A 922,746-nucleotide genomic window follows, 5' to 3' on the forward strand; every position below is an offset into this window, starting at 1 on the left:
TAAGATGAAGCAAAGTGAGCGAATGAAAATGATTAACGAGGTGAGAAAGCACCTAGGTGATTATGATGCTCGAGTTAAAGTTGAGGCTTTCTCATCGCTAAAAGGGTTAGGTAAACCTAAGGTTCTAAGTATTTTGAATGAATGGTGCCAACCGCAGTGGTTATTGGATGCGATTGTGGCAGCCGAAGAAGAGCAAGGTGAGAGTGAATAAACGTTAGAATTAAGTAGAGAAAGCCCTCGTTTCATAAAAATGAAATTGGGGCTTTTTTTTGCCTGACAGATCCAAGTCTTAAAAGTCCAAGTAAGAAAAAATGTAGTGAAAAAGGGTAACAGACTTAACTCATGGGGCGTAATTTGAGTCTTTTCGGTAAAAAAATAGCCGATGGGAAGACCATCGGCTCAATCAGCTTTATTGGGGAAAGCTAAATTTAACAAGACTTAATTTGTACCAAGCTAAGTTACTTGACACTCAATATTCATAACATACAGTGAAAGGAGCTCAATTTAAAGTAAAGACTCTAAAATAAAGCCTAGATGAAAAAAAGCCCCAGTAAACAATGTTACTGAGGCGCCATTATTTGGCTATTCACTATCATGAGTGAATGAAAAAGGTCTGAAAAATAGAACATCTTAACCTCTGTACCCTACGCAGAGAACAATACCCTATTGACCATAATATAGAAAACTGTTTTTCCATAAAGCTGTAATAATGTGACATAGATCTAGTCTTTTAAGGTTTTTTTGTTCATTAAAATGCTATTTTACTGTTTTTATCAATTTATTTTGTATAAATAATATATTTTGATCTTATTATTACATTTGTACTCAAGCTAACTTTCGACATGCAGCATGTGTATAAGCCCGTTATAGGATATTAATGAGCTTGCTCCCAGTTGTCTCCTATGCCAGCTTCTGCCAAGAGTTCAACATCCAAGCTGACTGCATCAGCCATCATTTGGCACACTTTCAGCTGCAATGCTTCAGCTTTATCACTGTCGACCTCAAATACTAATTCATCATGCACTTGCATGATCATGATGATTTCACCTTGGGTCTCAGATTCAATCCATTTGTCGATATTAATCATCGCTTTCTTGATGATATCTGCTGCAGTTCCCTGCATGGGGGCGTTGATGGCGGCGCGTTCAGCGGCTTGTCGTCGCATCGCGTTTCTATCTTTTATGGCGGGGAGATAGAGCCTGCGGCCGTAGAGAGTAGAGACGTAGCCAAGCTCTGCAGCTTCAGCTCGGGTGTCTTCCATATATTTGAGTACACCAGGGTAACGTGCAAAGTAGGTATCTATATATTTTTGTGCTTCAACGCGTGGAATATCGAGTTGACGTGCCAAGCCAAACGCAGACATACCATAAATTAAACCGAAATTGACGGCCTTAGCTCGACGTCTTTGCTCTGTTGTGACTTCGCTGAAATCGACATCGAATACTTCGGCAGCCGTCGCTTTATGGATATCTTTACCTTCAGCGAAAGCGGTTAATAGCCCGCTATCTTGTGATAGGTGTGCCATGATCCTTAATTCAATTTGAGAGTAATCAGCGGCGAGTATTTTTTTGCCCTCTTGGGCGATGAAAGCGTGACGAATACGCCGTCCTTCTTCGGTACGAATTGGGATGTTTTGTAGGTTAGGCTCACTAGAAGATAAACGACCGGTTGCGGCATTAGCTTGATGATAACTGGTATGCACCCGACCCGTTTTAGCATTGACCATGAGTGGTAGCTTGTCGGTGTATGTGCTTTTGAGTTTAGCTAAACTTCGATGCTGTAAGATTATCTTAGGTAGAGGATAATCCAGTGCGAGTTCGACGAGTACTTCTTCGGCAGTGGAGGGGGCTCCTTTAGGGGTTTTTTTAATAATGGGATAACCTAATTTTTCAAAAAAGAGTACTTGTAGTTGCTTTGGTGAGCTTAAGTTAAAAATCTCTCCTGCGATCTCAAACGCATCTTGTTCAAGTTTGTCAATGGATATGGCTATCTCTTCACTTTGTTGAGCTAGCATCATGCTATCAATCAGTACGCCTTGGCGTTCCACTTTTGAGAGTATTTGAATGAGAGGTAGCTCGATGTCTGAAAAAACAGCGGCTAAGCTCGGGTCTTTTTGTAATCTAGGCCAAAGGTGTTGATGTAATCTTAAGGTAATATCAGCGTCTTCAGCGGCATAGGGTGCAGCCGTTTCCAATGGGATCTGGTTGAAGGTTATTTGTTTTACTCCCTTACCAGCGATATCCTCGAAAGCAATATTTTTATGGCCTAAGTACTTCAGTGCTAAATCGTCCATGTTGTGTTTGGAGGCGACTGAGTTAAAGACATAGGATTCGAGCATAGTGTCAAAGGCAACGCCTTGTAACTTGATACCTACATTGGCAAAAATACTGATGTCATACTTCAGGTTTTGCCCGACTTTCTTTAGCTTTGGATTTTCAAGGAGGGGTTTAAGCTTGCTGATTGCTTCAGTGAAATCGAGTTGTTCAGGTGCATCAAGATAGTCGTGGGCTAATGGTAGGTAAGCCGCCTTACCGGGTTCAGTAGCAAATGATATACCGACTAAGTTTGCCACCATGTAATTGAGGCTAGTGGTTTCAGTGTCTATGGCTATCAGTTCAGCTTCAGATAGAATATTTATCCATTTGTCTAATGCTTCATGGGTCAAAATTGTTTCATATTCAGTGACGATGTCTGGTGTTGAAACTGACTCATCAGCTAGACCGTCAGAATCTGTTGTAGTCGCACCTTTGTTATCTAACACGTCAGCTAACCAACGTTTAAACTCCATCTCTGCATAATATTTGATGAGCTCATCTTTATTAGCAGGTGTGACGTCAAGTTTTCTCCAATCTTGTTCCATTTCAACATCAAGTTTGATCGTAGCAAGTTCATATGAGAGTTTCAGCATATCTCCATGTTCAGCGAGTTTAGCCGGCATGGTTTTCGAGCCTCTGAATCCTAGGGCTGGAATGTTATCGGGGTTGGCAAGAATGTGTTTGACGCTTCCGGCACCAGTTAGCATGGCAACCGCTGTTTTTTCACCGACACCCGGTAAACCGGGAATGTTATCTGCCTTATCACCTTGGAGTGCCAGCAGGTCAATAATCAATTCAGGTCCGACACCGAACTTTTCTGAGACTTCTTCTGGGCCCATGACTGTATTGGTCATGGTGTTAATTAATGTGACATTAGCGTCGACTAGCTGAGCCATGTCTTTATCGCCTGTACTGATTAATACTGCTCGTCCTGCTTGACTTGCTTGTGTCGCAATCGTCCCTATGACATCATCCGCTTCGACGCCCGAAATACAAATAAGAGGCAGGCCTAAAGCGCGTATAATATTATGTAATGGCTCTATTTGTGTCCGTAAATCATCAGGCATTGGCGGACGTTGTGCCTTGTATTCTTGGTACATATCATTACGGAAGGTTTTACCTTTTGCATCGAAAACCACCGCCATCTGGCTTGGTTTATATTGATTAAGTAAACTACGAAGCATGTTAATCACACCATATACTGCACCAGTGGCTTCGCCTTTCGAGTTTGTTAGGTGGGGAGGAGCGTAATAGGCTCGATAGAGGTATGAGGAACCATCCACAAGAATTAAGGGGTTTTCGGCAATTTTCGGCATAATGAGTATTCGACTTTGGCTTCGAGAGCGGTTTGGATAGTGGTGCTAGCATGCCATATAAGGTGGTTTTCGGCTATGGGTTTTTATGTAATAGCTTGTGGATAACTCTGTGAGTTAAAAAAATTTATGCAGGAGAGTGCAATGTATAAAAAATAATTGGACTAATGCTAAGTCATTGATTTAATTTTTTTTAAATTAATTTTGTGAGCTAAGTTTTAATTTCTTAATTTTATTTAATTTTGTGGACTTTATTATTTTTGACCTGACAAGAGTCTTTTCTTGTCTAAATAAACAACGCTTGATAGAGTCGATATACTAATCTAGCATGAAAAACAAACAGATCAAGCAATTTGTTGTTATTTTGTTAAAATAAAATCGCATATGGAGAAACTTCTTAATGAAAAAAATGGCAGTGTTGTTGAGTGGAGCAGGTGTTTACGATGGTAGCGAAATCCACGAATCTGTATTAGCGATGTTAGCTCTGTCTAAGTTAGGGGCACAATATCAGTGTTTTGCTCCAAACATTAACCAAATGCACGTGGTTAACCATCTGAGTGGTGAAGTCGCAGAAAATGAAAATCGTAATGTTTTAGTCGAGTCTGCGCGGATTGCTCGAGGAGAGATAAAAGTGACAGATGAGCTCGATATTTCTCTTTTTGATGGGCTTATTATTCCTGGTGGATTTGGTGCAGCAAAAAACCTGTGCAATTTTGCCACTAAAGGGAGTGATTGTGAGGTGTCACCTGAAGTGAGTAAGTTTATCACTCAATTTGTCGAGACGAAAAAGCCCATTGGCTTTATTTGTATTGCTCCAATCATGATCCCTAGACTGTATGACAAAGGTGCAAGTGGCACGATAGGGGCAGATGTTGAGACAGTCAAAGCATTTAACGCCATGGGCGGCCAACATCAAGAAGCTAATGCACAAGAGATTGTTGTTGATGAAGAGAGAAAATTGGTCAGCACGCCTGCCTATATGTTAGCTGGAAGTATTGCTGAGGCCAATATTGGTATTGAAAAATTAGTTAAAAAAGTGCTTGAAATGGCCTAACAGAAAAACTGATTTACGTCTGAACTAAGCCATGAGGGTTACCCCTCTTGGCTTTATAGCAATTTAAGCTACTCTTGTTCTCGCGTTTTACTGTCAATGAATCCTTGAGCAAGCCCGATAACTAATCCTCCTAGATGCGCACCATTGGCAATTGAAAGACCGAACATATCTGTAAAGCCAAAGACTAGCCATAATAGCATAAAGGCCATGTAAGCCGGTGGTAAGCCTAAGCCTAGTTCTGGGCGTCTAACTCCCATTACCCAAGTGTAAGCGACGACAGCGTACACTACGCCAGAAAGACCTCCAAAATTAGGTCCACCGATGTAATATTGCAATAGGTTTGGCAAAGTTCCAGCTACAATCAGTAAAATCAGTAAGGGAGTAATGCCCAATTTATTCTCTATTTTACCTCCTAAGTACCACCACCAGAGTAAATTAAAGATAATATGCAGCGCGGAAAAATGGAGCAAAGTGGGGGTGAAAATACGCCATATTTGAGTGATGCTTGAGTTAGGTACTGCATTAAAGAAGGAGAGGGCACTATAAATAGGATCGGCAAAACCTACGCTAAAGCCTGCAAATATTAAGACACAGGCAAAGAAGATCGCGAGAGTCAGCGGACCTGCACCTGAAAGAAATTGGGTCAAGAGCTGTAAAGATGGCGTGCCGTAATCTATGTCTGCTGTAGTATCACCATTGTCCCATGAGGCTTGTAAATATTTACTATCATGAGGATTTTGTATAAATTTTTCGAATTCCATAGCGGCTTTGATACTGTCTTGATCTCGGATGACAACCAGGCTGATCCCTTGTGCTGTAGGCACTAGTTTGGATTCGATGTTTTGGCCTTTGAGATAATCAGCCAAGGCTTGCGCTGCTCTTTTATTAGGCAGCTGACCTATCTCAATCATAAGGTATCCTTATATCTAGGGGGGGAGGTATGAGCTAGATTAGCATAGATAAAAACAAATATATTATTTTAATACAAGGGTTAAGCCTACCCCCTTGTATAAATTAATGACGAATAAATCGCTTATGTTTTAAGCCTCTGATTCACGCCAAGCCTGATAGCCGCCGTCTAAGCTATAGACATTATCAAACCCTTGTTCGACCAAATATTGTGCTGCGCCTTGGCTGCTAATACCATGGTAGCAGACAACAACGACGGGTTTGTCCATATCGGCATCGGCAATAAAACTGGCAAGATTATCGTTATTTAGATTGACCGAGCCGTTGATATGTGCAGATTCGAAGCTTGCAGCATCACGGATATCTGCGATTTGGAGATCAGGATCAGTGGCTGACAATTGAATTAGCTGATTAACGCTAAAGTGTTGGAAATTAGACATAATCTTATTCTGCTTAAATGTTTGAGTGAAAAATATAGCAAGCACCTAGCGGTGTAGGCCTTGCTATAATACATCGATTAATCCCAGCTAAGGATAACCTTACCTGATTGACCTGAGCGCATAGCATCAAAGCCTTGCTGGAAATCATCAATTCGATAATGATGAGTAATGATCGGTGAGATATCGAGCCCTGACTGAATAAGGCTGGCCATCTTATACCAGGTTTCAAACATCTCTCGACCGTAAATCCCTTTAATGATAAGACCCTTGAAAATAACTTTACTCCAATCGATGGCCATTTCACCACCGGGAATACCTAACATAGCTATTTTTCCACCATGGTTCATGCTATCTAACATAGAGTGGAATGCAGTAGGTACTCCTGACATTTCGAGACCGACATCGAAGCCTTCTGTCATGCCTAATTCAGTCATGACATCGTTAAGGTTTTCTTTCGCGACATTGACTGCACGTGTTGCGCCCATCTTTTGAGCCAGTTTAAGACGATATTCATTGACGTCAGTAATGACAACATGGCGAGCACCCACGTGACGACATACCGCTGCTGCCATAATACCAATAGGTCCTGCACCTGTTATTAAGACATCTTCACCGACAAGGTCGAAGGAAAGTGCTGTATGTACTGCGTTACCAAATGGATCGAAGATAGCAGCGAGATCGTCAGAAATATCATCTGGGATCTTAAAGGCATTAAATGCTGGGATCACTAAATATTCAGCAAAAGCACCATCACGATTAACCCCCACTCCAGAAGTATTACGACATAGATGAGTGCGGCCAGCTCGGCAGTTACGGCAGTGGCCACACGTGATGTGACCTTCGCCAGAGACTCTATCACCGATTGAAAAACCACGGACTTCCTGACCTATATCGATGACTTCACCGACATATTCATGTCCTACAATCATAGGGGCTGGAATGGTATCTTGTGCCCATTCGTCCCAGTTGTAGATATGTACATCGGTACCACAGATAGCCGTTTTATGGATTTTAATCAGTAGATCGTTATGGCCCATCTCCGGCTTTGGAGCATCGACCATCCAGATCCCTGCTTCTGGTTTAAGTTTACTAAGTGCTTTCATCGTAGAATTCCTAAATGATACTCATCTCTTTTGCGATTCGCGTAAATGCCTCGATAGCTTTATCTAGCTGATCTTTAGTATGAGCGGCTGACATTTGAGTTCTAATCCGTGCTTGCCCTTTAGGCACGACAGGGAATGAGAAGCCAACAACATAGATGTTTTCTTCAAGTAAGCGGCTAGCGAAGTCTCCTGCAAGTTTAGCATCGCCTATCATTACAGGGATAATAGCGTGGTTTGCACCACCTAATGTAAAACCTGCTGCTGTCATATTTTCCCGGAAATAACGGCTGTTTTCCCATACCGCTTCACGCAGAGCATGGCCTGATTTGAGCATTTCAAGCACATGAATGGATGCGGTTACTATAGACGGCGCTAAAGAGTTAGAAAATAAATATGGCCGTGAGCGTTGACGTAACCAGTCGACCACTTCTTTTTTGGCTGAAGTAAATCCACCTGATGCACCACCAAGTGCTTTCCCTAAGGTACCTGTGATGATATCGACACGTTCCATTACCTGACAATGTTCGTGTGTACCACGGCCGTTGTCACCCACAAAACCCACAGCGTGAGAATCATCGACCATGACGAGGGCGCCATACTGTTCGGCAAGATCACAAACGCCATTGAGATTGGCAATCACCCCGTCCATTGAAAATACACCGTCGGTAGCGATCATAATATTACGCGCCCCGGCTTCTTTGGCTGCTTTTAGTTGAGTTTCAAGTTCTGCCATGTCGTTATTGGCATAGCGAAAACGCTTAGCCTTACATAAACGCACACCATCAATAATAGACGCGTGATTAAGTGAATCAGAAATGATGGCATCTTCAGCTCCTAATAAGGTTTCAAAAAGTCCAGCATTAGCGTCGAAGCAAGAAGAGTAAAGAATCGTGTCCTCCATGCCTAAAAATTCGCTAAGACCAGCTTCGAGCTGCTTGTGAATATTTTGAGTACCACAAATAAAGCGAACTGAAGCCATGCCAAAACCATGATTGTTAAGCCCTGCTTGGGCAGCCTTAATGAGTTCAGGGTGATTGGCTAATCCTAGGTAGTTATTAGCACAGAAGTTGATAACTTCAGTGTCATTTACTTGGATTTTTGTTTGCTGAGGAGAGACGATAATACGCTCACTCTTGTATAAGCCTTCGGCTTTAACTTGGGTCAGTTGTTGATTAATTTGGTCGTAGAATGAGGTTTTTGCCACCAAAATTCTCCTTAAAATAGCATGAGTTTATTGATTATAGTGACGGCATTTTAACCTTAAATTGACCTGCTCTCACAGCTTTTTTACTGTAGTGAGATAGATTTTTTACTGTAGTGAGATAGATTTTTTAATTTAGGAGGTGGTATCAGTTAGCATTAAAAAAACTAATCATGATTAAATGAATCTGTCTAATGGAAAAATTAATTTTTAGGCATTGATTTTAGAGGTATTATACAAAATACTCATATTATTCTATGAGTGCGATTGCTCGCGCCCGGTAGTGTTGCTCCAGCCTCACAAATGTACTGTGTGAACGGGCTGTTGAATAGGCTTTAGATAGCATTAATATTCTAAGCAGCCCTTCATATAGAGATGATTTAGTGATTTCCATATTGCTTGAATGGGTTTGCTTATAACCTATCCAGAAGCAGATAATCATGCGTATTGTCTCTGCAAGAGGGGGGATGTCCTTCTCATCTATCGAGAGAAATTCATCTTGTTTGAGTTTAGACAATATATGGCAGCATCGCTTGAGTACTTGTTCTTGGGTGATGAGATACAGAGATTTAAGCTGGCTATCACGGTTTAGAATATCCGTTAGATTAGCGTACATAAAACGGAACTCCCACATGGCGTAAAACATGGCATCGAAGTAACTGATAAGCAAATCTATCGTCGCTGGCTCATTTTGATAAAGCTGGAAGCTTGTTTCCAAGTGATGTTGATACAAGCTAAAAATAGAACGAATAATGTCTTCTTTATTGCGAAAATGATAATAAAGATTACCAGGACTGATCCCTAAATGTGCGGCAACATGGTTAGTCGTGATATTTCGCTCACCTTGTTCATTAAACAGGGCGAGGCTGGCATAAATGATTTTATCGCGGGTTTTCATTTTGGTCCTAATTGCAGCTTCGTTAAGTGTTGTTCACTGTTGTGGTAGACTTATGTTGCTGAGTCAACTTTGTCAAACTGACATAATCTATCAGGCGATATTGATTTTAGCTAATTGAAAAATGAATGGGATCAAAGGCGCCTTAGTCTAGCTTTTATCAAAGTCATCAGTAAGTCAAATTATCTCAATGACAAGGCTTATGGTAGCATGAGTGTTTTTCCCTTTACCTTAAATTAGTATTAAATCGAATGAACCGTTTTTTATATTCAGTATTACTGTATTTACTGTTACCTGTATTGATTTTATATCTGGCATTTAGGGCTGCCAAAAGTCCAGGTTATCGGGCTCGATGGGGTGAGCGATTTGGGTTAACTAAGCTTAAGCCGAGTGAGATATTGATCCACTGCGTTTCTATGGGTGAGACCTTAGCGGCGATCCCTTTAATTAAACATATATTACAAGCCTATCCAAGCGTGTCGATAACGGTCACCACGACTAGTCCAACGGGTTCAGCAGAGGTCATTAAAGCCTTTGGTGATAGTGTGCAACATTGCTATTTACCATTTGATTTACCTATTTGTGTTAATCGTTTTATTAAACAGCTTGCTCCTAAGTGCTGTATTATTATGGAAACAGAGCTCTGGCCTAACTTTGTTCATCAAGCCACCAAGTCTGGTGTAAAGTTGATGTTAGCGAATGCAAGATTATCATCGCAGTCAGCATTGCAATATCAAAAGCGTATTAATCTAAGTCGACCTATGTTACAGAGCTTAGATATGATTGCTGCTCAGTCAGATCAAGCGGCAGAGCGTTTTATGGACTTAGGGGTTAGCCCGGACAGGATTGAAGTATGTGGCAGTGTAAAATTTGATCTCACTATTCCTGCGGGGCAAATGGCTCAAGCAAAACAATTACGTCAGCAGTGGCGGGATAAGAGCGTGCCAGTGTGGATTGCCGGTAGTGTTCATCTTGGTGAATTTGAGGCGATATTGTTGGCGCATAAGCGTCTATTAATTAGTAAGCCAGATGCCTTGTTAGTCATAGTTCCACGTCATCCTGAGCAATTTAACCTCGCTGCTGAGAAAATTATTGCATCAGGTTTGAGTCTGGCGCGCCGTAGTCAGCAAGATGAAGTGAATGCAAGCATCCAAGTGTTGCTTGGCGACACCATGGGGGAATTGTTGACTTTTTACGGTGCAGCCGATCAAGCTTTTGTTGGTGGTACCTTAATCGATAATGGTGGTCACAATCCACTAGAGCCTGCGGCATTTGGTGTACCGGTATATGTTGGCCCAAAGCATTGGGATTTTGCTGAGATAACGGGATTGCTTAATGAAGCGGGTGCCTTGACTATGATCTCATCTGCCGAAGAGTTAGCCGATGAGTTAATGGCTAAGTTTAATGATCCTTTAGCTTATCAAGCTGCAAGCCAGTCATGCTTACGAGTTGTTGATGCAAATAAAGGGGCGCTTAAGCAACAGTTTGAGCTTGCTTGTCAATTGATTGATGCAGTGTAGGGATGTGTTGGTTACCTTGGAATATGCTTTCACTACTTGACGGCATATGTTAGCTAATAATATTAAGGAAAGTTATGGTCACAGGGGAGTGTAATTGTGGAGAGGTGGCTTTCGAAATCGCTTCTAGTATTACAGATGTATTTATCTGCCATTGCTCTATTTGTCGACTAGCTACCGGTAGTAATGGTATTGCTGTCATCGTGATTAATAACAGTGATTTTCGTTGGATAAAAGGTCGTAAGTTGATTCATACCTGGGATAAACCAGGGCACAATTGGCAAACGAGTTTTTGTCAACATTGTGGCTCACCATTACCTGGTGCTGACGACAGTTCTCGGATGTATGTCCCAGTTGGATTGATTACGCAGGGTGGTGAAAATCTTAAAGTAGCCCATCATATATGGGTTGACTCGAAAGCTATTTGGGATCAAATTAGTGATAGTGGTAAACAACATCAAAAAGCGTTCGTCAAATAATAAGGGAGTGAGTCAACATACGGAATATGATACCAAGGGCATAAGTCTATTAACCTAAATAATAGGTCAGACATTTAATATCGCATCAATTCAAAATGCATATACCAAAAGTAAATTAACTGTTTTTTCAAGTTAGGTGGCACTTTTTTGCTTAAAATACCCAAGTAGATGCTCGGGTATTTTTTATTATGTGATTTTAGACTTACTCGCTACATTCTTTCCACTGTAACTGGTATTGAAATAATGTTTCGACACTAGAGTCGAGACTGTCTAAGATAACCATAGATGCTTCTTCATTAAAGCCTTTATAGGCAACAACGCTTGAATTGGCGCCTATGATGACATCAGCGCCACAGGCTGACCAAACTTGTGTTGATATGAGTAAGTCATCTTCGACAAAGTAATTACCAGAATCCCACTCATCTTCTTTACCCCACTGAGTTGAGTTTACTGGACCTCTTTGTCCCGCAAAAAAATATTCAGTATTTAATGCACCATAACCTCCAGGAGGTACGTCACGGTAACCGCGGAAGTCCATCTTAACTAAAGAGGCACTGTAACCAGTAGGTACATGCATGGTGAATCGCATATCGCAACTAGTACGTTTTCTGCCTCTTCTTTCATCATCCATAGAGTCGGCAATGAATTTATCAAATAAGATACTGATTTTACTTCCGTCAGCAGTCATAGTTGTGGAAAAGGTGTCTGGGGCACAGCCTTCCCCACTTGAAATAAAATCATATAAATAGCTGCCTTCCATGTTGAGAACATAGGCGTTAGCCGTAAATGAAGTTAGTGTGCTTAACGCTAAAATAGGGAGTAATTTTTTAAACATAATATATTCCATTGTTGTGTAAACTAGATAAATTTATGTGAGCAATTTTACTTATCTGAATATGTATTCAAGGAGTAGAAAACCTCGATACGAAATAAAGCACCAGTAAATTAACATTATCGCAACAAGTTGCAAGTGTCTTATTAAAAATAATAAATGATATTTTTTTAAAATTCGTACTGAAATATTTCCGTTTACTTGTTGAAATTATTTACAAAATATGTAAACCAATTCTTTATGACATCTTTACCGTTAATCCTCCCTAAGGTCGGCGCTGGTGAGTATCAAACATGTGGTAACAGCATGAACTTATGAATTAGAATATGGTCTACGTTATTAAATATTTTCAAAGGGTAGAGATGGACGAGCACATTGTGATTTTAATTATCGCCTTGGTGGTATTACTTTATGGGTATATCTCTAAAGCGTTAATTCGATTTAACATCTCAGGCCCTATGATGTTTACTGGTTTTGGTCTATTACTTTCTCCTTTCGGTTTTAATATTACGGAGGTTGAGGTTAATGCTGAGTTTGTTACCATCATTGTTGAAATAGCCTTGGTGCTGGTGTTGTTCGCTGATGCAGCGTTGTTGGATCTGAATCTACTAAAGCAATCTTGGAAAATCCCTGCTCGTTTGCTATTCATAGGTTTGCCTATTACAGTCGTTGTAGGGACGTTTGCCGCCAGTCTTATCTTTCCTGATGAGCCTATGACTTACATGATTTTATTAGCCTTGTTGCTGACGCCAACAGATGCTGCTTTGGGTAAGGCTGTGGTATCGGATCCTAAAGTGCCGCAAAAAATTCGCTCAAGCATCAATGTTGAAAGCGGTTTAAACGATGGTATCGTTTTCCCCATAGTGCTCACTGTGGTTGCCATGATAACCAGCGGATTAACGCATACTCAAGATAATGGTTGGATGGTGTATGTTGTTGAGCAGATAGTTTTTGGCGCGTTGATCGGCGGTGCACTTGGTTATATAGGCACTAAGCTTACGATGAAGGCTATCGAAAAGTGTTGGATGGAGTCGAATTATCAAAGCCTTATTCCTATCGCCTTAGCCATTCTTTCCTTTTATTTAGCCGAATCATGTGCTGGAAATGGCTTCATTGCTGCTTTTTTTGCGGGCCTTTATGCCGGTAATACCTGTGAGAAAGCACGACAACATATTGAAAATTTTGCAGAGGCGGAAGGTGAGTTATTTGTACTGGTCAGTTTTTTCTTATTTGGGTTAGCTTTTGTACCAATCACCTTAGCCCATATCAGTGTTGAAGTTGTTATATATGCATTATTAAGCCTTACAGTGTTGCGAATAATTCCTGTCATGATAAGTCTAATTGGCGCCAAATTGGATTTGGCTACCATGGCGTTTATTGCATGGTTTGGCCCGCGAGGTATTGCTTCAATTTTGTATGTACTGATTGTTGCTCATGAAATAGGAGAGATTAAAGGGTTTGAGACCATTTATGCAGTGGTCACTGTGACTGTGCTAATGAGTATTTTCGCCCACGGAATAACAGCACAGCCATTAGCAAACTGGTATGCTAAAAATCATAAGTAAGCTGATTTAGTCAGCATAACTATTGGACGGAATGATAACCAAGCACTAATTGTTGCCAGTTATTAGAGGTAAATTTGAGTGTGTCAAGTATGCCTTTTTCTTTATTGAAGGAGCGTAACAAGCGGTCTAAATTGGCATTTTGCCATTTAGTTCTAGGTTGGCGGATCTCACCTCTATCGAAGTCGATAAGATAGAATTCTTCATCTGTGATAAGAATATTCTTAGCGTTTAAGTCGGCATGATACACCCCGCGCTGGTGGAATTTGGCAATACAACGGCCGAGTTGTTGCCAGCGTACATTGGTTAGCGCAGTTTTACTCAGTTTTGCGACCATATCTTGGGCACCTTCAACACGCTCTATGATAATATCTGCGCGATAGTGTAGACCATATTTTTCTACGTTCGCTGCAATGGGTTTAGGCACATTAAAACCTTCGTTATAAAGTTGTACTAACAATGTCAGTTCGGCAATGGCTCTGGTTTGATTAAGACCAGTAAAGAAATAACGGTCTTTACTGATTTTTTCTATCAAGCCTCCACGATAGTAATGACGTAATACCCACTGGCTCTCATCTGCTTCATCAAGGTTAGGTTGTATGAACCACGTAATGTGACGTCCTTTCGATGAGCCGGTGATCACTGATTTTTGTTGCCAATACTCCATAGTAAACCAATCGCTGGAGATCGAATCTAGCCTAGGGTGGCAGAAAGCGATTGAGCCTTTTGGTGATTTTTTTATCTGCATGTGCGTGAGCTTTGTCTCTGCTAGAAGCGTTGGCATAAGAATTGGCTTATTGTTGGGTGTGTTTAGGTTAAAAGATAATGGTATTCTACAGTAACTTGTACGTGAACTTATACCTATCTTAATGATAAGTCATTAATGTAAAGGTTGAGCTTTGCCGATGATCTAACGGTTTAAGTTTGGAACCTCGCCTAATCTCCTTTAAACTATCAAGGTTTTCCATTTAAGATCAATTTTGAATCCTATGAACCTAAATCTGAATAGCATCAATTCTCTTTGTTTACTTCGATTATCTGCCATTGGTGATGTGTGTCATGCTGTCGCTATGGTGCAAGCGATTCAGAGGCAATATCCTAATCTTAGGATCACTTGGATCATAGGAAAAGTCGAATATCAGTTGCTTAAAAACTTACCCGATGTGGAGTTTGTTATTTTTGATAAATCACAGGGTTGGAAAAGCTATTTCAATTTAAAAAGAGCACTAGCAGGGCAGAGATTTGATGTGTTATTGCACATGCAGGTAGCGCTGCGAGCAACACTTGCCTCATTAGCTATATCGGCAAAAGTACGTGTTGGCTTTGACCGCGATCGAGCGAAAGAGGGCCAATGGCTAGTGACGAATCATAAAGTTGAAGCTTTAGAGGCTCCTCATGTACTTGAGGGCTTTATGGGTTTTGCCAAAGCGCTGGGTGTGAAGGACTTAACGCCCAAGTGGAATATTCCTGTGCCTACAGCCGATAGTGAGTTTGCTAAACGTATTATTCCTGATGGAGAGAAAACCTTAGTGATTTGCGCCGCTGCGAGTAAGCCTGAGCGTAATTGGCTACCCGAGCGCTACGCTGGCGTTGCGGAGCATGCAATAGCAAAAGGTTTTAGGGTAATACTTTGTGGTGGACCAACATCTCTTGAGAAAACCTTAGCACAAGATATTCAAGCTGCTTGCAGTCAAACACTCGACAATCAAGTGGGTAAAACCTCGTTAACTCAGTTGTTGGCGGTATTGAAACAAGCTTCCATCGTATTAGCGCCAGATACGGGGCCTGCCCATATGGCTGTAACTCAAGGGACGCCAGTTATTGGCCTTTATGCTCATTCGAATCCTGGACGAACAGGCCCTTATAGCTGTTTGGCTTCTGTGGTTAGCGTATACGATGAGGTGATTAACGCGCAGCATGGTGATAACGTGCCATGGGGAATACGCGCCAAGGGAGTGGGTCTTATGGAGATGATACAGCTTGAACCTGTGATCAATATGTTTGATGTACTCTCAAGCGATTATCTGTATCAAATACGTAAACTAATCACTTGAACTGATTAGAAAAAAAGATCTGTTGAGGTGTTATGATATTGAGGTATAGCATTATCTGCACCAGTGAATTTTTCTCGATATCATCAGCAGTTCCCTCAAATACGATATATTCTATTTTGTAGTTTTGGGGAAGAGAGAAGTATAGTGAGCTCTCCATTCCTCCAATTTTTTGAGGTAAGAGTTCAGCCATTATGAGAGTTTCAAATGGTATGCTGGAATTCATTGACTGCATTTTATGTGCATCAATAATCTTATCGTTGAAGTCAGCAAAAGGATGTCCTTTAAAAAGCAAGTTAGTTTTTCCTATGCTTGGAATCACACCTTGATCCGAGAGAGAGTCTGAAATTACGCGTATCTGTATATCGCTATTTGTAGTCGTTGAGTCTACACCAATAAACATGAAGCTATTTTTTTTGTGGTAATTGAAATTTTCAGATTTGAAGTTGATCATTCGATAAAATAGTGTTTTTTGTTCGTGTGTAAAAGAGTGGCTTGATATGTAGTCCCATCTAATCTGTTTTGTATTGCCTTGTAAGTGCTCTTTTAGCTGCCTAAGTTCAGGCTTTTCCATATAATCCATACGCAGCATATGATATGTTGTGGGGAAGAGTTTATGCCAATTGAAAATACTCCCTATGGAGCGAGGTAGCTTGTTTGACTTTCCAGTTAGGAATCTAATGACTTTATTTTCACTACCAGAAATATAGCTTTTTAGATTGTTTTCACCTTGGGTCAGACTTTTTATTTGATTGTTTAATCCTAGAGATTCCCAAGTATACATCTTTCGGTATTCAGACGAACCATCATCGATAAGTTCTAGTTTTTGAATATTAATCTTAGGTATGTTACTTATTTTTCGGATTAGCCTAGCTATATCTTTACTCCAATAAGTGTTCCCATAGATAGTGATATGGCAGGTATCGCGTGGAGATAATATTTCTATCAGCCTTTGATGAATATTATCTATAGAAGAGCATGACTCGCCGTTGATATTTTTTAAGATGTTTTGATCCGTGAGGGGGTGACGTGACCAGTAAATGAGTTTTTTATGGGAACTGTTATTCGCTATTATCATGGTCATTTGCTGTATTGTTGGCAAAGTTGCACGATCTATGTAGATTTCTAAGTTGGAATTTTCTTCTATATGGTTGGCTTGATGCATAAGTTATCAATATTGTTTTTTTGTTACATGGTATTGGAACAAACAGAAAAAGAGCAAGATGTAGGTATACCATAAAAACTTCTCCATTAGGATGATATAGCCGAATTAATTCTATAATATCAGCAGATAATGTTTTTCACCAGTGCTAGCTAGCTTCATGCCCAATATCATAGGGGTGATCATCAAAACTTTTTTTCCTCAATATGTTCACGATTAAGGGTTAACTTGTGGCAAAAAATACCAATAAAAGCAAGACGGCGCAGCTCCTGTAATGGAAGCCTTTAATAGAGCGCCCATGTGAGTCTCATCTAAAACCAAATTTGGTGAAGATTCGCTATACATTAAACCAGTGGCAAAAACTGATGTATTATATCGAAGATGAAGGGGCCCTATCGACAACAGCCGCGCTGAGCGGGTTGTAAAACCTTTTGTAATTTTAATACAGCCTCGGACGGTAAGGTTATCGCGATGTTCTACGATATTATAGAAACAGCCAAAGCTAACGGGTGTGTGTCCTTTGATTATATCACCATTGGCGGGCTCAGCTTGGCATAGACCCTAATGAAGTCGAGTGTTTACTCCCTTGGAGCATTAACCTCAACGTGTAGTTCCCCAAACTACTGTGTTTAGAGATCATATTTTATTCCTCCAGCAATTTAGTGATCTCATTAATACAAATCTCCAATCCATTCAAGCTAGGGATTGTATGCATATTTTTTGTTAACTTGGCAGTAAATTGGGGCTGTAACATCATATTTATTCCAGTAAGAATAGCGTCAATCTTGCAATCACTGTAATGAATCAAGTTTAAATCAGCACATGCTTTGATCCTAGCTGGTTGATCTTTAGAAACAGGAATAGCTAAGGTAGGTTTAGCAAGTGCAATAGCTTGTAATAAGGTATCTCCGCCACTTAATACTGCGAATTTTGCAGCGTCTAAAAGATTAATGAATTCCGGATTATCTAATTGTTTTATTACTACAACGCCTTCCATTTTAGGAAGAGAGTAGGGATAATTAGGTCCATATACCATTAATGAAATTATCCCAGTGCGGTGAAAATTTTCTTGTGCCGCTTCAGCGAAAATATCTGCTAATAAGCGTTCTGATGATTTATGGCCGCCGGAGCCGGAATTAAAAATAATAAACTCATGGCTTTTAAGTTGATGATGATCTAATAAAACACGCTGGCCCTCAGGGCTTGGCTGACTAAATATAGGGCCGATAAAAATAGGTTCTGGTTGCTGAATAAAAGACAACTTTTTCTTATCTAACCAACTAATATCACCTAAAACAAACTTAGGTTGTACTACCCAATGCCGATGAGTCACCTTTGCTCGAGCTAGCTTCATTCCCCTGCTTCGTTTGCGTTTATGTTGACTAATAAATACGACTTTTGCCCCTAGTTCGAAAGCATGTTTTAGTTGTGACTTACGCCCTGATGCATCAAATAACACAAGATTTGGACGATATGCAGACATTATGTTGTTAACTTCTTGTATTTTCTTAGTCGGTGTATCATCCAAAAGATGGGCAGGGAAGGGGCAATCATCTGCGTAAGGAGTATGTTTATTTAAAATAAACTCAATGATGGCATTGGGCCACTTTTCGCTGATTTTTTTAGCTATAATGACAGAACGCATATACTCGCCAATTCCCTTGGGTGAGGAGACAGGCACAAAAAGAAATTTTGGGAACTGAATTTTCATGAAGTTGATTTGCTCACTAAGTGCAATTATCCTAGGGTAACAGCGTATAATAACATCAAAAAAACCATGAGTACTATACTAGTGGTGGAGATAAGCAAAATTTCGCTAATACGTTAGCTTAGAGATTTTTTTGTTTTGCAATTTAGATGTTTTTGTTTTTTGTAGATTTATTGAGTTGTATGTTGCTAGTTGTGATGTTAAACACTTTAATTATCTAAATTTAAGAACAATTAAGGTCAATGTATGACCAGTAAATTTAGATGCTTTTGATGAGATACTTTCTCATCAGCAAGTGGATTATATTGGTGTACGATTACATGGTGGTATCCGGGTTCTTCATCATAAGTGTCGAAGTTTTATTATTTCAGTAGATAATCGCTCTATTGAAATGAAAAAAACTTAATATGCCTGTTATTAGCTATGATGAATTAGATTCAAAAATTGATGAGATGCAAGTTGTTGATATAAAATTTGATTATCAATCAATTGATATTTGGTCGAAACAATTTAAAAATTAGTCGTTATATTTTTATTTTTAAAATCAGGTGCATGGCTTTTGTTGAAGGCCATGCGTCTGGGATGACAAAAAGTTATCTGATATTTATATCGGAGAGGCTGAGTATGTTGAAGCTAAGGAGAGCAGTTTATAACCACTTCCTACCTAATGTAGGTTTACCTATAAAGTTTAGTATGCATTGAGGTATGCCACTTTTTCTTTTTAAGTTAGCTGTAAATAAGTTCCAAGCTGCAAGCTTCATTGCCTGTTTTTCGGTATCAGAAAATTTATCTTCGTACATTTTACAGTAGTCGTCTATGTAGCGAATTTCACGACTTGGGCATTTTATTCTATAGCCTCTACCAGCATAGTGTATAAAATTAGCTTTACGGTAGTCTTTCATACCGAGTAGTTCCATACGATTAAAGCTGGCATCCACACTTTGGTTTTTTATATTATGCTTTTGAATAATATAGTTAATATAAGTTTGGTCATAAAATTTCACTGTGTTGCAAATTTGCTGCATTCCCTCTATTGTCGCTAGATTAAACAAAGGACATTCTCTAGATACGAGAAACATGCCGAAATTATAATAACTATATGTACTATTAGGTTTAGACCAAGTTTCAGTAGCCTCTAAAGTTTCATTGATCTCACCAATAGGAAGTGATCTGTCAGTATGGAGGCCTTCGTCAAACATATAAATGGTTTCAAGATCTTGATACTCTTCAAATATATTTTTGGCCCAAGGGGTGACCATTATATCTGCATCTAAGTATAGGACTCTGTCATATTTTTTGAGAAGTTCTTTGGTATAGAGCTTTTCTGGCCAAGCGGGACTAGCTGAATATTTTGGATTTTGAATATCAATTTTATAGTGGAGTTGATCTGATACAATCAGATCAGCTTCTACTTTTTTTGCGTAAATACGAAAGCTTTCAAGTGCGGCTTTATACATAGGATTGTCGCCAATGGCGAGAGTAAAAATCGCTTTTTTCATTGAAGTACCTTAATTTTGTTATCTTGTGTCATTTTTTGATATTGATTATATACAGTATCAACAGAAATATTACTAATATGTCCTTTACCTTCTATCGCATATAATACATGTGATTGTTTCGTCATGGGTGGAGCCCAATAGGGCTTTTTTTGCCTCATCATTGCCAATAATGGGCGTTGAGTGGCAAATGCAAAATGTAACACGGCGGTGTCAACAGTGATAACAAAATTAGCTTTTGCAATGAGGGAAGGTAACTCAAAGAAATGTTTTTGTACGGTAAAAACCGCGATTTGGTAAGGCTTGTCTTTGGTAAAGTCTTTAGTTAGCTTCAAGACTTGTTGATATTTTTCTTGGGTTACATTGATAATAAATCTATATGGTATTAGATTCTGTGATATTTTATCAATCAATTCAAATAACTGTGTAATCATCCAATCTTTTTTTACATTGGTTGATAGATGGTTTAAGAATATTAATGGTCCTTGTTCATTACAATGATTAAATTGGGTCGATAACCATTTTTGAGTAATAGGCTGGATGTGATCGGGAATGATTAATGTAGGCATTAATTCAGTTTTCGCTAAAGTCAGGCCAGTAATATGACTAAAAATACTTTCATAGCGGTCAGTTATGTGGTGATCAGATTCAAGTTCTTGATTATTAAGAGTGAATGTTTTGTTTGAATGTCGGTAGGTAATAAAATTAAATACTCCCCACATTGTATTTTTAGGTAAACTTGAAACAATATACGCACTAGGGCTAATTATTCGTGCGATCCTAGAGTACTGTTTACTCCGACTCATCGAATGACAAATGATTAAATCATATTGATATATTTTTGCTTTTTCTATTTGTTGCTGGAAAGATTCCATTGAGTCTGTACAGCCATAACTACGAGTGAAGTATCCCTCAGCCTCAATCCATTGTTGTAAAATTTTACTGCGTGACAGGCGCCAGCTATCAGGATTACATCTACTATCATCTAGCCAAATATCTAGTTCTATATGAGTGTATTGCTGCTTCAAAGCAATAAGGAAAGTTTTGAGATATAGAAAGTCTCCGAGGGCTATAGGAGAGATAAAAAGTAGGCGTTTCGCTGTACACAGTTGTTCATGTGAGATAATTGACATTGACGATAACCAAAACATTGCGAAATTGCGTATAGAGGATACAGATGTTTAAGGTGTATGAAAACTCCGATTTATGTTTTCTTCTTTTAGAAGAGAGTATAACGAATTTTATATCGTTTTATAGTTAGGTGATGGTTACCATTGTTTTCACCATGTTTCATTTAATTTGTTATTTATTATGGTGTTGACACCTTGTTCGTTGCTTACTTGTGTTAACTCTGATTGCTTTTTAATGTGTGACTATTAATGCTTGTGCAGATCGCTATAAAAGCGTTATGGTTATCCTTGTATACCATGTTTGTTTCTAAAATCTCAATATTATTCGTTAGACATGTTAAAAGAAGGCGCCTTATGATTTTTTTTGATGTTTTACATCCTTATTATTTACCGCAATATTTACCTGTGATGAGGGAATTGATTTCTCGAGGCGGAGCGGCACACTTTATTGTTTATCGTAGTGAAGATCAACAAGCAACATTGAATGCCTTAGTGCTAGAGTATCAGTTAGAAGTGACTTGGGTGGATGATAGCGCACAAGCGTTGGAGTATTATTTAACCAATGAATCTAAATGGATCATATTTGGTAATAGCTTTGCGCATGCAATAAAACTTAAAGGCATCAGTCGTACGGCTTTAATGCAGCATGGTATAGGACCGAAGGCGTGTTATTATTCTGTATTGGAATCAGATATGGATGTCCGTTTTGTTGAAGGTGAACAAAGGCTTAATCGTCTTCAGGGTATGTTTCCTCACAAAACCTTTATTGATACAGGTTACGCTAAATTAGATCCTATCATTCAAGGTATTGAGTTGGGATTGGATATTGGTTCTTTAGGGTTAGATCCAAGTAAACCTACATTACTTTATGCGCCTACATTTTATCCTAGTAGCATTGAAAATATGGCTGAAGATTGGCCGCAACTATTTGCAGAATATAATATTTTACTTAAACCGCATTATTTTTCTTTGACAAAGAAAAAGTATAAAAAACAAAAGCAACTTCTTGAGCATTGGGGAAGTTTTGATAATACGTATTTAGCGCCAGTTGAACAAGTTAATCTTTTACCTTTTATGGTCACAGCAGATCTACTTATCAGTGATGCATCATCAGCACTTTTTGAATTTGCAGCACTTGATAAACCCATAGTGTGGTGTGATTTTTATTATCTTCGGTGGAGCTATCGCGGTATTTTCTCATTTCGATTTAATAATAGAATGGATGAGGATCTTTATAAGTATGCAGAAGTCGCTGCACATGCCAGTACGTATAACAAGTTAAAGTCTGTAGTAGATGACCAAATTGCTCATCCAGACTCCTTTGCAGCAGAGCGAGCAAAGTATACTTATGAATTAGCAGGCAAAGTCGATGGCTTGTGTAGTCAAAGGGTCGTTAATTACTTATTATCAGGGGAGGTTTCATGAGGGTGATAACATTTGGGACCTTCGATATGTTTCATATTGGTCATTTAAATATCATTGAGCGTGCAAGTCAAGTCGGTATTCACCTTACTGTTGGTGTGTCTTCAGATGAGCTAAATTTTTCTAAGAAGCAGCGTTTTCCAATTTGTAATGAAAGAGATAGGATGCGTATCGTTCATGCTTTGTCGTGTGTAAATGAGGTTTTTCTTGAGGAATCACTAGAATTAAAAGCACAATACATTAAAACACATAAAGCAGATTGCTTAGTGATGGGAGATGATTGGTTAGGAAAGTTTGATGAGTTCAAGCCATTGTGTGATGTCATTTATTTGCCTAGAACCCCAGCAATATCGACCACTCAATTGATAGAAATAGTTTATGAAGTAGGAAAAAATTCAGAGTGCTGAATATTTATTCAACACATTAATTCTAAAGTTATTGACCAATAAGATGCTGTTTTTTAAGCCAATTTAAGTATTCAGGTACAGCTTGTTCAACAGTTTTAAATGTTTGGTCATACCCCACAGCGCGTAGTTGAGTCAAATCTGCTTGTGTATAATGTTGATAGGCACCCTTGAGCTTGTCAGGGAATGGTATGTATTCTATTTTCCCTTTTCCGTGGTAATTGATGACTGCAGTTGCGACGTCATTGAAACTCTGTGCTTGGCCAGTGCCGCAATTATACACACCTGATATTTGAGCGTTTTTCCATAACCACAAATTGACTTTAACCACGTCTTCTACGTAAACGAAGTCACGTAGTTGTTGTCCATTCTCATAGCCCTCAACACCTTCAAAAAGTCGGCAGACATCATTAACTTTAATTTGATTATTGAAATGAAAAGCCACACTTGCCATCGCACCTTTATGCTGTTCGCGGGGGCCATACACATTAAAATAACGTAACCCCGCAACTTGAGTGGTTAATTTTTGTTGCCTGATATACTGATCGAAAAGAAATTTAGAGTATGCATAGGCATTGAGTGGTTTTTCGAACTCTCGTTGTTCAATAAATGTATCACTGCCACCATACACAGAAGCTGATGATGCGTAGATAAATTGGCTATGATTATCCTGACAATAATGGAATAATATTTTAGAATATTCATAATTATTCTTCATCATAAACTTGCCATCCCACTCAGTGGTTGATGAGCAAGCGCCTTGATGAAAAATGACCTCAAGTTTACCATCAAACTCGCCAGTGCTTATTTTGGTAAGAAAGTCATCTTTATCAAGATAGTCGACTATTTCGCAGTCGGCTAAATTGAACATTTGTGTGCCGTCACTCAGGTCGTCAACGGCGATAATATCATGACGTCCCATATTGTTGAGTGCTTTGACTAAGTTGCTGCCTATAAAGCCTGCTGCACCTGTAACTACAATCATATTTATTTTCCAATTTTTAAGTGAATTGTGTTCTTCTCAAGTCACGACAATTGTTAATTACTCGTTATTTTATATAATGAGCATTTAGAAAAGCTGATACTTCTGCCGCAACAGTATTGAAATCGATTAGTGACATTTTGCGACCTGTTTTCCTACCTACCGGAGGGGTAAATGCTAAGCGTTTATGGCTTTGAGTTAAGGTTTGCCACCGCACTTGTGGAGCAGAGCGTCTTCCTGCATAAAAGCCTACAGTAGGTATATTGTGTAGACCTGCAATATGCAGTGGTCCAGTCGAGCCTGCGATAAACATATCTGCTGCGACGATAGACTTTGCAAAATCGGCGAGACTTGACAATGGTTTTGCCATGCTAACGTTGATTGATTGAGTTTGTAAATTATCAAAAATTTCTTGGGCTAATTTTTCTTCATCTTCACCATAGGTTAAGATGAATCGGCAGTTAATTTGAGTTAATTCATTCACTTTTATTAATAAACTAGTGAAATCAGCAGGTGATAAACTACCTGATGAGCCGCCAGTTCCTGGATGTACAAAGATTAATCTTTCGTTGTCTTGCCGATTATAATAGTTTTGCCATTTCTCTCTCTCAGCAGTCATATTCCAATAAAGGTTAGGTAATTCAGGAATGGTATAATCATGATGAGTGAGGAAATGCTTAACTAGCATACAGCCACCGCGCCAACAACCTTCTCCTGTTTTGTATCGTGCGTCGGCTGTATATTTATATAAATATTGGTACCAATTGAGTTTTGGGGCCAGCATATAAGGTATGTTGAGGTGGCGTATAATTTTATAAATTCTAAATTGTGATAATGACACCAGTACAGCATCGTAGTGACGATCTGCAAATTCGGCATGAATGGCTTTATCGTCGCCAGTGTCTACAAGCACATGGTCGATATATGGACAAGCTTGTGCAAGGGACTCTAACGCAGGAGAGACAAATACCTCAATTTGGGCTTCTGGCATTGCATTTCTTAACAGAAATAATGCGGGCCAATAAAGAACAAAATCACCGATTTTATCGTGTCGAATGATTAGTAACCTTTTAATCATATAAAACAACCGTATATTAAATTGAATTCTTGTTGGTTATAAAGTAAGTGCATGAATAGAAATGTAAAATTTCTCATCGATGCAATATTGTGATGTGATTATAACAGTTTACTGTTGCTTAATCAGCATTTTGCTCAACAGCAATATTCATTTTTCCATTATGATTTATATATTTTAATTAGGATTTTTTGATTAGATTTTATACTGTTATTTTGTGGTCAATATCAATACTTTTCAATTGAGATGGGGACTTTAGGGTAACAGAGTTAGCAAAAATTAGGTACAATCAAGTTTTCATTTTATAAACGATAAAGAGTGTTATGAAGGTTTCTCTACCAGCATTTGAAAAAGCTAAGATTCTTGTGGTCGGTGACGTCATGCTAGATCGCTACTGGACAGGACCTACAGGACGTATATCACCCGAAGCTCCGGTACCTGTTGTGCGTATTAACCAGATAGAAGAGCGCCCTGGTGGAGCGGCAAACGTGGCGCTGAATATTGCAACTTTAGGTGGGCAAGTTTTTTTAGCTGGAATAGTAGGTCAAGATGAAACTGCGGATGCATTAACTGCTGGTGTACAAGCTCTGGGGATTGAGCCAAAATGGCATAGCGTTGCTGGCAAGCCAACCATCACGAAATTAAGGATCATGTCTCGGCAGCAACAGCTCATTCGTCTTGATTTTGAAGAAAAATACCCAGTGGAGGAGAGTCAAGCTTTACTCGATAGCGCACGTGAACACTTGTCTCATGTCGATGTGGTTGTCCTGTCAGATTATGCTAAGGGAGCATTGGCAGACCCCCAGTCTTTTATTAAACAGGCCAGAGCACAAGGGGTTAACGTTTTAGTTGATCCTAAAGGGAGTAATTTTGCTCGTTACCGTGGCGCGACATTACTGACGCCTAATATGAGTGAATTTGAACTCGTTGTTGGTGAAGTTACGAGTGAGGCAGATCTGGTAAAAAAAGCACATCAGGTACTTCAAGAGTTTGAACTAGATGCGCTACTCGTTACTCGCTCAGAAAAGGGAATGACGCTTATCACTAATACTGATGAGAAAGAGTTACATATTCCTACCGTTGCTCGTGAAGTTCACGATGTGACTGGTGCGGGAGATACGGTCATTTCTGCTGTTGCAGCCGCGCTTTCTGCTGGTAGCGATTTAACTGAAGCCTGTGTTATCGCCAATATCGCAGCGGGTATTGTGGTAGCGAAATTAGGTACCTCAACGGTTAGCCGTATTGAGTTACTTAACGCCTTATCTCTTAATCATGGTGACATGGGATTTGGTACCGTCTCTGAAGATCAACTTGTTGATGCACTTGAACAAGCTAGATTACGTGGCGAACGCGTAGTAATGACCAATGGCTGCTTTGATATTCTTCATGCTGGGCATGTGAGCTATTTGCAGGAGGCTAGAGCTCAAGGAGACAGACTTATCGTAGCGGTTAATGATGATGACTCTGTTAAGCGTTTGAAAGGTGATGGACGGCCTGTTAATCAGCTTGATAGGCGTATGGCTGTACTGGCAGGATTAGCCTCTGTCGATTGGGTGGTGCCTTTTAGTGAAGATACCCCGCAAAGAATTATTGCTCGTTTGCTACCTAATATGCTAGTTAAGGGGGGAGATTATAAAATTAGTGATATCGCAGGTGGTCAAGAGGTTATTGCGGCCGGCGGAACGGTAAAAACATTGTGTTTTGAAGATGGTGTGTCGACAACGAGGATTATTGAAAGGATTATGGCGAAACAGAATGGTTAAATATCCTTGGTCATAATATAATCATTTTGAATGTTCTTGATTGTTTTAAAAGCATGAATATATTGACAGGGTGTAGAGTGAATTTGGGTGTTTCATGTTGTCAGTGTGGTGTTTCAGCTGATGATAGGTATTATGTGCGATCAATTTTAGTTGGGTGATGAGTTATTATGCATACAAAAGCAATATATCCAGGGACCTTCGATCCTGTGACCAATGGCCATACAGATCTTATTGAAAGGGCGGCTAAACTATTTCGTCATGTGGTAATTGGGATAGCAGCGAATCCTTCTAAGCTACCTCGATTTACGTTAGCTGAACGAGTGCAATTACTTAAATTAGTCACAGCGCATTTGGATAATGTAGAAGTCGTAGGTTTTAGTGGTTTATTAGTGGATTTTGCTAAAGCTCAACAAGCAAGTGTTTTGGTGCGAGGGTTAAGGGCTGTGTCTGATTTTGAATATGAATTTCAGTTGGCTAACATGAATCGTCGTCTTAGTGCTGATCTTGAAAGCGTATTTTTAACCCCGTCGGAGGAAAATTCGTTTATCTCTTCAACTCTGGTTAAAGAAGTCGCATTTCACGGTGGCGATGTTAGTCAATTTGTTCATCCTGAAGTGACCAAAGCACTTCTTTACAAGGAATAGTTGTTAATTTGTATGTCAAAGTTTTCTATTGGTAAATGTATAAACGCGGTCTTTTTTTTCATTACCTGCTCTGTTGCTTCAGCCCCTTGGGTGGACGTTTCAGATATTTATTTGCGCGCAGATATTCAGGCCCTTGCTGATGCAGGGGTGATCACGGTTCCCGTTAATACCTATCCCTTGATGTGGTCAGGGATAGGCGTCGATCTAAATCAGACTGAACCTTCAAGTTTAACGCCAGCATTAGCGCAAGCATTTGCTCGAGTGAATTTTTATTATCGTAATGCGGTAGGAAATAAAGGTAATACTCGGATAAAAGCTGCTGCTGCGACTGATGCTGCACGTTTTCAACATTTTGGTTCCGATTATAGCGAAAAAGGTGAGCTGCAGGTTTCCCATGAATATATGGGCGAACGTTTTGCTTATAAGATTGCTGCATCAGCAAATTATGAGCCGGCTGATGATAAAGAGGTTCGTTTCGATGATTCTTATTTGGCGATAGCTTTGGATAATTGGATGGTGACTGTCGGTGCAATCGATCAGTGGTGGGGACCCGGTTTTGATTCGGCGATGCACAGATCCAATAATGCCCGTCCTTTACCTTCTGTTATGTTGACTCGCAATAATGCTGCAGCATTTGAAACACCTTGGCTCTCTTGGATAGGCCCCTGGACATTCACTGCTGGCATTAGTCGTTTAGAGGAGGAGCGAGCTATCGCGAATCCTTTATTGTGGAGCTTACGTAGTTCATTACGTCCCTTTAGACAATTAGAGATAGGCTTTTCTTGGTCAACACAGCTTTGTGGAGAAGGGCAAGAGTGTACTGCTGAAAGTGTATTTAACTCGATAACGGGCCAGAAAGATTGCCGTAATGATACCGGTGGTGGCTGTACTAACTACGGTAATCAGATGGCGGGTTATGATCTCCGTTTTAGTGATACTTGGTTCAATATCCCTTTTGGTCTTTATTATGAAAAAACCTGTGAAGATGCTAAAAGTGCTGCGCCATGGGATATAGTCGATTGTGGTCATGCAGCGGGTATCGATACTCGTTTTAATTTTGATAGTGCTCAATATAAGCTCTTTTTTGAGTACACAGATACCATGGTCGCTTGCGGTGTAGATGATAACGTCTACAACTGTATGTATGAGCACAGTGATTATCAAAGCGGCTCACGCTACTATGGTAAGACCTATGGCAGCACCTATGGAAGTGATGCCATTGTTTATGCATTAGGCTTGATTGGCCAGTTTGCGAATAGTCATGGTATCACGTCAATTCTTCGTTATGCTCAGCTTAATAAAGATGGTAAAAATCCAAGTAGTGTATGGGCTCCTCAGCCACTTAAAGAAGACTTGTTGATGCTGGAACTCAGTTATCGCATGCCTATCTGGCAAGGGATGATGAGTGTGGGTGGTACAGTGTCTCAATCAGAATTTGAGCTTGAAGATAATGCAACGGAAGCGACACTCTTTGGTACTTACGAATATCGTTTTTAATTGATTGAGCGACCCACAAGCTAAGGATTGTGCATCTTTAGTTTGTGGGGCTTTCTTGAGCGGTCGTGTTGTTAACGATTGCTACCTTGTCTGGCATAAGCCACAAAACACCGTGGTTCGCTGTCCTAGTTTTATTTCGCTAAGCAGATTACCGCATTGGGTGCAGGTTTCACCTCCACGACCGTATACATGGAGCATTTGAGCAAAATACCCTGGTTTTCCTTCGGCGTCAGTAAAATCCTTCAGTGTGGTTCCACCCTGCTTAATGGCATCAGCTAAGATTTGCTTTACAGTATTGACTAAGATGAGTAAACGCTTGGGATCTACTTTGCCTGCTTCAGTTTGTGGGTGTATACCTGCAGCAAATAATGCTTCATTGGCGTAAATGTTACCTACTCCCACAACGATGTGGTTGTCCATTAAGCAAAGTTTAATTGCTTTCTTCTTATTTTTTAGTGATTCAAGTAAATAGCTAGGGTTAAACTCCTCTGTTAATGGTTCTGGTCCCAATTTAGATAATAAAGGATGGGCTTCAATGGGAAGCTCATACCATAACCAAGCACCAAATCTACGTGGATCGTTAAACCTTAATATTTTCCCACTGGCTAAAGATAAGTCGATATGATCATGTTTCTCAACTGGGGTTAATGGTGTCACAATTCTTAAACTGCCAGACATGCCTAGATGTACTATTGTCGTCCCAGCATCGGAGTCGATAAGTAAATATTTAGCTCGGCGATGCACACTACGTATGGTTTGTCCCACAATTTGTTGAGCAAGTTGAGGCACGGGCCAGCGTAAACTTGCATTTCGTATGATAAGACCTGTGACCTCTTGGTCAATCAGGTACGGTGAAACTCCCTGACGGGTGACTTCTACTTCTGGAAGTTCGGGCATATTAATTCTCTTATATTACTATTGGCCGTTAGTGTATTGATCTGTTTCAGAACTTGACTGGGTTGTTATTACAGTGATGGGTGTGAGTGATTCTCTTAAGCTTGGTGGGATCAGGTACAGGTTGCTAGATGGAGACAGTAATAATCCTTGCTTTTGATACCAGATCCAAGTTTGTGGTTGATCATTATTCGCGATTAAGATTGTCAGTTTTATCGGTTGATTTATGTCGTTATGCTTAGGTAATGTTTGTTGCTCTGGTACCGGTGAGACGCGTATTTCGCTCCAGGCTTTAGCCCAAATTTGGCAATTGAGTATTTTTTCATGGCATTGCCACTGGCTGCCTTTATTTAGCCAAAGTTCATTCATCTGCAATTGAGCTAAAGGCGATTGCTGGTCAAATAGAGGAGGTACATCCGAAGGTGTTTTGGAGGTTTTTTCACTCACTAAGGTCAGTATGGCTATCATCAATACAGAGGCTAAGATAATGATATTGTTCCATTCTTTACGAGATAAGGCCATGACATCCAGTTAATGTGAGACGAATGATAATGAATATTATCAGCTTATGATGCCAAAAGCTGCTCAGTTATGTTTATCGATAACGATGAGACAGTTTACCGTTATGATTGAACGTGCCAGTTTTGTATATATTCGATAATAAAGCCGGCTATCTGAGGCACATTGTTAATATCTAAACGGTGTAGTTTAGTGGGCAGTTGCGTATCATTACAACATGCTATGGCTTGAATGTTTACGTCATGAGTGTGAATGAATGGTTTGTGGTGGGCTGCACGGTGAAGTTCTATTTTAGGTAACTCAAGTGCTTTAAATCCCTCAACTAAGACGATGTCGATACTATCTTGCTCAATCTGCTGCAGCAAGTGGGGTAGATTAGGGGCTTCATTAACTTCATCTTCAGTGATTAATGCCCAACGAATATGTGAGGCAACTAAGATCTGACGGGCACCAGCTTTACGTATCTCATAACTGTCTTTACCAGGAATATCTACATCGAAATTATGATGAGCGTGTTTAATGACGGCGAGCTGTATTCCACGACGATTGAGCTCTGGGATGAGTTTTTTAAGTAGTGTGGTTTTCCCTGTACCACTATAGGCACAAAATCCGAGAACAGGGATTGATAATGGATTGGTAAAGGAAGTTGGCATTGAGACCTCGAGTATTATTTGATGATTTCTTTAGCAACCTGTTGTTTTTGCTCAGGTGTGTTCACGTTCATAAAGGCATTGGGTTGTTCGGTAAATTGGGTAACAACATAGTGATGATTGTCGTACCATAAACTCACTTTTCGCCCACCAGAGTCTAGATATTCCTTCATCGATTCTCGTAAGCTGGGTTTAAGTAGCATGATGGTAGGCTGCTCACGTTGACCATCGCTAGCCACTGCAAGTTCTGCATTTTGGTTTTTGATTTGGGTTAACATACGTTCGACGAGATCTAAAGGTAAGAGCGGGCAATCGCACGGAACCACTAACAAATAAGCAGCTTTAGTTTTTCCCATCGCGGTGATCATTCCCGCTAACGGGCCTAAATAACCCAAATGGTCATCCTTAAAAACGCAATAGCCTAAATCAGTATAGCGAGGTAGATTACGGTTTGCGCTTATCATTATCCTGTTAACTTGAGGTGCTATTCGATCTATGATGTGTGTTATCATGGGTTTGCTTGATAGTTCGATTAACCCTTTATCATCTCCTCCCATACGTCTTGACATGCCACCTGCTAAAATCACTGCATCAACGTGTAACTGCATTTTTTAGTTCCTGCAAAGTGATGGTATGACTATTCACGCTTGCTTTAGAAAAAGGTTATAAGGTTTATCATACCTAAAACAAGATATTGATCATAGATGTAGATCTTGGTTCTAGATTGATTCAATGTAGAACCGATTTCAGTGCTATTGCCAATTGAGGTAGGATATTATGTTGTCGCAGATAAAAAAATACCGAGAAAAATAAAATTCTCGGCAATAAGAGTGTGTGAGCAATGTCTTACATAAAAACTAACTCAAAAGCTATATTGAAACAATTTATCAGTGATGAAGTGTTAAATTGTTTCTTTTTCAAGAAGTTTTTAGAACGCACCTAAATAGTAATCATTATCATTCGCTTTTGCAAGTACTTTATTTATTTTTAGTTATCATTAGGAATTTTCACTGCTTTCCTGAGATCGAGCAGTGCTTCGATAGCTTAATTTGTTAATATTGAATTTGAAGATAAGTCTGCAAAAATGTCGAAAATAAGATAAAAAAATACCGGGAAAATGAAATCCCGGCTATAAGAGTGTGTGAGCAATGTCGTGCTTAACAAACTCCCTATACTTACCCTACAAGCTTCTAAAGGGTTGAACAATAAACAGAGATGAAGTGTTTATTTGTTCAAGGGTGTATTTGGAGTTGTGGAACACATCTAAATGGTAATCATTATTATTTAGATTTACAAGTTTTTATTTCAAATATAATGCTTTTTTGTATTATTCCATGAGTGATTTTTGTAAATGTATTTTATTTAGCTCTATTTTGTCGGTATTTTGATTAAGCTTAATAATATTATATTTGTTTAGTAATCAATGTGTTAAGGATGATGCGGGGCGGTTTAATGTGTTAACTCCAATATGCTGGTATCCTTGTTGCTTAGCCCAATTCTCTTGCGCTTGTAGTAGCTGTCTCGCCAACCCTAATCCCCTGAATTCAGATAAAATACCTCGTTGGCTATTCTAGTTGAATACAAAATAAAAACAGCTAGTCTGTCTAGCTAGTGGGTAAGTAAAATTTTTTATTTGAATTATTGATAATGAGATAACTTATAGTTACCGCTCTAAGTTTTTTTACTCATTTGTGCCTGAGAGGGGTTGATTATCTTATGTTCGAGCACTCTTAATAATACACCGTAGGCGGGCAGAAATAAGCCTAAACTGACGATCAGTTTAAAGCCATAGTCGACACTAGCGATTTCTTGCCAATGTTGCGCCATAAAGTGGTCTGTAGAGGCATAAAATGCCAGAGCGAAGAAAACAAGAGTGTCAACTAGATTACCGATAAGTGTCGATGTAGCTGGGGCCACCCACCAAGATTGTGTGCCTCTAAGTTGCGCAAAAACCGTAATATCCATTAACTGACCGATAATATAAGCTGCAAAACTAGCAAAGGCGATACGAAATACAAAAATGTTGAATTCAGATAATGAGGCGAATCCTTGAAAACTGCCTTGGTTGAACAAAACCCCTATGAGGTAGGATATAAGTAGTGCTGGTAACATAGCGTTAAGAATAATACGTCTTGCAGAGCTTTGACCAAATATCCGTACGGTAAGATCGGTGGCTAAATAGACAAATGGAAAACTAAAGGCTCCCCAAGTCGTATGAAAACTCAAGATCTGAAAAGGAAGCTGCACTAGATAATTACTGGCGCAAATGATTGAAATATGGAAACCAACGAGCAGCAGTAGCGCCCGATGAATTTGTGTCGCTGTTAACGTTAACATGTGTTGCCTTTTTAATTACGTTTCACTGTTACGGGGTGAGGGAACCCGTTATTGTTTACTAACAGAGCATATCATTCTGTAAGGGCGATGGATTATAGACATCTTTTTGTGGCGAGCAAGATCATTTATTAGATCTTCATCAAAAAAGAATAAATTGTTCTAAAATTAAAGGATGATATTTTTTATTTATGTGTTGGTCATCAAAAAGGGGTGGGGCATTGCTTGTACTAACTTATGATCGCATGATAAGTAGGGTAAAAAAATGTTTTTTAACTCTTTGCTTAAGCTGTTGTTCGATTCCATTAATATGTGCTCCACAAACAATAGATGTGGTAACCGAATCTTGGATTGGATATACCAACGAAGATGGTTCAGGATTTTACTTTGATATTTTAAACATCATTTTCCCCGAAGAAGATTGGACAGTTAACACAAAAATTGTGCCTTTTTCCAGAGTGAGATATTTACTTAATCATGATCGAGCGGATATAGCGTTAGGCTTTTATGATGGTGACACAACTAAAGCATTATTTAGTGAACAGCCAGTAGAAGTCGATAGTATCGATATTGCTTTGACACCGGAGATGGCTGAAATTTGGCAGGGACTTGGGAGTCTATCTTTTAAAAAAGTCCAAGCACTATTAGAGTATCGTTACGATGAGTTTATCGATTTCCCTATGTATTATGAGGAAAGTAGCAGTTTGTTAGAAATGCTGGATCGTGTCAATAGGGGTAAAATCGATGCGGTATTTGACTATAAGGCTGATATGTTAGTTAAGGCAGCTCAATTAACTCAACCTATACAATTTATCATCAAAGAAAATGTGTTGAGACTAAAGGTTTTTTTTGCATTTAGTGATAATAAAAAAGGTAAAAAAATCAAGATTCATTTTGATATGGAATTGCAGAAAATGATCGATAGTGGTGAGCTAGACGAGCTTTTTCGTAAACATATGGGTGCCGATGAAAATAGGTTGTAAATTAACTGTTTATCAACCTATTTTATTTTTTGATGATAGTTAGCAAGTGTCTCTCCGACTTTGGCCATTCGTATATGAGGCAGATACTGAATCAGCTCCCATAAATAAATCGATGTATTAAGGTTTACAATAGCACTTAGCATCGCGACAACAAAAGCACTTCGACTAGTGGTTATTATACGACTTAACATTTACTGAGATCCGTGCCCTTAGGTGTTATGGCTATTTGTTAGTAAAAATGGGTATTTGGAAAATAACGAGAACATAAGAAATAATGATGATGGATACTTTTATGTAGTACCGCTATGCAAGTCGTTGTGCGGTGTTATTGATTGTGTAATCAAAATTGACTGGAGTCTTATATGAGAAAATGGCTAATTATTTTATCTTGTTCTGTGTTTGTAGCATCGTCTTTACTGACCAGTGGATTGACGCGTGCGCTGATTGATTTCAGCGCATTTATCTGTCTTGTTTACATCGTGCTTGGCTTCAAATCTGAATCTGCTTAACCACTCGGTATTTGAGATAAGTAACAGGATAAAATACCCTATTGTTGAGCTGCCATTTCTCACTTTGATATTGGTGTGATACCCCTTTTTTACACATATAAAATATAAAGCAGTGAACTAACTCCAATTGCAAGCCACAATGTGACGCCGAGTATGAGTGGCTTCGTACCCGCAGCGCGCATTTTTTTAACTGTGATCCCAGCTCCAATTAAAAACAGGCAGAGTACTAAAACGCGTTTGGATAAGCTGAATATGACTTCATAGCCTGCATGTCCTTGAGGCAGAAAATACGTTATGGCAATTGCGAGGCAGTAAAAAACGATGAAATAGGGAATAGTGATGCGCTTTTTATCTCCGCCAAATGCCATAGCACTGATGAGGGCAAGAGGAATAATCCACAGTGCTCTAGCCAATTTGATGGTAGTCGCTGTGATTAATGCCTCTTCGCCGTAGGCCGATGCGGCACCGACTACTGAAGAGGTATCATGAATGGCTATAGCACTCCAGACGCCAAAATCGTACTGACTCATAGAGAGCAGGTGTCCCAAGGCTGGAAATAGGAATAGGGCAATAGAATTAAGAATAAATATGGTTGCTAGCGCGACGGCTGTTTGATCGCTTTTTGCATTAATGGCTGGTGCAACTGCAGCGATAGCACTGCCACCACAAATTGCTGTACCTGCTGAAATAAGGTGACCTGTTTTCGCATCGAACTTTAGGACTTTAGTCAGTAAAAGCCCTAGTAGCAAGGTGAAGATAATAGAGCCTAAGATGAGTGGAAGATTATCGATACTGACCGATATTGCGGTTTGTAGATTAATCCCAAAGCCAAGTCCGATAATAGAGTAAGACAGCAACTTTTTAGTTAGGCTGCCAAGATCAACATTCGTGGGTACTAAGCCTAAACTTGCCAAAGTAAAGCCAAGTACTAAGGCAATAGGCGAGGAGACCTGTGGTAGCAAGCAGAGTGTGCCGATAGCAGCAAAGAGTAGCATATGGTTTCTTTGTCTATTGTTGGATCGTGAAGTCATTTGATATTGGCTGCTATAGGCTAAGTAATAATGGACTTATTATAATGAGTGAATAGATTTGTTAAATTCAATTTGTTTTAGTCAGTTATTCATTTTTATTTAATCTCAATGAACACGAAATGCAGTGTGTCATAACATAGAGGCATAATGTTATTTTGCGACCAAACTGTCAGTTTGGGTTCTCTGTGACATTTTTATATCGTAAAACTAAATCGTGAACAATAATTAAACCATAGTTAAGTGAAGTAATGAATACCGTCACAAATCTCAGGATGAAGTAAGTGACGGTTTATTTCGTTCACGCAACTTAAGTCACGTCGTGGAAAGTGAGATCGATGAGTTTGCCCTGTTACTGATATTCGTATGACTGACGAGCATGCTGAGCACATTTGCCCTAACTAACGTTAAATGCGTTACAATAGCGGTTTTAGATTTGAAGTGATAATCCTATGTCCGCTGAGAAATTACTTTCCTTGAAGGCCTACAATACTTTTGGTATTGAGCATACCTGTGTCTCGATAATCAATGCGGACTCTAAGGGCAGTTTAATCCAGTCTTGTTGCGACTTACATCAAAAAAACAAACCATTTCTTGTGCTTGGAGGTGGAAGCAATATTTTATTAACAGAAGACTACTTAGGCACCATTGTTCGTGTGTTGACTAAAGGTATTAGTGTCACCGATGATGAAGGACATTATTTTGTGACTGTTGAAGCGGGCGAAAATTGGCATGGTCTTGTTAAGCATTGTCTAGATTTGGGGATTGCAGGTTTAGAAAATCTAGCGTTGATCCCTGGTTCGGTTGGGGCTGCCCCCATTCAAAATATTGGGGCTTACGGCGTTGAATTTATCGATGTTTGTGATTGGGTTGAGTATGTAGATTTAACCGATGGGCAGTTAAAGCGATTGACATCAGCTGAGTGCCGATTTGGCTATCGAGATTCTATTTTTAAGATGGAGTTAAAGGGACTGGCAATTATCACCTCAGTTGGACTTAAATTGCTTAAAAATTGGCAGCCTCAACTGAATTATGGCCCGCTACAGCAATTCGATATCAAAAACGTGACTCCTTTACAGGTTTTCAATTGTATTTGTGCAACAAGAATGACAAAACTTCCAGATCCTATGGTATTAGGTAATGCAGGGAGTTTTTTTAAAAATCCTATGGTCACTGCTGCACACTTTTTAGTATTACAGAAAACGTATCCTAACATTGTGGGTTACCCATCGAATGATAGTATTAAGCTGGCTGCAGCTTGGTTAATCGATAGTGCGGGCTTAAAAGGTTTTGCTATTGGTAAGGCGGCAGTACATGAGCAACAGGCGTTAGTGTTAATCAATAAAGGGGGGGCGACAGGTAATGATGTTGCTCACTTAGCAAGGCATATTATTGAAAAAATTTACACTCAGTTTTCTGTTAATTTAGAAGTTGAGCCGAGAATTATTGGTGCATATGGTGAAAGGGAGTTAAATGATGGTCGAACAATGGCAACGTAAGCGAGATATTTTAATCGCACTTGATTCTGAAAAATTTGTTTCGGGCGAAACTTTAGCCTCTCAGTTAGGCATATCAAGAATGGCCATTAGTAAGCATATAAGCGCACTAGAAGAGTATGGTGTCGATGTATTTAGTGTGAAAGGTAAAGGTTATAAGTTGGCTAATTCTCTTTCCTTGATTGACGAAATACGGTTAAAAAATGCCTTTGCACAGCGATGTTTTTATTATGATGAGATCCCTAGCACTAACGCCTTTTTACTTAAGCATTGTGAGGATTTATCCTCAGGTGATATCTGCGTTGCTGAATATCAATCAGCAGGTCGTGGTCGTCGAGGGCGCACTTGGGTATCTCCCTACGGTTGTCATTTATACAGTTCTATGTACTGGAATTTATCACAAGGAATGGCTCAAGCGACAGGGTTGAGTTTAGTGGTAGCGTGCTCACTTGTGAGTGCATTAAATGATTTAAGCATACAAGGGTTAGGCGTTAAGTGGCCTAACGATATTTATTTAGACAATAAAAAGTTAGCGGGTGTATTAGTCGAGATGAATGGTCAGGCAGATACCGAATGTCATTTAGTGATAGGTATCGGGATCAATATGTCGATGTCGAAAACCCAAGGCGATAAGATAGAACAACCTTGGAGCGATTTGTCCCAAAGCGACTCAGTCCCAAACAAGACAGATCTAGCTATTAGGCTACAAGCACAGCTCTATGCAGATTTAACTTTGTTTGAAGAACAAGGCTTATCTGCATTTTTAACTCGCTGGAAGCAGGCTGATATTTTTGATGGCAAAAATGTCAGGTTAATGATAGGCGAGACGTGTATCGATGGCGTTTGTCAGGGAATAAATAAAACCGGTGCTATTTTATTGAAGACAGATAAAGGTGTTGAGTCTTATGTTGGTGGTGAGATTAGTTTAAGAAGTGCCAAGTAGAGGCACTGCTTAGATTATTTACGCAGGAGTACTTGGTTCATTAGGTGATCGTCACCTTTTTGTAAGATCAAATGAGCACGATCTCGGGTAGGTTCGATGTTAAGTTTAAGGTTTGGACCGTTGATTGTGTCCCAAATATTTGCGGCTGTCATTGTTGCTTGGGCATCATCGAGTTTTGAATAGTGATGAAAGTAGGAATTTTCATCACTAAATGCCCCACCTCTAAATTGTAGAAATCGGTCAATGTACCAGCTTTTTAATAATGGTTCTTGGGCGTCGACATAAATTGAAAAATCGACAAAGTCGGATACAAAAGGCTGCTGAATACCGGCGATGGTATCTTGGCTTGTTTGGAGAACATTTAAGCCTTCAATGATTAAAATATCCGGCTGTTCGATCGGCTGGTAATTATCAGTGATCCTGTCATAGATCACATGAGAGTACAGTGGGGCTTTCACATGAGGGTTTCCAGCTTTGATATTTGAGATGAATTCAACCAGCATTTTCATGTCATAACTTTCAGGGAAGCCTTTACGTTGCAAAAGTCCTTTCTGTTTTAACTCTGCCAGTGGGAATAAAAAGCCATCGGTTGTGACAAGATCGACTCTTGGATGTTCTGCCCATTGGCTTAATAATGCCTGCAATATACGTGCAGTCGTGCTTTTACCTACAGCGACGCTGCCAGCAATACTAATAATATAAGGGCGTTTAGGGGGTTGCCTTCCTAGAAATTCATTAAGTACCAAACCCCGCTGCTGTCTCGCGCCGACGATAAGGTTAAGTAGGCGGCTAAGAGGCAAGTAGATGTCGGTGACCTCTGTAAGGGATAATTTCTCATTTATACCTCTAAGATCAGCGAGCTCAGGCTCGTTTAGTGTTAAAGGTACCGATTCTCTTAATTCGGCCCACTGGGTTCTTTGAAATGCAAGATAAAGAGCGGTGTGAATTTGATTTTCGGATGTCATTGGCTTTCTCTCCTTTGAGGAGGCACAGTACACTAACAAATAATCATGAACAATAATAAAGGTTCGTTTACAGCCTATGTTTCTTTTAATGCGCTACAAGTGTTGAAATTATAAACGTAAAGCTGTTTTTGTAACCGTAAAACTCATTAAAAGCATTTTTTTTGATTTTATTTCTATTTTGCTATTGCACTTGTGCCGACATTTCCATAATATCCGCTACCGAAATGACACGCCGGCATAGCTCAGTTGGTAGAGCAACTGACTTGTAATCAGTAGGTCCCGAGTTCGACTCTTGGTGCCGGCACCATTTCTCTGGAGGGGTTCCCGAGTGGCCAAAGGGATCAGACTGTAAATCTGACGGCTCAGCCTTCGAAGGTTCGAATCCTTCTCCCTCCACCAATTTCTAAAGAGTTAGGTAACCTAGTAGGTTGCGCGGATGTCGTATAATGGTATTACTCCAGCCTTCCAAGCTGATAACGCGGGTTCGATTCCCGCCATCCGCTCCAATATTCGCTGAAAGCACTTATCTAAAGTGCGCCCTTAAAAGGGGTTAGGTTATTAAATACTACCCTTTCAGCGCCAACCTGTTAACATATCTAACTAAAAAAATAAATCGATTCGATGCTTTTCTAAATGCATCGGATTTTTTGTTATACGCGGTTTAATCACCAAGATATCTGATTGGGGCAATACCATGGCTAAAGAAAAATTTGAACGTAATAAACCACATGTAAACGTTGGTACTATCGGTCACGTTGACCATGGTAAAACAACGCTTACAGCTGCTATCTCTGCAGTATTGTCAAAAGTTTATGGTGGTGAAGTTAAAGACTTCGCTCAAATCGATAACGCTCCAGAAGAGCGTGAGCGTGGTATTACAATTAATACTTCTCACATCGAATATGACACACCAGCTCGTCACTACGCACACGTAGATTGCCCAGGTCACGCCGATTATGTTAAAAACATGATCACAGGTGCTGCTCAAATGGATGGTGCAATTTTAGTGGTTGCAGCAACAGACGGCCCAATGCCACAGACTCGTGAGCACATCCTGCTTTCTCGTCAGGTTGGTGTTCCTTTCATCATCGTATTCATGAACAAATGTGACATGGTTGATGATGAAGAGCTGCTTGAGCTAGTTGAAATGGAAGTACGTGAATTGCTTTCTGAATATGACTTCCCAGGTGATGACCTTCCGGTTATCCAGGGTTCAGCGCTTAAAGCCCTTGAAGGCGAAAAAGCTTATGAAGATAAAATTGTTGAGCTTGCAGAAGCACTCGATACTTATATCCCAGAGCCAGAGCGTGCTATTGACGGCGCATTTTTGCTGCCAATCGAAGATGTATTCTCAATCTCAGGACGTGGTACCGTTGTAACTGGTCGTGTAGAGCGCGGTATCATCAAAGTGGGTGAAGCAGTAGAAATCGTTGGTATCAAAGATACAACAACGACAACGTGTACTGGTGTCGAAATGTTCCGTAAACTGCTTGACGAAGGTCGTGCAGGCGAGAACTGTGGTGTACTTTTACGTGGTACTAAGCGTGAAGATGTAGAACGTGGTCAAGTACTTGCTAAGCCTGGTTCAATTAACCCACATACGACTTTCCAATCGGAAATTTATGTGTTGTCAAAAGAAGAAGGTGGACGTCATACTCCATTCTTTAAAGGTTACCGCCCACAGTTTTACTTCCGTACAACGGACGTGACTGGTACTATCGAATTGCCAGAAGGCGTAGAGATGGTAATGCCTGGTGATAATGTACAAATGACGGTTACATTAATCAACCCAATCGCGATGGATGAAGGTTTACGCTTCGCTATCCGTGAAGGTGGCCGTACAGTTGGTGCTGGTGTTGTAGCTAAAATCATCGCTTAATTGTGATTTTATCTAAACATCAAAAGGAAGCTTAGGCTTCCTTTTTGTTTTTTTACATATATTCTGGCTAAGTTGATGGTTGTAATCTTGCTTAGTCGATAGAATAAGCATACAATCCATGGCCGATTTTTGACCCTTTGTGCTTACATTTGGCTCTTAATAGTGTAGGTTGAAAAATATGGTGGCCCGATGTGTTTGCGTGTAACCATAAGCTAAATGAAGCGCAGGTCGTAGTGAGTAACGGAACTAACCGATGACAACAAATACTGAAAACCAGAGTAATTCTCTGGATATTGTAAAGTGGGCTTTTGTCGCTATTTTAGTGGCTGTCGCTATTGTGTGCAACCAGATATATAGCGAAGCGAGTGTGTTGATCCGTGCGATCAGTGTCGTCGTCGCTTTTGTTATTGCTGGGTTTATTGCATTGCAAACTGAAAAGGGCAAACAGGCGCTAACGTTTGCTCGAGAAGCACAGATAGAAGTGCGTAAGGTTGTTTGGCCTACGCGTCAAGAAGCGTTAAATACAACATTTATTGTATTAGCGGCGACCGGTGTACTGGCGTTAATCCTTTGGGGCATGGACGCTGTATTACTGAGAATTGTTAATTTTATCACAGGCGTATAGGCATTTCGAATGACTGAAGCAACTGAAGCTAAAAAAAGATGGTACGTAGTCCAGGCATTTTCTGGTTATGAGGGCCGTGTAAGTAAGACTTTGCATGAATATATTCAGATGCACAGTATGGAGCAGTATTTCGGTGAAATACTTGTTCCTACAGAAGAAGTTGTAGAAATGCGTGCTGGCCAACGCCGTAAAAGTGAGCGTAAATTCTTTCCAGGCTATGTGTTAGTGCAAATGGAAATGAATGATGACAGCTGGCATTTAGTGAAAAGTATTCCACGCGTAATGGGCTTTATTGGCGGCACGTCAGATCGTCCAGCTCCGATATCTGATAAAGAAGCTGATGCGATTCTTCAGCGCTTACAAGAGACGACAGAGACGCCAACTCATCGTATTATCTTTGAGCCTGGTGAGCTTGTTCGTGTTACTGATGGACCGTTCGCTGACTTTAACGGTACCGTTGAAGAAGTTGATTACGAGAAAAATCGTGTAAAAGTTTCGGTTATGATCTTTGGTCGTTCTACCCCTGTAGAGCTTGATTTCGGTCAGATCGAAAAAAGCTGATTAAAATAAACACAAAAAATATTTGGACTCGGTGCTGATTTATTGTAGAATCTGCACCCACTATTTTCGGGGAGCTCGTTAGCATTATGCTAATGGCGTTTGAACCCATACTGAGGAAATCTCATGGCTAAGAAAGTTGATGGTTACATCAAGCTACAAGTAGCAGCCGGTGCTGCAAACCCGTCGCCACCAGTCGGTCCTGCATTGGGTCAGAAAGGTGTTAATATCATGGAATTTTGTAAAGCATTCAATGCTCGTACTGAAAAGTTCGAGAAAGGTATGCCGATCCCTGTCGTTATCACTGTCTATACTGACCGTTCTTTTACTTTTGAAACAAAGACACCGCCTGCATCTTTCCTACTGCTTAAAGCAGCAGGTTTGAAATCTGGTTCTGGTCGTCCTAACACTGAAAAAGTGGGAACTATCAAGCGTAGCGCTGTTCAGGAAATTGCTGAAACAAAAGCAGCGGATATGACTGGTGCTGATATTGAAGCGATGACTCGTTCAATTGAAGGCACTGCGATTTCAATGGGTTTGGTAGTAGAGGATTAATATAATGGCAAAGCTAACTAAACGCGCTCGTTTGATACGCGAAAAAGTAGAAGTAACTAAAAACTACGATATCAATGAAGCGATTACACTTCTTAAAGAACTTGCGACAGCTAAGTTTGTTGAAAGTGTTGATGTCGCTGTGAATTTGGGTGTTGATCCGCGCAAATCTGATCAAAACGTTCGTGGTGCTACAGTACTTCCACACGGCACTGGTCGTGATGTTCGTGTTGCAGTATTCACTCAAGGTGCTAATGCTGAAGCGGCAACCGCTGCTGGTGCAGAGCTAGTTGGTATGGATGATCTTGCTGCACAAGTTAAAGCGGGCGAAATGAACTTTGATGTTGTCATTGCTTCTCCTGATGCGATGCGTGTTGTTGGTCAGTTGGGTCAAATTTTAGGCCCACGTGGTTTAATGCCTAATCCAAAGACTGGCACTGTCACACCTAATGTTGCTGAAGCTGTTAAAAATGCTAAAGCGGGTCAAGTTCGTTATCGTACAGACAAAAATGGTATTATTCACACTACTATCGGTAAAGTAGATTTTGAAAATGCCAAACTTCAAGAAAACCTAGAGGCACTTATTGGTGCACTAGTAAAAGCTAAGCCAGCTTCTGCTAAAGGCGTTTTCCTTAAGAAAGTAAGCATCTCTACCACTATGGGTGCGGGTGTAGCAGTTGATCAGGCTACACTAGCTAAAGCGGTATAAGTTTTACAAAGTGTGTGCATTCAACTATACTGCGCGCACTTTGTGGGTTGAGGCTTGTTTTATCATTAGTGATAAAATGTAGGCTTCCGTCCAAGACCGTAGGTGTTAGCCTAAAAGCTGACTTAATTTCCTACGTAGACGGTGTCGAACCCCAGAATTTTTTTACTGGATAAGCACCGTAAGTCGCTAAACATTTAGGTGTTTAGCATGGTAATTACTAGGGAATTCCCTAGATAGAATCCAGGAGTAAAGCCAATGGCATTAGGACTCGAAGACAAAAAAGCAATTGTTGCTGAAGTCAACGAAGCTGCCAAAGGTGCTTTATCTGCAGTTGTAGCCGATTCACGCGGTGTAACTGTAGGTGAAATGACCGGTCTGCGTAAAGCAGCTCGCGAAGCAGGAGTGTACATTAGAGTTGTACGTAACACTCTTGTTAAACGCGCTGTTGAAGGTACTGATTTTGAGTGCCTTAACGATACGTTTACTGGTCCTACTTTAATTGCATTTTCTCATGAGCACCCAGGTGCTGCAGCGCGTCTTCTTAAAGATTTCGCGGTTGCACAACAGAAGTTTGAAATTAAAGCAGCAGCCTTTGAAGGGGAAATAATCCCTGCAGCAGATATTGATCGTTTAGCGAAATTGCCAACGTACGACGAAGCACTAGCTCAGTTGATGATGACAATGAAAGAAGCATCTGCTGGCAAATTTGTACGTACTCTGGCCGCACTTCGCGATCAAAAAGAAGAAGCAGCTTAAGTTTACACTTACTGCTTAAATTCAGAACATTAGGAATTTTTTGTTATGTCTATCACTAAAGACCAAATCTTAGAAGCCTTTGCAGAAATGTCTGTAATGGAAGTTGTTGAACTCATCGAAGCAATGGAAGAGAAGTTCGGCGTATCTGCTGCAGCTGCTGTTGTTGCTGGCGGCGCTGATGCAGCTGCTGCTGTTGAGCAAACTGAATTTGACGTTATGATGACTTCATTCGGTGAAAACAAAGTTAAAGTAATTAAAGCACTACGTGGTGCTACAGGTCTTGGCCTGAAAGAAGCTAAAGCAATGGCTGAAGCTGCTCCTGTAGCAGTGAAAGAAGCTATCAGCAAAGAAGAAGCTGAAACACTTAAAGCTGAACTTGAAGAAGCTGGTGCTTCTGTAGAGATCAAGTAAGTTATCACTTAACTTACTCACCTGAGTCATCAGGTGTGGGCTGACGGTTTTTTAACCGTCGGCCTTTTTTGCGCTATATGCGTAGGCGATTTTTTTCTTCACCGTTTGTCGCCAGATAATGCAGTTCCTAGCAGAGATTACTGGTTAGGTTCTTGCCATCAACGGTGATGGGCAAACGTGCTGTTTCAATCAAATGATTGTTTCAGTCTTGGTCACATCTCGTAATCAGAGGAAACCCATGGTTTACTCCTATTCTGAAAAGAAGCGTATCCGCAAAGATTTTGGTAAACGTCCACAAGTTTTGGATATCCCTTATCTTTTGTCTATACAGTTGGACTCATTTAAGAAGTTCACCGATCAAGATCCTACCGGTGAGCGTGGTTTTGAAGCCGCTTTCCGTAGCGTTTTTCCCATCAAAAGTTTTTCTGGTAACTCAGAATTACAGTATGTTAGCTATAAGCTAGGCGAACCTGTTTTTGATGTGAAAGAGTGTCAAATTCGCGGTGTCACATACTGTGGACCTTTACGCGTTAAATTGCGTATGGTTTTGTATGATCGCGAAGCAGCGCCTGGTACGGTCAAAGATATTAAAGAACAAGAAGTGTATATGGGGGATATCCCTCTTATGACTGACAACGGTACTTTTGTTATCAATGGTACCGAGCGTGTTATTGTTTCTCAGTTACACCGCTCTCCTGGTGTATTCTTTGATCATGACCGTGGCAAGACCCACTCATCAGGTAAGGTGCTTTATAATGCACGCATTATTCCATACCGTGGTTCTTGGTTAGATTTTGAATTTGATCCTAAAGATGCGTTATTTGTCCGTATTGACCGTCGCCGTAAACTTGCAGCGTCGATCATTTTACGTGCATTAGACTATTCTACTCAGGATATTTTGGATCTGTTCTTCGATCGGGTTAACTTTAAGATCAAGAAAGATTCATTAGTCATGAATTTAGTCGCAGAGCGCCTTCGTGGTGAAACTGCTGGCTATGATATAAAAGATGGCGACGGTAATATTGTGGTTGATAAAGGGCGTCGTATTACAGCGCGTCATATTCGTCAACTAGAAAAAACCGACACGAGTGAACTCGAAGTCCCTGTCGATTACATTATCGGTAAAATAGCAGGTCAAGATTATATTGATCCCGATACGGGTGAAGTACTGGTGTCTGCCAATGCAGAGATGAGTCTTGAAGATCTCGCTAAGCTGTCTCTGGCTGGCATTAAAGAAATAAGCACACTATATATCAATGAACTTGATAACGGTGCTTATATGTCAGACACCTTACGTATCGATTCAACTACAAACCGTTTAGAGGCGTTAGTTGAAATTTATCGTATGATGCGTCCTGGCGAGCCACCAACCAAAGATGCTGCTGAAGCCTTATTCAATAATTTATTCTTCAGTGAAGAACGTTATGACCTCTCTAAAGTCGGTCGTATGAAGTTCAATCGTCGTTTAAGCATTGATGATGACGAAGGCACAGGTATTCTTTCTAAAGAAGATATCGTGGCCGTCATGAAAAACATCATCACTATCCGTAACGGTAATGATGAAGTTGATGATATCGATCACTTGGGTAACCGTCGTATTCGTAGTGTTGGTGAAATGGCTGAAAACCAGTTCCGTGTTGGTCTCGTTCGTGTAGAACGTGCCGTACGTGAACGTCTCAGTCTTGGCGATCTTAATGAGCTTATGCCACAAGATTTGATCAATGCCAAACCTATTTCAGCAGCGGTTAAAGAGTTCTTCGGTTCTTCTCAGCTGTCTCAGTTTATGGATCAAAACAACCCACTTTCAGAAGTGACTCATAAGCGTCGTATTTCGGCTCTTGGTCCTGGTGGTTTGACTCGTGAACGTGCTGGTTTTGAAGTGCGAGATGTACACCCTACTCACTATGGTCGTTTGTGCCCAATTGAGACCCCTGAAGGTCCAAACATTGGTCTAATCAACTCATTAGCGAGTTTTGCTCGTACCAACTCTTACGGTTTCCTTGAAACACCTTACCGCAAAGTACTTGATGGTGTGGTGACAGATCAGATTGATTATCTATCTGCAATCGAAGAAGGCCGTTATGTCATTGCACAGGCAATCGTCGATTTAGATGCCAATGGTCGTATGCTCGATGAGCTCATTGCTTGTCGTCACAAAGGTGATTCAACCTTTATGACCCCGGCAGACATCCAATATATGGATGTATCGCCACAGCAAATCATTTCAGTGGCTGCATCTCTTATTCCATTCTTGGAACATGATGATGCTAACCGTGCATTGATGGGTGCGAACATGCAACGTCAAGCAGTACCTACATTACGTGCTGATAAGCCGCTTGTTGGTACGGGTATCGAGCGTACACTGGCTGTTGATTCTGGTGTGGTTGTGGTTGCTAAGCGTGGCGGTTATATCGATTATGTCGATGCGAGTCGTATCGTTGTTAAGGTGAATGAATCTGAGCTACGTCCAGGCGAAGCCGGTATTGATATCTATAACCTGACAAAGTACACCCGTTCTAACCAAAACACATGTATTAACCAGCGTCCTTGTTGTGCGATGGGCGATCCAGTGGTGACTGGTGATGTTCTTGCTGATGGTCCATCTACCGATTTAGGTGATTTGGCTCTTGGACAGAACATGCGTATCGCGTTCATGCCTTGGAACGGTTACAACTTCGAAGATTCGATCCTTATCTCTGAGCGCGTTGCTCAAGAAGATCGCTTTACCACTATCCACATTCAGGAGCTTTCTTGTATCGCTCGTGATACTAAGTTGGGCAGTGAAGAAATTACGGCTGATATTCCAAACGTGGGTGAGTCTGCGCTTTCTAAGCTAGATGAATCAGGTATCGTTTATATTGGTGCTGAAGTGAAGGGCGGCGACATTCTGGTTGGTAAAGTGACACCTAAAGGTGAAACGCAACTGACACCAGAAGAGAAACTCCTCCGGGCTATTTTCGGTGAAAAAGCCTCTGACGTTAAAGACAGCTCATTACGCGTACCTAACTCTGTTAAAGGGACTATCATCGACGTACAGGTATTTACCCGTGATGGCGTTGAAAAAGACAAGCGTGCTGTTGAAATCGAAGAGATGCATGTTGGTCAAGCTAAGAAAGATTTGACTGAAGAGTTTCAAATCCTCGAAGAGGGTGTTTATGGCCGTGCACGTAATGTGCTACTCAGTGCAGGCATGGATCAGGCTCAACTTGATACTATTCCACGTTCACGACTACTTGAACAAAGTGTTGATGACGAAGATAAGCAAACTGAGCTAGAGCAACTTGCCGAGCAACATGACGAACTGAGAGCAGATTTCGATAAGAAGTTTGAAGTTAAACGTCGTAAAATTACCCAAGGTGATGATTTAGCCCCTGGCGTACTTAAGATAGTTAAGGTTTACCTTGCTGTTAAACGTACAATTCAGCCTGGTGATAAAATGGCGGGGCGTCATGGTAACAAGGGTGTGATCTCTAAGATTAATCCTGTTGAAGACATGCCTTACGATGAAAATGGTAACCCTATTGACATCGTGTTAAACCCGCTTGGTGTACCATCACGTATGAACATCGGTCAGGTTCTTGAAGTGCACATGGGTGCTGCAGCGAAAGGTATCGGTGATAAAATCACTGCAATGCTTGAAGAGCAGCGTGAATTAGCAGAACTTCGTGGCTACATTAAAAATGTGTATGAGTTAGGTGATGAAGTGCAACAGCGCGTCGACATTAATTCATTTACAGATGATGAAGTTGTTCGTCTTGCTAAAAACCTAAAAGGTGGGATCCCTATTGCGACTCCAGCATTCGATGGCGCCAAAGAGAAAGAAATTAAGGAAATGCTAGCGCTTGCTGGTCTTCCTACTTCTGGACAGCGTAAATTGTTTGATGGCCGTACTGGTGATGAATTTGAGCGTGAAGTAACCGTAGGTTACATGTACATGCTTAAACTTAACCACTTGGTTGACGATAAGATGCATGCTCGTTCTACGGGTTCATACAGTCTTGTTACTCAACAGCCATTAGGCGGTAAAGCGCAGTTTGGTGGTCAGCGTTTTGGTGAGATGGAAGTGTGGGCACTAGAAGCATACGGTGCCGCTTATACGCTTCAAGAAATGCTCACTGTGAAATCTGATGATGTCAACGGTCGTACCAATATGTATAAAAATATTGTCGACGGTAATCACCAGATGCAACCAGGCATGCCAGAGTCTTTCAACGTATTGTTGAAGGAGATCCGTTCACTCGGTATTAATATCGAGTTGGATCAAGACTAAAACTAACTGAGGTTAGTTTGGCAATAAATAGGTGTCCTACAATTGTGGGGCACCCGGTTTAACTCCTTCAGGAGAGAAACGTGAAAGACTTATTAAAGTTTCTGAAACAGCAAAGCAAGACCGAAGAATTTAACGGTATTAAGATCGGACTCGCGTCGCCAGATCTTATCCGTTCTTGGTCATTTGGTGAAGTTAAGAAGCCAGAAACCATTAACTACCGTACCTTTAAACCTGAGCGTGAAGGCTTATTTTGTGCGCGTATTTTTGGTCCAGTAAAAGATTATGAATGTTTATGCGGTAAGTATAAACGTCTTAAGCACCGTGGTGTGATCTGTGAGAAGTGTGGCGTTGAAGTGACACAGACTAAAGTACGCCGTGAGCGTATGGGTCACATCGATCTTGCTAGCCCAGTGGCGCATATCTGGTTTCTAAAATCACTGCCATCTCGTATCGGCTTAATGCTGGATATGACTCTGCGTGACATCGAACGTGTACTTTACTTCGAATCTTTCGTGGTGATAGAGCCTGGCATGACCAGTCTTGAACGTGGTCAGATGTTGACAGAAGAAAGCTATCTGGATGCATTAGAAGAATACGGCGATGAATTTGAAGCTAAGATGGGTGCTGAAGCAGTTTTAGAATTGCTACGTGCTATCGAGCTTGAAAAAGAGATTGAGATGATGCGCGAAGAGTTGCCATCAATTAACTCTGAAACTCGTCGTAAAAAGATCACCAAGCGCCTTAAGCTTATTGAAGCTTTTTTCACTTCAGGCAACAAGCCTGAGTGGATGATCCTTAAAGTGCTACCTGTTCTGCCACCCGATCTACGTCCTCTAGTACCACTCGATGGCGGACGTTTTGCTACCTCTGATCTTAACGACCTTTACCGTCGTGTGATCAACCGTAACAATCGTTTAAAGCGTCTGCTAGATCTTGCCGCTCCTGATATCATCGTACGTAACGAAAAGCGTATGTTGCAAGAGTCTGTCGATGCCTTGCTAGATAACGGTCGTCGTGGACGTGCTATCACAGGTTCTAACAAGCGTCCGCTTAAATCTTTGGCCGATATGATCAAAGGTAAGCAAGGTCGTTTCCGTCAGAACTTGCTCGGTAAGCGTGTGGATTATTCAGGTCGTTCGGTTATTACCGTAGGGCCAACTCTACGCTTACATCAGTGTGGTCTTCCTAAGAAGATGGCACTTGAGCTATTTAAGCCTTTCATCTATGGCAAGCTAGAAGGTCGTGGTTTAGCGACAACGATTAAAGCTGCTAAAAAGATGGTTGAGCGTGAAGTGCCTGAAGTTTGGGATGTGCTCGACGATGTGATCCGCGAACATCCAGTGATGCTTAACCGTGCACCAACATTGCACAGACTAGGTATCCAGGCATTTGAGCCAGTACTTATTGAAGGTAAAGCGATTCAGCTTCATCCATTGGTTTGTGCGGCATACAACGCCGATTTCGATGGTGACCAAATGGCTGTTCACGTGCCGCTAACGCTGGAAGCTCAGCTAGAAGCACGTTCACTCATGATGTCTACCAATAACATCCTTTCACCTGCAAACGGTGAGCCTGTGATCACACCATCACAGGATGTTGTATTGGGTCTTTACTACACCAGCCGTTCGTGTGTTAACGGTAAAGGTGAAGGTATGGCATTTGAGTCTATTGATGAAGTCGAAAAGGCTTATCGTACTAAATTCGCCGCTATCCATGCTCGCGTTAAAGTACGGATCACTGAGACGCAAATTAGTGAAAATGGTGAGCGCACTGAAACTCGTCGTATCGTTGATACTACCGTTGGGCGTGCATTACTTTCGCGTATATTACCGAAAGGCTTATCTTATGATCTAGTTAACCAGAACATGGGTAAAAAGCAGATCTCCAAGCTACTGAACACCTGTTATCGCCAATTAGGTCTTAAAGATACCGTTATCTTTGCTGATCAATTGATGTATGCAGGTTTCCATTATGCGACGGTATCAGGTGCCTCAGTGGGCATTAATGATATGGTTATTCCAGATGAAAAGTACACGCTAGTTCGTGATGCTGAAGCGGAAGTTCTTGAAATTCAAGAGCAGTTCCAATCAGGTCTAGTAACAGCCGGTGAGCGTTACAATAAGGTCATCGATATCTGGGCAAGTGCGAACGAGAAAGTGTCTAAAGCCATGATGGAAAACTTGTCTACAGAGACAGTGATTAATCGTGATGGTGAACCTGAAGAGCAAGAATCGTTTAACAGTATCTATATGATGGCTGACTCGGGTGCTCGTGGTAGTGCTGCACAAATCCGTCAGTTAGCGGGTATGCGTGGTTTGATGGCTAAGCCTGATGGCTCAATTATCGAAACGCCTATTACCGCTAACTTCCGTGAAGGTCTTAACGTATCTCAATACTTTATTTCTACTCACGGTGCGCGTAAAGGTTTGGCAGATACGGCGCTTAAAACAGCAAACTCAGGTTATCTAACTCGTCGTCTGGTTGATGTTGCTCAAGATCTTGTTGTCATCGAAGATGATTGTGGCACGTTCGAAGGTCTGACAATGAAACCATTGATTGAAGGTGGTGATGTTGTTGAGCCGTTACGCGAACGCGTACTAGGTCGTGTTGTTGCGCTAGATGTATTCAAGCCAGGCACTGAAGAAGTGCTTGTGCCTCGTAATACACTGCTTGATGAAGCATGGTGTGACATCATTGAAGAGAATTCTATCGATGAGATGATTGTTCGCTCAGTGATTAGTTGTGATACCGATTTTGGTGTCTGTGCAGCGTGTTATGGTCGTGATTTGGCTCGTGGTCATATCATTAACCAAGGTGAGGCTATCGGCGTTGTTGCTGCTCAGTCTATCGGTGAGCCAGGTACACAGCTTACGATGCGTACCTTCCACATTGGTGGTGCAGCATCTCGAGCTTCAGCTGATAACAATGTTCAAGTTAAAAACTTGGGTTCACTGAAGCTACATAATGCTAAGCATGTGACCAACAGTGAAGGCAAGTTAGTTATTGTCTCTCGTTCATCTGAACTTGCTATTATTGATGAGCTTGGGCGCGAGAAAGAGCGCTACAGAGTTCCGTATGGTACAGTGCTTGAGAAGTTGGAAGATGGTGCCGTTGCACCTGGCGATATCATCGCTAACTGGGATCCGCATACTCATCCTATTGTCTCTGAAGTTGCCGGTATTATTAAGTTTGTTGATATGATTGACGGTGTCACTATGACACGTCAAACAGATGAACTGACAGGTCTGTCTTCTATTGTCGTGATGGAAGTAGGTCAGCGTCCTACTGCGGGTAAAGAGATGCGTCCAGCTATCTGTTTGCTTGGTAGTGATGGTAATGACTTGATGATCCCCGGAACTGAAGTTCCTGCGCAATATTTCTTGCCTGGTAATGCGATTGTTAACCAAGACGATAATGCGTCAATTAACGTCGGTGATGCGCTAGCGCGTATTCCACAAGAGTCATCAAAAACTCGTGATATTACCGGTGGTCTACCTCGCGTAGCCGATTTATTTGAAGCGCGTAAGCCGAAAGAGCCAGCCATTCTTGCTGAGCACTCAGGTACTATCTCGTTCGGTAAAGAGACTAAGGGTAAGCGTCGCTTGGTTATTACCCCAGCTGATGGCGGTGAGCACTATGAAGAGATGATCCCTAAGTGGCGTAACTTGAACGTGTTCGAAGGTGAAAAAGTCGAACGTGGTGAGGTTATTGCTGATGGTGCAGAAGCTGCGCATGATATTCTACGTTTACGTGGGATCCATAAAGTGGCTAACTACATTGTTAATGAAGTCCAAGAAGTCTACCGTCTTCAGGGCGTAAAAATTAACGATAAGCACATTGAAGTCATTATTCGCCAAATGCTACGTAAGTGTGAAATCACTAACGCAGGTGATAGTGATTTCTTAGCTGGAGAGCAGGCTGAAGTTTCTCGTGTTAAAATAGCGAACCGTGAACTTGTTGAACAAGGTAAGCAGCCTGCTACGTTTAGCCGTGAACTACTTGGTATTACTAAGGCATCACTAGCGACTGAGTCATTTATCTCAGCAGCATCGTTCCAGGAGACCACTCGTGTTCTTACTGAAGCCGCTGTTGGTGGTAAGAAAGACAAACTTCGTGGTCTTAAAGAGAACGTGATCGTGGGTCGTTTGATCCCTGCAGGTACGGGGTACTCGTATCATCAGAAGCGTAATCTTGCCGCTCTTGGTAAACCAACAGAAGTTACACCAGTGATTAGTGCGAGTGAAGCAGAGCAGAACCTTGCTGATTTACTTAATCTTGCTGGAAGTGCCGATTAATTTCGGACTTGAAAAGTAAATAAATGGCAAAAAAGGCGCAAAAAGCGCCTTTTTTTACTTTATATTGGTTAAAACTTGTCTATTTCTTGACAGATGAGCATTACCTTTCTAAAATTTCGCGTCCCACACCTGTGGGATATAGATTTTTCACACCTTACTGTTGAGTTTATCAACTGATTCGGAGCAATACATGGCAACTGTAAACCAGTTGGTACGTAAGCCTCGTGCGCCAAAAGTCGACAAGACTAATGTGCCTGCGTTGAATGCGTGTCCACAAAAACGTGGTGTTTGTACTCGTGTATACACAACCACACCAAAAAAACCTAACTCTGCACTACGTAAAGTAGCTCGTGTGCGTCTTACTAACGGTTTCGAAGTGACTTCGTACATCGGCGGTGAAGGCCACAACTTGCAGGAACACAGTGTAATTCTAATCCGTGGTGGTCGTGTTAAAGATCTACCAGGTGTGCGTTATCACACTGTTCGTGGCGCTTTAGATTGTGCTGGCGTAAGTGAACGTCGTCAAGGACGTTCAAAGTACGGTGCTAAGCGTCCTAAGTCTTAACGTTTTCCGTTAAGTAAGGCCAAGCTAGATTATATTGAGATTCCAGTTTTGGGGTCCCTGAAGCATACGGAGAAATTGTTATGCCAAGACGTCGCGTTGTAGGACAACGTAAAATCCTACCAGATCCAAAGTTTAATAGTGAGTTGTTGGCTAAGTTCATCAACGTCATTATGCAGGACGGCAAAAAGTCGACTGCAGAAAAAATTATTTACAAGGCACTAGACACTGCATCTGAAAAGAAAAGTGAAGAACACTTAGTGATCCTTGAAGCAGCCCTGGAAAATGTTCGCCCTTCAGTCGAAGTTAAGTCTCGTCGTGTTGGTGGTTCTACTTACCAGGTACCATGTGAAGTACGCCCAGTTCGTCGTAATGCATTGGGTATGCGTTGGTTAGTTGAAGCTGCTCGTAAGCGTGGTGAAAAATCTATGGCTCTACGTCTAGCCGGTGAATTGCTAGACGCTTCAGATAACAAAGGTACTGCTGTTAAGAAGCGCGAAGATGTGCATCGTATGGCAGAAGCAAACAAAGCGTTTGCTCATTACCGCTGGTAATCTGATGGAGCTGGCATTTGCCAGCTCCATATTCTACATCTCTAAGACACTTGTCTTAGTTAAGAGGGTTTAAACGTGGCTCGTACAACTCCTATTGAGCATTATCGTAATATTGGTATTTGTGCTCATGTTGACGCAGGAAAAACCACAACGACAGAACGCGTTCTGTTCTATACCGGTGTTTCTCATAAGATCGGTGAGGTTCATAATGGCGCAGCCACGATGGACTGGATGGAACAGGAGCAGGAGCGTGGCATTACCATTACTTCTGCTGCAACTACTGCGTTTTGGAGTGGTATGGAGGCTCAGTATTCTGAGCACCGTATTAACATTATCGATACCCCTGGGCATGTGGACTTCACGATTGAAGTTGAACGTTCATTACGGGTGCTTGATGGTGCTGTGGTTGTTTTCTGTGGCTCATCAGGTGTTGAACCACAATCTGAAACTGTTTGGCGTCAAGCTGATAAGTATCATGTACCGCGTATAGTGTTCGTCAATAAGATGGATCGTGCTGGTGCAGACTTTGATAGTGTGATTGAACAGATCCGCAACCGTCTGGGAGCAACTTGTGTACCGGTTCAAATGAACATTGGTGCAGAAGAAGAGTTTAAAGGCGTGATTGACTTGATTAAAATGAAGGCCATTAACTGGTCTGAAAGCGATCAAGGGACATCATTCTCCTATGAGGATATTCCTGCTGAGTTGGCTGATAAAGCTGCCGATATGCGTGAATACTTAGTTGAAACAGCCGCTGAGGCATCTGATGAACTGATGGAGAAATACCTTGAAGAAGGTGAGCTATCAGAACAAGAGATTAAAGCTGCTCTGCGTCAACGTACTCTTGCTAATGAGATCATACTCGCGACCTGTGGTTCTGCATTTAAGAACAAGGGTGTGCAAGCGGTTCTCGATGCTGTTATTGATTATTTGCCATCTCCGGTTGAGGTCCATGCAATAAAGGGCCTTGGTGAGAAAGAAGAAGAAGTTTTGTGTCCTGCGGACGACGAAGCCCCTTTTGCTGCTTTGGCATTTAAAATTGCAACAGACCCATTTGTCGGTACATTAACTTTTATACGCGTTTATTCGGGTGTATTAGAGACGGGTGCTGCGGTCTATAATTCAGTGAAAGAAAAGCGGGAACGCATCGGTCGTATGGTGCAAATGCACGCAAACGATCGCCAAGAGATTAAAGAAGTTCGCGCTGGTGACATCGCAGCTGCTATTGGTCTTAAGGACGTCACTACAGGTGATACACTTTGTGATATTAGTCGCAAAGTCATCTTAGAGCGTATGGATTTTCCTGAGCCAGTTATTACGATAGCGGTGGAGCCAAGATCCCAAGCAGATGAGCAAAAGATGGGAATTGCTTTGCAAAAGCTTGCAGCTGAAGATCCCTCTTTTCGTGTTGAAACCGATCCTGAATCTGGTCAAACACTGATATCTGGTATGGGAGAGTTACATTTAGACATCATCGTTGACCGTATGCGTCGCGAATTCAGTGTTAATTGTAATGTAGGTAAACCACAAGTCGCTTATCGTGAAACGATTCGCTCGAGTGTAGAAGTCGAAGGTAAATTTGTACGTCAATCAGGTGGCCGAGGTCAATTTGGTCACGTGTGGTTGAAGCTAGAGCCTCAAGAAGAAGGTTTTGGTTACGAATTTGTCAACGAGATTGTTGGTGGTGCTGTTCCAAAAGAATACATCCCATCAGTAGATAAAGGTATTCAAGAGCAGATGAAGAGCGGTGTTATCGCAGGCTTCCCTCTTTTGGATGTCAAGGTTAGTTTGTTTGACGGTTCATATCATGATGTGGACTCAAATGAAATGGCCTTTAAGGTTGCAGGATCTATGGGTTTTAAAAAGGGCGCTTTAGAAGCTGACCCCGTACTTTTAGAACCTTGCATGAAAGTCGAAGTAACAACTCCTGAGGATTATATGGGAGATGTTGTTGGGGACCTCAACCGACGTCGTGGTTTGATCGAAGGTATGGATGACGGCATTGCCGGCGTCAAACTCGTTCATGCTACTGTACCGTTATCGGAAATGTTTGGATATGCAACTGATTTGCGCTCAGCGACTCAGGGTCGTGCTTCTTACTCTATGGAGTTTTTGAAGTACTCTGATGCGCCGCCAAACATTGCTAAAGCGGTTATGGATGCACGAGGCTAATCGCCCGTTATCGTAACTGTCAATTTAATTGCTATTGCTCGGTTTAAGCCGAGCATTTCTGAAAAGAAAGGAATATATCGTGGCTAAAGAAAAATTTGAACGTAATAAACCGCATGTAAACGTTGGTACAATTGGTCACGTCGATCATGGTAAAACAACGCTTACAGCTGCTATTTCTGCAGTATTGTCAAAAGTTTATGGTGGTGAAGTTAAAGACTTCGCTCAAATCGATAACGCTCCAGAAGAGCGTGAGCGTGGTATTACAATTAATACTTCTCACATCGAATATGACACACCAGCTCGTCACTACGCACACGTAGATTGCCCAGGTCACGCCGATTATGTTAAAAACATGATCACAGGTGCTGCTCAAATGGATGGTGCAATTTTAGTGGTTGCAGCAACAGACGGCCCAATGCCACAGACTCGTGAGCACATCCTGCTTTCTCGTCAAGTTGGTGTTCCTTTCATCATCGTATTCATGAACAAATGTGACATGGTTGATGATGAAGAGCTGCTTGAGCTAGTTGAAATGGAAGTACGTGAATTGCTTTCTGAATATGACTTCCCAGGTGATGACCTTCCGGTTATTCAAGGTTCAGCGCTTAAAGCCCTTGAAGGCGAAAAAGCTTATGAAGATAAAATTGTTGAGCTTGCAGAAGCACTCGATACTTATATCCCAGAGCCAGAGCGTGCTATTGATGGCGCATTCTTGCTGCCAATCGAAGATGTATTCTCAATCTCAGGACGTGGTACAGTTGTAACTGGTCGTGTAGAGCGCGGTATCATCAAAGTGGGTGAAGCAGTAGAAATCGTTGGTATCAAAGATACAACAACGACAACGTGTACTGGTGTCGAAATGTTCCGTAAACTGCTTGACGAAGGTCGTGCAGGCGAGAACTGTGGTGTACTTTTACGTGGTACTAAGCGTGAAGATGTAGAACGTGGTCAAGTACTTGCTAAGCCAGGTTCAATTAATCCACATACGACTTTCCAATCGGAAATTTATGTGTTGTCAAAAGAAGAAGGTGGACGTCATACTCCATTCTTTAAAGGTTACCGCCCACAGTTTTACTTCCGTACAACGGACGTGACTGGTACTATCGAATTGCCAGAAGGCGTAGAGATGGTAATGCCTGGTGATAATGTACAAATGACGGTTACATTAATCAACCCAATCGCGATGGATGAAGGTTTACGCTTCGCTATCCGTGAAGGTGGCCGTACAGTTGGTGCTGGTGTTGTGGCTAAAATCATCGCTTAATTGTGATTTTATCTAAACATCAAAAGGAAGCTTAGGCTTCCTTTTTTTTACCTGACATTTAGGATTGATTAAAAAAGTGCTATCTCCTCAGTTCGAGATATTGATAATCAATCTAGCTTAAACGCTACCATTGCTGGGTATACTACAATATGGTCTAATTTAGGTATCATTTTTCGGTCCGTGTTGTTAATTCAATCAACAGGGTTGATTTGGTGCTAAAAGTGGGTATAATACAGCCTCGCCTTAACCATTAGGCGAAATACTTTGTCTGCCTTAGGGTTTGACGTTAAAAAAAACAGCGACTCCGATTGTGAGTCGAACGGTTAAATCATCTCGCTCTGCTTTTCTATTTAGAAGAAGCTAGAGGGTGATTTTTTATGTGTCCATTTTAGGAGCTCTGGTCAATGCAGAACCAAAGAATCCGTATCCGCTTAAAAGGATTTGATCATCGTCTGATCGATCAATCTACTGCGGAAATCGTTGAAACTGCTAAACGTACAGGCGCACAGGTTCGTGGTCCAATTCCACTGCCAACGCGTAAAGAACGTTATACCATTTTGACTTCTCCACACGTTAATAAAGATGCGCGTGACCAGTACGAACTTCGTACTCACAAACGTCTTGTTGATATCGTTGAGCCAACTGAAAAGACTGTCGATGCACTTATGCGTCTAGATCTTGCAGCGGGTGTTGACGTTCAAATTAGCTTGGGTTAATTGAGCTTAGAAGAGGTTTGAGAGATGGCTATCGGTCTTATCGGTCGTAAAGTGGGTATGACACGCATCTTCACTGAAGATGGTGCTTCTATCCCAGTAACAGTAATTGAAATAGCAGCTAACCGCGTTACTCAGGTGAGAACCTTAGAAACTGATGGTTACCGTGCACTTCAAGTGACTACTGGTACTAAAAAAGCTAATCGCATCAATAAGCCAGAAGCAGGTCACTTTGCTAAGGCTGGCGTAGAAGCCGGTCGTGGTTTATGGGAAGTGCGTTTGGCAGATGATGAAGGCGTCGACATTAGTGTCGGTGCAGAGCTAAATGTTGATATTTTCGCTGACGTTGCGAAAGTTGATGTTACAGGTCAATCTAAAGGTAAAGGTTTCCAAGGCGGTGTTAAGCGTTGGAATTTCAGAACTCAAGATGCGACGCACGGTAACTCACTTTCACATAGATCAAACGGTTCTATTGGTCAAAACCAAACACCTGGTCGCGTTTTCAAAGGTAAGAAAATGTCAGGCCACATGGGTGCAGAGCGTGTTACAACTCAAAATCTAGACGTGGTACGTGTAGATGCAGAGCGCAACTTGCTATTGGTTAAGGGTGCTGTTCCGGGGGCCACAAATGGCAACCTGATCATCAAACCTGCCGTTAAAGCTTAGGTCTGAGGAGATAGTAATGGAATTGGTATTGAAAGACGCCCAGAGTGCTCTTGAAGTTTCCGAAACTACCTTCGGCCGTGACTTTAATGAAGCACTGGTTCATCAGGTAGTTGTAGCTTATGCTGCAAACGCGCGTCAGGGCACTCGTGCTCAAAAGACACGCGCAGAAGTTGTTGGTTCTGGCAAAAAGCCTTGGCGCCAAAAAGGGACTGGCCGTGCACGTGCCGGTACTGTTAAAGGCCCAATCTGGCGTGGCGGTGGCGTAACATTCGCTGCTAAAACACAAGACCACAGCCAAAAAGTTAACAAAAAGATGTATCGCGGAGCGCTGAAAAGCATTTTCTCTGAGTTGGTACGTCAAGACCGTCTAATCGTGGTTGAGTCATTTAGTGTTGAAGCGCCTAAAACCAAAGAGCTAAAAGCTAAATTGACTGAAATGAACCTAGATGATGTGTTGATTGTTACTCCAGAAATTGACGAGAACTTGTTCTTAGCAGCGCGTAACTTGTACAAAGTTGACGTTCGTGATGTCGCTGGTATTGATCCAGTTAGCCTGATCGCATTCGACAAAGTACTGGTAACTGCGGATGCTATTAAGCAAATCGAGGAGATGCTGGGATGATAAGCCAAGAACGTTTGCTAAAAGTTATTCTTGCACCACATATCTCTGAAAAGAGTACAGTATGTGCAGAAAATGACAACACGGTAGTTTTTCGTGTGGCTATCGACGCAACTAAAGCTGAAGTAAAGGCTGCAGTCGCTCAATTGTTCGAAGTTGAAGTTGATTCAGTTCGCACTCTAGTTAACAAAGGTAAGACTAAGCGTACCGGTGCCCGTATGGGTCGTCGTGTCGATTGGAAAAAAGCCTATGTAACTTTAGCTGCTGGTGCTGAAATCGATTTCGTCGGCGCTGAGTAAGCAAAGGAGAATTATCATGGCAATTATTAAGTGTAAGCCAACTTCTGCTGGTCGTCGTCACGTAGTTAAAGTGGTGAATACTGACCTGCATAAGGGTAAACCTTTTGCTGGCCTGTTGGCTAAGAAGTCAAAAAGTGGTGGTCGTAATAATACTGGCCGTATCACAGTTCGTCACATAGGTGGTGGACACAAGCAGCATTATCGTATTATTGATTTTAAACGAATCAAAGATGGTATTCCTGCAAAAGTTGAGCGTTTGGAATATGATCCAAACCGCACAGCTAACATAGCACTTGTTTTGTATGCTGATGGTGAGCGTCGTTATATCCTTGCAGCTAAAGGCATGCAAGCTGGAGATAAAATCCAGTCAGGTATCGATGCTGAAATCAAAGTGGGTAACGCTTTGCCATTACGCAACATTCCAATAGGTAGTGTTGTACACGCAGTAGAGATGAAGCCTGGTAAAGGTGCTCAGATCGCTCGTTCAGCAGGTACTTATGTACAAGTTGTTGCTCGTGATGGCGAATATGCCACTCTACGTCTTCGCTCTGGCGAAATGCGTAAAGTGCCAGTTGATTGCCGCGCGACAATGGGTGAAGTTGGTAATGCCGAGCATATGCTACGCCAGTTAGGTAAAGCAGGTGCTAATCGCTGGAGAGGCATACGCCCTACAGTACGTGGTGTTGCAATGAACCCAGTAGACCATCCACATGGTGGTGGTGAAGGCCGTACTTCGGGTGGCCGTCATCCAGTATCTCCATGGGGTGTCCCAACTAAGGGTTATAAGACTCGTAGTAACAAACGCACCGACCAGTACATTGTACGTCGTCGCAATAAAAAGTAAGAGGATTCGCCATGCCACGTTCTCTCAAGAAAGGTCCATTCATTGACCTACACTTGCTGAAGAAGGTAGAGAAAGCGATGGAAGCGGGAGACAAGAAGCCTATTAAGACTTGGTCTCGTCGCTCTATGATCATCCCTAATATGATTGGGTTGACCATCGCTGTCCATAATGGTCGTCAGCACGTACCTGTGTTCGTAACTGACGAAATGATCGGCCACAAGCTTGGTGAATTTTCACCGACGCGCACTTATCGCGGCCATGCTGCAGATAAGAAAGCGAAGAAGCGATAAGACGGGAGGAATAAGATGGAAGTTTTAGCTAAACATCGTTTTGCCCGTACGTCGCCTCAAAAGTGTCGTTTGGTTGCAGATCAAATCCGTGGACTGCCTGTTGCTAAGGCTCTTGAAATACTAACTTTCAGCCCTAAAAAAGCTGCAGTACTTGTTAAAAAAGTACTGGACTCTGCCATCGCTAATGCTGAGCACAATGAAGGTGCTGACATTGACGAGTTAAGAGTTGGAGCCATTATGATCGATGAAGGTCCAACTATGAAGCGTATCATGCCACGTGCCAAAGGCCGTGCTGATCGCATAATCAAGCGTACCAGCCACATCACTGTGGTTGTATCAGATCGCTAGGAGTTAGCAATGGGACAGAAAGTACATCCTAATGGTATCCGTTTGGGTATCACTAAGCCTTGGATCTCGACTTGGTACGCTGATAAGTCAGACTATGCCAGTAACTTAACTAGTGACAGTGAAGTGCGTAAGTTTCTTGAAAAGAAACTTAGTCAAGCATCTGTTTCTAAAATTGTTATCGAGCGTCCAGCTAAAAGTGTTCGCGTTACTATTCACACTGCCCGTCCAGGTGTTGTGATTGGTAAGAAAGGCGAAGACGTTGAGAAGCTACGCAACGCAGTTGCTAAGCTAACTGGTATTCCAGCTCAAATTAACATTGCTGAGATACGTAAGCCTGAGCTAGATGCTAAGTTGGTTGCCGAAGGCATCGCTTCGCAACTAGAGCGTCGTGTTATGTTCCGTCGTGCTATGAAGCGCGCAGTACAAAATGCAATGCGTCTTGGTGCTAAAGGTATCAAAGTTCAAGTTGGCGGCCGTCTCGGCGGTGCTGAGATTGCGCGTTCTGAGTGGTATCGTGAGGGTCGTGTACCTTTGCATACACTGCGTGCTGATATCGACTATTCAACTGCAGAGAGTCATACCCAATACGGTGTGATTGGCGTCAAAGTTTGGGTCTTCAAAGGTGAAGTTCTAGATGGCGTGCTACCTCAGCATGAAGAGCCGAAACAGCAGCCGAAGCGTAAGCCTCGCGGTAAATAGGAGAGCTGGCAATGCTGCAACCAAAACGAACTAAGTTTCGCAAAATGTTCAAAGGCCGCAACCGTGGTCTTGCGAACGGCACTGAAGTAAGCTTCGGTGATTTCGGTCTGAAAGCTGTTGGTCGTGGTCGTTTGACTGCGCGTCAGATCGAAGCTGCGCGTCGTGCAATGACACGTCACATTAAACGTCAAGGTCAAATCTGGATCCGCGTTTTCCCTGACAAGCCTATTACCTCTAAGCCTCTTGAAGTGCGTATGGGTAAAGGTAAGGGTAACGTTGAATACTGGGTTTGCCAGATTCAGCCAGGTAAGGTTCTTTATGAGATGGATGGTGTATCAGAGGAGCTAGCTCGTGAAGCTTTTGCTCTTGCTGCTGCTAAACTGCCTCTTAAGACGACCTTTGTAACTAAGACGGTGATGTAATGAAAGCGAGCGAACTAACAGAAAAGAGCGTTGAAGATTTGAACGCTGAACTGCTTGGTCTGCTGCGTGAGCAGTTTAATCTGCGTATGCAACACGCCACTGGTCAGTTGACTCAGACTCATCAGCTTAAAATCGTGCGTCGCAACATTGCGCGCGTTAAGACCATTATTACTTCTAAGGCGGGTGCATAATGTCTGATAATATCCGTACTTTGCAGGGTCGTGTACTTAGTGACAAAATGGACAAGTCCATTACTGTTGCTATTGAGCGTAAGGTTAAGCATCCTTTATATGGGAAGTACCTTAAGCGTACAACAAAGATCCATGCACATGATGAACAAAATCAGTGTACTACTGGTGATGTCGTGACTATTCGCGAATGTCGTCCGTTATCTAAGACTAAGTCTTGGACTCTGGTTGAAGTAATTACAAAAGCTTAATTTTTTTAAGCTTTTAACGAAACGGCTCCTTCGTGGGGCCGTTTTTATTTTAACACTATCTATTCCTTTAAAGCGGTGTTACACTTGCGCGCCAATTTTGACAAAATTATCGTCGAAATTTGGTTAAAAAGTAGCCCCGATTTGGGGATGTGAAGTAACGTTAGCGGAGCATTTACAATGATCCAAATGCAATCTACTCTAGATGTTGCCTGCAACAGTGGCGCTCGTAGAGTTCAGTGTATTAAGGTCTTAGGTGGATCTCACCGTCGTTATGCCGGTATCGGCGACATCATTAAGGTTTCTGTTAAAGAAGCTATTCCTCGCGGTAAAGCGAAGAAAGGTGATGTTTATAGCGCGGTTGTGGTTCGTACTAAGAAAGGCGTTCGTCGTCCAGACGGTTCTGTCATTCGCTTCGATCGGAACGCAGCTGTTTTGCTTAACGCAAACAATGCACCGATTGGTACTCGTATTTTTGGCCCAGTGACGCGTGAATTGCGTACCGAACAGTTTATGAAAATTGTTTCTCTGGCCCCTGAAGTACTGTAAAGGAGCATAACATGGCAGCAAAAATCCGTCGCGAAGACGAAATAATCGTACTAGCAGGTAAAGATAAAGGGAAACGTGCAAAAGTTTCTCAGGTTCTTCCTACTGGTAAATTAATTGTTGAAGGTCTTAATCTTGTTAAGAAACACCAGAAGCCAAACCCACAATTGGGCGTAGCTGGCGGTATTATTGAGCAAGAAGCACCGATACAAGCATCAAACGTAGCGCTTTTCAACTCTGCCACTGGCAAAGCTGATCGCGTTGGTTTCCGATTTGAAGACGGCCAAAAAGTCCGTTTCTTTAAGTCGAACAGTGAACTCGTGAAGTAATTGGAGTAAACGATGGCGAAACTGCATGATAAATATCAAGAGACTGTTAGCCCTGAGCTTTTAAAGAAGTTTGGTTTTAGCAGTGTCATGCAAGTCCCTCGGATTGAGAAAATCACCCTTAATATGGGTGTTGGCGAAGCTGTAGCAGACAAGAAAGTTATGGAGCATGCGCTCCGTGATATGACTGCTATTGCTGGTCAAAAGCCAGTAGTGACTGTAGCTCGTAAGTCAGTTGCTGGTTTCAAAATCCGTGAAGGCTACCCGATAGGCTGTAAGGTGACACTGCGCGGTGAGCGTATGTGGGAATTCTTAGAGCGTTTAGTTGATATCGCAATCCCGCGTATTCGTGATTTCCGTGGCATGAGCGTTAAATCGTTCGACGGCCGTGGTAACTACGCAATGGGTGTACGTGAGCAGATTATCTTTCCAGAGATCGAATACGATAAAATCGATAAGATCCGTGGCCTAGATGTTGTGATCACTACTTCTGCGAAGAATGATGAAGAAGGGCTAGCTTTGCTTGAAGCCTTTAACTTCCCATTCAAAAAATAAGGGTAGCGTAATGGCAAAAAGTTCAATGAAAGCACGTGAATTAAAACGTGCCAAGCTCGTGGCTAAATTCGCTGAAAAGCGTCTAGCTCTTAAAGCTGTCATTAATAATCCAACTACATCTGATGATGATCGTTGGGATGCAGTTCTTAAGTTGCAAGGTCTACCACGTGACTCTAGTGCAGCGCGTCAGCGCAATCGCTGTAGTCAAACTGGTCGCCCACATGGTTATTTACGTAAATTCGGCCTTAGCCGTATCAAATTACGTGAAGCAACTATGCGCGGTGAAGTTCCTGGCCTGCGTAAGGCCAGCTGGTAAACATTTGTCACGGAGTAAGCTTATATGAGCATGCAAGATCCTATAGCGGATATGTTAACCCGTATTCGTAATGGCCAAGCTGCTAACCACGTATCAGTATCTATGCCTTCTGCTAAGCTAAAAGTTGCCATCGCGCAAACGCTTAAAGAAGAGGGTTATATCACTGATTTCGCCGTAGCAGATGAAGCCAAGCCTGTTCTTGAAATTACATTAAAGTATTTCCAAGGTCAGCCAGTCGTTGAGACTATCCAGCGCGTTAGCCGTCCTGGTCTTCGTATTTACAAAGGTAAAGACGAACTTCCAAAGGTGATGGGCGGACTGGGTGTCGCAATAGTATCCACTTCTAAAGGTTTGATGACTGATCGTACTGCCCGCCAAAATGGCATGGGTGGGGAAGTTATCTGCTACGTAGCATAAAGGAGCAAGCAATGTCTCGTGTCGCAAAAGCACCAGTCGCTATTCCTGCAGGCGTAGAAGTGACTTTAAACGAACAAACTATCACCGTAAAAGGGTCTAAAGGTAGTTTGACTCGAGTAATAAACACCGATGTTTCTATTGTTATTGATAACAATGAAATCAAGTGTAGCCCAATTGAAGGCGTGAAAACTGCCGCTCAAGCCGGTACTGCTCGAGCTTTAATCAACAATATGGTTGTTGGTGTAACAGCTGGTTTTGAGAAGAAACTACAGTTAGTTGGTGTCGGTTACCGTGCGAAAGTCGCTGGTAATGGCGTTGATTTAACACTTGGTTTTTCACATCCACTAGTACATGAACTCCCTAACGGCGTAACAGCTGTTTGCCCGACACAAACTGAAATCGTACTTTCTGGTACTGATAAGCAGCTTATTGGGCAAGTCGCAGCTGAGATTCGTGGCTACCGTCCACCAGAACCTTATAAAGGTAAAGGTGTTCGATATGCTGACGAACAAGTACGTCGTAAAGAGGCTAAGAAGAAGTAGGTAACGCGATATGGATAAGAAAAAATCTCGCTTACGCCGCGCATTACGCGCTCGTAAGAAGATCCAAGAGCTGGGCGTTAATCGTCTGGTTGTACATCGTACACCACGCCACACCTATGCTCAGGTAATTAGTCCTGACTCACAGGTTTTGGCGTCAGCTTCTACTGCTGAAAAAGCGGTAACAGAGCAGCTAAAGTACACAGGTAACGTTGATGCAGCTAAAACAGTAGGTAAAATCCTTGCTGAGCGTGCTATCGAAAAAGGCGTAACCGTAGTTGCATTCGATCGTTCCGGTTTCAAGTATCACGGCCGTGTTGCTGCTTTAGCAGATGCAGCTCGTGAAGCTGGCCTCAAGTTCTAAAGGAATGATGACAAATGGCTAAATTCGAAGCTCAGCAACAAAAAGATGATCTGCAAGAGAAATTAGTTGCAGTTAATCGTGTTTCAAAAGTAGTTAAAGGCGGACGTATCTTTAGCTTCACTGCACTAACTGTAGTCGGTGATGGTAATGGTAAAGTTGGCTTTGGCTATGGTAAAGCGCGCGAAGTACCTGCAGCAATTCAGAAAGCAATGGAAAAGGCTCGACGCAACATTGTTTCTGTTGAATTGATTAATGGTACTCTGCATCACCCTGTAAAGGGCCGTCATACTGGTTCGCGTGTTTACATGCAACCAGCATCAGACGGTACCGGTATTATTGCCGGTGGCGCAATGCGTGCCGTATTGGAAGTAGCAGGCGTTCATAACGTTCTGTCAAAAGCATACGGTTCTACTAACCCGATCAACATCGTTCGCGCAACTGTCGATGCGTTGGTGCACATGAAGTCACCATCACAAATCGCAGCTAAGCGTGGCCTGAATGTTAATGAAATTCGAGGTTAATGCACCATGGCTACTAAAACAATTAAAGTAACTCAGACTAAAAGTTCGATTGGACGTTTGCCTAAGCATCGTGCAACTTTGACAGGTCTTGGTCTACGCCGTATTAATCATACTGTTGAAGTAGAAGATACACCTTCTGTTCGCGGTATGATCAATAAGGTTTACTACATGGTTTCGGTGGAGGAAGTATAAGATGCGTCTAAATACTCTATCACCTGCTGCAGGTGCTAAATCAGCAGCTAAGCGTGTAGGTCGCGGTATCGGTTCAGGCACTGGTAAAACTTGTGGTCGTGGCCACAAGGGACAGAAGTCTCGTTCTGGCGGCGGCGTTCGCGTCGGTTTCGAAGGTGGTCAAATGCCACTTAAGATTCGTTTACCTAAGTTTGGTTTTACCTCGCGTAAAGCGTTGGTATCTGCCGAAGTTCGTATTAGCGAATTCGCTAAAGTTAACGGTGATGTTGTCGATTTGAGTACTCTGAAAGATGCGAATCTTGTGACTCGCAACATACAGTTTGCTAAAATCGTTCTTTCAGGTACCATTGAACGCCCTGTGACCGTTAAAGGTCTAAAGGTAACCAAAGGTGCTCGTGCAGCTATTGAAGCTGCCGGCGGAAAGATCGAGGAATAATACGTCGATGGCAAAACCAGGACTTGATTCAAAAAGCGCGAAAGGTGGATTTTCTGAACTGAAGACTCGCCTCCTGTTCGTGATTGGTGCAATTATCGTCTTTAGAGCCGGTTCGTTTGTACCAATTCCTGGTATTGACGCTGCTGTGTTAGCAGAGCTGTTTAATCAGCAGAAGGGGACCATCCTAGGCATGTTTAACATGTTCTCTGGTGGTGCTCTTGAACGTGCCTCTATCTTTGCATTAGGAATTATGCCGTATATTTCGGCATCAATCATTATGCAGTTACTGACTGTCGTGCATCCAGCACTCGCTGAACTTAAAAAGGAAGGCGAATCTGGGCGTAAGAAAATCAGTCAGTACACAAGATATGGTACTTTGGTCCTGGGTACATTTCAGGCGGTCGGTATTGCAACTGGGTTACCAAACTTAGTTCCAGGTTTAGTTGTAAATCTTGGATTCGGTTTTTACTTCGTTGCAGTCGTTAGTTTAGTGACTGGAACGATGTTCCTTATGTGGCTAGGTGAGCAAATAACCGAACGAGGCATAGGTAATGGTATCTCGATATTAATTTTTTCGGGTATTGTTGCTGGTCTACCATCTGCTATCGGCCAAACGGCTGAGCAAGCGCGTCAAGGTGACTTGAGCGTGATCGTGTTGTTGTTGTTAGCTGTTATTGTATTTGCTGTAACGTATTTCGTTGTATTTGTTGAGCGTGGTCAACGTCGTATTGTCGTTAACTATGCTAAGCGTCAGCAGGGTCGTAAGGTCTTTGCTGCACAAAGCACACATTTACCACTTAAGATAAATATGGCAGGTGTAATACCACCAATTTTTGCGTCAAGCATCATTTTATTTCCAGGTACACTAGCACAGTGGTTTGGTCAAAATGAGTCCTTATCATGGTTAAGTGATTTTTCACTTGCAGTGTCACCAGGACAACCGCTTTACTCATTATTGTATGCTACTGCAATTATCTTCTTTTGTTTCTTCTATACTGCGTTGGTGTTTAACCCACGTGAGACAGCCGATAACTTAAAGAAGAGCGGTGCGTTTATTCCTGGGATCCGTCCTGGAGAACAGACTTCGCGTTACATTGATAAAGTAATGACTCGCTTGACATTAGCAGGCGCATTGTATATTACTTTTATCTGTTTAATTCCGGAGTTCATGTTAATTACGTGGAAAGTGCAGTTTTATTTTGGCGGCACTTCGCTACTTATTATGGTAGTCGTAATCATGGACTTTATGGCTCAAGTTCAGACTCATATGATGTCTCATCAGTATGAATCTGTAATGAAGAAGGCTAACCTAGTTAACAAAGCGAATTTAGATCGCTTTGGTCGCTAAGAAAGTTTTCTCGGAGTGATGAAATGAAAGTTCGAGCTTCCGTGAAGAAGATCTGCCGTAATTGCAAGATCGTCAAACGTAGTGGCGTTGTACGTGTGATTTGTGTTGAACCTAAACATAAACAGCGTCAAGGCTAAAAACATTTGTTCAGCCCTGTTCGGGCTGAACAAAATTTTATTTGCAAAACTGTTATCTGTCGAGTATCCTACCGGGCTTTTCACAGATAACCATTAACTATTTAGGAGTGCATAGTGGCCCGTATCGCTGGCATTAACATTCCTGATCATAAGCATACCGTCATTGCATTGACTGGTATTTTCGGTATAGGTCGTACTCGTGCTAGAGCAATCTGCGCGGCTACTTCTGTTGCTGAAGAAGCTAAGATCAAGGAATTGAGCGAAGCTCAAATTGATACACTACGCGAAGCAGTTGCCGAATACACTGTTGAAGGTGATTTGCGTCGTGAAGTATCCATGAACATCAAACGTCTTATGGACCTTGGTTGTTACCGTGGAATACGTCACCGTCGTAGCCTGCCTCTTCGTGGGCAACGTACTAAGACCAATGCGCGTACGCGTAAAGGTCCACGTAAACCAATTAGAAAGTAACGGGGTAAACCGAAATGGCTAAAGTTCCGTCACGTTCTCCGCGTAAGCGTGTACGTAAACAGGTTGCTGATGGTATGGCGCATATCCATGCGTCTTTCAACAACACAATTATTACCATTACTGATCGTCAAGGTAATGCACTGTCTTGGGCAACTTCAGGTGGTTCAGGTTTTCGTGGTTCACGTAAATCTACTCCTTTTGCTGCACAGGTTGCTGCTGAGCGTGCAGGTGTTGCTGCTCAGGATTACGGTGTTAAGAACCTTGAAGTATTTGTAAAGGGTCCAGGTCCAGGGCGTGAATCAGCGATTCGCGCACTCAATTCGGTTGGTTATAAAATTACCAATATTACCGATGTGACGCCTATCCCTCATAATGGTTGTCGTCCTCCTAAGAAACGTCGCGTATAACACGCCGTTTTTAATAGGATAGTTGGAGAAAGAACATGGCAAGATACTTGGGTCCTAAGCTCAAGCTCAGCCGCAGAGAAGGTACAGACCTTTTCCTAAAAAGCGGCGTGAGAGCAATCGATTCGAAGTGTAAGCTCGAAACTGCACCTGGACAACACGGCGCTCGTAAGACCCGTTTGTCTGAGTATGGCGTTCAGCTACGCGAGAAACAAAAAGTTCGTCGTACTTATGGTGTGCTTGAAAAGCAATTCCGTAATTACTACAAAGACGCTGCACGTACTAAAGGTAACACAGGTGAAAACCTACTGACGCTTTTAGAAACCCGTCTTGATAACGTTGTATACCGTATGGGATTTGGCGCAACTCGTGCAGAAGCACGTCAGCTTGTTAGCCACAAATCGATTATGGTAAACAGTAGCGTTGTTAACATTCCATCATTCAAAGTGTCTGCGAATGATGTAATTAGCATTCGTGAGAAGTCTAAGAAGCAAGCGCGTATTATTGCTGCTTTAGAAGTTGCTTCTCAGCGCGAAAAGCCAATATGGGTTGAAGTTGATAACACTAAGATGGAAGGGGCATTTAAACGTCTTCCAGAGCGTAGTGATTTATCTGCGGAAATTAACGAACAGCTCATCGTCGAACTTTACTCTAAGTAAAGTTAAAACAAAAGAGAGGACACAATGCAGGGTTCTGTTACAGAATTTCTTAGACCGCGTCTCGTTGATATCGAGCAGGTTAATCCAACACGTGCTAAAGTCACACTTGAGCCGCTAGAACGTGGTTTTGGTCATACTTTGGGTAACGCGTTGCGTCGTATCCTATTGTCGTCAATGCCAGGCTGCGCGGTAACCGAAGTAGAGATCGATGGTGTACTGCATGAGTATAGTAGCAAGGAAGGCGTTCAAGAGGATGTTCTTGAGATCCTACTAAACCTTAAAGGTTTAGCGGTAGTGATCGAAGGAAAAGACGAAGCTATGCTTACGTTAAGTAAGTCAGGCGCAGGCCCTGTTACTGCAGCAGATATCACCCATGATGGTGATGTCACTATCATGAATCCTGACCATATTATTTGTCATTTGACAGGTAATAATGACGTCAGCATGCGGATCCGTGTTGAGCGTGGTCGTGGTTATGTACCGGCATCAGCCCGTGCACAAACCGAAGACGATGATCGCCCTATCGGCCGTTTGTTGGTGGATTCTTCATTCTCGCCAGTTGCTCGTATAGCCTACAATGTAGAAGCTGCACGTGTTGAACAGCGTACTGACTTGGATAAACTCGTTATTGATATGACCACAAACGGTACTATCGATCCTGAGGAAGCTATCCGTCGTTCTGCAACCATCTTAGCTGAACAGCTAGATGCATTTGTTGAACTGCGTGATATTACCGAGCCAGAGTTGAAGGAAGAGAAGCCGGAGTTTGATCCGATATTGCTGCGTCCTGTCGACGATTTAGAGCTAACTGTACGTTCAGCTAACTGTTTGAAGGCTGAAGCGATTCATTATATCGGTGATCTGGTACAGCGTACTGAAGTTGAGCTGCTTAAAACGCCTAACTTAGGTAAGAAATCTCTTACTGAAATTAAGGATGTTTTAGCGTCTCGCGGACTGTCGTTAGGTATGCGTCTTGAAAACTGGCCTCCAGCTAGTTTGGCAGACGACCTCTAAGTCCAGAACTGTACAGAATTAGGTAATAAGGATTAGTCATGCGCCATCGTAAGAGTGGTCGTCAACTGAACCGTAACAGTAGTCATCGTCAAGCCATGTTTCGTAACATGGCAAGCTCTTTAGTCCGTCACGAAGTGATTAAGACTACTGTAGCTAAAGCGAAAGAGCTGCGTCGCGTAGTTGAACCTCTAATAACACTTGCTAAGAGTGATAGCGTTGCAAACCGCCGTTTGGTATTTGCTCGTACTCGCGACGCTGAAGTCGTCGGTAAGTTATTTAATGAATTGGGTCCACGCTACCAGGAACGTCCTGGCGGTTACACCCGTATCCTTAAGTGCGGTCTACGTACTGGTGATAAAGCGCCTATGGCGTATATTGAGCTAGTTGGTCGCCCAGAAGATGCTGAAGCTGTTGAAGCTGATGACTCTGCTGAATAATTAAGGTTTCATTATAAAAAGCTGGGCAATAGCCCAGCTTTTTTATGCTTAAAGTTTGGCTTTAATGTACTTTAGGTCAATCCACCCAACGCACTTTTTCAGTTATTTTTTCTGGGATCGTTAATTTCCATTTGTTGATACCACTTTTACTCATCATATATATGCCTGTTCTATCAGATATATAGGGTAGTGAGCTTGGCAATGCTCCTGCTAAAATTTTGTCTATTAGTTCTCCTGCAAGTTGACCGTGTACATAGGAATCTAAGACATAGCCCCCTATGTTTTTGTTTTCACCTACAGTAAATTGCCAAAAACCAAAGTGAGGTAATTGAGCATTTTTTTGGGTCCAAGAGATCACATCATCAGGTGCTACATACTGGTTTGAAGCGTTATTGATTGTGTGGTACAAACCTACTAGCATTGCATCATAGCCTTTTTCTTTGGCGGTAATGACAGTGTTTTTCCATGTGTTAAAACTGTTAGTTAAGATAAAATCTGATGTTACATTGCCAATCGTTAAACTTTCTAGTGATGGGCTTATCTGCTGCATTGCTGCCAAAGATGTCGGGCTTTTATCAAACAATACTAATATTTTTTTCTTCGGATTTTCTGGAAGTATCTTTTTTACAAAAAGAAGGGATCTTTTAAATAAGGGCCTTTCAAGTACACCAGTGAAGTTTTTTTTATTATGAATACCATAACTTCTGGGGTTAGCGTTAACTCCGAGAACGACAATAGGTGTTGTTGTATTCTCAAATTGTTTATGCAGTAATTTGATGGCATTGTCATCTGCTAGAACAACAATATCTGGCTTGAGTGCATTGTAGGTTTCCCAAGCTCGCTTGGCCTGAAGGTCAAATTGATCCTGAGGTATCCTTTTTGTATCCATATAAAAATTTTGGTATTTATGTTCATCTCCTAGAATCGAAATAATCCCTCGATTATAGTTTATATCCCATCCGTATTCTTGATGGTAACTTTCAATAATGAGTATCGATGCCGCTATAATTTTGAGCGGAATGAGGCTAAGTAAAAGTAGAAGATACCGCATAGTTTGATCACTAGAGACTTTTTATAGTTATAGACTAGATATCGGATAGCTGAAAGGGATGTTTGATAGATTTTTTGAATAACAAGTAAAATTTAATTTTTGTAAGGGTTGTTGTTTTCTGTGCTGTTATTTTCGGTTAATCGCTATTTTGTTCCTCTGAATCTTGAATCCATGTTGTCAATCATTTTACTTTAATTCATATCATCGATATCGTCCCTATTTTAGTTCTTATGCATCATTGATGCAGGTTTGACATCCATTGATGTTTTACTAAACTCATAAGTTAGCTGCGGAAAGTAGCAGAACAGTCTTATTCAATCTTCGTTTTATGAGGTTATATGAAATTTTTTATTAACTCAGTAATGCTAATACTGATTATGTTTAGTAGCCAGATACACAGTAAATCCATTTTAATTATTGAAAGTTACCATAGCGAATACCCTTGGGATAATAGCTATATCGAAGGGATTAAAGAGGGGTTGAAAGGCGATTACGAGTTTCATACTTTTCAAATGGATACTAAAAGAATAGACCAATCTGAATTTGATAAAAGTGCTCAAGATGCATGGGATTTTTATTTGCAGACAAAGCCATCAATAGTATTTCTCGGTGACGATAATGCATTGAAATACCTCGGTACTAAATTTGCTGAAGTAGATACTCCAGTGGTCTTTCTGGGCATAAATAATAACGCTAGGGCCTATAACATTCATTCTGCAACTAATATCACAGGGGTACTTGAAAGGCCGCTATTGAAAAGGTCGATAGTTGAAATGAAAAAAGTGGTTGATCTAAAAAAAGTGTTAGTGTTGTTTGATTCAGGTACAACATCAAAAGTCACCTTTGATGAAGTCCTTAAGAGTAAAGAAAAAATTCAGATCAGTGGTGTTGAGGCTCATATGAAATTGGTCGGTTCTTGGAATGTTTGGCAAGAGACGATTAAATCAGCGAAAAATGAAGGTTATAATGCTATTTTTATTGGTTTGTACCATACGATCGTAGATGAGAACAATCAGCATATCTCAGCAGATGAGGTTATTCGCTGGACATCAGAGAATACTCCAGTGCCACCTTTTGCATTTTGGGATTTTGCGGTGGGTTCGGATAAAGCCATTGGTGGATTAACACTTTTTGGTAAGAGTCAAGGTTTGTTGGCGGCAGATATAGCGACCCAAATTTTAAGTGGAGCACAGCCGAGTAAAATTCAAGTAAAGACGGGGGAAAAAGGTAAGTTATTGTTCAGTAAAATTCAATTGAAGAAGTATCATATAGAATTACCCAAAGCGATAGCGTTAAAAGCGACATTAATTGAATGAGTGCTAATCCTACTAATGGAGTCTAATTCAATAAAATTAGTGAGTTTATACTTTTCTAAATCTACGAATACTTAAAGATTAAAGATTAAAGCTTGAGCCATGCTTTAATGACCAGATCTTCATTTGTACTATCACCATTGGGATATACCATTGCAGGTAGATTAATCTTGAACATGAAATAACGAGTAAAATACACTGAATTTACTTGAGGCTGCAGCTTAATTACCCAGCCTCTGATCCTGAGTATATTGATATAATGATACTGTATGTTTTAAGTTAATAGCCCGTTTTTTGTTCTTGGTTATATTCTAGCTTTTGATGGTTCTGTCCCATGGCTTCAGCAACTTCTGGTGGCATGTAATTTTCGTCGTGTTTAGCTAAAACTTCTGTTGCTTCTAGCCTACCATCTTCTATTAATACACCTTGTGCAACAATACCTTGCCCTTCACGGAAAAGATCAGGCAGGAGATCGTCAAAGGTTACGATCACTTCGCCACCCAGAGAATCATGAACAGCAAATTCGACATGTAGGCTGTCTGGATCACGGATCATCGACCCCATTGTGACCATGCCACCGACACGAATACGCTGGCCTATTTCTGGCTTTATGCCTGTGTCTTTTTTACCGAGTACTATTTCTGTGGGGGTATAAAATAGGTTTAGGTTAGCGTTCAGCGCATAGAGTAGTAAGGATGCAATTGCTGCGACACCACAAATGAGGGCTGTTGCGAGGGCTAGCCTTTTTTTACGTCTTAGATTCATTATCAATTACTCCGGTTGGCTTTTAAACGGTCTTCACGCTGCATATTTTTGGCTATCCGAATCAAAATTTTTCGTTTTTGAAGTATGCTTAGAATAGTCAACGTGGCTAATGAAAAGAATGTTATTCCATAGGAAAGCCAGACATAAAATGCATAGCCCCCCATATTGAAAAAATCTGTTAATGAATCGAACTGCATTATTTGTTTCCCTCAATCTTAGCGAGTTCCCGTACCCAGTGCCGCATACTATTACGTGCCAGTATTTCACAGCGGAAACGTATAAGAGTAATTGCTCCAACCATGAGTCCGAAACCAGCAATATTGATTAACAGTGGGTGCAGCATTTCTAAGGACATGGTCGATTTTTCGGTGATCTTTATCGTTGATGGTTGATGCAGGGAGCTCCACCATTCAACGGAATACTTAATGATAGGGATGTTGATAACGCCAACCATTGCCAGCACACCAGACGCTCTTGCTGCCAGTGCTTTATCTTCAAATGAAGCATAAAGTGCAATAACGCCGAGATAGAGGAATAGGAGCACTAATTCAGCAGTGAGACGCGCATCCCATATCCACCAAGTTCCCCACATAGGTTTACCCCATGCAGCACCAGTGATCAATGCAATAAAGGTAATAACGGCTCCAACTGGCGCGATAGCTGCTGCAGCCCAGTCAGCAGATTTTATTTGCCAGACTGAGCCGATGAATGCACAGGTTGCCATTCCCATGTACGCAGCCATTGACATTGAAGCAGCTGGAACATGGATAAAAATGATGCGATAACTTTCACCTTGTTGATAGTCTGCTGGCGCAAAAGCCAGCCCCCATACGGAGCCAATACCAATTAAAGCTATTGATAATATGGCAAACCAGGGAAGCATTTTTCCTGATAGTTTATAAGCGCGTTCAGGATCCGCGTAGCTATGTAGCCATTTCCACATTTTAGTTAGTACTCACTCTTAATGATGCACCTATAGCAAAAGGTGCCAAAATTAATGAACCGATCAGCATGGCACCGATAATCGCGAGGTGCCCACTGTAAGGTAAATTTAATCCAGCTGAATCGATTGCTGTTGTGGCAAATATCAGTACTGGAATGTATAAAGGTAAGATTAATAGACTCAGTAGTACACCACCTTTATGTAACCCTACGGTCAATGCGACACCAATTGCACCTAATAGGCTCAAAACTGGCGTGCCTAGTGTCAACGTGGCCATTAGTGCTCCGTAACTGTTGTGATCTAAATGCAACAGAACTGCTAATAAAGGTGCGATTAAAATTAATGGTACGCCAGTTAAGATCCAATGAGCTAATACCTTGGCGAGCACCATTAATGATAATGGGTGAGGGCTTAATAACATCTGCTCCAAACTTCCATCGGTATAGTCAGCTTTAAATAATCGCTCTAACGACAGCATGGAGGCGAGTAGAGCCGCAACCCAAATAACGCCCGGTGCAATCGTTGATAATACTTTAGGGTCAGGGCCTATTGCCAGTGGAAACAGAGTAACGACTAAGATAAAAAATAGTAAGGGATTAAAAATGTCACCTTTATGGCGAATAGCAATGTGTAAGTCACGCTTTAACAGTGTGAAAAATGCTTGGCTACAACGGCTATTTTTGTTCATTTGCCCACCTTTATACAAATTGATATTCAAGATTTATTTTGCGAATTTTCTCGTCGCTGATGACTTGCATATCTTGATGTGTGGTTAATATAATACAACCACCACGTTTGGCGTGATCGAGAAAAAGATGTTCTAGCTCTTGAACACCTTTTTTATCGATAGCAGTAAAAGGTTCATCGAGAAGCCATATTCGACAATTTGTGTGCCAGAGCCTTGCTAGTGCTGTTCGTCTATGCTGCCCCGCAGAAAGATGACCTGTAAGTGCATCTTCAAAGCCTGCAAGGTTCACTTTACCTAAAATGTCTGTTGTGTTGAATTCATCATAGCCGCTCAATTTTAAATTAAAGCTGAGGTTTTCTTCTGCTGTTAACTCACTTTTTACACCCGCTAGATGCCCTAAGTAGAGAAGATCACTATTAAATTCATCTCTGACTTGAGTTATATTTTTTTTTTGGTATTGGACATGACCAGAGTATGGGCGTGATAACCCCGCTAAAATACGAAGTAAGCTCGTTTTTCCTGAGCCATTTGGACCTTCCACTTGGACTATCTCACCAGTGCTTATCTCAAAACTGAGCTCATCAAATAGAATTCTCTCTTCACGAATACAAGTCAATTGATTAGCTGCTAATAGGAGTTGAGATTTGTTTTTTTCTACCACAGAGTCCTCAATATCATACCGAATGTTAATATCAATGATATTATCACAATCCTTTATACGGGTTTAGTCATGGTTGCTTTTTAATATCAGCAATTTGATAAGCTTCCAAAAAATGAAACCTTTTAGATAAATAGTTGGCACTTTTAAGCTTTTACGAATAAATTATGGAATATTCTATTTGGGTCGCATTTTTGATACATATACTTTGATTTAAAGCATAAAAGGTGCGATTTATACTGATCTGTTGTATTCTGTAATAGATAAAATAATAATCTGCCTTACTCGCAGTGATGAGCAAAAAGGCAGTGTTGAGCTTTGTACGTATTTGCATTAGGAACATCGAACATGAAAAAATTGTTAGCAATAACTGCTGTAGCTGCACTTACTTTGTCTGCAAGCGTTTCTGCACAAGAAGGTGAGGATATTTATACTAAGGCATGTACTGTATGTCATAGTATGGGTGTCGCTGGTGCTCCAAAAGCCCACGATGCAGCCGCTTGGGAGCCACGTCTTGCTTTAGGCATTGATACATTGGTTGCCACAGTGAAAACGGGTAAAGGTGCAATGCCACCAGGCGGTATGTGTACTGATTGTACTGATGAAGATTACAAGAAGGCTATTGAGTTCATGTCTAAGTAATTGTTCATTAATAAACAAGCCGACCTAATTTGAGTCGGCTTTTTTATGCCTGTATGTTGAGTTTGTAACAACATTCATAGGTAAGCGTGGTGGAAAAAGCCGACACTGAGTCGGCTTCTTAACGTAGTGGGTAGATTATTGAACTTGTGTATCTAACACCAGTTTTGCGTTTGAACCGACTGGCATCGTTTTTAAGCGACCTCTAATATCACCTGGTTGAGGTTTTACTGAACCATGCTTGGACAATACCGCGATAATTTCGACATTACTTACATCGCTAAGCTTTATAGCATCGCTCATACTAGTACTATTATCTAAGGTGATTGTTGCCGGTAAGGATTTTGCTGAGATCTTGGTTGCAGCTAAAGGTAGTTTTTGACCTTCAGTATTACGAGCAAAAATAAATAGCGTATCGTTTTCATCGACCTTATTTTGAAGCTCCGGTGAAATAGAGACCTCTACAGTAACGCTTTTAACGGTATTAATCTTATCATTAGGCATTACACCTGTTTTTGCTTTGATTCTCATTTTAGCGGTATCAATGGCGTTGATAATGGCACTGCGATCAACATCTTCTCGTTTACTATCAAGTATAATTTGCCATGCGTCGATGGATTTTTGATAATTATTGGTAAAATATGAATTCATGCCGACTAATAATAGTGTGGATGGATCTTCAGGATCGAGCGAGAGTGACGTGTCGATTATCGCTTGAATTTCTGGTGTCATCTGTTGATTCGCTTTGTAGTACATAGCCGTTGCTTTGGGCCCAAGTAATTCTGCATGGCTTCCTACTAACTCTATTGCTTTATTAAATGTCTTAATGGCATCATCATAACGGTTAGCTGAGATATAACGATGGCCTAGACTGAAAAGAAGCTGACTGTTTTCTGGTTCTAATTCAATTTGGGCTTCCATCATTTTGAGGCGTTGTTGCATGATTTGCTCAGCGGTCATACTTGGATGAATGCTTACTTGTTCTGCTTGGTTTACGTTAGCGTAGGCACCTAAATTAATATAAAAATATCCACTAATGCTCAATATGGCAAGTGACATCACGCCTGGCCATAACAATCCTTTAGGTGTTATTTTAATGACTAAAGACTCATCGGCGCATTGTTGAGTATCTTGAAGCAAACTAATTTCTAATTCTTTCTTTAGTGCATTAAATTCAATTTGGTCAATCTGCTCATCGGTCCGTTCTTTTTCTAATGTAGCAAGGCGGTTTTGAAACAGTTCAAGGTTAGTTTTTTTCCGAAAATCAGCTTCTTCTGTTTGCAGCATTTGTTGTTGCCGAAAGTGAGGAAACCAAATCAGTACTAAGCTGACTAATAAGAAAAGCGCAATAAAAATCCATAGAGTGGTCATTATTTCTTTTTCACATTCGTTAGAAAAAAGCGGAGATGCCGCTGGGATAAGAATAGGATTATACGTAAAGATTATGCATTGAACAGTAATATAAGGACTTATCTCGTCTCAGAAGTCATAGTTGAGCACTGGTTCACAGTTCGTTTCTATTTCTAAAAAAGAGTTAGAATGTAACTCTTAAGCGAGGGTTTGAGTGTTAATGTAAGCTGTTTTTATAATGGGACAACAAATCCTTGTTGGTGAAGAATGAGACTAGTCGCCCATAATTGTTCGAAATAAGCAGACAGATACAGTCGCAAATACTAAAATGACTCAAAATTTGTACCTTGAGCCGTGTAAGTCGTAAACTCATATGCATTGAACTAGCATTTATTCAATCCACTAATAGGACTGAGGAAACCCCATGATCCCTGAATTAGGACACCTGTCGCTTATCATAGGTTTGGCATTTGCCTTTCTGTTGGCTAGCATTCCTTTAATTGGTGTTGCACGTAAAGATCCATACTTAGTGCGTTATGCTTGGCCATTAAGTTATGGGATGTTTTTCTTTATTCTCTTATCGATTACAGTTCTTGGTTATAGCTTTGTTATTGATGACTTTTCAGTTGCTTACGTTGCTAATCACTCAAATTCGCAGTTACCTACATTTTTTAAAATCGCTGCCGTATGGGGGGGGCATGAAGGCTCGTTACTGTTTTGGGTGTTTGCCTTATCAGTTTGGACCGTAGCAGTAGCTTCATTAAGTAAAAATATAGAAGAAGTTTTCATTGCTAGAGTGTTATCAGTACTCGCCTTCATCGTTGTTGGTTTCACATTTTTTATGCTCTTAACGTCAAACCCATTTGAGCGTTTATTTCCGATACCAATGGAAGGTCGAGATCTCAATCCAATGTTGCAAGATGTTGGCCTTATTTTCCATCCGCCTATGCTTTATTTAGGGTATGTTGGCTTCTCCGTCAGTTTTGCCTTTGCTATTTCGGCACTGATGGGAGGTCGTCTTGATGCGGCTTGGGCTCGTTGGAGTCGTCCTTGGGTTTTGGCTGCTTGGATATTTCTTACTGGTGGTATCTCGCTAGGTTCTTGGTGGGCTTATTATGAATTAGGTTGGGGCGGTTGGTGGTTTTGGGATCCAGTCGAAAATGCGTCATTTATGCCTTGGTTAGTTGGTACAGCACTATTGCATTCAGTCATTGTTACTGAGAAGCGTGCAGCTTTTCGTAACTGGACAGTATTACTTTCGATTTTTGCCTTTTCATTGAGTTTGCTTGGGACCTTTATCGTCCGTTCTGGCGTACTGACGTCAGTGCATTCATTCGCATCAGATCCAAGTCGTGGAATATTTATTCTGTTACTGTTGGGGCTAACCGTTGGCGGATCGCTGGCTTTGTTTGCATTTCGGGCAAGTGACATGAAGAGTCCTGCGCGTTTTGAATTGAAGTCTAGAGAATCCATGCTGTTAATTTGTAATATATTATTGACCGTTGCTTGTGCCACAGTGCTTCTCGGTACACTTTATCCCTTACTTATTGATGCACTTAACATGGGTAAGATTTCTGTAGGTCCACCGTACTTTAATACTGTATTTGTACCTATCGTGTTGGTGTTATTTGCGTTTATGGGTATAGGCCCTAATATACGTTGGAAAAAATCTAAACCGGGTATTTTAAAAGCGAAACTGCTTGTCCCTGCAATAATTGCGATTCTAGTTGGCACCGCCACACCATTTTTTGCTGATGGTCAGTTTAATCTGTGGGTCATGTTAGGTATCACAGCAGCAGCATGGATCGTATTGGCTACAGTGCGTGCAGGTTATGACATGATGAAAGCCAAAGATGGTTCTTTGAGTTTAATCAGCCTTAACAGAAGTCAGTTAGGTATGATCATTGCTCATTTAGGTATTGCCGTTTCTGTTGTCGGCGCAACGATTGTTTCTAACTATTCTATTGAAAAAAGCGTTCGCATGGGCCCAGGTATTACGCAAGAATTAGCCGGGTATAGCTTTAAGTATTTGGAAACACAAAAAGTTGATGGGCCTAATTATTCAGCTAAGCAAGGGTTAATTGAAGTGACTAAAGAAGGCCAATTAGTTACCTTATTAAAGCCTGATAGACGTCAATATAATGTTCAAACGATGGGAATGACAGAAGCGGGAATAGATTGGGGCGTATTCAGAGATTTATATGTCACTATGGGGGATCCCATTAACGCAACTGAATTTGCAGTACGTTTGAATTATAAGCCTTTTGTTCGTTGGTTATGGTTTGGTAGCATCTTTATGATGGTGGGTGGGTTCTTTGCTGCATCCGATAAGCGTTATCGCACAAAAAAAGTAATCGTATCACTAGGGCCTGATGTAAAGAAAGTAACATTAGTGACCACTTAACTGAATTGGGGGCAAATATGAAAAAGAGACTAGTGCTGTTTATTCCATTAGTACTATTTTTGGTGATGGGAATACTCCTTTATAAAGGTCTGTTCCTTAATCCACAACAGCTAGATTCCGCACTAGAAGGTAAGCTTGTTCCTGCTTTTCAATTGGAAAGTTTAGAGAACCCAAGTGAAGTGATTACTAACGAAAGTTTGCAAGGTAAGGTTTCGCTATTTAATGTATGGGCGACATGGTGCCCATCATGTAAATATGAACATCCTTATCTGATTCGGTTTGCGCGTCAGAACATTCTGCCTATTTACGGTATTAATTATCGTGATGAACGAGAAATGGCACTTCTTGAGTTAAGGCGTAAAGGTGATCCGTATACTAAAAATATTTTTGATCATGATGGACGATTAGGCCTCGATTTAGGTGTCTATGGTGCTCCAGAAAGCTTCTTAGTTGATCATAATGGCATTGTTCGATACCGTTTTGCAGGTCCTATTGACCAAAGAGCTTGGAGTGAGATCTTGTTACCTATGATTAAAGAGCTTCAGGCAGTAGCGAAGTTAGAGGGGGCTTCATGATTAGCTATTGGTTTCGAATTTTCACTGCTATTGCGTTATCACTCATTATGTTATCAGGTGCATTTGCTACTCCTGTAGATACATATGAATTTAAGTCGGTAGATAATCAGCAGCGAGCTTTAGCACTAGCACATTCTTTACGTTGTCCTCAATGTCAGAATCAGAACTTGGTAGACTCTAACTCTTTAGTTGCTCAAGATTTACGTCTTGAGTTATATCAAATGATTGATGCTGGTAAAAACGATGATGAAGTCATTGAGTTTATGACGAGCCGGTATGGAGAGTTTGTTCTTTATAAACCAAGGATGGAGACTAAAACCTATGCACTATGGTTAGGGCCAATAGTTTTGTTAATGACGGGCTTATTGATTGGTTTTTTCTTTATACGTAAACAAGCCATTACAGAGCTCGACGAGCAAGCTATTAGCGCAGAAGAGCAAAAAGAGTTAGATAAGTTACTCGAACGAGATGCGAAATAGAATCTGTTACTTGTGGCTAATGTTTTACAGTGTGTAATTAGGCTTGTTTAATCATACATTTTTTTGAATCATGGATGCTGTGGTTAATTGACCGGAAACTAAGCTTGTTTTTGGGACAATGAACAGAGTTTAGTTGCTTAAATAGTCATGTTGTTTGATTATTCCCCATGAAAACTATTAATTGATATTTTTATAAAAAAGCGCTTGTACTCTGCGGTGATATCCCTATAATGCGCAACCACTGACACGGCACAGTAGGCCAACGAGATAGCGTAAACGCTAAGGAGTAAGTGACTTGCAGCAGTGTTAGAGATTGAGATTTCAATAGAAAGCTTAGTAGGGTGAAAAGCAGTTTAAGTGGTTCATTGATGTAGCCTAACACGAAAGTGTACAAGAAAACGTCAATTGAAAATCTTCTTAAAATAAGCGCTTGACGCAAACGATGGAGAGTGTAGAATACGCCTCCTCAAGCCAACGACCTAGCGTCTAACGGCAGTATCTGAAAGATTGGTACTAACGCTCTTTAACAATTTATCAAGTAATCTGTGTGGACACTCACAGGTATTGAGTTATTCGAAACTGCCTCTTTTTTCTAGTAAAAGTGAGGCAGTCAAAAAATTTCTCAATGAATGAGTGTTCATAGATTCGAACCTAGTTTGAATCAATATGTACAATCGTTGTTAATGCTCTTATGAGTGTTGTCAATGACATCAGAATTCATTGAGCCGCTGAGTCCTTAACGGGGTTTAGCAAAAAACTTTAATTGAAGAGTTTGATCATGGCTCAGATTGAACGCTGGCGGCAGGCCTAACACATGCAAGTCGAGCGGAAACGAAGATAGCTTGCTATCAGGCGTCGAGCGGCGGACGGGTGAGTAATGCCTAGATATCTGCCTAGTCGTGGGGGATAACAGTTGGAAACGACTGCTAATACCGCATACGCCCTACGGGGGAAAGGAGGGGACCTTCGGGCCTTCCGCGATTAGATGAGTCTAGGTGGGATTAGCTAGTAGGTGAGGTAATGGCTCACCTAGGCGACGATCCCTAGCTGGTCTGAGAGGATGATCAGCCACACTGGGACTGAGACACGGCCCAGACTCCTACGGGAGGCAGCAGTGGGGAATATTGCACAATGGGCGAAAGCCTGATGCAGCCATGCCGCGTGTGTGAAGAAGGCCTTCGGGTTGTAAAGCACTTTCAGCGAGGAGGAAAGGTTGGTCGTTAATAGCGGCTAGCTGTGACGTTACTCGCAGAAGAAGCACCGGCTAACTTCGTGCCAGCAGCCGCGGTAATACGAGGGGTGCAAGCGTTAATCGGAATTACTGGGCGTAAAGCGTACGCAGGCGGTTTTTTAAGCCAGATGTGAAAGCCCCGGGCTCAACCTGGGAATTGCATTTGGAACTGGGGGAACTAGAGTCTTGTAGAGGGGGGTAGAATTTCAGGTGTAGCGGTGAAATGCGTAGAGATCTGAAGGAATACCGGTGGCGAAGGCGGCCCCCTGGACAAAGACTGACGCTCATGTACGAAAGCGTGGGGAGCAAACAGGATTAGATACCCTGGTAGTCCACGCCGTAAACGATGTCTACTCGGAATTTGGTAACTTAGTTACTGGGTTCCCAAGCTAACGCATTAAGTAGACCGCCTGGGGAGTACGGCCGCAAGGTTAAAACTCAAATGAATTGACGGGGGCCCGCACAAGCGGTGGAGCATGTGGTTTAATTCGATGCAACGCGAAGAACCTTACCTACTCTTGACATCCTCAGAACTTACCAGAGATGGTTTGGTGCCTTCGGGAACTGAGAGACAGGTGCTGCATGGCTGTCGTCAGCTCGTGTTGTGAAATGTTGGGTTAAGTCCCGCAACGAGCGCAACCCTTATCCTTATTTGCCAGCGGGTCATGCCGGGAACTTTAGGGAGACTGCCGGTGATAAACCGGAGGAAGGTGGGGACGACGTCAAGTCATCATGGCCCTTACGAGTAGGGCTACACACGTGCTACAATGGTCGGTACAGAGGGTTGCAAAGCCGCGAGGTGGAGCTAATCTCACAAAGCCGGTCGTAGTCCGGATTGGAGTCTGCAACTCGACTCCATGAAGTCGGAATCGCTAGTAATCGTGGATCAGAATGCCACGGTGAATACGTTCCCGGGCCTTGTACACACCGCCCGTCACACCATGGGAGTGGGCTGCACCAGAAGTAGATAGCTTAACCTTTCGGGGAGGGCGTTTACCACGGTGTGGTTCATGACTGGGGTGAAGTCGTAACAAGGTAGCCCTAGGGGAACCTGGGGCTGGATCACCTCCTTACCTATACGACTAACTCAATATTTGCTGAGTGTTCACACAGATTACTTGATAGAAGAAAGAGCAAAAAATATACGTGTCTATTTAGACGACGTACTCTTGTTTAAAGCAGTAAGCTATTAATAAGAATGCAAGTATAAATGGGTCTGTAGCTCAGCTGGTTAGAGCGCACCCCTGATAAGGGTGAGGTCGGTGGTTCAAGTCCACTCTGACCCACCAAAATCTCTCCTTTCATACGTTGGGAAGTGACTCGTTTAAGAAAGCTAAACGTCGTCACTGTTGGCATTGTTAAGAAGCGATTTGGTAATAACTTAGTAATAAGTAAACGTATATATTTTGTTTGACTGCATGTAAATGGGGCTATAGCTCAGCTGGGAGAGCGCCTGCCTTGCACGCAGGAGGTCTGCGGTTCGATCCCGCATAGCTCCACCATTTAATTATATTTTAATACAATATATACATGCATTGGATAGAGATGCCAAAGATAAACTAATACTTTATCTTTGGCTTTTTTAAGCCCGCTCTTTAAAAATTTGGAAAGCTGATAGTGTTAATGTGAAAGGGACAGTGAATGGCTTATGTTATAGGTTGTTTGTTGTTAATAGCATTAATGCGAAAATAAATAATTGAGTTCTCAAACACTTAAATCAAGTGCGGAATAATTTACCTTAGGGTGATGAGTTCAAGAGTATTCTTTTGGCGAAAGTAAACACCATTAGTTGCGATACATCTCGTTCAAACTACCCGTTTGAACAATAGATAATATTAGCGCAGCGAGTTTGGTCTTAGGCAAGGCGCGAAAGTGAGCGAGAAAGGCATGTAGCAGCGCTACATAACTGACAAGCGAACTTAAGTAACGCCGCATAAGGGCAAAGTAGCAAGCGAATAAAAACCTATGTGGGTTGTATGGTTAAGTGACTAAGCGTATACGGTGGATGCCTTGGCAGTCAGAGGCGATGAAGGACGTAGTAACTTGCGAAAAGCGTTGGCGAGCTAGTAACAAGCATTTGAGCTAACGATATCCGAATGGGGAAACCCACATGCATAAGCATGTATCACGACATGAATACATAGTGTCGTGAGGCGAACCCGGGGAACTGAAACATCTAAGTACCCGGAGGAAAAGAAATCAACCGAGATCCCCCTAGTAGCGGCGAGCGAACGGGGGTTAGCCCTTAAGTCTATGGGGTGTTAGTGGAATGTGTTGGAAAGCACAGCGGCACAGGGTGATAGCCCCGTACATGAAAACTAACCATAGATGAAAACGAGTAGGACGGGACACGTGACATCTTGTCTGAACATGGGGGGACCATCCTCCAAGGCTAAATACTCCTGACTGACCGATAGTGAACCAGTACCGTGAGGGAAAGGCGAAAAGAACCCCTGTGAGGGGAGTGAAATAGAACCTGAAACCGTATACGTACAAGCAGTGGGAGCGGTTCAACTCTTTATGGGTAAGAAACCGTGACTGCGTACCTTTTGTATAATGGGTCAGCGACTTACATTTTGTAGCGAGGTTAAGCGAATAGCGGAGCCGTAGGGAAACCGAGTGTTAACTGCGCGTTTAGTTGCAAGGTGTAGACCCGAAACCCGGTGATCTATCCATGGGCAGGTTGAAGATTGAGTAACATCAATTGGAGGACCGAACCGACTTATGTTGAAAAATGAGCGGATGACTTGTGGATGGGGGTGAAAGGCCAATCAAACCGGGAGATATCTGGTTCTCCTCGAAAGCTATTTAGGTAGCGCCTCGAGCGAATACCATTGGGGGGGTAGAGCACTGTTAAGGCTAGGGGGGTCATCCCGACTTACCAACCCTTTGCAAACTCCGAATACCAATGAGTACTACTCGGGAGACACACGGCGGGTGCTAACGTCCGTCGTGAAAAGGGAAACAACCCAGACCGTCAGCTAAGGTCCCAAAGTTATTGCTAAGTGGGAAACGATGTGGGAAGGCTTAGACAGCTAGGATGTTGGCTTAGAAGCAGCCATCATTTAAAGAAAGCGTAATAGCTCACTAGTCGAGTCGGCCTGCGCGGAAGATTTAACGGGGCTAAGCAATACACCGAAGCTACGGGTGTGCATCTTTGATGTACGCGGTAGAGGAGCGTTCTGTAAGCCGTAGAAGGTGAAGGGGTAACCCACGCTGGAGGTATCAGAAGTGCGAATGCTGACATGAGTAACGATAAAGGGAGTGAAAAACTCCCTCGCCGAAAGACCAAGGGTTCCTGTCCAATGTTAATCAGGGCAGGGTGAGTCGACCCCTAAGGCGAGGCCGAAAGGCGTAGTCGATGGGAAACGGGTTAATATTCCCGTACTTCTGCTAACTGCGATGGAGAGACGGAGAAGGCTAGGCTAGCGCGGCGTTGGTTGTCCGCGTTTAAGGTAGTAGGCAGTATTCTTAGGCAAATCCGGGAATACGCATTAAATTGCGATGCTGAGAGCTGATGACGAGTCACTAAGGTGATGAAGTAGTTGATGCCATGCTTCCAGGAAAATCTTCTAAGCTTCAGGTTAGTAGGAATCGTACCCCAAACCGACACAGGTGGTTGGGTAGAGAATACCAAGGCGCTTGAGAGAACTCGGCTGAAGGAACTAGGCAAAATGGTACCGTAACTTCGGGAGAAGGTACGCTCCTGTTGGTGATAAGACTTGCTCTTTAAGCTGACGGGAGTCGCAGATACCAGGTGGCTGCAACTGTTTATCAAAAACACAGTACTGTGCAAACTCGCAAGAGGAAGTATACGGTATGACGCCTGCCCGGTGCCGGAAGGTTAATTGATTGGGTTATCTTCGGAGAAGCTCATGATCGAAGCCCCGGTAAACGGCGGCCGTAACTATAACGGTCCTAAGGTAGCGAAATTCCTTGTCGGGTAAGTTCCGACCTGCACGAATGGCGTAATGATGGCCACGCTGTCTCCAGCCGAGACTCAGTGAAGTTGAAATTGCGGTGAAGATGCCGTATACCCGCGGCTAGACGGAAAGACCCCGTGCACCTTTACTATAGCTTGGCACTGAACATTGAACCTACATGTGTAGGATAGGTGGGAGACTATGAAGTTGGGACGCTAGTTCTGATGGAGTCAACCTTGAAATACCACCCTTGTAGTTTTGATGTTCTAACTCTGGCCCCCTGAATCGGGGTCGAGGACAGTGTCTGGTGGGTAGTTTGACTGGGGCGGTCTCCTCCCAAAGAGTAACGGAGGAGCACGAAGGTTGGCTAAGTACGGTCGGACATCGTACGGTTAGTGCAATGGCATAAGCCAGCTTAACTGCGAGACATACACGTCGAGCAGGTACGAAAGTAGGTCATAGTGATCCGGTGGTTCTGAATGGAAGGGCCATCGCTCAACGGATAAAAGGTACGCCGGGGATAACAGGCTGATACCGCCCAAGAGTTCATATCGACGGCGGTGTTTGGCACCTCGATGTCGGCTCATCACATCCTGGGGCTGAAGTCGGTCCCAAGGGTATGGCTGTTCGCCATTTAAAGTGGTACGCGAGCTGGGTTCAGAACGTCGTGAGACAGTTCGGTCCCTATCTGCCGTGGGCGTTGGATGATTGAAGGAAGCTGCTCCTAGTACGAGAGGACCGGAGTGGACGAACCGCTGGTGTTCGGGTTGTTATGCCAATAGCATTGCCCGGTAGCTACGTTCGGAATCGATAACCGCTGAAAGCATCTAAGCGGGAAGCGAGTCCTAAGATGAGTCATCCCTAGGGATTTAATCCCTTTAAAGAGCCGTTCGAGACTAGGACGTTGATAGGCAGGGTGTGTAAGCGTTGTGAGGCGTTGAGCTAACCTGTACTAATGACTCGTAAGGCTTAACCATACAACCCAGATGGGTTTTACTTCTAAGAAGTTTGTGGTTAATGAGTGATTACAGAGCGAAAAAGAATACCAATTTGATTTAAGTTACACTCAATTATATTTATTTAACAGCTTTTCGAATTTAGTTATTTGGTTAATTACGCAGGAAATTGTTTGGCTGACAAAGCCGTAACGAGTGAAGCGCGGCGTGTACTTTAGTACACAAGCACTGGAGCGAGGAAACAATGCCGTGAGACGAATAATTAACCAGTAAGAATTTGTCTGGAAACCATAGCATTGTGGCACCACCTGATCCCATCCCGAACTCAGAAGTGAAACGCAATCGCGCCGATGGTAGTGTGGGGTCTCCCCATGTGAGAGTAGGTCATTTCCAGGCGCCTATTTAAGTAGAGAAGCCACCTTATTAAGGTGGCTTTTTTGCGTTTGGACTGTTAATAGTTTGACACTTCATTTGGCGTATCTAATGTTATTCTAGGCAGGTGGCTTATCCACTTAAGCACGTACGTGCAATGCCTACCTCGATGTCAACCCGCCGCTAAGCGGGCTCCCCAGTACAGTGACGGTGCCGACTCTCGTTACAAAGCAGCTGAATGCGATGCATTCAAATCACTACTTCTTCACCCCCATGTGAGAGTAGGTCATTTCCAGGCGCCTAATTCGTTTTCACTTTTACTTTTTGTTAGAGTAAAGTAGTGAAAATAAAATTCTCTTAACGAGAACGAAAAAAGCCTGTTGCTAACGAAACGGGATTTTTTCTTTTTAAATGCTGCAAAACACTCACTCGTCTGTCAATGCAGGTTTGATCGCTTTAGCATATTTCGTCATGTTAGATGGGACTTTCCATTTTGAAAATGCGAGAGCGTTAGTCAGTGCATCTCATTTGAATACGCTGTTTATTATGAATTAATATGTTTATCTTTTAAGTACTAACTTGTTAAATTAAAATTTACATCTATGCTTTTTATACTCGTTATCTCACTTTAACTATTGTTAGAGAATGCATATGGACTTTTTTAGAGAGTTATCTATACGTTTTAAAATTTTACTGATCCCCATTGTTGGTGCTGCTGGGTTTTGTTTTTATCTAGGGATCAGCATGTCGTCAATGTCTAATATTGTTTCTTCCTTAGATAATGCATATCGAATCGAATATCAGCTATTACAAACATCAGAATATAGCTTGGTTCGATTAGATAAAATAAGTGTGACTCTCGGTAATTCAGTCACATTATCTGAAGTTGAGTTGTTGGAGGTAGCGAATAATTATGCTGATGAAATACGGACTAAAATACAGGTAAATATTAATACAGACAAAAATAATGCTGTATTTTTACAATCGTTAATTACAGATTTTGATGAGTATTATCATGAAGCTTACGGTCTATCAAAAGATATGGTTGATGGGACTGCTGATTTTTCTAAAATTGGTCAACGTAGTAAAGACATGTCTGTTAAGTTGCTGGCTTTGCAGAGTAAACTTAGTAAGTTTCAAAGCGAACGTTCAGATTCATTTAATTATGCATTTGAATCGGTTAGCGAGCAAGCTGAATCAACGTCTATGATTGGTGTTATTGTTGGAAGTATCACGATTGTACTTTTATTTGCTGTGTCTGTTCCTATTGCTAGCGCGATTCGTTCGAATTTAAAAGGGATCATTGACTCAATGCAAAACATTGCACAAGAAAATGGTGATTTAACCGTTAGATTATCGACTAAGAGCAAAGATGAAATTGGTGATTTAGTTTTTTGGTTTAATAGTTTTATTGAAAAATTACAAGGAGTGATAAAAGACGTCGTTGATATTGCCAAACCATTAGCTGAAACCTCCAATTCGATTCAATCATTATCGAAGCAGACAATCGTTATTTTTGCTCGTCAATCAGACAGTATCGTACAATCTCGAGAATCTGTAGAAGAGATGAACCAAAGTGTTGCAAGTATTACAACCAATGCAGCTGAAGCTGCTTCATCAGCTAAAAATGCCAGTGTTGATGCTGATAAAGGTAAGCAAGTCGTTGAGCATACAGTAAAAGGGATCCGCGAATTATCAAAAAATGTGAATGAATCTGCTCAAACAATTATTCAATTACAAGAAGATACGAATAGGGTGAATGTTGTACTTGAAGTGATTAAAGGTATTGCAGAGCAAACAAACTTATTGGCTTTAAATGCTGCAATAGAGGCAGCAAGAGCCGGGGAGCAGGGAAGAGGTTTTGCTGTTGTTGCTGATGAAGTAAGAAACTTAGCATCAAGAACTCAGGAATCTACAGAAGAAATTAATCAAATGCTTGATCAGTTAAAAACAGCGGCCAGTAAAGCGGTGTCGATGATGGAAAATTCAAGATCCAGTGTAGAAATGAGCGTTGAAAGCGTTAATGAGGCTGGAGACAGTTTATTAGCGATAACAGAGGCAGTTCAAACAATCACTGAGATGAATGGTTCAATAGCGCTTGCAACAGAGCAGCAGCATCAAGTTTCCGGTTTAATAGTTGGCCATGTAGAAGAAATTCAGCATTGTGCTGATGAAGCATCCGAAGCATCTTCAACGATTGCTAATGTAAGTAATCAATTAGCGGAGTTAGCTGGTGAGTTAGAAAATGTGACTTGCCAGTTTAAAGTCTAAAATTAAATATCTAAAACTATTCAAACAAATAGGTGGATGAAAGATGAAAACTCTATGCAAGTCTATCGCACTCATCAGTATATTAATCAGTGGAGCTTCTCAAGCTGAAGTTGTCCTGAATGGCTTTGCTAATATCGTTGCAGGAATGACCAGTTCGAGTGATGAAGAGCTATATGATTTTGATGATTCGTTAGATTTTGAAACGGGTTCTTTACTTGCTATTCAAGCCAGTAGCGATTTAGGCAATGGGCTCGGTGTTACCGCGCAAATTATGTCAAGGGGGGTGGATAACTGGGAGGCAAACTTTGAATGGGCATTCGTGAGTTACGATGCTACTGATAATTTACGTTTTTTATTAGGTAAACAACGAGTGCCATTTTATATGTACTCAGATTATTTAGATGTTTCCTATGCTTATCCTTGGATCACGCCACCAGAAGGTGTGTATAGTGTTGCTTTTGATACATTTGAAGGCTTAGGTGCTATATATAGCGATGAATTTGTTGGTTTTGATACTACTATTCAAGTGATTTATGGCAGTAATACAGAAGATATTAGTCTTGGTGAGGGACCCGTTGAACCGGATTTTAAAGATTTAATGGGGTTGGCGGTTACTGTGAATAAAAACTGGCTCACATTACGTGCTGCATACCTTCAATCTGACATGAATGCGCCATTTTTTGACGGCTTAGCCAATGGCTGGAATTTAGCAGGTTTTCCTGATATTGCTGATAATATCGCGATAGAAAGTGATACTGGTAAATTTGTCGAATTTGGTTTTCAGCTTGATTTTGACAATTTTATTGCTGTTGGTGAATTTACTCGCTTAACCTTAGATGGGACGACTTTGGCAAATCAAGATTCTTACTTTATTCTGGGGGGGTATAAGATAAGCGATTTGCTTATTCATGTTACTTATGGCGCTGATGAAAATGAAAGAGACAATTTTGCCAGTAATGCTCCATCAATACCTGGTCTTAGCGTACCAACACAAGGTCTTATTGCCTCACAGCAGAGGGAAAGCAATTATACTACAGTGGGCGCTCGTTGGGATTTTCACCCTTCAGCTGCTTTAAAATTAGAATATACTGATTTTTCTGATGATACTAATAGCAGTCGAGACGCAGGATTGTTCAGAACAGCAATAGTCACAGTGTTTTAGTATTTTTTTGACAATGAAGATCAATGATAGGTAAACATGTTTAGCAGTAGGTAACGTACTATCAATAACTAAATACCATGTCGAATTAAAATTTTAACATGGTATTTTTGCTGCGAATGAACAGTCGTTATTATGTCGTGGGTTTACTCATGCATAATTTACTTTAAGATTTTTTATACGTTGTGATTCAACTATCTTAAAGTGACAAACTCTTCGGCCCCAGTGGGGTGGATGGCAACAACAGCATCGAACTGAGCTTTCGTTGCCCCCATCTTCATGGCCACACCAAAACCCTGTAGGATTTCATCCATGCCTAAGCCTATACCGTGGATACCGACAACTTTTTCTTCTGGCCCAGCACAAACTAACTTCATCTTACAAGCTTGTCGATGAGCGGTAACAGCAGTGTACATAGAGGTGAAGCTAGAGTTGTAGCACTTGACTTGCTCTGTGCCGTACTGTGCAATGGCTTCTGGCTCAGAAAGGCCCATAGTGCCGATTGCTGGATGACTAAAGACAACGGTGGGAATTAAGCTATAATCCATTTTTGCATCGTCCATTCCATTAAACAAGCGTTCAGCAAGAAGTCGGCCAGCTTTAACGGCAACCGGTGTTAGCTCGACGCCACCTTCGATGATATCACCAACAGAGTAAATACCAGAATTGGTCGTATTTTGTTGTTCATCGACAACAATATAGCCACGATCATTTCGTTTAACTTGGGTATTTTCTAATCCTATATTACCAGTAGAAGGCGTACGACCAATGGCCCAGATCACTGTATCAACTTCAGCTATTGTTTCGTTTTCTAGTGTAAGAGTGAGACTACCATCACTATTTTTAGTGACCGATTTTGGCGTGCTATTGGTATGAAGCGTCGGACCGTCAGTAGCCATTGATTCAATTAGCGCCTCGCTTAACATTGGATCAAAACTGCGTAATGGGGCATGCTTGCGTACGAATAGGTGGGTTTCACTACCAAGTGAATGCAATACACCTGCAAGTTCAACTGCAATATAACCCGCTCCAATAACGGCAACACGTTTAGGTTGTTCTCTGAGCGCAAAGAAGCCATCAGAGTCGATACCATACTCAGCACCTGGGATATTTGGGATGCTAGGTGCTCCGCCAGTAGCAATAAGAATATGATCTGCAGTATATTCTTGACCATCGACCTCTATTGTTCGCTCATTAACGAAGCGGCCATAACCTCTCACTAAGGTGACTTTATTGTTTTCTAAACCTCGATCATATGACCCATGTATTCTATCAATATAGGCTTCTCTGCTGGTGACTAATGTATTCCAATCAAACTTATTGATGGTGACATCGAAGCCATAATCTTTAGCATATAAATGTAAAGCTTCGGCTACTTGTGCGCCATACCACATTACCTTTTTAGGGACACAACCTACGTTAACGCAGGTTCCACCTAGGGCTTTAGCCTCGATGAGTAGTACTTTAGCACCGCGCATTGCCGCACGGTTTGCTGATGCGATACCACCGCTACCAGCGCCAAGACAGATATAGTCAAAATGTTGGGACATTATTATCTCCAGAAGAGGTTGTATGAAATTGACGGATCTTTAAGATTAAAGAGTATTGCAGATATTGTAGGGGGAAACGAAACAGCAAACCACTATATAAATACAAGACTCAAAAAAATGGGTGATTTCTAAGGTGCCATTTAGACTAACGTCGGTGCTGACATTTACTACGATCAGATTGGTTTGGTCCTTTTTTTCCACATTTCATACACTTCCACTCATTCTGTCTTATGGCTAATTCTTTATTGTGATGACTCTTGGAATGATCATTTAACAGTGATATTTTGCTTTCTAGCTGTGTCATTCGAGAGTTCAGCCAGCGACACCCAGGATCGTTGGCTACACTGTTGCGACGGGTAAATTGTTTATGTGTAAATGGCTTATTTCTTGGCTTCAAAATTGAAGTCTTTTTTTTGTGAGAGGGCTGAGGTATTTTTTTAGGTAATTTTAGAGAAGGCAGCTCTAATGCACTTTGCTGTTTAGATGGGAGCGATATCGGATTGCCTTGGCTATCAAGCACTACACCAAGTGGAAGCTGGTCTTGTGTTTTTGCATATAGGGATGTGGAACTGATCATCAAGATTATCAACAATAAACTTGCGGGGAATGGGGTGATGAAACCTAGCCTATACCGATAGGGGACGAATTGAATCGACATGATCCCTGAAGTGCTTAAGAGTGACATTCCTTGTTCCTCTGTGGTCTATTAATAATATAGCTTGATTAAATCTAGTTGAAATTTTGAATATTGACAAAGTCGAATTGTGAGAGTGAATAGCGTCTCTTGTTTAAAGGTAGATATGATGAGTTAGGGTTAGAAAATCCAAGTGAAGTGTATGCCTGCAAATGTTTGATCTAAACCGGATTCAGGTTTCTCTATGTTAGCTTCTAACGTAATATCTTGTTGCGCAAAGGTTCGGCTAATGTGCCCTGATAGAGTGATATTGTGATTAAACAGGTATTCAGTCTCGATGCCTAATTGAAAATGGTTCCGACCATTGTGTTCTTCGGTTACATATTGAAAATCAAAAGCTTGGGTAAGATAGGGGGTGAGAGTAAACCCGTTAATTAATTCCCAGCTACTGTGTAGGCTGGCTTCAACAAAATAACCGCTAGCTTCGGTTGAATAGGTGTAGTTAATAGATGGAGTCAACCACTCAATGGCCGAATAAGTCAGTAAACCAAATAATTCATTATCGTTACAACGCTGGTCACCATAAAACTCAAGTCTTTGGTAGCCAAGCGTGGTTTCCAGATTTTCAGTAAGAGCAAAAGTGTACTGGAGCCCTAAGTTCCATTCATTATAGTGAAGGCTATCAGCGCTGCCTAATCTTGCATAGACGTTTAGATTGTTATGCTGAATAGCGACACTACTCCACATGATCCCGCCTTTAGGTAAATTATTTCGCCCCTCAGAGATATAATGTGAATCCCAGCCCAAATCAATTAAGTATTGAGTGTTATTTTCTGTGTTTGGCGTAAATTTACGGGTGTTATGTGAGTCGTCGATTGTAACGTTGGTGTCTGCCATAATAGCGAATGGGATAATGGTTAAGCTTAGTACTAATGTGAATTCAGGTGTTTTTTTCATCAATAACTCTAACATCAACGAGGCACGGTAATTTTTGCGGATGATACAGATCAATTCTAAAGTGTAAATAATAACACTTAGTATTTGCGATCAGCTTATCAACTCCGGCGTAGAAAGATTTACAGCGGTCAATTTTTGATTTATGTCTAGGTTTACTTAGTCTGACAGTGAGATATTTATGACTGCCAAGGGTGATATTTCTTGAATATCACTCCGTTAGCCCATATCTAGTCTATATAAGCAGTCTAAGATGCTCATTTCTGAGCTGTCGATGATTTAATTTACCAGATGCTGAGGAATAACTATGAGCAACCCTTTGTTAGACAGCGCCATTTTACCATCTTTTTCTAAAATTAAACCTGAACACATTCAAGTTGCTGTTGAGAAAGGTATTACCGATTGCCGTCGTAAGATTGATGAGGTCTTGAGTCAAAAGGATTCTTTTACTTGGGATAATCTGATCGCACCTTTGGAAGAAACGGATGATGCTTTAGGTAAAATCTGGTCACCAGTCTCTCATATGAACTCAGTTGTTAGCACTGAGCAATGGCGTGAAGCTCATGATGCCTGTTTACCATTGCTCTCTGAATATGGTACCTATGTAGGTCAACATCAGCCCTTATATCAAGCATATAAATCTTTGAAAGGTTCAGCTGAATTTACGTTAATGAGCAAAGCACAGCAAACTGTAATTGAACATAGTTTACGTGATTTCGAGTTGTCAGGCATCGGGTTAAATGATGAAGATAAACGGCGTTATGGTGAACTGGTTAAACGTATGTCTGAGTTAACCAGTGGTTTCTCAAATCAATTACTTGATGCAACTCAGGCATGGAGTAAATTAATCACCGATAAAGCACAGTTAGCAGGATTGCCAGAGTCAGCGATTGCGGCTGCTCAAGCAATGGCAGCAGCTAAAGAGCTAGATGGGTGGTTATTTACCTTAGATTTCCCATCGTACTTACCGGTGATGACCTATAGTGAGAGCCGCTTACTTAGAGAAGAGTGTTACCGTGCTTTCGTTACGCGTGCGTCTAATCAAGGTCCTTTTGCCGGTGAATTTGATAATGGTCCGTTAATGGATGAGATATTAGCACTTCGCCATGAGTTAGCGCAGTTATTGGGTTTTGATAGTTTTGCCCATAAATCTTTGGCGACTAAAATGGCTGACAATCCAGAAAAGGTGCTTGATTTTCTTAATGAACTCGCGTTACGTTCTAAAGATCAAGGTAAAGCAGAGCTTGCAGAACTAACCGAATTTGCTAAGCAGGAGTATCAGGTGGTAGAACTGGCTCCTTGGGATCTCAGTTTTTATGCTGAAAAGTTAAAGCATCACAGGTATGAAATATCTCAAGAACTGTTACGACCATATTTTCCTGAAGATAAAGTACTATCAGGTCTTTTTTACACGGTTAACCGTCTGTTTGGTCTCACGATACAGGAGCAAAAAGAGTTTGACTCTTGGCATAAAGATGTCCGCTTTTTCAGTATTGAAGATAGTGAAGGTGAACACAGAGGCAGCTTCTATTTTGATCTCTATGCCCGCGAAGGTAAGCGTGGTGGTGCTTGGATGGATGACTGTCGTACGCGCCGGCAAACATCTAATGGTTTGCAATCACCTGTTGCTTATTTAACCTGCAATTTTAATGCACCACTTGAAGGGCAACCTGCACTTTTTACTCATGATGAAGTGACTACTTTATTCCATGAATTTGGCCACGGTATCCATCATATGTTGACTAAAATCGATGTTGCTGGTGTATCGGGTATCAATGGCGTGCCTTGGGATGCTGTCGAACTGCCAAGTCAGTTTATGGAAAACTGGTGTTATGAAGAGGAAGCTTTAGCTGAGATATCGGGTCACTATAAAACAGGTGAGCCCTTACCTAAAGTCATGTTAGATAAGATGCTTGCGGCGAAGAATTTTCAATCGGGAATGGGTATGCTTCGCCAATTAGAATTTTCTTTATTTGATTTTAGAATGCATTTGGAATATACCCCTAAGCAAGACGACTATATTCAACGTAAACTTGATGAAGTTCGTCGTCAGGTCGCTGTAATACAACCTGCAGATTTTAACCGTTTTCAACACAGTTTCGCTCATATTTTCGCTGGAGGTTATGCGGCAGGTTATTATAGTTACAAGTGGGCTGAAGTCCTGTCTGCCGACGCCTTTTCACGCTTTGAAGAGGAGGGGATATTTAACTCAAATACTGGTAGTAGCTTCCTTGAAAATATATTGCAGATGGGCGGCAGTGAAGAGCCTATGGCGTTGTTTAAACGTTTTCGTGGCCGTGAGCCTCGCATCGATGCATTACTCCGTCATTCTGGTATTAATGGCTAACTTTCTGTAACCTGACTTAGTAATATAAAATCATATCAATCGACTAAGGTCGATTGATATGATTGAAGTTAATTATTTACAAACGTTTGACCGAACTAAGTATTATGTTCAACATTTTCAAATTGATAAAATCTATTTTCCCCATAATAGTCGTTTACGCCAGCCATTCACGTTAGCTGGGCCATTTTTTTTAATGATTGCATTACGTATTATTCGGCCGAAGAATGTACGGCTCTTAGGGGCTAATGACTACATACGTGTAATTTGGTGTCAAAATTTCAAACGTTGGTAAATTTAAAACAGGTAGTATTTTAGGCGAACGGTGCACTTGTAATTTGTATTTATTTTTAGTCGGCAAGTTCGAAAAGTGAACGTTTCAGGTTAAGTTATATAATATAATACAAAATAATCATTGACGAATAATACCGGATCGAAAATTTTAGTGGATGCTAAAATTAACATTACAAAACCATAAAAAAATTATTAATTGGCCCTTCATCTTCCTCAAGTGTCACTGCCAGTGACACATTAGTAATAGGACCTACACCTAGATATTACCCGTAAGCTTTGTTGTACTAAAGCGGATTGATAGTTCATCATAAGTTGAGCTATTGGTATCTGTATTATTGAAATAAGTCAAATGTTGAAAAGCAAACCAATCACCATATTTCCATTATTCAGCTGTTTAAAAGCTTAATATGGTTAGTGTTTCAGATGGGGTTAAATCGAAATTATCACCGTGTAAAGCAGCCATGCTAATATCCCACCATTGAATAATATCATCTGAAATTGCTGGGTGACTAATTAGCAATGTTAACGAAATCTATCTTCTAATCAATTTTTATATTTATTTAAAATTTCTTGATATGTACCATTTTCAATTATTTCATTTAAACCTAGGTTAAATTTATCACGAATTTTTCTATTTATTGTTTTTAGATTTCTTATCGATGGAGTAAATAATGGATAGAAAATTAAGGGCGATTTCATATCTTCTTCCGATAACTTTCCCTGTTTGTAAGCAAGCTGGCGCCAATACATGAAAATACGTTGATCACTAATCACAGCATCTACCCTACCCGCATAAAGCTGCCTTACTTGTAGATGTTGATGCGCATGCTCTCTGTATTCAGGATTATTACGTATAGCTGAAAAAAAATCTTTTCCTAAGTATTTATGTGCATTTTGAAAAGCAATAATTTTCAATGTCGATAAATTTTCTAACGCGACTATAGCTAATTTTTTATTTTTAAAGGCGATGACAACATTTTTCATACTGATAATATCTTTGCTGGTATACATAGTCTTACCGATCTCTTTACTTATATCATAACTGCCATTTTCTACTATTCCATCTGAAGTATTGTTCTTTATAAAGTGAAATAAACGGGCAGTAGGGACATATTGAAAATTAACAGTATGATCAACAGCCTCAAAAGCACTTCTAACTATGTCAATTTCTATGCCATTATCATCTGATGAAATGACATAAGGGGGAAGTGATGATCCTATTGTGATATTTAGTTCATTAGCCGTTATCGTGCTAAAAAATAATGATAAAAACGTCAAAGATAAAAAAAATTCAATGTGTAAAAACGACATAATATTACAATATCCAATATCCAATATGTCTATTAGTATAGACACTATTGATAGTTGTCTCTTGATTAGTTCTCATAAGGATTTTTAATGTCAAGGTAACTGAATTTATAAGTGATATAATAGCAGAGCGCCTACATGATGAGAGCTGAAGTTATCCTACTTTTCAATTTAAAAATCATCAGATATGGTTTAGCGTAGTTAAAGGCTAAATTTAGCCTCTAGAATTTTTTGCTTAAACCTATGACATCTACTTTGTGTAGAGCCGGAAATAGCACTTATTTTATTCTATATAATACTAATAGCCTATTTATTAAAAAATATTTGAAATTTATATACTTGTAGTCTAAACCATATTGATGTCACATAAATATGGATGCTCTATATGAAGATAAATATAATATTGTTAAGCGTTTTTTTTACTTTTTTTACTCATAATACGATAGCAATAGAAACATCACTTAGGGGATTTGGTAGCATTATTGGAACTTCACTCCTCAGCGATGAAGGGTATTGGGTAAAGCATCCAAGTGGCGCAGGATTGTACGATGATGATGTAGGTTTTGATTTAACAGAAGAAACATTAATTGGTCTTCAAGGAAGTTTTAATTTTGACGATAAACTATCTGTAACAGCTCAGGTTATATCTAGAGGTCAAGATGATTGGGAGCCTAATATAGAGCAATTCTATGTAAGCTACGATTTAACAAGTGCTTTAAATTTTAAAGTCGGTAAGATTAAAAACCCTGTATATTTATTTTCCGATTCTATGGATATTCATTATTCATTTGGTTGGGTGAGAACACCTGGAGCAGCTTACTCTCTTTCAGCTAATTTTATTGAAGGTCTTTCAGCTATGTATCAAACTTCATTTGGTGATATATCCAACAATACCCTTATTTTTTATGGGCGCTCACATAAAAAAAATGATCCATTTTTAACAGAGTTATTTGGCAACCGTGGTTTAGTCGATATAGGATTAACTACTGCATTTACCACAGGGGAAGTGAAAGATGAGAGTAAAGACTTCTTTGATCCTGAACGTTGGTACACGATAAGTGATGTAGAAACTGACATACAAGATTCCTATGGTATTAGCTCTGAATTTTATTGGGAAGATTTGACTTTGCATTTAGCTTTTATGGAAGCTGGAGGTGAAGTAGATACCTTAACGTATGAAACAGGTACAAAATCAATACAGAAGCAAACTTCAAGAGATTTCTATGATGCGGCTATTAATTATGACGATGGTAATTGGGTCGCTATTGTCGAGTGGAATCGTTACGTTGACGTTTATTCATCGTGGTATGCTACTATCGGGATGAACTTTGGTGACTGGAGAGTATTGTTAACTCAAGGAAGTTTTAATGGTGAAGTCACCCCTCCAGGTGGTGGGACTGCTTTTCCTAAACAAGAAATTAGCGACACCACAACTTTATCACTTCGCTATGATTATACTTCGGGGATAGCCTTTAAAGCAGAATTAAATTATTTTACCAATGAAGGCTCCTTAGTTGTTAAAGATAGAGATGGAGATGGCGAAATAGAATCTACAGTACTATCTTTTGCCGTTGACTTTGTATTTTGATAGAATAAAAAACGTACATTGATATTGGTTGTATATATTTGTGTATTTGTGTATTTGTGTAATTTAAATTTATGCTGCAATAATGTTGTTGAGGTTGGTTAAGTTAAAGGGTGTTTAATGTAATCTAGTGGTCTATGCCGCAAGCAGAGATTGAACTGCTATAAATTGAGGAGATGGATTTCCTCAGATACAATTAGGCCGTTAAAGAATAAAATTGTTCCCATTGTGTCATCATTTCAGTGGTGTTAATTTGACCAGTTTAATTATTTACGAAAGTTCAACACTTGCTAGTGTTCATTCTACCCTTTTCCAATGTTTCCAATGTTTCCAATCGAGACATTGATTTATTTTCCTTTCCTTTCCTTTCCTTTCACTTCATCTTGATGAACGCTCGATTAAAGAGTATTCTAATTTTAACTGTTCTAAGCGACGAGCAAGAGCTAGTCACGCTATTCCTACAATTAAGATTTTCATTTACGGTATTTATACTCATAAAATAAAAGTCTCACACAGCACTACATATACCTAAGTCAGTCCAAGATACGCTTAGTAATAGGTTATTCTTGTTATCTAATATAGCCTCTGTTAGCCTCAGGTGTTAGCTAATACAAGGAGTATAAAAAGGAGTAAATAATGAACCTATATTTTAGGCTGTTTTGGCTGTTTATTTGGCGAGTAAGGTATTGTCAATCTATTGGTTTTTTAGGGACGAGTCGTATCGACTATCGTGCTTTACCTTTTGACTGTGATATTAACTTGCATGTGACTAATTCTCGCTATCCTGCATTTATGGATTTGGCTCGAACCTATATGTTGGCTGAAATGGGGTTCCTCAAACGCTTCATTAAGCTTAAGTGGATGCCGATTGTTAATGCTGCGGAGTTTACTTATATTAAGGATATTAAGCCCTTTACTAAGTTTGATATTGAAACAAAGTTAGTTGGATGGGATGAGAAGTATTTTTATATTGAGCAAAGGTTCATAAGTAAACATACATTGCATTGTATCGTCCATGTGAGGGGAGTCTTTGTGTGTAAGGGTAAGCAAGTGCCAATTGATATGATGGTAAAAGAGGTCGGTTTCAAAGGTCCTGTGCCTGAGCTTCCTCCAGAAGTGGTGAAGTGGAAGCAGTTTTTACAGTTAAAAAAAGAAGTCAATACATGAATTTATTGTAATTTTGGAGTTTTGTGGCATTATTTATTAAGGGATTGGCCTACGGCCAATTAAGACTTCAGTGCTTGCGAACTCTATCTCCTCTTTAACTTGTAAATAAGCTCCTCTTAATTGAGCTTGATCCCAGTAACGACTTAGATTGTCGTACTTAAAAAGTTGAAAATGATGTTGACCATAACAGAGGCAAGGAATAAGAGAGCAATCTGCTAAGGTTAAGCTGTCTCCGCATAACCAGTGATTACTTTCAAGAATATCATCGAGATATTGTAAAAAATGATGAATATGTTTTTCCAGCCGTTTAAGTTCTATGTGATTAATATCATCAAGATTAAATTGTTGGTTTTCAAACTGGAACAGTACATTGTTCAATTCTAGATCGATGAGCCTATCTTGAAGGCGGGTATTGATGGAGGTTGATTTTCTAGGCGGGATTAACCGAGTTCCTTGTTTGGGGAATTCATTATCAATGTATTCAATTATGATACTGGATTCTGGGATCATCCCTCTTTTTTTATGCTTGAGTAATGGCACTTTTCCTGAAGGGTAGAGATTGCAAAAATGTTGTCTGGATAATGGATCAGAAAGTTCTATGATCCTAGGATAGAAATTGGCCTGTTTTTCATAGAGGGCCAAAAGTACTTTTTGTGAGTAGCGAGAAAGTGGATGATAAAATAGCTCCATTACCAATTTCCTTAGCTGATATTTGTAGGGCGATTACCAAATAAATTGTTGTCACCATAATGTTAGCTTATTATTTTGGCTTTAGTTTTACTGTAATAAATTCATGCTGTTAGATCGTTGGTTTCATCCCATTTTATATTGAATGAAATCTAAAAAGGCTTTTACTCTAGGTGGGATCACATTATTGAACGGATGCATAGCATAAATACCTGTTTCATTGAGGTGATAATCCGGCAGAATATGTGTTAGTTCCTTTTTGGCTATTCCTGCAGCGACCAGGTAGCTAGGAAGTATCGCTATACCGACTCCCTGCTTGACCATCTGCGCTATACCGTGTCTGCTGTTACAGCAAATAAAGGGAGGTACTTTTATGGTAAACTTGTCTCCATAACTATTTTTTAATAAGAATGATTGAGGCAAGTAGCTATCAGTATGCAGCAACCATTGATGGCTGAGTAGCATGTCTGGATGCAAAGGTGCACCATGTTGTTTTACATATTCAGGGCTGGCGACCATGTACTCATCGAACTGTCCTAATTTAATAAAAATTGAATCGGTTGGTTGTCGTGCTTCGCTTTGAATGGCGATATCAATGCTATTTTCCAATCTATTTATTCGTCTATCATCCAATTGTATGCCTATTTGTATTTTTGGGAATTTTTGGTGAAACTCACCGATATAAGGAGTGATAAACTGTTCTCCAAAACAGATCGGAGTGAAAAGTGTAATGCGTCCTCGGAGTTCTTTACTTTGTGGTCTAGTGGTTTCTTCTGCTTGTTTGGCTAGTAATAATAGCTCAGCGCAATGGTGGTAAAGTTGCTGGCCATCTTCGGTCAGATCCATCTTACGTGTGGTTCGTTTTAAAAGCTGAGCATCACATCTCAACTCTAATTTTTTAAGGTGTTGACTCACCATTGAACGGCTTATGCCTAATTGGTCTGCGGCTGCCGTCAATGAGCCTTGTTCGACAACATTGGCAAATACTAACATTCGATAGAGTTGAGCTGAATCCATATTATTACCTTATCTATAAGCAGGACAGCCAAAGCTTAGTCAGTACAGGTTTATTTTTTTGTTTAATAAAACGTAGTAAACAAGCTTAAATTATCTTAATTGTTCATTAAAACTAGGAGTTGAACGAATTTTTGTCCAGTATTCAAGGTAATATTGACTTACTTACATATCATCACTTTTATATTTAAGGTTCTTATAAAAGCTTGCTTTTTGTTTTCGTGCGACATAAATTGCTATACGTAGATAGATAGCATGTGATTATTAAAAAATGAGCGATGACTTAAAATAACCTGTCAATCATATTGATGATAATTAACATTATATAAGATGTAAACAATATAAGACGAAGTAAAGACTGTGAAGTCAATTTTGTTTATTATTATTTTTCATCGTTCAAGATCGTGGCCTGAAAGGTATCTGAAGCGATATTTTTTACATTCTGTGCATATAATTCCCTGTTACTTTCTGGTCTTAAATAATTCGAGCATAGTCGGTACCAAATAGCGGTACACATTCAGGGGAGAATAAGAGAATACTTCCAACATAAATTGATCTTGTTCGATGTGATAATTACTGAGGAGAAAAAGTGGCATGATTAAGTCTAAGGTGAGTATAAAACCTGTAGTATTGACGACGAAAAGTAATATTGTTTCATGTGGGTCATATCAAAAAAATATATTTGGAGGGTAAAGGAATGCCAGTAAATAGTATAGAAAATACCGAAAAAAAAATATCAAAATTAAACTCGAATGATGCAGGTGCTCAGTATCAGCAAGGTATCTATCTTGATGGAGAATCCTTAGCAATAGAGCATTTAGTCGCAGTTGCAGTGGGTAATAAACCAGTTTATTTATCTAACTGCAGTGTTGTAACTGAAAAAATTCATAAAGCGCATCAATGCTTACAAAACTTTGTTAAAAGTGGTGTACCCATTTATGGCGTCACTACAAATTTTGGTGGCTTAGCGCATCAAAGTATTGAACCCGAAGATTGTCAGCAATTACAAAAGAATTTAATAAAGGCATTAAAAACGGGTGCTGGAGATAAATTAAAAGTTGCAGATGTCAGGGCGGCAATGGTTGTGCGCGCCAACGCGCTGATGAAAGGAGCATCAGGGATCAGATTAACAGTGATCAATCGACTGGTGATTTTTTTAAATGCAGGTATGACGCCAGTAGTTTATGAATTAGGTTCTATTGGTGCCAGTGGCGACTTAGTGCCACTGAGTTACATCGCGGGTGCTATTATTGGTTTAGATGACTCTTATCAGGTCGAGTATCAAGGCAACATAATTGATTGCCTTACCGCATTGAAGATATTAAATTTATCCCCATTAACCTTAGAGCCAAAAGAAGCATTATCGTTAATTAATGGCACTTCAGTGATGGCTGGAATTGCGAGTAATTGTATTCATGAAGGAGAGCTGCTTACTCGTTTATCGCTCTACAGCCATGCTTTTTATATTCAGGCACTGACAGGCTCTATCGATCCTTTTCATGAATTTACTAATAAACTAAAACCCCACCCAGGGCAAATGCAAGCTGCACGTTATATGAGGCAGTTGTTGGATGGTTCCAGCTTGGTAAAGCAAGGGAATATTAATGTAAAAAAAGTTGATGGGCAGCAATTTTTTGACGATTTAGTTCAAGACCGTTATTCGATTCGATGCTTACCACAATACCTAAGCCCATGCATTGAAACAATTAAAAGTATCGCCACTAGCTTAAGTATAGAAGTTAATTCAGCGACAGATAACCCATTGATTGATGTTGATAATAACACTTTTCACTACACGGGTAATTTTCTAGGTTTGGATATTGCGGTCAATATGGATAGATTACGCCACACCATAGGATTGATCTCAAAGCATTTAGATGTGCAAATAGCACTATTGGTCAGTCCCGAATTTAATCGAGGGTTACCCGCGTCTTTGGTTGGTAATCAGAATAACTTAAACTTAGGTTTAAAAGGTTTACAATTGTGTGCCAATTCGATCATGCCAATGCTAACCTATTACGGTAATTCGATTAGCGATCGCTTTCCTACCCATGCTGAACAGTATAATCAAAATATCAACAGTCAAGGTATGGCCGCGTCTGTATTAACCACTAAATCACTGGAATTGTTTAAACAGTATTCGGCAATTGCTTTGTTGTTTGGTATACAGGCAGTTGAACAACGCTGTATGAAAGAACATGGCAGTTATGATCCAAGAGCTCACCTTTCTAAAGATACCCGTGGTTTATATGAATTGATTTATGAAATATTAGCGTTATCTATTAGTGCTGAGAGACCGTTAATCAACAATGATCAAGAACAAGCATTGGACAGCTATATTATGCAATTAGTTGCGGCATTAAAAAATGATGGTAAAATAATGGCTTATCTTCAATCTCATGCACCGAGTTTAACATCTCAATTTTAGTGGCTAATTAGTTAAGACAAGTAACCTAGGTTCTCTTACCACTTCATTTTTGCGAGCAGCAGCATGCATGTGGTTAATAGGATCTAGTACGATGATTTGTGTAAGAGAGTGATTAATAACCTTGCGTTGAATTTAATTAAAAATGGTATTTAAGTGTGTCCGCAGTTTTTTTACACAGTTAGTTTGCACTCGTTGACAAAATTTATATGGCTTCTCCTTGTTGAGTAGGGCGAGTTATGAGATAAAGGCACGTTCAAATCTTACACAAAAAAATTATGCTGCCCGCGCTTTAAGTTGCAGAGCCTTCTGTCGCTCGTAAGTGTGCTATTAATCGGCGGCTTTGACTAGGAGTTTTCATGCGGCAAATAGTAAACATTGCCTCTGTTATAAGCGTAGCGTTATGGATAACAGCTTGCGGGCAAAAAATGGATGATAGTAAGGGGACTGGTGCATCTAGCGCTGTCGAAGTCGGCGTGGTGCAGCTTGTTTCTCTACCTCAAGCTATTATTGTGGAGTTGCCTGGTAGAAGTAAAGCGTATTTAGAAGCTGAGGTTCGGCCTCAAGTTTCAGGCATTATTACAGAACGCGCTTTCACAGAAGGTCGTAATGTGGAAAAAGGGCAATCGCTTTATCAGATTGATCCCGCGACGTATCAAGCAGCAGTTATTAGCGCAGAAGCAGATCTTGCTAGCGCAAATGCGAGTTTGGTATCGGCTAAAGCTAAGGCGGCTCGTTTTAAAGAGTTAATTAAAACCAATGCGATTAGCCAGCAAGATTTTGATGAAGCCGACGCACTCTATAAAGAGGCTTTGGCGGGTGTGACCGTGGCTAAAGCGGCAATACACACGGCTAAAATTAACTTAGAATATACTCAGGTCAAAGCGCCAATTTCTGGCCACATAGGTGTTTCTACGGTCACCGCTGGTGCTCTAGTGACCGCCAATCAAACACCAATTTTGGCAAAAATCCAGCAGCTAGATCCAATCAATGTCGATATTGCTCAATCGAGTGCGCAGTTATTACGTTTGAAGGCTAAGTTAAAGCAAGGGCAGCTACAAGCAACAGATAACGCCAATGTGAGTCTGATCCTTGAAGATGGATCGACTTACGCACAAAAGGGTTTACTCCAGTTCTCTGAGGTGAGCGTCGATGAGAATACCGGCTCGGTGATACTAAGAGCAGAATTTCCTAATCCAGAAGGCACATTAATGCCTGGCATGTATGTACGTGCAATGCTCAATGCGGGAACGGATCCACACGCTATTTTGGTGCCACAAAAAGCCATTACTCGTAATACCAAGGGGCAAGCAGTTGCTATGCTGGTTAATGCTGAGAATAAGGTTGAATCGCGGCTTGTGACCACGGCAGAGGTGATCGATAACCAATGGCGTATTACCGATGGTTTAGCTGTGGGGGATAAGCTGATTGTTGAAGGCCTACAAAAAATCCGCCCAGGGGCAACGGTGACTCCAGTGCCAGTTTCAGCTAATAAGCAGACTGAACAGTCAACTAGTTCACCACAGAAATAGGGTAACGTTATGGCTCGTTTCTTTATCGATCGCCCCATTTTTGCTTGGGTGATCGCAATTATTGTGATGTTAGCGGGTGTACTATCGATCTTCGGATTACCAGTAGCTCAGTACCCTAACATTGCTCCTCCTACCGTCGTGATTAGTGCGGTTTATCCGGGGGCGTCTGCGAAGACGATGGAAGACTCGGTAACTCAGGTTATCGAGCAGCGCATGACAGGCATTGATAACTTACGTTACCTGTCTTCTACCAGCGATAGCTTTGGTAATGCAGAGATCACGTTAACCTTTAATGCTGAAGCGGATCCTGATATTGCTCAGGTTCAGGTGCAAAACAAACTACAGCTTGCATTGCCTTTACTGCCCCAAGAAGTTCAAGCTCAAGGGGTGAGCGTCAATAAATCCAGTGCGGGTTTTATGATGGTCCTTGGATTTGTTTCCAAAGATGGCAAGCTTGATAAAAATGATATCTCGGATTATGTCGGCTCAAATATTCAAGATCCTATGAGTCGTGTTACTGGTGTGGGTGAGATTCAATTGTTTGGTGCTCAGTATGCGATGCGTATTTGGCTTGATCCATTGAAATTAACCCAGTATAAATTAACCAGCATAGATGTAATGGACTCTATCCGTGAACAAAATGCTCAGGTTTCTGCGGGTCAACTCGGAGGCTCACCATCTCTTGCTGGGCAAGAGTTAAATGCAACTGTCTCAGCTCAAAGTCGTCTTCAATCGGTTGAGCAGTTTGAGAAAATCATCATTAAGTCTGACATATCTGGCGCCAAAGTCATATTGGCTGATGTTGCTCGTATTGAGCTTGGTGCTGAGAGTTACGCTGTTGAGTCGTTTTACAATGGGGATCCTGCAGCAGGTCTTGCGATAAAGTTAGCGACAGGGGCTAATGCCTTAGCAACGGCAGAAGCTGTGCGCGCTAAAGTTGATGAGATGAAACCTTTTTTCCCTCAAGGGTTAGAGGTGGTTTATCCTTACGATACCACGCCATTTGTTGAGAAATCAATTGAGGGTGTTGTGCATACATTATTGGAAGCCATGGTCTTGGTGTTTGTTATCATGTACCTGTTCTTGCAAAACTTCCGTGCCACCTTGATTCCTACAATTGCGGTACCTGTTGTCTTACTGGGTACGTTCGCTATTTTATCGGTTGCAGGCTTTTCTATTAACACCCTGACGATGTTTGCCATGGTATTGGCGATCGGCTTGCTGGTGGATGATGCCATCGTGGTGGTAGAGAATGTCGAGCGCGTGATGCAAGAGGAGGGCTTAAGTCCTCTTGAGGCCACGAAGAAGTCAATGGATCAGATAACTGGTGCGCTAGTGGGTATTGGTTTGACTTTATCTGCGGTATTCGTGCCAATGGCCTTTATGTCGGGATCAACCGGGGTTATTTACCGCCAGTTTTCGGTGACTATTGTTGCTGCTATGGCATTATCGGTCATGGTGGCGATTATTCTGACTCCGGCTCTGTGTGCGACGATGCTTAAGCCAATTGCTAAGGGCGAAGGTCATGTAAAAACAGGCTTCTTTGGTTGGTTTAATCGTAATTTTGACAAAATGACTTCAGGTTATGAAGCCAGTGTTGCTGCTATGATTAAGCGTACTGGTCGCGTCATGTTGATATATTTAGCGTTAACGATTGCTGTTGGCTGGATTTTTATGCGTATGCCAACTGCTTTCCTACCTGATGAAGATCAAGGGATCATGTTTACTCAGGCTATCTTACCCGTTAATTCAACGCAAGAAAGTACAAAAAAAGTGATGGAAAAAGTCACTGATTTTTATCTTAACGAAGAAGGAGATAACGTTAATTCAGTATTTAGCGTCTCAGGCTTTAGTTTTGCTGGTAGTGGTCAGAATATGGGGATCGCTTTTATCGGCATGAAAGATTGGTCTGAGCGTGAAGGGCAAGGGCAAGATATTCAATCCGTTGCTGCACGTGCCATGGGCAAATTTATGCAGATGAAAGAGGCCTTTGTATTTGCTTTTGTCCCGCCAGCGGTGATTGAATTGGGCACGGCGAATGGGTTTGATATGTATTTACAGGATAGAAATGGTCAGGGGCATGATAAATTGCTCGAAGCCCGTAATATGCTGTTAGGTATGGCGTCGCAGAACCCTAATCTTGTGGGCGTACGTCCTAATGGTCAGGAAGATGCACCTTTGTACCAAATCCTTATCGATCAAGCTAAAATCAGAGCATTAGGCATTGATATTAATTCGGTTAACAGCGTACTAGGTACGGCTTGGGGCGGATCTTACGTCAATGACTTTATCGATCGCGGTCGGGTAAAGAAAGTTTACGTGCAAGGGGATGCCAAATACCGTATGCAACCGGAAGACTTGAATACTTGGTATGTACGTAATGGCGAAGGGAGCATGGTGCCTTTTTCTGCTTTTGCAACGGGTGAGTGGCAATATGCTTCACCCCGACTAGAGCGGTTTAATGGATTGCCAGCCATGAATATCCAAGGTGGCACTGCACCGGGCTATAGCACAGGTGCTGCTATGGACGATATCGAAGCAATGGTGAAAAAGTTACCACCAGGATTTGGTGTTGAGTGGAATGGTCTGTCTTATGAAGAGCGCCTATCGGGCAATCAGGCACCTATGCTTTATGCCTTGTCTGTTATGGTGGTCTTTTTGGTACTCGCTGCACTTTATGAGAGTTGGTCGATACCATTCTCGGTGATATTAGTGATCCCTCTGGGGATTATTGGTGCCCTTATTGCCATGAATGCTCGCGGCTTACCTAATGACGTGTTTTTCCAAGTGGGTCTACTCACCACGGTCGGTCTAGCAACGAAAAATGCTATTTTGATTGTGGAGTTTGCGAAAGAATTCTATGAAAAGGGAGCCGGATTGGTCGAAGCAACGTTACATGCTGTACGCGTTCGCTTACGTCCAATCTTGATGACCTCATTAGCCTTCGGCTTAGGCGTTGTACCTTTAGCTATTAGTACTGGTGTTGGATCGGGCAGTCAAAATGCTATTGGTACTGGTGTACTTGGCGGTATGATGAGTTCGACCTTTATAGGCATCTTTTTCATTCCGATTTTCTTCGTTGTTGTTGAGCGTATCTTCAGTAAACGTGAGCGGGAAAAGGTGGCTAAAGTGGTCGATTCAGCAGAATAATGTTATTGAGCGTTTAGCATGAAACCCGGCATTTGTCGGGTTTTTTCTTGCTTGAAGACAAAAAAATGGGCTTACACTGGTTAAGTGTGAGCCCTAAAGGATAGATGATGGTACTGATATTGGTGAAAATTAACTATGTTGCTTAACTTCAATATACCTATCCTTGTCTGTACCTAAGCTGAATAATAAGACCGAAGTGATCAGAACATTGCTCTTCAGCATAAAATATCGTTTTAATGTGTTTTTTATTACGTTTAGTTTGATTTTTTCGTGAATAAATTACTTACACGCTGAGTAAGTGTTCATTTTTTATCATGCTCACTTTATTTTTTAAGTGATAATTAACAGGTGCTTAAATGTATCCTTCGCGGGTAGTTTTTTAAAAGGCATATTTATGGGCCTTAATGATCCCATTAGCATGATTTGGTTTATAAAGTTAACCTTCATCGTGAATGAATGGCTTTTTAGCAAGACTATTTTTCAATGTGTGTAATTAGTAACCTCTTTGTGAGCACTTGCGATGGCGTTAAAATCGTTAAGTGATCGATGAATACTGCCGAGTCACTTAATTAATCGAGAGCCTAGCTAACTCTTTGCTATGCTTAACGCATTGAAATTCGATGAATATATAGGCATGTTAATGAAAGTAGAACTCAATGGTATGAGAGGGGCCAGCATCGTATTGGTGTTACTGCTGTTGTGTGTTTATTGGTGTTCGATTATTGTTCATGCTGCTGATAAGCCTCATTATAAAGCCAGTCAGTCTACAAGGGAATTGATTAAGACGACAATGGCTAAGGAGGTCATTTCACCGTCTGTTGAAAGTAAGCTGTTAGATAATAGCAGTGTTCCAACGCAGTATACCTTAGAGGAAACTGATGATAAGCAAGTGAAAGTTTACCAATATAAAGATGAAAATGGCACGACAGTGTTTACCGATCATGCCCCAATAGCCAATGAATATCAGATCGTTCTTTATGATTGTTATGCGTGTCGACCAGATCCCCAATTGGATTGGGAAAAAATACCACTTTATCCGAAAAACTTTGATCAAATAATACGCCTAGCAGCCAAAAACTATCAACTTGATCCTGCATTAATACGTGCGGTGATCCATGCTGAGTCAGATTTTAATGCTCTTGCTATTTCTAAAATGGGGGCCATGGGTTTAATGCAACTGATGCCAGATACAGCTAAAGAGCTGGGAGTTGAAAATGCTTTTAAGGCTGAGCAGAATATCAATGGTGGAGTTAAATACCTCGCGAGTATGTTGAAGCTGTTTGATGATGATATTGAACTTGCCTGTGCCGCCTACAACGCGGGACCCAACATAGTGACTCACTACCAAGGAGTTCCACCTTACCCTGAAACCATAGCGTATGTTGATCGGGTTAAAATATTACTGAAACGTTATCAAAACTTAGCGGCGACGGTACTGGTTGGGAGTCTCAACTGAATATCACTTTATGAGGTTTTTATTTGAAATTGTCGCCTTTAGCTAAATTAAATAACCTATCTCATTAATTAAATTGATTTTTTGTGAATTAGCGTCCATGTTTATATCAAATAAGTTTAATTATGAATAGATTAAAACGATAAGTATTCTATCTTGCACTTGAAGTGGTGTGCACAGATAGGGGTGTAAAGGTAGATCTTCATAGGTGACTTTATGCTAACTGGCTTGAAGCAACAACTCATAGAGCTTGAACTTTATTTACTTAAATCAGAAGTGAGAAGTTCAGTTAGTGATTTAACAAGCTTGATCCACGATGACTTTCTTGAGTTCGCTGGTTCTGGGGCTCGTTTTGGTAAACAAGAAGTGTTAGATAAACTGCCATTGGAAGCATGCCCTAAGTTTTATGCCTCAGACTTTGAGCTAAGGATCCTAGCGCCTGATTTAGCACAGCTGATTTATCGGGCCAGCATGCAAAAGCCCGATGAATGCAAGATCCGCTATTCTTTACGAAGTTCACTGTGGAAAGAACAAGAAGGCCATTGGCAGATGATTTTCCACCAAGGCACTCCAAGTGTGCTTAGTTAACCTGAGCTTGGGTTAAGCAGTACAGGAAAATGAATAATCATTAGGCGGGCTTTAAGTCATTGATTTTAAATGAGCTATTAAACATATCTGACACTCACCATCCCGAGTTCAGGTGAGTTAATAAACCGATATTTTATTCAGCGACTTCTTGCTTAATGGTTATCTTGCCGCCACCTTGATTTAATAACGGTGACAAATATTCCAGTATCTCACTGGCTTTTTCATCGAGTTGCCAAGGAGGATTAATAATCCACAGACCCGCAGCGGTCATACCAAACTCATCGCTATCGGCGCGGACAGCCTGTTCGATACGCAGCTGATTTTTAATACCACTTTTGGCAAGCAGTTTTAGCATACCTTCTGTTTGTGCGCGATTAACGACCGGATACCAAAGCATATATACACCAGTTGAAAACTTTTTATGCGCCTTAATTATCGCGTTTGGCACATCTTGGTAATCGGTTTTTATTTCATAGCTTGGGTCGACTAAGATAACACCGCGTCGTTCACGAGGTGGTACCGCGGCGATCAATCCTGTTAAGCCATCGTCTTTAACGGTGCGAATATATCTGTCGCCAGTAAATTGCTCTTCCAGTAGGGCGTGATCGGCACGATGAAGCTCATGCAATACCATGCGTTCTTTTTCATATCGGTTCATGTCGACAAAAGCCGGAGAACCTGGATAGAAAGTCAGCTCAGATTTACCTTGATTGAAGTGAGTCACATCGGCTATATACTCAGACAAGGGCTCAGGGAGATCTTCTTTGCCCCACAATTTAGCAACGCCCTCTAAATATTCCCCCGTTTTTTGAGCAAATTCATCGCCTAGGGCATAACCGCCAGCGCCAGCATGGGTATCAATATAAGCAAAGGGCGTTGGTTTTTTATGCATTAACTTAAGTACTTGTAATAAAACAGAGTGCTTTAACACATCGGCATAATTGCCAGCATGATAGCCGTGGCGATAACTCAGCATGGGGATCCCTAAAGGTGGTCGGTATAGCCATAAGGCTGATATCCTTGATGGATAACAGCATTAGCTTAACGAGGTTAATTGGATATCGTTAGTGTGGCAAATAGTGCCTAATTGAACGGATTATAACTCAAACTCTTTAAAATATATCACCTAGACGGTGCTTTTGGCATAATAGGCCGCATAATCACGCCACTTCGAGTTATTGTGACCCAACTTAAACACGCAACAGCCAGTTTTGGTATCTACTTTAATGCGCAATACCCTTCATTAGAGGCTATCTGCCAAAGGTGGGGACTCAGTTTTGACCAAAATGCCCTTTTTGAACTGGTATTTGAACATAACTGTCTGGTATTAAATAAACGAGATGAACCTAAGCTCAAAGGGATCAGTGTCGATTTTGTGGCGGGAGCTGTGGCCCATCGCCGCAAATTTGGTGGCGGGCGTGGCCAGTCGATAGCCAAAGCGGTTGGCTTAAAGCAAGGTGTTAATCCCACCGTTGTTGATGGTACTGCGGGGCTTGGACGTGATGCATTTGTCCTCGCAAGTTTAGGTTGCAAGGTTATCATGGTTGAACGTCATCCCGTTGTTGCAGCATTACTTGAAGATGGTTTGAGACGAGCCTATGAAAGCGAAGATATTGGTCAGTGGATGCAAGAGCGTATGCGGCTAGTTCATGGTTCAAGCTTGGGATCGGTGGCGTTACTCAGTGAAGACATTGATGTGGTGTATCTCGATCCTATGTATCCTCACCGAGAAAAGTCAGCATTAGTCAAAAAAGAAATGCGCGTGTTTCAGTCGTTAGTCGGCGCCGATCTCGATGCCGATGGTCTACTTAAGCCTGCGATGCAGCTTGCTAGTAAGCGCGTTGTGGTCAAAAGACCCGATTATGCAGAAGATTTAGACGGTGTAAAACCTTCTATGGTCATCGCTACCAAGAAAAATCGTTTCGATGTCTATGTGAAAGCAGCAATGACCAGCTAACTTTTTATCTTACTGTTTATCAATTTTTTCTGATGTCGCTGAAAGCATACATTGACATAATATAACCATAGTCTGACAAATTTAAAGCATACTTTGTCATAAAAATGATTTTTGTAATTATATAACATAAATTATTATGATAGTAATCAGTTGTTTATTGGTAAATATAAGCATAGTGTGACAAATTTGACAAAAACTCAAACAACTGTAGACTGAATCGACTTCAGTTGTTTGAGTTTTACGATGTATATTAGAAGCTTACGTAAGCCTTCACCGAATAAAAATATATTCAAATTTGCTAGCGCAAAAGTGGGTGAAACGATAATGTGCGAGAGTTCGCTGGAGTTCGATGCATGTTTTCATCATGAGTATAATGACACTATCACAAGCTTTGGCAGTCAGCCTGAAGGGTTTCACTATAATTTTGAGGGTAAACAATTACCTTATACACCGGATGTGATACTTCATTATATTGATGGGATGACAAAATTTCATGAATACAAACCTTACAGTAAAACATTTGATCCTGCTTTTAAAGCAAAGTTCGTAGCCAAAAAACAGGCTGCTCAAGTGCTTGGCATTGAGCTTATTCTGGTAACTGAAAAACAAATTCGGATAAATCCCATTCTTAATAATCTGAAATTACTGCATAGATATTCAGGTGTCTATGGGGTCAGTGATATTCAGCGTGAGTTGCTACAGCTGATTAAAAAATCAGGAAAGATCCTGCTTGAGGATGTTGCAGGTGAATATGCGCTGACAATGGGTGAAGCACGCTCTTTTCTCTATTCTCTAATTAATAAAGGGTTACTAAAAGCTGATTTGGCTCAAGACGACCTTACCTCTAATCCAACTGTATGGTGTCATGTATGATGGATTTTAAAGATGAGTTTACTGAGTCTACCGTTGTAAAAAAACCAGACACTCGCGTTCAATACGCTAAGTTAGATGATACAGGGTTAGTTAAACGTGATCTTGATACTTTTCCCGATTTTTTGAAAGATAAAGCTCTTGATAAGTACAAACTTATAAGTGTTATAGAGCTTGAAAATACAGGTGGCTGGACGCAAAAAAAACTAGATCCCATACTCGATAAACTGTTTGCTAAGAATATTGAAAAACGTCCCAATTGGCGTACTGTGGTGCGTTGGCGCAAGAGTTATATTGAAAGCAATGGCGATCTTGTTTCATTGGTTGTTAAGCGGCACAAAATGGGCAATCGAAAAAATCGTGTTAAAGGTGATGAGGTTTTCTTTGAACAAGCACTTAAGCGTTTTTTAGATGCTAAAAGGCCTAAAGTCACCACTGCATACCAGTACTATAAAGATGCAATTACCATTGAAAATGAAACTATCGTCGATGGAAAAATTTCTATTATCTCTTATACAGCTTTTAATCAAAGAATAAAGTCACTGCCACCTTACCCAATAGCAGTTGCCAGACATGGTAAGTTCAAAGCAGATCAGTGGTTTGCATATTGTTCATCTCATATCCCCCCAACAAGAATTTTAGAGCGGGTTGAAATCGATCATACCCCGCTTGATTTAATTTTACTTGATGATGAGTTATTGATCCCCCTAGGAAGACCTTACCTGACCTTAATTGTTGATGTTTTTAGCAACTGTGTTTTAGGTTTTCATTTGAGCTACAAAGCCCCCTCTTATGTCTCAGCGGCTAAAGCGATAGTACATGCAATAAAACCTAAATCGCTAGATACTATGGGAATAGCGCTTCAGCATGACTGGCCTTGTTATGGAAAGTTCGAAACCTTGGTTGTGGATAATGGTGCAGAGTTTTGGTCTAAAAGCTTAGACCATGCTTGTTTAGAATCTGGAATAAATGTCCAATATAACCCCGTTCGCAAGCCATGGTTAAAACCATTCGTTGAGCGATTTTTTGGGATGATTAACCAATATTTTTTAACGGAACTCCCAGGGAAAACATTTTCAAATATTTTAGAAAAAGAAGATTATAAACCTGAAAAAGATGCCATCATGCGTTTTTCAGTTTTTGTTGAAGAGTTTCATCGTTGGATTGTCGATATTTATCATCAGGACTCAGATTCTCGTGACACGCGTATTCCAATAAAGCAATGGCAGCATGGTTTTGATGTCTACCCACCGTTGCAAATGAGTTTGGAGGAGGAAGAACACTTCAGCGTTCTCATGGGGATTTCAGATGAAAGAACATTAACTCGAAATGGTTTTAAATACGAAGAGTTAATGTATGACTCTAGGGCATTGGCTGATTATCGTAAACGTTACCCACAAACGAAAGATTCGATAAAAAAGCTCATTAAGATTGACCCTGATGATCTCTCGAGTATTCATGTTTACCTACAAGAGTTAGGCGGCTATCTCAAAGTCCCTTGCACTGATGATGGCAGATATACCAAAGGGTTGAGTCTGCATGAGCATAAAGTGATAAAGAAAATAAACCGTGAAATAGTAAGAGAGGGTAAAGATAGCCTAGGTTTAGCTAAAGCTCGAATGGCCATTTATGATCGAGTAAATCAAGAACAAGAACTCTTTAATGAATTCAAAGCGAAAGCCAAGCTATCTGGAGTTAAGAAGCAAGCCCAACTCGCTGATATTAGTAATACGGGTCAGGGTACTATTAAGTTGGAGAAAAGTGACACCCACTCAGTAATTACCAAAAAACCAGAGTTGGGCATCAGCAATATCCTCGAAAATTGGGATGAAGATATAGAGGGGTTTGAATGAATATTTTAACGGCTCATCAGATGGCTCTATTGCGCAGTTTTAGTGATTGTTTTGTCATACACCCTTGTGCTCAGACCATTTTTAATGATTTTGATGATTTAAGGTTAAATCGAAACTTTCAATCTGACCAACAGTGCATGTTGTTAACTGGGGACACTGGAGTGGGTAAAAGCCATCTGATTAACAATTATAAAAAACGAGTGCTAGCTAGTCAAACATATAGTCGTACTTCTATGCCGGTATTAGTTACCCGGATCTCAAGTCATAAAGGTCTTGATGCGACCCTGAGGCAGATGTTAACTGATTTGGAATCATTTGGCAGTCAACAACGAAAAGGGCCGAATTATAAAATAGATTTGAAAACTCAATTGGTTAAAAATTTAATTCGAGCGAATGTTGAATTACTTATTTTCAATGAATTTCAAGAGTTAATAGAGTTTAAAACACCTAAAGAACGTCAAACAATAGCTAATGAATTAAAATACATCAGCGAAGAAGCAAGAGTTCCAATTATCTTAGTTGGCATGCCTTGGACTGAACAGATCGCTGAAGAACCACAGTGGGCATCTCGCTTAATTCGAAGAAGAAAGCTTGAATACTTCAGTCTTCAAAAAGACAGCAAATACTATCGCCAGTATTTAATGGGCTTAGCCAAATATATGCCCTTTGATGAGCCGCCAAAGCTTGAAGATAAACATATTGCGATACCATTGTTTGCTGCATGCCGAGGTGAAAATAGGGCATTAAGTCACTTACTATCAGAGACATTAAAACTTGTAATGGTTAATGGTGACCAAAGTCTTGATATTAAGCATTTAGCTCAGACTTATAAAAAACTTTATGAGGATCAGGATAGTGATACTTTTCCCGTTTTTTTAAATCCTTTTCTTGAGCCGCTAGATAAGGTCCTTATTTCAGAAGTTGTTAAGCCATCACGATATAATCCCAATGCAATGACTCCTGAAGATATGTTGATTGCTCGTGAGTTTTCAGCCCCGAGTACCTTAGCTCAATTACTCGGTAAGTGAGCATCAAACATGTTCACGATTTTTTCTTTATACACACCGAGTAATGCTAAATTGTAGCGGTTTTCTTCATTAATATCTGACTCAAGTGAAGCTTCATTATGGGGGAGGTTATCAGGTAAAGAAAAATCAGACAGTGATAAATTTAATTCATTATCGTTATCTGTTTGAACTGCTGAATTTGGTTGGGACAGTGGCCATTCTAAAGTTAGCTCTTGTTGCTCAGTCTGTTTAATAATCACTGAACCTTCTGGCAGATCTTGATCGATACGATGAGCAAACTCTGTTAATTTTCTTTCCGCTAAAGTAAATAACCAAGCTTGCTGAGTGTTATCTGAATCAACACGTAATACTCGTCCCAATACCTGACGATAATGCATTTCTGTCTTTATTCGACTCAAGTGACAGCAAACCTGTAATCTAGGAATATCTGTACCTTCAGAAATCATGCCTACACTCACAATCCACTCAGTATTATTTTGTCGAAAGACATCAATAATGCGTGAAGGGTGTTTTAAATTAGAAGTCACAATACAGGCCGTTTGCTTGAGTTCAGAGACAATTATTTGATGTAATCGCTTCGCATGTTTGATTGACGATGCAACAATTAACCCGCCAGCTTTTGGATTTTCTTGACGGATTTGTGCGAGTTTTTTAACACCTTGTCTCAACATATAGAGCATGATTTGTTGATGGTTAATGAGTGCCTGATAATTGAATTTTGAGTCTAACAGAAGCGCTGCGATAGATGAGAATGTCTCAGAATCTTGCTCCGATTCTAGCTTAATTTTGTTGTTATCAATTAAAACGATATTAGGCTGGCGACAAACTTTGTCGGTGATGGCTTGTTTTAATCCATAGCTGAAATCGCAGTGAATCGTATTGTCTGGCTCTGTAAATCGAGATAGCACAATTGGCGCCGCATCAGAGCGCCAAGGTGTACCAGAAAGCGCCAGTGTATAGGTTGCTCTATATTGAATGTTGAGCAGTACTTCCTCTCCCCAAGCATTAGTATTGTTGAGCGTATTGCCTTTGAGATGATGAACTTCATCCATGATAACGAGCACTTTATGTGTTTTTAATAATTGCCAAAATGCTTCGGTTAGCGAAGGCATAAATTGATAAGTATATACACTCCCTATAGCGCCCATGAGGCCATCAAATCGTTTGTTGAGACGTTGAGAAAACGTAGATTTAATGCTTTCGTTGACTTCAGACGAAGGCGAGAAGCAAAGTATAAAATCAATTTTACCTAAGTCGATTAACCTTGCAGCAAGCTCTGCGGCCATCACGGTTTTACCTGCGCCAGGCGTCGCTAAACACATAAAGTGACTTTGCGACTGGTAAACACTCAGCGCTTGTTTAACACATAGTTGTTGCCATAGTCTTAACTGCATCAGTATTAACCTTCAAGAGCGTTGATGTAGGTTTCTATTGCTCTAATGTTACCCACTAAGGTCGAGCTTTGATTACGAGCATGCATATAATGCGGATAGAGCAGGGCTTTAGCATTAGCATACTCGTCAAAAAGCCTTTTAAATTCTTCTGCTTCACCAATACGACCAAGTAAATCGATTTGGTACTGATTAAGCGTGGCCTTGAGTTTCTGTAATTGAGGCGACTTATTGAGAGGTGTCGGGTCGCTTAATTTACGTGGCTGAGTTGCTATCAAACGATTAACGTCAAATGATGATGTTTTAATATAGAAGGTTTTTTTATCCGCTATGTGTTTTTCGAGAAAACCAATATCGGATAACTTCCTCATTGTACGGTGGATTAATTGACTTGCTTCTTTATTTTGGGTTTGCGGGACGGCCTTGATGAACTTTTTTTTCAGTTCAATAGTCGTAAATTGCTTAAGCCTTTTATTCGCTAAAAGACTAAGCAGTACTTCATTTATACGTATCATTGATTCAACCACAACATCTACCAATTATTAATAATTTCAATATCTAATATGCCACTCCTTGACGTTTTAGTGCGTTCATTTTGGTTATAACACTCCCACCTATTCGTTAGACTTGCCTCATTTAGTTTATAACTTGACAAGTACACAGAAAAAGCTAAGGATTCCTTAGTATACCTTAAGTGAAAAAACTAAGACAATCTGAGTTACTAGGAACCGACTATGTTGAACTTGTGGCAAATAAATTTATCAACCCACTCCCTTTTAGGCTTAAGCAAGCAAGAACAGCTAAGGGGATTAGCCAAAAGCAACTGGGCATTCAGCTAGGCATGGAAGTTGGCTCTGCGAGTGCCCGTATGAATCAGTATGAAAAAGGTAAGCATACCCCTGATTATGCAACCCTAAAGGCGATGGCTGATGAGTTAGGCGTACCTGTGGCATATTTTTTCTGTGAGTCACAAAGCACAGCCGAATTGCTGTGTTTATTGGATAAGATGAGTGATGAAGATAAGGAAGATTTGCTAGAACAGATAACCAAACTTAGTCCTGAGTGAGTGTAGAGGGGGCTATTTATTCGATTTTGAGTTATTTTCGTTTAAGTAAATAGTAGAAAAAAGTTCCTTAAGGTATACTACTAAATGTTAAACCTTTTACTCTCGAGCATTTATTTTCATGGCTAGTTCAACCCAAATTAAAGCATTGATGCAGTCGCACATAGACAAAGATGACGATAGGTTTTTATCTATCGCACTTCAGGTTGCCGCTCATGAAGCAAGAAATGGGCATGGAAAGCTTGCTCAAGAGCTTAAACAATTAGTAGATAAAGCCAAAGAAAAGAGCCTTAATAATCTGCCTGTATCTATAGCAAATAGCGTTAAGGATTCTACTGGTCTATTAACAACAAGTCACCCAAAGTTACGATTTAATGACCTTATTGTCTCTTCAAACGTGAAAGACAGGCTAGAACGTTTGGTGAAAGAGCAAAAACATTTTTCTACGCTAAAAAATTACGGTTTATCACCAAGAAAAAAATTACTCTTAGCAGGAAAACCGGGAACAGGTAAAACATTTACTGCTTCCGTACTTGCTGGAGAATTAAACTTTCCTCTATTTGAAGTTCGTCTTGACGCAGTTATCACAAAATATTTAGGTGAATCATCCGCTAAATTACGCCAAATATTTGATGCAATTCGAGATGTTAGAGGCGTTTATTTCTTTGATGAATTTGATGCGTTAGGTTCTCATCGTGGTTCAAATAATGATGTAGGTGAAGCTAGGCGTATTTTAAATAGCTTTTTACAAATGATTGAACAAGATGATTCAAATAGCGTAATTGTTTGTGCTACTAACCATCTTGAAGCACTTGATCATGCATTGTTTAGAAGATTTGATGATGTGGTTCGTTACGAATTACCATCTGAAGATGAAATCGTTTCATTATTTAAATCCCGCCTACATTCTTACGTTGCTAAAAATTTCTCATGGAAAAAATTAGTTCTAATGTCTGATGGCTTAAGTAATGCTGAAATTACTCTTGCTGCTAATGACGCAATTAAAGAAATGTTAATTCATGACTATAAATCGATTACTATCTCTATGCTGCAACAAGCGATTGAAGATAGGAAAAGCATTAGCCAGCATTTCACCATTTAATAAGGAAACTTAATGGCGAATAACGCTTTTAATAAACCCCACTTCTTCCTTAACTCAATTGCCACATCTCAGAATTTTACGACCCCTAGTCGGCGTATTCTTCCAGTTCCTATTCCTGAACAAGATTGTCAGGTACATAGTGGAAAATTACGAGGCGACCTTGCAACTGTTACAACTCAACTGAGTGCACTGAAAAATTCTGCTGCTGATATTGCATTGCAAATGGGGGTTGGTATTCAGGTTGAATTTGAAAGTTTTCCAGATATTGATCTTGCATTTGAAAGCCTTGCTAATGCTACGCATGGTATTGACCTCCATAATATTAAAGTTATTAAGGATGGTGAACTTACAAAGAATATTGCGACGGTTTTTGTTCCTGATGGCAAGTTGAATGAATTTGAGAAAAAAATAGAAGCATACCTATCTCAGAAAAAACATAAAAACTTATTTAATACTATACAATCTATTCGTACTGCTGCTTTCGCTGCTATTTGGTCTGATGATGATTCATTTTTACCTGATGATAAAGACGAGATAGTATGGTGGGAAGTGTGGATATCTACCCCGAAAAAAAGCAGAGAATCAACAAATAATTATGGAAAAATTATTTCCGATTTTACTTTAATCGCAGACGATCTTGAGATTGTTGTGTCACCACATAAACTACGATTTCCTGAGCATACAGTGATTCAAGTTAATGCGACCCAAAATCAATTAGCTAATAGTACATTGCTGTTAAGTCGGGTTGCTGAAATTAGGGCTCCTAAAGTTACTACTGACTTTTTTGATTCCACAGATAATGAAGAACAAGAGCAATGGTCACAAGATTTGTTATCTCGCTTAGATCAACCGAACAGTGGCAGCGAACCTTACATTTGTATTTTAGATAGTGGTGTTAATGTTGAGCATCCATTGTTATCTCCCTTTGCAGGAACCAATGATCAGTTAACTATTACTGATGATAGAGTTGCTATAGATACCCAAGGTCATGGGACTGGAATAGCTGGTCTTGCTATGTGGGGAGATTTAACTGATATCCTTGGTTCTGATTTAAGAGAGACCATTAATCACAAGTTAGAGTCGGTAAGAGTTATTGCTCAAAATGGTGATAATAAAGATAAGCCTTTAGGAAGAGTAACCTCTGATGCTATTTCGATCGCAGAGATTGCTAATCCTGGTCGAGACCGTACATTTTCAATGTCGCTGTCAGCCAATACTGAAACAAATAGAGGTCGACCATCTTCTTGGTCTAGTTCGCTGGACTCGTTAGCTGTAGATTACTTAGGCGAAGGTGAAAACCCACGTTTATTTACCATTTGTGCAGGGAACACATCGTTTAATTGTTTCACTCCTGAGCAATTTCCATATCCTGACTTTAATCAAGCTCAGGATATGCACGATCCAGCTCAAGCGTGGAATGTAATTAGTGTGGGAGCATACACGAACAAAGTAATTATTTCTGAATCTAGCGATTACTACCCACTGGCTAATGTGGGTGGTCTATCTCCTCACAGTACAACCTCTATTGTTTGGGATAGGAAAAACGCACCGATTAAGCCTGAGGTGGTTTTCGAAGGTGGAAATATTGGAAAAGGTGAACATGATTACCGAGACGATATTTTTGATTTTCATTTACTAACAACTCATCATGACTTTTCGCAAAGAAACTTCCAAACCAGTAATGCAACTAGTGCCGCTACTGCACTTGCTGCTCGTTTTACTGCTCAAGTAAAGGCTGAATATTCAAATTTATGGCCTGAAACGATCCGAGCGTTAACAGTTCATTCCGCTGAATGGACCGATGAAATGTACTCTATAATTTCAGCAAAACGTTCAGATAAGAATATCAAAAAGGGGGATATGAGCAAGTTGACTCGGATGGTTGGCTTTGGGGTCCCAAATTTAGAAAAGGCCATTAAAACTGCGAACAATTCTCTTTCATTAGTTATACAGGACGAGCTTCAACCCTTCCATAAATCAAATGGTTCAATTAAAACAAAGGACATGCATTTACTTGATTTACCATGGCCTAGAGAGGCTTTACAAGCAATTGCTGAAGCCAATGTTGAACTGACTATTACACTTTCTTATTTCGTTGAACCTAATCCGTCTAGTCGCAATACTTTGAATAAGTATAGTTATGCTAGTCATCAACTACGTTTTGATGTAAAACGGCCTGAAGAATCAGAGTTCGATTTTGAGAGGCGAATTAATGCCGCTGCCGAAGGTGATAAAGCAGATGATTCGCCAAGTGACTCCAATTGGACGTTAGGGGCAGCTAATCGTCATAAAGGCTCTATTCATAAAGATATTTGGAAAGGTAGCGCTGCAGAACTTGCTGATCGTGGAAAAATTGCAATTTTTCCAGCTAATGGTTGGTGGAGGACTCGACCATCTCATCAGCGTTGGGACTCAAAGGCTAGATATGCACTGATTATTTCACTATCAGTACCAGAAGTAGATGTTGATATTTATACTGAAGTGAAAACAAAGATTGCAGTTATGGTTACAGCAAGCTCGACAGTTAACCTTGGTACTTAAATTATTTGGGCAAAATTAGGATAAACGTTGTAATGCTATGGTAATGTCGCAATTTTGTATTCTGAGGTACTAACCATTTAAAGGTCCAACTTTAAATGGTTGGCAAGAGTTTTTCTTGCCTTGAGTATAAATAATCGTTATCTTTTAACTAAGAATTCCTTAGTTTTTTGGTGGTTATGGCTTTTCTTTTTTCTCCTAAAGTTCGTGCATTCAGTGATGAGTCACTTGAGAGTTACGTACTGCGCGTCGTGGCGGAGAATTTCTTTGACTCCTATCAGCAGCTGAGTTTAGCGATTCGTGAGGAGCTGCATGAGTTAGATTTTGAAGCCCACGGGGCTTTTCCTATCGAGTTAAAACGTCTCAATGTTTATCATGCTCAGCACAACAGTCACTTTAGAATGCGGGCATTAGGCTTGCTAGAATCCCTACTTGATTTGCCAAACTATGAATTACAAAAACTGGCCTTACTAAGATCTAATAGAAGGTTTTTGGGAAGTCTATCGGCAGTGCACCGTAATGGTGTCGATATTCCGTTGAGTTTTATTCGCTACGGAGGAGAAGATGGGGTTGAGAGTGTGCCTATTTGTCCTCAGTGTTTGCAAGATGAGCCTTATATTCGGCAAGCTTGGCATATTAGGCCTGTTGAGGCGTGCGCTAAGCATGAGTGTGAATTGCTGCATCATTGCCCTGAATGTGATACTCCTATCAACTATATCGAGAATGAGTCGATCACTTATTGCACTTGTGGTTTTGAGTTTGCGACAGCCTCGAGTGTGAAAGCCAAGAGTCACGCTTGTGTGCTGCCACGTAGTTTGTTTGAAGGTGACGCTTTATCTAATAACCCTCTTCTTTTTTTGGGCACTTCTGTTACTCATCGATTGGCCGCTTTGCTTTGGTATCAGAAGCGTGATGCGCCAAATACAGAATGTATGGCGAATGATTCTGTTAACTATTTTGCAGCGTGGCCAGAAAATTTTTATCGAGAGTTAGATGAGTTAACGTCTACGGCTGAGCTGAAGTTGATTGACTTGTTTAATCGCACTTCGTTTAGGTTTATTTACGGTGAGTTAATTATCTATTCTCAGTGTTTACGCCCTGAGGATACGGTACCTCATTTTATCTATACCGCTTTGATGGACTATCTGCATAAATTAGTCGAGTTACATCCTAAATCAAACAAGCCTAATGTGGCCGATATGCTTGTCAGCGTAGCTGAAACTTCAGTGTTGTTATCAACCACCCATGAGCAAGTGTATCGGCTTTATCAAGATGGAGTGTTAACCTCGGCACCGCGCCAAAAAATGCAACAGCGGATCGATCCGCATATTGGTGTTTTTTATTTAAGGCAAGTCGTCGAGTACCAAGCGAGTTTTGGGGTAAATAGACATGGGATGTACTTATCAGCATGGTAGATAAACCGCATATAAACCTTTTATTAGAGATAGAAGATATTCAAGTGCGTGATCTGGCTTTAAGGCGAGCTTTTACCGCCTATATCGAGCCGTTAGATGTGACTGGATATGAGCTGTCTGCATTAATTATTCTGCTTAACCTGACGTATCCGAGAAAACGGGTTGATGATCTGCTTGATAAGCGACTGGCAAAAACAACGCTCAATAATGATACTCATATTGATGCCTGTATTGCTGAGGTGTCATGGTTGCATACACACAATCTAAAATATCCAGATATACGCGTGAGTAAGCAAAGATTACTCGCTCCCACCCCTGTTTTACATCCACATGTATTGAGTAGCGCTAATTGTGAATTAGCCTTAGGTTGGTCTCATGACAGCGCCAAAGTGAATCTATCTAAGTTGTTTAGTTGTCAGTTTATGTGGCAAAACCAAAGCTATTGTCTTGCGACGTTATTGCCAAAATTACCTAAAGAGTGGCAAGTGGCTTTTCAAGCTCTGGGCATGAACGTAAAGCATTTTGTAAATTTGTGCGGCAGGGTGCAAGCGTGTTTACCTGCAGAGGATAGCCCTCAAAATGTCGATAAATATTCTGCTCAAGTTCGCATGCCATACCGTAACACTTATGTGTCGATAACGCCTGTCGTCAGTCATGCACTTCAAGCAGAAATTCAGCAAGCTGCAATAAAAAAGAATGGTCGATACACTAACATTGAGTTTACCCGTCCAGCAGCTGTTAGCGAGTTAGCAGCCTCTCTTGGCGGCAATGTTAAAGCGTTAAATTATCCACCCCGTATTGATAAAAAAACACACGGACTACAGGATTCTTACTTATCTAAAGTGCAAGCGGGGCAAACAATATTAAATCAAAGGGTATTATCACAGTCTAGATTTACAAAGGCGCTCGAAGGCCTGTTGTTTAGTGGCTTAGCATTAGCGTTAAAGCAGCGTAGACAGCAGAAGTTAGCGTGCCATAAACAGATAAGAGCAAGTTTGGCTGAGTGGTTGGCGCCGCTTCTGCATTGGCGTTTAGCGGTTAAGGAAAGTAAGTTATCACCGACAGAGTTAGAGGGAATATCTGACACGTTAGAGTATCAGTTTTTAACGTTTGAGGATGTGCAACTATCTGATTTACTTGTACCTCTACTTAGCTTGTTAAATTCGGTGATGTCGTATTCAGCAACTACCAGTAACTATGCCTTTCACCATCAATTAATAAAGCCGCTTAAAAGCAGTTTGCAATGGCTGTTAAGCAAGCTTTTACATGAATCAGATACTTTGACAGTAGATATTGATCAAGAATTTCAGCAGCGTTACCTGTATTTGAAAGATATTCGTGTATTTGATGCCCAAGCATTATCTAACCCTTATTGTGTCGGTATACCTTCATTAACCGCTGTTTGGGGCATGATGCATAACTATCAGCGTAGATTGAACGAAAGGCTAGGCACTCAGTTACGCATGACCTCTTTTGCATGGTTTATTAGTCAATACTCGGCTGTTGCGGGTAAAAAATTGCCTGAATTTGGCATGCAAGGGCAACAGGAAAATCAATTTAGACGGGCTGGGATAATAGATAATCGACATTGCGATTTAGTGTTTGATCTCGTGGTTCATATTGATGGCTATGAACAAGATTTAGAAACATTAGATCATCACTCTGATGTCATAAAGGCGAGCTTTCCAGCAAATTTTGCCGGTGGGGTGATGCATCCTCCTGAGTTAGGCTCAGTGGATGAATGGTGTGAGCTTTATCATAGTGAAGCTGCGCTTTACGCTAAGCTAAGACGGCTTCCTGTGTCTGGCAAATGGATTATGCCAAGTAGGTATACCATAAGTAGTTTGAGTGAATTGTTGCTATTGCTTAAGCACAACACTTCATTGTGTCCGCTAATGTCAGGCTATCAGTTGTTAGGAGTTCCCCAAAGCAGAGAGCATTCGTTAGAGCCATTACATTGTTATGCCGAACCTGTGATAGGCGTGGTTGAGTGTGCTACTGCTATTGAGATAAGGTTACAAGGGATGAGTCATTTTTTCAGACGAGCGTTTTGGATGCTCGACATTAAAGAGACTTCAATGCTGATGAAGCGGATTTAAGGAACCTTTATGAAGTTATGTAATATTTTAAAGTATGACCGCTCCTTGTACCCTGGTAAGGCTGTTTTCTTTTATAAAACCGATGGGAATGACTTTGTCCCTCTCGAAGCTGAAATTAATCGAATTCGTGGTCAAAAAGCTGGCTTTACCGAAGCCTTCACGCCTCAATTCAAGCCTAAAAATTTAGCCCCTCAAGATTTAGCTCATTGTAATCCCCTTATCCTTGAGGAGTGTTACGTTCCGCCCAATGTCGAACATATCTATTGTCGTTTCTCATTGAGAGTGCAAGCGAATTCACTTAAGCCTTCGGGTTGTAGTAACCCTGAAGTCTTTGCTTTGCTTGAAGAGCTAGCAACTGCATTTAATGAGTGCGCCGGTTATCAAGAGTTAGCAAAACGATATTGTAAAAATCTGTTATTAGGGACTTGGTTATCGCGTAACCAAAACACGGGGAATACTCAAATTGAGATCAAAACCAGCTTAGGAAATAACTATCAAATCGCCAATACCCGACAACTTGCTTGGGGGAGTTGTTGGCCTGCTGATGCCCAACAGGTGTTAGACGAGTTAAGCCAAGAGCTGCATAAAGCATTAACCGATCCTAGTGTATTTTGGCATGCTGAGTTCACCGCTAAAATTGAAACGGCATTTTGCCAAGAGATCTATCCAAGCCAAACTTTTGGTGAAAAAGCAGCGCAAGGTGAGGCCTCAAAACAATTTGCCAAAGTAAAGTGTATCGATGGGCGTTATGCGGTGAGTTTTAACTCGGTAAAAATCGGTGCAGCATTGCAATCGATCGATGACTGGTGGGATGATGGCGCGACTAAGTGCTTGCGAGTGCACGAATATGGTGCTGATAAAGAGTTAGGTATCGCGCGTCGCTCGCCAGAATCTGCTCAAAGTTTTTACTCCTTGTTTGTTAATGCTGAGCGCTATCTTGATGAGCTTAAGCGACAGATTGTAAATTCTGAGTTATCAATAAGCCCAAATATCTACTATCTCTTTGCTGTCTTGATAAAAGGCGGCATGTTCCAGAAAAAGGCAGAAGCTAAAAACAACGCAAAAACGACAGAGAAGGTTTAGCATGCAAAGGTATTTTTTTATGGTGCGATTTGTACCAAAAGAAGCAAATTTGTCGCTACTGACTGGGCGCTGTATTTCAATTATGCATGGTTATATTTGCAAGCATAATATTCAAGGCCTTGGTGTGAGTTTTCCTGCTTGGAGTGATGCGTCAATTGGCGATGTTATTGCCTTTGTTCATACCGATCCCGCCGTTTTAAATGATCTCAAACAGCAAGGCTATTTTCACGATATGCAAGAATACGGTTATTTTCAAATTGGCCAGGTTGAGCAGGTTCCTGAAGATTGTGGTGAGGTGAGATTTAAGCGTAATCAAGGTATTGCCAAGCTGTTTGTTAGCGAAACGAGAAGACGTTTGAAACGACTCGAAAAGCGTGCCATATCAAGGGGAGAGGTGTTTAATCCAGAAAAGAACAGTGAGCCAAGAGAAGTGGGTATATTTCATTGTGTAGCTCTGGGTAGTAAGAGTACAGATCAAGACTTTCTTTTGCACGTTCAAAAAGAAAGCATCGAGTTACGAGCAGAGGCTGAGTTTAATCAATACGGTTTAGCGACAAACCAGCTGCTGGGAGGGACAGTTCCAGATCTATCAAACTTATATCCGCCCTGTTGACCCTATTTTTTAATATGTTTGTAACCCATTGTTTTATTAGTTATATAAAACATTGGTTAAAAAATAGGGTAAATAGTTAATGTCCAGATTAATGATTGAAATTGAAGATGAAAGTCTTTAATGTTTATAGTGACCTGCCGAATAGGCAGCTGAAAAGAAGCCCGTCACTTGCAAATGCTACAGGGGTGAGTGACCTGCCGAATAGGCAGCTGAAAAGCGTCAGGGGTTTGTTTCGGTGTGCCCAAATGAGTGACCTGCCGAATAGGCAGCTGAAAAGAGCCGCACAAACATTAGACGCTATCACTATCGGTGACCTGCCGAATAGGCAGCTGAAAAGAACCGTGAATCGCTTGAAAACACCATGGCTGTGTGACCTGCCGAATAGGCAGCTGAAAAGAGAGAAAAAGTTTGCTTATTTGCGTAAAATAGAGTGACCTGCCGAATAGGCAGCTGAAAAGAGCTGACCAAAAGGAATTTGCACCGTAAAATAGTGACCTGCCGTATAGGCAGCTGAAAAGCCTGAAAAAATTTGCTTTGCTGCTTCCCAAGGGTGACCTGCCGAATAGGCAGTTGAAAATAAAAACAATCGTTTCGATGTTTATGTTAATGCATCATACTGCCGCATAGGTAGTTTAAGCGCTTCTCATTTTTTGTGAGAAGCGCTTTTTATTCATATTTACATCTTGACTTTTAACCAAATTACCAACCCTTAGTGAATTTTCCATAAAAAAGCTGGGCCATTTATTGCCCGCTGGGCAAGATCTTGCTCAGCTCTGGGCCAAATATGGCCCAGCTAATATTCATTATTTTTTATAGTCTTGTTTTTCAATGGTTTACGGTTTGGCATGGTGTTTGCTTTATGTTGCGCCACACGATAACAATAATGTGCATCGTTAAATAATAGTTAATAAAAGGAATTGCTATGCCAACACCATGTTATATCTCAATCAAAGGCGAAACTCAGGGTCATATCACTGAAGGTGCATTTACCGCTGATTCTGTGGGTGATATTTTTGTTGAAGGTCATGAAGATGAGATGATGGTTCAAGAGTTTGATCACATCGTGACTGTGCCTACTGACCCTCAATCAGGTATGCCTTCAGGTCAACGCGTTCACAAGCCATTTAAATTTACCGTGGCCTTGAACAAAGCTGTACCTTTGATGTACAACTCATTGGCAACCGGTGAGAAAATCACTGAAGTTGAGCTTAAATGGTACCGCACTTCAATTGAAGGTAAGCAAGAGCATTACTTCAGCACTAAGCTTGAAGGCGCCACTATTGTTGATATCCAATGTCACATGCCTCATTGCCAAAATCCAGCTAAAGCGGATTTCACTCAATTGATCACAGTATCAATGTCATATCGTAAAATTAATTTCGATCACTTGATCTCAGGTACTTCAGGTGCTGATGATTGGCGTAAGCCGATCGAAGCATAAGCATTTGATAACTGCTTGAGCTTGTACTTGAGCAGTACTCAATGTTAATGATTAACGCGGCGCACTCATCGCTATCAACGCCTTTAGTGCACCGCTGTTATTGCCATATTTACAGGTGAAAAATGGCACATTTCATTAAAAACGATGCGAGAAAAATCAAAGGTTAGACAATTTAATTAAGCTTTTTAACCCCTGCTTTTACTCATGTATACATACAAAAATGAATATTGGCTTTATTTGAAATAAGGATATTGGTATGGCGCTGTTAGGCTCCGGATTACGGTTTCACTTTAAGGCCCAAGGTTTAGATGAAACCAGTTTTAATGTACTGGATTTTACATTTGTTGAACGCTTATCACGACCATTTGAAGTCAAACTGACGCTATTAAGTCGGCTAGATAATTTGACGCCCGAAGCCATTGTCGATCAAGCGGGATTAATGAGTTGGAGCCAAGGTGACAGCGTTGAGCGTCACGTACATGGCGTAGTGAGTCAGTTCAGTAAAGCTGATACTGGTCATCAACATACTCAATATCACATTACCTTAGTGCCAGCTTTATCACGGCTAAAATTACGAAAAAATAGCCGCATATTCCAACAGCAAAATGTGCTGGCCATCATTTCGACCTTACTGAATGAGATGGGGATTAGCGATCACGCTTTTACCTGTGATCCCCGTTTTGAATCCGAGGTGCGTGAATATTGCGTGCAGTACAGTGAAACGGATTTTGAATTTGTCAGCCGTTTAGCCGCCGAAGTTGGCCTGTTTTATTATTTTGAGCACAGCGAAGACAAGCACACACTGATATTTTGTGACAGCACCACTAAGCTCAGTCCATTAGCTAAGCCTTTTCCTTATAACGCCTTAAGTGGCGGTGCGGCCGAATTACCGTTTGTACGTCAGTTCAGCTACCAACATCAAATCAAGCCCGCTATCGTTACGCTAAAAGATCAGAGCTTTAAAAAGCCCGAATACAGTTTCTTGCAAAGCAGTACGGGTAAACAATTAGCGTTTCAGCGACAAGATTATGAGCACTTTGATTACCCTGGGCGTTATAAAGACGATACTACAGGCAAGCCTATCACCCAAGTACGGCAAGAGTATTTACGCCGTCACACCCAGTTGGCTACAGGCCACAGTAATATCATGCAGGCGATCTCGGGTGCTAAGTTTGCTTTAGTCGAGCACAGTGATAAAGCCTTCAATCGTGATTGGGTATTAACCAAAGTCACCCATAACGGTGAGCAAGGCGCAGCAGCCGAAGAAGCTAATACCGCAAAGCCGACTCGTTATACTAATGAATTCGAAGCGATCCCCGCGAATAATGCGTGGCAGGCAAAACCCAAAGTGAAGCCACTTGTCACTGGGCCGCAAAAGGCGACGGTGGTGGGGCCAAAAGGGGAAGAGATTTTTTGTGATGAATTTGGTCGCGTCAAGGTGCAGTTTCCTTGGGATCGTGAAGGCCAACATGACGACCAAGCCAGTTGCTGGGTGCAAGTAAGCCAAGGTTGGGCGGGGGCGCAGTATGGCATGATGGCCATTCCGCGCATTGGCCATCAAGTGATTGTTAGCTTTCTTGAAGGGGATCCCGATCAGCCGATTATTACGGGACGCACGTTTCATGCGACTAATACCACGCCTTATATATTGCCCAATCATAAAACCCGCACGGTATTAAAGACCCAAAGCCATAAAGGCGAAGGCTTTAACGAATTAAGGTTTGAAGATGAGGCTAGCCGCGAGCAGATTTTTGTCCATGGTCAGAAAGATCTCGACATCATAGTGGGTAATAATCGCCGTGAAAATACCGGTTTTGATCATCACTTAAGTGTTGAAAACGATCAGTTTTCCTTGGTTAAACAAACCAAGCACAGCACAGTGGGCAAAGATCGCATCGAAGAAATACGCGGTGATAAGCATCAAGCGGTAGGTAAAAACCTGTTCCAAAAAGTGACCGCCAGCTTAAAGCGTATCATAGGGGGCGGGATGGTCACCCAAGTCGATGGTAGCCATAGCATGAGCATTGGTGCCTCTGAGGAGAAAACCATCGGCGGCGATCATAAAATGGTGGTCAATAAAGACAGTTATTTAAAGGCCAGTAATATTGTGCTGGAAGCGGGAACCGCTTTAACCATTAAAGGGCCAGGTGGCTTTATTACCATAGACTCAGGTGGGGTAACCATTTCAGGCAGCAAGGTCAAAATCAACGAAGGTGGCTCAGCGGGTCAAGGCAGTGCGCCGCAAAGCGTCACGCCTGAAGAGCCGAGTAAGCCGACCTTGCCCGATCCGGCAGATAAGCGCTAAAGGAAGTTGATGAGATAATGGCTAACAATGTAATAAAGACAAGGAGTCATGATGCCTAAAGCAGCCAGACTTGGTGACAGTGCAGCCGGTCATGGCTGTATGCCTGCGACCCCCATTATGGCAGGCAGTGGCGATGTCAGTATTAATGGCATGCCCGCTGCCCGTCAAGGCGATACAGTACTATTGCATATGTGTCCTTGCCCTAACATGCCCCATGGCGTTCATGGGCGCAGTATTGCCGCTGGCTCATCGACAGTATCTATCAATGGTAAAGCCGCGGCGCGAGTGGGCGATGCTATCGACTGTGGCGGCAATGTCGAGGCTGGCTCCGGTGATGTGTTAATTGGCGACACCCCTTATCAATCAAAAGATCATAAATGCGCTGAAGGTGCGGCGAAATCTCATGCTCCATTCGCGCAGTTTACTCCTATGCTTGAGCCGCTGGCCATGGAATGGCAAAAGTCTTTCCTTGAAACTACAGCACAGCGTGAGGCGTTAACCCAAGCCGCAACTCAAGGAAAAGCATTTGTACCTATGTGTGAAGCCGCAGCTAAACAATAAAGGGAGCGGGTAATGACAAAGAATAGAAACTACCTATGTTAAAGCGAAAACCTAAGCAGTCGTTGGATGGATTAGCCGCAGATTTACAGCAAGTCAATCTGGCTAAAGAGGCAAGTTTAATGGATTTGTTAACACAATCAGCTTCCTTGTCATCCCAGCTTTACTTAGTATTTGACGTCGCAAAAGATGCAAATTTTTGGTCGAATTGGCATGTACTCGCGCACCAATATCCAGAGCAGTGGCAATATTTATATCATGATACGCCCATGAGTTACCTCAATGACTTATCGCCTTTGGTTATTCAAGTCATTGAAGGGGGATTTGGTGATGCGTTATTGCAGAGTGCTTTACAGAATGATACGCCAGATTGGGGTTTTTTATGCATTAGCCCATTAGCATTAACGCCGTTACTTGAGCATTGGCAAGCTTGGATGAGCGTGTATTTGCCAGGTAACAGTGAAACTTTATTGCGCTTTTATGAGCCTAAAATACTCAAGTTGATGCTCTGTCATCCAAGCTTTGATAATGAAGATAGCGCCAAATTATTGGGGCCATGTCTGGCTATTTACCTGCAGCAAGTTAGCAGCGCCGAGTTTGTGCAACAAATGATTAATCAAACCCTGATTGAAAATGTTATGACTCAGACACAACAATATGTCAGCCTTGATAATCTGTTACCTTCAGCTCCTTGGTTTCATATGGATCCTGAACAAGTCGAAGCTATTAATCATCTTTTTTATCAAACTAGATTAACTGAGTTAGCGGTAGAGCTATATAAATTAGCACCCGAAAAATGCCAAGCTTTATCCCATGGCGCAACGATAATTAGTCTTGATAGAGGTATACAATTAGCTGCTAAAGTCGCACCTAAAGGCTCGGTTCGTGCTAAAGAGCAATTTTCCTTACTGCGCTTTCTCATTGGGAGTGAATTTTACCAACATCCTAAATTTATGGCTTCCATGAGTTTTCTTCCACTGCAGCATGCCTTAAAGCGCTTTTACGACACCCAAGCTTATCATCAACAAGTGCGCGAGCAATACCATACCCATAGTTGGATGATAGTCGACGCTGACGCCATGCAAATGGACACAGTGCAGGCGCCACTAATACAACAAGGATACGTGTAATGAACAGTGCAAGTTGCAGTACTTGTCCCGGTGGGCCAAATGAGGAGCTGGCTATTTTATGCTCTTTTGTTTGTGTATGTAACAAGTCTCCAGATATGTCAGAGCGAGTGGTTAAAGGTAAAACCGTCAAGGTGGAACTCAAGCAAGCCTGCGTCAATAAAGGCTTAGATTGGCTACGTGCCAGTGGTCAAGGCCAAAGTATTCACTCTGAAGTGGGCTATTATATGAAAGCGAGTCCGCCTAGCCCCTTGATGATAAAAGATAAAAAAGGTGAAGATACTACAGCGCCTATCAGTAATTTTGGCCATAGGTTCAATCGAGTAAAAAAAATGCTCAGCCAAAATGACATCGAGACCTATTCGAAAGGGGATTTACGCATTCCCGATGTGGTTATCACTAATGCTGCTAACCAAGTGCCCAGTCAAAATAACATTAAGCAAGTGGTGGAGATTAAGTTTCCCGGCGATAAATGGGGGATAGGACAAGAAAAAGCCTATAAAGAGATTGCCGGTAAAGATGTGATGACAGGTGATGATAAACTTACCGAGATGACCCCGAGTAAGTGTGGTTGCGATGATAAAAAGCAGCCCACAACTCAGCCTAAACCCATAGCGGCGCCCCATTCTGAACTTGAAGAGGCGTGGCAGCAAGAAAAAGACCGACAAGACAGCAATCCCTTAGTGGATACCGGTATTGTCATCGCTGGGGTTTTAGCCGCTGCGGTGCTGGTACTCGATGATGTGTTGCCTACGGGGATCACCCAAGCCGATGATGCGCTGCTCCCTGTCGTGGGTGGGGCGGTGGCGCGATCTGGAGCCAGACTGGTCGGCGCCTTAAGTGGTGCGGCGGTCGCCGTGCCTGTGCTTAGCCCCAGTTTTTAGGCCTGTCTTTGACCCAGCCTTTGGCAAAGTCGGGGATGATGCATATTCGTGCCTAGTTAGGCCAGCGCGATAGCGACGTGTTATTAGTAACGCGTTATCATGGGGCATTACCCAAATAAGCTATTAACATGGCAGGCAAATATAACAATTTACAAGGTAAGTGAATAAAGATGAATCTTAACAATCAAACTGACAGCTCACTAGAAGAGCAGCTGCGCTTAGTGTGTCCAGAAACAGGCACAGTGCTAATGAGCACTTGCTTAAACGTGAGCTTTTATTTTCGAGATGCCAACTCACCTGAAAAGCGCCAAGCTGTGCTCAATATTTTAAGCGATTATCAAACCATGATGGCAGATAAGCTTAATTGGACCACCAACCCGCAAACGGGCGCGTGGAAGAACTTGCGTAAAAAGGCCTATACCAGCCCCCATGATTGGCTGCTCAGTTTGCCTGATGAGCCGTGGGAATTTATTTACCATGGCGGTGAGCATCACCGCGATGCCAGCGATATTCGCTTTAATATTTTAGCCAATGCCGCTTGGGAAGATAATAAAGGCCATTTGTCTTGGCTGACGATTAATTTTCCGCTGACCTTCTTTGCTGATTGGCCTGAGAGCTTACAAGATGTGTTACTGCGCTGGCTTGCTGAGCTGCAACCTTTGCACGGTTTAGCAAGTTTGGCGACCACCCACAATCATTTTAAAGACTATCAACATGAGCCTGTTGAGTATAACTGGAGTCAGCAATTCCCCGGGTTGGACATCAGTGGTCATATTGATCATGGTCTGTATTTGCAGCAAGGGATCAAGGGCATCAATTGGCTCACCTTTGTGCATCAAGATTATCTGGCTCAAGTGGGCGGCCTCGATGCGCTTAAGGGAGTGCAAGGCTTAACGGCCTATCAAGCAGGAGAGGTGTATATGCTGCAAGCGGCAAATATGCCGGCATTACAGCATATTCCCGAGACTTATTATCAATTAGGAGCAGTCTTAAAGCCAATTAGAAACACTGAGCTTTATAACATCCACCATTTTAAAGGTGAGGATGGCACTTTCAGTGGTAAGGGATACTTTGAGTGGTTGGCACGCTTCGATAAAGAGGTATCCGCTAAGCCCATTGAAGGTGAAACGCCTGTCTTAGGTAAAGAACCCAGTAATGACTCAAGTCATAGCAATGGCGCTTAAGCCAATGCCTATTAAGCCTGCAATAGCCGATCGCGAAGAGTTATCCTACTTTGAAGACTTATCCTACTTTGAAGACATAGTGTGTCCAGAAACAGATACAGTGCTAATGAGCACTTGCTTAAACGTGAGCTTTTATTTTCGAGACGCCAACTCGCCTGAAAAACGTCAAGCTGTGCTCAATATTTTAACTGATTATCAAACCATGATGGCGGGTAAGCTTAATTGGACCACTAACCCGCAAACAGGCGCTTGGAAGAACCTGCACAAGCACCCCGATATTAGCAAGGCCTATACCAGCCCCCATGATTGGCTGCCCACCTTAGGTGATGAGCCGTGGGAGTTTATTTACCATGGCGGCGAGCACCATCGCGATGCCAGCGATATTCGCTTTAATATTTTAGCCAATGCTACCAGAGAAGATAAGCAAGGTGATCTGTCTTGGCTGACGATTAATTTTCCGCTCACCTTCTTTGCCGATTGGCCCGAAACCTTACAAGATGTGTTATTGCGTTGGCTCGCAGAGCTGCAACCTTTGCACGGTTTGGCAAGTTTGGCGACCACCCATAATCATTTCGATGACTATCAACATGAGCCTGTCGAGTACAGCTGGAGTCAGCAATTTCCCGGGCTGGACATCAATAATCATATTCGCCATGGTCTAAATTTGCAGCAAGGGATCAAGGGCATTAATTGGCTTACGTTTTTGCATCAAGATTATCTGGCTCAAGTCGGCGGCCTCGATGCGCTTAAGGGCGTGCAAAGCTTGACAGCCTATCAAGCTGGAGAGGTGTATATGCTGCAAGCGGCAGATATGCCGGCATTACAGCATATTCCCGATAGCTATTATCAATTAGGTAGCACATTATTACCGATAAGAAGTAAAGAGCGTTACAACGTGCATCATTTTAAAGGTGAGGATGGCACTTTTAGTGCAAAAACTTACGTTGATTGGCTGGCACGCTTCGATAACAAGGTATCCGCTAAGCCCGCTGAAGGTGAAACGCCTGTCTCAGGTAAAGAACCCAGTAATGACTCAAGTCATAGCGATGGCGCTTAAGTAAGCTTATTAAAAAAGTAAATAAGATTTTAATATAAGGAGTAATAACATGGACAACTTTGAGGCGTTCTCATTAGAGGTATTAGGGAGTAATAATTTTCCTGATTTAACCATCACAAGCTCAACATTTGAGCCTCAAGTGTTATTACTTGAATGCACTGGAACACTATGTGATGTGTTTGATCAAACATTTATCGAGGGAACGGGCTTGCTGCGTATTCATACCCAACTTGATGAAGTGATTAAGGTGGAAGTCAAGGAGGAGAATACTTGGAAGGGTTATACAAGTCAGCCGTTATTAACTCAGATCTACCGTTTTATGACTGATGAAGCGCTGAGTTTATTTATCGAGGCGGCAGATCAAGAGGGACAAATGTTTAAAATCACCGTGCCATTGGCACAATTGGCTTGGTGTTACCTTGAGGATGAAAATTAATATGTCGCTGAGCTTTCCTGATTATATTGATTCTGAAAAGTATTCAGAGATAGATTTTCTCAAAAAAATTGAGCAGCAAAGTGCATTTGTATTGGCGGAATCTGTGCTTAATGATCGGGTTCCCGATATAGCAGCTCAATACGGTGATGATACATTAACCCGCTTATATTGGGGGGATATGGCGGATAAAAATCCATTTATTTCTCCTTATTGTTTTCCTATTACCCAAGACAACTGGCCGCAGTTGAAAAGCTTGCTTATGGTGCAAGAAGGATGGGGCTTGATAGTCTTTTTATCGCCAAGCATGTCAGACTTCTCACGCTATCAACAACAATTAGCACTGATAAGACATCTGCGAGAGTGGACTTTAGTGAGCATGCCTGATGGTAATAACCAAACCTTTAGGATTAGTGACTTTTTGGTGATGCAAACCTTATTGTCAGCGAGTACATTACAGCAAACTCAAGCTTTACTTGGTCCTATTACACAACTCGCTTATACCCTTGTAGATGCCGAAAAAAACGACGAAAATGCTGAATTTCAGTCTCTGTCTCTTGTACATAAAGATCCTAAATTCAGTCCTGTGCATCGTTCTCCGCAAGTGTTTAGTGAACAACAACATACCGCGCTTAGCCAAGTGGTAGTGAATACTCATCATCAACAATATCAAGCGCATTTAAATAGTCAGCATGCAGAAACTTTACATTGGTCAGACGAGAAGATGCAGCAATTTATTGAGCAGCAAACGAATGTGGCGATTTCTTATGGGTTTAACAACTCTCAAGATAAGGTGAGATTTTTGAGTTTGTCTGTCATTTTTGGTGATGTATTCGTTAATGAGCCATGGGCACAAACGGTGTTGAAACATGACGTAATAAAAGGAAGTGAGACCAAAATGGATAAACTGCATAAAGCGGCACTCGCTGAATTAGGCTAGCGCAATATATTGAGATCAACTACTGACAACATAGTGAATACATTAGCGAGTCATATTCGAAGGGAAACGAGTCATCATGGGCACTGATAATCAAAATAGAAAAGCCGAATTAATTTCCAGCTCAGAGGCGGCAAAACAAAACTTTACCACAGATAATATTTTATCCGGTGGCTGCGTTGAATGTGGCTGTACTGCGTTAATCCACTATCACTATGATGACGGCAAACCTGTGCCGAACGCCTCTTTTGTGTTAACCGACAGTAATAGCGCCAAGATTGAAGGTAAAACAGATGACAAAGGCCTGTGTTTAATCCAAGACATGGGGTGTGGCAGTTTTGAATTATTGCTTGAAGAAGGAAGTGATGAATTTAGCGCCCCTGAAACTAAAATCAACAATCCTGTGCTACAAGCGAATCCAGAGTATGCCGCCATTGCGGGGGAATATTTTAGCCTGTTTGTGATTTTAAGAGACAAGGGCTATCTGGTTTATGATGCCGATGACAGTAGTGACAGCAAGGTTGATGTCGACGATAGCAGCATATTATTAAATATCCCCGATGACTATGAGCCTGCTTATGAGCGTTTTTGGGAGCTTAATGAGCAAATTAATGATGGCTCGGTGGCATTGAGAAAAGCGGTCAATAAGATCCATACCAGCTTGCCCGCTGAGGTGAGCAGTGACGCTAATGACAACGCATCTATCTTGCTATTTTGTGAAATCGCCTTAGGTTTTGTGCCTGTGGTGGGCCAAGCTATCGATTTGTATGATGTCGGCAAGTGGGGCTGGACGACTTACAGCGAAGAAGGTAGCCGCAGCGACCCGTGGCATTGGGCGCTAGGCTCGTTAGCGATTGTTGGCTTTGTGCCTGGTTTGGGCGATGCCCTTAAGAAAACCGGCAATGTGGTGATTGATGCCCTTAAAAAGAGCGATTCAAAATCCATTCAAGCAGGCATTAAAATGCTGCGCAGTCTATCAAACGGCAATTTGGTTAAGTACTTAACGGGCTTTGCCAGCAGCATTAAAGAATACGGTAACAAGGCACTCGACTTACTTAAGCAAATTATTGCCGGCCTTAAGCAAGCATTAGCGAATGCCGCCAAGAGTAACTGGATAGTGAGGCTACTTAAAGATGGCTTCGATGGCATGATTAAATCCATGCAAATGCTCGCAGATAAAATCGATGAAATGATAGCTTGGATCTCAGATAAAGTGGCAGAGTTTATCGATAAAGTGTTCACTAAACTCACCGGCAGCCCACGTCCTAAAGGCACCAATAACCCTATAGAGCCGGTTAATGCGGGTAAAGATGACATCGCCAATAATAACGGCCAAGTGCTGATCAATGGCGAGAAAAGCAAAAATTTAAATAATGGGCAGCCTGCAGAGAAAGCGAAAAAATGTGAGGGGGAGCCGATTGATATGGCCACGGGTAACGTGGTGGAGTGGCGTACTGATTTTAGTTTACAAGGGCTTATTGCACTCAGTCATACGCGTTTTTATCATTCAGGCAGTGACAAGATTAGTGGCCTATTGGGCCGAACGTGGCGCAGCTCATGGGATGTGAGCCTCACTCTTGAGGATGGCATCGCCATTTTTACTAACGATAAAGGGGCGAAGGCGCATTATGCCTTGCCTCAAGAGGGAGAGAGCCAACGCGCTGCACATATGCCCAGTTGGCGCTTAGAGCGTCATGACGGCGCTTTGTATATGCGCCATCTTGATGGTACTTATCTCGGGTTTAATCACAGTGGTTTTACTCAGTCCAGCCATGTGAGTGACAAAGCGCAAGACACGCATCAAGAGAGCAGCGGTCAAAGTCAGTTACTACTCACCGACATGATCGACAATCAAGGTAATCGGCTGCATTTTCTTTATGAGCGCACTAAGCTCAAGTGGATTTTATTGAGCGATGATAAGCAGCGTATTCGTGTTGACTTGCAGCGCGGCCGCATGATGGCACTCACCTTGTGTGATGCGCAGCGAAGGCCGCTAAAAACCTTGACGACATTTAACTATAATCGTCATGGTCAATTAACTCAGGTACGCGGTGATGCGGGGCATAATTTCGATTATCAATACGATGTTAACGATAACTTACTGCGTTGGTCAGATTTAAGCGAAACTTGGGTCGAGCATACCTATGATGAGCAAGGCCGAGCGTTAAGCACCCGCGCCAGTAATGGTAGCTGGCAAGATCAAACCCGTTATGATGATGACGAAAATATTATTTTTTATAAGAGTCCTCATCAAGGCGTTCAATGCTTTTATCGTGATGAACGTAATAACATCATTAAGCATATCGATGCCAATGGTAATGTGACGTTATCAACATGGCAAGATAACCAGTTAATCGCTGAGGTCAATGCCCTCGGTGAGCGCACTCAATATAGTTATGATGATTGGGGGCAAGTTAGCAGCATTACCTCCCCCGATGGCAGTGTCCAAGCGTATGATTATGATGACGATGGCCTATTGCTTAGCGTGACTAATCCGTTAGGGGCGCAGTGGCAATATGAATACGATAGCAATCAAAATCTAATTAAGGCGCAAGACCCCTTAGCGCGTGCTTGGCATTATGAGTACAACGAACGCGGCCAGCTGACTATTCGCATGAGTCCCGATGGGCTACAAACGGGGTTTACCTATACCGAGCAGGGGCATATTGGTCAGATAACGCCGCCGCTTGGGGACAAAATCAGTTTTAAATATGATCCCTTAGGGCGTTTAGCGGAGCGCATCACTCATGTTTCAAACGGCGATGCTGAGCAAGACAGTGTAGCAGGGGCTATATCTGCATCTAGGCCTAAGCCATTGGTGCGTCGTTGGCATTATGCTGATACCGCTTTGCATCCTAGTTATGTGGTGTTTGAAGATGGCAGTCAGCAACACTTTGATTATGACATTGAGGGTAATCTCACCAAGGTAGTGGATCCTTTAGGTCAGGTATATGGCTATCGTTATGGGGCGTTTGATAGCTTAATCGAGAGTACGGATCCGCTCGGGCATACCACTGAGTATAAGTATAACAAGGAGGGGCAATTTGAAGGCGTGGTCAACAGTCAGCGCCATCAATGGCGTTATCATTACAATAGCGCAGGACAAATCATTAAAGAAACGCATTATGATGGCCGCGTCACCCTATTTGATTATGACGCTCTTGGACGTGTCAGTGCCCGCACAACTCCAGATGGCGCCCAGCTCTGTTTTTATTATGATGACCTCGGACGTTTGATTCAAAAGCAAGCCTTTAAGCCCGTTGAACATGTGAGTGCATCAGATCCTATTGCCGCGTCATTAGCGAAACAAAAAGGCAGTAAGCCGCGCTACATCGTGGCCAGTAATACTTTCTTTGAATACGATATGGCTTCGCAGCTCATCAAGGCGACCAGTGACGATTGCCGCAGTGAGCCAGTGGTGGTCGAATATGAATACGATCTCAGTGGCCGCCGCATCAGTGAATGTATTAATGGCCAAGTGATCTTGAGTGAATACCATGGCTCAGGTCAACGTAGTCACGTATTGACGAGCGATGCTGATAAGACTGCCTTTGAACCTTATCAAGTGCAACTTGATTATCAGCAAGGGCAATTACGTGCGCTGCAAATTGCTGAACATTCCGCGCTGCAATTTCAGCATAATACAGATGGTTTTGAGACCCTGCGCAGTAATGGTCAAGGCTTTGAATTGGCGCAAGAGTGGAGCTTAGGTGGCGATTTACTCAGTCAGCAGTTAACAGAGGTTAATGGTCAGCATGCAGGGCTTGGCGGTGCAACCCAGTTTGAGTCTCATCAACGCGGGCCGAGTAAGCCTCAAGGTTATCATACATTACAGCGCCGTTATCAATATGATGCTTTAGCGCGAATAAGCGAAATTGATGAATCCCATTGGGGCAAGAGTCAGTTTAAGCATAACGCCAACGGCCAAATCACTCACCATAAACAGCAGCAAGCATGGAGTCACGTCCCAGCGCAAATCAAGCAGTTTGACTATGACTCAGAGCAAAATTTAACTGAGGTGAGTCAGCTGACGTTTGATGGAGGCTTACAGGGCAAAGCTGGCCAATCAACAAACCGTCACTCAACAAACAATGTATTGGACTTTAGCGCCAAGCGGCTGGAAAAACAGCTTAAGTACCAAAAAGGCGGGCGGGTCGAGACCTTAGGCAATCACACTTACCGTTATGATGTGTGTGGCCGCGTGTGTGAAAAAATCACCCAAAAGAAAGGTTTTAGGCCGCAAATAAGCCAATACCTGTGGGATGAGGAAGATAGGTTAATCAAAGCGATATTGCCAAATGGTGATACCTGGGCTTATCAATACGATGCCTTTGGCCGCAGAGTGGCGAAAATAAAGCAGCCGCGAAATGAGGCGCAAGCGGTCAGAGAAGCCCAAGCGACAAATATCCATTATTTGTGGGACGGTGACAACCTCATCGAGCAACAAAAACGTTACGCCGATGGCACGCTTTATGATACTACCCAATGGATCTATGAGCCGGATTCATTTAGGCCATTAGCGCAACGAGTAGTTAAACAAACCAATGAAACTCAAGCAGACTTAGAGCCGCAGCTGCATTATATTATCAATGACCATGCAGGAACGGCGCGGGAGCTGTGCACCGAAGACGGGCACATCGAATGGCGCGGCCAGCAAACCTTGTGGGGCGAGCATAAAAGTCATTGCAATAGTGAAAGCCTAAGTTCACAGCTAAGTAACAGAGCCATCAGGTTATCGATGGAGCAAGCGGCCAACGATCCAGTTAATTGTGACTTACGTTATCAGGGCCAAGTGTATGATCAAGAGACTGGACTTTACTACAATAGACACAGATATTATGATCCTGATAGCTGTCAATATCTGACGCCAGATCCCATAGGTATGGCAGGTGGGATAAGGCCGCAAGCGTATGTGCATAACCCCATGGAATGGGTGGATCCACTGGGGCTGGCAGGGCATCCGAAAAATAGCAAAGGGAATGAAGACCCTTTATTACAGTCTTTTCCAGAAGGGATTAATTACGATGCTTCAAATGGAACTGTTAAAGTTAATAGAAAAATGTCTGTAATAGAAGCTGAGAAAAGTTTGAATACAGGAAAACCTAAACTACTGGCTCCTGATAAGCGTTACTCTAAACAAAATAGAACTTATTTATCAGAAGATTACGAGAAAACAAATGTGTTTGTAAATAAAGCATCTTCAGGTGATCAAGTGATCGTTGAATATAGCCTAGATGCTAAGAAATACTCAGAGTTTCGTGGTCAAGTAATTAAACAGCACGGAGCAAGCTCTAATCAATCGGCTAGTACTTTAACTGGACAAGTTGGTAGTCAGAGAACAGTATATAATACTGAAGGCTTGGGGGCTAAAAATGGTAAGTTTAAGACCGATGAAAGTGGTAATAAAATAGAGCAACGTGGTGAAGGAGATGATGCGGGGCTATGGAATCTCGGTGTTAGTAAATCCGAGTTAAATTATTTTAATGATATGATCATTGATGGAAAAGTAAAAGGTTAGCATATGTTGTATTATCCATTTAGGAACTCGATTGAAGCATTAGTATTATCTATTGATGGTATATTAAAGTATGGTGAGCCTGATATTGATGAAGTTGCTCCCGAAAATGTGGAAGATATTTTATCAATATGTAGAGCTATTCATGTTAAATTAGATGAATTTTTAGATAGCTGCCCGCCTGAGTTGTCTGATCATCCTAATAAGAATTTTGGTCCTGCCATGGATCCAGAAGAGATTAGGCAGGTACTGTCTTTGATTATGCCATTAGCTAAATTGTTGAATGATGAGTTTCCTTTGTTGTCATATTTTCCAATAAGGTTATTGCGCCATAAAGGTTTATTTTTATTAGAAGTAATGAATCTATATTATGAGTGGAAATCATATTTTTTAAATAATGACCCAAATTATACGCCAGAATTTGCGTCTTTTTTACAATTTCCATTTGTCTCTGAAGAAGAACTAATTTCTCAAGATGACGGTTGCTTTTCTATTTTATTTAATAGCCTACAGCATTCTAGTACTCAGGCCCAGCGAGATGTTGGAAGGGAATTTAATCAAAATTATGATAAAATTTAAGTTTAAGCAAATTATCAAGACACCAAGCAAATTATCAAGAAAGCAAATTATCAAGACACCCAAGATAGTGGATTAATTACCACTTCTTAACTAGGCTTTATAGAGTGGGTTTTGTTGTTGAGGTTGGGGTTATGCCGACGCCTAGAAAGTCATTAGTAAGCTTGGAAGACACGCCCTTCTATCACTGTGTATCCCGCTGTGTTAGAAGGGCTTTTTTGTGCGGAATTGATAATTATACGCATCAATCTTATGAGCATAGGCGAGATTGGGTTGAGTCTAGACTCCTTGAACTTGCAGCTGTTTTTGCAATAGATGTGTGCGCTTATGCCGTGATGAGCAATCATTTACATCTTGTGTTACGGGTTGATGTAGCGCTGCTTGATGCTTGGTCAGATGTTGAAGTGGTCATGCAATGGCAAAAAATCTTTAAAGGTGATGATTTAAACAGTGACTTTATTGCAGACAAAATCATTGAAAAATATCAAGAAAAAATCTTACAGAAACGTATTAAAGAATACCGCAGTCGCTTAAGTGATATCAGTTGGTTTATGCGAGCATTGAATGAACCCATTGCTAGGATGGCCAATAAAGAAGACAAGTGTACAGGCAGATTTTGGGAGGGACGATTTAAGTCTCAAGCGCTATTGGATGATGCAGCGGTGCTGGCTTGCATGGCTTATGTCGACCTCAATCCCATTCGTGCCAAAATGGCACAAGCACCTGAAAAATCTGACTTTACTAGTATTCAACTCAGAATCAAGTCGGCGTTAAATGGTGAGCAGCCAAGCACTTTACTGCCTTTTGTAGGCAACGAACGCAAGAATATGCCCAAAGGCTTAATGTTTAACGCTCAAGATTATCTGCAATTGGTTGATGATACAGGTAGGATTATTCGAGATGATAAGCGCGGTGCAATAAGCCAGTCTTCGATGCAACTGCTTGAAAGGTTAAATATTCCCCAAGATAATTGGCTGAAAATCACCAGTGATTTTAGTCGATTATTTAAAGGGCCAGTAGGCACACTTCAAGAACTCGATGCCTATTGCGAACATTTAGACCGTAAACGGCGGCAAGGCGCGGCTAATTGTCGGCGATGGTTGGATAGCGCTTAAATCGGAGAAATGATGCTTTGCTTTTGATAGAGGTGCAAATGCGGCAGTGAGCTTCGATGACAAGGATGTCATCGTAGAGACTACAAGGAGTGTAATTAATGCAGCTTTAAGGCCAAATAACACAATGGATATACTTACGGGCATTTCGAAGCTAACAGGTAATTTATGATTTTATCTAAACCATTTGATAAAGGTGAGCTGGTAGATTTTGACAGCTCAACATGCACTTTTAATAAACCTGTTACTGATATAGATGAAAAATCGAAAGGAAATTTTCATCTATTAGAGCAAAACATCGTAGCAATATTTAGTCTCAATAGTTTATTAATCTTGCAGATTGGAGATAAAAAGTGGGATTTATCTTCTGAGGATACTCTTCTTCGATATTCACATGATTTTATAAAGAAAACGACAATTTTTGAGGTGGAATTGAATGAGCTAAATGTATCAATAGAATATGAAGCATGGTGGGCTGGCATTCCTAACTTTGAACCTATTAAGCCTGAAATAGATGAGGATGAAGATTTTATGGGATATATTTATGCTGTATGGATGAATAAAGGGTTGCAGCAACACTTGATTTCTATTTGGAGTTAAATCAAAATAATTACGACACATATTGCCAGTTAGTCGAGGTCATAAACTGTTGCTCGTATGAAGAAAAAGCTATCTGATAATGATAAAAGTCAGATAGTGATGAAAGTAACTTCAACTTAAGCATCATTCTTTAGATAAAAGACCTTATAATGCAGCTAAAGAAGGTTAGTTATGAAACAAAGTGATATTCACTTTGATGTTAATTCTTGGGAACGCTTTGCCAAGTTATTTGAAAAAAAATGGTTATATTTTGGTAATAAAGAAAAAATATTAAGCCTTACTAAAAATGATTCATTGATGGCTATGGTGATATCTCAAGTAGGGAGGTCACCTGAAACTTGGCTGTCAACTAAAGTTGCAGCATTAGATAATAAAACACCGCTTTGGTGTATCAATAATGGTAGAGATAAAAAACTTAAAATGATATTAATGAATATGTCTTGGTAGGTTAATCAGATTATCAAAATATCCATAATTGTGTCGTGGGATTCATCAAAACATTTTGAGGTACCCTTAGATATTTTAGCATTTTTTTTACTATAGCTATTACCTAGATGGTTTGAATTTTAACCATTAACTCAAGGTTTTGAATGGATAATGACTAGGTATTTTTTTAGTAAAATAGGATAAATCACGATTTGGAATGGTTTTTTAAAATTACAAGTGGAGTCACACTCTTATTTGGTTGTTTTACTTGGTATTGCCTTATGTTTGCCATATTACCAGGACATGAAAAATGGAATAAAAGTATCGGTGCTAAGATCGTTCAGGGGCTGTTCATCACTCATCCAGTGTCGGTTGGCGTTGCAATATATTTCATACGTTTTGATCTCGACTCTGTACCCATAGCCTTGCTTTTAGCCTTAGTTCCGCTAGCCCCTATAGGACTAACAGCGCTAATACTTTTTATTTATGATCATAAATAACATGCAGGTGATGCCGAAAATGGTAAACAAGAATCTTAGATTCTAAGGATAACAGCTACACATTATTTGTTCGTGTAACACTAAATCGAAGCTGTATGCTTACTTGAAATAATAGAGAAAATGGGGGTGGTTTTTTGCATTATAAACCTATTTTTCGTAGTTTTTTGAAAAATTAAGCATTCCAAGTTGTAAGTGATTAATGCATAAAAATGCAATTAACCTTCATCTGAAGAACAACTAAGTTTTTATTGTTGGTAGTAATAGAGGTAATAGTACATTGATACGAACCAATCTAGGTTAAGCTGCAATAGTGTTTGTTTTTTGGTTCAAAGGTCAATGAGTACAGCACAATTACAGTTTGTAATAAAGTGACACTTTTACATTTGCGCTGATTAGACAATGTTTCGCATTGGCAGGCTATTTTCGGTTTTATGTAAACTTATGCTGATATTTTATGTGAGGTTATGGTGCAAACATTTTCCTAAGACGTTGATTTTATAATTCCACTATGCAGACTTATGCTTGAAACAACACTTGTGTGTCGCTGAACCTATACATTGACATAATATACTGTTCTGTCGCAAACTAAAAATTCGCCGCTATAAATTGAGGGAACGGACTTCCTCAGACACAATTAGTCTGCTAAAGAATAGAATTGTTCCCACGGAATCATGTTTGCAGTGGTGTCCATCTGCCCCAACTTAATCATGGACCAAAGCTCAACACCAGCTAATGTCGACTCAGCCCCTTCCCAGGACTTCCAACCTAAACATTGATGCACTTTCTCCTTCACTTTTCGATGACTTTGTTCGACAACATTATTGAGATATTTGACCGCTAAAACTTCAATCATAAAAAGCATATATCCAGACAACCAAAGGCGGATATTGATAGTATCTAAGGCCGCAGCATTAGCGCCACTTTTATCGATGACGACTTTATCTGGTACACCATTACTCTTTATCGCTTTATCGAAAAAAGCCCGAGCCGCTGGCTCATCGCGGGTTTCACTCAAATAAAAATCAATCACCGCGCCAAATTTATCAACGGCTCGATAATAGTAAACCCACTTGCCTTTTATTTTGATGTAGGTCTCGTCCATCCGCCAATAACCCGATACTTTCCGCTTTTTTCTTCTAAAAACGACTTCGTGTTGTGGCGCATATTTAATAACCCAACGGTTCAGGGTGAGTGATCAAAATGGATATTACGCTCAGCAAATATCTCTTCAATTTCTCGATAGCTGAGTTTATAGGCAAGGTAATAACGAAGAGCTTGCATGATAATATCTTGCGGAAAATGTCGGCCAGAAAAATTGATGAGCATAAATGTAAATATAAGAAATAAGGGAGATATTATAAACTATCCCATCTGTTTGCGACAGAACCGGGAATCGTTTAACTGGGTTTGGTATGCCTCAAAGTTGCCGATCTAACTAATCGGTATCAAAAAACCTGATTAGATAGCATTGCAACAAGGCCTCTTTTGAAGCATGTCCTTAAACCCGAAATGAGTTGTATAGATAAGTTTAATTTTCAACACTTAAACAAGCTTGTTGCAACTTTTGTAATAAGCGTTTTTTAGCTTCCTTATCTTTTGGTTTTACCCAATCCCAATCTATTATTTCCCAATCCTTATCTTTTGGATCTAACCCTAAATCCATAATGTATGGTGCCAGAGCTAAAAAGAAACTACTTTTAAATTGTAATAAATAGTAACCTTTATTAGCATCTAAATACTCTCTAGCTTCTTCGTAATTTCGGCACCAAACATTTAAATGGAACTCACTTACCCTAGGCTTATATAATCCTGTTTCTTCACTAAAACCAATTTCATCATCTTTTTTTATACTACTTTTCATTGAAGACCAATTTTCATAACCAGCCTCATAAGCAATAAGGTTAAGATATTTAACTAAGGGAAGTAAGCGAAGTTGTTTAATCTGGCTCAATTCACCTTTTATATGACTTAATTCTCCACTTTCCAGAAATCTTTGAAGAATTGACTGGATAACCTCCCCAGATTCATCCTCATTCTGATTTCTAACAATCTTTCTCAACTTATTTGCTGTGATTTTACATTTTTCAATATTGTTTATTGTTTTCATTACTTTATTTACCTTGATAGCGTTTTTCAGGATTATACTCTCCTCTTTCTAAAATTAACTCCAATAATTCATTTAAATCCTCTAATGGGTCATAATTAGAGGTATTCTTGGGGGGAGGTAATAATTCCACAACTTCAAAAGAAAATGCTTCATTCCCTAATCGATTCCAATCTGCTTGTAAAGCTTTGTTTCTATGTGTACCAAACTTTAGCTCAGTACGATGACGATTTAATGTAGCTCGAATATTTTTACTAGAGCCCATCAGGTATAGATGTTCTTCCTGATTCAATATTCTATACACTCCCATAGGTTCCAACATATCTTTATATTTTTTTTTCAACTCTTTTGTATTCATGAGAACACCTAATATATCCATTAATAAAATAATCACTGTATAGAAACTGTGAATTTAAAGCACGGCAATTGAAAATTCAGCATAGTGGTTACAATAGCATGAGTTATAGGATAGCTATAGTCGTTTCTGGTGTATGAGAAAAAGACATTGCGATGTAACCTGTTAATTGATCTTGATCTGATCAACAATTAAAGGGAGTTAATAACCCCTTCAGTTTGCCTGAAAGGAAGTTTGAAAATCACTCTGATTTGATGACAAATAAGAATAGCCTCATTGGGGGGGCACTTGGCTATAGCCTGTGCCATCGAATATTATTTTAGAGTGATACCAGATATTTTCTATACTATTATGTATCCAAAAATCAATACGACCACGTTGCTTTAAAGCATCACTAAGTACCTGAGTATAAAATTACCACTAATTAGAACATTATTTAAACACTGATTTTTTTACACTTTTAATCTTGCATCAAAATTACGATTTACGTATAAATACTTACTGAATTTACTCATTATTTTTTATATGAAACAAGTTAGATCACTGTTAGAACATGAGTTCACTACGCTGGAAGAAGCATTCAAAAATCATCCTAAACATCGCTGTAGAACGCGGGCTCATGCAATATTGAGTAGTTATCATGGATTCAGTCTCAAGCAAATTGCCCAAATATTATTGGTAAAACCCAGCACCGTATCTGGATGGATAGATCTATGGTTTGATTTGGGGATCAGCTTTCTTTATGACGGTAAGCGAACTGGACGACCAGAAATCTATAATGAAGCTGAAAACTTACAGTTAAAAGAGTCGGTCGATGATGAGCCTTATCAACTTAAACGAGCTCAGGCGATAATGGCATCAAAAACAGGAAAAAAGTCAGTAAATCAACGATAAAAAGAACATTAAAAAAAATTCAATTATAGCTATAAACGTGCCAGATATAGCCTGAAAAATCAACGTTCTGAATCAGACTTTTTAGATTGTCAGCAAACATTAGCTGGCCTCATTACAGCTGAAGAGGCTGGGGAAATTGAGCTCTTTTATTTTGATGAGTCTGGCTTTAGCCAGAAGTCAAACTTACCCAGCGCTTGGTCTCCAAAAGGAGAGCCGTTAGTGACGCCTTCATACTCTCATAGCAAGAGGCTTAATGTACTTGGTTTTTTAAGTAGAAAAGGAACACTTGTTTACCATGCCACTGAAAGTAAAGTGAACACCGAGGTTGTTATAGAAGCTTTTGAGCATTTCATATCAACTAAATGTCTTGATAAATTAACGATTGTCTACCTTGATAATGCTTCATTTCATCGCGCTAAGCGTTTTAAAGAAAAGTGCTATGAATGGTTACTAAAAGGGCTTGTCATTATGTATTTACCTGCTTATTCTCCCGAACTCAATATCATTGAAATACTCTGGAAAAAGATCAAATATGAATGGCTATCCTGCCATGCTTTTATCACGTTTGAGACGCTAAAAAATAGTGTGAAAGACATACTGAATAATTATCAGTCTAAATATTCGATAACTTTTAGTTAAGCTCTTATATTATTTATAATCACTCAGTTTATAGTATTGCTTGGGAATGTGGTTGCGCTTAGATGAATTAAATTTATTGGGCATGAGATGACTAAATTGACCTGAATGACACCATGATCATCATCTTACTGTGAAAGTGGTTGTAATGTGAGCATTGCAAAAAAGCCTTTCACCTTATGATCATTAACAGAATTTGAGATTTAGACGCATTTCATGTTAGAAATATATGATTACTTCAGATTCATTTTATATTGGTCAAGGCTAGATCTCAGCAATAAACGACACACGCTTGCCTGTTAAATATTCATACGGACTCAGATAGTCTAATGCCTTTCTGGGTCTCATGTTAATCAAAAACTCAGCTTGTTTGATCTCTTTGTGTGATAGTGAGCCAATCGCCATTCCTTTGGGGAAGAAACGCCTAAGCAAACCGTTGGTATTTTCATTTAATCCTCTCTCCCATGAGTGGTAAGGTTTTGCAAAATAAATGTCACAACTTAATGCTTTACTTACTTTTTTATGACCAGCAAACTCACCTCCATTATCAAATGTTATCGTTTTACACATTCCTTGAAATGGCTTAAGCAATTTATTAATCGCTCTGGTCACCACTTTTTTAGTTTTATTGGGAACACGGCAAGTTACCAGTAATTTTGATACACGTTCAACTAAGGTCACAAGATAACCATCTTGCCCATAAACCGTATCACCTTCCCAATGGCCAATCTCTATTTTTTCATCAACACAAGCAGGACGTTCACTGATATCGACTCGCTCTGGGATAAGCTTTGCCCCAGCTTCAACACCACTACGCTTCTTATAAGGTTTGCCTTTTCGAGGGAGTAATTGGTGCCATTTTTCTCTTTTTATGAGGTTGTAAATAGTATTGCATGACAAAGAGTTAGCACTCTTTTCTTTTTTCATTCGTCCTGCTATTTGTTCTGGACTGAAGCCTAATACTAACAACGACCTGACGTGCTCTTTTAAGCTTGCAGAGCATTTAGTGTATTTAGCGGCCTCACTACGGCGTATTTGCATTTGCTGCTGTGCAGTCTCCGCACAATACTCCTTCATGCAGGAGTCAATGAACTCATTTGAAATAGTTTTATTACTACGGCCAAGCTCTTTAGCCATTTTTCTCGCTGAAAAATCTAGTTTACAAAATGCTTCAATCTGATACCGTTCTTTGAGCGTCAGTTGCTTACGTTGGTTTCCCATTGTGGTTACCTTGGTGGATTGTGTGAGAGCCTGAAGCTTATAAGCAACTGACCTTCTTATCTATACCAAAGTGTGTCGGTTATCCTTGGAATCTAAGAAGGTTTTTAATGACAACTTTATATTGGGCTGGTTTTTCAATGGTAATAAAGTCACAATACATGTTAAAGTAAATTGTAAGCTAACTTAAATATAACTTTATTTCTTATTTCTCGTAGTTTTGTTGGTCTTTTGTTTAACTTTACCTAATAACGAGAGTGAGGGAGTACTAATTAATAATTTTTGTATTATTAGATGAAATCGTATAATTAACAAAATATGGAATTTCAATGTAGTAATAATTATGGATAAACTTATATGAGAAGAATAACAACAGATGTTTTAATTATTGGTGGTGGCTTGGCTGGATTGACGTTAGCGCGTCAGTTGCGGATGGAAATGCCAAAAATAAGTATTACCGTTCTTGAACGAGGTAGCCGGCCTGCGCCAGAAGCCAGTTATAAGGTGGGTGAGTCAAGTGTTGAGGTAGCAGCCTATTATTTTGCTGAAAAACTTAAACTAAAAGAACATATCGATACCTACCAGCTGCCCAAACTTGGTTTACGGTATTTTTTTCCTCAGGGCGACAATAGTGATGTGACAAAGCGCTTTGAAATTGGCCCCAGTGAATTCCCTACAACCCCAAGTTATCAGTTAGATCGCGGCCGCTTTGAAAATCATTTGCATGAATTAAATTTGGAAAATGATATTGAAGTCCACACAAAATGCCGGGTTCAGCAAGTGAATTTGTTACCGGGCGAACGTCACGAAGTTAAATATATTCAAGGCTCAGAAGTTAAATCGATTGATTGTCGATGGCTGATTGATGCAGCCGGGCGCAAGAACATTCTTAAGCGTAAATTAAAATTAGAAAAAGAAAATAAGCTTCATAATGGTGCTGTATGGTTCAGGCTGGATGCAGAAGTGGATATTAGCTGTTTAAGTGATGATCCCGAATGGCTCAAGCGCTCCGGTCCCTCGAAACGCTTAAGTACCAATCATTTTATGGGACCAGGCTATTGGTTATGGTTTATTCCTCTAGGCTCCGGCTCTACCAGTGTTGGCATTGTTTTCGATAACAAAATGCATAACATTAAAGAAATGAGTTCTTTTAATAAAGCTCTGGCCTGGTTATACAAACACGAACCTCAATGTGCGAAATTAATAGAAGGTTACCGGGATCAATTACAGGACTTCTTAGGTTATCCTGATTATTCCTACAGTTGTAAACAGGTCTTCTCTGCTGAACGCTGGTGTATTACTGGTGAAGCAGGGGTCTTTATTGATCCTTTCTATTCTCCTGGCAGTGATTTTATTGCTTACAGTAATGATTTTATTACCGATCTTATCGTAAGGGATTTTCGAGGGGAAGATATTAGCCAGTTAGCGGGTTCCCATAACAGTGTTTTTATGAAGCTTGCTGAAGTTGTATCTATGCTTTATGAAGATTTATATCCGAAATTTGGTAACGGATTAGTTATGAAGCAAAAAATTCTGTGGGATAGTGCTATTTATCTTGGTGTTACCTGTTTAATGTATTTTCATAATAAACTTTTTGATGCTGAGTTTTTGGCGCGAATTGATACCGATCTGGCCCGCTATAATCATTTACTGCGCTCTGTGGCTGAACACTTCAAACGCCAACCCATTACGCATGATGCAAAATTAGACGGTGAATATGTTGATTTAACTAAAACATTTTTGTTCGGAAGAAATCTAAATAAAGAATTACAAATTGATTATATTGATGACGAAACTCTGATCATGAGGTTGCGGGACAATATCAACTTACTGGAAAAAATTTCAGAAAGTATTTTTAACAATATTGATATCGCTTGGAATTTTCAACCTAAAGATGGTCAGGAAAAAAATGAAATGGAATCTTTATGTAGCGAAACATAAGACACTGCAGTTATCCATGTTTGCTTCAGCTTTTTGCTGGATGATTAATTACATATAAATAATTGGAGAATATTGTGTCGTCACCGTTCGAACAAAATTTAGAAATACGTAAAGCCGTATTAGAAGTAATGAAAGAAGGGGGGTACTACCAGAAGGTTATGGATGCTGGACCTGATCTGGATCGGGTCAAAGAGTTTTTACTGCGTATGGAGCAAGCTACGCACGTTGAGCCTTTACACAAGCAGCATCCAACTTTTTTGCCAATATTTCCTGGGCTTGATAATCAGCCCATACGCGATCCGGCAGGTGATCCGGTTGCCGACTATTTACGTGCAGCTACTCCAGAAATCAAAGCGGAGGCCTTACGTTTGAGAAAGCGCACTCTGTCGTTTTCCGGTGGCTTGGTTACAGATGGTTCCTGGCTGATCTATCCCTTGTGGTATATGGGGGTCAGCTTGCCTTTTATGACTATGCACGCACCCGTTCTTTCGCGTATTGCTGCAAACATTCCTCGTTGTGGTATGGCTCATCCTTTTTGTGAAGCGCTACTCTCTTGGCAGGACCCCCATACTCACTTGGCAGCACATTGTAGTGTTGATTCGCTAAGACTGCGTTACAGCGTTGGTATTATTGTTGAGTCTGATTGTTCACTTCGTGTGGGAGAAATAAAAAAACAGTGGCAAACAGGTGAGTCAATTATCTTTGAAGACTGCTTTGAACATGAAGCATGGAACGGTGACAAAAGCCGCCTGGTGTTTATTATTGATACTTGGCATCCTGATCTTACATCAGTGGAGCGTGAGGCATTACTTGCGGGCTTTCGCAAGAGCGAGGTACGTAGCATCTTGTATGAGTACCGCATGTCCGAAGCGATGAGACCCTTCTTGTTGAAGCGCTTTGCTGAGGAAGAGCAAGATCCTATATTGCAGGCTTATTGGGATCCTAAGGCGGATTTACGTATTCCGACAGTGAAAAACTGGGGAATATGGGGAACTACGCCTGTTTTCACATAAGGTCGTTAGCAGATAATATTGCTGTTCAAGACCAAGGGCGCATATGTTTGCTCTTATCCGTTGTTCATAACGGTAACCAGCTAAATACAATAGAATTTATCATCAAAGCTAAGCCACTTCGAGACTTCTGTTAATGAGGTCTTTTGAGTGCCTTATCAGTGAATAACGATCATCTCGTTAGGTTAGCTCTTTATTTTATTGTTGAGTTATTCACTGTTGAGTATTAGTTAAACAGAATTTTTGGAAATGGCATAATGATTGACGTTGATTTTAATAAATATTTCAGCTCTCAAATAGGGGAGCAAATACCACTAGATGCAGAAGCTAAATTGTTTTGTTTTCCTTATGCAGGTGCCGGTGTGTCGTCATATCACGCATTTTGTAAAAACTTACCTGCAGATGTTATTCCATATGTCGTGCGGCTTCCCGGTCGTGAAGGAACTCGAAAAGAAGCGGCACTGACTAATATCCATGAAATTATCGTGCATTTGGCAAGGGCAATAAAGCCAGCTCTGGGTCAGTCACCGGTGTTTTTTTGGGGGCATAGTATGGGGGCGTTGGTGGCTTTTGAAGTTGCTAGATTGTTGAGGAAAGAGTTTAAGATAACGGGATTGATTATTTCGGGCCATGCCGCCCCGCAACTCCCCGTTGCATTAAAGCCAACACCAGTCGTAGAAATGAGTGATGCTCAGTTTATTAATTTGTTACAAAGTTATGGCGGTATGCCACAAGTTATTTTTGACAATCCGGACCTGCTTCAATTAATGCTACCACAATTAAGAGCGGATTTGATTGCCTTGGAAAGTTATCGCTATGTCTCAGGAGCGCCGCTGGAAAATGATATTTTTTGTGTTAATGGCAAGTCTGATCACATGGTTAGCCTCGACAAAGTCATGGCCTGGAAGAAGCAAACTACAGGAGAGTTTTCCAGTCGGTGGTTGCCGGGCTCACATTTTTTCATTAATGAAGATCGTTTGGCTCTGGTGAAAACCATCAGAGATGTGATCACGAATAAACTCGTTCAACTAGACGTCATTTGATATAAGGATAGATCGTATGCTGGAAGTTGTTAATACCTATCTCCACGGATATACAGCAGTTCCTATGCTGGCCGTTTGCCAAGATATTGGAATTATTACTTCACTGGAGAAAGGACCTGTTAGTGTGCGGAAAATAACCAAAGAGCTGTCCGCCAACCTTGGCTACAGCCGTCTTATTTTCCGTACCTTACACGCATTAGGTTATGTAACATCGACCGATCGGGAGACCTATACACTCTGTCCGAAATTTCGAGATTCCTGTCAGCTTCCAGAGGCTATTTTAGATCTATATCACATTGACTTTTCTGCCTATCTTTTTGATGGTGTTGATGTGGAAAAGATGACATATTGGCTCGGTATCGCAGCACAAGGATGGGGAATGGCTGATGATGAAATGCAGCAGCTGATGGATGGTGCCATTATGGTTCCTCTGTTACTGGCATTAGCCGAAAAGGGATTTGATCAACAAGATACTGCATTAATGACTACTTTGTCTTCCCATATCCATGCGGATGTCCGACCAGCCTTACAGCACTTTTTGGCGCAGAAAGATCTGCTGGAATCTGATGGAGCATTCGTGTTCAATCAACAAGGGCAACATCTGTGCGAACGGGCATTGACAATGGCAAGTACAGCCTCGTATCGGCCCATGCTATTAGGTTTGGGTGAATTACTGTGTGGTGATCCGGCTAATGTTTTTGGACGTGACAATGATGGCCATGAAACACATGTAGACCGTAGTCTCAATGTGATTGGCAGTGGTTTTCAACATGGTAAGTATTTTAATGATCTCGCTGAATTTGTCGTCGAGATCTTCAATCAGGCACCAGTATCGGAACAGCCGAGTTATATTGTGGACATGGGGTGTGGTGACGGGGTGTTACTGAAAACACTCTATGAAGAAATTGTTAAAAACAGCCTGCGTGGCCAACATTTGGAAGAATATCCCTTGTTATTGGTTGGTGCAGATTTCAATGAGAAATCTTTGCAGGAAACAGGCCTTACGCTGGAAGGACTACCGCACTTGTTGCTACCTGCTGATATTGGCAAACCCGAGATATTAATTGCAGATCTGCGTGCTCACGGCATTACTGATGTCGATCAAATACTACATGTTCGTTCGTTTTTAGATCATGATCGTCCCATTGATGTTGAAGCTGTAGCTGAAGATACGCAACCTCGGGATGATCATGTTTTCATTAATGCAGCAGGTGAGTGGATAGACTCATTGACCATAGCCCGGGATTTAAGTGACTACTTGACTCGTTGGGCAAAAATACTGGGTAAGCACGGGTTGATTCTACTGGAAGTATTCTCTTTGCCTGTGACTTTGACACGAGAGTACTTTAGTCAAACTGAATGCTTTCATTTTGACTTTTATCATTCGCTGTCCAAGCAGGTGCTGGTCGATGCAGGTATGTTCCATCAGGCGCTAGCAAGCGCAGGTTTGTACCCAGATAGGGCAACGCTTGTTCGTTATCCCAAAACCACACCTTTCTCACGTATAGTGCTGCAACAAGTGCGTCCCAAAAACTTTATTGTCAGGCCAGTTCATCTGGATGATATTCCAGAGTTACTTGCTATTGATCAAGCGTGCTGGCCTGAAAATCTGCGTTTGTCCTTTGAAGATATTGAAGCACGTCATCATACTTTTGCTGAGGGGCAGTTAGTCGTTGAATATGAAGGACGGGTTGTTAGTGTGGTTTATAGCCAACGAATCAATGGCTTGCATAACATTTTGTCATCGCAGTACATAGATTATCTCAGTGCTCATAATGATGACGGCTGTTATTGGCAATTGTTGGGGTTGAGTACGGATCCCGATTATCAATCACTGTCTTTGGGTGAGCATTTATTAGAGCATGTTTTAGACCTCGCAGCACTTACATCAAAAGTAGAAGCTGTTTATGGGGTTACCCGTTGTCTGGGCTATCAGGAACAGTCCAAGTCGATGGAAGAATATGTTTTTATGAAGGATGCACAAGGTTATCCGGTTGAGCCGTTATTACGTTTTCATTGTAGCCATGGGGCGACGATAGAACAGGTTGTTCCTGGTACGCGACCTGAAGATGTGGACAATGAAGGCGCAGGTATCTTGATCCGCTATGATTTGGCCTCGCGATTACAAGGACCCGGCCGGGGGAAAATTATTATTCATGACAGCAAAGATCGAATTGCTGACACTGTGGCAGAATGTATGCGCCGTATCATGAAAAACCCGGAAACAATCAAAGAAGATCGCCCTTTGAAAGAGCTCGGTTTTGACTCCATGGGCCTTATGGAATTTCGTCTTCTTTTAAATCAGGCATTTGGTATTGAATTTGAACCCGCTTACTTTTTTAATTATACCACGGTTAAAGCCATCGCAGAATATATTGCACAGCAAGATAAGCCGGAGGCCATGGCCGATAAGGTTGTCAGTCGTGATACGGTCAAACCTGCTTCTGCTGCATTAGCAAGTTCGATGCATACCTTTACAGATATCGCGATTGTGGGGATGTCGATGCGTTTTCCTGGGGGAATCGATACGCCTGAACAATTTTGGTCGGTATTAGAGCAAGGCGGCTGTGTTATTAGTAGATGTCCCGATGACCGATGGCATGAATATAAAGCTGAGTTAGAAGCACTGGATCCGCAGTGGCAGCACATTCAACAAGGCGGATTCTTACAGGATATCGATAAATTTGATGCGAACTTTTTCCATATCACACCTGCGGAGGCGAGAGCACTAGACCCCCAACAACGTATTCTATTGGAGTTAGCATGGCAAGCTTTTGAGCATGCGGGAATTGATGCTGAAAAATTGGAGGGAGAACCGGTCGGCATTTTCTTAGGAGCTTATACTCATGATTATGAAGCTCTGACTCTACGCCAGCAAGAGTTTGAGGGAGTAGATGCCTATTACGGGGGAAGTAATGCTTTATCGACTGCTGCTGGTCGATTGGCATATTTTTTTGATTTTCATGGGCCTACAGCCACAATAGATACCGCCTGTTCATCAGCGAGCACGGCTATTTTTTCCGCCTGTCAAAACCTCGCCGATGGCGGCGCTGAGTTGGCGGTTGCCGGCTCGATTAATACTATGATAACACCAACCTTGAGCATGGCTTATGCCAAGGCGGGCATGCTATCTATTGATGGGCTTTGTAAAACCTTCGATAGTAGTGCTAATGGCTATGTTCGCAGTGAAGGTGGAGCTGTTCTGCTGCTTAAGCGAAAAGAGGATGCGATCCGTGATGGTGATAAAATCCATGCGGTTATTAAGTCCGCGGCACTGATGCAAGATGGCCGCACCAATGGACTCACAGCACCTAATGGTCAGGCGCAAGAGGCTGTTATTCACCGTGCTCTGGCATTGTCTGGTCATAACGCGGCGGATGTTAGTTATGTAGAAGCTCATGGTACCGGTACTTATCTGGGAGATCCGGTAGAGATGCAGGCGTTGAAAAATGTCTATTGTGACGGGGTTGAACGTCCATCAGCACTTAAGGTCGGTTCGGTAAAAACTAATCTGGGCCATACTGAAGCAGCATCGGGCATGGCGGGGATTATTAAAGTGGCTCTGGCAATGAAGAACAAATGGATCCCCCCTCATTTACATGTTAAGCAGATAAATGAGTTACTACGTACTAAGCGTGCCAATGTCGATATCCCGTTGTGGGGACAGCGCTGGGAAACCTCGGACAATCAGCCAAGGTTGGCAGGAATAAGTTCCTTCGGCTTCAGTGGCAGCAATACTCATATTATCATCGAAGAATTTATTGAAACAACTGTGAGCCAGTGGAGTGGTCGTTGTATGCTTCCTGCTGTGATCTCGGCAAAATCACAGACATCTTTGCGAAATAATCTCCTGGCGTTGAACCGCTACGTGGATGAGTGTGGTGAATCACTTGACCTTGCGGCATTGTCCAAAACTTTGACCCAAGGTCGGACTTTACATGAATTTAGATGCACATTTTCATTTAATTCATTGGAGACATTGCGGGAATCATTACAAAAGCAATTGCAAAACCTTACTTTAAATACTCCAGTTTCAGCAACGACTCAGGTAAAACCACGTATTGCCTTTATGTTTACCGGTCAAGGCTCACAATACTCTGGTATGGCTCGCTCGCTGGCACAGCTCAGTCCAAGATATCGTGAACATCTGGAATCTTGTGCTGCTCTGGTGCGTCAGTATGGTGAGTTTGAACTGTTAGAAGTGATCTGGGGAGAGGATCAAACACGTATTCATCAACCCCGTTATACACAGGTCGCTCTCTTTTGTATTGAATACAGTTTGGCAGAGTTGCTGCGCGAGGCAGGTATAGAGGCTGATGCTGTGTTAGGTCACAGTGTCGGAGAGTATGCAGCTGCTTGTTATGGCGGTGTGATGAGTTTGGCATCCGCCATTCGTTTGCTTTGTCATCGCGGTCTATTAATGGATGAACAAACGCGTAAGGGCAGTATGGTGGCATTGTTAGCACCATTGAGAGATGTTGAGCCTTTGCTGCATGATTATGATCTTGTCTCTATTGCTGCGTTCAATGGTCCTTCGAATCAAGTCATTGCCGGAGATCCCAAGCAGGTGGCTGCGATTGTGGCAAATGCCGAGCAAAAAGGAATAAGAGCATTTACTCTGCCAGTTGAACGCGCTTTTCACTCCCCACTTATGACGCCAATCTTGGCACCATTCCAGGATTTAGCTGATACATTGACCTATAACCTGCCGAAATTGGCGCTGTTTTCCAATCTTATTGGAGATAAATATAGCGAACAGATGACGGGCCAGTATTGGGCCGATCATATAAGTTCGCCGGTATGTTTTGAGCAATCGGTACGTAGTCTGCTGGCACATGGTGTCGATATGGTGGTGGAAATTGGTCCTCGGCCGGTACTGACGAATATGGCCGCTTTGGTGGACACCCAGAAGAGTGTCATCTGGCTCTCCAGTATTCTTGATCCTGATAGCCATACGCTGGCCGAGGTTTTTATCCGTACAGCGCAGGCTGGTCTTGGTATCGACTGGCGTAACTACCCCCATGAAAGTTCCAGACAACTAGCGGATGTTCCGCATTATCAATTTGATCGAAGCTCTTATTGGATAAAGGAAAAACCTGCTGCGGCGCAATTGCCTTCATCCGGAGAATTCACAGAACTCGCGGTAAACAATGTAGGGGATGCAACTGTTTTAGGTCTTTTTCCCAGCAGGATTGATCCAAAAAGAGATCAGGCAGTATGGGCTCATATGATTGGAAGTGACAGTATTTTCCCTGCCAGTGGTTACATCTCATTGCTGCTTGAAGCCGGAATGAGGTGTTTGAAGCGAGAGCGGGCTGTCGTGCTTCGTGATTTGCATTTGGAACAAATGCTCAAGCTAGGTAATGAACAGAGCTATGGTGTCGAAATCACGGCTTCAGAGTTACCATCAGCAGTCTTATCCCTGGCATTGTCTGCGTGGCAAGAAGGCGACAATGACCATTCCCTTTATGCTAAAGCCAATGTCGAAACGCTAAGCACTGATGTGAGTGCCGATGATGGTTATGCCAGTGTCGCATTGCCGGCCATAAGTGTTGCTGTGATGCGTGGTGAAGAATTCTATCAACGTATTGTGGCATTGGGGTACACCTACCAAGCTCCATTTCAAGGAATTAAAAATATTCGCCGTGCTGACGATACCTTTGTTGTTGAATTAAGCTTTTCTGATATGGAGCTGGCTCCTGGATACGCAGTGACCCCCTGGAGTTTGGATGGGTGTTTTCAAACGGTACTGGCGGTAATGCTTGATGAACTGGAAGCCAATGCTGATCATCTGCTACTCCCCGTTATTATTGAAGAATTTACTTGGCTGGCGCCATTGCCCTCTGAAGTACGTGTTGCTTGTAAATGTCAAAGCTCTGTCGGGGGGGGGGTAACCGACATGTCCATATATGATGTGCGAGGGGAGCTACTGGTCAAGATCACCGGCCTGAATTGCTTGTGGGTAAAGCGAGAAAGTTTAGGAGTTACGCCGACACGTGCTCATATTCCTGCTATCTACACACCCGATTGGCATGTGAATGAGCAGCCTGTTGAACTTATTCCTTTAGCGACAGTTAAGAATGACGCGAACTCTTGGTTAATTCTCAGTGATGATCAGGGGCAGGGCGCGGCTCTGGCTGCGCTGTTAACGGAAGCTGATATTAAGGTTGAGCAGCTTCACTTTGCTGATTTTCCTGCTGATGGTTCTGCTCAAGTGGCGCTGGCTGAACGATTGAGACATTATGCGGATGTCCAGGGGACACCTTTCGGTTTTGTTTATGCCTGGCCGATAGATCGAGCTAGTCGCAGTTCAGATATGCAGCAGCAAAGAGTGCTTGATCTTGTGGTGTTGCAGTTTTTAGCAAAACTTCCGGCAGAGTGCTTACATCGGGCTATTTTTCTGACGCAGTTGTCCCAGCCAGTGCAGCAAGCTGATGTTATGACATTGGCAAATAGTGCGGGTGTTTGGGGACTCGTCAACACCTTAAAGGCGGAAGTCGCCACACATTCGCTGACTTTGGTAGATGTGGACAATGCTCAGAGCGAGACAGAGAGACAGCACCAAGCTAAGCAAATTTTATTGACATCGGCAGTTGCATTGCCAAGTGAAACTTTGGCTTGGCCGGAGCATTTTGCACTACGTGGTAGTAACTGGTATCAGCGTAAATTAACATCCGTGAATCCTGCTGCGGCTGTAACGGTTGCTGACAGCGGTAGCTACATAGTTAGCGGTGGTCTTGGCGGACTCGGACGCCTGGTGGTTGAGTTCTTGCACAAGCAAAATGCTGGTCAGGTTGTGCTACTTGGCCGCACCGTACCAGATGAAGTACCCGCATGGGTACAGGCGCTTAACCGACAGCGGGATTGTGTAACTCTGCATTGTTGTGATGTTACCGTTTCGGCTGAAGTTAGCACAATTATTGAACTCATATCTAAAGAGATGTCGATACGCGGGATTATTCATACTGCGGGCATTGTCGAAGATGCCTTACTGGCGGGTCAATCTCCTGCTTCTTTGCAGGCGGTTTATGCACCCAAAGTGGCTGGAGCCCGAAACCTGTTAAATGCTGTGCCTGAAGGGACGCTGGATTTTGTATGGTTGTTTTCTTCAGTGGTGGGCTTACTGGGGGCAGTGGGTCAAGCTAGCTATGCTCTGGCGAATGCAGAACTTGATTATTATGCGTTTTGGTTACGGAAGCAGGGGATTTCTGCCACCTCTATTAACTGGGGACTTTGGCAAGACACGGGTATGGTCGCTCATTTGTCACAGCCGGAGCTGGTGCAGGCAGCCCATTATATGGATGCCTTGAATCCTGAACACAGCAGTGAATTGTTTACTGCCCTACTGGAAGTGGATGAAGCACAATGTTGTGTAGCACGTTGGCGGACTGATCTGATCAATGAGGCAGCACACTTGCCCACTTTGCTCAGTTCTTTGCGTACGGCCCAAGCGCAAGAGGCCTCGGTGATCACTTTAGCGGACACGCTAGAAGGAGCACTGGGTGATGAACGTTTGCAACGTACTCGTCGTTTTGTGGCTGAAAAAGTTGCCGATATAACCGGGTTATCTCCCGCTATGATTGAGCCTCTAAAACCATTTTCTGACTATGGTGTGACTTCCATTGTCAGTATAGAGCTGAGTGCGTCGCTAACTAAAAGTGTTGGTTCACCGTTTGCAACCACCTTGATGTTTGATCATCCCAGTCTTGAAGCATTGGCGAAACATGTTCTGGCATGCAGTGGTTTAGTAACTCCCGAAGGGGTTGTGGCCCAAGTTGTCGATGATGTAGCAAACAGGCAGCCAATACTGATAGACAGCGACTTGGATGAAATTGAAAATTTATGTGATGAGGATTTGCAAGCTTTATTGGCGATGGAGTTGACTGATGAGTGATTTCGGACCTTGGCAAAGTGATTACCTCAAACGACTGGCAAAGCTGTCGAAAAACCAGCTTTTAGCGCTAGCATTAAAACAGAAAAAACAGTTGGTTAACTTGGATGAGCAACCAAGCCAAGCTGATGAGCCAATAGCGATTGTTGGTGTTGGCTGTAGGTTTCCGGGTGGGGTGACAGATCCTGATCGTTTTTGGGAGTTATTGCAGTCATCAAACAGTGCTATTAGTGAAATGAGTGATGAACGCTGGAATATGTCGGCGTTCTACGATCCCGATCCTGAGGCTGGTGGCAAGATCCACACTCGAGCAATGGGGTTGTTGGATCAGGTGGATCAGTTTGATACTGACTTTTTCTCTATTTCTCCTCGGGAAGCCGAGTCCATGGATCCGCAACAACGGCTGTTGCTAGAAGTTTCTTGGGAAGCCATAGAAAGCAGTGGTCATTCCTGCGCTGAGCTGGACAGTCAGTCCGTAGGTGTCTTTATTGGTATGATGAACAAGGATTATCTTCATCTTAACGGCCCGGATATGATAGGGGATACTGCCAAACATTCCCCTTATTATGCATCAGGTGAGGCATTTAGTGTTGACGCTGGTCGGCTGGCTTACTTTCTTGGCTTGCGTGGCCCTTGCATGACAGTTGATACGGCTTGTTCATCCTCGTTGATCAGTGTGCATCTGGCCTGCCAGAGTTTGCTTAAGGGGGAATCTAAAGTGGCATTGGCGGGGGGAAGTTCTTTAATTCTTGCCCCGGAAGCCTCAATTGTCAGCTCTAATGCTCGTATGCTGTCGCCTACTGGCCAGTGCTGGAGCTTTGATGAACGTGCTGATGGATATGTGCGTAGTGAAGGTTGTGCAGTCTTAGTACTTAAGCGCTTATCTCAAGCCAAGGCGGATGGAGATCCTATTCTGGCTGCCATTTCTGCAACGTCTGTCAATCATAATGGCCGAAGTCAGGGATTAACTGCTCCAAGCTCTGCGGCACAAGTGCAACTAATGCAAACAGCGCTGGACCATGCCCGCTTAGACCCGGCACAAGTGCAGTTTATTGAGGCGCACGGCACAGGAACTCCGTTAGGAGATCCGATTGAAATGAATTCCATTCAGGCAACTTATGGTCGGGATCGTAATCCGAAAACGCCATTATGGATCGGTTCGGTTAAGGCATTGCTTGGTCATACCGAAGCCTGTGCGGGAATTGCTGGTTTACTCAAACTTGCTTTATGCGTGTCGAAGAACCATATCGTTCCTCAGCGTAATTTCTCCCGTCTTAATCCCCATATTAGCTTGCAAGATGGGGTAGAGATTGCGGTTGATGATCAGAGCTGGCAGGCAGGGGAAACTGATCAAGATAGTCAAAAATTACGCTATGGCGCAGTCAATTCGTTTGGATTTAGTGGTTCAAATGCCCACGCTATAGTGCGAAATGTGCCTCTTAAGTCAGTAGCGGTGACTTGGCGAGGGCCGAAAATACTTGTTATATCAGGGGCTACGCAGAAGGCGTTGCATGCATTGATGGTACGTTATCGAGAATATCTGTCGGACGAGTCTATTGATCTGCAGGCACTTACATATACCAGCCAGGTTGGGCGAAATCATTTTCGGGAGCGGGTGGCACTGGTTGCTGATAGTATTGCCGAAATGCGGGAGGCACTGGTAAATGCTTTGCCTGGGATTGCTGATGAGCAGGACAATGCCCGTTGTCAACTGGAATCTTCGCAAGGAGTATTACTGGTACTCGCTGATCTGGGTAACAAGGCGCAGTCACTAATACAACAACTGTTAACATCGAGTTCGACGTTTACACAATATTTCAAGGAAATGAGTGCTCAAGCCCCTGACTATATGCAGCTCAGCGATAACGGGGAGACTGGCAATAATGATCAGGATAGTGCTTCTTTATCTTATTTAATTCATTGTGCAGCATACAAGACTATTTTGGCGGCTGGGGTGCATCTTACCGCAGTTACGGGCACTGATTTAGTAGGTAAATTAGCTGCGGCCAGTGCCGCTGGTATCTTGAGTATTTCGCAAGGACTGGCTTTTTTACGACAGTCATCAAAGCGTAAAGCTTTGCTTGAAAGCTGGCATTTGTTGCCACCGACAATTGCCGTGATAGATGCCGAAAGTGGTGCGAGTCGTATTGAGACTTGCCAAGATCATATAGCGCTTGATACCTGGTTACAGGCGAGCCCGCTGGAGCCGTTACTGGTGACAGATGAGTCAAGACAGTGGTTGTGTTTGGCTATCGGTGGTTCACCTCGAGTATCTGCTGCGGTTTCATCACTTATCTTATTGTTTGAAGGTTCACAAGACATAGGAACATGGGACAGTGCTCTGGCATTACTCTATGGGACCGGTCTGGATCTAAATTGGGCTTCGCTATACGGTACCGTCCGTCCCCAGCGTCTAGTATTACCTACTTATGCCTTTCAGCGCCGTCGCTATTGGCCAAATAATGAAAAAGTAAAGCAATTGCAGCATGTCAGTGCTGATGACTGCTGTCGTTATGTAATGGAGTGGCAAGAGCAGGCTGAACTATCGACCTTACCCATTTTGTCACGTCCTTTTCTGGTATTAGTTGAGCAGGCGGTATTGTCTGACGATGCAGGGATGGAGTTACCTAACCAATGGCAATCTCTGGCTGAAGGCTGGTGGCAAAAAGCATCAGTTGTTGAAGTGCTTGCTGGCTTGGATATTCATCGTTTTAACAAGCCGCTGGATTTGTTGATTTGGTTGGCACCGGTGACGAGCTTTTCTATGGGCTGGACCGATGACGCTAAGCAGCAAATAGCCATAGTGAAAGCTGCGGAGCAGCGTGCCCAGGTGTTATTGAATATAAGTCAGGCTCTTCTTGAACTTGGCTATATTGCAGAGCTGAGACTGGGTTTTATTACTGAAGGTGTTGAAAGCATTACCGGTCATACTGTCGTCAATATGGTTGATGGTATGGTTAATGGTTTCGTGCAAACTCTGTGTATGGAACAACCGCAGTGGCGGCCATGGAATATTGATCTGGATCCTCATAGCAGTTTGAAAGATAAAATGGCACAGGTTAATTTGCTACTGCGTGCTGATGATAATGAGAATCACCTGGCTTTTCGCCAGGGGCGTCGATATATCCGTCGGTTACTGCAGGCCGATAGAGTCATTTCGAAGTCGGTTGCTGTGCGTAGCGATCGTGCTTATTTAATCTCCGGTGGTCTGGGGGGGCTGGGGCTGGCCGTTGCTCGTTGGCTGGCACGAGCCGGTGCTGGTCAGATATTGTTAGTATCTCGCCGGGGACCAGAAGATGCCGATGTGTTAAGTACCATGAAGTTACTTGAAAAAGAGGGTGTACCCTCGACATTAGTTTGTGCGGATATTGCTGATTTTGACCAGCTGCAAACTAGGGTGTCAGCCTCCATTCGTCTGCCGTTGGCCGGAGTTTTTCACGGGGCAGGACAATTGGCAGATGCCCCATTGCAGAATCTTAGTTTGATGCATTTTCAACAAGTGATGCAAACCAAAGTCACAGGTACTATCAATCTGCATCGGTTGTCGCAGGGTAAAGATATAGAGTTATTTGTTTTGTTTTCTTCCATTGCTAACCTAGTGGGCTCCGCTGGTCAGGCAAGTTATACCAGTGCAAATGGTTTTACAGCCGCTTTGGGACGGGCCCGTTATGCTGCGGGATTACCTGCAACAGTGATTCATTGGGGACCATGGGCGAAAGTTGGTATGGCCAGTGACCCGCGTTTGCGCAGGAAAATAGAAAGTTCCGGTTTGAGAATGCTTGAGCCTTCTATTGCTCTTGCCGCTATGATTGATGCCTTGGCCAGTGGTCAAACGGAAGCTATTATTGCACGCTTTGACTGGCAGCGTATCCGCGCTTATTTAGTTGAACGTGTTCCTTTACCTTTGTTGACTTATTTTACTGCTGAGACGACTGAAAATTTACCAGATATTGATGACGATACGGCTCAATCATCAAGGGAACACAGGGATCTGACAAAGGAGCTGAAGCGTCAATCTGATACTGTTGCAATTAAACATTTGTCTAGTTATGTGGAAGAAACGGTACGTCAGGTGCTAGCTATTAATGCCACTGATGTTATTGATCATAAGCGTTCACTGCAAGATATGGGAATGGATTCGTTGCTGTCGGTAGAGCTGCGCAACAGGTTTGCGGCACAGTTGAAATTAAAGTTGCCGGTGTCGCTGATGTTTGACGAGCCAAGTATTTATGCTGTATCGCGCTTGTTGCTGACAGAGTTGCGCAAGCATAGCAGTACTTTTGATGCGACAGTACAAACAGAAGCAGTTGTTAGTTCAACTCTTAGTCTTGGCAATGCCGAAAGCAATAATACTGAAAATAACAGTGTTGACAGCAAGAGTCTCGAAACTAAAGGCGCGACACGGGTTAAAGAAAAGGCGGTATCTGGCCATTTTTCTGAATCGGATCTTTCAAGTAACGACGATATTGCCATCATTGGTTTGGGTTGTCGTTTGCCCGCTGGAGCCGATGGTATCGACGCTTTCTGGGATAAGTTAGTTGAAGGTGTTGATCTCGTACGACCTTTTGACGGCACACGCTGGGAGGTTAAGCGCTTTTTCTCTGAAGACGGTACTGAAAATGGTAAAATGTGCACTAATGATGGTGGTCAGATCACCAATGTGCACGGGTTTGATAATCGTTTTTTTGGTCTTAGCGATCGCGAGGCCGAATACATGGATCCGCAACAGCGGATGGCACTGGAAGTTGCATGGGAAACAATTGAGTCTGCAGCCTATACACCAGAGGCTTTGGCAGAGCAGGGCGGTGTATTTATCGGCCCTGGACCATCAGACTTTGCAGATCTGTCACAGCGTCAAGCGAAAGCAATTACGGGATTAATGAGTCAGGGGCATCACATTAGTGCTATTCCTGGTCGTATTGCTTATCAGCTGAATTGGAAAGGGCCGTGCATGGCGATAGACACTGCCTGTTCGTCCTCTCTTGTCGCGGTTTTAATGGCTGCACAGCAATTACGTGAGGGGGAGTGCAACGTGGCGCTGGCTGGGGGGATAAACTTAATCCTTTCGCCAGCGAATAATATTGTTCAGTCCAAAGCCGGTATGTTGTCACCTAGTGGGCGTTGCCGGACATTTGATAGTGGTGCCGATGGTTATATTCGTTCTGAAGGTTGTGCCATGGTGCTGCTGAAACGTTTGTCTGAAGCTGAGGCTGATGGTGATGAGATTTGGGGGGTTATCAGGGGAGGTGCTGTTAATCAAAACGGTCAGGGGCAGAGTATGACTGCGCCAAGTGCACGCCAACAAGTCGTGCTAATTGAAAAAGCTTTGGCTAAGGCCAATTTATCCGCATCAAAAATTAGTTATGTCGAAGCTCATGGCACCGGGACTCAACTTGGAGACCCCATCGAAATGTCAGCCCTCAAGCAAACCTATGGTGTCGGTCATGATGCTGATAATCCGCTTTATATCGGTGCCGTAAAGAGTAATTTAGGGCATACAGAAAGTGCTGCCGGTGCGGTTGGTTTACTGAAAGTTTTATTGATGATTAAGCACCGACGGATCCCTCCAAATTTACATTTATCAGAACTAAATCCACTATTAGAAATCGACTCTCAGGCCATTCGTATTCCAACTTCGCCAATACCGCTGGAGTCATCATCAGAGGATGAACTTGTCTGTGCAGTGAGTTCTTTTGGCTTTAGTGGCACCAATGCACATGTGATTGTTGCTGCACATGACAATATTGACAGTAATGTCAGTGAGCCATTTTCTGATGGCCATATTTTTTGTTTATCGGCACGAACCTTGTCTGCCCTGACAAGGTTAAATCAACGCTACCTCGATGATTTACAAGGCCCATCAGGTAAAGAAAATGGAGACTCTGTTTTAGGCGATATTTGTTATTCCACCCTGGTTGGCCGTTGCCGCCATGAATATGCTTTGTGTCTTTATCCGCAAAGTTATAACGATCTGATTTCTCAGTTACGTGACTTGGCACTGGCTTTAAATAACAAGCAAGCTTCGTTATCTCAGCCGATTGAGCAAGTTGTTTTCTGCTTGAAACTGACTGATAAGTTGCCGTCGTTGGACAGTATTGCCTGGCGTGGTCAACATCGATTTGTTGAAGCTTTGCAAGAGGCACAAAAAGCGATACATGATCACACGGGTCATGAAGTTGTGGTGCAGGATCAAGATAGCAGGGTGGCACAGGGCACACTGGCCTGGTTTTGTGTGCACTATGCCACCATACGATACCTGATGTTACTGGGCGTACAACCAGACAAAGTCTTGTATCAAGGTGATATGTGGTTGGTGGCTGCGGTACTTTGGCGCGAAGTTAGCTGGGGAAATGCCATCGATCAGCTGTTACATGGCACAGAGCAAGCGCCGCAACAACTGGGACGAATACCTCTTGAAGCCACCGAGTTATCCGGGGGGGTTTTGTCTTTGCAAAGCGCAGATTGCCAGAGTCACACTTGGCTCGACGCCTCTGTCGGCTTGAATGAAATGAGCTGGCGAAATGCTCTGGGGTCGCTTTGGGCTGGGGGGCGGGAAGTTGACTGGTCGGTATATTTCGAGCAGAACAACTATCGACGTCGAGTTTTACCAACCTATCCATTTGAACGCCGTGATTGTTCGAGACCGCATGGTCTGGTTAGTGGTGAACGGACCGTTAGCCAGTTGCTTGAGGAATTATTCACCGAATAATTTATTAACGGAATAAGATGTTGGCCCGACAGGGTCAGCGAAGGAGATGGAAGTGCCTTATTTTCGCGATCAAATACATAATCTGACTAAGTCTCAATTGTGTGAATTAGCGGTTACCCTGCGTGAAGAAATTTTGCAGTTAAGACCGGATGAAAGCGTCGATGTACCGGTATACCAAGCGCATTGGCAAACAGAGTCTTTACGGAGTAAAGAGCAGATGTTGGTCCCTTTGCGAGTGTTATTGCTGACCGATAACGAAGCGCCACCGGAAATTGATCCGGGCGGAGCTTTTCAATTACAGCACATGGTGCTTGACCCTTGTTGGGGCTGGGCGCCGGAGAGAATGGCTGAGCATTTGCAAAATCATATGCGCGAGTGTGATGTTATTGCTTACTTTGCCCCCGCTGGTTCAGCGCTTATGTCGGTTACGGATACCACATTAGAGATGTTGGGTAGATGGTGTACTGCTATGGCATTGGCTGCGGCCTTGGCTGAAATTGAACGACCACCTAAGTTGTGGCTGATTACGCGCTATGGTCAGTCCCTGCCGGACGATGAGGTGGATGTCGATGTTGGACAGTCTCCGTTGATTGGTTTGGGGAAAACTTTGTCATTGGAGTTGCCACTTGTTTGGGGCGGATGTATTGATATCGATCATTCGCGAACATCATTGGCACAGGCACTGATGGAAATTGTTAGCGAAAATGCAGATGAGGAGGTGGCGTACCGAGAGGGACTTCGTTATGTTCCTGTGCTGCAGCGTGTTCGAACATCAGCACTTTCCCCTTCTGTTCCTGTGCGTTTACGACCTGATGCGTCTTATTTGGTCACAGGGGGGATGGGGGGAATTGGTCGTCTGGTGGTAGAGCATTTATTGGTACATGGAGTGTCCCGGGTTGTGGTGTTTGGGCGTAGGGGGGTTGAAGTACCTGAATATGCTCAGATCCTGGCGCACTGGCGGCAAAGTTATCCCCACGCTAAGGTTGAGCTGTTACAGGTTGATCTTGGTGACATGGCGGCTGTAAAGCAGGCTATGACTGAATTGCGCCTGCGAGGTCCAGCCCTAAAAGGTCTTTTTCATGTTGCAGGCAGCAGTCAGCAGGTGCCATTAACTAAGCTTAATCGTGAACATATTGACAGTATGATGCGTGCCAAGGCATTCGGAGCCTTGTTTCTGGATGCTTTAACCCAGGAAGATGCATTGGACTTTCAAGTTTATTTTTCCTCTATCTCCGGTTGTTGGGGGGCTGCCTCGCTGGCTCCTTATGCTATGGCGAATCGCTTCCTTGACGCTTTAAGTGCACGCCGTAATCGTTGTGGGCAGGTAACACGTAGCATTGCCTGGGGTCCTTGGGCTAGTGTAGGTATGGTCGTCGACCAGCAACAGGAATCTTTTGCCGATTTAGGGTTTTTTTTGCTTGATCCGGCGGTGGCCATAGGAATGCTCAATCAATTGATTAATACCGATTGTGCCCAGGTACAGGTTGTCGATGTGAACTGGCAACATTATGCTCAGCACTTAGCTATTGATAAACACCTCCATTGGTTTAGAGATTTGATTGGTGCTCCATCCTCGGCCGCGACGAATACCTTGGTGAAACAAGCTACTGAAGATTTTTCGAATCAGCAGCAGGCACTTGATGTGTTATTTGCCATGGTCAATGAATTATTGGGGGAGCAACTTCCAGAGGATGCAGCACTGCGGCCAACACGAGAGCTGGGATTAACCTCCATTGTCAGTGTGGAGCTGAGTCAGAAAGTCCGTCAGCGTTTGGGTATAACATGTCGCCCTACTTTGATTTACGACTACGCCAATTTGAGTGAGATGGCTCAGGATTTTAGCGAAAAATGGTCACAAGCTAATGTTATTGAGGCAGAGCAGGTTTTAGCTAATGATATTACCGTCACTGACAATGCCCAGGAAGAGCATAGTATTGCCATTATTGCTATGGCCTGTCAGTTGCCCGGTGCTGATACACCAGAAGCATTGTGGGCTATGATGGATCAGGCTATCAGCACCGGAGAAGACGGCATAGACCATGCGCCAGCTCATCGCTTTGATCTGGAACGCTACAGTGCTGCGGGTGATGTGGCTGGAAAAGCTTACAGCTTGGCGGGCGGATTTCTTGATGACATCACAGGCTTTGATCATACACTCTTTCAGTTGTCCCATGGCGAAGCCAGCCTTATGGATCCTCAGCAGCGACTTGCATTGGAAACTACATGGCGAGCGTTAGAAGACGCCGGCATAGATCCCGCTGTCTTGTTGAAGGGGGGCTCTGCGGATATTCCAGACACAGGCGTATTTTTTGGTATCGGGCAAAATGAATATGGCCCGTTATGTCGTGCCTCGATTGACAGTAAATACGCAGGTCTGATGCCTACCGGACAATCCATGAACCTTATTGCGGGCAGGATTGCCCATCTATTTGGCTTACAGGGACCGGCGATAGCCTATGATACGGCTTGCTCATCCTCACTGGTGGCGCTGGATGCTGCGGTACATCACTTGCGTAGCGGAAAGAGCTCAATGGCGGTTGTCGGCGGGGCTAACGCATTGGTTTCGCCAGAAAGCTTTGTATTGCTCTCTAAGGCACAGGCACTGTCAAAGCAAGGGCGCGGTGCAGCATTTGATGCTCGTGCTGATGGTTATGTTCGCTCTGAAGGATGTGTTGTCTTGGTGCTTAAACGCTTATCTGAAGCTCGTGCTGACAAAGATACCATACATGGCATTATCCGAGGCAGTGCGGTCAATCATGATGGCCGAAGTAGTGGTTTAACTGCCCCTAATGGCCGATCGCAGGAGCAAGTGATACAAGCTGCTTTGAAAGATGCGGGTATCGCGGCGGCAGAGGTGGCGTTGGTAGAGGCTCATGGTACCGGTACTTCTCTTGGGGATCCTATTGAATATCATGCATTGCGTGCAGCGTATGCAGATGGTGTAGCGCGTACAACACCTTTGCAATTAGGTACTGTCAAATCTTTTATTGGTCATACTGAAGCAACTTCTGGTTTGGCCGGGCTATTGAAACTGGTGCTGAGCTTGCGTAAACGCATAATGCCTGGTCAACTTCACTATCACAACATCAATCCCTATATTGATGTTAGTGACGGAATAAATATTCCCCGAGAGACCAAGCCTTTAGCTGAAGTGGATAGACTGTATGGAGCCGTCAGTTCATTTGGTTTTAATGGCACCAACGCTCATGCCATTATTGAACGGGGAGATGGCAATAGCTCTTGTGCTTTGCCGCCTCACCCTTTTCAGCGCGTACGCTGTTGGTATAGTGAGCGTCCGCTGAGCGCCTGTAGCGGACTCGCTCAGGTATTTGCATCACTGCCGGTAAAGACAAGTCAACCCCTATGTTATAGCAAGCAGTGGCAACCAGCTATTGACGGGCCGAAGGTGAGTGCAGTTAAAATTTTGCTGCTATACCAGAAGGGGGCAGAGGCACTTTGCCGACAATGGCGAGAGGCACTCTCTGCTTATGGTGTGTTGTTAGTTGAGGCTTGTTGTGACCAGATAGCGACACTGGACGGATACTTTGACAGAACAATATTGTGTTTGGCTGAATTGCCGATATTGAAAGAAAGATCTCTTGATTCACAATGGCTTGAACCCTTGTCATTAGCTTGGCAGGATTTGGCCAGCCTTGTCCGCGCACCGTTTACAATTGGACATTTATTAGTATGCGACGGGAGTAATGGTGAGGTAAAAGCAAGCTCTTGCTGGTCTACTGTATTGTCATCTTGCATCAAGGAACGTCAGGGTTTTAGTGCGACTCTAATAAGTTGTGATGCTGAAGCATTGATACAATTACCAGGACATTTGAACGGATTACTTACTACACGGGAGCCAGAATACTTATTATCTGGTGAGCGGGCTAGTGTCGCGCGTTTGACTGAGCTTAGTTTATCTTGCGCTGTTGGAAAGTGGGCGCTGTCAGCCGAGCGCTGTTACTTGGTGACTGGCGGTTTGGGCGGGGTAGGAGCGCATGTTATTCACTGGTTACTGCGCTGTGGTGTCAGGCATATCATCAACCTCAATCGCCGTCCTCCTGATGCTGAACAGAGTGAAAAGCTACTGCGTTTGGAGCGTGAGTTTGGTGCAAAAATTCATGCTTTGACGGTTGAGCTTGCCTCGCTGGAAATGGTGCAAGAGGTGCTGGACAGTACTTTGGCTGATGTTCCGCCGTTGGATGGTGTTTTTCATTGTGCAGGTACCCTTGAACAAGGGAAGTTTGATCATCACGCCTGGTCGCAGGTGAGTGGGATGTTGCATGCTAAAGGCATGGGAACTTGGAATCTTCATTTAGCGACACGTCAGCAACGGCTAAGTTATTTTGTCGTATTTTCTTCATTAGTTGTATCACTGGGGCAAGTCGGGCAATCAGGTTATGGCTTGGCCAATGCCTTGGCAGAACGTTTGGTGTTGCATCGTCGTGCACAGGGGTTGCCTGGTCTGTCGGTGCAATGGGGGCCATGGTCCGGTGGCGGCATGGCGAGCCGGGGGGGAGAAGGGTTGGCAGCCCATTATCGTCATTTAGGGGTAGCAATGCATGGTGGCGATGAATATCTGGGTACCTTGGCGAAATTATTGTTGGCTAGTTCAGAAATAGCTGATTTTCCTGCTCAAGTGGCTGTGTGTGAAATTGATTGGGAAGGTTATATATCCACGACTACAGCGAGTCAACTTTGTGCCGATCTGGTGCCATCCAAAGCTGGAGTTTTGACAGAAAAGAACCTAGAGGAAGTTGAGCAAATATCGCTGAACTCTCATTTGGCTGCCGTAGCACCAGAGCGTCGGATGCGCCTGCTGCGCGAGCGTCTTAAATACATGGTAAGTGAGTGCTTGGGGCAAACAAGTACCCAAACGATCACCGATGCGAGTGGTTTTGCCGAGCTGGGTATAGATTCGCTGCATTCGATGATTTTGCATAAACAACTTGAAAAGGAATTGGCTAGCTCATTACCACAGACTATTGCTTTTGATCACCCCACCATAGCGGCATTGGCCGATTTTCTTGCCAATGGTTTGCTCAATTCATTATTTTCTTCGTTATCGTTACAAGCCCAAGTGAACCAAGACACAGACGATGAGGGGATGGGAGATTACAGCGAAGATGAGTTGGCGCAAATTTTAACCGAAGAGATTGAACGTCTGGAGGATATTTCGTGACGGCAACAAACAAAGATGTGTTATTACAATCGATTAAAACCATCAAGAATTTGAAGAAAAAACTGGCTTTTTATGAGCAAAAACAAAGCTCAGACATTGCTATTATAGGTGTTGGTTGTCGATTTCCGGGAGGAGTAACAGATCTCTCTTCATACTGGGACTTGTTGAGTGTCGGTCGAAGTGGTGTGGTTGAGGTGGGGGCAGATCGCTGGAGTAATCGACAGTTTGTTGATCCCGATTACGATGCGACCGGTAAGCTAGTCACCCCCTATGCAGGTCTACTGGACAGTATTTATGATTTTGATGCGGAGTTCTTTGGATTGTCTGCGATCGAGGCAGAAAATCTTGACCCGCAGCAGCGTATATTGTTGGAGCAGAGTTGGCTCGCCTTAGAAGATGCGGGTTATGATATACAGTCTTTACGGGGTAGTGATACCGGGGTTTTTGTCGGGATTGGCAGCCAGGATTATGGCATGGCATTATCGGCTGAGGTCAAGCATGCAAACGCGTATGTAGCGTCTGGTAACTCTCCCAGTATGGCTGCAGGGCGTTTATCGTATTTTTATGACTTTAGTGGCCCTACCTTATCGATTGATACGGCCTGCTCTTCATCATTGGTGGCTGTACACGAAGCTTGTCGTCGGCTGAACCAGCAAGATTGCGAACTGGCTCTGGCCGCTGGAGTTAATGCTATATTGACACCGCATGCCGGGGTGAATTTTTCCCGTGCGCGGATGTTGACCACAGAGCAAGATTGTCACGTATTTGATGCTCGGGCAAAAGGTTATGTGCGCGGTGAGGGTTGTGGTGTTGTGGTGTTGAAGCGATTAGCCGATGCACAACGTGACGGTGATCGTATACATGCAGTGATCAAAAGTGTTGCGATTAATCATGACGGTCACAGCAGTGGGTTAACAGTTCCCAATGGTTCGGCCCAAGAAGCTGTGATCCGCTCGGCTTTGCAACAAGCAGACTTAAGTCCGGGGGATATCAGCTATATAGAAGCTCATGGTACGGGAACGAGTTTGGGCGATCCTATTGAAGCTCGGGCGTTGGCGGCCGTGTTCACACCAGCGCGCAATAGTGAAACCCCGTTGCAGGTTGGTGGAGTTAAAGCCAATCTCGGCCATTTGGAGGCGGCTGCCGGTATTGCTAGCTTGATCAAAGCAGCATTAGTGGTTGGGCAGGCAAAAGCGCCACCTCAGCTAGGTTTTGAGCAACTTAATCCTAAAATAGATTGGGACAGCCAGATATTCAAGGTTGCCCGCAAGCCCTGCTTGTTGAAGGGGGAAGGGCATCAGTCTATTTGTGCTGGGATCAGTAATTTTGGTTTTAGCGGGACGAATGTACACGCTATTGTGGCTGCAGCGCCAGTCACTCCTGTCGTCGAATTTAATGAGGATATAAGGGATAGCTCTGAGCAGGAAGTCATATTGGCCCTCAGTGCGAAAACACCGCAGGCACTGAGTCAGCATGTAGCGAATGTAGTGAGCTACCTGGAAAATCAATCTCCGGATAGTTTACAGGCTCTGAGTTATACATCGACCCTACGTCGCATGGCTTTGACGGAGCGCATAGCGGTGAGTGGAAGCAGTGCCAGTGAGTTGTCACATAACCTGCAAGCGGCGTTGCACGACAGGGTTTCTCCTTATCGAAGCCGACTTGTTTTATCTGTGTCGCGACACGATGATCTGACGCAATTGCAAGATCTGATATCGTCAATGCCTTTGACAGAAATGTCTTTAACTGAGCTGAGCGATGAAAAGTCATCACAAGATGTCCGGTGTGCTCATTTACATCAACAACTGCTTGCATTGCTGGGATTGTATGGTGTGTACCCTGATCAGGTGTTAGTAGAAGGGATTGAACCTGCCTATATCCGTGCTTGGCTTGCCGGTACAGCAACTCCTACAACATTACCTTATTTTTCATCAGAGCATGGCGATAACGCTCTGGTATTGCTTGATGCGGATACTAGTCAAATCAGGGTTTCGTCAGCTGAGTTACCCGAAGTATTGGCACAAACGCTGGTGCTGACACAAAAGCAGATGTTGGCACAAGGAGCTGTTACTTTCTCAACATTGAAAAACAGCCAGTGTCAGATGTTGTCAGATAGAAAGTCGCTTTTTCCGGTACTGGCGGCATTGTTTACTGCGGGGGTCGATGTTGACTGGTCACCTGTGTACGCCGAGAAGCATCCACTGGTGGCGGATTTTCCCAAACGCTCGTTTGAGCAAAAGACCTTTAGATCGCCCTGTATCAACGAAATGTTGCAGCGAAATAGTAAAAGTGAAGGTTCACCTCTTCACCCTCTGGTTTACCATAAACTCATGCAGCCCAATGGTATGCATGCCTACGAGCTGGATGTCTCTGTTGCATGGCTCGATTTTATCGATCAGCATAGGGTGCAAGGTCGACGATTTTTACCTGCATCTTTGTTGATCGATCTGATGCGTCATGTCGGTGGCGATGCTTTAAATCTTAGGTTGGCACAATTGTCTAAGGTGCATTTTTACCAGCCAGTGGATATTGATCTGGCAGAGCGAGAGTACGTGTTGCAAGTACAGCAGATGCAAGGAACTGGCTTGGAACAAGAAGTTGAAGCGGTATTGTGGAGTCGTGTGACCGAGGCTGTAAGCGGGAGCTGGACACGGCATGCCAGTGCGAGATGTTTGCCTCCGAGTGCTTCTACTACATCTACTTTGTCACTGGGGGAAGCTGTGCAGAGTGATTTAGCTGACGGCACTTGTGTGGATGATAGCTGGCAAAAGCAGGATGTGGCAGTGCTGTACACACAGCATCGGGCTGGTGGTGTGGCATTGGGGGAAAACTTCCGTTGTGTGAAATCTCTGCGGGTTAAGGGGCAGTTTCTAACAGGGGAAATTTCTCTGGATGCCAGCCAGAAGTTAGATCCTATGACATCTATGACCATATTGCTGGATGCTTGTTTCCAGATCAGCGGGGGCTTACCCAATGCCGATACGCAAGTGCATTTGCTGGCCTCTTTAGGGCAGGTTTCATTGGTAGCAGAGTTACCGAATGTTTTGCGTGTACAGATGGAACATAAAAGCAGTCCCGAGGGGCGTTGTTTTGATGTGAAAATTTTTAATATTGAAGGGCGGGTCCTAGGGCACCTGACCGAGGTATTCTTTAAACGATTGCCAAACTCTCAAACTGAGTCCTCAAAAAGCAGTGGCTCGGTAGGGGGGGTTATTCCATTGAATTGTTTCTATAAACAGCAATGGCAAGCTGCCGAGTGGCAAAAGGCTGTAGCTGTTAAAGCTGAGCTTTTGCCTTTGACAAAATTGTTGCAACGTAGCGACTCTATGTTGGCTTGGGTAGATCGTTTCGATTTGGCCCGTTATAACAGCTACCGAGAACAGATAGAGCAGGCGTGCCTGAAGCTTATAGATGATACTTTGCGCGATTTAGGCAGGGGTCTTGATACGACAGCCCCTGAAGCCATGATTCAATGGGGCATTCATAGTACGCAGCATAAGTTGTTTGCACATTTATTTCGTACACTGGACAGCCACGAAGTGCAGAGGCAGGGTGAGTACTCTGTGCCGAATATGGATTTAGCGCAGCTACTGGAAAGCTATCCACAGTACCAATCTGAAACTCAATTTATGCAACGCTGTACTGCGGCCTTAAGTGATGTGTTGCTAGGAAAGCAGGACCCGCTTGATGTGTTATTTCGAGATACTTCAATGGCAGGCAGTAATGCGGTATATCTTGATTCGCCGATCTCCCGTGTACTCAATAGCCAACTGGCGCAGATAGCGGCAGTTTTGGCTGAAGGCCGATCTTTACGGATATTGGAAATTGGTGCCGGAACGGGTGGTACCACTGGCAGTGTACTTGAGAAGTTGCGTGACTTTCCCATTGAAGTCTACTGCTTTACCGACATTTCCCCAATGTTTCTTGATCGTGCGAAAGGCCTGTTTCAAGAACATGACTTTATGGAATATCGCATATTGGATATCGAGAGCTCGGTGGCCTCGCAATCTTTTGAGCCGGGAAGCTATGATCTTGTTATTGCCTCCAATGTACTGCATGCCACACGCTCAATTGAACAGACTTTACATCATGTCAGAGGGCTACTGGTGCCGCAGGGATATCTGCTTCTGCGTGAGTGTATTGCACCACAGCTGAGTGCGGATCTTAGTTTTGGTATGACCGAAGGATGGTGGCGTTTTAGTGATATTGAGCTACGACCTGATTATGCTGTTATTGGAACAGAGCAATGGCAACAGCAATTATTAAAGCAGGAATTTTCTGAAGTATGCTCTATGGTGCCTCACCCCTTAAGCGCTGAAGCACTCATTGTCGCACAGCTCTCAGAGCATAGTGTACATGAACGCTGGTTACTTATTCACGATGATCTGGAAAATGTCTGGGAAGAACAGCTTGAGCAGCGAGGAGTGATGTGTTGCAGCTTGTCCTGGTCTGAAGTGATTGAGGGAATGAAAATCCCGGGGGATCTAGTGTTTGATTACGTGATCTGTTTCCCGCAGTTACCCGAGGATGCTGTTGCTGACCCTGTGAGTGCGGCGACCCGGCAGTCAGAATCACTGATAATGCTTTGTCGGCATTTATTAGGCAAAGATGAAAATCGGCAGATGCGTTTGTGGTGCGTGACTACACAAGCCGAAAAAGTGCTGGCAACAGATGATTTGGCTGGATTAGCACAGTCGGTTATGACGGGGGTTGTTAAGTGTGCAGCATTGGAATATCCGGGACGTATTGGCGGTGTGGTTGATTTAGAAAGGCAGCAGGGTGCAGATCACATTGAGACTATTGATCGGCTGTTGACCCACATTCGTCAGCCGGGCGGTTTACGCTATTTATCTATCAGGAAAGGGCAACCTTACACACTTGAGTTATTACCCCAGAGGTCGAATCAATCGGCAGAGAATGCGGCAGGTGAGGAGCAGGTATTGCTATACGCTGGTACTGTACTTATTACCGGGGGCTTTGGCGGTATTGGCTCCGCGATAGCCAGAGTCCTGGCACCACAGGTGAAGACCCTAGTTTTGGTCAGTCGTACTATTGAAGGTGTATTTCAGCAAGCTCTATTACAGGAGCTGAAAAGCTCAGGGATAAAGATCATTACTATTGCTGCAGACCTTGCTATTCCTGCTCAGGTGGATGCTGTCTTTGAGCAGTTGGAAAAAGATCATATATATATTGAACACTTGATTCATACTGCGGGCATTGGAGGAGATCGACTGATCAGTGACAGTCAACCAGGTGATCTAACAGATGTGGTGTCATCTAAGTTGGCCAGTACCTGGTATCTGCATCAAGGGGCCCCCAAAGAGCTGAAGTCTTTTCAGGTATTATCGTCGATGGTGGGTTTATGGGGAGCGAAAGGTAAAACTCATTATGTCCTTGCCAATCACTTTGCTGATCGCGTTGTGCAGTTACGTCGAGGACAAGGACTGCCTGCTTCTGTAGTGCAGTTAGGGCCTGTAGACAGTGGTATGTTGAATGAGGCTGGCAAGGAAGCAGCGCAGCGTGTTGGCGTGCATAGTTTTGATGTCCACCAACTTGCTGAGCTGTTGACAACAGCTTTGCCAAGTCCAGAGTCTGCTTTGCTGGACATCAATTGGTCACACTTTAAGCCGATATATCGTGACACTTGGCTTGAGAGTTATTTTGCTCAGGTTGGCTCTGAGGAAGTTGATAGGCCGAAAGAGAGTCATCAGCACAATAAAGATATTTTTTTACAACAATACCATGCTTTGTCTAGTGCCCAGCGCGGAAAATTTATTGAGGCTCAATTATTTATCATTTTGCGCCAGGTGTTGGGCATGAGTGGCGAGTTGGACCGCTACCTGGACACAGGTTTTCATGATTTGGGGATGGACTCGCTTTTGACTATGTCATTTGCCGAGAAAGTGGCGGCTCTTACCAGTGTGGCTGTTTCGGCTGTTGATATTTTCGATAATGCAAATCTTGCCCGCTTAAGTCAGTGGTTATCCGTTCAGCTAACACAACATTTTCAGGCGACTTCGCTTGATGTGCCGGGTGTTACTTTGAAGAAGGACGAGGTACAGAATACACAACAGCAAGACAGAGAGGCTGGCAAAGTCAGTATCGAGCAAATTGAAGAAGAGTTAAAGGCCATGCAAACGGAATTGGAGGACGTATGACGGAACAAGCACATGAGGCGTTACTAGCTCGGCAAAATGCCCTAATAAAACAAAGCAGGGAAAAAATCCAAGCATTGTCCGCTCGTATTAATCAGCCTGTGGCAATCGTTGGCATGGGGTGTCGGGTACCCGGAGCAGATAACGTTGAGGCATTATGGGAATTACTTAAAAACGGGCGAGAAGCAGTATCTGAAGTACAAGAAGACCGTTGGGATATTGATGAACATTATGCTCCGGAGCCGGGAACACCCTTTAAAACCAATGCTCGTCGTGCTGGTTATCTTTCTGATGTGGATTTGTTCGATGCGAGATTTTTTGGTATTTCGCCGCGGGAAGCTCAACAAATGGATCCGCAACAGCGGTTGTTGTTGGAAGTCAGCTATCAGGCACTGGAACATGCACAAGTGCCCGCAGACAGCTTACGTGGTGAAGCCGTAGGGGTCTTTATGGGCATCAGCTCCAGTGAATATGGGGCAATGACCTTTGCAGAGGATCGTCCGGTTAGTCCGGATGCCTACTCAATAACCGGAACATCACTAAACTCAGCAGCAGGGCGCTTAGCCTATTATTACGGCTTTAATGGTCCTGCATTGGCGATGGATACCGCCTGCTCCTCCTCTTTGGTGTCCATCTATCAAGCCTGTCGCAGTTTGATTAATCAGGAATGTCATACCGCGCTGGCTGGAGGTGTGAATACGCTGCTTACCCCTGGTCCCAGTGTCGCTTTGGCACAAAACAAGGTGCTAAGCGCCAGTGGGCGTTGTAGTCCTTTTGGCAGTGAAGCTGATGGTCTGGTACGTGGTGAGGGCTGTGGTGTGCTGGTGCTTAAAAGACTGGAAGACGCGCTGGCAGAAAATTGTCAGGTGCTCGCAGTGATACGGGCAGGGCATATCAATCAGGATGGTGCCAGCAGTGGTTTGACGGTTCCTAACGGTTATGCTCAACAGTCGTTAATTACCCAGGCATTGCATAATGCGAGGTTGACGCCTGATGATATCCGTTATGTGGAGGCACATGGTACAGGCACTGTCTTGGGGGATCCAATTGAAGCTAAGGCGATACGACAGGCATTGTGTGAAGGGCTGGAGCGGAAATCGCCGCTTCTGATCGGTTCAATTAAAGCTAATATTGGTCACCTTGAGGCAGCCAGTGGTGTTGCCGGAGTGATGAAGGTGGTGTTGGCGATGCAACATCGCCAGTTGCCAGCACAAATTCATGTAAAAGAGCGAACCTCATTAATTGATTGGCAAAAAGATTTAGATGTGGTGCGTGACAGTGTATCTGTTGCTTATGGGCCGGATACCCCATATTTTTCCGGCGTGAGTAGTTTTGGTTTCAGTGGCACCAATGCTCATTTAATCATTCAGGACCCATGCAGTGCCGTACCAGAATCAACGGCTGTTGAAGTAAAGCCAGCGGGCACAGTTGTCCATTTCTTGGGTGTTTCTGCCAAAGACCCTGTGGCGCTTAAGACACTACTGCAGCGTTACAGTGAATACTTTGCACAGGAAGAAGCATGGACGCAAGCTTGTCAGGCATTAAACGCAGGGCGTAATCATTATCCCTATCGTGCGGCTTTTATGGCTAAGGATCGCAGTGCTTTGTTGGCGCAACTTATAACGGCGAGCCAAAAGCCCGACAATAAGGAGTTGCCAGAGATACCCTTAATGGCATGGTTGTTTACCGGGCAAGGGTCCCAGTATGTGCAGATGGGACGGATATTGTTTGATACGCAACCTGCCTTTCGTCAATGGCTGGAGCAAGCCGATAAGGCTATTAGTAAATATTTGGGGCGTTCGATATTACCCGTCATATGGCAAGAAGCTGCGACGCTTAATAACACCCAATATACCCAACCTGCGATTTTTTGCCTGCAGTATGCATTGGCTCAGTTTATGTCATCTCTGGTAGGGCTGCCGCAGTTTGTATTGGGACACAGTATTGGCGAATACGCTGCCGCTGTCGTGGCGGGGGGTGTTTGATCTGGATGATGCGGCACGTATGATTGTTGCTCGTGCTCGTCTGATGTTAGAACGCTGTGCCAGAGGTCGCATGTTGGTGCTGTTCGCTGATCGTCAGCAGGTGGATGCACTGTTGCGAGATTGCGGAACAGGGGCTGCCGTTGCTGTGGTTAACGGGCCGCGCAATCATGTACTTTCCGGTACGCCTGCCGCGATAGAGCATTTAGCTGAACTGGCAAAGACTTATGAGCTCCGTTGTGTGCCGCTAGCTGTGTCCCATGCTTTCCACTCACCTATGATGGAACCTATGCTGGCTGAATTTGAGCAAGTGGTGAAACAGACTTGTTTTACCCGCCCGCAATTAGGATTTATCTCTTCTGCACTGGGACGTTCTGCTGATCATGAGCTTATCGAGCCGGCTTATTGGGTTTCTCAGGTGCGTGATGCTGTTTTGTTTGAGCAGGCGATAGCTGCGCTTGCTGCTGAAGCTGATTGGGTTGATGCTGCTGCCCGTGTTTGCATAGAGTTAGGACCGCATAAACAACTGATTGATATGGCAAGAGGTTTGCCTGCGGCATCTAGTGCACGCTGGTTGAACGTTTTGCAAATGGGTAATGATTTCACCGCATTTGCTGAGACTATGCATTGCCTGTATTTATCTGGTCTACCGTTAAAATGGCCCCGTAGTCCTGATAATGCGGGGGCACGCTTGCCATTGCCGGGTTATCCCTTCTCTAAAGAGCGTTATTGGCTGGCTGGCGTAAACCGTAGCACTGCATCAAATCAAGCATCGGACTATGAGGTGAAATGGTGTGATATTTCGAAGAAAGGGGTAACAGGGGCATTACAGGGTCAGTGGCTGTTACTGGTTGATGATGATGAATTTTCCGATTTGCTTTCGAAAGCCATGATTCAGGCTGGTGCGAAAGTGCAGGTATGTACATTAGCGACTTTTAACGCGAATACCTTCTCTGATGTATTCTCATTGACCGAAATAGATGCCGTTCTTTATTACACTGCAGATATTGCTTGCAGACCAGGATCACAGCTGGTTGTTAATGTACTTAATGTGATCACTGCTCTTTGCCCGGATACTGATGCTGAGATGCCTGATCTTTTTTGTGTACTTGATAGTAATAGTGTCGGGTATCAACCGCTTGCATCCAGTATTGCAGGTTTATGCCGTTCGGTGCGTGAAGAAGAAAAGCTGGCAATAACTCTTATTGGTTTGGATGATAGCCTGCAAGTTAAGCAACGTGTTAGCTCGCTTGTAAATGAGATCAGTACAGATCGGGGTGGTGAGTGGGAAAGACGTATTATTGGTGCGAAAGTGTTGACACCGCGCCTGACGGTATTGCCTGCGAACGAAGCGGATGAAAAGCAAACTAGCACGCTACAAAGTGATCATTGTTACCTGATCACGGGTGGGACTGGGTCGCTGGGGCGTTTGTTTGCTAAAGAGCTGTTGGCACTCGGGGCTCGTGATTTGGTGTTGTTGGCGCGTCGGGTAGATAATGCTGTACTGGTCGATTTACATGAACAAGCAGTAATTTGCGGTGCTCGATTGAGTATTTATTCGGTGGATTTGGCTAATGGTGAAGCGATACAGGCTTGTTTTAAAAAGTTGCGGCAGGCTCATGCGCCTCTGGCGGGAATTATTCATGCTGCTGGTCAGTTAGCAGACGCACCCTTCCGTCAGCTGGATACTGCAGCATTTGCCCGCGCTTTTGATGTAAAAGCGATTGGGGCTTGGTGGCTGGATCAACTCAGTGCAGATATGGATCTGGACTTTTTTGTGATGATATCTTCTATCTCATCTGTTCTTGGCGCGGCTGGACAAGCTAACTACGCATCTGCCAATGCTTATCTGGATGGATTGATAGTACAGCGGCGTGAACAGGGTAAGACCGGTCTTAGTTTGCGGCTGGGGGCGGTTGCCGGGAGTGGCATGGCTGCAGAGCATCAAGTGGTCCGTCAGTTGCACCGTTTGGGTATAGTGCCACTGGCTCCATCGTTGTTACGCGTCCGTTGTGGGCCGTGGTTGAGGCAGTCTGCACCACTGGCCATGTTGGCTGATTTTGACTGGTTAAAGATCTGTGGGCGTCAGGAAAATACAGTACGTCCCCTGTTAGCTACCCTGATGCCTTCGCACACAGAGTCTGAGGTGACTGAGCCTGAAATGGCATCAGTAACCAAAGCTCAGTGTGAGCCGGCGGCGGTTGAGCAGATAGTGCTTGAGGCCATCGCGGCTATTCTTGATATGCCAGATCCGCAAAGCATTGTTGCTAATGATACCCTTAATGCATTGGGCATGGACTCAGTGACTTTGGTGGAACTGCGTGAGCAATTGCAGCGACAACTGGGATGTGATATCCCAACCCGGCTGTTATTCGACTTCCCACAAGTTGGCAAGCTGATTTCGCACTTGCAAACTGTGTTGCATGGTAAGCAAGATGAAGCTGTTGCAGTAAAGGACGGTAATGACAGGCTAGATCCCCGCACAGGAATTTCCGATAGCAAACGGGTAGATATTGCTATCGTCGGTATGGGATGCCGTTTCCCCGGTGGGGTTAATTCCCCTGAAACTTTTTGGTCTGGGCTACTGGAAGGGCGGGACTTGATTGGTCAAATCGATACATTACGCTGGGATGCATTATCTTTGGTACAAAAAGGAGAGCTAGCTACCGATCGTGCCGGTGTTATTGACAATATAGAGTACTTTGATTGCAATCTCTTTGGTATCACCCCCCGTGAAGCCCAGTGCATGGATCCTCAGCAACGCTTACTACTGGAAACCGGTTGGGAGGCACTGGAACGTGCTGGATATGACTTTTCTTCCAATGATACTTTGGGTGGGGTCTTTATTGGTCCTGGTCCTAATGATTATGTCCAACGTTTTCCAAAGGACACCTTGTCACTTTCCCATCATCACAGTACCGGTAATGCACTGAGTGTTACTGCCGGACGTTTAGCTTTTACCCTGGATTGGCAAGGACCGGCACTGGCGGTGGATACTGCCTGCTCATCTTCATTGATGGCTGTGCATCTTGCCGTTCAGTCTTTACGACAAGGGGAGTGTGATATTGCCCTAGCAGGTGGCGTAAATTTGTTATTGTCGCCAGAAACATCAGTGTTGCTATCTAAAGGGAGTATGCTGGCCCCCGACGGTCGTTGTAAAACCTTTGATGCCAAGGCTAATGGATATGTACGCAGTGAAGGCTGCGGCATGGTGGTGCTAAAACGGCTGGATGATGCCATCGCTGATGGTGACAAAGTGCTGGCTGTCTTGCGTGGCTCTGCGACGAATCAGGATGGTCATAGCCAGGGATTGACTGCGCCTAATGGACAGGCACAGCAACAAGTACTGAGACGAGCTCTGGCCGATGCGGCTGTGGATCCTGCACAGGTTGAATTACTGGAAGCTCATGGTACGGGAACCCCTTTGGGAGATCCTATTGAAATTGCAGCTGCACAAGCTGTGTATGTGGATGATGTTGTGCGTCAGTCTCCGTTGTGGGTTTCCTCGGTTAAAAGCAATATGGGACATGCTGAAGCCGCTGCGGGGATCGCTGGTATGATTAAAGCTGTTTTGTGCCTGACACAGCAAACGATAGCACCGCATCTGCACTTATCGCGATTGAATCCAGAAATTCAGCTTGATGCCTCCACCTTACGTATACCTGATGAACCACAGGAATGGCAGGATGATCATGTGCGATATGCAGCTGTCAGTTCGTTTGGTTTTAGTGGCACCAATGTGCACCTGATATTACAATCAGCACCTGAACATACCCCTTCTTCAGAGCAGGTGAAGCAAGCCATAGGCTTGCGTATCTCTGCCGCCAGTGATACTGCCTTGAATGAGATGATGCGCTGCTATCGAAACGTGCTGGTTAGTTTGCCAGAGCAGCAATATAAGGCGTTCTGTCAACAGACATGGCGCCGCGCCGTGCTGGGGCATACGCGAATATTTGAAGATGCTACCCAGAAGGAAATGTTAGCAGCTCTTGAGCTCGCTTTAGGGGAATTGGTACCAATGGCAGAAAGTTGTCATAAGCCGAGTTCTGTAGCCGGGATCTCGCTACCTTGTTACCCCTTCGAGCGACAACGTTTTTGGCAACAAAGTCCCGGCAGTCAACAAAGTGTACTCACTTTGCCTCATTCTGGGCTGCGGCTGTCATCTAAACAAGCATCTTTGGTGGTATATGTGGTGGATTATGTACAGCAGCCACCCTTTAATTTGCAGGACCATTTAGTTCACGGTGATCCTGTGGTTCCTGCTGCCGCTCACCTGGCGCTGATTATTGGTATGCTGGATGATTTACGCGGCCGACAGAATTGGGAAATTACGGATGTGCTCTGTGAAGAAGCCTTAGTGATCGATGCTGATACTGAAGTGGTTCACTATCAATTCACTGTACTGAGTGATGAAGAAGGTGGTGGGGTCAGTATTGAGGTCTTATCTGATGTGGGGTCGCGTACTCAACGGCACTTGCGAGCCAGAGCCTGTGCAGCACAAAACCTGCCACGATCAGTAGCTATTCCCTCATCTGCGCGGGCTTTAGCAAAAATAGATGGCATTACTTTCTACGAGAGATTGTCTTCGCCTGAAATCAGATTGTCTAACAGCTTTCGCAGTATTGTCTCGATTGAGCAATATCAGGGATACACGGTTTCTGAGATTGCCTGGACGGGTGGAGAGCATAGCGCGATAGTACCGGGAGAGCTGGATGCTTTGTTGCAGACTATTGCTTTAGCCACAATGGCAGAACAGCCTGAGCAGAGCCGCATGGGAGGAGCGACTATTCCCGTTGCCATAGACAGGTTAATCTTTGCTCCTAGGAAAAACACAGAAAGAGTACAAGCCCCAACCCTATGTCAAACACGTTTGCTAAAACAGGATGAAAATGGAGGCACTTTTGTACACGACCTGACGTTAGCGGAACAGGGAGAAAAACCTTTTCTTAGCGTTGAGGGATTGATTACACGTCGTGTAAGCGCACAGCAGATCAAACGGGTTACAGCTTCATCTTCTTATCTGGTGGAGAAATGGCAGGCTCAATCACTGGCAGATGATAGTGAGGTAAATAAATTAAGTGAGCACAATACTCTGGTTTTTGTGTTGCTTAATAATGAAGATGACTTCGTTGACTCAGGGTGGAGGAAAAGGTTAAGCGATGCTGGAACACTCTTTGATGTGGACAGTTGTGATCTTGATATGCTTAAACGTACGACCGAGGGACGCTTTGTTAGTTTGGTATATTGTCTGCCTGCTCTTGCCAGAATGAGTGAAAACAGTGAACAAACTCCCTGGATACAACAGGCAATGGCGCTGGTAGCAGCAGCCAGGCGAGCGCATCAATTAAGCGAGTTACTGGCTGGCTCGGGCATTGATGTCGGCTTTCGTGTGCTTTCATCAGGATATGTAGATCATACAGGAACAGGCGGTGGCTCTCCCTTATATGGTTTTGCGTTGGGGTTATGTAAATCACTGGATCTGGAGTGGCAAGAGTACTCGGTAGGCATGCTGGATATTGATGGTTCGACCTTTGATCAAAGGTCTGCTGTGATGGCTGATGAAGTCCGGAAATCCCGTGTTGATTGGGTTGCTTATCATCATGCTCAGCGTTATGTCTTGCGCATTGATGAATTGCAGGCATCGTCAATGAAAGTTGAACCGGATTTTCATTGCCATGATGACGGCCTCTATCTTTTGAGCGGTGGCTTAGGAGATCTTGCTGTGGCGACGTGCCATTGGTTGGTGCAACGAGGTGGAAAGCATTTTTTACTGCTTGGAAGGCGGGCTGAAGATGCGGATATTTCGCAGCAACTTGCACAATTGCGGGATGCGACAGGTGCTGACATTGATTACCAGACTTGTGATGTGGCCAATCGGCAAGTATTGGCGGCGTTGCTGGATCAGCTTAATCGACCACTGCGAGGTATTTTTCATTGTGCAGGAGTCTTGGCTGATGGTGCCTTTACGACTCTAACCGATGATGATTTTGAGCGTGTTATTTGTGCCAAGATGTTAGGCAGCTGGCATTTACACGAATTGACGCGAGATATGCGCTTGGATTGCTTCGTAATGTACTCTTCTTTGGCCTCGTTGTTGGGGGCCGCCGGACAAAGTAATTATGCGGCAGCCAATGGTTTTATGGATCAATTGGCTCATTATCGTCGTGGTCTTGGTTTGCCCGCTTTGGCGATTAATTGGGCTGGTTGGGATGAGATTGGCATGGCTGTGGGGCGTTCATCTTCTTTGGGCTTACGTTTATTGTCCCCCACTCGTGCCATTGCTGATCTTGAACGTGCGCTGGCCTCGGCCCAAAGCCAATTGGGTGTGATTGATGTTGATTGGCCAGTATTTGCCAAAGTGTGGCGCGACTCGCCCCCAGCGCTGGTTGAAGATTGGTTTACGGCTCATCAATCGGCCACTGAGCGCTTAACTGCAGAAGATAACAGCGATATTATCCTGCAAGATTTACTTGCATTACCGGCGCTGGCTAAGGTTGAAGCGGTCAGAGAACACTTACGGCTAATGGCCAGAGAGATTATGAAGCTCGATGATAGCCGGGCGCTGGATGATCACAAACCTTTCCTTGATCTTGGCTTCGACTCACTGATGTCGATAGAGCTTAAACAAAAATTGCAAAAAAGCTTTCAGATCAGAGTACCAGCGACTCTGGTCTTTGATTATCCCAATGTTGAAAGTTTGTCCGCTTATGTAATGCAGGCGCTAAGCCCGAAAGACACCGAGACTGGAACTGAATTACCGACACAGGCAGATAGCCTAGATGATCTCGATGAAGATCAGCTAGCGCAGATGCTGGAAACATTGTTGTAAAGGAGTACAGAGCTATGACATATCCTTGCTTGATAGCAATCCCGTCCCAGCTAAGGGACGATATGATAAAAATCCAAGGAAACCACTTCACTGGTGTTTATAAGCGCAATGAATCTGTGGTTATTTTCGCTATAACGCGCCTTATTCCTAGTGCACAGTATTCTAAGGAGCACTGAGTTGAACAATTCTGAGAAAAATAAGCAAGGTACAAATACTCACAAGGATTTGCTGAAAAGTTCGATTTTGAAAATCCAAGAAAAAGATCGACGCATCCGTGAGCTTGAAGGTGAGCGCGAAGAACCTATTGCAGTTATTGGTATGTCGTGCCGTTTTCCGGGAGCCCCGGATCCTGAAGCATTTTGGCAGCTGATCAAAAATGGCGATGATGCGGTTACCATCATGTCAGATCAGCGATGGGATATGAAAGAGTATTTTTCTGCAGTTGCTGCGGAGCCAGGAAAGATTAATACTCGGCATTTTGGCTTGCTTGACGCTGTTGATCAGTTTGATCCAGCGGCCTTCGGTATTTCTGAAGTAGAAGCGCCCTATATAGATCCTCAGCATCGACTGTTGCTTGAACAGGCATGGTTTTGTTTTGAGCGTGCAGGTTTGGATATTGCTGCTGTAAAAGGAACAGATGCGGGTGTTTTTATTGGGCAGATGAATAATGACTATACCCGCTTGCTTAAAAGCACTATGGATCTAAATGCCTATGTAGGGCAAGGCAACGCGCTGAGTGCGGCTGCCGGTCGCTTGTCCTATGCGTTTGGCTTAACGGGTCCGAGTATGTCAGTAGATACCGCCTGTTCATCGTCATTGGTGACTGTACATCTGGCATGCCAAAGTTTACGGATGGGGGAGTGCTCAATGGCGCTGGCGGGAGGAGTGAACCTGCTGTTGAGTCCGGAAGCTGCAATTGGCGCTTCTGTTGCCAACATGCTGTCGGCGACTGGGCGCTGTAATACTTTTGGTGATGGTGCCGATGGTTATGTACGCTCTGAAGGCTGTGGCATGGTATTACTGAAAACTTTAGCGCAGGCAGAAGCCGACGGGGACAGGATATTGGCTGTGATTCGTGGTTCGGCTGTCAATCAGGATGGGCGCAGTCACGGCCTAAATGCACCCAATGGACCTGCACAAATGGAAGTGATGCGCCGTGCGCTTGCCCATGCACGAGTGACGCCTGCCCAAGTTGCTTATTTGGAGACTCACGGCACCGGAACTTCGCTGGGTGATCCGGTGGAAGTGCAGGCGATAGATGCTGTTTACGGGCGGGCGAAAGACCGCTCTGAGACACTGACTTTGGGCGCTGTCAAAGCCAATATTGGTCATTGTGAATCTGCTGCTGGGGTTGCCGGCTTGATTAAACTCGTGCTGTTATTGCAGCATGATGTATTGCCGCCGATCACACACTTGGATAAGTTAAATCCGCACTTAGATGATCTGAGTGAGCATTTAGTCTTTCCCCGAAAGCAAGGGCAAAGCTGGAACAGTCAACAGCCCCGCATAGCGGCATTGAGCTCCTTTGGTTACACAGGTACCAATGCTCACTTGGTAATGGCTAGGCATGTAAGTACAGTGAAAACCGAAGTTGATGATTCATTTGTTATTGAGGATTATCCGTTTTATTTTTCCGCCCACAGCGCAGCTTCCCTGCGTGATCAGCTGCTCCTGCTTGCTGAACATCTCAAGTCTAGACCGGATATTTCACTGCGACATTTAGCCGCTACGGTGAATCGTACCCAGAATACTTTCGCCTATCGTTTTGGGATTGGGGTCCGTACTCATGATGAGTTGCTATCATATCTGTTATCAGGGGCTGAGAGTGAATTTATTGAGTTACCATTGAAACCGGCAGTGGTACTGTGTTTTGGTTGTTCGCCGCTAACCTCTTTTACATTTTCTGATGTGTTTGCCGATGCATCATGGTCTGCCCGCTATCTGAAATTACAGAAAGAGCTTGAGCAGATAACTGGGCTGTCTTTAGAAGCATTAAGTGGCTCTGAGGATTACCCAGTGTTAAGGCAGATGGTCACACAGCTACTGAGTGCTGAAAAGTTGATTGCCGAAGGGCTGCTTTCTCAGCAAGTTCAGGCGCAGGGGACGGGCATTGTCGCTGCGTTAGTTTTTGCCGGTGTACTAGGTTTTGAGCAAGCCGTGCGCCTGTGTTTTTCACTGGATCAGTCATCTGATGACGGTTTAGCAAAAGCTGAATGGCAAGCGTTGATGGATAGTTTAGATTTGGCCGAAGCTCTGCGTCAGGTGTCAGTTAGTGCTAATGGGGCTAAAGCCAGATTCTGGTTGGAATGGCCTAATAACCGCGTTGGTGATGCAAAAATCATCTTGGATGAAATGTTAACTAAGGTCGACGATAGGCCACTTATTGATTGGCCATTACAGCAGGGCGAATTGGCTATTGAACTGACGCAATTGAAGGTGCTTACTGAGACTTCAGTGATAGCAGGAACCATTGAAAGTGACGAAAAAAATGTTGATCCTTGGCTTGGTTTGGCTGTTGCATTATTTAACCTGGGCTGGTCACTGATCTCAAAAGCAGGCAATAAGGGGGTTAAAGATGATGTTTATCCTTTACCTGATTACGCCTTTGACCGCCGTAGTTATTGGTTACCCGAGCAAGTCACTGCACGAGTGTCCTCATTACCGTTGATGTTTTCGCCTGTACGTCATGGTGTTTTTACCACAGAATTAACTGAGCCCAATGGCAGCAGTCTTTTTGCCGGTGAATTGTCTTTGGCACGGCTTCCTTTTTTGCGGGATCACCTTGTTGCGGGAAAGATAATGGTACCTGCGAGTCTTTATTTTGACATGATCGCAGAGGTTTGCTCCGGACCAAGTGGTGCGCCTGCCCGGATAAAGGACATGCAAATTCTGCAAGCATGCATACTGGATATAAAGCCTGTGGCTGTGTATTGCCGGGTAAGCGGTACTGATACGGCGACGGCAACGGTGGACATTTACACGAAAGATGCTGACAAAGATACCTGGTGTAAACACGTTAGTGCTAGTGTCGAACTCTATGCCGAGCTGGCATTGCAAACATATACACTGACAGCTGATCGCAAAATGTGTCCACAATCTGTAGCGGTTGATAAGCACTTAGCTAAGGCCCTGCAAGCTGGTATTGAGTATGGTGAATCTTTTCAGGCTATCAGTAAGTTGTTTCGTGGAGTGGGAGTTGCCCTTGCTAAAATCGAATGGCCAGCTTCGCTGCCTTCTCAATGGTCTGGCCGCGGTTTGCATCCGGTAATATTAGATGCCTGTTTTCAAGTGATTAGTGCTGCTATTGCTGATACAGGTAATGAGGATGATATCCCGCCATTGTTTGTTCCTACAAAAATTCAGGGTTTAGAGGATACGGGTCATCGTCCTAGGGAATTGTGGTGTTTTGTACGTATTCAGGGGCCTAATCCCCATTGGGAGAGCGATGCGGAACTGCATGATTATTTACGTGAACGAGAACAGTTTGCGGTGTCTTTGCACGCCTACGATGAACAGGGACGAGAGGTCATTACCATTGAGCGCTTTGAGGCATCGCGTTATCAACCGAGTCTTGCCGCGCCAGTTTGGGCAGATTGGTTATTGGAAAAACATTGGCTTGTATTGCCCTCTTTAGTCAGTGCTTTAACCATAACCGCGGATGATTTATGGACACAGGCTCGGCCACATGTCGAGGCCGCGCAATATGTGATGGATGCTGCCGTGTTAGAGGATCTTGATGCACTGAGTGGGCATTATATTCGCGCAGCATTTTCGCAATTAGGGCTGGCACTCGAGGAAGGGTTAATCCTGGACGATGTGATGCAACACCAGGACGTTCAGCCGGGTTATCGTCGTCTGGTACAGCGACTACTTTTCCTCAATTGTCAGTTACCAGTTACAGAGCTCTCGGCCAGGACTCTTGAGTCCCGGCTGCGAATAAAGTTAGCTACACAAACGAGCGAGTTAGATTTACTGGTGCGCTGTGGTGAAGCATTAGCTGATGTGCTCTGTGGAAAAACCAAAGCAGTTGACTTGCTGTTTGTCGAAGATAAATCTAAGGACGCAGGAGCTGTCTACCAAGACAGCGCCGGTAGCTTGGCATTAAATGATCGAATTGCGGCAATGGTGGCACAGGCCGTTACTTCTCTGCCGCAAGGGCGTCGGTTACGTGTTCTTGAGGTCGGGGCGGGCACAGGTGCTACAACTCGACAGGTATTAAAACAGGTGGAGGGGCTAGCGGTTGACTATGTTTTTACCGACTTGTCGGAGCATTTTTTAACCCGGGCTAAGGATAAATTTCACCACAGCGAGGCAATAGATTACCAGATTTTCGATCTTCAGCTCGATCCGCATTCACAGGGATTCACCGCGGGACAGTTTGATCTTATTATTGCTGTGAATGTTCTCCATGCGACCTCTGATCTGGCGCGAACCCTAAATCATTTATCGCTATGCTTGGCTGACGGAGGCATCTTATTGCTGCGAGAATTGACGCAGCCATTGGCTTGGCTTGACTTGAGTTTTGGTCTGACCGCAGGCTGGTGGAATTTCACCGATCTGGATTTGCGTCAAGAGAGCCCGCTGCTGGAGAGCTCCGCATGGGAAAAGTTGTTAAAAGAATGCGGCTTCGAATCGGCTTTGGCGACTGATGAACCTGAGCGTACAGAGAGTATTTTTGTGGCTAAAAAAGTCGCTCAATGTAGAGCTCAGATACCCCCCGAGCCTAAAGGCTGCTATCTGGTGTTGGCTGATGAAGATATCGGTGTTGAAATGCAATGGCTTACGCCATTAAAGAAAGACCTTGAAATGCGTGGGCAGTCACTGGTGATGATCTCATCAGATGATGCACTTCATCATGGGCATTTACAGCACAGTGATGACTTTAGTGCGCTTTTTGCTGAAATTGAAAAAACGAATGGCGCTATCACAGGTATCGTTTATGCGTGGTCTTTGCGTCCGGCAGATCTGATCGCAGAGACACTCTTAGAAGCCGCAGAGCTGTATTTAAAATATCCATTGCTGCTTTGTCAGGCCCTTTTACATTCCCGTTGGCGGCATTTATGCCCGAGTTTTTTAACGGCTGGCGCACAGCCCTTGGCGGATAAGGTAACACAGCCAATGCAAGCCATGCTGTGGGGTCATGTCTTTGCTTATATTAATGAGAATGGCACCTTTGCACGCTTGATAGATCTTGACCCATCGACTGTGGTTGGTGATATTTTGTGTGAAGCACTGGCACAAACAGAAGAATGTCAGATCGTGATACGTGATGGACAGATGTGCGCCGCACGATTGCGACGTGCATCTTTGTCTGTGCTTGATACCGCGACGGCTCACTCACAGATAGTGGCTCACGGTAGTTATCTGATCACTGGCGGTTTTGGTGATCTGGGTTTACAGACCGCAAAAACGCTGGCAGCGCAGGGGGCTAAACACCTTATTTTAATTGGCCGTTTTGTGCGAAGAGACGCGGAGCCAATACTCAATGAATTACGGGATCAAGGTGTTCAGGTGTTACCTGTTTATGTTGATGTCAGTGATGAAGCGCTTTTACATGCAGCCTTAAAAGAAGTACTGGCTGAGTTACCCCCCTTACGTGGGGTCGTGCATTCAGTAGGAGTACTTGAAGATGGCGTGATTGAGCAGCAGAGCTGGGAACGGTATATGCGGGTTTTACAGCCAAAAGTATTTGGTGCAATACATTTGTATCGCTCGGTGATTGACTGCGACCTCGATTTCTTTGTTATTTATTCCTCTGCATCAGCGATAATGGGCAATCCGGGTCAAGCTAATCATGCTGCAGCTAATGCTTTTTTGGATGCTTTTTCCTGGTATTTGCGGGGATTGCAGCTCCCGGGTCTGTCGATTGGCTGGGGGGCATGGTCGGATATCGGGGCTGCAGCCGCACTTGATATGACGGCGCGCTTAAGTGAAAGCGATTCTGTAGCTGGTACCATAGATCCTAAACAGGGAATCGCTGTGATTGAACAGCAGTTTGCGTGCGAAAATGTGCAGTTTGCGGTATTGCCTTTGCAACATAGCCAATCTCTTGATGCCGATCATTTACCTCAGGTACAACGGTTATTGGTAGAGCTGCTGGATGAGGCCGGAACTGTTATTAAGTCCCCGTTGAAAGAGAGTAACAAAGTAGACAAACCAGCGGCTGAGGATTTTCTACAAGGTTTGCAGCAGGTGAGTGTTCCAGAGCGCAAACGCCAGATAGAAGCGTATTTGCAAACCACTCTGGTTAAATTGTTAAAATATTCAGGGACAATTGAAGCAAATGTCAGCCTGTTTGATCACGGCTTAGATTCTCTGTTGGTGATCGATCTGCGGGGATTGCTGGAACGGCGTTTTACGCAAAAATTTGAGTCGACCTTATTATACGATTATCCCAGTATTGCTGAACTGACTGGATTTCTGCTTAAGTGCTTACCTGCTAATCATAAGGCGGCAACATCTGCACCTGTTACTGCTCCTTTACCAACTCACAGCAGCGAAGAAGAAGCTGACTGTGCCATCGCTGTGGTAGGGATGTCATGTCGTTTCCCAGGAGGGGCCAATTCACCTCAGCAGTTTTGGGAGCTGTTGAAGGAAGGCGTGGATGCGGTGAAAGCTGTTCCTGCTGATCGTTGGGATCATGCAAAGTATTACGATCCGGATCGGACTAAATCAGGCAAGATTTATGTTGCTGAAGGCTGTTTTGTCGATCAGGTGGATCAGTTTTGTCCGGAGCGCTTTGCAATTTCGGGTATCGAAGCTGAATTAATGGATCCACAGCAACGAATGTTACTGGATGTTAGCTATGAGGCGTTAGAGAGCGCCGGGCTGGATCCTATGGCACTGACTGGCTCTGAAACCGGTGTTTTTGTTGGAGTTATGACGCAAGATTATCTGCAACTGACCCAACATGTTCGTGAGCATGCGTTTTATGTGGGGACAGGGTCGGCCAATAGCATTGTCGCCGGGCGTATTTCCCATGTGTTTGGTTTAATGGGGCCGTCAATGACCTTAGATACCGCGTGTTCCTCTTCGCTGGTGTCGGTGCAATTAGCTTGTACAAATCTTCGTACTGGCGCATGTGATATGGCGCTGGCTGGTGGTGTAAGTTTGCAGTTGTCTCCTGAGCCACTGATGATTGAATGTGCGGGCGGTATGCTTTCACCAAATGGTCGTTGTCGTACCTTTGACGCCAATGCGGATGGCTTTGTCCGTGGTGAAGGCTGTGGTGTAGTGGTACTGAAACGATTAGCTGATGCCGAGAAAGATGGCGATCCTATTATAGGTATTATACGTGGCGCTGCTGTCACACATGATGGCCGTGCAGGTGGTCTAACGGTTCCTAATGGTTTGTCGCAACAAAGGGTATTGGAAAAAGCATTACAGGATGCAGCGGTCTCTCCAGCGGAAATATCCTACATTGAGGCTCATGGGACAGGTACACACCTGGGGGACCCTATGGAGTTAAATGCTTTACAGGCTGTGTTTGGGGGGGCACACAGTGAAACCTCTCTTTATGTCGGTTCGGTGAAAACTAATATTGGTCATGCCGAAGCTGCGGCGGGGATTGCCGGATTGATCAAGGTTTTGCTATGTCTGCAGCACGGTAAATTGGTGCCCCATTTGCACTTTGAACTGCCTAATCCTAATTTTGACTGGCAGCAAAGTGGGATTGAGGTGATAGATAAATTACGTGAATGGGCATCAACTCAGCCCCGTCGGGCAGGGGTAAGTTCTTTTGGTTTGAGTGGTACTAATGCTCACTTGGTGGTGGAAGAGTATGAGGCAGTAGAATTACCTCAAGATATTGCCGATGATTTCGTGCCCCTGGCTGTATTATCGCATATCAATCGTGAGCAATTGCAGCATGATGCCAGTCGTTATTTACAGGCGTTAACTGAGGTTCCTATGCCGGTAGTTGATGTGGCTTATACCTTTTGTGCATCGCGTGCCGGACAGTCTGTTCAGGCTATTCTTCCCGCTGCGTCAATGTCTGAGTTGATCGAGGGGTTGCAGGCATTGGCAAAAGGCAAGATCCGGATCAGCGAGAAAAACGTGGTACAGCCTCAATTGGTCTGGCGCTTAGCCGTTGCACAAGTACCAGAGTGGCGAGAGCAAATAGCTGGTTATTATCAGCAATTTTCAGCATTTAGGCAGGTGATTGATGATTGCGCAGAGGCACTTGGTGCCCGCGGCTTTGACATTAGCTCGCCAGATGTTTTATGTGCTAGTGAGTGTCTTGATATACCTGAGTCCCTCCATTATGCCATATTAGGGCTGGCTTATGGTCGGTTGTTATTATCGCTGGGCGTAGCCCCTGAACAGCTTTATGCACAGGGACTTATGTTGTTACCTGCTGCAGCCTTAAGTGGCGCTGCGAGTATTGATAATATGTTGGCAGGTTTGCTTGCTACAAATGAAAGTGAATTGCAAGCGGCATTGTCGGCTGTGGACTTTTCCAATAGTGAACTGCCGATCGTCTTTATAGCTGATACTCATATCCCTGCGGGTTTTAATCAGGCTTGCAGTGTTGCATGTGACAAGCCCTATAGCAGGGACTCGCAAACGGATACGAATGCTGAAAGTGAAATGGTTTTGGAGCTGTTATTAGGTTTGGTAGATGTGCCGGGTGTGCGGCCTTGTAGTGCGCTTCATCAAGTATTGACCGCTCTATCTCATCAGGGGCAAAAAATTAACTGGCAGAATTATTTTGCTTTTTCCAAGCCTCGTAAAGTGCAGCTTCCCAGTAGTCTTTTCCCTGCCCGGCGTTATTGGGTGTCAGAGCAGGCGCTTAAGGTACAGACAATACCTTCGTTGATCACTCATGATATTACGTCGGCAGGAGATGGACGTCGTTATGTTGAGTTTGATTTAGATGTCGACCAACAATCTTTTCTGGGGGAGCATTGTCTGGACAGCACTAACATATTTCCTGCTGCGGGGAGCTTAGCTTTAGCGGTGCATGCTTTGGCGTCAACCCGTGGGATATCTATTAATGGTGTGAGATTTTTACGGCCTCTGAAATTTGAACAGCAGTTATTAGTGCAGCTGGAAGTCTTCGCCGATGGTCGTGCTCAGCTGTATTCCCGTGAGTCGGCGACACAAGCATGGCAAAGCTTTACTGCCATTGATTCGCTCACTGTGACTCAAGCTACAGCTGAAGGGGGAATCAATGTCGATGAGCTATTGGCAACACTGCGTATTATCCGCGATAAGGCCACTTTCACTGTGGATAAGGAGACTTTTTATAGCGATTACATCCCGAAAGAACTTGGTCTGCAGGACACTTATCGCCGTATTGAGGGGATGTGGCGTGAAGGTCAAAGTGCGGTGGCTAAAATACGTACCCTGTCGGCAGATTTTATTATTGCTCCCCAAGTCTTAGATGCGTGTTTACAATCGGTGAATGTGCTTGGTGATATTCTGGGGGGGGCAGGCGGACTTTTCCTTCCTTATGGCATAGGGCGGGTCACGCTTAATGCTTGGCCAGGAGGTTTATATTTCTGGTGTTTGGCACAATATCTCCCCGATGAGAGTAGTGCAGATGAACTGGTGTACGACATCTCTATTATCGATGAAAATGAACAGTTATGTGGACGCTTTGAGCAGGTTAGCTTCAGAAAAGTGACTCAGTCTTCATCGTTGCTATCTACTGAACTCGATCAGGTTTTATTGCGCCAGGTGAGCTGGCAAGCTTCGACATTACCGGGTGTTGAAGCGGTTAATGCTTTGTCAGATGTTTTGTTAGTTGGTCGTAAAAACCCTTCACAGCAACAGATACAAGCGAATTTTCAAGGCCGTATGCATCAGGTTTGGTGTGATGATATTGCTGAAAATGCTCAGCAGAAAATACAAGCGGTATTTGACAGCCATAGGGATGCGCAGGCTTTGATCTATACCGAACTTTTAGATGTGATGGATGCTGATACAGTGCTACCTGCCAATTGGAGCGAAGGTGCAGGTGATGTACTTTGGTGTCTGGCACAATGGTTGATTGCTGCCAGTGAGCAAAATTTACCTGTGATAGTGTTAACGCAATTTTCGCAAAATGTTGACAGTGAAAACGCCCCATCTTCGGGAGCGACCTTTGCTGCTGCAGCCTTGGTACAAACCGTGACTCAGGAGTTTCCATCATTACATGTGGTATTGGTAGATGTTGATGAATGTGTTACAGGCGTCTCGGGAGTGCCTGTCTGGTTGGCTGAAGCCGTCAGTGAAAAGGCAGAGTCTGTTGTGGCCTACCGTCAGGGCCAGCGTTACCTGAGAAAGCTTGAGATAGCCCTCCATTGGCAAGAAACTACCGAGAGTGATGTGATTTCTACAATTCGCACTGATCGCACTTATGTTATTTCTGGAGGTCTGGGGGAGCTTGGATTGCTTAGCGCCGAAAGGCTTGTCGCAGAGGGAGCAAAAGCACTAGCGTTATTGACTCGCTCAGCGCGTCCTGAGACCGATGCTCGGGTAGCTGCGTTACGGGCATTGGGCTGTCAGGTACAGGTGCTGTATGGCGATGTCAGTCATTTAGGCCACCTGCGTGAGCAGATGGATATTATTGCTCGCGAGATGCCACCAGTTGCTGGAATCCTCCATGCCGCAGGCACTTTATCTAATGCGCTGTTAAAGCAGCAAAGTGAAACAGGCTGGCAATCAGTATTATCAGCCAAGGTGCAGGGGGCGCTGAACTTGTACGAACTTAGCCAGCCAATGTCATTGGATTTCTTTGTGTTATTTTCATCCATTGCTTCGATTGGTGGCTCGGTGGGGCAGGCGAACTATGTTGTGGCGAATGCTTTGCTGGATTACCTTGCCCGACGTTGGGCCCATCAAGGTATTCCAGCAATGAGTATTAACTGGGGGGCGTGGGAAAATACGGGAATGGCAGGGCAGGCTGAGGCCAGGGGTGTTGCATTTCAGCAGCGGTTAACGTCTGAGCAGGCATTGACATCCTTGAGCCTGTTATTACGTCAGCCTATGGCGCAGGTTGTTTGCTATCGAGATGATGAGGAAGATGTCGTATCGAGTGAGATAGAGCAAGGAGGGACTGTACTGGACAGCGACTTTTATGAACTCACTGCAGATGAGCAAAGCGTCTTGGTTGTTCAAGTTATCCATAACGCTTTAATGGATTTTCTCAAGATTGAGGCGAGTCAGGTGTTAGACGAACGTCCATTCTTTGATTTTGGCATGGATTCAATCACGGCGGTGGATTTCAGCTATCGCATCAGCAAGGAGTTCGCACTGGAGCTTCATGTAGATACCATTTTTGACTATCCCAGTGTGATTACGCTGGCAGAGCATATTTTACAGTTGCTGCGTCTTGACGAGCAGGTTCAGCCACAGGAAGAGAGCATGTCTATCGATGATATTTCTAAAATGCTCGAACTGGAACTGGAAAATGACTAATTATAAGAATCAAGGGAATAGAACAATGCAAGACACCAAGCCATTACTGACAAAAAGTTTAAATGAAATAAAACGGTTAAAGGCTGCTAATCAGCAACTAGAACAAGCGCGTAGAGAGCCTATAGCCATTGTTGGGGTGGGTTGCCGTTATCCGGGAGGGATAGGGTCGCTGGAACAGCTCTGGCAGGCCTTAGAAGAAGGGCGTGACTGTATTTCACAAATGGATGATCAGCGCTGGCCAATGCGTCGATTTCTCACTGATGATCCGTACAAGAAAGGAGGGATATACAGTGATGCCATGGGCTTGCTTAAAGGGATTGATCGTTTTGACCCTACTCAGTTTGGTTTGACTCATGAGGAAGCCAAACATATCGATCCGCAGCACCGATTATTGATGGAACTGGTTTGGGAAACCATCGAGGATGCGGGTTATGCAGTGAATAGCTTTATTGGCAGCCGAACGGGTGTATATGTAGGGCTGATGAGCGATGATTATGGCCAGTTACAAGGCCCGCTGGAAGCTGCAAATTATTACATAGGTGCAGGAACTTCCCGTAGTTGTGCCGCTGGACGGCTGGCTTATACCTATGGTTTGGAAGGTCCGGCGATCACACTAGATACGGCGTGTTCATCTTCGCTGGTTAGCGTACATTTGGCTGTGCAGGCCTTGCGCCAAGGAGAGTGTGATAGTGCTATCGCCGGTGGCGCTAATCTTATTTTGTCTCCTCAGGGCAGTGTGGTGGCATGTCGCTCCCAGATGTTATCTCCTTCCGGTCATTGTCATACTTTTGATGCCAATGCTGACGGATATGTTCGTTCTGAAGGTTGTGGCACTGTGCTGTTAAAACGTCTTAGTAGTGCATTGGAAGATGGGGATCAGATTTACGCATTGATCCGCGGAACAGCGGTCAACCATGATGGCCGGAGCCAAGGATTAACCGCACCTAGTGGTCAAGCGCAACGGCGTGTGATCGCTGCTGCTTTAGCTGATGCTGGTGTGGCACCAGAGGCTGTTGATTTTGTAGAATGCCATGGCACAGGTACTGCTTTGGGGGATCCTATCGAAGTGCGCGCGATTGAGGCGAGTTATCTAAAAGGGGCTCACGCTAAAGGCACAAAAGCGGATGATGGACAAAAGAATAATATTAAGGCTCACAAGCCGCTTATTATCGGAGCCTTAAAATCCAATCTTGGCCATATGGAAGCTGCCGCTGGTATTGGTGGTTTGCATAAAGCGATACAGGTTGTGCGTCAACGAAAGGTCCCCCAAAATATTAATTTCAACACCCTGAATCCACAAATTAAAGTGGATTTGAATACCTTGTGCATTGCAGGCGAAACCATGCCGTTGGAGGATGAGGGATCGCTCTATGCGGGGGTGAGTTCATTTGGTTTCAGTGGTACAAATGCTCATGTCATTATCGAGTCTTATCAAGGGGAGTCTGACATTGAATCCGAAGGAGAAGGCGGGATTTTCCGCCTTGCCGCTCATTCAGGTGCTGCGCTGAGTGAGTATAGCCGACGTTATTTGGAATTACTGGATCGTGATACTTCAATAGATTTGCAAACTTTGTGTCGTACGGCCGCTATAGGTCGAGATGAAGGTGATTTTCGTTTTGCATTCTCGGTGAATGACAGAGAAGATCTACGTGCTTGTCTTGAAGAATATAATGATGTGATGGCGGGTGACGAAATATGTTCGGTGACGAAGTCTTTTCCTTGTCTCTGGGTGATCGGTGGTCAGCCAAATGTTGATTGGATGCTGGCACGTCATTTGTACAATAGCCGCAGTGTCTACCGTACGGCAATAGAGGATGCTTATGAGCATTTGCAGGCATCGGGACATCCACATAAGCTGAATGATTTCCAGCGTCTGCTTGATGGCATAGATCAAACTACAGCAGTGTTACCCCATGCGCTACATAGGTGGGCACTGGCTAAGTCACTTCTTCATATGGGATTATCCCCGAGCCGTATTGTTGGAGTTGGTGTTGGAGAATACATTGCAGCGAGTATCGCAGGTTTAGTTAACTGGAAAGACTTAATGACGATTCTCACCTCGGGTGAGGTGCGGCCAGATATCTCTCTTGGACGAAAACTGTATGAGTTTGTCAGTACAGCAGGAAAAGATGCGCTTTTACCTCAAGCATGGCTTGATCATCGCTCTATGCTCGATGAAGCGGAGATAGGCTCACTGACCGCTGACTTTAGTGAAGGTTGTGATGCGGATGAATTTTGTGAAATTGTTTTGACGCATGGCTTGTCGTTGCAAATGACGGATGCACCTGAGGAACGGGTATTCTTATGGGTGCATGGTCAAACTAATCGTGATCCAGCATTGCATTTTGAAAGCTTTTTGGCTCAGTGTTATATGGCAGGATACAAGCTCCGTTGGGAGCGGGTATTTGAAGATCAGCCAGTGCGGAGAATTAGTCTGCCAAGTTATCCTTTCCAGCGGCAAAGAGTATGGACACAGTGGGGCTATTCGTTTGATGAAAGTTTACCATCTACGGTTGGCAGGCCCGGCATTGAGACTCAACAACACCCGGCGCCAGTCATACATGGGGAGGAGAGTATTGCCCACCCAGTATTGCACCGGGTATTTGTTTGTCCATCCGGGATCCGTAATTTCTCAGGTGAGTTGTCGTTATTAACTATGCCGTATTTGTCTGCACATGTTGTGCTGGGTGAAATGGTATTGCCGGCCAGTTTGTTTGTCGACATGATTATGGCTGCGGGGCAATGGTGTTGGCCTGATCAAGCATTGTTAGTTGATGATCTTCAATTACTGCATAAACGAGTATTAACTGATGAGCCTATTGATATGTATTGCCATGTCAATCCAGCTGACGGGACTGTGGCTGTCTACAGTAAAACGCGCGAGTTGGATAAGTGGCAGCAGAATGTGCGTGCCCGCTTAAGCAGTTGCCCACAGAAATCTGAGTTACGACCTGAAATGGCATTAGAAGCTTATCAGGCGAAGTGTGATGAGGCGCTGTCAATACGTCATTTTTATCAGGGAATGGCATTGGCAGGCCTTAGTTATGGTGAGCATTTTCAGGGAGTCTTTCAAATATATCGTGGTCCAGATTGTGCTCTGGCCAAAATTGCACTACCGCCAACGATGGATCAGTCTCTGCAAGGCTTTTTAGCCCACCCCATACTATTGGATGCTTGTTTACAAACGATCTCAGCGGCATCCAGACCGAATGTTAGTCAGGGGGTCTTTGTGCCATCGCAGATAAGTGGTGTTCGACTCTATAAACCTTTACCTGAAATTATCTGGTGTTTGGTGGATGTTACGGCGCTGGATTCATCTACATCGAAGGGCAGCAGTTATGCTTCACTGACACTGTTAAATTCACAGGGTGAGTGTGTCATGAGTATTGATAGATTTGAGACCTCTCGTTATGAAGAGTCACCGGTAGCAGCGTCTGAGCCCCATAGCAAATGGATATATGAGAAGCATTGGCAGCTGGATGAAATAAAAATTAGTGAGAACAATGTACCACTAAGCAATCAACAAGGCTCGGATGATGCACAGCCGCACTGGCTACTGTTCTCTGATCAAGGGGCTGTGTGCGATGCGCTGGAAAGCGAATTAACCACTCGCGGAGATCGAGTATCTGTGGTGTGTCTGGATAATCCTATGCAGGTTCACCGTCATAAAGTGTCCTTGCATGGATTATTAGATCTAAATGAGATGTTCAATGCTGTTGAGGAAGGTGTACAAGCAGTGACTGGGGTCATCTATGGATGGTCCCTAGATGGTTTCGATCTACTCAGTGGTGAATCTTATAGCGACAAATTGGCACAGTACGCTAAATATCCGTTGTGGTTATGTCAGGCCGTGTTGACACCGCAGCGGCGGAAAATGGCGTTGAGCTTTCTAACTTGTGGCAGTCAACCTGTCGTCCAAGAGACTGTTACACAACCCCTTGCATCCTTGCTTTGGGGGCATGTTACCAGCTTCGTTAACGAAAATGGTGTCTATGCAATCCTGATTGATTTGGACTCTTCATCAGGCAATATCAATAATGAAGTGGGGCTGTTAGTGCAGACGCTTGAAGAGCGGAGCGAGTGCCAGTTTGGATTACGTGGCGGCTGTCGCTATGTGCCCCGTATGCAAACAAGTAATCTTGATGTACCACGTGAAGTTGGTATTGATGCATCGGGCTGTTATTTAATTTCAGGAGGTTTTGGAGCCCTAGGTCTGGAAACGGCTAAAACACTTGTGGAGCAGGGGGCTCGCCACCTTATTCTGGTAGGGAGACGGGCTGGAGCAGATGAAAACCGGACCGCTGTGCAGGCATTAGAAGATATGGGAGCACATATTTATCCTTTGGCTGGTGATATTGCCGATGAAGATGATTTTACCACCAGGTTGTCAGCGCGATTGCAGGGGTTACCACAGCTCAAAGGGATTGTTCATTCTGCAGGTGTTTTAGCCGATGGTGTTGTTGCCCAACAAGGTTGGGAGAGTTACTTGAAAGTATTTGCAGCTAAAGTTTCCGGGACTCTTACGTTATATCGTGCTGTACGCGAACAACCTTTAGACTTCTTTGTGCTTTATTCATCAGCAGCGTCGATATTGGGTAATCCCGGCCAGGCCAATTACGCCGCCGCCAATGCCTTTCTTGATAGTTTTGCCTGGTATTTAAAGGGGAAAGGACTACATGGAATATCGGTAAACTGGGCAGGATGGTCCCAGATTGGTGTGGCAGCCAGTCTTGAGCAAGCTTCCGTTGAAGGGAAAGCAAGGTTACTGGATTTCATCTCTCCAGAACAAGGGGCTAAGATCATTGCGCAGCAGTTTTCCAGCTCGCATAGCCAATTTGCAGTCTTGCCTCTTAATCGGGGAATCTCATTAGATGGAGATAAATCCCCCTATTTGAGGCAGCTGTTGTGTGAGGTGTTGGATAACCCGCATAGCGGAGCGCAAGCAAAACTTATGGTATCGCCTTCACCGACAGAGCAGGTGCCCGTTATCAGTGTGCTGGCAAATTTAGGGCAAGTTACAGGTGAGGAACGACGTGCACGATTGAAGCTATATATAAATAGTGTCCTGCGGGCAACCTTAAAGCGCGATGATACCCTTGATGATCGCGCCAGCCTGTTTGACCTTGGCTTAGATTCTTTGTTGGGAATCGATTTAAGGTTAGAGATGGAAAAGGATTTGGGCTGTGTGCTGGCATCTACTTTATTTCATGATTATTCCACCATTGAAACACTCACTGATTATTTTCTGGATAGTATTGTAGGTGGTGGTGAGGCGCTGGAAGAAAGTGATCTTAGCTTGCCAGAGAGCCCGTTAGCGCAGATAGATCAAGCCTCGTTGGATGATGTTGAAGCTGATATCGCTTCAACAGGTGATGTTATTCATCGGTTATCCGCTACTGAAAATCTGGCGGTAAAGTCTATAGCCTTGACTAATAAAGCAAGTCAACAAAGGGAAGTTAAGGATACTGATATTGCCATCATTGGTTTATCGGGTCGTTATCCTGATGCGCCTGATCTGCAAACATTTTGGGATAATTTGCGGGAAGGGCACGATGCCATTACTCAAATTCCAGCAGATCGTTGGCACCATGATGCTTATTTCGATCCCCGTAAACCTATGCCTGGTAAAAGTTACAGCGCATGGGGGGGGTTTATTGATGGTGTAGATCAGTTTGATCCTGAATTCTTTAATATTCCCCTACGTATGGCGGCTTACATGGATCCGAAAGAGCGTCTCTTTCTGGAAACCGTCTGGAATTTACTTGAAGAGTCTGCTTATACACGAGAAAAGTTGAAACAAGATCATGGCTCTAAGGTGGGCGTTTTCGTCGGTGCTATGTACCAGTTGTACGGAGCTTTTGCTGGCGATATTCATGAGCAGGCTGCGACGGCACTGTCTTCATATAATGCCATTGCTCACCGAGCGTCTTATTTTTTCAATCTGCAGGGGCCTAGTGTAGCGGTCGATACCATGTGTTCTTCGTCGTTGACCTCAATTCATCTCGCCTGTCAGAGTTTGTATAACGGTGATTGTGAGATGGCGATTGCTGGTGGTATTAATCTTTCCCTTCATCCTATTAAGTATGTGGGCTTAAGCCAGGCACAGATTGTTGGCAGTCATTCAGGTAGCCGCAGTTTCAGTGATGGTGATGGATTTCTTCCTTCTGAGGGGGTTGGTGCTGTGTTACTCAAGCCTTTACGAAGTGCACTGGAAGCGGGAGATAGGATCGAAGCGGTGATCAAAGCATCGACGATTAATCACGGAGGACGTTCAACCGGATTCTATGCACCGAATATAGAGGCTCAGGTACAGCTGATGGAGGATAATTTTAATCGGGCAAATATTGATCCTGCGAGCATTCAGTATGTGGAAGCAGCTGCCAATGGTACAAGTCTTGGCGATGCCGTTGAATTTAAAGCGTTGAACAAAGTGTTTAGCAATGCCGGTGTTGCAGGGGCAAGTTGCCCTATTGGCACTGTGAAATCCAATATTGGCCATGCTGAAGCTGCTTCTGGTATGGCACAGCTAGCTAAAGTGATCTTGCAGCTGAAACATCAAACGTTTGTGCCGACGATAAAAGCTGAGCCAGCTAATCCCAATGTGCAATTCGCGGGGTCGCCATTTTATCTGCTAGATAGCTGTCAGCCTTGGTTGCAGCCAGAGCAAGGGGCTAGACGTGCCACTGTTAGTTCGTTCGGTGCCGGCGGCGCTAATGCTCATCTTATTATTGAAGAGTTTGTTGGCGTTGATAGTGCTCTTGATAAAGCAAGTTCAGCAGTAATACCAGGAGATGACATCATCGTACTTTCTGCTCGTACGCAGCCACAGTTACAGGATGTAGTAAGCCGTTTGCTGACGTATCTGGATACCGATAATACCCGTACTGCTGCTGTTGATGTCCAGCGGATATGGTTATCGAATATTGCCCACACATTGCAAACTGGACGGGAAGAGATGGATTGCCGGTTGTCATTAGTGGTTAGCAGTATCGAAGAGTTACGTCAGGGGCTTTTACTGTATTTGAATATAGGAGCTGCTTCGGTCAGTGACAAGCAAGCTGTAGTGATGCAGACGGGCAATATACAGGAGCAACTTGAACTTAGAAACTTGCTGTCAGGAAAAGCTGGTGAAATGATGGCGCAGACATTGGTTGCTGAAAGACAGTTGGAAAAGCTGGCGTTGCATTGGGTTCAGGGTGGCCGGGTGGCGTGGAAAGCGCTACGTCAGGATCAACCTGTGCAATACGTTAGCCTGCCAACATACCCCTTTTCCCGCGCGCGTTACTGGCTTTCTGGCGGTGAGATTGCTAATGACTTGCAATTGGTAGCTAAAGAGTAACAAGAAGAGTGTGATGGTCACAAAGAGCTGAGTGGCGTTGATGTATAACCATCGCGGCAGGATCTCACTTTGATAAGTGTAAGTTTTTTCAGTAAGGAGTTTTAAAATGTCACTGTTTTCGCCATTTAAGCTTGGTAATGTCACCTTGCGTAATCGTATTGCGGTTTCACCTATGTGTATGTATTCCGCGAAAGATGGCATGCCTGATGATTGGCATTTGGTGCATTTGGGGAGTAGGGCCATAGGTGGAGCTGGCTTGATTTTCACAGAAGCTACGGCGGTATCACCAGAAGGGCGGATTACCCGTGGTTGTACTGGTTTGTGGAATGAGCAGCAACAATCAGCATGGTCGCGGATTGTTGATTTTCTACATGTTCAGGGGACGGTGTCGGGTATACAGCTGGCACATGCGGGACGTAAGGCCAGTACCGATTTGCCATGGTTGGGTGGACGCCCGGTTTCTGCAACGTCAGGAGGCTGGACGCCTTTTGCTCCCAGCCCACTGGCGTTTAACCAAGGATACAGCACTCCCATTGCCCTAGATGAGGCTGGGATAGAAAAAGTTATTGAAGATTTTGCCGGCGCAAGCCGACGTGCTCGAGCAGCGGGTTTTAAGGTTATTGAAATTCATGCTGCACACGGATACTTATTTCACGAGTTTCTTTCACCATTGTCGAATCAAAGGGAAGATAACTATGGCGGCTCACTGGAGAATCGTGCCCGTTTGTTACGTGCTGTGGTTAGCGTTATCCGTGAAGAGTGGCCGCGACCTTTACCTTTGGTTGTTCGTTTATCGGCCACAGATTGGGCGCCGGGTGGTTGGGACATTGATGAATGTGTTCAGTTGGCTCGCTGGCTAAAAGAAGATGGTGTTGACATGATAGATACCTCTACTGGGCTGAATATCGCTACAGCAAAAATACCTTTTGAGGCTGAATATCAAGTCCCGTTTGCTGCGCGTATACGGCGCGATGCCAATATTACCACGGGTGCCGTGGGCATGATCACTCCTGGAGAACAGGCCGAAAAGATTATTGAACGCGGTGATGCGGATATTGTGCTGTTTGCAAGGGAATCATTGCGTGACCCATACTTTCCGTTTCGCGCTGCGGCTGAGTGCGGTGCAGACATTGAGGTACCTGAGCAGTATTTACGAGCATGGTAGGCCACAGAAGGATGACTTCAATATGATAAATAACAATTTTTTAGCTTATTAAGAGTATATATTATGAATATCATTACCCAGCCTAAGCTGGCACTTGCTCATCTATCGGTCTTGGATGTGCCGCCATTGGAATTGGTCAGTCTGGCTGCCAATATTGGTTATTCTTCGATTGGTTTGCGGCTTTACCCTGCTTTTCATGGTTCTGTATTTTATGAATTACCAGTAGGGTCAAAGGTATGTCAACAGATGCAACAGCGTTTGAAAGATGAGGAGGTTACTGTCAATGACATAGAGTTTATTGGTATTGGTGAACATTTTAATGTCTCTCAATTACAAGGTTTGCTGGAGACTGCCAGTGCCCTGGGGGCACAACGTTTAAATGTCTGCGGGGATGATCCTGATCGTGCGCGGCTAACTGATAATTTTGCTCATCTGTGTGAGCTTGCTAAATCTTACGGACTGCGTGTTGAGTTGGAGTATATGGCTTGGCGAGCGGTAAAACATTTCGATGATGCACTCGAAGTGGTTGTGGCGGCAGATCAAACTAACGGGGGAGTGCTGATTGATGCACTCCATCTGTTTCGTACCGGTGGTTCACCTCAAGATGTTCATCGGGCGCCTCCTGGTGCTATCAGTTTTGTGCAGTTGTGTGATGCAGTCGCGCAGGTGCCGGATACGCCCGAAACTTTGTTGCTGGAGGCGCGCTCTGGTCGTCTTGCACCTGGCTGTGGCATGCTGCCACTCAATGAATTACTGGCGGAGCTGGATGATAAAGCAGTTCTGTCTCTTGAAGTCCCTACAAATGGTGATTTAAGTGCCGAAAAACACGCTGAAAACATTTTTAAAGCGACACAGAAAATGATGGCAGCTATTAAAGCCCCGGTGTGTCTATGAGTGAGCTTTGTTATGACTCGATTTTAACCGCTGAAAAGGATGATACCTCCCTCTGTCGCTTAGGGCTGATAGGTGCTGGCATCGCTAAATCCTTATCGCCGATGCTGTATCAGGCGGAAGCTGCTGCACAGAATATTCAATGCCAGTATAGCTTATTCGATCTCGATGACCCGATAACGGCTACTTTGGCTGAATTGCTCGATATGGCACAAGAGCAGCAGTTTAAAGGCCTTAATATCACCATTCCCTGTAAGCAGGAGGTTATACCTCTGCTACATGAGCTCAGTCCGGAGGCCAGAGCGATAGGGGCCGTCAATACTGTATGCTTTCATAATAATCGACGCATCGGTTATAACACCGATGCCAAGGGTTTTCGAGAATGCTTTGAAAGATATCTAAGCGGTGTTGGACTGAGTCGTGTGTTGCAATTTGGGGCTGGTGGCGTGGGAGCTGCAACAGCATTTACGCTGCTGCAGCTTGGTGTGCAGCAACTGACGATTGTTGATGTGGTGCAAAAGCAAGCTTTGCAGTTGGCAGACAGACTCCAGCATCATTTCCCTGATCGGAATATTCGCCTGAGTTTGACTCCTAAAGAGGATATGGCTCAGGCTGTGGGTATTGTTAATGCAACGCCTATCGGTACACTTAGGTATCCAGGAACAGTTATGCCATTGAGTTTCTTGCGCGCAGACATGTGGGTGGCGGATGTGGTGTATTCTCCGGCTGAAACGGCTTTATTGCATGCTGCACGGGCAATGGGATGTCAGACTTTGGATGGTGTTAATATGTTAGTCTATCAGGCGGTAAGGGCTTTTGAACTTTTTACGGGCAGCAGTGCCGATGTGACACGTATGCTGAGGAATTTTAAACAGTTATAAAGTGATTCAGTTTACAGTGTCATTTTTATGCGCTGCATGCAGCAAGCCATGCAGCACATAATGTTATACCAATTGCATTAAATATATGACCAATTCAGAGGCTCTCAAACTTTTCAATTCAAGGCGCATTGATGAAAGAATGGTTGTTCCCTTGTGAGTCAATGCAAAGCAGAAGTGGAATGTTTGAGAGTCTTCCATAGGACGGGTTTCAAAGCCCTGCATGCTGTGTTGAATGATGTTGATATACGACTGTATGGATACAGGAGGTAGGGCGAAGCAGGAAGCCAGAGCCGAGAATAACTATTAGCTTCAATCATCCGCAAGCCACATGGATGTGGCGAATGTCTGTATTGCAGGAGCAAATACAACCCTTGCCTTCAGGGCTTTGAACTCCCGCTGAATGAACAATTACTTAATGCAATTGGTATTATTCCTCTATTGTCATGATGGCAACTTCAGGAATGGCACTTTCCATGGTGACTACAACCTTTCCCATAGCAAGGCGTTTTTCCAGTCGAGATATGGCTTCATCGGCTTTAGCTAAAGGAAAACGCTCGGAGATAAACGGTTTAATTTTACCTTGCTGGCAAAGTGCTATTAGCTCGTGAACATTGTTGCGATTGGCTTGAGCCTCCTGGCTGGCAAATGCCCCCCAAAGTACCCCCATCACCTGACATGCTTTTAGTAAAACCAAGTTGAAAGGTATTTTGGGAATTCCTGCGGTAAACCCTATCACTAGGTAACGTCCATTATGGGCAATACTACGCAGTGCTGGCTCGGTATAATCACCGCCAACGGGATCAAATATGACATTGGGACCTGTATTACCACACACAGTTTTAAGCTGGTGTTTAAAATGTTTGGCTGCATTCTTGTCTAGCGGGTCACGCGAGCAGATGACACCCGCACTAGCACCATGGCGAAGCGCCAGGTCTAGCTTTTCCTGAGAAGATGCTACAGCCACAACCTGAGCGCCCATCACCTTTCCCAGCTCAACTGCCGCAAGCCCGACACCTCCGCCAGCTCCAAGCACAAGCAGTGTTTCTCCTCGATTTAATTGTGCCAGATTTTTTAGTGCGTAATATGTTGTGCCATAGGTTAGCAGTAGTGCTGATGCTTCTTCAAAAGGTAGCCCCGGGGGGATGATATAGCAGTCATTTTCAGGAATATTTACTTGCTCTGCCATACCTCCTTTATTGCCTGTTGCGCCGAATACTTGATCGCCAACTTTTAAACTTTTTACCTGAGATCCCACAGCATCTACAATGCCGGCCATTTCGGAACCAGGGATAAAGGGCCGTTGCGGCTTGTCCTGATAATGGTCTTTGATAATAAGAACATCAGGGTAATTGACTGCACAGGATCTGACTTTTACTCGCACTTCGTGAGGTGCGGGAGCCGGGGACGGAATATCACGCAGTTCTAGGGTATCCGGGCCACCGGGGATTGTGCTTAATAAGGCTTTCATTGTGTTCTCCTGTGATTTAAGTCTCGGTTGAGTAATATTTCATTAGAGCAGAAATTCTGCCACCGTATCGAAGAATGTATCGAGCAATGTCTGTTGTTCATCAGAGGTCAATTGCTTGTCATTTAACTCAAGGGACACTTGCAAAAAATCGCCGTAGTCCAGTAAGCGCAAGTAGATAGAGGGAAGTAAAATAGGCCATAATTCACCGGACGAACGCGTCACTTTTGGGGGCCATAAGGAGTCCGTTTGCTGGCTGGCTGCGCCGGGCTGACGAATAGAGAACATATTGATAGTTGTGGCTACGTGTCTCGGATCCTCTATCCCCTCTCCTTCTCCATGGAGTGGATGTCGAAGGAGCGTGGGTAACCTGAGTGTGAGTGAACTGTGGTACTCAACTTCATTAGATTTTAACATTGCATTAAAATTAATCTTCTCGGGTACGGATATCTCAACCAGATCACTGCATACCAGGTAGCCAATAATAGGAGCTAGGGCGGGTGTGATCCGCAGGTCACCAATACATCTGACCGGGAAACGGTCAATACCGGACCAGCGTGCCAGGGTAATACCAAAAGCGGTGAGTAGGACATTATAAAGAGATGTCTTTTGTTCAATAGCATAGGTGTTTATTTTACGCAGTACCTTGTTGTCGAATGAAAATTGGTAGTCAATCTTTACGCCTGGGCACCAGCTGAGTACCTGTTTACTCTCAGGAGCCACTAACGCTGATTGTTGCTGTAAACGTTGGGCCCAATAATCCAGTATTGGCTGGCGTTTTGCCTCGCTGAGGTATGTTCGCTCCCATGCCGCATAATCGGTGAATTGTACGGCGGGTGGCAGAGAAACCGGGGGCTCGCTTGATATCAGCTTATCTAGCTCGGCGATAATCAGCATTAATGAAGCTGCATCGACAATAATATGGTGAAAAACAAACAACAGCAGGAAATTATTTGCTGAAATGCTGATTATTTTGGCTCGAATGAGCCACTTTCCATCAAGTGGTAGCTGTTCCTCTGAAAAAGCTGCCGCGAGTTTCTTTAATTCACTATCATCTTCTATATTCGAGTTGACAGGTTTATAGCTTACCTGTTCAATTGGAAATGTTTCGGGTGGATTAAGGACAACTTGCAAGTGACCTTGTTGCTCTTTAAATGAGGTGCGTAGAGTGTCGTGCCGGGTAATAAGTTGTTGGATAGCGGCTTCAAGGCGATTATAGCTGGTGTTCTGATATAGTTTGACCATAGGCAATCTTTCCTGATTTAACTGCCTTTGCGGTAGGCCATACCAGTTCCACCAAATTTCCTGTAGAACGGACGGTATCAAACTCGTCGACTTTTCGAGTTTAACCGATTTTTTTAGCCCTGCTGCCTGAGCGGACAAGTAAGCCATAATAGCTTCACGGTGCGTACTCAAAATCTCCCGGTTTGTAGGTGTGAGTGCACCCTTAGGTGCACGATAAGTCAGTGCACCATCAGCCAGGCTAAGGGCTATGCCCTTGCTCTGAAAATCTGCAAGTAATAAGGGAATGGTTTGCATTAGTATGCGCTTCCTTCGCGTTAGGGGGTGTCACAATTAGTAGGGGCTTCGTATAAAACGCCATCTCTTATCATCTCATTAATCTCAGAGTCTGAGTAGCCGAGGTTAGAGGCGATTTCATTATTGTGTTGACCAAGATCAGGGGCTATGTCCAGAGGCTGTGATTCAACATGGGAAAAGTTGAATGGTACGTTTGGCATAAGAATGGGTCCTAATACCGGGTGATCTTGTTTTATAAGCATATTCCGTGACTGGATTTGAGGATCTGACAAGGCCTGAGCTATGGTTTGTACCGGAGCATTAGCAACGCCCGCCTGATCGAGTGCTTCTTGGCAGCTTTTGACGCTGCGCATTTTGGTCCATTCTTTAACTAAGGCAACCGCCTCTTGGCTGTGTGCATTGCGATTGGCGGCAGTCTGAAAGCGAGTGTCGTTGGCGAGTTGTTCTCCACCAATTAATTGAGCGAGTTTCCCCCATACGTCATTTACTTGTGCAGCGATAACCAAGGCGCCATCTGTTGCAGGAAATACGCCATATACAGTAGATTGCGGGAGATTATGACCACTGCGTTGTATTACGTCAGTGCCGTCACTGAGAGTATGAAATTGAACCGCAAAATCATGCATAGAGACCATGCAATCGTATAAAGCAATATCAATATGTTGACCTACACCTGTGTTATGGCGGCTAAAAAGGGCTGCACAAACGGCCGCAACACCATGAGCGCCCGCGTACATATCAGCTACGGGCATGCGCATCAGTGGTGGGATATCGTCTGGCTGACCTATCAAGTCCATAGCCCCACTCTTTGCCTCTGCGATCAAACCAAAGCCGGCACGATCTGAATCCGGGCCTGTTTGACCATAGGCTGAGACTGAGCAATACACCAATTTGGGATTTTCTTTGGCTAAATCTTCGTAGCCTAAACCTAGTCTATTCAAAGCACCTGGCCGATAGTTCTCTACAAATACATCGGCCTCACTTGCCAGTTTTTTCATCAATTCGAGACCTCGCGGGTCTTTTACATTGACACACAAACCTTTCTTCCCCATGTTTTGTTGCAGAAAATAGCCACTTTCTCCTTTGATGAAGTAGGGGTGACTTCGTCCTGCATCTCCGGTTATTGGCCGCTCAACTTTTATGACATCTGCACCAAGTGCTGCTAGGCAACGTGAAACGTAAGGACCCGCCAGAAAGTGGCTATAATCGATGACACGAATGCCTTTAAGTAATGGAGGTTGTTTTAACACTAGATATTTCCTTATAGGTTGGGGGGGATTAAAGGATGATGCCTTCTTCATATTCTTGATATGTAGAGGTATCATCTGTTGCTGACAGTGCCATCATGAACATGAGTTTTTCACTCATTTTAGCCACCGTCGGTGCTTCATAGAGGTAATTTAACGGCAGATCTATATCCATGGCGTCACGTAGCAGTGACATCATGTGCATGCCTAAATGTGAGTCACCACCTATTTCAAAAAAATTCTGGTGCCGACTAATTTGCGTTGAGCCGAGCAACTCTTTCCAGATATTGAGTAATATCGTTTCAATGGATTCTGTGGTCATGTGGTGTAAGGCTTGTTCCCCAAGCTCACCGTTTAAGCACTGAGCGTCAGTCGCTGTTGTTGGTTGTTGAGGCGGTTGATAAAATGGGTAGCCGGGCAAATTGACTCTGTTAGGAGACTTGCCCTGATACAGCGACTTCCAGGGAATAATTCCTCCTTGTGTCCAATACAATGCCAGATCGTTGAAATTCCCTTCTATCAATAAAGCCTTAATCATGGATTCTCCACTGCTTCCAGACAATAAGCTTTGTAATTGGGAATTGCTCTTAATATCACCGCGATGGAGAGAGATAGGCGTAATGGATTGTGCTAGTTTTAGAGTCTGTTGTGCCTGCGCAGTTGCGTGACCCTCGTTGAGGAGGTATTGGGCGAGACCAAGCGATAAATGTTCAAAATTATTTACCACCATGGCGAGACGATAGTTCATCTCTTCACGGCAAAATTGTAAAGTGTAAGCAAGATCTGTGAGGCTGTAATTGTGGTCGGATTTAACACTGCTGGTGTTATGTTCACTTGGCTTTTGGATATGGCTCAGCAATTGAGATGCAATGAGTAATAAGGCATCGGGAGAATTGGCTGATAACACAATTATTTCGTGAGATTTTTCTTGCGAAATATATTCTGAGTCAATTGTTGAGACCGGGGGAGAGGAAATTTCTAAAGCCGATATACAAGTCTTGTTTTTATCATCTTGATACGTTTTAAGAATAGCGAGAATATTATTTTTATGGCTAATGGCTTGTGGTAGCTTTTTTAAAAGCACAGCCCAAGGTTTATGAGCATAAGAATTTTTCAATGCTTGCTCTTGTTCATTTCCTTTTGTCGTTTTTATAATCGACGGTAAGGTTATCCCTATAACAATGGCTAACTGACAGTCATCATTTAGCAGACTTTGATAAGCAATAGGGCCAGCGTTTATCGAGACGGTAGATTTATTATCAGTGATGACTTTTGAAGGGGAGAGATCTAAAAAACGGATAATATGGTTTGTGATTTTATTTCCTTGTAGCTGATAACTATGATTATTGGTTAAGTTGTCATCAGAGTGCATTTCCAAAGAGAATTTTTGTGTAGGGCTTAAATATATCCCCACACGAATATCGTTATTATCTTTTAGATTTTTTCGTGTGAGCCCCGCTGCTTCTAATAAGTGCCAAGTTGTTTCTAGATACCTTCTTATATCATTGTCGATGAGTACCGGTGACTGACATTCACGAGCGAAAAAATTGGGGTCGATAGGATGAGTTGATAGGGTTTCATCGGATATAGTATAAATGTTAAGTGTCGAATTTGATAATGAATCACTTACAGTGGAGTTGATGTCAAGAGATAAATCACTTTTATTTATAAGTAATTGACCGTGGTGAACAGCTGAAACGATAGCAATATCGTCATAGTTAAATGTGGTGTTCTTCCTTGAGGTTGTCATATTTACTCTTCTTAATTTAAACCTTAGGTAATTATTAGAGCTACATTCATTTTACTTTAAATAATCTCGGGTTTGATTTAATAAATCAAAGGAATGAAGCTTACTAGGAAATATTTTTAGTATTTAATAATGAAACTTTGTTTTTGACTTTTATGTTGGTCAGTATTGTCATATTAAATCTCTTTACGTGAATCTCATAGGTTGGTTCTTAAGGAGCTGTAACCCTTTAAATATAATGGATTATCCATTATTAGTAATGCTTTTTCAGTCTGCGGTGCAAAAAGAGTCTGCTCACCTCTATCTGGATGGGCTCTACAAGGAAACTTACTGAAGTATCGACACCATTTCCTTAGCTGAGCTTTTATTTTATATTCACGTTCTGATTTCAGTACTTTTAGGAGCTCAAGTAACCATTCTTTAGTAGCCTGCTCGGTAAGTAGGCAAAGGAGTTGAGTCAATTCTGGTTTTCGTAGTTTATTATGAAATGACTTATAACTACTCCCTTTACCATGTTCAATGCATAAACTCTTATATATACCTGTTAAATTTATGTTTGACCTTGTTTCCAAGGTATTGAACAGTGTAAAGGCCTGCTCTATTGGTGAGATATTTCGCACGAGATTTTTGATCATAAAATGAGTGCAACTTCCTGTTTTTAATAAAAAACTATTTAATAATCTCTCAACTTACTCTAATCATGGCTTATTTTTAATTGTATCATGCCAAAATCTAATCGATGTGAATAGAGTCTTGATTTATCATGTTCTAAATTTGATATTTTTTGTAGCATTGCTACCTCTGATGAAGGGCCTTAAGCGCAGTACCACACATTTAAGTGTTGTAACAACGCTTAAATATCTTCGGTTTACATTTCCTTCGCTTCTTGAAACCCAATAAAGGATGTCATATTTCTACATAGTTTAATCCAGCGAAGATATAAGCAGATACATACAAGTGCAATAGTTATAATATGAGCAAGGGTAATTCCAATCAATCCACCGTTGTATGTAAATCCCATAAGGTATGCAAGTGGCACACCAATTGGCCAAGCGATAATGATACTAACCTTCATTGGGAATTTAGTGTCATGAAGTCCGCGTAATGCACCTGTTATTATGTTTTTTATTGAATCAAAAATTTGGCCAACAGCAACTAAAATCAATATAATTGATAATGTGTAATACATATTGGTGTTTTCTGATTTATTTTCTATAAATAGACTAATAAGTGTGTCAGGTATTGTTGTAAATACCACAAGTAAAAAAACAGAATATATTATTCCAATTTTTATATATGCTTGGCCAATACTTTGGATCTCACTGATGTTTTTTGCTCCAAATTGCTTGCTGATCGAAACAGTTATTGCTTGGGAAAGGCCATATATTGGAATGGCAAACATTAACAGGTAGCGTGTAACAATTTGTTGCATATTCAGTGCTTCTATACTAATCCAACCTACCATCGTAATGACAAATAAGAAAGAAAACATTTCATTACCTATATGGATTGAAACTGGTAGTCCGAGCTTAGTAATACTAGCCATTTGTTTACGGATGTTTTTATTCTTTAAATTTAATAATTTATTATCTCGATAATCTGGGTGGCGTAAAATAAAAGTACCTAATAAAATCACAGCTAACCACGATGAAATTGAGACAGCCCAAGCTAACCCTTCTAATCCTAAAGCAGGGGATCCTAGTTTCCCAAATATGAGGATGTAACTAAGAATTGATGATAGAAATAAGTTGCCAATACTATATGCAAATACAATAATTTGTTTAAATGTTCCCAAAAGTAATTGTATAAATACTGATATTAAACCCGCTGCCGGGATTGACCATAAATATATATGAAAATATAGAGCACATTGTTGGGCAAGACTTGGAGGTTGGCCAATAGCTAGCATAATAGGTTCAATAAAATATAGTGTGCAGATTATCGGAATGCAAAGTAGAAAAGAAATAATGCATCCGGAAATAAAAAGTTGACCAACATGTTCAAGCTGTTGTTTTTGCCCGATAACTTTTCCTATAAGTGGGCTGAGAGAAGATAACAATCCGAAAATAACCGTGACTAAAATAATTTGTATCACATTGATGAATAAGCCTGCCGCGAAAGCATTTTCACTTACTCGAGATAACATCAAGTTAGAAATGAAACCGCTGGACATAAATAAAAATTGAGAAATTACCAGAGGAAATGAGAGTTTTACAGCTTCTTGAAAAACTTTTTTTGAGGTTATGTTATTAGAATTACAGTTCATCTGAATTTATCTTTCCCTTTAATTTCTTATTCTAAAATTAAATTACTATAACATGTTACATATCTTTTTTTAATTTATATAAAATTACATTTTACTCGCTGCATGTTACTATATATACAGACATCTGACAACCCCAAATTTGTAAATGTTTTGGTTTTACAATTCATTGCGAGTTTCGTGAATATCGGAGCTGAGGTTGGCTGACTAAGAATGCTAAAGGCGATATGGAAGGGCTTTGTTGTACCGCTCAGTTATTAAGGGATTGGAATTATTGGTACAAGTTAATTATAAGGCTCCATTGCAAAGTAGGCTACTTGAGTCACACTCATTAAAAATAATCTCATCGGATCCATTATGTCAGATTTCAAAGATCGACACTTCCTGTGTCGGTTGGCGTTGCAATATATTTTATATGTTTTGATCTCTATTCTGTACTCATAGCCCTGCTTTTAGCTTTAGCTCCGCTAGTCCCCATTGGACTAACAGCGCTAATACTTTTTATTTATGATCATAAATAACATGCATGTGATGCCGAAAACGGTAAACAAGAATCTTAGATTCCAAGGATAACAGCTACACATTATTTGTTCGTGTAACACTAAATCTAAGCGGCAATATATGTTTGAAATAATAGAGCGAATTGGGTATTTTTTGACATAAACAGTCTGACTTTCGCAGATCTTGAAAAATTAAATATTCTCTGTTGTAAGTGATTAATGCATAAAAATGCAATTATCCTTCATCTGGAAAACAACTAAATTTTTATTGTTGGTAATAGAAGTAAAAGTACATTAATACAAACCAATCTAGGTTAAGCTGCAATAGTGTTTGTTTTATTGATTCGAAGGTAAATGGGTAAAGCACTATTACAGTTTGTAATAAAGTGACATTTTGCCATTTGTGTTCATTAGAGAGTGTTTCGATTTGTCAGGCTATGAGTATATTTTATGTCAGAGTATGGGTACATGATTTAGCTAAGTGATTGTTTCTCACTAGCTGCTTATGTCACACTTTGGGTTCAGCGACATCTGAAAGTATGCGTTGAATTTAGCGACATTTTTGTTTCGAGCATAAATGGTGAAATGTTATTGATTAACAATGGCTGGCTATGATTTTTGACAACGCTCATGAAAAATACTCCCTGATAAACGGTATTCAAAAAAACGAATACTTAACATTTCTTTTGTTTACTGAAGCTTGTTGGCTGTTTTTTATTCTGCCTATGCCTTGATAGGTTATTTATCAACCAAAAAGCTGGGCCATATATTGCCCGCTGGGCCAGATCTTGCTCAGCTCTGGGCCATATATGGCCCAGCCTATTTTTCTATTTTTATCATATCCTTTTAAATCAACGATTTAGTTAGTTGGCACTATTCTTGCTATATATTGGGCAGATCACGATAACGTGCATCGTTAATTAATTGTTAATAAAAGGAATTCCTATGCCAACACCATGTTATATCTCAATCAAAGGCGAAACTCAGGGCCATATCACAGCAGGTGCATTCACCGCTGATTCTGTCGGTGATATTTTTGTTGAAGGTCATGCAGATCAAATGATGGTTCAACAGTTTGATCACGTCGTTACTGTGCCAACCGATCCTCAGTCTGGTATGCCTTCAGGTCAGCGCGTTCACAAGCCATTTCAATTTACCGTTGCCTTGAACAAAGCTGTGCCGTTAATGTATAACGCATTAGCAACAGGTGAAAAAATCACTGAAGTTGAGCTTAAATGGTACCGTACCTCTATTGAAGGTAAGCAAGAGCATTACTTTACCACTTCACTTGAAGGCGCCACGATTGTAGACATCAACTTCGGCATGCCTCATTGTCAAGATCCTACTCAAGCGGATTTCACTCAGTTGATCACTGTATCAATGGGCTACCGTAAAATTAATTGGGATCACGTTGTTTCAGGTACTTCAGGTGCTGATGACTGGCGTGCCCCGGTTGAAGCATAAGCATTTGAGCGCTTACGCTCAAAAAGTGCGTTAAGTACACTTCTTTAAAGTGGGGGCACTCTTTGGTGCTCCCACTTTTATTGAACCGATTTACACAAGGATATTCGCTATGGCGCAGTTAGGCTCAGGATTGCGGTTTCATTTTACAGCTCAAGGCTTAGATGACACTCGCTTTGGTGTACTGGATTTCAAGTTTGTCGAAAGCCTATCACAACCCTTTGAAGTCAAACTTAATTTATTAAGTCGCTTCGATGATTTAACCCCTGAAGCCATTGTTGACCAAGCAGGCTTAATGAGTTGGAGCAAAGGTGACAGCATTGAGCGTCACGTTCATGGTATTGTCAGTCAGTTCAGTAAAGGTGATACGGGTCATCATCATACGCAATATAGCATCACTTTAGTGCCGGCCTTGTCTCGACTGACGTTAAGGCAAAACAGCCGTATATTTCAGCAACAAAGTGTGTTGACCATCATCTCAACCTTGCTGGTTGAAATGGGGATCAGCGATCATGCTTTTAGCTGCGATGCCAGATTTCAATCTGATGTACGCGAGTATTGCGTCCAATACCGAGAAACTGATTTTGACTTTATCAGCCGCTTAGCCGCAGAAGTTGGGCTGTTTTACTATTTTGAGCACACAGAAGGCAAGCACACGTTAGTGTTTTGTGACAGCACCACTAAATTGAGTGCACTCGCGACGCCTTTCCCTTACAACGCCCTCAGCGGTGGTATGGCCGAATTGCCCTTTGTCAGTTCATTTGCTTATCAGCATCAAATAAAGCCCGCCATTGTGAGTTTAAAAGATCAAAGTTTTAAAAAACCGCAGTACAGTTTTTTGCAAAATAGTACGGGTAAAGAATTAGCATTTCAACAAGCAGATTACGAACACTTTGATTATCCTGGGCGTTACAAAAGTGATGCCACAGGTAAGCCTATTGCCCAAGTAAGACAAGAGTCCCTACGCCGTGAAGCGCAGATGAGTGTGGGTCACAGTAACATTATGCAGGCCATATCAGGCGCTAAGTTTACGTTGGCTGAGCACAGTGATGCGGCGCTTAACCGTGACTGGGTGTTAACCAAGGTCATCCATACGGGTGAGCAAGGCGCTGCCGCTGAAGAGGCAAACACGCAAAAGCCGACTCGCTACAGTAACGACTTTGAGGCCATTCCCGCCAGTAACCCGTGGCAGGCGGGCCCTTGCGTTAAACCGCTGGTGACGGGGCCACAAATGGCTACCGTGGTAGGCCCTGAAGGCGAAGAGATTTTCTGTGACGAGTTTGGTCGGGTCAAAGTGCAATTCCCTTGGGACCGCTATGGCGAAGGCGATGATAGCGCCAGTTGCTGGGTGCGGGTGAGTCAAGGTTGGGCGGGGGGTCAATATGGCATGATGGCGCTGCCGCGTATTGGTCATGAAGTGATAGTGAGCTTTTTAGAGGGCGACCCAGACCAACCGATTATTACCGGGCGAACTTTTCATAGCATCAATCAAGTGCCTTACGCGCTGCCCGAGCATAAAACTCGCACTGTGATTAAAACCCAAACCCATAAAGGCGAAGGCAGTAATGAGCTCAGGTTTGAAGATGAGCTTGATAAGCAAGAAATTTACCTGCATGCGCAAAAAGACATCAATACATTAGTCGAAAACGACATGGCTGAGCACGTTAAGCGTGATAAGCACCTACTCGTAGATAACGAGCGTGTCAGCCAAATCAAGGGCAATGACCATCTCACCATTGAAGGCGAGCGGCGCACAGCGGTTAAGCTCGATGTCAGTCTTGAGGTCGGCGGCAGTGTGCATCAAAAAGTCGGGAAAGCCTCAATATTAGAAGCTGGCACTGAAGTGTACATTAAAGCGGGTCAAAAAGTGGTGATTGAGGCGGGCGCTGAAATCACCCTCAAGGCAGGGGGGAGCGTGATTAAAATCGACCCAGCTGGCGTGCACTTAATCGGCTCAGCGGTTAACCTCAACTCAGGGGGGGGCGCAGGCTCTGCCTCTGGTTATGCGGGCCAAACGCCGATATTACCGCTTGCCGTTGCAGAGGCCATATTGGCTGAAGGTGAGCAAATACAGCTAGCCGAGGCAAGTTTAAGCAGCGACTATACCAGCACCGCCATTGGCGAGCGTCCGCCGATGCCAGTTATGGGCGGAGGAGCAGCAGCGAGTCCAGCCACGACGAGCTCAACTACGACGAGTTCAACTACGACCAGCCCAGCGGCGGCACCTGCTCAGGCACCTATTGCCGCGCAAGACCCAAGTGTCACCACGCCATTGCAACTGGCGCCAGAAATGATGGAGATGATCGCGGTCAATAACATCGCGGCAGTTTCCATGTGCCAAAAGCAAGCCGACGGTAGCTGCTTGCGAGATGATTGCCCTTGTCTTAAGGCTCAAGAATGATGCCCACCTTTCCCTTTGCTTCGTCACCGCAGCTACAGCATTGGATCTTGGTCGATACGCTGCGGGTTCCCAATGCCATGCAAAAGGCTTATGAACATGAAGCGCTACCAGAACTCAGAAAATTGTTCCAAAATAGTCAGTTTGAATATTTGCTGGACCAAAGCCCTGTGTTGTTTAACATTAGCGCCAATAGCAGTTTATTACCCATATTGACAACCAGCTTTGCTTGGCGCAGTAGTGCGGTGATTTTTTCGGTGCCCAATAGCACGAGTATCGAACTGTTGACTGAGCATTTAATCAATTTAATGACGGTCAATATGCTCGATAAGCCCATGCTGTTTCGCTGCTATAACAATGCCGTGTGGATGCAAGTGGCAAATAAGCTCAATGCTGCAGACATTAACAGTTTACTCGGCCCCGCAGTGGGCCTTTCTTGGGTTAATGAACAAGGGGCAATTGAATCACTGTTCCGTTCACCGGCCATGGCAGAGTTAGCCGCCACTCCTTACCGTCTTCAGTCAGATATCTGGCATAAATGGATGTAATTATGAATGAAACTACGGATGACACGCTCAATAAATATAAAATCATTCAGGGTGAGTGTTTAAGTTTACTGGCTAAGCGCTATAACACCACCGTTGATGAACTGCAAAAGCTAAACAGCGATGACATCAAAGATGTGGATTTAATTTTTGCAGGCGCTAGCATCAATGTGCCAAATCACGCGGTGAATAAAGTGCCTGAGGAGTATGTTCCTCAAGCTATCACCACTGGAAAGGAGATCCCCCTTGTTGATGCTCCTCCATTATGTGCAAAGACGACCTGTAGCAATGAGTCAGCTGAATTTGTCGATATCTTGTATGTTCCCGCGCATCCTTTATCTGGTAATCCTGCTTGGTTTGCGGTCACTCAAGCTGCGTTAGATAAAATTGATATCGAAATTGAGCATATGAGCAATGCGATTGTGGTTGATGATCAAGTTCAGACGCTACAAAATTTGAATAACCTTAGAGTGCTATCAAAATTTGAGTCTAAATCCCATGAGTCATTTTTAATGGCTGATGATGATAAGTTTAAGTTTCGCGCCCTCATTTTAGTGCAGACTGTGTTCAATGTGCATCAAGGCAAATTAACCGCAGAGATTATTGATAAACTGACCACCCCTTTAGGCTTCCCCTATATCAGTAACATCAATGGGCAAGTGGATGATAATCAGATTAGTGCCTTGAATGGTATGACTTGGGCCGTACCTGATGATTATTTTGAGGCGTTAAAAACAGCAGACTCACAGGCCAGACAGTATAAAAAAGCGCTTGAGGACACCAACAAAAAACTGGCGGAATTCTTAGAAGACGAACTCAACAATCTTAAATCTAAGGCTGAAAATTCGGCCAAAGAGCAATATAGCGACGATGGCACCTATTTTGTTTTCGACCAAAAACAACAATATTTTACCAGTGAAAAGCAAACCAATATTGCTGAAAACATGCGTAAAATCATGGACAATCGACCAAGCAAAGAAGCGGACTTTTTTAAACTTGATAACGACACTGCCAAAGCAAGGTTACAGAAAATTTGGTATTCATCCATGTACCTTAACATGGAGCTTATCCATTTTACTCGCCCCCTTATGCGCTTAAATAATGATGGCTATGTGGTTAAAGAGCAATGTTTAACCCTTGCTGAACTAGAGGGGACGGTGCAAGGGCAGTTTAAGCCTGATGGCGTTAAAGATGATGAGTGGCGTGAGGTCAGTATTTTTGATGATAACGATAAAAATTATAATACCATCAAAAATATATTTAAGGCGCTAGGGATTAACGCCTTGTCACCTGAAAATAAAGCGACAAAAAAAGCCAGTGAGTTAATTAAAGAGCAAGCCTATCTTGTGTCGTGGGCTTATTATCCTACCATGGCATTGTTAAGCATTATTGACAGCTCAATGAGTCAACATTTAGCTGGATTAAAGAGCTTAGGTGTCGGCTCTATCCCTGGTTATTTTGAACCTTTCCTATGGATTAAAAAAATAGCATTAGCGCGAATCACTCAGCTTAAACAAAAAGCAGAACAACGTGCCAAACAAGGCCTCATCGATTATTACGATAAAAACAGGCATAAAAAGCAGGCTAGCTACACCTTAATATGGGATGAAAATGCGTGGAAGACCAAGCAGAAAAAACTCGGTCAGTTTATTAATCAAGCAGACATGGGCAACATTGAGCCAGTTGAATGTTTTTTACTGTCTAAAGACAAGGGTCAGGCCTGTTATTTACGTGGTCCATATTGGTATATGCCCCTTAAAGATGGTCAATACTCTAAGTTAGCCAATGGGCACGTTAAAGACATTACTCTGCAAGTCTCTATGCCCAGCGCCCCAAGCGCGTCGGTGCCAGCAGACGCGCCCAGTTTAGATAAAATACTCAACGACTTAAGCAAGCCTGGCGTGAGTGGGTTAAGTAACATGAATTTTGCTAAGGTGTTGAGCACATTTGACGATAAAGGTTTTTGGAGCGATAGCTATCATTGGCAAGGCGGGAAAGGTCCAGATGATGGCTCAGCCTATATGGCCAATGCCCAAGCACAGTTTATGCGTTTTACCAGCACATCAGCTAGCACTTTAGGTGTCCCCAGCCCTGATTTAAACACCTTGAGCATGAGTAAGGTCTTTTCAACGGGTGCCAAAGTTGACTGCGCCTTGACCTTGCTCAGCGGCCAATTATCCTTTTCAACTTGGTTGCCACTGAATAAGACCAATAGCGAAATTGAGGTCAGTAGCACCACTAGCGATACAGCCAAGCAGCAGGTCGAAGGCTACGCACTCAATATGAATTATGAATGGTATGAAACCATTAACGATGAGCGTGTCAACCATTATGACGGCACTTACGATGCGGGCATGATCTGCATGAAACTCACCGCTAAAGTCTCAGGCATGGCCGCCGCCAGTTTCAGTTTGGGGACTGAACTAGAGTTTGGCCCGGCAGAAGACGGCAGTGGCATTGGGGTTAAAGGCCGCGCCTATAAACCCGCCGATTTTAATCAGCTGCGCTCAATGAATCCCAATACCGGCGCGGCGGATGACGCCAGATATTTACCCGATTCCTACTTGCCGGTACTCGACGGCGCCGCCCAGTTAGGGGTTAATATCAATGCCTTTGCCGGTATAGAAGCCAATGGTAGCCTCGGTGCCGAGGTTTTTTGGCGCCCACCAGTGAGTCAAAATCCAGCCATGCCATTGTTAAGCTTAGGCGCCGTGACTGGGAGTGTTAGCCTCAACTTGGGCATAGGTGGCGAGGCATATATTAGGCTGGTGTACGACAGTGGCGCCCTGGTATTAATCACCGCAGCAAAATGGGTCTGTGGCCCAGGGGCCGGCGGTAAGGTGGCCATTAGCATTAATCCCGATAACATGGACAGTTTTATCGCCACTCTACTGGGCGTATTAAAGCAAAGCGGCTTTAGTCGCATCCGCATCTTGGGTGATGACAGCAAAGACACGAATGACTTTTTTACTCAGCTTAACACTCAACTCACCGTGGCCATCGCCCTTGGTTTAACTTTAGCCGATGTCATATTGCTGCCGCCGCGTTTATTAAGTCGGTATTATCAAGATTCACAACAACAAGAGTTTGCGCCTCTTATTGCAAAAAGAATCCTTATGAAAGAGGATGAAATTAATTTAAATCAATTACCTATACGAATATGGGTAAACAATCTCCCCCCAGAAACCTTAGCGCCCTTGTTAGCGACCTTGATCAACGCTCAAGAATACACTTTAGGTGAAAATATAGCCAAAGTATGGGATGCTACAGCGAACCAAACTGATGCGACGAACCAAATTCAATTACAAGCGGTGATGCAAGTGTTAGCTTGGGTTGCCAGTACTGAGAATACCAAGGACACGGATCACAAACGTCGTCAGTTTGAAAAAACCTTGTATCGTATGGGCGTGGCCAAAAATGCCCCATTAGGCAGCGTCGCCGTTAAGTGGCAACGTTTTATCGCCAACTGGTTTAAGCTGGCAGGGTTTGTTAAAGTGCATGGTATACGTGATATTAAAACTGGAGTAAATACCTCTGTATTTGATTTTAATACTGTTTGTAAGCCGCTTTGTAATAACCTCAAAGGCTTCCGTTACCAAATCCATACCAAAACTACCGCTGGCACCGTCAGTCAGTATGAACACCTGGCTTATTACGACGGCCCCGACATGACGAGCGAAAAGCAAACAGCCAAGGCTAAGGTCGAGGCCGAAATCGCCAAGCAAAATGCCCAGCCTTTTAACTGGCAGATTTAATGGTCTGAGTGAGCGGGCTGATTAAACGGTCGATGCTCACTAAGGCGGCTAAACCCCATATCGTCAATATATGGCCCGTGGTAAGATGACCACAGGCCATAAATAGCCAAAACATTAGCATCAAGAACAATAAGATTATAAGGATGTCCCCTTGCCTACAGCAGCAAACGTTAACCAAGTGCCTCAGCAATCAGCGTTTAAAATAAGCGCCATTAAATACACCAAAATAGCCCTTAAGCTACTGGGCGTGGCCTTGCTAGTCTTTATCTGCTACGCCATTTGGCGTTTATCGCCCAGTAAGCTGGAGCGACTCGAGTCCGAATTTGGCGCCTTGGCCTACACCGAGTTATTGGCGCTTTCTAAACAAGTGTCACAGAACAGCCAACCAAATCCAGACCCTTATGCTGCCAGCCAAATCACCCCAGATAATCCACTGTTTAACGGGGTGCTGGCCTATCAGCGCGGTCAATATAGCGCGGCGGCGCAGGCTATTAAGCCCTTAGCCGATGCCGGCGATGCGGCGGCCATGTTCTGGTATGGCGAAGTGACTACCGGTAAGAGTATTTATTATTCAGCGCAGGCGGGGGAGTGGTTCAATAAAGCCGCCAGCAAGGGCAGCCCCTATGCGGCCCGCAAGCTCGACCCCGACACCAGTAACTGTGAAATGGTTGATATTAGAGTAAACATCTGTAACCCGGAGTGGTACGACAAGGCGCCTGAGTTATTTGCCAAAAAAGCCGACACAGGCGATGTGATGGCCAGCTTTTATGCCAATCAGCGCAGCATTCGTTTCGGTAATGAGGCTGATTATCACACTAACATTACACTTATCACTGAGGCCGCCAAAGCTGGTTACTATTCCCCCTTATATGCCGCCATCCTGCGTTTTGAGCAAGATAAAGACCTCACCCCAGAGAAAAAACAAGCGATTGTTGATTTGTTAACCTTGGCGGCTAATCACAATTTTGTACCGGCGATGGAGAAGTTGACATCATATTTTGATTTGATTTCCGATAAATCCGCAGTTAATTGGCAGCGCCAATTAACTGTTTTAGGCCATAAAGGTGGCTTGACAGGATTAAGTATCTCATTATTGTATAAAAAAGATTCAATTGAGAAGTCTGTTCTAAAAGAGGCATATAAATTGTCTTTAGTTGAAAATACCTTATTCTCAAATTCGCGCGTAGGAAGAAATTTGATAGCGTTATCCATCAAAAATGGCTCGGCTACTGAACTCACCGATGCCGAAAAACAACAAGCTCAAGTCGCTGCCGATAAATTTATTAGTCAAATGACCCCAGTGATTTACATCGACGAAATGCACCCGCGCAATATTTATTGATGCGGCTAGCGTGAAGCATTAAGAGCTGGCTGGCCCTTTTGGCCTTGCCTTGTGAAATGTAGAAAGTAGACAAATGACATGGAAAGTTAAATTGAACATACAAGCACCAAGGACACCATTTTGCTAGACAATGCAGGGTTAACACAACCAGAGCTTAAGCAGCAGCCTAAATCATTGCGTAAACAAAAATCGGCAACACAAAGGCTTAAGAGACAGCGTTGTAAACAAAAGACGAAAGAATCAATGGTTAAATTATCAGTGCGTCAACGTTTAGCCGCTAAACTTTTTTCATATAAAAGCCGCGCCATTACATACACCAAACTAGCCCTTAAGCTACTGGGCGTGGCCTTGCTAGTCTTTATCTGCTACGCCATTTGGCGGCTATCGCCCAGTAAGCTGGAGCGACTCGAGTCCGAATTTGGCGCCTTGGCCTATACCGAGTTATTGGCGCTTTCTAAACAAGTGTCACAGAACAGCCAACCAAATCCAGACCCAGACCCAGACCCAGACCCTTATGCCGCTAGCCAAATCACCCCAGATAACCCACTGTTTAACGGGGTGCTGGCTTTTCAGCGTGGCCGCTTAGATATCGCCTCTCAGGAGCTACTGCCCCTTGCCAAACAAGGCAATTCAGCTGCCATGTTCTGGTATGGGGTCACTATTGAGCGCGCTGGAGTGAGAAATTCAGCGCAGGCGGGTGAGTGGTTCAATAAAGCCGCCAGCAAGGGCAGCCCCTACGCGGCCCGCAAACTCGACCCCGACACCAGTCGCTGTGAACAAGCCAATATCGGTGTCAATATCTGTAACCCGGAGTGGTACGACAAGGCACCGCAATTATTTGCCAAAAAAGCCGACACAGGCGATGTGATGGCAAGCTTTTATGCCAATCAGCGCAGCATTCGTTTTGGTAATGAGGCTGATTATCACACTAACATTACACTTATCACTGAGGCGGCCAAAGCCGGTTACTATTCCCCCTTATATGCCGCCATCCTGCGTTTTGAGCAAGATAAAGACCTCACCCCAGAGAAAAAACAAGCGATTGTTGATTTATTAACCTTGGCCGCCAACAATAACTTTTTACCTGCGGCGGGGAAATTGGTATTTTATAGTAATCAGAGTGCTTATAAAGAGATCGTCTCCCATGAATCTGCGATCAAACGTTTGTATCAAGAAGTGCAGCTAGGGAGTCACAGTGCTACCTTTACTTTAATCGGAGCATTAGTGAGTAAAAAAACTTCAATTGAAAAATCCGATTTATTAATGGCATATAAATTGTCTTTAATTGAAGAAATGTTATTTCCAACACCTCATTACGGCATGTTAGATATAGACCTAGCAATAGAAAATGGCTCAGCTACTGAACTTACCGCAGCCGAAAAACAACAAGCTCAAGCGGCCGCTGATAAATTTATCAGTCAAATGACCCCAGTGATTTACATCGACGAAATGCACCCGCGCAATATTTATTGATGCGGCCAATACAACTAAATACAACTAAATACAGCTAGCTCGATTACCTTGAAATATTGTTAAATTAGAGTGAGACAAATGACAGATAACATCATTAATATCGATGAGCTTCAAATAAAAGATAAATGGAAACGACGCTTTAAGCTGTATCAGCAGTTAAATGCAGATGAGTTATCTCGAGATGAAATGATGAAATCTCAGGCGTTTAAGGCGTTATCTTTTAAAGAAAGATATCCCTAGTCAAGCATATTGGGTGCCAGCAGCGGTGGCTCTTTATGGTGCGAGTTTATCATTTATTATGATGCACACCTTTTCCAGTGATGCTGCCACAGTGTCACAGAATGCTGTTCGGGTTGTCTGTGGTGTTAATCACTATTTTGTCATGCCCGATGAGCTTGAGTTGTACGGTAAAGAAGCACTCTGCACTCAGTTTGAGTGAATGCTCAATGTTTCAATGTACGTGCGCGTGAAGATTTACAAACCTGGTCGGCAGTATTGCCAGAAACCCAGTGGAAAACCACCTCAGCGGCCCTAAAAACACTCAATCAAACTCTGGAAGCCTTATACCAACAGGGCCTCCAGTGGGAAAGTGAGCCAGTACAGGCCATATTAGCCCAGAACATTAAAGAGCAAATGAAGTGATTTGAATTTATTGTTCCACGCTTTTTTTCAGCTTACGTAATGCCGATTTCACTTTTTTACTGTTTTCCGGTCCCATTCTGATGAGTAACTTTTGCGCATTGGGTAGAGACTCTAGTCGTGGATCTGCAAATTGATAATTAACACTAATACTATTAAGTTCAATTGGGCTATCAGTAATAGGGGCGTCAAGCATGACATCGATGGCCTTTAACATGCGGTCAGTGAAATTCATATCACCATAGCCCAACTCTTCAAATGCTACTGTTAATAGTGGAGTTAGATCTTGGTAAGTCTGCTTCAGTTGTGCTTCATTTAGGTTGTTAACGAAGTCTGCATATTGATCGTATCTGTGGTAGCTGTCAGGGTTTAAATACGTTTTGTTAGTGATTTCTGAAACGGTAAATACTTGGTTTGGTGCTTTAAGTGGGCTGACTTTTCGAGCTAGCTCTCCTTGGGCTAAATTATCCACGAAGACGACGAAATGTCTGAGGATGTTTTTTTCGACAATATAAGGTTCTATTTTGCTATCGTTAGCCATTTGAATCGTTTTATTGTGCACAAATGGATCGCTATCTGATAACGCAGGTAGAGGCTCGGCAGGAGGAGTGATGACGACGTCTTCAATCACCTTAGGATCGACTGTTATTATTGGTTCGTCAGGTTGCTCTTTTATTGCTAAAGGCTCACTTGGAACGGGGTCCGGCAGTTCGACAGTGTCCACCCGTTCATTTTGGCTGACATTATTGGCGCTAAAGTAGTAGTAAGCACCACCTGATAGGAGTAATAAAACAACGATAGCGACGATGGCTATGGTACTAGTACTAGCAGGTTTTTCCTGCTGTTCTATTCTATCTTCTTGATTAACTTGCATTTAGCATCCTTTTGGCGAATGGGCCGATTAAATTTGTGTTAATTATGCGCTGTAAGACCTAAGCCTCCATTGTGCAATAATCAACGCCCTTGTCTAGGTAAGTTGTGATAATTAAAAAATAATTAACCTGACGAATGATATTGGTAGGTGATTAAGCTTGTACGTATTGCTCTCGCTCACCGAGCCAGCGGTGCACTATGGCATCGACATTGTCTGGCACTTGCTGCATCACATGGACTGCGAGTGTTTGAATATGCGGGATAAGCGCTTGATCGCGGATTAGATCGGCTATTTTCATGTCGGCAACCCCAGTTTGTTTCGTGCCGAGTACTTCACCGGGCCCTCTAATTTCAAGATCTTTTTGAGCGATAATAAAACCATCATTACTTTTTCGGAGTACGCCTAACCGTTTTGTCGCCATTTGAGAGAGCGGGGCCTTGTACATTAATAGGCAATGGCTGGCGATTGAGCCACGTCCTACACGGCCTCTTAATTGATGCAATTGTGCTAAACCTAGTCGTTCAGGGTTTTCGATGATCATTAAGCTGGCGTTGGGGACATCAACACCGACTTCAATGACTGTGGTGGCGACCAGTAAATTGAGGTTTCCAGATTTAAATTCCGCCATGACAGCTTGTTTTTCTGCAGACTTCATCCGCCCGTGAATTAAGCCTATGTTGAGTTCTGCTAGGGTTAATGTGAGTTCTGCGGCGGTATCTTCAGCAGCCTGACATTCGAGTACTTCAGATTCATCAATGAGGGTGCAAACCCAATAAACTTGTCTGCCATCATTGGTTACGGCTAACCTTACTCGTTCGATAACTTCGTTGCGGCGAGCATCAGAGACTGCAGCTGTACTAACGGGTGTGCGTCCTGGAGGGAGTTCGTCGATCACTGAAGTGTCAAGATCGGCATACGCTGTCATGGCTAAGGTACGCGGGATTGGCGTGGCTGTCATGATGAGTTGATGAGGATGAAATCCTTGGTGAATGCCTTTTTCTCTTAATTCTAGGCGCTGGTGGACACCAAATCTGTGTTGTTCATCGATGATAATCAGCGCTAATTTATTAAAATTTACTTTGCTTTGAAAAATAGCATGTGTGCCAATGACCATATTAGCGTCGCCACTTTCTATATCGGCTAACGATTGTGCCCTGGCTTTACCTTTGAGCTTGCCGGCAAGCCAGCCGACTTTTAATCCTAATGGTTCGAACCACTGACTAAAATTAAGGGCATGCTGTTCGGCCAGCAGTTCTGTGGGGGCCATCATGGCCACTTGATATCCATTTTCAATTGCTTGTAGGGCTGCAAGTGCGGCGACCAAGGTTTTTCCTGATCCTACATCTCCCTGAACAAGTCTCATCATCGGGGCATTTTTTTCAAGATCTTTACCAATGTCTAAACCGACTCTATGTTGTGCACCTGTTGGTTTAAACGCCAGCGCGGTTAAAAAAGGATTGAGTAGTTGCCCTGTGGCAGGCATTGAAATGGCATTATCGCGATTACTGCGTTGACGCAGTTGCAGCATGCTGAGATTGTGAGCCAATAATTCTTCTTGAATAAGCCGTTGCTGCGCAGGATGTGTGCCTTGCTCTAGCTCATAAAGTGCGACGTCATTATGGGGGCGATGCAAGAGTTGTAAGGCTGCTTTAAGGCTGAGGTTATTGGGTTGAAGCTGCAGAGGGAGAAGTTCTTGTAGCCCGCCATTTTCTAACATCAGCAGAGCCTGATCGGTTAATTTTATCCAGCTGGCTTGCTTAAGGCCTTCTGTCGTTGGGTAGACAGGAGTCAGAATGTCGCTGGGCAGCTCTGGATCGTGATCATTGATTAACTTGTATTCGGGATGAACAATTTCGGTTTGATGAGCACTGCGACGTATTTCTCCGTAGGCTCGGATCCGCGCCCCATTGGCTAACCCATTTTTTTGTGCGACTGAGAAATTGAAAAATCTTAGGGTTATCGAACCACTATTATCACTGACAGTACACGTGAGCATGCGCTTGCGGCCTTGAATGATCTGACTGGATTGGATCACGCCTTCTATGGTGCCATAACTGCCGGGATAAAGAGAAGCAATGGGATAGATCTGGGTGCGATCTTCGTAACGTAGAGGCAGGTGAAACAAGATATCTTGCACTGTAGCTAGATTAAGTTTCATTAGACGTTCAAGCATTTTCTTGGCCACGCCTTTGAGCTCAGTTACAGGAACAAGATCGAGTCTATCCACTATTTTACCCATCTAATCAATTAAGCCCGCTTTATGCTGTAGCTCTCAATTACTGTGTTTATATACATATACTATCAGATAAACGGGTTATGGCAATCCTAAGACCCATTTTGCTCAAGCTGTGTGGTTGTTAATGAGGCTCGATACTATCATCTAGATAAGGATATTTTTGATGTTATGGTTATATTTTCTACCTAATAGCCTGTTATTGCTAGGAGAGCACAATAGAGATATGGGTCAAAACAGCGGTATAAAATGCTATTTAAGCCTCATTTAGGTTCAATAATCTAGAGCTGAAAATATTCACTCTTTGAAACTTGTTTTTCATCATCGTATAAATCATGAACTGACTATACAGAGTAAACCAACTCGTTACATAACGCGCTTAGTGTAAAAAGTTGGTTGGTGAATAATGTTACATACGGTCGAAGTTCCATAGTCCGTTTTGATAATTATAATAACTTTTGTGTGCATCAATGAAGTAAGATGATCCATCCGGTCTTATTAGCTCAAATATTTCCCATTTTGAGCTATTTCTTTCAGCGGGTTGAGTTATATATCCTTCAGGGCATGTTAGTGTTTTTTCAATAAATGTGGACTCTTGAACTTTAAAGACTTTGAAATAACCATGATTAGCAGCAGTTATTCGTCCCCATTGCCCCTCAATGGGGACATAATTATTATTTTCATCTAAAAGCCATTCCCAGTCACTTCCATCGGGTAATCCACAGTAGACATAGGTCTCTGCGAACGACTGACTACTTAATATTAAAGTAAGGCAGGTGATTATTTTTTTTAGCTTCATCTATGCGTACTTCTTATTTTTAATGGGTTATTAATAAATTAAGTCAATCTTGATAAGCGATGACTTATCTCTGGGCCAAAAATAGTTTTTATTCCTAAATTAAAATAGATCCCATAGGGATCTTTGAAGACCTCCCAATAGGAAGAGTTAAAATCTCCAGGTTGAGCAATAGTACCTGCCGGACATAGTGTGCTTACTGTCAGATAAGTTTCCTCTGAAATGCTGAAATGCTGAAATAATTAAAATAGTGATCGTTAGGGAGGCTCTCTCTCCCCCACTTCCCCGTTACCTGGACGTAGTTGTTAGAACTATCAACTAGCCAGTTCCAGTTACTCCCATCGGGTTGAGAGCAATATATATAGGTTGTTTCTGCATATGCAGTAGAAGTATTAATTGCTACTAAAAAAAGAAAATTTGATATAAATTTCATTTTTATCATCTTAGTTAGTGTTATGATTTATTGTTATATGCGAGCATTATTTTATTTTTTATAAAGCGTTTGGTTTTTATAATCGAAATGATGGAGAGGTGTTGCTTCCAATAACGCTTTTTTTACCATCTGCAATAAAATTCCCATTATAGTCTATAATATAAAACACTTCCCAGAATGAAGAGTCACGGTCACCTGGCTGAGCTACATAACCTAATGGGCACATAGAATTTATTAATGTATATTTTTCGATTGAGATACTAAAATAATTAAAGTACGTACCATCAGAATACGTATTCCTTCCCCATACACCTTCCATTAAAATATAATCGTTATTGTTAGTTAAAAGCCAATCCCAATCACTTCCGTCAGGAGTGGCACAGTAAACATAAGTAGTTGCAGCGTGTGCAGATGAAATATGTAAGCTGATCAAAAAGAGCAGAGTTGATATAAATTTTATTTTCATTTGTTTACTTCTATCTAATTTAATTTCTGGAGTGGAATTTAAGGAGTTCTTTGATTTAGATCAATGTTTGATCAAATAAATAATATCAATAATAAGTAAGTAGTATTAAAGTGTTAGTCCTAAATGACTATCTAGGTTGCCGAATTGTTGCTAGTGCTAATTCTTTTGGGTGGGTGTGATTTTAGTTGTGGTTGCAGTTGATAGGTAGCAAATGAGGCAGTTGTTGTTTAAATTAATAAAAAGGCAAGAATAATGACACTTTCAAAGTGGAGAGTTATAAGTCTTTACACCGATTGGCTTAAAAATCGGCATGATAATAAAATCAAAAAAGTATTTATTTATCGTAAAATGATAATACTTAGTAAAGCTTTAGTTGCAACAAAGACTTTAATGTGTTTTTATTTAAATGTAAACAAAGGGGGGGTCACCACTTTATTTTATTAACAGTCTCAATTTATATGCTTTAAGTAATATATAGAGCAATGATTATATATGGATAATTATGAATCTTTTTAAAAGTAATGTATTGCTATCACTTCTTTTAGGTGTTGCTCCACTGTCATCTTATGCTAATGAAAAAGATGTCACTATTTATTGTGCTGATATCTCTATTATGGATGGTTATTCATTAAAAAATGAATATGATGAATTAATTAACGTCGATGGAACATGGTCTAAGGAGTATATAATGCCAGGTTCAGACCACTTTTATTATTATGCGTATAATATCTCTGAAGCAACATATGACTCAATGAAAGACCGATGCATGGGCAAATTTATTCCACACCCAAATAGTGTAGAATATATGGGTTGGAATATATTCCATGTAGAATACGATAATGGTGATAATAAACCTGCTTCAGGTTATTATGGAATAAGAACTAAACTGAAATAGTGAGAATGCTTGTTGCTTGTATTGAACACAGTATTGACTAGATTGAATAAACAACATTTTTTATGAGTTATATTTGATAACTCTATGAAATATACTCGAAGTGTTTTTACTTTAAAGACGTATAAAACTAAAATATAGGATTTTATTATGATAAAGAAAGCCGCGACAGCATTAATTATATTATCAGCATTTTTAGGTACCTCATTATATGCTGCACCTTATGCTTCTTGTCCAGAAGGGGAGTTCCCATTTTGCTCTGATTGGACTTGTATTTGTTCACCTTTGAATTAACTAAATATATCAAAAGAACTAGACGACTGGTCTAATTTGCCGTAGGCTTACTGCCTATGAAAACAGAATCTACCACTCAATCCAATCGTCAGCATATTCTTGACGTTGGCTATCAGCTGATTGCCGCCAAGGGGTTTTCTTGTGTTGGGCTTGCGCAATTATTGCAAGCTTCCGCAGTGCCAAAGGGATCTTTTTATCACTATTTCAAATCGAAAGAGCAATTTGGTGAAGCACTTATCCAAGGATACTTTGAAGGTTATAAGTCTGATCTCGATACTTTATTTGGTAATACTAGCTTGAATGGTTATGACCGATTAATGACGTACTGGCAAAGATGGCTGACGGCACAGATCGAAGGCTGTATCGATCAGAAATGTCTGGTGGTTAAACTTAGCGCCGAAGTGGCCGATCTTTCTGAGGCCATGCGCCTTGCGCTGCTCAATGGCTCTGCCAGTGTTATTCACCGCTTAACAGTGTGTATTGCTGTGGGTGTTGAAGATGGCTCTATTGCGAAGAGAGATCCACAATCTACAGCCGAAATGCTGTATCACATGTGGTTAGGTGCGAGCTTAATGAACAAGTTGGGCCATCCCTCAGATGCGCTAAATAGGGCGATAGAAACAACTAAGTTGGTTCTTAGGCCTTAGTCAATAGCACTAAAAATTTAATACTCATCGATTTACCACTCCCGCCTGCCTGTATTAGGTACGCGGGGATTTTTTTCAATAAACACTAGACGACTGGTCTATTTCGCTGTATCAAGCGGTAGATTTGTTCAAATTAAATGATTAATGTGAGGCAATTCCATGTTTAATTTTGACTATTACAATCCGACCCGCATCAGTTTTGGTGAGGGGAAAATAAATGAGTTGGATAAGTTAGTTCCACAAGATGCCAAAGTGTTAGTGTTATTTGGCGGTAGTAGTGCTCAAAAAACGGGTACCTTAGATGAAGTTAAGCAGGCCCTTGGTCAACGTGAATTACTTGAATTTGGTGGTATTGAGCCTAACCCCACCTACGAAACTTTAATGCAAGCAGTCGAGGTGGTCAAAACCGAGCAAATAGACTTCTTATTGGCTGTGGGTGGTGGTTCAGTCATTGACGGGACTAAGTTTGTTGCAGCAGCGGCAGTTTTTGATGGTGAGCCTTGGGATATTTTGCTTAATTGGGGGGCTAATGTCACTCAGGCTATGCCTTTTGGTACAGTGTTAACATTGCCAGCTACAGGCAGCGAGATGAACAATGCCAGTGTGGTAACCCGTAAATCTCTCAAGGCAAAGCTGCCGTTTCGTAACGATCTTGTGTATCCACAATTTTCGATATTGGATCCGACTAAGACCTATACTTTACCCGAGCGTCAGGTGGCCAACGGTGTCGTCGATGCTTTCGTGCATATTACCGAGCAATATCTGACATATCCAGTCAATGCTGCTGTTCAAGACAGAATAGCCGAAGGCTTGCTGCAGACGCTGATAGAACTAGGCCCTCAGGTGTTAGTTAATCCAGATGACTATGACATACGTGCCAACTTGATGTGGGTTGCCACGACAGCGCTCAATGGCAGCATAGGTAGCGGTGTCCCCCATGATTGGGCGACACATATGATAGGTCATGAGCTCACGGCCCTATATGACATTGATCATGCTCGTACCTTGGCGGTTATTCTGCCTTCCTTGTTGAGGTTAACAAAAGAGGCTAAGCGTGAAAAGTTACTCCAGTTTGCGCATCGAGTATGGCATTTAGAGCAAGGCAGCAATGATGAAAAAATTGAGCTGGCTATCACGAAAACCCAACACTTTTTCGAAGCTATGGGGATCCCGACCCGACTAATAGACTACGACTTAGGCATGCAAGATGTCGATGCTGTCATTGCGCAACTAGAAGAGCACGGTATGGTGGCGCTGGGTGAACATGAAAATATCGACCTTGCCATGAGCCGCGATATCTTAAGCTTAGCGCTTTAATCTGATTGAATGCCAAGCTGCGCTGCTTGTTAGTTTGGCAAACGTCGAATACCTTTACGTATTCGCTTATTTTTTGACTATTAAGGATCTAAAATGAACGTTCTTATTGTACTGACTTCCCACGATAAACTTGGCGATACTGGCCTTAAGACTGGCTTTTGGTTAGAAGAGTTTGCCGCGCCCTTCTATGCCTTTAAAGATAAGGGCCACACAATAACATTGGCTTCACCATTAGGTGGTCAGCCGCCTCTTGATCCTAAGAGTAATGAGGCTGATTTTCAAACGGCGGCGACCGATAGATTTGCCACAGACTTAAGCTCTCAGGCGCTATTGGCTAATACTCAAATACTAAATAGCATCAATGCCGACGATTATGACGCGGTGTTTTATCCTGGTGGCCACGGCCCCTTATGGGATTTGGCTGAAGATGAAGATTCCATCGGACTGATTGAAGCCTTCCACCAGTCTGGAAAAGTGCTAGGGCTAGTGTGTCATGCCCCTGCAGCGCTACTGCATCCTAAAGGAGCTGATGGCAAGTCGTTAGTCAGCGGTAGGCAAGTGACTGGGTTTAGTAACTCAGAAGAAGAGGCGGTGCAGTTGACTGCTATTGTGCCTTTTTTAGTGGAAGATATGCTGCAACAAAATGGTGGCATTTATGTGAAAGGCGATGACTGGGCAAGTTTTGTTGTCACCGATGGCCACTTGGTCACAGGTCAAAACCCTGCATCATCGGATGCGGTAGCACACGGCATGATGGCCCAATTTAGCCAATAAGGAAAAGAGCATTATGATCACTTTACACCATCTTAATAAGTCGCGTTCTAAGCGTATTATCTGGTTACTCGAAGAGTTGGGTGAGGCTTATGAGATTAAAAGCTATCAACGTGACAGTCAGACATTTTTAGCGCCGCCTGAGTTGAAGAAGATCCATGCTCTAGGTAAGTCTCCTGTTATTGAGTTTGATGGTCAGGTTATCGCCGAGTCCGGTGCCATCACCGAGTATCTTATCGAGCGTTTTGCGGCTGATAGGTTAGCACCAGCTCGAAACAGTCAAGATCACATCAATTACTTGCAATGGATCCACTTCGCCGAGAGCTCGGCAATATTGCCTTTATTGTTACGTATGTTGGTTGCAAAAGATGGCAGTAAGACGCCATTCCTTGAAGGCTATGCCAAGGGGGAAGTGCAAAAGGTGCTGAGTTATTTCAATGATATGCTCGAAGGTAAAACCTATTTAGTCGGTGGCAAGCTAAGTGGTGCGGACATCATGATGTCGTTTATTGTGGAAATAGTGCAAAACAATGGCGAATTAGGCTTGTACCCTCATATCGAACGATACGGTGCATTATTAAGTCAGCAGCCCAATTGGGTAAAATCGGCTGATATTGAAGCCGAACTTGATGCTTAAGTTAAATACTGATACTGATTAAAGGAACGATGAAGATGACTCACTCGATTATTGAAGATCTTACCCTGCGCCACACCGCTAAAAAATACGATGCATCAAGACGCATTCCTCAATCTGAGCTTGATATTATTTATGAAGCAATGCGTCTGTCTGCATCGTCAATCAACTCTCAACCATGGAAATTTATCGTGATTGAGAGTGATGAGGCAAAGCAGCGTATGCATGAAGCATTTGCATACAAATATCAATTTAATCAACAACACATTAAAGCCGCTTCTCATGTTATTTTATTTTCGCATAACCCAAGTTATACGCGAGAGGATTATGCCAAAGTTGTCGATAAAGGCATTGCCGATGGACGCACTCAGCTTGAAAAAAGAGAGCAAGCTTTTGGTGCTTTTGCCTTTGTTGAATCTAATACTGACGACACGGGTAACAACGCTTCATGGACTAAGTCACAAACTTATTTAGCCTTAGGCAATACGTTACACGTTTTGGCTCGATTAGGCATTGATTCTACCCCGATGGAAGGGATAGACAGTGATTTAGTTGGTGAGATTTTCAAGAATGAGCTAAATGGGTTTGTCTGTGAAGTGGGATTAGCCATTGGTTATCATCATCCTGAAGATGATTATAATGCAAGTTTACCTAAATCACGTTTATCATTACAAGATGTAATGCAGGTACTTTAGGCTTGTGTAATGATACTGCGCCATGTCATTTGGCGTGATGTTCCTATTATACCAATTGCATTAAATATATGATCAATTCAGAGGCTCTCAAATTTTTCAATTCAAGGCACATGGATGTGGCGAATGTCTGTATTGCAAGAGCAAATACAGCCCTTGCCTTCATGGCGTTGAATTCCCGCTGAATGGACAATTACTTAATGCATTTGGTATTAAATCAATCTGAGGCTGAACCCGTTGTCAGTCTATCTCCTCTTCCCAGAGAATTTTACCCCCGCGAATACCATCGATTTTATCGATAAATTTTTTCTCTAAAACATGGCGCTTTATCTTCAGTGTTGGGGTGAGTATATCGTTATCGACATCCCAAGCCTCTGAAGCGACGATGATGGCGTCGACAGTTTCATGGGATTCAAGATTGGGATTAATACTATTGAGTGTCGCTTTAAGAGAGCAGCGAACTTCCTCTTTAGGCTGCAGCTTTGCTCCCTCTGATAACTGAACTAACGCAATAGGATGAGGCAAACCAGAGCCTATGACGCAGATAAGCTCAATATGAGGATCTTGGGCTAGTTTACGCTCGATAGGGACTGGTGCAACGTATTTTCCCTTGGAGGTTTTGAAGTTATCTTTAACCCGTCCAGTGATAGAGACACTGCCATCAGTATCGATTGAGCAGAGATCGCCAGTTTTAAAATAGCCATCCTCATCAAATGAAGCTAGGCTCATTTCCTCTTGTTTATAGTAACCAGTCATTAAACCTGGACTTTTAACGAGTAACTCACCGCTCTTGTCTTGTTTGATTAAGCAGCCTTCGACAGCCCGTCCCACGGTACCGATTTTATTAGCATCGAATGGGTAGTTAATGATGGAGTAGGCACTATTTTCTGTCATTCCCCACGCTTCACTGATATTCAGACCTATCTTGTGATACCAGGTGATCAATGAGGGGGGAATAGGCGCTGATCCTGAGCCTAATAAGTGGCAGTGTTCAAGTCCTAGTCCGGCATGGATCTTCTTTTTAACGATGCCGCTGATGATCGGTAATTTAAGTAAGAAATTAAGCTTGTCGTAACCCACTTTATCGATAATGTTTTTCTGGAATAGACTCCAAAGACGTGGTACTGAAAAGAATACCGTTGGACGAGCGCGTTGAACATCACTAACAAAACTGTCTAAGCTTTCTACAAAAGCGACACTACTCCCCGAATAGAAAGAGGAACCTTCAATGGCGACACGTTCTGTAATATGAGCAAGGGGCAGGTAGGAGATAAGTCTATCTTCACTATCCGTTTTAAGATCTCGGACAACTGCCTGACATGTCCAGCCATAGCTGGCAAATGTTTGCATCGCCCCTTTAGGCTTACCTGTTGAGCCTGAAGTGTAGATTAAGCTCATCAGCTGCTCAGGACTGGCGAAAGGGGCATCGATAAGTGGTTGGCCGAGTTTAAGTAACTGTTGCCACGAGTACTGAGCAGGCATGGTGTCGTATGGCATTGCCATTCTGAGAATATCGCCTCCCACTCCAGCTTCTTGATCTGCCCAGTAATCTAACTTACCAATAATAATGGCTTTTACTTCGCTGTGCTCTAGTACGTAGCGAATGGTATCAGCATTGGCTGTTGGGTAGATTGGTACGCTGATATAGCCGCCATGCATGAGTGCAAGATCGGTAATAAACCATTCGGCACAGTTTTTTGAAAGCATGGCAATTTTGTCGCCTGGTTCAAAACCTAAATGCCGTAATGCCCCAGCTATTTTTTGCATTTGCTGCTGAACTTCACGCCAGCTAAAATCTTGATATTGACCGTTGATGGGCTGCCTAAGATAGGTGTGATCTCCCTGCTTTTCGACCCAATGGGATAGCATTTCTACAGGGGTTTTGATTGTCGATTCCATCAGCGACTCCATGATTAAATTCATTACTCTTTATGGGTAAAATTGTTAGTATTTTATTATCAAACAATTAATTAGGTGTTTCGAGTATGACGAAAAAAATCATCTATGACAAATATAACAAATTTGTTATGTATCGATAGGGTGGTATTCTGCGGATCGCATATTGGCCCACCAGTTGGCATCAGCTAAAATTTGTCCTGCATGATCTATTTGAGGGTAAGGCAGGTTTTTACGGCGGCAAGCTTTAGCGTAAATAGGATGCCCCTGTTCAAATAACATTTTTTGGCAATAAGTGTCATCTAGTAGACGAGTGCCATACATATTCGCTGCGTGTCGCTGTCTCTGAGCTTCATACATAATTAGTGCAGAGGCGACGGAAACATTGAGCGATTGCACCATTCCTATCATAGGAATAATAATATGTTGATCCGCCGCCGCAATGCCTTCTTGGCTAACACCGTCATGTTCATTACCTAATATAATCGCGGTTGGTCGCGTATAATCAATATCGCGAAAGTCGACGGCTGTGGCTGAAAAGGTGGTGGCGAGGATTTGCATGCCTTGAGCGTGAAATGCTTGCTGTGCATCATCCATATGATAATGTTTGATGGTGTTCACCCACTGTTGACTGCCTGATGCAGTATTACCGGACACTCGCATTTCAATATCAGGCCATACAGCATGAATTTGATGGATCCCAACCGCATCTGCAGTGCGGATAACGGCAGCGATATTATTTGTCTTATGGACTTTATCAAGACAGAGTGTTAAATCAGGTTGACGGTTATCTAGCATCTCGTTGATGCGTGCAAAGCGTTCTGGACTCATGTATTATACCAATCAGTAAAATAACAAAAGGGCGCTTTAGCGCCCTTTTGGTGTGCATACTCAAGCCATGTCAAGATGCTCGCTTTAGCGCGCCATAGGATGGCTGCATCTTGAGGTGGTTTGGGTTAAAGCGCCATTATTCCATCCATCTCAACTAAAGAGTCTTTTGGTAGTTGCTTAACCCCGATCGCTGCGCGCGCTGGGTAAGGTTGAGTAAAATAACGTTCCATTATTTCATTGACGGTAGCGAAGTGACTGAGATCTGTCATATAAATATTGAGCTTAACAATATCATTAAGTGAACCACCAGCGGCATGGCAAACAGCGGTTAAGTTATCAAAAACTTGAATCACTTGCGCATCAAAGTCAGTGCTAACGATTTGCATACTCTCTGGATTAAGTGGGATCTGACCTGAAAGATAAACAGTACTGCCCACTTTAACAGCTTGAGAATAAGTGCCGATCGCTTGTGGTGCTTTATCGGTTACTATGATGCTTTTATTCGCCATAACGCTCTCTTTTTATTTGTAATATCTAATTATCGATTTCGTGATGTACGCAATACTTCAGGTAATACCCTGATACGACGCATCACGTTGGCTAAATGAATACGATCAGTGACCGAAATTCGTAAATTGATCAAGAAAACTCTGCCGTCACGTTCTTCTGTACTCAGGTTATGAATATTCGCACCTTCACCAGCTACGATGGAAGTAATTTTTGCCAATGCACCTTGATGATTCACTATTTCTACGCGTAAATTTGCTTGGAACGTAACCCCTTCGGCATTATCCCATTGCACTGGAATATACTTATTTGGTTCACCTTGATAGCCACGGATATTTGCACAGCTTTCCATATGAACCACTAGCCCCTTACCAGGGCTCACATGAGCAATAACGGCATCTCCCGGGATAGGACGACAACAGTTTGCGAATGTGACTAGCATTCCTTCTGCGCCACGGATTGGCATCATGTTGGATTCTTTATGCTCATGGAGCTCTATTTGGTCTTGATTACCTTTAAGGCGCTGAGCGATCACAATACTCATGGCATTGCCAAGGCCAATATCGGCTAGGAGTGCATCTAGAGTGTCATGTTTTGTGTCTTGGACTATTTTGTCAATTTTTTCTGGTGCAATCATGTCGAGTTTGGTTTCACCCAATGCATGATTAAGTAAACGCTTACCTAAGATAACGGCATCGTCTTCTTTTAGGCTTTTGAGCAGTTGACGTATCTTGGCACGTGCTTTACCCGTTACAACAAAATTCAACCAAGCAGCATTCGGATGAGCCCCTTTTGCTGTGATGATTTCGACTGTTTGCCCTGAAATTAAGGGTTGACTGAGTGGGTAAGCTTGACGATTCACGCGGGCACCGACGCAGGTGTTACCCACATCGGTATGCACTTCATAAGCGAAATCGACAGGAGTGGCACCGAGCGGAAGTTCTAAGATACGACCTTCAGGGGTAAAGACGTAAATTTCTTCAGGGAAGAGCTCAGTTTTAAAGTTTTCAACAAACTCAAATGAAGTACTGGCACTTTGTTGTAATTCAAGCAAGCTTTGCATCCACTTACGAGCACGAACTTGTGTGGTTGTTCCTTGCTCTGCGGCACCGCCTTTCTTATATATCCAATGAGCCGCTACACCTTTATCAGCCATTTGATCCATGTCTTCAGTACGGATTTGAATTTCAACAGGGACACCATGGGGTCCAAACAGTGAGGTATGTAATGATTGATAGCCGTTGGCTTTAGGGATGGCAATGTAATCTTTAAAGCGTCCAGGGCGCGGTTTATATAAACCATGCATCGCCCCCATGACGCGATAACAGGTATCAATGGAGTCAACAATCACCCGGAAAGCGTAGATGTCCATGACTTCTTGGAACTGAAGTTCTTTACTGCACATCTTGTTATAAATTGAGTAGAGGTTTTTCTCCCGCCCCTTTACGGTGCCGATAATCTTAGTGTCTTCGAGGCGAGTACTGATCGCCGCTTCGATACTTTGTATGAGTTCTTTACGATTGCCTCGGGCAGCTTTGACGACTTCTTTTAGCACTCGATAGCGCATTGGGTAGTAAGCCTGGAAACCTAGATCTTCCAGCTCAATCTTAATATTATGAATACCAAGACGATTAGCGATAGGAGCATAAATTTCGAGAGTTTCACGTGCAATACGTCGACGTTTATCAGGTCTTAAGGCCCCAAGAGTACGCATATTATGGGTACGGTCAGCTAATTTGATGAGGATCACTCGAATATCCTGAGTCATTGCCATCATCATTTTACGAAAGTTTTCTGCTTGCGCTTCTTTTTTATCGCGAAATTTTAGTTTATCTAATTTTGAGACACCTTCGACTAATTCAGCGATAGATTCACTGAATAATTCTGCGAGTTCGTCTTTGGTGACAGGGGTGTCTTCAATGGTGTCATGTAGGAGTGCAGCCATAAGCGTCTCGTGATCGAGACGCATATCTGCCAGTATACGAGCGACCGCAACTGGGTGTGTGATATAGGGTTCCCCACTTGTGCGCATTTGACCTTCATGGGCATCACGCGCGACCTGATAGGCCTGCTTGAGTAATTCTACTTGCTCGGGTTCTAAATACCCCGATGCAGACTCCTTAAGACCTTCAAACAGATACAAGTGGTTGTACTCCTTATATAAAGCTGTTACGCCCTTCAGCAATCGCAGCAACGGCAGCGATTTCAGCGGCTTCGCGTTCACGAACAGTCTGTCGCTCGTCGGCGTCCAGAGTTTCAGTGGTGACTAAACCAAGTTCGATTTCGCGTAAAGCGATAACCGTTGGCTTGTCGTTCTCTTCGTCAACCATAGGGTCTTTACCCTGCACGGCGATTTGGCGAGCACGACGCGCTGCAACCAGGATCATATCAAAACGGTTGCCGATTTTGTTTACGGCGTCTTCTACAGTTACGCGAGCCATGTATGGAACTCCAGTGTTAAGATGAAAAATTGACGCAAAATTGTACACTAAGACAGTTCTTCTGCCAATAGATCTCTAAGCATACCATTTTGAGTATGAATTTGGCTAGCGCAAGTTAAGCGTTGACTGTTAATGATAGTGGTGAAATCAGTTAGTGCCTTATCAAATTCATCATTGATAATAATGAAATCATATTCTCGATAATGAGACATTTCTGATGTCGCTTGAGCCATGCGCCCAGCTATCACTTCTTGGCTGTCTTGGCCTCGACCCGTTAGGCGTTTTTCAAGTTCTTGTTTCGAAGGAGGTAAAATAAATATCCCGATAGCGTCAGGCATCATTTGTTTGACTTGCTGAGCGCCTTGCCAGTCGATATCGAGGAACACATCAATGCCTTTATGTAAGGTTTGCTCGATGACTCTGCGAGAGGTGCCATAGTAATTACCGAATACTTCTGCCCACTCGAAAAAAGCATTATCGGCAATTAACGCGGTAAACTCTTCAGTTGTAACGAAGTGATAATGTTGGCCATTAATTTCACCCTGACGTGGCTTGCGGGTCGTATGTGAAACCGATACTTGCTTATCGGTTGGCTGGCCTTGCAGTAAGCCAGAAATGAGTGAAGATTTACCTGCGCCACTTGGCGCAGATACAATAAATAAATTTCCGCGTACGGTCATTAGCCTAGTATCCAAAAGCTGAAACGAAAAGAGCCGATAACCTCGTCATGAGGCTGATTTTATTATTATACAAGTCTGCCGCCCTCTGGCGCTAGTATAAGCGGTGCTATTTTTGTTACCTAGGTAACATAAGATGGGCTTTATTATTGCTGAAAGGGAAAGTTGTCTTGTTGGCGCTGACTTTAGCAGCTAAATTGGTTAGTCTGTGATTTGCTGAAACTCACCTTTTAGCCAAAGGTTATGTAAAGAGAGGCCCAATATTGCAAGGTCATCTCCCTTTATTTTAATGCTTTCTGTACGAACTAACTCTTAGGTATTGAATTTAATGCAGTATAAATCTCTTTTTTGTATAAAAGGGCGTGATAATTGGTTGAGGTTCTCAATTATAAGCGGCTTGCTTTATTTGGTTTTGTTATTGGGATTTGTCGTCATGGGGGCTGGCGGGACAATAGTGTTACTGGCTTTGTTACTTGCTCCAGTGCTTGGTTTGAGCACATTAAGGCGGTTACATGATAGTGAGCGCCGACATCGATTTGTGGGCTTAACATTATTTCCTTTTATGCTCTTTTCCTTATCTTTAGCCTATAGCACTAGTGCCATGGCGTCGTTAACTTGTGTTGTTATTGCGAGCTTGTTGACTTTTTTTCTGGCTATTGAGCAATCGACATCCAGTAAAGAAATGTATCATCAGGGTTATGCAGGGCCAGTGCTTTCATCAACAAAGGTGAGGTGTTGTTCCAGAATTGAACCCACGTTTGATGGTCCTGCTGTTACAGTGGTTGAAGAGCAGCTAACTGATAACAAAGAGCACATTCCGTTGAGGGGGCAACAAGTTGAATTCATTCAGAGACAGGAAGAAGGAGGAGTAACCTTTGACCTTTGGGTGATATGGGCTAAACAAAATCAGAGATTATTATTCAGTGTGATTGGCGGTATTTTATGCTTGATGGTGCTGAGCAGTATTTGGTCTATTTTTGCACCGTCGGTAGATAACCATGATGTGGAGCAACCATTGACAGGATCTAGGCCTCAAGGTGATTATGATCGTGATGAGGTTAAATTGGCGGGTGGCTTTAAGCTTTTACTGGAAGAGGAGGTGCTTATCATGAGTTGGCTGGGAGACTCTGGTGAGCCAGGTGTTATTTGGTCATTAGCGACTGGAAAAGGTGATAAAGGTTGCGCACATTTAGTATTTGATAATGGCAGTCAGTATCGTCCAATACTGGTTGAGTTGATGTCAGATGCCAGCATCGAAACACGGTTTACGCCGCTTGATACTCAAGAGATTATTACCAACATTGCCCGTAGAGGAAGTGTTAACGTTTGTGGCTATGATTTTAGCTTGAAAGGTAGTCAGTCTGTATTAGCCAAAAGTGAAGCGTTTACACGCTATTTATAGCTGGAGAAAATGTTATTTTCCCTTTAGAATGCTTGGTTTAATGTAAATGGCAGTCTTTTTGACTGACATGCACAACAACCAAACTCTACTATTGAATGATTGTGAATAGCAAAAATGAAGCATTAACTTTAGTTATTATGGCTGCGGGTTTAGGCAACCGTTTTGGTGGTGATAAGCAGCTGGCAGCTTTTGGTCCCAATGGCGAAACCATGCTTGAGTTGTCCATACTCTCTGCCAGTCGCGCAGGATTCCTCTCCGTGGTGTTAATTATTAGGCCAGAGCTTGAGCAAGCTTTGGAAACTATTTTTTTGACCCGCTTAAAGGACAAGTTGCCAACTAATTTTAGGTATCAATACTGTTATCAGGCGATGGATGATCTTCCTGTTGCCGCGTTGGAAGCCTGCATCGATGTTAGCCATAGAGTGAAACCTTGGGGAACAGCTCATGCACTCTGGTGCGCACGCGATAAAGTAAACGGTAACATGGCAGTCATTAACGCTGATGATTATTATGGTGACACCGCTTTTGAGTTACTGGTGGCTGGTTTAAGTGAGTCAGAATTGGATTGGATGCTGGTCGCGTATCCCTTGTCTTTGACCCTCTCTGATCATGGCGGTGTTAACCGGGGAGTTTGTTTGGTTGAAAATGAACGACTGTTACACGTGACTGAGTGGACGAATATACGTCAGGATGAGTTGGGGCTAATTGGCAGTTTTAATGGCAAGGAAGGAGTCTTACCATCTTCAGTACCAGTCTCTATGACGTGCTGGGGGTTTACCCCTGATATATTTTTGGCGATTGAAGCTAAGTTAACTCAGTTTGTTACCTCTCAGGGTACGGAACCCAAATCTGAATGTTTTTTACCTGATGTTGTTCAGCAAGCGATGGTTGAGGGAGCTGATGGTAATGTGCTCAATCAAAAAATAATTCGAGTTAAAACGGCTCAAGAACCTTGGTTTGGGGTAACTTACGCTCAGGATGCTGCGTGGGTAAGGCAGCAGCTATCGGAACGATTAGATAATAAGTATAAGGAAATTACTCGTGATTGATTTTATTAGGCAGTCAGTTTTGCCTCATTTTAACATTCCAGCTGTGGGTACAAGCGTGTCTTTTTTAGGTAATGGTCATATTAACGATACTTTTTTGGTTCGTTGGAATATGGGAGAATTAGTGTTGCAAAAAATCAATACTAATGTCTTCAAAACACCGCATGCGTTAGTGAGTAACTCGCATAAAATTGCCGTTCATCTTGCTCAAAAATCGATTAATGATGAATACCAGTTAAGTGTCGCTGAGCCTTTATTAACACAAGATAAACGACTTGCAGTCGATCTTGGAGAGCATGGATTTTGGCGTGCTATCAAGTACCTAGCGCACAGTCATAGCATCGAAGTCGTCAGGTGTGAAGAGGAGGCCTTTGCCGCTGCTAAAGCGTTTGGTCATTTCTCTTTTGCGTTGAGGGATCTTGATGCGACAGAGCTCGAAGATGTTATCCCGCAATTTCATCATCTTCCTAATCGTATTATTCAACTTCAGCAAGCTGCAGAGCATGATAAGTTGCAAAGGTTAGAGGCTTGTCGTCCTTGGGTCGAATGGGTTTTTTCACAACAGTCATTGATGCAGGAGCTGGCAGAATTATCACCTAGATTGCCTTTAAGAACCTGTCACAATGATACTAAAATCAATAATATGCTGTATGACAAAAGGGATATGAGTTGCTTAGCTATTATTGATCTCGATACGTGTATGAAAGGTCATTTAATGTATGACTTTGGCGACATGGTACGAACCTTTACCTCACCAGAGGAGGAAGATTCTACGGTATTAGATAATGTGCATGTGCGGGAGCCCATTTTTGCCGCCATTTGTCATGGGTATTTAAGTGAGCTTGACTCAGTGCTTAGTGAAGATGAAAAATTGAGTTTATGGTTGGGTGCACGGGTGATTTGTTTAATGATCGGAGTGCGTTTTTTAACGGATCATCTTAATGGTGATGCTTACTTTCACATTCATCATGAAAACCATAATCTAGAGCGTGCTGCCAATCAGTTTACCTTGTATAAAAGCTTATTGGCGCAAGAGTCCGTATTAACCAGATATTTTAATTTGGTGCATTAACTGATTAGGTTGTCGGTACTGTTTCTTGTTTGTTGTTGAATTTTACTTATCACTGTAGCGCTATTGCTTACTTTGTTAGCAATAAATAGTCGTTGCTATGGGTTTTCTACACGCTATAGCGTGTAAAGTAGATTTAGCAATAGATTTTATGGGTAAAGAAATAATGAAGATGACTAACTCAAAGCAACTGAGTGCGTACCTTAAAGATGCACGCTTGAACATGAAGCTTTCGCAAAGCAAAGTGGGCAGTAAAGTCGGTATTCGTCAGGATACCGTTTCAATTTTTGAACAGAATCCAGATTCAACTAAATTAGACACGCTATTTAAAATTTTATCTGCTTTGAATCTTGAATTAGACGTCAAGGTTCAGAAATACTGAACTAGCAGACAATCGAAATGAAAAAACCATAATATCTAACCAAGAATGGAAGGAGGAGTGGTAATGGCTGTTCTCGATATTTATATGAATGGCTATTTTGTCGGCGAGTTGACTAAATCTGCCACAGGATCCCATCTATTTAAGTATGCACAGCAATGGTTAGATAACCTGAACTCGGGATAACGAGTGTCAAATGATTTTTGGTTTTTTCGTTTAAAATCAACAAGTTGAACTCTTGTTGGTTGTTGTTCACCCACTTGCTTAATACCGAAATTTTTGTCGATATCAAGGCGGGATTTCGTACGTAATAGCTGGCTATTACTAGAAAGCACAACAAAGATAGGGGCCAAAATAGCGATATTAAGCGGCGCTGCTTAACCTGAGCTCAGGTTAGATACATTAGGTAGCCGTCCTATATCACTCTCTATGCCACTCAAGAATCAACCCCTGAAAGCTTGAGTAATGCAGAGTTAGTTCAGAAGGTGCATCGCTGGAATGCTAGAAAAGCGCACATGAAACCCGCTCATATCCTCGCTGCTTGGCATCGCTTAAATCAACAAGGTTGGTTGCAGTTTAAAGCGCAAGTGTAAAATATGAATAACCCTAATATTTATATTTTATCAATGGTTTGTGTTGGTTGGCGCTGTGGGAAACTTATGTTGATTCAATCGACATGCATTGCAAACATGTTCACAAAACTTGATTCAATCGACATGTGTGGCACATATTCTAACTCATGAGGAGCGTCAATCTATTTTTTTACATGTATAAAAAACACCGCAATCTATACATGTTTAGTTGACGTATATAGAAAACGCGATTATCTATACCTATGCAACAAGTTATCGCAGGCTCGTTAACTCGAGCTTAGTTAAGTGAATTTTAATTTTTTTGCTCTGAATATTTCACCATCACCCAACTTAATAGGCAAATAAAAGCCCAGTGATAAACTGGGCCGATAGGACTAAGGTTAATAGACGGGAACTTTTACTCTACGTTCTGGATCTGCTCTCTCATCTGTTCGATTAACACTTTAAGTTCTACTGCGGCTGCAGTGACGTCTGCGCTGATTGATTTAGAGGCTAAGGTGTTTGACTCGCGGTTGAATTCTTGCATCATAAAGTCTAACCGGCGGCCTTGTGCGCCTCCTTTTTGAAGGATTCGTTGAGTTTCAGCCACGTGTGCGTCGAGTCGGTCCATTTCTTCGGCAACGTCCATTTTCTGAGCTAAGATAACCATCTCTTGTTCCATGCGTGCTGGGTCCAGTTCGCCGGTTATTTCAGCAAGGCGATTAATCAACTTGTCGCGCTGCCATTGCATAATGGTTGGCATGTGTTCGCGCACAATCGCGACTTGTTCGACGATGGCGTCTAGGCGGGTTTGTAGCATGACCTTGATGGCGTCACCTTCACGGCCACGTGCTTCGATGAATTGATCGATAGCATCGTCAAATGCACTGAGCAGCTCTTTGCCTAGGCTATCCATATCTTGCTCTGAACCAGACATGACCCCTGGCCACTTTAAGATATCAACCAGGTTGAGTTCACCTTGACCCGCTTCTTTTTTTAGCCAGTTCGCCGCTGTGACGAGTTGTTTGGCCAAGTCTTGGTTGAGTTGGAGTTCATTGCTTTGATTATCATTGAGATCGTATCTGAGGTTTACTTCAATTTTACCACGATTTAGACGCTTGCGTAGACGGTCTCTTAGCAGAGGTTCTAGGTTTCGGAAGTGTTCAGGTAGGCGTAGGTAAGTCTCTAAGTAGCGCTGATTGACTGAACGAATTTCCCAAGAGGCTGTGCCCCATTCTGCTTTGTGCTCGATACGAGCGTAGGCTGTCATGCTTTGGATCATGGGTGAGTATTCCAGTTTGTTTAAATCGTCAAAGTGAACAGCGATTATAGACGCCTTGAGTTGCGCGTCAAAGTAAACTCACTGAGCTTTACGTTCGAGATCGGAATATCGTGGCATCCATTGCCACAACCCCTTATACTGTGACCCCAAAATGATACCGCTCAAATCGCCTTTAGATTTACGAATACAGGAATTTCCTATGCGCCCAAGTGACAGAACGCCAGCTCAATCTCGCCCAGTGACCATTACACGTCAATTCACCGCTCATGCTGAAGGCTCTGTTTTGGTTGAGTTTGGTGATACTAAAGTACTTTGTACTGCTAGCTTTACCGAAGGGGTTCCTCGTTTTCTAAAAGGAAAGGGCCAAGGCTGGGTGACCGCTGAATACGGCATGTTACCTCGTTCGACTCATACCCGTATGGATCGCGAGGCGGCGCGTGGTAAGCAGTCTGGCCGTACTCAAGAGATCCAACGTCTTATTGGCCGTTCACTTCGTGCAGCCGTTGATATGAAAGCGCTAGGTGAAAACACCATAGTGATTGATTGTGATGTTATCCAAGCTGATGGCGGTACGCGTACTGCAGCCATTACCGGTGCTTGTGTTGCGTTAGTTGATGCGCTTAACTGGGCTCGTGGAAAAGGTATTTTGAAAAATAATCCACTTAAGTTCCTTATTGCTGCGGTAAGCGTCGGGATCTACAAGGGAGAGCCTATTTGTGATCTTGAATATATCGAAGATAGCGAGGCTGAGACCGATATGAATGTGGTGATGACCGAAACCGGTAAAATGATCGAGATCCAAGGCACCGCAGAAGGCGAACCCTTTAGCCATGAAGAACTGTTGAGTTTACTTGAGCTGGCTAAGCACGGGATCCGTGAGATTGTTGATGTACAGAAAGCGGCATTGAGTTAAATTTATCGAATTAAATAAATACCTAGTAGTATAAGAGCCCTTCAGGGTTCTTTTTATTACTGATAAATTGTTAAGGAGAGATTGTGAAAGCCTATCAGCGTGAGTTTATTGAATTTGCATTAGAACGTCAGGTATTAAAGTTTGGCGAGTTTACACTTAAATCTGGTCGTATTAGCCCTTATTTTTTCAATGCTGGTTTGTTTAACACAGGTCGAGATCTCGCTCGTCTTGGGCGTTTCTATGCGGCGGCATTAGTGGATTCTGCTATTGAGCATGATTTATTGTTTGGCCCAGCGTACAAGGGTATTCCTATTGCGACAACAACAGCAGTGGCCTTGTGTGAGCATCATGATATTGATATTCCTTATTGCTTTAATCGTAAAGAGAAGAAAGATCACGGTGAAGGTGGCAGTTTAGTTGGCAGTGAGCTTAAAGGGCGTGTCATGCTAGTTGATGACGTTATCACTGCAGGTACTGCTATTCGCGAGTCTATGGAAATCATCGCTGCCCATGATGCAGAACTTGCAGGCGTGTTGATTGCACTGGACCGCCAAGAGAAAGGCAAAGGTGAACTTTCGGCGATTCAAGAGGTGGAGCGTGATTTTGGCTGTCAAATTATATCGATTATCAAGCTAGGTGATTTGATTAATTACCTGTCTGAAAAATCGGGTATGGAAGTACAGCTTGAGTCTGTGAGCGCTTATCGCGACCAATACGGGATTTAAGCTGCATTGGAGTTCCTAGTCCTTAGTTTCTAGGAACTTATCTGTGATCTAATTACTCAAAAATTCGGCTCTGGTTGCTGGATTAGACTTGAAAATCCCTCCCAAGGCTGTGGTGGTTGTGGAACTCGTCGAGTCCATCACACCACGTGATTTCACACAGTAATGTACCGCATCCATCTTCACGGCAACATCTTGTGTTTCGAGTAGGGTCTGCAGGGCGACTAAGACTTGCTGAGTCAATCGTTCTTGAACTTGGGGACGCTGAGCAAAAAATCTCACGATGCGATTAATTTTTGATAGACCAATAATATTTTTACGCGGCAGGTAAGCTACAGTGGCCAAGCCATCTATGGTGACTAAATGATGCTCACAAGTACTGGTTAGGCTGATATCATTCACCTTGACCATTTCATCGAAGCCCATTTTATTTTCAATGACAGTGATTTTGGGGAAGTTAGCGTAATCGAGTCCAGAGAAAATTTCATCGACATACATTTTAGCGATACGACGTGGTGTATCGGTAAGGCTATCATCTGATAGGTCGAGAGACATTAGCGTTAAAATCTCTCTCATATGCTGTTCTATCTTAGTTTTTCGCTCGTCGGCGCTAAATTCGCTCGGCAGCATAGGCGTTTCGAGACCACGCGCTGATAGTGCTGTTTGCACTAGTTTGGCTGACTCACTGAGAACGGCTTCTTTTGATGTCATAAGTTCCTCCACTATCATCATGAGTGGTGATATTCAGTATTTCTTTGTCCGTAGACTTTGAGTTTCAACGAGTGTTTAGTTATCTCAGAAAAAAATATAGAGTGGTAACTATTCGCATTGAATTAGAGTAAAAGCAGGATACCGTTATTTGGTGTAAATATATACCATAAAAGCAGGTTACAAATAATAAAAAAGCCGATGATGGTCATCGACTTTTTAGCAGTACTGGGAGTATGGCTATTTGAGGTTTTGTTTAAGGAAATCTAACATTTTAGTAAAATATTTGGCTCGGTGTTGATCGTTATAAAAACCATGGCCTTCATCATCCATAATAAGTTTTTTAAACGGGTAGTTGTGTGCTATTAACGCATCTTCTAACGCTTCGAATTGTTCTATGGGCGCACGCTCATCCTCACCACCATGAACCAAGAGTAGTTTGGCTTTGAGCTTATCGATATTATGTGTCGGTGACATTGACGTTAATACCTGCTCATCTTCACCTAATACCTGTTTTAAGTAACGTGTACCAGACTCTCTTTCTTGTACATCTCCCTTCTTAAAAATGAGTGGGAGATCATACACACCAGCAAATCCGATAGCACATTTAAATAAATCAGGTTCAATGATGGCACTTTGTAGCGCTGAGTAGCCGCCAAAACTAGTGCCAGCAATACAAATTCGTTTTTTGTCGACTAATCCTTGCTCGATGACGTAATGCGTACCATCGATAATGTCATGCTGAATGGCCGTGCCCCACTTTTGATAACCCAGCGCTTCAAATGATTCACTGTAGCCACCGGAGCCACGGAAGTTGACTTGCAGTACTGCGATCCCTTGACTGGCGATTAATTGGTTTTGAGGATCGAATCCCCATGTATCACGGATACCGTGTGGTCCACCATGAGGATTAACGACTAAGGGCAGGTTTTTAGCGTCTATGCCATTGGGCAGGGTCAGATATCCGTGGATGTCGATACCGTCTCGACTGGTAAACTTGATGGGTTTTACCTCTGCCATCTCGGCCGGGTCTAGCCATTTTTTCTCTGATAATAGATATTCAAGTTTAACTTTTTTGGTATCAAACAGGTAATAATCTCCTGGATTGCGGTCATTAAACGCTTTAATAATGATTTTTTCTGCATCATGAGTTTGACTGACTACATGTATTTGGTGACCGGGGAGTGACGCCAGTAATTGCTTGGTGTATTTTGCAAACGGGTCATTGGTATCGATAAACTCATAAGTTGGATAACCATTTTCATACTCAACGGCATACATTTTTTTATTATTACGATTAATCGATACACGACTTGGACTAACAGCTTTATCCTGACTGACCTGTTGTTGAGTGCCGGTTTTTATATTTAATAAATAAACACCTGCTGGTTTTCCTGATTCGCTACCAGTGACATAGACGCTGTCTTTATCATCGCTAAACGCAATAGCGGTTAGATTGTCTAAATTATGCTGCAAATTAGTTGTGTTGTGCCATTCACTATCTTGTCGGTAAAACAATTCATAATGAATGTAATCTTTGGTGCCACTGACAAAGCGTACTTCTCCGTCATGATCGGTTAAAAAGCGGGAGTGACCAATGGGCGATCTGGTGATTTTTTTACGCTTCCCCTTATACACATCAACTCGGTAAACATCTTGTTTTTTTTCGTAGTCAACTTTTCGTGAGCCACCCCATGGAATAGCATTGACTAACATATAACGGTTATCGTTGGGCAAAGGATCTAAGATATGTGCTGTGGCGCGAATTGGGGTGTTTTTGGGAATATGTGAACCTGTTTGTTGTTCACCGCTGTTATAACCAAATAAGTACGTGGCTTTTGAGCCATTGGCATTGATAGCCATTAATTCGCCGTAATAAATAGGATGGTCTTGCCACCCTTTTAAATACTCCTTTTGCAGTACGAGGCGCTCGTTGTTGACCCACGCATAATCACCAACTTGAGCATTACTTGGAAAGAACACTGCATGATGTAATTCTTTTGTTTTGGCATCAAGTATCAACAGCTTATTTTTACCCTCATGTTTAGTGATTGCGCTAATGTAATCACCTGTGGGCGATATTTTCACATCAGTAAATTCAGCACCTCTGCTGAAGAGCTCTGCTGGAGATGGTGTATCTTCGGCAACGGCGTAGGATAATGATTCAATGCTAGCAAATAGCATGATAGCTAAGTACTTTATGAGTGACATACAACTTCCTTGTCAATTTGGTGTGGGTTGTGTTAATTGTTTCCGCAGCGAGGGTAGGGTAAAAGTATTTTTTTATCAATTAAAAATATTAATTTAACAAAAGTAACTGGGTGGGGTTGGTCGGTGGCAGTAAATTTAACTGCCACAAATCAAGGATATTATTTAGCTTTGAAGTAATTGTTGTTGGATAAACATCCATTGTTGTTCGAAATGTTGAGTGGGTTTTTGTTTAAATTCACTGCGAACAAATTGAGAGATCCGCCCTTCGGCAATGGCAAGGAGTAAATTAGCCAGTATGGCCTCATCAAGTGTAAAGCCTTTGCCTTCACGTAATGTTTTTTCACGTAATATTTGCTTTAAATGAGTTTCTATCTTAGAAAAAATTTGCCCTATTCGACTGCGTAATCTGTCATGTTCACCTAATAACGCATCACCGTTGAGCAGACGTGAAATGCCGGGATTGCGCTCAGCAAATATGAGTAATAATTGCAGTAAGTGCTGGCAGCGCTTCATGGTGTCTTTCTCTTCATCCATGATGAGGTTGATACGTGATAATAACGATTCTTCAATGAAATCAATTAAGCCTTCAAACATACGGGCTTTACTTGGAAAATGTCGATATAACGCAGCTTCAGACACGCCAACTTCAGCAGCGAGTTTTGCTGTGGTAATTCTTTGTCCTGGATTGGTTTCCAGCATCGTCGCTAAGCATTGGAGTATATGTTCGCGGCGATTCATTTTTGGGCTTGCAGCCATTTATTTTTCCTTCACTCTATACAGCAGGAGCTAGGTGATATCTTAGCCTGTACGTTTATTCTGCACTAGGTTAAGTCACTAATATTGTTTATAGTCTATTTACTAGGAGTCAATGTATTATTACTGAGTGCCTGAATGGCCGAAGCCGCCTTCACCTCGTAAAGAGTGAGTAAAGTTATCGACAAGCTTAAATTCAGCTTGTACTACAGGCACAAAAACTAATTGAGCTAGGCGGTCACCGATGCTTAAGTTAAATGGATGCTCTCCTCTATTCCAACAAGATATCATCAAGGGCCCTTGATAGTCTGAATCGATAAGTCCGATAAGATTGCCCAATACGATACCTTGTTTATGGCCTAATCCTGAACGGGGCAGAATTACTGCTGCTAGGCTTGGTTCGGCAATATGGATAGAGATCCCTGTGGGGATTAATATGGTTTCACCGGGTGCGACAGTGATATTGCTGTCAGTCATTGCTCGAAGATCCATGCCAGCACTGCCAGGTGTGGAATAACTGGGCAATGGATATTGGGTTCCAATACGAGGATCTACGATTTTAACTTCAATGGGTGTCTTCATTGCTGGTGATCTTGTGAAAACGTGATGCGATCTACAATCAGAGTCAACAGCTGACTGGCTAAGCGCTGTTTATCTGTTGCAGGTAAGTCTTGTTGCCCATCAGTCCAGATAACTTTAAGTGCATTTTGGTCTGCATTGAAACCTAATTCAGGATTGGACACGTCGTTTGCAGCGATCATATCGAGTTTTTTCCTTATTAATTTATCTTTAGCATAGTGCTCTACATCTTGGGTTTCTGCAGCGAAGCCTACGGTAAAGGGGCGCGGATGATGATTGGCAACCGTGGCTAAGATATCAGGATTTCGAATCAGTGCAAGTTGCATATCGTGAGTCGATTTTTTTATTTTATCTTCGGCTATCTTGTCTACTCGGTAATCGGCCACAGCGGCGCAACCGATAAAAATTTGATGACTATCGACATTGAGCATGACGGCATTGAGCATTTCTTGGGTTGATTGGACATCAATGCGGTTAATACCGGCTGGTGTGGGTAAATTAACCGGTCCTGCGACTAAAGTGACGTTTGCACCCATGGCTATGGCTGCTGTTGCTATGGCAAACCCCATTTTACCTGAGCTGTGATTAGAAATGTAGCGAACTGGATCGATGGCTTCTTGGGTTGGGCCAGCGGTCAGTAAGATTGACTGGCCTTGAAGTAACTTAGGTGCAAAAAACAGCTCTACTTGTTGTGCTATTTCCTGAGGTTCCTGCATGCGACCAGGACCCACTTCACCACATGCTTGACTGCCTGATGCAGGTCCCCAAACGGTGACACCACGTTTGGCTAGGTTAGCAAGATTATCTTGAGTTGCTTGATTGCGGTACATTTGCTGGTTCATCGCAGGGCAGATAATAATAGGGGCTTCAGTGGCTAAGCATGTTGTTGTTATGAGTTCGTCTGCCATGCCTGCGTTGATACGGGCGATGACATTAGCAGTCGCAGGAGCGACGATAACGAGATCCGCCCAGCGGGCAAGTTCAATATGTCCCATTGCAGCTTCAGCAGCGGTGTCGAGTAAATCAGAGGCAACCGGATAACCAGATAATGCTTGCAGTGTGAGTGGTGTGATAAATTCTTTGGCGCTTTGGCTCATGACGACACGAACATCGAAATGACGTTCTTTTAAGCGGCGGATAAGGTCGGCGGATTTGTAGGCCGCAATACCGCCACCAATGGCGAGTAAGATTTTTTTGTTTACCTGATTCTGACTCTGGTTCATAAGAAGTTGCTCAATAAGAAACGAAACAGTTGCTAATATTAATTGAGCCTAAGATATCACAAACTAATGAGCTGCGAGGAGTCTAGTTTTAAAAATGACAAGAAGAAAAGCGCCTATCAAAAAATGATGTTGTTAAGATGACGGGTGAGAAAGTCCACCATAATTAGAGGCAAGTCCTACAAACTGGTCCATACTCAACTTTTGAATAAAAAGTCACACAAGGAAGTCGTGATGGGAATTAAAGATTGGCCTGAAGGTGAAGGTCCCAGAGATAAGTTAATTAAGTTTGGTGTGTCTCAATTGTCCGATGCAGAAATTTTGGCTGTGCTCCTCAGAAATGGTTCACATGGGTTAAGCGCTGTGGAGCTTGCTATGAACCTAATAAATGAGTTTGGTGGGCTTAGAGAGCTGTTAGCAGCGTCACAATCACAGGTTTGTCACTTAGTTGGAATGGGGCCAGTTAAGTATGCTCAACTTCATGCTGCAGTAGAACTAAGTGGACGTGTGGCGCAACAAAATTTAAAAAGAGGCAAAATATTGAGTGATCCTGATTTAACTCGGGACTATTTAATGAGACAATTACGGGATCGTGCCTATGAAGTATTTGCAATTTTGTTGCTAGATAGCCAACATCGGGTGATTCAGTTTGTTGAATTGTTTCGTGGCACTATCAACTCTGCTTCAGTATATCCACGTGATGTAGTGAGCCTAGTGTTAGATAAAAAGGCCTCGGCTGTGATTGTTTGCCACAACCATCCATCAGGTGTTGCGGAGCCAAGTCAAGCCGATAGAAGAATTACTGAGCGATTAAAAAATGCGCTTGCAACTATAGATGTTTCTTTGTTAGATCATATGGTTGTAGGTGATTGTGAAATAGTTTCATTTGCAGAGCGGGGATGGATAGATTAACTATCCCTTGATCTTTATTTTTAGATCCTGTATAAAATGCGCCCTCTGTTGTGTGCCTCAGGCGACGGCCATATTCGAGGTACATTAATGCTCGAGCGTTATATATATTGTTTTGGAGAAGTTTGACATGTCAAGAGTATGCCAAGTAACTGGCAAGAAGCCAATGGTCGGTAATAACCGCTCACACGCTAAAAATGCAACACGTCGTCGTTTTTTACCTAACCTACAAAACCACCGTTTTTGGTTAGAAGGTGAGAAGCGCTTCGTTAAGCTACGTATCTCTACTAAAGGTATGCGTATCATCGATAAGAAAGGTATTGAAGTTGTTATTGCTGAACTTCGTGCCCGTGGCGAGAAGGTATAATAAACCATGGCAAAATCTAAAGGTAATCGTGAGAAGATCAAGCTAGTTTCTAGCGCTAAAACGGGTCATTTCTACACAACTGAAAAGAACAAACGTAACATGCCTGAAAAAATGGAGATCAAGAAATTTGATCCAGTTATTCGTCAGCACGTTATGTATAAAGAAGCTAAAATCAAGTAATTACTTGGTAATAAACTTCTTAAAAGCCCCTAAATTAGGGGCTTTTTTTTGTCTGTAATTTGCTTTTTATTGGCTGGATTTCAAAGCCCAGTATGCTGTATTGAATGATTTAGATATGCAAGTGTATGGACACATGAGGTAAGGCGAAGCAGTCAGCCAGAGCCGAGAATAATGATTAGCTTCAATATTTTTAGTAGACCGGGATGAAATTAAATGCTGTTAGTTTGAATTTAAATGCATTATTATTGATTTATTATTATGTCTGATAATTTATAAATTAAGTGAGATACTAGCGTGCGAACCACAGAACTTGTTGAAGGATTTCGTCAGTCTGCCTCTTATGTGAATGCTCACAGAGGGAAAACCTTTGTTGTGATGCTGGGGGGAGAAGCCTTAGCTAAAAATCAATTTCGTTCAATCATTAACGACATTGCTTTGTTGCATAGCCTAGGAATTAAAGTCGTATTGGTTCATGGTGCACGGCCACAAATCGATGCAGCATTGGCTGAAAGGTCACTGGTTCCTGAATATTATCATGGTGTACGCATTACCGAAGAAGAAACGTTTAAAGTCATCAAGCAAGTCGTAGGGAGTTTACAGCTCGATATTACCGCTAGGCTGTCGATGAGTTTGAGTAATACGCCGATGCAAGGTGCACAAATTAATGTGGTCAGTGGTAATTTTGTCATCGCACAACCACTAGGGGTTGATAATGGTGTTGATTACTGTTTGAGTGGTAAGGTGAGACGGATCGATGTTCAGGGGCTAAAGAGACAATTAGATAATAATGGAATTGTGTTACTTGGCCCCATTGCCGCGTCAGTAACAGGAGAAAGTTTTAACCTGACCGCTGAAGAGGTTGCCACCCAAATTGCTGTGAAGCTCAAAGCAGACAAGATGATTGGTTTTAGTTCAGAAAAAGGGATTTTAGACAGTACTGGCAAGGTGTTAGCTGAGTTAATGCCAAATGAAGCGCAACACATTTTAAATGACCTAGATGCTGAAACCAGTATCTGTGTTGGTACTAAGGCATTTTTAAAAGCTAGCATTGACGCTTGCCGAAATGGAGTGTCACGTTGTCATTTTGTAAGTTATTTAGATGACGGATCATTGCTACAGGAGCTTTTTTCTAGGGATGGAATAGGCACTCAAATTGTGACTGAGAGTGCAGAGAGGTTACGCAGAGCTAGCATTAGTGATATAGGTGGAATACTTGATCTTATTCGGCCATTAGAAGAGCAGGGGATTTTAGTTCGCCGTTCTCGTGAGCAACTTGAGGTGGAAATTGAACAGTTCATGCTTATTGAGCGTGATAACTTGGTGATAGGTTGTGCTGCATTTTACCCGTTCGAAGAAGATAGTGCTGGGGAGTTTGCTTGTTTGGTTGTTCATCCAGAATATCGTGATGCTGACAGGGGCAGTTTACTGTTAAATAACATTATAGGTCAGGCTAGAGTACGAGGTTATACACGTCTATTTGCATTAACTACGCGGAGCATTCATTGGTTCTTAGAGCACGGATTTACCATTGTCGAAGTTGATGAGTTACCGGATAAAAAGAAACAGCTCTACAATTACCAGAGAAAGTCTAAAATTCTTGCGCTTGAGCTTTAAGGCTCTATCTGTTGAGCACGCTGTAGCGTGCTCAGTTTCTCTTGTCGTTGATTCTAGCTAGTTTGTTAAGTTAGAGAAGGGACATTGGTTTACCATACCACTGCAAGTCGAGTGCATAACGAGGTTGTTATAGCAGTGTTTGAGCTCTTTATATTGACATGGTTTTATCTAAGCCATTGAAGTTGATTGATCTTATCTTGGTTCTCTTAAATATTTCAATATTTTTATATTTGTGTAGGGTAGTCAAGACTATAATAGCATTAAAAGATAACCATTTAACGATAAATAAGAGAGTATTATGTCTGATCAAGGGGTATCTATGAGGGGATCAGGTCTATATCTCATTGAGCAGAAGATAACATTTGATTCCTTAAAATATGTATTATTAACAACGACAAAAACACAGAAGCTTTCTCATAGTGAATCTACTCTTCTTAAACTTCTTATTAGTCAGGCTGGAGCGGTGATTGAACGTGAATATATTCTGACCCATGTTTGGGGGGGGAGGTCTGTTACTGATGCATCAGTGGTAAAAACGGTATCTACACTTAGAAAAATACTTAAAGATTGCGGCATTAAAAATGATGCTATTTTGACCATTCCTAAAGTGGGTTATCGTTTTGTGCTTGAAACCTCTCCCATTATTACTGATGATGCAGGTGATGCAGGTGATGCAGGTGATGCAGCTATCCAAAATATAGCAATACAGGAAACGCCAGCAATCCAACATAAAACAGTTATTCAGCGATTATTCAATAAAATTGAATGGGTAATGATGGTAGCAAGTATCTGTGCATTATTAGGTACTTTATATAACATCAGCTTAGCGGCTGGAGTTGAAAAAGGGGATTATATTGCTAAAGGTTATGAAGAGCGAATAATAGTCATAAATGAAAAACCCTATAATATCATTAGTCATAAATCAATTAAGATTGATTTATGGTTAAAAAGTATTATTGCAAATATTCCGCAGGGGAGCACAATTTTTTTAGAAGAGGTACAGGGCACCATTAATGTATCATTTGCTATTGATGGTGAAGGTGCTTCATTCGTATTTAAAAAAGATAATGTTTTGTTAGCAAAAAAACAAATAAATGATTTTTTGAGTAATATGGGGGCTGTATGCGAACTATAATATTTATTGTTTGTTTTTTAGTATATTATTTATCTACTATTTATCTTGAACATTCCTTAATTGATAATGGTGAGTATCGAGGGTCATTTAATATTATAAATGGTAGTGAGATGAGTAGCATTATAACTGTTAGTAATGTTGAAAACAGTAATTTGTTAACTCGTCATTACCTTAATACTCCTGGTTTGGATAATACTGCATCATTTTTATCAAATGGGAAGCTGACTAAAAATTATGGTGATGGCGAATTTGAAATAAATTATAGTACTAAGCAAATTGGTGATGGAGGGGACATTATTGACCCCCATAATATTAATTTATACCTTACTATGAGTGAGAAGCTTACAACATCAATGACTGATAAAGTAAAACTACTTTATCATAAAGATAATATTATCGTCTCTTATACTCGAATTTTTGGGCCTCAAAGAGCGATTATGTACGTCAAAAATGTTTGTGATATTGAAGATAATGGAGCTTAACATTACTCAATATGATAAAAAGTGATCGTAGTAACTGCCGTAAGCTGAGATTAAGCAATTAATCATTCACTTAGCCTAAGATCATCAAAAATAAACATTCAGGTTCTTCAATTGCCGCCAGTGTGGATGCCTTATTATGCTCAGAAAAACTAAAGTGTAGATATTTAACCTATAGATCGCCATCTTTGGTTCCTTAGATAGTTATGGTGTGGTAATGTGTTGTTAAGTTTATGTTAATTGCTGCTCGTCCGGTGAAATAGTGACATTAGAATGTTACCTTTTGCTTTGATGTGAAGTAGCGAAAATCAACTTCTCCTCTCCTTAAATAAGTGGCACGATCGCTTATACCTTAAAAGCAGGAACATATGGATAAGAAAATCGCTAGGTTATGTTGGAATAAAAATGAATGGGTTACTCCTTCTGGAGTAGAAGATAAAAGCCTCGATAAAAAATCATTTGAGTTCACTAGAGGCTATGGGAATGAAGAGTGGCTTCGTGATAAAACAAAGTTGGTTAATGGTTATAAATTTTCTTTTTTACAAGCAATAAAGACCAAAAATAATAAGCATCAAGGTCAAGAGTATGCCGTTTGGCTTTACACGCAAATCAATAATCAAAAACTCTGTTTAGGTTACATTAAACATGTCATTTGTGTCACGACAGAGGAAGCCATCAAAGCGGTAGAGGCTCATCAAGAAAAGGGTTGGTTTGAAGAGATGTCAACTCAACTTGCAGATCTTGATCTTGACAGTTCAACACTTGTCGCAAGCGATGCTCTCGATAACTTTAACATTAAATACAAGCCTAAAGATTTAGTTTGGTTTAAAGAGCCGAAAGACATCACCGCCCAGTATAGTAATAACCGCTACGTGTTAATGAACCTCATCGATCCTGACTTTAATGTTCACCATATGATCGAAGACAATTTAGCGTATGACTTGCTTGAACTCCTTGAAGAAGACTTATCTGCAACGCAAATTGAACAACCTATTCTTGCTCGTATAGGACAAGGTGAGTTTAAACGTAATGTTATCGAGCTTTGGCAAGGAGAGAAATGCGCTGTGACCTTAGTCGCTATTAAAGAAATGCTGATTGCAACGCATATTAAGGCATGGAAAGATTGTGATAGTGATGAAAGGCTAGATGGAGCTAATGGTTTGCTTCTATGTGCACACCTTGATAAATTATTTGATAACCATTTAGTGACTTTTTTGCCGAGGAATAATCGTTACTACCTTGCTTTATCTAGTCATCTCGATCCTCATCAACTTCGAGGTTTAGGTATAGAAAAAGACATTGAGCTCAATACAGCACATCTTGATTTTGATGCATCTGAACGATTCAAAGAATATATGGCTCATCACAATGAGATATTTACCAGTAATCAAGATTAGTTTACACCACTCTCATATGCTGACGAGGCATAATGTTTAGTAAAATAGCTTCGTTAGTTACCGTTACAAATTTTTTTTGTAACAAAGTTCTATGTAGAACAATAGGTAACATGCCACTACCTACTATTTTATGATGGGTAAAGTGGCATGTGTATTAGCATATTACCCAATCGAGTTTTTGATTAACATGCGACTCAGAAAAGCATGAGACTATCTGAGCATGTATGCATATTTAACAGGTAAGGGCGTTTCGTTTATGGCTGAGTTCTAGCTTCCACTTCTTGATTTTTAGATAGAAAATCAGATATCTCTGGTAGTTGATAGTTTGATTCGAAATCATCCCCAAAGCTGATTGGCTGAGGGATAAAGACAATAATGTTATCGCGGTCAACAAAAAAATCATAGCCGATAATAGGCCTAAGTTCTTCGTATCGCTTTCGTGACTCATATTTAAAGTCAATAAGCCGGCTGTAACTTCTATCAAGTGCATCAATAAATAATGTTTGTGCATTTTCAATACCTAATGACATTGAAAAATACTCATGACTATTTTTTATTGTAAAGGTAAACGAGTAATGAGGACGTGAAAAACCTCCACCCCATTTTGCTGCCTTTACTAAAATTAATGTATCTTTAAGATGTGATGCTTTGATTATATGATTGAATGTTATCTTTGTGATTAATTTGTTTGTTACAAATGCCCCTAAAGATCCACATAAAGTAGGTATAATCCATAACGATTTTATGATATCCATAGCGTATCTCGATCATTAACAACATACCTTTCAACTGTCATTACGCTTGCCATTGCAATGTCTATTTTTAGATAAGTTATTGATACGGCTAAAGTGGCTTTATTATACCATCTGACCCCTGAAAAGGGGTGTAAGATCACACGTATTTTATCAGGTTAATATTCCCCTAATAATAGCTTGGTGAACCTTCACTACTTTGTCCTTATGTGTAGGGCAATGCATCTTGTTAGCAATGATGGTTGATCAGAGTCAAAGTGACTGTTCAATGAGTATACAGATCTTGTTTCTCAATTTCTTTGGCTGAAGATGTGATTGTTATTGATGAGGAAACTACTAAAAATCACCTATTAAAATGAGTAATCGTTTTAAATAATCCTATTTTTCGGCATAAAAATCTAGTGTCAACTTTATTTGTGTTTTTTAAGTGGTTTTTTGTGACTAAATATTGGTAGCTGAAAGCTAAAGGGAAAATCAAGTGGTAGCCTTGGTTAATGAGTTGGGTTTTATAGGTTAAAATTCATACTAATTACTATGGTAGGACTTGTTGATGGTGTGTATATAGCAGAGTATTTGTCACTAAATAAAGGAAGTAAGGCTCTATGGAAGGAGTAACCACTATAAAATTGAAGGTACAAGTTATGTTTAAATCTCTATCATCCCGTATATTTGTTGGCTTGTTCGCCGGCTTAATATTAGGTTCTATTATTCAATATGGTTTTACTGGTGACAGTTTTGCCAGTACCACGCTAGTTGATGTCGCATCAGGCGCTGGCAGCATGTTTGTCCAGCTGATTATGATGCTGGTTGTTCCACTTGTCTTTTTTAGTATCGTGACTGGCGTTGTTGAGTTACGTGATCTGAAGTCATTTGGCCGCTTAGGCAGTAAAACCTTTGGTTTGTATTTTGCCAATACGATTATCGCTATTGTGGCGTCTATAGCTTTAGCGTTATGGATTGAGCCAGGTGCAGGAATGCAGTTGGTTGGTGACAAGCATGCAAGTTTAACATCGACTGAGCTACCTGGCTTTATCGATATGATAGTGAATATTATTCCTAGTAATCCTGTCCATGCTTTTGCTACTGGTAATATGCTACAGATTATCTTTATGGCGTTGTTGACTGGTGGCGTTGTCAAAGCCATAGGTGAAGAAGTTGAACCTGTGGTGGCTTTTTTCCAACTGGGTAACAAGATCATGCTTAAAATGATCACTGTTGTGATGAGTGTTGCGCCAATAGGTGTATTTGCACTTATGGTTAAACTTGGCGCGACTTTCGATCCTGAAGCCTTCCTAAGCGTACTGAGTTATATGGCAGTTATTGTAGGTTTATTGGCTTTTTGGGCATTAGTGGTATATCCCGTCGTCGTTGGTATGACAACCAACATCTCAGCTGCTGATTTTCGCCGTAAGACACGTGAACAGTTTCTATTCTCGCTGTCAACTGCGAGCTCAAATGCAACGATTCCAGTCACTATGCGTACACTAACTGAGAAATTGGGTGTTAAACGTAGCGTTGCAGGTTTCGGCGTACCTATGGGAGCAACCATGAACATGAGTGGTGCTGCTATTTACATTACGGTTGCCGCTTTCTTTGTTGGTAATGCGTTCGGTACACCGATCACCATGGACCAAGTGCCTGTATTGGCCTTCAGTGTGTTTTTACTGTCAATTGGTGCTGGTGGTGTTCCTGGTGGTGGGATCGTCATGATTGGTGTGCTAATTCATCAGATGGGCTTGCCTGTTGAGGCCATTGCGTTAGTTGCTGCTCTTGATCGTATCATTGATATGTTTTGTACCAGTACTAATGTCGTCGGTGATTCTGCTGTAGTGACCATGGTTGATCACAGTGAGAAGGCTGAAGAAGCTGAACTGTCTACACTGGCTAAAGCATAAAATACGTAAGTTATGAGGCCCCTCGCAGATTAAAGAGTCTGCGAGGGAGTTATATTTTAGTTTTATAGGGCACAAGCTCCGGTAATATCCCCACTATCAGCTGCCTTATCAGCTGATAAGACTCTGACTTTAAAGTTTTTAAAAGTTGCCATAGTTTTTCTGGCAGATGTAAAAGCTGACTGCAATTCTGTTGCTTCTCCACTTACCGCTATAGCATTATTTTCTTGTAGATAAATTCTCCATTCACTGTCTTGAGGAAGATTGATTAGATTCTGCTCGGTTTGTGGAAGATAACTGATTTCAGCCTTTTCTATACTTGGCCAATTCGCTAATTTTTCTTTAAATAACGGCATGCAAGACTGACAAGGAATTTGATTAATAAATACAGTTAGCTCTCCACCTCCGCTTAATTCACCACTGGTAATATCCTGTTCTATTTTTCTGAGGGCTTTTACTTCGGCATCATTGGCTCTTGCATAGGAGCTTGCGTGGAAATAAGAGCTGTCAGTAGCATATTCCTCTTCAGATATTTTTCCGGTCACTAAGCGTTCATCATCGCGCATTTGTTGGTTTATTTGTGCATTAAAATCCACATTGTAGTGCGGGCTATTTGCGGGAAAATTTGGCGCTGGTGTTGCGCCACTAAATGAATGATAAATTCTTGTCTTCAGCTCTCCAGCTGCGGTAGTATATTGGTACTCAAAGCGGGCAATGGATTTTTCTTTTACCCGATTAAGCCCTCTTTCAATTTCTTTTTTGACAAAACGCTGTGGAGTCACCAAGTCAATATAGGCTTGGCCATAAGCATCAATGATCCGCTCAACGGTATCATTAAGCAGTGCTGTTGCCTGTGATTCACTATAGGTGACTTTTTCAACCTCTACGGCAGCCGACCAAGCAGGTGCTGATATCAGTAAATAGGTGATCATACTGAGTAATGTGCTTTTGATGTTCATTTTGATTTTCTCTTTGTTAAATTTCACAAAATTCAGCCAGAAATGCTTCTTGGCTTGCCATTACATCTTCTTCCACGATGAGATCTTCTGCACCAAGCTCTGCGACTTCAGTCGTTGTGAAATATTCAAGAGAGGCAAAACCTTCCATCCCCAAGGTTATAGGCAATAAAATAGCGAACAAATTGCTAAGCAAGTTATTTTGTGAGGTTTCATAGTTGTGTCTAGGTTTAATTGCTTTTGACAGTTCTTGAGTGTACCAATGCCATACTGCCCTGTCTGTCATATCAACAAAGCAGTGATTTTGTGTTTGAGCCCCCTTGTGGCGAAAGTCTGTAGTGCAAGGTATATCAAACATGTAGCCTTGGCGATCGACAAGAGCAGTTGATAAACGAGCTAATCGATATTGTGTTTTTAAATAGCTTCGGTTGTGCTTATAAGGGTTAATAACCGTTTTAATAGATCCTTTGAGCACGGTCATTAAATATTCTTTATCATTTGCAGATATACTGGCTAAATTGTAAGTTTGCTCCAAGAAACGAGTGACCACATCGATACGTATTCCATTTCGTTGCCATTTACTCTCAGGGATGTAGAGGCTTTTATCTCTGACGATTTGCACAGCTAAAGCAAATTTTGAGATGATGGTATGAATATTATTAGTAAATTTGGCGTTTTCTAAGGTGAAAATTTGCCATGCTTTGTGGTAAATATCCGGATCTACCTGGGCTTTTACTACATTTGCACGTACAGCCAAAGGATCATTTTGATAAAAATGAGGCACGAGTGGATCGACCTCATAGGAAGGAAAATCAGGGTCTAATGAAATGAGCTCACCTGGGGAAAGTTCATCGAGTGTGAAATTCACCAATGGACGAGATTTCGTGTAGCCAGCTTCACGAGTTAGCAACTTCAATGACACGTTACTACTTGCGTTAGAGTGATAATATTGAGCGAAGTCATCCCAAGCTTGATGCCAAGTGATGTCATTTAACACATAGGTTAATTGATTATTGATATCAGAATAATCTGACTCAGGAGTCACTAAAAATAGTGCGTCTAAGGTTTGACTATTATAGACCTGTACATTATTCGTTTGCCTATCATGGTAATGCAAAGATTTAATAAAAGTGTCAGCCTGAATTGCTGTCGCTGTAGACGGCATGAGTCCTATGCTCGTTAGCATAATGGGTAAAAACTTTATTTTCATGATAATCCCAAAAAATGTTATAAACTTTTTCATCTTACTTTATGTGTAAGAATCACTTACTGAGTCTTGTGTTATTGCAATAGGTAGTGCTTTGTTTATTTTGTGTTTATTTGTGCCGGTAGTATGTGGTTTATGGGTTTATTTTTTTATATATTAGTTTTTGTTGTTGGTGATATTTCTACCTATTTACCTTAAGATACACCATTGTGCATCTTGGTAAGCGACGGGTCATATATCAAACTTTGTTTTTGTGACAAGCATGTTTTTAATGAGATAAACTATAAATTGAATGATATTGAGGGTAAATAATGATTAAACAAGGCGAGATGATTCCTAATGGTGCCATGTTAGGTGAGTTGACCAGTGAGGGAATGCTGACTCATTGCGTGACGGATTTATTTGCGGGTAAAAAAGTAGTGCTATTTGCGGTACCGGGTGCATTTACCCCGACTTGCTCAGAGTCGCACCTACCAGGATTTGTGGTCCTAGCGGATGAATTCAAGGCTAAAGGGGTTGATATTATTGCGTGCGTTTCAGTCAATGATGCCTTTGTTATGAAAGCATGGGGTGATAGTCAGAATGCATCTGAAATTATGATGCTAGCTGATGGAGATGCCAGTTTTACTCAGGCTATCGGTTTGCAAATGGATACAGCAGGCTTTGGTGGAATACGTTCGCAGCGCTATGCCATGGTATTAGAAAATGGCGTCATCTCTGAATTAAATGTTGAGGGGCCTAAGATGTTTGAGGTCAGTAAAGCCGAGGTTATGTTGGCTGCATTGTAAATATAAAAGAAGCCATTCAGGCTTCTTTTGCTCCAATGCTTTAATCTAATGGTAGCCAAACTTGGGCATGTAAGCCACCTTCAGTCCTATTGGTCAGCTTTATTTCTCCTTGATGGCGATCCACAATGCGTTTTATGATGGCAAGTCCTAGCCCAGATCCTACACTGCCCCTTGCAGCATCACCTTGTGTAAAAGGTTGAAATAGTGTTTGAATGTTATCTTCAGGTATACCTGGGCCATCATCTTCGACACTAAATCCGACTCTATTACCGTCGAACTGAGAGCTTAATTTAACCCAACCTCCGCCATAACGAAAAGCATTCTCAAGTAAATTACTTAGAATACGTTTAACGGCAATGGCCTGCATTGGAATATCTGGACAGCTAATTAGCACGACTTCAATTTTACTGTCACGATTAGATTCTGCCTGCACCACTTCATGGATAAGGTTATTGATCTGTTTTTGTTCGCGGATACTTTCTTGATCTTGACGTATATAGGCAATAAATTGATTGATAATGGCATCCATATCCTTGATATCATGAATAATACCCTCTTTGAGATATTCATCTTCTGCCACCATCATTTCTGAAGCGAGTCTAATCCTCGTTAACGGAGTGCGGAGATCATGAGATATACCAGCCATCAGTAAAGCTCTGTCTTGTTCGAGTTGCTTCATGCTATTGGACATTTGATTAAAGGCGTTGGTCACTTCGATTATTTCAGTTGAACCTTTCAAAGGCAGTGGCTGAGGATAGTCGCCCATTGACACGAGTATGGCCGCCTTTTGTAGCCGGCGTAAGGGTCTGTTTTGTTGCCGAGCAAACCACCATCCCCCAGCGACACTTAGCGTGCCAATCACAATTAAATAGAGGGTCAGTGGTGAAAGGTCATAGTCATTAAAGCTTGTTAAAGGCACTTTTATCCAGATAGAAGGAGCTTGTGGTGGTCTGATCCAGATCTCGAAGTCATCACCTTGGGTGATTCTGACCTCCGCTTTGCCACCCAGCAACTCAGACATCTGCGAAGATAAAAAACCATAATGTGTGGTGTGTTCGATACCCGCTTTTCGCGCTTGTTGCTGATTATATATCTTCATACCATCGTTATTAAGAACTTTGGCGTTGAGGGCCTCAACCATAGTTAGGTGTTCACGGCCGACATCAACCCCATCGACAAATAGGAGTTTTATTTGACGAGCGATCAACTGATTTATCTGCTGATAAGTGGGTTGGATAAAGTAGGTGGCGACAGACAAATAAGAGACGATTTGGTTAATGAGCAATAAGCTACCAATGAGCATGACAGTTTGGCTGAATGAGCTACGTGGGAGAAATTTTGTTAACCAGTTCAACTCAGGCTTACCTTATTAAGTAGATTCAGCTTAACGACCTTAACGAGCCGTTCCGTCAGGAACAAACACATAACCTAGACCCCACACAGTTTGAATGTATCTTGGGCTGGTGGCATCGTTTTCTATCAGGCGTCGCAGGCGTGATACTTGGACATCAATCGAGCGTTCGAGCGCAGAATAATCACGTCCACGAGCTAAGTTCATTAATTTATCACGAGAAAGAGGTTCTCTTGGGTGAGTAACTAACACTTTTAATACGGCAAATTCACCACTGGTCAATGAGATAGCATCAGTGGCATTATTCATCTCGCGGGTTGCAAGGTTGAGGGTAAATTCACCAAAAAATATCTGTTCCTCTTGCTGAGCTGGAGCACCAGGGACCTGCGGAGTCTGACGTCGCATGACAGCGTTAATTCTGGCGAGCAGTTCCCGGGGATTAAATGGCTTTGGCAGATAATCATCGGCCCCGAGTTCTAGGCCAATAATCCGATCGACTTCGTCCCCCTTAGCGGTCAACATAACAATGGGGATCGGGTTGTTATTTTGCCGAAGTCGACGACAAATAGAGAGACCATCTTCACCGGGTAGCATCAAATCTAACACCAATAGGTGAAAGTTTTCTCGTTCAATAAGTCGATCCATTTGTTCTGCATTCGCTGCACTGCGAACTTGGTAACCTTGTTCCATAAGATAACGTTCTAATAGTGCCCTTAGTCTCATATCATCATCGACGACGAGTATTTTTGAGGTTTCCTGTCCCATGTTTATCATCCTTATGAGTAGGGAACCGATGTTGATCGGTAGCCAACTTACTGATATTGAATATTAATAGGATAATATAGCCGTTTTTTGCTGCTGAAGACCAGCAGCTATTTTTTGCAGCATGGTACTTTATCCGCTTCTTATTCTGGGCTGATAAGTGTAAAGCTTATGAATTTAAAGGCTATTTTATTAATTTAGAGGCTGTGTTCATGAAGTTGTAAATAAATAAGATACCGAAATACCTGTACCCATGAAACACTTTAAACATCATTTAGATAGCGATGCTATTCAATCATTGCACTCGCTCAATGTCGTTACAATGATTAAAATAAGCCATGGATTAATTAAAAGTAAGTGGTCAAGCTGTGAAATAGTCAAAAGCTAGGCTAACCTCTAATAAGCTGTTATTTTTCCAACGATAGATCATTGTTAACGTCTGTACTTATTTCACATCGCTTGTTTGATTTCATGGAATGAAAATGCATAAAAAGAGATTGCGATCTTTATGGGAACAGTTTTTAGGCTGTATAACTCGTACAGATATGGCAGAAAATGCAGAAGAGACCTTATTATCCTCTTCATTGAAGCAGCAAGCCGAAGCTGCTAAATTTGCCTTAGATCAACATTCACTTGTCTCTGTCACTGATCTTGAAGGTAATATTCTCTATGTGAACGATAAATTTGTACAGATCAGTGGTTATCAAAGTAATGAGCTGATTGGTAAGAATCATAAGTTACTTAATTCAAATTATCAGCCGAAGGCGTATTGGCAAGCCATGTATCAAACCGTATTAGCGGGTAAAGTGTGGCATGATGAAGTGCGAAACAGGTCGAAAAATGGTGAGTATTACTGGGTTGATACCACGATAGTGCCTAATTATGATAGCAAGCGACAAGTCTCTGGTTTTACTTCAATTCGTACTGACATTACTCAACAAAAAGACAATATAACCCAGCTTGCTATCGCCAAGGAGCAAGCCGAAGCTGCTAAATTTGCTTTGGATCAACACTCACTGGTATCCGTTACCGATCTAGCAGGGTATATCCTCTATGTTAACGATAAATTTGTACAAGTTAGTGGTTATCAAGCATTTGAACTAATAGGTAAAAAACATAATCTACTAAATTCGAATAATCAGCCAAAAAGCTATTGGCTCGCCATGTACCAAACGGTGTTAGCCGGAAAAGTGTGGCATGATGAAGTGCGTAACAGGGCGAAAGATGGCCAATATTACTGGGTTGATACCACGATAGTGCCTAATTACGATAGTAAGCGACAAGTTACAGGTTTTACTTCAATTCGTACCGATATCACCCAGAAAAAAGACAATATAGCGCACCTTGCGATAGCCAAATTACAGGCTGAAGTCGCTAATGTGTCTAAAACTGAATTTCTTGCTAACATGAGCCACGAAATACGCACCCCAATGAATGGCGTTATTGGCATGACTAACTTATTGCTTGATAGCCAGCTCAGCCAAGAACAACACAAGTTAGCGGGGACGATTAAGTCATCAGCAGTTTGCTTGTTAAGTATTATCAATGATATTTTAGATTTTTCAAAAGTCGAAGCGGGTAAGTTAGAGCTTGAAATCATCCCCTTTAATTTAGGGAAAATGATGGAAGATATCGCTTCGACCCTGATTTTTCAATCACACCGTAAAGAATTGCAATTAATTTGCCCCGCAACCCCTATCATTGAGCAATGGGTTAAAGGAGATCCAGGCCGGATAAGACAAATACTGACCAATTTAATTGGCAATGCGATTAAATTTACTCCCCAGGGTGAGGTTGCCGTTTATGTTCGGTTAGTAGAGCAAACAGCTGAACAAAAAGTGTTTCGTTTTGACATTCAAGATACCGGAATCGGCATTGACGAGTCTCAACAAGCAGCATTGTTTGATAAATTTTCGCAAGCTGATAGCTCAACAACCAGAAAATATGGTGGTACAGGATTAGGCTTATCTATCTGTAAAAAACTGATTGAACTCATGGGCGGTGAAATAGGGGTAAACAGTGTCATAGGAAAAGGGACGACTTTTTGGTTCACGATCCCCCTACTCAAAGCCGAAGCTGTAGGTGATGGTATTATTTGCGATAGCAATATTAAAAATGAAAAAATATTAATTGTTGATGATAATGAAACTAATCGAGAGTTAATGCATCAACTGCATAAAATATGGGAGATCCCACATACGTCAGTCGACAGTGCAGTAGCTGCTCTGGCTGAGTTAGAGCTCGCATCTCAGACCGACACGCCTTATACCATCGCGATTTTGGACATGCACATGCCCGAAATTGATGGCCTAGAGTTGTACCATCAGATACAGCAAGTATCAAGATTATCGCAAACCAAGTTAATCATGGCCTCTTCACAAGCGCTGCGTGGTGATGCACTTAAAATGACACAAGTAGGATTTCAAGGTTATATCACCAAGCCTATTCAACAGTCTGAATTATTTAATATTTTATTAAGGGTGTCGGGTCTTGAGGACCCAAAATCATTCGTACCCCGTCACTCATCGAGCAAGTATGAGCAATTTAAAGCACATGTTTTAGTCGCTGAAGACAATACCACCAATCAATTAGTTATCGAAGGCTTGCTAGCTAAGCTTGGTATTATCGTTGACTTGGTCAGTGATGGTGAAGAGGTCATGACTGCTTTAAAAAATATTACCGATTATGACTTGATCTTTATGGACTGCCAAATGCCCGTATTAGATGGTTATCAAACCACGGCCAAAATAAGATCAAATCAAGCAGGTGTTACTCGTCGCGATATTCCCATCATTGCGATGACGGCTAACGCAATGGCCAGAGATAAACAAAAAATGCCTCGATTCCGGTATGGATGATTATTTATCAAAGCCTATCGATTCAGATAAAGTGATCAATATGCTAAAAAAATGGCTACCTGATAATGATGAGGTGGCCACAGAATCCACTCATATCATGGATAAAAAAGTAGAAAATCAAGATAAGACTGATAAAGCGCTGGTCATTTTTGATTATGAAGCGATGGCCAAAAGATTGATGAATGATCCTGTGTTAATAAAAGCTGTTGCAGAAAATTTTTGTCAAGATTTAGATGAACAAATGATTGATCTTAAAGCCAGTATTAAAAACAATGATGTGGACCAAGCTGCGGTTATTATGCATAAAGTTAAAGGAGCGTCAGCCAATGTCGGTGGTGAAACGCTAAGTGCGTTAGCCCTTGAAATGGAGTTAGCGGGCAAAGCAGGTAATATGGGAAATATAGAAGATAATTTAGATCAACTTGAACATCACTTAAATAGCCTTAAAGTGGCTATGGCGCAAACACTGTAGTCGACCATGCTACTTGATGTGAGCTTGTATCATGTAGTGGGTATCAATGGAGGGGGTTGGTCAAAATTAGGTCGGATCAGTGAGTGGATATAGCAGATTTACTCGCGTGTATTATTGGCTTTGACAATGCGGTTCCTGCCTTGTTCTTTAGCAAGGTATAAAGCGGCATCAGCGCGGGCAAGCAGTTGATCAAAACTTTCGTTCACTTGACATTCAGCTATGCCAAAACTTGCTGTGACGAAGATACCTTCAGGGATTAAGGCTTCAATTTTTAATCTAATCTGCTCGGTTTTATCTGCAGCATCTAAGATGCAGCAATTATCGAGTAATATCACAAATTCTTCGCCACCAAAACGAGCGGCAATATCTTCAGTGCGATTACTACTCGTTAATACCTGAGCAATGGCTTTAAGCACTGTGTCTCCAGATTGATGGCCAAAACGATCATTAACCTGTTTAAAATGGTCGATATCTAGCATGACTAATGATAACACTTCATCATTTCTAGCCGCTCTTGCCATTTTGTTTTTAGCGGTGTCGATAAGAAAATGGCGATTAAATAATCCAGTCAGTTGGTCGTGTAAAGCAAGGCACCTGAGTGCATCACGTTGTTGCTTCAATTTCATATGTGCACCGACTCTTGCAAGGACGATTGCAGGACGTATCGGCTTAGTGATGTAATCGACGGCACCTAATTGAAGCCCAAATTCTTCTTCATCATCACTGTCTCTTCCGGTGACAAAAATAATAGGGATATGCTGGGTAAGGGGATTATCTTTGAGATGACGGCAAACATCATAACCGTCCATGCCGGGCATAATCACATCAAGTAGGATCAAATCAGGTATAGGCTCTTGTACGGCTAATTCAATGCAACGCTTGCCGTCCATGGCGACTTTTAAATGGTAACGGTTTTGTAAGCATGCGCCCAATACGGCAATATTAGTATTGGTATCATCAACGATAAGAATCGTTTCTTGATCATCCATAAAGATAACTTACTCCAATGTTAATGATTTTTTATGCGAATAATTAAGGCTTAACTTACAGTATAGTGTTTTTAAAAAACTATACTGTTTAACTGACCATTAAGATTAGCAATGAAACTTCATGGTTCAAGTGGTATGTAAAATCTTGACTATTACTCGTGATTATTTTGAACAAAGAAACAACGATTGGTATTACCATAAAAGATGACTATAATTTTTTCTAACTGACAGTAATTTAACATGATGACAATGCAACAGGATGCAGCTTAATGATACTGATACGCAGGTGGGATGTTGTCGTTATATTGATAAGTTATATAGTGTGCTCTGGATTATTACTTTTTCGTATTCAGACAGATATGTACGCAGTGTTGTTTGTACTAGCGCATCTTTTGATCGCTTTTTTGGCTGTGTATCGTTTTGCTAGTTTGCTTACTCAACATATGCGGTTGCTTGAACTTCATCTGAAGCATTCTCAAAATCAAATTGATTTATCAAAGAGGCTAGAGTTAAGTGGGCCACTGCCAATGAAAAAACTGCATATGAATATTAATGAGCATTTTGATATGTGCGAAGAAAATATTGTTTCTTTATCAGAATCTATTGGCCGCCTAGTTCCAATTTCTAATGATTTATCAGAATCTTATGCTAACATGACTCAAAAGTCTCAATTGCAAGCTAGTGTCAGTAAAGTCGTCGGTGAGGATATGGAAAAAGTGTGGCAATCAACTGAAGAAGTATTAGCGCTAACGAGTATGATTGTTGAGGGGTCGATAAACTGTGAAAAGTGTGTGGCAGATGGAGTCAATACTGTTGCAAAATCCGTTAAGGCTATCCACAGTCTAGAAGAAAAAATGGATGAAGCGTTCGCAGAAGTTGAAATTCTGCAGCAAAATAGCAAGCAAATAGGCTCTATTTTAAATGTGATCACCTCCATTTCAAGCCAAACTAATCTATTGGCACTTAATGCGGCCATTGAAGCGGCAAGAGCAGGTGAACAAGGTAGAGGTTTTGCCGTGGTGGCTGACGAGGTACGCCAACTTGCAAGTAGAACAAGCGATTCAACCAAGGAAGTTAGTGGCATTATTGATTTAATCCAAGGTTCAACTGGAGTATTAGCTAAGCATCTGGACGAAAGTAAAGAGCTGCTAAAAGGCGGGGTTTCTAACATAGAGCAAGCCAATACCGAATTGAATAAGGTTGGCGATGTGATGGGGACAATGAAAGTCGATGTAGAGAAAATTGGCTCATCAATAAACAATCAAGCTAACGCTGTTTTACATGTTAAAAGCATTATTGAAGAGATCCAGGAGTTAAATCGTGAAGCGTTAAATACTTCACAGTTGCACACTGTTTCAGCAGGTGATTTGAATAATCTGGCAAGTAGTATGTATGACAAACTGTCCGTGTTTGCCTGTTCAAAAGTTATTTCACCAGAAGCCTTGAAACGTCGAGACCAACTAAGAGAAGATGCCGCTAATGAACTTGAACAAACCAATGATAATAGTTGCGATTTCTTTTGATTCATCCAATAACTAGAATGATGTAACAGCAGCGCCGCAGATTTACACGGTAAAAGCGGAGTAAGATATTTTGTTCACATACCAAGTTTGTTTTCCTGTAGGTGTCTTTACGACTGCTTCGTCATCGATCTCTTTTTTCAGTAAGGCAAGAGCCATGGGGGCGTCAATAGAGATGTAATCTTTTCTCCCGTATATCTCATCTGGCCCAACAATTTTAAATTGTTTAATTTCACCATTTTCATTTTCAATTTCGACCCAAGCACCAAAAAAAACCTTACCGTCTTGTTCAGGTGAATACTCAATGACCTTAACGGCCTCAATACGTTTTCTGAGAAATCTCACTCGAGAATCTATTTGCCTGAGTAGCCTTTTATTCTCTTTATAATCAGCATTTTCTGAACGGTCCCCTAGACTGGCAGCCCAAGTGACTTTTAGGGTTATTTCGGGTCTATACTCACGCCACAGATAGTGCAGTTCTTTATTTAATTTGTCCAACCCTTCACGGGTTATCAGGTTTGTTTTCAATTTGATCTACCTCGCTCTTAGTTGCTAATACTGTCATGCTTTTTTGCGATAGCTAAGGTGATAATACTGCCATTTAGGCCTAACTCCAATGGTTGTTGTCGAATAAGTTGGGTTGATGGTAAAGATGTTCACATTCTTCTGTTTTAGTTAATGATTTCGATATCGGTCATGCTTGAATCGTTGATTAACCTTGATTGTCGTTAATCATTAACGTTGAGCTTATTGGAGGTACTTAGTGCAAGGGTTGTAGGCGGTGACGTTTAAATAAGTGGATTGATGATGGCGTATGCGGTAAATCGCTCTACAATTAAAAGAGAAATCTTTTAGCGGAGTCCTGAGTGAATGCTAGGTAATATTAATATTTCAACCAAACTATTCACTAGTAGCCTGTTATTTTCTGCAGTAATGGCGTTTATCTTATTGTATATGCTGCTCACTGTTAGAGTGGTCTCACAGAAAGGAGTCGAGCAGCAGAATTTAGTTAAGCTGCAAATAGCAGCGGTTAAGCATCAAGGAGAGATGCAAAAATTGCAGCAAGACGCCCGAGATAAACATCTGCTAGTGAGTGATATTTATCATGAGTTTAGAAACTTACGAGCTTGGTTGCTTGATCTCTCTTTAAGCGGGTTAGATGAAGCAAAAAAGCAAGCTATCGATACTAAGACGATATTAGACCATAAGCTAGAGGAGCTTTCGGGTAGCGATAGGGCTTTGGCGATGAGACTCAGTGAGCAGGTTGAGCATTTTTACCTTGTCATGAATCAGGCTGTGGATTCTTATGTCGCAGGACCCCGTGTTAAAGGCCATTCACTGGTTGGTGAAAGTCGGCTGGTGGTGGAAGGGCTTGAACAAGATTTACTGAAATTCATGAAGGAGAGCGACATGAGTTTTACTGATCTTAATCAGCAGCAGAGTGAAGCAGGGACGGAAGTTATCCGCTCTGGTGAATTAGTGAAAAATGCTGCTGACAAAGTGGCACAAAAAAATGCTGAACTTTTCATTTCATCGTTTGTCTGTTTGTTGCTAATTACTGGGTTTAGTTTTTTTTATAATTTTATGATGCGTCGGGAAATCTGCCAGCCAATTGAGCGGTTTGTGAAGACCGTGGAGCACGTTGAACAGGAATTGGATTTAACCCGTAGATTTGATGTTTGCATTGATGATGAGACTGATACAGATACCGTTGGAACGGCATTTAATCGATTAATGAGAAATTTTGAAAAGAGAGTGAGCGCAAGAACAGCAGAGTTACAGAAGAATAATGAAGAATTGAGTCATATTTTAGATGAGCTGAAATTCACTAAAAATGAATTAATGGCAAAAGAGAAAATGGCTGCCCTTGGAGGCCTTGTGGCCAGTATTACTCATGAAATTAATACCCCATTAGGTGTCTGTTTATCTGCCGCTTCCCATTTAGATGTCACTGTGAATACACTGAATGATAATTATCTCAATGGCGAGTTGACCGAAGATGAATTAAACGTCTATATAAAAGACTTTCTCGATTGCTCCAAGTTATTATTGAGTAATTTAGAGCGGGCAACTAAATTGATTCAAAGTTTTAAAAAGGTCTCTGTAGACCAGTCACATGAAGAGATCCAAGATTTTGACCTTAAAGTATATGTTGATGAAGTCTTCTTTTCGCTGGGTCCACTTCTTTCGCGTACTTCACTTGAATTAAGCTATACCTGCCCTGAATATATAATGATTAGAAGTAATCCTGGCGCCTTTTATCAGATTATCAGTAATCTCTGTAATAATGCTATCCTTCACGCTTTTGATGAGCGCCAGCCTGGAGCGCTCACTCTCGATATTACTCAAACAGACATAGGAGTTGATTTGGTTTTTAAAGATAATGGACGTGGTATGTCTGAAGAGATCAAAGATAAAATATTTGTGCCTTTTTTTACAACCAAGCGCGGGAAAGGTGGCAGTGGTTTAGGAATGAATATTGTTTATAACTTGGTGACGAAAGTCTTAGGTGGCAAGATCCACGTTGAATCTGAGCTAGGTCATGGAACTCAATTTAATATTTCTTTGCCGGGAAGCATTTTGGTGAACGACGAGGTGAATGATAATAAAACGCTCTCTTAGTGTTTAGACTCTAAGATGCTTAATATCAGTGCTTGTGTTATCTTGAGTACCTACTAGTTACTCACTTTAGGCTCGATATAACATCCTATGCAAATGACGCACAATATTGCCCAAATTATCGCTCAAGAACTGAATGTTCGTGAACAACAAGTCACCTCTACCATTGCTTTGCTAGACGATGGTTCAACGGTTCCATTCGTCGCTCGTTACCGTAAGGAAGCTACAGGGGGGCTAGATGACACCCAACTACGAACGTTACATAGTAGATTGAGCTATCTGCGTGATTTGAATGATAGACGTGCAGTTATCTTATCCAGTATTGATATTCAGGGTAAACTGACTCCTGAATTAAAAAAAGCATTGTTTGATGCCAGCAGCAAGACACTCCTAGAAGATCTCTATTTACCTTATAAGCCCAAGCGACGCACTAAAGGACAAATTGCAATAGAAGCAGGTATCGCGCCTTTGGCCGACTTTCTACTGCTTAATCGCCAAACCAATGTAGAACAAGAAGCGGCTAAATTTATCAATGTTGAAGCGAATTTTATCGATATTAAGTCTGTGCTCGATGGTGCACGCTTTATCATAATGGAACGCTTTGCTGAAGATGCTTTATTGTTGCAAAAAGTGAGGGGGCATCTCGGTCAGTATTCAGTGCTTGAAAGTAAAATGGTGAAAGGAAAAGAAAAAGAAGGCGCTAAGTTTAGAGATTATTTCGAGTATTGTGAGCCGATAAATAAAATACCTTCACATCGTGCATTGGCGATATTACGTGGTCGTAATGAGGGTGTCTTGAGTGTCAATCTGAATGCGGACCCCAGTAATGAATCTAAACAAGGTAGCTATTGTGAAGTGATTATTGCAGATCACTTTGCCTTAGATTTAGGTCATAGTGATGTGGACCAGTGGCTGAAAACGGTGGTTACAGCAACATGGCGATTTAAGATTGCTCCGCAAATGGAAACTGAATTTATTAGTAAGATGCGTGAGATGGCAGAATCTGAAGCTATCAAAGTGTTTGCTCGTAACTTAGGTGATTTATTAATGGCAGCCCCTGCGGGAGCTAAGGCGACATTAGGATTAGATCCCGGATTACGAAGTGGCGTGAAAGTCGCCATCGTTAACCATACTGGTCAATTGGTTGCTCATACAACAATTTTCCCACATGCGCCTCAAAATCAGTGGGATAAATCAGTCCGAACTTTGGCAAACTTAGCAAAAATGCATAAAGTGGAGTTGATTGCAGTGGGTAATGGAACGGCCTCGAGAGAGACTGATAAGTTGGCTGCTGAGCTTATTGCTAGCGTAAAAGATGAACTCCCTACAATCACTAAAGTGATGGTGAGTGAGGCGGGCGCGTCGGTGTATTCTGCATCGCAACTGGCGGCGGATGAATTTCCTGAACTGGATGTGTCAATTCGAGGTGCGGTATCTATTGCCCGCCGTTTGCAAGACCCTCTTGCCGAATTGGTGAAGATTGAACCTAAGGCGATCGGTGTTGGTCAGTATCAGCATGACGTCAGTCAGAGTCAGTTATCTTTATCGCTTGAAAGTGTGGTGGAAGATTGCGTTAACAATGTAGGCGTTGATTTGAATATGGCCTCAGCTCCTTTATTAGCTCAAGTGGCTGGGTTAAATAAAACGTTAGCGAGAAACATTGTCACATACCGTGATCAACATGGTGAGTTTAAGGAACGTAAGCAGTTGCTTAGCGTCGCTCGTCTCGGTCCTAAAGCGTATGAACAGGCTGCGGGTTTTTTGCGTATTTATAATGGTGTCAACCCCTTAGATGCGTCATCAGTTCATCCTGAAGCTTATGTGCTGGTTGAGTCGATAGCAAACGCCAAAGCGCAAGCGCTTAATTTCTTAGTCGGCAATACAGCGCTGTTAAAAAGCGTCAATGCCGCTGATTTTATTTCCGATAAATTTGGACTGCCGACGGTCACGGATATTCTGATGGAACTCGATAAACCTGGTCGAGATCCACGTGGTGAGTTTAAAACCGCCATATTTAAAGAAGGTATAGAGCAAGTTAACGACTTAAAACCAGAGATGGTTTTAGAAGGGGTTGTGACCAATGTGACTAATTTCGGCGCCTTTGTCGATGTCGGCGTTCATCAAGATGGTTTAGTGCATATTTCATCTTTGACAGATAAATTTGTGAGTGATCCTCATACTGTTGTGAAGGCTGGTGATGTGGTTAAAGTCAAAGTGATGGAGATTGATATTGAGCGAAAACGCATTGCGCTTAGCATGCGTCTAGATGAGAAAATAGGTGAAAAAATGGTGAGTCGCCCAAGCGCTAAAGTAGCCGGCAATCGACCTAATCAAAATGGAGCCAGTAAAGCTCAGAATCGTTCGAGACAGAAGGTTGAGCCTGCTAATGCGGCTATGGGGAATGCGTTCGCCGATGCATTTGCCAAGTTTAAAAAATAGCAGATGTGATTACGTACTGATTGACTAAGATGTACCGAAGTGTGTATTAGCTTCGGTACTTTTATTCCTGAATATGCTTATTTTTATTAGCGATTTTTCATTTTAAATTAGCGTAGAAATAGCAGCTTGTTGTTTAGGTTCTGTTTGCTGGTAATAAAAACTCTCTATGTGTTGAGCAAAGGCTTGGTAAATCTCTGGAGATTGAGCCAATGTGATATCTTGTGTCTTTTTTTGATGGTTATTTTTTACAATATTTATTTCATTTTCATTGTGTTGAGTATGCACATCTCGTCTTTTTAATGCTGGCTTGTTTCTCATTAACTCGTTTGTTTTTGGAGCGATCAACTGATTCGTTTGTTGTTGGTGGGTATTTTGCTCTTTTTGCCCACTTCTTTGTTGATTTCCCTGACCTTTCTCATTAAGTCTGGCAAGTACATCAGCCTGTTGTGCAGTGCGTTCATGTTGTGGATTAAAGGCACGTTCATTGTGTCCTTTAGTGAGTTCTTGGGGTGGCAGTATTGGCGGTCTTTGCTGGTTATCTGTGCGCGCAGCATCAGTTGCAACATTGGTTGTCGCTATGGGCACATTGGGATAATTTGTGACGACCAGCATAATATACCTCTCTAGCCTATGGTTAAATAATAACCGTATTCGTGCTAAAAATAAAGCGATTATTCTAGTCAGTAAAATTATTGAGCCAATTAGTAAGGCCGATAAGGAATTCGTCTTTGTGTGATAAGAAGGGAGCGTGTGATGCATTGTGAAGTAGCAGGTCTTGATGTTGTTGATTTTTAGGTATTAATGGGTGAACGTGCCTAGGGACGAGTCCATCTAAACGCCCCCATATTCTTAACCAAGGCTGCTCTATTTGTGAGATCTGGGATCTAAGGTCAACGCTTGCTAGCATCTCAAGGCCTTGTATTAAAGCTGAGTTTTTAGGTAAAGGTCTTGAAAGGACAAGTTCCTTTAGTTGCCGTATGTCTTCTTTTGCAGTCGAGCTCCCCATGGCTTGTATAGCAAGAAATCGCTCGATTGTTTTACCTGTATTTTTTTGTAGTTGAAGAGAAAAACTGGACAATACGGTAGGGAAGATCCCTGGCCAAAATTCATCTTCACGAGCCATAAAGCAAGGTGATGAAGCAATGGTCACTAACCCCGTAACCCGTTGTGGAAATCTTAATGCGGCTTTCGTTGCCACCAAACCTCCCAGCGACCATCCTATCCAAATTGCTTTATTGGGTAATTGATTAACGATGGCATCAACCCATGTATCTAGATCACCATCAATCGCTTCGCTATGACCGAAACCGGGCAGGTCAACATAGTGAACCCTATACTGAGATAAGGATGAATGTAATTGAGTGAACACTGAGCTATTCATTCCCCAGCCATGGAGTATGACTATTTCTTGGCCTTCACCAATAGATTCTACGTGCAGGGTTGAATGCATAGGGTTAGCTTCTTAGTGCTCTAGTCATAGTGAATACTAGTTGGAACATATCATAAAAAAGGGGCTTAATGCTTATGAAGCCGTCATTGGTTGTTGGTAAGATAATGCAATTGATCTCTGCTAGTTTACCTAATAGATGCCTGATGTGCCACCAAAGCATCGCTCTTCCCGCTAGAGGTCTTTGCCATGTTTGCCTAGATAGCGGCTTATATCATCAACCTATCTGTCAAGGTTGTGGTTGTGCTATGCAAGTTCAATGTATATTTTGTGGCCGATGCTTACTAAAGCAACCTATCGCGGTGATCGCTCCATGTAGTTATCATCAAGGTCTAGGGGAATGGATAGGGTTAATCAAATATCAGGCCCAATTTGCTGCGCTACCCGTTTTGTCTCAGGCGTTAGTTAATCGTGTTTGTGAATTAGAATCTTTGGGCTTGTTGCGACTTCCTCAAGTACTTGTTCCTGTGCCATTGCATATTAATCGTCAGAGAAAGCGTGGGTTTAATCAGGCGTGGTTGATTGCTGATTCTATTTACCAGCAGTTGAATATTCCGATAGCAGTTCAAGGGCTAGAACGTGTTTTAGATACCGAGTCCCAAGCGGGGCTTACGGGTCAGCAGAGGCGTATGAATTTATCTGGTGCATTTAGACTAGCAGATAGTTTTCCGTATCAGAGGATCGCATTAATTGATGATGTAGTGACGACGGGAACGACGGTAAACGAAATTGCAACGATGTTTAAAAAGTTAAATATTCATGTGCAGGTCTGGTGTTTAGCCAGAGCTGAGGCACCAGGACTTTTGGATTAGTTTTGTTAATTTTCATTTCATTGTGTGCTTTTGCTACTATTTACTATGTTTATAACTAATCATGTTTTCCTATTAAAATTAAGCTATTGCTAAATTATTCGAATAAAAAAGCAAACCAATTTGATTGAGGGCTACAAAGCTGAACTCAGTCGGAGTATCATAGAGCTAATCCATACTAAATTACTCAAGTTTTACCTGAGGGAGCCGTCTTAATGATCACTATTTCCGATACCGCTCAGGCTCATTTTGTTACCTTGTTAGCAGATCAGCCCGACGGAACTCATATTCGTGTCTTTGTAATTAGCCCAGGCACAGCGACTGCTGAGTGTGGTGTTTCTTATTGTCCGCCGGATGCTGTTGAAGCAGATGATATGGAATTCGAATTTAATGGCTTTAATGCTATGGTCGATGGAAAATCAGCGCCGTTTCTTGAAGACGCTACGATTGATTTTGTCACTGATCAGTTAGGTTCACAATTAACGCTTAAAGCGCCGAATGCTAAGATGCGTAAGGTGTCTAGCGATGCGTCATTAAATGAGCGCATTGAGTATGTCATTCAGTCAGAAATCAACCCTCAGTTAGCCAGTCATGGTGGTAACATTGTCCTGATTGAAGTGACTGAAGAAGGTGTTGCAGTACTTCAATTTGGTGGCGGTTGTAATGGTTGCTCTATGGTTGATGTGACGTTGAAAGATGGAATTGAAAAACAGCTGCTTGATTTGTTTCCTGGTGAGTTAACAGGTGTTAAAGATGTGACAGAGCATCAAGCTGGTGATCATTCATACCAGTAAGTAAACATCAATAAAAAAGCGAGTCATTGCTGAGATCGAGCAATGACTCGCTTTTTTATGTTTGGTATATCAAATGATTTTACTCAGTTTATATTTGTAGTGGAGAGTGAGTGTTAAGCTTCGTGCTAACATGAACGCGCTCATCGATGCCCATAAGGCGTGATTACCTTGTTCTTGCAATAGGAACCATGTAGGGAAAAAGACACCGAAAGTTGAGATTATCATACTGTTTCTCATTACTTTTCCCTTCGCAGCACCAATATAAACCCCGTCGAAAAGATAAGAGCCAAAAGAGAGTAAAGGCAGTAGCACAATCCAAAAAAGAAATTCATCAGCGGCAATTCTGACATCTTCTATGTTGGTGAGCATACTAATGATGTTTTTTCCGAAAAATGCAAACAGCAGAGTGAATAAGATCGCAGATATTGCGGACCATAACCAAGCTAATATGACGCTTTCTTGCATTAATATTTTGTTCTTTTGACCATAAGCTCTGCCGACTTCAGCTTCTGCATAGTAGGCAATACCGTCCAAAGCATAAGAAATGAGCAATAATAAATTGAGTAAAACAGCGTTCGCTGCCACCGTGTTATCGCCTAAGCCAGCACCTTTAAAAGTCATAAAGGCAAATGAGAGTTGCAGACATAAGCTGCGGATAAATATATCAGTATTTAGGCTTAATAATCGGCGATAACTACTAATGTCCAACGTTTTATAAAGACGAGAAAAGTCAAAATCCCCAGTGTGTTTAATTTGCTGGTAAACCATCGTTAATGCAACAGTAAAACCAGCTATGTCAGCCAGCACTGAAGCGAAAGCAGCCCCTTTGACGCCCCACCCTAGCCCTAAAACAAATAATAGGTCTAGTCCGATATTAGCCAGATTTGCAACGATAAGTTGCCACATAGCGGCTTTAGGCTTTTGCCTACCGAGTAACCAACCTAAGAACACAAGATTGAGTAACGCAAAAGGAGTCGACCAGATTCTTATGTTAAAATATTGACGACAATAGTGTTCAACTTCTGTACTAGCATCTGTGAACAATAACACGCTATTAAGAATCGGGAGTTGCAGTATTACCGTACTTAGCCCTAAAATAAGCGCTAGAGTGCTAGCTTGAAGTAAGAGTTTATATTGGTTTTGTATATTCCCAGCACCATAGGATTGAGCAACTAAGCCTGTTGTGGCCATCCTGAGAAAACCAAACATCCATAATAGTAGTGTTATTATGGTAGATCCAACGGCTACGCCGCCTAAATAGTAGGCGTTACTTAAATGGCCCACCACTGCAGTGTCTACCAGTCCTAATAATGGAACGGTGATATTAGACAATATCACAGGTAGAGCGAGTGTTAACAATTGTCTGTTTTTCTGTTTATTTAATAGAAGTTCAGCTGGAGTCATATTATCTCGAGGTTTAACATTTTATGTTTAAAAGCATGTTAGTTGTTTTGCTTGTTATGATTGGTTTTTCGACGCAGGCTGCGGTGATTTTACAGTATCACCATGTTTCAGCATCGACGCCAGCCATTACCAGTGTGACCCCTGCACAATTTCGTGAACAAATGCAGTACTTGGCTGAGCATGATTTTATTGTTAAACCACTGTCACAGGTGGTACATGCAATAAAGAATCATCAGGAAATAGCACCGAAAACCGTTGTTATTACTTTCGATGATGGTTATCGCAGTATCGCTAAAACAGCCCATCCTATTTTAAAGGAATATGGTTTTCCCTACACGTTATTTGTCTCTATTGAACCTATTAAGGCAAAATATCATGAAATGATGAACTGGGATGAGCTTATGGCACTTGCCAAAGAAGGCGCCGAAATCGCTAATCATAGTTGGGGTCATGAGCACTTAATTCGTAAACTTGAAGGCGAGTCACAAGTGCAATGGCTTGAAAGAATAGAGGATAATATCTTAAAAACAGAAGCTGAGATAACCTTAGTCACTGGGCAAAATCATAAGATGCTAGCTTATCCTTATGGTGAGTATAATCAGGCGATAGAGTCTATGTTAGAGCGAAATGGCTTTATTGGTTTAGGTCAGCAATCAGGTGCCGCCGGCCATTTTTCGTCACTCACTGCCTTACCTCGATTTCCTGTTGCTGGAGTGTATGCTGATTTAGAAAGTTTGAAAGTGAAACTAGATAGTTTAAATATGCCCGTTTTATCGCAAAATATCAGTGATCCTGAGTTAGCAAAAGGTCATTGGAGACCTGAATTGAAAGTGACACTGGATATTAGTGATATCTATCCTCATCAAATGATGTGCTATGTACAAGGGCAAGGAGCTAAAGCGCCTCTTTGGCTTAGTGGTAATGAATTTAGCATACGTGCAGAGTTAGATCTTCCTGTCGGTAGATCTCGCTATAATTGTACTGTACCCAGTAAAAGCAAAGCAGGTTATTATTGGTTTTCACAAGCATGGGTTAGAAGTTTAGGTGACAATTTTTAGTGTTTCTTTTTCACTTTTAATAAAGAGAGGATCTTTGGTGGGATCCTATCAATATGTAACACCTCACTGCTGGCGTTAATTTCGACGGCAGCCCCTGGCATCCCCCAAACGACAGAGCTTGCTTCATCTTGCGCTAGGGTAAATGAGCCTTGGTTTTTCATATTGAGTAAACCTTTGGCGCCATCTTTACCCATTCCTGTTAGTATAATCCCTAAGGCCGCTTTTCCTACTGAGTGTGCCACACTGTCGAACAGGACATCTACAGAGGGTTTGTGGCGGTTGACAGGTTCGCTATCTAATAGTTTGGTATAAAGAGACATGCCTTTTTTTTCAACAATTAAGTGCGCATCACCAGGGGCCAAATACGCGGTACCATATTTTAACTGCTCTCCTCCTTTAGCCTCTATAACGGTCATACCGGCATTATTATTAAGACGTTTGGCAAATGAGGCACTGAATGCGGCTGGAATATGTTGAGCGATAACAATAGGTGGGAGATCAGTTGGGAGTTGGCATATCACGCGTTGAATGGCTTCGGTTCCACCTGTAGATGCGCCAATAGCGATGATTTGATTCTGTAAATATGACATTTTATCTTTAGCCTGTATAGGCTTAGGTATTGATGTATATGGTCGTATTTTACTTTTGAATGCAAAGCGAATTTTATCAATGAGCTCTTCTCGGTAGTCCATTAACTTATTGGTCAAATCTGATTTTGGCTTCAAAATAAAATCAACAGCTCCAATAGCAAGAGCCTCAAGCGTTACCGCAGCCCCTTTTTCTGTGAGCGTGGATATCATAATGACGGGCATAGGTTTTAATTTCATTAGATTTCTAAGAAACGCAATACCATCCATTTTCGGCATCTCTATGTCCAGAGTGAGTACATCGGGATGTAGCTTTTTTATTAGTTCTCTTGCTTCGTAAGGATCTTCAGCGCTGCCAACGACTTGTATATCTGCTGTATCACTGAGTAGATGAGTCAGTAATTGCCTGACCAAGGGTGAATCATCAACGATCAAGACTTTTATCATAATAGTTTCCTTTTTAGGAGCATGCTGCGATGATGACGACCAAATAGAATGTCATTCTGGTGTAAGTTCAATGAATGCATAACATCTATAGATGGTTTACCTAACCTTTGGGTTTTGTTAATTTTTGACCGCCATGCCCTAAAGGCCTATAGATGGTTTGACCTATCAGATCGAATTCTTCAGAAATATTCATTAACGTTTCAGAATGTCCGATAAATAGATAGCCATGTGGACTTAGCATTTTCCTGAATTTTGCAATAATTTTTTTCTTGGTTTCATTATCAAAATAAATCAGTACGTTTCGACAAAATATAATATCGAATGGGCCTGTCATTGGCCACTTTTCGAGTAAATTAAGCTGTTTGAAATGGATCATTTTTTGGATATTTGATCGCATCTGTATATGTTGATTGTCAGGCGTGTGGCTGACATACTTTTCAGTATAACGGTCAGGCAAATTAGTGACTGAGTCACATGAATAGGTGCCGGCAGCGGCTTTTTGCAGTACATTGGTGTCTAAATCAGTCGCTAAAATTTTAAGATCCGATTTTGTTGACGGAAAATGCTTTTCCAGTGTCATGGCGATGCTATAAGGCTCCTCTCCTGTAGAGCATGCTGATGACCAGATCCTAAGTCGATTTTTATTTTCTTTTTTCCATTGAGGGACGATAACCTGTTCAAGATAGCTAAAATGGTGCTCCTCCCTAAAAAATGCTGTTAAGTTCGTTGTCAGGGCATTAATGAAATTCATGCGTTCATCAGGCGTATTAGAAACGTATGAGCAATACTGAGCAAAATTTGTTAACTTCAGTTGGCGTAGCCGGCGACTAAGCCTTGAGTACACCATGTGCTTTTTTCTTTCTGGCAGCACAATGCCAGTGTTTTCGTAGGCAAGACTTCGAATAAATTCGAAATCTGCCTGCGTCATAGAAAACTCCTTTTCGTCTATGATTTCCAATTGACTCTCCTAAAATTCATTCCATTCTTCGTCACTAATGTTTAATGTTCCGTGAGAGTCACCAGAGACTAAAGCTAAGGGGGCGGAAGAGAGTCCTGAACTAGCTTGCTCTTTGGCTTGAAAGAAGCTCAGTTGACTCTTCATATTCCTTGCTTGTTCAGCCATCGCATCACCTGCTGCTGACACTTGCTCTACTAGCGCAGCATTTTGTTGGGTCATTTCATCCATCTGAGATATTGCCTTGTTTACTTCCTGTATTCCAGCTGATTGCTGGTCAGATGCGATGCTTATTTGGCTTATCATATCGGCAACTTTAGTGACTGCTTGTACTATATCTTGAAGTGTTTCTCCTGATTGATTCACCAGTTGAGTGCCATCAGTGACCTTGCCCACACTGTCGCGTATCAGTTCTTTAATCTCTTTAGCAGCTCCAGCACTACGTTGGGCAAGATTACGAACCTCTCCTGCAACAACGGCGAAGCCTCGTCCCTGTTCCCCAGCTCTTGCAGCTTCTACTGCAGCATTAAGTGCGAGTAAATTAGTTTGGAATGCGATTTCGTCGATGACTCCAATGATATCCGAGATACGTTTACTGGAATCGTTAATGGCTTCCATTGCTGTCACGGCTTGATCAACGACTTTACCACCATGTTCAGCTTTAGTGTTTGCCTCTTGCGCTAATCCATTGGCTAACGTGGCATTTTGGGCACTTTGGGTCACAGTGGCTGTCATCTCCTCCATGCTTGATGCTGTCTCCTCAAGTGAAGCTGCTTGTTCTTCTGTTCGTTGACTGAGATCTGAGTTACCCTGAGCTATTTCTTCAGCACCTGATGTCACTGTATTGGCAGATTCGTTGATGCCACCAATGACTTCAGTTAATCGTGATGCCGTTGCGTTCGCATCTGTTTGTAGTTTTTTGAATTGACCTTCATATTCTCCGTTTATTTGGCGGGTTAAATCGCCCTTAGCCAGTCCGTCAAACATATTGACCACATCAGAAATTACATCGTCAGCTATGCCCACTAAGCGGTTTAATCCGTTCGATAAATTAAGGAAAAATCCTTCTTTACCTTCAGTCGTAATGCGATGGCTAAGATCGCCTGCAGAAGCCGATGAAATAATGGTATCAATTTCTTGTTCAATGGCGACCTCTGCTGTGCGATCACTCCACTCAACCACAGTACCTATTCTGGTGCCATCCGCTTCTCTAATTGGATTGGCAACAATTTTGAAAGTGCGACCGCCAACATTTAATTGACTTGAAAAGGTACTGGTTAAATTACCCAGTAGATTACGTTGATGGCTAGGGTTTTTGTGGAAACCATCAATGTTCGTGCCGATTAGGGTGTTAGAGTTGAAGCTGGGTAAGTCATTAATGATGTCAGATTGTGCATTTCTAAACATGGCCGATGCTGCTTCATTCATATAAATAATGTTGAGATCAGCATCTGCCACCATGGTATTAGCTGATACGTTATCGAGCGCCTGTTTAATGCGTGAATTTTCTGCCGATACTTTTTGCTCTTCAGCCTCTTTGGCAAGCTGAGCGGTCATATCTTGCCACTCTACTACTGTCCCCGTCCGGTTTCCATTATCGAACACTGGTGTGGCAATTAAACCAAAGGTGAGACCTGAAACGACAATTTTGGTTTCATAGGTGTTGGTTAGCTTGTCTAACATGCCTCTTTGGTGAGCTGGGTTTTGATGGAAAATATCAATGTTAGTGCCCATTAATGTGGACATATCGAATTTAGTTAAACTTTCTTGTAATTTTCGCTCATTTTCACCTAGCATGCCTTTGAGTGATTCGTTGAAGTAAATGATATTATAATTGGCATCAGCCATCATTACATTGGCTTTACATACATCCAGAGCTTGTTTAATACGGTTAGTATCTGCAGCTAATTGCTGCTCTTGTGCTTCTTTAGCGAGCAGGACGGTCATGTCTTGCCATTCGACCACTGTCCCTGTCCGCTTCCCATTATCGAATACTGGCGTGGCAATTAAACCAAAGGTGAGGCCTGAAACGACAATTTTTGTCTCATAAGTATTGGTCAGTTTGTTGAGCATGCCTCTTTGATGTGCAGGGTTTTTATGGAAAATATCAATATTGGTACCCATTAGAGTCGACATACTGAATTTAGTTAAACTTTCTTGCAGCTTGCGCTCATTTTCACCCAGCATCTCTTTAAGAGAGTCGTTGAAATAGATAATATTATAGTCAGCATCGGCCATCATCACGTTGGCCTTACATACATCCAGAGCTTGTTTTATGCGGTTGGTATCTGCAGCGACTTGTTGCTCTTGTGCTTCTTTAGCGAGCAGGACGGTCATATCTTGCCATTCAACCACTGTCCCTGTTCGCTTTCCATTATCGAATACTGGTGTGGCTATCAAACCAAAAGTGAGACCTGAGACCACAATTTGTGTTTCATAGGTGCTGGTGAGTTTATCCAGCATGCCTCTTTGATGAGCTGGATTTTTATGGAAAATATCGATATTGGTACCCATTAGGGTCGACATATCAAACTTAGTTAAACTTTCTTGCAGTTTACGCTCATTTTTGCCGAGCATGCCTTTGAGTGATTCGTTGAAGTAGATAATATTATAGTCAGCATCAGCCATCATGACGTTGGCTTGACACACATCCAAGGCTTGTTTAATTCGTAGGTTCTCACTCAAGGTTTCTGCAGCTGTGACTTGCTGTGTTTGAACCGTTTCCATCAACAGATTCGCGGCCGATTTTATTTTATGAAAATCCCCTTTTAAATTCGTGGTAATTCTTTGATTTTGATCTCCGCTAGAAAAGGCACCCATAGTTTCATTAATTGAATTTAGTGCATTTTGTGCCTCATTTACCAAGGCATCAAACGCTTTTGCAGCTTGACCAAATTCCTCAGTTGATTTCACATTCAAACGAATAGAGAAATCACTGTCCTGTTCAACACGACTCATGTTCTCGATTAAATTATTAAGCGGTTTAGTAACGGATTTTGTCGTAATCATAGCAGTGAAAGAGCCTAAAATAACGGCTAAAATACTACCAAAAATTGTCACTAAATCAGTGAAGTCTGCGATGGATTGTTTCTCCTTTGCACGTACCAAGATCAAACCAGATTCCACTGCAACAAAGTCATTTAAAATTGACCGCATTTCACCCATATATTGTTTGCCAATTCCTCTTTGAATAAATTCAGTGACTTCACTTTGGTCGAATCTTTTTCTTAAATTGATGGCCTCTTGCACATGTTGTAGTATCCACGTGCGCTGAATTTTTTCAACTTCAGTAATTCTCGACACTTGAGCTGGTTCATCAGCCACCATCTCTTTAGCTTGTTTAATTAATTCAGCAAAGTCCTTTTTACCTTGTTCGAAAGGTTCCAAAAATTCATTTTCACCAGTAACAAGATACCCTCGAAATTCTGTTTCCATGTTAACCAATGACAGGGTGATTGAATCACCAATATCAATCGCATCATAAGTGTGGGTTACCAATTTACTGCTAACCAAAAGCTTGACTAAACTTCCGTGAACTACGGCAGCAATGGCCAGCATGAATACTAACGGAATTGCAAACCCTATAGCCAATTTCCATTTCAACTTTAAATTATTAAACATACGGTTCTCACTTTATATTATCCGTTGATGACCTGTTTATCGGCATCAAGATTATGCACCAACTGCGAAAGTTGCTCTGCTTCAGGCAAGGTTTCACTACCGAGAAGTTTATTAATATCTAATAGGATCACCATTTTATCTTCTGCGTTCGTTAATCCTTTTATGAACCCTAAATCGGTATCATCACCAAAATCTGGTGCACTACGAACATCATTGTGATTAACACTAAAAACATCAGATACCGCATCGACAACAATGCCAATGACCTTGTGATCACTGGCAATCGCGACTTTGACTACAATCACAACCGTCGTTGCGCCATATTCTAAGGTTTCAATACCAAATCTTTGCCTTAAATCTATAATGGGAACAATAGTCCCCCTGAGGTTAATGACACCTTTAACGTGACAGGGAGAATTGGGGATAATGGTGGTGGGTTCCCAGCCTCTTATTTCCTGCACCGAAAGAATATCGACCCCATACTCTTCACTTGCCATAATGAAAGTAAGATATTGTTCACTGGTGTCTTCGGCATTAGCTTGTTCTTGTTGGGTTATTTGTGTCATATCTCAAGCTCCGTCGTTCCTTGTAGGTGAGTAACATTCTATTCAGCGCTAAGCCGCATGCTCTTTCATATTGGTAATACCTGCTAAATTGACTAACCCTGTAATATCAATAATAAGCGCAACTGTACCATCACCTAAGATAGTTGCTCCTGACACTCCATGTACTTTACTGTAGTTGTCTTCTAGGCTTTTTATGACAACTTGTTGTTGTGAAAGGAGTTCATCGACAAGTAAACCTACTTTTTCATTATTAGCGTCAACGACCATGATAAGGCCATCTTTAATTTCTTTCGCATCAGCCTCGTGGCCGAATTCTTGAAATACTTTTATGACAGGAAGGTACTCGTCCCTGAGTCTTATCAGCTCATGATCCACGCTGATACGATTAATACGCTGCTCTTCAACTTGTAAGGATTCATGTATCGATACTAAAGGAACAATATAGGTATGTTTACCGACTCGGACTAATTGTCCATCAAGTATTGCTAAGGTTAGTGGTAAACGAATGGTGAAGCGGCTGCCTTTATCTTTGATTGATGTTAGCTCAATTGAACCGTTCAGTTCATTAATGTTTCGACGGACAACATCCATGCCTACTCCACGACCTGATAGATCTGACACCGTTTCAACCGTTGAAAAGCCAGCTTTAAAGATGAGCTGATGAATGGCATCTTCACTCAGTTCTTCCTCTTCTGAAATCAGTCCTTTATCTATTGCTTTTTTACGGATTAGATGGGTATCTAATCCTGCGCCATCATCGATTATTTCAATAATAATATTGCCACCTTGGTGGAAAGCATTAAGAGTGATGTTACCGATTTCAGGTTTGCCTTTACTGAGCCTTACTTCAGAGGATTCAAGACCGTGATCTAACGAGTTTCTAACGAGATGGACCAAAGGATCGACAATTTTTTCCATGACGGTTTTGTCTAGTTCAGTTTCTTCACCTTTAAGGGTCAATTCGACTTTTTTACCTAATTGTTGGCCTATATCCCGTACAAGTCTTGGAAAACGATTGAAGGCGAAGCTAATTGGGAGCATACGGATCTGCATGACGCTTTCCTGCAGATCTCGAGTGTGGGATGCAAGTTGTTCTAGCCCTTGCTTCATGGCGAGTAAGGACTCACCCTCTATTCTGTCTTGTTGGCCGATTTGACCGAGCATTGCTTGGGTGATAACGAGTTCCCCCACCATATTGATTAGTACATCAATTTTTTCAATACCGACCCGTATAGAGCCGCCTTCAGGCGCTTTATTCTGGGTGACAGCTTTGGTTTTATCTCCGCTATTTTGTTGATTTAAGCTTGCTTTTTGAACCGCAATGTCTGGACTGTCAGCGACTGAACTTGGCTCTTTTAGGGTTAAGTTAGTTTCACGGTGATAACTGATCGTGCATTCATCTTCTACCCACTCAAATACTTCTTTTATTCGATCTAAAGACTGTTCAGTGACAAAAGTTAGTTGCCAATTTAAGTAGCAAGCTTCCGGATCCATTACCGTTAGTTCAGGCAAGGTCGATTCGACTAAAGTTACGCTGAGTTCACCCAGTTGCCTTAATTCATTAAACATTAAGTTAGGGTCGTTACCACACCGTAAGATGTCGATCCCAGGTTGGAAGTCTATGGTCCAGGTTGCCATTAGGTCTGAATTTTCGTTAGCAACTTCTTCTGCGGTGCTATCTTCTTGGGTTTCAGTGCTCGATCCAACAGCGAGTGCGGCTGTAAATCGAATTTCTAAGTGTGCTAATAGAGGATCTTCAAAATCCACTTTTCGCATTAATGCATCTATCATGTTACGTAATAAATCAACCGATAACAGCAGCATATCTTGGTGATCAGTAGTCATCTGTCGACGGCCATCTCTGATCTCATCAAGCAGGGTTTCTAATAAATGTGTATAATCTGCGACTTGTGAGAATCCGAAAGTAGCACTTCCGCCTTTAATAGAATGCGCGGCTCTAAAAATGGTATTGATAGCTTCATCGTCTGGCTCATTAACATCGAGCTTTAACAGCTCTGACTCCATGCTTTCAAGACCTTCTAGACTCTCTTCAAAAAATACCTGACTAAATTGACTGAGATCGATTTCCATATTTTATTGCCGCCATAGATCTGTTAATTGCACTCAACCTAATACCTTCCGTACTGTTGCAAGTAATTGCTCGGGGTTGAATGGTTTGACTATCCAGCCAGTAGCACCAGCTGAACGACCTTCCTGTTTTTTATCACCCCCTGATTCTGTAGTTAACATCAATAATGGAGTGAATTTGTAAGTGGGAAGTGTGCGCAAGTTACGAATTAACGTTAAGCCATCCATAACGGGCATATTTACATCGGAGATGACAAGATCAAATGTGCTTACTTTTGCCGCTTTTAGTGCTTCGCTACCATCGCAAGCCTCAGTGACATCAAATCCGGCCGTTTTTAATGTAAATCCGACCATTTGACGCATTGAAGCCGAGTCATCGACCGCCAGTATTTTTTTCATTTAGGATCCTCCTCAAGTGCATCCACTTGTATATGTGGGAGCGTGATCCCGAGTTCTCCCAGATTGGTTACAAGGTCTGTTTGACAATGTAACCAGTCGACTTTTAAGGAGCGGGAATCACATGTTTTGGAAAATAGGTAAAGCAACTGCGCACCAGCGGTATCTACTCTGGATAATTGGCTTGCATCGATATGAACGACTTCAACTTGGGTAAGTAGCTCAGAAAGCTGAGCAAATACGAGTTGAATATTCCTAATTGTTATTTCAGAATCCAATTTAATAGTTTGATCCGACATTTAATTTTCCTTTGGATTACTTTTCTCATCCATGCAAGATCAAAAGATAGTCGGCAAATAGAAGTATTTCCTCTTTTGAGATTAATTTTTTCGAACGCATTGAGTTAAGCGGCATGGATGAACGACATTATCTTTCTAATAATCGATTCTCACTGACTTGATAAGTCATGGGCTGTTTATCTTTCGAGCTTGAATGTTGTTCTATACTAATTGATTTAATATAAGTGGGTTATTTGCCGTATATCAGAGATTAAATCCGAGGTTAAAATTTGTGGTAAGGTGCCTGGTGTTGTTGATTTTGGTTTGATGATGGCAACCTTGTAACCCTCTGGGGAGATAAGTGCCATAGAAGCACTATGATCTAAGTGATAATCATCACCTTCCCCCACCATGACGTAAACAAAACCTAAATCGCGGGTGAGGGGAAATAGTTGTGCATGTTCACCTGTGATTGCTGTAAATTTTGGATTAAAAAAATCCATATAAGCAAGGAGTATATCTTGCGAGTCTCTTTGTGGATCAACAGATAGAAAAATAACTTGTAGATCAATATCTTTTAATAATGTTGGGTATATAGCTGTCAGCTTTCCCATGGTAGTAGGGCATACATCTGGGCATGAGGTATACCCGATAAAAAACAGGCTCCACTTATTGGCCAGTTGAGTGTTTGAAAAAGTGTTCCCGTGTTGGTCTTTTAACGTGAATTGGGGCAACTTTTTGGGCGTAGGAAAGAGAAAGCTGGTGGCCAGTTCAGGCTCCACTGTATTGGCCCAAAATCGAATAGCAGTCATAGCTCCAAGTCCGCATAAGATGAGTCCAAATGTGATAAAAAATGCTGACAGCCGTTTACTCATAACATTGTCCTACTATTTTTCAGTGAGGTGATGTTGCTATTACACCCAGAGGTAATGATCAACTAGAAGTACGATAAATAATAACATTAAGTGGTAGATGGAGAAGCGGAATACCTGCATTGCAAGGCCGGGTTTATCATCAAACTTTAGTTCCCAGGATTTGTAAAGAAACCCGCAACTAAGCAGAGTTGAGCCGAGTAAATACGTCGGTCCTGACATGCCGAAAATGACAGGTAAAAGGCATGCGATAGCGAGGAGTATGGTGTATAGCAAAATGCATGTTTTAGTAAACTCGGTACCATGAGTGACTGGAAGCATAGGAATATCTACTTTGGCATATTCAGCTTTTCTATGTATGGCTAAAGCCCAGAAGTGGGGGGGGGTCCAAGCGAAAATGATGATCACAAGTAATAGGGCGTTACCGTGAAACTCACCCGTTACCGCTGTCCAGCCTAGCAGTGGAGGCATAGCGCCGGCTAATCCTCCTACGACGATATTCTGTGGGGTTGCTCTTTTTAAGTAGGCGGTATAAACAACGGCATAGCCGAGTAAGCTAGCGAAGGTTAACCAGGCCGTTAATTCATTAACTAACGTGTAAAGTAGGCCAAAACCTATTACACCTAAAGAGACTGAAAAGACGAGTGCTTTTACAATTGATATCCGACCTTTAGGTAGGGGACGATTGTTAGTACGTGTCATTAACCCATCAATTCGGCGATCGATGAGATGATTAAAGGCTGCAGCTGCCCCTGCCATCATCCCGATGCCGATTAATCCTATCATTAAAGGCTGTAAAGGAACTGAGCCAGGGAGTGCAAGGCACATACCCACTAAAACGGTAAGTAACATAAGTACCACGACTTTAGGTTTTGTCATCTCGTAATAGGCACGCCATTGGAATGCTTGATTCGGAGTATCAATACCGACGGGTGATGAAATAGAAAATGGTTTTTCCATGGTTAATCCTCGCTTGCTCTGATGCCGTGTTGTTTGAGTTATATTGCGTAATTAACGGTTTATGACGTGTTTTTAGTCAGGGGTAAATACTTATTCATAAGGTTAATTACTTTTCTTCCATAGTACATAATTGATAAAAACTACATTTAGCAAGAGTAAAGCGGCTCCAGCATTATGAGAGACAGCGATCCCTAAAGGTAAATGAAGTACCACATTGCTGATCCCTAACGCGACTTGTAAGCATACGAGTGCAACTAAAAGTACAGCTGAACGTTTTAAGAGTGGTGATTGAGATTGCTGATACAGTTTGAAGGCTAATAAAAACAACATAACTGCAGTCACGATTGCCCAAAATCGATGAGTAACGTGTATTGTCATTCTTGATGCATAATCTAACACTCCAAATTCATAGCTGTCGTGGTCGCCTTGGAAAGGATTAAACGCTTGAATTAAATTAATATTTTTATACCAATCACCTTCACAAATAGGTAATGATGTGCAAGCCAGTGCAGCGTAATTAGAAGACGTCCAGCCACCAATAATAATTTGTAAAATTAATATCCCCAAGCAAGCCAAGGCGAAAGGAGCAAGTGCCCGAGTGAGTGTCTCTGCACTTGAGAGGAATAATGGTTTTGTTCTGAGGTAAAGAAGTAGCAGGAGTGAAATTAAAGTAAATCCGCCAATAAGATGTGACATGACGACGATGGGCATTAATTTCATGGTGACTGTCCACATGCCTAGCGCGGCTTGAAACACAATTAATACCGCAATAATGGCTGGCAGCTTTTTTGGAGCCTCATTCTTTTTAAGGCAAAGAATAAAAATCAATAAAACCAGCAAACCAAGGGCGCCAGCGATATATCTATGTATCATTTCCAGCCACGCTTTTTTGGGCTCGACTTCATGGCCAGGAAATAAATTTTGAACTTGGGTTAACTCATGAGCCTGGTTCGGCACTTTTAACATACCATAGCACCCAGGCCAGTCAGGGCAGCCAAGCCCTGCATCTGAAAGTCGAGTATAAGCACCCATTAATATGACACATAAGGTAAAAATGATAGTAATTTTGAGTAGAGAGGGGATTTGCATCAGCCAACCCTCGACAGTTTTAGCAGTTTTCTGAGATCGGCAATTAAGGCTTTTCCTTGTAAAACTTGATTATCACGGCCAGCTATTGATGGGTAGCGTATAATCAGGCTACCCAGCGGATCGACAATGACCATTTGTTGCTGATTAAGTATGTTGCTCATCGAACTATTTGCTTGAACTGTATCGAATGAGACGCCAGATAACGCGGAGGTATCGCTGTTTGCGTTAAGTAAAATGAGGGTGTGAACCCTGTCTTGTTCTCTGCCTAATGCAATATGACTTTGTTGTAGAATGTATAGGCGATCTTGGCATAGTTGATCGCAATGTTCAGGTAATAGATAAAGCAGTTGCCACTCTTTTGGTTTTGGATTTTCCATGGCTAGGGAGGCATAGCTGATACCGATGGAGAGCAATTCGCCCTTATTGGTAGCACCACCTTGGTACAAGTTCATGCTCAGCACTATTTTGGCTGCAACAACAGGTAAAATAAAGATTAATAACAACATGATAAGTGGTTTTGTGCCGCTCTTTTTGGGGGAGTTCATACTCTCTCCTCTAGTTAGATACCTCATATGGCATCTAAAAAAGCAATATCCATAGAGGCAATACTAATCTTGTTTCCCGAGACGGCTAGGAAACGACATTTTTATTAATTTCGATATAGAAAATGATCTATGACTTAACCTACTTTGTCTGGTTTCTATTGGCAATAGTCATTTAGGTTTATTGTTTTGTAATTGTTTCTAAATTGTTATTTTTAAGCCTGCCTTTGATGAAATAAATCATCAGTAGCGCATACACCAATGCCATAGAAAACCATTGAAAGGCGTAGCCAAGGTGTTTTTGAGCCGTAAAGGGAATCGGCTTCCAAGGATGAGGTAAATCAACTTCTAGAATCGATTCTGGTTGAAATACGGCAGGCGCAACAGAATGCTGCAATACATTCTCGATGTGAGTAATATTTAAATTCTGTATTCTTTTGGGCCACCCAGCTTCAGCCATGAGTGCTGAGCTCATAGGATTGGTCTGCTTTTGATATAAACGTCCGCTTAACGTCTGAATCTTACTGATATGTTGAAATGTAGGTAGCTGGCGCCTATCAGCACCTGCAGGAATAAATCCCAACTCGACCAATAACCAAGGTGTATTAGGTGCGATCTGTAAAATTTGAAGAGCAAGGTAGCCAATTTGACCATTAAAAATTTGATTATCCAATAGAAATATTTTTTCACCTATAGGATGTACTGTGGCATTGAACCGATAGCCTGTCAGTGATTCTGTTGAGGGAAAAGAGAGAAGTTGAGCAAAAGAGAGTGGGGCAGATGCTTGCCTGGCAATCAGTTGAGATTGGATGTTTTCTTTTAAGTCGGCACGAGATAATTGCCAGAAACCTAACTTGACCAAAAGAATAAATAGACTCACAGTAGCGATAATGAGTAGCACTCTTGTGCCGCCCAAACAGAGTCGAGGATTGTGAGTGAATACATTATTAGCGTTTAAATTGACTTTAGTATTATTACTGCTTTTCATTTTATTTAATCTTGCTCGAGCCTTATTTGTGTTGGTTAAAGGAGAAAGTAAAGTGCCCATGAGCCAATATCTTGGCCGTAGGGTTATCTTTTCTGTATTAGTGGTGATTTTGTTGTTATTGGCCTTGGCGACAGGGGTGATAACGCCTAATGTCAGGCCGTATTAACCTCATTACTAGCGCGATATGGTTTAACAATGTGATAGATCTTGATAGGCAAATGTGTCAATTGCCTATCAAGACTCTATTTATTACTACAGCACGTAGACAAAGATAAACAGGCATAACCACACGACATCGACAAAGTGCCAGTACCAGCTACCAGCTTGAAAAGCGAAATGTTTGTCCGCTGTAAAGTGCCCTTTGAGTATTCGCAGTAAGAGTACAATCAGAAAGACGGTTCCCAAGGTGACATGCATACCGTGAAAACCTGTTAGTAAGAAGAAAGTGTTACCATAAACACCAGAATCTAAGGTGAGCCCCATCTCTTGATAGGCATAGATATATTCTTCAGCTTGAAGGCCCAAAAAACAACAGCCTAGCAAGATAGTTATTCCCAACCATACCGCGATAGCCGAGCGTTTATTTTTTTCAAGGTTGACATGAGCCATGTGCAAGGTAATAGAGGATGTGAGCAGAATGAGGGTGTTATAAAGGGGTAATCCTGTCCATCCCATGGCTTGAGTTTTTGTACCATCAGGTGTGGTTATTAATGGCCATATCGCTTCGAAACTGGGCCAGAGCACCTCATGAGTCATAGCGTTATTAGAGGCGCCTCCGAGCCAAGGTACAGCAATCATTCTGGCATAAAGTAAAGCACCAAAAAAAGCGCCAAAGAACATGACTTCCGAGAAAATAAACCAACTCATTCCTTGTCTAAAAGACCGATCCATTTGCTGGGAGTAAAGTCCGCTCATCGATTCGGCGATGACGGTTCTGAACCAGCCAAAAACCATAAATATGATGACAGCTATCCCTGCCAATAATATATAACCGCCACTTCCCCCTTCTGTGTTCAGTTGCTGTACATAGCTTCCTGCACCAAATGCGATCAGAAATAATCCGACAGCGCCAATAATTGGCCAGGCACTTTGTGATGGGACATAATAATGTTCGTGCTTAGTTGTCATTTTGCTGCTCCTTGCTCTATAGCATCGACATATCCACGATCTGTGATGTTGTAGAGTGTATAAGAGAGAGTCAATGTTGATATGGATTCTGGTAAATCCGGATCCACAAAAAATATCAGTGGTAACTCTGCGCTGGCTTCAGCCATTAATCTTTGTTGATTAAAGCAAAAGCATTCAGTTTTATTGAAATAGGCTGCCCCCATACCGGGCGATACTGATGGAATAGCCTGACCCACAGTTTCGCTAGATGAGAGGTTTACAGCCTTAAAATTGGTTCTGATGAGTTCACCTGGATGAACTTGCATACGTTTCATTTCAGGCTCAAATTTCCAAGGCATATCGCTTTGTATTTGTGCCATAAACTCCACGGTAATAGTGCGGCTCTTATCTATGATCATCGATTTATAAATGCTTGCAGTGCTATTGGTCTTGCCATTTATACCCAGTTGGTCACAGAGCACGTCATAGAGCGGAACTAAGGCGAAGCCGAAACCGAACATACCAACAGAACCTGCTATTAGCATAGTGATCAGTTTTTTATTTGACTTAGCCTTATGATTCATGACTATTTAACCTCCGGTGGTGTACTGAAAGAATGGTATGGAGCTGGACTAGGTAGCGTCCATTCCAATCCTTCGGCGCCATCCCAAGGTTTAGCTGAGGCTTTTTCACCGCCACGGATACATTTGATTACCACATAGAGGAAAATAAACTGTGATAAACCGAAGGCGAATCCCCCGATAGACACAATTTGGTTCACATCTGCAAATTGCACCGCATAATCAGGAATACGTCTTGGCATCCCGGCTAATCCTAAGAAATGCATTGGGAAAAAGAGCACATTCACCGAAATAACTGAGCACCAAAAATGAATTTTGCCCCATTTTTCATCGTACATAAACCCAGTCCATTTTGGTAACCAATAGTAAGCGGCGGCCATAATAGAAAATATAGCACCGGTAACGAGTACATAGTGGAAATGCGCGACCACAAAATAGGTATCGTGATATTGGAAATCAGCCGGGGTGATGGCGAGCATCAGACCTGAAAAACCACCGATAGTAAAAAGAATGATAAAGGCGATAGCAAATAACATGGGGGTTTCAAATGTGAGAGACCCTCGCCACATCGTCGCCACCCAGTTAAATACTTTCACGCCAGTAGGCACGGCGATCAGCATGGTGCAGTACATAAAAAATAGTTCAGCAAACACAGGCATCCCCGTGGTGAACATATGATGTGCCCACACGAGAAAAGACAGTATCGCAATACTGGATGTCGCATATACCATGGAAGAGTAACCAAATAACTGCTTGCGACTAAAAGTGGGTACTATTGCTGATATGATACCGAACGAGGGTAAAATCATAATATAGACTTCAGGATGTCCGAAGAACCAGAAAATATGCTGAAACATCACAGGATCACCACCACCTGCAGCATCAAAGAAGCTAGTACCAAAATATTTATCTGTTAGTACCATGGTCACAGTCCCTGCGAGTACTGGCATCACTGCGATCAAGAGAAAAGCGGTGATAAGCCAGGTCCAAACAAACAGAGGTAGCTTCATCCAAGTCATGCCAGGTGCTCGCATGTTGACGATAGTCACCACCACGTTAATGGCTCCCATGATGGAACTGATCCCCATAATGTGTACTGCAAAGACAAATAATGCTGTGCTGTCAGGGCTATAAGTCGTGGATAATGGCGCGTAAAAAGTCCAACCAAAGTTAGGCCCACCACCTTCCATAAAGAGTGAGCTGAGCAAAATGGTAAAAGCAAAAGGTAAGATCCAAAAGCTCCAGTTGTTCATTCTGGGCAACGCCATATCTGGGGCGCCAATCATCATAGGAATAAGCCAGTTAGCTAATCCTGTGAAAGCAGGCATCACAGCACCAAAGACCATTATCAGCCCATGAACTGTCGTCATTTGGTTAAAGAAATTCGGCTCAATTAACTGTAAACCAGGCTGAAATAATTCAGCTCTGATCACCATAGCCATGGCACCACCAGTCAGGAACATAATAAAACTGAACCAAAGGTAGAGTGTACCTATGTCTTTATGGTTAGTGGTGAAAAGCCAGCGTTTAATGCCAGTAGGCAGTGGCTCATGATGGTGATCCGCTTGATTGAGCTCAGGATCCACATTTTCTGGTGCTTCGTGCGTTAAACTCGTCATAGCGTTCCCCTATTGGCCGTGCTGATTAACATCAGCAGCCTGAACCGTATCACCAGTGTTGTTATCCCAGGCGTTACGTTCATAAGTAATTACAGCTGCAATCTCTTGCGCTGTTAATTGTTTTGCGAAAGCTTGCATCGCCGTGCCTGTTTTACCATTAATGACTATTTCTAAGTGATCAGTTAACGGGCCGGTGGTTATTTTACTGGCTTTCATTGCAGGGAAAACGCCGGGTAAACCCATGCCGTTGGGTTGGTGGCAAGCGGCGCAGCGTGCCATATATACTTGCTCTCCTTGTGCCATGAGTTCCTCGATGCTTAAGGTTTGGCTTAAAGCGGCTTGGGCTTCTTTTGCGGCAGAATTGGCTTGATTTTTCTGTTCTGCTAACCAGATATCAAAATCTGCTTCAGAAACGGCTTCGACAACAATGGGCATGAATCCATGATCTTTACCACATAATTCAGCACATTGACCGCGATAAGTACCAGGTATGTCAATTCGGGTCCAAGCTTCATTAATAAACCCAGGATTGGCGTCTTTTTTAACGGCAAAAGCGGGTACCCACCAAGAGTGGATAACATCTTCGGAGGTCATTAAAAAACGGACTTTTTTATTGATGGGGAGCACTAATGGCTTATCAACTTCGAGGAGATAATTTTCACCTTTTATTTCAGTCCCTTCAATTTGGGTTCTTGGTGTTGAAAGTAGGCTATAAAATTCGATATCTTGGTCGAAATAGCTGTAGTGCCATTTCCATTGAGAACCGGTGATTTTGATGGTCAGATCGGCATCAGAAGGATCTTCCATTGCGATCAAGGTTTGAGTGGCAGGAATAGCCATTAAAATAAGAATGATGAAAGGCACAACAGTCCAAGCTATCTCGACTTTGGTACTTTCGTGAAAGTTGGCTGCAACAGCACCTTTGGATTTTCTGTGATTAATAATGGAATAGATCATCACACCAAAAACCAGGGCTCCGATCACGCAACAAATATATAAAATGATCATGTGCAGGCTATAAACCTTACCACTGATCTCTGTGACACCTTTGGTCATATTTAAGGGCATTTGTGATGCCACAACGGATGACGTAAACAGCAACGCCAAAAAGCAATACAGCGTTTTTTTCACTAGACTTCTCCTCTGTCAAAAAATAAGACAAAGAAGAGCCACACAGTAAGTCTCTGCTCTATGTAAACTCTTCAGTTCCCAAAAAAGCAACGATGACTTCAAAGCATGTTAGTGGTTTTACTTTTTATCGTGAAAGTAAGCAGTTTTATTAAATCACTGCCAGAATTACCCACATTCATACCTACGACTGAATATATCAGTTCCGATTTCTGCTAGGTAATACAATGCAGTTATATCACTGTGGATTGATTGACTTTGCAGACGACTAAATCGTTTGGATATAACAAATTATCGTTGTTATGCGACTAATTTACTTGGTGTTGCAATATTGATCAAGATTACTTTTTCGTATTTTAAAAATAAGTGATGATCCGTCTTTTAAATTTTATTACGTATGTATTTTTTGCATTGTTAAATAGGCCATTTATTCAAAATAAAGCCCCTGTTAGGGGCTTGAGTCAATCTCTTGGTTAATCTGCTAATGAACAGAGCAGAACCCCCTTTGTGGTATGGCAGTATTTAGCGTGTTGTTACGGTTATTTGCATATAAACTGGCATTGGTGTCTTCTATTACAATGCCTAAGGCTCGGGCGCTTTTAGCAACAATTTGAAGGCGGCGATTATCACGGGAATCTAAAGATTGAGTCCAGCATAATACGGCACTTGATGTGCCACTTGTTAGTGCTTTTTCCATTGCCCATAGTGTTTCGACTTCATCTTTGGCGTGGACCAATAGGACTCGATTCATGTTAAGGCCAGCGTCAGTTAACATTTTTTTGTAATCTATGTTTGGTGGATTGATCAATACTATCCATTGTCCTTGTTGGCTTAGCGTCGCGAGTTGAGCGCTGACTTTTTTGAGTTCGTTACGCCCTTGTGTGTGGGTCGTTATTGTTGTGACTGTGCTCGTTTGTAATTGTCTTGAGTGATTATTCTCATGTTCCAACCATAACCCTGGATGCCTAGGGCTATTACCTATGAGTGTATTCATTGCCAGTCACCGTTGCGAATAACGCCGACAGCTAATCCTTCAATACTGAGGCTTTGATTAGCCAAGTTGATGACTATGGGTGTGTAATCTTCATTTTCTGCGTGAAGATAAACAGTGTTGCCCTTTTTCTCAAAGCGTTTAACGGTGACATCATCTTCGACGCGAGCCACAATTATCTGACCATTTCGGGCCTGATCTGCTTTGTGGACAGCTAAAAGATCACCTTCAAGGATACCAATATTTTTCATACTATCGCCACGTACTCTCAAGAGAAAGTCGGCACTGGGATGGAACATGTTTGGATCAACTTTATAGCGCTGTTCTACATGTTCTTGAGCTAAAATAGGCTCTCCTGCTGCGACTTGTCCTATTAAGGGTAAGCCAGACTCTTCAGGTTCTTCGAGTTGAGTTAAGCGGATACCACGAGATGTGCCTGGGATAATTTCAATACAGCCTTTTTTAGCCAAGGCTTTTAGGTGCTCTTCTGCGGCGTTAGCACTTTTAAAACCTAAACGTGTGGCGATTTCCGCACGAGTTGGTGGCATACCTGTGTCAACAATATTGCACTTAATTAGTTCAAGGATTTCAGCTTGTCGTGGTGTCAATGGTCTCATGGTAAATCCTGTCTTTCTATACAGTAACTGTCAGTATATACAGTATTTCATGCAGTGCAAGTATTAACCAGTGTTAATCGTTTTTCTCTTCTTTATCGTTTGTTTTGTTTAACCCTTAGTCGATGGTGATAGATGATATTTGTCATTGAGCTGAGCTAATTTGGTGGATGTATCTATATCTGATACTCTATGTAGCCATTAAATTAAAATACATTGTATAAGAATAATGTCCAAACAAGATTCCCTTTGGTTTAAATCATTACGCTGGCTTCAAAATAAGTTAGTGCAGACGATTGTTGTACCGCAAGAACCGTTCAAGGACCTTAATTTAGATCCCGAGAGGCCCCTTGTTTATGTGATGAAAACTGAGTCTCTCAGTGATATTGCCGCCCTGAGTGAAATAACAGAAGGATTAGGCTTACCGAGCCCTTACGATCCGCTGGAGGTCGGCGGGGAATTAAGTCCTAGGGTGGTTTGTTTAGAAGCTGCCAAACCACTTATGGGCCAACGGAAAAGTAACGAATTCTTTCTTAGTAGTTTTATGAATTTGTTAAAGGCCCATAAAAGAAGTCCAGATCTTGATGTTCAACTTGTGCCAGTCAGTCTTTATTGGGGCAGAACGCCAGGTAAAGAAGATGACACGATGAAAGCTGCTGTCTTGGAGCGTGAAAACCCCACTTGGTTGCGAAAGTGTTTGATGATTTTGTTCTTGGGTCGACATAACTTTGTGCAATTTTCTAACTCTGTTTCAATTCGTAATATGGCAGATGAACACGGTACTGACAAACGTATTGCGCAAAAATTAGCGCGTGTAGCACGAGTGCATTTTAGTCGACAGCGTAAAGTGATGACAGGACCTGTTTTACCCAAAAGACAAGCTCTTTTTCATGCATTAGTCAGTTCTGAAACGCTGCAGAAAGCCATTCAAGAAGAGGTGGTAAGTAAGAAAATTTCTGAAGTTGAGGCCAGAGCCAAAGCGATGGAATATTTAGATGAAATCGCGGCGGATTACTCAGATAGTCTTGTGCGTATCACCGAACGTTTTTTAACCTGGCTATGGAATAAGCTCTATAAAGGCATCAATATTAAAGGTGCAGAGCAGATCAGGCAGTTACACCATGATGGTCATGAGATTATTTATGTCCCTTGCCATCGAAGTCATATGGATTATCTACTGCTTTCTTATATTCTTTATTACCAAGGTATGGTGCCTCCGCATATTGCTGCCGGTATCAACCTTAATTTTTGGCCTGCTGGGCCCATGTTCCGTCGAGGTGGTGCTTTTTTTATTCGCCGAAGTTTTAAAGGAAATAAATTATACACTGCCGTTTTTCGTGAATATTTGGATCAATTATTTACTAAAGGCTATTCAGTTGAATATTTCACTGAAGGTGGCCGCTCGAGAACTGGACGCCTGTTAGCACCTAAAACAGGGATGCTCGCCATGACGCTAAATAGCGTGCTGCGGGGGATGAAACGTCCGGTGACACTTGTCCCTGTTTATCTTGGTTATGATCATGTGATGGAAGTGGCGACTTACCACAAAGAATTAAGTGGCAAGAAGAAAAAGAAAGAATCGGTTTGGCAATTTTTCGGTGCGTTACGCAAGTTAGGTAACTTTGGTCAAGGGTATGTAAATTTTGGCAAGCCCATTACTTTACATACTTTTTTAAATGAACAAGCGCCTAATTGGCGAGAGGAAATTGCTAATGATCCTGAGCAGAAACCAACCTGGTTAACGCCTGCCGTCAATATACTCGCCAATCAAGTGATGACGAATATTAATGATGCGGCAGCGGTGAGCTCTGTGACCTTAACCAGCTTAGTGTTGTTAGCATCTGAACAGAATGCGCTTGAGAGATCTCAACTTGAAAAGCAGCTAGACCTTTACCTGAAATTACTTAAAGACTTGCCTTATACCTCATATACGTCTGTTGTTGAAGGCGATGGTAAGCAATTAGTGGTACAGGGGTTAGAGCTTAATAAACTACGATTGGACAGTGATTCATTGGGCGATATTATTTCTATTGATGAAAGTATCGCTGTTGCGATGACCTATTATCGTAATAACATTATTCATCTGATGATCATTCCTTCCCTTGTGGCTAGCTGCTTGACACAACATGAGCGCAGCACCAGAGCTGAAATTATAGATGTCATTGCTGACTTTTATCCTTTGCTTCAGGCCGAATTGTTTATGGGGGTGAGTGATACCGCTAAGTTGGTTGAGGAAATACTTGATCTATTTATTGAGCAGGAACTTATCACTGAAAATGAAGTATTTAGTGTCGTAGAACAGAGAGTTAATCAGTTGTTACTGCTTGCTGGTACTGTGAGTGAGACATTGCAGCGTTACGCTATTATTTTTAATCTTTTAGCTGACTTTCCTGAAATGGAACGTTCTGATCTTGAACGTGAAAGCCATCGATTAGCGAAAAGACTAGGTGCTTTACACGATATAACCGCACCTGAATTCTATGATAAGAATCTGTATAGGACACTTAGTGTGAAGTTAAAAGATCTTGGTTACTTATCAGGCAGTGGCAGTAAGGTCGATGTACAAAGGATCAGAGCGCGCGCTAATGGCTTACTGAGATCTTCAGTAAGGCAAACGATTGTTGATAGCGTGGCATCGGAGAGAACAGCCTAATGTGTTGTAACATTCAGGCAGTTAATATTATTGGCAATGACTGGCCATTATTCAGATTTTAAGACGTAGGATTATATGGCAAATTATATGAATGCAGCTAAAGATAAAGCTGCAGGTAAGTCGGTGCTCGGTGGAGCGATGATCATTGCAGGAACGGCGGTCGGTGCCGGGATGTTCTCGCTACCGGTGGTAGGGGCTGGAATGTGGTTCGCTTACTCACTTGTTATGCTACTGGCTGTTTGGTTTTGTATGCTGGTTTCGGGCTTATTACTGCTTGAGACTAACCTTCATTTCGAATCAGGAGTTAGTTTTGATACGTTAACGCATCAGACTCTTGGTAACTTTTGGCGGATAGTCAATGGTTCATCTATCGCATTTGTGCTCTATATTCTTGCTTATGCTTACATCAGTGGTGGCGGATCGATTGTCAACCATAGCTTAGAGACTGCAGGTATAGAGCTGCCACAAAGTGTTGCAGGTTTAGTCTTTGCACTCGGCTTGGCGTTTATTGTGTTTATTAGTACGAAGGCTGTCGATAGAATCACGACAATTATGCTTGGTGGTATGGTCATTACCTTCTTCCTTGCGGTGGGCAACTTGCTGATTGATGTTGATACAGTTAAGTTATTAACCCCCGATGGTGAAGATACCTATTTACCTTATTTGTTGGCAGCGCTGCCTTTTGGACTGGTGAGTTTTGGTTATCATGGTAACGTGCCTAGTTTAGTTAAATATTATGGTAAAGAAGATTCTTGTACCATTATCAAGGCCATCGTGATTGGAACCTTACTTGCCTTCGTTATTTATGTGTGTTGGCTAGTGGCGACGATGGGCAATATTGCGCGTAGTGATTTTGTGAGTATTATCGCTCAAGGTGGTAATATGGGCGTGTTAGTGAGTGCTTTATCTGATGTGATGACAGATGATTGGCTGACGAGTATGCTCACTATTTTTGCTAACCTAGCTGTTGCTTCTTCTTTTTTAGGTGTGACCTTAGGTTTGTTCGATTACCTTGCTGATCTCTTTGGTTTTGATGAATCACGTTTAGGACGTTTAAAAACGGCGACTGTGACCTTTTTACCTCCAACAATTTTAGGGCTACTTTTTCCAAATGGTTTTTTGATAGCGATTGGTTTTGCCGCTCTGGCTGCCACGGTTTGGACAGCCATTGTTCCTGCAATGATGGCCTATAAAGTGAGGAAGCTATTTCCAAATGCAACAAGCTTTAAAGTACCCGGTGGTAATGTGGTGATAGTTATTGTCCTCTTGTTTGGTCTTGTTACTGGTGCATGTCATTTGTTAGCTATGGCAGATTTACTTCCAGTATACGGTTAATATAACATTCTAATGAATGCCTTCTTTCACGGAGGCTTTTTATCGAGATGGTTTGATCAGTTTGTCTCGATACTGCTGTGGAGTGCATTTTCGAAGCCGTTTAAAAGCGCGACTAAAACTGTGATGGTTTGCATAGCCAAGCAGCTTAGCTATCTCTACTATTTCCTTGCCATCTAACATATATTCAATCGCTTGATTACTAAGAATATAATTACACATACTAGAGAAAGTAAATCCTTGTCTCTGTAAGTGTCGTTGTAATTTTTGCTCTGAAATACCAATCAGTTGTGCTATCCCCTTAACGGTCGGCAGGTTGTAAAAACGAGAGTAGTTTATCATTTCGAATAATATTTTAGGGGCGTCATGTGGTTGAGGCATGTTGAGGTATTTTTCAAATTGAGATCTTGGCATCGTAATTGTGGCATTGAACGTTTTTTCTTGGACGATTGTTTGAATCATGTGGTCGACATCGAACCATATTTCAGTTTGTGGCGCATTCCAAATGACAGAGCAACCAAACAGATCTGACACCTGTTGATGACCGATGGCTGAACCACTGATATGGACCCTAATTGGCTGGTATTCATTGCCTAGAAAGTGGCGCAGAGTATTAAGTAACATGATAGCGACTCTAAGTGAATCATGGCTTTTTTGGTGTGTAAACAGGAAGGGATTTTTATAACACCATTTCATTATTTTTGCTGACTGACTTACATAATAGCTCGCACCAGAATGCAGGCTGACAATACCATAGTTTATTTTGCGTATGGTCATGGCTAAATTAGGCGTGGCAAGTGGATCTATGCCATTAATTCCTAATAGATCGAAATTAAGATACTGATTAAGTTTGACCATGTAGCAAGGACATTGACTTATGTCAGCAAGTTGAGTTAACCATTGGCCGACTTGACTGAACGGGATAAGTGCCATTGGTTCCTGAATCAGGGCATCTGGGATGTGAAGTTCTCGGTAACTGATGCCGAAGACATGTTCCATTCCATCAAATAAAGGCTTTAAATAACAGACGCGAATAAATGAGGTGTTAAATATCATGGCGGATGTCTGATCTTGGATAGGTAAAGGCTTATTTAATCATAATGGGTTCAAAATTGATATGATTAGACCTTTTGTCTTGCCCCATTTTTGATGCAGGTCAGACTGTATTTTTGATATTCATTTAAAGGCTGTTTTGTATGAGTTTATTCGGAATGCCGTTTGTCGGTACAGGTGCCGACACAGCCCTTCATGTTATAGCATTTGTCGGTATGGTTGGGACAATTTGTGCTATTGCGGTGGGTTTTTGGAAAATTCATGAACTTCCTATCAATAAAGCTCATGAAAAAGAACACAGCCAGGTAGGGTTAATTACCGTGCTTACCTGGATTGGATTTGTTTGGCATTGGGTGTGGGTATTGGCTGTTTTTGTTGCGTTTGTCGATGGTGAAAAAGCATTAACAAAAGTGAGAGATATTTGGCATGAAACTCCTACCGATGTCGAGTTGCAGACGGTGAATGAGCAGCCATTAGAGAAAGAGGTATCGAACCATGCTTGAAGGATTAGCGGTTTGGTCGTTGTTTATTTACTTACTTCGCTTCGCAGGCATGCCATGGAACAAGTTTTCCAAAGCTTTTGCTTATATAGGCGGTGGTAGCTGGCTCCTATTTGTCTGGGTAGGTTTACTTAATTATACGCCCATGGATCTTTCTGGGGGATCATTAGTGCAGTCACCCCATATTCAGCTACGTCCTGAGTCGACTCAAATTCAAGGTGCTGTTAAGCGTATTTATGTTAAACCTAACCAGCGGGTTGAGAAAGGTCAGTTAGTGTATGAGTTGGATGATGAGCCTTACCTCATATCGTTAAATAAGGCCAAAGTTGATGTAAGATCGGCGCGTGTCGCATTAAAGCTAGCGAATGAAGATGTGCTGTTTATGGTAAAGCAATATCAGAGTGTGCTAGCTGATACTAAGATAACTCATAGCCAAGTATTAGCGGCGCAGAAAGATTTGAGTTGGAAAGAGAAAACACTGGCTCGTTATATTGAGCAAAATAAGGGTGTCCCAAATACGATAACTCAAAGTCAGTTAGATGAGCAGGAAACCGTGATAGTGTTAGCTAAATCTCAGCTTAATAGTTATCTTTCAAGTGTTGAAAAGGCTAAGCTTGAAGAGCACAAAGCTAATCTTGATATCGATAAGTCTCACCTTGTCGTTGAGAGTCGGCAGTCAGATTTAGAGAGAGAAATTGAAAATTTAGCAATGGCTCAATGGGAATTAGATAGCACTAAAATATATGCCCCAACAGAAGGTTACTTGACTAATTTCATCATGAGGGAGGGCCAGTTTGTGGGGCGCATACCTCGAATTCAAATGTACACAGATGAAAAATACGTCTTGATGCGAGTCAATCATCAGGCGATACGCCACGTAAAAGTAGGCCAAAGTGCCGAGTTTGCTTCTGCTGTTTACCCGGGTAAAGTATTTCGTGCTCATGTTGAAGGAATTATCGAGGCCACAGGAGAGGCGCAAGGAAGTTTATTCGCCAAAGATGACAATGTACGTCAAACAACTGGGCAGAATATGAGTAATAAACACCACTTTGTTCGCTTGCAGCTGGAAGAGTCTGGAGACTATGATTTGCCTGTTGGTGCAGTGGGTTTAGCTTGGATATCCACTGATAAACCTACCGCTTTATTAGGTTTTTTAGATGTAGTTCGTGGCATTATTATTCGAATGAAATCGCAAATTTACTATTTTTATTCTCTGTAGCTTGCTTAGCCCAATTTTAGTAAACATAGAATTGGGCTAAGATTGATGTTTAATGGCATTAGACACAGATTTGATTGCGGCCTTTTTTCTTTGCTCGGTAGAGAGCTAAGTCAGCTCGCTTCATGGTTTGATCGAAAGCTTCATTGCTTTGATGATCAGCAACCCCAATTGAAATAGTAACGTTAACGGTTTTTTTGTGACTTTTTCCTTGCGCTGTACTGCGCTGTTTCTTGGTTTGTTTTTTACGTTTCTCATCGCGGATCGTAATGCTGTAATTCTCAATATTTGTAAGCACTTCTTCGAGGTGGATCAGAATTGATGAAGTGTCTTTACGAGAAAATACGATGGTGAATTCCTCCCCCCCATAACGAAATGCTTTACCACCTCCAGCTACCTCAGCAATTTTACTGGCGACCAGTTTCAGGACTTGATCGCCGACATCATGGCCATAGGTGTCATTAAATTTCTTAAAGTGATCAATATCTAACATGGCAACACAGTATTTTCGACTTAAAGAAAGTACCAATGTATAGAGCGCTCGACGGGACGCGAGGCCAGTTAATTCATCACGGTAAGCCAAAAAATAGGAATCTGTGAGTACGGTTAATAAGTAAATGACCGCCAGTACAGAGGTTGAGACTGCAATAGGGAGTGGGTTTGGCAATAAAAAATGTATTGTCCATAATGCTAAGGTAATGACGATAGCGGTACTGGCCAGATTAGATAGCCAAATCCCACGTAAGCAAACTAATAAAGCACATAGGGTGAGAGGGATTAATATACGGATCTCCATGGTAATAAAGTCTGGGAGATCGATATCGAATTTCACCTTGGAGTGTGCGTTGGCCCAGAGCCAGCCAAAAGCAGCGGTGAAGCTAAGTATGATCCCTAGTATTCGTACCAAGCTGTGAAGAGATAGTAACCCTCTGTCTTTAATGAAAGCGAACCAAGTTATGGTGAATGTGCCACCAAGTAAGATGATCTCTGAATATTGTTGTAGATTTTTTATGGCAAATCTGGGGTCGGTAGTAAGTAGATAGTAAGCCAGTAGTAAAGTGGCAAGATAGGCTAAGCGACTTCTATTAAACTGTGTTGTGATCACTATCCCAATTGGAAGTAGCCAATAGGGAAGTGATTCAATAATCTCTTGCCAGGCTGGAAAGCGTGATTGAGAGAGCTGAATAATGACTAGTGATAAACCAGTGGCGAACAAAGGGAGTAAAAAATAACGGCATCTGTGGTAAAAAGCAGACAAAATAAACCTCAATAATGAATTTAGTTAAACGCTTAACTCTGCGATAGCAGAATCGTAAAATGGCTCAAAACTTGATATCAAATTGTGATAGAAGCTGAGAGTGATACCCAGATGTTAAGATCTTAAGTATTTAGCGGGCATGTGGTCATTAATTTCGCGTTATATAGTGAGCTGGGTATAAATAGCCTAGATTTATAAGGCGACCTATCTCTCTCTTTATAAAGTTAGCACCAACCTTTTGCTTGATTCGTGAGCAGGTTAGCCCTGAATTTCAGCCTTCATGGTGTTAGCGACTATATGTATAACGACGATCCATGCTTGCCGCACCTCTTCGGTATACTCTTTGCCTAAGCCCGTTTTTAATGTGTAGAGTAGGGCGTTTCCCACTGGGGTAAAGTGGCTTTTTTTGACACCATAGCCGTTGTGTCTTTGAGCCAACTGTTTTAGAACTGGCACTAAAGCATCAAGATCTTCTAATCCCTGTACTGCGGCTTTTAGCATGGCGATGAGTTTGCGACCTTGAACTTTTATATCATTTTTAAAAAGTGGCCTCAGGGAAGGATCTATTTTAAATAGAGAGTCATAAAAAATATCTGCTGCTTGCTCTGCGATTGGTTCAACTAAGCTAAATGAGTGCTGAACAAGTTGGATTTGTTTTTGTGTCAGTGGCAGTGGCATGATCTTTCCTCAGATCAATGCTCAATCACACTGAAATTCTAGTGATGGATTGATTGGCTTGAAAGTGGCTAGGCTTATAGCGTTAAATTAATTGCAAGGTTAAGTCTCTTACTATCATATTCAGCATAGACATAAAAAATAATAAACGCACTAAAATACACATGTTTATGCTGTTAAGGGTTGGTTGATGAAAGTGAGTAAATACCTCAATGGTTAGCCGAAGATTTGCCCTTTTAGGGGGATGACCGAAGAATGCAGTGAATTCCCTGCACATTAGATGTTGTATTTTGCTGTGGATGATGGTGATAAAACACCTGCCGACATAAGCAGGCGTTTTATCTTACAGCAACGTGGATGAGCCTTATGCCGTATTGAGTTTGCGTGAGTAAATCAGCAGGTATAAAGCAGGCAATACAAATAGAGAAAGTAGCGGGGCGGTGACCATACCACCAATCATAGGTGCCGCTATTTTCTGCATCACATCATTACCGGAACCTGAGCCCCACATAATCGGCAATAGTCCAAAAAAGATAGTTGCTACTGTCATGGCTTTAGGGCGAATTCGCATCACAGCGCCTTCTATTAAGGCCTCTGTTAGATCGGTTGTGGATCGATAACTTCCGGTTTCTTTTCTATGCTTAATGGCATTATTAAGATAGACCAACATGACGACACCAAATTCGGCGGCAACACCGGCAAGGGCTATCATGCCGACTGCGACCGCAACAGACATGTTGAAGTTTAAGGCGTAGAGTAACCAGGCGCTGCCAACTAATGCGAAAGGCAGACTTAGCATGATGATACCTGCTTGCAGTGTAGAGCCGAACGTGAGCATCAATAAGATAAATATCACCCCTAGGGCCATCGGGATCACCTTCTGTAATTTAGCGTCCACTCGTTGCATATATTCATATTGGCCCGCAAAAGCGTAACTGTATCTTGGCGGGATCAGGAGTTCGCTATCAAGTGCGATTTTCGCCTGTTCGATATACTCACCGATAGAAGTGCCTTCTATATCGACAAAGACCCAAGAGATAAGACGACCATTTTCACTTTTAAGCATGGGGGGGCCGTCGGTGATTTCGATGTCAGCGAGGTTGCGAAGCGGCAGGTAATGCCCTGTTTTGGTGATCACAGGTAGCTCTCTGAGCTTCTCGATATTATCTCTTAATTCTCGTGGGTAGCGTAGATTAATTGGGTAGCGCTCGGCGCCTTGAATCGACTCACCGATATCCATGCCGCCGATGGCATAACGGACCACGTCTTGAATATCCGTTAGGGTCATGTCGTAGCGAGAGGCCACATCGAGTTTTGGTGTGATGTCGATATATCGCCCACCTCCAACACGTTCTGCATAGACAGATTTTGTGTTGGTTAGCTTACTCAAAATGGCTTCAATATCGGTGCCTATGGCTTGTAATTCGTCGACATCAGCACCTGTTATCTTGATCCCAACTGGGGTTTTAATGCCCGTTGATAACATATCAATTCGTGTTTTAATCGGTTGCACCCACGCATTGGTCAGCCCTGGTATTTTAACCGTTTGTTGCAGTTGTTCTATGATATCGTTGAGTGCAAAGTCTTCACGCCATTGATCACGTGGTTTGAGCATGATGGTGGTTTCCAGCATGGTCAGCGGCGCAGGATCGGTTGCGGTTTCTGCGCGGCCCACCTTACCAAATACCCGTTTGACTTCCGGTACTGTTTTTATCAGGCGGTCGGTTTGTTGTAAAATTTCTGCGGCTTTACTGGCGCTGATCCCTGGTAATGCCGTGGGCATATAGAGCAGATCTCCTTCCTCGAGCTCTGGCATGAACTCACTGCCCATATTGCTTAATGGATACCAAGCGCTCATCAGGGCAATGAGTGCAACAACTAAGGTCATTTTAGGGAACCTTAATACCATAGTTAGAGATGGTTTATACATAGCAATCAATACTCTGTTAATGGGATTACTGGTTTCTTTGGGGATTTTTCCTCTGATGAAAAAGCCCATCAGAATAGGCACCAAGGTAATGGAAAGAACCGCTGCTGCAGCCATTGCAAAGGTTTTGGTATAGGCCAGAGGACTAAATAAGCGTCCCTCTTGTGCTTCAAGCGAGAACACTGGCACAAAGCTGAGCGTGATGATCACCAGCGAGAAGAACAGCGCAGGCCCGACTTCTATTGATGCTTCGGAAACGATTTTCCAGTGCTCGATATTATTAGGTGAACGTTGATGTTTTTCCTCGAAATGTTCCAAATGTTTATGCATATTCTCGATCATGACGATAGCACCATCGACCACAGCGCCAATGGCAATAGCAATGCCGCCTAAGCTCATAATGTTGGCATTAACGCCCATCTTATTCATCACGATAAAGGCGATGAGTATAGCCAAAGGTAAGGTGATGATAGCCACTAAGGTTGAGCGGGCATGCAGCAAGAATAATAAACAGACTACACCGACGACAAACATCTCTTCGATCACCTTGTGGAATAGGTTTTCTACTGAGCTTTCGATTAGTTGTGAGCGATCGTAGGTCGGGATAATTTCGACTCCTTCAGGTAAACCGGATGTCAATTGTTCCAGTTTGTCTTTAACTGCTTCTATGGTTGCGAGTGCATTTTCGCCATATCGCATGACGATAATGCCGCCGACGACTTCACCTTCACCATCAAGCTCGGCAATACCACGGCGAGAAGCGGGCCCTTTACGGACGGTTGCCACATCCTTGAGCAGCAGTCCGGTGCCTGACGGGCTAGTGATCCCCAAAGGGATCTCACGGAAGTCATCTAAGGTTTGTCGGTAGCCTTTGGCCCGAACCATATATTCGGCTTCTGCCATCTCGATAACAGACCCTCCAGCTTCGGTGTTTGATTTGGCGATAGCGTCTTTGATTGAGGCGATATCAAGTTGATAAATAGCTAACTTATCGGGTTCTATCACTATTTGATAGGTCTGCTCCATGCCTCCTACAGTGGCGACTTCGGAGACGCCAGCGACACTTTGCAGTTCAAGTTTTAGGTACCAATCTTGTAAGCTTTTAAGTTGTGATAAATCTAAGTTGCCTGAACGATCGACTAAGGCATACTCAAAAATCCAACCGACGCCAGAAGCATCAGGCCCGAGAGAGGGCTGAATACCTTGAGGCAAGCGGCTGCTCACTTGATTTAGATATTCCAATACCCGAGAACGTGCCCAGTAAATGTCAGTGCCATCTTCGAAGATGACATACACATAAGAGTCACCGAAGAAGGAGTAGCCACGTACCGTTTTAGCACCTGGAACCGACAGCATGGCTGTCGACAGTGGATAAGTCACTTGCTCCTCCACTAGCTTAGGCGCTTGGCCTGGAAAAGGAGTCTTGATGATCACTTGTACATCGGAAAGATCCGGTAGGGCATCGAGTGGAGTATTTCTTAATTCTTGCACGCCCCAAACCGTGAGCATGATGGTGATAATGAGCACCATGAATCTTTGTTTAATAGAAGCTTCAATTATTTTCTTTAACATGTGACAAGCTCCTAGTGCTGGTGGCCGCTGCTAAGGCGCATTAAGCTCCCCTTAAGGCTGGCTTCTGAATCGAGAAGAAATTGTCCTGAGGTTACCACTCGCTCGTTTTCTGCAAGACCTTCCTTGATCTCAGCTTTGCCTTGGCTCAACATACCGACAGTGACTTTGCGTGCAGTAAAGCTATTATCTTGATGCTTTACGATGACCCGATTCTCCTTACCTGTTTGAATTAGCGCCTCTTGAGGGATCACCAATACCCCTTTATTTGGCCCACCGAAAATCCCTATTTTAGCTAAGGTATTAGGCCTGAGTGCTATGTCAGTATTTTGCACTATGATCCTCACACGTAAGCTACGGGTAATGGGATCGAGTTCAGGATAGATGTAGTCAATTTTTCCTTCAATGGCTTTAATGTCCATAGCAGGGACAGAGACTTCTGTTCTTTGCCCTACAGCGAGCCAGCTTTGTTCATTTTCAAAGACATCGGCGATGACCCACACCTTAGAGAGATCGACTATTGCCATCATTTCAGTTTCAGGTTGGATATACATACCATCTCGAATATTAAGTGCTTTAACGATACCGTCATTTTTGGCATAAAATGAAACACGATATTGAGTCTGTTTGGATTTTGCTAAAGCGTTAATTTGCCACGTCTGAAAACCCAGCAGTTCGAGTCTTAGTCCTGCTTTTCTGACGAGATCTTGATATCTATCACTGCCTCCACGTTTGAGCGTATCTAGCGCTAAGAGATAATCATCCTGAGCATTGATAAGTTCCGGCGAGTAGATCTCGTATAATAGTTGGCCTTTAGTGACTTTATCCCCGATAGATGTGATGGTTAATTTTTCTACCCAGCCGTTTACTCTGGCATGCATATGATTTATTTGGCTTTCATCATAATCAATTTGGCCTACGGTTTGCACAAATTGCCACAGAGTATCTTTTTCGACTTTAGCGACTTTTAAGGCCAGTGCTTGTTGCATGCCACCGGACACATCAATCTTTATTTCCTTGCTATTACCACCCACTTCCACTTTTTCCAGATCCATACCACAAATGGGGCAAGTACCCGGGACATCACTTATGATATGAGCATGCATGGGGCAGACATACTTGATGCTGCCACCATCATCATTGAATGAGGCTGGTTTTGCTGCATTAAAAACGACATCTGCGGATGTTGCTTCTTGAGAAGGATAAGGATCCTCAAAGGTATGTGTATTTTTCATGGCACTCATATCATGACTTGAGTGATCCATTTCCTCGCTTTCCTCCTCTTCTTCACTTTCGATAAGCTCCATGTGACAGATAGTGCAGTAACTTCCTGCTTTGGAACTGGTTTGTTCGGGGTGCATAGGGCAAGAGTAAGTCGCAATCTCATGCTGGGATTTTTCATCTATAGGGGCTATTTGCTTAATGTCAGAACGTGTCTGAACGAGCGCTTGCGAATGAGCGAACTGAGGTGCCGCGAACATAAAAAAACTAAGTAAATAGGTGAATTTATTGTGTTTGGTATTCATATTTTATTGACTCATAATGCTTAATGTTGATGCTCACTGACAGAGGTCAAGCTGCAGTAAAACCAATCAAGCCATGGCGAATGTGATCACAAGAGATAATAGTATTCGATATATCGCTCATCGATGTCGCTTGATAGCGTTAAAATAATAGATCGTAAATCTATATTATCAATTGGATAGATAAAGTAATCATTTTGTATAGCAACTTTTAAGTTCAGAAAGACCAAATCTATAAAGGGCTATTAAGTATTACGTTATGCTATTGGAGGTCTAATATCTTGAGGCAAAGAGATAGAATGAAAATGAGGCATTTTGGTGATAAAGATAAACTCAGATGGACTATAACCAGTCCAAGATTTAAGACTGAATAGAGTGGCTGTTATAGAGATAGCCAGACAATGATCGCAGTCAGACTTACAGGGACCGTCACCGTCACAGCAATTTGTAACTAGGTTATTTAGCCTGTTAGTTGGTTGATTTTCATTGCAGTTAGATGAGTCAATACAAGGGGATGTGTTGGCTTGCTCCATGTGGCACATAGCCTGATTTTGCATACTCATTATGTTGCCATTGTGTACCATTGACATCATCGCTGTATGTGATTGGTTTACCTTCATCGTTGCAGTATTCGCCAATACCCCTTGGCTCAGCATGGCGAGCAGGGTTAAGACTAATAATGTATGACGACGTAGGAGCGTAAACATAGAGCTTCCAATAATGAGTTACAGTGAGTCTACCATAAGAATGGGCTGTAGGGTGTTTGACATCATATTTATTGCAGTAATCGTTATCGCTTATTTTGCAAAAATAAGTTTCACTATGCTCCGTAATAGACCGCGTTAATATCAAACAAATTTCAAATTGCACGATATATGTCGATTTAACAAGCTTTTATAGCCACTCATCTTAAGGTTGATACTAAGGCTGGTATTGATATAAGCGATAGATAACTTGGCCTGCTTTTTTTTCTTTTTGTAATAACCAGTTTTCGGGTACACAAAGATCTGCGAGTTCACTTTCTGTTTCTACATAAATGTGTGCGTTGTTTTTGAGCCAGTGGTGTTGAGTGAGCAGTGTGATGGTTTTCTCGGCCAAGTTTTTTCTGAAGGGAGGGTCGATATAGACAATGTCGAAACTTTCACTAGGTTCTACTGTTAGCAGGGTTAATGTGTCTCCTTTAATGACCTCAGCCATTGTTGGATCACATTTCAGTGTATTAAGGTTTTGGGTTAATTGCTGCGCTGCGCTGGTTTGCAGTTCGAATACCTTGGCGTAGCTTGCGTATCGAGACAGAGACTCAAGACAAAGGGCACCACTGCCACCAAAGCAATCAAGCACACGAGCGCCGGCTAAATCGCCTGCTAGCCAATTGAATAAAGTCTCCCTAATACGGTCTGTGGTTGGTCGCAACCCCTCAAGATCATGGATAGGTAAACGTCTTGATCGCCATTGTCCTGCGATGATCCTAACTTGACCTTTAGTCGGTTGGTTTTTAGCCATTTTAATCCTGTTAATTTAAATGTGAGCGGTTATTGAGGTTACGATTATTGCCTGCAGTAAGAAAGTGCTAGACTGTCTGCTTTATTTTAGCGACACATTTTACCCCAAAGAGAACCGAAATGGTGCGATACTAGTGTTTAAAGCGAAAAATAGCAGGTTTTATTGCATATTTGCATCCGGGTTTTGGTTATAATATGCCCCAAATTAGATGAATGGTTGCTTAGTAGTTTGCCATTTGAAATGAAAGTTAGTTGAGCATCGGTATTACACATGGCAAAGAAAGGTTTTTTTTCCTGGTTTAGCAAAGATAAATCGAAAGATGAAGTTAAAGTACCAGCAACAGATGTCGTTATTGAACCCCAAGACAGTGTTGCAGGAGAAGATCATGTTGCTCTGGCAGAAAAAGCCGCTGATGCGTTAGCGCGTTTGGCTGAGCAAGCACAGGCTCAAAAAGAGGCCGAAGAAGCAGCCCTGGCTGAAAAGACCGCTGCTGATGCGTTAGCGCGTTTGGCTGAGCAAGCACAGGCTCAAAAAGAGGCCGAAGAGGCAGCTCTGGCAGAAAAAGCCGCTGCTGATGCGTTAGTGCGTTTGGCTGAGCAAGCGCAGGCTCAAAAAGAGGCCGAAGAGGCAGCTCTGGCAGAAAAAGCCGCTGCTGATGCGTTAGCGCGTTTGGCTGAGCAAGCGCAGGCTCAAAAAGAGGCCGAAGAGGCAGCTCTGGCAGAAAAAGCCGCGGCTGATGCGTTAGCGCGTTTGGCTGAGCAAGCGCAAGCTCAAAAAGAGGCCGAAGAAGTTGCGCTTACTGAGAAAGAAGCGGCTGAAGCTGTGTTATTAACTGAAGCACAAGCCGCACTAAGGGAAGAGTGGCAACCGGAGCCTCAAGCTAAGCCTATAAAAGAGGGTTTTTTTGCTCGCTTAAAACGTGGCCTTAAGCGCACTAGTGAAAATATTGGTAGTGGCTTTATTGGGTTGTTTAGGGGCAAGCAGATTGATGAGGATCTGTTCGAAGAGTTAGAAGAGCAATTATTGATTGCTGATGTTGGGGTAGAAACCACATCCCGTTTGATTAAGAGTTTGACAGAACAAGCTAGCCGTAAACAGTTAAAAAACGGCGAAGCTTTATATGAGCTGCTGCGTGAAGAGATGCTAAAAACCCTAGAACCCGTTTCTATTCCTCTGGTACCAGAAAATACTGATGGCCCTTTTGTTATTTTAATGGTGGGTGTTAACGGTGTCGGTAAAACGACCACTATTGGCAAGTTAGCTAAACAGTATCAGGCCGAAGGTAAATCAGTGATGTTAGCGGCGGGTGATACTTTTCGTGCTGCGGCTGTAGAGCAGTTACAAGTATGGGGACAGAGAAACGATATCCCTGTTGTCGCTCAGCATACTGGTGCAGACAGTGCTTCGGTATTGTTTGATGCCTTACAAGCGGCTCGAGCGCGTAAAGTGGATGTGTTGATTGCTGACACTGCCGGACGATTACAGAATAAATCTCATTTGATGGATGAACTTAAAAAAGTCGTTCGTGTCATGAAAAAACTGGATGAAAATACGCCTCACGAAATAATGTTAACCTTAGATGCCAGCACTGGTCAAAATGCGATTAGCCAAGCTGAGTTATTTCAAAAAGCGGTGGGTGTCAGCGGGATCACCATCAGCAAACTTGATGGGACTGCAAAAGGTGGGGTTATTTTTGCAATAGCGGATAAGTTTTCTATTCCAATTCGCTATATTGGTGTGGGTGAGCAGATTGATGATCTTCGTACTTTTGATGCAAAAGATTTCATTGATGCCCTTTTTACTCAAGAAAATGAAGATACTAAATAGTTCAGTAAATAATCATTACTATGGACAATAAAAATAGATGATTCAATTTGAGCAAGTGAGTAAAGTTTATTCTGGTGGTCAGAAAGCTTTATCAGAGGTAACTTTTCACCTTCAGCGTGGTGAGATGGCTTTTTTAACCGGTCATTCGGGGGCCGGTAAGAGTACGTTGCTCAAATTAATCACGGTTATTGAGCGTGCTAACGCTGGGCGTGTCTTGATAAATGGGCATAACATTGCCGATTTATCTGCTAAGGATGTCCCTTATTTAAGGCGTGATATCGGGATGATTTTTCAAAATCATCACTTGTTGATGGAAAAAAGCGTCTTTGACAATGTGGCTTTACCTTTGGTGATCGAAGGTTTTTCCCATGGCGAAATTAAAAAACGAGTGCATGCAGCATTAGATATGGTTGGCTTGTATGGTAAGGAGCGTCATCATCCTATTATGTTATCGGGTGGTGAGCAGCAACGTGTCGGGATAGCCCGTGCTATTGTCAACAAACCTCCTTTATTATTGGCGGATGAGCCGACAGGTAACCTTGACCCTAAACTGTCTATGGATATTTTGCGCTTGTTTGAAACCTTTAATGACTCAGGTACCACTGTATTAATCGCCACTCATGATCTGGGTCTAATAGCGAGAATGAAGTATCGTACTTTGACACTCAAGCAGGGACATGTATTGGGAGGGGAGGAATTACCTTCACCTCCAACGCGTTCATTTAGCGTTTAACTTCATTAAGGAGCATAGAAAATATGAGCAAGAAGCCTCAGTTAGTCAGAAGCAAACTGCCGCTTTCAGGTCGTATTGTGATGTTCTTTGTACGTCATATACAACACGCAATGGCGAGTATGGGAGAGCTGTGGCGTAATCCAATATCGTCTTTGATGACAATGGCAGTATTAGGGGTGAGTTTAAGCTTACCTGCTGCATTACAAGTATTAGTGAAAAATGCCGAGGCGATCACCCAATCGTGGAATAGCGCTGCTGAAATTTCATTATTTATCGATGATGCTCGCAGCGAAAGAACCATCAAGAGCTTGATTAGCCGAGTAAAGGTGTATGCAGAAGTCAGTGAGGTTAATTATATCAATCGTGACCAAGCACTGGAAGAATTTCAGCGTTTATCTGGTTTTGGTGAGGCGATTTCATACTTAGATACGAACCCATTACCAGCCGTTGTCACTGTTACCCCAACGCTTAGATATTCCAGTCCAACGGGTGCCCGAGAGCTATTAAAAAAATTAGAGCGGGAACCAGAGGTGAGTTTTGGGCGGCTTGATATTGAGTGGCTAGAGCGACTTCAAGCCGTCGTCAGATTATTAGAGCGTACTGTACTGGCCATCGCTGTCTTGCTTGTGTTGGCTGTTGTGCTTGTGATTGGTAATACCATTCGCTTGGCCATTATGAATCGCCGCACTGAAATTGAAGTCATGAAACTCGTGGGGGCAACCGAGGCCTTTATTCAACGTCCATTTTTGTATACAGGAATTTGGTTTGGTATTATCGGTGGCATACTTGCTTGGATTATCATTAACGTATTGGTGTTGTACTTAGACGGTGCTCTGACTGAGCTCTTAGGCCTGTATGGCAGTCAATTACAGATGCAGACGTTAACTTTGGTAGAATTAGTACAGCTTGTTTGTCTTGCTTCGTTTCTTGGCTGGCTAGGTTCTTACCTTTCTGTACGGCAACATTTAAGGGCCATTGAACCTTCGTAAATTCGGCGTTGTTATGTATTTGTTTATCTATCTTGGGCTAATGTATTTTACCTTTGTCGGTGACAGGTGAGTTTTTATGAACTAAATTTCATTTGCTTTGTCTATTGCCATAGGGACAAAATATCTCTTGAGGTTGACATAAGTTGTCTAATCTAGGATAGTTCGTGACCTTGTTCTTTTAGATTAAAGAGCTATTTGGTCTAGGTGTTAATTTATTTTTGTAAGAAATCAGCAATCAAGGCTGTCTTACATATTATTCAATAAATTAGAACCTAAAGTAAACAGTGGTAGTTTATTGTAATAACTATCATTTTTAGTAAAAAATGGAGGAGCATAAATGACTGATCAAACAATGGCACTTACGGTTCCTCACGGAAGCGGTAGCTTAGAAGCTTATGTCCACTCATCGCACAACATTTCAATGTTGAAGCCTGAGCAGGAATATGAATTGGCTAAGCGGTTGCAAGAAACGGGTGATTTACAGGCAGCGAAGCAGCTGATTATGTCTCACTTGCGTTTTGTTGTGCATGTTGCAAAAGGTTATTCAGGTTATGGTTTGCCACAAGCAGATTTAATTCAAGAAGGCAATATAGGCCTAATGAAGGCCGTTAAGCGTTTTGACCCTGATGTGGGTGTACGTCTTGTTTCATTTGCTGTCCATTGGATAAAAGCTGAAATTCATGAGTATGTGCTAAAAAACTGGCGCATCGTTAAAGTTGCAACCACGAAAGCACAGCGTAAATTATTCTTCAATCTTCGAAAATCTAAAAAGCGTCTTGGCTGGTTTAGCGATGAAGAAGTGGGCATGGTTGCTGAAAATCTTGGGGTATCAAAAGCCGATGTCACTGAGATGGAATCACGTATGGCTGCCCAAGATCCAGCATTTGATCTTGCTAGCGATAATGATGATGATCAAGACTTTTCTCCTGTTCATTATTTAGAAGATCACTCTTCAGATCTGGCTTTTCAAGTCGAGAATGACAATTTTGAGTCAAATAACCAAACCCGACTGCTGGCTGCGATAAAAACGTTAGATGAACGTAGTCAGCATATTTTACAAGAACGTTGGTTAAACGAAGATAAGACTACTTTGCAAGAGCTAGCGGCAACGTATCAAGTTTCAGCTGAGCGAATAAGGCAACTTGAAAAGAATGCCATGAACAAACTTAAAGGACGAATGGAGGCTTAATAGCACTTCAACTTCGATAATTAAACCTGCTACGGCAGGTTTTTTTTGTGGTTGAAAAGGTGTTTGAAAACTTCTGCATTGATCATATATTTAATGCAATTGATATCAATCGCTAAGTAGGGTGTTTGTTCGAATATGATCTTTAGCGAAATGAGAATGACTGCACTGTCGGTAAAATATTCTGAAGTGACTCAATTAACGCGATGAGCGCCTTGGCATATACTCATCGTGTTAATATTATCATATGTGCTGTGTCATATGTGCTGTGTCATATGTGCTGTGTCATATGAGTTAGTCAAGCGGCGATAGATGACTAGATTTTATCCTCTTTGAGCCACTGAGCTGCGCGTTTAGCAAAGTAGGTTAATATGCCATTAGCTCCTGCACGTTTAAAGCAAAGCAATGACTCCATGACAATCGCCTTTTCTGAGAGCCAGCCATTTTCTATCGCAGCCATATGCATAGCATACTCACCACTGACTTGATAAGCGAAGGTTGGGACAGCGAGTTCACGCTTTACTCGGGTGACGATATCAAGGTAAGGCATCCCAGGTTTAACCATGACCATGTCAGCGCCTTCTTGTATATCAAGGGCCACCTCATGCAATGCTTCATCACTGTTGGCTGGATCCATTTGATAACTGTGCTTATTACCGCCTTTGAGGTTACTTGCAGAGCCGACAGCATCACGGAATGGGCCATAGTAATTAGATGAGTATTTAGCAGAATAAGCCATGATCTGAGTGTTAACGTAGCCTGCTTTCTCTAATGCCTGACGGATAGCGCCAATACGTCCATCCATCATATCTGAAGGAGCGATGATATCGGCCCCAGCTTCGGCATGTGATAGCGCTTGTTTAACTAAAATGTCGGTGGTGATATCGTTAAGAATATAACCGTCGGTATCTATAATGCCATCTTGACCATGTGTCGTGAATGGATCTAATGCTACATCGGTCATGACACCTAATTCAGGAAAAGCTGCTTTAAGTGCGCGCACTGCACATTGTGCTAGCGCATTTGCATTATAAGCTTCCTCAGCCAACAGTGTTTTCTTTTGTGTTGGGGTGACAGGGAAAAGAGCAATAAGTGGGATGCCTAGCTCCACTATCTCTGCTGCTTCTTTGAGAAGAAGGTCGATTGATAAGCGTTCTATACCCGGCATAGAAGCAATTTTTTCAGTTTTATTATTACCTTCTAACACAAACATAGGGTAGATAAGATCATTGGCAGAAAGTTGATTTTCAGCCATTAACCGACGACTAAAGTCATGTTTACGCATGCGGCGCATTCTGCGTTGTGGGAAGGCACTGGTAATAATATTCACATTCGATTCCTAGCTATATGTTTATATGTTCTTTAGTAAGAGGGTGGCCGATACTTATTCTGAAAATGTGACTTTCCATGACTCATAATCTAAAAAAATCGAGACTATTTTGATAAGTCTTCGCTGCAAAAATAGCAGGATCTTGACCTCTGAGCGTGGCAATATATTGCGCAATGTAGGGTAGATATTGAGGTTCATTTTTACTGGATTTAGGTTTGGGTCTCATGCTTCTTGGGAGTAAATAAGGACTGTCTGTTTCAATCAATATACGATCGTCAGGGATATCACTAACAAGTCCTGCTAGTTCTAATCCTCTACGTTCATCACATACCCAGCCAGTGATGCCTAAATAGAGATCAAGAGCGAGATACGCCTCCATACTTTTTCTATTGCCAGTGAAACAATGCAGGAGGGCTGCACATAGTGAACTACGATATTCTGTCATAATAGCGAGAAAATCATCATGGGCATCTCGTTCATGCATAAGCACTGGAAGTTGTAGCTCTACTGCTAAACGAAGTTGAGCTTCAAAAGCCTCTCTTTGTTTCTTACGTGGAGAAAAATCACGATTATAATCGAGACCACATTCGCCAATAGCGACAACTTTTGGTGATCTAGCGAGCTCTCTTAGTGTATTAGTGCTGCTATCATTCCATTCGCTGGCATGATGTGGGTGTGTTCCTGCGGTGCAATATAAATGTTGGGGATTGGCTAGGCTGCAGGTGATCGCGTGTTCGCTTTCAGGTAAATTACTGCCTATTACAATAAGCGGTGAGACCCCTTTGTCCACTGCTCGTTGAATGATGTCATGGGTATTTTTTCCCAAAGAGCTGTTAATAAGATTAACAGCTATATCTATATACTTAGGCATTATTGCAGGCGTTTAACACGTATCGTGGTGTTACGTTCATCTGAGCCTAAAATAAAGGACCCCAGTGCTGCTTTTTTGATAAATACTGTTTGTTCTGGCGCTATTTTATAATTGCGTCCGTCGGTTTGTTTCCAAATTTGACCGTTGCTAAATTTTATTTTAAGCGCTCCGTATTGATCTTTAGTTAGCGAGGTTATGTCTAAATAGATTTTTTCGATGGTGTCTATTTCAGTTTTTTTGGGCTGACCAAATTCATTTTCGATGTTACTTGAAAAAGTAACCGGATGCTGTTGCTTGACGGTAGATGTTTCGATAACAGCGCTGGTTGCCAATGTTGTGATATCTGTCGTGTTACTTTTTTTTGCGAGTGCATCGTAACAGATAAGCCTATCTAACTTATCAGTATTTTTGGCACAAACTGATATTTCTTGTTCTATGCCTGCAGTGGCGTTTGCCGATGCCAAGATGGCTGCTGCAGTGATCCAATGTAAACGCATTAATCTTTCCCTTTATTAGTGATTCTATTGAAGCTCTGAAACGAACATTATTGACTATGCGATCATCACGTGAGCATGCCAGAATAACCTATGATCTTCAGGTTATTTAGCTGCTTGATCTGGTTCATCCTGCTGGTCTTGCTCATCTTCGTCATCTTTTTTACTGTAGAAACGCGCTGCGATCAATCCCCCTTCAAATAATATCAACATAGGGACTGCTAACATGGTTTGAGAAATAATATCTGGTGGGGTTAACAGCATACCGATAACAAAAGCACCAACAATAATATATGGACGTTTTGATTTTAAGTCTTCAGGGGTCGTGACACCAGCCCAGCAGAGTATAACGACAGCAATTGGAATTTCAAAGGCCAGACCAAAAGCAAAAAACAGCTTAAGAATGAAGCTTAAATAACTGCTAATGTCAGTGGCAACCTGTACACCTTCTGGCGCAACGCTGGTAAAAAAACCAAATACCACAGGAAAGACGACATAGTAAGCAAAAGCGATGCCTAAATAAAAAAGAAATGTACTACTGGTGAGCAATGGCACCATAAGTCGTTTTTCATGTTTGTATAATCCTGGCGCGATAAATGACCAAATTTGAAATAGAACGTATGGTATCGCAATAAAAAAAGCTAAGACAAGTGTGAGTTTAAAGGGAGCGAAAAATGGTGCTGAAACATCAGTTGCAATCATACTGCTTGCTTCAGGTAGTACATCCATTAACGGGCGAGCCAGATAATGGTAAATATCATTTGACCAGTAAGCCATACAGGCAAAAATCAATATCACGCTGCCGATAGCGTGAAGTAATCGAGTTCTTAGTTCAAGCAAATGACTAATAAGAGGCTGCTGTGGAGACATGGACTACCTGTTAGATTTGTCTGAGTTCGCATTAATCTCAGTTTTTTGGGACTCTGAAGGAATATCCTCCAATGGCGCTGTATCTGCTGTCAGATTTTCTTCTACTTTATAGGGTCGATTGACTGACTCTGCTGCACTTTTTAATTGATCGATCGAATCTTGTAATTCTGGCGACAGATTCTTAAGGCCCAAATTTTCAGCTTTTTTAAGGTCTGAATGCAGTTGATCAATTTTAAGTTCCTGTTCAAGCTCATCTTTGACAGAGTTAGCCATGCGTTTCATGGTTTGTATCCATTTTGTCATTGAACGGACGGCGATCGGAAGTCGTTCAGGACCAAGCACTACCAGCCCTAAAATCCCGATCAATAATAGCTCCATTAAACCAATACCATCGAACATAAGGATTTATACCTGTTCTTTATTTTTGGATTCAGTCTTTTTCTCTGTCTGTTGGGCTGTTTTATCTAGACTTTGAGCCGTTTCTTCTGCTGCGGCTTCTTCAAGCGCCTTTTTTTCATCTTCAGAAGTCATGGCGTTTTTGAAACCTTTCACTGCACCACCTAAATCTCCACCGAGTGAACGTAGTTTCTTGGTTCCAAATAATAAAATAACGATCACAGCGATGATTAGAAGTTGCCAAATGCCCATGTTACCCATGAAAAATTCCTCGAAATTATATGTCGTTCTATTATGAACTCATGATTAATTAGTGCTAGTTAAAATTTGCGATTTTTTGGTCTAGATCGCCATCCAAGTAACCAGAGTATGATACCTACAGCGATACAAGTATAAGATGGCCATAAGATAGAGTGTTGATTATTCAGCATAGTACCACAGATGATTAAGGTCACAGCAGTAAGTAACAAATAGTTACTTTTATGGGCTTTTTGATGTTGTTTTAGGTAACGGTCGAGTATTTTGTTTTGAGCGTTAACGAAATTTTTGCCTACTTTTAGGTTGTCATAAATCAGTTCTGGTAGCTCAGGTAATTTGTCTGCCCAGTAGGGGAGTTCTTGTTTAATCTTATTGGCTATTGCTTTAGGACCAACCTGCTCAGACATCCACTTTTCTAAGAAAGGTTTAGCCGTCTGCCATAGGTCGAGTTGAGGATATAGCTGACGACCTAGACCTTCAATATACAATAAGGTTTTCTCTAATAGCACCAATTGAGGTTGTACAACCATGTCGAAGCGTCTTGCGGTGCGAAATAGTTCAAGTAGAACATGTCCGAATGATATCTCATCCAATGGTTTATTGAACATTGGCTCACACACGACTTTTACAGCTTGTTCGAACGCGGTCACATCGGTATCTGCTGATACCCAACCTGATTCGATGTAAAGCTGTGCGATACGGTGGTAATCACGATTAAAAAAGGCGAGAAAATTCTCCGCTAAATAGCGTTTATCTTCTTCGGTTAAGGTGCCCATAATGCCACAATCTAACCCTATATAGTATGGGTCTTCAGGGTGTTCTCGACTAACAAAAATGTTACCTGGGTGCATGTCGGCATGAAAGAAGTTATCTCTGAACACTTGAGTGAAAAATAGTTCTACACCTCTTTCTGCCAATATTTTTAGGTTGGTTCCTTGCGCCTCTAAAGCTGCCCTATCGGAAACCGGAATACCGTCGACTCGTTCCATGACAATCAAACGAGTAAAGCACAGGTTTTCATACATGTAAGGGATGTAAAGTGAGTTGGAGTCTAAAAAGTTATTTCTCAGCTTAATGGCGCTAAGAGCTTCCAGTTTTAAGTTAAGCTCCCCCTCAATGGTGGTGCGGTAATCATCTACGACTTCAGAGGGACGCAAGCGATTACCGTGCCCTAGTATGGTTTCCATGAGACTGGCTGCCAGAAACATCAGCTGCAGATCGGCATGAACTTGAACCTCGACATTGGGTCTTAACACTTTGAGCACAACAGGTTTACCGTTGGACTTAAGTGTAGCGGTATGAACTTGCGAAATAGAGGCTGATGCAAGAGGTACATCATCGAAATCATTGAAATAAGTATCGATAGAGTGTCCAAGTTCGGTTTCTATCATTTGTCTGGCAATCGTAGCGTCGAAGGGTGGAACTCTATCTTGGAGCATGGAAAGCTCTTCCGCCCACTCGTCATCGAGTAGATCCCGGCGGGTTGATAGCATTTGGCCAAATTTAATATACACAGGACCAAGTTCAAGCATGGCTAACTTGAGCCGTTCGCCACCCACCTTACTTTTATGTTGGTTTCTTATCCAAAACAGGCAACAACGTAATAATTTGAAGTACCATGGCGTTAGTTTAGAGGGAATTAACTCATCTAACCCATAGTGAAGAGAGGTTTTGATGACCTGATAAGCACGCCTGATACTGGTGACTGTCATGTTTTAGCTTTAGTCCTAGATTGTAAGTCATTTATGCGTTTTTCAACGGCATTGGTGTTGAATATCAGTTCATCGACTTCATCACCGAAATGAACAAACTCTATTCTATGGGGGGCTAATTTATATTCTTCGGTAGTTAATTGACCTACATGACTTCGACTTTTACGAAATATCTGAGCGATATTATTTTTTGTTTGCTTAATGCCAGTGATGAGTATGTGTGTTGGCGCATCACCTAGGTATGTAGAGATAGGTTCAGCAAAGTCGAATTCAATTTTTTTGAGGAAATGGCTAAAGGTTTGTAATACATCCAGATCGCCTTCCAAGCTTAGCTTATCTTGTTTAATTAATTCGGTTAGATTTGCCCCTTCGGTTAGCAAGTAGAGTGAGGTTATGTCGGCATTAACTTTAGTGGTAACGTCGCCTTCATATTGGCTTAATACCTGTATCTCTCGTGCAAAAACAAGGTAGATAGGCCAGCTAAGTTGACTTAACTGGATACACAGTACTTTACCATGGAGTGAACGCAGCTTGGCGTATTCAACCGGAGATTGGGTTAATGCTAGTTTTAAAGCAATTTCTAAACCAGCGTTGAGCAACAAAGTGAATTCACGTTTCATGATAATCCAATTAGAATTTGTAACCTTTATGGAGTGCAACAATGCCATCAGTCATATTGGTATATTCCACTTGCTCAAAACCGGCATTAACCATCATTTCTTTTAGCGTATCTTGATCTGGATGCATGCGAATAGATTCAGCGAGGTATTTATAACTTTCTGCATCTTGAGTGATCAGCGAACCCATTTTAGGTAAAATTTTAAAGCTATATAGATCGTATATTTTACGCATCACTTCATGCTGTGGTTTGGAAAACTCAAGAATCAGCAGTTTTCCACCGGGCTTAAGTACACGTAACATAGAGCGGATTGCTGCATCTTTGTCAGTCACGTTTCTTAGACCAAATGCTATCGTAATAATATCGAAATGATTATTTGGAAATGGTAGGGCTTCAGCATTGGCTTGAACATAGTTAACATTACCGACAATGCCTTTGTTCCTCAGTTTTTCACGGCCGACTTTTAACATTGAATCATTAATGTCAGCAAGGGTGACTTGGCCTTTATCTCCGACTAGATGTGCAAATTTTGTGGTTAAATCCCCTGTTCCGCCAGCTAAATCGAGTACTTTCATACCTGGGCGAGCCCCTGCACTTTCGATGGTAAAGCGTTTCCACATGCGATGAATGCCTAAGGACATGACATCATTCATAATGTCATATTTGGCTGCGACAGAATGAAATACACCGGCAACCATATCGGCTTTTTGATCGCTATTAACTGTTTTATAACCGAAATGAGTACTCTTGGGTGTGTCTTCTGACATCTATGCTTTCCTACATTTACTTAAAATATTATTTGTGAATGAACGTTATTTTATCAAGCAACTATATGGCTCATTAAGCACACATGAGCTGGCTATATTTATACTAACGCAAATATTCGCAAAATAGACGCTGTATTATACCTAAACTGCTTCAATATGCGAGTATCAGGGTTTGGGTTGTCAAGCTGATAAAATGATTGATAAGGCCCACAGTTTCACTTTTTTGAGCCTTACTTTAACAGTATCAACTAAGTTGTTGAGCTAGGTTTCTTCCTTGGATATAAGCATAAATCAGCTCGCTGATACTTTGTCCTGTTTCTCGGTAACCTGCTTGAATCCCCGCGACATGACAACTTGGAGCAGCTTCAGCTAAATGCAAATAAGTACAAGGGGTATTTTTGGCAATAGTATATACATAGTGTAAGGCATCTAGGAGGGGGATCCCTGAAGCTGTTGAGGCGCTGCTTGGCATATTGGTTATGGCATCAAGGTCGAGCTCAAGCGCCACAGGCAATAGGCTATTATTGAGTGTAGTGACAATTTCATCTAAGGCAGATGTTAAGCTGATTTCACGACGTATCCAGATAGATTGAAGGGTATGCCACTGCCCACCGAAAGCACTTAGCTGTGCTAAAGTCTCTTCACTATTTTTAAGTTCATGCATGCCAAGTATATGGTAGTGGCCCAGTGCGCCGCTAGCGGCAGCATAGCTAAAGCCATTACCACTGTGGCGGCCTTCACGCGGACGAAAGTCACTATGCGGGTCTAAATTAACTGCTGCTATTTTTTTATTATAAGTTTGCTTGGCAGCCATCAAGAGACCGTAAGCATTATTATGGCCACCTCCTATCACTATGGGTTCAAGCCCTGCTGCCATTATCTGACGACTTATTTCTATGACTCGTTCATCGAGATATTCAACGTTGGCTCTTAAGTCACTGGCACTTGCTCCTTCTTTTAGTTGGAGATCCTCAGTTTTTATTTGACCGAGTACTAAGCATTTTTTGCCATTAAAAAAACGATTTGACTGAAGGTTAAGAAATTGAATCATTGCTGATTCGAATGCATCAGTTGAACCGCCTCTGCCTAAGTTGGCGCGTGGACCGATGTCTTCACCTATCCCCAAAATGGCAAAACGGGCACCATTATTCACCGCTTCAGTCAGGTTTTGCGACAGTGACAGCTCTGTATTATAAACGTGTGAAGTCTGACCTACTTTAGTTTCGCCAGCGCGCAGATTAACGAGTTTTTTTATACAGCTTGTAGTGAAAGGGAGTAGATGTTGGGGTAGATGCTTCATCGAAATCCTAACTTTGGTGTTGGTATGATTTATTCTGTTACTTATTTTGATATTGTGACTTAGGTTGAGAATTAATGGCAATCAAAATATGGTGTTAACACTTTTTTGCAAGTGAGGTCTAAAGCTTAAATCCTTTAAGGTTAGCTGCCTATCGTAGGACAAAATTATGATAAAAAAGAACATAAGCGCCTATGAGAGACGCTGTTAATCGACCTGCCTTTAGTCTAAATCAAGAGGCTCAGGAGATAAAATAATGCCTGTGTTGTCAGCATAAACATGATCGAGAGGTAAAAAAGTCACACCACCAAAGTTGACAGGGATTTCAAGTTCACCCACTGAATGACTTTCAGCGCCGACTGGAATTGAAGCCATAGCCTGAATGCCAATATCGAGATCTTCTAATGCATCCACATCTCTTACCGACCCATATACAATGATCCCCTCCCAGTCATTATCGACAGCAACCTGTGCGATAGAGGCATCGATAAGGGCACGTCGTAATGAACCACCACCATCGATAAGGAGTACTTTTCCTTTGCCTGGTTTTTCTAATGTTTCCATGATCAATCCGTTATCTTCGAAACATTTTATCGTGCTGATCGAGCCACCAAAAGAGTTACAACCACCATAGTTACTGAACATAGGCTCGACAACATCAACGACGTCGATGTAATTGTCACAAAGTGCTGAGGTGTTGTATTCCATAGTCATACTCCTGAAATCAGTATCGTGTCTAATTTGGACACATTTAGGTAGTTGTAGCCAGTATATAAGGCTTTTTTAAAAAGAAAAGTGTTATCAATCAGGACATCGCTGATTACTTCTCTTTGCAAACTTTGGTCGTAATATATCAGCATTCGCGTACTTTAGTATACCGACAGTATTATAGTGAGTATTTGTTACTGCTATCGTGAGTGTTATTTGTCTTTTGTAATACCTTAGCTCAGGAACTACAGAGACGTTGTTATTTGGATCGTAAGCGGCTTTATCCTTGGTGACTTACTTCAGAGTTGGTGCGCTAACCTGCCTATAATAGTATGAATTTAGCCATTCGTCAGCACGTTTTCGACTGTCTTGATTATGTGAATGATACGGTAGTGATGTTTTTCAACTATATTTAAATTTCATTTTATTCGTTTTAAGTCTGCGTCATTATTGTCTATTGCTTTTTACGGGCGAGTAAAAAAAGACGTGTGTAAGGGATAGCTAATGTTTTCGACCTTGGTTAACAAACTTAAGCAAGTGAGCATACGATTTACTCTCGTTAGTATATTCATGTTAGTCACCTTATTAACCGCAGGTATTGCCATTGGCTTGCAATATCACTTTAGTAAATCCATGGCTCGAGAGTCTGCCCTATTCTTCAATATTCTTGAGGCTAGTCATGTGAGTGACTTTCTTGCTCGTATTGATGATGAGGCTGTTAACAGTACCAAATTACTTTCTAGCTTAATTCATTTTATAGAGCCTGAAAATTTAGATGTTGATATTAGGCCTATTTTTGCAGATATAATGCGTAGTAATGGAATGTTCCATGCTATATCTATCGGTTTCCCAAATGGTGATTATCATAGTTTAATAAACCTAGAAAGCAGTAAAAATGTCAGAGATCAATTGCAGGCATCGCATGAAGATTACTGGCTGCAAATAATAGTGAAGGGTGAGGGTGACGATCGTCAACGGCAATTTTTCTATCTAGATAAAGAGTTAAACCTTAGGGCTCAGCGCTCAGAGTCCACTAATTATCATACTAATGAGCATCTTTGGTATGTAAATGCTAAGTCTAGTGAAGTGTCTAAATCTGAGCCGTATTTACTTCATCATTTGCAATCTCCAGGATTAACATATTCACTTGAAATCACAAGTATGGATGCCGTCATAGCGGTTGATGTAGTACTATCTTCAGTATCAGATTACCTACAGGACTTTAGTAGTGAAGACAGCGAGATATATCTTTATCGGCAAAGTGGAGAGTTGATTGCGTCGAATCAACAAAAATCAGAACAGTTCCCTATCCCAAAGATTAGCCCCCTTAATTTGACTCCCGATCAGCAAGCTATTATATCAAAGCATTCGGTGATTAAGGTGTCGAACGAGACAGATTGGGCACCGATTGATTTTGCTAAGTCAGGTGAACCCCAAGGTTACAGTATTGATATGCTTAATATTATTTCTGATATGACAGGCATTAGATTTGATTATCTTAATGGGTTTACATGGTCAGAGCTGGTTGAGCACTTTAAGCAAAAAAAATTAGATTTACTTCATTCAATTTATCAAACCCCTGAGAATGCGAGTATGGGGCATATGACCGACCCATTTTTAGCGTTGCCGCTTACGGTTGTGACTAAGCCTAATACGAATAAAATTAAAAGCATAAATGAATTAAATGGTAAAAGAGTGGGAATACCTAAAGGTTGGTCGATTATCCCCATCGTGAATAAACATTTCCCAGATATTCAGGTGGTGGAGCTGGCGTCAACTAGAGCTGTATTAGTTGCCGTCGCGAATGGTGAAATATTTGCTGGGTTAGATACTGGGATCATTTTCCGCTATACCGCGAAGCAGTTTTTTATTAAGGACCTTGTTTATCATGAAGCCTTAGATTTCGGCGGGGTAACATTCCCTGATACATTGCATTTTTTATTTGGTGATGCTAATCAAGAACTGGTCGATATTTTTAATCTGGCACTGGCTAATGTGACGCAGGAACAAAAGGAGGCATTAAGCTTAAAATGGTTTGGCAATAAAAGACAGCAAGTACAGAGTGAGGGCGTCGTACCTTACCAAGAACTGATAGACATCATTAAGGACCGAAGCCAATATTATCAGTTGTTATCTCGAACTGTGGAGGGTATTAAATACTTTATGTATATTACCCAATTAGGTACGAATAATGAATTTTTAGCTCTTGTGACGACAGAAGAGGTAGTATTAATGTCGAGTATGGAAAAAGTGACTACCTCTATCTATATTACGGCGACGTGTTTACTTTTTATTTTACCCATTTCATGGTTGTGTTCCGCACCCATCATTAACCCTATTAAACTCTTCTTGGCTGAAAATGAAAAAATAAAGAACCGTCGCTATGACGAGCTTAAAAAAGTTGATACAAAGATCAAAGAAATCAAAGAGCTCTCTGATTCGATGCTTGATATGTCGATGTCGATTCAGCAACACGAAGAGGACCAAAAAGAATTAATGGAGTCCTTTATCAGACTGATAGCTCAAGCGATTGATGATAAATCTCCTTATACAGCAGGCCACTGTAATAGAGTGCCTGAACTCGGACTCATGTTGGCAGCTGCGGCTGAAAAATCGAGCTTAGCTCCTTTTAAGGACTTCAGTTTTAAATCAGAAGATGAACACCGTGAGTTTAGAATTGCTGCCTGGCTACATGATTGTGGCAAAATTACGACACCCGAATTTGTGGTTGATAAAGGGACCAAACTCGAGGCTGTTTATAATCGTATCCATGAGGTGCGTATGCGCTTCGAAGTGCTATGGCGTGATGCTGAAATTGATTATTTAAAACGTATTGCTTCTGGAATTGAGTCAAGTCACTCATGCTTGACTGAGCTGACTAATAAGCGTGAGCAACTAATACAGGATTTTGAATTTATTGCCAACGCTAATATTGGCGGAGAGTTTATGGATCAAGTTCATAAAGATAAGTTAGCTGAGTTGGCTGCAATAACTTGGGAGCGACATTTTGATGACAGGCTGGGGCTTTCTCCCATTGAAGAGCTAAATTTAAGCAAGCAAAATGATGAGGTAAGTTATCCTGTTATTGAACCATTACTAAGAGACAAACCTGAACACATTATCAAACGAATTAATAAGGTTGAATTTGATCCTAAATTTGGTATTAAGATGGATATTCCTGAGCACCAATATAATTTAGGCGAGCTACATAACCTGGTTATTTCTAGAGGTACCTTGACGGCAGAAGATAGATTTAAGATTAATGAACATGTGACAAGTACAATTAAAATGTTAGAAAATCTACCATTTCCTGCAGAGTTAGCCCGGGTGCCTCGTTATGCTTCGACTCATCATGAAACCTTAAAAGGAACCGGGTATCCTCGTAAGCTCAGTGCAGAAGATCTCTCTATTCCAGAGCGTATTCTTGTGGTCGCTGACATTTTTGAAGCGTTAACAGCAGCTGATAGACCTTATAAAAAAGCCAAACCTCTCAGCATTGCTATTGATATTTTACACAAAATGGCGTTGGATGAGCATCTTGACATGGATGTGTTTACGCTCTTTTTGACTAGCGGGATCTATCTTCAATATGCTCATAAATTTCTCGATACTGCTCAGATTGATGAAGTCGATATCGATAAGTACTTAATTCATGATGAGCATGTTTGAGTTTTTTATTTTGTGTTAAGCATAGATCCTTCTAAATAGTGTATCGACAGTTTGCCTTGTTGAAATTCTGAATCGTTTAGTATTAGTTTGAGTAGAGGCAGATTGGTTGAAATGCCTTCAATGACGAGCTCGCGGAGCGCAGTTTGCATGCGTGTGATGGCTATCTCCCTATTTTCTCCCCAAGTAATGAGTTTGCCGATCATGGAATCATAATAAGGTGACACGGTATAGCCCGAGTAAAGGTGAGAATCCCATCTAATCCCAAAACCACCTGGAACATGCAGTTTGGTCACCGTGCCTGGTGAAGGCATAAAAGTTTGAGGGTCTTCGGCATTGATGCGGCATTCTATACTGTGACCATTACATTGAATATCTTGCTGCTTAATGGATAGAGGCTTTCCTGATGCGATTGCAAGTTGTGCTTGGATCAGATCGATACCTGTGACCATCTCAGTAATGGGATGCTCGACTTGAATGCGGGTATTCATCTCGATAAAGTAAAATTCACCGGCTTCATACAGAAACTCGAATGTACCTACACCACGATAGCCGATTGCAAGGCAAGCATTGGAGCAAAGTGAACCGATCTTATTTCGAGTGAGTGTATCAATGCCAAGTGCAGGGGCTTCTTCTAACATTTTTTGATGTTTACGTTGCATGGAACAGTCACGCTCCCCTAAGTGGATAGCATTACCTTGTCCATCTGAGATTATTTGCACCTCTATATGGCGAGGTTGTTGGAGATACTTTTCCATGTAAACATCGCTATTAGCGAAAGCTGCTAAGGCTTCAGCCTGAGTCAGTTGAATCGCTTGAGCGAGTTGTGATGATGTTAACACCACCCGCATACCTCGTCCGCCTCCACCCGCTGTAGCCTTAATGATAACGGGGAACCCGATACGATGGGCGATGGCTTTATTAAGTTCATTATCTTGAGTCAATACGCCATCGGAGCCAGGTATAGTGGGAACGCCGGCATTTTTCATGGCACTAATCGCCGAAATTTTATCCCCCATAAGGCGGATCACATCTGCACTAGGGCCAATAAAAGTGAAACCACTACGCTCAACTTGCTCGGCAAAGTCGGCATTTTCTGATAAAAAACCATAACCTGGGTGAATGGCATCGGCATTAGATTGATAAGCCGCCGATATTATCGCTTCCATATTGAGGTAGCTTGCTTGAGGAGAGGGTTTGCCTATGCATAATGTCTTATCTGCGTACTTTAAATGAAGTTGATCTCGATCAGCTGTAGAATGAATGGCCACCGTCTCTATGCCTAGAGTGTGACAGGCACGTTGAATTCTCAATGCTATTTCACCGCGATTGGCAATCAAGATTCGTTTTAGTGATGGTATGACTTGCTGAACCATCTAGATTGCTTCCTTTGCACTATTCATCTTCAATTACAATCAATGCTTGGTCAAATTCAACACTATCACCACTTTCAACCAGAATCTCGGTGACGACACCTGACCGCACCGCTTCCATTTGATTCATCATTTTCATTGCTTCTATAATACAGACTATTTGCCCCTTTTCGACTCGTTGCCCTATTTGGCACAATGGCTCAGCATCTACCGAAGGTGAGAGGTAGAAGGTGCCGACCATCGGAGATATCACTGTGTTATCTTCGTCAAAATAGGTGGATCTTTCGATATCTAATGTAGACTTTACAGCAGTGTTTAATGATGAAGCTGCATCTACAGAGTAAGTTTGTTGCGTTGTTAAGGCTTGATATTGCGCGTTATTTTGTTGTGTATGTAGACTAATTCTGACGGATTCTTCGCCTTCCGTGAGAGCTAATTCGGCAATGCCAGATTCCTGTACTAATTCGATTAATTTTTTTATTTTTCTAATATCCATATTCATTCCAATCAATTGTTGAGGAAAAATTGTCTCGCGACGACATTAGGAAGGTATTTCCTGTAGGAGATTGATGGCTGACGCTAGTGCAAACTTATATCCTTGAGTACCTAAACCACAGATAACACCAATGGCCTTATCGGAGAAGTATGAATGATGGCGAAAGGGTTCACGGGCATGGACATTGGAAAGGTGGACCTCAATAAAGGGAATGGCAACACCTGAAATAGCATCTCTTATGGCAATACTGGTATGGGTAAATGCAGCTGGGTTAATAATGATGAAGTTAGCATCGGTTTTATGGATGGCGTCGATTAACTCATGCTCAGCGTTGGATTGAATATGCTCAAGCCCAATACCCGCTTTTTTGGCCTGAAGTTGTAAGCTTTGAACAACACTATCTAAGGTCTCTGAGCCATAATGTTCTGGTTCACGACGTCCCAATAGGTTGAGATTTGGTCCATTGACTAACAAGACCTTTGCTGTGTGACTCATGCCGGTATCCTTTCAAAAGCTAGGTTGCTTTAACTTATTTCTAGTCAGTTGATTTCAACAGAAGTTTACGGAATTGTCGACTTTAATAGTGCTATTTTTAATTAAATGAGCCGGAAAATATCAAAAGACATAAACAAGTCGTGAGGCGGTTGGATAGGCAATGTATGTGTTCACTGGAGTGATCTTGGTGGGTTTAGTTGCGACACGCTTTTTTTGAATGATGGCGACACTGGTAATCTATTTTAATTGAGCAAGTAAAGAATTCGGGGTTTATGGAGTGGATCCGTGCCATTAAACCATTAGTGCTAGTGACTAGTCTTGTGGTGGTACTAAGTAAGGTAATGTGACCTCGATAAATGAAATGTTTGGACAGTTTAATGGGATGAGATTATCTGAAGATGAATTAGTTGATCTCGATGGAAAATTGAATTTTTATTTAAAGAACTGAAATCATACTATAAAAGTGGATTGAAATTTTACTGCTGATATCTAACAATTTACTTTTAGCTGAAGATATTATAATGAGATTTATTTGTATATTTTCACAAGGTTAATTTTAAGTTTAAAGTGTATTTCCCTGATGATATATAAATGGTTTTTTGAATGAACAATATAAATATTTTCAATACGAATTTCATCCATTATATCTATTGCTATTATAAATCATAGTTATTATCATTAATTTAGTTGTTAGTAGATGTGCTTGTTTACAAAGGGTTTTAAATGATTGGTAGGTTTTTTGTTTTAAATTCATACCTTTGGGGATAGGACTGGTTTCAAGTGTATTTGGGTTTCATTATAGAATGAATTATGGAATATTTTATGGTGCTAAAAAACCTATTTTAAGTCAAGTGAATTGTTGTACTAGAATCACTCTTGTAAAAATATGGGATAATTAATGAAATTACTAAAGTTTTTTATATGTGGATTATTCTCCACCTCATTTATCAATTTAACAGGTTGTTCTGGGCCTGATACAATGGATCTTAACGGAGAAAGTAAAGACGCAACTGAACACACCATTAAATCTAATGACCAGGTCAAGATCAATTTACCATTTGATAATATCGATGACTTTAAAAATGCTGATCGTGGGTTTATTGCTAAACCGGACATGCTTACAATTACAAGTGAAAATGGCGAGCCTATTTGGGATCTGGAACAGTATAAAAGTTTTATCAGCGATGACAAAACTTCCCCTGATACAGTCAATCCCAGCTTATGGCGAAATGCTCAGCTTACCATTCGATACGGTTTGTATGAAGTCATGGATGGTATCTATCAGGTGCGCAGTTATGATTTGTCTAATATAACCTTTATTCGTGGTAAGACTGGTTGGATTGTATTTGATCCGCTGATTTCACCTGAAACTGCAGCAGCAGCGCTGGCACTTATTAATAAAGAACTTGGTGTACGAGATGTAGTTGCCGTGGTATACAGCCATAGTCATGTCGACCATTACGGTGGTGTTAGCGGGTTTATTAATGAAAATAATCAGGGTTCACTGCAAATATTTGCCCCGGAAGAATTCACCGAGCATGCTGTTTCAGAAAATGTGATTGCAGGAAATGCAATGGGACGTAGAGCGGTTTATATGTACGGTGCTATGTTACCTCGCGATGCCAAAGGCGGTGTTAATGGTGGATTAGGAATGACCATCTCTACTGGTGTTTCTGGACTGATACGACCTACAACTGAAATTAAGCGCACGGGTAAAAGAATCATCGTTGATGGCGTTACTATGGAGTTTCAAATGACGCCAGGGACGGAAGCTCCGGCGGAAATGAATACCTGGTTTCCAGATTTAAAGGCTTTATGGATGGCGGAAAATACGACGAATACCATGCACAATATTTTAACCTTACGTGGTGCTCAGGTTCGTGATGCATTAAAATGGTCAAGTTTCTTAAATGAAACCATGGAGCGGTATGGTGATGAAGTACAAGTTAAATTTCAAAGCCATCATTGGCCAGTATGGGATAATGAAAATATAATTCCCTATTTTGAAAAACAACGTGATGTTTACAAATTTATCCATGATCAAACTGTTCGTCGTATGAATCAGGGATATAACGGCGAAGAAATATCAGAAATGATTGAGTTGCCAAAGTCATTGGAGCAAAACTGGTCTACTCGTGGTTACTACGGAACGTTACGTCACAATAGTCGAGCGGTTTATCAGTTTTATATGGGCTGGTACAATGGTAATCCTTCTGATCTAAACAATTATCCCCCAGAGCAAGCAGCTAAACGGTATGTTGACTTTATGGGCGGAGAAAAAGAAATCATCAAGAAAGCACAAGAATCTTTTGATAAAGGGGATTATCGCTGGGTTGCTGAAGTCATGAAGCATGTTGTATTTGCAAACGACAGAAATAAAACAGCTAAATATCTATTAGCTGATGCTTTAGAGCAATTGGGTTATCAATCAGAATCAGGACCATGGCGTTCAGTGTATTTGCAAGGTGCCTGGGAACTGCGAAATGGCGTTCCAAACATTGGCGGTACGCAAACGGCTACGCCTGATACTATCCGTTCGATGACACCTGAAATGTTGTTTGATTACTGGGGTGTAAAACTGAATGCTGAAAAAGCTGAAGGCAAGGACTTTAGTTTCAATATTATCTTTACCGATCTTAATAGTGAGTATTCACTGTCGGTTAAAAACTCAGTATTGAATTATAGTCAACTACCAAACCCTGACGCTGATGCCAAGATGAGGATGGATAAAACTACGATGGATAAAATTTTATTAGGTGAAACCACCTATGAAAAAGCAGTTAAAGATGGACTTATCAAGATTGAAGGTGATAAATCGATCGTGGATGACTTCATTGCCATGCTGGATAACTTCGAGTTCTGGTTTAATATAGTAACACCTTAAAAAATATGACTTTTTATTTTTGTTAACTCATTTTGGTATTTCAGTAAGCCTTGTTTCCTAAATCGAGGGAACCTTTTGCCGTTAGCGTGATCTGATCCCTAAAGATAGCTATACGGAAGCTGAAAAGTGGGAAAATCTAAACATAAAATAACCAATTGGTCTCAGTACAATAAGGCGTTGATTAATCGAGGCTCACTCACTTTCTGGATTGATGAGCAAGCAATTAAGTCTTGGTATTGTTGTGAACACCACGGGCGTCGTGGTCGAGGGTTCACTTACTCTGATGTTGCTATTGAAACAGCACTCGTTGTGAAAGGCGTTTTTAACTTGTCATTACGAGCACTTGAAGGATTCACCAACTCTGTATTTCAACTTATGGATGTGCCACTGACTTCACCAAGTTATAGCTGTATAAGCAAAAGAGCTAAGACTGTTGAGATCAACTATCGAGCACCGAGTCGTGGCTCTGCTGCACATGTTGTGATTGATTCAACAGGTCTGAAAGTTTATGGAGAAGGAGAATGGAAAACGCGTAAGCATGGTAAAGAAAAACGCCGTACTTGGCGAAAGCTACACCTTGCAGTGGATAGTAATACCCATGAAATTGTGTCAGCTGAAATAAGCTTAGTTAACGTTGCCGATAATGAAGTATTTCCCACATTACTTAACCCATTAAGAAGAAATATAACTCAAGTCTCAGCTGATGGTGCCTATGACACTAAGGCATGTCATAAACTACTTCAGCGCAAAGGATGCAAGCCAACTATCCCTCCGAGAAGTCATGCTGGATATTGGGAGGATGACCACCCCAGAAATGAAGCAGTAAAAGCACTCAAGGCTAACCAATTAGCGCAATGGAAACAGGATAATGATTATCATCAGAGATCACTATCAGAAACAGCGATGTATCGATATAAACAGTTAATTAGTCCAAAACTGAGTCTTCGGGATTATAACGCTCAGGTAGGTGAAGCGTTAGCGGGTGTTAAAGCAATGAATAAAGTCATAGGGTTAGGAATGCCAGTTAGGAAACACGCTGCCTAATTGGGTGAAACACCTTGGGGTGCTGCGTTTAGATTCGGGATTTGAGCAACAACGCCATTTCAGTATCAAAATGAGTTATTTCATGTGGCATAACAATCAGCTCAACGCTTTAATAAAGGATAATATTCTAGTCAAACTAGATGTTTACGAGTCAAAAAAATAGAACAGAATTTAGGGTTCTGTCGTATGTTGATATTCGAGCGCGAGTTTCCTTCTCCTACCAACTTCTCAACATCAATCGTTCATTAATACAATTAAGTGAGGATTATGTCACTCTTATTTTTTAGTCATCGGACTTCTTTTGTCTCAGGGCTTTAGTTGCCCCTTTTTGCTTTTTAACATCGACGCGGCGGCGCTGGCTGCCTTTGGTGGGTTTAGTTGCGACACGCTTTTTTTGAACGATGGCGACACTGGCCACGAGTTCAATAAACTGAGTAAGGGCTAATTGGCGATTAAAATCTTGGCTGCGGCTTTGTTGGCACTTGATAATGACTTTACCGCTTTTAGTGATGCGATGATCCGCTTTTTTAAGCAAAGCTTGTTTATAAAAATCGGGGAGAGAAGAAGCGTTAATATCAAAAATGATCTGAGCGGCGGTGGAGACCTTGTTAATGTGCTGCCCACCCGCACCACTTGAGCGGATAAATTGCCATTCAATTTCATTTTCTTGAAGGGAAACACTATTTGAAATCTTAATCATGGCAAACTACTTCAACTCTGGGAGGGTTATCTTATCAAATTTTATTTACTTGTGTTTGATATGTTTAGTTTGCTGATGAGTAGAGTGAATTGCGCGCGGGACTGTTAGGTTGTCATCTCAACGCCTAAGTGGTGAAATATAATTAGATAGATTATTCTATTTGATATTAAAACGACACTTGAGTATAGCAGCTTAAGCATCTAAGTCGTAAATGATAAATATTACCCGTTGGGTCAATACTGATAGCGTTAAGTTTAAGGGAAATAGCATGTTATTGTCTTTACCTACCCAGCTAATAAAGGCTCTTTTTGCCTTAATCGTTGGTGTGTTTATGATGAGTTTAAGTGGTTGTGCTCAAGAAGTAGGTGATGACGAATGGTGTAAGCTGATGAGTGACAAAGCTAAGGGGGACTGGTCTGTCAATGAAGCGGCAGATTATGCCAAGCATTGTGTATTTAAATAGGCGGCTTTTTTAAAAAAGAATACAAAGATCTTATGTTTAGGTGATTTTTTACTGTTAAGCTGTAGAAATGCTTGTCATGATTGAACTTTTGAATAGAATACGAGTCTGATTTATGGACTGTTATAAACACATATTTTTAAAAGGTATTTTTTGAAATATTATTTTCGCCAATTCACTCATAAGATTGCTATATCGTTGATCGCCGTTGTGTTACTGCAGTTCGCAGGTGCCAATATAGGCGCACATCAATTGCATCTTGGTAATAGTGAAGAGAAGAGCGAAAATCATCCTCATTTAGAGTTTACGGCAGAAATAACCAGCTTAGCGCAATGTCTTGGCTGTGATAATAATGTTCAAACCAATATTGAATCGTTTAGTACAGATACAAGTCAGTCCTTAGTTCAGCATAATCACTTAGCCAGTAAAACAGAAACTAAGACTTTCGATCTTTGTCTTGATTGTCAGTGTCATGGTGGCCATGTGACGGCCATGTCAATGACTGCTATGGTACCTTCGATACCGAATAGTGATGAAGTGACCAGCAGTATCGATCAGTATTTACCACCCGAAGCCATCCCCGATTACCGCCCTCCTATCGTATAACGCCTATTTTGCTATTTGAGATATTGTATTCGCTCATAGCATTTAAAAGTGAATGGAACCGTGTTGACTAAACTCTAGTCACAAGATTGTACCGAACTTTTCATCCTAATTTTGCCTTGTATTTAAGCGTTGGTCTTAGTATGCATTGAGGGCTTTTGGGAAAAGGATATACGATGAAAAAAGCAATAATAGCCTGCTTACTGTTGATTTATATAGCAGATGGAGCGCTCAGTGCTCAAGCAGCAACAGCAGTTGACTCGAAAGACACCGATAGAAATAGATCAGCAGCTCAGATGCCAACAAATGTTCAGGCTAACTTCAGTGCCTGGCTACCAGCTCTAATGAAAGACTTCAATGCACTGCCAGAGGTTAGAGCTCAAGAAGCTAGGCGTAGGCAAGCGCAATTAAAGATCAGCGCAACTGATCAAGCTGTTTATAATCCCGAACTTGGCTTAGGGTATCAAAACGCTTCAGCATCAGAAGATACTTATTCATTGAATATCAGTCAGGCAATTGATTGGGGTGATAAGCGAGGTGTAGGTGCACGAAAAGCACAGTTGGAAGCTGATATACTTCTGTCTGACATCGCATTAGAGCGGAGTCAAATGTTGGCCAATTCAGTACAGGCTTTAGTTGAGCAGTCACAGATGAGAAAGGCTTTAGTGTTTCAAAAAAAGCAGTTTTCTTCAGCTAAAATTCAATTAAAAATAGCGCAACAGCAGATGCAGTTGGGGGATTTATCTGCGGTAGAGTTACAGTTAATTCAGCTTGATGTTGCTAGTAAGGCGTCAGATTATGCCATGGCAGAGCAGGCATCGATTACGGCTGATGCTAATGTGTTGATGTTATTAAACAGTAGTGATTTACCCTTTAATGGCTTTTTTAATGCCCTTATCCTACCGAACATTGCCAAGCAAATAGATCCTGAGTTGCCCGCCCTTAGAGGGGCTTATCAACACGTATTATTAGCGAAAGTGACAGCAGAACAAGTCAAGGCAGAGACGTCAGCAGATCCGACTATTAGCCTTAATGCAGAGCGTGAGGGAGACGATAATAAACTTGGTTTAGGCTTGTCTATCCCATTACAAATACGCAATAACTACAGCGATACCTTAGCTGTTGCCAGTCAGGAGATAGCGATTGCTGAGCAGCGTTATTTAACCAGTGAACGCGTACTCACTCAACAGCAAAAAAAATTCAATCTAAGCCTTCCTCGGTTAACTGAGCGCTATCAAGACTGGCGTGAACTGGTGCTGGGTTCTGGTCAGGAAGCTGCATTGGCTCTAAGTCAGCAATGGAAATCGGGTGATATTAATACCAGTGATTACCTGCAGAGCCAGCGTCTCTTGTCGAGTAGCTATTTAGCTGGTCTATCACTAGAGACGGCGCTCTATTCAAGCTGGCTTGAATGGATGGGGGCAAGCGGACAGCTAGAGACTTTCTTAAACTCTCAGCTTTCAGTGACCTTTAACAATGGGCCTATCAGCAGCATTCTTGCTCACTAATTAGATTGGAATTGAAGAATATGAAACATCACACAAGTTGTAAAGTCAGTAACATTAACGCGATGACTAAAGCCATGATTAACGCGAAGTGCTTTGGATTAGTTATTGCATTAGCTGCGGTTATCTCTACTCCAATGGCTACATTTGCAGGTGAAGGTCATGATCATGCAAGTGAAGAACAAACGGTGAAACAAGAGCAACATACCAGCGGTGAAGAAGAGTCGCATGCGCTGGTATTCACTGATGAGCAGCAGTCTCTTGCTGGTATCAAAGTAGAAAAACTATCCACCCAACCTTTTAGTTTAGAGGCCGTTGCTACCGCAACACTTGTGGTGGATCGTGATAGAACAATGACACTGGCACCACAACTGGATGTGAGAATTGAGCAGCGCCATGTGGTGCCGGGGCAAGAGGTGACTGAAGGTCAACCTTTATTAACGTTAGGGGGCGTGGCTGTTGCACAAGCTCAAGCTGATTATATTACGGCTTCAGCAGAGTGGAGCCGAGTGAGTCGTATGAGTAAAAGTGCAGTGAGTGCAAGTCGCCGCCTCCAAGCTCAGGTTGATGCCGAATTAAAGCGTGCGATTTTAGAGGCGATGAAAATGACCTCAAAACAGATCATATTGTTAGAGTCTAATCCTCAAAAGATAGGTAGCTACCAGTTATTGGCACCGATTAACGGTCGTGTTCAACAAGATACTGCCAAGCTAGGGCAAATAGTGTTAGCGGGTACGCCTTTAATGCAGTTAACCGATGAATCTCATTTGTGGGTTGAAGCGCAAGTCACTCCAGCTCAATCAGAGAAAATAAGTATAGGCAGTGCAGCACTTGTTAGGGTCGGCGAGAGAAGTATAGAGGCTAAGGTGATCGGGCGTTCTCATGAATTAGACAGTATTACTCGTACCGAGAAAATTTTAGTGAGCTTGGAAAATCTCGGCCATGTGATCCATGCGGGGCAATTTGCAGAATTATACCTATCCGATCCTGTTAGCGGGGGAGCAGTGCTTCCTGATGCGGCGCTAACGCGTGGCAGTGATGGTGATTGGCAAGTATTTATTCAAGATGAAGATGGGTTTGAAGCCGTCGAGGTTGAAGTGGTTGAACGTCAGCGTGGCATGAATTTAGTACGCGGACTCGCCCCAGATAGTCAGGTTGTGGTGTCGGGTGCTTTTTTCTTAGCCTCTGAGCAGGCTAAATCTGGTTTCGCGATTCATAACCACTAAGTAATGACATCCAACTAATTCTTGAAAAGTAAGAGGTTCTCTCATGTTACAGAGATTAATTGAGGTTGCTATTCGCAACCGTTTATTGGTGGCATTAGGCCTAGTCGTCATCGCGATAGCCAGTGTGGTCATGTTACCGAAATTAAATCTGGATGCATTTCCAGATGTCACCAATGTTCAGGTGACGGTGAATACTGAAGCTGAAGGTTTGGCGGCCGAAGAAGTTGAAAAATTGATTAGCTACCCCGTTGAATCGGCAATGTATGCATTGCCTGCGGTAACCGAAGTACGTTCATTGTCACGTACAGGCTTGTCGATGGTGACGGTGGTGTTTGCCGAAGGAACAGATATCTATTTTGCTCGTCAACAGGTCTTTGAGCAATTACAGGCAGCGCGTGAGATGATCCCTGATGGGATTGGTATGCCTGAAATTGGTCCTAATACGTCGGGGTTGGGGCAGATTTATCAATATATTTTGCGTGCTGATCCTGATGCTGGTATAGACTCAGCTGAACTACGTAGTCTTAATGACTATCTGGTAAAGCTGATTATGATGCCTGTTGGTGGCGTGACAGAAGTCCTCTCATTTGGTGGTGATGTTCGCCAATATCAAGTGCAAATTGATCCCAATAAACTGCTTAGTTACGATCTTTCTATGGAAGAGGTGACGACGGCACTTGAGAGTAACAACCGCAATGCAGGCGGTTGGTTCATGGAGCAGGGCCAAGAGCAGCTAGTGGTGCGTGGTTATGGTCTGTTGCCAACCGGAGATGCTGGATTAAAGGCGATTGCACAGATCCCGTTAACAGAATTTTCCGGTACGCCCATTCGAGTGGGTGATATTGCTAAGGTTGCTTATGGCAGCGAAATTCGTGTTGGCGCGGTTACCATGACTCGTCGTGATGAGGCGGGTAATCCACAGCATTTAGGTGAAGTGGTCGCCGGCGTTATCTTGAAGCGTATGGGGGCCAATACTAAGGCGACCATCGATGATATCAATGCAAGAACGGCGCTAGTAGAGCAGGCTCTTCCTGAAGGGGTTACCTTTGAAGTGTTTTATGATCAGGCTGATCTAGTGACTCAAGCTGTTACCACTGTGCGTGATGCGCTGTTGATGGCATTTGTGTTTATTGTGGTTATTTTGGCACTGTTTCTCGTTAATATACGTGCGACCTTGCTCGTGCTGCTATCTATCCCTGTTGCTATTTGTCTTGCCTTAATGGTGATGTCTTATTTTGGTGTGTCGGCAAACTTAATGTCACTTGGTGGACTGGCTGTGGCCATTGGTATGCTAGTGGATGGCTCCGTGGTGATGGTTGAGAATATCTTTAAACATCTGACTCAACCAGATAGACGCCATTTAAACGATGCTCGAGCTAGATCGGGTGGTGAAGTAGACCCACATCATGTCGATGAAGACGGTGCTAAAATAGATGCCGGAGATGGTATCGCTTTGCGAGTGATGTTGGCCGCCAAAGAGGTGTGTAGTCCTATCTTTTTTGCTACAGCAATTATTATTGTCGTATTTGCTCCTTTGTTTGCCTTAGAAGGGGTTGAAGGTAAGTTATTTCAGCCAATGGCCGTCAGTATCATACTTGCCATGTTATCCGCCTTAGTGGTGGCGTTAATTGCAGTACCTGCCTTAGCGGTATTTCTCTTTAAACGTGGGATCACGCTAAGAGAAAGCCCAGTGCTTAAGCCCATTGATGCGGGTTATCGTCGCTTGTTAACTGTGACGATGGCAAAACCAAAAACGGTGATAATAGCAGCCTTGGTGATGTTTGGTCTTAGTATGGCTTTGCTGCCTCGTTTGGGGACAGAGTTCGTGCCTGAACTTGAAGAGGGGACGATAAATTTACGTGTCACACTTGCGCCAACAGCAAGCCTAGGCACTTCAATCAATGTGGCTCCCAAACTTGAGAAATTACTGTTAGCGTTTCCGGAAGTTGATTATGCGCTTAGCCGAATAGGTGCTCCAGAGCTGGGTGGCGATCCTGAGCCCGTGAGTAATATTGAGATTTATATCGGTTTAAAGCCTATTGAACAGTGGGAGCACGCAGAAACAAGAATAGAGTTACAGCGTAAGATGGAGGAAAAATTAAGTGTTTTCCCTGGGTTGCTGTTTACTTTTTCTCAGCCCATCGCAACGCGAGTTGATGAGTTGCTTTCGGGGGTGAAGGCGCAACTGGCGATTAAAATTTTTGGCCCTGATCTTGATGTGTTGTCAAAAAGTGGCCAAAAACTCAGCGACTTGGTATCAGCGATTCCCGGTGCGGTTGATGTGTCGCTGGAGCAAGTCAGTGGTGAAGCGCAACTGGTGGTTCGACCTAAACGTGATTTACTGGCGCGTTATGGTATCAGTGTTGATAAAGTCATGAGTCTGGTGAGTCAAGGTATAGGGGGGGGGAGTGCGGGACAAGTTATTGATGGTAACGCCAGGTATGATATCAATGTTCGCTTAGCGCAGGAATATCGAAGTTCTCCTGATGCACTTAGGGATCTGATCTTGAGTGGTGTCAATGGTGCTAAGGTACGTTTAGGTGAAGTGGCGAGCGTTGAAGTTGAGATGGCACCACCGAATATTCGTCGTGATGATGTACAGCGCCGCGTGGTGGTTCAGGCTAATGTTTCCGGTCGTGATATGGGCTCTGTAGTGAAGGATATCTACGCCATCATTCCAGAGGCAGATCTACCTGCTGGTTACACGGTTGTTGTGGGTGGACAGTATGAAAACCAACAACGAGCTCAGCAAAAACTGATGTTAGTTGTGCCTATTTCTATCGGGCTAATTGCCTTATTACTCTTCTTTTCATTTGGTTCGATTAAGCAAGTTGGCCTTATCATGGCCAATGTTCCTTTAGCACTAATAGGCGGTGTGGTCGCGCTATTTATTAGTGGCACTTATCTTTCTGTGCCTAGCTCCATTGGCTTTATTACTTTATTTGGCGTGGCTGTGCTCAATGGTGTGGTCTTGGTGGATTCGATTAACCAAAGGCGTCAGATGGCGCTGAAGGAAAAATTGGGCAGCAATGCCGGTGAAAGTCTATATGATTCAGTGTATGAAGGTACCGTTGGTCGACTACGGCCAGTATTAATGACCGCGTTGACCTCTGCTTTAGGTCTCATTCCTATTTTGATCTCCAGTGGGGTAGGAAGTGAGATCCAGCAGCCATTAGCAGTGGTGATTATCGGCGGCTTGTTTAGCTCAACAGCCTTGACGTTATTGGTACTGCCGACGCTCTATCGATGGATGTATCGCAAGCAAGAAAATGCTTAGTTGTCTGTATTGGACGTAGGTCAATCAAGCTGGTGATACATGGCTACCTTAAATTTACAGTTTAATTTTCACTGATTTTATTGAGCAAGAGGCCCTAATACAGGTGTGGAGCGTTAGTCTGCCGTTGCACCTGATATTGGTAGTAAGGTGATGTAGTATGCGCAGCTGGATGCTGCGTTTTTTTGGAAAGAATGTATGCCACATATTCAAGATGTTGATAGTAAACATATCATTTTGGAGATCATTGAAAAGGCCCACGAATAGAGACTTGAGCCATAAACGGAGCTTGAATAGGTTATTTTTGTAGTTGGGATTTTGCCGCTTCAACTTTCGAGAAGTCTAATCCTAGCTCAACAACGGCCTCTTTGATTAAATTGGGGTTTTGCATGATTAACGCCATCAGTTGTTGTAGTTTCTCTGCTTGGATCCCTAATTGCCCTATGGTACCCATGGCCATTAATGGGTTTTCGGTCAACGTTTGGAATAAATCATTAATCTGCGTGTCAGTGATGTTGTGTTCTTTTAAGATGGCAATAATTGGGTTCATTACTTTACCTTGTGTGTATTTTAGAATTCAATTGGTGTTGATTCTATCACCCCCAAACAATAATTTTGTAACTTTTTAATTATGACGAATACCTGAATGTATTGTTGATTGTGTATGAACATTTAGTCGACGATATTTGTTGGTATTGCTTGTGAGTCGACAAATTCTTTTGCTTGTTGGTAATAAGCATCAAATAAGCCTTCTGCTTTCATTTGGCGAAATACCACGGCTAATTTAACCGCAAGTTCTCTGTGGTGTTGGTGCAGATAACCGTAGGTAGTTGATTCTTCTAAAATAGCTATCATCTTGATATTACTATCGGTAAACTCTGGAGTCATTAATAGGTTGAAAAGATTCATATTTGAATCAATATAAATATCTATTCGACCTCGAAGCAATTTACGTAGTGACTGCTCTGGGCTGGATGAATTACTGAGTCTATCTGGATTGATATATTGAGTCAGTCGTTGGTGAGCTAAGGCCATACCGCGATAATATTCAATATTATACTGGCTATTTTGCAAGTCTTTCCAAGATTGTATGCTGATTGATGGATTAGAGACAAAAGCACTTAATTTATCGATTACAAGGGGTTCTTCTATGCGGATAAGATTAGGGTGTTTCGCCCCGTAAGTTGACACTCTTGACATCTCACCGTCAATCTTACCTAAATCAACCATTCTACTTGCTCTAATAGCGGGCATAATGGAGCATGAAAAATCAATATTCAGACGGGACAAGGCGTCGGTGTAAACCAGCTCTCCCCATTTAGTGTAAAAATTTGTGTTGGGGTCGAGGTAGCAGGCAAAAGTGATTTTTTGCCTATCAACTCCCTGCACCGTAGAGCTTAGCAAGGCAAGTATGATGAAACCGATCCTTTTCAAATTTCGATGCATTTCTATAGGATAACGTCATTTGGAATTGTTGACTAAGTATAGGTGAAAATGTGCTTTTGGTGTTTTTCAATTAGAGTGTGACTCGCTGATTTGCTCTATCAGCGTATAAGGTTTGTAGATTAAGGTGTTGTGGTTTGTGAGTCGATAAGTGTCTGAGCTTGACTAAAATAAGCATCGAACGTTCCCTCTGCTTTCATTTGACGAAATACCTCGGCTAATGTAATGGCAAGCTCACTGTGGCGTTGGTGTAAATAGCCATAGTGAATATGCTCTTCTAGCGTGGTGAGCCGTTGTAGGTGCTCGTTAGCAAATTCGGCAGTGGCTGCTTGCTGGTTAGTTATTTTTGTTGGGCCAACATAAATGTCTATTCTAGCGCGGATTAATTTACGTAAAGATTGTTCAGGTGTTGACGAAGTACTTAATCTATCAGGGCTAATATGTTTGGAGAGTCGTTGATGAGCAAGAAATGAGCCGCGATAATATTCCACTTTATACTGGCTGTTATAGATATCGTTCCAAGAGCGTATGTTGACTAATGGATTATAAGCGAATGCGCTTAAACTTCCACTGGCGATAGACTCATTGATCCGGACTAAGTTGGGATGCTTGGTACCGTAATTTGCATCTCTTGCTATTTCACCATCCACCTTACCTAGATCCGACATTCTGCTTGCCCTGATTGAAGGCATTATAGTATAAGAAAAATCGATGTTGAGGCGGTTAAAGGCGTCGGTGTAAATCAGCTCCACCCATTTTAAATAAACATTGGTGTTTGGTTCGGCATAAAAAGTGAAGCTAAGCTGCTGTCTTTCTACTGTTTGAGCCATGAAACTTAAGGTGGTAATCCAAATAATCATGCTAATTCGTTGTAATACTCGATACATTATAGATCGCTCAAAAGAGAAAATGTGTTGATAAATAGAGTGTAGGACATACCGAGATGGTAAGAGTGTATTTTGGTTGTCCAGTTAGGCTATTAATGATTGTGTAAAGGAATAAAGCCGTTACGGTATTCTTTTCGAGTTGATAAATAGTGTTGCTTGCTGATAATAACTTTCAAATATTCCTTCTGCTTTCATTTGGCGGAATACCTTGGCCAGCTTCTCTGCGAGATCGGAGTGACTTTTGTACAGGTAACCATAAAAGGTGATTTCTTCTAATTGGGCTTGCATTCGAATATTAGTGTCGCTAAATTCAGGAGTGGCTAATATGTCATTGGTGAATGTATCTATACCAATATAGATATCTATTCTTCCTCCCCATTTAGGGCGCATTAGTGTGTATAAGGATTCGTTCGGTGTGGAAGAATTGCTGACTCTGTCTGAGTTGACGTATTGTGACAGCCGTTGCTGAGCAAGGTACGTACCACGATAATATTCAACGGTGTATTGGCTGTTTTGAATATCTTCCCAAGAGTGTATATCGATTAAAGGATCATAAGTAAAAGCGCTTAATTTTCCGCTAATAAGGGGTTCATTGATACGAACTAAATTAGGGTGCATTGTACCGTAATTAGCCGCTCTTCCAGCTTCCCCGTCAATTTTACCTAAATCTGCCATTCTACTTGCCCTGATAGCTGGGAGTACGATGTATGAAAAATCAACATTAAGGCGGGAAAAGGCTTCGGTATAAATCAATTCCCCCCATTTCACCTCGCTGTTGGTGTTAGGATCGGCGTAAAATGCGAGCGTAATATGCTGCCTTTCAGAAGTGTGCACCATGAAACTTGAGATGGTAAGGAGTAGATACACAGTATTTTTTAGTGTTTGATGCATTTTTGATATTTAAAAATAACAGAGTAAGGTCAATTGAGTATAGCTGACACAGTAATAAGTACATTTCAATTGATAGGATAGGGTAAATGGTGAGATTAAGGTTGTGTACCTTGTAACTTTATGGATTGTTTGGCTTGTTTGAAATAAGCATTCAATTTATTTTCTGATTTCATTTGGCGAAGCACACCAGCTAATTGAATAGCAAGTTCTGTATGACGTTGATGCAGGTAACCATAGGAAGAAAACGCTTCCAGTTTCGCAACCATTTGGATATGACTATTGGAAAATTCTGGGCTAGCTAATAGTTCTTTGGTGAGTAAATCTGTATCGATATAAACATCAATTCTACCTCGAAGTAATTTACGTAATGACTGGGCAGGGCTAGATGAATCACTGAGTCTATTTGGTTTGATATATTGAGAGAGCCTTTGGTGAGCAAGAGACATACCACGATAGTATTCGACATTATATTGGCTATTTTGTAGGTCTTTCCAAGAATGTATGACGATTGATGGGTCATAAGTAAATACGCTTAGATTAGCAGTGATGAGAGGTTCTTCTATACGAACTAAATTAGGGTGTTTAGTAGCATAGTTTGCGACTCTAATTGGTTCGCCATCGACTTTACCTAAATCAACCATGTTACTGGCTCTGAGTGCCGGCATGACAGAATAGGCAAAGTCGATATCAAGCTGAGAAAATGCATCGGTATAAACTAACGTTATCCATTTTGCATAAAGATTAGAGTTTGGATCGTTGAAAAAAGCGAAGGTGATTTGTTGTCTTTCAGAAGTATGCACCATGAAACTTGAGATGGTAAGGAGTAGATACACAGTATTTTTTAGTGTTTGATGCATTATCATCATACTTAAAAGGTTAGCAAGCTAAGTTCAGTTGAGTATAGTTGATATTGTGCTAAGTTTATTGCGATAAGCCGTCAGCATGTGATGGCTAAGGTTGTGTGTCTTTTACTTCAGTAGCCAGTTTCGCTTGCTGGAAATAATCCTTGAACTTACCTTCAGATTTCATTTGACGAAAAACGTCGGCTAATTTAATCGCCAGTTCACTGTGGCGTTTATGTAGGTAACCATACGTTGAGGTTGTCTCTAAAATGGCGATCATCTTAATATTTTTATCGATAAATTCGGGAGTCTGCAATAATTCGCGAGTCAGTAGGTTTGAATCAATATAAATATCAATTCTATCTCGAAGCATTTTTCGCAATGACTCACCGGGAGTGGAGGAATTGGTCAGCCTATCTTGGGGGACATATTTAGGCAGTAGTTGATGAGCAAGTGCCATACCGCGATAGTACTCTACCTTGTATTGACTGTTCTGAATATCTTGCCAGGACTGTATTTTTATTGCTGGGTTGTGAGCATATGCACTTAAACTTCCGTCCACAATAGGTTCGTCGATACGGATCAAATTTGGGTGTTGTTCTACATAAGTGCCAATTCTTCCTCCTTCTCCATCGACTCTACCTAAATCAGCCATTTTACTGGCCCTAATCGCAGGAAGGACCACATATGAAAAATCAATACCTAGGCGAGAAAAAGCATCAGTATAAATAAGATCAGCCCATTTACCATAGAGGTTAGTGTTAGGGTCTGTATAAAAAGCAAAAGTAATATGCTTTTTCTCCGTTGCTTGAGATGTGGCACTGAAACTAATGAACAGCGTGATAGCGATGATTACTTTCAATATTCGATGCATTTTTTCAAGCTCAAAATTTAAAATTTTAACATAAATAGAGTGTAGACCATGCTTGTTCGGGCTTACTTTGTTTGTGTATCGATGAACTGCCTTGCTAGGGTTAAGTAAGTGTCAAATTTACCGTCTGACTTCATTTGACGCAACACCTCTGCTAATTTAGGTGCTAATTCGTTGTGGCGCTGGTGTAAGTATCCATAGCTAATGACTTGTTCTAAGCGAGTGAGCTTTTGAATGTGAGTGTTGGTAAATTCAGGCATGATCAACACCGGACTGACATTTTCTTCCATTTCAATATAGATATCGATTCTCCCTCGCAGTAATTTTCGTAGTGACTCTATTGGGCTCGACGAATCACTCAATCTATCAGGTTTAACATATTGAGACAGTCGTAAGCTCGCGAGGTATGAACCACGATAATATTCGACTTTGTACTGGCTGTTTTGAATATCTTCCCAAGAATTGATCTTGATTGAAGGATCATAAGCAAATGCACTTAAATGCGTGATGACGATAGGCTCTTCTATTCGTACTAAGTTTGGGTGTTCAGTTCCATAAGTGATTGATCTTGCACTCTCACCATCAATTTTACCCAAAGCGAGCATTTTACTTGCTCTAGCATAGGGGAGTACTGTGTATGAGAAATCGATATTAAGCTGATTAAAAGCATCGGCATAAATAAGTTGGCCCCATTTCATATAAAAATTGGTATTAGGATCGGCGAAAAAAGCCAGGGTGATTTTTTTTCTATCTGTTGCCTGTACAATGAGGCTGAGTGAGCATAAGAGCAAGGCTAATCCAACTGCTGGCGATATTCGATGCATCTTGTGGACTCAAAAAATGATATTTAAGGAAAGTGTAGACTATTTGGGGTGTAGATTATTTTGCTGACTGCGAATAAACTGCCTTGCTTGCTTGAAATAAGTTTGCAATAGACCTTCGGATTTCATTTGGCGAAATACCTCTGCTAATTTAATCGCTAGATCATGATGGCGTTGGTGTAGATAACCATAGAAAGAGATATTTTCTAAGTGGGCTATCATCTGGATATTACTGCCGATAAATTCAGGTCTAGTTAATAGTTCAGTGGTAAACTGCTCTACGCCAATATAAAGGTCTATTTTCCCTCGGTTCTTGGGACGAATTAATTTATGTAATGACTCTGAAGGAGTGGAAGAGTTGGTTAATCTATCTGAACTTATATATCCAGTTAATCTCTTATGTGTCAGGTATATTCCCCGGTAATACTCGACTGTGTATTGACTGTTTTGGATATCTTTCCAGGCATTAATTTTAATTGATTGATCATTGCTATAAGCGCTTAAGTTGGCAGTGAAAATGGGTTCTTCTATGCGAATCATATTAGGATGTGCTGTTCCGTATGTTGCCACTCTCGCTGTTTCCCCATCGACTTTACCTATGTCAGTCATTTTACTTGATCTAATGGCGGGCATAACAACGTAAGAAAAGTCGATGTTAAGGCGAGTCAATGCATCGCTATAAACTAAATGCAGCCATTTGGTATAAAGATTAACGTTAGGATCATCTATTAAGGCAAGCGTTATTTTTTCTTTATCAATAGCTTGTGCCATAAAACTGAATGTGGTGAGCAACACGATATAACTCGTTAATTGCAATATTCTATTCATCTTAAGTGACTTTAAAAGAAAGAATGTAGATATGTAAAGTGTAGACCATTGTGTCGTCAGCTTGATCACTTTGTTGTGGTATAGATAAACTGTTGCGCTTGTTTGTAGTGCTCATTGAATCGACCTTCAGATTTCATTTGGCGGAGTACTTCAGCGAGTCTAACGGCGAGTTCTTTATGGCGTTTATGCAGATAACCATAGAATATAATTTCTTCTAAGCGTACTTGCATTTTTATATCGGTAAATTCTGGGGTGGAGAGGACTTCGTTGGTGAATTGTTCTATGCCAACGTATATATCTATTCTTCCCCGCATTTTTGGGCGCATTAATTTGCGTAAGGATTCACTAGGTGTGGAAGAGTTGCTGAGTCTGTCTGCACTGACATATTTTGACAATCGTTGATGTGCGAGGTGAGCGCCGCGATAATACTCCACTTTATATTGACTGTTTTCAAGGTCTTTCCAAGAATTTATGTTGATTGAAGCATCATATGTATATGCACTTAAACTGCCATTGGCCAGAGGTTCATTGATGCGGATTAAATTGGGATGTCTTGCACCATAATCTCCTACTCTTCCAGCCTCACCATCCACTTGACCGAGATCCGCCATTTGACTCGCCCTGATCGCAGGTAAGACAATGTATGAGAAATCAATATTAAGGCGAGCGAAAGCATCGGTATAGACCAACTCTCCCCATTTAACATACAGGCTAGCAGTCGGTTCAGCGTTAAAAGCAAAGGTTATTTTTTGCGCTTCAGCAATGTGTGTCACTAAAATTAAGTGGCTGATAATAAAAATAATAATTATTTTTTTGAGTGCTGTGAACATTTATTTTTTTAAAAACTAACAAGAGGAAAGTGTATTGAGTATAGAAGTTAGGATTAAAATCAGCGAGAAATCGAGCGTAATTGTCAGTATAGGGCCTACTGACTTGTTGAGTCCATGGACTCTCTTGCTTGGGTAAAGTAAATTTGAAATAAGCCTTCTGATTTCATTTTTTGAAACACGTCTGCTAATTTAACAGCAAGCTCCTTGTGTGTTTTGTAGAGGTAACCGTGGATGTTCATGTTTTCTAGGCGGACGAGCATGTTAATGCCAGTATTAGCAAACTCAGGCGTTGTTAGCAGACTTATCGGAACTTGTTCTGTGTCGATATAGATATCAATTCTTCCTCTGAGTAATTTACGCAGTGACTCGCTAGGGCTGGATGAATTACTTAATCTGTCTGGGCTGACGTACTGGGTTAGCCGCTGATGGGCCAGTAAGGATCCACGGTAATATTCGATGTTATATTTGCTGTTGTTAATATCTTCCCATGAATTTATTTTGATTGATGGATTAGCAGTAAAAGCGCTTATGTTGGCCACAAAGAGCGATTCCTCTATACGCACTAAGTTGGGGTGTTCAGTACCGTAATCTGCCACTCTTGCCACTTCACCATCGACTCTGCCTAAATCGGCCATTTTACTTGCTCGGATGGCGGGCAGGGCGGTATATGTTACGTCGATATTAAGCCGGTCGAATGCATGCGTGTAAATTAAATGTAGCCATGTAACATAAAGACTTTGGTTAGGTTCACCAATCGTGCTGAGGTTGATACTTTGCTTGTCAGCAGCATAGACTGTGAAGTCTAGTGTTATGAAGAGTAAAACAAAGCTTATTAGCTGAGTTTTTCTGTTACTCATATCAGGCCTCCTCTAATCAGTTAGGTAAATTAAGCATAGTTTATTTTGAATTTCGTCGCTTGCTCGACGTCCAATAGTGATGACTAAAGTGACTTAGTTATAAGATGTTGGCGTCGATGAGCCATTATCAAGAGTGATGTATCGCGTATTTACCCATGTGCGAGAGCCGAGGAATAATTAACTACAGTGAATATTGTTACTTTTCTACCTGCTTATTATATATTTGGCGGATTATTGGGATGTAAATATGAAAGTTTTACATTAATCACCAGTAGTGATAAGTGTGGTATTTATACATTATGTGGAGTTATTTGCTTAAAAAAAGTGATTTAAAGGTGTAATACGTTGTGGTGGTTTTTTTTTACGCTACCCAAAAGTCTATGTTCCTAGTCCTTTATTTTCTGAAAGATAGCCCGTTTTGCTAATAGCCTCTCCAAACTTTGACTTATAGGATTAATCTTTGTTTCATATTGTATCTAAAAACTCCAGTGGTTTTATTTGATCCTAGATGAAGCGAACGATATTTGGTTTTCTAGTTTTACAGACTATTTTTTGTTGTGTCTGCTTAAACCCTATGTCACCTAGTCAGCTGCTATTTTTTTGCAGTCATTTTCCTAAAGTTCAAATTTAATGGGTATAAAGCATGATGAAAAATAATAAGATCTCATTAGTTTTTCTAGCTATTTCTTCAGCCTTAAGCTCTCAAGCGATGGCCGCTAATAGTGTTGACGTTTCCAAATTAAAAAATATTCGCTCTAGTAATAGTATTAGCAGTGCCATTTCTCTTGAGAAAGGAAGTGATTTTAAAGTAGCAAAAGAAATAAAATTAGGGAAAAAAACAACGAAGAAACGGCTACAACAATATTATCATGGCGTACCTATATTCGGTTATTCAATCAGTGCTGATGTCTCATCGATGGGGGTTTTCTCTGGCTTGAAAGGTAATATGCTGAATAATATTGCTAAACCAGATAGCTTTGTTAAAGCAAAGTTGTCACCAGCACAAGCTCTCGCTGCTTCATTTAAGGTCAAAAATGGCTTGGCAGCTCAGACTAAGCATCATAATGAGCAAGCTGATCTATGGATATATCAAGATGATGTTGATCAGGCTCGCTTAGTTTATATCACTTCATATGTTGAATATGGTGCCAATCCTACTCGTCCATTTACAGTGGTCGATGCTCAAACAGGGGCAGTGCTTAAGCGCTGGGAAGGGTTAACTCACGCTGAAATAGGTACTGGACCTGGTGGAAATATCAAAACAGGTCAATATGAGTATGGTACCGACTTTGGTTATTTAGATGTGACTGAAGATGGGGCTAATTGCACCATGAATTCGGCTAACGTGAAAACCGTTAATCTTGATAATAATGCTACTGATGATACTAGTGCTGATAGTGCATTTGAATTTGTTTGCCCGAGAAATACAGTTAAAGAGATCAATGGTGCTTTTTCACCGTTAAATGATGCGCACTTCTTCGGTAATGTTATTTATAACATGTATAGCGAATGGTATGACACTGCACCACTGACTTTTCAGCTGACTATGCGTGTTCATTATGGCAATGGTTATGAGAATGCCTTTTGGGATGGTTCTGCCATGACATTTGGTGATGGTGAGACAACTTTCTATCCCTTGGTGAGCTTAGATGTGTCAGCTCACGAGGTGAGCCATGGGTTTACAGAGCAAAACTCTAACTTAGTCTATGCTGCTCGTTCGGGGGGGATGAACGAAGCCTTTTCTGATATGGCAGGAGAAGCTGCTGAATTTTATATGCGTGGCACCAATGACTGGTTAGTTGGGGCAGAAATTTTTAAAGCTGAAGGCGCATTACGCTATCTTGATGACCCTACCAAGGATGGGATTTCAATAGGCAGTGCGAATGATTACTATGATGGTATTAATGTTCACTATAGCTCTGGTGTATTTAACAAGGCGTTTTACACATTAGCGAATACCGACGGGTGGGATACTCGTAAAGCGTTTCATGTGATGGTGGTTGCTAACCAAGTTTACTGGACTGCCAATAGTCATTTTTGGGATGGAGCTTGTGGGGTAAAAAATGCCGCATCTGATCTTGGTTATAGTACCGCTGATGTCGAAGCTGCTTTCTTAGCTGTCGATGTTCAAGCGTGTGTTGAACCAGAGCCTGAACCAGATCCAGAGGCTACAGAGTTAGCTAATGGGGTTGAAGTTACTGATATATCAGGTAATACAGGTAGTAAAACATATTACAAATTAGCAGTCCCTAATGATGCAACAGAATTAAATTTTGCCATGTTAGGTGGTACTGGAGATGCCGATCTGTATGTGAGATATGGTCAAGCGCCTACACTTGTGACTTATGATTGTCGTCCATACGAAAGTGGTGGTGATGAGTCTTGTCCTGTTGATACAGCGCAAGAAGGAAACTACTGGGTGATGGTGCATGGGTATTCTGCTTACGAGGGCGTGTCACTGGTCGGTAGCTATGAAAGTACTGATACTCCAAACGAAGCCCCTATCGCAAGTTTCGATGCCAGCTTTAATTTAGGTCAGGCTAGCTTTACCAGTACAAGTACAGATAGCGATGGTAGTGTTGTTGATTGGAGCTGGGATTTCGGTGATGGTGCATCAGCAAGTGGTGAAAATATTGTTCACGAGTATACCGCTTCTGGGATTTACAATGTGAGTTTAACTGTCGCGGATAATGATGGTGCTAGAACAGTAGCGATGCAGACCTTCAATGTGACAGTTGATGATGTTGCTGATTTTGATTTAGTGGTGAAATCCACTCATAAGTCTCGCCGCGGAAGTATACGCGTTAGACTTGACTGGGAAGGTACAGGCGCTTTCACTGTATTGCGTGATGGTGTTGAGGTAGGTACAACTTCTAAGAGTCGCTTTACTGATAGGTTTAGAGATGCTGACGGAACCAACTTCAGTTACAAAGTATGTGATGCTAATGACCGTTGTTCTGATGTTGAAGTGGTGACATTTTAACAGCTAACTAAGCTTACATTTCGCTAAGCGTATTCACGCTTTATTGAGGCCATCGATTTTTCGATGGCCTTTTATCTTGAGTTGTCATTAAGGTATGAATTTTCCTCCTGCTTTATATAGCTAAATAGTATATTGTGTATTTAAAAATGAATAAGAATAAAATAGGGATGTAATTTGAAAATAATTAGTTTTAATTTTTTGTGGTTAATTGTTTTTAATTTTTTTATTTTGCTGGCAAGTCATGTTTCTTATGCGAATGCCATTAAGCAATCTAAGGGAGATTATGAAGATAAATTCAGGCAGCTAGATGAAGATTTACCTACTGCTAACGTTTACCGCAATGCAGCAGGAGAGCCAGGACATCAATATTGGCAGCAGCAAGTCGATTATAAGATTAAGGCACAACTCGATGAAGATAAGCGTAGCTTGTCAGCTCAATTACAGATCACTTATCAAAATAATTCACCAGATACTCTTAAGTACCTTTGGCTACAGTTAGATCAAAATATTTATAATAATGATTCAATTTCAAGTCGTACTCAAACTTTCTCTACTTCCAAAGAACTGCGAGAGAGCACAAATGGTAAACCGGTGAAAATTGGATTGCAGACTTTACGTAAGCAACAGTTTTTGGCTGATACTGAGGTCGGTTATCAAATAGCGTCAATTACATATAAAGGAAAACCCTTGCATTATACTGTGGTTGGCACCAACATGCGCATTGACTTATTCAAGCCATTGAAAGCGGGTCAAAATATCAGTTTTAATTTGGATTACCAATACAATATTACCGACCAAAAATCTGTCGGAGGTCGTGCAGGCTACGAGCATTTCAGTGAAGATAAGCGTGACGGTGGTAACGATATTTTTCAGTTAGCTCAATGGTTTCCACGCTTACATGCTTATACTGACTACGAAGCATGGACGAATAAAGCTTTTTTAGGCACTGGTGAGTTTACTGTAGAGTTTGGTGATTATGATGTTGAAATTGACGTGCCAGCAGATCACATTGTTGCGTCTACTGGCGCGTTAATCAATGCGGATAAGGTCCTGACCAAACAACAGCAGCAAAGGTTTTCAGAGGCTAAAAATAGTCAACACCCAGTGTTCATTGTCACAGCAGATGAAGCGTTAGAAAATGAAAAAACGGGCACTGAAAAACGTCAGATTTGGCATTTCAAGGCCAACAATGTTCGTGATTTTGCTTGGTCATCATCACGTAAGTTTATCTGGGATGCTAAAGGATACCATCAAGAAGGAAGTCAGCAACCGTTAGTCATGGCAATGTCTTTTTACCCCAAAGAAGGCGGAGAACTGTGGGAAAAGTATTCTACCGAAACCATTATTCATACGATGAAGGTCTACTCAAAATATTCATTCGATTATCCTTATCCTGTTGCTCAATCGGTTAATGGTCCTGTTGGTGGCATGGAATATCCGATGATCACCTTTAATGGCCCACGTACCGAACTCCAAGAAGATGGCAGTCGAACCTATACCTTGTCTGAAAAGCGGTTTTTAATCGGGGTGGTGATCCATGAGATTGGTCATATCTACTTTCCTATGATCGTCAACTCTGATGAACGTCAATGGAGCTGGATGGATGAGGGGTTAAATAGTTTCTTAGAAACGTTAGCTGAGCGCGAATGGGATGCTGAATCATCATGGGCTAGTGAACCTAGAGATATTGTCGAATACATGAAATCGACGATTCAAGTGCCCATTATGACACAATCAGATAGCATTCTTAAATTTGGCCCTAATGCTTATACCAAGCCTGCTGCTGCACTGAATATATTACGTGAAGTGGTATTGGGACGTGAATTGTTTGACTTCGCTTTTAAGGAATATGCCACTCGCTGGAAGTATAAACGTCCGACGCCATCAGATTTTTTTCGTACTATGGAGGAAGCGTCTGGGGTAGATCTAGATTGGTTTTGGCGTGGCTGGTTTTACAGTACAGATCATGTCGATATTTCAGTGGATCGTATTTATAAACTTTCGATAACCAGCCAAGATCCTGATATCGATTTTAAGCATGAACGGCAGCGTGAGTCTGATAAACCAGAATCAATGTCAATGACGCGGAATAAGCAAGAATCGATTAAGTCTTGGCGTGAGCTTAATCCTGATATTGTTGATTTCTATGATGAAAATGATGAGTTTACCGTAACGAATAAAGAGCGGAACGAACGAGCTGAAATATTACAGGATTTAAAGCCTTGGGAGCGTGATGTGATAGCGCGCGCTGTGGCTGAAAATAAACATTATTATGTATTAGAGTTTTCCAATGTGGGTGGGTTGGTTATGCCCATTTTATTGCATATGACCTTTGAAGATGGTTCGGTAGAGAAGTTGAATATTCCTGCGGAGATTTGGCGTCGTAGTCCTCAGCATGTGAATCGTTTAGTGGTGACAGATAAATTACTTAAAGAGGTGGTCATCGATCCGAGTTGGCAGACTGCGGATGTTGATATTGAAAATAACTATTATCCGAGGCGTATTATTCCATCGCGTATCGAAGCTTATAAGGAAGAAAAGAGCCAACTTAAAATTAAGCGAGATATTATGCAGGATATTAAAACTGAGCTTAATAAGCCTGAGGACGAGGATACTATGTTAAAGGTTGAGGGCAAATGAGCATGAGTAAGCTAAAACTTGCCGTACTTTATATTGGAGTGTTTTGGTTATTACTGATGAGCGTCGCTTCAGCGTTTGCTCATCAGCAAAAGTTAGCTGTGACAACGCTTCTTTTTAACAATCGTAGTGGTTTGCTCGAGGTAACACATAAATTTTACCTTCATGACGCTGAACATGCAGTTAAAGATTTATTTTCACCTAGTGCTAATATTGTGAGTGATAAGCTAACACAAACGACGTTTATTCATTATGTTGAGGGGCAGTTTTCGGTTAAAGACTTAAAGGGTAAGGATATAGCATTATCATCTGTCGGCAGTGAGATTGATGGCCGATATTTTTGGGTTTACCAAGAAGTGACGATACCAAAGGCCATTGAAGGCATACAAGTTTCAAATGGTGCACTTAGGGATCTTTGGCCCTCACAAGTTAATTTAGTTAATGTTGAAGGTAAAGGAGCGTTGCAATCACTGTTGTTTGAAGGTGAAAGTGATTGGTTAACATTAGTATTAAAAAGTAAGTGAATACTAACTTCAACGTTACCGTTAAACATGAGCTGAGTAGATATCTAGCCTTAATATTTTAACGCTTTTTAGACTTGGAGAGAAGAAAGGCATAGCTTGGTAACAGTTCATGACATTAATGTTGAGTGTAGCATGGTTAATTATTCATCCTTTATTGGTTGTGTGTATTTATTGTTTGCTTGTCATCATGGGTTAGCTAATCCGTGGGTATTAATCAATGAGCCTTTCGATGGAAAATCCAGTTCAATAGGAACTTATACTAATGGTTGCTTATTTGGAGCTGTACCATTGGCTGGTTCTGGTGAGGGTTATCAGGTTATACGTACTTCTTTGAACCGTTTTTATGGCCATAAAGCACTAGTGCAGTTTATTGAAGATTATGCCACCAATCTGAAAAGAGCGGGGGTTGATGACATATTAATAGGCGACATGTCGATGCCTAGAGGGGGGACTTTATCTCTGGGCACACCAGTCACCAGATAGGACTTGATGTTGATATTTGGTTACGGCAAGTAAGTGGACCTTTGTCGAGTCAATGGAGGGAAAGACCGCAAAAACTTGACGTTGTTGATCATAATGGATTTAAGGTTAATGAAAACTGGTCATCTGTCCACGTAAAGATGATTAAAATGGTCGTTTCAGATAGCAGAGTGGCTCGTATTTTTGTGCATCCAGCAATAAAACAGCACCTTTGTGAGCAAGCGACTCAAAATAAAAATTGGTTGCAGAAAGTGCGTCCTTGGTGGGGGCATTCATCTCATATGCATGTCAGACTTAACTGTCCTGATGGCGATATATATTGTCAGGATCAAGTTCAGCCACCAAAGGGGGATGGCTGCGATGATCTGAGTTGGTGGAGGGCGCAGATGGCTGCGCCTACACATGCGAAAAATACTGATGTCGATACTAAGCCTAAACCCAAAAAGGCAAAGCCTGAATTATGCCTCACTCTATTATGAGGATTCGATCAGTTGTTAGCTACTTAGTGCGTAACCGCCTTTAAGGTGGGCGACATTGACAAACCCTAACCTATGCATAGCTTGAGCTGCTACCATAGAGCGGCTTCCACTGCGACAAACCAGTACCCATTCAGATTCTTTATCGGCTTGGTGTTCCTGAATAAATTGCACTAGACGTGTCATAGGAATATTCACCCCTCTATTCAAGCCGCTGTCTGTGCCACTGTGCTCACTGGTTGTATCTAGTGTATGTTGGAGTGCATATTCATAGGCCTCACGAATATCGATGATGTTAACATTAGGAGAAACAGCAAGCCGTTGTCTGAGGCTTTCACTGGTGTATTCCTTTATTTTTGCTTTATCACACTCGCCACTATAAGCCCCACATAGGATTTCTGTCCCGACTTCATCTTGTAGACTCGAATCTAAATCGGTTTTCTTTTCTAAAAATTGTGACTCATCAATCGTGTCTGATAGGACGGCTTGAAGTAGAGGGTTACGTATTCGTTCAGCTGATAGGCTGGTGGTAAACTCGTTATTATAATCATGACTAGCGCATAAAAGAGTCTGTTGACCTATGAGTCGGTTTATCTGTTTTAAACTGTGATACATCCCAATAGCACTGCTCGAGGAAAAGTTGGTTCTTCCTAGACTGCCCATTAATATTGTGTCACCACAAAAAGCATAGCGTGTACTTGTGGTGAGATTATTGGTATCTGATGTGAGTAATAAGCTCATGCTGTCATCAGTATGCCCAGGGGTTGCGACTTTCACTAATGTCAGCTTTCCTAGTGTCAAGGCATTAAACTTTTCATTACCTATCTGCAGTTCTGTGGCATTAGTAGGCCAGCCTAGTTCATTGGTTTTTTGTGAGCTGAGATACTTTTGTGCTAACGCAACACGTCCCGAAACATGATCAGCATGACCATGAGTATCCAAAATGGCAACAGGAGTGAGTTGTTGGCATTGCAGTAAGGTATCGATGCGTTTCTCAAGTTCTGGGAGTGGGTCTATGACTAAGGCTTGCTTACTTTCCTTATCGGCATAGATCCAAGTGCAGCTTGAACCTGATCTTAACTGAACCAGTCCGTCCAATGGTGCTCTATCTTGGTCGATTTTAGAGTCATCTAACATTAAGCAGCTATTTGATAGCGCATTTGCTGCCGATAGAATACGTTGGCAAGCGATGTCAACTTCAATTTGTGTCATCGCTGGCCCAAAGGAGAGACGAATAGCAGACTCACTTTGCCAAGCGGGTAAGCCCATCGCATCCAATACAAAGCTGCGGGTGACTTTAGAGCTGCATGCTGATCCTGAGCTGACACGAATATTGGCCGCATCGAATAGATCCATGATTTCTTTACTGCTAAACCCAGGTACTGCAAAGTTAAGCGTGGTTGGGACACTATTTTTGTAGCTGTGGTTAAATACGATACTCGGAAAAGCTTGAGTGAGGCTCTTGGTTAGCTGTTGACGATAATGTTCGAGTACTTCTACACTGCAAAAGCTGGAATTATCTTTGTTGAGCAGCATGCCGAAAATGACATTAAGTGCAGCAAGACCCGGTAGATTTTCTGTCCCTGAACGTAGGCCTCCCTCCTGACCACCACCTGCGATAAAGGGAGTAAAAGGAGCTGTTTCTCGAATATAAATAAACCCAATTCCTTTAGGAGCATAGAGTTTATGGCCACTGAATGGGGCATAATCAATACTGGTTTTAGCAAGGTTAAGAGATCGTTTCCCCAACGCTTGCACGCAATCAACTAACCAGTAAACGTCAGGATTATTATCACGGATACAATGCTCAAGTTTTTTTAAGTCTTGATATACGCCGGTTTCATTATTCACAGCCATGGTGCAAATCATTAAGGCGTTATCGACTTCATTTTTGATAAACTCGAGATCCAAGTCGCCAAACTGGTTAACGGGAATAGCTTTGATTTCAGCATTAATGCCTAATATTTCATTCCAGTGAGCTAAGGAGTTGGGCACGGCTTTGTGTTCAGTTGCTCCATATAAAATACAGTATTTTTTACCTTCTTTAAGTTGGCTTTTTGCTTTGATGAGCCCAGACCAGATCCCGGTTTGAATACCTTCTGTTGCCCCACTTGTGAAGATGAGCTTGCCATTTTCTGCGCCGAGTAATGCTTTAGCCCGTTGGCGTGTTTGCTCCATTAAATTTTTTGCTTTTAAGCCGGTAATGTGACTACTACTAGGATTACCAAAGAGGTTTTGCATGGCATCCATAGCGGCTTGTGCAGCTTGTGGAAGTACTGGAGTTGTTGCGTTTGCATCGAGGTAGATCTGATCTAAGTTAGCTATTTGGCTCATAAAGTACTCACATTATCATTATTCACCCTATATAACTTAAGGGTATAAGTAATTACATTAAGTTATAGTAGCATCTCTGAATGAATGATCAAGATCAGTTTTTATACTGAGCGAATATGGCTCATTGCACATAAAGGGATTGTTGGGCGTGTTATTTTTTTAAGTCTATGATAAATCAAAGCACTGATGAAGATTACCAATGCTGTTAATTCTGTATGTGGCTAACGTTTTATTTGAGGATGTGGTTCACCCTCAATGTGTCCATGAGGGGGACTATATTTTTACTTTTATGACTACTTTTCGCACTTTGGTCGGGGTCGGATTAGTGCCTGGCATATGCATATCTTGAGGGAAAAAAATGGCAAACATTCCTGCTTTAAAAGGAATAAAAGCGGCATCAGATTTATTGCTATTATAATCAAATTCTGCATAGTCATGTTGAGCAAAATAGGGGCGTGATGGTGTCTGATTTGCTCGTGGTAGGTAACCAAATTCTTCTTCGCCACTGACAACATATTGTACGTCGATATATTCTTGGTGGACTTCAAAAGGCTCTAATTCTCTTGCTTTGGTTTCATAATCGTTAACGATGACAAAGAGATTTTTGCCATCAAGCTCATATCTGCCCACCGCAACTTGAGTGAAATCAGTCTCTGCTAGATGGGTTAATGCTTGCGTTATTCTAGGGGCTAGATGTAAATAAGCATCTTTGTTAGCTAAGGTATCAAGGATCATTATGGACGACTCAATTACTGATAGGAAATTGAGTAAGTTTACCGTTAACCAAGATGAACTGATACCGCTTAATGACGCTATTTCAAATGTACCAGTTAGGTCAGTGCATAAAGCGTATCACTGCCGAATTTAAAGAATATGTACTCTTGTGCATGATATCAACTTATGTGTTAAAGCAGGAAATTTTTAAACTGCTACAATTTAATATGATTGTTTTTTATCTGCTCAGGCGAGTAATTAATAGCGGTTACCTACCCTAAAGGGGAGGATGTTACTATGAAAACACAAGAAATGGCGTTGATTACGCGGGATGCCTTGTTGTTACCTGGTGGAAGAATTGAGGTAAAAATAATTAACCCTGGTCATTTGAAGATGGTTGCCGATGTATGTAAAGGCACTTATCCTTTGGCTTTTGGCATGTTAAAAGCCAATAGTCACCCTCCTTGTTATCCCAGCATTACTCAATGTGAGATTATAGATTTCAATCAACTCGATGATGACTGTTTGAGTATAGTGCTAGAAGGCAAGCAGAGGGTGAAGGTGTTATCGGCTGCTCGAGAGAAAAATGGTATTTGGATGGCGAGAACGTTACCAGCTTGCAATTGGCGTGAAGAGCCCATTTTAGGCGAGTTTGCTTTGATAAGTGCCGCATTAGAGCAGTTTTATGAAGTTAACCCTGATCTTTTTGGACTCTATTCACATATTTATCTTGACGATGCTTCTTGGGTCAGTCAGCGTTGGTTGGAAGTACTACCTCTTTATAATAAAGATAAATTAACGTTGATGAATAAGCCAGATTGCCATCAAACTATGGAGTTTGTTCTCGAGTTAATTAAATCCCATGCGAGTTAACCGATGTTAGCTTTATTCATTTCAAGTGACTCTTTCTGTTAAGATGCAATTCTTTAATCTCTGCGTTATTTGAACATTATGTTTTCTTCAGTTCTTGCAAAGCAAGCGTCTTACGTCGTCCTTCCTGAAAATGTTACCGATAAACCGACGGTACTGAGTTTTCTGGTTGAGCACTTTGGACAGATTGGTGCCGATGTGTGGGAGGCAAGAGTGAGTGATGGCAAGGTACATTGGCAAGATGGTACTTTAATTGAACTCGATACTCTTTATAGGCCAAGAGTCAGGGTGTATTATTATCGAGAAGTGGCGAGTGAGCCAAATGTACCTTTTGATGAGAAAATTATTTATACAGATGAGAGAATCATCGTTGCTTTTAAACCTCATTTTCTTGCGTTACATCCAAGTGGCAATGTGATTAATGAATGTTTAGTTAACCGATTGAGAGCCAAATTAGGGATAGAAACAATCGTGCCCGCTCACAGGCTTGATAGGGCGACAGCTGGACTGATATTACTGTGTCTTTACCCTGAGCATCGTCAGCAATATCATGATTTATTTAAACATGGATTGATCTGTAAAGAATACCAAGCGTTAGCCAAATTAACTCCTGAATTGTTAGCGAATAATAAAAGTGGGCAGTTAGCACTGCCGCTTCATTGGACTGTAAAGAATCGGATAGTAAAAGGTGAACCGTCATTTACCATGAAAGTGATTGAAGGGGAAGCGAATACCCATTCCGAAATATCCCTTATCGAGGTAAGAGGCGAGGTTGGTGTATTTAATTTATCACCCATCACAGGGCGTACCCACCAGCTTAGGGTGCATATGCAAAGTTTGGGCATGCCGATTTTAAATGATAAATGTTATCCACAGCTACAAGCTAAAGCTCAAGATGATTATAACAAGCCACTAAGGCTGCTTGCCAGACGACTACATTTTACCGATCCTATCAGCGGCAAGCTCATTGATCTTGAGTGTGAAGCGATTTGCTCTTAAGGGCATCAATTAGCCACCTTAGCCAATATGAGGACACTTTTTAATGTCGTTAATCATTTTTGTCTTTTGGAGATTTAGCCCCATGTTTATTATGGCTTGGCAGCTTGAAATCGGTTTGGCTCATATCAGCGTGAAGTACGGCTATTTTTGTTGGCGCTCCATTGCTAGCAAAGCGAACCATGCCGATGCCACTTTTATTGAATAATCGTTGACTACGGGCGTCATTGGGTCGACGTCCTCGTATCGACATCCGTTTACGTTTAGTGAAAAAGTTAAGTGGGGAAAAGCGTCCGTATAACCAACCATTGATTTTATCTAATAGCGGCAGCAATTTTTCGGGGAACTGGTTTTTAATCCCACTACAGGTTATCTGGTAAATTTTAGGTCCTCCTTTACGAAAACGTATACGGATATCGTAAGCAAATGAGTAATGTACATCACCCGATAAAATCACAAATTGTTCTGGCGTTTGTCGATGTTGAAAAATACGCATTAACGTGTTGGCAGTACCTGGGTGAGCCATCCAGTTTTCTGCATCGACTAACAATGAAGCACCGAGTAACGTCGCGATCTTCTGTATGGTTTCGATAAATTTAACCCCAAACATAGGAGCTGCTGAGACGATAATGACTTTATCTTGTCCCACGAGTTCATGTTGAAACTCCATCAACGCTTCCCAATCCATTAAGCCTGATGGCTTAGCTAGATTTGCTTCGCTGCGCCAACGGTGCGTTCGGGTATCAAGAACAACCATTTTAGGGTTGGTATTCAGGCTATAATGCCAATGTGTGAATTGTAGCAAGATATCAATAAGCTGATTATGGCTGCCTTCATTAGGTTGATTAAAGAAGGCGGTAAGACGAGGGGTTATCTCAGCTTTAAATTTATCGGGTGCATTACCTAGTCCCTGAAACAAGGTGTAACCTATCAGAGCATTACCAATAATGCGTTTTGAAAATGCATGTCCATAGGCAGCCTCTTCCCATTTAGCGGTGAGGTTCCAGTCATCAGTGACATCATGATCATCAAAAATCATATAAGTAGGTAGATGCGCCATGAGCCGCCTGACTTGCTTGAGGCCTGCTTTAAATTCGAGTAGGTTGCGCCATTCACTTTGCCATCTGGCAGTATTGGCAGCGGATAAACCAACGACATCTTTTGGGATCGTGATACGCTCCCACAGTTCCGGTGACCAAGTTAGTAGATAAAATGCGATAACCTCACTTAAACTGACCAGATGGTTTTCGGCAAGAGAAGAAGTAAAAATAGGATGATTTCGATACCAGCGACCTAAGGCTGTCCTTGCCGAGTAATTTGTTTGTGGGAGTAAGTTTTTATGCCTTTGGTACATAGCCGCAGGGTGGTAGCTTATTGAGTCACTGCCTGATAGTTGAGCATCAGGGAATTTTTCCTGAGGCAAACCTAGCATTGCTATCACCTCACCGACAGCAAACAGCATAGGTCCAGCCACATCATCGATATAAACTTGATCGCCGCTGAGCATCAAAAGAGCAGGCCTAGCTTGTTGGCTAAGATCTTGTGCCAGTAAAGTGTCAGCGGCCACTAAAGCATCACCACTGTGGTGATGTGCATGGCGGCATGAGCCGTGTAGCATATGGTCTATTTGTGGTTTAATCACAAAATTTGGTGTGAGTTGTTCACCATATTGAAGACCGACCACTTCTTTGAAAATAAGCCCATGCAGCTTATCTTCAAGTGTATAGTTTACCGCTACCTCTACGGGTAGCAGTTCAGTTTGTTTGAGTTGCACGATATGTTGATAAGCATGTTGACCTAATTTTATGCTATTTAGCTGTTCTGTCAGCAATGGGTTATTGAAGAGGGGAGGAATATTTTTATTATCGTCTAAAGAGTGGGTCAGTGTCAGTGTCAGTGATTCCATTGACTTGCTAGTAATAAACCATAGGGTGAAGTTATCGCGATCGCAATGGCGGAGTATTGGACCAGCAATTAATAGTGGCAGAGGGACAGCTTCTTTCATATCATTCATTCCAATATCTTATTGTGGATTAGATTAAACAAGTGCGGATGAATTTGAAAGGTAAATGAGTGACTCCTATTGAGCTCTTGTTATCAATAGGGCAAGATTAATCTAGTTTACATAGCGTTTTTTTAGTGCTTAGAGCCATTGGTTATCAAGGTAATCTAAATAAATATAAAATAAGCCTTTAATTCATTGTTTAGTCATATTGGTTTATCTTAAGTTATTGGAAATTGACAGGTATATGAATAGTTTGATTAGCGTTATCAAGTGGCGAATAACCCAGTCCATTTATGTGATTTTTGCCTTTAGCTGTTCATCAGTGTTAGCCAATATTAGCGAGATGCCGGTGTTAGGTGGAATATTCAATGCTGGTGAAATCATGAGGGATCAGATTATTTCCTCAGTGAGCGCATCGACTAAGCTGACGCGAGATATCACACTGTTTACGATTGCGGGTGTCTCTCTTGATGTATATATCCTCTCTCTTCCTCTAGATAGCGAGGTTAAAGCTAGGGTTATTAGTCAGCTGAGTGATCCCAGCTATGCTATTCCTTTAGGTCATTTTTTGTATAGTTATTATGACCGTTATGGTGGGCTGAGTCCTAATGATGAATTTAAGCAATATCTCAAGACTCGATATTCTCCTATGCAGCTTAAAGGGTTTGAGCATAGCTTGTATCAGGTTGGAGTGGACTCACAGCCTAGAGAAATTAAAACACCAAGCAATAATGGTAATCATCAAGGGGTAAAAGTTGATCGCCAGTTTATTGCTTCTTTGGTGACCATTTACGATGCTTTAGTTGATATCGGTGAGTGGCAAGACATGGATGCTTTACCTAATCACTATACATATCTCACCTCACAGACTGAAGATATTGATATTATTAATAAAATTCAACCCATCATTATTGGACTCATGATGAAGGCCAGTAATAGGATGGATCCCACAGAGATGAAAGCTGTGCTGCTGGACATTATAGAAGACGGCGATCCACAACATAGAAACAAAGTCAATAATAAGGCGCAAGCATTAACGATCACCCTCATTGATTTCGTTCGCTTAAATGTACTTAAGGCTTATCGTCAATTTGTGTTTAAGCAAGAGCGAGAAGCAGGATTAAATTCCTGGATGCTAAATACTTTTGATGAAGATGCTGATGAATTAATTAAGTTTTTACTCTCACAGCAGAAGCGCCGTTATGGTGTGCAGATAGCGGTTGACGGCTTGCAGCAGGGCTTAATTGAGGGATTGGTTGATCCATCTAAACCTTTTATTAATCATGCTTATCAGATACATCAGTCTCATGAAGAACTTACTGTTACTGGAAGGGAAACCAATCAACCTGAACATGAACAGCAAGTTAAGTTTATGTCACTTTTGGCCAGGAAAAATTATCAAGACCCGAATTATCTGCCGTTTTTTAAGCGTCTTTACCTTGAAAATAGAGACTCCATCACCCAAGTTGGTATTTCATCAACGCCAACCATTAGTGTACGTAATCTGCCTATTATCAAAACTGGCGCTAAGGTTTCGGGCAAGGGAGGAACTGGGATCCCTAATTTTCACTTTGTTGATAGAGAACAGGACAGGGCATATTACTTTTTTGGTAACGATGCGATCCAGCTTGACAGATTAATGGAAAGTCATGGAGTGCGGACGATGTTTGATCGTTTAGCTTATCTCAACACCCTCAACTGTAACGCACAATATGATTGGAATGCCCATACTAGCTTTGATGGCTTAGTGAACCTTGGTGTGGGAGAAGTGCAGCGAGATTATGGGGAGAAACGTTGCCTGAGAGAGCTGAGCGTTCGAGCTAAAGTGGAAGGGCAACTGAGAGCACTCCGTCAGGAGTTGATCGAGGATATTCAAGGATACCAAGAGATTTTCTTTCTGGATATTGTGACCAAGCTAACAAAGAAATGGAAGATTGAAAAAGCCATCTCTGAGCTAGCAAAATTAGATGGCCTTGGAATGCCTGACTATACCTTGATTTATAATCCATGGCCTGATCACTTTGCTCATTTTGCTGGGCCTTTTAGTGATGAAATCATTATGCCAACAGGGGAGCTTAATCGGTTGGATTATTGGTTAGCTCAAACTGAGAAAGCTTATAAAGATGCTGGTATTTATGATCAAACTTTATGGGGGATGGCTGGTGATCATGGTTTAAGTCCTGTTTTCCATGCTTTGAATCCGGAGAAGCGCGTATTTGAAGCGCTATCAGATGAGCTGGGATATCCTATCTTAGTGAAAAAAATATCCTCGGATGAGGGCGAAGGTCCTAAGATCACTAATGCGTTAAATTACTCGAGTCATCGTGGGGTGGATGTGGTGGTTGCATCTACCGCTGGTGGTAACATGATGATGGATTTCTTTAATTCGGCAATGGGATGGACTGTGCAGCCTGTTTACGAAGAGCTAGTTCGATGGGCGCCTATCAATGCTAAAGATAAATCACAAACACTGGATATCGTGGCTGAGACGGCATCGAGATTATCTGATTCTTTAGATTATATGGTACTACGTGAACACCAGTGCAGTGTCGATAAGTGTCAGGTTCGCTTGGTTGGATATCGAGATGACAAGCGCATTGATGAGCGGGTTGAGCTTAGAGGGGATAAACTCTTCTATGCCAGCCTATCCGGCATTGAGCCCATATTACTCGATATTCAGCAGTTGAATCCCTATAAAGATAAGCCGTCCGAGTCTGAATTGAATCATTACACCAATTTAAAAAATAAATGCCTCCAGCAAGCTAAGCAGCAAGATATTACGTCATGGTGCAGTGTACTGGAGTGGCGAGAGCTAACGCGGTTCACTCCAAGGCCGGATTCGGTGAATCAAGTCGCTAGGCTTTATGAAGAGGATAGAGCAGGAACGATCAACTTGTTCCCTAAGGCTGGAATAGGATTTAATACTAAAGTACCCGGTCGACATGCTGGTGAGGATTATCTTGAAAAAGATGCTTTTCTTGGTTTCTGGGGAACCCCGATTGGTGACCCTTTACCCTTAACAATAGAGGAGAATGGTTCACTTGCACCGACCATGTATGAGTTTTTAACTGGAGAGAAAATTGTTGTCGGTAAGAATGGCTGGGGTTACCCATCTTTACTTGAAAAATTGGATATTCAATCAGCTATTTAATTAAATGGGTATGAGGTGGCAGCTTACTCTACACACTATTAATCATTGGCTATTTTAGCTCTCTGTCGTTTCAGTATAACGCTAAATAAAATGAGGCCAATAATGCCAAATACTGTGATAACAAGCCAGAATAGCTGCTGGTGGTGGTGATAAAAAGTCAGTATTGGGGTGAGTTCCTCGCTGATCAGTATTGGGCCAAGACCAAAGAGTGTGAGCCATAATACCGTAGCCATCGTATTACCGATGAGAAATTGATGAAAGGGCATTTTAGCCATGCCACAACCGATAAAAATAGTTTGTTTAAGCCCTTCAATAAAGCGACTGAGCAGTAGAGCAATCACACCATATTTACCGATAAAGGCATGAAGTTTAATTTCGGTACTCTCTTTTATCCAGCCTTTTTCGATAAAAATATCGCCACATTTTATTCCTAATAAATAGCCTAAACTATTGCCCGTAAAAGCGCTGCTACCAGCGACCATAAGTACTAGAGGCAGTGACATTTGTCCTGTTGCAGCTAATAGGCTGGCAACGATAAGTAATGACTGCCCAGGAGCAGGGATCCCGACTCCTTCCACGGCGATGGCAAGTGCTAAAATGAGGTAGCCATATTGCTGTAACCAAGGTGTCATCTCAGTCATGATATGTTGTAAAGTTTCGGGCATAGGCAATGACTTTATGTTGAAGTTGATGTATCACCATCATAGCGGCTGTGCGCATGAAATGGCGCGTATTTCCAATATTTAATCTATTAATGGCAATGTTGGCATGCCTTTATATTTGGTATCAGTGACTTAAACCATAGACTTTAGAGCCTTGTGTAAACTCTGAACTCGCTTTATTTTTACAATCAAGTAGTCATTCCCCCTATGAGTAATGACTGAATATAAGGGGGAACAAATTGATAATAGTAATATAGGGTTATCCTTGGAATCTAAGAATCACTCTATTAGACTCACTAACGTAGCCTCTACTGTACCCATACTTTTGATATTATAATTGATTTCAGGTTGCCCACTCCATCCTGTGCGAACGGTGAGAAAATTATCAGCCCAAGCGCCTCCATATTGATAACCATAAGCGATAGCTGAATGATTGGTGCCAATAGTGCCTTGGGTATGGTAGTGGACAATCGCTGGTCGCTGGGCGTTAATTTCTCGCATTAAATATGAGTAAGTACTCATGGCTGCATAGGTGATCCTTCTTGCCGAGAATTGTTGTGTTTGACGTGTATTCATATAATCAACGAGCTTGACACTATTGGCTTGTGATGTACCTCCTTGACCATCTTCACGGCAATAAGTGTTTAAGTATCCTCGTAGGTCATCTATGGTTTCACGCATTAAAATACTACTGGTATGGTGAACTTGCTGTGTGTCGTCACCAATCATGTAAGGAAAGCCATTTCTGTCATAAAAATCAATCAACATGGCGGCCGCAATGGGAGTACACCCAGCGTAACAATCATTGCTATCACTGGTGGAATGTGTCCAAGTGCGTTGTTCTTGGGAGAAGGGAGTGAAGCGCCAATCAACCACATTAGGTGTGATGCTCAATGTATTGGCGGTGCGAAGTAATGTATTTTTGTTTATTATATTTTGTGCGACATTGGCATTTATTGGGTCGTTAGATGAAGATGGAAATTGTCGTGGGTGTGTTAAGTCGCTGAGGGGTTGCTGTGGGTTGAGTGGGATAAAATGAATGATGTTATGACTATCTAATACACGCAAAGAAGAGGTTCCAGAACCATTCCAAAGCATACGTACATCAGGGTGTAATATATTAATATTTTCACCTGTTTGTTGTTCATATTTTTTGAGTAAAGTATTTGACGGAGTTGTGCCTGTGACTGCATATTCTGCAATGTTAATATTGGTATTTTTAGCTTCAACGATCATATAACCTAATGGTTGCCGTCTATTATCAAGTATTTCTATCTCATAACCTTGAATGTGTTCTAGCCCGTCATATAACGCAGTAACGGTATTGATTGATGCGTTTAACCAGATCCCGTATTGATTTTGTTGTGAGTGGATAAATTGTTGAGCTAACTGGCTAGCTTGATCTAATGTTCTTGATGGCAAAATGTGAGCTGAATGAGTTGCCTGCGGTTCTATATTCTGTGCAGTAAGATTAAAAGAACTCAGACTGAGTGCTGCAATAGTGCTAAGCCAAAAAATATTTTTCATTACTTCCCTTATTTATTATTAATGTGTAGAGCTGATTTATCGTGTTGCTATAAAATTATTCATATACTTTAGTTAAGATTAATTTTAGGTTTAATTTTTTTATGACGTGAATTAATAAGGTGGTGAGGCTTTAATAGATAAGTCCCACATTGAATCTTATTCTAAAATGTAAAAAATTAAACATCAACCTAAAGTTTAATAAATATGGGTATAACTGTAAATAGTTTGTATTTTATTTGATGTTGATGGTATAAAGCCTATGCGGGAATAGTCCCGTATTTAAAGTGGATGATATTATGAAAGTTGATAGTAGTATTAAAGTATTAGGCTTAAGCTTAGCAGTATTCTTTTCTTCAAACAGTTTTGCAAATGATGATATTGTCTTTCCGGATCAAAATGAAGAATATGCAATAACATTGACGCAAGAACCTACTATTATTGGTAGCACTTTTTATGGTAGTACGGTTAATTGTAGTGGTGATTTCAGCGAGTATTCAGCAAGACTTATTTCTAATGGACATGCATTACAAATAGTATCAGCACAAAGAGTGGATTGTCGTATGCTTGTTGTTCGTGACTTTGAATTAGATCTTAATTTATATATCGATCACCCACATCAGAGCTCACACGAATATTACAACAACCTTCCGTTAGCTAACGTAATCTCAGATCCTTACGGTAACTAATTTTATTTGTAAAAAAATACCTCCATTGTCAATAATGTTATCGGATGGTAAAGAAACATGGTTTTCAACATTTGTTAATCATTAAAAGTCATATCGTTGGCATAGTTAAAAGGAGGTTTGCTTTAATATTAAAGGAATGTTCTATGACGTTTATATCAAAATCAGTCAGTTTTTTTCTTAAAGCAAGTGCTATTGTTTTATTTTCTTTATTGATTAGTGTTACTTATGCAAATGAGCTTTCACTTAACCATATAGGTAAATGTGCTAGTCCTATTGGAAGGGAAAATCAACAAGAAAATTTAAATTTAGTTGATCTAACCCAAGGTGACCCTTTTTATTACACCAGTAATATTATAGATAAAAGAAGTGATAGCCGTCCAAGTGCAACTGACTCAAAAATCCCTCACTTACCGGCCTACTTTGGTTATTTTAGCACTAATAATACTTATCGATTTGTTAATATTGTTGAACAAGTATTCACTATGATAGGTGAAGGTAAGCATGGGTTATGGCGTGTTCAAGATAATGGGATGGTGAGAGAATACTTAATAGATGGTGCTTTGGGTCTGCCTAAGAATGCCGATATATTTTCATCTAGATACCAAAATGTGATACAAAATAATTATACCCATGATTTATCTGGTGCATATGTATTACCTCAAAATAAGGTAGTTAATGGGAGATTGAATTATATAGATTTGCCTATTTATCATGATAAATATCGAGGTAAGTATCAATTCCACGAACCCATTGATTTACCTTCTTGGTACTGCACTATGTCCGCTCAACACTTTCCTTATGCAGCCAAAGCTATGGAGTTTGCTTTTGCACAACCATCAGCGAATAAAGTTGGCCCTTTAGGTAAAAGAGCTGGATTAGATATTCATGAAAATTATTCAAATGTACTCAGACTCAATTTGTTTGAAGATGCCAGAACTTGGGTTAATGTGACAAAAGATAGCCGTGAGCTTGATTGGCATGCTGTAGATGCGAGTAAAACAATGAGTGAATATTACATTATTGAAAAACGTTTCCAAGGTGCTAATTATTTATTCTTGATGGCTATTTATGATAATAAAAACAATGATGATTTTTCATATATACGCCCTGATGGACCCTATTATGAATATATAAAAAGTCATATAAAATCAGAGTTGAAAACCAAGGTAACGACTTATCCTCATTTTAATTTAGCCAGCAACGTTCATGGATTAACAGACATTGCTGCGGTAGGCACTAAGTTATATGGTGTGCATCACCCTGACCGTGATGCATTCAATGGTGGTGGGGCTTGTCCTATGAGGGGCGGGGATTATGCTAATTACCCAGAGGCGACATCAGGTTCTGGTTGGCCAACAAATTATGAAGAAGTGACCCCTTTGTGCGATAGCGTACTACTTGATATCAAACTGACCACGAATTTAGATAATGCAACTTGGAATGATCCTGCTAAGTATTTAGCTAATGCGGGAATAGGAACACTAACGGTTGATTATCATGTCACTGAAGGCCGTTATGGTGAATTTCAAGATGATTATCACCTAGAAAATGGCATAACGAATCAAGAAGCGGGTGTCATTGGACCTGTAGAAACAATTCACTATCAGTCAGTGCAAACACCAGTGGAGTATATTCAGGTATCGCCCCATAAAATGAAATAGGTTAACAATACGTTTTCTGTTATTTAATACAGGAGTCAATAGCGGTAAAACGCAGTGAGTGCCATTCTAAGCTTACTGCTTTTTTATTGTTTAAAATGAGCACTGGCTCATGTGAATATGAGACAAAAAACATTACACTGGACGTCATTTTTTAAGCAAAGAGTGAACCGAGGTTGTAATGGCAAAAATCATGATCACAGGGGCAACGGGTCTTTTAGGCAGAGCAGTTGTTCAGCAGTTGACATTAAGCAATCGTCATGAGCTTATCGCGACAGGCTTTAGCAGAAGTGGCGTAGGTATAAATAAACTCGATCTCACCGATGAGCTGGCGCTCAATGATTTTATCGGCTCACAGCAACCTGATGTGATCCTTCACTGCGCCGCAGAGCGCAGGCCTGATGTTTCCGAACAATCCCCTGAAGCGGCATTAGCACTCAATCTTAAAGCGACCAGTACATTAGCCAAAGCGGCGAAGCAACAAGGAGCTTGGGTACTCTATATTTCGACAGATTATGTGTTTGATGGCATAACCCCAACTTACTCTGAAAATGACGTACCAAATCCAGTTAACTTTTATGGTGAATCTAAGCTGCGCGGCGAACAAGTGTTGTTAGACATTAGCAATGATTTTGCCGTATTAAGATTGCCTATCCTTTATGGTCAAGTTGAGAAAGTGGATGAATCAGCTGTCTTGGTATTATTAAATCAACTACTCGATAAAAAACCACAAAATGTTGACCATTGGGCAATTCGTAGCCCGACATCGACCCAAGATATTGCCATGGCGATTGAGAACATGCTGGCCCTGAAACTCGACACTAAAACCATTAACGGCATTTATCATTTTAGTGCTGAGCAAAGTATGAGTAAGTATCAGATGTTGCTAGTGCTCTCAGAGCTTCTTGGCAGAGACACTCAACATTTAACCGCTGTTTCTGAGCCGCTAGATAGTGCTAAACGCCCACAGGACTGCACATTAAGTTGCCAGCGGTTGGCAGACTTAGGGATCCGCTCTCAAATAGGGTTTAGACAAGGGGCGCAAGCTAGCCTAGTCAACTCTGCAAAGGCCTTGTCGTTGGTTGGCATTAGCTTGAATGAATTGTGATGTTGAAAAGTATTTTCTGGCAAAAGCTGCCTAATGTAAGTGCATCTGATCAACTGGCTGCGTTACGGATCTTAGGGCTGATACTTAAATTAGTGCTGACATTTTTAGTGGCTGACACCTTTGGTCTTTCTTTGGGGAGTTCAGAGTTAAATTATGCGCTTATATTAGAAGCTGTCTATTTGGCTGTGACGTTTAGCATACGCAAGTCACTGCAGTTGACCGACATTGGTTTATTTATTGCTCTCTTGTTTGATACCGCTTTTTGGATCACGTGGCTTTATTTTTCTGGTGGGGCAACCAATGCGTTTATTTCGCTATTGTTAATGCCCATCGCAATTGCTGCTGTTATTTTACCTCGTTGGGCTCCATGGACATTAACCTTAGTGTCCACATTGGCTTATAGTGTGATGCTTTATAGTGTTCCGCTAGATATGATGCAGGGTCACGGTATGGATATGGGATCTCATTATCTTGGAATGTGGCTTAATTTTGTCATTTCGTCGTTGGTGTTAACCACCAGTGTGGCATTCATTGCGAAGCGAATGCGCAGGCAAGATGCCGAGCTTTCATATATGCGTGAAGCACAATTAAGGCAAGAAAAGTTACTGGCTTTAGGTACGGTATCAGCCCAAATGGCTCATCAGTTAGCAACGCCATTATCAAGTTTGAGATTATTAATAGAAGAAGTTGCAGAGGGGGCTGATGCGAACACGTCAGCGGTGCAGGAGATGAATGTTGCTTTGTCTCGCTGCGAACAAACTTTAGTGAATTTGAGAGCCGCGACTGAATCAATACGGCAACAAAAGCAGTTTGAAATAGCAGCGGGGGAGCTATTGAATCAACTCGAACAGCAGGTGATGCTCTTGATGCCAGAGGTGCAACTTGACACCGCGTTGGGCATCGCTGCCCACGACTCATTAGTGCAAAGCGATACAAGCTTGTTGCCGGCTATTTTATCATTAATCGAAAACGCAGCGCGAGCAAGCAAGGAACATATGGGGGCGCAGAAAGTTAACGTTAATATCGAATTAGAGCGGCATTATTTAACACTTAGGGTCAGAGACTATGGCGCTGGGATCCCCAGCGGACTTATTTCTCAATTAGGTTATCAGTTAGTGGAGAGCCCCACTGGTATGGGGGTTGCGCTTATGTTGAGCCATGCAAGTTTCGAGCGTTTAGGGGGCAGTCTGTTGCTGGGAACGCATGTAGAAGGAGGCACTGTGGCTGAAGTGAGTTTACCATTAATATCATAAGGTTAGATCTTGAATATGATTGGGTTATGCTTGGCAGTCATGGCTGCAGCAGTGCCTTGATTGATTGTTGTGGAGAAAATGCAAATGAATAGTCATAAATTGTTGATTATTGAGGATGATCTCGCTCTGGCTGGGATATTAGATAGGCGTATGTCGCGCCATGGATTTAGTTGTCTTCAAGCCCATGATGCCAGCAAAGCGCTGTTGGAAGCTCGGCAGTTTAAGCCCACACACATTTTACTCGATATGAAGCTAGCGCAAGACAATGGCTTAAATTTGATTTCTCCATTACGCCATGTTTTGCCCAATGTGGTGATGGTGTTGTTGACGGGATATGCCAGTATTGCTACCGCGGTTGAAGCTATTCGTTTAGGTGCAGATAACTATTTAGCTAAACCTGTCGATACAGCAACGCTGTTGAACGCCTTAATTGAGCGGCAGACTAAAGGGGAATTGGTCGATCTTATTGAGCTGGATGAAAAACCACTGAATCCTAAGCGATTGGAATGGGAGCATATACAACAAGTGCTCAATCTCAATAAAGGCAATGTGTCGGTAACTGCACGTCAATTGGGGATGCATCGACGTACTTTACAGCGTAAATTACTTAAAAAACCAACCTTAGATAATCGTCATTCTGAGGTATGTTAATCGCAGGTCTTGGAGTGTTATTTTTGATAAGTTTGTTTGCCATCCTTGGCTTCTCATTATGATATTTTTATTGGCTCAATTAGAAGCGATACTCGCCAGTCACCCAAGCATTCATACCGATACCTTGCATACGCTCACCAGAGGCGAGATCGCCGCCCATAACCCGGTTATATCCAGCTAAATGGTCTTCATATTCAGTATCAAACAAGTTGTTGACGCCTGCTTTTAGCATCCAGCTATCGGCGTTATATCCCGCTGAAATATTCATCAAGGCGTAACCGGCTGTGGTTGCTTCTAATTGAGTCTCAGATACCTCATTTTGCGCTGCGACTGCGACTCCTTCAATGCGCCCTTGCCAATGCCCATTTTGATAGTTAAGACCCAAATTGACTTTAGGTGGTGCTATTCGATATAGATTATCGTCGATATCACGTCGCTCCCCTTTGATATAGCTGGCGTTCATATCGATTTTCCAATTATCAGCGAGTTGATAAAGGGCTGCGACATCCATGCCATATAGTTGCGCATCAACATTGGCAAACTGCATGGGGTTGTCATCTCCCATCATTTGGGCTGCCATGATCACTGCAGGATCGCTTGATTGAACCCCTTGAATATAGTTGTCGATACGATTGAAGAAAATACGTGGGCTGATGGAAAATTTGTCAGTGGTAAATTCAGTCCCGAGTTCCAGCTGATAAGCGGTTTCAAGCTCAAGATCCATTTGGCCAACATAGGTGCGGCCATCAGCAAGTCCGCCGGTTGATTGCATTGGTACCCATAAGTATCTTTGCTGATAGCTGGCACTGTCTTGTTTACGCGCTAAACCTAAAATCCAGCTCAGCTGTTCATTTACCTGATAGCGACCATTTATCACCAGATCTAACCCCGTTTGTGACTGAGATCGGTCAGCATCATTGTATCTGTCCATCAAGGTTTTAATCGCAGGCATGCTGCCTGCCATAGAATGTTCAACTTCATCTGCATCGGTTTGATAATGTTTAACGCGTGCACCTAGTTGCCAATTCCACTGGCCGATATCTTGTTGCCATTGAGCGAAAGCGCTATAAGTATTGTCTTTAACGCCATTAAAATTATCGACATTAAACATGGCATTAGTGGGATCCGATATCACCGAATTATGTTCACTCAGTTGGGTATTTAACCCGAATAACCAAGCTTCTTTACCGAAGGATATTTCACCATCGAATCCTGTGCTATCGGCACTATTATAGCGGGCGTTCATGGTTGGCATCTTCATGCGTTCACTGAAATTATCCATGCCATGTTTGGCATCGCTATAGGCTAAATGCCAGTTAAGATCCCAATGATTAATTTCATGTTCACCTTCTACTTTAATGCGATCGGTGCGAATAAAATCAATATCCATAGGTAAAGCTGGCGTACCTGCTGCGGTGGTCTCTAAGTGCTGGTAACCTATTGCAATTGATTCATCAATTGAGTCTGAATGACTTAAATTGACACGGTACTGCCCACCCACCATGGTTTTGTCATAGGTGGTTGGTTTGATTTCTTTATTGCCACCAGTGGTGATATTGTCCTGACCTTTTAAGATGTCAGTATAGACGAGTAAAGCATGATCTTGCCCTCCCACGTTAGCTTTAGCGCCTAGGTGACTGCGCTGACCATTATCTTGGTATTGACCAGCGACTTTGCCACTGGTCTCGTCGAAGTTAGCTTGAGATTCTACGACCTTAATACTGCCGCCTAAAGTGTCTACTCCTGATGATACCGGTGCTATACCTCGCGTCATCTCAAGGCTTTCTGAATTAATTAAACTGGCGTAGCTTAGTGGGGTGTCCATTGCATTAGGGCCTGCTCCTGGCAGGGATACCCCATTAACTTGAGTGTTAACGCGATCGCCAAATAGGCCACGGTATTGTGCTATGCCAGTGACGGGACCATTACTGTTGACGGCAGCGCCAGGTAGGTTTTCCAGTAAGCCACTGATGTCAGTTTTGGGAACACTTGATTCAGGACTTACTGCACTCGATATTCCTTGGTGCTGGCCGGTGATTTCAATGATTTCGATATCATTGTCATCGGCATACGAAGGAGTGACGGAGATAAGGGTTGAAGCAAGAGAGAGTGAAACAAGAGAGGTTGGTAACTTCATCATGATTTTATGGCTATGTTGTCATCTATTTATACAGGTGTTGCAATAATGACAGCGCGAAGAGGGACTGACAAAATAAATGCAGTAACTGCGACACCTTGTCGCAGTGGGTCTGTGTGTTCTTGTTGTATTTTTTGGCCGATTACTGTCTCATTTTGTTGTTGATTGTTCTAATGCAATTATTTGAATTTCGATTTTTTCAGCTTCTGCAGTGATCATTGAATATGATTTTATATCACCATTTCTTTGTGCATGCATAGCTTGTTCAAGTTTAGCAGCGTACAGTTTTTCTAACTTTTTAATCGGGTCATTTTTAAATAATGAAAACATATGCGAATAATATTCAGTGGGCTGTTTAAGTCTATACGGTTATCAATTGGTTTTGGTTCATATTTTTTTAGTTTTACAAGAGTTATTTTAGTGAATGTTTATTCTGTTTTTTAATCGTGGAATAAATATCTTCCATGGCACCAATAAATGAATTTGAGCGTGCCCAAAATTCGGGGTAGTCACCTTGTTTTTGATCAATGAAGCCTGAATATCGATTGTGTCTTGATCTATTGTGGATAATTCCCAATCTGTCATGTAATTCTGTTGGTGTAAGGCCTCTAAATTGGAATAGTAACATAGGGTTACTGTCTAGAATGTTGGCTGTTCGAAAATAGACGCCAGCGATATGTTTACATGGGGTAGCATCATCAGGACAATCACAATGGGCTTTTATATCCTGGTAAGTTTTAGGTAAAAAATGTGTGTTTCCAAACGCCTCTTCAATATTACTTGGCATTTCATTGAGCATTAATTTAGATAACCAGCCGGGGTTATTGCTCAAGGTGCTGATAATACTTTGCCATTGTTTGTCTGATATGGGGTTAAAAGTGAGTGAAACTTTATACCTTGGTTCTTTTGTTACCTCGAAGTAAGGATTGATGTTACCTCGTATTGTGGCTTCTATCTGGTTGTCGATAATATCAAACTGGAGTACTCGACTGTCAGTATGGTAGGCGCGGCCACGTTGTCATTGGAGGTTACTCTGCAGTGAGCAAGTCTTCGACTCCTACTATGCCGAAGTATTGAACTGAGTTTTTTATCGAAATTTTTTTTGCGATCAAATGACCATCTTTAAAAATCTTAATGACTTTTTTACCCCCTCTGTCGTTGGTGGAATATTCATGATCATCGTTGAGGCGAAGGTTGTCGAACTGAGTTTTCATTATAAGGTGCATAAATTCCTCATTAAGTAAGTTTATGTGATCCCTACCTATTTATCACTCTCTTAATTTAGCAGTTAGTGATTAAATGTTAAACATTTATTTCATATTGTATAGTGAGCTGGTCCTATGTTTATGCTAGATCTCAGCAATAAACAACACACGCTTATATTTAATACCATTGGTATTAAATATTCATACGGACTCAGATAGTCTACTGCTGATATATATTCTTTATGCATCGGATTTGCATTTTGAAGGGGACCATCTGGATGTAACCACAATCGTTGGTGGTGATAATACGGTCTGTGTGATAGTACAAAGCAGGTATCGCTTTTGAACAGAGTTAATAATAAATGGGGATCGCAATAGGATCCCTGACATTGATTGGTTGGTTAGCTATTCCTCATCTTCATCTTCCCACTCGATGCCCATTTCATTCATTAAGCGTTTTACTTCTGCTGGAATGCTGTCAGGTTTATCTTTTGACAGGTCTTCATCATTCGGCAGGGGCTGACCTGTATAGGCATGTAAAAAAGCTTCGCAAAGCAGTTCACTATTCGTGGCGTGACGTAGGTTTTTTACCTGACGGCGTGTACGTTCGTCGGTTAATACCTTAAGTACTTTTAAGGGAATGGACACAGTAATTTTTTTTACTTGTTCATTCTTCTTGCCGTGTTCAGCATAGGGGCTGATGTAATCGCCATTCCACTTAGTCATTGACTCACCTGTAAATTCAAAATTCGGGGCAGATTTTAACCCTTTAATTTGTACAGTCAAATTATTGCCTCTTATTTCCATTAAATGCAAATAGATCCTGCCATATTTGGATGTTTAGATGCCTAGATGTCTGTTATAGGATTGACTAGGGTGACACACTTAGGTATTTTAGACGTCCAGACATCTATTTGTTGTGTTGGATATAAAGTATGATGCTCAGTAATTCGCTTAGGAGTCATAGATGACAGAACGTAAATTAGCCACCATCGCAGTACGCCAAGGGATTGAGTCCGATACTCAACATGGTGCAGTAGTCCCGCCTATTTATCTTTCCACCAATTACGCTTTTGATGGACACCAAAATCCAAGAGAATTTGATTATAGTCGCTCAGGCAATCCAACACGTTCGATTTTGGGCGATGCCATTGCTGGTTTAGAAAGAGGGGCTACCGGTGTGGTGACCTGTACAGGTATGGCCGCCATTACGTTAGTGACTAGTTTGTTAGGCCCTGACGATCTTTTACTTGTTCCCCATGATTGTTATGGTGGTAGTTATCGATTGTTTACTAATTTGGCTAAAAAAGGCCAATTTAAGCTAAAGGTCATTGATCAAGCCGATAGTCAGGCCTTCAGCGATGCGATAGCACTTAAACCTAAAATTGTGTGGCTGGAAACGCCATCGAATCCTTTGCTTAGAGTTGTCGATATTGAAGCGATTGCGACAGCAAGTCATGCTGTCGAAGCTCTGGTAGCGGTCGATAATACCTTTTTGTCACCTATTTTACAGCAACCACTTTTGCTCGGCGCTGATATCGTTGTTCATTCGACCACTAAATACATTAATGGCCATAGTGATGTTGTTGGTGGCGCTGTGGTTGCTAAAGATCCGCAGTTAGGAGAGTTATTGCATTGGTGGTCAAATACATTAGGACTGACGGGATCGGCGTTTGACAGTTATCTTACGTTACGGGGAATACGTACTCTGCCTATCCGCATCAGAGAGCATCAAGCTAATGCGCAAAAAGTGTTAGATGTACTTATTAATAGCAATGCAGTAGATAAGGTATATTATCCTGGTTTAAAAGATCATCCAGGTCATGAAATCGCCGCGAAACAACAGCAAGGTTTTGGTGCAATGCTGAGTTTTGAGCTAAAAGGCGGTGAAAGCGAATTAGTGGCCTTTTTAGCAAAACTATCTGTGTTTTCAGTTGCAGAAAGTTTAGGTGGTGTCGAAAGTTTAGTGGCGGTGCCTGCGACCATGACCCACAGAGCAATGGACCCTGAGGCGCGAGCAGAAGCTGGAGTTAAAGATACGCTTATTCGCCTTTCTGTTGGTATTGAAGACGCTGATGATTTAGTGGCTGACATTAAAGCTGGACTTGCTGCTGCATCTTCAGCTAATTGTTAATTAGTTTATAGGAGTTAGAGATGGCGCGTGGTCATTTACATAAATTTGGCGGTTCTAGCTTAGCGGATGCAGACTGTTATCGCCGCGTGGTTCATATTCTTCTGACTCACGGTAATAGTGACGATCTTGTGGTTGTCTCAGCCGCAGGTAAGAGTACTAATTTTCTTTATGAATTACTTGCGTTAAAAGACTCGTCGCAGCTGTGGCAAGAAAAATTACAAGTGTTGATTAGTTTTCAGCAAAATTTGATTGAGCAGCTGCTATCCAATGAGCAAGCAAGAAGCTTGCGTGAGCGTTTATCGATTGATAAGTATCAGTTGATTAGTCTGTTTTCTCTTGATGACATCAATGAATATAAGCGTAGTGAGGTCGTCAGTTTTGGCGAGCGTTGGTCTGCTCGTCTATTAGCTGCGTTATTGAGAGAGTCTGGTGTGGCGGCGAATGATGTCGATGCCAGAAGCTTACTAATTGCTGATGAGGGTGCCATCCCTCAAATTAGACTCGACGAATCACGGAGCCGGGTACAGCAACGTATTGAAAATAGTCCTAATGAAAGACTTATTATCACAGGGTTTATTTGTGCAAATCGTCAAGGCGAAACTTTATTACTTGGACGAAATGGCTCTGATTATAGTGCCACTTTAATCGCCAGTCTTGCCGATATTGACCGTGTGACGATTTGGACTGATGTTGAAGGCGTGTTTAATGCTGATCCTAATAAGATTAACGATGCAAAGTTACTTAAAAGCCTCTCTTTAGACGAAGCTAATCGTCTCGCACATTTAGGCTCTCCAGTGCTACACAATCGGTCGTTACAACCCTTATTTAATACCAATGTGAGCTTAGCGGTACGTTCGAGCTATGCATCGCATACTGATTTTACCCTCATCGCTCCCAAGAGTTCTTCAGCCAGCGCACCAGTGGTGACGAATTTACCATCGGTTGCATTATTCAATTTTAGATTAACAACGGGACCATCACGTGTGCTTAAGCTATTGGCAGATGCGGGGCTCATTCCATTAGCGCATTGGAAGTTAGCACATCATCGAGTTGAGTTTGCGTTTACTCATGAAAACAGTAAACAAGTTCACACCATACTTGAAGGGATCGATGCATCATTGGGTCTCAGTGATATTAGCGTGCGTGAAGATTTTGGCCTAGTAGCCCTGGTCAGTGCTGATGCGAGTCTTTATCGTCGAGGTTTTGCGCGTTTACTCAGTCGAGATGCCAGACCACTGTTTAATGATGGCTTGAGTCTTGTGACCTTAGTGCCTTATGGGCAAGTGAACTTACTCACTCAAAAGGTCCATCGTCGTTGTACCGGTCCTCGTAAACGTATTGGTGTACTATTACTCGGTGTCGGAAACATAGGTGAAGCTTGGGTTGAACTCTTTAATGGGGCGCGAACGTCACTGAACAAAGAATTGGAAGTCAATGTTGAGCTGGTGGGGCTAGTGAGTTCAAAGAAAGCCTTGTTAAATGACCAAGGGATCGGCTTAACCTTATGGCAACAGGCGTTTGAGCAGCAAGCTAAGCCTTGGCAATATGATGATTTATTTGATGAGCTTCAGGCGCTTGAATGTGATGAACTGATCGCGCTTGATATCAGTGCCAGTGCAGATCTTACTTTGCAATATCCTGAATTTTTTTCCCGTGGTATTCATGTGGTGAGTGCCAATAAACTTGCGGGCTCAGGGCCCTTAGCCTTTTATCATGAATTAAAGCAGCAATTGGGTAATCGGCGATTATTTTGGCGATACAATGCCAGTTGTGGTGCTGGACTACCGGTACAACACGCGTTAAATGACTTGCATAATAGTGGTGACAATATCGAAGCGGTGGGCGGAATATTTTCGGGTACTTTATGTTGGTTATTTGAAAAGTATGACAGCCAAAAACCGTTTTCAGAGTTGGTGTTAGAAGCCAGAGATTTAGGCATTACCGAGCCAGATCCTCGTGACGATCTCTCTGGGCGAGATATGCAGCGTAAGCTTCTTATTCTTGCTCGTGAAATAGGACATGATATTGAGCTTGATGATATTGAGCTAAATTCACTGGTGCCCGCTGCGTTGGCTGATATTCCATTAGCGCAATTTTTAGTCCGTATTTCAGAATTGGATAACGTGATGCAGCAGCAGTTTCAGGCAGCATTAGAACAAGACAAGGTACTGCGTTATGTGGCTTGTTTGGATACCATAGATGGCCAATTAAAGGCGAAAGTGGGTATAGAGTGGGTTCGTCGTGAGCATGCGTACGCAAACTTGACTCCCGGTGATAACGTGTTTGTGATCCGCAGTAGCTTTTATCAGGATAATCCATTAATTATCCGTGGGCCTGGTGCCGGTCGAGAAGTGACGGCTGCAGCTGTGCAATCAGACCTTGCGCAAATTTGTCGGGATTTAGTGCTGGAATAATGACTCTTTATTTTTTCTACTTGACTTAACTCTCATTTTCTCTACTATGGATGTATAGACGTCCAAACGTCCAAATGATTTCTGTATCTTCAAGTAGATTAAGAAACAAAATAATAGACAGTAACGCAGTAGAGGGAATAGAGATGAGTTTTAATCATGCACAACATTCAACATCGTTAAACCAGAGCTTGTCTGAGCTCAATGGCGATATTAATGTTTCTTTTGAATTTTTCCCTCCAGCCTCTCCAGAAATGGAACAAATCCTTTGGAATTCTATTCGTCGTCTAGCGCCACTCAACCCTAAATTTGTTTCGGTGACATATGGGGCCAATTCAGGGGTTCGAGACCGTACTCATGGGGTGATTGAGCGGATCCAAAAAGAAACTAATTTGGTTGCTGCACCCCATTTAACATTGGTTGATGCCAGTGACGAAGAACTAAAAGAGCTGGCAAAACAGTATTGGAATTCAGGCATTAAAGATATTGTTGCTTTGCGTGGAGATTTACCTGAAGGCAGTGCAAAACCCACTCGTTTTGCTAATGATTTAGTGCGTTTGCTGCGCTCAGTTGCTGATTTTGATATTTCTGTTGCTGCTTACCCTGAAATGCACCCAGATGCACGCAATGCACAGGCCGATCTGATCAATTTAAAGAAGAAAATCGATGCGGGTGCTAATCGCGCCATTACTCAATTTTTCTTCGATGTGGAATCTTATCTTAGGTTCCGTGATCGTTGTGTGAGTGCCGGTATTGATGTTGAAATCGTACCAGGTATATTACCCGTGACGAATTTTAAACAACTTAAACGTTTCGCAGGCATGACGAATGTTGGGATCCCTAGCTGGTTACATAAACAGTTTGAAGGATTAGATGACGATCCCGTTACTCGGCAGATGGTTGGGGCTAATGTGGCCATTGACATGGTGAAAGTACTGTCCAGAGAGGGGGTTAAAGACTTTCACTTTTATACCTTAAACCGAGCTGAATTAACGTATGCTATTTGCCATACATTAGGCGTGAGACCGAATAAATAAGCTGTAGTTAATCAGTGATAACGATGCCCTGTCTTTATACCCAATTTAGATAGGGCATTTTTGTATTGGTAGAATAAAGGCGTGTGATATGAATATTATTCTGGTCACTGATATTTTTGGCTCAACAGAATCTATTTCGTTGCTCCAAAAAAGGATCGAGAAAACGGGTTGTCAATCTACTATTGTCGATCCGTTTAATGGTGTTAATAAACACTTTAAGAGTGAGCCGTTAGCGTACCAAACCTTCCTTGCTGAGTGTGGCCATGATAAATATTGTGATTTGCTAACCAGTAAAATTGAAAATACTAATGGTCCGAGTGTCGTGGTAGGTTTTAGTGCAGGGGCTTCGGCTGCTTGGAAGTCACTTGTGATGTCGAGTCATGCAGGTGTTGCACATTTTATCGGCTTTTATCCAAGCCAAATACGTTACCATTTAGATGTTTGCCCTCAATTACCCGTTAGTTTAATTTTCCCCGCTGTTGAACCTCATTTTGAGATTGATGAAGTGATAAAAGTGCTATCCATAAAGCCTGAGGTTTACACCCATAAAACAGATTTTAATCATGGTTTTATGAATCCACTCTCATCAGAATACTCAGCTAATGCGGCTGGCTATTATATTGATATTTTGTGTCAAGTTAGCTTACTGATGAATATTACGGATTGCCGCCGTTGATTAGGTGATATCTGAAAACTGATGGATAAATACCATCAACATTATGTGAACATCTGTTGATGGTGGAACTCCACTAGACCCATTCTTATGCTATTAATTTTATTTTTAAGATTTATCTCTATGATTGAAAATTATTCGAGTTACGGGTAATGACAATGTTTGTTTCGTTAGGTCAATAATCTTAGAATATTCGTGAAAGATAGTTCCTCTATAGATCATATTAAAAATATCTCAATTTTTTAACCCTGAAGTGAGCCCTGTTACAATTTGCATCTCAGTATTGTTATTTTATTTTTTATAAATATATTGCCTAAATAACTCAAAGGTTGTTCTTATTTTAAACCATTTTAAGTTGTGGATACATAGTGTTGCAAACTTATCATTTAAGAAAGAGTTTGGAAATGTTATCTTGCTCCAAAATAACGCTAAGGCATTAAATTATTAAGGGTTTTAAATTTTACGCCGATTAATTGTTAGTATTTTGTTTCGAGTCTGAATGTGGTGACCATTATTAGGTTTTTATTTTTAACGTTTAAAATTTATATACTCTCATGTGTTGTTTAATCTAAGGGACAGTTTTATCACTGCTTAGTTATTTTTTATGCGATTGTGTTTTACGTATTTTTTAGCATATTTTTAATTTTCAACTCTTACTAATTACATATATTTTCAGGATGGATTTATGACTACTAGAATAAGGCAGTTGTTAACTGTTAGGACTATGATTTTATTTATGGTGATAGTTTTTTGTTTTCCGCTGTTATCTCAAGCAGCTCAAGAAGTGTTGCATGGTGGAGGTGGCACACTAAGAGAAATTGAGCGTGTTAGAATTACGGCAGCAGGTGGTGCTACTCAAATTTATACAGGTGAAACGCTACAATATAGTGCTGAGGTGAGTAATTCAAGCTCAGGAAATGATTGGGTTCCTGTTTCCGCAAGCGAAGTATCCTGGGATGTTCTCGTCAATGGAGATCAACCTGAAGATTTAGTCTCGATAGATGAACAAGGTTTAGCGACAGGTATTGCAGCGGGTGATGTTGAGATTATAGGAATATACGAAGGGGAGGGTGGTACTCAAGCTTTGACAGTTATCAAAGATGTACTTGAGAGTATTGAGATCACGATTGAAATACAGGAGTTACCTGTTGGTTCTACTTCCCAGGTAACGGCCATGGGTACTTTTATTAGTGGCACAAAACCAATAACAGATGTAGATCATTTACTGTGGAGGAGTTCAAAGGCAGAAACAGTAAGCGTGACCTCTACAGGTGTAGTAGAGGCCTTGGTCGAAAATGATAGTGCAATTATTACTGCAGAGCTTGATCTCGTTCAATCTAATCCAATCACAATTACAACTAATGATGCCATTTTGGCAGCGTTAACCATCCGCTCAGAGCATGGTGTTACTGAAGTTGCTGTCGGTTTGACTGAGTCTTATGTTGCTGAAGGGCATTACTCTGATGGTAATGATTATCCTTTACTAGTCGGACCAACTTGGCGCAGCGATACTCCTGACAAAGCAACGATTGATTCAGCTTCTGGTGAGTTAACGGGCGTGGGTGAAGGGTCCACAAATGTTACGGCTACAATGGCTGATGCCAATGGTGATAATATCGAGAGCGCTCCTCTGGAGGTCATAATAATACCCGCAGTATTACAGGGGATTAGAATTGAGCCTGTTTTAGAAGGTGGCGACTTAACAGTTGTAGGAACATCGACTGAATTTTCAGTCATTGCTGAATATTCCGATGGTGATATTACACTCAATTCAGGGGATGTATATTGGGGAGCTGGGATTGGGAGCACTGATATGACTGCTGATGGTGTTATAACACCTGAGCAAGCATGTTTAGAAAATAATTGTAGTATATATGCTGAATATGAGGGGAAGAATGCGACGGCGTATTACACTGCTGTAGATCTTAAATCGCCCATTCATCTTGACGCTAGAAGCAAGGATTTTCTTGGTTGGAAAGTTGTGCTGTCTGCTACTCAGCAACAAGTGGTCGGTTTTTATGGCACGGAATATGGTCTAACTAGTCTAGATTTTACCGAGTTAGTCGATACATGGGGGCTTATTGATGATGTGAGTCCATTACCAGCAATAGATATTACAGGAGATTTTAAGCTTGCTGTAATGAATCAAGCTGAGTTGAGTGAAGTTTATACTTTAGCGGGTGACACTTTTAACAGTTGGTCTGAAGGGTTTCCAACAACGGATATCGATCAAAAAGGGGTATGGACACGAACAGAGGTGAACACTAATACTCATATTGTTCTTCCTGGAGATCTTGAAGGAGATGAGCTTGAAACTCACTATGTCATGGTCATATTAACAAAAGCATCATAATGATTTTTTAGTTTTAAATGAGGTTATTTTAGGTGAGTTTGACTATTTTCCTGTGTCGCAAAACTTGGTGATACGAGCCTGCTTTTTTTACAGAAAGCGGCTTTACTATCATGAGTAACGTTGATAATGGATACTTATTAGCAATAAATGACGTGTAATGGTGAGATCGCTTTCCTATTTAGTTGTGGTGGATTGAAATTGGCTAGTAACTAGGAAGTAAATTGTGCCATACGCGAGTATCGTGAATTTTAATCGATATTTAAGCATGGCTTTCTATATTAACTGCCATTTTAAATTTTTGACGGAAACATAAAATGAAAAAAAAATATATATGGCTAATGACAACGTTGTTTTTGTCGTTGTTTATTGTTGCTTGTAATGGTGATTCTAATCGTGTTTCGGTAGCGGATCCGTCAAGTGTACAAAGACTTTATATTCAGCAACAGACAAAATTACCTTTGTCGGAATTACCAGCAGGTGTGACGGTTGAATATAAAGCATTTGTTGTTTATGGAGATAACTCGATAAAAGATATTACAGATGATGCCGTTTGGAGTAGCAGTGATGAAGAGGTTATTGCATTTCCCTTAAGAAGTCAGTCAGCTGTTGCAAAATTATTGCAGCCTGGACAGGCAGAGATTAGCGCCTTTTATGCTGATATTAATAGTGCTCCTATTGAACAGATAGTAACCAGCGCCGAGTTAATACAAGTCAATATTTATGGCGATAATGAAGGTCAAGCACTGGGGGTTGGAAATACAGCGGCATTTAAAGCTATAGGGGAATATACCAATGGCGATGTGTCTTTAGAGCAAAATGATGGACTTGTTTGGCAAAGCTCTATGGTGGATGTGGTGAGTATAGCTCCTACTGGCTCCGTCAGCGCTATACAGGTCGGTGAGAGTAATATTTCAGCCAGAATGCCTCAGGAGAACATCGACAGCGACATTGTGGAAGTGGCTGTTGTAGAAGATAGACTATTATCTATTTCAATTGTCGACTCTTTAGCTTTAGAACGTTCAAATGTCGATTTATCTCTGCCAGTAGGTTTGTCGCATCAATATCAAGCAATGGGTTATTTTGACAGTGGCAACAGCAGACTGCTGGAAGAGGCCGATCAGTTAGCTTGGCATAGTTCTAATGATGCAGCACTTACCATCACGACTGAGGGTATGGTGCAAGGCGTTGAACTAGGTTTTAGCGATATCACTGTCAGCATGGGGGGGAGTGATGCTGAAAGTAATAGTGTAAAAGTAGAGATCACCGATGCCGCTCTTGAATTAATAACGATTCATACCGAGCCGAATATAAATACTTTACCCATTGGCTTGACGATAAAATATAAGGCGACTGGTACTTATAGTGATGGTAAAGATAGAGAGTTTCAAAGTGGAGATGGACTGGTATGGGAGAGTGACGATAGCGATAAAGCAGAGATTGATTCACTCACTGGGGTACTCAAAGCCAAAAGCATAGGAGATGCCAATATCACGGTTGAAAAAGGGGCTGTTGAGAGCTTAACAAGCCCAATTACCGTGATAGAAGCAGAATTATTATCACTTAGCATAGAGCCTAAATTTGTTGGTGGTGATATTACCGTTGTTGGTTCAACCACAGAGTTTAAAGCGATAGGAACATATACCAGCGGAGATATAGAAATAAATTCCGACGATATTTATTGGGACTCAGGTGCTTGCACTAACCAGCCAGTAAACAAGGGTGTGGTTAATGTGACAGAAGAGTCGTTGGATAATATTTGCTCTGTTATTGGTCAATATGACGGAAAGCTTGCTATTGCGCATTATTCTGCGATTGCGACAAATACAGAGCTTCAATTTCAGGGCTCTTCTAAAAAAGTACTTGGTTGGCGTGTTGCTGTTACAGACGATAGGCAATATGTTGTCGGTTACTATGGCGCATGCCCTTACAATATTTGTCAAGGAACTCGTTTAACTTACTCCGATATAAGAGGGTATTGGGGCGAGGATATCAGTCAAGATAATGAAAATCCTATCGTAACGACAGATGAGTCTTTTAAGGTGTCATTGTTGGCGCGAGACAATCTTGCAAAGGTGCATGATGTGTTTGGCAATTTTGATTTGGTGTTAAGTGGTTCAGAGGCTACAGGGGTTTGGTCAAGAACTGAAGCTGGCGAAGGAAGCCATTACATCGAACCTCAAGGTCTAGCCAGAGATGATACTGAATCAACAATTGTTTTCGTTAAATTAGAGTTAAATAAATAGCGAAGTGAATGCGCGATCTTATTTTTTGTCTTTTTAGAGATGTAAGCCTAGTCGTTTTAGAATTGGCGACTTTGAACTTATCTTGCTTGTTTTTTTTATTCTATACAGGTGAGTGATGTTTAATGAGACATAATAGTTATTTTATCTATTAGTGATATAGAGATTTATTTTAATGAGTATTTCCATGAAAAAATGTATCGCAGTATTTTTATATATATGTTGTTTTTTGCATTCCTATGCTTATGCAGAAGAAGGTTTACATAAAAAAGGGTTGTCTTCTTTAAATACAAAGGAGATAGGTCGTGTTGAAATTGTTATTACTAGTCCAGAAGGAATAACCGATGGCAAGGTGCCTAAGGGGACATTTGTCACTTATACAGCTTTAGCTTACGATATTGATTCTGATAATCCGACCGATGTAACAGAAGATACTGAGTGGTTGAGTTCCAATGAAGAGGTTTTTGAACCGACAAATTATGTTGGGAATGTTTTTAAGGCCGTCGGAGATATTGATTATCAAGCTGGGATCTCAGCCGTATATGATGGTGTACCAAGTCAAGTCGATGTGTTAACGATTACGGCTAGGGAATTATTGAGTATAGAAATTAAATCTGTAACACCTACAGCTGAAATTAGCCAAGATATTCCAAAAGGGTTGTCAGTGCGTTATGTGGCAATAGGACATTACAGTGGTGAGTTTAGTGAGGATATTACTGCTAATCCTGATCTAATCTGGAGTTCGAGTCACTCAGATGTCTTTAAACCCGATAGTTTATGGCCAAATATTTTCGAGGCCATTGGTGAGGAAGGTGAGTCCAGTGATATTACGGCATCTATGGCGCTGGATAATAAGACAGATCCGATTACAAGTAATACCGACACGCCTGTGGTTTCTGCAGCTATTTTGGAGAGCATTACTATAAGTGCGACCAGGCCTGAGCGAGAGTTAAATCAAAATGTGGCTAAAGGTTTGTCGGTAACGTACACGGCGATGGGGGCTTTTTCTGACGGAGAGCATAATATTACCGATGATGTGGTTTGGTCGAACAGCAATTCTTTGGCTTTCTCACAAAGTGGTAGTGCCAACAATATCTTCACAGCCACAGGGGATACAGATGATGCAAGTGATGTGGGTGCATCATTGGATCAGGGCAGTGATAATATAGTCAGTGATATTGATACGTTGGCAGTATCTGATGCAATTTTGCTGAATATTGCCATTACTGCGAGTAAGCCTGAGCGGGATTTAAATCAACGGGTAGCCAAAGGTTTGTCTGTGACATATACAGCTACCGGTACTTTTTCTGATGGGGAGCATGATATTACCAATGATGTGGTATGGTCAAATACCAATGCCTCAGCCTTTATGCAAAGCAATAGTGCTAACAACATTTTTATTGCAACGGGCAACACAAACGATACTAGTAATATTAGTACCTCATTGGATCAGGGCAGTGGTCAAGGTGAAATATCGAGTAATATCGATACACTAACAGTCTCTGATGCCATTTTGAACAGTATTGCAATAACCGCGTCGGCTCCAATGAGAGCACTAAATCAAGATGTTCCCAAAGGCTTGTCAGTAACGTATACGGCGACAGGAAACTTTTCTGATGGTGAGCATAATGTCACTGACGTTGTAATTTGGTCTAATACAGAGCCTACCGCTTTCGCGCAAAGCGGGAGCGCAAACAATGTTTTTACATCTTATGGTAACACGGGGCAGGCCAGCGATATTACTGCTTCATTGGATCAGGGCAATGGTCAAGGGGTAATAGAAAGTAACCTAGATAAGCTAACAGTGTCTGATGCCATTCTTTATAGCATTTCTATTAGCTATGGTGGCGACGGCGACGTTAATGAGGGGGCATCTGCTACTTTTATCGCGACGGGAGAATATTCTGATGCAAGTCGAAATATCACAGCTAATGTGAGCTGGTCGAATACGAATTCATCTGCTTTTTCACAAAGTGGTAGCGATAATAATATTTTTAAAGCTACAGGAGCAATAAACTCCTCCAGTGATATTCAAGCTTCATTACAGCTAGATGGTCAAAATGAGGTCGACAGCAGCATCGAGCAATTAACTGTGGTTAATCCATATGCTTCAGGTTCTGTTCGCATTTGGAAGTCTGATAATAATAACGGATCTTGGTGCTCTATTAACGATGTTGGACAGTCCTATATCACAGTATCAAGTAGTGGTTCATGCTCTGGAGGTGGTATGTCTATGAATGGTGCAGGAGATAATACCTATCTTGCCTCAGCAGATTCTGGTAAGCACGACCAAAATATTAACATAGTGAAAGGATCTGGAAGAGTCGTAAGCTTCCATAATGCTTTGGGTGATCGCAAGCTAGTTGCTTGTAACAACACAGGACAAATCGTATTTATACAAGCTAACTTAAGGCATGAGGTGAGCTGTAACTAAGGTAATTTGAATTTCTATCTGACATAGATTAGGCATTATGCGAGCGTTCAATCGTTTGATGAAGCATAATGTCTACTTCATATCCTGAAGTTCAGGTTACTTATAAAATGGTGATGTCACCACGGAGCAGATACAGTGCTATATGAGTCAATACCCTAAGAGCCAAGCGTTAACGTGTCCCTTATGCCAAAAAGAAAATAACTGTGCTGTCAGTGTCGGTGAACAGATTGATACTTGTTGGTGTAAAGCTGTCGTTTTTCCTCCTAAGTCATCCTTAATCGAGATACAGCCTGATGCGAACGCCTGTATTTGTTCAAATTGTCTTGACAAAATTAAAGAAGAATTAACGTTAGGCTTGAAAAGAGTGGATTGAAGTACTTTGCTATTAATCCTTAGATTCCAAGGATAACCGATACTCATTGACCGATATTGAGCTGTTTTTTGTTGCTATTTCTGGCTTATGTTCAGCTTACATTCAATGAAAGTGCACTATTTTAGAGAATTAATAGAGCTAAATAGCGGGCTGTTTAATGAAATTACATTCGTTTCTTTTATCTTTACTGATCTCTTTTGCTCCTTTTTCGATGGCAGAGTCTCTGCTCTGGATAAAAGGTAATCAAAGTAAGGTACCTGATGCGGTGATAAAATCCTCAGGTGAGTTTTGGCTTAAAGGGAATCAGAGTGAGCAGCCAGATGCATTAGTGACAAGTTATCCATCTTCATCTTCAACAGCCAGTGAAGTAAAAAGTGACATCATTATTTATCGTGATAAGAAAGTTTGGTTAGGCGGCGATGTAACACAAGAGCCTGATGCAAAGCTAGATCGTGCCGGTAATGTTTGGATGAGAGGCAATTGCACTCAACGACCTGATGCAAGTATCTCGCACAATGGACTTATTTGGCTGATAAGTAATTACACCAATATTCCAGATGCTGCCATAAAAGGGGACAAAGTACTGCGTAATGCGTTCATCGCGTCTGTTTATTTGATGATTTGATTTCGCCAACCTCTTCACTTTAGCTGCGGTGATTGTTAATTGACTATGCGTAAAATCGGCTTATTCTTAGCATGTATACTTGAGGATATTAAGGCTGGCAATGGGGTTAAAATCAATACCACTGGCTGCGATGATTTTGTTCAGTGTCTCAGGCTGTTATTTGAATGGCCAAACCACATCAACGAGCGGAGCGAGACAAGTCGAAGTGACAAAAAAGAGTAACTCCCTTTCGGTAATGGTTATTTTTGCTCATCCAGATGATGAAACTTGGATATCGGGTACGCTAGCAAAATTAGTTGCTAACGATGTCGCTGTTATTCCTGTGTATGTGACCTCTGGTGATGCTGGGAGTGATTATTCTGGTCAAAATCTATCTGGTGCTAAATTAGCCCAAGTTAGAGAGAAAGAAGCGATGACAGCGTCACAAATATTAGGTCTTGAACCTCCGCATTTTTTACGTTTCCCAGACGGTAAGACTCACCTGCATCATCAAAGGATTGCTGAGCTGTTGAGTAAAATCGTTACCCGTAAAAAGCCGCTCGCTATTTTTACATTTGCAGAGGGAGGGATAACGGATAACCGTGATCATAAAACCATTCATAAACTGGTTTCCGTGCATTTCTCTGCTCTAGTGAGCTATTTTGCGGTATCGGATTCTCACGCAGAAAGCTTGGCAATATCAGCAAGTAAATTTGGTGTAGATTACCGAATAGCCAAACCTGTTAAGGATGCTCTCGTCAGCATTCGAATCGATGTTTCTCCCTATAAAGTCAAAAAAATTGAGGCGATGGCAAGTCATAAGACGCAATTTCCTCCTATTATGGTTAAAGCCTATGAAGAGTATGCTGACTCAGTACCAGTGGAAGAGATGATGACTGTTAATGAAGATAATTTATTTACCTTGCTCAGGCGTTTAAAATAATTTAATGGCATGTTTAAGGTTATTAATGCACTATGCCCACTTGTTAGTTGCAATACAATTTAGTAGGTTATTTTGCAGAATAATTTCAAGCTCGGTTTATTATTTATCTCAACAGCAGTGTTATTTTGGGGGATCCTTCCAATTGCATTGACTTTATCATCGAGTTTTATTGATCCTGTGACTTTAACGTGGTTTCGATTTTTAGTAGCGTTTGTTATTACATTTGTTATTCAGCACTTTAGTGGGCACTTGGATCAATTTACAATACTTAAATATAGAGATTGGTTAAAATTATTTTTGGCAGGTGTGTTTCTCATACTTAATTATGTTTCTTTTGTGTATGCATTAAAATACTTGGCACCAGGTGTGGCGCAATTGAACTTTCAAACAGCTCCTTTCTTTTTAGCTTTCGGTGGTATGTTATTTTTTAAAGAGAAATTGAGCGCGATTCAGTTAACTTGCTTTGCGACATTAGCATTAGGTATGCTGTTGTTTTTCAATCCATACTTAAATATTTCTCACTCGGAAAATAGTGAGGTCTGGAGTGGGTTGATGATGATTCAATTTTCAGTGTGCTCATGGACAAGTTACGCTTTACTGCAAAAGTCGCTATTAAAAAAGCTTGATCCAAACAATGTACTCTTGTTCATTTACGGTCTAGGAATACTGGTGATGATGGTATTTTGCGATTTTAGTCAGTTTGGTAGAATGGGAATAACTGATTGGTGGGTTGCTATCTTTTGTGCCGTTAATACTTTAATTGCTTATGGTTGTTTTGGGGCTTCAATGAAATATTGGCCAACATCTCAAGTGAGTGCGATGTTAGCGTTAACACCCGTCTTTAGTTTTGCTTCAACTGCATTTGTCGTGAGTTTAGGGTTATGGCCTGAGAAGTTTACTAGCGATAATGTAGATTTGTTATCAGTTATTGGTATCAGTATTATTATTTTCTCAGTCATGTTATTACAATTATTGCCTGCGATGAGTCATCGAAAAGCCCAATTGATAACAAGAAAAGCCTTACAGAGCTGATTTATTCTAGCCATAACTGGATGTTGTGTAAACGTGACATCTGAATATAAGCCTCTTACGGAAAAGCGCGGGCTGATTGTTGTTTGGATTATCAAGGATGGTAGGAACATTTTCATCATGAAGCCCTATGGTGATTTTTGTCACAGATAATGATGGCTTGAAAAAAGCATCAACAATATCACCCAAATTATTTTTCAAATCATCATGTCTATGGCTGTAGTGGTGCTCATTTAGTATAGAATGGCGTGTGATTAAAACATGGTTTAAGTTTGCTATTTCAAAGCTATTCACCACAAGATAACCTATATGATTAATGTGTAAATCTTGGTGTCTTTTGCGGTAGATAACTCGTTTTATCATTTACCGTTTAATGATAAGTAAGCAGAAAAAGATGATAGAGATAATCAAGAGTGAAAAGAGTATTCGACGTAAGGGGATCGTCCTTGCGGGAGGAGCTGGGAGTCGACTATACCCATTGACGCAATCTGTCAGTAAACAGCTGATGACAGTGTATGATAAACCCATGATTTATTATCCTATCAGCACATTAATGCTCGCAGGAATAACGGAGATCCTGATCATTACCACACCCGAGCATCTTAACGCTTTTAAGCAGTTATTGGGTGATGGAAGCCAGTGGGGGATTAAGCTGGAATATGCTGTGCAGCAAAAACCTGAAGGTTTAGCACAAGCCTTTATAATAGGCGAAACATTTCTCGGTGATGCACCCGTTTGTCTTATGCTGGGGGATAACTTATTTTTTGGCCACAACATGTCAAGAGAAGTACTTGAAGCGGCTTCAAATGAGCAAGAAGGGGCATTGATCTTCGGTTGTCGTGTGACAAATCCCAATGAATATGGTGTGGTGGAATTTGATGCTGACGGCCAAGTTCTGTCATTGGAAGAAAAGCCCCAACAACCTAAATCAGACTTTGCCGTAGCAGGATTGTATTTTTATGATAATCAAGTCATCGACATCGCCAAAAATATTCAACCGTCAGAGCGCGGTGAATTAGAAATAACCGATGTGAATAAGGTCTATCTTAAGAGGAAGCAGTTAAGGGTTCAATTGTTGAGTCGTGGTACCGCATGGTTCGATACCGGTAGCCACGATAGCCTGTTAGAGGCCAGTCTTTTTATCCAAACAATAGCCAAGCGTCAGGGATTAAAAGTCTGTTGTCCAGAAGAAATTGCCTTTCGCTTAGGGCTGATCACTGAGCAACAACTTTATGATATTGCCATGAAGGTGAAAAAGAGCGCTTATGGTCAGTATTTACTTACTGTGATCAATCTGGCGCACCAATTTAGTCCTAAGTTGATAAGGGTGCCAGTGGCTCCTGTCAAAACAGATAATATAGTTGAGCTAGCCCAATCATGCGGATAATAGATACCAATATTTGCGATGTAAAAATTATCGAACCAAGCGTGTACGGTGATGAACGGGGTTTTTTCATGGAAACCTACCGTGCTAGCTTCATGGATGTGCTCACAGGTGGTAAGCCTTTTGTGCAAGATAACCATTCTAAGTCGAGCCAAGGTAGTTTGCGCGGGTTGCATTATCAACTGCAACACACTCAAGGTAAATTGGTTCGAGTGATCCAAGGTAGTGTTTTTGATGTGGTGGTTGATATGCGCAGCAGTTCGTCGACATTTGGTCAGTGGGTGAGTGCCGAGTTGTCAGCTGAAAATAAAAAGCAACTTTGGGTACCCGAAGGTTTTGCCCACGGTTTTTACGTGATGAGTGAAACAGCTGAATGTGTTTACAAATGTACTGATTATTATGCGCCAGAGTATGATCGCAGTTTGTTATGGAACGATGCAACGGTCGCCATCGACTGGCCATTAGTAGAGGGAAAATTACCGCTACTATCAGTAAAAGATGCAGCAGGAAAACTCTTCAATGAAGCAGAGAAGTTCTAGCTGAAAAGTGGCTTAGTTACCAACGCTGCGCTACTGTAATGGTTTAAGAAACCAAAGGATTTTATGAAAGTATTAATCACTGGCTGTAAAGGTCAGTTGGGCAACGAGTTGCGACTCAGTTGTCCACCAAGCATTGAAGCGATTTATACCCATTCAACCGAATTAGATATCACTAACGAAATAACGGTACTGTCGTTCATCACAGATTTTAACCCAGATGTGGTCATTAATGCTGCGGCGTATACTGCGGTGGATAAAGCAGAAGCAGATAAAGACGCGGCTTATGCCGTTAATGCGGCTGCTGTCGGCTACTTGGCTAAGGCTTGCAAGCAAAATAACGTAAGGTTAATTCAGGTTTCTACTGATTTTGTTTTTAATGGCAACAGTGTTGATGGTATGCAGCTAACACCTTACTTGCCTGAAGACACTGTCAATCCTCTTAGTGTTTATGGTGACAGCAAGTATCAAGGTGAGCAACTGCTTCAGCAGGAAATGAGCGACAAAGCAGACAGTTTCGCCATAGTACGCACTTCTTGGCTCTATAGCAGCCAGGGTAATAACTTTGTCAAAACCATGCTTAGATTGATGAACGAAAAGGACCACCTAGGTATTGTTGCTGATCAGTACGGTGCCCCCACCTGGGCGGCCAATTTGGCCAGCATATGTTGGCAGTTAGCACAGCGTGCAGACCTTAACGGCATTTTTCACTATTCAAATGCGACAGGGTCAGATCAGGGGATTAGCTGGTATGACTTTGCCTGTGGTATTCAAGTTGAAGGCATTAAACAAGGTTTGCTCAATGCAACCATTCCGCTTAATGCCATCATCACCGCAGACTATCCAACCCCAGCAATGCGGCCCGCATACAGTGTGATGAATTGCAGTAAACTAAACCAAGCACTCAACATTGAGCCTAATGACTGGAAGGAAAGTCTTGCGGCAATGATGAAGCAGTTGAGCTAGAGCAGAATGCTGCATTCTAGGGAGTTCGCTAGCTCATTGCGAGAAAAAGTGACGTGCAAAGATAGTCTGTTTCGCTTCCGCTTTTTCTCGAATGCTGTAGGCCAACCCGGTTTTCACGGAGGTCATAGCCTGTCTTCATCCTATTTATATTTTGATTTCCCTCGGCTTCTCGAAAGTCGTAGACTGCTCTCGTAATTGGTTTATAACTCGGAATTTTTTTATTATGTCCAACCTTTTAGTCACCGGCGGTGCCGGTTTTATTGGTGTTAATTTTGTCCATTACTGGCTCGAAACTCACCCCACAGATACAGTAGTTGTGCTCGATGCACTGACCTATGCAGGCAATCGTGCCAGCTTGGCATCAGTTGAAATAAATCCTAATTTTAGCTTTGTGCACGGCAATATCTGTGACACTGACTTAGTTGAAACACTGCTTATTGGTCATCAGATTGATACCTTGGTGCACTTTGCTGCCGAGAGCCATGTTGACCGCTCAATCGATGGGCCAGATGCCTTTATCGAAACCAATATTATTGGCACTCATAGTCTACTTAAAGCCGCTAAAAAAGTGTGGCTTGATGCACCCAAAAAGCAAGGGTTAGCACCGCTAAAGCACCGCTTTCATCATGTTAGTACCGACGAAGTGTATGGTGATTTGAGCCCAACGGATCCAGCCTTCACTGAAGATACTCAGTATGCACCCAATTCGCCTTATTCAGCCAGTAAGGCGGCCAGTGATCATTTAGTGCGGGCATATCACCACACGTATGGGTTAGAGGTGACCACCTCAAATTGCTCCAATAACTACGGCCCGTATCACTTCCCTGAGAAATTGATCCCACTGGTCATCACCAATATTTTGCATAACAAACCTCTGCCGATCTATGGCGATGGCCAACAAATTCGCGATTGGCTTTATGTCACTGATCATGCTCGCGGCATTGAGCTAGTATTGCAAAAAGGTCGTTTAGGTGAATGTTATAACATCGGCGGTATCAACGAGTGGGCCAATATTGATATCGTCAAACTCATCTGCCAGTTAATGAATACGCGTTTCGCAGCTAATTTGAAACTTGCACAGCAATATCCACAAGCAATTCAAGTCATTGCAGGCCAGAGTGAAGCTCTCATCACTCATGTCACCGACCGCGCTGGTCACGATAGACGTTACGCCATCAACCCGACTAAGTCTTATCATGAGTTGGGGTATCAGCCAGTTGAGAGCTTTGAAACTGGCATTAGTAAGACGGTTGAGTGGTATTTACAATAAATTGATCCTGTAGCAGATTCTGTGTAACTAATGTACATATAGTCTGCTATTCGATCTTCAAACTCGATAATTGCCCCTGCATTATTCTACTTTCACCTCCCATGTGCTTATACCTCCTACATTGTTCTAGCGTGCATTCTACATCTTTCTATCCTTGGGCTAACTATGCTAAATCTGACTTGCAGTGAATGTATGATCATACAGTGCATTAAGATTCTTGGTATTGGCTCTCTCTATACTTAACCACAAGGTCTTTTTTGTGCGGTACACTAGTTACATATGTTTAATTTTTGCTTGTTAGCATTCCATATGTCTCATATTTATATCTAGAATGACAATTTTTTGCGATTATAGGCTCTTTATTTGTTGCTATATAATGTGTTGACTGTAATCTATGTATCTGTATACTTGCACATCTTAATTCTGATTGTACAGATAGATACACGTTAGATTAAGATGTTAATTTAGTTTTATATGGATATAAAAGTTATTTATAACATGATATTAAAGTCAAGTCCTCTCTTTGAGTCTGCGTAATAATCACATGTCACATTAACAAAAACCATTAAAATTTAAGCAAATCTAACGGGTAACTTTTGTTGCTAAATCTAACTGAAAGTTAATTGTGATGACTTGGTTCGTCTGCGCTTAAAATTATTTTTATTGCCGCATTATCATTGACCTATTTTGTTTGTTTTCGTTACTTAAGTTAACAGCTTGTAATTTAAAATGCCTTTTGTTTCTAGGCAATGATCAGCCAGTAGATTATCTATTTGGCGTGCGGTAGCTATGTTTATTGCAAATAAAGTTAACTCTGATTAAATTTTTTGAAATCCACTTTAATTTAATAAGCTATTGTTTTTTGTTGCTTTTATATTCTCAATCAATATTCCCTACACATTCCCTATATATTAAAAATAACATCCCATTTACATAAATAGGTGTAATTAACTCAATCTTGGAACACTTAAGTTTGAATATTAAACGTACATCTTTACAAATTATGCGTGACACCGTACACGCATTAATGATGAGAGAGATAAAAACCCGCTTTGGTTCTAATCGGTTGGGTTACTTCTGGGCGTTAGCTGAGCCCATTGCGCAAGCTGGTATTATGGCGCTGATGTTTTCACTGATTGGCCGTAGCAGTGTATCAGGGATCCCGGTAGCACTGTTCTTGTTGGTTGGCATACTCCCCTTTAAAATGTTCAGCAAACTGTTACCGCAATTGAGCGCCGCAGTGGAAGCAAATAAGGGATTGTTGAGTTATCGTCAAGTGTCGGCCATCGATCCCATTATTACCCGAATTATTATTGAGGCCGCCACCTTTTTGATTGTGTATTGTTTACTAATGGGGTTTATGGCCTGGTTAGGGTTTGCTGTGATCCCCGATAATTTTCTAGCGGTTCTCTATGCCAGCAGCTTGCTTATCATCATCTCTGTCGGGTTGGGGTTAATGCTCTGCAGTGCTGTGACCTATTGGAAAGACATTAGTAAAGTCGTTGGTATGATCACCATGCCGATGATGATTCTTTCTGGGGTGATGTTTTGCGCCACCATGATCCCGCCGCAATACTGGTACTTGTTTGATTGGAATCCAATATTTCATGCCGTAGAACTGAGTCGAGATGGGTACTTTAGTGCTTACAGTACACCGATTGGTGATTGGCAATATTTGGAGTTGTGTGCATTTATCAGTTTTAGTTTAGGCTTGATGACCTTTCATCTGAATCGGATGAGGTTTATTACCACATGATTTATTTTGACAATGTGAGTAAATACTACGCCACTCGTAGCGGACGGCATTATGTTTTTAAAAATGTGACCCTCGCGCTACCAACCGATCGAAACATTGCTGTGCTCGGCCCTAATGGGGTGGGTAAGTCGACGCTCATACGCATGATGGGCGGCGCCGATATGCCCAATCATGGACTGATACATTCAGCTAAAAACATTTCTTGGCCGCTAGGTTTGCAGGGCGGATTACAGGGGTCAATGACTGCGCGTGAAAATGTACGCTTTGTGGCCAGAATACATGGGTATAAAAATACTAAACCCATCGAGCAGCAAGTAGAAGACTTCGCTGAAATCGGCAAATTCTTCGATGAGCAGGTGAAAACCTATTCAAGTGGCATGCGTTCGCGGGTGACCTTTGGGCTCACCATGGGCTTTGATTTTGATTTTGACGTACTGCTTATCGATGAGCTAGGTGCTGTTGGTGATGCAAATTTTCGTAGCAAGAGTGAAAAATTATTATTAGATAAATATGACACAACCAAATTAATTATGGTCAATCATTCAGTTGCAGGGCTTAAAAAGTTTTGTGATTCAGGAGTGGTAATAAAAAATCAAGGTCTAGTGTTTTTCGACAATCTAGATGACGCAATAGCTGAGTATCAAAAGACCTATGTCAAATAACATGTTTAAAAAAATAAATTCAATCATTCAATCCAATAAGTCCTCCGATTCAAACAAGCAAGAAAGCCAAATTTCAGCGAGTTCGAGTACGGCAATTCATTCAGTAAAATCTGCAGCAGATCAAGGTGGTATTCTTACTCCAATACAGCGTAAGGTTCGTAAGTTAAAACGAGACCCTAAGTTATTTTTGGCCGACTCAAAAGCGTATGTTCATACCCGTAAAACCCTCTATACCACCTGGGCCAAGCTGGGATCATTTGCTTTAGTGCTGTTAGCCTCTTTATTGGTGATTATTTATTACAGCGTCATTGCATCGCCAAGGTATGTCAGTCAGGTGCAGTTTGTGGTCAAGCAAAGCAGCGGTAATGAATCGCCACTGGCAGGGCTCGCAGCCATTGGTGGCTCATCGCCATCGATGCGTGATGCCTTGATATTACAAGAATACATTCAATCTCCAGAGATGGCACTGGCACTCGATAGCTCGGTTAAGCTTAAAAGCCATTATGTTAATACACAGTGGGATATGGTCAGTCGTTTAGGCCAAAGCAGTACCCAAGAAGGCTATATTGAGTATTTTCAAAATCATATTCATGTTCATTACGATGAAATGTCAGAAATACTCAAAGTGGAAGTACAAGGTTTTACCCCTGAATTTAGTCTTGCGATTGCACAGTCATTAATGGACATCAGTAAAACATTCATAAATCAGTTGGGTGAGGGGATGGCCAATCAACAAATGGCCTTTGCTGAGCAAGAAGTGCAGCGCGCTCATGAAATACTTAAAGCACAACAACTGACGTTAATCGCCTTTCAAGATAAATATCAGCTGCTGAGTCCAGAAACCCAAAGCACGGCGTTATTAGCTGCTGTGCACCAGCTTGAAGCTGATATTGTGACTCAAGAAGCCGAGCTTAAATCATTGCTGGCGTATATGCAGCCCAATACGTCAGAAATACGTGCGCTTAATTATCGGATAAAAGCACTCAACCAACAGCTACAAGAAGAGCGCGGTAAACTTGTCAGTAACAATCCGCAATCATTGAATAAGATAGGGGCTAATTTTAAAGAGATAGAACTCAATACTCAGCTCAGTAGCGACCTTTACACCTCGGCGTTAAGAGGGCTTGAAGTCGTCAGAGCCGAAGCTTTTAAAACACTTAAACATTTGCTCATCATCGAAAACCCAAGGCTTGCCGAAGAGCAAAAATACCCCCAACGCCTTTACAGTATATTTACCTGGTTTGTCGTCCTTATTTTAATGTATCTCCTTGGACGACTCATCATTTCAATCATTAAGGAACACCAAGAATGAGAACATTGGTTCTGACATTGAGTTTACTCGCAATGGCCTGTGGCACAGCATTAAGCAGTCATGCATCAGTGTCGTTATCGCAAGACGCAGACGCTGAAAAAGTGACCACTATCGCTAAGAGTCATGCCACTCAACGTTATGGTAGCTGGCTGTTTAATGGCGGCTTTAGTCAGTACTCTTTCTCCGCGGTGAATCCGCAGTACCGTATTACCCAAGGGGATAAATTACTGGTGCAGGTGTGGGGGGGAATAGACTACCAAGCAGAAGTGGCTGTCGATCCACAAGGCAATATATTTATTCCTAATGTCGGCCCTATCAAGGTATTGGGTGTCAGTAATGCCAAGTTAAATGAAGTGATTCTTAACAGCGTTAAGCGGGTGTATAAGTCTAACGTTGAAGTGTATGTTTCGTTAATGTCGAGCCAACAAGTTAAAGTTTTTTTATCGGGCATGGTCACCAAGCCAGGCTTATACCAAGGACAAAGTGCCGACAGTGTATTGCGTTTTATCGATCAAGCTGGTGGCATACGCAATGACATTGGCAGCTATCGTAATATTCAGGTCAAGCGTAACGGCAAGGTACAGCAGCAAATCGACTTGTACCAATTCTTGCAACACGGCACCATGCCGCCATTGCAACTGCAAGATGGTGATGTGATTTTTGTTGGCCCTAAGCAAGGTGAAATCACCCTCGAAGGCCAAGTGGGTTTTGAGGGGCTGTACGAATTAAACAAAAGCGAATTAAACAAAAGCCAACTTAACAAAAGCGAACTTAATCAAAGTCACTTAGACCCGCGTGAATTCAAGGACACTGGCTTAGCTCAACAAAACTGGCTCAAGCCAATTCTTGATGCCGTGGTTGCCAACGAGCAAGCCACCCACGTCACCGTGATCAGCCCAGAGGCTTTTTCAGACAATCAACAGAGCGGCAATCGTCAAGTGAACGCCCGGCAATACACCATAAGCCAAGCTGACCAGATTAAGGTGCAAGCGGGGGCATTAGTGAAGGTAACATCGCAACTGCGCGCCAACAGCATCAGTGTCGATTTAATTGGTGAGCATCACTCAGCCCAAGAAATGGTATTGCCTTGGGGGGCGAGTTTGGCAGACTTAGTCAGTCATACTGAGTTTACCCGCTTATCTAATCAAGATGCCATACAGCTATTTAGGCAATCAGTGGCTGATCGCCAATTTGATATGCTGCAAGCTTCATTGTCGTCGCTGGAACAATCGGTACTCACTAAGCGGTCGAGCACTAAAGAGGCGGCAGAGCTGCGTAAAGCCGAGGCTGAAGTGATTCTTAAATGGATCGACAAGGCGCGTCAGGTTGAGCCTAAAGGGCAAGTGCTGTTAGCCGCTGACAGTGATTTGAGCCAAATCATACTGCAACAGGGCGACAAAGTGGTGATCCCCGCGAAGCGTAATCTAGTACTTATCCACGGTGAAGTCATGTTTCCCACGGCGATTGCTTATAGCAGTGAATTAAGCACTAAAGACTTTATCAGTAAAGCGGGCGGCACGACTCAAGACTTGGATGAGATGAACATTCTCATCATGAAGCCCAATGGCAGTTTTATCACCATGAATGACAATTTGAAACAATCATCCATGGTATCACCAGGTGACGAGATATTTGTATTGTCAAAACCTGATGAGAAAGGGTTCCAATTTGCCAAAGATATCACCCAGATCATATTCCAAATCGCCATGTCTGCTGCAGTAGTGCTGTCGATATAGCAGCAAAGTAGCCTAGGTCGAGGGCACAGAGAGGATTTCTATGAGAGTTGGATTGTATCTGTCTTTTCGATGAATGCCGGAATCCAGCTTTTGGATTTACTCTATCGCTTGATTTTTTCTTTCTTCGCAGTTTTCGTGTTTTCGGTGGTGTGCCGTATAAGTAACGACAAGAGGTTCACTACGAAGCGCGGTGCTTAATGGGGGAAGGTGTGGGCGTCTCACTAGCCTGAGTTAGGTAATGATTTAAAGAAAAATTAATGGATACAAAAATGTTTAATCTTCAATTCAATGTTAGTGAAAAAGGAATTTACTATGCCAAATAATGTTATTCAGCTTGCTAAGAATCCTTCGGTCGATAACCAATCATTAGTTAACTCTTGCAAAGAAACTCTGCATGAACAAAGCCAAGCTATGGCATCGCTTGCCCAAACTATGGATACAACAGAATTTGCCAAAGCACTTTCATTAATGAAGCGTTGTGATGGCCATGTGATTGTGTGTGGTATGGGAAAATCTGGTCATGTGGGCCGTAAAATATCGGCAACATTAGCATCAACAGGCACACCTTCATTTTTTCTTCATCCAGCTGAAGCCTTTCATGGCGATTTAGGTATGGTGACCTCAAGTGATGTCGTTATCTTAATCTCGAACAGTGGTGAAAGTGATGAAATATTAAAATTGATACCATCATTACAAAGTTTTGGTAATAAGTTAATAGCGATTACTGGAAAATATGATTCAACACTGGCTAAAAATTCCGATGCTTTATTACTTATCGATATTGAAAGAGAGAGTTGCCCAAATAATCTTGCACCAACCACATCGACGACTTTGACGATGGCCATTGGCGATGCGTTAGCAGTGGCTTTGATGAAGGCTCAAAACTTTATGCCAATGGACTTTGCTAAGTTTCATCCCGGTGGAAGTCTCGGGCGGCGATTACTCACTAAAGTAAAAGATGTGATGGTCAAGGATAATTTACCGTTTGTCTCACCTACTTCCACGATGAATGACGTCATATTGACGATGACGGCATCACGTTTAGGGCTCGGCATAGTACTGAATGGTGCACATAAATTATTAGGCGTGATCACAGATGGTGATTTACGTCGAGCTTTGGTTGAAAGTATCGATATTAAGCAAGCTAAAGCTAGAGATATTATGTCTGATACAGTGATTACTATAGATGAGGATGCACAGGTTCAAGCTGGTGAGGAATTGATGCGTGAGACACAGATAAAACATTTAGTTGTGGTGAATGATGTGCAGCAGGTTATTGGTGTACTTGAGTTTTTTCAGTAGAAAATAGACTTTGGTAGTAAATATTCAAAATCCTACCATTTAGATGGATCGGATAAAGCACTAAAAAAATCAGGTTAAATATAGATGTAGAAAATTGATTATGGAAATGCTGCTTTCGTCAAAGCTCAAACAGGCGATATTAATGAGTACCAAATGGACATATAAGTCTAATATAAGAGACCTTTAGTAACTTGATGACCTGCAAGTGGAAATCTGATAATTTCACACTGTGAAGTATTATTCTAAACCGATATCGTCAATAACAGTAGATGAAAATATTTATCATAAAAATATAAACTTAACTAGTGATGTTAAATAATAATATGAAAAGTAATTTGTTAGTTGTTCTCAATGAACAGCAATTAGAATACCAAAAAAAAATAATTAAAAAACTAACCTCAATATTCCCATTAAATTCATTTGTGGTTATTTGTAAGAAAGGTAATATTTTCGATGTTGAAAACATCAGAACATTAACATATGCGAGTAATATATCAGAAATAAATTTAAATATAGTCGAGGATACAACATATACAGGTGTAGTTATTGTTGGTAGTTCAAAAGAGGATGCAGTTTTATGGCTTCCAATTTTAAGAGACGCAATCAATAAAAATGTAGAGTTTGTTTCTGTATTAAATTCTGATTTTGAACTAATACCATATCGTTTAATGGAGCGTGGTTTATCAAAAGTTATCTCTGTGTTTCCTGGGCCTATGGTTCCATTGAATATGGGATCCCATCAACGTGCTTTTAATCTGCTATTACATTTAAATCAGAGTGGCATTAGGACTGATGCCTTAATTACTGCAGGTAAACCAGAGCATGCTGAAAGAGCCAAAGGTTTATTGGAAACTATTTGCCCAAGAGTTTACACTTATAAAAATAATAAAAGAAAACTTAGTCGTTATTTAATAATTCGTAGATGGTTAGAAAAAAAATCTCGTAACATTTTAGGCTATAAAAAACCAGTAGCTGAACTTTTTGAAGATAGGCTTGACAATAAAGCTACTTATTCTGCACAGGTCACTTTGGCGAGAGTGTTAACTGAGAATGATTACCAATATGTTATTGTAAATTATGCTTGGATGAATAATGTGAAAGCTCTAGTGCCAGAGAGTGTTAAGAATAAAATTATTTGGATTTGTGATACACACGATGTGCAATTTCAAAGAAATAAAACTCAGAATGAAAGTGATCTTAGATTATTTTATAGCACAAAAAGAGAAAATAAATTGGAGTGTAAAGTATTAAATGAATATGATCACGTTCTAGCAATATCAAAACCAGATAAAGAGTGCCTTAGTAAGGTACTTAATAAGGCCAAAGTCAGTTTAGTTGTAAGCGGGTTTGATTATGCCTTTATTCCAGCAAAAAATAAGGTTGGGAATAAACCTTTTAATTTTGGCTTTATTGGCGGGAAAATGGAAGCGAATGTTCGTTCTGTAGAACATATTCTTAACTTTTGGTGGCCTGAAATAAAGAAGTTAAGCCCTGATAGCAAGTTTTATATCGCAGGTTCTATATGTAATGTAGATAGAATTAAAAATTTGGTTTTTTTTGATTCTAGTATTGTTTGTTTAGGTTTTGTAGACTCATTAAGGGCATACTATTCAAAATTTGATATATCATTAAATCCTGTATTCGTACAGGGTGGATTAAATTTTAAGTCGGTAGAGGCATTGTCTTCAGGAAAAATACTATTTACAAATACTATGGGTATTCAATGTTTACAAGATAAAAAAGTTGCATTTGTAATTGATAATACTGAACAATTACTTTCAAAACTCATGAGTCTAGAATCTAACAAACAATTCCAATTGTCTTCATTCAGAAATGGACAAAAACGTGCGCTTGAAATATTTTCTGATCATAATGCATATTCAAAACTAAAGGATATAATATTAATGGGTGAGCACAAATGATTGGTAGAGTTAATATTATTATACAATCAGGTGACCACTTAGAGAATAAAAAGCGTATATTACCTGTAGCATTGCAATTAAAAAGTCAGGGCTATAATCCAATTGTTCTAGTATATAAAAGTAAAGAAGAAACATTCTTTTTACATCATGGCATAGATAGTGTTTCTCTTGAAAATTATAGGCATAAAAATAGAATAAAACTATTTATCCAGCGAAATGTAGTTAAAAAAAATCCTGACATATTATCTTATAATGGGGTTAGTTTTAATGATGTATTTTCGGTTGAATTGCAAAGAGGTAGGAGGTTAAATGATCATGCTAAAAAATCTATTATTTATCATATACAAATTCTTAGTTTTATTATTGAAGATATAGATCCCATTACTATTTTTATCTGGAATGGTTATACTGGTTTTTGTGCAAATACATTAAGAAATATATGTCAGTTAAAGACCATTAAATCATTTTATATGGAGCGTTCCCTTCTAAAAAGTGGTGTTTTTTTTGATAGTGAAGGAGTAAATGGTTTTAGCTCACTTTGTAATGAGGTAACTAAAAGTGAACTTGTACAGTATAATGGTAGTGAGCAAAAACATATCAAAATAAAAGGGAAATTAAATTTAACTAAAAATTATTTTTCTTCAAAATGGAATAAAATACTATTCCTACCTCTTCAGGTACAGTCTGATACAAATATTATTTTATTTAGCCACAATGTAAAAACAATGAGGGAGTTAGTTCTTACTATTCTTAACTCAATACCTAACGATACCTTACTTGTAATACGACATCACCCTGAAGAAGTAGAACAACAGCTAAATCTTCCCTTGGCTAATAATATTTTATATTCAAATGATGAAAGTTTAAACTATTGGATATCAGTAAGTGATTTAGTGGTAACGATTAATTCAACCGTAGGATTTGAGGCGCTAATATCAGGCAGACCAGTTTTAACTTTTGGTAAAAGTATATATTCAGGTAAAGGTTTATGTAAAGAAGTCAATGAATTAGATCAGTTGAAAGGTGTTTTGGCAGATGAAGAAACGTATAGAGCTCCAAATATTGAAATAATTAAAAACTACGCTAATATCTTGGTGGGGAAACATACTTGCATTTCAGGAGAGTTAAATTCTGAGCTAATATATAATTTTCCTGTTGTAAAAAATGAAAGTGTTATTTTTTACAATTCTTATAAAGTAAATCCAACTAAAGTAAAAATAAAAGCACAAGATATTTATAAAAAGTTAGGTGGTTTTTAAAAAAGGTATGTTTATAAATTTGGGTGTGAACTTAAATTATACTGATAAATTAAACTTAGATTATAGAAATTATGAGGTTACTATTGATCGTGATTACTTAATGTCAGAGTTTAAGTCTGTTTTAAATAAAAAAAACAAATTTAAATATAGAGTTGATAAAAGACAAGAAAAGTATAGAAAGTAAGGTTGGTGTATTAATCGCTAGTCGTGATAAAAAAAATATAGTTAATAACAATGATGTTATTATATTAGATAAATACCTTTGTATACATCCGAGTTATTTTAATTTTTTATGTTAAATGTTTGAGTAAGGAGGCATTTTGAAACAAGTTGAATTAAAAGAATATATTGAAATAAATGATAATATATGTTTTTATCCAAGTACAGTTGATTATGTTAGGCGTAATTTAAATGATAGTCATCATGTAAATTTAAATGATCCCGATTTAAAAGTTGTTGAACTTAATGATGTATATGTGACTCCTGATGGCTTTGTTTTTAACGATCAATATTTCATTTCTGATTTGGGCTATCAAGATGTTGTTAATAAAAACTTTAAGCTAGCACAATCAGAAATTACAGTTGACACGCACTTAACCATTCAGCAATCGAATTTGTTAGGCGGACACAAAAATTATTATCATTGGTTAATAAATTGGATGCCCCGGCTGTTTTTATTAGAAATGTGTGGTTTTTGTCAAGGAAATTTACTTGTCAATGGAACACTTGCAAATTTTCAAAAAAAAACTTTTGAATATTTAGTTATTCATTCTAATTACAATCTAATTAGAATGAATAAAGTAGTGTTTGTTAAAAATCTTCGTGTGCCAGTGTTCTTTATGAATCCATTACATTCACCTTTTGCAATTTCACAGTTAAGAAATAGGGCTAGACTTGATATGGAGATTTCTTTACCTAGAAAAATATTTGTTTCAAGAAAAGATGCTTTTGGTAGAAAAATCATTAATGAGGATGTTTTTTTTGGTGCATTAAAAGAATATAGCTATGAGTTGGTTAAATTAGAATCGTTAACTTTCCAACAGCAAATACAAATATTTTCCAATGCTACACACATTGTTTCGCCACATGGAGCAGGACTTGTAAATATGGCTTTTTCAAGAAATTTGAAATCTGTTATTGAAATATTCAATACAGCTTGGAGTCCGGTGTATTGGAGTCTTGCTAGGATTGTTGGAGTAACAAAATATAGCTCGTATAATGCAATAGCAGTTGATAATGGTTTAAAACCTCAACTTCATGATTTAAAGATTGACGTTGGTAACTTTATGTTGAATTTTGTAAATGAACTGTAATTATCATTCTTAATAAATAACTATTCACATTATTAGTTAGGTTTATTAAGAGTATCTGACGGATTATTCTTATAAACATTTATTTAATTATCAAAGCTGTTTTTCAGGCTGGTCACTTTGCCTTTCCCTAGGGTGACACCATAGAAATATTTAATGTTAATGATTTGCTATCTATTTTTTTAATAATAGTTGATTCAGGAAGTCATTAGTTTGTGATCTCTAATGCGTTAAGTCATAATTTAAAACCTGCTTATTTCCATATTTTTTTAGTTATAGAAAATGATAATAAAATTTTATCATTTTATTTGTTCCAAGATGTTTTGTACGCTATTAACTTCATCAGGTTACAAATATATTTATGATGATTTGTCAGGCAAAGGACACCTGTGTTTTAAGAAATAATAATTGAATATATTTCGATTTTAAATGATTAGGTATTAATAAATGAAAATTATCCCCGTTATTATGGCCGGAGGCAGTGGCACACGCCTTTGGCCGATGAGCAGGAAAGCTTACCCAAAACAGTTCTTACAACTGGTTGGCGAAAAAACGTTAATCCAACAGACTTGTGAACGCGCATCTGCAATATCGAAAGAAGCACCGATCATAATTTGCAATGAAGATCATCGGTTTCTATGTGCAGAGCAACTTCGTCAAATAGGTATTGAATCTGCAAAAATTTTGCTTGAGCCAATAGGTAAAAATACTGCACCTGCAATTGCTTTAGCTGCGGAATATATTCAGCAACAGTTCGATGATGCAGTGATGGTCGTGATGTCTGCCGACCACTACATTGATGATACTGCTTACTTTGCGGATACGGTTCGTTATGTCTGCGAACATGCATATAATGGTCACATTATCACCTTTGGCGTAACCCCAACCCAGCCAGAAACTGGCTATGGTTACATCAAAAAAGGCGCAGCGAGTCATAATGGAATTTACAACATAGCCGAGTTTGTTGAAAAGCCGAATAAAGAAACGGCTATCCGATATATGCAAAGCCAGGATTACCTGTGGAACAGCGGCATGTTCACCATGAAAGCTTCTAGTTACTTGGCTGAGTTGGTAAAATTTGAACCCCAAATGTACGATGCTTGTCATAAAGCCGTCAAACAAGCTAAAGAGGACTTAGAATTTATCCGACCGGATAAAACTGCCTTTGCAATCTGCCCAGAAAACTCTATCGATTACGCAGTGATGGAAAATACGGATAAGGGGTTAGTTATTGAATTTCAGAGTAGTTGGAGTGATATAGGATCTTGGTCTAGCATTTGGGAGTTAGCCGACAAAGATGTAAGTGGTAACCACTGCCAGGGCGAAACGATATTGGTCAATGCGCATAACAACTATGTGCATAGCCTAGAAAAACACATTGCCATTCTCGGGCTAGATAACCTGATTGTCATTGATACTAAAGATGCTTTGTTGATTGCAAACAAAGATCAGGTGCAAAACATCAAACAAGTGGTTGAGCAGTTAAAAGCTGGCTCACCTCAGCTGACTGAAAACCATCGTCAAGTATATCGGCCATGGGGTCACTATGACTCCATCGGCAGTGGCGAGCGATATCAAGTGAAAAAAATAACCGTATCATCTGGAGAAAAACTGTCAGTGCAAATGCACTACCACAGAGCCGAACATTGGATTGTGGTCAAAGGTACGGCCAATGTTACCGTTGGCGAGAAAGAAACCCTAGTCACTGAAAATCAGTCGGTTTATATCCCTATAGGTGAAATTCACAGCCTTGAAAACAAGGGTAAAATACCTCTCGAGTTAATAGAGGTACAATCAGGCACTTATTTGGGTGAAGACGACATCGTTCGCTTTACTGATATTTACGGAAGGGTGAGTTGATGAATAGCCAAGCTACTGCCAGTCCATTAACTTGCTTCAAAGCCTACGACATACGTGGTCAGCTAGGAACGCAAATCAACGAAGATATCGCCTACCGAATAGGCCGTGCATTTGCCATTCATTTAAAGGCTAAGACTGTCGTTGTTGGTGGAGATGCAAGAGAGACAAGCGAGCCGCTTAAAATGGCGCTAGCCCAAGGCCTACAAGATGAAGGCTGTGATGTTGTCGACATTGGCATGGTTGGCACTGAGGAGATCTACTTTGCTACCAGTTACCTGAAAGTTGATGGCGGAATCATTGTCACCGCGTCCCATAATCCTATTGACTATAACGGCATGAAGCTGGTACGAGAAAATAGTAAACCCATCTCAGGTGACACAGGCTTATTTGATATTCAATACTTAGCAGAATCGCAGCCTTGGCTAGAAAGCGAAAGTGCGATAAAACGAGATCAAGAAAAAGGTACTTATACTCTAGTAAGCAATCTAGAACCCTATGCCGATCACTTACTTACTTATGTCAAAGCAGACAATTTCAAGCCATTAAAATTAGTGGTGAACTCGGGTAACGGTGCAGCTGGACATGTTATCGACGAGCTCGAGCAGGGATTAAAACAGCTCAAAGTACCGATCACTTTTATCAAGGTACACCATCAACCAGATCATACATTCCCTAACGGCATACCAAATCCGTTACTACCAGAGAATAGGGAAGATACTCGTAGAGCAGTACTCGAGCACAAGGCGGATATGGGTATCGCCTGGGATGGTGATTTTGACCGCTGCTTCCTGTTTGATGAAAACGGCGAGTTTATTGAAGGCTACTACATCGTAGGGTTGTTAGCTGAGGCGTTTCTTAAAAAGAATCCTGGTGAGAAGGTAATCTACGATCCTAGGGTTTACTGGAATACTGTCGATATCATTGAATCTAATGGCGGCGTTCCAATCATGTCCAAAACAGGGCATGCATTCATTAAAGAACGTATGCGACAAGAAGATGCTGTCTACGGCGGCGAGATGAGTGCCCACCACTACTTCAGAGACTTCAACTATTGCGATAGCGGCATGATCCCTTGGTTGTTAGTGGCTGAATTAGTGTGTACAAAACAGCAAGCACTCTCTCAAATGGTTAAAAATCGTATAAGTAAGTATCCTAGTTCTGGTGAGATTAATTTTAAAGTGTCTTCGGTAGTAGATATGCTAGCAAAGATTAAGAATCATACATGGGAAAACCTTCTTGAAATCAGAGAAATAGATGGGATTGATATGATCTTCAAGGATTGGAGATTTAACTTGAGAGGTTCAAATACAGAACCATTTATTAGGTTAAATATTGAATCTAAACAGAATGATATAAACGAAAAAATTAATAAATTAAATAAGTTGGTTTTATGTTGAAAATGAATTTTGATAATCAAAAACCATTCACTCTCTTCGGCGGCATCAACGTCTTAGAATCTCGAGATTTTGCGATGCGAGTTTGTGAGGAATACGTTAGAGTTACTGAGAAGCTAGGCATTCCTTATGTATTTAAAGCCTCATTTGATAAAGCAAATCGCTCGTCGATAAACTCCTATCGTGGTCCAGGTATGGAAGAGGGGCTTAAGATATTTCAAGAGATCAAAACTACCTTTGGTGTGCCGATTATTACCGATGTGCATGAATGTCACCAAGCGGCTCCTGTTGCTGAGGTTGTGGACATTATTCAGTTGCCTGCTTTTTTAGCCCGTCAAACAGATTTAGTCGTGGCTATGGCTAAAACTGGCGCAATCATCAATGTTAAAAAACCACAATTTTTAGCGGCACATGAGATGCGTCATATCATTACTAAGTTCAAAGAAGCTGACAATGAAAAGATTTTGTTGTGTGAACGTGGCTCTTGCTTCGGTTACAACAATCTCGTAGTAGATATGTTGGGTATGAATGAAATGAAAAGTATGGCACCAGTGATTTTTGATGCGACTCATGCTTTACAAAAACCTGGCGGACGTGAAGATTCAGCTGGCGGACGTCGAGCTCAAGCTTTTGAACTGGCGCGTTCAGGTATGGCCTTAGGACTTGCTGGTTTGTTTTTAGAATCTCATCCTGATCCTGATAATGCCTTATGCGATGGTCCTTGTGCACTGCCGTTAGATAAATTAGAACCGTATTTAGTTCAAATGAAAGCGGTTGATGACTTAGTTAAGTCGTTTGTTAAAATTGATATATTTTAAATAAAAATAATACTATGTTAATGGCATTTAATTAATAACTAATAATTTTTCCTTTACCAGAACTTATATCCAGTACTAAGACTTCATAAATATCGTTTGGATTGGCTTACATACTTGTAAACGTATTTTTAGATTATATGAAATGTGGATATTTTGCTTTTACTTCATAAATAAATTTTACAAGGATTTAAAATGAAATATAAAATTGTTATTCCAGCAAGGTTTTCATCTACGCGTTTACCTGGTAAGTCGTTGATCGATATCCTTGGTCATCCTATGATTTGGCATACTTACCAACGCGCACTCGAAACGGGTATTAATGCTAATGACATTGTGATTGCAACTGATCATCAAGAGACGATGGATATTGCTAAAGCTTTTGGTGCTCAGGTTGTGATGACCCGAACTGATCATGAATCTGGTACATCAAGAATTGCAGAAGTTGCTGAAATATTGAATTGGAGTGGTGATACGATCATTGTCAATTTACAAGGTGATGAGCCACTATTAGATTCTAAATATATTGAATTAGCAGCACAGACACTTGCCGATAATCCACATGCTGGGATAGCGACTTTAGGCAGTAAAATAATGGTGTCAGAAGATTTAAATAATCCTAATTGTGTCAAAGTAGTTTGTGATTATAGTGGCAAAGCTATTTATTTTTCTCGTTCGGCTATCCCTTTTGCTCGTGATGGTTTTGAACTGGCAAGTTTTGAGTGCCCATCTAACCCTTGGTTACGTCACATTGGTATGTATGCTTATCGAGTTGAGACATTGTTTGCTTACCAACAATGGCCGTGTTCAGTACTTGAATCATTAGAGAAGCTGGAGCAGTTAAGGGCTATTTATAATAATGCTCATATTCAGGTGGCATGCGTAGATAAAGCACCTAGCCATGGTGTCGATAATCTGGATGATCTTATTAGAGTAAGAAACATCATGGCTCAGAAACAAGTTAGAAATGAAAAATTTGCTATGGTTAGCTAATTAAATTTGTGTAACAAATCCATTAGTTTCATCTAGGCTGACTTGGATTTGATGTATTAACTTTTGTTGCTCTTTATCATTCCGTTTTAAGCCTGTGGTGTTTCCCCAAATAGGCCCTGGCCAAGCAATATCATCGGTATACCGGGCAACGTGATGAATGTGCAGTTGTGAGACGATATTACCCAGTGAAGCGACATTAATTTTATCAGGGCTAAATACCTCTTCTAATTTTGTGCTGACAGTACTTGACTCTCTGATTAGCTGAACTTGTTGTTTATGAGATAGTTGGTGAACTTCGGTTATATCATTGATCCTCGGAACAAGTATTAGCCAAGGGCCAATGTCCTCTTTACTTAATCTTATCTCACAAAGTGGCATGAAACCCACACTATCACTATCCATGTCAATGCGTTCATGTAGTTTAAAATGCATGATGAAAATCCTATTTTTTTAATTGTTTTTTAACATTTTTACCTCATAAAAATGTAACGCCATAATATCACTTTTCTACGGGCTACAATAATAATGGTTATATATTAAGATACTATTGAATTTGAGCGTGATCGGATGGGGGCTCAGGTGACGATGACATCGAGAAAGTTCGACGCGCTAGAGAGCATCTGCTTATAGCCGAAGCTAACTTCTGAAGCATATTCAAGATGAGTTGATCATCAACCATGAGTAAGTAAGGGTTGAGATTGTTCTTCTGCTCTTGAGGCTCTCACAGTACACAAGATTAAGAGTTATTTTATGGTTTCAGCAGTAACACATCAAGTTTGGACTGCTTCAAATGGCATTGCATCGGATTTTCATTTAGCACGTTTTTTTGCGGCTGAGCTGAAGAAAATCAATCTGAAACCACAGGTGTTCCATAACGATCTGGTGGTGGGCTGGGGTAATAAAGCCAATACTCAAAAAGCTAAGCTGTTTGCAGAACAGCATGACTTACTCTACATACGGCTCGAAGATGGCTTTATTGGTTACTTATGGCATTCACAGGATAAGCCTCAGCGTTTGTCGCTGATTAAAGATAAGACTGGTATTTATTATGATGCACGTAGCAGTAGTGATTTAGAGCAATTGTGTGTCACTGCTAGGGCTCGAACTACTGATGGCAGTAAAGGCTGGTTTACCCAGGCGCTTGAGCTGCGTGCTCAAAACCTCATAACCGAGCTAACACAAAGTGGGATCTCTAAATATAATCATCAACGCTGTGCATTACCCGATTGGCTTGAGGCGCAAGCGAATGGTTCGGTGATCTTAGTGGTTGATCAGACTGCAGGCGACATTTCCGTTGAGCAAGGCTTAGGCTCGAAAGAGAGCTTTGCTACCATGATTGAAGATGCATTAACGGCCCATCCTGATCAGATGATAGTGGTAAAAACTCATCCTGATGTGATTAAAGGGAAAAAACAGGGTTTTTTGAATATAGAGGCTTGCTCACACCCGAACGTTTACCTGCTCAGTGACGATTGTGCTATTCGTGAATTAATGGCTAAGGTTGAGCAGATATACACAGTGACCTCACAACTTGGTTTTGAAGGCTTGTTGTACGGTGTGCCAGTGCATTGTTATGGCATGCCATTTTATGCGGGTTGGGGTTTAACATTAGATAGACAAACGTGTGCAAGACGCAGTGTTAAGGTGTCGTTACCTCAGTTAGTCGCGGCGGCATTGATCCAATATCCCGACTATATGGACCCGCAAACCGGTGAAATATGCCAAGTTGAAGTGATTATAGAGTGGTTAGCTTTACAGTTAGCGCAGCAATCACACAGTGTTGATATCTGTTATGCATTTGGTTTCTCGTTGTGGAAGCGGGCTTTTATTAAACCCTTTATTGGCCGCATGGCAAGGCAGGTGGTGTTTGTTCAGCGTCAAGATAAGTTAGCTCGTTTGATTCATGGCGATGCTAATGTGGCGGTATTATTGTGGGGCAAAAGCCAAGCTGTTTGGGCCCAAACTTTAAGGCAGAGCTGCCCTGTTTGGTTTATGGAGGATGGTTTTATTCGTTCAGTAGGCTTAGGTGCAGATTTACGTCGCCCTTCTTGCTTAGTTATCGATAAAAAAGGCATGTATTATTCCCCTGATGCGCCGTCTGACATTGTTGATATTCTCAATACCGTGCAGTTAACGCCTAAGCAGGTAGCGCGGACCGAGTTATTAACCGCAATGGTGGTTGAGCGAGCACTGAGTAAATACAATGTGGGGCAGAAATTAGCAGCAAGTTCGGTGTTAGATAAAATAGCGCAATATCGGCACTGCACTGGTGATGTTGAAGGTGGCTTATGTGAGGTGATTTTAGTACCGGGTCAGTTTGAACAAGATCAGTCCATCGTCAGCAGTCGAGGTAAGATAAAGTCTAACCTCCAGTTATTACGGCAGGTGAGGTTAACGCATCCGCAAGCCTTTATCATGTTCAAAGAACATCCCGATCTCTATTCAGGGGTAAGACCAGGAGCATTAGGTGAAAACGCGGCTTTGGAATATGCTGATGTTTATCTCAGCGACGTCGACATTGTGACTGTGTTGAATGTGTGCGATAGAGTATGCACTATGACTTCATTAACGGGGTTTGAAGCCTTGTTACGCCACAAAAAAGTCACCACTTATGGCTCGCCATTTTATGCCGGCTGGGGACTCACAACCGATGATTTGAGTTTTCCTGAGAGGCGTAACCGGTTGGATTTAAACCAACTTATCTATGCAACGTTAGTGAGTTATCCAAGCTATGTTGATTGGGGAACAGGGGTGTTAACTTCAGTGGAGCGAGTGATAGCGGTATTGACTCAAGAGCGGACTCAGTATGAACAGCAGGGAGTGGCAGGCCAGCAGTTAAGCAGCTCTTGGTTGGCAAGGTTTAGCCGAAAGGTTAAGTATTTTTATGAAGCGTATCGTTTGTAAGAGCACTATTTTTCATTATGTTTGATGTATAAGGATGTAGTAGGCTTTATGAGCAATATTTTATTTTTACAGGGACCCCTTGGCCCTTTTTTTAAAAAGTTAGCTCACCATTGTGCTTCTTTGGGGCATTATAGTCATAAGATTAACTTTAACGGTGGGGATAGATATTATGGCGGGGCAGATAATCAACTCAACTATTTGGGCTCTCCTGAGCACTGGCACCAATTTTTAACTCAATTTTGCATCGAAAATAGTATTGACTCGGTGGTGGTTTATGGTGATTGCCGTTTTTATCATAAAGTGGCTAAACAGGTTAGCGTTGAACTTAACGTTGATTTTTGGGCATTTGAAGAAGGTTATCTACGTGCGGGGTTTGTGACCCTAGAGCAAGGAGGTTGCAATGCCAATTCTCCCTTGTTTAATAATATGGATAATTTGCAAAGCATTGAGGCTAAAGAAACCAATAGTTCGCACCCGGTATCGTCGACGTTCGGTCGTCGCGCTCGATATGCAACTTGTTATTATATTTGGCGTTCAGTACGCCAAATACATTTCTTTCACTATCGACATCATAGGCCGTGGGGTGTCATCGAAGAAGCGTATTACTGGGTGAAGAGTTTTGGGCAAAAATGGCACGCTAGATTGCTCGATCCCGCCAGATATAAGGCGTTCATTGAGAAGTATGATCAGCAATTTTTTTTGTTGCCATTGCAGGTAGAAGTTGATTTTCAACTCAGGGATCATTCTCATTTTAACTCGGTTGAACAAGTGATCGATGAAGTGTTGCGTTCATTTGCTGACAATGCGGCTCAAGAACAGGGCTTGTTGATTAAACATCACCCCCAAAATCGTGGCTTTGAGCACTATGGTGTATTTATTGATAAATTAGTTGATGAGTTATCTTTGCAAGGGCGGGTGTTATATGGGCATGATTTTAACTTGCCCGATGTCTATCACCACGCGAAAGGTGTTGTGACAGTCAACAGCACCGTTGGCATTTCGGCTCTGTTGCACAAGCTACCAACGATTGTATTAGGCAAAGCACTTTACAATATTGCTGGGTTAACTTATCAAGGGGGCTTAGCCCAATTTTGGCAGAGTATAATGAATGTTGATGGCAACTTATTTGCTCAATTTAGGACCCACCTTTGTGACAAGACACAAGTTGAGGGTGACTTTTATAAAGATTCTGAATCGTTAATAGTATCTGCTTGCCAAAAAATAAACCATGGATCAGCTCAGCCATGAGCTCAATTGAATTAACCTCATGTTTCAACCATTCCCTTTTATCAGCATGCTAGTATCCCTTCTTTGATATCCCTTTTCTTGCCTATCCTTTTCATTAATTTGAATTTGGGGTAGGCAGCGCCGCTTAATATTTCTACTTCTATTGTAATTAGCAACCTTCATTGCAAATTGTCGCTTTGTCGATCCTTGGCCTATGATTACCATTGATGCTCAAGCTTATAATGTATTCGTATTCAAAATAGAGATTAATAAATTAATTTTTATCTATCTTTTCAAAAGGATGATAGCGCTATTATACAAAGGAGAGTACATGGATAAATTTATCATTCATACGCTGTTATTAATTTTTTCTTTGTTTGTTATTACAGATTTACATGCCGATACTACTGATAATGCTTTTCGATGTTCAGCATCGAAACCGACATCAGAACAAAATATCAATGTTAATATACTTGATTGCAGTTACCTTCATCAGTTTACCTTAGAGACCTTTAATCATTCACTTTTTATCTATCCTATTGCCAATATAGGTCAGATAATTACTGATGATGATAGGGGAAATTTTTTAGGAGGAGGATTAGGTTTCGGATATTATTTTACTGATCATATTAATTTTTTTGTAGAGGGCGGGACTCAGTGGCACGATGACTATCAGTTCGGGGAGAAGGGTGTAGCTTACAAAGATTATGGTGGGCCATGGCAATTTTTTGGAAAAATAGGATCAAGTTATCAAATTTCTTCCAAATGGCAATTTGGTTATGCTTATGTGCATATGTCTAATGGTAATCGTTACAGTGTTAATCCTTCATTTAATGGTCATAGTTTGTTTGCGAGCTATCAATTTTAGTGATTAAATCAACGTGATAAAATAAAAAAGGAGCCATAGGCTCCTTTTTTATTTATCGTGTTAAGAGGTCATTAGCTCTCTTTTGGCGCTGAACCTTTACGGTGTGGTTTTCTTTCTGCATTAGCAGAAGGTCTGTCACCTGATGGTTTACGTGGACGACGTGGTGATGATGGACGTTTATCTCCACCGCCTGTTGGGAGTTCTGCACCTTCAGCGTCACGTATGTTGAGTGGCTTACCACAAACACGGACTTTTTGCAGATGACCCAGTACGTCTTTTGGCATTCCATCAGGAAGATCAATGGTAGTCATATTATCAAATAACTGGATTTGACCAATATAACGGCTATCAATATTCGCTTCGTTTGCAATTGCACCGACGATATTACCAACACCAACACCATGATCACGACCGACATCGATGATGTAACGGTTCATCTTAACGTCTGGATTGTCTTTTAATGCATCAGCTTTACCCAAATTACTTGGGTTTGGACGTGGATCGCGACGTGGGCGATCTCTTGAACCACTGTCGTTACGATCTCGTGTGTTACGATCATCGCGACTATCACGCTGGCGTTCGTTAATGGTCGGTAACTGTAGAGGGCGATCTTTTTGAACTTGCTGCAATAATGCTGCTGCAAGAATATCAGTATCCACTTCTAGTTGCTGACAAAGTTGAGCGACAGCACCTTTCATGAAATCTAACGAGTCTTTGCTGATGATCTCTGATACTTGCTCACCTAAGCGAGAAAGACGACGTTCAGTCACAGTTTCAGGGCTAGGGACATCCATTGGTGAGATGCGGCTTTTCGTTGCTCGTTCAATAGTGCGCAACATGCGCATTTCTCTATGAGTCACGAATAAAATCGCCATACCTGTACGACCAGCACGACCTGTACGGCCAATACGATGAACATAAGCTTCAGTATCATATGGAATATCGTAGTTAACTACGTGTCCAATACGCTCTACGTCTAAACCTCGAGCGGCAACATCAGTTGCGATAATAATGTCTAATTTACCACGTTTAAGCTGGTCAACAGCACGTTCACGAGCTTGTTGATTCATATCACCGTGCAGTGGTGATGACGCATAGCCGCGCGCTTCTAATTTTTCTGCCAGTTCAACACAACTATTACGAGTACGCACAAAAATAATGATACCTTCGGTTTTCTCGACTTCAAGAACACGGACTAAGGCTTCAAGTTTATTGTGTTGTGAAACTTGAACAAAACGTTGTTCAATGGTTTCAACCGTTGTCGTTGTTGTGGCAATCTTAACGTGAACAGGGTCAGTTAAGTATTTGTTAGCGACACGCTTAATTTGCTCAGGCATAGTTGCTGAGAAAAGAGCAAGTTGACGCTCTTTAGGGGTGTGCTCTAGGATCCATTCGATATCATCGATGAAGCCCATTTTTAGCATTTCATCAGCTTCGTCAAGCACCATGGCTTTAAGGGTATCTAGCTTAAGCGTACCACGACGCATATGGTCCATAACACGGCCAGGAGTACCGACAATGATCTGAGGTCCACGTCTTAGGGAGTTAAGCTGTTGCTGCATACTTTGACCACCGTATATTGGTAGTACATGCATACCTTTCATAAATTTAGCGTAGCTCGCAAATGCTTCAGCAACTTGAACTGCAAGTTCACGTGTTGGTGCGAGTACCAAAATTTGTGGAGAATTGGTATTGGTGTCAATTTTATTTAATAGCGGTAAAGCAAAGGCACCTGTTTTACCGGTACCTGTTTGTGCTTGCCCTAGTATGTCCTTATTGGCCATAAGAGGGTCGATACTTGCAGCCTGAATAGGCGTAGGCTTTTCATAGCCTAGTTCGTCAAGAGCACGCAACAAAGGCTCGGAAAGACCGAGTTCGCGGAAAGTTTTTTCTTCGGATGACATGGGTTGTAGCCTTGTGGAATAACAAAGTGCAGACAATGCACTTATATTTATAGACAGAAAATCAACCCCGTGTCGACTTCCCGCAACAAAAATTACTAATAGCAGATAATTATAGCAGGGTGCAATTGGTATTACCAATCAAATATAATGCCTAAATAGATTTATTAAGCAGCTTAATTTAAAATTTTAGTATAATTAGTATGTTGCATTATAAAATTGTAATTTATTATTCTGATTTATTGAATAATCCATCCTTGTAAGTTGTTTATTATTCCCCCTTGCTACTTAAATTGGTCTACAGTGGCTAAAAATGGGATTTTTCGATACCACTCATCGCTTTATATGTTGCTGATGGGCTGTGTTAAAATCGAGTCCAGGGGACTTACTTAGACCGAGGTTAGCTTAAAATACCTGTTAGTCGTTTTGAGTCAGGATATTAGTGAGCTATTTTAATAAATAGCTCACGTATTGATCTATAAAATACAGCTCTTTGCCCTAATATTTAGTGAATATTGATTAATGGTTTAAGGAAGCGCGCAGTATGGGACTCTGCATGTTCTGCCACTTGCTCTGGGGTGCCAGTCACCAGTATTGTCCCCCCACCATCGCCTCCTTCGGGTCCTAAATCAATAATCCAGTCGGCGGTTTTGATGACGTCTATGTTATGTTCGATAACCACAATGGTGTTACCGTGAGTTTTTAATCTATGCAGCACGTCTAGTAAGAGTTGAATATCAGCGAAATGTAAACCTGTAGTGGGTTCATCGAGAATATACAAGGTTTTACCTGTATCTCGTTTAGATAACTCTTTGGCTAATTTTACTCGCTGAGCTTCACCGCCTGACAGTGTGGTCGCACTTTGACCTAAGTTGATGTAAGAGAGGCCGACTTCAATCAAAGTTTGCAACTTTCTGGCAATAGCAGGTACGGCATCGAAGAAAGGTCTGGCTTCTTCAACTGTCATATCTAATACTTCGTGGATGCTTTTTCCTTTATATTTCACTTCTAAGGTTTCACGGTTGTAGCGCTTACTCTTACAGTCGTCACAAGGCACATAAACATCGGGTAGAAAATGCATCTCTACTTTAATCAGACCGTCGCCTTGGCAAGCTTCACAGCGTCCACCTTTTACGTTAAAGGAGAAACGGCCAGGCTTATAACCGCGTGTTCTAGACTCCTGCGTTGCGGCAAACAGTTCTCTTATTGGGGTAAAAATTCCGGTATAAGTTGCTGGATTAGATCGTGGAGTCCGGCCTATTGGGCTTTGATCAATATCAACCACTTTGTCACAATGATCCATTCCTTTAATTTCACGGTAAGGGGCTGGCTCATCAACGGTTGCACCGTTTAACATGCGGTGGGCTATCTTGTAAAAGGTATCGTTGATCAGGGTGGACTTACCTGAGCCTGATACACCAGTCACACAGGTAAATAAACCAACAGGGATCTGCAGATCTACTTCCTTTAGGTTGTTACCACTGGCACCAAAAAGTTCAATCAGTTTATTTGGATCATAATTAACACGATCTTGAGTGACATGAATTTGTTTTTTACCTGAGAGGTATTGGCCGGTTATGGATGCCTCACAATTGAGAATGTCCGCTAATGTGCCGTCACAGATCACTTCGCCGCCATGCACACCTGCACCTGGACCAATATCAATAATATGGTCGGCCATTTTAATCGCATCTTCATCGTGTTCAACGACGATCACAGTGTTACCAATATCACGCAGGTGAATAAGGGTTTGAAGTAAACGCTCATTATCTCTTTGATGGAGACCGATGGAAGGCTCATCAAGCACATACATGACCCCGACTAAACCAGCCCCTATTTGACTTGCGAGCCGGATCCGCTGAGCTTCACCACCTGAAAGTGTGTCAGCAGAACGAGACAGGCTTAAATAATTAAGACCGACATTGACTAAAAAGCCTAAGCGATCGACCACTTCTTTAAGGATTTTCTCAGCGATTTGAGCTTTTTGCCCTGAGAGCTTAAGTGTAGAGAAGTATTCCATGGTTTCACCAATAGACCATTGGGTTAATATTGGCATATTAAGGTCATTAATGAACACGTTACGCGCTTCTTCTCGTAGTCGTGAGCCATTACAGCTTTGACAAGACTGGGTACTAATAAATTTGGCCAGCTCTTCACGGACAGCATTTGATTCTGTTTCGCGGTAACGCCTCTCCATGTTATTAAGGATCCCTTCAAAGGGATGGTTGCGTACCACCACATCGCCACGGTCATTAATGTATTTAAAAGCAATGCTTTGGGTGCCTGATCCATAAAGGATCCGTTTTTTTATTTCTGCGGAGAGTTGAATTAAGGGCTTTTCAACATCAAATTTATAATGTTCGGCTAGAGAGCTCAGCATCTGGAAGTAATAGAAATTACGTCGATCCCAGCCACGAATAGCGCCTCCTGCCAAGGATAGTTCATCATTGACTATCACACGTTCTGGATCGAAATATTGTTGTATTCCTAATCCATCACAAGTGCCACAAGCGCCAGCGGGGTTATTGAATGAGAAGATCCTTGGTTCAAGTTCCGCCATCGAATAACCACATTGTGGGCAAGCAAAATTCTCTGAGAACAGCAGTTCCTCGTCTGTATTTTTACTATCGTTGTCCATATTAGCAACGGTGGCTACTCCGCCAGACAATTCAAGCGCGGTTTCAAACGATTCGGCTAAACGTTGTTTAATATCATCACGTACTTTAAATCGGTCAACCACGACTTCGATTGTGTGTTTTACGTGGAGTTCAAGCTCTGGAGGATCGGTGAGATCACAGACTTCACCATCAACTCGGGCTCTAATGAAGCCCTGAGCTGATAAACTCGCGAGTAATTTTACATGCTCGCCTTTACGGTTATTGATCACTGGGGCAAGTAACATCTGGCGACTGCCTTCGGGGAGTTCCAGCACTTTGTCGACCATTTGGCTAACGGTCTGTGCGGCTAAAGGTTGGCCGTGTGTTGGGCAACGTGGCTCACCGACACGGGCAAATAGTAGTCGAAGATAATCGTAGATTTCGGTAATGGTTCCGACGGTGGACCTAGGATTATGTGATGTGGATTTTTGTTCAATAGAAATGGCAGGACTTAAGCCTTCAATATGATCGACATCTGGCTTTTCCATTAAACTTAAAAATTGACGAGCATAGGTTGAAAGCGATTCAACATAGCGCCTCTGTCCCTCGGCATAAAGGGTATCGAATGCCAGAGATGATTTACCTGATCCTGATAATCCTGTGATCACAATTAACTCATTTCTAGGAATTGTCAGGTTGATGTTTTTTAGATTGTGGGTGCGGGCACCACGAACTTCAATCTTGTCCATCTGTCTCTCTATGCCGAATAAAAAAGAGATCGATTATCGCACAAAAATTGGATCAGGTCTTAATAAAAGTAACTCATCTTTAACCTATCTTAAGCCATTAATTTTCAGTTCAAACTATTTTAGGCGACTATTTTGATTTTCCTTTTGAGCTAATTAATGGCTTCGTGGTACCATACATGACTTATTTATATACTCACTATCAGGGCGGAACATGGCCAATAACGGACTCTCAAGAATTGAGACAAAAGTCGCGTTTTCTTTAGCCAGTGTATTTGGTTTACGTATGATGGGCTTATTCATGATCATGCCCGTTTTCGCATTATATGGGCAACATCTGGAAGGTTTCTCACCTTTGTGGGTGGGGATCGCGATTGGTGCATACGGTCTGACACAGGCTGTTTTACAGATCCCAATGGGAATATTATCGGATAAGTTTGGTCGTAAACCGATTATTTTAATTGGTTTATTTATGTTTGCGATCGGTAGTCTTATTGCTGCTAATTCAGATACCATTTATGGGGTGGTTGCAGGTCGGGCCATACAGGGAATGGGAGCGATTGCTGCTGCAGTATTGGCACTGGCAGCGGATCTGACGCGTGATGAGCAGAGAACGAAAGTGATGGCTATCATCGGCATGTGTATTGGTTTTTCTTTTGCACTCTCATTGCTTGTCGGCCCCATTGTGGCTCAGTATGTTGGTTTATCTGGCTTGTTTGCTATGACTGCTGGTTTAGCCGTTGTAGGCATGTTGATTGTGCAGGTGTTGGTGCCAAACCCGATATCTCAAGCGCCGAAAGGCGACACTTTAGCTACCCCCGCTAAGTTAAAAGCCATGATCACCGATCCGCAATTGTTTCGCTTAGACGCTGGGATTTTTATTTTACATTTGGTACTAACGGCTGTATTTGTTGCGTTACCGCTCGATCTCGTTGATGCGGGGTTAGTGAAAGAAAAACATTGGATGCTCTATTTTCCAGCTTTCATCGGAGCATTCTTCTTGATGGTGCCGCTGATTATTATCGGAGTGAAAAAGAAGAATACGAAGGCGACTTTTCAAGTGTCACTGCTTATTATGATGTTGGCATTAGCTTCCATGGCGCTCTTTGCCAATAACTTAGTGGTGTTGAGCATTGCCGTGGTGCTATTTTTTACTGGTTTTAATTATCTGGAAGCCTCATTACCCAGTTTGATTGCCAAATTTTGTCCTGTGGGTGATAAGGGATCTGCAATGGGCGTTTATTCGACCAGTCAGTTTCTTGGTGCATTTTGTGGTGGTATATTAGGCGGTGGTGCTTATCAGCTTGTGGGGGCTGCTGGGGTATTTTCGGTCGCTTTAGTTTTGATGACTATCTGGTTATTACTCACCTTAGGCATGAAAAATCCAGTGCTACTTAAAAGCTATACCCTTGAAGCTAAAGTAGAAGGTAAAGATCAGGCGAAGACCATGGCCACGAAATTATCTCAACTGACCGGTGTCGCTGAGGCGATAGTGGTGTTAGAAGAGAAGGTGGCTTATTTAAAAGTAGATGAGCATTTCGATTTAAGAGAAGCGCGAGCTGTGTTAGGCTCTGTCAGTTAGCCTTTATTTCGTGTCTTTTGGCAGGGAATTGGCGTAAAATTTATCGTAATTTTTTAGTATATCTCAGGAGATTTCAATGGCCAGTCGTGGTGTCAATAAGGTAATTTTGGTCGGTAATTTGGGTAAAGACCCGGAAGTTCGTTATATGCCAAATGGCAATGCCGTTGCCAATTTTACAGTGGCGACGAGTGAGTCTTGGAAAGACCAACAAGGTCAACCACAAGAACGTACTGAATGGCATAATATTGTGATGTATCGTCGCCTAGCAGAGGTTGCTGGTGAGTACCTTAAGAAAGGTTCTAAGGTCTATATTGAAGGTAAATTACAAACCAGCAAGTGGCAAGATCAGTCTACCGGTCAAGATAGGTATAAGACTGAGATTAATGCTAATGAGATGCAGATGCTCGATAGTCGTGGTCAAGGTGGCGCTCAGCAGCAAGGTGATTATGGTCAGCAGCAAAATCAGCCTCAGCAATATAATGCACCTCAGGAACACGCTCCACAGCAAGGTGGTTACGCACCTAAGCCTCAGCAACAAGCGTCGCAGCAAGGTGGTTATGCACCTAAGCCTCAGCAACAAGCGCCACAGCAAAGTGGTTACGCACCTAAGCCTCAACAACAAGCGCCACAGCAAAGTGGTTACGCACCTAAGCCTCAACAACAGGCTCCACAACAAGCGGCTTATCAACCACCAGTACAAGCAGCTGCTGCTTATACACCTCAACCACAGACTGCACCACAACAGCGCGCAGCACCTCAACCACAGCAAAATTTTACCCCAGATCTTGATGATGGGTGGGATGACGATATTCCGTTCTAGTTTTGAGGAAGTGAAGACACACATTGCAACATATTGTTGATATAAAAAAGGCCGCATTTATTGCGGCTTTTTTATATGTTTATATTTACGTAATAGTATTTCAGGCAATAGTATAGTTGGGAATTCTCCATGAAGGATTTAGGGCTGATTGCACTTTGTACCCTTTATTTTCCAATGTATGTAGCTGTTCCCGTAACTCTCCTATGTTGTTAGCAACTCTATAGTGCTCATTGGGTATAAAGAAGATAAGAGGAAAGTCTATGTCCCCAAACGGGTTACCACAATAATCACTGTGCATTACGACAGGTTTGATAGCACCTCGAAATGTATTGTTGATCATATTTCTTATTTTACTGACGTAAGGTGTAAGATTGCCCGAGTGGGCATCTTCTTTGCTATCTGCGATAGCGGCCATTTGTTTCTTTGACTCAAATATAAATCCACCCGCAGCAGCGATTTTTTTTATGTTTGGGTGAACATTTTGCGGCAAGGTCGCTTTAAGTGGCATCATTCTGTCTGCGACGCTAATGTGCTTTTGGCCATGATGAGGGAAGATCCCCCATAAATCATAATCGCCGCATACTGCAGATTTGTAGTCTTGAGTGGATGCTCCAGGATTAATTAAGCCGTGAACAGGGCTATTTTCAGCATTATATATTGCCCAGAGTTGGTCGACTCTTCTTAATGTAAAATGTTCATCTTGACCCGTTCTGCTGTTTTTACATGCAACCTTTTTTTCATCGAATGTGCTGCCTATTGTCTCCCAAATGATGTGTTCATTTTTTAAGTCCAATATGCGCTGTTCGGAAATCATAATAGCAGTAGACTTTACTCCATTTGCTTTACAATTGTTTATTTCTTTTTCTTGTTTTTCTATACTTTGAGTTGCTTTGGTATAGCTAGGCTTGTCGGGTACAAAACCTGCCATTGGTCCCCAATCGCAGGTTTTTGCTTTGATATGAAAGCCTTTAGCATCATAACCATCAAGCAGTAAATCAGTACAGAGTGGGTTGAGTTCTCGTGATACAATAACGATCTTTTCTTGCCGACAAATATGTTGAAATTTCATTACGTGCCCGCTGGGCACACCTGCACTTGCTGTATATTTTTCAAAGGCTACTGGCATTTTTAATACCCCTTAATGATTTTTAAACATCATCAGTGATTTAGTTAGATTTTTAGGTGTAATTTATTTTTTTGTGTATAGATGTTACATTCATGTTTTTTGGTCGGGTTTAAAGCATATTTTTTAGATTACCTCCAGCCTTAGAGGTCTCTCGTAACGTAACGATGACATAATGACTCTTACGTTCAAGATTCATTACTTGAAATTTTTTATCTGCATTGATGACAAAGGCATCTTCATAGTCATTGATTTTACATATCTTCTTAGGTTGTATCAGATAAAGGATAGAGCAACCATATTTAGCTCTATCATCAGCTTTCATATATGTCCCATTTATATACTCAGTAGCAATACGCATCTCTTTCGTGGCGCTAGTAAAGTATTTGTTAGTAATGTAGTCACCCTGTTTGTAATAGGTGATAGGGTGTATATTAGAACGAGCGCCTCTATAAAAAGTAGATATGGATGGATATTTTTTTTCATTCGAAGTAATGACAGATTTAAATTTTTCAAATAATATTTGTTTAGTTTTTATATTAGCTTTTAAATATTCTGAATCAGAATGCAAGAATGCAACGGTACTACAGGCGGAACCTTGGTTATCTGTTACTTTAAAATTAGGTTGACGGTCTCCATTTGTCCGCTTACGGGAAAAAGTATTTATTTCTTTTGCCCCTGAATTTGTAGAATAAAAACTCATCACTATTTTATTTATATCTTTCGGCATATTATTTCTCATTAATAACCTGACATACAGGTAGTTGCTCTGTTTTGATGTAAATTAAAATACGATAGGTGTTTGTAAATATTTTAATTTAGTTAATAACCTTTTTTTATCAAACGTTACCGCTGGTTTGATAATATAAGCAAAGATATCTTTTAATAAAAAATTTGTGCTGCAATGTAGTAAATTATTAACTCGGTACTATTATGTTTTCTATATGTGAATTTTATATACCACTAACATTTTGACAGCGCTGTCATTGGTTGATTCTATATACATTATATTTTAAGATCAAAGACTAAATTGCATCAATTTGCTACTGGAACAGGCATAGAAACACTTAAATAGCTCGCTGTAACTAGGTTAAATCTTGTTGGAGTTATATTCTTAAATGGTTTTCTCTATGATTAAAAATTGTGGCATGTCTTGGATTAGTATGAAATTCAACAGTGTTTCATTTTTCAATTGGCGATGACGTTAATGTATTGCAAGTGTGAAGCCAGAACTCGTTATGCCTAGTGTTATCATTCTTATTGATTGTGTTTTGATCATTCATCTTATAAGCGTATGTAACTGTGCCACATACAAGTGTTGCCACTGATAGAGAACTAGCGATAATATATTTAGCTAATTTTTATAGGGTGTAAGATTAATCCCTTTATACTGGGCTTTCTTTTGAATACCAATTCGTTGTTACCGTTGCTATGTTGTCATCTCGGCGTATAACAAGATATGTTAACTCTTCGGGTGGAATGACCATTTGTAACCACTGTGAGCGATTCATAAAAAAATCATTCAGGGCTTGGCGGCGATCTTGCTTAGACTCATTTAACATCATATTCATCGCTGACAAATCAACGGGGTTCATTGAATTCCATTTACATTGCAGTAGAGGCTTAGTTGTATAGACCTTGAGAATAGTTCTCTTCGCATTATTTGGCAGAAACGGGTTATGATATTCACCAGTAATACGGCTTATTATTGTTTGCCATAGCCAAAGTTTACGCCGTGTTGGTTCGGTCGCTTGAGTTGCTCCCCATTCAGGCAGCTCCCCCTTCATTTTGGCAATATAAAAACCTGGACCAATTTGTCCTGTTGCTGGTAGGCATTCACGACGTACACCTGTATGTAAAATGTTTTGTGCAGATGATTCACTTGTTCCATGATATCCAATAAATTGCATAATATTTTTCTCTTAGTTTATTTAACTTCAGGCACATTGATCACCTGTTTTTTTGACTAAAACTCATATTTGCGTTTTTAAATTGTAATGAGCTAACGCTATTCAACCTCCAATCAACACAGTTGGCATGCCTATTACAATGGTGCCACCATGGGCGGTACTGTCTCCCATTCGAGCGGCGGGCTTATTATTGATGAGTACGGTTGCACTGCCTTTTATGATACTGTCAGGTGGTCCAACGCAGATGCACATTTGCCCTAAAGTTGCTGCAGGTAAGCAGCCAATTAATACTGTGGTAGGCAGAGGCAAGATAGGGCCGCCAATATGAGGTATAGGTACTGGTGCTGGTGTTTGCATTGGGCATATGTGCATATCTGTTCCACGTGCTGCTGGTAACATATATTCTCCTAAATTGTTCCATTTCCGCCTTTGGCGATATGTAATGCAATATCGATAAATTGACGATATCGTGGTTTAGCTTTACTACCATCAGGCAAAATGGCTGTAAGGCTAATGCAACCTGCCGCCGCTTGGGCATATAGATAGGGAGGTGGCGGCACGATAGGATCATCAGGTTGTGTGATACTTCCTCCACTCCAAAATGCAGCTTGTGCAGCCCATCCTGCGCCAGATTCTAATCCTGACTTATTGGCCATTTTCTCTGCAAAACGTCGATTCTTTTCATCTGGCATGTGCACCCAAACTTTTGTTGCTTTTATTGCGTCGGATTCTGCATCATTCCAATCAACACGGCTATTTGCGCAGCAATATGCCCACCAAATAGTTTCACGTAAAGGTAAGGCGTGTGCCAAATACGTCACAGCCTCTGCAAATAATTCGCTTTTAAAAGCAATTTCTATCAACTCTTGTGGCAGCATATGATCTTTAGCCAGCTGCATAAATGATTTTTCTGGTGTATAAAGATCTAAAATTTCATGTGCTGATTGATAGGGGATTTTTAATAATGTCATTAATTAATTTTCGCTATTCCTCCTTGAATTTGAACCATAGCGCCTCCTTTTACTGTTGTTTGGACATCGCCTTTAAGGGTTAGGAGTGCTGATTTTACTTCAGCTGTGGCATCTCCTTTGATTTTAATTAAGGCTCCACTCATTTTTGCTTGTCCTGATGCTTTTATGTCAACTGTTGCACCATCGAGTTTAATTGAACTACTTTTAAGGGTTATTCCACTTGAGGTTATTTTGATACTGCTGCCACCGACTTTTAACTCAATATTTTTTTTACCTGTAAGTGTGATGGTGTCACCATCAATAGTTACGGCAGATTTTGCATCAAGGGCCATGCTTTTATCACTGGTTGCAGACCAGTTATCTTTGCTGGTTGATTGCAGAGATTTATCTGATGTTATTTGTATTTCTTCTTTGGCCTTTAAAGAAATACTTTTATCGACCAGAGTCTCTTTTTTTCCTTTAATGGCTGAATTGTGATCATTGTTGGTGTTGAAAGTGAGATCTTTTTGGGCATGAAGTAGTAACTCTTCTTTATCTTTTTTATCGTCAAAGCGAAGTTCGTTGCCCTGATTACTATTTCCTTTGGGGCTTGTTCGTGTCTTAATTCCACTTTGTGTTGCTTCTGCATAAGGTGTGGTATTTATTTTGGTATACAGTGAACCCACAATAACAGGTCTATCAGGGTCTCCATTAATGTACTGAACCAATACTTCATCACCAACACGTGGAGTAAACTGACTGCCAAAGCCTTTACTGGCTAAGCTTTGAGAGACTGGTAACCAGCATGATGCATTTTCATCTTCCTTACCTTGAGAGTCCCAATGGAACTTAACTGTGACTCTTCCTAGTTTATCCCGGTATATTTCTTGACCTTTTGGCCCCGTGACAGATGCAGTATGTACACTATGAACCCGTGGTTTATTGATTAGTTGCGGTCTATAAGTCGAAGTTGTCGGGATACAGGTAAATTTATTATGATAAATCGATGTTTTTTTGTTATTTTCACACTCTATAAGGAAGTATATTTTTGTGATTAGATATTCTTGATTACTCTTAGCAACGGGATGATTTTTAAGATTGAATTTTGTTCCGCATGATAATGCAGCTAAATCGGATTCCGCATAAGTTATAGAAAGATCAGAATCTAGTGCTTGAATATGACGCTCTGCTGCTGAACGAATAGCATTTTTATTTTCAATACCTAGGCCAAAGTGGGTCGCGGTAAATTCTGAAGGATTATGACGAAAGACGCTTTTTTTCTCCCCACTGCTAAATGTTTCTGATTGTTCTTGCGTGTGATCACTTAAAGAGACTGCACTGCTCCCAATGCGGGTTTCAGTGATCCAATTGTTAATGGAGAACTGTTGAGCCTCTTTGGTGCCAGCTTTATAAGCAATAGTAGCTAATTTATTTGTTTTAAATTTTTGATTTGAATCACCAATGACGACGTACGGTTTGTATGTATCGTTGTCATATTCAATGTGATAATGCCAGCCTTCACTGGCGAGTAAACGTTGAGAGAACTGCAGATCCGTTTCGTCAAGCTGGACACAATATTCGTGTTCTGTCCCATTACCTGCAGTCGAAAAATGAAAATATTGTCCGAAGCCTGAACCATTAAAAATGTCATCTAAAATTGCTCTAGTCGTCATTTTTTGAAAAATTTTACGGTTATGACGATAAGCTAATAATGACAGCGGGTCACAAGCACAGATCCTATAGTGGTAATAACGATCAAATTTTATCAATTCAATACTAGAAGCTATTCCTTGATAAAGTTGCGTATCAGTAGGTTGCTCATATGTAACCTCAAGTGTTTTCCCTAGCACTTTATTAACATCTATTTCATGGTCAGCTATAATAGAAAGAGTAAGTGAACAACTTGAAGATATTGATTGTTCAGATTCAACTCTTGTCACTGTATGGTTTGTTTTATCCGCCAGTTTCACGCGAATGGGGCAAGATGGATAACATAATGACAAATTTAATTACTCCTTTATCATTGAACTGGCTTTAATCAATGTGATTTCAGAGGGAATAGCATTTTGTTAATATCAAATGTACTTAGATATGTATGAATGGTAATGCTATATCTAAGATTAAAGATATGCAAGGCTATTAATATCAATTGATGAGAAAAGTAATTTTTATCATTGTTAGGTTTAATTTAAAAAGTAGGTTGTTAGTTTGTAATTTATTGTTTGAAACATGTATATCTTGCCCGTTAATTGTTGGTAAATTGGCTTTGTTGATTTTTATTTGTTTTTTTTATTATATTTATTATAAATGTTCATGATATTTATAATTACCTGTACTGTTGTAAAATGTTGCTGATGGTATCAAATAAAGCACAAGTGTCATGTCGCGTGTTTTAGACCACTTAAATAGTTTTGTTGCAAATTGATGCAGTTTAACTTTTGATTTTGTGGGAAAAGTTTTATATATTACCAGTAAGAAATGACAGCGCTGTCACATTTTGTGCTAAATCAATGTTTCATAGCTTAACGTGATTAGTATGAGTGAATGCGAGTAGCGAGTAGTTTTAGTAATAGGGAGCTGGCATTATAAAGTTGGTATTAAATTTGCTTTATAAAAGTTCATGAAAAATTAGTATTATTTATGGTAACAATTATATTTTTTACGTAACTTATGTATCTTGAATTTGATGATTGATATATGTATGAGTTTTTAAATAATTAATATTGCATGTTAAGAATCTTCCATATAGGATTGTTGGCAGCATAATTATAGGTAATATATATGACTGAGTGTTTTAACCTTTAATGTTATTAAGTTACAGTTATTTTTATTTCACTGTTTATCAATAGTTTATGGTGCCAACATTGTTTTTTATATATAACGTTATTTTTAGAATAATGGATAAGACTCATTAATGAAATATATTGAGTCTCCCTCTCTTGCTTGTGATACTTATTGTAACATTAATCGCTATTGCGACGATAAAGCGGTCAGTATTAATTTTTATTAGTTAGAAATGTTCCGCAGGTGCTCAATATCGAGTATCTATCAATTGAAAGTTGCCTTATTGATTGAGGCGCTAATTAAAGAGGTTAAATATGTCTAGTAATGGTATGTATATGCGTGTTGTGGGCCAAAAAGTTAAAGATGCAACAGAAGTTAAAATTCCAGGTGGTGGAGATGGTGAATTTTTTGAAATTATGAACTGGTCTATGTCTAAGTCACGTACAGTATCGATGAATACTGATACCAAGAACCAAGATCAGGGCACAATCCATTTCGATCCGATTAATATTAGCATGCTGAAGAGTGGCGCTTCGCCACTTCTTTATTCCATGATGCTTAAATTTGATAAAACCTATCAGTTAGAAATCGTTGAGACTAAACCTGCTTCTAAAGGTGATGGTGTTGAGATTTCTCACAAAGTTACTTTGGATGAAGCTCGTACAATAGGGCGTTCAATTTCTTCTGTACCAGATTCAGTCGCTCATGAAAACTTTACTTTTTCTTACAATAAAGCTGAAGAAGATTTCTATATTGAAAGCGATGACAGTACAGGTACTTCTATTGGTAAAGTGGGTTATGACCGCAAGGTTAATAAACCGACTTCACTCGCTCTTTAATTCGGTTATTTCAATTTGTCTCCCTTGTTAAGGGAGGCAATTAAACCATCTAAACATTCAATTGGACTTCTTTATGACATTGAACTCTCAACATAAGCGTGTTAGTAAAAATCGGGTAAGTATTACCTATGACGTCGAAACCACAGAAGGTCTTGAAACGAAAGAACTGCCGTTTATTGTCGGTGTTATCGGGGATTACTCGGGTCATAAAGCTGCTGCAGATAAAGTGGATCTTGAGGAACGTGAGTTTTCAACTATCGATAAAGATAACTTTGATACAGTAATGGGGCAAATTAACCCAAGTTTACAGTATAAGGTAGATAACAAGCTGACGGATGATGATAGTCAATTTGACGTTAATCTTAATTTCAGCTCAATGAAAGATTTTCGCCCTGAGCAACTTGTTGGGCAAATTGAACCACTGACTAAATTGGTTGAAACGCGTAATCATCTGAAAACATTACTAAGCAAAGCTGATCGTTCACGTGACTTAGACCGCTTGTTAAAAGAAGTATTTAAAGATGCAGATGCGATTCAAGGGCTCGCTGAAGAGCTTGGTTTGACTAAAGAGGAGGCTGAGTAATGTCCACTGAACAACAAGCAACGAGTCAAGCTGAAGTTGAGGTAGAAACATTAGCACCGCAGAGTATTCTTGAACGTGCGATTTCTGCTACGGCGCAAACGCCTGCTGATACCACCAAAGAACTTCTGTCTATTATGACATCACAAGTGATGGAAGGTACGGTGACATGGAATAAAAACCTTACACTAACCATTGAGCAAGCGGTAGCAGAAATTGATCGTAAAATTTCTGAACAGTTATCTGCAGTGATGAAAAACCCGAACTTTCAAAAGTTAGAAGGCAGTTGGCTTGGGTTGCAAAAAATGGTTAAAAACAGCGACCTTGGTTCTGATCTGAAAATTAAAGTGGTTGATTATACCCAAGCTGAATTGCTCGAGCAATTTGAAGATGCAACATCCATCGATCGTAGTCGTTTTTTTAATATGGTGTACCAAGAAGAGTTTGGCACAGCAGGTGGTTTGCCTTACGGCGTACTTCTAGGTGATTATGAGTTTGGTTATGGTGATGAAGATGTCGCCCTGCTACGTTATATGGCTGAAGTGGGTTCAGCATCACATACCCCTTTTGTTGCCGCAGCCAGTTCCGCAATGTTTGATTTTGATACCTTCACGACCTTTACTGATGGCAAGCCTGTTGCGGCGGGTTTTGATTCCCCAGCTTATGCGAGTTGGAATGCATTTAGAGCAAGTGATGATTCTCGTTATGTCGCATTAACTTTACCAAAAACAATGGCACGTCTACCTTACGGACAAGCGAGCACTAAAGTATCATCGTTTGCTTTTGAAGAGTTACCTGTGCGTGAAAATGGGCAATCAATCGTATCATCTGAAGATGATTTTGTCTGGAGTAATGCCGCTTATGAATTTGGCTTGTTATTGACCAATGCTTATACAAAATATGGTTGGTGTACTGCGATCCGTGGGGCTGAAAATGGCGGTAAAATAGAAAATTTACCTAATTTCACCTATTTTACTGATGCAGGTGACAGAGTCCAGCAATGCCCTACTCAGGTCAATTTGACTGATGAACGTGAAAAAGAATTGAGTGATCTTGGCTTTTTACCTTTACTGCATTACAAGAACACAAACTACGCGGTATCAATGGGTGCTCAGTCTACACATAAGCCGAAAGTTTATGCTGATGATGATTCAAATGCCAATGCTGCAATTTCTGCACGCTTACCTTATACCATGGCAAGTAGCCGTATCGCTCAATATTTAAAAGTGATGGGTCGAGATCAAGTTGGTTCAAACTTGGATGCAAATACGATTGAAACACAGCTTAACAATTGGCTACAACAATATGTCAATGCTAATGCTGTTGGTAATGAATCAAAAGCTAAGTTTCCACTTATCGAGGCACAAGTGACGGTTGAAGAACATGCGGGTCGCCCTGGTGCTTTTTCTGCTGTCGCTCATTTGCGTCCTTGGTTACAAATGGAAGAGCTGACCAGCTCAATTCGGATGGTGGCTAATATCCCTGGCAGTTAAGTATTTCCAGTCGTGCTGTTTTGAATGGGATAACCGATGATGACTAACGCTAAAACAATCATTTCTAGATTATTACTTACCGAAAATCAATCGGAAGAGAGATATTCTCCTCCTATAATCGAGTCGGTAGGTCAGCTTAAATTGGTGTTAATTCGACTGATCGCCAAGCTTGATTTGTTAATAAGTGAGCAGTTGTCAGAGGTTATACAGCATCCTTGCTTTAAGCAGCTTGAGGCATCTTGGTTAGAAGTGTCGTCGCTGATTTCTTTACCTGTTTCTCAGCGTCGGGTCAGAATTAAAATACTTGATGCTAAATGGGAAGAGGTGTCTGAAGATCTGAATACATTTTTTGACCTAAAATACTGCGTCCTGTTCAAGAAGCTATATTCAGATGAGTTTGATATGGCGGGAGGAACCCCATTTGGTCTGCTTGTATTAGCACATAAGATAGCCTCAAGTTATGAAGAATCACAGCACTTCGAAGATTTATACACCCTACAATTGCTTTCAGAGTTGTGTGAAATGGCGTTTTGTCCTGCCATATTAGGTATTGATGAGTATTTTTTGGGAGATAACCAAAAGCATATTTTAAGTGATTCATTACGTGTGAAACGTATTTTACAAAGTGATGATTTTTCATCTTGGTTGCTACTTCGTGACAGGGTGACATCAAGATTTATTCATTTGGTACTACCGGAATACTTATTGCGTAAACCTTATGAGCACTACACAGCAGGGTTTATGTTTAGTGAAAGCCAATCTGATTCTCATTGCTTGTGGGGTAATAGTGCTTTTTTATTAGCCAGTAACGTTATTCGTGAGTTTGACCGCGTGAGTTGGTTTGGTTTTTTACGCTCCTATGATAATTCGAAAAACTCTGGGGCCATCGTCAGTCAGTCTGAAAATGTGGTAACGAAAGTTGATATTCATAGTGAAGAAGATGGTTTCTGGTCAGAGCAAGGATTTATTGCACTGAGTAGCATTTACCTTTCAGGGCAAAAAGGTTTTTTTAGTAACAGTTCAGTGTGGAAAACCCCTGATGATACTGCGCATTTACAAGGCATGTTACAAACAAACTTAATGGCGTGTCGTTTAGGTCACTACATTAAAGTGCAATTGAGAGAATTGGTGGGGTTATATGACAGTGCTGCAGCGTGTCAGCATAGGTTAAGTGAATGGCTACAATATTATACCAATACCGTACAGTTTGCAGATGATTCGCTGCTGGCACGTTATCCGCTCAAGTCTTTTGAAGTGCACATTAAAGAATCACCCAATGATAAGACACGTTACATGTGTAAATTTATCCTCCAACCTCAAAATCAGTTCGGCATGATGGATGCTAAGTTAATTTTGGAAACCTCTATTTTAAGGCATAAGTCGGATTGAAAACATGAGCTTAATGATGAAGTTAGGTCAGCAGTGGGGTGGTGGGCTGGATAATGTTCATGATGCCATCATTGACAATTTGTGTGGTCTTATATCGGCTAGATCCCCTGTTTGGTCTACAAGCGGACAGCATGGAGACTTATCAAATACCATAGTGAGTATGGGAATGAACTGTGTTTCTCGCCGACAAAGTCAATCTAATAGTGATGGTCTTATCACCGAAATTTCAACCTTGATCCAGCGCTACGAACCCAGATTGACTCAAGTTGAGATAGAGATACAAGAATCTTCCGAAGATGAAAACCGTTTACGTTTTCGTATTTTGGCGGTGATGCATTCAAGTATTGCTGAAGAGGAAGTGGTGTTGGATTCTTTTTTGGATTTTAATATTAATCGGCTTATCGTAAGGAAATCCAATCTTGTCTGATCATCAGCTCTCTTACTTTGAGCAAGAGTTACGATTTATTCGTGAAGAAGCTGTGCAATTTTCAGAGCGCTACCCGGGTAGTGCTCGTGCGCTTGGTATTAGCAAAGACGGCATTGATGATGTTCAGATAGCGCATTTAGTTGAGAGCGTGGCATTTTTGAACGGTCGGTTGCAGCAGCGTTTAGACAATACTTTTCCAGAGCTGGCTGAAAGTTTAATTCGCTTATTGTTTCCTCATTATCTTCGTCCTACCCCAAGTTTTAGCATCTTGGATTTTGTTATTGCTGAAGATATTAATGCGGTACATGAAATCCCAGTAGGTACAGAGTTTGATGTTATTGATGAGGATAAAGGCCGTGCTATTTTTCGCACCACAGAAACAGTTGAATTGTTACCATTAAACATTGATCACGTTAATGTCACTTTTGCTCCGTTTAAAGGACGTGCTCTGACGGATATTGAAAATGCTAAAGCTATGATTCAAATTGATATTTCCACCTTTGATCAAGGTGTGAAACTTTCAGATTTACCGATTGAACGTCTCAAAGTACAGCTTAAAGGAGATGCTAGCTTTTTACTGCGGCTATATGATTTGCTGTTTCAAGGAACCTTGCAAGTTTGTATTGAAGTTGATGATGAATATATAGAGCTCGGTAAACATGCAATGCAACCTGCTGGATTCGACTTCGCAGAAAGTGTTTTACCGTATCAGTCTACTAGCTTTGGTGGCTTTAAATTACTGACTGAATTCTTTATGTTTTCTGAGCGTTTTTATGGTTTTAGACTTGAGTTGGGAACAACACTTAAGAAAGTGGTAGGTAATAAGTTTACCGTGAAAATTTTTGTTGATGAACTTGGAATGGACCTCGCTAGAAGTTTGTCAGATCAGCATTTTTCTTTGTTTACGGTGCCAATTATAAATTTATCTCAGGTTGTATCTGAACCGATAGAAGTCGACTTTTTTAAAAAAGAATATCCAATTGTGCTTGATGCTCGGGGGGAGGATTCCCTCGAATTGTTTTCAGTCGATCAGGTGCTTGATGTGAGTGGTGCTGAGCCAATCAATATTCCACCTATTTATGGCGAAAAGTTTCATGGTGCTAACACAGGACTTCGTTGGCAGTTGCAGCAGTCGATGCATGATCGAGGAGTATTAGAGAGCCACATCCGAGTGGCAGATTTGTCACATTCCCATGTCGGTGACAATATTCAGACTTGGCTGGTAAGGGCGACAGCCTCTAATAGCATTCATGCTGGTTCATTAGGGGTCACGAGTACCATAGAGTGCCGTGAATCACTGACGATTCCTGCTGAAATTCGAATGCTACGTCGACCGACTATGCCAGTACGCACTAAAGATAGAGATAAGAGCACGTGGACATTATTGCGTCATTTACATTTCAATTATCAGTCAGTGATGGGATCTGATGATCCCGTGAGCACATTAAAGACAATGTTTGAACTTTATAATTTTAATCAGAGTTCACTCAATCAACTTTACATCGATGCACTCGTAGGGCTTGAACAAGAGAAGGTGGTTGCGCCTATATATGTATCAGGTAAAGCATGTTTTGCCTATGGAACAAAAATCATAGTGACGTTTGATCCGATTAATGTGAGTGGCAGTCTGTCTTTATTCGGTCACTTATTAGACCATTTTTTTGCTTTTTTTGCTGGCTTTAACAGTTTCACTCAAACTGATATTCGTCTTGAAGGGAAAGAAGAAGTACATATGTCTTTTCCAAGGAGAAGTGGATGCAAGAGTTTACTTTAACAAGATTAAATAACAATTTTTACCGTGTTGATTTAGATAAAGCTTGGCAATGTTTTAAGCGTAATGCCGCCACGTTAGGGAAAATTCCCAAAGTACGATTTAGTTCTGAATCATTGCCAGCTTATTACCACAGTGAAATGACACGGGCATATGAAAATACCGCTGGTGAGTACGTGCTAAAAACATCCTTGAGTGGATTATCAGGCAATAAGGGGGTGATGCCTAGAGCGATTTTTCGTCAGGCTATGCATGCGAAATTCAATTTAGGAGACGAAGCTCCAAGCGATTTTCTAGATACATTTAATAACCGTTATTTTCGTCTTTATTGTCAAGCCGAGCAAAAGCATGATTTAACCGTGCAGATCGAAGAAGAGACTTTTTGTTGGAATAGTCAGCAACTATCGATGACAGACATGTTAAGCAGTTTGAGCGGTATCAAGGAGGCAGGTGGGGAATTACCTAAAGAGCGAATGATTCAATATTCTGGTCTAATGGGGATGAACCTGACTTGCCCACTTACGTTAAAAGCGATTCTAGAAGATTTTTTTGACGCTCGTTTTGAAGTTGAGGGGCATGGTATTGAGTATCAACCTGTCACAGATTGTTCGTTAACACGATTAGGTAAAAAAACGGCGAGTGCCCGCTTAGGTGGAGGCGCGATGTTAGGCAAGACGACACCTATGTTGAGTCAGAAATTGCATATTCATATCTACCCTCTTGATTATCAAGATTCTGAAGCCCTTCGTAATAATAATAAACTGATACTTGCCTTGGACAGTTTGGTCAAAAGTTATATGGGGATGGACATAGAGTATAGGTTGTACATGAAGGTCAATAGCCAATGTTTGCCTAGTGTCCGTTTAACGAATGACCCAAGTTATGGTTTGAAAGTCGGTCAATCAGCATGGATAAAAGCCGCTTCAGATGCTGGTCAATTTATTACCATGCCGCTGTCTTTAAGTTAGGAAATAACATGATAAATGTAGAATTACAAAATTTAGTCAAAAGATTAAATCCAGAATTGAAGCAGGCATTAGAGGGTGCTGCTGGTGAATGCGTTAGTCGCGGTCATTTTTCGATAGAGCCTGAGCATTGGTTTCTGCAACTGCTGAAGTTATCCACTGCATGGGGTAACTCACTAGAAAAGGCTAAAATAGTTAAAGCTCCCTTGGAACAAAAGTTATCTCAAGAGTTAGCGCTTCAGCCTAGAGGAACAGACACTTCACCGTCTTTGTCTTCGCAGTTGGTCGAATTGCTTAAAGACAGTTGGATGTTAGCATCACTGAACAATAGCCAGCTTGATATTAATGGCTATCATTTGTTGATGGTGCTTAAACAGCGTATTGAGCAAGGATCTTATCACAGCGTATTGACCCAATGGCTGCAACAACTCTCTACAGAGTGGCTTGGCTCTCTAGCGAAGATCTCTTCAGTTGAACATAAAGAAGATGCCTCACAAGAGAGGACTGTTTCTGGCAGTACTCCAGCTTTAGATAAATATTCACAGAATCTTACAGAAGCAGCTCGTCAAGGCGGGGGAGATCCTATTTCAGGCCGCGGTGATGAGATCCGTATGGTGATCGATATCTTGTGTCGACGTCGTCAGAATAGCCCGATTTTAGTGGGTGATCCAGGTGTCGGTAAAACCGCTATTGTAGAGGGGCTTGCACAACAAATAGCTTCAGGGAATGTCCCGCCATCATTGGCTAATGTGGAACTTCGTAGTTTAGATCTCTCACTCTTGCAAGCTGGAGCCAGTATTAAGGGGGAATTTGAAAATCGTCTGAAAGATGTGATTAACGAAATAAAGCAATCGCTTACGCCTATTATCATGTTTATTGATGAAGCGCATACACTGATTGGGGCTGGGGGCGCTGCAGGGCAGAGTGATGCAGCAAATATCCTTAAACCTGCATTAGCTCGTGGTGAATTTCGCTCGATTGCAGCGACTACATGGTCAGAGTATAAGCAATATTTTGAGGCGGATGCCGCGTTAACTCGTCGTTTTCAGCTGGTGTCAGTAGAAGAGCCTTGTGAAGAAGATGCAATTCATATGCTGCAAGGGGTGAAAAGTAATCTGGAAAAACATCATCAAGTGAAAGTGTTGCAAGAAGCCATTAATGCAGCCGTATCACTATCAATTCGTTACCTCCCTGAACGTAAGTTACCAGATAAAGCGATCAGTTTGCTTGATACTGCGTGTTCACGGATCAGGTTGAGCCAAAGTTCAACGCCAAGGTTACTTGATTCCGTTGCTGAAAAAATTATTTATGCTGAAAGTAAAATCGCAACCCTAAATCATGAAGCCGCGTTATGGTCTTATGGAGAAGACTGTGCTGATCAAGCTCTATTAGAACTGCAAGCATTGAAATTTGAACATGATAATTTATCCACTCGTTGGAAGTTAGAAGTGGCTTTAGTTACCGACATTCTCACATTACAAACCAGCCTTGAAGAACAGATGCTGACTGGAGAGGATGTATCGCAACATCAAAGTAAACTGGATTTAGCAGAAAAAATGGCTGAACTTGATGGTCTGCAAGGAGAGAACCCACTCGTGCAACCTCTTGTTAATCAGCATGTTATTGCGGAAGTTATTTCACTGTGGACTGGTATTCCTGTTGGCAACATGATGACACATGAAGTAGACAGTTTACTGAATCTTGAGAAAAACATCGGAAAAAGGGTCATTGGACAGTTAGCGCCAATTACAGAAATTTCCAAAGCCATCCGCATGTCGCGTGCTGGACTAACCGATCCGCGTAAACCTGTCGGTGTTTTTCTCATGTGTGGCCCAAGTGGAGTCGGTAAGACAGAAACAGCCTTGGCGTTGACAGACTTATTATATGGGGGTGAGCGTAATATTACGACCATAAATATGACTGAATTTAAAGAAGAACATAAAGTGTCTATGTTGCTGGGGTCGCCTGCTGGTTATGTTGGTTACGGCAAAGGGGGCGTGCTTACTGAGGCCGTGCGTAAAAACCCTTATTCAGTATTACTGTTGGATGAAATGGAAAAAGCACATCCTGGTGTCCATGATATTTTCTATCAAATTTTCGATAAAGGCGCTATTTCTGATGCTGAAGGTCGTCATATTGACTTCCGACACACCATTATCATCATGACATCGAATGCTGCAGACAGTGCAGTGGTTGAGGCTTGTATTGACAATAGACCTGATATTAACCAGTTGGCACAAGCGATTTTACCTGAATTACAACGTTTTTTTAAACCGGCTTTTTTAGGGCGTTCAACGGTTGTGCCTTATTTCCCATTAAATAAAGAAGAGATGACTCAAATAGCGCATTTATCTCTTAAACGTATCGAGAACAGCATTATGGATCGCTACAGTGCAAGCTTCGAATGTTGTCCTGAAGTGATTGAGCGTTTGGTCAATATGAATCTGTCACCGGAGACCGGAGCAAGGGCCATTGAACAACTGATTAATCGCCAACTTGTGCCTGAGTTAGCTGATCAATGCATTGTGCGTATGAGCCTGTCCGAACCGATTAATAGGGTAAGGTTTTCAGTTAAAAACAATCAATTTGTCATTGCTATCGAATAAGAAAGTTTTTGCCCGATGCCGAATAATAGCTTAAGGAGAGAGAATATGTCACTTGCAATCAGAATCATAAGTTCGCCCAACGACGAATCCATTTCTGAACGGCATAAGCCTTTTCCTGAAGAAGGAGGGGATATAGGCCGAGCATTAGGTGTGACCATGCAGTTGGCTGATTCCTATCGTGAAATATCTGCAGTACATGCGATTATTAAAAAGTGCTCTTTTGGATATCAAGTGGTTGATAACAGTACTAATGGGTTGTTTGTTAATGGCTCAAGCGCTGCGATAGGCAAAGGGAATAAATATGTCTTAGCCGATGGAGATATACTTGATATTGGCCGCTATCGACTATTAATTTCATGTTTTAGTCCAGCATTGGCGACAGTATTGACTCCACCGGATGATAATCAACTCATTGATGATCCGTTTGACTGTGAGCCTGAGTCGACCTTATCTAATCGCGAGATACCTGAGTCTACTCAGTTGTTTAATGACCCCTTTTATGAAGCACAAGACTTAGCTTTGGTGAATACTTCTTCTACCGTAACAAGGACGCCAGTATTTCAAACAAATATTGAAGATGAGGCCAGGTTTGCTTTTGATGCAGAGCTTCATGAACCAGAGCATATTGAACAAGAGTCTGAGCCTAATTGGGATTTTGAATTCCACTTTAATGCGTTGGAGGAAGTGCCTCTTTCTAATATGGATTATCAAGCTAAATTAGCCCCTCCTCAGCTGCAAAATAAGAGGCATCGCCATGATGCAATATCAATGCTTGCGGATCCTCGAAAAATTGAGCGGACCAATAAAGCCTTAGAAATAGCGTTTGCTAGATTGATGGGTGATATTTCACCAGTTTCTATGGAAGCGATGTTTGATGATCTCGTTAAGCCTTCTTTTTGGCGTCGGAAACGTAATTACTGGGAAATGTTTACGCGTTATTTTAATCGTCAAATGGATAATCAAGATTGGCAAATTAAGTTGCAAGCTTATTTTCATGAAGCCTTACGTCAACAAGATAATTTGGATGGAGACCGTTGGTGAAAATATTGATTAATAGCTTACTGATGTTGGTGTTGACCGGATGCAGTTTATGGCGAGATCCTGTTGAGCCTAAGTTGTTTTTAGATATTCAAGCTGAGTTGAATATCAATCCAAATGTAGATCAAAAAGTGTCTCCTGTCGAACTTAGGGTGTACCAGTTAAGCGATAGCCAAGCTTTTTCAAGAGCAAACTTTATGCAGATATTTCATGGAGAACAGGGCGTGCTAAAAGCCAATTTATTGGTTGTACGTAGGCTTGCTAGCGTGATGCCAGGGGAGCAGCGGCAAGAAGTGATTCCTTTGTCTGCCCAAACAAAGTTTATTGGTGTTATTGCCGGTTTCTCAAACTATAGAGAGGCTAAAAATAAAGTTCTCTACCAGATTATAGATACGCAAGACACTGCTATTAAGGTCAGTTTAGATGGCATAAATTTATCGATATCTAGTCAAGAGGAAGAGTGATGGATTGCAATAAGGTTCTTTGGAATGAAGGTATGTTTTTGTCACCACAACATTTCCAGCAACAAGAACGATATGTTGAGCATTATGTTCGTGAGTTCATTGGTCAACATGTGTCCCAATCTTACGGATTGACTTCACTGAAGCTCGATTTATCGATGCTCAATATTGGTAAGTTAACGGTTCGCCATGCTAAAGGGATTTTCCCTGACGGCTCACCATTTGAAATCGAGCATAGACTTGAATTGGATGTGGCTAAAGATATCAGTAAAAAGAAAATATATCTTGCCTTACCCGTTGCTCATCCTGGAGCGATGAATGTTAGTGAGGACAAGCGCCAACGCCATTCCTCTGTCAAACATAGTGTATATGATACGAGTCGGGAACACAGTGATGCATTGGAATTGGAGCTAGCTCAGTTAAATATAGTGCTAAAAATAGAAGGTGATGAGCTTAACAATTATACCTTGCTTGCCATTGCTGAAATGAGTGAATATCAACCTGAGGGAAAACTAACACTCAATCAAGCTTTCATTCCCCCTTGCCTTCACAGTGATGTGTCAAGTTATCTTAAAGATAGTATCGCTGATGTATTTGCTCATGTTCAATATCGAGCTCGAACTATCTCTGGCCGCCTTAATGCTGACAATAGCAGTAAAAGTTATCAGGGATTAATGCGCGACTATTTATGGCTGCAGGCGTTAGGATTTTGGATGCCTAAGCTTGAGCAGTGGAATAAAGATGCTGGTTTGTTGACAAAACAGCTCTATCTTGAGTGCATTTCAATGACTGGGCAAATGCAGGGGCTTGAAGGTAAAGTCCCTAGTTCTTTTCCCGTTTGGGATGTTAATGAGTTATATGATTGTTTTTCTAAAGTTTTCTCAGAATTGATCTTACTGCTGAGGGAGGTTCAGGTTGACAATGTATCGACGCTGCATTGGCAAACACAACTATTTGCCACGAGACGATTATTACAGGCACAGGTTATGGATCGTAGCCTTTATCATCAAGGGCGCTTCATCATGGCGGTGACGTCGCCAATTGGTTCGACACGTCTGGGTAAGGAGTTTCCGGAGGCGTGTAAGCTTGCAGGTAATAGCGATATTGTCAGTTTGGTGCGAAACGCTTTATCAGGGGTGGCTCTACGCCATCTTTCTTATGCTCCATCTGAATTAAAAGCTCGTCACGACGCTGCTTATTTTGAGGTGGATGCAAAATCTGAATTATGGCAGGCTTTGATTAAAAAAGAAGAGCCTATTGCTTTGCATATCGATGAACGTATTACAGATGTCGATGTTGAATTTTATGTCATTAGGTAGGTGAGTAGTGTCTAAATTATTTAGTGAGGAACCCACTGTTCAAATTCGTCGTTCTGAAGATAATTTCAACTATCATCAGGTGGTAGAAAAATCGAGTTATGTCGATATTTCAAAATCAGAATATGTACTGGATAGCGTCACAGCTTATGGTAGCCCTTTGCTGAATACATCGGCTGAGTTGCTCGGTATTCTGGTCACGATTCCACGGCAAGGAGCGCCAATAAACATTGAAGGTTTCAGGCAACAATTACTCGATACGCTAGGGCGATTTAGGGAAAGAGGTTTAAGGCTTGATTATCACCCCAGTATTATAGAGAAAAGTTGTTTTATTTTCTGTGCTGCATTTGATGAAACGATTTTAAATACTGTGTGGGGAGTAAAAGCACGTTGGGAAAATTATTCTTTGGTAAGCAAGGTATTTTCACAGAGAAATGGCGGGGAAGCATTTTTCAGTTTACTCAAAAATGCCACTTTACAGCCAGCTAAGTTAACAGACTTTATTGAACTGCAATACATCTTATTAATGCTCGGGTTTAAGGGGCGATATCGTTATCGCGATATGAGTACGTTACATGAGATAAAATCAAAAACCTACGACTTGTTAATTACTTATCGAAGTGAAAAGGCCGTTTTAGTACCGCATAAACCCAAGTTAATTAAGGAGCTGCAGCCTTGGCTATTGGTGAGTAAAAGGAAAATAATCTTATGCGCCATTTTAATGGTCTGCTTGGCTTATATATTTACAGAATATCAGTATCGTGAACTTAGTCAGCCTATTTTACGTCAATTAGATTCACTGTCACAGATGAACTCATTTTCTAGCACGAATCAATCAGCAGATAAGGTGACTTTAGGTGGGCATAAGCTATCCATGGATGAATGGTCTGAGAGGGACGATTTAAATATACAAGATAAAAGCCTCATTAACTGGGAAGTCATATTGGCGGTTTTTTCTCGCACAGAAGATGCAACAAGAGCGATTGAAAACGTAAAAAAAGTAGGCTATAGCCCATTGATGAGAAATACCGAAACAGGTATCCAAGTGTATATTCCTGCTATAAAAAATGTGGCAGAAATACGTAAATTAAAGAATGAACTTAACATTCGTTTCGGTTTCAACGCGACAATTCGAAAGGCTCTGTAATCGTATGATTAAAAAAATAATGGCAATTTTATTTGCAACATTGAGCCTTTTTGTGATGTTAGGTGCTTGGATTTATTTTCCATTAGAGGACCTTCTCTGGGTAAAGGTAATGACAGTCGTCTGGTTTGTATTAACGTGTGTATTGACTATTTTTTGGTGGCGTAAGCAAAATGCTATTGACCAAGAAAATGATACGTTAACTGCTCAACAGCAGTTACTAAAACAAGATACCCGTATGATTCAGCAAAAATTCGAATCAGCGATACGCAAACAAAGCAGCTACAAATCGAGTAACGTGTATTCTTTACCTTGGTATCTCGTTATTGGTGGGAAGGGGGATTCCTCTGCAACCATTTTGCATGAAAATGGCTTCGAACTTATCAATGATAAATTGTCCGAAGGCCGTGAAGTCGATATTCAGTATCTGCGTTTTTGGAGTAATGATACTGCTGTTATTATTGAATTAGGTGAGGCGATAGTAAGCCATGATGGTATTGATGAACCATTATGGCAAGTGTTGTTACAGCAGTTACTCAAATACCGTCCGCGCCAAGCTTTAACGGGTATCGTGTCTATCATTGAATGTGATCAAGTGTTAAATAAAGATCGTAAAGATCTTAAGTCAATTGCTAGTGTTTATCAAAAATGTTTTATTTCTCTTAATAAAATATTACAACTTGAATTACCCCTTTATTGCTTATTTTCTAAGGCTGATTGTCTGGCTGATTTTACTGATTTTTTTGAGCGTTATTCTACGGATGATTTGGACAATCCATTTGGCGTGACTTTGTCATGTGATACTAAGCGGCGTTTTAATAAGGAGGAATTTGAGTTACAGGTTCAAAAATTGCTCTCTTCTTTAGTGAAACAGCAGTTTGGTCTTATGTACGACTCAAATAGTGATCGTGTTAGGACGCTCGTGGCATTACCTTATCAGTTGCAAATGTTCTTTGAGCATATAACTGACTTGCTTAATGAAATAGGTCGTGAAAGTCGAGTGCGACAAGCCGTATGGGTTCGCGGCGCTTATTTGTTATCTTCAGAGCAAAAAGGGAATAAATTTGACTTGTTAACTCAAGTAATTGCCGAAAAAGCAGGATTTAACTCCCAAACACAAGGTCAACAAGCACCTGGAAATCGAAGTTATTTTGTTTCACGTTTATTTAGTCATGTTATCTTGCGAGAGAGAGGCATTACCGGCCTCAATAAATGGCGTGATTTACGCTACGTAGTCGCGAGAATAGTAATGATGTCTACGGTAGTAGGAAGTTTGATTTTTTCAGGGATAGTATTAAATAATAACTGGGATCATGATGAGTTATGGCGTAATAAATCTATCGCTAGCATGGATAATTTTGCACTTAACACTCAAAAAATGCCAGCTAACTATTCAATTTTAGATACCATTTCACCCTTGACTGTATTGAGAGGCTCTGCAGTGACAGGTATGGGAGCCAAGACTTGGTATCAAAGCGTCAGTGTTAAGCAAACATCGACTGCAGTACGCATGAATTCGGTTTATCAGAAGCAATTAACACGATTACTATTGCCCAAGTTGGAAACCATTATTAGCAATGAGCTATCCCTATATATCGGTATGGGAGACGCTGGCAAAACATTAGAAGTGCTTCGTTATTATTTGATGCTTTTTGATAAAACCCAGCTTGATCTTGCAGCCATGGAAAGCTTCTTGTTCGACATTATAAAGGTGAAGGGTGGCGTTTCTCTAGACGATTTAGCTAAGTTATCTTATTTAATCGAGGATTTACTCAGCAGTCATTACGATGATTTTTTGAAACCAAATCAAGAACTCATTATGGTTGCTAAAAATAATCTAGCAGGCTTATCACCAGAACGTTTAATATATGCGCAAATTAAAAGCTTGCCTCAATATCGTCATCAAGTGGATTTACGCAGTATGCTAGGGCCAAAATTTGATACCGTATTTGCCTTCACTAAGGACTTTAATGGTTATTTAGTTCCTGAAATTTACACTAAAACTGGGTACAGTAAGTTGGATTTTAGTGCTGAATCCTCGCTTTTACGTCATGAATTGAGTGTTTTTAAGTTGCTTAAAGGGCAAGACCCACAGGTTTCTTTTGCTGAATTAACTGATTTACGTCAGAAAATTCAAAAGCTGTATTTCTCTGAATACATAAGCTACTGGAAAGATCTAATCGCCAATATTCATATTAAACGCTTTACGAGTCAATCGGGATTGATTTATGGGTTAAAAAATATCGCAGATGTTTCGATAAGCCCAATGCTAGATGTATTAAACACCGTTGTCAGCAATACCAGTTTAGCGGTAACAGAGCCAAGTAATGACGGTCGAAACAGTTCGACTACGGCGAATCAGTTGGGCTTGAACAAGGTGGCGACTTCTTTAAATAAGCTTAATAAAATTAAAAGTATAGGAGGAGATAAACTACTTCGTATGCAAGCAGCTTATGTCGTCAACGAAGCGTTTAGCGATTTATCATATTACTTAACAGGTAATGGTCAGTCTGATGGGGCAGCTCCTATAGATACCTTATTAGAGACAGCCACTGAGCTCAGTCGTTATTTGGATAAAGCTCAAATCAATTCAGAACCCAGTAAAGTCCTTTACAAATATGCCGTAGAGCATGCTAAAAGTGGCCAAGATCCAATTACAAATTTAACTAATTTGATAGGAAATAAACCTGAGTTGGTTACTTTATGGGCTCGTGATCTTGCCAAGCAATCATGGAAGCAAGTGCTTCTTGGCAGTTCGAATTACATTAATAAACAGTGGTATGAAGGGGTGTACTTATTTTATTCGAAGTCCATTAAAGGCCGATTCCCTTTCTATTTACAAGGACGTGGTGAAGTTGATCTTAATGATTTTTCAGATTTTTTTAAACCTGAAGGGCGATTGGATCAATTTGTTGAGCAAATTCTTAACCCTTTTGTGTATTGGGATAATGGTGTTCTAAGGTTACGTGTGATTGATGGTATGACATTGTCGATTAGTAACAAAGCTCGGACACAGCTTCGACAAGCGAATAAAGTTCGTGAGGTATTTTTTGGTCCGAATGGTCAGAAGTTAGGAGCAGGATTAGAGTTAAAGGTCAGCTCAATGAGTACAACGGTGACTGAATTTCAACTCAGAGAGACTGATAATGTTTTTGATTACAAGCATGGACCACGAGTATGGGAAGCCATTAATTGGCCAGCGAGTGATATAGATGGTTATTTAAGTGCTAATTTCTATCTTGGGCAAGACAGGGTTGCGACCAAATCATACACTGGACAATGGGCGTTATTTCGATTTTTATTGGATGGTACTTCTACAAGCACTTCTGCGAGACGAGTTCGTAAATTGAACTATGTGATTGAAGGAAAAAGAATTGCACTCCAATATACATTACGTCATTCGAGCCAAGTATTAGATCAGTCATTATTTGCACAATTTGTACTTCCTAAGTACCTATAGTAAGTGAACCACATGATGAATGTTAACCCGACATATTTGGTTAAACATTATTTTTGTCAAGAGGAAATGTGGCGCGAGTGGCAAGCTGTTAATGCTTGCCACAGCTTTTGTATTCAAAAAGCCATCGCCATTGATGAAAAAAAACAGGCTATTTATTTTGAGTATTATTCTGCATTTCGCTCATTAAATGAATTAAGAGATCAAGAACTCAACTTATTGATTTGCTTGTTACCCAAAATAGTGCACGCGATATCACATTGTCATCAGCAGGGTTGGGTTCATGGCGATATCAAACCGTCGAACATTCTGTTTGATGAAGAAAATACTTCAGTCCGGCTTATTGATTTTGGTGCCAGTTATCCAATAGGTGTAAATCGAGCATTACTGCCAGCATGGCAATTGACACCGATGTTTTCGTCGTCAAATCAGAAATTAGGCGTGGGTTATGTTGAGGAGGATGATGATTGGTATGCATTAGAAAAAATGATGCAACAAATTGACAGCTAGCGATTAATAGAAAGTACATATAAATAATGATATAGGATATTGACATGAATTTTATTTACCCCCCACACGTTGTAAGTCGAGAAGATAAACTTAAATATGAGGCTGAGCAAGCTTTGCTAATATTAAGTGATAAATCAAATGTACAGATTATCATTAAGGTGACAAAGTCAATAATTAAAGTGTTGGAAAAAAATAAAGATATTAAAAGTTGTGACATCTCTGAGTTTGGAGCATTTTATAATAGCGCTAGAACGAGTAATTTATTTCCTACTCACACTAAAGTTAAGAACGTTTCAGAAAAGAAAGATCTGGTGAAAATGTTAAAAAAACAGGCTTCATCAAAAGAGAAAGATGCAATAATTGCCATTCTTACCGTTATATGGATTCTTCCTAAATATTTATTATCTGCAGTTGATCAGAAAAGAAAAGAAGAGATATCAAGTGTCTACTCTAGTTTTGATAGATACGGGAGAAATCATAGTACTATGAATTTGGAAGTTAAAAAGCAAACATTGATGGCTAAAAACCTTTTTGGATCTGCACAAATTAAAAGTCAACTGTTAAATAACTTAAACCCTCTCTATCAATTAAGTAGCCACTATGTAGAGAATAATGTTAATGCTCTTTCAACCAGATCAATTTATACCAGAAATAAAATGGAAGGTGTTCCATATTTGGCTGGTACATCTGGGATGGCTAATGGTTTTTGTAATACGTTAAGCCTCCTTAATATTGGGATTAGTAGTAGTGAAGGACAAAAACTTGAAAATATAATGTCAGCTTTTATTGTTGGGATTGGATTTCACTCTTTTCAAGAATGTTATGATGCATTTGATATGACTGACAAATATACCGATATGATCGAAGTAATGATGGATATGGGTGATCATGTTGTGATTTAGCGTATATTAATGTTTAAGTGTAAAATATCTAATTTACATAATATTTTTTGAGTCCTATATGTTGGGTTTGCAATATTTTGGTAGCGTAAAAAATAATTTTGAGCATATGTTGTAATTAGTGTTAACAATGTAATTGTGATAACTAGTCATTAAAATTACTAATACTGACTAAACGTAATAAAACCTTGTTGTGTTTTTATCTATGTATAGAATGTGTGTTTATGCTTATTTATAGATTAATTGAGAAGAGAAAAAATGTTGCTGTCTAATGCTGAAATTGTCGATCTATTGATTCCTATTGATGAACTGCTACCGTGTGGTGCCTATTTAAAATTAGATAAAAGTGCATTCAGGCCTCTTCGTAATAAATTTAATTTAGGCAAGACATCTCTTCGTAAGTTGACTCAAAATCCTAGTGCTGAAGAAAAAGAGCAATTAACTGATGAAAACAGTCATCTATGGCAGTCATTAGCTGAAAGTTTAATGCATAATTTTCGTCATGTAAGTCGTGATATTGAGTTGATAGCTTGGTTTATTGCTGCTCAGGTTATTTTAGATAATAGTTTTGAGAGTGTAGCTAATAGTCTGTCTTGGTTAACAGATTTAATTGAGTGTAATTGGGATACGCTAAATCCGGTATTGGATAAACAAAACCTGCAAGCTACTGATGAACCTGGACAACTAGTTGAGCAGACTCATTTCAAATTAAAGGCTTTTTTCCAGTTAGCTGGAGACAGTGAGGAAAGTAATCTCTTATATGCTCCTTTATTATTGAAACCATTAGTGGGTGAGTTAACTTTCTTCGATTACAAAAGTGCACAGCGAAAAGGTGAAATCAATGCGCTGCAACAGAGAGTTTCAGGCAAGGTTACTCAAGAAAAAGAAGTTATTATTGATCGCTTAGTTAATCTCGAACGGTGTCTTAAAGAAATTGAAAGATTGGATGCTACAGTGAGAGATAAAGTTATACATAGTGGAGTGAAAAGTACAAATTTTAGTGTGTTAAAAAGTATTTTTAAGCAATTTAATCATGCTTTGGAACAATTATCAGGATTGACTTCACCTGTTACCAACTTGGAGGAAGTTGATGTGGACTTACATCAGCAAGATAATGGAGGTGAAATAGGGCCTGAGGAAACGGCTTACATAGCATCTCCATTTACCACAACGAATCTGAAAAAGATTGCTAAGAACAACGTACACAATCGAGAGCAAGCGCTGCATTTACTCGGGGATGTCGCTGAGTATTTTCGAGAAAGTGAACCCCATAGCCCTGTTTCCTTCTTGTTGCAAAAAGCAATTGGCTGGGGAAATAAATCTTTTCCAGAGTTGTTAGAGGAGCTATTTGATGGTCAAGATAATGATCTTACTCATAAAATATTCAATCTTGTTGGGGTAAAAAAAACGGATTGATGTCATTGTGAAGTGGCGATTATTATCGCCTTTTACGTAAATATCTGTTTGTTATTTACTGATTATTAAGCTTAAAAATACATTTCTGATCTTTTATCTCCCACAGCAATTTTTTTCTCATCATTCCTCTTGATACAAGTAATAGCCCGAAAGTACTACGCTCTTGTGCTATATATTTAACATTATTGGACATTGAACGTTTTCTGTTCGTCAACCAAACGTGATCACTGATAGTGTTGTTCCACGTTGTCATCTTGCTGGATTTTTTTGGCGTTATAGCGTGTATTTGTAAGTTCAGTTTTTTGTCTTTTTTCTTAGTTGAGATTGATAACATATGAAAAAATGGGTTTATTTATTACTGTTTATTTGTAGCTTGCCAGTAGTCACTATCGCGGTTGAGCGTGATATTGAAATTAGTGGTTTAGTCATAGATAGAACCCTGACACGTTTCGGTAAAGATTTTGGTTTTTATTATTCAGGATATTGGCGAGATTTGCCTTTTACTCAAGGCTTTAATGTGACCCTTGATGAAACTGTTTTTCCTCAGTCTGGCACTCGGCTGACATTAGCGGTTAATGGGCAAACTATTTACATTACTTACTTTGGTCGTCGTGAAAAGCCCATTAAAGATCGAGCTGAGCAAGCGATATTACTCACAATAGATCATATTGCTCAAGTGAAGGCGAATGCCATTACCGCTGAAATGACGGACATTGATGATGGTTATTAACGTTAAGTAATGAGGAGTAAAATGATGAAGTATAAAATGTTACTTTTAGCGGTAAGTTTGACTTTAATGATAAATTTGGCTCAGTCGACAGAGTTAGTTTATACGCCGATTAATCCCAGCTTTGGCGGATCAGCACTCAATGGCTCTTATTTATTGAATAAGGCTAATGCGCAGAATGACAATACTGCGAAAAAAACCGATAAAGACTTTGTTACCCGTTTTAAAGAATCCTTGGAGCGAAGCGTCTTAAGTGAAGTGGCTCGAGGAGTTGCGGGTGGTGATATCAAGGAGGGAACTTATGATACTGGAGATTATCGTATTGAAGTGATCCCTGCTGGTGGTGGATTAATGGTGACGGTTATTAACTTGATAACTGATGAAGTGACAGTGATTGAAATGCCGTCATATGGAGTGAATTGATGAAATCATTTGTTATTATTATGCTTAGCTTGCTCTCTGCTTGTGGGCTAATTCCCAAACCTGAATTACACATGACTCAGGCTGAGATTAATCCTGTTAGTGCTACAATGAAGGCTTTACAGGCAATGAAAGGCCCTAAATATCCAATCCCAGTTGCAGTATATTCATTTCGTGATCAAACTGGGCAGTATAAACCTCAGGCTAATGTCAGTTCATTTTCAACTGCAGTAACACAAGGTGCTACTTCGATGTTGATTCAAACGTTACTTGAATCTCATTGGTTCACACCTGTTGAACGTGAAGGATTGCAAAATCTTTTAACCGAAAGAAAAATAACTAAAAAACAACCTAACAAAAATAAAGAACTTGATGTTCCTTTGTTGACGAATGCGCGATTGTTACTTGAAGGTGGAATAATCAATTATGAAGCGAATGTGAGTACTGGTGGCATTGGACTTCAATATTATGGTATCGGTGCATCAGAGGAGTATCGAGAGGATCAGGTCACTATTTATTTGAGAGCGGTTGATGTGTACACGGGCAAGGTAATGATTTCTGTTTCAACCACTAAGCGTGTATTTTCTCAGCAAATGAGGGCTGGTTTAATGCGCTATACCAGTTTGAATCGTTTGGCTGAAGCTGAGATGGGTTACAGTACCAATGAACCGGTACAGTTTTGTGTTTTGCAAGCGATTGAATTAGCCGTTGCTGAAATGGTAGATAAGGGGATTGAATTAGGTTACTGGAGCCCAGAACAATCAATATAAAGATGTTTACGCTCTGAGTATGAATGACAGGTCATTAGGTGCTCTATTATCGATATTTATCTCTTAATTTGACGTTATAAAATTTACTTTAAATTAATGCTTGCTTTACTGAATATAATATTTAATTCATTAATATTATTTTCATTTGTTTAAATGTTGAATTTATTGTGTCGTGTTGGTGTTTTTTCTGGTAACTTGTATCACATTAACGCAATAACTTTTCTCAAAAGATAAACATCTGTAGTAACTCTTATGGACCGAAGAGTTTTTGTGTTTTCTTCAGGGTGGAAACATAACTATATCGACAAGGAAAATAGTATGAACCAAATCGATGAACTTGTTTTTTTTCATCAAATCGATGCGCCATGTCACTTAGCCATTTTGGCTCAATCCATAGGTTTAAAAACACGTATTGTGAGTAAAGCCTCAGAGTTATGTGAAGGAGATATTTCCAACCGCTTTTGTTTCATTGCCCAAAAAGGGGAGGCACTTGATAGTAAAGGTATTCCTCTGGTGGCATCTAGACTTGCTTCACAGCTTCCCGTAGCGCTTCACCAAGTGGAACCTAATACATTGCAGGCAGAGTCGGCATTATTATTAGGGATTAAAGGATTACTGTATTCAAATCAAGGAATGGACTCTTTAATGTCTGGGTTAATGAGTATGGTTGAAGGTGAACTCTACTTTGACAGACAGTTGATCAGCCGTGTATTTGGCCAACTAGTACGTAAGTTAGATAGTGCTAATGATACATTGCAAGATACTGCTGTGATGATGCAGATGCTAACGAGTAGAGAACGAACCATCATTAGCCTTGTGTCGAGCGGAGCTAGAAATAAGGAGATTGCTCATAGGCTATGTATCAGCGAGCATACTGTGAAGGCACATATCTCTTCTATATTCAGAAAGACACAATCTCGGAATCGGGTTGAGTTACTTAGGTTAGCGCAAAGCTATCAGAGTCAGCTGGAGTTATGCTCTTAGTTATTAGCATAAAATGGCAAATCCACACAGAGCAAAAATTATAATGCCAGCAAGTTAAGCTTACTGGCATTTTTATGGTAGGTATAACAGGTGACTGCAAGGTGCGCATTACACCTGCAGAAGTGTTAAAATTCCCATTTTATTTATAAAAAATCCAAGCACATGGCAGTACTTGGATTGCTAATCATTAAGCAGATACTCTGAGAGAGCAAATAACACTGCCACTCGTTATCAGATAAATTTAGTTTTGAATGACAGTTGCTGTATTGAAATCACCAGTTTGAGTGACTGAAATAGTATTATCCATACCTGTTTGAGACCCTAAGGTTAAATTATCGTTACCAGTTTGGGCAATGGTTAGGCTATTACTATCACCCGTAACAATAAAGGCGCCATCATCTTTACCGCCAATCCAGTTACCATTACCTGTCTGTGTTATCAGTGTGCCATTGTCATCACCGGTAAGAATAAGGTCAATCAGGTTAAGATCGCCTACTTGCGTCGTTTCTATATCTGTATTATCGACACCTGCAATACTAATAAAGGCTTCGTTATCATTACCATCTTGCTCAATATCTATTTCGTTATCACTGCCTATTATCTCAGTTTTGCCAAAGTTAATATTACCTTCTTGGCTAATATCGATAGCGTTATCATCACCCTCTGCATAAGCTTTGAGTTCGTTGCCATCTCCATCACTTCTTAAGGTAAAATCATTATCGTTGCCGTAGGCACCGAAAGTGGCGAGGTTGGTGTTACCTTCTTGATCCAAAAAGACGTCTGTATCATCGCCTATTGCTTGAAATACTAGGCTGTTGTTATCACCTTCTTGCTCGATATTGATATCATTATCATTGCCTTGGAGTTCGGCAATAAGAGTCCCACCAATCGTGTTGTTCATGCCTATTTGATTGACTTCAAAAAAATTATCATCACCTTGAGCAAAAGACAGAGAAGCAATGTTGTTATCACCTTCTTGATCTATTTCGATTTCATTATCAGATCCAGAGAGTGCGAATACGGCACCTAAGTTGTTCGCGCCTATTTGACTCATAACGAAATTGTTATCGTTACCGATCAAATCATTGACGGCTGCGGAATTTTCACTTCCATCTTGATAAGACTCAAGGTCGTTGTTATCTCCTACTATATTCGGCATCATATTAAGAGATGACATATCCACAGTATTACTCGATCCCACTTGAGTTATATCGGCATTGTTATCATTGCCTTCGACGAAAAATGAACTGATGTTACTGTCGCCAGTTTGATTCATGTCTGAGGTATTATTATCACCGATGAGGCTGGTCGTTGTGTTATTATTAGTCCCATCTTGCATGATATCAGTGCTGTTATTGTGTCCTGTGACGTCCATGCTTGTGTTGTTAAGTTTGTCATACTGAGCGACATACACTTGGTTATTGTTACCTGTGACCTTAACGTTTGATATGTGTGAATCATCAGTTTGATCGACTTCAATATTATTATCGATGCCTGTTGATTCGGTATTGGCTTCGTGGGAAATTCCTTCTTGAACTATCGTTGCCGATTGATCGTTTCCTTCTTGAGTGATCACGGCAATATTGAGATCGCCACTTTGCTCTATAAAAGCCTCTTGACCTATAGCATTTTCTTCATTGGTCGTTTGTGTAATGGTTGCCGAATTTTGTGAGTCAGCAAAGACTGAGCTGCTCATTCCAAGTCCTGCTGTTATTGCTAGCGTAAGTATTGTTTTTTTAGTGTGAGATTTCATATGACTTTTCCCTGCTTAATATTGTGTTATGGTTATTTCTGCACCATCAGCAAGCTGCTCGATGGAAAAGTTAGCATGACCAAGTTGATTTAAATTAACTAAGTTATCATTGCCAACTTGCGTGATTGAGGCGTTATTTTCGGTACCGACTTGAAGAAGTTCTACTTGGTTATTCTTTCCATGCTGAATGACATCTGCCTGATTACCTTCTCCTATTTGCTGCAAGTAAGCATAATTCTGACTGCCCATTTGCATTATTTTTGCTTGGTTAAGAGTGCCTAGTTGAACTAGGTTTATTAGATTTTCTCGTCCACTATTTTCAAGAAGAGTTTGTAGGGTGACAGGTAATTCATAGTCATTATTAATGTCTAATTCATCTGCTTGGACACCCATGCCACAACAAATAATCAACATAATTAAAGGCGCGGATTTAAGTACTGGCACTTTTATATTCCTTTTTTATGAGTTTTAGGTTGATCTCACTTTAGAACCGCTCAAATTCGTGGGGCATTTTTTTAGATATCTCGCTTACTGCGATAGATCCAAATGACTATCCAAGTTACAGCGCTGTAAAAATGTCGCAATCGGAAGAAAGGTCTATTTATAAAAAGTCAAAATAATAAATTAAAAAAATAGGTAGATATCTATTAAGATTATATTTTATAAATGTTTTTTATATTTCTTTGTTTTTCTAAATTGTATATTCGGTTACGTAAGTAAGATAATGGAAGTAGTGCAAAGGTTGTAATCAATCTCCTTTGGCTTTTAAAACAGTGTATTTATGCCAACAATTATTTTGTGAAAAACATCGCGCACTGGAATTTTATGTTGAGACTTTACCTGTAGGCAGGATAACTACTGAAAAGTTATATAAGGCATGGATTCTGGATCAGAATATTCAAGAATAAAGGAAGCCAGAATATGTTTAATAAGCTGTCACCTATCGCACTTGCTATTACAGGTATTATCACGGTATCTGCAGTGCCTGTTCAAGCTAAATTGATTCAACATGAGTATGTAAAAGATTCAATTTTAGTTGTATACAAAGACAATACGACTAAGTCTGATCGCCTTTCTGCTCAACGTCTAGTTCGTGGTTTTACTAGAGATGTTAATGCCGATGGCGTTGATGATATGTTTGCTAATTTATTGGGCGGCAGATTATCAACACTTACGTTAAGTTCAGGCTCAGATGTGTTTACCGCGATTAAAATGATCAGTCAGCATCCTGCGGTAAAATATGCAGAGCCTAATTATGTTATTAAAGCGATAGGTGCGCCTGATGATCCGGATTTTGTTTCTCTTTGGGCGATGAATAATACCGGGCAAAATGGTGGTACAGCGGATGCCGATATTGATGCTGTAGAAGCGTGGGATATAACCACGGGCGATGCAAGTCTTGTTATTGGCGTAATAGATACGGGTGTGGATTACAATCATCCCGATTTGCAAGGTAATATTTGGACTAATCCAAATGAAATTGCTAATAATAATATTGATGATGATGGTAATGGTGTTGTTGATGATGTTCATGGATTTAGTGCAGTGAATAATAGTGGCGATCCCATGGACGTTAATGGACACGGAACCCATGTTTCGGGAACAATTGGCGCTAAAGGTAATAACGACATCGGTGTTGTGGGGGTCAATTGGGATGTCTCTATCATTGGTTGTCAATTCCTCGATGCTGGCGGCTCTGGCTCTACTGAAGGTGCGATTGCCTGTATCGATTATTTGACCGATCTTAAAAAGAATTATGGTGTCGATATTAAAGCGACGAATAATTCGTGGGGTGGGGGTGGTTTTAGCCAAGCATTAAAAGATTCGATTGAATCTGCTGGTGATGCTGGGATCTTATTTTTCGCAGCAGCAGGTAACAGTGCGCGTGATAACGATGTCACTCCCAGTTACCCAGCGAGTTATGATTCAGATGCTGTGATGGCGATTGCAAGTACTGATCGTAATGACAATATGTCCAGTTTTTCCCAGTGGGGGCGAGTAAGCGTTGATATGGGGGCACCAGGTTCGTCAATTTTGTCGACTACGCCTGGCAATCGCTATGATACGTATTCAGGTACGTCGATGGCAACACCACACATGACAGGAGCAGCGGCCTTAGTTTGGTCGATTAATCCTGATTTAACTCTGCTTGAAATGAAGCAACTTCTCATGGATTCAGGTGACCTTAATGATGATTTAGCAGGGAAAAGTGTGGGAGGAACGCGTTTAAACCTTGCTAAAGCACTTGACATGGCTGATCCATCTCCAAGTTATCGATTTACAGTAAGCCCAGCTTCTCAGACGATAGAAGCTGGCATGGCAGCTAGTTATGATTTTGGTCTGGGTAGTGTGGCGGGGTGGGATGGCTCAGTAGAATTAAGCGTTGCAGTTTCTCCTTCGTTAGAAGGTGTGTCGCTATCAACTGATGCTGTGATGGCGGGTGATAGCTTTACCGCAGATATAATGACCACTGCGATGACTCCTTGGGGTGATTATGCTATTACAGTATCGGGTAATGACGGCGTAATAGAGAAGAGTAAAACGGTATTTCTAACTGTACTCCCACAAGGTATCGCTGATTATACTTATAGCAATGATAATGCGGTTGATATACCAGACAATGATCCAAATGGGATCGTGAGTCATATTGAAGTAGCTGACACATTAGAGGTCTTTGGTGTGAGTGCTGATGTCGATATCACCCATACGTGGAGTGGTGATCTTATCGTTAAGTTGACTTCACCACAAGGGACTGAAACTGTATTGCATAACCTTGCTGGAGGCAGTGCGGATGATATTGTGAAGAGCTGGGAACTGACTGATTTCAATGGTGAGATGGCTACAGGAACCTGGACATTGTCAGTGAGTGATAATGCAGGTGCTGATGTGGGTATGCTTAATCATTGGGGAATGGTGATTTCAGGATTGGGTGGTGACGTCACTGACGCACCAGTGGCTGGTTTTGATTATAACGTCGATGGCTTACAGGCTAGCTTTACCAATACCAGTACCGATACCAATAATGACATCGTTAGCTATAGCTGGAGTTTTGGTGACGGCGGTCATTCAATAGCGATGAATCCGACTTATACTTATGCTACATCAGGTCATTATACAGCGTCACTGACCGTGACCGATGCTGAAGGAAATACGGATACTGTCAGTATGGATCTTGATGTATTTGATGCGACAATTACGGCAGAAGTTATCCGAGCTAAAGTGTCTCGTACTGGACGTGCTTTGGTTGACTTGAGCTGGGATGGGGCTGCAGGAGTGTGGGTAACTGTTTACCGAGATGGAAAGAGGGTCGCAACGACTGGCAATGATGGCCGTTATCGTGACCGTTTCAGTAATGCTCCAGCATCGGTTGAGTATAAAATCTGTGAAACGAACATGACTTTATGTTCAGATCCGATTGTTGCTCAATTTTAAAAGTCGACAGTAAAATATTGTTAGCGGCCTTAAGGCCGCTTTTTTTGGATAGAATATGATGGATTCTCGGTTGCAATTACACTACTTTAGATCCACTTGAAGCGCGACTCCAGAGCTGGGTATCTCACTGAGCAATGTAATGTAATACCAGCCAGAAGCTGGATTGCGTATGTTGAAGTTTTCACTTGTGCTATCAGGGGTTGTCGAAGCAAGATCGTAGCGATTGGCATTGGGCCAAGTTGTGCCACCATACAGGCTGATATCTCCGCTGCCATATGCTGAACTAACGGTGAGTTCATTGACTCCCTCATCAATCCAAAGTGAGTAATAGTTGATACCATCAGTAGAGCAAACAGCTTCACCTGATGTTAAGATAACCTTATTGACGGGAGTGAGTGTTTGGCATGCGTCTTTTATCCGCGATGTATTGGTATTGAGATCAACCGTGACGGTTACACCATTAAATTCAGTCTCAGTATCAAGAGTAATGTAGCGCCAGCCACTATCGACAGTGACATGTAAAGCTTCACTATTTCCCGTATTGGTTGAGCTGGATTGATATTGAGTACTAGTGGCCCAAGTATCGGCATTGAAATAAACATTGGCATCACCCTCGCCCCCTGATGTGGTGATGGAAAGTTGGGTATTATCTTCTTCTATATAGACGAATAAGTTATTTTCACCACCGCTAATACATTCACTTTTTCCGAGTGTTAATTGACCTTGAGTGATGGTTGCTGCGCCACAATGGTCAATAGGAGTGGAGGGTGGCTCTTTGCCATTGTCAGCCTCTTGGGCTGGATCTGGGTCGGCAATGACCTCAATGGTACTGACCAGTAAATCTACACCACCAAAATCACCAGAAAGCGTAAAATAATGCCAGTTCTCATTTGGATCCATGGTCACTTTAATCACTTCATGGTTACCATTACCTATCCCATAACCATCATTTGATTCGCCGCTTGCCCAGCCTGTCGTGCTGTAATATATGTCGGCATCGCCCCACCCACCACCGACTTTAACCCAAATGTCTTCGCTGGTTTTATTGACATTGGCAATGGCAAAATGGGTACTGCCATTTTGTGAATAAATACACTCAATAGGCGTATCAAATTCTAGGCTAGTTTGATCATTATAGCGGTAGGCTTCATCCGTGACTTCACAGGGAGAGTAGTCTGTGCTGTTCGTTATTTTAGGGCCTGTCCAGTTACTCACAGTACCACTTGGGAGTGCATCAATATCAGATGGACCTGTGTCGACGATGCCATTATCAATAACGCTTAACCCACTGGTGAGCCAGCCGTTCCATTCGTTGTCATATCGAGTACCGATACTATCCATCAATATTTGGTATTCTTTATATTGATCATTACGAAGATAAGATAAGATTTGATCAACATCTGATTGATGGTTCTCAAACATAAAGCGTACTGCTAAGTATCCCCAGCGATAAATACGATCTTGACCTGAGTCATATTGATTTTTGAAGATAGTCGACAACGGAAATTCAGCTGTTTCTCCCATCGTAATAGCGGCAGTATAGCCATTACGATAAGAAATATATTCCGCTAATCCTTCTATCCACCAAATGGTGTTTTCAGAGAGTCCGTGATCAAAGTTACCATGTAAGTTATAGCGTCCATCTAAGTAGTGCACATACTCATGCTGAAGGTTCCATATATGAAAGTCTGGTTGACGCCATTGGGCTTCATAGGCGATAAATCTGGCCTGATTTTTGATAGCTGCAGGAGAGCCTTCTAAATACATACCACCATTATTGGTGTCTATGCCAAAGAATGTGCCAGCATAAGATTGATAATTATTTGAACTATCAAATATGATTAATTCAAGGGCCTCGTTATTGTCATTGTTAACTGGGATGTTATGTGTTGCTAATTTGCTGTGAAAGAAGCGCTCCTGCTCTCTGAGCACGTCGCAAGCCCACTTAGCTTGATCTTGGTAGAGTGCTTGTGCGCGCATTTTTAGGGTGTCTGAACATTGCCAGTTAAAGCCGAGGGTATCTGTTTCCAGCTGTGTTTTATATCCGCAAATAAGGTAGTCATTACAGTTGGAACGGTCGTAATAATCTGCCATCTCAGCAGCGGCTAGCCAAATTTCATTGGATTCATCATTTTTATTACTGCTATTGAGTACGGTTTTGACTAAGGCCGTAGTCCTGATTTTCATCTCTGGAATATAATACAGTCGTGCCATTTCACGCACACTGTTGACTAACACATATTTAGCATCAGTACCGATTAAGTGTCTATTTCTGAGTTGAAAGTGATTGAGCGAGTCGAGAATACTGTGATCCGTTGCGAATAGGGCCTGCATCTCATCATCCCATTGCCCTCTAAATAATGTGGTGAAGACAGCATTAGCGGCATGATTCATGTTTGGGTTTGCTTGCCAAGACGCATCATATTCACTAAGCACTCGTTTCGTTATATGGTTAAAGTCGGCACCTAATCCAGCTGAATCTATCAAAATGAGAGATTCCTTTAATAGCCCAGCATTCTCATCGGTTACTTCCCATATATGACTGTTATTGAAGATATTTGTGAGCGAAATTTTAATATTTGCTTTTACTGCACTGGTGTAGGGCTGTATATATTGAGGGCTATAGAATTGCACATAGAGTGCGGCACGCAGAAAGTAGATAAGGGATTCGACCCCAGAAGTGTCAACACCTGTGTAATGTTGCGCTCGAAAACCTATTTCGCTAGCAACAGTGAATATGTTGGCTTCGCTAAAGAGTGCAGTGGCATTAATGCCTTTGAGGGCATAAAGTGGGCTAACACATTGTGGATCTGACTTTACAAGTTGATTGACCAGAGCAGGGCCGCTTAACCCAATAAAGTCACTGCAATGATTGACAGCAGCGGATCCAGTTGGCCCCGTTAATCCGGGCATAGCGTTAGCCGTTTTGTCGTTTACCCAAGGGGATAGTGTTTGTGTTAATGGTAATGCTGCAGAAAGACCAGTCTCTGTTAGGCTCAAATGTGTAGGGTGTTTGATGCTTGGCTGACTAATAGAATTAAAGCTTGCCGCTAAACTTAATGCGACGACGAGATATTTTAATTTCATATTAACTCCATTTTTTTATTGTTAGTACGGATGCTTATCTATTAGTAAGGCGTCCATAGCATCGCTTTTATGTCGATAAATTTAGATATCGTTTCTCTTAGGCTGAAATTGATGGTTTATCTGAGCGAAGGTATTTTTAATCAATACGTTAAATTTTTATGCGATGTTTATGGATGTGCTTTAGATTATTTTTTAAGGGATTAAATAGAGGATGCTAATTGATTAATGCTGTTAATATGGCTGGTTATTTCTCTGTGACGATTAAAGATTGATTTACGGTTATTTGAGGTGTAACAATATCAAATCATTATTGTAATAAGACAAAATTATGCTAAGTAATTCACTGCCTCAAGAGCACGCTCACGTGACTTATGATATGCCCGGTCAACCTAGTGTGCTGTATCTTGCACGATCTCCATTGCCGCAAATAGAGGCGGAACAAGTGTTAATTAAGGTGCATGCAGCTGGTCTGAATGGTCCTGATTTAGCTCAGAGAAAAGGACTTTATCCAGCACCTCAAGGGGCAAGTCCTATTTTGGGCTTAGAGGTTGCCGGTGAAATTGTAGAAATTGGGGCTGAAGTCAATCAGTGGCAGCTTGGCGATCAAATCTGCGCCTTAGTTCCAGGTGGTGGATACGGAGAATATGTGGTGACGGATGCTAAGCATTGCTTACCAATTCCTAGAGGCTGGCGCTATCAAGATGCCGCAGCGATTGTGGAAACTTTTTTCACTGTTTGGGGAAACCTGTTTATGCGCGCTGGATTAAAGGTGGGTGAAACAGTCTTGATTCAGGGTGGCTCTGGAGGGGTCGGCAGTGCTGCTATTGTGTTGGCTAAGGCATTCGGAGCCCGTGTGATAGTGACGTCTGGTAGTGATGAAAAGTGTGATTATTGCTTACACTTAGGGGCCGACCTTACGATTAATTATCATGATGATTTTGTGAAACCTGTTATGAAATATACGCAGGGGAAAGGTGTTGAAGTGGTGTTCGATGTGGCGGGTGGTGATTTTATTAATCAAAACCTTAAGGTGTTAGCTGTCGATGGGCGTATGGTGTCCATTGCTATGCAAAGGGGGATGACAGCTAACGTTGATATTTTTCGGATCATGGCCAAACGATTAACTTGGACTGGATCGACACTAAGGCCACAGAGCGCTGCGGCTAAAGCCGAAATAGCGGCTGAATTGTTAGAAAAAGTTTGGCCATTGATGGGATCAGATCCTATCAATAACGATAAACTTAAACCACATATTTTTGCTGAATTTTCTCTCGATGACTGTGTCAAAGCGCATGAGTTGATGGAATCCGGACATCATAGAGGTAAGTTAGTATTGTCTCTTCTTGCCGAAAAAAATAAGCCCACTTAGTCGGTAGGCTTATTAAATGATCACTTTTTCATGTCATTTAAATAGCACTAAAGCCGTTTAATCATTATTTTTTTTAAACCTTTATTATCATTTAGTTATGTTTATTTGTTGTCGTTTTTAACTTGATTTTCGCAGAAAAAAGAAATGAAAACTTGAATAACTGATGCTTTCAACTAAATTCGATATGAGTTTAGATATTCATTTTTTAGTGAAGTACGACACAAAGTAAAGATGAAGTTTACATTCACTGTTATTTCTCAGTTGATGTGAATTTAATTTGCAATAGCATAGGTTGGTATGGGTTAAGAGTGTGTCTTTTATCTTGTATTCATCCTGTATGTGTTAATTTAAGGGGATTGGCATATATGTATAACACAGTGAAGACACCAATTTGGTATGGCGAATTAAGAACGGCTCGTGGTAATGCTATTGTCATTCATGACAAGCAATTCCCTGATGCATCTGCAGGTAGGATTTATCTTTATAATACAGAAAGAGATTCGATCATCGAATATGCAGAAGAGATCGTTCAAAATAATCTCCATGATCTGGATAAGGAATCCAAAAAGGCGGCAGAAAATACCTATGGTGCTGCATGGGATTTTGCGCGAAAAGAGTTTATGGATAAACATGATGGCTGGGTTGAGGTTAATAATACCTCGACACATAAATCTTTGGCTAATAGCGCTAAAGAGCCTCCAGTCAAAAAAAATATAGTTGAGCAAGCAGATAATACAGATACAGAGCTTGAAGATGATTACGAGAGCCAAGATCCTGAACTTGCGAATAATTGGCCCGATGATGTAGAAGACTAATTGACGTCACTAAAATGTCTCAAATTGATAGCGACTTATGTGGTGGTAGACTTGATTGGGCAGTATCCATGGATTGCATATAAGCTCAGTTTGATTCGGCCCATTGGGGATTTGTTGTGGTTCCATGCAAACAGCTTGATGCTTGTTAAGGAGCTGACCATAGCGTCCTTTTTCTCCCCCCAGAAAGTTAGCTCCATATATCTGCACGCTTGGTTGGTTAGTATACAGTATCATACTTCTCCCTGAATGAGGGGCACTTAGTGAACCAAAATGCGTGAGTTCAGTACTTTTAGCTCCAGTCAAATAACAGTGGTCAATGCCACAAGTTGTGCTAAAAGCTGGATCATCTTGAGCGTTAGCAAACGCTTTAATTTGGCGAAAATCTAGATTAGTCCCTTTTACACTACTTACTTTAGTCGGCAAGCCCAACTCATTTAACGGCAAGTACATTTGACTTTTTATCTGGAGAAAATGGTCACGATTTGATATCGATTGGTTTGATTCTAAATTGAAGTAGCTATGTTGAGTCAAACTTATGGGGCAAGGTTTATTTGTTGCAGCGAAAATTTCCATATAGAGGTTATTTCCAGTGAGTCGATAATCCAGTTGAATATTGCACTTTCCTGGAAACCCCATATCACCATCTGGGCTGACTAAACTCAGTCTGACACCATCCGGTAGTTGGCCGATATGCCAATGTTTGCGATTAAAACCTTCACTGCCTCCATGAAGGCAGTTAGTGGCCTGATTTACATCCAGTTGATAATGTTCATTGTTAAAGCTCATTTGGCCATTCGCCACTCGATTGGCATAGCGCCCTGCGATAGCGCCTAAATGTGCATCTTGGGCTAAATAGTCCTCAGCCGAGTCACATCCTAATACCACATTACCTCGTTCTCCCTCTCTGTTTGGTGTCCAGAGCGAGCGTATGATCCCTCCTAAGCTCAACACTTCTAGTGCTATGATGCCGTTATCTATTGTCACTCGTTCAATTTGGCCTCCACGGGGGTCTTGCCAAGGTGCTAGTGGACGGAAACTTACCATAACAGGGCCCTTTTCTCCGTGATATTGATACCAGAGGTATTAATAGAGTCGTTCATCGATTCGAGTTGCACCATCGCATGCGGAGCATAAATAGACAGTGGCTTCAAGCCCAGTTTGTTGTGTATATTGTTGTTCAATTGCTGCGACGACTGCATCGGTAAGTGCATGATCAACTAAGGCGACCACACAGCCACCAAATCCACTTCCCGTCATTCTGACGCCACCACGTTTGCCTACAACAGTGGATATGATATTAACAAGACTATCAATTTCTGGCACTGTGATGTCAAAATCATCGCGCATTGATGCGTGAGATTGTGCCATCAGTTTACTGAGTTTAGGGATATTTCCGGCTGCTAATGCATGAGCTGAATGTTGAGTTCGTCTATTCTCAGTCAGTACGTGTTTTGCACGTCTGTAATAAGTATCTGACAGTGCATCTTTTGATGCGTCAAGTTGATTGAGTGTTAAGTGTCTTAAGCTGTCTAGACCAAAGTGTTTAGCGACGCTAGCACACTCATCACGTCTCAGGTTATATTCCAATTTTATTGATTCTCGTTGCACATTAGAGTTGACGATGATCAAACTTAGATTGTCTGGGATTGGGACTAATTCACTGTCGAGATCTTCACAATCGATCAGTAATGCATGATCTTGCTGAGCTAATGCACTGATCATTTGATCCATGATGCCACTGGCACGACCCACATATTTATTTTCACCACTCAGGGCTATTTGAGCAACGGCTAAGGGGGATAATTTGAGCTGGCTACAATCATTAATCGCAGTACCAAATGCAATTTCTAATGCAGCAGATGAAGATAGTCCCGCATTTAAGGGAACATTGCTTACGACTGAAATATCTAGTCCTTTAGCGGGGAGGCCTGATGCGGCCATTGTCGCAGTAAAACCCTTTAGATAATTGATCACACCATCTTTTGGATCCATCTCTCCTTCGATGCCAAATAGCCATTCTTTTATGTCACCGGGATTGGTGTCAGAAATGACACGATACAAGGCGTCTTCACGGCGTTTTACTGCAATAACAGTATGAAAGTTAATGGCGGCTGGAAGCACGAAACCATCATTATAATCTGTATGTTCCCCGATCAAGTTTATCCGACCTGGTGCCAGATAGAGGGCATCTGCGGTGGTGCCAAAAGTTTGCACAAATAATTTTTTTGCGCGCTGAGTGGGGTTCGACATGCTTTAATGCTTCTCTAAACAAATAGTGAGTTTGCTATATTGGTATTATTGTCAATATAGCAGTGAGTATGTTGGTCGCTAATGACCGCGCTTATCTCGAGCTTAATTTCATTTATATCAGACTTTAGTTATTCTGTAACTGAATGTTTTATCTTGCTAGCTTAATCAAGTCTTCTTTTGCTTAACTTGATATAAGTTAGCGATTATTTTTTATGATAAACAAATGAAATTGTTAGTTTTTAGTGTTTTCGATTTGCACATCTTTTATTGCATGATCGACAAAACCGGCACCAGCGGCTTCGTATAGATTATAAATACAATTGACTCCTGATTCTCTCAATGATTCTGCATCTTCACTGTACTGGACTATGGCACTTAACTTACCTTTGTAGTTAAGTTTCTGTAGTTGCTTTACTGCAAATAGGCTACCAATATGATGGGGCATAGCTAACAGTACGAGCTCCAGATCAGGGGCGTGACCTAATTGTTCCCAGAAGTCACTATCACAGGCATCACCCTGTACAACATTGCGTCCTTCACTTTGATGGAAATCGGTCAACTCTTGTTTATGTTCAATTCCTAAAATTTCGCCATCAAATTTTATTTTTAGTTCATCATACGCCCCACAACCGATCCGACCCATGCCTAAGATAAGAAATCTTGGGTTACCGATTGGTATGAGTCTATCTTCTGAATGTAGCGGATTTTTTTCTAGCTTAACTAAGCGGCGCTTTAATGTTTGGTATATCCTGCTAGATGCAGCGTTTAAAGGTGCTGCTAATAGAAAACTCATGCTCAATGCAACGGCAAGGATAACCATCCATTGAGAGGGAAGCCAGCCTTTAGTTGTGGCTACAGCCGCGACGATTAATCCAAACTCACTATAGTTACCTAAGCTAAATGAGCTCATTAAAGCGGTACGAGATCTAAGTTTAAAGCGGGTTAATAGGTAAAGAAAAAAGAGTATTTTAATGGGGATAATTAGCACTAATATCGTGGCGAGTCCAACATCAGAGAAACTGGGTAACCCATTAAGCCCAACAGTTAAGAAGAAAGCCACGAGGAAGAGTTCTTTGAAGTAAAATAGTGATTTGGCAAGCTCTGAAGATTTCGGGTGTCCAGCGAATAAAATACCGATAATTAATGCGCCAAGATCCGGCTTAAGGCCAACCGTTTCAAATAGCCAAGCACCTAAGACTAAGGCCATCACCAGACCGAATAATACCAGCAGCTCACCGTGACCGACTTTGTCGAACACTCGATAGAGAAGTGGCTTTGCCAAGGGTAGAAGCAAAAGCCCACATGCCCAGACAGAAGGAATATCCCCTTTAGATATCGTCAGAAAGGCCACGGCGAAGATATCTTGCATAATCAAAATACCAATAGCAACACGGCCATAAAGTGATTGCATGTCACCTTTATCTTCAAGTACTTTAACTGCAAAAATAGTACTGGAAAAACTCAGTGCAAAAGCCAAGAGTGCTAATTGGTTTAGATCTAGGTTAGTGAGCTGATCTAGGCCAAGCATACCTAACAATTTAAGCAGAGTGATAAAGAAAAGCATCGAGCCCATTAAGTGAAGACTTGAGCCTGCCCATACTTCAGCTTTAAATAAGCTCTTGATATCCAATTTAAGACCAATAGCAAACAGGAGTAAGGTAACACCGAGTTCAGCCAGTTGTTCCAGCAATGGTAAGCTTGAGTCGTCGATACCAAATAAAAATAGTGCAAAGCCCGCGATGAGATAGCCAATTAGCGGCGGTAAGCCAATTCGACTGACCAACATGCCACAAGCTAAAGTGATGATAAGAATGGCGGGTTCCATGGCTCTCCTCATTGTATTAAGTTTATGAATTATTAGTGTATAATATTTAAGTTAATTAAAAATAAAAATAGTCGATTAGTCTTTTAAAAATCGCTGAATAGCAATTTTAAGATAAATAAATGTAAAAAAAGCCTCTATTTCTGAGGCTTTTATTACATTTGAGAATGGATTATTTATTCAATAAAAGATCCAAGTGTGTGGCAAAGGGATCCGGTTTCATAAAACCTGTGATTCTAAGCTCATCACGTAATTTACCAGAGGTATCAAACATCAACAGAGTAGGTAAGCCTAAGACGTTGTAATGTTCTAATAGCTCGATATCAACCATATCGTTGTCGGTGACATCTGCTTGTAGAAATACTATTTGAGACAGACGTTTTTGTACTTGTGGATCTTTAAAAGTAATCGCTTCAAATTCTTTACAGGCAACACACCAATCGGCGTACAGGTCTAGCATCACGGGTTTACCTTGAGCGGCGGCTGCAGCAACTTCAATGTTTAAATCAGCGAGAGATTTGATGCGTTTATGGTCATCTTGTTGCACTGGCACATTTTGGCCAGAGCTTTGTTCGCCAAATTCTGTCATGACAGCTTGAAAGCCGTAGGAGAAGCTGGCTAATAAACCTAAGGTGAGCAGTACTGCTCGAGTTGACTGTTTCCAGCTAAATTCGGTCAGCTTATTTTGGTGCATGAGGTAACCAACGAGTACAATCCCCCAAATTGACCACAAGACATCAGAGATAAAGCCTGGCCAAATTCGACTGACCATGACCACAGATACGGCAATCAGTAGGAAGCCAAATACTGTTTTAATCACATCCATCCAACTCCCCGCTCTTGGCAGTAGCTTGCCACCAGAGGTGCCTATAATAAGCAGAGGCACGCCCATGCCCATACTCAGTACATATAACGCTAAGAAGCCTTGTAGTAGGTCTCCGGTCTGAGCAACATAAACGAGCGCACCGGATAAGGGGGCTGTGGTACAAGGTGAGGCAACTAGACCTGAAATGATCCCCATCAAGAAGACACCAGCCGCATTGCCCCCTTTTTGATTATTGGAGAAACGGTTCATTTTCTCCTGCCAGCTTGAAGGAAGCTTAAGTTCATAGAGGCCGAACATAGACAGACTCAAAACAAAGAAGAGTACGGCTAAAACGATGAGAACGACTGGGTGTTGCAGAGCCGCTTGATATTTCATTCCAGCTGATGCAACAACTAAGCCTAACAGGGAGTAAGTGATTGCCATGCCTTGCACATAAACCATCGACAAGCTAAAGGCTTTGGCTGTGGATAGTTTTTCACCTTGGCCGACGATAATGCCTGACAGGATAGGATACATAGGGAAAACACAAGGGGTTAAGGCTAGGCCTATGCCTAAACCGAAGAAGATGATTAAGGTGCCGAGTAAACTACCGTTGGTTAGCTTTTGGCTTAAGCTATCTTGCTGGGTTACGGGCTGCGAAGCTGAGTCATTTTCAATGTGACTGTTTTTTGAATCCTCTTCAGGAGACACCTTTGATAAAAGTATTTGCTTTTTAGTCGGAGGGTAGCAGAGTTTTCCTTCGGCGCAGCCCATAAAGGTGACGCTGACAGTGCTTTCATCATTCGCCTCTTTCAGTGCGATTGGAATTTCGATGAAGGAGTAGTAAACCTCTTGTTCACCAAAATATTCATCCTTGTGTTTTTTACCTGTAGGTAAGCTTATTTCATTAAGCTGAGCACCATTCGCTTCAAACTTGAGTTTATCGCGGTACATGTAGTAACCATCTGCAATAACCCAGCTTACTTTAAGTAGGTTGCCTGCTTGTTTGAACTCGAAGACAAAGGCTTCATCGACGGGCATCAAAGTCGGCTCACCTTTAAGGAAGTTGAACTGACTGTTACTAAAGACATCCTCACCGTGAGCCAAAGGCGTCAGTAACAGCATTGTACTGGTGAGGACGAATGAAAGGATTAGGGGTATTATTTTTTTCATATTTATCAGTTTCTTTTGTCCAATAAAAGCATCTAGGGATGATCTGTACTCAAACGATCTCAAGAGGCGGTATGATAAGCATCTTTGAGTGGCTTGGGTATGTATGTTACGGTCCAAGTTGGTAATATATTAACTGCTGTTAATTTATGTTGTGTGGCTATGCTATGCAACTTACTTTACACGTTCTTTTACTTACTTACTGTGCGCTAGTGAATAGAGTGAGTTTTATTGTCATATTAATGAATGGGTACGATATTTCATTTGATAATAGACCCGTAAACTCCCATTTAGTTTTCATATTGAGTACAATTGATTTTTATTTGCCGTAATTTGTGAGGTTAACGTGTTTTTGGTTTTTATTGTCATCTTTATTTTGGTTCCCGTGATCGAGTTAAACGTGTTGATTCAGGTGGGGGATGCCTTGGGAAGCTTGACAACGGTTGGTTTGGTATTTTTAACAGCGATTGTGGGTGTTTCTTTAGTGCGTAGTCAAGGTATAAGCACCTTGATGCAAGTTCAACAGAAGCTCGCGCGCGGAGAAGCACCGGGTCAGGAAATCGTTGAGGGGATGATGTTGGCCGTTGCTGGCTTGCTGTTATTGATCCCAGGTTTTGTGACCGATACGATAGGACTATTACTTTTGACGCCAATGACTCGCATTCCTGTTGCTGGTTTTATCTATAAAAAAATGCAAGTTAAGGTCGCTGCTAATGGCGGATTTCAGGGAGGTTTTGGGCAAGGTAATCATTCACCTTTCGGTCATCCCCCGCCTAACAACAAGAGTAATAACCCTGAAGGTGGTGATACGTTTGATGGCGATTTTGAGCATAAATCCGATACTGATGAACATAGAGTTGAACATAAAAAAAATAATGATGAACAAAAATAGTGTTGTTATATAGGAAAACATACTTTTCATGTCAAGTGTGTTTAGTTATTTAAGATTGATATTTTTTGGGTTTTTCGGATAAAACCATTCTTTTTTACAATCAATATGACTGAATTTTCGGGTGTTCTTGTATGGTAGTTTCATAAAGCCAGAAACACCTTTACCTTGTATTTTATCAACATGGTGCAATATTCTGTCGAGGCTAGCCCTAAACTCTACTTGTTTTTTTGGATTAAGAAGTCTTAAATAGCTGTGTATTTTCATGTGTTTTGGAAGAACCTCGAAGATGATGCAACCAGTGTGATGGATTTTATTTATCCAGCTTAGCTCTGTCATTATTTCATTGGGAAGCTCGAGATTTTCATCAGGATCGCGCCCATCTTCGAAATAAGAATGCAGACGAGATTTATTTTCAAGAGAAGGGATCTTGCCAACTTCGAATGGTAGCTGTTGACTTGGCGTTATTTGGAAAGGCGTGTTTGTGTCGTCGCGCTCTAAGTGCAAGGTGTCCCGGGCGTTGAAGAAGCAAGCTTTAAACACGCCGATACGTCGGATCCCTCTGGCGAGAGTCACCATATTATTGACTGCTAAGATAAGGGCTTTTTTTTCTTCAAGGTTATATAGAGCAAGATTTGAATCGATGAATATGCCTGTTTCTCGCCAATGTATTGCAAGTCCGCCGACGATAGAGTATTGACTTATACGACCTACTGCAGCAATAAAGCCTTTCTCGGTATCGCCCATGCCAGCCATAAAATTACGATAGTATTTTTCTAATTGCAGATCATCCATTTTGTTGATGGGATCAGCACTGGTGTGCTCTTTTAAGAAGGACTTTCGGGAACTATATATGACAGTTTCAACATCTCGTTCTCGACTCAGGTCCCAAATAGGAATATCTTCGACTCGTGGAGGAGTATCGAGCTCAGGAAGGTGTAATCTATGACTATGAAGCATACTTTTTAGAAAGTAATCACCCGCTATTTTTCGCTGGAGGGGATCTTCGCTGAGCATGCCATCCAATGTTCGAGCTAGCTCCATTGGTAGGCCGATACAGGTGGCTTTAATGACTTTACTACCAAAACGACTGGCTTGGCCTGATGCTATAGCGTAAAGCGTTGCAGCAGTGCCTTGTTCATCAAACCGAGTACTGGATAACTCACCATTAAGTTGCTCTTCACCAATAAAGTAGACATCGCCCATTCTTGCATTAGTATGTTGATGATCGCTTGAGAGTAAATTCATCACATTGTCATTGACCGGATGACCTTGGGCATCACGTTGCGCAAAGACCGCCGATCCCCAGTCGATAAGTGAAAGGTGATTAGTTTGCACATCATAAACCAAGTTAGAAGGCTTTATATCCCCGTGCACCAAAGGGCGACCGTGATGTAAGTATTGTAATATATTCGCTAACTGCCTAGCGATATTCATGACCATATAAGCGGGCAGTGCACCTCTTTTTAGGCAAAGTTGTTCGAGATCCTCTCCGGGAGCACGAGCCATGACTAAGATCCCTTGCTTGCCACCGCGAGCAAACTTTATGGCGGGAGGAACATTAGGGTGTTTGACCTGAGAAAGCATAAAAGCTTCTTCTTCTAGTCGATCTTGAACATGCTGAGGTAAAGTTACCCGAGAGAATTTAAACACATGATCCGCACCATGTGGATCGATACCAGAAAACACAAATCCATAAGCGCCTTTACCGACCAAATCTAAATCGACATAGCCTAATTTAGCCAGTTGTTGCTTACATAAACGGATCCATGCTCTGTGTTTGCGAGCATCATTGGCTTTAAGTAGGTAAATTGACTGCTCTTCAGAGATATAAAAGTGTTGCAGTTGGGGTTCTGACTTAGCGGTTGTCGAATGAGAGTTTACTTGCTTCGATGGCGGTTGGGAGTTCGGCATATTAGGTCATTACGCTCGCATTAAGGATCAGTCGTTATTAAATCAATAAGGCGAGTTTATGCCAATGTTTTTATCGTAAAATTCATAAATAGTCGATTTGAGTCAGGCACGCTGTGTCACAAACTTGTTTGAGGAGTTTAAACGTTGACAAATTTAAAACGGGTAGCCGTTTAGCGGAAGTGGTGTGCCTGATATTTTTGCCTTAGTACGATAGTTGGACAATGAAATCGATATGAACGAATGGCTAAATGTATCAAAAAATAACACTTCGGGTGTTATTAAATATTAAGCACTTAGCCAAGGATACGGTTGACAAACATCAAGGCTATTCCAGAAAGATACAGCCCAATTCCAAATGAGAGATGTGCACCTAGACTACGTAATCGCGCCACGTTAGGCTCAGGTGTCTTAGATGCGGCAATGCCAGCCCCCATGCCCGGTTGCAGAATCAAGAAAGGCGCTAACACAGTAATAAGACCCATTAATATAGCAGGTAATAGACTGGGTGCCTGTAACCATTCTATGCCCCAAATGCCCAATAAAATGGCAGAAAAAAAGATCCCTATAAGATAATGCACGATCCAGCCAAGTATCTTCTCTCCAGTAATAGCAAAAGCTTGTCCGATGTTAACGTGAACGAATTGTCCTTGGAAAAAATGTCCAACCCAGCGACCGACCATGGCATAATTTAGTGAGGGGATCTTAAATCGTCGCAATAAAAACATGGCCCATAAATCCATCACCAAAGTAGCACCACAACCTAGTAATATCGCGGCTATTATAAATTCTACACTCACACTCATACCTCCCTATATAATGGACACAGTCATTTTTATACCTGCTTAACTCACATCACAAGGTAACCATTCTTCCCATAAACCGTATCACCTTCCCAATGGAAAATCTTATTTTTTCATCCACACAAGCGTGACGCTCACTAATATCGACTCGCTTTCGGATAAGCGTTGCTCTAGCTTCAATCTTATCCCTTTTCTACATGGATGTGGCGAATGTCTGTATTGCAGGAGCAAATACAGCCCTTGCCTTCAGGACGTTAAATTCTCGCTGAATGAACTATTGCTTAATGCACCTGGTATCATCACTGAACTTTTTTACATCTGAAGTTTGATTTCTATTAGAGTATTGGCATTGTTCTTGAAAAACGATATACGAATTGAATAGGATAAATGTATGGAATCTAGTTTTTGGAGTCGTAAATGGGATGTTCAACAGATAGGTTTTCATCAGAATAAGGTTAATCCTTTACTGATTAAGTATTGGCCTAGCCTTAACTTATTAGCGGGATGTGAGGTTTTTGTTCCCCTGTGTGGCAAGAGTTTAGATATGTGTTATTTGACTGAATTAGGCCACAAAGTTCAGGGTTGTGAGCTAAGCGAAGTTGCTGCAAAACAGTTTTTTGCTGAAAATAATCTTGCCTACTCGATGACTCCATTAGTGACGTCTAAAGGCCAACTTAGCAAATTTGACTCAGCGCGAGTGACGTTCTATCAAGGTGATATTTTTACTTTGACGGCAAATGAGCTTCCCTCTTTGAGTGCTTTTTATGATAGAGCGGCCTTAATTGCTTGGCCAGAGTCTATGCGTCAGGCATATGTTGGTAAGCTTGCTGAACTGCTGCCTCCTAAGAGTATAGGCTTGCTCATTACCTTAGATTATCCGCAAGAAGCGATGAAGGGGCCGCCTTTTTCTGTATCTGATGACTGGGTGCTCGCTAATATGAGTGATGATTTTGAAGTAGAGCGACTTAACTGTGAAGATGTATTACCTAGCAACCCTAAGTTTGTCGATAGTCAGGTTCCTTGGTTAACAGAGTCAGTGTATCGACTCACAAGGAAAGGTTAACACTCATCTATTTAAGAATAGCCCTAATTTGGGAATATCTTTTTGCTGCAGTACCTTATGCCAAATCAGGCGAATTAAGTTAAACAAGGTTTAGTGATTATCCATGAGATAAGATAAAATTAAAGTACTTATTATGATGTTTACTAAAGTGAGCAAGCTTCTGTTGGCAGTATCGGGATCTTGGTTAGCTAAATATTTTTTTGGAGCGAGTGTTGGAAGAAATGGTGCTTTCTGAAGCGTATATTAATCGATTTTCAGGTATTGGCCGTTTGTATGGCCAACAAGCTTTGCGGATATTTGCGCAATCACATGTGACTATTGTGGGGATTGGGGGCGTGGGGACATGGGTTGCAGAGTCATTAGCCAGAAGCGGGATAGGTGAAATAACGCTTATTGATCTAGATGATATTTGCGTAACAAATACTAATCGTCAAATTCATGCGCTGAAAGAGACGATAGGTGAGTCTAAAGTTGAAGTGATGGCTGAGCGCATTTTACAGATTAATCCAGAATGTAAAGTTAACCAAATTGAAGATTTTATTACCCCGGAAAATTTAGGTGATTACTTTATAGGAAATAAGGGAGGAGGCAATGTAGATTTTGTGGTTGACTGTATTGATGCCGTTAAACCAAAAGCAGCATTGATTGCTTGGTGTAAGCGGCAAAAACTGCCAATGGTCACTGTTGGTGGTGCTGGTGGTCAGGCAGACCCAACTAAGATTCAAGTTGCTGATTTAGCTAAAACTTATCAAGACCCTTTATTAGCCAAGGTACGTAATATATTACGGCGAGAGTACAATTTTTCTAAAAATGTGCAACGGCGTTTTAGTATTGAAGCAGTATTTTCGACTGAGCAACTTGTTTATCCCCAAGCTGATGGCAGTGTGTGCAACACCAAATCGAATACTGATGGCAGTATGCGAATGGATTGTGCATCCGGTTTTGGTGCTGTAACAGTCGTTACTGGTACTTTTGGCTTTATTGCTGCGAGCCGAGTATTAATTAAATTGGCTAAAAAAGTAGAGTCATCAATGTGAGTTCAGTTAGGATTAACCTTGGACTGGGAGTGTTGTAATTGAATAAATTTTGTAGCCTGAATTTGATAATTCTTAAACTTACCTTCGGATTTCATTTGACGAAACACATCGACTAATTTAACGGCAAGATCACTGTGACTGCTGTGTAGGTAACCATAAGACAAAATTTCTTCTAATTTGGCAATCATCAGGATATGACTATTAGTAAATTCTGGTGTGGCTAACAGAGATGTTGTGAGTGCCTTTGAGCCTATATAAATATCAATTCTTCCTCTTATTATTTTCCGTAGTGATTCTGCGGGACTGGATGAATCAGTGAGTCTGTCGGCAGCAACATATTGAGACAGTCGTAGCTTCGCTATTGCGATGCCACGATAATACTCAACCTTATATTCTTGTTTCTGAATATCTTCCCAAGAGTCAATTTTGATTGAGGGATCATAAGTATAAGCATTTATACTTCCTGAACCCAGTGGGTACTCTATTCGAATTAAGCTTGGGTGTGAATCTGAATAGGTAGACCATCTGATCGGTTCTCCATCTATTTTCCCTAAATCGATCATTTTACTTGCTCGGATGGCGGGCATAATCTTATAGGAGAAGTCAATATTAAGCCGAGAAAAGGCATCAGTGTAAACGAGTTCTGCCCATTTCATCGGGAGGCTAGCATTAGGATCAGCCATAAAAGCAAAAGTTATTTTTTGTTTATCTGCGGCTTCAGCCGCTAAAATGAGACTTAAGAGTAAAATCATTACGTTTATAAATTTAACGATGAGATGCATTTACCGCTCATTTTTCAAGTGTTCTAGCTTTTGAGTATAGGTCAAATTAGATGAGACATTAGCAGAAAAGGGGGTAGGGTTACTTATTTTTAAATCGATACATTTCCTTACTTGGCTGAACATCGACATTGAATTTATCTCCTATTGCTATCTGTAGAAGTCAGAAAGGGAGACAAATTCATTGAAGGAGATAAGGAAGAATGTATAAAATGATAATGAATTCATTATATAACAGATTTTTACCTTACTAATTGCCTGAGTTGTATAAAGGCGTCCAAGCACAAACAGTGCGGTTATTATCTAAGTCATATAGATTAAAGCGATTACAATTATCATCATAGTTACTGCGACCGACATTAATGGTATAGTGACTGAATTGCACATCTTGCAATGACATGTGACGCCCATTTTTCAATAATGAAAAATGCAAATGTGGTCCAGTTGAACTGCCTCCTTGGCACAAGGCTACGTTTCGATTGCTCGCATAGACACCTAATACGGTATTCGCATCTACGTATTGGCCATTGCTTACAGATAAGCTATCCATGTGATAATAATTGGTTGCCCAACCATTGCTATTAGTGACTCGAACTTGACAGCGTGATAGTACATTGACCGTTCCATTATGAGCAGAGGCGACAGAATAGGTTCTTTGCCCCCAGCGTGGCCAATTATAAGATACATCTATGGATGAAAGTGGATAACCTGATCCTGTGTGTGAATGAGCACCGTTAGATTTCCATGAGTAATCTATACGCCAGGGCATCTGCAGCATATCTTGCGGGGGAATATTTTGTTGTTTTGGCTGTTTTCCTTTTGTTGATTGTGAGTTTGCTACAGTTTTGTTGTTTGATAGCAATAGCTGTAACTCATCTTGTTGGTGGCCGAAGAGTAAACTTAATTGTTCGATAAAACGATCTAGCTCAAGCAGGGACTCTGGCTTAAACCGTTCTCTTTTATTTACATCTTGATTTAGTAGACCCAGTAAAGCGAAGCTTGCAGCATTTATAGCTTCACTGCTTTGTGGTTTATTTTGTAATTGAAATTCTTCATAGGCATAAAAACGTTGTGAAAGTTGGGCTAGTATATCTTGCAGTTGAGCATCGAAATTTTGCTGATTTGAGAGTGAGCCAAAAGGACGATCAAGGGCTTTATCGGTAGGTAATGAGATAATCTGTGATTGCATTTCCATTAAGGTCAGAATAATTTTTGGGTTAATACTGTAATATCCACTCCAATGTGTAATAAGCTCCTTTTTATCTATAAATTCTGGCATGTTGGTACGCAGATAACTGTCTAAGTCAAATTGTATAGCATCGAGGTCATATAAGAAAAATTGATTATTGAAAGGACGGATGACACTCGGAATATGAATGACATTTATGTCTGATGGCTTAAGATGGTATGGTGCTGTATGGATATCGGATGCTATCACGCGTGTACTAATGATGGTGGAAACCACGAGTATACGACTGATCAATAGTGCTGTGGTATAAATGTTCATATTTAGTTACATCCCTTTGGTAAGTTATGGTTAATAAATATTTTTTGTTTACTTATTGCTTTTAAGTAAGCTCAATAGTAATAGCACTTGATCATTATTTATACAATACGATTTACACAAACAAACGGTATTGGTAGGTATGACTAGGGGAGGCGTGTGGCCTCCCTGATAAGGATTATTCCAGTTTAAATATCACTTCAACACGATCCTTGATAGTGACTTGACCTTGTTGGTAGCTCTCAGCAATGTCGTAATTTGGACCCGCTTCATTCATCTTTAACATTACAGGACGTACAGGGTGCTGTTCGAAGTAACGTATTTCCCACACGCCATCGAGTTTTTCACCGAAACCTTCTGCAATAGACTGGGCTTTATTTTTTGCATCGATGATGGCAGCAGTTCTAGCTTTAGTAAGGTATTCCGTTTCTTTACTGGTTTTAAGGGCAATATTATTGATGCGATTGATCCCTTCTTCTAACGCAGAGTCTAATATACTGTTAAGTCGTGTTAATGCTTTGACTTTTACTATGACTTTTCTGTTCGCACTATAACCTATTAATTTAGCTGGTTTTCCTTTTGTGTATTGGTATTGTGGTTGTAGATATAAGTTGGCACTTTGTATATCTGCTTGTGTGATCCCAGCGGCTTTAAGGCGTTCGATAAATTTAGAGACAGCCTTATCGGAGAGAGATTTTGCCTCCTTGGCCGTTTTGGCTTTAATGGCAACTTCGACATTGATTTCTGCCATGTCAGCCTCAACGGTTAACAGGCTTACACCTACGGTTTCTAAATGTGGGAAGCTTATCTCACTTGCTTGTATCAGTGGTACTGTAAATACACAGCCATAGATAAATAGACTTGTCAGTGTGTTTGGTATGAGTGAACGCTGCATAAAAACTCCAATATATTGATATTCAATAATCTATTTGATATTTGTTAAGGTATAAACGGCTTAAAACTTGAAAAGGGGTAAATTTTCATGCCAAATGAATATTATATCGATATTTAATGATGAAGCTGGCTTCAAAACCTTGTTACAGACAATCGTACCGAATGGTGTTTTTATGAACCACAATGAATCGTCATCATTGGATGATTAGAGTCAAAACGTTATTTAATCAATTGTATAAATCTAAAGAGTAATCTATGGGCTCTTTTTTTTAAGTTAGCGATGTGTTGTATTGTTTTATATTTTGAATTACTTTTATCCTTTACAAGGTTATGTAAATTAGCTTCACCCGCTGCAACACGATTACGGCCTCCATTTTTAGCAATATAAAGTAGTTCATCAGCTTGGTTAGATAGTTCTGAAAAACTTTGTTGTTTGTCTGCAACTGCGACACCGAAACTGGCTGTAATACTAAAGGGAGTACCTTGTTGAGATGTAAAATGCAAATGACTTATTTTAATACGAAGATCTTCCGCCACCTCTACAGCTTGCTGCAGATATGTGTTGGGCAGTAAAATCATAAATTCTTCACCCCCAATTCGACCACAAATATCTTCGCGCCTTACGTTGTTAATAAATAAATCAGCCACCTTAACCAGAACTTCATCCCCTAAGGCGTGACCATAGGAGTCATTAACAACCTTAAAAAAATCGATATCTAATAAGATACAAGACATTATTGTATCTTCATCGAGCTTATATAGACTCAGTAATTTATTGGATAAATAACGTCTATTGAATAGCTTTGTAAGGCTGTCAGTATTAGCTATTTCTCCCCAACGGATCCTATGTCGATTCATTCTCCATGCGATAATTGAGGCAGCGATAGCCGAAATTATTGCGAAAAATATCAAAAGATTTAAGTATTCAATTTCATCTTCACTATTTTTTAACTCTAAGGTGTTCAGTACATTATTCCAACTGAGTTGCTCATTCTCAGCTTTTAATTTTTCTAAATCAAATAGTAATTTTTGTTTTTCAAGATTATCGATTTGCTCATCGGCACTGAATTTACCAAAACGTTGTTGATAATCAAGTAGGGTCAGGTAGGCATTTTTGGTGTCGCCTAAACCATAGTAAGCCTTAGATGCAGCTAAGTGAAGTTGAAGTTCTGAGTGATACAAAGACTTAAATTTGTTTAATTTTGGGCTGAGGATAGAGATAAGATCAATGGCTTCTTGGTATTTGTGATTAATTAAGAGTTCGTTGACCCTAAGTAAATTAAATTTACTGATATAATAACGTGAATGCTCACGTTTGCTTAAGGTTTGACTAGCAAGTAAATATGGCTTCATTCGTTGAATCTCACCAGTGTTAAGCAAGAGTTCAGCTATGTGCAAATTAATGCGAAAACGATGAAAACCGTCTCCTAGAACTTGAGCTAATGTCAGAGCTTGGAGGTACTCCTCAATGGCCTTTTTATCTTCACCTCGTTTTTTTGCGAGTTTGGCCATATCCATTTTTATGAGTAACAGATTAAAAGACATTTTGCGTTTTTTGAAAAAACGATAGGATTTTTCTAATAATAACTCTGCTTTATCGAAGCCATTTAAATGCAACAGAACTTCAGCTAAATCAGAGGATATTCGTGTAAGTAATACTTCATCATTACTTTGATTAGCGATTTCTAATGAGCTCATTAGTGCCGCCATAGAAGTATCATATTCCTCTTTATCACGATATGCCTTACCCTTAACAAGGAGGAATTCTGCTGTGGTTTCAGGATCATTAAATAATTCGACCTCCTGAAGTAAATGATTGAGTTGATCTAATACTATTTTACTTTTCCCTTGCAGTAACAGGGCCTGACTTAAGCTTAATTTGAGTTGAAACTGCTCTGCTTTGAATTCAGTATTATTTTGTGTATAAGTCATCCCTTTTTCTGCTGCTTGAATAGCATTTACAGGTTCATTGAGTAAGACCGACACTTTGGCTTTCAGCACGAAATAGCGAATTAATAAATAGGCTGGTTGTTTTTCTTTGAGCTCTACAGTCTCCATCTCTATAAGCCTAACTCGCGCTTTTATTGGTAAGGAATAGAGTTGAGCTTCAGCGATCTTTAAACTTCTAGAGAATCCCGATTCTGGTTCATTGGCGAAGAGTTGAATGCTATAAAGTGAGAATATTAATACTAAGACGCGCATTGTTGTACCTTGGAGACTATGACGATTTTTACGCATTTCCCACATTTAAATTAAGCTTAGCGTTATCGATATGTTTATTTTTACTGAGCAAAAAAAAATCAACAACTTATGTTTTTGAACAAAGAATAGTCAACAATGATACAGTATAAAATATCTTTTTTCTAAAGTATTTGCAGTTTATAAAACTAAAATTAGCGTAATGATAGGCGTTTAATTGTTTTTTTTAGAGAAAGCTAAACTTTATGTAGTTAATAAATTCAATGTAATTAATGGCTTTTGATGAAAGAAATGTTTAAGTGACAGCCTTTTTTGGTCGATTTTTGAGTGCCGATTGAGGATGTAAAAACCTAACATAATACGCTTAGAACGAGGTGATTTACGTCATTGTTAACTGACAAGGTGTCATCTTACCGATAGAATAGGCTTTATGTTATTCCTGATTAGAGCCGAGTTTATATGCATGTACACATCTTAGGGATCTGCGGCACTTTTATGGGGGGGTTGGCACTGCTTGCTCGAGCTGAAGGACATCGGGTTACCGGTAGTGACGCTAACGTATATCCGCCGATGAGCAGCCAACTTGAGGAGCAAGGTATTGAGTTGATACAGGGCTTCGATGCTAGTCAGCTTGGTAAAAATGAAGATGATGCACCTGATATCGTGGTGATTGGTAATGCCATGAGCCGAGGCAACCCATGCGTTGAAGCCGTGTTGAATCGTGGCATTACATACACCTCAGGACCGCAGTTTTTAGCTGAACATATTTTAAAAAACCGCTGGGTATTAGCGATTTCAGGTACACATGGTAAGACGTCAACTGCGAGTATGTTAGCTTGGATACTGGAAGATTGTGGCTATGAACCTGGTTTTTTGATTGGTGGCGTACCGCAAAATTTTGGTGTGTCAGCGCGTATGGGTAACTCTCCATTTTTTGTGGTAGAGGCTGATGAGTATGATAGTGCTTTTTTTGATAAACGTTCTAAATTTGTTCATTACCAACCACGCACCCTAGTGATTAATAATTTGGAATTTGATCATGCTGATATTTTTGATGATCTAACAGCAATTCAGCGTCAGTTTAATCATGTCATACGCACAGTGCCTAGTGAAGGTAAAATCATCTGGCCGAAAGAGAGTAAAGCCGTCGCCCAAGTGATTCAAATGGGGTGCTGGAGTGAGCAGGAAATCTATTGCAAGACAGTGCAAGGGAGTTTGAGTCAAATAGGTTGGTCGACGAGACTGATTGCTAAGGATGCTCATCGATTCGAATTGTTTTTCGACGGTGAATTACAAGGCATCTTAGATTGGGATTTGATTGGTCAGCATAACGTTGAAAATGCCACTATGGCTATTGCTGCTGCTCGTCATGTCGGGGTGAAACCTGATACTGCTATTAGTGCACTTGTTAAGTTTAAGCCGCCAAAGCGTCGTATGGAATTACTGGGGGAGGTGAATGGTGTGTCAGTCTATGATGACTTTGCTCACCATCCTACTGCGATAGCCACAACCTTAGAAGGAGCTCGTGCTAAAGTGGGTGACGGTAAGATCACCATCATTTTAGAACCCAGATCCAATACGATGAAGAGTGGGGTACATAAAGAGACTCTTGCCTGCTCAATGACGCTTGCTAATGAAGCTTACCTATATCAAGCTGATAATATAGGTTGGGATTTAGCTGCAGCGATGGAGCAAGCTACCTTACCCATTTTTGTACTATATGACATAGATGAAATCATTGATGCTGTCGTCAGTAAATCAATCTGTGGTGATACTATTATTGTGATGAGTAATGGCGGATTCGGTGGTTTGCATCAGAAATTATTAATGAAGTTAAGTTCAACTAATTAAGTGATTAGTGGTGTAAATTTCTACGCTTGACACTGATTTTTTACCGTTATGATAGAGATTGATAATGAGTTACCTTAAAAAAAATAAATCCATTAGTTTAGCTTGGACAGGAGCGTCAGGCGCTCCCTACGGACTTAAATTACTCGAATGTCTGTTAGTCGCTGATTATCAGGTGTTCTTAATGATAAGCAGTGCTGCTAGGGTGGTATTAGCCACAGAGCAGGGGCTTAAGTTGAGTGCAAACAGTGATAAAGCTAAAGCGCAATTATTGGTATTTTTTGCCGATCTAGGGGTTATATTTACCGGTGAACTTCACTTGCTGGGTAAAGATGAATGGTTCTCCCCTCCAGCTTCGGGATCGGCTGCGCCGAAAAAAATGGTGATTTGTCCCTGTAGTACCGGAAGCTTGGCGGCTATTGCGACTGGAATGAGCAATAATTTGCTAGAGCGTGCCGCTGATGTTGTCATCAAAGAACGAGGTCAATTGATCTTAGTTCCCCGAGAAACTCCTTTTAACTCTATACATTTAGAGCACATGCTGTCACTTTCTCGGCTCGGTGCCACCATTATGCCTGCTTCACCAGGCTTTTATCATGATCCCAAATCTGTTCAAGATCTGGTAAACTTCTTAGTCGCCCGAATTCTCGATCATTTGGGTGTCGAACATCAATTAACACATCGTTGGGGTTATGAACAAAAATAATGTCAGCGGTCGCACCACATTAAGATATCTTATAAGGCTATGCTGTGAGTACTATGAAACACACGATTGAAGAGATGATCTCTGTCGAAGAGATTGACCAGAAACTTGATCTACTCGCTGGGCAGATCAATGCACATTACGCTAATAGCGAACGTTTACTCATGGTGGGCTTGCTGAAAGGCTCTGTGATATTTATGGCGGATCTATGTCGTCGTATTAAAGGTCATGTAGAGATCGATTTTATGTCTGTGTCTAGTTACGGTAATGCGATGACCAGTACTCGGGAAGTCAAAATTCTCAAAGATGTACAATCAGATATTAAAGGCCGTGATGTATTGATCGTTGAAGATCTTATCGATTCAGGAAATACGCTGAATAAGATCCGTGACATGCTCATGTTACGTGAGCCTAAAAGCTTGGCACTGTGCACATTACTAGATAAACCTCAGCGTCGAGAAATTGATGTACCTGTCGATTTCATTGGTTTTACTATTCCTGATGAGTTTATTGTTGGATACGGTATTGATTATGCCGAGCAATACCGTAACTTGCCTTATATCGCGAAAGTTATCCCTTTGGATTAAGCTATTTCGTTCCGTTTAAAATCCCGCTTCATGCGGGTTTTTTATTGGATGGTGAATTAAATCAATAGTAGTAAACAAGGAATTAAGACAAACAATGGCGAATATAGAACATGCCTTGGTTATTGACTCCCTAAGAAAAACCTATAAAGGCGGAGTTGAAGCAGTAAAAGGAATGAGTTTAACAGTTAATAAGGGAGATTTTTTTGCCTTACTTGGGCCTAACGGAGCAGGTAAGTCGACCACTATCGGCGTTATCAGCTCATTGGTACAAAAAACATCGGGAACAGTCTCGGTATTTGAGCATGATATAGACAATGAACTTGAGCTGGCTAAATTATGCATTGGTCTTGTCCCACAAGAGTTTAATTTTAATCAATTTGAGAAGGTGTTGCAGATTGTTGTTAATCAAGCTGGTTATTATGGTGTCTCACGGACACTCGCTATACAGCGTGCTGAAAAATATCTAACACAGTTAGATCTTTGGGAAAAGCGTGATAGTCCGGCTAGAGAGCTTTCCGGTGGTATGAAACGGCGTTTGATGATAGCTCGAGCCCTGATGCATGAGCCTAAGTTGCTCATCTTAGATGAGCCAACAGCAGGTGTCGATATTGAACTTAGACGTTCTATGTGGAGTTTCCTGACAGAGCTTAATCAGCAAGGAGTGACGATTATCTTAACCACTCACTATTTAGAAGAGGCTGAGACCTTGTGCCGCAATATAGGCATTATTGATAATGGTATTTTGGTTGAATGTACCAGTATGAAATCACTGCTAAGCCGCTTGAATATGGAAACATTTATTTTAGATCTAGAGGCAGATTTGATCGATACCCCAGAGTTAGAGGGATTTGTTTGCCGGTTAGTGGATGGGCATACATTAGAAGTCGATGTAGCAAAAGAACTCAGTGTTAACAGTCTGTTTATTCAACTCAGTGAACAACATATTCAAGTGCTTTCTATGCGTAATAAGGCCAATCGTCTTGAAGAATTATTTGTTGAACTCGTTGAAAAAGGTAAGCGTGAAGATAGCATAATCTTGCCAGAAAATAGAGTAGTTAAAGAGGGCGTAGTATGAATATGAGGCGTCTATATGCTACTGCATTTAAGAGTATATTAACCAAAGAAGTGAATCGTTTTACTCGGATTTGGGTACAAACTTTAGTGCCGCCAGCTATCAGTATGACTTTGTACTTCTTAATATTTGGTAATTTAGTGGGTAAGCGGATAGGTGAAATGGGAGGGGTCTCCTATATGGAGTTTATTGCGCCAGGGCTTATCATGATGGCAGTGATAACCGCATCTTATTCCAATGTTGCTTCTTCATTTTTTAGTGCTAAATTTCAGGGGAATTTAGAAGAATTGATTGTTGCACCAGTGCCTCATTATGTCATTATTGCTGGTTATGTGGGTGGGGGTGTTGTTCGCGGTTTGTGTGTCGGTACGATTGTGACTTTAGTGGCCTTATGTTTCGTCGATATCAGTTTGCAGCATGTAGGCTTAGTGGTTGTGACGGTATTATTAACCTCAATTTTATTTGCACTAGGTGGGTTAATCAATGCGATATTTGCCAAAAGTTATGATGATATTAGTTTAGTGCCAACCTTCGTATTGACACCGCTAACTTATCTCGGTGGGGTATTTTATTCTCTGTCCTTGTTACCTGATTTTTGGCAAGGGGTGTCACAGCTTAATCCCGTTGTTTATATGATCAATGTATTTCGCTATGGTTTTCTAGGTTATGCCGATATCAGCGTGCCTTTCTCAATAACCATTATGGTGTTGTTTTGTATTACTTTATGGACATTGGCGTATTATCTGATTAATCGTGGCATAGGATTGAGGAGTTGAGGAGAGTTATCTTTGTTGGGTGGCTAATAAACAAGGTTAACTGTCTTCTTCTAAATATCGAATAATATTTAACGCTTGGGTAAAATTTTTAGGCCTGAGTTTTTTTGTGCAGCAGTGGCCGAGTAGGCTGGCATGATATTGGATTTTTTTTATTATCTCCTCTAGTGTAATGTCTTGAGGGGATATTTCCCAATTAATGACTTTTTTGTTGTTGCTCATGATATAAGTATTTCCTAATGAATCAAATAGTTGCGTGTTGATGTGAAGATGTTGCTGAGGTTCAATCAACCAAGCTTCTTGTGATCCTAAATATACCAGTTCATCGTGTTGTGGCTGAATAAGAATGGCAGGCCATGTAATGTTGGTGTGATTATTTTTTATTGATGTATTTTTGTTGGAATTCATTTGACTTGCTTCACTGTGCTTCTGTTTCATTTTTTTGTTCTATCTGTGCTTTGTGAGTTTGGAGCAGAGTAATAATTTGATTGTTACTTGCTTTCATCTCATTAAAATGAGCCTCTATTCTGGCTATATCTGCAAGATATTCAGGATCTTGTGTACCTTTATGTTGCCAGTAATATTTACGTCTGACTTTCTGAAGTTCATTAGCAGTTAAAATTTCAAAATAACTATTCTCTTGATGTAGTCTATAAATTTCAGTATCGAGGAGCTCAAGTTTTTTTTCTAGGGAGAAGCTATTTCCTGTGAGCAGTTGTTGAATAGGATCGGCTTTAGTGACCGTTTTATCTGAGTCTATTTCTGTGGTGATCCCTAATTCGAATTCAATTTTTCGTTGACTGTAGTCTTTTTTACATGGATTTTGGCTAAATACTGTTTTGCTGCCTTTGACACATTTATAAATAATATTCGCCTGTGCTGAATGCATGATGAATAGGCTTATTATTACGACTATCACTTTTGCCATTAAGCTATAGAATCCTATGCATGGGGCTATTAATCGCTATTTAGGCGATTAGACAATACTTAAGGGAAAAATATATCTGACATCAGATAAAGGTGTCTTTTATCAGCGAATGATAAGTATTATGGCGTAACTTATCTGATAAAACCAGTTTTTGAGATCCTTAATGGATAAAATGCTTATTGAAAAGAAACAAGTATTTATATTTTTGACCATAGAGAGAAAAGGGGCGTGATAAGCAATGCCCCTCTTAATATGGGATCAACGTATAAAGCATAGGTTGTCGATAAGACGAGTGTCCCCGATATAAGCCGCTGCGAGTATAACAAGCTCGCTGTGGTTATCTGTTACCTGTGATAGGTCTTTTGTGCTGCGAAGTTCTATATAATCAGGTGTAAAGCCGGCAGTGATAAGTGCTTGTTGAGCGTTCTTGATAGCTAGCGGTGCAGACTGACCTTTTTTAATGGCTAGGCAAAGTTTATCTATGGTTGTTTTTAGTTGTGCAGCTTGGTTTTTTTGTTCACTTGTCAAGTAACCATTACGTGAGCTCATGGCTAAGCCTGAAGCTTCACGTATAGTCTCTATCCCCATGATTTCAATCGGCATAGAAAGATCGTCAACCATGGCTTTAATGATCATTAATTGTTGAAAGTCTTTACGACCAAATAATGCGATATCCGGTGTGACAATGTTAAACAGTTTGCAGACGATCGTAGCGACACCACGAAAGTGTCCTGGTCGACTGGCACCGCAAAGTTGATCACCTATCTCAGGTACTTCGACATAGCTTTGCTGCTGCATTCCTTTGGGATAAATGGTTTCTGATGTTGGGGTAAATAATAACTCGACACCCGCTTGACTTAACGCCAGTTTGTCAGCTTCTAATGTTCTAGGGTAGGCGCTGAGATCTTCAGTGGCTCCAAATTGCATTGGATTGACAAAGATAGAGGAGACAACATGATCGGCATGTTTCATCGCTTCGTTAATTAGGGTCATATGACCTAAATGAAGATTACCCATAGTAGGTACGAAGGCAATAGATTCGCCTTTTACACGCCACGCGAGTATTTGAGCACGAACTTGATTGATGTTTTGAGTGGTGATCATTTTACGACTGAATTGCCTTAATGCTGTTGAGTAACTTCTGCCATGCCTGTTGGACACCTTGGTAGAAAATGGGTGCAGTGTAAGTGATATCGACATGGGAATACCCATTTTATCAATCACTGCTTTGTTCAGCTATCCTATGAAACGATCATCTGAGGTCGTTTGGGAATAAGTCTATCTACATTGATAAATATCCACAGTTTTAATTAAATGTGTGTTCACTACTGGGGAAAATCCCTTTTTCAACTTCATCTTTATAAGCACGAATAGCCTCATGGATCTCACCGGTTTGCTTAAGATAGTTTTTGGAAAAACGAGGGATATAGCCACTAGAAATACCGAGGACATCGTGCATCACTAATATTTGTCCATCCGTGTCAGCACCTGCACCTATTCCAATGACGGGTATTGTGAGTGTTTCACTGATGGTCTTTGCGAGTTGTGCTGGAATACATTCGACAACAAGTAGCTGTACGCCTGCCGCTTCTAATGCTTTGGCTTCTGTGAGAATTCGCTGGGCATTATCATCATCACGGCCTTGAATTTTAAATCCACCAAAAAGATGTACAGATTGAGGTGTTAAGCCTAAATGAGCGCAAACAGGAATACCTCGCTCAGTGAGTTTAGTGACGGTTTCAAGTAACCAGTGACCGCCTTCAACTTTAACCATGTTTGCACCAGCTTGCATCAGTATGGCTGCATTCGTCATTGCTTGTTCTATTGTTGCGTAGCTCATAAATGGCATATCCGCGATAAGCAATGAACGCTTAACGCCACGACGTACACAGCGAGTATGATAAGCAATATCGGCTATCGATACGGGGAGTGTATCGTCATGGCCTTGTAGCACCATCCCCATAGAATCACCTACGAGCAGAACATCAATTCCCTCACTGTCGAATGCATTGGCAAAACTGGCATCGTAGGCCGTCAGTGCGGTGAATTTTTTACCTTCTCGTTTACATTCAAGTAGGCTAAAGCTAGTTATCTTAGACATAGTGATAATCTTAAATCCAGTTATAAACTTAAAAAGTAGTGCATAAATATGGTTCAATGCTGCAAATAATTTGGGATACCCAAATCTTAGTAGTGTGCTTTATATGCTAACTTAGCGTTGAATTCAATATTATCTGACGATTTGTTCTAATTCTGCTGCTAATTCGCTATTGATGAATTGGCTCAGTGGTGTTGAGCAGGGCAATATGAGCGTTGGGGCGATATCAGCTAAAGGGATCAACACAAAGCTACGCTGCTTCATACCGTAGTGAGGCAGAACGAGTCTGGTTGAGCTGATGACTTTCTTATCATATAACAATATATCGAGATCTAAGGTGCGCGGGCCCCAACGTTCTTGTCTCACACGTCCCTGTTCATTCTCTATCTTTTGTAACGCATCAAGCAGAGCGATAGGAGTCAGCTTTGTTTCGAAATAGACAACAGCATTGACATAGTCAGGTTGTTTTATCTCGCCCATAGGCGTTGAACGGTAATAGGGGGAGATATTAAGCGAGGTTAACCCGTCAATTTGATTAACCATTGCCAACTCAGCTAGGGCCTGGCAAGCATTGTCTAGCTGAGCGACAGGATCTGTGAGGTTTGCCCCTAGTGCGACAAAAACCTTAGCCATTATTCTTCAGGCTTGGCAATTTTATTTGCTGGTCTACGGCGCTTACGTGGGTTAGGATGCCGATTATTGCTACCTTTATTATTTGAGCGAGCGATGACACTACGCTGCTCTTCACCTGCTTCGACAAAACTTTTCCACCAAGAGGCAGACTTTGCAACAGAACCGCCTTCTGCATCAGCTCTTAATAATAGTAAATCGTAAGCTGCGCGGAACTTAGGGTTCTCTATAAACTTAAATGCTCGAGTGCCCTGATTACGATCAAAACGCAATTGCAGTTGCCAAATATCTTTTGCGGGCGTACTGAAACGGCGTGGGAGACTAATAGTACGGCATTGTTGTTCCATAACATCTCCCATAGCAGCATAATAAGCATCATATAGGCTCAGCCCACTTTCAACAGCGATATCGTCCGCCCGTTGAGTCAGCGGATACCACAAAATCGCGGCATAGAAAAAAGCAGGTGTCACTGTTTTTTCTGCATTGACTCTAGCATCAGTATTTTTCATGATGACTTGTAGCATCTTGTTTGCGGAGCCTTTAGGATCTTCGACAAGGAGTGAGTCTACTAATGGGAATAGCGGTTGAAATAATCCAAATTCACGCATCATGGTAAAATTGTTTTCTGCTTGCCCATTGAAGAAAAGTTTCAGCACTTCTTCATACATACGTGCAGCAGGGATGTCTTTTAATAATGGAGCAAGCTGGTAAATAGGCGCTGCGGTTTCTTTTTCAACGGTCATACCAAGTTTAGTGGCGAACCGAACAGCTCTAAGCATACGGACTGGATCTTCACGATAACGGGTATTAGGATCGCCAATCATTCTAATTGTACGAGAATGAAGATCTTCTAAGCCACCGCCATAACTGTGAATAGAAAAATCGCTGATATCGTAGTAGAGGGCGTTAACAGTGAAATCACGACGCTCGGCATCTTCATCTATGCTGCCATACACATTATCACGTAGAAGACGGCCTTCGGCATTGGTTTTGGAAATCTTTTCTTCGTTATCAACATGGTGACCACGCAGTGTCGCCACTTCGATAACATCACGTCCAAAAACGATGTGTGCTAAACGAAAGCGTCTGCCAACAAGCCTACAGTTACGAAACAGGTGTTTTATTTCCTCGGGTGTTGCGTTGGTCACCACATCAAAATCTTTAGGTTGAAACCCAAGTAAAATATCTCGCACGCCTCCACCGACTAGATAAGCCTTAAAACCTGACTTATGCAGTCGGTAAAGTACCTTTATGGCATTTTCGCTCATCTGACTACGAGAGATAGAGTGATCTTGTCTCGGGACAACCGACAACGTTAGACCTGTTTGTGTGGTCTTTTCAGCTGTTTGTTTGTTGTCAAATAGTTGCTTACAGAATTTGCTTATACGGCGGAAAATGGGACACCTCGAACATAGAACTAAATTATGGATTGTAATAAGTGGGTATGATAACTCAAATAAGCGATAATGAGTATAGGTAGCATTAATGCAGTTTCAGAGTGCAGTTTAGCTTAGCGGAACATCACTATGTAGATGAGCTAATTTTAATTCGATAGGATGATTTCAGCGTGTTTAGGGATTGCTTTTAGATCAAATTGAATCACCGCCTGAGCCAGCATAATACGAATGTCAGTGTGTTTTTGGATCATTGGTTGGCCTAGAAAAGCGAGCGCAGCATTGAGGCTTGATTGCGGTTGCCGAGTATCAAGAGCCTGTGCGTGATTTTGCTTAGAGAGCTTCATTCCCGGTGCATGGCAGACTAAAGGTAGGTGTAACCACAGAGGTGTCGGATATTCAAATAAATTAAATAGGCTGGCTTGTCGACAGGTTGGATTGAGTAAATCGCAACCACGTACCACCTCTGTGATCCCTTGGTAAGCATCATCCATCACAACGGCAAGTTGATAAGCGTAGAGACCATCACTTCGTTTGATAATAAAATCTTCACCAGCAAAAGTGGTATCAGTACTAATTTTACCCATATGTTGATCTTGAAAATGATCGATGGCTATCGAATTTCTGATCCTAATAGCGCCCTTTCTAGGTGGGGTCTTTAATCGGCCGCAGCGGCCATCATAAGAGCCGCCCATGGCTTGAATTTGCTTGCGAGAGCATTGACAGTAGTAGGCTTTATCCTGAGTAAGTAGCTGGTTAATTTTATCTTGATAGGCATCGACTCGGTGACTTTGATATAAAATTTCTTCATCCCATTCCAAGCCATAAGCGGTTAATGTATGCAGTATTTTATTGGCAGCATCGGCAGTTTCTCTTGGCGGATCGATATCTTCGATGCGCACTAACCATTTTCCCCCTTGAGAGCGAGCCCTAAGATAGCTCCCTAATGCAGCCACTAATGATCCAAAATGCAAGGGGCCTGATGGAGAAGGAGCGAAACGCCCGACATAGGGGGTTTGCATTAATGATTTGTTATGGAGTGTTTGTAAGCTCAAAATGACGTTACCTGTGACAGTGTTACACTGTGATGTCTAGAGGTTAACAGAGAGTGTATTAAGGTTAGTTAGACTTTGATAATGATAGATAAAAGTGATAGTTGAATTAAGTTTGAGGAAATATTCATCACGGATAGTTTAGCGGAGCAATCAAGCTCCGCATAATCTATCGATGATTTTAATAAGGGTAGGTTAACCAGCCATCTGTTTTTCTTTTATCTCAGCCAGTGTCTTACAGTCAATGCATTGATCGGCTGTTGGACGAGCTTCGAGACGACGAATACCAATTTCGATACCGCAAGAATCACAGAATCCGAAATCATCATCATCTATTTTCTGAATTGTTTTTTCGATCTTTTTAATCAGTTTACGTTCTCTATCACGCGCACGAAGTTCAAGACTAAATTCTTCCTCTTGCGCTGCACGGTCGACAGGATCAGGGAAGTTTGCTGCTTCATCTTGCATGTGATTAAGAGTACGGTCTACCTCTTCACGCAATTGGTTTCGCCAAGCATCCAGAATTGTTCTAAAGTGGCTCAGCTGATCGGTGTTCATGTACTCCTCACCAGGTTTTTCCTGATAAGCTTCTACACCTGCGATAGCGAGCACGCCAAGTTTTTTAGTGCCTTCTGGCATAACGCATCTCCTGTTAATCTTTTGCTTTATTAGGGCGCTTGTATTTTAAGGGCGATATCTATAGCAGAAAGATATAAACCAAGCAAATTATTTGTATGTATTTATCAATATCCTTTGACTATGTTCCCTATTTGTAATTAATTCAACTTTTAGGGGTAAATTAGAAGTTGACAGGGCATGATTTAAGCAAGAAAGCCTGATTTGGCGACATTTCTGTATAATAAGCTAATATTTCTACACCTGCTTGATGTGCCTGTGTGAGTCGTTGTGCATAATCAGGATCGATGTGTTTTGCTGCTTTGACCGAGCTTATTCCTGTATGTTGGATCACAAATAATAAGACTGCACGATACCCTAATGAGACCATTTCTATGAGTTCCCGTAAATGCTTCTGTCCACGAGTGGTGACAGAATCGGGAAAATAACCTTGCTCACCTTCCAGTAAGGTACAACTTTTTACTTCAATGTAGCATAGAGGTTTAGGTTTTTTATGTTTGCCATTATCATCGCTGAGTAAAATATCGATGCGACTATTTTCAAGCCCATATTTGACTTCTCGCTTGAGGTTGTCATAGCCTTGAAGTTCTGTGATGACTCCAGATTTTATGGCATCTTCTGCTAGTTGATTTGCACGACCAGTATTGATGCCTATTATATCTCCTGTATCAGACTGAGCTTGTTCCCATGTTCTAGCGTATTTTCGTTTAGGGTTATCAGAGTGTGAAAACCACACTTTTTGGCCTTCAAAAAGGCAGTTTTTCATGGACCCAGTGTTGGGGCAGTGGATGGTGACTTCACTGCCGTCGGCCAGACGTATATCGGTGAGAAAACGCTTGTAGCGTTTGATCAAAATGCCTTGTTCTAGCGGGGGAGTAAATTGCATGCTGAATTCAATGGTTATTGATAATATAGTCAGATTAACAGGTCTTGCTATTAATGAGTCATAAAGCATAGAGATTAAATGGTTTTACTGATCAATACCCACACAAAACGAGGCTTTTTTCGTTAAAAAGTAGTCGTTTTTTTAGATTAATTTTGATCGCAGTAAACTTGTTGTCAAAGCTGGAATTGGATAAAAATAGAAGGAAACAATATGACTGATTTAATGGTATTAACGCTTACGAAAAAGGCGCCAGCAGCTCACTGGGGCAATGCAGATGTCACTTTTGAAAATAATCAAGCTGTGATACATCTTAAAGAAGGTGATCAACTGCGTCAAATTCAACAAGCCGCACGTAAGCTAAGAAGCCAAGGGTTAATGAAATTGTCTTTAGAGGGTGAACGATGGGATTTGGATTCTCAATGGTCACTAGCGCAAGGGTTTGCGACCGCGAAATCTATGCCTGAAATTATCTGGACAGGAGATGAGGCGACTCAGATAGCGTTGACTCATCGCTTATCAAGTGCAAGTTTTGCCCGCTATTTAGTCAATGAAACTCCTGAAAACCTTGCACCAGTTAAACTGGCAATTTTAGCAGCACACTGGTTGTCAGAGTTAGGTGGTGACAAGGTGAGTTATCGTATTATTGAAGGGGATCAGCTCTTAGAGGAGAACTGGCAGGGTATTCATGCGGTAGGCCGTGGTAGTGCACGGCCACCAGCGATGTTAGAACTTGATTATAATCCTTTGGAGGGTGATGCCTCTGTATCTGTTGCACTTGTGGGTAAAGGCATTACGTTTGACTCTGGTGGTTACAGTATTAAACCATCAGAAGGTATGTTAGGCATGAAGTGTGATATGGGCGGTGCGGCAACGGTTACTGCGGCCCTTGGTTTAGCGATTAAACAAGGGCTGAATAAACGCATTAAGCTGTTTCTGTGTTGCGCAGAAAATTTAATCAGTGGTAACGCTTATAAACTGGGTGACATCATCACTTACAAAAATGGGGTGACAGTAGAAGTGGTCAACACAGATGCAGAGGGGCGTTTGGTGTTAGCTGATGGTTTGCAAGCTGCATGTGAAACGGGGGCGAAATTGGTCATTGATGCCGCGACCTTAACGGGCGCGGCTGTGATGGCAGTCGGCACCAATTACAATGCTATTTTCTCTCCTAAGAGTGAAGTGTTGCTTAAAGCTCAGACTAAAGCCGCAGAGGTGGGTGAACGGGTGTGGCCACTGCCTTTAGAGTCTTGGCATCGAGATATGTGCCCATCTGCCTATGCCGATACGGCTAACAGTCGTGCAATGAAAGGCGGTGGTGCGGGTGGTGCTTCTAACGCAGCGGGGTTTTTATGGCGTTTTGTTTCACCGGAGGTGAATTGGTTGCATATGGATTTGGCATCGGCCTTTGCCGATCAACCCAATTCGCTTTGGGCCGCGGGTGGGACGACCCATGGTATGCTTACCATCACAGCGTTATTGCAAGATTCTTAAGCCCTAGATTTACTTTTTTGACCGCTCTTGTTGGCGATAAAGACGAGCTAAAAGCGGCGTGAATACGCCGCTTTTAGATCTAGGAGTGTACTTGTCCACTCACCCATCAATGTATTTCACTTGCCTTGCAATCCTAGTACACTGAGCTCAAAGTGTTAATGAGATACGCCCCCTTGGAACTGTTACCTGTACTTAGCCTGCTTACACCATTAAGAGAGGCGTTTAGTCTACACAATCAAGTCATATTAGAGGCGCCTACAGGTGCAGGAAAGTCCACAGCTCTTCCTTTAGCTATGCTGGATTGGGGCGAGATTAAGGGCAAAATCTTGATGTTAGAGCCCAGACGAGTTGCTGCTAGGAACGTTGCCCATTATATTGCCAGCCAACGAGGTTGCAAAGTGGGTGAAGAGGTGGGTTTTCGGGTTCGTGGTGAGTCTCGTAGTCAAGTATCGACTCGTTTAGAGATCGTCACCGAAGGTATTTTAACGCGAATGATCCAGCATGATCCTGAGTTAAATGGGATCGAGATGATTATTTTCGATGAGATCCATGAGCGGCATTTAACCACTGATCTTGGTTTAGCTTTAGCGTTGGAAATCCAGGAGTCGTTGCGAGAAAACCTTAAGATTTTGGCGATGTCAGCAACCCTCTCTGGTTTACCTTTAAGCCAGATTATGCCTGAGGCTATTTTGCTCAAAAGTGAGGGACGTAGCTTTCCTGTTGAATTAGGGTATAAGGCACTTCCTTCTGTACAGCACCATCGCTCATCGTATCAATGGGTTGAGCATATGGGCAGGTGCATCGTCGATATGCTTGCAGATGACAGTCAGCTAACTCAATATTCCAAAGGTTCTTTGCTTGCCTTTCTTCCTGGTCAAGGTGAGATCATGAAGTTGCAAGCATTTTTAACCACTCGCCTCGATCTCAGTCAATTTTCTATCTGCCCACTTTATGGCAGTTTACCCCCTAAAGACCAAGACAGAGCGATTGCCGCGGCGGTTGATGGCAAACGTAAATTGGTGTTGTCAACCAATGTTGCTGAGTCGAGCTTGACAATAGAAGGGGTCACTATGGTGGTTGATTCAGGTTATAAGCGTCAGGCCAGCTTTAATGCCAAAACTGGCGCGACTCGCTTATCGCTGAAGCGCATAAGTCAGGCCTCTGCGGAGCAACGTTGTGGCCGTGCTGGTCGTTTGGCGCCGGGTTATTGCCTACGTATGTGGAGTCAGGAGGAGCAAGGACGATTACTTAAAGCTGATGAGCCGGAAATACTGCATGCTGATCTTGTCCCTATGGTGCTCGATTGCGCTTATTGGGGAGTTAAATCGCTCAGTGAATTACCCTTGCTCACACCAGCGTCTAAAGCGAATGAAAAGGCAGCTTGGAATTTGCTTGAACTACTTGATATTATAGATAAAAAAAGAAAGATAACTCAACATGGACGTCAGGCTTACACACTTGGCTGCCACCCTAGATTGGCACATATGTTACTCAAGGCTAAATACCTTTCTCAGGGTTCTGGGGCAAAGGAGCTTATCGGCCTTGCTTGTATTCTGGCTGGCATAGTGGAGTCTCGGACCCGTGGTCGTCATGGTATCGATATTGTTGGTTACTTGAGGGAGGCTATTCAAGGTGAGTCGGGTCTGCAGATCAGGCAGTGGATGAAGAGACTTAAAGTCAATGTTGAGCTATCCGCATGTATTGCACATGCTTCCAATGATGATATTGCTTTTTTACTTGCGCTTGCATTCCCAGATAGAGTGGCTAAAAACCGGGGTGTTTCGGGGTACTTACTCGCTAATGGTACCGGGGTGAGCTTACCAGAACATGATGCTTTATCTTCGGTAGATTGGCTGGTGGTGGCTGACTTTCAGGAAAATGCAGGCAAAAGCAGTGGACGAGTGTATTTGGCAGCTCAAATCGATGCCGAGGCATTTAAACAGAGATTAGCGTTTTTGGTTTGTCAGCAGTCGCACTGTGGGTGGGACGAGGTTAAGGGACGTTTTTACGCTGAAATTCAACAGCGTATAGGTGAGATAGTATTAAGTAAATCCGCTGTAAGTAAGCCAGATCCTGAGCAAATTAAATCGGCTATTATTGAGCAAATTCACCATAAAGGTCTTGGCCTATTAAGGATGGATGAGAAGGTTGTACAATTACAAAATCGACTTCAATTAGCATCGAAACTCGATACTGAATATCACTGGCCGGATATCAGCGATGATGGCCTTACCGATACTCTAGAAGATTGGCTAGGTCCTTATTTAACTGATGTCAGAAGCTTGTCACAATTGAAGTCGCTAGACTGTTATACTCTGCTGCTAAATCGGCTCAACTGGAGTGAGCAGCAGCGTCTTGATAAGCAATTTCCTTGTTATTGGGCTATGGCGACAGGGACTCAAGCAAAGGTAACTTATGACGGAGAGCGAGCTTTGTTGAGTGTGCGCCTTCAGGAGGCGTTAGGTATGGCGCAAAGTCCCATTTTGGCTAATGGTAAGTTAACCGTTATCATGGAACTACTTTCCCCTGCTCGTCGGCCTCTGGCATTGACTGCCGATTTATCCAGTTTCTGGCAAGGACCTTATGTTGAGGTAAAAAAGGAGATGAAAGGTCGGTACCCTAAGCACCTTTGGCCTGATGATCCAGCGAATACCTTGCCGACTCGATTTACCAAGAAAAAAACGCTAAATAATAAAGGCTAGCAAAAGAAAATCAAGCGACACAATGATGAGTTTTTTTACAATACAGGCAAGTTGCCTTGATTCTACAATACGTTTTTTGGAATGACAATGACAAGTAAAGATACATCAAATAAGAACACTAGAAAGACCACAGTGTCTAAATCTCGGGCAAAAAAAACACCCACGAAACGTACTGCAAAAATGACGAGAAAATCATCAGGACTCATGGCAAAGATCTGGTCAATGAGTTGGAAGTTGGGGCTTGTTTTCTTAGCAGGCTCATTGATTTATAGCATTTATTTGGATCAGATCATTGCACGTAAATTTGAAGGGCAAAAATGGCACTTGCCAGCTCAAGTATTCAGTCGTTCTATGGCACTTTATCCTGGTGTCGCCGTGAGTCATGCACAGTTGATCGCTGAGTTGAAATTATTGGGCTACCGTAAAGTGGCTAATCCAAGACAGGTGGGTGAGTTCTCTGCGTCTAAAACAAGAGTGGATTTATGGCGTCGCCCTTTTCTGCATCCCCAGGGATCTCAGGTTTCACAGAGAGTCATGATAACCTTCGACTCACAAGGTGTAAGCTCAGTAGCAAGAGAGTCTGATAAGCGTCAATTGGCGGTGTTTCATCTTGAGCCAGTGCTGCTTGATCGTATCATCACCGGTGATGGAGAAGATCGTTTATTCGTGCCAAAAGATAAAATGCCGAAGCTTATTATTGACTCACTGATTTTAGTCGAAGACCGTAATTTTTATGAACATCATGGCGTGAGTCCCTTTGCCATTATGCGTGCCGCAATGGTGAATATTGGTGCTGGCCGAACGGTGCAAGGGGGATCGACATTAACTCAACAGCTTGCGAAGAATTTTTTTCTTTCCAGTGAACGCTCTTTAGTGCGTAAAATAAGAGAAGCTTTGATGGCGCTTATTATTGATTTTCGCTATGGAAAAGATGAAATATTAGAAGCTTATTTAAATGAAGTGTATATGGGACAAGATAAGGCTCGTGGTGTGCACGGCATGGGATTAGCTTCTCAGTTTTACTTCGGTCGTCCAATTGCTGAACTAACGCTACCTCAACAAGCATTCCTTGTCGCTGTCATTAAAGGCCCCTCCTATTACAACCCTTGGCGCTACGCTGAGCGGGCAACAAATCGTCGTGATTTAGTGTTACGTCTCTTAATGGAGGACGACAAGCTGAGTGTGGAGCAATATACTGCAGCGGTGGAGTCTCCCTTAGGTTTAAGGAGTGTTGATAAGCCTGTGCACCAAAAGTTACCTGCTTTTTTTGCTGTGGTAAAACATGAGCTTAATCGACGTTTTGGCGACTCTTTGTTGAAACAGTCAGGGATTAAGGTTTACACCACGTTAGATCCAATGGCTCAAGAAGCTGCTGAAAAAGCGGTGAAAAAAACCATGGCCCGCCTTGGGAAAAATGATAAAAATTTACAGGTTGGCATGGTGATAACCGATAAATATTCTGCAGGGATAGCGGCGATGGTTAGTGATAAAGTACCAAGCTATAAAGGGTACAATAGAGCGGTTGAGATTAGACGGCCAATTGGTTCATTAATTAAGCCTTTTGTCTATGCTACGGCCTTAGCTCAGCCGGCTAAATATACATTGGCGACCCCATTAAGAGATCAAGCTATTACGTTAAATAATGGCCAAGGTAAAACCTGGTCACCTCAGAATGTCGATAAAAAATTCAGAGGAGAGGTGCCATTACTTACAGCTTTTAAAAAGTCTATCAATGTACCAACTGTCAATTTAGGTATGGAGATAGGGGTCAGTAGTGTTGCGACGACCTTGGATAAGGCAGGATGGAGAGATACCATTTCAGAGTATCCCTCAATGCTATTAGGTGCTGTTAGTGGGTCGCCTTTGATGGTGGCTCAGGTGTATCAAACAATTGCAGATAATGGACGTTATAGGAAGCTTTCATCTGTGACTGCGGTATTGAATATGGACAACGAGCCTTTACCTGTATCTCGGATAGAGCAGGAGCAAGCATTGAAACCCAGTACGACATATTTGGTGCAATATGGGATGCAGCAAGTGGTCAACTCTGGTACGGCATCTCGACTTGGGCGTGCATTCCCTCATACTAAACTGGCTGGAAAAACTGGCACAAGTAATAACTCTCGAGATTCATGGTTTGCAGGGTTTGATGAGCGTAACGTCGCCGCGATTTGGGTAGGGCGTGATGATAATGGCAAAACAGGGCTCTATGGTAGTAGTGGCGCAATGGCTGTTTATCAAGATTTCCTTGGTATTCGCCCACCGATAAGTTTAAGAACTACGCCAGTAAGTGGTGTTGTCAATGGGTATTTCGACAACACGACAGGCGTTGCAAAGCAAGCTGGCTGTAGCAATGTAATGGCACTTCCTGCATTAGAAGCCAGCTATCATCCAGCTAAAAACTGTGGTGAGCCACTTTCATGGTGGCAGCAGTTTACTGGTGGCTAATTTTATCAATATAAGGATGTTATTTTGCCTCATTGTATCGTTGAGTATTCAACAGATTTAGAAGAACGTTTTAATCCTTCTGTTTTAGTCGATCTCGTGTATCAAGGGGCCTTTAGTTCTAAGCTCTTTGAGGGGCCAGATATAAAAATAAGAGCGCTGCCTTATGTTTATTATCAAACGGGAGAAAGAAAACAGGCATTTATTCATGTTTCCATACGCTTATTGGAGGGGAGAACTCAAGATAAAAAAATGAAGTTATCAAATCTAGTATTGGAAAAATTAACTTTACTAGATTTAGAGCAAACATCCTTAACGGTCGAGATCATCGATATTGAAAGAGCAAGTTATGCTAAAAAATTAGTAGAGGATACTTTTTTATAAATAAAAAATGGCTGTTATTCTTCCTATAAGATCCAGCCATTTGCTAATAACTGCCTTGATGTAAGCTTGAACTAAGACTGAAGTTATCCGATATTTTGTTCTATTTTTGAACTGCATAAATATAAAAATTATCAATCTTCATGGCTAACTTTCTATATATGCTCATTATTATTAATAATGATGAGTCTTAACCTTTTTAATTATTAGTCCTGATACTCTAGAAAAAGTCAGGAAGAACTAATGTTTTAATACTTTTTTATTAAATAACATGTTGATATAAGGTTTTGGGTATGTAGTTGTTGTGTTATCGATGTTGGTGCGTGTACACTCGATTTGTTGCAAATTTAAAATATTAGAAGGTTTTTTTTGAAAATCCTTCTTTATATATGCTAATTATCGAGTATTGGAAGTTAATATGAAAAAAGCGTTATTTATAGGCTTGTTATTACAAGTTAGCTCAGTGTCTGCAGAAGCCTTCCCACAAGATTTTACCAAAGACTTTACTCCTCAGGTTTATGGCGCATATTCTCAGTGGTATAAAGAGGGAACTGTTAATTATGGCTATGATTTCAAGCGTTCTTGCTACTGTCAAGATTCGGGTACAGTTTATCGCATCACTGTCATTAATAATAAAGTCGTCAGTGCTTTTAATGTAGATACTGATGTTGAAGTAGAGGATAATTACCTTGCTTCGTTTAAAACAATAGAAATGTTATTTTCAGAATTGATGCAGGCAAATAATACTGCTCATATAATTAATTCTAGTTTTGATTATGAGTATGGTTATCCCAAAAGTGTATTTATTGACATGGATCCTCGTATGGCTGATGAGGAAATCAGTTACACCATCGAGGGAATGTATCCTATTCTTTTTTAATGACTAAAAAATATAGCATAATGTTCATTATGCTATATAGCTAAACTGCCTAAAGATGAAAAACCAATCATATTTAGGTAGTTTTAGTGTATTGTCATTAGTTTAGATGATGTTATTAATGAAATGAGGACTTATACTATTCTATAGTCTTTATGCTCTATTATGATATCAAAGTTTAAAATTATTGCTGCAATTATAAATCTGCTCGAATTTTCTTTGATTAAAGTGAAAATCATACTTTATGGTATCATTCCTTCTAAAGGGGATTGTACGTTTTAGAGGATAAAAATTGGTAATTTATAACCGAAACAGAGGGAGCTGAAGCATGAAGAAGGTAATGATATGGCATGATGTAATAGTGAACTATATCAAATAATTAACTACTAACTGAATATAAAGCAGCCCCTTATCTTACTAGGGTTAGTAACTGTTATTTAACTGGCATTTTTTGCCTCGCTTGAGTTAATCATATCGCCCTAATTTATTGTTTACCCATTTTACGAGGAAAACCTTTTGTCTGAATTTATTAAAACTCTTATGCATGGACGTCGATTTAAAACTGCGGTTCAAGATCTTCCCCTTGAAGAGTTAAAAACCTTTGGGATTAAGCTCACAGAGCTTATTGCTGCTCGCCAGAAACAAGTCGATAAAGAGCTGGTTATCAATGCTGAACGTAAGGAGAAAATAGAAGCCATACGTTTGCAAATGGCAGAGTTAGGATTATTTATTGAAGATATAGGTATGACTTCAGATACTAAAGCGGTGAAAATAAAACGGGCACCTCGTCCAGCAAAGTATAAAATCAATTCAGGTGGAGAGCCATTAACGTGGACTGGACAAGGCCGAATGCCTACAGTTTTCAAAAATGCGCTTGAAGCAGGAAAGTCGCTAAATGATTTTTTAATTTAGCTTTATTTATGATTGAATCAAATCACTCTAAGGTGGAGTGATTTTATTTTATAAATAGAACAGCATACAAATTCAGTGTACTTAATTTTTGATTACTATACTTAAGATTAATTTATTATTTTAAATACAGATTAAAATTGAGTATGAAACATCTTTTCATCCCATGTATTCACAGTATAAATCTAATTAAAGTTGATTAAATATATAGTTATTCACTAAAAGTGAAATTGTATTTTTAAATGGTGCTATCCTGCGTAACAAAATGATACAAGTATATATTCTTGTGTTACTATAGTGTTTTACTACATAAGTAATACACAGTGTTGCTTTGTTTTAATTAAATATCATTGATGTTTACTTGTTATTTATTTGTTGTGTTGTTAGCTTTTTATTAACTATAGGTATTTATTTAAGTGACTATAATTAATAATTTGATGTTATTCTTACAAATATAAGTGAAGTGAGGTTTTTGTGGGTAAATATCATTTACTGATTACTGTGATTTTGACTTGTATTGTGATGCCAGCCCTCAGCACAGAGACTACATCAGTATACTGCGCTAAGCCTGATGCTAGTTGTTGGGTTTGGTTACTAAATAGTTCAAATGATTATATTCAAGTGGAAGGTACATGGGGGAGAGAGTCTTTATCTAATAGTATTTATTTTAACTATTTTACTATTTCAGAACAGAATTATAAAATGGTAAGTGCTAAATGTCCTGTCGGTTTTGTTGCCCAACCAGGCAATCCCAATTCTAGTTATTGGGATGTATTTAAAATAATGCAAGAAAATGGCATAGCTGTTATTGCAGATGGGACGCAGACTATCCATAATATAACAGATCTCCAGACGCGAATATTTTGAATTTTGAAGGAATATTGTGCATTGATTAGCAGTGATTGAGAACCTTCAATTTTCTCTATCACTGCTGTGTTTTGCTATTCTACATCAGTTTTTAAATAGGTACATAGAAGCGCGCTTCGGATACATTAGTCAATAAGATTAAACCCACCGACAGTAAAGTCGGCATAATAGCTTGAGTGTCTATTTGGTATAGGTTTTACTATCGCTAATATTAGAGCCCCTGACTGTACTGGGCATGGGTCGAGACCGTCACCATGGCATCGAGCTGTATTTTTGCCTCGCTGTCACCCTTGATTAGTTTTTCAAAATGACGAATTAATTCCGTTTTATCTAATTCCGCCTTGGATCCCGAGCCGATATTGGTCAAATCGATAAAGAATTCATCGAACAGGTGTGAAAAGTCTTCGATGACATTCATATTTAAAAACTGCTCATGGTTATAGATGCTGGGATAACCGCCTTTTTGCTTATCGACGGCAAAAGAGATGCCTTTGACATTCGTAATTGTGGTCGCTTTTTCACATTTGAGCATACAGCCATCTTCGATACTGGGCTTATTACAGCCGACAGTTTGCTGAAAGAAGCATTGTCTGCTGGTCATCATCAGAATGGGGTGGTAGATACTGTAGAGCAACTTAAAATTTTCTGGTCGTGCGATATTTTTGATTTGATTTTGGTTTATCTCATTGGAGATAAACGCACCGGAGCAGTTCAATTCTTCCTGTAAGGTTAATAGCGCATGAGAGTTAGTCGTATTTAAAAAAGGCCCAGCGATCCAGTCGATGTTCATTTCAAATGCCTTGTATGCCACGCCAGTATTGTTGGTGACGATTCGTACCGGCTTGACTTGCTCAAGAATTTTTACCGCCTCGATATAGTCCTTACCGATGAGTACGGCAGGAAACCAAGGGATTAATCTTGGGTTTCTTAATAAAATATCAATGTATTTAGTACAATTCTTTTTAAAACTTTCAGGTAATTTAAAATAGATGTCTGCGTCGGTGATATCAGCAAGGTGCAGGTCTTTCTCATCACTTATTAGTATCGATAGTGTGGGTGTCTCTGTCAGCTTGCTATGTTTGGTCAGCGTTGGCAGACTGACTGCTGGGATCACTCTCACTTTATCATTCAGTAGAAAAGCGACCTGATTTTTAATGCGAGTAAGTTCCTTAAATGGGATGCTAAGGCCAGCTTCAAGGTCGCAAAAATCGAATGCTTGTAAGGAATATTTGCCCTGTTGTAGGCTTTTAAAGCGCTTTTCGATGGCGCTTTTATCCACTGATGTTTGCTCTGATGCGATAAGCGGCATTTCAGAATGTACGCAAAAATTATGCTTGTTTGTGGTGACATTGACTGTTAGTGGTTTGCCGGCTTGCCCGCTAAAATGTATGGTTAATGTTTGCTTGGCGATGCTTAAGTGCTTAATTTTTTCAACTACATGTGCACCGATGGCATTTTTTTCTTCTGAAAGTCCTTGTTGAACTTGCTGGATCTGCACCACAGAAATGGCATTATGTTCATCGTTGGCATGTTTAAAACTGTTATCTCTGGGATTATCGATAAACATGTTTTTGGTGAGGTTGCCTTTTAAAAAAGAATTGGTGAAGTCACGGTTAAAAACTTTATAAAGTTGCGTATTGTCGGATAGTAACTGGCCGGTTTCGATAAATCGATCTATCTGCTTACGCCAGCTATCTACCACGGTATGGACATATTGAGCACCTTTAATACGCCCCTCTATTTTTAATGAATCGACACCAGCATCGACTAATTCAGGTAGGTCGAAATAGGCTGAGTTATCTTTTAGGTTTAATGGGAACTTGTTGCCTGCGGCGGTGATTTCATACTCATCCCGACAAGCTTGGCTGCATCGACCGCGATTGCCTGAGTTACCGACACTGACAGAGCTTGAATAACACTGACCAGAGAAGGCGATACACAGTGCACCATGGACAAATACTTCGGTGAGTACGTCATGCTCATGGGCGAGTGTAGTGAGACTCTTAATTTCGCTCAAGTTTAATTCACGTGATAGATTGACGCGAGTGGCGCCAATTTTAGCTAAAAAGCGTATTTGCCCTGGGTTATGGGTGGTGAGCTGAGTTGAGGCGTGCACGGCTAGACTAGGGAAATATTTTTTGACCAAATTAAATATGCCCAAGTCCTGCACGATAATGCCATCTATGCCGATATTAACGATTTGATTAAGTAGCTTAATTAAACCAGTAAACTCTTGTTCTAGGATCACGATATTCATGGTGAGAAAGACTTCACACTGATATTGATGTGCTAGCCCAATGACCCCGATCAAGTCATCGAATGAGAGATTGGTCGCCCGATTACGGGCATTGAATGTATCTAGACCACAATAGACGGCATTTGCACCTGCAACAATCGCGGCTTTGATTGCATCGACATCCCCACCAGGTGCCAATAATTCAATTTTTCTACTCATTACGTTATTACTCATTTTATTGCTTAGTTAAATTTTCGATGAGGATCCTACCACAAGCGTTAGCACCAGCATAAATTAGATTTCACTATCAATAATCGTAAGTGGATGTAAGAAAATACAGCATACCTTGTGTGGCGCTTTGTCGTTAGAAGAGAATTAATAATGGGGATAACGAAGGATGTCTGCGGTTGTTTCTTAACTATGCCAGCTCATGTTTATATGTTGTCAGTATCACTAGGAGCTAATGTCAGTTATACATTTTATAGCCGAAAAAGACTAGTTTACACATTTTTTATCTGGTACCTTTCTTCGGCTGTCTGTTATTTGTACAGGTCTACCTTGGTAGATGATATATGAGCCTGCACAGATCTTTAATTGATACCCAAAATGTGTTGGTTATCCTTGGCCTCTAGATAGAGCACACCAAAGAGAATGATAAATTTACTAAGCGTGATCATAAAATAACTGCAGTCATATTATAACAATAATAGGAGTCATAAGTGCTTAACTAAAAGTTATCGAATATTTAGACTGATAATTATCCAGTATGTCTTTCACACTATTTTTTAGCGTCTCAAACGTGATAAAAGCATGGCAAGATAGCCATTCATATTTGATCTTTTTCCAGAGTATTTCAATGATATTGAGTTCGGGAGAATAAGCAGGTAAATACATAATGACAAGCCCTTTTAGTAACCATTCATAGCACTTTTCTTTAAAACGCTTAGCGCGATGAAATGAATCATTATCAAGGTAGATAATCGTTAATTTATCAAGACGTTTAGTCGATATGAAGTGCTCAAAAGCTTCTATAACAACCTCGGTATTCACTTTACTTTCAGTGGTATGGTAAACAAGTGTTCCTTTTCTACTTAAAAAACCAAGTACATTAAGCCTCTTGCTATGAGAGTATGAAGGCATCACTAACGGCTCTCCTTTTGGAGACCAAGCGCTGGGTAAGTTTGACTTCTGGCTAAAGCCAGACTCATCAAAATAAAAGAGCTCAATTCTCCCAGCCTCTTCAGCTGTAATGAGGTCTGCTAATGTTTGCTGACAATCTAAAAAGTCTGATTCATAACGTTGATTTTTTAGGCTATGTCTGGCACGTTTATAGCTATAATTGAATTTTTTTTTAATGTTCTTTTTATCGTTGATTTACTGACATTCTTGCCTGTTTCTGATGCCATTATCGCCTGAGCTCGTTTAAGTTGATAAGGCTCATCATCGACCCACTCTTTTAACTGTAAGTTTTCAGCTTCATTATAGATTTCTGGTCGTCCAGTTCGCTTACCGTCATAAAGAAAGCTGATCCCCAAATCAAACCATAGATCTATCCATCCAGATACGGTGCTGGGTTTTACCAATAATATTTGTGCAATTTGCTTGAGACTGAATCCATGATAACTACTCAATATTGCATGAGCACGCGTTCTACAGCGATGTTTAGGATGATTTTTGAATGCTTCTTCCAGCGTAGTGAACTCATGTTCTAACAGTGATCTAACTTGTTTCATATAAAAAATAATGAGTAAATTCAGTCAGTAGTTATACGTAAATCGTAATTTTGATGCAAGATTAAAAGTATAAAAAATCAGTGTTTAAATAACGTTCTAATTAGTGGTAATTTTATACTCAGGTACTTAGAATGATAAAACGATTAGCTTTAATTACCTCAATATCTATTGGTGTATGGTCTTTATTGACCGGTTGCGATGATGATATATCAGAGCAGAGTGAGATGGCAGATAGTATTTTTATAAGTGGTACCATACTGACGCTAAATAAAACGGATGAAGTTGCTCAAGCTGTAGCTGTCAAGAATGGGAATATCTTGGCTGTCGGAAGCGATAGCGAAATAGCCCACTTTATAGGTGATGAAACTCAGGTAGTTAATTTACAAGGTAGTACATTGATCCCCGGCTTTTATGATGCCCATAGTCACTTTGTGATGACAGGCATGGTTGGCTTGTATCAGATTAACCTCAATAGTCCCCCGATTGGGACTGTTGAGAGCATTGAGAATATCATTGCCTTATTAGAAGAAAAAGCAAACAACATTCCCGCTGGGGATTGGATAGAAGGCTTCGGTTACGATGATACTTTATTGGTTGAAGGGCGCCATCCTACACGTGATGATTTAGATAGGGCATCCACAGAACATCCAATACTTATTACTCATACGTCAGGCCACTTAGCCGTTGCAAATAGCCTTGCACTTGAATTAGCAGGAATTACGAACGCTACGCCTCAACCTGAGGGGGGAGTGATCAGAAAAGATGAAGATGGCGAACCAACGGGTGTCCTTGATGAGCCACCAGCGTTCGATCAGGTGGGTAAATTGATCCCAGCGATGACGACAGAACAAATGCTTGCAGCAATTCGCTATGCGTCTGATATTTATGCTGCAAAAGGTGTTACTACAGCAAATAGTGGATTAGCTTCTATCGAACTCATTTCATTGCTTAAAATGGCGTCAGAACAAGATGACTTACTTAACGTTCACGTTATTGCCTGGCCGACGTTAGAAGATTCACAGCAGGCTTATGATTTGGCACTCAATAACGATAAACTCATCATAGGGGGTATCAAAGAGGTAGCTGATGGTTCAATTCAAGGTTATAGCGGATATCTAAGTGAACCTTATTATACTCCGTTTAATGGTGATGCTGACTACCGTGGTTATCCTCGACATGATCGTGAGAAATTGGCTGATAGGATCATGAAAATACATTCAGCAGGAAGACAGGTGTTTTTACATGCCAATGGAGATGCAGCAATTGACGATGCTCTTTATGCTTTTAGAAAAGCTCAGGAAGCATTTCCTAGAGAAGATACCCGGCATACGCTAATCCATGCACAAATGGCGAGAGAAGATCAACTTGATGAGATGGCAGAGCTTGGTTTGATTCCTTCTTTTTTCCAGCTTCATACTTATTACTGGGGTGACCGTCACCGAGACATTTTTATGGGACCAGAACGTGCCTTTCGTATGAGTCCTACTAAATCGGCTGCAGATAGGGGCATGCGGTTCACTATTCACACAGATACACCTGTTGTGCCAATGGATCCTATGTTGATGATCTGGTCGGCGGTCAATCGTGTGTCTACCAGTGGTCAGGTTATTGGTCGTGAGCAGTCTATCACTGCGTTAGAAGCTCTCCGCGCAACGACGATTAATAGTGCATTCCAAAATTTTGAAGACCATATTAAAGGGTCTATCGAACCCGGTAAATTGGCAGATTTTACCATCCTTGCAGAAAACCCATTGAAGGTCGATCCTATAAGGATCAAAGATATTCAAATACTAGAAGCAATCGTTGGTGGTGATAGCATCTATAAAACGATGTTATAGCTTCGTTATTCATTAGGTGAGTGTATGCTGGAATAAATTTTAGTATACACTCCACACTAATATCGATGTATTCACAGTTGAGAGCCAATCTAGTCCATTCACTATACTTATCTATCTATGTTTATTTAAGTTACACTCAGAATTAAAGCTTGTAGCCTACGTTAAGCAGCTGGTTTTGCTTTAATCAAGGCAAAGTTATGAGTGACTTATGACAAGGATTTTTAAGTCGAATAAAATAGCTACTGGCTGTTGTTTGCAACTTAACCTAGTATATGTTTTCATCAATTAAGGTGTTATAAAAATGTCTCACTCAGAAACCAACTGCCTTTGTGGTGCTGTAAAAATCGTTGCCGAGGAAGTTAATCCTAAATTTAAAAGGGTTGGAAATGGATATGCAATATTTTAGTGACATGCGACCGAGTTATTATTGTTTTTCCAATGAAACAAAAGAAATGACGACAGCTGAGATAATGGCCTTTTTTACCGCTGCAGTGTAATTAAAGATACAGATAACCAGATTCAATTTCATCATTATTCCATTTTAATAGGGCGTTGTAGTTGGTGATGGACTTTGATACGCCATCGCCTTACTCGCGTAGTATTAACGGTAGGGAGCATGTTCAGTTACTTGTTTTATATTCGATATAATATTGATTAATAATGAAAATCATCTTTAACGTTACGAGATCTTATGGGTCATGTGGCACTCAGAAGTTGAGTGTCATACAGTGAATATGTTTCATTGATTTTTTAACATTTTTAACATTTTTAACATTTTTAACATTTTTAACGTTTTAACTTATTTTATCAACGTTGAAATAGGGTTGGCTCACGTATTGGTTACAAACTGATGCAAATAATCTTTTGATTTTTAATCAAAAAACACACATTGTTATGACAGCGCTGTTATAGGTAGGTATAACAATAAAAATTATACCTTTTTAGATCATAACTAATAGAAAAGCGTCAGCAGCGTACTGAATGATGTAAATGGATTGTGAGGCTGAATCGGGGGCGCATAATAAAATTTCGAGAAGTTTTACCAAAAAGTAATAAAAACACTTATGTTCAGCGCATTATTAGCGTTTGTGTAACGCATGCAAAATCAAATATACACTAAAAAATTAAAACAACATCGTGCCAAAATTAATTAAATTGTGATCTGATGTAGACGTTTATTGTTTAAATAGGAAAATAGAGATGAAAAAATTTGTATTATTAGCGCTGCCTTTGGCTATATCTTCTGCATTTGTATTCTCAGCAGAGAGTTCTACTCACTTTGCTAATAATAACCCAAGCGCTGCTTATTTAGGAATTTATGGCTTAAATGCTGATAGTAAGATGCTAGATAGAGTGGTCGATGAATATGGTATTAAAGATGTTGACGCTGGCTTCATTCTAATAAACAGAAATGCCACTTGTAACATCGACAATATTACTGATGGCTCAGGTATTAACCCTATCTCTGGCCACCAAAATGAGTACCAGCGATTTACCCAAAAAGGTGGGAAGCTTGGATTAGTTTTTGGCGGAGCAATTGGTCCTACATCTAGCGATCCTATTATGGAATGTGATCAAGTTGAACTCTATAATCTAATCAAGAATTCAATTGAATTATCATCAGTTGATATTCATCGTGTTTCATTCGATATTGAGCATGATGGCTGGCGTACGGGAAATTTTGTGGATGAAACAGAAGCAGAATTCTATGATAAAATAGCGATGACTTTACGTCAATTACATGATGATAATCCCAATATAAGCTTAGAAATTACAATTCCACAATACTCAGGTTATTGGAAGCGTCCTTATAATAACTACCTTAGAGATTTCTTAGCACAAAATGAAGATGTATTAGATGAATATCATCTCATGACATCAGCTTCAAATTCACAGCTCTCAAGTTGGGTTAGTAACACTATGTCTAAACTAGGTGGCTGGCCAAAAAATAAAACGATAATATTATTAACTGAAGGCAATACAAATAATAACCAATTTAATGCTGAAACATTAAAAAATAGTTACAGCCAGTATGCTGGTATGTCGACACTCATAACTTACATGGAATATTTAAATCCAGGTCAATCTGAATTGCACCGTGATTTAAATGACCTAGAAGGAACCACTCCGCCTACAAATGGGCCATATAACTTAACGGTTAATAATCAACAGGGCTATCAAGCCAGCATAAAAATTACTAATGATTTTGAATCTGATTGGCTTAATCAGGGTGAAGCTCGTACATATGATGAAACATCGTGGGGTTCTTCAAGTACAGGGATTATCAGTGATCAACAAAACCTTACTGTTTCAGTTAGTTATTGGGGTGGAGTAGGTGAATGTTTGAATAATGATAACACTGCTCTCCACTTTGATTTTACGAAAGATACAACCATTACTATCGAAGCTATATCTAGTGTAAATTCGATTTACTGCAGCGCTCAGTAATCAAATCGTCTTGACTAATGTCACAAAAATGCATGTGATATTAGTCTGGTTTTGGTGTCTTGGCTTGTCATTTATCTAGTGGTATACGTAAGAGAGTCCGTAAGTATGATGGACATATTATAGTCACAAGGATATGTTAAAAATATTATGAGTGCCCATTGAGTGTTATAGCTTAATAGTGATGAGTGTATATCATAAAATAACCAATTTAATTATATCGCTTTAAAATGGAAATATTTCCATTCTAAATTTTTCATGACAAGATTTACCCTGAGAGGACATATGGTTTTTTTGAAAAAAAATATCTCTAATAAAAACCAGTTAAGTCCATGGTCGATGCGATGTCTGTTAAGTGTGGTGGCTAGTTTTGTATTGATGATGTCTGCCTCCGCATCTTCAGAAAATAAAAATAATAGCCATGGGCACATAATAAAAGAAGTCGTTATTAAAGATAAGTGGATAGCACGTAGTGATAGTTTAAGTATCGATAAAACGCCCGCCGATCCCGCTAAAGGAAGTTATGGACTAAATAAGGTAACAGGTGAGTTTACTCACCCTATTGCCACGCGTGATGCTCATGAGAATATTCGCTTTGATGGTGAATTAGATTACTGGGATACCGAGCAATACATAAAAAACATGACCGTTGAAGCGTATTATCCTATCACCGTTGAGCCATTTCATACTTGGCAAAATATTGTTGACTTCGATGGCCATCGTTATCTGTATCAATACGTTCGCCGTGATTTGAAAATTTTTGATATTACTGATCCTAAAGATGCAAAATTACTGTTAACCCGTGGGCACACTTGGGGGGCAAATGGTGCTGATGAAGCCGAACAAAATCCATATGAAGAAGGCGATATGTTCGGTGCTGCTTCAATCCAATGGAATGAAAAACTAGCAAAATACATTATGGTGCAAGCTTTTGAAGTACGCCGTTTTGGTTTGTTAAAAAATAAGCGTATGCAACCGGAAAATGTTGAAAAAATTCGTAAGGCTAATCACCTAAAGGGCTTTAAAGTTTATGAAATGAATGGCCCTTTACCAAAAGATTGGAAATTGTTGTCTCAGCGAACAACTGATATTAAACACCCTGATGCTGCAATTGGTCAGCAGCAAGGCTCAGGTGTGCGTGATATTCCGTCCTATTTTGGCGGAGATATTATGTATGTAGCTGCGGCACCTGATGCAAGCTATGCCTTAACCGAATACCCAAATGATTTATATTCTGCGGGTTATCAATCTTGGGATATATCAGATCCAAGTAACCCCAAATTTTTAGATCAGTTAACGGTACCGGGGCAAATCGCTTTTAATGAAGAGCACGAGGAGGTATTTAAAGAAAACCTAAGAGCAGGTAATCGTACATCATGGATGGGTGCACGTATGTCCTTGTTTATTCCTAAATCAGCCGAAAAAGGTGGTAAGTATGGTTACGCTGCAATGGGGGGGTTAGGGTTCTATGTGATTGATATTTCAAATCCAAGTGATATGAAAGTTGTGAGTCATTTGAATTTTACCCCAAGTGTGGCTGGCACCGAAGGGGATTTTATCGATGTATCTCAAGTTGAGAAAACAGGTATTGTTTATTTCAGCGGTTACCCTCTAAATGAAGATTGCTGGGAACCATATAAAGATGTTCATATGATTGATGTCAATAACCCTGAAAAACCAGTTAAAATTGGTGTTTTACCGCGCCCTAAACCACCAAGTGATGCTAAATTTACAGACTTTTGCCAACGCCAAGGTAGTTTTGGGCCTAAGCGAACAGGTTATTACACTCAACCTGGAACATCAAAAGATAATATTTTACCGTTTAATTTTTATAATGCAGGACTTCAAGTGTTTGATGTGAGTAATGTGAACAAACCTGAAATTACTGCTTACTTTGTACCACCATTTAACACTGAACGCGTTGTTGAATATGCGAGAGGTAATTTGTCTCACAGTGTTTATGTAGAATATGATCGTAATTTATTTTGGTTGTTTACCAATCATGGCATCTATGTGCTTTCTAGTCCGGTACTTGGTGAACCTTCATTTGAAGCCCCAACGACACCCTGGCCAAGTCGAATTAAATAAACCCCAAGGCTGAATGTAAAATCTGATGTTTAATATGTGTAAAAAAAGGGGTGTTTGAGAGACTAAAAAGATTAAGGTGAGCATAGAAAAGCTAGATTAATTTGCTGTTGTTCTATTGATGATATTTTACCACCATTTCGATCAAAGGTTCACGGCTCGCTTTGGCTGCACGTAATCTGCTTAAGTAATTTTCCCATAGTTCGACTTGATTACTGGCAAGCTCATGCAGTAGTTTCCAAGAAAAAAGTCCGGTGTTATGTCCATCATCAAAAGTGATTTTAACCGCATAGTTGCCGACGGCTTCTAAAGTATTAATGTTGACTTGCTTCTTATGCGTGACTAATACTGGCTTACCGTGACCATGAACATCCGCCGAAGGAGAGTAGACACGGAGTATTTCACAACTCAGTTGATATGTTTCACCTGTGTCGAAGGTGATGTCGAGCAGGCGTGATTTACGTTTAAGTTTTATGTCAGTGACGGTAGGAGAGTTTGTAAAGGTGGCCATATAGGTTACTCAATAGCATAGCGAGTACCGAGTAAGGCGAAATGCTTGTTAACTCGGTACAGGCAATGGTGATGTTAAAGAATAAAGCGGCTTAAATCTTCATCTTGTACTAAATTATCTAAGTGATCGCTCACGTATTTAGCATCAATAATAAAGGTGCTTCCCGATTTATCTGACGCTTCGTAAGAAAGCTCTTCGGTCAGCTTTTCCATGACAGTGTGCAAACGACGAGCGCCGATATTCTCGGTGCGTTCGTTCACTTGCCAGGCTGCTTGAGCTATGCTCTCGATACCATCTTCAGTGAATTCTATTTTGACACCTTCAGTGCCCATCATGGCAACGTGTTGCTCAGTTAATGAAGCATGAGGCTCAGTTAAAATACGTTTGAAGTCATCAGCCGTAAGGGCTTCGAGTTCTACACGAATAGGAAGTCGTCCTTGCAGCTCAGGAATAAGATCTGATGGTTTAGACATCTGAAACGCACCAGAAGCGATAAATAGAATATGATCTGTTTTTACCATGCCGTGTTTAGTATTTACTGTACAACCTTCGACCAATGGTAGCAGATCGCGCTGTACGCCTTCACGGGATACGTCAGGACCTGAAGATTCACCACGTTTACAGATTTTGTCTATCTCATCTAAGAACACGATACCATGCTGTTCAACCAATTCGATAGCCTGTTCTTTTAGATCATCTTGATTAACCAGTTTGGCGGCTTCTTCTTCAATCATCAGCTTATAAGCTTCTTTGATTGGCATTTTACGGCGTTTACTGGCACCAGGTCCCATATTCTGAAACATACTTTGTAACTGGTTGGTCATCTCTTCCATGCCTGGAGGAGACATGATTTCTATGCCAACTTGAGGTGCAGAGACGTCTATTTCAATTTCTTTATCGTCTAACTGGCCTTCGCGTAGTTTTTTGCGAAATACTTGACGAGTGGATGAGTCGTCTTTACTTTCGTTATCCCAATCTTCTTTTGGCTTAGGCAAAAGAGCATCTAGCACACGTTCTTCGGCTGCTTCTTCTGCTTTAGTTTTGCATTTTTTCATTTGCTCTTCACGAGTCAACTTTATGGCTGAATCGGTGAGATCGCGAATGATTTGCTCAACTTCTTTACCGACGTAACCGACTTCAGTGAACTTAGTGGCTTCGACTTTAATGAAAGGCGCTTTGGCAAGTTTCGCTAGGCGGCGAGCTATTTCTGTTTTACCGACACCTGTCGGGCCGATCATTAAGATATTTTTTGGGGTGACTTCTTGACGAAAATCAGCATCAAGCTGCATACGACGCCAGCGATTACGTAGGGCTATGGCCACTGAGCGTTTCGCATTATGTTGGCCTATGATGTGACTGTCTAATTCATGGACAATCTCACGTGGGGTCATTTCAGACATATCATTTCCTCTGAATTCACATCAGTATTGAGTCTAAGCTTAGTCTAGGCTTTTGCTTAGTAATTTAATTCTTCAATTGTTTTAAATTGATTGGTGAACACGCAGATATCACCTGCAATAGTTAGCGATTTTTCTGCTATTTCTAAAGCACTCAATTCAGTGTTTTCAAGTAAAGCGGTAGCTGCAGATTGGGCAAAATTACCACCAGATCCAATTGAAATCAAATCATTCTCTGGCTGCACAACGTCTCCATTACCAGTAATGATTAATGAGCAAGTATCATCTGCGACGGCAAGTAAGGCTTCTAATTTACGGAGCATTTTATCGCTGCGCCAGTCTTTTGCCATTTCGACAGCGGCTTTCATTAGGTGTCCCTGATGCATCTCTAATTTAGCTTCGAAGCGTTCAAATAGAGTAAAAGCATCGGCGGTTCCACCGGCAAAACCCGCTAATACTTTATTGTGATAAAGGCGACGCACTTTTTTTGCATTACCTTTCATGACGGTATTACCAAGTGAAACTTGGCCATCTCCAGCGATAACGACCTGATTGTTACGGCGAACTGATACGATTGTGGTCACTCATGAATCCTCTTCTCAAACTGACGAATAAAGGTCGTCAGTGGGTGATATAAGATATATGGGGTAGAGAGGGGGAAATATCAAGGATAGGCATTGAAAAGATCGCCCTCATCGCGATACGATCGTATCTTTGAGGGCACTTTTAGGGGTTAAGCCCCTTCCCAAAATAAAATGATGCAGCCATTAATACCGGCGTTTTGCATTACATGCCGCTCTCGTTCTACTTGACGCTTACTGTCATATGGACCTAGGCTCACCTTGTACCAGTCACCCGTGGTGCCTTTTACTTTTTTGACGTGTGCTGATAATCCCTGAAAAGCAATAACAGCTTTGAGTTCTTGGGCTTGGGATAGAGTTCTAAAAGAGCCACATTGCATCTGATAAGGCCGCGATGGTTTGGTTTTTTCAGCTTCTGAAATATCAACTTCAACTTGTTTATTTTTTAAATTTTGTTGATAGGTCCATATTTCCTTCGGTTTAGGTGGCAGTGCGTTTTGATCTTTGTTTATGACAGGTTTCTTGTTTTTTTCAATCACGACAGGTTCAATGTTACTGGCGCTATTGTTGATGTTCCACAAGAAGTAACCAAATCCACCAACTAGGGCTATGGTTATAATTAATAATAGAAAAGGGAAGCGCTTGACACCTGCTCCCGTATTCTTATTACGTGTAGATTTTACCTTGCCTTTGGTGGGCTTTCTGTTAGCGTAATCGCGATTGCTCATTGAATTTATATACCGTGTTTTGGTCCATACTCGGTGTCACTATCGTACTACACTGCGATGCCGAGGGTGTGACCCTCAGCATCCTTCAGTGTAGCTTGGGTGTTTACATGCGTTCTAAGGTGTCTATCCCTAGCAGGCTGAAGCCTTTTTTCAGTGTCTTAGCGGTGAGCTTAGCGAGTAATAAACGACTCTTTTTTTGCTCTTGTGTATCAGCTGCAAGCACTGGGCATGCTTCATAGAAACTTGAAAATGCACCCGCGAGCTCGAACAGGTAGCCACATAAGGCATGAGGCTGCCCTTTAGCGACCATGCGTGAAAGGACTTCGCCAAACTGGGCAAGTTTTGTGCCGAGTTCTTTTTCTTTATCGTGTTCTAACAGAATGCTAGCATCGGTTAAATCGACATCGCTTGCACGTTTAAATATGCCTGTAACGCGAGTGTATGCATAAAGAAGATAAGGCGCGGTATTGCCTTCAAAGCTGAGCATTTGCTCAAAGCTAAAAATATAATCGCTGGTACGATTTTTAGACAGTTCAGCATATTTTACTGAGCTGATGCCGATGACTTTAGCGATGTTGATCAGCTCAGCTTCATCCATATCAGGATTCTTACTGCGCACCAGTTCAAGCGCTCGGGTATTGGCTTCGGTAAGCAGATCGACTAATTTAACCACGTTACCAGAACGTGTTTTAAATGGGCGACCATCATCCCCATTAATGGTACCAAAGCCCATATGCTCAAGACTGATGTTGTCATCAACAAAGTTTGCTTTACGAGCCAGTGCAAACACTTGCTGAAAGTGCAAGGCTTGGCGCAGGTCGACAAAGTAGAGTGCGCGATCAGCTTTTAATACATTCGCGCGGTAACGCATGGCAGCCATGTCGCTGGTGGCATATAAGTAGCCGCCATCAGCTTTTTGAAGGATAACAGGAAGTGGCTCACCTTCTTTATTTTTGAATTCTTCTTGAAATACGACTTTAGCGCCATTACTTTCAGACAGTAATCCTTGTGCGTCAAGATCTTGAATAACTTGCGCGAGGTCGTCATTATACGCGCTCTCACCACGGACATCTTCACGGGTGAGGCTGACGCCTAACAGTTGATACACATGATGGCAATGGCTGAGTGAAATGTCATTAAATTCACGCCATAATTTATTGTAGTACTCATTGCCTGATTGCAATTCAACCACTAATTTTCGGGCGCGAGTAGCAAATTCTTCTGATTCATCAAAGCGAACTTTCGCTGCTCGATAAAAGGTTTCAAGATCAGAGAGTGCGAGTTGAGCTTGTTCGCCGTTTTGAGCGCGTAGCTCTTCCATATAAGCCAGTAGCATACCAAATTGAGTGCCCCAATCGCCGACATGGTTTTGACGGATCACCTTATGGCCAAGGAACTCAAGCGCGTGAACCATGCTGTCGCCAATAGTGGTTGTGCGCAAGTGACCGACGTGCATCTCTTTGGCTAAGTTAGGTGCTGAATAATCGACAACAATAGTTTGAGCCTTAGGTAATGAAATGCCTAAGTGATCGTCTTTAAGGGCAAGTGTGAGCTGGCTGGCTAACGCATTGTCATCGATGAAAAAGTTAATAAAGCCTGGACCTGCTATTTCAACTTTTGATACTTGACTATCTTCAGGCAAGCTCTCTATGATGAGCTGAGCGACTTCGGTTGGTTTTTTACGGGCAACTTTAGTCAGCATCATAGCTAGGTTTGTTGCAAAATCACCATGAGTTTTATCTTTTGTTCGGTCGACCTGAATACGAGCCTCAAAATCAGTTGGAATAACCTCTTGTTGTTTAAGAAGTTCTATGGCTTGGGCGAGCAAAGATTGTATATGTGATTTCATTGGCGTTTATCGACACTTACTAATGATTAAAATAATGAATGATAACCGCACATTTTAGCCGTTTGTTATAGTCAATTGCTATCATAAAAATAACTTTTATTGCACTTTTTAATGGAAATTTGATATTAACGGATAGAAAGCCTTGCTGTATGACAAGGCTAAGGGGCTATAAATGAATACAATGAGTCGTTAGAGTAAATCTTGTGGGTCTCTGTCGATGCTCCAACGGCAACGCTTAGCTGATGGTAGCGCTTCTATATGTGGTAAAGCAGATTCGAAAGCTTGCTGTAAACGTTGGCGGGAGAGAGTTTGAAACATAAGGTGACGTCGATACTTGCCCGCTTTTTTATCCATAGGCGCTGGCATAGGCCCGATTACTTCGCATTCTTCATCTTGTGGTAGCAATTGAGCCACCTCACTGAGAAAGTTTTCGGCATCGATTGCCTGATTGGCCTCGGCGCGAAGCAATAGCATATTCCATGCTGGTGGCAGGAGTGCTTGTTTTCGTTCGCTGAGCTGATTTCGGGCAAATTGGCCATAACCGACATGCATTAACTCACGTAAAATGGCATTATCTGCTTGATGTGTCTGCATTAATACCGTGCCTTTTTTTCTGGCTCGCCCGGCCCGACCTGATACCTGTGTATAGAGCTGCCCAAAGCGCTCTGGCGCTCTAAAATCTGCGCTGAATAGTGCCCCATCTACATCCAACAATCCAACGAGAGTGACATCGGGGAAATGATGACCTTTAGCCAGCATTTGAGTGCCAACCAATATTTTATATTCCCCTTTATGAATAGCGTTGAGATGGCTCTCCAATGCCCCTTTTCGACTCGTTGTGTCACGATCTATACGTACCACGGGATATTTTGGAAACTCCTTTTCTAATACTGCAGCTAGTTGCTCTGTTCCTACGCCTTGCCCCATTAACAGAGTACTACCACAGTTGTGACATTGCTTAGGGATCGCGTATTGGTTACTACAGTGATGGCAACGAATTTCGTTTAAAGATTGGTGTACAGTAAAGAAGGCATCACATCGATCACATTCATGTAGATGTCCACATTCATGGCACAATAATGCAGGAGAAAAACCTCTGCGATTAAGAAACAATAAAACTTGATTGCCGGCATCGAGATGAATACGCATTTCATTGAGAAGTGCATGAGAAAGCCCACTTTTTAAAGGTTGACCGCTGATGTCGATGATCCCTTGCCGTACTTTCTCAGCGTTACCTGCACGTTGTCCTAATTCAAGGTGTTTATAGCGACCACTAAGGGCATTTTGTAGACTTTCTAATGACGGTGTTGCGGTGCCAAGCAGCACGGGGATCTTCTCTAAATGTCCACGCATCACAGCTAAATCTCGAGCGTGATAGCCGACTCCTTCTTGTTGTTTAAAGCTAGAATCATGTTCTTCATCAAGAATAATAGCCCCTGGAAAGGCCATCGGGGTGAATAATGCCGAACGTGTCCCTATGATGATTGCGGCCTCACCTGTTCTTGCTTGGCGCCAAGCAATCAGTCTTTGGTTATCGGTTAGTCCAGAGTGAATAACAGCGACAGTGACGTTAAATCGACTCTTGAATCGGCTGATTGTTTGTGGTGTTAAGCCAATTTCAGGGACCAAAATGAGTGCCTGCTTTCCCTTTTTGAGCACACTTTCTAACAGGGCGAGGTAGACTTCTGTTTTTCCTGAGCCAGTTATCCCCTCTAGTAAGGTACAGTGATATCCTGTTTGTTGGTTAAGTGTCGCTACTGCAATGGCCTGTTCGGGATTCAATGTTAATGGATCTTCACCTAGCTCAAGGTTTTCACGCCAAGAGAGATCGAGCTTATTGATGCGCTCATCTTTGGTGATCCATTCTTTATCTTGCAATGCTTTTAGGGCTGATGGACTTAAATGTAAACTAGCAACCTCTTCTTGAGATAGTTCTGATTGCTGTAGTAATTCGAGTATTTTCCTTTGTGCTGGGGCGCGTTTAACAGCGTCCAGAGATGCAGCGTTGCCTGCAGATGTTGTCCGCCAAAAAATACGAGTGTCGGCTAATATCTCAGCACCTTTTCTCAATGCAACCGGTAAGGCTTGAGACATCATCTGTCCGACACTACAGAAGTAGTATCTTGCTGCCCAAGTGGTGAGTTTATAAAGAGGATCTGGCAGTAATGGTTCGTTATCAAGTAGCGCTATAAGCGATTTTATTTGATTGGGCTTTAAGTTACAGGTATCTGATGTTCCGGTAATAAGACCGATCAATTGTTGACGACCAAAAGGGACTTTAACCCGCATGCCTTTTTGAGGAGTAAGTGTGAGTGTTTCAGGTATTTTATAACTGAAGGTTTGCCGCAAAGGTACAGGAAGGGCAACCTCGACAAACAAGGGCATATAGATGAAAGCTCTACTCAAATGATATTGGTTAGTGTACTCAGGCTATCGGGTAAGGGCTACTCTTTAATGAGATTAACATTAAGCAAGGAATCGATGTTTATTTGTGGGAAGCTAAAATGCTGTCTACTGGCTTTGTCTGCAGCATGTAAAGTGGTCATGTTATATACCCAAGCTACCTCAAAATGCAGGATTTAGCATGTCGAGAAGTGACAGAGTTCAAGGGCGTTAATTGCTCCTGCATTAACGACATTCCCACCATCCATGGCGGTCTTCATGAAATTGATGAACTCGTTATGCTCGGCTCGGGCATCCTGCTTCGCCCTAGCGCCTGAATCCGCTCAGTCGTCATTCAATATGTCATCACGAAGAATAAGTTTATCTTGTGGGTTTCAGATGATCACTGTAATATACACCGCCTAAATATTCTATTAACTTCATGTGGTGTCCGACTTCGGGTTGGGAGAGCGACATGGCCTTTAACGAGAGGTAATCCCAATGAAAGCAGATATCCATCCAGCATATGCAGAAATTACTGCAACATGTACTTGTGGCAACATCATCAAAGTCAATTCAACTGCAGGTAAGTCTTTGCATTTGGACGTATGTGGTGCATGTCACCCGTTCTACACTGGCACACAGAAAGTGGTAGACACTGGTGGACGTATTGATAAGTTCAACAAGCGCTTTGGTGCACTTGGTAAGAAGTAATTATTCATTTAATTATTCTTCAACATAAATTTTTAAAAAAGCGCCTTATGGCGCTTTTTTGTTACCATATTGATAATATTATGTCGAATATTGATGATGAATTTTAAACATTGGCAAAAATGGCTTAAATTAGATTAAAAAGATTTATCAAATGTATTTCCGTTGTAATTTTTGGTAATTTTAGCAATATTTTTGCTGTTTATTCGATTTATGATGAGTAAATGGGCTTTTTTGTCGTATTTTTCCTACAAAAAACCGAACTAATTTGTCCCTTTGAGCAGTAGATAAGTTTGTAAAATACCCCTTTGGCCTTTAATCCCTCCCTTTAGCTGATATTTTCCTAATATATTGTTTAAAAATGATAGCTTTTCGAGTATCGTAGCGACAATTGTTATTGCTATTTTTTTAGTATTTAAAAAGTAAAAAAATAGAATAACATAGACCTTAATAAAGTTTAATTGCCGTATTTTCAGGATTAAAAAAATGTCAGATTTTAGACAGCAAGCCCTTGATTACCATGAGTTTCCAGTACCAGGAAAAACAGGCGTTTGCCTGACTAAACCAGCAGAAACCAGCATGGATTTAGCATTAGCCTATAGCCCAGGTGTTGCCGAGCCGGTGCGCGAAATTGCTGCTAACCCTGAGAATGCTTATCGCTATACAGCCAAGGGTAATACTGTTGCAGTTATCTCTAATGGGACTGCTATTTTAGGGCTGGGAAACTTGGGACCATTGGCATCTAAACCTGTTATGGAAGGTAAGGCATTATTATTTAAGCATTTTGCAAATATAGATGCGACAGATATTGAGGTTAAGCACCGTACCACTGAAGAGTTTATTCATACGGTAGAGTCAATTGCTGATACATTTGGTGGCATTAATCTAGAAGATATTAAGGCGCCAGAATGTTTTGAAATCGAAAAAGTGCTTATTGAGCGCTGTAATGTTCCGGTTTTCCACGATGATCAACATGGCACCGCTATCGTTACTGCTGCTGGGATGCTTAATGCGCTTGAGATTCAAGGTAAGCAGATCGAAGATGCTATTTTTGTCTGTATGGGAGCGGGCGCCGCAGCCATAGCGTGTATGACAATGATGGTTAAGTGTGGTGCTCAGCGTGAAAATATCTATATGTTAGATCGAAAAGGTGTTATTCACACTCGCCGTGAAGATATTAATGAGTATAAAGCATTATTTGCCAATAATACCGATAAGCGCACCTTAGAAGATGTGATTAAAGGCGCTGATGCTTTCTTAGGTTTATCGGGACCTGATGTGTTAAGTGCTGAAAATATAGCACTAATGGCGCCAAAGCCAGTGATATTCGCTTGTTCAAATCCCGATCCTGAGATTAAACCTGAAATAGCACACCAAGTTCGTCAAGATCTTATCATGGGTACTGGTCGCAGTGATTACCCTAATCAAGTGAATAACGTGTTGTGCTTTCCATTTATTTTTCGTGGTGCGCTTGATGTTCGTGCGTCGAAAATTAACGATGAGATGAAATTGGCTGCAGTATATGCCATTGCAGAGTTGGCTAAAGAAGAAGTTCCCGCTGCTGTTGTGGCTGCCTATCCTGATGTGAGTCAATTAAGTTTTGGTCCTGAATATGTGATCCCCAAACCGATGGATCCTCGTTTATTGCCTAACGTAGCGAAAGCCGTGGCTCAAGCAGCGATTGATTCAGGTGTTGCGGCGATTACAGCCTTACCTGAAAATTATCTTAGCTAAGCAGACATGAATAAGATAAGAAAGGGGCCTTAGGCCCCTTTTTTTGGTTTGAGTTATGTTAACCTAGCATAATAAAATCCTGCAGGAAGCGGAGCATGAAACTGACTCGACTTTTAACAAACAAATTAACCAGTTTTTGGTTATTGTCATTGTCTGCTGTCGCCTTAATTTTTTTATTGATAGCACTAATCAGTTTCGTGCAGTTAACCTCTAAATTTCAACAGGAGAAGGTGGCTGAAGTCGAGGCAATGTTAGTCGATCACTTTGATCGTGATGGGACATTAGACTCCCTAGGATCTTGGCTTCCTGCTATTTTATCTGCTTACAAGGTTAGTCATTTTGTATTAAAAGATGAGAGTCATATTCTTTATCAATATGATTCTAATGAAAATTATACTAGTTTTGTTCATTATGATAAGCAGTTGTCAGGTTTCAGCTTATCAATGAAGCTGCCTCAACCTTTTAAAATGTATCGTTTTAGTTGGTATGGCTTAATTGTTTTTTTTACGGGTATTATTTTTATTATTGTTTTTGTTCGTTTTGGGTACCTGTGGCTGTCTGAACAGTTGCAAGGTATTGAAGATCTTGCTCTGCGCAGTAAATCAATCCTCAAAGGTGACTATGAACAAGCTTTAGCTGAGAAAGGGGAAGGTAAGCCTAGGGTGATTAATCGTGCGTTGACACATATGTTGTTAGAGTTAGATGATGCACAAAAACAGAGGGCGAGATTTGATCAATTTATCCGCTCAAATACTTTTCTTGATGCTGAAACGGGTATCGGAAATAGGTTATTTCTGAAAAACCGTTTAGATGCACTAAGTAATGATGCGGGTATGATGGCTCCAGGAGCGCTTTTTTTATTGGAAATGGAAGCGCTTGATCTACTGCAACAAGAGTTTGGAGATGAGCCAATAGGTGAAATATTACATCAAACGATTAATGATATTAATCAAATATTAAATAGCCAAGCAAACAGTATTTTTTCACGTCGTTCTTACAACCAACTAGCCATAGTTGTGCCCCAAATATCACTTAAAGATGTCGAAAAACTTGCCGCTAAATTCCTTAAAGTTTGCATGACACAATATTTTCCAGAGATGATTAACCGCGATGATTTTTTTCATATCGGTGTCGCCTATTTTAAGGTTGGTGGGTTGAAAGAGCAGCTTATCGAAGAAGCCGAACGTGCTCTAAGAGCCGCGCAATTTCAAGGTGCTAGCGGTTGGTTTATGTATGATAAGGGAGCTGTGGATGAGGAGTTTTCTAAAGGGTCAGTTCGTTGGAGAAGCTTTTTAGAGTACGCACTAGTTAATAAGCGATTAGTGGTTTTTACCCAACCAATTGTTGATAGTGATTCTAAGATCCACCACTTAGAGGTTTCGAGCCGAATTCGTGATAATCAACAAAACTTAATTCGCGCGACATTGTATATTCCTATGGCAATAAAGTGTGGTCTAATTCCTCAATTTGAACGGCAAGTGATCGAAATGGTACTGTTTGATTTACTTGGAGACCGACATGATATTCTGACTCAATATAGTATTAATTTAAGCTTAGACACCCTGTTAAGCAGAGCTTTTATTCATTGGTTTAAAACGACATTACTGGAATATCGTCATCTTACTCCACGGCTGATATTTGAGGTCAATGAAGACATAGTGGTCAATAATAGGGACCAGTTAGCCTCGCAACTCGATATGATCAAAAAAATGGGGGCTAATCTGTGTGTTGACAGAGTTGGTCAACAGGTTGTGGGTACGCAATATATTAAAGAATGCAGCTTTGACCTCATTAAATTACACAGATCGATTGTGCGTCAAATACACCTAAGACAAGAAAATCAGTTGTTTATTCGAAGTCTCATTGGTGGCTTGTATCACACAGATGTACAGGTTTTTGCCGAAGGTATCGAGTCTCTTGAAGAGTGGCAAACCTTAAAAATCCTAGGGGTCAGTGCTGGCCAGGGAAGCATGTTTAGTGATCCGGTTGAAAAAGTTTAGCAAAATTTAATGAAACATCCATTCAATTAATCCTTTTCCCATGCGCTACACGTGCAATAGTTGCGTGCCTATCTTTCGCTTACGACTGATATTAATTCAGTGTTTTTCTACAAAATTATAAGCTTAGTCATTGTAATATTCACAACCAAATTTGTTATCTGCTTATATACTTTGGTAGGAAGTGAGCTAATCTTGTTGGTATTGATTCACCATTATCACCTTGTTAATGGCCAACAAACCAAGTAATAGCCTCATATGCGTAAACGGCAAATAGGTACCTTGTGATGAAAAAGAGTCTGTTTAGTCGGTTGGCCTTTTGGCACAAATCTAATACCAAAGGTAAGATCGGGATTTATGTTTGTGCTGATAAAGTTGTCGCTTACCGTCAAGTTGATGAGGTTCAGGATAAAGACCTCTCCCAAACTGAGCTAAAAGAATTCATCTTTGATGGCACTAATTGGTCTAGTTTTTTTACCGCTCTGTCCAAGGAGTTCGGTTCAGCTGTGCTGCAGGTCACGTTAAGTTCATCATATTATCAATTGTTATTAGTCGATAAGCCCAATGTTGAGCCAGAGGAAATGACTCAGGCATTAATGTGGACAGTAAAAGATATGGTTAGCCAAGCGATTACCGATATTCATATCGATTATTTTGAATCACCTCAACAAAACGATGCCAAGTTGACTGTGGCAGTGGTTGATAAAAATAGCATGGCAGCCATGGTGTTAGCGGCTAAAGAGCATGACATGTTGGTTGTGGGGATAAATATTGAAGAGATGGCAATGACTAATTTATTTTGGGAGGAGCCACAAGCGAAATTGGTGATCAGTCATTTTTCGGGACAAGAGATATTGTTGACCGTTGTTAGGCAAGGCGAGCTGTATATGCAGCGAAGGGTTAGGGGGTTTAATCAGATAGACACGGTTAGCGCTGAACAGATGGTGTCAGGGATGGCGGATGATTTAAGTCTCGAATTACAGCGTTCTATGGATTATTTTGAAAGCCAGTTACATCAAGCTCCAGTGTCATCTATCGAGTTGCTAATCAATGGTCAGGCTGAAAAGTTAGCCGAATTAATTAGTGTTAACTTTAATCAAGAGGTGAACGCCATTATTGCTGAAAGTGTTGAGGCAAAAATGGCGATTTTAGCACTAAAAGAAATGAGTCGAGATAAAGTGGATGTTGTGGGGGGTCAGACATGACCATTAAGACGCGTATTAATCTGTATTCAGAATCACTTTTACCTGTTGAGTTACAGCTTTCTTTCCATCGAATGTTTATTGGGTTAGTGGTGATATTGGTTTGCAGTTTTGTTGGCACGACGGTCAATTATGTCTTTGTTTTAGGTTTGGAGGCTGAATATAAAGAGCTTGCTAGTACAAAAAAGACTCTTGAACAGGATAAAGTCTCTTTAGAAGCGAAAATAGCCCAGCGTTCACCGGATGTAAAATTGGTGACTAAAATCGATTTAATAGCGCAGCAGATTGAATTTAAACTAATATTATTAGGTGAGCTGAATCAAAGAGAGGAACTCACCAGTAGCGGTTATTCTGCATTGATGAAAGATCTTGCTCAAGTGGCCAATAACAGTCTTTGGCTAAGTCGATTCCAAGTTGAAAGTGATGATTTCGTGTTTGAAGGTTTTACATCAACACCCCATAGTGTTCCTCTGTGGATTGATAGGCTAAAGATGACTGAGACATTAAAGGAGCAAAGGTTCGCATCGATGACGATGAGTCGAGGTGAAAATCAACCCCTCTTATTTACGTTAACCAGTATCTCAGGAGCGGAGGGAAGCCAGTGAAAGATAAATTGCAAGGGCTAGCTGCCCGCTTTGATGTGTTAAGTCAGCGTGAGCGACTTATGGTGGCATCGGTTCTTTTTCTACTTGTGGGTGTGATGTGTTATTTCCCGTTGGGATCTTTGCTGCTTAAGCATGATCAGTTAACACTGAAAAATAAGAATATTATTGTTGAAAATACCCTATTGATGCAACAGACCGAAGCGTATAAAAAAAGGCTGGCTCAAGATCCTAATGATGAATATGCCACTCGGTTTTCAGCGTTAGAGCAGCAAAGTCGCGATGTAGATAAGCAGCTTTCTTTTCAAATGGTCGATATGGTGCCCGCTGAACACATGGCGATGTTATTAGGTCAGTTACTTGAAAAAGTAAAAGGGGTAACCCTACAAGAATTCCAGTCTATTGCTCCTAAACCTCTACTGCCTGTTGGTGCAGACAAAAAAATGAATTTATATAGTCATGGTATTCGCCTGACATTTCAAGGGGATTATTTTGCGGTATTTAAATTTGTTCAAGCTATTGAAGCGATGCCAAGTAAGTTGTATTGGAAGCGTATGGAATATGAGGTGGATGAATACCCTGTGGCTAATGTGGTTTTAGAACTTTATAGCTTGAGTATTAATAAGGACTTTATCAGTGTTTCAAGTCAAGGTTAATGTGAGCGTGCTGATGCTGATGCTGATGCTGATGCTGACGGTTAAGGTACAAGCCGAAAATTTAAGGGATCCAACACGTCCAGGTTTTGGGGCGGATGCCGTGCCATTGTCTAAATCGGCGCAAGAGAATGCCCTAGTGCTTAATAGTGTGATGAATAAAGGACACAATGCCCATGCAGTGATTAACCAGCAAGTTTTTATCGTTGGTGATAGGGTGCAAGGGGTCAAAATAATTCAAATAGGCACAAGTTCAGTATTATTAGCCGATGGGCGAACATTAAATATGTACCAAAACATAACAGAGCTAAAGGGAACTAGCGCACATGATAGTGATTAAAATAGCGATACCTTTGTTAGTGTTTATATTAGTGGCTTGCCAATCTATCGACAGACCCATGCCTGTGGTGTCTCAATCTGTTTTGAGTGATGCTATTCAAATTGAAAATAACAATCAGCCCCCTCCACCAGCGGCAATGCCAGAGTCGGTTCAAAATGAGCTGACTTCCCAAGGGTTATTATCAGGTTTATCACCCTCAGTAAGCAATGAACGACGTTTTGATGTATCAGCTAAAGATATCGATGCTAAGGTTTTTTTCCCTAGTTTAATCCAAGGAACACCGTTAAGCGTCGCGGTACATCCCGATGTGACAGGCAGTATTTCTTTGTCATTAAAAGGAGTGACATTGAGTGAAGCGCTGCAGGTTGTTGAGGATATTTATGGTTATGAAATTAGCAGCGATAAGCGTATTTTACGTGTCTATCCCGCTGGCATGCGTACTGAAACATTTTCACTAAACTATTTGCATATGGAACGACAAGGATTATCACTGACATCGGTGAGTTCTGGTCGGATTTCTGATAATAACGCAGGTTCGGGAGGGAGTAGCGCTAACAATTCTGGAAGTTCATCGAGTAATAGCAGTTCCGATTCAACGAGCAGTGAAGCGACCAATGGGACCTTTATTCGTTCTCAAACAAAGACCAATTTTTGGGGAGAGTTAAAAGAAGCATTAATTTCTATTGTGGGCAGCTCAGGGGGAGGGCGTCAAGTTGTGCTTACCCCACAAGCAGGGCTTGTGACCATAAGGGCGTACCCGAATGAACTGCGTCAGGTAGAGAATTTTCTTCAAACGGCAGAAGTTCATTTACAACGACAAGTGATTTTAGAAGCTAAAATTTTAGAGGTCACTCTCTCTGATGATTATCAACAAGGTATTGAATGGAAAGATGTGTTGGGCCATGTAGAGAGTACCAATTTTCAGTTTTCGACGTCAGGTGTTGAAGGGATAAGCGATCAGATCACCAGCGTGATAGGAGGGGTAACATCTTTAGCTGTTTCAGGGACCGATTTTACCACTATGATTAGCCTGCTCGATACTCAAGGTGATGTCGATGTACTTTCAAGCCCTAGGGTGACAGCGACGAATAACCAAAAAGCGGTGATTAAAGTCGGTAGCGATGAATATTTTGTTACTGATGTGTCATCGGATACAGCCACTGCAGTAGGTGCAACAGGTAACACATCTCAGGGAGTTGAATTGACTCCTTTTTTTTCGGGTATTGCATTAGATGTTACCCCACAGATAGATGGTGAAGGTAATGTTTTACTCCATATTCATCCTTCAGTGACTAAAATCGAGGAGCAAATTAAAACGATTAGCCTCTCGGACAAGGAGTTAAATTTACCTTTAGCAAAGAGTGATATTCGAGAGTCAGATACAGTGATTAAAGCGCGAACGGGTGAGGTTGTTGTGATTGGGGGGCTTATGGAAAGCAAGAGTGGAGAGGTGGTTTCTAAAGTCCCTTTTCTTGGGGATATTCCATTTATTGGAGAGTTGTTCACTAATCGAAAAAAATCATTGCAAAAAACGGAGTTGGTTCTGCTCATTAAGCCTACCGTTGTAGAGGCGGATACGTGGAAAAAAGAATTACAGCGTTCTAAAGATTTACTCGACCGCTGGTATCCAGAAGAAAAAGAGCAAGGTCTGTAAATTTGTACCAGACACACTTTGGGTTGGCGAAGACGCCCTTTTCTCTTACTCCTAATACAGAATTCTTTTTCGGGCTATCGCCTCACATTGAAGCGTTACAAGTGCTGCAGATAGCGTTACAAACAGGTGAAGGGTTTATTAAAGTTACTGGGGAAGTTGGGACGGGAAAAACGCTTATTTGTCGAAAGCTTATCAATGAACTACCTAGCCAATTTCATTGTGCCTATCTGCCTAATCCTGCTCTTTCTCCTACGGAGCTTAGATGGGCGGTGGCATTAGAGCTGGGGCTTAAGTATTCGGTCGATATTGATCAAATGCGGCTAACGGGATTGATTCAGCAGCAATTACTAGCGCTTTCAGCATACGGACATTCCATTGTACTGGTACTCGATGAAGCGCAAGCATTACCCGATGAAAGCTTGGAAGTACTGCGACTTTTTACTAATTTAGAAACAGAAAACCGTAAGTTATTACAAGTGGTATTGTTTGCTCAGCCTGAACTAGATCAGCGTTTAAATTTACATGATTTTAGACAGCTAAGACAAAGGATCACCTTTAGTTACCAGTTAAGGCCATTATCGTTAGATGAAGCTTGTGCCTATGTGCAACATCGTTTATCGGTAGCAGGCCGAGTTGGAGGGCCATTATTTTTTGATAAAGATATTCGAGTGTTGGCCCAAGCTGCTAGAGGTATTCCTAGATTGATCAATATATTGGCTCATAAATCATTGCTACTTAGTTTTGGTGAAGGGGCTGATGGAGTGAACTATCAGCATATAAAGGCGGCCATTATAGATACGCAAGATACCAAGTTGACGCGACAGGTTAGGTGGTTTTGGTGTGTTGTGCTAGGCGTTATGTTGGCATTAGTGAGTGTCGGTTTGCACTTGTCTGATGGGGTGGTGTTATGAGTGTGATAAATACCATGCTTAAGGAGTTAGATAAGCGGCAGCAATCATATTCGCTAGAAAATATGCAAGTTGAGCCTGTGCAATCTCAAGTATCTATTTACGCTAAAACCCCTTGGGTATTACTGGCTATTGTGAGTTTTTTACTCTTATTTTGCGTGGGGTATCTTTGGGATAATGTGAGTCATACAGGGGGCACTCAACAGGCTAAATTTAAGCAAGTGTTAACGAGTTCGGGGCTAACTGAATCTGTTGCAGAGGAAAGCTACCATCTTGTTGATACCCGTGCTCAGGTCGTTGATGCTAGTGTTATACCGAGATCATCAAATGTTCAGCTTGCCATGAAAATGGCACCCATAGAAAATCAGCCAATTAAGCCTTTCCCTGCTCGCGTTGCTGTCAAAGACGCAGTGGTATCATTGCCGATCGTGCATCAAGCTGTTGATAAAGCAAATATGGCGAATAATCCCCAGTCAATGGCCGTCACTGAGGTGAGATTATCAGCCAAACAATTGGCCGAAAAAAAATACCAATTAGGGACTCAAGCAGAAGATAAAGGAGAGCAGAAAGAGGCTATTGAGCATTATCATCAAGCCTTAACTCTGATCCCAGCATTTCATGAAGCGCGGCAGCGTCTTGCAGCACTTTTTTATGGTCAAGGTCACTTGATGCAAAGCAGTGATATTTTGCAGCAAGGTATCAGATTATTTCCTCAGGAACTGGATTACCGAATGTTACTGGCCCGAGTTCAGCAGTCAGCTGGCGAATATGCGCAAGCATTGGTAACGCTAGAGGGGATCCCTGATGGCGTCAGGTTAAGTAAGCAAAAATGGATATTAGAGAGCAGCATAGGGCAAAAAGTAAAAAACTATACGCTGGCTGAAGTGAGCTACCGTCAATTATTGCAAATCGAAGCGACTCAAAGTCGTTGGTGGATGGGGTTAGCCTATGCACTTGATGCTCAGAAAAAATATGACACTGCGGTAGTCGCCTATGAGCAAGCGCTTTTTTACAGGGCGGTACCAGAGCAAGGGTTGTCGAGGCAAGCTGTGGATTATATCGAAGCAAGGTTGGTGCAGTTAGGAGAGAGTCTGTGAAGCCAAAGTTAAAGATGCGTTTGGGTGATTTACTTGTACAAGAAACGATCATCAGTGAACCTCAGTTGATGGAAGCCTTAGCTGAACAAAAAATTACGGGTAAAAAATTAGGTCGTACCCTGATTGATTTAAAAAGCCTATCCGAAGATCAATTACTTAGGTTTCTCTCTCAACAGTTAAAGATTCCATTTCTTGATATTAGTCAGAAATCAATTTCCAGTGAAGTGGTGAATTTATTACCTGAGGTGCAGGCGCGTCGTTTTAGGGCTCTGGTTGTAGAAGATAATGGCGAAAGTGCACTTGTTGCTATGAGCGATCCGGCGGATCTACAAGCGATGGATAACCTTGAGGTGCTACTGACACCGAAGTTGATGAAAATCGCGGTGATCACAGAGCAGCAATTACTTGATGCTTTCGATAATCTTTATCGTAGAACGGATCAAATCGCGGCGATTGCAGGAAAACTTGAAGAAGAATATGCCGCCGACGATCAATTTGATCTTGCTAGTCTGACAGATACTGACAGTGACAATGAAACCACTGTGGTTAAATTACTGCATTCTATTTTTGAAGATGCAGTGCAAATGCGGGCATCAGATGTTCATATTGAACCGGGTGAAAAAGTGCTGAGGATCCGCCAGCGTATTGATGGTCAACTGCAAGAGAATATCCTGCCTGAATCGACTATTGCAGCGGCACTGGTATTACGGCTTAAATTGATGGCTGGTCTCGATATTTCCGAAAGACGCCTGCCGCAGGATGGTCGATTTCACATGGAAATTAAAGGCCACCAAATTGATGTCCGTATGTCGACCATGCCTATTTACCATGGTGAGTCAGTGGTGATGCGTCTATTGGATCAATCCGCTGGATTATTAACATTGAATGAAACAGGTATGCCGCCAGAAATCTTAGCTCGGGTGCGTAAACAGATTAAACGTCCTCACGGTATGCTGCTGGTGACAGGTCCTACGGGGAGCGGTAAAACAACGACTCTCTATGGTGTGTTAAGTGAGCTAAATACAGCGACTCGGAAAATAATTACAGTAGAAGACCCAGTGGAGTATCAACTGGCGAGAATTAATCAGGTTCAGGTAAATCATAAGATAGGCTTAGATTTTGCGAGTGTATTAAGAACGACGTTACGTCAGGATCCCGATATTATTATGGTGGGTGAAATGCGTGATCAAGAAACGGTAGAGATAGGACTTAGAGGAGCACTAACGGGTCACTTTGTGCTATCGACGTTACATACTAACGATGCGGTCACTAGCGCGCTGCGTTTATTGGATATGGGGGCGGCAAGCTACCTTGTAGCGAGTGCACTTAGGGTGATCATTGCTCAGAGACTCGTGAGGCGTATATGTCATAACTGTTCAGCAGATTATCAGTTAACAGCGGCAGAAAAAGCGTGGATGGATTCGATTAGCAAGGAAGATTTTTCAAATGCAACATTTAAGATGGGAGCCGGTTGTCAGAGCTGCAATGGTAGCGGTTATCGTGGGCGTATTGGTGTTTTTGAAATATTGGAACTTGATGAGGCCATGATTGATGCAATGCGTACTGGAAACCCTCAAGATTTTGCAAGAGTGGCTCATCTTAGCCCTAACTTTACTCCATTAGCAGTGTCTGCCATGGAGTATTTAGCGAAAGGGATGACGACGATAGAAGAAGTTGCCAAATTAATTGAAGATGTCACTGAAGCGCAAATGTCAATGTTGACAGATAAAGCGAGCGAGCCATTGTCTGAGGGGTGAATGAGAGAGATGAGAAGCGGACATGCTTAACGGTATCAATATAGGAATAGCGAATGCCTGTTTATAAATATCGAGGTCGCGATGCACAAGGCGCTCTGATCACTGGCGTGGTGGATGCCGCGACGGAAAATGCGGCCGCAGAGCAGCTGATATCTCGTGCGGTTATTCCGTTAGAATTAAGTGAAGTTAAGAAAAGAGTGTCTTTCAATCTAGCCAGTTTATTTAAAAGTAAAGTTGGATTGGATGAGTTGCAGATTTTTTCACGTCAGATGTATTCATTGACCCGTTCAGGTATTCCTATTTTACGTGCTATTGCAGGCCTGTCTGAAACCACACATTCGCAGCGTTTGAAGGATGCTTTGCATGATATTTCAGAACAGTTGACTTCAGGTCGTCCTCTGTCATCGGCGATGAATCATCACCCTGACGTGTTTGGTGCATTGTTTGTGTCTATGGTCCATGTGGGTGAAAACACGGGTAAGTTGGAGGATGTTTTTATTCAGCTTTCAGGTTATATCGAGCGCGAGCAAGAGACTCGACGTCGCATTAAAGCTGCGATGCGTTACCCCGTTTTTGTGTTGATTGCTATTACATTAGCATTGGCGATTCTAAATATTATGGTGATCCCTAAGTTTGCCGAGATGTTCTCTCGCTTTGGTGCAGACCTTCCATGGGCAACTAAGGTATTGATAGGCACCTCAAGCTTATTTGTCAATTATTGGCCAGCCATGTTGCTCGCCGCTGGTGGTGGGTATATTGGGATTCGTTACTGGCATAGCACTGAACAAGGACAAAAAAAATGGGATGAATGGAAATTACGTATCCCCGCAGTAGGCAGTATTATCGAGCGTTCAACCTTGTCGCGCTATTGCCGCAGTTTTTCTATGATGCTAGGAGCGGGAGTCCCCATGACACAAGCGTTGAGTTTGGTCGCTGATGCGGTCGATAACGCTTATATGCATGATCGCATTGTCGGTATGAGGCGGGGTATTGAGTCCGGAGATTCTATGTTAAGAGTGTGTAATCAGAGTCATCTTTTTACACCTTTGGTCTTGCAGATGGTGGCTGTAGGGGAAGAGACAGGTCAAATAGATCAGTTGCTTAATGATGCTGCAGATTTTTATGAGGGTGAAGTGGATTATGATTTGAAAAACTTAACCGCTAAATTAGAGCCGATATTGATAGGGTTTGTATCGTGTATTGTACTGGTATTGGCACTGGGGATTTACTTACCTATGTGGGACATGCTCAATGTGGTCAAAGGTGGTAAGTAACAGGCATTAAAGCTGGAGATAAAAAATTATGTTAAACCAACAAAAAGCTGACACTGAATTGCTGCAGTTATTAGGCAAGTCTGTTTCTTTGTTGCTTATGGTGGCATTGCTCACCATTTTAGGGGTTAAGTATTTTCATTCTGTGGACAAAGTTGGCGCTCAAAACTTAGAGGTTGATCATACTAAGTTGATTCATTTATTGTCGATGGTAAAAGCCCAGTGGTTTTCTCAAGGGAGGCCAGCTTTGCTGAACTTAGAGTGGGATAGCTTTGAAGATTTTAACCAGCATCAACAGGTCGATAAAAAGTTAAATCTGATTAAGATGAGCGATAGTGGCTGGCCTCTGCTCAATCAGAGAGACAAGTTGGGATGCAAACAACTTTGGAAGCAATTATTGGGTCGTGAAACAGAGCGACAATCAATTGTGACAGATTTTGATGCTTCGGGAGGTGTCTGTCATTATATTAGCGAGCATTCAGGACAATTAAGTTATGAACTTAACTCTGGTCGAGTGACCTTGTTAACTAAAGACTGATTAGCCGTTTAAATATTGTGAATAGGAGATGGGTTTATGGACAACCAAAAGGGAAGAACACTACAAGGGTTTTCATTAATTGAACTTGTGATAGTGATCGTGATTTTAGGTTTGTTAGCTGCGACGGCAATCCCACGTTTTTTAAATGTTACCGATGATGCAGAAGATGCCAGTATTGATGGTGTATCGGGTGGTTTATCCACTGCGGTGGGTTTTGTGCGTGCTCAATGGGAAGTCGATGGCCGTAGGGATGACTCTGTGATCCTTGACGGCACTAGGGTCTATCTTGATGAAAGATTTGGTTTCCCCACTGGAGCGTCCAATTCAGGTTCTGGAAACACAGATGCGACGGCGATGACCAATATAACGTGCCAGGAAGTCTTCAGTGCCGTTTTGCAAAATGCACCCCGCAATGTACAGATAAATCAAGACGCCCGAAAGCAAAGGTATGTCGTCAGTGTGATTGAAAATATTGGCGGTGCAGGCACCACTATTACGGGGGCACAAGTATCAGGATTAGATATATGTGTTTATCATTTAATTGCATCGCTGAAGCTAGATCCCACAACAGGCGTTGCCAACCCGCAACCTAGTTTATCGACCTTTGCAGTGAAAGGGGTGACCTACAACCCTGGAACGGGCCAAGTGGTGAGTTTTTCAAATGAGTGATGATTTTTGTCGCTTGACTGAGCCATATGGATGCAGATTAATATTGTTTTGATGCACTCTGGCGGGTGAATATTCCTACCGTATTACTGGTTGGTAGACCTAGCGATTCATCAATAATGACTATAATTACCTACTTTTTACTTGTCCATATTAGTCCATACTTGTCAAAAAGCTCAATACTTTACTAAGCTTAAATACACTAGTTAGATTCTCAGATCAGCTAAAGTAACGGTGTTATGAGTTATGGTCACAATCAGCGAGTTAAGCAGAGCCGAAGGAGATAGGCAATGAGAAGAGCAAAACAACAAGGTTTTACGTTAATTGAGTTGGTTGTAGTGATCATTATTTTAGGGATTTTGGCGGTCACGGCAGCCCCTAAATTTATTAATCTTCAAGGGGATGCAAGAGCGTCCACCTTAGAGGGGTTTAGGTCTGCTTTACAAGGGGCTAACTCACTGGTGTTTTCAAAAGCGGCGTTAGCGGGTGAGGAGCGTATTGCCGATGCAACAGCTTGGGCGGCCAATACTGGGAATCCTACAGGTGTCGATATGGGCACCGGAACCCCAATACTCACCGTGTATGGTTACCTACCCGCTGATGGCGCTGCACTTGCAGCAGCGATGGATATTGACTTGGGTAATTGGACGATAACGGCCGCCACTGGTCAACTGACCATTAGCCCAGCAGGGGCAACGGCTGCGACGTGTAACTTTGTGTATGCGGTGGCCACAGCCACAGCTCCCCCGACATATACGCTTTATGCTGGAGTTAATTTCGCTTGTTAAATTGATTTTTACTTTTACTTTGGTAAAAAGCCTGTCATACAGGCTTTTTACCATTCCCCATTCAAATACATGCCTACACAGTTAAAGGTTTAACTTTATATCAATAGGATAAGTATTTTAGTTGATAGCGTTAGTGAGTAAACCATCATACTGAGCGTAAAGTCGATCGAATTTACAGGTAAGAACAGATGCACAAAAAGTTGGGTTTCACGCTAGTCGAGCTAGTCACCACCATGTTATTAATTGGCATACTCTCAGTGATTGTATTACCTCGCATGATGACAAGTTCCAGTTACAGCGCTTTTACCTTACGCGATGAGTTTATTAGTGAGCTACGTAAAGCTCAGTTGTTGGCAATGAATAATCAGGGGCGTTGCTATCGCGTTGCTGTTGATGCCCAAGGTTATCAATTGCAAAGGTTTAGTGACTTAACATGTACTAGCATTGCTCTCCCTACTGAGTCGAAGCGAGCCTTCGAAGGCGGTGCCAGTTTGTCTTTGGTGAGTAACGCAAGTGATAGTTTTAATATGGATTTTCGTAACAGTAATGGCGTCTCCAGCTTGGGGTGTGCAGGGGCATGCATTAATGTGATTGCTGCTGACAAGTTAGTCGTCAATGTCGAGAGTCAGGGGTATATCCATGGCCGCTAATTTGCTTACGCAAGTCAACAGTCAATCACGTGTTAAAGGGTTTACCTTAATTGAGTTAGTGGTTGGTATGGTCGTCTTGAGTATTGCCTTAGTGATGTTATCGACCATGTTATTTCCTCAAGCTGACCGCGCCGCTAAGACTTTACATCGGGTACGCTCTGCTGAATTGGCTCACTCTGTTCTTAATGAAATTTGGGGCAAGCGTTACGATCAAAACACAGATGCGAATGGTGGTATACCTGCTTGTGGGGCAGCGGCTAATATTCCTTTAGGTCTACCCGCTGGTGTTGCTTGTACTACTGTCGCTAATTTAGGCCCTGAGGGTGAGACGCGAAATAATTACAATGATGTTGATGATTATCATGGGCTAAGTGAAAACGACACCATGCTCAATTCGACCCTGACGTATGCGAGCCAGTACACTAGATACTTATTATCGGTGAATGTAGTTTATCTTAACCCAAGTACCGATTTAAACAGCAAGCTTGTCACTATTAGAGTAACCACGCCCAATAAGGAAGTGATCACCTATAATATCATTAGGAGTAATTACTGATGGTGAGGTTAATAAATGCCAAAACAAGCCGTGGGTTTACACTGGTTGAGATGGTGACTGTGATCATTATTTTAGGTGTGTTAGTGCTTGGTGTAAGCAGTTTTGTGGTATTGGGGACACGTATTTTTGTCGAGTCTACTTCAGTAGAGCAAGTGTTGGCTCAGAGCCGATTTGCCATAGAGAGAATGACCAGAGAGTTGAGAAATGCGCTGCCAAATAGCTTACGTCTGACCTCAGGTGATACTGCTGGAGTCTTTTATCAGTGTGTCGAGTTTGTGCCTATTCAGGCGAGTGCATCATATGTTGATTTACCTTTTTCTCCTTCTGCTAGCAGTAATACTGGGATTGTTTTCACCCCATCTCAAGGGATCAACCCAGCACATAAATTATTGGTTTATCCTCTAACAAATAGTCATGTGTATACAGTGACCTCACCAGGAAGTGATGGGCGTTTATTTGATGTTAGTAGCTTTATTGCTGCAACTGGCGTGGTAACTTTCGATGCTGCGGTGCGTTTTGCTGAGTCATCACCAATCCAACGATATTATATGATTGATGATGCGGTTAGTTACTGTTTTGAATCGGCAGGTGAGCTAAGACGGTATGCCAATTATGGCTTGAATTCGGTGCAAATGACTCCCAATACTAATGGGGTGTTAATGGCCGAAAATATAACAAATAATTTATCGATTCCAATTGATGCACCGATTAGGTTAACAGGAACTAATTTAGTTAATAATGCCATGTTGCAATTAGCACCTAGGTTTTCAGTCAATGGCCAAGCGTTTCAATACCAACACCAAGTGCAGGTAATTAATGTTCCCTAGTCAATGGCATTACCTTCAAAGCTCTAAAAGTGCCTATGGTCATTCGAGATCATTGCGGCAATCTGGCAGTGCTCTTGTTATCGGTATATTTGTTATCACAGTGATGTTTTTAATGGCCACAGCGTTGCTCAAGGTCCTAGAAGATGCAGATGAACAGGTCAATATTGAAGTATGGGGAACACGCGCTTTTGCTGCAGCGAATTCTGGTGCTGATAGAGCGTTAGCCGAGTTGCTGCCGTTAGATAATACGCCGGCCTTATGCGCAAATGTGTCCAGTTCATGGGATATTGGTAATGAAAACCCCACATTGGTGGGTTTTCACCGGTGCAGTATTGAGCTGATCTGTGATGATAGCAACATCATTGGCAGTACCACCTTGTACCGAATTAGCAGTACCGCAACTTGTCAAACCGGTAATTGCACGGTTAATGATGGCAACTGTTTACGGGTCAGTCGCCAAGTGGAGGTAGAAGCGCGTGGGTAAGATGATCCCTTGGTTGTTTTTTTATGCGTCATTACTGCCACTTATCGCTGTGGCTGTTCCACAATGTGATGAGGTTTTTACCGAACCGTCAAGCAGTGGACTCGATATTGGCTTTGAAGATCCGGTAGACATCGGCTCTGCTTTAGGCAATTTAACTTGCACGAGTAGCTGTAGTGCAAACTTTTTGCCGGGGGATTATAATTATCAAGCGGGTACTTTTCAGGGGAATTATATTACCACCAATGGGGCTACTACTCGGTTATATTTTGATTCATTGTCTGTGAATAATGCTAATTTGAATGCAGGGGGTGACCCTGAAGATTTGATCATCTATGTTCGTGATAATTTGTCAATGGCGGGTCAAAATACCATTAATGGCATTGTGTATGTCGAAGGTACCGTCAGTTTGTCAGGTCAATCGACGATTAGTGGTGGACTGGGAGCCGATGGCACAATAACCATCAATGGTAGTAATAGCGGTGTTAATTTTGATGCGGGTGCAATTTCAGATGCTGATTTTGGGGGCATGTGTACTCATATCCCACCTACGTTTAATATTCAATTTGGTAAATCGATGACAGGGACTGTTACTTTCGATAAAGCTTTTGATACCGATGTGATACCAATCATTTTTTTAATGCCAACAATTTCAACTAATAACCCTGACAGTAATGACGGCCCTGCTTCGGTGTGGCCTGCTGATATGACAAACACCGGATTTACGTGGAGTCAGCAGGAGCCTGCTAGTCCCAGTAATCGTTATAAAGCGTCGCTTCCTATGGCTGAGGTGCATTGGATTGCTGTGACGCCCGGTGAACATACGCTTTCGGATGGTACCAAGCTAGTGGCTAAAATTATTAATCACAATCAGGCGTTCCGTGTTAATAATAATCCATATATGGATGTCTCTCTTGATTCAGATCTGAATGTTGTCTTGCATCAAAAGCAAACCTCTATTAACAATTGTTGGTTAACGACAACGTCAGAGTTTAATAATACTGGTATAGAAATCGCAATGGAGGCTTCTGAAGTTTACTCTGGGAACCGTTGTCAACCAGGAAACATTAATTCATTACAAAATGAAAAGATCGGTTATCTTGCGATTGAAGAAGGGACTGGTACTTTTAATTTTGACGGTGATGAAATTATTTATCAATTTGGGCGTCAATATCGAACACTTTTTAATAACTCAGGTAATTTATCGGCTCAATGTGCGAGTGAGGGGGTCTTAAGTGGCTTCACTGGTGTGCCGACTTTAGTTGGAGGTAAAAATTCCAGACGTGGCACTGATGGGGGGTGGTTAAGGCGTTGTGAGTTGACCAATAACAGCGTTAGCATGGTGATTGATGAGGACACATATAGGGACAACGAGAGAAGTCACGTGTACGAGTTCTATAGTTTTGTTGCGCTGGAGAAAAAAGAGCGAACATTAACATGTTTTAATGATGATTTCTCTCAAGGTAGTTTAACGGATAACTGGGTGGTTGCGAGTAGCAGCGGTAGCTTTATTCCAGCCATTGTAAATGGCCGTTTACGACAGACTCAAAATATAAGGTATCAGTCAACATCGACCACTTATCAGCGATTATTTCTTGCAGATGATAATCTCGTCATTATAGAGTTTGATCATTTTGCCTATGGTGGCAGCGGTGCAGATGGTATTGCGGTGGTTTTGTCTGATTCAAGTATTACCCCACAACCTGGAGCGTTTGGTGGGCCATTAGGCTATGGGTTTAGGTCTGGGATCGATGGCTTTGCTGGTGGCTGGTTAGGCGTAGGTATTGACGAGTATGGTAATTTTTCTGCCGAGGGAGGCAGCAGCAACATTGGGCGGCGGCGTCAAAGTGTGACTTTACGTGGCTCAGGTGCTGGCACGACTGGCTATCGTTACCTCAAGGGAACTTGTAATAATGGGACGACCAATACGAATGGCAATTGTTTATCTCCTACAGTAGATAATAATAATGGCAGTCCGACACACAGGTACCGTATTACTGTTGACTCTAGAGTATTGGGGCAGTCAATCGTCGAGGTTGAGCGAAAAACCAGTGCAGGGTTTGTTTCTATCATCCCCGCTTTTGATGCGGCGAGCGAAACGGGTCAAGCAGCAGTGCCGCAGGATTTTATTCTGTCACTAACCGGCTCTACTGGTGGAGCAGATAATATTCATGAAATCGATAACATTGAAGTATGCGCATTAGAATCTCGGCCTATTGGTGTGGTTATCGATCATTTTGAGTTTACTCATTCAGGGACCGGTTTGACATGTGCGCCAGAGAACCTGACTATCACGGCTTGCGCCAATGCAGATTGCTCTCAAACGATCCCTGATGAGGTAATTGTTACTTTGAGCCCTGCGTCTGTTTCTGGCGGCGGTGGATGGAGCGGGACCGGAGTGGTGGGAAATCAAGTGACTTTCAGTGGTGGTAGCGCTCAAATCCAGTTGAGAAAAACCACGCTTGGGGATGTGAGTATTGGGGTGACCGGATCAATCCCTGGTGCCAAACCCTTTAGTCAAACACTTTGTCGTATCGGAGCTTCAGCACCTTCGGCGCAGAATTGTACCTTAACCTATGCCGAGAGTGGCTTTGTATTTGGGGATGTCAATGCCGTACCCTATATTGGTATCCCAGATGAGTTTGCTAATAAATTTTCAACCAATATACTCGTCAATGCCGTCAAAACAGATGAGCTGACTAAGCAATGCATTACAAACTTTGCAGGTGAAACTAAATCGGTAGCATTTTGGAATGATTATACCAGTCCAAACTCAGGCTCACAAAGAATTAAGGTCAAGTCTGGTGCCACTCAAATTGACGCTGGGTTAAACTTAGCCGGTGCTGTAGGGCTCAATTTAACCTTTAATGCTCAAGGGCAAGCAAGCATCGATGTCAATTATGCTGATGCTGGGCAAATGACGTTAAATGCCCGTTATACCGGCACAGGTGATGACGCAGGATTGGTCATGAACGGTGCTGATACTTTCGTTCGTTATCCTAAAGGGTTATGTGTCGTACCTGAGCAAACTTGTACCGCAGGGAATATCTCTTGTCCTGTTTATAAAATGGCCGGTGAGAGTGTGCCATTTGATGTGCAAGCGATGGCTTGGCAAGTGGATGGCGATACAGATTTATGTGATAACTTATCGACGCCAAATTACGTTCATCAAGGTATTGAGCTCAGCTTCAACTTAGTGGACCCTGCTGGTGGGGTCGATGCGGCTACTATTAGTGATTATGATCATACCAGTGCTGCAAATGGCATTAATAGTCTCACGCGTGCGGTCTCAGAAGTCGGTGTTTTTACCCTTACCGCTAATCCACCTTTGTCATATTTAGGCGCCGATAGGCTAATCGATTCTGGGACCAGTGATTTTATTGGCCGCTTTGTTCCTGCTTATTTTGAGTTGTCTGATGCGAGTATTGCACCTGCTTGCAGCAGTTTTAGTTATATGGAACAACCCTTTTCTCTCATGATGACCCTGAGTGCAAAAAATACATCTGATGAAATTACGCAAAATTATTTTGCTGACTTTGCTAAAGCCAATGCGACTTTGGTTGCGAAAGATACTCTCGATGGTGTCGATAGAACGATGAGGCTATCAGGTTTGTCAGCATTGAGTTGGCCGGCCTCTGATACCGGAGGAATGAGCCGAGGCACGGCAGTCGTGAATGATGATATTAAATTTAGTCGGCTTACTAACACATTTGATGGCCCTTATCAGTCACTTAATATCGGTGTTATTATGGATGATGCTGAATCAGGACCAGTGCGCTCTTTGATTAAGGATCCAAATATGGATGCCAGCAGTCCAACTTTGTGTAGTGGAAACTGTGTCGCTAAAAGAATATCCGTAGAGGATCTGCGATACGGTCGCATGGTACTTGAAAATGGCTACGGGCCTGAGTCTGAAAGCTTACGGTTATCATTGAGAACCGAATATGTCAGGCAAGTTTTAGCAGGCGTGCCAACTTGGATAATAAATGGCAATGATTCCTGTTCTGTCTATGATACTCAGAGTTCAACCGATGCCACCGAAACTCCGACGACAGGCTTGAATATGACCTTGCCGAGTGGTTTTCCGACTATTAATGCCTACACAAATCCCTTGTTAACTCAACAGCAAGGTGTTGTTGGTGCTGGTATTAACAATATTTATTTTCTTATGCCGAATGCGTCGGGTGAAGTTTTGCTTAAACTCCATGTTGAACCATGGTTGAAGTGGTATTGGAACTATGATGGTAGTAATCCGAGCTTACTTTTTGATCCAAGAGCGTCTGCTTTTTTCGGGACTTACCGTGGCCATGATAAAGTGATTTATTGGCGTGAAGTCAATTAACCTTGTTTGTTCGATAGACTGAGTTGGGTTATTGTGACTGACTTGGCTGAATACTAATTGCTGGCGTGAATTGTGCTTTGGTGGTGACAGGTCCCCTTCTTTATTTATCATTCAGTAAGAGAAGAATCTTTACTATGGCTATTTCGTCGTTTTAGTTGTCATTAAGCATCAATATTTATCATGATTTTCATGATAAAGACAAATAAATTGCCTCATTAGCAAATGTTAACCATAAGATGCTTGTTTCATTGCTGTGACGTTGATAGAGTTAGCTGATTTTTTCAATTTTCAGACTCCACTAAGACAGGCTGGTTACATGTTCAAAAAGCTGCGTGGCATTTTTTCTAATGATCTATCGATTGATTTAGGTACGGCTAACACTCTCATTTATGTTCGCGGAGAAGGGATCGTGTTGGACGAACCTTCAGTCGTTGCAATACGCGGTGAACGCGGCAGTGGTGGACAAAAGACTGTGGCGGCTGTCGGTACTGAAGCTAAACAGATGCTAGGTCGTACTCCTGGTAACATTCAAGCTATTCGTCCGATGAAAGACGGTGTTATTGCCGACTTTTATGTGACAGAGAAAATGTTGCAGCATTTTATTAAGCAAGTGCATAACAACAGTGTATTTCGCCCTAGCCCTCGAGTGTTGGTGTGTGTGCCTGTAGGGGCAACGCAAGTTGAGCGACGTGCTATCAGAGAATCCGCTATGGGTGCCGGTGCACGTGAAGTTTATCTCATTGAAGAGCCGATGGCGGCGGCAATTGGTGCTGGTTTACCGGTATCTGAAGCCACAGGTTCTATGGTTGTCGATATCGGTGGTGGTACCACTGAAGTGGCGATTATTTCGTTAAATGGTGTGGTTTATTCCTCTTCGGTACGCATCGGCGGTGATAAATTTGATGATGCTATTATTAATTACGTTCGTCGTAATTATGGTAGTTTAATTGGTGAAGCGACAGCTGAACGCATTAAGCACACTATTGGGACGGCATACCCAGGTGATGAAGTACTTGAAATTGAAGTACGTGGCCGTAATTTAGCTGAAGGTGTCCCGCGAAGCTTTACTTTAAATAGTAATGAGATCCTAGAAGCACTCCAAGAGCCGCTTTCTGGCATCGTCAGTGCTGTTATGGTAGCACTTGAGCAATCTCCACCAGAATTGGCATCGGATATTTCTGAGCGTGGTATGGTACTGACTGGCGGCGGTGCTTTAATTCGTGATCTTGATCGTTTGCTTATGCAAGAGACAGGGATTCCTGTGATGGTTGCCGACGATCCATTGACGTGTGTAGCTCGCGGTGGCGGCAAAGCGTTAGAGATGATCGATATGCATGGTGGCGATCTTTTCTCGGAAGAAAACTAATCTACGCTGAAAAGGCGGTATTTTACCGCCTTTTTCATGATCATGTCGTAAGCTTGTTCCAACTAGCTCTTTTCATTACTTATAGTTTTTTATGAAACCCATTTTTGCTCGTGGTATTTCTAACCAATTCAGACTGACACTGGCCATTATTTTGTCGGTGTTCCTTCTTGTGGCGAACAGTCGGCTTGATCCTGTACGTAAATCTATCTCATCGGTGTTAAGCCCTTTGCAATATGTGGCTAATGTTCCCGGTGCGCTGCTAGATTGGTCAGCGGAAAGCTTAGCGACTCGCAATATGTTAGCTCAACAAAACCGAGAGCTACTTAGACAGCAACTATTGATGAGCGAGCGATTACAAAGATTCGAGCACCTAAGACAAGAAAATGACCGCCTGCGATCTTTACTGGGTTCTCCAGTGCACCTAGATGCGAAGAAGATCGTTGCTGAAGTGATGGAAGTGGCTAGCGATCCCTATCATCAATATGTGGTGTTAAACCATGGTTCGAGAAGCGGTGTCTTTGTTGGTCAACCTGTTGTTGATGCACAAGGTGTTGTTGGTCAGGTTGTGCAGGTGAGCGAGCTAAGTTGTCGCGTATTGCTCATATCCGATGTGACGCATGCTATCCCAGTGAGGATAACGCGTAATGACGTTAGAGTCGTGGCTAATGGCACGGGGGTACTTGACGAATTGGAATTACGTTACGTGTCTAAAAGCACTGATATCCGTGTTGGTGATTTACTTGTTTCATCTGGTTTAGGTAAGCGTTTCCCTGAAGGATATCCAGTGGCGCGAGTTATGAGCTTGATAAAAGATGATGGTCAAAGTTATGCCAACGTGATTGCTCAACCTTTAGCGGCATTAGACAGAATTCGTTATTTATTGCTGATTTGGCCTGATAAGCCTGCGCCGAACACTTTGGTGGATAAGATTGATGCCGACTTACCTACCACTAAAAAAACAGAGTTAAGCCCTGAGGTAAGCCAATGAGTATGCATGTTGCTAATGGTCGTTGGGTTGTTTGGTTAAGTTTTTTAGTCGCAATGTTATTTCAAATCATGCCTTTACCAGATATTGTCGAAGATTGGCGTCCTGATTGGCTCCTGCTTGTGATTATCTATTGGGCGATGGCATTGCCACACAGATACAATATTCTATCGGCTTGGATCTTAGGCGTCATGCTGGATATTATGTTGGGTGCTCATTTGGGGATCAGAGCGCTATCAATGTCGTTAATTATCTATGTTGTCGTGCTGCATTTTCAACGATTACGAAACTTTCCCATGTGGCAGCAGTCACTAATGATAGCGAGTTTGATCTGTTTACATCATTTAGTGATTTTTTGGGTTCAATTTATCGTAGGCACAGCTAAATTTGACGTAAGTCTGTTTTTACCTGCGATTTCCAGCTTGATTATCTGGCCTTGGGTGTTTTGGATTTTACGCCGTATACGGCGTTTATATAAGGTAAGATGATGCAATCAAGTCAATTAATACTGGCCTCGGCTTCTCCGCGTAGAAAAGAGTTACTGGCTCAGTTGGGGTTCTCACAACCCGGTTTTAGCTTCCTCACTTTACCTGCAGATATTGATGAAACGCATCAGTTAGCCGAGTCTCCTCAGGCTTTTGTTGTGCGTCTCGCAGTTGAAAAAGCACAGGCCGGATTATCATTATTCAATGCCGATGTTTATATTAATAATAAACCTTCGCACACCGTGGTTTTAGGCTCAGATACTATTGTCGTGTTAGGTGCTAAAATTTTAGGTAAGCCCAAAAATGAAGCTGATGCTCTGAATATATTATCTGAATTATCAGGTCATATGCATTCGGTCATCACAGCGGTTGCATTAATTGATAGTGAGCGAATATTAACCCGTCTAGTTGAAACTAAAGTGCAGTTTTGCCGCTTATCCCAAGCCGATATTTTAGCTTACATTGCTACGGGTGAGCCAATGGATAAAGCAGGGGCCTACGGTATACAAGCATTAGGTGGTAGCTTTGTTGAGCGTATTGAGGGGAGCTATTCCGCTGTTGTCGGTTTACCTATGGTTGAAACTCGCCAATTACTGCGTGAAATGAAGATTTTATAATATTAAGTCGAGTCTGACTCATTTGGGCTGTATTGTTGATGTTTACCACCAAACTGTGGTTAGTGCTTAGCCCCTAAAAGAATAATAGCGAGTGAATAGTTATGAGTCGCACCGTCAGAAATAGAGTGCAGCCAAAAATTGGTTCTGAATTATTGATCAATGTTACGCCTACTGAGGCCAGAGTTGCATTAATAGAGCATGGTGTGTTGCAAGAAGTCCATATTGAACGACGGATGAAGCGTGGTTTAGTGGGCAATATTTATAAAGGTAAAGTCAGTCGAGTGTTACCGGGTATGCAAGCAGCATTTGTTGATATTGGATTAGATAAAGCGGCTTTTTTACATGCATCCGATATCGTGCCTCACACCGAATGTGTCGCCGAAGGTGAGAAAGGTCATTTTATTGTACGTGCTATTAGTGAGTTGGTCCGTCAGGGTCAAGACATTATGGTGCAAGTGGTCAAGGACCCATTGGGGACTAAAGGTGCGCGTTTAACCACGGATATTACACTTCCCTCTCGTTATCTGGTGTTTATGCCTGGTTCAAGTCATGTTGGTGTTTCTCAACGGATTGAATCTGAAAAAGTGCGATCTCGACTCAAAAAACTAACGGAACCTTTTGTTGACGAAGACGGTGGCTTTATTATTCGCACTGCAGCAGAAAGTGCTGGTGAGCAAGAGCTTGTTCAAGATGCGGCTTTTTTACGCCGAGTTTGGTCTAAGGTGACAGAGAGACGAAAACGCAGAGGGGTGTCGTTACTGTATCAAGATTTAGCCCTTCCAGTTCGTATTGTACGTGATTTTGTGGGCACAGAGTTAGATCAAATTCAGGTTGATTCGAGTCATACTTACGATGAACTGCAAGTTTTCGCTGATGAATTCATGCCTGAAATAGCCGATAAAATTGAACATTATAATGGGCCTGTGCCTATTTTTGATCTGTATGATGTTGAGAATGAAATCCAGCGTTCATTAGGCCGTAAGGTTGAGCTTAAATCAGGTGGGTACCTTATCATCGATCAGACTGAAGCCATGACAACCGTTGATATTAATACGGGCGCTTTTGTTGGACATCGAAATTTAGAAGAGACGATATTTAATACCAATCTAGAGGCTACCCATGCCATTGCCCGTCAGCTTCGCTTGCGTAATCTTGGGGGGATTATCATTATCGATTTTATCGATATGCTTAAATCTGAGCATCAAAAACGTGTGCTTGCAAGTTTAGAATTTGCCTTATCCCATGATACCGTTAAAACTAATATCAGTGGCTTTTCTGGTTTAGGTTTAGTTGAAATGACCCGTAAACGTACTCGAGAAAGCTTAGAGCATGTGTTGTGTGGTGAATGTCCTATTTGTGTTGGTACAGGCAGTTTAAAAACGGTTGAAACAGTTTCCTATGAAATATTTAGAGAAATTATAAGGTTAGACCGTAGTTATGATGCTGATGAATTTATTGTGTATTGCTCACCTTCGGTATTTAATAGCTTAACGGGCGAAGAGAGCCATCTCATTGCAGAGTTGGGTGTTTATATTGGTAAGCGTGTTCGTTTTCAAAATGAAGTCATGTACGCACAGAACAAGTTTGATGTGGTAATAATGTAGTGTTCTTTAAATGCCATCCCCGTAAGTTAAGTCGCCTCTGTTGGCAAATATTAGCGAGTGTACTGATGCTTTTTGCATTAGTCATTAGCCTGTTTAGAGCGCTGTTACCTCAGCTTGACCAAATTAGAGCAGAGCTGATTAACTACATAGAGTTTGAATATCAGGTGCAAGTCGATGTGGGTGAACTTACCGCAAAATGGCAGGCATTAGGCCCTGAATTGACCATTCGACGCTTGACCATTCCCTCCCAAGAGCACTTACCTTTTACTTTATTGATTGACAATGTGCATGTGAAACTCGACTTCTGGCAGAGCATCATTAGCGTGAGCCCACAGATAACAAGGGTTATTTTTGATGGTGTTCAAGTGGCTCTTGATATCGATAAAGTTAACAATAGCGCTTTGACTCACTCTCAAGATATGACCAAGCAGGTTGCTGACACTGATTGGATCTATCGACTCTTGCTTGAACAGTTGACACATTTTTCAATCCATGACGCCAGCTTGCAACTCTTGAGTGTGACACATGAGTACAGGCCGATTTATGTAAAAGACCTAACATGGATGAACAGTAAATTAAGGCATCAAGGTCATGGAAAGCTCTATCTTGATGAAGCTGCTTCAGAAGTTGAACTATTAAGTTTACAGTTGGATATTGTAGGCAGTGGCTATAAACCGGACAGTTTACAAGGGCAGGTATATCTTGCTGCCCGCTCATTGGACTTAGGTAAGTGGGCTTCAAGACAGACCAGCCCTTACGATAGCACCAGAAAGCTAGCGCTGGAGGGAGTGATAAACCTCGAAGCTTGGTTCGATATTGCACAGCGAAACATGACTTCTGCTCATATTGAATTTGAACCTAGCTGGTTAGAATGGCAACTTAATGAGCAAGAGCAGCATTTTGAGGTCGAAGGTGGCCGTATGCTTTGGGTTGCTACGGATAAGGGCTGGCGCTTAAAGAGCCAAGACCTTGCTTTTCAAACCAACCAAAAAGCCTGGCCTAAGCTTGAGTTAACCGCTGAAAAAAACCATCAAGTGTTGACCACGACACTCAATCGCCTTGACACCAGTACACTGTTACCGCTCCTTCCTCTTATCCCAACTGTTGATTTAGGTGGACTTAAAAAGTGGCAGTTACTTGAACCTAAAGGCTATGTTAACGAAGTTACGTTTTCTGTTGATGATAACGGGCCTCAACTTGCTTTCGGCATAGAACAGCTTAGTTGGCAACATAAAGCGCAAGTTCCGGGTGTATCACCATTTGATATGAGTGTTGCCTGGCAAAAAAATAGTGTTTATTTATCATTACCTAAACAGAAGTATGTGTTGGATTTCGGCTCAGCATTTAAGCAGTCCTTAGCACTTGATGGTGAGGCATTTAACGCACAATATGATCTAACATCACAGGCGTTAGCTTTACCTTCGATCGAGTTAAATAATCCAGATATTGCCATTGAGGCTTCAATGCGCCTAAATTTGCTTGATACTGCCCACTTAGCGCTGTTAGCAGATGTGAAATTTCATGATGTTTCCAAAGCCGTTAATTACTTCCCTCTCAATGGCATGAGTCAAGAGCTGGTCGAATATCTTGAAACAGGATTAGTGGCTGGAAAAATTCAAGATGCCAAAGTGTTATACAATGGCGCATTAAGTGGTTATCCCTACCAAGATCATTCGGGGATTTTTCAGACTGAATTTACTTTAGAAGAGGCTGAATTTGAGTTTCAGCCTGATTGGCCTTCGGTAACATCATTAAATTTATCGGCAGTATTTGAAAATGACCGTATGGATCTTTTGATTAATAAGGGTCAGTTGTTAGATGTGGTGGTTGATGGGGCGAATATCGTTATTCCTCAATTAGGTGAGCGTTCCCTATTACAGATAAACGCAGATCTGCTCACTCAAGGTGAAGCTGCGACGCAGGTACTTAATCGCTCTCCTCTGGCAGATCAAGTTGGTTCGACATTGAATATGGTGCAAATCCAGGGACAAGTTAGTGCTAAGTTGGATTTAGATATTCCACTTTATGAAGGAGAGAAAGAGCGGATCCATGGCTTAGTTAATTTTGATAAGACGCCTGTGTATATAGCGGAGCCTGGACTTGCACTTGAAGAGGTCACAGGACAAGTCGAATTTCTCGATGATGTAGTGACAGGTAAAGGAATTGAGGCGATTCTTTTCGAACAAGCGGTTTCTTTAACGTTTGATACCAAAAGTTTAGGTGATGATTATGGTTTAGATCTGCAACTTAGCGGAGCGTGGGCATTGGAAAACCTTCCTGATTATCTTGATAATCCACTTAAAGGTTTCTATTCCGGAGAGCTAAGCTGGGAGGGGGATATGAGCATGATTTTTGAGCCTACAGGTTATCAAATCCAAGCTAAAGTCAGCAGTGACCTTCTTGGTGTTAATCTCGCTTTACCGGATCATTTTGCAAAAAAAGAAGACCTACCTCGCCAGCTTACAGCTGAATTTACGGGGAATAATAAGCAGTCCTCTTTAGGGATAACATTAGGTGAGGATATTGATTTCTTAGCAGGATTTGATGAAGCGTCTGGAAATAAATTAGCATATTTCGATCTCATGCTTGGCCGCTTATTCACCTCAGATGATCATATTAATAAAGATAAGGGTCGCCTTCAGTTATCTATTGATAACACTAAATTTACCCCTTGGTTAGCGATTATTAATCAATTTACTCAGTCTGAGCAGCCTGAAATAAGTGAGATTGCTCAGGAGGAAAATGAGCGTAACCATTTTTTCCCTCCCCTTATCAGTATTGATGGTGAGATAGCTCATTTAGATTTAATGGGGCAACCTTTAACCCACCTCAATATTAGCGCTAAGCCTATTGACAGTGTTTGGCGTTTTGAAGCTGAATCGGATGAATTTGATGGTCGTGTTGACTTTTATCCTGATTGGTCGACTCAGGGGCTAAAACTGGTGGCGTCTAAACTTCACCTTTCCCCTGTTATTAAGAAACCGGAAAATGCCGTATTTAAGTCAAACACTGTGCTGAAAAACTTGCCCCCCTTAGCCATAGATGTTGATGAGTTTAGCTTGTATGGTAAGCCGTTAGGTCATTTAGTATTACAAGGCACACCACAAGATGATAATTATCACATCCAAACCGTTTCTTTGACGACTCCATCGGTGACATTTGTTGGTAATGGTACGTGGAATAATAGCGGCAATGAAAATGTAACTGAATTTAATGTGAAACTCGATGCGGCTAAGTTTGACGACCTATCTGCCATTCTTGGTATGGATCCTGGGTTAAAAGATGCCCCCTTAGCCATTAATGGTAAGGTTTCATGGCAAGGGGGCCCTTATGCATTTTCTTTAGGCTCCTTAAATGGATTAATTGATTTTAAATTAGGTAAAGGACATCTTTCAGAGGTCAGTGATAAAGGAGCGAGATTATTTTCACTATTTAGTCTTGATTCCTTGTTGAGAAAACTGTCCTTGGATTTTTCGGATGTGTTTGGTAAAGGCCTCTATTTCGATACTTTTACTGGCACGTTGGATATTGATCATGGCGTGATAAAAACCCACAATACAGAGATGGATGCCGTTGCAGGTAACATGAAAGTGCGTGGGTATACCGACTTAATGACTGAAAGTTTACATTACGATATTCGTTTTGTACCTCAATTGGCCTCCAGTGTTCCGACCGTGGTATTACTCACCACTGGTGGTTGGACTTTTGGGCTAGGCGCCTTTGCGTTAACTAAGGTACTTGAGCCTGTGATAGAGGTGATCACTGAGCTTAGGTTCCGGTTAACAGGCACAATGTCAGCGCCTAAACTTGAGGAGTTAGCGCGTAAGAGTAAGGAGATCGTTATCCCTGAATCTGTGCTAGCAAAGGTCAATAAAGAGCCTGTTGATATGACAGACAAAAAATCACAAAATAGCGACGACAAACTAGAATTAGACAGCATTGAACAATCATCACCGAATTCAGGTGTCGAATTGCCCAAGTCAAATGTCGAAGAAATCCCTGTTTTTAAGGACAATATCAAAAAGGAAGTTAAAGATGCAGATCAGTCTATTACAATGCCAAAGTAGTCACGATGTATCGGCAAATCTTGCATACATAGATGCGCAGCTTACTCTTCTTCCTCGCAATTCTGGCGAGCCACAGTTAATTGTGTTACCCGAATGTTGTTTGCTTTTTGGTGGTCATGAGAGTCAACAGCTGGAATATGCTGGCGATCCTATTTTAGGGACAAGGCCACTAGAAAAAGCCATGTCTGAGCTTGCTGCTAAATATGACATCTATCTTGTCGCTGGAACGATACCTGTTCGCTCAGAAGATGGTCGTGTCTATAGTAGAACCTACTTATTTGATAATAAAGGTGATATTTTAGGCGAATATGATAAATTACATTTATTTGATGTGGATGTTGCCGATGGTACCAAGCGATATAGAGAGAGCGATACTTTCTGTCCTGGCGAAAGGATCAGTGTCATAGATACCCCTTTCGGTAAATTAGGGTTAGCTGTTTGTTATGACATTCGTTTTCCTGATCTTTTTAGAGCAATGAGGTTAGCCGGTGCCGAACTCATTGCCTTGCCCGCTGCTTTTACTAAGGTGACAGGTGCAGCGCATTGGCAACCACTTATCCAAGCAAGAGCCATTGAAACTCAATGTTTTATTTTAGCTGCCGCTCAGTGGGGCAAACACAATCAAGGTAGCCGCGAGACCTGGGGACAGAGTATGATTGTCGATCCTTGGGGAAGCATTACAGCGCAAAAAATGGATGGGTGTGGTTGGGTGCAAGCTAAGCTAGATAAGACGGAACAGCAAAAAATTCGTCAAGAGATACCGGTATCGACACATAACCGATTTTCAACGCCAAGCCTACAACACAAAGACGTGAAGGGGTAACCCCTTGCATCTTATAAAAAACTAAGTCAAAAGAGAGAAATCATTAATGCCATTGTTAACTCAAGTTGAACAGAGCCTATTGCAAGATGGACAGTCACTGAGTGATCTACAGGGTTACCTGAATATTATTCACCAGCACAATGTCGACTTTTCCGATCTTTACTTTCAAGGCAGTCGTCATGAGTCTTGGGTGTTAGAAGATGGGATAGTTAAAGAGGGCAGTTTTCATATCGAGCGAGGGGTTGGCGTTAGAGCTATCACGGGTGAAAAAACCGGATTTGCTTATGCTGATGAAATCACTCCATCTGCACTTATGGCCTCTGCTGAGGCTGCTCGCAGTATTGCCTCATCAGGTGGAAGTAGTAGTGTGCAGGCGTGGAAACGCCAAGATGTTCACGCGCTTTATCAAAGTTCAGATCCTATTGCAGCGATGGAAGAAGTAAAGAAAATTGCTCTGCTGAAAGAGGCTGATGCGTATATTCGGAGTCTTGATAGCCGTATTATTCAGGTTGTTGTGAGTATTTCGGGTGTGCATGAAGAAATTTTAGTCGCGGCAAGTGATGGCACATTAGCGGCAGATATACGTCCTTTAGTACGGTTTAATTGCAGTGTTATTTTAGAAGAAAAGGACCAACGTGAACGTGGTTCAAGCGGCGGTGGCGGGCGTCATGGCTATGATATTTTGATGGCAACCGATGACACTGGCTTACCAGTGTGTTTCTCATTTGCTCGTGAGGCGGTGCGCCAAGCGTCAGTTAACTTAAGTGCAATCGATGCCCCTGCAGGATTGATGCCTGTGGTACTGGGTGCTGGCTGGCCAGGTGTTTTGCTACACGAAGCTGTCGGTCATGGATTGGAAGGGGATTTTAATCGCAAGGGCAGCAGTGCATTTAGTGGCCTAGTGGGCCAACAGGTCGCGTCTAAATTAGTCAGTGTCGTTGATGATGGCAACATGCCAAACCGCCGTGGTTCATTAAGTATCGATGATGAGGGCGTTATCACGCAGAAGACAGTACTTATCCAAGATGGAATCTTAAAAGGTTATATGCAAGATAAACTCAATGCTCGCTTAATGGGTGAGCAATCAACGGGTAATGGCCGTCGAGAATCTTATGCACACTTGCCTATGCCGCGCATGACGAATACCTATATGGAAGCGGGTGAATCAGATCCAGCTGAAATCATTAAATCAGTTAAAAATGGCATATATGCGCCTAACTTTGGTGGCGGCCAAGTTGATATTACGTCAGGTAAGTTTGTTTTTTCAGCTTCTGAAGCTTATTTGATTGAGAACGGTGAAGTCACGAAAGCGATTAAGGGGGCAACACTAATTGGTAATGGCCCTGAAGCGATGAAACAAATTTCAATGGTGGGTAACGATCTCGCCCTTGATAAAGGCGTAGGCGTTTGCGGTAAAGATGGCCAGAGTGTGCCTGTTGGGGTCGGTCAGCCGACGCTTAAGGTCGATAATTTAACCGTCGGTGGGACAGCGTAAAACGACTATTGCACCCATGAAGTAAAGTCTCTAGCTGCTAATACAATAGAATGTTATCATCGCCTGCTAAATTAGAGTATCTACTCTACATTCTATTGATGCAATTGACTTCTTTTATTTAAAGTTGGCTCGCCGTGGTGAGCCAACTTGATATACATGGGCTTTGAGGTATAGATGAAATTCCCCCACTTCGTTTGTTGGTCTTTACTGTTAGCCGTTGGTACATCTTCAGCCCAGCCAATGACGTTTGATAACGCATGGCAGCAGTTGTTAACTGTCAGCGATAAACTCCAGGCTGAATCTCAAGAGGTTTTACGCGCTCAGGCTGAGCAAAAGGCGGGAGAAGATCTTGGTCTGCCTTCTGTAGATATCAAAGGGAGCTATACCCATCTCGAAAAACCAATTGAGCTAGATTTACGTGATCTTAACCCTCTCGCTTCACTGGGATCTGAGAGTTTACCCCCGGCATTGGGCGGCGCGTTAGCGAGTATTCCAAGTTCAATGTTTGTGACCCCCTTTACCGAACAAGATATTTTTCGTGCCAGTTTGCAAGCCATGTGGCCAATCTATACTGGGGGGAAGATCACTGCAGCTCAAGGAATACATGCTGCGCTCGTGGCTGAAAAAGAGCAGCAGTTTCAATTGGTCATACGTGATCTTTTTAATTTATTGGTGGACAGGTATTACGCTGTCTCTGTGACAGAGACGCTGATGCAAACTCAGTTGCAGCTTGTTGCTTCTTTGACTAAACATGCCGATCATGCGCTTAAGTTGGAAGAGCAAGGCCAGATAGCGAAGGTTGAGCGGCTAAATGCACAAGTCGCGCTTGAAAATGCGCGGGTCAGTGCTGGTAGTGCTAAGCGTCAGCATGAGATGGCAATGATTGCTTTATCGCGGATGCTACATCAACAAAGTATCATCCCCTCATCTCAGTTATTTATGCTACAAAATCAACCCTCTTTGCCTAGATTAAGTCAGTTGACGATGACTCAGCACCCAGCACTGAAATTACTCGAAGCGAAAGAAGATCAAGCCACAGGCTTAATTGATGTAGAGAAGGGGCGTTATCAACCCAGTGTCTTTCTCTACGGTAATTATACCTTGTATGAAGATGACAGCTTGTTCTCCCAGGTTGAGCCTGATTGGATGGTAGGCTTAGGTGTTAAGGTTCCTCTGCTCAGCAGAGAGGGTCGCAGTGGTAAAGTGGAAGCGGCTAAAAGCGCCTTGTTACAAGCTCGATATACTAAGGCGCAAACGCAGCAAGATCTCAGTTTGCTGTTAGATCAAAGCTACCGTCAACTTTTGCAAGCACAAGAAGAGGTGCTTGCATTGGATACTTCATTGACCCTAGCCGAAGAAAACTTACGTTTGCGTGAGATAGCATTTAACCAAGGTTTGTCTACTTCGATAGACAGAGTGGATGCTGAATTAAAGCTCAGTGCCGTCAAGACACAGCAACTGGGTGCGAAATACCGCTATATTCAATCTTACGCACGTCTGATGGCTATCAGTGGTCAGCTAGATGACTTTATCGGTCGAACTAATCAGTTGTAATGTAATTAAAATTATCTATTATCAATATTTTGGAGATATGAATGCGCGCTAATCGTTTGCTCGCCATGGTTGCACTCTTGGCGCTAGTGCTGGTGTTAGGTTATGGTTTAAAGTTAGCCTATAGCCCTAAAGCGCACATTTTACAGGGGCAAATTGAGGCCCGAGAATATAACGTCTCTTCAAAGGTGCCAGGCCGGATCGAACAGGTTTTAGTGCGTCGTGGCGATGTGGTTAAACAGGGCGATTTGTTGTTTGCTATTCACAGCCCTGAGCTCGATGCGAAATTAATGCAAGCTGAAGGAGGGCGCGATGCTGCCAAAGCACTGCAACTTGAAGCTGATACGGGAGCACGTAAGCAGCAAATCACAGCATCTAAAGAACAATGGTTAAAGGCCAAAGCTGCAACTAACTTATATCAGACCACTTATCGTAGGGTCGAAAACCTGTTTGACGAAGGGGTTGTTGCGAGACAAAAGCGCGATGAGGCGTTTACACAGTGGCAAGCTGCTAAATACACTGAGCAAGCTGCACTGGCGATGTATCAGATGGCGCAAGAGGGCGCGCGTTCTGAAACTAAAGCTGCAGCAGCGGGCAATGCGCGTATGGCAGAAGGTGCGGTTAATGAAGTCAATGCTATCTTGGCTGACAGTCAGATGAGATCGCCTAAATCTGGTGAGATAAGTGAAGTCTTATTGCAACAAGGTGAGCTGGCGCCGAGTGGTTTTCCTGTGGTTAGCTTGATTGATATGACCGATGCTTGGGCTGTATTTCAAGTACGTGAAGATCAACTTAATCAGTTTTCTAAAGGGAGTAAATTAATGTTGACCTTGCCTTCGCTTAAGCGTGACGTTGAGTTTGTTGTTACTCACGTGAGTGTGATGGGAGAGTTTGCGACTTGGCGATCGACAGAAAGTGGTCACGATTTTGATATGCGTACCTTTGAGGTAGAGCTTAAACCTGAGAGTGAAATAGAGAATCTGCGCGTCGGCATGTCCGTGTTGTTTACCCGCTAAGTATTCAGGTTTACCATGACCCATTTAATCGCTTCCATTCGATGTGAATTACGTTCGCTGTGGCATTCACCTTGGCAATTGGCTTTGGTCAGTTATCTGCCTATTTTAAGCATGCTGTGTTTATGGTGGTTGTTTAGTGCTGGGTTACCAAGGCAATTACCCGTAGCAGTGGTTGATCACGACAATAGTCAATTGAGCCGTATGTTAACTCGGCAATTACAGGCCAACCCTGTTATTGAACCGCGAGGTTATATGGATCTCGCGTCAGCGGTAAACGCAATGAAACAGTCAGATGTTTATGGGATCATCGTTTTTCCTGCTGATTTTAAACGTGACCTATTGACAGGTCACAGCCCAAGTATCGACATTCGTTACAATAGTCAGTTTTTACTGGTGGGTAAGTTATTATCAAGTCAAATACAACTCACTTTGGGAGCGGGGTTACTTAAGGTTGCTGGTATTAAACAGCTACTTCAAGGTGTGCCTAAATCTCATGTCGCAGTGCAACTGAGCCCAGTTACCAGTCAGACAACGGCATTATTTAATCGTAACAATAATTATGTCGGCTTTCTTGTGCCTGCGGTATTGGTGGCTTTGTGGCAGTTGCTGGCCATGTTGATCTTCTCTAATAGTTTGAGCCGAGAATTGACACCTGAAGGTCATTTTATTTCAGGTCAGGTTATCTGGCTGCGAGTTTGGGCAAAAATAATGGTACTTACACCAATACTATTAATGCATGGTGGCTTTATTTTAGTACTTTTATATCAGTATCTTGCATTACCTGCAGCGGGTAATTTAGCCCTATTAATCCTAGCCCAGATAGTGATGTTATTGGCGGTGTGGTTATTGGTGCTTTTGGTGTTTTTTTATGATGCGAGATAGTGCTCGTATGGTCAGTTTTGGAACGGCGATGTTTGCCCCAGCATTTGCTTTTATGGGGATCACTTTTCCGGTGCACGAGATGCCTTTAGTCGCCCAGTGGTGGCGTTTAATGATGCCATCGAGTCACTATATAGACTCGCATGTTAGCATTATTAGTTATGGATCTTCTTGGCAGACTATTGCCCTGCAGCTCACCAGCTATTGGGGGTTTGTATTGATTATTCCAGTGCTGATTATTTTATCTCGTCGTATTGAGATTGGATCTGAAACTCAATCGCTTTTGGGGGAACGATTGGATGACTGATAATGGTGAGCAGATGATCATGAGCCACCAGCATATGAGTTTCTGGCAACTTGTGCTGTTAGAGTTAAAGGCCATCGTGGCAGATAAAGCCATTGCCGTGACGTTATTTGGAGGCGTGCTTTTTTATGCTATCCTTTATCCTCTGCCATACCTGCATCAAGTACCGACCGAGCAACAATTGGTGGTGGTTGATTTGGATCATTCCTCATTAAGCCGCCGTTTAATCCGTCATGCTGATGCGAGTGCAAAAATGAGTGTTATTGGCCAAGTTGGTAGCCTACTTGAAGCCAAAACTTGGATCCAGTCTGGGCGTGCTCATGGATTGCTGGTGATCCCGGCAGGTTTTAGGCGAGATCTGCTACAAGGCAAGGGCGTGACGTTAAGTTATGGTGGTGATGCCAGCTATTTTCTGATCTATGCGTCTATAGCTGAAGGTTTAGTGGCAGCAGGGATGGATGCGGGTAAACACGTACAGCTACTTGGCATGCTAGCTAAAGGTGAGGCTCCTCAACAGGCGGCTAAGAACCTCAATTCAGTTAAGATAAACAGTGTCCCAGCATTTAACCTAAGCCTTGGTTATACCCCTTATGTGGTGCCTGGACTTTTTTTATTGATCTTACATCAAACGTTACTCATTGGTATGGGGATATTAGGGGCTGGTCAGTGGGCTAAGCTGGGTTATTGGAATCAATGTTCTCCCTTACTGCTTATTTGTGGCCGCATGACGGCTTTTATGTTGATCTACTTAGTTTTTACTAGTTTTTATATTGGTTACTGTTTTTATTGGTATCAGGTGAGTATTCAGGCAAGCTTAAGTCTAGTGTCACTATTTCTGCTACCTTTTTTACTTGCAAGCTGCGCAGGTGGGGTTGCATTGAGCTGCTTGTTCATGCGTAGGGACTTGCCAACCCAAGTGTTGTTATTGGCTTCTATGCCTATCATGTTTGTATCAGGCTTTATTTGGCCATTAGCATTGATCCCACAACCTTTGATCTGGATCTCGCAGGTGATCCCAGCTGTTCCGGCTATTATGGGAATGTTAGAACTCAATCAAATGGGGGCATCATGGGCCAGCATTATGCCTAAATGGTTGCAGTTATGGGGTTTGTTTGTCTTTTTCTTTTTATTGGCAGTTTATGGTGTGTCCAAAAAACTGAAATAAACCGCCAAAATCATAAATTCAGGTATCAAGTACCGGTTAATTCAACAGTGAGTACCACGCTTGATTTAACCTCATTTGGCGTGATTAACTCAATGGTGATGTTGCTTGCCTGTGATGGTTCTCCAGTACTTGTCGGGTCGATATTATTGGTTAAGGTAAAGACAGTTGTGCTACCACAGGTGTCAGATATGTTGGCAAGGCAATCGCTCTTACCACTGATGGTGTTTTTCACCGAATAAGGTGAAAAATCTAATGTACCGTTATTAATCGATACACTCAGATTTGAATTTGCAGGCATGATCTGACCTGCACTATCGAAAAACTGTACACTAAACCCAGAGGACGCCCCTGCAGCAATGGCGCTGAGCGTTATGTTTGTACCATCAGTGCTATCAAACACTTTAGTATTGCCTTGTTTAATAATAAAACGTGCGGTTGAACCTGACATCACCATGACTAATGCTTTACGAATATAGATTTTATTAGCCTGATCTTTGCCACATAGACTACCTTCACACTGTGGTCCGTTAAATAGTGAGTCGCGTGAGCCGTAGGTTGTGTTTGCTTGTGTATTGAAGTATCTCTCACCTGCATCAAAGGTAAAGTTTTCATTGTCATCGCGGAAAGCGTCAGGTAAATCGTTAAAACCATTAGCAACATAGGTTTCTATATCCATACCATTCCCACTGCATGTTTGTAGTATACCGTTAACCGTTAAACAAGCATCGACGGCGGCACCATCGCTCTCATCAAAAATATTATTGCCATTCGTATCAAAAAAGGTCTCATGGCCTAATGCATAAGCAAGGATAGTGATACGGTGATCTGTAACCCTTGGATTAGCGGATGTCCAAACCACAGAACACATGCCGTTGACCATGGTGCAATTAGATTCAATTTGACCTCCTTCAGCGGTGAATTGCACGACAGTGTCATCGGGTGCTGGGTTACCAAAGTTATCTGATGCATAGGCAGTGATAGAAGTTGTTTCACCATTAGAGTCATTAGCTTCAGGATTAAACATTGCACTCGATATACTAAATCCTAACTGTTGTGGCAAACCCGTATTGACAGTGAGTAGTTCAGACTGGGTTGTGATCGTTTTATTAGTACTGCTATCTTTTGCTGAAGCCACCACGCGTACTGGAGTTGGGACGGTACTTGAAAGTATCCGTACACTCACAATCCCTGCTGAATTGGTTAGTCCTTCTGCTGTGCTAAGGCCATTGGCGAAGCTCAGACCGCCAACGACTGTGTCCAAGCTAAAATTGACCTCTTGTTGCGCTGTCGGTTGACCATTGGCACTGGTGACTTTAAACGTCACGAGTGAAGATTCTGTGCTGTCAGTGCCACCAGCACCTTTAATGCGGATATTGGTCGGTTCGGCAGAGACAAAGCTGATATTAGCCAGTGTTTGGCGCTCTAAGGTGAAAAGAAGGTTGGCGGTCAATGTTTGGTTTCCCGCTAAGGTGCTTGCACTAATGATGTCATCCCGTTCACTATTGCCACTACAGCTGGTATCTTGGAATGTCGATCTCGCGTCTCCAGAAAGTGTTGTCACTGGAGTGTCGATACTGGCATTACTACTGCTGACACAATCAGAACTAAAGCTGATGGATGAAGGTGTTTGAACTCGAGTGATTGTCCCATCGTTAGCTTGACTGATGAGTGTTGCTGTGACACCTAAATTACCTCCTGCACTGATGATGTACTTGCCATCTGTTAGTGCAAGTGTGGTGGCTAATTGACCTTCGATAAATTGATTATCTTCACCGAAGTGACCCAATTTTAGTACGCCATCACCACCTATAGCATCGATAGACAGTACCTCATATAGGCTGTTACTTTGAAAGCTTTGACCTTGATATGTCAGTGCAACATTAAGATTCGTTGCCCCAAGTTCGCTCTCTGTGGGGGTAAAGCTGATCTGAGCTATGCCTTGTTCATTAGTCAGTGCAGTATCAGGGGTGAGTGTGGCGCTGCCTGCAGTAAATGTCGTGAGTTGTCCTGCTATTCCGATGCTTGATGCGTCTAAAAATTGTGCTTGGAGTTGCACGGTTTCATCCACTTTAAATTGGGTGACTGTGATTGCACCTAGCTGGATACTTGCACTGATTTTAGCAACATTTGTAGAGGATGTTCCGCCACTATCAACAAATTCATAATTACGGTTGGCGGTAATAAGATTATTCTCATCAGCTTGAGTATCGAATTCTGCTGTTACGGTCCCAGCACCTTGAGTGTCAGCATCTGGGGCAAGAATGACTTCGGCAAGACCGCTTGAATTAGTGAGTTTCGTTGTCGGAGATATTGTGCCTAGACTGGCACTGAAATTGATTAAGCCGCCACAGCGTGATCTGCCACCTTGAGTTAACTTGGCTACAGCACAGATACTCACATTGCTTGGAAAACTAAGAGCACTGGTTGTGTCGGTACATTGGCCATTAACTAGGTTTTTATAACTTAGCGATATGGCATATTCTCCCGTAGTTTCTTCACAGCTGGTATCATCTGAAGAACCGTTACAGCCCCCAAGAAAACTAAGGGCGATAAGGGTAATAGGGAGAGCAAGAGCCGTTTTTATCAGTCGCATCAGCAACATCCTTGTGACGTAAACTCATGTAAGTATTAGAGTATAGGTCTTATTTCAAGAATTTTGTGACAAAAAATAAATTATTCAGCGATTTCTGTACGTAAATACTTTACCAGCTCTACTGCAGCTTTAGAGGCTTGGTCAGGTGTTTTTGCCAATTCCTTGTTAGATTGACGAATAAGTTGGCGCAACTTTTGTCTTTCTAAAACAGGGTATTTTTCAACTAGCGCTTGAACTGCGCTATCACCTTCTGTAAGCAATTGATCTTTTAGCTTTTCAGCGACGTTTTGCTTAGCACTTTCATTACTGTTTTGATTTAATACGTTTTTGATTTCTAGTTGTAACGCTTCGATATCAATATTGCGCATTAATTTACCAATAAACTGTAATTGGCGACGGTACGCCTCAGTATTGATTTTTATTATTTTAGTTTTTAGTACATTGTCATATATCAGTTCATCAAGTTCTAATTTGATTAACTGACTTTTACTGAGTGAAACAAGTTTCACCCCCAGTTCTTGGTAAACGGCTATTTCACGTTTGGCTTCGGCTCTACTGACATAATCTTCATCATGATCAAAGGGCTGTTTAAAATGTTCTGAGTCACCGACTATATTCATAAAAAAATTCTCTAAAAAACACTAGAGTAATAATAACATTTTAGGAGGAAATCACCTATTTCTTCATTTTTTATTTATGCCATGGTGATGGTTTTATGGTGATGGTCAAAGCCATAAACCAGCCGATATTTAAGGGGCATTCGGTTTTACAAAGTGAGTGACTTTTCTTACCACTCTACTGGCAGTGTATGATCACTACCCCATTCGGCCCAAGAACCGTCGTAGAGTACATTGTGATGATAACCAGACTCAACAGAGGCTAAGATTAAAATACAGGCGGTGATCCCAGAGCCGCAACTAAATATACGCTGAACATCTTGCTCTTTGATTAACCTGATAAAAATGTGTTTCAATTCCTCCGTCGTTTTTAGGCGGTGTCCTTGTAAAACTTGAGAGAAAGGTAGGTTAATGGAATTGGGAATATGCCCACAACGTACACCTTTCCTAGGCTCAGAAGACTGCCCTAAAAAACGCTCCGCTCCACGGGCATCGAAAATATTTATTTGATCATTAGTCAATTGATCAAGTAAATAGGCTGAATCACACACCCATGCATGCTGCATTTTTACCTGACTTTTGTTTGCATGCCTTAAAGATAAAGCTGGAGTAGCAACAGGTAAAAAACGATTTGTTGTTGCTCTGCCTTCAGCTAACCATTGGGGTAATCCACCGTCGAGTACATAAACATGACCAAACCCCATAGTCTTGAAAATCCACCATGCTCTTGGTGATGAGTAAATACCTTGATTATCATAAATAACCACTAAGCTTTTCTGAGTAATTCCTAATTCAGAGATAATATTGACAAATTGATCTGCTGTAGGAAATGCGTTGTTTTGAGACGATGTCAGATCACAAAGTTCATTTTCAAGATCTAGCTTCTGTGCTCCACAAATGCAGCTAAAGGTCTCATAGAGGAGTGGTTTTTTACCGACAATCTTACTCATACTGGCATCTAATAGGATCAGTTCTTTATTATCTAAATGTTGTTCGAGCCATGTTGTCGTGACCATTGGGGAATTGGGCTGTAACGTCATTAAATTATCCTCTTTGTAGCCGTATTTATACCTGCTCGTAAAGTAAACGTTACTCTTCGATTTGGCTCTGACTGTATGTTTTTATCATCGCTTTCTTGCTGGAGAAAAAGTGATTAGCATATAGCGAGCTGATCTCTTATCTTCTGTTACTTATTCAGGTTCACTTATGAGTTGAATCCAAGAAGTATTAGATATGAAACACTTTTCTTGTTAAAGCAAGATAGTAATGAACATTTATATGATGATGTGAGTCGTTACTCTAAAGTATTTTTGCCCCAAAATCATCTAGCCTTCGAATGAAGATTGATTACATTTTTTGTGAGCTTCCGGCTGAGTTGGTATTTGGAAATGTGTTTAAAAACTTCACTTACATTGCTACCTATTGCCTGCCGCAGGCTTAAGTGCAGATACTTCTGTGAGACGCCGCAAGCACTTCCGTGTGGGCTCTGCCAAAACGTCCTTGTTTTGGAAGCTCACAGCCGTATCTACACCCGTTATTTCAAGCAAGCGTGTCTCTTCGATTGAGCTTAATTGTTCGTTTGTGGTTGTTCGTTTTCTAAATCGTTTGTGCCCCTTTATCCGTTTCGTAATTCAAAAGGTAAATGGGGCAAGTAAAGCTTTGGCTATAGAAAAGCTAATGCTAAAAGGCTTTTGTGTAGTCTATAACGTTATGCCGGTCCCATCTCTTTCCCGTTATTTCAAGCAAACGAGTCTCTTCGATTGAACTTTATTTGTGATTTATCTAGCAGAATGCTTAAGACAGTCCATAAGGCTTATGGACATATTCTAACCACGAGGATATGTTAAAAATAATTAAATAAAAACTTGGACAATGATAATCCAAGACGGTAGCTAACTGAAATCTTTGCAGCACTTCTAGGTTGAATGTGATTTTGAATAAGGGTGGATCGCATAAAAGATAAAAAATATTCCTGTCCTGCCTTTTATTTTTTAATACTACTGTTTAAAAGGAAGCAACATGAACGCACTTACTGGAGTTCTCGTCGAAGCACATAATAAGGGTATAGACATAGAAGTACTTACCAAAACTGTTTCTGGCGGGTTAATGGGCCTTGAAATATATGCCCCGGCTAGCGCGGAGCAAAAACCCAAAGAAGTTGATTCACTAAAAAGTGCATTAAGTGAAGCTCAAAGGTTAATCGCAATAAAAGCCTAACAAAACGGTCAATGAACGCCTTGAAGTGGCATAGTTAATTTGGCCACCTAAATAGAGGTGTTGTAATGTCAACGTCATAAAAGCTTTCGTTTGCTCGTTTCACAGGTGATACGAGACAAGTGATAAACGCGCAACGCACAAATACTAAGACGTAAACCACCTAGGAGGATGAAATGGCATCTCCATTATCAGATCTTGATGAACTTGTTTTAAAATGTCGAGATCAAAAGGCTAAGAATTATATAAGAGAATCTGTTATCTGCTATAAAGCAGGCGCTTTTCGATCTGCAATCGTATCAACATGGATTGCAGTGTCTTTTGATATCTTAGATAAATTAAAAGAGTTATCACTTGCTGGGGATCAAGAAGCTAAAAAACAGATTGAAAACTTTGAAAAGGCGAGAAGAATCGGCGATATTGCAAACTCCTTAAAGTTTGAAAGAGAGATCATAGCCGTTTGTAGAGATAAATTTGAATTAATATCACCTGTAGAGTTTATCGACTTAGATCGATTACAAGAAGATAGAAATAGATGTGCTCATCCATCGATGACAGCAGATGGCGAGGTTTTCAATCCATCCGCTGAGCTGGCAAGAATGCACATAAGGTCAGCCGTGGAGCATTTACTTCAATATCCGCCCGCTCAAGGTAAATATGCACTAGATTCTTTAACCTCAGAAGTTGAATCAGAGTATTTTCCAATAGATATCAAAAAAGCTGTTATTGCATTTGAAAACAGCCCGCTAAAGAAAGCGAGAGAGAGCCTCATACGAAATTTCGTTGTTGTGCTTTTGAAAAAGCTGATAAATGACGCTGAGGATACCAAGGAAATACTCCGAATCTCAGCAGCCCTTAATGCTATAGATATAATTCATAGGCAGATATATAGAAGCACTCTAGGACTAAAATTATCAAACATAGTTCGGCCCTTAGGAGATCAACATATTGATCGAATTACCCTCTTAATTAGTTTTTTTGAAGATATTTGGTCATACTTGGATGTTGACCTCCAGCAAAAATTTCAATCCTATGTTGAATTTTTGCCTGAGGATCAACTCGAAAATATAGGTCTATTTTTGTCAATTTCAGATTTGCAAAAAACCGCAGAAAAGCGATTACAGGAGACTACTATCGTAGAATTAAGTAATTCCTCCTTTTATAGACCACCTCTACAAGTAAGTGATCGAATTATTGAGTTATATTCGGAATCACTGAACTTTGAACAAGCAAATGACTTTGCCTTAACAGTCATAAGGTATGTAGGTGATTACAGCAAAGATCAAATACAACAAATAATTAAGGCATGCAGCGAAAACGGACAAATAAGGTCTAGTTATGAGATAGGGACAGTAATCAACGCGCTCAGGAGAAATATTAATGTCGTTGATGAAGAACTGGATGGTTGGTTGATAGAGGTGGGTTTGAATAAATTCGCTAAATCAAAGAGGGAAAAGCCTGAGGTCGATGGTTAACAAGATTGGACAAATTTGTCGTAGAGCGCGACGTTATCGAGCATACGATTGCCATATATTTCCTAATCAAAGAGTCATCGGCTAGAGTCCAAGCCATAAACGATTTCTGTCCATAATAGTGTTAGCAACCAAGAATCAAAATCGAAGAAACCATGCTTTGCTTTTACAGAGGTGTGAACCCGGCTGTGACCTTCCGTGGCAAGGATGCCACGGTAGAGTCCACATGGATTGTGCTTGCGGCGTGTCACAGAAGTGTTTACACATAAGCCTGCTGCAAGCAATAAACACCAATGATGCTTTGGTTCATCAATAAGCCAATCAAACACTAAACCTGCCCAATGAACCCAAGCTAAAAAGATATTTAAAACTTGTTATCCGACAAGTTAACCCATTTTTGTCCAAAACCGCGTTAGCAATCATAAAATCTCAATCGAAGAAACAAGGCTTTGCTTTTAACAAAGGTGTAGATACGGCTGTGAGTTTCGGTTTCAAGGATGAAACCGTAAAGCGGCCATGGATGGCTTCACAGCGTCTCGCAGAAGTGTCTACACATAGGCCCACGGCAGGTGATTAATAAAATTTGAAACTTTGGCCATCAATAAGCCAATCAAACACCCAACCTGCCCAATGAACCCAACCAAAAGATATTTAAAACTTGTTATCCGACAAATTAACTCATTTTTGTCCAAAATCATCTTAGCCAATGGATGTATCTTTGCTCTGCGTTCAATCATTTTTCAGGCAATTCATAGCAGAGATAAATATCGTAAAACGGCTCCTTGTTAAAGCAAGATAGTAATGTCCCATCACTCTCCAAAGTAGAGATGTGAAGTCGTATTAGGTTAAATCTGTAATGAGAACTAAATGTGTACAATTATAAGGTTTTATCATTCTTTAGTGTTGTGCTTCACTATTTTAAGTGTATATTCATAAAAAATATGTTGCTTTCTTGGGGTGGGAGTCGCCCCTCCTTGTGAAGTCTCAGCACTTGGGTGTGAAGATATCTATTGGTCCTTCACAAATAGCGATCTAAAATCATTTAACAAAAATTGAAGGCGTTTTACTATGTTTGCAAACGAAGTTGATTGTAGGGTATATCCATATCACCCAGACTGTAGGGGTATTATTGATGTTGTAGAAGAAGGACATGAACTCCTCGGTGCTGGCAAGGATCAGGTTTTGGGATTGCTAGCCGACGATAAAGCTCAGATCATAAGTTTCATTACAACTCATGCTGATTCAGAACTTATATCTACACTTCATAGCTTGGTATTTTCTTTCGGGATTATTGGATAGATAGAACAATCATTGGCCGGTCTATGGGTCAGCTTGTTTTGGTTATTGGTTCTGTCGCAAACTAAAAATTTACAGCTATAAATTGAGAGAACGGACTTCCTCAAACACAACTCGGCTGCTAAAGAATAAAATTGTTCTTTATTCAGCCTAGTATGACATTGTCACACCTTACTTTTATGGTGTGATCTTTCGTCCTCGTAAATGCTCCTGATTTTATCAATATAGTGTCTATTAAACATGATGGTTACTGTGTGCATAACGACTTTAGTATTCAGTTAAGATAAGGGGTTAACATACTAAAAATACACATTAATTAGGCCAAGTGTGGACGTTATTGAGTGCTCAGTAATGGGCCGATTTTGCCACTGTGCTAGTTGAATTAAAAATACACTTCACAGAAGTATGCAGCTCAAGTAAAACGGTGTATTCTTGCTGCTGTGCAATTCAAAAATAGGTCTACATTTTTCACAGCTAAGTAGCGATTAAGTTTTGGCTTACCATTACTTTTTATAAAAAGGATTTTAATTGAATAAAAATATATTTCTATTATGGCAAGGTCAATTAATCAGTCAATTAGGTACTCAAGCTTATTTGATAGTAATGATGTTTTGGCTTATGGATAATACAGGCTTATCGGTATTGATGAGTCTAATGTTAACATTATCTATATTACCTAATTTATTTTTTGGCCCTATTGCTGGTGTCATCGCTGACCAATTCTCAAGAAAAAAAATAATAATAGTGACTGATCTGATTCGGGGTATGACTGTTCTTTTTTTATCTATAATGATTTTTAGCGAGTATGCTAATCAGACGTTAATTGTTGTGCTTTTTACGATAGTATCTTTTATTAATGGAATATCGAAGGCTTTCTTTCAACCTGCCATTGATGCATTTATTCCTGATCTTGTTGCTACTGAAAAGCTTTCTAAAACAGTTGCATTTTTTCAATCATCAACTCAATGTACAAATATAGTAGGTCAAGCAATTGGGGGAGTACTTTATCGTGTATTAGGTGCTCCAGTGTTACTTTTTTTAGATGCTATTTCTTATTTTATATCTGCTTTTAGTGAGTCATTTATTAAACATGATCCTAAATTTATTGAAAGAAAAGACAATGGGAAAATTGGATATGAACAACATAAATCACATCTAATCGATGGACTTAATTATGTTAAAGGTAATAAAGGTATGTTTCAAAGCATGCTCTTTGCGTCTTCTGTCAATTTTTTCATTGCTCCTATTATGTTGCTTTTACCATTTTATGTGACAGAGCAACTATTGGAAGGGTCACAATGGTATGGATTTTTATTAGCAGCTATGGCGTTTGGTAGTATTTTTGGGTATTGGATTTCAGCAAGAATAAATGTGGATGGTCATCGGCGATCTGCTGTAATGTTTGGCGCCATGATTTTGCTTTCGTGTGGTGTAATGTTACTTAGTTACAGTCTTTTACCTTACCTTTCATTTGTTGCTTTGTTTATCGTTGGATTAAGTTTCGGTATATTTAATCTCCAAGCAATGACATTGTTTCAAACAAAGACCCCTACGCAACTTCGTGGACGAGTGATGAGTCTTTTAATGACTATGTGTAGTGCACTATTACCTATAGGTTTAGTCGTTAGTGGTGGCTTGGGTGCTCTGACTAATAATGATACTCAATTTATTTTTAGCTTGTCTTCTGTCAGTATTTCGATACTGTCAATCATTACAACTTTCAATACAGATATTAAAAGCTTTATATTTAATGCTGAAGTAAGCGATGTGTGTGTTGCTTAATGAATCATGGGTGAGCTTGTGTGCTAAATAGATAACGATTTAACGTGATAGCTAAATCTGCTCTACTCTTTTTAAATTACCCTACTTAATCTCAAAATTAGATTAGGACGTTCGTTATTAATCATGTTTGCTGGGTTTTATTTCATGTTATAAATACACCAATTCTAATCAGGGTATTTTATGATGAATAAACTTTTACTTACCACTTTATTGTTAGCGTCAACTGGTCTTAGTGCAGAAAATCTTTCTGTTAACATGAAAGATTTAAATTCAGGCGAAATAGTTGGCCGTATATTGATAGCACAAAGTGACTACGGTGTAGTTTTTACTCCACAGTTATCAGGTTTACCAGCAGGTTTGCATGGGTTTCATGTACATGTAAACCCATCGTGTGAGACTTCAGAAAAAAATAATCAAACAATTTTAGGTGGCGCAGCGGGGGGGCATTATGATCCTACTAAAACAGGCCAACATGGATATCCATGGTCTAACAATAATCATTTAGGCGATTTACCTCCCTTGTACGTGGATATGAATGGCAATGCTGTACAGCCAGTATCTTCTCCTCGGATTAAGCTTACTGATTTATCAGGCCGAGCGTTAATGATACATGCTGGCGGTGATAATCATGCTGATCATCCCCAAGCATTAGGTGGCGGAGGTGCACGCTTGGTGTGTGGTGTTATTCAACCCTAGATCTCAGTAATAAGCTATAAAAGATATCCGCTATTCCTGAGTTCAGGTTAATAGGGTCAATGCACATATGATTGTTTAGAAAGTCATATGTGCATAAGCAAGTCATTTATCCCATTGTTGTTGAGGTATCGTATTTATTTTTAATCATTTTCTCTTTTATTATCAGTATTATTTGTGGCATCAGCGAGGTTAAAATCATACTTGCCATCAATAGATATTGAGTGAGAGTGAAAGCTTCATTTAATAGCAACATGCCTGAAACTATCCCTGCTACTGGGTTAGCTATTCCACCAAAGGTAAAGTCTACTACGCTCATTCTTTGCAATAACCAAACATACAGACTGTAACCTAAGGCGGTATTGAGTAGTATTATCCATAGTAGTCCGGCGGCATTATTTTGGCTGAATTCGTCAACTACTTTTATGTAAGCGGCCGGTGAATAAAAAGAGTGACATAAAACCGCTATTGAAAGTAAGCTGCCACCTATGATTAATTGCCAGCTTAAAATTGTCCACCAATGGAGGCGATCGCCTAAAGATTTAGTGATGCGACTGCCGATAATAATGCACATTATGGCAGCTAGCATAGCGAGTAAGCCTATAAGATTGAGAGAGATTGAGCTGGGATCAAATAAAAACCAAGCCAGTACAATTAATAGACCTGCAAAAAAAGCCTGCACTGGATTAGGCTTACCCCCGCTGACAGCCCAATGAAAGAGCATGGCAAAAACTGGAACACAGAGCATACCCACACCTGAGATTGCAGCTGGTAATGTCTGGGCCATGATAAAAATAAAGCTAAAGAAAGCGGCAATATTAATGGCGCCAAGACGACATAATACCCACCAGTCCTGTTTTTTCAGAAAAGTGGGTTTAATAGCAAATAGCAGCAATCCAGCAGGTAATGCACGTAGTGCGCCCAATAATAAAGGAGGCCAATCAGTTAACGAAAACTGGCTGACAGCGTATGTGGTACCCCAGAAAAAAGCAGGGATCATGGCAAGTAGAATATTCATTAATGTCTTATGTAAAGTATCTTCGCGTTAAGTTACTTTTAGTCTGCGCCAGATACTTGTTATTGTAAAGTATCTTTTTATCAAGTATCTTTTTATTAAGATTTTAATTGAAGATGAAATAATAATGCCTAACCATACACCAGAGGGTCTAGATAGCGTCGATAATGTCGTTGAGCAATGGGCTAAAGAGAAACCTCAACTTGACACTTTATCAATGGCTTCAATGGGACGATTAGCACGATTATCTAAGCACTTAGAGCAGGGAATCGCGGTTTGTCATAACGAACATGAATTAAAAGCTGGAGAGTTCGATGTATTGGCTACATTGCGTCGCTCTGGTGGTGACTATTGCTTAACTCCTTCAGCATTACTTGCTTCTATGATGTTAACATCAGGTGCGATGACTCATCGCTTAGATAGGCTTGAATCTAAAGCTTTAATTGTGAGAGTACACAGTAAACAAGATCGTCGTAGCGTATCTGTTGCACTCTCTGACTCGGGGCTAACTCTGATCGATAAGGTCATAGAATCTCATGTTGAGACGCAAAATAAGTTGATGGGAGCCTTAACTGATGTCGATAAATTTCATTTAAATCAGCTGTTGAAAAAATGTCTATTTCAGTTTGAAAGGTAATTTTTTGACTCGTCATAACAGATAAAGAAACGATAAGAGAATGAGATGAGCATTTAAACGTGCTCACCTCACTATATTGAATGTGTCCTTAACCTAATATTTATGATTGGGAGTTCAGCTTAGCTAAATAACCAGTAGCTGACGGGATTTGCAGGACATTCAAACGGGCCACATTCTGCAAATGTACTGAGTACATTGAGTAATGTGATTGCCAGTGTTATGACCACGGCAAACTTACTCAACAAGGGCATTTTTGCAAGTGAAAGATATTTAACATCTTGGTACTGAGATGAAAATGAGAGCATGATACTGGTGCCTAAAATCACCAGTGAAAAGCTAATAAAGGCCCAAGTATAGAAATGGTATGATAAAAAAGGGTCACCGTAAAATGGCGTACCGGGGATCACATGTAAAGCGACTTGCCTTAATGCAACAGCAGCGCCAAACAGAGCTCCTAATAGCATAAAACTATAATGTAGACTTCTTGGGCCGTAAATAATATTACAGAGCAAGCCAAATAAAACGGCGATAAATCCGACTCGCTGTAGCAAGCATAATGGACAAGGCAGCTCAGCATTGATGAATTGAGAATAAAAGGCAAATGCTAAGACCAAAGAAATAGCAATTGCGCCGAGTGCATTGAGTTGACGGGCAAGTGATTCAGTCATATTGGCCTCCCTAGAGTAAAATCATTAATGTATCTGTGGCGTGGTGTGAGAACCAAAACAGGCTCACTATTAGCGACATTATAAAGCTATAACAAGACAGCGTTCGCTTGCCTTTTAATGCAAAAAGCATAGTGATTAAATATAAAAAAAAGAGTAAAGCCATCATATCCATTTCTCCTTAACGATTAGCTTTATATCGCGTGTTGATAAGCCTTAATTATTACACTTCTTATTTATGATTGCATTTTCTTTGCGAGGGCATCGTTACTTTGGTTGCCATTTAATTTCTAATGTTAACTCGCTGCGGATGTGTTTATAAAACATTTGTTAAGGGTAATTTTTTTGATGTGAATTGAGCGTGACATTGGTGTTTATGGAAGTCGGTGGCAAAAATGAGCTTGTGAAATGAAATATATCTATTGCAGTAAGTCATTAACAATCTGTTAGTGGGAAATGACAACCTTATTTATGTTAATTTATACCATCTTTAGTTCGCTAATTGTTTTTAAGGTTTGTTTTTATGTTTAATTTACGTTTGTCCACTGCAAACAGTACCAGTCTACATTGTAAGGCTAGTTTTACATTGGTACAGAGAAAGTTTGATACTCAGTGTCGTTTTTCTCTGCTCTGTGCGGTGAGCTTATTGTTGGTGGCTTGTACGCCAGAAAGTTCGATATCTGCGACTGAAGGTGGTGTCTCTATTGTAGATGCTCACGGTTTTTCGTCAGCATCAGATCACACTATTGAGGTGAACCGTCAGTTACTTAATCAGCTTCCATTTGATGATAAACAAGATTTTATTGATGCTAAGCGTGGTTTTATTGCCAGTCTTCCCGATTTGAAACTTACGTCCCCTGCAGGACGAACGATCTGGAATACGCCAGAATATGACTTTATTGGAGGAGAGTCACCCAAGAGCGTTAATCCAAGTTTGTGGCGCCAAGCCAGCCTTAACAATATTCAAGGTTTGTTCGAAGTGGCGAAGGGGATTTATCAGATCCGTGGTTTCGATCTGGCCAATATGACACTGATAGCGGGCAAAAGTGGTTGGATCATTGTTGACCCTCTGACAACGGCTGAAACGGCTCGTGCTGCTATTGATTTTGTCAATCAACAGTTAGGTGAAAAACCCATATCTGCCATTGTGTTTACTCATAGCCATATGGATCACTTTGGTGGCGTATTAGGTTTATTTAAGACCGCAGCAGAAGCAAAATTAACGACAATTGATATCGTCGCTCCAGCGGGGTTTATGCATGAAGCAACAAGTGAAAATGTTATGGCTGGCACTGCCATGACCCGCCGTGCTATGTATATGTATGGCAAACGTTTACCGCGAAGTGAACGGGGACATATCGATTCAGGTTTAGGTAAAGAGCCAGCCTTTGGTACTTTTAGCATTTTAGCGCCGACAATTTCGGTCGCCACCGATGAGTCACACATTATTGATGGGGTGCAATTTGATTTTCAAATCGTGTCCGGATCAGAAGCGCCTGCTGAGTTTACCTTTTACCTACCCGAGCAGCAGGCATATTGTGGTGCTGAATTGGTCTCTAAAACGATGCACAACCTTTATACGCTAAGAGGTGCGAAGGTCAGGGATGCTCTGCAGTGGAGCCGCTCAATTGACGATGCGTTAACACATCAAAAAGAGGCTAAGATATATTTTGGTAGTCATCATTGGCCTATTTGGGGACAGGATGCGATTAATGATTTTCTTGAGAAGCAACGAGATATCTATAAATATATTCACGATCAATCTGTACGTATGCTCAATGCTGGATTGACGGCCAATGAAATTGCTGAGCAATTAATACTTCCACCCTCATTATCAAACACATTCTCTATTCGAGGCTACTACGGTACGGTCAAGCATAATGCTAAAGCAGTGTACCAAGCATATCTTGGCTGGTATGACGCGAATCCCGCTAATCTCGATCCGCTACCAGAGGAAAATGCCGCGATTAAGTATGTTGAGCTAATTGGGGGGGTCGACGCTGTGTTGCAGCATGCTGAGGCTGCCTATATAAAAGGAGATTACCGCTGGACAGCTGAGCTGTTAAATCATGCTGTGTTTGCAGACAGTGAAAATAAACAGGTTAAAACCTTATTGGCCAACACTTATGATCAGTTGGGATATCAAGCTGAATCGGCACCTTGGCGTGATGTTTATCTTTCTGCAGCGTATGAATTACGCCATGGTACACCCGATAAGGGCATGGATTTGGCTTCGATGAAACAAGTTTTACTGCACTCGCCGGTAGATAACTTCTTTCAATCCATGGCGTCACGAGTGATAGGCCCTGATGCTTTTGGTGAGGAGTTATTATTGAATATTTATTTTACAGATTTGAATGAAAACTATGTCTTAGAGTTGAAAAACTCGGTATTGCATCATAGTAAAGCGACTAAAGCCGCTGATGCCAATGCCACATTGAGCATTAGTCATGAACTCTTCATTGATATCATCATTGGCAGTGCGGGTGCTAAGGACATGCTATTTTCAGATGAGTTAACTATTGAAGGGAGTAAGCTAGATTTAGTTAACTTCTTTAGACTACTGGACAAACCAAAAGGGGTGTTTAATATCGTAACCCCATAAAAAAGTTGGCCTTAGAATAAAGTCCATATTTTGATTTTGTGACACTTTGCCTTGAAATCGAAGATCAAAACCGTATCTACATCGGTTATTTCAAGCAAGGTGTCTTTTCGATTTGATTGTATTTTTGAGTGACCGTAATCGTCGGGATGCACAATAAACGCACTATTCTAAATTTTTAATCAAATTAAAGTGCCATTGTTCCCTGTATGAGCCGCTATCAGTTACATGCTTGCAACGATGTCATGGTCTACTTTCAATGGTAATATAGGCTTCATATAGTCATTGAGCCCATAAATGCCTTTAGAGAAGATGTTAGGGTATATATCAAAAAACGTGGCGACTTGATTCTGAGAGTTTTCCTGAGAATTTTGTTTTGGGTTGAAGTTAATTTAAGTGCAACAAGTGACTCCCTCTTTTTCAATTACGGCCTTGTTCAGCCATTCTACGGAAGCCCTGAGATGAGTAGCTTGAAGTCACTTGGTCATAAGCACACCTTAGATACAATAATGTTAATGGAGTTTATAAATGAAGAAGATATTAATTGCTGCCGCCGTGGTTGCGGCTGGTGCAGGTGCTTATTGGGCTAACCAACAAGGTGAAACAGCCAATAGTGACAGTCATTCTATATTAGCCTCTGTGCCTGCTGATACGCCATTCTTTGTAGGCCAATTAACCCCTTTTCCTATTAACGCTTATATCAACTCTATTTCTGATGGTTATCAAACTTATAACGATGATATGTTTACTGAGTTGAACAACTCTGATGATGCTAGATCTAAGTTTATGTTGAGTTTGGCGAAAACTTATATGAAAAGTATGAAAAGTGGCGATGAGTTTGTTGCAAGCTTTGGTCTTCCAGATAAAGTACATAGCTACTTTTATACTTTAGGTATGTTGCCTGTCATTAAGCTTGAAGTAGAAAAACCTGAAGCGATCTGGAGCGTGTTGGATAAGGCTGAAAAAGAGAGTGGCTTTACGCATGATAAGCGAAGCGTAAAGGGGCGAGATTATCGTGCCTATAAGCTGACTGATAAAGATGAAGATGTCAGTGTTGCACTCATTTTTGCGATTGCAGATGGCATATTGACAGTGACATTTGATACTTCTTTTAACGAACCAAGTACCTTAGAAACAGCGTTAGGGCTCTTACCTGTGTCACATTCTTTGGCGGATGCAGGTATCGTGGAAGATATCATCAAAACACATGGGTTTAGTGGAGACAGCATAGGATATATCAATCATCAAGAATTGATAAAAGCCATAACCACTAAAGATGGCAATCAATTAGCAAGGCAATTGACGGCTTTTGCTGAGCAAGAAGGGGAAGATCCTTTTGCTATGGTCCGATCTGAGCAGTGCCACACTGAGCTATCAGCGATTGCGACTAATTGGCCGCGTACTGTATTTGGCGCTAATAATGGGTCTATTAGTGAGACGCAAAGCAAGATAAACATGACCAGTATTATTGAGAGTAAAAATCAGGTAATGCTCGATGCACTTTCATCGATGAGGGGCTTTATCCCTGACTATATTCGCAATGGAAGCGACTCGGTATTTTCTATGGGGTTAGGCATTGAGCTGAACCAGTTTGTGCCTGCACTAACCTCAATATGGGATGAAATGTCTGCACCTAAGTATCAATGTCAAGTATTACAACAGGTACAAGAAAGCATGTCAGGTCAAAGTCCAGCAATGTTAGGTATGTTTACTGGGATGGCGAATGGTGTTAAAGGGCTTGCTGTCTCACTTATTGATTACCAGTTTAGCGATGATAAAGATAATCCGGCACTAAAAAGTGTCGATGCGCTTATAAGCTTATCTGCAGATAATCCAAGTTCGTTATTTAATATGGTGAAACCTTTTGTGCCGGAATTAGCGGATGTAAAGCTAAATGACAATGGTGATGCGATTGATCTTTCTTACCTACTTCCAGTGCCTGCAGAGTATGGCATTAAGCCTCAAATGGCCATTAAAGGTCATCATTTAGTGGTTTTTACTGGTGACGCTGGAGAAGCTAAAGCGAATGAACTTGCTAATGAAGCCCTAAGTCATAATGGCATTTATTCTCTTTCTGCTAATTATGGTAAGATGGTCTCTCCTCTCATCGCCTTGGCTGAGATGGCCGGAGAGCAGGTACCTGAAGAGTTGTCGATGATGGCAAATGATGACATGCAGATGACAATGGGAATCGATGTTAATCCTAATGGCATTGTGTTCGATTCATCTTTTGATAGTAAAATTGTACCATCTGGTCAGTAAGTTACCATGGTAAGATAGTAAAAAGAGCCAGCTAAGCTGGCTCTTTTTTTGACAATAGGGAGTGAGTTGATTTTATGTCAGTAACGGGAATGTTTTTAAAGGCCAATGAAGTTCGTCTGGTCACATTACTTGGTTCGCGTACAGATCACGAGCTGGTAGTATCTAACATCAATAAACTCATATTGATTAAAAACCCGAGTCAGAGCGATGTTGTTCAGTTCGGTGCTGCTATTAGCCGTTACTGTGCTGAAAATAATGTTAAACAGATAGTGGTCAATCGCAGAGCGACATCAGGTCAAGCTGCTGGTGGGGCGGGAACTTTTTTAATGGAAGGTATTATTTTAGCGCTCGCTACTGTAAAAGTTGACAGTGTTCATGCTGCAACAGTTAGGGCGACAGATAAAAAAGCCTCTGAGTTTAAAGGTATCAAGCCCAAAACCGTTGATCTTGGTAAAGCTTATGATTTAGCATTTGAATTTCTTATGTAATATTTTTATTTTTAGATCGATTAATATTTTTTTGTCAGATGGGATTTAATTTTAGTGGCATAATATTTAACAATTAATGGGTTTAATATTCCATCTCAGCCTTAAGTAAGGTATAAGGGCGCTATGAAAATTCCGAAACGTATCCAGCCTCTCGTAAATGAAGGCTTAGTAGATGAAGTCCTTCGTCCATTGATGAGTGGCAAAGAAGCCGATGTGTTCGTTGTCCGATGTGGTGACGATGTCCGTTGTGCAAAAATATATAAAGAAGCAGAGCAACGCAGCTTTAAGCAAGCAGTTCAATATAGAGAGGGGCGTAAGAGCCGTAATAGCCGCCGTGCTAGAGCGATGGAGAAGGGGTCTAAATTTGGCCGTGTAGAGCAAGAGTCAGCCTGGCAAAATGCTGAAGTCGATGCTTTATTTCGTTTAGATGATGCTGGTGTTCGCGTACCAAAGCCCTATGGCTGTTTCGATGGCGTACTACTCATGGAGCTTATTACTGATGATGAAGGCTTTGTTGCTCCACGATTAAATGATGTGACTTTGACCTTAGAGCAGGCTTTAGAGCAACATAAATCGGTAATGAAGGATGTGCAACGTATGTTGTGCGTTGGACTGATTCATGGCGATTTGTCTGAGTTTAATGTCTTATTAGATGGCACAGGCCCAGTGATCATTGATTTACCTCAAGCCGTTGATGCTGCAGCCAATAATAATGCTAAACGCATGCTTGAGCGTGATGTGAATAACATGACGCAATACTATGGTCAGTTTGCGCCTGAGTTACTCGAGACTAAATATGCCAAAGAGATGTGGGCACTCTTTGAGACTGGCAAACTCAACACTGAGACAGATCTAACTGGCAAGTTTATAGAAAGCAACAAACAAGCGGATGTCGGATCTATTCTTGCTGAAATTGAAGCTGCTTTTGACGAAGAGCAAGAACGTAAAGCACGTATAAGGGATGCTGACGAAGATTAAAATCTCTAGATCCTAGGATCTAGAGTGCCATTATTTAGCGCTTTTTTCTATGCCTAATGCTTGCAGGTTTGCGGCTATGTTTTCAGCCGCTGTTTCTGCATTGATGTCTTCATCTATTTTTAAAATTTTACCATTCTTACCTATGTAGAAAGTCATTCTGCTGGCTACACGAATAAAGTTCAGCACATCATAAGCCTTAGCGGTCTCTTTAGTTGGATCGCTTAACATAGGGAAATCGGCTTTTTGTTTTTTTGCAAAATCTTGATTGTCTTCTAAATCATCGACACTGGCCATCATATATACTGCATTATACTCACGGATGAGATGCCCTTTTTGAACCAGAGAGCGGCACTCAAGCGTACAACCATGGGTATTTGCCATCGGATACCAAGCGAGTACTACCGTTTGTTTCCCGAGGTAATCACTGAGTTGATAAAAATCGCCATCAGTCGATTGAAGCTTAAAATTTGGCGCGGTATCACCGACGTTAAGATCACTGGCCGTCACGGTTAGTGGGGTAGTAAATACTATGATTAATATCATGTTTAAAAAATTTTTCATATGCTCTATACCTGAGGTTTTTATTCTATTTTATTAGGTTACCACACTGCAGCTGGTGTCGAAGGTGGTGATAATTGGTGGCTGTTTATATGAATAACTCTAGGGTGTATTTTCGTTATTTGCTAGCTCAATGAGCATATTTGCGTAGTTCATCCAATCGATGATGAGTGACTTAATCAGCATGTTGGTCCCAGGATCGATATTCGACTCCAGTTGCTTAGCCGTTAAGGTTTCTACTATATGCCTTATGTCTAAAGGGGGGAGTTCAACCTTAAAATTGTCTCTGGGATTTGGGTTGTTATCTGCTTGAGGATTAATGGGATCGAACATCTGATTTTGTACAAGTAGGGCTAATGCCGGGTTTCTATCTCTTAACATAGTGACCGTCATGCGCAGTGCCCCACGATTGAAATTATTGGCTTTTTGTGTATATTTTTCTTTATTTTGCATGGTGAACCTTGCTCATTAAAATGTCTTTTTATTGTCAGTGACGTCGCTTATTATTTGTCGTGGCGATATGGATTTAGTGACAATAAAACTTGAATAATATATTACAGAATATCATTGATAGATACACCGATCCCAATGCGTTGGTTGTGCGTATTGTAATCAATGAGGCTCTCTCCATAGCCATTAAAATATTGAGTGTAAAATCTTAACTGGCCGATGATAGGGTAGCTCCATGTGGCTTCTATAGCACCATAATTAGGGTTGGATAAGTTGTTTCTCAGCATCATAGTAAATCGATGTTCATCAATACCGTATATACCGGTTAACTCAAGGTTACCCATGTAATCTATAATATCAGGGTTATCGTCTCCTTTAGGAGATGATGGTGTTTCTTTCTCATCTTCAGGTATACGCCACCACAGCTTTGTTGCTAAAGCAAACGGACCACTATCAAATATAGATGTAGCATAGAGACGGTTCCAACTTCGAGAAAGATCACCTGATTTACCATTGGATTGGTGTGCGAAGCCAATTCCCCAGAAGGAATGACGCAATAGGCCAATCTGCCCGTCATTACTGAACATCATAAATATTTCAGGTTCATGATTTGTTTCACGAAAAGGAGATGAAATTTCCTTGTTATAAACCTGCCAGTAAGATTGATTCGTGTAGGCCACAAAGAGGTGTCCATTATCACCAAAGACGTTATACATTAATGGGAATTTAAAACTAATTTGAAATTTTGCCTCCATATTATCGAGTGTGAATTGATGGTCAGCCGCTTCATTCTCAAAAGGTGCCATATTGGGACTCGTATTATAAGTTACAGGTAAAATATAGTTAACGTTATGGGGTGTCATGACAAAGGGCAGCTCAGAAGTCGCGAGCTCATCGTTGACGCGATCATCGACTAGTGATGTTTTATCTATAGCTTCATCCGTATTCATTTGCTTCATTGTTATGACTCGGTTGTCGGATGTGTGTTCTATGTTCATATCTTGAGCATTAACCCGTGAGGGGGAAAAAGTAATGAATAGCAGCATTAAGACTAAGTTCTGTAATGTTTGTATGGTTTGCTTTCTCATCAATGATCCATCAAAAATAACCATTATTCTTTATAAAACAGATGTTACCTTTATGCGCTCAAGTTTGGTAGTTGTTGTTTGTATATTTGTTTATTGTTTTTTGTTTGTGTTTTTTTTCTGGTGTGAATGGCGTTTGATTAACGATTTATTTGTTGATGTTAAATGATGATAGTTACTTTTTAATAACTAAAAGGAATAAAGAGTAAGAAATAACTATTTATTAAGTTATTAACTGACGAGTATATTTCACTCTACAGAATCATGTGTGGGGCAGTGAGATGGACGTAGTAAAATTACCAGGTCAACAATCGGGTGGTAAAGTGTGGTTAGTTGGAGCTGGACCTGGGGATGTTGAGTTGCTTACTCTTAAGGCGTATAGGATTTTAAAAAGTGCTGATGTGGTGCTTTATGATGCACTTGTTAGTAATGAGATTATGGCACTTGTCCCACAACATGCTGAAAAGATTGCGGTAGGAAAACGCGCAGGAAAACACAGTGCTGCTCAAGGTGATATCAATCAATTATTGGTCACCAAAGGTTTTACACGTAAGAATGTGGTTCGATTAAAAGGCGGTGATCCTTTTATTTTTGGACGTGGTGGAGAAGAGCTACAAAGTCTGGTTGAAGCTGGCCTTGAATTTGAGGTCGTTCCGGGGATAACCGCTGCCAGTGGTACATCTGCTTATGCTGGGATCCCATTGACACATAGAGATTGCGCCCAAGGTGTTTCTTTTATTACCGGCCATTGTCAATTAGCGAGTCGACCTATGGATTGGCAAGGTTATGCAAATCCCAATAATACCTTGGTTATTTATATGGGGATCCTTAATGCTGGTGTGATCAAACAAGGCTTAATGGGCGCTGGACGGCAGAGTCATACGCCAGTGGCTATTGTTTCTAAAGCAACGACCGTTGATCAACGACGGTTTATTGGAACATTAGGGGAGCTTGATTTGTTAGCGTCTGATCCAGAGCTTAAAATGCCTGCTTTGATGATAATAGGTGAAGTTGTTGAGCTTGCCGATAGTTTGCATTGGTTCCAACCTCAAAATAAGATGAATATTGGGTCGATGAATTTTACATATGAAGATAGACTTTAGTTATGTTGAGTGTTGGATTTACTCAACTTTAAAATCTTTAGCAAATAGGTTGCGTATCGCTTTACCATATTCAGGATCGTATTTAGGTTGAATCAGTTGAGTTAACTCTTCGCCAATAGGTGTTAAGCGATAATAGTTAAATAATAGATGTCCGCTCTTGGGGGTGAGTGTCATTGTTTCTGACAACATTTTAATATTGATGGGATTTTTGTTGTTCAGTAAGCCTGTTTCAAACTCTCCACGATGTAATATGCCAACATCAACTAAGGTCAAAATATGAGAATAGGGCATGCCGAAGTTGGAAAAACCAATATTGATGGTCTCTGATTTGCGGAATATTTGACCAATAGCCCCTGTGTAGCGATAACCATTAATGAGTTTTAAACGAGACTCACCATTCATCTTAACCGCCATTCCCAGCGCTTTTTCAAAAATTAATGCTTCTTTATGGGTTAATTTTTTTAACGTTGAAAGTGTACGAAGACTAAAGTTGCCCGGTTTAGTGATCTCGTTAGCCAAGATGCGGCCCCATAATTCTTGCATCTTGCGATTATGGATTTGTTCCGCAAGTTGAAAGAATTGATGGGTCCAATCTGGATCAAGATCGACGCCTGTGATATCAGATGGCGTATGACTTAGGGCAATAGTGTAGATAGTTTCTAGATTTTGTTGGTAATGGCATAGGAGCTTACGCTGTCTGTGTTCAGCGCGTTCTGCAATAGACGAATTACTTGGGCGATATTCATCTTCGCTACTCAACCCAAGTTGGCGCCCTAATAATAAAGCTTTTTTAAGTGCCGATACATCAGGCTGAGCCATGTGTGTTTCACTTATTTTTGCCAATTACGCCCCCAGTGCCTCTATGTTATTTTTATTATTTTATTAAATAATAACTTAGTCTGTTTACTTAACAGAGATTTTATCTCTATTTTTTGAACTCATGCTCCAGTTTACCTCGTTTCCTTGTGCTGGAGTTGTGGGGATGTTGCTTGCTAAGAGTAGTGAGCAGATGGCAAAACCCGCACCGATATAGAATACCGCTTCTGGTGAATGGAGCCAAAGTAGTCCAAGTAGAGCGGGGATCACCACAGCGGCGATGTGATTAATGGTAAAACTGACGGACATTGTTGCTGCAATATCTTTTCGATCTGCTATTTTTTGGAAATAGGTTTTAATCGCAATGGCCATTGCGAAGAGTAAATGATCAATAACATAAAGAGCCGCAGCGGCTTCAGGCTTTTCTACTAATGCATAACTGATAAAAATGATAATTAAACCGATATATTCAATGGTCAGTGCATTACGTTCACCTATACGTCCAATAAAGCGACCGATAGCGGAAGCAAAGAATAAATTAACCACATAATTAATCAAAAATAAACTGGTAATTTCGGTGATGCTATAACCAAACTTTTCTACCATCATAAATCCAGCAAATACCATGAAGATTTGGCGTCTGGCACCGGAAAAAAAGACGAGTAGATAATAGAGCCAGTATTGTTTCCTTAAGATCACTTTCTTATGTTGCGCTTCGCCAATACCAAAACGAGGGAAATATACCGTAATGGTGATCACCATCAAGAGGCCTAAACATCCAATAAGTGCATACATCCAAACATAATCGAGTTTACACCAGCTCATCACCAGCCAGATACTGGCGTAACCAAAAAGTGCAGCTGCTGAACGCCAAGCTAATGCTTTGCCTAAGAAGCTAGCTGTCTCATTTTTGGTTACCCATTGTAGAGTGAGGGACTGGTTGATGGTTTCGAAGTAATGAAAACCAACAGACATCAGCACGGTGGTTAAATAGAGCCCAAGCACGTCAGGATAAAAACCTGTGATCGCAACGCCCACACATAGTACTGCCAATGACAATAAGGCGAATGATTGTTCTCGTAGCAGGATTAGAATAAAAATAGCACTAAAGGCGAGAAAGCCTGGAACCTCACGTAAACTTTGCAACATACCTATTTCAGCCCCAGTAAATGCTGCCCTTTCAATCACGAAGTTATTGAGTAGTACTTGCCATACCGAGAAAACCAGTGACATAACAAAAGTCATCCAGAGAAGCATTGTTTGTGGGTTTTTATTCATTGATTCATCCATGTCGTTACAGCTCATTATTATTCTATTATTTTTGCAGCTTACAGTCTTTTTTATGCTCTTCAAAGCTGATGGAGGGCAATCTGTGTGAATTAATATACTGGTTTACAACTCGAATCTATTCTTTTTTAGCTTGTTAACAGCCCTTTTTACTTTTTTATACATGTGTGAATGGTTCATGTTTTAATATGTAAGTGGTAGTGTAAATTTTAATGAAAATGATTCGTATTTGGTGTATTTTGTTTCGCAAGTTCAGGGGAGCTGTTAATTCAGTACGGATAAGATTGATGAAAACGAAGTTAAGTTTATTGGCGATATGTATTGCAGGTTTAAGCAGTAGTGCATTTGCAGCGCCAGATCCAGTTCAATTACAACAGGCGATAGCCAAACAAGAGTTAGCGCTTAAACAACTTAAGCAGGATTTAGCGGAGCTTGCAGCGCAGCAGAATGCCCAAGGTGCAGAGCAGAAAAAACACGCTGAAGCGACTGCCGTTACCAAACAAGAAGCCAGCAGTAGTAAATTCAGCAAATTCAGTTTTAAATCATACGGCAGCCTTAACTACATTAGTGATGAATATTATCAAAATGCACAAGATACGGATCCAGAGCGCCGTGCTCGTTTCGATCTTGAGCGTATCGTTACCGAATTTGGTTATCAGTTTAATGATGCATGGGATATGGAAGTCGAAATTGAGTATGAACACGGTGGTACAGGTAGCACACTAGAATACGATAGTTTTGATGAGTCTGGTGAATTTGAGTCAGAAATCGAGGCTGGTGGTGAGGTTGTGATTGAGAAGGCTCAGATTAGATACCGTCCAAGTGATGCCTTCGGTGTTAAATTTGGTAATATCCATCTTCCTATCGGCCTGTCTAGTATTTTGCATAAACCCGATCAGTACCTCACGGTATTGCGCCATCGCAGTGAAGCCGCCATGCTGCCTGCTGTTTGGAATGAAACAGGGGTTGGTGTCTTTGGTGCAGTGGCTAATTTTCATTATCAGGCACAGCTTGTCAGTGGATTAAATTCAGAGTATTTCAGAACTTATGATTGGGTCGCCTCAGGTCATCAGAAGCGATTTGAGTATGTTAATGCCGATGCTCTGGCTTATGCGGCTCGCTTGGATTATGGCAACTTTAAAGAAGGTAGCGCGCTGGGTGTGGCTTATTATTACGGCAATACGTCAGCAAATCGCCATCAGAGCAACAAGATAACCAGTGATGGCAGCGTGAGTATTCTTGCCCTGTCAGGGGCTTTCGTGCAAGGGCCTTGGATCCTGCGCGGTCAATATTTAAATGGCACGTTAAGTGATTCAAATGCGATCACTGAGGCCAACAAAACCACAACCGGGTTAAGGCCGGGTAACTCCACTCAACTGGGGTCAAAATCTGAAGCTTTTTTTGTTGAAGCTGGCATTGATTTAAGTCATTTCACCTCGATTCCTATGACTGTTTTTGCCAATATTGATTATTCAAACCCCCTTGCTGAAGTTGAAACGGGCACTGCCACTAAGCGTTATGAGAACACCTGGACCAGTGTGGGGATTAATTACTTTCCCATTGATGAAATTGTGATCAAGGCCGAGGTCGGTAAGCAGCAAGTGGCGGTGGCAGCGATACCAGACACTCACTTTTTTGCGTTGGGCGTCGGGTATCAATTCTCGTTATAACACCTCAATATTGCTCATCTATTCGTGTTGGTGCACTTTGACCTTAGGTAAAGGTGTCCAACTTGAATGGGAGCAGATGTAGATAATCTTACTTTCAGTACTAACTCAAAAATTTAAAATGGAGTTTAATATGACACAGTTTACCCACAGCATCATTGCCATGGCACTTATTTCAACCTTAACCGCATGTGGTGGCTCAGGCAGCGACGATACAGCTCCTACATCATCAACAAAACCGACCACTCCGGTAGCAACAGTTACAGAGTTTGAATTTTCAGCCACCGAGATGATCACTAATTTGACTGATGATGTGATTATCAGTGGTTATGCCACTTTGGCGCAAAAAGGTGAAGAGATGCTACTGGCGACTAAAACCTTAGTGACTAACAAAACTCAGGTTAACTTAATTGCAGCGCAAGCAGCGTGGACAGCAGCGCGTCAACCTTGGGAGCAAGGCGAGGCGCATATTTTTGGTCCGGTAGATTCACTAAATATCGATCCACACTTAGATGACTGGCCACTTAACACCTCCGATTTAACTGACGTATTGGCAAATAATTCAGGTTTCGATGCCAAAATGATTAAAGGTTTTAACGATGATCTGCAAGGTTTTCATACTATTGAATATCTATTATTCGGTGATGGTGTCCTTGATAATGAAAAATCTGTGACCGAGTTGACTGTAAAAGAGAGTGAGTACTTGGCGGCACTTGCTGAAGTGTTTCGTGATTATACTAAAATTTTAGATGATGCATGGCAGGTAAGCCATGACGGTCAAATAACTAGTAAGCCTTATGGTGATTTTCTTAAAAAAGCAGGCAGTGAAAACCACACAATTTATCAAGCTCAATTGGGGGTTATTGAAGAATTGATTAACGGCATGATAGGCATTGTTAATGAAGTGAGGTCCGCTAAAATAGCCAATGCTTCTCTGGCGTCTATCGCTCTTGCTAACACTTCTAAAGTGGAATCCCAGTATTCATGGAATTCCTTAACCGATTTTAGCGATAACATTATTGGTGTGCGTAACCTCTATCAAGGTGAGTTTGAGGGTGCTACTGACAAACAAGGGATCATCGATTTTGTTAAAGCCGCAGATCCGCTCTTAGCATTACGTGTTGTCGGTGAAATTGATGATGCCATTGCTAAGATTAAGGCCATTTCTGGCACTAATAATATGCCGTTTCGTCAGGCTATTTTAGATGTCGAAGGCCGGGTGAGAATTCAAACCGCGATTGATGCTTTATCTATCTTAGAAACCAGCTTAACAAATGATGTGCTTACACTGCTCAAAAAGTGGAAATGATAGCGTAAGGGTGATATTGACTTGATTAAAAAGGAAGGTGCTTCAATGGCCTTCCTTTTTATGTATAAAAAATTCAAACAAGAGAAACCCATAATAGAGGTTTGTTTGAATGTGTAGAGTGTGAGATGAAAATAATGAAAATAATGAAAAAATATAAATACATGGGCTTAGCATTTATCATTTGTTTAAGTGTAACCGCATGCGGTGGCTCGGGTGATGAGGTCGCACAAACAAAACCTGGCGAGGAATTAAAGCCTCAGCCTATTGAAACAAAGTACCCAGCATTCACAGACATCAACGCCAGTGGTGGTCAAACAACCACGTTTGACGTCTCAAATTCCGGGCATGGTTTCTCCACCCCAGCCCCCAATTTATCTGCGGCAGAGTTAGTGCATCACCTAGTGGGGGATGCGGGATTTGAAACTCCTTTTACTATTGCGCCAAATATCGAGCATCCTGAGTTAGATGGTTTAGGGCCTGTGTTTAATAATGCTGATTGTCATTCATGTCATCAACGTGATGGCCGTAATTCAACCCCTATAGTACCTGTCGGTGAGACGCGCATAAAGTTAGGCTCAGGCGCGGGGTTATTTTTGCGCATAAGCAAAGCAGATAGTGAGCCTTGCACTAAGGGTACGGCAGCGAATGATTACTGCGCGCCAATGCCAGTGCATAATTTTGGTGATCAGTTATTTCATCGTGGAGTATTAAAGGCTCGTCCCGATTGGAAAGAGAACCAATTTGTTGGTCAGGCAGATGTGTATCTATCTTATAAAACCAAAGAGGTAGTTTATCCAGATGGCAATGTGGTGGTGCTTAAGCAGCCTGTGTTTGCTGTTGAAAACCCTTATGATGCGCCAGGAGAGACGCTAAACAGTGCCAATGTGACATCAGAGCTGCTTCAAGATGATGTGTTGATGGGATGGCGTAATGGCATGCCGGTGTTTGGTTTAGGCTTACTTGAGGCCATACCCGAAGCGGACATTCTGGCTTTAGTGGATGTAAACGATACCGATGGCGATACGATATCGGGCCGTGCAAATTTTGTTTTTGATGCTGTAAAAGCGCAAGCGGGTGATGCTTATCCTGTATCGCTTGGACGATTTGGTTGGAAAGCCAATACCCCGAGTGTACGCGTGCAGTCATTAGGTGCGCTGCGCGGAGATATTGGCATCACTAACCCTTTGTTCCCCGATGAAAGCATCACAGGCACAGCCTTACACGAGAGTTACTTAACCCGAACGCATTTCGTTGATACAGGTAAGGGTCTTGATGATGAACCCGAAGCCAGTGCAGAATTCAGTAACGCTGTGGTTTTTTATGCAGAAACCTTAGCGGTACCGGCAAGGCGTAATATTGATAAGGTGCGTGACGGTGCGCGGTTATTTGAGGAAATTAATTGTACTGGTTGTCACAAAGCAAGTTTTGTGACTAAATCATCGGGTGATATTGGCGGCGTGCCGATGAGTGATGCACTAAAAGGGCAAACGATTTACCCTTTTACCGATATGTTACTCCATGACATGGGTGAAGGATTGTCTGATGATCGTCCTGATTTTCTTGCTGATGGTAATGAGTGGCGAACTCGGCCTTTATGGGGAATTGGCTTGACTCAAACGGTCAATCCGTCCGCTGGTTTTTTACACGATGGCCGGGCGGCGACGTTAGAAGAAGCGATTCTCTGGCACGGCGGGGAAGCACTAACGAGCCGAGATGAGTTTATGGCATTAAATATTGATGAACGAAAACAGGTTATTGCGTTTTTAAGATCACTTTAATGTAAACACCCCCTAGATTTTTATTCAGCCACCCAATGTTGTTGAGTGGCTTTTTTATAGCAATTAACAATGGAATGGGGAGTAAACAGTACTTTATTATCGTTTTTTGAGCATTGTTCTGAGCTAGAGCATCGCACTATTTTACTTGCATCTATTAGATTTCATTATAACCTGTTCTACACTCTTTTATGATAACTAACCCTTAACAATAAAAAGAGGTGGCTTTGGGAGCTAGAGTGATCCATCTTGTTGATGATAATAAACTTGGTGGAGTTAATTTAGCTCTGCAGAGTCTGTGCGCATCGCAATTAAAGGACCATTTTGAGTTTTCCATTGTTAATATTGATTTGACAGATTTTTGGCCTAAAAGATTTAAGGCCGATGTGTTAATTCTTCATACTGCTGCTTCTTGGCGAAAGCTACCCGGACTTTTTCTGTTTAGGCTTGCTAATATCGGTACGCCTATCTTCTATCAAGAACACCATTACAGTGCTGGGTTTATGCAGCATGAAGTGAGTCATCACAAGCGCTTTTATTTGATGCTTAGACTCAGTTATTACTTGATGCATAAAGTGCTTGCAGTTTCTGCAGCTCAAGGCCGTTGGTTATTGGATCACCGATTACTTAAGGAAAGTAAATTAGTGGTTATCAAGCAGGCAAGACCGGTTGATGCCTTATTATCTCTGCCAGATACCCCCTTGTGTCTGCCTATTCAACTCGGTGCTTATGGTCGTTTCCATAAACAAAAAGGTTTCGACTTGCTCATTAAAGCAATGGCGTATGTTCCGGCAGAAAAAATAGAGCTACATTTGGCGGGAGAAGGTGAAATGTTACCGTATTTACAGTCTTTGGCCGCGAAGCTGGACAACGTCACCCTGGTTGGTGAGATAGACAATGTGGCATTATTTTTATTCCACTGTGATGCCGTGATTATCCCTTCTCGCTGGGAACCTTTTGGCTTGATATGTCAAGAATCGATTGCCGCTGGCAAGGCAATATTGACTACCAGAGTTGACGGGCTGCAAGAGCAAGTGATGCCATTAATGATGACTGAACATGAACGCTCATCAATTTCCTTTATTGATTTGACTCAAGCAGGCTTGGTTCAAGGACTGGAGAAGTTAATTACTCAAGCTGAAACAAAGTTAGCAAGAGGGCATAAGGTGACTCATTTATCAGGTTTGAATGACCAAGAACGCGCGATAGCATCCAAACGTTGGATTCAGATGGTCGATGCTTGGAAGTATTTACTTACAACTGAACTGAATAAAAAAAATTAATTCTGCCATTAGTCTTACTATCGCGTTATTTTTTGTGCTCGGTAATATGCATTGTCTCATATGTCCATTGAGCGACTAATGAGCGTAATGGTATGAGGGATAATGCTAATCAGTGTTATAAAATTGATTGTTTTTACATCATAGCCATTGTACTGCAGTTGAGTTGAGAGTAATTCGTCAAGTTAAGATTGCTCATGATGATTGAATTACTCAATGAGATGAGGTTGAATTTATGTTTATGCCTTTTCACGTAAAGTTTGCCAAGCTTCACAGACTTTACGAAATTGTGCTGCATTGCCATTGGGGCGATCTGGATGCCATTGCAGTGCTAATTTTCGCCAACGGAGACGTACCTCTTTATTGGTTGCATCAACATTAAGTTTAAAGACCTGTAAAGCCTGACTCTTATGCATTAAATTTATATTAGTACCAATATATTTCTCATAACGGCTCCAGAATGATTCTAACATCTCTCTAATAATGTTTGGGCAAGTGTCATAGTTTACCCAATTGAGATAATACTCTCGCAGTGCATCACCTTCTTGTAGGCTTGTTTCAATGTTTGTTGGCATTATTTCGAATATTTGAATGTCCATGGCTTTAACCTGTAGCCAATGATCAGGTAAGAGAATTTTCTGCAATTGAAAAAGGGCATTCATTAACAAAAAATTTCGTTTGAATAGGGCTTTTTCTTGATCTTCATCTAAATCTTGCATTAAGCCTTTAGCTTGCAGTTCCGAGGCGAGTAAGTGAACTTTCCAGCTATGCTCTGTGTTCTTAAGTAGACTAAATAACGGCCAGATTAAAGGGTTGTCTCCTTTGATACTGGCGATATCAGCTTGTTGAACGCTAGTGATAAAGGGGGGAAGTTGAGCTGATTTTTTGGCAGCTAGCATATGTGAATCCATCCTGAATTGGCTATTGCCCTTAATCCCAGAGCTAGGGGAAAACAGATTTATTTACTGTGACTATGACACAAGAGATCTGGAAAGCAAGCTAGCTTAATTGGAAATTTTATATTGCTGAGTAATTTTTTTATTTGTATTAGTGAATCAATTATTTTAATTCTAGCTAACCTTAAAGAGGTATTGCTATAAACTATTGATTTAAATGTGTTTTTTTGTTTTAGTATATCGATAATTTCAACCCATACGCTAGAAAAGAGCATACGTTATCGGTAGTTAGTATGGATTCCGCTCAAGCCTTAATCGATATTCACCTCATTATATTAGGCTTGTTGTCAGGGGAGCTTGTGAAAATGGAATAGAACAACACAGTTTTCATACGTTAAGTGTCGATGTTTATTTCTCTTTAGCGCATATGACTGAGACGAATAGCTTATTAGCGGTTAGTATTGATGTCTTTGTTGATAAAGATAAATTGGACCTTAATCATATTCCTATTACGGTGGATGTCCGGTTATTTGGCCACAGGGGAGTTTGTTTCTTTATCATCAAATAACAGTATAATATGGGAAGTGACACTCAATGAGAATCGCAATACAGTGGACTCAGCTCAATAGTGAAATAATGACACACGCGTTAGAGTTTTTATCGATATGCTCTGGGACTGTTAACCTCTCCTAAGCGCCTATTTGATTGACTTAGGCTTTCTCGTTTAGACTGTATCAACGATTATAAGGTTTTTCAGTTTGCATAATGATTTGGTACCAGACTCTGAAGCCATGGAGTTGATTAAAATAGCGACTTTTAATCTGTTTAATTTCATAGAGCCTCCTGGGGCATATTATGATTTTGAGAATATATATAGTCAGGAACAATGGCAAAAAAAATGTGAGTGGATAGCAAAGTATATCAATGAGAATCAACCAGATATAATTGGTTTTCAAGAAGTATTTAGTCCTGAAGCGTTGGCTCTATTGACAAAATCTTGCGGCCTTAATTATTTTGCAGTACTCGATGAGCCAGATGTTATTGATGATTTTATCTATAGTAAGCCTGTCGTCGCTATCGCTTCTCGTTATCCAATCAATGAGATCCACTCTGTCGAAGCTGACACTGTATTAGCGGATATGATCGGGATGCCAGAAGGGGTTAATTTCAGTCGAAAACCTTTAAGGGCAACAATTACGCTTCCTAAGCTTGGACCTTGTGATTGTTATGTGGTGCACTTTAAATCTAAACGCCCCTTGTTTGATGCTCAAACCGAGTATTCTTCACACTCTGTAGAAGCTCAGGTGGCAATCGGGCAGTTACTTGCTATTGAGGCATTAGCTCAGTGGGGATCTGGTGTTCAAAGAGGTTCTGAAGCGGTTTTACTTCGATGTGCTATGGTAGAGCGTCGGGTTCAAACTCAACATCCTATGCTATTGATGGGAGACTTTAATGACAATCTAAATGAGGGTGTTTTGGCGTCATTAGTATCGATTAATACCCGTATTAAGCCTGATCCCGCTTTAGGTGATATAAAGCATCAGTTGCAACAATATCAACTTCAAGATGCTTACGAACTATATCAAAGCAGCCAAGGTAGATCTTCTTTGCAAATTAGGCCTGCGACTTATTATTACCTTGCCCAAGGTTCAGTGCTGGATTATATTTTGCTCTCATGTGAGTTCGATGCTAGAAATAGTCGAAGTCTGGCTGAGGTGATACGTTATGAAACTTACGATCGTCATCTTATTAATCCTAGTTTTGATCTTGATAGCCAAAGTACAGATCATGCCCCGGTGATGATCACACTCTCCATTCGTCATTAGATTATGCTGAACTCGTGTTCGAGTTGGTATTATGCTTGATGCCATATGTTGTTTAGATAAGCGCAAGTACTAAAATTATTAACACTGAGTTATGTGTTAAGTGCTGTGCACAGTAGTGGGTATATAGTTGGATATATACTGAGTCTTAGAATGTTCACTTCACCGTCGATTAACGTCTTTACTATTGTAAAACTGTTGAATTAATCAAATAATGTGGTCAAGAGGCCTAGAGTTATCTGTCATTGAATAACTACTCATCTGACTTTTAGGGGAGGCAAGGAGCTCATTTTTGGTTGCAAACATGGATGAGATACACCAAATAATATTGATAACAGCACAGATAACTAATGGCAAGGTCCAGCTTCTCATTTGCTCGTGAATTAGGCCCATTATGGTTGGGCCTGTTGCAGCTAATAGGTAACCTATACATTGAGCCATACCCGATAAAGTGGCGGCTTGATGTGCATTTGAGGTACGAATACTGATCAGAGCTAGCGCAAGAATAAAGCCTCCACCACAGCCAAAGCCAAACATCATTGCCCACAATACTGCAAGAGAAGGGGCTAGGATTAACCCTATAATACTGATAAATACCATAATGGTTAAACTTAAGCTCAGGAGACGCTTGTCTTTAATTTTAGACATGAGTGGTAGCAATACGATTGCAGGTACGGCAGTAAAGAGTTGTAGCAAGCCATGAATAACACCTGCTTGTTCATGGCTATAGCCGGTATCGACTAAGATAGTGGGTAACCAGCTAACGAAGATGTACATCAAAAATGAGTTTAAGGCTAAAAATAGGCTAATTTGCCAAGCTTGAGTTGAGAACCAAAGGTTACTATGGCTATCGAGCTCAGATACATCCGAAGTCGTGGGAGTGTGATTGCGGAGTTGAGGTAACCATACCAAAACAGCAATAATGGGAAAAATGATGATGCTGCCAAGCGCAAAAGCCCAATTAGGGATAAATGTGATTGTTAGGCGTTCAGCTAAATGAGTCATAGGGATGGCTAAGCTGGCACTGAGTGCTGAACCTATTCCCATGATGAGTACGTATGCGGAGGTGATTGTTGCGACTTTATTTGGAAAGTCTCGTTTCATTAAACTGGGGAGTAACACGTTGGCAATTGCTATACCACCTCCAATAAAGACAGTACCTATAAATAATGTTATAGATGAACCCAATGAACGTATAATGATACCAGTTAATACCAGTATTATCGAAAGCATTAGCGCATGTTCAAGTCCACTTTTTCGAGCCAATTTTGAGGCTAATGGTGAGAAAAAAGCAAAAGCTAATAATGGTAATGTGGTTAACATTCCAGCCTGTGTTGCTGACAGCTTTAGCTGCTCTCTGATTAAATCAAGTACAGGTCCGACACCTGTGATGGGGCTACGTAGACTTATAGAGATAAGTAAAACCCCAAGAAGTAAAAAAGTCGTATTACTGAGTCGAAAAGTGCGTACTTGTGCCATTAATACTACCTCACATTGAAACTGGCGATAATGCAGTTATATTAACTTTTATATCGATTGCTGAATTCAGTTATACTGACTTTATATATCTAAAAACGGTCAATGTATGGCGTCTAAACGAATAATTTTTTTTGATTTTGATGCTTATCCTCAAAAAGTTGTCTCCTATAGGGCAAGAGGAGGTGATTATGAAGCGGAAACCCCTTCACATCAGCACCATAAGTGCCAATTGGTGTTAGCTTTGAGTGGGTTTGTTAAATGCAAAATTGAAGATGCTATTTGGATGGTGCCACCCCATTGTGCGGTATGGATCCCGAGTCAGGTGGCCCATAGCAACCACATTTCCAGCAATGCTAAAGTGTGTATGTTATTTATAGACCCGGATGTTGATGGCATGCCTGAGAAAAGTTGTACTTTATCAGTATCGCCCTTACTTAGAGAATTAATCATACATTTAAGTGAGCAGGAGCAGGATTACCTTAGTCATACCCCGACAGCAAAATTAGTAGAGGTGTTAATAGATCAACTACAAATAATGCCTACCGAATGTTTTAATTTTCCCACTCCGACAGAGCCCAGATTAAATACGATAGCAACTCAACTGATGGACACCCCTGCTGACAGGCGTTGTATTAGAGAGTGGGCGACGCAATATGCGATGAGCGAGCGAACTTTTACTCGGTTGGTTAAACAAGAAACTGGACTGACGTTTGGTCGTTGGAGAGGGCAATTACATATTGTGTTAGCCTTGCAAAAACTTGCGACTGGCGAAGCCGTTCAGTCTATTGCTGATGAATTAGGCTATGAGTCAGTAAGTGCATTTATTACCTTTTTTAAAAAAACGTTAGGCAAACCACCCAAACAATATATGAGACTGAGAGATTAATGTGCTGCTTACTTTTAGAATAAAAAAGTTCAATGAACTGAAAATAACCCATTGCTAAGATAGGCATCAAGCTCAAATGATCAGCTTAGTGTAGTTAGCAATCGTTTGTTTTTGATAATATAGGTATAAATATGAACGATAAAAAAATCGAGCTAGGTTTAAGGTTTGACAACAGTTATGCAAACGAGTTGGAAGGTTTTTACGTTGCTTGTCTGGGAGCGAAAGCACCCAGCCCTGTACTTATTAAATTAAATGAAACTTTGTCCCAGCATATTGGTTTGAACACCACGAGTGTTGAAGATTTAGCAAAGCTATTTTCTGGTAGTGAGAGCCCGATTGGTGCATCGCCTTTAGCTCAAGCGTATGCTGGGCATCAATTTGGTGGCTTTAATCCACAATTGGGAGATGGTCGGGCATTATTACTTGGGGAGGTATTAGATGGAAGCGGTGAACGAGTGGATATACAGCTTAAAGGATCGGGCCGAACTCCATTTTCACGAGGGGGTGATGGTAAAGCTGTATTGGGTGCTGTATTACGTGAATATATTCTCAGTGAAGCGATGTATGCTCTTAATATCCCAACAACAAGGGCATTGGCTGTGGTTACGACAGGTGAATCCATTTATCGTAAGCAATATTTGCCAGGAGCGGTGTTAACCCGAGTGGCATCGAGTCATTTACGTATCGGTACGTTTCAATTTTTTTCATCTCGTGGTGAGCAAGGCAAAGTTAAACAGTTGGCTGATTATGCGATAGCTCGCCATTACCCAGAGCTTAAGGACAGTAAGCAGATATATTTGGATTTCTTCTGTGCCGTGAGAGATAAGCAGGCTGAATTGGTGGCTAAATGGTTATTGGTTGGTTTTATTCACGGTGTGATGAATACAGATAATATGACGATAAGTGGTGAAACCATAGATTATGGCCCCTGTGCCTTTATGGATAATTATGGTGCAGACACAGTATTCAGCTCGATTGATAGGAATAGTCGTTATTCATATGCGAATCAGCCAATTATGGCGCAATGGAATTTAGCTCGATTAGCTGAAACGTTATTACCATTACTGCATGATGATGAGGATGAAGCGATGGCTCTTGCTACTGGATCCGTTACCGACTTTTGGGATATTTTCCAGCATCATTGGGTCGTTGGTATGCGTGCTAAGCTGGGCTTATCGACGGAGGATGAGGGTGACTTTGCTTTAGGAGAGCAGCTACTAGCATCGATGTCTGAGGAAGAGGTTGATTTTACAAACTTATTCCGTTGCCTCATCAGGGATTTGGAAAGTGATACTACAGAGAGTGCAAAGCTATTTAATCATGCTGAAAAATATTTATTGTGGCGAAAGTCGTGGATAGCACGTTTGGCTAAAGATAAACTTTCTTTATCTGAACGTATCACTATGATGAAAGCGGCTAATCCTCTCTATATACCAAGAAATCATCAGGTTGAGTATGCTATTGAAGCCGCAGAGCAGAGAGCAGATTATCAGCCGTTTGAGGAACTAATTACCGTATTGGCAAACCCATACACTGTCCAGGTTGGTGCTGAAAAATATTCAGAGCAAGCTCCATCTAGTTTCGGAGTCTATACTACTTTTTGTGGAACTTGATTTATTCTGGTTAATATTAGTGCTAATGCAGTAAAATTATTTTTTTATAAACACTTAACATCTAAAATTTAAGCGTTAAGCGTTAAGTGTTTATTAATCGCGATTGAAAACGTGGATTTATATAACAGCTGTATATGTTTTTTTGTGCGGTTGGATTTTTATCCAGCCTTAATTATTAGCTTAATGTTACTCAATGACACCTTTCCACTGTTGCATTTGATTTTTTGATAAATACATTCAAATTATATTTTCAATATTCAGTAAACTAAAAGGAATATTTAGGTATGTTCATTGATAAGAAAGCAACGTTGACGGTTCCATTTGGTCTCCATGCTGAGCCTTGGATCAGTCAAATACCTCAAATGGCTTTTTCATTGAATGGGGAGTTGTTGATCACTGCTCCTTCTGCAGATCCAGCGGTGATATATCAGATTAAAAATCAAAATTTTATGGGACAGCAAGAGCAGATTAAAGATTGTTATGTACAATTACCTCCTTGCGGTCAGAAAGAAAATCAATTCATCAACCAAAAAAGGTTACAAGACTATTTGAAGCAGCAACAAGACAACTTTCTTGGCTATCAAGCTGTGGTGAATACGGATTATAGTGATTTATTTCCAGTGATGAACACTATGATTAATAATCTAGGTGATCCTTTTACAAATGGTAATTACACGGTTAATAGTAAATCTGCAGAACGTGCAGTTTTAGATTTTTATGCATCAGTATGGCGGGCTAATTGGCCTTCACAAAGCAATAATGTTCCTGATAGTTACTGGGGTTATGTACTGAGCATGGGGAGCACAGAAGGCAATTTATATGCCATGCTGAATGCTCGAGATTATTTGTCAGGTCGTCGATTGGTCGTCGATCAAAATAGTCATCATTTAGTTAAACCTAAACGACGTAATAGCAATAAAAACTATTATAAACCTATCGCATTTTTTTCAGAAGATACCCATTATTCATTAACTAAAGCCATTCATACGACATGTATTCCTTCATTTTATGATGTAGGTCATGAATGTTACCCACATGAGTGTCCATTAGGAGGCGACTGGCCAAAAATGGTGCCGTCAGAATTGCCCTGTGAAGATGATGTAAGATTAGGAAAAATAGGATCAGGTTGTATTGATATAAATAAGCTTCGCTTATTAGTTGAGTTTTTTGCTAAAAAAGGTCACCCCATTTTAATTGTGTTAAATTATGGTACCACATTTAAAGGAGCCTATGATGATATACCGGGTGTTTATCGGGCATTGAAAGATATTTTTATTAAATACAATCTTATCAATCGTGAGGTTAGTTTTGATGAAAGTAGTGAAAATGTTGATGTTAGGCAAGGTTATTGGTTTCATATTGATGGTGCATTAGGAGCTTCTTTTATGCCATTTATCAATATGGCAATAGAAACGGGTGTGCTTAATTTGGATAATTGCAGTGAATGTGAATTTACATTTCCTGAATTTGATTTTAGTTTGCCTTATATTAATTCTATCGTGACAAGTGGTCATAAATTCTTAGGTGCGCCGACACCATGTGGGCTTTATATGAGTAAACATAAGTATTTAGCATCCATGAATAATCCGACTTATATTGGTGCTGTTGATTCGACTTTATCAGGGTCTAGAAATGGGTTGGCCTCGTTAACATTATGGTCTTTACTTGGAAAAACGGGCTATGAGGTACTGCAAAGTAGAGCAATTAAGTCACTGTCGATAGCGCTAGCATTACATATAAGATTACAATCATTGGCTGAGATGATAAAGCAACGTGATAATATTGATATTTGGATACATAGGTCGAATTTTTCTTTGAGTATATTGCTGCGTAAAACCAATAAAGATATTATGTTTAAATATTCTCTGTGTGAGGCTCAGGAAATACTGAATAAGGAATTGAAAAAATATAGTCGTAAATATGTACATATTTATTGTTTATGGGATAGACAGCAATCTGTGTTAGATAATTTAATTGAAGATTTGTCACAACCAGGTGCTTTTGACGTCAATGCGGAAGTTATGGTGGATGATATTTCTGATTCAGTTGAATTAGCTAAAACTGATGTTGAAGCATCAATGTTTGATTAGGGCTTATTAATGTTATTTTTTATGGGTGGTTGTATGGAATCCACCCATAAACATTAAAATTAGGATTTTTTCCAGCATACTCTGTTTCGCCCTTGAGCTTTGGCTTGATAAAGGTGTTCGTCTACTATGCCTAAAAATGAGTTATGCTCCATATTAGGAATAGGAATAATAGATGCACCACCGATACTGATGGTTAGATAATGAGATATAGAAGAGGAATTATGCAAAATTTGTAAATTTTCAATAGAAATACAGATTTCAATTAATAAGCGTTCGGCACTATTAGCATCAGTATTAGGTAAAATAACTGCAAATTCTTCTCCGCCGTAACGGGCGATAATATCATGAGGGCGTTTTAGCTGTTTTTTGATGTGATTAGCGACTAAACGTAGAGCATCATCACCTTTTAAGTGTCCATATTCATCATTGTAACTTTTAAAAAAGTCTATATCTATCATTGCAATCGACACTTGAGTGTTATTTCGAATGCTTTCGTTCCAAACTTTTCTTACATTTAACTCATAAAATCGGCGATTATATATTTCTGTTAACGCGTCGATTAGTGCAAGCTGTTCGAGTAGGTTCTTGTGACGTTGGCTGCGTAAGTGATTGCGGACCCTGGCTTGTACTATCGGCGGGTTAAATGGTTTAGTTATATAGTCAACAGCTCCAAGATCTAAGCCCATTCTTTCATCTTCTGTAGATATTTTTGACGAGATAAAAATAACGGGGATGTTCATTGTAGATTCATTATTTTTAAGCGACTTAATGACTTGATAACCATCGATACCAGGCATGACGACGTCTAATAATATTAAATCTGGATTATGCTTACAGGCAAGTTTAATGCCTTGTACACCATCTTTAGCGAGAAAGACTTTATGATCGGGAATCAGTAATTCGGATAGAAGAATACGATTGTCTTTGGCATCATCAATAATTAAAATTTTATCAATATTGTCTTTAATAGCAAAACAAGGGTCATTGACATCTTCAATATTTAATCCTGTTTTTATGTATTGAGTCATATGTATCTTCCTTTACTCACCTATTTTTAGCGACAGTATTTTTAACTTTTCACTGGCGCTGAAATAATCAACATCCTGAATTTCCATCAAAATTGATTCAAGAGCATCATTATGTTGGTTATACGCACTTGTTGTTATGAGTCTATTGATGACATTTTCGGCGATTGCATTGTCATCTTCTAATAGCTTATTAAGTTGAATTATAAGTTGTTTTACAAGCTTGCTATCATCATCGTAATTTTTTACGTTATGTGTTTTTTTAACATTAGGTAGAGATTTTATTGAATCTAATGACCTTTTTAACTCTGATAAAAACACAGGGATTGTTTTATTTAATATTTCAATTTTATCTTGATCAATATTCTCTATTAAATCACTTGCTATTTTTTCAATTTTTTCTGCAAGTTTTGATAAATGTAACCCTCCTAAGCTCGCAGATGATGATTTTATGGTATGGAACAATCTGTGTAAGTTAACAAAGTTTTCTTCGGCTTGATCTTGAGTAATGTTAAGTTCAATATTGTGGTATTCATCATAAAATAAATTAAGCATTCTAATATATAAATTTATTTTGTTATTGTGATGATTTAGCCCGAGTACAGGATCGAAGCCTAAAATATTCATGGGTAAAAACTCTTGCGTTTCTGCGAGTGCTTGCTGCTTTGTTTCAACTTGCTGATTATCATTGATGTCTTTATTTAGCTCAGCAGTACCAAGTGGGTTTATATTGGCATTTACATTAATCCAGCGTGTGATAGTTTGATATAATAATTGATGGTCGATAGGTTTATTTAGGTGGTCATTCATACCAGAATCTAAACTTCTCTTATAATCATCTGGCGAGGCATGCGCTGTCATTGCGATGATGGGTAATTGTTTATATTTGACATCATTTCGTATGAGTTGAGTCGCTGTTAGTCCATCCATGATCGGCATTTGTACATCCATAAGAACAAGATCATAGCTATTATGTTTTATCATGCTAACGGCCTGCTCGCCATTAGATGCTGTAGAGACTATTATACCAACATCCATTAGAAATTCACTGGCAACTTCACGGTTTAATGCACTGTCATCAACGATGAGAACGTGGCAGCCCCGTAGTACATGAAGATCGAAGTTGTCTGATAGGTTAAGTTCTCTATTACTTGCTATGGGGGCTGATATTTCTTCATGAAAAAAAATTTCGAGTAAATTATCATGAATGCCTGATGCATCAACAGGTTTGGATATTATTTTTTTGATGTTCGCCGCTTGTGCATCTGATTCTATTTTGTCAACATCGTAAGCTGTCACCATCAGCATGGCGACAGGGGTTTTTATTTTAGTATTACAGACTATTTTTTCGGCTGTTTCTACCCCGTTAATTGTCGGAATATTCCAATCAAGAAACACCACATCATAAGGCTCTCCTTGGCTAGTCGCAGCTTCAAGTTCACCGATCGCCGAATAACCATCAGCGACGGTTGTTGTTTCTATACCCAAGGCTATCAAAATATCGGCTAAAACCTCTCTTGCCATTGCATTATCATCAACAACGAGAGATCGCATCCCTTTTAGTTTGTTATATGAGGGTTTTCCTTGGTATTTACTGCCATAGTCTGGTTTTATGTTGCAGGTGAAATGAAATTGGCTTCCTTTATTCATTTCACTATCGACCCAAATATGACCACTCATGAGTTCAGTTAGTTGGCGACAAATAGCTAAACCAAGACCTGTTCCGCCATATTTTCGAGTAATGCTTGCATCAATTTGGGTAAATGGTGAGAATAACTGATCGATCCTTTGAGGATCAATTCCGATCCCAGAGTCGATGATACTGAATTGTAAAGTATGACGATCAGATTGCTGTTCTAAGCGTTTTACTCGAATGATTACTTCACCTTTATCTGTGAATTTTACAGCATTACTTGCTAAATTTATTAAAATTTGTCCAAGACGGGTAGGATCACCTATCCAGTGAAAGTGAACGTTATCATCAATGTCTAACAATAATTCAACGCCCTTACTTTGAGCTTTATAAGCACTGATATTGGTGACTCGGCGCAGCACATCTCTCAAGTCAAATTCATAGTCATCAAGTGTGAGTTTATTCGCTTCAATTTTTGAATAATCCAATACGTCATTAATGGTATTGAGTAACACATCTGAAGATGATAATACCTTTTCCATGAAGTCTCGTTGGCGTTTATCTAAAGGTGTTTTTAACATTAATTGAGTTAAGCCTATGATTGCATTCATTGGTGTTCTGACTTCATGGCTCATGTGGGCTAAAAAATTTGATTTAGCTTGGCTGGCTATTTCGGTTTTTTTATGCGATTCGACTAATTCAAATGTACGTTCGGATACCTTTTGTTCAAGTGTGGTACTGTATTCGAAAATTCGTGTTGCCATGGATTTAAATACCGTGGCTAATATTCCCATTTCATCTTTTCGATGACTAGGTAATTTTATGTCTCCACGTGCGACTAATTGATAATTTGCTTGTCCTATTTCAGCGGATGCTTGACCAAACATTTTTAACGGTGTTACGACCTTCTTTGATATCACCACATACAGCATTAGCATTTCAATGATGAGTGACAGTAACCCGATAACTAACACAAAGTGTGCAGTTGAACGTGCGGCTGCTATCACTAATTTTTTGGGGTACACTGTTACTAGTAACCAATTTGGTCCATTTATCCGTGCTGTTGCCATCCATGATTGTTCAGTCTCATCAAAATTGATGAATACGCTTTCATCTGTGGCTTCATTTGCCATGATAATTTTATTTATCATGGCGTTAAGCCTTGGGTCGCTTTGAGTGTTGGTCGATAACTTATCGATCCCTTGTTTCATTGCGCTTTCATTGTCTGGGTGCACGATTATTTGTCCATCTAAGCTGACAATAAAGTTGTATGTGCCTTCGAGTTTGTCATGAATAATTCGGTCAATGACATCTACCAGTAAGATATCATGACCTATAGTGAGTAAATGTTCGCCGTTGATATCCACAGGAGTTTCCAAAGAAACTAACCAAGATTTAGCTGTTTTGTCGAAGTAAAGGCTTGTCCAGACAGAGGTGCGTTGGGGATTATTTTCAGGGGTGGCTATGACGTACCATTGTTCTTGAGTGATATCTAAAGTTGGATCGACGTTTAATCCCCATGGCACATCTGGCCAGTAGGTTAAGGCTACTTTTTCAGGCATAGAGACATAGAGGTTTTCAAACCGAGTCGTCCATGCAGGACCAAACTGAGCCAATAGATGATAAGAAATGTTGACTTTATTTCTAAATGTTTGCTCTTTTATAGGTGCATCACTAGCAATATATCCTGTCAGATTTTTTAAATGTTCACCTTGTGTTGTCATTAATCCATAGTAACTCTTTGCTTTTAATTTAGTTATACCGTCTTCTTTATGAAGAAAACTCTTATTAAATTCTTCTTCAGATACATCATTATTACTGTTGAATGCATCAATAAAGTGTTGTTTAAATACTTGATGATTCTCAGTGGCCAGTTCAAAGACTAAACTTTCTTTTTCACTACGTTCTTTTATATATTTTTTAATAGTTTCAACAGCTTGAAATTCATATGTTGTTGTTATATGCCAATATGTTACACCTGCAACTAAAATCACAATAAATGTAAGATGGATAGCCATTTGCAATAGCATGGAGGTCGTTAATCGATCTTTTAATTTTATAGCATCAAAATCTGAAACTAACTCCATTGTTTGCAAATGTCCTTGCATCACTCATCCTTAATCAAATTGAGAAAACCTAAAATAAATTGTTGTGATGTTGTTTAGGTAAGCAAAGCTTAGTTTATGAAGTTGTTATTTCAAGTACATGTAATAAATAATAATTAACTCGATAACATGATGAGAATTAGACTGTTATCATGTCATCATTTATGTAGTAATGTGAATAAAAATTCATATGGACGACTCCTGCAGATTTAATTGATTTAAGCCGAAATATGTAGACATTTGATAGTTCAATACAGTTTAAATCAGGTGATTTTTGGCTGGCATAGTAGGTTGACTGGTCTACTAAACTGAATGTTCTCACCTAGCTTTCCTTAAAAAATTGGATACAATTAAAGGGAGATTGATTCGAATTAAAAGAGAGAAAAATGAAACGAGCCAAAATCCTGATTATTGATGATGATCCGGTGTGCACTGGTTTACTACTCGCAATATTAGGTGATGACTATCAAGTTATTACTGCTAATTCAGGTGAAGGTGGGATTGATGTTATTAACTCACAAATACCAGATCTCATCTTGCTCGACATTACTATGCCAAAGGTTAATGGTTATCAAGTGTTGAAGCATTTGAAAGATGACCCTCATCAATCATCAATCTATGTTATTGTCATCAGTAGTTTAATTGAAAATTCAGATAAAGAATTAGCGTTTAAATTAGGGGCTGATGATTATATGACTAAGCCTGTCGTACCCTCTGCTCTACTGGATAAAGTTAATAAGTACATACATAGATAATGAGTTGTCTCTAAACTACCTCAAGATGCAGGGATCTGCATGTCGAGAGGTGACAGGATTCGGGGGCGTTAATTGCTCCTGCATTATTCTACCTTCTCATCCATGGAGGCGTACCTCCTATATTTATATAGTCGTTCTTCGCCCTACCTTCTGTATTTAACCTCCAATGAAAGGAGAAAATGTCTTATTTTATATGAAAAAAAATAGGCCATGCAGTCGTCATTTACTATTTAATAACGAAGAAATAAGTTGCTTCTCGCCTTGCACTGCGGCAATTCCCGTAGAATGCCCTCACTGTGTTATCGAGATTAAGAAGGGAGTAGCTATTATCTCAATCGCTGCCTTGTTCAGCTATCCTATAGGGACTCTGAAATGAGTATCTTGAAGTTGATTGGCTATGTTATATAGTTATTTGTATTTAAAAGGTTTAATTTATTATTATTCATGTATTGTGAGTGGGTTGTTGTGTTGATTCCAGTCCTGCAATAAACTGAAAGAGGCATATAAATTAGCCTCTTTCAGTTAGCAAGTTAATCAGTTAAGGTTATTATTTAACCTTTCCAGCTTAGATCAAAGTCATATCTAAAACCAATGGTAACAGCTTGATCGTCTTCGTTGTTGTCGAAGTTTTTTGCCAAATATTCCAAATGAACGCGGATGTTATCAAGGGGGTTCCACTCAAGGGTGGCATTGAAACCATCATAGTCCATAGAGCCGGTGGTCTTTATTCCATCTTCAAACATAAAGTAACCCAGCTTCACTTTATAGTCGTTACCTATCGGCATGGCTAAGGCTGTGTCTAATGCGCTACCACTGCGGTCTTGAGGAAACGTTGTATCATAGTTATAGTCTTTATCTTGATAGCTGATGGCTAGATAGAGATCATTACTGAATGTATAAGCGACGACTGCACCAATGTTGGTATCGTCACCATCAATTCTATTTTTGTCAAGATAGCCTAGACCAAGATGTAATTGATTTAAATCATAACCGACACCAATATTAACCATATCCGCATCGTCATTATTACTACTGTTGCCATCAAGTTGTGCACCAGCCATCCAAGTAAACTGACCTGTCACTAGTTGGTAATTTACAAAATTGCTGACGCGAAATGGATTGTCGTAGTCATAAGCAAAAGGGCTACTTCTATGGTTAAAAATATCTACATACTCAGCAACTAAAGAGTATTGTGCGACATATTGCTGACCGATGCTAACCTGCCCGTAAGGTGATGCAATCGCAGCATAGGCTAAACGAACATCACCAAAGTCTCCTCCTTGATCGATTTCAACTTTCCATTCACCATGAGCCATAGCGGTCCAGCCATCAGCAAAATTGGTACTGGCTTTGATACCAACACGAGAAAGTGCATCGGTAACATCCCACGTTTTATCTTGTCCATCATCTAGATAGCTAAGTGATGGGCGAAATGAACCATAAAGGCTCGCTTGGCTATTTTTAAATTGTGATGGCGCTGTGCTGGTTTCAAGTTTAGCAATACGTGCTTCAAGCGATTCAGTGTCAGCTGCATAAGCATTAAAGCAAGATAAGCTAACGGCGATTGCGATAAGTGATTTAAGTGTTTTCACAAATTATATTTCCATATATTTGGCTGTAACTAACAGCCACATCTATTGGGAATACTCATCAATAAGTACCGATGAGCAAGGTCTATACAGCTTTTGATAAATAGCCAAAGTGCCCTCATTGGGTTTTTATCAGCTATTGTTGTTACTATCAGTACTTTATATCGTATAACTTGTTGCGGTCAAGTGTGGTATCGTACAACTTTTAACGTATTTGCAACGCGTTATTATGGTTTAAATATAAAGACAGAATTCCAATGATTTAGCGTTATATTGTAGAGGTAAGGTAAAACGACAATCACAGGTGTAGTTCTGTAGTATTGTCTGGCTGGATCATGTTTTGGTTTTAAACAATGACGCTTGTTATTCTGAGTTCAGATTAAGCAAGAGCATGAGTGTGTCGTCTCTATTTGATACATCAATGATTTAACTTTAATATTTATGATGTTTAATAAAAATAATCAATTAAAACATTAGAATAGGAGTGTAGGGAATACGAATTATGGTAGGCAAAATAGATCAAATTTGTTCTATTTTTTACCGGAACCTAAAACTTATGCTATTTTTATACAAGACATAGAGTAAAAATCAAATGCTTAACTCAAGGACATATATTAACAATGAATTCTGAGAGCATTAATCTAAAATTAAATTTACAGTTTTCTGCTGTAGTAACTGTATTTTTATGCATTTTCAGTGTATTTAATTATTATACTGCGAAGAATAATTTACATAAAAATTTAGAAAGCCAAGCTAAGCATGCTTTATATCGGTTAGAGTTAAATTTGCCTGCAATTATTTGGGATTATAATACAGACTTATTGATAAGTAATGTAAATTCGGAATTGTCTGCTGATTTTGTTAGTGGGATTTTAGTGATTAGTGGTGAAGATCGTTTAGCTTTGCAAGTGAAAGAAGAAGGTGAACTCATAGCTGGTGATACTCTACCTGAAGATAGTGCTTTTACAAAATCAGCCAAATTGTTTTTTGATGATTCGGGCGAAGTTAAAACTGTTGGTGAAGTGACTTTATTTATCGATGATACAGTGGTGAGAAAAATCTTAAGTGAAATGCTGATTAGTCAAATTATTCAGTTGATTTTATTGATTATTGTTATCTCATTAATGATGTATTTATTACTTGGTCGAAATGTTTGGAAACCCTTAAAAGGGATCACCCATGCTGTTTTTGATATTGCAGAAGGGGAAGGGGATTTAACACAGCGATTGGATGATAAAAAGAAAGATGAAATCAGTACTCTTGCCGCTGGGATAAATTTATTTATCAAAAAATTACAAGGCACTATAACCGAAGTCTCTCATACCTCAGAACAATTATTTGACTCTGCTACTCTCACTTCTGGTAATTGTGTAAAAAGTAATGAAAGTATCATAAGACAACAAAGTGAAATAGAACAAGTTGCCACGGCTGTTACGGAAATGTCTGCAGCAATAGATGAAGTAGCAAACAGTGCTTCAAATGCCTTAAATTCACTTAATAATGCTAAAGAACAAGCTGAAAAAGGTAAGAATATCGTAAGCAAAGCGGTGTTTACTATTGAAGATTTATCTAAATCTGTCGAAAAAGCCACCGATGTAATACTTTATTTGGCTGAAGAAAGCGAAAACATAGGATCTGTTCTTGATGTTATCCGTGCTATTGCATCACAAACGAACTTACTTGCACTGAATGCTGCTATTGAAGCTGCTCGCGCTGGTGAACAAGGACGTGGTTTTGCTGTCGTCGCTGATGAAGTTAGGACGTTGGCACAGCGAACTCAAGATTCGACACAAGAGATCCAGAAAATGATAGAGCAATTACAAAATTCAACCCAAGAAGCTGTTTCAGTAATGACTTCTTGTAAAACTTTTGCTCATCAGGGGGTAAGTGAAGTAGATGACTCAGGATTAGTTTTCCAAGAGATAGTGACTGGGTTTGGTGAAATGACCAATCTAAATACTCATATAGCAACGGCGACTAAAGAACAAAGTACCGTTGCTGCAGAAATCAATCAAAACGTTGTCAATCTCTCTGATGTCGCACATGAGGCTTCTGCACTTTCAGCTCAAATGTCGTCGGACAGTGAGAGTTCATCAAGCTTAGCGATGCAATTACGTAAACTAATGAATCAATTTAAAGTATAATTTTATACAATCATACTTTAAATTGAACAAATACGTATACACACTTCCTAGTTAATTTGGACATAGTGATAAATCTATCCTAACCTTTAAAAACTGAGCAAACCTAATTTTTGGAGTTAATTAATGTCTAATCACATAAAAATTATTATAAGCAAACGACTCTTTTTATGCTGTTTAATGTTAATTTCAATGTTTTTTTTAAATCCGTTATTTGCTAATGATTTAAGTAAAATTAAACTTATCAGTGAAGTTTACCCTCCCTATAATTATGAAGACGCAGGTGCTAATAAAGGGATTGCGATTGATTTACTTGTTGCGGCTATGAAGCAGCAAGGTGTTGCTATTTCTGCAGGTGATATTAAAATCCTACCTTGGGCCCGTGGTTATAAGACTGCACTAAAGGGTCCAAATATATGTTTGTTTGCTATGACTCGTACCGCTGAAAGAGAAGCTCTATTTAAGTGGGTAGGACCCATTTCAAAAACTAGAATTGTTATCTTATCAAAGAAATCAAGCGCGATAAAAATTGCCTCCCCCACAGATTTAAATAATTACACCATTGGTGCTATTCGAGATGATGTTGGTGAACAGTTATTAAAAAAATTAGGCATATCATCATCGTCCATCAAACTGGGTTCTGATGCCAATGCAATTGTTAAGAAAATAGAAGCTGATCGAGTACATTTATGGGCTTATGAAGAAAATGTAGGTCGATGGTTTATTAAAAATCAAGGAATAGACAATGCTGACTATGAGGTTGTCCATGTTCTTAAAGAAGCTGAACTTTATTATGCATTTAGTAAAGATGTAAGCGATGAAACCATTAATGCATTACAGTCAGGGTTAGATAGTCTTAGTTCTAGCACTGGTGAAGCAACGACAGTTTATCAAGATATTGTGAATAAATATCTTTAACGATTATCTTTAATGATTAACTTTAATCATCCGCTAGTCACATGGATGTGGCGAATGTCTGTATTGCAGGAGCAAATACAACCCTTCTCTTCAGTGTTTTGAACTCCTGCGGAATGAACAATGACTTAATGTATTTGGTATAAACCCAACAGGTTTAAACAAACCTGTATCACCCCGGCTAAGGGGAAGATAATCCGAATTGAAAGTTCCAGCCATAAGGGCTGGAGGCGTTATCTCAAGAGGTGACTCAAGGGAAAAGGGAAATGTTGGTGTGAGGTGGCGGATGAATCCGTTAGTAAATTATGCGGTGCCCAATAAATGGTTTGACGGATCAGTGCTAGTGAACTTTGAGCATATAAAACGGGATATGTGTTCAGCGCAAAGCTGAATTGAGCAGCACCTACGGTTCTGAGAGAGGGGTTAGGCGAAAATGCCTCACCTTACTTGATATCCTTTCGCTAACTATTTCCAATCCAAGTTAACGCTAGATCTCAGCAATAAACGACTCACCGTATAGACTAAAATTTACTTATATTTTAGCTGTGACAGTATGAGTTGTGTATTAAGATGAGCTTAAAATAATAGCATCAATAAAGGTAAGTCTTAATTATGGATATCTCACAGCTGGATACTCCGGCGTTAATCGTGGATCTCGATATTCTTGAGAGTAACATTGAGGAAATGCAAAAGAGAATTGACAAATTAGGGTTAATACTTCGCCCGCATACTAAAGCGCATAAAATTCCCGCCATAGCACATATGCAGATAAGATCAGGTGCCCAAGGAATATGTACCTCTAAATTAGGTGAAGCAGAGGTAATGGCTAAGGGAGGGATCAAAGATATTTTGATCACGACCCCCATTGCTGGAAGCACAAAAATTCAACGACTAGTGAATTTGCATCTTAACTTTCCAGATTGCCAATTTATTCAAGTTATTGACCATATGTATCACGTCACTGAGATAGCTAAAGTTGCTATAGAAGCTGGTGTAAGTATTCAGTTAATGATTGAAGTTGAAAGTGGTCAACAGCGCTGCGGTGTTGAAGTTGGGAATGAGCTTGTTGAATTAATAGAGCATATTAATCAACACGAAGGCGTTACTTATGCAGGTATTCAAGCTTATAGCGGTCATTTACAGCATGTGAAAGGTTATGAAAATAGACACGTTCAGGCGAGAGCAGCTGTTGTAGGATTGTTTAATTTTATCGAGTCGACTTTAAAGCCTAAAGGTCTTGAGCCTGAGATTATTAGCGGTGGTGGTACAGGGACTTTTTCGGCATATCAAGGGTTGAATTACAGTGAAATGCAGGCCGGTTCTTATCTATTTATGGATGCGGCTTATTGTGCGATTGGTGACGAATTTAATCCTATGCAAAATAAACAATTTAAAACAGCATTAAAAGTGGTGAGTACCATTATCAGTAAGCCTAAAAGTAACCGAGTTGTGAGTGATGCTGGTATGAAGTGTCTTTCAATTGATTTGGGCATGCCAGTGGTTGATGGCGATAGCAGTATCCGTTATCAAACCGGAGGAGATGAACATGGTATTTTACATTTGAGTGAAGACAGCAGGAGGCTAGAGATTGGTCAGCAGATTGTTTTTATCCCTAGTCACTGTGACACAACGCTAAACAATTTCGATATACTTTATGCTGTACGCGATGGCAAAGTACTTGAAAGATGGTCTATTGAAGGGCGCGGTCGATCTGATTGATAAATTGGTTTTTTATTTACTAAATGATGGGATCAAAATCCTCATTTTCTGGAGGTTCGACAGGGAAGTCAATATGGAAACAGGTACCATCTAGATCCGATTCTTGAATTAATTTAATGCTGCCTTTTAATAAGGTTGCAGCATTAAAAGCACCTGATAAGCCTAAGCCCACCCCCCCCTTGTTACGTGATGTTGTGTAGAAGGGTTCAAAGATCCGAGTTGAGTCATCTTGTGAAATCCCAGAGCCATTATCACGTATCAAAATATTAAGTTGCTTACCGTCGAGAAACGCTTGAATGTGTATCACTGGTTTTTCAACGTGCTTAAATGCATGAGAATAAGCGTTAGATAATACATTGGTGATGATCTGTTTCAGCAAATTATGATTTGTACTAATTGTCAAAGTGTCCTCTAGTTCAAGTTGCATATCGACTGTGATGTCGGTAAATAGGGCTTTGACTGATTCATGGTTATCAATAAAGTCTTGCTTAAGATTAAAACTACGTTTCTCTTCTTGAGTTTGTTGCGCTGCCACAGTTTTAAATTTTTGTATCAAAGTGCTTGCACGAGTGATGTTATTGACGATGAGCTCGCAATTCATTTTGTACTCTTCTAAAATCGTGTCGATTGCTTCTAGGGTGGCATCTTCACTGTGTATAACGGTTACCAGTTCATCAATATGGTGAAGCTGTGAGCTGGCTGCAGTTAAGCATATTCCGATAGGTGTATTGATTTCATGTGCGACTCCAGATACCAAACCACCGAGTGCTGCCATTTTTTCTTGCTCAACGAGGACTTCCTGAGCACGCTTTAATACGATTAGCGATTGTTCTAGCTCTCGAGTTTGCTCTTTTACTTGTCTAGATAGATCTTCTTTATAACTGGTTTCTATTGCTAATAGCCTTTCCCTGTCAGTTAGCGCATCAACTAGTTCCTGCTTAGATCGCTTTATATCTGAAAATGAAGCTCTTAATTGTTCTTGCATGGTATTGATGGCTAGAGAGACTTGATCAAATTCGTCATTTTTATTTTTATTACTATTCTGCTCGAAAGTGAGAGGAACAAAAGGAGAATCAAGATCGATTTTTTGGCAATATTGGCTTATTCGATGTAAGTGCCGTGTGACCATGTACCAGACTAAGAAGAGGATAAAGCCAGCGACAATAGACGTCTTTATGGCATTTGAAAGTAATATGATTATCGCACGATCTAGCAACTTGTTGTACACGGCTTTAAGATCTGCTTGTAGGAGTAATGTACCAACGGGAATGCGATCTGTGCCTGCACGATAAGAGAGTTCAAAGGATTTTTCGATGGTATTTTTAGGTGATAGTTCACCAGCGGTCCATTCTTGACCGCTATCATCGTTAATTGATATATAACTGACGTCGGGTAGCTGAATAAGCCCATGGAGTTGAATGTTGATCAGGCGCTCATCTATGACCCAGATACTGGCTGCCAGTACATCGAGGTTTACTTTTTCTATATTTGTAAACTGCCTGTCGATCCTGTCGACATCGCCTTTATAATCCCTAATGAGTTGAAAGCCGGTTGTTAATAATGTGATTAACGAGCTAAAAATAACAATTGATAGCGTTAGCTTAAAACCCATAGGGCTATGAATTAATTGGCCTGTAAATGACTTCATGAATCCTTTTCTTGTGTTACGAAAGAGCGCTCTTAGCTCAATCCATCATGTTTACGTAAATTGCGCTTGGTTTTGTTGTTATAAGCATAGACGGATAATTAGGTTCGTGTGTCTGTTAATTAATTATAAACAAAGATAAAAGCAGTTACGCGACTTATTCTGTATTGATGAGTGCTTGTGGCATTAATATTGCTTAGTGTTAGTCCTGTTCATTTTATTGACATTAGGCCTGAATATGAAGAAGATAAAGTTGAATTTTGTTAAAAAAACAAGCTCTAAAAAATTGGTTTTTAATGTTATGTTATGGTTAGTCATCGTCGCTGGCATGCTTCTTTTTATACCTAAATCTCTACTGCAAGTTGTCAGTTTAGAGATTCTAGTGACAGAATACTTACACTTTATTAGTTTAGGGTTTATTGTCGGCATTACGTATTTTATGACTCAAGTTTTGGATTATTTTCTCAATGAAGCAATAGCTCACTTGAAATATAAGCGTATTGTTAAGGGAATAGAGGAAAAGGTTAGATTATTAGATCCTACTGAGCGAGCACTATTAAGGGAGTTCTTTCTCCAGGGTGAAACAATCTTAACTTTGCCTGAGGAGGAAATTGCAGTGAAAAGCCTATTAGTAACGAATATTATTGAGAGCATAGGTAATCAGAAGCATTATGCTATTCAAGGGTCCACTGCTGACTATAAAATTTCGATGAGAGCTAGAATTTACTTAAACCGTCAAGTGTTAAGGCTACCCTCTGGTGAGCCGAGTATGGAAGAAATGCAACAGCTTATTAAGGCTAGGCCGAACTTTGCCAATAATGTTGTCGGCTCACGTAAGCATGCGGCTTAAGAGCGAGTATTTATAGCTCCCCTCTTTTTGATATGTCGAATTTAGTATGTCGAAATGGATTAACTATATGGGTCATAACACATAAGGTTTAGCAACATAAAGAGTGGAAAGGTGCGATAGGCTATATCTAAACTTACTTAGTTCTCCTTATAATTATTGTTTGTATTTGACTACATATTCTTCGCCTAAGTATGTATTATCGTCGAACAACACATTTTAAGAGTGAAAAATGACCACTTGGTAAGTTGTCGCTTTTAAAGGCTTGCCATTACCAAGATCAAAGGTATAATCCCCGTCACTTACTGAGATCAGATAAGATTTTTAGTAATGCTATTTAATGATGCCGGTGTGGTGGAATTGGTAGACACGACGGATTCAAAATCCGTTGTCGAAAGACGTGTCGGTTCAAGTCCGACCTCCGGTACCAAACTTTAAAACCTTGCTTACGCAAGGTTTTTTTGTATCTGGCGTATGATAAACCTCTTTATATAAGTGTTATTTGCTGCTCTTCAAGTAACAGAATCACCTATTTGTCGGATAACAAGTCCCACGTCTCTTCTGGGCTGGATTCATCATTTGAAGGCGAAAAAAAGCTACCAGTATACAAATGGTAGCTTTCAATATAACAATGGGCCGGAATCTAAACTCTGATCCCTGAACCCTAATTGTTACTTAAGAGTTAGAAGGATGTTCTTTTGTAACGTCGATATTCAGCGGTCCAGAAGTTGTTGTCGATTGATTTTTTAAGCTGTTCATCGGTACAAGGTAATGCGTGTCCTTGTTCTACAGCAACTTTCGCGACGGCGAAGGCGATGTGTTTACTCACCCTATGTATGTCCTCTAACGGTGGCAATAGTGGGCCTTCATCATTAACGGCTAAAGGTGAACATTCGGCTAATGCGCGACTTGACGCCATTAGCATTTCATCACTGACACGTTTAGCGCCAGCTGCAAGTACACCAAGGCCGATACCGGGGAAAATGTAACTGTTATTACATTGGGCTATTTCGTATACTTCTCCTTCAATAACAACAGGTTCAAATGGGCTTCCTGTTGCAACCAAGGCTTTGCCCCCAGTCCAATGAAGAATATCTTTTGGTGTTGCTTCAACACGGCTTGTTGGGTTTGAAAGTGGGAAGACAATTGGTCTAGGGCAATGTTGATGCATTGCTTTAATAATCTCTTCACTAAATAGTCCTGGTGCACCAGACACACCAATAAGCACTGTTGGTTTTGCGTTGTGCATGACATCAAGCAGTGAAATGTTATCACTGAAATTTTCCCAACTTTTCACATGATCGCATTGTTGTGCTAGCTTTTGCTGAAAAGGCAGTAAGTTAGGCATGTTACTTTGGAGCATTCCCCAGCGGTCAACCATAAAGACTTGTTGACGAGCTTGCTTCTCGGGTAGTCCTTCGTTAATCATTTGGGCGACGATGGCTTCAGCGATGCCACAACCAGCAGAGCCAGAGCCTAGAAATGCGATGCGTTGGTCGCTTAAACGCGTCTTAGCAGCTTGACATGCTGCAAGCAAGGAGCCAACAGTGACCGCCGCAGTACCTTGAATATCATCGTTAAAGCAGCAGTATTGATCCTTGTAGCGATCAAGTAATGGCATGGCATTTTTTTGTGCAAAATCTTCAAATTGGATCAAAGCATTGGGCCAGCGTCTGCTAACAGCTTGCATGAAAGCTTCGACAAATTCTGTGTACTCTTCTCCGCCGATACGCTGATGGCGCCAGCCCATATACATAGGATCTTCGAGTAGATGTGGATTATCAGTACCCACATCTAATGTGATTGGTAGCGTGTATGCAGGGCTGATCCCGCCACAACTTGTATAAAGAGAGAGTTTGCCTATTGGGATCCCCATGCCGCCAATACCTTGATCACCAAGTCCTAATATGCGCTCTCCATCGGTGACGACAATAATTTTGACCTTTTGACGAGTCGAGTTATTAAGGATATCGTCAATTCTGTCTTTATGCGGGTAAGAAATAAAGAGTCCGCGGTTGCGACGGTAATTTTTAGAAAAACGTTCACAGGCTAAACCTACCGTAGGTGTGTAGATGATGGGCATCATTTCGGTAATGTGATTTTGGACTAATCGGTAATATAGTGTTTCGTTAGTATCTTGAATATTTCTTAGGTAGATATGCCGGTCGAGATCATTGGTAAAATTAGTGTACTGGTCATAGGCACGAGATGCTTGTTCTTCGATGGTTTCAATCACATGCGGAAGCAGGCCTTCGAGATTGAAAAATACACGCTCTTCATCGGTAAATGCGCTACCTTTGTTAATTAACGGGGCTTCAAGAATAGCGGGGCCAGCGAATGGAAGGTAGAGCGGGCGTTTATGATCGTCCATTGGTAACCTTTATGATAAGTGAGTTATTTAGGATGCTGTTGGTATTTTTAAAGACTAACACAAAGTGTGATTTTTGTTGTCTTTCAAGTGCTATTTATTCAGCTTTTCTTCGATTGTTTTTCATGCTGAGATTCTTAGGGATAAAAAAACACAGACTAAGCTGTGTTTTTATTCGTTCGGTAAAATGGTTTATTTGCCGCGATGTTTTAGCGATAAACCTGTGGTGAAATTACGTAACACCTGATCGCCACATTCTTTGAAGTGTTTATGACCCGGCTTTCTAAATAGTGCACCTAATTCAGATTTTGACATAGTGAATTCGGCTAAATCTAACGTGCTGATAATGTCATCTTCACGCATTTCAAGTGCTACCCTTAGCTTTTTAAAGATAAGGTTATTGTTTAATTGTGATGCTGGCTCAGGGATCTCTGCGCCTTCTTTTAAGCCGCGTTTTTCAATGATCAAGCCATCTAAGAAAGAACACATGATCTTGTCATTGCAAGGTTGATAGCCTTCTTCTGATTCTTTTTTAAGCATATTAATGAGTAACTCTTGAGTCATCTCATGGTTTGCTTTGGCAAAAATTTTGATCATTTTTGCATTTGGATAGTCAAATATGAAACGGATGCGGCGTAAAATATCGTTGTTAATCATAATTCTTTGTCTTTATCTCGTTGATTCCGCGTCTGCGGGATCTTGTGGATGTTATTATAACTGAGTTTTACGATTATCTTCTGACTTATTTAAACGGCATGTTTGCCCATCTTGGTTTTGAGTGCATATTATTGATGGCGCAGTTATTTTGTCAATATCCAAAAGATAAACAATAAGGCAAAACCAATCAGGTAGGTCATGCCTAGCATTGATAGACATTTCATTTTCCAGCCGTAACGATCTGACTTGTTTAAAGCGGAGCTGGTCATTAATTTATAGTTAAGTCCGGCAAAAATCACGGTAGTCATAAAGGCCAGTATCATGACCAATTCCAGTAAGGGGAGTAGGGCACCTTTGAAGAAAAAGACAATGGCTAAACTTAATGCACAGAGAGTCAGCATTATGCCTGTCAGACGTTGACTTGAGTCTTGCTTTTTTGCCAACAATTGCCAGCCCATGTTGAGTGTGCGGCTGTATCCATCAATGACAGTGACTGTGGTGCTGAAAATACAAAGTAGGGCTACGGTACCAATGAGATATTTGCTCTCATGACCAAGTACTTGGCTGTACAAGGTGATCAGTTGATTAGCAAATAGTGCTCCCGAACTTGAAAAGTGCTCACCACTGCCATGCATGACTAATGAACCCAATGCTAAGAAAACAACGGCTAAGAGTGAAGTGAGTAGATAACCAAAGTTAAAATCCAAAATAGCCTGTGCCTTAGAGATAGGTTGGTTTTTTTGTTTTTCTAATAACCACAGAGAATTCCAAGCACTGACTTCTATTGGTGCTGGCATCCACCCCATCATGGCAACGATAAAACCTATATTGGCCCATTGCCAAGGAGATTGAGGGATAAAATCTGAATGAAGTACCGTTGGAATATTAAACGCTAGGGCCACGGCAGTTAAGGTGGAAATCGTAAGGCATAGCATGATCACCTTAGTCAATTTATCGAGTAGGGCATAATGCCCCAAAATGAGTAGTGTTAAACTTGAAACTAATACGATAAGAGTGAGTAAATCGATTGATAAGGGTACAAATAGTGTCAACATTGCTGCTGTCAGCATGGCGACGCCAGCGGTACTGCCAATCGCTGCAATGATGTTAAGTCCGCTAAATAGCAGCAGGTAGCCTCGTCCTTGTTTTAGGTAGCCATGGAGTAAGCTTTCTCCTGTGGCTGCGCTGTATCGAGCACCTGCAGCAAAAAAAGGATATTTAAGCAGGTTTACGGCAAGAATAACCCAGGCAAGTCGCCAGCCAAATTCTGCGCCTGCTCGGGTTGAAGCAACTAAATGAGAGGCGCCTATCGCTGCTGCTGCGGTTAGTAATCCTGGTCCCATGGCGGCTAAAAAATATTGGATTTGATTCCATACACTTAACTTTTTTTGGCATTTTTTGAGGTTTTGGTCTGCACTGATGTTGTTCATATTGGTTAATAATATCTGGAAGTCTTCGAATTATAAGCACTTAATATGACACGTTTATAAAGTGCATTAAAGGCCATTATAGCTGCCTATGTATATCATTAGTATCTTGGATGCCTATTCGTTTTAAGTTATTACAAAAAATAACATTTTTGCGTTACATAAAACTGACTCTACTGTGATTTGTTGTGTGATTTTGTTGTTTTTTATGGTTTAACTTTGTTCTTATGGTTTTCTTTTGGTTGTTTAATTCAATTAATGAGTTTGACTTTTGTTATTTATTCTTTAGTTTAGTTTTTAAGCTTATCTGTTATTTAGTTGAGCTGTTAATGAATTTTGTTATAAGCAAGTAAAAAAATAATAAATAAAATCAGGGGATGATAATGAAACGATTACACACTTTACCCAGTCTCTGTGCTGTGGCTGTTACTACTGTATTCACGCCTAATGTAATGGCCGTGGATGAATCAGTTGAGCGTATTGAGGTGACGGGATCTCGTATTAAACGCACTGATATTGAAGGTCCGTCGCCGATCCAATCTATTAATAAAGACGATATTGCCAACATGGGCTTTGATAACCTGCAGCAATTACTGGAGCGTATGCCTGCTAATGGTGCTGGTGCATTTTCTACTCGCGGCAACAGTCAAGACTCGACGGCAAATGGTGGCGCTTCTATTAGTTTACGTGGGCTTGGGCCTGATGCCACATTAGTCTTGATTAATGGACGACGCGTCGCCTCAAGTGCATTTGCTGAAGGCATAACCAATTCTTTTGTCGATATAAATAATATTCCGGTATCGGCGATTGAGCGTATCGATATTCTTAAAGATGGGGCCTCGGCCATCTATGGCTCCGATGCTATCGCCGGGGTGGTCAATATCGTGCTGAGAAAAGATATCGAAGGTATTGAAATTAATCTTGGTTTAGGTGAGGCAACGGGCAATGGTTACGATGAACAAACCGCAAGTTTAGTGTGGGGGGTAAAAGCAGATAAAGGCAGCGCCTCAATTATTCTGGATTATTTTAACAATGGTACCTTGTCAGCCTCTGAAATGGGCCGATTTGGCACCGCCAATCAAAGTCCGTATGGTGGTCGTGATTTGCGTTCTGGTCGCGGCTTTCCTGGTTCCTTTATTGTAGATAAAGTAAAAACTGTTGATCCCAGCTGCCCTGCCGATCGCGATAATGGTACGGCTTGTGTGTTTGATTTTGGCCCCTATAACTTAGTTATCCCGTCGGCTGAGCGCATCGGCGCCATTGGCCAATTTGATTACCACTTTAATGATGATTTGACCGCATTTTTTGAGTTTGCAGTACAGCACAATACCTCTGAAGCCGGCGGCGCGCCGACGCCATTGGATGAGGAGGCAGGCTTAACGGTACCAGGCACCCACCCCAATAACCCTTGGGGAAAAGATGCTGTTATCGACCTATATCGCACTGTGGATGCCGGCGCCCGTCGCTGGGATATTGAATCTGATTCAATGCGATTAGTCTTGGGACTTCGCGGGGTCATTAATGATTGGGACTGGGAAGTGTCGGCGCAAAAGGGGCGCAGTGAATCATCTCAAACGGGTGATAGAAGTCAGGGCTGGGTGAGAACCGATTACTTGCAAGCTGAAATCGATGCGGGGAATTATAATCCCTTTGGTGGTACTTATAATTCAGCTGAAGTGATTGATCGTATTACCACCAGTTTGGTCAGGCAAGGTGAGTCTAATATCAGCGCATACAATGCCAGTATTACAGGCCACGCATTTACCTTGGCTGATCGTGACATCATGATGGCAACCGGAGTGGAGTATCGTGAAGAAGATGTCAGTGATGTGCCAGATGTGCAATTTCAGCGCGGCTTGATATACGGCACCGAATCCGTATCAGCCGCCGCCGCTCGTGAGCAATATGCAGCGTATGTGGAGTTTTCAGTCCCGCTCACTGATAACTTTGAGTTGCAACTTGCTGGGCGTTATGATCATTACAGTGATTTTGGTTCAACCACTAACCCCAAAGTGGCATTTCAATGGGGGGTGACCGAAGATCTCACCGCCCGTGCTTCTTGGTCTACCGGCTTTCGTGCTCCGTCTTTAGCCCAAATTGGTTTAGGCCCATCACAGGCGAGCAGTTTTATAACTGATAAATATCTCTGTGCTGCCAATGGTCCAAATCATCCAGATGGTACCTGTAGACCGTTAGATTTTAAGAGCGCATTTTCTGGTAATCCTGATTTGGAAGCTGAAGAGTCTGAGACCTGGAATATTGGCATGATTTGGGCGCCGACTCAGCAGTTTGATATAGGCTTTGATGTTTTTAGCATTGTTCAAGACAATAAGATTGATAAGCTGCAATTGAGCGATATTTATAATGCTAATTGTAATGATCAAAATAGCTCTGTGTGTAAACGCTTTACGCCTGAGCCTGGTAAAACATTCGGTGATATTAATGAAATTGAATCAAGTTTTGTTAATTTGGGCTCGCAAGAAGTGCAGGGGATGGATATTTCTGCCCATTACGGACTCGGACTTGATCAATATGGCGATGTGAAGTTTGGTCTTGAGTGGAGTTATATGCATAACTTCGAGAAAGAGATTAATGGAGAAACGGTGGATTATACCGGCGAGTATAAATACCCAAAAAATAGATGGTTGGCGACCACTAACTGGATGATGGATGATTTAGCGGCCAATGTGAATTTAAGCTATATCGGTGAGTTTGAAGATTTTAATAAGACCCGCACGGTGGATGAGCAACTACTTGTGGATATGTCCGGCTCGTATCGTTTCAACGATACGATTAAATTAAGTGTTGGCGTCAATAATGTCTTCGATGAAGAGCCCTCATTTGCCATTGGTGATGAAGATGGAGATTTCTATGGCTATGTAACTTCGGTGCACAATCCCATGGGACGTTATGTTTATACTAAGGTGACGTTTAACTTTTAACTAATATCAGGAAACTGATTATCAAAGGAGTTTGAATGATTAAATTATACGGTGTACCTCGTAGCCGTTCATTGCGTGTATCCTGGATACTTGAAGAGTTAGGTCTGGATTGGCAATATCATTTTATCGATTTTGCTAAGGGCGACAATCATAGTCCAGACTTTCTCGCGGTGAACCCGTGTGGCAAGGTGCCAGCCTTGATTGATAATGGTTTGGTTATCACTGAATCCGCAGCTATTGTATTGCATCTTGCTGAAAAATATGGTGATAGGAAGCTACTGCCGGAAGCGGGAAGTGATGCAAGTGCACTGCATCACCAGTGGGTAAGCTTTATTATTTGTGAGCTTGAGCAACCGCTTTGGACCATAGGTAAACATAAATTTGCCTTACCTGAAGAGTTACGGCAGCAGAGCATGTTTGCTGTAGCAAAGTGGGAGTTTGATAAGGCAGTAGCACTGGCTGAAAAGTGGCTCCCTGATAGCGATTATTTATTTGGGGATAGTGTGTCAGCGGCAGATATATTATTAGGGCATACTTTATTATGGGCAACACGTTTTGAGCAAGTTATTCTGCCTAAGCTGGCGGCTTACCGTGACCGAGTGACGTCAAGAAGTGCCATGAGTAAGGCACTTGATAAAGAGTTGGCTGGCGCAGAATAACCATTAAGCACGCTAAAACTAAAAAGCATCTAAATAGATGCTTTTTTTATTCTTCATTGACACTAATAATCTGTACTTTAAATCTGTGTAGCAGCCCATTTAGCTCGGTTTTCTCGGCTCTCTTTTAAGCCTTCTTTGTCACGATAAGCTTTGTAGCTCTCAATGTTGAACGCCACTAAGGTTACTTCAACTTCTAAGATGAGTTGACACTCTTTTTTAATGCGCCATGCTGAAGTGTTGTAAAGCTCTGCCAGAGGTAAAGATCCTAAAAAATCAGGATTGTATTGAGCATAAAGTGCCTGATTGGGATAAACGAGGAAGCTTAGTTGACGTTTCGGCTCCTTTTTAAAGAGTGCTTCGATACTGTCACAGGTGTTTAAAACTTGCATTTCAATGGTTTCATCGATGTCGATGAGCTTTTTTTCTGCTAAGCCTGATACAGGTTTCTCACCAGTCTCCCATGCAATGACCTCTTCTTCGCTTGCTTTGCTTAACTCGCCAACTTGTGCAGGCGTTAAGCCTAAAGATAAGCGCAGGTACTGCATTTCAATAGCATTTAAACCAGTATTTTTTGACATTGCATTTCCAAATATAAATTTTTAGCTTGCTTGAAGCTAAAAGATAAATTGAGTCGAACTTAGTTTTCAATCGCTTGGATCCATTGTCAGAATGACTCCCAATACTCACTTTCGGTACCGTCTGCATGCTGTCAATTTACATTATTAACCAAGGGGGATTTCTAGCGGTTAGCTTTTCATCCAGACTGCTTCGACCCATTGCCAGAATGACTCCCAATACTCACTTTCGGTACCGTCTGTATGCCATAAAATGACTTGGCCTTCTTGATCGATACAGTAGAAATTATCACCTTGCTGACAAATAGGCACATATTCACGTGGCATGCCAATTGACCAAGCGTAGGCTGTGACTTCTGGCAGAAAAGTGTGAGAATTAGGATCGCTTGCGGTAACAGGCTCTAACGAGCCATAGATGACATCACTGGCATAAAGTAGATACTGTTTTAGTTCACCAGGAAGAGGCATTAAGATTTCTTCTTCGGCCATAACAAGTTGATCGAATGTAGGGAGTGCTAAAGGAATAGGTACGGTTTCACTCATTTCCTGTAGTTGCTCTATGATGTCGTGCATTGTTTGTCACCGTTAACTATTAATATAAGGCCAGTATATCTTGAATCCGTTGGGTTTGTTAGTTAAGCGGCGATAGCGGGAATAAGTCCAGCATTATCGATACGCTTATAATTTAACCATGCTTTGTGATATTGCTTGTGAGAGTGTTGACGTAATTCAATGATTCTTGCTGTTTCTGTATCGAATAAATCTCTTTTTGCACTGTTTGCTGCAGCCATAATACTTTGTACTTCTTTATAGTTATCATGCTCTGAGCCATTTTTTATTTTGGCTATGTCATTAAGGTGAAGCTGCACTTCGACAATCATCTTAGTGTGAGGTAATTTGATCAGAACGTTGAGATCACGGTAACCAGATTGCTTAGGAGAGACAAAGCGATTTTTAACTTGGAGTAGCTCAGTTTGCTCATTAAGTGCTTGATAGGCATGCATAAGGTCTTGAATGTTATTAGCTATAATACTTGCTCTTGCTAAGTCAGTGAGCTGGCTTGCATCACCACCGAACTTGGTTGTGATTTTGTTTAGGGCTCTATCATGGGTTTTTATTGGAGGGAGTGCTGCAATAAGCGAGGTATTCAGTGTCAACTTACGAATGATGAGGTTTAGCTCATCTTGAGCTGGCTGAGCTTGCGAGTATAACGCGTCTAGATCGCTGCTTGTTTGTCGATGAATATAATTTGAGTGGCTGAGTATTGAATTCAGACCCGTTAAGTTTTTGAGTAGTGATGGCCTTACAGCATAGTTATCACTTTTATCTTGGCTTTGAAGCTCATAACTTGCTGCGAAACTGGTGCGGGTAGAAAGAAGAAGTAGGAAAATGAAAAACGTTCTAAATAGTTTGTTCATACTATTCATACTGTTTATAAACATATTAGGGCCCTTAACTCGTCTTAAGTGCATCTAATGTAGATGTTGTTTGCTTAATTTAGGCTGGATGGAAAATTAATTTTTATTCATCAATTAGAGTCTACCATTGTGCTTGTTTCAAATTTGCGTATTGATCCATTAAGATCACATCTAAATTTATTAATATTATGCTTGAGTAAGTGGAAGTTAGAAACAAGAGTGCTTATTGCACTCTTGTTAAACAAGAACGTAAGATGATTTTTACTACCAGATTTTAACTTGCTTTGCTGGTGCTATGTACATTGCATCACCTTCTTTCACGTTAAATGTGCGATAGAACTGCGGCATGTTTGATAGTGCGCCCAGAGAGCGAAATTTAGCCGGTGAATGCGGATCGGTTGCGACGCGATTGCGCATTGTTTTTTCTTTGATTTTGGCGCGCCAGATTTGAGTGAAACCAATAAAGAAACGTTCATCACCCGTTAAACCATCGATAATTGGAGCTTCTTTGCCGTTGAGTGACTTTTTATAAGCCTTATAAGCGATGGTGACCCCAGAGAGATCACCGATGTTTTCGCCGAGTGTCAGCTCTCCATTAACATGCAAATCATCAAATACAGCATAGCCATTATATTGAGCGACAAGTGCATTACCGCGTGCTGAAAATTCAGACAAATCGTTTTCTGTCCACCAATCACGCATGTTGCCTTCACCGTCAAATTTCGCGCCTTGGTCGTCGAAACCGTGACCCATTTCATGTCCGATAACTGCTCCTATACCACCATAATTTACTGCATCATCAGCATCCATATTGAAGAACGGGGCTTGTAAAATTGCTGCAGGGAACACAATTTCATTCATGGTCGGATTATAATAAGCATTGACAGTTTGTGGTGTCATATGCCACTCCCATTTACGGATAGGGCCTGCGAGTTTTTCTAATTCTTTTTCGTGAGTGAGTTTGTTTGCGCGTATGTTATTACCGATGAGATCATCGGGCTTGATGGTGAGTTGGTCGTAATCTTCCCATTTGTCAGGATAGCCGATTTTAGGATTGAATTTAGCCAGCTTTTCTTTAGCAGCGACTTTAGTGTTAGCACTCATCCAGCTTAGATCATCGATGCTCTCACCATAGGCGCCACGAAGGTTTTCAACCAGTGCTTGCATGCGCACTTTGGCTTCTGGTGCGAAGTGACGCTTTACATAAACCTTGCCTACTACTTCACCTAATATGTTGTTAATAGTATTGACGCCGCGCTTCCAACGAGGCTCAGCTTCTGCTTGACCATTAAGCGTTTTAAAGAAAAAATCAAAATTTTCATTATCAAATTCTACACTCATTTCACTAGCAAAATGAGTCAGTAATTTCCACTTCATGTAGGTTTGCCAAGTCGTTAGATCGTTAGCATTAAAGACTTCGTTGAAACCTTTAATGAAGCTAGGTTGGTTGATGATTATGTTTTGCTGTTTTTCAACACCTAAAATACTTAGGTAGCCAGACCAGTCGATATCTGGTGCTAGTGAAGTCAGTTCTTTAATTGTCATTAAGTTATAAGTTTTAGTGCTATCGCGCGTCTCAACGACATCCCAGTGTTTGCTTGCGATGGCTGTTTCTAGGGCTAAAACTTGCTCAGCATTTGCTTTAGGGGAATTAAGGCCTGCTAAGGTGAACATCTTCTCAATGTGTTTGGCATACGCTTTACGTATATTGACGAAGCGTTCAGCTTGATTAAAGTAGTAATCTTTTTCTGGCAGGCTTAATCCGTCTTGCCAAATATGAGTGGCATAGCGGCTTGAGTCTTTTGCATCGACATCGATATAGAATCCAAGTGGAGTATCACTACCCATTATTTGACTATTGGCGAAGTAGCTGACTAATGCACTTTTCGTTTTTAATGCATCAATTTTGTCTAACTCTACCTGAATAGGTGCGATACCTAGTTTATTTAGCGTTTCTATATCCATAAATGAACGGTAAAGATCAGCCACTTTTTGTTCGTCACTGCCGGCGAGTAGATTAGGGGTTGCGGCGACATCTTCGATAATCGCTTTGACATCGTCACGTGATTTTTCTCGAAGCTCGTAAAAAGCACCAGTGCCTGTCCTGTCACTTGGGATCTGCGCATTGTTAAACCATGTACCGTTAACATAGCTGTAGAAGTCATCTTGTGGGCGCACTGATTTGTCGAAGTTCGCAAAATTTATTCCAGAATCTAAGGCTTTTGATACTGCTGTGGCTGTTTCTGTTTTATTGAGATTGGGAGTTTTGATGTCGGCAGTTTTATTATTACAGGCAGAAAGTCCGATTATGAGCGAGGCACAAAGTCCCCCAACAAGTATTTTATTCATTTTTTACCCTTGTTATTTATTTTTTGCCTATTTAAAGGTTATTTTTGTTATTTACCACGTGATGGCCTGATATGACCAATATTATGATCATTTAGAAAGCATGTTAAAGCTATAGGAAGGGGGGGACAAGTACTAAGGGCTTTGATAACTGAATTTCAGTGTGCTCATATGTAAGAAAAAATTTCCTAATGATTACCTTCACTATTTTACTCAGTGGATCGCCATAGGCATGCTTTTAAAAAGTATCCTGAATCTCCCATATCACACAGTGGGTTTGACCTGAGGATAGCAAAACTTTGCCCTTTTGTAACTTGGGCTTCATAATAGCGTCCATTATGGTCTTATAGCTGAGTATTCTTGTGCGTTTAGATAAATTTATTTGTGAGTCAACATCGCTTTCTCGCGTTTCTGCAAAAAAAGCCTTACACCGCGGTGATGTCACTTGTAATGGCGATATTATTAAAACCTCTGGTTTTAAAGTGACTGATTCACATACTATTTGTTTAGATGGCGTATTACTGTCTGTTATCGGTCCGCGTTTTATCATGCTTAATAAGCCAATTGATACTATTTGTTCGACGATTGACGAAATATACCCTTCTGTTATTGGTTTAATTGATGTTATTCGTGCCGAAGATTTACATATTGCCGGTAGGCTGGATGCTGATACAACAGGTTTAGTGTTGGTCACGACTGATGGTCAGTGGTCACATAAGATAATGTCGCCGAAGAAAGAGTGTGCTAAACGTTATTTACTTGAAACAGCTGAAATGTTAAGTTCTTCGTTAATCGAACAGTTTGCTACTGGCCTTCAATTAAACAATGAAGATGGGTTAACTAAGCCTGCAACTTTAGTCCTGCTTGGTGCTCATCAAGCACGTTTGACAATCACTGAAGGTAAATACCATCAAGTGAAGCGAATGCTTGCTGCTGTGGGGAATAGAGTGACTCAATTGCACCGTGAAAGTGTCGGTGAAATTGAGTTAGATCCTACTCTGGCGCCAGGTGAGTGGCGTTATTTGACTGATGCAGAGGTCAAGTCGGTAAAATAAAGTGAGTATGGCCCTCATTTCTTGAGGGCCATTTTTATATCAAATCCTATTATTGTAAATAGCATGGTTACCCCTCCTAATTGTTACCGCCTGCTATAAATTAATTTAAACTTCAAAAATAGTCTTATTACTTAATCAAAGCACAGTCAAATCAATCTGTTGAAGTGAATGCTGGCGTTTTGTTTTTGTTGTATTTATGTGGCATTTTTTATTCGTCTTAGCTTTGTGAGTTTTTCCAGCTATTTTTAATAGAGTGCTTATAGTCAAGGGGGCTAATATGCTCATCCGTCATAAACTAATGTTTAGTGCTGCAGTTTCTATTGTTGCACTTGTTGCTATGTTTTCCCTGCAGAGGTATTCGAGTAAGGTTCAACAAGAGTTATCACATGCTGCCCTTGGGGTCGTTAAGTTGGAAAAAGAGGTGCTTGCTCTTCGTAAAGATGAAAAAGACTTTTTCTCACGTCTTGAGTTGAGTTATTTAGATAGTCATAAATTAAACGCAGACGAAATGCGCGCTGAAATGAGTTTATTAAAAAGTATTTTTAATAATTATGATATACCTATTGCAGAACTTGATGATTTCGGAAAGAGCTTACAATTTTATGAAGATGCATTTCAAAGTGTTGTAATGCTTCAACAAGAAATTGGTTTGACACCTAAAATAGGATTGTATGGTACTTTGAGGCAAGCCGTTCATAATGTTGAGAGCTTAGTTAAAAAATACAAACAACCTAGCTTGATGGTAAGCATGCTGCAGTTGAGGCGTAATGAGAAGGATTTTATGTTACGTCGAAGCCCTAAATACCTCGACAGTTTTAATGGCAACATTGAACTATTTAAACAAGAGTTAGCAAACTCAACTATTGAGGGCGGGGCTAAAAGCCAAATATCAGCACTGATCACCAGCTATCAAAAAGATTTTTCTCTTCTTGTATCTAAAGAAAAGGAGTTAGGTTTAACATCAGATGAAGGTAAAATGGGAACACTACGTGATGCTATTGAATCTGCAGATGCGAGTTTGGCTACATTACAGGAGCATTCGTTCACTGCCATTACTGATGCAGAAGACGCATCAATCACTTTAGGGTTTGTGCTCTTTAGCGTGATTGCGCTAGTGTTAATTGGTTTTACCCTGTTTATTATTCGTAGCATTATAGAGCCAGTTACTCGACTTAATATGGCAATATCCGATATTGAAAAAAATAAAGACTTAACGATTCGATGTAACGACAGTGCAAATGATGAAATAAGTCAAGTGGCTAAACATTTCAATACTATGTTGGACAGTTTTCAACAATTAATAATAGAAGTTACCGAATCTGTTGAGAGTATGACGCATTCTTGTTCAGAGTTATCTTTAAATGCGGCTAAAGCTTCTGAAGGGGTGAGTCAACAGCTTAATGAAACCGATATGGTTGCTACAGCAGTGACTGAGATGGGGGCGACGATTGAGGAAATTGCAAAGAACACTGAGCTTGCCGCTAAGCGTGCAGGTAATACTCATGATAATGCTGTAAAAGGTCAAAGTGGTGTTGAACAGACGATAGAAAAAATCCAGTCTTTGGCCGAACAGCTCAATAGCTCTGCGCAAGTTGTTGGTGAGTTGGAGAAGGACAGTCAAACAATAGGAAGTGTTTTAGATGTTATTCGTGGTATTGCAGAGCAGACTAATTTGCTTGCTCTTAATGCGGCAATAGAAGCTGCCAGAGCCGGTGAGCAAGGAAGAGGTTTTGCAGTTGTGGCTGATGAAGTGCGTAGTTTAGCGATGAGGACTCAAGAGTCAACTGAAGAAATAGCCTCAATTATAGAGACATTACAATCAAGAACCGCTTCTATAGTGAATTTAATGATCTCAACTCAAAAGCAAGGGGGTGAGAGCGCAGAGCAAGCGGCTTCTGCTGGGTCTTTACTACAGCAAATAAATTTAGATGTTACTAATATCATGGAGATGAGTACACAGATAGCGGCAGCGATAGAGGAGCAGAGTTTGGTGGCTTCTGAGGTGAATAAAAATGTGGTTATTATTCGTGACATTGCCCAGAGTTCAGCAACATCCGCCGATGAGAATGCTCAAGCTTCAAAAGAGGTTAAGACGCGTGCTGACACAGTACTTAGTGCAGTAAGTTTGTTTAAAATTTAAAATTTTATTGTGAATATGCTAATTGATATGGTGGGTAATACATTTTTAGATACGTATAAAATATATTTCATTTTTAAGCTGTATTAATTGGTGCCCGAACCCGGAATCGAACCAGGGACACGAGGATTTTCAATCCTCTGCTCTACCGACTGAGCTATTCGGGCAACGTGTGCATTAAACGTTTTTAGCTCTTATTAGTCAACTTCTTTTTATTATTCACCTATCAAGTGCATATCTTTTGTGCTAACTGATGTGAAATGATACAGTTGGTGGTTAATGATAAAAAGTCCCGTGAATGGGACTTTTTAATCTATGGGTTAACCCTAATCAGTCGCCAGCGGTTAGTTTGACACTGCTGGATTGTTGGGATAATTAGCTTTCATTACTAATAGAGCGTTTTCTTTCAGTTTCGTTTGCCCTAATTCGCCATATGCTTTAGACATGATTTCTAAAGCTCGTTCAGTTGATGGTGTGCCTGGAAAGGTTTCCATGACAGACTGTGCTCGTGTTGAAGCTGCGCTCCAAGCATTCATCTTAATATAATATTCGGCGACATTGATTGAATATTTAGCTAAACGATTTTTTAAATGTATCATTCGCTTAGCTGCATCGGGAGCGTATTTGCTATTGGGGTATGACTTTATTAAACGCTCAAAATCTTTGAATGCATTTTGAGCGACTCTTGGGTCACGGTCTGTCCTGTCAATATTTAACATGTCGTGGAACATATAGTTGTCAGATTGCATATTTACCAAGCCTCTCATGTAGTAGACATAGTCGATATTTTTATGTGTGGGATTCAGTCTGATAAATCGATCGATATTTGCTATACCCGAAGCAGGGTCATCTAGTTTATAATAGGCGTAGATGAGGTCGAGTTGTACTTGAGTTTTATGCGGACCAAATGGATAGCGTGAGTCTAAAGCTTCCAAAGAACGCACTGCTTTTGTGTAGTTACCTAGCTCCATAGAGGTTCTAGCTTGTGAATATAGCACGTCAGGAGACGTTTTACTGGCCTTCACTTGATCTTCTTGGCTACTACTACATGCGGTTATAGCCAGTGAGAACAGGCCTATCAAGACAGCTTTAACAAAATTATGCATACTTAAATTCGATTCTTTTAAAGTTATAGTTAGGTTTTTTTTCATTTCAAGATAAAATAGAAACAATTCGATTATAACAGACTACACACTTTTTATGACCCCGAAAAGCGGGTACGGTTCCTATGACACTAGAGATTAATCTAAAAAGCGAGATAACAGCAAGACAAACAGGCCAAAGATTGGATCAAACTTTGGCAGAATTGTACCCTGATTACTCCCGCACACGTATAAAAGAGTGGATCCAATCAGGTTGGATTTACATTGATGGCGTAGCTTCAACCAAGCCAAGAGAAAAAGTTCTCGAAGGGCAAGTTATTGTTGTTGAAGCCACACTTAAAGAGGAAACAGCAGCTAAAGCTCAGCGAATTGATTTAGATATCGTGTATGAAGATGATCATATTATAGTGATCAATAAACAAGCTGGATTAGTGGTCCATCCTGGTGCAGGTAATCAAGATGGCACTTTGATGAATGCTTTGCTATATCATTGTCCAGGGATAGAATTAGTACCACGTGCTGGTATTGTGCATCGTTTGGATAAAGATACGACAGGACTTATGGTTGTTGCTAAAACTGTTGAAGCTCAGACCCATCTTGTTTCAGCATTGCAAGCTCGTGAGATAACACGTGAATATGAAGCCATCGTCTTAGGTTCGTTAATTTCGGGTGGCACAGTCGATGAACCTATCGATCGTCATCCCACGAAGCGTACACATATGGCTGTTGTACATAATGGTAAGCCTGCGATGACACATTATCGTGTCGCTGAAAAGTTTAGAGCGCATACTCGTTTAAGGTTGCGCCTTGAATCGGGTCGTACTCATCAAATTCGTGTGCACATGACTCATATTGGCCACACTTTAGTTGGCGATCCTGTTTATGGTGGTCGTCCTCGTCCTCCTAAAGGTGTCTCTCCTGATTTATTTGAAGTCTACATGGGCTTTAAGCGTCAGGCTTTGCATGCTATTAGACTTGAACTTGCACACCCATATACATTTGAAATTATGAGCTGGCAGGTTGCAGTTCCTGAAGATATGGTGGTGTTGACTAGAGCCTTGAGGCAAGACACTGAAGATAATCCAGTGGTTGTGTAAATGCGTTTAGTTTTGGCTTTCAGAAGGTTCTGTAGTGCATATTTATTTATGGTTGATGATAAATATAAATGAGAGATAAGTGCTGGTATATTCCTCGTGGCGTTAACATTGCGTTTACTACTCGACGTGATGGTGTCAGCAATTATCCCTATGCTAGCTTAAATCTAGGCTTGCATGTAGGCGATACAGAAAAGGATGTACTGACAAATAGAGCGCTTGTTCAAGAGCGCTTAAATATTCCGGTTTCACCTGCCTGGTTAAATCAAATTCACGGTACGAATGTTGTCAAGGCAGATAATGGTATTGTTCATAATGCTGATGGTAGTTATACCGATTCTCGAGAGCAAGTTTGTGTCGTGATGACGGCTGATTGTTTGCCAATTTTATTGTGTGATCAATTGGGTCGTCAAGTCGCGGCAGTTCATGCTGGATGGAAGGGATTGTGCGATGGTATTATCGAAGTTGCTTTGAAAAAATTTAAAGTGAAAAACGATAAACTAATCGCTTACCTCGGCCCAGCGATTGGCCCAGAGCAGTTTGAAGTTGGGGCGGAGGTAAGAGAGCTATTCTTATCTAGACATGCTGAAGCAAAAGTCTATTTTACAAAAAGACCCGTACCGCTCTCTTCTCAAATGAGTGATTGTAAAAATGATGATAAGTATTTCGCTGATCTTCAAGGCTTGGCAATTTTGCGTTTAAAATTAGCTGGAGTGACAGAGATTTATCAATCAGATATGTGTACTTTTAATCATCCGGATGATTATTTTTCTTATCGAAGAGATCGTATTACCGGACGAATGGCTTCATACATTTGGTTAATATAACTCTCGTGATCTACTTAACATTAATTTATCATAAACCTTGAAAAAAAATTTAAAACCCCCATATTTAAGTTGTTGATTTAATATTATTTTTTATGGAGGCTATATGCGACTCGATCGTATGACCAATAAATTTCAAATGGCAATTTCCGACGCACAATCTTTAGCGTTAGGTCGTGATCATCAGTTTATTGAACCAATTCATCTTATGATGGCCTTACTTAATCAAGATAATGGTTCTATCCATCCTTTATTAACCCAAGCGGGTATTAATGTCAGTTCGTTAAGATCTTTAGTGAGTCAAGAGTTAGAGCGTGTATCTAAGGTCGAAGGGACAGGAGGTGACATTCAGCTTTCTCAGTCTCTTATTCGTTTACTGAACCTTTGCGATAAACTTTCTCAAAAACGAAAAGATAAATATATTTCCAGTGAACTTTTTATATTAGCAGCTCTTGAGGGCAATGATACGCTATCACAAAACTTGAAGAAGTCCGGTGCAAGTATCAATTTAATGGAGCAAACGATACAAGAGGTAAGAGCAGGGAAAAATATTGATGATCCGGATGCCGAAGATCAACGTCAAGCCCTTAAGAAATTTACGGTTGATCTGACAGAGCGTGCTGAGCAGGGCAAGCTTGATCCTGTTATCGGTCGTGATGATGAAATTCGTCGTACTATTCAGGTATTACAACGCAGAAGCAAAAATAACCCGGTACTGATCGGTGAACCCGGTGTAGGTAAAACGGCCATTGTCGAAGGATTGGCTCAGAGAATTATCAATGGGGAAGTGCCTGAAGGAATAAAGAATAAGCGTGTTCTTTCATTAGATATGGGCTCATTGATTGCTGGTGCAAAATATCGTGGTGAGTTTGAGGAACGTTTAAAAGCGGTACTCAATGAGTTATCTGAAGAAAATGGGCAAGTGATCCTCTTTATCGATGAGCTACATACCATGGTCGGCGCTGGTAAAGGAGATGGCGCCATGGATGCTGGTAATATGTTGAAACCAGCGTTAGCCAGAGGTGATCTTCATTGTGTTGGTGCAACCACTTTAGATGAGTATCGACAATATATAGAGAAAGATGCTGCATTAGAAAGGCGTTTTCAAAAAATCTTGGTTGAAGAGCCTACTGTTGAAGACACAGTGGCTATTTTACGTGGGTTAAAAGAACGCTATGAATTACATCATCATGTCGAGATCACGGATCCTGCGATTGTGGCGGCTGCGAGTATGTCACATCGTTATGTATCTGATCGAAAATTACCAGATAAAGCGATTGATTTGATCGATGAGGCTGCATCTAGTATCCGTATTCAGATAGATTCTAAACCTGAGTCGTTAGACAAATTAGATCGACGTTCAATTCAACTTAAACTAGAAGAGCAGGCTCTTTCTAAAGAGCTCGATGAAGCTAGCCTTCGTCGACTATCTACAATAAGAAAAGAATTGAAAGAAGTTGATGTTAAGGCATTAGAGCTAAATGAAGTATGGCGAACAGAGAAAGCTGCTTTGGCCGGTACTCAGCATATTAAGTCTGATTTAGAGCAGGCAAGGTTGGATCTTGATGTTGCTCGTAGAGCGAGTGATCTTACGCGTATGTCTGAACTACAATATGGGCGTATTCCTGAATTAGAAAAACAGTTAGATTTAGCCTCTCAAGTTGAAATGCAAGAAATGACTTTGTTGAAAAATAAAGTAACAGATGTTGAAATTGCAGAAGTTTTATCGCGTGCAACAGGTATCCCTGTGTCTAAAATGCTAGAAGGAGATCGAGAAAAACTGTTATATATGGAAGTTGAACTTCATACTCAAGTGATAGGTCAGAATGAGGCTGTCGATGTGGTATCAAATGCCATTAGACGTAGTCGTGCAGGTTTATCAGATCCTGATCGTCCTATTGGTTCGTTTCTGTTTTTAGGTCCCACAGGTGTGGGGAAAACAGAATTATGTAAATCATTGGCTAAATTCCTTTTTAATACAGAATCGGCATTAGTTCGTATAGATATGTCTGAGTTTATGGAGAAACATTCTGTTGCTCGCTTGATTGGTGCTCCTCCGGGATATGTCGGTTATGAAGAGGGAGGCTACCTTACTGAGGCTGTGAGAAGAAAACCTTATTCGGTTATTTTACTTGATGAAGTAGAGAAAGCACATCCAGATGTATTTAATATCTTACTACAAGTCCTTGATGATGGGCGTTTAACTGACGGTCAAGGCCGGACCGTTGACTTTAGAAATACAATTGTGATTATGACGTCTAATTTAGGCTCAGACATTATTCAGGAACATTTTTTAAGTTCATCTTATGATGAAATGAAGTCTGAGGTGATGAATGTTGTCGTGCAAAGCTTTAGACCTGAGTTTCTGAATAGAGTTGATGAAACTGTTGTTTTTCACCCATTAGATGAGAGTCACATTGAGCATATTGCATCTATTCAAATCGAGTCACTTAAAAATCGACTAGCGGATAAAGGTTATGATATGTCTTTGAATCATGAAGCATTAGCTTTTATCGCAAGTGCTGGTTTCGATCCTATTTATGGTGCGAGACCTTTGAAAAGAGCATTACAGCAGGAAGTTGAAAATCCACTTGCCCAAGGTATTCTGAGTGGCAGTCTTATACCTGATAAGATTATTAATGTCAGTTGTTCTGGGGCTAAGCTTACTTTTAAGCAATAAGCTGAATAATGAATCGTAACAGGTTATAAAAGGTTCCTGCAGTAATTGATGGCGTTGTCTTTACTTACTGCAGAAGAGCTCGATACGTTTCTTTTGATCTTTTATTTGAGTTTGCCTATCTTCTTCATTCATTGAAACTATTTCTCCAGTTGTTGCATTTTTACTTTTTAATCGCGAGTGTGAGCTGAGAATATTAAGCTTCTGTTGTGCACTTTCACAGATGGCATCGGCTTGTTTTGTGTTTTTTTGCTTGATTATGTCGGCATTTTTTTCATCTTCACTCTGAACTCTAGTTGTTTGTTTTCTTACCTTAGGTGGAATAAACCCTATGGGTGCTTGTTCAATATCCTCGCTATAAATCCTATTAGAATGAATATTTTCAGGTTGTTGCTGACTGTAATGAACAACTCCGTTTTTATCTACCCACTTATATATAATCGTTGCTGCTGCTGATTGGATGACAAAGAATGAAAAGCAAATTAAGGTGATTTTCTTAATCATTTGATTTTCCTGATAAATATATTGATTAGAGATTCGCTTGATTAAAATAAGGTGTTATTCATATTTAGCTGAATAAGAGTGTTGGGTTATACAGCTGACACTATAAGTATGGTATGTTTTTTACACCATATAGAAATGAATTAATCATATGCATAAATTTGATAAGGAAACTGTTAGAAGAAAAGGTATTTACCTTCTACCTAACCTTTTGACCACTGCAGGACTTTTTTCTGGGTTTTATGCCGTAATAGCATCGATGAATGGTTTATTTGAATTGGCTTCAATTGCTGTGTTTGTTGCTATGTTATGTGATGGTCTAGATGGCCGAGTTGCTAGGATGACGAATACTCAGAGTGATTTTGGTGCAGAATATGACAGCATGTCAGATATGGTGTCTTTTGGTGTTGCCCCTGCTTTACTCGCCTATAATTGGGGGCTTGCTGAATTAGGTAAGTTAGGTTGGTTAGCGGCTTTCATTTATTGCGCCGGTGCTGCATTACGTTTGGCACGTTTTAATACTCAGGTCGGTGTTGAAGATAAAAAATATTTTCAAGGACTAGCGAGTCCAGCAGCAGCAGCAGTTATTGCTGGAAGTATATGGTTAGCTAGTGAAACGAGCTTACAAGGTCAAGATATAAGTTGGCTTGTTGCGTCCATGACAGCCATGTTAGGTTTGCTGATGGTGAGTAATTTTAGGTATCACTCCTTTAAAGATTTTAACTGGCGTGAAAAAGTTAATTTCCTAGCTATATTACTTGTGGTAGGAGTTTTTGTATTCATTTCAATTGAGCCTGCTCTGATACTCTGTGTGATTTTTTATATTTATGCTTTATCTGGACCAGTGATTACGGTCTACAGCATACGTAAATTAAAGCGGAGGGGGTTATAGTGATAGAAAAATCGACATATTAAAGAGTGAATAATTTAATAGAGTCAATTAACTATTTTTCGACATGATATGCAAAAAACAATCTTGTGCCATAATTGCTCTTTAGTTGTATAAAAATAAGTCATTATAAGCCTAGGTTTGTGGGTATTGCTTGTTTAAAATACTGTGTGATTTAAAAGTGCTCGAATAGCATGTTTAAGTGAAAAAAGCGCTTGTACTCTGCGGTGATATCCCTATAATGCGCAACCACTGACACGGCACAGCAGGCCAACGAGGTAGCGTAAACGCTAAGGAGTAAGGGACTTGCAGCAGTGCTAGAGATTGAGATTTCAATAGAAAGCTTAGTCAGGTGAAAAGCGGTTTAAGTGGTTCATTGATGTAGCATAACACGAAAGTGTACAAGAAAACGTCAATTGAAAATCTTCTTAAAATAAGCGCTTGACGCCAACGATGGAGAGTGTAGAATACGCCTCCTCAAGCCAACGACCTAGCGTCTAACGGCAGTATCTGAAAGATTGGTACTAACGCTCTTTAACAATTTGAGACAAGAAATCTGTGTGGACACTCACAGGTATTGAGTTATTCGAAACTGCCTCTTTTTTCTAGTAAAAAGTGAGGCAGTCAAAAAAATTCTCAATGAATGAGTGTTCATAGATTCGAACCTAGTTTGAATCAATATGTACAATCGTTGTTAATGCTCTTATGAGTGTTGTCAATGACATCAGAATTCATTGAGCCGCTGAGTCCTTAACGGGGTTTAGCAAAAAACTTTAATTGAAGAGTTTGATCATGGCTCAGATTGAACGCTGGCGGCAGGCCTAACACATGCAAGTCGAGCGGAAACGAAGATAGCTTGCTATCAGGCGTCGAGCGGCGGACGGGTGAGTAATGCCTAGATATCTGCCTAGTCGTGGGGGATAACAGTTGGAAACGACTGCTAATACCGCATACGCCCTACGGGGGAAAGGAGGGGACCTTCGGGCCTTCCGCGATTAGATGAGTCTAGGTGGGATTAGCTAGTAGGTGAGGTAATGGCTCACCTAGGCGACGATCCCTAGCTGGTCTGAGAGGATGATCAGCCACACTGGGACTGAGACACGGCCCAGACTCCTACGGGAGGCAGCAGTGGGGAATATTGCACAATGGGCGAAAGCCTGATGCAGCCATGCCGCGTGTGTGAAGAAGGCCTTCGGGTTGTAAAGCACTTTCAGCGAGGAGGAAAGGTTGGTCGTTAATAGCGGCTAGCTGTGACGTTACTCGCAGAAGAAGCACCGGCTAACTTCGTGCCAGCAGCCGCGGTAATACGAGGGGTGCAAGCGTTAATCGGAATTACTGGGCGTAAAGCGTACGCAGGCGGTTTTTTAAGCCAGATGTGAAAGCCCCGGGCTCAACCTGGGAATTGCATTTGGAACTGGGGAACTAGAGTCTTGTAGAGGGGGGTAGAATTTCAGGTGTAGCGGTGAAATGCGTAGAGATCTGAAGGAATACCGGTGGCGAAGGCGGCCCCCTGGACAAAGACTGACGCTCATGTACGAAAGCGTGGGGAGCAAACAGGATTAGATACCCTGGTAGTCCACGCCGTAAACGATGTCTACTCGGAATTTGGTAACTTAGTTACTGGGTTCCCAAGCTAACGCATTAAGTAGACCGCCTGGGGAGTACGGCCGCAAGGTTAAAACTCAAATGAATTGACGGGGGCCCGCACAAGCGGTGGAGCATGTGGTTTAATTCGATGCAACGCGAAGAACCTTACCTACTCTTGACATCCTCAGAACTTACCAGAGATGGTTTGGTGCCTTCGGGAACTGAGAGACAGGTGCTGCATGGCTGTCGTCAGCTCGTGTTGTGAAATGTTGGGTTAAGTCCCGCAACGAGCGCAACCCTTATCCTTATTTGCCAGCGGGTTATGCCGGGAACTTTAGGGAGACTGCCGGTGATAAACCGGAGGAAGGTGGGGACGACGTCAAGTCATCATGGCCCTTACGAGTAGGGCTACACACGTGCTACAATGGTCGGTACAGAGGGTTGCAAAGCCGCGAGGTGGAGCTAATCTCACAAAGCCGGTCGTAGTCCGGATTGGAGTCTGCAACTCGACTCCATGAAGTCGGAATCGCTAGTAATCGTGGATCAGAATGCCACGGTGAATACGTTCCCGGGCCTTGTACACACCGCCCGTCACACCATGGGAGTGGGCTGCACCAGAAGTAGATAGCTTAACCTTTCGGGGAGGGCGTTTACCACGGTGTGGTTCATGACTGGGGTGAAGTCGTAACAAGGTAGCCCTAGGGGAACCTGGGGCTGGATCACCTCCTTACCTATACGACTAACTCAATATTTGCTGAGTGTTCACACAGATAACTTGTTCTTGTTAGAGCGAGTGGCACGCCTTTACGGCGATGCTTGTTCTTTAAAAATTTGGAAAGCTGATAGTGTTAATGTGAAAGGGACGGTGAATGGCTTAGGTTGTTTGTTGTTAATAGCATTAATGCGAAAATAAATAATTGAGTTCTCAAACACTTAAATCAAGTGCGGAATGATTTACCTTAGGGTGATGAGTTCAAGAGTATTCTTTTGGCGAAAGTAAACACCATTAGTTGCGATACATCTCGTTCAAACTACCTGTTTGAACAATAGATAATATTAGCGCAGCGAGTTTGGTCTTAGGCAAGGCGCGAAAGTGAGCGAGAAAGGCATGTAGCAGCGCTACATAACTGACAAGCGAACTTGAGTAACACCGCATAAGGGCAAAGCAGCAAGCGAATAAAAACCTATGTGGGTTGTATGGTTAAGTGACTAAGCGTATACGGTGGATGCCTTGGCAGTCAGAGGCGATGAAGGACGTAGTAACTTGCGAAAAGCGTTGGCGAGCTAGTAACAAGCATTTGAGCTAACGATATCCGAATGGGGAAACCCACATGCATAAGCATGTATCACGACATGAATACATAGTGTCGTGAGGCGAACCCGGGGAACTGAAACATCTAAGTACCCGGAGGAAAAGAAATCAACCGAGATTCCCCTAGTAGCGGCGAGCGAACGGGGATTAGCCCTTAAGTCTATGGGGTGTTAGTGGAATGTGTTGGAAAGCACAGCGGCACAGGGTGATAGCCCCGTACATGAAAACTAACCATAGATGAAAACGAGTAGGACGGGACACGTGACATCTTGTCTGAACATGGGGGGACCATCCTCCAAGGCTAAATACTCCTGACTGACCGATAGTGAACCAGTACCGTGAGGGAAAGGCGAAAAGAACCCCTGTGAGGGGAGTGAAATAGAACCTGAAACCGTATACGTACAAGCAGTGGGAGCGGTTCTTGAGACCGTGACTGCGTACCTTTTGTATAATGGGTCAGCGACTTACATTTTGTAGCGAGGTTAAGCGAATAGCGGAGCCGTAGGGAAACCGAGTGTTAACTGCGCGTTTAGTTGCAAGGTGTAGACCCGAAACCCGGTGATCTATCCATGGGCAGGTTGAAGATTGAGTAACATCAATTGGAGGACCGAACCGACTTATGTTGAAAAATGAGCGGATGACTTGTGGATGGGGGTGAAAGGCCAATCAAACCGGGAGATATCTGGTTCTCCTCGAAAGCTATTTAGGTAGCGCCTCGAGCGAATACCATTGGGGGTAGAGCACTGTTAAGGCTAGGGGGTCATCCCGACTTACCAACCCTTTGCAAACTCCGAATACCAATGAGTACTACTCGGGAGACACACGGCGGGTGCTAACGTCCGTCGTGAAAAGGGAAACAACCCAGACCGTCAGCTAAGGTCCCAAAGTTATTGCTAAGTGGGAAACGATGTGGGAAGGCTTAGACAGCTAGGATGTTGGCTTAGAAGCAGCCATCATTTAAAGAAAGCGTAATAGCTCACTAGTCGAGTCGGCCTGCGCGGAAGATTTAACGGGGCTAAGCAATACACCGAAGCTACGGGTGTCAATGCATCACAGATGCGATTACTGATTTAATGCTAACTTTCATGAGCGTAGCGAATGACAGTTCAAGCCTAAACACGTTGAGTCGATGGACTTAATGCAGAGTAATAGTCGTATGTGAGATGCATTGACGCGGTAGAGGAGCGTTCTGTAAGCCGTAGAAGGTGAAGGGGTAACCCACACTGGAGGTATCAGAAGTGCGAATGCTGACATGAGTAACGATAAAGGGAGTGAAAAACTCCCTCGCCGAAAGACCAAGGGTTCCTGTCCAATGTTAATCAGGGCAGGGTGAGTCGACCCCTAAGGCGAGGCCGAAAGGCGTAGTCGATGGGAAACGGGTTAATATTCCCGTACTTCTGCTAACTGCGATGGAGAGACGGAGAAGGCTAGGCTAGCGCGGCGTTGGTTGTCCGCGTTTAAGGTAGTAGGCAGTATTCTTAGGCAAATCCGGGAATACGCATTAAATTGCGATGCTGAGAGCTGATGACGAGTCACTAAGGTGATGAAGTAGTTGATGCCATGCTTCCAGGAAAATCTTCTAAGCTTCAGGTTAGTAGGAATCGTACCCCAAACCGACACAGGTGGTTGGGTAGAGAATACCAAGGCGCTTGAGAGAACTCGGCTGAAGGAACTAGGCAAAATGGTACCGTAACTTCGGGAGAAGGTACGCTCCTGTTGGTGATAAGACTTGCTCTTTAAGCTGACGGGAGTCGCAGATACCAGGTGGCTGCAACTGTTTATCAAAAAACACAGTACTGTGCAAACTCGCAAGAGGAAGTATACGGTATGACGCCTGCCCGGTGCCGGAAGGTTAATTGATTGGGTTATCTTCGGAGAAGCTCATGATCGAAGCCCCGGTAAACGGCGGCCGTAACTATAACGGTCCTAAGGTAGCGAAATTCCTTGTCGGGTAAGTTCCGACCTGCACGAATGGCGTAATGATGGCCACGCTGTCTCCAGCCGAGACTCAGTGAAGTTGAAATTGCGGTGAAGATGCCGTATACCCGCGGCTAGACGGAAAGACCCCGTGCACCTTTACTATAGCTTGGCACTGAACATTGAACCTACATGTGTAGGATAGGTGGGAGACTATGAAGTTGGGACGCTAGTTCTGATGGAGTCAACCTTGAAATACCACCCTTGTAGTTTTGATGTTCTAACTCTGGCCCCTGAATCGGGGTTGAGGACAGTGTCTGGTGGGTAGTTTGACTGGGGCGGTCTCCTCCCAAAGAGTAACGGAGGAGCACGAAGGTTGGCTAAGTACGGTCGGACATCGTACGGTTAGTGCAATGGCATAAGCCAGCTTAACTGCGAGACATACACGTCGAGCAGGTACGAAAAGTAGGTCATAGTGATCCGGTGGTTCTGAATGGAAGGGCCATCGCTCAACGGATAAAAGGTACGCCGGGGATAACAGGCTGATACCGCCCAAGAGTTCATATCGACGGCGGTGTTTGGCACCTCGATGTCGGCTCATCACATCCTGGGGCTGAAGTCGGTCCCAAGGGTATGGCTGTTCGCCATTTAAAGTGGTACGCGAGCTGGGTTCAGAACGTCGTGAGACAGTTCGGTCCCTATCTGCCGTGGGCGTTGGATGATTGAAGGAAGCTGCTCCTAGTACGAGAGGACCGGAGTGGACGAACCGCTGGTGTTCGGGTTGTTATGCCAATAGCATTGCCCGGTAGCTACGTTCGGAATCGATAACCGCTGAAAGCATCTAAGCGGGAAGCGAGTCCTAAGATGAGTCATCCCTAGGGATTTAATCCCTTTAAAGAGCCGTTCGAGACTAGGACGTTGATAGGCAGGGTGTGTAAGCGTTGTGAGGCGTTGAGCTAACCTGTACTAATGACTCGTAAGGCTTTAACCATACAACCCAGATGGGTTTTACTTCTAAGAAGTTTGTGGTTAATGAGTGATTACAGAGCGAAAAAGAATACCAATTTGATTTAAGTTACACTCAATTATATTTATTTAACAGCTTTTCGAATTTAGTTATTTGGTTAATTACGCAGGAAATTGTTTGGCTGACAAAGCCGTAACGAGTGAAGCGCGGCGTGTACTTTAGTACACAAGCACTGGAGCGAGGAAACAATGCCGTGAGACGAATAATTAACCAGTAAGAATTTGTCTGGAAACCATAGCATTGTGGCACCACCTGATCCCATCCCGAACTCAGAAGTGAAACGCAATCGCGCCGATGGTAGTGTGGGGTCTCCCCATGTGAGAGTAGGTCATTTCCAGGCGCCTATTTAAGTAGAGAAGCCACCTTATTAAGGTGGCTTTTTTGCGTTTGGACTGTTAATAGTTTGACACTTCATTTGGCGTATCTAATGTTATTCTAGGCAGGTGGCTTATCCACTTAAGCACGTACGTGCAATGCCTACCTCGATGTCAACCCGCCGCTAAGCGGGCTCCCCAGTACAGTGACGGTGCCGACTCTCGTTACAAAGCAGCTGAATGCGATGCATTCAAATCACTACTTCTTCACCCCCATGTGAGAGTAGGTCATTTCCAGGCGCCTAATTAAGTAGAGAAGCTACCTTATTAAGGTGGCTTTGTTGCGTTTTAACTGTTGAAAAATACTCACTCGGCTGTCAATGCTGGTTTGATCGCTTTAGCATATTTCGTCATGTTAGATTGGACTTTCCATTTTGAAAATGCGAGTGCGTTATAACAATTGCATTAGCTAATCGACCAACTTAATTCAATCTCTCATTCACAAGTTTTTGACCCTATTTCGATCTGAAATAAAGCTGTTCCACGCCATGGATACTTGCTCAACAATGTCATCAAAACCTGAAAAAGTTCGATTAGATAAATATCTCTGTCTTAGTCATTGCCAAACTTGTTCAATGGGATTTAATGCTGGCGAATAGGGTGTTAACTTGAGTAAAGATAAATGATCAAATGGCTGTGCCGTGTCCATGGTATACCATCGAGCTGCGTTAAAATATGCCAGCTTGTGCCTCCATTATGATGACTACGTATCGTTCCTCAGGAGTTGCAGCTGAAATTTGCCGTAGATGCTCTCTCATGGGATCTTTATTCAAGGGCTTCAGTTGCCTTGTGGATGGGCAAACCGTACCGCATATGTAGTCATACTCAAACTGTTGTTGCTGTAGTGTTCTAGGACGGCTACCTTTCTGTGCCCATAACTTTATGCTGGTATTTTGTTGGCTAAAACAACCTCCATCTTCAAAGCAAAAGTCGACTTCATCTAGACTGACATTGATAGGGATCTTTTGAGCGTTTTAAATTTTAGTTTTTTACACTCTTCTTGAAATGCTTATGATTGTGTAGAATGTTTAGAATGTTTAGAATGTTTAGAATGTTTAGAATGTTTAGAGTGTGATAGTCAACTATGAAAGCTAATTTTATTCAATAGGTAATAGATATAATCGGGGTAATCTTTTTACCAAACTGACTGTATATAACGTGATGAATATCAGTGTCAGTCAGCCACGGCCGTGTTCGCTATTTACTCTGGCTTTAATATATAGGGCGAGTTGCTTGCACTGCTGGGCATTAATACATAGCGGCCTATGAATAAGGTATTTATCTTCCAAACTAGCTAGACCTTCACATAAATATCTCGCAATGTCAGTATGTGGCTTTCGACCTTGGAAATGTGAAAGCGCAAGTAAGCGCGTCTTCATTTGAATGCTTTTCTACTAGCTAGCAAGGAACTTGAAGTCAATATCTTTAAGTCGATCACATCTTTACTTGGATAGGTATTAAATCCCATTAATTAACGTAAAACCATTATGATCGCAGTAGTAAAAGTTGCAGCTATTAATGCAGAAGTAAAACAAAGTTTTACCCAAAAAATACGTTGGTTATATGGAATACTAGAATGTAGCCCGATTTTTACTGTTGATACTGTTGTATTGTCCGATTTATTAGGAAATACTTTATTAGTTTTAGTTATTTTTTCAACATAAGTATCTGGTGAAGGTTCTTGGGCCAAAGCATGCGTGATGCTATGATCAATGATTAACATGTAGCCTTCTTTTGGGATCGTTTTTATTTCACAGCTAATGTCATTAAATTGAGCGAGTGATTTACGTAAGTTGGAAACTGCTTTGGTTAATGAGGTTTCGCTTACGAACACCTTTCCCCATACGTGTTGATTAATTTCATCTTTGCGTAGTACTTGATTTCCATTATCATATAACATGCTTAATATAGCAGCTTCTCGCCCGCCTATATTAACGACAGTATCTTTATCGGTAATTTCTCTTTTTAATTTGTCGAAAACCACTTGGTTCCCAAGTATATAATTCCTTCCCATGACCAATCCTTCCATTTACACTGAAATAATGTTGTTGAGAGTAATTGTAGGCTCCCAGTCATTACCGATGCTTATTATGATATAAATCTAATTAAAATGGATATAAAAACTCGTAAAAAATGGAGAAACACTCAATAGATGAAAAGACAAAAGATCATATTATTAACCCTTGACTCCTAACTGAGGTTTGTTAGTAACTAGATATAACAGTTGTATCTTTCAGGTTGTTTGCTTTATGTTTATTCTATGTTTGTTTTGTACATTGGTTAACATTTTAAAGGGTGTTATACTCGTTCTCTTTTGATATTTGTTTACATTTATTATATTTTATAGTCGTATGTTTGCTTTAGTGTATTTTGCTGTGTTTTTTTTGTTTTTCAAGATGCTCATGAGTCACTCGTATAATAATTATTTGATAAAACCCACAGTTATGAACACTATATTTGTTATTTAAAGGGTTTAAATAGTTAAATTTCGTTTAAAAAACATCCTGATGAATGTTTTTTTTAAAATAGTGCTTTACCTTTTCGAGCTATTTAAGCATAATACGCTTCGTCAACAGGGGTGTAGCTCCAATTGGTAGAGCGGCGGTCTCCAAAACCGCATGTTGTGAGTTCGAGTCTCCCCACCCCTGCCAAATAAAACAAAGACTTGCATAGAAATATGCGAGTCTTTTTTCTTTTTAAAGCCTAAAGTAGAATATGATTAGGTGAGCAGTGAATATTTATTCACTCTTTTTACTGCCTAAACTTGGTACAAGCGCTACTTTTCTATCATATGCTAGTTCACAACCTCTTAACTATTCCCATCTGCTATGACGATTGTAGTCTCATCAGTCATTTTCAAATCGAAGACAAATCCGATTTTAAGAACAGCGTACTCGTTTTTTTCAAGATATATCTTGGCTTATTTGTTCCGAAAAGTTCTCAGCGTACGGGGCTACAATCCAAAGGTTTGGCTAGTTTTGATTCCCTATTGGATAAGGCAAGCCGTATGGACGTTAGCGGAGTGAAGGCTAAGTGGACTAACATTAGAGGCCAAAAGCAGATGTGGTGTATGGTGAAGCTTCGTTTACAAAATCCACCAGCCTTATGAGAGTGAATCGGTTGTTCTGCTTATGTGATGTGATGAATTGAGAAGATAGATGCGTCAAGGTGCTAGTGCTAGTGTTCGTCTTGAGTTACTAGGAGATCCACATTTAGTTATTGAGCGGTTATTAACATTGGATTATTCGATTCTGCTTGAAATGACTGGGACTTGGTCTATCAATAATGTTACCGCTATGGGAGCAGTAAAGGCGGTTACCGTTGTGCGGTATTGGCAACGCAACCTTCTAATTAAAAAATCTGTAGCGTCATGCAAGGTGTTAGGGCATTGCTTGATGCTACCAATTCCATTGTTAAATCAATTAACTTAACAATGGGTTGGAGTTTGATTATTTATTTTTCGTAGTTAGTACATTGTTTTTAGTAACACATTACGCGAGCTTAATATTTAAATTCTTATTAGAATTACGGATTTAATGTGAACATACCGTAGATGTTATTCTCAGTGTCATCATCTGAGCCGTAGAACAAGTAATTGCTCTTAAAAATGGTGACAGCTTCGATTTTATGGTCTGGGAAGCTCTGAAGTTCCTCTATAGCAATAGATGGTTGGCTAATAACCATTGCTGCCATTGCGGCGTTACTTGCTAACGGGAAAGTATCTTGAGTCTTATAAAGTGTCGAGTGCGGCGTTTCCTCTACATCATCTCCAGGATCATAAGAGGCGACCCCCAATAGTTTCTGAGTGTCAATATCGTAATTAAGCTCAGATATGTCACGGTTTACATCCCAACTTTCATCGGCATGGATATTACCGACCTTTTGGAAATCGGGGTTTATTCTCTCGTTTACTGCAGTGGTAGAGTCGGTAAGAGGATTCACGCTTCCCCAATAAATATCACCCGATTCTCTATCGCCCAAAAGGATGTTATAGCTACCATCTTTTTCTACTGAAGCTGTGCATGCCAGTCCCTCGAATGAGGCATCTTCATCGGTAGGAATAGAATATATCGCTTTTAGTTTCAGGCCTGAATACAATTCATTTGGTGTATCACTCACTCTCTCCATCAGAAACATACGGCCATAATTTTCTTGGTAATAACTGCTTTCTGCGGCGAGATAGTGTGATTTATCTAAACGACAAACCGATTCAATGTCATTTCCTCTAGCTTCGTCTGTAATCCAGCTGACATCGGTTTGAGGAATTGACGTTACCGTCACCTCATCATAATTGTTACTCACTATGCTAAAGCGAGGAGTATCATATGTCCCATCTCTAAATTTATCATCAAAAACGGCGAGGTTTTCAGCGTCAGCATGGTGTTCGATAGCGTCTCCAGCATCCGTAATTTTATCACCGTCGGCCAAGCCGCTAATAGGCTGATTTATATTGCTTTCAAACGATATATTTTCGCTATTGTCATCACTTCCACAGCCAGCCAACATTAACGCTATTATACTTGTTGTCAAAACAAGTGACGTTTTTTTTGTCATTTTATTTACCTTTTTTGTTTTAAAAATACGTACTGGGAAGTTTTATACGCCTAATAGGCTGAATGTAGGCTGTACAAAAGGAAGTGCTGTAAGGGACTTATTCACAATAGGTGACATTAACTCCTTAGAATATCCATAATATTGAAATAATAAATCGATAGCTTATCTATACAAATGAAAGAACCTTTATGCTATTAAAATAAGTAAGCTATTGTTTTAAAGGGTGACAAGTGGATCTCCAAAACCGCATTTGTGAGTTAGAGTCTGCCACCTCTGCTAAATAAATGGAGCATTGCTCGGCTTTTTTGTACGCGAAATTTGGATAAATTAATTTTTTCTTCGTTACTATTATTGTGGGAGCTAGATTACCGTTTGGTGGGTTAGCTTCCACTATAAGTCTATTGCTTATGCTAGGGCAAAGGAAGGGATAAGCTGGTATCCTAGTTAATATCAGAGTCAATATTAAGTGATAGCAGCGTGGAAAAATCGGCATATCTAGATGCAATGGGGATCACAAGGTGGAGCCTGGGAAGTGAGGAGAAACAGGAGTATTTTATCTTAGTTGATAAGGTTTCTGCTGGGCTAGATAATAATACTATTATAGCGACCGCCTTATCCTTAATCGACTGCCCCTTTATTCATTGCACATTTACAAGTTCGCTAGAGAGAGGTGCTGATATTATTTGGGATATGCGCAGAATAAAGCTGCCTAAGTCAAATGCTGTTTTGAGTTCAGCTCCTGCGAGTGAGTTAGAGACTTCAGTTGAGAATAAGCGAGAGCTTTGGAATATGATTATCGCTGTGCAGGAGCTTGGCCGATGATTCATGTTCAGAAGGTTCAAGTATTACCTCTTAGCATTGAATGTAGTCAGAAAATGGCACATCTCGCATCTAAAGTTCACTCTCATCCTATGAGTACATCGACTATTGAAACATGCTTTGGTCCCTTATATACCTCTGTGGGTATCTATTTAGATGATGAGTTTCGAGGTTTTGCTATTTTGCATCAAATTTTTGAAAATGCCACTCTTATGGATATTTGTATAGAGCCAAAATTTCAAGGGCGAGGTCTTGGCCATCTGTTATTGGATCACGTTATTACCTTTGCCCGTGAGCATGATGCTGAGACTTTTTTTCTTGAGGTGAGGGAGTCAAGTGTTGTGGCGAGAGCACTATACATAAGAGATGGATTTAGGGAGGCTGGCTATCGTAAAGGTTATTACAAAACGGCTAGTGGCACTGAAGATGCGATTTTAATGGAATTGACTTTGTGACATTAAATAGCGTCAACGAGTACTCTCGTGACGCTATTTGATGGATTTAGAAATAGTGTTAGTTACTTTATTTCTTTTCCTTGAGCTTGAAGATCTGCATGGTAGCTTGAACGAACCATAGGACCGCATGCTGCATGAGTAAAGCCAATACTATCGGCAAATACTTTAAGTTCATCAAACTCTGCAGGTGGGACGTATCGTTCAACAGGAAGATGAAATTTAGACGGCTGTAAGTATTGCCCAAGTGTTAGCATTTCTACATTATGTGCTCGCAGATCTTTCAACACATCAGCTATCTCTTCGTTTGTTTCACCTAAGCCCATCATTAAGCCTGACTTAGTGGGTACATTGGGGTGACGTTCTTTAAACTTCTTTAGCAAATCCAAGGACCATTGATAATTTGCACCAGGACGGGCTTTACGATAATGCATGGGGGCTGTCTCTAAGTTATGGTTAAAGACATCAGGTGGCTCAGTTGATAAGATATCAAGCGCAGCATCAATACGGCCACGAAAATCAGGGACTAAAGTTTCAATTTTTATGCTCGGATTTAATTTTCTGATCTCGCGGATACAATCTGCAAAGTGCTGTGCACCTCCATCACGAAGATCATCACGATCAACTGAGGTGATCACGACATATTTTAGTTTCATATCTTTGATGGTTTGAGCGAGTTTTTTAGGCTCCTCAGCATCAGGTTTAAGTGGTCGACCATGAGCAACATCGCAAAATGGGCAACGACGTGTACAAATTGCACCTAAGATCATAAAAGTCGCAGTACCATGGTTAAAACATTCTGCAAGATTAGGGCAAGATGCCTCTTCACAAACAGAATGCAGTCCATTGGCTCGTAAAGCCTGCTTGATTTCATCAATACGTTGACTTGATGAAGGTAATTTCACTCTTAACCAGTCAGGTTTTCGCAGCATGGTTGCGCGTTCAGATGGTATTATTTTAACTGGGATACGAGAAACTTTATCGGCATCTCTGAGTTTTACACCTGGTTGTAATCTTTCTGGTCTACTCATATGACTATGATAATCCTTTATGGTGAATTAGATTTTGGTAGCCTAAGATTTGGCTAAGTGTGTTAACAAGCTGCTCGCCTGCCTCTTTGACAGTTTGAGGTCCACCGACTTGCTTACATTGCGCCATTTCTAGGCCAGCATAACCACAAGGGTTAATACGTTGGAATGGACTCATGTCCATATCGACATTAAGCGCTAATCCATGAAAAGAGCAGCCCTTACGGATCCGAAGCCCAAGTGATGCGACTTTTCGTTCGTCAATATAAACACCGGGAGCATCAGCTTTTGCGTAGGCGTTGACTTGATAATGTTTGAGCATCATCACGATACTATTTTCAATATTAGTGACAAGTTGACGCACACCAATATTAAGCCGCTTAATATTGATCAGAGGGTAAGCGACAAGCTGACCGGGGCCGTGGTAAGTCACTTGACCACCACGATCGACTTGAATGACAGGTATATCACCAGGATCCAAAATATGTTCACTTTTACCTGCTTGACCTTGAGTGAATACAGGTGGGTGTTCTACTAACCAGAGTTCATCAGGACTGGCATTGTCTCGGTTATCAGTGTATTCCTGCATCGCGTGCCATACTGACTCGTAATCTTGTGTTCCAAGAAACCTTACGTGCAATGTGCTTTCTAACAAGGGCATGCGCTCCCCTTAAACAATAATAGAGGTATTATACCCCCCTGACTCATAATTGTAAGCTAGATCACATTAACAATGCTTCCAGAGGGTCAAGATGAGAAGTTGAAGTCTAATAAAGTTAATTAAAACAAATCATCAGCGAAGAGTCGGTTTATAGAACACGTTTCACACCTTTAATGGCTGCAAGCTCCATATAAAGAGACTCGACTTGTTCCTTACTTTGAACCGTTACTCTAATACTGATGGAATGGTAAGTTCCTTTGCTTGAGGTTTTAGTGCTTGGTACATAATCGCCAGGTACGTGTTTTTGCACAACGGCTACGACATTATCAGCCAATGTTTCGCAAGCATCACCAACGACCTTGTATGAAAAAGAACATGGAAATTCCAAATATTCATCAAATTTTGTATCTAACATATGGGGTCTCTTGGACGAAAAAACAGTGATCTTTATATGGTGGTTATTATACCTAATTCAAGGTGCCTAGAGCAAAATGAAAAAGCCACCTTTAGGTGGCTTTTTCATTTATAAACATAAATGGTTTAGTTAAACCATCCAGTAAATAATTGAGTGAAGTAGTCCATTAGTTTACTGAACCAACTACCTTCATTAACTTCTTGTAGGGTTACGAGTGGAAATTGTGCGATATCTTTACCATCAAGCTGAAAGAAAATACGCCCCACGGTTTCACCTTTACTTAAGGGGGCAGTTAGCTCTTTTGTGAGTTCAAAATTTGCCTGTAAATTTTTAGCTTGGCCGCGGCTAATAGTGATCGGTGTATCTGTGATAACACCTAAATCTACAGAGTCTTTATCACCATACCAAATTTTTTGTGTTACGAAGCTATTACCCGCTTTGTATGGCGTGATGGTTTCAAAGAAACGGAAGCCATAATTTAGGATTTTTTTGCTTTCAGCTTTACGAGCTGCTTCACTTTTAGTTCCCATAACAACAGCAATGAGACGCATATCATCTTTTGTCGCTGATGTGACTAAGTTGTAGCCTGCTCCTGATGTGTGGCCTGTTTTAATCCCATCGACATGTAAACTTTTGTCCCATAATAAACCATTACGATTGTATTGTTTGATCCCATTGTAGGTGAATGATTTTTTGCTATAAACAGCATATTCATCTGGAACATCCCTAATAAGGGCTGCGCCTAAAATTGCCATATCATAAGCGGTTGTCTTATGATTTTCAGAATCCAGACCATGAGAGTTTTCAAAGTAACTGTCTTGCATGCCAAGTTGCTTAGCCCAAGAGTTCATTAAGTCGACAAATCCATCTTCGGTACCAGCAATATGCTCAGCCATCGCAACACAAGCATCGTTACCTGATTGAATAATAATACCGTGGTTAAGATCATCTACTGAAACCTGTTTCCCGACTTCGATAAACATTTTTGATGAATCAGGAAAATTCTTTGACCATGCTTTCTTGCTGATGGTGACTTGATCGTCTGGTGAGATATTACCTACTTTGATTTCATTACCAATAACATAACTTGTCATCATTTTAGTTAGGCTAGCAGGGTTTAAACTTTCGTAAGCATTTTCTTCAGCGATCACCTGTCCAGTATTGTAATCCATTAAGATGAAGGCCTTGGCTGCAACTGTAGGTGCATTTGGCGTTACAACAGGGGCTGCGTAAGCAAATGAGCATGTAAGACTCGTTGCAAGAGCAAGTGATTTTATTATGGGCTGGTTTAAAACATTCATATCAATAAGGCACGTCTTATTTTGGTTATATTCAGGGTCGTAAGCTTATACAGTGTATCATTAATCGATAAGCTAATTCTGTGAAGGTTCATTAATCTTTCGTTATGTGACATTTTATTATTCAATGATGAAATAGCTTTGTGGAAAACCATTTGATTTTAAGTCAAGGTCTATCTGTAAAGCTAACTGCTGATGAGCAATAGGACCTAATTGCAGTCTGTAAAGATTATCACTTGATTTTATTCGAGTTTTTATTTTGTATTTATTTTCTAGTTGTGTTGCTAAATTATCGATTTTGTTTTTGTTTGTCGATGCGAGTATCTGAATATAATGGAGCTTAGTGTCTTTAAGTGTTGCTAATGCAATAGATTCAGGATTTTCTATGTAAATGACTTCAATTTTAACCTGTGCAGTGCCGGTTTTTAACATATCTAACTTGTGTGCAGCTGCGTAAGACAAGTCGATAATTCTATCATCATGAAAAGGCCCCCTATCATTAACGCGGACAATGACTTCTTTGTGATTGCTCATGTTGGTGACTTTGACAAAACTGGGTAATGGTAGTGTTTTATGTGCCGCCGACATAGAGTACATATCATAGGTCTCACCATTAGAAGTAAGATGCCCATGAAATTTACTGCCATACCATGATGCAGTACCACTGCTATTATAACCTTTGCCAGTATCCATGACTTGGTACGATTTACCTAAAACGGTATAGTTTTTCTTATTTCCACCACGGCTGTATGCTTCATATTTCGGGTGAGCATCTTCGACTTTAGTGACGTCTGGCGCGCTGTTCGGTGCTTTGTCATTGGCAATTTTATAACGTCCTCCACCATCTGAACTAGAGCAGGCTGAGAGAAAAAATGCTGTGACGAGTGCCACTATTTTATGAGTGGTGTTATTGTGCATCGTGGGCCTTTTTTAATTGTTGGCTAAATTGATAAACTGCCATAGCGTAGAGCGGACTTCGATTATAGCGGGTTATCACGTAAAAATTCTCAAGTCCAAGCCAGTATTCGTGTTTGGTTTTCTGTTCAAGGCTAATAATAAGGGCTGGTTGTGAAACGTCGAGATCGATAGATCCCGCTAATGCAAGTTTGGGTGATAAAATATCAGAAGCCCGATAATGTAAAGGTTCGCCAGCCCAAGGTTTTAAAGGGGAAGGAAGCCCATTTGATGCAGTTAAAGGGATGGCTACAGGAGCTCCAGCAATCCAACCATGTTGGTGAAAGTAATTAGCCACACTGCCTATAGCATCGATTTGGTTATTTAACAGATCTCTTTTGCCATCATGGTCAAAGTCAATGGCGTAATGTCGATAACTGGACGGAATAAATTGGCCATACCCCATAGCGCCTGCGTAAGAGCCTTTTAGGTTAGCGAGATCTAAATTCTCTTCTTTAACCAAGGTCTGTAAGTGGCTTAACTCTTTTCTAAAAAAAGTGGCTCGTGGAGGATAATAAAAACCTAGAGTATATAGGGCATCGATAACTGAGTAATTTCCCATATAACCGCCATAGTGAGTTTCGATCCCTATTATAGCGATGATAATTTGAGGATCGACATTAAATTCCTGAGCAGCGCGATCAATGGTTTTGGCATGTTTTTGCCAAAACTTGAGGCCTGCATTTAAGCGTTTTTCGGTTAAAAAAATGGGGTAATATTCATGCCAAGGTTTTGCTTCCCAAGGTTTTGTCATTGCATCGATGACATGCTGATCAAATTTAGCGGTGGAAAGAAATTTTTTCACCTCTTTATCGGTAAAACCTGAGGTTAACTGAGTCGTTATAAATTCAGATTTTAATGAATCTGCTGTGACTTCGCTGTTAACCATTGTGGTGGCTGAAGCGCCGATTGACAAAGTGCTCAAGAGTATTGTGGCTAAAAGTTTAGGCATTATTTTCACTTATTCGTTCCTATTAATAATGAGTCGACAGCGTTTGCAAACGGCGACTAGAGTAGGCTCTAGCAATACTAACTGACTTACTTAACTGAGTACGTTAAATGATTGCGACTGATTTATGCTACCTATCGATGAAGCGTCGATGGGTGTGAATACTCATCAAAATACCGAAGCCAGTCATTAACGTTAGCATGGAAGTGCCACCGTAACTAATTAGTGGTAAAGGCACCCCAACGACAGGTAATAAGCCTGATACCATACCAATGTTGACAAAAATATAAACAAAGAAAGTCAAGGTAATGCTTCCTGCTAACAAACGAGCGAAACTGGTTTGTGCCTGTGATGCGATGATTAAGCCTCGTCCTATAATATACAGATAGACGCTAAGTAATAAAAAACTGCCTATTAAACCAAACTCTTCGCCAATGACAGCAAAGATAAAGTCAGTATGTCGTTCTGGTAAAAACTCTAATTGTGATTGGGTTCCGTCGAGCCAGCCTTTACCCAACATGCCGCCAGAACCAATAGCAATTTTTGATTGGATGATATGATAACCAGCCCCAAGAGGATCTTTTTCCGGATCGAGTAAAGTGAGTACGCGAGTACGTTGGTAATCATGCATCAAAAAAAACCACAATATAGGCAGCATAGCGACAATCACGGCAATAAAGCCACCCACAATTGCCCAACTCATTCCAGATAAGAAGAGTACAAAAATGCCAGAGGCGGCAACGAGAATCGAGGTACCAAGATCGGGTTGTTTAGCGATTAACAAAGTGGGTATTAATAAGAGGACACCAGCTCCTGCTAAGTAACGTTTTTTAGGAGGGAGTGGAAATTTACTGATGTACCATGCCATGGTGATAGGAAAGACTAATTTTATCACTTCCGAAGGCTGAAACTCCATAAATCCTAAGTTTAACCAGCGTTGTGCTCCTTTATTTATTGAGCCAAAAAAATGTACGCCTAGTAGTAATATTATGCCTGCAACATAAATAGGAAATGCCCAACGCCTTAACATTTCTGGATTAATTTGGGCGATGAGAAACATAATGAATAGGGATAATCCCATACGAAACAATTGGCGTTCCATGATGGCGAAATCTTCACCACCTGCAGAGTAAATAACGAAAAGGCCAAAGCCCATCAATGTTAAAATTGCAAATAATAATGGCAAGTCAATATGCATACGTTGCCAAATATTAGGCCTATGATTTTGTGAGGTCATTATTTTTGCTCCAAACTATCTCGTAACATATATTCATCAAGCAGTGCTCTAGCCACAGGGCCTGCGTTAGCGCCTCCCCAACCAGCATTCTCAAGCACAACAGCGATGGCAATTTCAGGATTTTCGTAAGGAGCGTAAGCGATGACTAAAGCATTATCTCTAAAATGTTCTGATATGGCATCGGCATCATATTTTTCCCCTTCTGCGACACTAATGACTTGCGCTGTCCCCGTTTTCATTGCTGCGGTGTAGCTCGCATTTTTAAAGTGTTTCTTGTGTGCAGTGTCTCGCATCGCTTGATTGATGACGTCCCAGTTTTTTGCATTGTTAAGCTCAATGGGTGCATGCTCATCAATGGGTTTGGCAATTTGTAATGCGTTGTTTTTAATTGATTTAAGCAGATGGGGTGTGAAACGTTTGCCTCTGTTAGCCATAATAGCCGTTGCATTAGCCAACTGTAATGGTGTTGCTGTCCAATAACCTTGACCAATGCCGACTGATATCGTATCACCTATGTACCAAGGCTGATTGTAACGCATTTTTTTCCAGTCTTTCGAGGGCATGATGCCTACGGACTCTTCGAAAATATCGATGCCAACACGTTCACCGAAGCCAAAAGGTTGCATAAAACTGGCTATTTTATTAACACCTGTTTTATAGGCTAAATCGTAAAAATAGGTATCACATGAACCAATCAACGCACTGGTGACATCAACCCAGCCATGTCCCCAACGTTTCCAGTCTCTGTATTTACGTTCGACGCCTGGTATTTGCCAAAAACCAGGATCCCAAATTCGTGTTTTGGGTGTGATTGTTTTTTCATCTAAACCAAGCAAAGCAAGAAAAGGTTTCACGGTTGATGCTGGCGCGTACTGACCCTTTGTCGCACGATTAATTAATGGGCGTGAAGGTGAATCAAGTAGTCCAGCGTAAGCGTTAGTGCTTATTCCGTTTACAAATAGGTTAGGATCGTAAGTTGGGCTTGAAAGCATAGCTAACACTCCACCATCGCGTGGATCAATCGCGACAATCGATCCACGACGTCCATCAAGGAGTGCTAATGCTTTCTTTTGGAGCTCGAGATCAAGTGTCAGATAGATGTCTTGCCCAGGAGTTGGGGGGACTGATTTTAGTATTCGGATCCTACGTCCACGGTTATTGACTTCTTCTTCAAGGTGGCCGGGTTTACCATGAAGTAAGTCTTCATAGAATTTCTCTATGCCTTGTTTGCCAATATATTTGGTGCCCACATAGTTTTTCCATTCACCACTTTGTTGTAATACTTGTTTGTCTTTGTCATTGATCCGGCCGACATAACCTAGGGCATGTGTTATCAGACCGTTGTAAGGGTAATGGCGTTTTAGGCCTGCAACAACAGATATTCCCGGAAATTTATGTTGGTTAACACTAAAGACAGCAACTTGCTCTTCTGTAACATGACTTTTAAGTGTTAATGGTTTAAAGCGTCGATGGTATTTAAGTGATTTAATAAAGTCATCTTGTTCATCGCTACTAATGGAAATAATGTTGCTGAGTTGAGCTAATGTTGCTGGAATGTCGTTAACTTTTTCAGGGATCAGCTCTAAGGCGAAAAATGGTTGATTTTCAGCGAGAAGATGACCATTGCGGTCATAAATCAGCCCGCGGTTCGGTGCGACCGGAATAACTCTGATACGATTATCATTAGAGCGAGTTTCGTAATCGGTATATGAAAGTATTTGGAGGTGATATAAGTTACTTAGTAATATCCCTAATAAAGTCACTACGCAAACAAAAGTAAACAAGGCTCTTCGTTTGAAAAGCGAGGCTTCTGCTACGTGGTCATGCATCGTTATCCGCTTGTTTGGCGTCACTTACATTTTCTCCAGCTTAGCAATAAGCACTGGGTACATTGCTTCACTTAAGGCTTGAATTAGTTTTAAGCTAATCCCCTTACTATTCTCTATGGTAAGGGTGATTAGTGTTAACGCTCCATGCTCGATAGAGGCTTTCAGCAATAAGGACTCTCACTAATGGGTGAGGTAATGTTAGAGCAGATAAGCACCAACTTTGGTTTGCAGCGTGTTTACATGAGGGAGCGAGACCTTCTGGGCCACCGATAAGCAGACTGACGTCTCGTCCATCAAGTTGCCAACGACTTAACTGATTGGCTAGCTCTGGTGTTGTCCATGTTTTACCTGGAAGATCTAAACTAACAATGTGGTTTCCTTTTGGGATCGCAGCTAACATTAATTCGCCTTCTTTATTGAGAATTCGAGTTATATCAGCATTTTTCCCTCTTTTTCCAGCTTGGACCTCTACCAATTCGAGTGCCATGTCTCTAGGAAATCGGCGTTGATATTCCTTGAAACCTGCGGTGACCCAATCTGGCATACGTGTGCCTACCGCAACAAGTTGGATCTTCATTAAACTGGCTTTTCAGTCCATAACTTTTCAAGCTCATAGAAATCACGCGTTTTATCTTGCATCACATGAAGGATAACATCACCAAGATCAACAAGTACCCACTCACTGCTTTCACGGCCTTCAACACCATTGATGTGAAGATTAGCACGCTTAGCTTCAACTACTAAATTTTCAGCAATTGCTTTCACGTGAGTTTTTGATGTTCCTGAACAAACAACCATAAAATCAGCTATGTTAGAACGTTCTGAAATGTCTAAAACAACGACATCTTTTGCTTTTAAATCTTCGACCTTGTCGATTACAAACTGCTTTAGCTCGGCGCTTTCCACGCGTTATTCCTTAATAAATTTTGACAGCGCAGTAGTATAACATCTAATGACACATCTCATAAGTGATTGCAGGCATAGAAATGTAATTTGATTGGGAAATAGCTTAAACTCATGTTTGATACAGGTTTTTATCTCTAATATATTGAATGATTATAGCAGGTAAAGCTGTAGTCATGATGATTCCCTGTGAGAGCTGCTGGCGGATTTCAGTGGATGAGTATGCTTGTGGTGTGATTTGGATTGGAATAATGAGGCCTGATTTTTGATCTGAAATATCCACAGGGGATGATTTTCTCAGATGGTATTCATCTAGAATTTCATTATCAGGTAACAAACTCCAACCTTGACGTTGGCAGACGACGATGTGGCATAATCTAAACAGCGATTGCCATTTATACCAGTGGGTGAGTGACACCAGTGAGTCCATACCCATAATGAAATAAAACTCATGACTTGGATGAGTTTTAGTTAACTGTTCCAGCGTTGTCACTAAATAAGAGGGGGATGCTCGCTTGGCTTCAATGTCACACAATTCAAGTTCATCATGTTCATCACAAATGAGCTGTGTCATTGCCAAGCGATGTTGAGTACTGACCGATGTCGAGCTTTTATGAGGAGGTTTGTGGTTAGGCATTAACCAAATTTTATCTAAATTAAGTTGCTGTTTAACTTCGAGTGCAGGGCGAATATGACCAAAATGTATTGGATCGAATGTACCACCTAAAATACCGATACGCATAAGCTCATTATACCTTTTCATTTAGTTCGATATGAGCAAGTAATCGATGTGCGTTGGGATCGAAAAGCAAACTTAGGTGGCTTATACCTGTCCAATCTTCGATGCCTTGCTGCTTAAGTTTAAGTTCGATAGCAGATGTACTTGCTAGTAACTTTTCTATATGGACTAAGTGAAGCCTGTTGAGTGCTGATTGGTATAATGATTTACGTTTATCCCATATTCTTAGCTTACTCCATAAGGGTTGCAATGGTTGATGACTGTCCTGTGTTATTTTTAGCTGTAGTAGTATAGAGAGCTCTTTAAAAATACCCCATAATATGATTGGCATTGCAACTCCCTCAGCTTTGAGTTGGGAGATAATGTGTAGTGCTTTATCTTGTTGATTATTGAGCATGGCATCGGTTAACAGAAACACGTTAAAACGAGACTGATCTTCAAAATAGGATGCGAGTTGACTGCTATCAATTTGAGTCGTCGGGCTTAATAGCTGTAAAAGTTTTAAGGATTGCTCAGCCGCTAATAAATTGCCTTCATATAAATCGTATAGCATTTCTCTAGCATCGCGGGTAAGTGTGAGGGCAAAGTGAGTTATTCGCTCATCGAGCCAGCGTTGAAATTGACTCCCCTCTGGAGTAATGCACGGAACATAGATGCTGTGTGCATCTAATGTTTTAAACCATTTACTCTTAGTTTGTTCCGCTGTGAGCTTAGGCCCTGTGATGATGAGAAGAACATCTGGATTAGGTATTTGCATTAAGTGCTGTAAAACCGTACTGCCTTCACTCCCTGGTTTTGCTTGAGGTAAAATGACTTCGATGATACGTCGACTTGAGAATAAACTCATGGTTTGCCATTGCTCTGTGAGGTCATTCCAATTAAAGCCCGTTTCTTGAGTCAACTGTATTTTTTCTTCAAAGCCTTCTTTTTTAGCTTGAGCGTAAAGATGATTTAGGCTGGTATCGCATAGCCATGGATCGTTACCAAAGACAAGATAGCATTGTTTCAGTGGTGTGAGATGAAGTAAAAGTTTATCTGGGTATATCCGCATCAAATTACCTTAAAAAATGAGATGTGCAGCCCCTAACAGGACTGTCACATCTAAGCCTCAATTAACCTCTATGGTAGCGAGAGTTTGAATTATTTGGTCTGCAGCTTGAATACGCATTTCTTTTAACAAGATCTCCATTTCACGACTTTTTGCCAGAGCAGTGCGAGGATCATCTAGATAATCTCTTTTAATATCAACATTAAATTGTTGAGAATCTTGTTCTGGAAGCGTGACGGTAAAGGTAACATGATAGGCGAGCTCATACTCTGCTACATTGCCTGTAGGGTAAAGAGATAGTGTCGTCCTATCAAGAGAGTCTGTTATTAGCTGTAATTTTGGTGTGTCATTGCTCTCTTTTACTAACGTAATATTGTTGAGTCGTAAACGTTCACGGACTAAACGTGTGAGTTGACTATACTGATCTTGGCTGCTCAAATGCAGGGTTGTTAACTGCTCTGGTATCGAGTAGTTTCCTTGAAGTTTAAAGCCGCAACCAGCGCTAAGTAACACGCTTAGGGCTATGATGGTAAAACATATGCGTTTGATGAGCATAAGCTAAGTATTTATTCCTTTATACAATGTTTCTTGGCCATGACATGAAGCTAAACATTCATCGTCATGATGATTGCCAAACTTTTGCGTGTTATTTGCATCAGTTTGGCATTGATTTATTTCAGACTGTTTTAGTTAGCCACGATGTTGAGCAATTTGCCCGGTACATAGATGACTTTACGGACTATTTTCCCCTCGGTATGTTTAATCACCCCTTCCTCTGCGTGACCTAGTGCTTCAACCGTTTCTTGTGTGGCATCTGCGGGGACGGTAATTTTAGCGCGTAGCTTACCGTTTACTTGAACAATGATAAGTTTGCTGTCTTCGACAAGAGCAGACTTATCAGCTTCTGGCCAGCGTGCATCTTCAATGCTCTTAGAATTACCCAGTTCATTCCATAAACGAAAACTCGTGTGTGGAATGATGGGGTAAAGTAAGCGAACAACAGCTGATAGTACTTCTTGCATTAGAGCTCGGTCTTGTGGTGTGTCAGACGGGGCTTTGTGAAGGCGATTCATCAGCTCCATTACAGATGCGATGGCAGTATTGAACATTTGACGACGCTCAATATCATCACTTACTTTAACAATGGTCTTATGCAGTTCACGACGTAGCTCTTTTTGCTTAGTATCAAGAGAGGTGATATCTAATGATGCAGTAGCGCCTTTTGTAACGTGGTCATGTGCGACTTTCCACAAACGTTTGATAAAGCGGTGTGCACCTTCAACACTGGATTCTTGCCATTCAAGTGTTAGCTCTGGCGGCGCTGCAAACATCATAAATAAACGCACTGTATCTGCGCCATACTTATCCACCATTTCTTGCGGGTCGATACCATTGTTTTTAGATTTTGACATTTTACTCATGCCAGTATAAACAAGTGCATTACCTTGGTTATCAATGGCTTTAAGGATCCGACCTTTATCGTCAGTTTCTTGTACTGTCACATCAGATGGTGAGACCCATACTCGGGTACCTTTTTCATTGTTATAGTAAAAAGTATCGGCTAATACCATCCCTTGAGTCAGTAGGCGTTTTGCTGGTTCATCTGAGTTAACCAGATCCATATCACGCAACAATTTATGAAAAAATCTGAAGTACAGTAAGTGCATGCACGCATGCTCAATACCACCGACATACTGATCTACGGGTAACCAGTAGTTCGCCTTGGCTGGATCTAACATCTCATCGGCATGAGGACTACAGTAACGTGCGTAGTACCAAGATGATTCCATAAAGGTATCAAAAGTATCAGTTTCTTTAAAAGCTTCTTGGCCATTAATTTGGGTTTTAGCCCACTCTTTATTGGCCTTGATTGGGCTCTGAATGCCATCCATGACCACATCTTCAGGAAGAATGACAGGTAGCTGATCTTCAGGTGTTGCTACGACGGTTCCATCAGCAAGAGTCACCATAGGGATGGGGGCTCCCCAGTAACGCTGACGAGAGACTCCCCAGTCACGTAAACGGAAGTTAACTTGGCGTTTGCCTTTTCCTTCAAGGGTTAGCTTGGCATCAATGACATCGAATGCAGTTTGAAAGTCCAGACCGTCTAATTCAGGGAACGTGTCTCCAGAGTTAAATACAATGCCTTTTTCGGTATAAGCTTCTTGGCTAATATCGAGTTCACTATCATGTGGCTTAATGACACCTTCAATTGCTAAGTCGTATTTAATCGCAAATTCATAATCACGTTGATCGTGTGCAGGTACAGACATTACCGCACCAGTACCGTAATTCATTAGAACGAAGTTAGCCGCCCAGATGGGGACTTGCTTCCCTGTTAATGGGTGAATGGCAAACAGTCCCGTTGCAACGCCTTTCTTTTCCATTGCAGCCATCGCGGCTTCTGTAGTATCAGCGTTTTTACATTCTTCGATAAATGCTGTAAGTTTTGGATTATTCTTGGCCGCTTGCTCAGCTAAAGGGTGACCCGCAGCAATGGCGACATAAGTCACTCCCATAACCGTGTCTGGGCGAGTGGTATAAATGTCGAAGGATTCACTGCTATCGGCAACTTGGAACGTCATCTCAATGCCTTCACTACGGCCAATCCAGTTACGTTGCATGCTCTTAACTTGTTCAGGCCATTCGTCCAGTTTATCAAGGTCTGTTAGCAGTTCATCGGCATAATCGGTGATCTTGATGAACCACTGAGGGATCTCTTTTTGTACGACTTCAGTGTCGCAACGCCAACAGCAACCATCTTGCACTTGTTCATTAGCTAAAACGGTTTCATCGTTTGGGCACCAGTTTACAGAAGCTGTCTTTTTGTAAACTAACCCCTTTTCATAAAGTTTAGTGAAAAACCATTGTTCCCAACGGTAATATTCAGGAGTACAAGTGGCTATTTCACGGCTCCAGTCATAACCGAAACCCAGCATTTTCAGCTGGTTTTTCATATAATCGATATTTTCATAGGTCCAAGGTGCAGGTGCCGTGCTATTTTTTATTGCTGCATTTTCAGCCGGTAAACCAAATGAATCCCAACCGATAGGTTGTAAGACATTTTTTCCTTGTAGGCGTTGGTAACGGGCTACAACGTCACCTATAGTGTAGTTGCGAACATGACCCATGTGCAGACGTCCCGAAGGGTATGGAAACATAGAGAGACAATAAAATTTCTCTTTACTTTCATCTTCAGTAACTTCAAACGTTTTCATGTCTTGCCAGTGCTGCTGCACTTTTGCTTCAATTTCTGAAGGTTGATATTGCTCTTGCATCAATATTTCCCGGCCATGTAGCCCATTATTTGATTTTGCGCACTTTTCCGCGCGAGGTTAGTATGCATAGAATAAACTAGAAGTGAGTCATTAAAAAGGTTCTGATGAAGGAGTATTGAATATGAGTTCAAGAGCTACGCAATTATTATCGCTTTATGAAGCGCTATTAGCGCAAGTAAAAGCAGACTATGCTAACGATAACACTATGACAATTAAAGGGTTGTTCTCTGTTATTACCAATAGGAAAGAATTTCTTTCTCTTAAAGAACAGACTAAAGAAGACGAGTTAGCTTTAGTTGAACAATTTTTGAAACGTGATATAGCTAGCTATTTGCATGAGAAAAATGATACTGACTTGAGCCACAGTCCTACGATGATCACGGTTGAAAATACCGTTTGGCATTGGTTGAGCGGTATGACTGATCGTAGCCAAATTGAGTGGCATGAAGTGTTGCAAGACTTTAAACATGGGGGTGTCTATACAAGTGGTGAAATCGTGGGCCAAGGCAACATGGTATGCGTGCATTGTACTAATGAGATGCGTATCGAGTACCCAGGTGTTATCCCTGACTGTCCAGAGTGCGATGGAAGTGAGTTTACTCGGGAGGCTCTTGCTCCCTAATTTAGCGAGTTAACATGTGAACGTTAATGGCGCAATGTTTCTTTCATTTTGACGCATTGAACTTCATCTCGATGGGCTTTTTGCAGACCCTCTTGGCTGATTTGTGATAGTCGACTGCCAATGGGTTTTGTTGTACGTTGTGAATAATATTGGTTCATTACCTTTGCTAGAATCGCGATATTTTGGTGATCGCATCGAGTTGGAATTAAGTTGCTCACATAGCGCTGCATAAAATGAGTGTTCTTACGTTTATCCAGTTCACTTAAGTGCTCAAACCTGAGTTCAGATGTTGCATCGCGAAGCAGCTTTTGCTCTTCAGGATAAAGGTGAGATATGACGGTATTGAGTATTGAAGGTTTAATCTGCTCATCGCTGTGAATTCGAGTTAACCAGCTCCGTTTTATATTCGCTTCAGGGCGGGAAACATAAGCGGCGATAGAGGCTATTTCACCACTTTCTGAAGTGTCTTTTTTTTGCTCGGCTAGCAGTATGCTTTGGCTCTTAATATGATCATAACGATTAATCTGCTTGATCATTTTCCAGCGTGTCTTTTGATCTAAAGTAAGTCCGTTAATATTGGCTGCTCCTGCTAAAAGTTGTACTAAATGATCAAGAGTTTGAGGGCTGTTGGAAAATAAAATGTAAGCATTAAACCAGATCTGTTGAAGTTCAGGTTTATCTTGGTAGAACATGGTCTTTCTTAGACTCATCTGTGCTAGTCCTTTGATGGCATGACGAGAGTAATTAAGGTGCATAGGTTGCATCAATTGAAGATATTTTTTACTTTTTTTGAGTTGATTTAACACTTGAGTTAGGACTGTTATGTTTTGTTCTTGAGGTAAATTGATAAACACTGCGCCTAAATATTGATCTAACGGTAGCTCTCCATCTAAGACACTTTCCCAAAGGCTTTGCCATAACATAGATTTGAGTAATGGATCATCAATTGAGCTGATTTTAAGCTTAGCGGTTTGGATAGATTTCTCATCGAGTTTAACCTTTGCATAGCCCCAATCTTGATCGTTGGGGTAAACAAGATCTGGGCAGCGGACACCGACAAGCCTTTTTATATTTGTTTTAGCACCTTGGTAGGTAATGGTGACATCTAAGTTGCGGTGTAATTGCTGCTGACTTTTAATGTACAAGCTTAATGTTACCTTCTGTTTTCTAAGCGCTGTTTGTGTATTACTTAAAGGTAATTGCAATAAATTAAATGAGGTCACACGATTGTCACTACAACTAAAATCAACTTGGATCAGGCTTTCTCCAGTTTGTAGCCAGCTGTTTTGCCAACTACTGAGATCTTGCTGGATTTTTGAGCTTAATTTAGCGATTAAACCATTAAAATTAATATTTTTTTTACTAGGGTATTGCAATAAATCTATTAGTGAGAGTTTGAGGTTTTCTGCTCCAAACTGATGGGCTAGCTGTCTGAGTATCGCGGCTCCCTTAAAAGCGTCGGTCAAAGGGTGTAGTCCGGTAGAATAATAAAAGCCAGTTAACTGATCCTGCTCATAGGCAAGATTCTTCTGATTAAAATATAGACTGCGCCAAATCTGAGGGGATGTACTGGTGTTGGTTAAGGCTTGATCTGTCATATAGAGAGCTAGGCTATCTAGTAGAGGATCTGTCGTGACTATTTCTGTGTTTGAACTGTGAGTAGGAATGATATTACTTAACCATTGTGTGGCTAAAGCAGTGGTAATATTAGTGGCGAATAGTTGTTTATTCATGTCTGTTAGGTTGCTGTTGAGCATCATGTCTTTTTCAGTAAAACGAGTTACTCCAGCATCAAGATCACCATTGAAAAAAGATGGGCTAATAATTTGATCATATTTTTCATATGGGTAGGGAATATCGAAATGCTCATTGAAATAGTTAAATATTATTTTTGTATAGGAAAGCCATAAACGAGTGTTGATAGAGCTGTGAACTGATGGTAAGGAAAGCAGTCTAAGTTTTATTTTACTAAAATCCGCTAGGCTTATTTTGAAAGGGCCGGCATAGATAGGCAATTGACCTGCAGTTATTTTAGGACTTTTTGGAAACTGCCAAAGCTTTACAGTCCCAGTCGTTATGACATTCGTTTCTTTCATTGTGGTAACAACAACCCAAGATTTAGGGGCCGTGATATTCAATTGATAATTGGCTTTGAGTGAGGTTTGCGGGAAGAGAGGAAATAATTGGCTCGTATCGCCTTCTTTAAAATTTGAATATAAGTACACTTGCTGATTATTTAGATCGACATAATGTGCTAACCCGTCATCCTTTTTAAGGGTTCCTGAGTAACTAATTTCAAGTGTGTTACTGCCTGTATTGAGTAATTTTTGGCTTAAAGTGAGGTGTTGACCATCATAATTGGGGTAGATCTTATGACCATTGATACTGAAAGAATTCACTTGAACGTGCTTAAGTACTAGGCTGAGTGGCTTATTGGCATTTTTGAGAGAGAAATCGATTTTACTTACAGCACTAAATTTAGGTTCGTTACTGACAAATAGTGTTAACTCATAGTATACGTCTGAAATTTGAGATGAGGGAGATTCTTGTCGCTGTGGATCATTTAAATCGTCTCCAGCCTCTGCTTTAATTACACCGCTTAGTAATGTGATAAAAGTGACAAGTGAGATCAAGCAGATACGCAGCATATCCAAAGCTAATTTCCTATATCATTATTATTTTGCTTAGATTACTCGATTTAGTCAGGTGAGACTATATAAAAAGCTAGCGAGAAATGAGTCTGTTTTTTTGGATTCAATAATGCCAATCGTGGAGTCGATTGGCATTATTATTTAAGCTGTCAATGTTTAACTGAACAGTGAGATAAAATTATAGACCGAGAAAAGATTTAGATTTTACTTTACGGATCTCTTTTTCATCAGACCATTCGATGAGGCCTGTTTCCAGATCCATAAGACGCATGGTCATCTTGTAGTAAACATCCTTGGTGCTTCCGTCCTGCTTAACGATGCTTGAAAGGTTACCGTAAAGCATATATTGAGCACCAATTTGGCGACCAAAACTGATAGCAGTAGATGGGTCGACCATACCTGCATTGTTTTGGTAATCTAGCTGCTTGCGTACCGAATCGACTTTAGTCATGTCGATAAAGCGAAACTTACCCGATCTAAGTAGTTTGTTGCTGATTGAGTCAGTCACTGATTCAGTATCAATATGCTCTGAGGTCTTATTTTTAATTTTATCGACAAAAATGATTGGTCGATCGTTGGCTGTTAATACCATGACAGGTGGAAAGGTCAGCATGCTGTCGACCATTTTAGCTGCAATCGCTTGTAAATCCGTTGAACCAAAGTTTTCATTGACGGTTTCTACTTCTGTAGCATCCCCGTACTCAACTTTTGATTGACAACCAGCGAGACCAATTGTCGCTGCTAGTAAAAAAATCAGTTTAGCATGTTTCATAGTGAGTTCCATTGATGTTGATTATATGATTATTGAATAAAAACGGGTGTAATTACCAGTGTCTATTATCCAAACCAGTGTCGTTCTTCCGCTCTTTATCTCTATATTACTTGGAATTGAGGTATCAAGCTTGAGTGAATACTGACCTTGATCAAGATAAGATCGTGCTATTTGAGCTTGTTTTGGTAACGTTAGCCAGCTGCGTCGATCAGCCTGCTCTGTGACAACATTGAAGATTTGCATCGCAATAGCGCCAAAATCTGTTTCATTTTTTCTGGATTTTGAATCACTGCGTACGTTCCGTGCCATTTCAGATTTTGCATATACCCTAGCTGCTTGGCGCATTAATGCTGCAGGCAATTCCTCTTTGAGCGCGGTTAGCGCGAGTGCATCTATATTGGCTATTGGTGATGCGGTTAATGTTTTTCCTAAACCGGTTATTTTCCCTTTAGTGACGGGATGAGAGTGAAAAGAATATGTGGCTAATGAGGCTGTTTGCCAATTGTCGTTGATGCGAAACGGAACGGTTAAACTTTGTTTTTCATCCACAAAGCCACGTTCGACGAGTATGATCACTTCTCCTTGGTCTTTTTTAGCTAGTTTAGTCTTACCCCAACGTTTTTCAAATTCATCCGCTTGAGGCATAGAGAGTTGTTTTGCTAGTCTGACTAAATCTTTTTGAAGATAAGCGTTATGAGGTGAGATCTGTGCTGCTTTTCGGTAGTCGATAAATGCATCGTTTGGCTCGCCAAGTACCTCATGCAGAACTCCTGTGATGTAATAGCTATAGGCATTTAAAAATGAGCTGCTGACGCTACCAGCTGCTTGGTCTAGCTTGTCCATTTCAGCGTCGATAGTCCCATTTGCGATAGCCTGAACGGATTCGTTTGATTTCTGATATCTTGCCTGTTCAGAGCTCTGTAAGTTGTTACTTCGCCTGACTTCAACTAAAGCGCCTTCTTGATCACCACTTAATAGATAGTTTAGCGCTTGATACTGATGCAACATTATCCTTTCATAACCTGGCCCACGGTAGGGGATCACATTATCATTGAGGAATAAACTACTGGTGGTCGCACCCACATCTGAAGCGCTAAGCGTGGCTTTATCATCAAATTTTAAATAAGCAGATACGGCATGTTGGTAGTAAATTTTACTGGCTTCAAAATCACCTGCTATTTGAGCGACTCTTCCAGCCTCTTGAGCATAAAGAAGACCATCAGCTCCTGAGATATTATCGGCGATACCATCTGCTGCTTTTATCGGCTCATTGGTATTTAATTGGGCTTTTACTGGTGCTATTTGCGATGGGTAGTTAATGAAAATACTGTTAAATGCGCAGCCAGTTAGTGACAAGCTGAACACTGTGATCAGTAGCCAATTTTTCATAGTTGTGCCTTAAGTAGCCTGACTTGTCGCATGCTTTTCCTTTATATATTATGCTGTATGGAGCACGATATCTTTAGTTTAACCTTATATCAAAACATAATAAAATTGAATTAATGCTGACTCAGAGTGATTGAAGTCAGCGTTCGTGATTAATAATGAGGTGGGGGGGACTCTTCTGCTTGATTCGCTATGTTGCTGGGTTCTACGGTTTGTAGTTTGCTGATAAGCAACCGTAATTGGTGCTGCTGTTCGGCAAGTAGATCATTTAATTTTATCACTTGCTGGTCAAGTTCTTCGATAATACTGTCTTGAAAAGCCAGTTTCATCTCCAGATTTTCGACTCTTTGTGCTAATAGTTCCATTTTTACCTCTAATGGACAGGTACGGGCCAAGTTTCGATTAGCCCGTTGCTGCTGATACTAATGATTTGATTCATGCCTTTGCTTGCGACAGAGTATACAACGGCTCCTTTCATTTGTGCATGTTTGCTTCGCTGAATTTGCCATTTAGCCAGTTTTACCCCCGTTTTTGTTTGCCACAATATGATTTCTCTTGCTGGTGTGCCAGTTATTAGCTGAGTATCATCATTAGAGAAGCGAGCTGCAGAGAAGTTCATTTTTCTTCGCTGAATGTTTAATTTGCTAATTTGTTGCCCATTATGATTATTCATAATGAGGGCATTATTGGTACTATCACCAATAAAAGCACGGGTTCCACTGCTATTTAACAGAACTTTCATCACTCGATTGTCAAATTGCCAATCATGTATTGGTTGCCCTGTTGTGGGGTTCCATAGTATCGCATGTTTATCGTTCGCGCCTGTTAACGCAAGTTGTCCATCCGAGGATAGAGAGACGCTATTCACTTTTTCGGAATGGCCTAAGAATTTAATGAGGGTGCGATCGGGGTGAAGAGACATAACGCTCCCATCGTTTAAGCCAATTAAAAGAGCACTGTTGTTGGCTACATCGACACTCTGTCCGGTAGAAGGAAGTGACCACCAGCCTAACGAGTGTCCATCAGATATGCGCCATAGACCCACTGAGTCTCTTGTTAGGGTGGCAGCATAAAGCTGATTTTCTGAAATACTAGTATCAATAGCACTTGTGTTACCTTTACCATGTTTCCATGTAAATATCTGTGTTTTGGTCTGTAAATTCCATAACTGTATTCCACTACTTGCTGTGCTAATTAAGGCTAAATTACCTTGGGAAGAAAGGCTTGCATCATAGGTAGGTTCGAAAATTAACTTCTGTGTATCTACTGCTTGCTGCTGGCAAGCGGATAAAATAAAAGTACAAAAAACGATCGAAAGAATGTCTTTCATGAACTTACTCCAGAAAATATTGTCTTTAGTCCAAGGAAAATACAGTTATTCTGAAAATGAGACTTCAGTAATGTAATTGGAATATCATATTTAACTAGTATAAAGTGGTTGTCCTAATAGAGTAAGATTATTGTAACTAAGAGAAGATGCTGAGGAAGCTTTAATGAAATCAATTTATAAAATATCACTGGTTGCGTTGGCCGTTATTGGCCTGTCTGCTTGTAATCAGCAACAAAAAACAACTGAAACTGCTGCCAATGTTGAATTGACAACAGAAGTACAGAAACAAGCTTACAGTGTTGGAGCATCGATTGGTAAGTATATGTCAGGTCATATCAAAGAGCAGGAAGAACTAGGCTTACCTGTTGACCGTAGTCTTATTATTTCAGGTTTTAGCAATGGTTTGAATGATGAGCTAAAGCTGACCGAAGAAGAAATGCAGACTTTATTACAAAGTCTGGATGAAGAGTTAAATGAAAAGCGCCAGGCTCAAGCTACTGTTCTAGCTGAAAAAGCACTAACAGAAAGCAAAGCTTTCTTAGATGCTAATAAGGTGAAAGAGGGGGTCGTGACAACTGAATCTGGTCTTCAGTATGAAGTCTTGACTCCAGGTACAGGCGAGAAACCCAAAGCTGAAGATACTGTTGAAGTTCATTATGTCGGCACATTAACTGACGGTACTGAGTTCGATAGTTCTGTTGCACGCGGTGAGTCAGCTAAGTTTCCACTGAATCGCGTTATTCCTGGCTGGACTGAGGGTGTTCAGTTAATGCCTGTTGGTGCTAAGTATAAGTTTGTGGTTCCTGCTGAACTTGCTTACGGTGAGCGTGATACAGGAACAATTCCTGCAAACTCTACGCTAGTATTTGAAGTTGAGCTTCTCTCTATTGAGAAAGCAGCAGACGTTGCTGCACCTACAGCCAATGCAGCTCCTGAATCAAAAGCTCACTAATTTGAGTTTGATTACCTGAAAATAAAGGACGCTAAGACGTCCTTTATTTTTGCTTATTATTAATCATTTACCTTTATTCTCTCAGTTATTTTGTCATTTGCTAACAGTATTTTTTCGTTTTAATTACCTATCTTATCTCCCATTGAGTTAAAATAATAATAGACATGTAGTAAGGTCAATATTATGGAATATGAATTTCGACGAAATACCTTAACTGGTACTGTACTTGCTAACTTTAGTATGGGTCATGAAGCGTTAGGCTTTTGGTTCGCAGAAGAGTTGGGAGAAAATGAAGAGAAGTACGATAAAATCTATCAGATAGTGGTTAAATTACAATCAAATCAGTTGATTCATTGGTGCTTGGTAGGTAAAGCGTTATCTATAGAGTTAGATACTGAACAAGTCAGAATTTTTGCCAATGAGCTTGAAAATGGTGAAGTGTGTGAACTTGAAGACGCAATGTCTTTTTATGATGGCGAGTCAGAGGCATTTTGTGGTTTAGAGGATTTTTTATCAGCACTTCAAAGCTGGCACTCTTTTTTAAATGAAAATCATTGAATTAATTAAAATTTAATAGACAATTTGCGATTGTTGAATTGTGCACAGATGGCATCTATGCACATTAGCATTTTTCTCTCCTTGTTTGCCTTTTAATCCCTCCACATCATTCCAATATGCAGAATGTAGTATGTTGAAAAGTGACAGCGTCAGTCGTTGCTAATTCCTCTTTGGCCCTCACTGCTGAAGTAACGGCTTCATAGCTCAAACTTTGTACCTCCATAGAGGAATGAAGTGTCTTATTCTGATAGAAAAACAAGCTTTCATTCAACACCTTTTGATTCAATATTAATTCGCCACACATTTTTACGATGCTCCCTTATTTTTTGGCTGCACTAATCATGTGCATCTAAATTTAATGTGCACTGATAGGGTGCGAAAATGTTGATTATTTCTTTGTTGCAAACATTCTAAAGTATTAAAAAATATAGGTTTGTAACTCTGGCCTAATGCTTGAATTAGATGTTAATAACCGTACATAGTAATGCTGGTTAAGGAGAAGGGGTGCATTGGTCAGTGTGATTATTAAGCCGTATAGATTAATACTGTATGTGAAATTATAGCGGAAGTGGCATTAAAAGCATGACGCTGAACTCGAATGGCTTATTCGTATCTGTACGAGGAGATTTGACAATGAAACATTTTAGAGGAGGGTGTGATGGAAGATTTACTTCAGTTAGGGGTGACAGTATCTGAATTAAGGTTTGCCTTAGATACATTTTATTTGTTGATTTCCGGTGCGCTGGTGATGTGGATGGCTGCAGGTTTTGCCATGTTAGAGGCGGGCTTAGTGAGATCAAAAAATACGACAGAAATTTTAACAAAGAACGTATGTTTATATTCGATTGCTTGCATTATGTATCTAATCATAGGATATAACATCATGTATGTCGGTAATACCGAAGGAGGGTGGTTACCTTCTATGGGAATTTTGATCGGTGATCAAATTAGTGAGGCTGAACATGCATTAGAATCTGATTTCTTCTTTCAGGTTGTGTTTGTTGCTACTGCGATGTCTATCGTTTCTGGTGCGGTAGCGGAACGTATGAAATTGTGGGCTTTTTTAGCTTTTTCGGTGGTGATGACTGGGGTTATTTATCCTATTGAAGGGTACTGGACTTGGGGGGGAGGTTTTCTTTCTAAAGCGGGATTTGTTGATTTTGCGGGGAGCGGTATTGTTCATATGGCTGGTGCAGCCGCCGCCATTGCTGGTGTGTTATTACTTGGTGCTCGAAAAGGAAAATACGGTATAAATGGGCAGGTTAATCCGATCCCTGGTTCAAACTTACCAATGGCGACATTAGGTATGTTTATTTTATGGATGGGATGGTTTGGTTTTAACGGTGGTTCGCAGTTATTGGTTTCTAATGCTGAAAGTGCCACTGCCGTTGCTAGGATTTTTCTTAATACCAATTCTGCTGCAGCATTTGGTGCCGTGTCATCATTAATAGTATGTAAATTCATATGGGGTAAGGCGGATTTAACGATGATTTTAAACGGTGTGTTGGCAGGGCTTGTAGCGATTACTGCTGATCCTTTCTCGCCTTCTTTGATGATGGCAGGTGCCATAGGTTTATTTGCTGGTGGTTTAGTCATTTTTTCGATTGTTACGTTAGATCGTATTAAAATTGATGATCCTGTTGGGGCTATTTCGGTTCATGGTGTTGCAGGTTTTTTGGGGTTAATGTTGGTGCCTATATCAAATAGTAGCGCCACGTTCCTAGGCCAACTCTATGGTGCTGGTGTCATTTTTGTGTGGGTGTTTAGTATGTCTTTTGCTGTTTGGTATGTACTTAAAATGACGATGGGGATCCGTGTTACTGAGGAGGAGGAATATAATGGAATGGATGCATCCGATTGCGGTATTGATGCTTATCCTGAGTTTGTATCGATAAAAAGTGCAGGTTAGCTTAGTTGTAGCGTAGGGATTGGTGGCTTCACTTTTTAGTAGACTAGCAGTACCAGATTAATAGCATAGGTAAGGTTCTATTAGATAGTCATTATATTGATTGAATGTGTAATACTTAATGGCATGACTTTTAGTTGTTAAAGTAGGGTTAAGATGATTTATTTAAGAAGCGAAGTGGTGTGTTATTTGCTCTTTTTTTTATTTGCGTTTTATTTCAGTCCCATCGCTTTTTCTGGTCAGATTGTTGTGCGTAAATCAAGTGAGCCATTTGATGCCTTTGCTGTGCGTGATGAGGTTTTACGTGAATATGAGTGGAAAGAGGCGTTAAGGATGCAGCAGCAAATAGACATTTTGCAGTCGCTGCCGTTGAACTGTATACCTTTTCGTAGTCCTTATCACTATTACCACTGTAATGGTCTTTTTTACCGACCTTATTTATATGAAAATAAAGAGTTGTACATTCAGGTTGACGCGATTGATGGAACTTCTACATTGATGGATAAAATTGATTAGGTTATTGCTTATTTGGTTTTTTTTGGCCATATAAAGTCGATTTGAGCCATGGATATAAGTTACATGGGGAAAGGTGTCAACACCCATATTCGATCTTATCAGTTTACATATCAGCCAGTTTGGATGCGATAAGAAATCATGATAGTTATGCTTTATGCTGATAAAAATATTAACTTTATTTTCAATCCTATAAGGTGAAAATGTTAATTTAAGTAAGCTGGTTGATAGGAATAATCTGCAATTTTCTTATAAAGTTTACTATATCTAAGTTTAAGATCAAATGACTACCAAAAGTCTATATATGACTATAATTTAAAGAGATTTAGACCATAAATGAGTCTATAGAAAGTATTATATTTTTTTTTTCGGTTTCTTATGTAATTGAATTTAAATGATTAAGTTATTTATTGTGCTTATTTATTATATCTTGATTGCATTGTGGTGTAATACTGGATAAATTGGGGATAGTATTGCTATTGAGTAAATGTGTTTAAACGTTAGCCGGAGTAAGTCGATTACCATGTATTATAAAAATGATGATGTACGAATTAATAAGATCAAAGAACTATTGCCTCCTATTGCGATCTTAGAACGGTTTCCGGCGACAGAGTGTGCTTCTGCAACGGTTTTTAATGCACGTGAAAATATACATCACATTCTAAAAAAGAAAGATGATCGCTTATTGGTTGTTGTCGGCCCTTGCTCAATTCATGATCCTGTCGCTGCGCTAGAATATGGTCAGCAATTGGTTAAACTGAGAGAGAAATATAAAGATCAGTTAGAAATCGTCATGAGAGTGTATTTTGAAAAACCACGTACAACCGTTGGTTGGAAAGGGTTAATTAATGATCCGGATATGGATAACAGTTTCAAGCTTAATGATGGATTGAGAATTGCACGTAAGTTGTTAGTGGATCTTAATGATCTTGGTATGCCAACAGCGGGAGAGTTTCTTGATATGATCACACCTCAGTATGTCGCTGATTTGATGTGTTGGGGTGCAATAGGAGCTAGAACAACTGAGTCTCAGGTTCACCGTGAATTGGCTTCTGGTTTATCTTCTCCTGTCGGGTTTAAAAATGGCACTGATGGCACAATAAAAGTTGCTATTGATGCTATAGGCGCTGCGAGTGCTCCGCATCACTTTCTTTCTGTGACTAAATTTGGCCACTCGGCCATTGTTGAGACGAAAGGAAATACTGACTGTCATATTATTCTTCGTGGTGGTAAAGAGCCTAATTACAGCGCTGAGCATGTAAGTGAAATTAAGCAGCAGCTTGATAAAGCACATTTAGATCTTAATATCATGATTGACTTTAGCCATGCCAATAGTGCTAAGCAGTTTAAGCGTCAGATGTTAGTGGGTAAAGATGTTGCTGGACAATTAAGTCAAGGTGATAAGGCTATATTTGGTGTGATGATTGAAAGCAATCTTGTTGAAGGACGTCAAGATTATGTTCAAGGCGAACCTCTTTGCTATGGCCAAAGTATTACAGATGCTTGTTTGGGGTGGGGGGATACTGAGTCATTATTAGAAATGCTTAATGACAGCATAATTACTCGTCGTAGCTTAGGATAATTTATATACCGAAATAAAAAGGAGGTGCTAGCCTCCTTTTTTTATAATGATTTTTTTGTTTTTTTTGTTATCACACTCTATTTTGTTTAACTAAGTATTCGTTGGCTTTTGCAAGACTTCCAAAAGAAGCAATAAGATTACTTTGACCTTTTTGTTGGATATCAGCGTCAGCTGATTGGGTCATCATCCATACCCAAGTTTGAATGAGTGGTAATGGAGGATATTGATCTTGAGATGAATCCAGCATGTATATTTCCTTTAAATAACGGAGTAAAGGTTCACTAGCCCTTAACTCGAACGGTCGTTTTTATGTCATCAAATAGTACCAATTTACTGTAATTTATGTAACATAAATTACACTCTTATGACTTATTTTAAAAATAAACATCATATGATACAAGTTTAATTGGTTTCATTTCAAATTTAATGTCCTCATTGAATAAAATAAAACAAGGTTAACGAGTGTATAATTAGATATACTCTAACTTGTTTAGGTTTACTACTGCTCATAAAATAAGTGAATGGAATTTTAATGCGCCCCTCTCTTTATTTTGATGGCCCTGTCGATAAATTGAATTGGTATGTGCTTAAGTTACTTTGGCCCTATCTTTTTGAGTATAAAAAAAGAGTGGGTTTAGCGCTTCTGTGCTTAATCATTGCTAAGCTTGCCAGTGTATCTATGCCTTTTATTCTAAAGCATTTGGTCGACAGATTAACGCAAGCATCGCCTGAACAATTGATCAGTATACCGATATCTCTTGTACTTGCTTATGGTTCTTTACGTTTGCTTAACACGCTTGTATCTGAGATCAGAGATACTCTTTTTGGGCGAGTAACGGAGCGGGCGATACGACGACTAGGATTATCAGTTTTTGAGCATCTTCATCGATTGGATCTCGAGTTTCATTTAGAGCGAAGAACAGGAGGGTTGTCTAGAGATATTGAGAGAGGCACGAGTGGTGTTAATTTTTTAATGCGATTTATGATCTTTAATATTGTCCCTACTTTATTAGAGATAATCTTAGTTATAGGTATTTTATTTTATAATTATGGTATTGCTTTTGCCGTTATAACACTCGGTGCAGTGTTGACTTATGTTACTTTTTCTATATTTGCTACTGAATGGCGAACAGGCTTTGTGAGAGATGCGGCTAAAGCTGATTCAGATTCCAGTTCCCGTGCGATAGACAGTTTGCTTAACTATGAAACGGTAAAGTATTTCAATAATGAAGCCTACGAAGCTGAGCGTTATGATGTTGCTCTGGATGAGTGGGAGCAAGCTAAGCGTAAAAATCGATTGTCTCTTTTTGCGTTAAATGCAGGTCAAGCGCTGATAATTTCAACGGCAATGGCCTTAATGTTGGCTCTCGCCGCTTATTATGTGGTTGAAGGTTTAATGACAATCGGTGACTTTGTGTTAATTAATGCGTTTATGATGCAGTTATTTATGCCGCTCAATTTTTTAGGTTTTGTGTATCGAGAGATACGTGGTGCTTTGGCTAATATAGAACGGATGTTTGGTCTATTAGAAAGACGACCGTTGATTGAAGATAAGATAGATGCGAAAGAGTTGGTCGGTGTCTCTGGAGAAGTAAAATTTGAAGATGTGAGTTTTAGTTATGATTCCCGCCAGATATTGAAGAAGATCAGTTTTTCTGTATTCCCAGGCCAAAAAGTCGCCATTGTTGGTGATAGCGGCGCGGGTAAGTCTACTATCGTTAAATTACTATTTAGGTTTTATGATGTTGACAGTGGCAAGATTAGTTTGGATGGTATTAATATTGAGTCATTAACACAAAATGCTCTGCGACAATCCATGGCTATAGTTCCTCAAGATACCGTACTGTTTAATGATTCCCTATTAGAAAATATACGGTATGGAAAACCTGATGCAAGTGATGAGCATGTTGCAGAGGTCATTAAGATGGCTCATCTTACTGACTTTGTAAAATCATTACCAGAAGGCTGGTATACTAAAGTCGGTGAGCGTGGATTAAAGCTTTCTGGTGGAGAAAAGCAGAGGGTTGCGATTGCTAGGGCTATCTTAAAAGGCTCTCCACTATTGATTTTTGATGAAGCAACCTCTTCCTTGGATAGTCATTCTGAGCAGGTGATACTTACTGCGTTGAAGGAAGTGGCTAATGGGCACACCAGTCTTGTTATTGCCCACCGATTGTCTACAGTGGTTGATGCAGATAATATTATCGTTTTGAGTCAGGGGGAAATTGTCGAAACAGGAAAACATTCATTTTTGTTAAAAAATAAAGGTTTATATGCGAGATTGTGGTGCATACAAAATCAGAAATGAGAATTCAGCATAGGTTCAGCTTGGCAACTGTATAATTAAGTTATACTTAAAGATAATAATTTTAGGAGGTGATAAATGAAAAATATTCCTTTGCAAGTCAACATTGAAGGTCAAGATTGTACGGTTGATACTGATTGGTTAGCGATAATGGCAACGTTGAAAAAACGGGGTTTAGCCCAAAGTGAATTAACCAATATTTACTTAGAGTTATCTGCTGGAATGCGTGTGACGACTCGAGGTTTAACATTAGCGGAAATTAAGCCGACTGTAGTACTAGAAGGTATTATTCGTGAGACTAAGTGCTCAGAACATGATCATGTATAATATTATACGTGATTAATCTGATGAGCTTGCCTTGAAGAAAGTAAATTTTTCCAAATTCCTTTTCAGCAATAATGTCAATTTTTAGGCCGTCTAACGCCTCAATAAAAAATCAGAATGACCCATGAAGAGAGCATTTCCTATTTTCAACTCTGATTGCGTCAACACCTTTCTCAATATGTGTCGATATACCTTCTGACATATTTATGCCCGTTATCGTCATGTACTAGCCCTTACTGATAGATTTAAGGGACTCTTTGGTGCGTTCGTAGGGAAGAGCATTTATAGATATATTTTGATGACTCGTAGCCAGTTGACTGGCACAAAAATGTCCAGCAACACTTAAATCTGAGTTTTTTTATGTTTTCTGTATAGGCGATCAAGGGGGACAATTTTAGTGTTAGTAGTAGCATTGAAATATTAAAGCTCCGATGCAAAAATGACTTTGGATACCAGAAGAACTTAGAGAAAGGGAAATAAGTATGCCTTAATCATGTCATTAATATTTTTCTTATAATACAAAAGCATAGTGATCTGTTTGTGAGTAAAAAAATATGATGAGTTAATAACGACTAAAGTTGAGTTAAAAGTAGTCGATAATAGTTATAGTTAGGTATCAATTGAGAGGCTGTAATGGAAATTCATAATCAGGGTTCAGAAGTATCGCGAATTGCTAAAAATAAGACTGAAGTCTCCGATAATAATGGTCAATCGGTGTCAGAAATAGCCAGCAAAAAATCAGCTTATGTCAGCAGTAAGGAATTAATGAATTCAGCTATTATCTCAGCTCAGCAAGAGGTGAATCTACGTTCAAGCAATGAACCTATGGTGCTCCTTTATCGCGCAGCTATCGAAGCTATTAATGAAAAGTTAGCTCCGACGATGGGCGATAATGCTCTACAAACGGCCTATGATAACGGCGTTGATACTTCAGCCGAGGCGACTGCGGATAGAATCATTAATTTTGCGACAAATTTTTTTAGTCTTTACCAAGAGCAAAACTCGAATACATCATTTGATGAACAGTTGAATTCATTTATGGATATCATTGGTGGGGCTATCGATCAAGGATTTGATGAGGCAAAGGAAATACTTACTAATTTAGAGGTGTTAAAAGGAGATATTGCCAGTGGTGTCGAACAAACCTATGCATTAGTCCAAGAAGGGTTATTAGCGTTTAAAGAGAGCTTTAATTCTGATATGAGCGATGATCAGGAAAAACCTTAACCTCTGAAGTTTTACGCTATATACCTGATCTCTAATATATGCTAAAAATTGATTGGGATCATTTATACGTTGGAGTCATTCATGTGGATTGAAGGAGAAGTTATTGAGCGGATTGATTGGTGTGAAAATCTGTTTTCTTTAAAAATTAAAGTCGATCTGGAGCCTTATATAGCAGGTCAGTTTATTAAATTAAGTCAAGTCATTAATGATAAAAGGATTGCCCGAGCTTATTCAATTGTGAACGCACCAAACTCCGATTTTATAGAAGTGTTAGCAGTGTCGGTTCTTGATGGATTGTTATCCCCTAATTTACAAAAGCTTAAGGTTGGTGAGTGCATACAAGTATCAGCTAAAGCTGCAGGCTTTATGACATTAGAAGAAGTACCACCTCAGGGGAAAGATTTGTGGTTACTTGCTACAGGTACCGCTGTTGGACCATTTATTTCTATACTAGAGACCGTTGAACCTTGGGATAGATTTGAACATGTTGTACTTGTCTATGGGGTTAGAGAAGCCAAAGATCTTGCTTATAAAAATAAGTTATTACAGCTTGAGAAAAAATACCCAAATCAATTTAAGTTACTTTTTTCTGTTACGCGAGAACCTTATCCTAATGCACTGACAAGTAGAATATCTACCGCACTTGAATCTGGTGAAATAGAGCGGCATTTAGGTCTTAATATCACAGCTGAAAATTCCCAAGTGATGTTATGTGGTAATCCTGAAATGATTAAAGATGCTAATCGTATCTTGTTAGAAAAAGGCTTAAGCAAAAACCTTCGTCGAGCGCCTGGACAGATAACAATAGAAAAGTATTGGTAGACTCGACTGCCTAAGTATCTCGACTAACCTATAATCTAATATTTATAGGTTAAGAGATTAACTAAATGAGATTATTATATTCAGAGACGTCTCCCTATTCTCGTTGTGTTCGGGTACTGATCCAGCACCTTGAGATTGATGGCATAACGGAATGTGTGGTTAATCCTATGGACAATAGTGAAGATCTACTTGATATCAATCCATTAGGTAAAATCCCTTGTTTACAACTTAATGACGGCTCTCCGCTTTATGACAGTAAAGTGATCCTACGATATTTAGATCATCATTTTGGAGGAAACAGACTCTTTGGTGGTAACGGATATCATTGGAAGAGTGAATGTCAACTTTCTCTGATTAATGGCTTATTGGATGCCGCAGTCTCTTTAAGGCAAGAACAGCTTAGAAAGTTTGAAGGGAAATGTTCTCTATTTTGGACGGCTAGATATGAACAATCATTGTTAAGAGGGCTAAAAGAGATAGAAAGATCAGGTGTTATGGTGACTCCAGAATTGACGATCCAACAAATTTGTTTAGCGTGTTTACTCGAATACCTCGACTTTAGGCATTCAGATTTACAATGGAAAAGAGTTGCGCCAGCAACAGCAACTTGGCTGTCGGGTATTGAACATCTCACTATGATGCGCAGTAGCAGGCCGAGTTAATATGCCGTTAGCATGTCAGATATAGATTCTAAAGTGTTGTTTGCAATTTTTATAGTACTGATAGGTGAATCAATAAAATGAGAGCCTTATAGACTCTTTCAAGATGACAACAGCCTGCTAACTACGAAGTAAACTGTTAGCTTTATCAATTAGTTCCCGTTCAAAGAGTCAGTCTAGGTGTTTAGTGCCTTCTTTATGTTTTGTTCTTGTCGTCTATGTTGTGGTGATCTATTGGGTTTTAAGATGGGGATGCAAAAATTTGCTTACTGTTACATATTCTCTTGTTTTACAGAGGCGTAAAGTGAGTTAAATATTAAGATATTCATGTATGCTAAAGAGTGTAAGCTTGATACTGGTTTTATTGATGGGTCGTAATATCATTAATATTTAAAATTGTAGATAATACTGTCAATAATAAATGAATACTCAAAGGTGATTTTAGAGATGGAAAATCAGGTTATGCCACGTGAACAATTGGGAGTGTGTGCTGAAGGTAATTTACACAGTGTTTATTTAATGTTTAATGCTAATGATGGCGTTGAGTCGCAATTACGACCTTGTTTAGCCAATATCGCTCAATATATCTATGAGTTGAGTGATCAATATGCTGATACTGCCTTTAATGGCTTTATCGCTGTCGGTGCTAATTATTGGGATAGCTTGTACCTATCTAATCGCCCCGCAGAATTAAAGCCCTTTCCTGCAATGACTGCCGGTAATCGTGATGCACCAGCTTTAGAGTATGATTTATTTGTACATATTCGCTGTGATCGTTTTGATATTTTGCATTTGATAGCCAACGAGATATGTCAAATGTTTGAAGGTTTAGTGGAGTTAGTCGATGAAGAGCGTGGTTTTCGATTTATGGATAATCGAGATTTAACTGGCTTTGTTGATGGCACCGAAAACCCGAAGGGACGTCATCGTCAAGAAGTCGCGCTAGTGGGTGATGAGGATAAAGATTTTAAATCAGGCAGCTATGTTCATGTGCAAAAGTTTGCTCATAACTTGAGTAAATGGCATAGACTTCCTCAAAAAAAACAAGAAGATATTATTGGTCGAACGAAGCAAGATAATATTGAATATGCCGCTGCTGATAAGCCACTAACGAGCCATGTTAAGCGTGTTAATCTTAAAGATCTGCAAGGAAACCCGATGGAGATTTTAAGACAAAGCATGCCTTACGGAACAGTAAAAGAGCAGGGGCTTATGTTTATTTCAAATTGTCGTAATTCAGATAACTTTGAACAAATGCTCAACAGCATGGTGCATGGAGATGAGCATGGTAATCATGACCACCTACTACACTTTAGCCAAGCATTAACAGGAGCCTCTTTCTTTGCTCCCTCGTTAGATTTTATTGAACGCGAGTCGCACTAAATATTGTTTTGTTTAAACGATTTAAAATTGTATGTTCTGCTACTTTTAAGTGGCAGATTCAATATTAAGAGTGCTGGTGTTTATCGGCTCTCTTAATTATTTAGCGTGCTCTTAATAGAGATCAGCTTGTAAAGTTGAACAGTGACTTAACCGTCATTAAGGTTTTGTTGATTTCTTGGATATTGGATGGGGTGATAAAAATCGTATCATCACCTGCTATGGTGCCGAGTATCCCTTCTGGTTTACCGATTGAATCGAGTAAACGGGCAATCAATTGGGCGGCGCCAGGGCTTGTTCTTACCACTATCATTGCTTGATTGTGATCAACATCTAACACGAGGTTTTTAAGTGGACTACCGGCTGTAGGTATGCCAAGTTCTGCTGGGAGGCAATATACCATTTCTTGCTTAGCATTACGGGTGCGAACAGCACCAAATTTGCTGAGCATTCTAGATACTTTTGATTGATTGATATTACTATAGCCTTCAGCTTGAAGAGCAATGACTATTTCACTTTGGGAACCGAAGCGTTCCTCTTTCAAAATGGCTTTAAAGGTTCTAACCAGTTGATCTTGAGTTTTTGTTGCTTGCATTTTTTTATTCTTTAATATTCAAAAAACTGTGTCATTCTGAATATACTAGACGTTTTTGTCAACAAATATTCTACTTTTGTGAATAAAAATTCACGAAAGTTTTATTTTTTTATTGATTGTAATGAATGTAAACGGTACAAGTTATACATGATTTTTAGTGTAAAATAAATGTTATTTCACACTGCTATCTTTAATTAAGCTCTTTTAAAGATAATGAAGAAAAATAAAAATCTAATCAAGGTTAAGGGGGAATTGAAATTGTCTGATTGATCCAGTAGTCTTGCGGGTATCTAGAAAGATAAATCCACATCATAAACACCTAATAAATGACGGAGATAACTATGAAAGTTGCTGTACTTGGTGCCGCTGGTGGTATTGGACAAGCTCTTGCCCTACTGCTTAAAACGCAATTACCTGCCGATTCTAAACTATCACTATATGATATTGCTCCTGTAACACCAGGTGTTGCGGTTGATCTTAGTCATATTCCGACTGCTGTTGAAATAAAAGGTTTTGCTGGCCAAGATCCTTCGCCAGCACTTGAGGGTGCTGATGTTGTTCTGATCTCTGCAGGCGTTGCTCGTAAACCGGGAATGGATCGTTCAGATCTATTTAATATCAATGCTGGTATCGTGAGAAACTTGGTTGAGAAGTGTGCTGCTACTTGTCCAAATGCTCTGATCGGTATTATTACTAACCCTGTTAATACTACAGTGGCTATTGCTGCTGAAGTATTGAAAGCCGCTGGCGTGTACGATAAAAATCGGTTGTTTGGCATTACTACGCTTGATGTGATCCGCTCTGAGACATTCGTTGCTGAAGCTAAAGGCCTTAATGTTGCGGATGTTAAGGTGAATGTCATTGGAGGCCACAGTGGGGTGACGATTCTTCCACTACTTTCTCAAATAGAAGGTGTGAGTTTTACAGATGATGAAGTTGCTACATTAACAACTCGTATTCAAAATGCAGGTACTGAAGTTGTTAATGCTAAAGCAGGTGGTGGTAGCGCGACGCTTTCTATGGGGCAGGCTGCTTGTCGTTTTGGCCTTTCACTTGTGCGTGGTTTGCAAGGTGAACAAAATGTTGTTGAGTGTGCCTATGTCGATGGTGGGAGTGAACATGCTGAGTTTTTTGCACAACCTATTTTACTCGGGAAGCATGGGGTGGAAAAAGTGCTAGCTTATGGTGATATTAGTGAATTTGAAGCTAATGCTCGTGACGCAATGCTTGATACACTACAAGCCGATATTAAACTGGGTGTCGAGTTTGTTAAATAAGCATCGAATAACGTAGAGTATGACATTAAAAAGGAGCCTGTTGGCTCCTTTTTAATGTCTTGGAGATTTATTGTTTACTTATCATGTGCCGATGGTATTTCGCTTAACCATTTGTCACCCTTATGTTTATAGAGATCATAGAGTGGCATCTGAACGCGATAAAATTAATGACTACGCTCTACAGCTATTTTAGCAAGAGATATCAGTGCTTGCTTGTATTCGGTATCTGGAAGTATAGAAAGGGCACTGATGGCTTTCTCTGACTCTTGTTGAGCACGTTTAAAGGTGTAATCAAGTGCACCACAACGATCTAAGGCTGCTAATATAGGTTTAATACTATCTGTGCCATCGCCTTTTTCGATAGCTGCACGGATCAGCGATTGTTCTTTATCTGATCCATGGGATAAAGCATAGATAAGCGGTAGGGTGGGCTTTCCCTCAGCAAGATCATCACCAATATTCTTTCCTAGCTCTTCAGTATCAGATGTATAATCAAGAAGATCATCGGTCAATTGGAAAGCGGTTCCTAAATATTTACCATACTCAGCTAATGCTATTTGAATATTTTCAGCAGTATCAGCTAATACGCCAGCTAGGCGAGTTGCTGCTTCAAAAAGCTTGGCTGTTTTACAATAAATGACATGCATGTAATTGTCTTCGGTAGTGTTGGGATCGTTGCAGTTCATTAGTTGTAATACTTCACCTTCAGCCAATACATTCGTTGCATCGGCCAACACTTCAAGCACTTTCATACTGCCTAATTCGGTCATCATTTGAAAGGAACGAGTATAGAGAAAGTCACCAACGAGAACACTTGCACTGTTGCCAAACAGCGCGTTAGCAGTCTCTCTTCCCCTGCGCAGTAATGATTCATCGACAACATCATCATGCAATAATGATGCGGTATGGATAAACTCAATAATTGCGGCAAGTTTTAAGTGAGCTTCTCCTTTGTAGTCTACAGCTCGTGCAGCTAAAATAGACAGGAGTGGGCGCATACGCTTGCCACCGCCATTAATAATATAGAAGCCCAGTTGATTAATAAGGGCTACATCAGATTCTAGTTGTTTGTATATTAGCTTATTAACGTTTTGCATGTCGTTGTCGGCTAATTGACGGATGGCGTTCAAATCCATATATAGGCTCTTGTTGATGGGGTGCAATAAATACTTAAGGCCCCATTTATGGCTTAAATGTTATAATGGTAAGGATTCTACCTAAAAATATGTCTCAAGGCATCAATTAGAAGGCAATACTGCGAGTAATTCCGTTCTTTTTTTATTCTTATTGAATTAAGGGTTGTCAGTTTGGCATTCTTAACGTAAACTCCGCGACCATTGTCATTAAAGCTTTTATACGTCCTTACCTCAATAATTGAGCGGCGTGTTAGAAAAATCGGAGTAAAATAGCTATGTATGCTGTTTTTCAAAGTGGTGGTAAGCAGCATCGTGTTGCTGAAGGCCATACTGTTCGTCTAGAAAAATTAGAAGTCGCTACAGGCGAAACTGTTGAATTTGACCAAGTTCTTTTGGTTGCAGACGGTGAGACTGTTCATGTTGGTGCACCTTTGGTTGAAGGTGGCAAAGTTGTTGCTACCGTCGTTAGCCACGGTCGTGATGAGAAAGTAACGATTGTTAAATTCCGTCGACGTAAGCACCACGATAAAAAAATGGGCCATCGTCAATGGTTCACCGAAGTTAAAATTACAGCTATCAACGCTTAATTAGGAGTTATAACTCATGGCACATAAAAAAGCTGGCGGTTCGACTCGTAACGGCCGCGATTCAGAAAGCAAACGTCTTGGTGTAAAGCGTTTCGGTGGTGAATCAGTTCTTGCTGGTAACATAATCGTTCGTCAACGTGGTACTAAATTCCACGCTGGTATCAATGTAGGGATTGGTCGTGACCATACTCTATTTGCTTTAACTGACGGTAAAGTAAAATTTGAAGTTAAAGGTCCTAATAATCGTAAGTTTATTAGCATCGAAGGCTAATCTTTAGCTAAGGCTAAGATCGCTTGTTAGAGCCCCGCCTTTGGTGGGGCTTTATTGTTTATGGTAAAAATTTTGGCTACATGAGTCACAAAGAAGTATAATTCTTTTATTCTGTGGTGCCCGGAGTAGGTATGAAGTTTGTCGATGAAGCTGTGATCAGAGTTGAAGCTGGTGATGGTGGTAGTGGTTGCGTCAGTTTTCGACGTGAAAAATATGTACCCGATGGTGGCCCAGATGGCGGCGATGGTGGTGATGGCGGCAGTGTGTATCTGCAAGCTGATGAAAGTTACAACACATTAATTGATTTTCAATTTGAGCGTTTTCATCGTGCTGAACGTGGTAAAAATGGTCGAGGTCGTGATTGTACTGGTCATGGCGGTGAAGATTTAGTGCTTATTGTTCCTGTCGGCACGCGTGCTATCGATGAGGAAACACAAGAATCACTTGGTGACTTAACCACCCACGGTCAAAGAATGTTAGTTGCAAAGGGGGGATTTCACGGATTAGGTAACACCCGCTTTAAGAGCAGCACTAACCGCGCGCCAAGACAGAAGACGCTAGGTACACCGGGTGAAGTACGCAGTTTAAAACTTGAGCTTATGTTACTTGCCGATGTTGGTCTTTTAGGCATGCCTAATGCGGGTAAGTCTACTTTTATTCGTGCTGTTTCAAGAGCTAAACCCAAAGTTGCCGATTATCCTTTTACAACTTTAGTGCCTAATCTTGGTGTTGTTAACCCAAGACATGGACAAAGTTTTGTGATCGCCGATATTCCAGGTCTGATTGAAGGTGCTGCAGATGGCGCAGGTTTGGGGGTGCAGTTTCTAAAGCATCTTGAGCGTTGTCGTGTTCTACTGCATATTATTGACATTGACCCTATTGATGGCACGGATCCTGTTGAGTCCGCACGTGCAATTGTTGCTGAGCTTGAAAAACATTCACCTAAACTTGCAGGTAAGCCACGTTGGTTAGTTATCAATAAGACCGATCTTTTACTTGAAGATGAGGTGAAAGAGCGGACAGAACACATAGTTAAAGAGTTAGAGTGGCAAGGCGATGTTTATACTATTTCAGCCTATAACCGTGATGGTACAGATTCTTTAAGCCTTAAGTTAATCGACTTTATTGATGCACTTCCACCTGAGGAAGAGATTGATAAAGAAGCTGAAATTGAATTCAAGTGGGATAATTATCATGAAAATGCCAATGAGTCATTGAATGAGAATTATGTCGATGAAGATGACGATGATGATTTTGACGATGATGATTATGACGTAAAAGTTATCTACCAAAGATAAAAATTCACGGAGACGTCATGAAAATAGCCTTAATCGCCGCGATGGCTAATCATCGTGTAATAGGGAAAGATAACCAAATGCCATGGCATCTTCCTGAAGACCTTCGCCATTTTAAAGCTGTGACATTGGGTAAGCCTATCGTGATGGGGCGTAAAACCTTTGATTCTATTGGGCGACCATTACCCGGTCGCCATAATATTGTGATTAGCCGCCAAGAAGGGCTCACAATCGAAGGGACAACGTGCGTTACTTCTTTTGAAGCAGCCATAAAAGCCGCTGGAGATATTGAAGAGTTAGTTGTTATCGGTGGTGGTCAATTGTATGTCTCGACGCTAGCGATAGCGGATAAGCTTTATTTGACTGAAATTAGCCTTGATGTTGCCGGTGATACATTTTTCCCCGAGTGGGATGATGGATCTTGGCTGAAAGTTGATGAAGAAAATGCGCTAAGTGATGAAGGCTTGAAATATCGATTTATTAATTTAATTAAGAGTAAATCATAGCACTGTGCTCAGGCTACCTCAATGTGCTGATAGCGGCCCATTGAAGTTGTTTGAGTCACATATGTATTGTTAGCTAATGATTATTTAATTGTTTTTGAGTTACGGTCTCATCGGTTTCCAGATGCCAAAGCGTCAAGTGTTCCCCCCAGCAACAGCCAGTGTCTAAAGCCTTAATTGTAGGTGAGCCTACTTGCCCCATTACAGCTGCCCAATGACCAAATACCAGTGTATGGTTTTGATTAATGTGGCCTTGTTGTTCAAACCATGGGGTGAGATTAGGATCCTTACACTGCTCTGGAGAAAGCTTGCAATCAAAATCTAGACTCCCGTCACGGTGTAAAAAACGCATTCGGGTTAATGCATTTATGCAGTAAATTCTTCTTTCTGATGCACTCATATTTTGATGCCATTGATTTGAGTCTGACGTGTACATTTTTTTAAGTAATTGCTCCTCATAATCAGAGGATAGTAGAGCCTGAGAGACCAATGTACTTTCGCTTCTTAGTGTCGATAGATCCCATTGTGGTGGAATACCTGCATGACTCATCACAATTTTATGTGCTGGTAATTCTTGATGAAGAGGCTGATGCCGTAACCAACCTATAAGAGAGTTAATGTCTGGTGCATTAAGTAAAGCCTCTAGTTTATCTTTTGGATTAGCTTCTTTTATTTTTGCGTGAACGGCGATCAAATGTAAGTCATGATTACCAAGTGAGATGTTAGCTCCACCATTGAGTTTTTTAAAATATCTTAGTGTTGGCAATGATCCATTGCCTCTTGCTACTAGGTCTCCTACTGCCCAGAGTTGATCTCGAGAAGGATTAAAGTCAACTTTAGACAACAAGAGAATGAACTCATCGAAGCAACCTTGAATATCACCAACAAAATAATTCGCCATCTCAACTTTACCTCTAAAAAACGAGCATCTTACGTTGGCTTGGGTATATCACAGGTACAAGCACCCCAAGCTAAATAAAAATGGGTTAATGAAGTAGTCCAGGAATAGAAAGCCTAAAAGGAGGGATCTTTGCATTAAAGGTTTGTCCATCCTTAGTGAGCATGCCATAACTACCTTGCATCACACCTAAAGGGGTTTCGAGTACCGTTCCACTTGTGTATTCGTATGCGGTATCAGGTGCTATTGTTGGGGTTTCGCCAACCACACCAGATCCTTGAACCTCACTGGTATTTTCATTCGAATCAGTGATTGACCAGTGACGAGTTTTGAGTGTTACGGGCTCTTTACCTAAGTTAATAATAGTGATGGTATATCTAAACAAGTACCTTTCGTCAGTTGGAGAGGACTGTTCTTCAATATATTCCGTTTTAACGTTAATTTTTATAGAATCTTCAAATTCAGTCATGACTTTTCTTTATAAAAAGGAGGGGAGCCTCCTAAATTTAGCGTAATGTTCATCGTATAATCAATGATTGATAAGATGAACTCTAAGTATTTATGGCCTATCGATGACAAGGTTTGCCATGGCAACATATTGCTCGACAGTGATCTGTTCAGGTCTGAGCGTTGCATCTATACCTAAGGTGGTAAACTCTGCATCAGTGATGATATGTTTTAGGTTATTACGTAACGTTTTACGGCGCATATTAAATGCTGTCGTTGTAAGGTGTCTTAATTGATCGACATCTTTACAAGGCCATGGCTTAACTTTAAAAGGCACTAAGCGAACAACGGCAGAATCGACTTTAGGTGCGGGAGTAAAGCTATGTGGTGGCACTTCAAGGACAGGCATTATTTGACAATGATATTGTGCCATAACCGTTAAACGCCCATAGGCTTTTGTTCCTGGGCTTGCTGAGAGCCTAAGTACGACCTCCTTTTGCAACATGAAATGCATATTTTCAATATGCTGAGCAAAATCAAATAAGTGAAACATAAGCGGCGTAGAGATATTATAAGGTAAATTACCAAATACCTTCATCTGCCTATCTTGTTCGACCAATTGACTAAAATCAAATTTAAGCGCATCACCCTGATGAATTTTCAATTTATCTTTCAAAGTTGGGTGTTCATGTAAGCGTGCAACGAGATCTTTATCTAGTTCAACGACTGTCAATGTGTCGATAGCACTAGCGACAGGCTCAGTCAATGCACCTAGACCTGGACCAATTTCGACCATAACATGATCATTGTCAGGCGATATCGCACCAACAATGCGGTTAATAACATTGTGATCGGTCAAGAAGTTTTGGCCGAAACGTTTTCTGGCCGTGTGGCCTAAATGTACTTTATTACTCATGTCTTGTTTTCAACTACTCAGCTTTTACTGCCAAATCTATGGCTTTATTTAGTGCGCAGACAAAACTTCCTATGTCTGCTTGACCGGTTCCAGCGAGTTCAAGTGCTGTACCATGATCTACCGAAGTGCGAATGTAAGGCAGTCCCAATGTGATATTGACAGAGCTACCAAAACCTTGAGCTTTAAGGACTGGTAAACCTTGGTCATGGTACATAGCAAGTATAACATCAGCGTCTTGTAAATATTTATTTTGAAAAATGGTATCTGCTGGTAAAGGGCCGATCAAATTAATCCCTTTTGCTCTCAATTCATCTAGAGCTGGAATAATTGTGTCTATTTCTTCTCTGCCTAAATGCCCATCTTCACCTGCGTGAGGATTCAGTCCACATACATATATTTTAGGGTTTTCTATGGCAAACTTGTTGATTAAATCAGTATGGAGTATGTTGATTATTTGATGTAACCGGTCACGTGTAATGGCTTTTGAAACATAGGCTAATGGAATATGTGTTGTCACTAAGGCGACGTGTAAACCTGGTGCCGTAAGCATCATCACTACGTCTTGGCAGTTCGCTTGATTAGCAAAAAATTCGGTATGACCACTAAAGGGGATCCCAGCTTGATTTATTATCCCCTTATGGACAGGGCCAGTAACCACAGCATCAAATTCACCATTAATGTTTTTCTCACCAGCATAGGTGAGTGTTTTTACGACATAGGCACTATTTTGTTCATCGAGTTTACCGCATTTAGCCTCTACATTGAGTGAGAACGGCGCAAGGGTTAATGTACCAGCCTCCTGAGCCTTTGGTGCTAGGTTGGGTTGGTATGGCTTAAGTTGTAACGGAAGCCCCAGCATTTTAGCTCGAGAGGATAAAAGTGCAGGATCGGCACAAACCACTAGCTCAGCAGACCAAGCCTGCTGAGCTAGTTGGATAACTAAATCTGGACCAATCCCAGCAGGTTCTCCTGGGGTGATAGCGATTCGTTTAATCGTCAATATTATTAGCCTCGATTAAAATGGTATTCAAATGTCTATTGATTCTTTGGCCAATGGTAACAGATTTAACTGTCATTCAGTTTAGTTATTATTTGAATCAGGTTTGAAAACCTCAATATATGCTTCAGCTCTCATTTCATCGAGCCAGTTCTGTAGCTCTTCATTAAACTTACGTCTGAAGATGAGTTGATGTGCCCTATTGGTATTAAACTTATCCGTAGCATCTGTTTTCCGGCGTTCTTCAAGTTGGACTATATGCCAACCGTGGGTTGAACGAAAAGGAGCACTGATTTCATTGACTTCCAGCGAATTTAATGTGTCGGCAAACTCTGGGACATAGATACTTGGATCGGCCCAACCTAGTTCACCACCTTTGGCCCCTGAACCAGGATCTTCAGAGTATTGACGTGCAAGCACAGCAAAGTCAGTATCGCCGTTACGTATTTGTGTTACAAATTTATTTAACATCGCCTTGGCACGTTCTTCAGATAAGATCGGTGATGGCTTTATCAAAATATGTCTAGAACGAACTTCACTTATTTCTTGAGTCTTAAGGCCACGAGCATCGAGTACTTTGATGATGTGAAAGCCTGCGCCACTTCTGATTGGGCCGATGACATCATCTTGCTTTGCACTTCCCAGTACTTCGGCAAAGAGTGTCGGCATCTCGTTGATGTTCATGTAATCCCATACGCCACCTTCAAGCGCCTTCGGGCCTGACGATGATGCAATGGCTGTGCGGCGAAAATCTTCTCCATCTTTAATCCGTTTTAGCACGGTGTTAGATCGTTTACTTGCTTTAGCAAGTTGCTCACTATTTGGATTACTTGGTACCTCGATAAGGATATGGCCAATTTGAAATTCAACTTCTTGTAAGCCTTTTTCTTCAATCATTTTGACTAAATTACTAATCTCTTGCGGAGAAACTTGGATACGACGTTGAACTTGAATACGTTGTATTTCACCTAATGTCATTTCTTCGCGTAGCTGTTCGCGGTATTGATTCCAATTCATTCCCTCCTTGGCGATATTAACTTGCATTTGCTCAATAGTTAGTTTTTGGTCTTTAGCGATATTAGCTATCGTTTGATCAAGTTGCAGATCACCAATATGTAAACCTATTCTATCTGCCATCTGCATTTGTAATCGAGTCATGATTAATCGTTCAATAACTTGAGTTCTTAAGGCTTGATCAGAAGGAAGCGACTGCTCTGCTGCAGTAGCATTTGCCTTAACAGTGGCTAACATATTGCTTATTTCGCTTTCTAGTACAATACCTTCATTAATTTGCACTGATACGCGATCGAGAGGAGCTGTCTGTGCTTGGCTTGCTTGGCTAATGGTCAAGGCAAGAAAAGCAAAAATTAAATGTTTACACGGTTTCATCCACAAAAATCCTTGGCATATTAATGTCAGGTGCGGCATCAAATGATGCTGACTTGATTCTATTATCATGGTTTGACTCTAAGGTCCCGCCATGGTTCATCAAAAATTAACTTATTTACGCTCGTTGTAAAAGGTAACAGCCATCTATGTAAACCTTTTACTGTTAGATAATGCCGCGCATTACCACTTGTATCATCTTCAGTTTTACACGGTTAGTTCAATAGCCTATGCAATACTTAATCTGTAAGGTACAGAGGTTTACGATAATTAAACAAGCCATCATCAAACGTATGTGATACGCCTAATGGACCTGATCCCCCGAGCCCTCTTATCGTGAAAGTGAAAGATATACCGCTGTCAAAAAGCTCCCGGTTATTCTGTATATCATCAATATTATTGTCATAATTTGCTTTGAGTCGATTATAATAACCTAAACCTATCGCCCAGCAACAAGATTCATATTGAAAACCTGCGTAAGTTTCAATATTACGACGTTCGTTAAGATCATAATACCAATCTGCGATCAAATATATGTTGTCATTTACTGGCCAAGCACCTCGGATGCCTGTTTGTGAAATATCCACAGAATCAGCGTTATCTGTGTCTATATTACTGTCTTGTAGATCTGGGACATAGCGATAGCTAAACTGAAGTAACTTATTGACTCCTGGCCTAAAATCGAGTGTTACTTCAGTTTTTTTATTATCACTGAGTTTGGTATCATACTGAATCGAACCGCTCATGTACCAGTCTTGGTATAATTTAGTACTTAATTCTGCAGCGAGAACTGAGTTTGAACTATTTTCTTGAATGAAATTACCCGTTTGATTTGTTGGATCACTGATACCAACTTTGCTTTCTTTAAAGTAATGAATTTGTCCTAGGCTGAACTTAAATGTTTCCTGGTTATGTTGATCAAATAGGCGCGTGGTTAAACCGAGAGTTAATTGGTTCGCATCAGCTATTCTATCAATACCAGAAAAACGTCTATCACGAAATAATCCAAAGTAATCTTCTTGCATTTTTGCAGTATCATATATGCCTATATTGTTCTGTTCTTCATAACCCACATAGAGATATTGAAACTGAGGCTCTAAGGTTTGTCGATAGTTTTCATCAAAATAGCTGGTAAAACGTTCAAAATTTATCTGACCATGAAAACGAACCTGAGGTAAAGTACGACTGACGGAGTTGTCTAGTTGTTGGTTGTTAGTGAGGTCATTTATATCTTGCCAATAGTAAGTTTGCAGTAACTTAAATTCACTGGTCAAAGAGCCTGCAGGCCCATGTATTGGATAAGTCATCGTGGGTTCAAGATGAAGACGTGTAGCATCTGGTTGATCATTTTTATCATTTTCAAAATTAGTCGCTTCACCGAAAAACGCAAAATCAAAGCCATTCCAAAAATTAGGAGAACGGTAGTTCAAGTCAATTTGTGGCATCACTTGGTAAGGCTTTTCATCTTCGCCAAGCACTTTAATATCTTGTACTCGCGCACTGAAGTCCCAATTTTTTTCTAAATAACTCATTTCTCCAATACGAGATATTTGATTATCTGTCGACTGCTGGACATCGGAGTCTAGATCACTAAAGTAATTATCATCAGATACATCAGTAAAGTCAGCCATAACGCGCCAGTTTTCATTAATTGATCCTTTATGATCCCAATGATACAGATAACGTGAGGGTGAATCTGCCAGCATATCATCGTCGTTTAGGTACTCTAAATTGATGCCACCTTGTTGTGATTCTCCCGCTAAATAGCGAAAATCAGTTTTAAGGAATAACCCTCTAGAAGTCATGTAATTAGGCGTCAGGGTCAGATCATATTCTGGTGAGATATTCCAATAATAGGGGGTCGAAATTTCCATGCCGTTGGTTGAATTGTTACCGAACTCTGGAAATAAAAAACCAGATTTACGTTTATTAGAGATAGGCACAGACATATATGGAATATAAAATACAGGGACCCCCCCTATTTTCAATTTTGCATCTGATAGTTCCAACGACTCTTCTGTGCTGTCAATTTTGATGGTGTCAGCTTCAAATAGCCATGAGCTATCTCCTGGTGGACAGCTGGTAAAATTGGTTTTGCTTAAATGCAGATCGTTATCAGGGGTTATTTCTAACTTTTCAGCATTGCCATGAATTTGCCGACCATTGAGCCAATATTGTGCACCCCAAAGTGATGCGGTATTAGTGCGCATTTCTGCAATGAGAGAATCAGCTGTAATGGTTATCATTGGATCTTGAAAAATCAAACTGCCATTAGCGTCTAGCTGTTCTTTTTGTTGATCTAAAATGGCTTCGTCAGCGGCGATATTACGGTTGCCCTGACTAAAAGACACATCACCAGTAAATTTGGCTTGTTGACCCATTTGAGCTTCCGAACGATTAGACATAATCCTGATTTCTTGCGTTAAATAGTCAGTATCTTCATTGTCCTTGGCTGTGATATGTGGAACGGGAGGCTCGACGATGCATTGCATGGTAGCATCGGAAGTCATGGTCGTTTCTTCCGCCAAGACTAATTGTGGAAGTAAGCTTAGTGCCAATAAATAACGGGTCTGCATTTTGAGTCTTTTAATAGGATTTCTTCGTTTGTAAAATAATAGTGAGGGACAAAAGTCACCTTAATTTTTATGTAACTGGGCTAAATATCGATATTGAGATTATTAGCCGATCACATTTTGCTTTATAATAAAGCAATTTTTACATAAGAGCCATGAGGTGTCCTTGTCAGAACTTAGATTTATTGCGCTAAATAGATGGTTGCATCAAATTTTCGATTCACCCGTTTTCCCTAAACTGATTTCTGGTGACGCTAGTTATCGACGATATTTTCGTGTTCAACACGAGAATATAAGCTTTATCGTCATGGATTCGCCCCCTGAATTGATTAACGTTACTCCATTTATTAATATGGCTAACGCTTATTCAGAAAAAGGTATTAAGGTTCCTCAAGTAATTGAAAAAAATATAGAAGATGGTTTTTTGTTGCTAAGTGATTTAGGTGATGTTGAGCTTCTTTCAGTATTAAATGAAGACAATGTTACCGCGTATTATAGTCAGGCTCTATCACTGTTAACAAAAGTGAGTTTAGTGACCCAGAGCGGAGGGGAAAGGTTACCTTTATATGATGATGCTTTTATTCAACTCGAATTAGATATTTTTTCTAATTGGTTGATAAAACATCACCTTGGTATCAAACTTGATGAAAAGACTCGAAATATGCTGCAAATAGTGTTTTCTTGTCTAATTGAGAGTGCTAATACACAACCTAAAATCGGCATGCATCGAGACTACCATAGCCGAAATCTGATGTTACAAAATGATGAACTAAAGGTGATCGATTTCCAAGATGCTGTATTGGGGCCTGTGACATACGATGCAGTGTCTCTTCTAAGAGATTGTTACATTCGTTGGCCAGACAATATCGTGGATACATTAATGAAACGACATTATGAACAATTGAAGTATTCAGCCTTGATTGAAGGGAATGTGACTTTATCGACTTATACTCGTTGGTTTGATTTGATGGGGTTACAACGACATATCAAAGCGGCAGGAATTTTTGCACGGCTAAAATATCGGGATAACAAACCAGCTTATATGGCTGATATCCCATTAACTCTTGAATATATTAGAGATATCTCAGCTCGCTATCCAGAGTTTCATTCATTTAATATGTGGGTTTCAGATTGTGTGATCCCAGCTGTTGAGGCGAGATCGTGAAAGCGATGATTTTGGCTGCTGGTAGAGGTGAGAGACTAAGACCATTAACAGATAGTGTGCCTAAACCCTTGATTTGTGTCGCTGAAAGACCATTAATTATTTACCATATTGAGCGATTGGTAGAAATGGGTATTAGGGATATAGTTATTAATCATGCTTGGCTTGGGCATAAGTTAGTTGAAGCGTTAGGTGATGGTCGTCGCTTTGGGGCGAGTATTCAGTATAGTGCTGAGCTCTGTGCGTTAGAAACTGGCGGAGGAATTAAGCAAGCCTTACCATTACTGGGAGAAGAACCATTTTTTGTTATCAATGGTGATGTGTTTATTGATGAGTTACCAGATTTTCGATACCTTGATTTAAATGCGCTTCTTAAAGATACGTTGGCGCATTTATGGCTAGTTGATAACCCTAGCCAGCACCCCCAAGGAGATTTCTCACTGAAAAACGGCCTAGTATATAATACATGTTTTGCTGATGAAGTGACTTTGACATTCTCTGGCATGGGGATTTATCACCCTTCTCTTTTTGATGGGGCACCAGATACCGTTTTTTCTCTTGGGCCTCTTCTGAGGAATAAAATGGAGTTTGGACTCGTTTCTGGTGAATACTTTGCAGGTTTTTGGTGTGACGTTGGTACGATAGAGCGTTTGGAACAGTTAGAGAAGCGTCAGCAAGGTTGATGAGTATTTGGTTTTACTATTATTTTTATATTTAGATATTAAGGTTTTTTGATGCGTATTTGGGGTAAGTTTTTTGGTTTTGCCATTGGTTTTATGTTTGGTCGTATCCTTGGCGCAATTATAGGTCTTTGGCTAGGTCACCAGCTCGATAAAAAAAGTGCGCAACTTAGCGGCATGATAGGTAAGGGGGCAAATCGACAGACTCTATTTTTTAAGACGACTTTCTCGGTTATGGGACACGTGGCTAAATCGTCGGGCCATGTCACTGAAAATGATATTCGTATTGCGACCATGTTAATGGATCAAATGCAATTAAAAGGTGAGGCGAGAAAAGAAGCGCAAGCTGCATTTAAAGAGGGGAAAGAGAGCGATTTTGACATTAAAGCATGTTTAGCCACTTTTCGTGTTATCTCCATGGGGCGTAAAGAATTGCTACAGATGTTTCTTGAGATCCAGATCCAGACAGCACTTTCAGATGCTAAGCTAGATCCTGAAGAGCATGAGGTGTTACTGGTTATTGCTTATGAACTCGGTTTTAGCCGTACACAACTTGATGAATTGCTTAAGCGCTGGCAGGCTGAGTTTAATTTCCATCAAGGTGGAAATAATAATCAAACTAGCATTGAAGATGCGTATTCTTTACTTGGTTTAAGCGACGCTTCGTCGGATCAAGAAATAAAACGCAGTTATCGTAAATTGATGAATGAACATCACCCAGATAAATTAGTCGCTAAGGGCTTACCTCCAGAGATGATGGAGCTGGCGAAAACAAAAACTCAAGATATTCAAGCTGCCTACGATAAAGTTAAAACAGATCGAGGTATGCGTTAATATCACGACTTAACTCATTGATGAGAAGAACGGATATGAACATAGTGCATCACATTGGATGTTTCTCATTTATGACGACTTGTCTGTTAGTTGCCTCAGCGGTTTTTGCTGATGTGTTTGTTGCTCCGTTTGGAGGTTATAGTGTTGGTACGAGTGAGTTCAGCGTAAAAAGTGCTGATACCAGTCACTTGACCAATAATGAAAGTGGAAATCTCACCCTTTCAGAGTCAGAGCATTATGGCCTTATGATGGGGTTTACGACGCTAGATCCTGGTGATATTTATCTTATGTACAGTCATCAGTCTCCAATATTACAAGCGAATGGCAGTGTGAGCACTGCGCCAATCATAGATCTTGATTTGGATTATTTACATATTGGCGGAACTCTGTATTTTCCAAATGGTAATTTAAAGCCCTATGTTAGCGCAAGTTTAGGGTTGACGAGTATGCGACCGAGTGGGGAGTACTCAAATGAGACACTGTTTTCGATGGGGTTAGGTGCCGGTATTGACTATCAATTAACATCATCTATTTCGATATTTTCAGAGGCTAGAGGTTATGCCACCTTTATTGATAGTGATAGCATGTTATTTTGTGATGATGGAGACTGCTTGTGGTCAATACGTTCAGATATCATGTGGCAAGGACAGATAAACTTGGGTGCTAAGCTGAAATTTTAGTAGAGACATAAATACAATGAAAATAGTAGTACTTGATGGTTATACGCTTAATCCAGGAGACTTAAATTGGGAGCAACTTGGTAAGCTTACCAATGGTGATGAATTGATTTGCTATGATAGAACCTCTGAAATGGATTTGTTCTATCGCGCAACAGATGCTGAAATACTGTTGACTAATAAAACTAAAATATCAACGAATATTCTCACTAAGCTCCCAAAACTTAAATATATAGGTGTGCTTGCCACTGGCACCGATGTGGTTGATTTGGTTACGGCAGCTGAATACGGAGTGGTTGTGACCAACGTACCTGATTATGGGGCTGATGCTGTTGCTCAAATGGTTTTTGCTCATATACTTCACCATACTCAACAAGTCGCGGTTCATCACAATGCAGTTATGCAAGGGAAATGGAATGAGAGTCAAGATTTTTGCTTTACTCTTAATCCACTGCAGTCTTTAAAGGGAAAAACATTGGGCTTAATGGGCTATGGTGCCATAGGTCGACAAGTGAGTGTTCTGGCTTTAGCTTTTGGGATGAAAGTGTTAGTTAATACACGTACACCGTTGGTGGATTTACCTGCTGGTGTAAAGTGGAGTGTGTTAGATGAGATGATACCTCAAGTGGATATACTTTCTCTGCATTGCCCGTTAACAGAAGCAACGGATAAGATCATTAATCGTGAATGGCTAAAATCGATGCGTACAACGGCCATTTTGATCAATACCGCACGTGGTGGACTTATCGATGAAGCTGCGTTGAGCCAAGCGTTATCTAATGGTGATATTGCTGGAGCAGGATTGGATGTTCTCTCAACCGAGCCTCCACAAAGAGATAATCCATTGCTTACAGCGACCAATATTAGTGTCACTCCACATAATTCTTGGGCTACGTTAGAAGCTAGGCAGAACTTACTGAGTATTGCTATTGATAATCTCGCTGCATTCTTAGCAGGTAAAGTGAAAAATAAGGTTAATTAATATTAGATAACAAGTATCTGTTTTTTTATGGTGCTTTGTTGTGAAAATATTCTAAGGTTAATTTTATATCAATATCAGTTAATAAAATTGATGATCTATTTATTAGTCAGTAGGATTTATAGCAACAAAGGAGCTAACCGTGTTTTTAGATTACTTTGCGTTGGGCGTCATTTTATTCGTTGCTATTTTTATTTTTTATGGAATTATCGTGATCCACGATATCCCCTATGAAATTGCAAAAAAACGTAATCATCCTCAGCAAGATGCACTGCATATCGCTGGTTGGGTGAGTCTGTTTACGTTACATGCTATTTGGCCATTTCTTTGGATTTGGGCCACTTTGTACCGCGAAGACAGAGGATGGGGCTTTAATTCTATATTAGCAAGGGAGCTTACTTTAGAAGATGAAATGAAATTGCTCAATGAAACAGTGGCAAAATTAGAGCTTAGATTGCAATCGATAGAACTTGATAATAAATGTCAACAGTCCGTCGTTACTTCCTGTGATACTCCTCCTAGCAAAACGGAGGTATAAGATGGATCTATTGCTCATCCTTACCTATACCGCTATTTGTATTGCCATTTTTAAAATTTTTAGGATCCCTTTAAATAAATGGACGGTACCTACAGCGATTCTGGGTGGGGTATTTATTGTTGGTGCTTTAATTCTTTTGATGAACTATAACCACCCCTATACTCCATTTGCTAAAGAATATTTTGTTTCGGTTCCGATAAACCCGGCGGTAAGAGGGGTAGTGACTTCGGTTGAGGTGAAGCCTAACGTGCCAGTGAAAGAAGGTGATGTACTGTTTAGAATTGACCCTACTCCTTTCAGAGCTGTTGTAAAACAGAAACAAGCTGCACTGCTATCAGCTGAACAAGAAGTGCCCCAACTTGAAGCAACTTGGCAATCATCAGTGGCGAATGTTGACCGAGCGACAGCAGATAGAGATAGGACCAAATCAGCTTATGCACGTTACGCTAAAGGTAAGATAAAAGGGGGGCCAAATTCTCCTTTTACTGAACTTGAACTCGATGATAAACGTCAGCTTTATTTAGCATCAGAAGCACAGCTGACAATGTCTTTAGCTGAAGAGCTAAAGAGCAGGCTTGCATTTCTTTCCAATATTGATGGAGTTAACACTAAGGTTGCTGAAATTCAGGGGCAACTCGATAAGGCGCTGTTCGATCTCAAGATGACCGTTGTTAGGGCGCCCTCTGATGGCATGGTGACTCAAATGGCTCTTAGACCTGGTATTGTTGCTGTTCCTATGCCTTTACGATCGCTGATGAGCTTTATTCCAGACGAGGAGCGTTATTTTGCTGGAGCATTCTGGCAGAACTCACTTTTAAGGCTTAAAGAGGGAGATGAGGCTGAAGTGATATTAGATGCAGCTCCTGGTCAGGTGTTCACTGGGAAAGTCGCAAGAGTGTTACCTGCTATGGCAGAGGGTGAGCTCCAGTCCACAGGTGCTCTAATCTCATCACAGCATTTGATGCAGCGAGGAAGAGTGATTGTTTTGATTGAACTTGATGATAATGCGATACGAAATAATTTTCCTGCTGGAGTCGCTGGGCAGGCTGCTGTTTATACTCATTACTTTTCCCATGTAGCAATCATGCGCAAGGTACTGTTAAGAATGCAGGGTTGGCTTAATTATTTGTTTCATTAAGCTTTTTTTACCTTGTATCAACAGAGAGTATTTGAGCAATAGTCAGTTTTTTAGCTGAAAATGTATCGCAAAAAGATATGGCTAAATATGCAAGTGAGAAGTATTAGGTTTATGTCTATGTCTATAGAAAAATGTTAGAGGTGCTGACGATTAAATTATAATCAGCACCCTACGCTTATTAAAGTGGAGTAATTAGTCCTTAATCCCCATGCAGTTTGCATAGTAAGTCACTGTTGCTGGCCAGTCTGAAAATACCCCTTTAACTCCCACATCTTTGGCTAATACATCTAATAATTCAAAGGCAACGCCTTCATTATCGATAATTCCTTCGATACTTTGATAATACCAACCCCCTTTCTTGCCATCAGTTTCATTTACATCAGTTATTATCCCTGAGCGTTCCAGTGACCAAGTGATAATGTTAAGCTGTGCAGCTTTGGCTGCTTTGGCATATTCAGACGGAACAATTTTTTTATTATTATCTAAAGTGACTAACATCCATAAAGGAGGTGCGATGTATTCGACGCCTTGGTTTTTCAATTCATCCATGTTTGGTACCCAAGTATCAGGGTTTTGAGGATCTAAACCTTCATGCTCATTTCTTTCGTCGAGAAATACCGCTTGGTTAGCAAATTCTGGTGTATTTGAGATCCAATATTGAATGTCTTCAAGATGAAATGACTGTGGATAAACCTGTGATGCTGGAACATCGGCAGCTTGGTATTCATCTAACATTTTTTGTGCATAATCTTGTTGGCTGAATCCATCAAATGGCATCTGTACTGCTGCTGATTTTAGTTCAGGTGTCATTTTTACTCCTGCTGCTTTGAACATCGCAATGCTTTCTGCATGGGTCATTAATGTGCCATTACCTGAGTAGAGATCGGTGCGCCAATTTGCTGTTCCAGCCATGAATTGCTCTACGTTGGTCGCATTAGGATTTACGCCATCCATTTTACCTTTAAGTGTTTTAAATTGTGCAAGAGTAATGTCGCTTGTACAACAGGTGGCCTGAGCTTTTTCACCATTAGCGGCAGGAGTAAAAGGTACTGAGCATTGCGCTGCCAGTTCAGGGATCGATAAAATATTAGTGGTGGCTGCCAAATCACACTGAGAGTGACGACAGACCAAGGCTTTGTCTGAGGTAAAGGTTACATCGCATTCAACGATCCCTGCACCTGAATCGATGGCCGCTTGGTAAGATTCTCTAGTATGTTCGGGAAACTGCATTGCTGCACCACGATGACCTATGGAAAAATCACTGCGGTAAAATGGTTGATCACGACATTGTGCTAGTGTTGTTTTAAGCTCACTATCTTGCATTTGAGTGATTAAATATAATGGTCTTGGGCCAACTTGTGCAGCGACTTTGTCATCTGTTTTATCATTGTCACTCCCCCCACAGCCAGCTAGCAGTAATGTACCAGCTAACGTGATAATCATTGAGTAAGGCTTTACAGCAGTGTGATACATATTATTTTTTCCATGTGAAAAATGTTGTTTAAGTTTATTTTTGATGAGTTAAAAGTTTTATTAAGTTGGCTAGTTTAGCAGGGTTTTATGATTTTTTGACTAAGCTTTTATGAAGGTTGTCAATCTGACGGCTTACTAAGAAATGGTAGGTTGCAATTGTTTTTATTTGTTTATGTATTTGTTTATTTATTTTGTAAGTTTAAGTCTTGTTAAGCGATTTATATTGATCTGATTTATTTTCGTTAAGTAACGGAAACTTGATGATATCTATATTCTGAAGAGCGTAAAGATGGGGGGGGGCATTGATGGAGCAATTAGAATTCTTTGAAATTCAAAGTCCTTGCATTGGGATCTGCCAAACCGATGCTCGGGGGTATTGCAAAGGCTGCTTGCGTAATAGAGACGAGCGATTTAATTGGTTAATATTTTCTGATGCGAAAAAATATGACGTTATTCGCCTTTGTAAGCAGAGAAAACGCCGCCGTCAGCTCGCGATAATAAAGTCGAGGAAAGCGCAATTACAGCAAGAGATTGCAGAGGTAAACTCATCATTCGATTTCGAGGCTGCTACGTCATCGCAAGGCACTGATTTATCTTTAGATGATTTTACTTTGGAATAAGTATTTCAGGCTTCGGCCAACTTAGTATAAAACACGTTTTATCTTCACAGCTTTCAAGTTTAACGTTTCCTTTATGCCTATCCATAATTCGTTTGATAATTGCTAAGCCCAGACCATGTCCTTTATTGCCATTTTGTACAGATTGACTACGGTAGAAAGGTTCAAATATTTTACTTTGGTCTTTCTTTGGTACTCCAGGTCCATCGTTGGCGACGCACAGGTAGATATGCTGCTGACTTTGTTCTATTTCAATGTTTATTTCGTGTTGAGCGAACCTTTGGGCGTTAGTGATTAAGTTTTGTATCGCTCTTTCAATCAGGGATGGATCACCCAAAAGGTAGACTGGCAGTGCGTTATTATTGCATTTTATCGGTGGTGTATTTGATGATGATAAACGCTTAATGGTTTGCAGGGTAATTGCGGTAAGATCGCAATGTTCAAACTGTGCTTCTTTACGTTGTGACTCAAGGCTTGCATAGGTGAGCAACTCTTGCAAGAGGTTCTCCATTTCCTTAACATCGAGCTGCATTTCTTCAATAAACTCGGTTCTACGTTGTTCGTCTGAATCTGGTTTACAGTAATGAGGCATTAATGCCAAAGCGAACTTTAATCTAGCGAGTGGGGTACGAATTTCATGAGAAACAGCATTAGACAAGTGTTTTTGGTTTTCGATCAGGGTACTTATTTGCTTGGACATTTCATTAAATGTTGTGGCCAATGGTAGTACTTGTGAGCGAGGAGAAAGTTCTATTTGTGTGTCCCACTTTGCTTGTCCAAATTCATGAGTGGCATTACGCAGGGTTTTTAAATCTCTTGATAATGGCCATACCCAGATAAGTGCAATTAGCCCTAATGATAAATAGAAAAATAAGGTAAAGAGTTTACGTAAGGGAGCGCGTGGATCGATTTCGATGGGACCCGCGATTAGAATTTGTTGGTCAACCTTGATAAAATGGAGCTCTAAATGATCATCTAATGTGGTGATAACGACATTTTTATTCGTTAACGTGTGCTGATTTGCTAAGGCTATTTGATTAGAATCTACCAGCTCAAGTGGGTAACGAGGGTTGTGACCTATTTGGGTTAAGTAGTCTAAGCGGTCTTGTTCCGGTAGCTTACTCAGTAATTGTGCTAATGCGATTAGCGGTGCATCCATTGAACCGCTGTCTTCGACATTATTTTGCCAAATGTTATCTAATGTCCAACCTATACCTAATATACTTAAGCTGATGAGCAGATACAGGCTGATAAAAAGTCGTTTCAATGTTTAGTTCCGTCTATAACGCAGTTTAGTTAAAACTGACTTTTCAATTAAATTTAATTAGTCCACGCTTCAGGAGCAAATAAGTAACCTTGTCCCCAAACAGTTTTAATTCTAAAAGGTGTTTCAACATTATCACCCAGTTTCTTTCTCAATCTTGAGACCCTCACGTCGATTTTTCTATCTTTACCGTCAAAATCGATATTAAGCAAGTATTGGTAAATATATTGACGACTTAATACTTGCCCAGCTTGAGAGGCCAATAACCAGAGAAGTTCAAACTCATGGCTAGTCAAATCCACTTCAAGATCGTCAAGCCTAATGACTTGAACATGAGGATCTATGCTTAGTTTTCCGAAAGATAAACAATGAGACTCTACTTTAGGTGGTTTTGCCGTTCTGCGTAGTAAGTTATTAATTCTGGCAATGAGAAGAGCGGGATCGACAGGTTTGACGACATAGTCATCGGCACCTAACTCTAAGCCTTTGACCTGATCTTCCGCTGAGCCGAGGGCGCTCATCAGTAAAATAGGACCAGCGAAGTAGTCTGGTAATTTCTCACATAATGTTAAACCGTCCATTCCAGGAAGCATAATATCGAGTAGAATGATGTCAGGTTTATAGTTAATCAGGCGTGTGAGTACAGTGTCACCTCTACGTTCAACTTCAACGTGAATTCCATGAGACTTTAAATAGTCCATAATCAAATTGGCGAGGCGAATATCATCTTCTACCAGTAAGACTCTATGGGGTGGTTGAGGATCTGTCATTAGAATAAACTCCAAGGGTTACGATAGCGTCTTCTCACTTTGGCTTCTACAGTCGGTGTGACTTCTAGTTTGACCTTAGCAAGCGTTTCATGTGTTGCTTTATCTATCATTACAAACTGAATATCTTCTGTTGTGCTTATATTTAAGTTTAATGAATTAACCTCAGCACTTTCTGAACACCATTTAGCCATGTGTTCATAGTCAGATAAAATACAGATTGACCTGAGTTGCTCACTTTCCCAAGAGAGCTGTACCATTAACTCACAAGTGAGCTGCTTATCAGAGGTGATACAAAATTCGGGCGATATGGTTAGTTTGGTCCTTAATTGTTCAGTTTCATTTGCTAGTGTCTGTTTACTGCTCGTGATTGTTAAGCAGAGCAACAGAAATAAAGTCATTATGGTTGTGGATATTTTCACCTGTTTTAAAATCTATAACTTGTACCAATATAAAAGGTACTCGTATAGTCTTCGTTAAGTAGCGGACTTTCAGCTATTTCATCAGCAATTTTTGTGTATCGAGCTAAAAATAACAGATCCCAATGCTGACTCATGACGTAATGGCTGGTCAATTCAATTCCTGTGTTTAATGCTGATTTTGCCTTGTAGGCACGACTCCAATAAAGACTTTCACTTTCTCTAACCCCGTAATAATAATCTACTAGGTTTTCACTTTTCCAGTCTAACCTCAGTGCCAATTCAAAATTCCAGTTATTGACAGCTAGATTATAAAGCCATTTTACTTTAGCTTCGGTACCTTGGTGTACATTTAGTACATCGTGGGCTAGTGAAAAGTTAATGATACCGGCTCGGGTGTAAAAAAAAGCTTCTAGGCCACCTAGATAAGTAAATCTTCTTTTATCTAAAGGGCCGATAACAGGTGGGCTAACGGTTCTTGAGAATGTTCTTGTAAGATTAGTGGCTGGGTTCCTTTGAAGCTCATTGGTACCTGCGATAAAAATATTTGATGGATCCCAGCGATGAAAGTATGCACTGTCGGTACTGAGACTCGTGGTTAAGTTAAGAGTGAATTGTTCTTCTTCGGCTAATGTGTAGCCGACATTGCCATTATCAAAAAACCAACTTTCACCGTAATAAGCAAAAGTAGGTATTAGATAGATAGGCATATCATCGTAATCTTTAAGTGGGTTACTGCGTTCACCATAACCAAAAGCAAGACCAATATCCCAGCGGCTAAGTTCGATACATTTAGTTTCGTTTTCGCAGGGTATAGCGTCATGCCCCCAAGAGAAGAAAGGGAGAAAAATGTAGGCAAAGGCAACCAGTTTGAACCTGTTCATGACACCGCTTATTACACTCATCACAGAATTAACACCTAGGATAACATTATAAAAGAGACTTAGGCAGAGGTTTTGCTCTATTTGATGCAAACTGATACGTGATAGTCGAGTCTTTTTTTAGCGTTACTTTGTTGTTTTTATTGTTTTTACTCTCTTCTAATGCCGAATTGTACAAAACAACCCATAGGTAAAGACTATACCAGATAAAGAAAAAGACTATTTTTCTTTATGCGCATTTATGCTTATTGTAAGCAATATAAGAAATGATTGTTTTATAAACTAGCGATGAATGATTTATTTTGCCTTTAAAAGGATAACACCATGGCGCGAGTACATTTTGACTGGACAGATCCCTTACAGCTAAACACTTTACTCTCTGATGAGGAGAGAATGATACGCGATAGCGTGTATGACTATGCTCAAGATAAATTGATGAGTCGAGTGCTAATGGCTAATCGAGAGGAGTATTTTGACCGCGAGATCATGAATGAACTCGGTGAAATGGGGCTGCTGGGAGCTACATTACCTGAAAAGTACGGTTGTTCAAATGTCAATTATGTTAGCTACGGATTGGTGGCTCGTGAGATCGAGCGCGTTGACAGTGGTTACCGCTCGGCGATGAGTGTGCAGTCGTCTTTGGTGATGCACCCAATACATGCTTATGGCAGTGAAGAGCAACGAGTTAAATATTTACCTAAATTAGCCACTGGCGAATGGGTTGGGTGTTTTGGGTTAACTGAACCGGATGTCGGTTCTGATCCCGGCGGGATGAAAACCCGTGCAGAGCCTATTGATGGCGGCTATAGGCTCAACGGCGCCAAAATGTGGATCACCAACTCACCGATCGCCGATGTGTTTATTGTGTGGGCAAAGCTTGAAGGTAAGATCCGTGGTTTCATTTTAGATAAGGGAATGAAAGGGTTAAGTGCACCTAAAATTGAAGGTAAATTCTCATTGCGTGCATCAGTGACTGGTGAAATTGTGATGGATAATGTCGAAGTGTCAGAGTCTGCTTTATTGCCCAATGTGGAAGGATTAAAGGGACCATTTGGTTGTTTGAATAAAGCGCGTTACGGTATTGCTTGGGGAGCATTGGGCGCTGCTGAGTTTTGCTGGCATAGAGCTCGTCAGTACACACTTGATAGAATTCAGTTTAACCGCCCATTAGCTGCGAACCAGCTCATTCAAAAAAAACTGGCTGATATGCAAACTGAAATCACCACAGGCTTATTTACTTGCTTACAAGCCGGACGTTTAATGGACCAAAATACCTTATCTGTTGAAGCTATCTCTTTGATTAAAAGAAATTCTTGTGGCAAGGCATTGGATATTGCTCGTATGTCTCGTGATATGCATGGAGGTAATGGTATTTCTGATGAGTTTCATGTTATTCGCCATGTGATGAATCTCGAGGCAGTGAATACCTACGAGGGGACTCATGATATTCATGCGCTTATCTTAGGGCGAGCTCAGACAGGCATTCAGGCTTTTAGTTAAGAAAAATGAGGCATTTTTTGTGTTTTAGCCTGTTAAATTAGCTAAATGAGTGGGTACAATTATGGAAGATAGGGCAGTAGCGTTAGATAAAAGCTTTATTGAACGTGTCGATAAACAAGCTTTTAGTGATATAGGGCAGGGTTGGGATCATCGAAAATTAGCACTGTCTGACAGTGATTTTATCGGTATGTTTGAATCTCAGCTTAAGAGTCGATTATTGGATCTTGAATCGCGAAAAATGCGAGCAAGAAATCAAGGTTTCTACACGATTGGTAGCTCAGGACATGAAGGAAATGCAGCTTATGGTTTAGTTTTTAAGCCAACTGATATGGCATTCCTGCATTATCGTAGCGGTGCCTTTATGATAGAGCGGAGTCGCCAAGTTCCTGGAGAAACCGTTCTTTATGATATGTTGTTGTCTTTTGCTGCATCCAGTGATGATCCCACTTCTGGTGGTCGCCATAAAGTATTGGGCAGCAAGCGACTAAGCATCCCCCCGCAAACGTCGACCATTGCCTCTCATTTGCCTAAGGCCGTCGGTGCAGCGTTGAGCATTCCGTTAACGCATAGGTTATCAATCGCTTCTGTTATGCCCTCTGACAGTGTTGTGCTGTGCAATTTCGGCGATGCGTCAGCTAACCATGCAAGTGCTCAAACTGCGATTAATTCCGCTTGCTGGGCAGCATATCAGCAAGTTCCGTTACCGATTGTGTTTATTTGCGAAGATAATGGTATCGGTATCTCGACTCCGACGCCTAAAGGCTGGATTGCTGCTAATTTTAGTCAGCGTGCCTCACTTAAGTATTTCTACTGTGATGGCAGGGATGTTCTCGATTGTTACAAGGTGAGCAAGGCTGCTGCTGAATATGCCAGAGTGCATCGTAAACCGGTGTTTCTTCATGTTAGAACAGTACGTTTAATGGGTCATGCAGGCAGTGATGCAGAAATTGCTTATATGAGTAAAGAGCAGATTTTTGACAATGAAACTCAAGATCCTTTAATTGTATCCGCGCAGCAACTCATTGAAGCTCGTTTAATGAATTCGAAACAGATCATTGTGCTTTATCAAACGATGAAGGCACGCATTGCAGCGATTGCCAATATGGCAGTGAGTCGACCTAAATTGCAAACGGTAGCGCAAGCTATGGTAGCTATTATTCCACCTAAACTGCTTGTTAAAAGAAGTCATTATTTAGATACAAAGCACAGAGCTGTGTTGTTCAAAGCGGATAAACTGGCATTGAGCAAACCGCTTCATATGGGGAAATTGCTCAATTTAGCTCTGACTGAATTGATGGCACGTTTGGCCAATATTGTTGTCTGTGGTGAAGATGTGGGTAAAAAAGGAGGGGTTTATCATGTGACGTCTCGCTTGGTCGAGCGCTTTGGGCCAAATCGAGTGATCAATACCTTGCTTGATGAAACTTCTATTCTGGGGTTAGCGATAGGCATGGCACATAACGGCATCTTACCCATTCCTGAAATTCAGTTCCTTGCCTATGTACATAATGCTGAAGATCAAATCAGAGGTGAGGCGGCAACGTTACCCTTTTTCTCTGATGGACAGTTCACTAATCCTATGGTGATCCGTATTGCAGGGTTGGGTTACCAGAAAGGGTTTGGTGGGCATTTCCATAATGATAACTCTTTTGCAGTATTTAGGGATATTCCTGGATTAATTATCGCTTGTCCATCAAATGGAGCGGATGCCGTAGCCATGTTAAGAGAGAGTGTGAGGCTCGCCCATGAGGAACAAAGAGTGGTCATTTTTCTCGAACCTATAGCACTTTATATGACCAAAGATCTGCATGATACTGGTGATGGCCTTTGGGCAAATCGTTATATTCCAGAGCAGGATGCTAAGCCAATGCTGTTAGGTGAAATTTACCAAGAGGGTGAAGGTGATGAGCTGGGAATTATCAGTTACGGCAATGGTTACTACCTGAGTCGTCAGGCACAGAAGATTTTGATAGAAAAGGGATTAAAAGTCAAAGTGATAGATATTCGTTGGTTGGCCCCCTTAAATATAGAGGCAATAGTTGCCAGCGTCGAAGATTGTAGGCATATCCTAATCGTCGATGAGTGCCGCAAGACCGGCTCAATAAGTGAAGCATTAATGACGGGGTTTACTGAGTTACTCGGTCCTTCATGTCCGCCATTGGCGAGATTAACTGCAGAAGATTGCTTTATTCCGCTTGCTGATGCGGCGACATTACCATTACCTACTAGAGAGCGTATTGTCGAAGCTGCAATGACTTTGATAGGTAAAGAGTGTGATCACGCGCTATTGAAGGAGGCGTTATAACATTATGGCGATTGAAGTAAAAAATGAATATATGAGCAAAGAGAGAGTGCTGGTTGTTGCGCCAGGAAGAGGGTGTTACAACAAGGATGAGTTGGGGTATTTACAGACCTATCATCAGGATAAAGTGGCGCTGATAAAAAGTATTGATGCCTATCGAGAAGCTTTAGGTCAAGAAAGTATTCAGCAATTAGACGCTGCTAATCAATACTCTTTTAAGCGACACACTGCAGGTGAGAATGCGTCAGCCTTAATCTATGCGTGTGCCATGGCTGACTTTATGGATATTGACACCGAAAAATATGACATTGTCGCTGTAACAGGTAATTCTATGGGCTGGTATATTGCGTTAGCTTGTGCTGGCGTACTAGATTCTGATGCAGCCATTGATGTGATTAATACCATGGGCTCAATGATGCAGACTGGATTAATTGGTGGTCAGCTAATTTACCCAGAAATGGACCAAGCGTGGCGGCGAGATAACAGGCTAACGGCAATCATTGATGATGCGATCACATTGGTGGCATCTGAATCGGATTGTGAGATTTACACATCGATTTTTCTGGGTGGGTACCGAGTATTAGCAGGCAATGAAGCAGGCCTAAAACGCCTCGAAGAGATATTGCCAAACATCGATGAACGCTACCCAATGCGTTTGTATAATCACGGTGCATTTCATTCGCCAATGTTAGCGCATATTGCTGAGAATGGACTCAATGATCTACCTAACACTCTATTCACTTCACCTTCAGTTCCTCTAATTGATGGTGAAGGCGGCATATGGACACCACACAGTACCGACACTGATAAGCTCAGAAATTATACTTTGGGATCGCAGGTGACGCAAAGCTATCATTTTACTAAGGCGTTACAAGTGGCAGTAAAAGAGTTTGCCCCTGATAAGATAATTGTATTAGGTCCAGGAAATACCTTAGGTGGACCCGTTGCTCAGTCATTGATTGATATTGATTGGTTTGGTTGGGGAAATAAAGCGGATTTTTTGCAGACACAAGAAACATCGCCTAAATTGCTAGCGATGGGGAACATTGAGCAACGTAGCAAGGTACTAAAATAGTGGTATGTGATAATATTTCACGAGCTACTTCTCGATTTAAGATCCGCTTCAAGAGGGTTTAATAGCTAAAATATCACAATGTAATTGATCTATAATCTGCTCACTTGTGTGGCCTTTTAATTTACTCAACCAATTATGGTGTTCACTGGCACCTATGATGACCATAGTGGCTTGATATTGGTCGGCAACAGCTGGAATGATGTGATCTGCGAGTCCTTCCTCCAAATGTAATTGGCTATTTTCTAAATGATAGTCTTGAGCTGAATCGACTAGATTTAACCAGTGCTGGGTTTTGATTTTTTGACGATGTGAGCGGCTTTTAGGTGGCTTGACAGCCAGACTTAAATTGTCATCTTGGAAGCAATTAACAAGATGGATTTTATGGCTCAAAATGTTAGCTAATATTTTAGTTTCATCGAGTAATTTTTTGTTAAACGCGAGGTGTTTTTTACTACGATCATTGGTTTCGATTGCGGTGAGAAGATGACCGTTTTTTCTCCATGGTTTATCACCGACTAACATCACAGATATGTGTTTTTGTCTCAGTAAACGCCATTCATTAGCTAAGAAAAACTCATGAAAAATAGGGTGGTGATTTTTGTAATTAGCAACAACCATATCGTATTGATTATACTTAAGTTCGGTGAGTATTTCTGCTGGTGCTGAATGGCTGGAAGCGTGTTTAATTTCGACCTCTAAACCTAAAGAACAATATTGCTTAATTAAATTTTCATTCTCAATTTCAAGGCGTCCATCGATTGGAGAATATGTCCCTTTAGTCAAGCTGAACTTGGGTGGTTTTAGCTTAATTAATGTTAGTTTTGCCTGTGTTTTAGTGGCTAATAATAAGGCTTTACTTAACGCGTATTGTGCGCAAAGGTGTGGTGAAAATACGGCTAAGATGTGTTGATGTGAAATCATCGACGGGGTACCTAAAGTTTGTCTTTTGTTTGATCAACTTTAGACGACCGACGAGTAAAGGGATCGATTCAATAAGATTGATTTAAACTAATCTTATTGCTTAAATGCATAGTGAGATTTAGACCCGTGAGCGAAGAGGACTCATTGATATTGAGTTATGGATAAAGTAGGTAATAGCATTTTATTTTTACCATTATTAGCCATTATTAGCCATTATTGTTTAGTTTCTGGCGGATAAAATCGATAGCACTCTGGTCTAAAATAAGCTTAGAAAGGTAACTGGTACCTGCTGGATGTTTAATCAAAATGCCTCTGTCGGTTATGCTTGAGCTTTGAATATCCTCCCAACATATTTGACTATTGATATACAGTGATTTACTGGTTATTCCTTGATCATTAATGCTGATTTCAACGTCATTATTGGCAGATTGGCTAATCATTTGACGCCATAACCACCAAGCTTTTTTAAACCTTACACTTAAGGCTTCTACTGCGCTCAATCCCACAATAAACAGTGATGCGTAAGCATTAATTCCAGTGAATAGCAGGCACGCACCTATTAGAAACAAAATGAGTGCCTTGTAGTAGGCTCGAATACTTCGCTCTACAGTGACAGATTCTTCAAAGCACTCTATAAAGTATTCTTTGTTTAATATATATGATTTGGTGTAACTAAATGATGTCTTCATGGGTACGAGTGCTGTGAGATAGTAGGGATAGTTTACTCTGCGAAGCGTGCAAATCAAATATTGTCTTTGTTATGTCTCGCCATCTACACTTAAATGATGGTTATTATTTGCGTGAGGAAATGTCATGTCGTTTATTCCCAAGGGCTACACTTATGACCAATCCACAGAGGTATATACGAAAGAGAGTGTGCCAAAGATGTTGTTAGAGCGGCATTATACTAAAAAGGGGGTGTACGGACAGATCCATGTACTAAGTGGCACGCTTAAATATTTTGGTTATAAGGGGTCATCACTGGATGCAGACAAAGAGGTACTCGTAAAAGCTCATGAAACAGCAATGGCACACCCTAATTACTTTCATCGACTCGAGCCTGCTAGCGACGATCTTAAATTTGAAATCCATTTTTTTTGCTTATCCAACCGAAATCAAAACAAGTATTCTAAATAGTTTACAAGAAATAAAGCCAAAATGAATCTATTTAGTGAGAAATAATACAGACCAACTCTTCGGTTAACAAAACTTAACATGACATTGACAGTAACTGTGGGTAAAGTGGCTTGTGCTTGTATTTATCATAATGATTCAGCGAGATACCTAAAGTGGGTGATCAAGGAAAGCGAGTTAACAAGCATTGTTCACATGTCATCAAACATGGGAGTTAAAAGAGGAGAAAGTATGTTGATTGGAAACATAGCAGAACTGTTTTTCTGGTTTTTTTGGGAGCTTTTACTCTCATATACCCTTTACATCACCGGCGCTTTGGTGCTCAGAGTGATTACCTTCGGACAAGTTAGCAAACCGCTTTATTTTCCTTCTGTTTTTAGTAATGAGAAACGATTAGCAAAAAATGATTTTTTTTCAGTGTATATCACCGGATTTTTTTTCTATCTAATCTTACTGGCGTTCCTTATTGGGCTAGGATAAGCGCTGGCATAAGTGTCCATTTTAAAGTGCGAAAGTAATGGCTAGTCTCGGCAGCAAGTCAAGAACGTTGAGGTAGCCATATAGCTGATTAAATAAATGGAGTTGCTCATATTTAGTTCGTTTTATGATCTAATTATAACGGTTTCGCTGTGCTGGAATGTCACTTAAGTACTGCACAAATTCCACTTCATAACCGTTTGGGTCAAGGTAATAGACATTTTGTCTGAAGTCATCGATAGCGCCATCCTTATCCACAGTAAAACCCATTTCGGCTAGACGTGCGATGACGCCATTGATATCAGAGGTGACAAAAGCAAAATGGGCCAGCCCGACTTGATGCCCGCTTAAATCTCGGTTGTCACCGACACCATCATCGTTAAAAGTGAGATATTGATAATCATCGCCAAAATGAACCCAATTTCTCTCTTTACCATGCCAATTGGCTTCTCCTCCCCCTCTAATATGCCAATGTGGAAAGGCAGCTTGGTAAAACTTCAATGCGCTTGGAATATCGCTAACGACTAAGTTTAAGTGCTCCAGATGTATCATAAATTATCCCTTATTTGTTTTTGTGAAGTGCAATTTAGGTGAGTTCTACTTTCCATGGGGGATTTAACCGATTTTCACCCGCCCAATACAGTTTAATTTTATTGCCTGAAGGATCGCGTAGTACAGCTTCTCGCCATAGATAACTTTGCATTGTCGGCATTTGGTCAAAATGAATACCTTTGGCGATTAATTGTTCGACAAGTTGATCTAGCTGTTGATGTTCAAAATAAATAACACTGTTGTTTTGTTTTTCAATTGGCTGCAAACTGAGTGAAAAGCTGGCATGGCCATCAGGACACTCAAATCTGGCATAGTGTGGGCTATCCACTATTTGAATAAAGCCCATTAAGCGATAAAAATCAGCGGTTTTTTGTATATTGTTAACGGTGAGTGTGACTTGATTCATGTTCATTTTTATTCCTCACATTGATTTAAAAGGCAATGACATTTAAGTCAATGTTGCCTTGAATTTAAAGCCTGAATCATTCTAAATTGACTAATGATGCGGTGTGCTAAGTATTTGATATTACATACCATGAAGGTACTCTTGTTGTTTTGGGTAGGGGACCGATTGATGCCTTTCACGAATGCCGCCTAATGCCTCACCGTATTGATAAAGCATATGTAAACTGTACTGAATGCGATCTTTAAGATCGGATTCTCTTGAGTGCGCACTAGAGTTAGTGGTTAGCTCTCCGTCATTCTGTTTGTTCAGTACTTCTGTGACGTTACGTATGATCAGGTGATCGGGGAGGGCAACTAATTTATTGTTTTTAAGTGCGTTCATTCTTAGCTCTGCAATGGGGTAAGCGCCACTTATGCCACTAACAACAGAAATCAGTAATGCAGGTTTATGAGCAGTCTCTTGGTTATCACACATGAGGAGAAAGTTCTTTAACAGCGGCGATGCCATGCCACCCCATTCAGGTGTGATTAAGATTAGGGCATCTGCTTGTTTCACCTTTTGGCTTATCAAGGGCCACGGATTGTCTTTGCCTAGCTTACTTTCAGGCTCACCATCCCAGAAGGGCAAGTTATGACGGCAGAGTTCGATATGACTTACCTCAGAGAAATCTGTTGCCGCCTGAGTTAAGTAGTGTGCGACCTTGGCACTTTGAGAGTGAGTTCTTTGGCTGCCGCTAACGATAAGTAAATCCATTTAGTAAACCTTTTTATTTATTTAATATTTAGTAATGTAATTGCTTTACTAAATAAAGTAAAGCTCAAACCATAAATAAAGTAAATAAAAAAGTTTACTTAATAGCAGGATCGGTAATAATAGGGCACCAGAGTCATTTACATCATGTTTTCTTCTCGGGTAACAAAAGATAAATAGCACCATAGCCAGCAAAGCCAGAGGGGAGGCGTCATGAAAACCAGTGACAGAATTATTCAATTACTTAAAACCCAAGGCCCACAAACAGCGAAAGTACTAGCCAGCGAGTTGTCATTGACAACCATGGGCGTACGCCAGCATATGCAAGCCCTTGAGGATGACGGCGATGTGAGTTTTGAAGATATCAAGGCTAGCCGTGGTCGCCCAACTCGAGTGTGGTCTCTTACTCTCAAAAGTAATAGTCACTTCGGTGATCGTCATGAAGAGCTTTCGGTGCAACTGATAGATTCAGTCATCACCGTCTTTGGTGATTCAGGTCTTGAAAAGTTGATTGCCCATAGAGAAGAAGCATCACTGGCTCAGTATCAATTGCGACTGCAAAACGAAATATCACTTGAAGGGAAAGTGAATGCGCTGGCTGAATTAAGGGAGGCTGAAGGCTATATGGCGACAGTGCAAATAGAAAAGGATCACTATTGGCTATTGGAGAATCATTGCCCAATTTGTGCAGCAGCAAGTCAGTGTTTGAACTTCTGCCGCTCTGAGCTGAACTTGTTTCAGACCTTGTTACAAGAAATGGCAACAGTTAGCCGAGAAGAGCACATTATTCAGGGGGCGCGTCGCTGTGCTTACAAAATTATCCCCATTGCAGGATAGATAACATGGAGTCCAAACGTGCCCGCTTAGACCGATTTATCAGTCAACGGCTGCAAATTAACCGCAAACATGTCCGCTTAATGCTGGCTAAAGGTCAGGTTAGCGTTGATGGTGAGTTTGCGCGTGACATTGATATGATCGTGGATGAATTTTCTCATATTTGTGTCAACGACAAATTAATACAAGCAAACCAAGCTCGTTATCTTATGCTGCATAAACCTGTGGGAGTGGTCAGTGCCACAGTTGATGATAAGCACAAAACAGTGATCGATCTGCTAGAACAGAATGATAAAGCAAGTTTACATATCGTGGGCAGGTTAGATCTCAATACATCTGGATTAGTGCTGTTAACCAATGATGGTCGTTGGTCGAAAAAACGGATGGATCCTGAGTATAAGGTGGGCAAGGTCTACCAGGTTAAGCTGCAAAATCCACTGACCTCTGAGTATATTGCCGCTTTTGCACAAGGGATGTATTTTGAGTTTGAAAACATCACCACCTTGCCAGCTGAGCTTGACATTATCGATAGTCACACGGCGTTAGTGACCCTTTATGAGGGACGCTATCATCAAATTAAGCGGATGTTTGGCCGTTTCAGAAATCCGGTTATCGGCCTACATCGACTCTCTGTGGGGCAAATAGTATTAGATAAGGCATTAGCCGTTGGTGAAAGTCGTGAGTTAACATCCGATGAAATTAAGTGCTAAACAATCCATACTAATTTATGCCTATTTGAAATAAAAACAGAGAGTCATATCTGTTTTTATTTCAGTTATAGGGTAATTATTGGTTAGGCATTTCTTAATGTGAGTAACCATTTACCGTAGATAAATATGCCTACTGCTGAGATGGTGCCAATGGCAGCAATAATATACCAAGCCATGCCGATATTATGGGTGTTGTACAATAAGGTCGTCAGTGCCTGAGCTGATTCGCCAGTATAGCTTACCAAGGTGGTAAAGGCTTCGCCCTGAGGGATGGCGCTGATGTCATTAGCACTCATGCCACGCTCTTGGAGAAGTTCGAGCGAGAAAATCTCTTTTGATGCATACATCTCGTAAAGTTTAGGCGCAAAATACCCTTCTAACGTCCAGCCTATGCCTTGAGGTAACATCACAAAGCCTAAATACATGGCCTTTTTACCCTCAGGGGCGATATTGCCCATAAATTCGTTTTTCTTTGGGCTTATCATCATCTCACCAAAAGAAAATAGCGCGATGGCCAGCACCATGATCCACGCGGCGTTAGTGGCACCAATGAGCACAAAGGCTAAAATACTGAGCAGACAGCCGCCTAACATGGCTGAGGTTATTCGGTATTTTGCCGTTAATGCCGCCACTAAAAAACAACTGGTCATGATCATACCGGCATTGAGATTAATCATGCCCTCAGGCATGACTTTAGTACCAGCGTTATCTAACCCTAACCAGAATTGGAAAAAACTATTGGTTGTGCCTTCAGGGCCAAACAGTGAGCTGACGATAACGCTGGTATCAACCCATTCGGCAACGTGGATAGGCAGGACATCAAACAGCGCGTTGTATAAAAACCAAAAACCGGCAAAGACTAACATGTAGTAAATGACTAAAGGTTTTTTAAGCTCATGCAGGGCATCTTTCCACAGCGCTTGCTGGTGGAGTTCACCGGATTTTATCTTACGCTTACGCTCTAAACGTGCCTCTTTTCCCGGTTCTTTATAAGCCAGCAGAAAGAGAAAGTTAAGTGAGATGATCGCGGCGCAGGCATAAAAAACATTATCCCAAGATAATTGGCGCATATGTACGGCAACCAGTGGGCCAAGGAAACCACCAATATTGACCACTTGGTAAAAAATGCCCCACGCCATAGAGGTATTTTGTCTGCCAGTGGCGAGCACTAAGGTGCCTTGAATACCGGGTTTAAATATGCCAGTGCCGCCTGCGAGCAAAATAGCCCCGAATAAAAAACCATAAAAGTTAGGAAAAAATGCCATCACCAAATAGCCACAAATTTTGATAATAGTCGAGGCGAAAATGGTCTCTTTGTAGCCGACTCTATCGGATATCCCCCCGGTAAATACAGGGATAAAAGTTTGCATGAAGGCCCAAATCGCGATGATGACACCATAATCGCTCAGGCTTATGCCTAATCCTCCTTCGGATACCGGCGCTTTGGCATACAAGCCCGCGCTGGCTTTAACGCCGTAGTAGGCCATGCGCTCAACCAGCTCCATGCCGCCCACTATCCAGAAAATATAACTTAAGCTGGCAATGGAGGCCCACATGCCTAACTGTTTCACTTCTCGCAGATCGTTATCTGCGTAAGTATCCTTGGAATCGCTCATAGCTTTCCTTCAATTATTATAATTATGTAGTGTTAATCTCTTGATTAATAAAGTCAAATTGGTTAATTTAGGTGGGCAATCGCTACACCAATTGACATAACCACAGTCACTTTACCTAATTGAATGTGGAAATACCAAATGATTAGCTAAAAATTATCTTGAGCCAGTAATAAGTACTGCAAGGGAAAATAATAGTGATAGATTTTTGTGGGTATCTATCTCACTAAAGGAGCAGTAACTTATGGGGACTCAATTAACGATACGTCTACTGACAGAGCAAGACTTACCGAAATTCTTTGATTATTTAATCGAGCAACTGGCTGAGAGTGGCCAGGGTGAGGTACCTTTATTTCAACCTTTATCCCGTGATAATCCCGAAGTGACAGTAGAGATGAAGCGCCGTTTTTCACAAGGGATAGCGACTGATTTTGGCCAAACTGGTTGGAGAAAAATATGGGGCGCATTAGATCAAGATGAGCATTTACTCGGTCATATTGATTTACGCGGCCATGGAGAGGCTCATACTGAGCACAGGGCGTTATTGGGGATGGGAGTTCATACCCGTGCTAGACGAACCGGTTTAGGTAAGCGATTTATTCAAGTGGCTCAAGCATGGGCTATGCAAGAAGCTGCGCTTGTTTGGATTGATCTCTGGGTGCTATCAAACAACAAACCAGCGATTGGTCTTTATGAAGCAACTGGATTTAATAAGCTGGGTGAAATAGAAGACATGTTCAGGATTGACGCTGAGTCACACTCTTTTACGCGCATGGCTAAAAACCTTAGGGCTTAATTTAGCTAATAAAAAAGGCAGTCAATGACTGCCTTTTTAGTTGCGTTTTGAGCTTAGCTTTTTGCCTGTATCACGTAAAACTTTTTACCTACAGTTAAGCTTCTAGCTTAGCTAGCTCATTTTTCTGCTCAGTGAGCTTGTCCATATCGCGCTGATATTCGGCTTGCTTAGCGCGCTCTTTGTCAATCACGGCAGCAGGCGCTTTAGCCACAAAGCCTTGATTAGACAATTTACCTTCGATACGGGCAAATTCATTGGCCGCTTTTTCAAGTAACTTGTCGATACGGGCCACTTCTTTAGCCACATCGATAAGGCCTGCCATTGGGATCAATAGCTCCATATCGCCAATCAATTGTGTGGTCGACATCGGGGCCACATCGTCCTGTGACATAATGGTGATCGTCTCAAGTTTGGCCAATGTAGTGAAGAAGGTTTGGTTTGCTTCAAGACGTGCACGGTCTTGCTCGCTCACACCGCGTAGCAAGGCATTAAGCGGCTTAGAGGGGGCGATGTTAAGCTCGGCGCGAATGTTACGTACCGCAACAATGACTTGCTTAACCCATTCAAGATCTTCCATTGCCTGTGTATCCACACTATCAGCTTGATATTGTGGGAAACTTGCCAGCATTAAGCTATCGCCACTGACGCCAGCCAGTGGTTTAACCCGCAGCCAGATAGTCTCTGTCAGGTAAGGCATCATAGGGTGCATTAAGCGCTGCATCTTCTCAAGTACCGTCACTAAGGTGTGACGAGTACCGCGAAGCTGGGCTTCAGTGCCGCTTTGCATCACAGGTTTGGTCAGCTCTAAGTACCAATCACAGAACTGGTTCCAAGTGAATTCATAAATGGTATTGGCCGCTAAATCGAAACGGTAGTTTTCCATGTGTTCATCAAAGGCCTTAACCGTTTCATTGAACAAACCGATGATCCAGCGATCGGCAATTGACAGTTCCATTTCTCCGGCTTTGCCGTTAACCAATATTTGACCGCAATCGAGTGGCTCACCCGCTTTATCGCTTTCTTCAGCGTCGTTTTGTGTTTCGGTGTTCATCAGCACGTAACGTGATGCGTTCCAAATCTTGTTACAAAAACTGCGGTAGCCGTCCAGGCGTTTCATGTCCCAGCTAATATCACGGCCGGTTGACGCCATTGAGGCCAGAGTGAAACGCAGTGCATCAGTACCATGAGCTTCAATGCCTTCACTGAATTCTTTACGGGTACTTTTCTCAATTTTTGCGGCAAGCTTTGGCTGCATCATGTTGCCGGTACGCTTGGTCACTAAAGACTCAAGACTAATACCATCAATCATGTCTAATGGATCGAGTACGTTGCCTTTAGACTTAGACATTTTATTACCGACTTCATCACGGATAAGACCGGTGACATACACGGTTTTAAAGGGCACTTGGGGTTTGCCGTTTTCATCTTTGATGAAATGCATGGTCATCATGATCATGCGAGCAACCCAGAAGAAGATGATATCAAAGCCGGTGACCAACACATCTGTTGGGTGAAAGGTTTTAAAGTCAGCGGTGTCTTTTGGCCAACCTAGTGTCGAAAAAGTCCACAACGCAGAGCTAAACCAAGTATCAAGCACATCGTTATCCTGGCGTAAAATAACGCTACTTTCTAGGCTGTGTTTAGCGCGCACCTCAGCCTCATCACGGCCGACATAGACTTTACCCGCTTCGTCATACCAAGCTGGAATACGATGTCCCCACCACAGTTGACGTGAGATACACCAGTCTTGAATGTCACGCATCCAAGAGTTGTACATATTTTCGTACTGCTGAGGGACAAACTTGATATCACCGTTATCAACCGCTTCCATGGCCGTTTTTGCCATCGGCGCCACTGAGACATACCATTGATCGGTTAAAAGAGGCTCAATCACCACCCCTGAGCGGTCGCCATGAGGCACTTTCAATCCGTGTGGGTCAATTTTTCCCAGCAGACCAAGGGTGTCTAGTTCTGCAATAATCGCCGTTCGAGCTTTGAAGCGATCGAGGCCTGCATAACGTTCAGGTATCGAGTTATCTAAATCTGTGTTACTGGTGCCGTCAGTGTTAACCACTTCAGCTGACGAACGTATCGCTGCATCGAAGGTCAAAATATTGTACATCGGTAATGCATGGCGTTTACCGACTTCATAATCGTTAAAGTCATGGGCTGGGGTTATTTTTACACAACCTGTGCCGAACGCCATGTCGACATAATCGTCGGCAACGATGGGAATAAGGCGGTTAACGATGGGCAGTATAATAAACTGACCGATTAACGATGCATAACGCTCGTCATCCGGATGCACAGCAACGGCACTGTCACCTAACATGGTTTCAGGACGAGTGGTGGCAATTTCTAGGTAATCTTTACCGTCGGCGGTTAATGCGCCATTAGCGAGCGGGTAGCGAAAATGCCACATACTGCCTTGTTTCTCTTTGCTCTCAACTTCGAGATCGGATATCGCCGTGTGCAGAGCAGGATCCCAGTTCACTAAGCGCTTGCCGCGGTAGATAAGATCGTCTTCGTATAAGCGAACAAACACCTCTTGTACCGCTTCAGACATGCCATCGTCCATGGTGAAACGTTCGCGATCCCAATCTACAGAGGCGCCAAGGCGGCGCAGCTGTTTGGTGATGGTGCCACCAGATTCATTTTTCCAATCCCAAATACGGTCGATAAATCCTTCACGGCCAAGATCGTGGCGTGTTTTGCCTTCTTCGGCAGCGACTTTGCGCTCAACCAACATTTGAGTCGCAATACCCGCATGATCGGTACCGACCTGCCATAGGGTGTTTTTGCCCTTCATGCGCTGATAACGCGTTAAGGTATCCATAATGGTATCTTGAAAAGCATGGCCCATGTGCAGACTGCCGGTCACATTCGGTGGCGGGATCATAATGCAATAGTTGCCTTTAGACTCATCGCCATGTGGCTTGAAATAACCTTGCTCTTCCCAGTTGGCATAAAGGGATTGTTCAATAGATTGCGGGTTGTATGTTTTTTCCATGGAGGACGCTTCTCAACACTAAATTTAGGGGTTATTGACTTGCATCTTGGGTCTGTAATACCACACCCAAACTTCGATATTGGCGGTAGCGTTCGCGGGCGATCGCTTTTTGTCCAGCATCATTGGCAACGAAATCGATAATTTGACCAAAGTTTACCGCAAAAGAGGGCACTTGGTCTGCAAGATTAATCAGAAGATGACGATTTTTATTTGGGCCTAGGTTATCAAAGCCTATTTCCACCGGCGCACCCGTGCTTGGCCCTTCACCTTTTAGATTGTGTGGCACAAAAGATTGCGGCTCAAATTTCCATAAAAGCTCATCTACATCATAGGCTTGTGCTTTATCTTGGCTATGAATATACACCAGTTGCTGCGCGATAAAAGCCTGCTGAGCAAGTTCACAGGCAAATTGGTGCACGTGTTCAATGGACTCTGCGGGGCTACAGGCTTTTGCTGGCATCACGTAAAACAGGGCGTTGGGCATTATTTCGCTCTATATTGGGCTGAGTTTGGATTAAATGAAACTTTCATTATAGGAAGAATTTTACACTAGATGCCGCGAGTGTTCAGCCATTATTTGGTAGCTGTTGAATTGGTATTTCTATCGAGGTTTATTTGGTACGTTCACCTTGGTTGTTTTTTCATTGCTTGCAGGTAAGGTGGGAGTTACTTGTCTGATAACAATATTTAGTCACTTGTCGGATAACAAGTGTTAAATATCTTTTTAGTTGGGTTCATTGGGCGAATTTGGTGTTTGACTGGTTTGCTGATAGCCAAAGTTTCATTGGTGTTTATTGCTTGCAGCAGGTCAATACCTCCCTTGTCGGATAACAAGTTTTAAATATCTTTTTTATTGGGTTCATTGGGCAGGTTTGGTGTTTGGTCGGCTTGCTGATGAACCAAAGTTTCAAATTTAATTAATCACCTGCCGTGGGCCTATGTGCAGATACTTCTGCGAGACGCTGTAAAGCCATCCATGGCCGCTTTACGGTTTCATCCTTGAAACCGAAACTCGCAGCCGTATCTACACTTTTGTCAAAAGCAAAGAAGTGTATTTCTTCGATTTGGGTTTATCTGGCCGTAACACGGTTTTGGACAAAGGTCAGTTAGCGCTTAAGCTCTGAAAGCAACGATTACCATTAGGAAACTTATGGAAATTGAAAATTAGTCAACGTCGTCAACTGCCGGAGGTCAGATTGCACGACCTTAGTTAGCCATTTATCTCTTCTAACTGGACAACGACACCAGAATGCTCAGGTTTATCCCAATAAATTCCAGCTCCAGTATTGAAATCCTTTTTATTAAGTACCATATCTTCTGATTGAGACTCATACAAAATGAACCTGTAACTTTGAATTAAGTTTACTTCTGGTGTATCTGTTTCGATTGAAATACTTAGCTTATATTCACCTGGCTTCCATATAAACTTCGAATCAAAAATTTCATTGAATGGTAAAACATAGCTGTCTTCAGCAAAGCACATTACTTCATTGCCTTTAGCTTTCTTTAATTCGAATATTCTTTCTTTTAACTTTTTCTCAGAATCACGATAACTCTTTTCTTCTTCTCTACCGAAAAAATTTAATACATTGACCAAGTTTGACCATTCTTCATCAGGGGCAAGAGAAAAGCTTGTTAATAATACGTTTGAATTATTTGAAGGGTCTGGAACATAATTTTGCCCCAATAAGTTAGCGACTTCATTTTTTTCCCTCTCTATAATTGCGCGAATATTCTTAATTCTCACTTTTCGACCACCAACATTTCTAAGAATAAGGTGGATTTGAAGGTGAGGATTCCCGATTTTGTGTGTTAAACATACTCTAGAATAGAGCTCTAACTCTATTTTTGCTTTCTTAAACCATATGGCTATTGGGGGACACTGCGACAAAACTAGGGCAATCAGAGCAACTAAAAATGACCAAAATTTCCAATCATCTAACATGAATTACTTCCTTCACTTGAATACTTTCCCATGGCTCACAACTTATTGAATAGCTGCTCGATAATATTCCGATTCCAATTACAATTTAGTAGCAATTAATACGCTCTAACTGACTGTTTATTAGCAATAAAATCATATAATTTAAGATTAGCTCGCTCAATATCAAGTCCATAAAATTGAACGCCTTGATGTAGAGGTATCTACAACCTGTTCATAGACAGGATCTTAAGCCCAACATAATAAAAAGATAGAAAAAAGGCTTCATTTGTGATCAAATCATTTCGCCAAAAACAACATCAATCACTCAGAAGCCGATGTCTATTATTTCAGTAAAAGAGCAAATAACCAAGTTTTTCACACCTTCTATTTTAATTGAGCAAGCAAAGAATGCTAAATATGGACAGGCATAGTTAATGGCGAGCAAAGAATGCTAAATATTGCTAAATATGGACAGGCATAGTTAATGGCGGTGAAACGTTCGCGATCCCAATCCACAGACGCCCCAAGTCGGCGCAGCTGCTTAGTGATGGGGCGTTGTTGCCTAAACATATAATCATCCGAAATTGGGGTGTAAACAGCATAAAATCTCGAAAAAATGAATGCTGAAAACAACTGAACGCATGAAACATGCATGCCTTCGTTGCTCCGAACAAAAATATGGACAGGCATAGTTAATAACAAAAATATGAACAAAAATATGGACAGGCATAGTTAATGGCGAGAATTTTGCTATCCGACTAATATTTAGTTACTGGTAGTAGATAGGATCCAGTTATGCCTCGTCCCAGAAGTACTCAAATCAGTCTTGAAGACACATTATATTACCATTGCTGTAGTAGAACAGTTCGGCGCGCTTTTATAGCGGGAGTTGATGATTATTCAGGTAAGTCTTATGAGCATCGGCGAGGGTGGATAGAAGCGCAGATACTTAATCTGGCAGATATCTTCGCTATAGATGTTGCAGCCTATGCGGTGATGAGTAACCACTTACATGTGGTGCTGCGAATTGATATTGAATCGGCTAATAGCTGGAGTGATAGAGAGGTTGTAGAGCGATGGCATCATTGTTTTAATGGGTCTGAATTGAGCCAAATTTTTGTTAAGGGTGAGGTGATAGAAGAGCATCAAGTCGCTAAGTTAAGACACCTAGTGGCGACTTATCGCTCACGATTGTGTGATATTAGCTGGTTTATGAGGTGTCTTAATGAGCCTATCGCGAGAAAAGCGAATCAAGAGGATAATTGTACAGGGCATTTCTGGGAAGGTAGATTTAAGAGCCAAGCGTTACTCGATGAAGCGGCAGTGTTGGCCTGTATGGCCTATGTAGAACTCAATCCTATCCGCGCAGAAATGGCTGATACGCCGGAGCAGTCAGACCACACGAGTATTCAGCTTAGAATAAAGTCAGCTTTAAGTGGCAATCAGCCTGACGAGCTACTGCCATTTATTGGTAATGAGCGGCTTCATGAGTCCAAAGGAATAAACTTTGTACTGAAGGACTACCTAGAGTTGGTTGATGAAACAGGCAGAATGATGCGTAATGACAAGCGAGGTAGTATTTCAATCAATTCAGCAAAGATACTGAGCAGGTTGAATATTTCAACAGATAATGGGATTAAACTGACTTCTGATTTTGGTAAGCTTTTTCATGGTCCAGTAGGGACATTACAAGAACTGACGAGTTATTGTGAACATTTAGAGAAACGGCGGCGGCATTTTTCTCAGTGTTGTCAGTATTTTTAAATAGGCTAATAGCTTCATTCACTTCAGTTAATTCGCTCATTTTAAATGAGTCAGTTAACATTGTCTGAATTTCATTATTTCCTCTTTTAAATAATAAATCCAACCAGATTACACACGTTGATATGTATAAATTGGCTGGTTGGATTTTATCAGTAGGAGGCTGATTGAACACTCGTTTTATATTCGATATGTTGTTGATTTTTTAGTGGGTGGCTTGATTTTTATGTTCAACGGGAGACCAGCTAGAAGTCAGTTCGCTTTCACGCCAGATACAAACCTGTATCCGCATCATTACAATGCGGCATTCGCTTTTTCTAGCCTTTTTTATCTGCATTACTATCGGTAGCCTTCGCAGGCCACTTTCCCAAAGGGTGCAATACAGGCTTACCCTGTTCTCCGTATGTCGCGTAACGTCAGGTTAGATGCCGATATAGTGCGGGGAGTTATTTCGGCTACTTGATGAGCTGTTTTTTATTCAGCCATAAATAGACCATAAAGCCAATAAAACCACCAATAGATATAGGCTTACCACTACCAAAGACTAATATTAATAACCAATAACCTTGTGCAGGTCCTAAAGATCCTCTATTTAATACATCAAATAACATCATTAAAGCGCTAATCGAAATGTTTATAAACTTTGGTTCAATCTATTCCTCGCTTTCATTTTAATGGCTTTTCGTTGTACTCTGGGATGCAATCAACAAGATTCTAAGCATTAAAGCGAGGAATTAAGATAACTACAATGATAATAATCGACGAGGTTTGAATGGAAGGAATCACTGAGTTTGTCAGTATGATCAATGGCTTTGTATGGGGAGTTCCCATGTTGGTCATGATTTTAGGTGTAGGCTTGTTTCTCTCGGTGGGTTTGAAGCTGATGCCTATTTTAAAATTAGGGACAGGATTTAAATTACTTTGGTCTGGTCGGATCCCAGATAAAGATAAGAGTATGAAAGGGGATATTAGCCCTTTTAATGCATTAATGACTTCGTTATCGGCGACCATAGGTACGGGGAATATTGCGGGTGTTGCGACCGCTATTTTTATTGGTGGTCCAGGGGCACTCTTTTGGATGTGGTGTACCGCACTCGTTGGGATGGCCACTAAGTTTGCTGAGGCTGTATTGGCCGTTAAATACCGTGAAGTTGATGCAAATGGTAACCATGTAGGTGGCCCTATGTATTACATTAAAAATGGTTTAGGCGCTAAATGGGCGTGGTTAGGCACAGCATTTGCTTTGTTTGGTTCATTTGCAGGCTTTGGGATTGGTAATACGGTTCAGTCAAATTCAGTGGCGGATGCACTAAGCAGTAACTTCGGTGTACCGACTTGGGTAACGGGTTTAGTGCTTATGGTATTGGTTGGCGCTGTGCTGGTCGGAGGGATTAAGCGTATCGCTGATGTGGCGGGTAAATTGGTTCCCTTGATGACCTTATTTTATATTGCCGCAGGTTTGGCGGTATTAGTGGTTAATGCTGCTGCTATTCCTGACGCGATTGTGCTTATTGTCCACAGTGCTTTTAATCCCATTGCAGCTCAAGGTGGTTTTGCTGGTGCTGCAGTGTGGGCAGCAATTCGTTTTGGTGTTGCTCGTGGTGTATTCTCAAATGAAGCAGGACTGGGTAGTGCGCCAATTGCTCATGCTGCAGCGCAAACCAATAACCCTGTCGCTCAAGGATTAGTGGCGATGCTGGGGACTTTCATCGACACACTCATCGTTTGTACTATCACAGGTTTGGCGATTATTGTTTCTGGAGCATGGACGTCAGGTGAAAACGGGGCTGCGTTAACGTCTCTGGCATTTTCAACGGCCTTGCCTATGGGTAACTATATTGTGGCCATCGCGCTGTCTGTGTTTGCTTTTACGACGATTTTGGGCTGGAGTGTTTACAGTGAGAAGTGCATACAGTATTTATTTGGTGTGAAAGCGGTGAAGCCGTTTAGGTTACTATGGATTTTGGTTGTGCCATTAGGGGCGATTAGTTCACTGGATTTCATCTGGTTACTGGCCGATACCCTCAATGCAATGATGGCGATCCCTAACTTGATAGCATTGGCTTTATTGAGTCCTGTGGTATTTACCCTAACTCGTGAATACTTTGCTAAAAAAAGTGAAAATGAAGCTAAAATCAATGGCTAGTCATTTTTCGTGATTTATAACAAAAAAAGCGCTGAGAGGCGCTTTTTTTTATTCAGTGACAAAAGCATAAAAGTAAGTTAATCGAGCCGTTTATTAAAACGTAAAGATGCAATGATGATCCCGATGACAGTAAATCCTATTAACCATAAGGTATCAAAGGGCATGTCAGTCAGTTCACCCCCTCTGAGTACCACAGCACGTATGATCCGCATAAAGTGAGTCGCAGGTAATATTTCAGCTATCCACTGTGCGGGTTTAGGCATGGCCTCGAAGGGAAACATGAATCCTGATAGTAAGATGGTGGGAAGTATAATAAAGATGGTCATCTGCATGGCTTGTAGTTGAGTACGGGCTATGGTTGAAATGATAAGACCTAAGGTTAAGCTGGCGGCGATAAAAAGTAAGGTACCAATAAGAAGCTGTGTAATATCACCATTAATAGGAACATCGAATATCAAATGCCCTAAGCTCAGAATAATCACCATCTGAATTAAGCCCACGATAATATAGGGGAGAATTTTGCCTAGCATCAATTCTAATGGCTTGATTGGGGTAGTGATGAGTAGCTCTAAGTTGCCCTTTTCTCGTTCGCGGACGATGGCGGCTGAGGTGAACAAGATCATGGTCATGGTTAAGATAACTGCAATGAGTCCAGGGACAATATTGACGGCAGATCTTTGTTCTGGATTATAAAAGAGGGCGACTTCGAAGTTAGATGGCTTTTGTGTATTGATACCCGTTATTTCATCTAATGGCATATTGCGCAGTTGCTTCATAGCCCCGGCTATCATGGTATCTGAGCCATCAACGATCCATTGGCCTAATATCTCACCGTTGGCCAGTTTCTCGGTGAGATTGGGGGGTAAAATAAGTGCGGCTCTTATTTCACCTCGCGTGATCGCTGCGATCGCTGCGGTGCTTGTTGTATAATAAGATTCTACTGAGACGACCTGAGTCACTTTTATGGCTTCGACAATCCACCTTCCTACTGCAGAATCACTTTGATCGACAATGGCAACAGGCACGTTGCGCACATCAGTATTAATGGCATAGCCAAATAAAAGTAGTTGTATTAGTGGGATCATGACGACCATGCCAAAAGTAATACGATCCCGTTTTAATTGCCGGATCTCTTTGACTGTAATGGCTTTAATGCGTCGTAGGCTGTTTAGTATCAACACGTTAAACTCCCCTAGGTTGTGCTAGTGTTGAGGTTTGTTGTCCTGTGACGGTGACAAACACATCTTCTAGGTTAGGTGGCGTTAGCCTTATCTGTGCATCCTTAAGCTCAGGCAGTGTTTGTCTTAGCCATATATCGGGCTCTGTTATCTTGTTATCAATCAATACTCGTAGACGGGCTCCCAGCTGTGCAGCAGATTTGATCTCATTAAAAGCGATAAGGCTATTTTTAAGTTGTCTTAAGTTGGAGTGAGTGACTTCAAGGACATTAGCGCCCATTTGTTGCATTAGCTCTTTGGGACTACCATCGGCGCGAATAAAGCCTTGCTCCATAATTGCCAGTCCATGGCAGCGCTCAGCTTCATCCATATAATGGGTGGTAACTAAGATGCTGGTGCCTGATTCTGATAGATCGAAAAGTTGCTCCCAAAAATCACGTCTATTTTGCGGATCCACCGCAGAGGTGGGTTCATCGAGAAACAGGAGCTCAGGATCATTAAGGCAAGCACAGGCCAGAGAAAGCCGCTGTTTTTGACCGCCGCTTAAGGTACCAGCAAACTGTCGCTGTTGTTTAAGTAGGTTATAAGTACTAAGTAATTGTGCTATCTTTCTTCGGCTGTCATTGATGCTGAGGCAGTATATTTGGGCAATGAATTCGAGGTTTTCTTTAACGGTAAGATCGTCATAGAGAGAAAATTTCTGTGTCATATAGCCGATGCGTAATCGCAGTGTCTCAGCCTCCTTAGGAATAGACATACCTAATACATTAATGGTACCAGCACTGGGAGTGAGTAAGCCGGTTAACATACGAATACTGGTGGACTTGCCACAGCCATTAGGGCCAAGAAAGCCATAAATGTGACCTTTAGGGACTTGTAAATTTAAGTCGGATACCGCCGCCAGCAGCCCAAATTTTTTGCTGAGTCCCTTGGCATCGATGGCTAACTCATTTTTTGGGTCCATTTTACTCATAAGGGCAAATCCACTTGTGAAGGGATCCCCGTTGGTAATGTATCAGCATCACTGCCCAAATCGATTTCAGCAAGGAACACAAGACGAGATCTATCCTGCTGATTTAAAGCGTAGTATGGGGTAAATGCAGGTTCTTTACTGAGTCGGCGTAAAGTACCAGTAAAAACGGTCTCGATACCGTCGATTCGGACTTTCATTTGCTGACCTATGGTGAGTTTAGCCATATAGGGTTCGGGAATGTAGACTCTAGCATAAGGGGCGTTATCGGCTTGAATAGCGACAATAACAGCACCGGCAGGAACCCTTTCTCCAAGGTTAAAAGGTAAGCTGTCGAGCCGCCCGCTTCGTGTGGCAATGACACTTAACTCATCTAAAGTCTGTTGCTCCAAAGATAAGTTCGCGATACTGGCATCCATTGCGGCTTTGGCTTGATTGATATCTTCGACACGTACGCCGGCAATAAGCTTTGCGAGATTTTCTTTGGCGACATTCAGTTCAGCCTGAGCTTTATCTTTATTGGCTTTGGCTGTGTCTTGAGTTGCTTGACTAGTGAGATTTTTTTTGAGTAGGCTTGAACTACGTTGATAACTTTGCTTTGCTTCGATTAAGGCTGCTTGAGTGCGGGCGACATTAGCTTGTGCACTGGCGATATCTTCGGGTCTTTCACCGTTGGTTAGCCTTAGTAAGTAGTATTGAGCCTTGCTCACTTCAGCCTGAGCGATGGCGACTTTTGTTCGTTGTTTGCGAGGATCAAATTGCACTAATAATTGCCCTTTTACCACTTTATTGCCTTCTTTTTGAGGCAGGGCAATGATGATCTCGCTGGCGGTGGCTCTAAGCAGTACCCGATCACGCTCTAAGGTTCCCAGTGCTTGATGTGTCACTTCATCTTGACAACCGCTTAAGCCCATGATGAAAAAAATGAATAATAACGGTTTCATCTCTTGATCCTTGATCCTGATGTATTGCCATAGTTATGACAGATCCTGTTGAACAATTATATAGATTTCCTCACTCTTATTATGTGATGGCTCGTTTTTCTGCTGGTGTGTACCCGCTCCAGAGTTTATAGGCGCGAAAAAATACGCTCGTGTCGCTATAGCTTAGTGTTAATGCTATTTCACCTGCAGATAAATCTATTTGTATGTTAATGGGCAATATTTACTATGCGGCGCTGGGCCATTATCATCCTTTACCTATCTCAACTCTGGATGATATATTGAGCAAAGTAGCTCGTCTCATTTTGATGATATCTCTTTGTACTCGATATGATAGGCACTAACCGTTATTGTAATGAGATGTTGTGATTGTGCTGTCGATATTGAGCTTGGTCGAGTATTAATCCGGATAAAAAATGGACAAGGTTTGAGCCGATATTTAGCCTGAGCTACCAGTTACCCAGCCGACAAATGGAGAGCCAGTGCCTGTGATGACAGCTCAAGAAAATAACTTAGATGGCAGTCTAAATGAGCAGATTGCTGAAACTAAGACGGAGACGGATTGGATTTTAACGATCGACAATGGTACCCAAAGTGTCCGAGCCTTGATTTTCGATCTGAATGGTCAATTGATTGCTAAATCACAGATAAAGCTTATCCCTTATGAATCACCTGAATCTGGTTGGTGTGAGCAAAGCGGCGACTATTACTGGAAAAATGTGTGTGATGCCTGTCAAGGACTTTGGCAACAAGGAATAGATAAACAGCGGATTAAAGGAATGTCAGTGACCACACAGCGTGGCACCATGTTGCCTTTAGATAAGTTTGGAAAGCCCTTATATCCAGCAATTCTTTGGTTAGATCAACGTAAAGCTGAACCGTTGCCGCGTTTGGGCGGGATCTGGGATCCCTTATTTAATCTGCTGGGCTTGAGTGAAACCATAGCGAACTTTCGACGTCGTGCACAGCCAAACTGGCTCTATATTGAAAGACGGGATCTGTGGGATCAAACATATAAGTTTGCTTTTTTATCTGGTTTTTTTCATCACAGGTTAACTGGTGAGTGGGCGGACTCGACAGGATCTCAGGTGGGATATTTACCCTTCGATTATAAGAATCATAGATGGGCATCGAAGTGGGATTGGAAATGGCGAGCACTGAATGTAAGACCTGATCAATTGCTGAATTTAGTTAAGCCTGGAGATAAAATAGGTGAAATAACCCCAAAGGCGAGTGTAGAGACTGGGATCCCTCAAGGATTACGGGTGATCGCAGCAGCGGCAGATAAAGCCTGTGAAGTACTGGGCTCTGGCGGCCAAAGTGCCGATGTGGGATGTTTAAGTTTTGGTACCACGGCCACGATTAACGTCACCATGAAACGTTATACCGAAGCGGTACGTTTTCTTCCTGCTTATCCATCGGCCATCACAGGTGCATTTTGCAGTGAAGTGATGCTTTACCGTGGTTTTTGGATGGTGAGCTGGTTTAAGGAGCAGTTTGCTCATATAGAGCAAGAACAAGCAGAGAAATTGGATGTTGAAACGGAAGCTTTGTTTGATGAATTGGTCAATAGTGTGCCAGCAGGATCGATGGGATTGATGTTGCAACCTTATTGGGGAGCCGGAGTGAAGCAACCTGGACCTGAGGCTAAAGGGGCTGTGATAGGTTTTGGTGATCTGCATACTCGGGCACATTTGTATCGTGCGATCCTCGAAGGATTAGCATTTGGCCTTAAAGAGGGGCTGGAAGCGATAGAGAAAAAAGGCGGTGTTAAGGTCAGGGAATTAAGAGTGTCTGGTGGTGGTGCGCAAAGTGATGCTGCGATGCAGATAGCAGCGGATATTTTTGGTTTGCCTACGGTTAGGGCCCACACTATAGAAACATCCGGACTTGGTGCCGCTATTGTCACAGCCGTTGGTTTAGGTTTCCACTCCGATTTTGAGGCTGGTATTAAGGCCATGGTGCAACAAGGTAAACATTTTAATCCTAATCGAGATCACCACCTCATGTATCAAAGGCTTTATCGGGAGGTGTATCTTAATATCTATCAAAAGCTACAGCCATTATATAGCAAAATAAGGGACATTACGGGTTACCCAGAATAATATATTTAAGTCATTTCTTAGTGATAAAAGTTGAGTTTTTTTAGGCACATTAATATTAATAGGTAACGCTGTTGATATCAAAGACTTTAGAAATTACCAGTTTACTTTAAACACATAATATCATTACACTAACCAATAAACCTGAAGACATTAACATTTTGACGATGTATAATACCATTTGACGCTATAAAGCGTAACAACAATGGAATGTAGGGTCGTAATTATGCAATTAAACATAAGTAAAGAAGAAAGCTGCTCATACTTTAATAATGAGCTATGGCGCAGTACCATTAATGACTTTTGTCAAAAAATATTTGAGCAGGATGGGCTTAAAATCCATGGAATATGCCCTTGGGGCTTTGAAGTATTTAACAATACTAATTTTTTAAAAAAAAATATTCGTCGTTATTTTTGTTATTTTGGTTTGGAAAACAATCAAGAAAATATAGATTATATTGAATCGTCAAAAAATTTATCGCTTGATTTTCATCAGTTTGTTAAACATCGCCATCCAGATTGGGGAGATAACATAGTCTGTTTATTATCCAATGAACATGTGACAAAAATTAACCATGATGATTATGAATGCAAAAGTGATGATAAATTATTATCTTTTTTCTTAAAGCCTAGTCAGAATATTCTTAATGATTACTGTAAATACGCTATTTGCAGCTTGGCAGCATTGAAGAATAAGACCGGTGAAGTAAAAGAATACCAAACTAGCATAGTATTCCGCTGGCGAGCATTTCAACTTTACTTAATGGCTGAGACTTTATATGCCCCATATAGCACACCGCTAAATAAAGTCGAGCAGCGTATTTTTAAATCAATTGTGTTCTTTACTGACAATCAGGTTCAACCATTTTATTCGACAAGTGAGAGTGAACATGAAATAACTGAATTCGAAATTTTTTTATTTGATAGTTTCATATTTCCACGAGTTGAAACGATTGCTGAGTCTATCCGCTCTGAAGATAACAGGCTGGTTACCCAGAAATGTTTTCATACAGACAGTGAGCTGTCTATGAATATATCTGAAGATATATACAATAGCGTGTTCAATAAAATATATAACACTTACAATAACTTTTTTATTTAATTAAGATGGAAAATAATGGAAAGTTCAGAATTATTCCGCAAACATTCTCATTGTATTTTTGCCTCTAAAGCACAATTTTGGCCTTCATCTCATATTTGGGATGAAGAAAGTACAATTGAAGATAATGTAACTAAATACCTACCTTCACTTGATAAATATATAGAACATTTAAATGATACAATTATAAATAAAAAAATTCCAATTGATAGTTTTGTCATTGAAGCCCCTGCGAGTATTTATAGCCAATCTATGGATGATGTTGCTGAATGGCTACATAGAGTACTATTTAAAATATCTCCAGAGTGTATAGAAGAAGTACAAAGTTTAATCCCTAAAGAAAATGGTGCTTATATTGATACAGGCTGGAGTTTCCGTTATGCGAACATTGCTTTTTTCGTATTGACGACGACCCCATTATATACAGAGTCTCATTCAAGGTTTTGTGGCGGAAATTCGCAGGATAAAGTTATCATGCATCTGCAACCTATGTATTCTTTTGAGTATCATTTTTCTCAATCAAAGCTAGGAAGTGAGTGGGATATTATCAATAAAATTAGAAATACATTTAAAAAGTTTGGTCGTGATTACAAACAAGATTTTCCTCATACGGTAACAGAAAATACGAATAATCGTTTGCATGAGGCACCTAAGTATTTAAAACCATTGAATAAGAATGACAGTATCATCACTTGGTGGAAATACCCTGTTAATTTTGTATTTAAAAAATAATCTAACTTGAGGCTAAAATGAAAAAAAATAAATTAGCATATTTATGGTGTTCCAATTATCTATTTCAGTTCTTTTTTTGTTTTGGCATTTTTATGCCTTTCTATCAGTTATGGTTAACAAATCAAGGTATAAGTAGTAAACATATTGGTATAATTTTAGCCGCAGGTCTGGTGAGTCGTTGTTTAGCAAGTTTATTCTTCGGCTCCTTGATAAAGCATGAGAAGCAGTATCAACCTGCATTAAGGGCCTTAGGTGCCTTTGGTTTATTGACATCAATTATAATGAGTTTTTATGCTGCTGACTTTATACTTATATTAGTTGTTACCTGTTTGTTTAACATTGCGATTGCCCCAGTATTTGGTTTATCAGATGCGATAATTACCACATTAGATAAAAGAAAAGTATTAACTTATGGTAGTGCTCGTATGTGGGGATCGATAGGGTTTGTTGCAGCGACGATTACAGGTGGGTATATTTTTGAAACATGGTCAGCATCGGCATTGCCTTTAATGTTAATTATCATTTGTAGTTTTCTATTTATGTCCGCGTTGTTTTCTTGCCCACAATTACAAACTAAAAATAAACATGAAAATAATAGTCTTAGCATATTACCAAAAAGTGAGAAACTATACAGTTCAACAGTGATCTTACTATTAATTACCGTCATATTATTACAAAGTAGTCATGCTTTTTTTTATGGCTTTGCTTCCGTTTACTGGCAAGAAATTGGCCTCTCAAAATCGGTGATAGGCTATCTTTGGGGCGTATCAATGAGCAGTGAGATACTGGTGTTTTTTCTAGCAAAAAAAATATTTTCAGATGTGTCCCATGTGAAATTACTACAATTTGCGAGTCTATGCGTCATTGTACGTTGGGCAGCATTAGCCGTATTACAAGATCCCTTTCTTATTGCTACCGCTCAATTATTGCATGGTGGTACATTTGCTCTTACGCAAGTTGCTTTGATTAAGGGCATTCAAATGTATGTGCAAGATTCAAAAATAGCTAAATTTCAAGGAGTCTATCAAGGTTATTATACTGCTATGATTGCCATATTTACGTATTTGTGTGGTCTGTTTTATGATAAATTTAAAGCTGACTTGTTTTTGTATATGTCAGCAATTGGAATCGTCAGCCTTTTACTCAGTGTTGGCCTGAATATCAAGTTTTTGAAGCACAAGCAGGTCGCTTATTAAGTTGTAGATATGTTGTTACCAGTGAGTCTGAATAGGCGTCACTGGTATGAGTGATTATTGACTTTATTGACGATCCGCTATCGTGATAGATGAAGCTGAAAAATAAACTTTTTATTGTATTTATCGATGATTAAAAATCCGTTTTCACAAACGGATTTTTAATCTCACACCTCATTAATTACCTATAAATACACTTATATTTAATTTGATTTTTTAATGTTTATTTAAAAAAGCATCATTTTACATTTCAAATGTAACTAGGTAACATTATTTAAATATTTTTTTTGTTACTTATGGGTTATTTTTGTTCTTTAATCCTCTGCATTACCGTTAGGTTAATTAATTTTATGGGTAATAAAGGTGGTTATTTGTTTTATTTAAGTTTTTAATTTTAAAAAAAAGTTGGCTTATACTTTAAAGTCCTTACTTAACAGTGTCTTATATGGGGGGTTTTTGAGTATTGTTCTTTTTTTGTCATGAATTTATATTATTAAATTAAAATAGTATTGATTTTTTTTGAAACTACTGTAGTTTTTATCTGGCTCAAACTTTAGGCTTAGTATTTGATTGTATACTAATTATAATCTTAATTTTTCATTTCTAATAGAAGCTAAGAATATAGATTGTTTGTAACAGGTGCGTCACAAAAGTATATAAAATATCATCCATGGGTGAAGCTTTACACTAAGTAATATGTCAACTTGATCTGGCAACACGACAACTCTTAAATATTATGTGTAAGCATGACGTCATTTCTACAGCCGACATAACAAGTAATATCATCCATAAATAAAAATATAAATGAGGAACAGTGTAATGAGTGAAAGAAATTTATGGGAACTTGGAGAAAAAATTGCAAGTAATTCTTCCATGTGGACGCGAATAAAAAATTCACCTAAAGGTGTTTCTGTTAGGGGAGGGGCAAAGTTAAGTAATATTCCTAAAAACATTGCAGCTGGTGGCTCCTTTATGCTTAAACAGGTTCCTATCCCTGTTGTAAGGCATATTTTGGGAGATTCCTTAAAAAAAGCCTACGATACAGGTAAAAAATATCATAGAAAAAAATACCAAACAGCGAAGGCAATCTCTGATGAGGATAAGACAAAATTTGGTTGGAAAGATTTAGATGTGCAAGATATGGATCGTTATAGATGGAAAATTGTTGATTCTATCAAAAGTTTTAATCAGGAAAGTATAAGTTTTACAGCGAACGTTGGCAAATATATTGAGCAGGGAAATGTCTGTGATCAATTTGTTAAGGTCACTGCTGGTTTTGCTTATAGCCGTAAACGAATTAAAAAGCTAAGAGATAAAACTCTGGCTATAAGAGAACTATGCACTCACACATTAAATTGGTTAGATGACGTTGATAATCAACTCAACCTTTGGGTGCAAGGTAATCAAAGCCCTCTGACTGAACTGGCAAAAAATATACCGGTAAATGGACATGAGCATTGTGATAAAACGGTATGTGCGGTATCAGACAAGGAAAAATTAAGGTTTAGTCATAGTAAATTGGCGAATGGAATACAAATGACAACGAGTGTCGTAGCGGGTGCATTCGATCCCATGGAGTTTTTTATTATTTCGCAACCATCAGACTTCAAAGTTAGAATACCAAATCCATATTCAGGTATTGTTTATTAATTATTTCATCTATTTTTTCTAGGGTCTGTTTACATGTTGCATTGTACTTTACATCAGATCCTGATTATCTTTTTTAGTATGCTATAAAGGAATATTACTGTAGCTTATTATTACCATATCAAACGAGTATGTCGGGATTTTTAACCGTACAGTTAGACGAAAAATACGATTGTTCGGCATTTCAAGCGCCATCGAAAATCATTATCAAGTGATCAAACCTCATTAAACCTCTAAAAATTATCAAGTTAGACAATCCCATGTTTCCGCACCACCCCTTAGATATTGAAAAGTATTGGTTTGAAAACTAATTTTATTTAATAAAAAATGAACTTGATCATATTATTAATAAATGTCACTTACTAGTTCATAAGATTTGTTTTGAGTGATTTTGTTCGCACTATTATACATATGGTGTTGACATTATTTTTCTCTGAATTTTACCCCCTTAATAATACACCAGCCTATATGAAAGTATGCTTTAAAGGTGGGCGTTGATTGCTGAGATCTAGCATTAACCTACTTGTTGGTGACCAATTAATGTTGTATAATTGTTTTTATTATGTTGCTGTTGTGGTTTTTTTTGTTTTTTGAATATCATTTACATATAAATAAATTTTTAATGGTTTTTTAAGTGATGAGTTTTTTTGGTGGTTTTAATGTCATTTATATTAAAGATAATAAAAACAATATAAATTTTTTATTAACCCCCCTTCCTCATTAAATAAATAATTGTAATATTAATAGGTTTGATTTTAATAACCTAAGTGGTAAATAATAGGAAGTAATATAATGTCCATGAATGTAATGAATAATGAGATGCAGCAATCTGGTGTGTCAGCTCTAGATTTTTTAAAACTTCATCCTGCTCAGGAAGATATTTATTATGATCAGATCCTTAATCATCAAAGCCCTAAGAATAATTTAGGTGGCTATACCACTATAGAAGATGTGGATATTTGTATATTACAGCAAGCTTGGGTGTTACTTCATGCTCATTTGGATGCATTACAGCTAAAAATTACCACTGATGGTGATGGGTCGCCATTACAATATATTCAACACGATAAAGTACCGAGTTTGGTGGGGTTTCATGATTTATCATTGATGGATGATGCAAAAAATACTGCGTTAGAGTGGATGCAGCAGCAAGTAGACACCTATATGGACTATTTGGGTGATGAACTTAATAAAATATCATTAATTAAGTTATCGGCGAATAGTTATTATATTTTTATCAAGGCTCATCATATTATGAATGACGGTGTTGGCATTTACCGTCTTCATGAATATTTACATCGTTTATACCAAGATATTGAACAAGGGAACTCAACCGATTGGCTATTGGATATTCCTCAATTTAAAGAAGCTGTACTAGTAAAGAGTGAATACCTTAATTCTTCAAAATATGCGCAAGATAAAACTTACTGGCAAGAGTTATTAAAACAGCATGAATCTCACAAATTACCGACTCGTTACCCACTAACCGATAATGCAATTTGTACATTAGCTTTGTCGGTAGAAAGCACTATGCAGTTATATGATTTCTGTGCTGATAATAGATTGAATATGCTGGCGGTTTTTTCCAGTGTTGTTAGTGTTGTAATGTCAGGTATAACAGGCCACAGCGACTTACTTTTGAACACCGTTACTCATGGGCGTAGTGGAAAAAAAGGAATGCAAGTGGTGGGAATGCAAGTGAATACTTTTCCATTTACTGCCTCACTTAATGAAAACCTTAATGTGATAGAACACATAAAAACAATCATGGCGTCAATGAAAAAGAGCTATGGGCATTGTGATTTTCCTTACTCGCATCTTAATCGTCTAGCAAATCGTTATGATGCATTGTTACCTGATATTATGGTTTCCTATGAACGAGTCAAAAATGATGCGGTTGAGCAGCTCCCATACTCCATTTTTAAAGTGGAGTCGACTTTTGATGATCATCCTTTACGACTGCGGTTAGACGATTTTGAAACTAATCAGTCTTTAGAGATTTCAGCATCTTATGGACAGCAGTATTTTACCCAAGCAGAGATAAAGCTCGTGCTTGAACGGATTGAACAGGTGTTGATGACTTTCGTGGAATCACCTACAACACAAATTAAACAAGTACCAAAATTATTGCCTCATGAGCGCGATATTTTGTTATATCGCTTCAATGATACAGCAGCCGATTACCCACAAGATAAAACCTTGCATCAATTGTTTGCTGAGCAAGTGGCGAAAACCCCAGACAGTATCGCTTTGGTATTTGAAGATACGCAGCTCACCTATGCAGAGTTAGATAAAAGAGCTAACCAATTAGCGCACGCTATCCGTCAAGAATACCTTAATACCTGTGGCCATGAGCTCATGGCTGACACACTCATCCCGCTGTATTTAGACCGCAGTTTGGAGATGGTGATTAGTATCTTAGCGGTACTCAAAGCGGGCGGGGCCTATGTGCCGATTTCCCCTGAGTATCCGGTTGAGCGGACTCAATTTATCTTAACCGATACGGCTGCCAAATTGGTGGTGACCCAGTCACAGCATCTTGCCACGTTGACAGGGCTAAGTGATAAAGCGAATAACACCATCAATCATGATGTCAGCTTACTGGCGGCAGACATATTATCGGCCTATGAAGATATGCCAACAGAATCACCAAGCCCTATAAGCATAGCCACTGATTTAGCCTATGTGATTTACACATCTGGTACCACTGGGAGGCCTAAAGGGGTGGCACTGGCACATAATGCAGTCGTCAACCGTATTCATTGGATGCAGAAAACATATCCGTTGATAGAAAGCGATCGGGTATTACAAAAAACGCCGTATATTTTTGATGTGTCGGTATGGGAATTACTTTGGGCTAACCAAGTTGGGGCGCGGATAGTGATTGCGGCGCCAGAGGTACATAAGCAACCTGAATTATTACAAGCGTTGATCTGTGATGCTGAAATAACCACTTTGCATTTTGTGCCTTCGATGCTCAGTGGCTTTAGCCACCATTTAAAAGCATCAGCGCAATGCTTTTCTGAGCGAGTGAAGCAAGTTTTTTGCAGTGGAGAAGCATTGGGAGTTACCCATGTTGAGGAATTTAATCAGGTCAGTGCGGCGGGTAGTTGTTTGTTCAACCTGTATGGACCGACTGAAGCGGCAATTGATGTCAGCTATTTTGATACGCGTGAGATCTTTAACAATAGTGTGCCTATTGGTCGTGCCATTGACAATATCCGTTTGTATGTGCTGGACGAGCAACGGCAGCTCATGCCTGTTGGCTCAATAGGGGAGCTTTACATCGGTGGTGCAGGGCTAGCGCGCGGTTACCTCAATCGTCCTGAATTAACCCAGGCGTGCTTCATTGATAACCCGTTTGCGACAGCAAAAGACATAGAAAAAGGCTACACCCGTTTATACAAAACGGGGGATTTGGTGCGTTACTTATCGGATGGGTGTTTGGAGTATTTAGGCCGTAATGACAGCCAGGTTAAAATTCGTGGTTACCGGATTGAATTGGGTGAAATAGAAACCGCATTATCAAGTCTTGATAGGGTTAAACAAGCGGTGGTGATAGACCGTGAGCGAGACGGTAATAAATACTTAGCGGCGTATATTATTTCTAATGAACAGGTTTTAAATGAGCAGGCTCAGGATAGTCACGCCCGAGAGACAGACAGTTTAATTGCTTCTTTGATGCAGACATTACCTGAATACATGGTGCCAGCGACCTTCACTGAAATTGATGTCATCCCGTTAACCATTAACGGCAAGTTAGACAGGCGAGCCTTGCCAGAGCCTGCGTGGGTGAGTGTTGATAACTACACCGCACCGCGTAATAACCTTGAGGCTCAGTTATGTGAGATTTGGCAGTCGGTGTTGGGCCTTGAGCTGGTTGGGATACACGATAACTTCTTCCGCAGTGGCGGGGATTCAATTACCGCGATGAAGTTGGTGGCCGCCATTCGTCGCAAGCTGGATGTTGATTTAGCCTTGAGTGCATTGTTTGAACAAAAGACCATAGCAGGTATCTCTTTGACGCTGAATGAGCAAATGCTTAATCAAGACGCGAGGGTGGTAATCCCTCATCTTGACTTGGGGGAGGAGGCTCGCTACCCGGTGTCCTTTGCGCAAGCGCGTATGCTGTTTATCGAGCAATTTGAGCAAGGCAGTAATGCTTATCATATGCCTTACTTGGCTCAGCTTGATGATGACGTCAATGTGTACTTGCTGGAAAAAGCGATTAACGTGGTGAGCGAACGTCATGCTGTGATGAATAGCGTTTATGGTTATAGTGAGTATGGTTATAGTGATGAGTATGACCATGATGAGAGACATGTTGATAAGCATGACTTTGATGAGACAGGTACGGCTTATCAGCAGGCATTAGACAGTGATTTAACCTTTCGCTCACAGACTTGCCATGATGAGGCTGAATTGCTGGCTTTGGTTAAAGCTGATATCGCCCACCCTTTTGATTTACAACACGAGCCCAGTCTGCGGCTTAGCCATTACCAACTTGCTCAAGGCCAATATATTTTACTCATGTGGCACCACATTGCGATGGATGGCTGGTCAACAGACATCTTTATCCGTGAGCTGGGTGAAGTGTATCAAGCATTAAAGGCGTCACGTGAAATAGACTTACCAGCATTGGACATTAATTACGGTGACTATGCTGCGTGGCAGCGTGACTACTTGCAAGGTGAGGTGGGCACACGGCAGCTTGATTATTGGCGACAGACATTGTCGGGTTATGAGACCTTGGCATTGCCAACCGATAAGCCAAGACCCGCGCAAATCGATTATCGCGGTCAAGACAGTGATTTTATCGTAGACACAGCATTGTCAGCTGAGCTTAGGGCATTAGCCAAGCAGCAAGAAACGACCCTGTACACAGTATTATTAAGTGCGTTTTACGTGAGTTTGGCCAAATTGACCGGACAAGAGGACATTATCGTGGGCTCGCCTTCGGATAATCGTCATCACGCTCAGACGCAAAGCTTAATCGGCATGTTTGTTAACTCACTGGCATTGAGAGCACAAGTGTCAGGTGATAGTGATATTAGCCAATTCATCCAAACAGTGCATAAGGTGGTATCACAGGCTAAGTCGAATCAAGATATCCCGTTTGAGCAATTGGTGGATGGATTGGATGTCGAGCGTGATAGCTCACGGCACCCCATTTTCCAAGTGATGTTCAGCGTGCAGGACTTTGGTAGAGACTCTAGTGCCGGTGAAATGAGCGCGAGTCAGCTGCCGTTTAGCCCAGTCGTTTTAGAAGAGGCAGAAGAAGCACTGTACAGCCCTGCCAAGTTTGATTTGAGCTTGTTCCTTGCCAACAGCGAAGAAAATATCAGTGGTCAACTCAATTATGCCGTGGGTTTATTTGATGAAACCACCATTACCCGTATATCAGCAATCTATACCCGGGTATTAACTGCCTTTGTTGCAGAGCCTACTCAAAAACTGGCAAATATCGATGTGCTTTCCACGCAAGAACGTAATACCTTACTCTATGATTTCAACGACACGGATGCGCCATACCCGCAAGATAAAACCTTGTATCAATTGTTTGCTGAGCAAGCCACTAAAACCCCAGACAATATCGCTTTGGTGTTTGAAGACACGCAGCTCACCTATAACGAACTCAATGAAAGAGCCAACCAGCTAGCCCACGCTATCCGTCAAGAATACCTTGACACATGCGGCCATGAGCTCAAAGCTGACACACTCATTCCGCTGTATTTAGACCGCAGTCTGGAGATGGTGATAAGTATTTTAGCGGTACTCAAAGCGGGTGGTGCGTATGTGCCTATTTCGCCCGAGTATCCGACTGAGCGCACCCAGTTTATTTTAACGGATACCGCCGCCAAACTGGTGGTGACCCAGTCGCAGCATCTTGGTACGTTGACAGGGCTAAGTCATGGAGCGAATAACACTACCAATCATGATGTCAGCTTGCTGGCGGCAGACATATTATCGACCTATGTTGATATGCCAACAGAGGCACCAATCTACATCAGCACCGCCACAGATTTAGCCTATGTGATTTACACCTCGGGTACCACGGGTCAACCTAAAGGGGTAATGATTGAGCACAAAAGTAGTGCCAGTCGAAATCAATATATGTCTTCTCGCGGGGAAACGGCTAAAAACACGTATTTGTTTAAAACCAGCTATGTATTTGATGTGTCTGTATCCGATTTGTTTAGCCACTTAAATGTGGGGGCTAAAATAGTGATGGCTCAGTCAAGTTTCGACATGGATGAAATCATGCATTTACTTGAATTTCATGATATCAATGCTTGCCATTTTGTTCCTTCTCAATTTTCAGCATTATTAGCATCGACTACCTTGCCTTGTGACTTCGAGCATATTTACTTCAGTGGTGAAAATCTAACACAAGAGCAGCTGGTTCATTTTGATTTTAATCTGACGAAAGTCATTAATTATTATGGGCCAACAGAAACGGGTGAAGCGACAAGTTATATGGTCAATTCGCTTAATGCTGACAGTACCATTGGTCGCCCTTTCAATGATGTAAAAGTCTATGTGCTGCAAGGAATGGCATTAGCTCCTTTAGGGGCAATAGGTGAATTGTACATAGGCGGTGCAGGCCTTGCCCGCGGTTACCTTAATCGTCCCGAATTGACGGAGCAATGTTTCATTGATAACCCGTTTGCGACCGAAGCTGACATAGCAAAAGGCTACACCCGTTTATACAAAACCGGGGATTTAGTGCGTTACTTGCCTAGTGGAAACGCTGATGGAAATACTGATGGCAATTTAGAATATTTAGGCCGTAATGACAGCCAGGTTAAAATTCGTGGTTACCGGATTGAATTGGGCGAAATCGAAACGGCATTATCACTTCTTGATAGTGTAAAGCAAGCGGTGGTGATAGACCGAGAGCGCGAGGGTAATAAATACTTAGCGGCGTATATTATTTCAAATGAATCACCTCTAGATGGGAAGAGCATACATACAGACAGCTTAATCGCGTCATTAACGCAGGCCTTACCTGAATACATGGTGCCAGCAACCTTCACCGTTATTGATGCCATCCCGTTAACCATTAACGGCAAGTTAGACAGGCGTGCTTTACCAGAGCCTGCGTGGGTGAGTGTGGATAACTACACTGCACCGCGTAACGCACTTGAGGCTCAGTTGTGTGAGATTTGGCAGTCGGTGCTGTGCCTTGAGCAAGTGGGGATACACGATAACTTTTTCCGCAGTGGCGGTGATTCCATAACGGCGATGAAGTTGGTGGCCGCCATTCGTCGAGAGTTGAATGTTGATTTAGCCTTGAGCGCATTGTTTGAGCAAAAAACCATCGCGGGTATCGTAATGACGCTGAATGAGCAAATGCTTAATCAGGACGTGAGGGTGATAATTCCTCATCTTGATTTGGGTGATAAGGCTTGCTACCCGGTGTCCTTTGCGCAAGCGCGGATGCTGTTTATTGAGCAATTTGAGCAAGGTAGCAGTGCTTATCACATTCCTTACTTGGCTCAGCTTGATGATAACGTGAATGTGTATTTACTGGAAAAAGCGATTAACGTGGTGAGTGGCCGTCATGCTGTGATGAATAGCGTATATGGTTATAGTGAGAATGACTATGATGAGAGAAATGTTGATGAGACCCATACGGCTTATCAACGGGCATTAGACAGTCATTTAGCCTTTCGCTCACAGACTTGCCATGATGAGGATGAATTGCTGGCTTTGGTTAAAGCTGATATCGCCCATCCTTTTGATTTGCAACACGAGCCCAGTTTGCGGCTTAACCATTACCAACTTGCTCAAAGCCAAAGCCAAAGCGAAAGCTCAGAGCTAGGCCAATATATCTTACTCATGTGGCACCACATAGCGATGGATGGCTGGTCAACAGACATCTTTATCCGTGAGCTGGGTGAAGTGTATCAAGCATTAAAGGCGTCACGTGAAATTGACTTACCGGTATTAGACATTAATTACGGTGACTATGCTGCGTGGCAACGTGACTACTTGCAAGGTGAGGTGGGCACACAGCAGCTTGATTATTGGCGACAGACATTATCAGGTTATGAGACCCTGGCATTGCCAACCGATAAGCCAAGACCCGCGCAAATCGATTATCGCGGTCAAGACAGTGATTTTATCGTAGACACAGCATTGTCAGCTGAGCTTAGGGCATTAGCCAAGCAGCAAGAAACGACCCTGTACACAGTATTATTAAGTGCGTTTTACGTGAGTTTGGCAAAGCTGACCGGACAAGAGGACATTATTGTTGGCTCGCCGTCAGATAATCGTCATCACGCCCAGACACAAAGCTTAATCGGCATGTTTGTTAACTCACTGGCACTGAGGACGCAAGTGTCAGGTGACAGCGACATCGCTGAATTTATCCAAACAGTGCATAAGGTGGTATCACAGGCTAAGTCGAATCAAGATATCCCGTTTGAGCAATTGGTGGATGGATTGGATGTCGAGCGTGATAGCTCACGTCACCCCATTTTCCAAGTGATGTTCAGCGTGCAGGACTTTGGTACAGACTCCATTGCCGGTGAAATGAGCGCGAGCCAGCTGCCGTTTAGCCCAGTGGTGTTAGAAGAAGCACTGTACAGCCCTGCCAAGTTTGATTTGAGTTTGTTCCTTGCCAACAGCGAAGAGAATATCAGTGGTCAACTCAATTATGCCGTGGGTTTATTTGATGAAACCACCATCATCCGTATATCAGCAATCTATACCCGGGTATTAACCGCTTTTGTTGCAGGGCCTGCTCAAAAACTGGCAAATATCGATGTGCTTTCCGCGCAAGAACGTAATACCTTACTCTATGATTTCAACGACACGGATGCGCCGTACCCGCAAGATAAAACCTTGCATCAATTGTTTGCTGAGCAAGTGGCGAAAACCCCAGACAATATCGCACTAGTTTTTGAGGGCGAAGAGCTCACCTATAACGAACTCAATGAAAGAGCCAACCAGCTAGCCCACGCCATCTGTCAAGAATACCTTGATACCTGTGGCCATGAGCTCAAAGCTGACACACTCATCCCGCTGTATTTAGACCGCAGTCTTGAGATGGTGATAAGTATTTTAGCGGTACTGAAAGCGGGCGGGGCCTATGTGCCGATTTCGCCTGAGTATCCGGCTGAGCGCACTCAGTTTATCTTAACCGATACGGCTGCCAAACTGGTGGTGACCCAGTCTCAGCATCTTGCCACGTTGACAGGGCTAAGTGATGAAGCGAATAAGACCATCAATCATGATGTCAGCTTGCTGGCGGCAGACATATTATCGACCTATGTTGATATGCCAACAGAATCACCAAGTCCCATCAGCACCGCCACAGATTTAGCCTATGTGATTTACACCTCAGGCACCACAGGCAAACCCAAGGGAGTGATGGTAGAACATGGTAATGGGGTGCACCTTGTCGAGGCCTTAACCCAGCGCTTCAATGTGCAGGAGAGAGAAAAGGTATTATTGTTTTCATCTTATGTGTTTGATGTGTCGATATTTGAAATATTTGTAGGATTAAGTCAAGGCCTGACGGGGTACATGTGCAGTGAAAGCGAGCGAGATGTAGTAAGTATGAGTGACATGCTGGCCAATGAAAGCATTGATATTACCTTGTTACCGCCAGTGATATTATCTCAGCTAACCCCAGGTGACTTTCCTGCACTGAAAACGGTGATATCTGGTGGTGACTCACCTTCTTTGGGTTTATTGAACTCATTTAGTGAGCATTGTCAGGTATTTAATGCGTATGGCCCGACTGAAATTACCGTGTGTGCCACGGCCAACGAATATCTTGTAGGTGACAGCGCCAACAATATTGGCCGTGGTGTCAATAATACCCAGCGGTACGTTCTCGATGAATATTTGCAGCTAACGCCCTTGGGCGCCAATGGTGAATTATACATCGGTGGTGCAGGCCTTGCGCGTGGTTACTTAAATCGTCCTGAATTAACCCAAGCGTGTTTCATTGATAACCCGTTTGCGACAGAAGCTGACATAGCAAAAGGTTACACCCGTTTATACAAAACCGGGGATTTAGTGCGTTACTTACCGGATGGGTGTTTGGAGTACTTAGGTCGTAATGACAGCCAGGTTAAAATTCGTGGTTACCGGATTGAATTGGGCGAAATCGAAACGGCATTATCACTTCTTGATAGTGTAAAGCAAGCGGTGGTGATAGACCGAGAGCGCGAGGGTAATAAATACTTAGCGGCGTATATTATTTCAAATGAACAGGTTTTAAATGAGCAGGCTGTCGATGGGCAGAGTCGAAACCAGCAAGCCCTAGATACAGGCAGCTTAATCGCCTCTTTGACGCAGGTCTTACCCGAATACATGGTGCCAGCAACCTTCACCGTTATTGATGCCATCCCGTTAACCATTAACGGCAAGCTAGACAGGCGTGCCTTGCCAGAGCCTGCGTGGGTGAGTGTTGATAACTACACTGCACCGCGCAATAACCTTGAGACTCAGCTGTGTGAGATTTGGCAGTCGGTATTGGGCCTTGAGCAGGTTGGGGTACACGATAACTTTTTCCGCAGTGGCGGGGATTCAATTACCGCGATTAAGTTAGTGGCAGCGATCCGTCGCGAATTGGATGTTGATTTAGCTTTAAGTACGTTGTTTGAACAAAAGACCATCGCGGGTATCTCTCTGACGCTGAATGAGCAAATGCTGGCTCAGGACACAAGGGTGATAATTCCTCATCTTGATTTGGGTGATAAGGCTCGCTACCCGGTGTCCTTTGCACAAGCGCGTATGCTGTTTATCGAGCAATTTGAGCAAGGCAGCAGTGCTTATCACATTCCTTACTTGGCTCAGCTTGATGATGACGTCAATGTGTACTTACTGGAAAAAGCGATTAACGTGGTGAGTGGCCGTCATGCTGTGATGAATAGCGTATATGGTTATAGTGAGCATGACTTTGATGAGGCAGGTACGGCTTATCAGCAGGCATTAGACAGTCATTTAGCCTTTCGCTCACAGACTTGCCATGATGAGGTTGAATTGCTGGTTTTGGTTAAAGCTGATATCGCCCACCCTTTTGATTTACAACACGAGCCAAGTTTGCGGCTTAACCATTACCAACTTGCTCCAGGTCAAAACCAAAGCCAAGAGCAAGGCCAAGGCCAAAGTCAAAGCGACAGCCCAGAGCAAGGTCAATATATTTTACTCATGTGGCACCACATTGCGATGGATGGCTGGTCAACAGACATTTTTATCCGTGAGCTGGGTGAAGTGTATCAGGCATTAAGTGAATCACGTGAAATAGACTTACCGGTATTGGACATTACTTACGGTGACTATGCTGCGTGGCAACGAGACTACTTGCAAGGGGAGGTGGGCACACAGCAGCTTGATTATTGGCGAGAAGCCTTGTCGGGTTATGAGAACTTAGCGCTGCCAACCGATAAGCCAAGACCCGCGCAAATAGATTATCGCGGACAAAACAGTGACTTTATAGTAGACAAATCATTGTCAGCTAAACTTCGATCTTTGGCCAAAGAGCAAGAAACTACGCTCTACACGGTATTACTGAGTGCGTTTTACGTGAGTTTGGCCAAATTGACCGGACAAGAGGACATTATTGTTGGCTCGCCTTCAGATAATCGTCATCACGCTCAGACACAAAGCTTAATCGGCATGTTTGTTAACTCACTGGCACTGAGGGCACACGTGTCAGGTGATAGCGATATCACTCAATTTATCCAAACGGTGCACAAAGTCGTATCACAGGCTAAATCCCATCAAGATATCCCGTTTGAGCAATTGGTGGATGGATTGGATGTAGAGCGTGATAGCTCACGGCACCCTATTTTCCAAGTGATGTTCAGCGTGCAAGACTTTGGTGCAGGTTTTGGCTCAGACTCGGGTATGGATGAAATGAGCGCGAGTCAGCTGCCATTTACACAAGCGGTGTTAGAAGATGCTGAAGAAGCACTGTACAGTCCTGCCAAGTTTGATTTGAGTTTGTTCCTTGCCAACAGCGAAGAGGATATCAGTGGTCAACTCAATTATGCAGTGGGTTTATTTGATGAAACCACCATCATCCGTATATCAGCAATCTATACTCGGGTATTAACCGCTTTTGTTGCAGAGCCTGCTCAAAAACTGGCAAATATCGATGTGCTTTCCGCGCAAGAACGTAATACCTTACTCTATGATTTCAACGACACGGATGCGCCATACCCACAAGATAAAACCTTGCATCAATTGTTTGCTGAGCAAGTGGCGAAAACCCCAAATAACATCGCTTTGGTCTTTGAAGACACGCAGCTCACCTATAGAGAACTCAATGAAAGAGCCAACCAGCTAGCCCACGCCATCCGCCAAGAATACCTTGATACCAATGGCCATGAACTCAAAGCTGACACACTCATCCCGCTGTATTTAGACCGCAGTCTGGAGATGGTGATAAGTATTTTAGCGGTACTGAAAGCGGGCGGGGCCTATGTGCCGATTTCGCCTGAGTATCCGGCAGAACGCACCCAGTTTATCTTAAGCGATACCGCTGCCAAACTGGTGGTGACCCAGTCGCAGCATCTTGCTACCTTGACCGCGCTAACAGCACTTAGTGACGATAAAGCACATCAAATTAGCTTATTAGCGGCAGACCAACCTTCGGCCTATGAAAATATGCCGAACGAGTCACCAAGCGCTATCAGCACCGCCACTGATTTAGCCTATGTGATTTACACCTCGGGTACCACTGGAAAGCCTAAAGGGGTATTAACGCCCCACCAAGGTATCACTTCCTTAGTACAAAATAACGCGTATATAGATTTGTCAGCTGATGATGTTTTTTTGCAGTTATCAGATACAAGCTTTGATGCTGCGACTTTTGAATTGTGGGGAGCGTTAACACATGGGGCAAAATTAGCATTACCGATCCGTAATGCCCGTATGTCGGTGGAGCAAATCCAACATTTGCTTAGCAGGCATAAGGTCAGTGTTTTATGGTTAACTCGGGCTTTGTTTGACAGTTTATATATTCAAGACGTTAACTTATTTGCCAATTTACGTTATTTATTAGTGGGTGGTGAAGCATTGACACCAGCCTTGATGCGTCAATTATTGGCGCAAGATAGTAGGCCGGAAAAACTGTTAAATGGTTACGGACCAACGGAAAGTACGACGTTCACGACCACTTACGATTGTGAGAGTTTTGGCGAGTCAGTGCCGATTGGTAAGCCTATCAATACTCGAAAAGTCTATATATTGGACTGTAACAGACAATTAGTACCTATGGGTGCAGTTGGAGAGCTGTATATCGGCGGTGCAGGTCTTGCGCGCGGTTACCTCAATCGTCCTGATTTAACCCAAGCGTGTTTCATTGATAACCCGTTTGCGACAGCAAAAGACATAGCAAAAGGCTACACCCGTCTATACAAAACCGGTGATTTGGTGCGTTACATTCCTAATAGAAACGCTAATGGAAACGCTGATGGAAATACTGATGGAAATTTAGAATATTTAGGCCGTAATGACAGCCAGGTTAAAATTCGTGGTTACCGGATTGAATTGGGCGAAATCGAAACCGCGTTATCAAGTCTTGATAGTGTTAAACAAGCGGTGGTGATAGACCGTGAGCGTGAGGGCAATAAATACTTAGCGGCGTACATTATTTCTAATGAACAGGTTTTAAATGAACGGGTCTTAAATGAGCAGGCTCAGGATAGTCACGCCCTAGATACAGACAGCTTAATTGCCTCTTTGACGCAGTCCTTACCTGAATACATGGTGCCAGCGACCTTCACTGAAATTGATGCTATTCCATTAACCATTAACGGTAAGTTAGACAGGCGTGCCTTGCCAGAGCCTGCGTGGGTGAGCGTTGATAACTACACTGCACCGCGTAATAACCTTGAGACTCAGCTGTGTGAGATTTGGCAGTCGGTATTGGGCCTTGAGCAGGTTGGCATACATGATAACTTTTTCCGCAGTGGCGGTGATTCAATTATCAGTATTCAGCTGGTATCGAAATTACGTCAGGCGGGCTTTACTTTGCAGGTCAAAACGATTTTCGATGCACCGACCGTGGCGCAACTGGCCAGCATGCTTGAAAAAGAAGCTTCATCAGTTGACATCATCGCTGAGCAGGGACGTCTGGAAGGGGAGTTTGGTTTACTGCCGATACAAGATTGGTTCTTTAATAAGCCGTGGGCGAGTGCGCATCACTGGAACCAAGCTTTTATGGTGCAGTTGCCAAGCGGTATTGACTTGCCAGCCATCGAGCTTGCGCTTGAGCGTTTAGCTGAGCGGCACGATATGCTCCGCGCTCGTTTCACTTTGTCAGAGCCGTTATCGACAGAGCAATTTTCATCAGAGCAGGCTTACTCAGCACAAATAAGACGTCAGCGTTACGATGAGCTCAGCACAATGTCACCTTTGGTGAGCTGTGATGTGAGTGCTCTGTCTGATGTTGAATTGCAGCAGCAATTAACCACATGGCAGAGCCACTTTTCGCTTGATGTTGGCCCCTTATGGCAAGCCGCACATTTGAGCGGTTATCCAGACGGTCGTTCGCGGATATTCTTCGCGTTTCATCACTTAATTATCGATGCGGTGTCATGGCGAATTATTGCTGAGGATATGCACTTGCTATTAACTGGGCAGAGCTTGCCAGCGAAAACCAGTAGTTATCGTCAGTGGGTGGCAGCGGTAGGTGATTATGCACAGCGGTCGGTCGATGAATGTGCATATTGGCAACAGGTCACCGCCGAGCTGAAGCCATTAATTGCACATGAAGCCAAGCATCAGCAAGTAATGATGTTATCAAATGAGCTAACCGACACCTTATTGCATGAGGCCAATGGCGGATATCACACCGACATTAATGATTTATTACTCAGTGCATTAGCCATCGCATTACAAGACACCTTGGGCGAGCCCGTTAACCATATTGTGTTAGAAGGTCATGGGCGTGAGTTCATTGATGACAGCTTGGATGTGTCACAGACAGTTGGTTGGTTTACCAGCATGTATCCGGTGAAATTAACGGCTGATGAGGATATTGCGGTTAACATTATTCAAACCAAAGAAATGCTCAGGGCGATGCCACACAAGGGTATTGGTTATGGCGCTTTGCGTCAGGCAGGAAAGCTCACTGGCCCACTGCCTAAGGTGAGTTTTAACTACCTCGGGCAATTGGGTGGAAAACGTGAAGGCGAAAATGAACGTGATTGGAGTCTTGTCACGGGGGATGCTGGGGTGCAAATTGCCTTGGATAATGAGGACGATTTAGCGCTCAATATTAACGGAGCTGTGCAGCAAGGGATGTTGTGTTTCAGTGTGGTATCACGCTTATTCTCTGTACAAACAACCGCTTTTGTTGCCGCTTTTGAGGCAGGGCTTGAGGCGGTCATTAACACGGCTCAATGTCAGGCTCAAGCGGGTGGATTTAAAACGCCGAGTGATTATGGCGTTGAAAAGTTATCATTAACCACCTTGTCTCGATTACAACGTCAGCACGATATTGAAGCTATCTATCCTGCTACTAGTCTACAGCAAGGGTTTATTTACCATCATGTTAGTCAGCCTCAAGATGATGCTTACCGAGTGCAACTCTTGCTTGATTATCATCAAGAGATAAACCTTGAGGTATACCAGCAAGCCTGGCGTTTGGCGTCATTACGTTACCCTATTTTGCGCACCGCGTTTGATTGGCAAGAAGAGATGCTACAAGTGGTCACACGTGGAGCCAGTATCGATGAGTCTAACTTTCATTTTCATGATATTAGCCATTTATCAGAAAAAGAACGTGAGCTAGCTATTACGGATATTCAGCAACAAGATAGAGCACTACCCTTTGATTTAACCCAGCCAGGCTTAATCCGCTTGACCTTAATTAAGCAGGCTGACAACTTAACCACGGTACTAAAAAGTGAGCACCACAGTATTGCTGACGGTTGGAGCTTACCCGTGTTAATGCAGGCTGTGCACGGCAACTACGACCAACTTATGGCCGGTGAGACGCCCATTCTCGAGGTTGATAAGGCGTACTTGGCCACGCAACAATACTATCTCGATACCAAAGCTGAAACAGATACTTATTGGTCAGACATAAAAGACACCTATCAGGGCACGACTGATTTATCCAATTTGTTAAGTCAAAAAGTGGATTTGGCGCAAGTTAAGGCTATTGAAAAGCCAGCGGAGCAAGTGCTCACCATACAAGGTCAGGCGTACGAAAAATTAAAAAACATGTGCAAAGCCCAAGGAGTCACCTTGAATGTGGCGTTGCAGTTTGCTTGGCATAAATTATTGCAAACTTACAGTGGCGATAGCCAGACGATAGTGGGCACCACGGTATCGGGCCGAGATGTGCCGGTTGAGGGCATTGAGTCGAGTGTGGGTTTGTACATTAACACCTTGCCTTTAATGGTTAACTGGGAAAAAGATGCAGATGCACTAACCGTTGTTTCAGTTTTGCAGACTATCCAGCGTGATATTGCGGTATTAAACAGCCACAGCGCAGTATCACTGGCGATCCTGCAACAAGACGGCGAGCGCTTATTTCACAGCTTGTTTGTGTTTGAAAACTATCCGATGGCTGAAATAGATGAAGATAATAGGGGTATAGAATCCAGTTTAAGACTCCGTCAATCAGTAGAGAAGATTGATTACCCCTTATCAGTTATCGCTTTTGAACAAGGTGACAGCTTAGTTGTTAAGCTCGGGTTTAGTGAGGATTGGTTAGTCTCACATGATGCCTCACGCTTGTTAAATCAGCTGGAAAGTATATTAACATCCATCGCCGTCGAGCCAGAGCAGTTGTGTCAGTCTTTGTCTTTTATCAGTGAAGAAGAGCGCGATACTTTACTCTATGACTTCAACGACACGGATGCGCCGTACCCGCAAGATAAAACCTTGTATCAATTGTTTGCTGAGCAAGCCACTAAAACCCCAAACAATATCGCTTTGGTGTTTGAAGACACGCAGCTCACCTATAACGAACTCAATGAAAGAGCCAACCAGCTAGCCCACGCTATCCGTCAAGAATACCTTGACACATGCGGCCATGAGCTCAAAGCTGACACACTCATTCCGCTGTATTTAGACCGCAGTCTGGAGATGGTGATAAGTATTTTAGCGGTACTCAAAGCGGGTGGTGCGTATGTGCCTATTTCGCCCGAGTATCCGACTGAGCGCACCCAGTTTATTTTAACGGATACCGCCGCCAAACTGGTGGTGACCCAGTCACAGTATCTCACTAGTCTGACAACACTCAACGATAGCATGAATCATGATGTCAGCTTGCTGGCGGCAGACATATTATCGACCTATGTTGATATGCCAACAGAGTCACCAAGCCCTATCAGCACCGCCACTGATTTAGCCTATGTGATTTACACATCGGGTACCACTGGAAATCCTAAAGGGGTATTAACGCCCCACCAAGGTATCACTTCCTTAGTGCAAAATAACGCGTATATAGATTTGTCAGCTGATGATGTTTTTTTGCAGTTATCAGATACAAGCTTTGATGCTGCGACTTTTGAATTGTGGGGAGCGTTAACACATGGGGCAAAATTAGCATTACCGATCCGTAATGTCCGTATGTCGGTGGAGAAAATCCAACATTTGCTTAGCAGGCATAAGGTTAGTATTTTATGGTTAACCCGGGCTTTGTTTGACAGCTTATATATTCAAGACGTTAACTTATTTGCCAATTTACGTTATTTATTAGTGGGTGGTGAAGCATTGACAGCAGCCTTAATACGTCAATTATTGGCGCAAGATAATAGGCCGGAAAAACTGTTAAATGGCTACGGACCAACCGAAAGTACGACGTTCACGACCACTTACGATTGTGAGAGTTTTGGCGAGTCAGTGCCGATTGGTAAGCCTATGAATACTCGAAAAGTCTATGTATTGGACTGTAACAGACAATTAGTACCTATGGGTGCAGTTGGAGAGCTGTATATCGGCGGTGCAGGTCTTGCGCGCGGTTACCTCAATCGTCCTGATTTAACCCAAGCGTGTTTCATTGATAACCCGTTTGCGACAGAAGCTGACATAGCAAAAGGCTACACCCGTTTATACAAAACCGGTGACTTGATGCGTTACTTACCGGATGGGTGTTTGGAGTACTTAGGCCGTAATGATAATCAGGTTAAAATTCGTGGTTACCGGATTGAATTGGGCGAAATAGAAACGGCGTTATCAAGTCTTGATAGTGTTAAACAAGCGGTGGTGATAGACCGAGAGCGTGAGGGCAATAAATACTTAGCGGCGTATATTGTTTCTAATGAACAGGTTTTAAATGAGCAGGCTGTCGATGGGCAGAGTCGAAACCAGCAAGCACTAGAGACAGACAGCTTAATCGCTTCTTTGACGCAGGCCTTACCTGAATACATGGTGCCAGCGACCTTCACTGTTATCGATGCCATCCCGTTAACCATTAACGGTAAATTAGACAGACGCGCCTTGCCAGAGCCTGCGTGGGTCAGTGTTGATAACTACACTGCACCGCGTAATGCATTTGAGACTCAGCTGTGTGAGATTTGGCAGTCGGTATTGGGCCTTGAGCAGGTGGGGATACACGATAACTTTTTCCGAAGTGGTGGTGATTCGATTTCGGCGATTAAGTTGGTGTCGGCCATTCGTCGAGAGTTGAATGTCGATATTCCCTTGAGTACGTTATTTAGTCTGCCTAAAATTGCCTTGTTGTGTGATTGGCTAACTAAGGGGGCAGGCAAAGAGGATTTATTGAAAATGTTAACGCCTGAGTCGACTGTAAAGCGGAAGATCTTTATGATCCACCCTGCTAATGCTGGCAGTGAGGTTTATGTGCCTTTGGCCTTGTCGTTAGCTGATGAGTTTAATTGCATTGGTATTGATAATTATAACCATCACTCAGAAATTAACATATCGTCTTTAAATCAAATGGCGGCAATGTATATTGACTTAATACTTGATCATACGTCAATTGCTGAACCTATTTACCTTCTTGGGTGGTCGTTAGGCGGTCAATTAGCCTTGGAAATGGCCTATTTGTTAGAATCTCGTGGTGCGAAAGATATTAAGGTGTTTTTACTTGATTCAGTCATGAATTCAGAGCCGCTTCACAGGTTAAAAAAGCAAATGGATATGCCATCTATGGTACTAAAAATGAGAGAGGTACTTCATGAGGAGGGTGAAGTAGATTCAGATTATATTGAAAAAGTATTGCAGGTGTATCCGCTAGAAATAGCAATGGCGCAATGTGAACAAAGCGGTCGACTAGAGTATGCTGAGGTGACTCTGTTTAAGGCTGGTTTGACGGATTGCAGAATGGGTGATGATGTGATTTCAAACAATATGAGTCGATTTGTCGTTGAATTACCAGATAACAACGTGACTCAGTGGGTGGAGAAACCACTTACTGTAAGATTAATGAATAACAGACATCATGGTAATATTATTGAATCAGTAGGGGAGATCAGAATGGAGATAATGAAATGTTTACTATTAGATGAAGCCATTGAATTAATATAATATTCTTGTTTTAATTGGCAGCGCATTATTGACTCTCACCCAGCTTTAATGCGCTGTAAATGGGAATGCCTTGTTAACTAAAAATGTAGTCACCAATAAAGTGCATGACTGTTATGACGTGATTGGCGAATAGCCAACGGATCTCTTTCGCTACTTATTCAAATAATATACTTATGTTCTGAATCCAAGACATGATAAGTCTGACTTAAAGATGACTTTTAGTGTCCTCACCAATCTGATGTGTGTTCATCGCTTAGTGTGTTGTTAGTACTTAACCTGGGCTCGGGTTAAGCAGCGCCGCTTAATATCGCTATTTTGGCCCCTATCTTTGTTGTGTTTTCTAGTCATAGCCAGCTATTACGTACGAAATCCCGCCTTGATATCGACAAAAATGTCGGCATTAAGCAAGTGAGTGGGTGAATAGTAATCAGGTTGGGTTTAACTTTTTGATTTTAAGTAAAAAATTAAAGGTATCTGACACTCGTTATCCCGAGTTCAGGTTACTTAGATCCCATCACTGTGCCTTTTTCATTGAGCCTTGTTTATTTTCGATTGTTGTTACCATCTCTTTTATCTAGATATTTTTGTGGATGAATAAAACTAATTTATCAGAGGTTTGGCTGCTAGAAGACTAAGTCACTATCAGTTGATACATTTTGATAAAGCTATATCAATAATGAGAATAATGTTCTTACATATGGTTGTTTTGGATCAAAAAGTAGTCATGTATGCTGTTTTTTGAATATTCACCTTTGGAGGTAAATGCTTGGGATTTGAATGGATATTCAATTAAGAATGTCGAGTTTAGTTGTGAGGTTTGATGATACGAGACCAGACCAGTATTTTTATCATCTCGCGAATATTCTCATTAAATTTAAAACCTACAAAATGGTCAGTGATCTCATCTAGGATCACTAATAAAATATACAGGGAAATATAATGATGAAAAATAAACCCGTTTATACTGTCATTTTACTTATCTTTTGCTGGACTGCTTCAGTTGTACATGCAGCAGATGCGTTAAAAGCTTATAGCTCTAGCTTGCTGGAACTTGATGACCAAGATACAAGATCTAAAAACATTAGGTTGATCTATACATTGCAAAATGTGTGGAATCAATCCCATGTGCCAGAAGGAATTAAAGAGGTTAAATTGATACTAAAAGGAGGCTCTGGGTTTGATATGACCAATGTAGCTTCTAAGGAGGCGGTATACGAGTATCAGTTTGGTGCTGATTACCGTTATACATTACCCACGGCTTTTAAGTTAAAAGTTGGCTATTCAGGTGGATCTCCTTTGAGGCATATGAATCATGCGCCTTCTAACTCTATTGCTTCAGCGAGCGTGAGCGAATCGATTAATTTTAATTTAGGTTTTTCAGCGGGAGAATCGCCGAGTATAGGTGGAGGAGTAGAGTGGAGTAACCGTGTTACCTACCAGCAAGATGAGTTTGAAACACTAGCAGACTTTGCTCAAGATAATGAGACCATCACATGGAATATAGAGAATCAAACTATTCGTCACAACACACCGCCTAAAGAGTGGTTAATGAATAAATGGACCAGTTGTTATGGAAGTAATTTAATTGAAACCAATGAACTTCCAATAGTGATGAGATCAGACTTTAAGCCAGAAGCGGCTGTTGTTTATCGCAAAGAAGCGTTAAATGATGGACAGAATAATACGGAACTTAACCTATATGCTGGGTGGAGAAAAACAGATTATTATTTTGGCCGAGATATATGCACTTGGTACACAACTTGGACGTGGAAAGGACTTTCTAAAAATAGAGATGTAAGCCATTGGACCGAAGCGACTCGTAAAGTCAGTGTCAGTTGGGCTGATAGTTTATACATTTAGTGATATCGATCGACATTGGGTTAAGCCTTTGTCGATTAATCAGATATTTTAGCTAGGGGAGTGTTATGCAACTAGGTAAATTACGATGGGTTTTAGTTGTTCTAGGTGCGTTTTTAGGGGGAGGGTATCTATTCCTGTTCGGTGTGAATATTTATCAAGATAATGATGATCATAAGTTAGTGACTACGAAGGATATTTTTGAAAATTATCAAGCTTCTTTTCTCGATGAATTAACCTTACCAGTATCAAATGCTCAAAATATATCGACTGATGTGGAGCCTCTGAAGGCGAATAATTGGGTATCAGAGCCAACTAATACATTTAGCAATCAGCTGTATGACTTTATCGAAGCTGAGGATATTAAATATGTTGATACGACTAATTATCCGTTCACTAATGAGACTGAGAGTAAATTATCAAGACTGTCAAAGTCGGGAGATATTTTGCTCTTTGATAATACCGAACCTGATTATTTATCTAGTATTGGTGTGAGTTATATGGATATTGTTGCAGATTATTTTGGTACAGCAGGTGAAGGTGATGCGCTTATTGCTACTGGTGTGAAAGGGGCTGATGGTGGGATCCATTATTTGGTATTGCCTATTAGTAATGAAGGTGACCATCAAATATTCTTGCAGGATGTCAAACGTGCCGTTTTCTTGTTTAAGGCTGAGAAAGATAAATTAAATGAAGTGAATATTATAGAATCAGCTTTACCAGCAGCGTCATCATCATGAGTAGATATTCATGTTAACCTTGTGTGATGCATGTTTGGGTTATATGGTTTTGGCGAGTTTATTGGCTAAATAGTCGATTAATACTCGGGTACGGTAAGGCAGGGGTTTACTAGGCCATAATAAGTTTATCAGGCGGCGTCGAGGGCGATATTGGGGCAGTAAAGTCAATAGTTCTCCTGTTGCGATTGCATCTGCAACATATTGTTTGGCTAAGTAACAGATCCCATGCCCTGCTATGGTTCTGTTGACACATAGATCAATATTGTTGGAAATGAAATCACCTTGGGGTAAGTAATCCAATGAGCAATTTTCTGCTGAAGTGAATTGCCAGTTTTGAATGGGTGAGAAAATTATTTTAGGAAAAATATCGAGTCCATTTAAATTTTTAGGACTACCATGAGTTGAGATTAATTGAGGCGACGCTACGAGTACAAATTCCATTTTTCCGATTGTTTTACAAATAAAGCCAGAATCTTCTAGATCACCTAGACGCATAGCAAGATCGAACTGTTGTTGATTTAAGTTACTACGTTCATTACTTAGATCAAAATTAACGACTATATCAGGATACTCTTCAAAAAAATCATCAAAAAATTGGTCGGCAAATAACTTAGAAATAAAATTGGTTGGGCCGACAAATTTTATGCTGCCTTTGTCCCAATTTTTTTTGGTATCTAAGGTATTGAGAATACCTTCAACGTGTTCGATTGAGGGCTGGCAAGCGGTTAAGATTTCATTCCCAGCGACAGTTAATTTCAATCCATTTTTATCGCGAAAAAATAAGCTGGAGCCTAAATTTTTTTCTAGTTGATTCACGCGACGACTAATGGTCGACAATGGCATTCCAAGTTGATGAGCAGCATCATTAAATGAGTTGTAACGGCAAATTTTGACGAACAGTGAAATATCATCGAGCATTAGAGAATCCTCTTGGATAGCTAAGTGTCCAACTCTACAATGTAAAAAGTAGAGAATAAAGTGAACGAACCTAAGGAGGTTAACCGAAATGATGGGTTAAATCCTCCCGATATACCTAAACCACTTCAGATGCTCGTTTCAGAGCCCCGTAGAATAGCTGAACAAGGGAGCGATTGAGATAATGGCTACTCCCTTGTTGATATCGATAACACAGTGCAGGTATTCTAAGGGAACTTCTGCAGGGTACGGCGTGAAGCAACCTTTTCTTGGTTATGAAATATTGAACTAGAATAATTAGCCCATCAATTTCATGAAGACCACCATGGAGGGGGGGAATGTCGTTAATGCAGGAGCAACCCTGTTACTTGTTGACATACTGTTCTCTACACCTTGAAGTGGTTTGTGTATCATACTTGAGTTGTTTCGCGTTTATTTTAATCCTCTTAATGAAAGAAAAGTAGTGATTAATAACGATAAATATCTAAACCTTGAGGATCAATATCTGGGGTGATACCACTGACTTGATCAGCAAGTAATTTTCCTGAACCACACGCCATGGTCCAACCAAGTGTACCGTGACCCGTATTAGTAAATAAATTGGAGATGGGGGTCTTGCCAATGATAGGCGTTCCATCTGGGGTCATGGGCCTGAGTCCGGTCCAAAATTCGGCTTGTTCCATATCACCGCCTAATGGGAACAGATCGTTAACCACCATGGCGATGGTTTCTTTTCGTTGTTCACTTAAATCGAGGTTGTATCCGGATAATTCGGCGGTACCTGCAACTCGAATACGCTGATTAAAGCGAGTGATAGCGACTTTGTAGGTTTCATCCATCACGGTAGACACAGGTGCGCAGTTATCATTGAGTACAGGCAGAGTGAGTGAATATCCTTTAACTGGATAGACAGGAATAGATAAGCCTAATGGACGTAATAATGAGGCCGAGTAACTGCCCATGGCAACGACATAGGCGTCGGCTGTGAGCTCCCCTATACTGCTTGATACTGAGCTGATTTTACCATCTATTTTATTAAGATGAGTGATATCAGTGCCGAACTTAAAAGTCACACCTGCTTGTTTGGCTAAGGTAACGAGCTGCTGGCAAAACAAGTAACAGTCTCCAGTTTCATCGTCAGGAAGGCGCAGTCCACCAACAATTTTGTCTCGTACATTTGCTAATGCTGGCTCTGCTTGAATACAGGCGTCTACATTGAGTTCTTGGTAACGAGTACCACTTTCTTGGAGAAGTGTAATGTCTTTGGCTACGGCCTCTATTTGGGCATGGTTTCTAAATACTTGTAGCGTACCCTGTTGACGGCCTTCGTAATTAATGGCGTGGTTTTCCCTTAGCTCAATTAAACAATCGCGGCTGTAGTTTGCCACACGTAACATACGTGACTTATTGACTTGGTAACTTGCTTGATTACAGTTTGCCAGCATTTTACTTGCCCAGAGGTAGAGCTCTGGTGACATACTGGGTTTGATTTTTAATGGTGCGTGCTTTTGTATTAGCCATTTTAATGCTTTAGTTGGGATCCCTGGTGCGGCCCAAGGAGAAGAGTATCCATAAGAAATCTGACCGGCATTAGCAAAACTTGTTTCTGCTGCACTGCTTAATTGACGCTCTATGACTGTGACTTCATGCCCTGCTTGTGCTAGATACCAAGCTGAAGTTAAACCTATCACTCCCCCACCAAGTACAATAACCTTCATATTACCCCTTACTTTAACCTGATTGTAGACCCATGAGTGCCAGGTTGATTGAATCATTCAGCTCACACTTCTGAGCCGAATGAACCAGACTTTAATGGCGATTAGCCTCGATAATATTTCTGCTCGACAAATGGCATTTTGGCTATTTTCATCGGTAACATTTTTCCTCTGACTTCGGCATATACTTCAGTCTCTAAGTTGGCGTAAGGGGTCGCAACATATCCCATAGCAACAGGGAATCCACAACTTGGTCCAGCAGTACCGCTGGTGACGATGCCAATTTTATCGCCTTGGGCGTTAAATAACTCAGCGCCTTCACGAACGGGGGCTTTACCTAGCCCTTTCATGCCGACACGCTTACGCTTGACATCTTTAGTAGCGATTTGATTGAGTATGATATCGGCGCCAGGAAAGCCGCCTGCACGCTCACCATCAGTACGGCGATTTTTGCTTATCGCCCATAGTAGGCTAGCTTCGACAGGTGTGGTTGTCGTGTCGATATCATGGCCGTATAAGCACAGACCTGATTCGAGTCTGAGAGAATCACGTGCACCTAATCCAACCCATTCAACTTCCGTCTCAGCGAGTAAAAGACGCGTTAATCGTTCAGCATGCTCAGCAGGAATCGATATCTCAAAGCCATCTTCACCTGTGTAGCCAGCACGACCAAAAATACAGTCAACACCAGCGAAATTAAGCACTTTTGAGTCCATAAATATCATGCCTGCAGATTCAGGAACATGTTTTGCCATGACACTAGCAGCTAATGGTCCTTGTAATGCTAATAAGGCTCTATCTTCAAGGACTTCTAGGGTGACATCATCTGGCAGGTGAGCACGTAAATGAGCGATGTCTTGGGCTTTACAAGCAGCATTAACAACGACAAAAAGATGATCTCCTAGATTACTCACCATCAGGTCATCTTGTAGGCCGCCTTGCTCATTAGTGAACAAGGCGTAACGTTGCTTGCCTTGAGGAAGGTCAATAATGTCCACTGGTACTAAGGTTTCCAGCATTTTTGCTGCGTTCTTACCATGGAGTCTCAGTTGACCCATATGCGAGACATCAAATAGTCCCGCTGCAGTGCGAGTGTGTAAATGCTCTTTCTTAACGCCTAAGGCGTACTGAACAGGCATATCATAACCAGCAAAAGGCACCATCTTAGCATCAGATTCTATATGCAGTTGATAACAAGGGGTTTTGTTTAGCGCTTGCGTCATGGTTTACTCCGTAGACAGCCCCGATTAATCAGGGCTGTTATATTGATGAACAATTTAAAAAGGGCGTTAAGATGATTTAGTTTGGTTCAAACTTACTTCCTTTTGGAAGTATTCTTTACTCAGTTTAAATACCACAGGGCTAAGTAAAACGAGTGCGATAAGGTTTGGAATGGCCATCATAGCATTGAGTGTATCAGCGAGTAACCAGATGAATTCGAGTGAACCGACGGCCCCAACAGGAACCACAATGATCCAAAGAACACGAAAAGGAATAACCGCTTTTACACCCAGTAAATATTGGACACATTTTTCACTGTAAACACTCCAACCTAAAATAGTGGTGAAGGCAAAAATTGACAATGAAATAGCCACAATATAGTTACCGTATGGGAGAGATGATGCAAAGGCAGCTGAAGTCAATGCTGCACCTGTTGCACCGCTTGTCCATTCGCCAGTCACAACGATAGCGAGTCCGGTAATAGTACAGACCACTAAAGTGTCAATAAATGTCCCTAGCATAGCAACTAAGCCTTGAGCGACAGGATTGTTAGTTTGTGCTGCTGCGTGAGCAATGGGCGCACTACCCAACCCGGCTTCATTGGAAAATACACCACGAGCGACACCAAAACGAATCGCGGCCCAAACAGCGGCTCCTGCGAATCCACCTTCAGCAGCTGTCCCGGTGAACGCACTTTTGTAGATAAGGGCGAGCGCTGCAGGTAGTTCTGCGGCATTGATAATAAGTACGACTATGCCAGCTGCGATGTAAAAAGTGGCCATTAAGGGAACCAGCTTGCCTGCGACATCTGCGATACGCTTGATACCGCCCATTAATACGAGGCCCACTAATATCATCATAATAATGCCGGTTATCCAAGGGGATAAACCAAAGTTTGACTCGAGAGCATTGGCGACTGAGTTTGCTTGTACCGTGTTGCCTATCCCAAAACCAGCGATGGAGCCGAATAGTGCAAAAGCCGTCCCAAGCCAAGCCCACTTTTTGGATAGCCCGTTCTTGATGTAATACATCGGGCCGCCGCTGTAATTACCATTTTCATCGATTTCACGGTATTTTATTGCCAATACCGCTTCGGCAAATTTGGTTGCCATACCGACCAGTGCAGTACACCACATCCAAAAGAGTGCACCAGGGCCACCGAGGAAGATAGCAGTGGCGACACCTGCAATATTACCGGTACCAATCGTTGCTGATAGTGAGGTCATTAATGCATTGAAAGGGCTAATTTCACCTTTTACATTTTTATTTTTATCGGGGAGCCGCCCTGCCCAAAGTAGTTTAAATCCAGAACCTAATTTTAAGATAGGCATCAATTTGAGACCAAATGTCAGAAATAGTCCGACACCTAAAATAGCAATAAGCATGGGGATACCCCAAACTATGCCATTGATATATGAGACAGCATTAGTCATAAATTCCATTGTTAACCTCTAATTTTATTATAATTTTTTTTCTTCAATTGGCGCTAACTCGTTAACTGTTAGATGTTGATTGTTTGTAGGTACAAAGTTTCCAATGATAAAAAACTAGAGCTTTTGGGGATAATATTCAAGGGTTAATTTTTACAGTGTTAAGCCAATAATGGGCATTATTAATCTAAGTGTTTGACTAAAATCATTAATATTAAAAAATATTTAATTTTTTAATTTATTGGGTTATGCATTTTATAATCGAAATTAATTGCTAGAAATGAATCATTTTACAGTTCACCTGACTATTTAATCTAATTTCGAGGGGCAATGTTGAGGGGGTGCATACGGTTAAATAGCATTAATTTAGAAGAGTAAGCGTGGTGGTTTACTCTTCTCAAATGCCGTTTAAATTGCACTATGTTGAAGTCACCCAAAGGATATGCGCATCTTGTTCGCTAATAGAAATGACAGCGTGGCCCATGGTTGCATCATAATATGCACTATCACCTTTCGTTAAGATCACCGGCTCATAAAACTCAGTGAATAATTGCACCTTGCCATCTAACACAAAGAGGAAGTCTTCACCTTCATGACGGATCCAATCGCCATATTCGTCGAAGCTTCTTGCACGAATACAGGTTTTATAAGGCAACATTTTTTTATTGCTTAGTTCGGTGGATAGTAATTCATGTTCGTATGTTGGGGTAAGTCGAGGTTTGCCAGTCCCTGCTCTGGTGATATCTCTGCGTCCACTGGCTTGAATTTTGCTGGGTTCGGTAAATAACTGGGGTAGATCTATGCTAAGCCCAGCAGCCAGTTTTTGCATTACCATAAATGTGGGGGATATCTGTTCATTTTCAATTTTAGACAAGGTAGATTTTGCCAATCCCGTTCGATGGCTAGCCTCTTCTAAAGTCAATTTGTTTTGGGTTCTTATCGCCTTAACTTGCTGGCCGATATGAAGTGTTTTAACTTTAGGTTCATTACCTTGATTTCTGACGACATTCATAGAGGGAGCTGAGTCAGTCTCATTTTCATTTTTCATATGTTTAACGACTATCTCGCCTTGGATTTTAGTCATTGTTACATATTTGAGTCGCCACATGAACACATCTTATACAAAATAAACACGTTTATAAATCAAGCATTAATAATATCAATAGTAAATAAAGTTTCCGATAGGAAACTTTATTGTTGTTTAAGAAAACTAAGCCTGATATGTTTGTTTAATGTGAATTGGATCTGTTTTATTACGTTTGGGAGAAGCGCGATGATGGCAAACAGTATTTTTGCTCTGTGATTAGCCATCGTGAAGGATGCGGGAGAATGACTACTAGGTGGGCAGCATTTTATTTTATGTAAGATCAATATCTAATTTTCATTGCCATAAAAATCTTTCATAACATATTCACTAGATGCTTCTCTAAGGGGAGTCATTAATAAAAACAAAAATTCTAAGGTGGCTTAGCCATCAATGTCATTGCTTGTTAACAAGGATAAATAATGAATAGCACTTATCACTCCACAGAACTGGAACAATTTTTTGTCGCTGGATTAGCGGATATCGATAATGAAATCCAGACTGCTATCGAACTTGAAACCAAGAGACAAGAGCAGCAGATTGAGCTCATCGCTTCCGAAAATATCGTGTCAAAAGCGGTAATGGAAGCTCAGGGAACCTTGCTAACGAATAAGTATGCCGAGGGTTATCCAGGTCGCCGTTATTATGGTGGTTGTGAATTTGTTGATATTGTTGAGCAATTGGCAATAGATAGAGCCAAGGCTCTTTTTGGTGCCGAATTTGTAAATGTGCAACCCCATTCTGGCGCTCAGGCTAATGGTGCAGTGTTTCAGGCATTGCTGCAGCCCGGTGATACTATTTTAGGCATGTCGCTTGATGCTGGGGGGCATTTGACTCACGGCGCCCGTCCCGCTCAATCAGGTAAGTGGTTTAATGCGATTCAATATGGCGTGTTGCAAGATAGCTGTTTGGTGGATTTCGACCAAGTAGAAATGCTCGCCCGTGAACACAAACCCAAACTTATTATTGCAGGTGGATCAGCGATCCCACGTGAAATTGATTTTGCTCGTTTCAGGGCCATTGCAGATGAAGTGGGTGCCTACTTGATGGTTGATATGGCTCATATTGCGGGTTTGGTTGCCACTAATTATCATCAAAACCCTATTTCCTATGCTCATGTTGTGACAACCACAACTCATAAAACATTACGTGGACCACGTGGTGGGATGGTATTGACCAATCATGAAGATATTGCCAAGAAGATAAATTCAGCCGTATTTCCAGGTTTGCAAGGTGGACCATTAATGCACGTGATAGCAGCGAAAGCGGTGGCATTAGGTGAAGCGCTTAAACCTGAATTTAAACATTATATTGAGCAAGTTATTAGTAATGCAAAGGTACTTGCTAAGACATTGCAGGGACATGGCTGTGACATTGTCACCAATGGCACCGACACCCATTTAATGTTGGTAGATCTTAGGCCTAAAGGTCTCAAGGGTAACAAAGCTGAGGAAAGTTTAGAGCGTGCAGGGATCACCTGTAATAAGAATGGTATTCCTTTTGATACTGAAAAACCTATGGTGACTTCAGGTATTCGTCTAGGGACTCCAGCTGGCACGAGCCGAGGGTTTGGACAAGCTGAATTTACACAAATAGGTCACTGGATTGGCGCTGTGCTTGATGGTTTAGTCGCTAACCCTGATGACAACAGTCAAGTTGAACAAACGGTACTTAAACAAGTGCAAGACTTGTGTGCAACATTTCCTCTGTATCGCTAACGATTAATTAAATAATAAAAAAAATAGGAATTAAATAATGAGTTCAGTAGAAACTAATTATCAGTTTGCCACCAGCCATGAATGGGTAAAAGACAATGGTGATGGCACTGTGACTGTCGGAATTTCCGACCATGCGCAAGGGCTATTGGGAGATGTGGTATTTGTCGAGCTTCCTGAAGAAGGCGATATTACCCTTGCTGGTGAGACGTTCTCCTTGGTGGAGTCAGTCAAGGCGGCCTCGGATGTGTATGCGCCGGTATCAGGCGTCATCGTTGCGGTTAATCAAGCGTTAGACGAGAGTCCTGAAATCGTGAATGACTCTTCATTTGAAGAGGGGTGGATTGCTAAGATTAAACTTGATAATCCACAAGAGTTAAATGCACTGATGAACTTTGACACATATTCAGCGAGTTTAGAAGACTAGGCTATTGAGTGCTGGCTCTGACAGTCAGCAATGAGTACTGGCTGTCCAGATGAGTATCACTGGAAAATGACATACAACAGAGTATTAGAATATCCTTGGGGATGAGATGAGTAATAACAATTTATTAGCCCAACTGGGCACAGGTAACGAGTTTGTCGCGCGTCATAACGGGCCCGATGAAGCTGAAAAGCAAGTGATGTTAGCCGCAATAGGCAGTGACTCCATCGAGGCACTTATTGAACAAACAGTACCCAATAATATCCGTTTGCCTGAAGGCCTTGAGCTTGCACCTGCGATGAGTGAAGCCGGTATGTTGGCAACACTTAACGCCATTGCAGCTAAAAATGTGATCAATAAAAGTTATATTGGTCAAGGTTATTACGACACGCATGTCCCCAATGTCATTTTACGCAATGTGATGGAAAACCCTGGTTGGTATACGGCCTATACGCCTTATCAGCCAGAGATAGCCCAAGGCAGACTCGAAGCTTTACTCAATTATCAGCAAATGATCATTGATCTGACGGGAATGGAGTTAGCCAATGCGTCCATGCTGGATGAAGCAACGGCTGCTGCAGAGGCAATGACACTGTGTAAGCGAGCAGGAAAGAGCAAGAGTAACTTGTTTTTTGTTGCCAGCGATGTGCATCCGCAAACGTTGGATGTCATCAAGACTCGCGCCCATAGTTTTGGTTTCGATATTTTGGTCGCTCCGGCGAGCGAGTTATCGAAGGTGGATGTATTTGGTGCTTTACTGCAATATCCTGGCAGTACAGGTCAAGTGCAAAACCTTGAAGAACTCATTAAACAAGCCCAAGAAAATAAAGCGTTAGTGGCGGTTGCGACAGATTTACTCGCGCTCACTTTATTAAAAGCACCGGGAGAGATGGGAGCGGATGTGGTTATCGGTAGCTCACAGCGCTTCGGTGTTCCTATGGGATTCGGTGGTCCTCATGCTGCATTTATGTCTACACGTGAGAAATATAAGCGTACTATACCGGGTCGCGTCATTGGGGTATCAATTGACAGTAAAGGCAAGCAAGCCTTGCGCATGGCAATGCAGACTCGCGAGCAACATATTCGCCGCGAAAAGGCGACGTCGAACATTTGTACCGCTCAAGCTTTGTTAGCTAACATGGCCGCTTTTTATGCTGTTTACCATGGACCACAAGGATTAAAGAAGATAGGCCGACGAGTGCATCATTTAACGGCCATCTTGGCGTTAGGATTGAAAGAGTCGGGCTTTAAACTGGTCCATGAGGCATTTTTTGATACCTTGACCATAGAAACCGATGAACAGACGCAAATCATTTACCAGCGCGCTCTGGATGCCGGGCTTAATTTGCGTCTCTTGCCTAGTCGATTGGCCATTAGCATTGATGAAACCACCACTGCTGAAGATATCCAAGCACTGTGGTTGGCTATCACAGGTAAAACCTTGTGTGTGAGTGATTTTGAAACACAGGCATCACTTGATGAATTCGCCGCTATTCCTCAGGACTGTCGTCGTGAGTCAAGCTATCTGACTCATAGTGTGTTTAACCAATATCACAGTGAAACCTTGATGCTGAGGTATCTAAAGTCACTGGAAAATAAAGATTTTTCCTTGACTCATGGCATGATCCCATTGGGATCGTGCACCATGAAGTTAAATGCAACGGCGCAAATGATCCCCGTGACTTGGCCAGAACTTGGTCAGTTGCACCCGTTTGCTCCAGCTGAGCAGACGACAGGTTATCAGGAGATAGCTGAGTCATTAACTGACATGCTCAAGCAAATTACCGGTTACGATGCGTTTTCATTGCAACCCAATTCAGGGGCTCAGGGAGAGTATGCCGGTTTAATCGCGATTCAGAAATATCACGCTAGCCGTGGCGATATACACCGTAATGTGTGTCTTATTCCAAGTTCTGCCCATGGTACCAATCCTGCCAGTGCCTCTATGGTGTCGATGCGTGTGGTGATCGTGGGTTGTGATGCTAAGGGAAATGTCGATATTGCAGACTTAGCGGCCAAGATTGAAGAACATGCTGAGCGCCTGTCTTGCATCATGATAACTTACCCATCGACACACGGTGTGTATGAAAAAGGTATTCGTGATATTTGTGAGCGCGTACATGCCGCCGGTGGTCAAGTTTACCTTGATGGCGCTAACATGAATGCACAAGTGGGATTAACCTCGCCAGGTTTTATAGGCTCAGATGTGTCTCATTTGAATCTGCATAAAACATTCTGTATTCCTCACGGTGGTGGTGGGCCAGGCATGGGTCCCATTGGCGTAAAGTCACACCTTGAACCTTTTTTACCAGGACACAGTATTCACAAAACACAAGGCGCCGTGGCTGCAACTGCGTTAGGCAGTGCATCAATTTTACCTATTTCATGGGCTTATATTGCTCTGATGGGAGCTGAGGGGTTAACTCAAGCTACAGAGCTTGCGATATTAAACGCCAACTACTTGATGGAAAAACTGCGTCCTTATTATCCAGTACTTTATATTGGCGATGACGGCCGTGTTGCCCATGAGTGCATCATCGATCTGCGTCCACTTAAAGAGAGTGCTGGGATCAGCGAAGAAGATGTGGCTAAGCGATTAATGGATTTTGGTTTCCATGCACCGACCATGTCCTTCCCTGTGCCGGGGACGCTGATGATAGAACCGACCGAGAGTGAATCATTGGTTGAATTGGATAAATTTGTTCATGCGATGGTGACCATACGTGCCGAAATAGCCAAGGTGGAAGAGGGTCAATGGCCATTGAGTGACAATCCTTTGGTTAATGCTCCACACACCATGAGCGATTTGAGCGAAGAAGAGTGGAGCCACCCTTACTCACGTAAAACGGCTTGCTTTCCTGGGAACAATCAAACTCATGCTAAATTTTGGCCCAGTACTAATCGTATCGATAATGTCTATGGAGACAGAAACCTTATCTGTAGCTGCCCAGATATCGACATTTACCGTGATTAACGAGTCTGATTGGCGAGTCATGGCATAGGGAATTAAATTCAAAATAGCCTAAAGGCGAGCAATATCGCTCGCTTTTTTGTGATTGAAATCTATCCGTTAATACGGATGAACTATTCGATTTTACTCAATATTATTGACCGCTAAGTGTTGAAATTGTCATACTTTGGGTGTTTTTTATTGGGGATATCATCAATGTCGTTGCCATGTAAGATACATAAATCTAACTTCATAAGTAAATAGATAGATCTATCTAGTTGCGTTATCTGAATATTAAGAAATACTTACTATGGATAACTTATCATTACGAGCGCACTATTTATGTGGCCATTTCAAAAAAATAAAGATTCCGAAGAACAAAAGCAGAAGCAGGATCAAACGTATAATAACAATCTCATTGTCTCTTCTTTACATGAGTTTTTAGTCACTATCGAGTTTGATAGTACAGGCAATATAAACTCTGCGAGTCCCTTGTTCCTGGAAGCTATGGGTTATCAACTAGATGAAATTGTCGGTAAGCATCACCGTATATTCTGCTCTAAAAGTTATGTCGAAGGAAAAAAATACGGTGATTTCTGGCAAGATTTAGCCCGAGGTAAAGTTCAATCAGGTACGTTTGAGCGATACACTAAATCGGGTGAGTTGATCACGATTGAAGCCACTTACTTTCCTGTCATTGACGAAAATAGCACGGTGAAAAGTGTGGTTAAAATAGCAAGTGATGTAACAGAAAAAGAGAATAAAGCGCAAAATCAACGGGATCTGATCACCGGATTGAATAAAACTTTTGCAGTGATTGAATTTGAGCCTGATGGAACAATATTGGATGCTAATGATAACTTTCTTGGTGCTTTGGGCTACACGCTAGATCAAGTAAAAGGCAAGCACCATAAAATGTTTTGTTTCGATAAATTCTATCAAGAAAATCCAAATTTTTGGCAGCAACTAGCAGGTGGAAACGCTTTTTCTGGTCGATTTTTGCGTAAAAATAGCCTTGATAAAAACGTATGGATACAAGCGTCATATAGTCCTGTGCTTAATGACCAAGGCGATGTCTACAAAGTGGTTAAGTTTGCATCTGACATTACAGAAGATGTGGTTAGAGAGCTCGCTATTTCAGATGCTGCCAACATCGCCTATAGCACAGCAGTGGAAACCTCCCAAGTCGCTCAAGAGGGAAATAAAGTACTCAAAGAAACCGTCATCATTTCTCAAAAAATGATGGATAGCCTCATTACCTCTATTGGGCAGGTAGAGGAACTGACGTCATTGTCCAATGATGTCGCTGAGATTGTTAAAACGATAGGGAGTATTGCCGATCAAACCAATCTACTGGCTCTCAATGCTGCTATTGAAGCCGCTCGGGCAGGAGAGCAAGGGCGAGGTTTTGCTGTCGTGGCTGATGAGGTACGTCAGCTAGCTTCACGTACATCTGAATCGACAGAAGAAATTACCAGAGTAGTGAATCAAAATATCTCTTTAACTCAAAAGATGACCCAAGCCATGGGTGAGGTAAATAATATTGCAGAACAAACGAGTACGAGAATAGAAGAAGTGTCACTGACCATGAATGAAATATACACAGGTGCTGAGAGTGTTGCTTCGGCAGTACACAATTTTAAAGGAGACGGCGAATAACTATGGCGTTATCCCAAACCTTGGCTCCTATGGCATTTCTATTGACGAAAATGCAGGCCAGCCTACTTCTACAGCAAGACAGTGGCCTTTTTTATTGAGTTAATCCAGTGATATTGACCAGACACTATGGCTGTTAATAACCGATGTTGCTTAATGACAAATCACCCTTCATTGCTGGCGATGAAATGATTAATTGCTTTGGAGATCAGGTCTTTTTTCATCTGCGTACGTGTAACAGGTTGGGAAAACCAGAAGCTCATCGGCTGTTCAAAGCCCACACCGTGCATATAGTTGTAAATCGACTTACGCAGCCCTTCGCCCAGCATTTCATGATCCGTGCCCGTTGGATCAATGAAGTCCACATCATTTTCAGCGAATAAGATCTCTGGGCGCTTTGCAAGCGTGATCCCAAACTTCTCAGGATTCATGCCAATAGGGCTGTGGATTGTGGCCACAAAACGGTGCCAGTAGGCGGACTGAAAACATCCTTGCTTCATCATCTGCCGCACCATTTCCAGTGAATCGATGGTTTCTTGCTCTGTTTGTGTCGGAAAGCCATACATTAGATAGGCGTGAACTAATATACCGGCATCACTGAAGGCTTTAGTGACCTGAGCGACCCGCTCAACACTCACGCCTTTTTTCATCAGTTTCAATAGACGATCAGATGCCACCTCAAGACCGCCACTCACAGCGATACAGCCAGAATCTGCCAACAACTTGCAACGTGCTTGACTAAAGGTTCTCTCAAAACGGATATTGCCCCACCAGCTGATCACCACATTGCGTGCAATGAGTCGCTTTGCTAGGGTAAATAAAAGCTTTGGTGGCAGAGCTTCGTCGACAAAATGGAAACCTGTTTGTCCGGTTTCTTCAATGAGCTGTTCGATTCTATCCACCAGAACGTCGGCTCCAGCTGCATCAAAACGATCGATATAGTCAAGACTGACATCGCAAAAACTGCATTTACGCCAGTAACAGCCATGCGCGATGGTCAGTTTATTCCAGCGTCCGTCGCTCCAAATTCGGTGCATCGGATTAAGCATTTCACACAAAGACAGGTATTCCCCCAATGGCAGGCCATCGTATACAGGGGCACCGACATCGGCTTGTGGGATATCGTGCAGCTCGGCATTTTCATTGAAGTGAACGTATGCTTGGCCATTCTCATCCTCTGCAAGGAAGTAGGTTCGCATTAGAGAGTCTATCTCACGCTGTCCTGCGAAGTATTCAAGCAGGGTAATAAAAGGGCGTTCGCCGTCGTCCAGACAGATAAAGTCGACAAACTCAAACACCCGAGGATCTTTGAGCGCGCGCAGCTCTGTATTGATAAACCCCCCACCCAATACGACATGAATATCTGGATTGATGGCTTTACAGGTTTGCGCAATATGTAAGGCGCCTAACATATTGCCCGGGAAAGGCACGGTTAATGCAACAACGCTAGGCTGCGATTCTTCCAGATACTGCTCGACCAATTGTGTCAAAATACCTGAACTAAAACTCGGCCCGTCCATCAAGGTATCATAGAGATTGTCAAAGCTTGGGTTAGCCGCCGCTAATTGCTCGCCATAACGGCTCACTTCAAAGTAGGGATCAACTCCTTGAGTAATGACGTTAGATAGATCATTAATAAACAGGGTTGCCAGATATTTGGCTTTATCTTGTACCCCTAAATTGCCAAAGGCTGCTTGCAATACATCGCCTGATACTGCTTCCATCTGAGCGATAGTGTCAAACGCTGGACCTTCTGGTAAAAAACGGCGGGAGTTAATACGCAGTGCAAGGCTTGGATCTTTTCCTTGCAAAAAGCGAATAGCACTTTCAACTGTGAGTTGGTAACGATCAAACTCAGCCAAAAAATTGAAGATCACCTCAGGCAGTTCATCGTCTTCAAAATGCTCGAAATTTTCTTCCACATGCTGACGAATAATATCCAGCGCAGGTGCTGTCATCATTTCTAAAAAAAGCTCAATAGCAGGATCTCGCTGAACCGCCTCATAGCCACGTGAGCGTAAAAAACCCGTCAAATAGGCTGTTGCTGGATAAGGAGTATTCAGCTGGGTCATAGGTGGAGTCATTAGAAGAACGGTCATAACCAGCCTTTACATTGTGAACAGTCAGTGCGAACAGAGTGTACAACCCCCTATATTCAGGATTGTTACCATAAAATAGGAGGGGGATTCTAGCAAATGAACGGGATAAAAACCCGTAAATTAGCGGATGTGATGATAAATTGTGATCCTTAATGACGAACGTATCGTAATCTTTTTTAGCTGTGTTGGTAAACAATGTCACTTATCTAATGTAAATAGAGGATTTATGATGACTAATGTACTCGAAAAAAATGGACAAAAATTAACTCCAATAATTATTTGTGTAGCTGAATCAACTCATTATATTGTTGGTATGGTTGATTCATTGAACAATTTAACCAGTGTTAATCAATCTAAGGAGGTGACTGTTACTTCCTCTTTGATTGAAGCTAAAAACTATTTACGCAGTTATCATATTTTTACAGCTTTGCTTGAATTTCAATCAGCATACGATGAAATGTGTGGTTTAAGTGCACCTGAGCCTTGTCGGCAAATGGTTACATTTTAATGAGGAAAATAACGAGATGCCAAGGAGATTTATCCATTGTTAATACATAAGTTATTGGGAGTCATATTTGATCTAGATGGAACATTAGTTTCATCATCTTTGAATTTCAATCACATTAAAAAGTTGTTATCTTGCCCAAACGACGTTGATTTATTGGATTTTGTTGACTCCTTAGCCGGCGATCAAAAAACGATAGCAGAAGCTAACATTATTGAACATGAAGTACGTGATGCAGTTCATACAGAAAAATTAACAGGTACCGATGAGCTGTTAGCATTATTAACTCGTTTGGATATTCCTTGTGCCATCGTGACTCGCAATTGTCGTCAAGCTGCATTGATTAAAATTGAAAGTCATGACATCGATATTCCAATTGTGATCTCAAGAGAAGATCATAAAGCCAAGCCGGCACCAGATGCTTTATTGTATGTAGGGCAACAGTGGAATATACCACCTGAAAATTTATTGTACGTGGGTGATTATTTGTATGATCTACAAGCAGCGCAAAATGCGAAAACGATGTCATGTCTGGTCACTCATGGACAAACTCCTGATTATGCTCATTTAGCAAATATAGTGGTGGATGAACTCACTGATCTCAGTTTAATCATTAGCAAAAAATATAATGTTAACATAGACAATATGGAGTCCACACTCTAGCTAATCAACACTTAAATATTGAAAATTAACGGTTTACCATAGAAAGGGGATTTGCCGACATGTTAGATTTTACTCAGCAAAATGAAATCACTTATTGGCGAATGACAGACGACGCTGTTATGGGGGGAAAATCAAAAGGAAACATATCCTTTGATCAAGGTCATGGATTATTTGTAGGCCACATATCGCTGGAAAATAATGGCGGATTTAGCTCTGTATCTCGCTCAATAGCACCATTACTAAAAGATGTTGAGACGGTGACAGTCGATATAAAAGGTGACGGGCACACTTATCAGTTAAGAATGATGGTTAATTTAGATGGTTATCGATTGGCATACAAACATGAGTTCGACACTGTCATTGACCACAGAGAAAAGTTAATCTTTACACTGGCCGACTTTCAGGCTTGTTTTCGAGGACGGTTGATTCCCAATGCCCCTTTGCTTAAATCTGACGATATTCTCGAAATTGGATTTTTAATCACAAAAAAGCAAGCGGGAAAATTTTGTTTATCCATTTTTAGTGTGTTGTTTGGCAAACACCAGCATGGATCGTTACCATCCTATTGAATCTCCTTTCCAATCAAGGAAACTGGCGGTTGCATCATGCGGAGTCTTGTCGACAATCGTCATTAATTGCTGAGCGACAAACTCACATGTAAATAACTTGTTTTCAGGTACATTTTTTTGAAACGGCTTTGATAACGATGTGTCGGTGGTACCAGGGTGAAATGCAATTATTTTAATATTTTCGGCTCGACGAGCCAGCTCTATAGCCGCTGTTTTTAGCATCATATTTAATGCTGCTTTTGACGCTCTATAACTATACCAACCGCCTAAATTATTATCGCTTATACTGCCAACTCTTGCACTAAAGACTATAATTTTACATTGAGTATTTCCTATTAATATTGGGGTTAATTTTTGTATCCACAACATTGGCGTTAATGCATTTGCCATTATGACATGATTAAAAGCATCGGTATTAAAGTCTTCTAAACGCTTTTCTGGTTTAATACTCTGGCTGTGTAATATCCCATTACACACAAAAACCCGAGTGATGGGTAAGGGATCACATGTCTTTATTTGCTCAATGGCTAATTCAATGGATTGTGATGTGTAGTCTTTGACTGTAATAAGGGTTGTATCAGTTAAATCTTTGTCTGTTACTCGAGCCCCTTGATTGAAATCACGACTAATTAAGATTAACCTGCTATTTTTTGCCCCTGCTATTTCAATGGCTATGGCCTTTGCTATGTCGCTATTTGCGCCGATTATCACTGTTTGTTGAGTTATCATGACATGTTCCTGAATGGCAGCTAGTGGCTTTTAAGCCAAAAATGTGTGCAAAAAAAGAAGAAATACGATGTCTGTATTTAGCGAGAAATAAGTAGACAAAATGACTCAGTGGTTTAATCACTGGCCAATTAAGTGGAGCAACCCAAAAACCTTTACCCACTATTGTCCAAGCTCTGTGAGTCACCTCTAGCCCTAACAACAGTTTTCCTTGATAAGTCCCATGTAATATTTTCATGGCATTATTGAATTCAATATCAGGATATAACTGCGCAAAGCCTTTATTATGAATGTTGATTAATTCAATTAACTGGTTGTTATCGTGCTTCTTCAAGTGATCCATTTCGGTCACACATAAAGGGCAATTACCGTCATAGAATATAGTTAACATATTTTTCCACACATAAGATAGCTCTTTATATGATAGGGCTGATGGTCAACCTACAGGGTTATTATCGGGGATATCACCGTTGAGTGAAATATCAACGGAATGTTTGTCGGGTTTAGCATAACTGATACGTGATAGTCTTTGGGTTGAGTGATAGCTGTCTAAACCTGACAATGCGACGGTATCAAGTGACTCTATATCGATATAACCATCGTCTTTAATGGCCTCCTTTTCACAGACAATATGAGTAATTTCCCCAATGATTAATTGAGTGTCATTCAGACTAATGGGTATAATTTCTCGCAATGTTAAGGCGTACTTAAGCCTGCTTTCCTTCACAAATGGGGCATCCACACCGTTAATAAAGTCAGGCGTTAAGTCAACCTGATTAAACTCACTTTCATTCGCTAAATATCGTGCTGATGTTTGATGAGCTTTACGCCAGAATGATTCACTGACTTGGTTGATGGTGTATTGCTCTGTTTGTTGAATATTGCCTAATGTATGCCGTGCAGCACTATCTGGACGCATAATAAACCCCACAAGCGCTGGCGATGAACCTAAATGGAATACTGAACTAAATATGGCTAAATTATGTTTCCCTTCAGCATTGGAAGTACCAATGACATTGACGCTTTTGAACCCTGATAGGCTATTCATTAGCTGTACTCTGTAACGAGCATTCATATTCAACAAGTCGTTATGATTGTAATGTTGCATACTTTATCTTCATGGTATTAATCTGACTAAAAATCAGTACGCAGTTACAGGTGCTAACGATCACTTTTAAAAATCTTTCTGCCCATACTGATTTAAAATGGATGATTTTTGAACTTTTATCCATTTTACATCGTATAGTCGTCATTGGATGTTAAACGATATAAAATATTAACGACAAATATTGGGTGAAAAATGACACATGCAAATTATTTAGAATTGTTTAATCATGTACTGACTCATGGAACGAAACAACTTTCAACAATGTGTTTAGGTTCACTATCTGCTTGGCATGAAATTGATGGTTATACGTGTTATCTGAGATCGGAAGGGGTAACATTAACATTGTTGTTTCATAATCGTTTTTCGTACGAGTACGATGATGAATCAGCGTTACTTACCTTTAAAAGCGAAACTGAAAAAGTGTTTGCCTCGATAAAAAAATCAATGATTTAACAAGATAAAAGTGGTAACGATGAATAAAGTTAATCAAAAGGCATTATTAAACAGTAAATGGACTAAAAGTATTGTTATTAATAAAGAAAAACACTTTATTATTGTAAATATTGAACTCGATGAGACACAAAAAGTCTCTTTGTGTGTCATCGAAGCGGTCATGACTCATCAAGAATACGAGATTGATTGGAGATCGTTAAAGGATCCCAAACAATGGAAGGTCGGATGGCAATAAGTTATTTGCCATCATTTTTTTAGCGAATCATTTTGTTTTTTGTTTGATAAGCGAGTTATCTGCTTTAGATCAGTAGAGTTTCGATGGAAATAACATTCTCATTTTTAGTCATATTGTTGATCTGCTAAGATCAATTAATAGGTTATAAGTGATTTTTTCTTATACATCAGAAACGACAATAGCTGGTCACTGAAGTTATCTGGACTCAAGCGACTTTTAAGAGGTTAAATTCTGCCTGTTGAGGTAGTTTTGATATACTCGCTTTCTTCATTGAAAGGTATAAAGCAAGGTAAAGGTCGTTGTCGTATCTGTTTGCTTACTGCCTTCTGGGACGACATCAGTGTATTTGACGTTAATGCCTATATCGAATGTCCAGTCTTGAAACAAGGTGTTTTTATAATTTATGTCTAAGGTGAGAGTACTATTATTTTGCCCTGTTTCTGCGATGAGATCGGTATTTAAGGTGGTGTACTCTTGCAGCTTCTGTTCGAATGTAATTTTTGTACGTATGATCACATCTTTTTCGGCCTCAGGTGTTGGCTCTATTTCGGTTTCTAAAGGGAGGTTGTAGCGGTAACCAGGGCCAGCTTCTAATATTAGTTTGGTCTTATGGCTATCAATGATGTTAAAACCATAACCAGTAGAGACAGTCCATATTCGAGTATAACTACCAAACCTATCAGAGGTGAAATCAGTCAAGCCTAAGATATAGCCCTTGTTACTACCACCCAGTTTATAGTTAGACTGTAGGTTAACTTCATACTTCTCAGCCGTTGTTTTTTCATCATCAGATGCGAAATTAGCCTTGAATTTAGCCTCTTGTTTTGTCTGTAGGGTATCGTAAATGAATTTTGTTTTACCATTAAAACTACTTGACTGTGTATTCCCTGTATTGAGTACTAATCCAGCGCCAATTTCGGCAGTGAAGTCACTAGGTGGCTCTTGGTAATCAGGAGGCACTAGTGCCCATGCTGTACTAGGGAAAACTAAATATAATAATATCGCCGTTCTATATACCATTCTTATTCTTACTATTAATTTGTAACATCATGAAAATGTATTAGCTCGCCAACATAATACCCATAATGCAGCCCGTCGGCAAAGTGATTATTTCTAGATTTAGCTTGAATAATATTTTGTTATTGTGTAATATTTCGCGGCTTAAATCAGTCAATTTAATTAGTTCCTTGTCTCTATTTGGTTTGACTGAGCCAATAACGAGGCTAGATAACCGTAAGGAGCAAAAAATGCGTCATTATGAAATCGTATTTTTGGTTCACCCTGATCAGAGTGAACAAGTACCGGGTATGATTGAGCGTTACTCGGGTATTATTACCCAAGCTGGCGGTCAAATTCATCGTTTAGAAGATTGGGGTCGTCGTCAACTGGCTTACCCAATAATCGAACTGCATAAAGCTCACTATGTTCTTATGAACGTAGAAGCATCTGCTGAGTCGGTTGAAGAACTTGAAACAGCTTTCCGTTTCAACGACGCCGTATTGCGTAACATGGTTATGCGTACTAAAGCTGCTATTACTGAAGCATCTCCAATGGCTAAAGCTAAAGACGAACGTGATTCACGTCGTTCTAGCGAAGGCGAGCGCCGTCCAGCGTCTGCTGATGCAAATGAAGAAATTACAGAAGCCGCTGAAAACACAGCTGAGTAAGTTTTTTTGTGACCATAAATCATTTGGTGTTATCGGGAACCATTACGCGTTCTAGACGCTTTCATAGCCCAGCAGGTATCGCGCATAGTGTGATTATGCTGGAACACAAATCGCAGTGTTTTGAAGCTGAAATGCTTAGAAATGTATACTGCCAGATACAAGTGATATTGAGTGGTGAACGCTTTAACAGCGTTACAGAACAACTGAAAGCAGGTGTGAACATCGAGGTTAAAGGCTTTATCGCTCTACAGCAGAGTCGTAATGGTCAAAACCGATTGGTGTTACACGCTGAAAATGTCGAATTGAAAACTTAGGAGACTGTCACATGGCACGTTATTTCCGTCGTCGCAAGTTCTGCCGTTTTACTGCAGAAGGTGTAACTGAGATCGATTATAAAGATATCGTTACTCTAAAGAATTATGTTACTGAAAGTGGTAAAATTGTTCCAAGTCGTATCACTGGTACAAATGCTAAATATCAACGTCAACTAGCTCGCGCTATTAAGCGTGCTCGTTATCTTTCTCTACTGCCTTACACTGATTTACATCAGTAATAACGCAATAATTTAGAGGAATTAATAATGAACGTTATTTTACTTGATAAAATCGCTAACCTAGGAAACCTAGGTGATAAAGTTGCAGTTAAGTCTGGTTACGCACGTAACTTTCTTCTGCCACAAGGTAAAGCTGTTGTTGCTAATACTGCTAACACTGAAGTCTTTGAAGCACGTCGTGCTGAATTAGAAACTAAGTTAGCGGCTGATCTTACTGCTGCTCAAGCCCGTGCTGATAAAATCAACACTCTTGAAGCGGTTGTTATCACTTCTAAAGCGGGTGATGAAGGTAAGCTATTTGGTTCAATTGGTAACCGTGATATCGCTGATGCAGTCACTGCTGCTGGCGTTGAGCTTGCTAAGAGCGAAGTTCGTCTTCCACTAGGTGCATTACGCACGACTGGTGAATTCGAAGTTGAAGTTCAAGTTCACACTGAAGTTAAAGCTATTGTTAAGCTTTCTGTTGTTGCAGAAGACTAAATATTAGTTAAAGCTAATATGGTTAATACGTAAGCGTTAATCTATAAGCTTTAAAAGAAAACACCGCTCTATTTTTATAGGCGGTGTTTTTTTTATGTGTTATTTTTTGAAAAATAATCAACCAGCCTAAACTGGTTGCATCACATGGATTGATAATCGTCAGTTCCGTACTAATTCTAGCTCTTCAATTAAGTTATTAGCGTGGTCAACTTTATCCATCATCCACAGGATATAACGGATATCAACGTGGATTGCCCTGGTGATGGTAGGGTTAAAAAACCAGTCTTTGGTGATGGCTTCATACGTTGAATCGAAGTTGAGACCGACTAATTCGCCTTTACCATTAAATACCGGTGAGCCTGAGTTACCACCAGTAGTATCGACACTGGATAGGAAGTTCACTGGTACTGAGTTGAACTCTTCAGGTTTATCTGAACATGAGAAGAGTTGGCAGATCCAATTGCTCGGTTCAGCCATTATGGAGGCGACTTTATGACTGCCATAGTCTTGTTTTTTTATGGCATCTAATATTTTATTGGGTGCATTAAAAGGGGCGACACCAGTGTGTTTAGCGATTATCCCCTCTAGGCGGGTAAAAGGTTGCTTGTAAAGTGCATCACGAGATTGATAGCCCTCTACTTTGCCGTAGCTGATACGTAAAGTGCCGTTAGCATCTGGGTATATTGGCCTATCTTTGGCTTTATTGTATGCAATAATAGCTTTCATATAATCAGGCCTTGCTTGAGAAAGTTCGCCTAGTAAGGTTTTTTTCTCTTTTTCTTGTGCCATATTGGTGTCGTACAGAGCCACAGCAAGTCTGATAAAAGGGTCTGTACTGGTTTCAAATTGGCTGCTATCAGCAGTCATCCAAGCCAGACGTTTTTCTTGATTAGTTAACGATGTGAGAGCATATAGACCATCGAGTTTATCTGATATAGTGATAGATTTATCAGGGTTATTTAACATAGTATCTAAGGCTGCAACTCGATGTTCTTGTTTGACATAAGCTTGCAAATCTTGCTGCCATAGGGTTTTATCAACAGACCTATCAAAACGTGAGTCGATACGTTTGAGGCGGGCTGTAAATAATGCAATATCGCGTTCTTGGTAACCTTCTTCTCGTTCACTGTCAGGTTTGTGTTTTTCTTGTGACAAACGATAGAGTTTATTGGCAGCATCGAGTAGGGCGCTTGATTGAGCGTGTTCGAAATAATGACGCGTTTGCATTGCAATACGCTTTTTATTTAACAGAGTTTCAAGTTGATCAAATTGAGACTGGTATCCCTGATACATCTTGTCGGCAGCAAGCCATTTAAGGAAATCATCTTGGCGGTTTTGTTTAATGCCTATAATATCAGTAGCCTTAAAACCATCTAGTAGACCTTGATATTTTTTCATACGGTTAGCCATTGAGGCTAGGGTACCTGCATATTTTATCGCAACGTTATCGTCGGTATCAGCTATTTTTTTGATGGTATTGATACGTAATTGATATCGTGCCGCGAGAGTCGGATATAGCCAATCATTGGCAAATTGCAGTTCACTGGTTAAACGGTAGCGACTGGTTAACCCTGGGTAACCCGCAACAAACACGCCATCACCTATTTTTATGCCATCAGCATTAATTTTAAGGTAGCTTTTAGGCGTAAAAGGGACGTTATCTGTAGAATAAGCGGCAGGTTTACCGTCTTTTCCTATGTATGCCCTAAGAAAAGTGAAGTCACCAGAATGACGTGGATATTCATAGTTATCGATATCACCGCCAAATGCGCCGACACTCTTAGGTGGAGCATATACTAGTCGTACATCACGGATGATTAATTGTTTGATGAGGTAATATTCAAGACCATTATGGAAGCTACGAACTGAGCAACGGTAGTTTTTGTCGTTTTCACATACTTTGATAAGCGATTTACGCTTAGACTGTATTTCTTGATATCGAATTAACGGCAGTAGACTTAGTTTGTCGATAATTTGAGCTGAAACATCAGTTACAGCTTCTGTGATGTAAAGGCGTTCATTAGGACCTGCACTCGGCTCTTGATCTTTACTGGAGGCTAAAAAACCATTAGCGATGTAATTGTGCTCTTTTTTACTGTTATATTGAATCGCATTATAGGCACAGTGGTGGTTTGTGATAACTAAGCCTTGGGGAGAAACAAAACTGGCGGTACAATAGCCAAGCCCGACAACTGCATTCATCGGGTATTGTGTTAGATCGGCAAGTTGCTTAGCTGGGATGTTAATACCACGTTCATTAAGCTTATCAGCAATAGAGGGCATTTGATAAGGTTGCCACTGGCCCTCATCTGCAAATGTGCCACTGGATGCTAATAGGATAACTGAAGACAGCACCATTGCTGAGATCGATGCATTAGGCATGTTGTTTCCTTATTTTTTATTGTTATTTGGATTGGAACGTACGTGTTCTTTTTTATTTAACTCGGTTTTATATCATATTTCGCTTAACTGTTGGTAATTTGGAGATTAAATGTCACAACAAAGTGCTTTCAAGGCTAAAAATAAGCCTAGAGATATCCAGATGGATGCACTCAAAATGCCGCCTCATTCTTTAGAGGCTGAACAATCAGTACTGGGTGGCTTGATGCTTGATTCCGATGCGTGGGATAGAGTGAGTGAAGTGGTTGTGGCAGAAGACTTTTACTCACGATCACATCGTATGATCTTTACTGCGATGGGAACACTGGCGAATGCGAGTCAACCGATAGATTTGATCACTGTTTCTGAGCAGTTAGAAGTTGAAGATCAATTAGAGGATGCAGGCGGTTTTGCCTATTTAGGTGAGATCGCTAAAAATACCCCTAGTGCGGGCAATATCTTATCTTATGGTGCTATTGTTCGAGAGCGTGCAGTGGTACGCGATATGATCAAGGTCGCAAATGAAATTGCCGATGCAGGTTTTAACCCTGAAGGACGAAATTCAAGTGAACTACTTGATCTCGCCGAGACAAAGGTATTTAAAATCGCCGAATCTAGAGCCAATGCTAATGAAGGACCAGAAGGGATTAAGGCGATTTTAGAGAAAACCGTCGATAAAATTGAGCAGCTTTATAATAACCCCAGTAATGGGGTTACAGGGGTGTCCAGTGGTTTTGGCGATCTTGATAAGATGACCGCGGGTTTTCAATCCGGTGATTTGGTCATCGTTGCAGCTCGCCCATCTATGGGGAAGACGACGTTTGCGATGAACTTGTGTGAACAAGCGGCACTTAATGAAGATAAACCGGTACTTATTTTTAGCCTTGAGATGCCTTCAGAGCAAATCATGATGCGTATGTTAGCCTCACTTGGTCGGGTGGATCAAACTAAAATTCGTACTGGTCAACTCGATGATGATGATTGGGCACGTGTTTCTTCAACCATGGGGATCATGCTTGAACAAGGCAAGATGTATATTGATGATGGCTCTGGTTTGACACCGACGGATGTTCGTAGCCGAGCACGGCGGATAGCTCGAGAGCACGGTGGCTTATCGATGATTATGATCGATTACCTACAGTTGATGCAGGTGCCAGCATTGAAAGATAACCGAACTTTAGAGATTTCAGAGATCTCTCGCTCGCTTAAAGCACTGGCTAAGGAATTAGAAGTGCCAGTGATTGCTTTATCTCAGTTAAACCGCTCATTGGAGCAACGTGCCGATAAGCGCCCGATTAACTCTGATTTGCGTGAATCTGGTGCGATTGAGCAAGATGCTGATCTTATTATGTTTATCTATCGTGACGAGGTTTATCATGATGATTCTGAACACAAAGGCGTTGCTGAAATTATTATCGGTAAACAGCGTAATGGTCCTATCGGGCGTGTTCCATTAACTTTTCAGGGGCAGTTTTCTCGTTTTGATAATTATGCAGGTCCTCAGTTTGAAGAAGATTAAGCCTGTGGATATGCTGGCGATGATGAATAGACTTCAAGATTAAACGGATCCACTTAACGTGGCTCGTCTATCGATAACTTAAATAAACTCACTACAAATTAATTATATATCCATTATATATTTATTATATATTGGATATTTAGTTAGCGACTTAATAGATTAAGGTGACGGTTTGAAGCCCTTTCCCCGAGCAGAGATAAGTGCTAGAGCGCTAAAGAAAAATTTGTCGCGTATGCGTCAAATTGCGCCAAAAAGTAAAATAATGGCGGTCGTTAAAGCCAATGGTTATGGCCATGGTTTACTGAATGTGGCACGTTGCTTTAGTGAAGCTGATGGTTTTGGTCTGGCTCGTTTAGAAGAAGCATTAGCGTTGAGAGACGGTGGGGTCAAGGCGAAACTTGTCTTGTTAGAAGGTTTTTTTAGGCAAGCAGATTTAATGACCTTGGTTGAGCATGATATCGATACCGTTATCCATAATGAAGTTCAGTTAACCATGTTGGAGAAGTCTTCTTTGGTTAAACCTATCACAGTATGGTTAAAACTCGATTCGGGTATGCATCGATTGGGATTTACGCCTGAGCAGTTTACTCAAGTGTATGACAGACTTGAGCGATGTCCTCAAGTGGCTAAACCGATACACATTATGTCGCATTTTGCTTGCGCTGATGAGCCAGATAACCCAATGACGGTTCAGCAATTACGTGTTTTTGACGGACTGACGAAAAAGGTAGCGGGTGAGCGTACTTTGGCGAATTCTGCCGGCAGCCTGTACTGGCCAGAAAGCCAATTTGATTGGGTTCGTCCAGGCATTGCGCTTTATGGTGTATCACCTGTTGTCGGTGATTTAGGTTGCAATCATGGTTTAGAACCTGCGATGGAGCTGATTTCTCAGCTCATTGCTGTCAGAGAACATAAGGCGGGTGAGCCTGTGGGTTATGGCTGTTTTTGGCATGCAAAAGAGGATACAAAGCTCGGCGTGGTTGCTATTGGCTATGGTGACGGTTATCCGCGCAATGCACCAGAAGGGACGCCAGTTTGGATAAATGGCCGACGCGTGCCTGTTATTGGCCGAGTCTCTATGGATATGCTAACCGTTGATTTAGGTAAAATGGCCACAGATTGCATTGGTGATGATGCCATTTTATGGGGAAAAAAGTTACCTGTAGAAGATGTCGCTCAGCATATTGGGACTATTGCGTATGAGCTGGTGACCAAGCTAACGCCGAGAGTGACAGTGTGTTTAAACGAATAAGTGTGTTTATTTAGTATTTCAATTTTATGAGCTTATTGCTTACAAGTGGGTGGATGTTTTGCTAGAAAAAATAATAAATTACCGAATGATATTGGCACTGTGTTGTGTTGTTAATCTCACGACAGCCAAAGCCGCAGAGACCCCTATTATTGATATCGATAGTGCACTTAATTCTGATACTGATCCAGAGACCCCTCCCACTGATAATATTAAAAAGGGAAAATATAAAGCTGAGTTTGTGGCCGTGCCCTTTATTTTCTCTACAGAAACATTGAGCACAACCATAGGGGGAGCAGGCGTAATTAAGCATGCAGGTCAAGCTCAAGCCTCTTTATTCGGTATGGGTCTTTATAGTGCCAACGATAGTTGGCTGACGTACATAGGGGCCAATAACTATCAATTACCTAAGCTAGATCAATGGCTGTTTTCAGCTGAATATTACCGAGCTAGCTATAAAGAAGGAATTTATTTTGTACCCAATGGTGGCCAAGGTACACAAAACAGATCGAATTCCTCCACTGATATGGTTGTAGCGGTTGGCGATGAGACCAATGCAAAACTGCATATCAAATATGTGTTGCCTTGGGGAAGAGGTGCACAAGGTGCGGCTAGAAGTTTAATGCCAACAGAGAACAATGTTGGTTGGGATCCCAGAACATCGGGTGTATCAAGCATTACCTTAACCCCATTTATTCAGACCCGTGATATTGTGGGTTACGATGAACTGCCGACTAAAGCGCAAGGGCTTAAGCTAAAATTTGATTGGGATAATCGTGATAACGGTAAAAATAGTCATAATGGTGGTCGTACTAGTTTAACCTTTAGTCGTGATTTTGGATCTGACGGATCTAATGATAATAGCAGTGATGCTCGAGAAAGTTGGACAACGTGGGAGTTTGAACAGAGCGCTTTTGTGTCACTTGGCAGCAGCGATTGGTTCAATCAACAAACCTTAGCATTTAATTTTTATTTAGCTGATACTCCGACGTGGAATGAAGGCGACTCAGGATCGGAAGAATACCATCGTCCTCCTTCTTTTGCTGGGGTTAGTTTAGGCGGATTTGACAGTTTACGTGGTTATTCTAAAGACCAATTTGTAGGGCGCAGTGCCGTGCAGTATTCTGCCGAATACAGAATGGAGCCTAAATGGCAGCCGCTGCAAACTTGGCCTGTTTTTAATTTGTATCATGTTCCATGGTGGCAATGGGTGGTATTTGCTGAGGCTGGTCAAGTGAGTGATGAATTTAGCTTTAATGAGTTGCATCAAGATATGCAATGGACCTTAGGTGCCGGAGTACGTTTTGAGATAGAAAGTGTCGTGGTGCGAACTGAATTTGCCTATAGTGGTGATGAAAGTCAATTTTGGGTTATGGTGAATCAACCATTTTAATCCCATTAGATTAAATACCAAATTGTGCCGATAAAAAATGGCGTTTAAGCGATAGTGTGGTGGTTTATACTGTGTTTTTTAGATAGTTAACCTGAGCTCGGGTTAAGCAGCGCCGCTTAATATCGCTATTTTGGCCCCTATCTTTGTTGTGCTTTCTAGTCATAGCCAGCTATTACGTACGAAATCTCGCCTTGATATCGACAAAAATTTCGGTATTAAGCAAGTGGCTGGGTGAATAAACAACAATTAGCTGGGGTTTAACTTGTTGATTTTAAATGAAAAGTTAAAAGTGTGTGACACTCGTTATCCCAAGTTCAGGTTAGTTAATCTTCAAAACACATTTCAATGAATGCTTTGCCAAAGTGACTGTCGAAGGGCATGATTATTTTTTGTCCTTTGACTTTATGACGGATAGTATGAGTTTGACCTGATACTACAGTTGGGGTGGCCATTTCAAACTCATAACCTTCATCAGCCAATATATTCTTAGCTCCACCTGCCACCATATTGGTGATTTCTCCCACGAGATCTATTATTTCTTCGTTGATCATGCCTGGATTCTCACCTAACATGTTTTGCATAATTTCTAAAATAAGTTTTTGTTCGAACGATATGGAAAGTGAGCCTTTGGTTTGTGGTCCGATCAAACTGATAAGGCCAGAGACATCGCCTTTTGCGTCATTATCTTTTTTTATGCTCAATTTTCCTGATGATAACTCCATACTCGCCATGGTGGAGATAACGTGAATTAAGGAATCTAAAAAAGGATTAATAAAATTAACATTCATATGTTCATTATCCCTAGACTCAAACCGTAGAGCTAGTTACGACAATATTGAGACCACTTTTACCTATATTAGGCCATTTTTTATTATAATTCCGCTTTACCTCTATATTTCGTCATTAAAAAGTATGATCCCGTGCTATAGCTTTAGTAAGCTAATGGTGTGAACTTTAGCTAAACATGAACATAGATCAGGGCTCATGATGCGAACTATCATTAGCCCTGAATACACTCTATTAATCAGATTTAGTGTTGTTGACTGCGAAATGTTCAGCTGCGGTGTTAACATAGTACAGTTGTGACCAACGACCATTCATTAAGTAATGAAAGGTGATGTGGATCGGTGAACCATCAGTGGGTAGACTCGTTATAGTGTGTGAAGTATCATTGATTTGGCTCGAATTACGGTAATAATCTTGTGCTCCACGTGATGAACCGGCATAAAACCAAAATCCAGTAGCGTCACCGGGATCCCACGTAAATTGTTGCGATGAGCCTGTTAACGTATCGCCATCAAGTGGACTTGTTAGGCCCAGATCTCCTTTGTTGGTATCATCAGCTGCAGTATAAGTGAAGTATAATTGAAACCACTGTCCCTCCACAAGATAATGAAAAGTAACATAGATAAGTGAGCCATCTGTGGGTAAATCTGTCACAGTATGCGACGTACCATTAATTTGGTTTGAATTACGGTAATAATCTCTCGCCCCTTGTGATGAACCAGCATAAAACCAGAAGCCTTGTGCATTACCCGCATCCCAAGTAAATAATTGTGATGTGCCAGTGAGGGTTGCACCATTGGCTAGATTGGTGATGTTAGGTTCATCATTTCCGTCACCGATATCGCTAATGTATCCTTCAATGGCATAATGACCCAGTGAAGAATAGTTTGAAAATCCCCAATTCGGGCTGCCTTCAGCACCTCCTAATACTTCTAAAGTATAATCTCCAGCGGGTAAGTTTTGACTAAAAGAGGCTGAGCGATTCACGTTGTTATTCGACTGCGCTAGTGTATACCCGAAGCTGTCTTTTATATAGGCTTGAGTATCCAACATACCACCGCCCATATGCTCAGTCCTATCGATAGTGAAATTAACATATGAGCTTGCTGAGTTGATACTGAAGGTGAAGCTATCAGTATCGGTATTGCGTTCTATTTGTCCAGTATTATTACTGGCACTTACCTTGCCGTCGGAGTCGATGATTAAGGCCTTAGAAGTCACAATGTCATCGGATTTGAATGGAATAAAGCCATTGATAATATTGAAGTCATCTTCACGATTAGAGGCACCTGAATATTCGCCTTTACTCCATTGATGCAGGGCATGCTGCCAACTTGTGGCCATCCAAATATTGCCCATAATAGGTACCCATTGAAAATCAGCAATCCCATTATAATACTCCCCGCCTGGAGATCCGCCGTCATGACCTAAATGCAGTAAGTGACCAATTTCATGTGCCGCAATGCGACCTTGACCATAGGCATCTCTTTCTCGATATAAAGTACAGAAGGTTGATGTCCCAAATGCATAATGACAGCTCGAACGCCCCATTTCACGATACATAGTTGTACCACCGCGCCTGCTCACAGCAGCATTATTATAAACATCCCTATTGGTAGTCACATTCACATCAAGCATTGAAAAACTCGCTGCGACAATTTGCCAAGTGGTCCAGATAAACGCTTTAGAGACATCATAAGGAACGCCATCACTCATGATCCTACGTGTATCCAATAAAATCACATAGCGAGAGCCCGGCTTACTTTCTAATTTACCAACATGTGTACCAGGATAATTGCCTAGGTGCGCTTTTGACACGGCCGGAAAAGTAAACTGCGATAAAGCCGTTGGTAGGAGTGGATCATGGTATTGTAAATCACAACGCGGATGAACATCGGTAATAGCAATCTCATTGACAAATAAATGGCCATTAATGGTGGTGTATTGATAAGCAAGATCTTGCTTTCTTAAGATGATCCAGCCATAGATTTTATCGTTATTTCCTTGCAAAATGAACTCAGAATCAGCGACCCCTAGGACTTGACCATTCATCGATACAGAACCATCGATATCAACGGAGAAATCATCCGTCACGACCTTGATTTCTTCCCCGAGATGATTGGTCAAAGAAAATATGTTTGGCAGGTGACTGACGTTATCACTATCAAACGCTAATTGCTCTTTCACTGCATCATGGATACCGGATCCGGCTAAAAAAGAGGCTGGGCTGCCAAGCGCTAAACCGATTGAGGATACATGTGCTGTCGTTTGACTTTCAGATGCGGCAATCAGTGAGCTAAAAAGTAAGCATATTAGTAGGAATAACTTGCTCTTAGAGTGAAATGTATTTACAAAAACAGTAATTAAATACGCTAAATATTTCATATTTACATCCTTGTAATTTATGTATGTATAACAATGTTAGTGTTTATCACTGGTTATTTCAAATCTGGCGATATTATCAACTTATTTTACGTGTACGTTTTTTTGCTGACACGGCTGTAAAACTGCGCTTGTCATTAAGGCTAAATACCTTGTCTAATATTGTGTAAATAAAATATATTTCCTCGTGATTATTAGAGGTAAAAAATTAAATGGGTCGACGTTCTAAGTCGGAACTTATTATTTTACAAATGAATAATGAATATAAAGGTCTTAAGCTCTTCAACTCTAAGCTTGGTCTATACTCTATACGTGTGATTGAATTGCACGCCTAGGTTGGTGTTGTCATGAATCATCTTTCATACGATTTTCGCGATGTAAAATCTTATTCTTAACTTGATCCAGATGACTCATTACATGTGATGTATCTTGTTAAGGAACGCTAATATTCACGGGATAAAGTATGAGTAAAGAGAAAAATGGTCGTAAAGAAGGTAAGAAAAAGCCACTGAAAACAGCTAAAGAAAAGCGAATTGCAAAACATGTAAAAAAGACTCAGCAGGCTTGTTAGAGAATGTAAAGTAAAATCAATTCTTTAATAAACAATAGCTTGGTTTGTTTTTATCTTGCATGGCCTCTTTTAGGGTTAACTTAGTGTTAGCCCTATTTATTTGTGGCTCGTCCGCTCAGCAGCAGAGTGGCTTTACGAGAAAAACAACGCGCTAAGATCTGCGCCGATCGCACTTGATTTCAGTGTTTTTCGGTTGTAGTCGTGGTAAAAAGCTGAGTTGGTAGATTGCAATACTTTCGTTATGGGGAGTTTGTATTCAGTAAAATTCATTATTTAGTTCTTATCATTTTCCGAGTTGAATCCATTAGATAGGTCAATTGATTCCATATTATTAGAGGATTAAACTCTATTTTTGTTCACATTAGATACTCGAAATACATTATGTATTGTTAATACATAATGTATTTATCGCTGTTGAGTTTGTTTGTACATTATGTATAATCGATGTTGCTTGTATTTAGAGATGTATTGAAAGTTGTTACGGTCTTAATTGATGGTATAGGCATTAAATAAAGATAACGATGCCAATGAAGGCTGTGTATGTATACATTTTTTTGGTCAATTTGAATTAGCCTATTTGTTATCAATATGAAGCAATATTGGTGTGTCGAAGTTATTTACTTTGTTATTCATTATTTTTAGAGAAAATCTATTTGTAAATAGAATAGATATTGTTTTATGCAAGGTTACTATTTATGTCTTAACAGATTTCTCTATTGAATTTTTATCTTAAGATTGATTGGTTGGTTGTTATGTAAATGTTGGTTTTATATGCATCTAGAGGCGGCGCTTATGCACTGCATGAGTTAAATGTATTTATGTTGATTATTAAGTGTGTAAAGTTTTTTTTGTGGTTATTCATTAAAAAATGTGTATCGTAATGGTATTCCTATGTTAAATATCTTAGCTCTTATTTACTTGATTTTGATTCAATTTTACAAGGAAGGAATTTAAAAATGTTTAACCTTATCACTATTTCTATTGTTATGAGTTTGTTTGCTCTGGCCATTTATTTTCTTTATTTAACTTTAAAAAAGGCAGATTTAACTTGTTCAGTAGATGCATCAAGTGTTAATACTGGTTTAAGTTGTGAACATCATTATTTAGAGTTGATTAAGATAGCGATGGATAGAGCCGCCGCAGAAGAGAATAAAGGGAACATAGCCGAGTATATGAGAGAGATAAAGGTGTGTGATGAACGTTTGATTGCTATTTCTAAAAAAATAAGTTCTGCCGATAAATCTCATTTAAGGATTGCAAGTTAATCATATAAAGCTAGCGAAATGCTAGCTTGCTGTTTGCTTTATAAAGTCTTGTATTTCAATAACAGCAGTGATTTTATCTGTTGATTGATGATCTGCTTCAGCCAAAATGTGAGCCGCCTTAAGTATATTACCCGCTCCCATTTTTTCAAAAACGTTAAAAAATACAGTAATATCATCTGGGCTTATGTCAATCGCTCTAGCTAATAATTTTAACGCATCCGTTAAGTGCTGTTGCTCAGCAATGTAAAGGCTTGTTGTCACAGTTTCAAGTTCTATAGGTGAGATATTATCCCCAAACAGCTGAGACATGCTGATATTCAGGAATTCTGATAACTTGATCAGTCCGTTTAAAGAAGGTTCTCTTCTCCCGTTAAAGTAATGACCTATTGCTCCTTTGGTGGTGACACCAAAAACCTCTAAAAGATCACCCTGTTGAATGCCGTTGCGCCTCATCAGAACTTCCGCATTTGTTGCCCATTTGGGTTTACTCATAGCCAGAACTAACTCCAAAACATTCATACACAGAACCGTACCAAATCATACACTTTGTACCTCAACACTACAACGTAACAAAATGTTAGGTTTAAGTTTGTTTTTTGCTGTAGTTGGTGTATATTGCGGTATACATTTTGTATCCTTCATGTTGTGCGGATGCAGATGAAATTAAAACACTATTACCATCATTTGGGATTTTCTATAGGTTGGCCTATTTCATTGATTGATGAAATATCACATTTTTTGGCTCAAAGAGCGCCAGAGATAATCAGCGTATTTTTAGTATGTTGGGGATCCGGTAAGGGATGTAAGCAAGCCTGCAGATGTTTAATGACCAATGTGGGTTAATACCGAGAGAGGCAGCACCATGTTATACATTCAAGGATGTTTCGGCAATGTGATTACTTTTGCTGAACTGAGCGAGCGGGGGAGCGCCCGATGAGTATGGAATTGATGGTGAAGGCGATGAAAGTCAAAGTGGGTAATCCGCTGCGTAAGCTGGTGCTCATTAAGTTGGCTGACAATGCGAGTGATAGTGGTGAGTGTTGGCCGAGTTATCAGCATATTGCTGATCAATGTGAAATAGCTAAAAGCACAGTAAGGAAACACATTAAGGAGTTGGCAGACAGTGGCTTATTGATGGTGACCAATAGAAAAGGGCCAAAGGGAAATAGTTCGAATATGTATACTTTAACACTATGTCGTCAGATAGCACCGCCTATGCCGTTATGTGGCACAGGGAATATGCCGTTAAATAGCACAGGTAAATCGTCAGGTGGCATAGGGGGGGGGCCGTCAGATAGCACCAGAATCAGTCACTCTTTTGAACCAGTCAATGAATCTTTACAAGCGAATGTAAAAAAATCATCTCAAACACAAGCATTGAATTTTTCATCTTGGCCAGGTATGCCAAGTGAGCAAGCTTTGGCGGATTGGATGGCAATGCGAAAACGGAAAAAATCGGATCTGAATCAAACGGCAGTCAATCGTCTTGCTCGGCATTTACATGAGGCAGTGGCGGTTGGTTATTCGGTCGATGATTGCATTGCGATTTGTGCCACTCGTGGTTGGCTTGGGTTTGAAGCGCGTTGGTTACAGCAGATTAACGACACACCTAAAGTGAATGTGCTAGATATTCCAAGGTATTCTCAAAGTCATGACCATCTTTTAGGAGCATATGAACAGGATTTCAATACGGAGCTATAACAATGCAATCAATGGCGAATAATACAGTATCACTAAGTATACTGCTGAATAAATTAGGTTGTCCTGCCAGTGTTACACCTTGTACTCGTGAACATATTAAGCAATTAAAATTACGCGATGAAATCGCAGCGTTTAAGCGTCATCAATCGCAAAAACTAGACAAACTTAGCGGTAAGTCTGGACTTAATAAACGTTTTTTAGCGTGTACCTTTGATAATTATTATACCCGTTTAGCAGGGCAAGTTAAGGCGGTAGATATTGCTCAAGAATATGTTCGTCGTTTCGTTGAATTAGCCTCACTAGGCAAGGGTTTTCTCTTCACTGGTACGCCAGGAACGGGTAAAAATCATATCGCCAGTGCGATAGCTAATGAACTAATCGCCAAGCATCACTCAGTTATGTTAATGAGTGTGATGGATCTGTTTGCTCGGGCGCGGGAGTCTTATGGATATAATCATTTGACCGAAGGACATTTACTCTCTGAGTTTTTAGAACCTGACTTACTGATCATCGATGAAATTGGTCTACAGCGTGGTTCGCGTGATGAATTACTCTGGTTTACCCGTATTTTAGACAAGCGGCTATATGCCAACAAGCCGACAGGCTTTGTGACTAACTTAGATCAAAAAGCGTTACAGCAATTACTGGGTGAACGAGCGTATCAGCGTTTGCAGGATGCCGTGAGTGTGATGGTCAAATTCGATTGGCAGAGTTATAGAGGTAAAAAAAGAACAACTTGTGACTTGAGAGGAAAATAATGGCGAAAGGATGCGATCTTTTAAAAATTGCAAGAAGAATTAGAGGGTTAACTCAAATAGAGGTGGCAGATACTTATGGGGTGAACCTTAAAACTTACCAACGTTGGGAAAAAGGCATTCACCCCGTGAGTTATGATGACTTAGCTGCACTGTGTGAGCAGGTATTTGTGATCCCTCTACCTGAAGTAGAACGGGCGGAACATTATGCAAAATGAGCAACAAAAAATGAGCATTAAAGTATTACGACATGGACTGACACAATGGGGACGTTATTGGCAGAGCCGTGAGTATGGGCAGGGTCATGCAAGTCGCAGTGCATGCGATAAATTGGGGGAAATCAGAGGGCCTAGTGTTATTGATTTTGAGGTACCAAGTCATGTACTGACATACGATCGCCGCATAGAGGCATTAAGTAGTGGTTGTCGCAGAGCCTTACGAGTGCATTATTTATGTCAGCGTAACTGGGCTTTAGTTGGGTTTGACTCGAAGAAGTCTTACTTATACTGGCTCCGCCGTGCAGAATCAGCATTGTTTGAATGAGACTAATGATAAAAAGGACATTAATATGCTTAAAAATAGTGTAGATCAAAATATTAATAACATCATGGATGAAACGATAACAGATTTATCGCAATCGGAGTGTGGCTGGTTTATTGCAAAAGCACTACAGAATATGCGGGTCATTACCGTCGACGGTCATCATCATTTTTCTGCCTTCTCGTTATTAACATCGGCACTTGAAGGTGAGATCCGCTCTCTATTTAAGGGTCATGAGGTGGTAGAAGCAAGAGTGCATCTATTTGAAGCGGATGATTTCGTGATTAACCACATTGATAACGCATACGGGGATGCTACGTCATACATATGCCGACTGGACAGCTACGGACCTTCACGGTTTTTAATTAACAATGAATCAGTCGAAGAAAAGCAGGGTCATTGGATGGCGATCCCTGCTGGAGTGGAGCATGAGGTCAGCAAGGGTGATAAACCACGGTTATCGATGGTTGTGTGGGCTAAGATAATAGCAGCATAGCTTTTCATCATGATAAGCCACTTAAATTGATAGAGCATGGGGAGCTGTGGATTAGCCGAGTTAAACGGTTAATTCAAGCAAAAACAATTGACCCTACACACATGATGTTTGCTGTTGAAAAACCGGTGACAAACGATAGTGATGTTTTAAGGGCTTTTAAAGAAGTTTCCAATGAGATGCATGCTCTTGAGGTCAATGTCACTGAGTTTAAAGAGAAAGATATTATTTATCAATTTGCCTCTAACCTGCATGAGAATAAGCCTTTTGAGCTCATAAACTAATCATCCTATGTGTGGCCTGACATCTGGGTCACTCCATCCCAATATCAGCCAGTTTCCCCCCCTTTTTTTATTCTGCGTGCTTAAAGCTCCATTGAGTTTCATATTCATTATCGATAAAAAGCGTAAGTTAAAGAGAAACACGACTCTCTATTGCTGTTATAGGGAAAATGATGGATCACTAAAAACCCATAAATCATCACTTTCAGGGTTAAAATTAGGGATTAAATACTTATTTTTGGAACAAAAGGACAAAAAAGGGCTAAAAAAGGACATTTATAGGGATATTTTCTTCGCTAAAAAACAGTACATTATTGGTATGCTCAATTAAGTTGTATCTAAGTAAAACCTCAGTGTCCAGCCCGCCTTTTTTGGCGGGTTTTCTATTTCTGGGGTTTACTCAATACTGTTCTAAATGGCAACGACTAATCACGTGTTAAATATCGAGACGCCATGACTATAAATATTTCCATTACCCAATTTCAAGATGCCATCATTGAAGCGCTGGTGGATCACTTTGATAACGTAACCATAGAGGATTATGATTCAAATAAAGATTTATCTGAGTTGGCTCCGGCGTGCTTATTAGACATAGAAGCATTACCCAAAGGCCAAGACTCGTGCGATGGCCGCTATCCGGTCAATGTGCGTTGCTCGCTGCACTGTATATTAGGGCTTGAGCTGGTTGATATTCGACGCCAGCTCCAAGAATTTGCTGTATCGGTTTCTCAGTGTGTGTTTGAACAGGGCACCTGGGGCCTAAGTGCTGTGGTGGCCAAGCCCACAGCCATTAATGCGTTTCCGCGAGGCGATCAAAACGCCACTGAGAAGGGTTATGACTCCTGGGTAGTGAGCTGGCAACAGCAAGTCTTGTTAGGTGCATCTAAATGGGCCGCCGCAGAAATAAGAGGCGGCATTCGTGTCGCGATTAACCCTATTAATGATAATCATGCCGCCGAATATAAACCGCTGGAGGTTGCCCATGCGCCAGATGATTGAATCATTGGTACGTGACATGCTGAGCCCTTATCTTGAACGCATGGAAGAGCTAAGCACAGAAGTAGAAGAGCTCCGCCGCCGAATGCAACTAATGATACGGCTTGGCCACATTAGCCAAGTTCATGAGAGTCACCAGCTTGTTAAAATAAAGCACGGTGAACTCGATACCCCCTTTATAAAATGGTTTGCACAATCGGCTGGCCGGGTCTCACATTACCGCTGCCCAACGGTTGGAGAGCAGGCGTTGATTTTAAACTTTGCAGCCGGTAATACCGGACTCCAAAGCATCGCCTTAGTGGGCATCGACTCCAGCCAATTCCCGTTCCCTGTTGATAATCCTGCTCAGATAATGACAACTTACGGTGATAAGTGCGCCGAAATATGGGACATGGATGCCGGCACGCTCACCTTTAAAGCGTCAGAGATGATTAAGCTCGATACTAAGCTGGTGCATGCAACCAAAAACGTGCATGCAGACAATAACATCGATGCCGGTAAGAATATCCATGCCAAGGGAGAGTCAAGTGATAAGACTCGGACCATGCAAGCTGATCGTGATATTTACAACGGTCATGTGCATCCGCATGGGGAGCCTAAAACGAGCGCGCCGGAGCAGCAGCAATGATAGGAATTGATCGTAGTACAGGTCGAAGCATCGACGGCTTTGCCCAGTTAGTGAGTCGTGTGACTCAGGTGATGACCACGCCGCTCTCAGGGCGAGCTAAACGGCCCACGTTTGGCAGTAAAGTGCGTGAAAACCTGGCCGCTAATATGTCGGCAAGTATGTTGGTTCGTATTCAAGCCGCTTCAATCGAAGCTTTTTATAACCCGGTTAACGGGCTGCAGGATTTCGTCCCTAGCAGTTGCGTAGCCAAACGTCATGCCACAGGTCTGAGTTTGTATTTTGAAGGTCAATGGCAAGGGCGTTCTATTAAGTTTGAGGTACCGCTGGATGTTTCCACACCAAAACCCCTTACCTAAATCAGACATTATCACCACCCCCACTTTTGATGTGTTGTTGAATAAGGTTAAAGCCGATGTATTGGGGTACTTGCAAGAGACAGCACCGGCTGATGTAGATGCTGTGCGCCAGACCTTTGATAATGAAGCTGAGCTGCTGACTAAATTTACCGAAGCGTTTACGGTGATTTTACAGAGCCACTTTAGGCAGATGAATGCTCAGGCTCAGCAAATGTTTGGCATGTATGCCACAGATAACGCCATGGTAGATCTGATCGCTAGCCAATTAGGTGTTAAGCGTCAAATTCTTGATCCCGGCGATGCTAATGCATTTCCTCGGGTGCCGCCATCAATGGAAAGTAATGAATCCTTGTTAACCCGTTATTACTTGGGGGCTTATGCGTTGGCAAGTACCGGCACTCGCTCCGGATATCGCTTTCATGCCATGACGTTAGGCGGCAGACCTTTGGTAAAAGTGGCCAGTCCTGAGCTTAATAAAGTGCTGGTGACCTATGAATTTGAACAGCACGAAAGTGCCGGTTTAACTAAGGATGCACAGGCAAGGCAGGTCACGCCTGGGGTGGTGGATTGTTTTATTTTGGCCCATGCAGGAGATGGTGTGCCAGAGTCATCCTTGATTAATGCCACCCAAGCCTATTTAGCCCGTGACGATATTGCCCAAGAGACCGATTTAATCACAGTAAAACCCGCCTCGATTCAATATTGGTCATGTGCGGCGCAGCTGTACATTAGACCAGGGCCAGATGCTGATGTGGTTAAGTTAGCCGCTGAAAAAGCGGTGCAAGATTATGCGATTACTCAGCACCGCTTGGGTGGCAGCATTGAGCCATCCATGCTTTACAGTGTGTTACTGAAAACCACCGGCGCTCACCGAGGCGATATTATCCAACCCGCTCAGCCACTGCGCTGTGCCCATAGTGAGGCGCCTTATCTTGAGTCAATCAACATTACCGTCAGCACTGAAAACCTATAGTGTATTACCGGACAACCGCAGCGCGTTAGAAAGAGCGCTAGAGTTGTCCCTTACTCAGCAGATGTATGCGGTTGACCATCCATATCCCCAGTTGTTGGATGCGTGGCATACCAGTATCGATGTGGTGCCTTATTTGGCCGCCGAGCGTCAATTGCCCGTGTGGGACACGGCAGACTCTGAACATGTTAAGCGCAGTCTCGCGGGTAACGCTTGGCAGATTCGCCAGTTAAGTGGTACCCGAGCAGGCTTAAATATGGCGCTAGAGTCATTTGATTTTTTAAGCGAAATCAAGCCTTGGTACCAACAAACACCCCAAGGCCAGCCTTACAGCTTAGAGGTGATTGCTTGGGAAAAAGGCAATAAACCGGTGAATGTGGCCAACGTGAAAAAGCTGCAGGCCTACATAGCTGACACTCAATCAGAGCGGGATAAAATTGAACTGTCCTTGATGTTTGGGGTGGAAACCAGCTTGAGGTTAACAGGATCCGGTGCGCCAAGTACTAACATAAAAAACACCCATGGCGAGGCAGGGCTTTGGCCAATGCCAAGTGCTAAGGTGTTTTTATCCGTTGCTGCAGCAGTGCCGCCAGCGATCAATATTCACCCCCTCAACCTGCAGGCCGCTGTGCCTATTATCACAGGTTATGGTCAGGTGGGTATGACGGCGGTAGCAGCCCATTACAGTGTTACGGCATCAAGCGTTAGCGCGATAGCCGTTTTATAAGGTAACGAAAATGAGCGATCAACTGAAGTTAGTGATCACCCGTCAGGGCTTAGATGAATGTATTAGCGCCAAGTCTAAAGGGATCAGCTTAAATCTTAAATGGGTATCAGCCGGTGACACTGCTTATACCCCGAACCCAGATCAAACTCGGCTAAAAAATGAAATTCAACGGGTGGAGTTTGGTGAATATAAAAATATGGGCCGCAATCAACTGCAGGCTGTGGGTAAATTTAGTGGCCCGCAGGAATACCCCATTAGAGAATTGGGCTTTTGGCTTGATAACGGCACCTTATTAGGGGTGATTTCTGCCCCCGGTACCACGCTGAACTATAAGCCCAAAGACGGCCACTGTATTCAGCCAATCACCTTAGACCTGAGCACATTGCCCAGTGATAGTGTGACCGTGGTGGTGGGCACTGAAAACCTCAATATTTTGATTGATGAAGAATTCACCAAAATGGCCACCGCGCAAGTGGACATGATGCACCGACAGATGCTGCATGATTTTCGCATAACCGACAAAGCCAACCGTGCTGAGGTGTATGACAAGCTCACCGCCGATGCTCGGTATTTGCTCAAAAGTGCCAAGTCAGTCGATGCCGAGCGGCTTGATGGCAAATCAGCGGATTTTTATGCTAAGCAAGCAGTATTGGAGACCATCAACCAAGAGCTGAGCAGTGTCATCGTGCAATTTATCCAGATGGCCACCGCGCAAGTCGACAGTATGCATCGGCAAATGCTGCAAGATTTTCAGCTCAGCGATAAAGCCAACAGTGCAGAGGTGCATAGTAAGCTCATCGCGGATGCTCGTTTCGCGTCAAAAACAGAATTTAGCAATATCATTAGACAATTAACTGCCGCGTACAATCGCGGTGCAAATCTAATTAATGGCGTATAAAAGGAGCTTTATATGAGTACGCAAGAAACAGGCGCGTTAATCAAATCAGTCAATAACATGACTGCCACGGTCGCGGGCAAGATGGGTGAGATAGATAAGAAGGTGAATGCTGCAAAATCTTCTTTTAACTCTTGGATGGATACTACTAAGGCCGTCAATATTAACGGTGAAGGCCGATACGTTACTGAATTAGAAGTCGATGGCGACAAAGATACCTTTTATCCGGTTTATTTCAGAATGGAAACGGGTGAAGAAACCAAGATAGAAGTCTATCGTCATTATACTTGGAATAAGGGTAAGAATGATTTTGATACTAGTTCCTCACATATTGCATCGGCATTAGTAGTGTTGAGAGGGCAGTCATATTCTTGGGATGGAGATGCGAATTATCTCCGGACTTTGGTGAACGTTCAACGTTATCGACAGACGGTAGCAAAAGTGGGCTTTAAAGGGTGGTGTGATGTTGAAAAACTAGATCCCAATGGCCCAGACTCAGATTACAATTCACCAGATGAAGGATATATATCTCGAGCTCATTCTTGTTTTATGCTTCGTGGGGGGAGATTGAAATACCGCATTACTTCTAACAGTCCATTAACGTTCAAAGTTTATCAAGAAGGAGATGAGTTTTATAGACATGAAGCTCGTAACTTTAGGTATATCGCTAAAACCGTTCAGTTAGCAGATGCAGAATCTGGTGATGCTGATAATAATCATGGTACAACCTACGTAGGATATAATCTTCCTGTAGTAGCACCGCTGGAGGTATCGTAATGATCCCTAAATTAGTATTTCGAGGTGAGACACTCATCAATATTCCGGCAGATAAGCAATTGCTAGAAGAGCTGGGATTGTCAGAAAGTGAAGCGAATAACGTGCTTGATGATTACCAAACGGGGGGCGAATTAGACAAAATTCGAGCGTATCGAGCCCCACGTCTAGTTGAAGCGGATTATTTAGTTAATATTGCTATGGATAAAGAGCTTGATATTGCCCCTTTTCGTATCTATCGAGAATCCCTGAGGGATATTACAGAACATGAGCAAGTGTTTTCTGCCGTAGTCTGGCCTGAAAAACCAGAACTTCCAACGGAAACCTAACCCACCGCCAACTAGGCGGTTTTTTTATGCCTAAATGCTATGGCTATACCTGCTGTGTTTGGTCACGGTACAAATTAAATTAATGGTGTATAAAAGGAGACTTATATGAGTACACAAGAAACAGGCGCGTTAATCGAATCAGTCAATAACATGACTGCGACGGTGACGGGCAAGATGGGAGAGATTGATAAGAAGGTGAATCATGCTACGGAGAGTGTGCCCAATGCCATTCGCTCTATGGCCTCGGTTAACTTTTTCGTGAGTAATGATGGTCATGACCTTACAGGAAACGGGAGTTTCAATAAACCATTTAAAACAATTTTATTTGCTATTAAACAAGCCATTCCTGGTTCATTCGTCACTATAAATTTGTTCGGTAACCAAGAATATATCTGCGAGAGCAATGTCCACCATAACTCGTCGCATGGTAAAAATATATTGATCACCGTTTATCATGCCAATAGTGAGGTTGTCATCAAGCCTAAAATTACTTTTCGGATGACGAAGAACCCTAAGGGAACTTGGGATGATGCTTACGTTTGTAATTATTTCGAAGGAGAAGATTTTTCACTAACAATTAGAGATGTTGATATTATTCATGAGTCAATTCCTACTGGCGGTAAGCCGTATTATAATCACACATTTGGTGGCGTGGTCACTAGAGGAACAGTTAATTCGGGCGGATTGAATGTTACGTTACGATTTGTTAATTGTGGTTTAGCAACCGGTGACCATCCATTTGTAACAGGATTAATGGGGTACTTGAATGTACATCTGAGAGTGGTATCCATTAGCAAGGGCGGAACCATGGATTCATTATTCCCTAAAGTAAATAATAATATGGCAATGATTATAGGATTACAGTCGGTGTCGATATCTGGTTTTACAAGTAATTTACCAGATAATGTGTTTAGTTATGATCCCACGAAGGCTGCTAATGTACTGAGTTGTGGACTTTAATGGAGATAAGAATGGAAACACTAGTTATTGTAAATGCGGGTGATGATATTGATGAATTGCAGAAGAATTATTCGGATGAAGAATTCGCCCAAGCGTTAAAGAATGATACCACACGCCGCACTATTGCGGCTCGTAAGTTAGCCTATAAAGCAGAATCAGATCCACTTAATATGGAATGGCGCTTTGAGGTTGAAAACGGCAATGATGCTGCCGATGAGTACAAGCAAAAATGGCTTAGCGCGGTCAATCAAATTAAAGCCCGCTATCCTCTGCCAACTGAAACCTAACCACCGTTTGTTCGGCCGTTTTTTTCTGTACCGCTTTCTGTACCCGGTTTTTTACACAGCTTTTATTAGTATTTGCTAGCTTTTGCCAGCGTTTATTAAAAGTAGAGGGATGACGCTAGGAATCAATGACTTAGTAGTATGCTCGCACAATGAGTTCTGTGCATTAACTATTGCGTTTGTTCCAGAGCACAAATCTATTAATGGTGTATATAAAAAAGGAGAGGGTTATGAGTACGCAAGAAACAGGGGCGTTAATCGAATCAGTTAATAACATGACTGCGGCGGTCGCGGGCAAAATGGGCGAGATAGACGGTGCGTTAAACAGTAAATTAGCTGAGTTGACGCAAAAAGCTAACGAGATTAACCAGAGTGTACTCAACTCAGTAGGTAAAACTACGGAAGTGCGTTATCTCGATCCCATTAATGGCGATGATGCTAACGATGGTAAAACCTTAGCAAGCGCTTACCGGACATTAAAACATTGTGTTGAAAATACTCGACATCATGTATTGGTCGTCAGAGTGGCAGCGGGTGCCATCGTTGAGCTTAACGCTCGGGTTCATTGTTATAGTGATGTATTGCGAATCGAAGGCATTGATGGGCAGAAATATACGCTTAGGCAGCGTTTACGTGACGATCTTGATTCAAATGAAAAGGAAGTGGGTCATGACGTGGCGATGATAGGCGGTGGGGATATAAATATTATTGACTGCAACTTAGAAACGGCGGTTTCGAGTAACCCTGGCACTCACTATATGTTTTGGGGGCACCAAGCATATATTCAGAAGTTTCAATTCTCGAACTGTAAAATTACCATCAATGATTTTCCTGTTAGTTTTCAGATCGGAAAGATAAATTTATATAGTTGTTTAATCGAGTCGGGGACAGCCAGAGAGGTTAAGTTTTTGATGCATCATAATCCCTTTATTTTGACTGCGTCATCGCTCAAGTCAGATAAAGATATCTCTGATTATTTCGGTATATATGATGACCAGAGAAACGTGCTCACTAACTTAACTCCTCAGCAGTTAAGCCAAAGTAAACACTTGTAAGTACTCTCGGGTACTTATAAATACTTGTAAGTGCTTGTAAGTAAATTAAATCCTATGGGAGTAATAGTATGTTAGTAATGGATGAAGAGCAAAACCTCAATACCGATGAATGTGTCGCGAGTATCAGATGTAATAACAAAAATTACATCAATGTGAGCCGAGAATTTGCCCTCGAACATGGGGTGCCGGCGGAGGTATTCGATGCGGCTCTGGCCGCCCAAAAAGCGGCACAACAAGCCGCACCGCAAGTAGACTAACCCACCGCCTATTTGGCGGTTTTTTTATAGCTAAAAACCAGTAACCCTATTGCAGGCTTACTGTTTTTTTTGTATCCGGAGGCCTAATGGCAACCTTATCCCAAGCGCCTTTAACCAAGGCGCGTCAGCGCTATAGGGTATTAGCGCCTTATCAGTGCCCTAACCGTCAACATTGGTATCAAGTCGGTGATGACGTCGAGCTGCTGGCTTGCGAAGCGAGTTTTTTACTCTTGGCGCATAAAATATCAGCGCCAATATCAAATCACGTAGCTAACAACATATCTAACCACACATCTAACAAGACAGTGGCCAGTAACGTGGATAAAAACACGCCATTGGCCAGTCAACAACAAGGAGAAAAATAATGCCAGAGATTGCATCATTTGTGCATAACGGTATCAGTGTCATGAGTCATCCAGCGCCGCCACCAATGGGGCCGCTCGGGGGGATAGTCTTGGGTGTCGTGGGCACTGCGCCTGATGCCGATCCGCTATTGCCAAAAAATAGCCCGGTGCGTATTGCAAATCTTGGTGATGCAGCCAAGTTAGACATGGCGGGCACCGAACGCGGGACGTTATGGCGCACCTGCTATGAGATTTTCCGTCTGGTCTCAGTGCCCATTTATGCGGTGATTGTCGAAGAGGGGGCTGATACCGAGGCAACCACCAGTAACGTAATTGGTAAAGTGGATGCAGCCACAGGTCAGCGCTTGGGTATTCAAGCTCTGGCTGATTGCATGGAAATCCCGACTCACATTGCAGCGCCTGGTTTTAACACTAAGCCGGTGGCCGATTCTCTTGCCGCCATGGGCAAGCGTTTATTTGCTGTGCCGGTCGGTGATGGGCCCAATACCAATGATACTGCGGCGGTGGATTACTCCAAGAGTTTAGGCGGTGCGGGTAGCGGCTATGAGGCTTTTTACATGGTCGATCCTCAAGTGGCGGTGTACAGCCAAGCGGCGAAGGGTAAGGTGTACTTTTCAGCGGCCGCGATTGCGCTGTCATGTTTTGCGCGGGTGAAAGCCTGGGAAAGCCCAGCCAAGGGTGGCATGGGCGCATTGATTGAGGGCACTGCCCGCACCATTGATTACAACATTATGGACAAATCAACCAATGGTGATTTGTTGAACAAACATGGTGTGTCGTATTTTGCACGAACTTCAATGGGCGGTTTTTCCCTGATTGGTAATCGCTGTGTGATGGGGCGTTTTGTGTCTCAGGTAGGCCTTGAGTACGCCATCGTGCGTAAGTTGGCCAAGACAGCTCAGCGCGCCATGGCGCGTAACCTCAGTAAAACGTTTATGGAGCAAGAGATCACCAAGCTCAATGTTTGGCTTAAATCTCTGCAGGCTGATGAAACCATTATGGGTGCCCAAGTGTATTTGCATCCAACGCTGAACAGTGTCGACAATTACCTTAATGGTGAATGGCACATTGCGATTAAATACCACGGCTATGCGCCTAATGAACACATGGTTTATCACTTAATTGAAGATGTCGGCATTGTCGAATCATTCCTAGAAGGAGTTTTATAATGGCAGGACAACGCTCACGCATTACTCGACATGGCATGGTTAACGGTCAGCCGTTAGTCAAAGAATTGGACGAGTTTAACGCACCAGAAATCAAAAAGGTGATGCAGGAAACCCGTGGTGGTGCTTTTATTCCAGGTGAAATCATGGTGGGTCTGGAGAAAATGAACAGCAAGTTTAAAGTCAAGGGCGCTAACCAAGAGTTGTTGGCGGCGTTTGGGTTGGCTGCTGGTGAACTTTGCCAAGTTGATGTGAAAGAATCTCAACAAGATGAAGACGGCAATAATTTTGCTATTGCTTACAGCCTAACCGGTGAAGTGATTTCGATTACTGAGTCAGCCAGTAAAATGGGCGAGTTGCCAGATCAAGAGCTGGAAATGGCCATCAGTGCCTATAAAAAGACAGAAAGTGGCAAAGTGATTTATGACATTGACCGTAATGCTCAGATCCTTAACTTAGGCAATGGTGATTTGATGGCAGTACATCGCCGTAATATCGGTATGCCTTAACCCATATTGTTAATTTAAGTCATGACAGCACAGCCTCAATCCTTTGATTGGGGCTTTTTTCTAGGAGTACCAAATGTATGTTTCAAGCTAAAACACACGACCTTAACTGGCCGATTGATGATGATAAAAGCCAAGCCGTTAACACGGTTGTGATCAAGCCTTTGACCATGGGCCAGCACCGTGAGCTCAGCAAAGCCCACAAAGGCAAGGACACCGTTTTACTGCGCGCTTGTATTAGCGCCAGCACCGGCTTAAGTCTGGTGGAACTCAAACGGCTCATTACCCCAGATTACAATAGTATCCAAGACGCGGTGTTAGGGCTGATGCAATCGACAGCTATCGAGCTGATGGCGTCCGATGAAGCGAATTTACATGAACCTGTGTTGTTGGTGCCTTTTCAAGGTGATGACGGCCAAGATAAAACCACATACAAGTTGCGCCCACCGTCAGTGGGCACCACTGATTTGATGGATGCCCATGATGATGAGTGGGATCGCACGTTATTTATTAGCACCAGTTGCTCAGGCTTTAGTCGTGACGAACTGGCGCGCATGAGTTTGCCTGATTGGAATCAGCTGCAGGAGCGGCTTATTGATTTTTTGCAAAAATCGGCGGACTGCTTTCGCCGCGAGACGTTGAAGTCTTAACGGATGTGATCCCTCTGGTTTACCACGTAAACCCGAGTGAAATATTGGGCTGGCGCATTGATGAAGCCATGCGTCGTTACCATCTAGCAGTGGCAAAGCTGGGTATTAAAAAGAGGTAGACCGTGGCTGATACTAATATTTCCATTGCAGCGGTAGGCAAATTTAGTCGGCCCATCGAAAACGCTGTCAAGCGTGTGGGCCAGGTAAAGAGTGCAGTGTCCGAGCGTGGTAGCAGCTTGACAGCGTTAGCGGGAAAGCTAAAACGAGTGTTGAGTGTTAAGGGATTATCTTCTAGATTGCATGATACCCGTGAAGCATTAAGTCAAGCTAAGCGAGCAACAGATAACGTCACTCAGTCCGAGTCTAAGGCTAAGTCTAAGCCTAAGCCTAAGGCGATCAAGCTTGTTAAGCTGCACTCGAGTGCCCTTGGATCAGGCTCTGCGCAGATAATGGCTGCGCGTAAAGAGCTGATCAAACTGACTCAGGCAAAAAAGTCATCAGCAAGGTTATCTGAGCAGGTATTGAAAAAACAGCGTGTGGCCATTAAGAAGGCCAACAAATCCACGAATAAATTAACCAGTAGTTATCAAAAGCAATCCCAAAAACTGAGCGGTTTACAGCATGATATTGGCGCGGCGAGTGTCAAGTTGGATGGGTTGTCTACGGCAGAGTTATTGCTAGCAAACATAACAGCGCAAGCGAATAAGGCCTTAGATCAGCAGGCGCTAAAGCTGAAACAAATTCACCGCCTTAAGGACAGTACTCAGGACAGTGCTAAGAACAGTACTAAGAATAAAGTCGAAGCCAGAAATACCCCCAAGGGTGATCAGTTTGGGCAGACTCGTGTGCCCAGTAAATCATCAGCCGACATCACCGCGAATGTCAACGGGGCCACTGGTGGCGTGACTGCTGGTGGCCAAAAGCCAGACAATAAGCAGCCAGGCAACAAACAGATCGTAGGTAAACTGGCTGGTGCGTTGGTGACACAATGGACCCGTGATGCGGGGGCTGGGGTTGCAGCACTTATCAGTGAACGTGCCAATGCGGCGGCTGCAACAGTGGGGGAGTGGGCAGGGGCTGACAGTATGCTGGGGCCGTTGGCCGATGGGGTTGCCGCTGCGATGAGTCAGTTGGCTGACGATGGCGTTGGGGTTGCCAGTGAATGGGCGGGTGCCCGCGCGGGAGAGTTGGCTGACACGGCGGTGAGTCAACTGGCGAGTGCGGGTGATCAACTCCGCTCTGTGCTGCAGCCTGATAAGCCGAGCAGTAAACCAAATGGTAAGCCAGTGGTTAAGCAGTCGGGTGTTAACATTGCTGATATTAAGCGTGTTACTGCTAATAACAGCACTAACATCAGCACTAATACCAACACTAATACCAGCACTAACACCAACACCAACACTAATACCGCGACTAATGCAGCGACGAATACTCACCCTGGCAGGGCGACGAATACCACCACTAACACTGCTAGAACACTTGATACACCGAGCAATGCTGGCATTAGCAAGCTTGACACAAGCAAGGTTGGCACTCAGTTAAGCGTCGGCAATATCACTGCTGATCTTGTGACAGACTTGGCCAGTAATGCGGGGGCTGGGGTGGCGACACTTATCAGTGAACGTGCCAATGCGGCGGCTGCAGCAGTGGGTGAGTGGGCTGGGGCTGACAGTATGCTGGGGCCGTTGGCCGATGGCGTCGCCGCTGCAATGATTCAGTTGGCTGACGATGGCGTTGCGGTTGCCAGTGAATGGGCGGGTGCCCGCGCGGGAGAGTTGGCCGACACGGCGGTGAATAAGCTGGCGAGTGCGGGTCATTTGACTCGCTCTGCTAATACCACCACTAATACAAACAATAATGCAGCGACGAATACTCACATTGGCAGGACGACGAATACCGCCACTAATACTGGTACAAATACCGCCAAGAATACCGCGTTTACTAGCACCACTAATACCGGCACTAATACCACAAGAAGACTTGATGCGCCGAGCAATGCTGACATTAGCAAGCTTGACACAAGCAAGGTTGGCACTCAGTCAAGCGTCGGCAATATCACAGCTGATCTTGTGACAGGCTTGGCCAGTAATGCGGGGGCTGGGGTGGCGACACTTATCAGTGAACGTGCCAATGCGGCTGCAGCAGTAACTGAGTGGGCTGGGGCTGACAGTATGCTGGGGCCGCTTGCCGATGGGGTAGCCGCTGCGATGAGTCAGTTGGCTGACGATGGCGTTGCGGTTGCCAGTGAGTGGGTGGGTACTCAAGCGGGAGAGTTGGCCGACACGGCGGTGAATAATCTGGCGAGTGCGGGTAAGCGGCTCATTACAGGTAACCAGACGGGGAGTGGCACGCCGACGGGTGTGGTTGAACGGGAAAAATTAGCGAAACCTACATTGGCTAGTGCAATAGTGCAAACCTCTCGAAGTGCTAATGTAGCATCAACAGCCATTGGTAAACTTAACCGTAAACTACAGGCTTTAGCTGCCAATGCTGGTGACTATCGTTCTCGTCGAAAACGACCGTCAAAACGTCCGAAGCGGCGACCATCAAGACGATCGAATCTTCGACGACCACCAAACCAACTAAGTGCAAATCAAGCAAGTGCAAATCAACTTAGTTCAAGGCAATTAGGTCCAAGGCAGCTTGGTTTACATCAAACAAGTTCACATCAAGCAAGTCCAAACCAAGCAAGTCTAAGACTTAGCTTAGCGAGCGTCGACAGGCGTGTCGAAAGCAATGTCGAACGTTTACCGGCCAGTGGTGTGCCCAGAGCAGAGGTGAGCGACAATCTGTTACCGAAAAACATGCTTGCTAAGTTGAGCGATACCGCGGGTAAGGTATTTAAACCCCTTAACTTAGTCTTACAGAGTGCTGAATTAGCCTCAGCGGTAGCTGAGGGCGATGGTGAACAAATCGGTGCGGTTGCTGGCGATATGGCTGGTGGTCTTGGCGGCGCTGCAGCTGGCGCCATGATGGGGGCTGCGATTGGTTCTGTGGTGCCATTGTTGGGCACCGCTGTCGGTGGGCTGATAGGCTCTGTTGTTGGCGGCTTGAGTGGCAGCGCTGTGGGAGAGTGGGCCGGCAGTAACCTTGGGGCTTGGTTTAGTGAGGATAAAACCGAACAAGCCGCCCCATCGGCGATTGCGGAACAATCTAAGTTGTTGGGGCAGGTGACTCAGTCGGTTAATTTTGCCCCTGTTATTCAGATAACCCCCTCGGGGAACCCAGCTTATGATCGTAATGTTAGTGATGAACTCATGGCGAGAATCAAGGTAGAGCTGAGTCCTATGTTGTTGGGTAATATTGACGTGGCTGCTCGTGCCGATAGCAGCTTGTCTGATAGGAGTGATACATGAGACAAATGATGTCTTTAGGAGGGTTTGTCTTTTCCCTCAGTGAGGGTACACCATACGAAGGTTTGCAGCGCAGCAGTGATGGCGGGTGGGTAACCGTGCCTCGATATGGCCAAAAACCCATGAGTCAAAACACAGGGCAGCAGCTAGAAAACATCAACATAACCGGTACCTGGTTTCGTGGTGAAGGTATGCTTAATGTGGACAAACTTAGATCTTTACAAGCTAAACGCGAGCCGCTGGTGCTTACTGATGGCTATGGCAATAACCTTGGGTTGTGGATCATCAAGCGCTTACAAGAGAAGCAAGATCGTATTATTGATGACGGTACTGCGTTTATTCTTGGTTTTACTCTTGATTTGGAGGAATACGCCAGTGAAAGTCGTTCGTAGTCGTGATGGTGATACCGCGCCGCTTATTCTTTGGCTAGCCTTGCGGCGTGATGATGATGCAGCAGAGGAAGCACTTTATGCCATCAACCCAGGTCTTGAACAATATGGGCCTATTTTACCTGGAGGTGTAGAGATCACCCTACCAGAATTGCCCCCCCCTGTTCCAGCTAAGGTGGTGAATGTATGGGACTAGGATCCATTCCACAGGTGTCCGTTCGTGGGCCAGGCACAGCGATCATCAATCAGCGATTAGTCTCTTGGGAAAGGGTTGACGCGGCGGGGATTCAGTCTGATCAAGTGACCTTAACGGTTGACACCGCCGGCCAGAGCGGGTTGCCGAAAGAGGGCGCGATGATAGGCTGGTCTGAGGGATACAATGGTGATTTAGTGGATAAAGGTGAGTTTAACATCACCCGTGTAACCCCTCGATTATTCCCGCCTACGGTGACCATTGTAGCCACATCGGCTCCTTTTCAAATTGAGGACCGTAGCCGATTTAAAGAGCGGCGTACTCGTTCCTTTGGTGATATTACCTTGGCGGATTTATTTCGCCAAGTGGTCAGTGCTCACGGTTATAGCCCGCGGGTGGCACCCGAATTTGAAGGGGTTATCTTGGCTCACGTTGATCAGCTTGATGAAACCGATAGCGCATTTTTAAGCCGTTTGGCTAAGGAGCGCGATGTGGTGGCCAAGCCGGTTAATGATCTTTATGTGCTGGCTAAGCGAGGTCAGGTTAACACCATTACAGGCCAGCCCATTCCAGTCGTGACGGTGGGGGTACCGAGTAAAAATGAACCTGCTGATCTCAGCCAGTTTATTAACTGCCAATTGGACAAGCCAAGCCGCACCAACGTTAGCGGGGTTAAGGCGAAGTGGACCGATAACAGCAATGGTCAAGAGCATGAAGTGCAAGATGGCCAAGCCCCCTTTAAAAAAATCCGTCAGCCTTATGAAAGTAAAAGGGTGGCGCTGCAGGCGTGCCGGGATGAACTTAATAAAGTGAGCCGTCAAGGAGCCAGTGTTCGGGTAGATTTACCCGGTGATCCTTATTTAGTCGCTGAGGGCATATTGACGTTAAATGACTCATTCCCACCTGAAATGGCGGGCAGTTGGTCGATTGATAAAGTGACCGCAAGAGGAGACTGTAACAATGGTTATCGATGCTCAGTGGTAGCAACACAAGTGGTGTAAATGAGGGATATATGGGCCAAAAGGACACTAAAGGGGTAAAAAAGGACATTTTTAGGGATAATTCAATCTCTTTAATAGGGTACATTTTGGTTATGCTCAATTGAGTTGTATCCAAGTCAGTGCCTGAAACCTAGGCTAGTCCTGTGTTAACAGGGCTTTTTTATATGCAAGATTATTCACATTAAACCAAACCCGCCTTTGTTGGCGGGTTTTCTATTTTATGGATCCTAATATGAAAGGTGTCTTATCTGCAGCGAGTGAATTTAATGGTCGCTTTATCGCCTATGGCGGTGGCAGTGGGGTGTTCGTTTTTTCAAATGAAGTTGCGGCGAAAGCCCAGCAAGCAGCTGAAATAACACAACAAATCCCAATATCGATGTTAACCGTACAGTCCTTGGTGTCTATTGGCGGCCTGGTTGTTATTGCTGGCCGCTTAGGGTTAGACATTTATAAAGAAGTGACCAAGCGTCATCGGAGGAAAAATCAGCATGACTAATGTCAGGTTAAACAATTTTGTCGTGCAAGAGCTTATTCCTGCGGCGCTGTATCAGCACCGTGGTGACAAGGCTATCGAGTGTATGGATCTGCGCATCGTTAAGGCGCTTGATTTGCTACGTGACAATATGCGGGTGTTGGGGGTTGATAATGGTTTTATTGTTAACAACTGGCACTTAGGCGGTACGCGTCAATTTAGCGGACTGAGAACACCAGCCAGCACAGATTACTCGCCGAGCAGTCAACACACATTTGGCCGTGCCATTGACTTTATCACTAAAACGCCCATTGCCGATATTCACCGGCAGATTATCGATAACCCCAGTGTTTATACCGAGATCACCTTTATTGAAATTGATATTCATTGGTGTCACATCGATTGCCGAGTCAATAGTGATGGGTCAGCGTTGACATTATGGAGTCCCAAACGCGGTGTTGTCAGTATTGAGCAGTATCGAGCTGAACTCATGGTCAAATGATCTCGATGTTCAGAAGTAGAGTAAAAGCTTAATTCAGTTGGTGTTATGGGGCAGCAAGGTGTTGCCCTGAGTGTTTATTTGTGGAGGTGTTATGCCCGTTATATTAATGATGTGCTTAGTGTTGGTGGCCTGTTTTTCCTGTGCTGAGCCCTTATCTGCCAGTTTAGGTGCCAGTTTAGGTGTTAGTTCAGGTGTGAGTTCAGGTGTTAGTTCAGGTGTTAGTTCAGGTGTGAGTTCAGATGTCAGTTTAGTGGCTAGCTCAGTGGTAAGTGGATCCGATCCCGCCATTGTACTTTGGTTGAGTCATTTGCTCGGCGATACTATGACCATCGTGATGTTGACGATTGCTGTGAGTGGGTTTATTTGGTCTCAATTGAGGCAAATAATTCCCGCTGAAACCTTGGCTAAGTTGCCCCATTGGCTGCTGTGGTTACTTGAGTTATTGGCCGCCAATAAGGGCCGAGCGGCAAATGCTATTAATAATCGACCCGAACATTATAAAAAATGGGGCGGATCATGAAGGATCATGTTATGGCCTTAACCGACTTTTCTCCTTTGTATGAAGCGATGAAAATAGCACTTGTCGCTGGTATACCTGATATTCAAGGGGTTGAAGTCTACGATCCCATTACCGAAAGCGATCGTGAGCAAGATAGCCTAGTGCAAACCCCGGCAATATTTATCGAACTGGTTGTTCTCAAGCCCGGTCAATCCTTGGGTGATGGGCGTCAGGCCTTTATCTGTGAGTTTATTTTTCACTGTATTTTGTCCACCTCAACGCCAAACGTGCAACAAGCTCTGCGTCATTATGCGGTTGCGGTGGCAAAAGTGGTGAATCGAAACCGTTGGGGATTTTATCAAGCTGTTGAGCGACCAAGTGACATTAGTGCGTGCCAGGGAGAAGCGACATCCCGTGATAAGAGGTTTGCATCTTGGAAGGTGTCGTTTTGTCAACATGTGTATTTAGGTGATGAGCAAGTCGACGATGCTTCTATTCCAGCAGAGGTGTTTTATGGCTTGTTTCCCTACGTTGGCAGAGCCTATAAAAACGCTTACATCAAAGGCTCAATATGACCGATGTATTCGATTTATCCGAGCGCTTAGAAGCGCTTGAACGTGCGGTGGCCGAAATAGTGGTGCGTGGCGTGATAAGCGATGCTGACTCGCAAAAAGGTGAGTATGGCATGGTTCGGGTCACCTATGGCAGTGTCACTACCCCAATGAAAACTGGCTGGTTACCGGTTAAGCCTATGCGGGCGGGCAAGGCCATTGTGTGGTGGTTTCCTGAAGTGGGCGAGGGGGTGACAGTGATATCATCAGGTGATTTGCGCATGGGGGAAGTGTTCCCCGGCAGTTTTCATGCTCAGCACCCAGCGCCCAGTAATGATGCAGATGTGTTTCTGGTGCAATTTGGTGATGGTTCCAGTGTTGAACACAATCGTGAACAGCACACGCTAAAGATTGTTAATGCCGGCGACATTGATGTCACCACGCCAAAACAAATAAGAATGACGGCGACTAAGGGTTTTGTGATGGTCGGGGATATCACGCATACAGGCGATATTAAGACCACAGGTAATATTGCTGCTGATAAAGATATCAGCGATAAGACCCGCAGCATGGCGGCTGATAGAGGCATTTATAACGGTCATATTCACAAGCACGGCAAACCGAATACCAGCCCGCCTAAACAAGCGCAATAATGATTGAGTTAAGAGGGTCGGTAATGAAAACAGGAACAGATCGAGAATCGGGCCGGTTGATAGGCGGCGTGGCGTATTTACGTCAACGATTAGCCGATGTGATCAATACCCCATTAGGATCGCTAGTGGCGCGTCGTGAGTTTGGCTCGCGCATGCATGAGATGACCGATAGAAGTATCGGCCGCCGTTTTTATATGGATGCGTATGTCAGATTAACTGAGGCGGTGAATAATCCAGTCAATGGCTTAGACGATTTTAAATTAGACGAAATGACGGTTTCCCCCGCGGGAGACGGTCGCGTCGAGATCGGTTTATCCGGGACCTATTTGTCCAACGGCAAACCGATCACAATGGAAGGGATCATACTCGATGTCTGAAGGGATAAACTTAGCGCTGTTACCACCGCTTGATGTGGTCGAAAAAATTGATTTAGAAACCATTATCACCGACATAGCTGAGCGGGCCGCATTGGACAATGCCAGCCCTGTGGATCCGGCCTATCGGGTGGCCTTGGCGGCTGCGTATCGCGAAATGATGCTCCGCCAACACGCCAACGAAATGTGCTCAGGTGTCATGTTGGCCTTTGCCAGAGGCCCACAGCTCGATCATATTGGGGTGACATATTATCGTCACCCTAATGGGGGGCCCGTTACTCGGTTGGCACATGAGCGAGATGACGATTTTCGTTTTCGCTTACAGCATTCGCCAGAGGGATTATCGGTAGCAGGTCCAGACGGTGCGTATATCTTTCATGCCTTGAGCGCCCATAAAGATGTCAAAGGCGCGGCAGTGTTTGGGCCTCATTCCGCGGTTAATTCGACTGCGCCTGGGTATGTCGACATGGTGGTGTTGAGTCATCTTGGCGATGGTGTGCCGTCAACGGGATTATTAACTGCCGTTGATGCGTATTTATGGCCCAAGCGGCCGATGACCGACAAATTCACTGCCAAGGCGGCAACAGTGTCACATTATGCTGTGGTGGCAGAGCTTGTGATGAAGCAGGGGCCAGACACTGAAACGGTGCGCAGGGTCGCGCTTGAGCGTGCTCAAATTTATGTCAAAGAACAACATAAGCTAGGTGGGCGGATTGTGGAGTCTAATTTGCACTGGGCCTTAACGGTCGAAGGCGTGGTAGAGGTGCGCTTAATCGATTGGAATGATGTGATATGTCAGCCCAGTGAAGCGCCGTTTTGTGCGCGTTTAGCGGTGTCGATTGGTGGCTATCTATGAGTCATAAGTCGATTAACAACCAAACCATGTCCGCCAAAGCCAGTCTATTACCCGGTAATGTTAGCGAGCTTGAGCGCGATCTTGATGTCGCTATTGCGCGCATTGAAGAGTTGAGCATTCCCATCAGCGAACTGTGGGACCCGTGGCATTGCCCGCTCGATGCCTTGCCGTTTCTAGCCTGGGCATTATCGGTGGATCAATGGCGCAGTGATTGGTCTGCAACCGTTAAGCGGCAAGTGGTGGCAGGCAGCATTGATGTTCATCGCATTAAAGGAACGCGCACCGCCATAGAGCTGGCGCTGGCAGACTTAGGGGTGACGGTGGACTTAGTTGAATGGTTTGAGGCTCAGCCAATGGCGGTGCCTTACACTTTTGATATCACCGCCTGGGTGAACCAAAATCTGACGGTGGGCGCGCCGAGTATATTAGGGCCTGAATTGTATCAGCAGCTTTTTGCCGCCGTGGTCAATGCTAAAAATACCCGTTCGGGGTTTACGTTTAAAGTTGGGGCTAAATTTGGCGCCAATGCCATTGGCGCGAGTTCGGTGTTCGAGGGGCAAGTGGCGATTGCTCGTCGCGATACCCAAGCGGTGCAAGTGCCACTGGCGGGTCAGTCAGCCATGACCATGGCAATGGCTGGGATAGGGGTCGGTGTGAGTCGACATTCGACTCAGTCTATTATTGATGCCTCGCCCACACCCGCAGCAGTGCAAGTGGCCTCCGGGTTGCAAGGCAGTGCACTGATTTATCGGCGCGTGGAGCCGACAATGGTTTAGGTAATGGTTTAGGTAATGGTTTAGACAATGGTTTAGATAATGGTTTAGACAATAGTTTAGACAATAGTTTAGACAGAGCATAAGCACAGCTAATATCAGTCCAATAGTAGCCAATACCAGTTAGCAGTTAATAAGAGTTAGCCGTTAATAACAGTTAGCTGTCAATAATAGCTAGCGCCGTTAATGCGGCCACAAAGAGAGCTATATAAATAGCTAAACAAATGATTAAATTAATCATTAAATAAATCATACAGGAATGTAAAACATGAGTTTAGAGCAACAAATCACCGCCCTGGTGACATCATCGAACGCCTTAACTGAGGTGGTTGATGGCAAGATAAGGGAGATAGATGAGAAGGTTGCTGAAGTAACCAGTATTGTAGAATCAACGATTCGAAGTAAAATGGTAAAAACATTTTACTTGCATCAAACGACAGGTAATGATTCTAATTCTGGCTCTAGAGAAAATCCCATTCGAACATTAAGTGAGGTATCGAAGCGAGTTATTCCTGGCGGTTGTCATAGAGTTATTTTATTAGATGATTATCGTTTTGATCCTAAATTAGACAATGACCAGTGGACGTTTGCACCTTTGTTATGCACGATTATGATTATCGGTGATGGTAGTAGCAAAGATTTTACATTTGTTGCCCACCCTAGACATATGAGATGGGTTGGACGAACACAAAATGTTTCTTCACGAATTGATACATCATCCGGCGTAACAATTGGAATGGAAAATTTGAGACTGAGACTGGATAAATCTCAAATGGATGATGGCTATGAACTAAATAGTCGATTCGTGTTATTTTCTACGAATGCAAGTTTTACATATTCACCTATGGTAAAAGTGCGATTTCACAAGTGTGATTTATCATTAGTGTTAGGTGAATTACCGGAAGGTACTTTTCTATTAGAGAAGACTAATAACTTTGCCGTTATTGTTGCTCGATCGTGTGTTTATCCAAATGATCAAGCATTACTGGATAAATTAATACTAGATGCAACCCAAGCTGATAAGTTACAGGGCTCTATCTATACAGACATGGCATTAAGGACATCATAATGGAACTAATTGATTTTGTTGTTGGTGATAAATTATATAAATCATTTACACGAGAAGATGCAGAAAAAGCAGGAGTAGACCTTGTTATATTTGATGCGGCTTTAGTCAATCATAAGAAAGCAGCAGTTATGAATAATCGACTTACGGCATATAAAACAGAATCAGACCGACTTTATATGGAATGGCAGTTTGATAAGACGCCAGAATCTGAGAGCCGTTGGCGACAGAAAGTCATAGAAATCAAAACTCGTTATCCTCTGCTAACAGAAACCTAACTCACCGCCAATTTGGCGGTTTTTTTATGCCCTAATGCTAGTGCTTAATGCTAGTGCTCAATTCTGGGGGCTCAATGCTAGTGCTTTGGCTGTTGGGTGCTGTGACAGCGTGCTATGCATTAAAGCGCAGTGACGTGGGCAACATTAGGTTTTCAATGCCAGTGCCAAGGTTGAGAGTCGAAAGTTGAGGTCTGAGTTAGTGTGAGAAGAACAAGCGGCGATTGCGGGTTGTGAATTTGAGTCGCGTGATTGCGGCTTGAGTATTGCGTGCGATCGCGGTGGAAATGACTGGGAGCGTTGCTGGTATTGGCCAGCACGGTTTTTGGTCAGTTATCGATGTCGCCCCCGACCCTGTGACTGTAAACGTAACCGTTATCTCACCGGGCAAGGGGCGCTGGTTTATAGACGGATGGAGGCAAGATTGTGAGCGCATTAATACCTGTTATCACCACCAAAGGTTTGAAAGCGGTATTTAGTCAAACCAATGCGGGGTTTGCCGCTGAAATCACCCATATAGCACTTGGTGACAGCGGTAGAACGCCGAGAAAAAAATGAACGTACATTAGTTAATGAAAAATTGCGCATCCCTATCGCGGATGGTCAACGCATTAATGATACCCAAATTCATGTCACTGCCTTGGCCGATGGCGATGAAGAGTTTTGGGTCAGGGAAATCGGCTTTATCTTGGCTGATGACACCATGCTAGCCGTGTGGTCTGACACTCAGCCACTGGCCTACAAGTCGGCTGAAGTGCCACTGCTGTTGGCCTTTGATTTAGTCTTGGCGGCCTTGCCTGCCCAATCGGTCACGGTACAGGGCACCGGCGCTAATTTGTCGTTGGCAGCGTGGGGTGAGCATCAAGCTGCCAATGCGGCGGCTGAGATCGCGAATATGGCGCGTCACACTAAGTTATTGTTTCGGGTTATGGACCTTGAGCATGGCTCTGAACATAGGTCTTGAATGCAGTCAATAATGGTTTGGTTAATGCTTAATAATGATAGGAGTGAAGCATGAGTTTAGAGCAGAAAATTAGCACCTTAGTGACATCATCGAATGCCTTAACGGAGGCTGTAGATGGTAAAATGGGTGAGATAGATAAGCGAATGGATACAGCTGAACGGAAGTTTGAAACATTTACGACAGTTGACTTTCCTAAGCGTGTTCAATCTGCTCAAAGTATTACACTTTTTATTGATCAAGAAAATGGAGATGATAGTAATTCAGGTACGTCAAGTAGTATGGCACTGAAAACAATTGCTCCAATTTATGGGATAACGACTAATCGCGCGCGCAAGCCTCTTTACAAAGAGGTGACAGTCTATTTTAGAGCTGGATTCGAATATGTTCTCGAACATCATATTAATGCAATAGAGCGAGTCAATTTCTTTGGTTATGACTCTACGGAATCAGATCTTAAAACTTTAACATTAACTCAAGGTTTTAGAAGTTCAGGCGAGCCATGTCGTGTTTCAGCAACGCCTTATATTTTTATAAATGAAACCAATAATGGTAAGCAAAATACTGTAATTAAAACGGCAGCATTTCCAGATGGTCATTCGTGGCCGGATGCTAATGGTAACCAAGTAGAGTGGATGGCGTTGACAGGGGCTATGTTTAGAGACTCATCTGTTATTAAGTTAGATGGCGTTAATCTTGAATTATATGATCTGCCCTTAACATCTCCGTATATGGGGAATTCGATGGGAATGAATGCCTCAGTTAATTTTATTTTTTCGGGTAATCCGCAATTTAATAAAAAACCAGCAGGTTTAGGTTCCAGTCAATATTGTCATATGCCTTATCTTATGAGTGTTTATGGTTCTTCTAAAATTCCTGTGGATATTAGTTCTAGTGGTTTTGTTTTGTCAGAAGGTGTTGAGGTTTTTGGTGATTTGTTTCATAACCTTGACCACAGCAATGTTCGTTCAACACATAGTCTGACGTAAGGGAGATGAACAATGTATATAGAGAGATTTAAAAAAAGTGGCAAAGTGTACTGCGGTTTTTTTAGCGACTTGAACGAGTATCCAACGAAAGAAGATGTACCTTTGTATCTAAAAAATGGAGAGTTAACTGAAGCAGACCTTGAAATAGCAGAAAAAGCTCAGCAACCCATTTAACCCACCGCCAACTAGGCGGTTTTTTTATAGCTAAATTTTATGGCCCGAGTCGCATTGATGCGACTCGGGCTTATTTTTATCATTATGGAGTTTATAGTTATGGCTGGAGATTATCTTCACGGCGTTGAGCATTTCTTTCTTGAAAACCAAAACCGCCCTATCGAAGTCTTACCCGCGAGCGTGATTGGCCTAGTGGCCACGGCAAATGATGCCGACGCTGCAATATTCCCGCTGAATAAGCCGGTATTAGTCAAGAGTGAATCTTTCATGGCCAAGGCGGGCGTGTCTGGGTCATTGCGGGCAGCATTAGCCGATATTTATCGCCAAGGCGGGGCGCTGGTGGTGGTAGTGCGTGTGGCTGAAGAAGCGATTGAGGCCGACCAAATCGCCGCGGTTATTGGCAGCATAGACAATGAAAACAACACCTTTACCGGCATTAAGGCATTATTGTCGTCTGAAGCGGTATTGGGTTTGCGTCCGCGCTTGATTATTGCACCTGAGTTCAGCCAGTTACCGGCAGTCGGTGCTGAGCTTGAAGTGATGGCCAAAAAGCTCAACGGCACGCCACTGATTGATGGCGATCACCATGCGGGTTATGCAGCGGTGATTGCTCAAGCAAGGCTTTATGGAGAAGGTGCGGAAGCCTATTTTTTAAATGGCGGCTTAGTATTTTTTGACCCAGTGAAAAAGCAACAAGTTGAACGCTTTATGTCGGCCACAGTGGCGGGAGTGATTGCCCGAGTTGATAACGAAGAGGGCTATTGGAATAGCCCGTCAAACCGTAAGATTTACGGTGTGTTAGGCACAGTTGAAACCATAGATCACACCATCGGCAGTTCAACCAGTAAGGCCAACTTGTATAACCAGCAACATGTCACGGTGGCGGTTAATCAACAAGGCGGCTGGTATTTGTGGGGCAACCGTTTATCTCATGGCACCATGTTACCGCATCAAAGGATCCGCTATATCGTCGGTGATTCTATTTTGTATGCCCATCAGGCAATGCTAGATCGCAATGTCACTAAAGGGTATGTCGATGGGGTTAAAAACCGGGTCAATAACCTGCTGCGCCGCTTAATTAGCCGCAGTGTTATTTCCGGGGGAGAGTGCTGGCTGGATAACGAGCTTAACGTGGCGGCCATTGGTACCGGCCAAGTGTATTGGGACTATGACTTAGGCTTCTTTGATGTGGCTGAGCGCATGACCTTCCGTCAGCACGTTACCGACCGCTACAACCAAGCTATTTTCAGCTAATTAATCGCTCGATTGCGAACAATTCATTTATTATAGGAGCCTATTTACATGGCTAAATTACCCTCTATCGTTACCGATATGAACTGTTTTATCAAAGAAACCAGTTTTGCTGGTATCGCCAACAAAGTCACTTTGCCTAAAGTGGTGTCTAAAACCCTTGATATGGTGCTGGCGGGTGTGGCCGGCGACATTGAACGTGACATTGGCAAGTTGGAAAAATTAGAATCTGATATTACCATTTCTGATTACTCGTCGATGGTGCTTGATTTAATCGGTAGCCGTTCAAGCCGTGAAGAAACCCTCACTTTGCGTGGCGCACTGGATGTCGGTGATAGGATTTCGACCTTAGTGGTTAACATGCAAGGTTACTGGAAAGGGGTTGAATTTAATGAATTTGAGCCAGAAAAAGAAGCCACGACTAAGTTTTCAATTGCGGTCGAGGTGTACACTTTTGAACTGGACGGTAAGGAAATTATTCATATCGATAAGATGAACAATATTTACCGTGTGAATGGCAAAGACCGTAATAAAGAGATCCGCCAGGCACTAGCACAATAATTGAGTTGTGCATGCTCTGGGCTTAGTGAGTTGGCTAAGCCCTCTTTGTTTATTATACGCCCCGTAGGCTAAGCGCCACGGGGCTTTTTTATAGAGATCACCTTATGAGTCAAAAAACCCTAGTACAGTTAGTTAGCCCGATTAAGCGTGGCGATAGTGAGATTACAGAACTGAGTATCACTAAGCCGACGGCTGGCCATTTACGCGGCCTTAAAACTGCCAATGTGGTTGAATTAGATTTTGATAGCCACAAAAAGCTTATCCCCCGTTTAACCGATTTGACCGAAGCGGAGTTTTTAAGCTTGGATGTGGAAGACGTGTTGACGATACAAACTGAGGTGGCGAGTTTTTTCGTGGCCTCGAAGCTATCCCAGCTTGGGTAATGGAGCTTGAAGCCGATTTGTTTATGACATTTCAAGGATGGGGACCGGCAGATACGGGGCCCATGTATTTGGATGAGTTAATTCAATGGCACAAGATAGCGAGTGAGCGCCGCGAAAGCGGAGATTAATAAAAAGCCGAGTGATGTTATCGCCCGGCTTTTTTTGTATGCCTGTTAGGGGGTGTTACTTGGCGGATACGAGCATAAAAATGAACCTGGTTATGGGGCTGATTGATAACATCACATCCCCTATTCGTAAGGTGACTAAAGCTACGACTACACTGTCTGATAAGATTAAGGCCAGCCAAACTGAGCTTAATAAGCTTGGTGCCACGAGCAAAGATATTGCCCACTTTCGTCAGCTGAAAACCGCGACCTTACAATCGTCCGCTGCACTGGCTACGGCCAAGGTTAAGGCCGCTAAAGTGGCGACGCAAATGCAGCAGACTCATAAGCCGACTCGTCAGCTTAGGCTTGAGTTTACCCGCGCTCGAGCTGAAGTTAATCGCTTGTCATCCAGCCATCAGCGAGAGCAAGTCGAGTTACAACAGCTGCGAGCACGCTTAGAAGGCGCGGGCGTGTCGACTCACAGACTCGATGATGCGACCCGCAGACTCCGTGAGCAAACGAATCAATATCATCGTGAGCTTAAAAAAAACCAAACCCAGCTTGAAAATACGGTGGTTAAGCAACAGCAGTTAGCAGAAATACGTCAAAAAAGCAGCGAATTAACAACTCATGTTCCCATTGATATGGCTGGGGTCAGTAAGGCGGAGTATGGCATTAAAAGCTTGGCTGATGCCTATGGGGAAGTCTCGCTTGCTCAAGGGGGCCTCAAGGCGTTAGACATCAAGGATGATAGCATTAAGGTTATCACCGAAGCAGCCCACGAATTTTCATCTGAATTTCGCGGCACGACCATGCCTGATTTTATTGCTGCATCTGGCGTCATTAAGTCGGGTATTCGGTCATTAAGTGATGAAACCGTCGCTGAGTTCACCCGTATTGTGGCCATGACTGCCATTGGAACTAAAGCATCGGTGGGCAGCATGACTGAGCTGTTTAAGACGGGTTATGCCAACTATCGAGAGCAGTTTAATCAATTTGGTGCGTCGGTCATTAAAGATTGGGACACCTTATCAAACGCCGATCGCGATGTAGAATTCGGCAAATACTTCAGTGCCGGTATTTCAGCCTCGGTACAACAATTTAACACTGACTCGAATAAAATTAGTCAATTTATGGGGACTTTGGGTGCGTCTGCGACAAAGGCTAAACAAGAGTTAGCCGAGCAGCTGGCCGTTGGCGGTATGTTGTCAGCGACGTTTAAGGGGGATGCTGCGGCGACCAAGTACCAAGCATTTTTAGCCAATGTGGGTAAAGCATCTGAAACACTGGGGATGCAAGTTTATAATACCAACGGCAGTTTATTATCGACCGGAGAGATATTAGCCTCAATCAAAGATCGGTACGGCAGCGTGTTAACTGACATGGATAAGCTGGAATTGACCAAGGTCTTTAGCAGCGAACAAGCGGTCGATATGATCGATGCGTTGCTGCCCAAACTTGGTGAGTTAACAGATAAAACAGGGGTAATGCAAGACGAATTGGCTAAGGGCATGGGAACCACGGTTAATATGGCCACGGCAATGGGCAAGGGCCCCGGCGCGGCAATGACCCTTTTGAATCATCAGCTGTATAACATATCCGTTTCGCTTGGTCAGCTGCTGGCGCCTGCGTTAATGTCGGTGTCGAACGTGTTAGCTAGCTTTGCTAATGGTCTAAGACATTTTATCGAATATTTCCCGTTATTGAGCCAAGGTATTGGGTATATGATTACCGGGTTAATCGGGTTGAAAATGGCAATCGCAGCAACAAGTGCTAGTTTGGCCGTGTATGCCAGCACTCTGGACATAGGTAAAAAAGTGTTGGAGTTTTTCACTTCAGCCAACTTGCGATCTGAAGGTGCGTCATTGCGTAGTCGTGCGGCTACGTTAGCCAATGCGGCGACCACCAAAGTAATGACCCTTGCCAGTAGGGCCGCTGCGTTAGCCCAATGGGCTTGGAATGCGGCATTAATGGCGAATCCGATAGGGTTAGTGGTTGCAGGTGTGATGGCGTTAATTGTGGCTATTGTGTTGGTTATTAAGCATTTAGGGCCTGTGAAATCTTTTCTTTCAGGCTTTTGGGCTGGATTCACTCAGGGATTACAACCAATTAAGGATAGCTTATCGGGGCTATTTTTGGCGTTGGCGCCCATTGCTGATGCATTTGGTTTTGTGTGGCAACAAATAAAGTCGTTATTTGGTGGATTCGTTGCGCTGTTAGCTCCCATTGATGCAAGTGCTAAATCTTTGCAAGACGCTAAGAATTCTGGGACGAGTTTTGGTCAAGTCATCGGCGCCGTCTTTTCGGTATTACTTCTACCGCTAACCTTACTCATCGATGGGATCACATTCCTGGTTAAGGTGATATCTTTTGGGGGCGCTGCTATCGGTGTTGCATGGGAGGGATTAAAGACGATTCTGTCTTGGTCGCCCATAGACTTATTATCCAAGGCTTGGGGAGCACTAACGTCATTATTTAGCAGTTTATTTAGTGGTATTGGGTCGCGGCTTAGTGGTGCATGGGAGTTATTTAAGACGATTCTGTCTTGGACGCCTATTGGTTTGCTGTTTCAGGCTTGGGGGCCATTAACATCATTTTTTAGTGATTTGTTTAGTGGTATTGGGTCGCGGCTTAGTGGTGCATGGGAGTTATTTAAGACGATTCTGTCTTGGACACCTATTGGTTTGCTGTTTCAGGCTTGGGGGCCATTAACATCATTTTTTAGTGATTTGTTTGCTGGCATTGGGTCACGGTTTAGTGGTGGCTGGGAGTTATTTAAGACGATTTTGTTTTGGTCGCCATTAGATTTGCTGTCTCGTGTTTGGGGAGGGGTAACATCATTTTTCAGTGTGTTGTGGGACGGTGTAACGGCGATATTCAATGCTCCGCTTGCAGCGATTAAGACACTATTATCCTGGTCGCCATTAGGCTTGATTGTGCAAGAATGGGATCCCATATTAGGTTTCTTTGCGGGCCTTTGGGATAACATTAAATCAATGGCCAGTGGCTTTATTGATTGGCTTGTGTCAGCAGTGATGGGGCCAGTGAATGACATTATGTCAGCCATTGGTGAGGTGTGGGAGTGGTTCAGCGGTGACAGCGCACAAGCTGAGGTGATCCAGACGGTGCGGCACATTGCGCCACCGCCAATGGTGAGCCCTTTAGCTGTTGATGGACCAATCGTTGAGGGAGACTATGCTGCAGCCATGATGGGCGATGCCTCAACTGTGAGATCTGATCCCATGAAGCGGCCTATGGTGTTGTCAACAGGGTTTAAACAGCAAGCAGCGTCGTCGTCGTTTGTGGATCAAAGTCAGACCCACTTTGCCATTAATGCGGCTCAGGGCATGGATGCACAAGACATTGCCCGCGAAGTTGAGCGCAAACTTGCTGAACGGGACAGAGAACATGCGCGGCGTAGTCGAGGTCGTCATACAGATCAATAGCCAGTGATTAGGCCAAATAACCCGGTATTTGTCGGGCTTTATTTATGGAGTCGTGATGCCAGATAAATCAAACAATGAGGTCATGCTTGCATTAGGTGATTTTCAGTTTTCAATCGATACCGCACAATATCAAACCTTGTCGACCTCACACGCTTGGCGTTGGCAGAAAAAAGATCGCGTAGGCCAAAAGCCAGCGCGCCAATTTCATGGACCTGATGCGTCGTCTAAACACCTTGCCATTATGATTTACCCACAAAGCAAAGCGGATTTATTGTTGTTGAGTCAGTTGAAATCCATTGGTGATTTGGGTAAACCACAGCGGCTTGTGGGTGGAACCCCTAGTGGTGGTGCAGATCTTGGTTTGTGGATCATCGAGAAACTAGACATTGGCGAACAATATTTTTTAACCAATGGGATCCCACTTGAAATTAAAGGCACCTTGATGATTGCGGAGTATGGCGAAGATGAATGATAAGCCTTTGGGGGAATATTACCGCACCAAAAGCGGTGAAATGCTTGACAGTATTTGTCACCAATATTATCAGGGGCGACAAAGAACAACTGAACAGGTATTAGAGGCGAATTGTGGCTTAGCTAAATTAGGTGCTATTTTGCCGCCTAATACGGTCATCTTTATGCCCGAGTTAGCGCCTTCAGTTGATGATAGTAAGGTATTTTTATGGGACTAATACTGTAAAAACAATGAGAAAAGGATGAATTAACCAATGAAACAAGCGCGTTATAAAGTCACTGCTAATGGTCATGATATTACCAAGGTGCTTGCGTCACGATTACTTAAGTTAACGGTCAGCGATGCGGCTGGATTTGATTCTGATACAGTGGCGATAGAATTAGATAACCGTGACGGAGTGGTGCGTTTACCTGAAACAGGGGCGGAATTGGAAGTCTGGATGGGTGATTCTGATGCCTTGGTTTATAAAGGCATTTATGAAGTCGATGAATTAGAGATCCCACTCGATGATCAGGTTTTTAGTATTCAGGCTAAAGCGGTAAAAATGAAAGGTAGCCTTAAAGCCCCTAAAGATGAAACCTTTGATAATATTACTTTGGGTGATTTAGTGACTAAGATTGCCGCTGTACATGGCTATGAGGCGAAAGTATCGCCAGAGATGGCAAGGATTATTTATGAGCATTTAGATCAAAAATCTGAATCAGACATGAACCTGTTATCTCGTTTAGCTAAAGAGGCCGGCGGCTTTTTTAAACCCGTAGCTAATAAACTGGTGATTGTGCCAAAGGGGAAAGGAAAAAGCTTATCGGGTAAGGCATTACCGGAAGTGGTTATTGATGATCCCGAGAACACATCAGGTCGAGTGTCGATACAAGCGCGCAGTGATTACCAATCAGTGGTCGTTAATTGGTTTGATGAAGTGAATCAAATCGAAGTGCCTGAAGTGGCGGGTAGCGGTGAGCCTCAATACAAAATCCGCCGTAACAAGCCAAATCAAGATGAAGCCAGGCGTGCGGCCAAAGCTAAGCTTGATGACTTTCAACGTGGCAAGGCTTCAATTCATTTTACTCGGCCGTTAACCGCTGCATTGGCCCCAGAAACGAAAGTAACGTTTGTTAAGCATAACTCAGCGGCCAATAGAAGCTGGTTAATCGAAAGTATCGAGCATTCGATAGACGGTTCTGGTGTGTCATCGACAAGAGGACGTGGGATCACGCCAAAAGAGTAATAGATAAGTTTACAAAAACCATAAAAAAGAGTACCTCAGGTACTAGAATATTGCTTTTTATAAACTAACCGACTCTTTCTATTTCTTAGTCACTATTATCAGCATCAGTGGTGGAGGCGAATCGATGAGGTTTTCCCGGGCTCTTTATGGTCATTTTTTTGCAGTTTTCTAATACTGCAGTTCATATCGCCAGCCCGCCCAACAGTAGGGGCCCTGCACGTGAAAAAGCAGGTTTGATGATCTGCAAAGATCGCGCTTTACTTCAGTGTTTTTAAGTTTTACTTATCAATATTTATTAGCAAACCAACGTTCAAGATATTCTATACATTGTATCAGTTTTGAAGGTACAAATTGTCGAGCAGGATATAAGGCATAAAGAGTCAGATAAGGTTTTTTTGAATCAGCCAATACCTCGTTCACCTCGCCTTTATCCAGTGCTTCCTGACAAACAAAGTCCGGGATAAACCCCACTCCCTGGCCACTTTTAATTGCAGCCATCATGAATATCGTACTATTAACCCGTAATGTGCCGGAAACAGCGACGCCGTCTTCTATGGGCCAAATATTCTTGCCTTGGAAGTAACTGTAGATAAAACAATTATGTTGCTGCAAATCTCGCGGCAGAACAATGGCGGGATGGCTATCCAAATACTGCGGTGAGACACAGACCCTGTAGTTGAAACGAATCAGCGGCCTGCCTACATAGTTCGAGTCGATGGGTAGACTCGATGCTCTAAAGCCTAAATCAAACCCCTGCTCTACGAGATCAACACTTTCATCACCTAGGTGGATATCTAGCTCTATTTCAGGATAAACCTGCATAAAATCTGCAAACAAGCACGACAAATCGGTGATGCCCAATGCCATAGGTGCATTAATTTTCAGCTTACCGCGGGGCTGTTCTTGAAGGTTCTGCACAAAATTATCGGCATCATCAACGCTGCTTAATATCTCTCTAGCCCGCTGTAAATAGCCTTCTCCTACATGGGTCAGCCGTACATTGCGTGTAGAGCGATGCAGCAAGCGCGCACCTAGCTCAGCTTCGAGGCGACTGATTTCTTTGCTGATCATGGATTTTGAGGTATTGGTTTGTTCAGCTACTCGGGTAAAACTTCCCAAATCTGCCAAGCGTACAAACAAGCCTATCGCTCGTAATTTATCCATGGTGATCCTTAGTAGCAGTAAAAGACTGGTTAATCAGACTTAATTGTTTCCATTTTGAAAACAGTAGGTTTGCATTGTAGATATATATCTGCAATTAAAGAAGCCCTAAACTGCTTTTAATCACTGCTAATAGTGAGTACTGATATAGCCGCTTTAAACACTTTGGAGAATACTATGTACACGCTTTATTTCCTTCCCGGCGCCTGTTCATTAGCAATAAATGTGGTTTTACATGTGCTGGAACAAGCTGTTGAGCTTATCGATAAACAGCAGGTTGAGAATTTCAGCGCTATCAATCCCGCAGCGACAGTGCCCGTACTTATCGAGGGTGATAACACCTTGCGTGAAGGTGCTGCGATTATGTTACACCTGTTAGATAAACATCAGAGCCATATGATGCCTAAAAGTAGCTGCGGCCGTAAACGCGCTATTCGCGACATCATGTTTGCCAATGCAAGCATGCATCCTGCTTATGGGCGCCTGTTTTTTATCGCTCAGAACATTGACGATGAGAAAACCAAACAAGCGGCTTTTAAAGTGGCTGCCGAAGCTACCACCACGCTGTGGCAAGTGGTTGAACAACAATTAACAGAACAGGATTTTTTGGGTGGGGATAAGCCTTCTGCCGCTGACATTATGCTTGCAGTATATTCGCGTTGGGGTGCAAACTTCCCGGTAGAGATTCAGATCGGACCTAATACCCGTAAAATGCTTGAGGGGGTGTTGGAGATGACTAATTTCCAAGATGCCCTTGCTGCCGAAGAGGCTCAGTCGGCAGTATAAAAAACTAAGGCTGAGGAAAATCAGCCGTTATAACTATCCACTAAAGAGGAGTGTACACATGGTCAATACCCGCGAATTTGAGGCTCATGATTTTGACTCAGTGATCCGCCTAGTAGGGCAATATTTTGATGGCCTGCACAACGGCGATGTGAAAAAACTGCGTGCTATTTTTCACTGCGATGCATTTTTGAAAGCCCCAGGCAAACGCCGTAGTCTTGAGCAATGGCTGGTAGCGGTGGCCAGTCGCCCTGTTCCAACGCAGCAGGGAAGAGCTTATGATTTCAAACTATTGTCGATTGAGGTCATTAAAGATCAGGCCATGGTCAAACTGGAATGCCCTTTATTTGAACATTTTTATATTGACTTCCTCAGCCTGCTAAAAGAAGACGGGCATTGGTTAATCGTCAACAAAATGTATACCGATTTACCGGGAAAAATTATATGAAAACACTGAAGATAGAAACCAATTAATATGGACAGACTGAAGTGGCATAGTTAAAAATAAGTAAGTACCTGAGCTGAAGTTATCCGGCATTTGGTTCTATTTTTGAGCTGCATCAATATGCAAATTATCAGATACTGTATGGCTTAGCGCAGCCCAAAAGCTAAATTCTGTCTCTGGAAACTTTTACCTAAGCACTTAATATCGCCAATTAGTCTATACCTTTAACCTCGAATAGAAGAAAAACCATGCCATACGTCAATATTAAAATAACCGACGAAGCAGTGACCAACGAACAAAAAAAAGCACTTATAAAAGGGGTAACGCAATTGTTAGTGGATGTACTTAACAAAAGTCCGGAGAGCACATTTGTGCTTATTGATGAAGTCAATACCGACAATTGGGGCATAGGTTTTGATCAGGTAACAGAGTTACGTAAGCAAGCCTCAGTAGAATAAATGTGTTATCTGTAAAGAACATTAGGGGCGTGAATGGCGAAACCAGTAATGTGATGACTTGTCAGATAACAAGTTTCAAGTCTCTTTTTGATGGGGTTTATTTTATTGACTTGGTATTGGATTAGCTTACTAATAACCATAGAGTAAATTTAACTTATCACCTGCCGTGGTTGCCGTGCAAGGTCTTGTATGTTCCAGACATACATTAGACATTCTCCTTCATTCATGAAGGTCAGATGCCTAAGAACGACCTTATGTGTAGCTACTTCTGTGGCTCGCTGCAAGTACATCTGACCGCCACGGACGGTGGAAATGCCTAATTCAGTATGGAACTGAATAGTCCAGTAAGCTCGACGACAGCATCTGATGTGAATGGATTCACAAATGCCGTGATAACCGGGATGTTATAGAACGGCCATGCTGTCAACCGCCACAGTCAGATCTGCACCTGTTATTTCAAGCAAACGTGTTTCTTCGATTTGGCTTTTTTCGTTAGTTTTCTGACTTATTTATGCCCCCTTTATGTGTTTCGCAGCTCAAGAAACAACTTGTCCGAATATAGCTTTTGCTATAAAAAAGCTAATGTGAAAGGCTTTTGTGTAATCTATTGTGTAATCTAGTCTATAAGTTATGCCTGCCCCATCTCTTTTTTGAATACAGAAAACCTCGATGGTAATAAAACAATGAAGAAAAGAACTGAACAAGAAATTTTCGATGAACTGGCTGAGCTATCCTCAATGTTTGGGTTCATCGATGTATTATCATTTTTGTGTTGGAAAGATACATTTATTCATAGGGGAAATGGGGTCATAGATGAAGAAGCCTTTGCAAGGAACTTCGATCGCTCCAAGTTATGTCGCACTGAACTGGTCACGTTATATGGGTTGATGTGTAAAAGTGGAGTAAATGGTCGTGAGCTCAAAGTAAATGAAATAACAGTTACTATTCAACGTGTTTATGAGTTGTTCGAAGAGTTGCATAACTCATTCTACAACTCGGTAAACATAGGTGCAGCTATTGAAAATACAGAGTCATTCAAAGATCTTTTGAGTAGCCCTAGATTTATGAGGGAGGCGATCTTCTACAGCGGAGAGAGTGTGTTAAAACATCAGTATCGTGACTTGGTAAAAGTTAGATATCAGAAAGACAACCCGTGGCTTAAGGAGAATAAAGGTTTCACTATTGAAGAAGCTGCATCAGTCTTAGAAGTAATAGATAAGCTTCAACTGGAAAAATTAAACAGGTTAATACCTGATGTGTTTAATGATGACTGTGAAGATTCGTTCTCATCGGCATTTTGCTTTAACGTCGATGAACTCTATGAGAGTTCTGATTTAAGCAAAGATATTATACATAACGTCCTTTCTATACTGTCTGCCTCGCCAACTAGAGAGATGGACGCTTTTTCTAGTGTCAGTGACTTCAATCACAGAAATGCTTGTCCAATTATTATGTTAGATGATGGTTTATATGCTTCCTTTTTGTCCTATTCCAATTGGGAGGCTCTTTATGAAAGCCCCTTATTTTGGTTCAATGACGATAGTAGCTACAAAGGAACTGCGAGCGATCATAGAGGTGAGTTCACTGAAGATTTCACTGCTGAGTGCCTGAAGAAAGTTTTCCATGAAGACAATGTTTATACGAACATTGATATTTATGACGGGAAAAAGAAGGCAAGTGAAGCAGATGTGCTGGTAGTGCATGGCAAGTATGCCATCGTGGTACAAGCGAAATCCAAAAAGCTAACCATCGAGGCGCGAAAGGGGAGATCTAAACAACTTAAGTCTGATTTCAAGGGAGCTGTTCAGGACGCTTATAATCAAAGCTTCCTGTGCGCAGAATTACTTCAAAGAGATGATGTTGAGTTTAGGGACGAGCATGGAAAAGTAATATGTTTTGGATCTGATTATGAGTCAATCTTCCCTGTATGTATTGTCTCTGATCATTATCCTGCACTAGCATCCCAAGCTCGGCATTTCTTAAATTACACAGTAACTGAAACTGTCAAGTATCCATACGTAATGGATGTATTCTTGATGGACATGATTGCAGAAATGCTAAGTTCACCTTTGTACTTTTTAGACTTCTTTATAAAGAGAAGTCACTATGGTGACTCGATCCTTTCAAATCATGAATTGACAATCCTTTCCCTCTACATAAAGCAGAACCTGTACTTTGAAGAGAATCCTGACATGGTAATGCTTGATGATGACATCTCTGCATCATTAGAGTTAGCGATGTTAGCAAGGCGTGACGGTTTAGATGCCCAAAAAACCCCAAGTGGAATTCTTACAAATTACTGTGGAACTCATGTCGGAGGAATTCTTGATGATATCAAAAGCTCAACTAACCTTGACCTGATTAAAGTAGGTTTCCATTTACTATCACTAAAATGGAGATTCTGGCAAAGTAATCAATGATGCAATCTCACAGATGGTGGAGCTACACAGAAAGGACCATAAACATCATGATGTCACCCTGCCAATCATGGAGGCTAAGAAAGGGTTAACAATCCATGTTAACAATGATGACAACAAGTCGTCAGTCAAACGCCTAGTGGTACACTGTGAAAAAAGGAAATACACATGCAAAGCGGATGAGTGGGTGGGGCTTTGCTTTAGCCCAATATCTTCACGCTTTAGATTCGCTACTTTTCACAGCTCAGAGTGGGAACGATCGGACGAGATGGAAAAAATGGTAATGAACTTGCCTAAGATAAGTGATGCGCATCGGGTAAAAAATGGCAAAGTCGATTTTCAAATAAAACAAGCCGTAAGCAATAAAATAGGACGTAATTCGCCCTGCTCCTGTGGTAGCGGTAAAAAGTTCAAGCGATGCTGTATCTAGATGATTCCTGGCCCACTTAGTTCATTTTGACTTATGTCACGAGGAATATCTATTGGTTGACAGAAGGACGGATGCCAGGATAAAGGGAGCGGAGCGAATTAACGTTTTTGGATAAACGAAGATACTTTTTCTAATACCAAAAGTCATTTTTTAGAGTAAACACTAACTGATTTTTGTCCAAAACCGCGTTAGCAATCATAAAATCTCAATCGAAGAAACAAGGCTTTGCTTTTAACAAAGGTGTAGATACGGCTGTGAGTTTCGGTTTCAAGGATGAAACCGTAAAGCGGCCATGGATGGCTTCACAGCGTCTCGCAGAAGTGTCTACACATAGGCCCACGGCAGGTGATTAATAAAATTTGAAACTTTGGCCATCAATAAGCCAATCAAACACCCAACCTGCCCAATGAACCCAACCAAAAGATATTTAAAACTTGTTATCCGACAAATTAACTCATTTTTGTCCATAATCGAGTCAGTCACCAAAAATATAAAATCGAAGAAACCATGCTTTGCTTTACTGTTGTTGATAAGAGCAAGGTGTAGATATAACTGTGGGCTTCGGCAGCAAGGCCGTTCTATAACATCCCTGTTATCACGGCATTTGTGAATCCATTCACATCAGATGCTGCCGTAGAGGCTATAGGGCCGTCAATGTTCCATACATTTCTCGGCATTTCCTCTATCCCTAGAGGTCAGATATACTTGCGCCTTCCCAAAGGAGTATTTACACATCAGGTCGTTCTTAGGCATCTTGCCTACACGACATTGGTGCATCCCTGCACGGCACCTGCTGCAAGCAATAAATAAATACTAATGAGGTTGCGCTCACCGCCACTTTGTCGCCCTTTAGGTGTGGCAAAGGGTTAGCCTTACTCTTACTTTTATTCACTATCAGCAAAGCTTTTATGTAGCTTATGCGGGAAGAGTTGAATATAAACTTACCAGAGTATATTTAGGTTTTTATGGCTTTCTTTTTTACTGAATTCTTTAAGGATTCACTGTATAATGCCGCCTGTTTTTTGAGCGTTAACAACACGTGGTAATGGAATACATTGTTCATTTATGCGCTCTATTATTGAAACAAATGGCATAATCAGTAATTTTCGTTAATGTGTATACCCTGATAATGGGCACCGTACAACGAAAATACAAGCAGTTGAGAGCAATTAGAAACAAATGATAGTAACGATTAAATCAGGCTTAACCCCAGCCGCAGCTAGAAAACCGCTAAATCGAACCTTCAGCGTGGCACCCATGTTGGATGCAACAGATAAACATTATCGCTATTTGGCGCGCTTAATGTCTGCTGAGTTACTTTTATATACCGAGATGGTGACCACCGGGGCCATTATACATGGGAAGGGTGATTATCTGGCTTATAACGAGGAAGAGCATCCATTGGCCTTGCAGCTCGGCGGGTCGAACCCCCATGATTTGGCTGTTTGTGCCAAGCTCGCAAGTGAGCGTGGTTATGATGAGATTAACTTGAATGTCGGCTGCCCTTCAGATCGGGTGCAAAGTGGACGTTTTGGCGCTTGTTTGATGGCCGATCCTGCGCTGGTTGCTGAATGTGTGACTGCGATGCGTGCTGTGGTGGACATTCCGGTCACGGTTAAGACCCGTATTGGCATTGATGATCAAGATAGCTATGAGTTTTTAACTGAATTTGTTGAAACTGTGCGTGATGCTGGCTGTGATACTTTTATTGTCCATGCACGAAAGGCTTGGCTGCAAGGTTTGAGTCCAAAACAGAATCGTGAGATCCCATTGCTCGATTACGATAGAGTGTATCGTTTGAAGACAGATTATTCTGAGTTGAGTATTTCAATCAATGGGGGGATTAAGTCGCTTGATGAGTGTAAAACCCATTTAACTAAGCTCGATGGGGTGATGGTGGGCCGTGAAGCGTATCAAAATCCTTATATGTTGGCTGAAATTGATCAACAGCTCTGTGGTATTGCTAAGCCGGTGTTAACGCGAGATGATGTGTTGGCGCAATTTCTTCCTTATATAGAGAAACACCTGCAAGCGGGTGGCCGCTTAAATCATATTACTCGTCATATGACGGGATTGTTTCAGGGAGAGGTCGGATCGCGGATCTGGAAGCGTTACATTAGTGAGAACGCTCATAAACCAGGTTCTGGGATAGAAGTCATCGAACAAGCTAGAAAAAATATGCTCCTTTAATGTCAGAAAGTCATGTTATTGGGATAAATCCGTCGTTTATGGCGGTTTTTTTATGTCATTTTTTTGAGATTATTTGTGGAATGGATAATATTGGTTAATTTAACCAGCACATGGTGAAATTAACCAAAAGATAAATAAGCTTCATTTAATGTCTGTTATACTAAATCTGCTAATTTTATTTTATCCTTTTAATACAGTGTCTTATTGTTTTTCGTTAAAGTTGGCACGTTACTCGCAATACCTTCTATATCAAAGAGTGAGTCACTCTACAAATGATGTAAACGATATAAAAGGTAGTCATCATGTTTAATTCAATTATTGGTAAAATGGCAAAATCATCACTAATGGCGGCGGTATTGATGGGAGCAAGTGTTACTGCCAATGCTGATACGCTTATCCCGACTGATTTAACCCGTAATATTGAGCAGAATATTACTGCTCAATTGCAAGATATGCTGTTGACGGCCCAAAGAGAATTAAGCATGTCGATACAGGCACAAATTTCTTCTAGCATGTTTGATGTCGATGAAGCAGATGAGGTTGTTCAAACAGCAGAAAAAGATGGCCTTGCTAATGTCAGCGTTAAGGAATAAAGGTGCCATTTGCATTCGACATCGGGGTGTTGTTATTGGTCCCTGTTGTGAGTGTTGTGCGCCTTAGTTGGCTGTCAGTTTAATTGGCACAACGCTTAGACCCATAGGCAAGAAAATAGCCATGGCTAGTTAATAATGAATGGAGATATTTATGAGTAGTTTAGATTCTTTACATGGATATTTATCCCGAATGAAGCGGCCTGAGCGTGTCGTGTGTGGGGTTGCTGCCATAATGGCTGATAAGTTTAATTGGTCATGTTTATGGACTCGCTCGACATGGGTTTTGATTGTACTCATGAACCCAGCTATAGGACTACTGTTGTACTTTGTATTGGCCTTAGCTTTACCTAAGCGATAACCCACCTCAGACTGGTCATTTTTTGTTATCAATAGACTCACTGACATCCGATAGGGTAAATTGCAATCAGATACGGCATACCCTTTATCTAAGCTACTATTTGTTAAAGAATAAGTAACACTATTGCCTAAGCTAACACATTCAACATTACTTTCATTAAAAAGTCATGAATTGCGTTGTCTGAGCGACCTTGGATAAGGTATTGTGTAAGACTAATATCAAGGTTGAGTACGTTATGCTTTCTTGACGGTTAATGGTTATTATTCTAACGCCTTGTTGATCTTAAATCTGAACTAACCTCATTTCGTTGTTCCCTCAAAAGCGCAATGAGGTTAAATGGAGTTTATGCATTGAAAAACATATTAAAGAAAGTAGTTAATTCAGTCATATTAATGACGATATCTGCTTCTTCTTTGGCGAATGTGATGTTAGTGGATGGGTATGTTAGAGCGATGCCACCGAGCGTCCCCAATAGTGCTGCTTATTTTAGCTTGATGAATCATGGTCCAAGTATTAAGTTGATTGGCGTGGATGTCGCCTTTGCTAATGAAGCCCAGTTGCATACTGTTTTGGAAGAAGACGGTATGGTTAAGATGCGACAGACATCAAGCTTTGAGATAGCTAAAGATACGACGTTAACCTTGAGTGATTCAGGTCAACATGTGATGTTGTTAGGATTAAAAAAGCCGTTAGTCGCAGGTGACAGTGTAGAGTTAATGTTAAGGTTTGATGATGGTAGCCAATTACCCGTTAGCTTAATGGTGAGCAAGCAAGAGATGGCTAAAACTCACCATCATCAACATTAGCCATAATTGAATTCAACTATATCAATGGAGTACGACAATGAAAATGACATGGAAAAAAGGTGCTGGAATTGGCGTACTTGTATCATTAATCGGCTATTTTATCGGTATTTGGTGGAGTATTGAGCCTGATGTTATCGAACCTCAAGCCTTATCCGCCAATAATAGTAGTCATGTTGCTGGTTATGCCACAACAACGTCGTTAATATTTACGATGGAGACGTTGCTAGATAAGCCAGGTGGTTGGTTATCTAATGATATTTTACCGCCTTCGGTCTTTATGGATAATATGCCAGCATTTGAGTTTGGTGCTTTAGAGCAAGCCAGAGATCTAGCATTAGTCATGCGTAAAGAATTTAGTCGTTCTCAATCCCAATCTGCGGCTGATAAAGATTTACTTGCCGCTCACTCTAAACTTAATATCCAGCATACGAGTTGGTTAGTGCCTAGTGCTGAAGGTGAATATAAAGATGCGGTGAAATTACTGAAAGTTTATCGTGCTAAAATAGCCGACGTTAATAATCAAGATGCTCAGTTTTATGCGCGTGCAGATAACCTCAATGAGTGGTTAAAAGAAGTGCAGAAGCGGCTTGGCAGTATGTCTCAGCATTTATCTGCTAGCGTAGGGCAAGATCGTTTAAATACCGATTTGGCCGGTGATAGCGAGGCGAGTCAATCTACACCGAGTCTTGCGAGTAAACAGATTAAAACGAGCTGGTGGAAAATTGATGATGTTTTTTATGAAACTCGTGGTGCTACTTGGGCATTGTTGAATTTTATGAGAGCGATTGAAGTCGATTTTGCCGATGTATTGAAAAAGAAGAATGCAACAGTCAGTGTGCAGCAAATCATTCGTGAATTGGAAGAAACACAACAGGCTGTTTGGAGCCCCATAATCTTAAATGGCTCTGGATTTGGTGTTGTGGCTAATCACTCTCTAGTGATGGCAAACTATGTTTCCCGCGCTAACGCAGCGGTTATTGATCTAACTAACTTATTGACTAAAGGTTAATTTACAACATGAAAAAAACAATATTGGCATGTGCGCTATTAGGTTCATTAGCTTTCAGCTCAGCTCATGCTGAATCACTGATGGTGTTTAAAGTCGGTGGAGATTACTGGAAAGCCGATACCAGTGGCACATTTGCAGAGAATGGCCAAGCACAACAAGATGTCAATTATAGCTCTTCATCTCAAGGCAGCATCTGGGTGAGCTTCGAGCATCCGATCCCACTTGTGCCGAATGTAAAAATCAGAGAGAACCGTTTAGATAGTGATGGCAGCGGGTCTTTTAATGGTGACTTTAACGGTCATGCATTTTCTGGTGACGTCAATGTGAACACTGATTTAAGTAATACTGACTTTGTTCTTTATTATGAATTGCTCAATAATGATTTGGTTGAACTTGATCTCGGTGCAGCTTACAAAAGAATGAGTGGCTCATTTAGGGTTGCTGATGCGGGACATCCTGAGCAGAAAGATCTTGATAGCGGTATTACTATGGCTTACGCCGACGCTCAGGTGGGTGTACCCGGTTTAGGCCTTTATGGTTTTGCTGAGGTCATGCTAGGTATTGATGAGTCTAGTGTATATGATTACACAGTGGGTCTGGGTTGGCAGTTTGATGGTGATGCATTGGATACTAAGGTGCGGGTGGGTTACCGTGAGTTTAATTTTGATGTGAATGACTTTGACGGAGTGAGCACTAACTCACAATTTAAAGGTTTCTTTGCTGGTGTTGAATTAGTTTTCTAAGATTTACTAAACGTATAAAAAAACCGCCTCTAATTTTTTAGTCGGCGGTTTTTTGTTTGCCCAGCGAAGCTGGCAAACCCAGCAGGTTGAAAGAAACCTGTATCACCCTGACTAAGGGGAAGATAATCCGAATGGCAAGGGCGTTGCTGGCTAACGGCAGGGTCTGAAGGAAGCCATAGGAAGTGAGGTGTACACAACTAACCGTAACCTGTTTCGGCACTATTGGTGGGTGAGCGTGCAAAATAGCGCGAAGCCCAATACTTAGTCAGACTAATAGTGTGTTTGAGGGTGGAATACCTTATAGGGAGCCAGTGCAGTAACTGGGGAAGCCTGGCATCAGTTCCAGTGATAAGGGCTGGAGGCATTATCCCAAGAGGTGACTCAAGGGAAATGTTGGTGTGAGGTGGCAGATGAATCCGTAGTAGTGAGTAAGGCTCGGCCTGTGAAGCCCAGTAATGGTGTGGAGGATAAAACCAAGCTGACCATCAGCATCAAGTCTGGTGGAGTATTAAGTTGCCAAAAGCGCTTAATATTGCGAAGGGAGGAAGCGTGCTTTAAGTCTGTAATGAGCAGATGTTTTTTTTCAGAGGTACACAAGTCGATTCGCTATCGAAGTCTTTTTTGAACTGGTCACCTTAGGAGTAAGGCTCTGGCTTAAGAAACTGTACAAGGGAGTAGTTTTGTCACTGTTTAGTAGATTGCCATTGCGCTAGAACGCTAAGCAACAAAGTGAAATAGACCGACTTTGAGGAAGTCATATCCGTCCCCATACAGCACACATGTGAGGAATATGCGAGTTTATCACAGTTTATACGGGCAACTTCTGAGTAAAGAGAAGCTGTATAAAGGATTTAGAAGAGTGTGGAAAGCCAAAGGCGCGGCCGGCATAGACAGGCAGAGCCTAAGCGACTTCGCCTCAAATCTGAGTGATAACCTCGATCAACTTCTTCATGAACTCAGCACTAAGCAATATCAAGCTCAGCCAGTCAGGCGGGTTGAGATCCCCAAAGAGGATGGCGGCGTGAGATTGCTTGGTATTCCAACTATTAGGGATAGAGTCGTTCAACAACCCCTAAACGATCTACTTAGCCCCCATCTTTGAAGAGCAATTTCACCCGTCAAGCTACGGCTATAGGCCAAGGCGAAGTTGTCACGATGCGATCAACAAAGCGACATTGTTTATGCGTCGGTACGAGCTTAAACATGTAGTGGATATGGACTTGTCAAAGTGTTTCGATAAATTAGACCACGGGCTAATCTTATCAAGCATCGAAAAGCGAGTTAGTGATGGTAGCGTGCTAAAGCTGCTCGTTCAGTTTTTTGAAAAGTGGTGTGATGGTAGATGGGCACAAGCAAGCGACAGAAGTAGGGAGTCCGCAAGGTGGTGTAATAAGCCCACTGATAGCGAATATCTATCTGGATGCGTTTGATCAAGAGATGAAAAAACGGGGTCACAGAATAGTGCGCTACGCAGACGATATCTTGATTTTATGTCGCAGCCGAGCAGGGGCAGAAAATGCACTCAAGCAGGCGAAGAAGATACTGGAAGTCGAGTTAAAGCTTGAGGTAAACTCGCGTAAAACCCACATAGCAGACAGCAATGAAGGTGTGAAGTTTTTAGGAGTGGAGATAGGTAGTCGATACACACGTATCGAGCCGAAGAAACTAGCAGGGTTTAAATCGAAGCTAAAACAGATGACAAAGCGCAATGGTGGTAAGCCATTAAGCGAAGTGATCAAAGCGGTGAATCCTATTTTAAGAGGGTTCAGTCAGTATTTTCGGATAGCGAATGCGAATAGGGAGTTCGAGAAAATAGCAAGCTGGCTAAGGCGTAGGTTGAGGAGCGTCCAACTGAAGCTGTGGAAAACGCCACAGCGACTTCACAGACGGTTGAAGCAGATGGGGTATAAGCCCCCGTTTAAATCAATCAAGATGAACAGTTGGCGTAACTCACTGATTCCGTTAGCAAACTATGCGCTGCCCAATAAATGGTTTGATAGCTCAGGGTTAGTGAATCTTGGACATGTAAAAACGGGATATGTGTTCAGCGCAAAGCTGAGTTAAGTATGCAGGAGCCGTATACGAGGTCCGTACGTACGGTTCTGTGAGAGGGATGAGGCGGTAACGCCTCACCCTACTCGATAATGTCACTGGTGTTAAGCTGATAATACGTCATAATCTGATGATTTCAGTTGATAGAGTTCAAATAAAACCTCAAAGTTTGACCGAGTTCCCTCATGGGGAAGCTGTTTCAGTTTATGTAGGATAAGTGCCTGAGACTTTCGCTCTAACATCAGCTCAACTTCTAACATTTGTTGATATTCGGTACTAGCGAGGTGATTCTTACTTAATTTTCGCAACTTTCTAAATGGCAGTAAAACACGCTGCTCCCAGTGGAGCATTTCTTGTGTAAGCTGCAACCAAGCCTGAGGTAAAAGTCGGTAAGCTTGTTTGTCTAACCAAGTAGAGAGTAGCAGTAAATTGATATTGACTTCATGTTCATCTTGAAGCTGTAAACAGAGTGTTTGATGCTCTTCATAGTAGGTATCACAAGCTTGCCATAGCGAAAGATCAAACTGATTTAAGTACGTCATTTAGCATTTCCTTGCTCTTTCCCATCATATTAAAATTAGTTCAAAATACATTTTTGAGCAAACTGAATCATGGTCGACTACAGTTGATCTGTATTAGCTTCTGACTTCTAGTTCAATTTCTTCAATGGATTCTTGGAGCGTTAACCATTGCATTTCGCTTTCCTCCATTTCTTTGGTGAGCAAAGTTCTTTTATTTAACACTTGAGTTAATTTAACTTTATTTTCAGCGTCATACAAGCTTATATCAGCGAGCATTTCTTCTATTTCTGCTAAACCTGTACTGGCTTTCTCTTGTTCTTTTTCAAGTTTGAGTTGGATTTTACGCATTGGCGATAATTTCTGCCTAAGCTCAGCCTCAAGACGCTTTTGCTGTTTTTTGTCTTGTGAGGGGGTAGCCTCTTCAGTTGTTTCTAACTTGTTATTGGCTTTAGTTGCGTCGAGAAGCCATTGGTGATAGTCGTCAAGATCACCATCAAAGCTACACACTTGTCCGTTGTCCACTAGGTAATAATCGCTACAACTGAGTCGTAATAAGTGCCTGTCATGAGAGACGATAATCATAGCACCTTCAAAAGATTGCAGCGCCATGGTTAGTGCGTGACGCATCTCGAGATCCAAATGGTTAGTTGGCTCATCGAGTAACAATAGATTAGGACGTTGCCATACCAAGAGTGCCAGCACTAAGCGAGCTTTCTCACCACCAGAAAATGGTCGAACTGCAGAGAGTACCATGTCACCGTTGAAACCATAGCATCCAAGGAAATTACGCAATTCTTGTTCGCGATGATTTGGTGCAAGTCTCGATAGGTGCTGCAAAGGAGACTCATCTAAATGTAGGCTTTCTAATTGGTGTTGAGCAAAATAGCCGATATTTAAGCCTGGATGTGTCTCATATTTACCTTTCATGGGTGAGAGCTCTTCTGAGAGCAATTTAATCAAGGTCGACTTACCTGCACCGTTTCTGCCTAATAAGCCAATCCGTGCGCCAGGAACTAGGTTTAAGTGGACACTCTTAAGGATTTCAACGTCCCCGTAACCCACAGAAACGTGCTCCATGCTCACCAAGGGGTTTGGCAGAGCCTCTGGCTCTTTAAAAGCCATATGAAACGGGCTGTCGACTTGAGAAGGAAGTAATTCAGCCATACGTTCTAAAGCTTTCAGTCGACTTTGAGCTTGCTTGGCTTTACTGGCTTTGTAGCGAAACCGGTCGACGAAAGACTGCATATGTGCACGTTCTTTTTGTTGGCGCTCAAAGGCGACCTGTTGTTGAGCCATACGCTCCGCTCGGATCCGTTCAAAGGCGGTGTAATTGCCCTTATAGTCGTTAAGCTTTTGGTTTTCAACATGAACGATTTCAGAAACGATAGCATCGATAAAATCTCTGTCATGGCTAATAAGAATAAGGGTCCCTTGGTATGCTTTAATCCACCCTTCTAACCAATACATGGTGTCTAAGTCTAAATGGTTGGTGGGTTCATCGAGAAGCAGCAGATCTGATCGACATAGCAGCGCTTGTGCAAGGTTCAGGCGCATACGCCAGCCACCAGAAAAGCTCTTTACCGAGTTACTCTGTTCCATTTCGCTAAAGCCAAGACCTGCCAGTAAACTCGCTGCGCGGGAGTGGATAGCGTAACCACCAATAGCATCTATTTTTCCGTGTAATAGTGCAATTGCATTACCGTCATCATTGTTTTGCGCTGTAGCAAGTAAAGCCTCAAGTTGGCGATATTCAACATCACCATCAATCACGTATTCAAGCGCTGATACCTCAAGAGCGGGAGTTTCTTGAGCGACAGTGGCAATCTGCCAACCGCTTGGTAGGCTGAGGTCGCCTTTATCTAGGCTAATATGGCCCATAATTAAGGCAAGTAGCGATGACTTACCAGTCCCGTTGGCACCGACTAACCCAACCTTATGGCCTGGGTAAATGGTTAATGAGGTCTCGTCTAAAAGTGTTTTGGTACCACGGTTCAGTTGTGCTTGAGTGATGGATATCATGGAATAAGACTTGATAATATTTTGAATACAATTGATACCGATGATATATCACAAGTGGCTAGGAGTACTACTAGGTGGTCCAAATTAGGGAAAAATAAGTAAGAGTGAGGTTATCCTGTCTTGTTTATGGCAAAATAGACGCCTAAGGTTGTAGCATTGGAACATGAGGTTGTTAAAAAGTGGCTGAAATTAAAGTAAAAAAACGTTTTGTTGCGGGGGCTAAATGCCCTAAATGCAAAGCCATGGACAGCATTGTACTTTATAAGCTTAATGGGGTTGAAACCGTTGAGTGTATCGAGTGTGATTACAGTGAGCAGCAAGCTGATGAGCAAGTTGAAAAGAAGGCTAGTGGTGCCGTAATTGGTGTGTTTAAACCTTAATGTGTTAGCTCATTAGGCATGGTCACTTAACGGTGCATTGCATCAGGATATGTTTAGTGAACAGTTACTTTCTCGATAAAAAAATTAACATTCAGCACATGAGGTGAGAGTGTCAGTAGAGCTGTACGACATTTGGCATAAATCCGATTTTTTAAGTCATTGTGACTTCATTGATCGACAGGTCACCCGACACCATTTAATTGTGGGTTACCATAACCATGGTAATAATAAAGCAATGTATATTGCCCTTGGGGGCACGCGAAGCAATTATACAGCTTGGTATTGATTAAGAAGCATATTTTTTAGTATGTAGTTGTGATGTGGAAATGTTATGACGGTTTTCGATTAGTGTTCAACATCTGTGTTATGCTGATTTTATTCTGTACTTATTTCATCAATCAGCTGAAGCAAATACCTTACGCGAAATGGTGTTAGGGCCTAAGTCTATTAAATTAAACTAGAGAAATGCTCTGTGGTTAACTAAGCTTAAAAAACTCCCCGTCAACAATTAGTCGTAGTGTGAAAAGACTATTTATCAGCTTATTTTTTGTCATTTATTTTCCAGCTGCGATGTCAGATGTAACCGAAGTTACCATTTTAATTGATGAAAATTATCCTCCTTATTCATATGCAGTCAATGAAGAAGCACGAGGGTTATACATAGATATATTAAGAGAAGCATTTAAAGAACTACCTGATTACCGTGTGATCTTAAAGCCTTTACCGTGGCAGAGAATTAAGCGCTACATGCAAAAAGGTGAAGCGTTTGCCATGTTTCCGCCTTTTTACCATGGTCATGATTGGCCTTACTTATACCCTTATTCAATTGCAATCTTTCAAGAAAAAGTGATGCTCATTTGTCCAGATAAACCTAGTTATAGTAATAGAGAAAAATGGCCAAATGATTTTCAAAAATTGTCGATTGGTAACGCATCTGGATATGACGGATATGGAGGGTTTGAATTTCATCGGCTCGTTAATTTAAAGAAAATCGATTATGTTGAGGCTAAAGGTTCTAGTGAGTTACTGGAAATGCTGATACGTAAACGATTAGATTGTATTTTAATGGAAAGTGAATTATTCGATATGTTGATACACGAAGCATCGGAAAATACTGAACTGCGTTTGTTATTTAAGCCCAATCATTTTGTGAAGACCGTGTTGACAGGGGTCGATAATGCCTATATTGGCTATTCAGCTAAAGCAATTGAATTGAATAAATACCCATTTGGTGATGATTTTAGAAGAAAAATGGATAATGCCATTTATAGGCTCCTGAAGTCAGAGTTGTATTATGACATTATAGAAAAATATAAATTGGCGCGATACGCAGAAATGAATAAGTGATCTGTTATGCTAATCGATTATTTTTACTTGATTTCTACCGTTGTTTTTTGCTTCATATAAAGCCTTATCCGCGATTTCTAATGCGGCTGAAAAATCTTGATCGACTTGCTGTAATTCATGTATGCCAATACTGACGGTCATATTGATTTTATGAGCCAGTAGCACTTCACTTTTAGGGACGTTAAGCCTGATACGTTCAGCGAGTTCACATGCTGCATCACGATTGGTTTCTGACAATATAATGGCAAATTCTTCTCCACCTATTCTGCCAAAAACATCGGTATCACGTAGTATCATTCCACATGTTTTGGCGCAACATATGATAGCTTCATCACCCACTTTGTGGCCATGTTTATCATTGATTAATTTGAAATGGTCAATATCAAGCATGATCACGGTCAAAGGGCGTCCATAACGTTTAAATAAGTTGAACATTTGCCCACCTATCTGAAAGAATCCTCTCCTATTATTGATATTTGTCAGAGGATCTTTTGTTGCGAGAAAATGTAAGCGCTGGTTGGCTTCTTCTAGTTCAGCGGTGCGTTTTATGACTCTCTCTTCTAATTCTTCGTTCAGCTTGCTCAGCTCATATTGCGCCTTACTACGCTGTGAGATGGTTTGATTAAGTGCTGAAACTAGTACGCCTATTTCAGTTTTATTATGATTTTTTGGGCAATTAATGTGTAATGGCTTAGAGGTTGTACCTATATTTTTATTTATACTATCAACAACTTGAACTAGTGCGCTGGTAACAAATCGATAAGTGACCAAATAAATAATAATAAAAATGAGTATGGTATGCAGTAAATCACTCAGCATTAATATGAGAGAACGATGATAAAAATCACGTAACGCAATATTGTGATCAACTTTTAAATTAAGTATTCCTATTTCACCTTCATATCGAGTGTTGGTGAGTTTTCGAGAATAATCTTGTGAATGATTTGGGTAGATGAGTTCAGTTAGCCAATTGGTACTGCCTGATTCAATTCTTTCAAAATTTACATTAGCAAAAACAGTGTCTAAGTCATCCGTTATCGTGCTCTGAATAATATAAGGGTAAGCAGAGAACCCATCTAGTAGTTTTTGTGCGTGGAGCCGGTCGACATTAAATACTGCTTGGCCAGCAGGGCTAACAGCAGATTCAATGATATGATCAATCGCTGATGTTATATCAGAAGTGGTGCGTGTAAAGTCAGATAGCACATTTGTTGTGAACTGAGCGATGGCCACGACTAAGGCAAACATGGCGAAAATTAACGCTAAACGACTGGATATGGTCTTCATGAGATAATTGAAACGTGATTAATACTCTTTAATCATAGTACAGTGTGATAAATAAACTTTTAATGTTCCCAGTAACCTAAATTCGGGTTAAGCAGAGTCGCATAGTATGGCTATTTTTGCCCTTATCTTTGGTGTGCTTCAGCATTGTTTTAAATGAGCTTTTTCCAAGCGTTAAGTGATTAGCATGTTCTAATGCTTTCTTTTAGCGCAAGCATTAAGCAATGTGCACTTTCACCTGACATTTCATAAGGAGCAAAGTTGGGCGTACCTGAATGTTTCAGCGTAATTGGCGAAGTCATGCTTGATTGAGGCATGTAGCCCATAGACCATTGCTCAAATTCTCTTACTATAATTTCTGTGTAGTTGAGCATGATAATATTGGAATGCCTATCATCATTTAGGATGTGATGATATGTGTCATTAACAGCTTGTCGAGATCCTTCAAGGCATTGTAAAAAAAACTTATTATTAAAGCAAAGTAAGCCAGTCACATTTTTTTTTTGGTTATTTATTCTTGCTTTTTCTAAAATATTTTCTATATCTTCAGGCCCAAAATTATGACTTGTTTTGCTTGTATAGATTAGCCGTACTAGAAACATAATTATCACCTTTGTTAGTTTCTAAAAAGATAGTACATTAAGTTTTCAATTACTATGTGCAATAGAAAATAAACTTAGTCGTGAGATTAGGGGGGGACATTATCCAGTAACCCCCGGATTCGATTGATGGGGATGGGATGTTATAGAACGGCTATGCTGTCAAGGATCACAGGCGTATCTACATTTAATGTGGTTTTATGGTGACAAGTTTCTGTTTAGATTATTTAATTTAGTGGGTTGTTCATCTTCATTGCTATCCTAGTGATAAGATGGGTAATATAATGTTAAGGTGAATTATTAGTATTACTCTCTATTTTTTTATAAAAACCGTGATAATTAAAAAACATTGATCTGTATCAAACTATCGATTAACTTGGTGACAAATAAAAATAATTATATAAAATAAAATTATGAAGTTTTTTTCAAATGCTTTCAATTTCCCTGAAGATATTTCTCAAGGTGTTAACTTACGTACTGGAACATATACTCAAAAAATTAAAATAGGCTCTGTTTTTAGTCATGATTTGAATGGTCCTAATATCGATCTACATTTAGCCTTTAATCAACTTAGTAGTTATGATCAAGGCTTTGGAGTGGGCTGGGAACTTAATATCTCGCGTTACAACCCCGATGAAAATTCATTAGTATTAAGTAATGGAAAGCGATTTTATGCTTATGTAGACTTTGAATATAATACAGTTTTACTTCCTGAATTAAAGAGTAACGAGTTGCGAGTCGAAGTCATCACCTTCGAACAGAAACATATTACTGTATTTAATGTAACTAATTCAAAAAAAGGTATTCGGATAATTTATAAAGATGGCACTATAGAATATTTGAATGCACAGGGGGTAATGGTAGGCATTGAGAATAGTGACGGGAGGATGCTTTCATTTTTTTGGGAGCATGAAAAAGCGTTATGTAGACTACATAAGATAGGAAATAGCTTAAGTATTAATTATGAGGCGTCATGTATTTCTGTTGTTAGTAATATACAGCATAAATCTACTTCTACAGTCAGGCTGTTCCTGATGTTATTGAATAATAAGTACATATTGCAAGAAGTTAGATTGCAAAATGACGATAGTTATAAGTTTTTAATGGAAAATTATGCCTCAGATTTTTATATTATTTCCTCTTGTATCAGTCCTAATGGTCTACGGCATGTATTAAAGTATACGCAGCTAACAGGGATAGAAGGTCTGAAGATACCATTATTGGCGGTAAAAAATATCAGTAGTGGTGATGACGGTTCCAATCAGTCTATGGTAAGGGATTTTTCTTATTCAGATAATAATTTTATCGGTTATGGTGGCGTTGACTCCCAAGTATTACCTATTATGTTTAGTTCTCATTCAGATCCAATTTATCAATGTCAGCTTAATTTTAATTATATTGTTACTGAAAGAGTAGGTAACATCAATGTGCAACGTGAATATAATAAATTTCACCTTTTGAAAACTGAATTGTATTATGAAGATGTTGTTGCTACAGGACGTTGTTTTAAAAAATTGGAATATATTTATTCAGCGTGGAAACAAAAAGATTTTTCAACCCTCAATATTAACTATCATTTACCTAGATATATCTTAACTACACACCTTAAAAATGGCCAAAGGCACGAGCAGGAAAAATTTTTTAATTATGATGAGTTTGGTAATTTATTATATGAAACTCATCCACAATACAATATGCAATATGAATATTATCCGGTGGCTGGAGAACAGGGCTTATGCCCACCAGACCCTGATGGTTTTGTACGTCACATTAAAAGTAAAAAAAAGCTTTGTGATAAAGGGCAAGTAAAAAGCGAAGTTATATATGAATATCAATACCTTGGGCAGCGTCTCATTGCAATATCAAAAGAAACAAATGGCCCCCATATGGTGACATATTCGTATGACCAAACAATCTCTCAATTACAGGGGACAAGATTTGGTATGCTCCAGCTTAAGATGGAATTTATGGCAGGCGAGCTTTGTCGAATTTATTACTTTCAGCTTACAATTATCAATTATCAATGGTTATTAATGGAGACCTGTATTAGTCACGATGGTCAAAGACGTGATACATCCATCTCTAAAGATATTGGTCGAGGACTCATTACCTCTGTGACTCATGAAAATGGGCAAAAAGATGAATTTATTTATGATGAGCTTAATCGCATTGTGAAAAAAATATTTAATCAGTCACCCCCTCAGCGCATAGAAATCCTGAGTTATCGGAACCTAAATCGAATTCATCAAGTGACTCATCCAAATGGACTCACAGATGAAATTGAATATGATGTTTTTGGTCGAACAGTAGCAAAAAGAGCGGGTCTTGCTGATGGTAGCTGTTTTGAATATTTAACCATTGAATATGATAATCAAGACAGACCAGTATTAGAAATACGACAGGATCGATCAGAGGTACAACCTAATCTACGTATTCGTAAAGAAACTCGTTACGAATATAATGTACAAGGTGATTTGAAGAAGAAAACCAACCCTGATGCTTCTTATGAAATGATGAGTCATGATTATCTAGAAAATACAAAAACAAAGTCTCTTTTTGATAAGGAAGATAATTTCATCAATCAGGTGATTAGCTATTTTAATGATGCTGGAGATCTGACAAAAATAGAATCTTTTGATAGAAATAAATCGCTTCAAAGTATCGAAAGTATGGAATATGACAGCTTTGGTCGAATCGTTGCTCGCACCTCAGTACTGGGTGAGAAAGTCACGATCTTGTATGATTGTTTTGACCGTGTCGAACAAGAAATAAGCTCATCGGGAATAATAAAAAGAACAGAATATAATCGTTTTACTCCTGACAATTTACCAATAAAAATATATATTAATTCAGAGTTGATTGCGATGAATCACTATGATGGGTTGGGTAGATTAATCAAAGAACGTGTCGATGGTTTTGATCTAGCTTATGATTATTCAGATTCAGTGATAACAACTCGCCCTACCAAAAAAACTATCCCTAATGGGGTCGACATATTGATGAATTATGATCTTCATAATGGTGAGCGCATTTATGAAAGCTGTATCTACAATGGCAAACAGGAAAAAAAATCATTTAGCTATGATGCTACACATCATCATATGACAAGTTCACGAAACCATATTTCAGACAATACTTATTTTTATACAAATAATGGATTTTTAACGGCAGCACAACTGAACCATGTATCTTCTGTCCCAGGTGATACCATAACAGGTTGCAGTTTACATTATTCACAGACATTTATGGGTAAGCGAACCTCAAGGCAAGTCAATTTAAATCATGATGTTTATCAGGGGTTCGATGAAACGGTATTTTATGATGATTTAGGGCGAGTTAATATTGTATATTTTGGCATACAAGAAAAAAAAATAAGGGTCAATATTGTTTATGATGAACTGAGTCGTCCAAAGAAAATCATAACTTCAGAGCAAGATTGTTATGACAATCCTGTCTTGCTTATTAAAGAGTTGGATTATGATGATTTTGGTCGCCCAATATCAGTGAAATATTCCACCTTTAATAATAAGCCAATAGTGAAAGCTAACATTGCCTATAATGCCGCCGATAAGCTCGAAAGGTTAGAGGTGACCTTAGAGAGAGATCCTAATCCACATTACAGTGAAGTATATCGTTATGATAAAGCGGGACGCATGGTTGAATATCAACCCAGTGCTCGAATTACTAATGAATACAAACAGCAAATAGTTAAAGAACAAATACGCTTCGATGAAAAAAATAACTTGCTTAGTAAAACTTCGTATTTTCACAATGATTATAATGAAAAATCTTATCATTACACCCCAGGCTATCCATTTCAGCTGAGTTCAATCACTAATACACATAGTGATTATCCAACGACGACCCATATTAACTATGATGCACAAGGTAATGTGAGTAGCGATCAAAATGGGCTCCTATATACGTATAACTATACCAATCAATTGTCAAAAATTTATCAAGGGACCGATGAAACAATACTTGCTGCTTATGATTATGATGCACAAGACAGGCTAGTGTGTTTGTCAAAGTTTGATACTCAGGGGCAGCTATTGCACATCAATAAACGTTTTTATGGTGAAGAGCAATTAGTATTTGAGTATGTAGCTCTTAATCGCACTGACGATCCCGTCAATTGGACTGGGTATCATCGAGTCTTGGATGAACTCATCTTTACTAGCCAAAAAAGTTCACAACATCTTGGGTTGGAATTTTATCTTAACTTACCCAATGGTACTCCCATCGCATCGGTGATTTTTCCAAAAGGGGGAAGCTATCAGCGTCAAGCTAATATTAGGATCCATACGAGTACACCTTATGGTTACACAGCCTCGGGAGTACGTTTTCCTATCACTGCTTTTTAGTGCTAACTAATAATGAATTTTAGAGAGATATGATGAGTAGCAATAACGTAATTGTAAAAAACAATGTAAGTAAAGTGAATCTCGTACGTCGTAAATTGATCTTGGGAACCAGTGCAGCAGTTGCGACTTATGCATTCCCAACGTTGTCCGTTAGTAGATTGATTAATCCACTGCAAGATAACGAAAAAAATATGTGGCAATCTATTCAGGTTCAACTTGGGTTTACTGGGGAGATCATTGATAAGCTGGCTTTGCCTACTCCAGTGCAATTTTACCACCTGGGTAATGGTGCTCGCACTTATCAATCGAATATCGGACGGTTTTATAGTATAGATAAATTAAGTTCTTTTTCTATCGCTGGGATCAATCCTTATGCTTACTGTTTAGGAGATCCCGTTAATTTTAAAGATCCTTCTGGATGCTTAAGTATTCAGGCCTGGATTGGAATAGGTTTAGGCGTGTTAGGGTTAACCTTGTCAATTATTACTCTGGGGGCGGGAGCATTTGCGGCGAGTGCACTCATTACAGCAGGATCGCTAGCATCCAGTTATGCGGTGGCGGCAACAGCCTTAAGTGTGACTTCTTCTACTTTAGGGGTCATATCAGCATCTACAGGCATAGCTTCTGCTGCATTGAGTGAAAGTGATCCGCAAACTTCAGCAACACTTGGTTGGGTTTCTCTAGGATTTGGAGCCGGTAGTATAGCGACAGGATTAGGCAGTTATGCGGCGGGAAGGGCTGCTTATTCTGGCTATTCATCTATCGTGGTCAAATCGGTAGGAGAATATCCTAGTCGTAATATTGCTGGTGGTATGGCACTTAGCTCGACCGAAATTAGCGGCCATGGTTTTCCTTTTAATGCGATCAGTAAATTTTCGGGAAAACATTCCATTAATGGTCTGGAATTGGGGCGTATCATTGCACCTTTTCAAAATGGCAGTAAAGATATCACTCTAACGATTTGTTTTGGTGGCTTTGGTAGCCGAGTATCTACTGCACAACTATTAGCGAATCAAACTGGTAGAACGGTACATGCTGCTAGAGGTTTTCATCGGGCACTGACAACATCAACGGATATTAATACCCTATTTCATCCATTAACAGGCGGGGCGCGTTTAGCCTCAAATATGGCTGGTAGTACTTTGTCACATATGACCCGCAGTAGCATACAAAATGCTGCCTCCCTTTATCGCAGCCCTGTACTCGCTGCGCAAAGCCTGACAAATCCACATTAAATATTATAAATTGAGGAACTTTGGTTTAGCCGTGATGGCAATGATCTTCAAATTAACCTTGTTGGAACTGATGATCAGGTGGATATTTCTAATTGGTATTCTGGTGATAATTATCAAGTTGATCAAATTCAAGTGGGTGATTCGATATTATTGAATACCCATGTAGAGCAGCTTGTAGCGGCTATGGCAAGTTTTGATGTACCCAGTAATACAGGAAGTATTGTTCCTCAAGCTGTGAAAGATGAGTTACAACCAATCTTGGTAGAAAGTTGGCAAACGATATAGTCAATTTTTTAAGCTAATGATAAAAGGCATCTTACTTTAAAACAGTAAGGTCTCTTCTTAGTTTAACCCGCGTAGCATAAATAATAATGAGCTACAGAGGCGACTCCTTATACTCTTTAGAGGTCAAAAATACTTATGCCATGCCAAAGGAGTATCGACACATACCTTGCTATCGGGCAAGCCCACCATTTACTTACTTTAATAAAATTGACTACAGGTTAGTCTAATTCACCACCATGCTTGGTAAAAACATTTAATTGAATACATTAGTGCTCTTAATTTGTTGAAATATAATAAAAATATAACTTGGCTTGAATTTTGCTTTGTTAAATTTATATCAGGACATCAAATCACAGGAACACTATTTATAATGAAGATGCTAATAAAAAAAATAAGCATAGCAATCCTTAGTAGTATCATGGTTGTTTGTGCGGCATTCTCGACCTTGGCGAATACTCAGGTTCAAGCGCATTCAGATAAAATGTTGAATCAGTCCTATGATTACCATGGGCAGCAAGTGTTGTTAGATTTGGATGTTGGCTCTGCCGAGGTATTTGCGACCGATGAGCAAGATATTCGCATTGAAGTACGAGTTTCTCATTCTCAGAGCAGTTGGTTTTCACTTTGGACGACAGCAGATCTTGATGATATTGACTTAGAGGTAAAGCAGACATCTAACTACATTAAGTTAAAGTTGAGCGATCAAGATGATGTTAGGCAGCAATGGAAAATCTATTTGCCACGTCAGGCTGCGATAGATCTCAATGTCGGTGTGGGGAAAATCGAAGTCAATAATATGGAAAGTGATGTGAATATCGATTTAGGTGTCGGACATGCCCAAGTGAATTATGGCATCCTCTATGGATCTGTTGCGCTTGAGTCGGGCGTCGGTGAGGTGAATATGGCACATTTGGGTCGTTTAGTTACTGTTGAGCAAAATTTTGTCAGGCAAGCCTATTACCATAAAGAAGGAGCGGGTTTTGGCCAACTGAGTGTTAATGTCGGTGTTGGTCAGATAGATGTAGAGCATTTTTAGTGAGTGCTTTAATTTCCTAAACACAAAAAAGCGCATTTAAATGGGCTTTTTTGTGTTTAGGTGGGGGGAATACGCGCTAAAGCGAACGTTCACTTGTATTTTTGATTCTTACTGTATTCACATAGGGTAAAATTTGCTGTAGTGCTAGTGCCAGTAAGATGAGACCTAGCCCTAAATAAGTTGTTTTGGCGATGTTTTCTTGTAGGATCCAAGCGATAAAGCCTATGCTCATTACCGGCGTTATAAATACCATTGTGGTGATACTTGCTGTACGATCTGCTTTTTTTAGTGCGACTAACCAAAGTACGAAGGTGATGCCCATTTCAAATAGACCCACATAAACCCCTGCAGCTATAGCTTCTACATTCCAGCTTGGTAATGCTTGGGTTAGCAATAGGGTGACCAATATAAAGGGAAAGCCAACAAGAAAACTCAATAATAGGCTAACGACAGCGTCGCCCTTGTCCTTAGTATTGATTATCCAGTAGAGGGACCAGAGTAAGGTACTGCTTAAAGCCAAGATGACGCCTGTTCCACTATTAAAAGAGAAGTCTGTCAGGTTACCATTGGTAGCAATAATGAACACACCTAAGTAGGCAAGTATCGCTGCGGTCATGTCACTTTTACGTAATTTTTGCCTTAACATGGGCACTGATAAGAGCGGCAAAAGTATGGCCCAGGTATAGTTGAGTGATAATGCCTGCTGAGCGGGGAGCAGATCATAAGCTTTAAAGAGTACCAAATAATAAAGAAACGGATTAATGAGCCCTGTTTGCAGGTAGAAAAATGGACGTGCGACAAATTGAGTTTTAATTAACCTTCGTTTTCCTTGGATCATAATAATGATACTGAGAGTGAAAATTGAGGTGGTGACGGCGACGAATACCAGCTGCAAAGGGGTAAAATGTTGCAGTGCTAGTTTAAATGCAGTGGCAACCGTGGACCACAGACAGACAGCGCCTATAGCGTAAACATAAGCTTGATTTGATTGTTTCAAATTATTATCCGTATATTAAGCAATGAATAAGAGTAGGGTCGCACATTTTTTATATTGTATACATTATATTCTTTTGCCGGTCGGATTGTGAGCCGTAAATGATCATGCGCTATTGCGTTTTTTTTGTGTACTCGCCCTTGTAATCGATGTCTCAGTCCCAATATAGGGTGTTAAGGAAAGATTTTGGATGATTTTAACGCCAAGCTAAAGTTTTAAACAAAAGCAATAAAACTTTAGCTTGAAATTGGTTGAATCTATCCCCATATCTTCATCAGACAATAAATTTAGTTTTTATTTAGAAAGATTTCAGGAGCACCACATGGGTAAAATTATAGGTATCGATTTAGGCACAACTAACTCTTGCGTCGCTGTATTAGACGGCGGGACTGCACGTGTATTGGAGAATGCCGAAGGCGATCGTACTACCCCTTCAATCATTGCTTATACAGGTGAAGAGACGTTAGTCGGTCAACCAGCCAAGCGTCAAGCTGTCACCAATCCAACAAACACTTTTTTTGCGATTAAGCGCTTAATTGGTCGTCGTTTTAAAGATGATGAAGTTCAGCGTGATGTTGACATTATGCCGTTCAAAATTATTGGCGCAGATAATGGTGATGCTTGGGTTGAAGCTCATGATAAGAAGATGGCTCCGCCACAAGTATCGGCTGAAATTCTTAAAAAAATGAAAAAAACTGCCGAAGATTTTCTCGGTGAAGAAGTCACAGAAGCAGTGATTACTGTTCCTGCATACTTTAATGATTCACAGCGTCAAGCGACAAAAGATGCTGGCCGTATCGCAGGACTTGAAGTTAAGCGTATCATTAATGAGCCAACAGCGGCTGCACTTGCTTACGGTATTGACAAGAAGCAAGGCGATAATATCGTTGCTGTATACGATTTAGGTGGTGGTACATTTGATATCTCTATCATTGAAATCGACAGCGTTGATGGCGAACAGACATTTGAAGTTCTCGCCACCAACGGTGATACTCACTTAGGTGGTGAAGATTTTGATAATCGTATGATTAACTATCTTGCTGATGAGTTTGAAAAAGAGCAAGGCATGAACTTGCGTAAAGATCCATTGGCTATGCAGCGTCTAAAAGAAGCAGCAGAAAAAGCTAAAATCGAACTTTCAAGCACGACTCAAACAGAAGTTAACCTGCCTTATATCACGGCTGATGCATCAGGTCCTAAGCACTTAGTGGTTAAAATTACACGTGCTAAGCTTGAGTCTTTGGTTGAAGATTTAATTATCCGCACACTTGAGCCATTGAAAGTAGCGTTAGCTGATGCTGATCTTAGCGTGTCTGATATTAACGAGGTTATTCTTGTTGGTGGTCAAACTCGTATGCCTAAAGTACGTGCTGAAGTTTCTAGTTTCTTCGGTAAAGAGCTACGTCAGGATGTGAATCCAGATGAAGCTGTTGCTATTGGTGCTGCTGTGCAAGCGGGTGTACTTTCTGGTGAAGTGAAAGATGTACTTCTACTTGATGTAACGCCTCTGTCTCTAGGTATTGAGACGATGGGTAGCGTGATGACTAAGCTTATCGAAAAGAACACAACGATTCCGACTAAAGCGGGTCAAACTTTCTCCACTGCTGATGATAACCAAGGTGCGGTAACGATTCACGTACTTCAAGGTGAGCGTAAGCAATCAAGTGGTAACAAGTCTTTAGGTCAATTCAACCTTGAAGGTATTGAGCCAGCACCACGTGGAACGCCACAAATTGAAGTAGCTTTTGATATCGATGCCGATGGTATCTTGCATGTTTCTGCTACCGATAAGAAAACGGGTAAAGCGCAGAACATCACCATCAAAGCCTCTTCTGGTCTAAGTGAAGAAGAAGTTGAAGCCATGGTTCAAGATGCTGAAGCTCATGCTGATGAAGACGCCAAATTTGAAGAGTTAGTGCAGACTCGCAACCAAGCTGATGGGATGGTTCATTCAACTAAAAAGCAAGTTGAAGAAGCCGGTGAAGCATTAGCTGCTGAAGATAAAGAAAAGATTGAAACGGCAATAGCTGCTGTTAATACCGCAATGAAAGGTAACGACAAAGAAGCAATCGACAAGTCAACTCAAGCGCTAATGGAAGCATCTTCGAAGCTGATGGAAATTGCTCAAGCTAAAGCACAAGCAGAGCAAGGCGAACCCGCTCAGGAAGGAGCGGAAAAAGCTGCTAAACCTGAAGATGATGTAGTTGATGCTGAGTTTGAAGAAGTAAAAGATGACAAAAAATAATATAGGTTAATCCCCCTAAATTATTGAATGCGGGCATTAGGGGTAACTCTAATGCCCGTAGTTATGATTTGAACCATAAGATTAGCGGTCAGATTAGTAGTCACTTCAGCAAACAAAGCGTGAGATTATGTCAAAGCGAGATTATTACGAAGTATTAAGCGTCGGACGTGACGCTAGTGAACGTGAAATTAAAAAGGCTTACAAACGGTTAGCCATGAAATTTCACCCGGATCGCAATCCTGATGATAAAGGTGCAGAAGCCAGTTTTAAAGAGGTGAAAGAAGCCTACGAAATTTTGACAGATGGCGATAAGAAAGCCGCTTATGATCAGTTTGGTCATGCGGGTGTTGATCCTAATCGTGGTCGTGGTGGTAATGGCGACTTTGGTGATGTGTTCGGTGATGTGTTCGGTGATATTTTCGGTGGTGGTAGCCGTCGTGGTGGCGGTGGACAGCGTCAAGCTGCACGCGGCAGTGATCTGCGTTACAACCTTGAATTATCACTTGAAGAAGCCGTTAAAGGGCTAACGAAAGAATTACGTATACCTAAACTAACATCGTGTGATGTCTGTGATGGTAGTGGGGCTAAGAAAGGCACTTCACCGACAACATGTGGCACCTGTCATGGTCAAGGTCAGGTTCAAATGCGTCAGGGATTCTTTGCTGTTCAGCAAGCCTGTCCGACCTGCCATGGACGCGGTAAGATCATTAAAGATCCATGCAATAGCTGTCATGGTGAAGGCCGTGTTGAGAAGAGTAAAACCTTATCGGTTAAAATCCCTGCAGGGGTTGATAATGGTGATCGAGTTCGTTTATCTGGTGAAGGTGAAGCGGGTGAATTTGGTGCCCCTTCAGGTGATCTTTATGTACAAGTCAGCGTGCGCGAGCATGCTATTTTTGTACGTGATGGCAATAACCTATATTGCGAAGTGCCGATCTCATTTGGTAAAGCGGCCCTCGGTGGTGAAATTGAAGTGCCGACACTTGATGGTAAGGTTAACCTTAAAATTCCATCTGAAACACAAACTGGCCGTATGTTCCGCATGCGCAGTAAAGGTGTTAAGTCTGTACGCAGCCATGCTGTCGGCGACTTGTTGTGTAAAGTGGTCATGGAGACACCGGTTAAACTAAGTGATCGTCAAAAAGAACTCTTACGTGAGTTTGATGAAACGTTAACGGGTTCATCATCTAAGAAACACAGCCCAAAAGCTGAAGGTTTTTTTGATGGTGTAAAAAAATTCTTTCAAGATTTGAATGGCTAACTTTATTTAATACTTGACACATTAAGTGCTAAAGCCTCGCAATGCGAGGCTTTTTTATTGTTCAAAAAAGGAGAAGTTTCATGTTCTCCACCAAATTATTTTTGCTCATCTACACTAATAGTGATGCCAATAAAACGACAATGATTAGGTCACTATGTTTAAGATTATAGGGATGTTCTTACTGCTCTCAATTCCTTCTTTATTGCACATTACAGCACTGAAAGCTGAAGAGTTTATTTATATTGGCCTTGATGCTGATATGTCAGCATCAGCGAAGGAAGGAGGGATAGCCATTAAACGTGGCGCATTACTGGCGATAAACGAGATAAATGCTGCTGGAGGTGTGTTAAATAAACAGCTAAAACTGATAATCAAAGATCATCGTGGTAATCCGGCGCGTGGTGTCGCAAATATTCATGCTTTTGCTAAGCAAGCTGGACTTGTTGCGGTTATCGGAGGAGTTCATACCCCTGTGGCGTTACAAGAGTTACCTGCCATTCATCAGCATCAGATTATCTATCTTGATCCTTGGGCGGCGGGGACCCCTATTATTGACAATGAATTTGAACCTAATTTTGCCTTTAGAGTCTCGGTTAGGGATGAGCAAGCAGGCCAAGTTTTTTTAAATTATGCGGCAAAGCTGGGCATGACTAAAGTGGGTTTATTATTAGAAAGAACAGGTTGGGGGCGCTCTAATAAAGCGTCTATGGAAAAGGCTGCATCACAGCTAATGATGACTATCAGTGATATTCAATGGGTTAACTGGGGGCAAAAAGAGATGGATGCAGAAGTTGCCTCGCTTATTACTAGTGGGGCGCAAGCCATCGTGTTGGTGTCGAATGCACCAGAGGCTGTGGTCGCTGCAAAGGCTATTTTATCTAATCCTGATTCGAAGATGATCCCCATTATCTCTCATTGGGGAATAGCCAGTGGTGCATTTGTCAATAGATTAGGTCTTGAGAACCTCAATAAACTCAATATTGTAGTATTGCAATCGTATAGCTTTGATAAACCTAATAACAAGATGTTAAATCAGTCGGTATTATCTCAGTATCAACGCACCTTCGATCCTTCAGTCACTGCGCGCTCTATGGCTGGGGCTGTCGGTACCGCTCATGCTTATGACTTGGTGCATTTATTGGTGAAAGCGATAACGGATGCACAATCATTAGAGAGAAAAACAGTAAGAGATGCGTTGGTGGCTATCAAAGATCACCAAGGGTTAGTTAAACATTATAAGCCCCCCTTTACAGAGCAGATGCATGATGCCTTGCTCGCCGATGACTACTTTTTGTCTCACTTTAATGAGTTAGGTCAAATGATCCCCATCAAGGAGTAAGGTTTGACTAAAAATGTTTCTTTAGAAAGTCTTATTAGAAAAAAGGCCTTGCCACGATTATTGTCTTTTCTCTTATTGACTGTTTTATTTGTTGTGGGTGGATCCTTGTATGTGATTAATCAACAATTAGAGCAGAAACATATAGAATACGCAGACCGTTTTATCGAGGATTTTGAACTTAACCTTAAACTGCTGCAAACCCAAGTCAGCAATCTAGCAACCAATGATTTGATGGTAAACAGTATTATTGATTACAGTAATCGAGATAGCTATTTACCTGTTTTCTTTCGATCCTTAAAACTCAATATTACTGATAATACCAGTATTGTTTTTACCGATTTCGATGGTAATGTCATCACAGGTCAAACGGTGGATTTATTTCTTGAAAGGCAAGGTGATTTTGATTGGAAATCAAGGGTACTTGAGCAGGCTATGCCTTATTTTGAATATTCTAGCAAAGGGGTGTTTACCGCTTATCCTGTTATCTATGCCAACTTAGCTGAAGGTGCGATTATTGCTTACGTCAGTAAGGTTCAATCCGTATTGACCTTAAGTAACAGTGGTAACTTAATTTTGTTATTGGATGAAAATGAACAGGTTTTATTCAGTTCAAATGAAACGATACAGCAAGCGGGAGTTCAGTATGTAGAGTCGGAATTTGAACTTTGGTTTTCAGTTGAAAGATCATTTAACCAAGGTAAAGTGATCTCATTGCAGCCTAAAGAACAAGCCTATAAAGAGGCGCTATCGAGCGGTGTGTTCATGTTGTTGGCATTGATTATTGTATTTTTAGTCACATTAAACGGGATTAAGCATGCATCCGTGCTAGCATCTGAGTCTTTGAAAGCTCTACAGAAAAATATCGCCGATTCCATGGTAAATCAATCTGCGCTGGCAAGTGTTGATCTGCTTGATGAACCACAAGAATTTGCAGCGATTAGAGGTGGCTTTAAACAGTTACTTCAACAGTTACAGTCGACGTCTGTTTCTAAACAAAAATTTGAAAGCGTGCTCAATTCTATTAATGAAATGTTATTAGTAATTGATTCAGAAGGGATGGTTATTTTATCTAATGCATCGTTAAATGAATTTATTGCAGAGCATCAACTTTTGTTACCTGTGGATCTGAATAAATTACTCCCACTTGATTTTATTGATGATGATTTAACTCAGCAAGTCAGCATTAATGTGAGTTATAACCAATTAGCAATAGAGCAGGGTAATGATGTTAGCTGTCCAGAAGTGAAATGGTTTAAACGTGCTTATTTAAATGATAATGGTGAGCGGTTAGGGACTGTGTTGACTGGCATCAATGTGACTCAAGAGCGTGCGTTACAATCACAAGTTGATATTAGAAATAAGGCGATTGATGAAGCACATACGGCGTTATTTATTGCAGAAGTTAAGAATCAGCAATTACCGATCACCTATGTTAACAAGGCATTTATTCAGCTAACAGGCTATTTGGCCGATGAAATATTAAGCCAAGGTTGTCGTGATATATTGCAAAACATGTCGACTTTACCTGTTGAGCCTAATGTGGATATGGTCATTGCTTTGAAAAAAGCTTGTTGTTATACACAAGTCAATTATCGAAAAGATCGTCGTTCATTTTATAATGAGATCATATTGACGCCAATATTTGATCAAGCTGAAAATATATCCCATGTTATTGGCTCTTTTTATGATGTGTCAGAAAGAGAAGCAACAGAAGCTTATTTAATCAAAGCCAAAACCAAAGCAGAAGAGTCAGCTCGGTTAAAGTCTGATTTTCTTGCGAGTATGAGCCATGAAATTCGTACTCCAATGAATGGGATAATAGGCATGCTGCGTATTTTATCTCAGAGTCATATAGACAGAGATCAGCGTCATCAACTCAGCATAGCTCAATCGAGCGCTCAATCCTTGTTAGTATTACTGAATGATATTTTGGACTTTTCTAAAATTGAAGCTGGCAGACTAGAGTTGGACGAAATTGATTTTGAAATAGTCGTTACACTTACAGATATGTTTGAGAGTTTAGCGTTAAAAGCTCAAGAAAAAGGCATTGAGCTTATTTTAGATTTCAGTGATGTTATACCTCGTCAACTTTACGGTGATTCAGGTAGATTAAGACAGGTTGTCAACAATTTGGTTAGCAACGCAATAAAATTCACAGCTAAAGGCAATGTGCTTATTTCTGCTGCCGTGGTGCAAAAATTAAACGATGAGTTTATTTTTAAGTGTGTCGTAAAAGATGATGGTATTGGCATACCGCTTGAAAAGCAGGAGCACATCTTTAATTCATTTACTCAGGCTGACGCATCGACGACTCGTGAGTATGGTGGAACAGGGCTAGGATTAACCATTTCTACCCAGTTATGCCAATTAATGAATGGCTCGATTAGTGTCGAAAGTGATGGGGTTAATGGCAGTAGCTTTAAATTTGAAGTGACATTTAAAGCTTCAACTCAACCTCTAGAAGCTCATTATTCATTGGATTTGAGCGCAGTCAATATCCTGTTGGTTGAAGACAATATGATCGCTGCACAAGTGATAAAAAAACAGTTACAGTTATGGGGGGCTAAGGTGTCGATTACCACTTCGTCGCCAGATACACCAGCGATCATGCAAGCAGCGGAGCAAGTATCACAGCCATTTAATCTTGTTATGATTGAGATGAAGTTGGCGGATATTGATGGACTCAGTTTAAAACAGCGCATTGATGAGCTGTTACCAAATACTATCAGTAAATTTATCTTGATGACTTCATCCTTGCTTGCCGTTGATATTGCAACCATATCCCAGTACGGTTTTCAGGGATATTTCCATAAACCAGCTACGTTGATTAAATTGTATCAAACGATTAAAGCCGTCATTGATGATCAAGATATAGATAGTACTGAGCAGAATATTTCACAGTACAAACCAGAATTAGATTCGACTGACAAGGTACTAGCGCTATTAGTTGAAGACAATCAAACCAATCAAATTGTGGCAAATTCTATGCTAAATGACTTAGGCATTAATGTCTGTGTGGCTGCTAATGGGATTGAAGCGTTGAAACAGCTTAACTCATCAAGTCAAGAGCAACCTTATCAGTTGATATTTATGGATTGCCAGATGCCTGAAATGGATGGCTTTGAAGCAACAAAAAGAATAAGAGAGGGGGAAGGAGGCAAGCGATATCAGCAGGTTCCAATTATCGCGATGACAGCTAATGCCATAAAAGGAGATAAAGAGCGCTGCTTAGCTGCGGGTATGGATGATTATATTAGTAAGCCAATCGATGATCTTATGTTAGAACATCGGGTTAATTATTGGTTGCAGAGAATCGTCCCACAACGTCAAGAAGTACCGATGACCCCTGTCTCTATCGCGACGGCAAAACCATTGAATGTGGTTTGGAACAGTCAAAAATTTTCTAAGAGGCTGCACAGTAAGACTGAGTTAATTCAATTAGTGACGAAAGCATTTATTGAAGACACGCCTAATCAGGTAGACTCGCTACTGCGTGCGATAAAAGAGAAAGAGCTGGACCAAGTTCGTGCCATTGCACACTCAATTAAGGGTGCTGCTAGTAATATAGATGCTGAGCAGTTAGCTGATATCGCCAAAAGTATCGAAAAAGCGGCGATTGAACAAGATGTCAATGCAGTAACATCCCTTTCCGCTATGTTACTCCCGATGACTAATGAGCTCTATTCGGAGCTAGCGAACTTTCATTAACTCTGCGATCCAGAGCCCACTTCTCTATCCACCATCATTGCTGATTATTGCCAACTAACCTGATAAAAAATCGAGATCTAATAAAGTATCTGCTTTGGTATTATGGTATGATACTGCGCGAAAATTAAATGTATCATTGAGAGTATAAAATTATTATGTCTGACAAGTTTACAACTATTGAAGCACAAGCAAGTTATGGTATTGGTCGCCAGCTAGGTGAGCAATTGGCTGCTAACTCTTTTGAAGGCATTGATATCTCAGCCGTACAACAGGGCTTATCAGATGCATTTGACGGCATTGACTGTCAAGTTCCAATGGAAGAACTGCAGGTTGCATTTACTGAAATTAGTCAACGTATTCAAAAAGTACAGGAAGCAGCAGCTGAGCTCGCTGCTGGCGAAGGCGAGGTTTTCTTAGCTGACAACCTTAAGCGTGAAAGTGTTGTGACACTTGAGTCTGGTCTACAGTATGAAATTATGACTGAAGGGACTGGTGATAAACCTCCTCTAGATGCCACTGTTCGTACTCATTACCATGGCACATTTATTAGCGGTGATGTATTTGATAGTTCAGTTGTTCGTGATCAGCCTGCTGAATTCCCGGTATCAGGTGTTATTGCCGGTTGGACTGAAGCACTTCAGTTAATGCCAGTAGGCTCTAAGTGGAAGCTTTATGTCCCACATCACTTAGCGTATGGCGAGCGTGGTGCTGGCGCATCGATTCCGCCTTATTCGGCACTGGTATTTGAAGTTGAATTACTCGACATTCTGTAATATTAAAAGCCTAAGCTAATGTTTAGGCTTTTTTTTGCAAAGATGCTCAGCGCTAAAAATAGTGTATGAGCAATATCTAATGACAATGCATAATTGAAGGAAGCCTATGATGAGTGAACAAGTAAGGGTGGCAATAACTGGCGGCAGTGGCCGTATGGGTCGAACTCTTATTGAAGCCGCTAAGCAACAGCCAAATATTTTTCTTGGAGCCGTTATTGAAAGAGCGGGTTCAACATTAATTGGTGTTGATGCTGGTGAGCTTGCTGGGGTCGGGACGATGAACGTCTCTATTACTGACTCTCTTGATGCGGTAGTTGATGATTTTGATGTATTAATTGATTTTACTTCTCCAGAAGCAAGCTTAGTTCACACTGATTGGTGTGCTCGAAATGATAAAGCTATCGTCATTGGTACAACTGGGTTTAATCATAGTCAAAAAGAACATATTTTTGCCTATGCAGAGACCGCATCAGTTGTTATGGCACCAAACATGGCTGTTGGTGTGAATCTGATGTGGAAATTACTCGAGCTGACTGCTGAAGTTATGGGTGATTACACCGATATCGAGATTATTGAAGGGCACCATAGATACAAGAAAGATGCGCCATCTGGAACCGCACTTAAAATGGGTGAAGTGATTGCTAACACCTTAGGTCGTGATCTGGATAAATGCGCGGTATATGGCCGTGAAGGAATAACAGGTGAGCGTGATCGTGAAACCATCGGTTTTTCTAGTATACGTGCTGGTGATCTGGTTGGCGAACATACTGCCATGTTTGCTGATATTGGTGAACGTATTGAAATCACGCACAAAGCATCTAGCAGAATGACGTTTGCTAATGGTGCGATGAGGGCCGCTTATTGGTTAGTTGATCAAGATGCGGGCCTTTACGATATGCAGCAGGTCTTAGGCCTGAAGTAGTGCTTTTGTTAAACCGTCAATATGACGGTTTTTTTATGTTTAAAAAAAATAATAAATAGAGACAAGAAACACTAATTAATATATAGTTATCCGAATTTGCCAAAATTTTGTGTTTACATTATTTTTGTGCTTATTTAAAGCAAGAAAAAACATTATATTTTAGTGGCTTGGCTCTTTTTGGAGGTCGCGTTGACAAAGTCTGCCTTACTCGTACTCGAAGATGGAACTGTATTCTCGGGCACCGCTATCGGTGCTGATGGACATGCTGTTGGTGAAGTTGTTTTTAACACATCAATGACAGGTTACCAAGAGATCCTTACTGATCCCTCATATTCTCGTCAAATTGTAACTTTAACCTATCCGCATATTGGTAATACAGGAACCAATGATGAAGACACAGAATCTGATTCAGTTCATGCCTGTGGTTTAATTATTCGAGATCTCCCGTTAATTGCCAGTAACTTCCGTAATCAACAATCTCTCAGTGATTATCTAAAAGCGCACAATGTTGTCGGTATTGCTGATATTGATACGCGTAAGTTAACTCGTATTTTACGAGAAAAAGGGGCACAAGCTGGTTGTATCCTCGTGGGTGAACATGACGTGGCTAAGGCGCTTGCTAAAGCAAACGCTTTCCCAGGTCTAAAAGGCATGGATTTAGCCAAAGAAGTGACCACTGAGACTCAATATCAGTGGCGCAGTGGCAGCTGGCGTTTAGTTGGCGGTTTACCTGATGATACTCCAGCTTCTGATCTTAAGTACAACGTTGTTGCTTATGATTATGGTGTTAAGCGCAATATCTTACGCATGCTGGTTGACCGTGGTTGTGATGTGACCGTGGTTCCGGCGCAAACGCCAGCATCAGTAGTACTTGCCATGAACCCTGATGGGGTGTTTTTGTCAAATGGCCCTGGGGATCCTGAGCCATGTGATTATGCAATAACGGCGATTCAAGAGATTTTAAAGACTGAAATTCCCGTGTTTGGAATTTGCTTAGGGCATCAGTTATTAGCGTTAGCTTGCGGTGCTAAGACCCTGAAAATGAAGTTTGGCCATCATGGCGCAAATCATCCTGTGAGTAACATTGAATTAGGCAATGTGATGATCACCAGCCAAAATCATGGTTTTGCAGCGGATGCTTCTAGTTTACCAGCGAACATTAAGGTGACACATAAATCACTGTTTGATGGTTCTTTACAAGGTATTCATTTAACGGATAAGCCTGCATTCAGCTTTCAGGGACACCCTGAAGCGAGTCCAGGACCACATGATGCAGCTCCTTTGTTCAATCATTTTATTGAACTTATTGACATGTATCGCCAGAACGCTAAATAGTCCGGGAGAAGGTTTAAGCAATGCCAAAACGTACAGATATAAAAAGTATTCTTATCCTAGGTGCCGGTCCGATCGTTATCGGTCAAGCATGTGAGTTTGATTATTCCGGTGCGCAAGCTTGTAAAGCCCTGCGCGAAGAGGGTTACCGGGTTATTCTGGTTAACTCAAATCCTGCCACGATTATGACAGATCCAGAGATGGCTGATGCGACCTACATCGAGCCTATTCATTGGGAAGTTGTGCGTAATATTATTGCCAAAGAACGCCCTGATGCCATTCTGCCGACAATGGGTGGTCAGACAGCACTTAACTGTGCACTTGAACTTGAGAGCAAGGGAGTACTGGAAGAGTTTAACGTTGAGATGATCGGCGCCACTGCCGATGCGATTGATAAAGCCGAAGATCGCAGCCGTTTCGATAAAGCAATGAAATCAATTGGACTGGATTGTCCGCGTGCTGGTATTGCGCATACAATGGATGAAGCGAATGCCGTGGTAGCAGAGCTTGGGTTTCCTTGTATTATCCGCCCGTCATTTACTATGGGTGGTAGCGGTGGTGGGATTGCCTATAATAAGGAAGAATTCGAGGAGATCTGTTCTCAGGGGCTCGAGCTTTCACCCACAAGTGAACTGCTTATCGATGAGTCTTTGATTGGTTGGAAAGAATATGAGATGGAAGTCGTACGAGATCGCAATGATAATTGCATTATCGTCTGTGCTATCGAAAACTTTGATCCAATGGGGGTTCATACTGGTGACTCAATTACCGTCGCACCAGCGCAAACCCTGACAGATAAAGAATACCAGCTAATGCGTAATGCATCACTGGCGGTATTACGTGAAATTGGTGTTGAGACGGGTGGATCAAACGTACAGTTTGGTATTAACCCAGTAGATGGCCGCATGGTCATTATCGAGATGAATCCACGTGTATCACGTTCATCCGCGCTAGCCTCTAAAGCGACAGGTTTTCCTATTGCAAAAATAGCGGCCAAATTAGCCGTTGGTTTTACGCTCGATGAGCTAAAAAATGATATTACAGGTGGCAATACTCCCGCATCATTTGAACCTGCTATTGATTATGTCGTGACTAAGCTTCCACGTTTTAACTTTGAGAAATTTGCCGGTGCCAATGATCGTTTGACGACTCAGATGAAGTCTGTTGGTGAAGTCATGGCCATTGGTCGTACTTTCCAAGAGTCACTTCAAAAGGCCCTTCGCGGACTTGAAGTTGGCATGAATGGCTTAGATCCGATTATTGATATCGATGATGCCGATTCCATGGCACGTATTCGACATGAACTTCAAGAGCCCGGTGCTGAACGTATTTGGTATATTGCTGATGCATTTCGTGCAGGCCTGTCAGTAGATAATATTTTTGGTTTGACGAATATTGACCCTTGGTTCTTGGTCCAAATTGAAGATCTGATTAAACTCGAATCAAATGTTAAAGATTCAGGTATGTCAGGGATGAATGACACATTTTTACGTCAATTAAAGCGTAAAGGTTTCTCTGATATTAGGCTCTCATTGTTACTTGGGATCAGCGAGTCTGAGATGCGCAAGTTGCGTCACAAGCATGAAATATTTCCTGTCTATAAACGTGTTGATACTTGCGCTGCTGAATTTTCAACTGACACAGCTTACATGTATTCTACTTATGAAGAGGAGTGTGAAGCTGCACCATCAAATCGTGACAAGATTATGATTTTAGGTGGTGGCCCAAACAGAATTGGTCAAGGCATTGAATTTGATTATTGTTGTGTCCATGCGGCATTAGCATTGCGTGAAGATGGTTATGAAACCATTATGGTCAATTGTAACCCTGAAACAGTATCAACTGATTATGATACATCTGACAGACTTTATTTTGAGCCTGTCACGCTCGAAGATGTGCTTGAAATTGTTCGTATCGAAAAGCCGAAAGGCGTTATTGTACAGTATGGTGGTCAAACGCCACTTAAGCTTGCTCGTGAATTAGAGGCTGCGGGTGTGCCGATTATTGGCACCAGTCCTGATGCCATTGACCGCGCTGAAGATCGTGAGCGCTTCCAGCAAGCGGTTCAACGTCTTGAAATGAAGCAACCTGAAAATGACACAGTAACCACTGTTGAAGGCGCTGTTATTTCTGCTGAGCGTATTGGTTATCCATTAGTGGTTCGTCCATCTTATGTGTTGGGTGGCCGTGCGATGGAAATCGTTTATGATGAACAGGATTTACGTCGTTACTTTAATGAAGCCGTTAGTGTATCAAATGCGTCGCCAGTATTGTTGGACCGTTTCTTAGATAATGCGATTGAAATCGATATTGATGCTGTGTGTGATGGTGAGACGGTTGTTATCGGCTCTATCATGGAGCATATTGAACAAGCAGGTGTTCACTCTGGTGATTCAGGGTGTTCATTACCGCCATACAGCTTAAGTGATGATGTTCAAAATCGTATGCGTGAGCAAGTGGGTAAACTGGCGATTGAATTGGGTGTTATTGGCTTGATGAACGTTCAGTTTGCAGTTAAGGATGACGAAATCTATATGATTGAAGTGAATCCTCGTGCTGCGCGTACAGTCCCCTTTGTGTCTAAAGCGACAGGGGTTCCTTTAGCTAAAATTGCTGCACGTGTGATGGCAGGGCAAAGCCTTAAGTCACAAAATTTCACTAAAGAAGTGATACCGCCTTATTACTCAGTAAAAGAAGTGGTATTACCTTTCAATAAGTTCCCTGGTGTGGATCCTTTACTTGGGCCTGAAATGCGTTCAACTGGTGAAGTCATGGGGGTGGGTGAAACATTTGCTGAAGCCTATGCGAAAGCTCAGTTAGGGGCAACATGTGCTGTGCCTAAGTCTGGTCGTGCCTTATTATCTGTTCGTAATAGCGATAAAGCGCGGGTTGTGGACTTAGCCGCCCAGCTTATTGGATTAGGTTATGAGATAGATGCCACTCATGGAACGGCTATTATTTTAGGTGAAGCGGGTATTAACCCTCGTTTAGTGAATAAAGTTCATGAAGGACGTCCTCATATTCTTGATCGGATAAAGAATGGCGAGTACACCTATATTGTCAATACGACAGAAGGTCGTCAAGCAATTGAAGATTCACGTCAACTTCGCCGCGGTGCATTACGCTATAAAGTGAATTATACCACGACGTTAAATGCTGCGTTTGCTACTTGTATGGCACATGCCGCTGACGATAGAACGAATGTTAATTCACTGCAAGAGTTACATCAACAAATTAAGTAATTGTTAATCTATCTTACTTGTCGTTAAAAGCCACTTTTGTGGCTTTTTTTTTGATAAAAATAATGACCAAATACTCGAAATTTTTTATATCGACTAAACTTTATATTATTCATTTTTTCTTTTATCTGTGATTAAACATGAACATTTCGAGTAAAATTATCTTAGCCACTGTTTTATTGTCTGGAATTGGCATATTTTCGGCTGGATCACTCGTTGGGTGGAAATCATCATCAATAGCATCAGAATCAATAGAGAAAAATGTTTATGAACAGTTGGTTGCGATTAGGGAAACACAGAAAAATCAAATTGAACGTTATTTTTCAACCATAGCGAAAGGGATCACAACGCTGTCAAATAATCGCATGGTGATGGATATGATGGAGGAAATGCCGTTACCATTTTCTCAATATGGACAACAAACAAGGTTGACCGAAAACGGTCAATTAAAAAGTTATTATACCCAAGAGTTTGATAAAGAATATCGGTCACAAAATCCCTCAAGCTCTAGTAGTTCAGCCAGCAAATTAACCCAATTAAGTGATAATACGAGGTTAATACAACATGCTTATATTAGTGGTAACTCAAATCCATTGGGAAGTAAAAATCAGTTGGTTTATGCTGATGATGGTACTCGTTACAGCGAGCTACATAAGAAGTATCATCCTCACTTAAATCAGTACTTGGAGTCATTTGGCTTCTATGACATTTTTCTTGTAGAGCCTGATACAGGCTTTGTTGTTTATTCTGTTTTTAAAGAATTGGACTTTGCTACTTCATTATTAAGCGGTCCGTATAAAGACTCGGGGTTAGCCGAAGCATTTAGGTTAGCGAATGCCAGTAGCCAAAAAAATGAAACTTTTCTCGTTGATTTTAAACCTTACTTCCCCTCTTATGAAGCTGCAGCCGCATTTATTTCTTCCCCCATATTTTCCAGTGATGGTAAAAAGTTAGGTATTTTGATTTTTCAAATGCCAATCGATGAGATAAATAGCTTGATGACTTTCGAAGCAAGGTGGGAACAAGTAGGATTAGGGAATTCTGGGGAGACATATTTAGTCGGTGACGATCAATTACTTCGAAGCCAGAGTCGTTTTTTACATGACGATAAGGATGGTTATCTTGCTGGGCTAACCGCTGCGGGTGTTGATGCTGAAATTGTTGATAAAATTGCTGCGAGCGGTTCATCCATTGGTTATCAAAAAGTGACCAATGAGGCAGTAACAGCCGTTCTATCAGGGGAAACAGGCATTAAATCTATCAAGGATTATCGTAATGTTGATGTACTATCTGCTTTTACCCCGTTGGAAATTGAAGGGGTCACTTGGGGATTATTAAGTGAAATAGATGTCGCGGAAGTCATGCAGGATAAAGAGAATATGCAGGCAAGCATATGGCAGGTGATTATCGTCGTCATACTTATTTTATTACCGTTAACCTTAATGGCAGGTTTTGTCATTGCTCGTGGGATCTCAACTCCCATTAATAATTTTATTTCTCAGATAAATAGAGTGGCAAATGAAAAAGATTTGACCACGAGAATTGAATATAAAGGAAAAGATGAGTTGTTTTCGTTAGCGACGTCTTTTAATCAGTTAATGATAGGGGTGCAAGGGGTTTTGAATAGTGTCGAAGAACTAACAAGGACATTACTGCAGTCAACCAATAAAATGATAACCAATATTGGCGAAACCACAGATCAAACACTGAAACAATCAAATAGTGCTGATAGTGTCGCTGTTGCAACAAATCAACTTCTGGCAACGATTCAGGAGGTGGCCAGAAATGCGTCAAATGCATCTGATTCAGTTAGAGAGACTGAAAGTAAATGCAAGGAAACCAGTCACGTTGCTGAGCGATTAGAGAAGGATATGTCAGAACTAAATGTTCAAATGAGTTCAGCTTCTGCTTCAATAGACAAATTAGCCCAAGAGAGTGAGTCAATAGGCTCTGTGCTTGATGTGATTCAGTCAATCGCTGAGCAAACTAACCTACTTGCCCTTAATGCGGCGATTGAAGCTGCTCGAGCTGGTGAACAAGGTCGAGGTTTTGCGGTGGTTGCTGATGAAGTGAGAACGCTGGCATCACGCACGCAGCAGTCGACAGAAGATATAAGGGAGAAAATAAACTCTTTACAGCAAGAGACGCAAACAACAGTGAAGATGGTAAGCTCATCGAGTCAGATGGCTAATGCCAGTATTGTGGCTTGTGAAGATAATCGTAAAATTTTAGCTGAAGTTTTAGCTTTAGTTTCTCAATTAAGCGACATGAATATACAGATAGCCACTGCATCTGGAGAGCAAAGCTCTGTCGTGGGAGAAATAAATCAAAATATTACAGAGATAGGTAGTATGTCACAACAGATCTCTAATAAAGCAGAACTGAGTAAACATGACGTACAAGAGCTAAGTTCATTGGTTCTGAACCTTGAAGATAAGATGAAAGAGTTTACACTGTAAAGCGGATAGCCCACCTTATCCAGTATCAGTTGTTAGCATGTACAAAATTATTTACAGGCTCAAAATTCAGGGTTGGCGCTCTACTTTTTATAGGCCCGAATATAAATTATTACTTAATATCATGCCATTCTCACCGTTGATGATAAGGTTTACTTTGATCATTAATCTATGTTGATCCTTCTTCGTTAGTGTCACAGAGCTTAATTATATACTGTATTCGAATCCTACCGAGTTAACTTTTACTGTCGCGAAAGCCACAGTGATGGTAGTGACGAAGGAGATGATAATAGAGTACTTTAATGGCTTTTTTGATAAAGTAAGACAAAAATACGCCAGTTAGTTGCTTCATTCATGACTAGCGTCATGGCCGCTCTATGTATAGAATAGTCGATTCTAAAAATGTAATTTTCAGTGTTGGCTCTTAAGTAGGGTTGCATAAACAGCTTTTGTTTTAAAGGAGACGGAAGAGTACTATGAACAAGGTTCCTATGACGGTTGTTGGTGCAGACCAACTTCGTAAAGAATTAGATTATTTAAAGTTTGAGAAACGTCCTTTGATTGCGGAAGCAATTGGCACTGCTCGTGAACTTGGTGATCTTAAAGAAAATGCTGAGTATCATGCTGCTCGTGAAGAACAAGGCTTAAGTGAAGCTAGAATACGTGACATTGAAGGTAAGCTTTCTAATGTTCAGATCATTGATGTCACTAAAATGGATAATACTGGCCGAGTTATTTTTGGTACAACAGTGACCATTTTAAATCTTGATACCGAAGTTGAAGTCACTTATCGCATTGTTGGTGAAGACGAGGCGAATATTAAGAATAATTTACTCTCGGTTAGCTCTCCTATTGCGAGAGGCTTAGTAGGTAAAAGTGTCAATGATGAAGTCACCATCAATACTCCTGGCGGCATGACAGAATATGAAATTACATCAGTAAAATATATTTAATGGTGAAATACTCATGTTTACTGTTATTAAAGTCGCATTAAGCGGCTTTTTTTATGTGTGCTATTAGGATTTGTTTATTTTTGCTCAATTTCAATGGATTTCATGTAAAGGTCGGGCGATGAGGCTTAATGGATCCGCAATAAAGCCATTGAGGTGAGCCTAGGGCAAGGTTTGTTGATCCTTTCTATTGCGTTATTGTATAAAATATTAACGATTTCTTGCAAAAACAACCATGAAAAATAAACAGGCCCTAATTAAACATAATAAAAAATTAATTTGTATCTCTATGTTCGACCCTTTAATATTGATGCTTATGATTGGGTTAAGTTAGCAGGTTTGAGTGAAGGCTTTTTTGCGTTTTGGATGTATGTTGCTATTGATTGGGAGAGTGCTTATCTTTCCTGTGTTTGCGCATGATTTTCAGACTGTAGAACAAGATAGAGCCAACCAAGAATCGAGCATTACAGATGCGTTTGAACAAAAATGCAATTGTGACACCTTGCTTGATAAGCCTCAATTAATTCAATACCAATCTGAATCAAATAACGCTGCTAAGCATAGTAACGATGATTCTACATTTGTTCCCTTGATTTCTCAGCGACTGATAAATTTTGCTCAACATGAACCTTTACATAACGATCCTGACTATCACTTAGCTTTCGAATTTATCCCCCCCTTAGCCCCGTCTTTTGTTATAGGTTATCGCATCGATTTTACTCAAGCATTAGATTGGCCACTTCACATAAGACAAATCTCATCAAGACTTTCTGGCTGGAAAGAAACTAACCTACTGTACCGTTTTACTCAGAAAAGCACTATTAGCTAACTTTTCATCCATTGTGGATGGCTTTATTTAACTTTTTTAGCCTAACTTAATGTGTATGTAAATTATTTTGCATATTCGCTATAGGGCTAGAAACTTTATTGGGTTTAGCAACAAAGTGTTAAGAGTAAAAATATGAGAAATCAGATGAAAGGTAAAATTTTAAACCATTATTCCGCGTGGAAATATATCGTCTTATTTGTGACCTTTATTGTCATGTTATTGAGTGCATTACCCACATATTATGGTGAAGATGCAGCGATTCAAATAAGTGATAAAGCTGGATTGAAGCTCACACCATTAGAATTAAATGATGCATTGAAGGGTGATGGAGTTAAAGTTAAACGCATTGATCATAATGTAAACCAAACTTTAATCGTATTGGCTGATGATGACCAGCAAAGGCAAGTTAACGCTTTTTTGAGTGATCATGTCGAAGATAGTTCAGAATTGACCTTGGCGTTAGCACCAGCAGCACCTGATTGGCTACTCTCGTTAGGATTTAAACCGATTAAATTGGGATTGGATCTACGCGGAGGGGTGCAATTTCTTTTGGATGTGGAAGTGGAGCCTGTTTATAAACTTCATTACGATACTTTTGTGGAGGCGGTTAGGCAGTTTGCTCGCCAACAGGGAATTAAAGGGGTTAATGTTCGTCAAAGTGTCGATTCTAGTGTGAAGATCACACTTCCTGATGGTGGTCAAAGAGGTGATGTTAGGAATTTTATTGCCAGTCAGTACCCCACATGGCAGGTGTCCAATGTCGATAGTACCGGTCTGAATGCTGATATTAAGATTGATGAAAAGAGTAAGATCCGAGATTTGACGGTGAAACAAAATTTACAAATTATGCGCAGTCGTATTGAGCAGCTTGGGATCACTGAGGCCATGGTTCAGCGTCAAGGTGATCATAGGATCAGGATTGAACTACCCGGCGTTCAAGATCCTGCTGCAGCTAAAAATGTGATTGGAGCTACGGCGAGCTTGGCTTTTTATCAAGTAAAGCAAAAGGGGTCAGTTAATGCTCAAGTATTAACAGATAAGTCTGGTACGCCAGTTTATGTTGCCAGAACTCCTGTATTGGGGGGTGATCATATTGTTGATGCTAGGGCGGGCTTAGGTGAAATGGGCATGCCTGAAGTGGTGATCCATCTCGATAGAGAGGGGGGCAAAATGATGTCAGATTTCTCTCGTGACAATATAGGTAGGCCTATGGCGACCTCTTATAGCGAATACAGTCGAGATGAAAAGGAGCAGGTGAGACAAACGACAGAAGTGATCAGTGTGGCGACGATTCAGTCTCAACTCGGTGATCGTTTTAGTATTACTGGTGCGGGTGATTACGCTCAGGCGCAACAGTTAGCATTATTGCTCAGAGCTGGCTCGATGACAGCGCCTGTCACTATTGTCGAGGAGCGAACGATAGGCCCGAGCCTTGGGGCTGAAAATATCACCAATGGCTTTTCTGCTTTAGCATTAGGTTTGGCGATAACTTTACTCTTTATGGGTCTTTGGTATCGCCGTTTAGGCTGGGTTGCCAATGTGGCGTTACTTGCCAATATGGTTATTTTGTTTGGTCTTCTAGCGCTTATTCCTGGTGCTGTATTAACGCTGCCTGGCATCGCCGGCTTAGTCTTAACGGTGGGGATGGCTGTCGATACTAATGTTCTTATTTTTGAAAGAATTAAAGATAAATTGAAAGAAGGGCGTGGGTTCGCTCATGCTATTGATCTTGGGTTTGATAGTGCTACTTCCACTATTTTTGACGCTAATTTTACGACAATGATAACAGCGGTAGTGCTGTATTCCATAGGTAATGGGCCAATACAGGGCTTTGCACTGACCTTAGGTCTGGGATTACTAACGAGTATGTTTACAGGTATTTTTGCCTCTAGAGCATTGATCAATTGGAAGTATGGGCGTGACTTTATCCGCGATGTAAAGGTGTGATATGAACTTTAGTATTTTGAATCTTAACAGCATGAATTTTAAAAATATGAGTAACCTCACTAAATGGCGTTACTTCACGAGTTTTATTTCTTTAACCTTGATGATGTTATCTTTAGCTATTATTTCTGTGAAAGGGTTTAACTGGGGGCTTGATTTTACGGGAGGAATGGTCACTGAGATCCGCATAGATAAAAACATATCCGCCAAGCAGATAGAGAGTCTGCTCAGTGATTCTTCACAACAGGAAGTCAGTATCATCTCTGCTGGGGAGCCGGGTCGCTGGGTGCTTAGGTATAGCCAAGTTTCCCCTGTAGGACATACCGGGGGGAATACGTTAGATATAGCAGATGTGTTAGCACCGCTAAACAGTGATGTTCAAGTATTGAATACCAGTATAGTGGGCCCACAAATTGGGCAAGAGCTCGCTGAGCAAGGCGGATTAGCGTTATTAGTGTCTATGTTGTCTATTTTAGGCTATTTGAGTTTCCGTTTTGAATGGCGGCTTGCCAGTGGTGCTTTATTGGCTTTGTTTCATGATGTTATTTTTGTATTGGCTTTTTTCTCACTCACTCAAATGGAGTTTAATTTGACAGTGCTTGCCGCGATATTAGCGATTCTAGGTTACTCCCTCAATGACTCGATTATCATTGCTGATAGGATCCGAGAATTATTAAGATCAAAGTTGACTATGCCTGTTAGTGATGTGTGTACCTATGCCGTTAAAGCGACATTCTCACGTACCATGGTGACCAGTGGTACCACATTAATGACCGTGAGTGCGCTTTGGATCATGGGAGGAGGGCCGTTAGAGAGTTTTTCTATTGCCATGTTTATCGGAATCTTAACCGGTACTTGGTCATCGATATCAGTTGGGACGTGTTTACCAGAATTATTTGGCGTTAATGCTGAACATTACAAACCAACCGTTATTAGCGAGGCGCCATAAAAAAACCGAGTCACTGACATCAGTGACTCGGTTTGTGTCAGGAACATTTAAGCCTAATTTCCCATGGATGGAAAGAATTAGGCTTTGTGTCTGGAGACGTGTTTTATCAAAAAGACTATTTTGCCTTTGGAATGGCAATTTTCATTTCTTCTGACTGACGAAATAGCACCAGAACGTGACCAATAAGCTGCACTTTTACCGCTTGGGTTTCGCGTATGATGGCATCGATGACCGCATTTTTAAGCTCTTTGTCACCAGAAGCCACTTTCACTTTGATCAGTTCATGATAAGAGAGTGCATTATCTATTTCCGCTAGTACACCTTCAGTCAGACCATTGGAACCAAGCATCACTATTGGCTTCAAATTATGCGCTAAGCCTCTTAAGTGCTGTTTTTGTTTGGTTGTTAAGTTCATTTCTACCAACTTTATGCTGAGTTACTGTTGAAAAGCGGCTATTCTACCCTTATATACTCATTATGTAACTCTCATTTGTTGCGGATTTTAAATGTCAGGGAAAAAACGAACAGTGAGTTCCTCTCGTTGGATGCAAGAGCATTTCGATGACCACTATGTTAAATTAGCTCAAAAACGTGGATTTCGTTCACGCGCTGCGTTTAAAATAGAGGAAATTCAGGAGAAAGATAAATTAATTCGTCCTGGGATGACAGTGGTAGATTTAGGAGCTGCTCCAGGTGGTTGGTCACAAGTTGCTGTTAAATTAGCGGGAGATAAAGGTAAGGTTATCGCCTGTGATATTTTACCAATGGATCCCATCGTCGGTGTCGATTTTCTTCAAGGAGATTTTAGAGAAGAAAAAGTGCTCGATGCTTTATTAACACGAGTAGGAGATGCCAAGGTTGATATTGTTTTATCTGACATGGCACCTAATATGAGTGGTGCAGGTGGTGTTGATCAGCCTCGCGCTATGTATTTAGTTGAGTTAGCATTAGATATGTGTCATCAAGTATTGGCACCTAATGGCTGCTTTGCTGTTAAAGTCTTTCAGGGGGAAGGCTTTGAAGAATACATGAAATCAGTAAAAGAGGCGTTTAAAACCGTTAAAACACGTAAGCCAGACTCTTCGCGAGCTCGTTCGCGCGAAGTCTATCTGGTGGCGACTGGGTACAAGTTGTAGTACTCTAACGCAAATAATCGCAAGACTGATTAGGGTATACAGGTTGTGCCTTAACCATGTCAGTAATCGTAAAGCTGATTGGATACGCATTGTTGTATTCTATCGTTAATAATCGCAAGACTTTATGAGGTCTAGTAATTTTGAGTGATATGGCTAAAAATTTAATTCTCTGGGCTGTCATCGCCGTAGTGTTGATGTCGGTATTTCAGGGCTACTCCCCTTCTTCTTCTAGTACGTCGAAGATGGATTATTCCGCTTTTTTAGATGATGTTCGTAGTGGACAGGTTAATACCGTTGAAATAAAAAGCGATCAACGTACGATTGAAGGAAGTAAGAAAACAGGGGAAAAGTTCACCACTATTATGCCTCTGTTTGATAAAGATTTGATTAATGATCTTGATCGCAAAGGGATCATCATGAAAGGGCAGGAAGCTGAAGAGTCAGGTTTTTTAACTCAAATTTTCATTTCTTGGTTCCCAATGTTGCTCCTTATCGGTGTGTGGATATTTTTCATGCGTCAGATGCAAGGCGGCGGTGGAAAGGGCGCGATGTCTTTTGGTAAGAGTAAAGCCAAATTGATGAGCGAAGATCAGATCAAGACTACTTTTGGTGATGTTGCTGGTTGTGATGAAGCTAAAGAAGATGTTAAAGAGCTAGTTGACTACCTTAAAGAGCCAACAAGATTCCAAAAGTTAGGTGGTCGGATTCCGACAGGGATATTACTTGTCGGTCCTCCTGGTACAGGTAAAACATTACTTGCTAAAGCGATTGCTGGTGAAGCGAAAGTGCCATTTTTCACGATATCAGGTTCTGATTTCGTTGAAATGTTTGTCGGTGTTGGTGCATCTCGTGTTCGTGACATGTTCGAACAAGCCAAGAAATCTGCCCCTTGTATTATCTTTATCGATGAAATCGATGCCGTAGGTCGCCAACGTGGTGCAGGTGTTGGTGGCGGGCATGATGAACGTGAGCAGACACTTAACCAGATGTTGGTTGAAATGGATGGTTTCGAAGGTAACGAAGGTGTGATAGTCATTGCAGCGACTAACCGTCCAGATGTATTAGATGCAGCTTTACTTCGCCCTGGCCGCTTTGATCGACAAGTTGTAGTGGGACTTCCTGATGTGCGTGGTCGTGAACAAATTTTAAAAGTTCATATGCGTAAAGTACCTTTAGCTGATGATGTTAAAGCCAGTGTCATTGCTCGTGGTACGCCTGGTTTCTCTGGTGCTGACCTTGCTAACTTAGTTAATGAGGCTGCGCTTTTTGCTGCTCGAGGCAATCGTAGGATTGTCGGTATGGAGGAGTTTGAAAGCGCCAAAGACAAAATCATGATGGGTGCTGAAAGACGTACTATGGTGATGTCTGAAGAAGAAAGAGAAATGACAGCTTACCATGAAGCGGGTCATGCTATTGTTGGTTGCTTAGTGCCTGAGCACGATCCTGTCCATAAGGTCACGATTATTCCTCGTGGTCGCGCCTTAGGTGTCACTTTCTTTTTACCTGAAGCTGACGCTATCAGTCAAAGTCGCCGTAAACTTGAAAGTCAAATTTCAGTGGCTTATGGTGGCCGTCTTGCTGAAGAAATAATTTATGGCAGTGAAAGAGTCTCTACTGGGGCGTCGCAAGACATTAAGTATGCGACTTCAATTGCACGTAACATGGTGACTCAATGGGGCTTCTCTGAAAAATTAGGGCCTGTACTTTATGCTGAAGATGAAAACGAAGTTTTCTTAGGGCGTAGTATGGGTAAATCACAGCATATGTCAGATGAGACTGCTAGCATTATTGATCTGGAAGTGAAATTACTTATCGATAATAATTACCAACGTGCTAGTAAGTATCTGAATGATAACATGGACATCCTCCATGCAATGAAAGATGCACTGATTAAATATGAGACGATTGACTCAAATCAAATTGAAGATTTGATGCAACGTAGAGTCGTTCGAGCACCCGTCGATTGGAACATGGATGATAATGGTTCAAGCGATGAGGATAAAGGCGGTAAATCAGCTAATTTAGAAGATGACATAGTTCAAGACGAAGTTAATACAAAGTCTGAACAACCTAAAGCGTCTGACATCAATGACATTGATGGTTCTACAGCCAAATAATTTGCTTTTTATGATTGAATAAAGAAAACCCCATTTTGGGGTTTTCTTGTTTTTGAACGATAACTTTTGTTTCGGAGTACCTGTGTATCAACTCAAAAGCGGTAGTAAGCTTCTCAATCTTGACACTCCCCTAGTGATGGGAATTGTTAATGTTACCCCTGATTCCTTTTCTGATGGTGGTCAATTTTCCCTTTTTCAACGGGCCTGTGAGCATGCTGATAAAATGGTTGCTCACGGAGCAAGTTTTATTGACATCGGAGGGGAATCAACAAGACCTGGTGCTGTCAATGTCAGTATCGATGAGGAATTGCAGCGTGTCATTCCGCTCATTGAGTATATTGCTAAACATCATGATGTGTGGATATCGATTGATACCAGTAAGCCTGCTGTCATGAAGGCAGCTGTTAATGCAGGGGCCAATTTTATTAATGATGTTCGTGGCTTGCAAGAATTTGGTGCACTTGAGATGGCAGCTGAATTAGATGTGCCTGTGTGTATTATGCATATGCAAGGACAACCAAGTACCATGCAGATATCCCCTGAGTACTCAGATGTCGTTGCAGATGTTCACGCATTTTTTAAAGCCCGGATCCATGCGTGTCTTAATGCTGGTATTAAGCGTGAAAACATGATTTTGGATCCAGGTTTTGGTTTTGGTAAGACCTTGTCTCATAACTATGAATTGCTTAATCGTTTGGATGAATTTCAGGTGTTTGATTTACCTCTTTTGATTGGTTTATCGCGCAAGAGTATGATAGGTGACTTGCTTCATCGTGGTGTATCAGAGCGTCTTGCTGGTAGTCTTGCAGGTGTGTTGCTTGCTGCGCAAAGAGGGGGGGATATTTTTAGGGTGCACGATGTGTGTCAGACATTAGATGTGTTAAAGGTGATGGATGCTAGTGAACATTATCAACATCTCTAGCTTTACTTTTTTATTGATAGAGCGACCATTATAGTTTTGTTCAGCTTAAGTTAGGTACAGAGTTGTAAACTGGTAGCGTTTTTATTTTTACTTTTTATTTCTTTACTGAGTTAAGAAATAAACCTGAGGTTACGAGCATGAGAAAATTTTTTGGAACAGATGGTATTCGGGGTAAAGTCGGTGCGGGTAAAATGACGCCTGAATTAGCGTTAAAATTGGGTTGGGCAGCAGGTAGGGTATTATCTCGGACAGGAACTCAGAAAGTTATTATCGGTAAAGACACGCGTATCTCAGGTTATTTATTCGAATCAGCGATGGAAGCGGGGTTGTCTGCTGCGGGACTTAACGTCATGCTAATGGGCCCAATGCCAACACCAGCAGTGGCTTATTTAACCCGTACTTTTAGGGCTGAAGCGGGCGTGGTTATTAGTGCATCTCATAACCCTTACTATGATAACGGTATTAAGTTTTTTTCAACTGACGGCAGTAAGCTTAATGATGAGGTAGAGCTTGAAATCGAGCGTGAGTTAGAAAAGCCGCTTACCTGTGTTGAATCGCATTTATTGGGTAAGGTGTCTCGTATTGATGATGCACCTGGACGTTATATCGAATATTGTAAAGGTCATTTTCCTGCCGATCATACCCTGCATGGTTTAAAAATAGTGGTCGATTGTGCTCATGGTGCAACTTATCATATCGCACCAAATGTTTTTCGTGAATTAGGTGCCGAAGTGATAGCCATTGGCGATAAACCGGACGGTTTGAATATTAATCATGAGGTCGGTGCAACGTCAATGGCGGCAATTTGTGCAACGGTTATAGAACAAAATGCAGATTTAGGCATTGCATTAGACGGTGATGGCGATCGCATCATGATGGTTAATCGCTATGGGAAAGTGATTGATGGTGATGTTATCCTCTATATTCTTGCTTGTGATGCTCAATCTAGAGGGGTGTTACGCGGTGGTATTGTTGGCACACTGATGTCTAATTTAGGCTTACATCTCGCTTTGCAGAAATTAGGGATCCCTTTTGACCGCTCTAATGTTGGTGATCGCTATGTAATGGCGATGTTAAAAGATAAAGGTTGGCGTATTGGTGGTGAAAATTCAGGTCATATTTTGAATTTAGACCATGGTACAACAGGTGATGGTATTGTCGCGGGTATTTTAGTTTTAGCGGCTATGTGTCGCCGTGATGCTACTTTAGAAGAGTTAACTAAAGATATTAAGATGTTGCCGCAAGTACTGGTTAATGTTCGTTTTGAAGGTGATCATGATCCTCTAAGTTCTGCTGAAGTCTTAAAAGCACAAGCAATAGTTGAATCAAAATTAGGTGAGCGTGGGCGAGTGCTATTGAGAAAATCTGGAACAGAGCCTTTGATCCGTGTGATGGTGGAAGGTGACGTGGAAGCCGATGTTATTAAGTATGCTAATGATATTGCTGATGCGGTCAGAAATCTTGTTTAATCGTGATGAGTTGGAGAGTTGGTTATCTTATTGACTGGCTTTTTGACATCCTGTTGTCTGTTTTGGTTAATTATTAGTTTGTTTAGGCTGAAAAAACAGCGTTCCAACATTTAATCTTAACTAATACCACTTTAGGTATTGTAAGTTTCTAAACGGTTCGTTATTATCCTCACCGCTTTCAAAGGAGAGATAAATGGCACTCAGACGTCCAATGGTTGCAGGCAACTGGAAAATGAATGGCAGTGCGCAACTTGCGCAAGAGTTATTCAAAAAATTTGCCACAAAACTTCAAAATGATTCAGCTGAGGTTGTATTATGTCCGCCAACTATTTATCTAGAAAGCGTACGCCAGCAGTTAGATGCTAACAAGGAATCACTAAACGGTTGTCTTGTTAGAATGGGTGCACAAAATCTGAGTCAGCATGATTTTGGTGCTTATACTGGTGAAGTATCAGGAACAATGTTAAAAGATTCAGGATGCCGATATGTAATTATCGGTCACTCCGAACGTCGCCGTATGTACGGAGAGACGAGTGATATCGTTGCAGAGAAATTTGCAGCTGCTCAAAAACATGGGTTAACACCAATACTATGTGTCGGTGAATCAGGTCCAGCTAGAGAAGCAAGACGAACGTTTGAAGTCATTGCAGAAGAGCTAGACATTGTCATTGAGAAAAATGGCACCATGGCTTTTGATAATGCAATTATTGCCTACGAACCTTTATGGGCTGTAGGAACAGGTAAAAGTGCCACACCAGAGCAAGCTCAAGAAGTTCATGCGTTTATTCGCAAACGGCTCTCTGAAGTGTCTCCATTTATTGGAGAAAATGTTAGGATATTATACGGTGGTAGTGTTACGCCGAGTAATGCAGCAGATTTATTTGCTCAACCTGATGTTGATGGTGGACTAATTGGCGGAGTAAGCTTAAACTCGAGCGAGTTTATTAGTTTATGTTCCATAGCGATGAGCGCATAATATGTACGAAGTATTAATGGTTATTTACTTGGTGGTAGCAATAGGTCTAGTAGCACTTATTTTACTCCAGCAAGGTAAAGGTGCTGACATGGGAGCTTCATTTGGAGCCGGTGCATCAGCAACTCTGTTCGGTTCATCTGGAGCCGGTAATTTTTTGACTCGTTCAACTGCTATTTTAGCAATTGGTTTTTTTGCACTAAGCCTGATTATAGGTAATTTAAGTGCAAATCATGCGAAATCAGAAGATTCATGGAAAGATTTGAGTTCTGATGCACCTCAAGTTACTGAAAAAGTAATTGATAGTGTGCAACAGGATGAAACGTCAGAAAATAAAATACCTGACTAAAAATTAGTATCACTATTTAGGAAATACTAATCGCTCTTGATTGTTAAGAGCAGCATCTAGCGTTATCACCCTTAGATAATCTGTTATATAGATGCAAATAACACTAATACATGCGGATGTGGTGGAATTGGTAGACACGCCAGCTTGAGGGGCTGGTGAGCGCAAGCTCGTGGGGGTTCAAGTCCCCCCATCCGCACCAAATTTGAAGTTTATTTCAATGTGTTAATGAAATGAGTTTAAAGTGTAATAAAGCTAGTTGTTACAAGCTTTATTATTGCAAGTGTCATGATTAATCAATATACTTGCAGCAGTTGACGCGGGGTGGAGCAGTTTGGTAGCTCGTCGGGCTCATAACCCGAAGGTCATCGGTTCAAATCCGGTCCCCGCAACCAGCTTTCAGTTATAGTAACGCTATAATTGTTTACAGGTTCTAAACTCAACGACCTCGTTATCACGGGGTTTTTTGTTATCTGGAACTTATAAAATGCCGTTTATTTCGGTGTTCTACTGGGGCTATTTAGCCCTTTTTTGTTTTTAGGGGGGTAGCTTGGCAACAATAGAAAATAGACTCGCAGAGATGCTTAAATCTCCAGTTGAAGCACTAGGTCACAGGCTTTGGGGTGTGGAGTATATCCAAGCAGGTAAACATTCGACCTTAAGAGTTTATATCGATAATGAGAAAGGCGTTTTCATTGAAGATTGTGCTGAGGTCAGCAGGCAAGTTAGCGCTGTGCTAGATGTTGAAGATCCCATCTCAACCGAATACACATTAGAAGTTTCATCTCCCGGTGTAGATAGACCGTTATTTAACGCTCAGCACTATATCGCTTATATCGGAGAGATAGTAAAAGTTCAACTAACGATGCCTGTCGCAGGTAGTCGTAATTTAAAGGGGACCGTCACAGGAGTCGAAGGGCAGATGCTCACTTTGTCTGTAGATGGTAACGAACTGATTATTGCTTTGGATAATATCCGTAAAGGCAACCTAATCGCTAAGTTTTGATGGATTCAAGAATCAACGAGGCAAGAGGATGAATAAAGAGATTCTGCTAGTCACTGAAGCGGTTTCAAACGAGAAAGGTGTTCCTCGTGAGAAAATATTCGAAGCGCTTGAAATCGCTTTGGCTACAGCAACAAAGAAAAAGTATGAAGGTGATATTGAAGTTCGTGTTGCAATAGATCGTAAAACGGGTGGGTATGAAACCTTCCGTCGTTGGATGGTTGTTGAAGACAAAGGTGAACCTTTGGAGAACCCATTTAGTGAAATTACGCTCGCTGCGGCTCAATTCGAAGATCCTGAGATTCAGCTTGGCGAATATATTGAAGATGATATAGAGTCTGTTGTTTTTGACCGTATTACGACTCAAACAGCAAAACAAGTCATTGTTCAGAAGGTTCGAGAAGCTGAAAGAGCACAAATTGTTGACCAATTTAAAGACAAAGAAGGTGAATTAATCACTGGTGTTGTCAAGAAGAGTAATCGTGAAAGTGTCGTGGTTGATCTTGGTAATAATGCAGATGCTGTATTGTTTAAAGAAGAGCTTATTTCACGTGAAAGCTTCCGCCCAGGTGATCGTATTCGAGCATTGCTTTTTGCCGTTCGCCCAGAAGCACGCGGCGCTCAGCTTTTTTTAACACGTACTCAGCCAGAGATGCTTATTGAGCTTTTTCGTGTTGAAGTACCGGAAATTGCTGATGAGATGATTGAAATCATGGGGGCTGCTCGAGACCCAGGATCACGCGCCAAGATTGCGGTTAAATCTAACGACAAGCGTATTGATCCTATCGGTGCTTGTGTTGGCATGCGTGGTGCTCGTGTTCAGGCTGTTTCAAATGAACTTAATGGCGAACGTGTAGATATCGTACTTTGGGACGATAATCCAGCACAATTTGTCATTAATGCCATGTCGCCAGCGGATGTTGCTTCTATCATCGTCGATGAAGATAACCATTCTATGGATATTGCGGTTGAAGCAGATAGCTTAGCTCAGGCAATTGGTCGAAATGGCCAAAACATACGCTTAGCCACTCAGCTTTCTGGTTGGGTTCTTAATGTGATGACTGTTGCTGATATGCAAGCTAAACACCAAGCTGAAAGTGCTAAAGTGGTTAACTTGCTTGTTTCGGCATTAGAAATTGATGAAGACTTTGCTCAAGTGCTTGCTGATGAAGGTTTTACTTCTTTGGAAGAAATCGCATACGTTCCAGCATCAGAGTTAACTGATATTGATGGTTTTGACGAAGACATCGTTGAAGCTTTGAGAGAGCGCGCTAAAGCTGCAATCTCTACTCGTGCACTTGCGTCTGAAGAGGCGTTAGATGGTGCTGAGCCAAGTGAAGACCTACTTGCACTCGAAGGTTTAGAAAGACATTTAGCGTTTGTATTTGCAAGTAAAGGCGTTATTACACTAGAAGATTTAGCCGAACAAGGCATTGATGATCTGATCGACATTGAAGAATTAACAGAAGAAAAGGCTGGTGAGCTCATCATGGCAGCCCGAAATATCTGTTGGTTTGGCGAAGAAGCGTAAGTCGATCAACAGAGGGGATTGAACAGATGGCAGAAACGACAATAGAAAAACTGGCCACAGAGGTTGGAAAAAGTGCACAACGTTTAGTTGAGCAATTTTCAGATGCTGGTATTAAGAAAAGTGAAACTGATTCGGTTTCTGAATCAGAAAAGCAACAGTTACTTGAATTTTTAAAGAAGCAGCATGGTGGTGATTCAGCACCAACTAAGATGACGCTGCAGCGTAAATCAGTATCGACATTAAGTGTTGGTAGTGGAAGCGATTCAAAAGATATAAAAGTAGAGGTTCGCAAAAAACGTACTTTCGTTAAGCGTGATCCTGCTGCAGAAGCCGCAGCTGAAGCTGAAGCGAAAATTGTTGCAGAAGCTGCAGCGAAAGTTCAGGCAGAAATTGAACTTCAAGCTAAAGCAGACGCACAAGTTAAGGCAGAGGCTAAAGCGATAGCCGATGCTGAAGCGAAAGAGAAAGCAAAAGCCAATACTGCAGCTAAAGCGAAGGTAGCACCGACAGCTGAAGAGAAAGCGGCTCAAGATGAAGCTGATAAACTTCAAGCTATTAAAGACGATGCAGCTAAAGCTAAGGCTGATGATGACGCTAAAGCGGCGACAGAAGCGGCACGTATTCTTGCTGAAGAAAACTCAACTCGTTGGGCTGAAGAAGAAAAGCAGCGTAAAGAATTAGAGAAAAGCGTTGATCATCACGTCACGACTTCAACAGAAGCACGTGCGGCCGAAGATACTGCTGATGCTAATGCTGAAAAGCGTGATCGCCGTCCCCGTAAAGCGCCAGTAGCCGCTGCAGCTAACGAAGCTGCCAGTGCTGGTAAAGGTAAGCGTCGTGGTGGGAAAGATTCTCGTCGTGATAGCAAAGCTCGCGGTGGTCGTAACTCCCGTAATAACCGTAGTGTCGCGCCAGAGTCAATGGATCACGCGTTTACTAAACCCGTTGCTGCTGTTAAAACCGATGTAAGCATCGGTGAGACAGTATCCGTTTCAGAATTGGCATCAAAAATGTCAATTAAAGCGACTGAAATCATTAAGCAGATGATGAAGATGGGCTCAATGGTTACCATTAACCAAGTGCTTGATCAAGAAACTGCGCAAATGGTTGCCGAAGAGATGGGGCATAAAGTTGTGCTTACTCGTGAAAACGAACTTGAGCATCAAGTGCTTGCAGATCGTAATGCGGATATCCTTGCTGAATCTCGTGCGCCTGTAGTGACCATTATGGGTCATGTCGACCACGGTAAGACGTCTTTACTTGATCATATTCGAACGGCGAAGGTGGCATCAGGTGAAGCCGGTGGTATTACTCAGCATATTGGTGCATACCATGTTGAGACTGATAACGGTGTGATCACTTTCTTAGATACCCCTGGTCACGCCGCGTTTACCGCTATGCGTGCTCGTGGTGCTAAGGCTACCGATATTGTTATCTTAGTTGTTGCTGCTGATGATGGCGTTATGCCACAAACGATTGAAGCTATCCAGCATGCGAAAGCTGGCGGTGTTCCTTTGATTGTTGCAGTTAACAAGATGGATAAGCCAGAAGCTGATCCTGAACGTGTTAAAAGTGAGCTTTCACAGCATGGTGTTATGTCTGAAGATTGGGGCGGAAACAACATGTTTGTTCACGTTTCAGCTAAGAGCGGCGAAGGTATTGACGAATTACTAGAAGGTATACTTCTAGAAGCTGAAGTACTCGAGCTCAAAGCAATCAAAGAAGGCATGGCAGCAGGTGTTGTTGTTGAATCTAAGTTGGATAAGGGACGTGGTCCCGTTGCAACTGTTTTGGTTCAGGAAGGTACACTTAAACAAGGCGATATCGTACTTTGTGGTCTTGAGTACGGTAAAGTTCGAGCGATGCGTGACGAAAATGGTCGCACGATCACCGAAGCGGGTCCATCTATCCCTGTTGAGATCTTAGGTCTTTCAGGTGTTCCTTCGGCAGGCGATGAAGCAACGGTTGTACGTGATGAGCGTAAAGCCCGTGAAGTGGCACTTTATCGTCAAGGTAAGTTCCGTGACATTAAACTGGCTCGTCAGCAGAAGTCTAAGCTTGAAAACATGTTTGCGAACATGACAGAAGGTGAGGTTCAGGAACTTAATATCGTGCTTAAGGCCGATGTTCAAGGATCACTGGAAGCGATTTGTGATTCATTAAATGGCCTTTCAACCAGTGAAGTTAAAGTCAATATCATCGCACGTGGTGTCGGTGGATTAACTGAAACTGATGCAACATTAGCTGCAGCTTCTAATGCAATCATGGTCGGCTTTAATGTGCGTGCTGATGCACAGGCACGTAAGGTTATCGATAGTGAAAGCGTTGATTTACGTTACTACAGCATCATCTATCAGTTAATCGATGAAGTTAGAGATGCGATGAGTGGCTTGCTTGCTCCTGAGTTTAAGCAGGAGATCATAGGTCTTGCTGAAGTTCGTGATGTATTTAAATCTCCTAAGATTGGTGCTATCGCGGGTTGTATGGTGACTGAAGGTACGATTAAACGCAGTGCTCCAATACGTGTTTTACGTGAAAACATCGTTATCTACGAAGGTGAATTAGAATCACTACGTAGATTCAAAGATGATGTTAGCGATGTTCGTAATGGGATGGAATGTGGTATAGGTGTGAAGAATTACAATGACGTCAGAGTTGGCGATCAGATTGAAGTCTTTGAAACTGTTGAAATCGCACGTTCTCTTTAACAATGTGTAATCTAAAGGGTGGCGTATGCCACCCTTTTTTATTTCTAATAGCTGTTTGTTTATAACAGAGTGGCAAATTATTATGGCAAGAGAATTTAGTCGTACACGACGAATAGCACAACAGTTACAACAAGAGTTGGCGCAAGTATTACAACGTGACATAAAAGATCCCCGTATTGGTATGGTAACTGTCAATGACGTTGAAGTGTCACGTGATTTGAGTTATGCCAAAGTGTTTGTTACCTTTTTTGAGGAGGATAACAAGCTTGTTGAAGAAAAATTAGAGGCGTTAACAACGGCATCTGGTTATGTTCGTTCGTTAGTTGCTGGCCGCATGAAGTTACGAGTGATGCCCGAACTGAGGTTTGTGTATGATGCTTCACTTGTTGAAGGTATGCGCATGTCTAATTTAGTTACTCGCATTATTCATGATGATGAAGCTAAGCAGCACAAACATGACAATGTCGAAAAAAGTGATTCTGCGGATGACACGGAAGGTGGTGAGTAATGGCTCGTCGCTCTCGTGGTCGTTTTATCGATGGAATTTTACTCTTAGATAAAGATACTGGCATGAGTTCGAATTTTGCTTTGCAGAGAGTTAAACGACTCTTTAATGCCGCTAAAGCAGGGCACACAGGTGCACTCGATCCATTGGCGACAGGTATGTTGCCTATCTGTTTAGGCGAAGCAACTAAGTTCTCTCAGCATTTACTTGATGCAGATAAGCGTTATACAGTGACTGCTAAGTTGGGCGAAAGAACCGACACCAGTGATTCAGATGGTGAAGTGGTCCAAACCCGTCCATTAATGTTTACTGAAGAATTATTGATGACGTCATTGGATCACTTTCGTGGTGAAACAATGCAAGTTCCTTCGATGTATTCTGCGCTTAAACATCAAGGTCAGCCTCTGTATAAATATGCTCGTGAAGGGATCGATATTCCAAGAGAAGCAAGGCCTATCAATGTTTTTGAACTTAACTTTATCAGTCTAGAAGGCGATGAGTTGACGTTAGATATTCATTGTTCTAAAGGGACTTATATTCGCACTATTATCGATGATCTTGGTGAAATGTTAGGCTGTGGTGCGCATGTCATTATGCTGCGTAGAACCCAAGTTGCACAATACCCTTATGCGCGTATGGTCAGTTTAGCGCAGCTTAATGAAATGATGAGTCAGGCTGAAGCTGAAGGTGTTGAGTCAGCATCAATATTAGATCCCTTGTTACTGCCTATGGATACCGCTGTTAGTCAGTTTCAAGAAATTAATTTATCTGATTCTTTAGCACCCTATCTAATGAATGGAAATCCAGTTCAAGTTGCTGGCCTGATGGCGGATGAAATAGTGCGGATCACGATAGGTGACACACATAAGTTTGTGGGCATCGGTTCAATGAATGATGACGGTATGTTGGCACCGAAACGCTTAATTGTTATTCGAGAAGATGAAATCGATGTTTCATTGAATTAAGTTTGTTATCTATTGCGTATTTTACTGAAAATAGGTAAAATCCGCGCTCGCTTTAGCTGAGTTAGTGATTGGCTAAAGATTTTTAATGTAAATTTGGAGAGACAACATGTCACTAAATGCTGAACAAACTGCAACTATCCTAGCTGAATTTGGACGTTGTGAAAACGATACCGGTTCTACTGAAGTTCAGGTAGCTCTTTTAACTGCACAGATTAATCATCTGCAAGGTCACTTTAAAGAGCACAAGCACGACCATCACTCACGTCGTGGTCTTCTACGTATGGTTAATACCCGTCGTAAACTTCTTGCATACCTTAAGCGTACTGAAAATGTCCGTTACCAAGAATTGATCAAGAAGCTAGGTTTACGTCGTTAATATCGACTAAATTTAGAAAAAGGAGGCTTAGGCCTCCTTTTTTGTGCTTATCAGAAAAGCATGGGGAATGTCTGTGTGATAGTCCGTCACCTGAACTCTGGTAAGCGATTGCTTAATATCGCTATTTTACCCTCCTATTTTTGTTGTGCTTTCTGCTTATGGGCAGCGATGGCATAGGTTATCCTAAGTTTAGGTCAAATACTTTTGATGGTCGCCGTATTCTGTTTAATGTATTTTTCTTCAAATTCATCTTGTGGTATGGGCTTACTAAAATAGAACCCTTGTCCAATCTGACACTCATTATCATCAAGCCAATCAATTTGTTCTTTATTTTCAATTCCTTCTGCGACAATTTTTAAATTTAACTTTTTTCCTAACATTAAGATAGTAGAGGCAATAGCACTCTCTTGTGGAAGATCGGTCACAAAGCAGCGATCGATTTTCATTGTGGTAATAGGCAGATGCCGAAGATAGGACAGTGAGGAATAACCTGTTCCAAAATCGTCAACGGCGATCCCAAACCCTGCAGATTTAAGTTGCTGAAGTTTAGCGATTGCGAGTTCGATATCGTCCATTAAAGACGTTTCTGTTATTTCAATTTCTAATACATCTGGACTGATTTGGTATCTTAGTGCGAGTTGCTTAATATCTGACACCAAACTGGCATCGGCAAACTGTTGCGATGCAACATTGACGGCTATGGGTAAAACAAAATTGTATTTTATTTTCCATTCACGTAATGTTTTACAGGCTTCTTCGATGACCCAGCGTCCAATAGGTATAATGATCCCTGTTTCCTCAGCCACAGGAATAAATGATAAGGGGCTGATTAAACGTCCATCTTTTTTCCATCTTATTAATGCTTCACAAGAGAGTATTTTCCCTGTTTTAATGTCGAACTTAGGTTGATAGTGGAGTAAGAATTCATTATTTTTCAGTGCATGATGCAGCGAAGCTTCGGTTCTTAGCCTTACCGCTGCACGTTCTGTCATTTGTTGTTTGAAAAAGGCCCATTGATTAGAGCCTGCTGCTTTAGCGCTGTACATGGCAATATCGGCGTGACGGATAAGATCTTCTGCAGTAATACCATCATCGGGGTAAATGGATATTCCCACTGATGCCGCAGGATGTATGGTATGTTCATTTAGCTCCATAGGGCAGTTTAATTGGCTAAGCAGATTATCGACAAAGTCAGCGGCTTGATCCGGTGTTTGAAGTTCATCGGCTAAAATAACAAACTCATCGCCTCCAAGTCTAGCGACGGTTCCCTTGTCGCCGAGGACTCGTTCTAATACCCGTGCAATTCGTGCTAGAAACTTGTCACCTAACGCATGGCCTAAAGAGTCATTAACATTTTTGAACCTATCGAGATCGATAAATACCAGACTAAATTGTTTTTTGTGAACTCGAGCACGCTGAATCGTGACTGCAATGGTTTCAAGCAATAATGTTCGATTAGGCAAGCTGGTTAATGGATCTCGGGTGGCCATTTTTCTTAGTTTGCTTTGTGTTTGGCCAAATTGCACTAATATTTGGTTAAATTTTGATGTGACTAAGCCGAGCTCATCGTCGACGTGAGATTTATCAATAGGCAGTAAATATTTATCAGGTGATTCTGGTTCTATTTTATCGATAGCTTCACTTATCTGAGCAATCGGGCGGGTGAGAAACCGGTGAAATACAATGGAGAGAACAAGGGTGATAAGCAGTGCCCGAGCGAGCGTGGCGATTAAGCTGAATTTAAGTTGAGAAAATAATGAATCCGTTAATCCTTGCGTGTCATAAAAGATCGTTAACGTGCCGATAAGTTGTTCTCTATCATTAAATTCATTACGAAATGGCCTTGTAAGAGAGCGAGATATTTCTTTGATATCACCAAAGAGACGATGGCTTAATTTTTCAAAAATACTGGGGCTGGAGCTCATCATAGAAACAGAAACAAACATAGAACCATCGTCGAGTTTTATTACAGCTGAGCCCACATGCTGGACTTTAAGGATCCCTTCAAGTGTTTGTTTGGCTAAGTTATCATCCAGTGCCCATACTGCGTTTGCTGCTGGTTGCTCTACTGAGTCAAGAAGCTCTTTTTGTGACGATTTAAGTTGATCCCTTGCCGAAACGCCAACGAGTGCGACTTCGACGATAAAAATAGCAATAGCGAAGAAAAGGGCTGAAAAAACCACTAAACTAGTCTGTTTCCAAGTAAGAGATTTAAAGCTGGTGGACATACGCCTATCCTTTTTTTAGGGCGTTGATACTCAAAAACTCTCTTTTAGGCCAGTTCCATAACAAAATATTCTTGAAACTGCCCACTTTAGAGAAAACTTTTATCTTTGTCATCACTCTATGCTCTTTATCTCTTGAATAGAGATGAAGTATACTTGTTCGTGAAATTAAGGTTATTAAATTTAAGGAATGGTTCACGTGAATCCAATCGTAAAAAGTTTTGAATATGGTCAACATACAGTCACCTTGGAAACTGGGGTTATTGCCCGTCAGGCAAATGCAGCTGTTTTAGCAAGTATGGGTGATACCACAGTATTAGTCACTGTCGTTGGAAAGAAAGCAGAAGACGTGGGCCGAGACTTTTTTCCTTTAACGGTTAACTATCAGGAAAGAACATACGCTGCGGGTAAAATCCCCGGTGGTTTCTTTAAACGTGAAGGTCGTCCTTCAGAAAATGAAACTTTGATTGCACGTCTAATTGACCGTCCAATCCGCCCTCTTTTCCCGAATGGGTTCAAAAATGAAGTTCAGGTCATCATTACAGTGGTGTCTGTTGATCCAGAGATCAATCCTGATGTTATCTCTATGATTGGTACTTCTGCTGCATTGAGCATTTCAGATCTACCATTTAATGGTCCGCTAGGTGTTGCCCGTGTTGGTTATACTAATGGCGAATACATATTAAACCCAAATGTTAGCCAGTTAGCTGAAAGTGATTTAGACCTTGTTGTTGCTGGTACACATGGCGCAGTGTTGATGGTTGAATCTGAAGCTGCCTCTTTGCCTGAAGAAGTGATGCTTGGTGGTGTTGTTTACGGGCATGATCAACAACAAGTCGTTATTAATGCAATTAACGAATTGACAGCAGAAGCCGGTAAAACTAAATGGGATTGGCAAGCAGCTGTCGCTGATGCTGATTTAGTTGAAAAAATAAAGTCTCTTGCAGAAGCTGGTTTTTCAGAAGCATATCAGATCACTGCTAAGCATGAGCGTCGTGATGCGGTTGTTGCACTTAAACATAAAGTGGTTGCGACATTGCTTGAAGAGAACGCGGATATCGATTTACGTGAAGTCGATAAGTTACTTGGCAGCTTAGAGAAAAAAGTCGTACGTGGCCGTATCATTTCAGGTAGCCCTCGTATCGATGGTCGTGAGCCTGATATGGTGCGTGCACTTAATGTCATGGCGGGTGTGCTCCCGCGCACTCACGGTAGCTCATTATTTACTCGTGGTGAAACTCAAGCACTTGTGACTTGTACTTTAGGTACTGAACGTGATGCTCAGAAAGTCGATAGCATTATGGGTGAGTACACAAATCGCTTTATGCTGCATTACAACTTCCCTCCCTATTCAGTAGGTGAAACAGGTATGGTTGGTTCGCCTAAGCGTCGTGAAATTGGTCACGGTAAATTAGCTTGGCGTGGTATGAATGCCGTTATGCCTTCTGCTGAAGAGTTCCCGTACAGTATTCGTGTGGTATCTGAAATCACCGAATCTAATGGTTCTAGCTCTATGGCGTCAGTGTGTGGTACTTCTCTGGCGTTAATGGATGCAGGTGTTCCAATTAAAACATCGGTTGCCGGTATCGCCATGGGCCTAGTTAAAGAAGGTGACGATTTCGTTGTTCTTTCTGATATTTTAGGTGATGAAGATCATTTAGGTGATATGGACTTTAAAGTTGCGGGTACTCGTGACGGTATTACTGCTTTGCAGATGGATATCAAAATTGAAGGTATCACTAAAGACATTATGGATATCGCGCTGCAGCAAGCTTATGGCGCACGTGTTCATATTCTGAATGTGATGGATCAAGCCATTGGTTCACATCGTGGTGATATTTCTGAACATGCTCCACGTATCACTACTATCAAGATTAATCCTGAGAAGATCCGTGACGTCATTGGTAAAGGCGGTGCAACGATCCGTGCTCTTACCGAAGAGACTGGAACAACGATTGAACTTGATGATGATGGTATTGTTAAAATTGCCTCTTCAAACAATGAAGCGACTAAAGAAGCGATTCGTCGTATTGAAGAAATCACCGCTGAAGTTGAAGTGGGTACGGTTTATAATGGTAAAGTGGTTCGTATCGTCGATTTCGGTGCATTTATTACCATTCTTCCAGGTAAAGATGGTCTTGTTCATATTTCTCAAATCGCTGAAGAGCGTGTTGCCAATGTGTCAGACTACCTGCAAGTGGGTCAAGAAGTGAAAGTGAAGGTGATGGAAGTTGATCGCCAAGGCCGTGTACGTCTTTCTATGAAAGAAGCACAGCCAAAAGTTGAAGCTGCACCAGCTGCTGAATAAGCGCTGATAAGCTCAACAAAAAAGGAGACCTTAGGGTCTCCTTTTTTGTTTGAATGAGGTTAATTCGTTACCTTAGAAAAAGAAGTGCTAATTTCGGTGAAATAATTAAATCACTTGATAGCCGTAGTGATCGGGGATTGCTATGATTACAGCTATTGGTGAACTAAAGGATTAAATGGATGATTCAAAAAGTGCGGACTACCGCAGTAGTGCTATTGGCAGGAGTGAGTATTTTTCTTACTGGATGTGTCGTGACGCCATCTGGAGAAAGTGATCAGGGAAAAGTCATGGTTGAACCTGTAATGCCTGATTATAAGCTCGAGATCACGTTAGCTAAATTGAACGAAATTTTAGCATCGGCAGAGTTAACCGATGCACAAAGAGCAAGGTTTTATTATGATCGTGGCGTTATCTATGATGCTGTAGGGCTGCGCATATTGAGTCGCATTGATTTTCATCAAGCATTAAAAGTTCAACCAAATCTGGCTGATGCCTATAATTTTATTGGTATTTATTATACCCAAGAAGGTCAGTTTGAGAGTGCTTATGAAGCATTTGATGCAGTACTTGAGCTGTCACCTGATTATGATTATGCTTTTTTAAATCGTGGTATCGCTTTGTATTATGGTGAACGTAACGCACTGGCTGTATCTGATATGAAGTCTTTTTACCAACGTGATCCACAAGATGGTTATCGTGCGTTATGGCTTTATGTAACCGAAAGTGCAATTGACGTGGAGCAAGCTAAAAATAGATTAACTGAAAATAGTCTGAGCCTTAATCCTAATGCTTGGTCTAGCGTATTAGTGGATTATTACTTAGGTAAGAAGAGTCGAGATGAGGTGTTTTCAGCAGCGAAAGAAGGGTTGTCTCATCCAAATGAATATGCTGAACGTTTATGCGAGACATACTTCTATCTTGCTAAAATTGCTCAACAACAAGGTCAAAATATTGATGCAGCTAACTATTTTAGATTGGCGTTAGCCACCAATATTTATGATTTTGTTGAACATCGATACGCAAGGGTTGAGTTGGCGAAAATGAATATGGCTCCTTCTGTCGATAAAGTGAGAGAGTCTGTTAATTGACCTTTTTTATTTATGTCATCACCGTACTTGCTTATTGATGGGGTGTGGTGTTTGTCTATTACATTGCTTGTGCTTTGGTATTGAATTTAAAATGTGTTAATGAGTTCGTTGATATAATTCATTGAGAGGGATGCCTACCCCTATTGAGCGTATATGACTATATTTTTCTATTATTATATTTTCAGTTGAAAAATGCTCGCTCTATCTATCGGAATAAGTGGGTGATAGCAATTGGTCTATGGATAGTATTTTACCTAAAATAATATTTTCAGCCTTACCTAAGAAAAGTTAGTCACTTCGAACTCTGTCATTTCTTAGCGGTTTAATCCACATCTTGAAATGGTTTAGGTATATGCCTCGCAACTTGTCTACCTTATAACGTATAATCTCGGCACTAATATCACCCGCAGTCATGAGTACATTGTCATTTGTGTACCAATCTGTGTACAAATTATGAGATTTTGTAAATGCGAGACCAAGAAATAGCCGATGCTGTGAAGGCTAGGCGCACCTTTGCTATCATCTCTCACCCGGATGCGGGTAAGACAACTATTACCGAGAAGGTACTTTTATTTGGCAACGCGTTACAAAAGGCGGGTACAGTAAAAGGTAAAAAGTCCGGACAGCATGCTAAATCTGACTGGATGGAAATGGAAAAAGATCGTGGTATTTCTATCACAACATCGGTCATGCAATTTCCCTATCATGGCGCTTTAGTTAACTTGCTTGATACGCCAGGTCACGAAGATTTCTCAGAAGATACTTACCGTACACTAACGGCAGTCGACTCTTGTTTGATGGTCATAGACTCTGCAAAAGGTGTTGAGCAGCGAACCATTAAATTAATGGAAGTAACGCGTCTGCGAGATACCCCCATTGTGACCTTTATGAATAAATTGGATCGGGACATTCGTGATCCGTTAGAACTAATGGATGAAGTTGAGCAGGTGCTAGATATCGCTTGTGCGCCTATTACTTGGCCTATTGGTTCAGGTAAAGAGTTTAAAGGTGTTTATCATTTATTACGTGATGAAGTGATCCTTTACCAGAGCGGCCAAGGTCATACGATACAAGAATCGAGAGTGATAAAAGGCTTAAATAATCCTGAATTAGATGACGCTATCGGTGCTTATGCGGCTGAGGTACGAGAAGAGTTAGAGCTTGTTCTTGGTGCTTCTAATGAGTTTGACCAAGACATGTTTCTTGCTGGTGAATTGACGCCTGTTTTCTTTGGTACCGCCTTAGGTAATTTTGGTGTCGATCACGTTCTTGATGGCATTGTTGAATGGGCGCCTAAGCCACAATCTCGCGCAACTGAAGTAAGAGAGATTGAACCTGAAGATGAAAAG

743 protein-coding genes, 10 tRNA genes, 6 rRNA genes, 8 pseudogenes and 1 CRISPR repeat array (2 of these 768 running past the window's edge) are annotated in these 922,746 nt (G+C 41.5%); of the genes and pseudogenes, 494 read left to right on the forward strand and 273 right to left on the reverse strand.

The genetic code is table 11. The features are described from left to right. Nucleotides 1-211: the 3' portion of a ribosome biogenesis GTP-binding protein YihA/YsxC gene (gene yihA / locus HQQ94_RS02050; RefSeq protein WP_173292863.1), read on the forward strand. Its footprint begins 461 nt before the window's first position; only the last 211 of its 672 coding nucleotides appear in the window; the start codon falls outside the window, past its left edge; the stop codon is at nucleotides 209-211. A gap of 663 nt (nucleotides 212-874) precedes the next feature. On the opposite strand, the gene polA is transcribed toward yihA, so the two are convergent. Next, entirely contained in the window at nucleotides 875-3,631 is a 2,757-nt protein-coding gene (gene polA, locus HQQ94_RS02055) for a DNA polymerase I (protein ID WP_173292864.1), read from the reverse strand. A gap of 397 nt (nucleotides 3,632-4,028) precedes the next feature. On the opposite strand from polA, the gene elbB reads away from it, so the two are divergent. Then, nucleotides 4,029-4,682 carry an isoprenoid biosynthesis glyoxalase ElbB gene (elbB, locus tag HQQ94_RS02060; RefSeq protein ID WP_173292865.1) on the forward strand — a complete coding sequence of 218 codons (654 nt, stop codon included), beginning with the start codon at nucleotides 4,029-4,031 and terminating at the stop codon, nucleotides 4,680-4,682. Between the two features lie 68 nt (nucleotides 4,683-4,750). Here elbB and glpG read toward each other — a convergent pair whose 3' ends face one another. The 5 genes from glpG to HQQ94_RS02085 all read right to left on the reverse strand — a co-directional run bounded on the left by glpG (nucleotide 4,751) and on the right by HQQ94_RS02085 (nucleotide 9,233). Then, the gene (glpG, locus tag HQQ94_RS02065) at nucleotides 4,751-5,593 is read right to left on the reverse strand and encodes a rhomboid family intramembrane serine protease GlpG (RefSeq protein WP_173292866.1); all 843 of its coding nucleotides are present in this window, start codon (nucleotides 5,591-5,593) and stop codon (nucleotides 4,751-4,753) included. A gap of 129 nt (nucleotides 5,594-5,722) precedes the next feature. Next, nucleotides 5,723-6,031: a thiosulfate sulfurtransferase GlpE gene (gene glpE, locus HQQ94_RS02070; protein ID WP_173292867.1), complete on the reverse strand. Its 309-nt coding sequence runs from the start codon at nucleotides 6,029-6,031 to the stop codon at nucleotides 5,723-5,725. A gap of 77 nt (nucleotides 6,032-6,108) precedes the next feature. After that, nucleotides 6,109-7,134, reverse strand: coding sequence for an L-threonine 3-dehydrogenase (gene tdh, locus HQQ94_RS02075; RefSeq protein WP_173292868.1), 1,026 nt, complete (start codon nucleotides 7,132-7,134; stop codon nucleotides 6,109-6,111). A 10-nt stretch (nucleotides 7,135-7,144) separates the two neighbouring features. Further along, nucleotides 7,145-8,338 carry a glycine C-acetyltransferase gene (locus tag HQQ94_RS02080; protein WP_173292869.1) on the reverse strand — a complete coding sequence of 398 codons (1,194 nt, stop codon included), beginning with the start codon at nucleotides 8,336-8,338 and terminating at the stop codon, nucleotides 7,145-7,147. A 247-nt stretch (nucleotides 8,339-8,585) separates the two neighbouring features. Continuing rightward, a complete protein-coding gene (locus HQQ94_RS02085) occupies nucleotides 8,586-9,233 on the reverse strand; it encodes a TetR/AcrR family transcriptional regulator (RefSeq protein WP_173292870.1) in 648 nt (215 codons plus the stop codon). Nucleotides 9,234-9,481: 248 nt separating this feature from the next. Between HQQ94_RS02085 and waaA the strand changes: the two genes are divergently transcribed. Then, complete coding sequence (gene waaA, locus HQQ94_RS02090) at nucleotides 9,482-10,750, forward strand: lipid IV(A) 3-deoxy-D-manno-octulosonic acid transferase (protein ID WP_173292871.1); 1,269 nt, start codon at nucleotides 9,482-9,484, stop codon at nucleotides 10,748-10,750. Nucleotides 10,751-10,824: 74 nt separating this feature from the next. Then, a complete protein-coding gene (locus HQQ94_RS02095) occupies nucleotides 10,825-11,226 on the forward strand; it encodes a GFA family protein (protein ID WP_173292872.1) in 402 nt (133 codons plus the stop codon). A gap of 202 nt (nucleotides 11,227-11,428) precedes the next feature. Here the strand turns inward: HQQ94_RS02095 and HQQ94_RS02100 are convergent, their stop codons facing one another. Beyond that, nucleotides 11,429-12,061 (reverse strand): DUF4360 domain-containing protein, encoded by a 633-nt coding sequence (locus HQQ94_RS02100; RefSeq protein ID WP_173292873.1) that lies wholly within the window; start codon nucleotides 12,059-12,061, stop codon nucleotides 11,429-11,431. A 359-nt stretch (nucleotides 12,062-12,420) separates the two neighbouring features. On the opposite strand from HQQ94_RS02100, the gene HQQ94_RS02105 reads away from it, so the two are divergent. Then, entirely contained in the window at nucleotides 12,421-13,623 is a 1,203-nt protein-coding gene (locus HQQ94_RS02105; protein ID WP_173292874.1) for a sodium:proton antiporter, read from the forward strand. 19 nt (nucleotides 13,624-13,642) lie between these two features. Here the strand turns inward: HQQ94_RS02105 and HQQ94_RS02110 are convergent, their stop codons facing one another. Further along, a complete protein-coding gene (locus HQQ94_RS02110) occupies nucleotides 13,643-14,368 on the reverse strand; it encodes a 3-deoxy-D-manno-octulosonic acid kinase (protein WP_173292875.1) in 726 nt (241 codons plus the stop codon). A gap of 241 nt (nucleotides 14,369-14,609) precedes the next feature. On the opposite strand from HQQ94_RS02110, the gene HQQ94_RS02115 reads away from it, so the two are divergent. Next, nucleotides 14,610-15,674: a glycosyltransferase family 9 protein gene (locus tag HQQ94_RS02115; protein ID WP_173292876.1), complete on the forward strand. Its 1,065-nt coding sequence runs from the start codon at nucleotides 14,610-14,612 to the stop codon at nucleotides 15,672-15,674. On the opposite strand, the gene HQQ94_RS02120 is transcribed toward HQQ94_RS02115, so the two are convergent. The 4 genes from HQQ94_RS02120 to HQQ94_RS02135 form a co-directional block, all read right to left on the reverse strand. After that, entirely contained in the window at nucleotides 15,667-16,836 is a 1,170-nt protein-coding gene (locus tag HQQ94_RS02120) for a hypothetical protein (RefSeq protein ID WP_173292877.1), read from the reverse strand. The genes HQQ94_RS02115 and HQQ94_RS02120 overlap by 8 nt on opposite strands. Nucleotides 16,837-17,476: 640 nt before the next feature. Then, a complete protein-coding gene (locus tag HQQ94_RS02125; protein ID WP_173292878.1) occupies nucleotides 17,477-18,544 on the reverse strand; it encodes a hypothetical protein in 1,068 nt (355 codons plus the stop codon). 644 nt (nucleotides 18,545-19,188) lie between these two features. Continuing rightward, entirely contained in the window at nucleotides 19,189-20,040 is an 852-nt protein-coding gene (locus HQQ94_RS02130; protein WP_173292879.1) for a glycosyltransferase, read from the reverse strand. Continuing rightward, nucleotides 20,037-21,170 (reverse strand): glycosyltransferase family 9 protein, encoded by a 1,134-nt coding sequence (locus HQQ94_RS02135; protein ID WP_173292880.1) that lies wholly within the window; start codon nucleotides 21,168-21,170, stop codon nucleotides 20,037-20,039. The genes HQQ94_RS02130 and HQQ94_RS02135 overlap by 4 nt, the downstream gene beginning before the upstream one ends. Nucleotides 21,171-21,521: 351 nt before the next feature. On the opposite strand from HQQ94_RS02135, the gene HQQ94_RS02140 reads away from it, so the two are divergent. Together HQQ94_RS02140 and HQQ94_RS02145 are read left to right on the forward strand one after the other, a co-directional pair. Beyond that, nucleotides 21,522-22,592 carry a CDP-glycerol glycerophosphotransferase family protein gene (locus HQQ94_RS02140; RefSeq protein ID WP_173292881.1) on the forward strand — a complete coding sequence of 357 codons (1,071 nt, stop codon included), beginning with the start codon at nucleotides 21,522-21,524 and terminating at the stop codon, nucleotides 22,590-22,592. Further along, entirely contained in the window at nucleotides 22,589-22,996 is a 408-nt protein-coding gene (locus tag HQQ94_RS02145) for an adenylyltransferase/cytidyltransferase family protein (RefSeq protein WP_173292882.1), read from the forward strand. The genes HQQ94_RS02140 and HQQ94_RS02145 overlap by 4 nt, the downstream gene beginning before the upstream one ends. 28 nt (nucleotides 22,997-23,024) lie before the next feature. Here the strand turns inward: HQQ94_RS02145 and rfaD are convergent, their stop codons facing one another. Then, nucleotides 23,025-23,978 (reverse strand): ADP-glyceromanno-heptose 6-epimerase, encoded by a 954-nt coding sequence (rfaD, locus tag HQQ94_RS02150; RefSeq protein ID WP_173292883.1) that lies wholly within the window; start codon nucleotides 23,976-23,978, stop codon nucleotides 23,025-23,027. Nucleotides 23,979-24,042: 64 nt separating this feature from the next. Continuing rightward, nucleotides 24,043-24,966: a glycosyltransferase family 9 protein gene (locus HQQ94_RS02155; protein WP_254303978.1), complete on the reverse strand. Its 924-nt coding sequence runs from the start codon at nucleotides 24,964-24,966 to the stop codon at nucleotides 24,043-24,045. 407 nt (nucleotides 24,967-25,373) lie between these two features. Here HQQ94_RS02155 and hldE point away from each other — a divergent pair, with 407 nt between their 5' ends. The 3 genes from hldE to HQQ94_RS02170 all read left to right on the forward strand — a co-directional run bounded on the left by hldE (nucleotide 25,374) and on the right by HQQ94_RS02170 (nucleotide 28,954). After that, nucleotides 25,374-26,813 (forward strand): bifunctional D-glycero-beta-D-manno-heptose-7-phosphate kinase/D-glycero-beta-D-manno-heptose 1-phosphate adenylyltransferase HldE, encoded by a 1,440-nt coding sequence (gene hldE, locus HQQ94_RS02160; RefSeq protein ID WP_173292885.1) that lies wholly within the window; start codon nucleotides 25,374-25,376, stop codon nucleotides 26,811-26,813. Nucleotides 26,814-26,980: 167 nt separating this feature from the next. After that, nucleotides 26,981-27,457 (forward strand): pantetheine-phosphate adenylyltransferase, encoded by a 477-nt coding sequence (coaD, locus tag HQQ94_RS02165; RefSeq protein WP_173292886.1) that lies wholly within the window; start codon nucleotides 26,981-26,983, stop codon nucleotides 27,455-27,457. A 12-nt stretch (nucleotides 27,458-27,469) separates the two neighbouring features. Continuing rightward, nucleotides 27,470-28,954 (forward strand): capsule assembly Wzi family protein, encoded by a 1,485-nt coding sequence (locus HQQ94_RS02170; RefSeq protein WP_173292887.1) that lies wholly within the window; start codon nucleotides 27,470-27,472, stop codon nucleotides 28,952-28,954. 81 nt (nucleotides 28,955-29,035) lie between these two features. Here the strand turns inward: HQQ94_RS02170 and mutM are convergent, their stop codons facing one another. The 6 genes and pseudogenes from mutM to HQQ94_RS02200 all read right to left on the reverse strand — a co-directional run bounded on the left by mutM (nucleotide 29,036) and on the right by HQQ94_RS02200 (nucleotide 33,354). Then, nucleotides 29,036-29,851, reverse strand: a complete 816-nt coding sequence (gene mutM, locus HQQ94_RS02175; RefSeq protein WP_173292888.1) for a bifunctional DNA-formamidopyrimidine glycosylase/DNA-(apurinic or apyrimidinic site) lyase — start codon at nucleotides 29,849-29,851, stop codon at nucleotides 29,036-29,038. Between the two features lie 18 nt (nucleotides 29,852-29,869). Then, nucleotides 29,870-30,370: a hypothetical protein gene (locus HQQ94_RS02180; RefSeq protein WP_173292889.1), complete on the reverse strand. Its 501-nt coding sequence runs from the start codon at nucleotides 30,368-30,370 to the stop codon at nucleotides 29,870-29,872. A gap of 116 nt (nucleotides 30,371-30,486) precedes the next feature. Next, nucleotides 30,487-31,020, reverse strand: a pseudogene (gene mobB / locus HQQ94_RS02185) (molybdopterin-guanine dinucleotide biosynthesis protein B); the annotation flags it as partial. Nucleotides 31,021-31,034: 14 nt separating this feature from the next. Continuing rightward, entirely contained in the window at nucleotides 31,035-31,625 is a 591-nt protein-coding gene (gene mobA, locus HQQ94_RS02190; protein ID WP_173292890.1) for a molybdenum cofactor guanylyltransferase MobA, read from the reverse strand. A gap of 812 nt (nucleotides 31,626-32,437) precedes the next feature. Further along, nucleotides 32,438-32,572, reverse strand: coding sequence for a GNAT family N-acetyltransferase (locus HQQ94_RS22830; RefSeq protein ID WP_173296480.1), 135 nt, complete (start codon nucleotides 32,570-32,572; stop codon nucleotides 32,438-32,440). Between the two features lie 116 nt (nucleotides 32,573-32,688). Continuing rightward, entirely contained in the window at nucleotides 32,689-33,354 is a 666-nt protein-coding gene (locus HQQ94_RS02200) for a 7-cyano-7-deazaguanine/7-aminomethyl-7-deazaguanine transporter (protein WP_173292891.1), read from the reverse strand. A gap of 218 nt (nucleotides 33,355-33,572) precedes the next feature. Between HQQ94_RS02200 and HQQ94_RS02205 the strand changes: the two genes are divergently transcribed. After that, on the forward strand, nucleotides 33,573-34,334 hold the full coding sequence (locus tag HQQ94_RS02205; protein ID WP_254303979.1) for an ABC transporter substrate-binding protein: 762 nt from the start codon (nucleotides 33,573-33,575) through the stop codon (nucleotides 34,332-34,334). Between the two features lie 17 nt (nucleotides 34,335-34,351). Here the strand turns inward: HQQ94_RS02205 and HQQ94_RS02210 are convergent, their stop codons facing one another. Continuing rightward, complete coding sequence (locus tag HQQ94_RS02210; RefSeq protein ID WP_173292892.1) at nucleotides 34,352-34,525, reverse strand: hypothetical protein; 174 nt, start codon at nucleotides 34,523-34,525, stop codon at nucleotides 34,352-34,354. 171 nt (nucleotides 34,526-34,696) lie between these two features. Here HQQ94_RS02210 and HQQ94_RS02215 point away from each other — a divergent pair, with 171 nt between their 5' ends. Beyond that, nucleotides 34,697-34,843, forward strand: a complete 147-nt coding sequence (locus HQQ94_RS02215; RefSeq protein WP_173292893.1) for a hypothetical protein — start codon at nucleotides 34,697-34,699, stop codon at nucleotides 34,841-34,843. An 89-nt stretch (nucleotides 34,844-34,932) separates the two neighbouring features. On the opposite strand, the gene HQQ94_RS02220 is transcribed toward HQQ94_RS02215, so the two are convergent. Then, nucleotides 34,933-35,874, reverse strand: coding sequence for a putative sulfate exporter family transporter (locus HQQ94_RS02220; RefSeq protein WP_173292894.1), 942 nt, complete (start codon nucleotides 35,872-35,874; stop codon nucleotides 34,933-34,935). Between the two features lie 449 nt (nucleotides 35,875-36,323). On the opposite strand from HQQ94_RS02220, the gene murB reads away from it, so the two are divergent. Then, nucleotides 36,324-37,370, forward strand: coding sequence for a UDP-N-acetylmuramate dehydrogenase (murB, locus tag HQQ94_RS02225; RefSeq protein ID WP_173292895.1), 1,047 nt, complete (start codon nucleotides 36,324-36,326; stop codon nucleotides 37,368-37,370). Continuing rightward, nucleotides 37,348-38,310, forward strand: coding sequence for a bifunctional biotin--[acetyl-CoA-carboxylase] ligase/biotin operon repressor BirA (gene birA, locus HQQ94_RS02230; RefSeq protein ID WP_173296482.1), 963 nt, complete (start codon nucleotides 37,348-37,350; stop codon nucleotides 38,308-38,310). The genes murB and birA overlap by 23 nt, the downstream gene beginning before the upstream one ends. Nucleotides 38,311-38,324: 14 nt before the next feature. Here birA and coaA read toward each other — a convergent pair whose 3' ends face one another. Beyond that, the gene (gene coaA / locus HQQ94_RS02235) at nucleotides 38,325-39,275 is read right to left on the reverse strand and encodes a type I pantothenate kinase (protein WP_173292896.1); all 951 of its coding nucleotides are present in this window, start codon (nucleotides 39,273-39,275) and stop codon (nucleotides 38,325-38,327) included. 231 nt (nucleotides 39,276-39,506) lie between these two features. Here coaA and HQQ94_RS02240 point away from each other — a divergent pair. The 44 genes from HQQ94_RS02240 (at nucleotide 39,507) to rplQ (ending at nucleotide 71,900) form a co-directional block, all read left to right on the forward strand. After that, nucleotides 39,507-39,582: transfer RNA gene (locus HQQ94_RS02240), tRNA-Thr, on the forward strand. 7 nt (nucleotides 39,583-39,589) lie between these two features. Beyond that, nucleotides 39,590-39,674, forward strand: a tRNA-Tyr gene (locus HQQ94_RS02245). A gap of 33 nt (nucleotides 39,675-39,707) precedes the next feature. Next, nucleotides 39,708-39,781, forward strand: a tRNA-Gly gene (locus HQQ94_RS02250). Between the two features lie 188 nt (nucleotides 39,782-39,969). After that, complete coding sequence (gene tuf, locus HQQ94_RS02255) at nucleotides 39,970-41,154, forward strand: elongation factor Tu (protein ID WP_173292897.1); 1,185 nt, start codon at nucleotides 39,970-39,972, stop codon at nucleotides 41,152-41,154. 253 nt (nucleotides 41,155-41,407) lie between these two features. Continuing rightward, nucleotides 41,408-41,779, forward strand: a complete 372-nt coding sequence (gene secE / locus HQQ94_RS02260; protein ID WP_173292898.1) for a preprotein translocase subunit SecE — start codon at nucleotides 41,408-41,410, stop codon at nucleotides 41,777-41,779. A 9-nt stretch (nucleotides 41,780-41,788) separates the two neighbouring features. Beyond that, entirely contained in the window at nucleotides 41,789-42,340 is a 552-nt protein-coding gene (gene nusG, locus HQQ94_RS02265; RefSeq protein ID WP_173292899.1) for a transcription termination/antitermination protein NusG, read from the forward strand. Nucleotides 42,341-42,463: 123 nt separating this feature from the next. Next, nucleotides 42,464-42,892 (forward strand): 50S ribosomal protein L11, encoded by a 429-nt coding sequence (rplK, locus tag HQQ94_RS02270; protein ID WP_173292900.1) that lies wholly within the window; start codon nucleotides 42,464-42,466, stop codon nucleotides 42,890-42,892. Between the two features lie 4 nt (nucleotides 42,893-42,896). Continuing rightward, nucleotides 42,897-43,598 (forward strand): 50S ribosomal protein L1, encoded by a 702-nt coding sequence (gene rplA, locus HQQ94_RS02275; RefSeq protein WP_173292901.1) that lies wholly within the window; start codon nucleotides 42,897-42,899, stop codon nucleotides 43,596-43,598. Between the two features lie 255 nt (nucleotides 43,599-43,853). After that, on the forward strand, nucleotides 43,854-44,354 hold the full coding sequence (gene rplJ, locus HQQ94_RS02280) for a 50S ribosomal protein L10 (protein ID WP_173292902.1): 501 nt from the start codon (nucleotides 43,854-43,856) through the stop codon (nucleotides 44,352-44,354). A gap of 45 nt (nucleotides 44,355-44,399) precedes the next feature. Then, on the forward strand, nucleotides 44,400-44,765 hold the full coding sequence (rplL, locus tag HQQ94_RS02285; RefSeq protein ID WP_173292903.1) for a 50S ribosomal protein L7/L12: 366 nt from the start codon (nucleotides 44,400-44,402) through the stop codon (nucleotides 44,763-44,765). A 238-nt stretch (nucleotides 44,766-45,003) separates the two neighbouring features. Next, on the forward strand, nucleotides 45,004-49,035 hold the full coding sequence (rpoB, locus tag HQQ94_RS02290) for a DNA-directed RNA polymerase subunit beta (protein WP_173292904.1): 4,032 nt from the start codon (nucleotides 45,004-45,006) through the stop codon (nucleotides 49,033-49,035). Between the two features lie 80 nt (nucleotides 49,036-49,115). Next, entirely contained in the window at nucleotides 49,116-53,330 is a 4,215-nt protein-coding gene (gene rpoC / locus HQQ94_RS02295) for a DNA-directed RNA polymerase subunit beta' (protein ID WP_173292905.1), read from the forward strand. 190 nt (nucleotides 53,331-53,520) lie between these two features. Further along, entirely contained in the window at nucleotides 53,521-53,895 is a 375-nt protein-coding gene (rpsL, locus tag HQQ94_RS02300; RefSeq protein ID WP_012327264.1) for a 30S ribosomal protein S12, read from the forward strand. An 80-nt stretch (nucleotides 53,896-53,975) separates the two neighbouring features. Further along, entirely contained in the window at nucleotides 53,976-54,446 is a 471-nt protein-coding gene (rpsG, locus tag HQQ94_RS02305; RefSeq protein ID WP_173292906.1) for a 30S ribosomal protein S7, read from the forward strand. A gap of 75 nt (nucleotides 54,447-54,521) precedes the next feature. Next, on the forward strand, nucleotides 54,522-56,618 hold the full coding sequence (gene fusA / locus HQQ94_RS02310; RefSeq protein ID WP_173292907.1) for an elongation factor G: 2,097 nt from the start codon (nucleotides 54,522-54,524) through the stop codon (nucleotides 56,616-56,618). Nucleotides 56,619-56,697: 79 nt separating this feature from the next. Next, nucleotides 56,698-57,882, forward strand: a complete 1,185-nt coding sequence (tuf, locus tag HQQ94_RS02315; RefSeq protein ID WP_173292897.1) for an elongation factor Tu — start codon at nucleotides 56,698-56,700, stop codon at nucleotides 57,880-57,882. A gap of 404 nt (nucleotides 57,883-58,286) precedes the next feature. Then, a complete protein-coding gene (rpsJ, locus tag HQQ94_RS02320) occupies nucleotides 58,287-58,598 on the forward strand; it encodes a 30S ribosomal protein S10 (RefSeq protein WP_005503530.1) in 312 nt (103 codons plus the stop codon). Nucleotides 58,599-58,622: 24 nt separating this feature from the next. Then, nucleotides 58,623-59,261, forward strand: coding sequence for a 50S ribosomal protein L3 (gene rplC, locus HQQ94_RS02325; protein WP_173292908.1), 639 nt, complete (start codon nucleotides 58,623-58,625; stop codon nucleotides 59,259-59,261). A 16-nt stretch (nucleotides 59,262-59,277) separates the two neighbouring features. Beyond that, complete coding sequence (rplD, locus tag HQQ94_RS02330) at nucleotides 59,278-59,883, forward strand: 50S ribosomal protein L4 (RefSeq protein WP_173292909.1); 606 nt, start codon at nucleotides 59,278-59,280, stop codon at nucleotides 59,881-59,883. After that, nucleotides 59,880-60,179 carry a 50S ribosomal protein L23 gene (gene rplW / locus HQQ94_RS02335; protein WP_126508270.1) on the forward strand — a complete coding sequence of 100 codons (300 nt, stop codon included), beginning with the start codon at nucleotides 59,880-59,882 and terminating at the stop codon, nucleotides 60,177-60,179. The genes rplD and rplW overlap by 4 nt, the downstream gene beginning before the upstream one ends. Before the next feature lie 16 nt (nucleotides 60,180-60,195). Further along, entirely contained in the window at nucleotides 60,196-61,023 is an 828-nt protein-coding gene (gene rplB / locus HQQ94_RS02340; protein ID WP_173292910.1) for a 50S ribosomal protein L2, read from the forward strand. 11 nt (nucleotides 61,024-61,034) lie between these two features. Then, the gene (gene rpsS, locus HQQ94_RS02345) at nucleotides 61,035-61,313 is read left to right on the forward strand and encodes a 30S ribosomal protein S19 (RefSeq protein ID WP_006083596.1); all 279 of its coding nucleotides are present in this window, start codon (nucleotides 61,035-61,037) and stop codon (nucleotides 61,311-61,313) included. Nucleotides 61,314-61,328: 15 nt separating this feature from the next. Then, entirely contained in the window at nucleotides 61,329-61,661 is a 333-nt protein-coding gene (gene rplV / locus HQQ94_RS02350) for a 50S ribosomal protein L22 (protein WP_012144645.1), read from the forward strand. Nucleotides 61,662-61,670: 9 nt separating this feature from the next. Continuing rightward, nucleotides 61,671-62,360 (forward strand): 30S ribosomal protein S3, encoded by a 690-nt coding sequence (gene rpsC / locus HQQ94_RS02355; RefSeq protein ID WP_173292911.1) that lies wholly within the window; start codon nucleotides 61,671-61,673, stop codon nucleotides 62,358-62,360. An 11-nt stretch (nucleotides 62,361-62,371) separates the two neighbouring features. Then, complete coding sequence (rplP, locus tag HQQ94_RS02360) at nucleotides 62,372-62,782, forward strand: 50S ribosomal protein L16 (RefSeq protein WP_173292912.1); 411 nt, start codon at nucleotides 62,372-62,374, stop codon at nucleotides 62,780-62,782. Then, on the forward strand, nucleotides 62,782-62,973 hold the full coding sequence (gene rpmC, locus HQQ94_RS02365) for a 50S ribosomal protein L29 (RefSeq protein WP_173292913.1): 192 nt from the start codon (nucleotides 62,782-62,784) through the stop codon (nucleotides 62,971-62,973). Before rplP ends, rpmC begins: the two co-directional genes overlap by 1 nt. Further along, nucleotides 62,973-63,221: a 30S ribosomal protein S17 gene (rpsQ, locus tag HQQ94_RS02370; RefSeq protein WP_173292914.1), complete on the forward strand. Its 249-nt coding sequence runs from the start codon at nucleotides 62,973-62,975 to the stop codon at nucleotides 63,219-63,221. The genes rpmC and rpsQ overlap by 1 nt, the downstream gene beginning before the upstream one ends. Nucleotides 63,222-63,398: 177 nt before the next feature. Continuing rightward, on the forward strand, nucleotides 63,399-63,767 hold the full coding sequence (gene rplN / locus HQQ94_RS02375) for a 50S ribosomal protein L14 (RefSeq protein WP_012327253.1): 369 nt from the start codon (nucleotides 63,399-63,401) through the stop codon (nucleotides 63,765-63,767). 11 nt (nucleotides 63,768-63,778) lie between these two features. After that, a complete protein-coding gene (gene rplX, locus HQQ94_RS02380) occupies nucleotides 63,779-64,093 on the forward strand; it encodes a 50S ribosomal protein L24 (RefSeq protein WP_173292915.1) in 315 nt (104 codons plus the stop codon). Between the two features lie 12 nt (nucleotides 64,094-64,105). Continuing rightward, nucleotides 64,106-64,645 carry a 50S ribosomal protein L5 gene (gene rplE, locus HQQ94_RS02385; RefSeq protein ID WP_173292916.1) on the forward strand — a complete coding sequence of 180 codons (540 nt, stop codon included), beginning with the start codon at nucleotides 64,106-64,108 and terminating at the stop codon, nucleotides 64,643-64,645. A 10-nt stretch (nucleotides 64,646-64,655) separates the two neighbouring features. Further along, nucleotides 64,656-64,961, forward strand: coding sequence for a 30S ribosomal protein S14 (gene rpsN, locus HQQ94_RS02390; protein ID WP_173292917.1), 306 nt, complete (start codon nucleotides 64,656-64,658; stop codon nucleotides 64,959-64,961). 24 nt (nucleotides 64,962-64,985) lie between these two features. Further along, nucleotides 64,986-65,378, forward strand: a complete 393-nt coding sequence (gene rpsH / locus HQQ94_RS02395) for a 30S ribosomal protein S8 (RefSeq protein ID WP_173292918.1) — start codon at nucleotides 64,986-64,988, stop codon at nucleotides 65,376-65,378. Nucleotides 65,379-65,389: 11 nt separating this feature from the next. Next, complete coding sequence (gene rplF / locus HQQ94_RS02400) at nucleotides 65,390-65,920, forward strand: 50S ribosomal protein L6 (protein WP_173292919.1); 531 nt, start codon at nucleotides 65,390-65,392, stop codon at nucleotides 65,918-65,920. Between the two features lie 10 nt (nucleotides 65,921-65,930). After that, nucleotides 65,931-66,281 (forward strand): 50S ribosomal protein L18, encoded by a 351-nt coding sequence (rplR, locus tag HQQ94_RS02405; protein ID WP_173292920.1) that lies wholly within the window; start codon nucleotides 65,931-65,933, stop codon nucleotides 66,279-66,281. Between the two features lie 14 nt (nucleotides 66,282-66,295). Continuing rightward, complete coding sequence (gene rpsE, locus HQQ94_RS02410) at nucleotides 66,296-66,802, forward strand: 30S ribosomal protein S5 (protein ID WP_126523263.1); 507 nt, start codon at nucleotides 66,296-66,298, stop codon at nucleotides 66,800-66,802. A gap of 6 nt (nucleotides 66,803-66,808) precedes the next feature. Beyond that, nucleotides 66,809-66,994 carry a 50S ribosomal protein L30 gene (gene rpmD, locus HQQ94_RS02415; RefSeq protein WP_173292921.1) on the forward strand — a complete coding sequence of 62 codons (186 nt, stop codon included), beginning with the start codon at nucleotides 66,809-66,811 and terminating at the stop codon, nucleotides 66,992-66,994. Nucleotide 66,995: 1 nt separating this feature from the next. Then, nucleotides 66,996-67,430, forward strand: a complete 435-nt coding sequence (gene rplO, locus HQQ94_RS02420; protein WP_173292922.1) for a 50S ribosomal protein L15 — start codon at nucleotides 66,996-66,998, stop codon at nucleotides 67,428-67,430. Between the two features lie 7 nt (nucleotides 67,431-67,437). Further along, nucleotides 67,438-68,778, forward strand: a complete 1,341-nt coding sequence (gene secY, locus HQQ94_RS02425; RefSeq protein WP_173292923.1) for a preprotein translocase subunit SecY — start codon at nucleotides 67,438-67,440, stop codon at nucleotides 68,776-68,778. A 23-nt stretch (nucleotides 68,779-68,801) separates the two neighbouring features. Further along, a complete protein-coding gene (rpmJ, locus tag HQQ94_RS02430) occupies nucleotides 68,802-68,915 on the forward strand; it encodes a 50S ribosomal protein L36 (protein WP_006083579.1) in 114 nt (37 codons plus the stop codon). A gap of 114 nt (nucleotides 68,916-69,029) precedes the next feature. Continuing rightward, on the forward strand, nucleotides 69,030-69,386 hold the full coding sequence (gene rpsM, locus HQQ94_RS02435; protein ID WP_173292924.1) for a 30S ribosomal protein S13: 357 nt from the start codon (nucleotides 69,030-69,032) through the stop codon (nucleotides 69,384-69,386). 14 nt (nucleotides 69,387-69,400) lie between these two features. Continuing rightward, the gene (rpsK, locus tag HQQ94_RS02440; protein ID WP_012144629.1) at nucleotides 69,401-69,793 is read left to right on the forward strand and encodes a 30S ribosomal protein S11; all 393 of its coding nucleotides are present in this window, start codon (nucleotides 69,401-69,403) and stop codon (nucleotides 69,791-69,793) included. A 35-nt stretch (nucleotides 69,794-69,828) separates the two neighbouring features. Next, nucleotides 69,829-70,449, forward strand: a complete 621-nt coding sequence (rpsD, locus tag HQQ94_RS02445; RefSeq protein WP_173292925.1) for a 30S ribosomal protein S4 — start codon at nucleotides 69,829-69,831, stop codon at nucleotides 70,447-70,449. 24 nt (nucleotides 70,450-70,473) lie between these two features. Further along, on the forward strand, nucleotides 70,474-71,463 hold the full coding sequence (locus tag HQQ94_RS02450; protein WP_173292926.1) for a DNA-directed RNA polymerase subunit alpha: 990 nt from the start codon (nucleotides 70,474-70,476) through the stop codon (nucleotides 71,461-71,463). A gap of 38 nt (nucleotides 71,464-71,501) precedes the next feature. Continuing rightward, the gene (rplQ, locus tag HQQ94_RS02455) at nucleotides 71,502-71,900 is read left to right on the forward strand and encodes a 50S ribosomal protein L17 (protein WP_173292927.1); all 399 of its coding nucleotides are present in this window, start codon (nucleotides 71,502-71,504) and stop codon (nucleotides 71,898-71,900) included. A 76-nt stretch (nucleotides 71,901-71,976) separates the two neighbouring features. On the opposite strand, the gene HQQ94_RS02460 is transcribed toward rplQ, so the two are convergent. Next, the gene (locus HQQ94_RS02460; protein WP_173292928.1) at nucleotides 71,977-72,951 is read right to left on the reverse strand and encodes an ABC transporter substrate-binding protein; all 975 of its coding nucleotides are present in this window, start codon (nucleotides 72,949-72,951) and stop codon (nucleotides 71,977-71,979) included. 338 nt (nucleotides 72,952-73,289) lie between these two features. Between HQQ94_RS02460 and HQQ94_RS02465 the strand changes: the two genes are divergently transcribed. Next, a complete protein-coding gene (locus HQQ94_RS02465) occupies nucleotides 73,290-74,267 on the forward strand; it encodes an ABC transporter substrate-binding protein (protein WP_173292929.1) in 978 nt (325 codons plus the stop codon). 276 nt (nucleotides 74,268-74,543) lie between these two features. Here HQQ94_RS02465 and ccmE read toward each other — a convergent pair whose 3' ends face one another. From ccmE to ccmA, 5 genes are read right to left on the reverse strand one after another with little or no spacing between them, the layout of a single operon-like run. After that, nucleotides 74,544-75,029, reverse strand: coding sequence for a cytochrome c maturation protein CcmE (gene ccmE / locus HQQ94_RS02470; protein ID WP_173292930.1), 486 nt, complete (start codon nucleotides 75,027-75,029; stop codon nucleotides 74,544-74,546). Nucleotides 75,030-75,031: 2 nt separating this feature from the next. Then, nucleotides 75,032-75,226 (reverse strand): heme exporter protein CcmD, encoded by a 195-nt coding sequence (ccmD, locus tag HQQ94_RS02475; protein ID WP_173292931.1) that lies wholly within the window; start codon nucleotides 75,224-75,226, stop codon nucleotides 75,032-75,034. Beyond that, the gene (locus HQQ94_RS02480; RefSeq protein ID WP_173292932.1) at nucleotides 75,226-75,972 is read right to left on the reverse strand and encodes a heme ABC transporter permease; all 747 of its coding nucleotides are present in this window, start codon (nucleotides 75,970-75,972) and stop codon (nucleotides 75,226-75,228) included. Before HQQ94_RS02480 ends, ccmD begins: the two co-directional genes overlap by 1 nt. A 1-nt stretch (nucleotide 75,973) precedes the next feature. Next, nucleotides 75,974-76,660 carry a heme exporter protein CcmB gene (gene ccmB, locus HQQ94_RS02485; RefSeq protein ID WP_173292933.1) on the reverse strand — a complete coding sequence of 229 codons (687 nt, stop codon included), beginning with the start codon at nucleotides 76,658-76,660 and terminating at the stop codon, nucleotides 75,974-75,976. A 10-nt stretch (nucleotides 76,661-76,670) separates the two neighbouring features. Next, entirely contained in the window at nucleotides 76,671-77,321 is a 651-nt protein-coding gene (gene ccmA, locus HQQ94_RS02490) for a cytochrome c biogenesis heme-transporting ATPase CcmA (protein ID WP_173292934.1), read from the reverse strand. Nucleotides 77,322-77,666: 345 nt separating this feature from the next. Between ccmA and HQQ94_RS02495 the strand changes: the two genes are divergently transcribed. Next, nucleotides 77,667-77,960 (forward strand): cytochrome c5 family protein, encoded by a 294-nt coding sequence (locus HQQ94_RS02495; protein WP_173292935.1) that lies wholly within the window; start codon nucleotides 77,667-77,669, stop codon nucleotides 77,958-77,960. A gap of 135 nt (nucleotides 77,961-78,095) precedes the next feature. Here the strand turns inward: HQQ94_RS02495 and ccmI are convergent, their stop codons facing one another. Next, nucleotides 78,096-79,328 carry a c-type cytochrome biogenesis protein CcmI gene (ccmI, locus tag HQQ94_RS02500; protein ID WP_173292936.1) on the reverse strand — a complete coding sequence of 411 codons (1,233 nt, stop codon included), beginning with the start codon at nucleotides 79,326-79,328 and terminating at the stop codon, nucleotides 78,096-78,098. 403 nt (nucleotides 79,329-79,731) lie between these two features. Between ccmI and HQQ94_RS02505 the strand changes: the two genes are divergently transcribed. The 10 genes from HQQ94_RS02505 to HQQ94_RS02550 all read left to right on the forward strand — a co-directional run bounded on the left by HQQ94_RS02505 (nucleotide 79,732) and on the right by HQQ94_RS02550 (nucleotide 92,680). Further along, nucleotides 79,732-81,711: a heme lyase CcmF/NrfE family subunit gene (locus tag HQQ94_RS02505; RefSeq protein ID WP_173292937.1), complete on the forward strand. Its 1,980-nt coding sequence runs from the start codon at nucleotides 79,732-79,734 to the stop codon at nucleotides 81,709-81,711. A 17-nt stretch (nucleotides 81,712-81,728) separates the two neighbouring features. After that, entirely contained in the window at nucleotides 81,729-82,286 is a 558-nt protein-coding gene (locus tag HQQ94_RS02510) for a DsbE family thiol:disulfide interchange protein (RefSeq protein ID WP_173292938.1), read from the forward strand. Then, nucleotides 82,283-82,765 carry a cytochrome c-type biogenesis protein gene (locus HQQ94_RS02515; RefSeq protein WP_173292939.1) on the forward strand — a complete coding sequence of 161 codons (483 nt, stop codon included), beginning with the start codon at nucleotides 82,283-82,285 and terminating at the stop codon, nucleotides 82,763-82,765. The genes HQQ94_RS02510 and HQQ94_RS02515 overlap by 4 nt, the downstream gene beginning before the upstream one ends. Nucleotides 82,766-83,525: 760 nt before the next feature. Then, nucleotides 83,526-85,069: ribosomal RNA gene (locus HQQ94_RS02520) — 16S ribosomal RNA — on the forward strand. 139 nt (nucleotides 85,070-85,208) lie between these two features. Beyond that, nucleotides 85,209-85,285 (forward strand) — tRNA-Ile (locus HQQ94_RS02525). 137 nt (nucleotides 85,286-85,422) lie between these two features. Then, a tRNA-Ala gene (locus HQQ94_RS02530) sits at nucleotides 85,423-85,498 on the forward strand. Nucleotides 85,499-85,974: 476 nt separating this feature from the next. Continuing rightward, nucleotides 85,975-88,896, forward strand: a 23S ribosomal RNA gene (locus HQQ94_RS02535). A gap of 259 nt (nucleotides 88,897-89,155) precedes the next feature. Beyond that, nucleotides 89,156-89,271 (forward strand): 5S ribosomal RNA (gene rrf / locus HQQ94_RS02540). The 16S, 23S and 5S rRNA genes sit together here with 2 tRNA genes alongside, the layout of an rRNA operon. Nucleotides 89,272-89,898: 627 nt before the next feature. After that, a complete protein-coding gene (locus tag HQQ94_RS02545) occupies nucleotides 89,899-91,518 on the forward strand; it encodes a methyl-accepting chemotaxis protein (protein ID WP_173292940.1) in 1,620 nt (539 codons plus the stop codon). Nucleotides 91,519-91,561: 43 nt separating this feature from the next. Further along, nucleotides 91,562-92,680, forward strand: a complete 1,119-nt coding sequence (locus HQQ94_RS02550) for a porin (RefSeq protein WP_173292941.1) — start codon at nucleotides 91,562-91,564, stop codon at nucleotides 92,678-92,680. Nucleotides 92,681-92,871: 191 nt separating this feature from the next. On the opposite strand, the gene gorA is transcribed toward HQQ94_RS02550, so the two are convergent. The 3 genes from gorA to HQQ94_RS02565 all read right to left on the reverse strand — a co-directional run bounded on the left by gorA (nucleotide 92,872) and on the right by HQQ94_RS02565 (nucleotide 95,818). After that, nucleotides 92,872-94,227, reverse strand: a complete 1,356-nt coding sequence (gorA, locus tag HQQ94_RS02555) for a glutathione-disulfide reductase (RefSeq protein WP_173292942.1) — start codon at nucleotides 94,225-94,227, stop codon at nucleotides 92,872-92,874. A 145-nt stretch (nucleotides 94,228-94,372) separates the two neighbouring features. Beyond that, nucleotides 94,373-94,912: a hypothetical protein gene (locus tag HQQ94_RS02560; RefSeq protein WP_254303981.1), complete on the reverse strand. Its 540-nt coding sequence runs from the start codon at nucleotides 94,910-94,912 to the stop codon at nucleotides 94,373-94,375. Nucleotides 94,913-95,041: 129 nt separating this feature from the next. After that, nucleotides 95,042-95,818 carry a hypothetical protein gene (locus tag HQQ94_RS02565; RefSeq protein WP_173292943.1) on the reverse strand — a complete coding sequence of 259 codons (777 nt, stop codon included), beginning with the start codon at nucleotides 95,816-95,818 and terminating at the stop codon, nucleotides 95,042-95,044. Nucleotides 95,819-96,122: 304 nt separating this feature from the next. On the opposite strand from HQQ94_RS02565, the gene prlC reads away from it, so the two are divergent. Further along, nucleotides 96,123-98,162: an oligopeptidase A gene (prlC, locus tag HQQ94_RS02570; protein ID WP_173292944.1), complete on the forward strand. Its 2,040-nt coding sequence runs from the start codon at nucleotides 96,123-96,125 to the stop codon at nucleotides 98,160-98,162. Nucleotides 98,163-98,996: 834 nt separating this feature from the next. Here prlC and HQQ94_RS02575 read toward each other — a convergent pair. Further along, nucleotides 98,997-99,764: an ABC transporter substrate-binding protein gene (locus HQQ94_RS02575; protein ID WP_173292945.1), complete on the reverse strand. Its 768-nt coding sequence runs from the start codon at nucleotides 99,762-99,764 to the stop codon at nucleotides 98,997-98,999. A 382-nt stretch (nucleotides 99,765-100,146) separates the two neighbouring features. Between HQQ94_RS02575 and HQQ94_RS02580 the strand changes: the two genes are divergently transcribed. Both HQQ94_RS02580 and HQQ94_RS02585 read left to right on the forward strand, forming a co-directional pair. After that, nucleotides 100,147-101,349, forward strand: coding sequence for a hypothetical protein (locus HQQ94_RS02580; protein WP_173292946.1), 1,203 nt, complete (start codon nucleotides 100,147-100,149; stop codon nucleotides 101,347-101,349). Between the two features lie 633 nt (nucleotides 101,350-101,982). Next, nucleotides 101,983-102,513 carry a thioesterase family protein gene (locus tag HQQ94_RS02585; RefSeq protein ID WP_173292947.1) on the forward strand — a complete coding sequence of 177 codons (531 nt, stop codon included), beginning with the start codon at nucleotides 101,983-101,985 and terminating at the stop codon, nucleotides 102,511-102,513. A 36-nt stretch (nucleotides 102,514-102,549) separates the two neighbouring features. Here the strand turns inward: HQQ94_RS02585 and HQQ94_RS02590 are convergent, their stop codons facing one another. Next, nucleotides 102,550-103,203 (reverse strand): glutathione S-transferase family protein, encoded by a 654-nt coding sequence (locus HQQ94_RS02590; protein ID WP_173292948.1) that lies wholly within the window; start codon nucleotides 103,201-103,203, stop codon nucleotides 102,550-102,552. Nucleotides 103,204-103,326: 123 nt separating this feature from the next. Continuing rightward, nucleotides 103,327-104,217, reverse strand: coding sequence for a LysR family transcriptional regulator (locus tag HQQ94_RS02595; protein ID WP_173292949.1), 891 nt, complete (start codon nucleotides 104,215-104,217; stop codon nucleotides 103,327-103,329). Nucleotides 104,218-104,911: 694 nt separating this feature from the next. Between HQQ94_RS02595 and hutH the strand changes: the two genes are divergently transcribed. From hutH to HQQ94_RS02620, 5 genes are all read left to right on the forward strand, one after another. Further along, a complete protein-coding gene (gene hutH / locus HQQ94_RS02600) occupies nucleotides 104,912-106,642 on the forward strand; it encodes a histidine ammonia-lyase (RefSeq protein WP_173292950.1) in 1,731 nt (576 codons plus the stop codon). A gap of 356 nt (nucleotides 106,643-106,998) precedes the next feature. After that, a complete protein-coding gene (locus HQQ94_RS02605; RefSeq protein ID WP_173292951.1) occupies nucleotides 106,999-108,171 on the forward strand; it encodes an efflux RND transporter periplasmic adaptor subunit in 1,173 nt (390 codons plus the stop codon). 9 nt (nucleotides 108,172-108,180) lie between these two features. Beyond that, a complete protein-coding gene (locus tag HQQ94_RS02610; RefSeq protein WP_173292952.1) occupies nucleotides 108,181-111,321 on the forward strand; it encodes an efflux RND transporter permease subunit in 3,141 nt (1,046 codons plus the stop codon). 640 nt (nucleotides 111,322-111,961) lie between these two features. Beyond that, nucleotides 111,962-112,777: a transglycosylase SLT domain-containing protein gene (locus HQQ94_RS02615; RefSeq protein ID WP_254303982.1), complete on the forward strand. Its 816-nt coding sequence runs from the start codon at nucleotides 111,962-111,964 to the stop codon at nucleotides 112,775-112,777. Between the two features lie 213 nt (nucleotides 112,778-112,990). Beyond that, nucleotides 112,991-113,362, forward strand: coding sequence for a DUF4440 domain-containing protein (locus HQQ94_RS02620; protein ID WP_173292953.1), 372 nt, complete (start codon nucleotides 112,991-112,993; stop codon nucleotides 113,360-113,362). Between the two features lie 133 nt (nucleotides 113,363-113,495). Here the strand turns inward: HQQ94_RS02620 and HQQ94_RS02625 are convergent, their stop codons facing one another. Then, nucleotides 113,496-114,338: a 23S rRNA (adenine(2030)-N(6))-methyltransferase RlmJ gene (locus tag HQQ94_RS02625; RefSeq protein ID WP_173292954.1), complete on the reverse strand. Its 843-nt coding sequence runs from the start codon at nucleotides 114,336-114,338 to the stop codon at nucleotides 113,496-113,498. A 204-nt stretch (nucleotides 114,339-114,542) separates the two neighbouring features. Here HQQ94_RS02625 and HQQ94_RS02630 point away from each other — a divergent pair, with 204 nt between their 5' ends. From HQQ94_RS02630 to HQQ94_RS02645, 4 genes are all read left to right on the forward strand, one after another. Then, nucleotides 114,543-115,319 (forward strand): class I SAM-dependent methyltransferase, encoded by a 777-nt coding sequence (locus tag HQQ94_RS02630; protein ID WP_173292955.1) that lies wholly within the window; start codon nucleotides 114,543-114,545, stop codon nucleotides 115,317-115,319. 243 nt (nucleotides 115,320-115,562) lie between these two features. Further along, on the forward strand, nucleotides 115,563-116,192 hold the full coding sequence (locus HQQ94_RS02635; protein WP_173292956.1) for a TnsA endonuclease N-terminal domain-containing protein: 630 nt from the start codon (nucleotides 115,563-115,565) through the stop codon (nucleotides 116,190-116,192). Next, nucleotides 116,189-118,042 (forward strand): Mu transposase C-terminal domain-containing protein, encoded by a 1,854-nt coding sequence (locus tag HQQ94_RS02640; protein WP_173292957.1) that lies wholly within the window; start codon nucleotides 116,189-116,191, stop codon nucleotides 118,040-118,042. Before HQQ94_RS02635 ends, HQQ94_RS02640 begins: the two co-directional genes overlap by 4 nt. Next, nucleotides 118,039-119,070: a TniB family NTP-binding protein gene (locus HQQ94_RS02645; RefSeq protein WP_173292958.1), complete on the forward strand. Its 1,032-nt coding sequence runs from the start codon at nucleotides 118,039-118,041 to the stop codon at nucleotides 119,068-119,070. Before HQQ94_RS02640 ends, HQQ94_RS02645 begins: the two co-directional genes overlap by 4 nt. Here HQQ94_RS02645 and HQQ94_RS02650 read toward each other — a convergent pair. Beyond that, on the reverse strand, nucleotides 119,052-120,464 hold the full coding sequence (locus HQQ94_RS02650) for a DEAD/DEAH box helicase (RefSeq protein WP_173292959.1): 1,413 nt from the start codon (nucleotides 120,462-120,464) through the stop codon (nucleotides 119,052-119,054). The two genes, HQQ94_RS02645 and HQQ94_RS02650, sit on opposite strands and share 19 nt — an antisense overlap. Before the next feature lie 5 nt (nucleotides 120,465-120,469). Further along, a complete protein-coding gene (locus tag HQQ94_RS02655; protein ID WP_173292960.1) occupies nucleotides 120,470-120,976 on the reverse strand; it encodes a hypothetical protein in 507 nt (168 codons plus the stop codon). A 230-nt stretch (nucleotides 120,977-121,206) separates the two neighbouring features. Here HQQ94_RS02655 and HQQ94_RS02660 point away from each other — a divergent pair, with 230 nt between their 5' ends. The 22 genes from HQQ94_RS02660 (at nucleotide 121,207) to HQQ94_RS02765 (ending at nucleotide 149,029) form a co-directional block, all read left to right on the forward strand. Next, nucleotides 121,207-121,527, forward strand: a complete 321-nt coding sequence (locus HQQ94_RS02660; RefSeq protein WP_173296485.1) for a helix-turn-helix domain-containing protein — start codon at nucleotides 121,207-121,209, stop codon at nucleotides 121,525-121,527. 118 nt (nucleotides 121,528-121,645) lie between these two features. Then, nucleotides 121,646-122,626 (forward strand): AAA family ATPase, encoded by a 981-nt coding sequence (locus HQQ94_RS02665; RefSeq protein ID WP_173292961.1) that lies wholly within the window; start codon nucleotides 121,646-121,648, stop codon nucleotides 122,624-122,626. A gap of 12 nt (nucleotides 122,627-122,638) precedes the next feature. Beyond that, nucleotides 122,639-125,167 (forward strand): S8 family peptidase, encoded by a 2,529-nt coding sequence (locus HQQ94_RS02670; protein ID WP_173292962.1) that lies wholly within the window; start codon nucleotides 122,639-122,641, stop codon nucleotides 125,165-125,167. 176 nt (nucleotides 125,168-125,343) lie between these two features. Next, entirely contained in the window at nucleotides 125,344-126,579 is a 1,236-nt protein-coding gene (locus HQQ94_RS02675) for a TniQ family protein (protein ID WP_173292963.1), read from the forward strand. Beyond that, on the forward strand, nucleotides 126,573-128,678 hold the full coding sequence (locus HQQ94_RS02680) for a type I-F CRISPR-associated protein Csy2 (RefSeq protein WP_173292964.1): 2,106 nt from the start codon (nucleotides 126,573-126,575) through the stop codon (nucleotides 128,676-128,678). The genes HQQ94_RS02675 and HQQ94_RS02680 overlap by 7 nt, the downstream gene beginning before the upstream one ends. A gap of 9 nt (nucleotides 128,679-128,687) precedes the next feature. Then, complete coding sequence (gene csy3 / locus HQQ94_RS02685) at nucleotides 128,688-129,761, forward strand: type I-F CRISPR-associated protein Csy3 (protein WP_173292965.1); 1,074 nt, start codon at nucleotides 128,688-128,690, stop codon at nucleotides 129,759-129,761. A gap of 1 nt (nucleotide 129,762) precedes the next feature. After that, entirely contained in the window at nucleotides 129,763-130,374 is a 612-nt protein-coding gene (gene cas6f, locus HQQ94_RS02690) for a type I-F CRISPR-associated endoribonuclease Cas6/Csy4 (RefSeq protein ID WP_173292966.1), read from the forward strand. A 129-nt stretch (nucleotides 130,375-130,503) separates the two neighbouring features. Continuing rightward, nucleotides 130,504-130,953: direct repeats of the CRISPR family, unit length 28 nt; unit sequence GTGACCTGCCGAATAGGCAGCTGAAAAG. A 343-nt stretch (nucleotides 130,954-131,296) separates the two neighbouring features. Further along, nucleotides 131,297-131,815, forward strand: coding sequence for an Hcp family type VI secretion system effector (locus HQQ94_RS02695; protein ID WP_173292967.1), 519 nt, complete (start codon nucleotides 131,297-131,299; stop codon nucleotides 131,813-131,815). A gap of 256 nt (nucleotides 131,816-132,071) precedes the next feature. Next, the gene (locus HQQ94_RS02700; protein WP_173292968.1) at nucleotides 132,072-134,120 is read left to right on the forward strand and encodes a type VI secretion system Vgr family protein; all 2,049 of its coding nucleotides are present in this window, start codon (nucleotides 132,072-132,074) and stop codon (nucleotides 134,118-134,120) included. Between the two features lie 48 nt (nucleotides 134,121-134,168). Then, nucleotides 134,169-134,681: a PAAR domain-containing protein gene (locus tag HQQ94_RS02705; RefSeq protein ID WP_254303983.1), complete on the forward strand. Its 513-nt coding sequence runs from the start codon at nucleotides 134,169-134,171 to the stop codon at nucleotides 134,679-134,681. 35 nt (nucleotides 134,682-134,716) lie between these two features. Next, nucleotides 134,717-135,808: a DUF4123 domain-containing protein gene (locus tag HQQ94_RS02710; protein WP_173292969.1), complete on the forward strand. Its 1,092-nt coding sequence runs from the start codon at nucleotides 134,717-134,719 to the stop codon at nucleotides 135,806-135,808. Beyond that, nucleotides 135,808-136,689, forward strand: a complete 882-nt coding sequence (locus HQQ94_RS02715; protein WP_173292970.1) for a VRR-NUC domain-containing protein — start codon at nucleotides 135,808-135,810, stop codon at nucleotides 136,687-136,689. Before HQQ94_RS02710 ends, HQQ94_RS02715 begins: the two co-directional genes overlap by 1 nt. 170 nt (nucleotides 136,690-136,859) lie before the next feature. Next, nucleotides 136,860-137,873: a type VI immunity family protein gene (locus HQQ94_RS02720; RefSeq protein WP_173292971.1), complete on the forward strand. Its 1,014-nt coding sequence runs from the start codon at nucleotides 136,860-136,862 to the stop codon at nucleotides 137,871-137,873. Then, nucleotides 137,845-138,930 carry a type VI immunity family protein gene (locus HQQ94_RS02725; protein ID WP_173292972.1) on the forward strand — a complete coding sequence of 362 codons (1,086 nt, stop codon included), beginning with the start codon at nucleotides 137,845-137,847 and terminating at the stop codon, nucleotides 138,928-138,930. The genes HQQ94_RS02720 and HQQ94_RS02725 overlap by 29 nt, the downstream gene beginning before the upstream one ends. 49 nt (nucleotides 138,931-138,979) lie before the next feature. Continuing rightward, nucleotides 138,980-139,366: a hypothetical protein gene (locus HQQ94_RS02730; protein ID WP_173292973.1), complete on the forward strand. Its 387-nt coding sequence runs from the start codon at nucleotides 138,980-138,982 to the stop codon at nucleotides 139,364-139,366. A gap of 1 nt (nucleotide 139,367) precedes the next feature. After that, nucleotides 139,368-140,303, forward strand: a complete 936-nt coding sequence (locus HQQ94_RS02735) for a DUF4123 domain-containing protein (protein WP_173292974.1) — start codon at nucleotides 139,368-139,370, stop codon at nucleotides 140,301-140,303. Between the two features lie 76 nt (nucleotides 140,304-140,379). Continuing rightward, the gene (locus HQQ94_RS02740; protein WP_173292975.1) at nucleotides 140,380-145,818 is read left to right on the forward strand and encodes an RHS repeat-associated core domain-containing protein; all 5,439 of its coding nucleotides are present in this window, start codon (nucleotides 140,380-140,382) and stop codon (nucleotides 145,816-145,818) included. A 3-nt stretch (nucleotides 145,819-145,821) separates the two neighbouring features. Then, a complete protein-coding gene (locus tag HQQ94_RS02745) occupies nucleotides 145,822-146,394 on the forward strand; it encodes a hypothetical protein (RefSeq protein ID WP_173292976.1) in 573 nt (190 codons plus the stop codon). 131 nt (nucleotides 146,395-146,525) lie between these two features. Continuing rightward, on the forward strand, nucleotides 146,526-147,506 hold the full coding sequence (locus HQQ94_RS02750; RefSeq protein WP_173292977.1) for a transposase: 981 nt from the start codon (nucleotides 146,526-146,528) through the stop codon (nucleotides 147,504-147,506). 165 nt (nucleotides 147,507-147,671) lie between these two features. Further along, nucleotides 147,672-148,103 (forward strand): hypothetical protein, encoded by a 432-nt coding sequence (locus HQQ94_RS02755; RefSeq protein ID WP_173292978.1) that lies wholly within the window; start codon nucleotides 147,672-147,674, stop codon nucleotides 148,101-148,103. Nucleotides 148,104-148,274: 171 nt separating this feature from the next. After that, the gene (locus HQQ94_RS02760; protein ID WP_173292979.1) at nucleotides 148,275-148,550 is read left to right on the forward strand and encodes a hypothetical protein; all 276 of its coding nucleotides are present in this window, start codon (nucleotides 148,275-148,277) and stop codon (nucleotides 148,548-148,550) included. 260 nt (nucleotides 148,551-148,810) lie between these two features. Continuing rightward, nucleotides 148,811-149,029 (forward strand): hypothetical protein, encoded by a 219-nt coding sequence (locus HQQ94_RS02765; protein ID WP_173292980.1) that lies wholly within the window; start codon nucleotides 148,811-148,813, stop codon nucleotides 149,027-149,029. 634 nt (nucleotides 149,030-149,663) lie between these two features. Here the strand turns inward: HQQ94_RS02765 and HQQ94_RS02770 are convergent. The 3 genes from HQQ94_RS02770 to HQQ94_RS02780 form a co-directional block, all read right to left on the reverse strand. Continuing rightward, nucleotides 149,664-150,355 (reverse strand): IS6 family transposase gene (locus HQQ94_RS02770; RefSeq protein WP_254303984.1). Its coding sequence is split into 2 segments (ribosomal slippage): nucleotides 149,664-150,220 and nucleotides 150,220-150,355, totalling 693 coding nucleotides; the frame shifts between segments, so codons are not numbered across the junction. A 202-nt stretch (nucleotides 150,356-150,557) separates the two neighbouring features. Next, complete coding sequence (locus HQQ94_RS02775) at nucleotides 150,558-151,136, reverse strand: hypothetical protein (RefSeq protein WP_173292981.1); 579 nt, start codon at nucleotides 151,134-151,136, stop codon at nucleotides 150,558-150,560. Between the two features lie 4 nt (nucleotides 151,137-151,140). Further along, nucleotides 151,141-151,491: a GIY-YIG nuclease family protein gene (locus HQQ94_RS02780; protein WP_173292982.1), complete on the reverse strand. Its 351-nt coding sequence runs from the start codon at nucleotides 151,489-151,491 to the stop codon at nucleotides 151,141-151,143. A gap of 522 nt (nucleotides 151,492-152,013) precedes the next feature. On the opposite strand from HQQ94_RS02780, the pseudogene HQQ94_RS02790 reads away from it, so the two are divergent. Next, nucleotides 152,014-153,021: pseudogene (locus HQQ94_RS02790) on the forward strand (IS630 family transposase). A gap of 261 nt (nucleotides 153,022-153,282) precedes the next feature. Here the strand turns inward: HQQ94_RS02790 and HQQ94_RS02795 are convergent. Next, nucleotides 153,283-154,239: an IS30 family transposase gene (locus HQQ94_RS02795; RefSeq protein ID WP_173292984.1), complete on the reverse strand. Its 957-nt coding sequence runs from the start codon at nucleotides 154,237-154,239 to the stop codon at nucleotides 153,283-153,285. Nucleotides 154,240-154,593: 354 nt separating this feature from the next. Between HQQ94_RS02795 and HQQ94_RS02800 the strand changes: the two genes are divergently transcribed. The 14 genes from HQQ94_RS02800 (at nucleotide 154,594) to HQQ94_RS02865 (ending at nucleotide 214,654) form a co-directional block, all read left to right on the forward strand. After that, a complete protein-coding gene (locus HQQ94_RS02800; protein WP_217273981.1) occupies nucleotides 154,594-156,177 on the forward strand; it encodes an NAD(P)/FAD-dependent oxidoreductase in 1,584 nt (527 codons plus the stop codon). A 74-nt stretch (nucleotides 156,178-156,251) separates the two neighbouring features. Further along, on the forward strand, nucleotides 156,252-157,190 hold the full coding sequence (locus HQQ94_RS02805) for an aspartyl/asparaginyl beta-hydroxylase domain-containing protein (RefSeq protein ID WP_217273982.1): 939 nt from the start codon (nucleotides 156,252-156,254) through the stop codon (nucleotides 157,188-157,190). A gap of 254 nt (nucleotides 157,191-157,444) precedes the next feature. Then, nucleotides 157,445-158,230, forward strand: coding sequence for a thioesterase II family protein (locus HQQ94_RS02810; RefSeq protein WP_173292985.1), 786 nt, complete (start codon nucleotides 157,445-157,447; stop codon nucleotides 158,228-158,230). A gap of 16 nt (nucleotides 158,231-158,246) precedes the next feature. After that, on the forward strand, nucleotides 158,247-166,124 hold the full coding sequence (locus HQQ94_RS02815) for a type I polyketide synthase (protein ID WP_173292986.1): 7,878 nt from the start codon (nucleotides 158,247-158,249) through the stop codon (nucleotides 166,122-166,124). After that, complete coding sequence (locus HQQ94_RS02820) at nucleotides 166,117-172,830, forward strand: SDR family NAD(P)-dependent oxidoreductase (protein WP_173292987.1); 6,714 nt, start codon at nucleotides 166,117-166,119, stop codon at nucleotides 172,828-172,830. Before HQQ94_RS02815 ends, HQQ94_RS02820 begins: the two co-directional genes overlap by 8 nt. A 52-nt stretch (nucleotides 172,831-172,882) precedes the next feature. After that, the gene (locus HQQ94_RS02825; protein WP_173292988.1) at nucleotides 172,883-178,009 is read left to right on the forward strand and encodes an SDR family NAD(P)-dependent oxidoreductase; all 5,127 of its coding nucleotides are present in this window, start codon (nucleotides 172,883-172,885) and stop codon (nucleotides 178,007-178,009) included. Next, nucleotides 178,006-184,167, forward strand: a complete 6,162-nt coding sequence (locus HQQ94_RS02830) for a type I polyketide synthase (protein WP_173292989.1) — start codon at nucleotides 178,006-178,008, stop codon at nucleotides 184,165-184,167. Before HQQ94_RS02825 ends, HQQ94_RS02830 begins: the two co-directional genes overlap by 4 nt. Next, nucleotides 184,164-186,149, forward strand: coding sequence for a type I polyketide synthase (locus HQQ94_RS02835; RefSeq protein WP_173292990.1), 1,986 nt, complete (start codon nucleotides 184,164-184,166; stop codon nucleotides 186,147-186,149). Before HQQ94_RS02830 ends, HQQ94_RS02835 begins: the two co-directional genes overlap by 4 nt. After that, nucleotides 186,109-192,975 carry a type I polyketide synthase gene (locus tag HQQ94_RS02840; RefSeq protein WP_173292991.1) on the forward strand — a complete coding sequence of 2,289 codons (6,867 nt, stop codon included), beginning with the start codon at nucleotides 186,109-186,111 and terminating at the stop codon, nucleotides 192,973-192,975. The genes HQQ94_RS02835 and HQQ94_RS02840 overlap by 41 nt, the downstream gene beginning before the upstream one ends. 177 nt (nucleotides 192,976-193,152) lie before the next feature. After that, complete coding sequence (locus tag HQQ94_RS02845) at nucleotides 193,153-204,378, forward strand: SDR family NAD(P)-dependent oxidoreductase (protein ID WP_173292992.1); 11,226 nt, start codon at nucleotides 193,153-193,155, stop codon at nucleotides 204,376-204,378. After that, entirely contained in the window at nucleotides 204,371-211,717 is a 7,347-nt protein-coding gene (locus tag HQQ94_RS02850; protein ID WP_173292993.1) for a type I polyketide synthase, read from the forward strand. The genes HQQ94_RS02845 and HQQ94_RS02850 overlap by 8 nt, the downstream gene beginning before the upstream one ends. A 106-nt stretch (nucleotides 211,718-211,823) precedes the next feature. Further along, nucleotides 211,824-212,882, forward strand: a complete 1,059-nt coding sequence (locus HQQ94_RS02855) for an NADH:flavin oxidoreductase/NADH oxidase (RefSeq protein ID WP_173292994.1) — start codon at nucleotides 211,824-211,826, stop codon at nucleotides 212,880-212,882. 63 nt (nucleotides 212,883-212,945) lie between these two features. Continuing rightward, a complete protein-coding gene (locus HQQ94_RS02860) occupies nucleotides 212,946-213,776 on the forward strand; it encodes a sugar phosphate isomerase/epimerase (RefSeq protein WP_173292995.1) in 831 nt (276 codons plus the stop codon). Next, nucleotides 213,773-214,654 carry a shikimate dehydrogenase gene (locus tag HQQ94_RS02865; RefSeq protein ID WP_173292996.1) on the forward strand — a complete coding sequence of 294 codons (882 nt, stop codon included), beginning with the start codon at nucleotides 213,773-213,775 and terminating at the stop codon, nucleotides 214,652-214,654. Before HQQ94_RS02860 ends, HQQ94_RS02865 begins: the two co-directional genes overlap by 4 nt. A gap of 427 nt (nucleotides 214,655-215,081) precedes the next feature. Here HQQ94_RS02865 and HQQ94_RS02870 read toward each other — a convergent pair whose 3' ends face one another. The 5 genes from HQQ94_RS02870 to HQQ94_RS02890 form a co-directional block, all read right to left on the reverse strand. Next, nucleotides 215,082-216,122, reverse strand: coding sequence for an NADPH:quinone oxidoreductase family protein (locus HQQ94_RS02870; RefSeq protein WP_173292997.1), 1,041 nt, complete (start codon nucleotides 216,120-216,122; stop codon nucleotides 215,082-215,084). A 42-nt stretch (nucleotides 216,123-216,164) separates the two neighbouring features. After that, nucleotides 216,165-217,658, reverse strand: coding sequence for a condensation domain-containing protein (locus tag HQQ94_RS02875; protein ID WP_173292998.1), 1,494 nt, complete (start codon nucleotides 217,656-217,658; stop codon nucleotides 216,165-216,167). Nucleotides 217,659-217,678: 20 nt separating this feature from the next. After that, nucleotides 217,679-218,908, reverse strand: coding sequence for a CaiB/BaiF CoA-transferase family protein (locus HQQ94_RS02880; protein WP_217273983.1), 1,230 nt, complete (start codon nucleotides 218,906-218,908; stop codon nucleotides 217,679-217,681). 28 nt (nucleotides 218,909-218,936) lie between these two features. Continuing rightward, complete coding sequence (locus HQQ94_RS02885) at nucleotides 218,937-220,655, reverse strand: phosphopantetheine-binding protein (protein WP_173293000.1); 1,719 nt, start codon at nucleotides 220,653-220,655, stop codon at nucleotides 218,937-218,939. 865 nt (nucleotides 220,656-221,520) lie between these two features. After that, the gene (locus HQQ94_RS02890) at nucleotides 221,521-222,918 is read right to left on the reverse strand and encodes an MATE family efflux transporter (protein ID WP_173293001.1); all 1,398 of its coding nucleotides are present in this window, start codon (nucleotides 222,916-222,918) and stop codon (nucleotides 221,521-221,523) included. Between the two features lie 1,442 nt (nucleotides 222,919-224,360). Here HQQ94_RS02890 and HQQ94_RS02895 point away from each other — a divergent pair. The 9 genes from HQQ94_RS02895 (at nucleotide 224,361) to HQQ94_RS02935 (ending at nucleotide 235,031) form a co-directional block, all read left to right on the forward strand. After that, nucleotides 224,361-224,879 carry an Hcp family type VI secretion system effector gene (locus HQQ94_RS02895; protein ID WP_173293002.1) on the forward strand — a complete coding sequence of 173 codons (519 nt, stop codon included), beginning with the start codon at nucleotides 224,361-224,363 and terminating at the stop codon, nucleotides 224,877-224,879. Between the two features lie 109 nt (nucleotides 224,880-224,988). Further along, the gene (locus HQQ94_RS02900; RefSeq protein ID WP_173293003.1) at nucleotides 224,989-227,277 is read left to right on the forward strand and encodes a type VI secretion system Vgr family protein; all 2,289 of its coding nucleotides are present in this window, start codon (nucleotides 224,989-224,991) and stop codon (nucleotides 227,275-227,277) included. After that, on the forward strand, nucleotides 227,274-227,822 hold the full coding sequence (locus HQQ94_RS02905; RefSeq protein WP_173293004.1) for a DUF4123 domain-containing protein: 549 nt from the start codon (nucleotides 227,274-227,276) through the stop codon (nucleotides 227,820-227,822). Before HQQ94_RS02900 ends, HQQ94_RS02905 begins: the two co-directional genes overlap by 4 nt. Before the next feature lie 2 nt (nucleotides 227,823-227,824). Then, complete coding sequence (locus HQQ94_RS02910) at nucleotides 227,825-231,574, forward strand: LysM domain-containing protein (protein ID WP_173293005.1); 3,750 nt, start codon at nucleotides 227,825-227,827, stop codon at nucleotides 231,572-231,574. A 151-nt stretch (nucleotides 231,575-231,725) separates the two neighbouring features. Continuing rightward, the gene (locus HQQ94_RS02915; RefSeq protein ID WP_173293006.1) at nucleotides 231,726-232,916 is read left to right on the forward strand and encodes a hypothetical protein; all 1,191 of its coding nucleotides are present in this window, start codon (nucleotides 231,726-231,728) and stop codon (nucleotides 232,914-232,916) included. Nucleotides 232,917-233,036: 120 nt separating this feature from the next. Continuing rightward, a complete protein-coding gene (locus HQQ94_RS02920) occupies nucleotides 233,037-234,389 on the forward strand; it encodes a hypothetical protein (RefSeq protein WP_173293007.1) in 1,353 nt (450 codons plus the stop codon). Nucleotides 234,390-234,467: 78 nt separating this feature from the next. Continuing rightward, nucleotides 234,468-234,629 (forward strand): hypothetical protein, encoded by a 162-nt coding sequence (locus tag HQQ94_RS02925; RefSeq protein WP_173293008.1) that lies wholly within the window; start codon nucleotides 234,468-234,470, stop codon nucleotides 234,627-234,629. 13 nt (nucleotides 234,630-234,642) lie between these two features. Continuing rightward, nucleotides 234,643-234,828, forward strand: a complete 186-nt coding sequence (locus tag HQQ94_RS02930; protein ID WP_173293009.1) for a hypothetical protein — start codon at nucleotides 234,643-234,645, stop codon at nucleotides 234,826-234,828. Then, a complete protein-coding gene (locus HQQ94_RS02935; protein WP_173293010.1) occupies nucleotides 234,825-235,031 on the forward strand; it encodes a hypothetical protein in 207 nt (68 codons plus the stop codon). Before HQQ94_RS02930 ends, HQQ94_RS02935 begins: the two co-directional genes overlap by 4 nt. Before the next feature lie 7 nt (nucleotides 235,032-235,038). Here the strand turns inward: HQQ94_RS02935 and HQQ94_RS02940 are convergent, their stop codons facing one another. The 4 genes from HQQ94_RS02940 to HQQ94_RS02955 form a co-directional block, all read right to left on the reverse strand. Continuing rightward, nucleotides 235,039-235,902 (reverse strand): DUF3014 domain-containing protein, encoded by an 864-nt coding sequence (locus HQQ94_RS02940; RefSeq protein ID WP_173293011.1) that lies wholly within the window; start codon nucleotides 235,900-235,902, stop codon nucleotides 235,039-235,041. A 151-nt stretch (nucleotides 235,903-236,053) separates the two neighbouring features. Beyond that, nucleotides 236,054-238,129 (reverse strand): ATP-dependent DNA helicase RecG, encoded by a 2,076-nt coding sequence (gene recG / locus HQQ94_RS02945; RefSeq protein WP_173293012.1) that lies wholly within the window; start codon nucleotides 238,127-238,129, stop codon nucleotides 236,054-236,056. Between the two features lie 415 nt (nucleotides 238,130-238,544). Next, entirely contained in the window at nucleotides 238,545-238,934 is a 390-nt protein-coding gene (locus tag HQQ94_RS02950; protein WP_173293013.1) for a hypothetical protein, read from the reverse strand. Nucleotides 238,935-239,440: 506 nt separating this feature from the next. Continuing rightward, nucleotides 239,441-239,830 (reverse strand): hypothetical protein, encoded by a 390-nt coding sequence (locus HQQ94_RS02955; protein ID WP_173293014.1) that lies wholly within the window; start codon nucleotides 239,828-239,830, stop codon nucleotides 239,441-239,443. 502 nt (nucleotides 239,831-240,332) lie between these two features. Here HQQ94_RS02955 and HQQ94_RS02960 point away from each other — a divergent pair. The 7 genes from HQQ94_RS02960 (at nucleotide 240,333) to HQQ94_RS02990 (ending at nucleotide 245,080) form a co-directional block, all read left to right on the forward strand. After that, on the forward strand, nucleotides 240,333-240,725 hold the full coding sequence (locus HQQ94_RS02960) for a hypothetical protein (protein WP_173293015.1): 393 nt from the start codon (nucleotides 240,333-240,335) through the stop codon (nucleotides 240,723-240,725). A gap of 147 nt (nucleotides 240,726-240,872) precedes the next feature. Next, nucleotides 240,873-241,016, forward strand: a complete 144-nt coding sequence (locus HQQ94_RS02965; protein ID WP_173293016.1) for a hypothetical protein — start codon at nucleotides 240,873-240,875, stop codon at nucleotides 241,014-241,016. A gap of 56 nt (nucleotides 241,017-241,072) precedes the next feature. Next, nucleotides 241,073-241,663, forward strand: coding sequence for a TetR/AcrR family transcriptional regulator (locus tag HQQ94_RS02970; protein WP_173293017.1), 591 nt, complete (start codon nucleotides 241,073-241,075; stop codon nucleotides 241,661-241,663). A gap of 159 nt (nucleotides 241,664-241,822) precedes the next feature. Continuing rightward, the gene (locus HQQ94_RS02975) at nucleotides 241,823-242,980 is read left to right on the forward strand and encodes an iron-containing alcohol dehydrogenase (RefSeq protein WP_173293018.1); all 1,158 of its coding nucleotides are present in this window, start codon (nucleotides 241,823-241,825) and stop codon (nucleotides 242,978-242,980) included. Between the two features lie 93 nt (nucleotides 242,981-243,073). Continuing rightward, nucleotides 243,074-243,754 carry a type 1 glutamine amidotransferase domain-containing protein gene (locus HQQ94_RS02980; protein WP_173293019.1) on the forward strand — a complete coding sequence of 227 codons (681 nt, stop codon included), beginning with the start codon at nucleotides 243,074-243,076 and terminating at the stop codon, nucleotides 243,752-243,754. 13 nt (nucleotides 243,755-243,767) lie between these two features. Further along, nucleotides 243,768-244,388 carry a glutathione S-transferase family protein gene (locus HQQ94_RS02985; protein WP_173293020.1) on the forward strand — a complete coding sequence of 207 codons (621 nt, stop codon included), beginning with the start codon at nucleotides 243,768-243,770 and terminating at the stop codon, nucleotides 244,386-244,388. 35 nt (nucleotides 244,389-244,423) lie between these two features. Further along, nucleotides 244,424-245,080: a nitroreductase family protein gene (locus HQQ94_RS02990; RefSeq protein WP_173293021.1), complete on the forward strand. Its 657-nt coding sequence runs from the start codon at nucleotides 244,424-244,426 to the stop codon at nucleotides 245,078-245,080. A 237-nt stretch (nucleotides 245,081-245,317) separates the two neighbouring features. Here the strand turns inward: HQQ94_RS02990 and HQQ94_RS02995 are convergent, their stop codons facing one another. From HQQ94_RS02995 to gmk, 6 genes are all read right to left on the reverse strand, one after another. Next, complete coding sequence (locus HQQ94_RS02995; RefSeq protein WP_173293022.1) at nucleotides 245,318-246,976, reverse strand: AMP-binding protein; 1,659 nt, start codon at nucleotides 246,974-246,976, stop codon at nucleotides 245,318-245,320. 126 nt (nucleotides 246,977-247,102) lie between these two features. Beyond that, on the reverse strand, nucleotides 247,103-247,804 hold the full coding sequence (trmH, locus tag HQQ94_RS03000) for a tRNA (guanosine(18)-2'-O)-methyltransferase TrmH (protein WP_173293023.1): 702 nt from the start codon (nucleotides 247,802-247,804) through the stop codon (nucleotides 247,103-247,105). Between the two features lie 125 nt (nucleotides 247,805-247,929). Further along, nucleotides 247,930-248,313: a RidA family protein gene (locus HQQ94_RS03005; RefSeq protein ID WP_173293024.1), complete on the reverse strand. Its 384-nt coding sequence runs from the start codon at nucleotides 248,311-248,313 to the stop codon at nucleotides 247,930-247,932. Nucleotides 248,314-248,342: 29 nt separating this feature from the next. Beyond that, the gene (gene spoT, locus HQQ94_RS03010; RefSeq protein ID WP_173293025.1) at nucleotides 248,343-250,454 is read right to left on the reverse strand and encodes a bifunctional GTP diphosphokinase/guanosine-3',5'-bis pyrophosphate 3'-pyrophosphohydrolase; all 2,112 of its coding nucleotides are present in this window, start codon (nucleotides 250,452-250,454) and stop codon (nucleotides 248,343-248,345) included. Between the two features lie 13 nt (nucleotides 250,455-250,467). Beyond that, on the reverse strand, nucleotides 250,468-250,752 hold the full coding sequence (gene rpoZ, locus HQQ94_RS03015) for a DNA-directed RNA polymerase subunit omega (protein WP_173293026.1): 285 nt from the start codon (nucleotides 250,750-250,752) through the stop codon (nucleotides 250,468-250,470). A gap of 47 nt (nucleotides 250,753-250,799) precedes the next feature. Then, nucleotides 250,800-251,432, reverse strand: a complete 633-nt coding sequence (gmk, locus tag HQQ94_RS03020) for a guanylate kinase (RefSeq protein ID WP_173293027.1) — start codon at nucleotides 251,430-251,432, stop codon at nucleotides 250,800-250,802. A 325-nt stretch (nucleotides 251,433-251,757) separates the two neighbouring features. Here gmk and HQQ94_RS03025 point away from each other — a divergent pair, with 325 nt between their 5' ends. From HQQ94_RS03025 to HQQ94_RS23045, 5 genes and pseudogenes are all read left to right on the forward strand, one after another. Beyond that, nucleotides 251,758-252,831 carry a DUF805 domain-containing protein gene (locus tag HQQ94_RS03025; RefSeq protein ID WP_173293028.1) on the forward strand — a complete coding sequence of 358 codons (1,074 nt, stop codon included), beginning with the start codon at nucleotides 251,758-251,760 and terminating at the stop codon, nucleotides 252,829-252,831. Between the two features lie 95 nt (nucleotides 252,832-252,926). After that, nucleotides 252,927-253,880, forward strand: a complete 954-nt coding sequence (locus HQQ94_RS03030) for an NTP transferase domain-containing protein (RefSeq protein ID WP_173293029.1) — start codon at nucleotides 252,927-252,929, stop codon at nucleotides 253,878-253,880. Continuing rightward, nucleotides 253,873-254,949, forward strand: a complete 1,077-nt coding sequence (locus HQQ94_RS03035; protein WP_173293030.1) for an aminoglycoside phosphotransferase family protein — start codon at nucleotides 253,873-253,875, stop codon at nucleotides 254,947-254,949. Before HQQ94_RS03030 ends, HQQ94_RS03035 begins: the two co-directional genes overlap by 8 nt. 163 nt (nucleotides 254,950-255,112) lie before the next feature. Next, nucleotides 255,113-255,392, forward strand: a pseudogene (locus HQQ94_RS03040) (helix-turn-helix domain-containing protein). Further along, nucleotides 255,392-255,511 (forward strand): HipA N-terminal domain-containing protein, encoded by a 120-nt coding sequence (locus tag HQQ94_RS23045; protein ID WP_375335690.1) that lies wholly within the window; start codon nucleotides 255,392-255,394, stop codon nucleotides 255,509-255,511. The pseudogene HQQ94_RS03040 and the gene HQQ94_RS23045 overlap by 1 nt, the downstream one beginning before the upstream one ends. An 804-nt stretch (nucleotides 255,512-256,315) precedes the next feature. Here HQQ94_RS23045 and HQQ94_RS03045 read toward each other — a convergent pair. Then, nucleotides 256,316-257,179, reverse strand: a complete 864-nt coding sequence (locus tag HQQ94_RS03045) for a YicC/YloC family endoribonuclease (protein ID WP_173293031.1) — start codon at nucleotides 257,177-257,179, stop codon at nucleotides 256,316-256,318. A gap of 199 nt (nucleotides 257,180-257,378) precedes the next feature. Between HQQ94_RS03045 and rph the strand changes: the two genes are divergently transcribed. Then, nucleotides 257,379-258,092, forward strand: a complete 714-nt coding sequence (gene rph, locus HQQ94_RS03050) for a ribonuclease PH (protein ID WP_173293032.1) — start codon at nucleotides 257,379-257,381, stop codon at nucleotides 258,090-258,092. Nucleotides 258,093-258,175: 83 nt separating this feature from the next. After that, a complete protein-coding gene (pyrE, locus tag HQQ94_RS03055) occupies nucleotides 258,176-258,817 on the forward strand; it encodes an orotate phosphoribosyltransferase (protein WP_173293033.1) in 642 nt (213 codons plus the stop codon). A 48-nt stretch (nucleotides 258,818-258,865) separates the two neighbouring features. On the opposite strand, the gene folE is transcribed toward pyrE, so the two are convergent. From folE to coaBC, 5 genes are all read right to left on the reverse strand, one after another. Then, complete coding sequence (gene folE / locus HQQ94_RS03060) at nucleotides 258,866-259,525, reverse strand: GTP cyclohydrolase I FolE (protein WP_173293034.1); 660 nt, start codon at nucleotides 259,523-259,525, stop codon at nucleotides 258,866-258,868. Between the two features lie 237 nt (nucleotides 259,526-259,762). Continuing rightward, a complete protein-coding gene (locus HQQ94_RS03065) occupies nucleotides 259,763-261,733 on the reverse strand; it encodes a S9 family peptidase (protein ID WP_173293035.1) in 1,971 nt (656 codons plus the stop codon). A 162-nt stretch (nucleotides 261,734-261,895) separates the two neighbouring features. Beyond that, nucleotides 261,896-262,489 carry a nucleoid occlusion factor SlmA gene (gene slmA, locus HQQ94_RS03070; protein ID WP_173293036.1) on the reverse strand — a complete coding sequence of 198 codons (594 nt, stop codon included), beginning with the start codon at nucleotides 262,487-262,489 and terminating at the stop codon, nucleotides 261,896-261,898. Between the two features lie 120 nt (nucleotides 262,490-262,609). Then, nucleotides 262,610-263,068: a dUTP diphosphatase gene (gene dut, locus HQQ94_RS03075; protein ID WP_173293037.1), complete on the reverse strand. Its 459-nt coding sequence runs from the start codon at nucleotides 263,066-263,068 to the stop codon at nucleotides 262,610-262,612. Then, the gene (coaBC, locus tag HQQ94_RS03080) at nucleotides 263,065-264,288 is read right to left on the reverse strand and encodes a bifunctional phosphopantothenoylcysteine decarboxylase/phosphopantothenate--cysteine ligase CoaBC (RefSeq protein ID WP_173293038.1); all 1,224 of its coding nucleotides are present in this window, start codon (nucleotides 264,286-264,288) and stop codon (nucleotides 263,065-263,067) included. The genes dut and coaBC overlap by 4 nt, the downstream gene beginning before the upstream one ends. A gap of 231 nt (nucleotides 264,289-264,519) precedes the next feature. Between coaBC and radC the strand changes: the two genes are divergently transcribed. The 7 genes from radC (at nucleotide 264,520) to HQQ94_RS03115 (ending at nucleotide 270,366) form a co-directional block, all read left to right on the forward strand. Beyond that, nucleotides 264,520-265,197, forward strand: a complete 678-nt coding sequence (radC, locus tag HQQ94_RS03085; RefSeq protein ID WP_173293039.1) for a DNA repair protein RadC — start codon at nucleotides 264,520-264,522, stop codon at nucleotides 265,195-265,197. Nucleotides 265,198-265,324: 127 nt separating this feature from the next. Beyond that, the gene (gene rpmB / locus HQQ94_RS03090; RefSeq protein WP_173293040.1) at nucleotides 265,325-265,561 is read left to right on the forward strand and encodes a 50S ribosomal protein L28; all 237 of its coding nucleotides are present in this window, start codon (nucleotides 265,325-265,327) and stop codon (nucleotides 265,559-265,561) included. Between the two features lie 6 nt (nucleotides 265,562-265,567). Next, nucleotides 265,568-265,741 carry a 50S ribosomal protein L33 gene (gene rpmG / locus HQQ94_RS03095; RefSeq protein ID WP_011494790.1) on the forward strand — a complete coding sequence of 58 codons (174 nt, stop codon included), beginning with the start codon at nucleotides 265,568-265,570 and terminating at the stop codon, nucleotides 265,739-265,741. 294 nt (nucleotides 265,742-266,035) lie between these two features. Further along, entirely contained in the window at nucleotides 266,036-267,355 is a 1,320-nt protein-coding gene (argA, locus tag HQQ94_RS03100) for an amino-acid N-acetyltransferase (protein ID WP_173293041.1), read from the forward strand. A 298-nt stretch (nucleotides 267,356-267,653) separates the two neighbouring features. Beyond that, nucleotides 267,654-268,490, forward strand: a complete 837-nt coding sequence (locus HQQ94_RS03105; protein ID WP_173293042.1) for a winged helix-turn-helix domain-containing protein — start codon at nucleotides 267,654-267,656, stop codon at nucleotides 268,488-268,490. Next, nucleotides 268,478-268,972: a hypothetical protein gene (locus HQQ94_RS03110; protein WP_173293043.1), complete on the forward strand. Its 495-nt coding sequence runs from the start codon at nucleotides 268,478-268,480 to the stop codon at nucleotides 268,970-268,972. Before HQQ94_RS03105 ends, HQQ94_RS03110 begins: the two co-directional genes overlap by 13 nt. Before the next feature lie 365 nt (nucleotides 268,973-269,337). After that, on the forward strand, nucleotides 269,338-270,366 hold the full coding sequence (locus HQQ94_RS03115; protein WP_173293044.1) for an HNH endonuclease: 1,029 nt from the start codon (nucleotides 269,338-269,340) through the stop codon (nucleotides 270,364-270,366). Between the two features lie 254 nt (nucleotides 270,367-270,620). Here HQQ94_RS03115 and HQQ94_RS03120 read toward each other — a convergent pair whose 3' ends face one another. Then, on the reverse strand, nucleotides 270,621-271,121 hold the full coding sequence (locus HQQ94_RS03120; RefSeq protein WP_173293045.1) for a hypothetical protein: 501 nt from the start codon (nucleotides 271,119-271,121) through the stop codon (nucleotides 270,621-270,623). Nucleotides 271,122-271,759: 638 nt separating this feature from the next. Between HQQ94_RS03120 and HQQ94_RS03125 the strand changes: the two genes are divergently transcribed. Beyond that, a complete protein-coding gene (locus HQQ94_RS03125; RefSeq protein WP_173293046.1) occupies nucleotides 271,760-273,013 on the forward strand; it encodes a dicarboxylate/amino acid:cation symporter in 1,254 nt (417 codons plus the stop codon). A 62-nt stretch (nucleotides 273,014-273,075) separates the two neighbouring features. Here HQQ94_RS03125 and HQQ94_RS03130 read toward each other — a convergent pair whose 3' ends face one another. Together HQQ94_RS03130 and HQQ94_RS03135 are read right to left on the reverse strand one after the other, a co-directional pair. After that, a complete protein-coding gene (locus HQQ94_RS03130; protein ID WP_173293047.1) occupies nucleotides 273,076-273,969 on the reverse strand; it encodes a hypothetical protein in 894 nt (297 codons plus the stop codon). A 16-nt stretch (nucleotides 273,970-273,985) separates the two neighbouring features. Continuing rightward, the gene (locus HQQ94_RS03135) at nucleotides 273,986-275,176 is read right to left on the reverse strand and encodes a hypothetical protein (RefSeq protein WP_173293048.1); all 1,191 of its coding nucleotides are present in this window, start codon (nucleotides 275,174-275,176) and stop codon (nucleotides 273,986-273,988) included. Between the two features lie 308 nt (nucleotides 275,177-275,484). Between HQQ94_RS03135 and HQQ94_RS03140 the strand changes: the two genes are divergently transcribed. Continuing rightward, nucleotides 275,485-275,961 (forward strand): peroxiredoxin, encoded by a 477-nt coding sequence (locus tag HQQ94_RS03140; RefSeq protein ID WP_173293049.1) that lies wholly within the window; start codon nucleotides 275,485-275,487, stop codon nucleotides 275,959-275,961. Nucleotides 275,962-276,001: 40 nt separating this feature from the next. On the opposite strand, the gene envZ is transcribed toward HQQ94_RS03140, so the two are convergent. Further along, nucleotides 276,002-277,315 carry a two-component system sensor histidine kinase EnvZ gene (gene envZ / locus HQQ94_RS03145; RefSeq protein ID WP_173293050.1) on the reverse strand — a complete coding sequence of 438 codons (1,314 nt, stop codon included), beginning with the start codon at nucleotides 277,313-277,315 and terminating at the stop codon, nucleotides 276,002-276,004. Nucleotides 277,316-277,354: 39 nt separating this feature from the next. Then, on the reverse strand, nucleotides 277,355-278,077 hold the full coding sequence (gene ompR, locus HQQ94_RS03150) for a two-component system response regulator OmpR (RefSeq protein WP_173293051.1): 723 nt from the start codon (nucleotides 278,075-278,077) through the stop codon (nucleotides 277,355-277,357). Between the two features lie 479 nt (nucleotides 278,078-278,556). Here ompR and HQQ94_RS03155 point away from each other — a divergent pair, with 479 nt between their 5' ends. Both HQQ94_RS03155 and HQQ94_RS03160 read left to right on the forward strand, forming a co-directional pair. Next, entirely contained in the window at nucleotides 278,557-280,932 is a 2,376-nt protein-coding gene (locus HQQ94_RS03155) for a PAS domain-containing hybrid sensor histidine kinase/response regulator (RefSeq protein WP_173293052.1), read from the forward strand. Continuing rightward, nucleotides 280,925-281,404: an Hpt domain-containing protein gene (locus HQQ94_RS03160; protein ID WP_173293053.1), complete on the forward strand. Its 480-nt coding sequence runs from the start codon at nucleotides 280,925-280,927 to the stop codon at nucleotides 281,402-281,404. Before HQQ94_RS03155 ends, HQQ94_RS03160 begins: the two co-directional genes overlap by 8 nt. A gap of 98 nt (nucleotides 281,405-281,502) precedes the next feature. On the opposite strand, the gene HQQ94_RS03165 is transcribed toward HQQ94_RS03160, so the two are convergent. Further along, nucleotides 281,503-282,393: a diguanylate cyclase gene (locus HQQ94_RS03165; RefSeq protein WP_173293054.1), complete on the reverse strand. Its 891-nt coding sequence runs from the start codon at nucleotides 282,391-282,393 to the stop codon at nucleotides 281,503-281,505. Between the two features lie 269 nt (nucleotides 282,394-282,662). Between HQQ94_RS03165 and HQQ94_RS03170 the strand changes: the two genes are divergently transcribed. After that, nucleotides 282,663-283,916 (forward strand): methyl-accepting chemotaxis protein, encoded by a 1,254-nt coding sequence (locus HQQ94_RS03170; RefSeq protein ID WP_173293055.1) that lies wholly within the window; start codon nucleotides 282,663-282,665, stop codon nucleotides 283,914-283,916. A 42-nt stretch (nucleotides 283,917-283,958) separates the two neighbouring features. On the opposite strand, the gene greB is transcribed toward HQQ94_RS03170, so the two are convergent. After that, nucleotides 283,959-284,441: a transcription elongation factor GreB gene (gene greB / locus HQQ94_RS03175; protein ID WP_173293056.1), complete on the reverse strand. Its 483-nt coding sequence runs from the start codon at nucleotides 284,439-284,441 to the stop codon at nucleotides 283,959-283,961. A gap of 342 nt (nucleotides 284,442-284,783) precedes the next feature. Between greB and HQQ94_RS03180 the strand changes: the two genes are divergently transcribed. Together HQQ94_RS03180 and HQQ94_RS03185 are read left to right on the forward strand one after the other, a co-directional pair. After that, the gene (locus tag HQQ94_RS03180) at nucleotides 284,784-286,535 is read left to right on the forward strand and encodes a HAMP domain-containing sensor histidine kinase (protein ID WP_173293057.1); all 1,752 of its coding nucleotides are present in this window, start codon (nucleotides 284,784-284,786) and stop codon (nucleotides 286,533-286,535) included. An 87-nt stretch (nucleotides 286,536-286,622) separates the two neighbouring features. Further along, nucleotides 286,623-288,971 carry a Tex family protein gene (locus tag HQQ94_RS03185; RefSeq protein ID WP_173293058.1) on the forward strand — a complete coding sequence of 783 codons (2,349 nt, stop codon included), beginning with the start codon at nucleotides 286,623-286,625 and terminating at the stop codon, nucleotides 288,969-288,971. A 102-nt stretch (nucleotides 288,972-289,073) separates the two neighbouring features. On the opposite strand, the gene HQQ94_RS03190 is transcribed toward HQQ94_RS03185, so the two are convergent. Both HQQ94_RS03190 and bioH read right to left on the reverse strand, forming a co-directional pair. Continuing rightward, entirely contained in the window at nucleotides 289,074-289,583 is a 510-nt protein-coding gene (locus tag HQQ94_RS03190) for a hypothetical protein (protein ID WP_173293059.1), read from the reverse strand. A 64-nt stretch (nucleotides 289,584-289,647) separates the two neighbouring features. After that, on the reverse strand, nucleotides 289,648-290,421 hold the full coding sequence (gene bioH, locus HQQ94_RS03195) for a pimeloyl-ACP methyl ester esterase BioH (RefSeq protein ID WP_173293060.1): 774 nt from the start codon (nucleotides 290,419-290,421) through the stop codon (nucleotides 289,648-289,650). Nucleotides 290,422-290,495: 74 nt separating this feature from the next. Here bioH and HQQ94_RS03200 point away from each other — a divergent pair, with 74 nt between their 5' ends. Both HQQ94_RS03200 and nfuA read left to right on the forward strand, forming a co-directional pair. Continuing rightward, complete coding sequence (locus HQQ94_RS03200) at nucleotides 290,496-291,230, forward strand: ComF family protein (protein WP_254303987.1); 735 nt, start codon at nucleotides 290,496-290,498, stop codon at nucleotides 291,228-291,230. Nucleotides 291,231-291,442: 212 nt separating this feature from the next. Further along, nucleotides 291,443-292,021, forward strand: a complete 579-nt coding sequence (gene nfuA / locus HQQ94_RS03205; RefSeq protein WP_173293061.1) for a Fe-S biogenesis protein NfuA — start codon at nucleotides 291,443-291,445, stop codon at nucleotides 292,019-292,021. Nucleotides 292,022-292,090: 69 nt separating this feature from the next. Here nfuA and HQQ94_RS03210 read toward each other — a convergent pair whose 3' ends face one another. Next, nucleotides 292,091-293,425, reverse strand: coding sequence for an MATE family efflux transporter (locus tag HQQ94_RS03210; protein WP_173293062.1), 1,335 nt, complete (start codon nucleotides 293,423-293,425; stop codon nucleotides 292,091-292,093). A gap of 23 nt (nucleotides 293,426-293,448) precedes the next feature. Here HQQ94_RS03210 and HQQ94_RS03215 point away from each other — a divergent pair, with 23 nt between their 5' ends. Then, entirely contained in the window at nucleotides 293,449-294,483 is a 1,035-nt protein-coding gene (locus tag HQQ94_RS03215) for a polysaccharide deacetylase family protein (protein WP_173293063.1), read from the forward strand. Here the strand turns inward: HQQ94_RS03215 and HQQ94_RS03220 are convergent. The 13 genes and pseudogenes from HQQ94_RS03220 to HQQ94_RS03275 form a co-directional block, all read right to left on the reverse strand. Continuing rightward, the gene (locus HQQ94_RS03220; protein ID WP_173293064.1) at nucleotides 294,480-295,517 is read right to left on the reverse strand and encodes a chemotaxis response regulator protein-glutamate methylesterase; all 1,038 of its coding nucleotides are present in this window, start codon (nucleotides 295,515-295,517) and stop codon (nucleotides 294,480-294,482) included. The two genes, HQQ94_RS03215 and HQQ94_RS03220, sit on opposite strands and share 4 nt — an antisense overlap. A 100-nt stretch (nucleotides 295,518-295,617) precedes the next feature. Then, nucleotides 295,618-296,445, reverse strand: a complete 828-nt coding sequence (locus HQQ94_RS03225; protein WP_173293065.1) for a protein-glutamate O-methyltransferase CheR — start codon at nucleotides 296,443-296,445, stop codon at nucleotides 295,618-295,620. 39 nt (nucleotides 296,446-296,484) lie between these two features. Beyond that, nucleotides 296,485-299,202 (reverse strand): methyl-accepting chemotaxis protein, encoded by a 2,718-nt coding sequence (locus tag HQQ94_RS03230; RefSeq protein ID WP_375335713.1) that lies wholly within the window; start codon nucleotides 299,200-299,202, stop codon nucleotides 296,485-296,487. After that, nucleotides 299,197-300,093, reverse strand: a pseudogene (locus HQQ94_RS22450) (CHASE3 domain-containing protein); the annotation flags it as partial. The gene HQQ94_RS03230 and the pseudogene HQQ94_RS22450, both read right to left, overlap by 6 nt. A gap of 17 nt (nucleotides 300,094-300,110) precedes the next feature. Beyond that, nucleotides 300,111-300,659: a chemotaxis protein CheW gene (locus HQQ94_RS03235; RefSeq protein WP_173293067.1), complete on the reverse strand. Its 549-nt coding sequence runs from the start codon at nucleotides 300,657-300,659 to the stop codon at nucleotides 300,111-300,113. 48 nt (nucleotides 300,660-300,707) lie between these two features. Beyond that, a complete protein-coding gene (locus tag HQQ94_RS03240; RefSeq protein WP_173293068.1) occupies nucleotides 300,708-302,750 on the reverse strand; it encodes a chemotaxis protein CheA in 2,043 nt (680 codons plus the stop codon). 33 nt (nucleotides 302,751-302,783) lie between these two features. Beyond that, nucleotides 302,784-303,146 (reverse strand): response regulator, encoded by a 363-nt coding sequence (locus tag HQQ94_RS03245; protein ID WP_173293069.1) that lies wholly within the window; start codon nucleotides 303,144-303,146, stop codon nucleotides 302,784-302,786. Further along, entirely contained in the window at nucleotides 303,143-303,442 is a 300-nt protein-coding gene (locus HQQ94_RS03250; protein WP_173293070.1) for an STAS domain-containing protein, read from the reverse strand. Before HQQ94_RS03250 ends, HQQ94_RS03245 begins: the two co-directional genes overlap by 4 nt. Nucleotides 303,443-303,657: 215 nt before the next feature. After that, nucleotides 303,658-304,296, reverse strand: coding sequence for an SCO family protein (locus tag HQQ94_RS03255; RefSeq protein WP_173293071.1), 639 nt, complete (start codon nucleotides 304,294-304,296; stop codon nucleotides 303,658-303,660). A 39-nt stretch (nucleotides 304,297-304,335) separates the two neighbouring features. After that, a complete protein-coding gene (cyoE, locus tag HQQ94_RS03260; RefSeq protein ID WP_217273986.1) occupies nucleotides 304,336-305,253 on the reverse strand; it encodes a heme o synthase in 918 nt (305 codons plus the stop codon). 102 nt (nucleotides 305,254-305,355) lie between these two features. Beyond that, nucleotides 305,356-306,342: a heme A synthase gene (locus HQQ94_RS03265; RefSeq protein WP_173293072.1), complete on the reverse strand. Its 987-nt coding sequence runs from the start codon at nucleotides 306,340-306,342 to the stop codon at nucleotides 305,356-305,358. Beyond that, entirely contained in the window at nucleotides 306,342-306,887 is a 546-nt protein-coding gene (locus HQQ94_RS03270) for a hypothetical protein (protein WP_173293073.1), read from the reverse strand. Before HQQ94_RS03270 ends, HQQ94_RS03265 begins: the two co-directional genes overlap by 1 nt. 178 nt (nucleotides 306,888-307,065) lie before the next feature. Beyond that, on the reverse strand, nucleotides 307,066-307,785 hold the full coding sequence (locus tag HQQ94_RS03275) for an SURF1 family protein (protein WP_309247230.1): 720 nt from the start codon (nucleotides 307,783-307,785) through the stop codon (nucleotides 307,066-307,068). A gap of 34 nt (nucleotides 307,786-307,819) precedes the next feature. On the opposite strand from HQQ94_RS03275, the gene HQQ94_RS03280 reads away from it, so the two are divergent. Further along, nucleotides 307,820-308,038, forward strand: a complete 219-nt coding sequence (locus HQQ94_RS03280) for a DUF2909 family protein (protein WP_173293075.1) — start codon at nucleotides 307,820-307,822, stop codon at nucleotides 308,036-308,038. An 86-nt stretch (nucleotides 308,039-308,124) separates the two neighbouring features. On the opposite strand, the gene HQQ94_RS03285 is transcribed toward HQQ94_RS03280, so the two are convergent. From HQQ94_RS03285 to lexA, 6 genes and pseudogenes are all read right to left on the reverse strand, one after another. Then, a complete protein-coding gene (locus HQQ94_RS03285) occupies nucleotides 308,125-309,000 on the reverse strand; it encodes a cytochrome c oxidase subunit 3 (RefSeq protein ID WP_173293076.1) in 876 nt (291 codons plus the stop codon). Next, the gene (locus HQQ94_RS03290) at nucleotides 308,997-309,563 is read right to left on the reverse strand and encodes a cytochrome c oxidase assembly protein (RefSeq protein ID WP_173293077.1); all 567 of its coding nucleotides are present in this window, start codon (nucleotides 309,561-309,563) and stop codon (nucleotides 308,997-308,999) included. The genes HQQ94_RS03285 and HQQ94_RS03290 overlap by 4 nt, the downstream gene beginning before the upstream one ends. 2 nt (nucleotides 309,564-309,565) lie before the next feature. Then, nucleotides 309,566-311,179, reverse strand: coding sequence for a cytochrome c oxidase subunit I (gene ctaD / locus HQQ94_RS03295; RefSeq protein ID WP_173293078.1), 1,614 nt, complete (start codon nucleotides 311,177-311,179; stop codon nucleotides 309,566-309,568). Nucleotides 311,180-311,197: 18 nt separating this feature from the next. Then, nucleotides 311,198-312,310, reverse strand: a pseudogene (gene coxB, locus HQQ94_RS03300) (cytochrome c oxidase subunit II); the annotation flags it as partial. A gap of 478 nt (nucleotides 312,311-312,788) precedes the next feature. Next, a complete protein-coding gene (locus tag HQQ94_RS03305) occupies nucleotides 312,789-313,301 on the reverse strand; it encodes a cell division inhibitor SulA (RefSeq protein WP_173293080.1) in 513 nt (170 codons plus the stop codon). After that, nucleotides 313,298-313,915, reverse strand: a complete 618-nt coding sequence (gene lexA / locus HQQ94_RS03310; protein WP_173293081.1) for a transcriptional repressor LexA — start codon at nucleotides 313,913-313,915, stop codon at nucleotides 313,298-313,300. Before lexA ends, HQQ94_RS03305 begins: the two co-directional genes overlap by 4 nt. Nucleotides 313,916-314,141: 226 nt before the next feature. On the opposite strand from lexA, the gene plsB reads away from it, so the two are divergent. After that, the gene (gene plsB / locus HQQ94_RS03315) at nucleotides 314,142-316,565 is read left to right on the forward strand and encodes a glycerol-3-phosphate 1-O-acyltransferase PlsB (RefSeq protein WP_173293082.1); all 2,424 of its coding nucleotides are present in this window, start codon (nucleotides 314,142-314,144) and stop codon (nucleotides 316,563-316,565) included. A 75-nt stretch (nucleotides 316,566-316,640) separates the two neighbouring features. After that, entirely contained in the window at nucleotides 316,641-317,900 is a 1,260-nt protein-coding gene (gene mtr / locus HQQ94_RS03320; protein ID WP_173293083.1) for a tryptophan permease, read from the forward strand. A 39-nt stretch (nucleotides 317,901-317,939) separates the two neighbouring features. Here mtr and HQQ94_RS03325 read toward each other — a convergent pair whose 3' ends face one another. Continuing rightward, nucleotides 317,940-318,953, reverse strand: coding sequence for an AraC family transcriptional regulator (locus HQQ94_RS03325; RefSeq protein WP_173293084.1), 1,014 nt, complete (start codon nucleotides 318,951-318,953; stop codon nucleotides 317,940-317,942). A gap of 140 nt (nucleotides 318,954-319,093) precedes the next feature. Between HQQ94_RS03325 and HQQ94_RS03330 the strand changes: the two genes are divergently transcribed. Both HQQ94_RS03330 and HQQ94_RS03335 read left to right on the forward strand, forming a co-directional pair. Next, nucleotides 319,094-319,453, forward strand: coding sequence for an MFS transporter (locus HQQ94_RS03330; RefSeq protein ID WP_173293085.1), 360 nt, complete (start codon nucleotides 319,094-319,096; stop codon nucleotides 319,451-319,453). Then, nucleotides 319,446-320,669: an HlyD family secretion protein gene (locus tag HQQ94_RS03335; RefSeq protein ID WP_173293086.1), complete on the forward strand. Its 1,224-nt coding sequence runs from the start codon at nucleotides 319,446-319,448 to the stop codon at nucleotides 320,667-320,669. The genes HQQ94_RS03330 and HQQ94_RS03335 overlap by 8 nt, the downstream gene beginning before the upstream one ends. A 58-nt stretch (nucleotides 320,670-320,727) precedes the next feature. Here HQQ94_RS03335 and HQQ94_RS03340 read toward each other — a convergent pair whose 3' ends face one another. The 6 genes from HQQ94_RS03340 to rsmD form a co-directional block, all read right to left on the reverse strand. Next, complete coding sequence (locus tag HQQ94_RS03340) at nucleotides 320,728-321,924, reverse strand: GGDEF domain-containing protein (protein WP_173293087.1); 1,197 nt, start codon at nucleotides 321,922-321,924, stop codon at nucleotides 320,728-320,730. 258 nt (nucleotides 321,925-322,182) lie between these two features. Beyond that, a complete protein-coding gene (locus HQQ94_RS03345) occupies nucleotides 322,183-322,596 on the reverse strand; it encodes a globin family protein (protein ID WP_173296491.1) in 414 nt (137 codons plus the stop codon). 367 nt (nucleotides 322,597-322,963) lie between these two features. Beyond that, a complete protein-coding gene (locus tag HQQ94_RS03350) occupies nucleotides 322,964-326,098 on the reverse strand; it encodes an efflux RND transporter permease subunit (RefSeq protein ID WP_173293088.1) in 3,135 nt (1,044 codons plus the stop codon). A gap of 11 nt (nucleotides 326,099-326,109) precedes the next feature. Next, nucleotides 326,110-327,621: an efflux RND transporter periplasmic adaptor subunit gene (locus tag HQQ94_RS03355; RefSeq protein ID WP_173293089.1), complete on the reverse strand. Its 1,512-nt coding sequence runs from the start codon at nucleotides 327,619-327,621 to the stop codon at nucleotides 326,110-326,112. A 254-nt stretch (nucleotides 327,622-327,875) separates the two neighbouring features. Further along, complete coding sequence (locus HQQ94_RS03360) at nucleotides 327,876-328,325, reverse strand: hypothetical protein (RefSeq protein WP_173293090.1); 450 nt, start codon at nucleotides 328,323-328,325, stop codon at nucleotides 327,876-327,878. 214 nt (nucleotides 328,326-328,539) lie between these two features. Next, nucleotides 328,540-329,121 carry a 16S rRNA (guanine(966)-N(2))-methyltransferase RsmD gene (rsmD, locus tag HQQ94_RS03365; RefSeq protein ID WP_173293091.1) on the reverse strand — a complete coding sequence of 194 codons (582 nt, stop codon included), beginning with the start codon at nucleotides 329,119-329,121 and terminating at the stop codon, nucleotides 328,540-328,542. A 270-nt stretch (nucleotides 329,122-329,391) separates the two neighbouring features. Here rsmD and ftsY point away from each other — a divergent pair, with 270 nt between their 5' ends. The 4 genes from ftsY (at nucleotide 329,392) to rpoH (ending at nucleotide 333,859) form a co-directional block, all read left to right on the forward strand. Next, nucleotides 329,392-330,948 carry a signal recognition particle-docking protein FtsY gene (ftsY, locus tag HQQ94_RS03370; protein WP_173293092.1) on the forward strand — a complete coding sequence of 519 codons (1,557 nt, stop codon included), beginning with the start codon at nucleotides 329,392-329,394 and terminating at the stop codon, nucleotides 330,946-330,948. Nucleotides 330,949-330,985: 37 nt separating this feature from the next. Continuing rightward, nucleotides 330,986-331,681 carry a cell division ATP-binding protein FtsE gene (ftsE, locus tag HQQ94_RS03375; RefSeq protein ID WP_173293093.1) on the forward strand — a complete coding sequence of 232 codons (696 nt, stop codon included), beginning with the start codon at nucleotides 330,986-330,988 and terminating at the stop codon, nucleotides 331,679-331,681. A gap of 23 nt (nucleotides 331,682-331,704) precedes the next feature. Continuing rightward, entirely contained in the window at nucleotides 331,705-332,670 is a 966-nt protein-coding gene (gene ftsX, locus HQQ94_RS03380; protein WP_173293094.1) for a permease-like cell division protein FtsX, read from the forward strand. A 337-nt stretch (nucleotides 332,671-333,007) separates the two neighbouring features. After that, nucleotides 333,008-333,859: an RNA polymerase sigma factor RpoH gene (rpoH, locus tag HQQ94_RS03385; protein ID WP_173293095.1), complete on the forward strand. Its 852-nt coding sequence runs from the start codon at nucleotides 333,008-333,010 to the stop codon at nucleotides 333,857-333,859. A gap of 313 nt (nucleotides 333,860-334,172) precedes the next feature. Here rpoH and hemB read toward each other — a convergent pair whose 3' ends face one another. The 11 genes from hemB to rraA form a co-directional block, all read right to left on the reverse strand. Next, nucleotides 334,173-335,186, reverse strand: a complete 1,014-nt coding sequence (hemB, locus tag HQQ94_RS03390) for a porphobilinogen synthase (protein ID WP_173293096.1) — start codon at nucleotides 335,184-335,186, stop codon at nucleotides 334,173-334,175. Nucleotides 335,187-335,268: 82 nt separating this feature from the next. After that, nucleotides 335,269-336,057, reverse strand: a complete 789-nt coding sequence (locus tag HQQ94_RS03395) for a TatD family hydrolase (RefSeq protein WP_173293097.1) — start codon at nucleotides 336,055-336,057, stop codon at nucleotides 335,269-335,271. Beyond that, nucleotides 336,057-336,554: a hypothetical protein gene (locus HQQ94_RS03400; RefSeq protein ID WP_173293098.1), complete on the reverse strand. Its 498-nt coding sequence runs from the start codon at nucleotides 336,552-336,554 to the stop codon at nucleotides 336,057-336,059. The genes HQQ94_RS03395 and HQQ94_RS03400 overlap by 1 nt, the downstream gene beginning before the upstream one ends. Nucleotides 336,555-336,656: 102 nt before the next feature. After that, on the reverse strand, nucleotides 336,657-337,421 hold the full coding sequence (gene tatC, locus HQQ94_RS03405) for a twin-arginine translocase subunit TatC (protein WP_173293099.1): 765 nt from the start codon (nucleotides 337,419-337,421) through the stop codon (nucleotides 336,657-336,659). A 3-nt stretch (nucleotides 337,422-337,424) separates the two neighbouring features. Further along, complete coding sequence (tatB, locus tag HQQ94_RS03410; RefSeq protein ID WP_173293100.1) at nucleotides 337,425-337,820, reverse strand: Sec-independent protein translocase protein TatB; 396 nt, start codon at nucleotides 337,818-337,820, stop codon at nucleotides 337,425-337,427. Between the two features lie 6 nt (nucleotides 337,821-337,826). Beyond that, the gene (gene tatA, locus HQQ94_RS03415; protein ID WP_173293101.1) at nucleotides 337,827-338,078 is read right to left on the reverse strand and encodes a twin-arginine translocase TatA/TatE family subunit; all 252 of its coding nucleotides are present in this window, start codon (nucleotides 338,076-338,078) and stop codon (nucleotides 337,827-337,829) included. Between the two features lie 59 nt (nucleotides 338,079-338,137). Further along, a complete protein-coding gene (ubiB, locus tag HQQ94_RS03420; protein ID WP_173293102.1) occupies nucleotides 338,138-339,787 on the reverse strand; it encodes a ubiquinone biosynthesis regulatory protein kinase UbiB in 1,650 nt (549 codons plus the stop codon). Beyond that, nucleotides 339,784-340,407: an SCP2 domain-containing protein gene (locus HQQ94_RS03425; RefSeq protein ID WP_173293103.1), complete on the reverse strand. Its 624-nt coding sequence runs from the start codon at nucleotides 340,405-340,407 to the stop codon at nucleotides 339,784-339,786. The genes ubiB and HQQ94_RS03425 overlap by 4 nt, the downstream gene beginning before the upstream one ends. 10 nt (nucleotides 340,408-340,417) lie before the next feature. Then, entirely contained in the window at nucleotides 340,418-341,173 is a 756-nt protein-coding gene (gene ubiE, locus HQQ94_RS03430; RefSeq protein WP_173293104.1) for a bifunctional demethylmenaquinone methyltransferase/2-methoxy-6-polyprenyl-1,4-benzoquinol methylase UbiE, read from the reverse strand. A 244-nt stretch (nucleotides 341,174-341,417) separates the two neighbouring features. After that, nucleotides 341,418-342,473 (reverse strand): formimidoylglutamase, encoded by a 1,056-nt coding sequence (locus HQQ94_RS03435; RefSeq protein ID WP_173293105.1) that lies wholly within the window; start codon nucleotides 342,471-342,473, stop codon nucleotides 341,418-341,420. 219 nt (nucleotides 342,474-342,692) lie between these two features. Then, nucleotides 342,693-343,178, reverse strand: a complete 486-nt coding sequence (rraA, locus tag HQQ94_RS03440) for a ribonuclease E activity regulator RraA (protein WP_173293106.1) — start codon at nucleotides 343,176-343,178, stop codon at nucleotides 342,693-342,695. A 504-nt stretch (nucleotides 343,179-343,682) separates the two neighbouring features. On the opposite strand from rraA, the gene HQQ94_RS03445 reads away from it, so the two are divergent. Then, nucleotides 343,683-346,847 (forward strand): HD domain-containing phosphohydrolase, encoded by a 3,165-nt coding sequence (locus tag HQQ94_RS03445; protein ID WP_173293107.1) that lies wholly within the window; start codon nucleotides 343,683-343,685, stop codon nucleotides 346,845-346,847. A 5-nt stretch (nucleotides 346,848-346,852) separates the two neighbouring features. Here HQQ94_RS03445 and accC read toward each other — a convergent pair whose 3' ends face one another. The 3 genes from accC to aroQ are packed head-to-tail and all read right to left on the reverse strand — an operon-like array spanning nucleotide 346,853 to nucleotide 349,208. Further along, complete coding sequence (gene accC / locus HQQ94_RS03450) at nucleotides 346,853-348,220, reverse strand: acetyl-CoA carboxylase biotin carboxylase subunit (protein WP_173293108.1); 1,368 nt, start codon at nucleotides 348,218-348,220, stop codon at nucleotides 346,853-346,855. A gap of 19 nt (nucleotides 348,221-348,239) precedes the next feature. Continuing rightward, the gene (gene accB / locus HQQ94_RS03455) at nucleotides 348,240-348,713 is read right to left on the reverse strand and encodes an acetyl-CoA carboxylase biotin carboxyl carrier protein (RefSeq protein ID WP_173293109.1); all 474 of its coding nucleotides are present in this window, start codon (nucleotides 348,711-348,713) and stop codon (nucleotides 348,240-348,242) included. A 45-nt stretch (nucleotides 348,714-348,758) separates the two neighbouring features. Then, complete coding sequence (aroQ, locus tag HQQ94_RS03460; RefSeq protein ID WP_173293110.1) at nucleotides 348,759-349,208, reverse strand: type II 3-dehydroquinate dehydratase; 450 nt, start codon at nucleotides 349,206-349,208, stop codon at nucleotides 348,759-348,761. 898 nt (nucleotides 349,209-350,106) lie between these two features. Between aroQ and HQQ94_RS03465 the strand changes: the two genes are divergently transcribed. Then, nucleotides 350,107-352,092, forward strand: coding sequence for an alkyl/aryl-sulfatase (locus tag HQQ94_RS03465; RefSeq protein WP_254303988.1), 1,986 nt, complete (start codon nucleotides 350,107-350,109; stop codon nucleotides 352,090-352,092). 126 nt (nucleotides 352,093-352,218) lie between these two features. Further along, a complete protein-coding gene (locus HQQ94_RS03470) occupies nucleotides 352,219-353,136 on the forward strand; it encodes an IS5 family transposase (protein ID WP_173293111.1) in 918 nt (305 codons plus the stop codon). Nucleotides 353,137-353,419: 283 nt separating this feature from the next. Here the strand turns inward: HQQ94_RS03470 and arfB are convergent, their stop codons facing one another. After that, complete coding sequence (arfB, locus tag HQQ94_RS03475; protein ID WP_173293112.1) at nucleotides 353,420-353,836, reverse strand: alternative ribosome rescue aminoacyl-tRNA hydrolase ArfB; 417 nt, start codon at nucleotides 353,834-353,836, stop codon at nucleotides 353,420-353,422. A gap of 268 nt (nucleotides 353,837-354,104) precedes the next feature. On the opposite strand from arfB, the gene HQQ94_RS03480 reads away from it, so the two are divergent. From HQQ94_RS03480 to HQQ94_RS03500, 5 genes are all read left to right on the forward strand, one after another. Beyond that, complete coding sequence (locus HQQ94_RS03480) at nucleotides 354,105-354,299, forward strand: DUF3012 domain-containing protein (RefSeq protein ID WP_173296493.1); 195 nt, start codon at nucleotides 354,105-354,107, stop codon at nucleotides 354,297-354,299. Between the two features lie 150 nt (nucleotides 354,300-354,449). Continuing rightward, a complete protein-coding gene (locus HQQ94_RS03485; RefSeq protein WP_173293113.1) occupies nucleotides 354,450-354,902 on the forward strand; it encodes a hypothetical protein in 453 nt (150 codons plus the stop codon). Between the two features lie 173 nt (nucleotides 354,903-355,075). Further along, entirely contained in the window at nucleotides 355,076-356,407 is a 1,332-nt protein-coding gene (locus HQQ94_RS03490; RefSeq protein WP_173293114.1) for a TolC family protein, read from the forward strand. Between the two features lie 20 nt (nucleotides 356,408-356,427). Next, entirely contained in the window at nucleotides 356,428-357,630 is a 1,203-nt protein-coding gene (locus HQQ94_RS03495; protein ID WP_173293115.1) for an efflux RND transporter periplasmic adaptor subunit, read from the forward strand. A gap of 43 nt (nucleotides 357,631-357,673) precedes the next feature. Further along, nucleotides 357,674-360,907, forward strand: a complete 3,234-nt coding sequence (locus tag HQQ94_RS03500; protein ID WP_173293116.1) for an efflux RND transporter permease subunit — start codon at nucleotides 357,674-357,676, stop codon at nucleotides 360,905-360,907. A gap of 295 nt (nucleotides 360,908-361,202) precedes the next feature. Here HQQ94_RS03500 and HQQ94_RS03505 read toward each other — a convergent pair whose 3' ends face one another. The 10 genes from HQQ94_RS03505 to HQQ94_RS03550 form a co-directional block, all read right to left on the reverse strand. Further along, nucleotides 361,203-361,454, reverse strand: coding sequence for a DUF2999 family protein (locus tag HQQ94_RS03505; protein WP_173293117.1), 252 nt, complete (start codon nucleotides 361,452-361,454; stop codon nucleotides 361,203-361,205). A 122-nt stretch (nucleotides 361,455-361,576) separates the two neighbouring features. Then, complete coding sequence (locus HQQ94_RS03510; RefSeq protein WP_173293118.1) at nucleotides 361,577-362,338, reverse strand: hypothetical protein; 762 nt, start codon at nucleotides 362,336-362,338, stop codon at nucleotides 361,577-361,579. A 131-nt stretch (nucleotides 362,339-362,469) separates the two neighbouring features. Then, on the reverse strand, nucleotides 362,470-363,207 hold the full coding sequence (locus tag HQQ94_RS03515; protein ID WP_173293119.1) for a hypothetical protein: 738 nt from the start codon (nucleotides 363,205-363,207) through the stop codon (nucleotides 362,470-362,472). A gap of 147 nt (nucleotides 363,208-363,354) precedes the next feature. Beyond that, nucleotides 363,355-364,125: a hypothetical protein gene (locus HQQ94_RS03520; RefSeq protein WP_173293120.1), complete on the reverse strand. Its 771-nt coding sequence runs from the start codon at nucleotides 364,123-364,125 to the stop codon at nucleotides 363,355-363,357. Between the two features lie 95 nt (nucleotides 364,126-364,220). Next, nucleotides 364,221-364,982: a hypothetical protein gene (locus tag HQQ94_RS03525; protein ID WP_173293121.1), complete on the reverse strand. Its 762-nt coding sequence runs from the start codon at nucleotides 364,980-364,982 to the stop codon at nucleotides 364,221-364,223. Between the two features lie 94 nt (nucleotides 364,983-365,076). Next, nucleotides 365,077-365,829 (reverse strand): hypothetical protein, encoded by a 753-nt coding sequence (locus HQQ94_RS03530; protein ID WP_254303989.1) that lies wholly within the window; start codon nucleotides 365,827-365,829, stop codon nucleotides 365,077-365,079. Nucleotides 365,830-365,903: 74 nt separating this feature from the next. Continuing rightward, nucleotides 365,904-366,662, reverse strand: coding sequence for a hypothetical protein (locus HQQ94_RS03535; protein ID WP_173293123.1), 759 nt, complete (start codon nucleotides 366,660-366,662; stop codon nucleotides 365,904-365,906). Between the two features lie 39 nt (nucleotides 366,663-366,701). Further along, complete coding sequence (locus tag HQQ94_RS03540; protein WP_173293124.1) at nucleotides 366,702-367,487, reverse strand: hypothetical protein; 786 nt, start codon at nucleotides 367,485-367,487, stop codon at nucleotides 366,702-366,704. A gap of 65 nt (nucleotides 367,488-367,552) precedes the next feature. Continuing rightward, a complete protein-coding gene (locus tag HQQ94_RS03545; protein ID WP_173293125.1) occupies nucleotides 367,553-368,317 on the reverse strand; it encodes a hypothetical protein in 765 nt (254 codons plus the stop codon). Between the two features lie 95 nt (nucleotides 368,318-368,412). Next, nucleotides 368,413-369,174, reverse strand: a complete 762-nt coding sequence (locus tag HQQ94_RS03550; RefSeq protein ID WP_173293126.1) for a hypothetical protein — start codon at nucleotides 369,172-369,174, stop codon at nucleotides 368,413-368,415. Nucleotides 369,175-369,817: 643 nt separating this feature from the next. Between HQQ94_RS03550 and HQQ94_RS03555 the strand changes: the two genes are divergently transcribed. The 4 genes and pseudogenes from HQQ94_RS03555 to mepA all read left to right on the forward strand — a co-directional run bounded on the left by HQQ94_RS03555 (nucleotide 369,818) and on the right by mepA (nucleotide 376,277). Continuing rightward, the gene (locus tag HQQ94_RS03555) at nucleotides 369,818-372,157 is read left to right on the forward strand and encodes a M4 family metallopeptidase (protein ID WP_173293127.1); all 2,340 of its coding nucleotides are present in this window, start codon (nucleotides 369,818-369,820) and stop codon (nucleotides 372,155-372,157) included. 174 nt (nucleotides 372,158-372,331) lie between these two features. Next, nucleotides 372,332-374,797: a M1 family metallopeptidase gene (locus tag HQQ94_RS03560; RefSeq protein WP_173293128.1), complete on the forward strand. Its 2,466-nt coding sequence runs from the start codon at nucleotides 372,332-372,334 to the stop codon at nucleotides 374,795-374,797. A gap of 2 nt (nucleotides 374,798-374,799) precedes the next feature. Continuing rightward, nucleotides 374,800-375,318 carry a DUF6702 family protein gene (locus HQQ94_RS03565; protein ID WP_254303990.1) on the forward strand — a complete coding sequence of 173 codons (519 nt, stop codon included), beginning with the start codon at nucleotides 374,800-374,802 and terminating at the stop codon, nucleotides 375,316-375,318. A 132-nt stretch (nucleotides 375,319-375,450) separates the two neighbouring features. Next, nucleotides 375,451-376,277, forward strand: a pseudogene (gene mepA / locus HQQ94_RS03570) (penicillin-insensitive murein endopeptidase). Nucleotides 376,278-376,292: 15 nt separating this feature from the next. Here mepA and HQQ94_RS03575 read toward each other — a convergent pair. After that, the gene (locus HQQ94_RS03575; RefSeq protein ID WP_173293129.1) at nucleotides 376,293-378,608 is read right to left on the reverse strand and encodes an aminotransferase class V-fold PLP-dependent enzyme; all 2,316 of its coding nucleotides are present in this window, start codon (nucleotides 378,606-378,608) and stop codon (nucleotides 376,293-376,295) included. Between the two features lie 273 nt (nucleotides 378,609-378,881). Continuing rightward, the gene (locus HQQ94_RS03580) at nucleotides 378,882-379,343 is read right to left on the reverse strand and encodes a YhcH/YjgK/YiaL family protein (RefSeq protein WP_173293130.1); all 462 of its coding nucleotides are present in this window, start codon (nucleotides 379,341-379,343) and stop codon (nucleotides 378,882-378,884) included. A gap of 276 nt (nucleotides 379,344-379,619) precedes the next feature. Between HQQ94_RS03580 and HQQ94_RS03585 the strand changes: the two genes are divergently transcribed. Next, nucleotides 379,620-380,195 carry an LON peptidase substrate-binding domain-containing protein gene (locus HQQ94_RS03585; RefSeq protein WP_173293131.1) on the forward strand — a complete coding sequence of 192 codons (576 nt, stop codon included), beginning with the start codon at nucleotides 379,620-379,622 and terminating at the stop codon, nucleotides 380,193-380,195. 78 nt (nucleotides 380,196-380,273) lie between these two features. Beyond that, complete coding sequence (locus HQQ94_RS03590) at nucleotides 380,274-381,191, forward strand: pseudouridine synthase (RefSeq protein WP_173293132.1); 918 nt, start codon at nucleotides 380,274-380,276, stop codon at nucleotides 381,189-381,191. 49 nt (nucleotides 381,192-381,240) lie between these two features. Here HQQ94_RS03590 and HQQ94_RS03595 read toward each other — a convergent pair whose 3' ends face one another. After that, nucleotides 381,241-383,193: an alkaline phosphatase D family protein gene (locus HQQ94_RS03595; protein ID WP_173296495.1), complete on the reverse strand. Its 1,953-nt coding sequence runs from the start codon at nucleotides 383,191-383,193 to the stop codon at nucleotides 381,241-381,243. A 244-nt stretch (nucleotides 383,194-383,437) separates the two neighbouring features. Between HQQ94_RS03595 and HQQ94_RS03600 the strand changes: the two genes are divergently transcribed. Further along, nucleotides 383,438-386,344 (forward strand): alkaline phosphatase family protein, encoded by a 2,907-nt coding sequence (locus HQQ94_RS03600; RefSeq protein ID WP_173293133.1) that lies wholly within the window; start codon nucleotides 383,438-383,440, stop codon nucleotides 386,342-386,344. Nucleotides 386,345-386,382: 38 nt separating this feature from the next. On the opposite strand, the gene HQQ94_RS03605 is transcribed toward HQQ94_RS03600, so the two are convergent. Both HQQ94_RS03605 and HQQ94_RS03610 read right to left on the reverse strand, forming a co-directional pair. Further along, nucleotides 386,383-387,009, reverse strand: a complete 627-nt coding sequence (locus tag HQQ94_RS03605) for a DedA family protein (protein ID WP_173293134.1) — start codon at nucleotides 387,007-387,009, stop codon at nucleotides 386,383-386,385. Between the two features lie 276 nt (nucleotides 387,010-387,285). Continuing rightward, nucleotides 387,286-388,533 (reverse strand): hypothetical protein, encoded by a 1,248-nt coding sequence (locus tag HQQ94_RS03610; RefSeq protein WP_173293135.1) that lies wholly within the window; start codon nucleotides 388,531-388,533, stop codon nucleotides 387,286-387,288. Between the two features lie 296 nt (nucleotides 388,534-388,829). On the opposite strand from HQQ94_RS03610, the gene HQQ94_RS03615 reads away from it, so the two are divergent. The 5 genes from HQQ94_RS03615 (at nucleotide 388,830) to HQQ94_RS03635 (ending at nucleotide 393,889) form a co-directional block, all read left to right on the forward strand. Further along, nucleotides 388,830-389,219, forward strand: coding sequence for a hypothetical protein (locus HQQ94_RS03615; RefSeq protein ID WP_173293136.1), 390 nt, complete (start codon nucleotides 388,830-388,832; stop codon nucleotides 389,217-389,219). A 143-nt stretch (nucleotides 389,220-389,362) separates the two neighbouring features. Further along, a complete protein-coding gene (locus tag HQQ94_RS03620) occupies nucleotides 389,363-390,880 on the forward strand; it encodes a hypothetical protein (protein ID WP_173293137.1) in 1,518 nt (505 codons plus the stop codon). A 178-nt stretch (nucleotides 390,881-391,058) separates the two neighbouring features. Further along, nucleotides 391,059-391,985, forward strand: coding sequence for an SDR family oxidoreductase (locus HQQ94_RS03625; protein WP_173293138.1), 927 nt, complete (start codon nucleotides 391,059-391,061; stop codon nucleotides 391,983-391,985). Then, entirely contained in the window at nucleotides 391,985-393,238 is a 1,254-nt protein-coding gene (locus HQQ94_RS03630) for a sensor histidine kinase KdpD (RefSeq protein ID WP_173293139.1), read from the forward strand. Before HQQ94_RS03625 ends, HQQ94_RS03630 begins: the two co-directional genes overlap by 1 nt. Nucleotides 393,239-393,322: 84 nt before the next feature. After that, nucleotides 393,323-393,889, forward strand: coding sequence for a response regulator transcription factor (locus HQQ94_RS03635; protein WP_173293140.1), 567 nt, complete (start codon nucleotides 393,323-393,325; stop codon nucleotides 393,887-393,889). A gap of 79 nt (nucleotides 393,890-393,968) precedes the next feature. On the opposite strand, the gene HQQ94_RS03640 is transcribed toward HQQ94_RS03635, so the two are convergent. The 5 genes from HQQ94_RS03640 to metJ all read right to left on the reverse strand — a co-directional run bounded on the left by HQQ94_RS03640 (nucleotide 393,969) and on the right by metJ (nucleotide 397,957). Next, on the reverse strand, nucleotides 393,969-396,029 hold the full coding sequence (locus HQQ94_RS03640) for a TonB-dependent receptor (protein WP_254303991.1): 2,061 nt from the start codon (nucleotides 396,027-396,029) through the stop codon (nucleotides 393,969-393,971). A 147-nt stretch (nucleotides 396,030-396,176) separates the two neighbouring features. Further along, nucleotides 396,177-396,356, reverse strand: coding sequence for a DUF6435 family protein (locus HQQ94_RS03645; RefSeq protein ID WP_173293141.1), 180 nt, complete (start codon nucleotides 396,354-396,356; stop codon nucleotides 396,177-396,179). 82 nt (nucleotides 396,357-396,438) lie between these two features. Next, nucleotides 396,439-396,858, reverse strand: coding sequence for an SWIM zinc finger family protein (locus HQQ94_RS03650; protein WP_173293142.1), 420 nt, complete (start codon nucleotides 396,856-396,858; stop codon nucleotides 396,439-396,441). 196 nt (nucleotides 396,859-397,054) lie between these two features. Beyond that, nucleotides 397,055-397,252 (reverse strand): hypothetical protein, encoded by a 198-nt coding sequence (locus tag HQQ94_RS03655; protein ID WP_173293143.1) that lies wholly within the window; start codon nucleotides 397,250-397,252, stop codon nucleotides 397,055-397,057. A 384-nt stretch (nucleotides 397,253-397,636) separates the two neighbouring features. Continuing rightward, nucleotides 397,637-397,957, reverse strand: coding sequence for a met regulon transcriptional regulator MetJ (gene metJ, locus HQQ94_RS03660; protein ID WP_173296497.1), 321 nt, complete (start codon nucleotides 397,955-397,957; stop codon nucleotides 397,637-397,639). A gap of 241 nt (nucleotides 397,958-398,198) precedes the next feature. Between metJ and metB the strand changes: the two genes are divergently transcribed. The 11 genes from metB to HQQ94_RS03715 all read left to right on the forward strand — a co-directional run bounded on the left by metB (nucleotide 398,199) and on the right by HQQ94_RS03715 (nucleotide 413,465). Further along, nucleotides 398,199-399,365 carry a cystathionine gamma-synthase gene (metB, locus tag HQQ94_RS03665; RefSeq protein WP_173293144.1) on the forward strand — a complete coding sequence of 389 codons (1,167 nt, stop codon included), beginning with the start codon at nucleotides 398,199-398,201 and terminating at the stop codon, nucleotides 399,363-399,365. 20 nt (nucleotides 399,366-399,385) lie between these two features. Beyond that, nucleotides 399,386-401,779: a bifunctional aspartate kinase/homoserine dehydrogenase II gene (locus HQQ94_RS03670; protein WP_173293145.1), complete on the forward strand. Its 2,394-nt coding sequence runs from the start codon at nucleotides 399,386-399,388 to the stop codon at nucleotides 401,777-401,779. A gap of 143 nt (nucleotides 401,780-401,922) precedes the next feature. Beyond that, entirely contained in the window at nucleotides 401,923-402,813 is an 891-nt protein-coding gene (gene metF, locus HQQ94_RS03675) for a methylenetetrahydrofolate reductase (protein ID WP_173293146.1), read from the forward strand. Between the two features lie 88 nt (nucleotides 402,814-402,901). Further along, entirely contained in the window at nucleotides 402,902-403,489 is a 588-nt protein-coding gene (locus HQQ94_RS03680) for a hypothetical protein (RefSeq protein WP_173293147.1), read from the forward strand. A gap of 682 nt (nucleotides 403,490-404,171) precedes the next feature. Continuing rightward, on the forward strand, nucleotides 404,172-405,839 hold the full coding sequence (locus HQQ94_RS03685; RefSeq protein ID WP_173293148.1) for an Ig-like domain-containing protein: 1,668 nt from the start codon (nucleotides 404,172-404,174) through the stop codon (nucleotides 405,837-405,839). A 314-nt stretch (nucleotides 405,840-406,153) separates the two neighbouring features. Beyond that, a complete protein-coding gene (locus tag HQQ94_RS03690) occupies nucleotides 406,154-408,082 on the forward strand; it encodes an Ig-like domain-containing protein (RefSeq protein ID WP_173293149.1) in 1,929 nt (642 codons plus the stop codon). A 184-nt stretch (nucleotides 408,083-408,266) separates the two neighbouring features. Further along, a complete protein-coding gene (locus HQQ94_RS03695; RefSeq protein ID WP_173293150.1) occupies nucleotides 408,267-410,513 on the forward strand; it encodes a hypothetical protein in 2,247 nt (748 codons plus the stop codon). Between the two features lie 142 nt (nucleotides 410,514-410,655). Then, nucleotides 410,656-410,886, forward strand: a complete 231-nt coding sequence (locus HQQ94_RS03700; protein ID WP_173293151.1) for a cysteine-rich CWC family protein — start codon at nucleotides 410,656-410,658, stop codon at nucleotides 410,884-410,886. A gap of 157 nt (nucleotides 410,887-411,043) precedes the next feature. Next, nucleotides 411,044-411,511 carry a hypothetical protein gene (locus HQQ94_RS03705; protein ID WP_173293152.1) on the forward strand — a complete coding sequence of 156 codons (468 nt, stop codon included), beginning with the start codon at nucleotides 411,044-411,046 and terminating at the stop codon, nucleotides 411,509-411,511. A 100-nt stretch (nucleotides 411,512-411,611) separates the two neighbouring features. Continuing rightward, the gene (locus HQQ94_RS03710) at nucleotides 411,612-412,433 is read left to right on the forward strand and encodes a PIG-L deacetylase family protein (RefSeq protein ID WP_173293153.1); all 822 of its coding nucleotides are present in this window, start codon (nucleotides 411,612-411,614) and stop codon (nucleotides 412,431-412,433) included. A 69-nt stretch (nucleotides 412,434-412,502) separates the two neighbouring features. Continuing rightward, the gene (locus HQQ94_RS03715; RefSeq protein WP_309247273.1) at nucleotides 412,503-413,465 is read left to right on the forward strand and encodes a DMT family transporter; all 963 of its coding nucleotides are present in this window, start codon (nucleotides 412,503-412,505) and stop codon (nucleotides 413,463-413,465) included. A 6-nt stretch (nucleotides 413,466-413,471) separates the two neighbouring features. On the opposite strand, the gene HQQ94_RS03720 is transcribed toward HQQ94_RS03715, so the two are convergent. Beyond that, complete coding sequence (locus tag HQQ94_RS03720; protein ID WP_173293155.1) at nucleotides 413,472-413,756, reverse strand: hypothetical protein; 285 nt, start codon at nucleotides 413,754-413,756, stop codon at nucleotides 413,472-413,474. A gap of 100 nt (nucleotides 413,757-413,856) precedes the next feature. Between HQQ94_RS03720 and rfbA the strand changes: the two genes are divergently transcribed. The 16 genes from rfbA (at nucleotide 413,857) to kdsB (ending at nucleotide 433,939) form a co-directional block, all read left to right on the forward strand. Further along, the gene (rfbA, locus tag HQQ94_RS03725) at nucleotides 413,857-414,849 is read left to right on the forward strand and encodes a glucose-1-phosphate thymidylyltransferase RfbA (RefSeq protein ID WP_173293156.1); all 993 of its coding nucleotides are present in this window, start codon (nucleotides 413,857-413,859) and stop codon (nucleotides 414,847-414,849) included. Continuing rightward, the gene (gene rfbC / locus HQQ94_RS03730) at nucleotides 414,840-415,385 is read left to right on the forward strand and encodes a dTDP-4-dehydrorhamnose 3,5-epimerase (RefSeq protein WP_173293157.1); all 546 of its coding nucleotides are present in this window, start codon (nucleotides 414,840-414,842) and stop codon (nucleotides 415,383-415,385) included. Before rfbA ends, rfbC begins: the two co-directional genes overlap by 10 nt. Before the next feature lie 63 nt (nucleotides 415,386-415,448). Next, a complete protein-coding gene (gene rfbD, locus HQQ94_RS03735) occupies nucleotides 415,449-416,348 on the forward strand; it encodes a dTDP-4-dehydrorhamnose reductase (RefSeq protein ID WP_173293158.1) in 900 nt (299 codons plus the stop codon). 223 nt (nucleotides 416,349-416,571) lie between these two features. Beyond that, complete coding sequence (gene rfbB, locus HQQ94_RS03740) at nucleotides 416,572-417,618, forward strand: dTDP-glucose 4,6-dehydratase (RefSeq protein ID WP_173293159.1); 1,047 nt, start codon at nucleotides 416,572-416,574, stop codon at nucleotides 417,616-417,618. Between the two features lie 973 nt (nucleotides 417,619-418,591). Beyond that, on the forward strand, nucleotides 418,592-419,374 hold the full coding sequence (locus HQQ94_RS03745) for an ABC transporter permease (RefSeq protein ID WP_254303992.1): 783 nt from the start codon (nucleotides 418,592-418,594) through the stop codon (nucleotides 419,372-419,374). Beyond that, nucleotides 419,371-420,036 (forward strand): ABC transporter ATP-binding protein, encoded by a 666-nt coding sequence (locus HQQ94_RS03750; protein ID WP_173293160.1) that lies wholly within the window; start codon nucleotides 419,371-419,373, stop codon nucleotides 420,034-420,036. The genes HQQ94_RS03745 and HQQ94_RS03750 overlap by 4 nt, the downstream gene beginning before the upstream one ends. 1 nt (nucleotide 420,037) lies before the next feature. Further along, entirely contained in the window at nucleotides 420,038-421,348 is a 1,311-nt protein-coding gene (locus HQQ94_RS03755; protein WP_254303993.1) for a lipopolysaccharide biosynthesis protein, read from the forward strand. Beyond that, a complete protein-coding gene (locus HQQ94_RS03760) occupies nucleotides 421,345-423,084 on the forward strand; it encodes a polysaccharide biosynthesis/export family protein (protein ID WP_173293161.1) in 1,740 nt (579 codons plus the stop codon). The genes HQQ94_RS03755 and HQQ94_RS03760 overlap by 4 nt, the downstream gene beginning before the upstream one ends. Before the next feature lie 312 nt (nucleotides 423,085-423,396). Beyond that, the gene (locus tag HQQ94_RS03765) at nucleotides 423,397-424,386 is read left to right on the forward strand and encodes an SIS domain-containing protein (protein WP_173293162.1); all 990 of its coding nucleotides are present in this window, start codon (nucleotides 423,397-423,399) and stop codon (nucleotides 424,384-424,386) included. 308 nt (nucleotides 424,387-424,694) lie between these two features. Next, the gene (locus HQQ94_RS03770; protein WP_173293163.1) at nucleotides 424,695-426,308 is read left to right on the forward strand and encodes a glycosyltransferase; all 1,614 of its coding nucleotides are present in this window, start codon (nucleotides 424,695-424,697) and stop codon (nucleotides 426,306-426,308) included. After that, nucleotides 426,305-427,567 carry a hypothetical protein gene (locus HQQ94_RS03775; RefSeq protein WP_173293164.1) on the forward strand — a complete coding sequence of 421 codons (1,263 nt, stop codon included), beginning with the start codon at nucleotides 426,305-426,307 and terminating at the stop codon, nucleotides 427,565-427,567. The genes HQQ94_RS03770 and HQQ94_RS03775 overlap by 4 nt, the downstream gene beginning before the upstream one ends. 320 nt (nucleotides 427,568-427,887) lie before the next feature. Next, the gene (locus HQQ94_RS03780) at nucleotides 427,888-428,880 is read left to right on the forward strand and encodes a DUF563 domain-containing protein (protein WP_173293165.1); all 993 of its coding nucleotides are present in this window, start codon (nucleotides 427,888-427,890) and stop codon (nucleotides 428,878-428,880) included. Nucleotides 428,881-429,330: 450 nt separating this feature from the next. Then, nucleotides 429,331-430,737 carry a mannose-1-phosphate guanylyltransferase/mannose-6-phosphate isomerase gene (locus HQQ94_RS03785; RefSeq protein WP_309247274.1) on the forward strand — a complete coding sequence of 469 codons (1,407 nt, stop codon included), beginning with the start codon at nucleotides 429,331-429,333 and terminating at the stop codon, nucleotides 430,735-430,737. Continuing rightward, nucleotides 430,737-432,134: a phosphomannomutase CpsG gene (locus tag HQQ94_RS03790; RefSeq protein ID WP_173293167.1), complete on the forward strand. Its 1,398-nt coding sequence runs from the start codon at nucleotides 430,737-430,739 to the stop codon at nucleotides 432,132-432,134. The genes HQQ94_RS03785 and HQQ94_RS03790 overlap by 1 nt, the downstream gene beginning before the upstream one ends. Next, the gene (gene kdsA / locus HQQ94_RS03795; RefSeq protein WP_173293168.1) at nucleotides 432,128-432,949 is read left to right on the forward strand and encodes a 3-deoxy-8-phosphooctulonate synthase; all 822 of its coding nucleotides are present in this window, start codon (nucleotides 432,128-432,130) and stop codon (nucleotides 432,947-432,949) included. Before HQQ94_RS03790 ends, kdsA begins: the two co-directional genes overlap by 7 nt. A gap of 192 nt (nucleotides 432,950-433,141) precedes the next feature. Then, a complete protein-coding gene (gene kdsB / locus HQQ94_RS03800; RefSeq protein WP_173293169.1) occupies nucleotides 433,142-433,939 on the forward strand; it encodes a 3-deoxy-manno-octulosonate cytidylyltransferase in 798 nt (265 codons plus the stop codon). Here kdsB and HQQ94_RS03805 read toward each other — a convergent pair whose 3' ends face one another. Then, a complete protein-coding gene (locus HQQ94_RS03805; protein ID WP_173293170.1) occupies nucleotides 433,940-434,371 on the reverse strand; it encodes an HIT domain-containing protein in 432 nt (143 codons plus the stop codon). It lies immediately after the preceding gene. A 318-nt stretch (nucleotides 434,372-434,689) separates the two neighbouring features. Between HQQ94_RS03805 and HQQ94_RS03810 the strand changes: the two genes are divergently transcribed. From HQQ94_RS03810 to HQQ94_RS03820, 3 genes are all read left to right on the forward strand, one after another. Next, nucleotides 434,690-436,843, forward strand: a complete 2,154-nt coding sequence (locus HQQ94_RS03810; protein WP_173293171.1) for a capsular polysaccharide biosynthesis protein — start codon at nucleotides 434,690-434,692, stop codon at nucleotides 436,841-436,843. 48 nt (nucleotides 436,844-436,891) lie between these two features. After that, a complete protein-coding gene (locus tag HQQ94_RS03815; RefSeq protein ID WP_254303995.1) occupies nucleotides 436,892-438,091 on the forward strand; it encodes a capsule biosynthesis protein in 1,200 nt (399 codons plus the stop codon). Nucleotides 438,092-438,401: 310 nt separating this feature from the next. Continuing rightward, a complete protein-coding gene (locus HQQ94_RS03820) occupies nucleotides 438,402-438,938 on the forward strand; it encodes an acyloxyacyl hydrolase (protein ID WP_173293173.1) in 537 nt (178 codons plus the stop codon). A 71-nt stretch (nucleotides 438,939-439,009) separates the two neighbouring features. On the opposite strand, the gene HQQ94_RS03825 is transcribed toward HQQ94_RS03820, so the two are convergent. Both HQQ94_RS03825 and uvrA read right to left on the reverse strand, forming a co-directional pair. After that, entirely contained in the window at nucleotides 439,010-440,842 is a 1,833-nt protein-coding gene (locus HQQ94_RS03825; RefSeq protein ID WP_173293174.1) for a DEAD/DEAH box helicase, read from the reverse strand. 502 nt (nucleotides 440,843-441,344) lie between these two features. Then, nucleotides 441,345-444,185, reverse strand: coding sequence for an excinuclease ABC subunit UvrA (gene uvrA, locus HQQ94_RS03830; protein WP_173293175.1), 2,841 nt, complete (start codon nucleotides 444,183-444,185; stop codon nucleotides 441,345-441,347). Between the two features lie 211 nt (nucleotides 444,186-444,396). Between uvrA and HQQ94_RS03835 the strand changes: the two genes are divergently transcribed. Both HQQ94_RS03835 and HQQ94_RS03840 read left to right on the forward strand, forming a co-directional pair. Next, nucleotides 444,397-445,764, forward strand: a complete 1,368-nt coding sequence (locus HQQ94_RS03835; protein WP_173293176.1) for an MFS transporter — start codon at nucleotides 444,397-444,399, stop codon at nucleotides 445,762-445,764. Between the two features lie 76 nt (nucleotides 445,765-445,840). Beyond that, on the forward strand, nucleotides 445,841-446,584 hold the full coding sequence (locus HQQ94_RS03840; protein ID WP_173293177.1) for a single-stranded DNA-binding protein: 744 nt from the start codon (nucleotides 445,841-445,843) through the stop codon (nucleotides 446,582-446,584). A gap of 100 nt (nucleotides 446,585-446,684) precedes the next feature. Here the strand turns inward: HQQ94_RS03840 and HQQ94_RS03845 are convergent, their stop codons facing one another. The 6 genes from HQQ94_RS03845 to HQQ94_RS03870 all read right to left on the reverse strand — a co-directional run bounded on the left by HQQ94_RS03845 (nucleotide 446,685) and on the right by HQQ94_RS03870 (nucleotide 452,570). Beyond that, nucleotides 446,685-447,710 carry an anthrax toxin-like adenylyl cyclase domain-containing protein gene (locus HQQ94_RS03845; RefSeq protein WP_173293178.1) on the reverse strand — a complete coding sequence of 342 codons (1,026 nt, stop codon included), beginning with the start codon at nucleotides 447,708-447,710 and terminating at the stop codon, nucleotides 446,685-446,687. A 109-nt stretch (nucleotides 447,711-447,819) separates the two neighbouring features. Continuing rightward, nucleotides 447,820-448,437, reverse strand: a complete 618-nt coding sequence (locus tag HQQ94_RS03850; protein WP_173293179.1) for an ADP-ribosyltransferase domain-containing protein — start codon at nucleotides 448,435-448,437, stop codon at nucleotides 447,820-447,822. Between the two features lie 655 nt (nucleotides 448,438-449,092). Beyond that, entirely contained in the window at nucleotides 449,093-449,617 is a 525-nt protein-coding gene (locus HQQ94_RS03855; RefSeq protein WP_173293180.1) for a hypothetical protein, read from the reverse strand. A 102-nt stretch (nucleotides 449,618-449,719) separates the two neighbouring features. Then, nucleotides 449,720-450,016: a PAAR domain-containing protein gene (locus HQQ94_RS03860; protein ID WP_173293181.1), complete on the reverse strand. Its 297-nt coding sequence runs from the start codon at nucleotides 450,014-450,016 to the stop codon at nucleotides 449,720-449,722. An 8-nt stretch (nucleotides 450,017-450,024) separates the two neighbouring features. Further along, the gene (locus HQQ94_RS03865) at nucleotides 450,025-450,588 is read right to left on the reverse strand and encodes a DUF6931 family protein (RefSeq protein ID WP_173293182.1); all 564 of its coding nucleotides are present in this window, start codon (nucleotides 450,586-450,588) and stop codon (nucleotides 450,025-450,027) included. Further along, nucleotides 450,588-452,570 carry a type VI secretion system Vgr family protein gene (locus HQQ94_RS03870; RefSeq protein ID WP_173293183.1) on the reverse strand — a complete coding sequence of 661 codons (1,983 nt, stop codon included), beginning with the start codon at nucleotides 452,568-452,570 and terminating at the stop codon, nucleotides 450,588-450,590. Before HQQ94_RS03870 ends, HQQ94_RS03865 begins: the two co-directional genes overlap by 1 nt. Before the next feature lie 1,095 nt (nucleotides 452,571-453,665). On the opposite strand from HQQ94_RS03870, the gene HQQ94_RS03875 reads away from it, so the two are divergent. The 20 genes from HQQ94_RS03875 (at nucleotide 453,666) to HQQ94_RS03970 (ending at nucleotide 476,563) form a co-directional block, all read left to right on the forward strand. After that, nucleotides 453,666-454,190, forward strand: coding sequence for a type VI secretion system tube protein Hcp (locus tag HQQ94_RS03875; protein ID WP_173293184.1), 525 nt, complete (start codon nucleotides 453,666-453,668; stop codon nucleotides 454,188-454,190). A 73-nt stretch (nucleotides 454,191-454,263) separates the two neighbouring features. Next, entirely contained in the window at nucleotides 454,264-454,773 is a 510-nt protein-coding gene (gene tssB, locus HQQ94_RS03880; protein ID WP_173293185.1) for a type VI secretion system contractile sheath small subunit, read from the forward strand. Then, entirely contained in the window at nucleotides 454,773-456,263 is a 1,491-nt protein-coding gene (gene tssC, locus HQQ94_RS03885; RefSeq protein WP_173293186.1) for a type VI secretion system contractile sheath large subunit, read from the forward strand. Before tssB ends, tssC begins: the two co-directional genes overlap by 1 nt. 36 nt (nucleotides 456,264-456,299) lie before the next feature. Continuing rightward, on the forward strand, nucleotides 456,300-457,652 hold the full coding sequence (locus HQQ94_RS03890; protein ID WP_254303996.1) for a type VI secretion system contractile sheath domain-containing protein: 1,353 nt from the start codon (nucleotides 456,300-456,302) through the stop codon (nucleotides 457,650-457,652). Between the two features lie 4 nt (nucleotides 457,653-457,656). Beyond that, a complete protein-coding gene (locus tag HQQ94_RS03895; protein WP_173293187.1) occupies nucleotides 457,657-458,079 on the forward strand; it encodes a GPW/gp25 family protein in 423 nt (140 codons plus the stop codon). Then, a complete protein-coding gene (tssF, locus tag HQQ94_RS03900) occupies nucleotides 458,072-459,853 on the forward strand; it encodes a type VI secretion system baseplate subunit TssF (protein WP_173293188.1) in 1,782 nt (593 codons plus the stop codon). The genes HQQ94_RS03895 and tssF overlap by 8 nt, the downstream gene beginning before the upstream one ends. Further along, complete coding sequence (tssG, locus tag HQQ94_RS03905; RefSeq protein WP_173293189.1) at nucleotides 459,835-460,818, forward strand: type VI secretion system baseplate subunit TssG; 984 nt, start codon at nucleotides 459,835-459,837, stop codon at nucleotides 460,816-460,818. The genes tssF and tssG overlap by 19 nt, the downstream gene beginning before the upstream one ends. An 8-nt stretch (nucleotides 460,819-460,826) precedes the next feature. Next, nucleotides 460,827-463,421 carry a type VI secretion system ATPase TssH gene (tssH, locus tag HQQ94_RS03910; protein WP_173293190.1) on the forward strand — a complete coding sequence of 865 codons (2,595 nt, stop codon included), beginning with the start codon at nucleotides 460,827-460,829 and terminating at the stop codon, nucleotides 463,419-463,421. Between the two features lie 45 nt (nucleotides 463,422-463,466). After that, nucleotides 463,467-464,462 (forward strand): FHA domain-containing protein, encoded by a 996-nt coding sequence (locus tag HQQ94_RS03915; protein ID WP_173293191.1) that lies wholly within the window; start codon nucleotides 463,467-463,469, stop codon nucleotides 464,460-464,462. After that, entirely contained in the window at nucleotides 464,459-464,923 is a 465-nt protein-coding gene (gene tssJ, locus HQQ94_RS03920) for a type VI secretion system lipoprotein TssJ (protein ID WP_217273988.1), read from the forward strand. Before HQQ94_RS03915 ends, tssJ begins: the two co-directional genes overlap by 4 nt. Further along, nucleotides 464,923-466,239 (forward strand): type VI secretion system baseplate subunit TssK, encoded by a 1,317-nt coding sequence (gene tssK, locus HQQ94_RS03925; protein ID WP_173293192.1) that lies wholly within the window; start codon nucleotides 464,923-464,925, stop codon nucleotides 466,237-466,239. Before tssJ ends, tssK begins: the two co-directional genes overlap by 1 nt. A gap of 7 nt (nucleotides 466,240-466,246) precedes the next feature. Continuing rightward, a complete protein-coding gene (gene icmH / locus HQQ94_RS03930; RefSeq protein ID WP_173293193.1) occupies nucleotides 466,247-467,383 on the forward strand; it encodes a type IVB secretion system protein IcmH/DotU in 1,137 nt (378 codons plus the stop codon). 4 nt (nucleotides 467,384-467,387) lie between these two features. After that, nucleotides 467,388-470,840, forward strand: a complete 3,453-nt coding sequence (tssM, locus tag HQQ94_RS03935; RefSeq protein ID WP_173293194.1) for a type VI secretion system membrane subunit TssM — start codon at nucleotides 467,388-467,390, stop codon at nucleotides 470,838-470,840. Between the two features lie 12 nt (nucleotides 470,841-470,852). Further along, a complete protein-coding gene (locus tag HQQ94_RS03940; protein WP_173293195.1) occupies nucleotides 470,853-471,347 on the forward strand; it encodes a phosphotransferase in 495 nt (164 codons plus the stop codon). 44 nt (nucleotides 471,348-471,391) lie between these two features. Next, the gene (locus tag HQQ94_RS03945) at nucleotides 471,392-472,249 is read left to right on the forward strand and encodes a hypothetical protein (RefSeq protein ID WP_173293196.1); all 858 of its coding nucleotides are present in this window, start codon (nucleotides 471,392-471,394) and stop codon (nucleotides 472,247-472,249) included. A 255-nt stretch (nucleotides 472,250-472,504) separates the two neighbouring features. Then, nucleotides 472,505-473,662 carry an ImpA family type VI secretion system protein gene (locus tag HQQ94_RS03950; RefSeq protein WP_173293197.1) on the forward strand — a complete coding sequence of 386 codons (1,158 nt, stop codon included), beginning with the start codon at nucleotides 472,505-472,507 and terminating at the stop codon, nucleotides 473,660-473,662. A 334-nt stretch (nucleotides 473,663-473,996) separates the two neighbouring features. After that, a complete protein-coding gene (locus HQQ94_RS03955; protein WP_173293198.1) occupies nucleotides 473,997-474,392 on the forward strand; it encodes a curli production assembly/transport protein CsgE in 396 nt (131 codons plus the stop codon). Nucleotides 474,393-474,416: 24 nt separating this feature from the next. Next, entirely contained in the window at nucleotides 474,417-474,812 is a 396-nt protein-coding gene (locus HQQ94_RS03960; RefSeq protein ID WP_173296502.1) for a curli assembly protein CsgF, read from the forward strand. After that, nucleotides 474,812-475,579: a CsgG/HfaB family protein gene (locus tag HQQ94_RS03965; protein WP_173293199.1), complete on the forward strand. Its 768-nt coding sequence runs from the start codon at nucleotides 474,812-474,814 to the stop codon at nucleotides 475,577-475,579. The genes HQQ94_RS03960 and HQQ94_RS03965 overlap by 1 nt, the downstream gene beginning before the upstream one ends. A gap of 318 nt (nucleotides 475,580-475,897) precedes the next feature. Beyond that, entirely contained in the window at nucleotides 475,898-476,563 is a 666-nt protein-coding gene (locus HQQ94_RS03970; RefSeq protein ID WP_173293200.1) for a response regulator transcription factor, read from the forward strand. A gap of 241 nt (nucleotides 476,564-476,804) precedes the next feature. Here the strand turns inward: HQQ94_RS03970 and HQQ94_RS03975 are convergent, their stop codons facing one another. Beyond that, a complete protein-coding gene (locus HQQ94_RS03975; RefSeq protein WP_173293201.1) occupies nucleotides 476,805-478,316 on the reverse strand; it encodes a curlin in 1,512 nt (503 codons plus the stop codon). Nucleotides 478,317-478,331: 15 nt separating this feature from the next. Continuing rightward, nucleotides 478,332-478,730 carry a curlin gene (locus HQQ94_RS03980; protein ID WP_173296503.1) on the reverse strand — a complete coding sequence of 133 codons (399 nt, stop codon included), beginning with the start codon at nucleotides 478,728-478,730 and terminating at the stop codon, nucleotides 478,332-478,334. 507 nt (nucleotides 478,731-479,237) lie between these two features. On the opposite strand from HQQ94_RS03980, the gene HQQ94_RS03985 reads away from it, so the two are divergent. Next, the gene (locus HQQ94_RS03985) at nucleotides 479,238-481,748 is read left to right on the forward strand and encodes a S8 family serine peptidase (RefSeq protein ID WP_173293202.1); all 2,511 of its coding nucleotides are present in this window, start codon (nucleotides 479,238-479,240) and stop codon (nucleotides 481,746-481,748) included. 81 nt (nucleotides 481,749-481,829) lie between these two features. On the opposite strand, the gene HQQ94_RS03990 is transcribed toward HQQ94_RS03985, so the two are convergent. After that, nucleotides 481,830-484,835 (reverse strand): M9 family metallopeptidase, encoded by a 3,006-nt coding sequence (locus HQQ94_RS03990; protein ID WP_173293203.1) that lies wholly within the window; start codon nucleotides 484,833-484,835, stop codon nucleotides 481,830-481,832. 328 nt (nucleotides 484,836-485,163) lie between these two features. Between HQQ94_RS03990 and HQQ94_RS03995 the strand changes: the two genes are divergently transcribed. Together HQQ94_RS03995 and HQQ94_RS04000 are read left to right on the forward strand one after the other, a co-directional pair. Then, nucleotides 485,164-486,204: an NAD(P)H-quinone oxidoreductase gene (locus HQQ94_RS03995; protein WP_173293204.1), complete on the forward strand. Its 1,041-nt coding sequence runs from the start codon at nucleotides 485,164-485,166 to the stop codon at nucleotides 486,202-486,204. A gap of 365 nt (nucleotides 486,205-486,569) precedes the next feature. Beyond that, on the forward strand, nucleotides 486,570-487,019 hold the full coding sequence (locus HQQ94_RS04000; protein ID WP_173293205.1) for a hypothetical protein: 450 nt from the start codon (nucleotides 486,570-486,572) through the stop codon (nucleotides 487,017-487,019). A gap of 9 nt (nucleotides 487,020-487,028) precedes the next feature. Here HQQ94_RS04000 and HQQ94_RS04005 read toward each other — a convergent pair whose 3' ends face one another. The 4 genes from HQQ94_RS04005 to HQQ94_RS04020 form a co-directional block, all read right to left on the reverse strand. Next, nucleotides 487,029-488,063 carry an aldose epimerase family protein gene (locus HQQ94_RS04005; protein ID WP_173293206.1) on the reverse strand — a complete coding sequence of 345 codons (1,035 nt, stop codon included), beginning with the start codon at nucleotides 488,061-488,063 and terminating at the stop codon, nucleotides 487,029-487,031. Nucleotides 488,064-488,102: 39 nt separating this feature from the next. Beyond that, the gene (gene galK / locus HQQ94_RS04010; RefSeq protein ID WP_173293207.1) at nucleotides 488,103-489,269 is read right to left on the reverse strand and encodes a galactokinase; all 1,167 of its coding nucleotides are present in this window, start codon (nucleotides 489,267-489,269) and stop codon (nucleotides 488,103-488,105) included. A gap of 232 nt (nucleotides 489,270-489,501) precedes the next feature. Then, on the reverse strand, nucleotides 489,502-491,094 hold the full coding sequence (locus tag HQQ94_RS04015; protein ID WP_173293208.1) for a cation:proton antiporter family protein: 1,593 nt from the start codon (nucleotides 491,092-491,094) through the stop codon (nucleotides 489,502-489,504). A 169-nt stretch (nucleotides 491,095-491,263) separates the two neighbouring features. Continuing rightward, the gene (locus HQQ94_RS04020; protein ID WP_173293209.1) at nucleotides 491,264-493,069 is read right to left on the reverse strand and encodes a protein-disulfide reductase DsbD; all 1,806 of its coding nucleotides are present in this window, start codon (nucleotides 493,067-493,069) and stop codon (nucleotides 491,264-491,266) included. Between the two features lie 343 nt (nucleotides 493,070-493,412). Here HQQ94_RS04020 and HQQ94_RS04025 point away from each other — a divergent pair, with 343 nt between their 5' ends. Then, on the forward strand, nucleotides 493,413-493,958 hold the full coding sequence (locus HQQ94_RS04025) for an FxsA family protein (protein WP_173293210.1): 546 nt from the start codon (nucleotides 493,413-493,415) through the stop codon (nucleotides 493,956-493,958). 45 nt (nucleotides 493,959-494,003) lie between these two features. Here HQQ94_RS04025 and HQQ94_RS04030 read toward each other — a convergent pair whose 3' ends face one another. Then, on the reverse strand, nucleotides 494,004-495,869 hold the full coding sequence (locus HQQ94_RS04030; protein WP_173293211.1) for a protein kinase: 1,866 nt from the start codon (nucleotides 495,867-495,869) through the stop codon (nucleotides 494,004-494,006). A 293-nt stretch (nucleotides 495,870-496,162) separates the two neighbouring features. Further along, complete coding sequence (locus HQQ94_RS04035) at nucleotides 496,163-496,672, reverse strand: DUF2938 domain-containing protein (protein WP_173293212.1); 510 nt, start codon at nucleotides 496,670-496,672, stop codon at nucleotides 496,163-496,165. A 388-nt stretch (nucleotides 496,673-497,060) separates the two neighbouring features. On the opposite strand from HQQ94_RS04035, the gene HQQ94_RS04040 reads away from it, so the two are divergent. Next, on the forward strand, nucleotides 497,061-497,732 hold the full coding sequence (locus HQQ94_RS04040) for a thiopurine S-methyltransferase (RefSeq protein ID WP_173293213.1): 672 nt from the start codon (nucleotides 497,061-497,063) through the stop codon (nucleotides 497,730-497,732). Between the two features lie 221 nt (nucleotides 497,733-497,953). Further along, nucleotides 497,954-498,769, forward strand: coding sequence for a tRNA cyclic N6-threonylcarbamoyladenosine(37) synthase TcdA (gene tcdA / locus HQQ94_RS04045; protein ID WP_173296504.1), 816 nt, complete (start codon nucleotides 497,954-497,956; stop codon nucleotides 498,767-498,769). A gap of 2 nt (nucleotides 498,770-498,771) precedes the next feature. Here tcdA and HQQ94_RS04050 read toward each other — a convergent pair whose 3' ends face one another. The 4 genes from HQQ94_RS04050 to HQQ94_RS04065 form a co-directional block, all read right to left on the reverse strand. Then, nucleotides 498,772-499,551 carry a hypothetical protein gene (locus HQQ94_RS04050; RefSeq protein WP_173293214.1) on the reverse strand — a complete coding sequence of 260 codons (780 nt, stop codon included), beginning with the start codon at nucleotides 499,549-499,551 and terminating at the stop codon, nucleotides 498,772-498,774. Nucleotides 499,552-499,798: 247 nt separating this feature from the next. Then, nucleotides 499,799-501,055 carry a M23 family metallopeptidase gene (locus tag HQQ94_RS04055; protein ID WP_173293215.1) on the reverse strand — a complete coding sequence of 419 codons (1,257 nt, stop codon included), beginning with the start codon at nucleotides 501,053-501,055 and terminating at the stop codon, nucleotides 499,799-499,801. A gap of 175 nt (nucleotides 501,056-501,230) precedes the next feature. Continuing rightward, nucleotides 501,231-501,947: an oxidative stress defense protein gene (locus HQQ94_RS04060; RefSeq protein WP_173293216.1), complete on the reverse strand. Its 717-nt coding sequence runs from the start codon at nucleotides 501,945-501,947 to the stop codon at nucleotides 501,231-501,233. Nucleotides 501,948-502,165: 218 nt separating this feature from the next. After that, nucleotides 502,166-504,148, reverse strand: a complete 1,983-nt coding sequence (locus HQQ94_RS04065) for a GGDEF domain-containing protein (protein ID WP_173293217.1) — start codon at nucleotides 504,146-504,148, stop codon at nucleotides 502,166-502,168. A 456-nt stretch (nucleotides 504,149-504,604) separates the two neighbouring features. Here HQQ94_RS04065 and mpl point away from each other — a divergent pair, with 456 nt between their 5' ends. The 5 genes from mpl to HQQ94_RS04090 all read left to right on the forward strand — a co-directional run bounded on the left by mpl (nucleotide 504,605) and on the right by HQQ94_RS04090 (nucleotide 509,131). After that, a complete protein-coding gene (gene mpl / locus HQQ94_RS04070; protein WP_173293218.1) occupies nucleotides 504,605-505,996 on the forward strand; it encodes a UDP-N-acetylmuramate:L-alanyl-gamma-D-glutamyl-meso-diaminopimelate ligase in 1,392 nt (463 codons plus the stop codon). A gap of 64 nt (nucleotides 505,997-506,060) precedes the next feature. Beyond that, entirely contained in the window at nucleotides 506,061-506,699 is a 639-nt protein-coding gene (locus HQQ94_RS04075; RefSeq protein ID WP_173293219.1) for a flavin prenyltransferase UbiX, read from the forward strand. 53 nt (nucleotides 506,700-506,752) lie between these two features. Continuing rightward, a complete protein-coding gene (gene hpt / locus HQQ94_RS04080) occupies nucleotides 506,753-507,283 on the forward strand; it encodes a hypoxanthine phosphoribosyltransferase (RefSeq protein WP_173296505.1) in 531 nt (176 codons plus the stop codon). 94 nt (nucleotides 507,284-507,377) lie between these two features. Then, nucleotides 507,378-508,358 (forward strand): ABC transporter ATP-binding protein, encoded by a 981-nt coding sequence (locus HQQ94_RS04085; RefSeq protein ID WP_173293220.1) that lies wholly within the window; start codon nucleotides 507,378-507,380, stop codon nucleotides 508,356-508,358. A 2-nt stretch (nucleotides 508,359-508,360) separates the two neighbouring features. Beyond that, nucleotides 508,361-509,131, forward strand: coding sequence for an ABC transporter permease (locus HQQ94_RS04090; protein ID WP_173296506.1), 771 nt, complete (start codon nucleotides 508,361-508,363; stop codon nucleotides 509,129-509,131). Nucleotides 509,132-509,167: 36 nt separating this feature from the next. Here the strand turns inward: HQQ94_RS04090 and HQQ94_RS04095 are convergent, their stop codons facing one another. The 9 genes from HQQ94_RS04095 to sfsA all read right to left on the reverse strand — a co-directional run bounded on the left by HQQ94_RS04095 (nucleotide 509,168) and on the right by sfsA (nucleotide 516,752). After that, nucleotides 509,168-509,566 carry a DUF4144 family protein gene (locus HQQ94_RS04095; protein WP_173293221.1) on the reverse strand — a complete coding sequence of 133 codons (399 nt, stop codon included), beginning with the start codon at nucleotides 509,564-509,566 and terminating at the stop codon, nucleotides 509,168-509,170. Further along, nucleotides 509,547-510,056 (reverse strand): DUF4124 domain-containing protein, encoded by a 510-nt coding sequence (locus tag HQQ94_RS04100; RefSeq protein ID WP_173293222.1) that lies wholly within the window; start codon nucleotides 510,054-510,056, stop codon nucleotides 509,547-509,549. Before HQQ94_RS04100 ends, HQQ94_RS04095 begins: the two co-directional genes overlap by 20 nt. Before the next feature lie 258 nt (nucleotides 510,057-510,314). After that, a complete protein-coding gene (gene panC / locus HQQ94_RS04105) occupies nucleotides 510,315-511,160 on the reverse strand; it encodes a pantoate--beta-alanine ligase (protein WP_173296507.1) in 846 nt (281 codons plus the stop codon). Between the two features lie 202 nt (nucleotides 511,161-511,362). Further along, nucleotides 511,363-512,157: a 3-methyl-2-oxobutanoate hydroxymethyltransferase gene (panB, locus tag HQQ94_RS04110; protein WP_173293223.1), complete on the reverse strand. Its 795-nt coding sequence runs from the start codon at nucleotides 512,155-512,157 to the stop codon at nucleotides 511,363-511,365. A 129-nt stretch (nucleotides 512,158-512,286) separates the two neighbouring features. Next, on the reverse strand, nucleotides 512,287-512,787 hold the full coding sequence (folK, locus tag HQQ94_RS04115; protein WP_173293224.1) for a 2-amino-4-hydroxy-6-hydroxymethyldihydropteridine diphosphokinase: 501 nt from the start codon (nucleotides 512,785-512,787) through the stop codon (nucleotides 512,287-512,289). Continuing rightward, the gene (locus HQQ94_RS04120; RefSeq protein ID WP_217274118.1) at nucleotides 512,787-514,052 is read right to left on the reverse strand and encodes a polynucleotide adenylyltransferase PcnB; all 1,266 of its coding nucleotides are present in this window, start codon (nucleotides 514,050-514,052) and stop codon (nucleotides 512,787-512,789) included. Before HQQ94_RS04120 ends, folK begins: the two co-directional genes overlap by 1 nt. A 275-nt stretch (nucleotides 514,053-514,327) precedes the next feature. Next, the gene (gene gluQRS / locus HQQ94_RS04125; protein WP_173296509.1) at nucleotides 514,328-515,200 is read right to left on the reverse strand and encodes a tRNA glutamyl-Q(34) synthetase GluQRS; all 873 of its coding nucleotides are present in this window, start codon (nucleotides 515,198-515,200) and stop codon (nucleotides 514,328-514,330) included. Nucleotides 515,201-515,425: 225 nt separating this feature from the next. After that, nucleotides 515,426-515,869: an RNA polymerase-binding protein DksA gene (gene dksA / locus HQQ94_RS04130; RefSeq protein WP_173293225.1), complete on the reverse strand. Its 444-nt coding sequence runs from the start codon at nucleotides 515,867-515,869 to the stop codon at nucleotides 515,426-515,428. Between the two features lie 160 nt (nucleotides 515,870-516,029). Further along, on the reverse strand, nucleotides 516,030-516,752 hold the full coding sequence (gene sfsA / locus HQQ94_RS04135; RefSeq protein WP_173293226.1) for a DNA/RNA nuclease SfsA: 723 nt from the start codon (nucleotides 516,750-516,752) through the stop codon (nucleotides 516,030-516,032). 210 nt (nucleotides 516,753-516,962) lie between these two features. On the opposite strand from sfsA, the gene pepB reads away from it, so the two are divergent. The 7 genes from pepB (at nucleotide 516,963) to HQQ94_RS04170 (ending at nucleotide 526,424) form a co-directional block, all read left to right on the forward strand. Further along, a complete protein-coding gene (gene pepB, locus HQQ94_RS04140) occupies nucleotides 516,963-518,243 on the forward strand; it encodes an aminopeptidase PepB (protein WP_173293227.1) in 1,281 nt (426 codons plus the stop codon). Between the two features lie 158 nt (nucleotides 518,244-518,401). After that, on the forward strand, nucleotides 518,402-520,945 hold the full coding sequence (hrpB, locus tag HQQ94_RS04145) for an ATP-dependent helicase HrpB (RefSeq protein ID WP_173296510.1): 2,544 nt from the start codon (nucleotides 518,402-518,404) through the stop codon (nucleotides 520,943-520,945). An 87-nt stretch (nucleotides 520,946-521,032) separates the two neighbouring features. Beyond that, nucleotides 521,033-523,393 carry a penicillin-binding protein 1B gene (gene mrcB / locus HQQ94_RS04150; RefSeq protein ID WP_173293228.1) on the forward strand — a complete coding sequence of 787 codons (2,361 nt, stop codon included), beginning with the start codon at nucleotides 521,033-521,035 and terminating at the stop codon, nucleotides 523,391-523,393. Between the two features lie 24 nt (nucleotides 523,394-523,417). After that, nucleotides 523,418-523,774, forward strand: a complete 357-nt coding sequence (locus HQQ94_RS04155; protein ID WP_173293229.1) for a 5-carboxymethyl-2-hydroxymuconate Delta-isomerase — start codon at nucleotides 523,418-523,420, stop codon at nucleotides 523,772-523,774. 415 nt (nucleotides 523,775-524,189) lie between these two features. Continuing rightward, nucleotides 524,190-524,651 carry a DUF6174 domain-containing protein gene (locus tag HQQ94_RS04160; RefSeq protein WP_173293230.1) on the forward strand — a complete coding sequence of 154 codons (462 nt, stop codon included), beginning with the start codon at nucleotides 524,190-524,192 and terminating at the stop codon, nucleotides 524,649-524,651. A 513-nt stretch (nucleotides 524,652-525,164) separates the two neighbouring features. After that, nucleotides 525,165-525,560, forward strand: a complete 396-nt coding sequence (locus HQQ94_RS04165; RefSeq protein ID WP_173293231.1) for an H-NS family nucleoid-associated regulatory protein — start codon at nucleotides 525,165-525,167, stop codon at nucleotides 525,558-525,560. 471 nt (nucleotides 525,561-526,031) lie between these two features. Then, on the forward strand, nucleotides 526,032-526,424 hold the full coding sequence (locus HQQ94_RS04170) for a hypothetical protein (protein ID WP_173293232.1): 393 nt from the start codon (nucleotides 526,032-526,034) through the stop codon (nucleotides 526,422-526,424). A 211-nt stretch (nucleotides 526,425-526,635) separates the two neighbouring features. On the opposite strand, the gene HQQ94_RS04175 is transcribed toward HQQ94_RS04170, so the two are convergent. Both HQQ94_RS04175 and HQQ94_RS04180 read right to left on the reverse strand, forming a co-directional pair. Further along, nucleotides 526,636-528,879 carry a peptidase U32 family protein gene (locus tag HQQ94_RS04175; RefSeq protein ID WP_173293233.1) on the reverse strand — a complete coding sequence of 748 codons (2,244 nt, stop codon included), beginning with the start codon at nucleotides 528,877-528,879 and terminating at the stop codon, nucleotides 526,636-526,638. A 504-nt stretch (nucleotides 528,880-529,383) separates the two neighbouring features. Beyond that, nucleotides 529,384-530,393 (reverse strand): IS630 family transposase gene (locus HQQ94_RS04180; protein ID WP_173293234.1). Its coding sequence is split into 2 segments (ribosomal slippage): nucleotides 529,384-530,001 and nucleotides 530,004-530,393, totalling 1,008 coding nucleotides; the frame shifts between segments, so codons are not numbered across the junction. A 131-nt stretch (nucleotides 530,394-530,524) separates the two neighbouring features. Here HQQ94_RS04180 and HQQ94_RS04185 point away from each other — a divergent pair. The 4 genes and pseudogenes from HQQ94_RS04185 to HQQ94_RS04200 all read left to right on the forward strand — a co-directional run bounded on the left by HQQ94_RS04185 (nucleotide 530,525) and on the right by HQQ94_RS04200 (nucleotide 536,764). Further along, the gene (locus tag HQQ94_RS04185) at nucleotides 530,525-532,231 is read left to right on the forward strand and encodes an amidohydrolase (RefSeq protein WP_217273989.1); all 1,707 of its coding nucleotides are present in this window, start codon (nucleotides 530,525-530,527) and stop codon (nucleotides 532,229-532,231) included. A 359-nt stretch (nucleotides 532,232-532,590) separates the two neighbouring features. After that, nucleotides 532,591-532,728 (forward strand): annotated as a pseudogene (locus HQQ94_RS23050) (GFA family protein); the annotation flags it as partial. A 703-nt stretch (nucleotides 532,729-533,431) separates the two neighbouring features. Continuing rightward, nucleotides 533,432-534,679: a hypothetical protein gene (locus HQQ94_RS04195; protein WP_173293235.1), complete on the forward strand. Its 1,248-nt coding sequence runs from the start codon at nucleotides 533,432-533,434 to the stop codon at nucleotides 534,677-534,679. A gap of 291 nt (nucleotides 534,680-534,970) precedes the next feature. Continuing rightward, entirely contained in the window at nucleotides 534,971-536,764 is a 1,794-nt protein-coding gene (locus HQQ94_RS04200) for an LVIVD repeat-containing protein (protein WP_254303997.1), read from the forward strand. 112 nt (nucleotides 536,765-536,876) lie between these two features. Here HQQ94_RS04200 and HQQ94_RS04205 read toward each other — a convergent pair whose 3' ends face one another. The 6 genes from HQQ94_RS04205 to priA all read right to left on the reverse strand — a co-directional run bounded on the left by HQQ94_RS04205 (nucleotide 536,877) and on the right by priA (nucleotide 544,212). Then, entirely contained in the window at nucleotides 536,877-537,272 is a 396-nt protein-coding gene (locus tag HQQ94_RS04205) for a gamma-butyrobetaine hydroxylase-like domain-containing protein (protein WP_173293236.1), read from the reverse strand. Nucleotides 537,273-537,346: 74 nt separating this feature from the next. Further along, nucleotides 537,347-538,672, reverse strand: coding sequence for an ATP-dependent protease ATPase subunit HslU (gene hslU, locus HQQ94_RS04210; protein ID WP_173293237.1), 1,326 nt, complete (start codon nucleotides 538,670-538,672; stop codon nucleotides 537,347-537,349). A gap of 56 nt (nucleotides 538,673-538,728) precedes the next feature. Beyond that, nucleotides 538,729-539,253 carry an ATP-dependent protease subunit HslV gene (gene hslV / locus HQQ94_RS04215; RefSeq protein WP_173293238.1) on the reverse strand — a complete coding sequence of 175 codons (525 nt, stop codon included), beginning with the start codon at nucleotides 539,251-539,253 and terminating at the stop codon, nucleotides 538,729-538,731. 149 nt (nucleotides 539,254-539,402) lie between these two features. After that, entirely contained in the window at nucleotides 539,403-539,978 is a 576-nt protein-coding gene (locus tag HQQ94_RS04220) for an SPOR domain-containing protein (RefSeq protein WP_173293239.1), read from the reverse strand. Between the two features lie 103 nt (nucleotides 539,979-540,081). Further along, nucleotides 540,082-541,827 (reverse strand): arginine--tRNA ligase, encoded by a 1,746-nt coding sequence (gene argS / locus HQQ94_RS04225; RefSeq protein WP_173293240.1) that lies wholly within the window; start codon nucleotides 541,825-541,827, stop codon nucleotides 540,082-540,084. Between the two features lie 189 nt (nucleotides 541,828-542,016). Then, complete coding sequence (gene priA, locus HQQ94_RS04230) at nucleotides 542,017-544,212, reverse strand: primosomal protein N' (RefSeq protein ID WP_173293241.1); 2,196 nt, start codon at nucleotides 544,210-544,212, stop codon at nucleotides 542,017-542,019. A 498-nt stretch (nucleotides 544,213-544,710) separates the two neighbouring features. On the opposite strand from priA, the gene rpmE reads away from it, so the two are divergent. The 32 genes and pseudogenes from rpmE to HQQ94_RS04390 all read left to right on the forward strand — a co-directional run bounded on the left by rpmE (nucleotide 544,711) and on the right by HQQ94_RS04390 (nucleotide 583,340). Then, entirely contained in the window at nucleotides 544,711-544,923 is a 213-nt protein-coding gene (gene rpmE, locus HQQ94_RS04235) for a 50S ribosomal protein L31 (protein WP_173293242.1), read from the forward strand. Nucleotides 544,924-545,406: 483 nt separating this feature from the next. Further along, nucleotides 545,407-546,654, forward strand: coding sequence for a malic enzyme-like NAD(P)-binding protein (locus HQQ94_RS04240; protein WP_173293243.1), 1,248 nt, complete (start codon nucleotides 545,407-545,409; stop codon nucleotides 546,652-546,654). A 95-nt stretch (nucleotides 546,655-546,749) separates the two neighbouring features. Beyond that, a complete protein-coding gene (gene csrD, locus HQQ94_RS04245) occupies nucleotides 546,750-548,654 on the forward strand; it encodes an RNase E specificity factor CsrD (RefSeq protein WP_173293244.1) in 1,905 nt (634 codons plus the stop codon). A 284-nt stretch (nucleotides 548,655-548,938) separates the two neighbouring features. Then, a complete protein-coding gene (locus HQQ94_RS04250; RefSeq protein WP_173293245.1) occupies nucleotides 548,939-549,856 on the forward strand; it encodes an MSHA biogenesis protein MshI in 918 nt (305 codons plus the stop codon). After that, complete coding sequence (locus HQQ94_RS04255; RefSeq protein WP_173293246.1) at nucleotides 549,853-550,458, forward strand: PilN domain-containing protein; 606 nt, start codon at nucleotides 549,853-549,855, stop codon at nucleotides 550,456-550,458. The genes HQQ94_RS04250 and HQQ94_RS04255 overlap by 4 nt, the downstream gene beginning before the upstream one ends. Next, nucleotides 550,455-551,111 (forward strand): MSHA biogenesis protein MshJ, encoded by a 657-nt coding sequence (locus HQQ94_RS04260; RefSeq protein ID WP_173293247.1) that lies wholly within the window; start codon nucleotides 550,455-550,457, stop codon nucleotides 551,109-551,111. Before HQQ94_RS04255 ends, HQQ94_RS04260 begins: the two co-directional genes overlap by 4 nt. Then, nucleotides 551,092-551,448: an MSHA biogenesis protein MshK gene (locus HQQ94_RS04265; protein WP_309247231.1), complete on the forward strand. Its 357-nt coding sequence runs from the start codon at nucleotides 551,092-551,094 to the stop codon at nucleotides 551,446-551,448. Before HQQ94_RS04260 ends, HQQ94_RS04265 begins: the two co-directional genes overlap by 20 nt. Further along, complete coding sequence (gene mshL, locus HQQ94_RS04270) at nucleotides 551,435-553,102, forward strand: pilus (MSHA type) biogenesis protein MshL (RefSeq protein WP_173293248.1); 1,668 nt, start codon at nucleotides 551,435-551,437, stop codon at nucleotides 553,100-553,102. Before HQQ94_RS04265 ends, mshL begins: the two co-directional genes overlap by 14 nt. Before the next feature lie 2 nt (nucleotides 553,103-553,104). After that, a complete protein-coding gene (locus tag HQQ94_RS04275; RefSeq protein ID WP_173293249.1) occupies nucleotides 553,105-554,013 on the forward strand; it encodes an ExeA family protein in 909 nt (302 codons plus the stop codon). Further along, on the forward strand, nucleotides 554,010-555,107 hold the full coding sequence (locus HQQ94_RS04280) for a lipopolysaccharide assembly protein LapB (RefSeq protein ID WP_173293250.1): 1,098 nt from the start codon (nucleotides 554,010-554,012) through the stop codon (nucleotides 555,105-555,107). Before HQQ94_RS04275 ends, HQQ94_RS04280 begins: the two co-directional genes overlap by 4 nt. Then, entirely contained in the window at nucleotides 555,104-556,864 is a 1,761-nt protein-coding gene (locus tag HQQ94_RS04285) for an ATPase, T2SS/T4P/T4SS family (RefSeq protein WP_309247232.1), read from the forward strand. The genes HQQ94_RS04280 and HQQ94_RS04285 overlap by 4 nt, the downstream gene beginning before the upstream one ends. Nucleotides 556,865-556,917: 53 nt before the next feature. Continuing rightward, nucleotides 556,918-558,138, forward strand: a complete 1,221-nt coding sequence (locus HQQ94_RS04290; protein ID WP_173293251.1) for a type II secretion system F family protein — start codon at nucleotides 556,918-556,920, stop codon at nucleotides 558,136-558,138. 28 nt (nucleotides 558,139-558,166) lie between these two features. After that, a complete protein-coding gene (locus HQQ94_RS04295; RefSeq protein WP_173293252.1) occupies nucleotides 558,167-558,673 on the forward strand; it encodes a hypothetical protein in 507 nt (168 codons plus the stop codon). A 36-nt stretch (nucleotides 558,674-558,709) separates the two neighbouring features. Next, nucleotides 558,710-559,342, forward strand: a complete 633-nt coding sequence (locus HQQ94_RS04300) for a type II secretion system protein (RefSeq protein ID WP_173293253.1) — start codon at nucleotides 558,710-558,712, stop codon at nucleotides 559,340-559,342. Between the two features lie 287 nt (nucleotides 559,343-559,629). Then, nucleotides 559,630-560,127 carry a prepilin-type N-terminal cleavage/methylation domain-containing protein gene (locus HQQ94_RS04305; RefSeq protein WP_173293254.1) on the forward strand — a complete coding sequence of 166 codons (498 nt, stop codon included), beginning with the start codon at nucleotides 559,630-559,632 and terminating at the stop codon, nucleotides 560,125-560,127. Nucleotides 560,128-560,315: 188 nt separating this feature from the next. Continuing rightward, nucleotides 560,316-560,777, forward strand: coding sequence for a type II secretion system protein (locus tag HQQ94_RS04310; protein ID WP_173293255.1), 462 nt, complete (start codon nucleotides 560,316-560,318; stop codon nucleotides 560,775-560,777). After that, nucleotides 560,767-561,333 (forward strand): type II secretion system protein, encoded by a 567-nt coding sequence (locus HQQ94_RS04315; RefSeq protein ID WP_173293256.1) that lies wholly within the window; start codon nucleotides 560,767-560,769, stop codon nucleotides 561,331-561,333. The genes HQQ94_RS04310 and HQQ94_RS04315 overlap by 11 nt, the downstream gene beginning before the upstream one ends. Continuing rightward, a complete protein-coding gene (locus HQQ94_RS04320) occupies nucleotides 561,333-562,160 on the forward strand; it encodes a PilW family protein (RefSeq protein WP_173293257.1) in 828 nt (275 codons plus the stop codon). Before HQQ94_RS04315 ends, HQQ94_RS04320 begins: the two co-directional genes overlap by 1 nt. After that, on the forward strand, nucleotides 562,150-562,644 hold the full coding sequence (locus HQQ94_RS04325) for an MSHA biogenesis protein MshP (protein WP_173293258.1): 495 nt from the start codon (nucleotides 562,150-562,152) through the stop codon (nucleotides 562,642-562,644). Before HQQ94_RS04320 ends, HQQ94_RS04325 begins: the two co-directional genes overlap by 11 nt. Nucleotide 562,645: 1 nt before the next feature. Next, nucleotides 562,646-566,983, forward strand: coding sequence for a DUF6701 domain-containing protein (locus tag HQQ94_RS04330; RefSeq protein ID WP_309247275.1), 4,338 nt, complete (start codon nucleotides 562,646-562,648; stop codon nucleotides 566,981-566,983). Between the two features lie 316 nt (nucleotides 566,984-567,299). Continuing rightward, nucleotides 567,300-568,349 (forward strand): rod shape-determining protein, encoded by a 1,050-nt coding sequence (locus tag HQQ94_RS04335; RefSeq protein ID WP_173293260.1) that lies wholly within the window; start codon nucleotides 567,300-567,302, stop codon nucleotides 568,347-568,349. A 91-nt stretch (nucleotides 568,350-568,440) separates the two neighbouring features. Further along, nucleotides 568,441-569,337 (forward strand): rod shape-determining protein MreC, encoded by an 897-nt coding sequence (gene mreC, locus HQQ94_RS04340; RefSeq protein WP_173293261.1) that lies wholly within the window; start codon nucleotides 568,441-568,443, stop codon nucleotides 569,335-569,337. Then, nucleotides 569,334-569,822: a rod shape-determining protein MreD gene (gene mreD, locus HQQ94_RS04345; RefSeq protein WP_173293262.1), complete on the forward strand. Its 489-nt coding sequence runs from the start codon at nucleotides 569,334-569,336 to the stop codon at nucleotides 569,820-569,822. Before mreC ends, mreD begins: the two co-directional genes overlap by 4 nt. Continuing rightward, nucleotides 569,819-570,436, forward strand: coding sequence for a nucleoside triphosphate pyrophosphatase (locus HQQ94_RS04350; RefSeq protein WP_173293263.1), 618 nt, complete (start codon nucleotides 569,819-569,821; stop codon nucleotides 570,434-570,436). The genes mreD and HQQ94_RS04350 overlap by 4 nt, the downstream gene beginning before the upstream one ends. A 101-nt stretch (nucleotides 570,437-570,537) precedes the next feature. Continuing rightward, nucleotides 570,538-572,040, forward strand: a complete 1,503-nt coding sequence (gene rng, locus HQQ94_RS04355) for a ribonuclease G (RefSeq protein ID WP_173293264.1) — start codon at nucleotides 570,538-570,540, stop codon at nucleotides 572,038-572,040. Further along, the gene (locus tag HQQ94_RS04360) at nucleotides 572,040-576,107 is read left to right on the forward strand and encodes a YhdP family protein (RefSeq protein WP_309247233.1); all 4,068 of its coding nucleotides are present in this window, start codon (nucleotides 572,040-572,042) and stop codon (nucleotides 576,105-576,107) included. Before rng ends, HQQ94_RS04360 begins: the two co-directional genes overlap by 1 nt. After that, on the forward strand, nucleotides 576,076-576,930 hold the full coding sequence (locus HQQ94_RS04365) for a carbon-nitrogen hydrolase family protein (protein WP_173293266.1): 855 nt from the start codon (nucleotides 576,076-576,078) through the stop codon (nucleotides 576,928-576,930). Before HQQ94_RS04360 ends, HQQ94_RS04365 begins: the two co-directional genes overlap by 32 nt. 46 nt (nucleotides 576,931-576,976) lie before the next feature. Beyond that, on the forward strand, nucleotides 576,977-578,425 hold the full coding sequence (tldD, locus tag HQQ94_RS04370; protein ID WP_173293267.1) for a metalloprotease TldD: 1,449 nt from the start codon (nucleotides 576,977-576,979) through the stop codon (nucleotides 578,423-578,425). Between the two features lie 174 nt (nucleotides 578,426-578,599). Further along, on the forward strand, nucleotides 578,600-579,979 hold the full coding sequence (locus HQQ94_RS04375) for a TolC family protein (RefSeq protein ID WP_173293268.1): 1,380 nt from the start codon (nucleotides 578,600-578,602) through the stop codon (nucleotides 579,977-579,979). A 41-nt stretch (nucleotides 579,980-580,020) separates the two neighbouring features. Then, on the forward strand, nucleotides 580,021-580,992 hold the full coding sequence (locus HQQ94_RS04380) for an HlyD family secretion protein (RefSeq protein WP_173293269.1): 972 nt from the start codon (nucleotides 580,021-580,023) through the stop codon (nucleotides 580,990-580,992). 15 nt (nucleotides 580,993-581,007) lie between these two features. Continuing rightward, a pseudogene (locus HQQ94_RS04385) lies at nucleotides 581,008-582,178 on the forward strand (ABC transporter permease). A 34-nt stretch (nucleotides 582,179-582,212) separates the two neighbouring features. Then, nucleotides 582,213-583,340 carry an ABC transporter permease gene (locus HQQ94_RS04390; protein WP_173296515.1) on the forward strand — a complete coding sequence of 376 codons (1,128 nt, stop codon included), beginning with the start codon at nucleotides 582,213-582,215 and terminating at the stop codon, nucleotides 583,338-583,340. A 25-nt stretch (nucleotides 583,341-583,365) separates the two neighbouring features. On the opposite strand, the gene HQQ94_RS04395 is transcribed toward HQQ94_RS04390, so the two are convergent. The 3 genes from HQQ94_RS04395 to HQQ94_RS04405 form a co-directional block, all read right to left on the reverse strand. Continuing rightward, entirely contained in the window at nucleotides 583,366-585,933 is a 2,568-nt protein-coding gene (locus HQQ94_RS04395) for an Ig-like domain-containing protein (RefSeq protein WP_173293270.1), read from the reverse strand. A gap of 80 nt (nucleotides 585,934-586,013) precedes the next feature. Further along, nucleotides 586,014-586,553, reverse strand: coding sequence for a ribosome biogenesis factor YjgA (gene yjgA / locus HQQ94_RS04400; protein WP_173293271.1), 540 nt, complete (start codon nucleotides 586,551-586,553; stop codon nucleotides 586,014-586,016). Nucleotides 586,554-586,720: 167 nt separating this feature from the next. Continuing rightward, nucleotides 586,721-587,590 carry a sulfurtransferase gene (locus HQQ94_RS04405; protein ID WP_173293272.1) on the reverse strand — a complete coding sequence of 290 codons (870 nt, stop codon included), beginning with the start codon at nucleotides 587,588-587,590 and terminating at the stop codon, nucleotides 586,721-586,723. Between the two features lie 979 nt (nucleotides 587,591-588,569). Between HQQ94_RS04405 and HQQ94_RS04410 the strand changes: the two genes are divergently transcribed. From HQQ94_RS04410 to HQQ94_RS04435, 6 genes are all read left to right on the forward strand, one after another. Next, complete coding sequence (locus HQQ94_RS04410; RefSeq protein ID WP_173293273.1) at nucleotides 588,570-588,767, forward strand: hypothetical protein; 198 nt, start codon at nucleotides 588,570-588,572, stop codon at nucleotides 588,765-588,767. A gap of 173 nt (nucleotides 588,768-588,940) precedes the next feature. Then, nucleotides 588,941-590,239 (forward strand): hypothetical protein, encoded by a 1,299-nt coding sequence (locus HQQ94_RS04415; protein WP_173293274.1) that lies wholly within the window; start codon nucleotides 588,941-588,943, stop codon nucleotides 590,237-590,239. Nucleotides 590,240-590,633: 394 nt separating this feature from the next. Further along, nucleotides 590,634-590,813, forward strand: a complete 180-nt coding sequence (locus HQQ94_RS04420) for a hypothetical protein (protein WP_173293275.1) — start codon at nucleotides 590,634-590,636, stop codon at nucleotides 590,811-590,813. 491 nt (nucleotides 590,814-591,304) lie between these two features. Next, nucleotides 591,305-591,535 (forward strand): hypothetical protein, encoded by a 231-nt coding sequence (locus HQQ94_RS04425; protein ID WP_173293276.1) that lies wholly within the window; start codon nucleotides 591,305-591,307, stop codon nucleotides 591,533-591,535. Between the two features lie 525 nt (nucleotides 591,536-592,060). After that, entirely contained in the window at nucleotides 592,061-593,314 is a 1,254-nt protein-coding gene (locus tag HQQ94_RS04430; protein WP_173293277.1) for an MFS transporter, read from the forward strand. A gap of 183 nt (nucleotides 593,315-593,497) precedes the next feature. Next, nucleotides 593,498-594,010: a superoxide dismutase family protein gene (locus HQQ94_RS04435; protein ID WP_217274120.1), complete on the forward strand. Its 513-nt coding sequence runs from the start codon at nucleotides 593,498-593,500 to the stop codon at nucleotides 594,008-594,010. A gap of 106 nt (nucleotides 594,011-594,116) precedes the next feature. Here HQQ94_RS04435 and HQQ94_RS04440 read toward each other — a convergent pair whose 3' ends face one another. After that, nucleotides 594,117-595,025, reverse strand: a complete 909-nt coding sequence (locus HQQ94_RS04440) for a DMT family transporter (RefSeq protein WP_173293279.1) — start codon at nucleotides 595,023-595,025, stop codon at nucleotides 594,117-594,119. A gap of 124 nt (nucleotides 595,026-595,149) precedes the next feature. Here HQQ94_RS04440 and HQQ94_RS04445 point away from each other — a divergent pair, with 124 nt between their 5' ends. Further along, nucleotides 595,150-595,659 carry a MarR family winged helix-turn-helix transcriptional regulator gene (locus tag HQQ94_RS04445; protein WP_173293280.1) on the forward strand — a complete coding sequence of 170 codons (510 nt, stop codon included), beginning with the start codon at nucleotides 595,150-595,152 and terminating at the stop codon, nucleotides 595,657-595,659. Between the two features lie 119 nt (nucleotides 595,660-595,778). Here the strand turns inward: HQQ94_RS04445 and HQQ94_RS04450 are convergent, their stop codons facing one another. Both HQQ94_RS04450 and HQQ94_RS22455 read right to left on the reverse strand, forming a co-directional pair. Next, nucleotides 595,779-596,327, reverse strand: coding sequence for a disulfide bond formation protein B (locus HQQ94_RS04450; protein WP_173293281.1), 549 nt, complete (start codon nucleotides 596,325-596,327; stop codon nucleotides 595,779-595,781). A 10-nt stretch (nucleotides 596,328-596,337) separates the two neighbouring features. Next, nucleotides 596,338-596,499 (reverse strand): DUF5993 family protein, encoded by a 162-nt coding sequence (locus HQQ94_RS22455; RefSeq protein ID WP_309247234.1) that lies wholly within the window; start codon nucleotides 596,497-596,499, stop codon nucleotides 596,338-596,340. A 348-nt stretch (nucleotides 596,500-596,847) separates the two neighbouring features. Here HQQ94_RS22455 and HQQ94_RS04455 point away from each other — a divergent pair, with 348 nt between their 5' ends. The 4 genes from HQQ94_RS04455 to HQQ94_RS04470 all read left to right on the forward strand — a co-directional run bounded on the left by HQQ94_RS04455 (nucleotide 596,848) and on the right by HQQ94_RS04470 (nucleotide 602,654). Next, the gene (locus HQQ94_RS04455) at nucleotides 596,848-598,929 is read left to right on the forward strand and encodes an alkyl/aryl-sulfatase (protein ID WP_173293282.1); all 2,082 of its coding nucleotides are present in this window, start codon (nucleotides 596,848-596,850) and stop codon (nucleotides 598,927-598,929) included. A gap of 525 nt (nucleotides 598,930-599,454) precedes the next feature. Then, entirely contained in the window at nucleotides 599,455-601,188 is a 1,734-nt protein-coding gene (locus HQQ94_RS04460) for a hypothetical protein (RefSeq protein ID WP_173293283.1), read from the forward strand. Between the two features lie 74 nt (nucleotides 601,189-601,262). Then, nucleotides 601,263-601,676 (forward strand): DUF3010 family protein, encoded by a 414-nt coding sequence (locus HQQ94_RS04465; RefSeq protein WP_173293284.1) that lies wholly within the window; start codon nucleotides 601,263-601,265, stop codon nucleotides 601,674-601,676. A gap of 123 nt (nucleotides 601,677-601,799) precedes the next feature. After that, a complete protein-coding gene (locus HQQ94_RS04470) occupies nucleotides 601,800-602,654 on the forward strand; it encodes a PA4780 family RIO1-like protein kinase (RefSeq protein WP_173293285.1) in 855 nt (284 codons plus the stop codon). Between the two features lie 30 nt (nucleotides 602,655-602,684). Here the strand turns inward: HQQ94_RS04470 and HQQ94_RS04475 are convergent, their stop codons facing one another. The 3 genes from HQQ94_RS04475 to HQQ94_RS04485 all read right to left on the reverse strand — a co-directional run bounded on the left by HQQ94_RS04475 (nucleotide 602,685) and on the right by HQQ94_RS04485 (nucleotide 604,621). Beyond that, nucleotides 602,685-603,215, reverse strand: a complete 531-nt coding sequence (locus HQQ94_RS04475) for a redoxin domain-containing protein (protein ID WP_173293286.1) — start codon at nucleotides 603,213-603,215, stop codon at nucleotides 602,685-602,687. Between the two features lie 99 nt (nucleotides 603,216-603,314). Beyond that, nucleotides 603,315-603,665 (reverse strand): hypothetical protein, encoded by a 351-nt coding sequence (locus HQQ94_RS04480; RefSeq protein ID WP_173293287.1) that lies wholly within the window; start codon nucleotides 603,663-603,665, stop codon nucleotides 603,315-603,317. Between the two features lie 101 nt (nucleotides 603,666-603,766). Further along, nucleotides 603,767-604,621, reverse strand: coding sequence for a phospholipase A (locus HQQ94_RS04485; RefSeq protein WP_173296516.1), 855 nt, complete (start codon nucleotides 604,619-604,621; stop codon nucleotides 603,767-603,769). A 407-nt stretch (nucleotides 604,622-605,028) separates the two neighbouring features. Between HQQ94_RS04485 and cobA the strand changes: the two genes are divergently transcribed. Beyond that, complete coding sequence (gene cobA / locus HQQ94_RS04490; RefSeq protein WP_173293288.1) at nucleotides 605,029-605,850, forward strand: uroporphyrinogen-III C-methyltransferase; 822 nt, start codon at nucleotides 605,029-605,031, stop codon at nucleotides 605,848-605,850. 18 nt (nucleotides 605,851-605,868) lie between these two features. Here the strand turns inward: cobA and HQQ94_RS04495 are convergent, their stop codons facing one another. Beyond that, the gene (locus HQQ94_RS04495; protein WP_173296517.1) at nucleotides 605,869-606,669 is read right to left on the reverse strand and encodes a TIGR03899 family protein; all 801 of its coding nucleotides are present in this window, start codon (nucleotides 606,667-606,669) and stop codon (nucleotides 605,869-605,871) included. Nucleotides 606,670-606,753: 84 nt separating this feature from the next. After that, nucleotides 606,754-607,944 carry an MFS transporter gene (locus HQQ94_RS04500; RefSeq protein WP_173293289.1) on the reverse strand — a complete coding sequence of 397 codons (1,191 nt, stop codon included), beginning with the start codon at nucleotides 607,942-607,944 and terminating at the stop codon, nucleotides 606,754-606,756. 296 nt (nucleotides 607,945-608,240) lie between these two features. Between HQQ94_RS04500 and HQQ94_RS04505 the strand changes: the two genes are divergently transcribed. The 4 genes from HQQ94_RS04505 (at nucleotide 608,241) to HQQ94_RS22460 (ending at nucleotide 613,987) form a co-directional block, all read left to right on the forward strand. After that, the gene (locus HQQ94_RS04505; protein WP_173293290.1) at nucleotides 608,241-609,623 is read left to right on the forward strand and encodes an acid shock protein; all 1,383 of its coding nucleotides are present in this window, start codon (nucleotides 608,241-608,243) and stop codon (nucleotides 609,621-609,623) included. 130 nt (nucleotides 609,624-609,753) lie between these two features. Further along, the gene (locus HQQ94_RS04510; RefSeq protein WP_173293291.1) at nucleotides 609,754-610,929 is read left to right on the forward strand and encodes an imelysin family protein; all 1,176 of its coding nucleotides are present in this window, start codon (nucleotides 609,754-609,756) and stop codon (nucleotides 610,927-610,929) included. Nucleotides 610,930-611,072: 143 nt separating this feature from the next. After that, the gene (locus tag HQQ94_RS04515) at nucleotides 611,073-612,707 is read left to right on the forward strand and encodes a di-heme oxidoredictase family protein (RefSeq protein ID WP_254303998.1); all 1,635 of its coding nucleotides are present in this window, start codon (nucleotides 611,073-611,075) and stop codon (nucleotides 612,705-612,707) included. 236 nt (nucleotides 612,708-612,943) lie between these two features. Further along, the gene (locus HQQ94_RS22460) at nucleotides 612,944-613,987 is read left to right on the forward strand and encodes a glycosyltransferase (protein ID WP_173293293.1); all 1,044 of its coding nucleotides are present in this window, start codon (nucleotides 612,944-612,946) and stop codon (nucleotides 613,985-613,987) included. Nucleotides 613,988-614,223: 236 nt separating this feature from the next. Here HQQ94_RS22460 and HQQ94_RS04525 read toward each other — a convergent pair whose 3' ends face one another. Beyond that, the gene (locus tag HQQ94_RS04525) at nucleotides 614,224-614,883 is read right to left on the reverse strand and encodes a DNA-J related domain-containing protein (protein ID WP_173293294.1); all 660 of its coding nucleotides are present in this window, start codon (nucleotides 614,881-614,883) and stop codon (nucleotides 614,224-614,226) included. Between the two features lie 755 nt (nucleotides 614,884-615,638). Between HQQ94_RS04525 and HQQ94_RS04530 the strand changes: the two genes are divergently transcribed. After that, nucleotides 615,639-616,706 (forward strand): endonuclease/exonuclease/phosphatase family protein, encoded by a 1,068-nt coding sequence (locus tag HQQ94_RS04530; protein ID WP_254303999.1) that lies wholly within the window; start codon nucleotides 615,639-615,641, stop codon nucleotides 616,704-616,706. 204 nt (nucleotides 616,707-616,910) lie between these two features. On the opposite strand, the gene HQQ94_RS04535 is transcribed toward HQQ94_RS04530, so the two are convergent. After that, nucleotides 616,911-618,182: an MFS transporter gene (locus HQQ94_RS04535; protein ID WP_173293295.1), complete on the reverse strand. Its 1,272-nt coding sequence runs from the start codon at nucleotides 618,180-618,182 to the stop codon at nucleotides 616,911-616,913. 106 nt (nucleotides 618,183-618,288) lie between these two features. Here HQQ94_RS04535 and HQQ94_RS04540 point away from each other — a divergent pair, with 106 nt between their 5' ends. From HQQ94_RS04540 to HQQ94_RS04550, 3 genes are all read left to right on the forward strand, one after another. Then, entirely contained in the window at nucleotides 618,289-619,068 is a 780-nt protein-coding gene (locus HQQ94_RS04540; protein WP_173293296.1) for a helix-turn-helix domain-containing protein, read from the forward strand. A 131-nt stretch (nucleotides 619,069-619,199) separates the two neighbouring features. Then, on the forward strand, nucleotides 619,200-620,681 hold the full coding sequence (locus tag HQQ94_RS04545) for a YdiU family protein (RefSeq protein WP_173293297.1): 1,482 nt from the start codon (nucleotides 619,200-619,202) through the stop codon (nucleotides 620,679-620,681). A 284-nt stretch (nucleotides 620,682-620,965) separates the two neighbouring features. After that, complete coding sequence (locus HQQ94_RS04550; protein ID WP_173293298.1) at nucleotides 620,966-622,771, forward strand: pyridoxal-dependent decarboxylase; 1,806 nt, start codon at nucleotides 620,966-620,968, stop codon at nucleotides 622,769-622,771. A 59-nt stretch (nucleotides 622,772-622,830) separates the two neighbouring features. On the opposite strand, the gene HQQ94_RS04555 is transcribed toward HQQ94_RS04550, so the two are convergent. Continuing rightward, a complete protein-coding gene (locus HQQ94_RS04555; RefSeq protein WP_173293299.1) occupies nucleotides 622,831-623,799 on the reverse strand; it encodes a diguanylate cyclase in 969 nt (322 codons plus the stop codon). Nucleotides 623,800-623,811: 12 nt separating this feature from the next. Further along, nucleotides 623,812-627,537 carry a response regulator gene (locus HQQ94_RS04560; protein ID WP_173293300.1) on the reverse strand — a complete coding sequence of 1,242 codons (3,726 nt, stop codon included), beginning with the start codon at nucleotides 627,535-627,537 and terminating at the stop codon, nucleotides 623,812-623,814. Between the two features lie 383 nt (nucleotides 627,538-627,920). On the opposite strand from HQQ94_RS04560, the gene HQQ94_RS04565 reads away from it, so the two are divergent. Then, the gene (locus HQQ94_RS04565) at nucleotides 627,921-628,289 is read left to right on the forward strand and encodes a PleD family two-component system response regulator (RefSeq protein ID WP_173293301.1); all 369 of its coding nucleotides are present in this window, start codon (nucleotides 627,921-627,923) and stop codon (nucleotides 628,287-628,289) included. A 551-nt stretch (nucleotides 628,290-628,840) separates the two neighbouring features. Here the strand turns inward: HQQ94_RS04565 and HQQ94_RS04570 are convergent. Further along, nucleotides 628,841-629,881: a porin gene (locus HQQ94_RS04570; protein WP_173293302.1), complete on the reverse strand. Its 1,041-nt coding sequence runs from the start codon at nucleotides 629,879-629,881 to the stop codon at nucleotides 628,841-628,843. A gap of 617 nt (nucleotides 629,882-630,498) precedes the next feature. Here HQQ94_RS04570 and HQQ94_RS04575 point away from each other — a divergent pair. The 3 genes from HQQ94_RS04575 (at nucleotide 630,499) to HQQ94_RS04585 (ending at nucleotide 634,653) form a co-directional block, all read left to right on the forward strand. Further along, nucleotides 630,499-632,022 carry a methyl-accepting chemotaxis protein gene (locus HQQ94_RS04575; RefSeq protein ID WP_173293303.1) on the forward strand — a complete coding sequence of 508 codons (1,524 nt, stop codon included), beginning with the start codon at nucleotides 630,499-630,501 and terminating at the stop codon, nucleotides 632,020-632,022. A 123-nt stretch (nucleotides 632,023-632,145) separates the two neighbouring features. After that, entirely contained in the window at nucleotides 632,146-632,937 is a 792-nt protein-coding gene (locus HQQ94_RS04580) for an ABC transporter substrate-binding protein (RefSeq protein ID WP_254304000.1), read from the forward strand. 609 nt (nucleotides 632,938-633,546) lie between these two features. Further along, nucleotides 633,547-634,653 carry a DSD1 family PLP-dependent enzyme gene (locus HQQ94_RS04585; protein ID WP_173293304.1) on the forward strand — a complete coding sequence of 369 codons (1,107 nt, stop codon included), beginning with the start codon at nucleotides 633,547-633,549 and terminating at the stop codon, nucleotides 634,651-634,653. Between the two features lie 19 nt (nucleotides 634,654-634,672). On the opposite strand, the gene HQQ94_RS04590 is transcribed toward HQQ94_RS04585, so the two are convergent. Further along, the gene (locus HQQ94_RS04590; RefSeq protein WP_173293305.1) at nucleotides 634,673-636,301 is read right to left on the reverse strand and encodes an ATP-binding protein; all 1,629 of its coding nucleotides are present in this window, start codon (nucleotides 636,299-636,301) and stop codon (nucleotides 634,673-634,675) included. A gap of 235 nt (nucleotides 636,302-636,536) precedes the next feature. On the opposite strand from HQQ94_RS04590, the gene HQQ94_RS04595 reads away from it, so the two are divergent. Continuing rightward, entirely contained in the window at nucleotides 636,537-637,148 is a 612-nt protein-coding gene (locus HQQ94_RS04595) for a superinfection exclusion B family protein (protein WP_173293306.1), read from the forward strand. Between the two features lie 342 nt (nucleotides 637,149-637,490). After that, nucleotides 637,491-637,575, forward strand: a tRNA-Leu gene (locus HQQ94_RS04600). 252 nt (nucleotides 637,576-637,827) lie between these two features. On the opposite strand, the gene HQQ94_RS04605 is transcribed toward HQQ94_RS04600, so the two are convergent. The 3 genes from HQQ94_RS04605 to HQQ94_RS04615 form a co-directional block, all read right to left on the reverse strand. Next, on the reverse strand, nucleotides 637,828-639,516 hold the full coding sequence (locus tag HQQ94_RS04605; RefSeq protein ID WP_173293307.1) for an NAD-dependent malic enzyme: 1,689 nt from the start codon (nucleotides 639,514-639,516) through the stop codon (nucleotides 637,828-637,830). Nucleotides 639,517-639,705: 189 nt separating this feature from the next. Beyond that, complete coding sequence (locus HQQ94_RS04610) at nucleotides 639,706-640,170, reverse strand: DUF1456 family protein (protein ID WP_173293308.1); 465 nt, start codon at nucleotides 640,168-640,170, stop codon at nucleotides 639,706-639,708. A 143-nt stretch (nucleotides 640,171-640,313) separates the two neighbouring features. Beyond that, nucleotides 640,314-641,513, reverse strand: coding sequence for an NRAMP family divalent metal transporter (locus HQQ94_RS04615; RefSeq protein ID WP_173296520.1), 1,200 nt, complete (start codon nucleotides 641,511-641,513; stop codon nucleotides 640,314-640,316). Between the two features lie 467 nt (nucleotides 641,514-641,980). Between HQQ94_RS04615 and HQQ94_RS04620 the strand changes: the two genes are divergently transcribed. Both HQQ94_RS04620 and HQQ94_RS04625 read left to right on the forward strand, forming a co-directional pair. Continuing rightward, nucleotides 641,981-644,539, forward strand: coding sequence for a TonB-dependent receptor (locus HQQ94_RS04620; protein ID WP_173293309.1), 2,559 nt, complete (start codon nucleotides 641,981-641,983; stop codon nucleotides 644,537-644,539). Nucleotides 644,540-644,574: 35 nt separating this feature from the next. Further along, complete coding sequence (locus HQQ94_RS04625; RefSeq protein ID WP_173293310.1) at nucleotides 644,575-645,198, forward strand: glutathione S-transferase family protein; 624 nt, start codon at nucleotides 644,575-644,577, stop codon at nucleotides 645,196-645,198. 77 nt (nucleotides 645,199-645,275) lie between these two features. Here the strand turns inward: HQQ94_RS04625 and HQQ94_RS04630 are convergent, their stop codons facing one another. The 4 genes from HQQ94_RS04630 to HQQ94_RS04645 all read right to left on the reverse strand — a co-directional run bounded on the left by HQQ94_RS04630 (nucleotide 645,276) and on the right by HQQ94_RS04645 (nucleotide 649,540). Further along, nucleotides 645,276-645,776: a DUF4447 family protein gene (locus HQQ94_RS04630; RefSeq protein WP_173293311.1), complete on the reverse strand. Its 501-nt coding sequence runs from the start codon at nucleotides 645,774-645,776 to the stop codon at nucleotides 645,276-645,278. A 168-nt stretch (nucleotides 645,777-645,944) separates the two neighbouring features. Continuing rightward, entirely contained in the window at nucleotides 645,945-646,346 is a 402-nt protein-coding gene (locus HQQ94_RS04635; RefSeq protein ID WP_173293312.1) for an SMI1/KNR4 family protein, read from the reverse strand. Between the two features lie 62 nt (nucleotides 646,347-646,408). Next, the gene (locus tag HQQ94_RS04640) at nucleotides 646,409-647,191 is read right to left on the reverse strand and encodes a GTP pyrophosphokinase (protein WP_173293313.1); all 783 of its coding nucleotides are present in this window, start codon (nucleotides 647,189-647,191) and stop codon (nucleotides 646,409-646,411) included. A gap of 264 nt (nucleotides 647,192-647,455) precedes the next feature. Continuing rightward, nucleotides 647,456-649,540, reverse strand: a complete 2,085-nt coding sequence (locus HQQ94_RS04645; RefSeq protein WP_173293314.1) for a M13 family metallopeptidase — start codon at nucleotides 649,538-649,540, stop codon at nucleotides 647,456-647,458. A gap of 359 nt (nucleotides 649,541-649,899) precedes the next feature. Here HQQ94_RS04645 and HQQ94_RS04650 point away from each other — a divergent pair, with 359 nt between their 5' ends. Next, nucleotides 649,900-650,592: a pseudouridine synthase gene (locus HQQ94_RS04650; protein ID WP_173293315.1), complete on the forward strand. Its 693-nt coding sequence runs from the start codon at nucleotides 649,900-649,902 to the stop codon at nucleotides 650,590-650,592. 277 nt (nucleotides 650,593-650,869) lie between these two features. Then, nucleotides 650,870-652,732 (forward strand): methyl-accepting chemotaxis protein, encoded by a 1,863-nt coding sequence (locus HQQ94_RS04655; RefSeq protein ID WP_173293316.1) that lies wholly within the window; start codon nucleotides 650,870-650,872, stop codon nucleotides 652,730-652,732. A gap of 88 nt (nucleotides 652,733-652,820) precedes the next feature. On the opposite strand, the gene HQQ94_RS04660 is transcribed toward HQQ94_RS04655, so the two are convergent. Both HQQ94_RS04660 and HQQ94_RS04665 read right to left on the reverse strand, forming a co-directional pair. Beyond that, nucleotides 652,821-652,896, reverse strand: a tRNA-Phe gene (locus tag HQQ94_RS04660). A 177-nt stretch (nucleotides 652,897-653,073) separates the two neighbouring features. After that, entirely contained in the window at nucleotides 653,074-653,835 is a 762-nt protein-coding gene (locus tag HQQ94_RS04665; RefSeq protein ID WP_173293317.1) for an outer membrane protein assembly factor BamD, read from the reverse strand. Between the two features lie 122 nt (nucleotides 653,836-653,957). Between HQQ94_RS04665 and rluD the strand changes: the two genes are divergently transcribed. The 3 genes from rluD (at nucleotide 653,958) to clpB (ending at nucleotide 658,430) form a co-directional block, all read left to right on the forward strand. Further along, entirely contained in the window at nucleotides 653,958-654,929 is a 972-nt protein-coding gene (rluD, locus tag HQQ94_RS04670; protein WP_173293318.1) for a 23S rRNA pseudouridine(1911/1915/1917) synthase RluD, read from the forward strand. 68 nt (nucleotides 654,930-654,997) lie between these two features. After that, the gene (gene pgeF / locus HQQ94_RS04675; RefSeq protein ID WP_173293319.1) at nucleotides 654,998-655,753 is read left to right on the forward strand and encodes a peptidoglycan editing factor PgeF; all 756 of its coding nucleotides are present in this window, start codon (nucleotides 654,998-655,000) and stop codon (nucleotides 655,751-655,753) included. A gap of 103 nt (nucleotides 655,754-655,856) precedes the next feature. Then, nucleotides 655,857-658,430: an ATP-dependent chaperone ClpB gene (clpB, locus tag HQQ94_RS04680; RefSeq protein ID WP_173293320.1), complete on the forward strand. Its 2,574-nt coding sequence runs from the start codon at nucleotides 655,857-655,859 to the stop codon at nucleotides 658,428-658,430. 60 nt (nucleotides 658,431-658,490) lie between these two features. Here the strand turns inward: clpB and HQQ94_RS04685 are convergent, their stop codons facing one another. Further along, nucleotides 658,491-658,931: a DUF4124 domain-containing protein gene (locus HQQ94_RS04685; RefSeq protein ID WP_173293321.1), complete on the reverse strand. Its 441-nt coding sequence runs from the start codon at nucleotides 658,929-658,931 to the stop codon at nucleotides 658,491-658,493. Between the two features lie 148 nt (nucleotides 658,932-659,079). Here HQQ94_RS04685 and pssA point away from each other — a divergent pair, with 148 nt between their 5' ends. The 4 genes from pssA to rrf (HQQ94_RS04705) all read left to right on the forward strand — a co-directional run bounded on the left by pssA (nucleotide 659,080) and on the right by rrf (HQQ94_RS04705) (nucleotide 666,000). Then, entirely contained in the window at nucleotides 659,080-659,820 is a 741-nt protein-coding gene (gene pssA / locus HQQ94_RS04690; protein WP_173293322.1) for a CDP-diacylglycerol--serine O-phosphatidyltransferase, read from the forward strand. 771 nt (nucleotides 659,821-660,591) lie between these two features. Continuing rightward, nucleotides 660,592-662,134: ribosomal RNA gene (locus HQQ94_RS04695) — 16S ribosomal RNA — on the forward strand. Nucleotides 662,135-662,603: 469 nt separating this feature from the next. Then, nucleotides 662,604-665,625, forward strand: a 23S ribosomal RNA gene (locus HQQ94_RS04700). A gap of 259 nt (nucleotides 665,626-665,884) precedes the next feature. Further along, nucleotides 665,885-666,000 (forward strand): 5S ribosomal RNA (gene rrf / locus HQQ94_RS04705). A gap of 1,505 nt (nucleotides 666,001-667,505) precedes the next feature. Here the strand turns inward: rrf (HQQ94_RS04705) and HQQ94_RS04710 are convergent. Continuing rightward, nucleotides 667,506-668,048 carry a winged helix-turn-helix domain-containing protein gene (locus HQQ94_RS04710; RefSeq protein WP_173293323.1) on the reverse strand — a complete coding sequence of 181 codons (543 nt, stop codon included), beginning with the start codon at nucleotides 668,046-668,048 and terminating at the stop codon, nucleotides 667,506-667,508. Between the two features lie 560 nt (nucleotides 668,049-668,608). Here HQQ94_RS04710 and HQQ94_RS04715 point away from each other — a divergent pair. Continuing rightward, nucleotides 668,609-668,685, forward strand: a tRNA-Trp gene (locus HQQ94_RS04715). Between the two features lie 507 nt (nucleotides 668,686-669,192). After that, a complete protein-coding gene (locus tag HQQ94_RS04720) occupies nucleotides 669,193-669,465 on the forward strand; it encodes a hypothetical protein (protein ID WP_173293324.1) in 273 nt (90 codons plus the stop codon). A gap of 94 nt (nucleotides 669,466-669,559) precedes the next feature. Here HQQ94_RS04720 and HQQ94_RS04725 read toward each other — a convergent pair whose 3' ends face one another. Next, nucleotides 669,560-670,588 (reverse strand): hypothetical protein, encoded by a 1,029-nt coding sequence (locus HQQ94_RS04725; RefSeq protein WP_173293325.1) that lies wholly within the window; start codon nucleotides 670,586-670,588, stop codon nucleotides 669,560-669,562. Nucleotides 670,589-671,065: 477 nt separating this feature from the next. Here HQQ94_RS04725 and HQQ94_RS04730 point away from each other — a divergent pair, with 477 nt between their 5' ends. Both HQQ94_RS04730 and rimI read left to right on the forward strand, forming a co-directional pair. Further along, a complete protein-coding gene (locus tag HQQ94_RS04730) occupies nucleotides 671,066-671,410 on the forward strand; it encodes a hypothetical protein (protein WP_173293326.1) in 345 nt (114 codons plus the stop codon). Beyond that, nucleotides 671,407-671,862 carry a ribosomal protein S18-alanine N-acetyltransferase gene (gene rimI / locus HQQ94_RS04735; protein ID WP_254304001.1) on the forward strand — a complete coding sequence of 152 codons (456 nt, stop codon included), beginning with the start codon at nucleotides 671,407-671,409 and terminating at the stop codon, nucleotides 671,860-671,862. The genes HQQ94_RS04730 and rimI overlap by 4 nt, the downstream gene beginning before the upstream one ends. Before the next feature lie 62 nt (nucleotides 671,863-671,924). On the opposite strand, the gene lipA is transcribed toward rimI, so the two are convergent. From lipA to leuS, 14 genes are all read right to left on the reverse strand, one after another. Further along, nucleotides 671,925-672,890: a lipoyl synthase gene (gene lipA / locus HQQ94_RS04740; RefSeq protein WP_173293327.1), complete on the reverse strand. Its 966-nt coding sequence runs from the start codon at nucleotides 672,888-672,890 to the stop codon at nucleotides 671,925-671,927. 4 nt (nucleotides 672,891-672,894) lie between these two features. Continuing rightward, a complete protein-coding gene (lipB, locus tag HQQ94_RS04745; RefSeq protein WP_173296522.1) occupies nucleotides 672,895-673,542 on the reverse strand; it encodes a lipoyl(octanoyl) transferase LipB in 648 nt (215 codons plus the stop codon). Between the two features lie 154 nt (nucleotides 673,543-673,696). Continuing rightward, nucleotides 673,697-673,963 carry a DUF493 family protein YbeD gene (ybeD, locus tag HQQ94_RS04750; RefSeq protein WP_173293328.1) on the reverse strand — a complete coding sequence of 89 codons (267 nt, stop codon included), beginning with the start codon at nucleotides 673,961-673,963 and terminating at the stop codon, nucleotides 673,697-673,699. A 125-nt stretch (nucleotides 673,964-674,088) separates the two neighbouring features. Then, nucleotides 674,089-675,264, reverse strand: coding sequence for a serine hydrolase (locus HQQ94_RS04755; RefSeq protein ID WP_173293329.1), 1,176 nt, complete (start codon nucleotides 675,262-675,264; stop codon nucleotides 674,089-674,091). Nucleotides 675,265-675,381: 117 nt separating this feature from the next. Beyond that, nucleotides 675,382-676,179 (reverse strand): septal ring lytic transglycosylase RlpA family protein, encoded by a 798-nt coding sequence (locus tag HQQ94_RS04760; protein WP_173293330.1) that lies wholly within the window; start codon nucleotides 676,177-676,179, stop codon nucleotides 675,382-675,384. Next, the gene (gene mltB / locus HQQ94_RS04765; RefSeq protein WP_173293331.1) at nucleotides 676,169-677,167 is read right to left on the reverse strand and encodes a lytic murein transglycosylase B; all 999 of its coding nucleotides are present in this window, start codon (nucleotides 677,165-677,167) and stop codon (nucleotides 676,169-676,171) included. Before mltB ends, HQQ94_RS04760 begins: the two co-directional genes overlap by 11 nt. A gap of 127 nt (nucleotides 677,168-677,294) precedes the next feature. Next, complete coding sequence (gene rodA / locus HQQ94_RS04770) at nucleotides 677,295-678,401, reverse strand: rod shape-determining protein RodA (RefSeq protein WP_173293332.1); 1,107 nt, start codon at nucleotides 678,399-678,401, stop codon at nucleotides 677,295-677,297. Beyond that, on the reverse strand, nucleotides 678,401-680,254 hold the full coding sequence (gene mrdA, locus HQQ94_RS04775; RefSeq protein WP_173293333.1) for a penicillin-binding protein 2: 1,854 nt from the start codon (nucleotides 680,252-680,254) through the stop codon (nucleotides 678,401-678,403). Before mrdA ends, rodA begins: the two co-directional genes overlap by 1 nt. An 82-nt stretch (nucleotides 680,255-680,336) precedes the next feature. After that, nucleotides 680,337-680,807, reverse strand: a complete 471-nt coding sequence (gene rlmH, locus HQQ94_RS04780) for a 23S rRNA (pseudouridine(1915)-N(3))-methyltransferase RlmH (RefSeq protein ID WP_173293334.1) — start codon at nucleotides 680,805-680,807, stop codon at nucleotides 680,337-680,339. Then, entirely contained in the window at nucleotides 680,807-681,136 is a 330-nt protein-coding gene (rsfS, locus tag HQQ94_RS04785; RefSeq protein ID WP_173293335.1) for a ribosome silencing factor, read from the reverse strand. The genes rlmH and rsfS overlap by 1 nt, the downstream gene beginning before the upstream one ends. 109 nt (nucleotides 681,137-681,245) lie before the next feature. Next, nucleotides 681,246-681,875 (reverse strand): nicotinate-nucleotide adenylyltransferase, encoded by a 630-nt coding sequence (gene nadD, locus HQQ94_RS04790; protein ID WP_173296523.1) that lies wholly within the window; start codon nucleotides 681,873-681,875, stop codon nucleotides 681,246-681,248. A gap of 7 nt (nucleotides 681,876-681,882) precedes the next feature. Further along, a complete protein-coding gene (gene holA / locus HQQ94_RS04795; protein WP_173293336.1) occupies nucleotides 681,883-682,923 on the reverse strand; it encodes a DNA polymerase III subunit delta in 1,041 nt (346 codons plus the stop codon). A 57-nt stretch (nucleotides 682,924-682,980) separates the two neighbouring features. Beyond that, nucleotides 682,981-683,475 carry an LPS assembly lipoprotein LptE gene (gene lptE, locus HQQ94_RS04800; protein ID WP_173293337.1) on the reverse strand — a complete coding sequence of 165 codons (495 nt, stop codon included), beginning with the start codon at nucleotides 683,473-683,475 and terminating at the stop codon, nucleotides 682,981-682,983. Between the two features lie 131 nt (nucleotides 683,476-683,606). After that, a complete protein-coding gene (leuS, locus tag HQQ94_RS04805) occupies nucleotides 683,607-686,198 on the reverse strand; it encodes a leucine--tRNA ligase (protein ID WP_173293338.1) in 2,592 nt (863 codons plus the stop codon). Nucleotides 686,199-686,319: 121 nt separating this feature from the next. Between leuS and HQQ94_RS04810 the strand changes: the two genes are divergently transcribed. Further along, nucleotides 686,320-686,820, forward strand: a complete 501-nt coding sequence (locus HQQ94_RS04810; RefSeq protein WP_173293339.1) for a zinc ribbon-containing protein — start codon at nucleotides 686,320-686,322, stop codon at nucleotides 686,818-686,820. 23 nt (nucleotides 686,821-686,843) lie between these two features. On the opposite strand, the gene HQQ94_RS04815 is transcribed toward HQQ94_RS04810, so the two are convergent. The 5 genes from HQQ94_RS04815 to HQQ94_RS04835 form a co-directional block, all read right to left on the reverse strand. Next, the gene (locus HQQ94_RS04815; protein WP_173293340.1) at nucleotides 686,844-689,468 is read right to left on the reverse strand and encodes an ERAP1-like C-terminal domain-containing protein; all 2,625 of its coding nucleotides are present in this window, start codon (nucleotides 689,466-689,468) and stop codon (nucleotides 686,844-686,846) included. Between the two features lie 181 nt (nucleotides 689,469-689,649). Continuing rightward, nucleotides 689,650-690,243 (reverse strand): penicillin-binding protein activator LpoB, encoded by a 594-nt coding sequence (gene lpoB / locus HQQ94_RS04820; RefSeq protein WP_173293341.1) that lies wholly within the window; start codon nucleotides 690,241-690,243, stop codon nucleotides 689,650-689,652. Nucleotides 690,244-690,264: 21 nt separating this feature from the next. Then, complete coding sequence (locus HQQ94_RS04825; RefSeq protein WP_173293342.1) at nucleotides 690,265-691,632, reverse strand: COG3014 family protein; 1,368 nt, start codon at nucleotides 691,630-691,632, stop codon at nucleotides 690,265-690,267. A gap of 149 nt (nucleotides 691,633-691,781) precedes the next feature. Next, a complete protein-coding gene (locus HQQ94_RS04830; RefSeq protein ID WP_173293343.1) occupies nucleotides 691,782-691,994 on the reverse strand; it encodes a SlyX family protein in 213 nt (70 codons plus the stop codon). Between the two features lie 8 nt (nucleotides 691,995-692,002). After that, complete coding sequence (locus HQQ94_RS04835; protein WP_173293344.1) at nucleotides 692,003-692,959, reverse strand: WD40 repeat domain-containing protein; 957 nt, start codon at nucleotides 692,957-692,959, stop codon at nucleotides 692,003-692,005. Nucleotides 692,960-693,122: 163 nt separating this feature from the next. On the opposite strand from HQQ94_RS04835, the gene fkpA reads away from it, so the two are divergent. The 5 genes from fkpA (at nucleotide 693,123) to aroG (ending at nucleotide 698,470) form a co-directional block, all read left to right on the forward strand. Continuing rightward, nucleotides 693,123-693,911, forward strand: a complete 789-nt coding sequence (fkpA, locus tag HQQ94_RS04840) for an FKBP-type peptidyl-prolyl cis-trans isomerase (RefSeq protein ID WP_173293345.1) — start codon at nucleotides 693,123-693,125, stop codon at nucleotides 693,909-693,911. Nucleotides 693,912-694,094: 183 nt separating this feature from the next. Then, nucleotides 694,095-694,469, forward strand: a complete 375-nt coding sequence (locus HQQ94_RS04845) for a YacL family protein (RefSeq protein WP_173293346.1) — start codon at nucleotides 694,095-694,097, stop codon at nucleotides 694,467-694,469. 658 nt (nucleotides 694,470-695,127) lie between these two features. Further along, nucleotides 695,128-696,378, forward strand: a complete 1,251-nt coding sequence (locus HQQ94_RS04850; RefSeq protein WP_173293347.1) for an ammonium transporter — start codon at nucleotides 695,128-695,130, stop codon at nucleotides 696,376-696,378. 153 nt (nucleotides 696,379-696,531) lie between these two features. Beyond that, nucleotides 696,532-696,891, forward strand: a complete 360-nt coding sequence (locus tag HQQ94_RS04855; protein WP_254304002.1) for a hypothetical protein — start codon at nucleotides 696,532-696,534, stop codon at nucleotides 696,889-696,891. Between the two features lie 520 nt (nucleotides 696,892-697,411). Beyond that, complete coding sequence (aroG, locus tag HQQ94_RS04860; protein WP_173293348.1) at nucleotides 697,412-698,470, forward strand: 3-deoxy-7-phosphoheptulonate synthase AroG; 1,059 nt, start codon at nucleotides 697,412-697,414, stop codon at nucleotides 698,468-698,470. 70 nt (nucleotides 698,471-698,540) lie between these two features. Here aroG and HQQ94_RS04865 read toward each other — a convergent pair whose 3' ends face one another. Then, complete coding sequence (locus HQQ94_RS04865; RefSeq protein WP_173293349.1) at nucleotides 698,541-698,717, reverse strand: hypothetical protein; 177 nt, start codon at nucleotides 698,715-698,717, stop codon at nucleotides 698,541-698,543. Nucleotides 698,718-699,002: 285 nt separating this feature from the next. On the opposite strand from HQQ94_RS04865, the gene HQQ94_RS04870 reads away from it, so the two are divergent. From HQQ94_RS04870 to HQQ94_RS04895, 6 genes are all read left to right on the forward strand, one after another. Then, the gene (locus HQQ94_RS04870; RefSeq protein ID WP_173293350.1) at nucleotides 699,003-700,778 is read left to right on the forward strand and encodes an ABC transporter ATP-binding protein/permease; all 1,776 of its coding nucleotides are present in this window, start codon (nucleotides 699,003-699,005) and stop codon (nucleotides 700,776-700,778) included. 75 nt (nucleotides 700,779-700,853) lie between these two features. Further along, nucleotides 700,854-701,102 carry a hypothetical protein gene (locus HQQ94_RS04875; protein WP_173293351.1) on the forward strand — a complete coding sequence of 83 codons (249 nt, stop codon included), beginning with the start codon at nucleotides 700,854-700,856 and terminating at the stop codon, nucleotides 701,100-701,102. 630 nt (nucleotides 701,103-701,732) lie between these two features. After that, entirely contained in the window at nucleotides 701,733-702,326 is a 594-nt protein-coding gene (locus HQQ94_RS04880) for a DUF5610 domain-containing protein (protein WP_173293352.1), read from the forward strand. Nucleotides 702,327-702,407: 81 nt separating this feature from the next. Beyond that, entirely contained in the window at nucleotides 702,408-703,148 is a 741-nt protein-coding gene (locus HQQ94_RS04885; protein ID WP_173293353.1) for a ferredoxin--NADP reductase, read from the forward strand. 65 nt (nucleotides 703,149-703,213) lie between these two features. Further along, the gene (locus HQQ94_RS04890) at nucleotides 703,214-703,810 is read left to right on the forward strand and encodes a glutathione S-transferase (protein ID WP_173293354.1); all 597 of its coding nucleotides are present in this window, start codon (nucleotides 703,214-703,216) and stop codon (nucleotides 703,808-703,810) included. Nucleotides 703,811-704,254: 444 nt separating this feature from the next. Continuing rightward, a complete protein-coding gene (locus tag HQQ94_RS04895; protein WP_173293355.1) occupies nucleotides 704,255-705,190 on the forward strand; it encodes a Dyp-type peroxidase in 936 nt (311 codons plus the stop codon). 121 nt (nucleotides 705,191-705,311) lie between these two features. On the opposite strand, the gene argR is transcribed toward HQQ94_RS04895, so the two are convergent. Then, nucleotides 705,312-705,782 carry a transcriptional regulator ArgR gene (gene argR / locus HQQ94_RS04900; RefSeq protein WP_173293356.1) on the reverse strand — a complete coding sequence of 157 codons (471 nt, stop codon included), beginning with the start codon at nucleotides 705,780-705,782 and terminating at the stop codon, nucleotides 705,312-705,314. Nucleotides 705,783-706,123: 341 nt separating this feature from the next. On the opposite strand from argR, the gene mdh reads away from it, so the two are divergent. Next, nucleotides 706,124-707,059, forward strand: a complete 936-nt coding sequence (gene mdh, locus HQQ94_RS04905) for a malate dehydrogenase (protein WP_173293357.1) — start codon at nucleotides 706,124-706,126, stop codon at nucleotides 707,057-707,059. A gap of 164 nt (nucleotides 707,060-707,223) precedes the next feature. Here mdh and ispB read toward each other — a convergent pair whose 3' ends face one another. After that, the gene (gene ispB, locus HQQ94_RS04910) at nucleotides 707,224-708,195 is read right to left on the reverse strand and encodes an octaprenyl diphosphate synthase (RefSeq protein ID WP_173293358.1); all 972 of its coding nucleotides are present in this window, start codon (nucleotides 708,193-708,195) and stop codon (nucleotides 707,224-707,226) included. 275 nt (nucleotides 708,196-708,470) lie between these two features. Between ispB and rplU the strand changes: the two genes are divergently transcribed. The 4 genes from rplU (at nucleotide 708,471) to folA (ending at nucleotide 710,854) form a co-directional block, all read left to right on the forward strand. After that, nucleotides 708,471-708,782 carry a 50S ribosomal protein L21 gene (gene rplU / locus HQQ94_RS04915; protein ID WP_173293359.1) on the forward strand — a complete coding sequence of 104 codons (312 nt, stop codon included), beginning with the start codon at nucleotides 708,471-708,473 and terminating at the stop codon, nucleotides 708,780-708,782. A gap of 16 nt (nucleotides 708,783-708,798) precedes the next feature. Then, nucleotides 708,799-709,053, forward strand: coding sequence for a 50S ribosomal protein L27 (rpmA, locus tag HQQ94_RS04920; protein ID WP_173293360.1), 255 nt, complete (start codon nucleotides 708,799-708,801; stop codon nucleotides 709,051-709,053). Nucleotides 709,054-709,184: 131 nt separating this feature from the next. After that, nucleotides 709,185-710,351, forward strand: a complete 1,167-nt coding sequence (gene cgtA, locus HQQ94_RS04925; protein ID WP_173293361.1) for an Obg family GTPase CgtA — start codon at nucleotides 709,185-709,187, stop codon at nucleotides 710,349-710,351. Between the two features lie 17 nt (nucleotides 710,352-710,368). Beyond that, nucleotides 710,369-710,854: a type 3 dihydrofolate reductase gene (gene folA, locus HQQ94_RS04930; protein WP_173293362.1), complete on the forward strand. Its 486-nt coding sequence runs from the start codon at nucleotides 710,369-710,371 to the stop codon at nucleotides 710,852-710,854. A 73-nt stretch (nucleotides 710,855-710,927) separates the two neighbouring features. On the opposite strand, the gene HQQ94_RS04935 is transcribed toward folA, so the two are convergent. From HQQ94_RS04935 to lptD, 6 genes are all read right to left on the reverse strand, one after another. Next, a complete protein-coding gene (locus HQQ94_RS04935) occupies nucleotides 710,928-711,752 on the reverse strand; it encodes a symmetrical bis(5'-nucleosyl)-tetraphosphatase (protein WP_173293363.1) in 825 nt (274 codons plus the stop codon). An 85-nt stretch (nucleotides 711,753-711,837) separates the two neighbouring features. Next, nucleotides 711,838-712,218, reverse strand: a complete 381-nt coding sequence (apaG, locus tag HQQ94_RS04940) for a Co2+/Mg2+ efflux protein ApaG (protein WP_173293364.1) — start codon at nucleotides 712,216-712,218, stop codon at nucleotides 711,838-711,840. 90 nt (nucleotides 712,219-712,308) lie between these two features. Beyond that, a complete protein-coding gene (gene rsmA, locus HQQ94_RS04945; RefSeq protein ID WP_173293365.1) occupies nucleotides 712,309-713,112 on the reverse strand; it encodes a 16S rRNA (adenine(1518)-N(6)/adenine(1519)-N(6))-dimethyltransferase RsmA in 804 nt (267 codons plus the stop codon). Nucleotides 713,113-713,125: 13 nt separating this feature from the next. Continuing rightward, nucleotides 713,126-714,112: a 4-hydroxythreonine-4-phosphate dehydrogenase PdxA gene (gene pdxA / locus HQQ94_RS04950; protein ID WP_173293366.1), complete on the reverse strand. Its 987-nt coding sequence runs from the start codon at nucleotides 714,110-714,112 to the stop codon at nucleotides 713,126-713,128. An 81-nt stretch (nucleotides 714,113-714,193) separates the two neighbouring features. Then, a complete protein-coding gene (gene surA / locus HQQ94_RS04955; protein ID WP_173293367.1) occupies nucleotides 714,194-715,498 on the reverse strand; it encodes a peptidylprolyl isomerase SurA in 1,305 nt (434 codons plus the stop codon). A 236-nt stretch (nucleotides 715,499-715,734) separates the two neighbouring features. Continuing rightward, a complete protein-coding gene (gene lptD / locus HQQ94_RS04960; protein ID WP_173293368.1) occupies nucleotides 715,735-718,071 on the reverse strand; it encodes an LPS assembly protein LptD in 2,337 nt (778 codons plus the stop codon). Between the two features lie 157 nt (nucleotides 718,072-718,228). Here lptD and HQQ94_RS04965 point away from each other — a divergent pair, with 157 nt between their 5' ends. The 7 genes from HQQ94_RS04965 to HQQ94_RS04995 all read left to right on the forward strand — a co-directional run bounded on the left by HQQ94_RS04965 (nucleotide 718,229) and on the right by HQQ94_RS04995 (nucleotide 724,076). Then, complete coding sequence (locus HQQ94_RS04965; protein WP_173293369.1) at nucleotides 718,229-719,233, forward strand: phosphotransferase; 1,005 nt, start codon at nucleotides 718,229-718,231, stop codon at nucleotides 719,231-719,233. Further along, nucleotides 719,230-719,913, forward strand: a complete 684-nt coding sequence (gene murU, locus HQQ94_RS04970) for an N-acetylmuramate alpha-1-phosphate uridylyltransferase MurU (protein ID WP_173293370.1) — start codon at nucleotides 719,230-719,232, stop codon at nucleotides 719,911-719,913. Before HQQ94_RS04965 ends, murU begins: the two co-directional genes overlap by 4 nt. 51 nt (nucleotides 719,914-719,964) lie before the next feature. Beyond that, nucleotides 719,965-720,744, forward strand: a complete 780-nt coding sequence (gene djlA / locus HQQ94_RS04975; RefSeq protein WP_173293371.1) for a co-chaperone DjlA — start codon at nucleotides 719,965-719,967, stop codon at nucleotides 720,742-720,744. A gap of 71 nt (nucleotides 720,745-720,815) precedes the next feature. Then, nucleotides 720,816-721,424 carry an outer membrane beta-barrel protein gene (locus tag HQQ94_RS04980; protein ID WP_254304003.1) on the forward strand — a complete coding sequence of 203 codons (609 nt, stop codon included), beginning with the start codon at nucleotides 720,816-720,818 and terminating at the stop codon, nucleotides 721,422-721,424. A gap of 16 nt (nucleotides 721,425-721,440) precedes the next feature. Continuing rightward, nucleotides 721,441-722,403: a D-2-hydroxyacid dehydrogenase gene (locus tag HQQ94_RS04985; RefSeq protein ID WP_173293373.1), complete on the forward strand. Its 963-nt coding sequence runs from the start codon at nucleotides 721,441-721,443 to the stop codon at nucleotides 722,401-722,403. Between the two features lie 139 nt (nucleotides 722,404-722,542). Next, a complete protein-coding gene (locus HQQ94_RS04990; protein ID WP_173293374.1) occupies nucleotides 722,543-722,938 on the forward strand; it encodes a DUF3302 domain-containing protein in 396 nt (131 codons plus the stop codon). A 1-nt stretch (nucleotide 722,939) separates the two neighbouring features. After that, nucleotides 722,940-724,076: an HlyD family secretion protein gene (locus HQQ94_RS04995; RefSeq protein ID WP_173293375.1), complete on the forward strand. Its 1,137-nt coding sequence runs from the start codon at nucleotides 722,940-722,942 to the stop codon at nucleotides 724,074-724,076. A 192-nt stretch (nucleotides 724,077-724,268) separates the two neighbouring features. On the opposite strand, the gene HQQ94_RS05000 is transcribed toward HQQ94_RS04995, so the two are convergent. Next, nucleotides 724,269-725,549, reverse strand: coding sequence for a glycerophosphodiester phosphodiesterase family protein (locus HQQ94_RS05000; RefSeq protein WP_173293376.1), 1,281 nt, complete (start codon nucleotides 725,547-725,549; stop codon nucleotides 724,269-724,271). Nucleotides 725,550-725,854: 305 nt separating this feature from the next. Between HQQ94_RS05000 and HQQ94_RS05005 the strand changes: the two genes are divergently transcribed. After that, nucleotides 725,855-726,169, forward strand: coding sequence for a DUF1289 domain-containing protein (locus tag HQQ94_RS05005; protein WP_173293377.1), 315 nt, complete (start codon nucleotides 725,855-725,857; stop codon nucleotides 726,167-726,169). Here HQQ94_RS05005 and HQQ94_RS05010 read toward each other — a convergent pair. The 4 genes from HQQ94_RS05010 to HQQ94_RS05025 are packed head-to-tail and all read right to left on the reverse strand — an operon-like array spanning nucleotide 726,156 to nucleotide 729,500. Next, a complete protein-coding gene (locus tag HQQ94_RS05010) occupies nucleotides 726,156-727,433 on the reverse strand; it encodes an ATP-binding protein (protein WP_173293378.1) in 1,278 nt (425 codons plus the stop codon). The two genes, HQQ94_RS05005 and HQQ94_RS05010, sit on opposite strands and share 14 nt — an antisense overlap. A gap of 53 nt (nucleotides 727,434-727,486) precedes the next feature. Then, entirely contained in the window at nucleotides 727,487-728,200 is a 714-nt protein-coding gene (locus HQQ94_RS05015) for a response regulator (RefSeq protein WP_173293379.1), read from the reverse strand. Further along, nucleotides 728,200-728,619 carry a DUF3019 domain-containing protein gene (locus HQQ94_RS05020; protein ID WP_309247236.1) on the reverse strand — a complete coding sequence of 140 codons (420 nt, stop codon included), beginning with the start codon at nucleotides 728,617-728,619 and terminating at the stop codon, nucleotides 728,200-728,202. The genes HQQ94_RS05015 and HQQ94_RS05020 overlap by 1 nt, the downstream gene beginning before the upstream one ends. 5 nt (nucleotides 728,620-728,624) lie before the next feature. Then, complete coding sequence (locus HQQ94_RS05025; protein ID WP_173293380.1) at nucleotides 728,625-729,500, reverse strand: MipA/OmpV family protein; 876 nt, start codon at nucleotides 729,498-729,500, stop codon at nucleotides 728,625-728,627. 321 nt (nucleotides 729,501-729,821) lie between these two features. Between HQQ94_RS05025 and HQQ94_RS05030 the strand changes: the two genes are divergently transcribed. The 3 genes from HQQ94_RS05030 (at nucleotide 729,822) to HQQ94_RS05040 (ending at nucleotide 734,374) form a co-directional block, all read left to right on the forward strand. After that, complete coding sequence (locus HQQ94_RS05030) at nucleotides 729,822-730,997, forward strand: acyl-CoA dehydrogenase (RefSeq protein ID WP_173293381.1); 1,176 nt, start codon at nucleotides 729,822-729,824, stop codon at nucleotides 730,995-730,997. Nucleotides 730,998-731,058: 61 nt separating this feature from the next. Beyond that, nucleotides 731,059-733,302: an alpha-ketoacid dehydrogenase subunit alpha/beta gene (locus tag HQQ94_RS05035; RefSeq protein WP_173293382.1), complete on the forward strand. Its 2,244-nt coding sequence runs from the start codon at nucleotides 731,059-731,061 to the stop codon at nucleotides 733,300-733,302. Nucleotides 733,303-733,306: 4 nt separating this feature from the next. Next, nucleotides 733,307-734,374 carry an ACP S-malonyltransferase gene (locus HQQ94_RS05040; RefSeq protein WP_173293383.1) on the forward strand — a complete coding sequence of 356 codons (1,068 nt, stop codon included), beginning with the start codon at nucleotides 733,307-733,309 and terminating at the stop codon, nucleotides 734,372-734,374. A 48-nt stretch (nucleotides 734,375-734,422) separates the two neighbouring features. Here HQQ94_RS05040 and HQQ94_RS05045 read toward each other — a convergent pair whose 3' ends face one another. Continuing rightward, nucleotides 734,423-735,295, reverse strand: coding sequence for a universal stress protein (locus HQQ94_RS05045; protein ID WP_173293384.1), 873 nt, complete (start codon nucleotides 735,293-735,295; stop codon nucleotides 734,423-734,425). A 206-nt stretch (nucleotides 735,296-735,501) separates the two neighbouring features. Then, nucleotides 735,502-735,984 carry a YcxB family protein gene (locus HQQ94_RS05050; RefSeq protein ID WP_173293385.1) on the reverse strand — a complete coding sequence of 161 codons (483 nt, stop codon included), beginning with the start codon at nucleotides 735,982-735,984 and terminating at the stop codon, nucleotides 735,502-735,504. Between the two features lie 124 nt (nucleotides 735,985-736,108). Here HQQ94_RS05050 and HQQ94_RS05055 point away from each other — a divergent pair, with 124 nt between their 5' ends. Continuing rightward, a complete protein-coding gene (locus tag HQQ94_RS05055; RefSeq protein ID WP_173293386.1) occupies nucleotides 736,109-736,432 on the forward strand; it encodes a DUF1971 domain-containing protein in 324 nt (107 codons plus the stop codon). A gap of 96 nt (nucleotides 736,433-736,528) precedes the next feature. Continuing rightward, entirely contained in the window at nucleotides 736,529-736,909 is a 381-nt protein-coding gene (locus tag HQQ94_RS05060) for a hypothetical protein (protein WP_254304004.1), read from the forward strand. A gap of 129 nt (nucleotides 736,910-737,038) precedes the next feature. On the opposite strand, the gene HQQ94_RS05065 is transcribed toward HQQ94_RS05060, so the two are convergent. The 3 genes from HQQ94_RS05065 to HQQ94_RS05075 all read right to left on the reverse strand — a co-directional run bounded on the left by HQQ94_RS05065 (nucleotide 737,039) and on the right by HQQ94_RS05075 (nucleotide 738,617). Then, nucleotides 737,039-737,458 (reverse strand): VOC family protein, encoded by a 420-nt coding sequence (locus HQQ94_RS05065; protein WP_173293387.1) that lies wholly within the window; start codon nucleotides 737,456-737,458, stop codon nucleotides 737,039-737,041. Between the two features lie 34 nt (nucleotides 737,459-737,492). Next, entirely contained in the window at nucleotides 737,493-737,870 is a 378-nt protein-coding gene (locus tag HQQ94_RS05070) for a VOC family protein (RefSeq protein ID WP_173293388.1), read from the reverse strand. Between the two features lie 114 nt (nucleotides 737,871-737,984). After that, a complete protein-coding gene (locus HQQ94_RS05075; protein ID WP_173293389.1) occupies nucleotides 737,985-738,617 on the reverse strand; it encodes an NAD(P)H-dependent oxidoreductase in 633 nt (210 codons plus the stop codon). A 210-nt stretch (nucleotides 738,618-738,827) separates the two neighbouring features. Between HQQ94_RS05075 and HQQ94_RS05080 the strand changes: the two genes are divergently transcribed. Both HQQ94_RS05080 and HQQ94_RS05085 read left to right on the forward strand, forming a co-directional pair. Further along, entirely contained in the window at nucleotides 738,828-739,451 is a 624-nt protein-coding gene (locus HQQ94_RS05080) for a metalloregulator ArsR/SmtB family transcription factor (RefSeq protein WP_173293390.1), read from the forward strand. A gap of 5 nt (nucleotides 739,452-739,456) precedes the next feature. Continuing rightward, nucleotides 739,457-740,158 carry a pseudouridine synthase gene (locus HQQ94_RS05085; protein ID WP_173293391.1) on the forward strand — a complete coding sequence of 234 codons (702 nt, stop codon included), beginning with the start codon at nucleotides 739,457-739,459 and terminating at the stop codon, nucleotides 740,156-740,158. A gap of 83 nt (nucleotides 740,159-740,241) precedes the next feature. On the opposite strand, the gene HQQ94_RS05090 is transcribed toward HQQ94_RS05085, so the two are convergent. Further along, entirely contained in the window at nucleotides 740,242-741,774 is a 1,533-nt protein-coding gene (locus tag HQQ94_RS05090) for an MFS transporter (RefSeq protein WP_173293392.1), read from the reverse strand. A 241-nt stretch (nucleotides 741,775-742,015) separates the two neighbouring features. Between HQQ94_RS05090 and HQQ94_RS05095 the strand changes: the two genes are divergently transcribed. After that, nucleotides 742,016-742,567 carry a GNAT family N-acetyltransferase gene (locus tag HQQ94_RS05095; protein ID WP_173293393.1) on the forward strand — a complete coding sequence of 184 codons (552 nt, stop codon included), beginning with the start codon at nucleotides 742,016-742,018 and terminating at the stop codon, nucleotides 742,565-742,567. Nucleotides 742,568-742,661: 94 nt separating this feature from the next. On the opposite strand, the gene HQQ94_RS05100 is transcribed toward HQQ94_RS05095, so the two are convergent. The 4 genes from HQQ94_RS05100 to HQQ94_RS05115 form a co-directional block, all read right to left on the reverse strand. After that, nucleotides 742,662-745,577, reverse strand: a complete 2,916-nt coding sequence (locus HQQ94_RS05100) for a valine--tRNA ligase (protein ID WP_173293394.1) — start codon at nucleotides 745,575-745,577, stop codon at nucleotides 742,662-742,664. Nucleotides 745,578-745,608: 31 nt separating this feature from the next. Next, entirely contained in the window at nucleotides 745,609-746,061 is a 453-nt protein-coding gene (locus tag HQQ94_RS05105; RefSeq protein ID WP_173293395.1) for a DNA polymerase III subunit chi, read from the reverse strand. Between the two features lie 726 nt (nucleotides 746,062-746,787). Further along, nucleotides 746,788-747,522, reverse strand: coding sequence for a hypothetical protein (locus HQQ94_RS05110; protein WP_173293396.1), 735 nt, complete (start codon nucleotides 747,520-747,522; stop codon nucleotides 746,788-746,790). A gap of 390 nt (nucleotides 747,523-747,912) precedes the next feature. Then, nucleotides 747,913-748,071 carry a hypothetical protein gene (locus HQQ94_RS05115; RefSeq protein ID WP_173292456.1) on the reverse strand — a complete coding sequence of 53 codons (159 nt, stop codon included), beginning with the start codon at nucleotides 748,069-748,071 and terminating at the stop codon, nucleotides 747,913-747,915. A gap of 225 nt (nucleotides 748,072-748,296) precedes the next feature. On the opposite strand from HQQ94_RS05115, the gene HQQ94_RS05120 reads away from it, so the two are divergent. Further along, nucleotides 748,297-749,265: a transposase gene (locus HQQ94_RS05120; RefSeq protein WP_173293397.1), complete on the forward strand. Its 969-nt coding sequence runs from the start codon at nucleotides 748,297-748,299 to the stop codon at nucleotides 749,263-749,265. Nucleotides 749,266-749,717: 452 nt separating this feature from the next. Here HQQ94_RS05120 and HQQ94_RS05125 read toward each other — a convergent pair whose 3' ends face one another. Continuing rightward, on the reverse strand, nucleotides 749,718-749,876 hold the full coding sequence (locus HQQ94_RS05125; protein ID WP_173293398.1) for a hypothetical protein: 159 nt from the start codon (nucleotides 749,874-749,876) through the stop codon (nucleotides 749,718-749,720). Nucleotides 749,877-750,034: 158 nt separating this feature from the next. Between HQQ94_RS05125 and HQQ94_RS05130 the strand changes: the two genes are divergently transcribed. Beyond that, a complete protein-coding gene (locus HQQ94_RS05130; protein WP_173293399.1) occupies nucleotides 750,035-751,408 on the forward strand; it encodes a sodium:alanine symporter family protein in 1,374 nt (457 codons plus the stop codon). A 77-nt stretch (nucleotides 751,409-751,485) separates the two neighbouring features. On the opposite strand, the gene HQQ94_RS05135 is transcribed toward HQQ94_RS05130, so the two are convergent. Genes HQQ94_RS05135 through HQQ94_RS05145 form a run of 3 tightly spaced genes read right to left on the reverse strand, consistent with a single transcriptional unit; the run spans nucleotide 751,486 to nucleotide 754,500 of the window. Continuing rightward, on the reverse strand, nucleotides 751,486-752,586 hold the full coding sequence (locus tag HQQ94_RS05135) for an ABC transporter permease (protein WP_217274125.1): 1,101 nt from the start codon (nucleotides 752,584-752,586) through the stop codon (nucleotides 751,486-751,488). 4 nt (nucleotides 752,587-752,590) lie between these two features. Further along, complete coding sequence (locus HQQ94_RS05140) at nucleotides 752,591-753,559, reverse strand: ABC transporter ATP-binding protein (protein WP_217273992.1); 969 nt, start codon at nucleotides 753,557-753,559, stop codon at nucleotides 752,591-752,593. Beyond that, nucleotides 753,556-754,500 carry an HlyD family secretion protein gene (locus HQQ94_RS05145; RefSeq protein ID WP_173293400.1) on the reverse strand — a complete coding sequence of 315 codons (945 nt, stop codon included), beginning with the start codon at nucleotides 754,498-754,500 and terminating at the stop codon, nucleotides 753,556-753,558. The genes HQQ94_RS05140 and HQQ94_RS05145 overlap by 4 nt, the downstream gene beginning before the upstream one ends. A 488-nt stretch (nucleotides 754,501-754,988) precedes the next feature. Here HQQ94_RS05145 and HQQ94_RS05150 point away from each other — a divergent pair, with 488 nt between their 5' ends. The 8 genes from HQQ94_RS05150 to HQQ94_RS05185 all read left to right on the forward strand — a co-directional run bounded on the left by HQQ94_RS05150 (nucleotide 754,989) and on the right by HQQ94_RS05185 (nucleotide 783,340). After that, nucleotides 754,989-756,602 carry an FGGY-family carbohydrate kinase gene (locus HQQ94_RS05150; protein WP_173296529.1) on the forward strand — a complete coding sequence of 538 codons (1,614 nt, stop codon included), beginning with the start codon at nucleotides 754,989-754,991 and terminating at the stop codon, nucleotides 756,600-756,602. 223 nt (nucleotides 756,603-756,825) lie between these two features. Next, on the forward strand, nucleotides 756,826-757,701 hold the full coding sequence (locus HQQ94_RS05155; protein WP_173293401.1) for a hypothetical protein: 876 nt from the start codon (nucleotides 756,826-756,828) through the stop codon (nucleotides 757,699-757,701). A gap of 15 nt (nucleotides 757,702-757,716) precedes the next feature. After that, a complete protein-coding gene (locus HQQ94_RS05160) occupies nucleotides 757,717-758,430 on the forward strand; it encodes a YqcI/YcgG family protein (RefSeq protein WP_173293402.1) in 714 nt (237 codons plus the stop codon). A 17-nt stretch (nucleotides 758,431-758,447) separates the two neighbouring features. Beyond that, a complete protein-coding gene (locus tag HQQ94_RS05165; protein WP_173293403.1) occupies nucleotides 758,448-759,626 on the forward strand; it encodes a 3-phenylpropionate MFS transporter in 1,179 nt (392 codons plus the stop codon). Nucleotides 759,627-760,442: 816 nt separating this feature from the next. Next, on the forward strand, nucleotides 760,443-761,273 hold the full coding sequence (locus tag HQQ94_RS05170; protein WP_173293404.1) for a hypothetical protein: 831 nt from the start codon (nucleotides 760,443-760,445) through the stop codon (nucleotides 761,271-761,273). Between the two features lie 789 nt (nucleotides 761,274-762,062). Further along, nucleotides 762,063-780,743 carry a non-ribosomal peptide synthetase gene (locus HQQ94_RS05175; RefSeq protein ID WP_173293405.1) on the forward strand — a complete coding sequence of 6,227 codons (18,681 nt, stop codon included), beginning with the start codon at nucleotides 762,063-762,065 and terminating at the stop codon, nucleotides 780,741-780,743. A 939-nt stretch (nucleotides 780,744-781,682) separates the two neighbouring features. Next, on the forward strand, nucleotides 781,683-782,603 hold the full coding sequence (locus tag HQQ94_RS05180; RefSeq protein WP_217273993.1) for a leukocidin family pore-forming toxin: 921 nt from the start codon (nucleotides 781,683-781,685) through the stop codon (nucleotides 782,601-782,603). A gap of 65 nt (nucleotides 782,604-782,668) precedes the next feature. Beyond that, nucleotides 782,669-783,340: a topoisomerase I gene (locus HQQ94_RS05185; protein WP_173293406.1), complete on the forward strand. Its 672-nt coding sequence runs from the start codon at nucleotides 782,669-782,671 to the stop codon at nucleotides 783,338-783,340. A gap of 39 nt (nucleotides 783,341-783,379) precedes the next feature. On the opposite strand, the gene HQQ94_RS05190 is transcribed toward HQQ94_RS05185, so the two are convergent. The 5 genes from HQQ94_RS05190 to HQQ94_RS05210 all read right to left on the reverse strand — a co-directional run bounded on the left by HQQ94_RS05190 (nucleotide 783,380) and on the right by HQQ94_RS05210 (nucleotide 789,705). After that, the gene (locus HQQ94_RS05190; protein WP_173293407.1) at nucleotides 783,380-784,258 is read right to left on the reverse strand and encodes a LysR family transcriptional regulator; all 879 of its coding nucleotides are present in this window, start codon (nucleotides 784,256-784,258) and stop codon (nucleotides 783,380-783,382) included. Nucleotides 784,259-784,722: 464 nt separating this feature from the next. Then, nucleotides 784,723-785,973: a D-amino acid dehydrogenase gene (locus HQQ94_RS05195; RefSeq protein WP_173293408.1), complete on the reverse strand. Its 1,251-nt coding sequence runs from the start codon at nucleotides 785,971-785,973 to the stop codon at nucleotides 784,723-784,725. Nucleotides 785,974-786,074: 101 nt separating this feature from the next. Further along, complete coding sequence (gene gcvT, locus HQQ94_RS05200) at nucleotides 786,075-787,193, reverse strand: glycine cleavage system aminomethyltransferase GcvT (protein ID WP_173293409.1); 1,119 nt, start codon at nucleotides 787,191-787,193, stop codon at nucleotides 786,075-786,077. Between the two features lie 66 nt (nucleotides 787,194-787,259). Next, the gene (locus HQQ94_RS05205) at nucleotides 787,260-788,633 is read right to left on the reverse strand and encodes a sodium:alanine symporter family protein (protein WP_173293410.1); all 1,374 of its coding nucleotides are present in this window, start codon (nucleotides 788,631-788,633) and stop codon (nucleotides 787,260-787,262) included. 406 nt (nucleotides 788,634-789,039) lie between these two features. Next, on the reverse strand, nucleotides 789,040-789,705 hold the full coding sequence (locus HQQ94_RS05210) for a helix-turn-helix domain-containing protein (RefSeq protein WP_254304005.1): 666 nt from the start codon (nucleotides 789,703-789,705) through the stop codon (nucleotides 789,040-789,042). Nucleotides 789,706-790,127: 422 nt separating this feature from the next. Between HQQ94_RS05210 and glyA the strand changes: the two genes are divergently transcribed. The 4 genes from glyA (at nucleotide 790,128) to HQQ94_RS22835 (ending at nucleotide 796,453) form a co-directional block, all read left to right on the forward strand. Continuing rightward, nucleotides 790,128-791,423 (forward strand): serine hydroxymethyltransferase, encoded by a 1,296-nt coding sequence (gene glyA / locus HQQ94_RS05215; RefSeq protein ID WP_173293411.1) that lies wholly within the window; start codon nucleotides 790,128-790,130, stop codon nucleotides 791,421-791,423. Between the two features lie 37 nt (nucleotides 791,424-791,460). Next, nucleotides 791,461-791,847: a glycine cleavage system protein GcvH gene (gene gcvH / locus HQQ94_RS05220; RefSeq protein ID WP_173293412.1), complete on the forward strand. Its 387-nt coding sequence runs from the start codon at nucleotides 791,461-791,463 to the stop codon at nucleotides 791,845-791,847. 106 nt (nucleotides 791,848-791,953) lie between these two features. After that, entirely contained in the window at nucleotides 791,954-794,818 is a 2,865-nt protein-coding gene (gene gcvP / locus HQQ94_RS05225) for an aminomethyl-transferring glycine dehydrogenase (RefSeq protein ID WP_173293413.1), read from the forward strand. Nucleotides 794,819-795,136: 318 nt separating this feature from the next. Next, entirely contained in the window at nucleotides 795,137-796,453 is a 1,317-nt protein-coding gene (locus HQQ94_RS22835) for a PAS domain-containing methyl-accepting chemotaxis protein (protein ID WP_173293414.1), read from the forward strand. Between the two features lie 161 nt (nucleotides 796,454-796,614). Here the strand turns inward: HQQ94_RS22835 and HQQ94_RS05235 are convergent, their stop codons facing one another. Then, complete coding sequence (locus tag HQQ94_RS05235) at nucleotides 796,615-798,549, reverse strand: radical SAM protein (protein ID WP_173293415.1); 1,935 nt, start codon at nucleotides 798,547-798,549, stop codon at nucleotides 796,615-796,617. Between the two features lie 226 nt (nucleotides 798,550-798,775). On the opposite strand from HQQ94_RS05235, the gene HQQ94_RS05240 reads away from it, so the two are divergent. Genes HQQ94_RS05240 through HQQ94_RS05250 form a run of 3 tightly spaced genes read left to right on the forward strand, consistent with a single transcriptional unit; the run spans nucleotide 798,776 to nucleotide 800,286 of the window. Further along, nucleotides 798,776-799,057, forward strand: coding sequence for a DUF6482 family protein (locus HQQ94_RS05240; protein ID WP_173293416.1), 282 nt, complete (start codon nucleotides 798,776-798,778; stop codon nucleotides 799,055-799,057). A 36-nt stretch (nucleotides 799,058-799,093) separates the two neighbouring features. Then, a complete protein-coding gene (locus HQQ94_RS05245) occupies nucleotides 799,094-799,717 on the forward strand; it encodes an HAD family hydrolase (RefSeq protein WP_173293417.1) in 624 nt (207 codons plus the stop codon). 59 nt (nucleotides 799,718-799,776) lie between these two features. After that, a complete protein-coding gene (locus tag HQQ94_RS05250) occupies nucleotides 799,777-800,286 on the forward strand; it encodes a CIA30 family protein (RefSeq protein WP_173293418.1) in 510 nt (169 codons plus the stop codon). Here the strand turns inward: HQQ94_RS05250 and HQQ94_RS05255 are convergent. From HQQ94_RS05255 to HQQ94_RS05265, 3 genes are read right to left on the reverse strand one after another with little or no spacing between them, the layout of a single operon-like run. Beyond that, nucleotides 800,272-801,015 carry an SDR family NAD(P)-dependent oxidoreductase gene (locus tag HQQ94_RS05255; RefSeq protein WP_173293419.1) on the reverse strand — a complete coding sequence of 248 codons (744 nt, stop codon included), beginning with the start codon at nucleotides 801,013-801,015 and terminating at the stop codon, nucleotides 800,272-800,274. The genes HQQ94_RS05250 and HQQ94_RS05255 overlap by 15 nt on opposite strands. Then, the gene (locus HQQ94_RS05260) at nucleotides 800,978-801,403 is read right to left on the reverse strand and encodes a thiol-disulfide oxidoreductase DCC family protein (RefSeq protein WP_173293420.1); all 426 of its coding nucleotides are present in this window, start codon (nucleotides 801,401-801,403) and stop codon (nucleotides 800,978-800,980) included. Before HQQ94_RS05260 ends, HQQ94_RS05255 begins: the two co-directional genes overlap by 38 nt. A 45-nt stretch (nucleotides 801,404-801,448) precedes the next feature. Further along, on the reverse strand, nucleotides 801,449-802,120 hold the full coding sequence (locus tag HQQ94_RS05265) for a flavin reductase family protein (RefSeq protein ID WP_173293421.1): 672 nt from the start codon (nucleotides 802,118-802,120) through the stop codon (nucleotides 801,449-801,451). A gap of 192 nt (nucleotides 802,121-802,312) precedes the next feature. Between HQQ94_RS05265 and HQQ94_RS05270 the strand changes: the two genes are divergently transcribed. Together HQQ94_RS05270 and HQQ94_RS05275 are read left to right on the forward strand one after the other, a co-directional pair. After that, nucleotides 802,313-802,573, forward strand: a complete 261-nt coding sequence (locus tag HQQ94_RS05270) for a DUF3081 family protein (protein ID WP_173293422.1) — start codon at nucleotides 802,313-802,315, stop codon at nucleotides 802,571-802,573. A 19-nt stretch (nucleotides 802,574-802,592) separates the two neighbouring features. Continuing rightward, on the forward strand, nucleotides 802,593-802,808 hold the full coding sequence (locus tag HQQ94_RS05275) for a TIGR02450 family Trp-rich protein (RefSeq protein ID WP_173293423.1): 216 nt from the start codon (nucleotides 802,593-802,595) through the stop codon (nucleotides 802,806-802,808). Nucleotides 802,809-803,075: 267 nt separating this feature from the next. Here HQQ94_RS05275 and HQQ94_RS05280 read toward each other — a convergent pair whose 3' ends face one another. After that, entirely contained in the window at nucleotides 803,076-803,828 is a 753-nt protein-coding gene (locus HQQ94_RS05280; protein WP_173293424.1) for a YdiY family protein, read from the reverse strand. A gap of 227 nt (nucleotides 803,829-804,055) precedes the next feature. On the opposite strand from HQQ94_RS05280, the gene rpsF reads away from it, so the two are divergent. The 4 genes from rpsF to rplI are packed head-to-tail and all read left to right on the forward strand — an operon-like array spanning nucleotide 804,056 to nucleotide 805,508. Beyond that, nucleotides 804,056-804,475, forward strand: a complete 420-nt coding sequence (gene rpsF / locus HQQ94_RS05285; RefSeq protein WP_173293425.1) for a 30S ribosomal protein S6 — start codon at nucleotides 804,056-804,058, stop codon at nucleotides 804,473-804,475. Nucleotides 804,476-804,483: 8 nt separating this feature from the next. Continuing rightward, complete coding sequence (priB, locus tag HQQ94_RS05290) at nucleotides 804,484-804,789, forward strand: primosomal replication protein N (RefSeq protein WP_173293426.1); 306 nt, start codon at nucleotides 804,484-804,486, stop codon at nucleotides 804,787-804,789. Nucleotides 804,790-804,800: 11 nt separating this feature from the next. Continuing rightward, on the forward strand, nucleotides 804,801-805,028 hold the full coding sequence (rpsR, locus tag HQQ94_RS05295; RefSeq protein ID WP_076415822.1) for a 30S ribosomal protein S18: 228 nt from the start codon (nucleotides 804,801-804,803) through the stop codon (nucleotides 805,026-805,028). A 27-nt stretch (nucleotides 805,029-805,055) separates the two neighbouring features. Then, nucleotides 805,056-805,508: a 50S ribosomal protein L9 gene (gene rplI / locus HQQ94_RS05300; RefSeq protein WP_173293427.1), complete on the forward strand. Its 453-nt coding sequence runs from the start codon at nucleotides 805,056-805,058 to the stop codon at nucleotides 805,506-805,508. Between the two features lie 159 nt (nucleotides 805,509-805,667). Here the strand turns inward: rplI and HQQ94_RS05305 are convergent, their stop codons facing one another. Continuing rightward, a complete protein-coding gene (locus HQQ94_RS05305; RefSeq protein ID WP_254304161.1) occupies nucleotides 805,668-807,866 on the reverse strand; it encodes a S46 family peptidase in 2,199 nt (732 codons plus the stop codon). 133 nt (nucleotides 807,867-807,999) lie between these two features. On the opposite strand from HQQ94_RS05305, the gene dnaB reads away from it, so the two are divergent. The 3 genes from dnaB (at nucleotide 808,000) to HQQ94_RS05320 (ending at nucleotide 812,048) form a co-directional block, all read left to right on the forward strand. Further along, the gene (gene dnaB, locus HQQ94_RS05310) at nucleotides 808,000-809,406 is read left to right on the forward strand and encodes a replicative DNA helicase (RefSeq protein WP_173293429.1); all 1,407 of its coding nucleotides are present in this window, start codon (nucleotides 808,000-808,002) and stop codon (nucleotides 809,404-809,406) included. A 172-nt stretch (nucleotides 809,407-809,578) separates the two neighbouring features. Beyond that, entirely contained in the window at nucleotides 809,579-810,658 is a 1,080-nt protein-coding gene (gene alr, locus HQQ94_RS05315) for an alanine racemase (protein WP_173293430.1), read from the forward strand. 58 nt (nucleotides 810,659-810,716) lie between these two features. After that, complete coding sequence (locus HQQ94_RS05320; RefSeq protein WP_173293431.1) at nucleotides 810,717-812,048, forward strand: hypothetical protein; 1,332 nt, start codon at nucleotides 810,717-810,719, stop codon at nucleotides 812,046-812,048. A gap of 323 nt (nucleotides 812,049-812,371) precedes the next feature. On the opposite strand, the gene HQQ94_RS05325 is transcribed toward HQQ94_RS05320, so the two are convergent. Together HQQ94_RS05325 and HQQ94_RS05330 are read right to left on the reverse strand one after the other, a co-directional pair. After that, on the reverse strand, nucleotides 812,372-812,836 hold the full coding sequence (locus HQQ94_RS05325; RefSeq protein ID WP_173293432.1) for a chemotaxis protein CheX: 465 nt from the start codon (nucleotides 812,834-812,836) through the stop codon (nucleotides 812,372-812,374). Between the two features lie 232 nt (nucleotides 812,837-813,068). Then, a complete protein-coding gene (locus HQQ94_RS05330) occupies nucleotides 813,069-815,219 on the reverse strand; it encodes a hypothetical protein (RefSeq protein ID WP_173293433.1) in 2,151 nt (716 codons plus the stop codon). A gap of 1,524 nt (nucleotides 815,220-816,743) precedes the next feature. On the opposite strand from HQQ94_RS05330, the gene HQQ94_RS05335 reads away from it, so the two are divergent. Beyond that, a complete protein-coding gene (locus HQQ94_RS05335) occupies nucleotides 816,744-817,052 on the forward strand; it encodes a hypothetical protein (RefSeq protein ID WP_173293434.1) in 309 nt (102 codons plus the stop codon). 21 nt (nucleotides 817,053-817,073) lie between these two features. Here the strand turns inward: HQQ94_RS05335 and HQQ94_RS05340 are convergent, their stop codons facing one another. Next, nucleotides 817,074-817,571 (reverse strand): helix-turn-helix domain-containing protein, encoded by a 498-nt coding sequence (locus HQQ94_RS05340; protein WP_173293435.1) that lies wholly within the window; start codon nucleotides 817,569-817,571, stop codon nucleotides 817,074-817,076. Nucleotides 817,572-817,985: 414 nt separating this feature from the next. Here HQQ94_RS05340 and HQQ94_RS05345 point away from each other — a divergent pair, with 414 nt between their 5' ends. The 48 genes from HQQ94_RS05345 to HQQ94_RS05575 all read left to right on the forward strand — a co-directional run bounded on the left by HQQ94_RS05345 (nucleotide 817,986) and on the right by HQQ94_RS05575 (nucleotide 852,269). Beyond that, a complete protein-coding gene (locus HQQ94_RS05345; RefSeq protein WP_173293436.1) occupies nucleotides 817,986-818,753 on the forward strand; it encodes a helix-turn-helix domain-containing protein in 768 nt (255 codons plus the stop codon). Nucleotides 818,754-818,755: 2 nt separating this feature from the next. Continuing rightward, on the forward strand, nucleotides 818,756-819,511 hold the full coding sequence (locus tag HQQ94_RS05350; RefSeq protein ID WP_173293437.1) for an ATP-binding protein: 756 nt from the start codon (nucleotides 818,756-818,758) through the stop codon (nucleotides 819,509-819,511). Further along, complete coding sequence (locus tag HQQ94_RS05355) at nucleotides 819,511-819,726, forward strand: helix-turn-helix domain-containing protein (RefSeq protein WP_173293438.1); 216 nt, start codon at nucleotides 819,511-819,513, stop codon at nucleotides 819,724-819,726. The genes HQQ94_RS05350 and HQQ94_RS05355 overlap by 1 nt, the downstream gene beginning before the upstream one ends. Then, nucleotides 819,716-820,051: a hypothetical protein gene (locus HQQ94_RS05360; protein WP_173293439.1), complete on the forward strand. Its 336-nt coding sequence runs from the start codon at nucleotides 819,716-819,718 to the stop codon at nucleotides 820,049-820,051. Before HQQ94_RS05355 ends, HQQ94_RS05360 begins: the two co-directional genes overlap by 11 nt. 25 nt (nucleotides 820,052-820,076) lie before the next feature. After that, nucleotides 820,077-820,544 (forward strand): hypothetical protein, encoded by a 468-nt coding sequence (locus HQQ94_RS05365; protein ID WP_173293440.1) that lies wholly within the window; start codon nucleotides 820,077-820,079, stop codon nucleotides 820,542-820,544. 101 nt (nucleotides 820,545-820,645) lie between these two features. Further along, nucleotides 820,646-820,825 carry a hypothetical protein gene (locus HQQ94_RS22300; RefSeq protein WP_217273994.1) on the forward strand — a complete coding sequence of 60 codons (180 nt, stop codon included), beginning with the start codon at nucleotides 820,646-820,648 and terminating at the stop codon, nucleotides 820,823-820,825. A 450-nt stretch (nucleotides 820,826-821,275) separates the two neighbouring features. Next, nucleotides 821,276-821,821: a hypothetical protein gene (locus tag HQQ94_RS05375; protein WP_173293441.1), complete on the forward strand. Its 546-nt coding sequence runs from the start codon at nucleotides 821,276-821,278 to the stop codon at nucleotides 821,819-821,821. Beyond that, nucleotides 821,772-822,446: a phage baseplate assembly protein V gene (locus HQQ94_RS05380; RefSeq protein ID WP_173293442.1), complete on the forward strand. Its 675-nt coding sequence runs from the start codon at nucleotides 821,772-821,774 to the stop codon at nucleotides 822,444-822,446. Before HQQ94_RS05375 ends, HQQ94_RS05380 begins: the two co-directional genes overlap by 50 nt. Continuing rightward, nucleotides 822,443-822,802, forward strand: coding sequence for a phage baseplate protein (locus tag HQQ94_RS05385; RefSeq protein WP_173293443.1), 360 nt, complete (start codon nucleotides 822,443-822,445; stop codon nucleotides 822,800-822,802). The genes HQQ94_RS05380 and HQQ94_RS05385 overlap by 4 nt, the downstream gene beginning before the upstream one ends. Next, nucleotides 822,774-823,775, forward strand: coding sequence for a baseplate J/gp47 family protein (locus HQQ94_RS05390; protein WP_173293444.1), 1,002 nt, complete (start codon nucleotides 822,774-822,776; stop codon nucleotides 823,773-823,775). The genes HQQ94_RS05385 and HQQ94_RS05390 overlap by 29 nt, the downstream gene beginning before the upstream one ends. Continuing rightward, nucleotides 823,735-824,499 (forward strand): phage tail protein I, encoded by a 765-nt coding sequence (locus tag HQQ94_RS05395; RefSeq protein ID WP_173293445.1) that lies wholly within the window; start codon nucleotides 823,735-823,737, stop codon nucleotides 824,497-824,499. Before HQQ94_RS05390 ends, HQQ94_RS05395 begins: the two co-directional genes overlap by 41 nt. A 10-nt stretch (nucleotides 824,500-824,509) precedes the next feature. Beyond that, nucleotides 824,510-825,397, forward strand: a complete 888-nt coding sequence (locus tag HQQ94_RS22305) for a hypothetical protein (protein WP_217273995.1) — start codon at nucleotides 824,510-824,512, stop codon at nucleotides 825,395-825,397. A gap of 12 nt (nucleotides 825,398-825,409) precedes the next feature. After that, nucleotides 825,410-826,171 (forward strand): hypothetical protein, encoded by a 762-nt coding sequence (locus HQQ94_RS05405; protein WP_173293446.1) that lies wholly within the window; start codon nucleotides 825,410-825,412, stop codon nucleotides 826,169-826,171. Beyond that, entirely contained in the window at nucleotides 826,171-826,497 is a 327-nt protein-coding gene (locus tag HQQ94_RS05410; RefSeq protein ID WP_173293447.1) for a phage tail assembly chaperone, read from the forward strand. Before HQQ94_RS05405 ends, HQQ94_RS05410 begins: the two co-directional genes overlap by 1 nt. A gap of 105 nt (nucleotides 826,498-826,602) precedes the next feature. Beyond that, nucleotides 826,603-827,457, forward strand: coding sequence for a hypothetical protein (locus tag HQQ94_RS05415; RefSeq protein WP_173293448.1), 855 nt, complete (start codon nucleotides 826,603-826,605; stop codon nucleotides 827,455-827,457). An 11-nt stretch (nucleotides 827,458-827,468) separates the two neighbouring features. Then, on the forward strand, nucleotides 827,469-827,744 hold the full coding sequence (locus HQQ94_RS05420; protein WP_173293449.1) for a hypothetical protein: 276 nt from the start codon (nucleotides 827,469-827,471) through the stop codon (nucleotides 827,742-827,744). A 227-nt stretch (nucleotides 827,745-827,971) separates the two neighbouring features. Beyond that, entirely contained in the window at nucleotides 827,972-828,796 is an 825-nt protein-coding gene (locus HQQ94_RS05425; protein WP_173293450.1) for a hypothetical protein, read from the forward strand. Between the two features lie 68 nt (nucleotides 828,797-828,864). Further along, the gene (locus HQQ94_RS05430; protein ID WP_173293451.1) at nucleotides 828,865-829,053 is read left to right on the forward strand and encodes a hypothetical protein; all 189 of its coding nucleotides are present in this window, start codon (nucleotides 828,865-828,867) and stop codon (nucleotides 829,051-829,053) included. 86 nt (nucleotides 829,054-829,139) lie between these two features. Beyond that, nucleotides 829,140-829,418, forward strand: coding sequence for a hypothetical protein (locus HQQ94_RS05435; RefSeq protein ID WP_173293452.1), 279 nt, complete (start codon nucleotides 829,140-829,142; stop codon nucleotides 829,416-829,418). Next, nucleotides 829,418-830,587, forward strand: coding sequence for a phage tail protein (locus tag HQQ94_RS05440; RefSeq protein WP_173293453.1), 1,170 nt, complete (start codon nucleotides 829,418-829,420; stop codon nucleotides 830,585-830,587). The genes HQQ94_RS05435 and HQQ94_RS05440 overlap by 1 nt, the downstream gene beginning before the upstream one ends. Continuing rightward, nucleotides 830,587-831,093 (forward strand): phage major tail tube protein, encoded by a 507-nt coding sequence (locus HQQ94_RS05445; protein ID WP_173293454.1) that lies wholly within the window; start codon nucleotides 830,587-830,589, stop codon nucleotides 831,091-831,093. The genes HQQ94_RS05440 and HQQ94_RS05445 overlap by 1 nt, the downstream gene beginning before the upstream one ends. A 77-nt stretch (nucleotides 831,094-831,170) precedes the next feature. After that, nucleotides 831,171-831,740, forward strand: coding sequence for a phage tail assembly protein (locus HQQ94_RS05450; protein ID WP_173293455.1), 570 nt, complete (start codon nucleotides 831,171-831,173; stop codon nucleotides 831,738-831,740). Nucleotides 831,741-831,862: 122 nt separating this feature from the next. Then, a complete protein-coding gene (locus HQQ94_RS05455) occupies nucleotides 831,863-835,096 on the forward strand; it encodes a hypothetical protein (RefSeq protein WP_173293456.1) in 3,234 nt (1,077 codons plus the stop codon). After that, the gene (locus HQQ94_RS05460; RefSeq protein WP_173293457.1) at nucleotides 835,093-835,485 is read left to right on the forward strand and encodes a phage tail protein; all 393 of its coding nucleotides are present in this window, start codon (nucleotides 835,093-835,095) and stop codon (nucleotides 835,483-835,485) included. Before HQQ94_RS05455 ends, HQQ94_RS05460 begins: the two co-directional genes overlap by 4 nt. Next, entirely contained in the window at nucleotides 835,469-835,678 is a 210-nt protein-coding gene (locus HQQ94_RS05465; protein ID WP_173293458.1) for a tail protein X, read from the forward strand. The genes HQQ94_RS05460 and HQQ94_RS05465 overlap by 17 nt, the downstream gene beginning before the upstream one ends. Further along, a complete protein-coding gene (locus HQQ94_RS05470) occupies nucleotides 835,669-836,676 on the forward strand; it encodes a contractile injection system protein, VgrG/Pvc8 family (protein WP_173293459.1) in 1,008 nt (335 codons plus the stop codon). The genes HQQ94_RS05465 and HQQ94_RS05470 overlap by 10 nt, the downstream gene beginning before the upstream one ends. A 232-nt stretch (nucleotides 836,677-836,908) precedes the next feature. After that, nucleotides 836,909-837,172 carry a hypothetical protein gene (locus HQQ94_RS05475; RefSeq protein ID WP_217273996.1) on the forward strand — a complete coding sequence of 88 codons (264 nt, stop codon included), beginning with the start codon at nucleotides 836,909-836,911 and terminating at the stop codon, nucleotides 837,170-837,172. Next, complete coding sequence (locus HQQ94_RS05480) at nucleotides 837,165-837,650, forward strand: hypothetical protein (protein WP_173293461.1); 486 nt, start codon at nucleotides 837,165-837,167, stop codon at nucleotides 837,648-837,650. The genes HQQ94_RS05475 and HQQ94_RS05480 overlap by 8 nt, the downstream gene beginning before the upstream one ends. Before the next feature lie 91 nt (nucleotides 837,651-837,741). Further along, on the forward strand, nucleotides 837,742-838,170 hold the full coding sequence (locus HQQ94_RS05485; RefSeq protein ID WP_173293462.1) for a hypothetical protein: 429 nt from the start codon (nucleotides 837,742-837,744) through the stop codon (nucleotides 838,168-838,170). Continuing rightward, on the forward strand, nucleotides 838,167-838,724 hold the full coding sequence (locus tag HQQ94_RS05490; RefSeq protein ID WP_173293463.1) for a hypothetical protein: 558 nt from the start codon (nucleotides 838,167-838,169) through the stop codon (nucleotides 838,722-838,724). Before HQQ94_RS05485 ends, HQQ94_RS05490 begins: the two co-directional genes overlap by 4 nt. Next, a complete protein-coding gene (locus HQQ94_RS05495; RefSeq protein WP_173293464.1) occupies nucleotides 838,721-839,353 on the forward strand; it encodes a phage baseplate assembly protein V in 633 nt (210 codons plus the stop codon). The genes HQQ94_RS05490 and HQQ94_RS05495 overlap by 4 nt, the downstream gene beginning before the upstream one ends. Before the next feature lie 23 nt (nucleotides 839,354-839,376). Then, entirely contained in the window at nucleotides 839,377-839,730 is a 354-nt protein-coding gene (locus HQQ94_RS05500; protein ID WP_173293465.1) for a hypothetical protein, read from the forward strand. Next, nucleotides 839,723-840,583: a baseplate J/gp47 family protein gene (locus HQQ94_RS05505; protein ID WP_173293466.1), complete on the forward strand. Its 861-nt coding sequence runs from the start codon at nucleotides 839,723-839,725 to the stop codon at nucleotides 840,581-840,583. Before HQQ94_RS05500 ends, HQQ94_RS05505 begins: the two co-directional genes overlap by 8 nt. Further along, nucleotides 840,580-841,359 carry a phage tail protein I gene (locus HQQ94_RS05510; protein ID WP_173293467.1) on the forward strand — a complete coding sequence of 260 codons (780 nt, stop codon included), beginning with the start codon at nucleotides 840,580-840,582 and terminating at the stop codon, nucleotides 841,357-841,359. Before HQQ94_RS05505 ends, HQQ94_RS05510 begins: the two co-directional genes overlap by 4 nt. A 265-nt stretch (nucleotides 841,360-841,624) precedes the next feature. Further along, a complete protein-coding gene (locus HQQ94_RS05515; RefSeq protein ID WP_173293468.1) occupies nucleotides 841,625-842,425 on the forward strand; it encodes a hypothetical protein in 801 nt (266 codons plus the stop codon). Then, a complete protein-coding gene (locus HQQ94_RS05520) occupies nucleotides 842,425-842,700 on the forward strand; it encodes a hypothetical protein (protein ID WP_173292459.1) in 276 nt (91 codons plus the stop codon). The genes HQQ94_RS05515 and HQQ94_RS05520 overlap by 1 nt, the downstream gene beginning before the upstream one ends. A 423-nt stretch (nucleotides 842,701-843,123) precedes the next feature. Then, nucleotides 843,124-843,255: a phage tail protein gene (locus HQQ94_RS22310; RefSeq protein WP_217273997.1), complete on the forward strand. Its 132-nt coding sequence runs from the start codon at nucleotides 843,124-843,126 to the stop codon at nucleotides 843,253-843,255. Next, a complete protein-coding gene (locus HQQ94_RS05525) occupies nucleotides 843,224-843,661 on the forward strand; it encodes a hypothetical protein (RefSeq protein ID WP_173293469.1) in 438 nt (145 codons plus the stop codon). The genes HQQ94_RS22310 and HQQ94_RS05525 overlap by 32 nt, the downstream gene beginning before the upstream one ends. Before the next feature lie 50 nt (nucleotides 843,662-843,711). Then, on the forward strand, nucleotides 843,712-844,647 hold the full coding sequence (locus HQQ94_RS05530; RefSeq protein WP_173293470.1) for a hypothetical protein: 936 nt from the start codon (nucleotides 843,712-843,714) through the stop codon (nucleotides 844,645-844,647). Between the two features lie 12 nt (nucleotides 844,648-844,659). Then, nucleotides 844,660-844,821, forward strand: coding sequence for a hypothetical protein (locus tag HQQ94_RS05535; protein ID WP_173293471.1), 162 nt, complete (start codon nucleotides 844,660-844,662; stop codon nucleotides 844,819-844,821). A 99-nt stretch (nucleotides 844,822-844,920) separates the two neighbouring features. Then, entirely contained in the window at nucleotides 844,921-846,075 is a 1,155-nt protein-coding gene (locus HQQ94_RS05540; RefSeq protein WP_173293472.1) for a phage tail sheath subtilisin-like domain-containing protein, read from the forward strand. 48 nt (nucleotides 846,076-846,123) lie between these two features. Beyond that, a complete protein-coding gene (locus tag HQQ94_RS05545; RefSeq protein WP_173293473.1) occupies nucleotides 846,124-846,633 on the forward strand; it encodes a phage major tail tube protein in 510 nt (169 codons plus the stop codon). Between the two features lie 104 nt (nucleotides 846,634-846,737). Beyond that, a complete protein-coding gene (locus HQQ94_RS05550; protein WP_173293474.1) occupies nucleotides 846,738-847,016 on the forward strand; it encodes a phage tail assembly protein in 279 nt (92 codons plus the stop codon). A gap of 23 nt (nucleotides 847,017-847,039) precedes the next feature. Next, nucleotides 847,040-847,144 carry a GpE family phage tail protein gene (locus HQQ94_RS05555; protein ID WP_217273998.1) on the forward strand — a complete coding sequence of 35 codons (105 nt, stop codon included), beginning with the start codon at nucleotides 847,040-847,042 and terminating at the stop codon, nucleotides 847,142-847,144. Between the two features lie 80 nt (nucleotides 847,145-847,224). After that, nucleotides 847,225-850,569: a phage tail tape measure protein gene (locus HQQ94_RS05560; protein ID WP_173293476.1), complete on the forward strand. Its 3,345-nt coding sequence runs from the start codon at nucleotides 847,225-847,227 to the stop codon at nucleotides 850,567-850,569. Between the two features lie 55 nt (nucleotides 850,570-850,624). Continuing rightward, the gene (locus HQQ94_RS05565; protein ID WP_173293477.1) at nucleotides 850,625-851,041 is read left to right on the forward strand and encodes a phage tail protein; all 417 of its coding nucleotides are present in this window, start codon (nucleotides 850,625-850,627) and stop codon (nucleotides 851,039-851,041) included. Then, nucleotides 851,025-851,258: a tail protein X gene (locus tag HQQ94_RS05570; RefSeq protein WP_254304007.1), complete on the forward strand. Its 234-nt coding sequence runs from the start codon at nucleotides 851,025-851,027 to the stop codon at nucleotides 851,256-851,258. The genes HQQ94_RS05565 and HQQ94_RS05570 overlap by 17 nt, the downstream gene beginning before the upstream one ends. Nucleotides 851,259-851,294: 36 nt before the next feature. Beyond that, nucleotides 851,295-852,269 carry a contractile injection system protein, VgrG/Pvc8 family gene (locus HQQ94_RS05575; RefSeq protein ID WP_173293478.1) on the forward strand — a complete coding sequence of 325 codons (975 nt, stop codon included), beginning with the start codon at nucleotides 851,295-851,297 and terminating at the stop codon, nucleotides 852,267-852,269. Between the two features lie 285 nt (nucleotides 852,270-852,554). Here the strand turns inward: HQQ94_RS05575 and HQQ94_RS05580 are convergent, their stop codons facing one another. Further along, complete coding sequence (locus HQQ94_RS05580; protein WP_173293479.1) at nucleotides 852,555-853,433, reverse strand: LysR family transcriptional regulator; 879 nt, start codon at nucleotides 853,431-853,433, stop codon at nucleotides 852,555-852,557. A gap of 174 nt (nucleotides 853,434-853,607) precedes the next feature. On the opposite strand from HQQ94_RS05580, the gene HQQ94_RS05585 reads away from it, so the two are divergent. The 14 genes from HQQ94_RS05585 to HQQ94_RS22480 all read left to right on the forward strand — a co-directional run bounded on the left by HQQ94_RS05585 (nucleotide 853,608) and on the right by HQQ94_RS22480 (nucleotide 865,726). Further along, nucleotides 853,608-854,216 (forward strand): glutathione S-transferase family protein, encoded by a 609-nt coding sequence (locus HQQ94_RS05585; protein WP_173293480.1) that lies wholly within the window; start codon nucleotides 853,608-853,610, stop codon nucleotides 854,214-854,216. A gap of 58 nt (nucleotides 854,217-854,274) precedes the next feature. Then, nucleotides 854,275-854,661, forward strand: coding sequence for a nuclear transport factor 2 family protein (locus tag HQQ94_RS05590; protein ID WP_173293481.1), 387 nt, complete (start codon nucleotides 854,275-854,277; stop codon nucleotides 854,659-854,661). Nucleotides 854,662-854,906: 245 nt separating this feature from the next. After that, nucleotides 854,907-855,116, forward strand: a complete 210-nt coding sequence (locus HQQ94_RS05595; protein WP_173293482.1) for a 2-hydroxymuconate tautomerase family protein — start codon at nucleotides 854,907-854,909, stop codon at nucleotides 855,114-855,116. Between the two features lie 683 nt (nucleotides 855,117-855,799). Continuing rightward, on the forward strand, nucleotides 855,800-857,536 hold the full coding sequence (locus HQQ94_RS05600; protein ID WP_217273999.1) for a nuclease-related domain-containing protein: 1,737 nt from the start codon (nucleotides 855,800-855,802) through the stop codon (nucleotides 857,534-857,536). A 280-nt stretch (nucleotides 857,537-857,816) separates the two neighbouring features. After that, the gene (locus HQQ94_RS22315; protein ID WP_254304162.1) at nucleotides 857,817-857,963 is read left to right on the forward strand and encodes an SEC-C metal-binding domain-containing protein; all 147 of its coding nucleotides are present in this window, start codon (nucleotides 857,817-857,819) and stop codon (nucleotides 857,961-857,963) included. 1,179 nt (nucleotides 857,964-859,142) lie between these two features. Beyond that, nucleotides 859,143-860,153, forward strand: coding sequence for a tRNA dihydrouridine(20/20a) synthase DusA (gene dusA / locus HQQ94_RS05605; RefSeq protein ID WP_173293483.1), 1,011 nt, complete (start codon nucleotides 859,143-859,145; stop codon nucleotides 860,151-860,153). Nucleotides 860,154-860,455: 302 nt separating this feature from the next. After that, nucleotides 860,456-860,746, forward strand: coding sequence for a hypothetical protein (locus HQQ94_RS05610; RefSeq protein WP_173293484.1), 291 nt, complete (start codon nucleotides 860,456-860,458; stop codon nucleotides 860,744-860,746). A 151-nt stretch (nucleotides 860,747-860,897) separates the two neighbouring features. Continuing rightward, entirely contained in the window at nucleotides 860,898-861,104 is a 207-nt protein-coding gene (locus tag HQQ94_RS05615) for a PspC domain-containing protein (RefSeq protein ID WP_173293485.1), read from the forward strand. Nucleotides 861,105-861,430: 326 nt separating this feature from the next. Next, complete coding sequence (locus tag HQQ94_RS05620; protein WP_173293486.1) at nucleotides 861,431-861,910, forward strand: copper chaperone PCu(A)C; 480 nt, start codon at nucleotides 861,431-861,433, stop codon at nucleotides 861,908-861,910. A gap of 37 nt (nucleotides 861,911-861,947) precedes the next feature. After that, complete coding sequence (locus HQQ94_RS05625) at nucleotides 861,948-862,919, forward strand: DUF2333 family protein (RefSeq protein WP_173293487.1); 972 nt, start codon at nucleotides 861,948-861,950, stop codon at nucleotides 862,917-862,919. An 8-nt stretch (nucleotides 862,920-862,927) separates the two neighbouring features. Further along, on the forward strand, nucleotides 862,928-863,662 hold the full coding sequence (locus HQQ94_RS05630; protein WP_173293488.1) for a TIGR04219 family outer membrane beta-barrel protein: 735 nt from the start codon (nucleotides 862,928-862,930) through the stop codon (nucleotides 863,660-863,662). 790 nt (nucleotides 863,663-864,452) lie between these two features. Then, nucleotides 864,453-864,764, forward strand: coding sequence for a hypothetical protein (locus HQQ94_RS22475; RefSeq protein ID WP_254304008.1), 312 nt, complete (start codon nucleotides 864,453-864,455; stop codon nucleotides 864,762-864,764). Next, nucleotides 864,757-865,092, forward strand: coding sequence for a reverse transcriptase domain-containing protein (locus tag HQQ94_RS23055; RefSeq protein ID WP_375335714.1), 336 nt, complete (start codon nucleotides 864,757-864,759; stop codon nucleotides 865,090-865,092). Before HQQ94_RS22475 ends, HQQ94_RS23055 begins: the two co-directional genes overlap by 8 nt. Then, nucleotides 864,998-865,726, forward strand: a complete 729-nt coding sequence (locus HQQ94_RS22480; protein WP_254304009.1) for a reverse transcriptase domain-containing protein — start codon at nucleotides 864,998-865,000, stop codon at nucleotides 865,724-865,726. The genes HQQ94_RS23055 and HQQ94_RS22480 overlap by 95 nt, the downstream gene beginning before the upstream one ends. Before the next feature lie 92 nt (nucleotides 865,727-865,818). On the opposite strand, the gene HQQ94_RS05640 is transcribed toward HQQ94_RS22480, so the two are convergent. Continuing rightward, the gene (locus tag HQQ94_RS05640; protein WP_173293489.1) at nucleotides 865,819-866,256 is read right to left on the reverse strand and encodes a TIGR02444 family protein; all 438 of its coding nucleotides are present in this window, start codon (nucleotides 866,254-866,256) and stop codon (nucleotides 865,819-865,821) included. 93 nt (nucleotides 866,257-866,349) lie between these two features. Continuing rightward, nucleotides 866,350-868,254: an ABC transporter ATP-binding protein gene (locus HQQ94_RS05645; RefSeq protein WP_173293490.1), complete on the reverse strand. Its 1,905-nt coding sequence runs from the start codon at nucleotides 868,252-868,254 to the stop codon at nucleotides 866,350-866,352. Nucleotides 868,255-868,433: 179 nt separating this feature from the next. Here HQQ94_RS05645 and HQQ94_RS05650 point away from each other — a divergent pair, with 179 nt between their 5' ends. Together HQQ94_RS05650 and HQQ94_RS05655 are read left to right on the forward strand one after the other, a co-directional pair. Continuing rightward, nucleotides 868,434-868,634 carry a YheV family putative zinc ribbon protein gene (locus HQQ94_RS05650; protein WP_173293491.1) on the forward strand — a complete coding sequence of 67 codons (201 nt, stop codon included), beginning with the start codon at nucleotides 868,434-868,436 and terminating at the stop codon, nucleotides 868,632-868,634. 519 nt (nucleotides 868,635-869,153) lie between these two features. Further along, entirely contained in the window at nucleotides 869,154-869,981 is an 828-nt protein-coding gene (locus tag HQQ94_RS05655; protein ID WP_173293492.1) for an ABC transporter substrate-binding protein, read from the forward strand. A 9-nt stretch (nucleotides 869,982-869,990) separates the two neighbouring features. On the opposite strand, the gene HQQ94_RS05660 is transcribed toward HQQ94_RS05655, so the two are convergent. Then, entirely contained in the window at nucleotides 869,991-871,268 is a 1,278-nt protein-coding gene (locus HQQ94_RS05660; RefSeq protein WP_173293493.1) for a GGDEF domain-containing protein, read from the reverse strand. A gap of 179 nt (nucleotides 871,269-871,447) precedes the next feature. Further along, on the reverse strand, nucleotides 871,448-871,867 hold the full coding sequence (locus HQQ94_RS05665; protein WP_173293494.1) for a BLUF domain-containing protein: 420 nt from the start codon (nucleotides 871,865-871,867) through the stop codon (nucleotides 871,448-871,450). Nucleotides 871,868-872,277: 410 nt separating this feature from the next. On the opposite strand from HQQ94_RS05665, the gene HQQ94_RS05670 reads away from it, so the two are divergent. The 4 genes from HQQ94_RS05670 to HQQ94_RS05685 all read left to right on the forward strand — a co-directional run bounded on the left by HQQ94_RS05670 (nucleotide 872,278) and on the right by HQQ94_RS05685 (nucleotide 878,784). Then, complete coding sequence (locus HQQ94_RS05670) at nucleotides 872,278-876,228, forward strand: RHS repeat domain-containing protein (RefSeq protein WP_173293495.1); 3,951 nt, start codon at nucleotides 872,278-872,280, stop codon at nucleotides 876,226-876,228. Nucleotides 876,229-876,302: 74 nt separating this feature from the next. Then, the gene (locus HQQ94_RS05675) at nucleotides 876,303-877,463 is read left to right on the forward strand and encodes an RHS repeat-associated core domain-containing protein (protein WP_173293496.1); all 1,161 of its coding nucleotides are present in this window, start codon (nucleotides 876,303-876,305) and stop codon (nucleotides 877,461-877,463) included. Between the two features lie 51 nt (nucleotides 877,464-877,514). Then, nucleotides 877,515-877,748, forward strand: coding sequence for a calcium-binding protein (locus tag HQQ94_RS05680; RefSeq protein ID WP_309247276.1), 234 nt, complete (start codon nucleotides 877,515-877,517; stop codon nucleotides 877,746-877,748). A 370-nt stretch (nucleotides 877,749-878,118) separates the two neighbouring features. Beyond that, the gene (locus HQQ94_RS05685) at nucleotides 878,119-878,784 is read left to right on the forward strand and encodes a hypothetical protein (RefSeq protein ID WP_173293498.1); all 666 of its coding nucleotides are present in this window, start codon (nucleotides 878,119-878,121) and stop codon (nucleotides 878,782-878,784) included. A gap of 76 nt (nucleotides 878,785-878,860) precedes the next feature. On the opposite strand, the gene HQQ94_RS05690 is transcribed toward HQQ94_RS05685, so the two are convergent. After that, complete coding sequence (locus tag HQQ94_RS05690) at nucleotides 878,861-879,781, reverse strand: DMT family transporter (RefSeq protein ID WP_173293499.1); 921 nt, start codon at nucleotides 879,779-879,781, stop codon at nucleotides 878,861-878,863. A 319-nt stretch (nucleotides 879,782-880,100) separates the two neighbouring features. On the opposite strand from HQQ94_RS05690, the gene dnaK reads away from it, so the two are divergent. The 13 genes from dnaK to secF all read left to right on the forward strand — a co-directional run bounded on the left by dnaK (nucleotide 880,101) and on the right by secF (nucleotide 901,725). Next, nucleotides 880,101-882,023 carry a molecular chaperone DnaK gene (gene dnaK, locus HQQ94_RS05695; protein WP_173293500.1) on the forward strand — a complete coding sequence of 641 codons (1,923 nt, stop codon included), beginning with the start codon at nucleotides 880,101-880,103 and terminating at the stop codon, nucleotides 882,021-882,023. A 127-nt stretch (nucleotides 882,024-882,150) separates the two neighbouring features. Then, on the forward strand, nucleotides 882,151-883,284 hold the full coding sequence (dnaJ, locus tag HQQ94_RS05700) for a molecular chaperone DnaJ (protein WP_173293501.1): 1,134 nt from the start codon (nucleotides 882,151-882,153) through the stop codon (nucleotides 883,282-883,284). Between the two features lie 154 nt (nucleotides 883,285-883,438). After that, nucleotides 883,439-884,623, forward strand: a complete 1,185-nt coding sequence (locus HQQ94_RS05705; protein ID WP_173293502.1) for an ABC transporter substrate-binding protein — start codon at nucleotides 883,439-883,441, stop codon at nucleotides 884,621-884,623. A 3-nt stretch (nucleotides 884,624-884,626) separates the two neighbouring features. Continuing rightward, nucleotides 884,627-888,331 (forward strand): response regulator, encoded by a 3,705-nt coding sequence (locus tag HQQ94_RS05710; protein WP_173293503.1) that lies wholly within the window; start codon nucleotides 884,627-884,629, stop codon nucleotides 888,329-888,331. A gap of 155 nt (nucleotides 888,332-888,486) precedes the next feature. After that, complete coding sequence (locus HQQ94_RS05715; protein ID WP_173293504.1) at nucleotides 888,487-889,104, forward strand: FKBP-type peptidyl-prolyl cis-trans isomerase; 618 nt, start codon at nucleotides 888,487-888,489, stop codon at nucleotides 889,102-889,104. Between the two features lie 109 nt (nucleotides 889,105-889,213). Beyond that, the gene (gene dapB, locus HQQ94_RS05720) at nucleotides 889,214-890,026 is read left to right on the forward strand and encodes a 4-hydroxy-tetrahydrodipicolinate reductase (RefSeq protein WP_173296533.1); all 813 of its coding nucleotides are present in this window, start codon (nucleotides 889,214-889,216) and stop codon (nucleotides 890,024-890,026) included. Between the two features lie 177 nt (nucleotides 890,027-890,203). Continuing rightward, nucleotides 890,204-891,361 (forward strand): glutamine-hydrolyzing carbamoyl-phosphate synthase small subunit, encoded by a 1,158-nt coding sequence (carA, locus tag HQQ94_RS05725; RefSeq protein ID WP_173296534.1) that lies wholly within the window; start codon nucleotides 890,204-890,206, stop codon nucleotides 891,359-891,361. A 20-nt stretch (nucleotides 891,362-891,381) separates the two neighbouring features. Beyond that, entirely contained in the window at nucleotides 891,382-894,600 is a 3,219-nt protein-coding gene (gene carB, locus HQQ94_RS05730; RefSeq protein ID WP_173293505.1) for a carbamoyl-phosphate synthase large subunit, read from the forward strand. Between the two features lie 137 nt (nucleotides 894,601-894,737). Beyond that, nucleotides 894,738-897,056, forward strand: coding sequence for a methyl-accepting chemotaxis protein (locus HQQ94_RS05735; protein WP_173293506.1), 2,319 nt, complete (start codon nucleotides 894,738-894,740; stop codon nucleotides 897,054-897,056). 473 nt (nucleotides 897,057-897,529) lie between these two features. Further along, the gene (gene greA, locus HQQ94_RS05740) at nucleotides 897,530-898,006 is read left to right on the forward strand and encodes a transcription elongation factor GreA (RefSeq protein ID WP_173293507.1); all 477 of its coding nucleotides are present in this window, start codon (nucleotides 897,530-897,532) and stop codon (nucleotides 898,004-898,006) included. 340 nt (nucleotides 898,007-898,346) lie between these two features. After that, nucleotides 898,347-898,832 (forward strand): hypothetical protein, encoded by a 486-nt coding sequence (locus HQQ94_RS05745; protein ID WP_173293508.1) that lies wholly within the window; start codon nucleotides 898,347-898,349, stop codon nucleotides 898,830-898,832. A 132-nt stretch (nucleotides 898,833-898,964) separates the two neighbouring features. Beyond that, nucleotides 898,965-900,779: a protein translocase subunit SecD gene (secD, locus tag HQQ94_RS05750; protein ID WP_173293509.1), complete on the forward strand. Its 1,815-nt coding sequence runs from the start codon at nucleotides 898,965-898,967 to the stop codon at nucleotides 900,777-900,779. Between the two features lies 1 nt (nucleotide 900,780). Continuing rightward, entirely contained in the window at nucleotides 900,781-901,725 is a 945-nt protein-coding gene (gene secF, locus HQQ94_RS05755) for a protein translocase subunit SecF (RefSeq protein WP_173293510.1), read from the forward strand. A gap of 115 nt (nucleotides 901,726-901,840) precedes the next feature. Here secF and yhbY read toward each other — a convergent pair whose 3' ends face one another. Continuing rightward, nucleotides 901,841-902,140 carry a ribosome assembly RNA-binding protein YhbY gene (gene yhbY / locus HQQ94_RS05760; protein ID WP_173293511.1) on the reverse strand — a complete coding sequence of 100 codons (300 nt, stop codon included), beginning with the start codon at nucleotides 902,138-902,140 and terminating at the stop codon, nucleotides 901,841-901,843. A gap of 91 nt (nucleotides 902,141-902,231) precedes the next feature. Here yhbY and rlmE point away from each other — a divergent pair, with 91 nt between their 5' ends. The 14 genes from rlmE to rpsO all read left to right on the forward strand — a co-directional run bounded on the left by rlmE (nucleotide 902,232) and on the right by rpsO (nucleotide 915,776). After that, nucleotides 902,232-902,861 (forward strand): 23S rRNA (uridine(2552)-2'-O)-methyltransferase RlmE, encoded by a 630-nt coding sequence (gene rlmE, locus HQQ94_RS05765; protein ID WP_173293512.1) that lies wholly within the window; start codon nucleotides 902,232-902,234, stop codon nucleotides 902,859-902,861. Between the two features lie 140 nt (nucleotides 902,862-903,001). After that, a complete protein-coding gene (gene ftsH, locus HQQ94_RS05770; RefSeq protein WP_173293513.1) occupies nucleotides 903,002-904,978 on the forward strand; it encodes an ATP-dependent zinc metalloprotease FtsH in 1,977 nt (658 codons plus the stop codon). 136 nt (nucleotides 904,979-905,114) lie between these two features. Next, on the forward strand, nucleotides 905,115-905,900 hold the full coding sequence (folP, locus tag HQQ94_RS05775; protein ID WP_217274127.1) for a dihydropteroate synthase: 786 nt from the start codon (nucleotides 905,115-905,117) through the stop codon (nucleotides 905,898-905,900). A gap of 137 nt (nucleotides 905,901-906,037) precedes the next feature. Beyond that, nucleotides 906,038-907,369: a phosphoglucosamine mutase gene (glmM, locus tag HQQ94_RS05780; RefSeq protein ID WP_173293515.1), complete on the forward strand. Its 1,332-nt coding sequence runs from the start codon at nucleotides 906,038-906,040 to the stop codon at nucleotides 907,367-907,369. Between the two features lie 193 nt (nucleotides 907,370-907,562). Beyond that, a complete protein-coding gene (tpiA, locus tag HQQ94_RS05785) occupies nucleotides 907,563-908,345 on the forward strand; it encodes a triose-phosphate isomerase (RefSeq protein WP_173293516.1) in 783 nt (260 codons plus the stop codon). A 1-nt stretch (nucleotide 908,346) separates the two neighbouring features. Beyond that, entirely contained in the window at nucleotides 908,347-908,691 is a 345-nt protein-coding gene (gene secG / locus HQQ94_RS05790) for a preprotein translocase subunit SecG (protein ID WP_173293517.1), read from the forward strand. Nucleotides 908,692-908,803: 112 nt separating this feature from the next. Continuing rightward, nucleotides 908,804-908,890: transfer RNA gene (locus HQQ94_RS05795), tRNA-Leu, on the forward strand. Nucleotides 908,891-909,006: 116 nt separating this feature from the next. Then, nucleotides 909,007-909,083 (forward strand) — tRNA-Met (locus HQQ94_RS05800). Between the two features lie 155 nt (nucleotides 909,084-909,238). Then, nucleotides 909,239-909,694, forward strand: a complete 456-nt coding sequence (gene rimP, locus HQQ94_RS05805; protein ID WP_173293518.1) for a ribosome maturation factor RimP — start codon at nucleotides 909,239-909,241, stop codon at nucleotides 909,692-909,694. A 28-nt stretch (nucleotides 909,695-909,722) separates the two neighbouring features. Next, a complete protein-coding gene (gene nusA / locus HQQ94_RS05810; protein WP_173293519.1) occupies nucleotides 909,723-911,222 on the forward strand; it encodes a transcription termination factor NusA in 1,500 nt (499 codons plus the stop codon). Between the two features lie 26 nt (nucleotides 911,223-911,248). Then, nucleotides 911,249-913,930, forward strand: a complete 2,682-nt coding sequence (gene infB, locus HQQ94_RS05815) for a translation initiation factor IF-2 (RefSeq protein ID WP_173293520.1) — start codon at nucleotides 911,249-911,251, stop codon at nucleotides 913,928-913,930. Between the two features lie 82 nt (nucleotides 913,931-914,012). Then, nucleotides 914,013-914,438, forward strand: a complete 426-nt coding sequence (gene rbfA, locus HQQ94_RS05820; protein ID WP_173296535.1) for a 30S ribosome-binding factor RbfA — start codon at nucleotides 914,013-914,015, stop codon at nucleotides 914,436-914,438. Continuing rightward, entirely contained in the window at nucleotides 914,438-915,400 is a 963-nt protein-coding gene (gene truB / locus HQQ94_RS05825) for a tRNA pseudouridine(55) synthase TruB (protein WP_173293521.1), read from the forward strand. The genes rbfA and truB overlap by 1 nt, the downstream gene beginning before the upstream one ends. Nucleotides 915,401-915,506: 106 nt before the next feature. Further along, entirely contained in the window at nucleotides 915,507-915,776 is a 270-nt protein-coding gene (gene rpsO / locus HQQ94_RS05830; RefSeq protein WP_173293522.1) for a 30S ribosomal protein S15, read from the forward strand. 194 nt (nucleotides 915,777-915,970) lie between these two features. Here the strand turns inward: rpsO and HQQ94_RS05835 are convergent, their stop codons facing one another. Beyond that, complete coding sequence (locus HQQ94_RS05835; RefSeq protein WP_173293523.1) at nucleotides 915,971-918,004, reverse strand: bifunctional diguanylate cyclase/phosphodiesterase; 2,034 nt, start codon at nucleotides 918,002-918,004, stop codon at nucleotides 915,971-915,973. 196 nt (nucleotides 918,005-918,200) lie between these two features. Here HQQ94_RS05835 and pnp point away from each other — a divergent pair, with 196 nt between their 5' ends. The 3 genes from pnp to prfC form a co-directional block, all read left to right on the forward strand. After that, complete coding sequence (gene pnp, locus HQQ94_RS05840) at nucleotides 918,201-920,309, forward strand: polyribonucleotide nucleotidyltransferase (RefSeq protein WP_173293524.1); 2,109 nt, start codon at nucleotides 918,201-918,203, stop codon at nucleotides 920,307-920,309. A gap of 179 nt (nucleotides 920,310-920,488) precedes the next feature. Next, nucleotides 920,489-921,397, forward strand: coding sequence for a lipoprotein NlpI (gene nlpI / locus HQQ94_RS05845; RefSeq protein WP_173293525.1), 909 nt, complete (start codon nucleotides 920,489-920,491; stop codon nucleotides 921,395-921,397). A 467-nt stretch (nucleotides 921,398-921,864) separates the two neighbouring features. Beyond that, nucleotides 921,865-922,746: the 5' portion of a peptide chain release factor 3 gene (gene prfC, locus HQQ94_RS05850; RefSeq protein WP_173293526.1), read on the forward strand. It continues 705 nt past the right edge of the window; 882 of the gene's 1,587 nt are visible here — the first part of the coding sequence; the start codon lies at nucleotides 921,865-921,867; its stop codon lies beyond the right edge, outside the window.

Origin of the sequence: Shewanella sp. VB17, from assembly GCF_013248905.1 — a bacterium.
Classification (GTDB): Bacteria; Pseudomonadota; Gammaproteobacteria; order Enterobacterales; family Shewanellaceae; genus Shewanella.

Excerpts from the sequence above, each read along its gene's own strand:
- polA (WP_173292864.1), bottom strand. The coding sequence starts at position 3,631 with ATGCCGAAAATTGCCGAAAACCCCTTAATTCTTGTGGATGGTTCCTCA.
- elbB (WP_173292865.1), top strand. The coding sequence starts at position 4,029 with ATGAAAAAAATGGCAGTGTTGTTGAGTGGAGCAGGTGTTTACGATGGT.
- glpG (WP_173292866.1), bottom strand. The coding sequence starts at position 5,593 with ATGATTGAGATAGGTCAGCTGCCTAATAAAAGAGCAGCGCAAGCCTTG.
- glpE (WP_173292867.1), bottom strand. The coding sequence starts at position 6,031 with ATGTCTAATTTCCAACACTTTAGCGTTAATCAGCTAATTCAATTGTCA.
- tdh (WP_173292868.1), bottom strand. The coding sequence starts at position 7,134 with ATGAAAGCACTTAGTAAACTTAAACCAGAAGCAGGGATCTGGATGGTC.
- HQQ94_RS02085 (WP_173292870.1), bottom strand. The coding sequence starts at position 9,233 with ATGAAAACCCGCGATAAAATCATTTATGCCAGCCTCGCCCTGTTTAAT.
- waaA (WP_173292871.1), top strand. The coding sequence starts at position 9,482 with ATGAACCGTTTTTTATATTCAGTATTACTGTATTTACTGTTACCTGTA.
- HQQ94_RS02095 (WP_173292872.1), top strand. The coding sequence starts at position 10,825 with ATGGTCACAGGGGAGTGTAATTGTGGAGAGGTGGCTTTCGAAATCGCT.
- HQQ94_RS02100 (WP_173292873.1), bottom strand. The coding sequence starts at position 12,061 with ATGTTTAAAAAATTACTCCCTATTTTAGCGTTAAGCACACTAACTTCA.
- HQQ94_RS02105 (WP_173292874.1), top strand. The coding sequence starts at position 12,421 with ATGGACGAGCACATTGTGATTTTAATTATCGCCTTGGTGGTATTACTT.
- HQQ94_RS02110 (WP_173292875.1), bottom strand. The coding sequence starts at position 14,368 with ATGCAGATAAAAAAATCACCAAAAGGCTCAATCGCTTTCTGCCACCCT.
- HQQ94_RS02115 (WP_173292876.1), top strand. The coding sequence starts at position 14,610 with ATGAACCTAAATCTGAATAGCATCAATTCTCTTTGTTTACTTCGATTA.
- HQQ94_RS02120 (WP_173292877.1), bottom strand. The coding sequence starts at position 16,836 with ATGCATCAAGCCAACCATATAGAAGAAAATTCCAACTTAGAAATCTAC.
- HQQ94_RS02125 (WP_173292878.1), bottom strand. The coding sequence starts at position 18,544 with ATGAAAATTCAGTTCCCAAAATTTCTTTTTGTGCCTGTCTCCTCACCC.
- HQQ94_RS02130 (WP_173292879.1), bottom strand. The coding sequence starts at position 20,040 with ATGAAAAAAGCGATTTTTACTCTCGCCATTGGCGACAATCCTATGTAT.
- HQQ94_RS02135 (WP_173292880.1), bottom strand. The coding sequence starts at position 21,170 with ATGTCAATTATCTCACATGAACAACTGTGTACAGCGAAACGCCTACTT.
- HQQ94_RS02140 (WP_173292881.1), top strand. The coding sequence starts at position 21,522 with ATGATTTTTTTTGATGTTTTACATCCTTATTATTTACCGCAATATTTA.
- HQQ94_RS02145 (WP_173292882.1), top strand. The coding sequence starts at position 22,589 with ATGAGGGTGATAACATTTGGGACCTTCGATATGTTTCATATTGGTCAT.
- rfaD (WP_173292883.1), bottom strand. The coding sequence starts at position 23,978 with ATGATTGTAGTTACAGGTGCAGCAGGCTTTATAGGCAGCAACTTAGTC.
- HQQ94_RS02155 (WP_254303978.1), bottom strand. The coding sequence starts at position 24,966 with ATGCCAGAAGCCCAAATTGAGGTATTTGTCTCTCCTGCGTTAGAGTCC.
- hldE (WP_173292885.1), top strand. The coding sequence starts at position 25,374 with ATGAAGGTTTCTCTACCAGCATTTGAAAAAGCTAAGATTCTTGTGGTC.
- coaD (WP_173292886.1), top strand. The coding sequence starts at position 26,981 with ATGCATACAAAAGCAATATATCCAGGGACCTTCGATCCTGTGACCAAT.
- HQQ94_RS02170 (WP_173292887.1), top strand. The coding sequence starts at position 27,470 with ATGTCAAAGTTTTCTATTGGTAAATGTATAAACGCGGTCTTTTTTTTC.
- mutM (WP_173292888.1), bottom strand. The coding sequence starts at position 29,851 with ATGCCCGAACTTCCAGAAGTAGAAGTCACCCGTCAGGGAGTTTCACCG.
- HQQ94_RS02180 (WP_173292889.1), bottom strand. The coding sequence starts at position 30,370 with ATGGCCTTATCTCGTAAAGAATGGAACAATATCATTATCTTAGCCTCT.
- mobA (WP_173292890.1), bottom strand. The coding sequence starts at position 31,625 with ATGCAGTTACACGTTGATGCAGTGATTTTAGCAGGTGGCATGTCAAGA.
- HQQ94_RS02200 (WP_173292891.1), bottom strand. The coding sequence starts at position 33,354 with ATGTTAACGTTAACAGCGACACAAATTCATCGGGCGCTACTGCTGCTC.
- HQQ94_RS02210 (WP_173292892.1), bottom strand. The coding sequence starts at position 34,525 with ATGTTAAGTCGTATAATAACCACTAGTCGAAGTGCTTTTGTTGTCGCG.
- HQQ94_RS02215 (WP_173292893.1), top strand. The coding sequence starts at position 34,697 with ATGAGAAAATGGCTAATTATTTTATCTTGTTCTGTGTTTGTAGCATCG.
- HQQ94_RS02220 (WP_173292894.1), bottom strand. The coding sequence starts at position 35,874 with ATGACTTCACGATCCAACAATAGACAAAGAAACCATATGCTACTCTTT.
- murB (WP_173292895.1), top strand. The coding sequence starts at position 36,324 with ATGTCCGCTGAGAAATTACTTTCCTTGAAGGCCTACAATACTTTTGGT.
- birA (WP_173296482.1), top strand. The coding sequence starts at position 37,348 with ATGGTCGAACAATGGCAACGTAAGCGAGATATTTTAATCGCACTTGAT.
- coaA (WP_173292896.1), bottom strand. The coding sequence starts at position 39,275 with ATGACATCCGAAAATCAAATTCACACCGCTCTTTATCTTGCATTTCAA.
- tuf (WP_173292897.1), top strand. The coding sequence starts at position 39,970 with ATGGCTAAAGAAAAATTTGAACGTAATAAACCACATGTAAACGTTGGT.
- secE (WP_173292898.1), top strand. The coding sequence starts at position 41,408 with ATGACAACAAATACTGAAAACCAGAGTAATTCTCTGGATATTGTAAAG.
- nusG (WP_173292899.1), top strand. The coding sequence starts at position 41,789 with ATGACTGAAGCAACTGAAGCTAAAAAAAGATGGTACGTAGTCCAGGCA.
- rplK (WP_173292900.1), top strand. The coding sequence starts at position 42,464 with ATGGCTAAGAAAGTTGATGGTTACATCAAGCTACAAGTAGCAGCCGGT.
- rplA (WP_173292901.1), top strand. The coding sequence starts at position 42,897 with ATGGCAAAGCTAACTAAACGCGCTCGTTTGATACGCGAAAAAGTAGAA.
- rplJ (WP_173292902.1), top strand. The coding sequence starts at position 43,854 with ATGGCATTAGGACTCGAAGACAAAAAAGCAATTGTTGCTGAAGTCAAC.
- rplL (WP_173292903.1), top strand. The coding sequence starts at position 44,400 with ATGTCTATCACTAAAGACCAAATCTTAGAAGCCTTTGCAGAAATGTCT.
- rpoB (WP_173292904.1), top strand. The coding sequence starts at position 45,004 with ATGGTTTACTCCTATTCTGAAAAGAAGCGTATCCGCAAAGATTTTGGT.
- rpsL (WP_012327264.1), top strand. The coding sequence starts at position 53,521 with ATGGCAACTGTAAACCAGTTGGTACGTAAGCCTCGTGCGCCAAAAGTC.
- rpsG (WP_173292906.1), top strand. The coding sequence starts at position 53,976 with ATGCCAAGACGTCGCGTTGTAGGACAACGTAAAATCCTACCAGATCCA.
- rpsJ (WP_005503530.1), top strand. The coding sequence starts at position 58,287 with ATGCAGAACCAAAGAATCCGTATCCGCTTAAAAGGATTTGATCATCGT.
- rplC (WP_173292908.1), top strand. The coding sequence starts at position 58,623 with ATGGCTATCGGTCTTATCGGTCGTAAAGTGGGTATGACACGCATCTTC.
- rplD (WP_173292909.1), top strand. The coding sequence starts at position 59,278 with ATGGAATTGGTATTGAAAGACGCCCAGAGTGCTCTTGAAGTTTCCGAA.
- rplW (WP_126508270.1), top strand. The coding sequence starts at position 59,880 with ATGATAAGCCAAGAACGTTTGCTAAAAGTTATTCTTGCACCACATATC.
- rplB (WP_173292910.1), top strand. The coding sequence starts at position 60,196 with ATGGCAATTATTAAGTGTAAGCCAACTTCTGCTGGTCGTCGTCACGTA.
- rpsS (WP_006083596.1), top strand. The coding sequence starts at position 61,035 with ATGCCACGTTCTCTCAAGAAAGGTCCATTCATTGACCTACACTTGCTG.
- rplV (WP_012144645.1), top strand. The coding sequence starts at position 61,329 with ATGGAAGTTTTAGCTAAACATCGTTTTGCCCGTACGTCGCCTCAAAAG.
- rpsC (WP_173292911.1), top strand. The coding sequence starts at position 61,671 with ATGGGACAGAAAGTACATCCTAATGGTATCCGTTTGGGTATCACTAAG.
- rplP (WP_173292912.1), top strand. The coding sequence starts at position 62,372 with ATGCTGCAACCAAAACGAACTAAGTTTCGCAAAATGTTCAAAGGCCGC.
- rpmC (WP_173292913.1), top strand. The coding sequence starts at position 62,782 with ATGAAAGCGAGCGAACTAACAGAAAAGAGCGTTGAAGATTTGAACGCT.
- rpsQ (WP_173292914.1), top strand. The coding sequence starts at position 62,973 with ATGTCTGATAATATCCGTACTTTGCAGGGTCGTGTACTTAGTGACAAA.
- rplN (WP_012327253.1), top strand. The coding sequence starts at position 63,399 with ATGATCCAAATGCAATCTACTCTAGATGTTGCCTGCAACAGTGGCGCT.
- rplX (WP_173292915.1), top strand. The coding sequence starts at position 63,779 with ATGGCAGCAAAAATCCGTCGCGAAGACGAAATAATCGTACTAGCAGGT.
- rplE (WP_173292916.1), top strand. The coding sequence starts at position 64,106 with ATGGCGAAACTGCATGATAAATATCAAGAGACTGTTAGCCCTGAGCTT.
- rpsN (WP_173292917.1), top strand. The coding sequence starts at position 64,656 with ATGGCAAAAAGTTCAATGAAAGCACGTGAATTAAAACGTGCCAAGCTC.
- rpsH (WP_173292918.1), top strand. The coding sequence starts at position 64,986 with ATGAGCATGCAAGATCCTATAGCGGATATGTTAACCCGTATTCGTAAT.
- rplF (WP_173292919.1), top strand. The coding sequence starts at position 65,390 with ATGTCTCGTGTCGCAAAAGCACCAGTCGCTATTCCTGCAGGCGTAGAA.
- rplR (WP_173292920.1), top strand. The coding sequence starts at position 65,931 with ATGGATAAGAAAAAATCTCGCTTACGCCGCGCATTACGCGCTCGTAAG.
- rpsE (WP_126523263.1), top strand. The coding sequence starts at position 66,296 with ATGGCTAAATTCGAAGCTCAGCAACAAAAAGATGATCTGCAAGAGAAA.
- rpmD (WP_173292921.1), top strand. The coding sequence starts at position 66,809 with ATGGCTACTAAAACAATTAAAGTAACTCAGACTAAAAGTTCGATTGGA.
- rplO (WP_173292922.1), top strand. The coding sequence starts at position 66,996 with ATGCGTCTAAATACTCTATCACCTGCTGCAGGTGCTAAATCAGCAGCT.
- secY (WP_173292923.1), top strand. The coding sequence starts at position 67,438 with ATGGCAAAACCAGGACTTGATTCAAAAAGCGCGAAAGGTGGATTTTCT.
- rpmJ (WP_006083579.1), top strand. The coding sequence starts at position 68,802 with ATGAAAGTTCGAGCTTCCGTGAAGAAGATCTGCCGTAATTGCAAGATC.
- rpsK (WP_012144629.1), top strand. The coding sequence starts at position 69,401 with ATGGCTAAAGTTCCGTCACGTTCTCCGCGTAAGCGTGTACGTAAACAG.
- rpsD (WP_173292925.1), top strand. The coding sequence starts at position 69,829 with ATGGCAAGATACTTGGGTCCTAAGCTCAAGCTCAGCCGCAGAGAAGGT.
- HQQ94_RS02450 (WP_173292926.1), top strand. The coding sequence starts at position 70,474 with ATGCAGGGTTCTGTTACAGAATTTCTTAGACCGCGTCTCGTTGATATC.
- rplQ (WP_173292927.1), top strand. The coding sequence starts at position 71,502 with ATGCGCCATCGTAAGAGTGGTCGTCAACTGAACCGTAACAGTAGTCAT.
- HQQ94_RS02460 (WP_173292928.1), bottom strand. The coding sequence starts at position 72,951 with ATGCGGTATCTTCTACTTTTACTTAGCCTCATTCCGCTCAAAATTATA.
- HQQ94_RS02465 (WP_173292929.1), top strand. The coding sequence starts at position 73,290 with ATGAAATTTTTTATTAACTCAGTAATGCTAATACTGATTATGTTTAGT.
- ccmE (WP_173292930.1), bottom strand. The coding sequence starts at position 75,029 with ATGAATCTAAGACGTAAAAAAAGGCTAGCCCTCGCAACAGCCCTCATT.
- ccmD (WP_173292931.1), bottom strand. The coding sequence starts at position 75,226 with ATGCAGTTCGATTCATTAACAGATTTTTTCAATATGGGGGGCTATGCA.
- HQQ94_RS02480 (WP_173292932.1), bottom strand. The coding sequence starts at position 75,972 with ATGTGGAAATGGCTACATAGCTACGCGGATCCTGAACGCGCTTATAAA.
- ccmB (WP_173292933.1), bottom strand. The coding sequence starts at position 76,660 with ATGAACAAAAATAGCCGTTGTAGCCAAGCATTTTTCACACTGTTAAAG.
- HQQ94_RS02495 (WP_173292935.1), top strand. The coding sequence starts at position 77,667 with ATGAAAAAATTGTTAGCAATAACTGCTGTAGCTGCACTTACTTTGTCT.
- ccmI (WP_173292936.1), bottom strand. The coding sequence starts at position 79,328 with ATGACCACTCTATGGATTTTTATTGCGCTTTTCTTATTAGTCAGCTTA.
- HQQ94_RS02505 (WP_173292937.1), top strand. The coding sequence starts at position 79,732 with ATGATCCCTGAATTAGGACACCTGTCGCTTATCATAGGTTTGGCATTT.
- HQQ94_RS02510 (WP_173292938.1), top strand. The coding sequence starts at position 81,729 with ATGAAAAAGAGACTAGTGCTGTTTATTCCATTAGTACTATTTTTGGTG.
- HQQ94_RS02515 (WP_173292939.1), top strand. The coding sequence starts at position 82,283 with ATGATTAGCTATTGGTTTCGAATTTTCACTGCTATTGCGTTATCACTC.
- HQQ94_RS02545 (WP_173292940.1), top strand. The coding sequence starts at position 89,899 with ATGGACTTTTTTAGAGAGTTATCTATACGTTTTAAAATTTTACTGATC.
- HQQ94_RS02550 (WP_173292941.1), top strand. The coding sequence starts at position 91,562 with ATGAAAACTCTATGCAAGTCTATCGCACTCATCAGTATATTAATCAGT.
- gorA (WP_173292942.1), bottom strand. The coding sequence starts at position 94,227 with ATGTCCCAACATTTTGACTATATCTGTCTTGGCGCTGGTAGCGGTGGT.
- HQQ94_RS02560 (WP_254303981.1), bottom strand. The coding sequence starts at position 94,912 with ATGTCACTCTTAAGCACTTCAGGGATCATGTCGATTCAATTCGTCCCC.
- HQQ94_RS02565 (WP_173292943.1), bottom strand. The coding sequence starts at position 95,818 with ATGAAAAAAACACCTGAATTCACATTAGTACTAAGCTTAACCATTATC.
- prlC (WP_173292944.1), top strand. The coding sequence starts at position 96,123 with ATGAGCAACCCTTTGTTAGACAGCGCCATTTTACCATCTTTTTCTAAA.
- HQQ94_RS02575 (WP_173292945.1), bottom strand. The coding sequence starts at position 99,764 with ATGTCGTTTTTACACATTGAATTTTTTTTATCTTTGACGTTTTTATCA.
- HQQ94_RS02580 (WP_173292946.1), top strand. The coding sequence starts at position 100,147 with ATGAAGATAAATATAATATTGTTAAGCGTTTTTTTTACTTTTTTTACT.
- HQQ94_RS02585 (WP_173292947.1), top strand. The coding sequence starts at position 101,983 with ATGAACCTATATTTTAGGCTGTTTTGGCTGTTTATTTGGCGAGTAAGG.
- HQQ94_RS02590 (WP_173292948.1), bottom strand. The coding sequence starts at position 103,203 with ATGGAGCTATTTTATCATCCACTTTCTCGCTACTCACAAAAAGTACTT.
- HQQ94_RS02595 (WP_173292949.1), bottom strand. The coding sequence starts at position 104,217 with ATGGATTCAGCTCAACTCTATCGAATGTTAGTATTTGCCAATGTTGTC.
- hutH (WP_173292950.1), top strand. The coding sequence starts at position 104,912 with ATGCCAGTAAATAGTATAGAAAATACCGAAAAAAAAATATCAAAATTA.
- HQQ94_RS02605 (WP_173292951.1), top strand. The coding sequence starts at position 106,999 with ATGCGGCAAATAGTAAACATTGCCTCTGTTATAAGCGTAGCGTTATGG.
- HQQ94_RS02610 (WP_173292952.1), top strand. The coding sequence starts at position 108,181 with ATGGCTCGTTTCTTTATCGATCGCCCCATTTTTGCTTGGGTGATCGCA.
- HQQ94_RS02615 (WP_254303982.1), top strand. The coding sequence starts at position 111,962 with ATGAAAGTAGAACTCAATGGTATGAGAGGGGCCAGCATCGTATTGGTG.
- HQQ94_RS02620 (WP_173292953.1), top strand. The coding sequence starts at position 112,991 with ATGCTAACTGGCTTGAAGCAACAACTCATAGAGCTTGAACTTTATTTA.
- HQQ94_RS02625 (WP_173292954.1), bottom strand. The coding sequence starts at position 114,338 with ATGCTGAGTTATCGCCACGGCTATCATGCTGGCAATTATGCCGATGTG.
- HQQ94_RS02635 (WP_173292956.1), top strand. The coding sequence starts at position 115,563 with ATGTATATTAGAAGCTTACGTAAGCCTTCACCGAATAAAAATATATTC.
- HQQ94_RS02640 (WP_173292957.1), top strand. The coding sequence starts at position 116,189 with ATGATGGATTTTAAAGATGAGTTTACTGAGTCTACCGTTGTAAAAAAA.
- HQQ94_RS02645 (WP_173292958.1), top strand. The coding sequence starts at position 118,039 with ATGAATATTTTAACGGCTCATCAGATGGCTCTATTGCGCAGTTTTAGT.
- HQQ94_RS02650 (WP_173292959.1), bottom strand. The coding sequence starts at position 120,464 with ATGCAGTTAAGACTATGGCAACAACTATGTGTTAAACAAGCGCTGAGT.
- HQQ94_RS02655 (WP_173292960.1), bottom strand. The coding sequence starts at position 120,976 with ATGATACGTATAAATGAAGTACTGCTTAGTCTTTTAGCGAATAAAAGG.
- HQQ94_RS02665 (WP_173292961.1), top strand. The coding sequence starts at position 121,646 with ATGGCTAGTTCAACCCAAATTAAAGCATTGATGCAGTCGCACATAGAC.
- HQQ94_RS02670 (WP_173292962.1), top strand. The coding sequence starts at position 122,639 with ATGGCGAATAACGCTTTTAATAAACCCCACTTCTTCCTTAACTCAATT.
- HQQ94_RS02675 (WP_173292963.1), top strand. The coding sequence starts at position 125,344 with ATGGCTTTTCTTTTTTCTCCTAAAGTTCGTGCATTCAGTGATGAGTCA.
- HQQ94_RS02680 (WP_173292964.1), top strand. The coding sequence starts at position 126,573 with ATGGTAGATAAACCGCATATAAACCTTTTATTAGAGATAGAAGATATT.
- csy3 (WP_173292965.1), top strand. The coding sequence starts at position 128,688 with ATGAAGTTATGTAATATTTTAAAGTATGACCGCTCCTTGTACCCTGGT.
- cas6f (WP_173292966.1), top strand. The coding sequence starts at position 129,763 with ATGCAAAGGTATTTTTTTATGGTGCGATTTGTACCAAAAGAAGCAAAT.
- HQQ94_RS02695 (WP_173292967.1), top strand. The coding sequence starts at position 131,297 with ATGCCAACACCATGTTATATCTCAATCAAAGGCGAAACTCAGGGTCAT.
- HQQ94_RS02700 (WP_173292968.1), top strand. The coding sequence starts at position 132,072 with ATGGCGCTGTTAGGCTCCGGATTACGGTTTCACTTTAAGGCCCAAGGT.
- HQQ94_RS02705 (WP_254303983.1), top strand. The coding sequence starts at position 134,169 with ATGATGCCTAAAGCAGCCAGACTTGGTGACAGTGCAGCCGGTCATGGC.
- HQQ94_RS02710 (WP_173292969.1), top strand. The coding sequence starts at position 134,717 with ATGTTAAAGCGAAAACCTAAGCAGTCGTTGGATGGATTAGCCGCAGAT.
- HQQ94_RS02715 (WP_173292970.1), top strand. The coding sequence starts at position 135,808 with ATGAACAGTGCAAGTTGCAGTACTTGTCCCGGTGGGCCAAATGAGGAG.
- HQQ94_RS02720 (WP_173292971.1), top strand. The coding sequence starts at position 136,860 with ATGAATCTTAACAATCAAACTGACAGCTCACTAGAAGAGCAGCTGCGC.
- HQQ94_RS02725 (WP_173292972.1), top strand. The coding sequence starts at position 137,845 with ATGACTCAAGTCATAGCAATGGCGCTTAAGCCAATGCCTATTAAGCCT.
- HQQ94_RS02730 (WP_173292973.1), top strand. The coding sequence starts at position 138,980 with ATGGACAACTTTGAGGCGTTCTCATTAGAGGTATTAGGGAGTAATAAT.
- HQQ94_RS02735 (WP_173292974.1), top strand. The coding sequence starts at position 139,368 with ATGTCGCTGAGCTTTCCTGATTATATTGATTCTGAAAAGTATTCAGAG.
- HQQ94_RS02740 (WP_173292975.1), top strand. The coding sequence starts at position 140,380 with ATGGGCACTGATAATCAAAATAGAAAAGCCGAATTAATTTCCAGCTCA.
- HQQ94_RS02745 (WP_173292976.1), top strand. The coding sequence starts at position 145,822 with ATGTTGTATTATCCATTTAGGAACTCGATTGAAGCATTAGTATTATCT.
- HQQ94_RS02750 (WP_173292977.1), top strand. The coding sequence starts at position 146,526 with ATGCCGACGCCTAGAAAGTCATTAGTAAGCTTGGAAGACACGCCCTTC.
- HQQ94_RS02755 (WP_173292978.1), top strand. The coding sequence starts at position 147,672 with ATGATTTTATCTAAACCATTTGATAAAGGTGAGCTGGTAGATTTTGAC.
- HQQ94_RS02760 (WP_173292979.1), top strand. The coding sequence starts at position 148,275 with ATGAAACAAAGTGATATTCACTTTGATGTTAATTCTTGGGAACGCTTT.
- HQQ94_RS02765 (WP_173292980.1), top strand. The coding sequence starts at position 148,811 with ATGTTTGCCATATTACCAGGACATGAAAAATGGAATAAAAGTATCGGT.
- HQQ94_RS02775 (WP_173292981.1), bottom strand. The coding sequence starts at position 151,136 with ATGAAAACAATAAACAATATTGAAAAATGTAAAATCACAGCAAATAAG.
- HQQ94_RS02780 (WP_173292982.1), bottom strand. The coding sequence starts at position 151,491 with ATGAATACAAAAGAGTTGAAAAAAAAATATAAAGATATGTTGGAACCT.
- HQQ94_RS02795 (WP_173292984.1), bottom strand. The coding sequence starts at position 154,239 with ATGGGAAACCAACGTAAGCAACTGACGCTCAAAGAACGGTATCAGATT.
- HQQ94_RS02800 (WP_217273981.1), top strand. The coding sequence starts at position 154,594 with ATGAGAAGAATAACAACAGATGTTTTAATTATTGGTGGTGGCTTGGCT.
- HQQ94_RS02810 (WP_173292985.1), top strand. The coding sequence starts at position 157,445 with ATGATTGACGTTGATTTTAATAAATATTTCAGCTCTCAAATAGGGGAG.
- HQQ94_RS02815 (WP_173292986.1), top strand. The coding sequence starts at position 158,247 with ATGCTGGAAGTTGTTAATACCTATCTCCACGGATATACAGCAGTTCCT.
- HQQ94_RS02820 (WP_173292987.1), top strand. The coding sequence starts at position 166,117 with ATGAGTGATTTCGGACCTTGGCAAAGTGATTACCTCAAACGACTGGCA.
- HQQ94_RS02835 (WP_173292990.1), top strand. The coding sequence starts at position 184,164 with ATGACGGAACAAGCACATGAGGCGTTACTAGCTCGGCAAAATGCCCTA.
- HQQ94_RS02850 (WP_173292993.1), top strand. The coding sequence starts at position 204,371 with ATGACTAATTATAAGAATCAAGGGAATAGAACAATGCAAGACACCAAG.
- HQQ94_RS02855 (WP_173292994.1), top strand. The coding sequence starts at position 211,824 with ATGTCACTGTTTTCGCCATTTAAGCTTGGTAATGTCACCTTGCGTAAT.
- HQQ94_RS02860 (WP_173292995.1), top strand. The coding sequence starts at position 212,946 with ATGAATATCATTACCCAGCCTAAGCTGGCACTTGCTCATCTATCGGTC.
- HQQ94_RS02865 (WP_173292996.1), top strand. The coding sequence starts at position 213,773 with ATGAGTGAGCTTTGTTATGACTCGATTTTAACCGCTGAAAAGGATGAT.
- HQQ94_RS02870 (WP_173292997.1), bottom strand. The coding sequence starts at position 216,122 with ATGAAAGCCTTATTAAGCACAATCCCCGGTGGCCCGGATACCCTAGAA.
- HQQ94_RS02875 (WP_173292998.1), bottom strand. The coding sequence starts at position 217,658 with ATGCAAACCATTCCCTTATTACTTGCAGATTTTCAGAGCAAGGGCATA.
- HQQ94_RS02885 (WP_173293000.1), bottom strand. The coding sequence starts at position 220,655 with ATGACAACCTCAAGGAAGAACACCACATTTAACTATGACGATATTGCT.
- HQQ94_RS02890 (WP_173293001.1), bottom strand. The coding sequence starts at position 222,918 with ATGAACTGTAATTCTAATAACATAACCTCAAAAAAAGTTTTTCAAGAA.
- HQQ94_RS02895 (WP_173293002.1), top strand. The coding sequence starts at position 224,361 with ATGCCAACACCATGTTATATCTCAATCAAAGGCGAAACTCAGGGCCAT.
- HQQ94_RS02900 (WP_173293003.1), top strand. The coding sequence starts at position 224,989 with ATGGCGCAGTTAGGCTCAGGATTGCGGTTTCATTTTACAGCTCAAGGC.
- HQQ94_RS02905 (WP_173293004.1), top strand. The coding sequence starts at position 227,274 with ATGATGCCCACCTTTCCCTTTGCTTCGTCACCGCAGCTACAGCATTGG.
- HQQ94_RS02910 (WP_173293005.1), top strand. The coding sequence starts at position 227,825 with ATGAATGAAACTACGGATGACACGCTCAATAAATATAAAATCATTCAG.
- HQQ94_RS02925 (WP_173293008.1), top strand. The coding sequence starts at position 234,468 with ATGACAGATAACATCATTAATATCGATGAGCTTCAAATAAAAGATAAA.
- HQQ94_RS02940 (WP_173293011.1), bottom strand. The coding sequence starts at position 235,902 with ATGCAAGTTAATCAAGAAGATAGAATAGAACAGCAGGAAAAACCTGCT.
- HQQ94_RS02950 (WP_173293013.1), bottom strand. The coding sequence starts at position 238,934 with ATGAAGCTAAAAAAAATAATCACCTGCCTTACTTTAATATTAAGTAGT.
- HQQ94_RS02955 (WP_173293014.1), bottom strand. The coding sequence starts at position 239,830 with ATGAAAATAAAATTTATATCAACTCTGCTCTTTTTGATCAGCTTACAT.
- HQQ94_RS02960 (WP_173293015.1), top strand. The coding sequence starts at position 240,333 with ATGAATCTTTTTAAAAGTAATGTATTGCTATCACTTCTTTTAGGTGTT.
- HQQ94_RS02965 (WP_173293016.1), top strand. The coding sequence starts at position 240,873 with ATGATAAAGAAAGCCGCGACAGCATTAATTATATTATCAGCATTTTTA.
- HQQ94_RS02970 (WP_173293017.1), top strand. The coding sequence starts at position 241,073 with ATGAAAACAGAATCTACCACTCAATCCAATCGTCAGCATATTCTTGAC.
- HQQ94_RS02975 (WP_173293018.1), top strand. The coding sequence starts at position 241,823 with ATGTTTAATTTTGACTATTACAATCCGACCCGCATCAGTTTTGGTGAG.
- HQQ94_RS02980 (WP_173293019.1), top strand. The coding sequence starts at position 243,074 with ATGAACGTTCTTATTGTACTGACTTCCCACGATAAACTTGGCGATACT.
- HQQ94_RS02985 (WP_173293020.1), top strand. The coding sequence starts at position 243,768 with ATGATCACTTTACACCATCTTAATAAGTCGCGTTCTAAGCGTATTATC.
- HQQ94_RS02990 (WP_173293021.1), top strand. The coding sequence starts at position 244,424 with ATGACTCACTCGATTATTGAAGATCTTACCCTGCGCCACACCGCTAAA.
- HQQ94_RS02995 (WP_173293022.1), bottom strand. The coding sequence starts at position 246,976 with ATGGAATCGACAATCAAAACCCCTGTAGAAATGCTATCCCATTGGGTC.
- trmH (WP_173293023.1), bottom strand. The coding sequence starts at position 247,804 with ATGAGTCCAGAACGCTTTGCACGCATCAACGAGATGCTAGATAACCGT.
- HQQ94_RS03005 (WP_173293024.1), bottom strand. The coding sequence starts at position 248,313 with ATGGCGAATAAAAGCATCATAGTAACCGATAAAGCACCACAAGCGATC.
- rpoZ (WP_173293026.1), bottom strand. The coding sequence starts at position 250,752 with ATGGCTCGCGTAACTGTAGAAGACGCCGTAAACAAAATCGGCAACCGT.
- gmk (WP_173293027.1), bottom strand. The coding sequence starts at position 251,432 with ATGACCGTACGCGGAAATTTATTTATTGTATCTGCGCCAAGTGGCGCA.
- HQQ94_RS03025 (WP_173293028.1), top strand. The coding sequence starts at position 251,758 with ATGCAGTATAAATCTCTTTTTTGTATAAAAGGGCGTGATAATTGGTTG.
- HQQ94_RS03030 (WP_173293029.1), top strand. The coding sequence starts at position 252,927 with ATGATTGTGAATAGCAAAAATGAAGCATTAACTTTAGTTATTATGGCT.
- HQQ94_RS23045 (WP_375335690.1), top strand. The coding sequence starts at position 255,392 with ATGGCTGTTCTCGATATTTATATGAATGGCTATTTTGTCGGCGAGTTG.
- HQQ94_RS03045 (WP_173293031.1), bottom strand. The coding sequence starts at position 257,179 with ATGATCCAAAGCATGACAGCCTACGCTCGTATCGAGCACAAAGCAGAA.
- rph (WP_173293032.1), top strand. The coding sequence starts at position 257,379 with ATGCGCCCAAGTGACAGAACGCCAGCTCAATCTCGCCCAGTGACCATT.
- folE (WP_173293034.1), bottom strand. The coding sequence starts at position 259,525 with ATGACATCAAAAGAAGCCGTTCTCAGTGAGTCAGCCAAACTAGTGCAA.
- HQQ94_RS03065 (WP_173293035.1), bottom strand. The coding sequence starts at position 261,733 with ATGTCACTCATAAAGTACTTAGCTATCATGCTATTTGCTAGCATTGAA.
- slmA (WP_173293036.1), bottom strand. The coding sequence starts at position 262,489 with ATGGCTGCAAGCCCAAAAATGAATCGCCGCGAACATATACTCCAATGC.
- dut (WP_173293037.1), bottom strand. The coding sequence starts at position 263,068 with ATGAAGACACCCATTGAAGTTAAAATCGTAGATCCTCGTATTGGAACC.
- coaBC (WP_173293038.1), bottom strand. The coding sequence starts at position 264,288 with ATGAACCAGAGTCAGAATCAGGTAAACAAAAAAATCTTACTCGCCATT.
- radC (WP_173293039.1), top strand. The coding sequence starts at position 264,520 with ATGGGAATTAAAGATTGGCCTGAAGGTGAAGGTCCCAGAGATAAGTTA.
- rpmB (WP_173293040.1), top strand. The coding sequence starts at position 265,325 with ATGTCAAGAGTATGCCAAGTAACTGGCAAGAAGCCAATGGTCGGTAAT.
- rpmG (WP_011494790.1), top strand. The coding sequence starts at position 265,568 with ATGGCAAAATCTAAAGGTAATCGTGAGAAGATCAAGCTAGTTTCTAGC.
- HQQ94_RS03105 (WP_173293042.1), top strand. The coding sequence starts at position 267,654 with ATGTCTGATCAAGGGGTATCTATGAGGGGATCAGGTCTATATCTCATT.
- HQQ94_RS03110 (WP_173293043.1), top strand. The coding sequence starts at position 268,478 with ATGCGAACTATAATATTTATTGTTTGTTTTTTAGTATATTATTTATCT.
- HQQ94_RS03115 (WP_173293044.1), top strand. The coding sequence starts at position 269,338 with ATGGATAAGAAAATCGCTAGGTTATGTTGGAATAAAAATGAATGGGTT.
- HQQ94_RS03120 (WP_173293045.1), bottom strand. The coding sequence starts at position 271,121 with ATGGATATCATAAAATCGTTATGGATTATACCTACTTTATGTGGATCT.
- HQQ94_RS03125 (WP_173293046.1), top strand. The coding sequence starts at position 271,760 with ATGTTTAAATCTCTATCATCCCGTATATTTGTTGGCTTGTTCGCCGGC.
- HQQ94_RS03130 (WP_173293047.1), bottom strand. The coding sequence starts at position 273,969 with ATGAACATCAAAAGCACATTACTCAGTATGATCACCTATTTACTGATA.
- HQQ94_RS03135 (WP_173293048.1), bottom strand. The coding sequence starts at position 275,176 with ATGAAAATAAAGTTTTTACCCATTATGCTAACGAGCATAGGACTCATG.
- HQQ94_RS03140 (WP_173293049.1), top strand. The coding sequence starts at position 275,485 with ATGATTAAACAAGGCGAGATGATTCCTAATGGTGCCATGTTAGGTGAG.
- ompR (WP_173293051.1), bottom strand. The coding sequence starts at position 278,077 with ATGGGACAGGAAACCTCAAAAATACTCGTCGTCGATGATGATATGAGA.
- HQQ94_RS03155 (WP_173293052.1), top strand. The coding sequence starts at position 278,557 with ATGCATAAAAAGAGATTGCGATCTTTATGGGAACAGTTTTTAGGCTGT.
- HQQ94_RS03160 (WP_173293053.1), top strand. The coding sequence starts at position 280,925 with ATGGATGATTATTTATCAAAGCCTATCGATTCAGATAAAGTGATCAAT.
- HQQ94_RS03165 (WP_173293054.1), bottom strand. The coding sequence starts at position 282,393 with ATGGATGATCAAGAAACGATTCTTATCGTTGATGATACCAATACTAAT.
- HQQ94_RS03170 (WP_173293055.1), top strand. The coding sequence starts at position 282,663 with ATGATACTGATACGCAGGTGGGATGTTGTCGTTATATTGATAAGTTAT.
- HQQ94_RS03180 (WP_173293057.1), top strand. The coding sequence starts at position 284,784 with ATGCTAGGTAATATTAATATTTCAACCAAACTATTCACTAGTAGCCTG.
- HQQ94_RS03185 (WP_173293058.1), top strand. The coding sequence starts at position 286,623 with ATGCAAATGACGCACAATATTGCCCAAATTATCGCTCAAGAACTGAAT.
- HQQ94_RS03190 (WP_173293059.1), bottom strand. The coding sequence starts at position 289,583 with ATGCTGGTCGTCACAAATTATCCCAATGTGCCCATAGCGACAACCAAT.
- bioH (WP_173293060.1), bottom strand. The coding sequence starts at position 290,421 with ATGCATTCAACCCTGCACGTAGAATCTATTGGTGAAGGCCAAGAAATA.
- HQQ94_RS03200 (WP_254303987.1), top strand. The coding sequence starts at position 290,496 with ATGAAGCCGTCATTGGTTGTTGGTAAGATAATGCAATTGATCTCTGCT.
- nfuA (WP_173293061.1), top strand. The coding sequence starts at position 291,443 with ATGATCACTATTTCCGATACCGCTCAGGCTCATTTTGTTACCTTGTTA.
- HQQ94_RS03210 (WP_173293062.1), bottom strand. The coding sequence starts at position 293,425 with ATGACTCCAGCTGAACTTCTATTAAATAAACAGAAAAACAGACAATTG.
- HQQ94_RS03215 (WP_173293063.1), top strand. The coding sequence starts at position 293,449 with ATGTTTAAAAGCATGTTAGTTGTTTTGCTTGTTATGATTGGTTTTTCG.
- HQQ94_RS03220 (WP_173293064.1), bottom strand. The coding sequence starts at position 295,517 with ATGATAAAAGTCTTGATCGTTGATGATTCACCCTTGGTCAGGCAATTA.
- HQQ94_RS03225 (WP_173293065.1), bottom strand. The coding sequence starts at position 296,445 with ATGACGCAGGCAGATTTCGAATTTATTCGAAGTCTTGCCTACGAAAAC.
- HQQ94_RS03235 (WP_173293067.1), bottom strand. The coding sequence starts at position 300,659 with ATGACACAAATAACCCAACAAGAACAAGCTAATGCCGAAGACACCAGT.
- HQQ94_RS03240 (WP_173293068.1), bottom strand. The coding sequence starts at position 302,750 with ATGGAAATCGATCTCAGTCAATTTAGTCAGGTATTTTTTGAAGAGAGT.
- HQQ94_RS03245 (WP_173293069.1), bottom strand. The coding sequence starts at position 303,146 with ATGAAAAAAATACTGGCGGTCGATGACTCGGCTTCAATGCGTCAAATG.
- HQQ94_RS03250 (WP_173293070.1), bottom strand. The coding sequence starts at position 303,442 with ATGTCGGATCAAACTATTAAATTGGATTCTGAAATAACAATTAGGAAT.
- HQQ94_RS03255 (WP_173293071.1), bottom strand. The coding sequence starts at position 304,296 with ATGAGTAAACGGCTGTCAGCATTTTTTATCACATTTGGACTCATCTTA.
- cyoE (WP_217273986.1), bottom strand. The coding sequence starts at position 305,253 with ATGGAAAAACCATTTTCTATTTCATCACCCGTCGGTATTGATACTCCG.
- HQQ94_RS03265 (WP_173293072.1), bottom strand. The coding sequence starts at position 306,342 with ATGCAAATCCCCTCTCTACTCAAAATTACTATCATTTTTACCTTATGT.
- HQQ94_RS03270 (WP_173293073.1), bottom strand. The coding sequence starts at position 306,887 with ATGAACTCCCCCAAAAAGAGCGGCACAAAACCACTTATCATGTTGTTA.
- HQQ94_RS03285 (WP_173293076.1), bottom strand. The coding sequence starts at position 309,000 with ATGACAACTAAGCACGAACATTATTATGTCCCATCACAAAGTGCCTGG.
- HQQ94_RS03290 (WP_173293077.1), bottom strand. The coding sequence starts at position 309,563 with ATGAATCATAAGGCTAAGTCAAATAAAAAACTGATCACTATGCTAATA.
- ctaD (WP_173293078.1), bottom strand. The coding sequence starts at position 311,179 with ATGACGAGTTTAACGCACGAAGCACCAGAAAATGTGGATCCTGAGCTC.
- HQQ94_RS03305 (WP_173293080.1), bottom strand. The coding sequence starts at position 313,301 with ATGAATACACTCATAGGTAATAGCCCTAGGCATCCAGGGTTATGGTTG.
- lexA (WP_173293081.1), bottom strand. The coding sequence starts at position 313,915 with ATGAGACCATTGACACCACGACAAGCTGAAATCCTTGAACTAATTAAG.
- plsB (WP_173293082.1), top strand. The coding sequence starts at position 314,142 with ATGTCCAAACAAGATTCCCTTTGGTTTAAATCATTACGCTGGCTTCAA.
- mtr (WP_173293083.1), top strand. The coding sequence starts at position 316,641 with ATGGCAAATTATATGAATGCAGCTAAAGATAAAGCTGCAGGTAAGTCG.
- HQQ94_RS03325 (WP_173293084.1), bottom strand. The coding sequence starts at position 318,953 with ATGATATTTAACACCTCATTTATTCGCGTCTGTTATTTAAAGCCTTTA.
- HQQ94_RS03330 (WP_173293085.1), top strand. The coding sequence starts at position 319,094 with ATGAGTTTATTCGGAATGCCGTTTGTCGGTACAGGTGCCGACACAGCC.
- HQQ94_RS03335 (WP_173293086.1), top strand. The coding sequence starts at position 319,446 with ATGCTTGAAGGATTAGCGGTTTGGTCGTTGTTTATTTACTTACTTCGC.
- HQQ94_RS03350 (WP_173293088.1), bottom strand. The coding sequence starts at position 326,098 with ATGTTAAAGAAAATAATTGAAGCTTCTATTAAACAAAGATTCATGGTG.
- HQQ94_RS03355 (WP_173293089.1), bottom strand. The coding sequence starts at position 327,621 with ATGAATACCAAACACAATAAATTCACCTATTTACTTAGTTTTTTTATG.
- HQQ94_RS03360 (WP_173293090.1), bottom strand. The coding sequence starts at position 328,325 with ATGTTTACGCTCCTACGTCGTCATACATTATTAGTCTTAACCCTGCTC.
- rsmD (WP_173293091.1), bottom strand. The coding sequence starts at position 329,121 with ATGGCTAAAAACCAACCGACTAAAGGTCAAGTTAGGATCATCGCAGGA.
- ftsY (WP_173293092.1), top strand. The coding sequence starts at position 329,392 with ATGGCAAAGAAAGGTTTTTTTTCCTGGTTTAGCAAAGATAAATCGAAA.
- ftsE (WP_173293093.1), top strand. The coding sequence starts at position 330,986 with ATGATTCAATTTGAGCAAGTGAGTAAAGTTTATTCTGGTGGTCAGAAA.
- ftsX (WP_173293094.1), top strand. The coding sequence starts at position 331,705 with ATGAGCAAGAAGCCTCAGTTAGTCAGAAGCAAACTGCCGCTTTCAGGT.
- rpoH (WP_173293095.1), top strand. The coding sequence starts at position 333,008 with ATGACTGATCAAACAATGGCACTTACGGTTCCTCACGGAAGCGGTAGC.
- HQQ94_RS03395 (WP_173293097.1), bottom strand. The coding sequence starts at position 336,057 with ATGCCTAAGTATATAGATATAGCTGTTAATCTTATTAACAGCTCTTTG.
- HQQ94_RS03400 (WP_173293098.1), bottom strand. The coding sequence starts at position 336,554 with ATGCGTTTACATTGGATCACTGCAGCAGCCATCTTGGCATCGGCAAAC.
- tatC (WP_173293099.1), bottom strand. The coding sequence starts at position 337,421 with ATGTCTCCACAGCAGCCTCTTATTAGTCATTTGCTTGAACTAAGAACT.
- tatB (WP_173293100.1), bottom strand. The coding sequence starts at position 337,820 with ATGTTCGATGGTATTGGTTTAATGGAGCTATTATTGATCGGGATTTTA.
- tatA (WP_173293101.1), bottom strand. The coding sequence starts at position 338,078 with ATGGGTAACATGGGCATTTGGCAACTTCTAATCATCGCTGTGATCGTT.
- ubiB (WP_173293102.1), bottom strand. The coding sequence starts at position 339,787 with ATGACAGTCACCAGTATCAGGCGTGCTTATCAGGTCATCAAAACCTCT.
- HQQ94_RS03425 (WP_173293103.1), bottom strand. The coding sequence starts at position 340,407 with ATGAAACGTGAATTCACTTTGTTGCTCAACGCTGGTTTAGAAATTGCT.
- ubiE (WP_173293104.1), bottom strand. The coding sequence starts at position 341,173 with ATGTCAGAAGACACACCCAAGAGTACTCATTTCGGTTATAAAACAGTT.
- HQQ94_RS03435 (WP_173293105.1), bottom strand. The coding sequence starts at position 342,473 with ATGAAGCATCTACCCCAACATCTACTCCCTTTCACTACAAGCTGTATA.
- rraA (WP_173293106.1), bottom strand. The coding sequence starts at position 343,178 with ATGGAATACAACACCTCAGCACTTTGTGACAATTACATCGACGTCGTT.
- HQQ94_RS03445 (WP_173293107.1), top strand. The coding sequence starts at position 343,683 with ATGTTTTCGACCTTGGTTAACAAACTTAAGCAAGTGAGCATACGATTT.
- accC (WP_173293108.1), bottom strand. The coding sequence starts at position 348,220 with ATGGTTCAGCAAGTCATACCATCACTAAAACGAATCTTGATTGCCAAT.
- accB (WP_173293109.1), bottom strand. The coding sequence starts at position 348,713 with ATGGATATTAGAAAAATAAAAAAATTAATCGAATTAGTACAGGAATCT.
- aroQ (WP_173293110.1), bottom strand. The coding sequence starts at position 349,208 with ATGAGTCACACAGCAAAGGTCTTGTTAGTCAATGGACCAAATCTCAAC.
- HQQ94_RS03465 (WP_254303988.1), top strand. The coding sequence starts at position 350,107 with ATGAAATTACTAAAGTTTTTTATATGTGGATTATTCTCCACCTCATTT.
- arfB (WP_173293112.1), bottom strand. The coding sequence starts at position 353,836 with ATGATTAAGATTTCAAATAGTGTTTCCCTTCAAGAAAATGAAATTGAA.
- HQQ94_RS03480 (WP_173296493.1), top strand. The coding sequence starts at position 354,105 with ATGTTATTGTCTTTACCTACCCAGCTAATAAAGGCTCTTTTTGCCTTA.
- HQQ94_RS03490 (WP_173293114.1), top strand. The coding sequence starts at position 355,076 with ATGAAAAAAGCAATAATAGCCTGCTTACTGTTGATTTATATAGCAGAT.
- HQQ94_RS03495 (WP_173293115.1), top strand. The coding sequence starts at position 356,428 with ATGAAACATCACACAAGTTGTAAAGTCAGTAACATTAACGCGATGACT.
- HQQ94_RS03500 (WP_173293116.1), top strand. The coding sequence starts at position 357,674 with ATGTTACAGAGATTAATTGAGGTTGCTATTCGCAACCGTTTATTGGTG.
- HQQ94_RS03505 (WP_173293117.1), bottom strand. The coding sequence starts at position 361,454 with ATGAACCCAATTATTGCCATCTTAAAAGAACACAACATCACTGACACG.
- HQQ94_RS03515 (WP_173293119.1), bottom strand. The coding sequence starts at position 363,207 with ATGATTATTTGGATTACCACCTTAAGTTTCATGGCTCAAACAGTAGAA.
- HQQ94_RS03520 (WP_173293120.1), bottom strand. The coding sequence starts at position 364,125 with ATGCATCAAACACTAAAAAATACTGTGTATCTACTCCTTACCATCTCA.
- HQQ94_RS03525 (WP_173293121.1), bottom strand. The coding sequence starts at position 364,982 with ATGCATCAAACACTAAAAAATACTGTGTATCTACTCCTTACCATCTCA.
- HQQ94_RS03535 (WP_173293123.1), bottom strand. The coding sequence starts at position 366,662 with ATGCATCGAATATCGCCAGCAGTTGGATTAGCCTTGCTCTTATGCTCA.
- HQQ94_RS03540 (WP_173293124.1), bottom strand. The coding sequence starts at position 367,487 with ATGAATAGAATATTGCAATTAACGAGTTATATCGTGTTGCTCACCACA.
- HQQ94_RS03545 (WP_173293125.1), bottom strand. The coding sequence starts at position 368,317 with ATGTTCACAGCACTCAAAAAAATAATTATTATTTTTATTATCAGCCAC.
- HQQ94_RS03550 (WP_173293126.1), bottom strand. The coding sequence starts at position 369,174 with ATGAGTAACAGAAAAACTCAGCTAATAAGCTTTGTTTTACTCTTCATA.
- HQQ94_RS03555 (WP_173293127.1), top strand. The coding sequence starts at position 369,818 with ATGATGAAAAATAATAAGATCTCATTAGTTTTTCTAGCTATTTCTTCA.
- HQQ94_RS03565 (WP_254303990.1), top strand. The coding sequence starts at position 374,800 with ATGAGTAAGCTAAAACTTGCCGTACTTTATATTGGAGTGTTTTGGTTA.
- HQQ94_RS03575 (WP_173293129.1), bottom strand. The coding sequence starts at position 378,608 with ATGAGCCAAATAGCTAACTTAGATCAGATCTACCTCGATGCAAACGCA.
- HQQ94_RS03580 (WP_173293130.1), bottom strand. The coding sequence starts at position 379,343 with ATGATCCTTGATACCTTAGCTAACAAAGATGCTTATTTACATCTAGCC.
- HQQ94_RS03585 (WP_173293131.1), top strand. The coding sequence starts at position 379,620 with ATGAAAACACAAGAAATGGCGTTGATTACGCGGGATGCCTTGTTGTTA.
- HQQ94_RS03590 (WP_173293132.1), top strand. The coding sequence starts at position 380,274 with ATGTTTTCTTCAGTTCTTGCAAAGCAAGCGTCTTACGTCGTCCTTCCT.
- HQQ94_RS03595 (WP_173296495.1), bottom strand. The coding sequence starts at position 383,193 with ATGAAAGAAGCTGTCCCTCTGCCACTATTAATTGCTGGTCCAATACTC.
- HQQ94_RS03600 (WP_173293133.1), top strand. The coding sequence starts at position 383,438 with ATGAATAGTTTGATTAGCGTTATCAAGTGGCGAATAACCCAGTCCATT.
- HQQ94_RS03605 (WP_173293134.1), bottom strand. The coding sequence starts at position 387,009 with ATGCCCGAAACTTTACAACATATCATGACTGAGATGACACCTTGGTTA.
- HQQ94_RS03610 (WP_173293135.1), bottom strand. The coding sequence starts at position 388,533 with ATGAAAAATATTTTTTGGCTTAGCACTATTGCAGCACTCAGTCTGAGT.
- HQQ94_RS03615 (WP_173293136.1), top strand. The coding sequence starts at position 388,830 with ATGAAAGTTGATAGTAGTATTAAAGTATTAGGCTTAAGCTTAGCAGTA.
- HQQ94_RS03620 (WP_173293137.1), top strand. The coding sequence starts at position 389,363 with ATGACGTTTATATCAAAATCAGTCAGTTTTTTTCTTAAAGCAAGTGCT.
- HQQ94_RS03625 (WP_173293138.1), top strand. The coding sequence starts at position 391,059 with ATGGCAAAAATCATGATCACAGGGGCAACGGGTCTTTTAGGCAGAGCA.
- HQQ94_RS03630 (WP_173293139.1), top strand. The coding sequence starts at position 391,985 with ATGTTGAAAAGTATTTTCTGGCAAAAGCTGCCTAATGTAAGTGCATCT.
- HQQ94_RS03635 (WP_173293140.1), top strand. The coding sequence starts at position 393,323 with ATGAATAGTCATAAATTGTTGATTATTGAGGATGATCTCGCTCTGGCT.
- HQQ94_RS03640 (WP_254303991.1), bottom strand. The coding sequence starts at position 396,029 with ATGATGAAGTTACCAACCTCTCTTGTTTCACTCTCTCTTGCTTCAACC.
- HQQ94_RS03645 (WP_173293141.1), bottom strand. The coding sequence starts at position 396,356 with ATGTTTTCATTATTTAAAAATGACCCGATTAAAAAGTTAGAAAAACTG.
- HQQ94_RS03655 (WP_173293143.1), bottom strand. The coding sequence starts at position 397,252 with ATGCACCTTATAATGAAAACTCAGTTCGACAACCTTCGCCTCAACGAT.
- metJ (WP_173296497.1), bottom strand. The coding sequence starts at position 397,957 with ATGACTAAGTGGAATGGCGATTACATCAGCCCCTATGCTGAACACGGC.
- metB (WP_173293144.1), top strand. The coding sequence starts at position 398,199 with ATGACAGAACGTAAATTAGCCACCATCGCAGTACGCCAAGGGATTGAG.
- HQQ94_RS03670 (WP_173293145.1), top strand. The coding sequence starts at position 399,386 with ATGGCGCGTGGTCATTTACATAAATTTGGCGGTTCTAGCTTAGCGGAT.
- metF (WP_173293146.1), top strand. The coding sequence starts at position 401,923 with ATGAGTTTTAATCATGCACAACATTCAACATCGTTAAACCAGAGCTTG.
- HQQ94_RS03680 (WP_173293147.1), top strand. The coding sequence starts at position 402,902 with ATGAATATTATTCTGGTCACTGATATTTTTGGCTCAACAGAATCTATT.
- HQQ94_RS03685 (WP_173293148.1), top strand. The coding sequence starts at position 404,172 with ATGACTACTAGAATAAGGCAGTTGTTAACTGTTAGGACTATGATTTTA.
- HQQ94_RS03690 (WP_173293149.1), top strand. The coding sequence starts at position 406,154 with ATGAAAAAAAAATATATATGGCTAATGACAACGTTGTTTTTGTCGTTG.
- HQQ94_RS03695 (WP_173293150.1), top strand. The coding sequence starts at position 408,267 with ATGAAAAAATGTATCGCAGTATTTTTATATATATGTTGTTTTTTGCAT.
- HQQ94_RS03700 (WP_173293151.1), top strand. The coding sequence starts at position 410,656 with ATGAGTCAATACCCTAAGAGCCAAGCGTTAACGTGTCCCTTATGCCAA.
- HQQ94_RS03705 (WP_173293152.1), top strand. The coding sequence starts at position 411,044 with ATGAAATTACATTCGTTTCTTTTATCTTTACTGATCTCTTTTGCTCCT.
- HQQ94_RS03710 (WP_173293153.1), top strand. The coding sequence starts at position 411,612 with ATGGGGTTAAAATCAATACCACTGGCTGCGATGATTTTGTTCAGTGTC.
- rfbA (WP_173293156.1), top strand. The coding sequence starts at position 413,857 with ATGATAGAGATAATCAAGAGTGAAAAGAGTATTCGACGTAAGGGGATC.
- rfbC (WP_173293157.1), top strand. The coding sequence starts at position 414,840 with ATGCGGATAATAGATACCAATATTTGCGATGTAAAAATTATCGAACCA.
- rfbD (WP_173293158.1), top strand. The coding sequence starts at position 415,449 with ATGAAAGTATTAATCACTGGCTGTAAAGGTCAGTTGGGCAACGAGTTG.
- rfbB (WP_173293159.1), top strand. The coding sequence starts at position 416,572 with ATGTCCAACCTTTTAGTCACCGGCGGTGCCGGTTTTATTGGTGTTAAT.
- HQQ94_RS03750 (WP_173293160.1), top strand. The coding sequence starts at position 419,371 with ATGATTTATTTTGACAATGTGAGTAAATACTACGCCACTCGTAGCGGA.
- HQQ94_RS03755 (WP_254303993.1), top strand. The coding sequence starts at position 420,038 with ATGTTTAAAAAAATAAATTCAATCATTCAATCCAATAAGTCCTCCGAT.
- HQQ94_RS03760 (WP_173293161.1), top strand. The coding sequence starts at position 421,345 with ATGAGAACATTGGTTCTGACATTGAGTTTACTCGCAATGGCCTGTGGC.
- HQQ94_RS03765 (WP_173293162.1), top strand. The coding sequence starts at position 423,397 with ATGCCAAATAATGTTATTCAGCTTGCTAAGAATCCTTCGGTCGATAAC.
- HQQ94_RS03770 (WP_173293163.1), top strand. The coding sequence starts at position 424,695 with ATGTTAAATAATAATATGAAAAGTAATTTGTTAGTTGTTCTCAATGAA.
- HQQ94_RS03775 (WP_173293164.1), top strand. The coding sequence starts at position 426,305 with ATGATTGGTAGAGTTAATATTATTATACAATCAGGTGACCACTTAGAG.
- HQQ94_RS03790 (WP_173293167.1), top strand. The coding sequence starts at position 430,737 with ATGAATAGCCAAGCTACTGCCAGTCCATTAACTTGCTTCAAAGCCTAC.
- kdsA (WP_173293168.1), top strand. The coding sequence starts at position 432,128 with ATGTTGAAAATGAATTTTGATAATCAAAAACCATTCACTCTCTTCGGC.
- kdsB (WP_173293169.1), top strand. The coding sequence starts at position 433,142 with ATGAAATATAAAATTGTTATTCCAGCAAGGTTTTCATCTACGCGTTTA.
- HQQ94_RS03805 (WP_173293170.1), bottom strand. The coding sequence starts at position 434,371 with ATGCATTTTAAACTACATGAACGCATTGACATGGATAGTGATAGTGTG.
- HQQ94_RS03810 (WP_173293171.1), top strand. The coding sequence starts at position 434,690 with ATGGTTTCAGCAGTAACACATCAAGTTTGGACTGCTTCAAATGGCATT.
- HQQ94_RS03815 (WP_254303995.1), top strand. The coding sequence starts at position 436,892 with ATGAGCAATATTTTATTTTTACAGGGACCCCTTGGCCCTTTTTTTAAA.
- HQQ94_RS03820 (WP_173293173.1), top strand. The coding sequence starts at position 438,402 with ATGGATAAATTTATCATTCATACGCTGTTATTAATTTTTTCTTTGTTT.
- HQQ94_RS03825 (WP_173293174.1), bottom strand. The coding sequence starts at position 440,842 with ATGTCATCCGAAGAAAAAACTTTCCGCGAACTCGGTCTTTCCGAGCCT.
- uvrA (WP_173293175.1), bottom strand. The coding sequence starts at position 444,185 with ATGGACAAGATTGAAGTTCGTGGTGCCCGCACCCACAATCTAAAAAAC.
- HQQ94_RS03835 (WP_173293176.1), top strand. The coding sequence starts at position 444,397 with ATGGCCAATAACGGACTCTCAAGAATTGAGACAAAAGTCGCGTTTTCT.
- HQQ94_RS03840 (WP_173293177.1), top strand. The coding sequence starts at position 445,841 with ATGGCCAGTCGTGGTGTCAATAAGGTAATTTTGGTCGGTAATTTGGGT.
- HQQ94_RS03845 (WP_173293178.1), bottom strand. The coding sequence starts at position 447,710 with ATGCCAGTAGCCTTTGAAAAATATACAGCAAGTGCAGGTGTGCCCAGC.
- HQQ94_RS03850 (WP_173293179.1), bottom strand. The coding sequence starts at position 448,437 with ATGCCGAAAGATATAAATAAAATAGTGATGAGTTTTTATTCTACAAAT.
- HQQ94_RS03855 (WP_173293180.1), bottom strand. The coding sequence starts at position 449,617 with ATGCAATTTATTGGATATCATGGAACAAGTGAATCATCTGCACAAAAC.
- HQQ94_RS03860 (WP_173293181.1), bottom strand. The coding sequence starts at position 450,016 with ATGTTACCAGCAGCACGTGGAACAGATATGCACATATGCCCAATGCAA.
- HQQ94_RS03865 (WP_173293182.1), bottom strand. The coding sequence starts at position 450,588 with ATGACATTATTAAAAATCCCCTATCAATCAGCACATGAAATTTTAGAT.
- HQQ94_RS03875 (WP_173293184.1), top strand. The coding sequence starts at position 453,666 with ATGTCTAGTAATGGTATGTATATGCGTGTTGTGGGCCAAAAAGTTAAA.
- tssB (WP_173293185.1), top strand. The coding sequence starts at position 454,264 with ATGACATTGAACTCTCAACATAAGCGTGTTAGTAAAAATCGGGTAAGT.
- tssC (WP_173293186.1), top strand. The coding sequence starts at position 454,773 with ATGTCCACTGAACAACAAGCAACGAGTCAAGCTGAAGTTGAGGTAGAA.
- HQQ94_RS03890 (WP_254303996.1), top strand. The coding sequence starts at position 456,300 with ATGATGACTAACGCTAAAACAATCATTTCTAGATTATTACTTACCGAA.
- HQQ94_RS03895 (WP_173293187.1), top strand. The coding sequence starts at position 457,657 with ATGAGCTTAATGATGAAGTTAGGTCAGCAGTGGGGTGGTGGGCTGGAT.
- tssG (WP_173293189.1), top strand. The coding sequence starts at position 459,835 with ATGCAAGAGTTTACTTTAACAAGATTAAATAACAATTTTTACCGTGTT.
- tssH (WP_173293190.1), top strand. The coding sequence starts at position 460,827 with ATGATAAATGTAGAATTACAAAATTTAGTCAAAAGATTAAATCCAGAA.
- HQQ94_RS03915 (WP_173293191.1), top strand. The coding sequence starts at position 463,467 with ATGTCACTTGCAATCAGAATCATAAGTTCGCCCAACGACGAATCCATT.
- tssK (WP_173293192.1), top strand. The coding sequence starts at position 464,923 with ATGGATTGCAATAAGGTTCTTTGGAATGAAGGTATGTTTTTGTCACCA.
- tssM (WP_173293194.1), top strand. The coding sequence starts at position 467,388 with ATGATTAAAAAAATAATGGCAATTTTATTTGCAACATTGAGCCTTTTT.
- HQQ94_RS03940 (WP_173293195.1), top strand. The coding sequence starts at position 470,853 with ATGATGAATGTTAACCCGACATATTTGGTTAAACATTATTTTTGTCAA.
- HQQ94_RS03945 (WP_173293196.1), top strand. The coding sequence starts at position 471,392 with ATGAATTTTATTTACCCCCCACACGTTGTAAGTCGAGAAGATAAACTT.
- HQQ94_RS03950 (WP_173293197.1), top strand. The coding sequence starts at position 472,505 with ATGTTGCTGTCTAATGCTGAAATTGTCGATCTATTGATTCCTATTGAT.
- HQQ94_RS03955 (WP_173293198.1), top strand. The coding sequence starts at position 473,997 with ATGAAAAAATGGGTTTATTTATTACTGTTTATTTGTAGCTTGCCAGTA.
- HQQ94_RS03960 (WP_173296502.1), top strand. The coding sequence starts at position 474,417 with ATGAAGTATAAAATGTTACTTTTAGCGGTAAGTTTGACTTTAATGATA.
- HQQ94_RS03965 (WP_173293199.1), top strand. The coding sequence starts at position 474,812 with ATGAAATCATTTGTTATTATTATGCTTAGCTTGCTCTCTGCTTGTGGG.
- HQQ94_RS03970 (WP_173293200.1), top strand. The coding sequence starts at position 475,898 with ATGAACCAAATCGATGAACTTGTTTTTTTTCATCAAATCGATGCGCCA.
- HQQ94_RS03975 (WP_173293201.1), bottom strand. The coding sequence starts at position 478,316 with ATGAAATCTCACACTAAAAAAACAATACTTACGCTAGCAATAACAGCA.
- HQQ94_RS03980 (WP_173296503.1), bottom strand. The coding sequence starts at position 478,730 with ATGTTGATTATTTGTTGTGGCATGGGTGTCCAAGCAGATGAATTAGAC.
- HQQ94_RS03985 (WP_173293202.1), top strand. The coding sequence starts at position 479,238 with ATGTTTAATAAGCTGTCACCTATCGCACTTGCTATTACAGGTATTATC.
- HQQ94_RS03990 (WP_173293203.1), bottom strand. The coding sequence starts at position 484,835 with ATGAAATTAAAATATCTCGTCGTCGCATTAAGTTTAGCGGCAAGCTTT.
- HQQ94_RS03995 (WP_173293204.1), top strand. The coding sequence starts at position 485,164 with ATGCTAAGTAATTCACTGCCTCAAGAGCACGCTCACGTGACTTATGAT.
- HQQ94_RS04000 (WP_173293205.1), top strand. The coding sequence starts at position 486,570 with ATGTATAACACAGTGAAGACACCAATTTGGTATGGCGAATTAAGAACG.
- HQQ94_RS04005 (WP_173293206.1), bottom strand. The coding sequence starts at position 488,063 with ATGGTAAGTTTCCGTCCACTAGCACCTTGGCAAGACCCCCGTGGAGGC.
- galK (WP_173293207.1), bottom strand. The coding sequence starts at position 489,269 with ATGTCGAACCCCACTCAGCGCGCAAAAAAATTATTTGTGCAAACTTTT.
- HQQ94_RS04015 (WP_173293208.1), bottom strand. The coding sequence starts at position 491,094 with ATGGAACCCGCCATTCTTATCATCACTTTAGCTTGTGGCATGTTGGTC.
- HQQ94_RS04020 (WP_173293209.1), bottom strand. The coding sequence starts at position 493,069 with ATGAAAAAAATAATACCCCTAATCCTTTCATTCGTCCTCACCAGTACA.
- HQQ94_RS04030 (WP_173293211.1), bottom strand. The coding sequence starts at position 495,869 with ATGCCGAACTCCCAACCGCCATCGAAGCAAGTAAACTCTCATTCGACA.
- HQQ94_RS04035 (WP_173293212.1), bottom strand. The coding sequence starts at position 496,672 with ATGAGTGTGAGTGTAGAATTTATAATAGCCGCGATATTACTAGGTTGT.
- HQQ94_RS04040 (WP_173293213.1), top strand. The coding sequence starts at position 497,061 with ATGGAATCTAGTTTTTGGAGTCGTAAATGGGATGTTCAACAGATAGGT.
- tcdA (WP_173296504.1), top strand. The coding sequence starts at position 497,954 with ATGGTGCTTTCTGAAGCGTATATTAATCGATTTTCAGGTATTGGCCGT.
- HQQ94_RS04050 (WP_173293214.1), bottom strand. The coding sequence starts at position 499,551 with ATGCATCTCATCGTTAAATTTATAAACGTAATGATTTTACTCTTAAGT.
- HQQ94_RS04055 (WP_173293215.1), bottom strand. The coding sequence starts at position 501,055 with ATGAACATTTATACCACAGCACTATTGATCAGTCGTATACTCGTGGTT.
- HQQ94_RS04060 (WP_173293216.1), bottom strand. The coding sequence starts at position 501,947 with ATGCAGCGTTCACTCATACCAAACACACTGACAAGTCTATTTATCTAT.
- HQQ94_RS04065 (WP_173293217.1), bottom strand. The coding sequence starts at position 504,148 with ATGCGCGTCTTAGTATTAATATTCTCACTTTATAGCATTCAACTCTTC.
- mpl (WP_173293218.1), top strand. The coding sequence starts at position 504,605 with ATGCATGTACACATCTTAGGGATCTGCGGCACTTTTATGGGGGGGTTG.
- HQQ94_RS04075 (WP_173293219.1), top strand. The coding sequence starts at position 506,061 with ATGAGTTACCTTAAAAAAAATAAATCCATTAGTTTAGCTTGGACAGGA.
- hpt (WP_173296505.1), top strand. The coding sequence starts at position 506,753 with ATGAAACACACGATTGAAGAGATGATCTCTGTCGAAGAGATTGACCAG.
- HQQ94_RS04085 (WP_173293220.1), top strand. The coding sequence starts at position 507,378 with ATGGCGAATATAGAACATGCCTTGGTTATTGACTCCCTAAGAAAAACC.
- HQQ94_RS04090 (WP_173296506.1), top strand. The coding sequence starts at position 508,361 with ATGAGGCGTCTATATGCTACTGCATTTAAGAGTATATTAACCAAAGAA.
- HQQ94_RS04095 (WP_173293221.1), bottom strand. The coding sequence starts at position 509,566 with ATGAAACAGAAGCACAGTGAAGCAAGTCAAATGAATTCCAACAAAAAT.
- HQQ94_RS04100 (WP_173293222.1), bottom strand. The coding sequence starts at position 510,056 with ATGGCAAAAGTGATAGTCGTAATAATAAGCCTATTCATCATGCATTCA.
- panC (WP_173296507.1), bottom strand. The coding sequence starts at position 511,160 with ATGATCACCACTCAAAACATCAATCAAGTTCGTGCTCAAATACTCGCG.
- panB (WP_173293223.1), bottom strand. The coding sequence starts at position 512,157 with ATGTCTAAGATAACTAGCTTTAGCCTACTTGAATGTAAACGAGAAGGT.
- folK (WP_173293224.1), bottom strand. The coding sequence starts at position 512,787 with ATGGCTAAGGTTTTTGTCGCACTAGGGGCAAACCTCACAGATCCTGTC.
- HQQ94_RS04120 (WP_217274118.1), bottom strand. The coding sequence starts at position 514,052 with ATGAGCGAAAATGCCATAAAGGTACTTTACCGACTGCATAAGTCAGGT.
- gluQRS (WP_173296509.1), bottom strand. The coding sequence starts at position 515,200 with ATGCAAACCCCCTATGTCGGGCGTTTCGCTCCTTCTCCATCAGGCCCC.
- dksA (WP_173293225.1), bottom strand. The coding sequence starts at position 515,869 with ATGCCAGAAGGCACTAAAAAACTTGGCGTGCTCGCTATCGCAGGTGTA.
- sfsA (WP_173293226.1), bottom strand. The coding sequence starts at position 516,752 with ATGCAATTTACTCCCCCGCTAGAACAAGGCATTTTGATCAAACGCTAC.
- pepB (WP_173293227.1), top strand. The coding sequence starts at position 516,963 with ATGACTGATTTAATGGTATTAACGCTTACGAAAAAGGCGCCAGCAGCT.
- hrpB (WP_173296510.1), top strand. The coding sequence starts at position 518,402 with ATGAGATACGCCCCCTTGGAACTGTTACCTGTACTTAGCCTGCTTACA.
- mrcB (WP_173293228.1), top strand. The coding sequence starts at position 521,033 with ATGACAAGTAAAGATACATCAAATAAGAACACTAGAAAGACCACAGTG.
- HQQ94_RS04160 (WP_173293230.1), top strand. The coding sequence starts at position 524,190 with ATGAAAAAAGCGTTATTTATAGGCTTGTTATTACAAGTTAGCTCAGTG.
- HQQ94_RS04175 (WP_173293233.1), bottom strand. The coding sequence starts at position 528,879 with ATGAGTAGAAAAATTGAATTATTGGCACCTGGTGGGGATGTCGATGCA.
- HQQ94_RS04185 (WP_217273989.1), top strand. The coding sequence starts at position 530,525 with ATGATAAAACGATTAGCTTTAATTACCTCAATATCTATTGGTGTATGG.
- HQQ94_RS04195 (WP_173293235.1), top strand. The coding sequence starts at position 533,432 with ATGAAAAAATTTGTATTATTAGCGCTGCCTTTGGCTATATCTTCTGCA.
- HQQ94_RS04205 (WP_173293236.1), bottom strand. The coding sequence starts at position 537,272 with ATGGCCACCTTTACAAACTCTCCTACCGTCACTGACATAAAACTTAAA.
- hslU (WP_173293237.1), bottom strand. The coding sequence starts at position 538,672 with ATGTCTGAAATGACCCCACGTGAGATTGTCCATGAATTAGACAGTCAC.
- HQQ94_RS04220 (WP_173293239.1), bottom strand. The coding sequence starts at position 539,978 with ATGAGCAATCGCGATTACGCTAACAGAAAGCCCACCAAAGGCAAGGTA.
- argS (WP_173293240.1), bottom strand. The coding sequence starts at position 541,827 with ATGAAATCACATATACAATCTTTGCTCGCCCAAGCCATAGAACTTCTT.
- priA (WP_173293241.1), bottom strand. The coding sequence starts at position 544,212 with ATGCCCTTGTTTGTCGAGGTTGCCCTTCCTGTACCTTTGCGGCAAACC.
- rpmE (WP_173293242.1), top strand. The coding sequence starts at position 544,711 with ATGAAAGCAGATATCCATCCAGCATATGCAGAAATTACTGCAACATGT.
- HQQ94_RS04240 (WP_173293243.1), top strand. The coding sequence starts at position 545,407 with ATGTCAGATTTTAGACAGCAAGCCCTTGATTACCATGAGTTTCCAGTA.
- csrD (WP_173293244.1), top strand. The coding sequence starts at position 546,750 with ATGAAACTGACTCGACTTTTAACAAACAAATTAACCAGTTTTTGGTTA.
- HQQ94_RS04250 (WP_173293245.1), top strand. The coding sequence starts at position 548,939 with ATGAAAAAGAGTCTGTTTAGTCGGTTGGCCTTTTGGCACAAATCTAAT.
- HQQ94_RS04255 (WP_173293246.1), top strand. The coding sequence starts at position 549,853 with ATGACCATTAAGACGCGTATTAATCTGTATTCAGAATCACTTTTACCT.
- mshL (WP_173293248.1), top strand. The coding sequence starts at position 551,435 with ATGATAGTGATTAAAATAGCGATACCTTTGTTAGTGTTTATATTAGTG.
- HQQ94_RS04280 (WP_173293250.1), top strand. The coding sequence starts at position 554,010 with ATGAGTGTGATAAATACCATGCTTAAGGAGTTAGATAAGCGGCAGCAA.
- HQQ94_RS04290 (WP_173293251.1), top strand. The coding sequence starts at position 556,918 with ATGCCTGTTTATAAATATCGAGGTCGCGATGCACAAGGCGCTCTGATC.
- HQQ94_RS04295 (WP_173293252.1), top strand. The coding sequence starts at position 558,167 with ATGTTAAACCAACAAAAAGCTGACACTGAATTGCTGCAGTTATTAGGC.
- HQQ94_RS04300 (WP_173293253.1), top strand. The coding sequence starts at position 558,710 with ATGGACAACCAAAAGGGAAGAACACTACAAGGGTTTTCATTAATTGAA.
- HQQ94_RS04305 (WP_173293254.1), top strand. The coding sequence starts at position 559,630 with ATGAGAAGAGCAAAACAACAAGGTTTTACGTTAATTGAGTTGGTTGTA.
- HQQ94_RS04310 (WP_173293255.1), top strand. The coding sequence starts at position 560,316 with ATGCACAAAAAGTTGGGTTTCACGCTAGTCGAGCTAGTCACCACCATG.
- HQQ94_RS04315 (WP_173293256.1), top strand. The coding sequence starts at position 560,767 with ATGGCCGCTAATTTGCTTACGCAAGTCAACAGTCAATCACGTGTTAAA.
- HQQ94_RS04320 (WP_173293257.1), top strand. The coding sequence starts at position 561,333 with ATGGTGAGGTTAATAAATGCCAAAACAAGCCGTGGGTTTACACTGGTT.
- HQQ94_RS04325 (WP_173293258.1), top strand. The coding sequence starts at position 562,150 with ATGTTCCCTAGTCAATGGCATTACCTTCAAAGCTCTAAAAGTGCCTAT.
- HQQ94_RS04330 (WP_309247275.1), top strand. The coding sequence starts at position 562,646 with ATGATCCCTTGGTTGTTTTTTTATGCGTCATTACTGCCACTTATCGCT.
- HQQ94_RS04335 (WP_173293260.1), top strand. The coding sequence starts at position 567,300 with ATGTTCAAAAAGCTGCGTGGCATTTTTTCTAATGATCTATCGATTGAT.
- mreC (WP_173293261.1), top strand. The coding sequence starts at position 568,441 with ATGAAACCCATTTTTGCTCGTGGTATTTCTAACCAATTCAGACTGACA.
- mreD (WP_173293262.1), top strand. The coding sequence starts at position 569,334 with ATGAGTATGCATGTTGCTAATGGTCGTTGGGTTGTTTGGTTAAGTTTT.
- HQQ94_RS04350 (WP_173293263.1), top strand. The coding sequence starts at position 569,819 with ATGATGCAATCAAGTCAATTAATACTGGCCTCGGCTTCTCCGCGTAGA.
- rng (WP_173293264.1), top strand. The coding sequence starts at position 570,538 with ATGAGTCGCACCGTCAGAAATAGAGTGCAGCCAAAAATTGGTTCTGAA.
- HQQ94_RS04365 (WP_173293266.1), top strand. The coding sequence starts at position 576,076 with ATGCAGATCAGTCTATTACAATGCCAAAGTAGTCACGATGTATCGGCA.
- tldD (WP_173293267.1), top strand. The coding sequence starts at position 576,977 with ATGCCATTGTTAACTCAAGTTGAACAGAGCCTATTGCAAGATGGACAG.
- HQQ94_RS04375 (WP_173293268.1), top strand. The coding sequence starts at position 578,600 with ATGAAATTCCCCCACTTCGTTTGTTGGTCTTTACTGTTAGCCGTTGGT.
- HQQ94_RS04380 (WP_173293269.1), top strand. The coding sequence starts at position 580,021 with ATGCGCGCTAATCGTTTGCTCGCCATGGTTGCACTCTTGGCGCTAGTG.
- HQQ94_RS04390 (WP_173296515.1), top strand. The coding sequence starts at position 582,213 with ATGAGTTTCTGGCAACTTGTGCTGTTAGAGTTAAAGGCCATCGTGGCA.
- HQQ94_RS04395 (WP_173293270.1), bottom strand. The coding sequence starts at position 585,933 with ATGCGACTGATAAAAACGGCTCTTGCTCTCCCTATTACCCTTATCGCC.
- yjgA (WP_173293271.1), bottom strand. The coding sequence starts at position 586,553 with ATGAATATAGTCGGTGACTCAGAACATTTTAAACAGCCCTTTGATCAT.
- HQQ94_RS04405 (WP_173293272.1), bottom strand. The coding sequence starts at position 587,590 with ATGACGTTACAGCCCAATTCCCCAATGGTCACGACAACATGGCTCGAA.
- HQQ94_RS04410 (WP_173293273.1), top strand. The coding sequence starts at position 588,570 with ATGAACGCACTTACTGGAGTTCTCGTCGAAGCACATAATAAGGGTATA.
- HQQ94_RS04415 (WP_173293274.1), top strand. The coding sequence starts at position 588,941 with ATGGCATCTCCATTATCAGATCTTGATGAACTTGTTTTAAAATGTCGA.
- HQQ94_RS04425 (WP_173293276.1), top strand. The coding sequence starts at position 591,305 with ATGTTTGCAAACGAAGTTGATTGTAGGGTATATCCATATCACCCAGAC.
- HQQ94_RS04435 (WP_217274120.1), top strand. The coding sequence starts at position 593,498 with ATGAATAAACTTTTACTTACCACTTTATTGTTAGCGTCAACTGGTCTT.
- HQQ94_RS04440 (WP_173293279.1), bottom strand. The coding sequence starts at position 595,025 with ATGAATATTCTACTTGCCATGATCCCTGCTTTTTTCTGGGGTACCACA.
- HQQ94_RS04445 (WP_173293280.1), top strand. The coding sequence starts at position 595,150 with ATGCCTAACCATACACCAGAGGGTCTAGATAGCGTCGATAATGTCGTT.
- HQQ94_RS04450 (WP_173293281.1), bottom strand. The coding sequence starts at position 596,327 with ATGACTGAATCACTTGCCCGTCAACTCAATGCACTCGGCGCAATTGCT.
- HQQ94_RS22455 (WP_309247234.1), bottom strand. The coding sequence starts at position 596,499 with ATGGATATGATGGCTTTACTCTTTTTTTTATATTTAATCACTATGCTT.
- HQQ94_RS04455 (WP_173293282.1), top strand. The coding sequence starts at position 596,848 with ATGTTTAATTTACGTTTGTCCACTGCAAACAGTACCAGTCTACATTGT.
- HQQ94_RS04460 (WP_173293283.1), top strand. The coding sequence starts at position 599,455 with ATGAAGAAGATATTAATTGCTGCCGCCGTGGTTGCGGCTGGTGCAGGT.
- HQQ94_RS04465 (WP_173293284.1), top strand. The coding sequence starts at position 601,263 with ATGTCAGTAACGGGAATGTTTTTAAAGGCCAATGAAGTTCGTCTGGTC.
- HQQ94_RS04470 (WP_173293285.1), top strand. The coding sequence starts at position 601,800 with ATGAAAATTCCGAAACGTATCCAGCCTCTCGTAAATGAAGGCTTAGTA.
- HQQ94_RS04475 (WP_173293286.1), bottom strand. The coding sequence starts at position 603,215 with ATGAAAAATTTTTTAAACATGATATTAATCATAGTATTTACTACCCCA.
- HQQ94_RS04480 (WP_173293287.1), bottom strand. The coding sequence starts at position 603,665 with ATGCAAAATAAAGAAAAATATACACAAAAAGCCAATAATTTCAATCGT.
- HQQ94_RS04485 (WP_173296516.1), bottom strand. The coding sequence starts at position 604,621 with ATGAAGCAAATGAATACGGATGAAGCTATAGATAAAACATCACTAGTC.
- cobA (WP_173293288.1), top strand. The coding sequence starts at position 605,029 with ATGGACGTAGTAAAATTACCAGGTCAACAATCGGGTGGTAAAGTGTGG.
- HQQ94_RS04495 (WP_173296517.1), bottom strand. The coding sequence starts at position 606,669 with ATGGCTCAGCCTGATGTATCGGCACTTAAAAAAGCTTTATTATTAGGG.
- HQQ94_RS04500 (WP_173293289.1), bottom strand. The coding sequence starts at position 607,944 with ATGAATAAAAACCCACAAACAATGCTTCTCTGGATGACTTTTGTTATG.
- HQQ94_RS04505 (WP_173293290.1), top strand. The coding sequence starts at position 608,241 with ATGAAAACGAAGTTAAGTTTATTGGCGATATGTATTGCAGGTTTAAGC.
- HQQ94_RS04510 (WP_173293291.1), top strand. The coding sequence starts at position 609,754 with ATGACACAGTTTACCCACAGCATCATTGCCATGGCACTTATTTCAACC.
- HQQ94_RS04515 (WP_254303998.1), top strand. The coding sequence starts at position 611,073 with ATGAAAAAATATAAATACATGGGCTTAGCATTTATCATTTGTTTAAGT.
- HQQ94_RS04525 (WP_173293294.1), bottom strand. The coding sequence starts at position 614,883 with ATGCTAGCTGCCAAAAAATCAGCTCAACTTCCCCCCTTTATCACTAGC.
- HQQ94_RS04535 (WP_173293295.1), bottom strand. The coding sequence starts at position 618,182 with ATGGCACAAGTACGCACTTTTCGACTCAGTAATACGACTTTTTTACTT.
- HQQ94_RS04540 (WP_173293296.1), top strand. The coding sequence starts at position 618,289 with ATGGCGTCTAAACGAATAATTTTTTTTGATTTTGATGCTTATCCTCAA.
- HQQ94_RS04545 (WP_173293297.1), top strand. The coding sequence starts at position 619,200 with ATGAACGATAAAAAAATCGAGCTAGGTTTAAGGTTTGACAACAGTTAT.
- HQQ94_RS04550 (WP_173293298.1), top strand. The coding sequence starts at position 620,966 with ATGTTCATTGATAAGAAAGCAACGTTGACGGTTCCATTTGGTCTCCAT.
- HQQ94_RS04555 (WP_173293299.1), bottom strand. The coding sequence starts at position 623,799 with ATGACTCAATACATAAAAACAGGATTAAATATTGAAGATGTCAATGAC.
- HQQ94_RS04560 (WP_173293300.1), bottom strand. The coding sequence starts at position 627,537 with ATGCAAGGACATTTGCAAACAATGGAGTTAGTTTCAGATTTTGATGCT.
- HQQ94_RS04565 (WP_173293301.1), top strand. The coding sequence starts at position 627,921 with ATGAAACGAGCCAAAATCCTGATTATTGATGATGATCCGGTGTGCACT.
- HQQ94_RS04575 (WP_173293303.1), top strand. The coding sequence starts at position 630,499 with ATGAATTCTGAGAGCATTAATCTAAAATTAAATTTACAGTTTTCTGCT.
- HQQ94_RS04580 (WP_254304000.1), top strand. The coding sequence starts at position 632,146 with ATGTCTAATCACATAAAAATTATTATAAGCAAACGACTCTTTTTATGC.
- HQQ94_RS04585 (WP_173293304.1), top strand. The coding sequence starts at position 633,547 with ATGGATATCTCACAGCTGGATACTCCGGCGTTAATCGTGGATCTCGAT.
- HQQ94_RS04590 (WP_173293305.1), bottom strand. The coding sequence starts at position 636,301 with ATGAAGTCATTTACAGGCCAATTAATTCATAGCCCTATGGGTTTTAAG.
- HQQ94_RS04595 (WP_173293306.1), top strand. The coding sequence starts at position 636,537 with ATGAAGAAGATAAAGTTGAATTTTGTTAAAAAAACAAGCTCTAAAAAA.
- HQQ94_RS04605 (WP_173293307.1), bottom strand. The coding sequence starts at position 639,516 with ATGGACGATCATAAACGCCCGCTCTACCTTCCATTCGCTGGCCCCGCT.
- HQQ94_RS04610 (WP_173293308.1), bottom strand. The coding sequence starts at position 640,170 with ATGATTAACAACGATATTTTACGCCGCATCCGTTTCATATTTGACTAT.
- HQQ94_RS04615 (WP_173296520.1), bottom strand. The coding sequence starts at position 641,513 with ATGGGACCAGGATTACTAACCGCAGCAGCAGCGATAGGCGCCTCTCAT.
- HQQ94_RS04620 (WP_173293309.1), top strand. The coding sequence starts at position 641,981 with ATGAAACGATTACACACTTTACCCAGTCTCTGTGCTGTGGCTGTTACT.
- HQQ94_RS04625 (WP_173293310.1), top strand. The coding sequence starts at position 644,575 with ATGATTAAATTATACGGTGTACCTCGTAGCCGTTCATTGCGTGTATCC.
- HQQ94_RS04630 (WP_173293311.1), bottom strand. The coding sequence starts at position 645,776 with ATGTCAAAAAATACTGGTTTAAATGCTATTGAAATGCAGTACCTGCGC.
- HQQ94_RS04635 (WP_173293312.1), bottom strand. The coding sequence starts at position 646,346 with ATGCACGACATCATAGAGCAACTACAGGAAATGAGTGAAACCGTACCT.
- HQQ94_RS04640 (WP_173293313.1), bottom strand. The coding sequence starts at position 647,191 with ATGAACAAACTATTTAGAACGTTTTTCATTTTCCTACTTCTTCTTTCT.
- HQQ94_RS04645 (WP_173293314.1), bottom strand. The coding sequence starts at position 649,540 with ATGAATAAAATACTTGTTGGGGGACTTTGTGCCTCGCTCATAATCGGA.
- HQQ94_RS04655 (WP_173293316.1), top strand. The coding sequence starts at position 650,870 with ATGCTCATCCGTCATAAACTAATGTTTAGTGCTGCAGTTTCTATTGTT.
- HQQ94_RS04665 (WP_173293317.1), bottom strand. The coding sequence starts at position 653,835 with ATGCATAATTTTGTTAAAGCTGTCTTGATAGGCCTGTTCTCACTGGCT.
- rluD (WP_173293318.1), top strand. The coding sequence starts at position 653,958 with ATGACACTAGAGATTAATCTAAAAAGCGAGATAACAGCAAGACAAACA.
- pgeF (WP_173293319.1), top strand. The coding sequence starts at position 654,998 with ATGAGAGATAAGTGCTGGTATATTCCTCGTGGCGTTAACATTGCGTTT.
- clpB (WP_173293320.1), top strand. The coding sequence starts at position 655,857 with ATGCGACTCGATCGTATGACCAATAAATTTCAAATGGCAATTTCCGAC.
- HQQ94_RS04685 (WP_173293321.1), bottom strand. The coding sequence starts at position 658,931 with ATGATTAAGAAAATCACCTTAATTTGCTTTTCATTCTTTGTCATCCAA.
- pssA (WP_173293322.1), top strand. The coding sequence starts at position 659,080 with ATGCATAAATTTGATAAGGAAACTGTTAGAAGAAAAGGTATTTACCTT.
- HQQ94_RS04710 (WP_173293323.1), bottom strand. The coding sequence starts at position 668,048 with ATGGGAAGGAATTATATACTTGGGAACCAAGTGGTTTTCGACAAATTA.
- HQQ94_RS04720 (WP_173293324.1), top strand. The coding sequence starts at position 669,193 with ATGCGTCAAGGTGCTAGTGCTAGTGTTCGTCTTGAGTTACTAGGAGAT.
- HQQ94_RS04725 (WP_173293325.1), bottom strand. The coding sequence starts at position 670,588 with ATGACAAAAAAAACGTCACTTGTTTTGACAACAAGTATAATAGCGTTA.
- rimI (WP_254304001.1), top strand. The coding sequence starts at position 671,407 with ATGATTCATGTTCAGAAGGTTCAAGTATTACCTCTTAGCATTGAATGT.
- lipA (WP_173293327.1), bottom strand. The coding sequence starts at position 672,890 with ATGAGTAGACCAGAAAGATTACAACCAGGTGTAAAACTCAGAGATGCC.
- ybeD (WP_173293328.1), bottom strand. The coding sequence starts at position 673,963 with ATGTTAGATACAAAATTTGATGAATATTTGGAATTTCCATGTTCTTTT.
- HQQ94_RS04755 (WP_173293329.1), bottom strand. The coding sequence starts at position 675,264 with ATGAATGTTTTAAACCAGCCCATAATAAAATCACTTGCTCTTGCAACG.
- HQQ94_RS04760 (WP_173293330.1), bottom strand. The coding sequence starts at position 676,179 with ATGCACAATAACACCACTCATAAAATAGTGGCACTCGTCACAGCATTT.
- mltB (WP_173293331.1), bottom strand. The coding sequence starts at position 677,167 with ATGCCTAAACTTTTAGCCACAATACTCTTGAGCACTTTGTCAATCGGC.
- rodA (WP_173293332.1), bottom strand. The coding sequence starts at position 678,401 with ATGACCTCACAAAATCATAGGCCTAATATTTGGCAACGTATGCATATT.
- rlmH (WP_173293334.1), bottom strand. The coding sequence starts at position 680,807 with ATGAAGATCCAACTTGTTGCGGTAGGCACACGTATGCCAGATTGGGTC.
- nadD (WP_173296523.1), bottom strand. The coding sequence starts at position 681,875 with ATGCGTATCGGTATTTTAGGTGGTACATTCGATCCAATACATTTTGGT.
- holA (WP_173293336.1), bottom strand. The coding sequence starts at position 682,923 with ATGCGGATATACCCAGATAAACTTTTACTTCATCTCACACCACTGAAA.
- lptE (WP_173293337.1), bottom strand. The coding sequence starts at position 683,475 with ATGCTCATCAAACGCATATGTTTTACCATCATAGCCCTAAGCGTGTTA.
- leuS (WP_173293338.1), bottom strand. The coding sequence starts at position 686,198 with ATGCAAGAGCAATATCAACCTTCAGAAATTGAAGCAAAAGTGCAGCAG.
- HQQ94_RS04810 (WP_173293339.1), top strand. The coding sequence starts at position 686,320 with ATGAGTTCAAGAGCTACGCAATTATTATCGCTTTATGAAGCGCTATTA.
- HQQ94_RS04815 (WP_173293340.1), bottom strand. The coding sequence starts at position 689,468 with ATGCTGCGTATCTGCTTGATCTCACTTGTCACTTTTATCACATTACTA.
- lpoB (WP_173293341.1), bottom strand. The coding sequence starts at position 690,243 with ATGAAACATGCTAAACTGATTTTTTTACTAGCAGCGACAATTGGTCTC.
- HQQ94_RS04825 (WP_173293342.1), bottom strand. The coding sequence starts at position 691,632 with ATGAAAAATTGGCTACTGATCACAGTGTTCAGCTTGTCACTAACTGGC.
- HQQ94_RS04830 (WP_173293343.1), bottom strand. The coding sequence starts at position 691,994 with ATGGAACTATTAGCACAAAGAGTCGAAAATCTGGAGATGAAACTGGCT.
- HQQ94_RS04835 (WP_173293344.1), bottom strand. The coding sequence starts at position 692,959 with ATGAAAGACATTCTTTCGATCGTTTTTTGTACTTTTATTTTATCCGCT.
- fkpA (WP_173293345.1), top strand. The coding sequence starts at position 693,123 with ATGAAATCAATTTATAAAATATCACTGGTTGCGTTGGCCGTTATTGGC.
- HQQ94_RS04845 (WP_173293346.1), top strand. The coding sequence starts at position 694,095 with ATGGAATATGAATTTCGACGAAATACCTTAACTGGTACTGTACTTGCT.
- HQQ94_RS04850 (WP_173293347.1), top strand. The coding sequence starts at position 695,128 with ATGGAAGATTTACTTCAGTTAGGGGTGACAGTATCTGAATTAAGGTTT.
- HQQ94_RS04855 (WP_254304002.1), top strand. The coding sequence starts at position 696,532 with ATGATTTATTTAAGAAGCGAAGTGGTGTGTTATTTGCTCTTTTTTTTA.
- aroG (WP_173293348.1), top strand. The coding sequence starts at position 697,412 with ATGTATTATAAAAATGATGATGTACGAATTAATAAGATCAAAGAACTA.
- HQQ94_RS04865 (WP_173293349.1), bottom strand. The coding sequence starts at position 698,717 with ATGCTGGATTCATCTCAAGATCAATATCCTCCATTACCACTCATTCAA.
- HQQ94_RS04870 (WP_173293350.1), top strand. The coding sequence starts at position 699,003 with ATGCGCCCCTCTCTTTATTTTGATGGCCCTGTCGATAAATTGAATTGG.
- HQQ94_RS04875 (WP_173293351.1), top strand. The coding sequence starts at position 700,854 with ATGAAAAATATTCCTTTGCAAGTCAACATTGAAGGTCAAGATTGTACG.
- HQQ94_RS04880 (WP_173293352.1), top strand. The coding sequence starts at position 701,733 with ATGGAAATTCATAATCAGGGTTCAGAAGTATCGCGAATTGCTAAAAAT.
- HQQ94_RS04885 (WP_173293353.1), top strand. The coding sequence starts at position 702,408 with ATGTGGATTGAAGGAGAAGTTATTGAGCGGATTGATTGGTGTGAAAAT.
- HQQ94_RS04890 (WP_173293354.1), top strand. The coding sequence starts at position 703,214 with ATGAGATTATTATATTCAGAGACGTCTCCCTATTCTCGTTGTGTTCGG.
- HQQ94_RS04895 (WP_173293355.1), top strand. The coding sequence starts at position 704,255 with ATGGAAAATCAGGTTATGCCACGTGAACAATTGGGAGTGTGTGCTGAA.
- argR (WP_173293356.1), bottom strand. The coding sequence starts at position 705,782 with ATGCAAGCAACAAAAACTCAAGATCAACTGGTTAGAACCTTTAAAGCC.
- mdh (WP_173293357.1), top strand. The coding sequence starts at position 706,124 with ATGAAAGTTGCTGTACTTGGTGCCGCTGGTGGTATTGGACAAGCTCTT.
- ispB (WP_173293358.1), bottom strand. The coding sequence starts at position 708,195 with ATGGATTTGAACGCCATCCGTCAATTAGCCGACAACGACATGCAAAAC.
- rplU (WP_173293359.1), top strand. The coding sequence starts at position 708,471 with ATGTATGCTGTTTTTCAAAGTGGTGGTAAGCAGCATCGTGTTGCTGAA.
- rpmA (WP_173293360.1), top strand. The coding sequence starts at position 708,799 with ATGGCACATAAAAAAGCTGGCGGTTCGACTCGTAACGGCCGCGATTCA.
- cgtA (WP_173293361.1), top strand. The coding sequence starts at position 709,185 with ATGAAGTTTGTCGATGAAGCTGTGATCAGAGTTGAAGCTGGTGATGGT.
- folA (WP_173293362.1), top strand. The coding sequence starts at position 710,369 with ATGAAAATAGCCTTAATCGCCGCGATGGCTAATCATCGTGTAATAGGG.
- HQQ94_RS04935 (WP_173293363.1), bottom strand. The coding sequence starts at position 711,752 with ATGGCGAATTATTTTGTTGGTGATATTCAAGGTTGCTTCGATGAGTTC.
- apaG (WP_173293364.1), bottom strand. The coding sequence starts at position 712,218 with ATGACTGAATTTGAAGATTCTATAAAAATTAACGTTAAAACGGAATAT.
- rsmA (WP_173293365.1), bottom strand. The coding sequence starts at position 713,112 with ATGAGTAATAAAGTACATTTAGGCCACACGGCCAGAAAACGTTTCGGC.
- surA (WP_173293367.1), bottom strand. The coding sequence starts at position 715,498 with ATGAAACCGTGTAAACATTTAATTTTTGCTTTTCTTGCCTTGACCATT.
- lptD (WP_173293368.1), bottom strand. The coding sequence starts at position 718,071 with ATGCAGACCCGTTATTTATTGGCACTAAGCTTACTTCCACAATTAGTC.
- djlA (WP_173293371.1), top strand. The coding sequence starts at position 719,965 with ATGCGTATTTGGGGTAAGTTTTTTGGTTTTGCCATTGGTTTTATGTTT.
- HQQ94_RS04980 (WP_254304003.1), top strand. The coding sequence starts at position 720,816 with ATGACGACTTGTCTGTTAGTTGCCTCAGCGGTTTTTGCTGATGTGTTT.
- HQQ94_RS04985 (WP_173293373.1), top strand. The coding sequence starts at position 721,441 with ATGAAAATAGTAGTACTTGATGGTTATACGCTTAATCCAGGAGACTTA.
- HQQ94_RS04995 (WP_173293375.1), top strand. The coding sequence starts at position 722,940 with ATGGATCTATTGCTCATCCTTACCTATACCGCTATTTGTATTGCCATT.
- HQQ94_RS05000 (WP_173293376.1), bottom strand. The coding sequence starts at position 725,549 with ATGTATCACACTGCTGTAAAGCCTTACTCAATGATTATCACGTTAGCT.
- HQQ94_RS05005 (WP_173293377.1), top strand. The coding sequence starts at position 725,855 with ATGGAGCAATTAGAATTCTTTGAAATTCAAAGTCCTTGCATTGGGATC.
- HQQ94_RS05015 (WP_173293379.1), bottom strand. The coding sequence starts at position 728,200 with ATGACAGATCCTCAACCACCCCATAGAGTCTTACTGGTAGAAGATGAT.
- HQQ94_RS05025 (WP_173293380.1), bottom strand. The coding sequence starts at position 729,500 with ATGAACAGGTTCAAACTGGTTGCCTTTGCCTACATTTTTCTCCCTTTC.
- HQQ94_RS05030 (WP_173293381.1), top strand. The coding sequence starts at position 729,822 with ATGGCGCGAGTACATTTTGACTGGACAGATCCCTTACAGCTAAACACT.
- HQQ94_RS05035 (WP_173293382.1), top strand. The coding sequence starts at position 731,059 with ATGGAAGATAGGGCAGTAGCGTTAGATAAAAGCTTTATTGAACGTGTC.
- HQQ94_RS05040 (WP_173293383.1), top strand. The coding sequence starts at position 733,307 with ATGGCGATTGAAGTAAAAAATGAATATATGAGCAAAGAGAGAGTGCTG.
- HQQ94_RS05045 (WP_173293384.1), bottom strand. The coding sequence starts at position 735,295 with ATGATTTCACATCAACACATCTTAGCCGTATTTTCACCACACCTTTGC.
- HQQ94_RS05050 (WP_173293385.1), bottom strand. The coding sequence starts at position 735,984 with ATGAAGACATCATTTAGTTACACCAAATCATATATATTAAACAAAGAA.
- HQQ94_RS05055 (WP_173293386.1), top strand. The coding sequence starts at position 736,109 with ATGTCGTTTATTCCCAAGGGCTACACTTATGACCAATCCACAGAGGTA.
- HQQ94_RS05065 (WP_173293387.1), bottom strand. The coding sequence starts at position 737,458 with ATGATACATCTGGAGCACTTAAACTTAGTCGTTAGCGATATTCCAAGC.
- HQQ94_RS05070 (WP_173293388.1), bottom strand. The coding sequence starts at position 737,870 with ATGAACATGAATCAAGTCACACTCACCGTTAACAATATACAAAAAACC.
- HQQ94_RS05075 (WP_173293389.1), bottom strand. The coding sequence starts at position 738,617 with ATGGATTTACTTATCGTTAGCGGCAGCCAAAGAACTCACTCTCAAAGT.
- HQQ94_RS05080 (WP_173293390.1), top strand. The coding sequence starts at position 738,828 with ATGAAAACCAGTGACAGAATTATTCAATTACTTAAAACCCAAGGCCCA.
- HQQ94_RS05085 (WP_173293391.1), top strand. The coding sequence starts at position 739,457 with ATGGAGTCCAAACGTGCCCGCTTAGACCGATTTATCAGTCAACGGCTG.
- HQQ94_RS05090 (WP_173293392.1), bottom strand. The coding sequence starts at position 741,774 with ATGAGCGATTCCAAGGATACTTACGCAGATAACGATCTGCGAGAAGTG.
- HQQ94_RS05095 (WP_173293393.1), top strand. The coding sequence starts at position 742,016 with ATGGGGACTCAATTAACGATACGTCTACTGACAGAGCAAGACTTACCG.
- HQQ94_RS05100 (WP_173293394.1), bottom strand. The coding sequence starts at position 745,577 with ATGGAAAAAACATACAACCCGCAATCTATTGAACAATCCCTTTATGCC.
- HQQ94_RS05105 (WP_173293395.1), bottom strand. The coding sequence starts at position 746,061 with ATGCCCAACGCCCTGTTTTACGTGATGCCAGCAAAAGCCTGTAGCCCC.
- HQQ94_RS05110 (WP_173293396.1), bottom strand. The coding sequence starts at position 747,522 with ATGTTAGATGATTGGAAATTTTGGTCATTTTTAGTTGCTCTGATTGCC.
- HQQ94_RS05115 (WP_173292456.1), bottom strand. The coding sequence starts at position 748,071 with ATGTTTAGGCAACAACGCCCCATCACTAAGCAGCTGCGCCGACTTGGG.
- HQQ94_RS05120 (WP_173293397.1), top strand. The coding sequence starts at position 748,297 with ATGCCTCGTCCCAGAAGTACTCAAATCAGTCTTGAAGACACATTATAT.
- HQQ94_RS05125 (WP_173293398.1), bottom strand. The coding sequence starts at position 749,876 with ATGATGTTATTTGATGTATTAAATAGAGGATCTTTAGGACCTGCACAA.
- HQQ94_RS05130 (WP_173293399.1), top strand. The coding sequence starts at position 750,035 with ATGGAAGGAATCACTGAGTTTGTCAGTATGATCAATGGCTTTGTATGG.
- HQQ94_RS05140 (WP_217273992.1), bottom strand. The coding sequence starts at position 753,559 with ATGAGTAAAATGGACCCAAAAAATGAGTTAGCCATCGATGCCAAGGGA.
- HQQ94_RS05145 (WP_173293400.1), bottom strand. The coding sequence starts at position 754,500 with ATGAAACCGTTATTATTCATTTTTTTCATCATGGGCTTAAGCGGTTGT.
- HQQ94_RS05150 (WP_173296529.1), top strand. The coding sequence starts at position 754,989 with ATGACAGCTCAAGAAAATAACTTAGATGGCAGTCTAAATGAGCAGATT.
- HQQ94_RS05155 (WP_173293401.1), top strand. The coding sequence starts at position 756,826 with ATGCAATTAAACATAAGTAAAGAAGAAAGCTGCTCATACTTTAATAAT.
- HQQ94_RS05160 (WP_173293402.1), top strand. The coding sequence starts at position 757,717 with ATGGAAAGTTCAGAATTATTCCGCAAACATTCTCATTGTATTTTTGCC.
- HQQ94_RS05165 (WP_173293403.1), top strand. The coding sequence starts at position 758,448 with ATGAAAAAAAATAAATTAGCATATTTATGGTGTTCCAATTATCTATTT.
- HQQ94_RS05170 (WP_173293404.1), top strand. The coding sequence starts at position 760,443 with ATGAGTGAAAGAAATTTATGGGAACTTGGAGAAAAAATTGCAAGTAAT.
- HQQ94_RS05175 (WP_173293405.1), top strand. The coding sequence starts at position 762,063 with ATGTCCATGAATGTAATGAATAATGAGATGCAGCAATCTGGTGTGTCA.
- HQQ94_RS05180 (WP_217273993.1), top strand. The coding sequence starts at position 781,683 with ATGATGAAAAATAAACCCGTTTATACTGTCATTTTACTTATCTTTTGC.
- HQQ94_RS05185 (WP_173293406.1), top strand. The coding sequence starts at position 782,669 with ATGCAACTAGGTAAATTACGATGGGTTTTAGTTGTTCTAGGTGCGTTT.
- HQQ94_RS05190 (WP_173293407.1), bottom strand. The coding sequence starts at position 784,258 with ATGCTCGATGATATTTCACTGTTCGTCAAAATTTGCCGTTACAACTCA.
- HQQ94_RS05195 (WP_173293408.1), bottom strand. The coding sequence starts at position 785,973 with ATGAAGGTTATTGTACTTGGTGGGGGAGTGATAGGTTTAACTTCAGCT.
- gcvT (WP_173293409.1), bottom strand. The coding sequence starts at position 787,193 with ATGACGCAAGCGCTAAACAAAACCCCTTGTTATCAACTGCATATAGAA.
- HQQ94_RS05205 (WP_173293410.1), bottom strand. The coding sequence starts at position 788,633 with ATGGAATTTATGACTAATGCTGTCTCATATATCAATGGCATAGTTTGG.
- HQQ94_RS05210 (WP_254304005.1), bottom strand. The coding sequence starts at position 789,705 with ATGACTAAAATCCAAGGCGAGATAGTCGTTAAACATATGAAAAATGAA.
- glyA (WP_173293411.1), top strand. The coding sequence starts at position 790,128 with ATGAATAGCACTTATCACTCCACAGAACTGGAACAATTTTTTGTCGCT.
- gcvH (WP_173293412.1), top strand. The coding sequence starts at position 791,461 with ATGAGTTCAGTAGAAACTAATTATCAGTTTGCCACCAGCCATGAATGG.
- gcvP (WP_173293413.1), top strand. The coding sequence starts at position 791,954 with ATGAGTAATAACAATTTATTAGCCCAACTGGGCACAGGTAACGAGTTT.
- HQQ94_RS22835 (WP_173293414.1), top strand. The coding sequence starts at position 795,137 with ATGTGGCCATTTCAAAAAAATAAAGATTCCGAAGAACAAAAGCAGAAG.
- HQQ94_RS05235 (WP_173293415.1), bottom strand. The coding sequence starts at position 798,549 with ATGACCGTTCTTCTAATGACTCCACCTATGACCCAGCTGAATACTCCT.
- HQQ94_RS05240 (WP_173293416.1), top strand. The coding sequence starts at position 798,776 with ATGATGACTAATGTACTCGAAAAAAATGGACAAAAATTAACTCCAATA.
- HQQ94_RS05250 (WP_173293418.1), top strand. The coding sequence starts at position 799,777 with ATGTTAGATTTTACTCAGCAAAATGAAATCACTTATTGGCGAATGACA.
- HQQ94_RS05255 (WP_173293419.1), bottom strand. The coding sequence starts at position 801,015 with ATGATAACTCAACAAACAGTGATAATCGGCGCAAATAGCGACATAGCA.
- HQQ94_RS05260 (WP_173293420.1), bottom strand. The coding sequence starts at position 801,403 with ATGTTAACTATATTCTATGACGGTAATTGCCCTTTATGTGTGACCGAA.
- HQQ94_RS05265 (WP_173293421.1), bottom strand. The coding sequence starts at position 802,120 with ATGCAACATTACAATCATAACGACTTGTTGAATATGAATGCTCGTTAC.
- HQQ94_RS05270 (WP_173293422.1), top strand. The coding sequence starts at position 802,313 with ATGACACATGCAAATTATTTAGAATTGTTTAATCATGTACTGACTCAT.
- HQQ94_RS05275 (WP_173293423.1), top strand. The coding sequence starts at position 802,593 with ATGAATAAAGTTAATCAAAAGGCATTATTAAACAGTAAATGGACTAAA.
- HQQ94_RS05280 (WP_173293424.1), bottom strand. The coding sequence starts at position 803,828 with ATGGTATATAGAACGGCGATATTATTATATTTAGTTTTCCCTAGTACA.
- rpsF (WP_173293425.1), top strand. The coding sequence starts at position 804,056 with ATGCGTCATTATGAAATCGTATTTTTGGTTCACCCTGATCAGAGTGAA.
- rpsR (WP_076415822.1), top strand. The coding sequence starts at position 804,801 with ATGGCACGTTATTTCCGTCGTCGCAAGTTCTGCCGTTTTACTGCAGAA.
- rplI (WP_173293427.1), top strand. The coding sequence starts at position 805,056 with ATGAACGTTATTTTACTTGATAAAATCGCTAACCTAGGAAACCTAGGT.
- HQQ94_RS05305 (WP_254304161.1), bottom strand. The coding sequence starts at position 807,866 with ATGGTGCTGTCTTCAGTTATCCTATTAGCATCCAGTGGCACATTTGCA.
- dnaB (WP_173293429.1), top strand. The coding sequence starts at position 808,000 with ATGTCACAACAAAGTGCTTTCAAGGCTAAAAATAAGCCTAGAGATATC.
- HQQ94_RS05325 (WP_173293432.1), bottom strand. The coding sequence starts at position 812,836 with ATGAATGTTAATTTTATTAATCCTTTTTTAGATTCCTTAATTCACGTT.
- HQQ94_RS05330 (WP_173293433.1), bottom strand. The coding sequence starts at position 815,219 with ATGAAATATTTAGCGTATTTAATTACTGTTTTTGTAAATACATTTCAC.
- HQQ94_RS05335 (WP_173293434.1), top strand. The coding sequence starts at position 816,744 with ATGTTTAACCTTATCACTATTTCTATTGTTATGAGTTTGTTTGCTCTG.
- HQQ94_RS05340 (WP_173293435.1), bottom strand. The coding sequence starts at position 817,571 with ATGAATGTTTTGGAGTTAGTTCTGGCTATGAGTAAACCCAAATGGGCA.
- HQQ94_RS05345 (WP_173293436.1), top strand. The coding sequence starts at position 817,986 with ATGAGTATGGAATTGATGGTGAAGGCGATGAAAGTCAAAGTGGGTAAT.
- HQQ94_RS05350 (WP_173293437.1), top strand. The coding sequence starts at position 818,756 with ATGCAATCAATGGCGAATAATACAGTATCACTAAGTATACTGCTGAAT.
- HQQ94_RS05355 (WP_173293438.1), top strand. The coding sequence starts at position 819,511 with ATGGCGAAAGGATGCGATCTTTTAAAAATTGCAAGAAGAATTAGAGGG.
- HQQ94_RS05360 (WP_173293439.1), top strand. The coding sequence starts at position 819,716 with ATGCAAAATGAGCAACAAAAAATGAGCATTAAAGTATTACGACATGGA.
- HQQ94_RS05365 (WP_173293440.1), top strand. The coding sequence starts at position 820,077 with ATGCTTAAAAATAGTGTAGATCAAAATATTAATAACATCATGGATGAA.
- HQQ94_RS22300 (WP_217273994.1), top strand. The coding sequence starts at position 820,646 with ATGATGTTTGCTGTTGAAAAACCGGTGACAAACGATAGTGATGTTTTA.
- HQQ94_RS05375 (WP_173293441.1), top strand. The coding sequence starts at position 821,276 with ATGACTATAAATATTTCCATTACCCAATTTCAAGATGCCATCATTGAA.
- HQQ94_RS05380 (WP_173293442.1), top strand. The coding sequence starts at position 821,772 with ATGCCGCCGAATATAAACCGCTGGAGGTTGCCCATGCGCCAGATGATT.
- HQQ94_RS05385 (WP_173293443.1), top strand. The coding sequence starts at position 822,443 with ATGATAGGAATTGATCGTAGTACAGGTCGAAGCATCGACGGCTTTGCC.
- HQQ94_RS05390 (WP_173293444.1), top strand. The coding sequence starts at position 822,774 with ATGTTTCCACACCAAAACCCCTTACCTAAATCAGACATTATCACCACC.
- HQQ94_RS22305 (WP_217273995.1), top strand. The coding sequence starts at position 824,510 with ATGAGCGATCAACTGAAGTTAGTGATCACCCGTCAGGGCTTAGATGAA.
- HQQ94_RS05405 (WP_173293446.1), top strand. The coding sequence starts at position 825,410 with ATGAGTACGCAAGAAACAGGCGCGTTAATCAAATCAGTCAATAACATG.
- HQQ94_RS05410 (WP_173293447.1), top strand. The coding sequence starts at position 826,171 with ATGATCCCTAAATTAGTATTTCGAGGTGAGACACTCATCAATATTCCG.
- HQQ94_RS05415 (WP_173293448.1), top strand. The coding sequence starts at position 826,603 with ATGAGTACACAAGAAACAGGCGCGTTAATCGAATCAGTCAATAACATG.
- HQQ94_RS05420 (WP_173293449.1), top strand. The coding sequence starts at position 827,469 with ATGGAAACACTAGTTATTGTAAATGCGGGTGATGATATTGATGAATTG.
- HQQ94_RS05425 (WP_173293450.1), top strand. The coding sequence starts at position 827,972 with ATGAGTACGCAAGAAACAGGGGCGTTAATCGAATCAGTTAATAACATG.
- HQQ94_RS05430 (WP_173293451.1), top strand. The coding sequence starts at position 828,865 with ATGTTAGTAATGGATGAAGAGCAAAACCTCAATACCGATGAATGTGTC.
- HQQ94_RS05435 (WP_173293452.1), top strand. The coding sequence starts at position 829,140 with ATGGCAACCTTATCCCAAGCGCCTTTAACCAAGGCGCGTCAGCGCTAT.
- HQQ94_RS05440 (WP_173293453.1), top strand. The coding sequence starts at position 829,418 with ATGCCAGAGATTGCATCATTTGTGCATAACGGTATCAGTGTCATGAGT.
- HQQ94_RS05445 (WP_173293454.1), top strand. The coding sequence starts at position 830,587 with ATGGCAGGACAACGCTCACGCATTACTCGACATGGCATGGTTAACGGT.
- HQQ94_RS05450 (WP_173293455.1), top strand. The coding sequence starts at position 831,171 with ATGTTTCAAGCTAAAACACACGACCTTAACTGGCCGATTGATGATGAT.
- HQQ94_RS05460 (WP_173293457.1), top strand. The coding sequence starts at position 835,093 with ATGAGACAAATGATGTCTTTAGGAGGGTTTGTCTTTTCCCTCAGTGAG.
- HQQ94_RS05470 (WP_173293459.1), top strand. The coding sequence starts at position 835,669 with ATGGGACTAGGATCCATTCCACAGGTGTCCGTTCGTGGGCCAGGCACA.
- HQQ94_RS05475 (WP_217273996.1), top strand. The coding sequence starts at position 836,909 with ATGAAAGGTGTCTTATCTGCAGCGAGTGAATTTAATGGTCGCTTTATC.
- HQQ94_RS05480 (WP_173293461.1), top strand. The coding sequence starts at position 837,165 with ATGACTAATGTCAGGTTAAACAATTTTGTCGTGCAAGAGCTTATTCCT.
- HQQ94_RS05485 (WP_173293462.1), top strand. The coding sequence starts at position 837,742 with ATGCCCGTTATATTAATGATGTGCTTAGTGTTGGTGGCCTGTTTTTCC.
- HQQ94_RS05490 (WP_173293463.1), top strand. The coding sequence starts at position 838,167 with ATGAAGGATCATGTTATGGCCTTAACCGACTTTTCTCCTTTGTATGAA.
- HQQ94_RS05495 (WP_173293464.1), top strand. The coding sequence starts at position 838,721 with ATGACCGATGTATTCGATTTATCCGAGCGCTTAGAAGCGCTTGAACGT.
- HQQ94_RS05500 (WP_173293465.1), top strand. The coding sequence starts at position 839,377 with ATGAAAACAGGAACAGATCGAGAATCGGGCCGGTTGATAGGCGGCGTG.
- HQQ94_RS05505 (WP_173293466.1), top strand. The coding sequence starts at position 839,723 with ATGTCTGAAGGGATAAACTTAGCGCTGTTACCACCGCTTGATGTGGTC.
- HQQ94_RS05510 (WP_173293467.1), top strand. The coding sequence starts at position 840,580 with ATGAGTCATAAGTCGATTAACAACCAAACCATGTCCGCCAAAGCCAGT.
- HQQ94_RS05515 (WP_173293468.1), top strand. The coding sequence starts at position 841,625 with ATGAGTTTAGAGCAACAAATCACCGCCCTGGTGACATCATCGAACGCC.
- HQQ94_RS05520 (WP_173292459.1), top strand. The coding sequence starts at position 842,425 with ATGGAACTAATTGATTTTGTTGTTGGTGATAAATTATATAAATCATTT.
- HQQ94_RS05530 (WP_173293470.1), top strand. The coding sequence starts at position 843,712 with ATGAGTTTAGAGCAGAAAATTAGCACCTTAGTGACATCATCGAATGCC.
- HQQ94_RS05535 (WP_173293471.1), top strand. The coding sequence starts at position 844,660 with ATGTATATAGAGAGATTTAAAAAAAGTGGCAAAGTGTACTGCGGTTTT.
- HQQ94_RS05540 (WP_173293472.1), top strand. The coding sequence starts at position 844,921 with ATGGCTGGAGATTATCTTCACGGCGTTGAGCATTTCTTTCTTGAAAAC.
- HQQ94_RS05545 (WP_173293473.1), top strand. The coding sequence starts at position 846,124 with ATGGCTAAATTACCCTCTATCGTTACCGATATGAACTGTTTTATCAAA.
- HQQ94_RS05550 (WP_173293474.1), top strand. The coding sequence starts at position 846,738 with ATGAGTCAAAAAACCCTAGTACAGTTAGTTAGCCCGATTAAGCGTGGC.
- HQQ94_RS05555 (WP_217273998.1), top strand. The coding sequence starts at position 847,040 with ATGACATTTCAAGGATGGGGACCGGCAGATACGGGGCCCATGTATTTG.
- HQQ94_RS05560 (WP_173293476.1), top strand. The coding sequence starts at position 847,225 with ATGAACCTGGTTATGGGGCTGATTGATAACATCACATCCCCTATTCGT.
- HQQ94_RS05565 (WP_173293477.1), top strand. The coding sequence starts at position 850,625 with ATGCCAGATAAATCAAACAATGAGGTCATGCTTGCATTAGGTGATTTT.
- HQQ94_RS05570 (WP_254304007.1), top strand. The coding sequence starts at position 851,025 with ATGGCGAAGATGAATGATAAGCCTTTGGGGGAATATTACCGCACCAAA.
- HQQ94_RS05575 (WP_173293478.1), top strand. The coding sequence starts at position 851,295 with ATGAAACAAGCGCGTTATAAAGTCACTGCTAATGGTCATGATATTACC.
- HQQ94_RS05580 (WP_173293479.1), bottom strand. The coding sequence starts at position 853,433 with ATGGATAAATTACGAGCGATAGGCTTGTTTGTACGCTTGGCAGATTTG.
- HQQ94_RS05585 (WP_173293480.1), top strand. The coding sequence starts at position 853,608 with ATGTACACGCTTTATTTCCTTCCCGGCGCCTGTTCATTAGCAATAAAT.
- HQQ94_RS05590 (WP_173293481.1), top strand. The coding sequence starts at position 854,275 with ATGGTCAATACCCGCGAATTTGAGGCTCATGATTTTGACTCAGTGATC.
- HQQ94_RS05595 (WP_173293482.1), top strand. The coding sequence starts at position 854,907 with ATGCCATACGTCAATATTAAAATAACCGACGAAGCAGTGACCAACGAA.
- HQQ94_RS05600 (WP_217273999.1), top strand. The coding sequence starts at position 855,800 with ATGAAGAAAAGAACTGAACAAGAAATTTTCGATGAACTGGCTGAGCTA.
- HQQ94_RS22315 (WP_254304162.1), top strand. The coding sequence starts at position 857,817 with ATGAACTTGCCTAAGATAAGTGATGCGCATCGGGTAAAAAATGGCAAA.
- dusA (WP_173293483.1), top strand. The coding sequence starts at position 859,143 with ATGATAGTAACGATTAAATCAGGCTTAACCCCAGCCGCAGCTAGAAAA.
- HQQ94_RS05610 (WP_173293484.1), top strand. The coding sequence starts at position 860,456 with ATGTTTAATTCAATTATTGGTAAAATGGCAAAATCATCACTAATGGCG.
- HQQ94_RS05615 (WP_173293485.1), top strand. The coding sequence starts at position 860,898 with ATGAGTAGTTTAGATTCTTTACATGGATATTTATCCCGAATGAAGCGG.
- HQQ94_RS05620 (WP_173293486.1), top strand. The coding sequence starts at position 861,431 with ATGAGGTTAAATGGAGTTTATGCATTGAAAAACATATTAAAGAAAGTA.
- HQQ94_RS05625 (WP_173293487.1), top strand. The coding sequence starts at position 861,948 with ATGAAAATGACATGGAAAAAAGGTGCTGGAATTGGCGTACTTGTATCA.
- HQQ94_RS05630 (WP_173293488.1), top strand. The coding sequence starts at position 862,928 with ATGAAAAAAACAATATTGGCATGTGCGCTATTAGGTTCATTAGCTTTC.
- HQQ94_RS22475 (WP_254304008.1), top strand. The coding sequence starts at position 864,453 with ATGCGAGTTTATCACAGTTTATACGGGCAACTTCTGAGTAAAGAGAAG.
- HQQ94_RS22480 (WP_254304009.1), top strand. The coding sequence starts at position 864,998 with ATGGTAGATGGGCACAAGCAAGCGACAGAAGTAGGGAGTCCGCAAGGT.
- HQQ94_RS05640 (WP_173293489.1), bottom strand. The coding sequence starts at position 866,256 with ATGACGTACTTAAATCAGTTTGATCTTTCGCTATGGCAAGCTTGTGAT.
- HQQ94_RS05645 (WP_173293490.1), bottom strand. The coding sequence starts at position 868,254 with ATGATATCCATCACTCAAGCACAACTGAACCGTGGTACCAAAACACTT.
- HQQ94_RS05660 (WP_173293493.1), bottom strand. The coding sequence starts at position 871,268 with ATGAAGACCATATCCAGTCGTTTAGCGTTAATTTTCGCCATGTTTGCC.
- HQQ94_RS05665 (WP_173293494.1), bottom strand. The coding sequence starts at position 871,867 with ATGTTTCTAGTACGGCTAATCTATACAAGCAAAACAAGTCATAATTTT.
- HQQ94_RS05670 (WP_173293495.1), top strand. The coding sequence starts at position 872,278 with ATGAAGTTTTTTTCAAATGCTTTCAATTTCCCTGAAGATATTTCTCAA.
- HQQ94_RS05685 (WP_173293498.1), top strand. The coding sequence starts at position 878,119 with ATGAAGATGCTAATAAAAAAAATAAGCATAGCAATCCTTAGTAGTATC.
- dnaK (WP_173293500.1), top strand. The coding sequence starts at position 880,101 with ATGGGTAAAATTATAGGTATCGATTTAGGCACAACTAACTCTTGCGTC.
- dnaJ (WP_173293501.1), top strand. The coding sequence starts at position 882,151 with ATGTCAAAGCGAGATTATTACGAAGTATTAAGCGTCGGACGTGACGCT.
- HQQ94_RS05705 (WP_173293502.1), top strand. The coding sequence starts at position 883,439 with ATGTTTAAGATTATAGGGATGTTCTTACTGCTCTCAATTCCTTCTTTA.
- HQQ94_RS05715 (WP_173293504.1), top strand. The coding sequence starts at position 888,487 with ATGTCTGACAAGTTTACAACTATTGAAGCACAAGCAAGTTATGGTATT.
- dapB (WP_173296533.1), top strand. The coding sequence starts at position 889,214 with ATGAGTGAACAAGTAAGGGTGGCAATAACTGGCGGCAGTGGCCGTATG.
- carB (WP_173293505.1), top strand. The coding sequence starts at position 891,382 with ATGCCAAAACGTACAGATATAAAAAGTATTCTTATCCTAGGTGCCGGT.
- HQQ94_RS05735 (WP_173293506.1), top strand. The coding sequence starts at position 894,738 with ATGAACATTTCGAGTAAAATTATCTTAGCCACTGTTTTATTGTCTGGA.
- greA (WP_173293507.1), top strand. The coding sequence starts at position 897,530 with ATGAACAAGGTTCCTATGACGGTTGTTGGTGCAGACCAACTTCGTAAA.
- secD (WP_173293509.1), top strand. The coding sequence starts at position 898,965 with ATGAGAAATCAGATGAAAGGTAAAATTTTAAACCATTATTCCGCGTGG.
- secF (WP_173293510.1), top strand. The coding sequence starts at position 900,781 with ATGAACTTTAGTATTTTGAATCTTAACAGCATGAATTTTAAAAATATG.
- yhbY (WP_173293511.1), bottom strand. The coding sequence starts at position 902,140 with ATGAACTTAACAACCAAACAAAAACAGCACTTAAGAGGCTTAGCGCAT.
- rlmE (WP_173293512.1), top strand. The coding sequence starts at position 902,232 with ATGTCAGGGAAAAAACGAACAGTGAGTTCCTCTCGTTGGATGCAAGAG.
- folP (WP_217274127.1), top strand. The coding sequence starts at position 905,115 with ATGGGAATTGTTAATGTTACCCCTGATTCCTTTTCTGATGGTGGTCAA.
- glmM (WP_173293515.1), top strand. The coding sequence starts at position 906,038 with ATGAGAAAATTTTTTGGAACAGATGGTATTCGGGGTAAAGTCGGTGCG.
- tpiA (WP_173293516.1), top strand. The coding sequence starts at position 907,563 with ATGGCACTCAGACGTCCAATGGTTGCAGGCAACTGGAAAATGAATGGC.
- secG (WP_173293517.1), top strand. The coding sequence starts at position 908,347 with ATGTACGAAGTATTAATGGTTATTTACTTGGTGGTAGCAATAGGTCTA.
- nusA (WP_173293519.1), top strand. The coding sequence starts at position 909,723 with ATGAATAAAGAGATTCTGCTAGTCACTGAAGCGGTTTCAAACGAGAAA.
- infB (WP_173293520.1), top strand. The coding sequence starts at position 911,249 with ATGGCAGAAACGACAATAGAAAAACTGGCCACAGAGGTTGGAAAAAGT.
- rbfA (WP_173296535.1), top strand. The coding sequence starts at position 914,013 with ATGGCAAGAGAATTTAGTCGTACACGACGAATAGCACAACAGTTACAA.
- truB (WP_173293521.1), top strand. The coding sequence starts at position 914,438 with ATGGCTCGTCGCTCTCGTGGTCGTTTTATCGATGGAATTTTACTCTTA.
- rpsO (WP_173293522.1), top strand. The coding sequence starts at position 915,507 with ATGTCACTAAATGCTGAACAAACTGCAACTATCCTAGCTGAATTTGGA.
- HQQ94_RS05835 (WP_173293523.1), bottom strand. The coding sequence starts at position 918,004 with ATGTCCACCAGCTTTAAATCTCTTACTTGGAAACAGACTAGTTTAGTG.
- nlpI (WP_173293525.1), top strand. The coding sequence starts at position 920,489 with ATGATTCAAAAAGTGCGGACTACCGCAGTAGTGCTATTGGCAGGAGTG.